The organism is Bacillus sp. CFBP9009 (assembly GCF_036541465.1).
GTDB lineage: Bacteria > Bacillota > Bacilli > Bacillales > DSM-1321 > Peribacillus.
Map to the genome: position 1 here is coordinate 1 of NZ_JAZHFU010000001.1, position 922,746 is coordinate 922,746.

General features: G+C 40.6%; 910 protein-coding genes, 17 tRNA genes, 1 rRNA gene, 1 other RNA gene, 18 pseudogenes, 13 riboswitches and 11 other annotated features (1 of these 971 only partly in view). Of the genes and pseudogenes, 712 read left to right on the forward strand and 235 right to left on the reverse strand.

What is annotated here, in order from left to right; genetic code table 11:
• The 16 genes from rrf to V3595_RS00080 all read left to right on the forward strand — a co-directional run.
• Nucleotides 1-108: ribosomal RNA gene (gene rrf, locus V3595_RS00005) — 5S ribosomal RNA — on the forward strand; the annotation flags it as partial.
• Nucleotides 109-117: 9 nt separating this feature from the next.
• Nucleotides 118-192, forward strand: a tRNA-Asn gene (locus tag V3595_RS00010).
• Between the two features lie 5 nt (nucleotides 193-197).
• Nucleotides 198-289 (forward strand) — tRNA-Ser (locus V3595_RS00015).
• Nucleotides 290-298: 9 nt separating this feature from the next.
• Nucleotides 299-373, forward strand: a tRNA-Glu gene (locus V3595_RS00020).
• A gap of 15 nt (nucleotides 374-388) precedes the next feature.
• Nucleotides 389-464 (forward strand) — tRNA-Val (locus V3595_RS00025).
• Between the two features lie 105 nt (nucleotides 465-569).
• Nucleotides 570-643: transfer RNA gene (locus V3595_RS00030), tRNA-Met, on the forward strand.
• A 5-nt stretch (nucleotides 644-648) separates the two neighbouring features.
• Nucleotides 649-724: transfer RNA gene (locus V3595_RS00035), tRNA-Asp, on the forward strand.
• 12 nt (nucleotides 725-736) lie between these two features.
• A tRNA-Phe gene (locus V3595_RS00040) sits at nucleotides 737-812 on the forward strand.
• A gap of 7 nt (nucleotides 813-819) precedes the next feature.
• Nucleotides 820-895 (forward strand) — tRNA-Thr (locus tag V3595_RS00045).
• 16 nt (nucleotides 896-911) lie between these two features.
• Nucleotides 912-995, forward strand: a tRNA-Tyr gene (locus tag V3595_RS00050).
• 10 nt (nucleotides 996-1,005) lie between these two features.
• Nucleotides 1,006-1,079: transfer RNA gene (locus V3595_RS00055), tRNA-Trp, on the forward strand.
• Nucleotides 1,080-1,096: 17 nt separating this feature from the next.
• Nucleotides 1,097-1,172, forward strand: a tRNA-His gene (locus V3595_RS00060).
• 35 nt (nucleotides 1,173-1,207) lie between these two features.
• A tRNA-Gln gene (locus tag V3595_RS00065) sits at nucleotides 1,208-1,282 on the forward strand.
• A gap of 3 nt (nucleotides 1,283-1,285) precedes the next feature.
• Nucleotides 1,286-1,360, forward strand: a tRNA-Gly gene (locus V3595_RS00070).
• 8 nt (nucleotides 1,361-1,368) lie between these two features.
• Nucleotides 1,369-1,442, forward strand: a tRNA-Cys gene (locus V3595_RS00075).
• Between the two features lie 8 nt (nucleotides 1,443-1,450).
• Nucleotides 1,451-1,531, forward strand: a tRNA-Leu gene (locus tag V3595_RS00080).
• 263 nt (nucleotides 1,532-1,794) lie between these two features.
• Here V3595_RS00080 and V3595_RS00085 read toward each other — a convergent pair.
• Nucleotides 1,795-2,475 carry a hypothetical protein gene (locus V3595_RS00085; protein WP_485904761.1) on the reverse strand — a complete coding sequence of 227 codons (681 nt, stop codon included), beginning with the start codon at nucleotides 2,473-2,475 and terminating at the stop codon, nucleotides 1,795-1,797.
• 362 nt (nucleotides 2,476-2,837) lie between these two features.
• Between V3595_RS00085 and V3595_RS00090 the strand changes: the two genes are divergently transcribed.
• From V3595_RS00090 to V3595_RS00110, 5 genes are all read left to right on the forward strand, one after another.
• Entirely contained in the window at nucleotides 2,838-3,161 is a 324-nt protein-coding gene (locus V3595_RS00090) for a hypothetical protein (RefSeq protein WP_485904763.1), read from the forward strand.
• 19 nt (nucleotides 3,162-3,180) lie between these two features.
• Entirely contained in the window at nucleotides 3,181-3,369 is a 189-nt protein-coding gene (locus tag V3595_RS00095; RefSeq protein WP_485904765.1) for a hypothetical protein, read from the forward strand.
• A gap of 73 nt (nucleotides 3,370-3,442) precedes the next feature.
• The gene (locus V3595_RS00100) at nucleotides 3,443-3,670 is read left to right on the forward strand and encodes a DNA-binding protein (RefSeq protein WP_485904767.1); all 228 of its coding nucleotides are present in this window, start codon (nucleotides 3,443-3,445) and stop codon (nucleotides 3,668-3,670) included.
• 109 nt (nucleotides 3,671-3,779) lie between these two features.
• Nucleotides 3,780-4,292 (forward strand): DUF6241 domain-containing protein, encoded by a 513-nt coding sequence (locus V3595_RS00105; RefSeq protein WP_485904769.1) that lies wholly within the window; start codon nucleotides 3,780-3,782, stop codon nucleotides 4,290-4,292.
• Between the two features lie 178 nt (nucleotides 4,293-4,470).
• Complete coding sequence (locus V3595_RS00110; RefSeq protein WP_485904770.1) at nucleotides 4,471-4,626, forward strand: hypothetical protein; 156 nt, start codon at nucleotides 4,471-4,473, stop codon at nucleotides 4,624-4,626.
• 572 nt (nucleotides 4,627-5,198) lie between these two features.
• Here V3595_RS00110 and V3595_RS00115 read toward each other — a convergent pair.
• Complete coding sequence (locus V3595_RS00115; RefSeq protein WP_350300231.1) at nucleotides 5,199-5,489, reverse strand: hypothetical protein; 291 nt, start codon at nucleotides 5,487-5,489, stop codon at nucleotides 5,199-5,201.
• A gap of 280 nt (nucleotides 5,490-5,769) precedes the next feature.
• Nucleotides 5,770-5,976: a hypothetical protein gene (locus tag V3595_RS00120; RefSeq protein ID WP_402899793.1), complete on the reverse strand. Its 207-nt coding sequence runs from the start codon at nucleotides 5,974-5,976 to the stop codon at nucleotides 5,770-5,772.
• Nucleotides 5,977-6,476: 500 nt separating this feature from the next.
• Here V3595_RS00120 and glsA point away from each other — a divergent pair, with 500 nt between their 5' ends.
• Nucleotides 6,477-7,418, forward strand: a complete 942-nt coding sequence (gene glsA / locus V3595_RS00125; protein WP_485905660.1) for a glutaminase A — start codon at nucleotides 6,477-6,479, stop codon at nucleotides 7,416-7,418.
• Nucleotides 7,419-7,699: 281 nt separating this feature from the next.
• Here the strand turns inward: glsA and V3595_RS00130 are convergent, their stop codons facing one another.
• Entirely contained in the window at nucleotides 7,700-7,894 is a 195-nt protein-coding gene (locus V3595_RS00130) for a hypothetical protein (RefSeq protein WP_063235353.1), read from the reverse strand.
• Entirely contained in the window at nucleotides 7,881-8,402 is a 522-nt protein-coding gene (locus tag V3595_RS00135) for a tyrosine-type recombinase/integrase (protein WP_485905662.1), read from the reverse strand. The genes V3595_RS00130 and V3595_RS00135 overlap by 14 nt, the downstream gene beginning before the upstream one ends.
• A 357-nt stretch (nucleotides 8,403-8,759) precedes the next feature.
• Here V3595_RS00135 and V3595_RS00140 point away from each other — a divergent pair, with 357 nt between their 5' ends.
• The 3 genes from V3595_RS00140 (at nucleotide 8,760) to clpP (ending at nucleotide 10,818) form a co-directional block, all read left to right on the forward strand.
• On the forward strand, nucleotides 8,760-9,086 hold the full coding sequence (locus tag V3595_RS00140; RefSeq protein WP_485904772.1) for a hypothetical protein: 327 nt from the start codon (nucleotides 8,760-8,762) through the stop codon (nucleotides 9,084-9,086).
• A gap of 409 nt (nucleotides 9,087-9,495) precedes the next feature.
• Entirely contained in the window at nucleotides 9,496-10,203 is a 708-nt protein-coding gene (locus V3595_RS00145) for a sigma-70 family RNA polymerase sigma factor (RefSeq protein ID WP_485904774.1), read from the forward strand.
• A 30-nt stretch (nucleotides 10,204-10,233) separates the two neighbouring features.
• Nucleotides 10,234-10,818, forward strand: a complete 585-nt coding sequence (gene clpP / locus V3595_RS00150) for an ATP-dependent Clp endopeptidase proteolytic subunit ClpP (RefSeq protein WP_101223429.1) — start codon at nucleotides 10,234-10,236, stop codon at nucleotides 10,816-10,818.
• A gap of 141 nt (nucleotides 10,819-10,959) precedes the next feature.
• Here the strand turns inward: clpP and V3595_RS00155 are convergent.
• A pseudogene (locus tag V3595_RS00155) lies at nucleotides 10,960-11,079 on the reverse strand (alpha/beta hydrolase); the annotation flags it as partial.
• Nucleotides 11,080-11,249: 170 nt separating this feature from the next.
• Between V3595_RS00155 and V3595_RS00160 the strand changes: the two are divergent.
• Nucleotides 11,250-11,837: a DUF6241 domain-containing protein gene (locus tag V3595_RS00160; protein WP_485904776.1), complete on the forward strand. Its 588-nt coding sequence runs from the start codon at nucleotides 11,250-11,252 to the stop codon at nucleotides 11,835-11,837.
• 132 nt (nucleotides 11,838-11,969) lie between these two features.
• Here V3595_RS00160 and V3595_RS00165 read toward each other — a convergent pair whose 3' ends face one another.
• Nucleotides 11,970-12,863, reverse strand: a complete 894-nt coding sequence (locus V3595_RS00165) for a TauD/TfdA dioxygenase family protein (RefSeq protein ID WP_485904777.1) — start codon at nucleotides 12,861-12,863, stop codon at nucleotides 11,970-11,972.
• Between the two features lie 30 nt (nucleotides 12,864-12,893).
• Entirely contained in the window at nucleotides 12,894-13,883 is a 990-nt protein-coding gene (locus V3595_RS00170) for an ABC transporter substrate-binding protein (RefSeq protein ID WP_485904779.1), read from the reverse strand.
• Between the two features lie 382 nt (nucleotides 13,884-14,265).
• Between V3595_RS00170 and V3595_RS00175 the strand changes: the two genes are divergently transcribed.
• Both V3595_RS00175 and V3595_RS00180 read left to right on the forward strand, forming a co-directional pair.
• Complete coding sequence (locus tag V3595_RS00175; RefSeq protein WP_485905664.1) at nucleotides 14,266-15,036, forward strand: ABC transporter ATP-binding protein; 771 nt, start codon at nucleotides 14,266-14,268, stop codon at nucleotides 15,034-15,036.
• Between the two features lie 23 nt (nucleotides 15,037-15,059).
• Nucleotides 15,060-15,893 carry an ABC transporter permease gene (locus V3595_RS00180; RefSeq protein WP_485904781.1) on the forward strand — a complete coding sequence of 278 codons (834 nt, stop codon included), beginning with the start codon at nucleotides 15,060-15,062 and terminating at the stop codon, nucleotides 15,891-15,893.
• Nucleotides 15,894-15,954: 61 nt separating this feature from the next.
• On the opposite strand, the gene V3595_RS00185 is transcribed toward V3595_RS00180, so the two are convergent.
• Nucleotides 15,955-17,181, reverse strand: a complete 1,227-nt coding sequence (locus V3595_RS00185) for an ATP-binding protein (protein WP_137024093.1) — start codon at nucleotides 17,179-17,181, stop codon at nucleotides 15,955-15,957.
• A 683-nt stretch (nucleotides 17,182-17,864) separates the two neighbouring features.
• On the opposite strand from V3595_RS00185, the gene V3595_RS00190 reads away from it, so the two are divergent.
• Both V3595_RS00190 and V3595_RS00195 read left to right on the forward strand, forming a co-directional pair.
• Nucleotides 17,865-18,785, forward strand: coding sequence for a glycerophosphodiester phosphodiesterase (locus V3595_RS00190; RefSeq protein ID WP_485904783.1), 921 nt, complete (start codon nucleotides 17,865-17,867; stop codon nucleotides 18,783-18,785).
• Nucleotides 18,786-18,954: 169 nt separating this feature from the next.
• On the forward strand, nucleotides 18,955-20,094 hold the full coding sequence (locus V3595_RS00195) for a zinc-dependent alcohol dehydrogenase (protein WP_485904785.1): 1,140 nt from the start codon (nucleotides 18,955-18,957) through the stop codon (nucleotides 20,092-20,094).
• A 395-nt stretch (nucleotides 20,095-20,489) separates the two neighbouring features.
• On the opposite strand, the gene V3595_RS00200 is transcribed toward V3595_RS00195, so the two are convergent.
• Genes V3595_RS00200 through V3595_RS00210 form a run of 3 tightly spaced genes read right to left on the reverse strand, consistent with a single transcriptional unit; the run spans nucleotide 20,490 to nucleotide 23,419 of the window.
• Complete coding sequence (locus V3595_RS00200; protein ID WP_485904787.1) at nucleotides 20,490-21,404, reverse strand: iron-hydroxamate ABC transporter substrate-binding protein; 915 nt, start codon at nucleotides 21,402-21,404, stop codon at nucleotides 20,490-20,492.
• Nucleotides 21,405-21,424: 20 nt separating this feature from the next.
• Nucleotides 21,425-22,429, reverse strand: coding sequence for a FecCD family ABC transporter permease (locus V3595_RS00205; protein ID WP_425589464.1), 1,005 nt, complete (start codon nucleotides 22,427-22,429; stop codon nucleotides 21,425-21,427).
• 12 nt (nucleotides 22,430-22,441) lie between these two features.
• On the reverse strand, nucleotides 22,442-23,419 hold the full coding sequence (locus V3595_RS00210) for a FecCD family ABC transporter permease (RefSeq protein ID WP_241663410.1): 978 nt from the start codon (nucleotides 23,417-23,419) through the stop codon (nucleotides 22,442-22,444).
• 400 nt (nucleotides 23,420-23,819) lie between these two features.
• On the opposite strand from V3595_RS00210, the gene V3595_RS00215 reads away from it, so the two are divergent.
• The 4 genes from V3595_RS00215 (at nucleotide 23,820) to thiC (ending at nucleotide 28,103) form a co-directional block, all read left to right on the forward strand.
• Nucleotides 23,820-24,272 (forward strand): hypothetical protein, encoded by a 453-nt coding sequence (locus V3595_RS00215; RefSeq protein ID WP_485904789.1) that lies wholly within the window; start codon nucleotides 23,820-23,822, stop codon nucleotides 24,270-24,272.
• Nucleotides 24,273-24,497: 225 nt separating this feature from the next.
• A complete protein-coding gene (locus tag V3595_RS00220) occupies nucleotides 24,498-25,031 on the forward strand; it encodes a histidine phosphatase family protein (protein ID WP_485904791.1) in 534 nt (177 codons plus the stop codon).
• Nucleotides 25,032-25,166: 135 nt separating this feature from the next.
• On the forward strand, nucleotides 25,167-25,955 hold the full coding sequence (locus V3595_RS00225; RefSeq protein ID WP_485904793.1) for an HAD family hydrolase: 789 nt from the start codon (nucleotides 25,167-25,169) through the stop codon (nucleotides 25,953-25,955).
• Nucleotides 25,956-26,071: 116 nt separating this feature from the next.
• Nucleotides 26,072-26,186, forward strand: a riboswitch (TPP riboswitch).
• Between the two features lie 135 nt (nucleotides 26,187-26,321).
• Nucleotides 26,322-28,103, forward strand: coding sequence for a phosphomethylpyrimidine synthase ThiC (gene thiC, locus V3595_RS00230; protein WP_137019867.1), 1,782 nt, complete (start codon nucleotides 26,322-26,324; stop codon nucleotides 28,101-28,103).
• 286 nt (nucleotides 28,104-28,389) lie between these two features.
• Here thiC and V3595_RS00235 read toward each other — a convergent pair.
• Both V3595_RS00235 and V3595_RS00240 read right to left on the reverse strand, forming a co-directional pair.
• Nucleotides 28,390-28,723: pseudogene (locus V3595_RS00235) on the reverse strand (DUF3231 family protein); the annotation flags it as partial.
• Nucleotides 28,724-28,809: 86 nt separating this feature from the next.
• On the reverse strand, nucleotides 28,810-28,953 hold the full coding sequence (locus V3595_RS00240; protein WP_241593859.1) for a hypothetical protein: 144 nt from the start codon (nucleotides 28,951-28,953) through the stop codon (nucleotides 28,810-28,812).
• 178 nt (nucleotides 28,954-29,131) lie between these two features.
• Between V3595_RS00240 and V3595_RS00245 the strand changes: the two genes are divergently transcribed.
• Nucleotides 29,132-29,764, forward strand: a complete 633-nt coding sequence (locus V3595_RS00245) for a spore coat protein (protein WP_485904795.1) — start codon at nucleotides 29,132-29,134, stop codon at nucleotides 29,762-29,764.
• A 57-nt stretch (nucleotides 29,765-29,821) separates the two neighbouring features.
• Here the strand turns inward: V3595_RS00245 and V3595_RS00250 are convergent, their stop codons facing one another.
• The 3 genes and pseudogenes from V3595_RS00250 to V3595_RS00260 form a co-directional block, all read right to left on the reverse strand.
• The gene (locus V3595_RS00250; protein ID WP_485904796.1) at nucleotides 29,822-30,187 is read right to left on the reverse strand and encodes a carboxymuconolactone decarboxylase family protein; all 366 of its coding nucleotides are present in this window, start codon (nucleotides 30,185-30,187) and stop codon (nucleotides 29,822-29,824) included.
• 112 nt (nucleotides 30,188-30,299) lie between these two features.
• Nucleotides 30,300-31,017, reverse strand: a pseudogene (locus V3595_RS00255) (cytochrome c oxidase assembly protein).
• 42 nt (nucleotides 31,018-31,059) lie between these two features.
• The gene (locus V3595_RS00260; RefSeq protein ID WP_485904798.1) at nucleotides 31,060-31,578 is read right to left on the reverse strand and encodes a DUF2243 domain-containing protein; all 519 of its coding nucleotides are present in this window, start codon (nucleotides 31,576-31,578) and stop codon (nucleotides 31,060-31,062) included.
• Between the two features lie 273 nt (nucleotides 31,579-31,851).
• Here V3595_RS00260 and V3595_RS00265 point away from each other — a divergent pair, with 273 nt between their 5' ends.
• The 7 genes and pseudogenes from V3595_RS00265 (at nucleotide 31,852) to V3595_RS00295 (ending at nucleotide 37,790) form a co-directional block, all read left to right on the forward strand.
• Nucleotides 31,852-32,697, forward strand: coding sequence for a manganese catalase (locus V3595_RS00265; protein ID WP_034305265.1), 846 nt, complete (start codon nucleotides 31,852-31,854; stop codon nucleotides 32,695-32,697).
• A gap of 183 nt (nucleotides 32,698-32,880) precedes the next feature.
• A pseudogene (locus V3595_RS00270) lies at nucleotides 32,881-33,860 on the forward strand (NAD(P)H-quinone oxidoreductase).
• Nucleotides 33,861-34,074: 214 nt separating this feature from the next.
• On the forward strand, nucleotides 34,075-34,842 hold the full coding sequence (locus tag V3595_RS00275; RefSeq protein ID WP_485904800.1) for an arylamine N-acetyltransferase family protein: 768 nt from the start codon (nucleotides 34,075-34,077) through the stop codon (nucleotides 34,840-34,842).
• 261 nt (nucleotides 34,843-35,103) lie between these two features.
• Nucleotides 35,104-35,718 (forward strand): hypothetical protein, encoded by a 615-nt coding sequence (locus V3595_RS00280; protein ID WP_485904802.1) that lies wholly within the window; start codon nucleotides 35,104-35,106, stop codon nucleotides 35,716-35,718.
• Nucleotides 35,719-36,097: 379 nt separating this feature from the next.
• Entirely contained in the window at nucleotides 36,098-36,241 is a 144-nt protein-coding gene (locus tag V3595_RS00285; RefSeq protein WP_485904804.1) for an anti-repressor SinI family protein, read from the forward strand.
• A gap of 134 nt (nucleotides 36,242-36,375) precedes the next feature.
• Nucleotides 36,376-36,945: a YdhK family protein gene (locus tag V3595_RS00290; RefSeq protein ID WP_485904805.1), complete on the forward strand. Its 570-nt coding sequence runs from the start codon at nucleotides 36,376-36,378 to the stop codon at nucleotides 36,943-36,945.
• A gap of 365 nt (nucleotides 36,946-37,310) precedes the next feature.
• A complete protein-coding gene (locus tag V3595_RS00295; RefSeq protein WP_485904807.1) occupies nucleotides 37,311-37,790 on the forward strand; it encodes a GNAT family N-acetyltransferase in 480 nt (159 codons plus the stop codon).
• A 238-nt stretch (nucleotides 37,791-38,028) separates the two neighbouring features.
• Here the strand turns inward: V3595_RS00295 and V3595_RS00300 are convergent, their stop codons facing one another.
• On the reverse strand, nucleotides 38,029-38,865 hold the full coding sequence (locus V3595_RS00300; protein WP_485904809.1) for an RMD1 family protein: 837 nt from the start codon (nucleotides 38,863-38,865) through the stop codon (nucleotides 38,029-38,031).
• A gap of 75 nt (nucleotides 38,866-38,940) precedes the next feature.
• On the opposite strand from V3595_RS00300, the gene V3595_RS00305 reads away from it, so the two are divergent.
• The 6 genes from V3595_RS00305 (at nucleotide 38,941) to V3595_RS00330 (ending at nucleotide 43,839) form a co-directional block, all read left to right on the forward strand.
• Entirely contained in the window at nucleotides 38,941-39,159 is a 219-nt protein-coding gene (locus V3595_RS00305; protein ID WP_485904811.1) for a hypothetical protein, read from the forward strand.
• Between the two features lie 185 nt (nucleotides 39,160-39,344).
• Complete coding sequence (locus tag V3595_RS00310) at nucleotides 39,345-40,529, forward strand: glycosyltransferase family 4 protein (protein ID WP_485904813.1); 1,185 nt, start codon at nucleotides 39,345-39,347, stop codon at nucleotides 40,527-40,529.
• 20 nt (nucleotides 40,530-40,549) lie between these two features.
• Nucleotides 40,550-40,873: a hypothetical protein gene (locus tag V3595_RS00315; protein ID WP_402899705.1), complete on the forward strand. Its 324-nt coding sequence runs from the start codon at nucleotides 40,550-40,552 to the stop codon at nucleotides 40,871-40,873.
• 37 nt (nucleotides 40,874-40,910) lie between these two features.
• Complete coding sequence (locus tag V3595_RS00320) at nucleotides 40,911-42,701, forward strand: glycosyltransferase family protein (protein ID WP_485904815.1); 1,791 nt, start codon at nucleotides 40,911-40,913, stop codon at nucleotides 42,699-42,701.
• 260 nt (nucleotides 42,702-42,961) lie between these two features.
• Nucleotides 42,962-43,447, forward strand: a complete 486-nt coding sequence (locus tag V3595_RS00325; RefSeq protein WP_137019880.1) for a PaaI family thioesterase — start codon at nucleotides 42,962-42,964, stop codon at nucleotides 43,445-43,447.
• 230 nt (nucleotides 43,448-43,677) lie between these two features.
• On the forward strand, nucleotides 43,678-43,839 hold the full coding sequence (locus V3595_RS00330) for a hypothetical protein (RefSeq protein ID WP_170974054.1): 162 nt from the start codon (nucleotides 43,678-43,680) through the stop codon (nucleotides 43,837-43,839).
• Here V3595_RS00330 and V3595_RS00335 read toward each other — a convergent pair.
• On the reverse strand, nucleotides 43,804-45,870 hold the full coding sequence (locus V3595_RS00335; protein WP_485904817.1) for a Na+/H+ antiporter: 2,067 nt from the start codon (nucleotides 45,868-45,870) through the stop codon (nucleotides 43,804-43,806). The two genes, V3595_RS00330 and V3595_RS00335, sit on opposite strands and share 36 nt — an antisense overlap.
• Nucleotides 45,871-46,248: 378 nt before the next feature.
• Between V3595_RS00335 and V3595_RS00340 the strand changes: the two genes are divergently transcribed.
• The 10 genes from V3595_RS00340 to V3595_RS00385 all read left to right on the forward strand — a co-directional run bounded on the left by V3595_RS00340 (nucleotide 46,249) and on the right by V3595_RS00385 (nucleotide 55,596).
• Nucleotides 46,249-47,841 carry a spore germination protein gene (locus V3595_RS00340; protein WP_485904819.1) on the forward strand — a complete coding sequence of 531 codons (1,593 nt, stop codon included), beginning with the start codon at nucleotides 46,249-46,251 and terminating at the stop codon, nucleotides 47,839-47,841.
• A 26-nt stretch (nucleotides 47,842-47,867) separates the two neighbouring features.
• The gene (locus V3595_RS00345; RefSeq protein ID WP_485904821.1) at nucleotides 47,868-49,088 is read left to right on the forward strand and encodes a Ger(x)C family spore germination protein; all 1,221 of its coding nucleotides are present in this window, start codon (nucleotides 47,868-47,870) and stop codon (nucleotides 49,086-49,088) included.
• 14 nt (nucleotides 49,089-49,102) lie between these two features.
• Complete coding sequence (locus V3595_RS00350; RefSeq protein WP_251435278.1) at nucleotides 49,103-49,306, forward strand: hypothetical protein; 204 nt, start codon at nucleotides 49,103-49,105, stop codon at nucleotides 49,304-49,306.
• A 51-nt stretch (nucleotides 49,307-49,357) separates the two neighbouring features.
• On the forward strand, nucleotides 49,358-50,458 hold the full coding sequence (locus V3595_RS00355) for a GerAB/ArcD/ProY family transporter (protein WP_485904824.1): 1,101 nt from the start codon (nucleotides 49,358-49,360) through the stop codon (nucleotides 50,456-50,458).
• 187 nt (nucleotides 50,459-50,645) lie between these two features.
• Nucleotides 50,646-51,755 (forward strand): GerAB/ArcD/ProY family transporter, encoded by a 1,110-nt coding sequence (locus tag V3595_RS00360; RefSeq protein ID WP_485904826.1) that lies wholly within the window; start codon nucleotides 50,646-50,648, stop codon nucleotides 51,753-51,755.
• Between the two features lie 303 nt (nucleotides 51,756-52,058).
• Nucleotides 52,059-52,766 (forward strand): extracellular solute-binding protein, encoded by a 708-nt coding sequence (locus V3595_RS00365; protein ID WP_425589455.1) that lies wholly within the window; start codon nucleotides 52,059-52,061, stop codon nucleotides 52,764-52,766.
• Between the two features lie 21 nt (nucleotides 52,767-52,787).
• Nucleotides 52,788-53,258, forward strand: a complete 471-nt coding sequence (locus V3595_RS00370) for a COG4315 family predicted lipoprotein (protein ID WP_485904828.1) — start codon at nucleotides 52,788-52,790, stop codon at nucleotides 53,256-53,258.
• A gap of 78 nt (nucleotides 53,259-53,336) precedes the next feature.
• Nucleotides 53,337-53,891, forward strand: coding sequence for an RNA polymerase sigma factor (locus tag V3595_RS00375; protein ID WP_485904829.1), 555 nt, complete (start codon nucleotides 53,337-53,339; stop codon nucleotides 53,889-53,891).
• Nucleotides 53,892-54,614: an anti-sigma factor domain-containing protein gene (locus tag V3595_RS00380; protein WP_485904831.1), complete on the forward strand. Its 723-nt coding sequence runs from the start codon at nucleotides 53,892-53,894 to the stop codon at nucleotides 54,612-54,614.
• 286 nt (nucleotides 54,615-54,900) lie between these two features.
• Nucleotides 54,901-55,596, forward strand: a complete 696-nt coding sequence (locus V3595_RS00385) for a YjjG family noncanonical pyrimidine nucleotidase (RefSeq protein ID WP_485904833.1) — start codon at nucleotides 54,901-54,903, stop codon at nucleotides 55,594-55,596.
• A 90-nt stretch (nucleotides 55,597-55,686) separates the two neighbouring features.
• Here V3595_RS00385 and V3595_RS00390 read toward each other — a convergent pair whose 3' ends face one another.
• Nucleotides 55,687-56,985, reverse strand: coding sequence for an MFS transporter (locus V3595_RS00390; protein WP_485904835.1), 1,299 nt, complete (start codon nucleotides 56,983-56,985; stop codon nucleotides 55,687-55,689).
• A gap of 425 nt (nucleotides 56,986-57,410) precedes the next feature.
• On the opposite strand from V3595_RS00390, the gene V3595_RS00395 reads away from it, so the two are divergent.
• The 4 genes from V3595_RS00395 (at nucleotide 57,411) to V3595_RS00410 (ending at nucleotide 59,211) form a co-directional block, all read left to right on the forward strand.
• Complete coding sequence (locus tag V3595_RS00395) at nucleotides 57,411-57,590, forward strand: IDEAL domain-containing protein (protein ID WP_485904837.1); 180 nt, start codon at nucleotides 57,411-57,413, stop codon at nucleotides 57,588-57,590.
• Between the two features lie 284 nt (nucleotides 57,591-57,874).
• Nucleotides 57,875-58,003, forward strand: coding sequence for a hypothetical protein (locus V3595_RS00400; RefSeq protein ID WP_260359184.1), 129 nt, complete (start codon nucleotides 57,875-57,877; stop codon nucleotides 58,001-58,003).
• Nucleotides 58,004-58,177: 174 nt separating this feature from the next.
• Entirely contained in the window at nucleotides 58,178-58,498 is a 321-nt protein-coding gene (locus V3595_RS00405) for an antibiotic biosynthesis monooxygenase family protein (protein ID WP_402899645.1), read from the forward strand.
• Between the two features lie 182 nt (nucleotides 58,499-58,680).
• Entirely contained in the window at nucleotides 58,681-59,211 is a 531-nt protein-coding gene (locus tag V3595_RS00410; protein ID WP_485904840.1) for a BclA C-terminal domain-containing protein, read from the forward strand.
• Nucleotides 59,212-59,425: 214 nt separating this feature from the next.
• Here V3595_RS00410 and V3595_RS00415 read toward each other — a convergent pair whose 3' ends face one another.
• Nucleotides 59,426-60,829 (reverse strand): sigma-54 interaction domain-containing protein, encoded by a 1,404-nt coding sequence (locus V3595_RS00415; protein WP_485904842.1) that lies wholly within the window; start codon nucleotides 60,827-60,829, stop codon nucleotides 59,426-59,428.
• A 303-nt stretch (nucleotides 60,830-61,132) separates the two neighbouring features.
• Between V3595_RS00415 and speB the strand changes: the two genes are divergently transcribed.
• The 10 genes and pseudogenes from speB to V3595_RS00465 all read left to right on the forward strand — a co-directional run bounded on the left by speB (nucleotide 61,133) and on the right by V3595_RS00465 (nucleotide 71,605).
• A complete protein-coding gene (speB, locus tag V3595_RS00420; RefSeq protein ID WP_402899600.1) occupies nucleotides 61,133-62,131 on the forward strand; it encodes an agmatinase in 999 nt (332 codons plus the stop codon).
• A 100-nt stretch (nucleotides 62,132-62,231) separates the two neighbouring features.
• Nucleotides 62,232-63,671 carry a sodium:solute symporter family protein gene (locus tag V3595_RS00425; RefSeq protein ID WP_485904844.1) on the forward strand — a complete coding sequence of 480 codons (1,440 nt, stop codon included), beginning with the start codon at nucleotides 62,232-62,234 and terminating at the stop codon, nucleotides 63,669-63,671.
• 24 nt (nucleotides 63,672-63,695) lie between these two features.
• A complete protein-coding gene (locus V3595_RS00430; protein ID WP_485904845.1) occupies nucleotides 63,696-64,475 on the forward strand; it encodes a class II aldolase/adducin family protein in 780 nt (259 codons plus the stop codon).
• A 90-nt stretch (nucleotides 64,476-64,565) separates the two neighbouring features.
• The gene (locus tag V3595_RS00435; protein ID WP_485904847.1) at nucleotides 64,566-65,555 is read left to right on the forward strand and encodes a D-2-hydroxyacid dehydrogenase; all 990 of its coding nucleotides are present in this window, start codon (nucleotides 64,566-64,568) and stop codon (nucleotides 65,553-65,555) included.
• Between the two features lie 156 nt (nucleotides 65,556-65,711).
• Entirely contained in the window at nucleotides 65,712-65,804 is a 93-nt protein-coding gene (locus tag V3595_RS00440) for a putative holin-like toxin (RefSeq protein ID WP_220126990.1), read from the forward strand.
• 252 nt (nucleotides 65,805-66,056) lie between these two features.
• Nucleotides 66,057-66,629: a TetR/AcrR family transcriptional regulator gene (locus tag V3595_RS00445; RefSeq protein WP_485904849.1), complete on the forward strand. Its 573-nt coding sequence runs from the start codon at nucleotides 66,057-66,059 to the stop codon at nucleotides 66,627-66,629.
• Between the two features lie 61 nt (nucleotides 66,630-66,690).
• Nucleotides 66,691-68,118 (forward strand): MDR family MFS transporter, encoded by a 1,428-nt coding sequence (locus V3595_RS00450; RefSeq protein WP_485904851.1) that lies wholly within the window; start codon nucleotides 66,691-66,693, stop codon nucleotides 68,116-68,118.
• Nucleotides 68,119-68,448: 330 nt separating this feature from the next.
• Nucleotides 68,449-69,594, forward strand: a pseudogene (gene tnpB / locus V3595_RS00455) (IS200/IS605 family element RNA-guided endonuclease TnpB).
• A gap of 222 nt (nucleotides 69,595-69,816) precedes the next feature.
• Nucleotides 69,817-70,875 (forward strand): alkene reductase, encoded by a 1,059-nt coding sequence (locus tag V3595_RS00460; protein ID WP_485904853.1) that lies wholly within the window; start codon nucleotides 69,817-69,819, stop codon nucleotides 70,873-70,875.
• 208 nt (nucleotides 70,876-71,083) lie between these two features.
• On the forward strand, nucleotides 71,084-71,605 hold the full coding sequence (locus tag V3595_RS00465; RefSeq protein WP_485904855.1) for a P-loop NTPase family protein: 522 nt from the start codon (nucleotides 71,084-71,086) through the stop codon (nucleotides 71,603-71,605).
• Nucleotides 71,606-71,786: 181 nt separating this feature from the next.
• On the opposite strand, the pseudogene V3595_RS00470 reads toward V3595_RS00465, so the two are convergent.
• Together V3595_RS00470 and V3595_RS00475 are read right to left on the reverse strand one after the other, a co-directional pair.
• Nucleotides 71,787-72,137: pseudogene (locus V3595_RS00470) on the reverse strand (amidohydrolase); the annotation flags it as partial.
• A 300-nt stretch (nucleotides 72,138-72,437) separates the two neighbouring features.
• Nucleotides 72,438-73,670 carry a MerR family transcriptional regulator gene (locus V3595_RS00475; RefSeq protein ID WP_485904857.1) on the reverse strand — a complete coding sequence of 411 codons (1,233 nt, stop codon included), beginning with the start codon at nucleotides 73,668-73,670 and terminating at the stop codon, nucleotides 72,438-72,440.
• 185 nt (nucleotides 73,671-73,855) lie between these two features.
• Between V3595_RS00475 and V3595_RS00480 the strand changes: the two genes are divergently transcribed.
• The 9 genes from V3595_RS00480 (at nucleotide 73,856) to V3595_RS00520 (ending at nucleotide 84,922) form a co-directional block, all read left to right on the forward strand.
• The gene (locus tag V3595_RS00480) at nucleotides 73,856-75,142 is read left to right on the forward strand and encodes an NAD(P)/FAD-dependent oxidoreductase (protein ID WP_485904859.1); all 1,287 of its coding nucleotides are present in this window, start codon (nucleotides 73,856-73,858) and stop codon (nucleotides 75,140-75,142) included.
• A 13-nt stretch (nucleotides 75,143-75,155) separates the two neighbouring features.
• Nucleotides 75,156-76,628: an aldehyde dehydrogenase family protein gene (locus tag V3595_RS00485; protein WP_485904861.1), complete on the forward strand. Its 1,473-nt coding sequence runs from the start codon at nucleotides 75,156-75,158 to the stop codon at nucleotides 76,626-76,628.
• Between the two features lie 45 nt (nucleotides 76,629-76,673).
• Nucleotides 76,674-78,092, forward strand: a complete 1,419-nt coding sequence (locus V3595_RS00490; protein ID WP_063596675.1) for an MATE family efflux transporter — start codon at nucleotides 76,674-76,676, stop codon at nucleotides 78,090-78,092.
• 45 nt (nucleotides 78,093-78,137) lie between these two features.
• The gene (locus tag V3595_RS00495) at nucleotides 78,138-78,419 is read left to right on the forward strand and encodes a cupin domain-containing protein (protein WP_485904863.1); all 282 of its coding nucleotides are present in this window, start codon (nucleotides 78,138-78,140) and stop codon (nucleotides 78,417-78,419) included.
• 91 nt (nucleotides 78,420-78,510) lie between these two features.
• A complete protein-coding gene (locus tag V3595_RS00500; RefSeq protein ID WP_485904865.1) occupies nucleotides 78,511-80,130 on the forward strand; it encodes an amidohydrolase in 1,620 nt (539 codons plus the stop codon).
• Nucleotides 80,131-80,549: 419 nt separating this feature from the next.
• A complete protein-coding gene (locus V3595_RS00505) occupies nucleotides 80,550-81,848 on the forward strand; it encodes a hypothetical protein (protein ID WP_485905667.1) in 1,299 nt (432 codons plus the stop codon).
• Nucleotides 81,849-82,022: 174 nt separating this feature from the next.
• Entirely contained in the window at nucleotides 82,023-83,210 is a 1,188-nt protein-coding gene (locus V3595_RS00510; RefSeq protein WP_485904867.1) for a M20 family metallopeptidase, read from the forward strand.
• A 12-nt stretch (nucleotides 83,211-83,222) separates the two neighbouring features.
• Nucleotides 83,223-83,423 carry a DUF3311 domain-containing protein gene (locus V3595_RS00515; RefSeq protein ID WP_053344651.1) on the forward strand — a complete coding sequence of 67 codons (201 nt, stop codon included), beginning with the start codon at nucleotides 83,223-83,225 and terminating at the stop codon, nucleotides 83,421-83,423.
• Entirely contained in the window at nucleotides 83,420-84,922 is a 1,503-nt protein-coding gene (locus V3595_RS00520) for a sodium:solute symporter family protein (RefSeq protein WP_485904869.1), read from the forward strand. The genes V3595_RS00515 and V3595_RS00520 overlap by 4 nt, the downstream gene beginning before the upstream one ends.
• Nucleotides 84,923-85,252: 330 nt before the next feature.
• On the opposite strand, the gene V3595_RS00525 is transcribed toward V3595_RS00520, so the two are convergent.
• Entirely contained in the window at nucleotides 85,253-85,381 is a 129-nt protein-coding gene (locus V3595_RS00525) for a hypothetical protein (RefSeq protein WP_255256698.1), read from the reverse strand.
• Nucleotides 85,382-86,635: 1,254 nt separating this feature from the next.
• Complete coding sequence (locus V3595_RS00530; RefSeq protein WP_485904871.1) at nucleotides 86,636-87,967, reverse strand: alpha/beta hydrolase family protein; 1,332 nt, start codon at nucleotides 87,965-87,967, stop codon at nucleotides 86,636-86,638.
• Nucleotides 87,968-88,318: 351 nt separating this feature from the next.
• Nucleotides 88,319-88,484: riboswitch (M-box (ykoK) riboswitch) on the forward strand.
• Between the two features lie 266 nt (nucleotides 88,485-88,750).
• On the opposite strand from V3595_RS00530, the gene mgtE reads away from it, so the two are divergent.
• The 7 genes from mgtE (at nucleotide 88,751) to V3595_RS00565 (ending at nucleotide 95,660) form a co-directional block, all read left to right on the forward strand.
• The gene (gene mgtE, locus V3595_RS00535; RefSeq protein WP_485904873.1) at nucleotides 88,751-90,112 is read left to right on the forward strand and encodes a magnesium transporter; all 1,362 of its coding nucleotides are present in this window, start codon (nucleotides 88,751-88,753) and stop codon (nucleotides 90,110-90,112) included.
• Between the two features lie 328 nt (nucleotides 90,113-90,440).
• The gene (locus tag V3595_RS00540) at nucleotides 90,441-91,469 is read left to right on the forward strand and encodes an NADP-dependent oxidoreductase (RefSeq protein WP_485904875.1); all 1,029 of its coding nucleotides are present in this window, start codon (nucleotides 90,441-90,443) and stop codon (nucleotides 91,467-91,469) included.
• Nucleotides 91,470-91,713: 244 nt separating this feature from the next.
• Nucleotides 91,714-93,600 carry an FUSC family protein gene (locus tag V3595_RS00545; RefSeq protein WP_485904877.1) on the forward strand — a complete coding sequence of 629 codons (1,887 nt, stop codon included), beginning with the start codon at nucleotides 91,714-91,716 and terminating at the stop codon, nucleotides 93,598-93,600.
• 231 nt (nucleotides 93,601-93,831) lie between these two features.
• Nucleotides 93,832-94,245, forward strand: a complete 414-nt coding sequence (locus V3595_RS00550; RefSeq protein WP_485904878.1) for a YbjN domain-containing protein — start codon at nucleotides 93,832-93,834, stop codon at nucleotides 94,243-94,245.
• Between the two features lie 191 nt (nucleotides 94,246-94,436).
• Nucleotides 94,437-94,510: transfer RNA gene (locus tag V3595_RS00555), tRNA-Gly, on the forward strand.
• 339 nt (nucleotides 94,511-94,849) lie between these two features.
• The gene (locus V3595_RS00560) at nucleotides 94,850-94,975 is read left to right on the forward strand and encodes a hypothetical protein (RefSeq protein ID WP_485904880.1); all 126 of its coding nucleotides are present in this window, start codon (nucleotides 94,850-94,852) and stop codon (nucleotides 94,973-94,975) included.
• Between the two features lie 487 nt (nucleotides 94,976-95,462).
• Nucleotides 95,463-95,660, forward strand: a complete 198-nt coding sequence (locus V3595_RS00565; protein WP_485904882.1) for a hypothetical protein — start codon at nucleotides 95,463-95,465, stop codon at nucleotides 95,658-95,660.
• A gap of 146 nt (nucleotides 95,661-95,806) precedes the next feature.
• On the opposite strand, the gene V3595_RS00570 is transcribed toward V3595_RS00565, so the two are convergent.
• Entirely contained in the window at nucleotides 95,807-96,475 is a 669-nt protein-coding gene (locus V3595_RS00570) for a B3/B4 domain-containing protein (protein ID WP_485904883.1), read from the reverse strand.
• Nucleotides 96,476-96,581: 106 nt separating this feature from the next.
• Here V3595_RS00570 and queG point away from each other — a divergent pair, with 106 nt between their 5' ends.
• The 8 genes from queG (at nucleotide 96,582) to V3595_RS00610 (ending at nucleotide 104,247) form a co-directional block, all read left to right on the forward strand.
• Nucleotides 96,582-97,721 (forward strand): tRNA epoxyqueuosine(34) reductase QueG, encoded by a 1,140-nt coding sequence (gene queG / locus V3595_RS00575; protein WP_485904885.1) that lies wholly within the window; start codon nucleotides 96,582-96,584, stop codon nucleotides 97,719-97,721.
• Nucleotides 97,722-97,921: 200 nt separating this feature from the next.
• Nucleotides 97,922-98,779 (forward strand): amidase domain-containing protein, encoded by an 858-nt coding sequence (locus V3595_RS00580; RefSeq protein ID WP_485904887.1) that lies wholly within the window; start codon nucleotides 97,922-97,924, stop codon nucleotides 98,777-98,779.
• Between the two features lie 67 nt (nucleotides 98,780-98,846).
• A complete protein-coding gene (gene trmL / locus V3595_RS00585; protein WP_485904889.1) occupies nucleotides 98,847-99,335 on the forward strand; it encodes a tRNA (uridine(34)/cytosine(34)/5-carboxymethylaminomethyluridine(34)-2'-O)-methyltransferase TrmL in 489 nt (162 codons plus the stop codon).
• Nucleotides 99,336-99,406: 71 nt separating this feature from the next.
• Nucleotides 99,407-100,156: an oxygen-insensitive NADPH nitroreductase gene (gene nfsA, locus V3595_RS00590; protein WP_485905669.1), complete on the forward strand. Its 750-nt coding sequence runs from the start codon at nucleotides 99,407-99,409 to the stop codon at nucleotides 100,154-100,156.
• Between the two features lie 290 nt (nucleotides 100,157-100,446).
• On the forward strand, nucleotides 100,447-101,295 hold the full coding sequence (locus V3595_RS00595) for an ABC transporter ATP-binding protein (protein ID WP_485904891.1): 849 nt from the start codon (nucleotides 100,447-100,449) through the stop codon (nucleotides 101,293-101,295).
• Nucleotides 101,246-102,166, forward strand: a complete 921-nt coding sequence (locus V3595_RS00600; RefSeq protein WP_402899525.1) for an iron-hydroxamate ABC transporter substrate-binding protein — start codon at nucleotides 101,246-101,248, stop codon at nucleotides 102,164-102,166. Before V3595_RS00595 ends, V3595_RS00600 begins: the two co-directional genes overlap by 50 nt.
• A gap of 66 nt (nucleotides 102,167-102,232) precedes the next feature.
• Nucleotides 102,233-103,243, forward strand: coding sequence for a FecCD family ABC transporter permease (locus tag V3595_RS00605; RefSeq protein WP_485904893.1), 1,011 nt, complete (start codon nucleotides 102,233-102,235; stop codon nucleotides 103,241-103,243).
• Nucleotides 103,240-104,247 (forward strand): FecCD family ABC transporter permease, encoded by a 1,008-nt coding sequence (locus V3595_RS00610; protein ID WP_485904895.1) that lies wholly within the window; start codon nucleotides 103,240-103,242, stop codon nucleotides 104,245-104,247. Before V3595_RS00605 ends, V3595_RS00610 begins: the two co-directional genes overlap by 4 nt.
• Before the next feature lie 78 nt (nucleotides 104,248-104,325).
• Here V3595_RS00610 and V3595_RS00615 read toward each other — a convergent pair whose 3' ends face one another.
• Complete coding sequence (locus V3595_RS00615; RefSeq protein ID WP_485904897.1) at nucleotides 104,326-105,273, reverse strand: response regulator; 948 nt, start codon at nucleotides 105,271-105,273, stop codon at nucleotides 104,326-104,328.
• Nucleotides 105,274-105,277: 4 nt separating this feature from the next.
• Nucleotides 105,278-106,540, reverse strand: coding sequence for an ATP-binding protein (locus tag V3595_RS00620; protein ID WP_485905671.1), 1,263 nt, complete (start codon nucleotides 106,538-106,540; stop codon nucleotides 105,278-105,280).
• Between the two features lie 427 nt (nucleotides 106,541-106,967).
• Here V3595_RS00620 and V3595_RS00625 point away from each other — a divergent pair, with 427 nt between their 5' ends.
• The 3 genes from V3595_RS00625 (at nucleotide 106,968) to V3595_RS00635 (ending at nucleotide 112,154) form a co-directional block, all read left to right on the forward strand.
• Nucleotides 106,968-107,957 (forward strand): glutaminase, encoded by a 990-nt coding sequence (locus V3595_RS00625; protein WP_485905673.1) that lies wholly within the window; start codon nucleotides 106,968-106,970, stop codon nucleotides 107,955-107,957.
• Nucleotides 107,958-108,158: 201 nt separating this feature from the next.
• On the forward strand, nucleotides 108,159-109,793 hold the full coding sequence (aimA, locus tag V3595_RS00630; RefSeq protein WP_485904899.1) for a glutamate/serine transporter AimA: 1,635 nt from the start codon (nucleotides 108,159-108,161) through the stop codon (nucleotides 109,791-109,793).
• Nucleotides 109,794-110,258: 465 nt separating this feature from the next.
• On the forward strand, nucleotides 110,259-112,154 hold the full coding sequence (locus tag V3595_RS00635) for a PrkA family serine protein kinase (RefSeq protein ID WP_034315159.1): 1,896 nt from the start codon (nucleotides 110,259-110,261) through the stop codon (nucleotides 112,152-112,154).
• A gap of 189 nt (nucleotides 112,155-112,343) precedes the next feature.
• Here V3595_RS00635 and V3595_RS00640 read toward each other — a convergent pair whose 3' ends face one another.
• Nucleotides 112,344-112,553: a heavy-metal-associated domain-containing protein gene (locus V3595_RS00640; protein ID WP_485904901.1), complete on the reverse strand. Its 210-nt coding sequence runs from the start codon at nucleotides 112,551-112,553 to the stop codon at nucleotides 112,344-112,346.
• A 118-nt stretch (nucleotides 112,554-112,671) separates the two neighbouring features.
• On the opposite strand from V3595_RS00640, the gene V3595_RS00645 reads away from it, so the two are divergent.
• From V3595_RS00645 to V3595_RS00720, 16 genes are all read left to right on the forward strand, one after another.
• Nucleotides 112,672-112,851 carry a hypothetical protein gene (locus tag V3595_RS00645; protein WP_063235975.1) on the forward strand — a complete coding sequence of 60 codons (180 nt, stop codon included), beginning with the start codon at nucleotides 112,672-112,674 and terminating at the stop codon, nucleotides 112,849-112,851.
• Nucleotides 112,852-113,348: 497 nt separating this feature from the next.
• Nucleotides 113,349-114,518 carry a sporulation protein YhbH gene (yhbH, locus tag V3595_RS00650; protein WP_485904903.1) on the forward strand — a complete coding sequence of 390 codons (1,170 nt, stop codon included), beginning with the start codon at nucleotides 113,349-113,351 and terminating at the stop codon, nucleotides 114,516-114,518.
• A 1,508-nt stretch (nucleotides 114,519-116,026) separates the two neighbouring features.
• Nucleotides 116,027-118,624, forward strand: coding sequence for a toxin Cry1Ac domain D-VI-related protein (locus V3595_RS00655; RefSeq protein ID WP_485904904.1), 2,598 nt, complete (start codon nucleotides 116,027-116,029; stop codon nucleotides 118,622-118,624).
• Between the two features lie 191 nt (nucleotides 118,625-118,815).
• Nucleotides 118,816-119,337, forward strand: coding sequence for a hypothetical protein (locus V3595_RS00660; RefSeq protein ID WP_485904905.1), 522 nt, complete (start codon nucleotides 118,816-118,818; stop codon nucleotides 119,335-119,337).
• A gap of 609 nt (nucleotides 119,338-119,946) precedes the next feature.
• Nucleotides 119,947-121,302, forward strand: coding sequence for a nucleotide sugar dehydrogenase (locus V3595_RS00665; RefSeq protein ID WP_485904907.1), 1,356 nt, complete (start codon nucleotides 119,947-119,949; stop codon nucleotides 121,300-121,302).
• 57 nt (nucleotides 121,303-121,359) lie between these two features.
• On the forward strand, nucleotides 121,360-121,551 hold the full coding sequence (locus V3595_RS00670) for a Wzz/FepE/Etk N-terminal domain-containing protein (RefSeq protein WP_485904909.1): 192 nt from the start codon (nucleotides 121,360-121,362) through the stop codon (nucleotides 121,549-121,551).
• Nucleotides 121,552-121,610: 59 nt separating this feature from the next.
• Nucleotides 121,611-122,054: a YveK family protein gene (locus tag V3595_RS00675; protein ID WP_485904911.1), complete on the forward strand. Its 444-nt coding sequence runs from the start codon at nucleotides 121,611-121,613 to the stop codon at nucleotides 122,052-122,054.
• A 32-nt stretch (nucleotides 122,055-122,086) separates the two neighbouring features.
• The gene (locus tag V3595_RS00680; protein ID WP_485904913.1) at nucleotides 122,087-122,785 is read left to right on the forward strand and encodes a CpsD/CapB family tyrosine-protein kinase; all 699 of its coding nucleotides are present in this window, start codon (nucleotides 122,087-122,089) and stop codon (nucleotides 122,783-122,785) included.
• A gap of 61 nt (nucleotides 122,786-122,846) precedes the next feature.
• The gene (locus tag V3595_RS00685; RefSeq protein WP_485904915.1) at nucleotides 122,847-123,578 is read left to right on the forward strand and encodes a tyrosine-protein phosphatase; all 732 of its coding nucleotides are present in this window, start codon (nucleotides 122,847-122,849) and stop codon (nucleotides 123,576-123,578) included.
• Nucleotides 123,579-123,604: 26 nt separating this feature from the next.
• The gene (locus V3595_RS00690; protein ID WP_485904916.1) at nucleotides 123,605-125,416 is read left to right on the forward strand and encodes a polysaccharide biosynthesis protein; all 1,812 of its coding nucleotides are present in this window, start codon (nucleotides 123,605-123,607) and stop codon (nucleotides 125,414-125,416) included.
• A 260-nt stretch (nucleotides 125,417-125,676) separates the two neighbouring features.
• The gene (locus V3595_RS00695) at nucleotides 125,677-126,261 is read left to right on the forward strand and encodes a sugar transferase (protein ID WP_485904918.1); all 585 of its coding nucleotides are present in this window, start codon (nucleotides 125,677-125,679) and stop codon (nucleotides 126,259-126,261) included.
• Nucleotides 126,262-126,357: 96 nt separating this feature from the next.
• The gene (locus tag V3595_RS00700; RefSeq protein WP_485904920.1) at nucleotides 126,358-126,981 is read left to right on the forward strand and encodes an acetyltransferase; all 624 of its coding nucleotides are present in this window, start codon (nucleotides 126,358-126,360) and stop codon (nucleotides 126,979-126,981) included.
• Between the two features lie 12 nt (nucleotides 126,982-126,993).
• A complete protein-coding gene (locus tag V3595_RS00705; RefSeq protein ID WP_485904922.1) occupies nucleotides 126,994-128,154 on the forward strand; it encodes a DegT/DnrJ/EryC1/StrS family aminotransferase in 1,161 nt (386 codons plus the stop codon).
• A 126-nt stretch (nucleotides 128,155-128,280) separates the two neighbouring features.
• Complete coding sequence (locus V3595_RS00710; protein ID WP_485904924.1) at nucleotides 128,281-128,454, forward strand: hypothetical protein; 174 nt, start codon at nucleotides 128,281-128,283, stop codon at nucleotides 128,452-128,454.
• Between the two features lie 83 nt (nucleotides 128,455-128,537).
• Nucleotides 128,538-128,738: a hypothetical protein gene (locus V3595_RS00715; RefSeq protein WP_485904925.1), complete on the forward strand. Its 201-nt coding sequence runs from the start codon at nucleotides 128,538-128,540 to the stop codon at nucleotides 128,736-128,738.
• A 752-nt stretch (nucleotides 128,739-129,490) separates the two neighbouring features.
• Nucleotides 129,491-130,987 carry a BglG family transcription antiterminator gene (locus V3595_RS00720; RefSeq protein WP_485904927.1) on the forward strand — a complete coding sequence of 499 codons (1,497 nt, stop codon included), beginning with the start codon at nucleotides 129,491-129,493 and terminating at the stop codon, nucleotides 130,985-130,987.
• 367 nt (nucleotides 130,988-131,354) lie between these two features.
• On the opposite strand, the gene V3595_RS00725 is transcribed toward V3595_RS00720, so the two are convergent.
• The 3 genes from V3595_RS00725 to V3595_RS00735 form a co-directional block, all read right to left on the reverse strand.
• Entirely contained in the window at nucleotides 131,355-132,539 is a 1,185-nt protein-coding gene (locus V3595_RS00725) for a CynX/NimT family MFS transporter (RefSeq protein WP_485905675.1), read from the reverse strand.
• 56 nt (nucleotides 132,540-132,595) lie between these two features.
• Nucleotides 132,596-133,273, reverse strand: coding sequence for a FadR/GntR family transcriptional regulator (locus V3595_RS00730; RefSeq protein ID WP_485904929.1), 678 nt, complete (start codon nucleotides 133,271-133,273; stop codon nucleotides 132,596-132,598).
• A gap of 602 nt (nucleotides 133,274-133,875) precedes the next feature.
• Entirely contained in the window at nucleotides 133,876-135,207 is a 1,332-nt protein-coding gene (locus V3595_RS00735) for an amino acid permease (RefSeq protein WP_485904930.1), read from the reverse strand.
• A 398-nt stretch (nucleotides 135,208-135,605) separates the two neighbouring features.
• On the opposite strand from V3595_RS00735, the pseudogene V3595_RS00740 reads away from it, so the two are divergent.
• Nucleotides 135,606-135,735: pseudogene (locus tag V3595_RS00740) on the forward strand (YjcZ family sporulation protein).
• A 73-nt stretch (nucleotides 135,736-135,808) separates the two neighbouring features.
• Here the strand turns inward: V3595_RS00740 and V3595_RS00745 are convergent.
• Both V3595_RS00745 and V3595_RS00750 read right to left on the reverse strand, forming a co-directional pair.
• The gene (locus tag V3595_RS00745) at nucleotides 135,809-135,982 is read right to left on the reverse strand and encodes a hypothetical protein (RefSeq protein WP_485904932.1); all 174 of its coding nucleotides are present in this window, start codon (nucleotides 135,980-135,982) and stop codon (nucleotides 135,809-135,811) included.
• Nucleotides 135,983-136,073: 91 nt separating this feature from the next.
• A complete protein-coding gene (locus tag V3595_RS00750) occupies nucleotides 136,074-137,468 on the reverse strand; it encodes a cytochrome P450 (protein ID WP_485904934.1) in 1,395 nt (464 codons plus the stop codon).
• A gap of 169 nt (nucleotides 137,469-137,637) precedes the next feature.
• Here V3595_RS00750 and V3595_RS00755 point away from each other — a divergent pair, with 169 nt between their 5' ends.
• A complete protein-coding gene (locus V3595_RS00755) occupies nucleotides 137,638-137,766 on the forward strand; it encodes a hypothetical protein (protein WP_485904936.1) in 129 nt (42 codons plus the stop codon).
• 300 nt (nucleotides 137,767-138,066) lie between these two features.
• Here V3595_RS00755 and galU (V3595_RS00760) read toward each other — a convergent pair whose 3' ends face one another.
• Nucleotides 138,067-138,927: a UTP--glucose-1-phosphate uridylyltransferase GalU gene (gene galU / locus V3595_RS00760; RefSeq protein ID WP_485904938.1), complete on the reverse strand. Its 861-nt coding sequence runs from the start codon at nucleotides 138,925-138,927 to the stop codon at nucleotides 138,067-138,069.
• Nucleotides 138,928-139,095: 168 nt separating this feature from the next.
• On the opposite strand from galU (V3595_RS00760), the gene V3595_RS00765 reads away from it, so the two are divergent.
• The 6 genes from V3595_RS00765 to V3595_RS00790 all read left to right on the forward strand — a co-directional run bounded on the left by V3595_RS00765 (nucleotide 139,096) and on the right by V3595_RS00790 (nucleotide 146,618).
• Nucleotides 139,096-140,769 (forward strand): DUF6044 family protein, encoded by a 1,674-nt coding sequence (locus V3595_RS00765; protein WP_485905677.1) that lies wholly within the window; start codon nucleotides 139,096-139,098, stop codon nucleotides 140,767-140,769.
• A gap of 15 nt (nucleotides 140,770-140,784) precedes the next feature.
• A complete protein-coding gene (locus tag V3595_RS00770; protein WP_485904940.1) occupies nucleotides 140,785-141,807 on the forward strand; it encodes a glycosyltransferase family 2 protein in 1,023 nt (340 codons plus the stop codon).
• Nucleotides 141,767-142,222, forward strand: a complete 456-nt coding sequence (locus V3595_RS00775; protein WP_402899481.1) for a GtrA family protein — start codon at nucleotides 141,767-141,769, stop codon at nucleotides 142,220-142,222. The genes V3595_RS00770 and V3595_RS00775 overlap by 41 nt, the downstream gene beginning before the upstream one ends.
• Nucleotides 142,223-142,588: 366 nt before the next feature.
• A riboswitch (cyclic di-AMP (ydaO/yuaA leader) is annotated at nucleotides 142,589-142,732 on the forward strand.
• 138 nt (nucleotides 142,733-142,870) lie between these two features.
• Complete coding sequence (locus tag V3595_RS00780) at nucleotides 142,871-144,697, forward strand: APC family permease (RefSeq protein WP_485904942.1); 1,827 nt, start codon at nucleotides 142,871-142,873, stop codon at nucleotides 144,695-144,697.
• 265 nt (nucleotides 144,698-144,962) lie between these two features.
• Nucleotides 144,963-145,817: a RhaT/GlcU family sugar-proton symporter gene (locus V3595_RS00785; RefSeq protein ID WP_485904944.1), complete on the forward strand. Its 855-nt coding sequence runs from the start codon at nucleotides 144,963-144,965 to the stop codon at nucleotides 145,815-145,817.
• Between the two features lie 15 nt (nucleotides 145,818-145,832).
• Nucleotides 145,833-146,618, forward strand: a complete 786-nt coding sequence (locus V3595_RS00790) for a glucose 1-dehydrogenase (protein ID WP_485904945.1) — start codon at nucleotides 145,833-145,835, stop codon at nucleotides 146,616-146,618.
• Between the two features lie 73 nt (nucleotides 146,619-146,691).
• Here the strand turns inward: V3595_RS00790 and V3595_RS00795 are convergent, their stop codons facing one another.
• The gene (locus tag V3595_RS00795; protein ID WP_485904947.1) at nucleotides 146,692-147,237 is read right to left on the reverse strand and encodes an NADPH-dependent FMN reductase; all 546 of its coding nucleotides are present in this window, start codon (nucleotides 147,235-147,237) and stop codon (nucleotides 146,692-146,694) included.
• 422 nt (nucleotides 147,238-147,659) lie between these two features.
• Here V3595_RS00795 and V3595_RS00800 point away from each other — a divergent pair, with 422 nt between their 5' ends.
• The 7 genes from V3595_RS00800 (at nucleotide 147,660) to V3595_RS00830 (ending at nucleotide 153,134) form a co-directional block, all read left to right on the forward strand.
• Complete coding sequence (locus tag V3595_RS00800) at nucleotides 147,660-148,127, forward strand: GNAT family N-acetyltransferase (RefSeq protein WP_485904949.1); 468 nt, start codon at nucleotides 147,660-147,662, stop codon at nucleotides 148,125-148,127.
• A 140-nt stretch (nucleotides 148,128-148,267) separates the two neighbouring features.
• A riboswitch (SAM riboswitch) is annotated at nucleotides 148,268-148,379 on the forward strand.
• A gap of 257 nt (nucleotides 148,380-148,636) precedes the next feature.
• Complete coding sequence (locus V3595_RS00805; RefSeq protein ID WP_485904950.1) at nucleotides 148,637-149,659, forward strand: methionine ABC transporter ATP-binding protein; 1,023 nt, start codon at nucleotides 148,637-148,639, stop codon at nucleotides 149,657-149,659.
• 13 nt (nucleotides 149,660-149,672) lie between these two features.
• Complete coding sequence (locus V3595_RS00810; RefSeq protein ID WP_137020660.1) at nucleotides 149,673-150,323, forward strand: methionine ABC transporter permease; 651 nt, start codon at nucleotides 149,673-149,675, stop codon at nucleotides 150,321-150,323.
• A 21-nt stretch (nucleotides 150,324-150,344) separates the two neighbouring features.
• Nucleotides 150,345-151,217, forward strand: coding sequence for a MetQ/NlpA family ABC transporter substrate-binding protein (locus tag V3595_RS00815; protein WP_402899464.1), 873 nt, complete (start codon nucleotides 150,345-150,347; stop codon nucleotides 151,215-151,217).
• 81 nt (nucleotides 151,218-151,298) lie between these two features.
• On the forward strand, nucleotides 151,299-152,501 hold the full coding sequence (locus V3595_RS00820) for a M20 family metallopeptidase (protein ID WP_485904953.1): 1,203 nt from the start codon (nucleotides 151,299-151,301) through the stop codon (nucleotides 152,499-152,501).
• 206 nt (nucleotides 152,502-152,707) lie between these two features.
• Nucleotides 152,708-152,914 (forward strand): Fur-regulated basic protein FbpA, encoded by a 207-nt coding sequence (locus V3595_RS00825; protein ID WP_485904955.1) that lies wholly within the window; start codon nucleotides 152,708-152,710, stop codon nucleotides 152,912-152,914.
• A 25-nt stretch (nucleotides 152,915-152,939) separates the two neighbouring features.
• Nucleotides 152,940-153,134 carry a Fur-regulated basic protein FbpA gene (locus V3595_RS00830; protein WP_485904957.1) on the forward strand — a complete coding sequence of 65 codons (195 nt, stop codon included), beginning with the start codon at nucleotides 152,940-152,942 and terminating at the stop codon, nucleotides 153,132-153,134.
• A gap of 15 nt (nucleotides 153,135-153,149) precedes the next feature.
• Here the strand turns inward: V3595_RS00830 and V3595_RS00835 are convergent, their stop codons facing one another.
• Complete coding sequence (locus tag V3595_RS00835; RefSeq protein ID WP_485904959.1) at nucleotides 153,150-153,743, reverse strand: dienelactone hydrolase family protein; 594 nt, start codon at nucleotides 153,741-153,743, stop codon at nucleotides 153,150-153,152.
• Between the two features lie 132 nt (nucleotides 153,744-153,875).
• On the reverse strand, nucleotides 153,876-154,271 hold the full coding sequence (locus V3595_RS00840) for an SRPBCC family protein (RefSeq protein WP_485904961.1): 396 nt from the start codon (nucleotides 154,269-154,271) through the stop codon (nucleotides 153,876-153,878).
• 183 nt (nucleotides 154,272-154,454) lie between these two features.
• Between V3595_RS00840 and V3595_RS00845 the strand changes: the two genes are divergently transcribed.
• The 3 genes from V3595_RS00845 to V3595_RS00855 all read left to right on the forward strand — a co-directional run bounded on the left by V3595_RS00845 (nucleotide 154,455) and on the right by V3595_RS00855 (nucleotide 156,034).
• Nucleotides 154,455-155,069: an undecaprenyl-diphosphatase gene (locus tag V3595_RS00845; protein ID WP_485904963.1), complete on the forward strand. Its 615-nt coding sequence runs from the start codon at nucleotides 154,455-154,457 to the stop codon at nucleotides 155,067-155,069.
• Between the two features lie 117 nt (nucleotides 155,070-155,186).
• On the forward strand, nucleotides 155,187-155,612 hold the full coding sequence (fabZ, locus tag V3595_RS00850; protein ID WP_096340058.1) for a 3-hydroxyacyl-ACP dehydratase FabZ: 426 nt from the start codon (nucleotides 155,187-155,189) through the stop codon (nucleotides 155,610-155,612).
• Complete coding sequence (locus V3595_RS00855) at nucleotides 155,612-156,034, forward strand: NUDIX hydrolase (RefSeq protein WP_485904965.1); 423 nt, start codon at nucleotides 155,612-155,614, stop codon at nucleotides 156,032-156,034. The genes fabZ and V3595_RS00855 overlap by 1 nt, the downstream gene beginning before the upstream one ends.
• Before the next feature lie 61 nt (nucleotides 156,035-156,095).
• Here V3595_RS00855 and V3595_RS00860 read toward each other — a convergent pair whose 3' ends face one another.
• Entirely contained in the window at nucleotides 156,096-156,677 is a 582-nt protein-coding gene (locus V3595_RS00860; RefSeq protein ID WP_485904967.1) for an LOG family protein, read from the reverse strand.
• A gap of 98 nt (nucleotides 156,678-156,775) precedes the next feature.
• Between V3595_RS00860 and V3595_RS00865 the strand changes: the two genes are divergently transcribed.
• The 3 genes from V3595_RS00865 (at nucleotide 156,776) to V3595_RS00875 (ending at nucleotide 161,183) form a co-directional block, all read left to right on the forward strand.
• Nucleotides 156,776-157,096 carry a MazG nucleotide pyrophosphohydrolase domain-containing protein gene (locus V3595_RS00865; protein WP_485905679.1) on the forward strand — a complete coding sequence of 107 codons (321 nt, stop codon included), beginning with the start codon at nucleotides 156,776-156,778 and terminating at the stop codon, nucleotides 157,094-157,096.
• Nucleotides 157,097-157,369: 273 nt separating this feature from the next.
• On the forward strand, nucleotides 157,370-157,945 hold the full coding sequence (locus tag V3595_RS00870) for a TetR/AcrR family transcriptional regulator (RefSeq protein ID WP_485904969.1): 576 nt from the start codon (nucleotides 157,370-157,372) through the stop codon (nucleotides 157,943-157,945).
• Between the two features lie 70 nt (nucleotides 157,946-158,015).
• Nucleotides 158,016-161,183, forward strand: a complete 3,168-nt coding sequence (locus V3595_RS00875) for a bifunctional cytochrome P450/NADPH--P450 reductase (RefSeq protein WP_485904971.1) — start codon at nucleotides 158,016-158,018, stop codon at nucleotides 161,181-161,183.
• 55 nt (nucleotides 161,184-161,238) lie between these two features.
• On the opposite strand, the gene V3595_RS00880 is transcribed toward V3595_RS00875, so the two are convergent.
• A complete protein-coding gene (locus V3595_RS00880) occupies nucleotides 161,239-161,553 on the reverse strand; it encodes a hypothetical protein (protein ID WP_485904973.1) in 315 nt (104 codons plus the stop codon).
• 280 nt (nucleotides 161,554-161,833) lie between these two features.
• Between V3595_RS00880 and V3595_RS00885 the strand changes: the two genes are divergently transcribed.
• Nucleotides 161,834-162,283: an NUDIX hydrolase gene (locus tag V3595_RS00885; protein ID WP_485904974.1), complete on the forward strand. Its 450-nt coding sequence runs from the start codon at nucleotides 161,834-161,836 to the stop codon at nucleotides 162,281-162,283.
• Nucleotides 162,284-162,342: 59 nt separating this feature from the next.
• Here V3595_RS00885 and V3595_RS00890 read toward each other — a convergent pair whose 3' ends face one another.
• Entirely contained in the window at nucleotides 162,343-163,746 is a 1,404-nt protein-coding gene (locus tag V3595_RS00890; RefSeq protein WP_485904976.1) for an NCS1 family transporter, read from the reverse strand.
• Between the two features lie 471 nt (nucleotides 163,747-164,217).
• Nucleotides 164,218-164,688, reverse strand: coding sequence for a hypothetical protein (locus tag V3595_RS00895; protein WP_350300124.1), 471 nt, complete (start codon nucleotides 164,686-164,688; stop codon nucleotides 164,218-164,220).
• A gap of 341 nt (nucleotides 164,689-165,029) precedes the next feature.
• Here V3595_RS00895 and V3595_RS00900 point away from each other — a divergent pair.
• A pseudogene (locus V3595_RS00900) lies at nucleotides 165,030-165,137 on the forward strand (YjcZ family sporulation protein); the annotation flags it as partial.
• Between the two features lie 100 nt (nucleotides 165,138-165,237).
• Here V3595_RS00900 and V3595_RS00905 read toward each other — a convergent pair.
• Nucleotides 165,238-166,626 (reverse strand): aminotransferase-like domain-containing protein, encoded by a 1,389-nt coding sequence (locus tag V3595_RS00905; protein WP_485904978.1) that lies wholly within the window; start codon nucleotides 166,624-166,626, stop codon nucleotides 165,238-165,240.
• Nucleotides 166,627-166,823: 197 nt separating this feature from the next.
• Here V3595_RS00905 and azlC point away from each other — a divergent pair, with 197 nt between their 5' ends.
• The 5 genes from azlC (at nucleotide 166,824) to V3595_RS00930 (ending at nucleotide 170,418) form a co-directional block, all read left to right on the forward strand.
• A complete protein-coding gene (gene azlC, locus V3595_RS00910) occupies nucleotides 166,824-167,579 on the forward strand; it encodes an azaleucine resistance protein AzlC (RefSeq protein WP_485904979.1) in 756 nt (251 codons plus the stop codon).
• Nucleotides 167,576-167,908 carry a branched-chain amino acid transporter permease gene (locus tag V3595_RS00915; RefSeq protein ID WP_485904981.1) on the forward strand — a complete coding sequence of 111 codons (333 nt, stop codon included), beginning with the start codon at nucleotides 167,576-167,578 and terminating at the stop codon, nucleotides 167,906-167,908. The genes azlC and V3595_RS00915 overlap by 4 nt, the downstream gene beginning before the upstream one ends.
• A gap of 72 nt (nucleotides 167,909-167,980) precedes the next feature.
• On the forward strand, nucleotides 167,981-168,499 hold the full coding sequence (locus tag V3595_RS00920; RefSeq protein WP_485904983.1) for a PaaI family thioesterase: 519 nt from the start codon (nucleotides 167,981-167,983) through the stop codon (nucleotides 168,497-168,499).
• Nucleotides 168,500-168,918: 419 nt separating this feature from the next.
• Nucleotides 168,919-169,614, forward strand: a complete 696-nt coding sequence (locus V3595_RS00925; protein ID WP_485904985.1) for a cytochrome P460 family protein — start codon at nucleotides 168,919-168,921, stop codon at nucleotides 169,612-169,614.
• 60 nt (nucleotides 169,615-169,674) lie between these two features.
• Nucleotides 169,675-170,418, forward strand: a complete 744-nt coding sequence (locus V3595_RS00930) for a DUF4405 domain-containing protein (protein WP_485904987.1) — start codon at nucleotides 169,675-169,677, stop codon at nucleotides 170,416-170,418.
• A gap of 24 nt (nucleotides 170,419-170,442) precedes the next feature.
• On the opposite strand, the gene V3595_RS00935 is transcribed toward V3595_RS00930, so the two are convergent.
• Nucleotides 170,443-171,345, reverse strand: a complete 903-nt coding sequence (locus V3595_RS00935) for an AraC family transcriptional regulator (RefSeq protein WP_485904989.1) — start codon at nucleotides 171,343-171,345, stop codon at nucleotides 170,443-170,445.
• Nucleotides 171,346-171,658: 313 nt separating this feature from the next.
• On the opposite strand from V3595_RS00935, the gene V3595_RS00940 reads away from it, so the two are divergent.
• From V3595_RS00940 to V3595_RS00975, 8 genes are all read left to right on the forward strand, one after another.
• Nucleotides 171,659-172,642, forward strand: a complete 984-nt coding sequence (locus V3595_RS00940; protein WP_485904991.1) for an aldo/keto reductase — start codon at nucleotides 171,659-171,661, stop codon at nucleotides 172,640-172,642.
• A 31-nt stretch (nucleotides 172,643-172,673) separates the two neighbouring features.
• Nucleotides 172,674-173,525 carry an aldo/keto reductase gene (locus tag V3595_RS00945; protein WP_485904993.1) on the forward strand — a complete coding sequence of 284 codons (852 nt, stop codon included), beginning with the start codon at nucleotides 172,674-172,676 and terminating at the stop codon, nucleotides 173,523-173,525.
• 76 nt (nucleotides 173,526-173,601) lie between these two features.
• Nucleotides 173,602-173,757, forward strand: a complete 156-nt coding sequence (locus V3595_RS00950) for a hypothetical protein (RefSeq protein WP_485904995.1) — start codon at nucleotides 173,602-173,604, stop codon at nucleotides 173,755-173,757.
• Nucleotides 173,742-174,125: a hypothetical protein gene (locus tag V3595_RS00955; protein ID WP_485904997.1), complete on the forward strand. Its 384-nt coding sequence runs from the start codon at nucleotides 173,742-173,744 to the stop codon at nucleotides 174,123-174,125. The genes V3595_RS00950 and V3595_RS00955 overlap by 16 nt, the downstream gene beginning before the upstream one ends.
• Nucleotides 174,126-174,474: 349 nt before the next feature.
• Nucleotides 174,475-174,882, forward strand: coding sequence for a YbaN family protein (locus V3595_RS00960; protein ID WP_485904999.1), 408 nt, complete (start codon nucleotides 174,475-174,477; stop codon nucleotides 174,880-174,882).
• 305 nt (nucleotides 174,883-175,187) lie between these two features.
• A complete protein-coding gene (locus tag V3595_RS00965) occupies nucleotides 175,188-175,895 on the forward strand; it encodes a DNA alkylation repair protein (RefSeq protein WP_485905001.1) in 708 nt (235 codons plus the stop codon).
• Nucleotides 175,896-176,168: 273 nt separating this feature from the next.
• Nucleotides 176,169-176,516 (forward strand): class I SAM-dependent methyltransferase, encoded by a 348-nt coding sequence (locus V3595_RS00970; RefSeq protein ID WP_485905002.1) that lies wholly within the window; start codon nucleotides 176,169-176,171, stop codon nucleotides 176,514-176,516.
• On the forward strand, nucleotides 176,491-176,994 hold the full coding sequence (locus V3595_RS00975; protein WP_485905004.1) for a hypothetical protein: 504 nt from the start codon (nucleotides 176,491-176,493) through the stop codon (nucleotides 176,992-176,994). The genes V3595_RS00970 and V3595_RS00975 overlap by 26 nt, the downstream gene beginning before the upstream one ends.
• 340 nt (nucleotides 176,995-177,334) lie before the next feature.
• Here V3595_RS00975 and V3595_RS00980 read toward each other — a convergent pair whose 3' ends face one another.
• Nucleotides 177,335-177,550, reverse strand: coding sequence for a hypothetical protein (locus V3595_RS00980; RefSeq protein ID WP_101223304.1), 216 nt, complete (start codon nucleotides 177,548-177,550; stop codon nucleotides 177,335-177,337).
• 382 nt (nucleotides 177,551-177,932) lie between these two features.
• Between V3595_RS00980 and V3595_RS00985 the strand changes: the two genes are divergently transcribed.
• The 13 genes and pseudogenes from V3595_RS00985 (at nucleotide 177,933) to V3595_RS01045 (ending at nucleotide 190,816) form a co-directional block, all read left to right on the forward strand.
• Nucleotides 177,933-178,376: a MarR family winged helix-turn-helix transcriptional regulator gene (locus V3595_RS00985; protein ID WP_485905006.1), complete on the forward strand. Its 444-nt coding sequence runs from the start codon at nucleotides 177,933-177,935 to the stop codon at nucleotides 178,374-178,376.
• A 1-nt stretch (nucleotide 178,377) separates the two neighbouring features.
• Complete coding sequence (locus V3595_RS00990) at nucleotides 178,378-179,454, forward strand: threonine aldolase family protein (RefSeq protein ID WP_485905008.1); 1,077 nt, start codon at nucleotides 178,378-178,380, stop codon at nucleotides 179,452-179,454.
• Nucleotides 179,423-180,142 (forward strand): alanyl-tRNA editing protein, encoded by a 720-nt coding sequence (locus V3595_RS00995; protein ID WP_485905010.1) that lies wholly within the window; start codon nucleotides 179,423-179,425, stop codon nucleotides 180,140-180,142. The genes V3595_RS00990 and V3595_RS00995 overlap by 32 nt, the downstream gene beginning before the upstream one ends.
• A gap of 161 nt (nucleotides 180,143-180,303) precedes the next feature.
• Nucleotides 180,304-181,119 carry an STAS domain-containing protein gene (locus tag V3595_RS01000; protein WP_485905012.1) on the forward strand — a complete coding sequence of 272 codons (816 nt, stop codon included), beginning with the start codon at nucleotides 180,304-180,306 and terminating at the stop codon, nucleotides 181,117-181,119.
• A gap of 255 nt (nucleotides 181,120-181,374) precedes the next feature.
• On the forward strand, nucleotides 181,375-182,652 hold the full coding sequence (locus tag V3595_RS01005; RefSeq protein ID WP_485905013.1) for an MFS transporter: 1,278 nt from the start codon (nucleotides 181,375-181,377) through the stop codon (nucleotides 182,650-182,652).
• Nucleotides 182,653-183,095: 443 nt separating this feature from the next.
• Nucleotides 183,096-183,898 (forward strand): annotated as a pseudogene (locus tag V3595_RS01010) (ABC transporter ATP-binding protein).
• A gap of 31 nt (nucleotides 183,899-183,929) precedes the next feature.
• Nucleotides 183,930-184,211, forward strand: a complete 282-nt coding sequence (locus V3595_RS01015) for a hypothetical protein (protein ID WP_485905014.1) — start codon at nucleotides 183,930-183,932, stop codon at nucleotides 184,209-184,211.
• A 40-nt stretch (nucleotides 184,212-184,251) separates the two neighbouring features.
• Nucleotides 184,252-184,878: an iron chelate uptake ABC transporter family permease subunit gene (locus V3595_RS01020; RefSeq protein ID WP_485905016.1), complete on the forward strand. Its 627-nt coding sequence runs from the start codon at nucleotides 184,252-184,254 to the stop codon at nucleotides 184,876-184,878.
• Nucleotides 184,879-185,365: 487 nt separating this feature from the next.
• The gene (locus V3595_RS01025) at nucleotides 185,366-186,064 is read left to right on the forward strand and encodes a response regulator transcription factor (RefSeq protein ID WP_485905017.1); all 699 of its coding nucleotides are present in this window, start codon (nucleotides 185,366-185,368) and stop codon (nucleotides 186,062-186,064) included.
• Nucleotides 186,061-187,404, forward strand: coding sequence for a sensor histidine kinase (locus V3595_RS01030; RefSeq protein ID WP_485905019.1), 1,344 nt, complete (start codon nucleotides 186,061-186,063; stop codon nucleotides 187,402-187,404). The genes V3595_RS01025 and V3595_RS01030 overlap by 4 nt, the downstream gene beginning before the upstream one ends.
• A 28-nt stretch (nucleotides 187,405-187,432) precedes the next feature.
• On the forward strand, nucleotides 187,433-188,167 hold the full coding sequence (locus V3595_RS01035) for a PepSY domain-containing protein (RefSeq protein ID WP_485905021.1): 735 nt from the start codon (nucleotides 187,433-187,435) through the stop codon (nucleotides 188,165-188,167).
• A gap of 281 nt (nucleotides 188,168-188,448) precedes the next feature.
• Nucleotides 188,449-189,042 (forward strand): beta-class carbonic anhydrase, encoded by a 594-nt coding sequence (locus V3595_RS01040; RefSeq protein WP_485905023.1) that lies wholly within the window; start codon nucleotides 188,449-188,451, stop codon nucleotides 189,040-189,042.
• A gap of 16 nt (nucleotides 189,043-189,058) precedes the next feature.
• Nucleotides 189,059-190,816 carry a SulP family inorganic anion transporter gene (locus V3595_RS01045; RefSeq protein WP_485905025.1) on the forward strand — a complete coding sequence of 586 codons (1,758 nt, stop codon included), beginning with the start codon at nucleotides 189,059-189,061 and terminating at the stop codon, nucleotides 190,814-190,816.
• Nucleotides 190,817-191,279: 463 nt separating this feature from the next.
• Here the strand turns inward: V3595_RS01045 and V3595_RS01050 are convergent, their stop codons facing one another.
• The 6 genes from V3595_RS01050 to blaOXA all read right to left on the reverse strand — a co-directional run bounded on the left by V3595_RS01050 (nucleotide 191,280) and on the right by blaOXA (nucleotide 200,290).
• Nucleotides 191,280-192,794, reverse strand: coding sequence for a glycoside hydrolase family 32 protein (locus tag V3595_RS01050; protein WP_485905027.1), 1,515 nt, complete (start codon nucleotides 192,792-192,794; stop codon nucleotides 191,280-191,282).
• 131 nt (nucleotides 192,795-192,925) lie between these two features.
• Nucleotides 192,926-194,392: a glycoside hydrolase family 68 protein gene (locus V3595_RS01055; protein ID WP_485905029.1), complete on the reverse strand. Its 1,467-nt coding sequence runs from the start codon at nucleotides 194,390-194,392 to the stop codon at nucleotides 192,926-192,928.
• Nucleotides 194,393-194,623: 231 nt separating this feature from the next.
• Nucleotides 194,624-195,904: an ABC transporter substrate-binding protein gene (locus tag V3595_RS01060; RefSeq protein ID WP_485905031.1), complete on the reverse strand. Its 1,281-nt coding sequence runs from the start codon at nucleotides 195,902-195,904 to the stop codon at nucleotides 194,624-194,626.
• 38 nt (nucleotides 195,905-195,942) lie between these two features.
• Complete coding sequence (locus tag V3595_RS01065) at nucleotides 195,943-197,115, reverse strand: response regulator transcription factor (protein ID WP_485905033.1); 1,173 nt, start codon at nucleotides 197,113-197,115, stop codon at nucleotides 195,943-195,945.
• 61 nt (nucleotides 197,116-197,176) lie between these two features.
• Nucleotides 197,177-198,937 (reverse strand): cache domain-containing sensor histidine kinase, encoded by a 1,761-nt coding sequence (locus tag V3595_RS01070; RefSeq protein ID WP_485905034.1) that lies wholly within the window; start codon nucleotides 198,935-198,937, stop codon nucleotides 197,177-197,179.
• A gap of 561 nt (nucleotides 198,938-199,498) precedes the next feature.
• Nucleotides 199,499-200,290 (reverse strand): class D beta-lactamase, encoded by a 792-nt coding sequence (blaOXA, locus tag V3595_RS01075; RefSeq protein ID WP_485905036.1) that lies wholly within the window; start codon nucleotides 200,288-200,290, stop codon nucleotides 199,499-199,501.
• Between the two features lie 198 nt (nucleotides 200,291-200,488).
• On the opposite strand from blaOXA, the gene V3595_RS01080 reads away from it, so the two are divergent.
• From V3595_RS01080 to V3595_RS01090, 3 genes are all read left to right on the forward strand, one after another.
• Nucleotides 200,489-201,133, forward strand: a complete 645-nt coding sequence (locus tag V3595_RS01080) for an alpha/beta hydrolase (protein ID WP_485905038.1) — start codon at nucleotides 200,489-200,491, stop codon at nucleotides 201,131-201,133.
• 94 nt (nucleotides 201,134-201,227) lie between these two features.
• Entirely contained in the window at nucleotides 201,228-201,617 is a 390-nt protein-coding gene (locus tag V3595_RS01085) for an iron chaperone (protein ID WP_485905040.1), read from the forward strand.
• Between the two features lie 91 nt (nucleotides 201,618-201,708).
• Nucleotides 201,709-202,200 carry a PTS sugar transporter subunit IIA gene (locus V3595_RS01090; protein ID WP_485905041.1) on the forward strand — a complete coding sequence of 164 codons (492 nt, stop codon included), beginning with the start codon at nucleotides 201,709-201,711 and terminating at the stop codon, nucleotides 202,198-202,200.
• Between the two features lie 121 nt (nucleotides 202,201-202,321).
• Here V3595_RS01090 and V3595_RS01095 read toward each other — a convergent pair whose 3' ends face one another.
• Nucleotides 202,322-202,900 carry a hypothetical protein gene (locus V3595_RS01095; RefSeq protein WP_485905043.1) on the reverse strand — a complete coding sequence of 193 codons (579 nt, stop codon included), beginning with the start codon at nucleotides 202,898-202,900 and terminating at the stop codon, nucleotides 202,322-202,324.
• A 141-nt stretch (nucleotides 202,901-203,041) separates the two neighbouring features.
• Here V3595_RS01095 and V3595_RS01100 point away from each other — a divergent pair, with 141 nt between their 5' ends.
• Nucleotides 203,042-203,317 carry a hypothetical protein gene (locus V3595_RS01100; RefSeq protein ID WP_485905045.1) on the forward strand — a complete coding sequence of 92 codons (276 nt, stop codon included), beginning with the start codon at nucleotides 203,042-203,044 and terminating at the stop codon, nucleotides 203,315-203,317.
• A 200-nt stretch (nucleotides 203,318-203,517) separates the two neighbouring features.
• Nucleotides 203,518-203,934 carry a VOC family protein gene (locus V3595_RS01105; RefSeq protein WP_485905681.1) on the forward strand — a complete coding sequence of 139 codons (417 nt, stop codon included), beginning with the start codon at nucleotides 203,518-203,520 and terminating at the stop codon, nucleotides 203,932-203,934.
• Nucleotides 203,935-204,011: 77 nt separating this feature from the next.
• On the opposite strand, the gene V3595_RS01110 is transcribed toward V3595_RS01105, so the two are convergent.
• A complete protein-coding gene (locus tag V3595_RS01110; protein ID WP_485905046.1) occupies nucleotides 204,012-204,527 on the reverse strand; it encodes a GNAT family N-acetyltransferase in 516 nt (171 codons plus the stop codon).
• Between the two features lie 147 nt (nucleotides 204,528-204,674).
• Here V3595_RS01110 and V3595_RS01115 point away from each other — a divergent pair, with 147 nt between their 5' ends.
• The gene (locus tag V3595_RS01115) at nucleotides 204,675-205,118 is read left to right on the forward strand and encodes an ATP-dependent metallopeptidase FtsH/Yme1/Tma family protein (RefSeq protein WP_485905048.1); all 444 of its coding nucleotides are present in this window, start codon (nucleotides 204,675-204,677) and stop codon (nucleotides 205,116-205,118) included.
• A 206-nt stretch (nucleotides 205,119-205,324) separates the two neighbouring features.
• Nucleotides 205,325-205,403: riboswitch (ZMP/ZTP riboswitch) on the forward strand.
• 106 nt (nucleotides 205,404-205,509) lie between these two features.
• On the forward strand, nucleotides 205,510-206,709 hold the full coding sequence (locus V3595_RS01120) for a phosphoglycerate dehydrogenase (protein WP_402899302.1): 1,200 nt from the start codon (nucleotides 205,510-205,512) through the stop codon (nucleotides 206,707-206,709).
• A 94-nt stretch (nucleotides 206,710-206,803) separates the two neighbouring features.
• Here V3595_RS01120 and V3595_RS01125 read toward each other — a convergent pair whose 3' ends face one another.
• The 5 genes from V3595_RS01125 to V3595_RS01145 form a co-directional block, all read right to left on the reverse strand.
• Nucleotides 206,804-206,971 carry a hypothetical protein gene (locus tag V3595_RS01125; protein WP_485905050.1) on the reverse strand — a complete coding sequence of 56 codons (168 nt, stop codon included), beginning with the start codon at nucleotides 206,969-206,971 and terminating at the stop codon, nucleotides 206,804-206,806.
• Nucleotides 206,968-207,129, reverse strand: a complete 162-nt coding sequence (locus V3595_RS01130; protein ID WP_485905052.1) for a hypothetical protein — start codon at nucleotides 207,127-207,129, stop codon at nucleotides 206,968-206,970. Before V3595_RS01130 ends, V3595_RS01125 begins: the two co-directional genes overlap by 4 nt.
• Before the next feature lie 384 nt (nucleotides 207,130-207,513).
• The gene (locus V3595_RS01135; protein ID WP_485905054.1) at nucleotides 207,514-207,996 is read right to left on the reverse strand and encodes a hypothetical protein; all 483 of its coding nucleotides are present in this window, start codon (nucleotides 207,994-207,996) and stop codon (nucleotides 207,514-207,516) included.
• A gap of 188 nt (nucleotides 207,997-208,184) precedes the next feature.
• Entirely contained in the window at nucleotides 208,185-208,655 is a 471-nt protein-coding gene (locus V3595_RS01140) for a FixH family protein (protein ID WP_485905056.1), read from the reverse strand.
• A 27-nt stretch (nucleotides 208,656-208,682) separates the two neighbouring features.
• A complete protein-coding gene (locus V3595_RS01145) occupies nucleotides 208,683-210,026 on the reverse strand; it encodes a PepSY-associated TM helix domain-containing protein (RefSeq protein WP_485905058.1) in 1,344 nt (447 codons plus the stop codon).
• A 358-nt stretch (nucleotides 210,027-210,384) separates the two neighbouring features.
• On the opposite strand from V3595_RS01145, the gene V3595_RS01150 reads away from it, so the two are divergent.
• The 4 genes from V3595_RS01150 (at nucleotide 210,385) to V3595_RS01165 (ending at nucleotide 213,264) form a co-directional block, all read left to right on the forward strand.
• Nucleotides 210,385-211,446 carry a M4 family metallopeptidase gene (locus V3595_RS01150; protein WP_485905060.1) on the forward strand — a complete coding sequence of 354 codons (1,062 nt, stop codon included), beginning with the start codon at nucleotides 210,385-210,387 and terminating at the stop codon, nucleotides 211,444-211,446.
• A gap of 32 nt (nucleotides 211,447-211,478) precedes the next feature.
• On the forward strand, nucleotides 211,479-211,793 hold the full coding sequence (locus V3595_RS01155) for a protealysin inhibitor emfourin (protein ID WP_485905061.1): 315 nt from the start codon (nucleotides 211,479-211,481) through the stop codon (nucleotides 211,791-211,793).
• A gap of 482 nt (nucleotides 211,794-212,275) precedes the next feature.
• A complete protein-coding gene (locus V3595_RS01160) occupies nucleotides 212,276-212,830 on the forward strand; it encodes a competence protein ComK (protein WP_485905062.1) in 555 nt (184 codons plus the stop codon).
• Nucleotides 212,831-212,994: 164 nt separating this feature from the next.
• Nucleotides 212,995-213,264 carry an excalibur calcium-binding domain-containing protein gene (locus V3595_RS01165; protein ID WP_053536199.1) on the forward strand — a complete coding sequence of 90 codons (270 nt, stop codon included), beginning with the start codon at nucleotides 212,995-212,997 and terminating at the stop codon, nucleotides 213,262-213,264.
• Nucleotides 213,265-213,535: 271 nt separating this feature from the next.
• On the opposite strand, the gene V3595_RS01170 is transcribed toward V3595_RS01165, so the two are convergent.
• The gene (locus tag V3595_RS01170) at nucleotides 213,536-213,847 is read right to left on the reverse strand and encodes a hypothetical protein (RefSeq protein WP_485905064.1); all 312 of its coding nucleotides are present in this window, start codon (nucleotides 213,845-213,847) and stop codon (nucleotides 213,536-213,538) included.
• Nucleotides 213,848-214,302: 455 nt separating this feature from the next.
• Between V3595_RS01170 and V3595_RS01175 the strand changes: the two genes are divergently transcribed.
• Together V3595_RS01175 and V3595_RS01180 are read left to right on the forward strand one after the other, a co-directional pair.
• On the forward strand, nucleotides 214,303-215,616 hold the full coding sequence (locus V3595_RS01175) for an Nramp family divalent metal transporter (protein ID WP_485905066.1): 1,314 nt from the start codon (nucleotides 214,303-214,305) through the stop codon (nucleotides 215,614-215,616).
• A gap of 97 nt (nucleotides 215,617-215,713) precedes the next feature.
• Entirely contained in the window at nucleotides 215,714-216,691 is a 978-nt protein-coding gene (locus V3595_RS01180) for a 2-hydroxyacid dehydrogenase (protein WP_485905067.1), read from the forward strand.
• Between the two features lie 185 nt (nucleotides 216,692-216,876).
• On the opposite strand, the gene aspA is transcribed toward V3595_RS01180, so the two are convergent.
• A complete protein-coding gene (aspA, locus tag V3595_RS01185; RefSeq protein ID WP_485905069.1) occupies nucleotides 216,877-218,313 on the reverse strand; it encodes an aspartate ammonia-lyase in 1,437 nt (478 codons plus the stop codon).
• A gap of 20 nt (nucleotides 218,314-218,333) precedes the next feature.
• Nucleotides 218,334-219,605: a cation:dicarboxylate symporter family transporter gene (locus V3595_RS01190; RefSeq protein WP_485905071.1), complete on the reverse strand. Its 1,272-nt coding sequence runs from the start codon at nucleotides 219,603-219,605 to the stop codon at nucleotides 218,334-218,336.
• Nucleotides 219,606-219,811: 206 nt separating this feature from the next.
• On the opposite strand from V3595_RS01190, the gene V3595_RS01195 reads away from it, so the two are divergent.
• From V3595_RS01195 to V3595_RS01225, 7 genes are all read left to right on the forward strand, one after another.
• A complete protein-coding gene (locus V3595_RS01195) occupies nucleotides 219,812-221,083 on the forward strand; it encodes a sensor histidine kinase (protein WP_485905073.1) in 1,272 nt (423 codons plus the stop codon).
• Nucleotides 221,080-222,000: a response regulator gene (locus V3595_RS01200; RefSeq protein ID WP_485905074.1), complete on the forward strand. Its 921-nt coding sequence runs from the start codon at nucleotides 221,080-221,082 to the stop codon at nucleotides 221,998-222,000. The genes V3595_RS01195 and V3595_RS01200 overlap by 4 nt, the downstream gene beginning before the upstream one ends.
• 427 nt (nucleotides 222,001-222,427) lie before the next feature.
• Nucleotides 222,428-224,767, forward strand: coding sequence for an RNA polymerase recycling motor HelD (gene helD / locus V3595_RS01205; RefSeq protein WP_485905076.1), 2,340 nt, complete (start codon nucleotides 222,428-222,430; stop codon nucleotides 224,765-224,767).
• A gap of 123 nt (nucleotides 224,768-224,890) precedes the next feature.
• Nucleotides 224,891-225,106 (forward strand): hypothetical protein, encoded by a 216-nt coding sequence (locus tag V3595_RS01210; RefSeq protein ID WP_485905078.1) that lies wholly within the window; start codon nucleotides 224,891-224,893, stop codon nucleotides 225,104-225,106.
• A gap of 246 nt (nucleotides 225,107-225,352) precedes the next feature.
• Nucleotides 225,353-225,487: a small, acid-soluble spore protein L gene (gene sspL / locus V3595_RS01215; RefSeq protein WP_485905080.1), complete on the forward strand. Its 135-nt coding sequence runs from the start codon at nucleotides 225,353-225,355 to the stop codon at nucleotides 225,485-225,487.
• A gap of 274 nt (nucleotides 225,488-225,761) precedes the next feature.
• On the forward strand, nucleotides 225,762-228,932 hold the full coding sequence (locus V3595_RS01220; RefSeq protein WP_485905081.1) for an ATP-binding cassette domain-containing protein: 3,171 nt from the start codon (nucleotides 225,762-225,764) through the stop codon (nucleotides 228,930-228,932).
• A gap of 211 nt (nucleotides 228,933-229,143) precedes the next feature.
• Entirely contained in the window at nucleotides 229,144-229,281 is a 138-nt protein-coding gene (locus V3595_RS01225; protein WP_485905083.1) for a hypothetical protein, read from the forward strand.
• A 122-nt stretch (nucleotides 229,282-229,403) separates the two neighbouring features.
• On the opposite strand, the gene V3595_RS01230 is transcribed toward V3595_RS01225, so the two are convergent.
• Nucleotides 229,404-230,672 carry an ATP-binding protein gene (locus V3595_RS01230; RefSeq protein ID WP_485905085.1) on the reverse strand — a complete coding sequence of 423 codons (1,269 nt, stop codon included), beginning with the start codon at nucleotides 230,670-230,672 and terminating at the stop codon, nucleotides 229,404-229,406.
• 637 nt (nucleotides 230,673-231,309) lie between these two features.
• On the opposite strand from V3595_RS01230, the gene V3595_RS01235 reads away from it, so the two are divergent.
• Nucleotides 231,310-231,450 (forward strand): hypothetical protein, encoded by a 141-nt coding sequence (locus tag V3595_RS01235; RefSeq protein WP_485905086.1) that lies wholly within the window; start codon nucleotides 231,310-231,312, stop codon nucleotides 231,448-231,450.
• Nucleotides 231,451-232,177: 727 nt separating this feature from the next.
• On the opposite strand, the gene V3595_RS01240 is transcribed toward V3595_RS01235, so the two are convergent.
• Nucleotides 232,178-233,260 (reverse strand): DNA sulfur modification protein DndB, encoded by a 1,083-nt coding sequence (locus tag V3595_RS01240; RefSeq protein ID WP_458344322.1) that lies wholly within the window; start codon nucleotides 233,258-233,260, stop codon nucleotides 232,178-232,180.
• A 317-nt stretch (nucleotides 233,261-233,577) separates the two neighbouring features.
• Between V3595_RS01240 and V3595_RS01245 the strand changes: the two genes are divergently transcribed.
• The 7 genes from V3595_RS01245 to V3595_RS01275 all read left to right on the forward strand — a co-directional run bounded on the left by V3595_RS01245 (nucleotide 233,578) and on the right by V3595_RS01275 (nucleotide 240,840).
• Nucleotides 233,578-233,772, forward strand: coding sequence for a hypothetical protein (locus V3595_RS01245; protein ID WP_485905088.1), 195 nt, complete (start codon nucleotides 233,578-233,580; stop codon nucleotides 233,770-233,772).
• A gap of 678 nt (nucleotides 233,773-234,450) precedes the next feature.
• Nucleotides 234,451-236,463: a hypothetical protein gene (locus V3595_RS01250; protein WP_485905090.1), complete on the forward strand. Its 2,013-nt coding sequence runs from the start codon at nucleotides 234,451-234,453 to the stop codon at nucleotides 236,461-236,463.
• A gap of 1 nt (nucleotide 236,464) precedes the next feature.
• Nucleotides 236,465-237,319, forward strand: a complete 855-nt coding sequence (locus tag V3595_RS01255) for a hypothetical protein (RefSeq protein ID WP_485905092.1) — start codon at nucleotides 236,465-236,467, stop codon at nucleotides 237,317-237,319.
• Nucleotides 237,309-238,094 carry a hypothetical protein gene (locus V3595_RS01260; protein ID WP_402939590.1) on the forward strand — a complete coding sequence of 262 codons (786 nt, stop codon included), beginning with the start codon at nucleotides 237,309-237,311 and terminating at the stop codon, nucleotides 238,092-238,094. Before V3595_RS01255 ends, V3595_RS01260 begins: the two co-directional genes overlap by 11 nt.
• 425 nt (nucleotides 238,095-238,519) lie before the next feature.
• Entirely contained in the window at nucleotides 238,520-238,978 is a 459-nt protein-coding gene (locus V3595_RS01265; protein ID WP_485905094.1) for an SRPBCC family protein, read from the forward strand.
• A gap of 667 nt (nucleotides 238,979-239,645) precedes the next feature.
• Nucleotides 239,646-240,140: a matrixin family metalloprotease gene (locus V3595_RS01270; RefSeq protein WP_485905096.1), complete on the forward strand. Its 495-nt coding sequence runs from the start codon at nucleotides 239,646-239,648 to the stop codon at nucleotides 240,138-240,140.
• A gap of 22 nt (nucleotides 240,141-240,162) precedes the next feature.
• The gene (locus tag V3595_RS01275; RefSeq protein ID WP_485905098.1) at nucleotides 240,163-240,840 is read left to right on the forward strand and encodes a cell surface protein; all 678 of its coding nucleotides are present in this window, start codon (nucleotides 240,163-240,165) and stop codon (nucleotides 240,838-240,840) included.
• A 493-nt stretch (nucleotides 240,841-241,333) separates the two neighbouring features.
• Here the strand turns inward: V3595_RS01275 and V3595_RS01280 are convergent, their stop codons facing one another.
• Together V3595_RS01280 and V3595_RS01285 are read right to left on the reverse strand one after the other, a co-directional pair.
• Entirely contained in the window at nucleotides 241,334-242,317 is a 984-nt protein-coding gene (locus V3595_RS01280) for an ornithine cyclodeaminase family protein (protein ID WP_485905100.1), read from the reverse strand.
• A gap of 34 nt (nucleotides 242,318-242,351) precedes the next feature.
• A complete protein-coding gene (locus tag V3595_RS01285; RefSeq protein ID WP_485905102.1) occupies nucleotides 242,352-243,650 on the reverse strand; it encodes an MFS transporter in 1,299 nt (432 codons plus the stop codon).
• Nucleotides 243,651-243,814: 164 nt separating this feature from the next.
• Here V3595_RS01285 and V3595_RS01290 point away from each other — a divergent pair, with 164 nt between their 5' ends.
• Nucleotides 243,815-244,327, forward strand: coding sequence for a helix-turn-helix domain-containing protein (locus V3595_RS01290; RefSeq protein WP_485905104.1), 513 nt, complete (start codon nucleotides 243,815-243,817; stop codon nucleotides 244,325-244,327).
• Nucleotides 244,328-244,568: 241 nt separating this feature from the next.
• Here the strand turns inward: V3595_RS01290 and V3595_RS01295 are convergent, their stop codons facing one another.
• On the reverse strand, nucleotides 244,569-245,759 hold the full coding sequence (locus V3595_RS01295; protein ID WP_485905106.1) for an MFS transporter: 1,191 nt from the start codon (nucleotides 245,757-245,759) through the stop codon (nucleotides 244,569-244,571).
• Between the two features lie 93 nt (nucleotides 245,760-245,852).
• On the opposite strand from V3595_RS01295, the gene V3595_RS01300 reads away from it, so the two are divergent.
• Entirely contained in the window at nucleotides 245,853-245,984 is a 132-nt protein-coding gene (locus V3595_RS01300; RefSeq protein ID WP_485905108.1) for a hypothetical protein, read from the forward strand.
• A gap of 207 nt (nucleotides 245,985-246,191) precedes the next feature.
• On the opposite strand, the gene V3595_RS01305 is transcribed toward V3595_RS01300, so the two are convergent.
• Complete coding sequence (locus tag V3595_RS01305; RefSeq protein ID WP_485905110.1) at nucleotides 246,192-246,986, reverse strand: alpha/beta hydrolase; 795 nt, start codon at nucleotides 246,984-246,986, stop codon at nucleotides 246,192-246,194.
• A 299-nt stretch (nucleotides 246,987-247,285) separates the two neighbouring features.
• On the opposite strand from V3595_RS01305, the gene V3595_RS01310 reads away from it, so the two are divergent.
• From V3595_RS01310 to V3595_RS01395, 18 genes and pseudogenes are all read left to right on the forward strand, one after another.
• The gene (locus V3595_RS01310; protein WP_485905112.1) at nucleotides 247,286-248,035 is read left to right on the forward strand and encodes a methionine ABC transporter ATP-binding protein; all 750 of its coding nucleotides are present in this window, start codon (nucleotides 247,286-247,288) and stop codon (nucleotides 248,033-248,035) included.
• Complete coding sequence (locus V3595_RS01315) at nucleotides 248,028-248,690, forward strand: methionine ABC transporter permease (protein ID WP_063235218.1); 663 nt, start codon at nucleotides 248,028-248,030, stop codon at nucleotides 248,688-248,690. Before V3595_RS01310 ends, V3595_RS01315 begins: the two co-directional genes overlap by 8 nt.
• Nucleotides 248,691-248,708: 18 nt before the next feature.
• Nucleotides 248,709-249,536: a MetQ/NlpA family ABC transporter substrate-binding protein gene (locus V3595_RS01320; protein ID WP_485905115.1), complete on the forward strand. Its 828-nt coding sequence runs from the start codon at nucleotides 248,709-248,711 to the stop codon at nucleotides 249,534-249,536.
• A gap of 509 nt (nucleotides 249,537-250,045) precedes the next feature.
• Nucleotides 250,046-251,080: a DUF2599 domain-containing protein gene (locus V3595_RS01325; protein ID WP_485905117.1), complete on the forward strand. Its 1,035-nt coding sequence runs from the start codon at nucleotides 250,046-250,048 to the stop codon at nucleotides 251,078-251,080.
• Nucleotides 251,081-251,104: 24 nt separating this feature from the next.
• Nucleotides 251,105-251,431 (forward strand): hypothetical protein, encoded by a 327-nt coding sequence (locus V3595_RS01330; RefSeq protein WP_485905119.1) that lies wholly within the window; start codon nucleotides 251,105-251,107, stop codon nucleotides 251,429-251,431.
• A 291-nt stretch (nucleotides 251,432-251,722) separates the two neighbouring features.
• A complete protein-coding gene (locus V3595_RS01335; RefSeq protein WP_485905121.1) occupies nucleotides 251,723-253,513 on the forward strand; it encodes a T7SS effector LXG polymorphic toxin in 1,791 nt (596 codons plus the stop codon).
• An 18-nt stretch (nucleotides 253,514-253,531) separates the two neighbouring features.
• Complete coding sequence (locus tag V3595_RS01340; RefSeq protein ID WP_370020921.1) at nucleotides 253,532-253,969, forward strand: SMI1/KNR4 family protein; 438 nt, start codon at nucleotides 253,532-253,534, stop codon at nucleotides 253,967-253,969.
• 438 nt (nucleotides 253,970-254,407) lie between these two features.
• The gene (locus V3595_RS01345; RefSeq protein ID WP_485905123.1) at nucleotides 254,408-254,752 is read left to right on the forward strand and encodes a tRNA-Val4; all 345 of its coding nucleotides are present in this window, start codon (nucleotides 254,408-254,410) and stop codon (nucleotides 254,750-254,752) included.
• A 155-nt stretch (nucleotides 254,753-254,907) separates the two neighbouring features.
• Complete coding sequence (locus V3595_RS01350) at nucleotides 254,908-255,252, forward strand: contact-dependent growth inhibition system immunity protein (RefSeq protein WP_485905124.1); 345 nt, start codon at nucleotides 254,908-254,910, stop codon at nucleotides 255,250-255,252.
• A gap of 38 nt (nucleotides 255,253-255,290) precedes the next feature.
• Nucleotides 255,291-255,746, forward strand: a complete 456-nt coding sequence (locus V3595_RS01355) for a DUF4274 domain-containing protein (protein ID WP_485905126.1) — start codon at nucleotides 255,291-255,293, stop codon at nucleotides 255,744-255,746.
• 338 nt (nucleotides 255,747-256,084) lie between these two features.
• Nucleotides 256,085-256,471 (forward strand): immunity 22 family protein, encoded by a 387-nt coding sequence (locus V3595_RS01360; RefSeq protein WP_485905127.1) that lies wholly within the window; start codon nucleotides 256,085-256,087, stop codon nucleotides 256,469-256,471.
• A 177-nt stretch (nucleotides 256,472-256,648) separates the two neighbouring features.
• Nucleotides 256,649-257,169 (forward strand): annotated as a pseudogene (locus tag V3595_RS01365) (SecY-interacting protein Syd).
• 144 nt (nucleotides 257,170-257,313) lie between these two features.
• Nucleotides 257,314-257,832, forward strand: coding sequence for an ankyrin repeat domain-containing protein (locus tag V3595_RS01370; protein ID WP_485905129.1), 519 nt, complete (start codon nucleotides 257,314-257,316; stop codon nucleotides 257,830-257,832).
• 14 nt (nucleotides 257,833-257,846) lie between these two features.
• Nucleotides 257,847-258,014, forward strand: a complete 168-nt coding sequence (locus V3595_RS01375; RefSeq protein ID WP_412760506.1) for an HNH endonuclease — start codon at nucleotides 257,847-257,849, stop codon at nucleotides 258,012-258,014.
• A gap of 3 nt (nucleotides 258,015-258,017) precedes the next feature.
• Nucleotides 258,018-258,632: an SMI1/KNR4 family protein gene (locus tag V3595_RS01380; protein ID WP_485905131.1), complete on the forward strand. Its 615-nt coding sequence runs from the start codon at nucleotides 258,018-258,020 to the stop codon at nucleotides 258,630-258,632.
• Nucleotides 258,633-258,744: 112 nt separating this feature from the next.
• Nucleotides 258,745-259,200 (forward strand): SMI1/KNR4 family protein, encoded by a 456-nt coding sequence (locus tag V3595_RS01385; RefSeq protein ID WP_485905132.1) that lies wholly within the window; start codon nucleotides 258,745-258,747, stop codon nucleotides 259,198-259,200.
• Nucleotides 259,201-259,295: 95 nt separating this feature from the next.
• Nucleotides 259,296-259,640, forward strand: a complete 345-nt coding sequence (locus V3595_RS01390) for a tRNA-Val4 (protein WP_350300013.1) — start codon at nucleotides 259,296-259,298, stop codon at nucleotides 259,638-259,640.
• An 87-nt stretch (nucleotides 259,641-259,727) separates the two neighbouring features.
• Nucleotides 259,728-259,949: an SMI1/KNR4 family protein gene (locus tag V3595_RS01395; protein WP_485905134.1), complete on the forward strand. Its 222-nt coding sequence runs from the start codon at nucleotides 259,728-259,730 to the stop codon at nucleotides 259,947-259,949.
• A gap of 336 nt (nucleotides 259,950-260,285) precedes the next feature.
• Here V3595_RS01395 and V3595_RS01400 read toward each other — a convergent pair whose 3' ends face one another.
• From V3595_RS01400 to drmA, 3 genes are read right to left on the reverse strand one after another with little or no spacing between them, the layout of a single operon-like run.
• Nucleotides 260,286-261,068, reverse strand: a complete 783-nt coding sequence (locus V3595_RS01400) for a phospholipase D-like domain-containing protein (protein ID WP_485905136.1) — start codon at nucleotides 261,066-261,068, stop codon at nucleotides 260,286-260,288.
• Nucleotides 261,055-262,845 (reverse strand): DrmB family protein, encoded by a 1,791-nt coding sequence (gene drmB / locus V3595_RS01405; RefSeq protein ID WP_485905138.1) that lies wholly within the window; start codon nucleotides 262,843-262,845, stop codon nucleotides 261,055-261,057. Before drmB ends, V3595_RS01400 begins: the two co-directional genes overlap by 14 nt.
• Before the next feature lie 5 nt (nucleotides 262,846-262,850).
• The gene (drmA, locus tag V3595_RS01410; protein ID WP_485905139.1) at nucleotides 262,851-266,159 is read right to left on the reverse strand and encodes a DISARM system helicase DrmA; all 3,309 of its coding nucleotides are present in this window, start codon (nucleotides 266,157-266,159) and stop codon (nucleotides 262,851-262,853) included.
• A gap of 135 nt (nucleotides 266,160-266,294) precedes the next feature.
• Between drmA and V3595_RS01415 the strand changes: the two genes are divergently transcribed.
• The 5 genes from V3595_RS01415 (at nucleotide 266,295) to V3595_RS01435 (ending at nucleotide 274,702) form a co-directional block, all read left to right on the forward strand.
• On the forward strand, nucleotides 266,295-268,136 hold the full coding sequence (locus tag V3595_RS01415; protein WP_485905141.1) for an ATP-dependent helicase: 1,842 nt from the start codon (nucleotides 266,295-266,297) through the stop codon (nucleotides 268,134-268,136).
• Between the two features lie 16 nt (nucleotides 268,137-268,152).
• Nucleotides 268,153-269,601, forward strand: coding sequence for a 3'-5' exonuclease (locus V3595_RS01420; protein WP_485905143.1), 1,449 nt, complete (start codon nucleotides 268,153-268,155; stop codon nucleotides 269,599-269,601).
• 148 nt (nucleotides 269,602-269,749) lie between these two features.
• Nucleotides 269,750-271,066: a DNA cytosine methyltransferase gene (locus V3595_RS01425; protein ID WP_260358519.1), complete on the forward strand. Its 1,317-nt coding sequence runs from the start codon at nucleotides 269,750-269,752 to the stop codon at nucleotides 271,064-271,066.
• A 257-nt stretch (nucleotides 271,067-271,323) separates the two neighbouring features.
• On the forward strand, nucleotides 271,324-273,597 hold the full coding sequence (locus tag V3595_RS01430; protein ID WP_485905145.1) for a HelD family protein: 2,274 nt from the start codon (nucleotides 271,324-271,326) through the stop codon (nucleotides 273,595-273,597).
• 424 nt (nucleotides 273,598-274,021) lie between these two features.
• Nucleotides 274,022-274,702, forward strand: a complete 681-nt coding sequence (locus V3595_RS01435; RefSeq protein WP_485905147.1) for a hypothetical protein — start codon at nucleotides 274,022-274,024, stop codon at nucleotides 274,700-274,702.
• A 132-nt stretch (nucleotides 274,703-274,834) separates the two neighbouring features.
• Here V3595_RS01435 and V3595_RS01440 read toward each other — a convergent pair whose 3' ends face one another.
• Nucleotides 274,835-276,793, reverse strand: coding sequence for an oxidoreductase (locus V3595_RS01440; RefSeq protein ID WP_485905148.1), 1,959 nt, complete (start codon nucleotides 276,791-276,793; stop codon nucleotides 274,835-274,837).
• A 340-nt stretch (nucleotides 276,794-277,133) separates the two neighbouring features.
• Here V3595_RS01440 and V3595_RS01445 point away from each other — a divergent pair, with 340 nt between their 5' ends.
• From V3595_RS01445 to V3595_RS01455, 3 genes are all read left to right on the forward strand, one after another.
• Entirely contained in the window at nucleotides 277,134-278,891 is a 1,758-nt protein-coding gene (locus V3595_RS01445; RefSeq protein ID WP_485905150.1) for a sigma-54 interaction domain-containing protein, read from the forward strand.
• Between the two features lie 101 nt (nucleotides 278,892-278,992).
• On the forward strand, nucleotides 278,993-279,133 hold the full coding sequence (locus V3595_RS01450) for a hypothetical protein (RefSeq protein ID WP_214793556.1): 141 nt from the start codon (nucleotides 278,993-278,995) through the stop codon (nucleotides 279,131-279,133).
• Entirely contained in the window at nucleotides 279,134-280,735 is a 1,602-nt protein-coding gene (locus tag V3595_RS01455) for a sodium:solute symporter family protein (protein ID WP_485905153.1), read from the forward strand. It begins immediately after the preceding gene.
• A gap of 80 nt (nucleotides 280,736-280,815) precedes the next feature.
• On the opposite strand, the gene V3595_RS01460 is transcribed toward V3595_RS01455, so the two are convergent.
• Nucleotides 280,816-281,310 carry a L,D-transpeptidase family protein gene (locus tag V3595_RS01460; RefSeq protein WP_485905683.1) on the reverse strand — a complete coding sequence of 165 codons (495 nt, stop codon included), beginning with the start codon at nucleotides 281,308-281,310 and terminating at the stop codon, nucleotides 280,816-280,818.
• A gap of 204 nt (nucleotides 281,311-281,514) precedes the next feature.
• Here V3595_RS01460 and V3595_RS01465 point away from each other — a divergent pair, with 204 nt between their 5' ends.
• The 3 genes from V3595_RS01465 (at nucleotide 281,515) to V3595_RS01475 (ending at nucleotide 283,260) form a co-directional block, all read left to right on the forward strand.
• A complete protein-coding gene (locus tag V3595_RS01465) occupies nucleotides 281,515-281,853 on the forward strand; it encodes a hypothetical protein (protein ID WP_072273489.1) in 339 nt (112 codons plus the stop codon).
• A 155-nt stretch (nucleotides 281,854-282,008) separates the two neighbouring features.
• Nucleotides 282,009-282,734: a ZIP family metal transporter gene (locus tag V3595_RS01470; RefSeq protein ID WP_252267569.1), complete on the forward strand. Its 726-nt coding sequence runs from the start codon at nucleotides 282,009-282,011 to the stop codon at nucleotides 282,732-282,734.
• 163 nt (nucleotides 282,735-282,897) lie between these two features.
• Nucleotides 282,898-283,260 carry a hypothetical protein gene (locus V3595_RS01475; protein ID WP_485905156.1) on the forward strand — a complete coding sequence of 121 codons (363 nt, stop codon included), beginning with the start codon at nucleotides 282,898-282,900 and terminating at the stop codon, nucleotides 283,258-283,260.
• A gap of 90 nt (nucleotides 283,261-283,350) precedes the next feature.
• Here the strand turns inward: V3595_RS01475 and V3595_RS01480 are convergent, their stop codons facing one another.
• Nucleotides 283,351-284,274, reverse strand: a complete 924-nt coding sequence (locus V3595_RS01480; protein WP_485905157.1) for an NAD(P)-dependent alcohol dehydrogenase — start codon at nucleotides 284,272-284,274, stop codon at nucleotides 283,351-283,353.
• 212 nt (nucleotides 284,275-284,486) lie between these two features.
• Here V3595_RS01480 and V3595_RS01485 point away from each other — a divergent pair.
• Nucleotides 284,487-285,050: pseudogene (locus V3595_RS01485) on the forward strand (dihydrofolate reductase family protein).
• A gap of 217 nt (nucleotides 285,051-285,267) precedes the next feature.
• On the opposite strand, the gene V3595_RS01490 reads toward V3595_RS01485, so the two are convergent.
• The 6 genes from V3595_RS01490 to V3595_RS01515 all read right to left on the reverse strand — a co-directional run bounded on the left by V3595_RS01490 (nucleotide 285,268) and on the right by V3595_RS01515 (nucleotide 289,862).
• Complete coding sequence (locus V3595_RS01490) at nucleotides 285,268-285,900, reverse strand: NAD(P)H-binding protein (protein ID WP_485905159.1); 633 nt, start codon at nucleotides 285,898-285,900, stop codon at nucleotides 285,268-285,270.
• 64 nt (nucleotides 285,901-285,964) lie between these two features.
• Nucleotides 285,965-286,354: a MerR family transcriptional regulator gene (locus V3595_RS01495; RefSeq protein ID WP_485905160.1), complete on the reverse strand. Its 390-nt coding sequence runs from the start codon at nucleotides 286,352-286,354 to the stop codon at nucleotides 285,965-285,967.
• 27 nt (nucleotides 286,355-286,381) lie between these two features.
• Nucleotides 286,382-287,128 (reverse strand): SDR family oxidoreductase, encoded by a 747-nt coding sequence (locus V3595_RS01500; RefSeq protein ID WP_485905162.1) that lies wholly within the window; start codon nucleotides 287,126-287,128, stop codon nucleotides 286,382-286,384.
• Between the two features lie 18 nt (nucleotides 287,129-287,146).
• Complete coding sequence (locus V3595_RS01505) at nucleotides 287,147-287,998, reverse strand: aldo/keto reductase (RefSeq protein WP_485905164.1); 852 nt, start codon at nucleotides 287,996-287,998, stop codon at nucleotides 287,147-287,149.
• Between the two features lie 73 nt (nucleotides 287,999-288,071).
• Entirely contained in the window at nucleotides 288,072-289,442 is a 1,371-nt protein-coding gene (locus V3595_RS01510) for an MFS transporter (protein WP_485905166.1), read from the reverse strand.
• A 267-nt stretch (nucleotides 289,443-289,709) separates the two neighbouring features.
• A complete protein-coding gene (locus V3595_RS01515) occupies nucleotides 289,710-289,862 on the reverse strand; it encodes a hypothetical protein (RefSeq protein WP_485905168.1) in 153 nt (50 codons plus the stop codon).
• Between the two features lie 132 nt (nucleotides 289,863-289,994).
• On the opposite strand from V3595_RS01515, the gene V3595_RS01520 reads away from it, so the two are divergent.
• From V3595_RS01520 to V3595_RS01530, 3 genes are all read left to right on the forward strand, one after another.
• Entirely contained in the window at nucleotides 289,995-290,486 is a 492-nt protein-coding gene (locus V3595_RS01520) for a DUF6773 family protein (RefSeq protein WP_485905170.1), read from the forward strand.
• 28 nt (nucleotides 290,487-290,514) lie between these two features.
• The gene (locus V3595_RS01525; RefSeq protein ID WP_034309784.1) at nucleotides 290,515-290,712 is read left to right on the forward strand and encodes a helix-turn-helix transcriptional regulator; all 198 of its coding nucleotides are present in this window, start codon (nucleotides 290,515-290,517) and stop codon (nucleotides 290,710-290,712) included.
• Nucleotides 290,713-290,820: 108 nt separating this feature from the next.
• Nucleotides 290,821-291,075: a sigma-G-dependent sporulation-specific acid-soluble spore protein CsgA gene (locus V3595_RS01530; protein WP_101223217.1), complete on the forward strand. Its 255-nt coding sequence runs from the start codon at nucleotides 290,821-290,823 to the stop codon at nucleotides 291,073-291,075.
• 43 nt (nucleotides 291,076-291,118) lie between these two features.
• Here the strand turns inward: V3595_RS01530 and V3595_RS01535 are convergent, their stop codons facing one another.
• Nucleotides 291,119-291,772: a hypothetical protein gene (locus tag V3595_RS01535; protein ID WP_485905171.1), complete on the reverse strand. Its 654-nt coding sequence runs from the start codon at nucleotides 291,770-291,772 to the stop codon at nucleotides 291,119-291,121.
• A gap of 324 nt (nucleotides 291,773-292,096) precedes the next feature.
• Nucleotides 292,097-292,960 carry a LysR family transcriptional regulator gene (locus V3595_RS01540; RefSeq protein ID WP_485905172.1) on the reverse strand — a complete coding sequence of 288 codons (864 nt, stop codon included), beginning with the start codon at nucleotides 292,958-292,960 and terminating at the stop codon, nucleotides 292,097-292,099.
• Between the two features lie 164 nt (nucleotides 292,961-293,124).
• On the opposite strand from V3595_RS01540, the gene V3595_RS01545 reads away from it, so the two are divergent.
• From V3595_RS01545 to V3595_RS01560, 4 genes and pseudogenes are all read left to right on the forward strand, one after another.
• Nucleotides 293,125-293,403 (forward strand): DUF2798 domain-containing protein, encoded by a 279-nt coding sequence (locus V3595_RS01545; protein WP_485905174.1) that lies wholly within the window; start codon nucleotides 293,125-293,127, stop codon nucleotides 293,401-293,403.
• A gap of 290 nt (nucleotides 293,404-293,693) precedes the next feature.
• Nucleotides 293,694-293,891: pseudogene (locus V3595_RS01550) on the forward strand (KGG domain-containing protein); the annotation flags it as partial.
• Between the two features lie 177 nt (nucleotides 293,892-294,068).
• The gene (gene gsiB, locus V3595_RS01555; RefSeq protein WP_485905176.1) at nucleotides 294,069-294,515 is read left to right on the forward strand and encodes a glucose starvation-inducible protein GsiB; all 447 of its coding nucleotides are present in this window, start codon (nucleotides 294,069-294,071) and stop codon (nucleotides 294,513-294,515) included.
• Between the two features lie 160 nt (nucleotides 294,516-294,675).
• Entirely contained in the window at nucleotides 294,676-296,022 is a 1,347-nt protein-coding gene (locus V3595_RS01560; protein WP_485905178.1) for a DUF3238 domain-containing protein, read from the forward strand.
• A 129-nt stretch (nucleotides 296,023-296,151) separates the two neighbouring features.
• Here the strand turns inward: V3595_RS01560 and V3595_RS01565 are convergent, their stop codons facing one another.
• On the reverse strand, nucleotides 296,152-296,544 hold the full coding sequence (locus V3595_RS01565; RefSeq protein ID WP_137020835.1) for a thiol-disulfide oxidoreductase DCC family protein: 393 nt from the start codon (nucleotides 296,542-296,544) through the stop codon (nucleotides 296,152-296,154).
• Nucleotides 296,545-296,927: 383 nt separating this feature from the next.
• Between V3595_RS01565 and V3595_RS01570 the strand changes: the two genes are divergently transcribed.
• From V3595_RS01570 to V3595_RS01580, 3 genes are all read left to right on the forward strand, one after another.
• Complete coding sequence (locus V3595_RS01570; protein ID WP_485905180.1) at nucleotides 296,928-297,899, forward strand: acyltransferase family protein; 972 nt, start codon at nucleotides 296,928-296,930, stop codon at nucleotides 297,897-297,899.
• Between the two features lie 558 nt (nucleotides 297,900-298,457).
• A complete protein-coding gene (locus V3595_RS01575; protein ID WP_485905181.1) occupies nucleotides 298,458-299,567 on the forward strand; it encodes a D-alanyl-D-alanine carboxypeptidase family protein in 1,110 nt (369 codons plus the stop codon).
• A 318-nt stretch (nucleotides 299,568-299,885) separates the two neighbouring features.
• A complete protein-coding gene (locus V3595_RS01580; RefSeq protein WP_137020838.1) occupies nucleotides 299,886-300,398 on the forward strand; it encodes a DUF3189 family protein in 513 nt (170 codons plus the stop codon).
• A gap of 181 nt (nucleotides 300,399-300,579) precedes the next feature.
• On the opposite strand, the gene V3595_RS01585 is transcribed toward V3595_RS01580, so the two are convergent.
• A complete protein-coding gene (locus V3595_RS01585) occupies nucleotides 300,580-300,759 on the reverse strand; it encodes a small acid-soluble spore protein H (protein ID WP_101223203.1) in 180 nt (59 codons plus the stop codon).
• 242 nt (nucleotides 300,760-301,001) lie between these two features.
• On the opposite strand from V3595_RS01585, the gene V3595_RS01590 reads away from it, so the two are divergent.
• The 7 genes from V3595_RS01590 (at nucleotide 301,002) to V3595_RS01620 (ending at nucleotide 306,266) form a co-directional block, all read left to right on the forward strand.
• Nucleotides 301,002-301,454 (forward strand): GNAT family N-acetyltransferase, encoded by a 453-nt coding sequence (locus tag V3595_RS01590; RefSeq protein ID WP_485905182.1) that lies wholly within the window; start codon nucleotides 301,002-301,004, stop codon nucleotides 301,452-301,454.
• 147 nt (nucleotides 301,455-301,601) lie between these two features.
• Nucleotides 301,602-302,252 (forward strand): hypothetical protein, encoded by a 651-nt coding sequence (locus V3595_RS01595; protein ID WP_485905183.1) that lies wholly within the window; start codon nucleotides 301,602-301,604, stop codon nucleotides 302,250-302,252.
• Between the two features lie 228 nt (nucleotides 302,253-302,480).
• Entirely contained in the window at nucleotides 302,481-303,353 is an 873-nt protein-coding gene (locus V3595_RS01600; RefSeq protein ID WP_485905184.1) for an AraC family transcriptional regulator, read from the forward strand.
• A 150-nt stretch (nucleotides 303,354-303,503) separates the two neighbouring features.
• Nucleotides 303,504-303,959 carry an SRPBCC family protein gene (locus V3595_RS01605; RefSeq protein ID WP_485905185.1) on the forward strand — a complete coding sequence of 152 codons (456 nt, stop codon included), beginning with the start codon at nucleotides 303,504-303,506 and terminating at the stop codon, nucleotides 303,957-303,959.
• An 805-nt stretch (nucleotides 303,960-304,764) separates the two neighbouring features.
• A complete protein-coding gene (locus tag V3595_RS01610; RefSeq protein WP_485905186.1) occupies nucleotides 304,765-305,145 on the forward strand; it encodes a hypothetical protein in 381 nt (126 codons plus the stop codon).
• 287 nt (nucleotides 305,146-305,432) lie between these two features.
• Nucleotides 305,433-305,675 carry a hypothetical protein gene (locus V3595_RS01615; protein WP_485905187.1) on the forward strand — a complete coding sequence of 81 codons (243 nt, stop codon included), beginning with the start codon at nucleotides 305,433-305,435 and terminating at the stop codon, nucleotides 305,673-305,675.
• 534 nt (nucleotides 305,676-306,209) lie between these two features.
• Entirely contained in the window at nucleotides 306,210-306,266 is a 57-nt protein-coding gene (locus V3595_RS01620; RefSeq protein ID WP_485905685.1) for a DUF4083 family protein, read from the forward strand.
• A gap of 106 nt (nucleotides 306,267-306,372) precedes the next feature.
• On the opposite strand, the gene V3595_RS01625 is transcribed toward V3595_RS01620, so the two are convergent.
• Nucleotides 306,373-306,864, reverse strand: coding sequence for a hypothetical protein (locus tag V3595_RS01625; protein WP_485905188.1), 492 nt, complete (start codon nucleotides 306,862-306,864; stop codon nucleotides 306,373-306,375).
• Nucleotides 306,865-307,182: 318 nt separating this feature from the next.
• On the opposite strand from V3595_RS01625, the gene V3595_RS01630 reads away from it, so the two are divergent.
• Entirely contained in the window at nucleotides 307,183-307,368 is a 186-nt protein-coding gene (locus tag V3595_RS01630; protein ID WP_485905189.1) for a YjcZ family sporulation protein, read from the forward strand.
• 53 nt (nucleotides 307,369-307,421) lie between these two features.
• On the opposite strand, the gene mleCBF is transcribed toward V3595_RS01630, so the two are convergent.
• Together mleCBF and V3595_RS01640 are read right to left on the reverse strand one after the other, a co-directional pair.
• Nucleotides 307,422-308,264, reverse strand: a complete 843-nt coding sequence (gene mleCBF / locus V3595_RS01635) for a CBF family alpha/beta fold macrolide esterase (RefSeq protein ID WP_485905190.1) — start codon at nucleotides 308,262-308,264, stop codon at nucleotides 307,422-307,424.
• A gap of 295 nt (nucleotides 308,265-308,559) precedes the next feature.
• A complete protein-coding gene (locus V3595_RS01640) occupies nucleotides 308,560-309,336 on the reverse strand; it encodes a 3-hydroxybutyrate dehydrogenase (RefSeq protein ID WP_485905191.1) in 777 nt (258 codons plus the stop codon).
• A gap of 257 nt (nucleotides 309,337-309,593) precedes the next feature.
• Between V3595_RS01640 and V3595_RS01645 the strand changes: the two genes are divergently transcribed.
• From V3595_RS01645 to V3595_RS01675, 7 genes are all read left to right on the forward strand, one after another.
• Nucleotides 309,594-310,541, forward strand: a complete 948-nt coding sequence (locus tag V3595_RS01645) for a 3-hydroxyacyl-CoA dehydrogenase family protein (RefSeq protein ID WP_485905192.1) — start codon at nucleotides 309,594-309,596, stop codon at nucleotides 310,539-310,541.
• Nucleotides 310,538-311,713 carry an acetyl-CoA C-acetyltransferase gene (locus V3595_RS01650; RefSeq protein WP_485905193.1) on the forward strand — a complete coding sequence of 392 codons (1,176 nt, stop codon included), beginning with the start codon at nucleotides 310,538-310,540 and terminating at the stop codon, nucleotides 311,711-311,713. Before V3595_RS01645 ends, V3595_RS01650 begins: the two co-directional genes overlap by 4 nt.
• Nucleotides 311,714-311,741: 28 nt before the next feature.
• A complete protein-coding gene (locus V3595_RS01655) occupies nucleotides 311,742-313,448 on the forward strand; it encodes a sigma-54 interaction domain-containing protein (RefSeq protein WP_485905194.1) in 1,707 nt (568 codons plus the stop codon).
• 559 nt (nucleotides 313,449-314,007) lie between these two features.
• Nucleotides 314,008-315,393 (forward strand): GntP family permease, encoded by a 1,386-nt coding sequence (locus V3595_RS01660; RefSeq protein WP_485905195.1) that lies wholly within the window; start codon nucleotides 314,008-314,010, stop codon nucleotides 315,391-315,393.
• Nucleotides 315,394-315,425: 32 nt separating this feature from the next.
• Nucleotides 315,426-316,121 (forward strand): CoA transferase subunit A, encoded by a 696-nt coding sequence (locus V3595_RS01665; protein WP_144477424.1) that lies wholly within the window; start codon nucleotides 315,426-315,428, stop codon nucleotides 316,119-316,121.
• Between the two features lie 17 nt (nucleotides 316,122-316,138).
• Nucleotides 316,139-316,786: a 3-oxoacid CoA-transferase subunit B gene (locus V3595_RS01670; protein WP_485905196.1), complete on the forward strand. Its 648-nt coding sequence runs from the start codon at nucleotides 316,139-316,141 to the stop codon at nucleotides 316,784-316,786.
• Between the two features lie 335 nt (nucleotides 316,787-317,121).
• A complete protein-coding gene (locus tag V3595_RS01675) occupies nucleotides 317,122-318,039 on the forward strand; it encodes a peptidoglycan-binding protein (protein WP_485905197.1) in 918 nt (305 codons plus the stop codon).
• Between the two features lie 66 nt (nucleotides 318,040-318,105).
• Here V3595_RS01675 and V3595_RS01680 read toward each other — a convergent pair whose 3' ends face one another.
• A complete protein-coding gene (locus V3595_RS01680; RefSeq protein WP_485905198.1) occupies nucleotides 318,106-318,954 on the reverse strand; it encodes an HAD-IIB family hydrolase in 849 nt (282 codons plus the stop codon).
• Between the two features lie 154 nt (nucleotides 318,955-319,108).
• Here V3595_RS01680 and V3595_RS01685 point away from each other — a divergent pair, with 154 nt between their 5' ends.
• Nucleotides 319,109-320,098: a LacI family DNA-binding transcriptional regulator gene (locus V3595_RS01685; protein ID WP_485905199.1), complete on the forward strand. Its 990-nt coding sequence runs from the start codon at nucleotides 319,109-319,111 to the stop codon at nucleotides 320,096-320,098.
• A 201-nt stretch (nucleotides 320,099-320,299) separates the two neighbouring features.
• Here the strand turns inward: V3595_RS01685 and V3595_RS01690 are convergent, their stop codons facing one another.
• Complete coding sequence (locus V3595_RS01690; RefSeq protein WP_485905687.1) at nucleotides 320,300-320,812, reverse strand: GNAT family N-acetyltransferase; 513 nt, start codon at nucleotides 320,810-320,812, stop codon at nucleotides 320,300-320,302.
• A 172-nt stretch (nucleotides 320,813-320,984) separates the two neighbouring features.
• On the opposite strand from V3595_RS01690, the gene V3595_RS01695 reads away from it, so the two are divergent.
• From V3595_RS01695 to V3595_RS01750, 12 genes are all read left to right on the forward strand, one after another.
• A complete protein-coding gene (locus V3595_RS01695) occupies nucleotides 320,985-322,466 on the forward strand; it encodes a sigma-54 interaction domain-containing protein (protein ID WP_485905200.1) in 1,482 nt (493 codons plus the stop codon).
• Nucleotides 322,467-322,742: 276 nt separating this feature from the next.
• On the forward strand, nucleotides 322,743-324,179 hold the full coding sequence (kamA, locus tag V3595_RS01700) for a lysine 2,3-aminomutase (protein ID WP_485905689.1): 1,437 nt from the start codon (nucleotides 322,743-322,745) through the stop codon (nucleotides 324,177-324,179).
• A gap of 2 nt (nucleotides 324,180-324,181) precedes the next feature.
• Nucleotides 324,182-324,448 carry a YokU family protein gene (locus V3595_RS01705; RefSeq protein WP_057276913.1) on the forward strand — a complete coding sequence of 89 codons (267 nt, stop codon included), beginning with the start codon at nucleotides 324,182-324,184 and terminating at the stop codon, nucleotides 324,446-324,448.
• 65 nt (nucleotides 324,449-324,513) lie between these two features.
• Nucleotides 324,514-325,377: a putative beta-lysine N-acetyltransferase gene (gene ablB / locus V3595_RS01710; protein ID WP_485905201.1), complete on the forward strand. Its 864-nt coding sequence runs from the start codon at nucleotides 324,514-324,516 to the stop codon at nucleotides 325,375-325,377.
• 13 nt (nucleotides 325,378-325,390) lie between these two features.
• Nucleotides 325,391-325,630, forward strand: a complete 240-nt coding sequence (locus V3595_RS01715) for a ferredoxin (protein ID WP_249597255.1) — start codon at nucleotides 325,391-325,393, stop codon at nucleotides 325,628-325,630.
• A 59-nt stretch (nucleotides 325,631-325,689) separates the two neighbouring features.
• Nucleotides 325,690-327,057 carry an aspartate aminotransferase family protein gene (locus V3595_RS01720; protein ID WP_268592649.1) on the forward strand — a complete coding sequence of 456 codons (1,368 nt, stop codon included), beginning with the start codon at nucleotides 325,690-325,692 and terminating at the stop codon, nucleotides 327,055-327,057.
• A gap of 10 nt (nucleotides 327,058-327,067) precedes the next feature.
• On the forward strand, nucleotides 327,068-327,766 hold the full coding sequence (locus V3595_RS01725) for a CoA transferase subunit A (RefSeq protein WP_485905202.1): 699 nt from the start codon (nucleotides 327,068-327,070) through the stop codon (nucleotides 327,764-327,766).
• The gene (locus V3595_RS01730) at nucleotides 327,751-328,413 is read left to right on the forward strand and encodes a 3-oxoacid CoA-transferase subunit B (protein ID WP_485905203.1); all 663 of its coding nucleotides are present in this window, start codon (nucleotides 327,751-327,753) and stop codon (nucleotides 328,411-328,413) included. Before V3595_RS01725 ends, V3595_RS01730 begins: the two co-directional genes overlap by 16 nt.
• Nucleotides 328,414-328,432: 19 nt before the next feature.
• Nucleotides 328,433-329,614, forward strand: a complete 1,182-nt coding sequence (locus V3595_RS01735) for a thiolase family protein (RefSeq protein WP_485905204.1) — start codon at nucleotides 328,433-328,435, stop codon at nucleotides 329,612-329,614.
• Between the two features lie 11 nt (nucleotides 329,615-329,625).
• On the forward strand, nucleotides 329,626-330,951 hold the full coding sequence (locus V3595_RS01740) for a peptidase (RefSeq protein ID WP_485905205.1): 1,326 nt from the start codon (nucleotides 329,626-329,628) through the stop codon (nucleotides 330,949-330,951).
• Between the two features lie 116 nt (nucleotides 330,952-331,067).
• The gene (locus V3595_RS01745; protein WP_485905206.1) at nucleotides 331,068-332,564 is read left to right on the forward strand and encodes an amino acid permease; all 1,497 of its coding nucleotides are present in this window, start codon (nucleotides 331,068-331,070) and stop codon (nucleotides 332,562-332,564) included.
• 437 nt (nucleotides 332,565-333,001) lie between these two features.
• Nucleotides 333,002-333,622, forward strand: a complete 621-nt coding sequence (locus tag V3595_RS01750; RefSeq protein ID WP_485905207.1) for a DUF7010 family protein — start codon at nucleotides 333,002-333,004, stop codon at nucleotides 333,620-333,622.
• A 44-nt stretch (nucleotides 333,623-333,666) separates the two neighbouring features.
• Here the strand turns inward: V3595_RS01750 and V3595_RS01755 are convergent, their stop codons facing one another.
• Complete coding sequence (locus V3595_RS01755) at nucleotides 333,667-333,942, reverse strand: hypothetical protein (protein WP_485905208.1); 276 nt, start codon at nucleotides 333,940-333,942, stop codon at nucleotides 333,667-333,669.
• A gap of 120 nt (nucleotides 333,943-334,062) precedes the next feature.
• Nucleotides 334,063-334,284, forward strand: a binding site (T-box leader).
• A 30-nt stretch (nucleotides 334,285-334,314) separates the two neighbouring features.
• Nucleotides 334,315-334,536, forward strand: a binding site (T-box leader).
• Nucleotides 334,537-334,567: 31 nt separating this feature from the next.
• Nucleotides 334,568-334,789: a binding site (T-box leader), on the forward strand.
• A gap of 61 nt (nucleotides 334,790-334,850) precedes the next feature.
• Here V3595_RS01755 and thrS (V3595_RS01760) point away from each other — a divergent pair.
• The gene (gene thrS, locus V3595_RS01760) at nucleotides 334,851-336,758 is read left to right on the forward strand and encodes a threonine--tRNA ligase (RefSeq protein ID WP_485905691.1); all 1,908 of its coding nucleotides are present in this window, start codon (nucleotides 334,851-334,853) and stop codon (nucleotides 336,756-336,758) included.
• Between the two features lie 308 nt (nucleotides 336,759-337,066).
• Here the strand turns inward: thrS (V3595_RS01760) and V3595_RS01765 are convergent, their stop codons facing one another.
• From V3595_RS01765 to V3595_RS01775, 3 genes are all read right to left on the reverse strand, one after another.
• A complete protein-coding gene (locus V3595_RS01765) occupies nucleotides 337,067-337,345 on the reverse strand; it encodes a hypothetical protein (RefSeq protein ID WP_485905209.1) in 279 nt (92 codons plus the stop codon).
• Nucleotides 337,346-337,475: 130 nt separating this feature from the next.
• A complete protein-coding gene (locus tag V3595_RS01770) occupies nucleotides 337,476-338,102 on the reverse strand; it encodes a LysE family transporter (protein ID WP_485905210.1) in 627 nt (208 codons plus the stop codon).
• Nucleotides 338,072-338,296 (reverse strand): hypothetical protein, encoded by a 225-nt coding sequence (locus tag V3595_RS01775; protein ID WP_485905211.1) that lies wholly within the window; start codon nucleotides 338,294-338,296, stop codon nucleotides 338,072-338,074. The genes V3595_RS01770 and V3595_RS01775 overlap by 31 nt, the downstream gene beginning before the upstream one ends.
• Before the next feature lie 72 nt (nucleotides 338,297-338,368).
• Between V3595_RS01775 and asnA the strand changes: the two genes are divergently transcribed.
• The 4 genes from asnA to V3595_RS01795 all read left to right on the forward strand — a co-directional run bounded on the left by asnA (nucleotide 338,369) and on the right by V3595_RS01795 (nucleotide 343,116).
• Nucleotides 338,369-339,364, forward strand: a complete 996-nt coding sequence (gene asnA, locus V3595_RS01780; RefSeq protein WP_485905692.1) for an aspartate--ammonia ligase — start codon at nucleotides 338,369-338,371, stop codon at nucleotides 339,362-339,364.
• A 207-nt stretch (nucleotides 339,365-339,571) separates the two neighbouring features.
• Nucleotides 339,572-340,804: an MFS transporter gene (locus V3595_RS01785; RefSeq protein WP_485905212.1), complete on the forward strand. Its 1,233-nt coding sequence runs from the start codon at nucleotides 339,572-339,574 to the stop codon at nucleotides 340,802-340,804.
• A 150-nt stretch (nucleotides 340,805-340,954) separates the two neighbouring features.
• Nucleotides 340,955-341,587 carry a LysE family transporter gene (locus V3595_RS01790; RefSeq protein WP_485905213.1) on the forward strand — a complete coding sequence of 211 codons (633 nt, stop codon included), beginning with the start codon at nucleotides 340,955-340,957 and terminating at the stop codon, nucleotides 341,585-341,587.
• A 191-nt stretch (nucleotides 341,588-341,778) separates the two neighbouring features.
• Entirely contained in the window at nucleotides 341,779-343,116 is a 1,338-nt protein-coding gene (locus tag V3595_RS01795; protein WP_485905694.1) for an amino acid permease, read from the forward strand.
• A gap of 58 nt (nucleotides 343,117-343,174) precedes the next feature.
• Here V3595_RS01795 and V3595_RS01800 read toward each other — a convergent pair whose 3' ends face one another.
• Together V3595_RS01800 and V3595_RS01805 are read right to left on the reverse strand one after the other, a co-directional pair.
• Nucleotides 343,175-344,848, reverse strand: coding sequence for a ribonuclease J (locus V3595_RS01800; RefSeq protein ID WP_485905214.1), 1,674 nt, complete (start codon nucleotides 344,846-344,848; stop codon nucleotides 343,175-343,177).
• 145 nt (nucleotides 344,849-344,993) lie between these two features.
• Nucleotides 344,994-345,890: a TetR/AcrR family transcriptional regulator gene (locus tag V3595_RS01805; protein ID WP_485905215.1), complete on the reverse strand. Its 897-nt coding sequence runs from the start codon at nucleotides 345,888-345,890 to the stop codon at nucleotides 344,994-344,996.
• Between the two features lie 257 nt (nucleotides 345,891-346,147).
• Here V3595_RS01805 and V3595_RS01810 point away from each other — a divergent pair, with 257 nt between their 5' ends.
• Complete coding sequence (locus V3595_RS01810) at nucleotides 346,148-347,596, forward strand: DHA2 family efflux MFS transporter permease subunit (protein ID WP_485905696.1); 1,449 nt, start codon at nucleotides 346,148-346,150, stop codon at nucleotides 347,594-347,596.
• A 205-nt stretch (nucleotides 347,597-347,801) separates the two neighbouring features.
• Here V3595_RS01810 and V3595_RS01815 read toward each other — a convergent pair whose 3' ends face one another.
• Nucleotides 347,802-349,805 (reverse strand): YhgE/Pip family protein, encoded by a 2,004-nt coding sequence (locus V3595_RS01815; RefSeq protein WP_485905216.1) that lies wholly within the window; start codon nucleotides 349,803-349,805, stop codon nucleotides 347,802-347,804.
• Nucleotides 349,806-349,925: 120 nt separating this feature from the next.
• On the opposite strand from V3595_RS01815, the gene V3595_RS01820 reads away from it, so the two are divergent.
• Both V3595_RS01820 and V3595_RS01825 read left to right on the forward strand, forming a co-directional pair.
• Entirely contained in the window at nucleotides 349,926-350,825 is a 900-nt protein-coding gene (locus V3595_RS01820) for a LysR family transcriptional regulator (protein WP_485905217.1), read from the forward strand.
• A 219-nt stretch (nucleotides 350,826-351,044) separates the two neighbouring features.
• The gene (locus tag V3595_RS01825; RefSeq protein WP_485905218.1) at nucleotides 351,045-351,746 is read left to right on the forward strand and encodes an alpha/beta fold hydrolase; all 702 of its coding nucleotides are present in this window, start codon (nucleotides 351,045-351,047) and stop codon (nucleotides 351,744-351,746) included.
• Between the two features lie 44 nt (nucleotides 351,747-351,790).
• Here the strand turns inward: V3595_RS01825 and V3595_RS01830 are convergent, their stop codons facing one another.
• Nucleotides 351,791-352,399, reverse strand: a complete 609-nt coding sequence (locus tag V3595_RS01830; protein ID WP_485905219.1) for a TetR/AcrR family transcriptional regulator — start codon at nucleotides 352,397-352,399, stop codon at nucleotides 351,791-351,793.
• 190 nt (nucleotides 352,400-352,589) lie between these two features.
• Here V3595_RS01830 and V3595_RS01835 point away from each other — a divergent pair, with 190 nt between their 5' ends.
• The gene (locus V3595_RS01835; protein ID WP_485905220.1) at nucleotides 352,590-353,348 is read left to right on the forward strand and encodes an SDR family oxidoreductase; all 759 of its coding nucleotides are present in this window, start codon (nucleotides 352,590-352,592) and stop codon (nucleotides 353,346-353,348) included.
• 387 nt (nucleotides 353,349-353,735) lie between these two features.
• Here V3595_RS01835 and V3595_RS01840 read toward each other — a convergent pair whose 3' ends face one another.
• The 3 genes from V3595_RS01840 to V3595_RS01850 all read right to left on the reverse strand — a co-directional run bounded on the left by V3595_RS01840 (nucleotide 353,736) and on the right by V3595_RS01850 (nucleotide 357,350).
• On the reverse strand, nucleotides 353,736-354,437 hold the full coding sequence (locus V3595_RS01840) for a FadR/GntR family transcriptional regulator (RefSeq protein WP_063232459.1): 702 nt from the start codon (nucleotides 354,435-354,437) through the stop codon (nucleotides 353,736-353,738).
• A 161-nt stretch (nucleotides 354,438-354,598) separates the two neighbouring features.
• Nucleotides 354,599-355,957: a glucarate dehydratase gene (gudD, locus tag V3595_RS01845; RefSeq protein WP_485905221.1), complete on the reverse strand. Its 1,359-nt coding sequence runs from the start codon at nucleotides 355,955-355,957 to the stop codon at nucleotides 354,599-354,601.
• Nucleotides 355,958-355,988: 31 nt separating this feature from the next.
• The gene (locus tag V3595_RS01850; protein ID WP_485905222.1) at nucleotides 355,989-357,350 is read right to left on the reverse strand and encodes an MFS transporter; all 1,362 of its coding nucleotides are present in this window, start codon (nucleotides 357,348-357,350) and stop codon (nucleotides 355,989-355,991) included.
• Nucleotides 357,351-357,669: 319 nt separating this feature from the next.
• Between V3595_RS01850 and kdgD the strand changes: the two genes are divergently transcribed.
• The 15 genes from kdgD to V3595_RS01925 all read left to right on the forward strand — a co-directional run bounded on the left by kdgD (nucleotide 357,670) and on the right by V3595_RS01925 (nucleotide 371,659).
• Nucleotides 357,670-358,602 carry a 5-dehydro-4-deoxyglucarate dehydratase gene (gene kdgD, locus V3595_RS01855; RefSeq protein WP_485905223.1) on the forward strand — a complete coding sequence of 311 codons (933 nt, stop codon included), beginning with the start codon at nucleotides 357,670-357,672 and terminating at the stop codon, nucleotides 358,600-358,602.
• Nucleotides 358,603-358,620: 18 nt separating this feature from the next.
• Nucleotides 358,621-360,084 carry an alpha-ketoglutaric semialdehyde dehydrogenase GucD gene (gene gucD / locus V3595_RS01860; protein ID WP_101223157.1) on the forward strand — a complete coding sequence of 488 codons (1,464 nt, stop codon included), beginning with the start codon at nucleotides 358,621-358,623 and terminating at the stop codon, nucleotides 360,082-360,084.
• Nucleotides 360,085-360,145: 61 nt separating this feature from the next.
• On the forward strand, nucleotides 360,146-361,681 hold the full coding sequence (gene garD / locus V3595_RS01865) for a galactarate dehydratase (RefSeq protein ID WP_485905224.1): 1,536 nt from the start codon (nucleotides 360,146-360,148) through the stop codon (nucleotides 361,679-361,681).
• Between the two features lie 162 nt (nucleotides 361,682-361,843).
• Nucleotides 361,844-362,296, forward strand: coding sequence for a GNAT family N-acetyltransferase (locus V3595_RS01870; RefSeq protein ID WP_485905225.1), 453 nt, complete (start codon nucleotides 361,844-361,846; stop codon nucleotides 362,294-362,296).
• A gap of 97 nt (nucleotides 362,297-362,393) precedes the next feature.
• Nucleotides 362,394-362,714 carry a hypothetical protein gene (locus V3595_RS01875; RefSeq protein WP_137018607.1) on the forward strand — a complete coding sequence of 107 codons (321 nt, stop codon included), beginning with the start codon at nucleotides 362,394-362,396 and terminating at the stop codon, nucleotides 362,712-362,714.
• A gap of 58 nt (nucleotides 362,715-362,772) precedes the next feature.
• Nucleotides 362,773-363,243 (forward strand): VOC family protein, encoded by a 471-nt coding sequence (locus V3595_RS01880; protein ID WP_485905226.1) that lies wholly within the window; start codon nucleotides 362,773-362,775, stop codon nucleotides 363,241-363,243.
• 44 nt (nucleotides 363,244-363,287) lie between these two features.
• Entirely contained in the window at nucleotides 363,288-363,737 is a 450-nt protein-coding gene (locus V3595_RS01885; protein WP_485905227.1) for an ASCH domain-containing protein, read from the forward strand.
• Nucleotides 363,738-363,839: 102 nt separating this feature from the next.
• A complete protein-coding gene (locus tag V3595_RS01890) occupies nucleotides 363,840-364,538 on the forward strand; it encodes a polysaccharide deacetylase family protein (protein WP_485905228.1) in 699 nt (232 codons plus the stop codon).
• A 550-nt stretch (nucleotides 364,539-365,088) separates the two neighbouring features.
• Nucleotides 365,089-368,124 (forward strand): efflux RND transporter permease subunit, encoded by a 3,036-nt coding sequence (locus V3595_RS01895; protein ID WP_485905229.1) that lies wholly within the window; start codon nucleotides 365,089-365,091, stop codon nucleotides 368,122-368,124.
• Nucleotides 368,125-368,363: 239 nt separating this feature from the next.
• Nucleotides 368,364-369,014, forward strand: coding sequence for a DsbA family oxidoreductase (locus tag V3595_RS01900; protein WP_485905230.1), 651 nt, complete (start codon nucleotides 368,364-368,366; stop codon nucleotides 369,012-369,014).
• 56 nt (nucleotides 369,015-369,070) lie between these two features.
• A complete protein-coding gene (locus V3595_RS01905) occupies nucleotides 369,071-369,673 on the forward strand; it encodes a nitroreductase family protein (RefSeq protein ID WP_485905231.1) in 603 nt (200 codons plus the stop codon).
• A gap of 250 nt (nucleotides 369,674-369,923) precedes the next feature.
• Nucleotides 369,924-370,535 carry a flavodoxin domain-containing protein gene (locus tag V3595_RS01910; protein WP_485905232.1) on the forward strand — a complete coding sequence of 204 codons (612 nt, stop codon included), beginning with the start codon at nucleotides 369,924-369,926 and terminating at the stop codon, nucleotides 370,533-370,535.
• The gene (locus tag V3595_RS01915; RefSeq protein WP_485905233.1) at nucleotides 370,456-370,623 is read left to right on the forward strand and encodes a Fur-regulated basic protein FbpA; all 168 of its coding nucleotides are present in this window, start codon (nucleotides 370,456-370,458) and stop codon (nucleotides 370,621-370,623) included. Before V3595_RS01910 ends, V3595_RS01915 begins: the two co-directional genes overlap by 80 nt.
• On the forward strand, nucleotides 370,616-370,765 hold the full coding sequence (locus V3595_RS01920; protein ID WP_095393069.1) for an FbpB family small basic protein: 150 nt from the start codon (nucleotides 370,616-370,618) through the stop codon (nucleotides 370,763-370,765). Before V3595_RS01915 ends, V3595_RS01920 begins: the two co-directional genes overlap by 8 nt.
• Before the next feature lie 447 nt (nucleotides 370,766-371,212).
• Entirely contained in the window at nucleotides 371,213-371,659 is a 447-nt protein-coding gene (locus V3595_RS01925) for a DinB family protein (protein WP_485905234.1), read from the forward strand.
• Between the two features lie 56 nt (nucleotides 371,660-371,715).
• Here the strand turns inward: V3595_RS01925 and V3595_RS01930 are convergent, their stop codons facing one another.
• Nucleotides 371,716-372,348, reverse strand: a complete 633-nt coding sequence (locus V3595_RS01930) for a DUF2238 domain-containing protein (RefSeq protein ID WP_485905235.1) — start codon at nucleotides 372,346-372,348, stop codon at nucleotides 371,716-371,718.
• 55 nt (nucleotides 372,349-372,403) lie between these two features.
• Nucleotides 372,404-373,177 (reverse strand): alpha/beta fold hydrolase, encoded by a 774-nt coding sequence (locus tag V3595_RS01935; protein WP_485905236.1) that lies wholly within the window; start codon nucleotides 373,175-373,177, stop codon nucleotides 372,404-372,406.
• 264 nt (nucleotides 373,178-373,441) lie between these two features.
• Here V3595_RS01935 and V3595_RS01940 point away from each other — a divergent pair, with 264 nt between their 5' ends.
• Together V3595_RS01940 and V3595_RS01945 are read left to right on the forward strand one after the other, a co-directional pair.
• Nucleotides 373,442-373,624, forward strand: a complete 183-nt coding sequence (locus V3595_RS01940; protein WP_328116819.1) for a hypothetical protein — start codon at nucleotides 373,442-373,444, stop codon at nucleotides 373,622-373,624.
• A 220-nt stretch (nucleotides 373,625-373,844) separates the two neighbouring features.
• A complete protein-coding gene (locus tag V3595_RS01945) occupies nucleotides 373,845-374,405 on the forward strand; it encodes a peptidoglycan-binding domain-containing protein (protein WP_485905237.1) in 561 nt (186 codons plus the stop codon).
• A gap of 557 nt (nucleotides 374,406-374,962) precedes the next feature.
• Here the strand turns inward: V3595_RS01945 and V3595_RS01950 are convergent.
• Nucleotides 374,963-375,409 carry a hypothetical protein gene (locus V3595_RS01950; protein ID WP_485905238.1) on the reverse strand — a complete coding sequence of 149 codons (447 nt, stop codon included), beginning with the start codon at nucleotides 375,407-375,409 and terminating at the stop codon, nucleotides 374,963-374,965.
• 221 nt (nucleotides 375,410-375,630) lie between these two features.
• Between V3595_RS01950 and V3595_RS01955 the strand changes: the two genes are divergently transcribed.
• Complete coding sequence (locus V3595_RS01955; protein ID WP_485905239.1) at nucleotides 375,631-377,058, forward strand: phospholipase D-like domain-containing protein; 1,428 nt, start codon at nucleotides 375,631-375,633, stop codon at nucleotides 377,056-377,058.
• A 132-nt stretch (nucleotides 377,059-377,190) separates the two neighbouring features.
• Nucleotides 377,191-378,042 (forward strand): MBL fold metallo-hydrolase, encoded by an 852-nt coding sequence (locus V3595_RS01960; RefSeq protein ID WP_485905240.1) that lies wholly within the window; start codon nucleotides 377,191-377,193, stop codon nucleotides 378,040-378,042.
• Between the two features lie 115 nt (nucleotides 378,043-378,157).
• Here the strand turns inward: V3595_RS01960 and V3595_RS01965 are convergent, their stop codons facing one another.
• The 6 genes from V3595_RS01965 to kynU all read right to left on the reverse strand — a co-directional run bounded on the left by V3595_RS01965 (nucleotide 378,158) and on the right by kynU (nucleotide 383,815).
• Nucleotides 378,158-378,493 (reverse strand): hypothetical protein, encoded by a 336-nt coding sequence (locus V3595_RS01965; RefSeq protein ID WP_485905241.1) that lies wholly within the window; start codon nucleotides 378,491-378,493, stop codon nucleotides 378,158-378,160.
• Nucleotides 378,494-378,650: 157 nt separating this feature from the next.
• Entirely contained in the window at nucleotides 378,651-379,283 is a 633-nt protein-coding gene (locus V3595_RS01970) for a LysE family translocator (RefSeq protein ID WP_305159617.1), read from the reverse strand.
• A gap of 165 nt (nucleotides 379,284-379,448) precedes the next feature.
• The gene (kynB, locus tag V3595_RS01975) at nucleotides 379,449-380,075 is read right to left on the reverse strand and encodes an arylformamidase (RefSeq protein WP_485905242.1); all 627 of its coding nucleotides are present in this window, start codon (nucleotides 380,073-380,075) and stop codon (nucleotides 379,449-379,451) included.
• 46 nt (nucleotides 380,076-380,121) lie between these two features.
• Nucleotides 380,122-380,967 (reverse strand): tryptophan 2,3-dioxygenase, encoded by an 846-nt coding sequence (gene kynA / locus V3595_RS01980; RefSeq protein ID WP_141994559.1) that lies wholly within the window; start codon nucleotides 380,965-380,967, stop codon nucleotides 380,122-380,124.
• A gap of 60 nt (nucleotides 380,968-381,027) precedes the next feature.
• Nucleotides 381,028-382,449: an amino acid permease gene (locus tag V3595_RS01985; RefSeq protein WP_485905243.1), complete on the reverse strand. Its 1,422-nt coding sequence runs from the start codon at nucleotides 382,447-382,449 to the stop codon at nucleotides 381,028-381,030.
• Between the two features lie 88 nt (nucleotides 382,450-382,537).
• The gene (gene kynU, locus V3595_RS01990) at nucleotides 382,538-383,815 is read right to left on the reverse strand and encodes a kynureninase (protein WP_485905244.1); all 1,278 of its coding nucleotides are present in this window, start codon (nucleotides 383,813-383,815) and stop codon (nucleotides 382,538-382,540) included.
• A 173-nt stretch (nucleotides 383,816-383,988) separates the two neighbouring features.
• Between kynU and V3595_RS01995 the strand changes: the two genes are divergently transcribed.
• Entirely contained in the window at nucleotides 383,989-384,603 is a 615-nt protein-coding gene (locus V3595_RS01995; protein WP_485905245.1) for a TetR/AcrR family transcriptional regulator, read from the forward strand.
• Between the two features lie 50 nt (nucleotides 384,604-384,653).
• Here V3595_RS01995 and V3595_RS02000 read toward each other — a convergent pair whose 3' ends face one another.
• Complete coding sequence (locus V3595_RS02000) at nucleotides 384,654-384,809, reverse strand: hypothetical protein (protein WP_485905246.1); 156 nt, start codon at nucleotides 384,807-384,809, stop codon at nucleotides 384,654-384,656.
• Nucleotides 384,810-384,880: 71 nt separating this feature from the next.
• A complete protein-coding gene (locus tag V3595_RS02005; protein WP_485905247.1) occupies nucleotides 384,881-385,036 on the reverse strand; it encodes a hypothetical protein in 156 nt (51 codons plus the stop codon).
• A gap of 237 nt (nucleotides 385,037-385,273) precedes the next feature.
• Here V3595_RS02005 and V3595_RS02010 point away from each other — a divergent pair, with 237 nt between their 5' ends.
• The 5 genes from V3595_RS02010 to V3595_RS02030 all read left to right on the forward strand — a co-directional run bounded on the left by V3595_RS02010 (nucleotide 385,274) and on the right by V3595_RS02030 (nucleotide 388,857).
• The gene (locus tag V3595_RS02010; protein ID WP_063232490.1) at nucleotides 385,274-385,621 is read left to right on the forward strand and encodes a lmo0954 family membrane protein; all 348 of its coding nucleotides are present in this window, start codon (nucleotides 385,274-385,276) and stop codon (nucleotides 385,619-385,621) included.
• A 19-nt stretch (nucleotides 385,622-385,640) separates the two neighbouring features.
• Entirely contained in the window at nucleotides 385,641-386,276 is a 636-nt protein-coding gene (locus V3595_RS02015) for a PspA/IM30 family protein (protein ID WP_485905248.1), read from the forward strand.
• Nucleotides 386,277-386,433: 157 nt separating this feature from the next.
• Nucleotides 386,434-387,180 (forward strand): cell wall-active antibiotics response protein LiaF, encoded by a 747-nt coding sequence (gene liaF, locus V3595_RS02020; RefSeq protein WP_485905249.1) that lies wholly within the window; start codon nucleotides 386,434-386,436, stop codon nucleotides 387,178-387,180.
• A complete protein-coding gene (locus tag V3595_RS02025) occupies nucleotides 387,177-388,223 on the forward strand; it encodes a sensor histidine kinase (RefSeq protein ID WP_485905250.1) in 1,047 nt (348 codons plus the stop codon). The genes liaF and V3595_RS02025 overlap by 4 nt, the downstream gene beginning before the upstream one ends.
• Nucleotides 388,216-388,857 carry a response regulator gene (locus V3595_RS02030; protein ID WP_485905251.1) on the forward strand — a complete coding sequence of 214 codons (642 nt, stop codon included), beginning with the start codon at nucleotides 388,216-388,218 and terminating at the stop codon, nucleotides 388,855-388,857. Before V3595_RS02025 ends, V3595_RS02030 begins: the two co-directional genes overlap by 8 nt.
• Before the next feature lie 489 nt (nucleotides 388,858-389,346).
• On the opposite strand, the gene V3595_RS02035 is transcribed toward V3595_RS02030, so the two are convergent.
• Nucleotides 389,347-390,510 (reverse strand): MFS transporter, encoded by a 1,164-nt coding sequence (locus V3595_RS02035; RefSeq protein WP_485905252.1) that lies wholly within the window; start codon nucleotides 390,508-390,510, stop codon nucleotides 389,347-389,349.
• A 209-nt stretch (nucleotides 390,511-390,719) separates the two neighbouring features.
• Between V3595_RS02035 and V3595_RS02040 the strand changes: the two genes are divergently transcribed.
• Both V3595_RS02040 and V3595_RS02045 read left to right on the forward strand, forming a co-directional pair.
• Nucleotides 390,720-390,953, forward strand: coding sequence for a hypothetical protein (locus V3595_RS02040; protein ID WP_063594544.1), 234 nt, complete (start codon nucleotides 390,720-390,722; stop codon nucleotides 390,951-390,953).
• Nucleotides 390,954-391,044: 91 nt separating this feature from the next.
• The gene (locus tag V3595_RS02045) at nucleotides 391,045-391,356 is read left to right on the forward strand and encodes a hypothetical protein (RefSeq protein ID WP_485905253.1); all 312 of its coding nucleotides are present in this window, start codon (nucleotides 391,045-391,047) and stop codon (nucleotides 391,354-391,356) included.
• 9 nt (nucleotides 391,357-391,365) lie between these two features.
• Here the strand turns inward: V3595_RS02045 and V3595_RS02050 are convergent, their stop codons facing one another.
• The gene (locus tag V3595_RS02050) at nucleotides 391,366-391,779 is read right to left on the reverse strand and encodes an HTH domain-containing protein (RefSeq protein WP_485905254.1); all 414 of its coding nucleotides are present in this window, start codon (nucleotides 391,777-391,779) and stop codon (nucleotides 391,366-391,368) included.
• Nucleotides 391,780-392,276: 497 nt separating this feature from the next.
• Nucleotides 392,277-392,514: a binding site (T-box leader), on the forward strand.
• A 59-nt stretch (nucleotides 392,515-392,573) separates the two neighbouring features.
• Between V3595_RS02050 and V3595_RS02055 the strand changes: the two genes are divergently transcribed.
• The 3 genes from V3595_RS02055 to V3595_RS02065 all read left to right on the forward strand — a co-directional run bounded on the left by V3595_RS02055 (nucleotide 392,574) and on the right by V3595_RS02065 (nucleotide 396,164).
• Entirely contained in the window at nucleotides 392,574-393,923 is a 1,350-nt protein-coding gene (locus tag V3595_RS02055; RefSeq protein WP_485905255.1) for an amino acid permease, read from the forward strand.
• Between the two features lie 228 nt (nucleotides 393,924-394,151).
• Entirely contained in the window at nucleotides 394,152-394,808 is a 657-nt protein-coding gene (locus V3595_RS02060) for a phosphatase PAP2 family protein (RefSeq protein WP_485905256.1), read from the forward strand.
• Between the two features lie 153 nt (nucleotides 394,809-394,961).
• Nucleotides 394,962-396,164 carry a hypothetical protein gene (locus tag V3595_RS02065; RefSeq protein WP_485905257.1) on the forward strand — a complete coding sequence of 401 codons (1,203 nt, stop codon included), beginning with the start codon at nucleotides 394,962-394,964 and terminating at the stop codon, nucleotides 396,162-396,164.
• A 249-nt stretch (nucleotides 396,165-396,413) separates the two neighbouring features.
• Here the strand turns inward: V3595_RS02065 and V3595_RS02070 are convergent, their stop codons facing one another.
• Nucleotides 396,414-397,802 (reverse strand): L-cystine transporter, encoded by a 1,389-nt coding sequence (locus V3595_RS02070; protein WP_485905258.1) that lies wholly within the window; start codon nucleotides 397,800-397,802, stop codon nucleotides 396,414-396,416.
• Nucleotides 397,803-398,098: 296 nt separating this feature from the next.
• Here V3595_RS02070 and V3595_RS02075 point away from each other — a divergent pair, with 296 nt between their 5' ends.
• The 6 genes from V3595_RS02075 (at nucleotide 398,099) to V3595_RS02100 (ending at nucleotide 402,775) form a co-directional block, all read left to right on the forward strand.
• Nucleotides 398,099-398,608 (forward strand): GNAT family N-acetyltransferase, encoded by a 510-nt coding sequence (locus V3595_RS02075; protein ID WP_485905259.1) that lies wholly within the window; start codon nucleotides 398,099-398,101, stop codon nucleotides 398,606-398,608.
• Between the two features lie 145 nt (nucleotides 398,609-398,753).
• Nucleotides 398,754-399,215: a VOC family protein gene (locus tag V3595_RS02080; protein WP_485905260.1), complete on the forward strand. Its 462-nt coding sequence runs from the start codon at nucleotides 398,754-398,756 to the stop codon at nucleotides 399,213-399,215.
• Nucleotides 399,216-399,291: 76 nt separating this feature from the next.
• Nucleotides 399,292-400,152 (forward strand): pentapeptide repeat-containing protein, encoded by an 861-nt coding sequence (locus V3595_RS02085; protein WP_485905261.1) that lies wholly within the window; start codon nucleotides 399,292-399,294, stop codon nucleotides 400,150-400,152.
• Between the two features lie 406 nt (nucleotides 400,153-400,558).
• Nucleotides 400,559-401,296 carry a MerR family transcriptional regulator gene (locus V3595_RS02090; protein ID WP_485905262.1) on the forward strand — a complete coding sequence of 246 codons (738 nt, stop codon included), beginning with the start codon at nucleotides 400,559-400,561 and terminating at the stop codon, nucleotides 401,294-401,296.
• 205 nt (nucleotides 401,297-401,501) lie between these two features.
• Nucleotides 401,502-402,296, forward strand: a complete 795-nt coding sequence (locus V3595_RS02095) for a putative protein N(5)-glutamine methyltransferase (protein WP_485905699.1) — start codon at nucleotides 401,502-401,504, stop codon at nucleotides 402,294-402,296.
• 167 nt (nucleotides 402,297-402,463) lie between these two features.
• Nucleotides 402,464-402,775 (forward strand): UPF0715 family protein, encoded by a 312-nt coding sequence (locus V3595_RS02100; protein WP_485905263.1) that lies wholly within the window; start codon nucleotides 402,464-402,466, stop codon nucleotides 402,773-402,775.
• 126 nt (nucleotides 402,776-402,901) lie between these two features.
• Here V3595_RS02100 and V3595_RS02105 read toward each other — a convergent pair whose 3' ends face one another.
• Nucleotides 402,902-403,582, reverse strand: a complete 681-nt coding sequence (locus V3595_RS02105; RefSeq protein ID WP_485905264.1) for a copper homeostasis protein CutC — start codon at nucleotides 403,580-403,582, stop codon at nucleotides 402,902-402,904.
• 242 nt (nucleotides 403,583-403,824) lie between these two features.
• On the opposite strand from V3595_RS02105, the gene V3595_RS02110 reads away from it, so the two are divergent.
• The 4 genes from V3595_RS02110 (at nucleotide 403,825) to V3595_RS02125 (ending at nucleotide 406,117) form a co-directional block, all read left to right on the forward strand.
• Nucleotides 403,825-404,091 (forward strand): transporter suffix domain-containing protein, encoded by a 267-nt coding sequence (locus tag V3595_RS02110; RefSeq protein WP_230176643.1) that lies wholly within the window; start codon nucleotides 403,825-403,827, stop codon nucleotides 404,089-404,091.
• Between the two features lie 39 nt (nucleotides 404,092-404,130).
• Nucleotides 404,131-404,754 (forward strand): NUDIX hydrolase, encoded by a 624-nt coding sequence (locus V3595_RS02115; RefSeq protein WP_485905265.1) that lies wholly within the window; start codon nucleotides 404,131-404,133, stop codon nucleotides 404,752-404,754.
• Nucleotides 404,755-405,127: 373 nt separating this feature from the next.
• Nucleotides 405,128-405,589, forward strand: coding sequence for a YjfA family protein (locus V3595_RS02120; RefSeq protein ID WP_485905266.1), 462 nt, complete (start codon nucleotides 405,128-405,130; stop codon nucleotides 405,587-405,589).
• A gap of 84 nt (nucleotides 405,590-405,673) precedes the next feature.
• Nucleotides 405,674-406,117 (forward strand): DUF2690 domain-containing protein, encoded by a 444-nt coding sequence (locus tag V3595_RS02125; RefSeq protein ID WP_202190598.1) that lies wholly within the window; start codon nucleotides 405,674-405,676, stop codon nucleotides 406,115-406,117.
• A 63-nt stretch (nucleotides 406,118-406,180) separates the two neighbouring features.
• Here V3595_RS02125 and V3595_RS02130 read toward each other — a convergent pair whose 3' ends face one another.
• Complete coding sequence (locus V3595_RS02130; protein WP_485905267.1) at nucleotides 406,181-406,705, reverse strand: methylated-DNA--[protein]-cysteine S-methyltransferase; 525 nt, start codon at nucleotides 406,703-406,705, stop codon at nucleotides 406,181-406,183.
• Nucleotides 406,695-407,303: a bifunctional transcriptional activator/DNA repair enzyme AdaA gene (locus tag V3595_RS02135; RefSeq protein WP_485905701.1), complete on the reverse strand. Its 609-nt coding sequence runs from the start codon at nucleotides 407,301-407,303 to the stop codon at nucleotides 406,695-406,697. Before V3595_RS02135 ends, V3595_RS02130 begins: the two co-directional genes overlap by 11 nt.
• A gap of 169 nt (nucleotides 407,304-407,472) precedes the next feature.
• On the opposite strand from V3595_RS02135, the gene V3595_RS02140 reads away from it, so the two are divergent.
• From V3595_RS02140 to V3595_RS02225, 18 genes and pseudogenes are all read left to right on the forward strand, one after another.
• A complete protein-coding gene (locus V3595_RS02140; RefSeq protein WP_485905268.1) occupies nucleotides 407,473-408,399 on the forward strand; it encodes a DNA-3-methyladenine glycosylase family protein in 927 nt (308 codons plus the stop codon).
• A gap of 525 nt (nucleotides 408,400-408,924) precedes the next feature.
• Nucleotides 408,925-409,032 (forward strand): annotated as a pseudogene (locus tag V3595_RS02145) (collagen-like protein); the annotation flags it as partial.
• A 498-nt stretch (nucleotides 409,033-409,530) separates the two neighbouring features.
• Nucleotides 409,531-411,126 (forward strand): ATP-binding protein, encoded by a 1,596-nt coding sequence (locus V3595_RS02150; protein ID WP_485905269.1) that lies wholly within the window; start codon nucleotides 409,531-409,533, stop codon nucleotides 411,124-411,126.
• Complete coding sequence (locus tag V3595_RS02155) at nucleotides 411,120-411,809, forward strand: response regulator (RefSeq protein WP_402898841.1); 690 nt, start codon at nucleotides 411,120-411,122, stop codon at nucleotides 411,807-411,809. Before V3595_RS02150 ends, V3595_RS02155 begins: the two co-directional genes overlap by 7 nt.
• 138 nt (nucleotides 411,810-411,947) lie before the next feature.
• A pseudogene (locus V3595_RS02160) lies at nucleotides 411,948-412,829 on the forward strand (helix-turn-helix transcriptional regulator).
• A gap of 214 nt (nucleotides 412,830-413,043) precedes the next feature.
• Nucleotides 413,044-414,336, forward strand: coding sequence for a CitMHS family transporter (locus V3595_RS02165; protein ID WP_137018653.1), 1,293 nt, complete (start codon nucleotides 413,044-413,046; stop codon nucleotides 414,334-414,336).
• A gap of 200 nt (nucleotides 414,337-414,536) precedes the next feature.
• Nucleotides 414,537-416,480 carry a PTS mannitol transporter subunit IICBA gene (locus V3595_RS02170; RefSeq protein WP_485905270.1) on the forward strand — a complete coding sequence of 648 codons (1,944 nt, stop codon included), beginning with the start codon at nucleotides 414,537-414,539 and terminating at the stop codon, nucleotides 416,478-416,480.
• Between the two features lie 86 nt (nucleotides 416,481-416,566).
• Nucleotides 416,567-418,657, forward strand: coding sequence for a BglG family transcription antiterminator (locus V3595_RS02175; protein ID WP_485905271.1), 2,091 nt, complete (start codon nucleotides 416,567-416,569; stop codon nucleotides 418,655-418,657).
• Nucleotides 418,658-418,662: 5 nt separating this feature from the next.
• Nucleotides 418,663-419,805 (forward strand): mannitol-1-phosphate 5-dehydrogenase, encoded by a 1,143-nt coding sequence (locus V3595_RS02180; RefSeq protein WP_485905272.1) that lies wholly within the window; start codon nucleotides 418,663-418,665, stop codon nucleotides 419,803-419,805.
• Between the two features lie 218 nt (nucleotides 419,806-420,023).
• Nucleotides 420,024-420,374, forward strand: a complete 351-nt coding sequence (locus V3595_RS02185; protein ID WP_485905273.1) for a hypothetical protein — start codon at nucleotides 420,024-420,026, stop codon at nucleotides 420,372-420,374.
• 130 nt (nucleotides 420,375-420,504) lie between these two features.
• Nucleotides 420,505-422,034: a nickel ABC transporter substrate-binding protein gene (gene nikA / locus V3595_RS02190; protein ID WP_485905274.1), complete on the forward strand. Its 1,530-nt coding sequence runs from the start codon at nucleotides 420,505-420,507 to the stop codon at nucleotides 422,032-422,034.
• Nucleotides 422,035-422,988 (forward strand): nickel ABC transporter permease, encoded by a 954-nt coding sequence (gene nikB, locus V3595_RS02195; RefSeq protein WP_485905275.1) that lies wholly within the window; start codon nucleotides 422,035-422,037, stop codon nucleotides 422,986-422,988.
• A complete protein-coding gene (nikC, locus tag V3595_RS02200) occupies nucleotides 422,979-423,818 on the forward strand; it encodes a nickel transporter permease (RefSeq protein ID WP_485905276.1) in 840 nt (279 codons plus the stop codon). The genes nikB and nikC overlap by 10 nt, the downstream gene beginning before the upstream one ends.
• Nucleotides 423,815-424,612, forward strand: a complete 798-nt coding sequence (locus V3595_RS02205; RefSeq protein WP_485905277.1) for an ABC transporter ATP-binding protein — start codon at nucleotides 423,815-423,817, stop codon at nucleotides 424,610-424,612. Before nikC ends, V3595_RS02205 begins: the two co-directional genes overlap by 4 nt.
• Nucleotides 424,609-425,373: an ABC transporter ATP-binding protein gene (locus tag V3595_RS02210; protein WP_485905278.1), complete on the forward strand. Its 765-nt coding sequence runs from the start codon at nucleotides 424,609-424,611 to the stop codon at nucleotides 425,371-425,373. The genes V3595_RS02205 and V3595_RS02210 overlap by 4 nt, the downstream gene beginning before the upstream one ends.
• A 158-nt stretch (nucleotides 425,374-425,531) precedes the next feature.
• A complete protein-coding gene (locus V3595_RS02215; protein WP_485905279.1) occupies nucleotides 425,532-425,936 on the forward strand; it encodes a DoxX family protein in 405 nt (134 codons plus the stop codon).
• 4 nt (nucleotides 425,937-425,940) lie between these two features.
• On the forward strand, nucleotides 425,941-426,789 hold the full coding sequence (locus V3595_RS02220; RefSeq protein WP_485905280.1) for a VOC family protein: 849 nt from the start codon (nucleotides 425,941-425,943) through the stop codon (nucleotides 426,787-426,789).
• A gap of 34 nt (nucleotides 426,790-426,823) precedes the next feature.
• Nucleotides 426,824-427,510 (forward strand): FMN-dependent NADH-azoreductase, encoded by a 687-nt coding sequence (locus tag V3595_RS02225; RefSeq protein WP_485905281.1) that lies wholly within the window; start codon nucleotides 426,824-426,826, stop codon nucleotides 427,508-427,510.
• 193 nt (nucleotides 427,511-427,703) lie between these two features.
• On the opposite strand, the gene V3595_RS02230 is transcribed toward V3595_RS02225, so the two are convergent.
• Nucleotides 427,704-429,116: a sigma-54 interaction domain-containing protein gene (locus V3595_RS02230; protein ID WP_485905282.1), complete on the reverse strand. Its 1,413-nt coding sequence runs from the start codon at nucleotides 429,114-429,116 to the stop codon at nucleotides 427,704-427,706.
• Nucleotides 429,117-429,500: 384 nt separating this feature from the next.
• On the opposite strand from V3595_RS02230, the gene pruA reads away from it, so the two are divergent.
• The 11 genes from pruA to V3595_RS02285 all read left to right on the forward strand — a co-directional run bounded on the left by pruA (nucleotide 429,501) and on the right by V3595_RS02285 (nucleotide 441,634).
• Nucleotides 429,501-431,048, forward strand: coding sequence for an L-glutamate gamma-semialdehyde dehydrogenase (gene pruA, locus V3595_RS02235; RefSeq protein ID WP_485905283.1), 1,548 nt, complete (start codon nucleotides 429,501-429,503; stop codon nucleotides 431,046-431,048).
• A gap of 18 nt (nucleotides 431,049-431,066) precedes the next feature.
• Complete coding sequence (locus V3595_RS02240; protein ID WP_034309472.1) at nucleotides 431,067-432,260, forward strand: ornithine--oxo-acid transaminase; 1,194 nt, start codon at nucleotides 431,067-431,069, stop codon at nucleotides 432,258-432,260.
• A gap of 22 nt (nucleotides 432,261-432,282) precedes the next feature.
• Nucleotides 432,283-433,548 (forward strand): Glu/Leu/Phe/Val family dehydrogenase, encoded by a 1,266-nt coding sequence (locus V3595_RS02245; protein ID WP_258831763.1) that lies wholly within the window; start codon nucleotides 432,283-432,285, stop codon nucleotides 433,546-433,548.
• A 35-nt stretch (nucleotides 433,549-433,583) separates the two neighbouring features.
• Nucleotides 433,584-433,838 (forward strand): biotin/lipoyl attachment domain-containing protein, encoded by a 255-nt coding sequence (locus tag V3595_RS02250; protein WP_076364404.1) that lies wholly within the window; start codon nucleotides 433,584-433,586, stop codon nucleotides 433,836-433,838.
• A gap of 261 nt (nucleotides 433,839-434,099) precedes the next feature.
• Nucleotides 434,100-435,464: a sigma-54 interaction domain-containing protein gene (locus V3595_RS02255; protein ID WP_485905703.1), complete on the forward strand. Its 1,365-nt coding sequence runs from the start codon at nucleotides 434,100-434,102 to the stop codon at nucleotides 435,462-435,464.
• Nucleotides 435,465-435,706: 242 nt separating this feature from the next.
• Nucleotides 435,707-437,038, forward strand: coding sequence for a branched-chain amino acid transport system II carrier protein (brnQ, locus tag V3595_RS02260; RefSeq protein ID WP_485905284.1), 1,332 nt, complete (start codon nucleotides 435,707-435,709; stop codon nucleotides 437,036-437,038).
• A 93-nt stretch (nucleotides 437,039-437,131) separates the two neighbouring features.
• Nucleotides 437,132-438,757 carry an amidohydrolase gene (locus tag V3595_RS02265; RefSeq protein ID WP_485905285.1) on the forward strand — a complete coding sequence of 542 codons (1,626 nt, stop codon included), beginning with the start codon at nucleotides 437,132-437,134 and terminating at the stop codon, nucleotides 438,755-438,757.
• 260 nt (nucleotides 438,758-439,017) lie between these two features.
• Nucleotides 439,018-440,193, forward strand: a complete 1,176-nt coding sequence (locus V3595_RS02270) for a M20 family metallopeptidase (RefSeq protein ID WP_485905286.1) — start codon at nucleotides 439,018-439,020, stop codon at nucleotides 440,191-440,193.
• Between the two features lie 38 nt (nucleotides 440,194-440,231).
• A complete protein-coding gene (locus V3595_RS02275) occupies nucleotides 440,232-440,408 on the forward strand; it encodes a hypothetical protein (protein ID WP_485905287.1) in 177 nt (58 codons plus the stop codon).
• Between the two features lie 250 nt (nucleotides 440,409-440,658).
• On the forward strand, nucleotides 440,659-441,330 hold the full coding sequence (locus V3595_RS02280) for a DUF975 family protein (RefSeq protein ID WP_485905288.1): 672 nt from the start codon (nucleotides 440,659-440,661) through the stop codon (nucleotides 441,328-441,330).
• A gap of 124 nt (nucleotides 441,331-441,454) precedes the next feature.
• Nucleotides 441,455-441,634 (forward strand): DUF4083 domain-containing protein, encoded by a 180-nt coding sequence (locus V3595_RS02285; RefSeq protein ID WP_241665139.1) that lies wholly within the window; start codon nucleotides 441,455-441,457, stop codon nucleotides 441,632-441,634.
• Between the two features lie 93 nt (nucleotides 441,635-441,727).
• On the opposite strand, the gene V3595_RS02290 is transcribed toward V3595_RS02285, so the two are convergent.
• Nucleotides 441,728-441,868 (reverse strand): hypothetical protein, encoded by a 141-nt coding sequence (locus V3595_RS02290; protein ID WP_485905289.1) that lies wholly within the window; start codon nucleotides 441,866-441,868, stop codon nucleotides 441,728-441,730.
• 662 nt (nucleotides 441,869-442,530) lie between these two features.
• Between V3595_RS02290 and V3595_RS02295 the strand changes: the two genes are divergently transcribed.
• The 11 genes from V3595_RS02295 (at nucleotide 442,531) to V3595_RS02345 (ending at nucleotide 455,016) form a co-directional block, all read left to right on the forward strand.
• The gene (locus tag V3595_RS02295; RefSeq protein ID WP_485905704.1) at nucleotides 442,531-443,769 is read left to right on the forward strand and encodes a cytochrome P450; all 1,239 of its coding nucleotides are present in this window, start codon (nucleotides 442,531-442,533) and stop codon (nucleotides 443,767-443,769) included.
• A 317-nt stretch (nucleotides 443,770-444,086) separates the two neighbouring features.
• Nucleotides 444,087-444,737: a phosphatase PAP2 family protein gene (locus V3595_RS02300; protein ID WP_485905290.1), complete on the forward strand. Its 651-nt coding sequence runs from the start codon at nucleotides 444,087-444,089 to the stop codon at nucleotides 444,735-444,737.
• Nucleotides 444,738-444,820: 83 nt separating this feature from the next.
• Nucleotides 444,821-445,432 carry a DedA family protein gene (locus V3595_RS02305; RefSeq protein ID WP_137023866.1) on the forward strand — a complete coding sequence of 204 codons (612 nt, stop codon included), beginning with the start codon at nucleotides 444,821-444,823 and terminating at the stop codon, nucleotides 445,430-445,432.
• A 180-nt stretch (nucleotides 445,433-445,612) separates the two neighbouring features.
• Nucleotides 445,613-447,250: a spore germination protein gene (locus V3595_RS02310; RefSeq protein WP_485905706.1), complete on the forward strand. Its 1,638-nt coding sequence runs from the start codon at nucleotides 445,613-445,615 to the stop codon at nucleotides 447,248-447,250.
• Complete coding sequence (locus V3595_RS02315; protein ID WP_485905291.1) at nucleotides 447,240-448,466, forward strand: Ger(x)C family spore germination protein; 1,227 nt, start codon at nucleotides 447,240-447,242, stop codon at nucleotides 448,464-448,466. Before V3595_RS02310 ends, V3595_RS02315 begins: the two co-directional genes overlap by 11 nt.
• A 21-nt stretch (nucleotides 448,467-448,487) precedes the next feature.
• A complete protein-coding gene (locus V3595_RS02320; RefSeq protein WP_485905292.1) occupies nucleotides 448,488-449,606 on the forward strand; it encodes a GerAB/ArcD/ProY family transporter in 1,119 nt (372 codons plus the stop codon).
• A 19-nt stretch (nucleotides 449,607-449,625) separates the two neighbouring features.
• Nucleotides 449,626-449,856, forward strand: coding sequence for a YczF family membrane protein (locus tag V3595_RS02325; RefSeq protein WP_485905293.1), 231 nt, complete (start codon nucleotides 449,626-449,628; stop codon nucleotides 449,854-449,856).
• A gap of 169 nt (nucleotides 449,857-450,025) precedes the next feature.
• Nucleotides 450,026-453,247, forward strand: a complete 3,222-nt coding sequence (locus V3595_RS02330) for an SNF2 helicase associated domain-containing protein (RefSeq protein WP_485905294.1) — start codon at nucleotides 450,026-450,028, stop codon at nucleotides 453,245-453,247.
• Between the two features lie 208 nt (nucleotides 453,248-453,455).
• Nucleotides 453,456-453,938, forward strand: a complete 483-nt coding sequence (locus V3595_RS02335; RefSeq protein ID WP_485905295.1) for a DUF2975 domain-containing protein — start codon at nucleotides 453,456-453,458, stop codon at nucleotides 453,936-453,938.
• A 10-nt stretch (nucleotides 453,939-453,948) separates the two neighbouring features.
• On the forward strand, nucleotides 453,949-454,170 hold the full coding sequence (locus V3595_RS02340) for a helix-turn-helix domain-containing protein (RefSeq protein ID WP_101223077.1): 222 nt from the start codon (nucleotides 453,949-453,951) through the stop codon (nucleotides 454,168-454,170).
• Nucleotides 454,171-454,224: 54 nt separating this feature from the next.
• Entirely contained in the window at nucleotides 454,225-455,016 is a 792-nt protein-coding gene (locus V3595_RS02345; RefSeq protein ID WP_241589402.1) for a DUF817 domain-containing protein, read from the forward strand.
• A gap of 163 nt (nucleotides 455,017-455,179) precedes the next feature.
• Here the strand turns inward: V3595_RS02345 and V3595_RS02350 are convergent, their stop codons facing one another.
• The 3 genes from V3595_RS02350 to V3595_RS02360 form a co-directional block, all read right to left on the reverse strand.
• Nucleotides 455,180-455,494, reverse strand: a complete 315-nt coding sequence (locus V3595_RS02350) for a DMT family transporter (protein WP_034309447.1) — start codon at nucleotides 455,492-455,494, stop codon at nucleotides 455,180-455,182.
• The gene (locus V3595_RS02355; protein ID WP_063232562.1) at nucleotides 455,494-455,835 is read right to left on the reverse strand and encodes a DMT family transporter; all 342 of its coding nucleotides are present in this window, start codon (nucleotides 455,833-455,835) and stop codon (nucleotides 455,494-455,496) included. Before V3595_RS02355 ends, V3595_RS02350 begins: the two co-directional genes overlap by 1 nt.
• A gap of 72 nt (nucleotides 455,836-455,907) precedes the next feature.
• Nucleotides 455,908-456,008: riboswitch (guanidine-I (ykkC/yxkD leader) on the reverse strand.
• 205 nt (nucleotides 456,009-456,213) lie between these two features.
• Nucleotides 456,214-457,185, reverse strand: coding sequence for a DMT family transporter (locus V3595_RS02360; RefSeq protein ID WP_485905296.1), 972 nt, complete (start codon nucleotides 457,183-457,185; stop codon nucleotides 456,214-456,216).
• Nucleotides 457,186-457,675: 490 nt separating this feature from the next.
• Between V3595_RS02360 and abrB the strand changes: the two genes are divergently transcribed.
• Entirely contained in the window at nucleotides 457,676-457,960 is a 285-nt protein-coding gene (gene abrB, locus V3595_RS02365; protein WP_350299833.1) for a transition state genes transcriptional regulator AbrB, read from the forward strand.
• 59 nt (nucleotides 457,961-458,019) lie between these two features.
• Here abrB and V3595_RS02370 read toward each other — a convergent pair whose 3' ends face one another.
• Entirely contained in the window at nucleotides 458,020-458,457 is a 438-nt protein-coding gene (locus V3595_RS02370; protein WP_485905297.1) for a GNAT family N-acetyltransferase, read from the reverse strand.
• 198 nt (nucleotides 458,458-458,655) lie between these two features.
• On the opposite strand from V3595_RS02370, the gene V3595_RS02375 reads away from it, so the two are divergent.
• The gene (locus V3595_RS02375; protein ID WP_485905298.1) at nucleotides 458,656-458,967 is read left to right on the forward strand and encodes a hypothetical protein; all 312 of its coding nucleotides are present in this window, start codon (nucleotides 458,656-458,658) and stop codon (nucleotides 458,965-458,967) included.
• A gap of 7 nt (nucleotides 458,968-458,974) precedes the next feature.
• On the opposite strand, the gene V3595_RS02380 is transcribed toward V3595_RS02375, so the two are convergent.
• The 3 genes from V3595_RS02380 to V3595_RS02390 are packed head-to-tail and all read right to left on the reverse strand — an operon-like array spanning nucleotide 458,975 to nucleotide 462,684.
• Nucleotides 458,975-460,120 carry a Ger(x)C family spore germination protein gene (locus V3595_RS02380; RefSeq protein WP_485905299.1) on the reverse strand — a complete coding sequence of 382 codons (1,146 nt, stop codon included), beginning with the start codon at nucleotides 460,118-460,120 and terminating at the stop codon, nucleotides 458,975-458,977.
• Nucleotides 460,121-460,124: 4 nt separating this feature from the next.
• Complete coding sequence (locus tag V3595_RS02385; RefSeq protein WP_485905300.1) at nucleotides 460,125-461,609, reverse strand: spore germination protein; 1,485 nt, start codon at nucleotides 461,607-461,609, stop codon at nucleotides 460,125-460,127.
• Complete coding sequence (locus V3595_RS02390) at nucleotides 461,584-462,684, reverse strand: GerAB/ArcD/ProY family transporter (RefSeq protein ID WP_485905301.1); 1,101 nt, start codon at nucleotides 462,682-462,684, stop codon at nucleotides 461,584-461,586. Before V3595_RS02390 ends, V3595_RS02385 begins: the two co-directional genes overlap by 26 nt.
• Before the next feature lie 235 nt (nucleotides 462,685-462,919).
• Between V3595_RS02390 and V3595_RS02395 the strand changes: the two genes are divergently transcribed.
• The 3 genes from V3595_RS02395 to V3595_RS02405 are packed head-to-tail and all read left to right on the forward strand — an operon-like array spanning nucleotide 462,920 to nucleotide 464,486.
• The gene (locus V3595_RS02395; protein ID WP_485905302.1) at nucleotides 462,920-463,459 is read left to right on the forward strand and encodes a YfiT family bacillithiol transferase; all 540 of its coding nucleotides are present in this window, start codon (nucleotides 462,920-462,922) and stop codon (nucleotides 463,457-463,459) included.
• A gap of 5 nt (nucleotides 463,460-463,464) precedes the next feature.
• On the forward strand, nucleotides 463,465-463,977 hold the full coding sequence (locus V3595_RS02400) for a GNAT family N-acetyltransferase (protein ID WP_485905708.1): 513 nt from the start codon (nucleotides 463,465-463,467) through the stop codon (nucleotides 463,975-463,977).
• A 23-nt stretch (nucleotides 463,978-464,000) separates the two neighbouring features.
• Nucleotides 464,001-464,486, forward strand: a complete 486-nt coding sequence (locus V3595_RS02405) for an SRPBCC family protein (protein WP_485905303.1) — start codon at nucleotides 464,001-464,003, stop codon at nucleotides 464,484-464,486.
• On the opposite strand, the gene V3595_RS02410 is transcribed toward V3595_RS02405, so the two are convergent.
• Nucleotides 464,467-464,763, reverse strand: a complete 297-nt coding sequence (locus V3595_RS02410) for a hypothetical protein (protein ID WP_485905304.1) — start codon at nucleotides 464,761-464,763, stop codon at nucleotides 464,467-464,469. The two genes, V3595_RS02405 and V3595_RS02410, sit on opposite strands and share 20 nt — an antisense overlap.
• Nucleotides 464,764-465,133: 370 nt before the next feature.
• Here V3595_RS02410 and V3595_RS02415 point away from each other — a divergent pair, with 370 nt between their 5' ends.
• The 3 genes from V3595_RS02415 (at nucleotide 465,134) to V3595_RS02425 (ending at nucleotide 467,468) form a co-directional block, all read left to right on the forward strand.
• Nucleotides 465,134-466,384 (forward strand): MFS transporter, encoded by a 1,251-nt coding sequence (locus V3595_RS02415; protein WP_485905305.1) that lies wholly within the window; start codon nucleotides 465,134-465,136, stop codon nucleotides 466,382-466,384.
• 127 nt (nucleotides 466,385-466,511) lie between these two features.
• A complete protein-coding gene (locus V3595_RS02420) occupies nucleotides 466,512-466,709 on the forward strand; it encodes a hypothetical protein (RefSeq protein ID WP_485905306.1) in 198 nt (65 codons plus the stop codon).
• Nucleotides 466,710-467,324: 615 nt separating this feature from the next.
• On the forward strand, nucleotides 467,325-467,468 hold the full coding sequence (locus V3595_RS02425; RefSeq protein ID WP_485905307.1) for a hypothetical protein: 144 nt from the start codon (nucleotides 467,325-467,327) through the stop codon (nucleotides 467,466-467,468).
• A 207-nt stretch (nucleotides 467,469-467,675) separates the two neighbouring features.
• On the opposite strand, the gene V3595_RS02430 is transcribed toward V3595_RS02425, so the two are convergent.
• The gene (locus V3595_RS02430; protein ID WP_485905710.1) at nucleotides 467,676-467,957 is read right to left on the reverse strand and encodes a HesB/IscA family protein; all 282 of its coding nucleotides are present in this window, start codon (nucleotides 467,955-467,957) and stop codon (nucleotides 467,676-467,678) included.
• A 399-nt stretch (nucleotides 467,958-468,356) separates the two neighbouring features.
• On the opposite strand from V3595_RS02430, the gene V3595_RS02435 reads away from it, so the two are divergent.
• Nucleotides 468,357-469,559 carry a C40 family peptidase gene (locus tag V3595_RS02435; RefSeq protein WP_485905308.1) on the forward strand — a complete coding sequence of 401 codons (1,203 nt, stop codon included), beginning with the start codon at nucleotides 468,357-468,359 and terminating at the stop codon, nucleotides 469,557-469,559.
• Here V3595_RS02435 and V3595_RS02440 read toward each other — a convergent pair.
• From V3595_RS02440 to V3595_RS02485, 10 genes and pseudogenes are all read right to left on the reverse strand, one after another.
• Complete coding sequence (locus V3595_RS02440; RefSeq protein ID WP_485905309.1) at nucleotides 469,556-469,951, reverse strand: poly-gamma-glutamate hydrolase family protein; 396 nt, start codon at nucleotides 469,949-469,951, stop codon at nucleotides 469,556-469,558. The genes V3595_RS02435 and V3595_RS02440 overlap by 4 nt on opposite strands.
• On the reverse strand, nucleotides 469,941-470,195 hold the full coding sequence (locus tag V3595_RS02445; RefSeq protein ID WP_485905310.1) for a poly-gamma-glutamate hydrolase family protein: 255 nt from the start codon (nucleotides 470,193-470,195) through the stop codon (nucleotides 469,941-469,943). The genes V3595_RS02440 and V3595_RS02445 overlap by 11 nt, the downstream gene beginning before the upstream one ends.
• A gap of 83 nt (nucleotides 470,196-470,278) precedes the next feature.
• A complete protein-coding gene (locus V3595_RS02450) occupies nucleotides 470,279-470,428 on the reverse strand; it encodes a CapE family protein (RefSeq protein ID WP_485905311.1) in 150 nt (49 codons plus the stop codon).
• 69 nt (nucleotides 470,429-470,497) lie between these two features.
• Complete coding sequence (locus V3595_RS02455) at nucleotides 470,498-472,081, reverse strand: gamma-glutamyltransferase family protein (RefSeq protein WP_485905312.1); 1,584 nt, start codon at nucleotides 472,079-472,081, stop codon at nucleotides 470,498-470,500.
• A 74-nt stretch (nucleotides 472,082-472,155) separates the two neighbouring features.
• Nucleotides 472,156-473,421, reverse strand: coding sequence for a CapA family protein (locus tag V3595_RS02460; protein ID WP_485905313.1), 1,266 nt, complete (start codon nucleotides 473,419-473,421; stop codon nucleotides 472,156-472,158).
• 10 nt (nucleotides 473,422-473,431) lie between these two features.
• A complete protein-coding gene (gene pgsC / locus V3595_RS02465) occupies nucleotides 473,432-473,881 on the reverse strand; it encodes a poly-gamma-glutamate biosynthesis protein PgsC (RefSeq protein WP_048687555.1) in 450 nt (149 codons plus the stop codon).
• Nucleotides 473,882-473,896: 15 nt separating this feature from the next.
• Nucleotides 473,897-475,078 carry a poly-gamma-glutamate synthase PgsB gene (gene pgsB / locus V3595_RS02470; protein WP_101223059.1) on the reverse strand — a complete coding sequence of 394 codons (1,182 nt, stop codon included), beginning with the start codon at nucleotides 475,076-475,078 and terminating at the stop codon, nucleotides 473,897-473,899.
• Between the two features lie 788 nt (nucleotides 475,079-475,866).
• Nucleotides 475,867-476,082: a hypothetical protein gene (locus V3595_RS02475; protein WP_063232584.1), complete on the reverse strand. Its 216-nt coding sequence runs from the start codon at nucleotides 476,080-476,082 to the stop codon at nucleotides 475,867-475,869.
• Nucleotides 476,083-476,523: 441 nt separating this feature from the next.
• Nucleotides 476,524-477,471, reverse strand: coding sequence for a methyl-accepting chemotaxis protein (locus tag V3595_RS02480; protein WP_485905712.1), 948 nt, complete (start codon nucleotides 477,469-477,471; stop codon nucleotides 476,524-476,526).
• Nucleotides 477,463-477,858: pseudogene (locus V3595_RS02485) on the reverse strand (HAMP domain-containing protein); the annotation flags it as partial. The gene V3595_RS02480 and the pseudogene V3595_RS02485, both read right to left, overlap by 9 nt.
• A 530-nt stretch (nucleotides 477,859-478,388) precedes the next feature.
• A riboswitch (PreQ1 riboswitch) is annotated at nucleotides 478,389-478,431 on the forward strand.
• Between the two features lie 55 nt (nucleotides 478,432-478,486).
• Between V3595_RS02485 and queC the strand changes: the two are divergent.
• From queC to queE, 3 genes are read left to right on the forward strand one after another with little or no spacing between them, the layout of a single operon-like run.
• Entirely contained in the window at nucleotides 478,487-479,152 is a 666-nt protein-coding gene (gene queC / locus V3595_RS02490) for a 7-cyano-7-deazaguanine synthase QueC (RefSeq protein WP_485905714.1), read from the forward strand.
• A complete protein-coding gene (gene queD / locus V3595_RS02495) occupies nucleotides 479,152-479,622 on the forward strand; it encodes a 6-carboxytetrahydropterin synthase QueD (protein ID WP_402899924.1) in 471 nt (156 codons plus the stop codon). The genes queC and queD overlap by 1 nt, the downstream gene beginning before the upstream one ends.
• The gene (queE, locus tag V3595_RS02500) at nucleotides 479,615-480,343 is read left to right on the forward strand and encodes a 7-carboxy-7-deazaguanine synthase QueE (protein ID WP_214748913.1); all 729 of its coding nucleotides are present in this window, start codon (nucleotides 479,615-479,617) and stop codon (nucleotides 480,341-480,343) included. Before queD ends, queE begins: the two co-directional genes overlap by 8 nt.
• A 54-nt stretch (nucleotides 480,344-480,397) precedes the next feature.
• On the opposite strand, the gene V3595_RS02505 is transcribed toward queE, so the two are convergent.
• Both V3595_RS02505 and V3595_RS02510 read right to left on the reverse strand, forming a co-directional pair.
• Nucleotides 480,398-480,745, reverse strand: a complete 348-nt coding sequence (locus V3595_RS02505) for a DUF4260 domain-containing protein (protein ID WP_485905314.1) — start codon at nucleotides 480,743-480,745, stop codon at nucleotides 480,398-480,400.
• A gap of 51 nt (nucleotides 480,746-480,796) precedes the next feature.
• A complete protein-coding gene (locus tag V3595_RS02510) occupies nucleotides 480,797-481,366 on the reverse strand; it encodes a TetR/AcrR family transcriptional regulator (RefSeq protein WP_402898692.1) in 570 nt (189 codons plus the stop codon).
• 239 nt (nucleotides 481,367-481,605) lie between these two features.
• On the opposite strand from V3595_RS02510, the gene V3595_RS02515 reads away from it, so the two are divergent.
• Nucleotides 481,606-481,890, forward strand: coding sequence for a hypothetical protein (locus tag V3595_RS02515; RefSeq protein ID WP_485905315.1), 285 nt, complete (start codon nucleotides 481,606-481,608; stop codon nucleotides 481,888-481,890).
• A 46-nt stretch (nucleotides 481,891-481,936) separates the two neighbouring features.
• Nucleotides 481,937-482,908 (forward strand): HD domain-containing protein, encoded by a 972-nt coding sequence (locus V3595_RS02520; protein ID WP_485905316.1) that lies wholly within the window; start codon nucleotides 481,937-481,939, stop codon nucleotides 482,906-482,908.
• A 179-nt stretch (nucleotides 482,909-483,087) separates the two neighbouring features.
• Here V3595_RS02520 and V3595_RS02525 read toward each other — a convergent pair whose 3' ends face one another.
• Together V3595_RS02525 and V3595_RS02530 are read right to left on the reverse strand one after the other, a co-directional pair.
• Nucleotides 483,088-483,528 (reverse strand): SRPBCC family protein, encoded by a 441-nt coding sequence (locus tag V3595_RS02525; RefSeq protein WP_485905317.1) that lies wholly within the window; start codon nucleotides 483,526-483,528, stop codon nucleotides 483,088-483,090.
• 28 nt (nucleotides 483,529-483,556) lie between these two features.
• Entirely contained in the window at nucleotides 483,557-484,039 is a 483-nt protein-coding gene (locus tag V3595_RS02530; RefSeq protein ID WP_485905318.1) for an SRPBCC family protein, read from the reverse strand.
• A gap of 250 nt (nucleotides 484,040-484,289) precedes the next feature.
• A riboswitch (PreQ1 riboswitch) is annotated at nucleotides 484,290-484,332 on the forward strand.
• 50 nt (nucleotides 484,333-484,382) lie between these two features.
• Between V3595_RS02530 and V3595_RS02535 the strand changes: the two genes are divergently transcribed.
• Both V3595_RS02535 and V3595_RS02540 read left to right on the forward strand, forming a co-directional pair.
• Nucleotides 484,383-484,925 carry a VUT family protein gene (locus V3595_RS02535; RefSeq protein ID WP_485905319.1) on the forward strand — a complete coding sequence of 181 codons (543 nt, stop codon included), beginning with the start codon at nucleotides 484,383-484,385 and terminating at the stop codon, nucleotides 484,923-484,925.
• A gap of 21 nt (nucleotides 484,926-484,946) precedes the next feature.
• Nucleotides 484,947-485,096, forward strand: coding sequence for a hypothetical protein (locus V3595_RS02540; RefSeq protein WP_241589077.1), 150 nt, complete (start codon nucleotides 484,947-484,949; stop codon nucleotides 485,094-485,096).
• A 102-nt stretch (nucleotides 485,097-485,198) separates the two neighbouring features.
• Here the strand turns inward: V3595_RS02540 and V3595_RS02545 are convergent, their stop codons facing one another.
• The 3 genes from V3595_RS02545 to V3595_RS02555 all read right to left on the reverse strand — a co-directional run bounded on the left by V3595_RS02545 (nucleotide 485,199) and on the right by V3595_RS02555 (nucleotide 486,295).
• Entirely contained in the window at nucleotides 485,199-485,435 is a 237-nt protein-coding gene (locus tag V3595_RS02545; RefSeq protein WP_485905320.1) for a hypothetical protein, read from the reverse strand.
• Nucleotides 485,436-485,446: 11 nt separating this feature from the next.
• Entirely contained in the window at nucleotides 485,447-485,719 is a 273-nt protein-coding gene (locus tag V3595_RS02550; RefSeq protein WP_485905321.1) for a hypothetical protein, read from the reverse strand.
• Nucleotides 485,720-485,974: 255 nt separating this feature from the next.
• On the reverse strand, nucleotides 485,975-486,295 hold the full coding sequence (locus V3595_RS02555; protein WP_485905322.1) for a PadR family transcriptional regulator: 321 nt from the start codon (nucleotides 486,293-486,295) through the stop codon (nucleotides 485,975-485,977).
• Nucleotides 486,296-486,605: 310 nt separating this feature from the next.
• Between V3595_RS02555 and V3595_RS02560 the strand changes: the two genes are divergently transcribed.
• Nucleotides 486,606-487,352 (forward strand): alpha/beta hydrolase, encoded by a 747-nt coding sequence (locus V3595_RS02560; RefSeq protein ID WP_063594466.1) that lies wholly within the window; start codon nucleotides 486,606-486,608, stop codon nucleotides 487,350-487,352.
• Nucleotides 487,353-487,454: 102 nt separating this feature from the next.
• Here V3595_RS02560 and V3595_RS02565 read toward each other — a convergent pair whose 3' ends face one another.
• Entirely contained in the window at nucleotides 487,455-488,159 is a 705-nt protein-coding gene (locus V3595_RS02565) for a DUF421 domain-containing protein (protein ID WP_485905323.1), read from the reverse strand.
• 255 nt (nucleotides 488,160-488,414) lie between these two features.
• Nucleotides 488,415-488,515, forward strand: a riboswitch (purine riboswitch).
• A 166-nt stretch (nucleotides 488,516-488,681) separates the two neighbouring features.
• Here V3595_RS02565 and V3595_RS02570 point away from each other — a divergent pair.
• Nucleotides 488,682-489,875 (forward strand): nucleoside transporter C-terminal domain-containing protein, encoded by a 1,194-nt coding sequence (locus tag V3595_RS02570; RefSeq protein WP_101223498.1) that lies wholly within the window; start codon nucleotides 488,682-488,684, stop codon nucleotides 489,873-489,875.
• An 88-nt stretch (nucleotides 489,876-489,963) separates the two neighbouring features.
• Here the strand turns inward: V3595_RS02570 and V3595_RS02575 are convergent, their stop codons facing one another.
• From V3595_RS02575 to V3595_RS02585, 3 genes are all read right to left on the reverse strand, one after another.
• Entirely contained in the window at nucleotides 489,964-491,106 is a 1,143-nt protein-coding gene (locus V3595_RS02575) for a CAP domain-containing protein (RefSeq protein ID WP_485905324.1), read from the reverse strand.
• 39 nt (nucleotides 491,107-491,145) lie between these two features.
• A complete protein-coding gene (locus V3595_RS02580; protein ID WP_485905325.1) occupies nucleotides 491,146-491,451 on the reverse strand; it encodes a hypothetical protein in 306 nt (101 codons plus the stop codon).
• 230 nt (nucleotides 491,452-491,681) lie between these two features.
• Nucleotides 491,682-492,053: a winged helix-turn-helix transcriptional regulator gene (locus tag V3595_RS02585; protein WP_034309370.1), complete on the reverse strand. Its 372-nt coding sequence runs from the start codon at nucleotides 492,051-492,053 to the stop codon at nucleotides 491,682-491,684.
• Nucleotides 492,054-492,240: 187 nt separating this feature from the next.
• On the opposite strand from V3595_RS02585, the gene V3595_RS02590 reads away from it, so the two are divergent.
• The 6 genes from V3595_RS02590 (at nucleotide 492,241) to V3595_RS02615 (ending at nucleotide 498,026) form a co-directional block, all read left to right on the forward strand.
• Entirely contained in the window at nucleotides 492,241-493,446 is a 1,206-nt protein-coding gene (locus tag V3595_RS02590) for an MFS transporter (RefSeq protein ID WP_485905326.1), read from the forward strand.
• Nucleotides 493,447-493,630: 184 nt separating this feature from the next.
• A complete protein-coding gene (locus V3595_RS02595) occupies nucleotides 493,631-494,473 on the forward strand; it encodes an aldo/keto reductase (protein ID WP_485905327.1) in 843 nt (280 codons plus the stop codon).
• Between the two features lie 455 nt (nucleotides 494,474-494,928).
• A complete protein-coding gene (locus V3595_RS02600) occupies nucleotides 494,929-495,957 on the forward strand; it encodes an NADH:flavin oxidoreductase/NADH oxidase (RefSeq protein ID WP_485905328.1) in 1,029 nt (342 codons plus the stop codon).
• Between the two features lie 157 nt (nucleotides 495,958-496,114).
• Nucleotides 496,115-496,426 (forward strand): rhodanese-like domain-containing protein, encoded by a 312-nt coding sequence (locus V3595_RS02605; protein ID WP_485905329.1) that lies wholly within the window; start codon nucleotides 496,115-496,117, stop codon nucleotides 496,424-496,426.
• Between the two features lie 268 nt (nucleotides 496,427-496,694).
• On the forward strand, nucleotides 496,695-497,777 hold the full coding sequence (locus V3595_RS02610) for a tartrate dehydrogenase (RefSeq protein WP_485905330.1): 1,083 nt from the start codon (nucleotides 496,695-496,697) through the stop codon (nucleotides 497,775-497,777).
• 63 nt (nucleotides 497,778-497,840) lie between these two features.
• Nucleotides 497,841-498,026, forward strand: a complete 186-nt coding sequence (locus tag V3595_RS02615) for a sporulation protein Cse60 (protein WP_048682016.1) — start codon at nucleotides 497,841-497,843, stop codon at nucleotides 498,024-498,026.
• A gap of 116 nt (nucleotides 498,027-498,142) precedes the next feature.
• Here V3595_RS02615 and V3595_RS02620 read toward each other — a convergent pair whose 3' ends face one another.
• On the reverse strand, nucleotides 498,143-499,072 hold the full coding sequence (locus tag V3595_RS02620; protein ID WP_485905331.1) for an SDR family oxidoreductase: 930 nt from the start codon (nucleotides 499,070-499,072) through the stop codon (nucleotides 498,143-498,145).
• Between the two features lie 147 nt (nucleotides 499,073-499,219).
• Here V3595_RS02620 and V3595_RS02625 point away from each other — a divergent pair, with 147 nt between their 5' ends.
• From V3595_RS02625 to V3595_RS02635, 3 genes are all read left to right on the forward strand, one after another.
• Nucleotides 499,220-499,390: a hypothetical protein gene (locus V3595_RS02625; RefSeq protein WP_170971649.1), complete on the forward strand. Its 171-nt coding sequence runs from the start codon at nucleotides 499,220-499,222 to the stop codon at nucleotides 499,388-499,390.
• Between the two features lie 239 nt (nucleotides 499,391-499,629).
• Nucleotides 499,630-500,190, forward strand: coding sequence for an MEDS domain-containing protein (locus tag V3595_RS02630; RefSeq protein WP_485905332.1), 561 nt, complete (start codon nucleotides 499,630-499,632; stop codon nucleotides 500,188-500,190).
• A 1-nt stretch (nucleotide 500,191) separates the two neighbouring features.
• Nucleotides 500,192-500,524, forward strand: coding sequence for an MGMT family protein (locus V3595_RS02635; RefSeq protein WP_402898652.1), 333 nt, complete (start codon nucleotides 500,192-500,194; stop codon nucleotides 500,522-500,524).
• A 168-nt stretch (nucleotides 500,525-500,692) separates the two neighbouring features.
• On the opposite strand, the gene V3595_RS02640 is transcribed toward V3595_RS02635, so the two are convergent.
• Complete coding sequence (locus V3595_RS02640) at nucleotides 500,693-501,958, reverse strand: BaiN/RdsA family NAD(P)/FAD-dependent oxidoreductase (protein ID WP_144477186.1); 1,266 nt, start codon at nucleotides 501,956-501,958, stop codon at nucleotides 500,693-500,695.
• A 205-nt stretch (nucleotides 501,959-502,163) separates the two neighbouring features.
• Here V3595_RS02640 and V3595_RS02645 point away from each other — a divergent pair, with 205 nt between their 5' ends.
• A complete protein-coding gene (locus V3595_RS02645; protein ID WP_485905333.1) occupies nucleotides 502,164-503,765 on the forward strand; it encodes a putative polysaccharide biosynthesis protein in 1,602 nt (533 codons plus the stop codon).
• Nucleotides 503,766-503,889: 124 nt separating this feature from the next.
• Nucleotides 503,890-504,612, forward strand: a complete 723-nt coding sequence (locus tag V3595_RS02650; RefSeq protein WP_402898643.1) for a pseudouridine synthase — start codon at nucleotides 503,890-503,892, stop codon at nucleotides 504,610-504,612.
• Between the two features lie 84 nt (nucleotides 504,613-504,696).
• Here V3595_RS02650 and V3595_RS02655 read toward each other — a convergent pair whose 3' ends face one another.
• Nucleotides 504,697-504,918 carry a DeoR family transcriptional regulator gene (locus V3595_RS02655; protein ID WP_034309346.1) on the reverse strand — a complete coding sequence of 74 codons (222 nt, stop codon included), beginning with the start codon at nucleotides 504,916-504,918 and terminating at the stop codon, nucleotides 504,697-504,699.
• A gap of 539 nt (nucleotides 504,919-505,457) precedes the next feature.
• Between V3595_RS02655 and V3595_RS02660 the strand changes: the two genes are divergently transcribed.
• From V3595_RS02660 to V3595_RS02675, 4 genes and pseudogenes are all read left to right on the forward strand, one after another.
• Entirely contained in the window at nucleotides 505,458-505,808 is a 351-nt protein-coding gene (locus tag V3595_RS02660; protein WP_101223034.1) for a hypothetical protein, read from the forward strand.
• 177 nt (nucleotides 505,809-505,985) lie between these two features.
• Nucleotides 505,986-506,755: pseudogene (locus V3595_RS02665) on the forward strand (isocitrate lyase/PEP mutase family protein).
• A gap of 23 nt (nucleotides 506,756-506,778) precedes the next feature.
• On the forward strand, nucleotides 506,779-507,351 hold the full coding sequence (locus V3595_RS02670; RefSeq protein WP_350299791.1) for a bifunctional transcriptional activator/DNA repair enzyme AdaA: 573 nt from the start codon (nucleotides 506,779-506,781) through the stop codon (nucleotides 507,349-507,351).
• Nucleotides 507,352-507,380: 29 nt separating this feature from the next.
• A complete protein-coding gene (locus tag V3595_RS02675) occupies nucleotides 507,381-507,857 on the forward strand; it encodes a methylated-DNA--[protein]-cysteine S-methyltransferase (RefSeq protein WP_485905334.1) in 477 nt (158 codons plus the stop codon).
• Between the two features lie 666 nt (nucleotides 507,858-508,523).
• Here the strand turns inward: V3595_RS02675 and V3595_RS02680 are convergent.
• Nucleotides 508,524-509,282: a DeoR/GlpR family DNA-binding transcription regulator gene (locus V3595_RS02680; RefSeq protein ID WP_485905335.1), complete on the reverse strand. Its 759-nt coding sequence runs from the start codon at nucleotides 509,280-509,282 to the stop codon at nucleotides 508,524-508,526.
• Between the two features lie 228 nt (nucleotides 509,283-509,510).
• On the opposite strand from V3595_RS02680, the gene V3595_RS02685 reads away from it, so the two are divergent.
• From V3595_RS02685 to V3595_RS02710, 6 genes are all read left to right on the forward strand, one after another.
• Nucleotides 509,511-510,263 carry an ABC transporter ATP-binding protein gene (locus V3595_RS02685; protein ID WP_101223028.1) on the forward strand — a complete coding sequence of 251 codons (753 nt, stop codon included), beginning with the start codon at nucleotides 509,511-509,513 and terminating at the stop codon, nucleotides 510,261-510,263.
• Nucleotides 510,256-511,872 (forward strand): ABC transporter permease subunit, encoded by a 1,617-nt coding sequence (locus V3595_RS02690; RefSeq protein WP_485905716.1) that lies wholly within the window; start codon nucleotides 510,256-510,258, stop codon nucleotides 511,870-511,872. The genes V3595_RS02685 and V3595_RS02690 overlap by 8 nt, the downstream gene beginning before the upstream one ends.
• 13 nt (nucleotides 511,873-511,885) lie before the next feature.
• The gene (locus V3595_RS02695; RefSeq protein WP_485905336.1) at nucleotides 511,886-512,878 is read left to right on the forward strand and encodes an extracellular solute-binding protein; all 993 of its coding nucleotides are present in this window, start codon (nucleotides 511,886-511,888) and stop codon (nucleotides 512,876-512,878) included.
• Between the two features lie 25 nt (nucleotides 512,879-512,903).
• Complete coding sequence (gene phnW, locus V3595_RS02700) at nucleotides 512,904-513,998, forward strand: 2-aminoethylphosphonate--pyruvate transaminase (RefSeq protein ID WP_485905337.1); 1,095 nt, start codon at nucleotides 512,904-512,906, stop codon at nucleotides 513,996-513,998.
• Complete coding sequence (gene phnX / locus V3595_RS02705; protein WP_485905338.1) at nucleotides 513,995-514,810, forward strand: phosphonoacetaldehyde hydrolase; 816 nt, start codon at nucleotides 513,995-513,997, stop codon at nucleotides 514,808-514,810. The genes phnW and phnX overlap by 4 nt, the downstream gene beginning before the upstream one ends.
• Before the next feature lie 240 nt (nucleotides 514,811-515,050).
• Nucleotides 515,051-516,115 (forward strand): NAD(P)/FAD-dependent oxidoreductase, encoded by a 1,065-nt coding sequence (locus V3595_RS02710; RefSeq protein WP_485905339.1) that lies wholly within the window; start codon nucleotides 515,051-515,053, stop codon nucleotides 516,113-516,115.
• A 60-nt stretch (nucleotides 516,116-516,175) separates the two neighbouring features.
• Here V3595_RS02710 and V3595_RS02715 read toward each other — a convergent pair whose 3' ends face one another.
• The 4 genes from V3595_RS02715 to V3595_RS02730 all read right to left on the reverse strand — a co-directional run bounded on the left by V3595_RS02715 (nucleotide 516,176) and on the right by V3595_RS02730 (nucleotide 520,665).
• The gene (locus tag V3595_RS02715; protein ID WP_485905340.1) at nucleotides 516,176-518,122 is read right to left on the reverse strand and encodes an FtsX-like permease family protein; all 1,947 of its coding nucleotides are present in this window, start codon (nucleotides 518,120-518,122) and stop codon (nucleotides 516,176-516,178) included.
• Nucleotides 518,112-518,873, reverse strand: coding sequence for an ABC transporter ATP-binding protein (locus V3595_RS02720; RefSeq protein ID WP_485905341.1), 762 nt, complete (start codon nucleotides 518,871-518,873; stop codon nucleotides 518,112-518,114). The genes V3595_RS02715 and V3595_RS02720 overlap by 11 nt, the downstream gene beginning before the upstream one ends.
• A gap of 101 nt (nucleotides 518,874-518,974) precedes the next feature.
• Entirely contained in the window at nucleotides 518,975-519,979 is a 1,005-nt protein-coding gene (locus V3595_RS02725) for a sensor histidine kinase (protein ID WP_485905342.1), read from the reverse strand.
• Nucleotides 519,976-520,665 carry a response regulator transcription factor gene (locus V3595_RS02730; protein WP_458341374.1) on the reverse strand — a complete coding sequence of 230 codons (690 nt, stop codon included), beginning with the start codon at nucleotides 520,663-520,665 and terminating at the stop codon, nucleotides 519,976-519,978. Before V3595_RS02730 ends, V3595_RS02725 begins: the two co-directional genes overlap by 4 nt.
• Before the next feature lie 161 nt (nucleotides 520,666-520,826).
• Here V3595_RS02730 and V3595_RS02735 point away from each other — a divergent pair, with 161 nt between their 5' ends.
• Nucleotides 520,827-521,168, forward strand: a complete 342-nt coding sequence (locus tag V3595_RS02735; protein ID WP_101223017.1) for a zinc ribbon domain-containing protein YjdM — start codon at nucleotides 520,827-520,829, stop codon at nucleotides 521,166-521,168.
• A 53-nt stretch (nucleotides 521,169-521,221) separates the two neighbouring features.
• On the opposite strand, the gene guaC is transcribed toward V3595_RS02735, so the two are convergent.
• Nucleotides 521,222-522,205 carry a GMP reductase gene (guaC, locus tag V3595_RS02740; RefSeq protein WP_063232623.1) on the reverse strand — a complete coding sequence of 328 codons (984 nt, stop codon included), beginning with the start codon at nucleotides 522,203-522,205 and terminating at the stop codon, nucleotides 521,222-521,224.
• Nucleotides 522,206-522,848: 643 nt separating this feature from the next.
• Between guaC and V3595_RS02745 the strand changes: the two genes are divergently transcribed.
• The gene (locus V3595_RS02745; RefSeq protein WP_485905343.1) at nucleotides 522,849-523,733 is read left to right on the forward strand and encodes a PHP domain-containing protein; all 885 of its coding nucleotides are present in this window, start codon (nucleotides 522,849-522,851) and stop codon (nucleotides 523,731-523,733) included.
• Between the two features lie 241 nt (nucleotides 523,734-523,974).
• Nucleotides 523,975-524,676 (forward strand): GntR family transcriptional regulator, encoded by a 702-nt coding sequence (locus V3595_RS02750; protein WP_485905344.1) that lies wholly within the window; start codon nucleotides 523,975-523,977, stop codon nucleotides 524,674-524,676.
• On the opposite strand, the gene V3595_RS02755 is transcribed toward V3595_RS02750, so the two are convergent.
• Entirely contained in the window at nucleotides 524,643-524,864 is a 222-nt protein-coding gene (locus V3595_RS02755) for a hypothetical protein (RefSeq protein WP_485905345.1), read from the reverse strand. The two genes, V3595_RS02750 and V3595_RS02755, sit on opposite strands and share 34 nt — an antisense overlap.
• Before the next feature lie 93 nt (nucleotides 524,865-524,957).
• Between V3595_RS02755 and phnG the strand changes: the two genes are divergently transcribed.
• The 11 genes from phnG to V3595_RS02810 all read left to right on the forward strand — a co-directional run bounded on the left by phnG (nucleotide 524,958) and on the right by V3595_RS02810 (nucleotide 534,397).
• Nucleotides 524,958-525,383: a phosphonate C-P lyase system protein PhnG gene (gene phnG, locus V3595_RS02760; protein ID WP_485905346.1), complete on the forward strand. Its 426-nt coding sequence runs from the start codon at nucleotides 524,958-524,960 to the stop codon at nucleotides 525,381-525,383.
• A 14-nt stretch (nucleotides 525,384-525,397) separates the two neighbouring features.
• Complete coding sequence (gene phnH, locus V3595_RS02765; RefSeq protein WP_485905347.1) at nucleotides 525,398-526,015, forward strand: phosphonate C-P lyase system protein PhnH; 618 nt, start codon at nucleotides 525,398-525,400, stop codon at nucleotides 526,013-526,015.
• Nucleotides 525,997-527,133 (forward strand): carbon-phosphorus lyase complex subunit PhnI, encoded by a 1,137-nt coding sequence (locus tag V3595_RS02770; protein WP_485905348.1) that lies wholly within the window; start codon nucleotides 525,997-525,999, stop codon nucleotides 527,131-527,133. Before phnH ends, V3595_RS02770 begins: the two co-directional genes overlap by 19 nt.
• On the forward strand, nucleotides 527,126-527,980 hold the full coding sequence (locus V3595_RS02775; protein ID WP_485905349.1) for an alpha-D-ribose 1-methylphosphonate 5-phosphate C-P-lyase PhnJ: 855 nt from the start codon (nucleotides 527,126-527,128) through the stop codon (nucleotides 527,978-527,980). Before V3595_RS02770 ends, V3595_RS02775 begins: the two co-directional genes overlap by 8 nt.
• A complete protein-coding gene (locus V3595_RS02780; protein ID WP_485905350.1) occupies nucleotides 527,981-528,826 on the forward strand; it encodes an ATP-binding cassette domain-containing protein in 846 nt (281 codons plus the stop codon).
• Nucleotides 528,827-528,856: 30 nt separating this feature from the next.
• A complete protein-coding gene (phnM, locus tag V3595_RS02785) occupies nucleotides 528,857-530,035 on the forward strand; it encodes a phosphonate metabolism protein PhnM (RefSeq protein ID WP_485905351.1) in 1,179 nt (392 codons plus the stop codon).
• 22 nt (nucleotides 530,036-530,057) lie between these two features.
• The gene (locus V3595_RS02790) at nucleotides 530,058-530,771 is read left to right on the forward strand and encodes a phosphonate C-P lyase system protein PhnL (protein ID WP_485905352.1); all 714 of its coding nucleotides are present in this window, start codon (nucleotides 530,058-530,060) and stop codon (nucleotides 530,769-530,771) included.
• A 128-nt stretch (nucleotides 530,772-530,899) separates the two neighbouring features.
• Entirely contained in the window at nucleotides 530,900-531,934 is a 1,035-nt protein-coding gene (gene phnD, locus V3595_RS02795; RefSeq protein ID WP_485905353.1) for a phosphate/phosphite/phosphonate ABC transporter substrate-binding protein, read from the forward strand.
• A gap of 27 nt (nucleotides 531,935-531,961) precedes the next feature.
• The gene (gene phnC, locus V3595_RS02800; protein WP_485905354.1) at nucleotides 531,962-532,750 is read left to right on the forward strand and encodes a phosphonate ABC transporter ATP-binding protein; all 789 of its coding nucleotides are present in this window, start codon (nucleotides 531,962-531,964) and stop codon (nucleotides 532,748-532,750) included.
• Nucleotides 532,740-533,525 (forward strand): PhnE/PtxC family ABC transporter permease, encoded by a 786-nt coding sequence (locus tag V3595_RS02805; protein ID WP_485905355.1) that lies wholly within the window; start codon nucleotides 532,740-532,742, stop codon nucleotides 533,523-533,525. The genes phnC and V3595_RS02805 overlap by 11 nt, the downstream gene beginning before the upstream one ends.
• Before the next feature lie 59 nt (nucleotides 533,526-533,584).
• Nucleotides 533,585-534,397 carry a PhnE/PtxC family ABC transporter permease gene (locus V3595_RS02810; protein ID WP_485905717.1) on the forward strand — a complete coding sequence of 271 codons (813 nt, stop codon included), beginning with the start codon at nucleotides 533,585-533,587 and terminating at the stop codon, nucleotides 534,395-534,397.
• Between the two features lie 177 nt (nucleotides 534,398-534,574).
• On the opposite strand, the gene V3595_RS02815 is transcribed toward V3595_RS02810, so the two are convergent.
• A complete protein-coding gene (locus tag V3595_RS02815; protein ID WP_137018093.1) occupies nucleotides 534,575-535,078 on the reverse strand; it encodes a DinB family protein in 504 nt (167 codons plus the stop codon).
• A gap of 798 nt (nucleotides 535,079-535,876) precedes the next feature.
• On the opposite strand from V3595_RS02815, the gene V3595_RS02820 reads away from it, so the two are divergent.
• From V3595_RS02820 to V3595_RS02845, 6 genes are all read left to right on the forward strand, one after another.
• Complete coding sequence (locus tag V3595_RS02820) at nucleotides 535,877-536,545, forward strand: YdeI/OmpD-associated family protein (protein ID WP_485905356.1); 669 nt, start codon at nucleotides 535,877-535,879, stop codon at nucleotides 536,543-536,545.
• Between the two features lie 115 nt (nucleotides 536,546-536,660).
• Entirely contained in the window at nucleotides 536,661-537,671 is a 1,011-nt protein-coding gene (locus V3595_RS02825; protein ID WP_485905357.1) for a permease, read from the forward strand.
• Nucleotides 537,671-538,435, forward strand: a complete 765-nt coding sequence (locus tag V3595_RS02830) for a TIGR03943 family putative permease subunit (RefSeq protein ID WP_485905358.1) — start codon at nucleotides 537,671-537,673, stop codon at nucleotides 538,433-538,435. The genes V3595_RS02825 and V3595_RS02830 overlap by 1 nt, the downstream gene beginning before the upstream one ends.
• A 195-nt stretch (nucleotides 538,436-538,630) precedes the next feature.
• The gene (locus tag V3595_RS02835) at nucleotides 538,631-539,086 is read left to right on the forward strand and encodes an RrF2 family transcriptional regulator (RefSeq protein WP_485905359.1); all 456 of its coding nucleotides are present in this window, start codon (nucleotides 538,631-538,633) and stop codon (nucleotides 539,084-539,086) included.
• Nucleotides 539,087-539,160: 74 nt separating this feature from the next.
• Nucleotides 539,161-539,871 (forward strand): DsbA family oxidoreductase, encoded by a 711-nt coding sequence (locus tag V3595_RS02840; protein WP_485905360.1) that lies wholly within the window; start codon nucleotides 539,161-539,163, stop codon nucleotides 539,869-539,871.
• Between the two features lie 137 nt (nucleotides 539,872-540,008).
• Complete coding sequence (locus V3595_RS02845) at nucleotides 540,009-540,290, forward strand: hypothetical protein (RefSeq protein WP_485905361.1); 282 nt, start codon at nucleotides 540,009-540,011, stop codon at nucleotides 540,288-540,290.
• Nucleotides 540,291-540,422: 132 nt separating this feature from the next.
• Here V3595_RS02845 and V3595_RS02850 read toward each other — a convergent pair whose 3' ends face one another.
• The gene (locus V3595_RS02850; protein WP_485905362.1) at nucleotides 540,423-540,617 is read right to left on the reverse strand and encodes a hypothetical protein; all 195 of its coding nucleotides are present in this window, start codon (nucleotides 540,615-540,617) and stop codon (nucleotides 540,423-540,425) included.
• A 182-nt stretch (nucleotides 540,618-540,799) separates the two neighbouring features.
• On the opposite strand from V3595_RS02850, the gene V3595_RS02855 reads away from it, so the two are divergent.
• From V3595_RS02855 to V3595_RS02895, 9 genes are all read left to right on the forward strand, one after another.
• Nucleotides 540,800-541,615 (forward strand): uroporphyrinogen-III synthase, encoded by an 816-nt coding sequence (locus V3595_RS02855; RefSeq protein ID WP_485905363.1) that lies wholly within the window; start codon nucleotides 540,800-540,802, stop codon nucleotides 541,613-541,615.
• A 13-nt stretch (nucleotides 541,616-541,628) separates the two neighbouring features.
• The gene (gene cobA, locus V3595_RS02860; RefSeq protein ID WP_485905364.1) at nucleotides 541,629-543,077 is read left to right on the forward strand and encodes a uroporphyrinogen-III C-methyltransferase; all 1,449 of its coding nucleotides are present in this window, start codon (nucleotides 541,629-541,631) and stop codon (nucleotides 543,075-543,077) included.
• 214 nt (nucleotides 543,078-543,291) lie between these two features.
• Complete coding sequence (locus V3595_RS02865; RefSeq protein ID WP_157831021.1) at nucleotides 543,292-543,465, forward strand: hypothetical protein; 174 nt, start codon at nucleotides 543,292-543,294, stop codon at nucleotides 543,463-543,465.
• Between the two features lie 170 nt (nucleotides 543,466-543,635).
• Entirely contained in the window at nucleotides 543,636-544,049 is a 414-nt protein-coding gene (locus V3595_RS02870; RefSeq protein ID WP_101222988.1) for a DUF4064 domain-containing protein, read from the forward strand.
• Nucleotides 544,050-544,228: 179 nt separating this feature from the next.
• A complete protein-coding gene (locus tag V3595_RS02875; RefSeq protein WP_485905365.1) occupies nucleotides 544,229-546,109 on the forward strand; it encodes an immunoglobulin-like domain-containing protein in 1,881 nt (626 codons plus the stop codon).
• A 440-nt stretch (nucleotides 546,110-546,549) separates the two neighbouring features.
• Entirely contained in the window at nucleotides 546,550-546,741 is a 192-nt protein-coding gene (locus tag V3595_RS02880; RefSeq protein WP_485905366.1) for a DnaJ family domain-containing protein, read from the forward strand.
• 36 nt (nucleotides 546,742-546,777) lie between these two features.
• Entirely contained in the window at nucleotides 546,778-546,933 is a 156-nt protein-coding gene (locus V3595_RS02885; RefSeq protein ID WP_485905367.1) for a hypothetical protein, read from the forward strand.
• Between the two features lie 64 nt (nucleotides 546,934-546,997).
• Nucleotides 546,998-547,576: a signal peptidase I gene (gene lepB, locus V3595_RS02890; RefSeq protein ID WP_485905368.1), complete on the forward strand. Its 579-nt coding sequence runs from the start codon at nucleotides 546,998-547,000 to the stop codon at nucleotides 547,574-547,576.
• 232 nt (nucleotides 547,577-547,808) lie between these two features.
• Nucleotides 547,809-548,294 carry a DedA family protein gene (locus tag V3595_RS02895; RefSeq protein WP_402898525.1) on the forward strand — a complete coding sequence of 162 codons (486 nt, stop codon included), beginning with the start codon at nucleotides 547,809-547,811 and terminating at the stop codon, nucleotides 548,292-548,294.
• A gap of 87 nt (nucleotides 548,295-548,381) precedes the next feature.
• On the opposite strand, the gene V3595_RS02900 is transcribed toward V3595_RS02895, so the two are convergent.
• Nucleotides 548,382-549,116: an SDR family NAD(P)-dependent oxidoreductase gene (locus V3595_RS02900; RefSeq protein ID WP_101222983.1), complete on the reverse strand. Its 735-nt coding sequence runs from the start codon at nucleotides 549,114-549,116 to the stop codon at nucleotides 548,382-548,384.
• Between the two features lie 445 nt (nucleotides 549,117-549,561).
• On the opposite strand from V3595_RS02900, the gene V3595_RS02905 reads away from it, so the two are divergent.
• The 8 genes from V3595_RS02905 to V3595_RS02940 all read left to right on the forward strand — a co-directional run bounded on the left by V3595_RS02905 (nucleotide 549,562) and on the right by V3595_RS02940 (nucleotide 558,860).
• The gene (locus V3595_RS02905; protein ID WP_485905369.1) at nucleotides 549,562-550,899 is read left to right on the forward strand and encodes an MATE family efflux transporter; all 1,338 of its coding nucleotides are present in this window, start codon (nucleotides 549,562-549,564) and stop codon (nucleotides 550,897-550,899) included.
• 325 nt (nucleotides 550,900-551,224) lie between these two features.
• Complete coding sequence (gene pepV, locus V3595_RS02910; RefSeq protein WP_485905370.1) at nucleotides 551,225-552,637, forward strand: dipeptidase PepV; 1,413 nt, start codon at nucleotides 551,225-551,227, stop codon at nucleotides 552,635-552,637.
• 21 nt (nucleotides 552,638-552,658) lie between these two features.
• Nucleotides 552,659-553,513 carry a D-amino-acid transaminase gene (dat, locus tag V3595_RS02915; RefSeq protein WP_485905371.1) on the forward strand — a complete coding sequence of 285 codons (855 nt, stop codon included), beginning with the start codon at nucleotides 552,659-552,661 and terminating at the stop codon, nucleotides 553,511-553,513.
• A 201-nt stretch (nucleotides 553,514-553,714) separates the two neighbouring features.
• Nucleotides 553,715-554,953 (forward strand): Nramp family divalent metal transporter, encoded by a 1,239-nt coding sequence (locus tag V3595_RS02920; protein ID WP_485905372.1) that lies wholly within the window; start codon nucleotides 553,715-553,717, stop codon nucleotides 554,951-554,953.
• Nucleotides 554,954-555,262: 309 nt separating this feature from the next.
• Nucleotides 555,263-555,820: an RNA 2',3'-cyclic phosphodiesterase gene (thpR, locus tag V3595_RS02925; protein ID WP_485905373.1), complete on the forward strand. Its 558-nt coding sequence runs from the start codon at nucleotides 555,263-555,265 to the stop codon at nucleotides 555,818-555,820.
• 21 nt (nucleotides 555,821-555,841) lie between these two features.
• Complete coding sequence (locus tag V3595_RS02930) at nucleotides 555,842-556,843, forward strand: NERD domain-containing protein (protein WP_485905374.1); 1,002 nt, start codon at nucleotides 555,842-555,844, stop codon at nucleotides 556,841-556,843.
• On the forward strand, nucleotides 556,830-557,786 hold the full coding sequence (locus tag V3595_RS02935) for a diacylglycerol/lipid kinase family protein (protein WP_485905375.1): 957 nt from the start codon (nucleotides 556,830-556,832) through the stop codon (nucleotides 557,784-557,786). Before V3595_RS02930 ends, V3595_RS02935 begins: the two co-directional genes overlap by 14 nt.
• 291 nt (nucleotides 557,787-558,077) lie before the next feature.
• Nucleotides 558,078-558,860, forward strand: coding sequence for a phosphotransferase family protein (locus V3595_RS02940; RefSeq protein WP_063232868.1), 783 nt, complete (start codon nucleotides 558,078-558,080; stop codon nucleotides 558,858-558,860).
• On the opposite strand, the gene V3595_RS02945 is transcribed toward V3595_RS02940, so the two are convergent.
• Entirely contained in the window at nucleotides 558,861-559,136 is a 276-nt protein-coding gene (locus V3595_RS02945; protein ID WP_485905376.1) for a YtzH-like family protein, read from the reverse strand. It lies immediately after the preceding gene.
• A 253-nt stretch (nucleotides 559,137-559,389) separates the two neighbouring features.
• Here V3595_RS02945 and trmB point away from each other — a divergent pair, with 253 nt between their 5' ends.
• Together trmB and V3595_RS02955 are read left to right on the forward strand one after the other, a co-directional pair.
• Nucleotides 559,390-560,028 carry a tRNA (guanosine(46)-N7)-methyltransferase TrmB gene (trmB, locus tag V3595_RS02950; protein ID WP_485905377.1) on the forward strand — a complete coding sequence of 213 codons (639 nt, stop codon included), beginning with the start codon at nucleotides 559,390-559,392 and terminating at the stop codon, nucleotides 560,026-560,028.
• A gap of 146 nt (nucleotides 560,029-560,174) precedes the next feature.
• Entirely contained in the window at nucleotides 560,175-561,020 is an 846-nt protein-coding gene (locus V3595_RS02955) for a YtnP family quorum-quenching lactonase (protein WP_485905378.1), read from the forward strand.
• 52 nt (nucleotides 561,021-561,072) lie between these two features.
• Here V3595_RS02955 and V3595_RS02960 read toward each other — a convergent pair whose 3' ends face one another.
• Nucleotides 561,073-561,390 carry a PepSY domain-containing protein gene (locus V3595_RS02960; RefSeq protein WP_076364628.1) on the reverse strand — a complete coding sequence of 106 codons (318 nt, stop codon included), beginning with the start codon at nucleotides 561,388-561,390 and terminating at the stop codon, nucleotides 561,073-561,075.
• Nucleotides 561,391-561,567: 177 nt separating this feature from the next.
• On the opposite strand from V3595_RS02960, the gene V3595_RS02965 reads away from it, so the two are divergent.
• The 3 genes from V3595_RS02965 (at nucleotide 561,568) to V3595_RS02975 (ending at nucleotide 564,233) form a co-directional block, all read left to right on the forward strand.
• Nucleotides 561,568-562,641 carry a M42 family metallopeptidase gene (locus V3595_RS02965; protein WP_053535952.1) on the forward strand — a complete coding sequence of 358 codons (1,074 nt, stop codon included), beginning with the start codon at nucleotides 561,568-561,570 and terminating at the stop codon, nucleotides 562,639-562,641.
• An 81-nt stretch (nucleotides 562,642-562,722) separates the two neighbouring features.
• Nucleotides 562,723-563,244: a DUF84 family protein gene (locus tag V3595_RS02970; RefSeq protein ID WP_485905379.1), complete on the forward strand. Its 522-nt coding sequence runs from the start codon at nucleotides 562,723-562,725 to the stop codon at nucleotides 563,242-563,244.
• Between the two features lie 119 nt (nucleotides 563,245-563,363).
• On the forward strand, nucleotides 563,364-564,233 hold the full coding sequence (locus tag V3595_RS02975; RefSeq protein WP_485905380.1) for an AraC family transcriptional regulator: 870 nt from the start codon (nucleotides 563,364-563,366) through the stop codon (nucleotides 564,231-564,233).
• A 134-nt stretch (nucleotides 564,234-564,367) separates the two neighbouring features.
• On the opposite strand, the gene V3595_RS02980 is transcribed toward V3595_RS02975, so the two are convergent.
• The gene (locus tag V3595_RS02980; protein ID WP_485905381.1) at nucleotides 564,368-564,817 is read right to left on the reverse strand and encodes a YtoQ family protein; all 450 of its coding nucleotides are present in this window, start codon (nucleotides 564,815-564,817) and stop codon (nucleotides 564,368-564,370) included.
• Nucleotides 564,818-564,907: 90 nt separating this feature from the next.
• Between V3595_RS02980 and V3595_RS02985 the strand changes: the two genes are divergently transcribed.
• The 6 genes from V3595_RS02985 (at nucleotide 564,908) to murC (ending at nucleotide 573,242) form a co-directional block, all read left to right on the forward strand.
• Complete coding sequence (locus tag V3595_RS02985; protein ID WP_157831019.1) at nucleotides 564,908-565,447, forward strand: hypothetical protein; 540 nt, start codon at nucleotides 564,908-564,910, stop codon at nucleotides 565,445-565,447.
• Nucleotides 565,448-565,556: 109 nt separating this feature from the next.
• Nucleotides 565,557-565,868 (forward strand): thioredoxin family protein, encoded by a 312-nt coding sequence (locus tag V3595_RS02990; RefSeq protein ID WP_096337935.1) that lies wholly within the window; start codon nucleotides 565,557-565,559, stop codon nucleotides 565,866-565,868.
• Nucleotides 565,869-565,918: 50 nt separating this feature from the next.
• Entirely contained in the window at nucleotides 565,919-566,725 is an 807-nt protein-coding gene (locus V3595_RS02995) for a DUF1444 domain-containing protein (protein WP_485905382.1), read from the forward strand.
• Nucleotides 566,726-566,874: 149 nt separating this feature from the next.
• Nucleotides 566,875-566,977, forward strand: a riboswitch (glycine riboswitch).
• Nucleotides 566,978-567,202: 225 nt separating this feature from the next.
• Complete coding sequence (locus V3595_RS03000) at nucleotides 567,203-568,390, forward strand: amidohydrolase (protein WP_485905719.1); 1,188 nt, start codon at nucleotides 567,203-567,205, stop codon at nucleotides 568,388-568,390.
• Between the two features lie 418 nt (nucleotides 568,391-568,808).
• A complete protein-coding gene (locus tag V3595_RS03005) occupies nucleotides 568,809-571,652 on the forward strand; it encodes a DNA translocase FtsK (protein WP_485905383.1) in 2,844 nt (947 codons plus the stop codon).
• Nucleotides 571,653-571,937: 285 nt separating this feature from the next.
• Nucleotides 571,938-573,242 carry a UDP-N-acetylmuramate--L-alanine ligase gene (gene murC, locus V3595_RS03010; RefSeq protein ID WP_063232675.1) on the forward strand — a complete coding sequence of 435 codons (1,305 nt, stop codon included), beginning with the start codon at nucleotides 571,938-571,940 and terminating at the stop codon, nucleotides 573,240-573,242.
• Nucleotides 573,243-573,295: 53 nt separating this feature from the next.
• Here murC and V3595_RS03015 read toward each other — a convergent pair whose 3' ends face one another.
• Nucleotides 573,296-574,408, reverse strand: coding sequence for an aminopeptidase (locus tag V3595_RS03015; protein WP_485905384.1), 1,113 nt, complete (start codon nucleotides 574,406-574,408; stop codon nucleotides 573,296-573,298).
• A gap of 228 nt (nucleotides 574,409-574,636) precedes the next feature.
• Here V3595_RS03015 and V3595_RS03020 point away from each other — a divergent pair, with 228 nt between their 5' ends.
• The 3 genes from V3595_RS03020 to ytxJ all read left to right on the forward strand — a co-directional run bounded on the left by V3595_RS03020 (nucleotide 574,637) and on the right by ytxJ (nucleotide 576,221).
• The gene (locus V3595_RS03020) at nucleotides 574,637-575,146 is read left to right on the forward strand and encodes a DUF948 domain-containing protein (protein WP_485905385.1); all 510 of its coding nucleotides are present in this window, start codon (nucleotides 574,637-574,639) and stop codon (nucleotides 575,144-575,146) included.
• Nucleotides 575,147-575,191: 45 nt separating this feature from the next.
• A complete protein-coding gene (locus V3595_RS03025; RefSeq protein ID WP_485905386.1) occupies nucleotides 575,192-575,764 on the forward strand; it encodes a YtxH domain-containing protein in 573 nt (190 codons plus the stop codon).
• A gap of 136 nt (nucleotides 575,765-575,900) precedes the next feature.
• Nucleotides 575,901-576,221 carry a bacillithiol system redox-active protein YtxJ gene (gene ytxJ, locus V3595_RS03030; protein WP_485905387.1) on the forward strand — a complete coding sequence of 107 codons (321 nt, stop codon included), beginning with the start codon at nucleotides 575,901-575,903 and terminating at the stop codon, nucleotides 576,219-576,221.
• A gap of 118 nt (nucleotides 576,222-576,339) precedes the next feature.
• On the opposite strand, the gene V3595_RS03035 is transcribed toward ytxJ, so the two are convergent.
• A complete protein-coding gene (locus V3595_RS03035; RefSeq protein WP_485905388.1) occupies nucleotides 576,340-576,507 on the reverse strand; it encodes a hypothetical protein in 168 nt (55 codons plus the stop codon).
• A 231-nt stretch (nucleotides 576,508-576,738) separates the two neighbouring features.
• Here V3595_RS03035 and V3595_RS03040 point away from each other — a divergent pair, with 231 nt between their 5' ends.
• Together V3595_RS03040 and ccpA are read left to right on the forward strand one after the other, a co-directional pair.
• Nucleotides 576,739-577,815, forward strand: coding sequence for a bifunctional 3-deoxy-7-phosphoheptulonate synthase/chorismate mutase (locus V3595_RS03040; protein WP_101222960.1), 1,077 nt, complete (start codon nucleotides 576,739-576,741; stop codon nucleotides 577,813-577,815).
• 382 nt (nucleotides 577,816-578,197) lie between these two features.
• The gene (ccpA, locus tag V3595_RS03045) at nucleotides 578,198-579,202 is read left to right on the forward strand and encodes a catabolite control protein A (RefSeq protein ID WP_413019291.1); all 1,005 of its coding nucleotides are present in this window, start codon (nucleotides 578,198-578,200) and stop codon (nucleotides 579,200-579,202) included.
• 89 nt (nucleotides 579,203-579,291) lie between these two features.
• Here the strand turns inward: ccpA and V3595_RS03050 are convergent, their stop codons facing one another.
• From V3595_RS03050 to V3595_RS03060, 3 genes are read right to left on the reverse strand one after another with little or no spacing between them, the layout of a single operon-like run.
• Nucleotides 579,292-580,473 carry an acetoin utilization protein AcuC gene (locus V3595_RS03050; RefSeq protein WP_485905389.1) on the reverse strand — a complete coding sequence of 394 codons (1,182 nt, stop codon included), beginning with the start codon at nucleotides 580,471-580,473 and terminating at the stop codon, nucleotides 579,292-579,294.
• Nucleotides 580,466-581,116: an acetoin utilization AcuB family protein gene (locus V3595_RS03055; RefSeq protein ID WP_485905390.1), complete on the reverse strand. Its 651-nt coding sequence runs from the start codon at nucleotides 581,114-581,116 to the stop codon at nucleotides 580,466-580,468. Before V3595_RS03055 ends, V3595_RS03050 begins: the two co-directional genes overlap by 8 nt.
• A 26-nt stretch (nucleotides 581,117-581,142) precedes the next feature.
• On the reverse strand, nucleotides 581,143-581,775 hold the full coding sequence (locus V3595_RS03060) for a GNAT family N-acetyltransferase (protein WP_034309235.1): 633 nt from the start codon (nucleotides 581,773-581,775) through the stop codon (nucleotides 581,143-581,145).
• 338 nt (nucleotides 581,776-582,113) lie between these two features.
• Here V3595_RS03060 and acsA point away from each other — a divergent pair, with 338 nt between their 5' ends.
• Nucleotides 582,114-583,832, forward strand: coding sequence for an acetate--CoA ligase (acsA, locus tag V3595_RS03065; RefSeq protein ID WP_485905391.1), 1,719 nt, complete (start codon nucleotides 582,114-582,116; stop codon nucleotides 583,830-583,832).
• Between the two features lie 134 nt (nucleotides 583,833-583,966).
• On the opposite strand, the gene V3595_RS03070 is transcribed toward acsA, so the two are convergent.
• Nucleotides 583,967-586,981, reverse strand: a complete 3,015-nt coding sequence (locus V3595_RS03070) for a transglycosylase domain-containing protein (protein ID WP_485905392.1) — start codon at nucleotides 586,979-586,981, stop codon at nucleotides 583,967-583,969.
• Nucleotides 586,982-587,129: 148 nt separating this feature from the next.
• Nucleotides 587,130-587,346, forward strand: a binding site (T-box leader).
• 66 nt (nucleotides 587,347-587,412) lie between these two features.
• Here V3595_RS03070 and tyrS point away from each other — a divergent pair.
• Nucleotides 587,413-588,669 carry a tyrosine--tRNA ligase gene (tyrS, locus tag V3595_RS03075; RefSeq protein ID WP_034309231.1) on the forward strand — a complete coding sequence of 419 codons (1,257 nt, stop codon included), beginning with the start codon at nucleotides 587,413-587,415 and terminating at the stop codon, nucleotides 588,667-588,669.
• Nucleotides 588,670-588,765: 96 nt separating this feature from the next.
• Here tyrS and rpsD read toward each other — a convergent pair whose 3' ends face one another.
• On the reverse strand, nucleotides 588,766-589,368 hold the full coding sequence (rpsD, locus tag V3595_RS03080; protein WP_034309220.1) for a 30S ribosomal protein S4: 603 nt from the start codon (nucleotides 589,366-589,368) through the stop codon (nucleotides 588,766-588,768).
• Nucleotides 589,369-589,828: 460 nt separating this feature from the next.
• Nucleotides 589,829-590,308 (reverse strand): GAF domain-containing protein, encoded by a 480-nt coding sequence (locus V3595_RS03085; protein ID WP_485905393.1) that lies wholly within the window; start codon nucleotides 590,306-590,308, stop codon nucleotides 589,829-589,831.
• A gap of 154 nt (nucleotides 590,309-590,462) precedes the next feature.
• Between V3595_RS03085 and refZ the strand changes: the two genes are divergently transcribed.
• On the forward strand, nucleotides 590,463-591,101 hold the full coding sequence (gene refZ / locus V3595_RS03090; RefSeq protein ID WP_101222952.1) for a forespore capture DNA-binding protein RefZ: 639 nt from the start codon (nucleotides 590,463-590,465) through the stop codon (nucleotides 591,099-591,101).
• 14 nt (nucleotides 591,102-591,115) lie between these two features.
• On the opposite strand, the gene hisJ is transcribed toward refZ, so the two are convergent.
• The gene (hisJ, locus tag V3595_RS03095) at nucleotides 591,116-591,919 is read right to left on the reverse strand and encodes a histidinol-phosphatase HisJ (protein WP_485905394.1); all 804 of its coding nucleotides are present in this window, start codon (nucleotides 591,917-591,919) and stop codon (nucleotides 591,116-591,118) included.
• A gap of 168 nt (nucleotides 591,920-592,087) precedes the next feature.
• Here hisJ and ezrA point away from each other — a divergent pair, with 168 nt between their 5' ends.
• The 7 genes from ezrA (at nucleotide 592,088) to rarD (ending at nucleotide 601,355) form a co-directional block, all read left to right on the forward strand.
• Nucleotides 592,088-593,782, forward strand: coding sequence for a septation ring formation regulator EzrA (ezrA, locus tag V3595_RS03100; protein ID WP_485905395.1), 1,695 nt, complete (start codon nucleotides 592,088-592,090; stop codon nucleotides 593,780-593,782).
• Between the two features lie 234 nt (nucleotides 593,783-594,016).
• The gene (locus V3595_RS03105; RefSeq protein WP_485905396.1) at nucleotides 594,017-595,165 is read left to right on the forward strand and encodes a cysteine desulfurase family protein; all 1,149 of its coding nucleotides are present in this window, start codon (nucleotides 594,017-594,019) and stop codon (nucleotides 595,163-595,165) included.
• Entirely contained in the window at nucleotides 595,162-596,373 is a 1,212-nt protein-coding gene (thiI, locus tag V3595_RS03110; RefSeq protein WP_251429340.1) for a tRNA uracil 4-sulfurtransferase ThiI, read from the forward strand. Before V3595_RS03105 ends, thiI begins: the two co-directional genes overlap by 4 nt.
• Nucleotides 596,374-596,455: 82 nt before the next feature.
• Nucleotides 596,456-596,662, forward strand: a complete 207-nt coding sequence (locus V3595_RS03115) for an alpha/beta-type small acid-soluble spore protein (protein WP_034309203.1) — start codon at nucleotides 596,456-596,458, stop codon at nucleotides 596,660-596,662.
• A 344-nt stretch (nucleotides 596,663-597,006) separates the two neighbouring features.
• Complete coding sequence (gene mbcS, locus V3595_RS03120; protein ID WP_485905397.1) at nucleotides 597,007-598,590, forward strand: acyl-CoA synthetase MbcS; 1,584 nt, start codon at nucleotides 597,007-597,009, stop codon at nucleotides 598,588-598,590.
• Nucleotides 598,591-598,742: 152 nt separating this feature from the next.
• A complete protein-coding gene (locus V3595_RS03125; protein ID WP_485905398.1) occupies nucleotides 598,743-600,344 on the forward strand; it encodes an amidohydrolase in 1,602 nt (533 codons plus the stop codon).
• Between the two features lie 81 nt (nucleotides 600,345-600,425).
• The gene (rarD, locus tag V3595_RS03130; RefSeq protein WP_485905399.1) at nucleotides 600,426-601,355 is read left to right on the forward strand and encodes an EamA family transporter RarD; all 930 of its coding nucleotides are present in this window, start codon (nucleotides 600,426-600,428) and stop codon (nucleotides 601,353-601,355) included.
• 67 nt (nucleotides 601,356-601,422) lie between these two features.
• Here the strand turns inward: rarD and V3595_RS03135 are convergent, their stop codons facing one another.
• Entirely contained in the window at nucleotides 601,423-602,244 is an 822-nt protein-coding gene (locus tag V3595_RS03135; RefSeq protein WP_485905400.1) for a protein-glutamine gamma-glutamyltransferase, read from the reverse strand.
• A 313-nt stretch (nucleotides 602,245-602,557) separates the two neighbouring features.
• A riboswitch (TPP riboswitch) is annotated at nucleotides 602,558-602,667 on the forward strand.
• Between the two features lie 134 nt (nucleotides 602,668-602,801).
• Here V3595_RS03135 and V3595_RS03140 point away from each other — a divergent pair.
• The 5 genes from V3595_RS03140 to V3595_RS03160 are packed head-to-tail and all read left to right on the forward strand — an operon-like array spanning nucleotide 602,802 to nucleotide 606,384.
• Nucleotides 602,802-603,797, forward strand: coding sequence for an ABC transporter substrate-binding protein (locus V3595_RS03140; protein ID WP_402898423.1), 996 nt, complete (start codon nucleotides 602,802-602,804; stop codon nucleotides 603,795-603,797).
• A gap of 11 nt (nucleotides 603,798-603,808) precedes the next feature.
• Entirely contained in the window at nucleotides 603,809-604,093 is a 285-nt protein-coding gene (locus V3595_RS03145; protein WP_034309193.1) for a thiamine-binding protein, read from the forward strand.
• The gene (locus tag V3595_RS03150; RefSeq protein ID WP_485905401.1) at nucleotides 604,090-604,872 is read left to right on the forward strand and encodes an ABC transporter permease; all 783 of its coding nucleotides are present in this window, start codon (nucleotides 604,090-604,092) and stop codon (nucleotides 604,870-604,872) included. Before V3595_RS03145 ends, V3595_RS03150 begins: the two co-directional genes overlap by 4 nt.
• Nucleotides 604,856-605,599, forward strand: a complete 744-nt coding sequence (locus V3595_RS03155; protein WP_485905402.1) for an ABC transporter ATP-binding protein — start codon at nucleotides 604,856-604,858, stop codon at nucleotides 605,597-605,599. Before V3595_RS03150 ends, V3595_RS03155 begins: the two co-directional genes overlap by 17 nt.
• Before the next feature lie 14 nt (nucleotides 605,600-605,613).
• Nucleotides 605,614-606,384 (forward strand): TatD family hydrolase, encoded by a 771-nt coding sequence (locus tag V3595_RS03160; protein ID WP_485905403.1) that lies wholly within the window; start codon nucleotides 605,614-605,616, stop codon nucleotides 606,382-606,384.
• A gap of 38 nt (nucleotides 606,385-606,422) precedes the next feature.
• Here the strand turns inward: V3595_RS03160 and V3595_RS03165 are convergent, their stop codons facing one another.
• On the reverse strand, nucleotides 606,423-607,223 hold the full coding sequence (locus V3595_RS03165; RefSeq protein ID WP_137018150.1) for an NAD kinase: 801 nt from the start codon (nucleotides 607,221-607,223) through the stop codon (nucleotides 606,423-606,425).
• Between the two features lie 324 nt (nucleotides 607,224-607,547).
• Here V3595_RS03165 and V3595_RS03170 point away from each other — a divergent pair, with 324 nt between their 5' ends.
• The 9 genes from V3595_RS03170 (at nucleotide 607,548) to tpx (ending at nucleotide 616,496) form a co-directional block, all read left to right on the forward strand.
• Entirely contained in the window at nucleotides 607,548-609,215 is a 1,668-nt protein-coding gene (locus tag V3595_RS03170; protein WP_485905404.1) for a PrpR N-terminal domain-containing protein, read from the forward strand.
• A 154-nt stretch (nucleotides 609,216-609,369) separates the two neighbouring features.
• A complete protein-coding gene (locus V3595_RS03175; protein WP_063232702.1) occupies nucleotides 609,370-610,344 on the forward strand; it encodes a 2-keto-3-deoxygluconate permease in 975 nt (324 codons plus the stop codon).
• 28 nt (nucleotides 610,345-610,372) lie between these two features.
• On the forward strand, nucleotides 610,373-611,665 hold the full coding sequence (locus tag V3595_RS03180; RefSeq protein WP_485905405.1) for a four-carbon acid sugar kinase family protein: 1,293 nt from the start codon (nucleotides 610,373-610,375) through the stop codon (nucleotides 611,663-611,665).
• Nucleotides 611,665-612,660, forward strand: a complete 996-nt coding sequence (gene pdxA, locus V3595_RS03185; protein WP_485905406.1) for a 4-hydroxythreonine-4-phosphate dehydrogenase PdxA — start codon at nucleotides 611,665-611,667, stop codon at nucleotides 612,658-612,660. The genes V3595_RS03180 and pdxA overlap by 1 nt, the downstream gene beginning before the upstream one ends.
• A 275-nt stretch (nucleotides 612,661-612,935) precedes the next feature.
• On the forward strand, nucleotides 612,936-613,937 hold the full coding sequence (sppA, locus tag V3595_RS03190; RefSeq protein ID WP_485905407.1) for a signal peptide peptidase SppA: 1,002 nt from the start codon (nucleotides 612,936-612,938) through the stop codon (nucleotides 613,935-613,937).
• A gap of 12 nt (nucleotides 613,938-613,949) precedes the next feature.
• Nucleotides 613,950-614,489, forward strand: coding sequence for an RDD family protein (locus V3595_RS03195; protein ID WP_485905408.1), 540 nt, complete (start codon nucleotides 613,950-613,952; stop codon nucleotides 614,487-614,489).
• A 100-nt stretch (nucleotides 614,490-614,589) separates the two neighbouring features.
• A complete protein-coding gene (locus tag V3595_RS03200) occupies nucleotides 614,590-615,282 on the forward strand; it encodes a DUF2953 domain-containing protein (protein ID WP_485905409.1) in 693 nt (230 codons plus the stop codon).
• A 15-nt stretch (nucleotides 615,283-615,297) separates the two neighbouring features.
• Nucleotides 615,298-615,816, forward strand: a complete 519-nt coding sequence (gene ytfJ, locus V3595_RS03205; RefSeq protein ID WP_485905410.1) for a GerW family sporulation protein — start codon at nucleotides 615,298-615,300, stop codon at nucleotides 615,814-615,816.
• Nucleotides 615,817-615,995: 179 nt separating this feature from the next.
• On the forward strand, nucleotides 615,996-616,496 hold the full coding sequence (tpx, locus tag V3595_RS03210; RefSeq protein WP_485905411.1) for a thiol peroxidase: 501 nt from the start codon (nucleotides 615,996-615,998) through the stop codon (nucleotides 616,494-616,496).
• A 196-nt stretch (nucleotides 616,497-616,692) separates the two neighbouring features.
• On the opposite strand, the gene V3595_RS03215 is transcribed toward tpx, so the two are convergent.
• The gene (locus tag V3595_RS03215) at nucleotides 616,693-617,010 is read right to left on the reverse strand and encodes a hypothetical protein (RefSeq protein WP_485905412.1); all 318 of its coding nucleotides are present in this window, start codon (nucleotides 617,008-617,010) and stop codon (nucleotides 616,693-616,695) included.
• Between the two features lie 683 nt (nucleotides 617,011-617,693).
• On the opposite strand from V3595_RS03215, the gene V3595_RS03220 reads away from it, so the two are divergent.
• The 4 genes from V3595_RS03220 (at nucleotide 617,694) to V3595_RS03235 (ending at nucleotide 621,627) form a co-directional block, all read left to right on the forward strand.
• Complete coding sequence (locus V3595_RS03220) at nucleotides 617,694-618,680, forward strand: class I SAM-dependent methyltransferase (protein WP_137018157.1); 987 nt, start codon at nucleotides 617,694-617,696, stop codon at nucleotides 618,678-618,680.
• A 177-nt stretch (nucleotides 618,681-618,857) separates the two neighbouring features.
• Nucleotides 618,858-620,063 (forward strand): acetate kinase, encoded by a 1,206-nt coding sequence (locus V3595_RS03225; protein ID WP_485905413.1) that lies wholly within the window; start codon nucleotides 618,858-618,860, stop codon nucleotides 620,061-620,063.
• 212 nt (nucleotides 620,064-620,275) lie between these two features.
• Nucleotides 620,276-621,118 (forward strand): EcsC family protein, encoded by an 843-nt coding sequence (locus V3595_RS03230; RefSeq protein ID WP_137018159.1) that lies wholly within the window; start codon nucleotides 620,276-620,278, stop codon nucleotides 621,116-621,118.
• On the forward strand, nucleotides 621,115-621,627 hold the full coding sequence (locus tag V3595_RS03235; RefSeq protein WP_485905414.1) for a MogA/MoaB family molybdenum cofactor biosynthesis protein: 513 nt from the start codon (nucleotides 621,115-621,117) through the stop codon (nucleotides 621,625-621,627). The genes V3595_RS03230 and V3595_RS03235 overlap by 4 nt, the downstream gene beginning before the upstream one ends.
• 57 nt (nucleotides 621,628-621,684) lie before the next feature.
• On the opposite strand, the gene V3595_RS03240 is transcribed toward V3595_RS03235, so the two are convergent.
• Entirely contained in the window at nucleotides 621,685-621,999 is a 315-nt protein-coding gene (locus tag V3595_RS03240; protein WP_101222925.1) for a hypothetical protein, read from the reverse strand.
• A gap of 212 nt (nucleotides 622,000-622,211) precedes the next feature.
• Between V3595_RS03240 and V3595_RS03245 the strand changes: the two genes are divergently transcribed.
• Both V3595_RS03245 and argH read left to right on the forward strand, forming a co-directional pair.
• Entirely contained in the window at nucleotides 622,212-623,417 is a 1,206-nt protein-coding gene (locus V3595_RS03245) for an argininosuccinate synthase (RefSeq protein WP_402835313.1), read from the forward strand.
• Nucleotides 623,414-624,793: an argininosuccinate lyase gene (gene argH / locus V3595_RS03250; RefSeq protein WP_402898385.1), complete on the forward strand. Its 1,380-nt coding sequence runs from the start codon at nucleotides 623,414-623,416 to the stop codon at nucleotides 624,791-624,793. Before V3595_RS03245 ends, argH begins: the two co-directional genes overlap by 4 nt.
• Before the next feature lie 57 nt (nucleotides 624,794-624,850).
• Here the strand turns inward: argH and V3595_RS03255 are convergent, their stop codons facing one another.
• Nucleotides 624,851-625,285, reverse strand: coding sequence for a universal stress protein (locus tag V3595_RS03255; RefSeq protein WP_133350611.1), 435 nt, complete (start codon nucleotides 625,283-625,285; stop codon nucleotides 624,851-624,853).
• Between the two features lie 244 nt (nucleotides 625,286-625,529).
• Here V3595_RS03255 and V3595_RS03260 point away from each other — a divergent pair, with 244 nt between their 5' ends.
• Nucleotides 625,530-626,099 carry a hypothetical protein gene (locus V3595_RS03260; RefSeq protein ID WP_485905415.1) on the forward strand — a complete coding sequence of 190 codons (570 nt, stop codon included), beginning with the start codon at nucleotides 625,530-625,532 and terminating at the stop codon, nucleotides 626,097-626,099.
• An 80-nt stretch (nucleotides 626,100-626,179) separates the two neighbouring features.
• On the opposite strand, the gene V3595_RS03265 is transcribed toward V3595_RS03260, so the two are convergent.
• Complete coding sequence (locus tag V3595_RS03265; RefSeq protein WP_485905416.1) at nucleotides 626,180-627,277, reverse strand: M24 family metallopeptidase; 1,098 nt, start codon at nucleotides 627,275-627,277, stop codon at nucleotides 626,180-626,182.
• Between the two features lie 119 nt (nucleotides 627,278-627,396).
• On the opposite strand from V3595_RS03265, the gene V3595_RS03270 reads away from it, so the two are divergent.
• The 3 genes from V3595_RS03270 to V3595_RS03280 all read left to right on the forward strand — a co-directional run bounded on the left by V3595_RS03270 (nucleotide 627,397) and on the right by V3595_RS03280 (nucleotide 629,893).
• Nucleotides 627,397-628,077 (forward strand): metal-dependent hydrolase, encoded by a 681-nt coding sequence (locus tag V3595_RS03270; RefSeq protein WP_485905417.1) that lies wholly within the window; start codon nucleotides 627,397-627,399, stop codon nucleotides 628,075-628,077.
• 200 nt (nucleotides 628,078-628,277) lie between these two features.
• Nucleotides 628,278-628,502 carry a hypothetical protein gene (locus V3595_RS03275; protein ID WP_034309145.1) on the forward strand — a complete coding sequence of 75 codons (225 nt, stop codon included), beginning with the start codon at nucleotides 628,278-628,280 and terminating at the stop codon, nucleotides 628,500-628,502.
• Nucleotides 628,503-628,573: 71 nt separating this feature from the next.
• Complete coding sequence (locus V3595_RS03280; protein WP_034311452.1) at nucleotides 628,574-629,893, forward strand: DRTGG domain-containing protein; 1,320 nt, start codon at nucleotides 628,574-628,576, stop codon at nucleotides 629,891-629,893.
• Between the two features lie 28 nt (nucleotides 629,894-629,921).
• On the opposite strand, the gene V3595_RS03285 is transcribed toward V3595_RS03280, so the two are convergent.
• Nucleotides 629,922-630,224, reverse strand: coding sequence for a YtpI family protein (locus tag V3595_RS03285; RefSeq protein ID WP_076364735.1), 303 nt, complete (start codon nucleotides 630,222-630,224; stop codon nucleotides 629,922-629,924).
• A gap of 168 nt (nucleotides 630,225-630,392) precedes the next feature.
• Between V3595_RS03285 and V3595_RS03290 the strand changes: the two genes are divergently transcribed.
• Nucleotides 630,393-631,331: a DHH family phosphoesterase gene (locus V3595_RS03290; protein ID WP_485905418.1), complete on the forward strand. Its 939-nt coding sequence runs from the start codon at nucleotides 630,393-630,395 to the stop codon at nucleotides 631,329-631,331.
• Between the two features lie 68 nt (nucleotides 631,332-631,399).
• On the opposite strand, the gene ytrI is transcribed toward V3595_RS03290, so the two are convergent.
• Both ytrI and ytrH read right to left on the reverse strand, forming a co-directional pair.
• On the reverse strand, nucleotides 631,400-631,903 hold the full coding sequence (ytrI, locus tag V3595_RS03295) for a sporulation membrane protein YtrI (protein WP_402898365.1): 504 nt from the start codon (nucleotides 631,901-631,903) through the stop codon (nucleotides 631,400-631,402).
• Nucleotides 631,900-632,235 carry a sporulation membrane protein YtrH gene (gene ytrH / locus V3595_RS03300; protein WP_034309135.1) on the reverse strand — a complete coding sequence of 112 codons (336 nt, stop codon included), beginning with the start codon at nucleotides 632,233-632,235 and terminating at the stop codon, nucleotides 631,900-631,902. Before ytrH ends, ytrI begins: the two co-directional genes overlap by 4 nt.
• A gap of 155 nt (nucleotides 632,236-632,390) precedes the next feature.
• Here ytrH and dnaE point away from each other — a divergent pair, with 155 nt between their 5' ends.
• From dnaE to aceA, 10 genes are all read left to right on the forward strand, one after another.
• Complete coding sequence (gene dnaE, locus V3595_RS03305) at nucleotides 632,391-635,777, forward strand: DNA polymerase III subunit alpha (RefSeq protein ID WP_485905721.1); 3,387 nt, start codon at nucleotides 632,391-632,393, stop codon at nucleotides 635,775-635,777.
• Nucleotides 635,778-635,889: 112 nt separating this feature from the next.
• A complete protein-coding gene (ystJ, locus tag V3595_RS03310; RefSeq protein ID WP_101222916.1) occupies nucleotides 635,890-637,131 on the forward strand; it encodes an NADP-dependent malic enzyme in 1,242 nt (413 codons plus the stop codon).
• Between the two features lie 5 nt (nucleotides 637,132-637,136).
• The gene (locus tag V3595_RS03315; protein WP_101222915.1) at nucleotides 637,137-637,766 is read left to right on the forward strand and encodes a FadR/GntR family transcriptional regulator; all 630 of its coding nucleotides are present in this window, start codon (nucleotides 637,137-637,139) and stop codon (nucleotides 637,764-637,766) included.
• Between the two features lie 90 nt (nucleotides 637,767-637,856).
• Nucleotides 637,857-638,720 carry an acetyl-CoA carboxylase, carboxyltransferase subunit beta gene (gene accD / locus V3595_RS03320; protein WP_230176751.1) on the forward strand — a complete coding sequence of 288 codons (864 nt, stop codon included), beginning with the start codon at nucleotides 637,857-637,859 and terminating at the stop codon, nucleotides 638,718-638,720.
• Nucleotides 638,717-639,715 (forward strand): acetyl-CoA carboxylase carboxyl transferase subunit alpha, encoded by a 999-nt coding sequence (gene accA, locus V3595_RS03325; protein ID WP_485905419.1) that lies wholly within the window; start codon nucleotides 638,717-638,719, stop codon nucleotides 639,713-639,715. Before accD ends, accA begins: the two co-directional genes overlap by 4 nt.
• A 279-nt stretch (nucleotides 639,716-639,994) precedes the next feature.
• The gene (gene pfkA / locus V3595_RS03330; protein ID WP_137018174.1) at nucleotides 639,995-640,954 is read left to right on the forward strand and encodes a 6-phosphofructokinase; all 960 of its coding nucleotides are present in this window, start codon (nucleotides 639,995-639,997) and stop codon (nucleotides 640,952-640,954) included.
• A gap of 120 nt (nucleotides 640,955-641,074) precedes the next feature.
• Nucleotides 641,075-642,835: a pyruvate kinase gene (pyk, locus tag V3595_RS03335; RefSeq protein WP_485905420.1), complete on the forward strand. Its 1,761-nt coding sequence runs from the start codon at nucleotides 641,075-641,077 to the stop codon at nucleotides 642,833-642,835.
• An 81-nt stretch (nucleotides 642,836-642,916) separates the two neighbouring features.
• On the forward strand, nucleotides 642,917-643,309 hold the full coding sequence (locus V3595_RS03340; protein WP_034309123.1) for an FxsA family protein: 393 nt from the start codon (nucleotides 642,917-642,919) through the stop codon (nucleotides 643,307-643,309).
• Between the two features lie 376 nt (nucleotides 643,310-643,685).
• Nucleotides 643,686-645,278, forward strand: a complete 1,593-nt coding sequence (gene aceB / locus V3595_RS03345) for a malate synthase A (protein ID WP_485905723.1) — start codon at nucleotides 643,686-643,688, stop codon at nucleotides 645,276-645,278.
• Between the two features lie 38 nt (nucleotides 645,279-645,316).
• Complete coding sequence (aceA, locus tag V3595_RS03350) at nucleotides 645,317-646,600, forward strand: isocitrate lyase (protein WP_063232729.1); 1,284 nt, start codon at nucleotides 645,317-645,319, stop codon at nucleotides 646,598-646,600.
• Between the two features lie 85 nt (nucleotides 646,601-646,685).
• On the opposite strand, the gene ytvI is transcribed toward aceA, so the two are convergent.
• On the reverse strand, nucleotides 646,686-647,810 hold the full coding sequence (gene ytvI / locus V3595_RS03355; protein WP_137018179.1) for a sporulation integral membrane protein YtvI: 1,125 nt from the start codon (nucleotides 647,808-647,810) through the stop codon (nucleotides 646,686-646,688).
• A 192-nt stretch (nucleotides 647,811-648,002) separates the two neighbouring features.
• Between ytvI and V3595_RS03360 the strand changes: the two genes are divergently transcribed.
• The 26 genes from V3595_RS03360 to V3595_RS03485 all read left to right on the forward strand — a co-directional run bounded on the left by V3595_RS03360 (nucleotide 648,003) and on the right by V3595_RS03485 (nucleotide 674,332).
• On the forward strand, nucleotides 648,003-648,464 hold the full coding sequence (locus V3595_RS03360; RefSeq protein WP_101222907.1) for a DUF441 domain-containing protein: 462 nt from the start codon (nucleotides 648,003-648,005) through the stop codon (nucleotides 648,462-648,464).
• A 539-nt stretch (nucleotides 648,465-649,003) separates the two neighbouring features.
• A complete protein-coding gene (gene citZ, locus V3595_RS03365) occupies nucleotides 649,004-650,119 on the forward strand; it encodes a citrate synthase (RefSeq protein WP_095390768.1) in 1,116 nt (371 codons plus the stop codon).
• A gap of 95 nt (nucleotides 650,120-650,214) precedes the next feature.
• On the forward strand, nucleotides 650,215-651,531 hold the full coding sequence (gene icd / locus V3595_RS03370; protein ID WP_402899889.1) for an NADP-dependent isocitrate dehydrogenase: 1,317 nt from the start codon (nucleotides 650,215-650,217) through the stop codon (nucleotides 651,529-651,531).
• Nucleotides 651,532-651,653: 122 nt separating this feature from the next.
• Complete coding sequence (gene mdh, locus V3595_RS03375) at nucleotides 651,654-652,589, forward strand: malate dehydrogenase (protein ID WP_350299684.1); 936 nt, start codon at nucleotides 651,654-651,656, stop codon at nucleotides 652,587-652,589.
• Nucleotides 652,590-652,830: 241 nt separating this feature from the next.
• A complete protein-coding gene (locus V3595_RS03380) occupies nucleotides 652,831-653,550 on the forward strand; it encodes a response regulator transcription factor (protein WP_101222903.1) in 720 nt (239 codons plus the stop codon).
• Nucleotides 653,547-655,325, forward strand: coding sequence for a two-component system histidine kinase PnpS (gene pnpS, locus V3595_RS03385; protein ID WP_485905421.1), 1,779 nt, complete (start codon nucleotides 653,547-653,549; stop codon nucleotides 655,323-655,325). The genes V3595_RS03380 and pnpS overlap by 4 nt, the downstream gene beginning before the upstream one ends.
• A 447-nt stretch (nucleotides 655,326-655,772) precedes the next feature.
• Entirely contained in the window at nucleotides 655,773-656,807 is a 1,035-nt protein-coding gene (hflK, locus tag V3595_RS03390; protein ID WP_402899886.1) for an FtsH protease activity modulator HflK, read from the forward strand.
• Complete coding sequence (hflC, locus tag V3595_RS03395; protein ID WP_241594389.1) at nucleotides 656,804-657,736, forward strand: protease modulator HflC; 933 nt, start codon at nucleotides 656,804-656,806, stop codon at nucleotides 657,734-657,736. Before hflK ends, hflC begins: the two co-directional genes overlap by 4 nt.
• A gap of 127 nt (nucleotides 657,737-657,863) precedes the next feature.
• A complete protein-coding gene (gene polA, locus V3595_RS03400; RefSeq protein ID WP_485905422.1) occupies nucleotides 657,864-660,488 on the forward strand; it encodes a DNA polymerase I in 2,625 nt (874 codons plus the stop codon).
• 19 nt (nucleotides 660,489-660,507) lie between these two features.
• Nucleotides 660,508-661,338, forward strand: a complete 831-nt coding sequence (gene mutM, locus V3595_RS03405; RefSeq protein WP_485905423.1) for a DNA-formamidopyrimidine glycosylase — start codon at nucleotides 660,508-660,510, stop codon at nucleotides 661,336-661,338.
• A 79-nt stretch (nucleotides 661,339-661,417) separates the two neighbouring features.
• Nucleotides 661,418-662,050 (forward strand): sporulation membrane protein YtaF, encoded by a 633-nt coding sequence (gene ytaF, locus V3595_RS03410; RefSeq protein WP_485905424.1) that lies wholly within the window; start codon nucleotides 661,418-661,420, stop codon nucleotides 662,048-662,050.
• Nucleotides 662,051-662,071: 21 nt separating this feature from the next.
• Nucleotides 662,072-662,671 carry a dephospho-CoA kinase gene (coaE, locus tag V3595_RS03415; RefSeq protein ID WP_350299679.1) on the forward strand — a complete coding sequence of 200 codons (600 nt, stop codon included), beginning with the start codon at nucleotides 662,072-662,074 and terminating at the stop codon, nucleotides 662,669-662,671.
• A gap of 158 nt (nucleotides 662,672-662,829) precedes the next feature.
• Nucleotides 662,830-663,867 carry a glyceraldehyde-3-phosphate dehydrogenase gene (locus V3595_RS03420; RefSeq protein WP_485905425.1) on the forward strand — a complete coding sequence of 346 codons (1,038 nt, stop codon included), beginning with the start codon at nucleotides 662,830-662,832 and terminating at the stop codon, nucleotides 663,865-663,867.
• A gap of 356 nt (nucleotides 663,868-664,223) precedes the next feature.
• The gene (gene speD / locus V3595_RS03425) at nucleotides 664,224-664,604 is read left to right on the forward strand and encodes an adenosylmethionine decarboxylase (protein ID WP_034311443.1); all 381 of its coding nucleotides are present in this window, start codon (nucleotides 664,224-664,226) and stop codon (nucleotides 664,602-664,604) included.
• Nucleotides 664,605-664,874: 270 nt separating this feature from the next.
• Nucleotides 664,875-665,336 carry a transcriptional regulator NrdR gene (nrdR, locus tag V3595_RS03430; RefSeq protein ID WP_034309080.1) on the forward strand — a complete coding sequence of 154 codons (462 nt, stop codon included), beginning with the start codon at nucleotides 664,875-664,877 and terminating at the stop codon, nucleotides 665,334-665,336.
• Nucleotides 665,337-665,394: 58 nt separating this feature from the next.
• Nucleotides 665,395-666,813 carry a replication initiation and membrane attachment family protein gene (locus V3595_RS03435; protein ID WP_485905426.1) on the forward strand — a complete coding sequence of 473 codons (1,419 nt, stop codon included), beginning with the start codon at nucleotides 665,395-665,397 and terminating at the stop codon, nucleotides 666,811-666,813.
• The gene (gene dnaI, locus V3595_RS03440) at nucleotides 666,800-667,738 is read left to right on the forward strand and encodes a primosomal protein DnaI (protein ID WP_241594395.1); all 939 of its coding nucleotides are present in this window, start codon (nucleotides 666,800-666,802) and stop codon (nucleotides 667,736-667,738) included. Before V3595_RS03435 ends, dnaI begins: the two co-directional genes overlap by 14 nt.
• 121 nt (nucleotides 667,739-667,859) lie before the next feature.
• A complete protein-coding gene (gene ytxC / locus V3595_RS03445) occupies nucleotides 667,860-668,720 on the forward strand; it encodes a sporulation protein YtxC (RefSeq protein WP_485905427.1) in 861 nt (286 codons plus the stop codon).
• Nucleotides 668,721-669,109: 389 nt separating this feature from the next.
• The gene (gene thrS / locus V3595_RS03450; protein WP_485905428.1) at nucleotides 669,110-671,041 is read left to right on the forward strand and encodes a threonine--tRNA ligase; all 1,932 of its coding nucleotides are present in this window, start codon (nucleotides 669,110-669,112) and stop codon (nucleotides 671,039-671,041) included.
• A gap of 106 nt (nucleotides 671,042-671,147) precedes the next feature.
• Nucleotides 671,148-671,318 (forward strand): hypothetical protein, encoded by a 171-nt coding sequence (locus tag V3595_RS03455; protein ID WP_157831018.1) that lies wholly within the window; start codon nucleotides 671,148-671,150, stop codon nucleotides 671,316-671,318.
• A gap of 53 nt (nucleotides 671,319-671,371) precedes the next feature.
• Nucleotides 671,372-671,824: a GNAT family N-acetyltransferase gene (locus V3595_RS03460; RefSeq protein ID WP_485905429.1), complete on the forward strand. Its 453-nt coding sequence runs from the start codon at nucleotides 671,372-671,374 to the stop codon at nucleotides 671,822-671,824.
• A gap of 168 nt (nucleotides 671,825-671,992) precedes the next feature.
• Nucleotides 671,993-672,129, forward strand: a sequence feature (ribosomal protein L20 leader region).
• Nucleotides 672,130-672,227: 98 nt separating this feature from the next.
• Nucleotides 672,228-672,728, forward strand: coding sequence for a translation initiation factor IF-3 (gene infC / locus V3595_RS03465; protein WP_034309072.1), 501 nt, complete (start codon nucleotides 672,228-672,230; stop codon nucleotides 672,726-672,728).
• A 34-nt stretch (nucleotides 672,729-672,762) separates the two neighbouring features.
• On the forward strand, nucleotides 672,763-672,963 hold the full coding sequence (gene rpmI, locus V3595_RS03470; RefSeq protein ID WP_034309070.1) for a 50S ribosomal protein L35: 201 nt from the start codon (nucleotides 672,763-672,765) through the stop codon (nucleotides 672,961-672,963).
• Nucleotides 672,964-672,998: 35 nt separating this feature from the next.
• Nucleotides 672,999-673,358 carry a 50S ribosomal protein L20 gene (rplT, locus tag V3595_RS03475; protein WP_034309067.1) on the forward strand — a complete coding sequence of 120 codons (360 nt, stop codon included), beginning with the start codon at nucleotides 672,999-673,001 and terminating at the stop codon, nucleotides 673,356-673,358.
• 68 nt (nucleotides 673,359-673,426) lie between these two features.
• Entirely contained in the window at nucleotides 673,427-673,702 is a 276-nt protein-coding gene (locus tag V3595_RS03480; RefSeq protein WP_101222879.1) for a DUF1294 domain-containing protein, read from the forward strand.
• A 60-nt stretch (nucleotides 673,703-673,762) separates the two neighbouring features.
• Nucleotides 673,763-674,332 (forward strand): TVP38/TMEM64 family protein, encoded by a 570-nt coding sequence (locus tag V3595_RS03485; protein WP_485905430.1) that lies wholly within the window; start codon nucleotides 673,763-673,765, stop codon nucleotides 674,330-674,332.
• A 53-nt stretch (nucleotides 674,333-674,385) separates the two neighbouring features.
• Here the strand turns inward: V3595_RS03485 and V3595_RS03490 are convergent, their stop codons facing one another.
• Nucleotides 674,386-674,766: a hypothetical protein gene (locus V3595_RS03490; protein ID WP_048681192.1), complete on the reverse strand. Its 381-nt coding sequence runs from the start codon at nucleotides 674,764-674,766 to the stop codon at nucleotides 674,386-674,388.
• A 109-nt stretch (nucleotides 674,767-674,875) separates the two neighbouring features.
• On the opposite strand from V3595_RS03490, the gene V3595_RS03495 reads away from it, so the two are divergent.
• A complete protein-coding gene (locus tag V3595_RS03495) occupies nucleotides 674,876-675,364 on the forward strand; it encodes a dUTP diphosphatase (protein WP_485905431.1) in 489 nt (162 codons plus the stop codon).
• A 64-nt stretch (nucleotides 675,365-675,428) separates the two neighbouring features.
• The gene (locus V3595_RS03500; RefSeq protein ID WP_350299671.1) at nucleotides 675,429-676,514 is read left to right on the forward strand and encodes a M42 family metallopeptidase; all 1,086 of its coding nucleotides are present in this window, start codon (nucleotides 675,429-675,431) and stop codon (nucleotides 676,512-676,514) included.
• Nucleotides 676,515-676,577: 63 nt separating this feature from the next.
• On the opposite strand, the gene V3595_RS03505 is transcribed toward V3595_RS03500, so the two are convergent.
• The 4 genes from V3595_RS03505 to V3595_RS03520 form a co-directional block, all read right to left on the reverse strand.
• Nucleotides 676,578-677,282, reverse strand: a complete 705-nt coding sequence (locus tag V3595_RS03505; RefSeq protein WP_485905725.1) for a LutC/YkgG family protein — start codon at nucleotides 677,280-677,282, stop codon at nucleotides 676,578-676,580.
• Nucleotides 677,276-678,706 (reverse strand): LutB/LldF family L-lactate oxidation iron-sulfur protein, encoded by a 1,431-nt coding sequence (locus V3595_RS03510; protein WP_485905432.1) that lies wholly within the window; start codon nucleotides 678,704-678,706, stop codon nucleotides 677,276-677,278. The genes V3595_RS03505 and V3595_RS03510 overlap by 7 nt, the downstream gene beginning before the upstream one ends.
• A 23-nt stretch (nucleotides 678,707-678,729) precedes the next feature.
• Complete coding sequence (locus tag V3595_RS03515; protein WP_485905433.1) at nucleotides 678,730-679,446, reverse strand: (Fe-S)-binding protein; 717 nt, start codon at nucleotides 679,444-679,446, stop codon at nucleotides 678,730-678,732.
• A gap of 179 nt (nucleotides 679,447-679,625) precedes the next feature.
• A complete protein-coding gene (locus tag V3595_RS03520) occupies nucleotides 679,626-680,357 on the reverse strand; it encodes a FadR/GntR family transcriptional regulator (RefSeq protein ID WP_485905434.1) in 732 nt (243 codons plus the stop codon).
• Between the two features lie 255 nt (nucleotides 680,358-680,612).
• Here V3595_RS03520 and V3595_RS03525 point away from each other — a divergent pair, with 255 nt between their 5' ends.
• The 7 genes from V3595_RS03525 to V3595_RS03555 all read left to right on the forward strand — a co-directional run bounded on the left by V3595_RS03525 (nucleotide 680,613) and on the right by V3595_RS03555 (nucleotide 689,356).
• On the forward strand, nucleotides 680,613-682,301 hold the full coding sequence (locus V3595_RS03525) for an L-lactate permease (RefSeq protein WP_485905435.1): 1,689 nt from the start codon (nucleotides 680,613-680,615) through the stop codon (nucleotides 682,299-682,301).
• A gap of 74 nt (nucleotides 682,302-682,375) precedes the next feature.
• Nucleotides 682,376-683,488 carry a PucR family transcriptional regulator gene (locus V3595_RS03530; RefSeq protein ID WP_485905436.1) on the forward strand — a complete coding sequence of 371 codons (1,113 nt, stop codon included), beginning with the start codon at nucleotides 682,376-682,378 and terminating at the stop codon, nucleotides 683,486-683,488.
• Between the two features lie 116 nt (nucleotides 683,489-683,604).
• On the forward strand, nucleotides 683,605-685,017 hold the full coding sequence (glcD, locus tag V3595_RS03535; RefSeq protein WP_485905437.1) for a glycolate oxidase subunit GlcD: 1,413 nt from the start codon (nucleotides 683,605-683,607) through the stop codon (nucleotides 685,015-685,017).
• Nucleotides 685,014-686,339, forward strand: coding sequence for a (Fe-S)-binding protein (locus V3595_RS03540; RefSeq protein ID WP_485905438.1), 1,326 nt, complete (start codon nucleotides 685,014-685,016; stop codon nucleotides 686,337-686,339). The genes glcD and V3595_RS03540 overlap by 4 nt, the downstream gene beginning before the upstream one ends.
• A gap of 244 nt (nucleotides 686,340-686,583) precedes the next feature.
• On the forward strand, nucleotides 686,584-687,513 hold the full coding sequence (locus V3595_RS03545) for a YsnF/AvaK domain-containing protein (protein ID WP_485905439.1): 930 nt from the start codon (nucleotides 686,584-686,586) through the stop codon (nucleotides 687,511-687,513).
• A 168-nt stretch (nucleotides 687,514-687,681) separates the two neighbouring features.
• The gene (locus tag V3595_RS03550) at nucleotides 687,682-688,494 is read left to right on the forward strand and encodes a general stress protein (RefSeq protein WP_485905440.1); all 813 of its coding nucleotides are present in this window, start codon (nucleotides 687,682-687,684) and stop codon (nucleotides 688,492-688,494) included.
• A gap of 478 nt (nucleotides 688,495-688,972) precedes the next feature.
• On the forward strand, nucleotides 688,973-689,356 hold the full coding sequence (locus tag V3595_RS03555) for a general stress protein (protein ID WP_485905441.1): 384 nt from the start codon (nucleotides 688,973-688,975) through the stop codon (nucleotides 689,354-689,356).
• Between the two features lie 16 nt (nucleotides 689,357-689,372).
• Here the strand turns inward: V3595_RS03555 and sspI are convergent, their stop codons facing one another.
• Nucleotides 689,373-689,582, reverse strand: coding sequence for a small acid-soluble spore protein SspI (gene sspI / locus V3595_RS03560; protein ID WP_061464325.1), 210 nt, complete (start codon nucleotides 689,580-689,582; stop codon nucleotides 689,373-689,375).
• A 122-nt stretch (nucleotides 689,583-689,704) separates the two neighbouring features.
• On the opposite strand from sspI, the gene V3595_RS03565 reads away from it, so the two are divergent.
• From V3595_RS03565 to pheT, 3 genes are all read left to right on the forward strand, one after another.
• Nucleotides 689,705-690,463 (forward strand): TrmH family RNA methyltransferase, encoded by a 759-nt coding sequence (locus V3595_RS03565; protein ID WP_063232763.1) that lies wholly within the window; start codon nucleotides 689,705-689,707, stop codon nucleotides 690,461-690,463.
• A 44-nt stretch (nucleotides 690,464-690,507) separates the two neighbouring features.
• Nucleotides 690,508-690,749, forward strand: a binding site (T-box leader).
• A gap of 58 nt (nucleotides 690,750-690,807) precedes the next feature.
• Entirely contained in the window at nucleotides 690,808-691,848 is a 1,041-nt protein-coding gene (gene pheS, locus V3595_RS03570) for a phenylalanine--tRNA ligase subunit alpha (protein WP_485905442.1), read from the forward strand.
• 28 nt (nucleotides 691,849-691,876) lie between these two features.
• Entirely contained in the window at nucleotides 691,877-694,291 is a 2,415-nt protein-coding gene (gene pheT, locus V3595_RS03575; RefSeq protein ID WP_485905443.1) for a phenylalanine--tRNA ligase subunit beta, read from the forward strand.
• Between the two features lie 111 nt (nucleotides 694,292-694,402).
• On the opposite strand, the gene V3595_RS03580 is transcribed toward pheT, so the two are convergent.
• From V3595_RS03580 to rnhC, 4 genes are all read right to left on the reverse strand, one after another.
• A complete protein-coding gene (locus V3595_RS03580; protein WP_485905444.1) occupies nucleotides 694,403-694,654 on the reverse strand; it encodes a hypothetical protein in 252 nt (83 codons plus the stop codon).
• A 76-nt stretch (nucleotides 694,655-694,730) separates the two neighbouring features.
• Nucleotides 694,731-694,898: a hypothetical protein gene (locus V3595_RS03585; RefSeq protein WP_485905445.1), complete on the reverse strand. Its 168-nt coding sequence runs from the start codon at nucleotides 694,896-694,898 to the stop codon at nucleotides 694,731-694,733.
• A complete protein-coding gene (locus V3595_RS03590; protein WP_485905446.1) occupies nucleotides 694,895-695,185 on the reverse strand; it encodes a hypothetical protein in 291 nt (96 codons plus the stop codon). Before V3595_RS03590 ends, V3595_RS03585 begins: the two co-directional genes overlap by 4 nt.
• Nucleotides 695,186-695,225: 40 nt before the next feature.
• Entirely contained in the window at nucleotides 695,226-696,185 is a 960-nt protein-coding gene (rnhC, locus tag V3595_RS03595) for a ribonuclease HIII (protein WP_402898246.1), read from the reverse strand.
• A gap of 172 nt (nucleotides 696,186-696,357) precedes the next feature.
• Here rnhC and zapA point away from each other — a divergent pair, with 172 nt between their 5' ends.
• The 23 genes and pseudogenes from zapA to V3595_RS03710 all read left to right on the forward strand — a co-directional run bounded on the left by zapA (nucleotide 696,358) and on the right by V3595_RS03710 (nucleotide 720,334).
• Nucleotides 696,358-696,618 (forward strand): cell division protein ZapA, encoded by a 261-nt coding sequence (zapA, locus tag V3595_RS03600; protein WP_048678967.1) that lies wholly within the window; start codon nucleotides 696,358-696,360, stop codon nucleotides 696,616-696,618.
• Nucleotides 696,619-696,622: 4 nt separating this feature from the next.
• Nucleotides 696,623-697,168 (forward strand): CvpA family protein, encoded by a 546-nt coding sequence (locus V3595_RS03605; protein ID WP_101222851.1) that lies wholly within the window; start codon nucleotides 696,623-696,625, stop codon nucleotides 697,166-697,168.
• A 210-nt stretch (nucleotides 697,169-697,378) separates the two neighbouring features.
• Nucleotides 697,379-699,097, forward strand: coding sequence for a DNA polymerase/3'-5' exonuclease PolX (gene polX, locus V3595_RS03610; protein WP_485905447.1), 1,719 nt, complete (start codon nucleotides 697,379-697,381; stop codon nucleotides 699,095-699,097).
• A 35-nt stretch (nucleotides 699,098-699,132) separates the two neighbouring features.
• Nucleotides 699,133-701,487: an endonuclease MutS2 gene (locus V3595_RS03615; protein ID WP_485905448.1), complete on the forward strand. Its 2,355-nt coding sequence runs from the start codon at nucleotides 699,133-699,135 to the stop codon at nucleotides 701,485-701,487.
• Between the two features lie 65 nt (nucleotides 701,488-701,552).
• Entirely contained in the window at nucleotides 701,553-701,960 is a 408-nt protein-coding gene (locus V3595_RS03620; protein ID WP_034309012.1) for a DUF350 domain-containing protein, read from the forward strand.
• A gap of 469 nt (nucleotides 701,961-702,429) precedes the next feature.
• Nucleotides 702,430-704,097: a propanediol/glycerol family dehydratase large subunit gene (locus tag V3595_RS03625; RefSeq protein ID WP_485905449.1), complete on the forward strand. Its 1,668-nt coding sequence runs from the start codon at nucleotides 702,430-702,432 to the stop codon at nucleotides 704,095-704,097.
• Nucleotides 704,098-704,110: 13 nt separating this feature from the next.
• Entirely contained in the window at nucleotides 704,111-704,686 is a 576-nt protein-coding gene (locus tag V3595_RS03630) for a propanediol/glycerol family dehydratase medium subunit (protein WP_485905450.1), read from the forward strand.
• 12 nt (nucleotides 704,687-704,698) lie between these two features.
• Nucleotides 704,699-705,145 (forward strand): diol dehydratase small subunit, encoded by a 447-nt coding sequence (locus V3595_RS03635; protein ID WP_485905451.1) that lies wholly within the window; start codon nucleotides 704,699-704,701, stop codon nucleotides 705,143-705,145.
• A 3-nt stretch (nucleotides 705,146-705,148) separates the two neighbouring features.
• Nucleotides 705,149-706,987 carry a diol dehydratase reactivase subunit alpha gene (locus V3595_RS03640; protein WP_485905452.1) on the forward strand — a complete coding sequence of 613 codons (1,839 nt, stop codon included), beginning with the start codon at nucleotides 705,149-705,151 and terminating at the stop codon, nucleotides 706,985-706,987.
• Nucleotides 706,984-707,316 carry a glycerol dehydratase reactivase beta/small subunit family protein gene (locus tag V3595_RS03645; RefSeq protein WP_485905453.1) on the forward strand — a complete coding sequence of 111 codons (333 nt, stop codon included), beginning with the start codon at nucleotides 706,984-706,986 and terminating at the stop codon, nucleotides 707,314-707,316. Before V3595_RS03640 ends, V3595_RS03645 begins: the two co-directional genes overlap by 4 nt.
• Before the next feature lie 19 nt (nucleotides 707,317-707,335).
• The gene (locus V3595_RS03650) at nucleotides 707,336-707,752 is read left to right on the forward strand and encodes a GlcG/HbpS family heme-binding protein (protein ID WP_485905454.1); all 417 of its coding nucleotides are present in this window, start codon (nucleotides 707,336-707,338) and stop codon (nucleotides 707,750-707,752) included.
• Nucleotides 707,753-708,115: 363 nt separating this feature from the next.
• A pseudogene (locus V3595_RS03655) lies at nucleotides 708,116-708,418 on the forward strand (hypothetical protein); the annotation flags it as partial.
• A gap of 331 nt (nucleotides 708,419-708,749) precedes the next feature.
• A complete protein-coding gene (locus V3595_RS03660; RefSeq protein ID WP_485905455.1) occupies nucleotides 708,750-709,985 on the forward strand; it encodes a sensor histidine kinase in 1,236 nt (411 codons plus the stop codon).
• Nucleotides 709,986-709,990: 5 nt separating this feature from the next.
• A complete protein-coding gene (locus tag V3595_RS03665; RefSeq protein WP_485905727.1) occupies nucleotides 709,991-710,746 on the forward strand; it encodes a response regulator transcription factor in 756 nt (251 codons plus the stop codon).
• A 318-nt stretch (nucleotides 710,747-711,064) separates the two neighbouring features.
• A complete protein-coding gene (locus V3595_RS03670; protein WP_485905456.1) occupies nucleotides 711,065-712,762 on the forward strand; it encodes an AMP-binding protein in 1,698 nt (565 codons plus the stop codon).
• A gap of 83 nt (nucleotides 712,763-712,845) precedes the next feature.
• Entirely contained in the window at nucleotides 712,846-712,968 is a 123-nt protein-coding gene (locus tag V3595_RS03675) for a hypothetical protein (protein WP_284702818.1), read from the forward strand.
• Nucleotides 712,965-713,552, forward strand: coding sequence for a fatty acid metabolism transcriptional regulator FadR (fadR, locus tag V3595_RS03680; protein ID WP_137019459.1), 588 nt, complete (start codon nucleotides 712,965-712,967; stop codon nucleotides 713,550-713,552). The genes V3595_RS03675 and fadR overlap by 4 nt, the downstream gene beginning before the upstream one ends.
• Nucleotides 713,553-713,677: 125 nt before the next feature.
• Nucleotides 713,678-714,451, forward strand: coding sequence for an enoyl-CoA hydratase (locus V3595_RS03685; protein ID WP_485905457.1), 774 nt, complete (start codon nucleotides 713,678-713,680; stop codon nucleotides 714,449-714,451).
• Between the two features lie 122 nt (nucleotides 714,452-714,573).
• Complete coding sequence (locus V3595_RS03690; protein WP_485905458.1) at nucleotides 714,574-715,347, forward strand: electron transfer flavoprotein subunit beta/FixA family protein; 774 nt, start codon at nucleotides 714,574-714,576, stop codon at nucleotides 715,345-715,347.
• 71 nt (nucleotides 715,348-715,418) lie between these two features.
• Nucleotides 715,419-716,396, forward strand: coding sequence for an electron transfer flavoprotein subunit alpha/FixB family protein (locus V3595_RS03695; protein ID WP_098370029.1), 978 nt, complete (start codon nucleotides 715,419-715,421; stop codon nucleotides 716,394-716,396).
• Between the two features lie 186 nt (nucleotides 716,397-716,582).
• Complete coding sequence (trxA, locus tag V3595_RS03700; RefSeq protein ID WP_101222840.1) at nucleotides 716,583-716,897, forward strand: thioredoxin; 315 nt, start codon at nucleotides 716,583-716,585, stop codon at nucleotides 716,895-716,897.
• A gap of 103 nt (nucleotides 716,898-717,000) precedes the next feature.
• Entirely contained in the window at nucleotides 717,001-718,773 is a 1,773-nt protein-coding gene (gene uvrC / locus V3595_RS03705) for an excinuclease ABC subunit UvrC (RefSeq protein ID WP_241663394.1), read from the forward strand.
• A gap of 61 nt (nucleotides 718,774-718,834) precedes the next feature.
• Nucleotides 718,835-719,011, forward strand: a riboswitch (Lysine riboswitch).
• Nucleotides 719,012-719,101: 90 nt separating this feature from the next.
• Nucleotides 719,102-720,334: an aspartate kinase gene (locus V3595_RS03710; protein WP_402898210.1), complete on the forward strand. Its 1,233-nt coding sequence runs from the start codon at nucleotides 719,102-719,104 to the stop codon at nucleotides 720,332-720,334.
• Nucleotides 720,335-720,397: 63 nt separating this feature from the next.
• On the opposite strand, the gene V3595_RS03715 is transcribed toward V3595_RS03710, so the two are convergent.
• Nucleotides 720,398-720,868 (reverse strand): YslB family protein, encoded by a 471-nt coding sequence (locus V3595_RS03715; RefSeq protein ID WP_101222837.1) that lies wholly within the window; start codon nucleotides 720,866-720,868, stop codon nucleotides 720,398-720,400.
• Between the two features lie 384 nt (nucleotides 720,869-721,252).
• On the opposite strand from V3595_RS03715, the gene V3595_RS03720 reads away from it, so the two are divergent.
• The 17 genes from V3595_RS03720 to V3595_RS03800 all read left to right on the forward strand — a co-directional run bounded on the left by V3595_RS03720 (nucleotide 721,253) and on the right by V3595_RS03800 (nucleotide 734,710).
• Nucleotides 721,253-721,861, forward strand: a complete 609-nt coding sequence (locus V3595_RS03720) for a succinate dehydrogenase cytochrome b558 subunit (RefSeq protein WP_034308986.1) — start codon at nucleotides 721,253-721,255, stop codon at nucleotides 721,859-721,861.
• A gap of 70 nt (nucleotides 721,862-721,931) precedes the next feature.
• Complete coding sequence (gene sdhA, locus V3595_RS03725; RefSeq protein WP_095390769.1) at nucleotides 721,932-723,683, forward strand: succinate dehydrogenase flavoprotein subunit; 1,752 nt, start codon at nucleotides 721,932-721,934, stop codon at nucleotides 723,681-723,683.
• A 17-nt stretch (nucleotides 723,684-723,700) separates the two neighbouring features.
• Nucleotides 723,701-724,474, forward strand: coding sequence for a succinate dehydrogenase iron-sulfur subunit (gene sdhB, locus V3595_RS03730; RefSeq protein WP_048689018.1), 774 nt, complete (start codon nucleotides 723,701-723,703; stop codon nucleotides 724,472-724,474).
• 235 nt (nucleotides 724,475-724,709) lie between these two features.
• A complete protein-coding gene (locus V3595_RS03735) occupies nucleotides 724,710-725,174 on the forward strand; it encodes an acyl-CoA thioesterase (protein ID WP_485905459.1) in 465 nt (154 codons plus the stop codon).
• 122 nt (nucleotides 725,175-725,296) lie between these two features.
• Entirely contained in the window at nucleotides 725,297-725,521 is a 225-nt protein-coding gene (locus V3595_RS03740) for a helix-turn-helix domain-containing protein (RefSeq protein ID WP_028392149.1), read from the forward strand.
• 222 nt (nucleotides 725,522-725,743) lie between these two features.
• The gene (locus tag V3595_RS03745) at nucleotides 725,744-726,187 is read left to right on the forward strand and encodes a MarR family winged helix-turn-helix transcriptional regulator (RefSeq protein ID WP_101222835.1); all 444 of its coding nucleotides are present in this window, start codon (nucleotides 725,744-725,746) and stop codon (nucleotides 726,185-726,187) included.
• 10 nt (nucleotides 726,188-726,197) lie between these two features.
• The gene (gene racE / locus V3595_RS03750) at nucleotides 726,198-727,001 is read left to right on the forward strand and encodes a glutamate racemase (RefSeq protein ID WP_101222834.1); all 804 of its coding nucleotides are present in this window, start codon (nucleotides 726,198-726,200) and stop codon (nucleotides 726,999-727,001) included.
• Nucleotides 727,002-727,486: 485 nt separating this feature from the next.
• Complete coding sequence (locus tag V3595_RS03755) at nucleotides 727,487-727,750, forward strand: dihydrofolate reductase family protein (protein ID WP_485905460.1); 264 nt, start codon at nucleotides 727,487-727,489, stop codon at nucleotides 727,748-727,750.
• Nucleotides 727,751-727,812: 62 nt separating this feature from the next.
• Nucleotides 727,813-728,892 carry a GerMN domain-containing protein gene (locus V3595_RS03760; protein ID WP_485905461.1) on the forward strand — a complete coding sequence of 360 codons (1,080 nt, stop codon included), beginning with the start codon at nucleotides 727,813-727,815 and terminating at the stop codon, nucleotides 728,890-728,892.
• 234 nt (nucleotides 728,893-729,126) lie between these two features.
• Nucleotides 729,127-729,675, forward strand: a complete 549-nt coding sequence (locus V3595_RS03765) for a GerAB/ArcD/ProY family transporter (RefSeq protein WP_485905462.1) — start codon at nucleotides 729,127-729,129, stop codon at nucleotides 729,673-729,675.
• A 38-nt stretch (nucleotides 729,676-729,713) separates the two neighbouring features.
• Nucleotides 729,714-729,962, forward strand: coding sequence for a GerAB/ArcD/ProY family transporter (locus V3595_RS03770; protein WP_485905729.1), 249 nt, complete (start codon nucleotides 729,714-729,716; stop codon nucleotides 729,960-729,962).
• A gap of 244 nt (nucleotides 729,963-730,206) precedes the next feature.
• Entirely contained in the window at nucleotides 730,207-731,682 is a 1,476-nt protein-coding gene (locus tag V3595_RS03775) for a spore germination protein (RefSeq protein WP_485905463.1), read from the forward strand.
• Complete coding sequence (locus V3595_RS03780; protein WP_485905464.1) at nucleotides 731,679-732,734, forward strand: Ger(x)C family spore germination protein; 1,056 nt, start codon at nucleotides 731,679-731,681, stop codon at nucleotides 732,732-732,734. The genes V3595_RS03775 and V3595_RS03780 overlap by 4 nt, the downstream gene beginning before the upstream one ends.
• A 216-nt stretch (nucleotides 732,735-732,950) precedes the next feature.
• Nucleotides 732,951-733,562 carry an XTP/dITP diphosphatase gene (locus tag V3595_RS03785; RefSeq protein WP_485905465.1) on the forward strand — a complete coding sequence of 204 codons (612 nt, stop codon included), beginning with the start codon at nucleotides 732,951-732,953 and terminating at the stop codon, nucleotides 733,560-733,562.
• 2 nt (nucleotides 733,563-733,564) lie between these two features.
• A complete protein-coding gene (locus tag V3595_RS03790; protein WP_485905466.1) occupies nucleotides 733,565-734,077 on the forward strand; it encodes a metallophosphoesterase family protein in 513 nt (170 codons plus the stop codon).
• Nucleotides 734,078-734,250: 173 nt separating this feature from the next.
• A tRNA-Arg gene (locus V3595_RS03795) sits at nucleotides 734,251-734,324 on the forward strand.
• A 185-nt stretch (nucleotides 734,325-734,509) separates the two neighbouring features.
• Nucleotides 734,510-734,710 carry a hypothetical protein gene (locus V3595_RS03800; RefSeq protein WP_485905467.1) on the forward strand — a complete coding sequence of 67 codons (201 nt, stop codon included), beginning with the start codon at nucleotides 734,510-734,512 and terminating at the stop codon, nucleotides 734,708-734,710.
• 92 nt (nucleotides 734,711-734,802) lie between these two features.
• Here the strand turns inward: V3595_RS03800 and V3595_RS03805 are convergent, their stop codons facing one another.
• Entirely contained in the window at nucleotides 734,803-735,063 is a 261-nt protein-coding gene (locus V3595_RS03805; protein ID WP_485905468.1) for a hypothetical protein, read from the reverse strand.
• 252 nt (nucleotides 735,064-735,315) lie between these two features.
• On the opposite strand from V3595_RS03805, the gene V3595_RS03810 reads away from it, so the two are divergent.
• The 19 genes from V3595_RS03810 to yihA all read left to right on the forward strand — a co-directional run bounded on the left by V3595_RS03810 (nucleotide 735,316) and on the right by yihA (nucleotide 756,731).
• Entirely contained in the window at nucleotides 735,316-736,071 is a 756-nt protein-coding gene (locus V3595_RS03810; RefSeq protein WP_485905469.1) for a DUF2087 domain-containing protein, read from the forward strand.
• Nucleotides 736,072-736,089: 18 nt separating this feature from the next.
• Nucleotides 736,090-736,452: a GIY-YIG nuclease family protein gene (locus V3595_RS03815; protein ID WP_485905470.1), complete on the forward strand. Its 363-nt coding sequence runs from the start codon at nucleotides 736,090-736,092 to the stop codon at nucleotides 736,450-736,452.
• A 174-nt stretch (nucleotides 736,453-736,626) separates the two neighbouring features.
• Nucleotides 736,627-736,800, forward strand: coding sequence for a hypothetical protein (locus V3595_RS03820; protein ID WP_485905471.1), 174 nt, complete (start codon nucleotides 736,627-736,629; stop codon nucleotides 736,798-736,800).
• Nucleotides 736,801-736,843: 43 nt separating this feature from the next.
• Nucleotides 736,844-737,203: a YidH family protein gene (locus V3595_RS03825; protein WP_485905472.1), complete on the forward strand. Its 360-nt coding sequence runs from the start codon at nucleotides 736,844-736,846 to the stop codon at nucleotides 737,201-737,203.
• 450 nt (nucleotides 737,204-737,653) lie between these two features.
• Nucleotides 737,654-737,929, forward strand: a complete 276-nt coding sequence (locus V3595_RS03830; protein WP_101222823.1) for a GNAT family N-acetyltransferase — start codon at nucleotides 737,654-737,656, stop codon at nucleotides 737,927-737,929.
• 179 nt (nucleotides 737,930-738,108) lie between these two features.
• Nucleotides 738,109-738,585 carry a M15 family metallopeptidase gene (locus tag V3595_RS03835; protein WP_485905473.1) on the forward strand — a complete coding sequence of 159 codons (477 nt, stop codon included), beginning with the start codon at nucleotides 738,109-738,111 and terminating at the stop codon, nucleotides 738,583-738,585.
• 308 nt (nucleotides 738,586-738,893) lie between these two features.
• Nucleotides 738,894-739,152: a binding site (T-box leader), on the forward strand.
• Nucleotides 739,153-739,267: 115 nt separating this feature from the next.
• Nucleotides 739,268-740,983, forward strand: a complete 1,716-nt coding sequence (ilvB, locus tag V3595_RS03840; protein ID WP_485905474.1) for an acetolactate synthase large subunit — start codon at nucleotides 739,268-739,270, stop codon at nucleotides 740,981-740,983.
• 3 nt (nucleotides 740,984-740,986) lie between these two features.
• Entirely contained in the window at nucleotides 740,987-741,499 is a 513-nt protein-coding gene (gene ilvN, locus V3595_RS03845) for an acetolactate synthase small subunit (protein ID WP_101222819.1), read from the forward strand.
• Nucleotides 741,500-741,560: 61 nt separating this feature from the next.
• Complete coding sequence (ilvC, locus tag V3595_RS03850) at nucleotides 741,561-742,589, forward strand: ketol-acid reductoisomerase (RefSeq protein WP_101222818.1); 1,029 nt, start codon at nucleotides 741,561-741,563, stop codon at nucleotides 742,587-742,589.
• Nucleotides 742,576-744,111, forward strand: coding sequence for a 2-isopropylmalate synthase (locus V3595_RS03855; RefSeq protein WP_350299633.1), 1,536 nt, complete (start codon nucleotides 742,576-742,578; stop codon nucleotides 744,109-744,111). Before ilvC ends, V3595_RS03855 begins: the two co-directional genes overlap by 14 nt.
• A gap of 15 nt (nucleotides 744,112-744,126) precedes the next feature.
• Nucleotides 744,127-745,239: a 3-isopropylmalate dehydrogenase gene (leuB, locus tag V3595_RS03860; protein WP_402898151.1), complete on the forward strand. Its 1,113-nt coding sequence runs from the start codon at nucleotides 744,127-744,129 to the stop codon at nucleotides 745,237-745,239.
• 70 nt (nucleotides 745,240-745,309) lie between these two features.
• A complete protein-coding gene (gene leuC / locus V3595_RS03865; protein WP_137020103.1) occupies nucleotides 745,310-746,719 on the forward strand; it encodes a 3-isopropylmalate dehydratase large subunit in 1,410 nt (469 codons plus the stop codon).
• Nucleotides 746,720-746,747: 28 nt separating this feature from the next.
• On the forward strand, nucleotides 746,748-747,347 hold the full coding sequence (leuD, locus tag V3595_RS03870) for a 3-isopropylmalate dehydratase small subunit (RefSeq protein WP_241593815.1): 600 nt from the start codon (nucleotides 746,748-746,750) through the stop codon (nucleotides 747,345-747,347).
• Nucleotides 747,348-747,512: 165 nt separating this feature from the next.
• Entirely contained in the window at nucleotides 747,513-748,547 is a 1,035-nt protein-coding gene (locus V3595_RS03875; protein ID WP_485905475.1) for a tetratricopeptide repeat protein, read from the forward strand.
• A 184-nt stretch (nucleotides 748,548-748,731) separates the two neighbouring features.
• Nucleotides 748,732-750,024, forward strand: coding sequence for a trigger factor (gene tig / locus V3595_RS03880; RefSeq protein ID WP_485905476.1), 1,293 nt, complete (start codon nucleotides 748,732-748,734; stop codon nucleotides 750,022-750,024).
• A 431-nt stretch (nucleotides 750,025-750,455) separates the two neighbouring features.
• Nucleotides 750,456-751,724 (forward strand): ATP-dependent protease ATP-binding subunit ClpX, encoded by a 1,269-nt coding sequence (gene clpX / locus V3595_RS03885; RefSeq protein ID WP_057276653.1) that lies wholly within the window; start codon nucleotides 750,456-750,458, stop codon nucleotides 751,722-751,724.
• A 181-nt stretch (nucleotides 751,725-751,905) separates the two neighbouring features.
• Nucleotides 751,906-753,576, forward strand: coding sequence for an ATP-dependent protease LonB (gene lonB / locus V3595_RS03890; protein ID WP_350299629.1), 1,671 nt, complete (start codon nucleotides 751,906-751,908; stop codon nucleotides 753,574-753,576).
• Between the two features lie 255 nt (nucleotides 753,577-753,831).
• Nucleotides 753,832-756,153, forward strand: a complete 2,322-nt coding sequence (lon, locus tag V3595_RS03895; protein ID WP_137020107.1) for an endopeptidase La — start codon at nucleotides 753,832-753,834, stop codon at nucleotides 756,151-756,153.
• Nucleotides 756,150-756,731, forward strand: coding sequence for a ribosome biogenesis GTP-binding protein YihA/YsxC (gene yihA / locus V3595_RS03900; RefSeq protein ID WP_034308918.1), 582 nt, complete (start codon nucleotides 756,150-756,152; stop codon nucleotides 756,729-756,731). Before lon ends, yihA begins: the two co-directional genes overlap by 4 nt.
• A 55-nt stretch (nucleotides 756,732-756,786) precedes the next feature.
• On the opposite strand, the gene V3595_RS03905 is transcribed toward yihA, so the two are convergent.
• A complete protein-coding gene (locus V3595_RS03905; RefSeq protein ID WP_101222808.1) occupies nucleotides 756,787-757,269 on the reverse strand; it encodes a LiaI-LiaF-like domain-containing protein in 483 nt (160 codons plus the stop codon).
• A 254-nt stretch (nucleotides 757,270-757,523) separates the two neighbouring features.
• Here V3595_RS03905 and hemA point away from each other — a divergent pair, with 254 nt between their 5' ends.
• The 8 genes from hemA to ysxE all read left to right on the forward strand — a co-directional run bounded on the left by hemA (nucleotide 757,524) and on the right by ysxE (nucleotide 766,720).
• A complete protein-coding gene (hemA, locus tag V3595_RS03910) occupies nucleotides 757,524-758,870 on the forward strand; it encodes a glutamyl-tRNA reductase (protein ID WP_101222807.1) in 1,347 nt (448 codons plus the stop codon).
• Nucleotides 758,871-758,880: 10 nt separating this feature from the next.
• Nucleotides 758,881-759,711 (forward strand): cytochrome C assembly family protein, encoded by an 831-nt coding sequence (locus V3595_RS03915; protein WP_133349505.1) that lies wholly within the window; start codon nucleotides 758,881-758,883, stop codon nucleotides 759,709-759,711.
• Between the two features lie 9 nt (nucleotides 759,712-759,720).
• Entirely contained in the window at nucleotides 759,721-760,653 is a 933-nt protein-coding gene (hemC, locus tag V3595_RS03920) for a hydroxymethylbilane synthase (protein ID WP_137020109.1), read from the forward strand.
• Nucleotides 760,653-761,444 carry a uroporphyrinogen-III synthase gene (locus V3595_RS03925; RefSeq protein ID WP_485905477.1) on the forward strand — a complete coding sequence of 264 codons (792 nt, stop codon included), beginning with the start codon at nucleotides 760,653-760,655 and terminating at the stop codon, nucleotides 761,442-761,444. Before hemC ends, V3595_RS03925 begins: the two co-directional genes overlap by 1 nt.
• A gap of 1 nt (nucleotide 761,445) precedes the next feature.
• Complete coding sequence (gene hemB / locus V3595_RS03930) at nucleotides 761,446-762,441, forward strand: porphobilinogen synthase (protein WP_485905478.1); 996 nt, start codon at nucleotides 761,446-761,448, stop codon at nucleotides 762,439-762,441.
• Between the two features lie 58 nt (nucleotides 762,442-762,499).
• Nucleotides 762,500-763,789: a glutamate-1-semialdehyde 2,1-aminomutase gene (gene hemL / locus V3595_RS03935; protein ID WP_402898119.1), complete on the forward strand. Its 1,290-nt coding sequence runs from the start codon at nucleotides 762,500-762,502 to the stop codon at nucleotides 763,787-763,789.
• 342 nt (nucleotides 763,790-764,131) lie between these two features.
• The gene (gene spoVID / locus V3595_RS03940; protein WP_485905479.1) at nucleotides 764,132-765,562 is read left to right on the forward strand and encodes a stage VI sporulation protein D; all 1,431 of its coding nucleotides are present in this window, start codon (nucleotides 764,132-764,134) and stop codon (nucleotides 765,560-765,562) included.
• An 87-nt stretch (nucleotides 765,563-765,649) separates the two neighbouring features.
• Nucleotides 765,650-766,720, forward strand: a complete 1,071-nt coding sequence (ysxE, locus tag V3595_RS03945) for a spore coat protein YsxE (protein WP_485905480.1) — start codon at nucleotides 765,650-765,652, stop codon at nucleotides 766,718-766,720.
• Between the two features lie 56 nt (nucleotides 766,721-766,776).
• Here the strand turns inward: ysxE and V3595_RS03950 are convergent, their stop codons facing one another.
• On the reverse strand, nucleotides 766,777-766,968 hold the full coding sequence (locus tag V3595_RS03950) for a hypothetical protein (RefSeq protein ID WP_101222799.1): 192 nt from the start codon (nucleotides 766,966-766,968) through the stop codon (nucleotides 766,777-766,779).
• 226 nt (nucleotides 766,969-767,194) lie between these two features.
• Nucleotides 767,195-767,421, forward strand: a binding site (T-box leader).
• Between the two features lie 43 nt (nucleotides 767,422-767,464).
• On the opposite strand from V3595_RS03950, the gene V3595_RS03955 reads away from it, so the two are divergent.
• A complete protein-coding gene (locus tag V3595_RS03955) occupies nucleotides 767,465-770,116 on the forward strand; it encodes a valine--tRNA ligase (RefSeq protein WP_485905481.1) in 2,652 nt (883 codons plus the stop codon).
• Nucleotides 770,117-770,167: 51 nt separating this feature from the next.
• Here V3595_RS03955 and V3595_RS03960 read toward each other — a convergent pair whose 3' ends face one another.
• Nucleotides 770,168-771,010 (reverse strand): ATP-grasp domain-containing protein, encoded by an 843-nt coding sequence (locus tag V3595_RS03960; RefSeq protein WP_485905482.1) that lies wholly within the window; start codon nucleotides 771,008-771,010, stop codon nucleotides 770,168-770,170.
• Nucleotides 770,979-771,920 carry an ATP-grasp domain-containing protein gene (locus V3595_RS03965; RefSeq protein ID WP_485905483.1) on the reverse strand — a complete coding sequence of 314 codons (942 nt, stop codon included), beginning with the start codon at nucleotides 771,918-771,920 and terminating at the stop codon, nucleotides 770,979-770,981. Before V3595_RS03965 ends, V3595_RS03960 begins: the two co-directional genes overlap by 32 nt.
• Before the next feature lie 98 nt (nucleotides 771,921-772,018).
• Between V3595_RS03965 and V3595_RS03970 the strand changes: the two genes are divergently transcribed.
• From V3595_RS03970 to minD, 10 genes are all read left to right on the forward strand, one after another.
• Complete coding sequence (locus tag V3595_RS03970; RefSeq protein WP_485905484.1) at nucleotides 772,019-773,308, forward strand: bifunctional folylpolyglutamate synthase/dihydrofolate synthase; 1,290 nt, start codon at nucleotides 772,019-772,021, stop codon at nucleotides 773,306-773,308.
• 627 nt (nucleotides 773,309-773,935) lie between these two features.
• On the forward strand, nucleotides 773,936-774,688 hold the full coding sequence (locus V3595_RS03975; protein WP_485905485.1) for a prepilin peptidase: 753 nt from the start codon (nucleotides 773,936-773,938) through the stop codon (nucleotides 774,686-774,688).
• Between the two features lie 306 nt (nucleotides 774,689-774,994).
• Nucleotides 774,995-775,969, forward strand: coding sequence for a hypothetical protein (locus tag V3595_RS03980; RefSeq protein ID WP_485905486.1), 975 nt, complete (start codon nucleotides 774,995-774,997; stop codon nucleotides 775,967-775,969).
• Between the two features lie 193 nt (nucleotides 775,970-776,162).
• A complete protein-coding gene (locus V3595_RS03985) occupies nucleotides 776,163-776,732 on the forward strand; it encodes a Maf family protein (RefSeq protein WP_485905487.1) in 570 nt (189 codons plus the stop codon).
• A gap of 58 nt (nucleotides 776,733-776,790) precedes the next feature.
• Nucleotides 776,791-777,465 carry a RadC family protein gene (gene radC / locus V3595_RS03990; protein WP_053537324.1) on the forward strand — a complete coding sequence of 225 codons (675 nt, stop codon included), beginning with the start codon at nucleotides 776,791-776,793 and terminating at the stop codon, nucleotides 777,463-777,465.
• Nucleotides 777,466-777,613: 148 nt separating this feature from the next.
• A complete protein-coding gene (locus V3595_RS03995) occupies nucleotides 777,614-778,633 on the forward strand; it encodes a rod shape-determining protein (protein ID WP_034308871.1) in 1,020 nt (339 codons plus the stop codon).
• A gap of 126 nt (nucleotides 778,634-778,759) precedes the next feature.
• Complete coding sequence (gene mreC, locus V3595_RS04000; protein WP_034308869.1) at nucleotides 778,760-779,632, forward strand: rod shape-determining protein MreC; 873 nt, start codon at nucleotides 778,760-778,762, stop codon at nucleotides 779,630-779,632.
• Entirely contained in the window at nucleotides 779,629-780,147 is a 519-nt protein-coding gene (mreD, locus tag V3595_RS04005) for a rod shape-determining protein MreD (RefSeq protein WP_402898088.1), read from the forward strand. Before mreC ends, mreD begins: the two co-directional genes overlap by 4 nt.
• 116 nt (nucleotides 780,148-780,263) lie before the next feature.
• Complete coding sequence (minC, locus tag V3595_RS04010) at nucleotides 780,264-780,947, forward strand: septum site-determining protein MinC (RefSeq protein WP_402898085.1); 684 nt, start codon at nucleotides 780,264-780,266, stop codon at nucleotides 780,945-780,947.
• A 2-nt stretch (nucleotides 780,948-780,949) separates the two neighbouring features.
• Complete coding sequence (minD, locus tag V3595_RS04015) at nucleotides 780,950-781,753, forward strand: septum site-determining protein MinD (protein ID WP_034308862.1); 804 nt, start codon at nucleotides 780,950-780,952, stop codon at nucleotides 781,751-781,753.
• Between the two features lie 125 nt (nucleotides 781,754-781,878).
• On the opposite strand, the gene V3595_RS04020 is transcribed toward minD, so the two are convergent.
• Nucleotides 781,879-782,322 carry a S1 domain-containing RNA-binding protein gene (locus V3595_RS04020; RefSeq protein WP_034308861.1) on the reverse strand — a complete coding sequence of 148 codons (444 nt, stop codon included), beginning with the start codon at nucleotides 782,320-782,322 and terminating at the stop codon, nucleotides 781,879-781,881.
• A 238-nt stretch (nucleotides 782,323-782,560) separates the two neighbouring features.
• Between V3595_RS04020 and V3595_RS04025 the strand changes: the two genes are divergently transcribed.
• The 11 genes from V3595_RS04025 to V3595_RS04075 all read left to right on the forward strand — a co-directional run bounded on the left by V3595_RS04025 (nucleotide 782,561) and on the right by V3595_RS04075 (nucleotide 791,772).
• Entirely contained in the window at nucleotides 782,561-783,310 is a 750-nt protein-coding gene (locus V3595_RS04025) for a peptidoglycan DD-metalloendopeptidase family protein (protein ID WP_485905488.1), read from the forward strand.
• Nucleotides 783,303-784,169 carry a M50 family metallopeptidase gene (locus V3595_RS04030; RefSeq protein ID WP_402898079.1) on the forward strand — a complete coding sequence of 289 codons (867 nt, stop codon included), beginning with the start codon at nucleotides 783,303-783,305 and terminating at the stop codon, nucleotides 784,167-784,169. Before V3595_RS04025 ends, V3595_RS04030 begins: the two co-directional genes overlap by 8 nt.
• Before the next feature lie 42 nt (nucleotides 784,170-784,211).
• Nucleotides 784,212-785,684 (forward strand): Rne/Rng family ribonuclease, encoded by a 1,473-nt coding sequence (locus V3595_RS04035; protein ID WP_485905489.1) that lies wholly within the window; start codon nucleotides 784,212-784,214, stop codon nucleotides 785,682-785,684.
• A 75-nt stretch (nucleotides 785,685-785,759) separates the two neighbouring features.
• Nucleotides 785,760-785,843, forward strand: a sequence feature (ribosomal protein L21 leader region).
• A gap of 13 nt (nucleotides 785,844-785,856) precedes the next feature.
• Entirely contained in the window at nucleotides 785,857-786,165 is a 309-nt protein-coding gene (gene rplU, locus V3595_RS04040; protein WP_034308849.1) for a 50S ribosomal protein L21, read from the forward strand.
• A 13-nt stretch (nucleotides 786,166-786,178) separates the two neighbouring features.
• Complete coding sequence (locus V3595_RS04045) at nucleotides 786,179-786,511, forward strand: ribosomal-processing cysteine protease Prp (protein WP_101222784.1); 333 nt, start codon at nucleotides 786,179-786,181, stop codon at nucleotides 786,509-786,511.
• Nucleotides 786,512-786,523: 12 nt separating this feature from the next.
• Complete coding sequence (rpmA, locus tag V3595_RS04050; RefSeq protein WP_048688955.1) at nucleotides 786,524-786,814, forward strand: 50S ribosomal protein L27; 291 nt, start codon at nucleotides 786,524-786,526, stop codon at nucleotides 786,812-786,814.
• Nucleotides 786,815-787,354: 540 nt separating this feature from the next.
• Entirely contained in the window at nucleotides 787,355-787,894 is a 540-nt protein-coding gene (locus V3595_RS04055; protein ID WP_098370077.1) for a Spo0B domain-containing protein, read from the forward strand.
• Nucleotides 787,895-787,942: 48 nt separating this feature from the next.
• Nucleotides 787,943-789,232 (forward strand): GTPase ObgE, encoded by a 1,290-nt coding sequence (gene obgE, locus V3595_RS04060; RefSeq protein WP_402898074.1) that lies wholly within the window; start codon nucleotides 787,943-787,945, stop codon nucleotides 789,230-789,232.
• A 40-nt stretch (nucleotides 789,233-789,272) separates the two neighbouring features.
• Nucleotides 789,273-789,722: an ACT domain-containing protein gene (locus V3595_RS04065; RefSeq protein WP_034308837.1), complete on the forward strand. Its 450-nt coding sequence runs from the start codon at nucleotides 789,273-789,275 to the stop codon at nucleotides 789,720-789,722.
• 130 nt (nucleotides 789,723-789,852) lie between these two features.
• A complete protein-coding gene (gene pheA / locus V3595_RS04070; RefSeq protein ID WP_101222781.1) occupies nucleotides 789,853-790,728 on the forward strand; it encodes a prephenate dehydratase in 876 nt (291 codons plus the stop codon).
• 351 nt (nucleotides 790,729-791,079) lie between these two features.
• Nucleotides 791,080-791,772, forward strand: a complete 693-nt coding sequence (locus V3595_RS04075) for a DUF6944 family repetitive protein (RefSeq protein ID WP_485905490.1) — start codon at nucleotides 791,080-791,082, stop codon at nucleotides 791,770-791,772.
• 57 nt (nucleotides 791,773-791,829) lie between these two features.
• Here V3595_RS04075 and V3595_RS04080 read toward each other — a convergent pair whose 3' ends face one another.
• A complete protein-coding gene (locus V3595_RS04080; protein WP_485905491.1) occupies nucleotides 791,830-792,360 on the reverse strand; it encodes a 3H domain-containing protein in 531 nt (176 codons plus the stop codon).
• Between the two features lie 49 nt (nucleotides 792,361-792,409).
• Nucleotides 792,410-793,537, reverse strand: a complete 1,128-nt coding sequence (locus tag V3595_RS04085; RefSeq protein ID WP_485905492.1) for an IscS subfamily cysteine desulfurase — start codon at nucleotides 793,535-793,537, stop codon at nucleotides 792,410-792,412.
• Nucleotides 793,538-793,641: 104 nt separating this feature from the next.
• Between V3595_RS04085 and nadB the strand changes: the two genes are divergently transcribed.
• Genes nadB through nadA form a run of 3 tightly spaced genes read left to right on the forward strand, consistent with a single transcriptional unit; the run spans nucleotide 793,642 to nucleotide 797,160 of the window.
• Nucleotides 793,642-795,225 (forward strand): L-aspartate oxidase, encoded by a 1,584-nt coding sequence (gene nadB, locus V3595_RS04090; RefSeq protein ID WP_485905493.1) that lies wholly within the window; start codon nucleotides 793,642-793,644, stop codon nucleotides 795,223-795,225.
• Nucleotides 795,206-796,057 carry a carboxylating nicotinate-nucleotide diphosphorylase gene (nadC, locus tag V3595_RS04095; RefSeq protein WP_485905494.1) on the forward strand — a complete coding sequence of 284 codons (852 nt, stop codon included), beginning with the start codon at nucleotides 795,206-795,208 and terminating at the stop codon, nucleotides 796,055-796,057. Before nadB ends, nadC begins: the two co-directional genes overlap by 20 nt.
• A complete protein-coding gene (gene nadA, locus V3595_RS04100; RefSeq protein ID WP_485905495.1) occupies nucleotides 796,054-797,160 on the forward strand; it encodes a quinolinate synthase NadA in 1,107 nt (368 codons plus the stop codon). The genes nadC and nadA overlap by 4 nt, the downstream gene beginning before the upstream one ends.
• A gap of 306 nt (nucleotides 797,161-797,466) precedes the next feature.
• Here the strand turns inward: nadA and ypfJ are convergent, their stop codons facing one another.
• Nucleotides 797,467-798,312, reverse strand: coding sequence for a KPN_02809 family neutral zinc metallopeptidase (gene ypfJ / locus V3595_RS04105; protein ID WP_485905496.1), 846 nt, complete (start codon nucleotides 798,310-798,312; stop codon nucleotides 797,467-797,469).
• A 385-nt stretch (nucleotides 798,313-798,697) separates the two neighbouring features.
• Here ypfJ and safA point away from each other — a divergent pair.
• The 10 genes and pseudogenes from safA to yajC form a co-directional block, all read left to right on the forward strand.
• Nucleotides 798,698-798,842, forward strand: a pseudogene (gene safA / locus V3595_RS04110) (SafA/ExsA family spore coat assembly protein); the annotation flags it as partial.
• 2,484 nt (nucleotides 798,843-801,326) lie between these two features.
• Nucleotides 801,327-802,274 (forward strand): phosphotransferase, encoded by a 948-nt coding sequence (locus V3595_RS04115; protein ID WP_485905497.1) that lies wholly within the window; start codon nucleotides 801,327-801,329, stop codon nucleotides 802,272-802,274.
• 102 nt (nucleotides 802,275-802,376) lie between these two features.
• Nucleotides 802,377-802,976 carry a YhcN/YlaJ family sporulation lipoprotein gene (locus V3595_RS04120; RefSeq protein ID WP_485905498.1) on the forward strand — a complete coding sequence of 200 codons (600 nt, stop codon included), beginning with the start codon at nucleotides 802,377-802,379 and terminating at the stop codon, nucleotides 802,974-802,976.
• 109 nt (nucleotides 802,977-803,085) lie between these two features.
• The gene (locus V3595_RS04125; RefSeq protein WP_230176806.1) at nucleotides 803,086-803,586 is read left to right on the forward strand and encodes an intercompartmental signaling factor BofC; all 501 of its coding nucleotides are present in this window, start codon (nucleotides 803,086-803,088) and stop codon (nucleotides 803,584-803,586) included.
• Nucleotides 803,587-803,917: 331 nt separating this feature from the next.
• Nucleotides 803,918-804,532 (forward strand): Holliday junction branch migration protein RuvA, encoded by a 615-nt coding sequence (ruvA, locus tag V3595_RS04130; RefSeq protein ID WP_137020417.1) that lies wholly within the window; start codon nucleotides 803,918-803,920, stop codon nucleotides 804,530-804,532.
• Between the two features lie 11 nt (nucleotides 804,533-804,543).
• The gene (gene ruvB / locus V3595_RS04135) at nucleotides 804,544-805,542 is read left to right on the forward strand and encodes a Holliday junction branch migration DNA helicase RuvB (RefSeq protein ID WP_034308811.1); all 999 of its coding nucleotides are present in this window, start codon (nucleotides 804,544-804,546) and stop codon (nucleotides 805,540-805,542) included.
• Nucleotides 805,539-805,745: a DUF2905 domain-containing protein gene (locus tag V3595_RS04140; RefSeq protein WP_034308809.1), complete on the forward strand. Its 207-nt coding sequence runs from the start codon at nucleotides 805,539-805,541 to the stop codon at nucleotides 805,743-805,745. The genes ruvB and V3595_RS04140 overlap by 4 nt, the downstream gene beginning before the upstream one ends.
• Before the next feature lie 38 nt (nucleotides 805,746-805,783).
• Complete coding sequence (gene queA / locus V3595_RS04145) at nucleotides 805,784-806,812, forward strand: tRNA preQ1(34) S-adenosylmethionine ribosyltransferase-isomerase QueA (RefSeq protein WP_485905499.1); 1,029 nt, start codon at nucleotides 805,784-805,786, stop codon at nucleotides 806,810-806,812.
• A 30-nt stretch (nucleotides 806,813-806,842) separates the two neighbouring features.
• Nucleotides 806,843-807,988, forward strand: a complete 1,146-nt coding sequence (tgt, locus tag V3595_RS04150) for a tRNA guanosine(34) transglycosylase Tgt (protein ID WP_179086014.1) — start codon at nucleotides 806,843-806,845, stop codon at nucleotides 807,986-807,988.
• 42 nt (nucleotides 807,989-808,030) lie between these two features.
• Nucleotides 808,031-808,315 (forward strand): preprotein translocase subunit YajC, encoded by a 285-nt coding sequence (gene yajC / locus V3595_RS04155; protein ID WP_485905500.1) that lies wholly within the window; start codon nucleotides 808,031-808,033, stop codon nucleotides 808,313-808,315.
• A gap of 45 nt (nucleotides 808,316-808,360) precedes the next feature.
• Here yajC and V3595_RS04160 read toward each other — a convergent pair whose 3' ends face one another.
• The gene (locus tag V3595_RS04160) at nucleotides 808,361-808,732 is read right to left on the reverse strand and encodes a TIGR04086 family membrane protein (protein WP_170971607.1); all 372 of its coding nucleotides are present in this window, start codon (nucleotides 808,730-808,732) and stop codon (nucleotides 808,361-808,363) included.
• Nucleotides 808,733-808,901: 169 nt separating this feature from the next.
• Here V3595_RS04160 and V3595_RS04165 point away from each other — a divergent pair, with 169 nt between their 5' ends.
• Entirely contained in the window at nucleotides 808,902-809,582 is a 681-nt protein-coding gene (locus V3595_RS04165) for a DUF421 domain-containing protein (protein ID WP_485905501.1), read from the forward strand.
• Nucleotides 809,583-809,611: 29 nt separating this feature from the next.
• Here the strand turns inward: V3595_RS04165 and spoVB are convergent, their stop codons facing one another.
• Entirely contained in the window at nucleotides 809,612-811,174 is a 1,563-nt protein-coding gene (gene spoVB / locus V3595_RS04170) for a stage V sporulation protein B (RefSeq protein WP_485905502.1), read from the reverse strand.
• Between the two features lie 171 nt (nucleotides 811,175-811,345).
• On the opposite strand from spoVB, the gene V3595_RS04175 reads away from it, so the two are divergent.
• The 6 genes from V3595_RS04175 (at nucleotide 811,346) to dtd (ending at nucleotide 820,110) form a co-directional block, all read left to right on the forward strand.
• A complete protein-coding gene (locus V3595_RS04175) occupies nucleotides 811,346-811,651 on the forward strand; it encodes a post-transcriptional regulator (protein WP_137020410.1) in 306 nt (101 codons plus the stop codon).
• Between the two features lie 196 nt (nucleotides 811,652-811,847).
• Nucleotides 811,848-814,109, forward strand: a complete 2,262-nt coding sequence (gene secDF / locus V3595_RS04180) for a protein translocase subunit SecDF (RefSeq protein WP_485905503.1) — start codon at nucleotides 811,848-811,850, stop codon at nucleotides 814,107-814,109.
• Nucleotides 814,110-814,255: 146 nt separating this feature from the next.
• Complete coding sequence (recJ, locus tag V3595_RS04185) at nucleotides 814,256-816,631, forward strand: single-stranded-DNA-specific exonuclease RecJ (RefSeq protein ID WP_485905504.1); 2,376 nt, start codon at nucleotides 814,256-814,258, stop codon at nucleotides 816,629-816,631.
• Nucleotides 816,622-817,134 (forward strand): adenine phosphoribosyltransferase, encoded by a 513-nt coding sequence (locus V3595_RS04190; RefSeq protein ID WP_318565158.1) that lies wholly within the window; start codon nucleotides 816,622-816,624, stop codon nucleotides 817,132-817,134. The genes recJ and V3595_RS04190 overlap by 10 nt, the downstream gene beginning before the upstream one ends.
• A gap of 318 nt (nucleotides 817,135-817,452) precedes the next feature.
• Nucleotides 817,453-819,651: a RelA/SpoT family protein gene (locus tag V3595_RS04195; protein WP_485905505.1), complete on the forward strand. Its 2,199-nt coding sequence runs from the start codon at nucleotides 817,453-817,455 to the stop codon at nucleotides 819,649-819,651.
• A 15-nt stretch (nucleotides 819,652-819,666) separates the two neighbouring features.
• Nucleotides 819,667-820,110, forward strand: coding sequence for a D-aminoacyl-tRNA deacylase (dtd, locus tag V3595_RS04200; protein ID WP_485905506.1), 444 nt, complete (start codon nucleotides 819,667-819,669; stop codon nucleotides 820,108-820,110).
• A gap of 63 nt (nucleotides 820,111-820,173) precedes the next feature.
• On the opposite strand, the gene V3595_RS04205 is transcribed toward dtd, so the two are convergent.
• Nucleotides 820,174-821,943, reverse strand: a complete 1,770-nt coding sequence (locus tag V3595_RS04205) for an N-acetylmuramoyl-L-alanine amidase family protein (protein WP_485905507.1) — start codon at nucleotides 821,941-821,943, stop codon at nucleotides 820,174-820,176.
• A gap of 128 nt (nucleotides 821,944-822,071) precedes the next feature.
• On the opposite strand from V3595_RS04205, the gene V3595_RS04210 reads away from it, so the two are divergent.
• The 4 genes from V3595_RS04210 (at nucleotide 822,072) to ssrS (ending at nucleotide 825,983) form a co-directional block, all read left to right on the forward strand.
• Nucleotides 822,072-822,245: a hypothetical protein gene (locus V3595_RS04210; protein WP_239858543.1), complete on the forward strand. Its 174-nt coding sequence runs from the start codon at nucleotides 822,072-822,074 to the stop codon at nucleotides 822,243-822,245.
• 78 nt (nucleotides 822,246-822,323) lie between these two features.
• Nucleotides 822,324-822,560 (forward strand) — a binding site (T-box leader).
• A 97-nt stretch (nucleotides 822,561-822,657) separates the two neighbouring features.
• Complete coding sequence (hisS, locus tag V3595_RS04215) at nucleotides 822,658-823,929, forward strand: histidine--tRNA ligase (protein ID WP_485905508.1); 1,272 nt, start codon at nucleotides 822,658-822,660, stop codon at nucleotides 823,927-823,929.
• A gap of 12 nt (nucleotides 823,930-823,941) precedes the next feature.
• Nucleotides 823,942-825,711, forward strand: coding sequence for an aspartate--tRNA ligase (gene aspS / locus V3595_RS04220; protein ID WP_485905509.1), 1,770 nt, complete (start codon nucleotides 823,942-823,944; stop codon nucleotides 825,709-825,711).
• A gap of 86 nt (nucleotides 825,712-825,797) precedes the next feature.
• Nucleotides 825,798-825,983, forward strand: a non-coding RNA gene (gene ssrS / locus V3595_RS04225) — 6S RNA.
• Nucleotides 825,984-826,005: 22 nt separating this feature from the next.
• Here ssrS and V3595_RS04230 read toward each other — a convergent pair.
• The 3 genes from V3595_RS04230 to V3595_RS04240 form a co-directional block, all read right to left on the reverse strand.
• Nucleotides 826,006-826,320, reverse strand: coding sequence for a hypothetical protein (locus V3595_RS04230; RefSeq protein WP_485905510.1), 315 nt, complete (start codon nucleotides 826,318-826,320; stop codon nucleotides 826,006-826,008).
• On the reverse strand, nucleotides 826,317-826,505 hold the full coding sequence (locus V3595_RS04235; protein ID WP_485905511.1) for a hypothetical protein: 189 nt from the start codon (nucleotides 826,503-826,505) through the stop codon (nucleotides 826,317-826,319). The genes V3595_RS04230 and V3595_RS04235 overlap by 4 nt, the downstream gene beginning before the upstream one ends.
• 78 nt (nucleotides 826,506-826,583) lie before the next feature.
• Nucleotides 826,584-826,877, reverse strand: a complete 294-nt coding sequence (locus V3595_RS04240) for a hypothetical protein (RefSeq protein ID WP_485905512.1) — start codon at nucleotides 826,875-826,877, stop codon at nucleotides 826,584-826,586.
• 81 nt (nucleotides 826,878-826,958) lie between these two features.
• On the opposite strand from V3595_RS04240, the gene V3595_RS04245 reads away from it, so the two are divergent.
• Nucleotides 826,959-827,495: a nuclease-related domain-containing protein gene (locus V3595_RS04245; RefSeq protein ID WP_485905513.1), complete on the forward strand. Its 537-nt coding sequence runs from the start codon at nucleotides 826,959-826,961 to the stop codon at nucleotides 827,493-827,495.
• 390 nt (nucleotides 827,496-827,885) lie between these two features.
• Here the strand turns inward: V3595_RS04245 and V3595_RS04250 are convergent, their stop codons facing one another.
• Nucleotides 827,886-828,080 (reverse strand): hypothetical protein, encoded by a 195-nt coding sequence (locus V3595_RS04250; protein WP_485905514.1) that lies wholly within the window; start codon nucleotides 828,078-828,080, stop codon nucleotides 827,886-827,888.
• Nucleotides 828,081-828,216: 136 nt separating this feature from the next.
• Between V3595_RS04250 and V3595_RS04255 the strand changes: the two genes are divergently transcribed.
• The 13 genes from V3595_RS04255 (at nucleotide 828,217) to V3595_RS04315 (ending at nucleotide 843,024) form a co-directional block, all read left to right on the forward strand.
• Entirely contained in the window at nucleotides 828,217-829,356 is a 1,140-nt protein-coding gene (locus V3595_RS04255; protein WP_485905515.1) for a M20 family metallopeptidase, read from the forward strand.
• A gap of 112 nt (nucleotides 829,357-829,468) precedes the next feature.
• Nucleotides 829,469-830,230 (forward strand): tRNA threonylcarbamoyladenosine dehydratase, encoded by a 762-nt coding sequence (locus V3595_RS04260; RefSeq protein WP_241593321.1) that lies wholly within the window; start codon nucleotides 829,469-829,471, stop codon nucleotides 830,228-830,230.
• 190 nt (nucleotides 830,231-830,420) lie between these two features.
• Nucleotides 830,421-831,611, forward strand: a complete 1,191-nt coding sequence (locus tag V3595_RS04265) for an ABC transporter substrate-binding protein (protein WP_137020398.1) — start codon at nucleotides 830,421-830,423, stop codon at nucleotides 831,609-831,611.
• A 76-nt stretch (nucleotides 831,612-831,687) separates the two neighbouring features.
• Nucleotides 831,688-832,566, forward strand: coding sequence for a branched-chain amino acid ABC transporter permease (locus tag V3595_RS04270; RefSeq protein ID WP_101222754.1), 879 nt, complete (start codon nucleotides 831,688-831,690; stop codon nucleotides 832,564-832,566).
• A 13-nt stretch (nucleotides 832,567-832,579) separates the two neighbouring features.
• Nucleotides 832,580-833,551, forward strand: a complete 972-nt coding sequence (locus V3595_RS04275; RefSeq protein WP_485905516.1) for a branched-chain amino acid ABC transporter permease — start codon at nucleotides 832,580-832,582, stop codon at nucleotides 833,549-833,551.
• Nucleotides 833,526-834,305: an ABC transporter ATP-binding protein gene (locus tag V3595_RS04280; protein ID WP_485905517.1), complete on the forward strand. Its 780-nt coding sequence runs from the start codon at nucleotides 833,526-833,528 to the stop codon at nucleotides 834,303-834,305. The genes V3595_RS04275 and V3595_RS04280 overlap by 26 nt, the downstream gene beginning before the upstream one ends.
• The gene (locus V3595_RS04285) at nucleotides 834,305-835,012 is read left to right on the forward strand and encodes an ABC transporter ATP-binding protein (RefSeq protein WP_137020395.1); all 708 of its coding nucleotides are present in this window, start codon (nucleotides 834,305-834,307) and stop codon (nucleotides 835,010-835,012) included. Before V3595_RS04280 ends, V3595_RS04285 begins: the two co-directional genes overlap by 1 nt.
• 758 nt (nucleotides 835,013-835,770) lie before the next feature.
• A complete protein-coding gene (locus V3595_RS04290) occupies nucleotides 835,771-836,949 on the forward strand; it encodes an ABC transporter substrate-binding protein (RefSeq protein ID WP_485905518.1) in 1,179 nt (392 codons plus the stop codon).
• 164 nt (nucleotides 836,950-837,113) lie between these two features.
• Entirely contained in the window at nucleotides 837,114-837,992 is an 879-nt protein-coding gene (locus V3595_RS04295; RefSeq protein WP_485905519.1) for a branched-chain amino acid ABC transporter permease, read from the forward strand.
• A gap of 13 nt (nucleotides 837,993-838,005) precedes the next feature.
• Nucleotides 838,006-838,971: a branched-chain amino acid ABC transporter permease gene (locus V3595_RS04300; protein ID WP_485905520.1), complete on the forward strand. Its 966-nt coding sequence runs from the start codon at nucleotides 838,006-838,008 to the stop codon at nucleotides 838,969-838,971.
• Complete coding sequence (locus V3595_RS04305) at nucleotides 838,943-839,725, forward strand: ABC transporter ATP-binding protein (RefSeq protein WP_101222747.1); 783 nt, start codon at nucleotides 838,943-838,945, stop codon at nucleotides 839,723-839,725. The genes V3595_RS04300 and V3595_RS04305 overlap by 29 nt, the downstream gene beginning before the upstream one ends.
• A complete protein-coding gene (locus V3595_RS04310; RefSeq protein WP_101222746.1) occupies nucleotides 839,725-840,432 on the forward strand; it encodes an ABC transporter ATP-binding protein in 708 nt (235 codons plus the stop codon). The genes V3595_RS04305 and V3595_RS04310 overlap by 1 nt, the downstream gene beginning before the upstream one ends.
• Nucleotides 840,433-841,140: 708 nt before the next feature.
• Entirely contained in the window at nucleotides 841,141-843,024 is a 1,884-nt protein-coding gene (locus V3595_RS04315) for a S8 family peptidase (RefSeq protein WP_485905521.1), read from the forward strand.
• A 49-nt stretch (nucleotides 843,025-843,073) separates the two neighbouring features.
• Here V3595_RS04315 and V3595_RS04320 read toward each other — a convergent pair whose 3' ends face one another.
• The 4 genes from V3595_RS04320 to V3595_RS04335 all read right to left on the reverse strand — a co-directional run bounded on the left by V3595_RS04320 (nucleotide 843,074) and on the right by V3595_RS04335 (nucleotide 845,250).
• Nucleotides 843,074-843,460: a VOC family protein gene (locus V3595_RS04320; protein WP_485905732.1), complete on the reverse strand. Its 387-nt coding sequence runs from the start codon at nucleotides 843,458-843,460 to the stop codon at nucleotides 843,074-843,076.
• Nucleotides 843,409-843,546: a hypothetical protein gene (locus V3595_RS04325; protein ID WP_485905746.1), complete on the reverse strand. Its 138-nt coding sequence runs from the start codon at nucleotides 843,544-843,546 to the stop codon at nucleotides 843,409-843,411. Before V3595_RS04325 ends, V3595_RS04320 begins: the two co-directional genes overlap by 52 nt.
• 127 nt (nucleotides 843,547-843,673) lie before the next feature.
• Nucleotides 843,674-843,865 carry a hypothetical protein gene (locus tag V3595_RS04330; protein WP_048681418.1) on the reverse strand — a complete coding sequence of 64 codons (192 nt, stop codon included), beginning with the start codon at nucleotides 843,863-843,865 and terminating at the stop codon, nucleotides 843,674-843,676.
• Between the two features lie 206 nt (nucleotides 843,866-844,071).
• The gene (locus V3595_RS04335) at nucleotides 844,072-845,250 is read right to left on the reverse strand and encodes an MFS transporter (protein WP_485905522.1); all 1,179 of its coding nucleotides are present in this window, start codon (nucleotides 845,248-845,250) and stop codon (nucleotides 844,072-844,074) included.
• Nucleotides 845,251-845,712: 462 nt separating this feature from the next.
• Here V3595_RS04335 and V3595_RS04340 point away from each other — a divergent pair, with 462 nt between their 5' ends.
• The gene (locus V3595_RS04340) at nucleotides 845,713-845,943 is read left to right on the forward strand and encodes a hypothetical protein (RefSeq protein WP_485905523.1); all 231 of its coding nucleotides are present in this window, start codon (nucleotides 845,713-845,715) and stop codon (nucleotides 845,941-845,943) included.
• A 181-nt stretch (nucleotides 845,944-846,124) separates the two neighbouring features.
• On the opposite strand, the gene V3595_RS04345 is transcribed toward V3595_RS04340, so the two are convergent.
• Nucleotides 846,125-846,358, reverse strand: coding sequence for a VOC family protein (locus V3595_RS04345; RefSeq protein ID WP_485905524.1), 234 nt, complete (start codon nucleotides 846,356-846,358; stop codon nucleotides 846,125-846,127).
• A gap of 127 nt (nucleotides 846,359-846,485) precedes the next feature.
• Nucleotides 846,486-846,677, reverse strand: coding sequence for a hypothetical protein (locus V3595_RS04350; protein ID WP_485905525.1), 192 nt, complete (start codon nucleotides 846,675-846,677; stop codon nucleotides 846,486-846,488).
• A gap of 873 nt (nucleotides 846,678-847,550) precedes the next feature.
• Between V3595_RS04350 and V3595_RS04355 the strand changes: the two genes are divergently transcribed.
• On the forward strand, nucleotides 847,551-848,393 hold the full coding sequence (locus tag V3595_RS04355; protein WP_485905526.1) for an SGNH/GDSL hydrolase family protein: 843 nt from the start codon (nucleotides 847,551-847,553) through the stop codon (nucleotides 848,391-848,393).
• 92 nt (nucleotides 848,394-848,485) lie between these two features.
• On the opposite strand, the gene V3595_RS04360 is transcribed toward V3595_RS04355, so the two are convergent.
• Nucleotides 848,486-848,788, reverse strand: coding sequence for a helix-turn-helix domain-containing protein (locus tag V3595_RS04360; protein ID WP_230176825.1), 303 nt, complete (start codon nucleotides 848,786-848,788; stop codon nucleotides 848,486-848,488).
• A gap of 478 nt (nucleotides 848,789-849,266) precedes the next feature.
• Between V3595_RS04360 and V3595_RS04365 the strand changes: the two genes are divergently transcribed.
• The 18 genes from V3595_RS04365 (at nucleotide 849,267) to V3595_RS04450 (ending at nucleotide 868,818) form a co-directional block, all read left to right on the forward strand.
• Entirely contained in the window at nucleotides 849,267-849,956 is a 690-nt protein-coding gene (locus tag V3595_RS04365) for a YveK family protein (protein WP_485905527.1), read from the forward strand.
• Between the two features lie 36 nt (nucleotides 849,957-849,992).
• Entirely contained in the window at nucleotides 849,993-850,670 is a 678-nt protein-coding gene (locus V3595_RS04370) for a CpsD/CapB family tyrosine-protein kinase (protein WP_485905528.1), read from the forward strand.
• Nucleotides 850,671-850,810: 140 nt separating this feature from the next.
• On the forward strand, nucleotides 850,811-851,575 hold the full coding sequence (locus V3595_RS04375) for a tyrosine-protein phosphatase (RefSeq protein ID WP_485905529.1): 765 nt from the start codon (nucleotides 850,811-850,813) through the stop codon (nucleotides 851,573-851,575).
• Between the two features lie 291 nt (nucleotides 851,576-851,866).
• On the forward strand, nucleotides 851,867-853,687 hold the full coding sequence (locus V3595_RS04380; RefSeq protein WP_485905530.1) for a polysaccharide biosynthesis protein: 1,821 nt from the start codon (nucleotides 851,867-851,869) through the stop codon (nucleotides 853,685-853,687).
• A gap of 19 nt (nucleotides 853,688-853,706) precedes the next feature.
• Nucleotides 853,707-854,600: a UTP--glucose-1-phosphate uridylyltransferase GalU gene (gene galU, locus V3595_RS04385; protein WP_485905531.1), complete on the forward strand. Its 894-nt coding sequence runs from the start codon at nucleotides 853,707-853,709 to the stop codon at nucleotides 854,598-854,600.
• A 210-nt stretch (nucleotides 854,601-854,810) separates the two neighbouring features.
• The gene (locus V3595_RS04390) at nucleotides 854,811-855,926 is read left to right on the forward strand and encodes a DegT/DnrJ/EryC1/StrS family aminotransferase (RefSeq protein ID WP_485905532.1); all 1,116 of its coding nucleotides are present in this window, start codon (nucleotides 854,811-854,813) and stop codon (nucleotides 855,924-855,926) included.
• Nucleotides 855,926-856,573 carry a sugar transferase gene (locus V3595_RS04395; RefSeq protein WP_485905533.1) on the forward strand — a complete coding sequence of 216 codons (648 nt, stop codon included), beginning with the start codon at nucleotides 855,926-855,928 and terminating at the stop codon, nucleotides 856,571-856,573. Before V3595_RS04390 ends, V3595_RS04395 begins: the two co-directional genes overlap by 1 nt.
• Entirely contained in the window at nucleotides 856,570-857,217 is a 648-nt protein-coding gene (locus V3595_RS04400; RefSeq protein ID WP_485905534.1) for an acetyltransferase, read from the forward strand. The genes V3595_RS04395 and V3595_RS04400 overlap by 4 nt, the downstream gene beginning before the upstream one ends.
• Entirely contained in the window at nucleotides 857,189-858,274 is a 1,086-nt protein-coding gene (locus V3595_RS04405) for a glycosyltransferase family 4 protein (protein WP_485905535.1), read from the forward strand. Before V3595_RS04400 ends, V3595_RS04405 begins: the two co-directional genes overlap by 29 nt.
• Nucleotides 858,275-858,314: 40 nt before the next feature.
• Nucleotides 858,315-858,887, forward strand: coding sequence for an acyltransferase (locus V3595_RS04410; protein WP_485905536.1), 573 nt, complete (start codon nucleotides 858,315-858,317; stop codon nucleotides 858,885-858,887).
• A 2-nt stretch (nucleotides 858,888-858,889) separates the two neighbouring features.
• A complete protein-coding gene (locus V3595_RS04415) occupies nucleotides 858,890-860,053 on the forward strand; it encodes a glycosyltransferase (protein WP_485905537.1) in 1,164 nt (387 codons plus the stop codon).
• 105 nt (nucleotides 860,054-860,158) lie between these two features.
• The gene (locus V3595_RS04420) at nucleotides 860,159-861,262 is read left to right on the forward strand and encodes an EpsG family protein (protein WP_485905538.1); all 1,104 of its coding nucleotides are present in this window, start codon (nucleotides 860,159-860,161) and stop codon (nucleotides 861,260-861,262) included.
• A gap of 43 nt (nucleotides 861,263-861,305) precedes the next feature.
• Nucleotides 861,306-862,487, forward strand: a complete 1,182-nt coding sequence (locus V3595_RS04425) for a glycosyltransferase (RefSeq protein ID WP_485905539.1) — start codon at nucleotides 861,306-861,308, stop codon at nucleotides 862,485-862,487.
• Nucleotides 862,488-862,640: 153 nt separating this feature from the next.
• A complete protein-coding gene (locus tag V3595_RS04430; RefSeq protein WP_485905540.1) occupies nucleotides 862,641-863,552 on the forward strand; it encodes an ATP-grasp fold amidoligase family protein in 912 nt (303 codons plus the stop codon).
• Between the two features lie 22 nt (nucleotides 863,553-863,574).
• Complete coding sequence (locus V3595_RS04435) at nucleotides 863,575-865,041, forward strand: lipopolysaccharide biosynthesis protein (protein ID WP_485905541.1); 1,467 nt, start codon at nucleotides 863,575-863,577, stop codon at nucleotides 865,039-865,041.
• A 118-nt stretch (nucleotides 865,042-865,159) separates the two neighbouring features.
• The gene (locus tag V3595_RS04440; RefSeq protein ID WP_485905542.1) at nucleotides 865,160-866,536 is read left to right on the forward strand and encodes a UDP-glucose dehydrogenase family protein; all 1,377 of its coding nucleotides are present in this window, start codon (nucleotides 865,160-865,162) and stop codon (nucleotides 866,534-866,536) included.
• Nucleotides 866,511-867,542, forward strand: coding sequence for a GDP-mannose 4,6-dehydratase (locus tag V3595_RS04445; protein ID WP_485905543.1), 1,032 nt, complete (start codon nucleotides 866,511-866,513; stop codon nucleotides 867,540-867,542). The genes V3595_RS04440 and V3595_RS04445 overlap by 26 nt, the downstream gene beginning before the upstream one ends.
• A 352-nt stretch (nucleotides 867,543-867,894) precedes the next feature.
• The gene (locus V3595_RS04450; RefSeq protein WP_485905544.1) at nucleotides 867,895-868,818 is read left to right on the forward strand and encodes a hypothetical protein; all 924 of its coding nucleotides are present in this window, start codon (nucleotides 867,895-867,897) and stop codon (nucleotides 868,816-868,818) included.
• Nucleotides 868,819-868,988: 170 nt separating this feature from the next.
• On the opposite strand, the gene V3595_RS04455 is transcribed toward V3595_RS04450, so the two are convergent.
• From V3595_RS04455 to V3595_RS04500, 10 genes are all read right to left on the reverse strand, one after another.
• Nucleotides 868,989-870,530: a hypothetical protein gene (locus tag V3595_RS04455; RefSeq protein WP_485905545.1), complete on the reverse strand. Its 1,542-nt coding sequence runs from the start codon at nucleotides 870,528-870,530 to the stop codon at nucleotides 868,989-868,991.
• Between the two features lie 105 nt (nucleotides 870,531-870,635).
• Nucleotides 870,636-871,682: a glycosyltransferase family 4 protein gene (locus tag V3595_RS04460; RefSeq protein WP_485905546.1), complete on the reverse strand. Its 1,047-nt coding sequence runs from the start codon at nucleotides 871,680-871,682 to the stop codon at nucleotides 870,636-870,638.
• Nucleotides 871,683-871,687: 5 nt separating this feature from the next.
• On the reverse strand, nucleotides 871,688-872,491 hold the full coding sequence (locus V3595_RS04465) for a glycosyltransferase family 2 protein (RefSeq protein WP_485905547.1): 804 nt from the start codon (nucleotides 872,489-872,491) through the stop codon (nucleotides 871,688-871,690).
• Nucleotides 872,469-873,689: an O-antigen ligase family protein gene (locus V3595_RS04470; RefSeq protein WP_485905548.1), complete on the reverse strand. Its 1,221-nt coding sequence runs from the start codon at nucleotides 873,687-873,689 to the stop codon at nucleotides 872,469-872,471. Before V3595_RS04470 ends, V3595_RS04465 begins: the two co-directional genes overlap by 23 nt.
• On the reverse strand, nucleotides 873,670-875,136 hold the full coding sequence (locus tag V3595_RS04475; RefSeq protein WP_485905549.1) for an oligosaccharide flippase family protein: 1,467 nt from the start codon (nucleotides 875,134-875,136) through the stop codon (nucleotides 873,670-873,672). Before V3595_RS04475 ends, V3595_RS04470 begins: the two co-directional genes overlap by 20 nt.
• Nucleotides 875,137-875,153: 17 nt before the next feature.
• On the reverse strand, nucleotides 875,154-876,146 hold the full coding sequence (locus V3595_RS04480; protein WP_485905550.1) for an NAD-dependent epimerase/dehydratase family protein: 993 nt from the start codon (nucleotides 876,144-876,146) through the stop codon (nucleotides 875,154-875,156).
• A 21-nt stretch (nucleotides 876,147-876,167) separates the two neighbouring features.
• Nucleotides 876,168-876,770: a sugar transferase gene (locus V3595_RS04485; protein ID WP_485905734.1), complete on the reverse strand. Its 603-nt coding sequence runs from the start codon at nucleotides 876,768-876,770 to the stop codon at nucleotides 876,168-876,170.
• Nucleotides 876,771-876,823: 53 nt separating this feature from the next.
• The gene (locus tag V3595_RS04490; RefSeq protein ID WP_485905551.1) at nucleotides 876,824-877,447 is read right to left on the reverse strand and encodes a P-loop NTPase family protein; all 624 of its coding nucleotides are present in this window, start codon (nucleotides 877,445-877,447) and stop codon (nucleotides 876,824-876,826) included.
• Complete coding sequence (locus V3595_RS04495) at nucleotides 877,437-878,180, reverse strand: YveK family protein (protein WP_485905552.1); 744 nt, start codon at nucleotides 878,178-878,180, stop codon at nucleotides 877,437-877,439. Before V3595_RS04495 ends, V3595_RS04490 begins: the two co-directional genes overlap by 11 nt.
• A gap of 75 nt (nucleotides 878,181-878,255) precedes the next feature.
• Nucleotides 878,256-879,431: an acyltransferase family protein gene (locus V3595_RS04500; protein WP_485905553.1), complete on the reverse strand. Its 1,176-nt coding sequence runs from the start codon at nucleotides 879,429-879,431 to the stop codon at nucleotides 878,256-878,258.
• Nucleotides 879,432-880,427: 996 nt separating this feature from the next.
• Nucleotides 880,428-880,509: riboswitch (cyclic di-GMP riboswitch) on the forward strand.
• Nucleotides 880,510-880,529: 20 nt separating this feature from the next.
• On the opposite strand from V3595_RS04500, the gene V3595_RS04505 reads away from it, so the two are divergent.
• Complete coding sequence (locus V3595_RS04505) at nucleotides 880,530-880,661, forward strand: anti-repressor SinI family protein (RefSeq protein WP_485905554.1); 132 nt, start codon at nucleotides 880,530-880,532, stop codon at nucleotides 880,659-880,661.
• A 689-nt stretch (nucleotides 880,662-881,350) separates the two neighbouring features.
• On the opposite strand, the gene purF is transcribed toward V3595_RS04505, so the two are convergent.
• Complete coding sequence (purF, locus tag V3595_RS04510) at nucleotides 881,351-882,721, reverse strand: amidophosphoribosyltransferase (protein ID WP_485905555.1); 1,371 nt, start codon at nucleotides 882,719-882,721, stop codon at nucleotides 881,351-881,353.
• Nucleotides 882,722-883,761: 1,040 nt separating this feature from the next.
• Here purF and V3595_RS04515 point away from each other — a divergent pair.
• From V3595_RS04515 to V3595_RS04525, 3 genes are all read left to right on the forward strand, one after another.
• Nucleotides 883,762-883,899 (forward strand): hypothetical protein, encoded by a 138-nt coding sequence (locus V3595_RS04515; RefSeq protein ID WP_485905556.1) that lies wholly within the window; start codon nucleotides 883,762-883,764, stop codon nucleotides 883,897-883,899.
• Nucleotides 883,900-884,157: 258 nt separating this feature from the next.
• On the forward strand, nucleotides 884,158-884,289 hold the full coding sequence (locus V3595_RS04520) for a YwzD family small protein (protein WP_485905557.1): 132 nt from the start codon (nucleotides 884,158-884,160) through the stop codon (nucleotides 884,287-884,289).
• Nucleotides 884,290-884,821: 532 nt separating this feature from the next.
• Nucleotides 884,822-884,992, forward strand: a complete 171-nt coding sequence (locus tag V3595_RS04525) for a hypothetical protein (RefSeq protein WP_485905558.1) — start codon at nucleotides 884,822-884,824, stop codon at nucleotides 884,990-884,992.
• 463 nt (nucleotides 884,993-885,455) lie between these two features.
• Here the strand turns inward: V3595_RS04525 and tagU are convergent, their stop codons facing one another.
• The gene (gene tagU / locus V3595_RS04530) at nucleotides 885,456-886,385 is read right to left on the reverse strand and encodes a polyisoprenyl-teichoic acid--peptidoglycan teichoic acid transferase TagU (RefSeq protein ID WP_063590566.1); all 930 of its coding nucleotides are present in this window, start codon (nucleotides 886,383-886,385) and stop codon (nucleotides 885,456-885,458) included.
• Nucleotides 886,386-886,540: 155 nt separating this feature from the next.
• Here tagU and V3595_RS04535 point away from each other — a divergent pair, with 155 nt between their 5' ends.
• From V3595_RS04535 to V3595_RS04555, 5 genes are all read left to right on the forward strand, one after another.
• Nucleotides 886,541-887,326, forward strand: a complete 786-nt coding sequence (locus tag V3595_RS04535) for a hypothetical protein (RefSeq protein ID WP_485905559.1) — start codon at nucleotides 886,541-886,543, stop codon at nucleotides 887,324-887,326.
• A gap of 3 nt (nucleotides 887,327-887,329) precedes the next feature.
• Nucleotides 887,330-887,704, forward strand: coding sequence for a GntR family transcriptional regulator (locus V3595_RS04540; protein ID WP_485905560.1), 375 nt, complete (start codon nucleotides 887,330-887,332; stop codon nucleotides 887,702-887,704).
• Nucleotides 887,704-888,396, forward strand: a complete 693-nt coding sequence (locus V3595_RS04545) for an ABC transporter ATP-binding protein (protein ID WP_485905561.1) — start codon at nucleotides 887,704-887,706, stop codon at nucleotides 888,394-888,396. Before V3595_RS04540 ends, V3595_RS04545 begins: the two co-directional genes overlap by 1 nt.
• Before the next feature lie 559 nt (nucleotides 888,397-888,955).
• On the forward strand, nucleotides 888,956-889,267 hold the full coding sequence (locus V3595_RS04550) for a hypothetical protein (protein ID WP_485905562.1): 312 nt from the start codon (nucleotides 888,956-888,958) through the stop codon (nucleotides 889,265-889,267).
• 497 nt (nucleotides 889,268-889,764) lie between these two features.
• A complete protein-coding gene (locus tag V3595_RS04555) occupies nucleotides 889,765-889,953 on the forward strand; it encodes a hypothetical protein (protein WP_485905563.1) in 189 nt (62 codons plus the stop codon).
• Nucleotides 889,954-889,981: 28 nt separating this feature from the next.
• Here the strand turns inward: V3595_RS04555 and V3595_RS04560 are convergent, their stop codons facing one another.
• Complete coding sequence (locus V3595_RS04560; protein WP_485905736.1) at nucleotides 889,982-891,247, reverse strand: replication-associated recombination protein A; 1,266 nt, start codon at nucleotides 891,245-891,247, stop codon at nucleotides 889,982-889,984.
• Nucleotides 891,248-891,652: 405 nt separating this feature from the next.
• Between V3595_RS04560 and cymR the strand changes: the two genes are divergently transcribed.
• The 14 genes from cymR to V3595_RS04630 all read left to right on the forward strand — a co-directional run bounded on the left by cymR (nucleotide 891,653) and on the right by V3595_RS04630 (nucleotide 905,197).
• The gene (gene cymR, locus V3595_RS04565) at nucleotides 891,653-892,072 is read left to right on the forward strand and encodes a cysteine metabolism transcriptional regulator CymR (RefSeq protein ID WP_034308657.1); all 420 of its coding nucleotides are present in this window, start codon (nucleotides 891,653-891,655) and stop codon (nucleotides 892,070-892,072) included.
• 60 nt (nucleotides 892,073-892,132) lie between these two features.
• Nucleotides 892,133-893,278 (forward strand): cysteine desulfurase family protein, encoded by a 1,146-nt coding sequence (locus V3595_RS04570; RefSeq protein WP_485905564.1) that lies wholly within the window; start codon nucleotides 892,133-892,135, stop codon nucleotides 893,276-893,278.
• 29 nt (nucleotides 893,279-893,307) lie between these two features.
• Nucleotides 893,308-894,423: a tRNA 2-thiouridine(34) synthase MnmA gene (gene mnmA / locus V3595_RS04575; protein ID WP_101222649.1), complete on the forward strand. Its 1,116-nt coding sequence runs from the start codon at nucleotides 893,308-893,310 to the stop codon at nucleotides 894,421-894,423.
• Nucleotides 894,424-894,545: 122 nt separating this feature from the next.
• Nucleotides 894,546-895,211, forward strand: coding sequence for a tetratricopeptide repeat protein (locus V3595_RS04580; RefSeq protein WP_485905565.1), 666 nt, complete (start codon nucleotides 894,546-894,548; stop codon nucleotides 895,209-895,211).
• Nucleotides 895,212-895,247: 36 nt separating this feature from the next.
• Complete coding sequence (gene recD2, locus V3595_RS04585; protein ID WP_485905566.1) at nucleotides 895,248-897,653, forward strand: SF1B family DNA helicase RecD2; 2,406 nt, start codon at nucleotides 895,248-895,250, stop codon at nucleotides 897,651-897,653.
• A gap of 80 nt (nucleotides 897,654-897,733) precedes the next feature.
• On the forward strand, nucleotides 897,734-898,303 hold the full coding sequence (locus tag V3595_RS04590; RefSeq protein ID WP_373567490.1) for a LemA family protein: 570 nt from the start codon (nucleotides 897,734-897,736) through the stop codon (nucleotides 898,301-898,303).
• Nucleotides 898,303-899,073 carry a TPM domain-containing protein gene (locus V3595_RS04595; RefSeq protein WP_485905567.1) on the forward strand — a complete coding sequence of 257 codons (771 nt, stop codon included), beginning with the start codon at nucleotides 898,303-898,305 and terminating at the stop codon, nucleotides 899,071-899,073. Before V3595_RS04590 ends, V3595_RS04595 begins: the two co-directional genes overlap by 1 nt.
• A 140-nt stretch (nucleotides 899,074-899,213) precedes the next feature.
• Nucleotides 899,214-899,678 (forward strand): PRC-barrel domain-containing protein, encoded by a 465-nt coding sequence (locus tag V3595_RS04600; RefSeq protein ID WP_485905568.1) that lies wholly within the window; start codon nucleotides 899,214-899,216, stop codon nucleotides 899,676-899,678.
• Entirely contained in the window at nucleotides 899,668-899,883 is a 216-nt protein-coding gene (locus V3595_RS04605) for a hypothetical protein (protein WP_034311361.1), read from the forward strand. The genes V3595_RS04600 and V3595_RS04605 overlap by 11 nt, the downstream gene beginning before the upstream one ends.
• Before the next feature lie 226 nt (nucleotides 899,884-900,109).
• The gene (locus V3595_RS04610) at nucleotides 900,110-901,186 is read left to right on the forward strand and encodes an AI-2E family transporter (protein ID WP_485905569.1); all 1,077 of its coding nucleotides are present in this window, start codon (nucleotides 900,110-900,112) and stop codon (nucleotides 901,184-901,186) included.
• Nucleotides 901,187-901,497: 311 nt separating this feature from the next.
• A complete protein-coding gene (alaS, locus tag V3595_RS04615) occupies nucleotides 901,498-904,134 on the forward strand; it encodes an alanine--tRNA ligase (RefSeq protein WP_485905570.1) in 2,637 nt (878 codons plus the stop codon).
• Nucleotides 904,135-904,200: 66 nt separating this feature from the next.
• Nucleotides 904,201-904,470, forward strand: a complete 270-nt coding sequence (locus V3595_RS04620; protein WP_034311358.1) for an IreB family regulatory phosphoprotein — start codon at nucleotides 904,201-904,203, stop codon at nucleotides 904,468-904,470.
• The gene (ruvX, locus tag V3595_RS04625; protein WP_034308633.1) at nucleotides 904,470-904,895 is read left to right on the forward strand and encodes a Holliday junction resolvase RuvX; all 426 of its coding nucleotides are present in this window, start codon (nucleotides 904,470-904,472) and stop codon (nucleotides 904,893-904,895) included. The genes V3595_RS04620 and ruvX overlap by 1 nt, the downstream gene beginning before the upstream one ends.
• An 11-nt stretch (nucleotides 904,896-904,906) precedes the next feature.
• Nucleotides 904,907-905,197: a DUF1292 domain-containing protein gene (locus V3595_RS04630; protein WP_063232962.1), complete on the forward strand. Its 291-nt coding sequence runs from the start codon at nucleotides 904,907-904,909 to the stop codon at nucleotides 905,195-905,197.
• A gap of 281 nt (nucleotides 905,198-905,478) precedes the next feature.
• Here V3595_RS04630 and V3595_RS04635 read toward each other — a convergent pair whose 3' ends face one another.
• Entirely contained in the window at nucleotides 905,479-905,634 is a 156-nt protein-coding gene (locus V3595_RS04635) for a hypothetical protein (protein ID WP_241589877.1), read from the reverse strand.
• A 314-nt stretch (nucleotides 905,635-905,948) separates the two neighbouring features.
• Between V3595_RS04635 and mltG the strand changes: the two genes are divergently transcribed.
• From mltG to V3595_RS04675, 8 genes are all read left to right on the forward strand, one after another.
• Nucleotides 905,949-907,085, forward strand: coding sequence for an endolytic transglycosylase MltG (gene mltG / locus V3595_RS04640; protein ID WP_485905571.1), 1,137 nt, complete (start codon nucleotides 905,949-905,951; stop codon nucleotides 907,083-907,085).
• A gap of 264 nt (nucleotides 907,086-907,349) precedes the next feature.
• Nucleotides 907,350-908,015 (forward strand): O-methyltransferase, encoded by a 666-nt coding sequence (locus tag V3595_RS04645; RefSeq protein WP_485905572.1) that lies wholly within the window; start codon nucleotides 907,350-907,352, stop codon nucleotides 908,013-908,015.
• Complete coding sequence (locus tag V3595_RS04650; RefSeq protein WP_485905573.1) at nucleotides 908,002-908,931, forward strand: peptidase U32 family protein; 930 nt, start codon at nucleotides 908,002-908,004, stop codon at nucleotides 908,929-908,931. The genes V3595_RS04645 and V3595_RS04650 overlap by 14 nt, the downstream gene beginning before the upstream one ends.
• Nucleotides 908,932-908,963: 32 nt before the next feature.
• Nucleotides 908,964-910,235, forward strand: a complete 1,272-nt coding sequence (locus V3595_RS04655) for a peptidase U32 family protein (RefSeq protein WP_402897824.1) — start codon at nucleotides 908,964-908,966, stop codon at nucleotides 910,233-910,235.
• Nucleotide 910,236: 1 nt separating this feature from the next.
• Nucleotides 910,237-910,875, forward strand: coding sequence for a uridine kinase (gene udk / locus V3595_RS04660; protein WP_034308619.1), 639 nt, complete (start codon nucleotides 910,237-910,239; stop codon nucleotides 910,873-910,875).
• Between the two features lie 304 nt (nucleotides 910,876-911,179).
• Nucleotides 911,180-911,656, forward strand: coding sequence for a transcription elongation factor GreA (gene greA / locus V3595_RS04665; RefSeq protein ID WP_101222638.1), 477 nt, complete (start codon nucleotides 911,180-911,182; stop codon nucleotides 911,654-911,656).
• A 122-nt stretch (nucleotides 911,657-911,778) separates the two neighbouring features.
• Nucleotides 911,779-913,530: a peptidoglycan D,D-transpeptidase FtsI family protein gene (locus V3595_RS04670; protein ID WP_485905574.1), complete on the forward strand. Its 1,752-nt coding sequence runs from the start codon at nucleotides 911,779-911,781 to the stop codon at nucleotides 913,528-913,530.
• Between the two features lie 87 nt (nucleotides 913,531-913,617).
• A complete protein-coding gene (locus V3595_RS04675) occupies nucleotides 913,618-914,325 on the forward strand; it encodes a YrrS family protein (protein WP_485905575.1) in 708 nt (235 codons plus the stop codon).
• A 69-nt stretch (nucleotides 914,326-914,394) separates the two neighbouring features.
• Here V3595_RS04675 and V3595_RS04680 read toward each other — a convergent pair whose 3' ends face one another.
• A complete protein-coding gene (locus V3595_RS04680; protein ID WP_048682770.1) occupies nucleotides 914,395-914,607 on the reverse strand; it encodes a DUF2536 family protein in 213 nt (70 codons plus the stop codon).
• Between the two features lie 154 nt (nucleotides 914,608-914,761).
• On the opposite strand from V3595_RS04680, the gene V3595_RS04685 reads away from it, so the two are divergent.
• The 6 genes from V3595_RS04685 (at nucleotide 914,762) to V3595_RS04710 (ending at nucleotide 919,276) form a co-directional block, all read left to right on the forward strand.
• Nucleotides 914,762-915,400: a class I SAM-dependent DNA methyltransferase gene (locus tag V3595_RS04685; protein WP_133352881.1), complete on the forward strand. Its 639-nt coding sequence runs from the start codon at nucleotides 914,762-914,764 to the stop codon at nucleotides 915,398-915,400.
• 16 nt (nucleotides 915,401-915,416) lie between these two features.
• A complete protein-coding gene (gene mtnN, locus V3595_RS04690) occupies nucleotides 915,417-916,112 on the forward strand; it encodes a 5'-methylthioadenosine/S-adenosylhomocysteine nucleosidase (protein WP_214789870.1) in 696 nt (231 codons plus the stop codon).
• Between the two features lie 94 nt (nucleotides 916,113-916,206).
• Complete coding sequence (locus tag V3595_RS04695) at nucleotides 916,207-917,130, forward strand: PLP-dependent cysteine synthase family protein (protein ID WP_485905576.1); 924 nt, start codon at nucleotides 916,207-916,209, stop codon at nucleotides 917,128-917,130.
• 1 nt (nucleotide 917,131) lies between these two features.
• Nucleotides 917,132-918,268, forward strand: coding sequence for a bifunctional cystathionine gamma-lyase/homocysteine desulfhydrase (locus V3595_RS04700; protein WP_485905577.1), 1,137 nt, complete (start codon nucleotides 917,132-917,134; stop codon nucleotides 918,266-918,268).
• A gap of 113 nt (nucleotides 918,269-918,381) precedes the next feature.
• Nucleotides 918,382-918,648: a YrhC family protein gene (locus V3595_RS04705; RefSeq protein WP_485905578.1), complete on the forward strand. Its 267-nt coding sequence runs from the start codon at nucleotides 918,382-918,384 to the stop codon at nucleotides 918,646-918,648.
• A gap of 487 nt (nucleotides 918,649-919,135) precedes the next feature.
• Entirely contained in the window at nucleotides 919,136-919,276 is a 141-nt protein-coding gene (locus tag V3595_RS04710) for a YrzI family small protein (RefSeq protein ID WP_072273247.1), read from the forward strand.
• Nucleotides 919,277-919,316: 40 nt separating this feature from the next.
• On the opposite strand, the gene V3595_RS04715 is transcribed toward V3595_RS04710, so the two are convergent.
• On the reverse strand, nucleotides 919,317-919,616 hold the full coding sequence (locus V3595_RS04715; RefSeq protein WP_485905579.1) for a hypothetical protein: 300 nt from the start codon (nucleotides 919,614-919,616) through the stop codon (nucleotides 919,317-919,319).
• Entirely contained in the window at nucleotides 919,591-919,779 is a 189-nt protein-coding gene (locus tag V3595_RS04720; protein ID WP_485905580.1) for a YjcZ family sporulation protein, read from the reverse strand. The genes V3595_RS04715 and V3595_RS04720 overlap by 26 nt, the downstream gene beginning before the upstream one ends.
• Nucleotides 919,780-919,969: 190 nt before the next feature.
• On the opposite strand from V3595_RS04720, the gene sigK reads away from it, so the two are divergent.
• The gene (gene sigK / locus V3595_RS04725) at nucleotides 919,970-920,692 is read left to right on the forward strand and encodes an RNA polymerase sporulation sigma factor SigK (protein ID WP_485905581.1); all 723 of its coding nucleotides are present in this window, start codon (nucleotides 919,970-919,972) and stop codon (nucleotides 920,690-920,692) included.
• Between the two features lie 192 nt (nucleotides 920,693-920,884).
• On the opposite strand, the gene V3595_RS04730 is transcribed toward sigK, so the two are convergent.
• The gene (locus tag V3595_RS04730) at nucleotides 920,885-921,169 is read right to left on the reverse strand and encodes a hypothetical protein (RefSeq protein WP_485905582.1); all 285 of its coding nucleotides are present in this window, start codon (nucleotides 921,167-921,169) and stop codon (nucleotides 920,885-920,887) included.
• Between the two features lie 181 nt (nucleotides 921,170-921,350).
• On the opposite strand from V3595_RS04730, the gene V3595_RS04735 reads away from it, so the two are divergent.
• Nucleotides 921,351-922,746, forward strand: the 5' portion of a protein-coding gene (locus V3595_RS04735) for a M3 family oligoendopeptidase (RefSeq protein ID WP_485905583.1). The gene runs 395 nt beyond the window's last position; the window shows 1,396 of its 1,791 coding nt (coding positions 1-1,396); the start codon lies at nucleotides 921,351-921,353; its stop codon lies beyond the right edge, outside the window.

Here is a 922,746-nt window from a genome sequence, read left to right on the forward strand (position 1 = left end):
CGATAGCGAAGAGGTCACACCCGTTCCCATTCCGAACACGGCAGTTAAGCTCTTCAGCGCCGATGGTAGTTGGGGGTTTCCCCCTGTGAGAGTAGGACGTCGCCAAGCTTATATTGTTCCGCAGTAGCTCAGTGGTAGAGCATTCGGCTGTTAACCGAACGGTCGTAGGTTCGAGTCCTACCTGCGGAGCCATTATTGGAGAGCTGTCCGAGTGGCCGAAGGAGCACGATTGGAAATCGTGTAGACGGGTAACCCTGTCTCAAGGGTTCAAATCCCTTGCTCTCCGCCATTTATACCTGGCCCGTTGGTCAAGCGGTTAAGACACCGCCCTTTCACGGCGGTAACACGGGTTCGAATCCCGTACGGGTCACCATTTAGACAACATATTGGAGGATTAGCTCAGCTGGGAGAGCATCTGCCTTACAAGCAGAGGGTCGGCGGTTCGATCCCGTCATCCTCCACCATTTTTCAATAACATCAAGTTGTTTCTGCATAAAGGATTGATTATTTCAGCCCATTGAAACGCTCAACACGAAAACTTGATGCATAAAAAGAAACATTATTACCGTCGCGGGGTGGAGCAGTCCGGTAGCTCGTCGGGCTCATAACCCGAAGGTCGCAGGTTCAAATCCTGTCCCCGCAATCTATGGTCCCGTGGTGTAGCGGTTAACATGCCTGCCTGTCACGCAGGAGATCGCGGGTTCGATTCCCGTCGGGACCGCCATTTTTATTGTTTGGCTCAGTAGCTCAGTCGGTAGAGCAAAGGACTGAAAATCCTTGTGTCGGCGGTTCGATTCCGTCCTGAGCCACCATAGTAGTGCCGGTGTAGCTCAACTGGTAGAGCAACTGACTTGTAATCAGTAGGTTGGGGGTTCAAGTCCTCTTGCCGGCACCATGTTTCATCCATATGCGGAGGGGTAGCGAAGTGGCTAAACGCGGCGGACTGTAAATCCGCTCCTTCGGGTTCGGCAGTTCGAATCTGCCCCCCTCCACCATCTTTATTACAGGGGTATAGTTTAAAGGTAGAACAGAGGTCTCCAAAACCTCCAGTGTGGGTTCGAGTCCTACTACCCCTGCCAATTTCAATCCTATAATGGCGATTGTGGCGAAGTGGTTAACGCACCTGATTGTGGTTCAGGCATTCGTGGGTTCGATTCCCATCAGTCGCCCCATTTTTAAAAACATGGTATAATGATTACAACGTTATTGGGCTATAGCCAAGCGGTAAGGCAACGGATTTTGATTCCGTCATGCGAAGGTTCGATCCCTTCTAGCCCAGCCATATGCGAAAGTAGTTCAGTGGTAGAATACAACCTTGCCAAGGTTGGGGTCGCGGGTTCGAATCCCGTCTTTCGCTCCAAAAACGTTGGCGGCATAGCCAAGCGGTAAGGCAGAGGTCTGCAAAACCTTTACCACCGGTTCGATTCCGGTTGCCGCCTCCAACATACATGCCGGTGTGGCGGAATTGGCAGACGCGCACGACTCAAAATCGTGTTCCTCTGGAGTGCCGGTTCGACCCCGGCCACCGGTATCATGAAAACAGCTAAGACTGCTGTTATATCAAAGCTTCGTACTTAATTGTACGGAGCTTTTTTATTTGTTTCTGCACACGACAAAATAATGACAAATAGTGTGCGGAGGATTATGTGCAATGGCTAAACGTAGAAACTTATTAAATGAAGATGAATTAAAAATAGCAACAAAATCCTCATACATTACTTCTGATGATGCAGCTCTCAAATTATTTTTTGAAGATTGTCAGCTCAGAAATCTTCGACCTCATACATTCAAATATTATAGAGAAAATTTACAATCAAAAGGTAAACCATTAGTTTTAATGTCAGAGTCGGACCTCAAGATTATGATTTTGAATATGCAACAACGTGACGCATAACTTCTTATTTTCATAAGGTCGGACAATTTTTCGCCTTCAACATCTATTTTTAGGTACTCAACAAATTCTTGATTCGGAATTTTCTTTCCGTTTTTATCTTCGATATACATTGGAACACCTTCAATGACATAATCACCGTCATTCGCCCATTCTTCAACCGTTCCCATGATTATTCCTTCACGTTGGTCGGGCGTTGGTTCGGCAAGTTCTCCCCAACCTTCATCATTCGTTTCATAAACCGCAATGAAAAGGTGACCCGTTTTTTCGTCGAAGCCGTATCCGTTTGTATAGTAAATACTTTCGTCCGTTGGGGTTGCTTCGTCCACTATTTCTTTATATTCCGCATATCCTTCGGCGGTTTTCGGAATGCGTCCATCTTGCGGAAGTTCCCATTCTGCAAAGTGCTTCGCAATTTCTTTATAAGGCGAAGGAAGTTTTAATCCACGAATGATTAGTATCTCAACAGCTTTCGATTCCGATAATTCGCCATTATCTTCAGCGAAATCAAGAACGATTTGTTTTAAACTTGGTTTGACATTTGTTAGCAATTGTTCGGTGCGATCTTCTTTTATTTTTACCATTTGAATTTTCCTCCTTGTAGTGTGCCTCTATAACATATATACGCTTTTTACAATAAAGTCAGGTGGACTGACGCACTTTAAAAAAATAATTTCATATCAGTATTATATTGATAAAAAAATCGGATGGAAGGCAGATGGAGGCGATTATTGAAAAAAATAATAACCATTTTCGCATGTGTATATAATTAACTACTCTATTTATTTATAAGTAGTAATAACTATATAAGTAAGAGTTACTTATTATATACACTAGCGATTTTGGTTCTATTATCTGTAGCTGTAATAAAGGTTTACAGCCACAATACGGTAACTTAGTATTAATTAGTAAAAATATTTAGTATAATCGGAGGAGGACGAAAGCCGTGAAACCAGAAATATTATCAACTGCTATCGAAACATTAGGAGACCTGTTTTTCCGTAAGAAAACAACCACTGATTTCTTAGCCATGAGGACAATGGAATATTACATCAGTGATTTGGATTTGCTTGGAGATACATCAGCTGTAGCTGTAGAAATCGAACGTCAGCAATCACACGCTCTTGTTCCCAAACTACGATTATTTGACAGCAAAAGTGCTGATGAAATTGAAGTTGCTTTATGTGGATTGAAATATACGGATGCTGAAATTATTGCGAGTAACATAGAATTTGAAATGTGGAAAAAATCCCAAAATCGTTGCCAATGAATTTAAAAGGAGGAATTACATGAAGGTTAAATGGGGCAAACATCTGTGGAAACTCCGACTCTTATTGACTATTCCATATTTGTTATTTGGGATATGGATATTTTCAGCGATTGAAAAAGATGATGATTTTCCAATTTACTACTGGTTGATATTGGCGGTCTATATGATAATTTGCTCTATTCTTCTGCACAAAATGGAAAAGAAATGAATTTAAGGGAGGTAAGCACTTACCTCCTTGCCATTTCATAAATAGAGGTGAAACCAAGATTGATTATTACATTATGGAAAAATTCGACCCAAAGAAATTTGTGCTTGAAGAAGTTTTGACTTCCACTGAATGTATAGAGTTGCTTGGCATTTCTCGTGCCAGGCTTAGCTCGTTGATTAAAAAGAAAAAAATCGTCCCAATCAAAAAAGCTGGGATTCAGTTGTACTTGAAACAAGATATTTTGAAGAAAAAGGCAGAGCTTGAAAAAAGTCGTATCAAGTACCGTCCGTATAAATATTAAAGGACTTGTGCTTTACACGTGGCTTTTGTCCGCCAGTTCACCCCATGTGAAATGAATGTGCATTAGCTATCACACGTACTTCACACCTGTATGAAAGTAGGGAATATATATGAAGAAAACAATTTTAATAATAGGAGGGCTTCTCGTTTCTGTAGCATTGATATTTGTAGCTGGCAATTTAACAAGCAAAAACGATGTGATTGTCAAAGAAAAACAGCAATCGAACGGAGAAAAAACTTTTGAAATTCAAGAAACAGGTGCAGCTCCTGTTGAAGAAGAATATTCGATGAAAATGAGCGAAGAAGAAATTCAAAATGCCATTCACGTAATGTCACATCAGAAAGTAGAAGCTGAAGATAAATGGGGTTTTGTTCCAATAACATCTGAGCGAATTGAGCAATTAATCGCTGTAATTGAGAAAAACGAATACCGAGAACAATATTTGTATTTAGGCATTCTCAATGGCTGGAAAAATAATGATTTTTCAAACGTGGATGAAGACCACAACGATATTTGGAAGCTTCAAGGTGGAAATATCGGAAAAGCTCGTGGCATATTGACGCCTGAAGAAGAAAAAGCTTATATCGAAAAGCACTATGACATCAAAGAAACTGATTATTAATATTCAAAAATAAAAATGTAAAAAAATCAATTTATTTTTTGAACTGCTCCAAACAAAATTAGGTGGTTACAATATAATAGAATTATACTAATAATCTACGAGCTTCATAACTCGATGGATTTTACATAACAAACTATTTGGGGGAGATAAGGAAATTAAATGAAAGCAGATTTTAAAAATGAAATTTTACCAGTGGTTGGCTTTTTCAGTGATTGTTGGCATGTTTTTTATGTATGTATTTATATTTTTGGGTAGCTTTATTTTGGATACAACACCGCATACGAATCCTCATCCTGGCCATGAAGACCACAATGCAACAAAAATTTGGGATTAAAACGCTGTAAATGGAGAACATTGCGAACTAAAATGTTATCTCCCTCATGCCCCCTCTAATGACGAAGTACAAGAAAGAGAGGATTTTTACCTTAAGCGTAAAATATGGGAATAGTGTGTATCGAAATTTAATAAAAAGCTTTAATGCTTTGATAATAACAGCTTTTTGAGAGTGTGCCTCACCAGCACGACTCAAAATCGTGTTCCTCTGGAGTGCCGGTTCGACCCCGGCCACCGGTATCACCAATAGCGAAGAATCGCTATTACATCAAGCTTCACACTTAATTGTGTGAAGCTTTTTTATGTTCATGACGCATTACAGAATATGTACAAATAATGTGCGGGGGTATTATGCAATGGTTTTTAATCACTCTAGAATGAAGGGAATTGAAACCAAGGAGCATACAAAATCGGATCAAACAGTTTGGCAGGTTATCGGAGTTTAAAAGGTGATAGAATCTTATGCACTGAAATCGTTTATTTTATCAAAGTGCACGTTTGTTCTAACGATTAAAAATAAAAACGAATGGGTCATAGAGCACTAACTCTACCATTCGTTTTTTAAAAAATAATTTAGATTTCTATATTCATAGCATTTAGGTCTGCTTCGGTATAGCCAGAAGAGGATAGTGCGATTTCAATTTTTTCAGCAGCCTTATAATCAAATAATTTAAATTTAGACATTAATGCGAAAGCATTTTGATTTTCAATTGCCAAGGCAACAGCTTCCACGTCTTGCAGTAATTTCAGGTCTTCAATGTAGAATTGGGCGGTTCTCATCGCTAAATACTCATTCATTGTAGTCGAACTGTAGAAAAGTCTTGTTAAAGTGGCGATTGCGTTAGGAACGAAAATCTTATTCATAATTACCCCTCCACTATTCGTAATATTCTGTCATTTTAGTCACCATTAGTATGAGTCACACTAAAAATGATGTCAATCTTTATCTTTTGAGCATTTTTTACTCACCATTTGAAAGTAAATCTGTACTCAAATTAAGTAAATAGAAAACAGACACTTTTCCAGAGGCAAAGTGATGCACCAAAGCGCACTAAGTAAGCAAAAGAATGAATGTTGCTGAGTTACGAAACGAAGATCCTTTCTGTGTTCTAACATTTCAAAGGGCTTATGAAACAACAGATCGTTATAAACTGTGAAGAAGGCGGGCTTCCACGTTACGCAGCTCTCCAGATGAAACACTATCAGCCACAATTATTTGCAATGTTCTCGTAGCTGTCATTCGTTTGTCTGGATGCTTCATTTGTAGACGCTGTTGTATCGCTCGGAAAAGTTCATTATTTTCTGGACGGTTGGCGTTATAGATTTCTTGTAAACTCTTTGATTTTCCCATGGCTTTTCCTACTTTCCATCAAGTGTGAAATACATATGAAAGCTTATGCGATAATATATATTTCCGTATAAGCGCTTCTAATTCCTTCTTTTTTAAATTAAATCTTCTTTAAAGAACAGTGAAGTTGCTCCGATTTTTTTACAAGGCGTTGGCTTACCTGTCTTACTGCTTGACCTTTGACGTATATGTTGTTGTTTTTCTTTGTCTTTATGAAAATAATTCAAACCTGAACATCTAGATTAGACGGTAGGGAGGTATGGCAAGAAGTGGTGACCTTACAATGGGCGAATTAAAATCAGTAAGAAGCAAATGAAAATTTCTTTAAAGAATTATTATTTAAGAAATCTTAAACCAGGAAAGTAGTTCCTCTAACCTTCTATTTATTATCCGATTCCTGGTTTTTTAAATAATATCGATGAAATATGGCAATAAATAAAAAAACACTATCTAGGAACACTTCACAAAACATATTTTCTAAGGGGCGGAAAATTGTGAACAATATGGGATGTCAATGCAGGTCCAATGACGAATTACAGCAACTGGTTGATGAGGCAAAAAAATATACGAGTAACGGGACAGTGGCAGACTATATACCGGCTCTTGAAAAGGCGAATCCTGGGGATTTGTCTGTTGCTATTTACTATCCTGACGGGAAAGGATATTGTGCGGGTGATGTAAGAGGTAAAATGACCCTGCAAAGCATATCAAAAGTTTTGACACTTGCTCTTGTATTAATGGAAAAAGGGGAGGATTATGTCTTTTCCTATGTAGGAAAAGAACCCACTGGCGATCCTTTTAATTCGATTGCCAAGCTAGAGACAAACAAGCCATCCAAACCGTTAAACCCCATGATCAATGCAGGAGCATTGACTGTGACCCACATGATTGCAGGTAACAGTGTAAATGAGCGATTTCAGCGTATTTTACATTTTATCCGGGAGTTGACGCAAAATCCTACTATCGGTTTTAATGAAGATGTTGCCCGGTCAGAATACAATACAGCAGACTTAAATAGGTCGTTAAGCTATTTTTTAAAGCAGCATAATGTAATAAATGAGGATGTGGAGGAGTTAATCGAATTGTATTCGAAGCAGTGTGCCATTGAAATGGACAGTCAGGATTTAGCGAGGATAGGCTGTGTGCTGGCCATGAATGGGAAAGATTTACTGACGGGAAAGCAAATCATCCCCGGGGACATTGCCCGTATTTGCAAGACATTCATGGTTACTTGCGGCATGTATAACGCATCAGGTGAATTTGCCATTAATGTTGGCATACCGGCTAAAAGCGGTGTGTCAGGGGGAATAATGGGGGCCGTCCCCGGAAAATGTGGGATTGGAATTTATGGTGCAGCGCTGGATGAGAAGGGGAACAGCGTTGCCGGGATAAAAATCTTGGAAATGATGGCGAAAAAGTATTCCTTAAGTATGTTTAATTTGTAAACATTGAAACCATTACCGAGTGTACCGGATGATATTAATTAATTTTTTTATTCGAAAGTTGTCTGGAATTAAATCGTAAGCATACGGCTTAGGAGAGTCAGAGAAGAGAGAGAATGAAGTTTGAAATAGAGCTTTTTCGTTATGTTATGTTGTGGTGTTACAGGAAGATGAAAAGGGCCTACCAGATATAAATGAGGTTCAGTTTAAAGCCTTAAAGAAACAAGCATTTACTTTCAAGGAAAAAAAAGACCTCTGCACATAAGGGCAAGGTCCTAAGCTGGTTATAACAAGTTGGAGAAAAGAGATACTTTTTTATATAAAGCATTTACCTCTTTATTTCGATGTTCCCCGATTTCATTTCTTAGCTGGCCTTCCATATCGGTCATTAAATCAGCTAATTTCAATGCCTTTTGTCTGTCGGAAATATTGCTGCGAATGATGTATTCATATTTTGCATTGTATTCAGTCAGTGACATTTCTTCCGTCCTCCCATAGTGCAAAGTCATTTAAACTGTCCTCTGTTCCTTTATCAGCAATCCCAATGTACCTTAGTGTAATTTCAGGATATGAATGGTTAAGGATCATTTGTAGCTCAGCAAGGTTCTTACTTCGTTTATAGTGCCAGTACCCGAATGTTTTCCGCATGGTATGGGTACCGACGCCCACGATGTCCACCATGTCCGCTGCTTTATTAAGCTGTCTGTAAGCTTGTATCTTACTTATTGGCTTATCGCCCTTGCGTGAGGGGAATAGCCATTCACCATCAATGGTGGCTATATAGGCTGCCAATTCATTACATACATTGTTAAGCTGTATCATTCTTGGCTTTTTTGTTTTCCCTTCCTTGATGATTACCTCCATCTTGCCTTTAATGTCCTTTATCTTCAGCGATAATAAATCAGTTACACGTAAGCCGGTATTGATGCCTAACAAGAACAATATGTAGTCTCTCTCGCTGCAATGTCTTTTCAATGACCATTTCATATCATCTAATTTTTCCAATGATCTGATTGGTTGAACGTCTATTAAATGTTCTTTCGGCAAATGTGTTCACCCTTAATTCACCCTAATGGAATCAGTATTTTGAATGTATACTTTTAAGAGTAACACTGAAAAAGGATGGAAGTCAATTTGAGGAGTATACTGATATTTTTTTGGACTGTCCATTTTATAGTGTTCGGAGTATTTTAGTTGTTTAATGAATAATGCAATAAAAACTTCTGGAACTTGATATAATGAAAATAGTAATATTTTTCTAAACTAGTGTTATTGATGGATATTTAATAGATGAATTAATTCATTGTGAATTTATTATGCTTTAGCAGGATTGGGGAAACTACTATGAAGAGAGTTTTAGCTATATTGAAAAAGGTACTTCCTTTAAGGTCAAGGTTGATTGCTATGGCAATTATGATAGCCGTTTTTTACTGCATGTTCATGTTCGCAGACCTGGAGAATGAAAAGGCAGACAGAGAGCCTCATAACGAGCGATCAGTGAATTTTGAAGAGATGAGCGATGAAGAATCTGAAGAGAAGTCTGCAGGTTCTTTGGTGAACTATTGTAAAGATAGCGCTAACGAAAGTCGTTCCTCCAGTTGGTTTGGTATTGAAGTAAACGAAATGGAACCTAGCGAATACACGGTTGAATGCATTGAACACTTGGAATAGCAGCATTAAGGATCACCCGGAATTTTGAAATTCAGGATTCACATCAAGGACATCCAGAACGTCAGGCTTATCGGAACAAGATGCGATTTGGGTTGCGGAACATTACCGTAAGCAGGAGGTCACATTCAAAGATTTTGCTGGTTGGCTTAATGGAATGCACGGGGAATAATAATTGTTTTGGAAAATAAGGTCTACACTGAAATGATTGGTGACGAACCGGGTACACAGCGGGGGAGGCCATATATTAGCCTGTTTGGATCCTAACCAAACAGGTTTTTAGTATGAAAGGAAATCCAATGGAAAAAATGGAATAGAATATAATGAAGCATGAAGGAAAATTTTTCACCCCCATATCTTTTTCTCTTTCTGAAACGTTTAGAGGATAGAGGGTGTTGAAGGAGTGAGAAAAATGATAAATAAGTTGAGGGAAGATATTTCTGAAGACATGGATAACGGTGCGATTTTGCGTGAAGTTTATCCTGAATTGATTCGGTTTTGCCGATTCCTGACCCAAAATAATTGGGATGGGGATGATTTGGCACAGGAAACGATATTGAAGGCAATGCAGGGCTATGGGAAGAAAACGGAGATAACAACAGCTTTATTGAAGACGATAGCCCGACATTCCTGGATTGATACGATACGAAAAAGGAAAAAAGAATCCTTAGACGATCTGTTGGATAGCGAACAGCTGGGGTCAGTTGGGGAAAATGTATTTGAAACGGTTGAATATATAATAAAATCCCTTACCCCGAAACAAGCTGTAGTGTTCATATTAAAGGAAGGATTCCTCTATCGGTCAAAAGAAATCTCAGATTACTTGAACACCACGGAAACGGCTGTAAAGGCCATCTTGAACCGTGTGAAAAAGCGTTTTGACAATGACGTTGAAGAGCGTAGGTTGTCTTGCGTGGAAGATTGGCAGGATGAGGAGGAACAGCGGCTCATGTCCCTGATGACACAGGCTTTAAAAGCCCAAAATCCTGATATCCTCATTAGAAGCATCCCATCTTTCAAATCCCTGAACAGTGAATCGATGATTCCTAAACTGATGAATCGTTCGATTCTTTCCAAATCAAGCTTCACTCCTTCAAACACACTCTCAATGGCTGCATAGCCAATAATATTGTTAGGAGGAAGAAGAGATATGACCACCATTCCATATGTAATTGAGCAATCAAGCAAGGGTGAGCGCTCGTACGATATTTATTCCAGACTTCTAAAAGACCGTATCATCATGATTGGGGAAGAGATCACCGATCATTTAGCCAATAGCGTGGTTGCCCAATTGTTATTCTTGGCAGCTGATGCACCTGATAAAGAAATTACCATCTTCATAAACAGTCCAGGGGGATCGACCAGTGCCGGTTTCGCCATTTATGATACGATGCAATATATTAAGCCTGATGTCCGGACTGTATGTACGGGGATGGCTGCATCATTCGGTGCCATGCTTTTATTGGCGGGTACGAAAGGGAAAAGGTGCGCTTTGCCAAATAGTGAAATCATGCTTCATCAACCGCTTGGTGGGGCGAGGGGGCAAGCCACGGAGATTGAAATTTCTGCCCGAAGGATTTTGAAGCTAAAGGATCATATCAATCAAATCATCTCGGAAAGGACCGGTCAGCCTATCGAAAAGGTGGCGAAGGACACAGATCGTGATTATTTCTTAAGCGCAAATGAGGCGAAGGATTACGGTATAATCGATGAAATAATCGTTCAGGCTAATTAATCCTGATAAAAACGCTGTGTAAGCTCAAAATAATCTGGACGAAAACGAAAGAAACTGCCGATATGATATCGGCAGTTTCTTTTTTACCCTCTTACATTACTCCATATATTTATCCACAAAACCCCATACCTTGTTCCAATACTATTTTGGATCCACTACCTCAGCTTCACAATGCCCGGCACCCGGTATTATCAATTTTTCTTTGTCTACTGTTGCTGCATTATATACGTCATCCAACATGGAATAAGGGACGAATGAATCTTCTTGAAAAAATATAATGGTACCTTGGGTAATTATCGATATCTGAAACTACTGTATTTCTTATTGAAGGGATGAGAAGGTTGGATGTCTTCCTTTTCTGGATAGTCCATCCATTTAATATGTTAAAATAAATATTATCTGACATTATCAATATCTTGGAGGAAGTTTTTATGAAGAAAACGCAAAAGGTTTTACTTATTAGTGGAATCTCTGCTGTTGCATTATTCGGGGTGGGGGTTGCTTCCTTTAAAATCATGGAGAACTCCAATGAGTACGAAAAAGCTCAACTGGTAATTGAAGCCAGGGAAGCCAAAGAACAAATTGAAAGAGAAAGAGAAGATGAAAAAATCGAAGCCCAAAGGGAAGCGAAAGCGAAAGCTGCGGAACTTGAAGCGAAAACAGCGATATATGATGGGATCGAATTTGAAACAGGACTTGATGAAGGCTCAACCGAAGCGGAAGTCATGGACGTCATGCATAAAATGACTCATCAAAAGGTTCGCTCGCAAGATAAATGGGGAGCTATACCGATGTCCCCTAAGATTATTGAAGAAGTTTATAAAATAGTGGATTCAAGTGATTTTCAGCATAGAGATAGATTGCTGGCCATCGCTGCCCGGTGGCGAGACTTTGATTTTAGCATGATCGTTCAGGACCATAACTTCTTTTGGGAAGACAAAGAAGGCACCGTTGGAAAAGCCCATGGAATATTAAGTCGGGCAGAAGAGGTTGAATTCATTGAAGTTAATTTTAAATGAGGGGAAAGTACTGAAAATGCCAAAGGGCGAGTGGCAAGACCTGTTCAAAAAGAAAACACTCAAACCTCCTGCAATAAGGCCAGTTCCTCAGGAGGTTTGAGTATTTTCGAACCTTTCACTCGATACAGGTGTTTATTTTTTAATAATTAGTCTGCTGGACTCGTTCTCCTTGTTTACGGGAACGTCTTTTCCGACAGTGACCCTGCGAACGACGCGGTGCTGGTCCCCGTAATCGGCAATAGCGTAATGCTGCGTGGCTAGGTTATCCCAAATGACCACGTCCCCTTCACTCCATTGCCAACGCACGGTATTTTCTAAGCGCGTGACGTATGAATCGAAGATACTTAATAATCTTTCGGATTCGCTTGTTGTATATCCTTCCACTCTACCAGCAAAACCACCTAATAACAAATGCCTTTTTCCGGTTTCTGCGTGCACGTGAACGACTGGGTGCCTTGTTTTATAAATGGTCGATTCGAATACATCACGATATTTCTTTTTAACCTCATCATCGATGTTTTCAGCTGGTTTGAATTGAGCATAATCATATTCATTTGTATGGATCGCCCATAATCCCTCCGCTAATTTCTTCAATCCATCCGGCAGGTCTTCATATGCTTTATTGGTATTTGCCCAGACTGTATCTCCGCCAACGTCAGGGATGGTTACACCTCTTAAAATAGAGTATTTTGGAACTTCTGGAACGAAAGTGACATCAGTATGCCAATGGTTTGCTTTTGCTCCCCTTTCGGAATCAAGTTCGAAAATATAGTTAGTATTGTCTTTGACCGGTACTGTAGGATGTGCATAAGGCTCACCCAATAGTTTGGCAAATGCTTCTTGACTGGCATCGTCCAAATGATTTTGTCCTTTGAAGAATACGACTTTATGATCGTTTAACGCTTGTTTGATTTCATTGAAAATAGCTAAATCCAAGTCTCCGCTTAATTGGACTCCTTGAATTTCCGCTCCAATCCTTCCTGCTACCGGTACGACTTTTAATTGTTGTGTTTTAGTTTCCGTCATAATCAATCTCCTCCTGTAAGGTATGTTTTTTTATTTTTTAAAGGCTTCATCAATGTATTCATTGTGGATCTGATTTTTAAAATTAAATGATTTCTTGATAAAACCCACACCAGCTAAAGTATCGATGGATTCTTGTTGTGCTTTGATGGCATCTTCGGTAAAGAAGATATTTGGTTCTTCGGCCGTTATTATTGTCTTTACCGTACCAACAGGCAATTTAGTTTCTTTGGAATAAATTTCAGATGCTTCATCTGGATTATCAATTTGCCAGTCTGCAGCTTTTTTATAAACCTTTAAATAGGCCTCAACAATTTCAGGATGCTCTTCGGCAAAGCCCTTACGTGCAATGATTGCACCAGGAGCCAATATTTTTCCTTTTACTTTAAGTGCGACAGCATTCCCTTTTTCAATATTATTAAGGTAATAAGGGTTCCATATCGCCCAGGCGTCCAATTGTTTGGTTTCAAAAGCTGCTTGAGCATCATCCGGTTGTAAATTGATGAGTTTAATGTCATCAGTCGTTAAACCATGGGCTTTCAAAGCCTTGATTAAATACACATGACCCGTTGTCCCCGAGGCAACCCCGACCGTTTTTCCTTTTAAGTCTTCAATCTTCTTTATGTTACCTTCTGCTTGAGCCAGAATCCGGACAGATGACTCACCCCGACCTGTTTGTGCAATCACTTCGAATGGCAGATTCTTATCAATGCCGGCAATCAGTGCACCATCCCCTAAAAAAGACAGGTCAACCCGATTGGAAGCAAGGGATTCCAAAAGCGGGGGACCACTTTGGAATTCACTCCACTCGATTTGGGCATCCAGTTTAGAAAACTCTTCGTTGAACAATCCCTTTTCCTTTGCAATGACCAATGGTCCCATCTTGCCATTTAAGGCAATATGAACTTTCAGTGGATCACTTTTCCCGGAAGCTTTGCCGGCATCGGAATTACAGCCTGCCAATACAGCGATGCTAATGATGGCAAGTAGTACTGCGGTTAACTTGTTACGATATTCCTTCATGAATTCCCTCCTTTTTTAATACACTTACCACATCTGGATAGTCAGATTAATGACAAAAAAGAGATTCAACGAAGAGTATGCCGGGGTTACTCTTCATTGAATCTCCGGTAGTCCAGTTGATTCACATGACCTTTATTTAATTGGCTCCAGTGTGAAGCGGATTTGTGTATGAATGCATCTTAACAGCTGTTAGAATTATCTGTCAATTACTTTTTTGCGATTAATCCGATAAAATAAATTGGTATTAGGTGTTGATTATAAATAATCGATAAGTTAATATAAAATGAAATATCGAATCGACTAGTTAACTAGAGATTCAGCAAAGGGACAATTTGTGCCTTATTGCTGGATCTCTATTTTTTTTATTTGAGAAAGGGTGAGGATATTGGTTGCGACATTAGAAATTAATCAAGTAAGCAAAACATTTAAGAATGAGAATGAAAGTGTCCATGTTTTGGATAATTTAAATTTGACCGTCAACAATGGTGAATTCGTCACCATCATTGGTCCGAGCGGCTGCGGGAAAAGCACATTATTAAAGTTGATCGCAGGACTTGATTCAGACTTTGACGGCGCGATCATGGCAGGGGATCATCCGGTTAGCGGCCCTTCTAAAGACCGTGGTTTCATTTTTCAGGAGCATCGCTTATTTCCATGGCTAAACGTGGAGAAGAATATTTCAGGTAACCTTCCATTAAAGAAACCGGACATTCGAAAAAGGGTGGATGATTTGATTTCACTTGTTAAACTAAAAGGATTTGAAAAGGCGTATCCACGCCAATTATCCGGTGGAATGTCGCAGCGTGTTGCCATTGCCAGGGCTTTATTACGTAATCCGGAAGTATTATTGCTGGATGAGCCATTCGGTGCATTGGATGCATTCACGCGAACGCATCTTCAAGAGGCTTTACTAGAAATATGGGAGAGGAATAAGACAACGATGGTGCTTGTCACCCATGATATAGATGAATCCATCTTTTTATCGAGGAAAGTGGTCGTCATGGATGCAAAGCCTGGACGGATTAAAGCTATCGTTCCAATTGATTTGCCATATCCAAGAACTCGAACAAGCAAAGCGTTTCAGGAATTCAGGTCCGTCATATTAACCCAACTTGATCATCATTCAGTAGAAGTGGAAGATTGGAGCATTTAAATAAATTTTTGAAAAAAGGAAGGATGAAAATTATGTCTACACAGACCGTTGCTCAAAACAAGCCGCTTGTCATAAGGGAAACGACAAAACAATCCAAACTCGCCAAATCGGCATTGCGGGGTTCGGTCCTTCCCTTTGTCGTGTTGATTGCATGGCAAACATTAGGATCGGTTGGCATCCTGCCTGCCCAATTATTCTCATCACCTTTATTGATCGTCACGACTTTCATTAATCTCGTTCAGTCGGGGGAAATGGGCATCCATTTACAAATCAGTTTAACGCGGGCTCTTCTAGGCTTTGCATTAGGTGGTTTTTTAGGATTATTGTTTGGAGTCATCGTTGGCATGCAAAAAAAATCCGAGGAATTTTTAAACCCAAGCATTCAAATGTTACGAACAGTCCCTTTACTTGCGATTACCCCTTTATTCATTATGTGGTTCGGATTTGGTGAACTGTCTAAAGTGCTGCTTATTGCTTTAGGTGCTTTTTTTCCTTTATATTTACAAACTTTTTTAGGCCTTCGGAATGTGGATAAAAAACTGTACGATGTTGCCCTAATCTTGGAGTTTAGCCGTCGGGAACAAATAACGAAGCTCATGATTCCGGCAGCTTTACCAAACATATTACTTGGTATCCGTTTAGCCTTAAGTGCGGCTTGGATGTGCCTGGTCGTCGCTGAATTGCTGGGTGCGGATAGAGGGGTGGGCTTCATGATCCAGGATGCCCGTTCATTCATGCAAACGGACGTCGTATTCGTAGGCATCATCATTTTTGCCTTCGCTGGTAAAATCTCCGACTCGTTTGTCCGCTTTTTAGAGAATCATTTGCTGAAATGGCAAGATAGTTTTAAAGCCTAATTGAAAAAGGATGACCGCCCGGTGATGGGTGGTCATCCTTTTTCTTATTATGGATATATGTTTAATCTATTTCTTTATATAAGGGCAAATAAATGGTGAACGATGTTCCTTTGTTCACTTCGCTCTGTACCACGATTTTCCCTTTGTATTTTTGAACGATGGAATAACAAACGGTCAGGCCGATACCGGTTCCCCTATCTTTAAGTGAATAAAATGGGGTACCTAGTATTTCAAGCTGTTCTTTTGAGAGGCCAATTCCTGTATCCGTTATTCGTACTTTTGCCATAGTGCGTTCCTGCTCTGTTTCCACCTTGATGAATCCGGGTTTGTTCATTGACTCAATTCCATTTTTCATGATATTGACCAGTATCTGTTTAAGCTCGATGGGATTCATGTTAATGTGCAGGTCGTCACGGAAATCCAGGAGAAAGCCTATGTTGCGATTATTGGCGAAACTGGTTAAGAGTTCGGAAATCTTTTGGATTTCATAATTTAAAGGAATGACCTGTACATTATCCGTTTGCGGTTTTGCCAAAGACAAATAGTCATTGATTATCACTTGTGTATATTCAAGTTCTGTAAGCATGGTCTGTACATAAAATTTTTCCGTTTCATTCAGTTCCTTCTCTTGATCTAATAACTGGGCAAACCCTTTGACGACTGTAATCGGATTACGTATCTCATGTGCAATGGTGGCAGCTAGCTGTCCGACTGAGTTCAATTGCTTAGCCTGCTGTATTTCCTTATGAAATGCATTAGTGGATTCCATCCTATTATTGGTTCCTATGAATACGAATACCAATATGATTTGTATGGCGATGAAATTAAGCGTGTTGCCGAAACTATCCAAAGCGACATATTCATAAGTGTATTGAAGATCCGTTTTTGAAATGATCAAGATGGAAGCGGGACCTAATATGATATTTAAAGTGGCGACAACATAAAACCCGATTTTATCAAAGAGAAAAATGGGAAACAAGGGTGCTATAGCAAATAAAGCCAGCATGATTGCAGTATCCGGGAATATCCAGAATTTGCTATATAAATAAACAGTAATTAAGAAAATGAATAGGGTCTTATAAAAATTGACTTCTGTTTTTAAGAAAAATAACAGAGAAATTATCATCCCCGATATTAAAATGACCTGTAATGTCATCTCGTAGGGATTATCTTTCCAACTTATAGGTGATACAGAAATCCCAACTAATAGTAAAAAGGATATCATTGCCATGAATGCCTTCAGTATAAATCGGTGTTTGTTTTGATAATATTGATAATTTTTTAACATAATTCCCCTTAGGATTAATATTCTGTTTGTTTAATAGTAATATGATACTAGTTTTTTGTAAATCAGAAAAGATAGATTTTGTCACTATATAGTCTCTCTGCCTATACTTTAGAAAAGGCATGGTTCGGGTGGAGTTTAGGAGCGGAAGGGGAGGTCAGGGAGTTAAGGTAACCATTCCCTCCAAGCCCTCTTGGTATGTCAACATTGGTACATCTCATCTAATATCTGGAATTTATCGTCTCTAAGTTTGGTTTAATATGGATATGGAAGGCTTAAAGTGTCAATGAAACGGTTAAATAATTATTAACGGAGTAGTAAGGAGTTGTGTAATGAGAAGGGCTTGGAAATATTTAGTTATACTCATTTGGGTGCCTGTTTTTTTCTACTATTTCAATATGTACATCCCAAAAAACTTTTTATATTTTCTTATTGGATTACCAGTATCCATGTTTAGCACATTTTTCATTTATGATTTTTTTAGAAGAAGAGGCTTTTAACTGGTTTTTAATCATTTAAGCTGTCATCCAAATTTTGAATTAGGTACAACGAACTACATGAATGCACTGTGTTTGATAGGTTATTTTAACCATTTTAACTAATATATTATTTCTTTACATTATATTTGCTGTAAGTTCACATTCCCCTTCTAAAATGATGGTAATAGTAGGAGGGAGAGAGGGAAAATGAAAACGAATATAAAGAAATTCGGTTTTTGTATGATGAGTGCGGCCTTTATATTGCAGGCTACTTCCATGGGGGCCTCAGCTGCAAATGGAAATCATTCCAATTCATCTATTTATGAGAAGAAAATCGTGAATATCGCACATCGAGGAGCTTCTGGTTATGCACCTGAACATACTATTCCCGCTTATCAATTGGGAGAACAAATGAAAGGCGACTACATAGAAATCGATCTTCAAATGACCAAGGATGGTAGATTGATAGCAATGCATGATGAAAAGGTGGATCGTACAACGAATGGTACTGGTCTGGTGAAGGATTTAACGCTGACAGAAATCAAGAAACTGGATGCCGGTACATGGTTCAATGAAAAATATCCGCAATTGGCACAAGAGGTATATGAAGGGTTAACGGTTCCCACTCTTGAAGAAGTCTTTAAGAAGTTCGGAAAGCAGGCCAATTACTATATCGAAACAAAGTCCCCTGAAGTATATCCGGGAATGGAAGAAGAACTTCTGCAGGTTCTGGAAGAATATAAAATGGTAGATTCAAAAGGCCGTACCAAGAATGTATTAATTCAATCGTTCAGTAAAGAAAGCCTTATGAAGGTTCATGACATGAATCCAAAGTTACCGCTTGTGCAACTTTTTTCTTATAAGAATCCAGCAACCATTTCCGATGAAGAATTGGAATCCATTAAGGAATATGCAATTGGCGTTGGCCCAAACTTCAGTAAGGTTGACGGACAATATGTAAAGATGGTTCGCAGTCATGACCTCCAATTCCATCCATATACAGTAAATGAAAGAGCCGATATGAAAAAGGCTCTTGAATGGGGTGCAACGGGGCTGTTTACGAATTATCCCGATGTATTCAATGAGGTACTTGAAGAGTACAAGCACAATAATAATGGCAATAAATAAAGCTACTAAATAAAGCTGCTAAATAAATGGTTTCATAGGTGAGTCCCGGTTTTCCGGGGCTTTTTTGTAATGAAGGACGTCTAATTATTGGGGAATTAGGTGTTCATAGGCTTAGTGGTCTTTTGGACGGGTATATCAAATGTATTAAGAATATTTTAGGAGGTTGATTATGAAGGCTGTAACTTTTCAAGGAGCAAAAGATATACAAGTAAAACAAGTTGAAGATCCGAAACTTCAGCAAAAGGATGATATCATCGTCCGGGTTACTTCAACGGCTATTTGCGGGTCCGATCTCCATATATATCAGGGTGCTTTGCCGACGCATAAAGATTATGTCATTGGCCATGAACCGATGGGCATCATCGAAGAAGTGGGTCCGGAAGTGACCAAGGTGAAAAAAGGGGACAGGGTTGTCCTGCCTTTCAACATTTCTTGTGGGCACTGTTATTATTGTGAACATGATATGGAGAGTCAATGTGATAATTCCAACCCCAATGAAGCGGTGGATACAGGCGGGTACTTTGGTTTTACGGAACGATATGGGAACTATCCAGGCGGGCAGGCAGAATATTTAAGGGTACCATATGGAAACTTCATGCCGTTTGTCATCCCAGAGTCATGTGAACTTGAAGATGAAGCGCTTTTGTTCATGTCCGATGTGCTGCCAACCGCATATTGGAGTGTAGAGAACGCTGGCGTCAAGAAAGATGATACGGTAGCGGTATTGGGCTGTGGGCCGATTGGCTTGATGGCTCAGAAGTTCGCTTGGATGAAAGGAGCAAAAAGGGTCATTGCCATCGACAATCTTCCTTATAGACTCAATAAGGCTAAACAGATGAATAAGGTTGAGGCGTATAACTTCGATAAATATAACGATATGGGCAGCTACATTAAGGAAATCACTTCAGGCGGGGCAGATGTGGTCATAGATTGTGTGGGAATGGATGGCAAGAAATCAACGATAGAGGCGATTGAGCAAAAGCTGAAACTTCAGGGTGGAACGTTAAGTGCGATCGAGATTGCACTTAACGCCGTACGTAAATTCGGCACGATCCAACTGACTGGCGTATACGGATCCAAATATAATATGTTCCCATTAGGCAATTTATTTGAGCGGAACATTAATCTGAAAATGGGACAAGCACCGGTCATTCACTACATGCCCAAGCTTTTTGATAAGATCAAGGCTGGAGAGTTCGACCCCACGGAAATCATATCCCATAAAGTCCCTCTAGAAAAAGCGAGTGAGGCTTATCGAATCTTTAACGATCACGAAGATGAATGTATTAAAGTGGTGCTAAAGCCATAATGTGATAGCATACTTACAATAAGGCAGTTCACGTTTGAAATAAAAAATATTCACAGTTAGCTGTCTTGTTTTTTCTTGTTCTTTTTCTTAGCTCTTCCACCAATAACCGTCAATAATGATAACTAAAATATGATTACACTTACATTTGTTAAATGAATCGATAGAATCAATATACCTATAAACATCAAAAAGGCTCTTAACTAATAAGAGCCTTTTTCCATGCATAATTACTCTATTGACTATTCGAGTAAGGTTGATTCTTCCTTTTTTGAATCTATTGAGACCGGGCTAAGATAATTCCATAGGTTAGGTGTTAACCTTAATAATGAGTTTTATGGTAATTCAAATGCTTAAAAGATACTATAAAAATAAACCAACAATAATAATTCAATCTATTATTTTGAAAAGATTTCTTTTGCATTGTCCATGGCCATTTTATTTCCTAGTGCTGAATAGTCAAGCCATGGCTGGTCCGGAACTACGTAAACATGTTTTCCTTTAACTGCTTTCAACCCTTTCCAAATGGGTGTATCTTCTAATTCCTTAAAGGCTGTCTGAGACTCATCGTCACCGTTGACAATGACAAATATAGCATCTGCATCGAAATCTGGAAGAACTTCTTGAGATATGACTTCGTAAGGTAGATTTTTATCAATGTCTTCAACACCATTAGCAGGTTTAAAACCTAAATCCTGAAATAAGATAGGTCCCATTGGTCGTTCAGTACTAAATACTCGTAATTCCTTTGCCGTAACACGCATTGCCATAACTTTACTGCCTTCACCAAGCTTATCTTTAATTAAACCTTTCACTTCTTTTGTTTGTTTTTCATAATCTGAAATGAATTTTTCTGCTTGCTGTTGACGATTGACAAGTTTACCTACGGACTTTAAATGATCTTTCCATGTTCCTTCATCAAGATTAAATACATGAGTCGGTGCAATTTTTTCATATTTTGATACATCTTGTCCTGAGAATTCCTTATCAAGATAAATCACGGAGGGGCTTAGTTCAATCAACGCTTCCATATCTGGATCTTTTACAGGTCCAAGCTTTTGCGTATCTTTTAATTGATCCTTCACATGAGGCAGAAAATCTTTTAATTCTCCACCAATAACAGAACCAACTGGAGTTATACCTAATGCCAGCAAATCATTTGTTAGGTGGATGGAAAGTGAAGCGATTCTAGGTTCTTCGCTCCCAGGATTATTTTTTTGTGCTGATTTACTACCATTTGAAGAAGTTTGTCCGCAAGCCGACAAAATAAGAATTAACATAATGCTATATAGAATAGTAATTTTCTTTTTCATTTTTTCTCCTTATTGAAAAGTTATTTTGTTTTTGTGAGCAAATAAAGAAAATACGGAGCTCCTATAGCAGCGACTACTATACCAGCTGGAATAGCATTTGGCTGAAATAAGGATCGACCAATGGTATCCGCAAGAACCAAAATAATGAGCCCTATAAGTCCTGAAACAGGAAGGAAATGTTGGTACATTGGGCCAACAAGCCGACGGGCAAGATGAGGGGCGACTAGACCAATAAATCCAATACCGCCGGCCATCGCAACACTCGCACAAGACAAACCAACAGCAGTTACCAGCATCAGCAAACGTTGTTTTTGAACAGAAGTACCAAGTCCAGCTGCTACGTCATCACCAAGTGATAAGGCATTTAATGTGTTAGATTGGAACCAAGCATAAGGTGCTAATATAAGGATCCACGGAAAAAGGGCAATAACATGAATCCAATCTCTTCCCCAAACATTTCCAACTAACCATCTTGAAGCAAATGAGTAGGTTTCTTCATCAAGACGAAGAGACAGAAAAAGTGTAATAGCACTAAAACCAGCAGAAATTGCAATTCCAATGAGAATAAGTCGAATGGGCAATATGCCCTTGTAACGATCATATGCAAGTAAAACAATAAGAAAAGCAGTTAAGATTCCGCCTGAAAAGGTAAATAACGGTATAAGAATCGATGCTTCTTCATCTAATGAATGAAAATATGTAACAAAGATAATGAGACCAAAGGAGGCACCTGCATGTAAGCCTAAAATTCCTGGATCTGCCAAAGGGTTACGTGATAATCCTTGTAAGATTGCTCCGGAAATTCCTAATCCAACTCCCGCCAACATGGTAATCAAGATTCGTGGCATACGGTAATCAAACAGCACAGTAGAACTTTTAAAATCACCGTAGCCAAAAAGTGTTTGGATTACTTTTAAAGGTGAAATCCGCAATGTACCTGTATTCAAGCTTATTAATACTGCAACTATACTAATTAAAATAAATACCATAGTAACTGTATATGCCCTCTTGTTGTCTGCATTCATAAGGTATTTCACCTATAAGTTCCTCCCTACTTTACGAGCAATATAGAGAAAAAAAGGAACACCGACAAGGGCTACCATTATACCAATAGCCAGCTCTCTAGGCGGGTTCAACGTACGAGCTCCCAAATCGGCCAGTATTAACAGTATCGAACCCAGTAATGCTGACATTGGAATGATGAGCTGATAATATCCTCCAACCAATTTTCGTGAAATATGTGGGATTACAAGTCCAACAAACCCTATTGAACCAACGGCCGAAACAGAAACTCCTGCCAGAATAACCGCTATTATCATTCCGAGTATTCTGATACGATTCGTATTCACACCAAGATTGGTGGAAATATCATTGCCCATTGAAATAAGTGACACAGACCGCCCTAACGATATTGCCCAAATAATAGCGATAAGAATGATGGGAACTAATACTTTCAAATGATTCCACTTTATCCCCGCAACACCTCCCGCATACCAAAATGCTAAATCTTGACTCAAATCATAATAAATAGCCACTCCTGAACTAAGTGAATGTAAGAGCGCTGCTATCACTGCACCTGAGATTGTTAATCGAATGGGTGTTAATCCTCCTGGCACAGATGATCCAATAACAAAAATGCATAATGTACTCAATACAGCTCCAATAAATGAAAAAATCATCAAAAGAGAATATGGAATGTTTGGAAAGAAAGCAAAACTAAGGGCTACCACAAACATTGACCCTGCGTTAATTCCAAGTATTCCTGCGTCAGCTAAGGGATTATGGGTTACTCCTTGCAATAATGCACCTGCAACTGCAAAAGCTGCTCCGACTAATGCTGCGCCAATAACCCGTGGAAGCCGTAGTTCGTGGATAATCTGTTGCTGTGTCAGTGTAGGATTATAATTAAAAACCGCTGACCACACCGTATTGAAGGTGACCTCTTTTGCCCCAAATGTTACAGCCAAAAACAGGGACACAACTAATCCAAGAATCACCAGGATGAATAAACACATTAGCAGAAAAACATTTGAACGATTTTTAAGTTCCTTTAGAGAGAGAGTATGTAACATTTTTTAATTCATCCTTTACTTTTCAATGAATGAAATTGATAATCATTATCACGATGAGTATAACTGTACTCTTTGTTGAAATCAAACTATTTTTCAATATATTAAAATGTAGAATGATTGATATGTTTCCATAGCGCTTCTACAGGCAGTAGAAGCGTGGAAGAATTATAGATTAGTAGAAGATCAGAAGTACAATGAAACATTCAAACTCTATTATTATTATTATGATAAGGAAAAAATGAGTTGATGTTCAAAAAAGACACGTTGCCAAGTGTAAGGGTTTTTGGTAATGAAATGGAGTATTTATATTATATAATGATAGTGATAAAAGGAGGATGTACAGATGGTATATAATTCGGCAGCAGAACTTTGTGAAGGGTTCGGGTATCCGCCCGTTCACGTTAAATTGACGATAGAGATCATCGATAAGAGATTGGGACCTATAAAGGCGGAAGCAGAAATTGCCATCAAGCCTGTTAAGTCAAAGGAATATCTGGAAGTATTGGTGGAGGAATTGGAATCGGATCATATCTTTGCTGATGAAAATGGCAGTATCTATGGCAGCTTCGGCATCGATCAAAGCATCCAGATTTATGATGAAGTCCTGACTACCATTCCGTTCGATGAGTTGATCGGAAATGAAAATTGGAAAGAGACAGTTAAGGAATCCATCACTGTGGATAAGCTGAGGGAACAACTGGGGAAATCTCTCAATGATTATCAATTCAGTGATTTGAGCGGAAAATATAAATTCAGGAAAAGATGTACGATAACAGAACTACAATTCATAGATTAAACGATAAATGGAGAATGCGAAATGCGTTCTCTTTTTTCGATGCTATCATAATTAACGCTGGATATTTAAGAATTTTTAAACATATACACAGTGTCAAGGAGAGTTCAGTAAGGGTTTAATGGTTTCAACATACTTTTTTTTATAGTTTTACATAGGGTAATATATTGGTAAGGGCTTTTTACAAGAAAAAGAAACGTATATTTTAAAAGATAAAAAGGAGAAGATATGAAAATTGGTTTGGTACGGCATTTTAAGGTGGCGCATGAATTTCCTACTGGGAGATATGTGACGGCGGATGATATGAAGCAATGGTTTGAGGACTATGATACAGCCGATATTATTTATGGAACGACTTTATTTGGCGTGGAGGAATGGCAGGAATGTTATTGCAGTGATATGTCGAGAGCTGTCAAGACAGCGGAACATATTTATCCAGGTACGGTTCATCGGATGGAGGAACTGCGGGAAATACCTTCCCCGGCTCTTAAAGGAAGAGTAAAGCTGCCATTCATCCTTTGGGCCATCTGGATTCGCTGCTGCTCGGTGTTCAACAAGCAGACAAGGGCGGAAATTAAGATCGCAGAGCGAAGGATCAATAAAGTATTGGATGAAGTCTTTGCAAAGGGGGAAAGGGATGTTCTGATCGTGAGTCATGCCGCCCTCATGGTATATATAAGGAAAGAGCTGATCCGACGGGGGTTCACCGGTCCAAAATTCAAGATTGCCAGTAATGGAAAGCTGTATGTATTTGAAAGATGATAAGTGGATAAGGGTTTCCCACTAGAAAAGGTAAGTCATTTTCCGAATAGTTATTCTTTTTTTATCGGTTGTGGTTTATTATTGTAATAGTGTAATTTTTACGAATTCAATAATAGGGAAAGAGGGGTGGACATTTTGCTGAAGGCAGTTTTTTTTGATTTAGATGACACATTACTATGGGATCAGAAAAGTGTAAAAGAGGCTTTTGTGGCCACATGTGAAGTGGCCAAGGAGAAATATGATCTGAATGTCGACGAGTTTGAAGAAGCTGTGCGAAAGGAAGCGCGTGAGCTTTATTCTTCTTACGATACATATGCATTCACACAAATGATCGGAATCAACCCATTTGAGGGGCTATGGGGAAATTTTCAGGATGATCATGATGAATTCCGGAAGATGGCCGGGATTGCACCGGCTTATCGGAAAGAAGCGTGGACGAGAGGGTTATTGGCATTAGGGATCAATGACCCGGAATTTGGGATTGAACTGGCAGAACGTTTCCCTGCGGAGAGACGCAAAAAGCCATTTATCTATGAAGAAACATTCCGTGTTCTGGATGAATTAAAAGGGAAGTATAAATTGCTATTGCTTACGAACGGATCTCCTGAGCTGCAAAATACCAAACTTGAAATTACGCCTGAACTGGTTCCTTATTTCGACCAAATCGTGATATCAGGTGCATTTGGAAGAGGTAAACCGGATGCCTCCATTTTTGAGCATGCTTTGGAAATCATGGAGCTTGATAAGGATGAAGTATTGATGGTCGGCGATAATTTAATGACGGATATCCTCGGAGCATCACGAGTAGGCATAAAGTCGGTTTGGATAAATCGCCATGATAAGGAACGGAATGAAGTGATTCCAACCTATGAGATCAAGCATTTAGAGGAGCTTTACCCTATCCTTGAGAGCCTGGGGAATTAATTAAAGGCTCTCCTTCAAATAACAAATTTTAGAGAGTTGTAATAAAAATATTAGGTCTTTCAAATTATTTACAGAATGAAAAGGGTGAGATATAGTTACCCTGTAATCAATTAAATTATTTAGACTAGGGGTGTCCAATAAAAGTTGGGCTGAGAGAGAAGCGCTTAAGCTTCTTAACCCTCAGGACCTGATCTGGTTCATACCAGCGTGGGGAAGTTAGAATCTACTAAACAATGACATTTCAATTGGTCATTTCTGTAGCCATACTAACGTTAGCCAGGTCTTAAATATGAGATCTGGCTTTTTCGTGCGAAATGGATTGGATTTTGTCCTTTTTAAATGAACTTAAAAAGGAGAAATGAAATCATGATGAGTAATTCAGTAAATGACATGAACGTTTCAATTATGTCCAGTTTTGCCGGGAGTAAAAAAGTGTATGTTGAGGGGTCTAGACCCGATATTAAAGTACCTATGCGTGAAATTAAGCTAAGTCCGACTACAGGGGCATTCGGCGAAGAGGAAAATCCGCCATTACGAGTATATGACACAAGCGGTTTTTATACGGATTCAGAATATCCCATTGATATTCATAAAGGTCTTGCCCCGATTAGACGAAGCTGGGTTTTGGAACGGGAAGATGTTGAAGAGTATGAAGGCCGTGAAATAAAGCCCGAAGATAACGGGTATAAAAAAGTTGAGTCACAATCCAACGCCGAAGTTTTTCCGGGATTGAAAAGAAAACCATTGCGTGCAGTGAAAGGGAAAAACGTAACCCAGCTCCATTATGCCCGTAAAGGTATCATTACTCCAGAAATGGAGTTCATTGCGATCAGGGAAAATGTAGCTCCTGAGTTTGTAAGAGAAGAGGTAGCTAGCGGGAGGGCGATCATACCGGCAAATATTAACCATCCTGAAAGTGAGCCCATGATCATCGGACGTAATTTTCATGTGAAAATAAATGCGAATATTGGAAATTCCGCTGTTAGTTCATCGATTGAAGCTGAAGTGGAGAAAATGACTTGGGCTACACGTTGGGGAGCCGACAACATAATGGATCTTTCCACCGGAAAGAATATTCACACGACCCGGGAATGGATTATCAGGAATTCACCTGTGCCAGTTGGGACGGTTCCGATATATCAAGCATTGGAAAAAGTGAATGGAGTCGCGGAAGATTTAAATTGGGAAGTTTTCCGGGATACATTAATCGAGCAGGCTGAGCAAGGTGTCGATTACTTCACCATACACGCCGGTGTGCTTTTGCGATACATTCCCATGACAGCAAAGCGAGTTACGGGAATCGTTTCCCGAGGGGGCTCCATCATGGCACAATGGTGCTTGGCGCACCACCAAGAAAGTTTTCTCTATACTCACTTTGAAGAGATTTGTGAAATAATGAAGGCGTATGATGTCTCTTTCTCTTTAGGTGACGGCCTCCGTCCTGGCTCCATTGCAGATGCAAACGATGAGGCACAATTTGCTGAATTGGAAACACTTGGGGAACTGACGAAGATTGCTTGGAAGCACGACGTTCAAGTCATGGTGGAGGGACCCGGTCACGTACCGATGCATTTGATAAAAGAAAATATGGATAAGCAGCTGGAAGTATGTCAAGAAGCACCATTCTATACCCTGGGACCATTGACAACGGATATAGCTCCTGGATACGACCATATCACTTCTGCGATTGGTGCTGCCATGATTGGATGGTTTGGAACGGCCATGCTTTGTTATGTGACACCGAAAGAGCATTTGGGACTTCCGAATAAAGAGGATGTTCGAGTAGGGGTCATTACTTATAAAATTGCGGCCCACGCAGCTGACCTTGCTAAAGGCCATCCGCATGCAAGAAAACGGGATGATGCGCTTTCTAAGGCAAGATTCGAATTTCGTTGGAGAGATCAATTCAATCTTTCCCTCGATCCTGAAAGGGCGGTTGAATATCACGATGAAACACTACCGGCAGAAGGTGCCAAAACAGCCCATTTCTGTTCAATGTGCGGACCCAAATTCTGCAGTATGAGAATCTCTCAGGACATCCGTGATTTGGCGAAGGAAAAGGGTCTGGGTTTTGAGTCGGTAATCGATGAAGGGCTTAAAGAAAAAGCGAATGAATTTAGGAAAACGGACGGGGAAATCTATCAATGATTCCGACGAGAGGGAGAATTCGATGAATCGGGTAATCCAAATAAAAGTTGAAATGAAACAGTTGGAAACTCAATTGGAACAGCTGAAAAGGGAGCTGAACATTTTTCGCGAGAATTGTAATCATGAATTTGTAAAAACTGATTATAGTCAACAATGCAAAAAGTGCCACTTAATCGAAAGTCTGCAATGGTAGTGATTCCTTAATCGTCCTTTCATTATCGGAATTAATCCCTTAATCATGTTGGACATCCAACCACGATGTCAACATGATTAGGGGATATTTCATTTACATACTTGTTTTATTAATATGAAGAGGAGGAGGGACAAGCCAGCCTTTTTCCTTATTCAATCTTAGGAAGTCAGCACCCAATGCAGCTTTATTCGTATGGAATTGTGCAACATCTGAACAATATCTTCTCGGATGCATTGACCCATGATTTGGCTGCAAGCAACTAATCCTGCATTAATATCGATTGATACTTAAGCAGAGATTTCAGGATCTTGAAGACGTGCCCCGACTGGAATATCCTCCAAATTAGCTTTAGGCCTTTCAGGTGTGACGGAGGCAGTCCTACGTTATTTTCTTTTAATAATGATTCAAGTTGGTCATGTTCCTGTTTCCCTTGATTTAACGCATTTAAGTTACCCTGAATTCATCCAAGTATGCATCGTTGATGTTTGGGGAATGTTAGAGGTCTTTTAATGCTTAACCTTTTATTCCTTGTAGCCATTCTTGATAACACTCATCACAGAGCATTTCATTTCTATCCGTGTCAGTAACTTGAAATGTTACGACATGGATTTTTTTTTCTTCCGTGTCATCACTACAATAGAAGCATTGATGTGTCATTGGTAATCCTCCCAAACATATAAAGTGTTTATAGTTTAAAACGCCACGTTTTTTTTATACAAAAAACATGATGTAGCAGCTTATTGGTCATCTTGGAAGAGTTTTGATTGAATAATCCAGTTGGGGTTTAACATACTAAATTTGTTCGCATCATTTATAAAACGAGGAGGGAAATACAATGCAAAACCAATATCAACAAGGTCAAGTACACCAGAACATGCAAACGGGTGCCATTCCCCCACAAATGAATCACGGTGGTCACGAAGTATTCGATGTACATGAAGTGTTGTCGGGAACGATTGGTACTTTAAACACGTATACTCTTTTGCGTCAGCATATCCAGGATCAGGAATTACTTGATATTCTGAATCGTCAATATCAGTTCATCCAAGATGAATATAATATTTCACTGGAGTGCTTCCAATCGGGCCAGGATCCTTCTAAACGGACTCAGAGCTACAAAATGAATCAAGGTAACGATTTTATATATGGATTGACACCAACTCAGCCAAAGAAACCTTTGCAATCCGTATCGGAAATTACGGATGAATGCATTTCAGGCTTGATGCTTGGAGCTGTTAAGTCTGCAGCATCCATGAAAGCGATGGCAGCGCTTGAAATAACGAATCCGGTGGTTCGCCGCGTATTTGCAGATTCCGTACCGAACTGCATTGAAATGGCATATGAGATTTCGATATATCAAAACAAACATCATTACTATCAAGTTCCGCAGCTTGCACAGCAGGATATGCAGCAAATGTTGAATTCATATGCACCCGCACAAGGAAATAACAACAACATGAGTCATTAAAAGCATTTGTCAAGAACAGAAAGAAGGGATAGGACTATTTGTCCTATCCCTTCTTTCTTACTGTTTCATCTGATTTATATCTTGGATGCATTCCTGGACGAGGGTTACAGCCTGACTCATGGCGGCTCCTCCGCCGAATGCTGCGGTCACACCAATGGCTTCAAGAATTTCCTGTTCGGAACAGCCTTGATCAATACATCCTTTCGTATGGTAGATAATACAGTATTCATCTTGTGAATATAAACTTATTCCTAATGCGATAAGCTGTTTTTCTTTCTGGGATAATTGACCTTCTTTAAAGCACTCTTCCGTAAACGAATTGAATTTCTCAGCGAGATCAGGCATTTTATGCGTAAAGGCACCGATTCCAGCTTTATAATCACGAAGAGCATTTTCAGTAGAATTGTTAGCTTCAAATTCCATTTTCCATTCAGCTCCATCCTAAGTTTTTTTTATCAAAAATTAGTATGAGCTAAATGCTGGATGATTAAACAGAAACATAGGAGTTTAACTAAGTAATCATGGAATCGCCTTCCTACAAGGCAAGTGACCCCTTGGGCCGGGTTGCTTTGAACCATTGATAGCAAAGGATGCATATAAGTGCAACGTCAATGGCATCACCGGCATAGTACATTAACATGCCTCCATTTTCCGCTTGTACCTCTGTGACTCCGCTTGGCGGATGGGCAAAAATATACTTAGAAAGGATATCATGGCCGGCCAGCGAAATTGTAAATACGACAGCACGGAACATGAAGCTGAACCTATGGGGCACAGGGTCCATATAAATCATCGACGCAGTGAATAGATAACCCGCTATGAACACGTGAAAATGCACTAATGCATGAAGAAGGGCATTCTGATGCATCAACCCATACAAACCAGTCGTATAAAGTATCCAAAGCCCCCCAATATTAAGCACAGAGGCAGTGATTGGATTGCTTATAATGCGCAGCGGCCAACTTTTCAACACCTTTGAAAGGCGTCTTGCTGATTGTACATCAAGTGTTCGCAGTGCAAGAGTAATAGGTGCAGCAAACACGAGCAGGATGGGTGCAATCATTCCAAGCAGTAAATGACCAACCATATGGCCGTGAAGTCCATATGCGCGCGATTGGCTATGGGACCTATAATTGCTGAGGCTGCACGAGAGTGGCAAGAATCCAAAAGAGCGTACGGTATAAGGGCCATTTTTTATAGCGGCGGTTCGAAATTACGGCACCTACGATATAAATCACTACAAAAGAATCAATAAAATCTGTTCAAAACCATCCCCATTATCATGAATATGTCCATTACTGTGCATTGCTGGTATCTTCTTTCATTTTAAGTAAGCTGCGCCTTGTTTGAATGACGAGGATAATGCCGATCAGTATCATGATTATGGCTGCAATGTTCCAAATTAAGTCGTATGGGAGAATATCGACATTGTAACGGATTTGATGGAGACGCATGAGCTTGTGCTGGATGATTCCGTCATATAACTGGAAAGAACCTGCCCCGAGCAAAACTCCCCCTATCCACCTTTTCAGCCATAATCCCTTTCGACGGCGAAGGTCGGCGAACATGAATAACGACCCGACCGTTGCGAACCAGCTTAGGGCATGAAATAAACCATCCGAAACAAGCCCAATATTGGATGTGGACTTGTCATAGAAATGGTGCCAATGCAATAGTTGATGAAAGATGGCCTCATCGATGAATGCCACCAATCCGATCCCGAATAGAAAACCGGACCATAGATTACGAGCGAAATAAGTATAACGTAATTGTGAAATAGATTGATCTTTTTGATTTCGGGGCTTGAAATCCATTATCCATCCTCCTTTTTTATCTTCCTATATATGGTTATTTTTGCTTTACCCTGTATTGTAAAGTTATAGACAGGTAAAAGGACCTTTTATAAATCTTATTTATTGAGGGATTCATAGCCCAAAGATAATCCTTGGCTTTTTAGTTCAGTAATCATTGTTAATGGTATGTAAATTTTTTCTAATTGTTGTTCGTTACAACTGGATTCAGGTTTCAAGCATGGACAGGCGGGTAATAAAAAACCGTACATCATATAAAGAAAAGGAGGAGTTAATATGTTTCGCCATCAAAAAGAATTGCAATTTGAAGTTAAGGTAGATCGACCAGATCCGATGCTTGCCCGTCAAATTCAGGAAGTGTTAGGTGGACAGTTTGGGGAAATGACTGTCATGATGCAATATCTTTTTCAGGGTTTTAACTGCCGTGGAGAAGAAAAATACAAAGATATGCTGATGGATATTGGTACAGAGGAAATTGGACATGTAGAGATGCTTTGTTCGCTCATTAGTCAATTGCTTGATGGCGCTTCTCCGGAAGATCAAGCAGAAGCCGCAAAAGATCCTGCTACAGCAGCCATTATGGGTGGAATCAATCCCCAGCATTTGCTCGTAAGCGGTCTTGGGGGACTGCCAACCAACTCGAATGGGGTGCCTTGGAACGGATCTTATATTGTAGCCAGCGGAAATCTATTAGCGGACATGCGATCGAATCTTCATGCTGAAAGCCAAGGACGCCTTCAAGTGGCCCGTTTATATCATATGACCAAAGATGAGGGGGTACGCGCCACCTTCCGTAAAATGTTAGCCCGTGATCGTTACCATCAATATCAATGGATGGCGGCCATTGCAGAACTTGAAGAAAAAAATGGCGTTGTCGTTCCCGCGTCATTCCCACCGGAAGCGGAAATGGAATCTCAACCGGAAGCGTACGAATTCTGGAACTTGTCAGAAGGTAATGAATCAGCAGACGGACTGTGGGCAACAGGGAGCGCCCCAGATGGTACAGGAGATTTTGTTTATGTAGCTGAACCAGTTGCAAAAGGGCAGATTCCTAACCCTAAGGTTCCGGCAGCACAATTGCATCATGACCTGGATAGAAGTCAATCGCTTAATAAAAGGTAATAGAAACTTTTCAAAAAAAGCTCGATGGCCCCTAAAGGGTCATCGGCTTTTTTTATTCTATCAACATGTTTACAAAACCTAATTATTTGCTTGTGGATATTTTTTGGAGTAGCATAGTTTCCAACTTCAAGACAAACCATTTTAAAAGTGTGGTCACTAATTTAATAGTAAGGAGTGGGACAAATGAAAGCAGTGGTAGTTAAAGAACCGGGTGGAGCAGAACAATTACTATTTAAAGATTTTTCCAAGCCCATGCCCGGAAAAGGGGAAATATTAATTAAGGTGAAAGCCTCTGCTATAAATAGAACGGATATTGTTTCACGAGAAGGGAAATCCGGTTATATGGCCAATCCAATATTGGGGATTGAAGTTTCTGGGGAAGTGGTGGAAACAGGGGAAGGTGCAAATATACAATTAGGGACAAGGGTGATGGGCCTTGTAAACGGCGGCGGTTATGCTCAATATGCCTTGATGCCGGCTGATAGAGCGATGACGATCCCGGATAACTTGTCATTTGAAGAAGCGGCAGCGATTCCTGAAGTATTCTTGACGGCGTACCAAACCTTGTTTTGGTTAGGTGAATTGACGGATCAAGTACGGTATTGATTCATGCTGGCGGAAGCGGTGTAGGCACAGCAGCTATCCAACTGGCAAAAAAACTGACAAAAGCAAAGATCATCACTACAGCCGGCTCAAAGGAAAAATTGGATTTCTGTCACTCATTAGGAGCGGATATCTGTATCAATTATAAAGAACAATCTTTTGATGAGGAAGTAATGAAAGCTACAAATAATCAAGGAGTGGATGTTATCCTGGATTTCATCGGTGCTTCTTACTGGGAGAAAAATCTTAAAAGCATAAAAACTGATGGACGATGGGTACTGATAGGGATTCTAGGAGGAACTGTAGTCGAGAAGGTGAACTTGATGGAACTTCTCTTAAAAAGAGTTCAATTAAAAGGCACTCTATTAACTCCTCGGAGTGATGAATATAAAAAAGAGTTAACGGAAGAATTCGTTACAAAGGCCATGCCGTTGTTCCTCCAACATGAAATCAAGGCAATCGTGGATCATGTCTTCCCTTTTGAAGAGGTACAAAGGGCGCATGAATATATGGAAGCAAATAAGAATTTGGGTAAAATCATCTTACAGGTAAATGAATGATTAAAGAAAACAGCTTTGAAGCATGTATGGAGAAAGTTGCCCAGAATTGCGACATTATTGGGCGGCCTCTTTTCATGGTGCTTGATAAGGAAAAGGTGGAATGTGGGTTTTGTTAATGGCATATCGTTGAAGAATGAAATATGGGCAAAGTATAATGAATATATACAAAGTCAAGATGCTCTTCATTGGTATCTGTTAAAATGGGGGAATCGTAATGAATGAACTGAATGCATTATTCAGGAAAAGAATAGGGCTCCAGGAAGATGTGAAACTGACATTTGGGAAATTAGATGAAATTCTGGATAAAACTGCGAAAACCATTCCTTTTGAAAACTTATCAATCATGGCATCCCATCTAAGTGATATCAATAAAGCCAATATCATGAACAAAGTCCTCGTGAGGAATGAGGGTGGATTATGCTATGAATTGAATGCAGCCCTTTATTTTTTCCTGAAGGAAAATGACTTTGATGTATTCTTGGTTCGAGGTGTCATCTATAATCAGGGGTGGATGACCATAGGAAGGACCCATGTTACCATTCTATTGAACCATGAGGGCCAAACCTATCTGATCGATACGGGTTTTGGCGGGAATCTGCCTTTAAAACCAGTTCCGTTGAACGGAGAAACGGTCGTTTCCCAAAATGGTGAATTCCGAATAAAAAAAGAAAGTACCGACCATGGAGATCATATCCTTGAATTAAAACTGAAACATAAAGATCGCGATTGGAGAATAGGGTATGCTTTCGATTCTTCAAAACCCGTAGGAAATGTAGCGGAGCTTAATGAGGTACAAACGATCATCAGGGAAAATCCCCAATCGCCATTCAATAAGCATCCATTAATCACCCGTATGACAAACAACGGGAACATCACTTTAACTGATACATCCTTTACACGGTGGGATGATGGGAAAGTGACGAAAGAAGAAATAGATGGAACACGATTTAAAGAGTTAATGAAACAGCACTTCGATAGATAGTGGAAAAGGACTGAATATCAAAGGAGTCCATACCGAAAGACTGTCCATTCTCGACAGTCTTTTTATGAATACAATGATCGTCGAGACCCCGCTAGATGCTTGCTTTGATTAGGCATGGCAGCCAGTCGGCGGAAAGGGAACGGATTTCTGAAAACTGTAGGCAAACTCGCTTCTTCGAATTTGTCTACAGTCTGAAATATTCATTATGGATTGTTTTTACTATTCATTCAATAGATTTGAATTCAGTGGGGTGAGAAGGATATGGAGAGGAAGAATCGATTGGTTTTTACTAGATCGAATGCTGCTGCTAAACGAAAATTCGATGAAGCGATCACCATTTTGGAATATAGCGTAATGCTCGTTGAGCTCTTTGGATTAGAAGAGTTTAATAATATAATTGCCGGACAGTTAAGGCTGATTTTATGTGAAACGAAAAATACGCGCATAAAGCGGGAAAAGGTCACGATTGATCAATCCTTAATAAAGAAAATCAATCCTAACCCAAGATTGTATCCTATTAAAGACTCCATTCAAATGAGCAATGTTATTACGGAAGACATCTTCGATTATACTAAACAGAGGATTGAGCTAAAGCTTTGGAGAAATCAAATTATCTATAAAACCGATATCGAAGGAAAAATACAGGAAATTAAAATCATTGATTTTATTAAGGAAACTGCTAATAAGATTGGCGGTGCACAAGCTGAATCAAGTTTCCCTAATAAGTCCATTATTTCGGATGGTCATACCAAAATCATGTTAAGAGGAATAGCGAAAGGGTTATTCAAATCCATAGGCAGGGATTATAAAAAACATGCCTCCATGAACCTTTCACATATCATGCAAAAAATCGAACAATCAGCTTTGGGAGACTAAACATAAGAAGGACTTTTAGCAAAGTCCTTCTTGTTTGTTTCCAAGCAATATCCGTTAGGATTGAATACCTCAAATAACCTCTATCAATAAACCATCTCTTTTTACTTCTGTTAAACCACTCCCGATTGCATGCTGTTCACTTTTATTATTAAAGGTATATAGAAGAATGGGGAATTCCCTGATTAGATAACAAACAAACATTGAGGCCTTATATGTAAATGTAAAGACTTATTAAATTTGCACTAAAATCCAGCTATAGACGCTTGAGATAATTTATAATGATATTCCGAATATAGTTTCACGTGGAAAAATAGACTCAATATTGAACCTTACCCCATACAAATAAATCAACTAAAGATAAATAGAAAGAGATGATGATATGAAGGATTTTGATGAAAACCTTCCTGAAGAATGGCTGGAACTAGTAACATTGGCAATGAAATCGGATGTTACAAAAGAGCAATTCAAAAAGTTTCTTCAAGAAAAGTCGAATAGCAATAAAAATAGCGATTGTGGTGGCTAATGAACGCTTAAATTGAGGCAGGACTATTGCAAAAAAAGTATGATGCTTCATTTCTTTTGCCACGAGTGTACTCCATATTTTCTGCATATTTTATTGGTAAGATGGATGTAATCATAAGGGAGGTTTTATTCAATATGAAAAAAAGAACAAAATTGCCTATCATCTTATCATTATTAGCAGCCCTGTTTTTAGTCCTTGGCGCATGTTCCAACAGCGATGATAAAAACAAAGAAGAAAAAAAAGAAAAGGAACATAGTGAAATGGACATGAACCATTCTAGCACGGGTGATGTTCCAGAAGGATTAAAAGCTGCAGAAAATCCAACCTATGAAGTTGGAAGTCAAGCGATTATCGAATCAGGTCATATGGAAAGCATGAAGGGGGCGGAAGCAACAATAGTGGGTGCCTTTGATACGACTGCTTATGCAATTTCGTATACGCCTGCAACTGGCGGACAAAAAGTTGAAAATCATAAATGGATCATTCACGAAGAAATCAAAGATGCAGGTGAGAAAACATATGAACCCGGAGCGGAGGTCACAGTAAATGCTTCTCATATGGAAGGAATGAACGGGGCTGTCGCTGAGGTTGAATCTGCTGAAAAAACGACTGTTTATATGGTCGATTTCACACCGACTACGGGAGGAGAAAAAGTGAAGAATCATAAATGGGTAACGGAAAGTGAATTATCAGCATCTGAATGATTTAACATCATGATTTGCAAAACAGAAGAAAAAAATAAGTCTAGGTTATCCTTCATGGTTATGAAACTCTCACTAGGTTGAAGAAATTTGCGACACTCCTGCCGAATAGCTGGCTAGCCAAGACCCCATAGACGCTTGCTTTGATGAAGCTTGGCAGACAGTCGGCGGAAAGGGAGCGGATTTTTTTAAACAACTGGAACGCAACTCGCTTTTCTTGAAGTTCGTCTACAGTCTGAAGGAATGGTAAACAAACCATTCCTTTTTTTGTGATTGAATTATCTTGAAAATTATTTTGCAGTGGATTGTAAAACTTTAGTATCTGTTAATATGGATTTATAGAAATGTAAAAATGGGGTGCAAGTATGATGACTGGATTAACTATCAGACCTTTTATGGAAAATGACTATGAGGCACTGAGCAATTATTGTTTACCTATAGAACAAGCAATCTATACTTCTTTACCTTTGAAAGTTATCGAAGACTTCAGGAAGGATAAATATAACCTCCCCATGGTCATTTATTTAGATAAGGATTTGATTGGTTGTTTTGCCTTATATACGGATAAAGCGGGAAATCAATATACAAGTAATGAGAATGCGATTCTTCTAAAATCATTCTCCTTGGATTTGCGCCATCAAAAAAAGGGGCTAGCTTTTAAGACTTTAAAAGTGTTGCCTGATATGATCAAACTAAGTCATCCAGATAAAGATGAGATTATTCTAACAGTGCATCATTCGAATGTTCCAGCGATAAATTTATATAAAAAAGCTGGATTCATTGATAAAGGGTACAGATTCAATGGGGAAGAAGGGGAGGAATTTATTTTCCACTTTGCTCTGGATTAAACAAATGAAATACTTCGGGAGAGTAAGATAAAAGAAAGACAGGCACCCATGAGACGATCATCAGAAAACATAGGAAATGGACAGTCCACGGAAAGGGGGCGGATTTCTGAAATCAATGGGAACGTTTTTCAAAGAAAAAGACTGTAGGCAAACCCGTTTTTCGAATTTGTCTACAGTCTGAAGCATTTAAACGATGCTTTTTTATTTGGAAGGTATTCCATACGATATGATTCAGAATTCATGGAATCCATCCTGCAATTTCTAATAACGTCAGAACGATCTCAAAGACAATGAGGATTACAATGATCCATTCAACGAATAGTCCCCTGATCGAATGGCTGATGTTAGAAAACCCATCCATAATGTTATATAAAATTTCGGTTTTACTTTTCAAGATTTTATACCGATCATTCAATTCAAAAAAATTAAGCATGCTGTCATAAAATTCGCCGGCAATGCTGCTTGTCCATGTAATATCAGGTTTGTCCAGAATCATGATGTACGCTAGGGTATTATACTCGTGACGTACGATTTTTGCAGTCGTCCTCGCTAGTTCCTTATTACCGATTCTCAGCTTGCCTTTTTCCAGTCGGTCTATCATGGCTTCGAGCTTGTCGTGGATTTTTCCGAGTTGTTCCTCAGTTTTTTCAAGTGCCACCGATTTTGCGAGAATGGTGGAAATTAATTCAGGGTAGAAAAATTCATATTTAGGCACAACTACATATTCGTCTGTCAAATTGATGTTTTCAGTTTCACTGAAGTGAAGGCTGTAATCGTCTGTATATCTGTCTAAATTGTCGAGATCAATAACCGGCTCGAAAGAATGGATAAAGGATGAAAATTCCTTAATCTCATCCTTGTGTGAGTAATTGATGAAGACAATGCTGCCAAAGGAAAAAACCAGCACCTGCTGCGATTCGTCCACATTTTTATTAAGGATGGAACTTAGAATATCGCCTTTAAGGATTAAAGGCTCTTCCCAGGTGAATTTTTTTGGAATGCCGCAATGAATGGCGATTTTGTTCAAATCGATTTCATTAGTGATTGCAAATGCTTTAAAGGTAATTGGTTCCATCTATATCACTCTCTTCAGCAAATTGGTCTTTTTTCGATTCTATTCTATTCTTTCAAAAACATGCTTGAATAATTCTTGAAGGTAGAAAAAAGTTCACTGACTGTTCAAGTGAATAAAGAAAGAGATCCTTATGATCTGGTAACTAAACGAATAACTTCCATTAAGGATAAAGAGGGCGTTTCCGCTAAATGGAACGCCCTCCTTCTTTATTTTGCTGTTTATTTGCCATCCTCCTTCATGCTATTACTGATGTTCCCAGTCATGTCATTAATGAAACTTTACAAAAGCCTATAAAAGTTCATGAAAACTTTACTTTTATTTACAGAATTCTCATATTGATGTCAATATTCAGTAATACATGTTTGTTATAATCGGTTGACGGTTTTAAAGGTGATTGGAAAAGAGTCTCTTAAAAATCCTTCATTTACAGATATGTAGCAGGCCGATTGAAGATGACTGAATAGTAGGAGTGAACAAAAATGGAGGAATCTATAAATCTATATGAGCTTACGTTTAGTGAAAAAGATAGATATGTAATCATTACGAATGCTTATCCACATGAAGATCAGTTATATCGGAATGGGTTTATCCACCGAAGAGTCAAGGCTTATCTGGATGAGGGTTTGAAGGTTGATGTCTTTGTTTTGCATCCTGCCTATAAAAAAGCAGAAAAGTATACGTATGAAGATGTGCCTGTTTATCGTGGAACTGAACAGCATCTGAGCATTTTCTTAAATCATAAAGTACATAAAAAAGCGCTCATTCATTTTGTTAATCCCAAAATGGTACAAGCAATAAAAGAAACGAACACAGATTTACCGATTATTACCTGGATACATGGATTTGAAACGGAGGCATGGCATAGAAGGTGGTTTAATTTTCTTGAAAGCCCTGAAAGCTTGCGGAAGATACTTGAAATGTCGGACGACTATTATGTAGCACAGCTTTCTTTCATGAATTGGTTTTATCAAACGAATGAGTTGGATACAACCTTTGTTCATATTTCCAAATGGTTCAAAGAACATATAGCGGAATGTGATGCAAGAGCAGAATCGAAAAATTCAGTAATCATTCCTAATGTAATAGATGACAATCTCTTTACCTTTATTGAAAAGCCAGTTGAAATGCGGACAAAAGTCCTTTCAATCAGGCCATACGCTTCGCGAAAATACGCCAATGATTTATCGGTGAAAGCAGTTCTTGAACTATCGAAGAGACCATACTTCGATAAGTTGGAATTTGCATTTTATGGTGATGGAAAATTATTCGATCAAACCGTTGAGCCAATCAGCGATTTTGAGAATGTAACGATTCATAAAGGTTTCCTATCTCAGGATCAAATCGCTGCATTACATAAGGAGTATGGAATTTTCCTTTGCCCGACCCGTTTGGATTCTCAAGGGGTTTCAATGTGTGAGGCAATGTCGAGCGGGCTAGTGCCGATTTCAACAGATATTACGGCAATCCCGGAATTCGTTAAACATGACGTTTCTGGCCTTTTAACAAAACCTGAGTCTCCTATCGAAATTGCTGATGCAATAGAGCGCTTATATTACAACCCGGACGTATTTTTAAGAGTGTCAAAACAAACTTCTCAGTCGATTCGAGAAAAATGCGCGGTAGATGTTGTTATTAAAAGAGAATTGGAGATTATCCAAGGTTAATGGAAGGGAGTTTTTTCAATATGGACGAACGAAACGAATATTGGAAAACTATGTACGAGGAACTCGAATTACAAATGAAAGACATGATGTCCATGACATTGGAGCTCATAGAGGGCAATGGCACTGAAAAACAAAAAATCATTGAGAACATTACAAAAGAAAATAATATGCTGCGAGAAGAATTAGAAAAAAGTAAGATCGCTCAAAAAGAAAATATTAAGCTTAACAAAGAAATACGAAGACTTAAGTTATTAGAACACAAATTCAACGTTACATATGCAGGGAAATTCACGTTAAAATATCTTGCGCTTAAATCATCTATAAAAGAACAAATAAAAAAATAAAGATTCATATCAGATTTCAGTCATTGGAGTGAAAACTTTGAATTCACATGAACTAGTTGAAAACAGAAAAATGAAGGTACTTCTATTTGGCTTTATTGACATGAATTCAATGGATGGATCTGCAGTATTTTTATCTTCCTTAGCTTCGACCATTGCGCTAGATTCCAACATCGAAGTTGACTTACTTCTAGCTAGCCCGGTCAAACGTGATATCTTAATTCAGCCTCTTGAGAAATTTGATAATATAACCATTCTCAATCCTTTTGTTGATCCTTTTTTCAGTGCCACCGATGATGAATGGGTAAAAAAAGGTGTCATTGATTTTGATATAGCTGAAATGCTCATTACTCATTATTGGAGTCAAAAGGGATATGATTGGCTATTTGTTAGAAGCATTGAGACTGTTGAAAAAATAGCAAAGCATAAGCATATCATAAAGAATACTTTAGTTTATGCTACAGGATTGACTCACATAGGCCAGGATGTTGATGAAGAAAAATTTGAGAGCATCAAAAATATATATGATCAGTGTGCGTATTTCTTATGTCAAACAGAAGAGATGTGCGAATTTGTCATTGAGATTCTTAATTTGAATAAAGAAAAAAACAAAGTTTCCCTGCTTACCCCGATGATACCAAACATTGAATCAGGAGAAGGGCAGACCCGGTTAAAAAACAAACTTGTATATACAGGAAAATTCGACCCTGATTGGAAGACCATTCCGATCATTACTGCTTTTAAAGAATTAAAGCGCGGAATTCCGAATCTTTCACTTGATGTTGCGGGGGATAAATTCAAATGGGTTAAGGATGATTCTCAGTTTAAGGAAGAAGCGGCATACCTTCTTAAAAATACAGATGGTCTTACATGGTACGGGGCATTGACAAGGGAGAATGCCCAACAATTAATCGTGAACAGTGATATTGGGATAACCTGGAGAAGTGAGGAAATGGACAGCAGTCTGGAACTGTCTACAAAGCTATTGGAGTATGGGATTTTAAGGAAGGCTGTAATAATGAATCCAACCAAAATGCATATAAAGCTTTTTGGCGAAGATTACCCGTTATATGCTGTTACAGAGAAGGATTTTCGTGACGCTGTCAAATTAGCACTATGCAATAAGGATATATATGAGTTTGCGGCAAAACGAATGTATCATGTCAGCAGGCAGTTTTTATTTTCGGAAGCAATAAAAAAACTGCAAGTACTATTATGGAGCAAGCGTATTACAGATTTTGTAGAGCAAAGCACAAATATGTTTTATATTGATGTAGATGACTTTGATGAACTGAATATGCATGCACCATCAAAAAAAGTGAAAAAATTGCCTGCAGAGTTAAGTGTTGACGAAGTTTTCACCTACATCGTCAAAAACATACCTGAAGAAATAAAACGAGTCGAAAAACTGTTTAAACTGTCTGGATATGGGCAAATCATTTCAGCAGAAAAAGCCGGATGTTATACATTTCTCCACATCCATAAAAGTTATGGAAACTTTGAACAAAATTTTCAAAATAACATGCCATATTTAAAAACTATAGGATTTGAAACCTATGGAAATCCTAAATTAAAGCCAAAAGATGTGGAAATTTCAATGAAGGAACGGGCAACTGCTGATAAAGAAAAATATGATATGAAAGGGAAAAATAAAGAATTAGCTAAAGAGGTAAAGCAATTAAAAAAACTGAACACAGTTCAACTTAAACAGATTACTAAGCTAGAAAAACAAAACCTCGTACTTGGACGTAAATATGATTCACTTTCGAAGTCGAAAATGGGTAAAATGACATTCAAGTATTGGGATTTAAGAAAAAGGCTTAACTTTTAATAAGGTAAACCTGCCACAAAATCATAGACCATGCAATGGATGACACACTTCTTAACTATATATACTTTCAAATGAAAGCCCCTGAATGCTGCTTTGCTAACAGGGGCTTTTGTCATTTATCGAGAAAAGGAGCAAAGATTCTTGCAAACATTTTATGTATGTTATCGATTTCTGCAGTATGTATAAAGCTGAAAGCTCAATAAACTATCTGGGAATTCCCTTTAGTGATGTTATAATATTCTGAAAAAGGAGGAGAGATGATGGAGGAGATTGTGGTAAAAGCGATTCAAGATGATTATCCGGATGCATTTGCATGGTGTTATGGATGCGGTCGTTTAAACGAAGAGGGTCATCACTTTCGAACCGGTTGGCAAGGCGAGCAAACAAGGACAATTTATACACCACGTCCAGAGCATATCGCAATTCCTGGATTTGTTTATGGCGGCTTGATTGCTTCTTTAATTGATTGTCATGGAACAGGCTCCGCTGCATTGGCAATGCATCGTAAAAATGGGCATGAAGTTGGAGATGGAGTGGAGCCTCCCAGATTTGTGACTGCGTCACTGAAAGTGGAGTTCGTAAAGCCAACCCCAAATGATGTGCCATTAACAGCCGTTGGGACGATTCATGAGGTTCATCCAAAGAAATGGAGAATCGAAACAGAGGTATTTGCCATCGATAAACTTTGCGCCCGTGGAGAGGTAATCGCTGTGGTGATGCCAAGTACTTTTACAAGCAAAGAGTGATCCGGACCCTTTGAACAGGTCAATAGTAAGCTGATTGATAAAAACGGGTTCAAAAGCAGAATTAGATTTTTTGTATACAAGGGCCGTCCAATTATTTGGACGGTTATTTAGTGTATCTGAGTATCCATTTCAAGCATGTTATCGCTATTAAGTTGCATGTAGCTGGAAATCACAAGCGAAATATCTAGATATTAATATACTTTCATTATAAGCAAAGGGAGGTCGCAGAGATGAAAATAAACGTAGAGATAGATGAGGAGATCAAGGCGATAGAGGTGCTTATCCGAAATCACGAATGGAATGAGGAAGTAAAAGAGACACCGCTCCCTGTCGTAACGTTGTCTCTAATTCATTTCTTAATTTTGTATCATTATCATTTCATCATAGATTAAGTTTTGTCTAAGCTCAGTTGCTGTTTGCATGGATATTTGCTCATCTTCAACCATTTGCTGAATGATATCACGTTCGATTTGCATTGCAATCAACTGAAAATGACTCACCATCTCTTCAAAGCGATTTGCTTCTTTTTCACTTAATGTTCCGAATGGATTTAAATAACGATTATATCTTTGAATGACAAGCATCACTTCATGACGGTTTTCAGGTGTAGTTTGTTGTTTGATCAATGAAATGGCTTCCTTTGAAGCTTCTTTTTGGGCTTTACGGAACTCCCGGATCAGGTCCGCATTTTTAACGATAGAGTCCTCTAATTTCGCTTCCCATTTCTTATCCCATTTGACATTGATCTTTTTCTTGAAAAGAATCGCCTGCAAATTGATCCAAGCCCTCTTCAGCGAAGATTTTTGCATATAATTTAAGGTTCTTGAAAGATACACTTTATAAAGTTCTAAGGCTGTTTCAGATATAGTTCCTTTTTCGACTAATCCAGAAACGACTTCCAATTCCTTATTGGCCCCTTGCTCCACTAAATCGCGTATTGTCCGATTATCGGGTCTGGTCGTGATTCCCCGTTCCAAATCAATCAGTTGTTCATTCAAATCTTCCATTACTTGATTGACAGCTTTCTGATTATCCATGGTTGCTTCTTTGCTTAGCTGATCGATCGTTTTATTTAAAACAATTTTATATGCCTCCTCAGAGGTTAGGCGTTCATCTTTGAATTCAATCGGTGTCTTTACCAGTAATGGCAAGAGAACCGTAGCCAATGTGACGCTTAACAATATAACGCAAGCTGCGATAAACAAGACTGTATTACGCATCGGGAATAAAGTGTCATCTGGCATAAAATATGGTATGGATAAAGCTGTAGCTAATGTAATCGTTCCATGAATGCCGCAAACGGATGTCAAAAATGCAAATCTTGGTCTTGAAACATTCTCCTCATCAGTGTCCTCGCTATCTTCTGGGTGAACCCTGGACATAATGAATTGCTCTAATGGATTCACTCTGTTTTTCGTAAAAGTATCATGCAGAATGTATACCCAAATAAAACGGATCACCAATAATAAAAGAACAATCAAAACACTTATCCCAAAAAGATTACCCCTATTTATGTTGGACTCAATTTCCTGATAAACACTCGGCAACATAAATCCTAATAAAGCAAATACAAGTCCATTCAAAACATAACCTAATACAGACCATGTATTAGATGATACAATTTGCAATTTAGTTGTGGAATTCTGAAGGCGATCCCGCTCGATGCCATGAATTACACCTGCGGCAACCACTGCCAAGATTCCGGAAACATGGAATTCTTCAGCTACCATATATATGACAAAAGGCGTAATTAGCTCAATAACAATAGACATGGAGATTTCTTCAAGTCCATGAACCCGTAAAAGTAATCGTAATTTAACGATTAAGTAGCCCAATAGGATACCTATGAAGATACCGCCTATAGCTACAAATATAAAATTAAGCGAAGCATCTTTTATAGAAAATGCTCCAGTTAAGGCAGCTGCCAGGGCAACTTTAAAAGCCACGATTCCAGCAGCATCATTGAAAAGTGATTCACCTTCAAGGATGGGCATCATATTTCCGGGCAATTTCAATCCTTTTGTAATCGATTGTACCGCTACAGCATCCGTAGGGGTAATTGTAGCTGCTAAAGCAAAGGCAACAGCCATCGGCATATCAGGTATTAACCAGTGGATGAAAAAACCTCCTGCAAAAACAGTTACAAATACTAACCCAAAGGCCAATAACAGAATAGGCTTACGCAATTCAAGCATTTCTTTACGGGACGTATTTTTTCCTTCTGTAAAGAGTAACGGAGCAATAACACAGATCATGAATAATTCTGAATGAAAATCCAACGATAATTGAAATGGCAATAATGAAAGCACTGCTCCCATGGATATCTGATATATCGGTAGTGGAATACGAGGCCATATGGCATTTAATATTGTAGCGATTATTGTGGACACCAATAATCCGAGCAATGTGATTAAGAATGACATAGAATCTCCCTTATCTTCTAATGTTTTAGTCTGATTGCCCATGAAACTTATTTAAAAAGAAAAAAAGAGGTATTTTAAAGCGAATATCCATCCTTAAAAAATAACCCCCATTTTATGGTCTTGCGTAGCTTGTTCAAAAAACAATATTTAGCCAGAGACAGTATTTTAATATGTAGCCTCGGTTTTTGATATACCCCATAGTTATTAATTACAAACAGGATATCACAAGTGTTTACGGTTTATTCAAAATCAACTTATAACATAGCTTTTCAATTCTGCTAAATGAAAATTAAGTTTATGCCGGGCACAGGATTTTCTGTATAAAATACCCTTAATGAAGAAACATAGAAAAATGGAGTAAGAGCGACCTGCAAAAAAATGGGGGTAACCAGCTTGATTCGTAATGTGGGTAGATTGTTAAGGAAAACGAAAGAAAAAAAATCCAGTGTACAAAATAATTACCAGGATTCTAAGCCTGCAGATGCACTTGATGCGAATTTCAGTCAAAATGTAGAAACACTTCGTTCTGTTTATGATAATTGCTCGGATGTCATGTTCCGTTCGTTCTTACTTTTCGGAAAGACGAGAGCCATGCTTATTTATATTGCGGGACTCTCAGACATCGAGGCGATAGAGCAATATGTGCTATCTCCACTCATGCAAGAGTCATCAAAAGAGTCACAGCCATTAAATGAGTTTATTGAACATAAAATGCCCGTTCCTAAAGTGGTGAAAGTGAATATGTTGGCGGATTGCATTGAATCGATTTCCTCTGGAAACCCGATCCTTCTATATGAAGGGGAAAGCGATGGATTTTCTTTAGGATTGTCCAAATGGGAAAAGCGTGCGATTGAAGAACCTGTGGCAGAAGGGGGAGTTAGGGGGTCACGAGAGGGATTTATTGAATCTCTAGAAGTAAATACTTCCCAATTGCGACGTATTATCAAAAGTCCTGCCCTTAAAATACAATCGATGAAGATTGGAACTCTTACCAGGACGAATGTTTCGATTGCTTATATTGATGGACTTGCGGATAAAACACTGATTGAAGAGATTACAACTCGGTTGGAACGAATTAAAATAGACGGTATTTTAGAAAGCGAGTACATCGAGGAAATGATCGAGGACAATCCGTTTTCACCTTTCCCTCAGATCATGTCGACAGAACGGCCGGATGTAGCCTGTGCCAGCTTGCTGGAGGGACGGGCTGTCATTCTTGTAGAAGGAACCCCTTTTACTTTAATTGCACCAATATCCTTCTTTTCTTTGATTCAATCACAAGAGGATTATGCTCAACGTTTTATGGCAGGCACTTTTATCCGTTGGTTACGTTATATTTTTATGGGATTATCTCTTTTGCTTCCTTCACTATATGTTGCTATTTTGACGTTCCATCATGAGGCGGTCCCAACCGCACTCCTGCTAAGCAGCGCGGCATCCCGGGAAGCGGTCCCATTTCCTGCAATAGTAGAGGCATTGGCTATGGAAATTACGTTTGAAGCACTAAGAGAGGCAGGGGTTCGATTGCCGAAGCAGGTAGGTTCTGCTGTCAGCATTGTTGGAGCACTAGTGATTGGTCAAGCTTCTGTACAAGCTGGGTTGGTTTCAGCGCCAATGGTCATTGTGGTTGCGATTACGGGAATCGCTTCTTTTATGATGCCTCGTTATATTGCCGGAATTGCTTTTCGGATGCTGCGTTTTCCAATGATGCTGCTTGCCGGTACATTAGGACTGCTTGGTATCATGATGGGGATCATTGCCATAGTCATTCACTTATGCAGCTTGCGTTCCTTCGGCGTTCCTTACTTAACGCCACTGGCACCGTTAAAAGGTCAAGAGCTGAAAGATGTGCTGTGGAGAGCTCCTTGGTGGATGATGAATACACGCCCGCGCCTCACAGGGGATTCTAATGTATACCGTCAACCCCCGGAGCAGGGACCAAATCCAAAAAGGGGAAGTGAAACGGAGTGAATAATGGCTGGAGGCGAACAAAGATATTGGAGAAAGTAAAGAGGCGTCATTTCATGAAAAGCGTCCTTCTTTTGCTCGGTATTAGTGGAACGACCACTTTTCTAAGCGGTTGTTGGGATCGAGTGGAAATCACTGATTTGGCGATTGTCACAGCAGCCGCCATCGATAAGAAGGATAATAATCAAATCGAACTATCCGTCCAAGTCTTTATTCCCAGTTCAATAAGTAGTGGAGGCGGCGGTCAAGGAGGAGGGAGCAGTCAAGGCGGGGGTGCTGTTACGACATTGGTGAGATATGAAAAAGGCTCCAATATTTCAGATGCACTGTCTAAGCTTCAAAGCAAGCTTCCGCGAAAAGTATTTTGGGGACATTGTAAAGTATTTGTATTCGGTGAAAAGTTAGCGAAGGAAGGAATTCAAGAGCAGCTGGATTTTTTGCTGCGCCATCCGCAGCCAAGAGAGAAAGCAAATGTGTATGTCAGCAAAGGGAAAGCAAAGCCTATCCTTGAATCTTTGCCACCCCTGGAAAACTATTCAGGGGAAGTGCTTAGAGAACTATCTGATTTACATATCGGGATGCTGGTCACACTACAGGATTTAGATGAAATGTTAACGGGTATACCTCAAGCGGCCGCACTTCCATTCGTTAAAATTTTACCACCAGCGAAAGGGCAAACGAAATTACAGGGAATTCCTTACATTGTCGGAACAGCCGTGTTCAAAAAAGATAAAATGACTGGGATGATGACGGAAAAAGAAACAAGAGGGCTATTGTGGTTAAGGGATGAAGTGGAATCATATACCGTGACCATAAAACCCAAAGGGGTGAAAGGGGAGATATCTTTAAGTCCAGTGTCAGCCAAAGTCAAGATCATTCCGCAAATTATCAGTGAAAAATGGAAATTATTAGTAAGGGTAAATACAGATGGAGCTGTTATACAAAATGGAACGAATTTAAACCTTTCAAATCCTAAGTCTCTAAAAGCTGCAGAACTAGCATATCAAAAAGATATAGAAAAACGCATCGAGATGGCTTTTCTGAATACTCAGCATAAGAAAGCGGACATTTTAGCGTTAGGTAAAGATTTCTATAGGAAATATCCTAAACAGTTTAATAAGGTCGATAACCACTGGGATGAGATATTCGCGGAAATGGAAGTGGAAGTCGATGTTGCGGCCCATATTCGAAGACAGGGCTATATCAACAGACCGGCGGGTTTGTCTGAGAAAGAGGTGAAGGACAAGTGAGATGGGGGGCCTTTATGTGTACAACCGTGATCGTAACTCTAATCATTTTGTTTGAATGGCCGAAAATGAAACAAAACCCTAAAAAAGATAAAATGGCATTTCTTACACTGCTCCTCACTGGCCTGGTTCTGTCCATGTTCAATCTCCCGCAGATGTCAGGACCCACTCAATGGATCGAAGCTTTTTTCAGGCCATTTGGAGAGTTTATGGAAAAGTGAGTCTATCAGTGGGTTGCGTGATTTCAAATTATGACAGAAAGGAGGAAGCAGATGGAGAAAGGGAAAATTTCATCATTACAGATGGCATTCATGATGTATCCGACGATTGTGGCAACGGCTATTATCGGGGTTCCCAGCATCACAGCGAAATATGCCAAAACTGATTTATGGCTGTCCCCCATTTTTGCTGCGCTCATAGGGTTTCTTACGGTTTATATCGCTTATAAACTGCACCAACTTTATCCAAAACAAACGGTGATCCAATTCACTGAAAAGATCATTGGTCGGATTCCGGGGAAAATTTTCGGTTTTTTACTCTTGTTTTTTTATATCCAGAACACGGGGCTAATCCTTAGAGGCTACGCAGAATTTATTGTCAGCTCTTTTCTGGTACGTACCCCGATTAGTGTGATCATGGCATCGATGGTGCTTCTGTGTGCGTTCATCGTACGCGGGGGAATAGAAGTGTTGGGGCGAGCTGCTGAATTGTTTGTACCTGTTTTCATTTTTCCAATCTTTATCTTAATCCTCTTGCTGATTCCTGATCTTGAATTCAAGAATATATTCCCGGTATTGGCGGATGGTATGATGCCCCCAATCAAGGGTGCGATTGTACCAGGGGGATGGTTCAGCGAGTTTTTCCTGATCATTTTTCTTCTTCCTTTTTTGGCAGATATGAAAAAAGGGATGAAATCCGGTATGATGTCTGTGTTTGCCGTGATGATCACGTTAATTGTGGTGAATCTTACGGTTCTTTTTTTACTTGGGTCAACAACATCCACAAAGCTTTACCCCTTGATGAATGCATCTCGATACATCAGTTTAGCCGACTTTTTTGAACATGTAGAATCCGCCGCCATGGCGGTATGGATAGTGGGGGCGTTTGTGAAAATTTCCGTTTTTTATTATGCATCTGCTTTAGGTACAGCGCAGTGGCTGAATCTCTCCGACTACCGACCTATTGTATGGCCGATAGGGATTTTGCTTGTCATATTCAGTTTATGGTCGTTGCCTAGCTCTGTGGATGTCAGTCGTAATGATATCAACGTCTTCCCTTTACAAAGTATTTTGATGCAAACGATTATTCCTCTGTTATTGTTGGTGATTGCTGTTGTAAGGAAAAGAAATCGTAAAGGAACCGAAACCAGCTGACTGGGCACTTTTTATCTTAAATATCCTATCGAAAAGGTGCTATCCATGTTCGTACTCACGTTGAGGGCAGGACCAACTGAATGGATTGAAACTCTTATTAGCCGTTTGAAGAGTTTATGAAAAAGTAAAGCTATCTGTGGGTTGCGTGATTTCAAATTTACATACTATCACAGAAAGGAGGAAGATGATGGAGAAAGGTAAAATTTCATCTCTACAGATGGCATTCATGATGTATCCAACGATTGTGGCAACGGCTGTTCTCGGTGTTCCAAGCATCACAGCGAAATATGCCAAAACTGATTTATGGCTTTCCCCCATTTTGGCGTCTCTCATCGGGTATGCGACGGTGTATATCACTTATAAACTGCACAAACTTTATCCGAAACAAACGGTTATCCAATTCAGTGAACAGATCATCGGTCGGATTCCGGGGAAAATTCTTGGTTTTTTATTCTTGTTTTTTTATATCCCGATCACAGGGCAAATCCTAAGAAGTTACGGAGAATTTATTGTCGACTCTTTTCTGGTCAAAACCCCGATTAGCGTGATCATGGCATCGATGGTACTCCTCTGTGCCTTTATCGTAAGCGGAGGGATAGAGGTGATGGGGAGAGCTGCCCAATTGTTGGTTCCTGTTTTTATCTTTCCAATCCTCCTTTTAATCGTCCTACTGGGCCCTGATCTTGAATTTAAGAATATATTCCCGATATTGGGGAATGGAATTATGCCTCCAATCAAGGGTTCGATTGTACCGGGTGGATGGTTCAGCGAGTTTTTTCTGATGATTTTTCTCCTCCCTTTTTTAACCGATATGAAAAAAGGGATGAAATCCGGGATGATGTCTGTTTTTGCCGTGATGATGACGTTAATTGTGGTGAATCTTCTGGTTCTTTTTGTACTCGGGTCAACAACAGAAACAAAGACTTATCCCTTGATGAATGTATCTCGGTACATCAGTTTGGCCGACTTTTTTGAACATTTGGAGTCAGCCATCATGGCCGTATGGATAGTAGGAGCGTTTGTCAAAATTTCTGTGTTTTATTATGCGGCTGCTTTAGGTACCGCGCAGTGGCTGAATCTCTCCGACTATCGTCCTGTTGTATGGCCGATAGGGATTTTGATTGTAGAATTCAGCTTTTGGTCGTATACCAGCTCTATGGATGTCAATCGATATGATATCGTCGCCTTCCCTTTTCATGGAATTTTGATGCAAACGATTATTCCGCTTTTATTATTGGTGATAGCTGTTATTAAAAGAAATAGAAAGAGAAAGAGAGAGGGAAGCAATTCAAGTTAGCCTTTTCTGCCACTTGTTTAAGAGAATTGAAAGAGTATGTAATTAAAGTCATGCCCCATTCGAAAATAGATGCTTTTTCGAATGGGGTGTTTTTGTTGAGAAAAAAGAGAAATGCTTAAGATCATAAGATGTATTTTGCAGCGGTTTGAAAATAATTAACAATTTTTTTCAAACCGTTTCGGGATTTGTTCCGTTATCTATAGTACAAAGGCTTTTTAGGAGGGAGAGAAGAAAGACTTGAAAAAGGTCATTTTTGTTGGGTGGATATCATTGATGCTAGTACTGTTAGGATTTTCACCGGAAATGGGTTCGAATCGGGGGCAAGCTGTCAACGACGTCGTAAAAGTATATGGACCAGGTGGACCCCTTGGACCTATCAAGGAAGTGGCGGAACAATTCACCAAAGAAACGGGGATAAAAGTTGAGGTAACAGCGGGACCCGAAGAAAAATGGATTGATCAAGCTAAACAGGATGCGGATATCATTTACGGAGGGTCCGAGTATATGCTAACAGAATTTATGCATGATCATCCAGGTATCATTAATGAAAAGAGCCGTACTGAATTGTATTCGCGGGCAGCTGGAATTCTGGTTAGAAAAGGAAACCCAAAGAATATACAGTCTTTGGAGGATTTAACGAAGAAGGGCGTAAAGATTGTGGATGTTAATGGAGCCGGGCAACTGGGGCTATGGGAAGATTTGGCTGGAAGAAAAGGATTGATTCCTGGAATTAGCAGGAATATTGACATTTCAGTGAAGTCCAGTGCAGAAGCAATCGATCTATGGAAGGCAAATTCTAAATTAGACGCCTGGATTACATATGAATCCTGGCATTACCGTCTGGCGGATGTGACGGACCTGGTTCAACTCCCTGAGGAAGACAAACTCTATAGAGGAACCCCGGTAAGCATAACAAGTAAGAGTAAAAACAAGAAAAAGGCAAAACAATTCATTGATTATCTTAAAACGGAAGAATCCCATCAAGTATTTCAAAAATGGGGATGGAAGTAAATTGACGAGGAGTGAGAGTATATGAAAAAGTGGATGGTATTTTCAGTTCTTATGATGGTCCTAGTTTTGGCGGCATGTGGAAAAGAAGCTAATGATTCACCCCAAAATGATCAAGAGGTAAGTGGTACTGCCGATGAAAAAGCAGTAACCCTAAAATTATTGGAAAGTGAAACAACAGGCGAATACCTTGCTGATTCCAAGGGAATGACACTTTATTTTTTCAAGAATGATAAATCAGGAAAAAGCAATTGCATCGGTGATTGTCTGAAAAAATGGCCGCCGTTCATGGAAAGGGATTTTGCTGTCCCTAAAGGATTTGAGGAGAAAGACTTTGGATCCATAAAAAGGGAGGATACAGGGGAAGAGCAGGTAACGTACAAAGGATTTCCACTCTACTATTTTGTGAATGATAAGTCAGCGGGAGATGTAAATGGCGAAGGCGTGAAAAATGTTTGGTATATTGTAAATAACAAGACGGTTTTTCCAAAATAAGAAAAAGGGACGATCAGTGATGGTCGTTCCTGTTACACGTTTTATTCCAAATTTACTGGTGAGGAGTTGCAGGTGCGATTGAAAGAAAAACTTGATAAGGAATTGATGGCATTAGTAATGAAAAAGCATCGTCCTGCTCTGGAAGAACTTTATGACCGGCATATTAAATTAATCTATGGGTTTATTTTTAAGTTCACAAATGGAAATCCTGATAAAACTAAAGAGATTGTGCAATTGGTCTTTTTAAAGCTCTGGACCACAAAAGGCAGCTACAGTTCCGAAAAGGGGCACTTTGTAAGCTGGCTTTTGACCGTTACACGAAATGTGTGTGTGGATTATGTCCGTAAAGACAGCGTTCATATTCGGAATAATAAACACATGGACATGAGTCGTCCAATTGACATAGAAGATCCGAATAATGATATAGAAAATGGGCTACTACACAGTGAAATTGCCAATGCAAAAAGTAAGTTAAGCAAGCCGCAAAAAAGACTGATTGATTTACTGTATTGGAAAGGGTACTCGTTAACCGAAATTGCCAAAATTGAAAATGAACCGATTGGTACCATCAAGAGCAGACTCCACCAGTCGCTTAAATTATTGAAAAAGTATTTGGAAGTAGGTGGTTTGTAAATGAATACAGAGTGCGCTAACCTGCTTTCATTTTTATCGGGTGAACTGGGAGAAAAAGAAAAAAAAGCATTCGCGGAACACTTAACACAATGCTCTGAATGCACTAGGGAGTATGAACAAATGACGGAAGCCTGGAATTCATTGAAATGGGATTTCGAAGAAAAAGAACCTTCTTCTTCCCTGAAATCAGAGGTCATGAATTTTGTCTTTGAGACTGATGATGAAGTTCCGGAGAGAATGGAAAAGAATTGGAGTCGTTTTTTCTTTAAGCAGTTTACACCAGTAACTTCAGGTCTTTTGTTGGCAGCGCTAGTTTTGGCGTTTGTGCTGTTATATTCCAATATTCAACTGAAAAAAGAGCTTGCGGCCATCAATCTGCCAATGGAGGTTAAAACGTCGCTATCTTTGCAGCCTGTCGATAAGACGGCTGTAAATATGAATACGGACGGTGCTGCATACATTTTGCAGCAAGGTGAAGAAAGACGGTTAATCGTGCAAATTCAGAATTTGCCTAGCCTTCAAGAGTCCGAGGTGTATCAGGTGTGGTTGCTGAAAGATGGAAAACGGACAAATGCAGGAACTTTCAAGCCTGATGAAGTCGGCACAGGATCATTGACATACAAACTGTCCATTAATGATAAATTCAATCAAATTGGCATCACAAGAGAACCAGACTCAAATAGTACAAAGCCGAGAGGCGAAAAAATAGTAGGATCTTCATAAAAATAAGAGACTTGCCCGCAAAGGGGAAGTCTCTTATTTCCTGTTCGTATTTAAAATGATAGCAGTGCGTTATAGAATAAACGCCATGGTCATGAAAGAATAAATATGATAACAGTTTACCATTAGGAGTCATCCTCTATAAAGAACCATACAAAAAGGATAGCTTTTGAAGCTATCCTTTTTGTAGTTTTCCAAGCTTGCAGTATTTATTTACCATGTATCTGATAAGTAATACATAATTAAAGGAAATGTGTTAAGTTGGATTAAAATGATTATGGAGGCAACGATGAAATACGAGATTATCTTATTTGATGTTGATGATACATTGCTAGACTTTGGAATATCGGAAAAAAAAGCACTGCATGAAGCTTTCTTAGAGTTCGGTTTGCCTACAGGGGCGGAGGATTATGCGGGATGCTACCAAGAAATCAGTAAGGTTTTATGGAGGGATTTGGAACAGGGGCTTATTGATTTAACAAATCTGGGTGTGGAAAGGTTCAAGCGGTTGTTCCTGAAGCATAGGCTTGATATCGATGCGGATGCGTTCGGCAGTGTGTACCTAGGACATTTGGGAAAGGAAATACATCTTCTGCCCGGGGCTTTGGAGGTTTGCGAGAAGCTTGGAGGATGCCGGCTGGCCATTATAACAAATGGGTTCACGACAGTGCAGACAGCAAGAATCGGGGGGTCACCCCTTTGCAATACCTTTGAGACTCTGATAGTTTCCCAAGAGGCTGGGTTTCAGAAGCCTGATAGAGGGATTTTTGATTATGCATTTACGAAGTTAAAGATTACAGATAAATCGAAAGCGTTGATAGTGGGCGACTCCTTGACATCAGATATACAGGGTGGCTTGAATTATGGAATGGATACATGCTGGTATAATCCCCATCAAAAGGATAATAATCTGGGAATCAACCCCACCTATGAAATCCGGACGTTGACCGATCTTTTGGAGGTTGTAGGAATTAAGGAAGTTTAGACAGGTATGTGCTTTCTAAAAAACAGAGGCCGGTTGTCCAAGTGAAAGGACGTGCAGCCTCTGTTATTACTTATGCCAGGGATTTTAGAATCAGTTCAAATCCAGCTCTTGTGGATTGGGTGTTTGATCACTTTTGATCCTTCTGCTGAAATGCGATGATAATATACAAAGCGCCAGGGAAATTGCGAGACCTGCCATCATGAATCCGCCAAATACCAAAGGGGATGGGCCATATGATTCCGCCATGGTGGTCCAGATGAGCGGACCGAAACCTGCAATGGCTGCCGCGACCTGATAACCGACGGATAATCCAGTATAACGGACCTTGGCTGGAAAGAGCTCCGAGAATAACGTCCCTTGTGTAGAAAAAATGGCTCCCCAGATGACGCCGAGTACAACTGCCTGCATAAAGTAGAACCAGCCGACCCCTTGCCCAATCATTGTGAAATATGGGATGGCCAAGATGAAAAGGAGAATCAAGCCCCCAAAATAGATGATTTTTCGGTCGATAAAATCAGAAATGTAACCAATGACAGGAATGGTTACTAGCATTGTAGCGCAGCCAATCGTTAAACCGGTCAAGGCTGAATCTTGGGAATAACCAAAATACAGTGTAGTAAAGACGAGAACATAGGACATGATGAATACATTGAAGAACCCATCCCCAATTTTTAGTCCGATCACTTGCAGCACACTTCTCCAATCGTGTTTCAACGTTTCAATAATGGGAACTTTCGCAAGATCGCCGCTATCTTTCTGCGCTTTAAATTCCGGCGTTTCTTCAATGCCACTCCTTACCCAGATTGCCAATGCAATCAGTACACCGCTTAAAAGGAATGGAATCCGCCAACCCCAAGATAAAAATTGGGCATCAGTTGTCAAGGAACTGATAAGGGTCAGGCTGAACGAACCGGCAACCAAACCGATGGGGACCCCTAGTTGGGGAATTGATCCATATAACCCACGGACACCCTTTGGAGCAGATTCCGTTGCCAATAGGATGGCTCCGCCCCATTCACCTCCCAAGGAAATCCCTTGAATCAACCTCAGCACCACCAAGATGGCGGGGGCTGCCAACCCAACCTGGGCATAAGTGGGCAGAACACCGATAAGCATTGAACTCCCTCCCATACCAATAAGCGTGAACATGAGTGCTGCCTTCCGTCCGATGCGATCACCCATATGACCGAATAGGATACTCCCGATTGGACGGGCTGCGTAACCAGCCCCGAAAGTGACAAAGGCGAGAAGAAGTGAAATGGCAGGATCATGATTGGGGAAAAATAGAGTTGTAAAAACCAGGCCCGTTGCTGTCCCGTATAAATAGAAATCATACCACTCAATAACGGAACCGGCTAAACTTGCGAAAAGAACTCGACTTTTTTTCATGATAAATGCTCCTTTAATGCTAAGTTTTTCATCAAAATTGTTTTCAACAATAATAAAGCCGAAAAGAACAAAAATGATGGTTTAGGAATATAAGTAAAAAACTGGATTATTTAGATTATTTTAGAGTGCTTATCCATACCGGTCAATATATTTCTGACTTTTCTGAAAAAAATGAAGCGAATAACTTAGCTCTCATCACCTGTAATGGAATATAATTAATTCTAAAGTAATGGAAATAAACGATTCGATCTTAAAATGAAAAAGTTTTAAATTCAAATCATTTAGTATTTTTTATGTATGGAAGAGTGGCAAAGTGGAAATCATGTGGATAAGGAAATAAAAAAGAGGAAAGGATAAGTTAATAAATAATAATAATCTCCAAGTTATTTAGTATAATAGAAAAAAGGTTAAGGAGTTGGTTTCGTATGGAGAAGCAATTGCCAGGAACATCGCTTGAACCTGAAGAGATGGCTGAAATGGTTTTGAAAAAGGCCCTTAGTGATTACCGGAGAGCACAAATCGAAAAAGGAATCGATGACTCATTAAGAAATCGTGATAAGGAAGAGTTCCTGCGATTAACTGAAATATTGAAGGGCATTTCATGAAATTTTCTACACTGTGAACAAGACAAGTAGTAATTGATTAAGAAATTGCACTTAAAAGCCAGCATAGCTTGTTAATATAAATATGAGGTTTTATATAACTGGAACAATCTAATTAAATAGCAATCTTTAGTATTATAATATTTTACATTGTAAGCGCTTTCTTGTATAATCAAATAAAGAAAACAATGGAGAGAAGTTATGTAAGTCCGCAAATGGCAGAATTCATAGGTATTAGTGGCTGAAAAGGTTTATGCACCAGGATAAAAACTAAAGGGGGAAAAGTTATGAAAAAGAATGGAGTGTCGTTAGTTGAATTTGTTCAGGAGGATCGATTCGAACTCAGCTCCTACATTACTTCTTTATTTAATAAACTGAATGACTATGTTCCCAAAAGTCTTAAAGATAAAAGGTGAATGACAATAAAAAATGGATCAGGAAGATAAGCCATAACTTCCTGATCCATTTTTTTGTTTTTGGGATTTAGAGTTTTAAGTAGTGCACTTAAGTCGAAGTCTCAATAATTGACAATGAGAATCGTTATCGAATAAAATGATTCATTATAAGTATATCGATTGGAGTTGTTCAGATTGTTCGTCCAGATGAGAAAAATGGTGGTAAAAGAAGGTAATGCAGAACAAGTAGTAAAACGGTTTAGTGGGGAAGGGATCATAGAAAAGCAGGAAGGGTTCATCGATTTAAGTGTGATGGTGAAAAAAGTGCGACGCGGGGATGAAGAGGTCATCATTATGATCAATTGGGATTCGGAGGCACATTGGAAGCAGTGGGAAAAGAGTGAAGCCCATATCGCAGGCCATAAAGCGAACCTTGGGAAACCAAAGCCTGAATATATCGTCAGTTCGGAAGGGTCATTATATGAAGTGAAAGCTATAAAAAAGGCAGTGAAATAACCGACTATAAGCTAGCCTGTTTTAAATTCGGTACAATAGAAAAGATATTTCCTAAGTTACTGGGTGGAATATCCCATTTCTCAATCATCGTGTTAGCATAAGGATGCGGAATAGTTACTGTTTACATATAATAGCTTACCTTCACTAAAAATTCAGGCTCCCATTATGGGTGCCTCTTTTTGTTGATGAAATCATCCCGGGATTGGTTATGTAATTCCTATTCTGCTGATATAGTAAAATATCTTTTATTTTTATTAAAATGGAGACAATCATGGAAATGTGAAGAGAAGCATGAAGTAACAGGTGCAATTGGAGCAAAGGGAATAATGAGCTACTGGATCAACCGATACAACAGGAGAAGTGAGGGCAATCGGTTTACGCTTCCAAGTAACCAAAATTCAGGGTCATTCACAGTGAATGGAGCCAACACTGTGTTTACCGTTCCTGCAACTGGTCGTTATTACTTGACCTATCAAATAAATACAACTGCTGGACTTCTTGCTGGTTCGAGATTGATTCTAAATGGTGCTACACCCATTCCCAGCTCCATAATATCACCAGCAGTCGCGATTTCTAATTATAATAATGATGTAATTGTAAATTTATCAGCAGGGGATACAATCTCCCTTCAGCTATTTGGTTTAGTGGCTACCGTTGTCTTAACAGGTGGGGGATCTGCAGGGGCTTCACTGACGATCATCCGTTTGAATTAATGTGAGCTGTAACATTAATAATTTGGAAACGTGATATTTTGAATCCCATTCAACTTGAATAGGGATTTTTTTTGAGGGGCTTTTTATTGGAATTATGGTCGATAATCTTCATAGTTTCACTTCGAATTGCTGTCATATAAGGCTTCAAAATGAGCCCTTAGCTTTAATTAGCTAAGGACCATTCATGGTTTACAGGGATTTTAGTCAGATGCATTTACAAATACTCTTTGTATTTCTTTAATTTATAGATGACTGTTGGCTGGCTGATGCCTAAATGTTCTGCCATTTCGTATGTGGTTTTACATTGTTTCCATGCTTTTGCAATCAGTTGCCTTTCAACCTTTTCCAGTGTCTTCTTTAAATCGAAATTATCTTCACATTCCTGTTCGATTGTCAGGAAGTTGGAATCTTCAGGCTGTTCTATTTGCCCTGTGATGGATTGGGGAAGGTGTTCGGGAAATATAATGGGCTCTTCGATGGTCAGGATTAACCGTTCAATTAAGTTTTCTAATTCCCGTATATTTCCGGGCCAATGATAATGAGTCAAAACTTCATAAGTCGATGGATGGATTTTTTTGAATTTCTGGTATTTATCATTGGTTTTCTGTAAGTAATGCTGAATTAAGAGAGGGATATCTTCTTTACGTTCATGTAATGCCGGTATTTGGATGGGAATCACATTCAAACGATAAAATAAGTCCAATCTGAACTTACCTTGACTTACCATCTCCTTCAAATCTTGATTAGTTGCTGCAACCAGGCGGAAGTTAATATGGTTTTCTTTTTTTCCGCCGATGCGCTTTATCTTTTTTTCCTGTAATACTTTCAGTAATTTAGCTTGCATGGCAAGTGGGAGTTCCCCGATTTCATCTAAGAAAAGAGTCCCGCTGTCAGCCTGCTCAATCAGGCCTTGCCTCCCTTGTTTATTTGCCCCTGTAAATGATCCCGGCTCATAGCCGAATATTTCTGATTCAAACAAACTTTCAGGTATCGTGCTGCAATTCACTTCGATAAAAGGTTCTTTCTTGCGGTTGCTTTGGTCATGAACAGCACGGGCAAAAGTGCTTTTCCCTACCCCGGAAGGTCCTAATAAGAGAATCGTGGCATCGGTTTTTGAAACATTATGGATCGTTTTTAAAATGTGCTTCGTTTCATTACTTCTGGCAATCAAATAATGGTAATCCAGTTCCTTTTCTCTTAAATCCTCGACTTCCGTTTGATAGCCTTTTATTTTTCGTTGTAATTGCTCAAATTGATCCTGCAATTGCAAAATCTCGGTTTGATCCTGACCATAGCTGATTACCCTAACGAGAAGTCCTTCCTTATTAAAAATGGGATAGCCAGTCGACATGACAACATGCCCCGTTTTCGTTTCTTGCATTATGCGCTTCGCTTTCTTTTCTTTTAAAACAATCGCATTGATGGAGGGTGTGAGAAGACCCTCGCTTTCTAATTGATAGACGGAGGTACCGATATAAGAGTCACTTTTCATACCATAAATCTCCCAAAGCTTTGGGTTGGAATATAAAATGATCCCATCTTGATCGGTAATGAGAATGTTATTATTCGATGTTTCAATAATCTTATTTAGTTCTTCCTCCAGCATATCATCGTACATAAATTCCGCTCCTTTGGTTTGTGGGATGCTGTTTAATTAAAATATAAATCAAAAAGTCGAAATAATCAAAAAATAAATTAAAAAACAAGAAAATGATTAAGTTTTTAATCAATTGCATGAAACAAAATAACGAAAAGCCTCATATACCACAGTGAAATAGTTGGCCTGAATCTTGCTTATGTAATAGATAAGAAGAGAATTTCCATAGCCATTCAATTAGAAAAGATGGAAGTTTGTAGGACAGCTGCAATTGCAGTGAAGTGAAAAAAATTATGGCAGAATTAGAATTTAGGAGGATGTTACATGATGAAGTATCAACCGAAAGACTCATTCAAATCACCCCGTTTTTGTGGAGTGCGTACGTTTATGCGGCTCCCATTTGTTGAACGGGTAGATGAACATATGGATTTTGTCATTACGGGGATTCCTTTTGATTCCGGGCAATCATTTAGAACGGGTGCGAGATTCGGACCAGAGGCCATTCGCGATTTTTCAATCCTTTTACGTCCTTATAATCCAGAACAAGATATTAATATTTTTGACTATATATCAGGAATAGATTATGGGGATATTCCGATCATTCCGGGGTATATTTCTGAAACATATAAAAAAATCGAAGAAGAGCTTACCCCCGTCATTGAAAAAGGGATTATTCCCATTTCATTGGGAGGCGATCATTCCATTACACTAGGGGAGTTACGTGCGATCGTAAAAAAACATGGACCTGTTGCCCTGCTTCAATTCGATGCTCACTCTGATACTTGGGATAGTTATTTTGACCAAAAGTATAATCACGGAACCGTTTTTCGCCGTGCAATAGAAGAGGGTCTCATCGATGTATCGCGATCTCTTCAAATTGGTATGAGGGGCGGTCTGTACGGACCGGAAGATCTTCAGGATGCCCGGGATTTAGGTTTGGGCGTTTATACGACAAACGATTATAAACGTATCGGGGTCGAAAAGATGCTGGGGGTCATTCATGAGCGTGTTGCGAATGGTCCGGTATTTTTATCTTTTGACATTGATTTTTTAGATCCGGTCTATGCTCCGGGAACGGGGACCCCTGAAGTTTCCGGTGCCAGCATTGATGATGCTTTAGCCTTAGTGAGAGGCTTGACGAATATAGATTTTGTTGGATTCGATCTTGTTGAGGTTTTACCATCATACGATCACGGACAAATCACGGCTGCCGCAGCCGCTAATATTGTCTATGAATTCATCACACTCATCGCTCTCGCAAAAAAAGGGAAATTGGAGAAAAAAGAGAGAGTCGGAGATTTGGAAACCCAGCTTAACAATTAGTTTCCTCATTTAACTGTAAAGAAGGAAGGAATCGTTGAAGTCTTTTCTTCCCTCTTTACAAAGCGAAAAGAACAATACAAGCCCAAAAGGAGATGTGTAAATGCATATTTTGGATATATCGATCATGATTCTATATTTTTCTGTTTTAATCATTGTGGGAGTAATCGGATCCAAACGGGCAAAAACAGCAGATGATTTCATTGTGGCAGGACGTAATCTTGGTCATTTTATGTATTTATCTTGTTTAGCTGCTGTGATATTAGGGGGTGCTTCTACTCTAGGAACAGCAAAGTTAGGTTATCAGTTTGGGATATCCGGTATTTGGCTAGTGGTGATGATCGGGCTCGGCATAATCGCTATCGGGTTGTTTTTAACAAATAAGATATTTAATTTAAAAGTATTGACGATCAGTGAAATGCTTGAGAAGCGTTACAACTCTCAGACAAGATTGATCAGTGCCCTTGTCTCTGTTATCTATACATTCATGCTGACTGTAACGCAAGTGATTGGGATGGGGACAATTTTACATGTTTTGGCTGGCTGGAATTTAACGGTTTCCATGATAGTCGGGGGTGGGATCGTATTATTTTATACAATATTAGGAGGTATGTGGTCAGTCACCATGACTGATGTCGTGCAATTCGTCATCATGACGATCGGCATTTTCTTTATCATGCTTCCGATGAGCATCTCTAAGGCAGGAGGGTGGGGCTCGCTTAAAGAAAATCTCCCGGCCTCACATTTCGAGTTAGGCAACATTGGCGGAGAGACAATTTTTCAATATTTCCTACTATTTACTCTAGGGGTAGTTGTTGGCCAAGATATTTGGCAGCGTCTTTTTACCGCACGAACCAAAGCTGTTTCTCGTGGCGGAACGGTTGGAGCGGGACTATATAGTGTTTTTTATGCGATTGCAATCAGTATCATTGGAATGTGCGCTTTTATTATCCTTCCTGATTTAGGCGATCCCCAAAATGCATTTACCAGTATAGCGATGGAAACTTTACCTGCTGGTCTATTGGGGGTTGTCATTGCGAGTGTAGTATCGGCCCTAATGTCCACAGCTTCAGGAACTTTGCTTGCTTCGTCCACTTTAGTTGTTAATGACATCATTAAAAAATATATCGGTCCGGGAATGAATGAACGTCAATTTTTAAAAACATCCCGAATTACAACTTTAACGATTGGTGTATTGACCATAATCGTTTCGATATGGATTCAAGATATTTTAGTTGCATTGGATGTTGCTTACGCAATTTTATCCGGTGCTGTGTTCTTTCCGATCATCCTTGGTTTCTTTTGGAAAAGGGTCACGGCTACAGCAGCATTTTACTCGATTCTGACCAGCATGATCGTTATTATTGTCGGATTGGTGATTAATGGACCTTCCTCCACTCAACCAATCCTGTACGGGCTCGCTACTAGTTTTGTCGTCATCACTACGATCACTCTCCTAAGTTCCAATAATGATCACAGAAACAAAAGTGAAGTAAAGCAAGATATAAAGGGTAAAGCTGACATGGACACAATGGCTAATTGATGGTTCGGCAAAAAAACGGAAAAATTGAGGAGGAAAGTAAAAATGACAAAGACAATTTCCCTGCAACCCGCAACATTCAATACATTGGAAGAAGAGCGCATTCACAGGAAGGAACGGTTGGCAGCTTCATTCCGTCTTTTTTCAAAGTTTGGTTTCGATGAAGGGATAGCTGGCCATATTACGGTCCGTGATCCTAAATATACAGACCATTTCTGGGTTAATCCGTTTGGGATGCACTTTAGTCAAATTTCCGTTTCGGATCTTATATTGGTCAATCATAAAGGTGATATTGTAGAGGGTGAACATTCTGTGAATGGTGCTGCCTTTGCCATTCATTCTGAAATTCATAAAGCGCGACCGGACGCCATTGCAGCGGCACATGCTCATTCAGTCTATGGAAAGACATGGTCTTCCTTAGGGAGACTGTTAGATCCGATTACGCAAGATGCCTGCCAATTTTACAGAGATCATGCATTATTTGATGATTTTACTGGTGTGGTTTATGCATCCGAAGAAGGGAAACGCATTGCTAAGGCTTTAGGTCAATGCAAAGCTGTCATCCTCCGCAACCATGGATTGTTAACTGTAGGCCAGTCTGTAGATTCAGCTGCGTGGTGGTTCATAACGATGGAACGTTCATGTCAAGCACAGATAATGGCTGAATCTGTAGGTAAGCCTATTTTTATAGAAGAAGAGTATGCAAAGTTAACGGCAGAACAAACGGGAACGGAATATGAGGGATGGCTGAGTTTTCAGCCTCTTTGGGACAGAATCAGAAAAGAGCAACCAGATTTCTTGAAGTGACCTTAAAGCAAGGCATGGTATAATCCACGACGGATTGCTTTCTCATAAAAGAGGGAAAAAGGTATCGTAGGTTCTTGAGGAGGTTTTATAATGTCCGGTTCTAAGAAAACAGCACCTTCACTTTATATCAGGGTCGATATACCGGAAAAATACATCAATCAGTTTAAGGAGATTTGTTCAGAAGTTGTTGTCGAGCCATGGGAATTCGGTGAACCTGAACCACAGCCAACAGTTGATTTATCGAAGTTTGATGTCATTTATACGCTGGGGCTTCATGATAGTCTTAACATTATAAAAAAAGCACCAAAGATTAACTGGGTCCATTCAGACACTGCTGGAGTGGAGGCCATGCTGAATGAAGATATACAAAACAGCGATGTCATCATCACCAATGTCAAAGGCTGCACATCTGTCCCGATAGCGGAGCATACAATTGCGATGCTGTCTTCATTAGCAAGAGGTGTACCGACAATGATCAGAAATCAAATAAACAAAACTTGGGTTGAAATTCCTGTGAAAGATCTCGAGAATTCGACAGTGGGGATAATTGGGTATGGTGATATTGGCTATGAGATAGCAAAGAGATGTAAAGCACTAGGTATGACCGTTATTGGGTGCCGCCGGAATCCCTCCAAGAGGAACACAGAATATGAACCTGCTGATTTGATAATGGGAATGGATCAAGTGGATGAGGTCCTTTCCAAGTCCGACTTTGTCGTCTTGGCCCTTCCGTTTACAAAAGATACATCATACTTTTTTAATAAAGAACGCTTAAATAAAATGAAAAAAGGCAGCTATGTAATTAATGTCGGCCGAGGTAATACGATTGTTGATGAAGATTTAATTCATTCCTTGAGCAATGGGCACATAGCAGGAGCGGCTCTAGATGTGTTTGAAGTAGAACCTTTACCTAAGGACCACCCTTTCTGGCAGCTGGAAAATGTCATGGTTTCCCCACACAATGCTTACAACTCTTCCAAACACCTAGATCGGGTAATGGAATTATTCCTGAAAAATTTAAAGCTTTATTCTGACGGTAAACCCCTAATGAACGTTGTAGAAAAAAAACTTGGTTATTAACAGTAATCGGTCTTTTGAAAAAAAATTCGAATGGAGTACAAGGGCAGACCCTGATTGGGTTTGCTTATTTTTTGTTTAAAAGCCACTGCTTCATCTTTTTCTTGTATAGGACAATCTCTGATCAGGAAAAGCTGGATATAAGGAGGCGATGTATGAATGGGTACTTTCGAAGTTATTTCCCTGATGCTAAGCTTTGGCATGTTTGTAATTGCTATTCTTGATTTCAAAAATCATGACAAGAATCCTTGAAGATATTGAGGCAGGCCGATGTGTTTGATTATTAATGGAAGCGTTTTAAAAAATGCCGGGTTGTTTAAGAAGGTATTGATTTTCTCGATTTTTTAAACTTGCAGAGAACACCATTATGAGGTGTTCTTTTTGTTTCAAATGAGTTTCAATCGCATATTCCATGAATACATAAGTATCATCTTTGACAAAACAATGATATACAAGTATAGTCTCTAATAGACCGGTTGATATAATTTAAGGAGTGATCCAGCTATGGCAGAGAAACGAAACTCGAAAGACATTCTTATTGAAGCTGCTTCCCGACTTTTTCGAATACGTGGATATTATGGTGTAGGGCTTAAGGACATTATTGAGGAAAGTGGAATCCCAAAAGGTTCGCTGTATCATTATTTTCCGAAAGGCAAAGAAGAATTGGCGATAGAGGCGATTATTCATACAAAAGAATTCGTGATAGGTGAAATTCAACGGGGCTTTGATGAAAACGATGATCCCATCAAAGCCATTCAGGCTCATATTTTTCAATTATCCGAGGTATTTGGGGATAGTGAAAATCTATTAGGACTGCCAATCGGAACGATTGCAGCGGAAACATATACGACGAGTGAGCAGATAAGAACGGCCTGCCAAGAAGCGATAGAAGATTGGCAATCCATATATGTGAAGAAATTACTTGAGGCGGAATTCAGTGAGAAACGGGCAAAAGAATTGAGTATCGTAATTAATGCTTTGATTGAAGGCGGTATCCTTTTATCCTTAACGGCGAAAAGCGGGGAACCTCTCCAGGCCATTGCCGAACAGATACCATTATTGCTGATAAATAAATAAGTCATAAGGAAAAATTATCTTAAGCTTAGGTCGAACAGTTAGTAATTGGAGGAAATATTTTATGTCTACAGATGCAACACAGCAACAAAAACCAGTCATTAGAACGACTCCCATTTTAATTGCATTTTTAATTGCAGGGTTCATTGGTTTATTCAGTGAGACGGCATTAAACATGGCGCTGGGCGATCTAATACAAGAGTTCAATGTCAGTCCTTCCAACGTGCAATGGCTGACAACGGGTTACCTATTAACATTGGGGATATTGGTTCCCGTTTCGGGACTCTTGATTCAGTGGTTCAATACTCGTCAATTATTCATTGCCTCCATGGTGTTCTCCATCATTGGGACGCTCATTGCAGCAATTGCACCTGGGTTCGGCATCTTGATGCTAGCCCGTGTCATCCAGGCAATCGGAACGGGTCTTTTATTGCCTCTCATGTTCAATACCATTTTATTGATTTTCCCTATTCATAAAAGGGGAGCGACGATGGGATTGATGGGGCTGGTGATCATGTTTGCCCCAGCAATCGGGCCGACAGTTTCAGGTTTGATTATTGAAAACCTAAAGTGGAATTACATTTTCTGGGTGTCTTTGCCGTTCTTTGTGATCGCTTTACTATTCGGTCTCAAATATATGCAAAACGTTTCAACAATCACCAAACCTAAAATCGATGTACCATCCATTATTTTATCGACCATTGGTTTTGGGGGTATTGTTTATGGCTTTAGTATTGTCGGAGAGCAAGGATGGAGCAATGCGATAGTTCTATCTTCGATCATTGTTGGACTTATAGCGCTATTCCTGTTTGCTGTGAGGCAATTCAACATGGATAAACCGATGATTGATTTGCGCGTTTTTAAATACCCGATGTTCACGTTAGGGTTAATAACCGTCTTCATCACCTTCATGATCATCATGTCATCCATGATTCTCTTACCGTTATACCTGCAAACCGGTCTTGCATTAGCTGCGTTTTCTGCTGGGCTTGTACTATTACCGGGTGGAGTGCTTAATGGTATCATGTCTCCGGTTACTGGGCGCATTTTTGATAAGTTCGGGCCAAGAGGGTTAGTGATCCCAGGCTTCATTATCATGATTGTCATGTTATGGACTTTGACGAACGTAACGACTGAAACGACGATCATTATGGTAATCGTCATGCATACCCTCCTTATGATTGGTGTTTCGATGGTCATGATGCCGGCCCAGACAAATGGGCTGAATCAACTGCCGAAAAATCTTTATCCGGATGGAACGGCTCTAATGAATACATTGCAACAAGTATCGGGGGCCATCGGTACAACCGTCGCCATTACAATCATGTCAGCATCCCAAAAAAATTATATGGCAAATGCAGAAGATCCGTTCGATCCATCTGCCATCAGCGGTTCATTGACTGCAGGCGTTCAAGATGCCTTTATTTTCGGTCTTGTCCTTGCAATCATTGGTTTGATCGTATCGTTTTTTATTAGAACAGCACGAGACTAATAAGATATTAGTGAAGAAAAATAAATTAGCCAGCAGGGAAAAGAACTTCTCTGTCTGGCTTTTTTGTTTGAAAAAAAGCAGTAAATTATAAACAATGCTGAGGAATAAATCGTTTTTTATCATTTCCCGCCAGAAGACTCCCTCTTAAAGCGTGCGAAGGGCGAAAGCCCAACGGTAAGGGGGAGATGAATGGCGGTTGGCATAAGCCAAAGTAACCTTTTGACAAACATACGTTCCCTGGTTAATAATAACTATAAGGGGGTGAAACCAATGGTTATAAACAAAGCTTATAAATTTCGAGTCTATCCAACGAAATAACAACTAGTTCTAATCAATAAAACGATCGGCTGCTCCCGTTTTGTCTATAACTTCTTTTTAGGCAAACAAAAGGAGAAAGATGCCTACTGGTATATCTGTGAAGAAATGAAGCAGAACGGCCAATTACCCTCTAATGAATGGTAAGGTTCTTTTCTGAATAAATACGCAACAATCAAAGAACTTCCAGCTTTAAAGAACGAGTATTCTTTCCTGAAAGAAGTAGACAGTATTGCCTTACAGAAATCGGTGGAAAATTTAGCAGATTCCTATAGTCGATATTATAAAAAGCAAAACAAATCACCACGCTTCAAATCGAAAAAGAATCCTATCCAGTCCTACACGACTAAACATACGAATGGGAATATTGGAATGATTGGTAATCAAATCAAATTACCAAAACTCGGTCTCGTTCGTTTTGCTAAAAGCCGCGAAGTCGAAGGACGAATCATCAATGCCACAATCAGGCGAAACCCTTCGGGTAAATATTTCATTTCCGTTTTAGCCGAAACCAATGTACAAGTACTTCCTAAAACGAATCGTTCTTGCGGTGTAGATCTTGGTTTGAAGAACTTTGCTATTCTTTCAGATGGTACGGTCTATCAAAACCCAAAATTCTTCCGGACGGTCGAAAAGAAATTGGCCAAAGCACAACGGATTCTTTCAAGGCGACAAGAAATAGCCTTGAATCAAAATAAATCATTGGCTGAAGCCAAAAACTATCAAAAACAAAAAAGAAAAGTGGCGATCCTACACGAAAAAATTTCAAATGCCCGAATGGATTACTTACATAAACTTTCTACCGAAATCATCAAAAACCACGATGTTATTGGAATGGAAGACTTGCAAGTGTCGAATATGATGAAAAATCACAAACTTGCTAAAGCAATTAGTAAAGTATCTTGGTGCCAATTCAAAAAAATGCTGGAATACAAAGCAAAATGGTATGGTAAACAAATCGTGACCGTATCTAAAACGTTTGCTTCTAGCCAATTGTGTTCTAGCTGCGGTTACCAAAATAAAGACGTTATACATCTGAATCTTCGTGAGTGGGATTGTCCTTTTTGTTCTATTCACCACGATCGAGATAGTAACGCAGGACTCAATCTAATGAATGAAGCCATAAGGCTTCTAACCGTAGGAACTACGGGGTTAGCCTAATTAAAAATTGGCCGATAGGCTAATGTTCTTAGGAATCCCCCACTTCAATCAGACCGTAAGGTCGATAAGTGGTGGGTAGTTCAATGGTCTTTATTACCATATTTTATCAAAAGCTATAAAATCAGAGTGAATTATTTGAAAATTAACCACATATCGGATAATCTTACACAATGATAGTTACTAAATTTAGCTCAGGTAAAGCGGTTAACGGGAGGAATTCAAATGAATACATTAAAAACCAAAATGTTTGAACCTGTAACAATAGGTGCATGGAACTTAAGAACAAGAACGGCAATGGCTCCTATGACACGGTCGTTTGCCGATAACGAAACTGGTGTTGTGAATGACCTGACCGTAGAATATTACCGAAAACGGGCTCAAGATGGAATCGGACTTATCATTACTGAAGGTGTAGTGATTTCACCAAGAGCAAAGGGCAATCCTGGAGTTCCCGGTATATATACTCAAGAGCAAATCAACGGGTGGAAAAAAGTAACGGAAGCAGTACACGCAGAAGGCGGAACGATTATTGCGCAAATCTGGCATGTGGGCCGTGCAAGTCACCATGAAATTGCAGGAGGACTTCCTCCGCAGGCTCCGTCACCTATCGCTGCAGAAGGTAAGGTTTCACGATTCGGCAAACCTTTTGACATTCCTGAAGAAATGACAGAGACGGATATTGCAGAAGTTGTGAACCAATATAAACAAGCTGCAAAGAATGCAATGGATGCTGGCTTTGACGGCGTTGAAATTCATGGAGCACACGGCTACTTAATAGACCAGTTCAATTCTGACACCTCCAATAAAAGGACGGATCGGTACGGTGGGGATTTAAAACAGCGTCTGACATTTATGAAGGAAGTGCTAAAAGCAGTTATTGATGCGGTTGGAGTGGAACGTACCCTTATTCGTTTCTCGGCTTTGAAAATTGACCAGCCGTCTTACATGTGGGAGGACCCTGAAAGAGCGATCCAAACATTTATTGAAGCGTTCAATGAAATAGGAGTCAAAATGATTCACCCATCCACGATGGAATTTACCAAACCGATTGCAAGAGGATTGACCATGCATGAATTGGTACGCAGCCACTGGGATGGAATTATAGTTGGTGTAGGGGGGCTTGATCCAGAAACAGCAGAAGCCGCACTGGAAAAAGGCATCATTGATATTGCGGCGATTGGACGTCCGCTTATCGCCAACCCGGATTATCTGGCACGAATTAAGCAGGATGAAGAACTTGTTGATTACGAGGCAAAGAAACATTTAGGGCAACTGATTTAATAGCGATAAGATATAAGGCAGGCTTGTTCATGACAGGACAACGCAGTACCCATACTTCTGTTTCTATAAGTGATGCGATTCTTCTTCAAGAAGGGTCGCCTTTTCTTATTGAACTAAAATGGAAGAGTAGAAAAGAGGGATGTTAAAAAGGTTAATTGGTAGACTTACTGGTTATTTCAAAAAATATAGTGAGGAAGCTGGTATATCGATGGAACGTATCATGGTTATCGGAGTGTCCGCGGGTGTCGGAAAATCTACTTTTGCAAGAAGACTTGGAGATCATTTGAATATCGATGTATATCATTTGGATACATTCTACTGGAGGCCCGGCTGGGTGGAAGCACCTTTAGAGGATTTTATTTCTGCTCAGAAGGAGGTATTGAGTCATGACAAGTGGATCATGGATGGCAATTATAGTAATTCTTTTCATTTACGTTCGAAGCTTGCCGATACGATAATTTATTTAGAACTTCCTCTTAGTGTTTGTCTTTACCGGGTTATAAAACGCTGGTTGTCTAATCTAGGTAATACAAGGCTGGATATGGGCAAAGGCTGCAATGAAAAATTAGACTGGCAGTTTATTAAATTTATCATGACCACCTACTTTCCTCGCAAGAAAGAAATGAAAGCCAGATTTGCCGATCTTCAAAAGAGTGCCCCTGAAAAGCTAATAGTTATATTAAAAAGCAGGCACGAAATTGAAGGATATTTGTGGAATATGAAGGGATAAGCTTCTTACCATTAATTTTTATGACACTTAGAGATTTCCGAAACTAAGGCTTTCCTGCTCTTAACATGGAGTTAATATAAAGCCCAAAAAGGGATCTTCCAATTGAAGATCCCTTTTTATACCATGAACTAAAGGGCCGTATATGCAAGGGTCGATTACGGCAACCCACTAATCTAGTCTATCATCTTTTAACTAACGGCTTTACATCTTGCGGAATAGGGGAGATATAGCTTTTCCCTTGTAATCGTTCTTTTAGCTCTGTTTTTGCCTTTTCAATTAATTCCGGATTTTGAAGTACTTCTACTGCAGTTGCCGCAATAACCTTGCCAGCATGTAGCATTCCTTTATGGGCAATGGATGTTGATCCCAGTGTAACCCACTGCCAGCTATGCAAAGGTGACCCAAGAACAAAACAAGCTGTTGTGCATTGGGCAGTAGGAACAATCCAACTAACATCTCCCACATCCGAGGGACCTGTTAATGGCGCTTGGAAGCCCTCAATGGGTTCTAACCAATTTGCCAGTGCATCATCAATACTGAGAACCCAACGCTAATCGTTGTATGAGCAACGGATAAAACCCGTTCGTGCATCATTTCTACCTAATTACGAAAGCTAAAGTTCCCCATCTTACTGTTTGCAAAAAAATATCATGATGATAATGTTTCCACTAGAATAAATTTTGCTTTTCCATTCTGACGCACCTTTATTAAAGTAATAGTATCAGTATGTCCAAAATTCAGAGATGCAATTATCTCGAACCAGAACTTTTTTGGCTACAATGGAGCTGTATCATCCTTCAACTAGCAGCTTTTCGGCCAGCCTCTTTGTGTGCTATTTTTTCATACTAGCCAAATACATTAGCATGTGGAATTTTTCGTCTATTACATGATAATCAAAAAAAGTTCCTGGATCTGTACAGTAACCGATATTTTCACTTTGTGTAATTTGAAATCCGTTGACTGATATATTTTCTTCTATGTATTTTGGATATAAAATATGCACGTGGGAATTTGGATATAAGGCTGAAATATTTTTCAAGGATTTGGCCGAGCTATCATAATAGGAGTACCCGCCGACAATTGTTGAACTGCTATGTAAATAGTTTTTTAGAACATGAATTGGGAACTGCGGATTGAGCAGTGAAAAATCATTTGCTGTAAAACTATCCACAAAAACATCGATGCTAAGCGGTTTCAATGGCAGATTTAAATCAGAATTCAAAATATAAAGGACATTTGGCTTTGGATTCATACGCTCAATTCTTTTTCTAACCTTCTTGAGCATCGCAAGCGAATAGCCACTGAATACATAGGATGCGCTCGTTTCAAGAACATCGATATATTTGGGTAGTGACACAAAAGCGTCAACGTTTGTTTCCACGATTAACTTGTTTTTCAAATCTACATTTTGGAGAACTTTTTGAAACCAAAAATTACTTTTTTCAAATAAGTTAATCATATTGGGATTGATCTCATTAATCGTTTCTTTATCGTAAAAATAAGATGGATAAGGAGACGTCTCGTACAAGTTCCCGGTAATGATAATACCTTCCTCGATAGCTGCCTCGTATCCACAGGTACAAGTTAAACTCCCAGTTTGAATGTAGACTTTTTTAATCGTCACATCTTTCATTTCAAGTGGAATGTGGCACTTCGGACAATAGAGCAAATTTACAAAGGAAAGTGGGACCCCTGTAAAATTCTCTTCTTTGGATGAAGGCGAATTGGTTTGAACCGCTTTTTCAATCAATTGGATAGCTTTTGATATGTCTTCTTTTTTCTTGGTCAGCTGGTTCTTTTTATCAATGAGAAAGTTGTTGTAGTAGTCGATATCATCATGATCAGAGAAGTTTGTGACACGCTGATACGATAAAATTTGTTGAATTTCTAGCAGTGAAAAATGAAATTTTTTCAGCTCAGTAATAAAAGCCATGTCGTCGAGACACAATTGGTTCATTTGATACTGGGTGTTTTTTTTGTCTGGTATTAATAATCCTAGTTCAATGTAATAACGAACGGTATCGGTGGTAACATGAAAAAGCTTTGCAAATGTACCAATTTTCATAGATGCCCCCCAATGAAGAAAGTGGAGTTACTCCACTTTTTTACGAAAATGAATTCAAAAAACTCTCAAATGGCTATTGACTTGGAGGAAACTCCAAGTCATATGATGGACTCAATAAGTGTGAATATTGTGAATAAAATTTGACTGTATTATAGCATACATGTCACATAAGGAGAATAACAAGCATGGATAAGATGGATCGAATGGATACTCTATCGCTGTGGGCAGTGACTGCAAACAGCTATGAAAAAGGAAATTTTCTTGAAGGAAATGAAGAGGCAGATGTTGTCATTATTGGAGCAGGTTTCACAGGTCTTTCTTCTGCGTATCATTTGCAAAAATTAGGGAAGAGTGTCATTGTCCTTGAGCAAGAAACGATCGGATATGGTGCCAGCGGTCGTAACGGCGGGATGGTATTGCCAGGCTATAAGCCAACGATGAAGGAGCTTGCCAAAAAGTATGGTGCCGACGAGGCAAGACAGCTTAACGATCTCTCCTTGTTTAGCGTTGAACTGGTTAAAAAAATCATTGACGAGCATCAAATCAACTGTGACTTTAGAAAGACAGGTCACATTGTGGCGGCTTACAAAGCCAAGCATTTTGAAGAATTGAAACATGAAAGCGAATTCTTAAACAAAAATTTTGGGTACGATTCAAGCGTGCTTGATCGAAGTCAGTTGCATCAAGAGATCGATTCCCCACTTTATTATGGCTGCTTAGTCGACAACTCGAGTTACTCGTTCCAGCCACTGAATTATGCAATTGGTTTGGGAGAAGCAGCTAAATCGATCGGTGCAAAAATCTTTGAGCATTCGAAAGCACTATCTATTGAGTACGGTCAAAACAGAGTGAAAGTTGTAACAGAAAAAGGAGCTGTTACTGCGAAAGACATTATTGTCGCTACAGATGGTTACTCCGGAAAAATCATGAATGAACTGAACAAAGGCGTACTGCCAATTTCGGCACGTATTATTGCTACTGAACAGCTACCAGAATCACTGGTGAATACCATCATTCCTAAAGATCGCATGGTTTTTGATACAAGCAATTTCCTTTACTATTTCCGACGTACACCAGATAATCGGATCGTATTCGGCGGTGGCGATATTCGTCCAAACTTAGGCGATGCCGTTTATCAAAGTGTTTACGATGCCATGGTTAAAATAATGCCAAAACTAGCAGGAAGCAAGATTGATTTCAGTTGGGGTGGATTTATCGGGGTTACAATTGATACGTTCCCTGTTATCGGCAAATCCAAAGAAGGCGCATATTTCGCAACGGGTTATACGGGCCACGGCGCTTCTCTCTCGACATTGTTTGGCAAGTTATTGGCACAATGGATCGTTACGGGGAGTGCAGGTGGATATCGGTTTGAAAAGGAACGCCTCAAATCATTCCCATTCTATAATCAGAAAACCATTCTGGTAAATCTAGCACATATTGGTTTTAAACTGGTAGATATTATTGCTTAAAGGAGAGTTGTTTATGAAAATAAACATGTTCATTGACGGGAAATGGGTAGAAGCGTTATCCGCTGATAGACGAAAGATTATCAATCCTGCAACTGGAGAGGTGATCGCATCGTCTGCTGATGGTTCAGCAGACGATGCGAAGATAGCAATCAAGGCGGCTCGTAAAGCGTTTGACAGCGGGATCTGGTCGGATTTATCAGCTGATGAAAGAGCTGACTATCTCTATAAGATTGCAGACCGTCTTGAAGAGAAGGCAGCTGAAATTGCACGTTTGGAAACTGCAAATAACGGTAAGGTTATTCGTGCAACCACCTATGTGGATATTCCGGTATCGATTCAATGCTTCCGCTATTATGCTGACTTGATCAAAGGCATGAAAAAGGAATCTTACACTCGTGCTGATTCTTCAGAAACAATTATTATTCATGAACCGATTGGTGTTTGTGGACTTATTGTACCTTGGAACTTCCCACTTATGTTAGCTGTTTGGCAGATTGCTCCTGCACTCGCCGCAGGGAATACAATTGTACTTAAGCCTGCTGAGGTCACTCCTGTAAGCGTTTTCAAATTATTTGAAATTATCGAAGAGGTTGGACTTCCGGCCGGAGTGGCAAACTTGCTATTGGGGCCTGGATCAACAGTTGGGAATGAGCTTGCCGAAAGCCATGATGTTGACAAGATTGCCTTTACCGGTGGAACAAAAACAGGCCAAAGCATTATGCGCGCAGCTGCGGGCAATATGAAAAAAATCACACTTGAACTGGGTGGTAAATCTCCACTTATTGTGTTTGACGATGTGGATTTTGAAACTGCAGTCGAGAATGCGATGTTTGGTATTTTCCACAATGCTGGGCAGGTTTGTTCAGCTGCATCTCGTTTGCTTGTACAAGAGAGCATTTACGATAAGTTTGTTGAAAGATTAGCCGAGCGTGCAAGCAAAATTGTAGTTGGCAATGGGGAAAGCGAAAACATTGAAATGGGATCCCTCACAAACGAGCCTCATATGAATGAAGTTTTACATTACATCAAGAGCGGAATCGAAGAAGGTGCAAAATTAGTTTGTGGTGGTAAGCGCTTAACAGAAAATGGGCTTGATCGAGGATTTTTTATTGCGCCAACGATCTTTGCTGATGTAAATGCGAATATGCGTATTGTTAAGGAAGAGATTTTTGGTCCAGTCCTTGTTGTACAGAAATTTAAAGATGAGGAAGATGCCATCCAAAAAGCGAATGATTCCATTTATGGATTAGCTGGTGCTGTATTTACTGAAGATATGGATCGAGCAAAACGTGTCATTAGTAAATTGCGTGCGGGAATTACTTGGATTAATAGTTATCATCTCGCTTATGTTGAAGGTCCTTGGGGAGGATATAAGCAAAGTGGAACCGGCAGAGTGTTAGGTGCTGTTGGGCTGGAGCACTTTATGGAAACAAAGCAAATCAATATCCACCAGCATGCCAAGCCTGTAGGTTGGTATGCGAATTAATTGAGCTTAACTTACTACATCTATTATTTATAGGGGGACATGCTCATGAAAATAGCAGACAACCGTCCGTCATCGAAGATAGAGCAAGTAGAAGTAATGAATAAGCCAGCGCATGATTCAGTGCTGGGAACCAAAAGTATTCCGTTACTATATTTACGATTTGCTTTGGCAGGAATTATGGCTAACGCAATTCTAGGAGTTGCAGCGGTTGTCGATGGCTATTTCGTCAGTGGCTTTCAGGAGCTGGAAGTCGAAGGGATTGGAATTGGATTTACGGTCATGGTTATTACCCGTATGCTTGGCGTACTTTTGGGTGTGGGAGCCGGAGCAGTCATTTCACTTCGCCTTGGAAAAGGGAAAATCGAAGAAGCTAGAGGTATTATGGGACAAACCTTATGGTTTACTCTTTTCATCTCCACTTTGCTAGCTGTAATTGGAGTGGTCTTTGAAAATCAAATCATGACCTTATTCGGAGCAAGTGATGAAGCGCTTCCATATGCGGTGCAATATAGCCGACTGCTATGGATTTCATTGCCATTAACGATATTGGCCGTTGTATTAAGTGTTTTAACCAATATCGATGAAAAACCTGTATTATCAATGAACAGTTGGTTAGTAGCAGCAGTTGTTGGCGGGATTACAGAATGGATTATGGTAACGAAGTATGACATGGGGATGATGGGTTCCTCATGGGCCAATACGATTTCGCAATCGATCCCTGTTTTCCTAATCTTTTATTTCTGGTTTGGTAAAACAAAACTTAAGCCAAAAATGAAAGATATGATGATTAATCTCAAGACGATCGGTGAAGTGGCTTGGACGGGCTTTGCATCTTTCTCGAGTCTGTTCATGATGTTCATTGCCATTATTTTCTTCAACAACATGCTGCAAAGGTACGGTGGTGGGCTGCACGTTGCCGCTTTCACGATTCAAAACGGTTACATTACAAATATGCTCGCCTTAGCAGCGCTCGGTGGGATGACAGGACTTCAACCGATCATTAGTTATAATTACGGTGCGGGCAACCTTGATCGTGTTAAACAAGCAATTAAGATGGGACTCATTTTTACGGTTGCCTTCTTTGTGATTGTGACATCCATACTAATCATTTTTGCAGATCCAATTGTGTCATTTTTTTCCGTTGGTAATCCTGAATTGCAGAAACTGGGCATTTGGACGACAGTTGTATTCAATTCTTTGTTTACGCTTAATGCAGTCAGCTTGCTTATCTCCGGTTATTTCGAAGCACAAGAGAGAAACTGGTCCGCAACGTTTATTAGTGTTAGCAAAATGCTGTTGTTCATGTTCCCGTTTCTATTTATTTTCCCGAAATTCTGGGGTGTAGAAGGTATATGGTACGCAGGTCCTGCCGCAGAAATTCCAGGCCTTCTCATTGCCATATACTTTATGAAAAAAGAGTTCAAACGTTTAAAAGATACCAATGTTAAGACAGTAAGTTTATAAAACCTATTCCTTCAAAATTACCTATAAGAAAGAGAGAGGATCATCTTGTTTTTTGCGAAAAAACTTACAGCCGAAGAAGCACAACAACTTGGTGTTGACACGTGGGAACCATGGGTGGGCGAACCGAATAAAGGAACGTGGCATCTAGAAGAACAGGAAGTTTTCTTTGTGACAGACGGTGAAGTGTTTATTACTGTTGATGGAGAAAAGTATCATATTACAAAGGACTGGGTCGTTTCCTTGGCTAAGGACCTTGTTTGTGAGTGGGATTGTCCAGTATTTTTGAAAAAGAATTATAAAATGAACCATGAGATCAATCTGAAATAATGTGAAATGGGAAGTGGGCATATTTTAAGCAGATGAATGCTAAATACTGAACTGATCACTCTAAAAGAGTAATTTCGAAAGGGATGAGTGTATGAAAGCTGATGTTGTATTGATAAATGGAGAGGTTATTACAGTAGACCAAAAGAATACAGTAGTCGAAGCTGTAGCAATAAAAGAGAATCGTATCGCAGTTGTTGGTTCAAATCAGGAGGTTAAGAGTTTTATAGGAGAAAAAACGGATGTAATTGACTTGAAAGGAAAAACGCTTCTTCCTGGATTCATTGATTCTCATATTCACCTCATTTTTTATGGGTTGAATCAGTTGGCGGTAAGTTGTAAAGCTGAACATATCGATTCCATCGAGGCTTTGTTAGCTGACCTGAAAAAGAAAGCCTTAGAAACTCCTAAAGGTGAATGGATACGTGCTTGGGGCTTTAATGAAGCCGCAGTGAAGGAAAAGCGTTATCCATCAATCGCTGAACTGGATGGAATTTCAGATGAACACCCCATTATTGTATCACGTACTTGCAACCATATAAGCGTGGTGAACAGCAAAGCATTAGAAATAGCGCAAATTAACGAGAACACCCCGAATCCTAATGGGGGAGTCATTGAAAAGAATAAGGCAGGAAGGCTTACAGGAAAATTAATTGAAGCAGTAAATATGAGTATGAACGAGTTTGCAAGTTATACAGAAAGTGAACAGATGAAGGCTGTGAAAATTGCATCAGATCATTTCGTTGCAGCGGGCATAACAAGTATACATGAGGCAGGAGGAAATGGTCCTGAGAGTTACCGTTTACTGCAACAAGCTGTGAAGAGTAAGGATATTCGTGTCCGAATATATGCAATGATATGTCAGGTAAATAACTCCCATGAATTTGTTAATAAAATGGTCGAAGCTGGTGTGGTAACTGGTACCGGAGATGAGAGATTCAAAGTTGGACCAGTTAAATTGTTTACAGATGGAAGTAGCACGGGGCCTACAATTGCAACTCGTGAGTCATACTCCAGTGACTCTAACGATTATGGCATTCTTTATTATAGTGAGGAAGAAATCTATCAGGTTTTAGGTGAAGCACATAAAAAAGGCTATCAAATCACTGTACATGCACAAGGTGATAAAGCCATTGAAATCTATTTGAATTGTGTGGAAAAGGCGTTGGAGGAATCACCAAGAAAAAACCATCGTCATCGGATTGAGCACGCGGGAATTTCTTCACCAGATTTACAAGAGAGAATGAAAAAACTCGAGATGGTTCCTATTCCAAATCCTCCATTTCCATATGAATTCGGAGAGATATATGTCCAACACTATGGTGATCGTGTTAATCACATGTATGCTGTTCGTGATTATATTGATCGTGGCATCATGGCTGCAGGTGGATCGGACGCGCCAGTTACTGACTATAATCCTTTATTAGGAATTCATGTTGCTGTCAATAGAAAAAGCCAGTCTGGAATGGAGTTTGGTGCTAATCAATCCATAAACGTAATGGAAGCTATTAAACTATACACCTGGAATGGCGCTTATGCGAGTTTTGAAGAAGAGATAAAAGGAAGCATAGAGGTCGGAAAGTTGGCGGATTTAGTTATATTAAATGACAGCATTTTAAGTGTCAACCCAAACCAAATTAAAGATTTAAAAGTAGAAACAACTATTATTGATGGTGAAATTATCTATCAAGAAGAACTATCAGTGAAAATTTAATATATCATAGTTTGCAAACCACGTAGCCCTTGTAAAGTTACGTGGTTTTTTTTCGAAATAGGTACCCCAAATTATATATGTGCTGAAAATCGAATGAGATGGAAAAGTAGTTATGAATCACTTGAATAACGTATACAACGTATTTTTACTTCATGTTGCATGATAAAATGATACATAAGAGAAAAAATTTGGCGTGGGTATGAATACAACTATATATTATACCATCACTACCACTCTTTTCTTTTTTCTGCTGATATGATCAAGAGTAACAAAAGAAATAATAACCAGGGCTCATACAAATTGAGCAATATTTAGACAGCAGAAAAATTAGGATTACGATATCATGACTTGGATTAAACCAGGATATTCTAGAAAGAACAATGAATCTATTACAGATGGTAAAGGAAGTCGATTACTGGATGTATAAAATCGGACTTGTCGGTCTAAAAACTTCTATAGAACAAATTTTAGTTTTGGCAGAAGAATATAAACATGAGTTGGAATTCATCTCATTGCCCTATGTAAAGACCGAAGAGGTGGAGAATATTGTAAAGGAACATGAATCTCACGTACATGCATGGCTTTTTTCTGGTCCACTTCCCTATGAAATTGCGCGAAAAACAATACGTACAGATAAAATAATGGTCCATGTTCCTGCCACGGAATCAGGTTTTTATAAATCTTTTTTAGAGATGATCTACGAACAAGGGAAAATCATTGAGCATCTAAGTATCGATACTATGTCCTCAAATAATATAAGTGAGGAAGCTTTGTCACAGTTGAATATAAAAACCAAAAAGATTTATACGAAAGTGTTTGAGACAGATGTTGATACGGATGAATTGGTACATTTTCACTTGGATTTATGGAATACGGGAAAGACAGAAGGAGCTTTTTCTTGTTTTCCTTCCGTGTGTGAAGCTTTAAGGGAATATGGCATTCCAGCTTACCGAATGTCGATGAGTAAGATGGAAGTGAGGCAAACGCTTCGAATTCTTTCTGAAAAAGTAAAGACTTCCTACTTTAAGGATACACAAATCGGAGTTGAAATCATTGAAGTCGAATATTTTAACAAAGTTGCAGAGGAAATGAAAACTCCTTATCATTTACAATACTTGGAGCTACGGCTAAAAGAAATGTTGATTCAACTTGGAGAAAAAATAAATGGTTCCTTTTCAGAGAAAGGGAATGGAAGATACATGATTTTTAGTTCTCGCGGCGCAATTGAACGAGAAATCATTACCCTCGAAGATACCATTCAAAAATTGGCTTTTGAAGCAGATACAACCGTTGCCGTCGGAATTGGCTTCGGTGAGACTGCCTATTCGGCGGAAATCAATGCTTTTCGTGCTATTCAACATTCAAAAGAGATGAAGAAGCGAGAAATTGTGATTATTCAAGATGATGGCAAAATTATCGAATCACCAGGCAAAAAGAAAGAACTGCAATATGATACCCGTACCCACAATAAACCCCTTATAGAAAAGTTGAAAAACGGAAATATCAGTGTTAAAACGTATAAGAAGATATCGGCTCTCGTTCAAAGAATGGGCTGGAGTGATTTTACTACAAAGGACTTAGCGACACATCTTGAGATGACAGAGCGGAATGTACGGCGTATTGTTGCGGATATGTGCGAAGTTGAGTTGGCACAATGCGTTGGTGAAGAGGCTAACGCCACCCGTGGAAGACCGAGTAAAATTTATCAATTATTATAATTACAGGCACCCAAAATTTGGGTGCTTTTTTAGTGCGAAAAAATAGTTTGGAATTTTCAAAAAATATTGTAATAAAGACCGTGTGAGATTATACTCTATTTAAGGAATTTTTTCCTTAAACTATCCTAAATTAAGAAATGTTATGTAAATTGAATGAAAAAGGAGTTGTAGTGGATGTCTCAAACGATAATGATTCATGATTTGATCGAGGCTGTTAAAGATGAAGTGATTGCTTGGAGAAGATATTTACATAAGTATCCGGAGCTTTCTTTTCAGGAGGAAAAAACAGCACAATTTGTTTATGAAACACTGCAAACTTTTGGTGAATTGGAAATTTCACGTCCGACAAAAACGAGTATTATGGCTCGTTTGATTGGTCAGCAGCCTGGGAAGGTTATTGCACTGCGGGCAGATATGGATGCGCTTCCAATTGTAGAAGAGAATGATTTTGACTTTGTGTCACAGAATTCAGGAGTTATGCATGCTTGCGGACATGATGGGCATACGGCGATGCTGCTTGGCACAGCAAAAATTCTTACACAGTTAAAGGATCAAATTAAAGGGGAGGTGCGCTTTTTATTTCAACATGCTGAGGAACTGCCGCCCGGTGGAGCTCAAGAAATGGTGAGAGCCGGTGTGCTGGATGGGGTGGATATGATCATTGGATCCCATCTCTTGTCGACTCTTCCTTTAGGGAAAATTAGTTTGGGTTACGGTCCAGTGATGGCTGGAGCTGATACTTTTAACATTACTGTGGTGGGTAAAGGGGGGCACGCCTCACAGCCTGAACTTACCGTCGATCCCATAGCAATTGGAACTCAGGTTGTATCAAATCTCCAGCACATTGTTTCGAGGTATCGAGATGCCCAGGAAGCCCTGGTGATTTCAGTGACTCAGTTCCATGCGGGAAGTGCGATTAATGTTATTCCAAGTAAGGTAAGCATTGGTGGATCAGTTCGCAGCTTCAATCCGGAACTGCGGGAAGAAATCCCGAATTTTATCGAACGGATAGTAAAAGGGATTACTGAAGCGCATGGAGCTACTTATGAATTCGATTATCAGTTTGGTTATGCTCCTACCATTAATGATGAAGAAGTTACCCGATTGATGGACGAAACAGTCTGTGAAATATTTGGTGAAGAAAGTCGAGAAATTTCAAAGCCAATTATGGGAAGTGAAGACTTCTCTGCTTTTCAAAAAGTAGTTTCAGGATCTTATATTGGAATAGGAGCTCGTAATGAAGAAAAAGGGATTATATATCCTCACCATCATCCCAAATTTACAGTCGATGAACAGGCTCTACAAAATGGGGTGAAGTTATTTGTTCATGGGACTTTAAAAATGTTAAATCTAACTTACTAGGGGGTTAAGAGTTTGAAAAAAATATATTGGCTCGGAATTATCCCGTTTCTTGGCTTTATTGTGGGGGCTTTGTTTACAAATAAAGTAACTCCCTATGTTCTGGGTATGCCATTTTTTCATTTTTGGATTGTACTTTGGTCTGTGCTGACCACAGGTATAATGGGGATTATTTATCTACTCGATCCTGCTAATCAGAAGGGAGATTCAAGATGAACATTGCCGTTTTTTTCATCCTGTTTTTTTTCGTCATTTCCGTTTTGATTGGTATCCAGGCTAAAAAAGGGAAAGAAATGAACTTAGAACAATGGTCAGTTGGAGGTCGCGGAATGGGAGCCCTATTGATTTTCCTCTTATCCGCAGGTGAAATGTATACTACCTTTACCTTTTTGGGTGCAAGTGGTTCGGCTTATGGGGAAGGTGGTTCCATCTTTAGTATCGTGACATATGGCTGTCTGGCTACAGTCATCTCCTATTGGACATTTCCGGCAATCTGGAGGTATGCAAAGAAACACAAATTAGTTTCCCAATCTGATTTTTTTGTGAAAAAATATCAAAGTCCATATCTTGGTGTGCTTGTTGCTGTAATAGGTGTTATAGCTTGTACTTGCTACTTAGTCCTGCAATTGAAGGGTTTAGGATATATCGTTTCTGCAACATCCTATGGGGTCATTTCTTCTACAGCTGCCATTTGGGTTGGAGCAATTGGTGTTACCATTTTTGTAATGGTTTCCGGTATTCACGGTTCTGCCAGGACAGCTATTTTGAAGGATATTCTGATTCTTGGCGTTGTTGTATTTTTAGGAGTTTATTTCCCACTTCATTATTATGGCGGTCTTCAACCTATGTATGAGGCCGTTGAACAGGCAAAGCCGAACTATACCATACTTCCAAATCAGGGAATGAGCGTTTCATGGTATATATCGACCGTTGTATTAAGCTCTATTGGATTTTATATGTGGCCGCACGGGTTTTCTCCTATTTATGCTGCCTCTAGCGAGAAAGCACTGCGAAAAAATGCAATCCTAATGCCAATGTACCAATTGATTTTATTGTTTGCCTTTTTTGTCGGGTTTGCAGCGATCTTACAGATGCCTGGATTAAAAGGCGGCGACGCCGACCTTATCTTGCTGCAGCTTTCTAAACAAGAATTTGATCCATGGTTTGTAGGCTTAATCGGTGGTACTGGCGTGTTAGCCGCTCTAGTCCCAAGTTCCATGCTGTTGCTGTCTATATCAACATTGCTTGCGAAAAATGTATACAGCGTATTCACTCCATCTGCAACGGAAAATCAAATTGCAAAACTGGTAAAATATTTGGTTCCGCTTATTTCTCTAGTAGGGATTTACTTGACCTTTAAAGGTGGAAACACCCTCTTTAGTCTCGCTTTAATCGCCTATAATTTTATTACACAACTTGCTCCTGCCTTTTTCGCAAGTTTGATGAGAAAGAATTTTGTAACCAAACATGGAGCATTTGCAGGGATAATAACAGGAGGAGTACTAGTCTCCATTATGGAACTAGGGAACATAAAAATCAGTCAACTATTTCCTTATCTTCCTCAAGCAATTAAAGATCTGAATGTGGGTATTATCGCCCTATTTATTAACATTGTTGTTTTAGTGGTGGTCAGTCTGATGACAAAAAACTTTACTTATACTCATCAAGATACTGATGATTTGGAGACATCAACAGTAGACAAGATCCTAATGTAAAAAGAAATCAAATAGCTAACTCAACATGATTTTTACATTCACTTCCGATATAAATATGTAAACCGAATTCCCTCCAATTAAAACTTTTCTGGGGGCAGTTTTGCAGCACTCCATTTACAGTTCGAATAACGCTAATGATGAATTGGACTTTTTGGAATCAAAGGTGTCCAGTGGACACAGGATAATTCAGCGAGTCTCCATTTTTGGATTAAAGGGGGAAGGGGTAACTTTGAGAATTGTCCTTTTTGATTTCTTTCTGACAAATAACTAAGAAGATTATCTGCAAAAGAAACAAACCGGTCCTGAATATGGCCGGTTTGTTTCTTTTAGTTATTCTGTTTTAGAGCTCTGATCTTTATTTCTTTTATTTCCTTTGCTGTTGTCCCCACTAACAGGAGCTTGCCCGTGTAATTGCGGTGAATTTTGATTACGGCTGCCTTTATTAAATTTTTTTGTCATGTCTTACATCTCCTTTCTTTTTTCAAATACAGTTTGTCCCTTTTTGGTGAACTTATGTTTGTCACTTGTAAGGAATATCCTTATCAAGTGATATTTTTCATTCACGGCTAATAAGGTAGCTCAGTAGGAGGATAGATAGAATAATCATTACCTGTTGAAAAAAGGGGCTCAGCTGCATATCGAGTCAGGTTGGTTAGATTGAGTTACAGAGGACTGAGTTAAAGTACTAAAACGCTTGTCGGACCTCCAAGTTTATCGATCTGCATTTCGCCCTTGAGGGATTTAACATAGACAAAGTGTGCAAACTGGCTGTTATGACTGTTGAAAGTTCTAATTATGAAGGTGAAATAAAAAAATTTATGGAATGTTTGGGAACTAGAGGATCTTTTTAACATAAGTTCATTCAAGAGGGTTAAATTACATAGTTCTTACTTTATTTTTAATAAGCTTACAGTAGTAGTTTGTAGCTCTGAAAAAAAGAAAAGTATATACAAATAAATGATTTCAAGGATACATGTGGTATTCTTTTTTAAAGCATGTATAAGCATCTTCATAGTGATCTTTCCTTTCTTATTGTAATTTCATCAATTATACTAATGAATTTATACAAAATCTTCCTCTTTGTTAGATTACCTGCCATTGTTTTTTTGGATGTAAGATTTTGTTGAAAAAGGATCTACCATTCACAACTGGTGAATCCTCATGGAATGATGGAAGGCTATTTTAAGTGGACAATATTTTCAACAGTTACCTCGAAGGAATATATTACGAGTATTTTGGGATGACAAAAACTGATTTTGGTATGTACTTTATGAAGGGTCAGTGGAATATTTACTTCACAGTTACTAGCACTTGTACCATTAATTCATATGAGGGAGCTTTTCTGGTTGCTGTTTTTTCTTACTTAATAAGCGCTTTTTTCATGCACTTTCAAAAAAGAATATTAGCTTATAGTTCAAAAGTGGGACAGAATATCTCGAAGAAAATATAAAAAAAAGGCAGAATTATTCTGCCTTTTTTTATCTAACTTTTACATAGTTATATAAAGTGCTTTTAACTCATTTAAAAAATATTCAATTCTTTAGTATCGATATTTCCTGGAAATTCTAAATGATCTTCATTTCTGTTATTAATACAAACACTTATGGGATACCCAAGGCTAAGATGATACAACTTAAAAAGATTATTCACCCTAATATTGGGGGCACGAGAATCATTTGAGAGATCTTTGCAAACCCGGGGGAGACACTACTCTTAATTGTTATTTTTACTGGTAATGTCATTTTTGTTTAAAAATTCTATGATTCCATTAATCAATCCAGTTGATAATGGTAGTTCAGGATTTGTATAGGTTGCTAAATTTCCCGCTCGATCTGCAGGGGCTTCTTTCAATACATGATTCATCTTTTCGAGTATAAGTAATTCAGAATCGCTTTTTTCCGTATGTAACGCTTTTGCGTTAGTTGCCGGCACTTGAATGTCTCTATTGCCGTTTACGATTAGAACAGGGATATTCAGTTCCTTTACTGATTCTATCGGGTTATATTGAATCCAAGAAATCATGTAAGGTTGAACAGAAGGACGGAATACACTCTGCAAATCAGCACTGACAGTCTCGACTTGTTTTCCTTGTTTTAGCTTTGCCAGTATATCTTTGGATTCCGTTAATAACTTCGGTGTCAGTTGCTCTTCAAGCTGTTTGATGAGTACTTGGTCAATAGGTTCGCCTGCACCCGCTAATGAAATGAATATGTCTGTTTCTGTATTCTTTGCGGCTTCCATTCCAATTAAAGAGCCTTCGCTATGGCCGATGATGCCGACTTTGGAAAAACGGCCATCCTTTTTGGCAAATTGAATCCAGGCAGCTGCATCATCAATATACTGTTCAAATCTCAGGTCCTCTTCTTTTCCTGCCAATTGCATATTTTCACCAATTCCGCGCTTATCATACCTAATGCTTGCGATACCTTTTTCTGCAAGACTTTCGGCTAACATTTTCAAACTATTATTTTTTCCGGGATTTGCAATGGTGTTACCATCTTTATCGGTCGGACCAGAACCCGCAATTAAAATCATCACAGGAAAAGGCCCTTCATTTTTTGGTGTTTCTAAAAGGCCTTTAATGGTTCCGTTCTTTAAGTCGGCCTGCACGATTTCACCTGATTCTTTTTCTTCAACTGCCTGATCGGATTTCTTGACCAATTCAAAGGGGAACTTTTGCCCTTTTTGAACAAATGTTCCTGAAATCCTTTTCTGATCTACTTTACCATCAAACGTTATTTGCTGATTTTGGATCTTCATATCAAAAAACAAGTCTGATTTACTTAACTTTACACTTGTTAAGGGGAATTCGTTCAACCCTTGTACAGGAATACTTATGGTTCCATCTTGCTTCGTAAAATGAACAATGATTGGAAGTGGTTGATTTGGAATCTTAATATCTCCCTCCCATCTGCCTTCAATAGCTTTCAATGAGCTCACTTCCCTTGAATTCTCTTCCACCTGTACCGCTTCCTTGGTTCTGAAACCTACCATTAATACAAAAGCACTCACGATAATACATATAATCGTCAAAAGTTTTTTCATTCGAGCAATTTCCTTTCTAAAGTAATTAGAGATAAAAGCTATTTCATGTAACGTTATTTTTTGTTTCAGTCATTCATATCCGTCTTCATTATAAGTAAGTTTTAATATCAAATTCCAATATTTTCCCTTGTGATTGCTCTTATTTTTCCATTGTACCTTTTTAAATAAGGTGGCAATTGTGGAGGAATCTTTTAAATATCGAAGTTAACAGACCGTCTTAATCGAGAGCGCCTATGTCGGTGCTGTTTTGACTTTACCTTTTTAAAGGTCGGGATATTAAGTCAAAATTAGAATTATTTGAATCAAACATTGACATCTAAAAGAAACTCTTTTAGAGTGGATGTGTAAATTAAATATCCTCGTTAGGTGAGGCTCCTGTGTAGGAGATACGCTACTGCCCAAAAATGTCGAAAGACGCCAATGGGTCAACAGAAACCATCGACATAAGGTGGTTTTTAATGTAGCTGGCTTTGTCCTATGCCACACAGTGCTAAAGCTCTACGAATGGAGGAACTGGATTTATGCTTGTATTTGTCATTCAGTCTTATACGGCTGTTTGTATTTGTCATCCAGACAATGTACGCATATATACCGTATTTAACACCTTCATTTGTAATGGAGGTGTTTTTATTTTTTTCCTGGGGGTGAGGAATTTGGATAACTATTCACGACGACATACACGTGAATGAAAACAAGATTTTGGAAGGGGAATAAATATTTTTTTTACTCTTAATATTTAAGGGAAATATTTTTTGGCTCCCCTAAAAAGGAGTGAGTGACGAAATGATAAAAGTCCTGACGGAAGATCAAATGACTTTACAAATCATAAAAGTTTTAAAAGAAGGAAAAAAGACTGAATTTCTAGCAATATTAGAAGAACTCCAACCATATGACATTGCGCGAATTTTTGAGGGGCTGCCAGAAAAACACCATACACGTTTCTTGTTGTTACTTGATTCAGAACAAATCGCTGAACTGATTCAAGAAGTTGAGAAAGTGCATCAATTAAAAATCCTTAGTAAATTAGGAATAGAGAAATCCGGTCATGTAATGGATTTAATGGATAATGATGATCTAGCTTCATTGTTAGAGGACCTATCCCCTGGAAAAATTGAAGAACTTCTTTCAGGCATGAAACAGGAAGAATCAAAAATCGTTCAAAATATCATGAATTATCCGCCTGAAACGGCAGGGCGAATAATGACAAACCGTTTTGTCTGGATCCCCCAACATTATACGGTTCGCGAATCAGTTGAAAAACTGAAAATCTTTGCGGAGTTTTCGGAAACGATCAATTATCTTTATGTAATAGATAATGATAAAAAATTAGTAGGTGTTGTCTCATATCGGGATTTAATAATAAATGATGAATCTGAAAAAATTCAAGATATTATGTATAGCCGGGTTATCTCCGTTTCTGCTTATGAAGACCAAGAAGAGGTAGCTCGTGTTATTGAGCGATATGATTTTTTAGCAATTCCAGTAGTTGAAAAAAATAATGAGTTATTAGGAATTGTAACCGTCGATGATATTATTGATGTTGTCATTAAGGAAGCGAATGAAGATATTGAGAAATTATCGGCATCCGGTAAAGCTATAGACTTTGACACGAAGGCGCACGTGGCCGCATATCGTCGGCTTCCCTGGCTTATTTTACTTTTATTTATCGGATTAGTGTCTGGAACCATTATAAGCGGTTTTGAAGAAACATTGTCCAAAGTTGTTGCACTTGCCTTCTTTATGCCGATGATCGCAGGGATGACTGGAAATACAGGTACTCAATCTTTAGCTGTTGTTGTAAGAGGCCTAATCACTACTAGTGATACGGATAAAGGAGTCGTGACCAGACTTATTATACGGGAATTGAAAGTTGGATTGATAATAGGCATTACCTGTGGAATATTGATTTCCATCATAGCTTATGTTTGGCAGGGAAATCCGGTTCTGGGATTAGTGGTTGGAAGTTCGTTGGTGATGACCCTGATTATCGGGACTTTAGCTGGTACCATTATTCCTTTGATATTATATAAATTCAACATTGATCCTGCAGTTGCTTCTGGTCCGCTAATTACAACACTGAATGATATACTCTCGTTACTTATTTACTTTGGAATTGCAACGATGTTTATTTCAAAATTGATGTAGAATATCCACGAATTAGTTCATTAAACTAGTTAATAAGAAGAAGGGGCAGTAGCCCTGCCAAGCAGACAATAAAAATAGAGTATTTCAAGCTGCGGCCTTTTCCCGGTATCCAATCGGGGAAAGGCCGTTAAATTTTTCTGGTGAGCGAACCGTTTATCGAAATGAAAAACATGGGACATAATAGGCTGTAGCAAGTTTGGGGTTTTTCAGGAAAGGCTACATAAAGAGTGTTATGGAAGCAATAGCCAATCATATTCTTTGACCTATGAACTTCATCAGTGATACGCTTCTTTTCGCAATTACGTATTCAAACCAAGGAGGAACAATGATGACACAAACTAAACAACAAATAATCACCCTGGCAAATCGTCCAAAAGGTATGCCCTCGAAAGGGGATTTCAACTTTGTTGAGAGTGAAGTTCCCACACCAAAGGATAATGAGATTTTAGTACGTACACTATATTTATCTGTCGATCCATACATGCGTGGCAGAATGCAAGATACCAAATCATATATTGCTCCATTTGAATTGAATAAGGTCATCACGGGCGGCGTTGTTGCTGAAGTTGTTGAGTCCAAATCGAATTCCTTCAAACAAGGGGATGTCGTTGTTGGGAATATCGACTGGGCAGAATACACAGTTGTCACCGAAAAGGAAATCCGCGTGATTGATCCCAAGGTGGCTCCGGTCACAACTCATTTAGGGATTCTTGGAATGACCGGCTTAACTGCTTACTTTGGTTTGCTTGATATCGGTAAACCTCAAGAAGGTGAAACGGTAGTCGTTTCAGGAGCGGCTGGAGCAGTTGGTTCAGTAGTCGGACAAATTGCTAAGATTAAAGGTGCGAAGGTTGTTGGCATCGCTGGTTCAGATGAAAAACTTGAGTATTTAACGAAAGAGCTAGGATTTGATGGAGCCGTAAACTATAAAAGTGATAGTTTTGCGACAGATTTAGCTAAGGCTGTTCCCGATGGAGTCGATGTTTATTTCGATAATGTGGGCGGCGAGGTGTCCGATGCTGTTTTCACACTTTTGAATGCGAATGCCCGAATACCATTATGCGGAGCGATTTCCTCGTATAACGCAGAAGGAAAAGATCTAGGACCGCGTCTGCAATCGGCGATGATCAAAACGAGTGCACTAATGAAAGGTTTCACAGTTGGAAATTATGCCACTAGATTCCAAGAGGGTGCTACGGATTTAGGTAAGTGGCTTCAAGAAGGAAAGCTGAAGTATGAAGAAACTATTATTGAAGGGTTCGAAAACACGCCTGATGCATTTTTAGGTTTGTTTAAAGGAACGAACCTCGGTAAACAGCTTGTAAAAGTTGCGGAACCTGAATTCGCTCAACTATAAGTTTTCTGGAAATAAAGCTGAGGAAGGTCCTTTGTTGGGATTTTTAAGCAGCTTATGACAAAAGCGGCCTTTTTTCGATTTCAATCGGGGAAAGGCCGTTTTCCTTTCAAGTTATATGATCCTTCATTACCTTTAGTGGTATCTTTTGATCCATATGAAGGATATTAATTATTAGAAGTCACTTCATCAGACATAGCCTTCACTACAGAGTTAATGGAATCTTTAATGAAAGGATAAATTGAAAATGAGTGAAAATAAGCAAAGGTCCTCTTCCGAATCTCTGAAATTGGATACGATACATACCACATTTAAACAGGCTTTTGAAATAAAAAAGAATCCATTTCCTTGGATAAAAGCACTAAGTGCAGGTATAGCTGCTGCACTACCTGTTTTCATTGGCTTATTATTCGGAAATTTATCGTACGGTTTACTTGCAGGGATAGGAGGTTTCACTTATTTATACGTTTTTAACCAACCGTATCGCCAAAGGGCTGAAAAGATTTTTTTTGTGATGGTGGGTCTTGCTTTATCTGTTGTTTTAGGGACGCTTTTGGCTCCATACCAATTGGGGACAGCCATAATGATGGGTATCATCGGGGCCAGTGGTTTTTTTATTTTTGGTGCATTAAAGATTACCGGCCCTTCGGCGGTATTCTTCGTCTTGAGCTTTGCGCTTGCGACAGGCATGCCCGTTGACCAAAGTCTGGCCCCATTGCGTGGTGGCCTCGTTTTAATGGGTGGGGCATTATCTTGGATAATCTGTATGTTAGGCTGGTTTTTCAACCCTCATGGACCAGAATCGCTTGCGGTGGAAAAGGTGTACAGAGAATTGGGGGCATTCTTTGATTCCATGGGCACCGAGACATTCAATAAAGCAAGACAGAGAACGGTATTGGCGATGAAACACGCTGAAGATACACTGTTAGCCGGGTTTTCAAGCAGGCAAAGTCGAGATGCGTTGAAGCGATTATACCTATTGAATGAACATGCCAATGCCATATTCCTGGAGGCTCTGGAAATTTCCTTGAACAAAAAAATCATGATGCCGCCAGAATTAGGTCAATCCGTTCGTGCCTTGGCCGGTTCCATTGCATCTAAAACAAAGAATAAAAAAAAGATCCTTCAACCTGAACAAATGACTGATGAGGTGGAAGAGTTATTCATGAGAATTTATAATGCAGATGCCATCATGAATGAACCAGTCCAGAAAATCGATCAAGCAGCAACCATCTCCAAGCCTTCTTTAAAAACCATCTTTCTTGGGGCTTTCGATAAGAATTCAATTGTTTTCCTCTCCTCCTTTCGATATGGAACAATCCTTACCATTGCGGCCATCATCGCCTATTCCGCCGATTTTAACCGTTCGTACTGGATTCCCTTATCCTGTGCGGCGGTTATGTCGGATCCGACCATCATCGCCACATTCCATCGGGCGGTCCAAAGGACTTTCGGGACGGTCATCGGTCTCCTGATAGCAAGTTTAATTCTAGCAGCCGTTCATAACGAGTTCATCATCGTTCTGATCATTTTATCTTTGACATTCATTACAGAGCTTTTCATCGTTCGAAATTATGGATTGGCGGCGATGTTTTTTACCCCTTCAGCATTGATCATGGCGGAATATTCTTCTCAAAGCTATGATTTCGGTTTTTTTGCGACTGTAAGGATAACCGATATCGTCGTTGGAAGCTTGATAGGTCTAATTGGGTCGCTGGTACTCGGAAGTCGTTCGGCATCCAGTCTTCTCAATCATTTAATAGCCAAAACGATTCGTAGCCAGGGGCAGTTATTATTGATGGCGTACTCTGAAAAAGATAATGACCTTGCAATTGATGAAAGCAGCGAAAGGAACAAAATGCAAACAAATATGGTGAATCTATTAACCGTCTACAATGCATCCCTTGGTGAGATATTCAAAAACAAGGCTAGATTGGAATCTCTTTGGCCTGTTATATTTTCGATAGAACAGTTGGGGTATTATCTAAATGCCAGCTTAAAATCCTCTAAACGGCCAGTTCTTTCAGAGCGGGAGCTTGCTCAGTTGCTGTATGTTTTCGAAACCATGGCGATAGCGGCCGATAAAAGTCGATCACTTACGAATAAAGAAGTGCCTGAAATTGAAGGATACTAAAAAATCCGCCAGGAAATTTTGGACCTACAAGATGCGCTTCAGTTTTGCGGAGAAGCAACTGGCTAATCAATCTTGATACTATTATAGGAGTTCATATTTGACTCCCTTTCTTTTTAATGAGTGATTTCTTCGCCCTTGTTAATAGGATGAAATTGGAAGAGTTATAGAAAAGTCTGTAAAAATGCCAGTTTTCATTATAAAATGTAATTACAAAGAGAAAGGTGATGAACCATGTCAAACGTTGCTAAATTTCGTGATTTTTTAACTAGAGAGAAAATCTATATGAATGAGTTGAATGAAGATGGCACCACCTTTTTTAGGGCTGAGCAAAAGTTAAAGGACGGGTGGAAGGTCCTTTTAGTATTTGCTTTCAATCAAGATGAAAATGTGGCGGACTTATTTTGCTTTAATGTCGCCGAGTTGAAGAATCCTGAAAAGAAACAGGATGTACATACACTGTTGAATGAATATAATGCTAATTTTAGGTATTCTAAGCTGTATGAGGAAAATGGGACCATTTCCATTCGGTATTCATACTCCATTGAGGGGGATATCGTACCGGATCTGGCGTTCAGGAAGTTAATCATGCTGCTTGAAACGGCACAGCAGGTTTATCCGCGGTTAATGGAAGTCATTTGGTCTTAAATCATCATATATGGATGAAAAAGTTCTCTGAATCAGGGGACTTTTTAACGTTTTTACTAGAGTGAATGAATATATTAACGTTACAATACGCTAATTATTAATTTTTTTTAAAAGAACTATTGCATTTTTTCACATTAAACTATATAATTAATTTTGTTGATTGGTAATTCGACAAACTTCTACAAGAATATGCGGGTGTAGTTTAGTGGTAAAACCTCAGCCTTCCAAGCTGATGATGAGGGTTCGATTCCCTTCACCCGCTCCAATACATACTCATAACGTAGGGTTTCGTTACCTGGAGAACGAAGCTTTGCGTTTTAATATTATTACAAGAATTCTACTGTTTACAGTGGGATTTTTTTATTGTCCTAATTACCTGCATTTTATCGAAGCGGTAATACAGTATGGTATGCCCGAAAACCGAGTTTTTATTTTTTATTATCCTCCATCCTGGAGAGTGGGGATTTCGATTCAGCACAAACTTAGTCAATGTGATTAACTACGTTAGTAGAATCAGTTTGACTAAGTTTGTGCTTTTTTTTCCAATCTGGCAAGTTGTGTAGTCGAAGTCTGTTTAGCGACTGTTAATGGGGAAGAGCAAGACGTGCCAGGCTATGTAACCATTGTTATGGTTGCAGTTTGGCGACAAAAAGGGATTGGGAGTCCGAATAGTGAGGTGAAGGTTGAAACAAAAGTGCTCCGGCTGAAATCAGCTGAAACGTTTTATTAGAAAAAAATTGTAGGCAATCTCGCTCTTTATGTTTTTTTACTGTAATCCTTAATGAATGGAAGAAATTTTGCGACACTCCTGCTGAATAACTGGCTAGCCGAGACCCCACAGGCGCTTGAGCCGAGGAGGGTTGGCAGACAGTCCGCGGAAGGGGAGCGGATTTCTGAAATCAACTGGAATGTAATTTTAAGAAAAAACTGTAGACTGGCTCATCCAAACCAGGTTTAAGACTAGGTTATCCTTGATGTTTTTTTACTGTAATCCTTAATGGGAAGAAGAAATTTGCGACACTCCCGCCGAATAACCGGCTAGCCGAGGCCCCACAGGCGCTTGCGCCGAGGAGGCTTGGCAGACAGTCGGCGGAAAGGGAGCGGATTTCTGAAATCAACTGGAGTGTTATTTAAGAAAAAACCGTAGGTTGGACTCATCCCGAACCAAGTTTAAGACTAGGTGATCCTTGATGTTTTTTTACTGTAATCCTTAATGGATGGAAGAAATTTGCGACACTCCTGCCGAATACTGGCTTGCCGAGACCCCACAGGCGCTTGCGCCGAGGAAGCTTGGCAGACAGTCGGCGGAAAGGGAGCGGATTTTTGGAATCAACTGGAATGTGATTTTAAGAAAAACTGTAGGCTGGACTCCATCCGAACCAAGTTTAAGACTAGGTGATCCTTTATACTCTTAAATTCCAGGAATCATTTTATCGCCTTTTTATGGGATGGAATGATCGATTGAATAAAAGGATACTAGCGCACTGGTTTTATTAATTGGAAAAATCCTAAAAAGACCCCTTCCGATTGTGGAAAGGGTTTAATTCCGTTCAATTTTTAATTATCCTTCTACAATCGAGTAAGTCCCTTCACCACCATGGATTTCAAGGAACATTTCCATCAGGGATTTCGTCAGCTGATCTGCTTCCGTGATTGGAGTATCGGGTTGTAAATAAATGATTTGGAGGGCTTTTTTCGTATCTTCGGTGACTTTCGTGCGTTCTGAATCAACGTAAGGACTTCCAAATGCGCCCACATGATCGGCAGATGTAATCATATTCTCCATGGAATTCAAGCGGCCGTTCAAACCTTCATAACCATCTGACGCCTCGCCGATCTTAATCGAGATGTCCCCTGATAATTTTTCCGCATCATAAATGCCGATCGGGACTTCATATAACAGCGAGAAGAAGTTATTTAAATCGATGGCTGAATGGATGGGTGTCAAGTAATTCTGTTTTTTTACTCGACGGTAAAGGGCTTCCACGGAGGGGCGGTACCGTGACGGATTTGTTCCAGTAGCCTTGAAAATCTCCCGCCACACTTTAATGCCGGAAAAGTCGGTCAATTCCTTTTCTTCAAGGTCGAAGAAAAGAGCTTCCTGAAATAGTTGAAGTCTTCCTTTCACCATTTGCGGGGAGGGACCTACTTCGATGTTTTCATATGTAATGATCCCAACTTTGAATTGAGGGATTTTACTGCTAAGATTAGCTGATACGTTAATTTCCAACCGTTTCACCTCCAAAAATGATTGCAATTAGTTTATCATAGATAGCAATGGTTTGAAAAAGATTCAAGCTTTCAATGGGAATACTGAATGAACGTAGGTGATTAATATGGATATGAACACATTCAAGCAAGAAGTGATTTTATATAGTAAGGAAATCGGCATCGATAAAATCGGCTTTACATCGGCCACGGCCTTTACCGAATTGAAAGGTCGGTTGATACGTCAACAGGAGCTGGATTATCAGTCAGGGTTTGAAGAAGCCGATATAGAAAAAAGGGTAAGGCCTGAATTGATATTCGATAAACCGCAATCCATCATTTCGATTGCGCTTGCTTATCCTTCGAAATTGAAGGATGCTCCGCAAAGTACAAGAAGTGAGCGCCGGGGAATCTTTTGCCGGGCGTCTTGGGGAACGGATTATCATACCGTTCTTCGTAATAAATTGCAGTTACTTGAGGATTTCATTAAAGATAAAGTGCCAGGGGCAATGATGAAGTCCATGGTTGATACGGGCGAATTATCAGATAGGGCAGTGGCTGAGCGTGCAGGTATTGGCTGGAGTGCAAAAAACAGTATGATCATCACCCCGGAATTCGGATCTTATGTATACTTGGGGGACATGATAACCAACCTGCCATTTGAACCGGATCAACCGATGGAAGATCAATGCGGGACATGCAATAAATGTGTCGATGTTTGCCCGACTGGAGCGCTCGTTCAGGGCGGGCAGCTAAATTCCAAGCGTTGCATTGCGTTCTTAACGCAGACAAAAGGTTTCCTTCCGGATGAGTTCAGGACGAAAATAGGCAATCGTTTGTATGGGTGTGATACATGCCAGACCGTTTGTCCGAAAAACAAAGGAATGGATTTTCATTTTCATGAAGAGATGGAACCCGACCCGGAGCTGGCGAAACCGCTGTTAAAACCCCTGCTTACGATTTCAAATCGGGACTTCAAAGAGACATACGGCCATGTATCTGGCTCTTGGCGCGGTAAAAAACCAATCCAACGAAATGCCATTTTAGCATTGGCCCACTTCAAAGATGAAACGGCATTGCCTCAATTGATACAGGTCATGAAGGATGATCCACGACCCGTCATCAGGGGGACGGCGGCCTGGGCAGTTGGGAAAATTGGCCGGGAGCAGGCTGTTTCCGCTTTGGAAGAAGCACGAATGAAGGAAACGGATGAAGAGGTATTGGCGGAAATTGAGAAAGGACTGCAGTTTACCTTGGAAACAAAATAATATTTAAAATGCAGCCGCTCGGTAAATATTAACGGGGCGGCTTTTTTTGGCTTAAATTATTCCGTTACCTTCAAGGAAACCTTTTTAAAAGTATCATTATATTTATAAAGTTGAAAACTCCCACATTTTATGAAATTGTGTTTTTGTCCATGCCCTCATACATACACATTAGCATAGATGGTAAGAAGGAGGGCATGAACTTGAGGGAACAATTGCAACACCTTTTACAAGAAAGAGTGGAGTTTTATACTTCCGATGATCTGGAACGGGGTGAAAGGAAGTTACATTTGAAGAAGGAAATGATGAGGAACCGTGCTGCGGAAATTGTTCGGGTGAATGCGGCAGGCAAGGTACATTCGAAGAGAAAGGAAGATAATGATACAGTTCTGACATATCATGTGCACCTGCAATATTTATTGAAACAGGAGAATTCATTTTATATAGAAGAAGAAATGGAAGATAGGGAGGCACGGTTTCGAAATGGGTATATAGTGGATGAACGTGAGCTGTTTCCCAGCTTTGAAACCGAAGAGGCACCGCCAAAATGTGATCCAGGCGCAGATCGTCTCGCATATAAGTATGATCGAATGAAGGCCGTCCAATATGCCGAGCGTTGGTGGAACGAATTCAATCCCGCTTATTATAAATTCACTGATGATTGTACGAATTACATTTCACAATGTTTACATGCGGGAGGAATACCGATGTGGGGGGCGCCAAACAAAAGTAAGGGCTGGTGGATAAGAGGGAAAAGCTGGAGTTATACATGGACGACGGCCCATTCTTTATACCATCTGCTTAAAGCCGGGAATGCAATCAGGACAAAGCAGGTCGAGTCGGCCAAGGAATTGAATTTGGGTGATATCCTCTGCATAGATTTCGAAGGGGACGGACGGTTTGATCATAACTTGATCGTAACGGCGAAGGATCAGGACGGGATGCCGCTAGTGAATGCACATACGATGAACAGCCGTCACCGGTATTGGACATATGAGGATTCAACCAGATACACACCGAACATCGTTTATAAATTCTTTGTGATTTTGGATGGAGGGTGATTGGTTTTTAGTCTTTTTTGTTTAATGCTATAATTAAGGTGAAGTTCAAACTAGAGGTGAAAATGAAGTGTCAATACATGTAGTTTTATATCAACCACAGATTCCAGCAAATACAGGAAATATCGCAAGAACGTGTGCAGGGACGGATACGTCTTTACATCTCATTCGCCCGCTCGGTTTCTCGACGGATGACAAACAGCTCAAACGGGCCGGGCTCGATTACTGGGAGAATGTAAAGATCCATTATTATGATTCGTTAGAAGAGTTTTATGAAAGAAATGCCGGCGGTGAATTTTATTACTTGACGAAATTCGGAGAGCAGCCACATTCCAGCTTCGATTACAGTGATCAAGACAGTGAGATATACTTCATTTTTGGCCGTGAAACGACTGGTCTCCCGAAAGAGGTAATCCAAGAAAATATGGATCGGTGCCTGCGGATTCCAATGACGGATAAAGTACGTTCACTTAATCTGTCGAACACGGCTGCCATCTTGGTTTATGAAGCACTTAGACAGCAAAATTACCGTGAATTGGATTTAAAAACAAAAGGTTGAGTTTCATCAATACTGTCATCGGGGGTATTTCAGCCCCGATGATGGATACATATTCTTTAGGGGTGGGAGCATTGAATAACATTATTGAGAAGATTTTAGATCACCGTTCCATACGTTCTTTTGAGGACAAGCTGTTGTCTGAGGAGCAAATCAATACGATTGTTGAATGTGCCCAAGCTGCATCGACTTCAAGTTATATTCAAGCGTATTCAATCATAGGGGTAACCGATCCGGAAAAGAAAGCCAAGCTTGCTGAACTTGCCGGACCACAAACATATGTAGAGAAGAATGGACATCTATTCGTCTTTTGCGCCGATTTATATCGTCAGGATATGGTTTCCGAAATGGAAAACACTGACCTGTCCGAATCAATTGAAAGTACGGAGAAATTCATGGTTGCCTGTATTGACGCTGCTCTTGCGGCTCAAAATGCGGCATTGGCAGCAGAATCGATGGATCTTGGCATTTGCTATATAGGCGGGATCCGCAATAATCTCCCAGAAGTGTCAGCGATATTGAATATACCGCATCGCGTTATACCATTATTCGCTCTAGTGGTCGGATATCCGAAAAACCGATCGGATAAAAAGCCGCGTTTGCCGCTGTCCAATATCTATCATGAAAATGGATATCAGGAGGATAAGCAAGAGTTCATCGGACAACTTGAAGAGTATAATGAAACGATTTCCAGTTATTACGAGCGTCGGACTGAAGGTAAACGAAAAGACACCTGGACCGAGCAAATGGCTGGAATGCTTGGAAAGAAAAGCAGGTTGTACATGAAAGATTATGTTGAGAAGCAAGGATTTAAGAAACATTGATTGATGAAAATGGCTTATTGCCCTTCCCATAAGGGACATCTTCCAAATTCCTGAGTATGAGCCAAACAGTAAAGATCCCGGAAACATTTCCGGGATCTTTACTGTGTTCATTTGTCAGTCGGTAATACGGACCGGTCCAAAAAATCCTGTCAGAATTTCTTCTTATATGCCCATTAAATTACCATTGACAATATATTTAGATAGAATTATAGTAATTAAGTAGTGGATAATGATAATCATTTTCATTTGAGTTTTTACTTACCTATTTTTCAGTAAATGGAGGTTGAAAAATGGTTCGCCTATATACAGAGGATTTGAATATTGGTTATGGTGAACGTTTAATTGTAAAAGATCTCAGTGTGGAAATTCCAGATAAAAAAATCACGACGATCATCGGTTCAAATGGATGTGGGAAATCGACACTTTTGAAAGCGATCACCAGAATCATTCCAAATCAATCAGGTACGGTTGTTTTAGATGGGGTGAATATTTCAAAAGAAAGCACTAAGATCCTTGCAAGAAAAATGGCCATACTTCCGCAGACACCCGAGAGTGCAAGCGGATTGACGGTTGGGGAGCTCGTATCATATGGGCGCTTTCCCTATCAAAAAGGTTTTGGGCGCCTGACCCAAAAAGACTATGATGTGATTGATTGGGCACTTGAAGTGACCGGCACGAAAGACTTCAAGTTCCGCCCGGTGGATGCTCTTTCAGGAGGTCAGCGCCAGCGTGTTTGGATTGCCATGGCCCTTGCCCAGGAAACGGAAATCATCTTCCTTGATGAGCCGACCACCTATTTGGATATGGCGCATCAGCTGGAGGTTCTAGAATTATTACAAAGGCTGAATGTAGAACAGGGACGTACAATTGTCATGGTTCTTCATGATTTAAACCAAGCTGCTCGCTTTGCCGACTATATCATTGCCTTAAAGGACGGGGAAATAGTCAAAGCAGGAGATTGCGAAGAAGTCATCACTCATGAAGTGCTTAAGGAAGTATTCCATATTGATGCGGTAATCGGACGAGATCAACGAACGAACAAACCAATGTGCAGCACATACAATTTACTAAAAGGAGATTTGACACAAAATGAAAAAGATAATTATCCCGTTTATACTGCTGTTAGTGTTAATTATTAGCGCTTGTGGTAACGAGTCAGCCGAAAAAGAAAAAAGCTCGGCTTCCAAAAAGGAAAAATCAGGTACCATCACATATCAATCTGAAAATGGTCCTGTTGAAGTTCCGGCAGATCCTCAGCGTGTTTTAGTACTATCTACTTTCGCAGGTAACGTAATGGCTTTGGATGTTAACCTTGTAGGTGTCGATTCATGGTCTAAAATGAACCCGAACTTTAAGGAATTAAAAGATGTCGAAGAAGTGACGGACGAAGACCTGGAAAAGATCATCGAGTTGGATCCGGATTTAATCATTGGTTTATCAACGATTAAAAATGTTGATAAATTAAGTGAGATTGCTCCGACCGTAACGTATACATACGGAAAAGTGGACTATTTAACACAGCACGTAGAAATTGGCAAGCTTTTGAATAAAGAAAAAGAAGCCCAAGCTTGGGTGGATGATTTCAAAAAACGGGCAAAAACAACCGGTGAAGACATTAAAGCCAAAATCGGTGAAGATACAACCGTTTCCGTATTCGAAAAGTTTGACAAACAGTTCTATGTATTTGGCGATAATTGGGGTCGTGGAACGGAAATCCTTTATCAGGAAATGAAGTTGGCCATGCCTGAAAAAGTAAAAGAAGCAGCGTTGAAAGATGGTTACTTTGCTTTATCTTTAGAAGTTCTGGCAGACTATGCTGGTGATTATGTTATTTTGAGTAATAATAAAGACGAGGACAATTCATTCCAACAAACTGATACGTATAAAAACATTCCTGCTGTTAAAAACAATAAACTATTTGAAGTGAATGCGAAAGAATTCTACTTCAATGACCCAATAACATTAGATTATCAATTAGACTTCTTTTCCAAAAGTTTTCTTGGAAAATAATACAGCGAGGGAGAGGGATTCAAATTCCTCTCCTTTTATTCTATAAAAAAGAGATGAGAGAGACAGATGACTAAAGAAAATCAACGTTTCATCCCATTTATATATAAACTGATCATAGGGATTGCTGTATTCATAGGCATGTTCATTATTTCAATGGCATTTGGTGCAGCGGATGTTACTGTAAAAGATGTCTGGCAAGCACTGACATCAAATGCTGTCGGTGAAAAGCTTTCAATCATCCGGGAAATCCGTTTCCCTCGTGAAGTGGGGGCAATCTTCGTGGGTGCAGCGCTTGCCGTTTCTGGTGCCATCATGCAGGGAATGACCAGGAATCCACTTGCCGATCCGGGGTTGCTTGGATTGACGGCAGGAGCCAATGCAGGTCTCGCCATTACTTTGGCATTTATTCCAAATGCTAATAATTTAGGGATCATGATTGCGTGTTTTATAGGTTCCGCTGTCGGGGCAACCATGGTTTTCGGAATCGGTGCGATCAAAAAGGGAGGATTTTCACCTTTGCGGATCGTATTGGCTGGTGCTGCAGTCTCTGCATTCCTATTTGCCGTTTCGCAAGGGGTCGGCATTTATTTCAAGGTATCAAAAGATGTATCGATGTGGACAGCTGGCGGGAATATTGGAACTTCATGGGAGCAGCTTCGCGTAATCGTCCCGTTCATTATAATAGGCATCTTGATCTCCCTTATCTTTTCCAGACAGCTCACCATACTTAGCTTAAGTGAAGAAGTGGCGGTAGGCTTAGGGCAAAAGACAACACAAATAAAGGCGGTTCTCTTCGTGGTCATCATTCTCCTGGCAGGTGCTGCCGTTGCGCTTGTTGGAAATATGGTGTTCATCGGGTTAATGGTCCCCCATATTGTTCGGGCTATCGTGGGTACGGATTATCGATTTATCCTTCCTATGTCTGCGATTTTGGGAGCCACGTTCATGCTGCTTGCCGATACGATCGGCCGTACCATCAATTCTCCATATGAAACACCTGTGGTAGCGGTTGTTGCGATGATAGGTTTACCTTTCTTCCTCCTAATCGTGCGTAAAGGAGGTAAAGCATTTTCATGATCCAGTCAGCATTAGTCAAAAAACAGCGATGGATAATAGGTGCATTAACTGCACTCATCATCGTTACGATCATTATAGGGACGTGTTCGGGATATTCCAATCTTTCTTTAGGGCGACTGATTCCAACGCTTTTCGGGCAAGGGACGTTTAAAGAGGAATTCATATTATTTTCCGTCAGGTTACCGCGAATCATCATCACCCTTTTAGCAGGCATGGCCCTTGCGCTGTCAGGAGCCATTTTGCAAGGGATCACACGTAATGATTTAGCCGATCCCGGAATCATCGGGATCAACTCAGGAGCAGGTGTTGCCATTGCCGCTTTCTTTCTGTTTTTCCCGCTTGACGCTGGTTCGTTTGTTTATATGGTTCCGCTTGTCGGTTTTATCGGAGCGTTACTGACGGCCTGTTTAATATATATCCTCTCATACAAGAGAAAGAGTGGCCTTGAACCCGTTCGGTTAGTGTTGATCGGCGTAGGTTTTTCAATGGCGCTTTCAGGCCTGATGATTGTCCTCATTTCGTCAGCGGAACGAGCGAAGGTCGATTTCATTGCAAAATGGTTGGCGGGAAATATATGGGGCACGGATTGGCCTTTCATTTGGGCAATCATTCCATGGTTAATCATCCTCATTCCATTCACTTTATATAAAGCAAATCGTTTGAATCTGCTTGGTTTAAGTGAACCGGTCGCAATTGGGGTCGGTGTATCGATTGAAAAGGAGCGGATCGTACTGCTGATCACGGCTGTAGCACTGGCAGCGGCAGCCGTTTCTGTTACAGGCGGAATTGCATTCATTGGACTTATGTCCCCGCATATAGCAAAATCCTTGGTAGGACCTCGAAATCAACTATTCATTCCGGTTGCCATTTTAATCGGTGGATGGCTATTGCTGCTTGCCGATACGATAGGCCGTAATATAATTGAACCCGAGGGGATTCCTGCAGGTATCATGGTCGCATTGATCGGTGCTCCTTATTTCATGTATTTATTGTTGAAAAAATAAGAACTTGCTAAAAATCCCCTGAAATCTTCAGGGGATTTTATGTTTTAGTGCTTCCGCAGTTTTTTGTTTTAATAGGGGTTATCTATATCTAATTATTTCATCAGGATTCAATCGTTTCGCTTCGAAATAAAATACTTGAATAAACTTCTTTGTATTTACCCGGGTAGGTGTAAGAACTATTGTTGAATCATTTTGCAATTCTTTCATCTTTTGGCGAACGACTGTGAAATCAAAAAATTTGGAAGCATAATTTTCAAACTTCGGATTTGAAAAATCCGTTAAACCGAGCGAGGCAAAATGATTTAAGGAATGGTTAATCGTTCTGCGTATTCGCTGTTCGGCAGCTTTTATTTCTCGATTGATATCAGCCTGCAAAGCTGATGTGCCGAGCTTTTTTTTGGTGATTTCTACAAAGATATCCTTAAGGGTCGGGAAATGCTTTCCAAAAGTAAAAGTCCTTTCATACATAAATAAATATTGAAGCATCTCCATTAAATCTTTTGAGCCATTTTCTCCAACGATCCCTAATTCCGATAGTAGGAATTCACCTACCTCACTTATACTTTTTTCATTAAAACTATTGGATTTATCAACTTTTGGCTGTTCAAAATTCAATACACTATTCAAAGAGGCTTGGATATTTGTGATCGATCTTTCTAAATGAATCCGTTCCATAACTTTTCGGATAACTGTTAATATCTCAATACGATTGATTGGTTTGGTAATATAATAATCTATTCCAAGTGAGTATGCCTCACCAATCAGCTCCTTTGATTCAACCTGCGAAATCATTATTATTTTTCCGTTAAATGTACTTTTTATATGACGAAGTGTCTCAATGCCATCCCGGATGGGCATTAATAAATCAATGAATAATATATCAATTTGTTTTAAATTCAAAATATGCCCTTCTAATAGACTTCCATCCTCGGCTTCCTCCACCACTTCTCCTAAATCTTCGTTCTCTATAATTTGGCTTAAGTTTGAACGTATGGCACAATCATCATCTGTTATAAAAAAACGCATGGAATCATCCTTTCTGGATCAACTTATGAATGGGTAATTTTATTGAAAAAACGGCGCCGTTAAAACTATTCTCAAACAGGATATCGCCTCCCAGTTCTTTCACGACCTCTTTAACATATGAGAGACCAATCCCTGTTGAAGGTGTCCCGAAATGATCATATTTTGAAGTGAACCCAGGTTTGAATATGACAGTCTGATATTTTTGAGGAATTCCAGGTCCAGTATCAGCAACTTTAAATTCTACATTGTCATGAATTTCACACAAACTTAAACGGACGATTCCCTTTTCTTCAATTGCTTCAACTGCATTTGCGACTAAATTATTGAAAAGAGATAACACGGTATACACATGATAATGTGAATCATTTTTTCCATCCAATGAATATTCAAATTGTATATCCTTTCCTAGTGATAAGGCATATTTTTCATTAATTCGGATAATTAAATGAAAAAGTTCAGCAGCATTCATATAATCTTTAAAACTCTCATTGGAAATCAATTTGGAGAGACCAGCAAAAATCCGTTGATTATCTTTCTTGACCTCATGCATTTCACCCGCGATGCGCAATGCTTTTTGACTATATGGCTCTGTAAAAACATGAGGTTGCTTTTCCCGTTTTTCCAGAGCTTTTAAATCTCGATACAAATCATACGATTTCTTTGTAATATTCTCAGCATTTTTTAATGTTTTTTTTAAATGAATCGTTTCCTCGTATAAGTTGGAAATGAGCATCAGCATATGTTCATTTTGTTTTCTGATTTGTCGTTCCCTTGATTGTGCTTCATAAAGTTTCATCATATTAAAAAAACTTAAAACGATAAAACTGTGGGCGAATGCGATCATGATCATCTCGTTCAGTGAACCTAGCGTAATTGTTGTTTCCAATACAATATATTGAAAGATTAATTCTACAGAGTCGGACAATATTTCGATAATGAGACCAATAAATCCAATAATCAACGATCGGTTTTGAAAGCGATTGATTTTCACTAAATAAAAAAGAAAGCAGTAGGTGAAATAAAAGAAAAAACTAGGATAATGAACATGGAATGCGGAATCCCAGGAAAAACTATCATGCATGAAAAAATCTATAAGAATACGAAATGCCACAACCATTGTTCCTGTCAGAAAGCCCGAAAGAATGGCAGGTGTTTTCTGTAATAATAGTAAAAAGAAGAAAAGTACAGGCGGACCAAAACTTACCCGAAACGTTTCATTTAAAGGATAAAAACTCAATTCGCCTGCTAATGGCACTGTTACCAACATCAAAGCAAGGATATTGACCTCTTTTTTCATTAACGTACTGAGATTCAAGTCGTCACCTCCCAATTTGTTTAAAAAATCAGTATACAGTTTCATCGGCTTCAATACAACGCTTACTTTGTTCCTGAATGGAACGGCTTAAAACCAATTATCGCAAAACCAATCTGTTTTTCTATCCACAAAAAATGGTAACGGAACATGTGAGATGATTCCGTTTTTTTTTGTGGATTTTTATTTTTTAGATTTTGTAGGTTTTCGTATGATTATGTAGTTCCCATTTTAAAATTAACGGTAGATAGAAAATTTTGAAAGCGCTTAACAATTATTAGAATATTCATTATGTTTTCATCTAATCTATACAGCATGATGGCATTCGGTAAAACGCTCATTTTGAATATTGATACAACAACTGAAGAGGTGGAAAAATGTGATTGAAGAATTGTCAAAAGAGCATGACATTCACGTTAATAGTAAAAACCAAGCCGACTTAGATGAATGGGTGGCGCATTACAGACCTTATGCTACTGAAGGGCAAACCGCCAATTATATACCGGCATTGAGGAATGCACACTTATCGCAATTAGGTATTTGCATATTGGAGCCTGGTGGAACAATGATCAAGTCTGGGGATTGGGATGTCCCATTCACGCTGCAAAGTATTTCAAAAGTGCTCAGCTTTATAGCCGCATGCTTGGGTTGCGGCATTTCTTATGTGTTAGAGAGGGTCGATGTGGAACCAACTGGAGATGCTTTCAATTCAATTATTCGTTTAGAAATGCATAAGCCGGGAAAGCCGTTTAATCCGATGATAAATGCTGGGGCGATTACCATAGCTTCGCTTCTCCCAGGTGATTCTTCACAAAAGAAATTAGAATTTCTCTATACATTATTTGAAAATTTGTTAGGAAAGCGTCCGGCCATCAATGAGGCAGTGTATCAATCTGAGTGGCAAACCTCTCATAGAAATAGAGCCTTGGCTCACTATTTAAAAGAGACGAATTATTTAGAATCGGATGTAGAGGAAGCTTTGGAGGTTTACCTCAAACAATGTTCCATCGAAGTGACCACAGAAGACATAGCCCTGCTTGGGCTGATTCTTGCACAAGATGGATACCATCCCATCCGTAAAGAACAAGTACTCCCAAAAAAAGTGGCTAAGCTGGCCAAAGCATTAATGCTTACTTGTGGTATGTACAATGCTTCTGGTAAATTTGCGGCTTTTGTGGGGGTGCCTGCCAAAAGTGGAGTATCTGGCGGAATCATGGCACTTGTTCCTCCAAGTTCCAGAAGCGGGCTTCCTTTTCAAGATGGATGTGGCATTGGTATATACGGACCTGCCATTGATGAATATGGGAATAGCGTAACAGGTGGTATGTTATTGAAACAAATGGCACAGGAATGGGATCTTAGTATTTTCTAGAAGCAGAGAAAATCTGTTCATATTAAAAAGCAATATAGGGGACATCCAAATATTCGCCTTATCAATTTACTAAACTTTAGCAAGAGGTGATGCAATGCAGCAATCACTTTAAGATTCCATTGGACGAACTTGAAACATTCATAAATAAGTTAAGAACGTCATTATAAAAGAATGAAATTTGGAAAGCATGGTGATGAACATATGAATAATATGCAGCGAAAGATGGGAACATTTTCGTTAATGATGGTAGGACTCGGGTCAATTATTGGCTCAGGTTGGTTATTCGGAGCTTGGAGAGCGGCACAGATTGCAGGACCGGCTGCCATTATCTCTTGGATTATCGGGATGGTTGTTATTTTATTTATCGCACTATCTTACAGTGAATTAGGGGCTATGTTTCCTGAAGCTGGGGGGATGGTAAAATATACACAATACTCTCATGGTTCTTTTTTAGGGTTTATTGCAGGCTGGGCAAACTGGATTGCAATCGTTTCCGTAATTCCAGTTGAAGCGATTGCTTCTGTTCAATATATGAGCTCATGGCCATGGGAATGGGCACGGTGGACACATGGTTTAGTAGAAAATGGAAGTCTTACTGGGGGAGGCTTGGCAATTGCCTCTGTATTGCTGATCGTCTACTTTTTATTGAATTACTGGACAGTCAGTTTGTTTTCGAAAGCTAATTCATTTATTACAGTCTTTAAGGTTATTATTCCTGGACTTACGATTGGCTCACTTTTATTTGCCGGGTTTCATGCATCCAATTTTACATCTGCAGGAAGTATCGCTCCTAATGGTTGGGCAAGTGTACTTACTGCTGTAGCAACTTCTGGTATCATCTTTGCATTTAACGGTTTTCAAAGTCCAATTAATATGGCAGGTGAGGCAAAGAATCCTGGACGTTCGATTCCAATTGCAGTAATTGGCTCCATTTTAATTGCAACGGTCATCTACGTTTTATTACAGGTTGCGTTTATTGGAGCCGTTGACCCGTCCATGATTGTGAATGGATGGCAACATTTGAATTTCAATTCACCGTTTGCTGACTTAGCAATTGTTTTAGGCATAAACTGGTTGGTTATTTTACTATACGTAGATGCTTTTATTTCTCCTTCCGGGACAGGAATAACATACACGGCGACAACGTCACGAATGCTTTATGGAATGGAAAAGAATAAATATTTACCAAGCGTGTTTGGAAAACTGCATCCTCTTTATGGTATCCCGCGTCAAGCCATGTTTTTTAATCTAGGCGTATCTTTCTTATTTTTATTCATGTTTAGAGGCTGGGGCGTATTGGCAGAAGTTATTTCGGTTGCGACTTTAGTCTCTTATATTACAGGTCCAGTTACTGTTATGACATTAAGACGCACAGGTCAGAACTTGTACAGACCATTACGTTTAAAAGGATTAAGCATCATTGCACCACTGGGCTTTGTTTTTGCTTCTTTGGTTCTATATTGGGCAAGATGGCCGCTGACAGGTCAAGTATTATTTATCATTATGGCTGGTCTTCCCGTTTATTTCTATTATCAATCAAAAATAAAATGGAAGGGATTCCGCCAAAACTTTTCAGCAGGGCTTTGGATGGTTGTTTACTTACTCTGTATGATGACCATTTCATACTTAGGCAGTGAAAAGTTTGGTGGACTAAACATAATCCCATTTGGTTTGGATATGGTCATCATTACATGTTTATCACTAATGTTTTATAGTTGGGCAATAAAGAGTGGTTTCCAAACGGAATATTTGGAACAAGGACAAAAAGTAAATGAAGACTTGAGATCGATGGAGAATAACATTGCAGCTCACACTGATAAAAAGGACGCTGTATAAATGGTGTAGCCACTTCATTGATCATGTTCTAACTATTAATATCGATGAAGGGTGAAAAAAGGGGACGGCAAATTTAATTTGCTGTCCCCTTTTTGGAATTTAAGAAAGGCTGTTACTTTTTTATTTCACACCTGGTTTATCATTATAACCGGCAGTGAAGATAGCGGCTATAAATGTAATAGCAACCCCAACGATAATAACTGTGCCCATGCTGTGACCTCCCTTTACCCATATTGTCCCACTTAAGTATAGGCTTAGTATACCCTAATTTTTAGCAGGAGTGCACACAATTTTTCTTGTCTGAATAATTGTCTTCAATTCTTCAATGATTAAGCCTTTTTCGATACATGGAGAGCCAAGGGCTTTTCGAAACAAAGGCCGGCGACTTTTTAAAGTCTGACATGTTTGTCAGACTTGGAGCATAGATTTAAGTATTCTCTGAAAGTGACAGGGGGAGGTTCCTTAATGGATATTTTAAAGAAAATCGAAAAATTTAGAGAAGATGAACAGAAGCTGAAGTGGGAAGGCACCTTCGCAGAGTACTTAGAAATATTGAAAGAAACGCCTTTAGTTGCTCAATCTGCTCATTCACGTGTATACAACATGATCAGAGATGCAGGGATAGAGGAAGTAAATGGGACAAAGAAATACAATTTTTTCAGCGGTCAGTTGTTTGGCCTTGAAGATTCACTGGAAAGGCTCATCGAGGAATATTTCCATCCGGCGGCAAAGCGGCTCGATGTCCGTAAGCGGATATTGCTTCTAATGGGTCCGGTGTCAGGCGGGAAGTCCACACTCGTTTCTTTACTGAAGCGTGGACTTGAAAATTATTCACTAAAAGACTCTGGTGCCATTTATGCAATAAAAGGATGCCCGATGCATGAAGATCCACTGCATCTCATTCCGCAGTATTTACGGGATGATTTCTTTGAAGAATATGGAATAAGGATAGAAGGAAACCTATCGCCGCTGAATGTAATGAGGTTAGAACAGGAGTATGGAAGCAGGATTGAAGATGTGATGGTCGAGCGTATTTTCCTTTCGGAGGATAAGCGTGTTGGAATTGGAACATTCAGTCCTTCAGACCCTAAATCACAGGATATTGCTGATTTGACGGGCAGCATCGATTTTTCGACCATTGCCGAATACGGATCTGAATCAGATCCGCGGGCCTATCGGTTTGATGGCGAGCTGAACAAGGCGAACCGCGGGATGATGGAGTTCCAGGAGATGCTGAAATGTGATGAGAAGTTCTTATGGCATTTGCTCTCATTGACACAAGAGGGGAATTTTAAAGCAGGACGTTTTGCATTGATCAGTGCCGATGAACTCATTGTGGCTCATACGAATGAAACGGAGTATAAAGCGTTCATTTCCAATAAGAAAAATGAAGCATTGCATTCCCGTATCATTGTCATGCCGATTCCATATAATCTGAAGGTTACCGAGGAAGAAAAGATTTATGAAAAAATGATCCGTGAAAGTGATGTCTCGGATGTTCATATAGCTCCGCATACATTAAGGGTGGCGGCAATCTTCAGCATCATGACACGCCTGAAGGATCCCAAAAAGGGCGATATCGATTTAGTGAAAAAGATGAGGCTTTATGATGGGGAAAATGTCGAAGGATTTAATTCCGCAGATATCAATGAATTGAAAAAAGAATATCAGGACGAAGGCATGAGCGGAATCGATCCGCGTTACGTGATTAACCGAATTTCCTCTACGATCATTCGTAAGGAAAATCCGTCCATTAATGCATTGGATGTACTTATGTCATTAAAAGCAGGTCTTGACCAGCATCCGTCCATTACGAACGAACTTCGGGAGAGGTATTTGAATTTCATTTCACTGGCACGTAAAGAATACGATGCCATTGCAAAAAATGAAGTCCAAAAGGCATTTGTCTATTCATATGAAGAGTCGGCGAAGATCCTCATGGATAATTATCTGGATAATGTCGAAGCATACTGCAATAAATCAAGGCTGCGCGATCCATTGACTGGGGAAGAAATCAATCCAGATGAAAAATTGATGCGCTCGATAGAAGAGCAAATTGGAATTTCCGAGAATGCAAAAAAAGCATTCCGCGAAGAAATATTGATTCGCATCTCTGCATATGCGCGTAAAGGTAAGAGATTCGATTATAATTCCCATGATCGTTTACGGGAAGCAATCCAGAAAAAACTATTTGCTGATTTGAAGGATGTCGTTAAGATCACTACTTCAACGAAGACACCAGACGAAAGGCAACTGAAGAAAGTGAACGAGGTCATCACGAGACTTATCGACGAGCACGGTTATAATTCCACATCAGCCAATGATTTGCTGCGTTATGTGGGCAGCTTGTTAAATCGGTAATCCATACTTTTTTGCCCCTGCCCCCAATCGGGCAGGGGTTTATGGCCTTTTGCGGAAGGTAAAATGAATGAAAGGGTGTACTTCTGAATTCCCTTGAAATCATGCATCTTTTGCTAAAGGATGATTATAGAAGGCAAGAGATTAAAGCACCGGGCCCTTCTGAATGGAGGGAGTCCGGTGCTTTGATTTCTATTTAGTTACATGCAAGCCATACTGTTCAATAAGTGTAATAAGTTGATTCGGTGATAGTTTTTCTTCGCTATGATCGATTTTAATTTCCCCATCATCAACATCGATGATTGCGCGTTCCACACCTTCCGTTTTCATAAGTATGGACTCCAGATTTAAAATCGGACCTTCTGACGTTGCTTCCTTTACATAAAGGGTAGTTGTTTGCATACTTCTTGCACCTCCTTACATTTGCTCATAATGTCTTATCTATACCCCATATTTCCATTAGATATGTTACGTTTTGGATTTGGAAATATTGGGTATCAATAAGTAGAGGTGATGGCAAATGAGTAAGGAAGAATTGAAAAAAGAACATGTTCCGGAAAATAGCTCCATGGCTAAAGATTATGAAGAGATGAAAGAACTTGGAAAGCAGATGGAAAATCAAAGGACGAATGAAGAATTGAAAGAGTGGGATAAACGCCCAGGTACAGTTCAACATGAAATAGAGGAAGATAAAGATTGATGAATATCACAACCAGAATCATTCTATCTGTGTAAAAGGGTGTCCAGAAAAACTGCTGGTGCACCCTTTTTGTTGTATTCATTGCTTTTTTGATATGTCCCTGGAAGTCTCTGTTTTGAAGATCAATTACGCTGGCATTTGAGTTATCCTATAATCCGACAAAAGAAACCTGCTAAAAAACGAACAGACCTGATGATCATCAGGTCTGTTCGTTTTCTTGAAATATTTATTTTGCAGTAGCATTTTTTTAAAAAACTTTAAAGGGCCTCTAATGCCCATGTCAGGACTTGTCTAGTTCGTAGGTAAACGTCCATTATTGAATTTTGTTGTAAATTATCCAGCATCGCTGCATAAGATAGAGTAATACTTTTCTTTTTATCCGTTTTTTCGCACTGTATTTTTGATTGGAAAACCGGAATGATGTGGGCTTTCCCACACTAATTTATTATATGAAGGAATGATGAAAAGCGTGCAAACATTTTTAAGGGGGGAAGAGAATGTCGGAAGAGAGTAATCAACAGTATGTTATCTCACAGGAAAATTGGTCCCTCCATCGGAAAGGTTATGATGATCAACAACGTCATCAGGAAAAGGTGCAGGAAGCGATCAAGAATAATTTGCCTGATCTAATTTCAGAAGAAAGCATCGTGATGTCAAATGGCCGGGATGTTATCAAGATTCCCATTCGCTCCTTGGATGAATACAAAATTCGTTATAACTATGATAAAAACAAACATGTAGGGCAAGGCGATGGAGACAGTAAAGTGGGGGATGTGGTCGCGAGGGATGGCTCACCGTCCGATGCCGCGGCCGGTAAGGGTCAAGGTGCAGGTGACAAGGCCGGCGAGGATTATTATGAAGCCGAAGTGTCGATGATGGAATTGGAGGAAGCCCTGTTCAGCCAATTGGAACTCCCTAATCTTCAGAAGAAAGAACAGGCGGAGCACACGCTTGAACACATCGAATTCAACGATATCCGCAAGACAGGCCTAATGGGAAATATCGACAAAAAGAAAACGATGATATCGGCTTTCAAACGGAACGCTTTAAGGGGGGATCCAGGTTTTCATCCTATTTATAAGGAAGATTTTAAATTCAAAACCTGGAATGAGATTCAGAAACCGGATTCCAAAGCGGTTGTACTGGCAATGATGGATACTTCCGGAAGCATGGGGTTATGGGAAAAATATATGGCTCGAAGCTTTTTCTTTTGGATGAACCGCTTCTTACGGACAAAATATGAAACGGTGGAAATCGAGTTCATTGCCCATCATACAGAAGCGAAAGTTGTTCCGGAAGAGGATTTCTTTTCAAAAGGGGAAAGCGGCGGTACGATTTGTTCGTCCGTATACCGAAAAGCATTAGAACTTATTGATCATAAATATGACCCCGCGAAGTTTAATATCTATCCGTTTCACTTTTCCGATGGTGATAATCTAACATCCGATAATGTCCGCTGCGTTAAGCTTGTTGAAGAACTCATGAAGGTTTCCAATATGTTCGGATACGGGGAAGTCAATCAATACAATCGTCATTCGACATTGATGACAGCTTATAAGAACATCGATAATGAAAAATTCAGGTACTATATTCTTAAGCAAAAGTCTGACGTTTTCCATGCAATGAAGAGCTTTTTTAAAGACGAGGAAAGTAAGAAGTATGCTTAAAGAAATAAGTTAGCTTGTTCTGGATTGTAGGGAAGTGCCATTCTCTCTACAATCTTCTTTTTTTATTTATCGATCAATCCGATTTAAAAATATTAGTTCCAGTTGGTGACTAATCGAAGGATTCTAAACAAATCTCCCTATGAGGCAGTTGAATAGCATTTGTTCATAAATTCAAGATATGAATTATGGTTTTCGTTCATGACACTCCTTTCCACCCCTTCTTCACCTGCTATGATAACTTCTTACTGTAGGCGCAATATAAAAAATGGTTTATCTCATTTCATTTTTGAAACGTAATGACTTGGAATATATTATAAAATAAAGTAGCAGTGAGGATCCTTCCCAAAAACCCCATTGCAGAAGACCCATTTTCTGAGCGGTTCCAAAACATTGTGCCTTTGAAAACCCCTCTGGCAGCCTGTTCCCTATGATCCTAGGGGGCAGGTTGGTTTTTTATGAATAATTTTTTCGCTCCTTTAAGAAATAAAAAGTACAGGTGGATTGAATATTAGTAGGTCTGCTTTCCTCAATAGCTATTCGATTTTATTTGCGATGCCCACTCTTCCTTTTTATCCTTATGCCATTTAATCCAACGCTAGTTCTTCGGTTGTAAAATCGGCCACTCTCTAATCTGCACCTGCTTTTTCGAAATCCAATGAAAAATGAACTGCATTTCTTTTCTGAACGAATGATTTTACTTTATGAAATACCGTCACTCGCCTATTTGTATATAATGATGCCAGAATCTAAATCTAGATAATATCAACATCATGATAAAGGAGAAAGATGATGTCGAAGCAATTTAACTTTTTTTTACTATGGGTGTCACAAACTTGGTTCACCCTATTGAAATACAGGATCTATTTTATTCAAGCCTTTTTAGTCTTATTTTTGATGTATCTTTTATTAAATGAACAAGAAATAAATACGCTGAAAATCACCCTCATTTTAATAACTTCACTATCCTTTCTTAAAAGTGCCCATGGAAAAAAAGGGTGAATAAAAGTAAAAGTAAAAGTGGTATGTAAGGAGATTACTGTGAAAAGTTCTATGGGCGTGTACCAAGTGCGCTGGATGATATATATGTTCATGTAATCCGACGGAACGTTATGACAATGAGCTATAAGAAAAATAGAAGAAACTCTTCAGGGAATGAAAAGGTTAAATCCTTTCAAGCGTAAATGTGATAAGAGGGAACCAATGGTTTCTCTTATCACATTTTTAGTTATGTAACCATAATGATGTTAACCCCTAAAAGAAACTTTGAATTTTATGGTGTTTAAACGGTGGATTGGATAAGAAGATATGCTTTTATAAAATGCTCGATCATTTCTTCCGATTAAACACATCGCCAAAAATGAAAATAATTACATAAAAATTGATGTTTAATGCCCTAATGTGGTTCCTAAAATGATTTTTTATGAATCATTATTGGAACGAGGTACTTGTCGAAAAAAAGTATTATTAATCTTGTAAGTAAAATTAATTTTTAGAGGAGCGTTTCTTTTATGAAGAAAAGTAAAATGTTAAAACCTATTAACGTTATGACAACATCATTTCTTTTAGCAAGTTCTCTATTAATGCCAAGTGCAGCATTTGCAGAAGAACTATCAACACCAAAGAATGAGGAAAGTTCGAATTCACAAGAGTCTGGGGTGAAAAATCAAGAGGCTCGTACACAAACAACCGAAACTCAATCTTCAGGGAAAGCAGCTTCAAAAATGATGGTAAATGAAGCAGTCGTCAATAATTTTCAAGAGTTGAAGGTTGCCTTAGAGGCGGATAACGGAATTACTGCGATCCATCTTGGACAAAACATTGATATCAGCGGAGCGATTAAAATTCACCCGGCAAAAACGGAAATCGTGATCGAAGGAAATGACCATACATTATCGGAAACGGGAGCTGTAGGAGCATCAGGTGGTATCTATGCCAACGGTAATATATTAAGCAGTGTTCATGTTAAAAACGTAAATATTAAAGGAAAGAACTATTACGGTCTCATTACAATACATGATGTAACAAAAAATGTTGAGCAAATATTCGAAAATGTAAACTACAGTGGGCCACAATTAATCTGGAACCGTAACGGGAAAGCTGTTTTCAAAGGAGTAAACGACATTTATATTAATGATCATACAATGCCAGGTTCAGCACCTGCCCACGAGATGGCAGAAACCGGAAGTGTGGAAATTGATGGTGAAACTAAAATAAGCCATAATAATGGATATGCTCTTATTTGGTCGGTTACAAAAGAACCGCAATTTAAGATAGCTCCAAATGCGAAAGTGGAAATTAAGACACTTCAAAGTGGTTATGGACTATTTTATGCAACAGGCGGTGATGCAGATTTTTCCATTGGAAATAACGCAAAGGTAACGTTTGATGGGGTAAAAGGGGTTACCGGAACTGGAAAGTTAAAGTCATTTAACGTGGATTCCGGTGCAGATGTACAGATGAATAGATCTGGTACTGATTCATACCCAATGGTTTCGCTTTATGGACCGGCCCAGATCAATAATCAAGCGAAACTCCATGTAACTACAGAAAACGGTCATGCTTTGGAAGTCGAAAATAAACCAACCACCATTGATTTTAATACTCCTGAGAAAGTTGTCTTGTCCTCAGTGAAAAAACAAGCAGTAAATAATTTAAGTACCTCGCTTGCGATGAGTATGGATACAGGCATGTTAAAGCTCTGGACGAGTCCGACAGGCGATCCTGCAAATAGTTATGTGGGCAAATCCGGTGGCAATCTTACTTGGCAAGGTATATATAAATATAACGTAGCTCAATCAATTGGTGGTAATCCAGAGAATTTCAATATTGAATTTAGTAAAACAAAAAAGATTGAATTAGGAAAAGATGTAGATGGACAAGCAGAAAAAGACCTAACCGATGCGAAGAACAAAGTGGAAGATCTGTTCACGGACGATAAGTTCGATACATTGGAAGACAAGACGGATCAAGCAGCGATTGACGAAGCCCAAGAAGCGGTCAATAAGCTTCCTGAAGGTGCAGAAAAAGACCGTCTGCAAGACTTATTGAACAAAGCGCAAGATTTATTGAACAAAAAAGAACAAGTAGAAAAAGACCTAACCGATGCGAAGAACAAAGTGGAAGATCTGTTCACGGACGATAAGTTCGATACATTGGAAGGAACGACGGATCAAGGGGCGATTGACGAAGCCCAAGAAGCGGTCAATAAACTTCCTGAAGGTGCAGAAAAAGACCGTCTGCAAGATTTATTGAACAAAGCGAAAGATCTATTGGATAAAGATATAACGGCTCCAAATGCACCGAAACTGAATGAAGTTACAACAAACAGTAAAGAGGTAACAGGAACCGGTGAACCTGAAGCAAATGTGACCGTCACCATTAATTCCAAGAAATATAACGGAGTTGTAGGTCCAGATGGGAAATTCGCGGTTGCAATTCCAAATCAACCAGTCCATACGGTTATTACTGTTACCCTTACCGACGCGGCTGGGAATGTCAGCGAGAGTTCATCTGTTAGGGTAGTACAGTTTATGCCAAGTGAACCTGTAAAGATCAATCCTGTGTATCCAAATGCAGAGGTTATAACTGGGACTGCTCCTGAAGGGGCAACTATCGTTCGCTTATTGGTAAATGGCGAAGCACTGCGTACGGCACCTGTCAATGAAGATGGAACATTCAGTTTATACAGTAAGTATGTAGGATTGGATGAGAGTGGAAATAATAAAACCCTACAAGTAGGCGATATCGTAACGGTTGACTACGGTGTTCGGACTCCATCGAACCTACAAGCTCATACTACGGTAATCAAGGAAGCGGAGAAACTGCAGGTGAATCCTGTAGCTCCTAATGCCGATTATGTTACGGGCAAGGCATCGGAGGGAACTAAGAGTCTCCGTTTGCTAGTGAATGGAATAGCGCAGAGAACAGTGTCCCTTACTCAGACTGGGGCAGGATTCATTAATCCAGATGGAAATTACCAAATTTACAGCCGGTTTATTGTGGATGAAAATGGGGTTACTCGAAGATTGCAAGCAGGAGATGTCATTGAAGTTGACAATGGACCTCTAGTAGTTGGAGGAGAAATAGCAAAAACAGTAGTGAAATAATCAATTTGATAATGATGTAAGAAGGCCTCTTCTATTGGAAGTGGGTCCTTCTTACATGTTTGAAAACGCTTCTTAAAGTGTTTGAGTATTTTTTCGTTTCAAGGAAATGAAGTCCAATTTTTAAATGAGATAAAAGGTACTGAAGAATCTCTCTTTAAGAAGGATTTATATTTTTTAAAAGGAGTGGAATCATGATATTGAAGGGAAGATTCATAGGTATTTGGATCTGTATATTAACTTTAACCATATTTTTGACAGGCTGCATTTCAGGAGAAAAGGATACTAAGGATGATCCAGTAGCAGTGCCAAAGCAAACGGATTCCACCGCTAAAGGTGATGCAGGACAGGAGAAAGACATATCTGGCGTAAGTATTGGGATTGAAGAAGCATTGCAGCTCGAGCATCCAGATCAAAAAGGGAAAAAAGTTTTACAGTTACAGCTGAAGGCAACTAATAAAACGGCAGAAGAAAAATTTGTAGACGTTTTTGAAATGTCGGTATGGAATCAAGAGGATAAAAAACTACGTATCTATCCAGGAGATAATCTGGGCACGAAACTGGCTCCTGGAAAAAGTGTAAAAGGAAATGGGTACTATGTGATTGAAGGAAAGGGACCTTACAAGGTGCGGTATGAAAATACTGAAACGAAAGATAAGCAGGAATGGACTATTAACAAAGTAAAGGACATGACAGAGGACGCATCTGAAAAGTAGTATGTAATTTAGGTTTTGACTGAACATTGGAGTTCCCCCGATGAATGGCCCCCTTGTTAAAGGTCATTCAATCGGGGGATTTGTATTTCCTGAACGATAAGAAGAATTAGAAAAAGACTATGTTCGTTTTTATCAGCTGTTTGCTAATTTTTTTTGAGGGACGTCCATTATAAATGTGAAATGTGTGGGATTAAGTTCTGATTCAAAATGAAATATTTAATTATGGAGATAGGTGTGTTGGCTAAAAACAGATTTAGTTTTACCTTAACCATGCACTTGTACCTCATGTCAAAAGAACAAGTGATTCTGGTTAAATAGGGTAGATGAATCAAAAACAGAACGATTCATTCGAAATCTGGAACCAGCAACAAAAATAATTATGATAATTTATTAATGCTGACGATAAAAATTAACGGGAAACTTACAAGGCGAATTTTCAAGGCGGAACTCTAGGTATGTATTTCAATCATAAAAAATGATATATCTGGTCGATTGTGCTGATTAAGAAAGATAGCGTTAGGAATTTGCTAGTTTTTTGTAGTGAATTTTTGTGGCCTAATAATTTAAATGTTCGTTATGTTCTGATAAGGGAAATGGAGGAGTTGAATCATGATAACAGCGACAACGCAAGAAAGGCAACAACAAAAAAATACTGCCCAATACTCGCACAAATCTGCTCTGCAAAGAGAATTAAAGTACAAGACCGCTAAAGTCGGAGTGATTGGATTGGGTTATGTTGGTCTCCCAACTGCTTGCCATTATGCATCTAAAGGTTATACGGTGACAGGATTCGATGTCTCTGAGACAAAAGTGGAAAGTTTAAATAGCGGAATCAACTATATCAATGATGTAGATAATGACGTGCTTAGAGAATTGATAAACCAAAAGCGGTTTACAGCGACGACGGATATGAAGCAGCTTGGAGACATGAATGTCCTTTTGATTTGTGTCCCGACCCCAGTTAATAAGTTGAAGGAACCTGATATCTCGTATGTGAGGGATGTAGGAAAAATTGTCGCTGAACATGCGAATGAAGGTACAATGGTTATTTTGGAAAGTACAACATATCCAGGAACGACAGAAGAGTATATCTGTACACCATTGACAGATATGGGATATGTGATTGGTGAGAACCTTTTTGTAGCTTATTCCCCGGAAAGAATAGATCCAGGAAATAAAAGGTTTAATTTAAGCAACACGCCAAAAGTTATCGGGGGGATGACGGAAACCTGTACAGACTTAGCGTGCAAGTTCATCGGTCCGACAGCTCATCGTGTTAAGGGGATCCGTGTTGCAGAATTAAGCAAAATCTTTGAGAACACTTTTCGATGGATTAACATGGCTTTGGTCAATGAAATGACGGTACTATGCAATGAATTGGAAATTGATATATGGGAAACGATCAATGCGGCTTCTTCAAAACCATACGGGTTCATGAAATTCACCCCAGGCATTGGTGTCGGGGGACATTGCATACCGGTCGATCCATACTACTTGCTCTATAAAGCAAAAGAACATGGTCATCGGACAAAAATGATTGAACTGGCAGGGGATATCAATGACGGAATGGTTCACTATTCATATAACCGCATACTTGAATTGCTTGCAGCCAATGACAAGCTCATGAAACACTCACATATTGTGGTTTTAGGTGCAACTTACAAAAGTGATATTGGTGATTTAAGGGAAAGCCCGGTCGTCCGCTTACTTGAACGATTACAAAACAAGGTACAGAATCTAACCGTCATCGAACCCTATGCAAAAGAAATCCGAATCAATGAACAGGTTCTACAGGTGGAAAAGTACGATGCTGCCATTCTTCAAAAAGCCGATTTAGTTGTCATTGGAACACCGCACAATTGTTTTGACTGGAAAAGTGTCCATGGTCATGCTTCATTAATATTCGATTCCAAAAATGTGATGGAGGAAAATGGATTGCTTTCTGATAAGGTCATAAAATTATAGGCCGAGAACAAAAAAGTGACAAACGAAAAGGTTTAAAGATGGATTGGAGTTGATTGAATGGCGGAGACACTTAATATAAAAGATCTTTTTCAAATGGTGAAAAAACGCATCGTGCTCATTATTATTATCACAACCTTATTAACGGCAATGACGGGAATCGTTAGCTTTTTCATTCTTTCACCTGTTTACCAAGCTTCTACACAAATCTTAGTCAATCAATTAAAGAAAAGTCAGAACTTTACAATGTAGGTGAGATTCAAACCAATATTCAATTGATTGAAACGTACAGCGAAATCATAAAAAGTCCAATGATGTTAGAAAAAGTCAAAGAACGACTGAATCTTGATATATCAAATACAGCATTATCGGAACAAATAAAAATTGTCAGTAATGGGAATTCACAAATTTTCACCATTAAAGTTGAGGGGGCTGACCCTAAAATTGCCGTTAGTGTCGCCAGTGCAATTACGGACATATTCCAAGATGAAATAAAAACGCTTATGAATGTGGACAATGTCAATGTCTTATCCAAAGCAACTATAGGAGATAATTCCTCACCTATAAAACCGAACCCGATCATGAATACGATCGTTGCATGTTTTGCAGGGTTAATCATAAGTTTAATTCTTACATTCATGATCGAATTTTTCGACAAAACAATCAAGGTTGAGTCTGATATTGAAGAACATTTAAAGATCCCGATGCTAGGCATCGTGAATTTAATGGAAAATAAAAAAAAACGGAAATTATAAATCTATAATTACAACCTCAAGAGGTGAAAAGCTTGACACGCAATAAACGGCATAAAAAGACGGAGATTAAAAAAAGAAGCAGTATTTCCATGTTGAAATCGAAGTCACCTGTTGTGGAGCAATATAGGACAATTCGAACGAACCTTCAATTTTCCGCTGTGGAAAAAGACATAAAGACGATGATTTTCACCTCTGCAAATGCAGGTGAAGGAAAATCGACGACTTCAATCAATGTCGCAGCAGTTTTTGCTCAGCAAGGGAAACGCATTCTCATCATAGATGCAGATTTGAGAAAGCCGAGTGTTCATACTAACTTTAATATGGAGAACTACTTGGGGTTAACGAATATCATATCAAAGCAAAATCAATTACTTGATGCTGTACAACCTTCCATTTACCCTAATTTAGATGTGCTGACAAGTGGGCCAATCCCCCCAAACCCATCGGAGTTGCTTGGGTCTAACGGAATGGTGACAGTGTTGGATGAAGCAAAGCTGAATTATGATTTAGTAATTCTGGACACACCGCCTGTTAATGCAGTCACAGATGCTCAAGTAATAGCGAGTATGACAGACGGCGTGGTTTTGGTGGTGAGCAGCGGAAGCACTGAAATACAGCAAGCACAAAAAGCGAAGGAATTACTTGAGAATGCAAATGCAAAGCTTTTGGGCGCAATCCTAAATAAGAAAAAACAAAAATATCCTGACGAATACTACTACTATGGTAAATAAAATAAGTAGTTTGGAAGTTCTATAAGTTTAGCATTCGCGGTTAGGCAAAAGAGGGATAACGATGATTGATATTCATAGTCATATTTTACCGAAGATGGATGATGGTGCTGGAGATATCCATGAAAGTATAGAAATGGCGAGAAAAGCTGTAGAACAAGGAATTTCTAACATCATAGCAACCCCTCATTATAATAAGGGGATATATGAAAATGATAAGGAAATAGTCGTGAATGAAACTGCAAAATTAAACCTAGTTCTAGATGAACTGGAAATCCCGCTAAAAGTATGGCCTGGGCAGGAAATAAGGATATCCGATGAACTTTCAGATGATTATGATAATAATGAAATCATGGGCTTGAATGGTTCGCAGTACATCCTTCTCGAACTGCCTTCAAACCATGTGCCAAGGTATACGGAACGATTAATTTATGATCTGCAAATGAAAAGGATGACACCGATCATTGCTCATCCAGAGCGGAATTTGGAAATAATAAAAAATCCGCAACTTCTAAAAGAACTGATTTGGAAGGGTGCCTATTCACAAATAACTGCAGGGAGCATCACGGGCAAATTCGGATGGAGAACAAAAAGGTTTTCCAAATATTTAGTTCAATCAGGTCTTACTCATTTTATTGCATCAGATGCTCATAATGTTGGAAACAGAGGTTTTCAACTCAGGGAAGCACATAAGTTGATTGAGAAGAATTTCGGACAAGAAATAGTCGACGTCTTTAATGAAAATGCCGAGAATGTTTTGTACGGGATGAAAGTTAAAGAACTCTTGTCTGACTAAAAATATTTATATGGGGAGAAGTAGATTTGACATATTATAACCGGCTTTTCACATTAGTCTTACTGGACGCTGTGATTGTTGTGACGGCTGTATTTTTAAGTTATTGGTTATTACATCCGTATAATGAAATATCGGCATTTACAATGACAATTACGCTTATTTTGCTTATGTGTCATTATTTCTTTACTGCTTATTTAAAACTCTATAAAAAGGCTTGGGAATACGCCAGTATCAAGGAAATGTTCAATATATTCAAAGTAACGGCCTTTTCTATTACGATTACTGCCGCCTTTCAGCTATACTTTACCCATTTTCTATATATTAGAGAACTTTTCATTACTTGTATTCTATATATTGCCATGATTGGGTGCTCACGTTTGGCATGGAGGATCTATTTTGAACGATACATTAAGCAATCACCCAATAAAAAAAGAACGCTGATCGTTGGAGCAGGGTCTGCAGGGACGATGATAACGAGTCGGTTGTTAAAATCCAGCAATATAGACTTAGTCCCGGTTGCATTCGTTGATGATGATAAAGCGAAGCTAAGTTTAGAAATCTTCAATATACCTGTAGTAGCAGCAACAAAAGATATTTCTCAAGTGGTCGAGCAATACAAGATCGAACATATCGTGATTGCGATCCCTTCTTTGAAAAGAGAGGAAATAAATGCGATTCTTTCGGAATGCACCAAAGCTTACAAAAAGACTCAAATTGTCCCTAGCCTGGAAGCGATTGTTCAAGGCGGGGTTCCAATTAATGAATTGCAAGATATCCAGATGGAAGACTTATTGGGGCGCTTACCCGTTCAACTTGATGATAAAGGGATTTCAGAAAAGATTGTTGATAGCACAATTTTAGTAACCGGTGCCGGCGGTTCAATTGGATCTGAAATCTGTCGTCAGATTATGAAGTATGATCCAGCTAAAATTGTATTGCTCGGGCATGGTGAAAACAGCATATATGCGATCGAGTTGGAATTGCGGGAGGTTTATGCAGATACAATTGAGATCGTGACCGAAATTGCAGACATTCAGGACCGCGACAGGATGTTTCAAGTAATCGACCATCATCGGCCTAATATCGTCTATCATGCAGCCGCTCATAAACATGTACCGCTTATGGAGTCAAACCCTAAAGAAGCGGTGAAAAATAACATGATAGGCACGATGAATGTTGCGGAGGCATCGGAGGCTGGCATGGTGGATATTTTTGTCATGGTTTCTTCAGATAAAGCCGTCAATCCGACAAGTATAATGGGTGCTTCTAAATGTTTAGCCGAGATGATGATCCAGTATAAGAGTTTGTCGAGTCATACTAAATTTGTAACGGTCCGATTTGGGAATGTACTTGGCAGTAATGGCAGCGTCATCCCACTCTTCAAAAAACAAATAAAAAAAGGGGGACCTTTGACAGTCACTCATCCGGATATGATTCGCTATTTCATGACGATTCCGGAAGCTTCAAGATTAGTCATTCAGGCAGGAGTTCTGGCCAAAGGCGGGGAGGTATTCGTACTTGATATGGGCGAACCTGTCAAAATTGTCGATTTCGCTAAAAAGCTTATCCAACTGTCAGGCTACACCGTTGAAGACATTGGGATAACTTATACTGGAATCCGGCCAGGTGAAAAATTATACGAAGAATTGCTTGGGGAAGACGAAGTTTACTTAAATCAGATCTACCCGCAAATCCATATTGGAAAACCAAAAGAAGTAAATTGGAATGCAATAAGAGATATTATCACAACATATGAAGACATGAGCGAAGAAACGTTAAAAGATAGAATGCTGAATTTGTCGAATTTCAGGAAGAATAACAAAATTCCCATACCGTGATAATGCCTCAAATCCGGGTGATGTTAGCAATTATCAGAAAAGGTAAAGCAAGTGTTACACATTCAAGCAAATTTAATAATTTTACGTTTTTCAATGAAATGAAATTGGGCAATATATTCACCTTTTTAAAAGTGTTAAAGAGAAGTAAGAATAATAGATGCGATGAAATTTGCAATTAATCACTAGAATTCTGTATAGCTATCTGAAGAATTCCTTCGTTTACTTGATAACGATACACAATGATAATTTGGGAGGGAAAAATGAAACGGGCTTTTGAATTTTTGATATCTTGTCTGGCGCTTATATCCTGTTCACTTCTTATGCTGTTTATCGTCATCCTCATCCGTTTGAAATTAGGTTCACCTGTCATTTTTAAGCAGGAGCGGCCAGGACTTAATGGCAAACCATTTTATCTGTATAAGTTCAGAACGATGACAGATGAAAAAGATGAAAAAGGGGATTTGGTTCCTGATGAGAAGAGATTAACCGATTTTGGGAAATTACTTAGAAAATTAAGTTTAGATGAATTACCTCAATTATTTAATGTCATGAAAGGCGATGTGAGTTTTGTAGGCCCACGGCCATTATTAATGGAATATCTCCCATTATATACTTCCGAACAAGCAAGGAGGCATGATGTCCGGCCTGGAATGACAGGTTGGGCCCAAGTGAATGGACGAAATGCAATCTCGTGGGAGAAAAAGTTTGAGCTTGATGTCTGGTACGTTGAAAATCAATCCTTTTTATTGGATATGAAGATCATATACCTTACCTTGATTAAGGTATGTAAACAAGAAGCCATTACCCAGGAAGGACATGTCACAACCCAAAAATTTGTTGGATAATAGGATGAATGATATTGATTTAAGGTTTACCAAAATTCAACTGTACCTGGAGGAAACAAGAAACTCCAAATTTGATGATGTGAGAAGTGATTTGAATTGAAGAAAATCGTAATAATCGGTGCTGGCGGGCACTCAAAAGTTGTTCAAGATATCGTTGAAGCAATGGGTGAATATCGGCTCATGGCTATTTTAGATGATCAATACGAAGTGCTGAAAAGAAAGGGAAATGTATATTTTGGCCCCATCTTAAGCTATAGAAGCTTGTTTATTCATTTTGAATATAAGGTAATTATTGCGATAGGCAGGAACGATTTAAGATTAAAAATAGTAAACGAACTGAATTTAGATGTAATGGATTATGAAACAGTCATTCATCCAACTGCTATAGTGGGTGAAAATGTCTCGATAGGTAAAGGAACGGTCATTATGCCTAATGTCGTCTTGAACGCTGGCGCTAAAGTGGGGAATCACGTCATTGTTAATACGTCTTCAGTCATTGAGCATGATACCCATCTTGATGACTTTATCCATATAGCACCAAGTGCTACCCTGACAGGAGCTGTCAAGGTAGGAACTGGTACCTTGATAGGAGCTGGATCTACGGTCATACCAAGCATAACGATAGGGGAATGGTGTACGGTTGGTGCCGGGTCAACCGTTATTAAAGACATTTCTGATGCATCTACCGCTGTGGGGTCCCCAGCTAGGATAATAGAATAAGGAGTGTGTGGGATGGAGAATAAAAGATTGTATCTTTCGCCTCCTCATATGAGTGGGAATGAACAAATGTACATTAGCCAAGCGTTCGAGACAAATTGGATAGCGCCACTAGGACCGAACGTAAAAGCTTTGGAAGAAGAATTTGCCAAATATGCAGGCACTAAGGGGGCGTTGGCAGTAAGTTCAGGAACTGCGGCCATTCATTTGGCATTGCAAGTATTGGGAGTCACCACTGGTGATACTGTATTCTGTTCTTCATTAACTTTTATAGCCAGTGCAAATCCTATCATCTATCAAGGTGCGAAGCCTGTTTTTATTGATTCCGAATCTGATACATGGAATATGTCACCTAAGGCATTGGAACTGGCTTTGGAATATGCGAGGAAAAATCGGGAAATTCCAAAAGCTGTAATTTTGGTCCATCTATTTGGACAAAGTGCAAAGGTAGATGAGATCAAGGGCATTTGCGGGAAATATAAGGTTGCTTTAATAGAGGATGCGGCTGAATCCCTTGGTGGATCTTACAAGGGGAAGCAAACAGGAGCGTTTGGTGATATAGGGATATATTCGTTTAATGGAAATAAAATCATAACAACTTCTGGAGGGGGCATGCTGGTTTCAAATAACGAGGAATACTTACATAAGGCTCTCTTCCTATCTACACAAGCACGTGATCCAGCGCTTCATTATCAGCATAGCTCGATTGGATATAACTATCGTTTAAGCAATATTCTAGCTGGAATCGGCCGTGCCCAATTAGAAGTATTGGATGACCGTGTAAAAGTTCGGAGAGAAATTTTTGATCGGTATAAAAAATCGTTAGGGAACATACCAGGCATTACCTTCATGCCTGAGTTAAAAGATACGATGGGGAATCGCTGGCTTACCGCATTAACAATAGACGACAAAATCAATGGAGTACGATCCAGTGACGTGATTGATGCGTTAGAAACAGAAAATATTGAGTCCAGACCAGTATGGAAACCATTACATTTACAGCCTGTCTTTAAAAATGCAGCATTTTTTACAGAAAGCGGCGATAAAAGCATTTCAAGTATGTTATTTGAACAAGGTTTATGTTTGCCGTCCGGTTCGGGTATGACATTTGAAGATCAAGAGCGGGTCGTGGAAATTGTAAAGGAAGTACTTGAACCGTCCAAATTAGCCCAATGATTCTTTCGTCGTGTGATACGAGTAATTCATTAAAGGAACTGTTGCATGCAGTCACATTTAGCAGATATACCAAAGCCCTTTTAAAAAATTTACCTTCCTTACAATGAAAAGGAGGCAAACCAAAATATGAGAATTACATTTAAACAGATTTATCAAGATATCGACAATTTAGTATGTTTATCCAATAACCGAAATGGTTTGAATTTCAGAGAGATTGAGCTTACAAGAAAAAGACTGGTTGAAAATTTAAAAGCGATAGAACTGCATACCATCATTTTAAAAAAGAAAGATCTTGGATGAATATCCCCATATCATCCTTACCTTTTGAAAATGATTTCATTTTTGGGAGCCTTTTTAAATCTACATTAGAAATGAGCGTGCTTATGAAGATTGGTGATAAAGTTATTTATAAATCAAGGGAATATAAAATTATTTACATCTATAGAAATGATTTAAAAGCCGAGCTTCTTTCCTTTGATGCTAAGCATGAGAAATTCGAATTAGCGCATATATCCCATTTAATAAAGACTAACCCGGCTTATGTAGAGAATCTACAAAAGGGGTCCCCTTATGAAAATTGTTGAGTAGCGGTTGTTGAATAGAATGGCAGATGACACACCACCCTGGAGTTTGGTCAGGCTGTCGAGCAATTCTACACAGTCTTTTTCTTGATTTATCACATCAACATATAAAGACGATGTATCTTCAATATTCTATTGAACCTTGTTGGGGAATGTATTAAACCTATGAATAATTTGTTCTTCCTCCTCAATATGGATGCCTTCTATGAATTTAACTTTTTATTTTCATAAACCTCTTTACCGATTTTTTACATGGAGCACTGCTTTTGAGGCGTTGCTCATTTAATAGTAGCACTGCATTCTTTTAAGATGTATTCTCTTAAATCCTCTATAAAAGAATGAGGTGCTTTTTTTGTCCAGAACAAATGAATGATGTAAAGAAAACCATTATTGCTTAACGATTGATAATGCAAAAGAAATTGTTTCTAAAATGAAATGCTTCATTGTTAATTTGGGTTATATTACTAACTGCATTTACATTTTAAACCTTACAACTATACATAGCTTGTTGATAGTATTCGACGGGTCATGCTTGTTACATCAAAGATAAGTTTCAATAATTGATTTCCCCATACCATATATGAAACGACGCAGGAATAAAATTATGGTAAATTTGGGTAGTAAGTAGTGTGTATTTTCTGTTACTTTTAAAAAAGTGTGGGGGAATTATAAATATTAGGTATTAATACTCAACCTATATATTAATAGTTTTAATAAGAAAAGATATGAAAATCAATAAAGTTAAAGGTGATTGTATGAATCGATTTACTGACCGCTATTCAAAACTGCTGTATCATTTATTTTATGAGGATAACTGGTGTAGTTTAACAGAGCTATCAAAAAAAACAGGTTATTCGAAAAGCACATTATGGCGGGATATATTGCATATGAGTTCAAATCTTCCACCTGAATGGAAAATTGATAAGAATGAAGTGCAGGGCGTGAGGTTAATGAAACCTAAAAACGGCACCTTAGAAGAACTTTGGTTTTATCTTAAAAGTGAAAACACCTATTTTCAAACCTTGGAATTAATTCTTTTTAACAATGGAGTAACGATAAAATATATTACTCAAAAAGTACATATTAGTCGCTCCACAGTGTACCGACAGTTAGAAAAAATAGAAGAAGTATTAAAAAATGCCGAAGTTCAATTATCAAATAGTCCGTTTAAAATTGTTGGGGATGAAATAAAGATTAGAAGATTCATCATGCAATATGTAGAGTATATGTCCGGCAATTTAAATGATTTTATTACTTCCTTTAATCTTAAGGAGTTTCAAGACACTTTATTGGAGCTATTGAAGGAACATTCAACTTCTTTACACATGGGTGCCATACAAAGACTAGCGATAATCCTTCATATCTCCAACATTCGAATAACCCATAATTGTTTTGTGACATTCCCAAAAGTGGTTATAGATGAAAATGAAACATCCACAGCATTCGAAATATCAAAGAAACTATTTAAATTCATGGTGAAATGTCCAAATAGGGAGAAACAGATTTCTGAAATTTTATTTTTTTCTTTATATTTTATGAGCGAAGAGATGTCTTTAAATCGTACCCAAGAACTTCGGTACATTCGTTCCAAACTTAATTCGGAAAGCGGTAAGCCTTTAGGTCAATTTTTAAGTAATCTATCAAAGAAAATTGGGCTGGATGTTTCCCAGGATGATATTTTCATGTACGAATTTGCGCAAACTCTTCGTGGGATATCGTTTGACTTACAGTTAAAAACGGATACGAGAATAAATAATATTTTACAATTCGTTCCTTATTTTGAGAATAATGAGTTATTTGTGATCATTGAAGAAATAGCACAATACATATCGGATGAATTTGCTATTTCTTTTGAAAATATAGAAATATTAGAGATATTCATGTTGGTACAAGCTTCAATTTTAAGAAAACAAAATCAAATGGTTATAGAGACTGCATTAATTTGCCGATCATATGTAGAGAAAGATTATATTCGTGAGGTATTAAAACATCATTTCGGAAACAAGCTAAATATTTATGTAATGGATTTTTCCGATATAGACTCACTTTTCAGAAAAAATGGGTTTGATATCTTAATAACCACAGATTTAGGGCAGTTAATTAATATTGAACACATTCCTGTATATAAAGTTTCTTCATTTCCAACCCCCTCTGAATTAAAAGAAATTAAGATGTTCACCCGAAAGAATTTCATTGATCGGTATGGTTTAAATCCTAATATTTTATATCCATTTGAAGAAGACATTGATTGAGATCAGTCTTAAGGCATTTATTCACTTTGTACTTTACCCCACTGATAATGAACAGTAATATGCAGCAAATAAATTTACCTCGTCTAAGCCTAGGTCATTTCTTTTTTCTCCAAAAGGAGAAGGTGAAACTTACTTATCTGACAGAGTTTAAGGTTGATAATTTACTAAAGATAATGGAGCCACGAAATGACCGAAGCGAGCACGCCATACATTCCTTCTCAATTTAAACCACAGACCATTCTCTTTATTCGAAATTAAAATCACGAAATAGGAACCTGTCGTACTGCTATCAGTGGCTGGTATGTAAATGGCCCCGGTACAATACCGGGGCCATGGCCGTTTAGAACCTTTTATACCTTTACTGGCTTTATTGAGTAGTTACATATTCATTATTTCCTGCACGCATTCCAACAATGAAAATAAGTGCCGATATTGCGGCCAACATCAATAAGGGAACTGTCCAGCTGTGTGTAATGTCATGGAGCAAGCCGAATAATACTGGTCCAATGGCAGCTAAGAGGTACCCGAATGATTGAGCCATTCCTGATAATTCCGTCGCCTCATGAGTGCTTTGTGTTCGAAGACTAAAGAACATCATCGATAAACTGAATATGGTTCCAACTCCAATCCCGATCAATATCATGCAAACTGGTATGAAAAGAGTGCTTCCATATAATATGCCGAATATCCCTGCAATAAGGAAGACGACAGGCGGGACCACTAACAGACGCTGACTTTGTAAGCGTCCAGCTAAAATTGGCACCAGGAATGTTATTGGAATGACTGCAAGCTGCATGATGGATAGCATCCAGCCAGCTTCATCAGCGTTCAGGCCTTTTTGCTCCAGGATTTCCGGCATCCAGGTAATTACTGTATAGAAAATAAACGATTGCAAACCCATGAAGAATGTAATCTGCCAGGCTAAACCAGAACGCCATAAGTTAATCTTTTTATCCTTTTGTGCCCTTTGTACATCTTTACCTGAGTTGAATGGCCGTCTTATTTGCGGCATCCATAAGAAAACTGTAATAAGTGATAAAATTCCCCAACATCCAAGGGCACCAGCCCATCCCAATCCCGATGAAGAAGCAAGGGGAATGCTGATCCCGGAACCTATTGCGCCACATAAATTCATGGAAACAGCATAGGTTCCTGTCATCAAACCGATGTTCCTGGCAAAGTTATGTTTAATCAGACTTGGTAACAATACATTGCCTATTGCAATGGCTAACCCGATTAAAATGGTTCCTATGAACAATGTCGGCACTCCGCCAACTGAGCGTATCCCAATTCCGATTGTTAGTAATATCAAGGAAAGGAAAAGCGTAAGCTCCATTCCAAAACGCCGTGCTATCCTAGGTGCAAACGGTGATAATAAAGCAAAGGAAAGCAAAGGCAATGTCGTTAATGAACCTGATAATGTATTTGATATCCCCAAGTTATCACGGATCGAAGTGACAAGGGGGCCAACCGATGTTAAGGGAGCCCTCAGATTTGCCCCAAGAAGAATGATTCCGATGATGAGTAGTCCAACTCTGGGTTTAATATCCATTTTTGTTTGTTCTAGTTGATTTGCCGCTTGATGAATGCCCATAATCTCCTCCTTACTTACTCTAAAGATTTTTTGAATTGTGCAATGTATTCATTCACTGTTTCGATTGCCCGGTTCACATCTTGTTCGATGATGGCATCTACAAGTTTGCAATGAATGTTCAAATGAAAGTTCACATCAGAACTCATCTCCACTATCTGATGGATGGATTCATACAGGGAGTGTTCCATATGTTCATACAAATCAATCAATAAATCATTATGTGATGAACCCATAATCGATTTATGCAACTGTATATCGGCTTCTTCGTAAGCCTTGATATCCTTTGCTTCGGCAGCTTTACTGCATGCTGATATATGAAACCGCAATCGTTCTATATCTTCTTGATTACGTCTTAATGCCGCTAACTGAGCTCCCTCTCTTTCAAGGGCATGACGGACCTCTAACGTTTCTAATAAACTTGACTGCTGGATCCTTCTTTCAAATGCTGCCCCCAAGGCACTAGATGACCTTACGAATGTCCCCTTTCCTTGTTTCGTTACTAAAAGCCCTGCATAAACAAGTGATCGTACAGCTTCCCTTAATGTATTTCTGCTTACATCGAACTGTTGGATCAAATCCATTTCAGGGGGAATTTGATTTCCAATTTTCCATTCACCTGATTCGATTAACGATTCGATTTGGGAAACCACTTGCTCTACTAGTGATAAGCGATTTGTTTTAGATATGGACAAGATATACACCTCGGATTTGTAGGATGATTGGTTCATTGGTTATTTTAACATATGTATGTTGAAAATGGAGCAAACGAGTATTTTAAATCCAAATTTGTTTCCCTTTTATTCTTCAGAAAAAAATTTCAGAAATCCGCTCCCTTTCCGCCGACTGCCTGCCAAGCCTCATAAAAGCAAGCATCTAGCGGGATCTCGGCAAGCCAGTTATTCAAATTTCTTCAATCCAGAGAGGGTTTCATCCCCAAAGGCGTAACCCAAGTTTGTTTAAAATCATGGTTAGGGGTGAGACCATTTCTATTGATGGAACCGCCAGACTATAGACAAATTTAAAGAAACGCCAGTTGGTCTATAGTTTTTAAAAAAACATAACAGTTGATTGGAACGGAAGGTACGAGACTCCTGCGGGAAAAGCGAGTCCAAGGGAGACCCCGCAGGCGCAAAGGCGCCGAGGAGGCTTCCGGACCGCCCGCAGAAAGCGAGTGCCCTACGTTCCAATCGACGTTCAAATTGTTCTAGCACTAAAAAGACTGTAGGCAAACTCGATGAAAATCGAGTTTGCCTACAGTCTGAAGTCCCTATTAAAGTCAGGGGGAATTATAATTCTATTTTTTTTGTTTGACAATAAAAGAAAGAAGGATAAATATCACTAACGTGACAAGACATACTGTGGTTCCAATGATGTTTTGCTTATTAAAGATAAATGCCAAAAAGATAATGCTTAATGCCGTGATGGCCAATATAGTTGTATATGGGTACCATTTTACCCGGAAACCTGGTTTGCCAATGTATTGCTTACGCAGCTTCAATTGCGCGGAACAAATACTGATCCATAATAATAAAACTGTGAATCCAGGAATGGCCATAAGGTAGCTTAAAATCAGGTCGGGATACAAATAGGATAAAAACACACCAGCCAATATGCATAATGTAGTTAAAAATATACCATTAAGCGGGATACCCTTTTTTGTTGTTTTTAAAAATGCCTTAGGCGCTTCCCCGTTTTGGGAAAGAGTGAACAGTGTCCTTGAAGTAGCGTAAATACCTGAATTTGCAGCTGATAAGACAGCGGTTAAAAGAACGAAATTCATGATATCGGCGGCTCCGGGAAGACCCGATAAGCTGAAAACCTGAACGAAAGGACTTACTTCAGTACTTACTTGGTTCCAAGGTATTACCCCACAAATAATAAGTATCGGCAAGACATAGAAAAGAATCACCCGCCACACTGTTCCTTTAATGATTTTTGGTATGACTCGCTGACTATCTTTTGTTTCCGTAACGGCTACACCAATTAATTCTGCACCACCATATGAAAACATTACCACTAAAAGTGCACTTAACATTCCGTCAATTCCTTTTGGGAAAAAACCACCATGTTCCGTGTAATTAGAAAATGAAGCCGAACTAGGAAAAAGTCCTAGCATGATCAAAGCTCCTAAAATAATAAAGGCAATCAAGGTTATTATTTTAATTCCTGCGAACCAAAATTCGAGTTCTCCATAGTATTTTACTTGAAACAAATTAATTCCTATAATTACTGAAGCGCAAAGTATACTTAACAGCCATAATGGTACTGAAGGATACCAATATTGTAGAAAGCTTCCGGCTGCGACTATTTCCACAATGATCACGATAATCCAGTTAAACCAATAGAGCCATCCGACAATGAAGGATAGTTGAAACCCAAAAGCTTTATTAATGAGGTGCTGTACGTTCAAATTAGGAAAAGCGGTTGCCATCTCTCCTAATGCGGCCATTACAATAAATAACAATAGCCCCCCTATTAAATAAGCTATTACAACACTTGGACCTGCCATATTTAATGTATCGGAACTCCCCTTAAAAATCCCTGTTCCTATCATTCCGGCTAAAGCAATGAACTGGACATGCCTCGGCAATAGGCCCTTTTTTAAATCTTGATGAGTCTTCTCCATTTTATTCATGCCTTTCCTTTTAATAAAATAGTCTATCAGTAAAACTAGGAAGTTCTTCTGTTATTGAACGCTTTCACGTGCTAAAGTACTATATTAATATATCATGAATCGGAAAAATGTCAATTTAGGCAGGTGAACTGGAATAGATTCCTAATCAGCAAAACAGGAATAGTTTTTATTATCTAAATGTATTTGGATTTTATGAAATAAATCAAAGGAAAAATTAACAAATCTGCGCAAGGCAATTCCGCACTCTATTGAATTAAATACATATTGAAAAGAGAGAAAAATAATTCTGTTTAATCGCATTATTACTGACATTTTGTTTGGTAGTGAATAAGATGATGTAATCAGTTCAAGTCCTTCCATAAAAATGAATAAGGAGATGTATTTTATATATGTCAGGTTGTGATGGCGGTTTTGGATTTTGGCGGAGGTTTCGCCTTTATAGTCGTTTTGTTTATCCTTTTAGTAATTGTTGGAGCCAGCACTTGCGGCGGCGGCAAGGGTTATGGAACATACTGCTGAATAACAAAAAACCGACCATTCAAGGTCGGTTTTTCTTTTAATATAAGGTACGAAGCGGGAGAAGCTAACGAGACTATCCGTTTTCATATAAAAAGGGGAGAGGGGGCGGCTGTAGGTATTCGGTTTCTTGTATCGGTTCAATTTCGCTTAGAAATTTCAAATAACCGGTATATACCTGCGAGGCCATCCCTAAATAGTGCAATTCAGTGTGGATGATTCCCTTCCGTGGTGAATGGAGCATGTACATTTTTTCATCCCTCCTTTCTAAAAAAAATAGGCCAGTCAGTCTTAGGCGTTAATCGAACCAATGAATGTTATGTTTATATGAGATTTTTACTTCAAAAATTGGATGCTCCAGGTTCGAAGGCTTCTGCATCCCTTTCTTCTATCACCATGCGCAGTCCATTCTTTGGTCTGAGTGTAAGGGACGGAAGGGGGGTTACTTCATGATGATCAGGTGCAAGCTTTATCCTATACCGCTTTGCAATGCAAGCCAGGACAAGCACCGCTTCCATCATGGCAAAATGATTGCCAATACAAACCCGAGGCCCTCCGCCAAATGGAAAGTAAGCGAACGCGGGCAGGCTTTTCAAAAAGTTATTTTCAAATCGCTCTGGAATAAATGATTCAGGTTGATCAAAATACTCTGGATTATGCTGCATCACATAAGAACTTATTAGAATCATATCGCCTTTCTTGAAGCGATATCCTCCTATTACGACATCCTCCGCCACATCACGGGATAAAATATACAGTGGCGGGTAAACGCGAAGTGTTTCGTGAATGATATTTTGAGTGTATAGTAATTTCATGAAATCTTCAGGCTTGGGTGTCCGGTGACCGATTATGCTATTCACTTCACTGAAAAGCTTGGATTGAATTTCTGGATGTTTCGAAATTTCAAACAGTGCCCAGGAAAGAGCATTTGCTGTCGTTTCATGACCGGCAAGAAAAATAGTCATTAATTCATCACGGACCTGATGGCTTGTCATACCCAATCCGTCTTCGGCATCACGGGCGTCCATCAGGATCCCAAGCATGTCTCTATGTTTTACTGTGTCGTTCTTCCGTTTTTCAATAATGCCGTAAATCACTTTATCAAGCCTTTGTATCGCCTTTTTATATTCACGGTTGATTTTAGTCGGTACCCATAATGGCATACGGAAAATCTTTCTCATCCTTTTGACTGCTATTCTTAATGCAGTTTCCAGCGGTTTCCCAACAATTTCATACCCATCCTTGAATTCCATGCTGAACATCGTCTTGCTGATTATCCCGAGAGTGATGTCCATCATATCCTTCGTTATGATCCGTTCCTCATCATGTTGCCAAGTTGATATATAATCCATTGTGGTATCAATCATATCCTTGGCGTATTGGCTAATATGATTCTTTTTGAAAGAGGGTTGGATAAGCCTTCTCTGTCGCATATGAAAGTCTTTTTCGCTTGTAAGTAGACCTTCACCGATAAGCGGTTTTAAAACATTGAAGTCCTTGGATTTGATGAAGGATTTTTGTTTTGTTACGAGTATTTGTTTTATTAAATCAGGATTTAAAACGTGATAAACATTTTGGAATGGGCCTAAACGGAATTTAGCGACTTCTCCATATTCCTTGGCCAATCGGGTCAGAAAACCAATGGGATCTGCTTGAAACTCCTTTGTATGTCCGGAAATCAGCCTTCCTTTTGGAACCTTTGGAGAAGTGAGGAAGACATCATCAGCGTGGCTCAATGTGGTTTTTCCCCTTTCTTTAAAATAATTACATGTAATCATTCTATGAGGATCAGCTAAATTGGTTTGGACAAGTCGTTAAAGAAAGGGCGGATAATTCTATGGAAGTAATAAGGTTATATAAGATAGCCATAAAAAAAACTCTGGCTGAATAGAGCCAGAGTTTTTCATGAAAGCTTTAGATTTAATGATGTGGGATTTAACTTCTTTCTTCATCGTCCCTATGTTGGAAACGATCATTTTTTTCATTAATGGGCCCGCCAAATTCTGCATTGATTTCCTTAACCACTTGATCTAAGAATTCATCTGATATTATTGGATTATTAGTTTTTTTATGCATGTACAATCCTTTCTGGATATAGTTGTTTGGATAAATAATGAAGGATACGTTATCAACATAACCTCACTTTTAATAAATTATTCTTTCTTTGTCCAACATTTTCACTTGCATTTACATTTCACGGAAGCATTTATAAAAGACTGTTATATTTAGCTTAGTAATTATGGTGCGTGGAAATGTTACCACCAAATGGGTGAATCCAATGTGGAAATAGCCCAATCACCTCTAGGTAATTGGGCGTGGGTTATATTTACTTCATTATGGGAACAGCTGCCTTATATATGTTATTAGCTGATCACGAAGTTCAGGTCGTTTCATGGCGAAATCTATTGAAGCTTGAAGGAAGCCGAATTTATCGCCGACGTCATATCGATTTCCTTCGATGATATACGAGTATAAAGGTTCCTTTTCTAACAAAAGGTCTAAAGCTTCGGTAAGCTGGATCTCCCCCTTCCGATCGGGCTGTACGGTTTCAAGGATTTCAAAAATCTCAGGTGATAAAATATATCGGCCAATAATCGCCTGTGTTGATGGTGCATCCTCCACTTTTGGCTTTTCCACTAAGTTTCTTACCAGAAATAAATCCTCATATCGTTCTTGGAAATTTACGATCCCATACTTGGAGACATCGGCAGGTGACACTTCCTTACATCCGATAATGCTCGCTTGAACCTTGTTATACCGTTCCATTAACTGCTTCAAAGCTGGAACCTGGCTATCCACGATATCATCCCCTAACAGGACGGCAAAAGGTTCGTTTCCAATAAAAGTTTTGGCACATAATACTGCATGGCCTAGACCTAAAGGTTCCTTTTGTCTTACATAGTGGATATCCACCATGTTGGAAATGTTCTCCACGATCTTAAGCAGCTCATTTTGACCTTTCATTTGCAGAAGCATTTCTAGCTCAATGGATTTATCGAAATGATCTTCAATGGCACGTTTGTTTTTACCCGTAACGATGATAATATCTGTAATCCCTGATTGAACCGCTTCCTCGATAATATATTGAATGGTCGGCTTATCGACAATTGGCAGCATTTCCTTTGGTTGAGCTTTCGTAGCAGGTAAAAATCGTGTTCCTAAACCGGCTGCTGGAATCACCGCTTTCTTTATCATAGCCCAGCCCCTTTTTAAGGTTCTTTTATATGCTTTTTGTTCTTCCCTTCATTTTATGTGGCCATTGGTTGACCTATATCAAAAAAGGTTAAAATAAATCCCCGAAAAAGAATAGATTTACCATTGAAGCAAATATTATGGATATATGAATTTGGTCAAGAGGTGTATATGTTGCCAATTGAAAAACAAGAGAGAAAACAAATCCTTTTTGCCTTACTCGTCATTGTTTTATATCTTTCTCCTTTATTCATCCTTGGAGAAAATGCGCATATTCGTGTACATGATAATTTGGATTCCAACCTTGCCTGGTATAAAGTCCTTTCAGAAAGCGGTGAGTTATTCGGTGCGATAGACGCCAAAATTCCCCAGATCATGAATGGTCTGCCCCGAAATGCCTTTGGCAGTGAGTTCAGTATTATCGTGTGGCTTTATGCACTTTTTCCGACAATGGCTGCATATGCAATAAGCCAGGCATTAACAAGATTTATTGCATTCTTGGGTATGTATATCTTATTAAAGAAACATTTGGTTACAGGAAGCCATTCAGGTTGGATCAGGGTTGGAACATCCTTGGCCTTTGCCCTTACCCCATTTTGGCCATCGGGAATGCTCAGTACACTTGGGATGCCGCTTGCACTTTGGGCTTTTTTGAATATTCGCAGCAAGGACCATTCGTGGAAGAATTATTTGGTCCTTACACTTTTACCGCTTTATTCAAGCATCGTACTTGGTTTTTTCTTTTTCCTTGTTGCAATGGGCTTTCTTTGGCTAACGGATGTGATCAGGAGAAAAGGGTGGAATATAACGTTCCTTCTTTCGATTGTGTATATGACCTTCATTTTTGGTTTGGTGGAGTATCGTTTGGTATCTTCATTTATTTTTGATTCGGAGCCAAACAGCAGAGATGAATATTTTCACGCAAGGCTGCCGCTCGATTGGGTCATAAAGCTTACTTTCAAAAATTTCGTTCTTGGACATACGCATGTCATGACTGTACATGCACTTATCATCCTGCCGATTACAGTCTTCGCCCTTTATATCATTCTGACCAAAAAACTGTGGAGACAGGAAAAGGTATATGTATTTTTATTCGGCTTGAACTTTGTACTCTCAGCATGGTACGCATTCTGGTTTTATAAAGGCTGGGTTCCTTTGACGGAAAGGTTTCACACCCTGGATACCTTTAATTTTGCCAGATTTCACTTTTTAAGGCCGATGGTGATTTACTTGGGCTTTGCCCTCGCGATAAAAATCATTTGGGAACACAGCGATTATGCTAAGAAAACCCTCTCTATTTTCATCGCCGTTCAAATTATGATCTTAATGGGCTTCAATGAAGAAATCACTTACAATAAAAAACCATCTTTTAAAGAGTTCTATTCAGAAAGCCTTTTTCAGGAAATAAAAGATCATATTGACCTTCCACAGGAAGAGTATCGTGTTGCTAGCATTGGGCTGCATCCCGCAATCGCACAATTTAATGGATTTTACACACTCGATAGCTATAACAATTTCTATCCGCTTTCTTACAAACATCAATTTCGTCAAATAATTGAAAACGAATTGGCTAAGAATAAAAACATCAGAATCTACTTTGATGAATGGGGAGGACGTTGTTACCTATTTACCGATGAGCTTGGAAAGCATTATATGTTCAAGAAAGGCTCGAAGAAAGAGCTGGAAAATTTGGACCTTAATATGGATGCGTTTAAAGGATTAGGTGGCAAGTATATATTTTCTGCCATCCCTATCAACAACGCGAAGGAAAACGGATTGGTAATAGATAGGGTTTTTACAAAGAAAGGAAGCATATGGAAAATTTATTTATACAGAGTCATGTGAAAAGGGGGGAATAGAATGAATTTACCGATAGTAACGATTGTTGTACCTTGTTATAACGAAGAAAGCGTTTTGCAGGATACCATTTCCCAGCTTTGTGGGTTGATGAGGGGATTAGTCGAAGAAAACGTTGTTTCTGGACAAAGTAAAATTCTGCTGGTTGATGATGGAAGCAAAGATCAAACTTGGAAGATCATTTATAAGGAAACGATCAATAATGAATTTGTTCGCGGGCTAAAGCTTTCCCGGAATGCAGGACATCAAAATGCACTCTTGGCAGGATTGTTTACAGCCAAGGAAGCCTCGGATTGTGTGATTTCCATTGATGCAGATTTACAGGATGATATTCAAGTCATCCCTGAATTCATTCGGAAATTCAATGAAGGATGTGAAATCGTATATGGTGTCCGCCAGAAAAGGGACCTTGATTCATTTTTTAAACGAACATCTGCAACCGGTTTTTATAAATTGATGAACAAGATGGGGGTTAACCTTGTCTATAATCATGCCGATTTCAGGCTAATGAGCAAAAGGGCGATCGCGGAGTTGGAACGATTTGATGAAACGAATCTTTTTTTACGGGGGATTGTCCCGCTCATTGGGTTTAAGACGGACTCTGTTTATTATGACCGAAAAGAAAGATTGGCTGGGGAAACGAAATATCCATTTAAGAAGATGGTTGCTTTTGCGCTTGATGGCATTACTTCCTTTTCGGTTACACCGATCCGGCTTGTATTATGGCTAGGATGTCTTTCCTTTTTCATTAGCTTACTCTTTGGGTCTTACTTTTTATGGTTAAAGTTTTATGGGCAGACCGAAACTGGTTGGACCTCATTAATCACCTCCATATGGTTGATCGGCGGACTGCAGTTGATTGCTGTCGGCTTGATTGGGGAATATATCGGTAAAATCTATAATGAATCCAAACGCCGGCCTAAATATATTGTTGATCTTGATCTATTTAATCCGCTCGATTTAAAAAAACGGGAGCAACTAGACAATGAACGGAACAGTATTGAAAAACTATCTAAAACACACTAACTCCTTTATCCGCTTTTTATTGGTTGGAATAGTCAATACAGCGGTTGGACTATCCATCATGCTTTTTCTTATGAATGTTCTTGAATTATCTTACTGGGTCTCCACCTTTTTCGGCAATGGTACGGGAGCAGTAACGAGTTTTCTTTTAAACAGGACTTTTACCTTTAAAAGCGATATAGAATGGCGGCGAGGAGTTGCCCGTTTCTTTTGCGTCATCCTGATTTGTTATTCCGCCGCTTATTCTATTGGCCAAGCTATTGCAGAATCACTGGAAGGATCCGTTCATTTATCCCTACAACAAAATTTGGCTGTTCTCATAGGAACAATCTTTTATACAGTGCTTAACTATCTTGGCCAGAAATACTTTGTCTTTAAAAAAAGCAATTTGAGACCCATTCAAGAAGGAAGGAATTAATTAGGGTGAATCAGTGGAATAGTGCCCCTATTGGACGGGAATTAAAGCGGAATTTGATATTTAATGCAAGTTTACCCTTTTAATGACGATCCAAGCTGGGGCAGATCTGGTTAATTTTTTTCATCGCCATCTCCATGAGGCTGATTATTTTTTCCTTTTCGGACCACCTTTTGTTCATTGACTTCTGAATTATTTTCTTTATAAGACGTTTACTTACCTCCTTTCCTACCTTCGAATCATGTCATTGCATGACTTATGTTATATAAGTCAAGAATAAAACCTCACTTACAAAGAATTTTTTTATTTTTGAGCAAAATTTTCATTTACTTTTCCATTTCACGGGAGTATGATAATCAACAGTTTCATATTTCTAAATCGCTTAAACCTTATGGTGCGGGGGACCCGTTATTGGGATTGTTTACAATCCAAGGGGTGAATCCTTTAAAAGGTAGGGCTACTCTTAGGTCCGAATCCGACAGCTAACCTCGTAAGCGTTATATGAGAAGGAAGGTGGAGCTTGTTAGACAAAAAAATTGATGTCTACAGGTCTATTTAGCTATGACTTGTAGGCATTTTTGTGTTTCGTCTTGTTTTTTGCTACAGCTGGGTAACATAAACTTATAAATTAATTATGGTGGTGAATTCTTGATGTTATCTTCTATAAAGAGGTTCTTGATTGGGAGACCTTTAAAGTCAAATGCACTTGGTGAACAAAAGCTTAACAAAACAAAGGCTTTGGCGATATTATCTTCTGATGCTTTGTCTTCGGTTGCATATGGGCCGGAGCAAATATTGATCGTCCTGATCACGGTCGGTGCTGCAGCATTCTGGTATTCAATCCCTATCGCGATCGGAGTATTGATCTTGTTAACTGCTTTGATTTTGTCCTATAGACAAATCATTTTCGCTTATCCACATGGCGGTGGAGCTTATGTGGTTTCAAAAAACAATTTAGGTGTCAATCCAGGGTTGATAGCTGGAGGATCCTTATTGGTCGATTATATATTAACGGTCGCTGTAAGTGTTTCTGCTGGTACGGATGCCATCACGTCCGCTTTTCCCGGCCTGCATGATTATAATGTCGTCATAGCCATCATTTTCGTCATTCTACTTACAATCTTGAACCTTAGGGGGGTTACGGAATCGGCATCTGTTTTGGCCTATCCGGTGTACCTATTCGTTTTAGCCTTGTTCATCTTGATTGGGGTTGGAATTTACAAGATTTTGACGGGGGGAGTCTCACCGGAATTGCATGCGTCAATCGGGACACCGGTAGCGGGCATCAGTTTATTTATACTGCTAAGGGCATTTGCATCAGGAAGCTCCGCCTTGACAGGAGTCGAAGCGATTTCCAATGCAATCCCGAACTTTAAAGATCCAGCCCCGAATAATGCTGCGAAAACTTTAATAGCGATGGGTTCATTGCTAGCGGTATTATTTTCGGGAATCGTATTCTTAGCCTATTATTTAAGCATTGTTCCCAGCGCAGAGGTAACGGTCGTCTCCCAGATTGCTGAAGAAATCTTTGGACGGAATTTCATGTACTTCTTCATTCAAGGTACGACTGCCTTGATCTTGATACTTGCGGCCAATACTGGCTATTCGGCTTTCCCTCTGCTTGCGGTAAATCTGGCGAAGGATAAATTCATACCAAGGGCGTTTACGATCAGAGGGGACCGATTAGGGTATTCCAATGGAATCATCATACTGGGACTTGCATCCATCATCTTGATAGTCGCATTTGAAGGACATACAGAAAATCTCATTCCGCTTTATGCGGTAGGGGTATTCATTCCATTTACGTTGTCCCAGACTGGCATGATTGTTAAATGGGTTCGCGAAAAGCCAAAAGGCTGGATGATGAAATTAACCATTAATTCAATTGGTGCCATAATTAGCTTTATCGTCACGATGATATTCTTTTTAACCAAATTTACTCAGGTTTGGCCTGTGTTGATTTTTTTACCTATCATCATTTTAATCTTTCATCGAATTAAAAAGCATTATGAAGCAGTTGGTGACCAACTAAGGATTACAACATGTGAGCCGATCTTACCAATTGAAGGAAATATTATTATTGTACCTGTGGCAGGTATAACTCATGTGGTTGAGAACTCTTTAAATTATGCAAAATCGCTCTCAGCAAATCAGGTCATTGCCGTTTATGTTGCATTTGAAAGAGAAGATGAAAAGAAATTCGGAGAAAAGTGGAAAAAGTGGCAGCCGGATGTCAGACTCGTTACACTGAATTCTTATTACAGAAGTATCATTCAGCCATTAACTAAATTTGTGGATACAGTTGAACATAAGGCGAGTGAATCCAATTATAAAGTTACGGTGATCATCCCCCAATTCATTCCGAAGAAGGGCTGGCACAATATACTTCATAACCAATCAAGTTTACTGATCCGCGCCTACTTACTTTATAAAAGAAATGTGGTTGTTACGACAGTGCCATATCATTTGAAGAAATAAGTTCCATATCTATAACTGGAAGCAAACCTACATAGGTTTGCTTTTTTTTATAATTTTATAAAAAAGACAGCAGTACAGCTGTCTTTCTCCAACTAACGCTCCCGATATTTATCAGCATCGGAAGCCCTCTTTGTGTTGAACACTATTTTTGCAAAAACACTTCATAAAATTACCAAGGGTCAATTCAAATAAAGCGAACATATTAAAAAGAAGACAAAATGAAATTTACTGCTTAGTTTTGAACTTACATATATGGGGGTTGAATATGGATATATTATTAGCTCTCTTGCCGGCAATATTCTGGGGAAGCATCGTTTTATTTAATGTGAAACTCGGGGGTGGGCCCTATAGTCAAACACTGGGTACAACGATTGGCGCCTTGATTTTTTCAATAGGTGTTTATATTTTTGCCGATATTAAGTTGTCACTTCTGGTGTTTGGAGTCGGGGTTGTTTCTGGATTGTTTTGGGCCGTTGGACAAGCTAATCAGCTTAAGAGCATTGATTTAATGGGAGTATCCAAAACGATGCCGATATCTACTGGAATGCAGCTCATTTCAACGACTTTATTCGGGGTCATCGTTTTTAAAGAATGGTCTACAATGAAAGCGATCATTTTAGGCGTCTTGGCATTAGTCTTCATTATTATAGGAATCGTCTTGACCTCACTGGAGGATAAAGAATCAAAAGAGGGCAAATCGGGAAACTTGAAGAAAGGAATTATTATTCTCCTCATCTCGACATTCGGTTATTTGGTTTATGTGGTCGTGGCCCGTCTTTTTGATGTTGATGGATGGTCAGCATTGTTCCCTCAAGCGATAGGGATGGTGATAGGCGGTCTATTATTGACTTTTAAACATAAACCGTTTAACAAATATACGATACGCAATATCATTCCGGGATTGATATGGGCTGCAGGGAATATGTTTTTATTCATTTCCCAGCCCCGTGTGGGAGTGGCCACTAGTTTTTCCCTTTCGCAAATGGGCATTGTCATCTCAACTCTTGGCGGGATCATCATTTTACGTGAAAAGAAAACGAAGCGCCAACTAATTGGAATCATAATCGGAATTATCTTGATCATCATTGCTGGGATTATGCTCGGAATGGCAAAAAGTTAATTGGAGGGTGATTATATGTATACAGATTTAGAAGGTAAGGTCGTTGTTATAACCGGTTCATCCACTGGTTTAGGAAAAGCGATGGCCATTCGCTTTGCTAAGGAAAAGGCAAAGGTCGTGGTTAATTATCGCACTAAATCAGAGGAAGCGGATAGTGTAATGGAAGAAATCAAAACAAATGGCGGGGAAGCTATTGCAGTAAAAGGCGATGTCACCGTTGAAGAAGATGTGATTAACCTTGTTCAATCAGCGATAAAGAATTTCGGGAAACTCGATATATTCATCAATAATGCAGGAATTGAAAATCCGGTTCCATCTCACGAGATGCCCTTAAGCGACTGGAATAGGGTAATCGATACCAACTTAACGGGAAATTTCTTAGGCTGCCGTGAAGCTATCAAGTATTTTGTCGAGAACGACATTAAAGGCAATGTTATAAACATGTCCAGTGTACATGAGATGATACCCTGGCCTTTATTCGTTCACTATGCGGCAAGCAAGGGCGGTGTGAAGCTGCTTACGGAAACCCTGGCTCTTGAATATGCACCAAAAGGGATCCGTGTGAACAGCATTGGTCCTGGAGCCATCGCCACACCAATAAATGCCGACAAGCTTGAAGATCCCGAAAAGAAAAAGGATCTTGAAAGCATAATTCCGATGGGGTATATCGGAAAGCCTGAAGAAATTGCTGCGGTTGCTGCATGGCTGGCATCTTCAGAGTCCAGTTATGTAACGGGCATCACTCTTTTCGCTGACGGCGGAATGACAAAATACCCTTCATTCCAAGCGGGAAGAGGATGAGTTAATTCCTCTTTTATGATGCAACAAGAATCCCAGCAGGATCAAGCCTGCTGGGATTCTTGTTTTAAAAGCATTAACGAGTATGATGATTATACCAGCTAATGAAATTATCGACGACCGTATCGATAAACTGGACAGTCGACTCATGTGTAAGCCTGCCTTCGTTATCGATTTTGTCATGCACTGCACCAACATATACTTCATTCCCGGGAAGGAGTGGGGAGGAGATGCCTATTGCGAATAAGATTTCACGCAAATGCAATTGAGCTTTAACCGTTCCTAATTGCCCCATTGACGCACCCATGATCCATGATGGTTTTCCGATCAAAACTTTATCGACACGTGATAACCAATCGATTGCATTTCCCAATACTCCTGGAATCGTACCGTTGTATTCAGGTGTTACCCACAAAACTGCATCTGCTTCAGCCACTTTACTTTTAAATTCTTTTACAACTAATGGAGGGTCATTTTCAATATCTTGATCATAAAAAGGTAAATCCCGAATGTTCAAGATTTCGAGATCGAACCGATCTTGATATCTAGATTGAATATATTTGGCAAGCTTAAGGTTGTAAGACTCTTTACGGATACTTCCCACTATTGCAACAACTTTCATCTTCAATACCTCCAATGATTTTTATAATGGATAATCATGTAAATGTGTTCCACTTACCTATTATAATTGGAATATAAATGAAAGGGAAAAAGGATGCTTGAGAAAAAGTTGAGTTAGAGCTGAATAAACAAATTCCTCTCGAGCATTCATTCACTTGGGGTTACCCTGAAAAGTTAGACTCGAAAATTAAAATAAATTTGTTTGTGCCTACCCAATCCTCATTACTCGACCTCTCCAACAATATTGCATTTGTTTTTAATTTAATATTATGGCCATTCCTATAGGGATTATGGCAAAATCCTTTCAGAAAAAATGAAATAAGACGCTTGTAAAAGTAAATAATGAAATATCATAAAAAGTGTAAGTAAAATGAGTTTGTTTGCTTGATAACTATTTCACTAAAATGATAGGGGTGGCTAAAGTTGATCTTTCGGACCATTGATACGGACAAAGACAAAGATATTATCGTTAAATTCAGGAAAGATTCCTTTGTTGTAAGTTTTGGATCTGAAGCTGGTTTTGGAGATGAAAATACATATCTGCAACGAATGGAAGAAAGGGTCCGCAAATTTCCGGATGGACAGGTGATCATTGAAAAGGACCAAGTACCGATTGGACAAATGGAACTTCAAGTTCGGGAGTATGAAGGAACTGAGATCGGCTATGTAAATTTATTTTATCTTATTCCCGAATACCGCAGTAAAGGCCTTGGCAAGGAATTGGTTCGCTACGCAGAAAACTTTTTCAGGCAATTTAATGTATCCGAATACCATTTAAGGGTTTCTCCGGATAATCAAAGGGCGATTCGTTTATATACGAATTCAGGCATGATGAAGATAAGGGAAGAAAATGAAATATACCCCGTATGGAGAATGAGCAAATCATTATAAAATATAAAATTAAATTATATTAATATAATTTAAAAGTATCAATTCACTATACTGTGAAAATATTTTAAGCGATGAAAAATATGGTTGACTTTAGAGAAATTAGAATATATAGTGAAGGACATAATTAAATATAACGTTAATTCTTATCAAGAGATGTGGAGGGACTTGGCCCTATGATACCTCGGCAGCGGGTTTTTACTTTTGTAAAAATACTGTGCTAATTCCAACGGACGAAAGTTTGAAAGATAAGAAGGAGCTTTTCTTAGATAATTAAATTAAGAGTTTACTCTTTTTTATGTCTAAAAGAGGCCTCTTCTGTCTGATGACGGAAGAGGCCTCTTTTGTTTATTCAAAATGTATATGGTTATTTGGAGAATTGGTGCAATTACTCATGAGTTTCGCAGATTTACTCGTGAGTTTCGAATTTAACCCTATCATTATGAAACTTTGCAAAGCTCTTCTCTCTGGATAATGAATTCGTACAAATAAACAGCATGGGGGGAGATTGGATGATTGAGTTTCAAAATGTTAAAAAGGTTTATCAAACAAAGAAACAGACTGTCGAGGCTTTGAAGGGGATTAATTTGACAGTGGAAAAGGGGGATATATTCGGTGTAGTCGGTTATAGCGGGGCAGGAAAGAGTACGTTGATCAGGCTGGTCAACTTGCTTGAAGATCCTTCAGATGGTTCGGTGATTGTTGGGGGCAAGGATTTAACCAAATTAAGCCCGAAGGAATTGCGGGCAGAAAAGAAAAAAATCGGGATGATTTTTCAGCATTTCAACTTGCTAAACTCCAAGACTGTTTTTGATAATATTGCCATGCCGCTGGTTTTATCGGGAACTCCGGCTAAGGAAATCAAAAACCGTGTAGGCGAGCTGTTGGAGTTCGTTGGCTTATCGAGCAAGGCGAAGAGTTATCCGGAACAATTATCCGGCGGTCAAAAGCAGCGAATCGGCATTGCGAGAGCTTTGGCTACGAATCCATCGATCTTATTGTGTGATGAAGCTACATCGGCATTGGATCCACAAACAACGAGTGCAGTTCTGCAGCTCTTAAAAAAAATTAATAGAGATTACAATATCACCATTCTGCTAATCACTCATGAGATGTCTGTAATTCGGGAAATTTGCAATAAGGTAGCGGTCATGGAGGGCGGATGTGTCGTTGAACAAGGTTCGGTTTTCGAAGTTTTCGCCAAGCCGCAAACGGATATTGCAAAAAACTTCGTGAGAACGGTCATACATGACGAGATTCCACAAAGTTTCTTAAAAAGCATAGGGTCTCATATCCCGATTATTTGGAAAATTAATTTTATTGGGACTACTTCGGGTACTCCTTTACTTTCTACCATCTCGAAGAAATATGATGTTCATTTAAGTGTCTTATCAGCCAATATTTCTGAAATTCAGGAAACACCTTTTGGGAATTTGATCATCGAAGTGACCGGGAGCAAAAATGAGGTGGATAAGGCTTATCAATATATTAAAGATGAGGGGATACTCGTCCAGGAGGTGCAGATAAATGGGTAATACGCTTTGGGGAATGGAAATAACGGCAGAGCAGCTGTCGACAGCTTTCGGTGACACACTTTATATGGTAGCCATCTCATTGGTATTTTCCGGATTGATCGGGCTTCCGCTCGGTATCCTGCTTGTCATTACAAGAAAGGGTCACATCCTGGAGAATAAATGGATTTTTAATGTATTGAACCCGATCATCAATATATTGCGGTCGGTTCCTTTCATCATCTTGCTTGTAGCACTTATTCCGTTTACCAGAATGATTGTAGGCAGTGCGATCGGAACGAATGCGGCCATTGTTCCGCTAATCTTTTACGCGGCTCCTTATATTGCCCGGCTTGTGGAAAACTCCCTGTTGGAAGTGGACAAAGGGATCATCGAGGCGGCTCAGGCGATGGGTGCGACGACATGGCAAATCATTTATCGCTTTTTGATTCCCGAGGGACTTAGTTCGTTGATCCTTACATTTACAACAGCGACTATCGGGCTTGTTGGATCTACGGCCATGGCAGGTGCCGTTGGTGCAGGCGGGGTCGGGGATCTAGCTTTGGCTTACGGTTATCAAAGGTTCGATACGATGACGATGGTCGTCACAGTAGCGGCGCTCGTGATCATCGTTCAATTATTGCAATCCACCGGGAATTTTGTTTCAAGAAAAATCAGAAGAAGATAAAAATAACAGGAGGTAGGAAAAATGAAAAAAATCTTATTAACGATCATGGTATTGGCATTGGCCATCGTGGCTGCAGCATGCGGGAACGATGAGGGTGCATCAGGCGGTTCGGATGATGTGAAAACAGTGAAAGTCGGTGTCAGCAGCGGGGATACGAGAACATGGGAATATATTGTCGACTTAGCGAAAGAAGAAGGACTTAATATCGAACTAGTCACTTTCAATGATTATATCCAACCGAACCTTGCGTTAAGTGAAGGTGAAATTGATGCCAATTCATTCCAAACGGTCGCCTATTTCGATGAATTCGTTCAAGATCAAAATCTGAAATTGGAGGCCATCGGGTCGACTGTCATTGCACCTATGGGCCTTTATTCGAAAAAACACAAAGATCTTAAAAGTCTTCCAGATGGTGCTACGATAGCCGTACCGAATGAAGCGACAAACTTTGGCCGTGCACTGCTCCTACTTCAGGAAGCTGGATTGATTACATTGAAAGAGGAATTCAATGGATCGGGATCATTGGAAATCATTAAGGAAAATCCGAAAAACTTAAAAATCCAACCTGTTGCTGCCGGTAATACACCGCGTCTATTGGATGATGCCGATGCTTCAGCCATTAATAATAACTTTGCCGTCGAAGCAGGCCTTACTTTGAAAGATTCATTATTCCATGAGAGTAAAACCGCGAAACCATATATTAATATCATTGCGGTTAAAAAGGGAAATGCCGATCGTCCTGAGCTACAAAAATTAGTGGAGCTTTATCAATCGAAAGAAGTGGAAGCGTTCATTGAAAAAACGTTTAAAGGAAACACCATTCCTGCATATGTTTCTGTAGATGAATTAGTGAATTACCAGGATGCTTGGACAAAACCAGCTAATGAAAAGTAATGATTTAGAACAAGTGAAGGAAAGCCGGATGGATTCAAAATGCCTATCCGGCTTTCTAAACCAAAAAGGGGAGATAAGAATATGGCGAGAGAATTAGTGCAGAAGCAGCATCAGCAGATCATTGAAGATCACATCGACTTTCATTCCAAATTATATATCGAAACGAGTCAAGCCATTCATGCTAAACCCGAAATTGGGAATCAAGAATTCTTCGCTTCGGATACATTAACAGGAATACTTCGAAATGAAGGATTTGAAGTGACCCGCAATATAGCCGGGCATGAAACAGGATTCATCGCCAAAAAAACCTCTTCAAAGAAAGGTCCCACAATTGCCTTTTTAGCCGAGTATGATGCATTGCCGGGTTTGGGTCATGCTTGCGGCCATAATATCATCGGCACAACGAGTGTTGCAGCGGGCATTTCCTTGGCTCAAGTTCTGGAGGAAACGGGCGGAGAGGTGATTGTTTTCGGAACACCGGCAGAAGAGGGCGGGCCGAATGGAAGCGCAAAAGGCAGCTTTGTGAAGCACGGTCTATTTGATGGGGTGGATGCGGCCATCCTTATCCATCCTGCCGGGAAAACGGGTGTCACAAGTCCGTTTTTGGCTGTCGACCCCCTTGATTTTCATTTTTACGGAAAGTCAGCACATGCAGCTGCTGCACCTGAAGAAGGCGTGAATGCACTTGACGGGGTGATTCAGCTGTTCAATGGCATTAATGCTTTGCGTCAGCAGCTCCCGCCTGAGGTCAAGATCCATGGAATCATTACCAATGGCGGGGAAGCGCCTAACATCATTCCTGAATATGCTTCTGCCAGGTTTTACATTAGAGCAACAACATGGAAACTTTGCCAAGAAGTATCCAATAAAATACGTGCTGTTGCTGAAGGTGCAGCACTTGCAACAGGAAGTACGGTAAAAGTTGAACGTTTCCAAAATGAAGTACTTGATTTTGTCATTAATCCAGTTCTGGATGAACTGTTAAAAGAAGAGCTCTCTCAATTAGGGGAAGCTGTGGCCCCTCGAAAAGAGAGTGGCTTTGGCTCGACGGATGCAGGTAATGTAAGCCATGTAGTGCCGACAGCGCATCCTTATATAAAAATTGGACATGATGAGCTGATTGCCCATACGAATGAATTCCGCGACTGTGCCAAATCTCCTGCTGGAGACAAAGCCATCCTGACCGGAGCAAAAGCTCTTGCACTTACAGGTTATAAGTTGATTTCGGATAAAGACCTGTTGGATAAAGTGAAAGCAGCATTTCATGAAGCGAAGCAAAAATAAATAAGATGCAGGAAAAAAATGTTGACTGCGAAGCATAGAGTTAGTATTATAAAAATAATAATACCGAGTAATTAAATAGGAATTATAGGTTAATTGACCGGAAAACCGGAGACTTTCTTTCATGTAAAGAGGTGTCTCCGGTTTTTTTTGTGAATGGGCAAGTCGAAAGTTTATCTTTCAATACGTATTAAAAAGGAGGATTTATCATGGGGATATTATTACGTAAAGCCATTGAGAAAAAAAGAAACTTCCTGATCAACAAGTTGATTAACAAGGGAATTTATAAAAAGAATGACATCCATCTATTTGAATTAACCTTAACCGATTTAGAGAATGAATATATTAAAATAAGCAAAATCGAAGAGAAGGAATCCGACGATCATTCCCCCTGTCTAAGGATACATTTCGTATAATATCAGTATAAAAGGAGAGGGTGAAATGAGGAAGGGCGTGGAAGAAAGGCGGAAGGAATTAATCTTTAAACTTATGATCCATACTGTAAATAAGACTGTGGAACAGCTTATGAAGTTAACCTTAAAAGAATTGGAAACAGAATATAAAAAGGTTCAAAATGAATGTCATCCCCATAGTGATGCGGGTTCGATACAATGGATCAATACAAAACGACATTAGGTTGAATGTGTAACATCAATGTTGCATAAAAAATTTCATCATTTTGCTAACGGCTGCATGTGCTGATTCTGCATGATATTTTGAATTGTAAGGATCACTGAATCCATGTTCTCCCTTGAATTTATGAACCTCGACATTCGTTCTTTCTAAAGCTGAAATTAACTCGTCCACATTAAATGATGGCTCTTCTAATGGGAAAAGTAGCAGTACAGGACATCGTGGCGCTAATTCTGCATAATTCCTAATACGTGAACCGTAGTAACCAGCTATTCCATCGACACACTCTTCCTCACTGCACAGCCAAGCTACAGTTGCCCCTGCACTGAATCCAAGGATAAAAATCTTTTGGTATTCATCTTTTATATTCGATAATATATCCTTTATCTTATGTAAAGCGCCCTTGAAACCTACGTTCTCCATAAAATGTCGATAAGCAGCATCCTCTTGGGAATAATCAAAAGGCGTCTCCCGGTCTAACAAATCCGGACAAATCACATCAAAATCATGATTTGATAATGACTCACAAAAACCCTGTATATGTTGATTCAGTCCATATATTTCGTGAATGACAATGATGACAGTATCGGACTTTTTCTGTATGTTCAGCATTTTTTTCCTCCTTATGCGAATCCCTTCTATTATAAATACAGCCGTCTCCCTTCAGACGCTATATCCGAAGGGGCATAGCAGCGATTTTTTAATAAACATGGAAATGAACTAGGTCCTCTTTCAAATGAATTATTAGGTATAGGGAAGATCTTTTCCTTCTAAACATGCTTTTAAGTTAGCCAAACTAAGTTCATATCCGTCCATGTTAATGGATACTCTAGTGCCTTCAGATTCTGGGTATATTTCGAAAGTGAAAACGAGGTTATCCGAATCTGAGGAATAAGAAAACGTTTCGTAAGGGATTATCTCTTGGATTGTAAAGCTCATTGGGATGCTTTCATTCTCTTTAAGATTGTTATGTGCACTAGGCATTAATACGAAGATTGCCTTCTCTCCAACCTGGAGTTTAGGAATATTCCATTTTGAACCCGGGGCATACCATTTTGAAATGATTTCATCATTCGTGATCGCATTCCAAACTGTTTCTTGGTTTTCATGAATTAGAACAGAGTTCCTATCATTATTCATTTGACTAACCTCCGTATTTTTCTTGGATTATATAGAAAGTTCAGGGAATATACAAGACCCCACTAAGCTTCTTTAACCGCGTGACAATATTGTAAGATGGCAGCTTAAACTGTTAGGAAGAACGATGGCGATTTATTTCCTTTCTCTTTAATATGTAAGAAAAAGAGGAAGGTTGGGTATGAAATGGACTTTTTTGAGTGGAATACCAATGTATTCAGAATGATCAATGACTTAGGGAAACAGTACGATTATTTAAACCCTTCTGCCATTTTCATTGCCGAGTACATGGTATTTTTATTAGCTTTGGCAGTCATCGTAATATGGTTCACTCGAAATGAACAGAGTAGAATGATGGTTGTTTGTGGGATGATTACGTTTGTAATAGCTGAAATGATGGGAAAAATGGCAGGGAGATTACATTCGAATAATCAGCCATTTGCCGAATTGGCCAATGTTAATAAGTTAATTGAAAAAGCAGTGGATAATTCATTTCCAAGCGACCATACCATCTTGTTTTTCTCGTTTTGTGTATCTTTTTGGCTTTTCAAAAGAGGATGGTGGTTGTTATGGATCATGCTGGCTTTCCTTGTTGGCATTTCCCGTATTTGGGTAGGTGTCCACTTTCCGGCGGATGTGCTGGCAGGAGCTATACTGAGCACCATTTCAGGATTGGCGGTTTACCTTGTTGTTCCAAAAATAAGCATGATTCATAAATTATTAGGGGGATATGAGAGGTATGAACAAATGGTTCTAACCCCATTAACTAAAGCGAAGGAAAAAAAATCAAAGGATTTGTAGCGGAACAAAAAACAGGGGTGCTCAGGCAGCCTTTTTTATAAATACAAAAATACCCATATGATGATGCTGATGGTAAAATTAAGTGAATGCAATCCATCGCAATGGGGGGACTTAATATTGATTGATATCCAAGAAATCAAAGACATTATCAGGCATCGCTATCCATTTCTTTTAGTTGATAGAGTTTTAGAACTGGAAGAAGGAAAGAGGGCGGTGGCCATTAAAAACGTTACGGCAAATGAAGAGTTTTTTACTGGTCACTTTCCCGATTACCCAGTGATGCCAGGTGTGTTGATCGTGGAGGCATTAGCACAGGTAAGTGCTGTTGTTATGCTTACAAAAGAAGAAAATAAAGGACGGATCGGGCTTTTGGCTGGGATCGATGGATGTCGTTTTAAAAGGCAAGTAAAACCAGGGGACCAATTACGTTTAGAAGTGGAGATTACTCGCTTGAAAGGTCCTATCGGTAAAGGAACAGGAAGGGCTACTGTCGAGGGGGAAACTGTATGCGAGACAGAGCTCATTTTTGCTTTTGGTGATTGATGGTGATACCGATAAAAAAAGCTTACGGGTATGTGACAAGATTCAATAATGGAGAAACACAGGTATTGGTTTTTCAACATCCCATTAAGGAAGCCGGTATACAGATACCCAAGGGAACGGTGAAGCCTCAAGAAGATGCTTACCAAGCAGTGATTAGGGAAATGAAAGAAGAAACAGGTCTGGAAAATTTTCATGTGGAGAAATTAATAACAGAAGATTTTTGGGAGAACGTCGATGGTGCCATACATAATAGATATTTTTATCAAATAAGTGTATCGAATGTTCCTGATGAATGGGACCATCAGCCGACGGGTGGAGGAGATGAAGCGGGGCTGACATTTCATTTCTTCTGGATTTCATCCGAACATGAAGTGCAACTTATCAAAGGGCATGGAGATTATTTAAACCGGATATTTACCTAACCTGCAGTTTATCACAGCCGGCCAAGATCATTATTGATCTTGGCCGGCTGTTTTTTAATGATCAGGTTTGTTTCTCGGTAATGAAAGTTTTTACGGTTGGCGGTTCATATGTAATGAATTGATCAAGAAGTCCATTAGGTTCAACATCAACCAGCGCCATGGAACGGAACTTTTCATGAAGGAACTGTTCGTCGGCCATATGGTTGAATAAAGCGACCAAGGGATCATAATAGTGATTGATATTTAAGAGTCCGCAAGGTTTTTGATGAAGACCAAGCTGAGCCCAAGTGAAAATCTCAAAGAATTCTTCCAATGTTCCAGGCCCGCCTGGCAAAGCCATGAACCCATCTGCAAGCTCAGCCATTTTTGCTTTTCTTTCATGCATGGATTCCACGACGATCAGCTCGGTTAAGTTCTTATTTGCGATTTCCTTTTTTTCTAGAAAATCTGGCATTACGCCAATTACATTTCCGCCTGCTTCCAAAACGGAATCTGCAACTGCACCCATGATTCCTACACTTGAGCCTCCATAAACAAGGGTAATCTTACGTTTTGCCAGTTCCGTACCCAGTTTTTTAGCCTCTTCTACATAGACAGCAGATGCACCTTTGCTTGATCCACAAAATACAGCTAGACTTTTCAAAATATCACATCTCCCATTTAGTAATCTTCCTTTCTTATCATACAAAATTATAGGGGATTTGTTAAACTTGAATGATAAAAAAGGAGGGGTGGATGGATATGAACGTCACTGAATTTCAACAATGGGTAAAAGATTATTATGAAGCAAGGGGATGGTTAGAATTGGACATTTTCATTCGCATTGGCTTTTTGGCAGAAGAAACTGGCGAGGTTGCACGAGCCATTCGCTCCCTTGAGATTGGCAGGGATAGACCTGATGAAGTTATTGGTTCGTTTGAAGAGAACATACAGGAGCTAACCGAAGAATTGGGAGATGTGTTAGGAAACTTAATTGTGATTGCTAACAAATACAATTTCCCCTTGGAGGAAGTGTTCAATGCCCATAAAAAGAAACTATCTGAACGCTATAATCATGCATAAGTTCTTTTGATTTAATTGGTGAACATGAAAATCATCCTGGTTTAAACTTGAAGAGCTGTCAATCAGCTCTTTTTCTTATGGGTCAAACGATAGTTGTTAGTTCCATTTAATTCCTCAAAAAGAAATCCTTTCAGCCTTTTATCCCCCGCTATTAACAAAGAATTCACAAAATATGGGTAGTATGCGCGATTGAGATTGGGTTTTATTGGGTTTACACTTACATTAACAGGAATGAACATTCATTCCGCATCTTTTAAAAAGGGGTGAATCATTTTGATCACGGCAGTAAATAAACGAGACAGTATAGTAACCAGCGCTTTAGTGCTTTTCGCAGAACGGGGATATGATGCGACGACGATCCCGATGATTGCTGCATCGGCAGGAGTTGGAGCGGGTACCATTTATCGTTATTTCGAGAATAAGGAAGTGCTGGGCAACAAGATTTTTCAAGAGTACTTGGATATTTTCACTGAAACGGTCAAGAATGGATTTCCTCATGATGATTCTATTCGCAATCAGTTTCATCATATTTTTAAATCGATGGTTCACTATACAACCGAGCAGGACCAAGCTCTTTATTTTATTAAAATCCATAATGGAGCCCATTTTTTAAATGAAGATAGTCATGCTAGCTTTCAAGGGCTATTGAATATATTTAAAAATTTCTTTGATTCAGGAAAAGAGAAAAAAGAAATTAAGGAGCTTCCTTCTTCAGCTTTGATTGCCATCATTTACGGAGCATTTCTTGAGCTTGAGCGTCTTGTTCGCATCGGGGAATTAGAACCTGACGCAAAACTTTTGGAGGATGTGGAAGAAAGCTTTTGGGATGCAGTGCGATTGCACGCTTGAGACACTTTTAATATAAACGGAATGAACGTTCATTCCGCTTTCTAAACTATTGTAAAGAGGTGCTAATAAAATGGAAAACACAACTCAGTTTCCGCAGCCAAAGACATATGGCCCCCTAGGCAGCCTGCCTATCATTGATAAGGATAAGCCACTTCAATCTTTCATGAAGCTCGCACGAGAACTTGGGCCGGTTTTTCAGTTCCAATTTCCGGGTCGAATCACTACATTCGTATCCAGTGCTTCCCTCGCTAAAGAAATTTGTGATGAAACAAGGTTCGATAAGAAAGTCGGTCCAGCCCTGCAAAAAGTGAGAGCGTTTGGAGGCGATGGCCTTTTCACAAGTGAAACGACGGAGCCGAATTGGAAAAAGGCCCATAACATCCTGCTGCCCAGCTTTAGCCAGCAAGCAATGAAGGGCTATCATGCTAAAATGGTGGATCTTGCTACCCAACTCATTCAAAAATGGGCTCGCTTGAATCCGGCTGATGAGATAGATGTTCCTGAAGATATGACACGATTGACCTTGGATACGATTGGACTCTGCGGGTTCAATTACCGCTTTAACAGTTTTTATCGGGAGACCACCCATCCTTTTGTCACCAGTATGGTGCGTGCGCTGGATGAAGCGATGAGCCAAACACAGCGGCTTGGCATCCAAGATAAACTGATGATCAAATCTAAAAAACAATTCAGGGAAGACATTCAATATATGTTCTCTCTAGTGGATGAATTGATTGCTGACCGAAAACAAAATGGTGATCAGGGAGAAGATGACCTTCTTTCCCATATGTTGAAAGGGGTCGATCCTGAAACGGGCGTATCACTGGATGATGAAAATATTCGTTTTCAAATCATTACCTTTTTAATAGCTGGGCATGAAACGACGAGCGGTCTCCTATCGTTCGCCATCTATTTCCTCATGAATAACAGAGACAAGTTAAAAAAAGCGCAGCAGGAAGTCGATGAAGTGCTTGGTGACGATGTTCCTGATTACAAACAAGTGAAAAATCTGAAATATGTCCGGATGGTGCTGAATGAAACGCTTCGTCTGTGGCCGACAGCTCCGGCGTTTTCCGTTTATGCGAAAGAAGATACCATGCTGGACGGAAAATACAATGTGAAGAAAGGTGATGTGTTCTCGCTGCTCATTCCCGAGCTTCACCGTGATCCATCTGTTTGGGGTGATGACGTTGAATCGTTCATTCCTGAGCGGTTCGAGTATTTGGAGTCCATCCCTTATCATGCTTATAAACCGTTTGGAAACGGGCAGCGCGCCTGTATCGGACAGCAGTTTGCCCTTCATGAAGCGACACTGGTGCTTGGTATGGTTTTACAGCACTTTGACTTGATTGATCATGAAGATTATCAATTAGATGTTAAAGAAACTTTGACTCTTAAACCGGACGGATTGACCATGCGCGTTTCACCGAGGAAGCCGGCGATGTCGTTTACCGTTGCTTCTCCAGAACCAAAGTCTGCGGAAAAAGGAGCTACTGCATCTCCAATCGAATCAGCACATGGCACACCATTACTCGTCCTGTTTGGGTCAAACATGGGAACAGCGGAAGGGATTGCTCGTGACCTTGCCGAAACAGGGAAGCGACAAGGCTTCAATGCCGAGGTTGCCCCTTTAAATGATTACACCGATCGGCTTCCCCAAGAAGGAGCTGTACTCATAGTCTCGGCATCTTATAATGGAAATCCCCCTGATAATGCAGGTGACTTCGTTTCATGGCTGAAGGAAAGCCAGGGTGACACATTGGATGGTGTTCACTATGCGATCTTCGGCTGCGGGGACCGCAATTGGGCTAATACGTACCAACGCATTCCAATCTTCATTGATGAGCAGCTGGAACAAAAAGGAGCAGTGCGGCTGTCAGAAACAGGCTATGGAGATGCAAGCGACGACTTTGAAGGGGATTACGAGAAATGGACAGAAACCCTTTGGCCGAATCTTGCCGAGACCCTGAACATTGAAGTGAATAGGAATGATCGGGTAGTCAGCTCGATTACGATGAACTTCGTAAGCGATGTGAGCGGCACGCCATTAGCCCGCACCCATCATGCTTTTACATCCATTGTAAAAAGGAATTTTGAATTACAACATGTAGATAGCGGAAGAAGTACACGGCATATAGAATTGACTCTGCCAGAGGGAATACAATATCAGGAAGGCGATCATCTCGGGGTTCTTCCACAAAATTCATCGGAACTAGTTGAGCGAGTGCTCAGTCGATTTAACCTAAATGGCCAAGATTACGTGAATCTGACTGGGGATTCCGGAAAAGCTGCCCATCTTCCTACAGGAAAACCGGTAAAACTCGAGGAGTTACTATCAAACTATGTGGAGTTCCAAGAGCCCGCCACCCGGTCTCAAATAAGGGCGCTTTCCACTCATACGGTATGTCCTCCACATGTAAAAGAACTTGAAGAACTTCTTTTGGACAGTACCTATAAACAAGAAATCCTGAACAAGCGCATAACCATGCTTGACCTAATAGAAAAGTATCTTGCATGTGAAATCCCGTTTGAACGTTTCCTGGCTTTACTGCCACCTTTAAAAGCAAGATACTACTCTATCTCAAGCTCACCACTCCACAACGAAGGAGAAGCAAGCATCACCGTAAGCGTCGTCCGTGGAGAAGCTTTGAGCGGCAACGGGGAATACAAAGGAATTGCATCGAATTATTTGGCAGAACGCTCCCAAGGGGACAAAATAGCCTGCTTTATCAATACGCCGCAATCCAACTTCCAGCTTCCAAAGCAAACAGGAAAACCAATCATCATGATTGGCCCTGGAACAGGAATTGCACCATTCAGGGGATTCATACAGTCACGTCGCGCTTTGAAAGAAAAAGGTGAAACGCTAGGGACTGCCCACCTTTACTTTGGTTGCCGCAATCCGGAACACGATTTCCTCTATCAAGAAGAACTCGTCCAAGCCGAACAAGAGGGCCTTGTAACACTGCACACCGCATACTCCAGATGTCCCGGGCAAGAAAAAACATATGTCCAGAACCGATTAGCGGAAAACGCCCATGACATCCTTCCTTTATTAAAAGAAGGAGGACACCTATACATCTGCGGAGACGGAAGCAAAATGGCGCCCGATGTTGAACGAACCTTAATTGACAGCTATATGCATATCTATCAAACACAGAGAGAAGAAGCCACAGAATGGCTGCAATCATTAGAGGAGAATGGCAGATATGCGAAAGATGTTTGGGCAGGAGCATAAATAAGAAGAGCAGCGATCCTTAAAGGAATCGCTGCTTTCTTATGAAAATAGGAACTCACGAGTAAATAGTGCAAATTCGCGAGTAAATAGCGTAAACCCACGAGTAAAGTGCGAATTCACGAGTAAAACAGCAAAACTCACGAGTAAATAGTGCGAATTCACGAGTAAATAGTGCAAATTCGCGAGTAAATAGCTTAAACTCACGAGTAAAGTGCGAATTCACGAGTAAATAGTGCAAATTCACGAGTTTATCGCCCAAACTCTCGATTATATCGCTCAAATTCACGTGTTTATCGCCCAAACTCTCGATTATATCGCTCAAATTAACGTGTTTATCGCCCAAACTCTCGTATATATCAATCAAACTCACAAATATATCGCTCAATCTCACGAGTGAAGTAATTATTTTGCGCTAATAGAAGAATTGGAACTAATGGGGAGGGCATTCATACATTGACAGAGAGCGTTTACGGATTCTTTATTCATTGTTAGAATTTGAGAATGTGTTAATACTTTGGAGGCAGTAGAAGTGAGGAATGCTTGGTCAAGATCTTTCCTATATAAATGGTTTAAGTATTTTTTAGCTTCACTCTCATTAACCAGCCTAGTCATGATGTGGCATTAACTAACAATAAAGGGGTTCTTAATAAATGTTTAAGTATACAGTCTGTTTTGTAAAGAAGAATAATGAACTTCTCATGCTTAACCGGGAGAAAGCTCCAATTATGGGTGTTTGGAACGGGGTGGGGGGCAAAATCGAGAAAGGTGAAACACCTGATATTGGTGCACAGCGTGAGGTATTTGAGGAAACTGGGATAGAGGTGGAGACCTTTTTTTCTAAAGGAACGGTAACCTGGGAGACTCCAGAAGGTGAATTGGATGGAATATATGTATATTTGTTTATGGCTGATAGGGATTTAATATATGAAACACCGAAAAAAACGCGGGAAGGCATTCTTGATTGGAAATCCATTGATTGGATACTTCATCCACTTAATCTCGGAATTGCTGAGATGGTCGCACAGTACTTGCCGGTTTTATTGAAAAAAGAAGGAAACTATACATTCACTTACAAAAATGGTCAAATGTATAATTCCTGATACCAATCTTACTTAAAAAAGGGATACTGCCATTTTGAGTAGTATCCCTTTTCAATAAGTTAAAACTCATTCTCGAATATCGTACCCTTTTTGAATCTTGAATCCTTAAAGGCAAACTTCATCAGAATAATATAGGCAATGCCTGCCACAACAACGCCGATGATCCAGGCAAGCTCAACTTTTATAAAGGCGGCGCCGGCGCCGATAAGCATGGCGAGCAGCGCGCATGGATTATATCCTGCAAATGGCCCGTCCTCTCTGTACAAATCGGCAACATTCATTTTTTGCTTTCTTAATATATAATATTCGACTAATAAAATCGAAACGATCGGACCTAAAAATGCGGAATAAATCAGAATGAACAAACCGAGGCCCTTCGCCGAAGAATCCTGTACAAGCACCCAAGGGAATGAGCAAAAGGCAAGAATTCCGGTTATGATAACGGCAACCTTATATTTCAACTTTGTAAGCAAAGTAATGACATATGTTGGCGGAATAATATTGGCGACCATATTTACCGCAATCGCACCTATAACGATAAATACAGAAACGCCTACTGTGATATAAGGATTATCCACCACAATTGCAAACGCCTTAACTGGATTGGAAATGCCGGTAGCGGAAGCAAGCATTACACCGATTGTCAGTACGAAGCCGTATGCTAGTAAAATGGGCGAAAAATACAAAAACCCTCGTTTTGCATCACTGATGCCAGACTTAAGCTCTCTTGAATAGTCTCCTGCGCTTAAAAAGATAGCCGCATAATTTCCTAAAAACATCATGATGAAAGCAAAGAACGGCAAGCCCCATGAGCCTTCAGCGTGCACCCATTTTTCCGCGATGACCTCGCTATGTGATGTAAGAAGAATACCAAATACATAAACTAGCGCTAGCATGATAACGATGGATGCAAGCATTTCCACCCATTTGATGGCATGGAAGCCATACAGTGAAAGCACAATTTGCACCAATTGAATCGCGACAAAGCAAATGACGGCATTATCAAAAGCGCCACCCGTAATGACTTTCACGATTTCATTTAAAGCGGTACCGCCGATCCAACTTTGAAAACCGTACCAGATGATGGCCGGAATCCCACGCAAAAGTGATGATATGATGGAGCCTTTCATCCCGAAGGACATTCTGAGCTGAACAACATAGGGAATACCCGTCCTGTATCCAATCCTATCATTTAAAGCGAAAATCACGGAAATGATAGCGATGGCAATGGCAGCTGCAGCAAATGTCTGAATTATATTCAACGTTGCGGTTCCCGCTACGACCAAGCTGGCCCCAAGTGTCATATTCCCTAAATTGACGCCGTCTCCAATCCACATGAATGTATAGGATATCGGGCCAACCGTCCTATCTTTTTTTGATCTCGGCTTCAGAGATTCATCCAAATCCGCAGCATGGCGGAACTCCGCCTCTTCTAAAGCATGACTTTCTAGATATGTAGACAATTTACACTCAACTCCCATTCATATTGTTATATGATATGACTATAGATGTGATAAAAACTAACACGAGAAAAGTATACAGGTTTCGTATTTAGAAATCATTAGAAGAAGTGTGAAATTTCAGATATTATTTTGTGCTTTTTAACTAAAAGAATAAAGTGAATTCTTGTAATTAACTGGGGGTATATGAGTCCTGCTGTCTCGTGATTTGTTTGCAGTAAGTAACTGAGGCAGCCTTTTTATGGGAAAAACGGGGCAGGATAGTTAAGGGCTAGAAATGAAACCCCCATCTAAAACAGGAAGGGGGTATATGTGTTTGAAGTTTTAAAGTTATTTATAGCGGGTGGTGACAGATTCGCTGGTACTACGTAAAAACCGAACTTTTTACAGTTCGGTCAAGCAAAGGTGGGGGATATATCCTTTGGAATCTATATTGTTTGGCTAGTTTGATTATTTTTGTAGAATCATAATATATTAATAATTCTGCTGTTCACTTCCAACAGGAAATGAAACGCCCATAGATCGTAAAGCTTCTTTTGCTTGATTTAAATAGGATTCTGCTTGTTCTTGCCATTTGATAATCACTTTAATAAAGGCTATATATTCAGGTCTTGCATTTTCCTCCATTATTTTTAATCCTTCACTTACTTTTTTATCTTGGGTTTCAGCGTTTATTATACAAGCTGTCATTGTTTCTATAATGGTTTGCTGTTGCTCACCATTTTTTAGCCTTTGGGCTGATCCCACTGCGGTTACACGGTGATATGAAGCAGGGATTAGATGGTTATGCATCTCGCGACTTCCTTTTAAATCTTTGGTTTCTGGTATATGGAAAAGCTCACTACTCATAGCACATACCATTTCTTCAGCATATAAACTTTGATGTAACATATATAAAATAGGTTCCCAGTTGTTTACTCGATAATAATAATCATTCGGATACAAAAAAACATCTCCTCTTTCAGTACATTTTATAGTTATCATTTAGGATCGAAATTAATGAAATTGTATTATCCATCATATGTTTATTAATTTTGTCCAGTTCAAATAATATTGCAAAGGTTAAACATGGATAACTTATTCCTAAATGTCAACTGAATATGTACCTTTACCGCCTCTAGTCAAGATGTCCCAGTAACTCAGTAGATTATTTATGAGAAAATACATATAAGTCCAACATTTTATCCTCTGAACAGAGATGGAGACTATTGGTGTCATTTTCCTGATTAGAGCATAAGATGATATTACCCATTTATTCCTCCTTAAAAAAAAGGAGATGTTTCTATATGTCAGGTTGTGAACATGATTTTGACCGCGGTTTTGGATTTGGTGGAGGTTTCGCCTTTATAGTCGTTTTGTTTATACTCTTAATCATTGTTGGGTGTAGTTGTTTTTAAGGCGGGAAAGGGCGGCTTCTGCTAAAAAAGTATAAAAAAGCCTGACCCTATTTGGTCAGGCTTTTTATATTTAATCTAAATATCATCAATTTTTGAATCAGTTGAGATACTGTTTTAATATTTCTAACCCTATTTTTAACTCATCGAATGAGTTTGTTGAAGATAGTGCAATACGCAAATACATATCAGGGGTGGTCTGTCCGCTTTGAAAACGATTGGAATGAAAAACTCGAATACCGCGCCTTTTTAAATCCGTTTCCAGCTGTAACGCATCGTTATGTCCTTTAATTGGAAGCCAACGATAAAGACTGAGAGGATGTCCGACATCCTTTCTTAAAGGAAAATATTCCGAATAAATATCATTTGCAGTCTGTGCAAGCTGTTTCTTTTGAGAAACAATTTCATGAGCCTTTCCTGATAGGATTAGCTGTGTGATAACCTCTGCATCAAAAGAAGAGGTCTTTACATTAATGTTGAAAATGGCCTGGGCAATTTTCTCGCGTAACGCATCTCCATAGACCATATAGGCAACTCTTAATCCAGAACATATTGACTTAGAGGTGCCGCAAATATAAACGCTCTGTTCTGGAAGCAAATGGAACATCGGCTGCCGGTAGTCGGAGATAATGCCTGCCGTCAGAAATGCATGAATATCATCCTCAATCAAAATTAAACAATGCTTTCGGATGACCGCAGCTATTTCTTGCTTTCGAATATCTGACATCATGATTGTGGTTGGATTGTTGCAAGAGGGCATCAGGAAAATGCCGTCAATATTTGTTTGACAACACTGCTTTTCAAGTTCATCTGGCAGCATTCCAAACTGGTCTCCGAGAATGGGCACTAACTTAATATGAAACATCTTTGCCAGCTCGATAAAGTTTGAATATGTGTATAAGTCGGTTGCAATTCTATTACCAGGCTCAAACAAAGCAGCCAAGGCTATGGCCAATGCATTTTGGGCACCGGAAACGATTGCTATATGCTCTTGATCCGCGTGAATGCCGAAAGATTCCATCCAGTTTAGAGCTGCTGTTTTTTGATGTGGAATACCAGTCGGATCGTTGTAATTCAGCAGCTGCTCCAAATAACTTTTGTTCACAGTTTTTTGTAAAGTTTCTGAAACAATATCATTGGTTTGCTCAAAAGATGCCACAAAACCAAGATCAATGCTGTTTGCCGTTTTATCCGCGGAAATGGTTATGGAACGAGTGGCATTAGGAGCCACAAAGGTTCCGCTTCCCGTAACGGCATATATCAATCCCTTTACTTCGCATATTTTGTAGGAACGGGTAATCGTGGTGAAGTTTAAGTCTAGAAAATCTGCCAATTCTCGTTGCGGGGGTAACTTGGTTCCAGGTGCTAAAAAACCATTTGTTATATCTTGTTCAAGTAATGATGCAAGAGATTTATAAAAAGGACGCTTTAATGCTTTCTTATCAGGTTTCCAAGACATTGGATAATTGTCAAATGAATTTACGGGCATAGTTCACCTCTACTATCTTATTCCATACAATCATATCACTCTTTGTATGGAATTCTAATGATGAAACGGTATGATTTGAGTTGGCTTTAAATGAATATAAGGTGATTAGCCTATCAGACCCCCCATTTTTATGAAATGTGGGAATTTTATTTTAATTGTAATCCATACAATTAACTTGTTTTTTGTACGGATTTTGTATGTTAAGTTTAAATAAATTTAGCTATCAGGATGTGATTTATATGAAAAAACGAACTCAAATGCTAACTGCATTTCGTGCGGCTTTTCCGTACACAGTGCCCATTTTGGCAGGCTTTTTATTTTTAGGCATCGCTTATGGAATCTTTATGAATTCATTAGGGTTCAGTGCGATTTACCCGATATTGATGAGTCTAACAATATTTGCAGGATCGATGGAGTTTATTGCAGCCAATTTATTGCTTGTCGCGTTCAATCCGATTAACGCCCTTTTTCTAACCTTAATGGTGAATGCACGGCATTTGTTTTATGGCATATCCATGCTTGATAAATATAGGGGGACCGGGAAGAAAAAGCTGTATCTGATTTTTGGGCTTTGCGATGAGTCTTTTTCCATCAATTGTACCGTTGATGTTCCGAAGGATGTGGATAAGGGCTGGTTTATGTTCTTCGTGACACTGCTCAATCATTGCTATTGGGTGATAGGATCAGCGATTGGCGGCATTTTTGGCTCACTTGTCAAATTCAATACAGAAGGACTCGATTTTGTTATGACGGCTCTCTTTGTAGTGATTTTCATTGAACAATGGATGAAAGAGAAAAAACATCATAGTGCTCTCGCTGGGCTTGGGCTGTCAGCTGTCTGCCTTATTATTTTTGGCGGAAGCAATTTCATTATCCCTGCTATGTTTGCCATTTTGGGGGTACTTACCTTACTTAGAAAGCCGTTAGAGAAAGTTGAGGTGAGAACCATATGACAATGACTTTAACGCAGCAAATCATTACAATCGCGATGGTTGTTTTAGGTACAATGCTTACAAGATTTCTTCCCTTCATCGTTTTCCCATCAGGTAAACCCACACCGAAGTATGTACAGTATCTCGGTAAAATGCTGCCATCTGCAGTAATTGGGCTTTTGGTCATTTATTGTTTAAAGGATGTGAGCTTACAATCCGGAAGTTACGGCATCCCTGAATTTATTGGGGTGGGTGTAGTTGCCCTGCTTCACTTTTGGAAGAAAATAATGCTCCTCTCCATAGCGGGGGGAACGATTGTCTACATGATGCTGGTTCAATTGGTTTTTTAAATTGATAATAATCAGCACATCCAATTCACGTCACAATACCGATATCAATGGTATTGGAAGGGGCAGGTAATAGTGAAGAAGAAAATTGATGAATATCAAATTTATGAAAAACACTATGAACAAATTCATGAGCAAGTGAAAAACGATCCGTATGCTCAGTCGTTAGGCATTCAGTTAACAAAATTCGAGGCAGGTACTGCAGAAGCAACGTTAGAAGTGCAAAGCACTATGGTAAATGCATATGGAACTGTTCATGGGGCAGTTATTTATGCTGTAGCAGATCATGCTTTTTCGGTAGCCTGTAATGCCTATGGAAAAACATCATTAGGACTCTCGACAACAATCCAGTTTATTGAATCAGCTAAACCCGGAGACAAGATAGTAGCCCGTGCAACGGAAGTCAAACGAAACTATCGGACAGGATTTTATCGGATAGACGTCTTGCATGAGCAAAACCTGATCGCAACATGGAGGCAGTGTCGTACCGTAAGGATCATTATTTTATTGAACTTGATGATGAACAAGATTAATCAGTTTAATAGTTTACGAGCAGAGCTGTCATTAAGACAGCTTTTTCTTATGGATATATAGGGCAGGATAGTTTAAATCCATTTCTTCGCAAACTCAACTTTAACTGAATACCTCTTAGTAAAATACAAATGTTGATACCCACTTGTTCCCTCATTTTGGTTATTAAAAGGAAATATTAATCAATCCGCTTTCCAGCACTGATATAAAATCGATTTCGATTTAGATAGAAACGTAAGAGGATTAGGCATTGATTTAAGAGAAATAGGACAGCGGCCGCTTTTTAATCTGTAGGATAATGAGGATACCTCTACATTTATACATTACTTTTATAGTGTTTATGAGGCTAATGCCATATTGAATTCAAATTACAAATTCACTGTAAATAAGCTGAAGTGATTGTACTTGATAGGGATGTTCAGGTTGGAACGAATACGAGTTTTGTATAGAAATAATTCGGAAAGAAACTTGGAGGAAAACAGATGAAGAAACTATTATTTATGTCCCTGGCTTTGGTCATGTCCAACACTCTTTCAGCATGCAACAGCAATAATGACAGTAATGGGATTTCCCAACAGGAACAACAATCAGAATCCAATCGTGAATTGGTTGAATTCCCTGAGAACTACGATAAGGGTGTAAACTATACCACTGTCAATCGTGGAAATGTAAGGGAGGAACTCTACATGAGCAGGGAAGCGATCGAAGCGGTGCAGAACGGTCAGTCAATCCCTGACGGCACAATAATCACACTCGAAATCTATAGGGATGAAGATCTTGATGAAATCTTCGTAATGGAAAAGCGCGCTGGCTGGGCTGATGGGAACCCATCTGAGATGCGTAATGGAGATTGGCTATACCAGGAATTCAATGGAGACAAGTCGGTGGATTACAAGGAAGAAATCGGTCGCTGCTTTACTTGTCACGCGAACCAGGAACGGGATGACTTCGTGAACACGATGGATGAAATGAAAAGTTTTGGAGAGTTTACAGGATCAAAGGAGGGCAATACAGAATCCCAGATCGCAGGTATCCCCACCGAACACTGGGAGGTAAAAGCGGCAGATGATCTGGAGGGCTCTCAGGATATATTGCATGGAAACAGATTAATGGAAGAAGAAGAATCCGGAATTATCCAGAAGGTTCTTTTGATGGTTCATTATAATAAAGAGACATAGGGAGTTAGCTTCGACGGAAAACCGACCTAGATAAATAAAAATTAGAAAGAGGAGAACTTCTTGAATCGAAATATGTTAATCCGGCTGGTCATTGACCTTTCAATGACAGTTCTGATGTTAGTTGCAATGGCTTACCAGATTACTGGAAATGCAATACATGAACTGGTAGGAGTATTATTGTGTTTATTGTTTATTACCCACAATATTTTAAATCGACGATGGTATAAGACGATCTTTAAGGGAAAGCACAATGTACGACGTATTCTGAGCGTAGTGGTCAATCTACTTTTTCTTGTATCTATGACTGTAGTGATGATAAGTTCTGTGCCCATATCTCGTGACATAATACCTTTTATTTCGATAAACAATGACACGGTTCTATTGCAGATACATGTTATGACTTCATATTGGGGATTTATCTTCATGGCTGTGCATATAGGAATGTCCTGGGCAACCATTATCAATTCAGTACGAAAGATGACTGGAATTACTGGCACAAGCCGTATCCGCACCATTGCATTTCGTGTTATAGCGGTGTTGATTGTTGTTTATGGGGTTCAGGCTTCTTTTGAGAGGGAGATGCTTAATAAGTTAACCATATATAATCCGTTTGGTTGGGAATTTTATGATTCCTCCATGGGGTTTTTACTAGATCATCTAGCTATCATGGGAATATATATCAGTGGGACTCATTATGTTCTGAAATTTGTTCAGAAGCAGGATAAAACTAGGCTTGATACAACAGGTTTTAAAGAGAGGAATATTGAAAAAAATAAAAATTTCCAGAATAAAAAAGTGCATTAATCCATAATAGATTAATGCACTTTTTTATTCATATGTTGCCTTCAGGCGGTTAATATCTTCTTTTGGCGGTAAACCAAACAAGCGGGAATATTCACGGCTGAATTGGGATGGGCTTTCGTAGCCTACGCGGAATGCTGCTTCAGTGGCATCTGTTGACTCGGATAATAATAGGCGCCGGGCTTCCTGTAGCCTCAGTTGTTTTTGGAACTGAATGGGGCTCATTGCTGTTACCTCTTTAAAGTGCCTATGTAGCGATGAAACGCTCATATTTGCAATTTCCGCAAGGTCTTCAATCCGAAATGACTGGTCATAATTATTCATTATATGGTCAACAACGTCGCCGATTTGATAGGTGGAACTTCCTTCTATCGCAATTTGGCCCAGAGTAACTCCATGCTGCCCTTGTAAAACCCTATAGATGATTTCCTTCGTGATAAGAGGTGCGAGTACCGGTATATCATTTGGATTGTCTAGCAAACGAGCTAATCTGGTTACCGCGTCCAACAGAGATATCTCTATTTGGCATACATACATGCCTCTTTTAGCATGTTCTTTCTGGTTAACAGCAAGTTGAGAATCCTGTAATACCTCCAGGATTTGATTTGGTGTGAATTCGAGTTTAAGTGCCAAATATGGATTTTCGGAAGAGGCTTCTGTGACTATTCCGGTAATTGGCAAGTTAACAGAGGCAATGAGGTAATCGGCTGGACCGTATACATAGCGATCCTGTGCCAGTAATACCTCCTTCATACCTTGAACGATAATGCATAAGGAAGGCTTGGAAACTCCGTAATTCGGACCGGTAACAGTAGAGTAACGAGAGTAAAATAAAGAAGGAATAGCAGTCGAATGAGTCCCGTCCTTGTCTGTGTGACTCTCAATGAGTTGGGTGAGCTCAGTCCGCTGTTTATAGATTTGTTCAGACATAAAGACCTCCTTGTTTCCTTATTCTTTCTAGTTCCATTCTAATACATATCGCTCTGGAGTTTAAGTGTTGTGAAAGGATTAGGCAATGATTTGGCAGGAATAGTATAAGGGTTTCTTATTTATTTATTGCATAATAAGGGAGTAGATGAAGGAGTTGAAACGCACCATGACTAACTCTTATCAGTTTATTAGTTCGAACATCTCAATTACACAATGAGATTTACTTACTGCCACCAATGTGCTTAACACCACATCGGTTGCGGATAAAATATAACGGCAAAGTGACAATCAAAAAAGAGGAGGGAATATAGTAATGCAAAAACGTAAATTAGGAAAAAGTGACTTAGAAGTTTCTTCTATCGGACTTGGATGCATGGGCATGAGCCATGGTTACGGTCCTGCTTCGGACAAGAAGTTGATGATTTCGCTGATTCATGAGGCAATTGACCGAGGTGTTACTTTTTTCGATACTGCCGAAGTATATGGTCCATCTGTAAATGAAGAGTTGTTAGGAGAAGCGCTTGCTCCTTTCAAGGGAAAAGTGGTTATCGCGACTAAATTTGGTATCCAAATGGTAAATGGCAAGCAGGTGCTTGACAGTAAGCCGGAGCGTATTAGGCAATCAATCGAGGGCTCGCTTAAACGGCTTAAGGTTGACACCATTGATCTTTACTATCAGCATCGGGTGGACCCAAGTGTTCCGATTGAGGAGGTTGCCGGAGTAATACAAGACCTAATCAAGGAAGGTAAGATTAAGCATTGGGGACTTTCTGAAGCAGGGGTGGAAACGATTCGTCGTGCACACTCGGTTTATCCACTCACTGCCATTCAAAGTGAATACTCAATGATGTGGAGAAGTCCTGAAGAAGAACTACTGCCTACCCTTGAAGAGCTTGGAATTGGATTTGTTCCTTTCAGTCCGTTGGGTAAGGGATTCCTTACTGGGAAAATTAATAAGGATGCAACGTTTGGCAGTTCCGATTTCCGCAGTGTTGTTCCTCGCTTCAAACCTGAGAATATCGAAGCAAATCAGGTATTGGTCGAACTGATAAAGAAGATTGCTGTAGGAAAAGATGCAACGCCCGCTCAAATCGCTCTATCATGGGTACTTGCTCAGAAGCAATGGATTGTTCCGATTCCCGGTACGCGGAAATTGGAGCGCCTCGAAGAAAATCTTGGGGCAGCAGATGTTGAACTGACCCATAAGGAATTAAATGATTTGAACAAAGCGCTCTCGAAAATCGAGATTTCGGGAGATCGCTATCCGGCAGAATACGCAAATAGAGTAGGGAAATAACAGATATTTATTGAGAACAGGAGGATTTCATATGCAAAAAGTAATTTTGAACAATGGTGTTGAGATGCCGATACTAGGTTTTGGGGTTTTTCAAATACAAGATGAAAATGAATGTGAACAAAGCGTTTATGACGCTATTATGGCAGGCTATCGTCTTATCGATACCGCTGCGTCTTATCTAAATGAAGAAGCAGTCGGCAGAGCAATAAAGCGGAGTGGTGTGCCACGAGAGGAATTGTTTATTACTACAAAACTCTGGGTTCAGGATGCTGGTTATGAGAGCACAAAGAACGCATTCGCAAAATCGCTGAAAAGGCTACAATTGGATTATTTGGATTTGTATCTAATCCATCAGCCATTTGGGGACGTATATGGTTCTTGGCGTGCAATGGAGGAATTGAACCGTGAGGGGAAAATTAGGGCAATTGGAGTTAGTAACTTTCAGATGGACCGTCTAGTGGATTTGATTATCCACAATGAAGTAATTCCTGCAGTAAACCAGGTTGAAACTCATGTTTTTAACCAACAAATAGAAAGTGCGAAATTTATGCAAGAAAACAATGTTCAGATAGAGTCGTGGGGTCCATTTGCTGAAGGAAAAAATGACATGTTCCAGAACGAAATATTAGTGTCCATAGCCGAAAAGTATAATAAATCTGTGGCACAGGTGATTTTACGATGGTTGACACAAAGAGGAGTCGTTGCGATTCCAAAGTCTGTTCGTAAGGAAAGAATCATCGAAAACTTCAAAATCTTTGACTTCGAATTGGACCAAGAAGATATGGAGAAGATTGCTGCGTTAGATGCGAAAAAGAGCTTGTTCTTTTCTCATAGTGATCCTGAAATTGTGAAATGGATCAGTACCCGTAAACTTGATATTTAACGCTCTCTTCCAAAATGAAGCGAAGAAATAGTCGATTTCCTTTTAGGAATATCGGCATTTCTTCGTTATAAAGATTATGATAGGGATTGTAGAAAAATGGAATGGGATTTATATACAAAAAGGTTTACTGATGAAGATAATCAATACCTCTATTAATATCACATTTACGAAAGAAATGAGTAATGTTGTTGATCTATCGGGTGCGTTAGCTGAAGATTGGAGCTGTCTATAAGACAGCTTTTTCTTATTGAGGTAAAGGAGCAGGGAAATCCGATAACTTTATTTGGAAACTATGTTAAGATTGGGGTATTAATGTTTGAAAGGCGTTGGAATATGAGTCAAGTCAATTCAAAAACAAAGATATACTTTTGGCTATCTGTTACGCTTTTACTCTGTGGAATTATTTCTTGGATTCCTTATTTGGTCTTTAAAATTGAAGAATCTTACGGGATGCTAACATTTGTTCTTAACCCAATTGGAGTAATATTAGGTTCTTTTTCAAACAATAGATTAATAGCCTTTAGCAATTTATTTATGGTCTTTAGTTTTATTCCTGTTATGATATTTGTATATCTAACAAAAGGGTACATTCCTATGTGATTGTTAGGGGGGGGGGGTTGACACTCCATCAAACGTTATATAGAAGTAATAGGTGCAAGAGCGGTAAATCAGAACTGTCATCTAGACAGGTTTTGTTATGTAATAATGACACTCCTTCTAAAAAACAATAAATAAAAAGTTATTGTGTAGCAGTTCGAAAGAATTGTGGTAATAAATAGGATGATAATTGTTCAACTAACAGGTGCTTAACTTCACTAAGGAAGGTTGCTGCGGCATCCTGTTTCATATGAAACTAACGGGGTCAGGTTAGTTCAAAAAGAAAAAGGGAAGATACTAATCAATTAGACTTCCTCTTTACGTTATAAGGGAATAGAATATAAATAAAAAGGTGATTACAATTAAAAAAGTAAAAAGTATCCTATTTTTTCTTCTTGGGTCCATATCTCTTTTGATTGGTATTGCAGGGACTGTGTTACCAGTTCTGCCGGGCGGTCCGTTTTACTTATTTGCTGCTTTTTGCTTTGCTAAAAGTTCCAAGTCGATTGAAAACTGGTTCAAAAGCACTTCATTATATGAAAAATACGTTGAAGCATTCCTGCAAAAAAAAGGTATGACACGAAAAGAGAAAATCAGAATCAATTTAATTGCCGATTTCTTCATCGTAATTTCTGTATTTTATGTGGACATCCTATTAGTGAAAATCTTATTGGTAGTGCTCGCCCTCTACAAACATTATTATTTCATAAAAAAAATTAAGACAATTGACCGAAACAGTACGGAAAAAAGAGCTTTTTGAACCTTCAAATAATGGAGTTGCTTCGGCAGCTCTTTTTTTAATGGAGCTAAAGGGGCAGTATAGTTAAATAAGAACAAAGGGTAAATCCCATTTCTAAGCGTTGTAAGCAACTGTAACAGAAGGGATTGTTTCTTACCATCAGTTCGCGAATAAAGTGCCAACATGCATTAAGTGGGTTCCTGCATAACATCATGTGCTTAAACTCTAGTTTTGCTGACAAGTTGTAGTTTGTTATAGGATAATGGTGATATATTTGATGGGCAAAATATTAGGGAAAAACTCCATAATGAAGGAAGTGCTAAACGATGAATTTAGAAATGGTTATGCAGGAGCTTGAAGCCCTTGGCAAGGAACGAACTAAAAAAATGTACATATCCAATGGTGCGCATGAGCCGCTTTTTGGTGTGGCTACAGGCGCTATGAAACCAATTGCAAAGAAAATAAAAATAAATCAGCGTTTAGCTGAAGAGCTTTATTCGACAGGGAACTATGATGCAATGTACTTTGCAGGCATTATTGCAGACCCAAAGGCTATGACTGAGTCAGATTATGATCGTTGGATGGATGCTGCGTATTTTTATATGCTGTCCGATTTTGTAGTCGCTGTAACTTTATCAGAGTCAGATATTGCACAAGAGGTTTCTGATAAATGGATTGCAAGCGGTGAAGAGCTGAGAATGTCAGCGGGCTGGAGTTGCTACTGTTGGCTTTTAGGGAATCGACTAGACGTTGAATTTTCAGAGAGCAAGATTTCCAATATGCTTGACCTTTTGAAAAATAAGATTCACGATTCGCCAGAACGAACGAAATCCGCTATGAATAATTTTCTATACACCGTGGGGATTTCATATTTGCCGCTCCATGAAAAGGCGGTCGAGACCGCAAAGGCAATAGGAATAGTAGAAGTCAAACGGGACAAGAAAAAAAGCAGCTTTCTAAATGCTTACGAAAGTATTCAAAAAGAAGTCGATAAAGGAAAGCTTGGTTTTAAACGCAAGCATGTAAGATGTTAAAATTAGCCTCGCAAAATTGAAGTGTAATTATAAAGATACTGTACTTGAGCAATTATGTATGTGTAAAGCACTTATATTTAAACATTGATTATGGTATTGAATATAGAGAATTAGATATTGTCGGTTCAGTTTATTCTTCACGATGATTTTGATTGATTACATGAAAATAACCTCTTCAACTAACGTGTGCTTTACTTCAATAAGGGAGTTGCTTTAGCAGCTCTTTTTCATTGTTGATGAACCAATACACAATAAATGTGGGGTGAATTATACTTGAAGTCATTTCAACTGAACGAAAAAACAAGATCTTTTTTATCGGAATATCAATTATTTGAAGATGATTTGATACAACAAGTTCAGTTGCAGCACCGTTTGGAATTAGTAGCAGCATTTGGGATTCAAAAAGGAATGCGTGTATTAGAAATAGGTTGTGGTCAAGGGGATACAACCGTTGCATTAGCAGACGCAGTAGGGGAAAGCGGATGTGTTGTCGCAATAGATATTGCTAGTCCCGATTACGGAGCACCGTTAACATTAGGTCAAGCAACAGAACGTATTAAGAAATCTTCATTAGGAGAACGTATTATCTTCCATTTTGAAATGGATTTTGTTTTTTTTTGAATCACCTATACCATTTGATGTGGCGGTTTTATCCCACTGTTCATGGTATTTCAAGCAACCCGAAGATTTATTGAATTACTTTAAAAAAATTCGTAAATTGGCAGAACATATATGTTTTGCAGAATGGGACCTCGATTTTACCTGCATTTCTCAACGTCCCCATTTTTGTGCAGTTTCCATTCTGGCATTGTATTCAAACTTCGTAAAGAATGAGGGAAATATCCAAAACTTGTTTCATAAAACACAAATTCACCAGCTACTCCAGCAAGCAAATTTTGAAGTGGTAAAACAACTTACAGTCGATGCAACATTATTACAAGACGGTCAATGGGAAAAAAGTTATGCAAATAGTATCCGTGCAGAATTTATTAAAGTTCCTTACGTGATACAAACGTTGATAACTGGTTATTATGAACCGATGAACACTTCGAATGGTAAGGAGAATTCATTAAATAGTTTCATTGTTTGTGCAAAGTAATGAGTTCCTCATTTGAAGATATGCTTTTTGGTACTTCAACAAACGAGTTAAAGATCCAGGGCTGCCGACTTGGTTGCTTTTTTGCTTAAACTGAAAAAGGAGAAAAAACATCAAATTTGATTAATTCAACTAAAAGGTACTATAGCTTTAATGAGCTGTGACGGTCACAATCAGCTCGTATTCTTATGCAACGAACGGTTGCGAAGTTCATTTAGGCTCACTAAAAATAATCAAATTGAATAAAGAAAATCCATTTTTTTTAAAATGGATTTTTTTATTTACGCTAATATCGGGGTTAAAGAGGACATTTTGATTAATCATTATTTCAAAGCTACAGCAGTTAAAACATTTCATTAACTTCCCATGATTCGACTATTTGATGCGCCAACCTTGGATCATATCCTTTACCCATCAGATAGGCAATAGCTGCAATTTCCATCATTGCATGAGGGACAGATGTTTTTTGAGCTTCGTTTAAACCATACTGTACCCAAGGGCCAACCTGTGACAATGTCTCTTGTTTGAGCTGGTGTGGGTTAGTGTAAGAAGGATACACAATATTACATCCTTTCAAAAAATATAGTTAAATATCACAATCCTATCTTATGCACCTTAACTCATCCCGTGTTCGATAATTTCTAATTTTATAGATAAAAGTTATGGGTCAAAGGATGTCCTTCTTCAACAATGGAGGGAGGGGAGTTTAAGTGGGAAATTGTACAAGTGTTCCTAATTAAAGTATTGTAACTTCCTCGAGAAGAAACAATCAACCTAAAAGAATGTAAACTAAATCAGGTTCAAGCTAAAAGTGAAATTTTTGAAATTGGTCAAACTAGGGGTATCGATTGATCCTTCAAAGATTTATAGAAAACGTTGACAAAGTCCACTAATCACAATAAAGTATTAGTGGATAAAGTCCACTAAAAAGGAAGTCTATAATGAATATAAATAAAAATACCATTGCAGATATCCGGCAATTCAATAGATTTTATACGAATATACTTGGTGTGTTGGATAAGCATATTTTGGATACCGGATATTCTTTCACTGAGGCACGGGTAATTTTAGAAATCGGTTTGATGGAGCAGTGTATAGCAAACAATTTAGTTGATAAACTGGAAATTGATCGCAGCTATATGAGCAGAATAATTAATAAGTTAAGAAAAGATGGACTGGTTATGAAGGAAAACTCGAACTTGGACAACAGAACTAGTCTAATTCGGTTGACTCCTGAAGGGTTGACTCTTTTTGACCAGCTTAATGAAAGATCTGATGAACAATTAGTGAGGTTATTCCAAGGATTATCACAAAACGAAATAAAAGAAATCCATGCTTCTATGATGTTCATTCAGAAGAAATTGGATAGTTTGGGGAGATTATAGGATGATACGTTTTGAAAATGATTATACAGAAGGTGCTCATAAGCGAATTCTGAAACGATTAATAGAAACCAATGAAGAACAAACACCCGGATATGGAGTGGATGAACACTGTGAAAAAGCGAGAGCCTACATTCGAAAAGAGTGTGATGCTGCAAATGCAGATATACACTTTTTAGTAGGAGGAACACAAACGAATACAACTATTATCGCTTCAATTTTGCGGCCGCATCAAGGTGCAGTTTCTGCAATTACCGGCCATATCGCGGTACATGAAACAGGAGCAATTGAAGCCACCGGTCATAAAGTGCTTACTTTGCCGAGTGATGATGGAAAAATTCAAGCTGGACAGGTGAAAGAATTATATGATGCTCACTGGAATGATGTTACTCATGAGCATATGGTACAGCCAGGCTTGGTTTACATTTCTAACCCTACAGAAAATGGAACGATCTATAGTAAAGCCGAATTGGAAGCATTAAGTGAAGTTTGCCGGGAATGTGGTTTGCCATTGGTATTGGATGGCGCTAGATTAGGGTATGGCTTGGCTTCGAAAGACAGCGATTTAACCTTGGCGGATGTTGCAAGGCTATGTGATGTGTTCTATATAGGGGGAACGAAAGTTGGAGCAATGTTTGGTGAAGCGGCAGTCATCATGAATGATGCCCTGAAAAAGGATTTCCGCTATTTCATCAAGCAAAAGGGAGGGATGCTGGCTAAAGGGAGACTATTGGGGATTCAGTTTGAAACCTTATTTGAAGATGGCTTATACTATGAAGTTTCTAATCATGCCGTGGAAATGTCAATGATGATTCGAGAAGCATTTGTTGAAAATGGATTTTCATTACGATATGATTCCACATCAAATCAGCAATTTCCCATCTTGCCGGAAGATGTAATTCTGGAATTAGGTAAAAAGTATTCATTCTCCTTCTGGGAAAAAGTCGATGCTACACACAGTGCTGTGAGATTTTGTACCAGTTGGGCTACGAAAAAAGAACATGTTGACATGCTCGTAGAGGATATCATGGCAATAAAAGGAGAAAAAAATGGCCACGATAGAGTTATATTTAGAGAATAGTTATCTAAAAGAATGTTCGGCAAATATCGTTTCAATACAAGACCGGTTTGTTGTGTTCGATCAAACCATTTTTTATCCAGGCGGCGGTGGGCAGCCTTGTGACCGGGGGATCATTAAACAAGGTGATGAAACATATAATTTATTAACAGTAAAAAAAGTAGATGGTGAAATTATTCATGAACTAGAACGTCCATTACAGGACATTGATCAAACAGTAGAAATGCAGATTGACTGGTCTTGGCGGTTTCAGAATATGCAGTATCACACATTATTGCATGTCATTTCAGGTTATTTATATAAACATTACAATGCTTTAGCTACAAGCAGTCAAATTGACAAAGAACATGCGAGATTAGAGCTGTCTTTTTCTCCTGGAATAATGGAAGAAATCCCATTTCATTCATTAGAACAATCGATAAAGAAGGTACTGTCACAACCCCATAATGTTTACACGAAAACAATTAGCAGAGCTGAAGCAGAGCAAAAAGAAGGGGTTATTAAAACGGTCATTAATTTACTGCCAGCTTCGCTTAACGAAATTCGAATCGTTCAAATAAATGATATTGATGAGCAAGCATGTGGCGGAACCCACGTCAACAACACAAATGAAATTAAAGACTTTTCCATTATGAAAATTCAACAAAAAGGTCCCACGAAAAAAAGGATCAAAATTCAACTATTGGATTAAATTGAATGAGGAATATAAACGGCAGAGATACGTTCTTGTAATTTGGTATTAAGCTAGGTCGGAAGCATCGTCCCTGTTTTTTAATTCAATTGACTATCAATGATGTAAATGATTATTATTACTACAAGAGTTTATTCGCTTAAAGAAGGTGTTGGACTAATATGACCTGGGTTTTGAATGTTTCAAACCACCTAATCGATAATGCAGAATCTCTAGCTCAAGAAATTGTTGAAGGTGTTCTGCATAGTATGGAATTAGAAATTCCACTGTGGGAAAAAGAGCAAGCAATAAAAATGTATATTGAATTTATAAATTTTTTAGGTGAATCACTTTTGGTCATGGATGAGGGAGTGCCACGAACACTCATTGAATGGAGTAATAAGAACGCAGCTGGACAGGTATCTCCCGAAGGGAAAATTTCAGAGATAATTGTTCGTTATCCGCCAACGAGGGACATTTTTACCGACATTATTACGAAAATCAGCTTAGAGTTTGAGCTTTCATTAAAAGATCATTCCTTCATTATCAAGCGGATAAACAATATGTTAGACATAAGCCTTAATGAAACCATTTTTGCTTTCGAACGTCTTTCCGACGAATATAAGGAGAAAACGCAAAGAGAACTGGCTGAACTTTCAGCGCCCATTGTAATGATTAAAGATGGTATTGCGGTACTCCCATTGATTGGTATTATAGATTCATATAGGGCGAATTACATTATGGAAAAAGTCGTACCAAAAATTTCTGAACTACGGTTAAACTATGTGATTGTTGACTTCTCAGGCATATTGAAAATAGATACAGATATTGCACGTCATCTTCATCAAATAGGACAAATGCTTAATTTGCTAGGAATACAAACCCTTACAACAGGGCTACGCCCTGAATTAGCCAAAACCGTTGTAAATAGCAGAATTAATATGTCGGAAATTACTTCTTTCGCAAACGTTAAGCAAGCATTAGAAAGCATTAAATAATACTATTATACCAGCAATATATCTGCTGGATTTTTTTATACAATGGCTCGGTTAAAACAATTATGTTATTTTTCTTCTTTAGTCTAACGGGGCAGGTCAAGTTCAACAAGTGATTGCTTATTGTCGTGGTTGTTACTGTTTAATGTCAGTGGAGGCTGTTGAACTTCTAAGATCCAAAGGTGTTAATGCATTTCGTTTAGAGGAAGGTGTACATGATTGGAAGAAATTTCAGAATGATAAATGAGGTATTAACTAATGTCTAGTAAAACATATCAAATGAACCAGAGTTACGTAGATTCTCAAGAAAAGCAAAAAATGTTATACAAACGTACATTAATTATTATAAGTATTTCACAAATTTTTGGCGGTGCTGGGTTAGCGGCTGGAGTTACGGTGGGGGCACTTCTTGCACAACAAATGCTTGGCACAGATGCATTTGCTGGACTTCCTTCGGGTTTATTTACTTTAGGGTCTGCAGGGGCTGCTTTAATCGTAGGTAGACTTTCTCAACGTTACGGTCGTCGTACAGGTCTAACAGCTGGTTTTATGATTGGTGGACTTGGAGCAATAGGAGTCATAACCGCAGCTGTAATAAATAGCGTTTTCCTTTTATTTGCTTCCCTGCTTATTTATGGTGCAGGAACAGCGACAAATTTACAAGCTCGTTACGCTGGTACGGACTTAGCAAACAATAAACAACGAGCTACTGCTATTAGTATTACTATGGTGTTTACAACATTTGGTGCAGTTGCAGGTCCGAATTTAGTGAATGTAATGGGGGATTTTGCTCTTTCTATTGGCGTTCCATCACTTGCTGGTCCTTTCATTTTATCAGCAGCAGCATTTATCTTAGCAGGTCTTGTACTTTTCTTTTTGCTTCGCCCAGACCCATTAGTTATAGCTAGAACAATAGAAGCGTCCAACCAGGAAAGTAATCGAATAGAATATTCGACTGATACTGAACAAATAGAAAACAAAAGAGGTATTATGGTTGGTGCGACAATTATGGTTCTTACTCAAATTGTAATGGTGGCTATTATGACAATGACACCTGTTCATATGAGACATCATGGACATGACTTGGGTGAAATAGGTCTCGTTATTGGATTTCATATAGCTGCAATGTATCTTCCTTCACTGGTTACAGGTGTGCTTGTTGATAAGCTTGGGCGTACTGCCATGGCTATTGCCTCTGGAGCTACGCTGCTTCTGGCAGGTTTAATATCAGCGATTGCACCAGGCGATTCTATGATTCTTCTAGTAATTGCTCTTTCTTTACTAGGATTAGGATGGAATTTTGGTTTAATAAGTGGGACTGCTCTTATTGTTGATTCAACTGACACTTCAAATCGGGCTAAAACTCAAGGTACAGTGGATGTTTTAATTGCATTATCAGGAGCTTCTGGTGGCGCCTTATCAGGAATGATTGTGGCCGGTTCAAGTTATACAACATTATCATTTATTGGAGGTTTATTATCTTTATTATTGATTCCAGTGGTAATCTGGTCTCGGGGAAAAAAAATAAAAAACTGATTTCTCTACGAAATCAGTTTTTTTGTTGATCTAACAAGTGCTTTACTTCATTGCCAGGAGCTGAGCTGCAGCTCCTTTTCTTATGCAACAAACGTGGCATAATACCCCCTCATATAGCAACATTTGTGGTACCTCAACCACCGCGTAATACTTGCCCCCTTATTTTCTACAGTATCGACTTCAATCGTTCCATTGTGGAATTCACCTTCACTGTATATCCGTAATGCACTTAAACCCGTTTTTCAATTCATATAAAAGGCTTGAAAGCGATTCTAGTTGCTATGCTGCCGTGCTTTTTTTCATATATTAGGACAAGTCACCATGCAATGAAAGGCTCTTTCATAACATATAACAACTTGAAAAAATAGGTAGTGACAGGTTGTTAGAGGGACCATTCGAGTTCCTTTTTTATTAAGTTCGGAAGCAATACTAGGAGTGATAACATGCATCCATTGGAAGCAAGATCATTAACGTTAGCCTATGGAGAAACAATAATTATTGACCAACTAAATTTACAAATTCCAAATGGGGAAATCACGGTTTTTATAGGTAGTAATGGTTGTGGTAAATCAACCTTGCTTCGTTCTTTAGCACGTCTATTACGTCCAAAGGAAGGTTCTGTTATTCTCGATGGGAAAGAGATTGAAAAATGGCCGGCAAAAGAAATTGCCAAACATTTGGCTATTCTTCCACAGGGACCAATTGCTCCGGAAGGACTTTCTGTCATTCAATTGGTAAAGCAAGGGAGATACCCTTATCATAATTGGCTGAAGCAATGGTCGGAAGAAGATGAAATTATAGTGAATAAAGCATTGGAAGCTACAGGAATGAAAGCTTTAGCTAATCGTTCGGTTGACTCCCTATCTGGGGGACAACGACAATGAGCCTGGATTGCCATGACACTTGCGCAAGAAACAGACATCATTCTTTTAGACGAACCAACCACGTTTTAGACATGACCCATCAAATCGAAATACTTGATTTGCTGTTTGAATTAAACGAGAAAGAACAGCGTACTATCGTGATGGTTCTTCATGATATAAATCTAGCTTGTCTATATGCTCAACATATTGTAGCGATTCATAACCGAAACGTTTTTGCTCAAGGAAAACCAGAAGATATTGTAAATGCTGATATGGTTCGTTCGGTTTTTCAAATAGAATGTGAGATTACTGTCGATCCATTGTTTGGGACCCCTTTATGCATTCCATATGGCAAAGGGAGAAAAGTAAGTGATGGGAAGTAATATGCTATTCATTATTGGGTGACTACTATTCTTGAAAAAATCGGGGGGAATGAATTATGAAGAAATTATTCAGGTGCTGTTGTTAGTAACATTTGCAACTATATTGGCAGCTTGTAACCAATCACAAATGGATGGGACAACTCTTGATGGGCAAACATCCAATGAAAATAAACAAGTAACGATTAAGCATGTATTAGGAAACACGGAACTACACGCAAAACCGAAAAAAATTGTTGTTTTAGAATGGACATACGTAGAAGACTTGTTAGCTCTTGATATACAGCCTGTTGGTGTTACAGATTTAGAAGGGTAATGGGTACAAATCGATTGAGCTATCAACTGATGTAACAGATGTGGGCACCAGACTAGAACCGAATCTTGAAGCTATCGCTCAGTTAGAACCGGATCTAATTATTACAACAAAATTTCGTCATGAGGGAATTAAAAAAGAGTTGGAATCAATTCCCCCTACTATATTCTTTGAACCTTATCCACAAGATGAATCCATTAGCCAATACGATGAAATGGTAACAACCTTCAAAACAATTGCAAAGGCAGTTCAAAAGGAAGAATTGAAACTTGCTGGCATGGTCGCTCTCATTACAATTCCTTTGAGCATTTTATTCATTAAAAAATTTGATGTGATTTCCTTTGGAGATGAAGTTGCTGTGGGACTGGGAGTAAATATTATTATGACGAGGCTTTTAGCTATTATGTTAGGAGTTTGTATGGGGGCAGTCAGTGTATCTATTGTAGGAACAGTCGGGTTTATAGGTTTACTAGCACCTCATGCAGCTAGGAGAATGGTTGGATTTGAACATGGAAAGGTTATTCCAGTCAGTCTTTTTCTTGGAGGAATTCTTTTAACTTCGGCTGATCTTATAGGAAGAATTGTTTTAGCCCCTAAAGAAATTCCTTCTGGACTTGTCGTTGCTCTAATAGGCACTCCATATCTCTTATATTTACTGAGAAAAATATAGAATACGCCTCCTTTTTCTCTTGAATTTATCTTTAATAACCTCGGTATACCTTATATAAAGTTAGGTGACGACGTGTAAATTAAGGGGCGGAATAATACTTAAAGTAAATAGGGCTTTTAACATGAGAGTTGCTCTGACAGCTCTTTTTTTTTATGGAGCAAACTGGGTCAATAGCGTCTTTATTTTTAAAATTTTACATGCAATAATTTGTACATTCGTAAAAATAACAAAAAAGTACACGAGAGGAAGTTTAATAGCCAAAGAAATTATTTTTCCGAAACTGCCTTTATCTTGTCTGATTCAAAAAATGATGGCGGCTATGATGTTCGGATTTATACACCTAATGAAAGTTTCCTTTAAAGAAGGTTGCTGAGGCAGCCTTTTTCTTATTGAACGAACAGGTATATTTACCGATAATCCAATTCATTTAATTTGAAAATGAATGATACAAAATGGGGACAGTCCCACACAAAAGGAGGTCTTCCAAATGAGTAAAGAATCAATACTAATCGTAGAGGACGAAGAAAAAATCTTAAGATTGCTTGAATTGGAGCTTGAAATCGAAGGCTACCAAGTCGGAAAGGCAATGGACGGAAAGGAAGCCCTTGAAGCGTATCGATCACGAAAGTGGGATTTGATCTTATTGGATGTGATGCTTCCAGGCATAAGCGGGATTGAGCTGCTTCGGAAAATTCGTACGAAAAACAATTTTACCCCTGTCATCCTGTTAACTGCAAAGGGCTCGGTTGAAGATAAAGTTTCCGGTCTTGATCGCGGTGCGAATGACTACATCACTAAACCTTTCCAAATTGAGGAGTTACTTGCCCGAATTCGCGCGGTTTTAAGAATGCGGACTGCAGCACCTTCAATGGAAGCTGAAGATGAATGGCTGAATACTGCTGATTTAAAGGTGAATGTCAAAACACGCGAGGTCATTAGAGGTGAAAGCGAAATTGACCTAACGCCAAAGGAGTTTGATTTACTTCGTTATTTACTGAAGAATAAGCGTCAAGTGCTAAACCGGGATCAAATTCTCGAAGCGGTTTGGGGGTATGATTTCTATGGAGAAACAAACGTGGTGGATGTGTATATCCGATATGTTCGCAAAAAGCTCGAATATGGCTTTGATACGCCGCTTATCCATACTGTAAGAGGCGTTGGCTACGTCCTGAAGGATGCAAAATGAGACTTCGCAAGAAAATAAATTTATATACAGCGGTGCTATTCATTTTCCTGCTCCTATTGATGAATGTTTCCATTTATTTTGTCTTTAGTAATCTGATGATGGTGAATGAACTTAATCGTGCGAAAGCGGAGACAGAGAAAATTGCCTTTGATGTTAGTAAAAATGTTAATAATATATCTCCAAATGATTTACTTCGATCCTATCTGCCTATAGATGGCATGATTGGTATTGTAAAAGAGGGTCAACGAAAAGGTACAGCCGTTACATCCAATTCTGAGAAGCAATTAAGCAATCGCAATAGCAGCTTTTATCCCGGTGAGAAGAGCGCGATCATCACTTATCATCAGAACAAGTATGTATTCGTTTCAAACCCGATCATTTGGGGGGATGGAAGTGTAGTTAATCTTCAAATCACCAAAAGCATTTCAGCAACTGAGGAAATGCTCGCTGTTCTGCGCATCGTATTAATCGCTGTAACCATCATTGCCATGATACCTGTTCTGATATCAAGCACTATTCTTAGTAACTTCATCGCCCGTCCGATTCGATCGATGATTGATACGATGAAGGAGATTCAAACAAGCGGAAAATTTAAGCGACTTAGCCTGGAAGAAAAAGCAAAAGATGAACTTGTGGAAATGGGGGAAACCTTTAATCACATGATTGATTTGCTGCAAGCCAACTTCGAAAAACAGGAGCAATTCGTATCAAATGCTTCACATGAATTAAAAACTCCGCTAACTGTCATCGAAAGCTATGCAAGCCTTTTGAAAAGAAAAGGGTTGGAGCGGCCTGAGTTGTTTGATGAATCAATAGAGGCCATTCATTCTGAAGCCATTAGAATGAGAGAGATGACAGAGCAAATGCTTCTGCTTGCAAAGCATCAGGAAAAATGGAATATAGAGAAGGAAAACGTCAATCTGACCGATATCATGGCAGACTTAGCGAAAGTATATAAAAATGCGTACAATCGAACAGTGGAGATTTATAGTAGCGATGCAATTGAAGCAGTAACGGACGTGCAAAAGTTAAAACAGCTGTTGTTTATTTTTTTAGACAATGCAAGAAAGTATAGTGATGAGCCTATCTCAGTCTACATAGGACAAACAAGTAGAGAAGCATATATCCGCATCGAAGACAGAGGGGATGGAATTCCCCAGGCTGAATTGCCAAAAGTGTTCGATCGCTTTTATCGTGTAGATGAAGCAAGAAGCCGAAAGCAAGGCGGGTCAGGTTTAGGGCTTTCCGTGGCAAAGGAAATTGCTGATGCAATTGATGTACGGATTGAAATGGATAGTCTCGAAGGCAGGGGAACGAACGTTACTCTTTTATTTAATTAAACCAGAATGACGTTGGATGGGTGATACGATGAAGAATGGAAGCGTGCTGATAACAGCTGGATCAACTCTCGTTTTTGGTCTGCTATTATTCGTCGGATTTCAATGGTGGGCTCCATCATTATCCGCGGAAAGCTTGACGGAAGAAGAAGTGAACCAGACAGCAAAGGATAAATATCCTGGAACCATTATAAAGACAACGAAAACTAAAGGTGAAGAATATCAGATTGAAATGCAGCTTGAAACCGGGGTATATCTTATTAGTATGGATGCGAAAAGCGGTGAAGTTCGTTCTATAAAAAAAGAAACCATTGGTCATGCAGCAGAAGAAACGACGGAAAAAACACCCCAAAAGCAACTAACCCAAAATGAAATAAAGGCGCGTATTTCCTCACAAGGCGATCTGGAACAAATTGATTTCGTGCAGGAGAAAGACAACTCCCATTATAAAGCAGTGGTAAATAAGAATAATGAAAAAATCACATTAATTCTCGACCCATATACAGGAGCTATAATTGACTCGACAATGGTAGCAGATAGTATCATTACAGAAAACGAAGCAATCGCGATTGCCGAAAAACATGTAAAAGGAACAGGTGATGATACAGAATTTTATCAACCTTCAGATCAGACACCTTATTATTTGGTCGAAGTTGAATTAGAGGACGATCGAGACGCAGTCGTTCAAGTGGACGGCTACACAAAGGAAGTAAAAACAATCACATGGGAAGATGATGAAGTGGATGATAGAGACGGCCCCGAATAAATCAGGGCGTTATTGAAACAAAACATAAAAAAGGGTGATGCATAGTTAAATATGCATCACCTTTTTTTAGTAAGAAAAATGCAAAAAAAAAGAGAAGGAACTGTAATAATTCTCACCATTTTCTAATCCTTCTATCATTTAACTCTAATTTAATATCTTTAACATGGAATAAAGCACCAAATGATAAAACAGAGCCAAATAAGACCGTTTATGAAAGGCATCTGGATTATTGTACATAGAACATTTCCATCATATTTCAACACGAGAAAGGAGAATAAATAATGTCAGTTATTTCTAGCATTCTGGATTACAACAAGACGTTTGTCGAACAAAACAAATATAAAGAGTTTCAAACGACAAAGTATCCAGATAAAAAGATCGTCATCATAACGTGCATGGATACCCGTCTGTTGGAATTGCTTCCAAAGGCGATGGGGTTAAGAAATGGAGATGCGAAAATCATTAAAAACGCTGGAGCTATTGTTTCTCATCCCTTTGGCAGCATTATGCGCAGTATCCTTGTCGCTGTTTATGAGCTAAAAGTGGAGGAAGTGTGTGTGATCGGACATCACGGATGCGGTATGGTGGGGCTTCAATCCTCTTCACTTCTTGATGCCGCAAAGCAGAAGAAAGTCAGTCAGGAGCAAATTGATGTCCTTACAAAGTCTGGTATTGATTTATCCAAGTGGCTGTCAGGCTTTCAATGCGTTGAGGAGAGTGTAACGAATAGTGTCCGTTTGATTGAAAACCATCCATTATTACCGGATTCCATCGCCGTTCACGGTATGGTCATCCATCCCGAAACGGGTAAACTGGATCGAATCATAGATGGATATAGAAACGTTGTCAGCAAGGGCGAAATACAAATTCAATAAAAGAAGGAGCGATAAAATGATAGATTCTAGCAGGCTTGAAGGATACAACTTAGGCCATTTTCAGAAAGACCTGGTTGCCGGGGTAGTAGTTGGGATTGTAGCGATTCCTTTAGCGATGGCCTTTGCCATTGCTTCCGGAGTAAGACCGGAATATGGACTGTACACATCAATTATTGCAGGAATCATGGTCTCCCTTTTTGGAGGCTCGAAATATCAAATTGCAGGCCCGACTGGGGCCTTTGTCCCGGTATTGTTAGGTGTGGTCATGCAGTACGGTTATGAAAAACTGTTAATCGCCGGCTTCCTGGCAGGTATCATGATATTTCTTATGGGTGTCTTCAAACTGGGAAGATTCATCAAGTTTATTCCCCGTCCAGTTACGATCGGCTTTACTGCTGGAATTGCTGTGATTATCTTCTCTGGCCAGATTGCCAATTTTTTTGGACTCAGTAACTTAAAAAAAGAAGAAGCCTTTCTTTTAAATATGAAAGAAATCTTATTGAACTTCAATACAGTGAATTTCTATAGTGTACTGGTAGCCATCATTAGTTTGACTCTCGTCATATTAACTCCAAAATATTTACCGAAAATCCCTGGAGCATTGCTGGGATTGATTGTATCAACTCTAGTCGCCAGCTTATTCTTTCCAGGTCAGGTAGCGACCATTGGATCGGCTTATGGGGCCATTCCTAATGCATTGCCCCATTTTCAGTTTCCCCAGATCACTGGCGGTCTGGTGATTGAACTCCTTCCGGCTGCTTTGGTCATTGCCATGCTTGGGGGAATTGAATCACTATTATCCGCTGTAGTGGCAGATGGCATGACCAACAGTAAACATAACAGCAATAAAGAGCTGATGGGGCAAGGATTGACCAATATGATTACGCCTTTATTTGGAGGCATTCCGGCTACAGGTGCCATCGCGCGTACCGCAACGAATATTAAAAACGGTGCAGTCTCCCCTATATCAGGTGTGATTCATGGGCTGGTGGTATTGCTGGTGTTAGTCAGTTTGGCTCCTTATGCTTCGGCCATTCCATTGGCCAGCATGGCCCCCATTCTTATGTTTGTCGCCTGGAACATGAGCGAACGCAAAGAATTTTCGCATATCTTAAAAGCAAAAACCATGGACTCGGTCGTATTGATCGTTACCTTCGTGCTAACCGTATTGATTGACCTGACAACAGGTGTCGGGATCGGATTACTATTAGCCATTCTATCGTTCGTTAAACTGATGAGCGGTACATTGAAATTATCAAAGGTATTACCAGATCCAGCTGATAAACTAGTTAAACCAGAAATGGTGCAACATGGTTCAAGCTGCCCGCAGATTAACATTTATACGATAGAAGGACCTTTATTCTTTGGCACAATCGAAAGGCTGCAAGAAGAAATCGAGGAAATAATGCGTTCTAAACCAAAAGTCCTGCTATTAAGAATGAGCAATGTGCCATTTATTGATACATCGGGAGAAGCCCTTTTAACCGACATCGTGAAGCAATTCAAGTTTCATAAACTACAAGTGTTGATTTCCGGAATTCAACAGGAACCTAAAGAAATGCTGAGAAAAACTGGATTTATTAAACTGGTTGGTGAGGAACAGTTCTTTTCCAGTACGGGAGATGCTATTAATAAAGCTTTATCCAAACTGGATGAGAACCGTTGTAAAGGGTGTAAACAGTTTTCATTTGCTGAATGTACCGCACTCTCACAGCAAGTTCAAAAGCCTGCGTTATTAAAACAGAAACGAAAACGGGAGATAGGATTAACTTGACTCCTGTCAAGAAGATAAGGCATCTGCTTTTGGCAGATGCTCTTATTCTTAATCAGTATATTCTTAATTCGCCATGGCTACGTAGTAGTCAGGAAGATTACAAGTAGAAGTAACTCAAATACAAATAGATTCATAAGGATACAATGAAGAGGGAGGTACAGCCTCCATTTACATATTGTGGTCAGTAGCTTCTACAAGTACCTTTGTATGGCACGGGTTAATTTACTGAAGTTAACTTTCGTTAAACATCATAACCCCATACTATTAACCAACAAACCGGTGGGATAGTAGTTGATTCAACAGTTTTCCCCTTGTAGGGAGCCTCTCAGCCATAGCGAAAAGCCGGATTTCAATACTTGTTGAATCCGGCTTTTCGTTATTACTCCCATTTGAAGAGTTTTGGGTAGACATGGTGAATTGTGGTCAAAGTATAAACCATAGTATCGCCATTCATAAATGATGTTCAATTAATCGAATCGAGGTGTTTGATCTTAATATTATTAAAGACCGCTTTGCCTCCCTCTGAGAAGAGGGATATTCCTTTATCATCAAATTCAGGGAATATTAAATTTGAATGTGCAATCTTTCCATCATCCACAAACACTTCAATACTTGTTTTATCAATGAGGATCTTTAAGTGAACATGTTTCTTGCTAGCATCATATGGAGCGATGCTTTTAATATATTGATTACTTTCGTCAGGGTGTTCGGTAAAAGTTCGATTGACATAAGAGTAGTTTTCTTCTGCAAAAATTCCTACGTCAATGTGGCGTGTTTGATCTGCTGATTCCCGAAGCCTTAAGCCTACATTGTTTATGTCTGACCAATTGATATCGGTCTCCAATTGATATACATCACCTTTTACATCTAGTGTTTTGGAACCATTCACTTCAATTTTTTCATAAGAATCCGTTGTACTCGTCAATTCTTTCAATGCTTCGATAGGTTGTGAAGATAAATAATATAGGTTGTTCCCTGCTTGTTTTAGCCCGATTTGGCGAACGATGGAATCCATTCCATTAAAGCCTTCTTTTAGGGTCGGAGTATTATCGGCATAGGCCCAATTATTCATCCAAGCTAGTGCATACCGTTTGTTATATTTATCGCTTTCTGTCCCATCTTCAAATGTAACTCCACCATACCAATCGAAGCCATAATCTAACCATTGCGGTTCATTGTAATCTGGGAAGTATTCCATTCCATCAAAGCTTCCAGTCCAATAGGCGTATGTGTTTGGTTTACCATTCGATTGCCCATTAGCACTGACACCAAGAACCCATTTTAAAGTCCCATCATCCGCCCGTAACAAATAAAGGTCCGGGCACTCGACAATACCTATGTTTTTCGTGACAAAACTGCTCATATACTGCCAATCTTTTAGGTTGTGAGACTTATAAAAACCTATTTTTGTTCCTTCAGCCATGACCATTATCCATTTATGATCATTGTCATCCCAGATGATTTTTGGATCTCTAAAATCTTTCGTTCCTGGATTTGAAATGATAGGATCATCACTGTAGGAGGTAAATGTTTTACCGTTGTCCGTACTATACCATAGAAATTGTTCCTGTTTACCGCCATCCTTGGAGGGCTGCGTAACAATTGCCACAAGAGCATCTTTTCCAAAGCCAGCCGTATTTTCCTTGTCCACAACGACTGATCCCGACCAAGGATCTCCATTATCATTGGTATATTTCGGAATGGCTAATCCTTGATCATTCCAATGCACCAAGTCCTCTGAGGTTGAATGTCGCCATTCTGTTCCATTTCCATCCGGATAATCCCCATTATAGAGGTAAAAGTAATGGTACTCTCCATCAATAAAAATCGGCCTCTGAGGATCGTTTTTCCATTTGTCAGGTACAGTGAAATGGTAGTTAGCTCGATACGATTCCTCTTCATGCTTAACTGGTAAAGTTGATTTAACTAAAAAGACTAATAATCCGGCAATGAACAATCCAAGTATTAATAGAGCCAACGACTTAAAACCTTTCTTATTAAAAACTATTTTGTCCAAGTAAATCACCACGCTAATCAAAAAAGAAAATGCCGATTTTGCAGACATTTTCTTTTTTGATTTATTTTGTAAAAATTGGGATGAGCATTAAATTATTGGTTATTCGTTAGTTGACCCTGTTCCTGAATACTATCTTCTATCACAGCTGTATTTGGCCCTTTAATGTTAAGTGAAAAACTTGGGGCAAAGGTAGATTTATGGTCTTTAAAATAACCTCTATTTGTCATGTAACTTGTGATAACTACATTATCGCTTTCCGGTTGTGGGATAGCATAGTGAGCGTATGTCCAAGTAATATCATAAGGATTAAGATCTTGATGTAAGACAATTCCGGTTTTATTTAACGGTTTGTATGGGCCAGTTAAAGAATTTGCCACGTAGCCTAACATGTAAATATCTTTATCATCAATTCCATCAATGGTCATTTTTGATCCTCTTGTACTTGTGAATAAATACCATTTTCCGTCCTTTTTAAATATGTTAGGACGTTCAATTTCATCTGTTACTGTATTCGAAACAATCAGGGGTTTCATTTCGTTTTTTAATGTATAATCATCGTTTATTTCAATGATGCCAATTGCACCATTTGCTAATTCAGCTAAACCTTTTTTAGAGCTTTGCAGAAGTTTATCCTTTTCAGCTTGGAAGAATTTATTGCTGTTGCCATAGTAAGCCCTGTTGTATAGGGATTCTTCTCCTTGGTAACCATATTCAGTCCCAGTATTCGCTTCAAAAACAAGGTATTTACGACCCTTATCTTCAATATAGTGAGGATCTCTAAATGTATGATTATCACTAAAATTTTCATCACCGAAAGCTTTATCATGTGATTGATAAAACTTGCTGTCTCCGCCTTCATAGATGGATTTGTAATCTTCTACGCCATCCACTTGCAATGTATTAGCACCTGACTCAGATAAGTTTACTTGAGCCGTCGTTAATGTTTGTTTACCGTATTGCTTAGAATCTGGTGAAAACTGTCCGCGATTTGTATAGAATAAGCGAACTTCTCCATCAGATGTGAAGGTTGCAGAACCGGACCACTCTTCTGCTTGATTTTTTAAATAAGGATCATTTGGAACATTTTTATCATTATCATCAAATACTCTGCCAGCATTTTTCCAAGCATCAATGGATGTTTCTCCAACTTTTTTGTAGAACAAGTAAATGAACGTGTCACTACCATTTTGAGGGTCTCCAGCCAATCCGAATACGATATGATAGCCCTTATATTCTGCCACTGTACCATCAGCGTTTTGTAATGGCCAAGTATCCCATACATCCATATCAATTAAATTTCCTGATTTGTCATACTTTTTTGCTGAGGGAATGTTTTTTATTGTTGATTCGTCAAACTTGGGAACTGTAAACTTTGCATCGCCTTGTTGATTAATCATTTTTTGCATGTCGTAACGAGTGATTTGTGAAGTGCCATACTTTTCATTGTGATCTAATGGGTCTTTTGCCGCCGCGAAAGTTTCTGAGCGACTGCCTCCTAATAAGATAACTGTACTAAGTGTTATTACTGTTGCTTGTTTGGCAAGCCTGTTAAGGTTCATATGCCTTCCTCCTAGAATGTTTATTAGTATATAAAAATAAAGTCTAGTGGAACGATTACTTTTTGGGAGTAATAGTCCCGCCTGTTTGAAGTACTAATAAAATTATAGGTTAGTCTTAATTCTATGGATATGTCATATATTGATTAGAATTTAGTCTTATATTGATATCGTAGTTTTCGACATAAAAAAATGCCTCAACAAAGGAGGCAAGAAGTGTTCAGAAGTCCTATTTTATTCGCTGGAAGCCCTTTCCCATGACCTCTGAAACTCGTGCAGTAATTGAGTACGATTAAGCTTGTTTCCTACATATAGTTGCATGGCAGCTCCAAATTCTTCTCTTATTCCAACAGGGAAATCATACCAGTTTGAGTATAACGTTTTTCCTTCTTTATAATACTGAATTGTTTCATCAGCAAGAGGTCCTAAATTGTCAGCTTCAATGTTAGTGAAAGCAGGAATGAATTTAAAGCGTTCTGTCAAAAACATTTTGCCTTGTTCGGAAGAAACCATCCAATTTAAAAATCTCTTCGCTTCTTTCTTCTTTTCTGGTGTGGTTTGTTTGTTTACAACCCAATAATTCGGTACGCCGACCATCAAGGCTTCCTTCTTAGGTTGATCATTTATTGGTATTGGCATAAATCCGATGTTCATATTCGGTGATTGTTGATCGATCATCGGCTGTATCCAGTTTCCTTGTTGAATAATCGCTGCATTTTCTGAAGTGAATAGATTCACTTCCATGTTGTAATCTGTTGTTAGCGGGTTATTGTTTCCATACTTTAATGTTACATCCAACAAATTGATTAGATCATTGAATTTTTGATTATTATATATTGTTTCAGTTCCAGCATTTAGGCCTTTTATAAAAGCCGGTGGATCTTCTTGTTCTGTAAAACCGACATTCATTAAGTGGTCACCCAATTTCCACTCTTCATAATATCCAGTTGCAAAAGGAGTAACCCCTGCTTTTTGCAATTTTTCCGCCACTGCTATTAATTCAGTCAGCGTTTTGGGTAATTCATCGATTCCTTCCTTATTAAATATATCCTTATTATAGATGAATCCGTACCCTTCCAGATTAATCGGCATCCCATGAATTTTCCCATCGAATTTCATAGGGGTTAACGCATCTTCATATGCATGTTCAACCCAGGGTTGGTCAGAAAGATCCTCTAAATATTCACTCCACTGTTTGGCATTTTCGTATCCGCTGTTTGTGAAAATATCAGGACCATTGCCAGTGGCCATTTTTGCTTTCAAATCAGCAAGGTTATCCATAGCCCCGCCAACCGTGTGAACCTTTATATCTACATTTGGATTTTCTTTTTCATAAGCAATCACCATTTGTTCGAACTGCGTAGAAATTTCAACTTTCGGATTCCTTACATTCAAAGTGATTTTTCGCTCTGAAATTTCCGGTTTTTTTGTTCCGCTCTCGGTCTTTGTTTGACATGCACAAAGTGATAGGCTCAATATTCCGATTAAAAATATGTTTAGTATCTCTTTTTTCATCATGTCACCCCTGTAATTTTCTAATTAAGGTGAATTATTTACTTCTGATCTGCATTCTTTTCACCGTTTCGGTACTCGAATGGTGTCATGCCAACCACTTTTTTGAATAGTTTTGAAAAGTATTTCTCATCCTGATAGCCGAGCATTAAAGAGATGGAGTAAATACTTTTTTCGGTTTCTCTTAACCAGCGTTTTGCTTGGTCAGTTCTTAGTTTAGTGATGTATTTGGACAGGAGCATTCCGGTTTTTTGTTTGAACTTTCTTGAGATATGTTCGCGACTTAAGAAGAATACATTCGATAGTTTTTCTAAACTCAATTCTTCCATGTAATATTTTTCAACATATGAAACTATATCCTCTATGCGACGTGCAACATCCAAGTCATCCAAACGGTGGATGGATCTGAAGTTTTGATTTTTCATTGCTTTTTGTAATGACTTAAAGGAATTGTGGATATCCCCCAATGATTCCAAGGGCTCGCCACAAACAAGGCGAACAGGAATATCAAATTGATGACTTATCCATTCTTCAACGGATAACCAATGGTCAGGTATGGTGATCACTAGACAAAGATTATGATCATTCTGAAGCGCAAATACATTTCCGATTTTCCGCTCAACAAGTTCGTCAGCGAGTAACTGAATGTAGGGGGCAGGATGGTGCATTTGGTAAAAGGAAATTAATGTAAGGGTGTATCCGCCTGCTTTTGGAAGATATGACTCAATATCGTTTTTGTCGAAGTGTTCCCCCATACAAGCGGCAGTAACTAATTGATTACTCCGAAACCTTTTAACATCTTCATATACACCGGTATCTTCATTAGCACGAACTTCCTCTTCATTCGCCCATGATTTAACGGCTTCTTCCAGTGTTTTGTTAAATGCATCAGCTTCAATCGGTTTCAACAAATAATCGAAGCTGCTAAACTGAATTGCTTTACGCATAAATGAATAGTCGTCAAAACCCGAAATTAAAATCACTTTACCAGGATAAGAAATGGAATCTAGCCACTCGATTAGTTCGATACCGCTCATTCCAGGCATTTTCACGTCTGTAAAGATGATTTCCGGACTTTCCTTCTCTATCATTCTTTTTGCATCATCGCCATTACTTGCTTCTAATAGTTGGGTGATACCGTATTTTTCCCACTGCCCCAAATGGCGTATTACGTCACGTACATTGAACTCATCATCGACAATTAAAGCTTTCACAGATTTCATCTCCTTATATGAATGAGTTAAAGTGTCCGTTTTTGAATAGCTACGAAGCAATCTATTCATTAGCAAGCGGAAATTCTAGTGGAATCACTATTTTAACGGAAAATCCTTGTCCTTGATACGTATCCACTTCCAGACCTGCTTTTGATCCATAATTTAGAACTAAACGATCATAAATATTTTTCAGACCGATATGATTATTTGAATATGTGCTTTCATGTGGGGACGCGTATATATTTTCTCTTAATATTCGAAGCTCCGCCTGAGTCAAACTAGGACCCGAATTTTCAACGATGAGGTGTAAAAATTCTCCTTGTATTTCTCCATGAATAGTTAAATGAGCATGATAGAAACCTTCTTCAAAACTGTGTTTAAAAAAGTTTTCAACGAGGGGCTGAAGAATCATACTTGGAATCGTCATATCAAGGATCGTCTCGCTTATTTTAATAGAATAGTTCACATTGTCTCCAAAACGCTCCATTTGAAGGTTTAGGTATGCTTCTATATAATTCATTTCATCTCGAACCAACACCCATTGGTTTGCCTTAATGGAGTAGCGCATCATTTTAGATAGTGACGTCAATAAATGGTAAACTCTTGGAGAATTAGATCTTAGGGCAACTGCACCAATAGATTGTAACGAATTAAATAAGAAATGCGGATTAACCTGAGATTTTAATGCTCTGAATTGGTTTTTTCTATTTTCTATTTCGAGTTTATATTCTCTTTCAATGTGTAGATTGATTCGGTTCATCATATCCTTCATATGTTTTTCCAGCTCACCAATTTCGTCTTTTCTTCCATCGTCAAAGGGGACATCCATATTTCCACCTTTTATTGTTCTCACTTTCTTGCTAAGAAGTTTAATGGGACGAGTAATTCTGTATGAAATAATACCAATCATTAATAGCCCTAACAAGCCGACTATTAGTCCAACAATTATATTTGTATAGGCAGTCTTCCGCACATCATCGAATAATACATGATTAGGGGTTATCTTAACTAATTTCCAATGATTTAGTGTTCCTGATAATGTTTTGGTTAAGATAATATCTTCACCCGTAATCTGCTTTTTAAAATCAGGAGTAACGGATTTTCCTATAAGGGACCGATCATTTGCATACATGACATTGTTATGTGAATCCATAAGTATGACAGATTCTTCATCCTTTTGAACAAGGCTGTTACATATACGGGCATAGGCATCCAAATCTATATCAATTGTAATTATTCCGAGATATTCGTTTGAAGGCACATCGACTATTTTATGGTGAAAAGTCATCACCATTGTGTCGTCCGACTGGGGAATGATCGCTGTGTCATTGTAATTTTGAATTTGATGTGGCGGCTCAATCATGTAATTGGAGTCAGAGCTATAAAATTGTTTTATCGGTTCCTCATTTAATAAATCGGGTTGAGGTTTCCGGGCGCTGACCGTCGCATTATAAACTGTAAACGATTCTTTATCCTTATCAATATAAAACCGTACTTGACGGATTTCGTTTCGCATCAGATAAAAGGTTTCTATACTTTTTTCCATCGCAATCGGGTTAAAATATATCGAGTCTTCAAAACCATTTTTAAAAATCCGGAATAAATCGGGATTTCGATATAATATATATGGAAGATTAATCATGTCATCAAAGTATTGCTGCAGTTCTTCAGCGTTTTTCTGAAGTTGTTCTTGGCTATTTTCAAGCTCATGTCTCTCCACACTATTTTTTGTATAGCTGTAGATCAGAAACACTGATAGAAAATACGGTAAGATGATAAAAAGAAGTAACATTAACAATAAGCGACTTTGAATGGTTTTCACAGAAGGTGCCCCTTTCGCTAAAGGCCCATTTTTTATTTCATGCAGAGTTTATATAAACGTTACAAACAAATAATCCTTAGCTCCATTATTATGATGCAGTATTTTTGCTTTATTTAGTCTTAAGAGTTTATGAAGGGATTGCTCTAGATGGAATCACTACAGTGACGGCGACCCACATAAATTAATTAAGAGATTTAGTCAGTCTTGAATTACTATTTTAAAACTATATCAAATAAACACGTATCGTCAAACATACATGTGATGCACATTGAGGACATGCATCAAATAACTATTGATATTAAAAAAAGAAAAACTCATAATTTATCATTTTTCAAAGTTAGAAGAAAGGAAGAGTATAAATGATTACGAATATAGGAGCTTGTCTAGAAGAGTTTTGAATGGTGTGCTGACAAATCAGGTGAATTACAGTTAAAATCGATTACTTTGTACTTTCATTTTTTTAGTTAGGGTCAACTTTTCTTCTACAGGCTAAAAGGTTTTTCAGATACCTTTAAGATAAAGCAAAACGCATGCCCAAGAATTAAGAGCATGCGTGAACTTTTATTCTTCTATGATCTCCAACTCTTTCAGGGCTTCAAGAGTAATCGTTTTGGCTTTGCTTCCGCTGCCGTCGATGTTCGTTGCGAAAGCCCATTTTCCTTTGTCCGTTTCGATGTAACCCACATACCAGCCCAATCCCATATCAGAAAGGCGTGTCCCGGTTTTTCCATGGAGGACATATGAGTCTGCTTCTTCATTGATCATGATTCTCTTAACGGTTCTCATATGCAGCTTATCGATAGGCAGTTTTTCTTCTACAAGGTTTTCGATGAATTGGACTTGTTCCCGGGCAGAAATCTTTATGCTGCTGTCGAGCCAAAACTGGTCGATCCCCCCGGAGATATCATGATTGCCATAATCTATCAGGTTCACATATTGCTGCATATCTTCCGCACCGATATCGCGGGCCATTGCTTGATAATACCAGATCACTGAATGCCTCATGGCTGAAGCCAGCGTATGATTTCTGTTCCAATCCTCAAATTCCCTGATTACACCATCCCAGCGCTTCACTTCATATTCATCGCTTACCGCTTTTGTCTGTAAGCCGATTAATGCATTCGCGACTTTAAATGTCGATTCTGGAGTGTAGCGTACCTTACTTCTCTGTTTATTATAGATAAATACTTTATCATTTTTTAAGTTTTGAAGTACCATCGTGCCTTCCGCACCATCGAAAGACTCCCCGATATCCAGTTCTTTCACCTTTTGATCGTTTGCACTTGCATGAATCGTACTCATGGAACCAGTGACTAGCAGGACAAGAATGAAACATAACGCTTTGATTTTCATTACACACTCTCCTTTAAGGCTGGATTGATCGATCATCAGAGTAATTTCCATAAAATAGGTTGATAGCTAAAGTATACCTATTTCTGATAAAAAACGAAACTAATTCTTGGATTCTGTTTAGATAGTATCGATCAAGGAGGAATTCAGCAGGTAGCTAATGAATACTAAGAGCAAAAGAAAGAATGGGAGGAATCTATCATGGAGGTTAACCAAAGAAAAATAAATAGTAATGAAAAAGAAATTACATACACACATATTGAAAACGGAAGTCCTGCCGTTTGTTTTATGTTTTCAGGTGCGGGGTACACGTATGAGAAGCCGTTATTCTATTATTCGACGATGATCATGCTTCAAAATCAGTATGATGTCGTACATATTCATTACGCTTACGACCAGGATATTTTCAAGCATCCATTGGTAGATATTACAAAAGTGATCGTTAATGATATCAATCCCGTCATTACGGAAGTACTTCAAAATCATGAATATAAAGGAACAGTATTTCTAGGCAAATCACTTGGCACCATACCCATCATCAACGGAATTATGAAAAGTGAGCGGTTTATGAAAGCCAAAATGATTTTGCTTACGCCGCTATTGAAGTTCGATTGGATTTTTGATGGGTTATTGAGCAGCAATCATTCAGCACATATAGTTATAGGAGAAAAAGATCATCATTATATTCCAGGTAAAATTCAAGCGATTGAAAGTAAAACGAATATAAGCATGGATAAAATCCCACATGCAAATCATTCATTGGATATTGAACCTTTCGATACTTCAAGGACGATTATCATGCTAGAAGGTGTAATGAATAGAATGGAAGAGTTTTTAAAAATATAGGTTAGCGAAATACAAAAGGGATTCAATCCATGGGTTGGTGGGGGAGAATGTTATAATAAGCGTATTGTAGTTTGGATTTAAGAAGGGAGAAAAGATGGAGGGAACCAATACATTTCATTCAATTGATGAATACATTATACAATTTCCCGAAGAAGTTCAGGAGATATTAAAAACGTTAAGAAAAGTCATAAAGGATGCAGCACCGGATGCAGAAGAAAAGATAAGCTATCAAATGCCTACCTTTGTTTTATATGGAAATCTGGTGCATTTCGCTGCCTATAAAAAACATATAGGATTCTATCCAACTCCAAGCGCGATCTCTGCGTTTGAATCTGCCTTATCTGAATATAAATGTTCAAAAGGGGCCGTTCAGTTTCCACTAAACAAGCCAATTCCTTATGAATTAATAACCGAGATGGTTATATTTAGAGTGGAAGCGAACAAAAAGAAAAAAGCAGAAGGCAAATCTCAAAAGAAAAAATAACATCGATTATTATCAGAATTCACAAAATGCTTAATATATGAGAGTATGAGCTGCAAGGATTTAAGGACCGAAAGAGAAAGGTGGAAATAATATGTTCAAAAAATTATTCAGTAAAAAAGAAAGTGTGGAACAACTGCTTGCTCCTATAAACGGACAAGTAATAAAAATAGAAGATGTTCCGGATCCGGTGTTTTCCGGGAAAATGATGGGGGACGGAATAGCGATTCTTCCTGAGGAAGGGTTGGTCGTATCTCCAATCGATGCAGAAGTGATCCAGGTTTTTCATACTAAACATGCTCTAGGCCTCCGTACGAAGAATGGCATAGAATTGTTGATTCATATTGGCTTAGAAACAGTTAACCTTAAAGGCGAGGGATTTGAAGTCCATGTTGCAGAAGGGCAAAATGTAAAAGCAGGAGACAAGCTTGTTACATTTGATATCGATTTTCTAAAATCAAAAGCTCCAAGCATCGTAACACCGATTGTTATCACGAATGGCGAGCTAGTTGAAAAACTGGAAAAAACAAATAGTACCCAAGCAAAAATTAACGAAACACAGATTATGAGTGTTTATTTGAAATAAAAGAAAAGGTACCATCAGACTTCGTGCCTTCTAGTACATGAAAAACAGTCCTTACTGGCGAATGCCGGCAAGGACTGTTTTACTATATCTGCAAGACTTCAGCTTCACTTAGCACAGTGAGCTATTCCAATTGCACATGCCCTAAATCACTATTAAATGATTTAAGATCATTAATTAACTGGTTAATATTTTGGCTTGGACCGCTATCATATAGAGCATTTCTAAATCTTAAAAACTTGGTTCCCTTTTCTATTAAACTATTCAATAGCAGATTTTCAGGGAATCTTAGTGTGGATTTCTTAGGAATATCATTCCATTCTTGGCTTGCAAAACCATGGTACCATGTAAATAATATAGCTGGATTTTTTTCTATTAGCTTTTTCATTTGCCAATCCATAGAACGTTCGGAAAAGCCAAAGTTGCCAATACCGGTATTTAAACAATCATACATTGCCTGTAAAATTGAAAGCCAAATACCGTCAACATCATCCCAATCATAAAAGCTCGAGAGAAATTGATTTTGATAAGATATAATGACTGTGCCGTATAAGGAAGTTCCTTTTGAAGTAAATAGCTGTTGATTTCCCAATTGCTTAGCGCTTGAGTGATGGATTGGGATAAAATCCCCGTTAGCTAATACATGTTTATCAACTATTGCATCATAACCATTTTTTGATATATATGTCTGAATGGTAACCATCTATGAACCACCTATCCCATAGGGTAATGTTTTCGTTTCCCATCTATTTTTTGAACTTGTGCTGCATTTGCAAAACGAGGATTGCTCTTACTTGCATAATAGGTGGTGCTTCGAGCGTTTGCTTAGCTATCGGAGGACGCAATGATTGGGATCAATCCTGGTAAAACAACTGAAATCAAAACCAAAACCAGTAAAGAAAATTTTCCGGATACTTCATGTTTTAATACTAATTTTCATATGCATACCTCCTTAAAAGTAATTAATTTTAGTAAAGCATGGAATTATATAGTTTTTATTTCAAAAAAGACAAAATGTGTTTTAGTTTTGAAACCATCTGGTATACGAATTTTAATTTTTATGCGCCATCCAATGTTGAAGCAGCAAGGGGAGAGGCATATACTTCTTGAAATTTCTTAAGGTAAAACTCCCAGGTTGTTTTAAAATTGAATCAGCCTGTTTAATATTTGAAATACTTTAAGTAGGTGAATTATGAATGTTCCCCGTGACTAAGGTTGTATCTGTTCAATGTGAATGCAATCACTGCTGCAAGCAGGATAATCGAAAAATGCAGCGAATAGTAGGTGAGTGAACAAATAAATCAAGCGAGGGTGAATTGGATGGGAGTTCAAGCAGAAAAGATCTTTGTAAACTTGCCTGTTAAAGATTTGGATGCCTCAGTAGAATTTTTCACAAAGGTCGGCTTTGAGTTTAACGAGCAAATGACCAATGAAAATGCGACATGCATGGTTATCAGCGAGTCCATATATGTGATGTTATTGGTGGAAGAGTACTTTAAAACGTTTACCAAGAAGGAAATCCCGGATTCTGCAGCGAGTACGGAAGCCATCGTCGCCCTGTCCGTTAAAAGTAAGGAAGAAGTCGATGAGATCGTGAATAGGGCACTGGATGCTGGCGGAAAGCCTTTTAACGAAGCCATTGATCATGGTTTCATGTATGGTTGGAGTTTTCTGGATATCGACGGACATTCTTGGGAAGTATTTTACATGGACGAAAGCGGATTTAACCAAAATTAAACCAAAAGCAAGACACAATCCTTCACGAAGGACTGTGTCTTTTTTAGTGTTAGTAAGCGATCTTAGCTGAAGTTCATTCATAACAATACTGGGCTAATATCCTTCCACTCATAAACCAATAGATTCAATTCAGCGCCAGCCATTTTGATTTTTTCTGTTTTAAGCAATTCAGCACCAAATGCCTCATAGAAGTATCGAGATTCATTATCTTCAAGCACCTCAACGAAAATTGTCTTGAATCCCAGTTCTTCGAATTTAAAAAATAATTCTTTGATGAGTTTCTTACCTATCCCCATTCTTTGAAAATTTTCGAGGATATAGATAGCAGTTAAATCACCAGAATTCTCAACTTGATTCGTATCCCTTTTCCCGCCATCTATAAATCCAACTATTTTTCCTTCGTTATTTTCTGCGACATAAACATAATTTTCATCTCTATTTATATTCTTTATCCATATATCTTTCCTTTTCTCATAAGACAGATTATCTAAAAAATCACTCGGCATTATTTCTTTATAAGTAGTTCGCCAGCAATCCACATGGACTATTGCTATAGCTTCCGCATCAGCAACCGTTGCCTGTCTTATTAGCATATTAGTTCCTCCTTTTTTAAGTTTGCTATATTTCTTATCTTTTACTAATATTATCCATTTTGCAACTAATCGGCCCGGGATATTCCAAGAATTAACTTTGTATGTTACTATTTCCTATAGTTTGTATAATGTGGAAGAAGGTATGAGATGAAGCGGATTTTCCGTAGTAAAGTATTTTATTTATTAATCTTCTTGGTTACCTTGGGGATTGTGCTGGTTTTTAATAATGACAAAGAACCGACTGAGAAATTAACTGAAGATGAATTTTTTACAACCTTAGAGGATGGGAAAGTGGCATTTTTAGGGTTAGAGCCACAAAAAAGTGTTTATGAAATAAGAGGTGGGCTGGTAGGGTATGAAAAGGATCAATACTTTATCGCGTCTGTACCAAATAGTGAAATTTCACTAGATAGAATGAATAATGCTGCAGAGGAACATGATATAGAAAAAATTGAGGTTACGCCAGAAGACGAGACAAGTGGATGGGTCACTCTTTTTACAACGACCATTCCGTTCATGATTATTTTCATGCTGTTTTTAGTCATATTACTATTTACAGTTGTAATAAAAAGATTGAACCGTCATAGATAATATAGGCTTGATTGGAGTTTTCGTCGATATATTCCTATTTTCGGAGATAAAACTATAGATTTCGTCGATATATTTCTAATTTCGCAGATAAAACTGTAAGTTTCGTCGATATTTCTGGTGAGTTGTGACTTCTGCAAAAAAAGGGATAAACATATAATTTGATATTGAAGATTGCAGAATAGTTTGATAGAATGAAATAAATGAAAAAGACTATGTGCAACTGGCGAAACACGGATAACCGTGAGGGAACACATAGTGTCGTAGCCGTTCGCCTGGGCAGAGGTAAGGGATTTTATCCCTTGCCTCTTTCTGTATATTAACAGATAGTAAAGGTTTAAAGTCAGTATTTTGAAATTTCAAAACTATCATATTCAAAAGAGGAGCAAACAAAATGAGCACAATTCTTTTAGAAAAAGTGAAAACGATCAAGGCGTTAAATAATATTGCCGAAAGCGGATTGAATGTATTCAACAAAGGGGATTTTACGGTTGATAATGACAGTGAAAACCCTGATGCAATCGTTCTTCGCAGCTTTAACATGCATACTATGGAATTCGGCGATCAGTTAAAAGCAATCGCAAGGGCAGGGGCTGGAGTCAATAATATTCCGGTCGACAAATGTACCGAGCAAGGAATTGTCGTTTTCAATACACCTGGTGCTAACGCAAACGCTGTAAAAGAAATGGTGCTAACGACATTAATGGCTTCATCTCGTAACCTTTTTGCAGGTGTGGCTTGGACAAAGACACTAGAAGGCGAAGGAGAACAAATTCCAAAGCTTGTTGAAGCAGGAAAGAAACAATTCGTTGGTAAAGAAATCAAGGGAAAAACTCTTGGCGTAATCGGTTTAGGAGCGATCGGTGCACTTGTAGCGAATGATGCGCTTGATTTGGACATGGATGTCATTGGGTTTGACCCGTTCATCTCTGTTGATACAGCTTGGAATTTGTCACGCAATGTACAGCGCGCCATGACGATTGAAGAATTGTTTGCAGAATCTGATTATATTACAGTACACGTTCCATTAACAGACGACACAAGAGGAATGTTCAACCAAGAAACATTCAGCATCATGAAGCCGGGCGTACATATCTTGAATTTCTCACGCGGCGAGCTAGTGAATGAAACTGATATGCAAGCTGCACTTGAAAGCGGAAAAGTAGGCAAGTTCATTACAGACTTCCCGAATGAAAACGTGTTGAAAATGAAAAATGTCGTTCCAATTCCGCATCTTGGTGCCTCTACGCTAGAGTCAGAGGAAAACTGTGCGATCATGGCAGCTCGTCAGTTGAAGAGCTTTTTAGAAACAGGGAACATCAAGAACTCTGTGAATTTCCCGAACACTTCCCTTCCTTATACAGGAAACCGTCGTGTGGCAACTTTCCACGAAAACGTTCCGAACATGGTTGGGCAAATCACGCTGGCTGTATCAAGCTTTAATCTGAACATCGCTGACATGGTTAACAGAAGCCGTGGGGGATATGCCTATACGATCATCGACATTGACGGTGAAGTAAACGGCGATATCATTCCTGGATTGGAAGAAAAAATCAAACAAATCGAAGGCATCGTTACAACTCGTATTATCTAATTGGAACCGGAAGAAAGATGATTAATAGTGAAAGCCTCAATTCCTTTAAGGAGTTGAGGCTTTTTTAGGCTTTGTTTATTAAACTAAAAATCTGTCAGGGGTTCACCTCCGTTTTTTCTTCATAATGTACAAACAACATCAAGTAGAGTGCGAATAGAAGATGCAAATAAAGTGGAATATCCTTATCGTTTTGAATGGCAACAAATACGTAAATTCCATATAGCAATATAGGAATGGTTAAAAGGATTCTGAGCTTAGTCATATGCCATCCTCCCATTTATCCTCAAATATTAATACATCAAGCATTTGAGCCACTTGAAAATCCTTTTCTGCTATTGCATTTATTAAACTTGTACAATTATTTTCCCTGAGAACATCTGCTAATAATTGTAGGTCCATGGTCATTACTGATGTTTTCATAGATTCACCCTCCTAATTAACTAAATATTCTGTCACTTCTGTTAATACAATAGTATGAAGTACAGTGCAAATGCTGTCAATCTATATTCCATCTGTACTCATTTTAAGTTAATGGAATTATAATTTATCTACCAAAATAACTATCTCATATATATATCTACTTAGTGAGATAGGCAAAACGGTACCCAACAGGGGAAGCATTGCGATCAGCTGAACGCCAGGGAGCAACGTGTTGCGAACCTTAATCAATGTAACCTTAAATTCCCAGACAACCTTTCAGTTCAATATGACTTTTGTTTATCCCTCTAAGTAAAAGAATCGCCCCTATGAAATACAGAGACGATTCCTTATGTTAAACACCCTTTCTACACAGACAGGATTACCCTATATTGTTCTTCCCCAAAAATTCTGATGCTGATGAAGGATATTCGTTGTTAAAAAAGCTCCAACAGGAGGTAATTGCTCGGTATAGGCATTACCGCTAATAGGAAATTCATGCAGAGCTATATCAGTAGTGGCAATCCATGATCCGGACTCACCTGCTTGCAGAGAGGGAGGCTTCATAAGAAAACGTCCTTGAAGAATGAAATGTCGAATTCTACTCTGTTGATCATCAATTATGGTTAAGTTGCCGGTGAAAGTGGCATAAGGTGAATCAAATGCGATTTGTTTGGTGCTTTCATTCCAAAATCCATTAATCGGAATGGGTCTGCCACGAAAATTAACCGTACCAACCACCCTATTTTCTATAATGGAGTTAATGGTAAGTGTGCCCCAAATAATCGTTCTGCCAGCTATTGAAGAGTGGATACCCCATATAGATGGGAATGGAAAGCTAATTGAAGCAGTTCCCTGTGAAGTTACCAATGCTATGCCCTCCCTTAAAGGGTGTTTATGTTCTGAGGAAGATTCATTGTTTAAAGCAGTATATGCAGCACGAGCAGAATAATTTAATGAACAAAGGTGAGGTACTGTAAATGCATTCTCTCAGATTCATAAAAATATCCATAAAATTATCCGGTCTTCCATTGAAAACCGGATTTTAAATAAATGTTTTAATGATGATGTTCATGACTTTCTTCTTGTTTTTGGATTCCTTTTTGCAAGAATTTCAATTCGCTTTCAGACAGTTTTCCTACGATAAACTGTTTTTGAGGCATAATGATTGAACCATCGTTGCTAGCATGTACTTTTATATAGTATAGGCCATCACTATCAAAGTTTTTACTTAAAGAATAAGTACCGTTTCCCTCTTCCTCAGCCTGTTCCATACTATATTTGAGCGAGCCATCCTGTTTCCATATCTCAAAATGAACAAAATCTGCGTTTTCAACCATTTTACCACCTTGAGTAAGAACGGCCTTTATGGTCTCCTGTGTATTAGCTGAAAAGGATGCTGGTATAATTATTTCAGCTTCAAGCGGTGTTTCTTCTTTGTATAGATTAGTGACATCCTTTTCAAGTGAACAAGCACTTAGCAATGTGCTGAAAATAAAGATTAATGAAATACATATATTTTTTTTCACGGCAAAAGCCACCCTTTACATTTCGAATTATCCATTCAAAAACTTCTTAATTGCAGATATTCTGTTAATGATTAACCAGTCAATTAGCCAAATGACAATAAGGGACAAACCAACCAAAGGAAACAAAATTCCAAGACCTATTAACAGAAATAGAAAGAATTTCACGTTCTTTATTTGAGGAGCTTTTGGTGCACCTAATCCTTTTTTCGGCTTTCGCTTCCACCATAAATAAAAACCACTAAATGCAACAAGCATGATTCCCAAGCATATAAGAAGGCTGATTATTTGGTTAATCAAACCAAATTGAGTCCCTTTATGCAAGGTAATTCCCCAAGCAACTATTTTTCCTATTAAACCGTAATGATCATAACGATAATCAGCTAGAACTGCACCGGAATATTGGTCAATATGTATAGTCGCTTCATCTTGTGCTTTCGGTGGAAAAGCTGACAATGTATAAACGCCATCTTTTTCTTGTGGAATATTAATGCTATAACTTGGATGCATACCTTCACGATTCGCTATCGTAACTACATCATCAATGGACAATGGGATAAAACCTTGAATATCTGAGATGGGTACATCTAAATTTTCTGCTGCCCAAGGAACATCTGCAATGTCTTTTGTTTTCATTAAGGATGTTGGAGCACTTCCTGTCCATATGGAAGGAGGGTACCCAGATCCGGAATTGGTAGTTAACGATTGAAAATTACTTCCCCAAAAACCTGACCAAGGCAATCCTGTCATAATTAAAAATAACATACCCGCAGTTATCCAAAAGGCAGGTACTGCATGTAAATCTCTTCTGAAAATATTCTTCCCTTTATTTAGTCTTGGAAAAAGAACACCTGAAAGGCTTTGCTTCTTTTTTGGATACCATAAATAAAGACCAGAGACAATTAACACAACTGCCCAACACGCAGCTAACTCTACAATTCTATCTCCTAAGGTGCCAGCCATCAGTTCACCATGAATTTCCTCGATTTTATCCATGATTCTGTCTTCATCATTTAACTTTCCAATAGATTTACCTGTATATGGGTCTATGAAAATCGTAAGAGACTCATTATTAGCAGTGATGCTTACTTCGCTCGAACGAGAGGCACTTTCTCCGGGATGATACTTTGTCACCACTGCATCAGGGTAAAGTTCCTTCACACTCTCAATCTGCTGGGATGCGGGTAATTTATCTCCTTGCGGTGTAACCTCTTGGTAGTCTTGGTAAAGCAAGTGTTCAATCTGCGGCTTAAATAAATAGATTGAGCCAGTAACTGCCAGAATAATAAGTAAGGGTGCAAAAATGATTCCAGCGTAAAAATGCCATCTCCATACTGTTCTATACAGAGAGGTGTTTGGTTGTTTAGTTTCCATTTAAACAGGACCTCCGAGTCGTACTATTAAATTTACTATATAAATGATAAAAGAAAATTGTGAGAAAAATATGAAATTCATTTAAAAAAAGGAAGTTTGTATTTGTTAAAGATTAAATGCCATTTCGACTAAGAAGGAGTTAGCAAGTAGTAGAACAGTAAGAAATGGAGGGAAATGAGGTATTTACGGCGAAAGTACACTATAGAAATGTGTTGAAAATAGGAAGAGCATCAAGGTGACCATGTAAACGGATTTAAACTGCTAATGAACCGATGTTGAAGACAAAAGCATTAAGAAAAGCAGCTTTTGAAAAAAGAAACTGTAATAGATCGTAAAAAAACATGAAGGAGTGACGGATATGCACAAAAAAGATTGTTCCAAATTGAAGTGTCAGTGTTTCATCGTACCTAACTATATTCTTGAGACTTTGGCACAAAATGAAGTGGAAGAAGCACGGATCAGTTTAGCGAAAAGCCGTCAAATGCGCAGGCGCAGAATTTTGAAAGAATACGATATTGACGGTGTTGTCGCTTTAACGGATGCAGGATCTGGTCGTCATGGTGAATCTGCCCGCCATGTTTATGATTGCAGGGGGGGAACGAAACTCCGGGAGAATGAGGCTAGGAAAGAAGGAGATCGATCAAGTGCAGATCCTGTAGTTAACGCTGCATATGATTATAGCGGAGTTGTGCGTGATTATTTCAAGGATGTTTTGCACCGTAATTCAATTGATAACCAAGGCCTTGATCTCATTCTGAACGTTCATTATGGGAATAAATTCACGAATGCCTATTGGGACGGAGATGAAATGGTATTTGGTGATGGCGATGGGGTCATCTTTAGCAATTTTGCCAATTCACTCGATGTAATCGGACACGAACTGACACATGGGGTTACGCAGTTCACAAGTGGATTGGAGTATGAAGGCCAGTCCGGGGCTTTGAACGAACATCTTTCAGATGTGTTTGGAGTTGCCATAAAACAATTTCACTTAAAGCAAACAGCAGGTGATGCCGATTGGCTAATCGGTGCTGATATAATGGGACCAACACTGAAAGGGCAGGCCCTCCGTTCGATGAAAGCGCCAGGTACGGCATTTGACAATAAGTTAATGGGTAAAGATATTCAGCCTGATCATATGAAGAACTTCTATAAAGGAGAACGCGATAATCATGGTGTCCATATCAATAGCGGCATACCAAACAAAGCCTTTTATCTAGTATCGATGGAGATCGGAACAGACAAAGCGGCCTTGATCTGGTTCAATGCGATGCAGAATTTATTTGCGACGGCGAATTTCAATCAATTCGTGCAAATTGTCATCAAGGCAACGCAAAAACTTGTTGATAGCGGAGAAGTTACGAAAACAGCGATCAAGACAATTGAAAATGCTTTTAAAGCGGTTGGACTGCCTGAGTAGTCATATTCCATGAATAGGAGGCTCCATCTACCATGCATATCAAATTTAGCTGCATAGGGGGATTTGCCAACCTCGACTTGAATTTTCAGATAGATACAGAGAAATTGCCGAAAGAGAAAAATGAGGAATTGCAGAACCTAATGAAGGCAGCTGACTTACCTAATGCTAGCCAAAGTAAAATGGCTGGAGCTAAAGCGCAAGGGTTCGACGCGTTTTCATACCAGCTGGATATAGCCGATGAAAAGAAGCAGTCTTACTCATTTACTGACATAACCGCTCCAGAGGAAGTAAGACCCTTATTGGATTATCTACGGAATTTAGCAATTGAAATAAAAATGGCAGAATAACCAAGAAAAAAGTCTATCATCACGATAGACTTTTTTTGTGGTCTTAAAATTTCACAAAAATGTCATTTTATTTCACTTTTATATGAATTTTGACTATTTGTTCTCTAATTGGACACATATTAACAAGAAAATAGCAATTTAGAACAGCAGATTTTAAAAGGAAATTCGAAAGTATAGACCTTTGATGGGATTTTGTAAAGAGTCAGCCAATCAAACAGGCGATGCAGTCACAAAAGGGAATGAATTTTGAAAGAGGTAAAATTAGATGGATTTTACAAAAAATTCATAAAATAGGATAATAGTCGCATGGAGGTGAATGACATATCAAGAAATGAAAGTGACGATAGACGGAAATCAAAAAACCCCTAGATGAGTACGTCCTGGAAGACATCACCTAAGGGCTTGGGAGCAGGAGTATACCTGCCTCTATATCCAGTATACTCCAAAAAAAATGAATAGGGAAATGGGGAGTGAATGGAAGGATGATACGAAAAAACTATTTATTGAATAAGGAAACGGTGGGATTGATGGAGCGTTACGATTCCAATGGTGTGGAGATGTCCACGGTAGTGGAGGGAGAGAACACATTCCATGTTGCCCAACCGCGCCAGGAAATCCTGAATAACACGTTAAACTACTTTGGGTTGGATCTGGATGGCGGACTTGCAGCAGCCAAATCCGTGCTTGGCGGAAAATACAGGCTGCCAGTCTGCATAAACGCCCAGCAGGGAATGGTCTGGTTCTCCTCCCGCTCATTCCGGAAAAGAGGAGGAGTCTGGTTTTCCTACATCCACATTCGTGACTTAGAGGAAATGAACGAAAAAGAAACGCTGGTCCACACAAGCTATGGACATTGCCTTCCTGTAAACTTAAGCAAAAATCAGCTCGCCTTCAAAAGGGACCAAGCATCCTATCTGCATACGACCTTCCATGAACGCTCCTTGGGCAAAAAGACCTTTTATTACGAACCGGGAAGCGGAATCACCTTTTGCAAAGAACCCGGGGAGGTCCATTACAGGGTGAAAGGGAAGGAATAATAAGATGAAGACCGCCGAATTGGCGGTCTTTTCTTAGGATTAGATAAAGTGAGAGCGGGTTTTATTTAAGAAAACTCTAACTATACAAATATAGTTATTGTGAAAAATGGAATGATACATTACGATTAGTAAAAAGGTGATTTTTGGGAAAGGGAGTACATATTTTGAAACGAGTATTTGCTATTTTACTATCTTTTGGACTAGTTTTAGGTCTCTCGTTTGGCGCGAATGACGTTGCCAGTGCCAAAACAAAGGTGAAGACTTATAAAAACTGTACAGCATTAAATAAAGACTACAAAGGAGGCGTAGCTCGTACATCTTCCGTTAAAAATAAAGGAGGAAAAACGAAATACAAGCCTCACGTTTCAAAGGCGCTTTATGATGCCAATAAAAAAAGCGATCGCGACAAAGACTTTATCGCTTGTGAAAAATAAGAATTATTCAAAGAGACCTTTTATAGGAAGGTCTCTTTAGTTTGTAGACAAAAGGGGTTCCATCTGAATTTTTAAACAAAGTTGATTGGAACGGAAGGTGCGAGACTCCTGCGGGAAAAGCGAGTCCAGGGGAGACCCCGCAGGCGCAAAGGCGCCGAGGGCGGACCGCCTGCGGAAAGCGAGTGCCTGGAGAGGAAAGTTCATTTTTGTACAAAACTAAAAAAACGGAAGCTAAAGCCTATACAGGTCTTTAGCTTTTTTCTCGTGGGTGTTATCTTTCAAACCGTCCAAAATGCGTATTTTCTCGATTTATAAGTGCATCACCAAGATTGATTCTGCTCATAAGTCTCTCATGGTCCGAAGGAAAACGTTCTTTAATGTTTGCAACTCCCTCTATTGTTGGGATATTACCATTAGGCATAGGACGTTCTTCTCTTTGAAATCCGGGGTTCAAACTATCATTAATCATTACGGGTCTGTCAATTGTATCGTTGTCATCATTATTAGTAGTGGGATTATTAGTTGGGTCTCTATCAAGGTTCCCGGCATTATTAAATGGATCATTGTTATTATCTTGTGGCATATATTTCACTCCTTCGCTTATATTATCCGCTGATAGCATTAATCTATTCGCACGCTGTACTTATCCTTATTTATATAGTAACAATCCTGTCTTTTCTAATCCGCAACAACGCCAATTCTTTTGAATTTGTCAACAAGTACGAAGGGTCAAAAGTTTTTTTTATGCTTTTAAAAAAACTTCTAAATATTATGATTGACTTACATTTTAATTTGTCTTACAATTTCAATGTAAATAGTCAAAACATTCAATTAAATGGAAGGGGAGCTTTTTTAACAAATCTGATTCACTTCAACATGAAGCATGACAACATACAGCAGCGTAAACTTTAGGTCAATTCCGGAAATGACCTAAAGCTCTGTCATAATTTCAATATCTGATTGTCCAGAGTTATCAAAGTATTAATGCTTTAGAAAAAATGAAAGCGAATACATACTCTTTGGGATGGAGTGAATAACATGAAAAATCAATCAAATCTTGCTGAATCTACTGTGATTGTTCCTGAGGTTGTAAGTAAGAAACCAAATTTCATCACGAAGTTTAAAACATCCTATGGTCCGGGAATCCTTGCCGTTTTAACATGGCTTGGAGCCGGGGATCTGGTGACTTCTTCTGTTGCCGGGGCAGATTATGGATATAGTTTAATGTGGATTTTAGCACTGTCATTAATCCTTCGTTTTCTTATCGTAAATGTTATCGCCCGGTTCCAGCTTTGTAACACAGAGGGGTTAACCATACTTGAAGGATATGGACGTATCCACCCATTTTTCGGTTACTTCATGTTTGGTTATGCATTAATAATGGGTCATCTTTTTAATGCCTATATGATTAAGGGAGCGGGAGAGGTATTATCGACCCTATTCCATGTTAATCAGCCATTCTTAGCTTCCATGGTAGTTGTAGGATTAGTTTTTATGCTTATAGGCAGGAATATATATAATAGAATTGAAAGTGTAATGAAAGTGCTTTTGGCATTATTGACCATTGCTTTCTTGTTCCTGGCCATTCAAGCTACACCTGATGTGGGGCAAATCATTAAAGGAACAGTTGGTTTTAGCATTCCAAGTGATACTGGCGTTCATGGAGCATTATTGGTAGCGGTTTCAATTATCGGTGCAGTGGCAGGCTCGATTTCGAACTTTGTTCATCCATATTTCATGAGGGAAAAGGGCTGGACGAAACCAAGTCATCTAAAGGTTCAAAGAAATGATTTACTGTTTGCCATCGGAGTTTGCATCGTAATCAACTTGGCCATTTGGGTTGTTGGAGCAGAAATTTTAAAACCGAATGGAATTCATGTGGAAACGATCGATGACTTGGCAATGGCATTACAAATGTCGTTAGGACAATTTGGCTGGTACATTTTCTATCTTGGTGTTTTTGGCGTATTATTCGCAAGTGTAGTAGGCAAGTCAACTGGTTTTCCAAGATTGATTGTAGATGCCTTTTACGTAATAAATAAGGATCGTCGCGAAAAATACAATGGTAAATATGAAAAAGATCCAATGTATAAATGGGTAATGATTTTTGTATTGGTTACGCCAATCATTTGGTCCATTCCCGGCATGCCTGGTTTCATTGCATTGACAATTGGCGTTAATGCAATAAACATAATCGGTTTTCCGGTAATCGCAATTGGCATGCTGGTGCTATCAAATAAAAAAAGCTTGATGGGAAAATATAAAAACAATTGGTTCGAAAATATTATTCTAACTTTAGCTTCCGTTTTAGCGGTTTGGTCCGCCGTTCAATTAGCTACTACCTTTTTTTAAAATAATGGTAGATTATAGATAGAGGCGTAAAACATAAAGGTTATGTCGACTTTTGATCCCGACGGGGTCCTACTTTATTGGAAGTGAGGTATCAGTGATGAAACCGAAAGTAATCATTTATAAGAAAGTGGATCAGGAAGTGCTGCAATATATTCAAGAGACTTGTGATGTTGTTTATTTTGAAGGTCTTGACTCACAAAATCACTCTGAATTCCTTCAAGAGCTGAAGAACGCACAAGGTATATTAGGTTCAGGATTAAAAGTGGATAAAGCTTTACTGGATCAAGCACCGCAACTAAAAATCGTCTGTAATTCATCGGTTGGTTACGACAATTTGGATGTAACCGAGCTGTCCAATCGAGGAATCATGGCTACGAATACTCCCGAGGTATTGAATGAGACGGTCGCAGATACGATTATGGGCTTGATGCTGTCCACAGCGAGAAGAATGCCAGAGTTGGATCAAATGGTAAAGTCAGGGCAATGGATATCGAACATCGGGGAAAAATCGTTTGGGTTGGACGTGCATCATAAAGTATTAGGCATTATCGGCATGGGCGGAATAGGCTCTGCCGTTTCAAAAAGGGCCCGTTTTGGATTCGATATGAACATCTTATATCACAACAGATCCAGAAATGAAGAAGCGGAACAAAAGTATGGAGCTACATACTGTTCTCTGGAAGATCTGTTAAAGCAATCTGATTTTGTCTGCCTGATGACACCGCTAACTCCCCAAACTGAAAAAATGATGGGGGAAAAAGAATTCAAGCTCATGAAAGAGTCCGCCATCTTCATCAATTGTTCAAGAGGGAAAACAGTGGATGAAGAAGCCTTGATCACTGCGCTTAAAACCGGTGAAATTCACGCGGCAGGACTGGATGTCTTTGTACAGGAGCCCGTCAAGGAGGACAATCCTTTGCTTTCCATGAAGAATGTCGTCACTTTGCCTCATATCGGTTCCGCAACATATGAAACCCGCAAGAAAATGGCGATGCTGGCAGCAACCAACCTTGTAGCAGGATTACAGGGAGAAACTCCGCCTACCTTGATCAAAGCTGGGGTAAAGGTAAAGTAATTTATAATAGAATGAATTACGCTGGATAGCCTTATTTGGGGGCTATCCATTTTTGGTACTGGATTATTATTTTTACTCATCCTGCAAAGCAAAAAAAGCCCTCTCTATAAAGGAGGGCTTTTATATCAATTCCCCAGACTTTTGTTATTAATCAACCACTTCTGCCATTCCATCAAAATCGGAAGTTACGATCGATCAAACAGCTCTGCCCCAGAAATACCAGGGTTTGTCATCTCGTAAGGATTTAAAATAAGATCAAGCTCTTCCTCTGTTAACACGTCATACTGCAGGCATAGTTCACGTACTGATTTTCCTTTTAAAATGGCTTCCCGTGCGATACGCGCTGCCACTTCGTATCCAATATGCGGATTAACGGCAGTGATAATCCCTACGCTTTTTTCCACATTCCCTTTTAGACGGTCTTCGTTAGCTTCAATATCTACCAGACAGTAGTCTGTAAAGGCACGGAATGCATTGTTCATAATGCTGATGGATTGAAGCAAGTTGAACACAAGCACAGGTTCCATCACGTTCAGTTCAAGCTGACCCGCTTCAGATGCCAGGCAAATGGTATGGTCATTGCCAATAACCTGGAACGCTACTTGATTGATCATTTCAGGCATGACCGGATTGACTTTTCCCGGCATGATGGATGAACCTGGCTGACGGGCCGGCAAGTTAATTTCCGCAAGGCCCGCACGTGGACCTGAGGCCATTAAACGTAGGTCGTTCGCGATTTTGGACATATTCATCATACATATTTTCAATGCAGCAGAGACTTCTGTATAAGCATCTGTATTTTGTGTCGCATCAACAAGATGCTCCGCCCCAACAAGCGGAAGCCCGCTAATATCCGCCAAATGTTCAACAACACTTTCGATGTAGCGAGGGTCTGCATTTAATCCTGTTCCCACAGCTGTTGCACCCATATTTATTTCATATAAATGCTGGCGTGATTGTTGAATGCGTTTAATATCACGCTCTATTACACGGCTATATGCTTCAAACTCTTGACCAAGACGGATGGGTACTGCATCTTGAAGGTGTGTCCGTCCCATTTTAATCACATGGTCAAATTGTTGGGCCTTTTTCCTGAAGATAGTAAGCATATATTCCATCGTATTTAACAATTTTTCGAGTGAAATAAGAGTGGCGATATGAATCGAACTCGGGAACACATCGTTTGTTGATTGTGACATGTTCACATGGCTATTTGGACTTAATTGAACATAGTCCCCTTTCTCTTTTCCAAGCAATTCGAGTGCACGGTTAGCAATGACTTCGTTTGCGTTCATATTCATTGATGTACCTGCACCGCCCTGGATGGGATCCACGATAAAATGATCATGCCATTTGCCTTCGATTACTTCGTCTGCTGCCTGAATGATCATTTTACCAAGACCATCGTACAAGCGTTTAGTGTCCATATTTGCTAAAGCCGCTGCTTTTTTCACGATAGCCAACGCTCTAATCAATTCTTCATGAATGCGATAGCCTGTAATCGGAAAGTTTTCGACTGCACGCAATGTTTGGATAACATAGTATACATGAACTGGTACTTGTTTTGATCCCAAGAAATCTTTCTCAATACGTACGTTATGATTTATATGGATTGTTGACATCGTGTTTCCCCCTTTATAGTTTATGCTACGTCTGATTGTTTAATAGAACCAACGTAATGGTCTGCTTTTTCCTGGTCAAATTCGCCTTCCCACTTCGACATGACTATCGCCGCCAATGAGTTCCCCACGACATTAACCGCTGATCTTCCCATATCCAAAATTCGGTCGATACCGGCAATGAACGCAACACCTTCCACCGGCAGTCCCATAGAACCAAGTGTTGTTAAAACAACAACAAATGACGCACCTGGAACGCCAGCCATTCCTTTTGACGTTAACATCAATACTAGTAACAACGTAATCTGTTGTGTAATGGATAGATCAATACCATACATTTGTGCTACGAAAAGTGAAGCAAGTGCCTGATATATCGATGAGCCGTCTAGATTAAACGTATAGCCTGTTGGAATAACAAAGGAAGTAATGGATTTCGGGCAGCCAAACTTCTCCATTTTGTCCATAAGCCTTGGTAATACCGACTCTGAACTTGCTGTTGTAAATGCCAAAATCAGTTCATCCTTTAACACTTTCAGGATAACAAAAATGCTTGTCCCAGACATTTTCGCTATAATTCCAAGAATGACGAACACGAAGAATATCATCGTCACATAAACAGCAACTACTAGATTCCCTAAAGGAATTAATGTTGCGATGCCAAATTTGGCAACGGTTACACCAATGAGTGCAAACACACCAAAGGGGGCAAATTTCATGACTAGATTCGTCACCCAAAACATTACTTCCAACACACCTTCAAAGAATCCAAGAATAGGCTTTCCTTTTTCGCCTATAGCAGCCACACCTAAGCCGAATAAAACAGAAAAGAAGATAATCGGTAATAAATCCGCTTGAGCCATTGATTCAAATACATTTTGAGGAACAATATGAGAAATTGTTTCTCCAAAGCCACTGCTTCCAGCCGTCTTTGTTGTTTCTTCATATTTTGAAATATCACTTTTTTCAAGATTGCTTGTATCTAAACCAGACCCGGGATGGAACAAGTTTGCCGCCAGTAATCCAATAACAATGGCAAGTGTGGTGACAATCTCAAAATATAGAAGAGTCTTCCCGCCTAATTTTCCTAGTTTTTTTATATCGCCGACTCCCGCTATGGAGACTACTAATGCAGCCATGACAATCGGGATGACAATCATTTTAATTAAATGAATGAAAATATCGCCGATAGGTACCATAATGGCCATGGCTGTTTCATTACCATGGAATAAAGCACCGACAACGATACCTAGTACAAGTGCAATAAAAATTTGAGTAGCTAAACCAAACTTTTTCATTTAAATTCCTCCTATGATTGGTGTTTTATTGTTAGCGCTTTCAATTTTTAGATTATTTTAAGTTTATGATCATCCTACTGGAACCTACTGAAACCTACTGATACTTACAAGGGCCAGAAAAAATAATAATTTCAGTCAAAACCCTTCTCTCTTTTTTCCCATTTCATGTGTTATGTTTTTAATATAGTGACTGGGGAGGGACCGGATTGAAAAAGAGTATAAGGATATTGCTATTGATTATGATTGCGGTGCCTCTTGCGGGTGAATTCAAGTTTTATCCATTCGATGATACATTCAGAGTCAGTTTGGGAACCCCCGTATTTTTCTTGTTTTTACTATGGGGGAGGGAGATCCACCCGATTATTGCAGGCATATTGACGGGAATGAGTGTGTTTGTTTTTCGTTTTTCACTGGCTGTCGGGATACGGGACATATCTGTTGAGGAAGCGATGTATCTTTATGTTCCAGCCTTTTTCTATTACTTCATCTACGCGTTCGCATTTCATAAAACGAAATTGAACGAACGGCACGATCAGCCGTTTATGATCGGGCTTTTAGGGGTATTGATCGAGCTTTTAGCAAGTGTATCGGAAATGGCGATCCGTTCCTTCTTGGCGAATCAGGGCACACCCTTGCTAGCCATTGACCAACTCGTTTTAATCGCCTTTATTCGAAGCTTTTTCGTCCTCGGCTTTTTTAATATATTAAAGCTGAGAGAAGCAAAATTCGCAGAAGCGGAGCAGCGCATGCAAAAGGAACAAATGCTGCTTTTCATTTCAAGTTTGTATGAAGAATCGGTTCAACTGAAGAAAACGATGCAAAATGCGGAAGAAATCACCCGCACTTGTTATGACTTTTACCGTCGGTTAAAATCAGAGGGGACTAATGGAAGCGATCCGCAAACTGCGTTGCAGATTGCCGGTCTCGTGCATGAGATCAAAAAAGATAACCAGCGGATTTATGCGGGGTTGTCGGAACTCATGTCTTCCGAAAACCTGCAGGAATATATGAATCTCGAAGAACTTGGTAACATCATGATCGTGTCCAATAGACGATATGCAGAGTCCCTTCGCAAAGATATTTCATTTTCCTTGCATATAGATGGTGACCATCCGCCCTACCATGTATATATGGTATTATCATTAATAAATAATTTATTGGCCAATGCAGTGGAAGCCATTAAAGAAGAGGGATACGTATCTCTGCATGTGAAAAGGAAAGATCAATTCGTGGAGTTTTGCATCAGTGACAATGGCCCCGGCATTGCACCGAAGCAGAAGGAAGTCATTTTTACAGCAGGATATACAAAGAAATTCGATGCGGCGGGAAACCCTTCGACGGGAATCGGTTTAACGTATGTGAAACAAACTGTTGAAAAATTTGGAGGACATATCAGGCTAATGGATAACTATAAAGAAACCGTATTCATCGTTGGACTTCCGATTGATGCGATTATGGAGAAAGGGTTAACGAGATGAATTATTTCATTATAGATGACGATCCTGCCATTCGAGGAATGCTGACAGAGATGATTGAAGACGAAGATTTAGGCAAAGTGGTGGGAGAAGCAGAAGACGGATCGTTAGTGAATAATGGCTTGCTGTTTTTAAAGAAAGCAGACGTTGTCTTAATTGATTTGCTCATGCCAATAAGGGACGGAATTGAAACGATCAGGGCTCTTGCTGATGGATTTCAAGGAAAGTTTGTGATGATTTCGCAAGTGGAATCGAAGGAACTGATTGGAGCGGCATATAGATTAGGGGCGGAATACTACATTACAAAACCGCTGAACCAAGTTGAAATTTCATGCATATTAAACAAAGTGAACGAGCGAATACTGGTGGATCAATCGATCCAGGGCATTCAAAAATCGTTGAACGTGTTTACGGGCCGCCCGAAGTCTTCGAAAGTGTCCTCCTTTCATACAAAAAATATCATGGAAGCCGGACGTTCCTTAATTTCCGATTTAGGTATGATTGGCGAAGGGGGAAGCGAGGATTTACTAAACATTTTAGGGTTCCTCCAAAATGAAAAGCAAAGACTCGGTCCCGCCTACACGTTTCCATATTTAAAGGAAATTTTTGCTGGGATTGCTGCTGAAAAGCTGGGAGATCAAGCGAAAGAGGACGAAATCCAGAAAGAAATGAAAGCTTCTGAGCAGCGTGTCCGCCGCGCTCTTAACCAGGCGCTCATCCATATCGCTTCATTAGGATTGACGGATTATATGAATCCAAAATTCGAAGCCTATTCATCCACATTTTTTGATTTCTCGGAAGTCCGTAAAAAAATGCTGGAACTAGAAGACAAAAGCAAAAAAGTAAGCAGCCAGAGCCGCAATAACATGAAAAAGTTTATCCAAGTGCTGTTTATGGAAGCAAGGCAGATGATGAAATAATAAACCGGAAACACAAATCGAATAGATTGAAAATTCACAAAAGCATTTTCGTATAAAGACAAATCCGTTTATATGGATTTGTCTTTATGTTTTTTTCTCCGTATTTTTTATGAACAGTATGACTTTCTTTCACATCTACAGAAAAAACGAGCAATGAGGCTTTCAAATATGTAGACAAAAAAATAACCAGTCAAGCTACGGGCTCAACTGGTTACTGACTTTAAATGTTAAATTAGAGTTTAAAATGACGATTTATTATGGCAACTGTTGTGCAATATACATTGATATAATTCAGTAATTATGATAAATTAGTATAGAAACACAATTTATAATATACAAAAAAACAGTTTACCCCTTACTATAAGTATAAGGTAAAACTCACCTCTAGTCAACCCCTAATTTCTCATTTTTTAAAGGAGTGTCTGATATGAACGATGAAATTCGGCAGGAGCAAGAACGTTTGGATGAGGTGATAAAAACAATCACGAAACAAATCAGCAAAATAGAAGGAGAGACTTCACAGCGCAGAAAAGAAGTTGTTAATATCCGTAAACATTTTTGGGATGACCTCAAGGTTAATATCGATACTTTCGATGATTACCTCGAGACGATCATTGGCTTAAGGCAGCAGGCTCAAGACTTGTCACAAAGCGAAGGCGCACATAGATATTCCTTCAAGAGGTTGTCAACACTGCGCCGCATGCAGGAAGTGCCTTATTTCGGTCGGATTGATATCACTGAAAAAGGGTCTTCCCTTACGGAACAAATTTATATTGGGACCTCCACTCTTACTGATACAACAGGAGAAAACTTCATTATCTACGATTGGAGGGCCCCGATTTCGAGTGTTTATTATGACTATCCTCCCGGTCCTATAGAATACTCTACTCCCGGAGGCGTAATTCGGGGGATGCTGGAGAAAAAGTGGCAATATATGATCAAGGGAGGCGTTATCGAATCAATGTTCGATACGAGTCTCACCATTGGAGATGAGATACTGCAGCAGGTGCTTGGCAAGGGAACGGATAAGCATATGCACAGTATTGTGGCCACCATTCAACGGGAGCAAAATAGGATCATCCGGAACGATCGCGGACGTCTGCTCATTGTTCAAGGTGCCGCAGGCAGCGGCAAGACATCAGCTGCCCTCCAACGGATCGCTTACCTGCTCTACAAGAATCGAGAAAGGCTGAAAGCGGATCAAATCATTCTATTCTCTCCTAACTCAATGTTTAATAACTACGTATCCAATGTGTTACCCGAACTTGGCGAAGAGAATATGCAGCAGGTAACATTCCAGGAATACCTGGATCATCGTCTGACTGACTCGTTTCAAGTTGAGGATCCTTATGAGCAATTAGAATTTTTGTTGATTGCAGCGGATGATCTTTTCTATAGCACTAGGACAGCGAGTATCCAATTTAAGGCATCGATTCACTTCTTTGAGATCATCAAAGCATACAGACAATCACTGGAACTATCTGGAATGATTTTTAGAGGGGTAAAGTTCCGAGGGGAAACGCTGGTCTCGGCCAAACAAATCTCAGAAAGATTTTATAACACAGACACCACACTAAGGTTTCACAATAGGATTGAAAAGTTGAAAGAGTGGTTATGTGAGTTACTTGATGAAACGGAAAAGTCTGAGTTGGAAAAACCGTGGGTCCAGGAGGAAATTGAGTATCTTAGCAAAGAGGACTATCAAAAGGTATACACCTACTTAGAGAAAAAACGCGGCCTTAATGAAGATTCCTTTGACGATTATGAGATAGAGAATAAAATGCTTGCGCGTATGATTGTTCGAAAGAAATTGAAGACGTTGCGCAAACGGATAAAAGCACTTCATTTTATCAATATTAAGGGAATATACAAGCAACTTTTTGACGAACAAATAATGATCGAACTGTGGAATGTGAGTAAAACACCTGCCGAAAGGGAAATTTGCTTATCCACGCAAAAAATGCTGGACGAAGGTAAACTGTATTACGAAGACGCGACTCCATTTTTGCTGCTGAAGGAGTTAATTCAAGGATTTCAGACGAATACTTCTATAAAATACGTGCTTGTAGACGAAGCGCAAGATTATTCTCCATTTCAATTCGAGTTTTTGAAACGGTTGTTTCCTTCTGCAAGGGTGACCGTGCTTGGTGACTTTAACCAAGCAATATTTGCTCATGCCAGCGAACGGGTAGATTTCCAGACTCTTACCAGTTTATACGGGATAGGTGAAACCGAGAGCATAACCTTGGATCAAAGCTACAGATCCACAAAGCAGATTATAGAATTTACACGTGAACTAATTCCTGAAGGCCATCGAATTAAGGCATTCGACCGTGAAGGCGAGAAGCCTGTACTAACTCAAGTGTCCAGCCGTGATGAATTGCACCACAAAATCATGTCTAAAGTCAAAGACTTTCAAAGTCGTGAGTATAATACAATCGCAATAATCTGTAAATCTGCTGCCGAAAGTGCCGCTGCATACGATGCCCTTAGTGTCCACGGTGAAATTAAACTCGTACAGAAAGGCACAAATGAATATGAACAGGGTGTAGTTGTTATTCCAGCTTATTTGGCCAAAGGCATCGAATTTGATGCTGTCATCATTTATGATGCATCTATGCAAACATATGGTGATGAGAGCCTGCGTAGATTGTTCTACACCGCATGTACCAGGGCTATGCATGACTTACAAATATATACTGTTGGCGAACCAAGTCCTTTCTTGCAAAACGATGCAACGGAGAGCTTACTTCTGACCTTGGAATAACAAAGGGGAACTTTTCAGGTTTATCTGAATGGAGTAAGTATTAGTGCTTCCTTTTTTCTCCTTTAATTTTATTATTCTTTTATCAAATACTATAAAAGAATCTTTAGAAAAGGAGGAGATGAATTGACTAACGAGAAAGAACAGGTGGAAACGGGAGGAAGCCAGGCGACTGGTGAATCAACAACTCAATCAGTTAATGATGGTCATTATCATTATCCAGGGCCCATGGAAGAAGGCTATAGTGGAAATACAGGAAGAGCAGTACAGCCTTCCCGCAAAGAAGACCACGATGTTCCTCAGAACAAAGACACATTTAATTACACTCGTATTTTAAAGTAGATCAGTCCAACATAGCAGGGTGTTTAGGGTCATTAAATTATAGGATTATTGGTTCAGGGTTATACAATTTCCATAGTCGAAATATGGAAAACAGCTTTTTTGAAACCTGTGTAGACTTTAGTTCTATGCAGGTTTTTATTGGCTAATTTTTATAAGTTCCTGATTTTAGAGATGCGTTCACAGAAAGAAACGACCTCGATTTTAATTTACAACAGTTCGGACATAATATACTTGGAGGTGAAGGAAATGAGTAAAAAGACAGCAGGAAGAGGCCAAATCGCACCAGGTGTTAACCCGCAGGGACATGGAAAAGATGTCGAATTCTCCACAGAGCCCAAAAGCGAGCTTGAAAACAAGGCAAAAAAGTCCAATACAAAATAAGTGTATTGGGCAAAAATATGGTCATACTTCGTAAAGAATGCCCTTCTCTTAATCGAGAGGGGTTTTTATAATCTATAAGAAAGCTCTATTCTTCTTTTGATTATGGAAAAAAACCTATCCTAAGTTCACGATTTTTGTCGATGAATCATACGTTTTTGGAGCAGTGGAATGTGAAAGAATAGAAGGATGGAGCTACCGTTAAAAAAATACCAAATACATTTGTCGCTGTGCTAATATGAAAGACTGAGCTTAATAAAATGGAGAGGAGTTACAAATGAAAATAAATCGATTAATTGCGAACAATATAAACCATTTAGATTCATCACTGCCAGACGACCAATCATTAGGAATTGCCGGTTTATCAGGTTCCGGGAAAACGACTTTTTGTCAAACCATTGGGGAAGAATCCAAGAAGCGTCTCGTTTCCTTATTGCCCAAGTCTGAATATCAGTATTTATTTCCTAATATTATGGAAACCAACTTCAGCGCCATCAAGATGGAAGAAATGCCACTGGTCCTTTTTCTCGGCAAATCATCCATTTCAGCCAATCCCCGTTCAACCATTGGCACACATACTGGTGTGTTTAAAGAGATTCGTGTTTGTCTTGCAGAAAAATTCAATCTTTCTCCGGAAGTTTTTTCATTTAATAATGCCTTAGGCTGGTGCCCCACTTGTAAAGGACGCGGTACGACGAAAAATGTCGAATGTCCAAAGTGTGAGGGGAAGCGCTACAATCAAGAAGTCGAGCAATATACCATCGAATTATTAGATCGCCCGCATACTATTTCCGATATCAACAACTTAAGCATCGAAACGATCCTTTCACTCTCAGAGACCTTACATATTAGTGAAGCTAAACAGCATATTCTCCAAAATATAATCAATATGAATATTGGTTATTTAGGCTTGAATCGTATTATGGGGACAGTGTCAGGGGGAGAATTAACCCGGCTTTATTTGGCCGAATTTATGGCAACAAGTGAAAATACCGTGATCATCATCGATGAAATCTCCGTCGGTCTTGATCATCAAACCCTTTTAAAAATTTTGGAACAGCTTAAGCAATTAGGATATAAGAATCAAATTTGGCTCATTGATCACTCAGACACGGTGTTAGATAGCACTGATGAACAATTGTTCTTTGGACCTGGCAGCGGGAAATATGGCGGGAAAATCGTTGAGGAATCACCACGTCCCAAACCAATCAGCTGGGAACGAAATGAAGCAACGCCAACGGAATACTATCAATTTCAGGATCTTTACTGCCGTAATATTCAAATGGAGGAAATCCGGATTCCCAAGAATAGACTCGTTACCTTTACGGGTGAGTCAGGCTGCGGTAAATCAACACTTGTCAATGAATGTATCTCTAAAGATTTACAGAAGCGGTATCCAAAAGATAAGCTGGTCATGGTCGGGCAGGACCGAAACAAATCGATTACCAGTCGATCAACCGTTGCGACGTTTCTTGATATTAAAAAGAAACTCACCAAATACAGTGATGAAATTGATGATATTTTTCTGCGTTCGATTGAAGATATCATCGAAGAATTGCCAAAGGAAGATATCGCTCATAAACGCTTGAGCTTATTGATCAAACTTGGACTTGGTTATTTGACGTTAGAAAGAAAAACACAAACTTTATCAACTGGTGAATTTCAATGTGTCCACTTAGTTTCCGAGCTGTTCGCGAAGACAAGAAACCCACACACGCTGTTCATTTTTGACGAGCCTTCAAAAGGGTTATCGCAAAATATTTTAAACCAATTCATTGATAGTGTCAGGGTCATTCTGGAGGATGAATCCGTCTCCATCATCATGATTGAACATAATGCCTATATGCTGGAAAGCTCGGATTATATCGTGGATTTTGGTAAAAGACAGCTAACACCTGTCCAGCATCTTGACGTTGTCAGTCATGATGATTATTATCGTCACAAAAACAGTGACGAACATGTGGAGCCATTGCATATCTCTTCCACACTTCGGTCAAAAACTGGCATCAATTATTTACAGGAAAATCATTTGGACTATTTCAAAAACGCAGAGAACGTCTATAAGGGCGGCATTTTAAAAAGCTTATCACCAATCGCTCGCGTGATTTATGGTGAGTACGAATCAGACACGATCGCACCTGTGATCGCCATTGATCTTGAACGGCACTTGTACAGTCAATATACGTTTCTTTATGAATTGGGCGGAATGATCAACCATATAGTGGCTGCACATCCGACCAATAAGGATACAAGAAGCTTTGATTTCTATTCTGCAGAAAACCATTGTCCAAGCTGTTCGGGACGCCGGGTCATTGAAAAATTCGATTTCGATGTAGTCATACAAGACAAAAACGTGCCATTCTGGGATGGTTTATTACATCCAGACGTGATGGAGGTATTAAAATATTATCAACATTCAAAGCTGCAATTCCTGTTTGATGAGATCAAGAATGAACTCGGTCACGACATTAGTAAAAGCTATAATGAGATGACAGATGCCGAAAAGCATACCTTCTTATATGGGTATTGGGAAAAGTCCTTTTACGATAAAGCAGGCAAGGCATCGCGAATTTGGGAAGGATTCAATTTCATCATAGGGCGTTATATCTTCGTATCGAAATCGATCATTAAAGAGCAGATGAAAGAAACAAAAGAGATGATCGACTGTCCAGTCTGTCAAGGAACGGTCCTGAACCATCATAAAAAGCTGATGTTTGGTGATACGGACATTCGCGAGCTCATCCAACAGCCGATTGATCAAGTCATCAAAATTGTAGGGAAGCTGCCGGAACTGGAAAAACTAAAAGCGATTGTGGGCGGCGATATCGCACTTACTGATGATGTCTCATTCCTTCCTCGGGAAACAAAAGCAGCGTTGAAAATGCTCGAACTCGAACTAGCAAGCCTCAAAGGCTATGAAGTAGTTTTACAAAATACCAAGCCATTCTGGGGCAGCATTAAAGGCAATATCGAAGCAATCAGCAGCAAAAATCAGATCACCATCTGTGACTTTGCCAATATTAATGAAACAAGAGAAACCATTATTGATAAGTACTTCACCAATGGCAAATACAAAAAACTAACCTATGTCTATGAAGCATTTGGCTACAAAAAAATCGTTACCCAAATCAATAAAATTAAAGCAAGTCATAAATGCCCATTCTGTAATGGCAAGAAAGTCATTTCAGAAGACAACATCCATGACGGTGTGTATAAATTAACGATCCCTTGTGTGAGCTGTCATGCCAGTGGCATCGATGATGAAGGTCGTAAAGAAATCGTCGAAAGCATCGAAGTACAAACCTGGCTGACAGGGAAAGTAAAGGATGTCGTGGCTGAAAGTGAACGTACCGAGGCAGTTGCCGATATCTCCATTTTCGCCCGGATTCGTGAATTGAACAAACGAGATATGATGGCGGTTTATCAATGCCTTGAACAGAAAAAATAAATTTTAATGACTTAACAGTAAAAAGTCCGCCGGTGAAGGCGGACTTCTGTTTGAATATAAAAGGGGTTCAGAGTCCGAATAGTAAGGTGAAGGTCGAACAAGAACGGTCGAATACTGTGCGTGAACGGCCGAATATTGTGTGGTTTAGGTCAATAAACTGCGTCAATTGCCCAAGACAGTGTAGCTGGTCGAATAAAGTGCTCCGGTTTTTATGGTTTTTTACTGTAATCCTCATTGGATTGAAGAAATTTGCGACACTCCTGCCGAATTACTGGCTAGCCGAGACCCCACAGGCGCTTGCGCCGAGGAGGCTTGGCAGGCAGTCGGCGGAAAGGGAGCGGATTTCTGAAATCAACTGGAACTTCTTTTAAATAAAAAAACTGTAGGCAAATTCGCTTTTCTTCGAGTTTGTCTACAGTCTGAGTCCGCCGTAAATGGCGGACTTTTTTTATATGAGGAGTGATTCTTCATTTATTTTGTAGAATAATCTTCATGATAAACGGGAAGTGTCACTGAAATCGTTGTTCCCTTATTCAAAAGGCTAGTTATATGAAGTGTGCCATTCATCGTTTGGATGGTCTTGACAGCCACCATTGATCCTAACCCAGTCCCTTTTTCTTTGGAACTGTAATAAGGCTCGCCAAAACGATTTATTTGTTCTTTATTCATTCCCACTCCATTGTCACTGATTTCGATAATGATATCGAAATTATTTACATAAGAAACAATATTAAGTTCCCCGCCGTTTGGCATTGCCTCTATACCATTCTTGATGAGGTTTAGGAAGCATTGCTTGAAATGTTGAATATTCCCCCTAGTAATGCCTGGAGTCAACTGTTCAGATATAGTAACTAAATTCATGCTAGCCAATGGTTTTATCATTTCAATTACATAACCTATTTCACGATTAATTGAAATAGTATCCACTTTTTCAAGTGCAGGTTTTGCAAATGCTAAATATTCACTAATAATTGATTCTGCACTATTAAGCTCCCTAACAACATGCTCTATATATTGTTCTTTTACTTCCTGAGTAAGATCAGGAGTCTTTAGCAGTTGAACAAATCCTTTCACAACCGTTAAAGGATTTCTAACTTCATGTGAAATGCTGGCTGCAAGCTGACTGACTACCTCCATTTTTTCAAGCCTTATCATTTGTGTCCGGATTAAAATTGCATCTTTTGAAATTTCCATTATATATACAGCTAAAGCAATAATGAAAGGAGGGAGAATAATAAAGTAAAATACATACGCCTCCGTTATTCGAAAATAATCAGACATAGCGAGTGAAATAAAGCTGGTTAGTATTCCTAGAAACAATATTAATAGTATGGAGCTATTTAGCTTATTTTTTCTATTAAAATTTTTGAATTTGGAAGAAAATAGAGCCGTTATAATAAAGATAACGATATATACAATTAACGTAAGTAAATTGAAACCATAAAAAGCAAATCTAAAAGATAATATGATGACTAACAGGGCAGCCCCTACAGGCCAACCGCCATAAAGGGTTCCTATTATAAAAGGGATTTGCCGGAGATCATGGACACAATATTCATCAATATAAATAGGAAACTTCATACATAATATAATAGGAAAGCTCATGCATGCAGTGATAAGGGTCTTGCCATATTGACTTAACCTTTTGCCATGATCTAATAAAATGTAATAAATCAAAATGCTTACCAAGATATAAAAGAGATTATCTAATATGTTTTGATTAATATAAATAAAATTCATAGGATTCTCCTGAAAAAGTAACCGTTTGGTTTATTATACAAGAATAACAGTAAAAAAGAGAGTCTTAATAAAGTAATTTATTTACAGAAAGACATTTAAATTCAAAATTGATGTTGTTTAAAGTGCCTCTTTAAGAAAATTTATTTAGAGAGTATAGTCGATTAGATGACTTATGGGGATTTGTGAAGTGGGTGATTAGACCTGGTATTAGCGGTATATGACGAAAATAATGATTATGGGGGGAATCATGAAAGAACTCCATGCGACAAGTAATGAGCGCTTTTTATTAGGAAGAAAAATTGCTAGAATTAAGACCTTAAGATATAAAAATAGGAAAAAAGTTCTAGTTTAATATTTACTCCGAGAAATAGTTTGTAAAAAAATGTCTACACCAATAAATTATAATATCGTCCATATTAAAATTCGCCATTAGTCTTTTAAACCCTAAAGATATGCCTCCAAAGCAATCACTCGAAAAGATTTAAATAACTGGTTAGTTTCATATTAAGGTTTGAAGTCTCAAGGAACATCTTTATTCTAGGGGAGTTGATCCGTTGTTTTGCAAAAACATAAGAAAATACAAAAAAACAAATTTCGGTAGCTTTAGAAGAAATTAAAAGCAAAAGGGGATGGGCTTATGACAAACCTAACTGATGATTTTGATAATTTTGACTATCAAGATGTTAGAATATTTAATGAAATAAACATAAATCATTATGATTCTAATGAAATTTTAATTTTTTCGGGGATTTACTCGAATACCCAATTTGCCAATTAATAAATAATTCTAACTATAGAGAGACGGGTGAATTGTTCAGAAGTGTAATTAATCATTTTAAAATTTTTTTAATTGGAAAGTATAAAAAAATCCATACTGCTAAGTTTAGTAAAATTAAGGAGCATCAAAAGTAAAACTATCCCCCCAGATAACATATCGTTCTGGATGAATAAGAAATAAAGCCCGAAATTTTATCAACCAAAGTTTACCCTTCTTTAAGAATGTGAAAATTTTTAACTTATACTATCAGTTTCATCCAGGAGAATAATACACTTTTTCTTTTCAGCGTTCTAGTTGCTTACGGGTAGGTTAATTGAATTAGAACTTTAGTGCAATAAATGAAGATCAAGGCTGTCATTGCTGGAGTTAGTATAGATTCACAATGCATGATGCTTGCTCGTTATGCGTGGGATTAGACATCCGAAAAACATGAAATAAAACGTAATAAATAATGTAAAATACCTTAGCCTAGTTTAAGCAGGCTTTGGAATAATTGATCGTTATCCACTAAGTGGGGCAAAAAGGAACATGGTATCAATTAAATTGGTTGCGTGCACACTTCTCATGGTCTTGAATTTAATTTTCGAAGGTTAGAAATTAGTTGAGGTGAAAGGTGTTTGAGCCGCCGGGTTAATTATCTTCGTAGTAAGGAGTTGTATGTGTGATTTTATATATTCATTCTACAAAAAACAGAGCCGCTCAATTAAAATGAGCGGCTCTGTTTTTATTATTTATGCAAGGTGTTCTTCAAAGCTTCATATACTCCATTAATACCGGCACTAGTACCAGTAAATACAAATTTATTCTTTTCAGGAATGTAGCTACCCCCATAACCTTCCCATATAAAACTACTATGAGACCAATCGATCGTGCCTAATTTTTCAATTTCATTTTGCCAATCAACGTTATTTTGATTATAAATCACTTCGTTTAAGTATTTACCGATTCCTTGTAGCGTAGCCGCAGTACCGATAATGTACTTTTCACGATTAGAAGCATCTTCTGGTAATACTTCGAATAGTAAATTGAGGATTTCATCAAGTGTATGGTGGGTATCATTGTAATTTTCGATATTTAATTTACTATCTTTATCCTTATTTGCGCCTGTAATGATATAGCATAACATATTTCTTAATGTAGAAAGAACCATAATTTGATTGTTATTGCCACGAATTTGAGTTTTTTCAGTTTCGACTTTTAATCTTAATAATTGCTCGTTGTTTTTAGCTAAATCTTTAGCTAATGTACTGTACAGATCACTTGAATCAAAGTTTAATGCAATAGATTTGTTAGGCTTACCAGCTAATAGATTTAAATCGTGGAATAATTGTTGTTCTCCTTTTTGATCAATTTCAGTGAAAATCACCACTGGAATAGTCATGTTTTCTAAGATGTTAAGTTTTTCTGTAAGCTTTTCTCTTTCGTTATAACTACTTGAGTTATTTTTAGCCTCTTTTAATGTCGTAATGGCTAATTTAATAGCTTCAGACCGATGTTGTCCATCGTTGATAGAGAAAACAGTGCTAATATCGACATCAATAGTAGATTCTTCTTCATTATATTCAATTTCATTTTTACAAGTTACTGTAATAGCACTTAAAAATGTCATTCTTTTCTTATCGATACCATCTAAGATATACTTCGCGATTGATTTAACGCGTGGCTTACTTAGTTTGCGTTGAACTTCTGGAAAAACTTTAAAGAAACTTTCAAGTTTATTGAAAGGGATCATTGTTACGTATGTATCTCTTCCAAACTGATTTCCCTTTGAACCTTTAAATGAAATTTTAATTGAATTTGCTATAGTCATTTTACCACCCCAAAATTATTATATATTAAACTTATCACTATTACGGATTTATTTCAATTTATATTTTAATTTTTTTAAAAAAGTAATCAGCCGCTCAAAAAAAAATTCTTGGATTTATTAGTTTGAATTTAACTCGAGCCGCTCGGTATAGTTTGTTCGTTTAATCGGAATTAAATAAAAGCCGCTAAAAATAATTGTGATTTTTACTTATGTTTTCTTTAAAAAAGTTTGACGAATCAAATAACATGTTGTTTAATTATCAGTATGAGCCGCTCGGGTAACGAAGGGGAGTGGATTAATGTAATTACTGTAAAGATATGAATCCTATATTAAATGAGGTAAAATTAGTTTGTTATTTTGAAAGAACTCAAGAAGTAATTTCCTTAAGGGCTATTGAAACGACGATAGGTATGGAGATATTAGGTGACACTGAAAATAATTACTCTAGTGTTGGAAATCTGCAAAGGCATCCGGGCTCTTCAATTGTCGAAAAGGGTTGTAAATGCATTTGATGCATAATTCTGGTAAAGAGATGCGAATTGATTTGTGCAATATTGTAGACCGAGCTAAGACTAAAGAAAATATAGTACATAAGTATTGAATTAAATTATTTGATTAAGAAATTGGCGTCTTGAAAGCGATATTAGTTTAAACACATATATGGAACAGGTCAACGTTTCCCTATGTACTGTAGTGGTAATATGCGTTGGGATGCCTTCTTCTAAATCTCCTTGACGAGAATCAGCAAAGTAGTTTAAAAAACAACTGCAAATACATTTTTAGTTACTTGTGTTCTAAATTCACGGAACTCAAAAAAATAACAAGCACCGTCTTTTACATAGTACAGGAGTAATTTTCTGTTTAAATGGCAAACGCATGCAATGCTTATAAGGATATTTATACACGTAAGGGACTTAAATTAATTTAAATAAAAGATAATGCATTAACAATTGTTGATTGCAGTCATTTAACCAATGCAGCAATTTAAAAAAGGTTCATGGACAGTCGTGATCGATTAATGGATTCTCTATTGCCGTAAAGAAGGAACTGCCAGAATAAATACTATCGTCACCAGAAATATCAATTCCTAAATCTAACAAATGGTTTAATACTTCTGTATTCTTTACGACGATCTAATGCGAAATACTATTTTTAATCATTTCTTCAATATGGGCCAATAAGGAAGGGGAATGAAAAATCGAAATACTGGTGGAGTAGAAGACTGTTTAATAAAGAGCACGAACCTAAAAAATTTTAGTAAGAAAAAAGTAGAGGTGTTTTATATGGAAATAGTTGGCGAAATTGAAAGTAAGTGGAAATTTTCTCCGATACCGAATATCGAAGAATCTAATTTTAATAAAATATTAGAGCGTTTCTATGGATTAGGTGTAAAAGGTTTAACGAAAGAAAATATACAAAACTCGTTAGATGGGCGATTAGCTAATAGCACTACACCGGTTATTGTGAAAATAAATATCGGTACGATTAAAAATAATGACATACCAGGAATTGATGATGTCATTAATCGTATTAAGTGCCTAGAAGGAAGGAATAGTTATACGAAAGAAACGATTAGCCATATGCTCAAAAAAGTGGATCAGGAAGAAGTACGCTATATTTCCTTTGAAGATATAAATACTAGAGGTCTAACTGGAGCGAAAAATGGACAAAGCCATTCCAAGAAAGATACTTGGGGTATTTATGCATATAACAAAGGTGTACATTTTGAAGAAAGTGATCAATCTATTGAAACTACACGTGGTGGCTCGCATGGTGTAGGGAAAATTGCATCAAATGCCGCATCGGATCTTCATTTAATGTATTTCGCAAACTGTGATGAGCAAGGGGACCAGCATTTAGGAGGCACGGCTCAATTAATTGAGCATATGTTTAATCAACAATGCTACCGTTCAACTGGTTATTTTGCTGATCTAAAAGTAGAAAATGATACATCAAAGTTTTATCCTTATGAAAATAAATTTCATTCTGTTTTTGAAAAGAAAACTAGAGGTTTAAAAATTATAATTCCGTACTTACGTGCAGAGTTTGATAATGAAGATGAAATTATTAAAACGGTATGCGATAGCTTCTTTGTCTCTATTTTAGATGGTAGATTAGAAGTTCATGTGAACGATCATGTAATTAATACAGATACAATTGAACGTTATTTAAACGATAGCCAGTATTACATTCAAGAAATTTCAGATATGAAGAAAGTATTTACACCACTTTATGTAAAAACGTATAAAAATGAAAAACCAAGAGATATTGTAATTTCAAATGGTGATAAGTACTTTGATTTTAAGCTTTATTTTAAATATGATGAATCTATTTCAAAAGGCCGGGTAGCCATTGTTCGTACGATTGGTATGAAAATTGAAGATTTTTCAGTCAAATCGAATGCGACAAAACCGTATAACGCTGTTTTAATTGGTGGTTTAGAAGAAGATGGTTATTTGAAATCTCTAGAAAATGAATCTCATACAAAGATCTCATCAGAGGATATTAAAGATCCAAGGCTTAAATCACAAGCTAAACGCTTTATAAATAATCTTTCAAGTGTAATCGCAGGCATCATTGATGAGGAAATGATGAAAAATAATCCTACAGATGGTTTGATGGATACTAAAGATCTTTTATATATTATAGAATCCGAATTCAAGCAAGATTTATCAAATGCTTATGGAGCGGTGAAGATTAATAAAGGCAATCTAGTTGTAAAAGCAACAGATGGTACTCCAAATAAAAAGCCTAAGAAAAAAGGAACGAAAAAAGGTACCGTAGAGCCTAAAAATACAGGCATTAAACGTACTCGTAGTAACAATCCTACTGGTACTACAGATGAATTGCAGGAATCCAACACTGAAACATATAGTGTAAGTCCAAATATAGTAGAACGTTTAATTGTGAAAAATACTGAATTTATTCAATTCAATTTCAAAGATATTTCAGAAATGAAAAATACGACTTCTTGTAATCTCTCATTTAACATTATTGATGGAATGGGAGAAGAATATAAGAATGAGTTTAAATTAAAAGAGAACTACGCAACTGTAATTGATAACAGTAGAGGATCAAAATGTGAAATCGATAATGAATCTATTAAGAATGTTTCGATAAAAGATGGTATTGTAAAATTAAAACTGGACCTTAAACCTAATTATAATCGAGCATTGAAATTTATATACTATGTAGAGGTGTAAAATGATCTATAAAAAAGATGCAAATTTTCCATATCCCGTTTTGACGAATACATCAACAAGCTATGAAAATAGTTCTTTTTTGTTAGACGTTAAATTAGAAGAAAATACGAATGATTATCGATTTGAAATAGAATACGAAATTAGTTCAGCCTTTATAAAAGAGCTAATTGAAACAGGGGATGCAGTACCTATCTTAATTATCCAATCAAAGGATAATAAATTTTATAGGCTTGAGCAAAATCAAAAAGCAATTGAAGTGCCTAAGAAAAGGGTTTCTTTAAGTAAACGTACCTCAATTCAATTGCATATTCAATCAACAAAAAAAATCAATTTTAGTGAAAATGGTGATTTAAGTTCATTTTATGACGCGTTCAAGGATGAAATTATTGTACCCAAAAATTCATTATTAGGTTTCTCTAAGATTGTTGTATTTGAAGGCAGTATTCAAAAACCATTGGTGCTATTTGAAAAGAAATTAGATGAAAACTTATCTTCAGATATTAAAGTTGAACTTGGACCTGAAACTATCATTATTCATTATCGAAAAGAGGAGTTCCAATTCAATGGAGTGGGGTCTAGTCAAGCATTTAATAATCCCTATATTTATACAGGTCTTCGTACGGCTCTGCAACGCTTTATTAGTCAGTATAGTGAGCAGGGGGAGGATTGTGTTGATTTAACACAAATTACTCAGCCTGAAAACCTACTTGATTTTAAGCTGTATCAGTTAATGACTAAAAAAATGATTGATGAAATTTCAATTGATAATATTGATGAGGTTATCTCTTTAATATCTGATAAAATTATTGAAAAATATGCAGGGGCAGTTAAGGGGCTTATTAATCATGGAAATTAGACTATTAAAAAAGGGCTATAAAAGTAATGAGCAATTTTATCAGGATTTTTTAGATGATAAAATTAATAGTAATGAGGACTATTTTTCTAATAAATTTGTAACAATTGCAGATGCGCCAGATTTTCCAATATATATGGGACGTGGATCTGAGGAAGAGAAGAAGCAAGCCTTCCAGCGGGCATTTGAAATAATTGCTGCCTCTTATATCCATTCAGATCGTGATCTTCATTTAGAAGAGATATTTTGGCATTCATTACTAGTTACGAAAAAGCGTGAATTTATTCTTGAAAACTACCCGATCGTAAGTACAGGTATTAAAGATTTCGAAAGAGTTGTTATCAAACCGTTCGATTGGGAAAATTATATTTATAAATGTGTCCTTGCAGCTGAATATATTGAAGATTTAGATATAAATGTTGAAGAGAAGAAGCATTATTATAATTTAGTTTTGGAAAATTTAGACGTATATAACTATATTATTAAATATGCCATTTTTCGAAACTCAGAGTTTTTAATTAAAATATTAACAATTATTGATGAGTTACAAATTTCAAATATTATGAAGTCAAATATTAAGGATCGACCGGATCTAGGAAAGGACGAACGTTACGGCAGACGTGTCATTTTTGAATTAAATAAAAAGTATCCAGTCGTTATGTCACCGTTATTAGATATCGAAACGTTAAAAAATGAAGTTATTCAAGCATTAAGCTATTATTATGATGTATCAGATATAAGTATGAGTACCCAATTAACAGGAGCTTTTGTTGAATAGGGATTCCACGGCGGCGGTCTCTTCAAAAGTAACAGTGTAGCATCTTTTAGACAATAAAAAATAGCCTCCTAAGTGGGAATAGCAGGAATAGCAATGATAATTTCTCTTCTAGTATGTTAGAGGTAAAATTGATGTTTTCTTTGCCAAAATATCCAATGATAAATATTTATTAAATGGAAGTTTTCTTCTTCAACTAGCGATGGGTTAGTTGAAGAAGAAAAGGCCCCACACATAGAGATGGGGTTTGTACATTATTTCATCTTAATTTGTTCTCTTTTGTCTCCGATGTTTTATATCGTATTTACTATATTTAAGTCATGCTTTTTAAAATAATTCCCTCTATCTCTTAACGGTTCATGATTTTTCAGTTGAAAATTTGGTTTGACATAATAAAGGAAATATAATATAGGTAGAGGTGATTTTCATTGAAAAAATGGACAAGGGAAATAGAAATAAACGCCCCAATTGAACAGGTATGGAAGTTTCTTGATGGTTCTGTAGAAAATATGCAAAAAATCATGCCTCAAGTAGTTGAACAAAAGCCGGTTAAAATAACGGAAGAAGTGGTTGGAAGCGTATATCGCCAAAAATATAGAGAAGGAAAACGAACAGAAGAGTATGATATAGAAACATTGGAATATTTGAATGAGACAAATGAGAAAAAGCTTAAAGTAGGATTTATACTTGCAAAAATGTTTGAAATTACAGCTTTTTACGAACTAAATAAAATCAATGACAATAGAACTTCCTTTACATATACAGTCACCAGTCGCCCGTTAAAGTGGTTTTTGAAATTATTTTTATTATTTGCCACCGATAAAGTGGTCGTTGAATTTTTAGACCGTGTCAAAAAGGTAGCTGAAGCGGCAAGTGGATCAGAATGAATTAAGTCAATCTTCCGCATTATAGGGGGCATACAACTTGCCCATATTTGGATGGTATGATTTGATCGTTTCATTCCACTGCAGGCACTCGCTTTTCCCGCAGGAGTCTCGCACACCCGCTCCAATCAACTCTACATGAAAACTAAATCGACACAGCAACACAGACAGAAAATGATCCATCTTTATTCAAGGTGAATTCTTTTTTTGTCGTGTATTATTTTCAAACCTTGCACCTCTGGTGCAAGGTTTTTTTATTTGTGGGAAAAAGGGATCACATGAGAGGAGTAAGGTTCACCAGCTTTTTATCCCTCTTACTAATTTAATTAAGTAATTAATTTTTAAACCCTTTTTCGGTGAATCACAGAAACGATTCCATATGTGAAATTCCTGAATTCAATTTTGAGACCTATCAATCTGAATTTATGGTTATTATGCCATTATAGGAATGAAAATCAAAAATGGGAGGAGGAAAAAAGAAAAAACAGTTGATGATTATAGGTAGTTTATGTTTTTTGAACAATTGAATGCTGTATTTGCTGAGACAAATTATAAGTGAAGATGTAAAAAGAAGTATGGAAGCATAACTTTTTTGTAAAAACTTTAATGTTTATTTAATTTACCTAATATTCAATACTATTAAAATATATAGCCTTTGGGGGACTATTCATTGAAGAAGAAAATGGGAATAATAGTAACAGCATCTTTAGTTTTTATGTTTACGATACCAATGAGTGCTTCAGCAGCCACAGCTAAAACATTATCTTGGAATCTTGTAGACTCTGGGAAACACATGGATTGGGATGGTAGTACAAAATATCAAACTCAGTTTAATGCAGGAGTTAAAACATGGAATGGCTTTAAAAGTGGAGTAATTAGAAAAGATTCGGCAAAAGTAATACAAGATGTTGCGATTTCTGATTATAGTGAAAAATCAAGTGTTGCAGGAGTAACTTCATCTCAAGGTTCTATAAGGTTTAATAAATGTGTAATGGATACTTTAAGTGCTACAAAAAAACAAAATGTGGCAACACATGAATTAGGACATGCATTAGGGTTGGCACATAATACATCAAGTGATGTCATGTATAAATATATTTCTACAAAGACATCATTAAGTGCAAATGATAAAGCGTCTTATACCGCTGCTTATAAGAAATACTAACAGGAAGAGGAGGGGTGAAAAAATGGGTAAGAAAAAAGTTCGGTTACTTGCTTCACTATTATTTATAGTTAGTCTTTCTTTGATAGTTTCAGCTTGTTCTAATTCCAAGAAAGATGTAAATTCGGAGGATAAAAAAAATCTAAAGGTAATTCAAATGGATGGTACTTTTGCTGTAGATGTGGATGATCCAAATGAAACTGTAGGTGATGCAGATTACGTTTTTATAGGCCGAGTCGATGAAGATGTTGACACTCTATACAAAGATCCTGTAACAATTGAAACTAGTGACGGTGCTAAAGAGGTTTCAACACCGTATACAAATTACCAAGTTACTGTCCTGCAAAATATAAAGGGTGATCTAGTTACAGATACTTCCATACCTATTCAAAAGGCTGGAGGGATAAATGAAGATGGCTCTTCTGTTGTTTTGTATGAAGATGATACATTACCGGAAGAAGGAAAATCATATGTGTTTTTAGCGTATGCACAAGATGATGGTTCATTATTAGTATCTGGTCCAAATTCGAATGAATATGTTGAAGGTATTAAGCAAGATGTGACTAGTGAAAGAATGGAAAAAGGTAAAGATTCTTTGAACGAGGAAGCCACAGAGGTAGTTTCTGAGTATGAAAATGCATATGAAAATGAAATACCTACAGATAGAGACCGTTCAGAATCTGAATTTGATGATGAGCAATAAAAATTAATATATTGTGTCCTTCTTTCATAAACAAACCCCCTTTTTCTCCAACAATTCTTTGGGAAAAGGGGTTTGTTTACACTCTGAAAGGCCACTTACTAAAGAGAGGTTTCATGAATACAACTTTTAAAATAATCCTTTTAATATTACTAAGCATTTTAATAGTGGTTCAAATATTTATGACGACAGCAATATTTGATGTTGTCGACCAACTGATAGATATTGCTCAGACATTACCTGGTTTATTGAATCAATAAGGGATCACGAAAACGACACTGCTATTTTAATTGGTAGTGTTTTTTTGTTTAGAGGGTAGTCATAATAAAAAAGCGACCGTGATAAAGACTTGTTCGTTTGTGAAAGATAAGGGTTATTTAAAAGGCCCTTCCGAAAAGAAGGGTCTCTTATTTTAAAGATGAAATGTTACTGCAAGCTAAGGCAAATAAATCGGGTTGTTATCACATTCAGCGATAGCGAAATGTATTGGCTTCTGTTATACCTCGATCTCCATCCCGATGTTCTGTTCTTTCGATTGGCGGTAAACACCTTTTGCCACAGCGATGTCAAAGTAAGCGGCACCGACTGATTTGAAGAAGGTAATTTCCTCTTCATTTTCCCTGCCTGTTTTGGTCCGCATTACAAGTTCATAAAGCTCCCCGTGTATATCATTAAACGACCAATTTCCCTGATTGGCTGCAGAAATGAGCTCTCCTGCTTCAGCCTTCACGCCCGCCAAATCGTCGACGATAATTTTAGCAGCGCGTGAAACCGTGGTATTATCCACTTCTTTCATATCCGGCAAATAAGACCCGACCCCGTTAATGTGTGTGCCCGGCTTTACATCCTGCCCATTAAATACAGGCTCGTTCGAGCGGGTTGCACAGCAAATAATATCTGCTTGACGAACAGCTGCTGAAACATCTTCAAAAACTTCAATAGGAACGGTTACACCGGATGCCCGCAGCTTTTCACCGAATTCCTCCGCTTTCTCAGGTGTGCGATTTACTAATAAAATACGCTCAATGTCCCTTACGGCTAACACACCAATTGCTTGTTCAAATCCCATAGCCCCTGTTCCGATAATCGTGAGAACCCTGGCGTCTTTACGAGCAAGAAAGTCTGTGGCAATGCCGCTCAATGCCCCCGTTCTGAGACGTGTTAAATAGGAGGCATTCAACAGAGCTAAATGTTCGCCATTTTCTGCATCTGACAGCAAGATGACTCCTTGTGTGGTTGCCATCCCCCTTGAAGGATTCTTTGGGAAAATGGTAACAACTTTGACTGCCGAAACTTCTTCAGATAAATCAGCACTTGGCATGTAAAGGGCCGATGCCTCGTGTTGAGGGAAAGCAAGCACTGTGCGATGAGGGTTGTCTATTCTTTGAGCACCATGTGCACGTAATACGGCCTTTATATCCGCTATTGCGCCTTTCATCCCATATGATTGTTGAATTTCCTTCTCACTTATTACCAACATTCAATTGTCCTCCTTGAAGTAAAAGATCCATAGATTACATGGCACTAGTATTATGCGTTTCGTCTAATTTCTGATTGCTGCGATCCTTAACTGCCCAAATCGCCGCTAGTGACAGGACAGATGCAAAAATAATATAAATGGCGACAGGAACATAGGAGTTATTAAATTTATCAAGTAAAGCCGTTGCAACTAGCGGCGCTGTTCCTCCTGCCAGAGCTGCTCCGATTTGATATCCAAGCGTGATGCCGGTATAACGGATCTTTGCATCGAAAATTTCCGAGAACATCGTTCCAAGAACAGCTGTGATGGGAGCCCAAATAACACCTAAACCTATCACTGTTGCAACGATTAATAGCAGTACCGATTTTTGCTGCAGCAACCAGAAGTATGGGAATGCAAACAGTGCCATCCCAATCGTTCCGCCTATAAATAGCTTTTTGCGGCCAATTGTATCAGATAAATTCCCCATGATAGGTATTAAAATCGTCGTTATAATTGTTGCAATCATGACTGCAGTTAATGTAGCTGTCCGTGAGAAACCGAGATTTGAAGTAGCATATGATACGACAAACGTGCTAAAAATATAAAATGGAGCTGTTTCTACCACTTTGGCTCCCACGGCGATAAGCACTTCACGCCAATAATTCTTAAGAGTTTCTACAATCGGCAGCTTTGGAACTTCTCCGGATTCCTTTACTTTTTTGAAAGACGGTGTTTCATCAATTCCTTTACGAATCCATAGGCCAAAAAATACAAGGAAAGCACTAAAAATAAATGGTATACGCCATCCCCAAGTCATGAATGCGTTTTCAGGTAGCAGTGTCATAATAGATAAAGCAACGGTTCCAAGCAGCATTCCTATAGTAACACCCATCTGAGGAATGGCTCCGAACAAGCCCCGTTTCTCAGCGGGAGCATATTCAACGGCCAATAAAAGCGCGCCTCCCCATTCACCGCCAATTCCCAGACCTTGTACTAAACGCAACGTGATTAATAAAATCGGCGCCCAAATCCCAACGGCTTGATACGTAGGAAGAAGCCCCATCCCAAAGGTAGCGACACCCATTAAACTAAGTGTTAAAACAAGTGTTTTCTTTCTCCCGATACGATCGCCAATATGGCTGAAAATCACTCCGCCAAAGGGGCGGATGAAGAATGCTAACGCAAAGGATGCATAGGAAAGCAACAGCCCTATTGTCGGATCATCATTTACGAAGAATAACTGGTTAAACACGAGAGCTGCAACGGTCCCATATAAAAAATAGTCAAACCACTCAATCGAACTTCCGACTAAACTCGCGATTAATATTCGCCGCATTTGTTTCTTTTCCATCATGAGTCACCCCTTTAAAATTGAAGTGTCACTTCAATTTATTATTTCCTTTATTGTAAATATTTTAAAATTTTCTGTCAATTATTTTATGAATGACGAAACATTCATCAAAATTTGTACTGTATAATGTAGCTAGATACTATGTAAAAAAAGGGGGCATTTCTATGCCTTTTAATTCAATCGGAGAAAAAATGAAATCATTGAGGAAAGAGCGAAAACTAACATTAAAGTGCCTTGCTGAACAAACAGGCGTTTCGATCAGCTTTTTATCACAAGTAGAACGGGGAAAATCAAGCGTCACATTAGAGTCATTAAAAAAAATCGCCGATACATTAGATGTCAGCCCAAGCTTCTTTTTTTCTGAGGACCGCTCCCAAGAAAATTCAGATTATAATCATGAACAATTTCATTATCAAAATTTATCCAGCGGCATTCGTGATGCTGTTTTTTCGCCTATTCTAGTCACGTTAAAGCCAGGGGAGAATAAAGGAAGCGCTTTTTCTCATAGCGGACATGAATTCTTATTCATTATCGAAGGGAAGTTAACAGTGGAAATAGAGGGAGAAAGAATAGAACTCCATGAACAGCAGTCGTTCATGTTCGATGCTAGAAAAGCCCATTACTGGTTTAACTTCTCGGATCAAATTGTCCGGTTTTTGGTGGTGTCGTCGAAATAACGTTACGGTATATAAATGGAAGAAAAGGCGTATAATTCAGGCAGCGTAAATCGCATTTATCCTCTTGGTTTTTTAGAGGTAAGCACCCAGTTTGTTTAAAAAAAGAAGTATCAAAGAACAACTAACGTTCTTGATACTTCTTTCTTCCATTTTATTTGAAGGACTAACTGTAATCTCGTTTATTATGCCATGAAATGATGAGGTACCAAAGGAAGCATACCAAAGCGTTTTTAGCTTTCTCTTATGCTGCTTTCTTTTGTTTTTGGTCTAAGCGATAACTTAGGAATGTTAGAAGACTTGCAAAGATTGCAACCAGCCCACCGACCCATGTCACATTCAGCAAATTTCCCTGATGGTAAACAACTCCGCCGAGTGCTGAACCAAAGGCGATACCGACATTGCTTGCTACTGGCATCAGTGAAGCAGCTAGCCCTGTAGCTTTTGGTTGATAAATACCGGCAAGGTCTATCAAATAAAGCTGGGTAGATGTTGTTAAAAGGATGGCCATTAACGACATCAAGCCAATGTTAATCAATCCCAAGATAAAATGATTTGTCGTCCAATATAAACTGATCAGAACGATTGCCTGCACGAGGAAAACAAATCGGAGTCGTCCGATAGCATTGTAGCTGGCAATTTTACCAGCAAGTATGTTGCTGAAAATGGAAATGAATCCGTAGCCAAACAAGATCAAACTGATTGAACTGCTTGGTGCTTCCATTCCTTTCAGGATCGGAACAAGATACGTATAAACGGCATACGTCGCTCCAAACCCAAGAGATGGAATGAAAAAAGCCATTAAAATTCGCGGGTGTGTTAACAAAGAAAATTGATCACGCATCGAACTGCGAATTGTGCTTTGCATAGTAGGCAATACGAAGAAAGATGCCAAAAACGCAATAGCTCCGAGAAAAGTCGTTAACAGGAAGGATGCATTCCAGTCGTACCATTCAGCGATGACAGTGCCTATCGGTACTCCAATCACGTTTGCAAGAGTAAAGCCACCGAAAACGAATGAAATAGCAAGTCCTCTTTTAGCGATCGGCATGGTTTCACTTGCAACAACCATGGCAAGTGAAATTAAAACCCCTGTTACAATCGCAGTCATCATCCGAAGTGCAATGAGCATGATGTAGCTCGTCGAAATCACGCACAAAGCATTCAGGATGATGAACGAACCTATCAGAAACAACATCCATTTACGCTTTGGAAAATGGCTTGTTGCCGACATCACGAGTGGTGTGGCAATGGCAAACGTAAGCGCAAAAGCAGAAACAAGTGTGCCTGCTTTTGCATTTGTGATATGGAGACTCGAGGAAATATCAGTTAAGATCCCGACGATAACAAATTCGCTTGTCCCGAGAACAAATGTTAATAAAGTAAGTGTTAAGATGAGTAACCAATGTCGCTTGGATAATTCTGTGGCTTGCATAAATACCTCTTTTCTTAGATGAATGTAAATGTGTCACAGGGTATATAAACAATTTAACTATCATACCACAAAACATTTTTACGAGGAAAACCCTTGCTTGGTTATCGTTGGTTATTTCTTGCTAAAAAGCTTGTAGCTGAATCATTCACTAATTTTACCGTAACAAACGATCATGAGGTTCTGCTGATGCTGATCGCGATCATTGTATCGATCAAAGGCGTTTGATCACTGTTGGAAGTGAGGAAGGGTTTATGGTAGAGGATGCAAAGTTTCTATTATACGTGGATGAAAATCATGCTTCTGTAGTGCCGACCATTATGAGCAGGGTCTTTGAATTCGCCAATAGATAAGGACCTTTGAAAAAGCAGCTCCCAAGACTGGAGGAAAATCACCATTCTTGGGGGCTAATGGGATGCAGTCGATTAAGGCTAATTAACGACCCAGCGTTTCGTTTTTATTTTCCATGCCATATAACCAACGAAGTGACTGAATGAAGTAGTTAGTAAAGAATAAGTCATCATGAGTACCTTCTGGATCTGACGCGAATAATAGATTAGATTCCAAATAGCCTTCCTTGATAAATTCAAGGTGGACCTTCTTCGTGTAGTCAACCATATGCTTTTGTATCGTTTCTTTATAAATTCCCTCTAATTCCCCGACATATAAATAGAGCTGATGATTTTGACGATTCACAGTTGGTTTGATATGGATATTTCCTTGCCGTTCAATTTTTTCCCCTTGAAGATAGCGAAGAACGTCCTCGTACCAAAAGGAAGCCGATAATGAGACATATTGATGGAACACCCCTGGATAATAGTAGGAGGCGAAAATCGAAACAAGTCCTCCTAATGAGCAGCCGGAAATAGCTGTATGTGAAGGCTCTGGATTCGTAGCATAATGGGCATCTATATATGGTTTTATTTCGGTTACGACAGTATGTAAATAAATCTGTGCTTGTCCTTCAAAGGTAGGACCATGAGGTGCAAGTGATGGTGCTTCCCATGGCGTATAGTCATTTTTGCGATCAATTGGTTCAATTCCAATAACAATAAGTGGTTCAATTTGACCTGAAAGAATTAAATGATCGATATAGTTTGCAGCTTGTTTGGCAGTTTCTCCACCATCATGCATATAGATCGTTCGGTATTTCTTGGTTTGATCGTAATTTGAGGGTAAGATGACACATACCTCATAGTTGGCAATTTTCTCATTAAGGTATCGAATCATGTATTTTCCTCCACGTCCTTTAGAACATTCGTATTTTTGAAATTTAGAAAAAATGAATGATAATGATAACCATTATCAACTATAACTATAATACACTCTCAGTTATTTTGAAAGGAATAATCCGATTAATAGAAAAATCTAGTCATAAGGATGATAATAGGGTTGGAAGTCTTTAACTGTTAATTTGTGTCTTTGCATTAGATCCTCATTAGTTGATAAAATGATTTATCAGCTGTGTTTCTTTGATGAAACTATAAGAGCGCTATACTTACCTTTCAACAAATAGAAAGTGGGATTGTATGATTAACCTGCATCAAGTAAGTAAAAAATTTTCACAGTTTCAGGCAATTAAGTCTGTTACTCTAACAATACCTAAAGGTGAAATCCATGGAATAATCGGAGCAAGTGGAGCAGGGAAATCAACGTTGCTCCGGCTAATGAATTTGTTGGAGACCCCAGATGCGGGAGACGTGGAGGTAAACGGCCAAAGCTTGACAACATTGGACAACAAAGCACTTCGAGGGGCACGGAAGTCGATTGGCATGATCTTTCAGCATTTTAATCTTGTGGCAAATAAAACGGTTTATGACAATGTGGCAGCCTCTTTAGAGCTGGCAAATTACCCAAAGAAGGAACGTCGGAGCCGTGTTGTAGAGTGTTTCCAATTTGTCGGATTGGAGAAGGAGATGGAGAGATATCCTGCACAATTAAGCGGGGGACAAAAGCAACGTGTTGCCATTGCAAGGGCATTGGCAAATAACCCGCAAGTGTTGTTATGTGATGAACCGACTTCTTCCCTTGATCCAAATACAACGGCTGAAATATTAGACGTGCTAGAGAACATAAACAAACGCTTCGGTGTGACGATTGTCATTGTTAGTCATGAGCTGGATGTCATTAAAAGTATATGCAATCGTGTTTCGATCATGGCAGATGGAGAGATTTATGACACTGTCTTAATCGAACCAACTGGGATTCAAAAAAGGGATAATCGTCCAGAATACTTTATCGAGCAATTAGCAGAGAATGGTGGGCTTGGTCATGCCTGAGATTTTAGTTCAATATGAGGCAGAAATTTGGCAGTCAATTGGAGAAACCATTACCATGGTTGGTGTGTCCATTTTAGCTGCGATTTTGATTGGATTGCCTGTCGGGACCTTGCTATTTCTTTGTAGGAAGGGTCATTTGCTTGAAAATCCGTGGGCTTTCTCGATTTTAAATTTACTTGTAAATATTATCCGTTCATTCCCATTTTTGTTATTGGTTGTTTTTTTAATCCCGTTTACAAGGCTCATAATCGGCACTGCCATTGGTACAGCATCTGCTTGCGTTCCATTAGCGATTATTGCCATTGCCCATTATTCGCGATTGGTCGAGCAATCTTTATTGGACGTGCCAAAGGGTGTGATCGAGGCAGCCATTTCCATGGGGGCTTCTGTAAAGGATGTCATATTTAAATTTCTTTACGTGGAGGCTCGTTCAGGGCTTGTCCTCGGACTAACAACATCGATTATCAGCTTTATTTCCTATTCAACGATCATGGGAGTGGTCGGAGGCGGCGGTATCGGCGATTTTGCCATCAGGTATGGCTATCAGCAGTTTAAAACAGAGCTAATGATTTATATGATTATCATTATGATTATTCTAGTACAGCTTATCCAATTTATTGGAACAGCTGTAGCCAGAATGATTGATAAAAGATAAATAATGGAGGGAAACATCATGAAAAAAATACTCTTTCTCATGGCAGCAATTATGTTGCTTTTAGTAGGATGTGGCAAGGCGGATGAAGGAAAAGAGAAAGAAAATGCGCAGAATCAGGAGAAGGAAGAGGTAACATTGAAAGTGGCCTCACTCATTCCCCCAATGACGGAAATCCTTGAGCTTGTTAAACCAAAGCTGGCAGAGGAGGGCATTAACCTGGAAATGGTTGTATTAAGTGATAATGTGCAGCCTAACACTGCACTAGCGGCAAAAGAAGTGGATGTGAACTTCTTCCAGCACGTTCCATATATGGAGGAATTCAATCGAAACAAAAATGCCGAGCTTGTACCCGTGAAACCCATTTATTTTGCCAATTATGGTGTGTACTCCAAAGAATACGATTCAATGGATAAATTGCCAGAGGGTGCCGTTATTGCCATTGCAAATGATGTATCGAATATCGATCGTTCATTGGCATTGCTGGCACAGCATAAAGTTATTACTTTAAAGGAAAAAAAGGGTCCATACTATACAATGTCTGATATCACTGAGAACCCTAAAAACTATCAGTTTAAAGAAGTCGATTTATTAATGCTAGCGAGAACGTATGATGAAGCAGATGCGATAGTGATAACACCTGCTTACGCTGCACCGCTTGGTTTGACACCAAAAAATGACGCCCTTCTCACAGAAGGTGTTGAAAATGACTTTGCGATTACATTAGTGGCACGCAAGGATAACGTGGATTCTGAGCCAGTTCAAAAGTTGGCCAAGGCCATGACAAGCCCGGAGGTACGCAAATTTTTAGAAGAGAAATATAGTGAAACGGCCATACCGGCCTTTTAATTTTGATACAAAGAAAGGGGCTATTCCTTCAACAGGAATAGCCCTTTTTTACGTTTCAGTTTAACTTTGCCAATTTTGTGGCTCCTGGACAGCCCATTTTTGTACAATATTACAAGCTTAAAGAAATATACTATTAGCCCCCATACCGTAATGACCGATACATCACGAGTAAAGCCACTTACTAACGTGGACAACTGAAGAACTCGCAATGAGGTCAGTAAAATTGTTTTTGAAAAACAAATGTTTAATGACCCTTCCATGGGAACGTGCCCATTATATGTAAGTATATTAATCTTCAACACTTGGTACTTTTAGTGTCAGGGGTTTTTAATTTGTGAGGAAAAAGGTATCACAAAGAGGTGGTTTACAGCTTTTTTACCTATCTATGTGAGTGGACGGAAAGAAGGTAAATATTCCATTTGTGAAAATCCTAATTTCATTTTTGGAATCAATCAATCTTATTTTTTTGCTAATGTTAAATTATAGAAAAAATAAAAAAGGAGAAGAAAATGAAAAAACTAGTATTGGTTATAGGTAGTTTATGTGCTTTACTGAGTATGTTTAAATTGAATGCTGTATTTGCAGAGATAAATATAAGTGAGGATGTAAAAGAAAGTATAGAAGTAAACGGAAATATGGATGATTTGCCTATGGATTTACTTAAGGATGTCGAAGTTGCTCCTTACGAAGAAAATAAGGATAGAATATTTACTAATGAAAAAGATTTTGCTGCTGAAATCAATTTAGAAGAAAATAAAATTAATTTTTCTGACGCAGAAGGAAATGAAATTACTGTTTTAGTAGATGATCCTGATTTGAAATTTGAAAACAATGAGGATGGAACAATTATATTTACAAACGCAGAAGAAGATTACAGTGTTGAGAATCAAATTTTAGATGGTGGCTTTAGACAAATATTTTCCATTGATTCTAAGGAAGCCCCAAAGGAATTTAAAATCGATATAGAAATGAAAAAAGACTATAGTTTAGTAGAGGAAGAAGGTATGTTCTTCATAAAAGATTCTTATGGTAACGATATATATAACATAGGTAAAGCCTGGGCAGTAGACAGTTTAGGTAATTTTGTTGAAACAAAGTATGAGGTGAAAAATCAATCTCTATATCAAACAGTCAATTATTCTGGTGATAATTATCCATTGAAGGCAGATCCTTTATTTTGTTCTGATACAATTAACAATACAAGCACTAAATGGGATAAGAATTATAGTAGTGGAAAAGGGACTTTTTCAGTATATACTAGAACCTGTACTAAAGCTTATATTACTGCTCATTGGGCTCTGGGTCCGTCTAGTATAACTGGTCTTTCTCAAGCGAAAATTATGTTGGATATGTGGAGTGAAGTGACGGCTGATGCTGATTTCAAGAAGTATATTAGTAGTTCAAAGACAGGTAGAATTAAAGACCAGTTTATATGTCATGCAGCTAATCCTCTTACTATTTATAAAAGTTCTTGGAACTTAGAACCGTGGCGACCTGATAAAACTTTGGCTGGTACTTATATTAATATTTGTAATCCAGAATAAGTTATGGTTAGAAGGGGGTATAAGATGCTAATTGAAAGTATGAGTGACTATTTTTATGAGCCATTTTACATACCGATTTTATTGCTGCTGCTTGGATTGTTATATTTAGGTGTTTTAGTATATAGTTTTACAATAAATAAGTTTAATTTCATAGGCTATGGTTTAATAGGAATATCTATAATAACGTATCTTCTTGTTGGCTTGTATATGACCGGAAAAGGATATTATTCAGACGGACACGCACCAGATCTATTTCTTTTTGGAAGTATGGGTTTTTTAGAGCTTACTTTATTAACTTATCCTTATATATTTCTTACTTTGGCGGTGGTACTTGGTAAAAAAGGCGAGTAATTCAGGGGAGAAATCAAAGCTTTATCTGGGGTTTAATACAAAATAAACATCTAGAATTAACCATAATCTGGTCAGAGAAAAATTTAATTTAGTTTTGGATTGAGAGCGCTTATAAGCGCTTTTTTGTGTTTTAAGTGATTGGAACAAAAGAGCCGAGCCACTTATCTTGTTAATTCTTGAATAAATATAGAAACTCTTCTAAAATATATTTAGTCCATAATTTTACAGTGAATAAAAATATTACATAGAAATGAATAAGAAAAGAAGTTGAAAGGACTTTCCATTATGTCGATGATTTACGAATCTCAAACACTAGTTTCTGCCATGCAAACGCGTGTCGGACAATATAAGGATCTAAAGGAACAGCTCACGGAATTGAAAAAAGGATTTGAGAGTATCGTTCATTTGGATGATGAGCTGCAGGGGCAAGGCGCAGAGGCCATTAAAGGGTTTTACAAAGCACAGATCGATGTCGTGGATTCTTGGCTGCGTCTGATCAATCGGCATGTTGCCTTTTTAAGCGGAATTCAAGGAGATACAATCGAAGCGAACCTTAGTGAAACCGTGGTCACGGTCCCTTTTTTAGAGGAAGAGCTGACAAATGCCACTCGAAATTCCAAGGAAATGGTCACAGCCCAAAAAGATGATCTGAAAAAAATATTTGCTGGAATTGATGATATCATTCAGTTAGAGCCCTTTTCTGACGATGCGTTCTTTGAGAATATCGAGAAAGCTGAAACAAAAAGGACCCAAACGATAGACAAAGTAAACGAAATTGATCATAAGTGGACGACTGAATATGCCAAATCCGAAGAGGACCAAGCGGCAGTGATGGCACTCATGGAGCAATTGAAAGTATCCAGTACAAGGGGAGGAGTAGTATCCCCTCTCTATTTTAATGCAGCAGCCTATAAAAATAGCGAAGCTTATAAAAACCTGGAAGTAAGGAAAAAAGAAACCGCGCAATATCTCAAGGTTAAGAAAGAGGAAGCGGAGAATCGCCGGATCAAAGACTTGAAGGCACAACTCGATCATGTAACAGATCCAGTTGAGTTCCTCAAAATCGCCAAGCAGATCGGTTATGAAAACTTAGCGCCCGCCCAGCAGCAATATGTCATGCAGCTAGAAGCCGCTAAGCAAACCGCAGACATTACAAAAGGAATCGGCGTAGGCCTTTATGATGTAGGGAAAGACTTTGTGACAGGAGTTTGGGACTTTGTCACAGATCCTGGGGAAACGGTCGAAGGCGTAGCAAACTCAATCATGCACCCGATAAAAACCTATAAATATATATCCAAATCCATCTCCGACTCATATGAACGGGATATGGTAAATGGAGATGCCTATTCGCGGTCTCATTGGGTAACTTATGCCCTCGGAACAGTCGTCACATCAGTAGTCGGAACAAAAGGCGCAGGAGCTGTAGCGAAGACTGGGGTAGCCACTACAAAGGCCGCTGCAGTAAAAGGCGTTACGAAGGCAAAAGAACTAGTCTCTATTCCTAACCTATTGCCATACAATCCTAAAAACCAACTGTCGTTGGCAGGTGGAGTACCTTATAATGTGGTTAATGGTACTGGATTAAAAGAACAGTTAATTTCGATGGCGAAAGTGGAGTCTGAAGTTAGTGGTAGGGGTAGGTTAAAAGTAGAAGATGTCACTAAAGAGATTTTGAAGACTAAACCAATGAACTCTCCTATACCTGAAAAGTGGTATAAAAAGGGTGGGAAAATCTCCATCGATGATAATGGCATTTGGACTTATACTAACAAGTCTGGAATATCAGTAAGTTATCCAAATGGTTATCCTGATTTTACATCCTATGTACATCCAAATGTTGAGCCGGTTAAAATCGAGGTACATTCGCCTAAAAATAATCCAAAAGACTTTGAAAATGCAAATATAGCGGCTAAACTTACAAAAGATACTGATCCTCCAATAATTGATATTAGGAAACCACCAGAAGGGTATACATGGCATCATCATCAAGATGGAAAAACGATGATGCTAGTAGATGAAGATATTCATAGAGAGTTTAGACACATTGGTGGTCAATCAAAAGTTAATGGAAAAAATAAGTAAGATTAGAGGAGTGCGAATATGACAAAAATGAGTAGCAAAAATCCAAAGATTTCTTTACAAGATATAAAACAATTTGAACAGGAGTACGATGTTACGCTACCTAAACAATATGTTGATTTTCTACTAGAATACAATGGGGGATATCCTCAAGAATCTAACTTCAGAATATCTGATGATGAAGGAGAAAGTTTAGTTAATAAGTTTTATGGAATTGGGGATATGAAGAGTAATTTAGCTAAAGTTTTTGAGGTTTTAGAAGGAGAAATACCGGAAGATTTTATTTCAATTGCTAATGACCCAGGAGGGAATGAAATTTTAATAGGTGTTAGTGGAGAATACCAAGGAAAGATCTATTTTTGGATTCATGATATAGAACCAGAGGAAGAAATGGGCAATATGTTTATCCTTGCAGATAGTTTTGCTGAGTTCTTTAATAACCTATATGTATCTGAATAATGATACTTATAGGAAGCTACATTTATCCGTTTTAAGCCAACCTATAGTTTTTGTAACAATATAAGTTATGTCAAATACGAAAGATAGCTAGGCGAGATGGCGTTTTAGGCTTACGAAATATCGTTACAAGGAACAAGCTATAAACTTAAGAAATTAAGAAACGCTCGTTGGTAAAGATAAGATTTGTAATGAATTACTTTATATGGCTAACGATAAAGCATTTGATTGTCTTTGAGGCAACAGATGCTTTTTGTTTTTTATGAGATATTTGGACGACATGAATGATGCATGATTGAAATTCAAAGCTCATGAAGGTTGAACCATTATGGAATAATGATTTTATGCTTTGTATTAAGGTAGAAATGTACTTGAAAAAAGATGAATCAATAGCAATGGCATATCCATTATAAGGGGAAATTTAAAAGGGGATCAAAGCGTATGAAATATTCGTATGAATTTAAAAGAAACCCATTAGGATATCTAAGAATAATACTACCACAAGAAATTAACCTTTTCTCAGACTTCATTGAAGATATTGTATTTGAAACAGAAGTGGATGAGTATATTGATATTGTTCACAAAGTAGTGGAAGGTGAATACGAAGAATTTGAAATAGAAGGGAATGCTACCAGTGTCTTGATAAAAAAAGATACAACTGTTCTTCACCACTTTTATATCTTCGATAAGCCAAATGAGAATGAAATGGAAACTGAACAATTTAAAGAACTTATGCTAATATGGAGAAACAAAATTCCAGAAAGATACAAAGAAACTGAGAATTAAGTTTTAGAGATCTAGATAAAGCACAGGGATATCCAAAATAATATATCATTATGTAATCCACATCCCCTAAAGGCCGAAAGAAAGGAACGGAAAAGCTCAAGAAGTGGATTATATTCTAACTGGTTATCCAAATTAATACAAAAGGCTGTGATGGTATGTTGTCTTCTAACAAATTAGAAGAATCTGTTTTTCAGTTCTTGGCTGGAACTTTTCATCAGGATATTGAATCTCCAGAAGATGCATTAGAAGAATTATTAACTGAGGAAAGTAAAGAGTATCTGGAATCTGCTATTGTCTTTTTAACAGATTTTATAGTAAGTGAGTATTCAGATATCAAAAAGAATGAATACATTCAATCTTGTGCAGATGGTGTGTACTTTCCATCTCTTGATTTAGAACCACTTCAGTGGCTCTACCAAGTAATTGAACAAATAAAAGAAGCTGTTAAAAAAATATCAATAGGTGAGTTTGATTTTATCACTTCTATTAGTTATGTATAATAGTAATTTTAAAATTATTGAAATTAAGGTGAGTTACTGTGGATAAGAAAGTTATTAGTTTCCTTGAACAGCTACTTTATGATACAGATAAAGAAATAATAATCAATGAGTTAACGAATATAGATAACCCTTTATTTCTTCATTTTATTGCTGCAAATTATAATTGGAATAGTGGATTTGATGTACCAAGCGTTATCTTAGAAAACGAGGCTTGTGATTTAGGTACCGGTTTATTAATGTTTCATTATGCAGATGGCTATCGTATGTTAGAAGATTCAGATGAAGTTTCAAGTTCTTCATTAGAGGAATGGAAAGATTTTTTGAATAAGATTTATAATAAACTTATAAACTTTGAATTTAAATCCCAGAATATTTCCTTTGACCCTGAATTAACAAAAATTCAAAAGTATAAGTTGAAAAAGAATAACCCAAACATTTCTGATATTCTTATTAATAAATCACCAGGCGAAGTGGTTGACGTTCCTAAAATATAATGTAAATGTTTTAAACCTTGATTGGTAAAATGCCTTTCAAGGTTCCTTTTTTTGTGTGGGGTTTCCCAGTGCCGAATAAACCGTTTATTATTTAAAGAATAGGAATAACTCTAGTAAGCCCTATATGATGTTTTACCAAATAAAAGAGTACGTACTTAAACTTTAAAATGTATGTCATGTTTAATATATTCAATCTCATGAAAATATTCAAAAAATCATCAGTTACAATCATTTCTATTCTCCAACACTCTTACCTTCACTTTCTCTATGCCTTTTAAATTTATTTCGCAAATTTTTACGTACAAAGAATTGGATTGAAACCAAAAAGGAGGTAGCTTATGCAAAAAGAAGGATTTGTATCATTTTGGGTAGGGAATATTAACTCATCAGAGGAATTAGACAATTTACTTGGAATTTCTTATACAGAGGATGGGGATTTTATTCCATCAATGTTTGCTCGAAGCTTTGGCATCGATAGATATGACGACGCTGTTAGAGAAGCGGATTTTTATGATGAAGCTGATAACTTGCTTAGTCGATTATTAGAAGGGTTCTCTTACGATGATGATATTATTCCTAAATTTTCTTCATTGTGTGGCGCACAGTTGCCAAGTGAGTATAATGTTGTAATTCTTCTATACAACTTTAAATATGAGGGAATTAAAAAGAAAACCACAATTAATAAAAGTGATTTAGAGTTCTTAGGTGCAGTAGAATTTAGTTAAAAAACCTTGATTGGCTTAAGCTACTCAAGGTTTTTTATGTCTATATATAGTTCAAAGTTTAAAATAATAGAGGTTGCCTCGATTCTTTAACTTAAAGGAGATCGACTTTTTAGGTTGTAATTCTATTAGCTAATTAAATTACCGAAATGGGTGATATCTTTGTATATTAAGAAATCAATGGTCCAATACTTCAGAATGAGACAAGAGCTTGCAGATGAAGAGGAATGGACTTCTTATTTAAGACTTCAGTTACTGAAGGGCTTAATTCAATTATTTATGAAGGTGAAGTTGACGAAGAAGATTATATAACATGGAAACCTGTAGAAAAAACTACTTCACATGACTTAAAGGAGTTAGAAGAGAACTTAAAAGTAGTATTCCATAAATCAATTATTGAATATTTTAATTCGTATTGGTGCGCTGATTTAGACGGGTTTATAAATGATTTCTATATCAAATTAGAGGCGGTTTTGCCAAACTTCGAATTGGATTCATTCTGAGGGACCTTAGAGAGATATAAGATCAATCATAATAATAGAATTGAAAATATCCCTTTAGGTATCGAAGGGAATGGTTTGTTAGTGGTAATTAATAATGAGAACGGTAAAGTTAAGTTAGAGGATTTCGAAAGGAATTCATTTGAGGTTATTTCAGAAAGTATTGAAGCATTAATTTCTAAACTAAGAATAAATAGATAGTCGGAAATTCACAGTTGATAAAACCGGGGTAGTTGGTTCTATCAACTTTTTAATTTGAAGAAATATCTCACCCATAAAGGCCGATTCAGACTTAGATGATATTATTGAAATAATAGAAGACCTTGAAAATAAAGGAGAAACTAAATGGATAAAACTCAAATTACGAAAGACATTAGAGGTGCCATCAAAAGTGGCAAATTGGATACGGTAAGGGATTTACTTGTGAAAGAACCAGAAATGTTAACATGGATGACGCCCTTTGGTACATGGTTACATACAGCAGCAGCTTATGGGCATTTAGAAATAATAGTATATCTTATTAATGCCGGGATAGATACTAATGCACAGGGTGGAACTTTTTCTACAAATGCCCTTGAAAGAGCCGCTACAAAAGGGCATTTAGATATTGCCGAATATCTCATTAAACAGAATGTTGAGATTGATACTAGTGAACCAGATAGAAATCCTCTGTTTGCTGCAATATATGGTGGTCATTTTGAGATTGTTAAATTGTTAGTTGAGAATAATATAGATATAACCATAAAATACTCTGGTGACAACATGAAAGATATGGATGCTTATGCATTTGCCATTGTTAGAGGACAAACAGAAATTGCTGACTATTTAAAGCAGAAGATGGATCTGAAGGGGACTTCAAGTTAGTCTATGAAAAATTAATGAAAGCCAAAGGGTTTAGTAGTCAAAATCAGGCGAAAAACTGGCTGAGAGAAAAAGGTCTAACACCACACCATGCAGATGACGTTACTATACAGTTAATACCTACAAAGTTACATGAAAATATACCACACATTGGTGCTGCATCAGGTTTAAGAGGAGGGTTTTGATTTTTGAGTAACAATTATCTAGATCAAATAGAAAATAAATTAAACACCTTAAATATTAAGAAACAAGAAGTCTTTTCTTTAAGTTCAAGAGAAAATCTGATTAAGAAAATAGAGACGATGTATGATATTTTCATTCCAAAGGATTATAAGGAGTTTCTTCTTAACTATGATGAAACTTTTTTTGAAAATGAGGTAACGTATAAACCGATTGAGACATCACCTTGGACATCTAAGGAGGGTACTCAAGTATTTGAAGGTTTTTATGGATTAGCTGGTGAAAATAATTTATTCGACCAAATAGAAGGTTATTTAAATCGGATGCCAAATTGTATGATTCCAATTGGGGAAAGCCCGGGAGGAAATTTAATCTGCTTAGGAGTAAAGGAAAGCATTATAGGTAAAGTTTATTTCTGGAACCATGAAAATGAACGTGAAGCTAAAATAATGGTAGGAATAGAAGATGCTTCGGATGAGATTAACTCATATTGGGATAATATACATCTTGTATCGGAAACATTCTTAGGTTTTTTAAGTGGATTAGAAATAATTAATGAAACTGAGAATATCGATGTTGATGACGTAGAGCTGTGGCTAGATGATGAATTATTAGATGATTAAATTGTTCGCATTAAATTGGTTAACAGTATTATTATGTTTACCTTTTCGCTGGATAGCACCAACCATATAATTGAAAGGACTTTTAAAAATTCAAGATTAGTAGGTGATTTTGGTGAAATATTCAGCTTTACAGGAATTTATTAAGCGGTATGGAAAAGATGATGATTTTACAGGTGGAGTAAGTGATGAAAAAGTTAGAGAAACTGAACTAAAACTACAGGTCTCATTACCGGAAAGTTACAAGTGGTTTTTAAGAAACTATGGTTTTGGTGGACTCTTTGGAGTGAGAATAATTGGATATGGTTATACGGGTTCAGCAGTAGTAGATGCTACCAGAGGTCATCAAAAGTATTATGATTTAATAGATGGACTTGTGGTTATAGAAGATATTGATGAATTTGCCTATTGCCTCGATACTAATAAAATGAAAAATGGAGAATGTCCAGTTATTATGTGGGATAACCAAGAGGGATATGGTTTTACCGCAGCTGATAATTTCCTAGACTATTTGATCGAAAGTCTTGAAGAGGCAAAAGAAAACTGGGATGAAGACGAAGAGGATTGGTGAAAGCTGGATTTATATGAATTGATAATGCTATAAGGATTTTTTGGAATGGCTGATAGCTCTTTTGAAATTCAAAGGGACTTTTATGGAGGTTGAGTATGAAATATTCATACGATTTTTTTAGAGACCATGTTGGGACATTGAGAATAAAATTATCGGATGAAATAAAATTATTCGCTGATTTTATTGAAGACATCCCTACAGAGGAAGAAGCAGATGAGTATATTACGATAGTTGAAAATGTCTTAAATGGTTTCCATGAAAAATTTGAAATTCAACTTAATGCAACAAGTGTGCTAATAAAAAAAGAAATGACAGTGCTTGAACACTTTTATACATATGAAGAGCCTTATGAAAATGAAATGGAGACTGAAGAATTTAAAGAACTCATGATAATATGGAAAAATAAAATCCCAGAAAGATTCAAGAAAAATGAGAATTGAGTTTATGCTTCTAATTTGATTATTCCCTTAGTGTATTCTACATACTTGTCCGTGCGTTAAGAAACTAAGGATTTGAAGGTGATATTGGTGAAATATTCAGATTTACAGGAATTTATTAAGCAGTATGTCGAAGATGATGATTTTACAGGTGGAATAAGTGAAGACAATGTAAAAGAAACTGAACAAAAACTACAGGTCTCATTACCGGAAAGTTACAAGTGGTTTTTAAGAAATTATGGTTATGGTGGACTTTTTTCATTGAAAGAGCATTGCTCATCCTTCGAAAGAAAGACCCTTTGTTTAACTTGAAAATCAAAAATTGTTAAATGGCACTAAAAAAGGGATGAAATTAAACAGAATTCAGAAAAAGAATCTTAACGGTGTAGGTCTGTCATGGGTAGGTCAAATTATTCCTGGGTAGTTATCAAAACATATAAAAAACTAAGTCTATCTAATAGTTTTCTAATTAAATGATCATTGCCTGCGTTTTTTGGGGGAGGTTCTGCTGTCTAGCTTTGGGCCCTTGCATATCTTTAATCCAATTCAGGAGGGTCATGGCTTCGTCGATTGCTGTGCTGTCAAAAAAATACAAAATGATCTAGATAATTTCATCTAGATCATTTTGTATCAAGAACTTATTTTTATCTAATACTTTTTCATCTCTTTATTATTTAACAAAGATCGAAATTGCCTCCAATATAATTGAACAATTGGATGATTTTCAATGATTACCCCAGTCTCAATGTTTTTTTCAAAGCCATGAAGTGTAAAATTGGCTGATGTTAATAATATTTTTGATTGATCTACTATGATAAGCTTTGAGTGTAAGCTAGCCCATTTATCATCTGTATCTCGGTCCCAATAATATAAATTAGGAAAATGAAGATTGTCAGGCCAATTATTTTTTATATTAATCAGGTTATGATCATTTTGGTGGAAGATAATATCGATTTTACATCCTCGTTTTGTTGCTTCGATTAGTTCATTAAATAAGGACCTCACATAATCATGTTCGAGAGAAAAAGCATAACCAACTAAAAAGACTTCATATTTTGCCTTTTGAAATAAATGCTTCACTGTATCATAGGTTTTATGCGTTATTGGGCTTTCCCCAAAGACTGGTCCTGTCCAAACAGGTAATAAATTAGGTTCGGTTCTTTTTCGATGTTGATGCATTTTCGTAGCTACATTAATAGCCAGCAATAATTGATCTGTTTTCACATTCTGCTTGTAAGCTTCTTGTAAGAGCTCAAAACCAAGAAAATCAAGATCAAACGGTAATTCTAATGTGTATAGTGCAGTTTGGAAATTTCTTTGTATACTTTCGCTGCTTGTCTCAAGCATAGTCATGAAATTATTGAGGAAACCTGTTTCGTTAATGAGACAGGCTTCCACGAACCTTACTATTTTTGAGTCAAGATCTGCCATCTTTGAAATATTCCCTTTCATGAGTAGCAACGGTTTTTACAAGAATAGAACGATCCAAATATCTGTTGGATTTCTCACAGGAAGTTTCAGAGATTAGTAAACAGCTGTGACATGCAGCTCCATTAATATCATGTAGTTGCTCAGGATCATGCTCAGCACAAAGCGGATCTCCTGAGCAATACAATGAAGCAGAAAGTGCTCGAGCTAGAATAGACTCAAAATGTTGGTTCTTACCTAATTCAACCAGTCCCCCAAGACTTCCTTCAGAGTCTACAGTTGCTGTGTAGATAAGTATACCTGCCATTCCCTTATCCCTATCTGAATAAATTCGTTCTTTTAAAGCAGAAGAGGAGTACCCTGAATGTAGACATAGCTCCCGAATTAAAGCATGAGAAAGAGTATGCAAGAGTATATAGCGAATACCTGGAAATGGAGGAATAAGTTCTTCCGGTACATGCCTATCTCTATACAAGTTAATATGAGCTTGTTTTACAGCCGTAGCATATTTTGAATTTTTATCCTCCCATTTAGTTAATTCATCTTCATTTAGAGAAAGAAAAATGCCCTCTCCAAACGATTCCACTCCTGGTAACCAATCAAGTTTAGAGTCGCTGATAGGTGCCATACTTTTTTCACTGGAATGATTATCGTGTTCTCCCGATAATCGTAATGTAGCATCAGGTAAAGGATTTATTCGCGTAAATCCTTTTAACACCATTACTTCTTTCAGTCTCTTTACTCTAATTAATTTATTGATAAGTTGTTCGTATCTGTGTGGGATTGGTTGTTTTTCAACTTCAAAGTCTTGTTCATTTAAATATTCCTGCCCGGATGTTATTGCGTCCCACTCTGGCAGAAGTAAATCCTCGTCGTCATCTGATGATGTTTTTAAACGATTAACAATAGCCCAGAGGTCCTCAGAATTATGAATCTTTAATTCTTTATTCCGTTTTGCAAAAAATAAAAAGATATCCTTATCGTTAATTAGTTCAGCATCAGAAAAATCTATTTCCTCTCTAACGAGTTCTTCTAAAGGGTTTGAATTTGATTGTACAGGTATCATAATAGAGCTCTCTACTACTGGAAAGTAAAGATTAGAAGCCCCTCGTAATAAAATTTTCCTTTCTTTTTCACATGGGTCTTCGGATCTGTTTTTAGATCCAAGCCATGGGCGGCTTCCTTTACACTTAGGGAGTAGTTTTTCATTTTTATATGCTTCTGCAAATGACCTTTCAATGTCGCAAGTGTCACATCGAACAATTAAATCAGTAAGAGATCCACTCTTGCCAGAATCCATAAGTTTAAGTTTACAGTTCTTAAAATCATACTCTTTCTTATATTTGGAATGAACATAAAAGCCCCAGGGGAAATCATCAATGTGTCCATTTTCACAAGAAGTTAAGAAACGAACAGGGTGTGTTTTTATTTTCTTACAGGGATTTTGACAGAATAGTACTCCATCTTCCTCTATAAAATGCCTGTTATTTCCTAGTTTTCGGCAGGTGGGACAAATGTGAAATTCTGGAAAACGGTATGCGGGTATTGTTCCTATACTATTGGTCTCACCATTTAAGGGAATGGATTTAATTTTATTGATCCGTAACTTTTTTTTTAATCTAGGTTCATTAATATCACTCGAATATCGAAGCATTGTGTTATGATCCCATTTATTAATTCCACCCATTATTACCGAAAAGTCAGGTAAATCTACAATGGCGCCAGGACCGAAAGTAGTGATTAACTGACTGGGACGAACCATACCAACTATTTTATTCATAAAAATTAATCCCTCCTTAGATATATACCCGCTGTTGTTTCAACATCCCTCATAGAATTAGGCGTCTTAAAGTAGCCATTTGCCTTTTGGCCAAGGGGATAAAGAAGATTGCTATCTTCTTTTCGCTGTTTATAACTATATAAGAGTTTACTTTTATCAACCGCCTCTTTCCAGGTGGCGAAAAGTTTTTCCAAGTCGTGTAAAACCTCATCTTCAGGTGAACCAATACTTTGGACCCGATCAAGTAATACCTTTTGTACTTCCTCACTTATTGTATCGTCTTCATTGATATAAGAAGGAGAGTTATTTGATGTCATATCTAAATGACCAAGTCTAGCCATTGAAACTGTTGCGCCTGCAAGTCCTCTATCTCTTGCTCTGGAAGAGAAAGGTGTAACACTAATAGGTTCAACGTGACGATAAATAGCAGCATGATAAGCATAAAATTCTTCGTAATGGGAAATGTCTCGCGGGCGGACCCAATTGTAAACGGTTAAAACAAAACCTGGATCCCTTCGACCAACGCGACTTGTTGATTGAATATATTCTGCTGTAGTTTTTGGTTGACCATTAACTACCATTAGCCCGAGACGAGAAACATCGACTCCAACGGAAATCATATTACTTGCTAGTAGTACATCGACGGGGAGTAAAGATCCTTTTTTATGAAAGGGTTGTTCCAATTTTTTTAGTATTTTTGGTATTTCTGAAGAATCGATACGACTTGTTAATTCAGGAACATCTCGTTCATATTCTCTTTTTTTATAAAGGAATTTTTGTTCTTCACTATTTTGATTTTCTAAAGTTTTCATCCTGCTCGGGACATCATCCTCAATTAACCGAACAGCTCCGCCAAGCTCTCGTAAGCTATTAAAATATCCTACGAGCGTTTGATAAGGGTCGATTGCAGATCCAGAATATTGATTTTCCATAGCGGGAGTACTTGAAAGCACATTCGCATATGTACGTAGTAGTGCTGTCTTCATACTCCTTCCAGGTGCAAAAATACCAACATACATTCTGCCGGGTGTTTCACAAAGTGGTCGTTGCTTAGCGAAGAACGAGTCTTTGTGGGAAAGGCCGGGACTAGGAAATATTCTTGCCTTGCGGTTAAATAACCCCTTAATTTGTTGTTGAGCATTTCGTATAGTAGCAGTTGAAGCTACCACTTTAGGTCCAATTCTTTTACCGTTAATTTCAACAGATGATAAATAATCAATAGCGGTTTCATACAAACCAACCATTGTTCCCAATGGTCCCGAAATAAGATGGAGTTCATCCTGAATAATAAGGTCTGGGGGATGAACTTGTTTTGTATTGGAAACAGTTGAAGTGCCCGCTACATTCTTAATATTATTTGTTTCTTCCTTACTAGAACCATTAGAAACGAATCCCCAATTTGTCACTTCACCTTTAACCTTACCAAATAAATTTTGAATTTCGGGTTTCCATGGCATTTGTGAAAATTTATCCACTGTTCCAATTAGCATATCAGGTAATAATCGATAGATTTCTTCATCTGTTACAACTACTGGAATACCTTCAGTAGAATGAGAAGAGTGATATTCGCATTCTTTATCTGGACAATGAATAAAAATTCGTCTTTTCTTTTGATTTGCTTTATATGATTTTAGGAAAACACGTGGGTTTTCTTCGTCGTACAGAGAATGTCCGCACCATGGACATGATACAAGTTGAATAGGAGATCCTTTTGATTTATCAATATAAATATCTCTGTTACCCAAAGCTTGAGATTTTAATGCTTCAATAGAATTTAGTGCATCAGTAAAATTGTTTGGAACACTTTTTTGACCCACCCATAATCCAATCCTAAAAGGAGTATTTCCAAAATAGTCAGTATTCCTCTTACGAATAAATTCACAGGCACAAATTAATGCTGATGCACGCTGAAACTGTTGAACTGTCAAAAGACGCAGCGTATAACGCATAATAACAGATATTCCTACATCTGTTCTTAATCCATCGTTTTCCCTCATTCTACGATATCCCAATGTAAATGCAGCTAAGCCTAAATATGCTTCAGTTTTACCACCACCTGTAGGAAACCATAATAAGTCTGCTAATTCTCGATCTGAGGATTCTGGATTTACTGTACCTTCTAAATTTTGCAGTATAAATGCCATTTGGAATGGTCGCCAATTCGCCGAGACTTCTTCAGGTGAAGTCCCTTCTAAGGCAAAGATACTTCGTGAGCGTTGAAGCGCCATCGCTTCATTTGCGAAGCAGAAAGCTTTTAGTACAGTCTTATCATTTATAATTAGATTTAAGCCATTTCTCATTCTTCGTAAAGAGTCAGTACATCTATTCATATGTGCTGAAGCTATTTCCTTATGTGATTCATCAATTTGAGGGATTTCTTTTTTTTGTTCAAGAATCCACTTTTCATATTCATCACATAGGGGTTCAAGAGCTTCTTTTAGTTCTTTGCTAGAATTTATTTTTGCCAGCTTCTTCATATCGAGAGTTCCACCTTTGTCCCAAACAGGTGGGATAACCATTGGTATTTCATAGTAAGGTAGAATACTAGTTTGCAGCCTCCCAGCTCGTTTTGCATCCGATGTAACATCTTCCCATCGAACAGCAATACTATGTCCTACTGCAAAAACAGTTTCATCCTTGTATAGTAAATGATTGGAAATCGTATCGGCATCTTTATACCCTTCATTCGTATTAGAAAAGGCTTGTCTTACTAAAAATGCTTCCTGTTCTATAGTTTCAATAATCATCTCTGGCTGAAATACGCATTTGAAATCAATATCATGTTCATCGGTTTCTTGTTTGTATCGGTTTACGAGAAACATACTTACTGCAAGAGTATCCTCAAAGGGTCTAGCCAGCCATTCTAAGAATATATTTGTAGTATTAGGAATTAGTACTTTCTTCCTCTTACCAATGTCTGTGCTAAAGTCAATTTCATAATTGGTTAGTCTGTATGGTGTTCTTTCCCAATTTTCCTTATCTGCTAGTTCATTATACATACCAAAGTTAACAGTGGTACTGACTTTAGTTGAGTTTTTATCAATTAAGAATGAGATTCCAATTGCAGAAGGATTCATAGCCTTAGAAAGTGGAGCAAGTTGTTCAATTTCTTCTTTATTTGTTTCCTTTCCTTCCAAACTGTTTACTTCATCCTCTTCTCTTGCCAATGAAGAATTTTGGGGCCAGAGAATACCGCATAAATATTTTTGTAAAGGTTTTGTTTTAAGTACCTCGGTTGCGTGATCAGGTCCAACCAGTTCTGTATGTAACCGCTCAAATAATTCTTTTCTAACTTTTACAGACTCATTTTTCATGTTGAAGCTCCTCTCTAATATCTTAATAATATCTAAAAATGGTTTATTTTAATATATAAATTACAGTAAAATTCCATTATTGTGGTAAAATAGAACCGATTTGAATTTTCTGAATCAGAAAGAAGGAAAGTTATTGTGGAAATTATTATAGACAAACTTAATGATGAACAGAAGAGGGCCACAACTTCTGAAGCTAAATACCTACAGATATCTGCAGGACCAGGCACAGGAAAAACATCAACACTAGCAGCACGCATATTTAATTTACAATACAACTTTAATTTAGGACAAAATAAGATTATTGCAATATCTTTTTCTCGTATAGCAAAACAACAACTAATAAATAAAATGCATGACTATTCTGAAAAACTTGGTTATGGAAGTTTAATAGAAGTTTTGACTTTTCACAGTTTAGCTCACCGTATAGTTCGCTTTGGAAGTCATACAGGAGAGTCTAAGTTTAAAAATGGATTTCAGACATTTTCCACTGAGGATTTTATAAAAATAAAGCCCACAATAATAAAAGGTTTATGTTCGCAGTATGCTAACCGAGATTTAGTTGGAGTTGCACTTGCAAAAGGCTTAAACCTCTTACGCCAAGGTGCACAACTAAATAAAGATACATGTAAACATTGGTCTGCAATTGAGCCAGACATTCTTTATAAAATTAATATTGATGCCGGTGATCGGGTACTTATTGAAGGTAAAGATATGATTGAGTTTTGGAAACAAATTGAACTGTTGGAAAAAACAAAAAATATTATTGATTTTCAAGGGTTAATTACTGAGGCAAATAAAATATTAGAAAAAAAATCCACTGCATATAATATGATTGCTTATGGGTTAGAACATATTCTTGTAGATGAATATCAGGATAGTTCATTATCTCAAGAAAGTTTACTTTTTTCTCTGGCGGGGTCAGATAAAAATATAGCAGTTGTTGGAGATAAAAATCAGGCCATTTACACGTTTAATGGATCCAATCCTAATAACCTTGATCGCTTTTATCAACGCTTTAAAGAAGTATCACCCTTACAAACAGAAAAAGTACACCTTGAAAAAAATTATAGATCTACAAAGAACATTGTAGAAATATCGAATCATTTTCTAGGTAACAGACAGATTGAATATGCGAAAAATACGTGGGGAGAAGAGGATACTAAACCCATTGTAGTTAATACACATTCTGTTGAACTTTCCGCAACTTTTATTGCAAGTAAGATACAAGAATTGAAGTTCAAAAGAAATATTTCCTATAATGATATTTGTATACTTTATAGAAAGAATTCAGATCATGCACCTCAAGCAAATGAGGTGATTAAAGAGCTTGAGAACTATAAAATACCATGGCATAAAGCGATCTTGACTTCAAAAAAAGAAAGAAATTTAAAAGAAGAAATAATGGGAATTTGCGATGAATACCCAGGAAATGATCTCGAAGAACTGCTGGATACTCTTGAAGGATCGCATAAGAATGAAAAAGAAATACTAGGATTAATTAAGGATGCACTAGTGCAAGGAGCTACCGACACTGATGATTTAATTGATTACTTAATTGACTTAGATGAAACAGTGGCTAATAGAAATGTAGAGGCTGTTACGCTAAGTACAGTTCATGGTGCGAAAGGTCAAGAGTATCCGATTGTTTTTGTTTTATATCTAGGTGATAGGCATTTCCCTCATGGTAGTCAACCAGATATAGAGGAAGAAAGAAGACTACTTTATGTTGGTATCACCCGTGCAATGAGCCAATTATACATTTTGGGGCAACGTGGTATTCAACATGAAGATTTCCTTGGGGATTGCATGAGCAATTCTTACGTAGAGGTAAAACACTTCCATACACGCTATCAGGAAGAGACCGTAGAAGGTTTTAGTAAGAACGAAATAAACCAAATAAATGAAACAGCAAGTAGACTTGAAATTGAAGAAGAGAAAAACAGAGTAAGGCTTGTAGACATGATGGAAGATTGGTAATTAAGGAGAGAAAGAAATGGAACAGGGTAAAATTAAATTAACAGAAAAACAGCAGCAGTGTGTAACTTTTAAACCGGAAGGATCTCTACTTGTTCGCGGTATCCCGGGTAGCGGTAAGTCAACTATTATTATGGCGAGAGCTCAATATTTACTTAAAAAAAATCCAACTGAATCTCTTGTTATCCTTACTTTTAGCCGTGCTTTAAGTAATTATGTAAGGCAACTAGCTTTTAAAACAGGTGATAACCCAGCCCAAGCACTTACTTTTCATAACTGGGCGCAGTTACTTTTGAAGGATACTAATTATCCTCATACTAGATTAATTTTAGGGGAGAATCGTCGTAATGTAGTTCAGTTTGCTAAAAATATTATCAATAAAAAAACAAATGCTGTATTTCTAAAGTTTAATGGACAGAAAAATGAAAATAGAGCGTTAATCGACTTTCTAAGTGATGAAATTGAATGGATTAAGGGAAGCGATATTAATAGTAGGGATGAGTATTTGAAAATTAAACGTGCAGGTAGAGGTACAGAAATACGTGTAACAAAAAAACATCGCGAAACCATATATGATGTATTAGAAAAATATAATGAATTATTAAAAAACCATTCTAAACATCAAGGTGTAGATAGTGAAGATTTAGCACGTATCTTAATTGAAAAAGTAGATTCTATCCCGAAAAATAAGCGTCCGGATCATATACTAGTGGATGAGGCCCAAGATTTACATAGTGTACAGCTTCGCGCTATTAATATTATTGCCAAAAAAAGCTTAACTGTCGGGGCTGATAAGGGACAACAAATTTACCGTAGAACCTTTACTTGGAAAAAGGCAGGGATAGATGTAGTAGGAAATCGTAGTCGTTTTTTAGACGAAACGTTCAGATCTACTAAACAAATTGTGCAGCTTGCAAATAATTTTCAAGAAAAGGATAAAATTTTCACGAAAGATGAAGAGTATATAAAAGCAAGACTTCCAGAAACTGAAGGGAAAGTTCCTCAACTTTGTTTATGTGAGGGAAATAAAGAAGAAATGCAGAAAGTCATAGAACATATTAGGAAGATACGTAAATCGTTTCCAGAGGATACAATTGGAGTGATAGTGCCACGAAAAGGTGATCTACAGGATTATAAAATCAGTTTAGAGTCTATAAATATTCCAGTATACAATTTACAAGAAGATGAGTTTGATATTATCTCTCCTGGTGTAAAGCTTATCACTTTCCATTCTTCAAAAGGACTTGAATTTGATCATGTAATTGTAACTGGATTAAAGAAAGGGAAGCTTCCTTACAAAACACCAGGACTTGGGGAAGATGAAACGGAATTCATATCGAGAGAGAGAAAGAAGTTCTATGTAGCTATGACAAGAGCAAAGAAAACATTAATGATTACTGCAGTGAAACCTTACTCTTCATTTGTTGAAGATCTAGAACCAAAATTATATGAATTATATCAAAAGTAGCCGGAGAATATTCTCTGGCTATTTTCTTACAAAAGGGTTTGGTTAATAAAGTAAGTATAAATTTAACCGTTTTTATTATTAATAACGAATATTAGTATTATAATGAATCTATATGATTTAGAAATAAGTATTAGTAGGTGTAATAATCTTGGTAATTATAGATTTGTTTTCAGGTGCTGGAGGCCTTAGTGAGGGATTCCATAAAGAAGGATATAATATTGTAGCTCAAGTTGAAAAAGATTCTTGGGCTTGTGAAACACTTAAAACTCGAACTATCTTTTACGAGTTGCAGAAAAATAATGATCTTGAATTATATAATAAATACGTTCAAGGGAAAAAAACATATAAAAATATTGAAAGTAGCAGAGATGAAATATTTGAAAAGTATGATTATTTAAGAGAAAAATTAAGTTATGAAATAATTAATAAAAAATTTGGTAATCCAGCTAATGATAAAGAGGCAACATCATCTAGAGACATTGTTCAGTTAATAAATAATAGTTTAAATTACCATAAAGTAAATTCAGTAAATATGATTATTGGGGGGCCTCCTTGCCAAGCTTACTCCTTAGTAGGAAGAAGTAGAATGGGCGTCAATGCAGAAAAAGATAATCGGAATTTTTTATTTTATTATTATTTAGGAATAGTTAAAGAGTATGCTCCAGAAATGTTTATTTTCGAAAATGTTCCAGGAATTCTTTCTGCCAAAAAAGGAGAAGTATTTAAGGCTATACAGGAAGAATTTGATAAAATTGGGTACACGATCATGTCAGGAGAAGATAGTAATCATAATAAAAATATTATTAACTTTGCTGATTATGGGGTCCCTCAAAATAGAAAAAGAGTTTTGTTGTTTGGTTTTAAAAATGGAAGAAATCTAACTTACCCTAATTATTCTAAATTTAAGGTAGACTGGCAACATGATTTAACTACTCAAAATGTTATTTCTGACTTATGTAAGCTTAATCCGGGTGAGGGTGTCGACTTTGGATCTTTAGAATATAACCTAACAAATGATTTGAATAGATTCCAAGTCTCCATGCGAGAAAGTAGCCAAGTCATTCTAAACCATAAGGCAAGACCTATTCAAGAACGTGATAGGCAAATATATAAGATAGCAATTGATAAGACGAAAAAAGGGGAAAAATTAAAATATCCTGATTTACCTGCAAATTTAAAAACACATAAAAATGAAAAGTCATTTATTGACCGCTTTAAGGTTCATGGGGAAAATGAAATACCACATACAGTGGTAGCGCATATATCCAAAGATGGACACTATAATATTCATTATGATTTACAGCAGACAAGGTCTCTAACTGTACGTGAAGTTGCAAGAATACAGACATTTCCTGATAATTTTTTCTTCGAAGGACCACGAACTGCCCAATATGTACAAGTTGGAAATGCGGTGCCTCCCTTGATGTCTGAGATAGTTGCGAAATCTATTAAATATTTACAATGATATTAAAGTATGGAGGACCATTTTGGTCCTTTTTCTTTTAGTTATTTTCATATTTATTGTTCCTAGATAGGACATATTAATTCTACATTTGTAACCTAGATATCCACTTTTTACAACCACTTAACGATATATCTTTTTCCTATAGATAAGGTCATTATCAATGCTAAAATATAATACATATAACAACTTTAATCTTTTTATTAAATATCGAAAATTTCATATTATTGGTATAATATTAGTTATAAATTACCACTATTTTGAAAGGTGAGAATTCTATGAAAAATAGTATCATAAAAGAGGAACAAATAACATTAGATTCAAAATTAGTGGAAATCGATGAGATTATTGGGGCATTATCCAATGAATTAAAAAATAGTTCTTCTAAAGATATTACTCTAGAAAGAACCAATCGAGATTTCATTGCTAAATATTCGGATGCGAAAAAGAACCCTTATTTTGCACGGGTGGATACATATGAGGATGGAAAAAAAGAGACTTTTTATATTGGTCATACGTCAATAGCTAAAGATAAAAATGAAGATATCATATATAGCTGGAAGTCATCCATAGGGGATTTATTTTATGAATTCAATGGTGGGTCAGGTGAAGTTATTATAAATCGTGGCTATGGTGAGCGTTATACGTTCAATGTGGTTTTTAAACGTAGCTTACGGATAGAAAAATTAAAAGTGAAAAGCTACACAGACGTGATTAGTCAGCTTGCTTCAAATAAAGTGAACTCAGAACAACAGAATGATTTTCTTTTTGATGATGTGTTATTGGAATTATTAAATGACCGGGGCAATAAGACACAATTGAAAGATATCATCATGACAATCCAAAAAGAACAGAATGATATCATCCGTCAGCCATTGAATACGTCTATCATCGTACAAGGGGTTGCGGGAAGTGGCAAGTCATCAATTGCTTTATCAAGGATTTCCTATCTCCTAACAAGGTACAAGGAACGGTTAAACACTGAAGACTTGTTAATAATAGGACCCAATAAAATGTTTTTAAGTTATATACAAGATGTCCTACCTACCCTTGAGATTGATGATATTTCTCAGCTTACTTTTATGTCTCTTGCAGTTTCCATCATTAAAGAATTAAAAAATGTAAAGGAACCAATCAATCTCTTGGATGACTATTTAATAGGCGAAAAGATGGAACATGATTTTTATATTGAAAAAACAACTATTCATTTCAAGAACAAATTAGATTTATATCTTGAGGAATTTGAAAAGCAATTCCTTGAAGAGATTAAAGGTTTTGAATACTATGATCCATATAATCAATGCTTTGTCAGATTAAGTAAAGAAGAAATAATTTCAAAGTACAATCAGCTTGGGTATATACCTTTGGCGAAAAAGTATTCCAACACCCTTAAGTTTGTAGAGAGATGGGTAGATGAATTTCTGGATCACAAACAAAAAGAATTAAAGGAAGAATTCGATAACATCATAAAAGTTGTTTTAACTGGTTTACCAGAGGGAAGCTCCCTCCGCACCCAAGTGTTTAATTCTGTTGAAAAGGCTTATACCCATAAGATAAAGATGTTAAGGGAAGCATTGAATCTTTCATGGAAAACATATGCCAAGGAATGGCCTAAAATTGAATTATTTTCTCTTTATAAAAGAATCATTGATTTAGAATTGGCTGAACAGAGCGAGTGGGCTGCGGGAAAAAATATCAGCCTAAATGCATTTAAGAAAAACTTTAAATACGAAGATGTTGCACCTCTTATATATCTTCATACTGTCTTGAATGGTAACGATAAATTATATCAGCATATCGTGATAGATGAGGCACAAGATTTAAGTCCTTTTCAAATATACGTTTTGAAGGAGTTATGCCATTCCATGTCTCTTCTTGGGGATGTGACGCAAAGTATCTATTTGGATCATGGTCTAAAAGATTGGAATGAAATAATTAAAGAAGTTTTTAATGAAAATAAAGTGAATCTGATGGAAATGAACACAAGTTATCGATCTACGAATCAAATTATGGAATCAGCGAACCTTATATTAAAAAATTCCAAACTGAACTTTCCGGAAATCTTCCCTATAGGTCGTACAGGAATTAAAGTCGCAGTTTCTAAGATTATCAATCCACCAGATTTATTGGAAAATATCATAGAATCAATAAAAGAAATCCAAAATATGGGCTATAAAAAAATTGCGGTCATCCACAAAGACTTGAAGAAATCTATTTCCTTGCATAAACATCTCCTAGATCAAATTTCAAGCCTTCAGATGGTAACAAGTCCGGATGAAAGCATCCTTAAAGATGTTATTGTCATTCCGTCCTATTTAACCAAAGGGCTGGAATTTGATGCTGTCATTCTACCTAATGCAAATAAGCTGAACTTTAACTTGTCGGAACTTGATACAAAGCTATTATTCGTATCAATAACACGAGCTCAGCACTATTTAAAGATTTTCTACCATGAGGAACTGTCGCCATTATTAAATGGAATAGAATATGAAGAACCAGTAATAATTGATAATGGAGATTACTCTTATCTATAGAGGGAAGTTTATTATTAAAAATAGTATAGTTGTACCTTGAACTCTTTTACGCTCGGGATTTTTCTCCACGCAAAAGTTTATTTATTGTATTAAATACAAATCAAAAAGAAAGAGACATTCTACTTAAGAATGTCTCTAACTAAATAATAAATTTACGCTGTTAAGTCTTTTAGGGTTAACAGTTCTTTCAGTTTTTTGCCTAAAATAACCGTTTTTCAACATATAAAATAAAGAAGGTTTCTTTATTAATTATAATTTTGAAAAACAATCTAATATTAAAAAAATCAATTATTTTATTATTAATATTAACTGAGATTATTTACTTGTTTAAGACTAAATCATGTTTTTCTTCAGCGGGCTTTTATACTTATGTATACTTTAATAATCCAAAAAATCCAGTGATAATGAAGTGGGAGGGGATATAATGTTTACGGGAAAGTTAATAAGAGAGTACAAAAAAATTTTCGGATTTAAAGCGAATGTTAAAGAGTGTATTAAAAGCGATCGTTTAACCATACTCTATATAGTGTTATGTCTCATCTTTACATATTTACTCGGCACATTTATTGATAAACAAAACTACTTACTGATTTTTATTTTTTTAATATTTGACATTTTCGCTTTTTTAATTTTTTATTTTCATCGAAAAAATTTAATATTAAAAAAATATGGTAGTTTGTATGGATTTCAACAACATAAGATTAATATATTTAAGGATATTTTAAAAGATAATTTTAATATTGATAGTTCAGAAGGGTTAAAACAATTAGATGAGATTGTTAAGAAGGAGATTAGCATATTAGAGGACATGAAAAAGTTTCCTTTTTCAGAGTGGATAAGACCACTGATTACTGCATTATTGATTACTGGATTGCTAGGACTAGGCATTCAGCAATTTTTAAAAGGGAATGATGTTCAAGCAGGGAAGCTGGTAATGCTGTATTTTTTAATTATCGGAGTTACTATTTTTATTTCATTTTTTATTTCAATGTGTGACAGTCGAATAACTTATTTAAAGAAAATTTCATTTCAATTAAGCGAGCTAATTCTTTTAAAGGAGTTGGAGTTAGAATCTCGTGAAAAGAAGAAACAATTAAAGAGTTGAATAAAAAGAAAAAGTATTTAGTAACCAATTATAAATTTTTCATTAATTCATAAAACCAATGATCCGGTTGTGCCTAACCTATATCATCAAAAGAAAGAGACATCCCCCACCCAAGGAATGTCTCTTCTCTTTTTATAAACTAATAGCACTCATCATCCCCTCATGCGTAGCTTCCTCAATCGTACGCGGGCCAAGGCAGTCTCCTATTTGTTTCACGATGGGCGCATGGCCTTTCATTTCTTCGAATAGTTCTGTGTTGGGTATGCGGCCAAGGGAGAGGACGATGGAGTCCCAATTGGTTAGTTCTTGTTTTTGTTGGGTGAATAGGTTCCGGATGATGACGTGATTTTCTTTGATTGCCCCGAGATCGTAATGGGGTAGGAGTGTGACGTTTAGGTTGTATAGTTTTTTTAGGTATTCATTTCTGAGATATTGGTGGACGGTTTCCCCTATGTGCAGTCTGGATGATATGAGTGTTACTTGGTGGCCTTTTTCGGCTAGGTAAATGGCTGCTTCCATGCCGGGCCAGTCACCGCCAAAGTCGAATACCAGTACGTTTTCCCCGGCTTTTTTAGTTGAGCTGAAGAGGTCATCACTCATGATGATCCGTGGGTCATCGATTCCTTCGATGGCTGGTGTATAGGGCCGTGAGCCGGTTGCGCAGATGATGGCGTCCGGGTTCGATTCGGATATTTCTTGGGCGTTTGCCGTTTTGCCTAATTGCACATTTATATTGCTTCTCATTAATTTCCGTGAGTAGTTATCGAGCATCGATTCTGCGAGTTCATGCCTCATTGGCGCTTTGCGCATGGTACGAAGCAGGCCGCCGATTGATTTGCTTTGATCGATCAGTGTTACGGAATGACCTAGGTAGTCCGCTGTTATGGCTGCCTGTAATCCGCCGGGTCCGGCGCCGATCACGAGGACGTTCTGTTTGTTTCTCGTTTTCTTTAATTCGGGTAATATCCATGCTTCTTTACCTGTGGTTGGGTTTTGGACACAGCCAATCGGCAGTCCTTTATGATAGTGACCGATACAGGCTTGTAAACAACCGATGCATGCATCGATTGCCTGCAGGTCGCCGTTTTTTGCTTTGTTGGGCATGTCTGGGTCGACGATTAAGGCCCTGGTCATTCCGACGACATCGGCTTTTCCGGTTGATACGATCTGTTCCGCTTCAACGGGGTCGACGATTCTATTGCCAACAAAGACCGGTAGGGCTCCTGCCATCCTGATTTTGAATCCATGTGGAGATAGGTAAGCGTGCTTTATCGGTGATGGCGGCACGATATGTGTTGACCCCTCGAAGGTGCTTGAATCTCCGGCTGTGACATTGATGAAATCCAATCGGACTTTTTCCGCGAGATATTCGACGATTTGCACGGAATCCTTCATCGTTGTCCCGTCCATCGTCAGTTCATCTGAACTCATGCGAATGCCGACGGTAAAGTCTTCTCCGACTCTTTCCCATACTTTCTCCAATATTTCCACGATGAATCGCATCCGATTTTCAAATGATCCGCCATAGAGATCGGTGCGTTTATTTGTATGCACAGACCAAAACTGGGCAGGAAGATATCCGTGTGAACAGCAAATTTCGACTCCATCAAGTCCACCTTCCTTTGCCAGCTGTGCTGAATAGGCGAACCCTTCAATCACTCCTTCAATATCCTCTAAGCTCATTGGTTTTGGCATCACGCCAAAGCGCAAGCTGGGAACGGCCGATGGCGCCCATGCCGCATTTCGGTAGTCACTCGATACGACTTCTCGTCCGCCATGGAATAGCTGCGAGAAAACCTTCGTTCCATACTTATGGAGCGTTTCGGAAAGCTCTTTGTAGGCATCGACAATTCTCCGGTCATATCCGGCAATCGTTTTGGATGTAAGCATGCCGGATGGATGTACCGATGCCGCTTCAAGGATGATCAATCCGACGCCCCCTTTAGCACGGGCTTCATGATAGGCCACCATATCTGAAGTGGGGATTCCGTCCGTGACATGATTTGTTTGATGTGCTGTACTTAAGATCCGGTTTTTTAATTCAGTAGAACCGATCGTTAATTGGGTAAACAGATTCTTGAATTGTGCCATATACATGACCACTCCCTAATGTTAGATAGAATGAGAGTATAGAGGGCATCCATTCGCCCCCTACCTATCTCTATACAGGTTCAATATGCAATAACCATGCCGTTCCGGGGAATGTGGTTTCATATTCGTTTTTTTACTTGGATAAAGAGGGTATGGCTCATGGATATAGTATTTTATATATAGATAACTGAACCTTTTTTGAAAAGTGGTGATTCATAAAAGGTTCAGTTTTAAATTTGTTGATATAGAGACATTCGTTGCTTATGAAAAAGACACTTATTTCTTTTCGTATCAAAAAGTGTAACAAAATCGGTTCGCAATCAAAATATGGGGTGATGTGATGGAAGTAAAAAAGGAATCACTAATTGTATTTTCCGATATTTCTATTTTGGATGTAAAATCCTTGCTGAAAATTAATTCCTCGCCTTTTATTGTCATGAAAAATCACTTGGAAATCCTCGGCATATTGGATGAAGGTTTCTTTTTGAAGAGATTGGATAGCGATGGTCAAAATCAGGAAATCACGGCTTATCTTAATACTTCGTTTGTCGTCGTTGATGATTTAGATAAGCTAAGTGAAGAGGATATGAGCACCTATGATTTTGTAATTCAACATAATGATAACCAATATAGATGCCATCCGATCTCTGAAGTCAGGGAAATACTGCTTAAAAAGAAGATGAAGAGCTTAATCAGTCTAAATGAATCCCTGCAGAAAGAGCTGGAGGTGACAAGAAAGAAGGTAAAGGAGCTCACGCAAATCCTGCATTCCAGCTATGATGAAATTTTCGTGACGGATGCGAACGGGGATACGTTATTCGTGAGTGAGGCGTGCAAGAAGCTTACAGGGCTGCCGCCGGAGGCCTTTATTAATAAGAACATTAATGAGTTGGTTGAAAAGGGATTGATCGTCAACTCGGTTACATTAAAAACGATGAAAACGAAAGCGATCCATTCGGCGGAACAAACCTATCCGCATGGATTGACTGTATTCAGCACGGCGAAGCCGATTTTTGATGAAGAGGGGAACTTATATAGAATTGTTTCGAATTCCAGGGATATCACGGAATTGGTTGAGATGAAGAGTCAATTGAACAGAGTGAACCTTAGGAACCAGCGGGCCCAGCATGAGAATTCGAGAACCGTTTCGTTCAATAACTTCATTACAAATTCGGATAAGATGATAAAGGTTTTGGAATTAGCTGAAAAAGTCGCCCCGATGGATTCATCAATCTTCATTCATGGAGAAACCGGAGTCGGAAAAGGGGTTTTAGCAAGGGTCATTCATGATCTCAGCAGCAGAAAGGATAAGAAATTCATTCAAGTTAATTGCGGCGCGATTCCATCGGCATTAATTGAGTCCGAGCTCTTTGGCTATGAAAGCGGTGCATTTACGGGAGCCAATAAACACGGGAAAAAGGGGCTTGTTGAGAGTGCTGATGGCGGAACGTTATTTCTTGATGAAATCGGGGAAATGCCGCTCGACATTCAAGTGAAAATCCTGCATCTGGTTCAGGACAGAACATTCATGAAGGTGGGAGGAACGAAGGAGAAAAAGGTGAATATTCGCATTATCTCCGCTACGAATAAAGACTTGAAGCAAATGATCAAGAATAATCAGTTTCGTGAAGATCTATATTATCGGTTGCATGTCGTTCCAATGGAAATACCGCAGCTGCGTGAGCGAAAGGAAGATATCCTATTATTAACCGATTATTTTCTGAAGAAATTCAATGAAAAGTACGGTCAATCGATCACTATCGATGATCATTCCAAGTTAATTCTGCAGCTGCAGGATTACCCGGGTAATGTTCGGGAATTGGAAAATGTAATTGAACAAATTGTCGTGACGGCTAGAAAACCTATCGTAACAATAGAGGATTTGCCTTCCGATTTAACTTACAAAGACACGGCGCTAGTTAATTTAACAGGAATCATTCCCTTGAAAAAAGCGTTAGAGGAAACGGAAAAGCAATTATTGTCCCAGGCCCTTTCTACATATAAATCAACCCGAAAAATGGCCAAGGCCCTGGAGGTCAGCCAAACGACGATCATGCGCAAGCTGGGCAAATACCAATTTAGCTATCATGACGATTAATAATAAATTAACCTCTGTTAAAATCTGAATATTCAAAAACTTGGTATGGATATTGCATATTTAACTATTGATTATTTCTATTTTGATAAGGGGGTCAAGAAATGGGTGAGTTGATTTTCTCTTTAAGCTATGGGGGTTCCTTAATTGTCATGGGGTGGATCACGAAGGTTTTCCTAGTAAAAATGAAAAAAAATCAAGAAGAAATAAAAGCAAAAGATCCGATTGAAAAGGTGGGGATGTAAGTGGCCTTTCTGCTTGGTATTATTATATCCTTTTGTGTTTATGTCTCAATCGGCATCTTTTTATTCAGGAAAGTGAAGAGCTCAGAGGAGTACTATGTTTCTGGGCGAAGCGGAAACACATTGATGATAACCGGTACGCTTGTTGCCTCTTTCCTAAGTACCGTATCGTTCATGGGGGAAGCAGGATTTTCCTATGAAGGGTATCCGATCCTGCTGCTTATCCTAGTTATTTTTAATGCAAGCGGCTATATATTCGGAGTTTTCCTGTTTGGCAGATATTTAAGAAGAAGCAAATCATTGACCGTTCCTGAATTTTTTGGTAACCGCTTTCATTCAAAGAAGGTAAGACTGGCAGCTGCGATCACGACGATTCTCGGAATCTCTGCATACTTAGTTGCCGTTACACAAGGGGCAGCCGTTTTATTGGCCGAGGTTTCTGGTGTTTCCTATCCAATGGCACTGGTGATCATGTGGGTCGTGTATTCATCCTTCACCATCCTCTCAGGTGCGAAGGGGGTCATGGTCAATGATACGGTGATGTTCTTTTTATTCTCGATCGCAACGTATCTTAGTTTTCCTTATATCATCAAATCCGCAGGCGGGTTTCCTGATGCCGTTACGAAAGCGGCTAACCTGGCAGAACGGCCTGATTTATTAAGCTGGCATGGCATTACCGGACCTGCCGCAACGATGGGAACACCTTGGGAAGCATTGGCCTGGGCAGTCATCATGGGCTTGGTCTGGGGCATTGTCATTGCAGTGAGTCCATGGCAAAGCAGCCGATATTTAATGGCAAGAAATGAACACGTAGCTATTCGGGCCGGCGTTTGGGCAACCATATCCATTTTGACCGTCTATTTGTTCCTCCATATCAGCATATCGACAATCACCACCATTAAAGCGGATATCGCCCCGACGGAAAAGGTATTCATTTGGGCAGCGATGAATATTGTCCCGACATGGCTTGGAGTCATCATTGTCAGCGGCATCATGGCTGCGGCCTTATCATCCTGTTCGAGCTTCCTGCAGATTATAGGAAGCAGCATTACACGGGATATCATGGAACAATCACGGAAAAAGGAATACACAGATCATCATCTATTACGGGCCAGCCGCATTTCCATGGTTGTGATCAGCTTGATCATTTTATTGATTGGATTGTTGCAGCCGCCTGCCGTCATGTGGATCGGCTACTTTGCGGCTACACTATTTGCGGCATCATGGGGACCGATTGCCATATCAAGCGTATTTTCAAAGAAGGTAACGAAAGAAGGAGCCTTTTGGAGCATCGTATTCGGCTTCTTTGGTGTGATACTCGGAGAAAGTCTCGGCATGTTTGGTATCAGCCTTCCCGTTTACCTCAATCCTGTCATCATTGGTTTAATCTTAAGCATAGGCGCACTTATCATTGGCTCCATGTATGGAACGATCACCATCGAAGAAAGGGAGTTTCAGGCAAATATCCTTCAAACCCCGATTGAAATAGACGAGCAAAAAGAAATGAACATCACCCGCAGATATCCAGCTTATTTAATGATCAGCGGCGTCATGATCATCATGGTTACACTGGTGTTTTATTATTGGCCGATTAATATGAATTGATTGACATATACTCATGTACTGGCAGGGGAGATCCCTGCCTTTTTTTGACTGAAAAAAGTGTCCAGGTTTCCCTGAACACATTAAGGATGAATTGAAACCATTGTCCCGATTGGAACAATCCTTGATAATTCCTCCACGTCCCGATTATGCATGCGAATACAGCCTTTTGAGACAGCTTTACCAATCGAGCTGGGATCATTTGTTCCATGAATGCCGTAGTGCTCCTTGGATAGACTCATCCACATTGTACCGAATGGGCCTCCGGGGTTGGGGGCTTTATTAATGATGATGAATTGTCCTACTGGTGTACCGAAAAGCATTCTTCCAACGGCGATTGGATATTGTTTTTGCAATACTCCATTTTTAAGCAGCCTTAGCTTACGATTGTTAACGGACACATCGATCTGAAATGGAATGGTATCAGGAGGGGGAAAACCAGGGATCATAATGGGTTGACCAGGATAAATGACGTTTGGATTTATTGTCGGGTTAGCAGCGATGATTGCCGATAGCGGTTTCCGGTAGTCCCTGGATATCTGTGTCAGTGTTTCACCTGGTTTAACTGTATGAATCAGTCTGAACACCTCCATAGGTTATAGTTGTCATGTTTCATTCTATGTGATTTTTCAAAAGTGTTTCGTAACTCGTCGTTAACTGTTATCTGATTTTAATGAAACTTATATGTTAAGTAACTAAGCCGAAAAGAAACCGAAATGAACATTTGATAAAATAAGTTTTTATGGAGATGGATTTTTGTTAGTTAAAGAGGGGGAATAAAGGTGGAGGAACATGTGAAAAAGGCTTTAGTAGAATGGAATGAAGAAATCAGTGATGTGTTAAATGGGATAGAAAAAGAGTATGATGAAGTTAAGCGTGAACTTCAGGTTTATTCCTATAAATTCAATATTACCAAACAGGTTGTACAATCCACTATTAATGATGAAATTATTCGAAACATCCGCGAGCTCTATCATAAACCTTTTGAACAAAAATTGAACGAATTGAAAGAATCGATAAAAGAGCTGGAAGAAAAGAGAAAGGTTTTTCAAATGTTTGTCGATAAAATCGAAAAGGTTAGTGAAAGAGAAGAAGGAAAACCGCAAATATCAGTCATATAAGGCAGCGAAGAGCAGGATACTCTACCATTCTATACACAAAAACCCTGGCAGCGAATATAACTGCTTTTTTTTGCTGGAATTTGCAAAGATGCCCCTTGTTTACCCCAACATCAACCCGGGTACACTATCCTATAAAAAGGAAATGGGGGAATTCTATGTGGAATGCGGTCTTTTGGGGAGGGGTTTCGGGTTCTGCCGTCTTGCTTGGCGCACTTGCCGCCATCCTCATTCCGATAAAGAAAAACATCATTGGCTATATCATGGCTTTTGGTACGGGTGTATTGATTGGCGCCGCGGCATATGAGCTGCTTGCTGATTCGGTGAGTGATGGTGGAATCTGGGCGACGGGGATCGGATTCATAGCAGGGGCCGCCGTGTTTACCGCCTTGGATTTCCTTATTTCCAAAAAAGGTGCGGATAAAAGGAAACGGTCCAATAATAGCTCTTCGAAAGAAGCGGGCCTAGCCATTTTCATCGGGACGGTGATGGATGCTATACCGGAGTCGATCATGATTGGCGCAAGCTTAATAAGCGGCGGCTCGGTAAGCTGGCTATTGGTCATTGCCATCTTCATCAGTAATATTCCGGAGGGGCTCTCAAGTACAACAGGTTTGCTCAAAAGTGATTACTCCAAGAAGAAAATCATGCTGCTGTGGTTTTCCGTCCTGATCATTTCGGCACTCTCCTCGATGTCGGGCTATCTATTCCTCGATCATGCCCCGGACTATGTCCTGGCAGCGATGGCAGCCTTTGCAGGCGGTGGAATCATCGCCATGATCGCCTCAACGATGATGCCTGAAGCATTTGAAGACGGAGGGCCGATCACGGGCATATTCACCGCTGCGGGCCTGCTTATCTCTTTAGTTCTGGATTCGATGTGAGATTGTCCCCTTGGAAGGAAAGGGGGGCAATTTTTTTTGTGAATTCTATCATAGAAGGAAATGCACAAGGAATCTATCTCGAAAAAAGAATTGTTGGTGTTAAAATATCATTTCAAATCATACACTCTTCATATAGATTTTAGACATTGAGGAGCTGTTGGAAATGAACTTCGAGATGCAAATAGCGAATATGTTAGCTGATAATTTAAAAGGTTTCATAACATTCGTCCGGGATAATCATGAAAATGAAAACAACTGCTTTTGTTTAAATAAAGTTAAATTGTATCAATTGAAGCTTCTTGTTGAGGAGTTTAAGTTTCAAGTATTGGCCGATGAACTTAAACGGATCAACCGGTTTACCTGGGATGAAAACTATACGCACTTATTAGTTGATAGATTCAGAAAAGGGATGGCTATCATTGAAGAGTACGTTGAAAATAACTACAGCGATTTATTCATTTTCACCGCTAGACTTTACACGTTGAATAGCCTCAGCTTAACCTTTTGCAAAGAGGAATGTCTGTGAAGAAAGTGGACCCCAATTATATAAGAATTATGACGTCATACCCCTACAGATCCAATTGTCTAAGGGGTATTTTCATGTTCAAGCGGTTAGTCAGGGGTTATCATGATGAACAGTTATCACTACATTTCCCTTTTTATGTCCTAGCTCTACGTATCTATGAGCCTCGGGAATCTGTTCCAGAGGGTAGTGCTTATCAATGACCGATTTTATTTTGCCAGTTTCGATAAGGTCCTTGAGGAGTAGTAAATCTTCCGTAAGTACCTTTGCTATTCCTTGACCTTCAACGGACACGTATCGCCCGTTCGGGGTAAGTGCTTTTTTGCATGTGGCTTTTGAGCTTTTCCCGACTGCATCAAAGATGATGTCATATCGCTCTTGTCTTTCCGTGAAATCCTCTTCGGTATAATCAATTACTTTATCGGCTCCCAATGATTTCACCAATTCAAAATTAGCGGCACTGCATACTCCGGTAACTTCTGTTCCAAAGTATTTGGCCAGCTGTACGGCTGAAGTACCTACCGAACCAGATGCACCGTAAATGAGGACTTTTTGTCCGTCCTGGATATTGGCTTTTCTGAAAAAATGCAGAGCTGTCGTTCCCCCAAAAGAAACGGCGGCGGCTTCCTCATAGGTCGCATTGGCAGGCTTTATTGCGATTGCCCCGTCTTCAGGTAAGCATGTGTATTCGGCATGAGCCCCAAAATTCATTCCAGTCATGGCAAAAACCTGGTCGCCTTTTTTGAATTTTTTCACATTGCTCCCTGTTTCCTCTATCTCCCCGGCTAGCTCCACTCCCAATATCGATTTTCGCGGTTTTCTAAGCCCCAGAAAGATCCGCATCGGCAGCCATAATAAGAAGGGGCTCTTGAAACTCCGGACTCTTATGTCCCCTGAAGCGACTGTTGCCGCATGAACCTTTACCAGAACTTCATTGTCCTTGGGCGTTGGCTTTGCTACCTCTTTGAGTTCCAGTACATCGGGTGAACCGTATTTTGTGCATACCATTGCTTTCATCGCAAGTCTCCTTAGTTTTTGATTCAGTCTTTTAATACTATGATTTATGCTGAACTATAAAACTACATGTAAACGAAACTGAAGAAACTTTTGTATGAAGCTTAAAAGCATTAGGTATTTGTCCGGCATCGGTCAGGGGCTGTAACGCTGATCGGTCGAAACTTTATGATTTTATAACAAGGGACATTCTATAAGACAAAGGAGATAAAAGTATGGCCATTAACGAAAGACCGAGAAGAATAGTTTTAGATTTAGCAGTTACTTTAGATGGATTTATTGAAGGGCCGAAAGGAGAAGTTGACTGGTGCATTATGGACTCTGAAATGGGGTTCATTGATTTCTTAAATGATATTGATACTATTTTTTATGGGAGAAAAAGCTATGATTTATGGGGACAATATACTCCGTAAAATGAGGTATCTGATACTGAAAAAGAAATTTGGAAATTAGTTCATTGCAAAGAAAAATTCATGTTTTCCAAAACAAAAAAAGCATTGATGATAAAGTAACAATCATAAATGATTGTTGAAGAAGTAAATAAATTAAAGAAAAAGCCTGGTAAAGACATCTGGCTTTATGGCGGGGCAAGTCTTATTACATCTTTTATAAGATTTGGGCTGGTTGATGAATTTAGGTTATTTGTTCACCCTGTTGTTTTAGGGGAAGGAAAACCTTTGTTTATTGACATGAAGGAGAGATTGAATCTAACACTGGTTGATACAAAAAGATTTTCCTCTGGTGTTGTTCAACTTTGCTATCATCTTAATGAAGGATAATTGACTAAATGATCAAAATTTTTTATGAAAAATTCATAATTAGATAAAAAAAGTAACTCCATTTTTAAAAAAATGGAGTTTTTGTATTTGCTGTTAATGGAAGGGGATTTATAATCAATTTTTATTCTAAAGCTACATTTTGGACCAATTTACCTTGCTGGTCACATCGAGCTGTAACCTTTTCTGTTATAAAGAATTTCCCTTTTTTGAATACAAACTAATAGAACGATGGTTTTTCAAAATCGGTATCTGGTTCGCTGACTCCTAAACTTTTGCAAATATATTTCGTGTTATCAGCAAGTAAATCCATAATCAAACGAGATACAGCCTGCCGTGTAACTTGTGCACCTATAAATGGTTCACCATTTTCTGTCAGTTCATATTCTTCATTACCTTCTTGGTCGTAAAGCCAAGTTAAACGTAGTAGTGTGTAATCAAGGTCTGAATCTTCGACTACCTTGGCTGCAGATTTGTATAAGGGTGCACTGGATCCAACCATTGCATCATTCCAGCGGCCAAATGCACCAGTGACTTCATCATAAATACCTAAAACTGTTGCACCAATGAGACGTTTTACACCAGCTTCATCCATTGCGGAAACAATAGATTGTGTTGCTTGAGCGTCACGCATATCATTTAAATAAACAATATCTATTTCAGACATTGCTTCGACAAGTTTAGATTTATCATGAAAGTCACCATCGATAATTTTTACTCGTTCACTAGATGCTTTTAAACGAGAATTTGCGTTTCTCGCATATAAAGTGATATCTGTATCTGATTCATTAAGCAAGCGGTCAGTTAACATACGAGAAACTTGACCAGCTGCACCTAAAATCAAAACTTTCATTTATCCCTCACTCCGTTTCGCATATAGTCGAAGCATCGAAAATGAATTTTTTCGTGTGCAACTATCATTCATCAAATTCACGAAGCCCTTTTTCAGCTGGAACAACATGACTTTCGTAGTTATCAATCTTATAATTCAAACGATCGAGTGCACTTTGCATTAAATCAATACGTTTTTGCATCTCGTCACGTTCGTCACATAAAATTCCCACACGAGCTGGGATATTAGCATCGTCACCATTTTTGAACAACTCAATGTACTCGATTAGTGCTTCAATGGATACCCCTGCTTCACGCATATGACGGGAAAACTCGATCCAACGGATGTCCTCATCGTCTAAATCACGTACACCGTTCTTATCTCTTTTTACTGGTGGTATTAAGCCGATACGTTCGTAATAACGAATCGTATCAGCAGACACACCAGTTTTTTCACTTACAACTTTGATGTTCATGTAAAATCCACCTTTTTATGTTTTTTATTAAGGTAATTGGATAGTTGGACGAATAATAATTTCATTCATTGCAGTATCTTCAGGAGTATCCATTACAAACGCTACTGTTTCAGCAATACGTTCAGCTGGAATGGCCACTGCACTGTAAAGTGAATCGATACCGCCTTTAAGGTCTGTATCGGTAATTGTGTTTGGTAATTCCGTTGCTACGGCACCTGGTGAAAGAATTGTCACACGGATATTGCTTCCTGCCTGAGCTTCTTCTTGACGAAGTGCTTCAGAAATCGCACGTACTGCGTATTTAGTACCACTGTATACACCGCCACCTGGGTGAGTCTTGTGCCCGGCAACAGAAGAAACATTAATGAAGTGACCAGATTTTTGTTCACGCATTACTGGAAGACCAGCTGCGATTCCGTAAAGGACACCTTTAATATTTACGTCGATCATTCGTTCCCATTCGTCCACATGAAGTTTATCGAATGTTGAATGGGGCATAAGACCAGCGTTGTTTAACCAAACGTCGATTTGTCCAAAAGTATCTACCGCTAGTTTTGCGAGAGCTTCAACGTCACTGCGTTTTGTTACGTCAGTGCTGGCGTAAATTACTTCGCCACCTTCAGCTTTGATTTCGTCTGCCAATTTTTGAAGACGTTCTTCACGACGAGCACCGAGAACAACTTTGTCTCCGCGTTTTGTTAATAATTTTGCAGTTGCTTCGCCAATACCTGATGATGCCCCTGTAATAACGATTACTTTGTTATGTTCTATCATTTTATTTTCCTCCAGTTCTTAACGCTCTGCTTTCATTGAACCAAGTGCTTTTACCATCACTGGATCTCTGTGTGAGAAGAAGCTGCTTTTATTTGTATCAAGTGTGGCAATTGTCTTTATATCGTTTTCGCTTAATTCAAAATCCCAAATATCGTAATTCTGAGCGATGCGTTCTTCATGAACGGATTTACCAAGAGCTGAAATTCCGCGCTGGATTAGCCAGCGAAGGACAACTTGAGCGACTGATTTGTTATATTTTTCACCTATTTCAATTAACACTTCATTTGTGAAGAGACCGTTTTTTCCTTCTGCAAACGGAGCCCAAGCTTGTACAGCTACATTGTATTCTTGGTGGACTTTTAAAACTTCTTCTTGCTGTAAGAAAGGATTCACTTCAATTTGGTTCACTTGTGGAGTTATTTCATTATGAAGAATTAAATCAACCAAACGATCAGTATGGAAGTTACTTACACCGATTGCACGAATTTTTCCTTCTTTATAAAGTTCTTCAAGTGCGCGCCATGAGCCATAAATGTCTCCATATGGTTGGTGGATTAAGTACAAATCAAGGTAATCAAGCTGCATGAGTTCAAGCGTTTTCCCAAATGCCGTTTTTGTCGCTTCATAGCCTGTGTCACTCACCCAAAGTTTTGAAGTGACAAATAATTCTTCACGAGGTACATCACTTTTCTTGATTGCATTACCCACAGCTGATTCGTTCATGTAAATTGCAGCTGTATCAATCAAGTGATAACCAGCTTTAATTGCTGTAAGAACACTTTCTTCTGCCTGTTGAAGATCAGGGATTTGGAAGACCCCAAAACCGTTAAGTGGCATTTTTACGCCATTATTTAATGTCACATATTCCATATTTTTTACCTTCTTTCTTTTAAGTGAAGTTCAGTATAAACCTTGGAGTTCACTCCAAGGCAAGGGGACATATTCAATTTTTTATTTCTTTCTTCATAACTGGAAGTATAAGTGCAACTACAAGAATAATTGCTAAAACCAGCATGACACTACCGCCTTTTAATGCGACATTTACTTGAGTTACTAATCCGCTGCTGGCTGATATACTTGAAATTGCTACTAATATTGCAAGACCAAGTGATCCGCCAATTTGGTGTGCTACGTTTACGACACCACTTGCAGCTCCAGCATCACTCGCTTCAGTATGAGCAATACCAGCAGCAGTTAAAGGACTAAGTGATAATCCTTGCCCGAAACCAATGAAAATCATTGGAAGTGCAACGCTAGCAATATAACTGCTATTACCAGAAACAAAACTTAACCAGAACATGCCGATCGTTGTAATTATTAGACCGCATAGTAGAACACGACCATTGTTAAAGCTTCGAGTAAAGAGCGGCACAAGCATAGCGGAAATAAAATTAGCGACTGTCATTGGAAAGAATCCTATACCGGCTTGTAATGGTGAAAATCCATAGATAGATTGTAAAAATTGAGTTATAAAGAACCAAAATGCCATCATGGCACCCAAGAATAGCATGCGTGCTAAGTACGCACCATTGCGTTCACCACTCTTAAATAGACGGAGTGGCATGATTGGTTGATCTGCACGTTTTTGCGTGTATACAAAAGTAATAAGTAAAATTACTCCAACAGCAATAGAAATGAGAGCAATCATTAATTGCTCCTCTAAGGTTACAATTCCATAAACAAGTCCAACAATCCCCAATAAAGAAGTAGCTGTCCCTGCTATATCGAATTTTCCTGCAATAGTAGCAGATTCCTTGATATGCTTTTTCGTTAGAATGTACATGATGATACTAATTGGGACATTAATGAAAAATGCGTAACGCCAAGATAACCAACTGGCAAAAATACCGCCAAGAACTAAACCGGCACTTGCACCGATACCAGCAACTGCACCATAATAAGAAACAGCCTTCGTACGTTCTTCCCCCTCCTCAAAGTTATCCATCAATAATGCAAGTGTAGATGGAGCAAGAAGTGCCGCACCAACACCTTGAAGTGCACGTGCAATAACTAACCAAACGGCATTCAGCGCTGTACCAACTAATAGTGAACCCAAACCAAAGATAATTAATCCAAGAATAAACATTCTTCTACGCCCGAAAATATCTCCGGCACGTCCACCAAGCAGTAACAAACCACCAAAAATTAATGTATAAGTGTTTTGAACCCAAGTTAGATTGCTTTGAGATAAGTGAAGTGATTCTTGAATTTTAGGTAAAGCAGTAATTACTACAGATATATCTAAAACAATAACGAAATAACTAATAAGAATAATGCCTAAAACAATTGATTTGTTTTTAGCTTTCTTTACCATTTTTCTTTCCTCCGTTTCAATTACATGTATCACTGTAAACCTTGGAGTTCACTTCAAGACAAGAGAAAAGTTTAAAAAAGGTGAAAGAAATTCTTAAATAAAAAACGAAGATAATTAAGATTGCCATTGTAGAGATGGAGCGCATTTGACACTTAGCCACCCAATAAATATCCTTGTTAAAAGAATTATTTTGAACTAGACATTTTTCCTTATTCACCTATACTACCCTGTTACTTTAAGTACATTCCTTCACAACAATGATTAAAATCATGAATTCACGAGTAAAAGCTTGAAATTCACGAGTAAAACTCCAAAACTCACGAGTAAAAGCTTAGAATTCACAAGTAAATCTCCAAAACTTACGAGTAAATCCCCAAAACTTACGAGTAAAACCCTAAATAAAGCTAGTGAGGTATCCATACATGATGTATGGGTACCTTTTTTTATACATATTGCAATTTATAAATTGTAAAATGTAATATATATGTTGCAAAAAGTTGAATAAATCATATAATAAGGGTAAGCGATGGAATTATTGGAGGTCGATCAAAGATGAATCTATTCAAACGAACAAAAAAGATCACGGATGAGCGGGTTGAGAATGTAAGAAATAAGATTTATAAAGAAATGTATTACGTCATTTTGGCCATTTGCCTGGTGAGTGCACTTTTCAAACTATATAAATATGGTGCAGGCAGCGGGGAGTTATATCTGGAATTCGCGATCCTTGTTGCAGGAGGACTGTATTACTTAGCTCGTTCCATTTTCTTAGGTGTATTCTGGGATGAAGTGGAGATGCATGACCGCACCAGCAAAACACCGATGAGCAGGAAGACGATTCTTGGGACGGTTGCTTTAGCACTTCTCATCGCTATATTCATGGGGGTGAATAGTGCTGTATCCTATGCCGATAGCAGTTCCCAGGGCGTATGGTATTTTGTATTGGTATCGGTTGTATCTGTTATGATCTATTTGCCGATTTTACTACTGTTTTTTGGTGGTATATACTTATTGGCGAAGAAAATTGGAATGAAGAATAGCTAAGATAATAAGAAATAGTAGGTGCTTTCCCTTGAAGAATATAAAACTTAAGCTTGCGAGAGTAGAAAAGGACTTGTCACAAGAAGAACTGGCCAAGATTGTCGGCGTATCCAGGCAAACGATAGGATTGATTGAATCCGGAAAGTATAATCCCTCATTAAGTTTATGTGTCGGAATTTGTAAAGCATTATCCCGCACATTGGATGATTTATTTTGGGAGGAAGACTGATTAAGGGTATCCATTGACTTGGATATCTTTTTTTAGGAATTTATCATCAAAAAATGGGGGAAGGTATAGCATGTAAGCAAAAATCTAACATTCGAGAGGGATGGTTTGATGGATCGTACGATTGGTTACTTACGTGAGATATTGTCTAACTATACGGACCAATATCCTGAAGCGCAGGAAATTTATAATAAAATCAAAAGCGGACATTTTCATTCTGAAGAAGAACTCGTCAATAAACTATCCGGTAAAGAAGCCAGTCTCCTTAACCATATTCTTCCTCAGGAAATTAAACATGCGAAGGAAGCGAGTGATACGGAACGGGTCACGCAATTATCAGAGGTATATGAACTGATTATTATATGATAAAACCTTGTCCATGATGATCATGGACAAGGTTTTGTTGGTTTTATTCCATTTCACTAAGTGAATCCATATGACTGGCTATCATGGCGATGATCGTGCTTGCTTCTTCCTTGCTGAAAATGAAATTCGTTTCATCCTTTATCAGGTCATCATCCGCTGTCCGAATCCGATTGATCCGTTTCAGCACACCATCACCTGTTTCCTGGACGATACCGAATTGATAGGTGACCTCGACTTCATTATCCTGGATATAAGCGGTCACTTCAGGCGTTTCCCAATCTACATCGATTTCGTATATTTCGGAATCGTCGCCGTCTGGAACATACAAATCATCATTATCATCATCCATATCCATATCATATTCGTAATCGTACTCATCATCATCCTCTTCCAAATAGTTATGGAAGCTCTCATGGATAGCATCGACGATATCTTCAATGTCCGAAAGGATGACCTTGCTGATCTGCCCTAAATCCGGATCGAACGATTCCATATAAAATTCTTCATTATACGGATCAAAAAACAGCGTGGAAAAATAATCCCGCTCATTGTCATCCAGCTCTGTATAAAACTCGATGCGTGGATGCTTAGATCCGCGCTCCACGATCAAACTGCCATTGCGGTCGTATTTTTCACAAATTGATTTAAGATGATCCTGCAATTCCCCGCTTACTCTGTCAAACCATTCTAATGACATCAACATCCACTTCCTTTCGTGATTATTATTTCCCAGAAAAGGCGAATTTGACGTGCCATTTAAAGCCAAATGCAATTTAACTTCGCATCAAAAATGTCAGTTATAAAAAATAATTTAAAGGGAAAATTAGATGAAAAGCAAAAACGATATTAAATATTTCAGGATTTATGAAACAAGCAACCAGGGCGGGATGGGCTCAGTAATTCCTGCAGCAACAGAGTTAAGAGATTTTATTTAGTAAAGCAATGCAGTTAGCAAAGAGTTCAAGGGTAAACGTTCGGAGAGGTTAGGAACTCCCTTCATTATTTTAGAAGGGAATTTTTATTAAGCTTCCCTATACCTTTCAATAATAAAGTCAATAAAATACCTGCTTGCTATTGGCAATACCCTTTTATCCTTGTATGCCAAAGTAATTGTTCGGATAATAGAAGGAGAGATGGCTTTCGTTACAATATTATAGGGACATTTATTTAAGAGCAGCTTCGGTAAAATCGAAATGCCAAGCTCTTGTTCAATCATGGACATAATCGCATAAGGATCATATACCCGGTATTGTGTATCAGGTTCAAAATTGTACTGTTTAAAAATTATTAATGGTTCATTTATAACGCCCTCATCCAACAGGATATAAGGATCTTTTAGCAATTCTTTCAATGAGACTTTTGTGGATGATGCTAAAGGGTGATCTACTGGCATTACAGCCAGCATTTCGTCTTCTTGCAAGGGAATCGTAGTTAGATCTGTAACATTTGAATTCACAAAGCCAAAGTCTACGCTGCCTTCTTTAATCCAGTTTGAGATTTCCGTATAATTTCCTTGATGTAATTCGAAATGAACAGTTGGGTAAAGTTCCTTAAATTCTTTGATCAATCCTGGTAGCCAATGACATGTAACACTGGAAAATGTGCCAACTCGAATAAGGCCGCTTTGCAGTCCCTCCATCTCTTTATGCTTTTCAGTCAGTTCCCTATGTGAATTACAAATCTTCCGGATATATGGCAAAAATTCCTCGCCATCTGGTGTCAGTGTAATACCCTTTCGAGAACGTAAAATAAGAGTGGTGGAAAGCTCTTCCTCTAATGAATGCACCATTTGGCTAATGGCGGACTGCGTATAGCCAAGTTCTTCAGCAGCTTTTGTAAAACTGCCTGTTTCTATGGTTTTGATAAAAGCATAATACGAATTCAATCTCACTAACCCCTTTGCATTAGCAATTCTAATAGATCTATTATAAAAATTGGTTTTACTAATGTAAATCGAAGAAATAAAATATAGTTGGGAACAGAACAACAGAAAATTAAAAATATCAAGGAACCTAAAATTATTAAATCAGGAGTTGAAGTACAAAAATAATGAATATTAACGTTAAATACAGAAATATTATTTATGCATTTTTAATGGCATTTAGTATGTCCTTTTTTATTTCATTTATATTAGTCTCAATAAATAGGGGTTATGATCATACATTCCTATCTACATGGTTAAAAACTTGGTCACAGGCTTTTGTCTGTGCTTTCTTTGGAGCTTACTTTTTCCCGAGAGTAATACAACAAATAATGAGAAGAATTAATTTTGTAGAAAAACCGTTAATAATTGAGAAAGATTTTTTGGTGAGAGAAGAAGAAAATTGATAATGGCCAGTAGATAATTAAAATTTCGGTAATAAAATGTGGTTTTAAAGGATTTCCTGAAAAACAGTAAAGAATATGGATTTCAAAAAATACTGATATAGAGCTGCCAAATCGCCTGCGAGAAGGAATTCCCAAGTAGGTTAGGAAGCATCATGAGTGATATCATTCATGATGCTTTTCCTTTTGAAATGGAAAAGTTTTAATAGATTCTAGTTTTATATCAAAACTATCGGGTATACATAAAACTGTAGCTAGTTCATAAAAAATCCAAATAATAAGGAGGAGTTTTAATGACTAACAACAATGAAAAAATGAGCAGGGAAGAAGCTGGCCGCAAAGGCGGGGAAGCGACAGCAAAAAATCATGATAAGGAATTTTTCCAAGAGATTGGTCAAAAAGGCGGAGAGGCCACTTCCGAAAATCATGATAAGGATTTCTATCAGGAAATTGGCAAAAAAGGCGGAGAGGCTAGAGCCAATCAACGTGATGGGTCCGATGATTGAAAAATGAGCAGGGAAAAGCAGGACTTAATGGCGAGGGAAAAAGTCGCCGTTAAAAAAACGACCTGATGTTTTTAGCTGAATCTAGTTTTATAGCTGTTCAAGCGGGTACATGTCATATGTAGCTAGTACATGAAAAATCCAAATAATAAGGAGGACTTTTTAATGGCTAACAACAATGAGAAAATGAGTCGTGAAGAAGCAGGACGTAAAGGTGGAGAAACAACAGCAAAAAATCATGATAAGGAATTCTATCAAGAGATTGGCCAAAAAGGCGGAGAAGCAACATCTGAAAATCATGATAAGGAATTCTATCAAGAGATTGGCCAAAAGGGCGGAGAAGCAACATCCGAAAATCATGATAAGGAATTCTATCAAGAGATTGGCCAAAAGGGCGGAGAAGCGACATCCGAAAATCATGATAAGGAATTCTATCAGGAGATTGGTAAAAAAGGCGGAGAAGCGACATCCGACAGTCATGGCAAGGAATTCTATCAGGAAATCGGCGAAAAAGGCGGAGAGACACGGGCCAATCAACGAGATGGTTCCGATGATGGAAAAATGAGCCGTGAAGAAGCAGGACGCAAGGGCGGGGAAAAAAGCCGCCGTTAATATATAATCCAGAAACTTATAAATGACCGAGGGAATTACCATTCCCTCGGTTTTTTTATGCCATCAGCAAGTCCCGAGGAAATAACCTCCACAGCACATTGCAAAGTGTGCTTGGAGATTAAAGTGGGTAAAGAAATAACACCTAGAAAAGAAAGAGGTGATGAAGAAGTTGATTGCCCATTATTCATTTCCCCGTTTAAAAGTAGGCGGAGTTACGTTCACTGCAAGGCATTCATTGCTTGCTCTTGGTATTGCGGGAATCGCTTATCTCATTTCCAATAAGAGGAAGCATCAAGCGGTATTCAAAACGGCTTCATGGATGTGTAAAATCGAACGGAAAGAAGATGCCATTAAGCTTATTTGGCCTGATGAAGGCGGTTTCTATCGGGTATTTAGGGGGCAAGAGCTTATTTACAGCGGCTCTGTGCCAAGTATTGCAGATAGGGGACTGACTCCAGGAACCATTTACACGTACACGATAGATAGCTTGAATGAAAAAAATCAGGCAGTGAACAGGATGAAGATACAGACATCAACGACCGCCGAGAATAAAAAAGAAGATAATATCCTTTTGGATTTGGTATTCACCACGATTGTCGCAAGAGGCCAAGCCAGCCTGGAATGGGAGCCCATCAAAGGAATAAAAGAGTATACGATTTACCGAAACGGCGTGGATATCGGGAAAGTGGGTGGATGTTCCTTCAGTGATCGAAGTATTAGTGAAGATCAGGAATACACATATACCATTAAAGCAAAGCGGCCCCTTCCGCGGTCAGAGCAGGAGTCCTATGCCGTGAAATCACTTGTAGCGAGTATTGTCGGTGCCGTAAAAAAAGGTTCATCCCAAGCACAGGCTGCGATCGAGGAAATAACGAATACGAAAAAGATTGGGCCTGTAAAAAAGCTTTTACAGCCAGTTGAAAACGATGTGGACGGTAAAAAGAAAAGAAATTGGCAGCTGCGCTATTCCACCTTTTTACCGGAAGAGTGGCTGAAAAACCCCAATCTTGCATCGAAGGTTCCCTTTTTTAAAGGTGACAATCGCGGGTTTGATCCTGAATCACCCTGTTTCCGGACTAGAGTCGATGTGTATATTCACGAAAAGGAAAGAAAAGCCGAGATTGAATTCTCCAAAGCGGTCGGGAAAAGTGAAGCCTACAATCATGATGGCGATTTCCTCGAGGAAGGAGTGGCCTCTGATGAAGACATTGAAGTGAAGCGCGTATTATCCAATCTTGAAAAAACGACAATTCAGCTGACACACTCTGTAGGCAACCCAATCATCATTTCTCCTGCCGTGGATTATAAAGTGATCGGGACCTTTTACCGAAATGGCGAAATCAATATAGCCGGCTATCATGATCAGGCACCGCATCACGAAGTCTACCTAAAGGAGGCAGATGACCTAGACTGGGAACCCCTGCACCTGGCGGAAAACAAAGGGCTCGAAATGATGGCGCATCCTACGGCCAATCATTTATGGAGATACTCTACATTTACACATTGAAAAGGACGAAAAGCCATGAGCGCTGATCGTCCTTTTTTTGTTGATACTAGAAAGTTGACCATTTCTAATACAACAAACAAAAAGGACCTCGAATACTTTGAAGTCCTTTTTGCTTGTCGATAAGGTCATTTATAAAAATCGCTTTCGAACACTTGGCGACGGCAGCATACAGCTTTCTTCTTTCTTTCCGAACCATTTGTAACGGTTCCTGGCAATGAAATCATAAACGAAGTTCCGGATGAAGCTTGGAACGATGATGAAGCCGTAAAGCAACTTCCATGCCCCTTGTAAGCGGCGGCATATCCTCAAGGCTGCAGACGATTTATAGTAGGCCTTATCCCTTTCGATCAGGACCATGCTATCTATATCTGCAGGAACATCATACTTCTTCAGCAACTCTTGTCCCGCCTCACTTTGAAGCGAAGCGTAATGAAAAAGCCCCTGCGGATCCCGCTTTATAATGAACTGGACACTCGAATCGCAAAAGTTGCATTCACCATCAAATAAAATGACCGGATTCATGAACATTCCTCCTATAGAGAGACGTTATCATACTCATGCTTATATAATACACTACCCGTTTTGGTAAGGCGAAAACGTATGGAACTGCTTGGGATTTGATTTTGGAATTGATTGTTCGTTCCAGCAGGTCATTAACGGGTGCGTTAGCGCCATAAGAAGGCTTCAATTGGCGGGTGGAGTTTTTTGTTTAAGTCTCTGTTATCAAACTGTTATTTTCCATTAACTATACTGTAAACAAGCTATGATATGGTAGATACTCCAATGAAGTTCCTTAAGTAAAAAGCCGGCAATCCTATATTAGAGGAAAGCCGGCTTTTGCATTCAAACCATAATTGAGGATTAGAAGATATAACTAGTAGTTTCTTTATAGGGGGTAAGATTTAATGAAGCGTGATCCGTATTTTGATAATGCGAAAGCCGTTTTAATCGTCCTAGTTGTTTTGGGACACACATTAGCTAGAATGGTGGAAGAAAACGAATGGATTTTAACTATTTATTTGTTTATTTTTTCATTCCATATGCCAGCTTTTATTTTAGTATCCGGTTATTTTTCAAGAAAGATAAAAAGTAAAGAGGACCTCTGGGGGCTCATTAAGAAAATATTAATTCCCTATGTAATATTCCAGGTGATTTATACCTTCTATTATCAGAAGATATTTGATGAACCAATAGACTTCACAATTTTGACTCCAAGATGGGCTTTATGGTTCCTAATAAGCTTATTCTGCTGGAATATATTATTGTTTATATTTTCCTCCAGAAAATATGGAATCGTTTTTTCAATAATTGTATCTCTAATAATCGGTTACTTTGGTGAAGTGAATGAATGGTTAAGTTTGTCGAGAACGTTCTTTTTCTTTCCTTTCTTTTTAATTGGTCATTTTTTAGAAAAAAATCATTTTGAATGGATTAAAAAGAAAAGTAATGCCCTAATAAGCTGGGCTGTACTAGGTTTAATCTTTATCGGTATTTATTTCTATGGGGAAATGACTTGGAGGGAATGGTTTTATGGCCGTTTAGGTTATAAGGAATTAATGGAAGGCTCCGTTGCCCTCGGTTTTATATATAAGTTACTCGTTTATTTAATTATGGGAGCAGCAACTTATTGTTTTTTATGTATTGTTCCTAAAAAACAAACTTTTTTTACTGAAATAGGATCAATTACATTAGGCATTTATCTTTTTCATATGTTTTTTCTGGAATATGTTTATAACTCATTTATTTATGATTGGATCAAAGAAAGTGGCCAGTACTATGTTTTATTAATCATACCTGTAACCATTATATTTATATTAACAAGAAAACCGATTGTAAAAGTGGAATGTGTGTTAATAGGAATGAAAATGAAAACATAACAGAATTCTAACACCTATAAAGTAAATAGCTTTTCAGTTTAAAGGGCTGAGTTAGTAGACAAAAGGGTTTTCTAAATTTCAAAACAAAGTTGATTGGAACGGAAGGTGCGAGACTCCTGCGGGAAAAGCGCGTCAAGGGGAGACCCCGCAGGCGCAAAAGCGCCGAGGAGGCCCCCGGACCGCCCGCGGAAAGCGAGTGCCTGGAGTGGAAATCGACGTTCTGGTTTTATAAACCTAAATACAAATTAAGACAAACTTGTTCTTCATCGAGTTTGTCTTCAGTCTGAGCCCTTCATTTTGAAGGGTTTTTTTCATGAAAAGATTTAGTGATTTACAAAAAAATCTATTTAAAGGGGAGTGAATGGAGCCTCCAATAAAAGGGCAATACCCCTTATAAAGTTATTGCAGGAAAGAAAATGAAGATCATTACCCGAAATGTTTCCAAAATTATTAAGGGGTAATTACTTTTGTATTTCACTTTCAATAAATCAACTCTAAACATTCAGATTTATTTTATTATGACTATATAGGATTTTACTATCATTAAAGGAGCGGCATATGAAAAAGTTTTTCTTCATCTTCATTTTGGCTTTAATCCCCTTCGCCTCTACGACAGTAAGTGCAGAATCTGACTTACCTCTCAATAGTGAAGCCGGAATCATTATTGATGCGAAAAGTGGAAAAGTATTATACGAAAAAAACATGAATAAAAGTATGTATCCAGCCAGTTTAACGAAAGTTGCCACTGCTATTTATGCTATTGAACACGGGGATATGAACGAACTAGTGACTGTTAGCAAGAAAGCAGCGAAGGCAGACGGGTCTTCGGTATTTATTGAACCTGGGGAGGAAATAGAGCTTTCCAGATTAATTGCAGGCATGCTAATCAACTCCGGAAATGATGCAGCCATCGCAATTGCCGAGCATATGTCTGGCAGTGAAAAACTGTTTATGGAAGATTTGAATGAGTTTTTAAGACAAGAAGTAAACGTCACCGATACTCATTTTACGAACCCCCATGGATTGTTTGACAAAGACCATGTAACTACAGCCAGTGACCTTGCGAAAATTACCCAATATGCAATGAAAAATGAAACTTTCCGTGATTATTTTGGGAAGAAGGATTTACCATGGGAAGTGGAAACATGGGACACAACTCTAATTACCCATCATAAAATGTTAAAAGGTGAACTCCCCTATAAGGGAATGACCGGCGGGAAAACCGGTTTCGTCAGTCAATCCGGCTACACCCTGATTTCCACTGCCACCAGAGGAGAACAGGAATTGATTGCTGTCACTCTAAAAGCTCCTTCAGACAAGGTTGCCTACGCTGATACCAAGCTTTTATTCAACTATGGCTTTGAAAACTTTAAATCAGGGAAAATTGATAAAAAAAGCAAACTTTATTCAGCGGACTACTCTCATTCCTACACGCTGAACGAAGACTTATACTATACTCATTTAACCAGTGATCAACCTAGTCTAAAAACGAGTAATGATGGAATTCTCTCAATCATGAACCAAGAAGGAGAAGCTATAAAATCCTTTGACCTTAAAACGTTCGCTGATGTTAGGAACACAGTATTGCCTGCCCCGATTAAAAAAGAAGAAATCAATGAGAAGCTAATAAAATTTTCTGTCCCTTCTCTAGGATGGGGAGGCTTTTAGAACACGTTAGTAAAGAAACTCACTGACTGGCTATAGAGGCGTTGCTGTCTATACATACCCAGCTTATAAATAATATAAACAATAAAAGAGTACACCTATCATTCATGACTGATAGGTGTACTCTTTTATTTATTAACCCTTTTTATGATTTAGGTCTTGATAATTCGAGGACAGGAATATACTTATCGAGTAATGCAAAAAGGTCGTGTTTATAGATAGGACAACTTGATTCGGTATATTACCCGATAATAATCAACTGAATTGGAAATGGAGTATATGACCATAATAGTATTAAAAAAAACTATTAGGGATGATTTCATGATGTATATCTATAATGATTATGGGGGTACACATACCACGTCTTTGGCTGCCGCCTATCATTTAAAACAATTACCTCAATCGGAAAGAAAACTAACTTCGGAAGAAATATTAAATGTAAAATATTTTAATAAATTAACGAAAAAAGAGTTTGGAAAGCTGATTTTTCGCGGGACCGATGAAGAGGGCAATTCCGTTTATACATTGGGACATAAAAGAGAGAAACTTGTTGTTCCGGCATTAAAAGAATTGACTTTACTACTAGAAGAGAAATTTCATTTTAACGAAAAAATAGTATTCTCCAATACATCACCAACTGTACCTATTGCGATGTCTATAGGGGGATATTTATCAAGAGCATTAAAAATTGATTTTATAGGTGTACCATTATTAGTTATAGGTGCAAAACAATGCTGTGATAATATTTTTCGGTTGGTTGAAAATACGAAACAAATAGGGAAAGCAGCGAATGGGGAAAAAGTGATTATATTAGAGAATGAAATATATAAGTAATACCAATTAATGAATACAGGTTGTTAAATTAATTAGAAATCCAAGTCAACAATTGATGTTGGCTTTTTTTTACGCTTATGGAAGAATATACGCTGTACAAGATGTGGTGCTTGTTCAATGAACTTAATCGAACAATAAACCACCACCCGAAAGTGGAGGTTTATTAATTGAATCGAGGAAATTACTGTTCCTTTAAGCTGGTTACAGAAACACTTTGTTTTTTATTTGGATCATCAAGGGGATGGATTGTAGCCGTTCCATTTTGTTCATCGACGTGCTCGATGTAGATACTTTCCTCATTATAGGTTACATTAACCATATTTGGTGAAGAAGCAATTTCTTCTGCTCGTTGTGCTTTCATTTTAGCCACCTCCTTTGATTTTACAACATGTATAATATTTGTTTCGGATTACTTAGTTATACTTGTTGTATTAAAATTCTTCCAAGAATTCCTTAAATCCTTACTTAACTAACTGGTGCGTTAGCTGAAGATCGAGTTATATTTAAGGCAGCTTTTAACCATTTCGGCAAGTTAGTTCAAAAGATTAAAATCAGTGATTTGTTATAATTACAGAAAATTAAAAAAGGTTAGGGGGATGTGAAATGAATATTAAGGGGTTTTCGATTTCCACTAATAAAAAGTATTTAGATGTGGATTTAATACATGATTTTTTGAATCAGGAAGCTTACTGGTCAAAGGGAATAACCAAGGAAACAGTAATAAAGTCTATTGAAAATACGGCCTTATGTTTTGGGGTTTATAAAGGTGAAATAGGAAATGAAGATAGTGAACAAGTTGGATTTGCAAGGGTAATAACCGATTTAGCAACCCATGCGTATCTATGCGATGTGTTTATATTACCTGCTTATCGTAAATTAGGATTATCAAAATGGTTAATGGAGGTTATCACCAACCATTCCGAACTAGAAGGGGTTCGCAGGTTTATGTTAGCTACTAATGATGCACATTCATTATATAAAAAATACGGTTTTAATCAGATTGATAATCCAGAGCTATTTATGCAAAAAGTACGTAAATCCCCATCTCAACAATAAGAGTATTTAACAGGTGCGAAAGTTCTCTAAGGGGCAGTGACGAATTGCTCTTTTCTTATAGATCAAAAGGGGCAATAGCTGAAGTAGAAATTCTGACTTATATGCAGGAATACAGTAAATTTACGAAAAGATATGAGAGGAATTAAAATGGAAAAATTTAATTTGATCAAGCAAAATCATAGTGTAGTTCCAAATTATAAAGTAGATGATAAGGAAGTTTCTTTTGAAATATACATTAGTCCCAAACAAGAGGTCTGCATTATTGGGAAATTAGATAATAACTATATATGCTGGTGTTCTATAACTACTATTTCTGACTACGAAAATAATTCTGCTATTTTTCAATATGTATCGAATCTCCAAACCAAAACGATATCAAATGATTATAAAGCTTTAGGAGATCGGTATAAAGAAGTGAAAAATTGGCATAGAATGCAGATTAGTAAGAGACCTTATCAAGATCAGTATCTTTATTATTCTCCAGTAAATTCTTCGTTCTTTACGGAAAGTAAATTTTTCGGAAGAGAAATCTATACATTTTATAAACAAGAGAGAGCCAAATGTGATTACAGGTTAATTGACGATGCTTATATAACTATTTTAAAAAGATATAAAAGCATTTTAAATAAAGAAAACCAAGAATATAGTTATTATTACGAAATGAACCCATTAATTAGGATAATAAAAGATGAAAGTTACATAAAACTATGTCCAATTTCAGAAATCAGACAATTATATTTAGAATGCCTTGAAAAATGTAATGATTTATATAACCGATATATGACAGAGGTTCGTTAAAAAATATTTTGCGGATTGGTTTTGAGGGTAGTCCTTTATAAAAAATAGAACTAATAAAATGCCCTTACAGTGTGATAGTTTTCTGCTTTTTTATTGAAAGTCTATAAGAAATCGTGAAGGTTTGTACTTAAACTAACGAAAATGTTTATACCCTGCATAATCGTGCACAGAATGTCGGATGATTAGTTTCAACTCCTGCTATTCTGTTGATATAAGGGAGGTCATTGAATGGATTTGCTTAAAAATATGAATGGTGCCATTAAATTCATTGAAGAAAATCTTACGAACGAAATTGACTTTAAAGAGGTTGCAAGGCTAGCTTATTGCTCGGAGTATCATTTTAAAAGGATGTTTTCGTTCCTTGCAGGTATTTCACTATCCGAGTATATCCGCCGAAGACGACTTACACTTGCAGCGTTTGAGCTTAAAGATAACAACATAAAGGTCATTGATATAGCGATAAAGTACGGATACAGCTCACCGGACTCTTTTGCGAGAGCATTTCAACATTTGCACGGCATCACACCATCTGAAGCGAGAAGTAATGGCCATTCACTTAAAGCCTATCCACCGATGTCCTTCCAATTATCCATTAAAGGAGGCAGTGAAATGAACTATCGAATTGAAGAAAAAGAGGCATTTCATATAGTTGGAATTAAAAAAAGAGTTCCAATCATTTTTAACGGGGTTAATCCAGAGATTGCATCCATGTGGAAAAGTTTAGACGAGAAAACGATAAATGAACTTAAAAACCTTTCGAATGTCGAGCCATTAGGACTGCTTAGTGCATCTGCGAACTTTTCCGAAGGAAGGTTTGAAGAAAAAGGGGAGCTTGATCATTATATCGGCGCAGCAACAACGAGGGAATGTCCAGATAACTTAACACAGCTGAAAGTGGATGCATCTACATGGGCGGTATTCGAAGCAGTCGGACCTTTTCCTGAAACACTGCAAAATGTATGGGGCAGGATTTATTCCGAATGGTTTCCATCCTCTAACTATGAACAAAGAGAAGGGCCGGAAATCCTTTGGAACGAAAATAAAGAAATAACCTCACCAACATTTAGAAGTGAAATATGGATCCCCGTTATGAAAAAGTAAATATAGGCAAAAGATTTATCCTAAGAGCTGTCTTAAGGCAGCTTTTTTCTTATGGGAAAAACAGGAAGGTTAATGGAAAAGATCTAGGTAATATTTGCTTTAACGGGCAATAATGATGGTTAGAAAGTGCTTAAATAAGGAGATTGAAAAATGCCTGTTATTGAGTATCACCAATTTATTAAAGCACCAGTTGAATTATGTTTTGACCTTAAGAGAAGCGTGGATATCCATACCAAAACGACAGCGAAAACAAAGGAGATTGCTGTTGATGGTGTAACAGAAGGGCTATTAGAGGAGGGAGATACTGTAACTTGGGAAGCCATTCACTTTGGTATTAAACAAAGGCTGAAAGCCCAAGTGACATTAATGGAAAAACCAAATAAGTTTGTGGATATTATGGTGAAGGGAGCCTTCCATTCCTTCGTACATACACATCAGTTTATAGAAGAACAGGGCGGAACTATAATGATAGATAAATTTCAATATAAGTCACCGTTCGGTCCAATTGGAGTTTTAGCTGATAAGCTGTTTTTGGAGAAATATATGAGAGCCTTTATAGTTTCTCGTGCAAAGGCACTAAAAAAGATTGCCGAGAATATGCACTAGGTTCAATAGTGGCAGGTCAGTTCATCAAGAAAGCTGGTAGAAGCAAGAAATGTTGAATTTGACCAAATTATCACACTTAATAATTATGACATCTGTGACATTGAACTACATGAGAAAACACTACTGGTAAGTAGTTATAGAACTAATGGGTGCTTTAGCTGAAGTTCGTAGCTGTTTTTATCACCGGCACCCTGAACGTTAGCAAATGGCTCGGCTCAGCGGTACAACCGTGTTAGGCCCGCGGATACAACCGGCCTTTATTTATAATTACGGATCAAATCGTTTGGCTGTGATTTGATCTTTTTATTTGTTTTTATAAGAATAACACAGGTAGAACAAATGTTCCAGTGGAAAAGTGTAAAATTATTACTTTTTTTAAAATCAGTTCAGGTAAAGGGGGCAGAATTGTCCAATAAGGGACTTGAATACAATCTGCTAAAATAGCTAGAAATTGGCAGGGAAGGGTGAACACCTATAAAGAAGCGTATAAGGAAGAAACATATGTAGAGTTTGAATTGAGTGAATGCACTCATATCTTTTAAGCAGGGAAAAGGACTCTAAAAATGAGTTCCGATTACTTCTAAATCTTAATAGTTTGGTGAAACAAGATTATATAGAGAAGAGATTAATGAAAAATTAAAATAGATGATGATTTTTATGCATATTACATTCCATTATGGTACTTTGGTTGAAAAATCAAAGATTCTAATTTTATATGATTTATCAAATAATATTTAGAATATTTAGTTTGAATAGTTCTATAGGCTTATATATAATAGAATTAAAACCGTTAGGAGATGACTATATGCTTAATCGGATCCGGAATAAATTGATTCCCGCACAAGAAACAGGAGAAGAAGTAGATAACATCTATGCTATCTTACCCCTGCCAGGGACCATTATAGATGTGGCAACTGAAGAAGAAATGGAAAAGGCAGCCGAACTTGAAATTAGACATATGGCTTTCATGAGGTTGCAGGATATGAATATACAATTTGACGGTGCGTCTTATAAAGAACTATTAAAAGAATTTCAGGATTTTGAAACCGATTCGAGTAAATTTTGGAGAGGTGTAGCCAGTCGTTTATCCGTCCCGTATGAATGGCCAATCAGAATTGATCATGCAAATGGCCCTATTTATGTTGGTGAACACGATTTATATGAAGAAGAAGAGAATGAAGATTGATATTAAAATTTACGCTTGGCATAGAAAAATGTAAACTTAATACCGAGAAATAAATCCATTTTGATCAATCTAAATTTAAAAATGATTCTTTGTATACCTGCCCAATAAGGTTTATTGACATCTTTTAGTCAATCTTTATTAAAAGCTATAATAAAAGTTTGATCAAATTTCTTGTATTGATATGCAGGATTTTTTCTTGTTCAGCAGTCGGGCCATTTTCTTGAATAAGAGAATTGGTGAATTATGTTAGAATGTAAGTAAAGCTGATATTAATAGGGAGAATACATATGGAAAACAAAATGATTTATGGAATGAAAATGAACATTCATCAAAGAGATACACACACTATTCAAGTTTATATTTTAGATGTAAAGGAGGGAGAACATCCACATCACGTGACAACTATAGAACATTCTTCAAAGCATTCAAGCAAAACAAAACAGAATGGTGAACCTTATGCACGTGTACATGACAATCTTTTTAACACCTTAAAAGCCCAACTTGTAAAAGAAGGGAAATGGATTGACTAATAAAACTTTATGTTATAAAAGTGTTTCGTTAGCTTACGATTATATTAATTTGATAGTTATTCACAGTCGGGAGCGATTCTTTAATAAGAATCGCTTTTCTATTTGAATTATCGGGGCAGGTTAGTTGCACAAGGCTTATTTATTATTGTTGAAGAATAGATACTATAAATAGTACAGGTTGAGGAGAGATATAGGTGGCTAAAGGCAAATTAGAGTTAATAAAGTTATTAGTTTAGCTGTAATTACACTTAGTTCAGCAGTAATAGCTTGGAAAATGGGTACAGTTGTTCATTACTTGTATGACTTTGTTATGTTATCAGGAAATGGCTAATTCTTTTCTTTCCTGCTAGGCATTTTTCTTAATTAACTAACGGGTGCAAGAGTTGAAGAAGGGGTTTCCATGGCAACCCTTTTATGTTATTGGGAGGAATAATATATGGATTTAGATATTGTAAAAGCCAATTTAAAGGATAAATATTATGAATATAGAGAAAAAAGATATGATTGTAAAGAAGGTCAAAAAAATTCAATAGCATAGAACAAAAACTTGATAGAGTAATTGAGCTGCTTGAAAAGGATAAAAGAGATTAATTTCTTTTAATCCTTTTCTTTTTTTGTTCCTACACAGTTTATGGTCACTCTAAAATACTAGCGGCGCAGGTTAGTCCAATAAGAAGTCGAATATACTTTAGTGATTTCATCTAGTGCAAAAAAGGATTATGGAGCAAATAACCGCAAAGAAAAAGAAACCTCCTGGGTCAATAAAGTATGTAGCCAATCCAAAACCAATATGTATCGCTCCAGATAACCAGAAACGAATATTGAAAAACTTCATTGAAATAAATTCAGCAATTAGTGAGACTGGTAAGCCATAAAAGAAATTTCCCATTAAACTATAAAAAAACACAACCATAATGATCAGGAAAAAATCTCCATCTAATTTAAAAGATGGTTCTTCAAAAATCGAGACTAGAAATAAACCAATTGTAAAGGTCAATGATGAGTAGAATGCCACTTTAATTTTTCTGAAATGGTCTTTAAAAAGAAGCTTCCTAATGACAGGAAATAAAAACGCAATCGTTATAAAAGCAAGTAAGGTTTTAATTATGATTGGTGTAGTTGAAACAAATACTATTGTCAACAGAACAAGCATGGAGAAAACAATAATATAAGAATTTCCTTTTATCATAAATACATCGAACCTTTTAACTTCATTGTACAATAAGCTGAAGTTAGTAGGATATTACAAAACAATAATTATCTTCACAGAGTAAAATCCTTTTTGAAGTGTTCGTATTATAAGTGATAAGGTGTCCGGAAGGTTGACGCTGTGTCAGGCGAAGCCGCATGAAATCTCCAAACAGTAAAAATACGCTGTTAAACTGTTTTATTTCGGATCACCTAAAGGTGGTTAAAAAAGTTTTCGGTGATTTTTGTGTCATTATCCTAATTAGAACATAAGTTGAATTAACCCATTTAATATTTTCCTCCTAAAACAAATAAGGAGATGTTTCTATTGTCAAATTGTGGTCATGATTCAAATTGCGGTAATGATATTGGTGGATTTGGTGGCGGCTTCGCTTTTATAGTCGTTTTGTTTATACTCTTAATCATTGTTGGAGCTGCTTGTTTCGGTGGCGATAGAGGTAACGATTGCTGTTATCCCGTTCAAGGATATGGCGGTTTCTGCTAAGAGTAGTCATAAAAAAAGCCGACCTTTATTGGTCGGCTTCTTTTATGACTAATTTATCGCGAAGTTAGCTTAATGACTGAATCGATAATTTCATCCCAATCTTCACTATGAATCTCATGCCCTGATCCATCAAGAGTCACTAATTCTGCATGAGGGATGGCTTTTGCAAGAGCAAGCCCGTGCTCGTATGGCAAGGCTGGATCTTCTGTGCCATGAATAATGAGGACAGGTACGGATATCTCACCCATTCTATCATAATATTCGTCTCCGCCAGCAAGCAAAGCATGATTAAATCTGCTCGGTAGCTGTTTGGCGCGGTCCGCCTCTCTTCTTGCCAGTTTATACATTCTTTGCTGCTCATAAGGTTTGGAACCGGCTAAAGTTTTCCACCCATCCGCAAGAAAAGCGATGACCGCCTCCCGATTTGACCAATCCATGGAAGCACTCTTCGCATGATGATCCAATATGCTTTGGTCCATTGGAGGCAGTTTTTCCATTACAGTCCCGAACACACTTGATGCAATTAGCGTAAGCGTAGTTACGCGTTCCGGATATCTTAAGGCAAGAATCTGGCCGATCATACCGCCTAGGGACATTCCAACGATAGAAGCCCGTTCTAAGGAATAAGCGTCCAGGACGCCCGCGGCATCGTCAGCCAAATCCGTTATTGTATAGTTGGAGGTACCGGGTTCATAAACGGTAGATCGTCCCAGATCCCGATGATCGTAGCGAATGACAAACCTCCCCGAATCAGCGAGGCGGAGGCAGAAGTCAGCATCCCACCAGTCTAATGAAGACATCGCTCCCATGATCAAAAGCACAGCAGGGTCCTTAGGGTTTCCAAAACTTTCTGTACATATATCCACTTTATTTATTTTCAGTATCTGTTCATTCATGTTTTTTACCTCCGTATTAAATATTATCCAATAGCCGTTACGATGGCGCAGATCAATATATACTTTCCGGAGCATGATGATTGGCCTGCGCTTTTAATTATCGCAGTCTAACCCACTTAATAATCATGACGAGGCCTCCTTTTAATTTTTTTAAAATGGGAGGTATCCCTATAATACTGTAACATGGGGGATTTCTTTGTGATACCAAATTTTCCCACATTGCCATGAAGACAGAAAACCCCGAATACAGAGCACCTTTTTTGGTGTCCTTTATTCGGGGTTTTTAAGATGCATTTTATTGAGCTGTATATCCGCCATCTAACACGACTGCCTGGCCTGTGATGCCCCGTGCCTTGTCGCTTGCGAGGAAAATGGCGTAGTCGGCAATTTCACTTACATCGAGTAAGCGGTTTTGTGGGACAAGTGGATAGATGACCTCTTCCAAAACGCTTTCCAGTGGTACTTGTCTTGTTTTCGCCAGGTCCTCCAGTTGACCGCGGACGAGAGGCGTGTCCACGTATCCTGGGCAAAGGGCATTGACGGTTATGCCAAAAGAGGCGCTTTCCAAGGCGGCGACTTTCGTCAATCCGATTACACCGTGTTTGGCACTGTTGTACGCTGCTTTGTTGGCGAATCCAATCAGACCGTTAATGGAAGAGATGTTGATGATTCTGCCGAAGCCCTGTTCTTTCATGAGGGGCAAAACGTTCTTAATTGAAATGAATGGCGCGGTCAGCATGATTTTGATCATCAGTTCGAATTTTTCAGTTGGAAACTCTTCAATTGGTGCAACATGCTGAAGGCCGGCGTTATTGATGAAAATATCTATTCGTCCATATTTGTCTTTAGCTTGTTTGATTAGTTGGATAATATCCTCTTCACTTGTTACGTCAGCTTTTAAGCCGATAACCTCCAAGCCGTTGTTCCTTAGGTCTAGAGCAGCTTTTTCAACTGTGTTTTGATCAAGGTCGGACAAAACGACCTTTGCACCATTTTCAGCAAATATCTTCCCAATCTCAAAGCCGATCCCTCTAGCGGATCCGGTAATTATCGCTACTTTATCTTTAACCATATTACATTCCTCCAATAAAAAATGTAATGGTCCAAGTCTGTCATTTTATTTCGTAAACAGGGATTATTTCACAGAGTAAGCTCCATTGGAAATATAAAGGGAAGGTAATTAAAAATATGATTTAGGTTAATGAGTAAGAGTCTATCATGATTTTCTTGATAACAAAAGAATTTTATTTTTCCTTATCGTTGGCATAGATATTGCATATATAAAAAGGTGAGTAAATAAAGGTAATTAAAACGGAAAGGGGAAGCTGGATGATTAAAAAAATAGCCATTATCGGTTCAGGTGTAATGGGAAGTGGAATCGCTCAGTCTTTTGCAGTTAGCGGGTATTTCGTCACCATTAACGATATAAAGGAAGAGTTGCTACACCGTGCCCAAAACCGAATTTCTGAGAATCTATCATTGCTCATTGAGGAAGGGGTTTTGACTGATCAGGAAAAGCAAGTCGCTTTAGCCCATATTACATATAGCGTGGATTTGGAAGGGGCAGTAAGGGATGCTGATTTTATCATTGAGGCCATTCCAGAAGTCATTGAGCTGAAGTTGAATCTATATGAGCAAATGGAGGAAATAATCAAACCGGATGCCATTGTTGCTTCAAATACATCGACCTTTCCGATTTCTCAATTGATGGAGAAGGCCTCGTTTGCGGACCGGATGGTCATCACACATTTCTTTAATCCTGGCCATTTGGTTCCATTGGTTGAAATTGTTCAGCATGACGAAACAAAGCCGGAAATCGTCAAGACAACAATGGATTTGATGCGTAAAATCGGCAAGTCTCCGATTCTCTTGAAAAAAGAAATAGCAGGATTCATTGCCAATCGTCTCCAGACTGCCTTGATGCGGGAAGCCTTTTATCTATTAAAAGAGGGCGTTGCCAATGCTGAGGATATCGATACAGCGATAACGGCTGGACCAGGTTTTCGATGGGCATTTACCGGGCCTATCGAGATTGCTGATTTTGGCGGACTGGATACATGGCAGCGTGTTTTCGATAATGTTTCACCGGTATTGGATCAGAGTAAGGAAGCCCCTGATTTGATTCGTGATTTGGTGTCTGAGGGAAAGCTTGGGACGAAGTCGGGAGAAGGGATTTTTACGTATGAAGAATCTACCGTTTCTCAGAAAATCAATGAGAGGGACCGTAATTTTATTAAACTGGGAAAATTAAAAATGGAGAAGGAGGAAGTATTATGAGAGAAGTAGTGATTGTAGGGGCAGCAAGAACACCAGTTGGTGCGTTTGGAGGCAGTCTTGCCAATGTTTCAGCGGTTGACTTGGGAGTCGTGGCAGCCAAGGAAGCGATTAAGCGGGCAAATATCTCGGCTGATTTGATCGATGAGGTATTGGTTGGGAATATTCTCTCTGCTGGATTAGGGCAAAATGTGGCACGTCAGGTTGCGATTCATGCAGGGATTCCGGAAACAACGCCGGCCATGGCCATTAATAAACTTTGCGGATCTGGTCTCCGTACGGTCATAATGGGAGCGCAATTCATTGCCCTTGGTGATGCCGATGTGATTCTTGCCGGGGGTATCGAAAGTATGAGCAATGCCCCGTATTTACTTCCAAATTATCGTTTTGGACAGAAAATGGGTAATGCCGAAGCAGTGGATTCAATGACTTATGACGCCTTAACGGATGTTTTTAATCAATATCATATGGGCGTGACTGCGGAGAATATTGCCGAGCAGTGGGAAATCAGCCGTGAAAAGCAGGATGAATTTGCTTTAGATAGCCAAAGAAAGGCTGAAAAGGCGCAGCTTGAAGGACGGTTTGCAGATGAAATCGTACCTGTTGAATATAAACGCAGAGGAAAGACGATCTTGGTGGACCAAGATGAACACCCGCGCCATGGGCTGACGATAGACCAGCTAACGAAGCTGCGTCCTGCTTTTAAGGAAAATGGAACGGTTACGGCAGGAAATGCATCCGGAATCAATGATGGGGGTGCGATGTTGGTCCTGATGTCTAAAGAAAAAGCGGACGAGCTGGGATTGGAAGCATTAGCAACAATCAAGTCATATGCAAACGCCGCGCTTGACCCGAAAATCATGGGATACGGTCCAGTGCCTGCGACAAGAAAAGCTTTGGCAAAAGCGGGATTGACAATAGATGAAATTGATTTGATGGAAGTGAATGAAGCCTTTGCGGCACAGTCACTCGCCGTGGTTAAGGACCTTGAACTGGAGCCGGAGAAAGTGAATGTAAATGGCGGGGCGATTGCCCTGGGTCATCCGGTAGGTGCTTCCGGTGCCCGGATCTTAGTGACTTTATTGTATGAAATGAAGCGCAGGGATGCAAAAACGGGCCTTGCCACCTTATGTATCGGTGGCGGACAAGGAACTGCCCTGATTGTGGAACGGTAATGACTTGGCCTCATTTTCCTATGATATAATGGAGGAAACTTCAGACGGGTTAAGGAGAATAGGAATGGCCAGCGATAATAAAACTATTCATTTGGAATTAGTGAAAGCGATATTGGAAGAATTGCCTTTTGGGGTTTTGGTGACGAAAAACGAAAAAGAAATCGTTCTAAGCAATCGCATATTATCAGAGGCTTTTGCTGAGAATCAATTTGAGATGCAAATAAATTTGATTTTAGAAAAAAACCTTGTACCAGCTGTAAATACTCCGATCCGTTTGAATGATAATAATGGGATTGTCAGAAAAGCCATCATTCAAATGGGTGATGAGGAGTATCAGATCTACCTCCTATTGTTTACAAATAATAAAAGTGATTTTCTTAATATCGATAATCATGAAGAACTTCTGTTTAAGGATATTATCGAGTTTGCCTATGACGGCTTGGTGATGGTCGATACGGAAGGGTATGTCCAAATGCTGAGCCACGCTTATGCGGATTTTCTTGGGGTCGATCAGGAAAGCTCGATAGGGAAACATGTAACGGAGGTCATTGAAAACACCCGTATGCATGTGGTCGCCAAAACTGGCAAGCAAGAGGTCGCTGAATTACAAAAAATTAAAGATAATTATATAATTGCGACCCGCTCCCCGATACGGAAACAAGATAAATTAATAGGAGCGGTCGGAAAGATCCTTTTTAAGAATGTCGGGCAATTTACCGCTCTTTCCAAGCGGATAAATTCACTTGAAGTAGAGCTGAAAAAATACAAAGGCGATTTTCGCGAGAGAAATAAGGCCTCATATACGTTTGATCATTTGATGGGAAGAAGTCCTGCTTTCATGGAAGTAAAAGGTCAAGCCAAAATTGCGGCTAAAAGCGACTCGAATGTTTTGATTTTGGGCGAAAGCGGAACAGGTAAGGAGCTGTTTGCCCATTCCATTCATAATGATAGCAGACGGGCCATGGGTGTGTTTGTCAAAGTGAACTGTGCCGCCATCCCGGCAGAGCTGCTGGAGTCAGAGCTTTTTGGTTATGAAGAGGGTTCTTTCACTGGTGCAAAAAAAGGCGGAAAAGCAGGTAAGTTCGAAGCGGCTGAAGGCGGAACGATTTTTCTCGATGAAATCGGTGAGCTGCCACTGCATATGCAGGTGAAGCTGCTCCGTGTTTTACAAGAAAAAGAGATTGAGAGAGTAGGTTCTACGGGAAGTATTCCGATTGATGTACGGGTAATCGCTGCAACAAACCGTAATCTGGAGGAAATGGTCTCGAAAGGGGAATTCCGGCTTGATATGTATTACCGGTTGAAGGTCTTGCAAATCCAGGTTCCTTCCTTAAGGGAGCGACCGGAGGACATTGAAATACTGGGAAATCATTTTGTTGAAAAGTACCAGAACCTCATGAAAAAACGCGTAATGGGAATGAGTGATCAAGCAATACGGCTGCTTCGTCTTTATAAATGGCCGGGGAATATTCGCGAGTTGGAGAATATCATTGAACGCGCAATGAATATTGTTGAAGAAGGGGAAATGATACGTTCCAAGCATCTCCCTAAAGAAATAACGGGCCATAAAGAATCAGTCTCGATCCGCACCTTAGCTGAAGTAATGGATGAAACGGAACGGGCTGCAATCGTTTCATGTTTGGAAATGACCTCAGGCAATAAATCAGAAACGGCAAAGAGACTCGGAGTGAGTCGAACAACACTGTATGAAAAAATGAATAAATATGGTTTATGACTGCAGAAAGTGCCCTTTAGTCCAAGGGCACTTTTTTTATACTTTTTAACCTCCTCTTAAGAAGAGACACACATTTGTGCATATGTTTCACTAGCAAATATTTGCGTGTGTTAGGAAATCCGTACATAAAACGAAAGGAAATTTAAATGTTGTAAGAAAATTCTTACACTTTTTTAAAGTTTATACTTAGGTGTACTGAAACCTTGACAGTTTTAAGGGATTTTAGCTTTTGAAAGGGAAATAAAATGTTGGAAAAGGCTTTAAAAGATGAGATTTTTCATTGTATTAAAGTTGGCACAATAATTGCATAATTACTTTAGTGAATGGCCTATCTGTCATTTTATATTGTTTTTTCACGTAAAATGAAAAGGGATTTCGTAATTCAACAAATTGTTGAAAGCGTTCTCAAAAATTGGGAGATCATTCAGCCTGACTTGGGGAAGGCAGGCTTGGATGGTAAAAGCGGAAAGATTAAAAATGTGGAATTTAGGAGATTAATAGTTCTATTTAAATGCTGCCGAAATAATTTTGGGGCAAGGGGAGAAAAGGGGGAATTGAGTTGGTGATTCAAATTTTAGCCATTGTTGTGGCGCTGGGACTTTTAATCTTTTTAGCCTACCGGGGCTATCCGGTCATTATCATAGCGCCGGTTGTTACTTTACTGGCTGTTATCTTATCCGGTGGACATTTGCTGCCGAGTTACACAGAGACATATATGACGTTTGCGGCTAACTATATAAAAGCGTTTTTTCCGATATTTTTATTAGGGGCCGTATTTGGAAAAGTCATGGAGATGAGCGGTGCAGCTGCATCCATTGCCAAGACCATCGTAAAATCACTAGGCTCAAAGCAGGCCATTCTTGCTGTAGTGCTGGCGTGTTCGGCGCTGACATATGGCGGGGTTTCATTGTTTGTAGTGGCATTCGCCGTTTATCCATTCGCAGCGGCAATTTTTAAAGAAGCAGACATTCCAAAGAGATTATTGCCGGGAACGATAGCATTGGGCGCTTTCACTTATACGATGGATGCCCTTCCTGGAACACCTCAGATTCAAAATATCATTCCAACGAATTATTTCGGAACAGATACCTATGCAGCTCCAATAATGGGGATTATTGGCGCGATCATGGTATTCACTGGAGGAATGCTCTGGTTAGAGCGTCGTCGTAAACAAGCGTTGGCAAATGGTGAAGGCTATGGGGAAGGACATATTAATGAACCAGAAAGTGCAGAACAGCAAAACCTGCCTAACTTTTGGCTGTCCATCGTACCGCTCATCCTTGTCGTAGCATTTAATTTTGCTTTCAGCCGCAGTGCCATTTCGGTTAAGCACTGGTATGATACATCGATGTTGAAGGAAACTTTCAACATTGCCGATGTAAGCACAGTCACTTCATCCTGGTCTTTGATTGTCGCATTGACAATCGGTATCATTGCAGCGATGCTTCTGAATGTTGGACGTATCAAGGTCAAATTGGCAAGTGGATTAACAGCTGCGGCAATGGGATCATTGCTTGCGATATTCAATACTGCATCTGAAGTTGGTTTTGGGAATGTGGTGAAAACGCTTCCTGGATTCTCGGTCATTCAAAACTGGGTGTTCAATGCAAGCGGTAATCCGCTTGTATCCGAAGCTATTGCCGTTAATGTGCTGGCAGGGATTACCGGATCTGCATCTGGTGGACTTTCGATTGCGTTAGAAGTAATGGGAGGACACTATTTGCAGGTGGCCCAAAGTGTCGGAATCACTCCGGAAATGCTTCATCGAATTGCATCCATGGCTTCTGGCGGAATGGATACGCTGCCGCATAATGGTGCCGTCATTACCTTACTTGCCATTACTGGACTGACACATCGTCAATCTTACAAAGATATCTTTGCGATTACGATTTTGAAAACAGTGACCGTGTTCATCATAGCTTTTGCAACTTCACTGTTTATTTAATAGAATAGTATTAAGAATGGAGATGATGGAAAATGAGTAAATTATTAACATCTTTTGATAGCGCTATTCAACAAATCGAGGATGGAGCAACCATTATCGTTGGCGGGTTCGGATTAAGCGGAATACCAGAAAAACTAATCATTGCTTTGCGTAACAAAGGTGTAAAGGATTTGACGATTGTCAGCAACAATTGTGGTGTCGATGATTGGGGTCTAGGCCTATTGCTTGAAAATAAACAAATCAAAAAAATGATCGCTTCTTATGTAGGGGAAAATAAGTTATTTGAACAGCAATTTTTAAGTGGCGAGCTGGAGGTCGAGCTAGTTCCCCAAGGAACGCTGGCAGAGCGTTTAAGAGCGGGCGGAGCGGGAATTCCTGCCTTTTATACAGCTACAGGAGTAGGAACGGAAGTCGCAAAAGGTAAAGAACATAAAGAGTTTGATGGCCGCACATACATTATGGAAAAAGGAATAGTCGGAGATTTTGCCTTTGTAAAAGCCTGGAAAGCAGATCATTTCGGTAATCTTGTATATCGGAAAACCGCTAGGAATTTTAACCCTGTCGTTGCCACCGCAGGGAAAGTCACGATTGTCGAAGTGGAGGAGCTTGTGGGCACAGGAGAGCTCGATCCAGATGAAATTCATACTTCAGGGGTATATGTACAAAAAGTGCTTGTAGGAAATGACTATGAAAAACGAATTGAAAGACTTACAACTGCTAACGCATAAAAAGGAGGAGTATTCGAATGACTAGACAACTAATTTTAGAACGGGCCGTTAAAGAAATCCAAGATGGTATGTGTGTGAATTTAGGGATTGGAATGCCGACCTTGATTGCCAACATGATTCCAAATGACTTTAATGTCATGCTTCAATCGGAAAATGGCTTACTGGGAATCGGGCCTTATCCCCAAAAGGATGAAGTCGATCCGGATTTGATCAATGCAGGAAAAGAAACAGTAACCGCAAAATCGGGGGCATCATTTTTTGATAGCGCTGAATCATTCGCGATGATTCGCGGCGGCCATATCGATCTAGCCATTTTAGGCGGGATGGAAGTTTCCGAAAATGGGGACTTGGCAAACTGGATGATTCCAGGGAAGATGGTAAAAGGAATGGGAGGAGCGATGGACCTGGTCCAAGGCGCAAAACGAATTGTTGTCATTATGGACCATGTGAACAAGCATGGTGAATCCAAAGTGAAAAAAAGCTGTACATTGCCATTGACGGGAGAAAAAGTCGTCCATTGCCTGATTACCGAATTGGCTGTTTTTCAATTTACAGACGCCGGCATGGAATTGATTGAATTGCAAAATGGCGTAACACTTGATGAAGTGAAAAGTAAAACAGAGGCTGACTTTACAATAAGTCCCTCTATTGAAATTAGAGCGTAAGTTAAAGAGATTAATAAAATAATACATTATTAGACTGCTTTCATTCGCAAACGGGCGAACGGAAGCAGTCTAATTTTTTTGTCGTGTTTTTGGATAATATTATTTTATGTTAAGGCTCTCATAATTTTAACTCAAAGTGATTGGAGTGGAAATCAATGTCTACAAAAGGGGGGCGGAAAGAGAGCTGATTTCTGAAATCAACTGGAACTTTTGTTAAATAAATAACATATTACCTCTATTCTCTAATAAATGAGATTGAAATTTTCCATCTCTGCTACTTTTCCGTTTAAAAGGCTTATATAAAGTCTGATGGGAATTTAAAAGGAGGGATTATAGTGAAAGTAGCATTACGAACGTTATTGGATCGATCAGTGAAAAAGATGGGCAAAGGGATGAATCCTGTTGTGAAGGCATCAGCATTGGAAATGGTGGAACGTGCTTATAATGAAGGGATAACTGTACAGATAAGTGCAGGTTATCGCTCTTTGGAAGAACAAGCCGCGCTTTATGGTCAAGGACGAGTTTACAGCTACAATAGAAAAAACTATAGTAATTTAGCTAAACCTATTGTGACGAACGCTAAGCCAGGGCAGTCTTATCATAATTTCGGACTGGCTATTGATTTCTTCATTGTGAGTGATGATGGCAAGAGAGCGATATGGACAGTGAATGCAAATTGGCAACGCGTGGCTGCCATAGGTAAGGATTTAGGATTCAAATGGGGCGGGGATTGGAGCTCATTCAAGGATTATCCCCATTTGGAGATGACAGGCGGGTTATCTTATACTCAGTTACAAGCAGGAAAGAAACCTCACCTTGCCTGTAAATTAGAAAAAACGGATATACCGAAGACCAGCAAAGGAGATAGTCTTATAATTTCCATCCAAAAAACGTTAAATGGCCGATATAAAACGGCTATTGAGGGTGATGGGTTTTATGGCCCCAAAACTCGATCGGCCCTTATAAAAGGTTTACAAACGGAATTGAATAAGCAATTCAATAAAAAGCTTGTTGTCGATGGGAAATGGGGACCTAAAACCAAGAATGCGATCGTCACCATAAAAAAAGGCGCTAGCTGCAATATTACATGGATCCTGCAAGCAGCGCTCTATATGAAAGGATTTAACCCTGGGCCCCTTGACGGAGAATTCGGAGGGGAAACCGAGGCAGCATTATTCAAATTCCAAAGAGCAAGCAAGATATCCGCTGATAAGCTTGCAGGTAAAGAAACATGGAATGATTTGTTTGCTTGATAGAGAATCCATACTGTTAGCAGAAAGTTAAAGTGCACCAACTACCTTTTTTCATTACTTATACTTTCAAATATTAATTATGGATTGCAAAGTTGTTAGTATTCCTTTAGAGTACGTACCTGTCGCTATTTTAGTATGAGCTTCCTTGGCTTCTTGAGTTGCATTCTCTACAAGGTAACCATGTTTAACACTTTTTAACATGAGCAGATCATTTCCGCTATCCCCGAAAGCAAAGGCATGCTCCCGACTCAGCCCGAATTTGTCTAGCATAAATCGTACAATCTCATTTTTACCAGTACCTAATGGAATAAAGTCTATATCATAACTATCTTCAGGATCGCCGGCAAGGGGATTACAACGATTGATATTTACCCCTATCCCGTACTCTTTGGCCACCCTCTGGATAGTGGATAAGTTCTTCTTGTCGACAGATTCATGTTGTATTTGATAATAATAATTTCTTTTATAGCGAGAACTTCCCATTTGAGTCTGAGGAATCAATGGTATATTGCCGTTGAGTAGAACATTATAAATTTCATCGACTTTCCGTTTATTAAATTCTTCGATATTAATCTGTGAATGCCAATCTGGATCCTTTTCCAAAAAGTTATTTTCTGAGAAATAGGTGATTTCGGTACCTAAGTCACTTGCAATAAAATGCGGGAAAAATCTGAATCCACCATGTTCCATTTTATGTAATATTGATTCGATACTACTCCCAGTGACCCAGCCAAAGACAAGTTCTTCATCATTACTTTTTGCTTCTAAGTAATTTTCAAGTTCATATAAATCTTTCTGTCTCTCGTGACTCATGGAGTGAGGATAATAGGTTTCATCAAAATCACAGAATACAATGTATTTTGGGTCATCAACATTTGGCAATAACTGAAACCCGCCCTTTTTATTCAATAACAAAACAATCCCTCCATTAGCTGAAAATATCGCTTCAATAACTTTTTGAAAATACATTTCAGGAAAATATTGATATTATTTGATATGTTAGGAACGGTTTAATAATAACTTCTGAAATCGATAACATGTCAACCACTTATTACAAGGATGGGATTAAATGACGAAAATTAGCGAGATTGCCAAGATATGTAACGTCTCAAAAACAACGGTATCTAGAGTCTTAAATAATCATCCATATGTATCAAAAGAAAAAAGGGAACAAATCTTAAAGGTCATTGAAGAGCTTGATTATGCACCAAGTTCACTTGCCCGGAATTTTAGGACAAATAAAACCAAAACGATTGCAATATTAGTCCCAAGATTTGATCATCCATTCTTTGCACAATTGGTTAAAGGAGTATCTCTAGCAGCATTGGAAAATGATTATAAAGTTCTTATATTTCAAACCTTTTATGATTCGAAAAATGAATTAGATGTTATGGGAAAATTAAAGAATAGAGAAGTAGATGGGGTTATTTTAGGAGCGTTAGAAAATGAATGGATTTTAATAAAGCCTTATTTGAAATACGGCCCAATTTTACTGTGTAATGAATACCATGATTTCGCCTCTATACCAATTATTGGTTATGACGAATTCGAAGCGACATACAAAGCTGTCAATCATTTAATAAAAAAAGGCCATAGGAAGATAGGTTTTTGCTACGATACTTCTTATAGTCAGGCTCAGATTCAAAGAAAAGAGGGGTTTTTAAAAGCTTTAGCAGATAATAATATACTACATAATGAAGACTGGATATTTGGACATGGATTTAATATTGAAGATGGATTTCGTATTTGTGATGAAATATTAAAATTAAAAGAAAAACCTACTGCCTTATTTACTGGAAATGATCAGGTCGCAGCAGGAATTATTAAAAAGGCAACTATGTTGGGCTATAAAATACCGGAATACCTAGCTATAGTTGGTTATGATAATCAATCTATTTGCCAAGTCACAACCCCCACCATAACCACAATCGATATACCAATTATGGAATTAGGACAACGCACTGTAATAGAATTGATTAAATATTTAAGTAATGATTTGAAATTAAAGCGCGACGTTATTAAATTGCCTACCAAACTTAAAATCAGAGAATCAACCTAACCAACATTAAGATATAAAACTTCATATTCAGGTTTTATCCATTTAGACAGACACTGAAGAAATTCTAAAAGAAGCGGAGTTCAGCAGTATGTTAGCGGATGGGATGTAATCCGTCCTACCCGGGAATAATTCGACTTTCCCGGGAAATAATTCACCTAAACCCGGCATAATTCGACTTCCCCCGGAAAAATCCTAAAGAATTCATTCAAGTTCCAAGCACCAATCATTGCATCGCATAAAGCTCCCCGGCGGGTATTCGAATTCACATTCGGAGATGAGGGTGAAGCCGAGCTTGCGGCAAATCGCGTTTGATGCAGGATTATTGATGGAAGGGAAAGCGTGAATATATTTGTATTTTCGTTCGGCTTTGATTTTCTCTATCAGTGTCTTAACGGCATGGGATGCGATTCCTTTTCCTTGGAAGGAAGGGAGGACGCTCCAACCGATTTCATACACATTTTCATCGTTCCACACTGTTTGCCAGTAGCCAACGGAACCGGCCGCCTCTGCCTCTGGAAATGAGTTGATGCTATACATGCATCCTTTTTCTCCAATCTGTAGATACCGTTGATGGCGTTTCAGGATTTGTTCATTACTTTCTGGTCCGCCAAGATGTTCCATCATTTCTGGGGCATTTAGTTGAAATAGTAATTCAAGGTCTTTATCTTCCCACGGTTTAATTTCTATTTTCGTTTCTTTGCTTCGTTCTGTAATCCGACTCACCCCTAGAATTTTATATTTTCTTATATAATCTTCTTGGCTAAATGCGATATTCCTTTATTTGACCTTAGTATTCTATTGCCTTTGTGTTGAAGTTTGATTTTAATAAGAATAAAGAGATGAATGTTTCCCATTAAATGCTATAATTTACAGGTGATTCTATCAAATGACAGAGAACGGAGATGAAGAAATGAAATCTTCAGTAAATCAGTTTTCCACTCAATTTGAATGGATATTGAATGTGATCAATGTGGGGGTCCATATTGTGAATAAAGATGGGGATACGGTTTTTTACAATGAAATGATGGCACATATCGACGGGCTTGATCGTGAGCAGGTGCTGGGGGAGAATATTTTTCAGCTTTATCCTTCATTGACTGATGAATCCAGTACGCTGCATGTAGCATTGGAAAAAGGCAATGAAACGATTGAGTCCATTCAAACATATGTCAACTTAAAGGAGAAAAAGATAACTTCCATCAATAGTACGTATCCTTTGTATGAGGATGGTGAAATTATTGGGGCAGTGGAAATCGCAAAGGATATTACGAAGGTCATGAATATGTATGACCAAATTGTCGATTTGCGTTCCCAGCTGGCCGAGACCCATAGGAAAAATAAGTTCTCTGAAGGGACGGCGACCTATCATTTTAGTGATTTAATCGGAAATAGCCCTGCTTTTCAGCAAGCGATTTCATTGGCGAAAAAAGCGGCCCGTACACATTCCCCAGTCATGATTTATGGACCAACAGGGACAGGGAAGGAACTTGTCGCGCAAAGTATACATAATGTAAGTGCTCAGCGAAATCAGCCTTTTATCGCGCAAAACTGTGCGGCTGTTCCCAAGGAATTGATGGAGGGGCTGCTGTTCGGCACGACGAAAGGGGCTTTTACCGGAGCGATGGATCGCATGGGCATTTTTGAGCAGGCAAATGGCGGTACCCTTTTCCTTGATGAGCTGAATAGCCTCGACCTCGGCCTGCAGGCAAAATTGCTGCGAGTGCTTCAGGAAGGTGAGGTGCGCCGTGTTGGAGGTTCGAAGGAGCAAAAGATTAATGTGAAGATCATTGCTGCGATGAACATTTCTCCGGAAGAGGCGTTGGAGCGGGGAATCATTCGCTCTGATTTATTCTTTCGCCTCAATGTCGTGACGATCCAGATGCCTTCTCTTTCGGAGCGTAAAACGGATATTCCGGAAATCGTCAATCACTTTATTCAAAAATTCAACAAATCATTTTTTACGGAAGTGCGCGGGATCAGTCATAAGGCGATGCAGCGGCTTCTTCAATATCCATGGCCAGGGAACATTCGTGAACTGGGACATGCCATCGAGTTGACCTTTAACGTCATGGACGCAGGGGAAGATATGATTGATGAACATCATCTTCCTGCCTATCTTTTCCCTTCAGGAAATTACGCAATAGCAAATGAGCAGAGCCATCCTACCCCATTGAAAAGCAGGATTGATTTACCTGTTGTTCTTGAAGAAATGGAAAGGGAAATGATCATCAACATGTTTGAGAAATATAACGGGAATATCAGCAAAACGGCAGAAGCCCTCAATATTAAAAGACAGGGACTGCAATATAAGTTAAACAAGTACGGCATTGAAAAAGTTTATACGGCAGGATCGAAGGAATCCAAGTAAATTCAGTTTTTTTTGGAAACGCTATCACTATCTTGGTAATGATGTAACTTGAAGAGGGTTCTCTTGTAAAAGAGATCCTCTTTTTTTGTTTTTTTTTTTAGCGCAAAGAATTTGGCTGCAAAAAATTATGCGTAATGAAAAATATCTTGCGATTTTAAGCTTGGTTTGCCCCCTTTTGCTTATGTTTTCCTTGTTATCAATGTTGGCATCATTCTTGCGAGAGTATATAGATAAGTTCTTATAATAAGGGGGGCATTATTAATGAATTTGATGGGAATGGATGTAAAACATAAAGAATACCTAGGTGGACGCAGGCATTATAATGATATCGAATTGTGGAAGGATGTAACGGAAGAGCAGTGGAATGATTGGATCTGGCAGTTGACCAATACGATTAAAACACTGGATGATCTGAAAAAGGTCGTCAACCTGACACCGGAAGAAGAAGAAGGAGTCCGGATTTCGACTCAAACGATTCCATTGAACATTACACCTTATTATGCTTCTTTGATGAATCCCGATGATCCTCGCTGTCCGATTCGTTTACAGTCGGTACCGCTTTCGGCAGAAATGAACAAGACAAGATATGATTTGGAGGATCCGCTGCATGAGGATGAGGATTCCCCAGTTCCAGGATTGACGCATCGTTATCCGGATCGCGTTCTGTTCCTTGTAACGAACCAATGCTCCATGTACTGCAGATATTGTACGCGACGCCGCTTTTCAGGTCAGGTCGGCATGGGTGTTCCAAAGAAGCAGCTTGACGGGGCGATTGAATATATCCGGAACACTCCGGAAGTGAGGGACGTACTGATCTCTGGAGGAGACGGCCTGTTGATCAATGATAAGATCCTTGAATACGTATTGAGTAACTTACGTGCCATCCCGCATGTGGAAATCATTCGGATCGGCACACGTGCACCGGTCGTTTTCCCGCAGAGGATTACTGAAAATTTATGTAATATTCTGAAAAAATATCATCCGGTTTGGTTAAATACGCATTTCAATCATTCACTTGAACTGACGGATGAAGCGAAAAAAGCATGTGATATGCTGTCGATGGCAGGAGTGCCGCTTGGTAATCAGGCAGTCATCCTGGCTGGTATCAACGATAGTGTACATATCATGAAAAAGCTTATGCATGACTGTGTTAAAGCAAGGGTAAGACCTTATTACATTTATCAATGTGATCTATCTGAAGGGATTGGCCATTTCCGGGCGCCGGTTTCAAAAGGACTGGAAATCATTGAAGCGCTGCGGGGCCATACATCAGGATATGCAGTGCCAACCTTTGTGGTGGATGCTCCTGGCGGTGGCGGAAAGATTGCCTTGACTCCGAATTACCTTCTTTCGCAAAGTCCGGATAAAGTCGTTTTACGGAACTTTGAAGGAGTAATCACAAGCTATCCGGAGCCGAAGAATTATGTTGCCGGCAGTGCGGATGCTTACTTTGATGATGTGTATGGTACTGCGGATAGGAAAGAAGCCGTCGGGATTTCCGCTCTCATGACGGACGAGAAATTCAACTTGGTGCCGGAGGGCCTTCGTCGTCTTGACAAGAGAAAAGCTTATGAAAGCACTGATGAACATGCTTCCTTGAAGGATCGCCGTGATAAACGGGATGAAATGAAGGAAAAATTAAGGTTAGCCCAAGAAAAAAAGAACGCCATGGCCGCCAGTGGCTCGGTGAAATCTGATGGCAAGGAGGAATGAAGATGGACTGCTTGTGGTGCAATACCCCAAACGTAGAAGAAAGTGAAAAGAAGGACTGTTACTGGATCATGCCTGACGGGAAACGCTCAATAAAAGTCCTTCAAGTTCCAGCCTTGAACTGTCCTGAATGTGGAATCTATGTGTCTGATTCGATGAATCAAAAGGTGGATGAAGCCTTATCCATCTATGATGTGAGTGAATATCCTGATGAGTTTACGTATGATCAGCTTCTTCAGGCACCTGTCAAAAAATTATTTAATTGGAAATAGAATGCCGGGAGAAGCGGATGATATGCATCTCTTCTCCCGAATTCTTTAAATAAGGGGGGTACATAATGCCTGTTCAAAAGCTGCCTTTTTTCACCCAAATGGAGACTGGGGATTGTTATACGATGGAACTCTATCATGATCATGCCAATCAGCGCTTACGCATGGATGATTATCGGGGAAATATCAACAAAGCGATCGATCGGGCCCTTGCCATCGCAAAGGAGCAGGGCTTAACTAAAGTGATACTTAAAGCCAGGAATGAAGATTTATCCGCTGCATTGAGTCAGGGATTCATGCTGGAAGGAATATTGAGCAAGTATTTCAAAGGGAATGATGCCTATTGCATGGCCTTCTATTTAACGGATGAAAGGCGAACAAGCGACTTTTGGGTCAAGGAAGATAAAGTCATCCAAGATGTCAGTCAGATTCCTAGACTGATTGAATCTCAGCAAATACCTAAGGATTATATCCTCCGGTTTGCTACGGTTGAAGATGCAAAAGAGCTGGCGAATTTATATGGTGCCATCTTTGAAACCTATCCTACACCGATGAATGATGAGCGATATATCAAGAAAGTGATGGAGGAAGGTACGATCTTTAGTGTTATCGAATATGAAGGAACCATCGTGAGTGCTGCATCCGCGGAAGTGAATGAGATGTATCACAATGCTGAATTAACGGACTGTGCAACAATTCCCCAGCATCGGAAGCATGGTTTCATGAAGGTGCTCATCTCCGCCTTGGAACAAGAATTGTTCAGGAAAAACATTTATTGCTCTTATTCATTAGCGCGTTCATTGTCAATGGGCATGAACGCCGTCTTTCATCAGCTGGGATATGAATATGGTGGCAGATTAACGAAGAATTGCAATATTTGGGATAAGTATGAGGACATGAATATTTGGGGTAAAGATTTATCCCTCAAGTAGGAGGATTGTTTTTATGGCTAAATACACATGGGTTGATAAAGAAACCTGTATTGCGTGCGGGGCATGCGGTTCAACAGGTCCTGAGATTTATGACTATGACGATCAAGGGATCGCTTTCGTCATCTTGGACGATAATCAAGGAATTGCCGAGGTTCCTGAAACCTTGCATGATGACATGCAAGATGCTATGGAAGGCTGCCCTACAGAATCCATCCTGATTCAGGATGAGCCTTTTAGGATCGGTTCCTTTTAAGAACTTAATTGATTAATAGATATTGCACAGTGGGTACGAACGTTAAAAGGAGAGATGACATGACACGCAATTATTTGATTAAGCCTACTTTAGATCATGACTATCCCACTATCTCTCATGGGAATGGAATTTATCTTTATGATATAGATGGAAATCAGTATATAGATGGATCATCAGGAGCGGTCACAGCAAGTATTGGCCATGGCGTATTGGATGTTGTCGAGGCAATGACGGAGCAGGCCCGCAAAGTTTCTTTTGCATATAGGTCTCATTTTACGAGTGAAGCCGCAGAGGCATTGGCCAAAAAGCTAAGTGAGTTGGCTCCAGGGGATTTGAATTGGTCATTTTTCGTGAATAGTGGATCGGAAGCGACCGAAACGGCGATGAAGATCGCGATTCAACATTGGCAAGAAAAAGGGTTTGAGCGAAAAAACCGCATCGTCTCCAGGTGGACGAGTTATCACGGGATCACGATGGGCGCTTTATCGATGTCCGGCCATGTACCAAGAAGAAAGCGTTTTGTGCCGCTATTGGAGGATTTCCCTAGCATTTCGGCTCCATACTGTTATCGCTGTCCTTATAATAATGAAACTTCCGGATGCAAGCTTCAGTGTGCAAATGAACTGGAGACAGCCATTCAAAGGGTCGGATCCGAGAATATCGCCGCCTTCATCGCAGAACCCATAATCGGAGCATCCGCTGGTGCTGTAACACCGCCGGATGGCTACTATCAAAGGATTAAGGAAATCTGCGAAAACTATGACATTCTTTTTATTGCCGATGAGGTAATGACGGGAATCGGACGGACAGGAAAAATGTTCGCGATGGAACACTGGGGAGTCACTCCGGATATCATCGCATTGGGTAAAGGAATGAGCGCAGGCTATACTCCAATGGCAGCCACAATGGTTACTGACCGTGTCATGGAGCCCATTTTAAAAGGCTCGAAATCAATCATGGCTGGACACACATATAGTGCAAACCCTTTATCTGCTGCCGTTTCATTGGAAGTGCTTTCCTACATTGAGGGAAATGACCTGGTTCAGGCAGCGGAAAAGAAAGGTCAATATCTGTTTAAGAAGCTGCAAGGATTGGCTGAGAAATTCGACATCATTGGTGACGTAAGAGGGAAAGGGCTGCTCCTTGGGCTTGAGTTTGTCTCCGATCGGATTTCAAAAACTCCATTCGACTTGCAAATCGGCCTGACTACAAGGCTTGTCAATAAGGCTTTTGCGAAGGGGTTGTTAATCTATCCTGCTGCAGGTGCGATTGAAGGAATCGCTGGCGATGCGGTTATTTTATCTCCGCCATTAATCATTACGAATGAAGAAATCGATCGCCTCGTCAAGATACTCGAAGCTTCCCTCGCAGAGTTGCAGCAAGAATTGTACGCGGAAGGTTTGATTGAGGACATGCAGGCTATTTAGGAGGAACGATATGAAGCAGGTCATTACGAAGAAAAACAAAATTGTGACCTTAGAAGAAGCACTGGAGCATATTTCCGATGGATGCACACTCATGTATGGCGGATTTGGAGGGGTGGGAACTCCTCCTACGCTCGTACAGGGTATCCTTGCCAAGGGCGTTAAGGAATTGACCTTGATTGGCAATGATACTGGATTTCCTGACATTGGCATAGGCCGGCTTGTGACTGCTGAAAGGGCAAAGAAAGTGATCGCCTCGCATATCGGATCCAATCCTAATGCTGGCAGGCTCATGACTGAAGGAAAGCTGCAAGTCGAATTTTCACCGCAAGGGACATTGGCCGAACGGATTCGTGCTGGCGGTGTAGGCTTAGGCGGGATTTTTGTCGATGTCGGGATTGGTACGATAGCCGAAGAAGGCAAGAACAAGATTAAGATAGAAGGAAAAGAATATTTGGTGGAAACCGCTTTGACGGCTGAAGTAAGCATCGTCCATGCCAAAAAGGCAGATTCGCTTGGGAATTTAGTGTACGACAAGACTGCATGTAACTTCAATCCGCTCGTAGCGATGGCTGGAGCCTTCACGATTGCGGAAGTGGATGAAATCGTTCCTGCAGGCGAATTGGATCCGGAATGTATTGCCACACCAGGCATTTATGTAGATATGGTGATTCCGACTAAAGGGGTGAATTGGAAATGGGCATGGCAGTAGATCTACGAAATCGCATCGCGAAACGCGCCGCCAAGGAAATTCATGACGGATTGATCGTCAACTTAGGCATCGGCATCCCTACCCTGGTGGCGGACCATATTCCTCAAGATATCTCTGTGATGTTCCATGCGGAAAACGGAGTTCTCGGTACAGGTCCAAGTCCTGATCCAGGGAAAGAAGATCCTGCCCTCTGTAACGCGGGAGGGTTTCCAATCACCACTGTAATGGGCGCTTCATACTTTGACAGTGCAATGGCATTTGGAATGATCAGGAAAGGATACATCGACATCACCATCCTTGGAGCCTTGGAAGTCAGTGAAAAAGGGGATTTGGCGAATTGGATCGTCCCAGGAAAGCGGGTGCCGGGGATGGGCGGGGCAATGGAACTTGCCCAGAAAGCCAAAAAGGTGATCGTCCTGATGAATCACGTGAATAAGCAGGGTGAATCGAAGATATTGAAGACTTGTACGCTTCCATTGACGGCAAGGCAGAGTGTGGATTTAATCATTACGGATATGGCAGTCATGGAAGTTACTGAAGAGGGATTGGTGCTAAAGGAAGTCATGGCGCCATATACAGTGGATGATGTGCTAAGGAATACGGAGGCAACGTTGAAAATCCATGCTGCTGTCAACACCATTGAATAGGTAAGAGGAGGAAAAAAGCATGAATGAGGTTGTCATCGTTGCTGGAGCGCGAACTGCAGTTGGATCCTTTGGCAAATCACTACGGAATGTTAAAGCTACCGAATTGGGCCGTCAAGTATTGGAAGGTTTAATGGATAATTCTGGGTTAGTTAAAGAAAAGGTAAATGAAGTGATTTTCGGACATGGCTATGTCCACGGAGGCGGACTTAACTCGGCCAGAATTTCGTCGCAGATGGCATGTTTCCCACACAGTGTCCCAGGCCACGTTGTAATCAAAGCATGTGGATCAGGTTTAAAGGCCATTACCAACGCCGCTTTAACTATCGCTGCTGGTCAAGAAGACGTAATCATTGCCGGCGGAGTGGAGAGCATGAGCAATGTGCCATATATCGTGAAAAATAGATGGGGCGGTAAATTTGGAAACGTAACGATGGAGGATGCTCTGCTGGCAGATGGATTAATATGTTCCTTGGGAAATGAACATATGGGAATAACTGCCGAGCGCTTGGCTGAAAAATACGGTATCCGTCGTGAAGAACAGGATCAATTTGCTTATCAAAGCCACAAGAAGGCTTGGAAAGCTATGGTAGAGGGTCGCTTTGATAGAGAAATTATTTCGCTTAAAATCAAGGATCGAAAAGGACTTCAAATCTTCAACCATGACGAAGGGGTACGCGAGGACATTCATCTAGATCAACTAGCCAGTCTTCCAGCAGTATTCAAAAATGAAGGAACCATTACGGCAGGAAATGCCTGTCCTATGAATGATGGAGCTGCAGCTGTACTATTAATGTCCAAACAGCAAGCAGAAGAAAAGGGATTAAAACCGCTCTTGAAAATAAAGGCTTTCGCCAGTGCAGGAGTTGAACCTGGAGTTATGGGGATTGGACCCGTACCAGCGACTCGAAAGGCATTGGCAAAAGCAGGTCTATCGTTAGAGGATATCGGACTGATTGAACTTAATGAAGCCTTTGCTGCCCAAGCACTTGCAGTGATCAAGGAGTTAGATTTGGATCAGGATATTGTCAATGTCAACGGAGGGGCAATTGCACTTGGTCACCCTGTAGGAGCAACAGGTGCAAAATTGACAGTCACACTGATGCATGAAATGTTGCGTTCACAAGTTAAGTACGGAATGGTAACGTTGTGTATGGCAGGTGGAATGGGACTTTCAGTAATCTATGAGAATATGTGTATTTAAGGAGGATAAATGTGCCGGATATAAAAAAACGGATAAACCAATGGATAGAGGATCATCGGGAAGAAGGAACAAACCTATTGCAAAAAATGGTACAAGCCCCGAGTACGCAAGGAAATGAAGCAGGGGCACAGGCCATCGTCGTACAAAAGCTGCAGGAAATGGGTTTGCAGATCGATAGTTGGGAACCTGACGGCGGAGAGCTGAAAAAGCATTCTTATTTCTATTCTCCACGCAGTGAATTTTCCAACAGCCCCAATGTGGTAGGTATCATGAAAGGGACTGGAGGCGGACGTTCCATCATTTTGAACGGACACATCGATGTGGTCCCGGATGGAGACCGGGATCAGTGGGACGACGACCCATATAGCGGAGCGATTAAGAATGGAAGAATGTTTGGACGCGGAGTAACCGATATGAAGGGTGGAAATGTATCGCTGATCCTTGCGATGCAGGCATTGAAGGAAAATGGCATCCAATTAAAGGGAGATGTCATATTTCAAAGTGTGATTGAAGAAGAAAGCGGCGGAGCCGGAACATTAGCGGCCGTCCTGAGGGGATATAAAGCCGATGCCGCCCTGATCCCTGAACCGACGAATATGAGGATCTTTCCGAAACAGCAGGGTTCGATGTGGTTCCGGATCCATGTAAAAGGACGGTCAGCACATGGCGGAACAAGGTATGAAGGCGTTAGTGCGATTGAAAAAAGTATGGCTGTCATCAATCATATTCGTGCCTTGGAAGACAAGCGAAATGCACGTATCAGTGATCCGCTTTATCAGAACACGCCTATTCCGATTCCTATCAATCTAGGTGTCATTGAAGGCGGTAATTGGCCGTCATCCGTTCCCGACCTTGTGAAAATCGAAGGAAGGATGGGCGTTGCGCCGGAGGAAACGATGGAGCAGGCGAAAGACGAAATGGCTGCCTGGTTAGTGCAGCTGGTGGAAGTGGACCAATGGTTCAAGGAAAACCCACCAGTATTGGAATGGTTCGGGGCACGTTGGGTTCCGGGAGCAATCGACGTAGAGCATGAATTGATGAATGCGCTTGTTCATCAATATCGGCAAGTAGCCGGACAGGACCCTGTCATTGAAGCATCCCCTTGGGGAACGGATGGGGGATTGCTGACACATGTCGGTGAAACGCCTGCAATCGTGTTCGGGCCAGGAGTAACCGAGGTTGCCCACTATCCAAATGAATACATCCTGCTCGACAACGTTTTCTCCACAGCGGAGATCATTGCTCTTACTTTAATTCAATGGTGTGGAATGGAGACTGAGCAGGATGGGGTCACCCAGGCCGGGAATAGGGAGACGATACCAGGCAATGGCAATTAAACTGGAAAGCATCCCAGCAAGTAAAGCGAAATATTTCAGTCTTTCACAAAGCGGTTGTTAAAAACTCTTATATTTCTTGAACTTTTAACTATAAAAGAAAATGAGGTAGGAACCATATGGATATGAATCTCATTGATAATCAAGAACCGACAGTTAAAAGGCATCCCGATAATCAAGAACCGACAGTTAAAAGGCAACTGAAAGCAAGGCATATGACCATGATTGCCATTGGCGGTTCAATAGGAACCGGATTATTCCTGGCAAGCGGGGCAACCATTCAGAGCGCAGGGCCTGGTGGTGCCCTGGCTGCATATGCCTGCATTGGAATCATGGTTTATTTCCTGATGACGAGCTTAGGGGAAATGGCGACATATATGCCTGTGTCGGGATCATTTTCCACCTACGCCACACGCTTTGTTGATCCCGCATTCGGCTTTGCACTTGGCTGGAATTATTGGTTTAACTGGGCAGTCACCCTTGCCGTGGAAATAGCTGCAGCAGCCATCATCATGAAATTTTGGCTCCCTGATGTACCTAGCCTTATATGGAGCGCATTGTTTCTTGGAATCGTCTTCACCCTCAACGCCCTATCCATTAAAAGCTATGGTGAATCTGAATATTGGTTTGCACTAATAAAAGTCGTCGCCATCATTTTCTTTATCATTATTGGTCTATTGACCATATTGGGGGTTTTTGGCGGAAAGGTGATCGGATTTGAAAACTTCACCATGGATGAGGCACCATTCAAGGGAGGATTTTTATCGATCATCTCAATCTTTCTAATCGCGGGATTTTCTTTTCAAGGAACTGAACTTGTTGGTATTGCTGCCGGAGAAAGTGAAGAACCCGAAAAAAATGTTCCGAATGCGATCCGCCAAGTATTTTGGCGCATCCTCTTATTTTACATCGGGGCCATCCTGATACTCGGCCTCTTAATCCCGTATACAAGTCCAAGTTTGTTGAACGGAGATGTTGAAAACATTTCTGTGAGCCCTTTCACGCTTGTCTTTGAACGGGCAGGACTGGCATTCGCGGCATCCGTCATGAATGCGGTCGTGTTAACCTCCTTACTATCCGCAGGGAACTCGGGGCTATATGCATCAACGCGGATGTTATGGTCGATGGCAAAAGATAAACAAGCTCCCAAATTCCTGGCTAAAGTCAACCGCAGGGGAATTCCGATGAATGCTTTGATCATGACATCCTTAATTGGAGGACTCGCCTTCTTGACCTCCATTTTCGGGGACCATGTATTTACATGGCTATTGAATGCATCCGGGCTGACCGGCTTCATCGCCTGGATTGGAATCGCCATAAGCCACTATCGCTTTAGACGTGCCTATGTTGCACAGGGTGGTGACCTAAACGAATTGAAATATAAAGCAAAATGGTTTCCATTCGGTCCGATTCTTTCATTCACCCTGTGCATGCTCGTCATAGCAGGACAGAATTATGGAGCATTCCTAAGCGGCAGCATCGACTGGTATGGCGTCGCCGTCTCCTATATCGGATTACCGATATTCCTGGTAGTCTGGTTAGGATATAAGTTTTATCACAAGACCAAATTAATAGCATTAAAAGATTGTCAATTCGATAAATCAGATGTGGCTTGATACCAATGGAAAAAACCTGAGCTCCCCTTTGGGAACTCAGGTTTTTTTTTGAGGATTTGTATGAAAATCCAGTTATATCTCCGAAAACAGGAATATATCTCCGAAAATCCAATTATATCTTCGAAAATAGAAATATATCTCCGAAAATCCAGTTATATCTTCGAAAATAAATATATCTCCGAAAATCCAGTTATATCTTCGAAAATAGAGATATATCTCCGGAAATCCAGTTATATCTCCGAAAATCCAGTTATATCTCCGAAAATAGAAATATATCTCCGAAAATCCAGTTATATCTCCGAAAATAAGAATATATCGACGAAAGCGGCAATTATCTCATTAAAGTTCGCAGTATGGTAATTTTTGCAATAAATCATTTTTTATAGCTGAATAATTGGGGAGGGTGCGCAATACTATTATTCTATGTATGATAATCTTTGGATGAAAGGAAACTGATGATGAAAGAGGCGTTTCGCGGTTCTGGAATTGGAGTCATTTTCATGGCGTTCTTCGGTACAGTGTGGGCAGGTACCGGTGTAATGGGATTGCAGGGGTGGGGGTTTCCCTACGTGGAACTCGCAGCCATATTGGTCGGAATCATAATGGTTATCGGAGGCATATCATTAATTCATGCATCACAAAAAATGTCCAATCAAGTTTCAGAAAATGGGGCTAGGCGTATGAAGCGTATCGGATTTTTGTTTAATATGGTCTTCATTGCCGAAGGTTTGCTGATTGGAATTGCCATTGCCATCTGTAACTTGATAGATCAGATTGATCTTATACCGGGCGTCATCGCCATTATTGTTGGGATTCATTTTTTACCTTTGGCGTCACTTTTCCAAATCAAGATCTACTATTCAACAGGAGTGCTTCTCTGTTTATTGGCGCTTATCACATTGCTTATTGTGCCAGACACCGTCATGTTTGGGGAGCATCAAATCCTTGCACCGTTATCATTGCTCGGCTTCGGATGTTCGCTAATTCTCTGGACCACTGGACTTACGCTATGGCTTGGAATAAAGAATTCAAGTCGAACGATAGCCGATGAAGATTGAACTCATCAAAAAACCCGTCATGATGAACGGGTTTTTCATTTCGATTAATTTTTCATCCAGGTCAAGAGCCTGACAATTTGAAATGGTTCATTCCAAACGAGAATGAAACTTAAAAGAAAGAATGCAGCCACAGCCAAAAATTTCGACTTGCCTTTTTCATTTTTATAGATGGCCCCGAAACTGCATAACATACCAATTAGTAACGCACCGAATCCTGAAATCATAAGCAGCTCGGAGGCTTTTGGTAAAGCAAGGGAACAGCAAAATGATAGTGTACCAATCACTGCAAATACGATAGACCAATTGCTTAAACTTTTCATAGAGACTCCTTTTTACTAATTATACCAATTTGGTGTTTATAATGAAATTAATAAATTATTGGTTGTCACTTATGGGAATATATTGTAATATATATAACAATATAAAAATCCATTTACATTTTAGAAGCATTGATAAGGACATGAATCATTTTTACGGTCTGCAGAGAGGGAAGGGCAGCTGCGAACTTCCTGGCTTAGGAAACTGATTTACCGCCTTTGAGTTATATCGGTGAACAAGAGTAACTGATATCGTCTAAGCTGCGTTACAAGCTCCAGAGCCATGAGTGTTTTTTTGCTTATGGGAAATTGGGTGGAATCACGGGTAACGCACTCGTCCCTTACTTAGGGATGAGTGCGTTTTTTATTATTATAATTATTGCCATGATAAGGACATGAATCATTTTTACGGTCTGCAGAGAGGGAAGGGCAGCTGCGAACTTCCTGACTTAGGAAACTGATTTACCGCCTTTGAGCTATATCGGTGAACAAGAGTAACTGATATCGTCTAAGCTGCGTTACAAGCTCCAGAGCCATGAGTGTTTTTTGCTTATGGGAAATTGGGTGGAACCACGGGTAAACGCACTCGTCCCTTATATAGGGATGGGTGCGTTTTTTTATATATAAAAATATTGCCATGATAAGGACATGAATCATTTTTACGGTCTGCAGAGAGGGAAGGGCAGCTGCGAACTTCCTGGCTTAGGAAACTGATTTACCGCCTTTGAGCTATATCGGTGAACAAGAGTAACTGATATCGTCTAAGCCGCGTTACAAGCTCCAGAGCCATGAGTGTTTTTTGCTTATGGGAAATTGGGTGGAACCACGGGTAAACGCACTCGTCCCTCGCATAGGGATGAGTGCGTTTTTTTATTATTAAAAAAAGGGGTGTTTATGTGATGGGTGAAAAAATGATTAAAGTTCAATTCCAGGATGGGCAGCAAAGGGAATATCCGCAAGGGGTGACAGTGGAAAGTGTGGCAGGGTCCATCAGCTCAAGTTTAAGGAAAAAGGCAGTAGCAGGAAAACTGGATAAGCAACTGGTTGATCTAAGTCACAAGCTTAATAAGGATGCCGAACTGTCGATCTTGACTCTGGATTCGGATGAAGGATTACAAGTATTACGACATACATCGGCGCATGTTTTGGCACAGGCTGTGAAAAGGTTATACCAAAACGTGGAATTAGGGATGGGGCCAGTCGTGGAAGATGGTTTTTACTATGATTTTAAGTTAGACCATCCTTTGAGCTCAGAAGATCTACAAGTCATTGAAAAAGAGATGGAACATATCATAAGTGAAAATCTGGAAATTAAAAGGATCGAAGTGACTTATGAAGAAGCTGTGAATTTATTCGAGGGCAGAGGGGAGTCATTCAAGTTGGATATAGCAAAGAACATCCCTAATGGTGAAAAATTAACGCTCTATCAACAGGGGGAATTCGTCGATCTTTGCAGAGGGCCGCACCTTCCATCCACATCATTTGTAAAATCGTTCAAATTGACTCGCGTATCTGGTGCCTATTGGCGGGGAGACAATCAAAATGAAGTTCTTCAAAGGGTATATGGCGTGGCTTTCCGAAAGAAAAAAGATTTACAGGATCATTTTAAATTCCTGGAAGAAGCGGCCAAACGCGATCACCGTAAATTAGGGAAGCAGTTGGAGTTATTCATGTTTTCGGAGGAAGCCCCTGGAATGCCGTTTTATTTACCTAAAGGACAAAGCATTAGAAATGAATTGGAGAAGTTCTCGCGGGAGCTTCAGACTGAAGCTGATTACGACGAAGTTCGGACTCCTTTCATGATGAATCAGCGGTTATGGGAACAATCGGGTCACTGGGATCATTACCATGAGAATATGTACTTCACTGAGGTGGATCAAACAAAATTCGCGATGAAGCCAATGAACTGTCCGGGTCATATGCTTATTTTCAAAAACAGTCTTTATTCATACAGGGATTTACCGATCCGGATGGCTGAATTCGGTCAAGTCCATCGTCATGAATATAGCGGTGCATTGAACGGGATGCTGCGTGTCCGTACATTTTGCCAGGATGATGCCCACATTTATGTTCGGCAGGATCAAATCGAAAGTGAAATTAAACAAGTGTTTCATCTGATTGATAAGGTGTATCGCACTTTTGGATTCGAGTATTCCGTGGAGCTCTCCACTCGTCCAGAGGATTCAATGGGCGATGATTCCCTTTGGCAATCTTCTGAAACAGCCTTGAAAAATGTTCTGGAAAGCATCGGGATACATTATCAAGTAAATGAAGGGGACGGGGCATTTTATGGACCGAAAATTGATTTTCATATTAAAGATGCATTAAAACGAAGCCATCAATGTGCAACAATCCAGCTTGATTTTCAAATGCCTGATAAATTTGATCTGACTTACATTGATGAAAATAATGAAAAAGTTCGTCCGGTCGTCATTCATCGTGCCATTTTTGGATCGATCGATCGTTTTTTTGGAATTCTGATAGAACATTTTGCCGGTGCTTTTCCGGTATGGCTTGCCCCGGTGCAAGTACAGATCATCCCTGTCTCACAAGTTCATTTGAACTATTGTTTAAAGGTTCAAAAAGAACTGAAGAATCAAGGCATAAGAGTGAAAATTGATGATCGGAATGAAAAGCTGGGGTATAAAGTCAGGGAAGCACAGATGGGGAAAATCCCATATATGCTGGTTCTTGGAGATAAAGAAGAGAAAGAAAATAAAGTAAATGTCCGGAAATACGGGGAACAAGAAGTTGAAAATGTCGCAATAGCAACGTTCATCAAGAAAATCGTCCAGCAAATAAAAGAACGCAGCATCTAACAAAAAAGCAGCTTAATCCTGAATTCACGAGTAAAAGCGCGAAACTCACGAGTAAATGTACAAAATTCACGAGTAAATACGCGGAACTCACGAGTAAATGTGCGAAACTCACGAGTAAATGCCCATTGGATTAGGTTTGGATAAAAAAAGACAGCCGAAATAACTGGCTGTCTTTTTTCTATCTACAAATCCATACCCAGCCAACACAGGAATGAACTGCTGGAAACAGTTACCGCCCGGTCCACCTTGACCGCCGCCCTGGCCGCCGCCACCGACAGGGCAAGTTAATCCTAGATATTGTAATCCGACTAATCTGTATGATGAATCTCATTAGGGATGCCACCTTCGAGTATCTGTACCATACCAGTAGCAGCATTGAACCCCATCAAAACAAAGGTGTGCTGGCTGTTACCCCAAAAACCTCTGAAACAATGACCTTGTCGGCCTGCGTTTAAATGGCTCTGAATAGTGGCTAATGGAACCAGTGTTTGTACTGGCATTCTGTCATCATAATAAGGCAAATTGGCATAAGAATTATCGTAATAATATGGAACATTATAAGAGTAATAACCGTAATTATTATACATTTAAGAAATCCTCCCTGTGTGTTTACCCTTTCAGGCTATGAACAAAGGGGGATAAGTGTCCGACATGGACCAAAATGGGCGGCCTATTTTATACGAATTTACGAGTAAACTCTTACATCTCCTAAACTCTTTATGTAAATAAAACCTTGGCTGCTTGGATGGCAAAGTAAATGCCGATCCCTATAAGGGATATTCCTGAAATGATCGAGATGCCCATTAGAATGGGTTTGGATAAAAAGCGTCTGAAGGTGCTGGCGATGATGGCCATTGCGAAATCCCAGGTTAAGAGGCCGACAAGGATCCCTGAACTGTATAAAAGTAATTGATCCATATCATATTTTGAAGCGGAGTTTGCGAGAATGGATCCATAAATCCCCAGCCAAAACAAAATGGATAAAGGATTCGAAAGGGACATGATGAATCCTGTCAGGAATGAAGAAAGAAGGGAATCTTTCGCTTTTCGTGCATTCACTTCAATCTTACCTGCACTTAACAGACTTTCAATTCCAGTATAGGTCAGGACGAAAAATCCAAAAAGCCATAAAAATGTTTTCATGAAGGAGTTGTCCAAAAAGTGGACGACACCGAAAAAGACGAGGGCTATAAATACAAAATCCGCTAAAATGGCACCCCAGCCAAAAACCCAGGCATGCCAAAAACCCTTTTTGATTCCTTTGTCCAATTGAGCAGCATTTATGGGACCGATAGGAGCCGCCAGTGATAAGCCTAATAATACATAGCTGAAAAAAACACCCAATTCATCACCTCATCGTTTGTTACATCTTCACTTATTTGAATGTATTCAGACAATTGGACTTGTACCACATTTTTGACCCTTTTTTTGAGTGGATATGGTGAATCATTGTCCGGTTTGGCGCTTATGGATGTACCTGGTCGTGACCATGTTTTTGTAACAACACAGAAAACTCCTTCATAATGTAATTTAGTCAATTGGAAAGACGCCAATTTTAATGCATGCGCTATTCAAAGCGGAATTGGAGGATAATTATGCCTGAATTATCGATGCCAAATAAATACAAAACAATTCTTGATATCATGCATACGGATATTGCAATAAATGAAATTAAGGATCATTTTGAAAAAGGAATTTCAAATGCGTTAAACCTGATTAAAGTATCAGCACCTATCATTTTAAATGAAGGTAATGGTATAAATGACAATTTAAATGGTGTAGAGCGGATTCTTACCTTTGAAGCTCTGGATATTAAGAATAAACAAATCGAAGTGGTTCAATCTTTGGCAAAGTGGAAAAGAATCACTCTTTCTAGGTATGGTTTGGCGTGTGATGAAGGCATTTACACAAATATGAATGCGATAAGACGTGATGAAAAACTGGATCATTTACACTCGTTATTTGTGGATCAATGGGACTGGGAGAAAGTCATAACGAAAGAACAACGTAACGTAGATACATTAAAATCTGAAGTGAAAAAAATATATAGAGCCATTAAATCGACCGAACGTTATATGTTTGAATTCCATCATCTGCTTAAGCCTGTGTTACCTGATGACATTCACTTCATTACGACCCAGGAGTTGGAGGATTTATACCCGAACCTGACTCCGAAGGAAAGAGAAAATGTCATAACGAAGAAATATGGTGCGATTTTCATCATGAAAATTGGCGGAGAGTTACAATCGGGGGAAAAGCATGATGGACGTTCACCGGATTATGATGATTGGGACCTAAATGGAGATATCGTTTTATGGAATCCACTCTTGGAATGTGCTTTTGAAGTTTCTTCAATGGGAATTCGAGTAGATGAAAAGTCACTGTTAAAACAATTAAGATTATCCAAAAACGAAAATCGTAAGGTGCTCGATTATCATAAGGCCGTATTGGAAGGAAAGCTTCCCTATTCAATAGGCGGAGGAATAGGGCAATCCAGATTATGCATGTTTTTGCTGAAGAAAGCACATATTGGCGAGGTTCAGGTTTCGGTATGGAATGACCAAATATTAAACGACTGTAAAAAGAGGAATATTATTCTCTTATAGACGAAAGCGGGAAACCCATTCTTAAAAAGAATGGTTTTTTTGTTTTAACGGTCAAAAGGGGTAATTTTGGGTGAAGCGCTACTGAATAAATCTTTCTGCGCTATAACATAATAATTGAAGACATCTAATAATGATGCAAAACAAATTGGTTTAACAATTACCTTTTATGCAATAAGTTGCTTTTTATAATGGATGAGGAGTGTAAGTATGGAGGGTCATGAGAAGCAAAATAAAGATGTAAGCGTGTGGTGCCTGATCAGTATGGCATCGATTCCATTGGTAATGACACTTGGAAATTCAATGCTTATCCCGGTTTTGCCCATTTTCGAGGAAAAGGTGGGGATATCTTCATTTCAATCAAGCATGGTGATAACAAGCTATTCCGTAGCATCCATTTTTTTAATTCCCATAGCGGGTTATTTATCAGATCGATTTGGACGAAAAATGGTGATTCTGCCAAGCCTGATCCTAGCCCTTATCGGCGGCTTGATCGCAGGTTATGCATCATGGAAAATGGAGAATCCATACACATGGATCATCATTGGGAGGGTATTGCAGGGGATTGGGGCGTCTGGGGCCTCGCCCATCATTTTGCCTCTGGTGGGGGATCTATACAAGGATGATGATGAAAAAACCAGTTCTTGTTTAGGAATCATAGAAACTTCGAATACATTTGGGAAAGTACTGAGTCCAATACTGGGTTCCCTGTTTGCTGCATTTATCTGGTTTTTACCATTCTTCTCGATTTCATTCTTCAGTTTAATATCTATTGTCTTGGTCTTTTTCTTTATAAAGGTACCAAAGGAGAAGGATGATCCGAAGAAATTCAAAGAATTCTGGCATGATACGAAAAAAATATTCAAGCAGGAAGGAAAATGGTTATATACAGTTTTCCTGATTGGTGTATTTGTCATGTTGGTTTTGTTCGGTGTTCTTTTCTTTTTGTCTGATAATCTGGAAAAAATACATGATTTGCATGGAGTTAAAAAAGGTTTAGTGATAGCGATCCCGCTGTTTTTCCTTTGTGTATCTTCTTATGTTGCCGGGAAAAAAATCAAGGGTGAGTTACCAATCATGAAAAAAATCATCATGACCAGTTTAGCTGTCCTTTCAATCAGCCTTGTATTTGTCGGTTTTACAAAAAACACGGTTTTCCTTTTATTACTTGTAACGAGTTTGGTGGGCATAGCGATTGGTGCGTTATTGCCGACACTCGACGCAATCATCACTCAAAATATAAAAAAGGAACAGCGGGGGACAATTACCTCCTTCTATATGTCATCAAGGTTCATCGGAGTTGCGGCAGGCCCTCCGGTCATGTCCCTTGTCATGAAAAATCATATCAACTTGACCTATATCATTTCAGGGATCATTGGTATAGGCATCGTATTGATTGTTATGAAATTCATTAGTTCAGACAAAAAAGAAGCTGCTGCCTAATAGTTTCTATAGAAATTCTCCGAAAAAGCCGGGCTTTCCCACGGCTTTTTTTGTTTGTAACTCGGGAAATTTTTTTGACATGTGGTTATAGGCTAGGGGTTGTCACATAAAATGTACAAGTCATGAACTAGCTCGAAGGAGTGATGCTTTTTGAGTGTACATTTACTGCTGAGTTACTTTTTCTTGGGACTTACCCTAGCAGCACCGATCGGTCCGGTGAACTCTGCTCGTATCGATAAAGGAATCAAGAACGGGTTTTGGCATGCCTGGATCGTTGGGGCAGGGTCAATGATTGCAGATGCCTTGTTCATGATTTTAGTGTATGTAGGTATGGTACGGTTTTTAGAAATTCCAATCGTCCAGATTTTTCTGTGGCTTTTTGGGGGATTCGTGCTTATTTATTCTGGGGTCGAAAGTGTTTTACGGGTTAATACGATATTATTAAATGAATATAGAAATAAAGATTCATTAATTTCCTGTTTTTTGACTGGGTTCATCATGTCTGTGACCAGTCCATTATCCATTTTATTTTGGTTGGGGATATATGGATCTGTTTTAGCTAAAACAGCTTCAAGTTATGGGACATCCCAACTTTTCATCTATAGCGGGATGATCTTCCTTGGGCTTACCTGTTGGGATTTTTTTGTAGCGGCATTAACGAATGGGTTTCGCAGGTTCTTAAATGAAAAAAGCTTAATGGCAATTTCGATCATCTCTGGATTATCATTGGTAGGCTTTGGGGTTTATTTTGCTTATCAAGGTATTTCTGCCATCATATCATAAAGCAGAATGCTTTAGTTTATTACATAAGGTAGGGTATTTGAAAACTTCTTCCTTGCATAATTCATTGTGGCATTATCAACACTATGAATGATGGAAGGAGGGGTAATGTCATGACGACAAAAGCCAAATGCAGTTCAGCGAAAGGGAAGGCTGTCCAAGATTCTAATGCATCAGGTGAACAACAAGGCGATATGAAATGGTGGCAGCTATCATTAGTCGGTGTAGGCTGTACGATCGGGACAGGGTATTTCCTCGGATCGACTATAGGGATTAAAACGACGGGGCCATCCATCGTATTTTCATTTGTATTGGCTGCACTAGGTACCTACATCGTTTATAATCTGCTTGCCAAGATGACGGCTGCCGATCCTCAAGAGGGTTCTTTTTGTTATTATGCCAATAAAGCATTTGGACGATGGGCTGGCTTTAGCTGTGGCTGGAATTATTGGTCCTCCAATATATTGATCATGGGAAGCCAGCTTACTGCGCTTTCGTTATTATCTCAATTTTGGTTCCCGAAAGTACCGCTGTGGCTATTTGCATCCGGATTCGCAATTGTTTCAATCGTGGTGGTATTGTTGGGAACAAAAGGGTTTGACAGGGTGGAAAACATCCTTGCGGTAATTAAGACAGCAGCAATCGTCATGTTTATCATTATAGCAATATGTGCCGTTCTCGGCTGGTTTGGTCTTGATGGAGGGAAACTGCCATCCTTTCCGAATAAGTTCAATGAATTATTCCCAAAAGGGCTAAAAGGGTTTTGGACATCACTTATCTATGCTTTTTATGCGTTTGGCGGCATTGAGGTCATTGGACTGATGGCGATGCAGCTTAAAAAGAAAGAAGATGCGCCAAAGGCAGGGACGATCATGCTCTTGGTTCTTACCATCATATATGTGATTTCATTGGGGTTAGCCGTAACCATGATTTCGTTAGGGGCATTCAGTGAAAAAGAAAGTCCATTCGTTTCGGCATTGGACAGTTATCATCTGACATTTTTCCCGCACGTTTTTAATGGTGCGATCATCATTGCCGGTTTCTCGACGATGACCGCTTCACTATTTGGTGTAACCAATCTATTGGTAACGCTCTCCAATGACGGAAACGCACCCTCATTATTCATGCAAAAGATCAAGAAATTCAAGGACCTTCCACTTCCTTCACTGGGTCTTGGAGCCTTAGGACTTTTAGGGTCAATCATCACTGCCTTGCTCCTGCCAGGCAAGATTTATGAATACATTACAACATCTGCTGGAATATTACTTTTGTATAACTGGGCATTCATCATTCTTTCTTCATTCAAAATCTTGGAAAATAAGATTTGGAGTAAGATTACAGCCGTTTTCGGACTTCTTTTAATTTTAGCGGCGGTCAGTGGCACTCTGCTTGAAAAAGAGATACGTCCAGGTTTTTTCATCAGCCTTTTATTCATCGTGATCATCGGTCTTGCCGCCGTTTTCATGAAATTCAAGGTTTGGAATAGAAACAAGGCGATGGCCGCAAAAGCCAGTAAATCAGAACTTGATTGAAAAAAAGGAACCCGACTATACGAAGTCGAGTTCCTTTTTGTGTGCTTTCGATTTGGTGCTAAATTTCAATGATGATCGGAAGGATCATTGGTTTTTTCTTAGTTTGAGTAAAGAGATAGTGCCCCAATTCCTTCTTTATGGTTTGTTTGATGATGTTCCAACGGTATATTTTTTCACTTTGTAAGTCGTTGACTGTTTTCGTGACAAGACGATTCACATGTTTAAGGAGGTCCTCGGAATTTTGAACATATACAAATCCACGGGAAATGGTATCGGGTCCTGATACTATTTTTCGTTCCGTCTTGCTTAGTGTTATGACGATTACGAGCATGCCATCTTCGGAAAGCTGCTTACGGTCCCGCAGAACGATTTCTCCAACATCACCAACACCGACACCGTCAACAAAGGTATTGCCGGCAGCCACCTTTCTCGTTTGACGGGCAACGGAGTTTTCAATATCCACCACATCGCCATTACTGATAATGAAAGTATTGCCCTGCTCTACCCCGACAGACTCAGCTAGTAATCGATGCTGGTGTAACATCCGATATTCACCGTGAATGGGAATGAAATACTTCGGTTTCATCAGGGTAAGCATGAGCTTCAACTCTTCCTGATAGGCATGTCCGGATACATGCATGCCTGTTACAGTCCCAGAACCGTAAATGACTTTGGCACCAAGTTGAAACAGGTTGTCGATGATTCGTGAAACATCCCGTTCATTTCCGGGTATTGGAGTGGAGGCAAGAATCACTGTATCATCAGGCAATATACTCATATCCCGATAATTTGAACTGGAAAGGCGGGAAAGGGCAGCAAACGGCTCTCCTTGACTTCCTGTACATAAAACCGCGACCCTTTCAGGAGCATAATTATCGACTTCATGTGGTTGGATAAGCATCCCATCAGGTACCTCGAGGTAACCGCGTTCAATGGCAACGGATACGACGTTCACCATGCTACGTCCAATTAAGGCGAGTTTCCGGTTTGTCTTCTGTGCAGCGTTCACAACTTGTTGAACGCGATTGACATTTGAAGCGAAGGTCGAAAGAATGACTTTCTGTTTTGCCTGCATGAAGGCCTCTTCAATATGGCTGCCAACGAGATGCTCCGAGGGACTGGAGCCGGGACGTTCTGCGTTCGTGCTTTCAGATAATAAAACCAAGACACCTTCACTCCCGATCTTGGCCATTTTATGAATATCGGGATACTGATCATTCATGGGAGTCAAGTCAAACTTAAAGTCCCCTGTATGAACGACCGTGCCTTCTGGCGTATGCATGGTGACTCCAAGGCAATCGGGTATACTATGATTCGTTTTGAAAAAGTCCAGAACCATCTCCCCAAATTCCAACCTTGAATCCGAATCGATCTGGATTAATTCCGTATCACCCAAAAGGTTATGTTCTTTTAACTTCAATTCAATCAAACCAAGTGTTAAACGTGTGGCATAAATGGGTACATTCAATTTTTTTAAGAAATAGGGGATACCGCCAATATGATCTTCATGCCCATGAGTCACAATCAAAGCGTGGATCTTCTCCTTATTCTCCTGAAGAAAGGAAATATCAGGAATGATCAAATCGACTCCTAATAAACTTTCATCAGGAAACTTTGCACCACAGTCAATAATGACGATATCGTTAGAATATTGAACCACATACATGTTTTTACCGATTTCATTCACTCCGCCCAGAGCCAGTATGGACAAAGCATTCTCTTTCACACTCAAGTAGATAGACCTCCCTTTATTATGATAAGGATAGTGTTTCCTTAGGTCCCATTTATAAAACCAACTCTTTTTATAAAATCACGGCAATTCAAAAAGCCATAAAAAAACACCTACCGTTTTCGGTAGGTGCGTGTATCTTCAATCTTCATCGGCTCAAGCAAGAATTGATGCTTTCTTCAAAAGTCTCAATGTATGCCTGAACCTGCGCTGCATATTGAGTCCTTAAAGTGTTCAGCAAACTTTCAATCAAGAATTTTCGCGGTTTGTCTGACTGCATCAGCTCATCCTGGATAAAATCGACCAATTCCATTGCCCTTGTTCGTTCTTCACCGCAAGGAAAAGCTTTGTTTATCGCTTTTTTCAATTCCGTGGTGGAGTTCAGCAAATCATTATGGCAAGGATCAAGATGGTTTTTAAAGTTGGGAAACCACGTGTCCATTAGTTCCGGATCAAGGATCTGTTCCCCACTTTCAGCCAATTCATTGACTAAATGGACAATTCGGTTCATGCAATAGCGGATAAGCTGTATTTCCGGTGTACCGACCGGATTAGCACGATAACTAAAATGATTCATGTGGGTCATCATCGCATGAAAGATAATGACGCTATCTAAAAGATAGGGTTTTTTGCTTTCCCCGAAAATATCGAGAAAACGGGTATACATCCAGCGTATGCTCAACAATAGGGTCTGATTGATGAATTGTTTTAATTCATCATCGTTGGAAACACGGACTTCTTCGATCAGGATTAGCAATTTACTTTGCTTGTTCACCGTCATCTGCAGTTCGAGCTGCTGGATGAAAATTTCAATATCGGCTGAATCTTGACCAATCAACAGTTTTTCCCGGTCGTGGCGAATCTTTGTATATACGGAGCGGAAAATGGCTATAAATAATTCACCCTTCGAAGGGAAATAATTATAAAATGTACCTTTTGAAATACCGCTGCCGTCTAGAATGTCCTGAATGGACGTGGCTTGGTAGCCTTTATCAATAAACAGCTTATGAGCCGTATCGATGACATTCTGCCTTCGATTATTCATCATATCACCTAATTTTCATTATACTGCTTGTATAAATGTAATCGTACTCTATATTCCATCACAGCACAAACCCTTATTTAAACCAGTAAATTTTTATTGCAAAAAATGAACTAGGGGTATATTATTGATTTTATGAGATTGGGTTATACCTCTCGTACAATTAAATGAACCAATAGTTTGAATGGAGGAATAGATAAAAAGTGAGTACTGCACAATCAACTGAAAAAAAGGGGTCGTATGGCATTTTGGCCATACTGATGGTCGGGGCGTTTATATCGATACTGAATTCAACCCTTTTAAATATTGCACTGCCATCAATCCAAATAGACCTGGGAATAGAGACTTCCACAGTCCAATGGCTGACAACGGGCTACATGCTCGTGAATGGAATCATGATTCCGACAACTGCCTTTTTAATAAGAAAATATTCGGTACGTAATCTGTTCCTGACAGCCATGCTCCTATTCTCAATAGGGACGATCGTTGCAGGTGTAGCGCATGCATTCCCGCTATTATTGAGCGCACGTATGGTTCAGGCTGCCGGTTCGGCAATTATGATGCCATTATTAATGAACGTACTTTTAACTGCTTTCCCTGTTGAAAAACGGGGCTCGGCAATGGGACTATTCGGTTTAGTCATGATGTTTGCCCCTGCAATCGGGCCGACGCTTTCAGGCTGGATCATCGAACATTATGATTGGAGAATGCTATTCCATTTCATTACTCCGTTAGCTTTACTAGTGCTTATTTTCGGCTTCTTTAAACTTAAAGACAAAAAGGAAAAAGTCGATATTAAAATCGATAAATTATCGGTCATCCTATCAAGCTTGGGCTTTGGCGGCCTGCTTTACGGGTTCAGTTCGGCAGGCAGCAAGGGTTGGGATAGCCCTTGGGTTTATGGAACATTGATTGTCGGTGCCATTTCCCTGATCCTTTTCATTTCACGCCAGCTTAAAATGGAAACACCGATGCTTGAATTCAAGATCTTCAAACATCCGATGTTCGCTTTATCTGCTACGATTTCAATCGTGCTGAATATGGCCATGTTCTCGGGAATGATCTTGATGCCGCTGTATATACAAACCGTCCGTGGCATTTCACCATTTGATTCAGGATTGCTGATGCTTCCTGGGGCACTATTAATGGCCATCATGTCTCCGGTCACTGGAAAGCTCTTCGATAAGTTCGGTGCTCGCGTGCTTGCTTCGATCGGTTTGCTTATTACCGTGGTCACAACGTATTTCTTCAGTAAATTATCAATGGACACTTCTTATACACATATTGTGATCCTGTTTTCCGTTCGTTCATTCGGACTGTCGATGGCAATGATGCCGATCATGACAAATGGGTTGAACTCGCTGCCAGCCCGTATGAACCCGCATGGAACAGCGATGAATAACACGCTGAACCAGATTTCAGGCGCTATCGGTACTGCATTGCTTGTTACGGTCATGTCTAACCATGCAGCATCTTCAGGTGAGAGTTTAATGACCAAAGCGATGAGCAAATTAACAAGCCAGCCCACTGCTGAAATGATGGAACAAATGCAAGCCCAAATCGGAATGCAGGCGATGCTCGATGGAATTAACTTCTCCTTCTTTGTATCTACCTTCATTGCTGCTGTGGCGCTGATTCTGGCATTATTCATTAAGCGTGCATGGCCAGCTGAAGAAAAACCAGCTATGAAAAAAGATCAAACCGCTTAAATGAAACAATAAAAAGCCCTATGCCACCTGAATCGTCAGGAAGCATAGGGCATTTTTTTATAACTTCAGCCATCTAGTTTGATTTACAGCGGAATTATTCGATTTAACACCGATTTAATTCGACCCATGAATCAAGTATGTTTTACCCGGTGATTTCACTTGTATAAAAAAAGCGCAGTGCCATTTGCACTGCGCTTTTTTTACATCAAGATGTCACTTCCTCTGAAGTTACTTTTGCATGCTGGATATGACTGGCTATCCAGCCAATGATTGCCGCAGAAACGAGATAGGCAAGTAAGATCCAAATCTGCGCCTGCAAGTTTTCCCAGCCGCCTAAGGAGATGACCTCTTGAAGTTCCTTTAGTGAGTGGGCCATAGGTAAAAATTGACCGATTTTCGTCAATATCGACATGCCCAGTTCGCCTGGGAATGTTCCGCCGCACGTAGCCAATTGGAACACGAGAAGGGTCACGGCTGCGAATTTTCCGACCACTCCGAATACGGTCACCAGCATAAGAATGAACGTCATGAAGGTAAATGAAACGATGATGCTAGATAGAATGAATACAGGGACACTTGCTACATGTAAATGGAATCCAAGCAGGACCACTGCATCCACTAGAAGTGCCTGAATCAAGCCGATTACATATACCAGCATTAATTTATTCGTAAAATGAACGGTTCCGGTAACCCTAAGATTCTGCCTGCGGCCAAGCGGCAAGATATTGGAAGCCATGATGCCGCCTACATAAAAGGCCAATGACAGAAAATAAGGGGCAATTCCGGTTCCATAGTTAGGAACTTCAGATAAATTGGATTGGACCAATTGCACGGGTTCAGAGAACATTGAAGTGGTCGAATCGTCGTACTGAAGACTAGCCGTTTTATCGGCAGCTTCATTAAGCTTGGAGGATAACTTGCTTGAGCCCGTTTCCAGCGAAGCCATTCCGTCTTGTAGTTCCGTCGATCCACTGGCTAGCTGGCTGCTTCCGCCAGCTAGCGAAACGATTCCGGCATTTAAAGTGGAGAAACCATTTGTCCATTTAGAGAAACCATTCGCGAATTCTTCAGATCCCTCGTTTAATTGCTTAGCACCTGAGGTAGCTTGTGCCATTCTATCACCAAAGGTAATCATCCCGGTTTGAATGGTCTCTTGTCCATCAGCCACTTTTTCAGCACCTTCGCCCAATTGCCTTTGACCGGCATTTAAAGTGGCGGCTGTTTTGGATAAACCTTCTGATAGGGCAATGATTTGCTTGAAGTCTTGATCCTTTATTGCATCAGGATGACTTTTCATATAGGAATCCAATTGTTTCTTAAGAGTATTCGCTGTATCGGCAGCCTGTTCTTGCCCTTGCATCAATTTTGCATTTCCGGATGACCAGTCCTCAACACCCTGACTTACTTCATTCATCCCATTTTCCAATGAGTGATGTCCATCCGATAGCTGCTTCATGCCGGAATACAAGTTCTGGGAACCTGATGTTAATCCTTTCGCACCATCAGCTAAGGCTTCTTGTCCATCCAAGAGCTTGGTGCTTCCTGTTTGCAGTTTCTGGGCGCCATCATTCAAATCTTGAATGCCATCATCCAATTTCTCACTGCCGCTTTTCGCATCCGCCGTTCCTTGATGAAGCTCTTCCGCTCCATCCCCGGCATCCGCCAAGCCTTTAGAAACCTCCTGGAATTTTGAAAGGATGCCTTCAGAATAGACTTTTGTAATGCTTGCGTTGATTTTTGCAGTCATCTTTTCAACAGCAGTTGAGCTGATCTGTGAGGCAACGAAGTTTTTACCTGGATTAACAGTATACAAAAGTTTAGCTCTTTCCGGTTTTTCATCCATTAAAGTCGTGACATTTTCAGAAAAATCCTCCGGGATCGTGACAACCATATAATAGGTACCTTCTTCAAGACCTATATTGGCCTTCTTTGCCGTGACAAAGTGAAAGTCCAATTCTTTTTGCTTCTTTAATTGTTTAACGAAATCATCTCCAGCTTGGACTGGCTTATCACCCATTTCCGAACCATTATCGAGATTGACCATTGCTACAGGGAGCTGATCCAACTGTCCATAAGGATTCCAATATCCTGCCAAGAAAAAACCAGAGTAAATCAATGGAACGACCAAAAGGAAAATCAAGGCGATTCTCCCGTGTTTATGTTTCCACATTGCTTTTATATCTTGAAATACAAGTTGTAAACCTTTCATTATTGAGCCTGCCCTTTCTAACTAAGAGATTATTTCATGATAATGGCTTTTTTAGATACTGTATAATACATAATTGATTATGTAATAATAGATTTAAATCTATGTGAAAAGAGTGGGAAAATGGAAATATTACAGCTGCAGTACTTTCAAACCGTAGCACGACTGGAACATATGACGAAGGCTGCGGAACAACTTCAAATAGCTCAGCCATCCCTCAGTAAAACCATCTCCCGGCTTGAAGAGGATTTGGGTGTCGCACTGTTCGATAGGGAACACCGGAAAATCAAGCTCAATGCAGCCGGCCGAATATTCTTGAACCGGGTCGAACGCGCTTTTGCGGAACTGAATGAAGGAAGGCGCGAAATAGTGGAATTAGCAGATCAAGACCAAAAGAACATCACTTTGGCCGTTACCATTCCCAGGGTCCTGCCTGATTTATTGGGTACATTTTTATCTCAATACCCGGATGTCCGTTTTCAACAATTCCTAAAATCCATATCATCAATGAAGCAGCTACTACTTGAAGGGGAAATCGATTATTGCATATCATCCGTTCCGATCGAAGGACCAGACTTAAAGTGGGAACCGCTGATCACCGAAGAAATATACTTGATCGTGCCTCCCAATCATCGGCTGGCAGGCAGGGAAAGCATTACACTCCAAGAAGTGAAAGATGAACCATTCATCAGTATGAATACAGGCTTCGGGTTCCGCCGCCTAACCGACCAATTTTGCCTCGAAGCGGGATTCGTCCAGAACATCGCCTTCGAAGGAGATGAACCAGCTGTCATCTCGGACCTTGTCAGGAAAGGGTTGGGGGTCGCCTTCGTATCCGAATTGACATGGCTTCATCAAACCGGATCATTATCCCATAAAATCCGAATAACAGAACCTGCTTGTCAAAGAACAATAGGGCTCGGCTGGTCAGAAAAACGCTACTTCACCCCAGTAGCCAAGCAATTTCGGTTATTTGTCATGGATTACTTCGCTGCCGTCAATTCCGCTAGGCTAAAGGATTAATAATGGGATGGAGGTTGGAATAAATCTCAGTTAGGTCGAATTAAATTGTGTGAAGGCCGAAATAATCGGATGAAGACAGGATTAAATTGCGTTGGGACGAATAAATGGGTGAAGGCATAAAAAGTATAATTTAATTATAGTGAACATAGTATTTTAGGAGGTTTTTTTAAAATAGATCGGGTTCAAAATGATGAATCTGATCCTGGGAGATGAGCGGAGATGGAAATACGGGTTAATCAAATTGAATTGAATGGACTCACGTTTCAATATCGGGAGAGCGGGGATGTTTCTTCACCGTCGCTTGTTGTTCTTCACGCGCTGGGAAAAAGTTCGGAATCATGGGATCAAGCGGCTTCCGCATTAGGAGAAAATTATCGTGTTTTAGCTTTAGATCTACGGGGCCACGGTGGGAGTGCAAGAACTAATACATATACTTTTGAATTGATGTGCGATGATTTGCTTCATTTTGCGGATGCGCTTAATTTGGGAAGGTTTTCGCTGATGGGGCATTCCATGGGGGGAACAGTTTCCTATCTATTCTCGCAAACTTTTCCTTCGAGGATAGATAGATTGATTGTCGAAGACACGCCTCCTCCTTTTTCGGATAAGCCAATGGAGGTTCCGTCCAAACCTTCTGTACCTCTGCCGTTTGATTGGCAGGTAGTGCCTTCGATTCTACAGCAGCTTAATGAACCCGATCCCAAATGGTGGGCGCGCCTTACCGATATTATGATGCCGACGCTTGTTATAGGGGGCGGGTCGAGTCATATTCCCCAAAATAAATTGCAGGAGGTATCCGAGCTTATTCCGAATTGCGAATTGGTGACGATAGAGGGTGCCGGACACTTTGTCCATGAAGATAATTTACCAGCTTTCTTGGCTGCCGTAACAAGTTTTCTTTCCAAAGGACAGGCGCTTTAAAGCAGAAATAAGAGGGTTGCCGATGCAGCCCTCTTATTCCTGCTTTAAAATGTATGGTTTATTTTAAAGACGGAATTTACCGATTTATTATTCAGGATTTCAAGCAACTGTTCAGCCATATAGCCAGCGCTATATTTAAAGCCAGTGTTGACCCATTCGATGATCATGCCTAATATCGCATATGCTTGGTAACTGGAGGCAAGTTCTATATTGATCTTAGGGTTCGGCCGGTAATCTTCCAGGTCCTCCAATGGAAGTTTCTTTAACTCATTACAAATCCGTTCCAGTAATGTAGGCCATGCATTCGACTTTAGGATGAGGGTATAAATGTTTGCATAGTTAGCTACATGTTCAAATATTTTGATGACTGAAGCCGTTAGTTCATTGATGGTGAAAGTTTCAACGTTCTTATAAGGTTCCCGGTAAGATATGATCAAATCGGCAATCACGTCCTCCATGACCTCTTCAAGCAGTTCCTCTTTGTACTGATAGTGTTTATAAAATGTACCCCGATTAAGGTCGGCGAGTTCTACAATGTCAGTAATCGATATATCCCTGAAATCCTTATTTTGCATTAATGATATGAGGGATTCTTTCAAAGCCATTTTGGACTTCCTGATCCTTCTATCAATCCCAGTGTTATTATCAGTCATTTTCTTCACCCTTTGTTCGTTATCGTGCTTTTAATAAACATAATGACCACTTTCTGTTCATTGTTCAACATCGAGGTCATCATTTGCTGATTGTATAAGCCTACTGAAACTAATTATACTATAAAGGAAGGTAGTTAATGAACATCTGTACAATAAGTATCACTTCACTAGAATGAATGGGGGAGTTCAAATGAAATTACAAGACAAAGTTGCAGTTGTGACAGGAGCAGCATCAGGCATGGGAAAACAAATTGCTATAGATTACGCTAGAGAAGGAGCTAAAGTCGTCGTATCGGATTTAAATCTTGATGGTGCGAACGAGACGGTAGAAGAAATAAAAGCGAATGGCGGAATGGCCTTTGCCATTAAAACGAACGTTGCGATGGAGGAAGATATTCAACATTTGATCGATACCACGGTCAGTACTTACGGTACGGTGGATATTTTGGTGAATAACGCGGGTATCATGGATGGCATGGAACCTGCTGGAGACATTGAAGATTCTAAATGGGATCGGATTTTTGCCATTAACACGACAAGCGTCATGCGTTCGACTAGAAAGGTGTTGCCGATCTTTTTAGAAAAACAAAAAGGGGTCATCATCAATATTGCTTCTGCTGGCGGTTTGTACGGTGCTCGAGCTGGAGCAGCATACACTGCCTCTAAACACGCAGTGGTCGGGTTCACAAAAAACACGGGCTTCATGTATGCCAATAAAGGGATTCGCTGCAATGCAATAGCACCAGGCGGAGTTGAAACCAATATTGGTTCCAGCATGACGAATATCAATGAGTTTGGCTTCTCTCGCCAACAATTGGGTATGGCTATCAATCCACGCAATGGCAAACCTGAGGAAATCGCTAAAGTGGCATTATTCCTTGCTTCAGACGATTCCAGTTTTGTTAATGGTACAGTCATCAACGCAGATGCTGGTTGGAGTGCATATTAAGCCCGTAAATTAAAAAGAATGGTCAAGAACTTGGTGACTGATATATGCATTCCTGCCAGTAAGCAGGGATGCATTTTTTTTGAGTGAAGCATTGGCAGGTTCATTGGATGGGGAATTTGGTTAGCCAGACAATTTGCTAGAGGAAGTTTCAACTTCATTCGGTAGTCCTGACATTGTCATTTCAATTGAAAGTGGATAAGTGGGGGCTGGATAGTTCAACTACTATCCAGTTTTTCTCTCAAAAAGAATTATGCTATCAATTGGATTTAAAAGATAAGTTGAACTCTGAAATCCCGGAAGCAAAATAGGTTTCCAGAAAAAATCCACTTTCCCTATGAAAAGGATCATTGAGTGATCCATTAGTTTGCTGCGATAACTCTCAAACGATTAATTGGCGTGAGAATATTGAAGGACTTTCTGACGGACGTAATCAAGGTGCTTGTACATTTGGCTAAATGCTTCATGCGGATCATGTGCTGCAAGTGCCGCATAGATGGCTTTATGATACTTTACAGTCAGTTCCCGTTCTCTGAATTGAATCAGGCTATTAATTTTATTATGGGTAATCAATAAAGAATCGATCATGCCTTCAATAATGGGATTGTTCGCACTTAAAGCGATGATCTTGTGGAATTCTTTATCGGCCTCTCCATAATCGTTGTCTTCACTATTGGCAATCGTGTCAATCGTAACTTGCAGTTTCTCCAGTTGTTCGTCTGTGATTTTCTCTGCAGCCATTGTTACTAATCCCAACTCCAATGCCATTCGCGCTTCGATGATCGCTGGTAAATTATCCGTAGCAAGCGCCAGCATGACAGAGAATGGATGTGTACCGATTTTATCGTTAAAAAAGGTTCCTTCACGTGTTTTCCGTGTAATGACACCTAGTGTATCAAGTGCACTGAGCGCCTCACGTAAAACAGGCCGGCTTACTTCAAGTTCTTTCATAAGTTCCATTTCAGGAGGCAGTTTGTCGCCCGCTTTCATTTGTCCGCTGACGAGCAGATGCACAATTTGATCCACGACTTGTTGTGAAAGAGTGTTGCGATGTACCGATTGTACACCTAATTTCTTTGACGATTCTTCCATTGTGTAACCCCTTTTCTGTTAAATCCTATATGTATTCATACTGTAAGACTAATTATATAATATAATACACTTATTTGCATGTGAGGATAAGAAGACCTATGTCCAAAAAAAGTAAAATGCGCCCCTCTAAAGAGAGAGACGCACGCATTGTTGGAAAAAAATCATCTGACAAGGCAAGGAGATTTTGGATTGAACTTCCATCCGGAAACCAGGTATTGCATAGCCATTGAATCATCACGGGCACCAAGTCCTTTTTGTTTATAAAGCTGATGTGCCTTCTCGATTTGTTCCATATCCACTTCAATTCCAAGTCCGGGTTTGGAAGGGACATCGACCATTCCGCCGACAATTTTAAAAGGTTCTTTCGTCAAACGCTGCCCATCCTGCCAAATCCAGTGGGTATCGATTGCAGTGATTTTTCCTGGTGCGGCTGCTGCAACGTGTGTAAACATGGCAAGTGAAATGTCAAAGTGATTATTGGAGTGTGATCCCCATGTCAATCCCCAGTCGTTGCACATTTGAGCGACACGGACGGATCCCTGCATCGTCCAAAAATGCGGATCGGCAAGAGGGATGTCCACGGATTGAAGTTGAATGGAGTGCCCCATTTGCCTCCAGTCCGTTGCAATCATATTCGTAGCGGTTGGAAGGCCCGTTGCGCGCCTGAATTCCGTCATGATTTCCCGGGCGGAAAAACCATTTTCCGCTCCGCATGGATCTTCCGCATAAGCTAAAACATGATGCTGATCCCTGCAAAGTTTAATCGCATCCTCAAGCAGCCAGCCGCCATTTGGATCAAGCGTGATCCTGGCTTCAGGGAAGCGTTCCGCAAGTGCCGTCACCGCTTCGATTTCTTCCTCCCCGCGTAAAACCCCGCCTTTCAATTTAAAATCATTGAATCCATAGCGAGAGTGGGCGGCTTCTGCCAAGCTGACAATCGATTCGGGTGTCAGCGCTTCCTCATGACGGAGGCGAAGCCAGTCATCTTCCGCTTCCGGTTCGCTTAAATAACCAAGATCTGTTTTATTGCGGTTACCTACATAAAATAAGTAGCCCAGCATTTCCACCTTATCACGCTGCTGTCCTTCACCGAGAAGGGCTGCGACAGGAACACCTAAATATTGGCCAACTAAATCAAGAAGTGCCGCTTCCAATGCTGTTACGGCATGAATGGCAATACGGAGATCGAACGTCTGAAGGCCGCGCCCTCCAGCATCGCGGTCCGCAAACTGCTTACGGATGGTATTCAGAATGTTGTTGTATGTCCCAATGGACTGGCCGACAACCAATTGTTTGGCATCTTCGAGTGTTTGGCGGATTTTTTCGCCCCCGGGAACTTCACCTACACCTGTATTACCCGCATTGTCTTTTAGAATGACAATGTTCCGGGTGAAATATGGAGCATGGGCACCACTCAAGTTCAGCAGCATGCCGTCATGGCCCGCAACTGGAATAACGCTCATTTCAGAAATTACCGGTGTGCCGATTTTTACATTATCCTTAAGTAATTGATTGTTCATAATTTTTCCCCCTACTAGAATATTTAGTTGACTATGACTTTAACTCTACACGTTTAATTTCACCAACCAGGAATAAATAACTTAAAATAGCGACAAGAGCATTGGCACATACGAAGACTAGCGCCCCATTGAACGACCCTGTCGTGGCAATGATATATCCGATGATAATTGGTGTTGTAATGCCGGCAATGTTACCGAATGTGTTGAAAAGTCCCCCGCTGACACCGGACATTTCTTTTGGTGAGGTATCGGCCACTACCGCCCAGCCGAGTGCCCCAAATCCTTTACCGAAAAACGCAAGGGCCATAACGAAAATGACAACCCATTCCGTATCTACATAGTTTGCTGCTACCAAGCTCATCGATAGAATCATCCCAACAACAATTGGCACTTTTCGGGCGACAGTCAATGAGAATCCCTTCCGTAACAAGAAATCCGAGAATGTCCCTCCGAGAATGCCGCCAAAAAATCCACAAATGGCGGGAAGGGAAGCGACGAATCCAACTTCAAGAATGGTCATGCCTCTTTCTTGTACAAGGTACACAGGAAACCATGTCAGGAAAAAGTACGTTAACGTTGTAATGCAATATTGTCCGAGATAAACACCTAACAGCATGCGGTTTGATAAAAGCTGCTTAATATGATTCCAGTTGACGCCTTTCTTTTCCTCCTTATTTGTAATGGTTTGATCCATATTGATCAAAGCGCCGCCCGCTTCGATATATTCAAGCTCAGCTTTGTTGATACGAGGATGTTCCTTCGGGCCATAAATCGTTTTCAGCCAGATGAAAGCAACGATAATTCCTAAACCACCCATAAAGAAGAAGACATATTCCCAACCAAATTTATACGTAATGTACCCCATAATCGGTGCAAAGAGAACGGTTGCAAAATACTGGGCGGAATTGAAAGTGGCAGCCGCGGTTCCGCGTTCATGGCTTGGGAACCAGGTAGCGACGATGCGGCTGTTGGCCGGGAAGGAAGGCGCTTCTGCCAATCCAACTAAAAAACGCAGGCCGAACAATACCATGACAGCTGTTCCGGCAGAACCGAAAAAACCGAGAAACCCTTGTAAAAGCGTAAAGGTAGACCATAACGTGATACTCCAAAAGTAAACCTTTTTTGAGCCAAAACGGTCTAAAAGCCATCCGCCTGGAATTTGTCCTGCTACATAAGACCAAGCGAAAGCGGAGAAAACGTAGCCCATCATGACTGAATCGAGACCAAGCTGACCAGACATGTCCGTACCCGCAATTGATAGCGTCGCACGATCCGCATAATTCAGAGCAGTGACCAAAAAGAGCATAAAGACAATGAACCATCGTGTGCGTGTTTTTTTCTGGGCACTTGGTAGTTTAGGAGATGGTTGAAAAACTTTTTCTTCAGCGTTCATATACTCACTTCCTTAATCGTATTTAATTATATTTTCATTTGATACCGCTTACAATGTTAACTGTTTCCTCCTTCGTGAAAATTCTTAATATTTAGTTTTGTCCAATGGTAAGACAAATAAAATTGTTTGTCAATGGCTTTTTTTCGTAAATCATTTTTCATTTTAGCTCCTTAATTATCGTGTTTTTTTGTCTATAGTAGAAGTGAAAATATTGAGGTTTAAGGTAATGTTGGTTTTTTCAGAAAATAAAAAAAATACGATTGACCAGAAGGTCTATTTGTCTTACAATAAAACAATAATACACAAGGGGGAATAAATAATGAATAAGACTCGCAAGGCACCTAAAGGAATACTCGGATTTCCCGTGGCACCATTCACAACGAGTAATAAGCTTGATGAACAAGCACTCGCCCAAAATATCCAATTTTTATTAGATGAGGGACTCGAGGCTATTTTCGTGGCATGTGCAGCAGCGGAATATCCTTCGTTAAGTAAAGGGGAATATGAAGCGATGGTAGAGGTAGCCGTATCCGTCACGGCTGGAAAAGTACCTGTATACACAGGGGTAGGCGGGAATATTCAAACTTCCCTCGAACTTGCCAGAATATCAGCGGATAGAGGGGCAGACGGTTATTTAATATTACCTCCATATCTCGTTACTGGAGAACAGGCAGGTCTGGCTGCTTATTTCAAAACCATCGCAGAAAGTACAGACTTAAATTCCATAGTATATCAGCGTGATAATGTTTCATTTTCACTTTCAACTTTGGAAGCGCTTGCTGAGGTCCCGCAGGTGGTCGGCGTCAAAGACGGCCTGGGCAATATGGAGTTGAATGGACTCCTTACACAAACCTTCGGAAAACGTTTCGGCTGGCTGAACGGAATGCCGCTTGCGGAAGTTACCATGTCGGCCTACGTTCCACTTGGCTTTGACTCATATTCATCGGCGATATCCAATTACATCCCGCATATCTCACGAAAATTCTATAATGGCATTTTGAGCGGAGATCAGGAAACGGTCAATGAAATTTACCAACAGGTCATCATGCCAATCAACAATATTCGCCGTCAGAGAAAGGGATATGCCGTTTCGCTCATTAAAGCAGGTATGGAGATTATGGGAATGCCGGTTGGGCAAACAGTCAGATTACCAATTCTTCCGGTGGAAAAAGAACATTATGCAGAAATGAAAACGATATTAGAGAATGCTTTAAATCGTTTTCCAAAAGAAACACCAATTCAATCAATCTAATAAGGGTGGGGATTATATATGATAACTACAGTTCAAACAAAAACGTATCTTAACTATATTAACGGTGAATGGGTTGCTTCTATTTCAAATGAAGTTGAAAAAAGTTTAAACCCAGCAGATAAACAGGCAATTGTCGGATATGTACAAAAATCTACCAAGGATGACTTGAACCTGGCTGTGGAAGCTGCGAAAAAGGCGAAAGAAAAATGGCGCAAACTAGCTGGTTCAGAGCGCGGGGAGTATCTATATAAAGCAGCGCAAATTCTTGAAAAGCGGATTGATGAAATCGCAGAATGTGCAACACGGGAAATGGGAAAGACCTTTGCTGAAACAAAAGGGGAAACGGCACGCGGCATTGCGATCCTGAAATACTATGCAGGAGAAGGAATGCGTAAAGTGGGGGATGTCATTCCATCCACCGACAGTTCAGCGCTTATGTTCACGACGCGAGTCCCGCTTGGCGTTGTGGGCGTCATAACACCTTGGAATTTCCCAATCGCCATCCCAATTTGGAAGATGGCTCCGGCTCTCGTATATGGGAATACGATTGTGGTCAAGCCAGCCACCGAGACGGCCATCACCTGTGCGAAGATCATGGAGTGTTTTGAAGAAGCCGGTTTACCGGCGGGTGTAATCAATATGGTCACAGGACCGGGCAGTGTCATCGGGCAGGGCATCGCTGATCACGAAGATGTAAACGGCATTACCTTCACTGGCTCAAACGGCGTTGGAAAAAGGATTGGACAAGCGGCGTTAGCACGCGGAGCGAAATACCAGCTTGAAATGGGCGGGAAAAACCCGGTCATCGTTGCAGCGGATGCGGATCTTAATCTGGCTGTAGAAGCTGTCATTACAGGTGCGTTCCGTTCAACGGGGCAAAAATGTACCGCGACAAGCCGTGTCATCGTTGCAGCTGAAGTTTATGAAGAGTTCAAGCAGCTGCTGGTGAAAGAAACGAAAGGCATTTCCATCGGGGATGGATTGGACAGCGGGACATGGATGGGACCATGTGCTAGCGAAAATCAATTGAATACGGTTCTTTCCTATATTAAAAAAGGAGTGGAAGAAGGCGCTGAACTTCTAATTGGCGGGAAGCGTGCTGAAGAAGGCCCTCAGGCAAATGGCTTTTATGTAGAACCTACTATTTTTGATAACTGCACGTCAGATATGACGATTGTACAGGAAGAAATTTTTGGTCCGGTGATTGCTTTATTGAAAGCTGATTCAGTTGAAGAGGCCCTGCAACTTGCGAACAGCGTGGAATACGGCCTAAGTGCTTCAATTTTCACAGCGAATATCAAACATTTGCTTTCATTTGTTAACGATATGGAAGCGGGTTTGATCAGGGTTAACGCTGAGAGCGCAGGCGTTGAATTGCAGGCACCATTTGGCGGCATGAAAAACTCCAGCTCCCACTCCAGGGAACAAGGAGAAGCAGCAAAAGAGTTTTTTACATCCATTAAAACGGTGTTTGTAAAATAATAACCCTCTCGTGTATCTTTAGTGATGACTGTTTGCTTTTTTAGAATGAAGGAGTGGTAAAGTGGATACGAAAACGCAACTGACGGAGGTACCGCTTTATATTAAGGTAAATAAGATTGATAATGTCGCCATCGTGGTTAATACAGGGGGCTTGGATCAAGGAACCGTTTTCCCTTGTGGGCTTGAATTGATAGAAAGAGTACCACAAGGTCACAAAGTGGCTTTAATGGATATAGACGAGAATGAAGCCATCATACGCTATGGGGAAGTTATCGGTTATGCGGCTGAATCAATCAGTAAGGGCAGTTGGATTGACGAGTCGTTGGTGATACTGCCGGCTTCTCCAGATTTAAAGGCATTACCGGTAGCAAATGATATACCGAAAACTTTACCTCCAATTGAAGGGTATACATTTCAAGGATTCCGCAATGAAGATGGCAGTGTTGGAACCAAGAATATATTAGGCATTACAACTAGCGTTCAATGTGTAGTGGGCGTTCTGGATTTTGTCGTGAACCGGATAAAAAAAGAGCTACTCCCGAAGTATCCCAATGTTGATGATGTTTTCGCCATAAATCACAACTATGGGTGCGGAGTCGCTATCAATGCACCGGAAGCGGTTATTCCCATTCGCACGATACAGAACCTTGCGAAACACCCGAATTTCGGCGGGGAAGCCTTGGTAGTTGGATTAGGGTGTGAAAAACTTTCTCCAATGAGAATAAATCCAAGCGGGGATGATTCAGATATCATTTCACTTCAGGATCAGCAGGGATTTGCGGGAATGGTCCAATCCATTATGGAAATGGCCGAGGAACGTTTAATCAAGTTGAATAGCAGGCAGCGGGAGACATTTCCGGTTTCCGAATTAGTCATCGGTACGCAGTGCGGAGGAAGTGATGCCTTTTCTGGTGTGACAGCTAACCCTGCAGTAGGATATGCTACAGATCTGTTAGTTAGGGCAGGGGCAACTGTTCTATTCTCTGAAGTCACAGAAGTACGGGATGCGATTCATCTATTGACGCCTCGAGCGGTGAATGAAGAAGTAGGAAGAGCCTTAATAAAGGAAATGGATTGGTATGATAACTACCTTGCTTTAGGTGATGCTGATCGAAGTGCCAATCCGTCGCCTGGAAACAAAAAAGGCGGATTGGCCAATGTAGTGGAAAAATCATTAGGCTCCATTGCCAAATCCGGAGGCAGCCCCATTTCAGGCGTATTGGCTCCAGGTGAAAAAGCAACGGAAAAAGGGCTGATTTTTGCAGCTACACCAGCTAGTGACTTTGTTTGCGGAACACTGCAGCTCGCTTCCGGTATGCACCTTCAAGTTTTTTCAACTGGAAGAGGCACACCTTATAATCTCGCAATGGCTTCCGTCATCAAAGTATCTACACGAAATACATTGACAGAGCAATGGAAAGATCTGATCGATATAAATGCTGGAACTATCGCTACTGGTGAAGCAACGATAGAGGATGTTGGATGGGAAATATTTCACCTTATCTTGGAAGTGGCCAGCGGTAAAAAGAAAACCTGGGCAGAGCATTGGGGCCTGCATAATGATTTGGCACTGTTCAATCCTGCGCCAATTACTTAATAATGATTTACTGGACGGACTTCCTTTTAATAGAGGAAGTCCGTCCTTTTTTCTTCCAGAAAAGAGGACCGCTGGACTATTAGCAGAAGTTATTAATGAACGTTTGGTTTTTATCATGACGAAAAAAGGGTGATACTAAAAGTACATATCAGGAGGGATAGCATGGTCACATTCAGGAATGCGACGGCAAAAGATTTAAGTGAAATAGTACAGATGCTTGCGGATGATGTTTTGGGGAGGGAAAGGGAGCGCTATGAAAATCCCCTTCCTGAAAGCTATCTAAAAGCATTTGAATCCATTGATGCAGATGGAAATAATGAATTGATCGTAGCATGTCTTGGTGAGGAAATCGTTGGGGTGCAGCAAATCACGTTCACTCCTTACATTACCTATCAAGGAGGTTTGAGAGCTACGATCGAAGGAGTTCGGACGGCATCTTCAGAACGAGGGAAAGGCATTGGGAGCAAGTTGATTCAATTTGCGATTGACCGTGCCAGGAAGCGGGGCTGCCATATCATTCAGCTGACGACCGATAAAAAACGGGAAGAAACGCTCCGATTTTATGAACGTTTAGGATTTAAAGCCACTCATGAAGGCATGAAAATGAAGCTTTAATTTACCGTCTTTTGACCCCTTTTTCTCTGGTATTATATGTTAAAATTATTTGTGAGATATTAATAGATGTGCAGGATCTGATGAAAGGGTGTGCTCGATGGAAAACGAAGCATGTATTCAGAAGAGGTACGGTGTAATCAGTTTTACTTCATTCATCATTGGAATCATTTGCTTTTTTACTGTTTTTATTACACCTATTAGAATGGCAAATATCGGGAGTCTGACGGGTGATTATATAACATTTTTCCTTACGATTACCGGTATCGTCCTATCTGTCATGGGAATTTTGAAGAAAACGGAGAAAAAAGTGATTTCTATCATTTCTTTGGTTTTTTCCTCATCTTTCTTTATATTTTGGGTTATCGTCATCACTTTGCTGTTAACTGGTGAAATAGAATTGCCCCGTAGAACAAATTAGATAAAGGGGTTGTATGTAGGTCTAAGCTAATGGGGTCTGACTATAAAGGGGCGGTTCAATGATAAGAGGTTTATATGAAGCACATTTACCGGTTCGTGATTTGAAACGTTCCATCGAATTCTATGAGGGGCTTGGTTTGCAGTTAGATCATAAGGTTGAAGACAACCAGGCTTTTCTATGGATTGAAAAGGATAAAAGTTGGTTGGGGCTTTGGGAAACGGAAAAAGTGAAAGTTGAGTATCATCCCTCCTTACGGCATATCGCTTTTCAAGTATCATTGAAAGATTTAAAGTGCTCAGTCGCATGGCTTGAAGATAGAGGCTATGCGCCAAGAGAGGCTTTTGGATTTCTACCAATTGAACCTTTCGTGATGCCTCACGGGGAATATGCCCACGCTAAAATTCACTTTAATGATCCAGATGGGAACAGTTTGGAGTTAATTAGTAAACTGGAGAATCCAAAAAAAATCAAGAATCGTATGTATTTAAGTGAATGGGAACATGAATACAGAAGTGAAAAAAACGAATGATAAATGGGCGGAAATTTTAAGAATAAGAATGGGAGAATCATAGAATGAATGTCAAAGCGGAATTATATTGGAATGCATTTTGGCAGGGGAAAGAAGAAGAAAAACCCCAGTCAGTCAGTGCGTGGCAATTCGGGGCCGATCCCGATCAATTGGCTCAATTAGTGATGGATGGGATAAAAACGGCTACATGCTCTGGGTATGTTTTTTATGAAGAGGAAAATGAACCATTACCATCCGTGGGTGATTACAGCATTATTTTAAGTAGTGAGGATGAGCCCTTAGCGATCATCCAAACAGTGAAAGTCGAAGTATTGCCCATGAATGAAGTGAGCGAAGAGTTTGCGATTGCAGAAGGGGAAGGCGATCGAACATATACATTCTGGTGGGACGCACATGAAAAATTTTTTAAAGAAGAACTGGACAAAATCGGACACACCTTTCAAGTAGATATGCTACTAGTGTGTGAGCGTTTTGAATTGATACATGTAAAGTGAGTGTAGACGGCTCGTTCGGAATAGAGCAATAAGTGTTTTCTTTCAGTGATTTGCTATAATAGGTCATTGGATTAAAAAACTTATAGAAAGATAGGTATTTGCATGAAAAAGAAACTGATATTCATTGGATTGGGAATCCTGGTTGTTTTCCTGCTATTGTTTGGTACGTATAAATTAATGAATTCAAGAACATATCAGGTATTCGGTGGATTAACGGATAATGTCGAGACGAATGAAAAAGTGGTCGCTTTGACTTTTGATGATGGCCCATCGAACAATGTAAATCAAATCCTTCCGTTATTGGATAAATACGATGTAAAGGCTACATTCTTCCTGATTGGTAACGAAATCGAAAAGTATCCAGAGGAAGCGGGGAAAATAGCGGAAGCAGGACATCAGATTGGCAATCACACGTATTCCCACAGGCGAATGGTTTTTAAATCGCCCTCTTATATCAAGGCGGAAATCGAGAAAACGGATAAATTAATTCAAAACTCCGGATATAAGGGTGAAATTGATGTTCGGCCGCCAAACGGGAAAAAAATCTTAGGTTTGCCTTATTATTTAAATAAAAATGATAGAGAGACCATTACCTGGAATCTGAAACCAGATAGCTATTACACTACCGCTTCTGACAAAGTGAAGTATGTGAAGGAAAATATAAAACCAGGTTCGATCATCCTGATGCATCCGATGTATGATGATACGGGTAAAGAACTTCAAGCGATTGAAGGGATCTTAAAAGAGTTAACGAACAAAGGGTATAGGTTTGTAACGGTCAATGAACTTCAGGAAATGTAGTTTCATTTTTTACCTTCCGAACGATTTTCGAAAAATCGGGTTGCTGCGGCAGCCCTTTTTTTGATATACAGAATAGTACAAAACGTGTGCTGCATATTGTTTCTTAACGGAATGTTGATATTAGCATGCATTCGCATGATTTTTTCCTTAGGGTAAATAAAGCTATTAAAATGGGGCTGGTTACTTGTATCGGAATAAAAATACCGCTCTGATCATGATTTTGTGTTTCCTGTTATTCCTATTTCTTGTCGTGCTCATTTTTCGCCACATCACGGTATACTTCGTGTATAGCTCGGGTATCGGCCCGTTATTGCTTATCGGGGTAATGGTTTTTGCTATCGTTATGCTTTTTTTCAAAGGATATAAATAATCGAGTTTGTTTCTTTGAGGCTGCTGTGCAGCCTTTTTTATGTGGAAAAAGTTCTCTTCATAGTTATACATAAAAAAATATAAAAATCAATAAAAAATTAACACTCCGCCATTAGTAATATATGGTAATATTTGAAATGGGATTATTTTCTTATAAATTATAATCAGGGGTGATATGTACGTGGAGTTTTTTACTAAGTGGTCGTTTAAGAACAAGGCTGCCGTTTCATTGGTAACCATATTTATTTTGTTGATAGGAGTTGTCAGTTATTTTAAACTGCCGATGGAATTTTTACCATCCGCCGATAATCCTCAAGTTACGATTATCACAATGGGGCAGGGCACTGATTCGAAGACAATGGAAGCACAAGTTACAGATCCAATTGAAAGAGCAGTTACGGGAGTTAAAGGAAAGAGTTCAATATACTCCACCACCGGAGATGGATTTTCAAAAGTAGATCTATTCTTTGAAGCAGGATCGGATATGAAACAAGCGAAACTTGATGTTCAAGAGGCTTTAGGCAGTGTAGCATTGCCGCAAAGCATGGCAAAGCCTACTGTTACACAGTTAAATACATCTATGATTCCCATTTCATTTGTAGCTGTTACTTTTAAGGATGGATTAACAGCTGAAAATATAGACTTTACCAAGAAAGAATTAGAGCCTCTGTATAAAGATATTAAAGGGGTTTCGGATGTACAGACATTTGGAATTTCGCAATCCGTTCTTTCAGTCAAAGTGGATAATGAAGAATTGGCGAAAAAGAAAGTCTCCATTCAAGATGTCATGAGCGTCCTTAACGGTCAGAATGCAGCTCTGGCCGTTGGCGAAAAAGTGATTGATGGGAAGGCAAGTAACATCAAGGTTATCGGGGATTTAACAAGTATTGAAAAATTAAAAGCGTTAAAGGTAACTCCAAATGTCGCACTTGGAGAGATAGCAAAAGTTGAAGAAGCGAAGGATGGCAACCTCATCAGTCGTTTTAACGGTAAGGAAAGCATTGACTTAAGCATTATCAAGGACAGTCAATCAAATGCTGTCACAATCAGTAAAGAGGTTGAAAAAGTAGCAAAAGAAATTAATGAAAAGTATAGTGACCAGAAATCGACCATTTATTTATCCACAGCTGATATGGTGGAGACTTCCGTTCAGACGATGGTAAAAGAAGTTCTGCTAGGTGCGCTATTCGCTACGATTGTAATCATGGTCTTCTTACGGAATGTACGATCCACATTCATTACAATCGTTTCCATACCGTTATCTCTTGGCTTTACGTTATTTTTGCTGTCATTGTCGGGTGTGACGCTGAATATTTTGACGCTGGGCGGTGTCGCTGTAGCAATCGGGCGCTTGGTGGACGATAGTATAGTTGTTATTGAAAATATTTTCCGGAAAATGCAGCAGGAGAAGATTTCAGTCGAATTGGTGATGGATGCAACTAAAGAGGTGGGAGTGGCGATAACAGCTTCAACCCTTACTACTGTAGCCGTTTTCTTGCCGGTTGCTTTATTGAATGGAGGGCTTCAGGAGTTTCTTCTTCCTTTCGCTTTGACGGTCACTTATTCTTTGCTGGCTTCGTTAATTGTGGCATTAACGGTTGTTCCGTTAATGAGCGCAGGATTGCTGAAAAGAACGGAGCTGCCAAAACATCGACCGGCCAAGCGTTTTACCAAACTGGTTACTTGGTCATTAAATCATAAATGGGTAGTCTTGATTGTTGCTTTGCTATTGTTTGTCGGTTCCGTTGGTACATATTTTTCCATGCCAAAAGGGGCGATTGATAATTCTTCTGCAGACTATGTCTCCGTGACATTAACTTATCCAAATGATCAGCCTTATGAGAAAGTAAAGGAAAAAGCGATTGAACTTGAGGAATCGATGCAGGATATGACTGAAGTGGATAATATTTTCATGCAATTAGGAAACTCAGCCGAGACGGCCCAATATGGAGCAGTCACATCACCTACAGAAGCAACTTTCGGCATCCTCGTGAAGGATAAAGCAAATGTAGATTCAATCCTAGAAAAAATGGAAAAGGAACAAGAAAACTATCCTGATGCGAAGCTTACGGCCACCGCTTCCTCGTTTATGATGGGGGCATCAAAGACGAACATTACGATAGATGTGATCGGCAGTAATGTTGAAGATTTGGAACTGACGGCCAATAAGGTCAAGGAAAGTATTCAGGATATTAAAGGAATTGAAGATGTTACAACAAACCAAGACGAAAAGAAAACGATTTATTCATTCAAGGTAGATCCAGCTAAAGGCAATACAGAACAAATCGGTCAACAATTAGGTATCATGCTTAATAAAACGCCTATCGGCCATATAACTTTGCAGGATAAGCAGACACCTGTCGTCCTTGAACCCATCTTGGATCCTAAAAAACCAGAGGATTTAAAAAGTATTCCGATTATGACAGACGGCGGTCTAGCTCCGGTGTCTAAGGTTGCATCTTTAAATAGCGAAGAGAGTGCAACAACGCAGTTCCATAAAGATGGAGAAACGTATCTTCAATTAACGGCAACGGTTGATCCGACTAAGCTTTCCGATATTGCAAGCAAAATAAATCTTGAGATATTTGGAGATAAAGAGAATAAAGGCCTTGATATTCCGAATGATGTAGACATTTTAGTCGGGGGAGCGAGTGCTCAGCAGACAGATGATTTTTCCGATTTGTTCCTTACGATGTTAATATCGATCGGCATTGTCTTTTTAATCATGGTTATAACATTTAAATCGATCAAAGCACCGATCGCCATTCTATTTTCCTTGCCATTCGCTGCTATTGGAGCGGTATTAGGATTGGTTATCAGTCGAATTCCAGTGGATATTACAGCACTGCTGGGTGCTCTCATGTTGATTGGAATTGTGGTGACAAACGCGATTGTTCTTCTGGATCGAGTCAAACAAAACGAAGAAAAAATGATCATCCGTGATGCAATCGTCGAAGCGACTGCTACAAGATTCCGTCCGATCATAATGACGGCTGTAGCAACGATTTGTGCCATGCTGCCGCTTTTATATAAAAAAGCGGAAACAGGAAGTTTGGTTTCACAAAGCTTAGCGATCGTTGTCATTGGCGGGCTAGCTGTGTCTACACTGCTCACACTTATCGTCATTCCATGTATATACGAATTGCTGTACTATAAAAAATCTAAAAAACAGAGAAAGAAAAAGAGAGAACCCGTTAACGAACAAATCGAGATGTAAGGAAGCTTAATAAAAAAGTTTGTAGAGGAAGCAACGCTTTCTCTACAAACTTTTTTTCTATAGTTTTTTTAAATAATGGTTGACTTTCCTTTAACCTGTAACTAAAATGATTACAGCAAATGGAACAATCGCTTCGTAGTTACTAAATGCAATGTTCTTATATTGATATTTTTTTTACTCTATGTTGTAACTGTTTTGGTTACAAGTTGAGCTAATAATGAAAAGTGAGGGAATATATTATGACAGTGAAAATTAAAGCGTATTCTGATTTTATTTGTCCATTTTGTTTTTTAGGTAAAGGTCCTTTGGACGAAATCGTAAAGGAAAAGGATGTAGAAGTGGAATGGATGCCATTTGAATTGCGTCCGAGTCCATATTCCAAAATTGATCCATGGAAAGAACCCGATAAGTTGAATTCATGGGATTCTTACATTCTTCCTGTTGCGAAAAAGCTAGGAGTTGATATGCGTTTACCCCGTGTTTCTCCGCATCCATATACACATTTGGCGTTCGAAGGGTGCCATTTTGCAAAGGAGCACGGAAAAGGGAACGAATTCCACAACAGAGTATTTACAGCGTTTTTTCAAGAGGAACAAAATATTGAAGATATTGAAGTATTGACAAAATTAGCGGGTGAAGTTGAGCTTCCTGTAGATGCTTTTAGAGAAGCGTTAGTGTCACGAAAGTATCGGGAAGTGCACCAAGAAGCACTAAAACATGCTTATGAAGAAGCAGATATCAGGGCAGTTCCGACGTTTATTATTGGTGATGAAATCATTCAAGGACTAGCCAGCAAAGAAAGGTTAGCGCAAGTCATCGAGAAGGAAGAAGCAAAAAATAAACGGAATGAATTTGATGGCTTGCAATGTGATGGCAAGGGGAATTGCTAAATGTCTTATGAGTTATTAAATAAAATTAAATGAAAACATCATTTGGAGGAGTCAAAATGTCAGCAACTACTACAAATGTAAAAGAAGCAATCATCAACCGTCGTTCCATCCGTAAGGTGAAAAAGAACGAAAATATTACGAAAGAAAGAATTAATGAAGTGTTAAAAACCGCTTTACATGCACCAACTTCATTTAATATGCAAAGCGGTCGATTGGTGGTAGTGATGGATGACGAGCATGAAAAGTTCTGGGATATTGTAAAAGAAACACTTCGTTTCCGAGTTCCGGAAGAGAGCTTCGCGGCTACTGTAGAACGACTACAAGGATTTCGTGATGGAGTGGGCACTATACTATTCTTTGAAAATCAAGAAACGATAGAACAAATGCAAGAAAAAGCACCCTCCTATAAAGAACAGTTTCCATATTGGTCCCATCAAGGAAGTGCTATGCTGCAGTATGCCATATGGATGACTTTATCAGCGGAAGGCATAGGGGCATCTTTACAACATTATAATCCGATCATTGATGAAGAAGTGAAGAAGACTTGGGATCTTCCAGGAAAATGGTCGTTGATAGCTCAAATGCCATTTGGTGAGCCGAATGAACAACCAGGCGACAAAACGTTCCTGCCTTTCAAAAATATTGTGAAATTTTATTAATTCAAAGATTAAAATAATAGACTAACCAAGGGCCCGTTTACTCTTAATGAGTAAAACGGGCTCTTTTTTTTGGAAGAATGAACTTGAACTTTCCAGCAGCATTACGGAAACAGGGAAAGTGAAGCTGAAATATGCATTCCTGATTCATCCTTCATATAATTAGCGGAGGTAAATAATTGACAATGAGAATCATTTTCATTTATAGTGAGATGTGTAATGAAATTAATTCTCAATTAGGAAGGTGATATAGATGAAGGTATTCATTGGTTATGTCAGTTTATCCGGTAATACCGAGAAAATGGCTATAAACATAAAGAATAGAATGAAGGCTGTCGGCTGTGAAGTATATATGGAAAGATTGGATACTGTTGAAGTTGATGCTTTAAAGGATTTTGATTTGGCCTTTATTGGTTTATATACATGGAATCTTGAAGATTTACCGTATGAAGCAAACGAGTTTTATGAAGATATTGACCAAGTGGACTTTGCTGGAGTGAAAGTTGCATTCTTTGGTGCCGGCGACCTGACCCATTCGATACCCTGCGCCGCGATAGATATCCTTTCCGATAAAATGAAGCAATTTGGATTTGATGTATATGATCAAGTATTGAAAATACACCATGAAAGCAGTACATACGAACAATTAAGGAAATGCGAAGACTTTGCAGAGCATGCCCTTATATGGGGAAGCAATAGGAAGAAGTGGAGATTCTTCATGTGGGATCGGATGCTAGGCAGCCCCAAATACCAAAAGTCTGTATTTTTGTTAAGGAGGGTCCTTGATGATTACCCAATTAAGTGCAAATGGGGAAGCAAAAAAAGAGGAACTTATACAAGAGCTTCTGAAATTCGGGATTTTTAAAAAATATAATAAACAACTATACGAGCTACCGATAGTAGTTTTACAGAAGGAATTCAATCACTTGAGAGGTGAATTAAAAAATGTCTAGGAGAAGGAAATCTTATACTGAACTGCTAAAAGAAAACCGCGAACTTCTGTTGCATGACAAAATCGAAGTGGAACGCATCTATACAAAAATCGATCAAAAAGCCATCAATGAAAAAAAGGGCAGTAAGCAAGTACAATCATGATTGGTTAAAATTTGAACGTTGATTGAAAACGGAGGGCACTCCCTTTCCTTGGGCGGTCCCGCCCTCGGAGCTCTTTGCGCCTGTGGGTCTTTTATGAAACCCTCACTAGATTGAAGAAATTTGCGACACTCCTGTCGAAAAACTGGCTAGCCGAGACCCCGGAGACGCTTGCGTCGAGGAGGCTTGGCAGACAGTCGGCGGAAAGGGAGCGGATTTCTGAAAATCAACTAGAACTTTTTTAAAACTGCAGGCAAACTGACTTTTCTTCAAGTTTGCCTGCAGTCTGAACCGAAATCCATTTTTGATTTCGGTTTTTTCTTTTGGGTCTGTTATTGAATGCTGTTGATTTCCTTCTTCAACAAACAGTGCAGTTAGTTGAAGAAGAAGGTATTTTCCGGTTGGTTGCCGAATAAAAATCCTTTAGGTAAAACTTAGGGGGAGTGCAAATTGAAAAATGTAATAGATGGAATCAATCATTGGATAGGTTTTATACCTGAAGAGTTCACCCGGATGACAGAAAAAGATTTAAATCATCGACCAATGCCACACAAATGGTCCAAAAAAGAGATTTTAGGACATCTATGCGATTCTGCATTGAACAATATGAATAGGTTTATCAAGATTCAGTACGAAGAACAGCCATATGTTATACAACCATATAATCAAGACCAATGGGTATTGGTTCAGAATTATCAAGAGCGACCATTGGATGAGATCGTAAACCTTTTTTGTGCTTTAAATAAGCAAATCATACATATAATAACGAATACACCAAATGATAGATTATCTAATCTTTGTGATATAGGAAATAATCAACAAAAATCATTGGAATGGCTAATAAAGGATTATCTAGAACATATGGAACATCATATTAACAATCAAATTCTAAAATAGTGATCTATAAAGGTCACTATTTTTTATCTTTTTTCAGAGGACAGCTTTTTTCTTCATCAATTTTTCACTTTTCGTAACAGCTTGTCATGAAGTTTGGACAAGGTGAACAATACAATGATAGAGGCGATTAAAGTTAACGACATATCCCATTGTGCGTCCCAAATATCACCCTGTGTTCCTAAAAAGTCCTTTGAAGCTTTTTTGCCTTTTGAAATGATGGCAGCTATCCATTCGATGATTTCATATAGTGCTCCAATGGCAAGCGCAAAACTTAATGTGACAGCAAATAACCACGGTCCTTTTGTTAGAGGGGTTTTACGTATTACTATTTCTCTAATCACAATCGCAAATAAACCTTTTATGAAATGCCCAAACCGATCATAGTGGTTCCGGTTTAGATCGTAATGATCTTTTATCCAATTAAATAGAGGAACTTTTGTGTACGTATAATGGGCACCGATGAACATGGTGATTGAAAGAACGGCAATAATGAAATAGGATAATGTAGTGAGGCGGAATTTATTATATGTAGCCATTACATAAATCAGAAACACAACGGCAGGAAGTACTTCCATTGTCCATATCAAGTATCCTTCAGGCTTAATAACTGACCAAATAAAAACTGCAGTGACTAGCAATAGTAATAATAAATGAATCAGTATACTTTTATCTCTTCCCAATTTTTTCACTCCATAAATTTATGATATGTACATAGTAAAAGATTGAAATTTGCAATCGGAAAAATCAATCAGATTGTGAATGGATAAAATGCTTAATACTTTCATTTAAATCATTAGCCGCTTTTGTAGGAATCTGATGCTTTACATGATCAATGAATTTTAGTTCCGTACATGGCAATTTTTCATGCAATAAATTGGCATAGCGATACAATGGTTTATCTTTTTTACCATAAATCAGTAAAGTTGGAAGATTGATTTTCTCAAGCTGATGGGTACAGTTATAATGCAAACTATAACGGTAATACTGCTCGATATTTCGGGCATCTCCTTTTAGGGCTTCATTAAACATTTTGTTGAACAGTTTTATGGTATTTGAATTGCTCCATGAGATGGAAAGCGCAAGAATTGGAACTGCGTCTTTATTGGCAAGTGATATTCCTAAAGAAATCTTTTGCTTTAAATATTTATCCCTCACTTCAGACATTCCGCCTATTACAATGCCACCTAGAGCCTTATCGGCACAACTCAGCAAATATTCCAATACGATAGAGCCGCCGGTCGAGTATCCGCATATGATTGCTTTTTTAATTTTCAAATGATCCAACAGATGTTTGATATCTTCTATAATCAGGGGATAAGTTACTGGCTGTTTTGAATACTGACTTCTTCCGTGACCCCTAATATCAAAAGTGATAACTTTGAATTCTTCGGATAATTCCTCCATTTGGTATTGGAAATTCACACTAGTCAGTACAGGAGGATGAATAAAAACAATAGGAACCCCTTCTCCCCTAACAGAATAATACAAGCTAATACCGTCCATATCTAACATTGGCATGAATATTCACCTCAATAATCTTAAATCTTTTTCAATCATTGACTGGCTATGCTATTGAATTAAAAACTTGATGATAAGCGTTTGGATTTTAGCGACATGAAAATGAGTATTTGCATAATAACCCTCCTGAAAGAATTTTCCCTAAATAACACGTTTTTATTACTAATTATTTTGGTAACAAACATTTTGAATTTTTTGGTTTTTTTTGAACAAGATATTAGAGTTCAGGAAATGAACAAAAATATATAAAATAAGGTGATGTAAATGAAGGCAAACATGGATAAAATTTTACCAGTTGTCGCTTCGGTCGGAGTAGGTATTGCCACTTATCAAATGTTGAGTGGCAATGGCGGGAAAATGAATAATATGGTGCCGCTTGCCACTAACTTGATGGGAATGGGGACTGGGATGCAAGGGCAGAATCAACAACAGCCGGAAAATCAATAAAAACAAAATCATCCCCATTAGGGGATGATTTTGTTTTTATTCAAGAAACGGGACTTCCGTCATATGCTGATTTTTGGAAATGACACCACGAATCATATTTACCATTTTTTATAATTAAAGTAATAAAACACCAATAAAATAACTCCTTACGTTATAATGAATGGGCTCCAAGGAAAGTGTCAGAAACCTGCAGGAGTGATCATATGAATGGAGGTTATATGTGTTGAAGAAAAAATTATTGGTCATTATTCCAACAGTTACCCTCATGTTGGCCCCTCTAGGAATGGGAACTTCAATTTCCCACGCAGCATCAAAGGGCAGTCAAATCCAGAAAATCGAAACGAAGGCGGAAACACGCCCGACCCTCAGGAAAGGCTCACGTTCGAGTTATGTAAGAGACTTACAGCAAAGCCTTAAAGATGTTAAATATAATGTAGGCGTTGATGGGATTTTCGGTACCCAAACACAAAATGTGGTAAGGGAGTTTCAAGTGGATCATAACTTGAGTTCAGATGGTATCGTCGGGCCGCTGACATGGGCTGCTTTAGATGAAAATAAGGTGGAAAGAAAACAGTTCACGGAGAAAGACGCAATCGCGTTAGGGAAGAAGAAGCTGGGTAACAAGATCGTATTCAGCGGTGATGGCAGATTGCTGAAAGATGGCAAAGGAAAATCATATTACAATTATAAAGCAGCTAATAAAGATTGGATCGATCAAGGCGGCACAGGAACGATTGGGTGGTTCCACATTTATAAAGATGGCCGTGTAGTGGAACAATAAAGGGATATACATGCAAAGAATGTTCTCACTATATGTGGGATTTTTTTTATGGATATTTAAGAAGACTAAATACATCTATTTTTGGCTATAAATAACAAGTAAATACAGATATAATAGTAAATGGACAGCAATTTGGTATAGTGGGCAGCGGTCACTCCTTTTCAGAAAGGGGGTGTCGCTGGTGATTTCTATTATGGACGGACTGATGCTAATGATTTCATTCGCCTCTTTAATCGTCGCAGTAATCGCGGTTACATTAAAAAAGTAACCCCCTCCATACCATCCGGCCAGATGTATGTAGGAAAAGGGTTACTTTCATGATCGAGTAGCTACTGACTTACCACAGAAAGCCGCTGCTCTTTATGCAGTTTTGCTGTTCATTAAGACGCTGGTTTTAACCAGTGTCTTTTTTTTATGTGTTAGTTATCATTATTATATCCTCATTTTACCTATACATTCAACTAAAAAACATGGAAAGAGCATCGATTCGTTTCTTACGTTCTTTCAAGAGTTTCCTGGGTGAGCTCTTGGATTAACGAAGCTTTTGGTAAAACCAATTAGATTTTCGTTAAATTCCTGCCGGACTCCAGTTTGAATAATTTCATTCCTTTATAAGATAAAATCATAGGAATCATACAAAGCAAGGCCATCGGTAAACAATAAAGAAGATAGAAATGCCCTCCGTTTTCCAGCAAGGGAATATAGGCTAAAGCAACAAGAAGTAAAGTGAAAAAAATGATCGTGAAAATCCCGAAAGATTGATGATAGAATGCATGAATTTCCCTTCTTCGTTCATCTTGGTTGGGTAAGGTCTTTGCTGCTTTGTGCGTTCGAAGGAATAGGTACAAGGAGAACATTAGAAATAAAGCGGAAAATGGTAAAGCGATTGCAAATAATGAAACGTCAAGAATGGAAAGATAAAAGCTGGATAAAAAGAAAACTTCTGATACCCCTAATGCAAAACAATAATTGAAGATACTTATTCTATCAGGTTGTTTAAGCATAAAATCCCTCCTTCTATATCATATTATGCAACTGCTTTCATGTTCACCACTTTGTCACATCTAAAAGGAAAATAAATGATCCCAGTTCCACCCGGGATCAAGCAGATGGGTAAATGGCACCGCTCGCTACCTAGTCAGATGTATCAAGCCTGGAGATGTTGAATAGAGTCTTTGCGTATTACGAATAGTAATAAAATATCGCTTAAAGGGGGGAGTGCTCAATGACTGTAAAAACGGCAATTAAAGGATTTTTGCTTGTTCTTCTATTATATTTCCTTTATGTAGTTGTGACGGCTGTCGTTCTTTTCCCTAAAGCAGAAAAAGAAGAAAACAGGCCGATTAAACAGGTAAGTGAATATATGGGAGAGAAGGAAGCCACCGTGGATCGTGTCCTGCTTTTCGAAGACGGTTATGAGTCGGGACTCGCCCGAATGCGAATGATCCAGGAAGCCCAGCATTCAATCGATATCGCCTACTATGCTTTTGGAAAAGGCAAATCAACCGAGCTTTTTCTTGGAGCCTTGATCGATGCGGCTGACCGAGGTGTCAAAGTCCGAGTCCTTCTGGATGGAATATCTCATGGACTCAGAGGTCAATTAAGCAGTGCCCGTTATGCATTGGCTTCGCATGAAAACATTGAATTAAGATATTACGAAACCTTTAAGCCATTTAAGCCGTGGACCTGGCATAATCGCCTTCATGACAAGATCATCACTGTAGATGGAAAGTTAGGCATCATCGGAGGGAGAAATATTGCCGATAAGTACTTAGCAAGCAAGCCGCCGAGGAATTTTGTCTATGACAGGGATGTACTCATTTTCAATGCTAAAGAGGAGAAGGATAGTGTAATCGTTGAAATGAAGGACTATTTGAATGAATTATGGACCCATCCGTATACGAGCGATATTTTTTCGGACCTCTCGAAAAGGCAAACGGAAAAAGGAAAACGTGAAAGAGATGCATTAGCGAAACAATACAGCAAAGCATTGCGCACTGAAACCGATTTCGTGAACCCAGTCGTCGATTGGAGCAAGGCTACAACACCTACTAAAAAAGTGTCCTTCATTCATAATCCAATCGAACGTTTCAACAAGTACCCTATTGTGTGGAGATCTCTATTGGATATGGCTGCGAACGCCAATCAATCGATATACATCCAAAGTCCCTATATTGTCCCTGCGGATGCCTTGAAGGAATATGTACCGAAGCAAATGGATTCAAAGGCTGATTGGACCATACTTACCAACTCGGCTGCATCAACCCCGAATATGATCGCTTTTTCCGGTTACTTGGCTCGTAGGGATAGCGTCGTTGAGACGGGGGCAAGGCTTTATGAATATTCAAAGCCTTATTCTTTGCATGGTAAATCGGTTGTATATGATCAACGATTAAGTGCAGTGGGATCCTACAATTTGGATTCTCGATCTGCCTTTTTAAATACAGAATCGATGGTGGTCATCGATAGTGAAAGATTTGCAGCGCAGTTGATAGATGCGATCGATTCGAAAATCAAAAATAGTACACTCATTGCGGACAATAGAAAATATATGCAACCGCCTGAAGATCAGAAAAGGGAAGAGTCTTTTTTTAAAGCCACCTTTTTAAATGCCCTCTCGAAAATTACGGTATATTGGAATAGGTTCATTTGAATGATGACTAAAAAGACAGCAATCTCAGTGATTGTTGTCTTTTTGGCCTTTTGCGGAGATTATCTTATGAATACATGTGTAATTTGCTATACTTGAGCAAGCTGACCACAACAATCGTAAGGAGACAGAAACATGCAAACATTACAGCACCTATCGAAACATATTGTCTACCTGCCGCCAGTTCAAGAAACGGATCGCCCGGTTCTTGCCGCCGTGACGGGAAACAAGAAAACGATCATCATCGATGCCGGTAACTCTGTCAGGCATGCACAGCTCTTTAAGGACGAATTGCTTCGGAATGATATTAGCGGGAATTTCCTCGTTCTTACCCATTCACACTGGGACCATGTATTCGGACTGGAGATTATCGGGATTCCGGTGATTTGTCAGGAAAAAACATACACTAACATTAAAGATATGCAGCAGCTTTCATGGGAAGATCAGGCCCTTGATCAACGGGTCGAAGAAGGGACGGAGATTCCATTTTGCGCCGATGCAATCAAATTGGAACATGGGTCGAATAGAGAGATTACCTTCCCCCTGCCTGATATCATCTTTGAAAAAACGATGACGATCGATCTCGGCAATATAACCTGTGTCATTGAACATGTTGGCGGCGACCATGCCAAAGATTCCTGCATCATTTATGTACAAGAGGAAAAAACATTATTTCTGGGAGACTGCCTTTATGCCAATCTTTATGCTGAAAAATGGAATTATACGTCTGAACAGGCTTTGTTGCTCATTAAGAAAATTGAAGCCTATGATGCCGAAACATATATACTCTCCCATCATGATCAGCCTCGCACGAGACTGGAGATGGAGGCGGAGCTTAAGCTAATGAAAGAATGTGCCAGAGCGGTGGTGAAACATCGGGGAAACCGAACTTCAATGGAGCAGGAATTGGCTAAGGATTTAAAGCGGGATTTAACTGAGGACGAGCTCGAAACAATTGGATTTTTCGTGAATGGGTATGTTGAGTGATCTAAACGCTAAAGAACACAAAAAGTTAAACACGTTTATTATAAAGGTATAGGTGGGGGATGAGTTCGGTATTATGGGGCTCATCCCTTTAATTTCACCTTTTTCAGCAACAGTCCTACACAAAATCGATAATAAGCGTTATTAGTGCTGAAACTATAAGAACTGATAGGATACCTGATATAATATTCCCTGCTTTTGCTCCTCTGTTATCGGGATATATATGACCAATAATAAAGGAGGGGATGAAAAATATAGCCGAATAGAACATTGTATAATGAATGCCTGAATTTCCATTTGACAAGAAGCTAAGTCCGATAGTAATTAAAATATTATCTCCAATGCAAGATTTATCACCAAATTCAAAGGTAAACAATATTCCGATTAAACATAGCACGAAAGAAAGTGAACCTAATCCGATATCTTTTGTTTTCTTAACTTCAATAGTTGTCATGTTCTTTTTCTTCTTATATAAAAAACCAAATTATGGTTTTTTTATATTGTAACATAACTCAAGTACTTAAATCCCTACACCTGTAACAGATCCCCAATATATAAAAACTGCACCTCCAATTGTTAGGTGGTGTCTAACAATTAGGGTGCAGTTCAAATTAATTATGAGCTTTTTCCAAAGCTAGCTTTATCCCGAAGCCAATCAAGACCGTCCCGGTTATCCCCTCGAAAATCGCTTGGGTTCTAGGCTTTTTCATGAAAGCACTGATCTGGTTCAGCAGATAGATATAAAATACAAACCACAACGCAGTTAAAACGGTATACGTTATGCCCATGATCAGGAACGGTAAAAACGTATCATTTCCCGGATTCACGAACTGAGGCAGAAACGTTAAAAAGAAGACAGCCACTTTAGGGTTCAGCAGATTTGTAAGGAACCCTTGCTTAAAGCAAGACTGGTTTTCGTACTTACTTTTGACTGACGTTTCCGCCGCTGCGGCCACTTGTTTATTCCTTAATCCCCATAGGGTCTTGAAGCCTAGATATACCAAGTAAACGGCACCGACATATTTGAAGATGGAAAATAATAAAGCGGATTTCACAATGATTGCCGAAAGTCCGAACACGGCAGCTGATGTATGAATAAGCAGGGCACAGCACGTGCCGAACATCGTTTTAAAACCTCCCGACGTCCCCACGGTAACGGTGTTCCTTGTGGCTATTGCTGTATCTGGACCGGGTAAGATGATGAGAAGGATGCACATGATGATGAACAAATAAAAGTTTTCCATATTCGGACCTCCACTCTTAGTGATGAATTCTGAAAATTATAACATAGATGTACTTGGTTTAGGGAGATAAATTTGATAGTTAATGATTACCTCAATAGAAAGGGAGGCAATAAAAAAACAAGCCAAATCATTTTTTGATTTGGCTCGTTTTTTTGAAAAATTTTGTTAGGGTAACTTTTTCAACACAGCACGTACCGGACTTCCATCTGCTTCAACTAAAGGAAGTGGGAGCGCTGCCAGCTCATAATTACCTGGTCCTATATCGTCTAATACAAGTCCTTCCAAAATGTGAATTCCATGACCGGCAAGTTCATGGTGGGCAGACAGTTCTTTACTATCCAGTGGATCTACTGATGGTAAATCAAGTCCAATAAGACGGACGCCGATTTCTGAAAGATATGCCGCTAATTCTGGCTGGATATGAGGAATCGTTTGTGGAAACACACTTCGATCCTGCCATGCATCCGTCCGAATTAACAGACGGGTAGCGCCTTGTAGATCTATACTGGATAATTCATCGACTCCGATGCTTGTCTTGTTTGTTAAATGGATAACTCGGGCATTTCCCATATATAAGTCGAGATCCAAATCAATCACTCTTTTTCCATCGTCATCAAAATGAAAAGGTGCATCAATATGGGTACCGGTATGGATACTCATATTGATTTGACCTACATTGACAGATCCACTTTCTTCTTTACTCCAATTTACTTTATAAGAGAAAGGTGTATCTCCAGGCCAGACTGCAACGTTATCATCCAGACGTTGTGAAATATCAATCCATGTCCCCATGCATTTACCTCCATTTCTTCTGGCTGTTTCTTTGCTACTTATTTCATCATAGCTTCGTTCTTAAACTCCATAGTTCTGGGAAAAAGTGTTGATCCAGTGCTCTTTTTAAATACGTTACACCTGATGATCCGCCAGTACCTTGCTTATTACCAATAATCCTTTCCACTGTGGTCATATGATTAAAACGCCATAATTGCTGTTGGTGGCCAATGTCCACTAACTTTTCGCCCAGCTCATATAAGTCCCAATATTGCTCAACATCGCGGTAAACTGTCAGCCACGCCTCTTCTACACTTGCATTTGGTTCATATCTTTGTGACCAATCCCTGCTGATGGCTTCTTGATCAATAGGTAATCCGCGCGCTACAAGAGCATTGATCGCCGCGTCATAAATACTTGGCTCATGAAGGGCCTGCTGCATTTGCTCGTATAAATCTGTTTGGTGCTGATAGACTGATAGCGTATGGACATTTTTATTTCCTAATGCAAATTCAATCAAACGATTCTGATAAGATTGGAATCCGGAAGATTGTCCCAGTTTATCCCTGAACTCCATGTATTCAGCCGGCGTTAAAGTTGAAAGGACATTCCATGACTGGATCAATTGCTGCTGGATCCTCGAAACGCGAGACAACATTTTAAACGAAGGTTCCAACTTGTTTTGGCGGATGGACTCAGTTGCTGCTGTCAACTCATGTAAAATGAGCTTCATCCATAGCTCACTCGCTTGATGGATAATGATAAATAGCATTTCATCATGATGATCGGAACATCTATGTTGACTGGTTAAAATCTTATCAAGGTGGAGGTAATCTCCGTAAGACATCGATTTTTGAAAGTCGGTTTGAATTTCTTTCTCTAGACCCGTTATTGTTTGTTCATTGTTATCCATATTCTTCATTCCGCAATCTCCTCACTTTTCCATATGCACAAAATTATTTATTCCGTCATTCTATTCTATCTTCTTTTCCAGAGATTCTTCCATTACATTATGGTTAATATTTCTTCTTTTTGAAACAGAATAAGCAACAGCTAAAAATAGTAACCAAGGTATCCCGAATTGAAGCATGATCTTGAAATCTGTAAACCATGTTGTAATCATTAAGCTGAATAGAAGAACGGCTCCTAGTATCGTTAAATAGGGAAAACCAATCATCCTTACAGGTAATTTGCGTCCGCCGGTTTTCTCCCATTTAACCCTGAAAAACAAATGGGAAATGAAGATCATGAACCAAGTGAACATAGCACCGAACATGGAAATCCCCATCATGAATGCATAGGATGATCCAGGAAGTAACGCATGAACGCCTGCAGCAATGAAAATCCCCGTTGTAGAGACAGCAAGCGCTTTTCCCGGAACGCCCCTTTTGTTTAACTTTCCTAAAAAGCTAGGTGCATGTTTTCCGCGAGCCAATGAAAACATCATACGTGTTGAAGCATATAGCTGGGCATTCATGGCAGATAAAGCAGCCGTTAAAATAATAAAGTTCATGATCCCGGATGCACCTGGAATGTTCAAGATTTCCATTACTTTTACGAATGGACTTTCCTCGATCCCAGCTGTTTTCCACGGAACGATCATCAGCATGATGCCGATTGTCAACACATAGAAGGTGGATAAACGGAACACGGTCGCTTTTAATGCTTTTGGAACTGCTGCATCCGGATCTTTTGCTTCCCCTGATGTAACCGCTATCATTTCGGTTCCAAGAAAGCTGAATAAAGAAATAAATACGGCTACCCACATTCCCCACCAACCAAATGGGAAAAAACCGCCTTCATTTACAAAGTTCTCAGGTCCTATATGTGGCTGATCGGATGAACCGAATAGTACATAGGATCCAAGAAGGATAAACCCAACAATGGCACTTATTTTAATAAAGGAGAACCAATACTCAAATGTAGCGAATGTATTCACGCTAGTAGCATTTACATAAATCAGGGCACCTGCAAACAGCAAAATCCATACGATTCCCGGTACGGTCGGAAACCAATATTTCATATACACGCTGACTGCACTTACTTCAACCCCAACAGCCAAAACATTGGCAATCCAATAAGAATAGCGGACAAGATAGCCTGCCATTGGAGACATGTACTTTTCAGCAATGGCCCCAAAAGATCCGGAAGTAGGATGGGCAACCGTCATTTCCGCTAAACAGCCCATCAACAGTAAAACAATGAACGCCCCAAGAGCATAACTGAGCAATACACTTGGCCCTGCAGCTTGAATCGCAAGCCCGCTGCCAAGGAATAGCCCCGTCCCGATGGCACAGCCCATTGCGATCATGGAAAGCTGATTTGTTTCCAGCTCACGTTTTAATCCTTTTTCTGGCTCATCTTTAAAGTTCGATTGAGTATTTTTGTTCTCCATAGTTCATCCCCTTTTTATCAAAAAAGATTTTATCCTGCCCTTATTAACTAACCATTTGAGGGATGAGCCCCATCTGGAGGATTCCATGTTATGCGACCACTTCCCGCTCATTCTTGAATTTTTCATATTGTTTTTCTGACATAATTTTCTTGAGTATTTGTACAACTTCCCAAACTTCTGCGTAGGAAGTATATAGTGCAACCGGAGCGAGACGAATGATGTTAGGTGCTCGGAAATCCGGAATGACACCGTTCTCTTTCAATGCCTTGCATATCCGTGCAGCTTCTTTATGCTCGAGGCTTACATGACCTCCGCGGCGTATGTCTTCTTTAGGAGTTCCAATGAAAAATCCCATGTCTTCCAATTCGAATTCGACTAAATCCATTAAATATTGATTGATTTTCAGGGATTTTTCGCGAATATTCTCAATTCCTGCTTCTATAAAAATGTCCAAAGACCCAATCAAAGGCGCACAACTTAACACATGCGGCGTGCCAATTTGATACGCACCTGCTGATTCAGCTGGTGTTAAGGTATGTTCCATATCGAATTGTTTTTCTTTTTTGGAGCCGAACCATCCAGCCAATCCAGGCATCGTTCCAAAATGTTTTCGATTTACATATAAACCGCCAACACCGCCAGGGCCGCCATTTAAATGTTTATAATTGCACCAATACGCAAAATCCACATCCCATTCGCTGAATGAATGCGGGATGGCACCGATAGAATGACATCCGTCAAATCCGATTACAATTCCTCTTTTATGAGCTTCATCAGTTAATCGTTTCATATCCAATATTTGACCGCTGCGATACAGGACCGTTGGCAAGATGATCAAAGCGATGTCATCAGTCATTGCTTCGATAATGTCATCCTCTTCAAGAAATCTGCCATCGCGGCTTTTCACGCGAATGAGATCGGTTTCCGGATCGTATCCATGTGTACGCAACTGACTTTGAAGAGCATAAATATCAGTCGGAAAGGTTAATTCATCTGCCAAAATTTTTGTGCGCATTCCTTCAGGCTTATAAAAGGTAGCTACAAGCTGATGCAGGTTTACAGTTGTGGAGCCAGTTACGATAACTTCCTCTGGAGAAGCTCCGACCAATTGGGCCATCTTCGCGCCCAATTTCTCAGCCATGAAAAACCATGGGTGATTCCCTTGCGTCCATCCATCAATCCCATGCTCTTTCCAATCTTCCAAAGATTCCAAAAGAGTGCGTTCAGCTCTTTTCGAAAGAAGCCCTAATGAGTTCCCATCCATATAGATGGAATCCGGCTTTAAATAAAACTCTTCTCGAAAACCTTTAAGCGTATCATTCTCATCCATTTGTTTAGCGTGATCCAATGTATATTCAGAAACCATAATCATCCTCCTATATTAGTTTTTTTAATAATTCTAGGAGAATCGTACCAAAGAATATGACATGATGTCAATAAGTTGATTCAGAAAATTATAAACATTGAATCAATCTTTCCAACAAATGTTTTTTATTTTATGGATATCCTTTATGCTAGAAGATAAGGGGAGGAATAAGCATGGAGAATGGCAAAGTAGGGGATAAACGGCATTTACGCTCGATCATGACACGACAAAAGTTATTAGAAGCTGCAAAGGAAATATTTCTTGAAGAAGGTTATCAAGCTGCGCTTATTTCCCAAATGATCAAAAGGGCAAACATCGGATACGGAACGGCCTATGTTCATTTTAAAGGGAAAGAGGATCTGTTAATCGTATTAATGGAAAATGTAATGGAGCAATTTTATGAAATTGCCGAAACCTCTTTCTTTCCAAAATCAAAAGACGAAGCAAAACATATCATAAACAGACAAGCTAATGCTTTTTTGAAAATGGCAGAAGCTGAACGCAATATGATGCAAGTTTTCGAACAGGCCATTGGGATATCAACCATTATTTCAGATAAATGGAAAGCGATCCGCATGAAGTTCATTCAGCGAATTTCAAAGGACGTCGCCTATGCACAGAAAAATGGGCTGGCAAGAGCTGACTTAAACCATGAGCTTGTGGCAAGAGGGTGGTTTTTCACAAATGAAATGTATCTGTGGGAAATTGTCCGGAACGAACATCAAAGCTCTGTTGAAGAAATTGCTCAAACCATCATCTCAGTTTACGTCGAAGGCTTGTATTTGTAATGATAAAGCAGTTCACCAATCTTCCGGTTTTATCGGAAGATTTTTTTATTTCAAAATTCACGAGTAAAGTTGTAGAATTCACGAGTAAACTGCCCAAACTCACGAGTAAAGCGCAAACTCACAAGTAAAACCGCAGAATTCACGAGTAAAACGCTAAAACTCACGAGTAAAGTCGCAGAATTCACGAGTAAACTGCCCAAACTCACGAGTAAAGCGCAAACTCACGAGTAAAACGCTAAAACTCACGAGTAAACTAGCAGAATTCACGAGTAAACTGCTAAAACTCACGAGTAAAGTCGCAGAATTCACGAGTAAAGCGCAAATTCATGAGTAAAACGCTAAAACTCACGAGTAAAACCGCAGAATTCACGAGTAAAACGCTAAAACTCACGAGTAAAGTCGCAGAATTCACGAGTAAACCAGCAGAATTCACGAGTAAAGCGCAAATTCACGAGTAAAACGCTAAAACTCACGAGTAAACTAGCAGAATTCACGAGTAAATCGCAAACTTACGAGTAAACTACCCAAACTCACGATTAAAACACCCTCATTAGCATCATCGGACTTACAGCGTCTACGCCTTAAGTCTTACTAGAAAATATAGCTAAGGCTCATTATACGAACTTGTAAAAGTAGATAAGATATAAACATAGAAAGGAGGACGAAAACAATGAAGAAATTTGGTTTATTTATTGTAGGACTGATCGCATTATTCCTGTTACTGGCGAATGTTGGCCCATTGATCAGCCTGGCGATTTGCTTGGCGATCCTATACTTTGGATTCAAACAGTTCATGAAGTCCGAATCGACAGGAGCCAAGATTGCGTGGGGATCAGTCTCCATTATCGTGCTGATCGTTTCTATTTCCCATATCCCGGCAATATTGGGATTGGTGGCAGCTTATGTTCTTTACCTGGTTTATAAAAAATGGAATGAAAATGATGAAAGTGCATCATCGAAAGAAAATGACCCATTCTCAAATTTTGAAAGAGAGTGGAAAGAGTTGAATAAGAACTAATAGAAGGGATGTAATTGGAATGGGTAATTTATTTTCAAGAATGAAACAAACGATTTCAGCGGATTTTCACGATTTGTTGGATAAAAAGGAGCAAAAAAATCCAATTGGAATGTTAAATCAATATTTGCGTCAATGTGAGCAGGAGACAGAAAAGGTCGGTAAGCTGCTTGAACGTCAATATCTTTTGAAAGAAGAGTTTACGCGTGAATATAATCAAGCGCAAAATCTAGCTGAAAAACGTAAGCATCAGGCTGAGATTGCTAAGCAGTCGGGAGAAACAGAGTTAATGGAATTTGCTGTAAAGGAAAGCCTGCACTATGAAGATCGGGCGCTAAGTTTGAAGGAGGCGCATAAAAGTGCAGAGGTTCAGCTGGCTGAACTGGAGCGGAAATATGAAGAAATGAAGCATAAGCTGAAGGATATGCATCTAAAGCGACTGGAACTGATGGGCAGGGAAAATATTGCCCGGGCAAACAACCGGATCAATCGGGTTTTGGACGGAGGCAGTTCCGAAGCCAAACCTGTAGCGATGTTTGAAGAAATGGAGCATTATATCGATCGCATCGAGCACCAGGTCCATACTGATTATAATCGGCATACGATCGATTCCAGGATTGTCCAGCTTGAAAAAGAATTGGAACAGAAAGAAGCGTAAAGGCTTTTTAAGGCATCGCTGTTATCCCCTGACCTTTTGGAATGGAGGGCTGGGGAAAACAGGCTGTCAGAACGTGATAATTTCATGGTATTCTTAAAAGGCACGGGTTCCTGTGCCTTTTAAGAATATCATGAACATATACAGGGGAGGCGAACCGATGTTGAACAAGATGAAGACGGACTATATGGGATGGATACTTCTCATCGGAGTCGTCCTGCTTTTTTTAGAGATTTCATTTACGGGTGGAGGTCTCTTTTTTTCCATCGCTTTTTCAATAGGATGTATCTATTTAGGCAGGAAATTCACAAAACGGACAATCGGGAAAATCCTATTTTTTATAGGTTTGATTTCCCTTATCATCACTGTCTTGAATATGTTCGTCTTTAGATTTTTCCTAATGGCAATCCTCATTTATCTTTTACTTTTATATTATCAGTCCAAAAAGAATCCTGATTGGGTCAGTCCCATTTTAACCAATGATGATTCGGACGAAGAAAAGATCAATAAGGAGCCACTGCTGAAAACCGATTATCTATTTAAAAATAAGTTATTTGGTCATCAACAAACGGCCGAACATGTATATGAATGGAATTCCGTGAATGTTCAGGGCGGGGTCGGTGATACGGTTATCGATTTAAGCAAAACGATTTTACCGAAAGGTGACGCTGTCATTTCCATCAGGAATATCATTGGCAATATAACTGTGCTTGTACCGTATGGCATCGAAATCAGGGTCCATCATTCTGTCATTGCAGGCAGAGCGCGGATCTTTGAAAATAAGGCTGAATCCAGGGTCTTTAATCAAATTTATTCCTACCAAACGGAAGGGTTCAATGAAACGGATCACAAGGTTCATATCATCACTTCAATCTTAGTTGGGGATTTAGAGGTGAAGCGGATATGAGCATACTGACACGGCAGATATTGACTGCCCTTGGTGTTACTTTCGTTCTTTCCCTTGCTTTGCCGGCGGCGGTTTTCTTCATTTTTCCTTTATCCGACTGGAGTTTATTGTGGGAGAAAGTGGTCATGGGATTACCCTTCGTCATATTCCTGCCAAGCCTGGTCATGACGGTAGGGCTGATTTATGGAGTCGTTTCGGGGATGTTTTGGAAGAGACAACTTGAAAGGGTGGATGAAGGTCTGCATTTCCTTGAACAGGGCCGCTTACCCTCGCAACAGGAAACGTATCCAATTCAAGAGATGGCTAAAATGGCGGAACGGATGCAACTGATCCATAAGCAAATCAATGAGCAGACAAAATTATCGCAAAAAATGGCGAATGAAAAGGCCATTGATCAGGAGAAACAGATCCAGGAAATCGTTTCCCAGGAACGAAACCGTTTGGCGCGGGAGCTGCATGATTCGGTGAGCCAGCAATTGTTTGCCGCTTCGATGTTCATGTCGGCCATCACCGAATCACAATCAGATATGGAAAAAACGGAAATGAAACAATTCAAGGTAGTGGAAGAAATGATCAATCAATCCCAGCTTGAGATGAGGGCGTTATTGCTTCACTTGAGACCTGTTGCATTAAAGGGAAAATCTTTACATGAAGGAATGAAGGAGCTTCTTTTGGAATTGGCCCAAAAAGTGACGATGGATATAAATTGGAAGATGGAGCCTGTCACTCTGGATAAGGGGATTGAGGACCATCTGTTTCGGATTTTACAAGAATCGATTTCCAATACGCTGAGACATGCAAAAGCGAATTCGCTTGAAGTGCTATTGATCGTTCGAGATGGAATGATCATTTTACGAATAACGGATGACGGCATCGGTTTTAACGTCGAGGAGTCAAAAACGGGATCATATGGTCTTCAAAACATGCATGAACGGGCTGTTGAATTAGGCGGAACGATGCAAATTGTAAGCGTTCCGAATAAAGGAACGAAACTTGAAGTGAAAATCCCATTATTAAATGCTGGAGGTGATCATCATGATTAAAGTATTATTTGTCGATGACCATGAAATGGTAAGGATAGGGGTATCGGCTTATTTATCCGCACAGTCGGATATCGGAGTGATCGGGGAAGCGGACAATGGTTTGAAAGCTGTAGAACTGGCAATGGAATTGCGTCCGGATATCATTTTGATGGATTTGGTGATGCCGGAAATGGACGGCATAGAAGCGACGAAACGAATTATTGAAAAATGGCCAGAAGCAAAAATCATCATTGTGACAAGCTTCCTGGATGATGAAAAAGTGTACCCGGCATTGGAAGCCGGAGCGACGAGCTATATGCTGAAAACATCAAAGGCCAGTGAGATTGCGAGAGCGGTCCGTTCCACTTTCCAGGGTCAAAGTGTACTTGAACCGGAAGTGACGGGAAAAATGATGGAAAAGCTGCGTCGCCCAAAAATTACCCAGCTTCATGATCAATTAACAAACCGTGAAATGGAAATTTTGCTGCTGATGACACAAGGGAAAACGAATCAGGAAATTGCCGATGAACTATACATAGCCCTGAAAACAGCCAAAGTGCATGTCAGCAATATTTTAAGTAAGCTTGCCGTGCAGGACCGCACGCAAGCAGTGATTTACGCATTTAAGCATTCGCTCGTTCAAGAAGAGCAGTAAAGAGCGTCTATTTACCAAAAGAGGAAAGTTTGTTATATTTAGGGAAATATCCCGTCCTGTAAAAGTTCTTTCAAGGTTGCTGATTGCAGCCTTTTTTTTACGGATAACGGGAAAAAGGCAGGTGAAATGATGTTAAGAGTTATCTTAGAATTATTTCGTATAATCATCATTATTTTTGTTATAGGAATGATAGTTGGGTTCATCATTAATTCAATCTATGCGATTTTTGGTATAACCGTAGAGAATACCACGGGCGGATGGATTGTTGGTATGGCAATTTTTCCATTACTTTATGTACTCTATAAAAATCGGCTTCAATTTTCAGGGTTCTATAAAAATGGCAAACAAGTAAAACTCTCAAACAGGACCACTACTATACTGCTTTGCTTCTCCGTGCTAATGTTAACGGTTGCCCCTTTATTTCGCTAACGGAATGCAAAAAGAGCATGTTTTGATTAAAACATGCTCTTTTTAATACCGTTTTTTGGATTATACAGCGTCCTCTGCAGTATCGATCCTCTTGCCGTATATCCGATAAAGAACCAAAGCGAATACCATTCCTATAAAGGAGATGGAGGAAATGAACAAGTAAAGGGTCTTCCCGCCGTAAGCTCCATATATGGCTCCGCCTATATAAGAAGCAATGATTCCCGAAACCCCGAAGAATAGCAGCGCCAGTACGGTCTGGCCTGTGGCACGCCATTCCACCGGAACGATCCGATACAGATATTGGATGGCCGCCGAGTAAAAAATCGGGAAAGTCAATAGCTGCATGACTTGCAAATAAGCTAATAGCTGTGGATCGGTAATCCAGGCAGAGACGAAATAACGGATAAAGAAAAACGCTGCTGCAAACGAAATGATGATGATTTCCTTACCTTTGCGCAGCCACCAGAAGCTTAGGGCGAATACAACGATTTCACTTCCCGCCGCTAAGAACCAGGTCAAGCCTACAAGCTTGGCACTTCCTCCAAGTTCCCGGATATACACTCCGAGGAAAGTATCGTTCATCCTTGCTGGAACAGCACAGATAAAAACCAATAACAGAAAGAGAAGCGTCTCTTTATTGCTGAAAAAATGCTTAAGGCTGCTTAAGGTGACAGGTTTCCCTGAAACGGGTGCATCAGGCATCATCCAGCTGACAATGAAACTGATCAAACCTATGCCCGCAAAAAGGAAGGCAAGGCTGTTCGCTCCGAAATATGACATAACATAGCCGGTGATCAGCGATATGACTGCATAACCCAATGCACCATATGTCCGGATGGAACCGTAACTGATCCCGGATTTCTCTGCAATCGTAAAATTGAGGCTTTCCGTCAGGGGATCGATCGGCATCAGAAAGAAATATAGCAGCATGGCAAACAGGATAAGCTGAAGATAACTGCTTGAATCATAGAGGAAATAACCGATTACGCTCGAGAAAAAGATGAGTAACAACAGGACTTTTCGTATAGTCCTTGTTTTGTCGCTGATCATTCCCCATAAAGGCTGGGTGATGAGGGTGACAAAACCACCTGTACCGATGATGAATCCGATTTGGGCTGGACGCAAACCTTGATCAGCCAGATAGACTGGGAGAAACGGAATGAAAATGGCAAGCAGTCCAAAATATAAAAAGTTAAAACTCTTTAATAATCGTAATGCTTTCATAAAAAGTATGATACCTCACGTGTTCTATAGATTGAATTGATTTCAACCTTGTTATTGTAACATTGATGACAGAATTTGAAAAAATAGTTTTAATATTTATGGATGGATATAGAATGAAAGAGTTGGTTTCGAGCATAAATTTCACTTTTTGAAAATGGATGTAAATGATAGAATTAACACTTATTGTTAATTAAAGAGGGTGGTAATTCATGGACCAGGACACAAAAGTGATTCAAGAGTTGCAGCAATTGAAGCAAAAAGTAGGTCATCTTGAAGACTTATTAACGCAGCAACAGAATAAAAAGGAAAAAGCAGGACCATTTCGAATCTTCCTGGACGCAGTAGGCTCACTGCTATTTGGATTAATTGTTGTAGGACCGGTTATAGTGATTGTCGTTGGGGTTCTGATGGTGGCTGCATCATGGTTAGGGATGGAATTTTAAACGTTTAGGAGAGTCTGGGCTTTTATGAATAGATTGATTTGATTAGGTGAACAGGAGAAGTGTTCGGTTATTCCAGTGGGAATTATTGATGATGGATAGGGAGAAGGTCATGGTTTGGCCTTTCCATCTAATTATAGATGGGGAAGGTATTGAACTTAAATATGGAAATGGTAAAGAGATATTTATTGCAGTAGCAACCAGTCTCATCCTGTTTACGTTCGCCAAGAAACGGAAAAAGAACCACTCATCCTCACAAGATCGTAGTGGTTCTTCACTCTTGGAGTTGTCACCCTCATGTCTCCAGCATGGGGGTGTTACTGAAGCATGGTTGCTCAAACGTTTTGTTAGCCTTGGAAAAGCTTCGTTGCATAAATTAAAGCCAAATCCAGGTGGTGTTTCATAAATAAAATAATCATCTTTTAAATATATAATGCAAAAAAAGGACGGTTACTGCAAGGCTGTATCTTTTCTCAATTGACAGAGAAGCATTTTCTTTCATGAATTCTTCGATATCTTCACATTCAAGATTAGAGAATAAGGAAATCGTCTCCACTGGTATACCAAATTCATCGGTCAGTGCTTGAGTTATGGCGGAGACCCTTTCATTTGCATCGGTTGAGGGCACGCCGATGACTAAAAGGCCCACTAAATCTATTAGGTCCATCATTTCTGTTTGAGTTATCGCGGGTTGAATATTTTCACCATTTGCAAAATCTAGTATGACTTGCTCAGATATTCCGGTAATTTTACTTAATGATGCTGCAGGCATTTTATAATCATTTAGCAGAGTTCTTAATAACTCTTTAGGTTCATGACCAATCCTCATTCTATTACCTCCCTGTAGAATTTTTACTTCAACTACATAATAATATAGGTCTATTTAACTAGTTAAGTTTTTTAAAAAAATTCTTAAAATTTAATAAATTTAGGAATTTAAAAATTAGAATATGTGGTGAATTTTATATTTGAATTTCCGATGAATTTTTCTTATAGGATATAGAGATTTGATATAGGATTAATCTGTGATTTGTAAGTAACTTTAGAAGGTTCATAAAAAGAAATGAGCAGTGAGTCACATTGGGGTGCATAATTAAACTGAAGAAAATAATTACCTAAGGTAGAAATGATCAAAATTCTAGTGAAGTTGCTGTGATAGAGCATCAACTTTATTTTATATAGTATTTTACAATTTTCATAATGCTGGCTCAACACGATTTCCCCTAATTTGTTTCTTTGAAAATATTATCCTAAGAAAGTTATTGACAAATTTACCTTGAGTCCGTATAGTATGGGATATTATTAAAAATATTCAGATATAATTTTTGAAACGCAATGAACAGGAGTAGTAAAAGCTCATTATTCGGTGAAGAGAGCTGCGGGTTGGTGCAACGCAGTCCAATGATACTTTGAACTTGCCTGGGAGTGGTAAAGCGAAAGATAGGAATGATTCCATTCTTTTGTTTTAACGATTGACCTTCGTTACAAGGTTTTTAAAGCAGGGTTCTAAAAAAGAGCCAATAAGAGTGGTACCGCGGTAAGCTTAAGGCATATCGTCTCTTTCTTCATTTGATTATGAAGGAAGAGACGATATGCTTTTTTTGATTTTGGGGAGGTAAGGATATGGAAACGGACAAACGGAATTTACAGAGGACAATGACTTCAAGGCATATTACGATGATGGCATTAGGCGGTGCCATCGGGGCAGGTTTATTTAAAGGAAGCAGTTCGGCCATTGATATGGCAGGCCCTTCCGTAATCATTGCGTACTTGATAGGAGGCATCATCCTATTATTCATAATGCAAGGTTTAGCTGAAATGGCGGTCCGCAATAGCGGTGCACGAACATTCAGGGATTTGGTCCAATCGATTTTAGGAAAATATCCTGCCTATTTCCTGGATTGGATCTATTGGAAAATGTGGGTATTGAATATCGCGGCGGAATCAGTGGTTGCGGCGATTTTCATTCAATATTGGCTGCCTGGATATCCAATCTGGATACTGGCATTAGCTGTTTCGGTTTTAGTTACTGCGGTTAACTTGCTGTCGGTAAAGGTTTTTGCTGAAACGGAGTACTGGCTTGCTTTAATTAAAATTACCGTCATCATTGTGTTCATCATGGCTGGATTATTGTTGTTGCTCGTTACTTTTGGTGATCATACAGCCGTCGGTTTTTCTAATTTGACTGAGCATGGCGGTTTCTTTCCGAATGGATCGACAGGTTTGATCACGGCGATGCTGGTGGTAATCTATTCATATGGCGGTACGGAAATCATCGGGGTCACATTAGCTGAAACGAAAAATCCTGAAAAAGTGGTTCCAAAGGCCGTTCGCAGTACATTGGTCAGGATCATTTCTTTCTATATTATTCCTTTTTTCATCATCGTTAGCTTAATTCCTTGGAACGAAGTAAACGGGGTGAAGGAAAGTCCGTTTGTAATGGTCTTTCAAATGATCGGGATTCCAGGTGCCGACCATATCATGAACGCCGTTGTTCTATTAGCGATCATTTCATCGATGAACTCCGGGTTGTATGGTTCATCCCGCGTTCTGTATACACAAGCCGTGGATGGTCGCGTTCCGAAAATCTTTTCCCGTTTATCCAAGAAGAAAGTACCTGTTCCGGCAATATTAATGTGTACTTCCGCTTTATATGGCGGTGTACTGATTTCCTTATTTGCTGGAAGCAAAACCTTCGAATTCCTAATGGGTTCGCTGGGATATACCGTATTATTCATCTGGTTGATCATTGCTTTCGCCCATTTGAAATCACGTAAACAACATTCCGGAAAAACAAGTGCCTATTCGGTAAAATGGTTCCCTTATACGACTTGGGCTGCGATCATCGCTTTAATAACGATCCTGATCGGAATCATTTTCACGACTTCCATAATCGTTACGGTCATTACACTTTGCATCTACATCTTCATCTCCTTAACGTTTGTATGGAAAAAACGCCATAACAAAATCTAGAGAAGGCGGAGATATCACTTTTGCCTTCTCACATATAAGTTTCCGTTTCAAGCCGTGGTATATGCCATGGCTTTCGTTATGTATTCATGGTCTGATGAAAAGTAAGAGATATCCATTTTACTAGTTCATGGGAATCATTAACTTTAGCAATTAAAGAGTTAATCTAGTGAAAAATGTTGTATAATAATCTTTGGAAAAAAACCAATATATTGAAAGTCGGAGCGAGCTATGAAAAACAATTCCTTACTATCCTTTCACCCGTTATATTATTTAATACTTTTGGTGATTACTAGTTCCATCTATTCAATCATCAATCAATCTTCAGGTCATGCTGTCGATGTTACGACTATAATAGATGGGGAGATTCCCTTTATTAAAGAATTTGTCGTTCCTTATTTACTTTGGTATCCGTATATTTATGGATTGCTGATTTACTACTGTTTTGTTGACCGAAAGCACTATTTCTTAGGATTAGGCAGTTTGATATCGGGGAAACTTTTCTGTTTTCTTGTATATTGCCTTTGGCAAACGACAGTTCCGCGTCCAGAAGTGGTGGGTAACGATATCTTTGCCCATTTAATGCGATTCGTCTATAGTCATGATCAACCTGTCAACTGTCTTCCCAGCATACATGTACTGACTACATTCATCATGATGATCGTCGCCCATAAGCGGAAAGAACAGCACAAATGGGAGTATGCCAGTGTCACTGCATTCGGAACACTGATCATCCTCTCCACGCTATTTACGAAACAGCATGCTGTATTGGATGTACTCGCAGGAATACTCCTTGCATGTGGCGTATATGCAGCTGTCCAGTATATGTTCCAAGCGCTATCGGCTTTTCAGGCCAATCATTACACAGCGAGGCAAATTAAAAAGTGACCATATGAAAAAAGCCACCGTAAGAATATTCGCTCCCATGAGCTGATATGTTACAGTGGCTTTTTTGTTTCAATCAAAAAATTGGATATTTATGTTAAATTATATATGGTATTATGTTTTTAACCTAATGTAACAGTGGAGGGGAGGAAAAGAATGCCTCATCATCTTAATCGAATTGTTGAAGACTTGGTTAAAGCAAGGTTAGAAAATTATTGGCCGGGTTTTGAACTTGTTGCGTATGCATTATATGATAAGAAAAATGTTTATGTATTCAATCATCCTAAATTCAGCAACAATCCACAATGTACATATCATACTTTAAGCTGGGATGTACAGTTTACTGGTGACACAATCATTATGTATGAAGAATATCCCACTGCAATTGTTAATATGGATTCGTATGAGGAATATGAAGATTTGTATTCAATACTGGTTCATGAAATATTTCACGGCTATCAGTATATAAAGGATGAAAAACGGTTTCCCGATGAAATGATGGGAATCACATATCCGGTGTCAAAAGAAAATGTGGAATTACGAAATCAGGAACGAACAAATCTTTATCGTGCGTTGTTGGAAAATAACATAATTAAGAAGAAACAATACCTTAATGCTTTCATTGCCCTAAGGGAAAAAAGAGCAGCCAAGATTGAAGAGTACCTAACATATGAAAAATTGGTTGAAACCATTGAGGGTCCTGCGTGGTATGTCGAATTGAGGGCTTACTCGGAAAAAAGCCCGCTTGATTACCATTCAGTTTTAAAAAAGTATGCACAACAACTAATAAACAAATATGAATCTACTTCTAGTATAAGAAGAAGTTGTTATAGTTCCGGTTTGTTTATGTGTTTGTTACTGGAGGAGCTTTCACCAGGCTGGATGGAAGGTTTTTTTGATAGAGAAGATATATTATATGACCTACTAAAACAGCAGTCCGGTGATTATATGGAGCATTCAATAGCTGATGTGAAAATAAGTTCTGAAACAGAGGAAGTCATTAATTTTGCTATAGAAAAGAGAATTAAAGCATTTGAAGAGTTTAATAAACAAGCAGGAATTCATCTATATATTGAAGGGGAAATAACTGCTGTATCCTTTGACCCGATGAATATCATCCCATTAGAAGATAGACTTTTACATAAGAGCTTTATAAAAGTAAGAATGAACAATCAAGATTTTTTTATTCAACAACCTGTTATTGCCCATATTGATAATGGAATTCAAAACATAAATAAATTACACCTGATATTAGAGGAAAGACCCATTGAAAACATTGATTCGCTTACAATTGCTGGTGTTGGAGAATTAAAGGGAAGATATAAGAAACAAGAAAATATCTTACATGTACTTATTTAAAATGAATTTCAAATTAAATTGGGTTTCAATCATCATTCCCATATTACTTTTTGCACCAAGACCTTAATTGGGCCAGACCCATTATCAAGAAAACGTAAATTTGATACTGAGCAGTATCATAACCATGCTGGGTATCCTTCTTTATTGTGGATATACCATCAGGAAAACCAAAAGTGGATAAAGTTAATGTTAAGCCTATGAAAAAAAGCATCGAACCTCCTATGACAGGAGGTCCGATGCTTTTTTCTTTTACATTTCAGCTTCAATTTTCAAAGATGATTCTACGCTGAACTGTTCCTTATCCAGGTCGCCCGTTATTTTACTAGTCAGAATACCGGAAGTCATGCTTCCGCTGACATTCACAGCCGTTCTTCCCATATCGATCAAAGGCTCGACGGAAATCAACAGTCCGGCCAAGGCGATTGGCAAGTTCATTGCAGATAATACTAGGATGGCAGCGAATGTTGCTCCTCCGCCTACACCTGCAACCCCGAAAGAGCTAATGGCCACGATAGCAATCAACATGGCTATAAATGAAGGCTCTAGTGGGTTGATTCCAACCGTTGGAGCGATCATGACCGCTAACATGGCCGGATAGATTCCGGCACAGCCGTTTTGACCGATCGACAAGCCGAAGGATCCGGCAAAGTTGGCAATACCTTCGGACACCCCTAGTTGTTTCTGTGTTTGGATGTTCAATGGCAGAGCTCCTGCACTTGTTCTTGAAGTGAAGGCAAACGATAATACCGGGAAAGCTTTTCTCAAATACACGATTGGATTCAATCCTGCAAGCATCAGCAATAGCAAATGGATGAGGAACATGACAATCAGTGCGACATAAGAGGCACCAACGAATTTCCCCAATTTCAAGATGGCATCCAAATCACTCGTAGCTACCGTCTTCGTCATGATCGCCAAGATCCCGTAAGGTGTTAAACGCAGGATCAATGTTACGACACGCATGATGATGCTGTGCAATGTATCTACTATTTTAGCAAAAAATTCAGCATGTTCAGGCTGTTTCCTTTTGACCCCTAAATAGGCAATCCCAAGGAATGCAGCAAAAATTACAACGGAAATGGTTGATGTCGGACGTGCTCCCGTTAAATCAAGGAACGGATTGGACGGAATCAACTCAAGAATTTGCTGCGGCATCGTTTTATCCTGAATCGTACCGTATGTTTCCGATATTTGATCCCCGCGGCTTAACTCCGCTTCCCCTTGCTCAATTTGAACGGCTTCCAAATTGAATACAGTTGCCGAGGTGATCCCGACAGCTGCTGCAATCGCAGTCGTTCCAAGCAGGATTCCGATGATCAGGACACTGATCTTTCCAATATTGCTAGTCAGTTTCAATCTTGTGAATGCGGATAAGATCGAAATGAAGACAAGCGGCATGACGATCATTTGCAGGAACTTGACATAGCCGGAACCTACAATGTTAAACCAATCGACTGATTTAACGATCGCCTCTGACTGAGGTTCATAGAAATATTGCAAAAGAAGTCCGAATACGATCCCTAAACCAAGTCCAGTAAAGACCCTTTTTGTAAAGGAAACATGCTTCTTATTCATGTAAAATAAAACGCCTAAAAGAACGAGCATTATGGCAAGATTTAAAAACACATAACCAATCATATATATTCCTCCTAATTCCGATTAACCAAATGAGAATAATGAATATCTGAAGACTATAATACATCATCCGTTGATTTTTTACCAGAAGAAAATAATTTATTTTTGACTTTTCAAGTAATTCATGTATTTATCTCTATTCTGGAACTGGATTAGAGGGAACAAAAAAGGGAGGACTGGAACAAGCTAAGTACAAATCTTCCATTATATACATTTTATCAGGAAGGATATGCGCTTGGTTTTCTTGAATGATATATCAGGCTGCATATGCTTAGCGTTTTTGAAAGGATGGAAGAATGATGGATATATACATTGACTGGCTTAATGAACAGGATGCACAAGCGTTATTTGCATTTGAATGTAATAATAGAAGGTTTTTCGAGCAAACGGTCCCAGGCCGGGGAGATGATTATTATAGCTTTGGAACGTTTGAAATTAGGCATAAGGCATTATTAAAAGAGCAGGAAGATGCTATCTCCTCTTTTTATTTGATTAAGGATGGTTCAGGCATAATCGTCGGCAGGATTAATCTTGTGGATATCGACCCGATTAATGGTACGGCTCATGTCGGTTATAGAATCGGTGAAGCGTTTACGCAAAAAGGGATTGCGAACGAAGCTTTAAAGCTTTTGGTTAATCTAGCGCCGGAATTAAATGTGACTCAAATACATGCCAAAACGACAAGCGACAATTATGCCTCCCAAAAGGTATTAGTGAAAAACGGTTTTGAACGGATTTCGATTAATGAGGAAATTAGTGCGGATACGTGTCAAAAGCTAACATTCTACCATTATAGTAAGAACTTATAAATCCATTTTCTTCTATATAATAGACCGCATTAAACCATATTTTAAATTGCAAAGGATTTAAGAGATGAAGCAATGAAGAAATGACCGCGAGATATTTTCCCGGCAAAAGAGCTCATTTACTTAAAAGGAGAAAGGAGAATATAATATGATAGAAGGTTTATATGAAGCCCATTTACCCGTCAAGGACCTGACCATCTCAATGGATTTTTATAAGAAAATAGGCTTGAAACTAGCTTGGAGGGATGAAGATACTGCCTTCTTTTGGATTGAGGAAAACAAAAGCTGGGTCGGCTTATGGGAAGGGAAAGAATATCAAACTCCATACCACCCTTCACTAAGGCATATCGCCTTTCGGGTATCCTATGAAAATATGAAAAATGCATTAAATTGGCTCCAATCTCTAAAAATAGAAGTCGTCCCTTTTGGAAAAAGGACATCGATTGAACCTTTTGTGCGTCCGAACCAAGGAAACGCTTCCGTCTACTTCAATGATCCTGATGGAAATAGTCTGGAACTTATGTGTTCGATAAAAGTCCCTGATGCATATAAGCATATGACCGAAAAACTTTCACTTGAAGAATGGGAAGAACTAAAGTCCATCTTATAGTAGAAAACAAAAAAATCTACTAGTATGAAACGATTGGTTTTATAGAACCAATTTTTAATAGAAGGAAGTGTAAGTATTGTTTAATCAATTAACGAATAACGATAGTATTCTTAATCATTTACGGGCAGACTGTGAGAATTGTTTTGGTTTGTGCTGTGTAGCTTTGCCTTATGCAAAATCTGCTGATTTTGCATTTGATAAAGATGGAGGTACACCATGTTCAAACCTGCAATCAAATTATCGTTGCGGCATCCATAAAAATCTCAGAGCAAAAGGCTTTCGAGGCTGTACGGTATATGAATGCTATGGTGCCGGTCAAAAGGTATCCCAACTTACTTATGATGGAAACGATTGGAGGAACAACCCAGCGTCAGCAAAGGAAATGTTCGATGTATTTCCTATAATGCAACAACTTCATGAAATGCTTTGTTACTTAAATGAAGCACTGAATTTAGAAGATGCGAAACCTCTTCATCGAGAATTGCAGGCTGCTTTTGAAGACACTGAATATCTCACTAAACAAAGTGCAAAGTCTATCATAGACCTGAATGTAACAGCTCATAGAGCGATCGTTAACGATTTACTTTTGCGCACAAGTGAATTGGTACGTGCAAAGGTTTCATTTAAGAAAAAACAAAAAAAACTGAACAAAATAGGTAGGGGAAGTGACCTTATCGGAGCAAAGTTGAGAGGTGCAGACCTTAGGGGAGCGAACTTAAGAGGAGCTTTGTTTATTGCATCCGACCTCAGAGAAGCTGACATGAGAGTGACGGATCTTATCGGTGCAGACCTTAGGGATGCTGATTTAAGCGGTGCCGATCTTACCGGAAGTTTCTTTATCACACAAGCACAAATAAACTCGGCTAAAGGCGATATGAAGACAAAATTACCGCCTTCTCTAAGTATTCCCGATCATTGGAGAAAAAAGGATAACTAAGATCAAAGCGAACTTCATGCAGAGCAATCCCCTCATGAATAAGAAAATTGTTTAATTCACGAGTAAAACTCCGAAACTCACGAGTAAAAGCGTCAAACTCACGAGTAAAAGGCCGAAACTCGCGAGTAAAAGCGTCAAACTCACGAGTAAAAGACCCAAACTCACGAGTAATGGGAAATTTTAATACATAGTGTATTGAACATCAATAGAGCAGAAACAATAATCTTTCAAGTAAATTAGTTTTGGCTTTAATCCGAAGCTTTTACAAAGAGTGAATTCTGACTAACATGCGATTCTTCATTAGGAAGGATCGTCTTTTCAAATTGGGCGGAAAATTTTCATTTTTTCATTTGACTCTGACGTTGCGTAATACCTTAAAGTAATTGATATCGAAAGGAGGGAAGCAGTGGCAATGAAAGTGAAAGAGCTAGCAGATTTAGTTGGCATTAGTGTGCGGACACTGCATTATTATGATGAAATCGGGTTATTATCACCAGAGGAAATAACCGATGCAGGTTATCGCCTTTATTCGAATGATAATCTTGAGATTTTGCAGCAAATCCTGTTTTTCAGGGAACTTGGCATGCCATTAAAGGAAATAAAACAAATGATAAGCAGCTCTTCGTTTGATAAACATGATGCGTTAAAGCAACATCAAAAAATGTTACTGGAGAAACGCAGTCAGCTCGATAAATTAATTAAGACGGTCGAAAAATCGATTAAGCATATGAAAGGGGAAATTCAAATGACGAATAAAGAAAAATTTGAAGGATTTGACTTCAGTCAGAATCCATATGAAGAAGAAGCTCGCAAGCTTTGGGGGGATAAAGCTGTCGATGAGTCGAAGGCTAAAGTGGCGGGCATGTCCAAAGATGCACAGAAAGTTGTATCGGAGATCTATTTAAAACTTGCGTCAATCCGAAATGCTTCGCCCAAGTCGGAGGAGGCACAAGAGGCCATTAAAGAATGGTATGATTGTTTGAACAATAACTTCGGCACATACTCGCTGGATGCTTTCAAAGGATTAGGTCAAATGTACGTGGACGATCAACGCTTCACCAAAAATATCGACCAATATGGTGAAGGATTGGCAAAATTCATGTGTGATGCGATGGGGCATTTTGCTGACGCTAACAAAAATTAAATCTCTAGATTGAGAAATTTCATGATGGAAGGTTGCTCCGGCAACCTTCTTATTTTGGAGCTAAAGGGACGGTCAGTTTAAGAAGTTGTATACTATAGTTATGTTAATATTTACAATATTCTTTATAGAGAATAGGGGGAAACTTATGGAATTTAGGAATGCCTCCTTTAACCTCGGGAAAATCAATAATGTTAATGGAAGTAAAGTGGCTGTTTTTAATGGAGATGCCATTTATACAAGCATCGTCACTAAACTTCGGGCCGCAGGTTGTGTTTTCGCCGAGGAAGAGGCCCGGTTGCTCATCATCGCGGCAGGGACAACGGCCGAACTGGCCGGGATGGTGGATAGAAGGATAGCGGGTTTGCCTCTTGAACACGTCATCGGGTGGGCGGAATTTTGCGGTAACCGGATAGAAGTTGATCTCGGAGTCTTCGTACCGCGCCGACGGACCGAGTTTTTAGTCCGCCAAGCGGCAGCACTCGCTATGCCAGGAGCCGTCGTGGTGGACTTGTGCTGCGGCACGGGCGCGGTTGGCTCCGCTGTGGGCGATGTTCTCGAAGATATCGAGTTGTACGCCGTCGACATTGACCCAGCCGCGGTGCGGTGCGCACGTCGTAACGTCACTTCAGTCAATGGTCAGGTATACGAAGGGGACCTCTATGAACCGCTTCCAGCCAATTTAAGGGGACGTGTTGACGTACTGGTCGCAAACGCACCATACGTCCCTACTGATGGAATCGGTCTACTACCCCATGAAGCGCGCATGCATGAGGCGAGGGTCGCATTAGACGGCGGGGCGGACGGGCTTGATGTCCAGCGAAGGGTGGCGGCTTCGGCAACACTTTGGCTGGCACCGGGCTCCCATTTGTTAGTCGAGACCAGTGAGCGGCAAGCGATGCAGACCGTAGAAATCTTTGCTAGATACGGGGTGATGCCACGGGTGGTAAAGTGTGAAGAACTGGACGCCACTGTCGTAATTGGAACCAGGCCCGCACTCTAAAGAAATGTTTCGGAGGCGCTTTTTCTTATAACGTTTGGAACAAAGAAGTTATGTCAAGGAAAAACCGTGACCTTCAAAAATCAAATTTTTTTTCAACAAAATGGGGCAATCCAGAAATAAAAAAATCAAGTCATCTCGAGGTATGGGTTAAAATGGAACTTTGGAAAATGAGTCAAAAGGTATCGGAGCTAAGCGATGTGATTCCTTATTATTTTTTTAGTCTAGTCTCATCCTGTCTATCGCTTTCCACGGTGATGGTTATGTTTAGCGAGGGTTCCTGGGGGATGCTTGGCATTATCGTGTTTTCTTTTTATATCATTATCCCTTATTTATTATTTGCTGTTCCGGTACAGGTCCTTTTCAATAAACATCCTAAAAAATTCAGTTTAATTTTTTTTTCCTTTATATTTTTTTCTCTTTGCTGGCTGTATTCATTTATAGTTCGGTGCTTAATTTTGACTTCAGCATGGAAGTTTTAACTATAAAGAATTACTATGCAATAAGCCTTTCTGCGGCATTGATTTTTTGGTTTTGGGACAAAGTCTTTTTGCAAAAAAAGAGATCTGCATCATAAAAGGGACCAAGGAAATGGTCCCTTCCCGACATTATTTCTTTAGCAAGTTTACGATTTCTTTAGCTTTTTCTAATGTAACTCCTTCAATGATACTGTTATTTTTTCGAACAGCCGTACCGAAATGATAGTGACCGGTATGCAGTTCGGAATGGATAGAAAGGATATTATCCTTATTTAAGCCGCTTCCAACCAGTATCGCTATGTCGCCGCAGACTCTTTTCATTTGTTGAATGATTTTCATGCGGCTGGGGAAATCCCCATGACCTCCTGAGGTCAATATCGTTGTGATTTCTGGATATTGTGCTAGCATTTTAGCTGAAATGACTGGGTCGTTTGTTTCATCGATGGCTCGGTGGAATGTAATCTCCAAACCTTCACATACCGTCAATAATTCTTCGAGATATGGTCGATTGATTTCATTATTTTCATTTAATGCACCCAATACAACCCCGTTCGCTCCCAGTGATCGAATGATTTCGATATCTTTTTTCATGATTTCAAAATCATTTTGCGTATAACAAAACGACTGGCTATGAGGCCTTACCATCACGTTGACTGGTATCTTTACTGAATTGACGACAGCTTCTATCAGGGCGTGGCTGGGAGTTAATCCCCCCTCGGCTAGAGAACTGACAAGCTCGATTCGGTCAGCGCCCGATTCTTCGATAATAATGGCATCCTCTATCGTTGTGGCAATGAATTCAATGTACATTGGATTATCCTTTCCTGCATGCAAGTGTTATAAGATTATTAAATCCATTAAGAATAGTAAAGTCAATTCATTAATAGATAGTTTTCCCTAGCTTTCCTCAAATGGAATATCTTTATTTCACTATTTATGAAACGAAATGAACATTCAAACGTATAAAAAAAGAATATATTCAATGGTATATTTGAAAGTGGAATGTTCGGCAGGGTAATTAAATGAAAATCATCATGACGGAGGTTATTTAATTGGATAAAGAAAGTAAGGAAATAAAGAAATCGAGGTTTTACAAAGTAGGGATGGGGTTCCTGATCATTTCCCTTCTCACTTGGATCATTCCTGTCGTAGCTCCTTTTACGCCATTTTCGACTGCGGTTAAAGCAGGGGTCATAACAGGTGCGATCGTCTTTGCGGAAGTCATGTTTTGGGCAGGCGCACTTTTGGTCGGGAAAGAAGTGGCTGCTAAATATAAAGGTTATTTAAACCCGAAAAATTGGAGAAAAGAAAAAGGATGAAGCTGTTTTTTATAAAAAAGGGCTAGGAGTGAAGCTCCATTGGAAACTGAGTTGTTGAAAGTTTTCGATTCCAATCGCATTCAAACCGGCGTGGCTTCGCGTGAGGAAGTACATAGATTGGGACATTGGCATGAGGTTTTCCATTGCTGGTTCGTGAGTAGGGAAGCGGGCGTGGATTACCTATATCTTCAGCATCGTTGTGCGCTGAAAAAAGATTATCCGAATCTATTGGATATTACGGCTGCCGGTCATTTGCTGGCTCATGAAACGGTATACGACGGAGTCAGGGAGATTAAAGAAGAAATAGGCATTGACGTTTCCTTTGACGAGTTGGTTCCATTAGGGATTTTTGAATACCATCAAACGAAAGAGGATTTCATCGACAAAGAACTGGCAAACGTCTTTCTATATGAAAGTGCACATAGCTTCGATGATTTCAACCTGCAGCCAGAAGAGGTTTCCGGGATAGTGAAGGTTGTGCTGAATGACTTCGAAGAGCTTTGGACCGGAGCGAAGGACAAAGTGAATATTAAGGGATTTGAAATAAATCACGAAGGCCGTAGGATGAAGATCGATCGATTTGTTGGACGGGATGAGTTCGTTCCGCATGATCTTTCCTATTATGAAAGCACCATTAGATTGATCAGAGAAAACCTCGCTTAATGAAAATAAAGTCCCGACAAAACGATTCGAGTTTTGTTGGGGCTTTTCTTTTTCTTGAAAAAAACTTTAAGTACATTGACCTGTATCCTTACCGATCAACGGCAGCCTATTGGCTCGTTTTGTCTCAGCTCGATACGCATATGTCCTTAGTTGTTACCTTATTTGTCCTGAATTGCTCATAGGGATAATGACTTTGTCTCTGTGCTGATTCAATTGATAAAGCGAGACATACCAGAATGTAATAGTGATGGCAGGCTGCAAGTTAAAGGAGAGCCTGTAATTTTCATGAACTAGGGAATTTATCACTTGTAAGAATATTACAAAATTGTAAGATGAACAGTGTATAAATTTTGTTAAGGGGATGAGTGAAATAATGAAAAAAATGGTTTTATGCATTTCATTTTTTGTAGCTTCTTTAGTCCTTTTTGGCTCCCTTGATTCTTTTGCGAGCAAAGCATCAGCAGAAACACATACCTATGATGGAAAAAGTCCTTACTATAATGGTTGTGCGAATAGTGCAGTCACGAAGAAGTCCGTGAAAATTTATGCCAACGGGGCTTCTGCCAATTTGGAGTTGAAATTCAGCACAACTTGCAAAACGGCTTGGGCAAAGATGACCCTAAGCAGACCGGCTAAAACGGATGGGGAGGCAACGGCATTGGTTGTCCGAAATACTGATAATAAACAATATAGCTGTGCATCTCCTGGAGGAAATGGAGAAATAAATAAAGGTCAAACGACTTGCTATACACCAATGGTATATGATTTAGATCCGCGAAAAGCAAAAGCGGTCGCTTTTTGGCCATATACAGCAGGTGAAACCGATTGGTATTAATGAAAAAGGAAAAACCTTCATCTATATTTTTGCAAAGAAAGGATGAATGTATTGAATAAAAAGCTTAAAATGATAGGTTTATCCATGGTGATGACACTGTCGATGTTTCTTGTCGACTTTGGTTTTGGAAAAAATCAAGCACTGGCCGAAACACACACCTATGATGGAAAAAGTCCATACTATAATAGTTGTGCAAGTTCGGCGGTAACGAAGGATAAAAAATGGATCGATTCCAATTCGTACGTAGAATTGAAATTCAGCACTGTCTGTAAAACCGCATGGGCAAAAGTGACCGTAACACGCCCCGCGGTATACAACCATGAAGCGGATGCCAGGATCGTCCGAAGTACTGATGGTAAGGCCTATACATGCGCCAGTTCTGGGGGCAATGGTGTTGTGAATATTGGGCAGACCTCGTGCTATACACCAATGGTATATGATTATGATCCGCGAAAGGCACAGGCCCAAGGGATACATGCGATACCTAATAGTGATGCATATAAAAAAGCGGTGACCATTTGGTACTGAAAAACAAAGGCAAAAAAAAGCATCCTTATAGTCGGATGCTTTTTTTTTGCGGTCAGATTGTACTCACGCTTTCATTTCTGCTTCCAATTGAAGTAGATATTTTTTCATCTCCGTACCTCCCCGGTAACCGGTAATGGCCCCGTTTTTTCCGATAACCCGGTGACATGGCACCGTGATCAGAATAGGATTGGCACCAATGGCCGTACCAACCGCCCGAACAGCTGCAGGTCTTTGGATGATTTGGGCAATATCGGAATAGGAACAGGTTTTTCCATAGGGGATTTGATTCAGCGCTGCCCAAATTTCTTGTTGAAAGGGCGTGCCTTTTACATCTGCGGGAAGAGAGAAAGCCTGCCTGGTTCCTTCGAAATATTCTTGTAGTTCTTTTAGATAGGGATTTAATGCTGTTTCATTTTCAACAAGGCTTGCCATTGGAAAGCGTTTTTGTAGCCAAGACTTCAGTTCTTCATACGTTTGACCCGGAGAGCCTACATAGCAAAGCCCTTTTTCCGTCTTGGCCACATATAATTGCCACTTATCATAATGCAATATGGCCCAGTCAATGGTTTGTTTTTTATCATTCTTCATTTCCTTCACGCTCCAAAGCTTGAGTTTTGAGATAAGCATTCCGATATCCTGAAGGGGTATTCCCCATTTTCCTTTTGAAGAGCGTCATGAAATAGGGTGTACTAGAGAAACCGACAGCCAAGCCTATTTCAGTTATCGGCTGTTCGGAGTTTTCCAGCAGCATCGTTGCTTTTTCAAGGCGAAGCCGTTGAATGTATTCAGTGGGCGATATCCCCTTCACGCGCTTGAATGATCGTTGTAAATGATAGGGACTGCCGTGAGAAATATCCGCCAATTTGTTCAAAGTGAGGGGTTCGCTGTAATGGGTGTCGATCCATTCGGCTATTTGTTCAACCCATTCTTCCGTCGGCAAATTCAGTCCTTCCGGTTTACATCGTTTACAAGGCCGGAAATCTTCTTCCAAAGCCATCATGGCATTTTTGAAAATCTTCACATTTTCCTTATTCGGCACCCTGGATTTACAGGAGGGCCTGCAAAAGATGCCTGTCGTAATTACTCCGTATAAAAAATGATCATCATATGCTGCATCACAATCTATAATAGCTTTCCAATATTCATTCGGGAAAGGATTCACTACATTCACCTCTTCATTTAGTATACAAGAAAGGGTTGATATACAAACATTTTGATAATATAAAAGCAAGATAAAGTAATTGTTCGAGTTAGGGGAGATCACTATTGGTCTGTTAAAATAATGGAGTTGGATGAAGGAAAGAGCAAGATAACGTACTCACTTTTCATTAGAATAAAGCTAAAGGAGGAGCGGAATGAAAGAGACATTATCAAATGATGAAGGCAAGACTGAATTGAGAATTCATGCACCAAAAGAGTTCAGTTTTTCGGAAAATCTTAAATACTTATCAAGATCCTCCAATGAATGTCTTTTCGATATTGTTGATCAAAAAATTTATCGAGCACTTGTTGTCGAAAACGAGACTCTTTTAATAGAAATCAGTGCGATGAATGAAACGGAGCTGACCGTTCGGTTTCCAGGACGAACTGCAACGATGGATAATAAGGTAAAGGATGCTGTTTTCCAATACATTCGTCACTGGTTCGATCTTGAGACAAATCTGCTTCCTTTCTATGAGCTCGCCCATAATGACCCTATATTGCAAAAGCCGGTAAGCCAATTCTTCGGTTTGAGAAATATGGGCATCCCTGATTTATTTGAAGCGATTGCCTGGGGAATACTTGGTCAGCAGATAAACTTGACCTATGCCTATACCTTGAAACGGAGGCTTGTGGAGGGATTTGGTGATTTTGTTGAATTTGAGGGAAAGCAATATTGGCTGTTTCCGGCGCCTGAGGTGATCGCGAAATTGACGGTCGAAGATTTTGCCGATTTGAGGATGACGGTGAAGAAGTGTGAATATTTAATAGGTGTTGCTCAACTGATTGCAGAAGGGGAACTTACTAAAGAAAAGCTGTTGAATGCAAAGAATGTAAAAGAGGCTGAAAAAATGCTGACCAAAATACGGGGAATCGGTCCGTGGACAGCGAACTATGTCTTGATGCGCTGTTTGCGTTTTCCAGCAGCCTTTCCCATCGATGACGTCGGGCTGCATAATTCCATTAAACTGGTCATGCAAACGGAAGCAAAACCAACGAAAACGGAAATCCTGAAACTTTCGGAAGCGTGGGCCGATTGGGAATCCTATGCGACCTTCTATTTATGGAGATTGCTATATTGATTCCTATTTTCGGAGATAAAACAGCAAGTATCGTCGATATATCTCCATTTTCGGAGATAAAACAGCAAGTATCGACGATATAATTCTATTTTCGGAGATAAAACAGCAAGTATCGACGATATAATTCTAATTTCGGAGATAAAACAGCAAGTATCGACGATATAATTCTAATTTCGGAGATAAAACAGCAAGTATCGTCGATATAATTCTAATTTCGGAGATAAAACAGCAAGTATCGTTGATATAATTCAATTTTCGGAGATAAAACAGCAAGTATCGTCGATATAATTCTATTTTCGGAGATAAAACAGCAAGTATCGTTGATATAATTCAATTTTCGGAGATAAAACAGCAAGTATCGTCGATTTAATTCTATTTTCGGAGATAAAACAGCAAGTATCGTCGATATATCTCTAATTTCGGAGATAAAACAGCAAGTATCGACGATATATCTCTAATTTCGGAGATAAACTTGTAAGTATCGTCGATATATCTCCATTTTCGGAGATAAATTTCATTTCCAGCCCCATCTTCGTCGGTCCGCGTTCTGTTGCCGGCTTCAGGTGGAATGGCAGGTTCTGGACGATTTTTGGCATCGATACAAGACAAATCAATTCATTTAGCTGTTTTTGAAAAAATGCTCAAAGGAGATGTTTCCTTTGAGCATTTTATGTTTCAGCTTGTTTTGCTTTCTTCCAATAAGAAAAGATATGGTAGCAAGACAGAAGCAGCACTATCTGAAGAAAAACATCTTTAAGAGAAATGCATACCGTGGATCGTCGCCCTAAAGCGGTCAACATTCCGACTAGGGAAAGGAGATACAAGGTGTAAAACAACTTAAATAGGACACTGAGAAATAAACCGATAGTACCTCAGGTGAAACGTTATCCAGAAAGAAAAAATTCTGGAAAAAATCGTAAATCAGCAAAAGGGTGATGATGTCATATAAATCATTTGAAAAGGATTCAAGAAATTCATTTCGCACTCCCTTTTTTGTTGCTTAAATCTTATCATTTTTGAATGTGGCGAAATAAACGGCCAACAATGTTCAATATTTAATAGAAATGGTAAAATCATTATGCTCCTATAAAATTTAGTGAATGAAAATGAAAATAGAGGATGCTGTTGAATATGAGGAAAGTATCGCTAGAAACCAAGATTCTCGGGTTAGTCTTATCGTTGAGCCTGTTTTTGATTCTTTTATTGACGACTACTTTTTCCTATATGGAAGGAAGGCAAATAGCTAAGGATAAAGGTCAATTGGCGTTAGAACTTTCAAAGACGATTAGCTTCATGCCTACCGTTACAGAGGCCTTTGAAACGGATGATCCCGCTGGCATAATCCAGCCGATTGTCGAAAAGATCCGCAGGGAAACAGGTGCTGAGTTCATCGTTGTAGGGAATGCAGAGGGAATTCGCTATTCCCATCCGCTGGTTTCCGAAATTGGGAAGCGGATGGAAGGCGGGGATAATAGCAGGGCCATTAGGGAAGGCGAATATTATGTCTCCGAAGCGGCAGGATCACTCGGTCTTTCCATTCGGGGGAAGTCACCGGTATTCAATGAGGATGGAAAAATAATTGGAATCGTCTCCGTCGGTTTTTTAGTGGACGATGTCCGCGCCCAAATTTTCAAGGATTTGTCCAAAGAGATGGTTGTATCTTTAGTGGCCATCATGATATCGATCATTGGCAGTTATATGCTGGCAAGAAGCATCCGTAAAGATACACTGGGGCTGGAACCATTTGAAATCGCCAATTTATATAAAGAAAAAAATGCAGTCCTTCAATCGGTGAAAGAAGGTATTCTGGCCATTGACCAAAATGGGCTGATTACCTCGATGAATCAGCCGGCGAAAAAATTGCTGGATATTAAAGAATCCGTTCGCCATTTGAACGTGGACGGACTATTTCCTTCGAAATATTTATTCGAAGTGCTGAAGTCCGGTGAACCGCAAATGGATAAGGAGATTTCATGGAAAGACAAATCCATCATTGTTAATTGTACGCCAATCTTCGATAGTGAAGGGGTAAGCGGCGTTGTAGCTTCGTTCCGTGATCGAACGGAAATTGAGGAAATGGTCAACACATTATCTGAAGTGAAGATGCATTCAGAGGATTTAAGGGCACAAACCCATGAATTCACCAATAAACTATACGTCCTTTCGGGATTGATACAATTAGGGGAATATGATGAAGCAATAGAGATGATTCAAAGCGAAACATCCGAATTGCATTCCCTGAACCGTGTCGTGTTCGAACAGATAAAGGATACAAAGGTACAAGCCCTGTTACTAGGCAAGATAGGGAAAGCATCGGAGAAGAAGATCATCTTTGAAATAGACGCACAAAGTTACCTAGAGAAACTGCCTGATCATATAAAATTGTCGCAACTAACATTGATTCTAGGCAATATTATCGATAATGCACTAGAAGCGGTTTCAAGCATGGAAGAGCCACTCGTGAAATTTTTCGCCACAGATATCGGAAATGATATGGTATTTGAAGTGAGTGATAACGGAAAAGGAATACCAGAGGATGCGATCGCCCATATTTTCGATCGGGGTTTCACTTCGAAAAACAGCGGAAGTCCGAGTGGTTATGGACTTTCGAATGCTGATCATGTTGTAAAAGAGCTAGGCGGCATCATCGAAGTCCACAGCGAGGATGGCAACACCATATTCACAGTGTATCTTCCTAAAGAACAGAGAGGAGGGAAAGAATGCTGAAGATAAGAGCAGTCATTGCAGAAGATGATTTTCGTGTAGCGGATATCCATGAAAAATTCCTGAAAAACTTTGATGAAATAGAAGTGGTCGGAAAAGCTGTCAATGCCAAAAAAACGCTTCGGATCTTGGAACAAAAAAGCCCGGATCTGCTTTTGCTTGATGTTTATATGCCAGATCAGCTTGGTACAGACCTCCTTCCGGACATACGGCAAAAATTCCCGAATGTGGATATCATCATGATTACAGCGGCAACGGATAAAGAACTACTTGAAAAGGCGCTTCACTATGGTGTAGAGAATTATTTAATTAAACCAGTGGAAATGAAGCGCTTCAACCAAGTTATCGAAGAGTATCTGAAGAAAGTCCATCTGATGAAATCCAAACAAGAAATAGATCAGGATTTTGTTGACCTCATTTTGAAAAAGGGTTCTTCCGCTTCGGAAACGAACGATGGACAATCCTTGCCGAAAGGGGTCGACGAAATCACTTTGGCGAAAGTGATCGAGGTACTCGAAGCAAGCGATATCGGTTTGTCGGCTGAGCAAGTGAGCGGACAGATCGGAGCTTCCAGGACAACCGCGAGACGCTATCTGGAATACTTGATATCCGTTAAGAAATGTAAAGCGGAAGTCGTATACGGGGTAGTGGGGAGACCTGAGCGAAGATATTATAAAATTCAATAGAGATTGAATTAAGTGAAACACCTTCATTATGGAGGTGTTTTTTTATGCATGCATGGTTTTTAAGAATTTAAAAAAAGCAATATATGTCAAAAAAAACGATATTTTTTTCTGTTATCCTTTTCTTAAGGAGGTTCGGAAATGAGATACAGTCCCATCATCCAAAAAACGATTGAATATATAGAGAATAGCTTACAAGATGAATTATCTTTAGAGAACATCGCACGATTCGCAGGTTTTTCGAAGTTTCATTATCATCGTATTTTTCACAAGGAGGTTGGCGTGACCGTATATGAATATATTCGATATCGGAGGATCGCCAATGCAGCAAACATGCTGCTTTATACCGATGAAAAAATAATCGATATTGCTTTATATTACCGCTTTGAAACACAAGAATCCTTTACTCGTTCATTTAAGAAATATTATGACCTGCCGCCAGGGTAATACCGGAAACTCGTAAGTAAACTAACCTTGCAAAAGGAGGAAATGACGATGAAAAACGAACAATTATTAAAAGGATGGAATTTAAGCGGGAGTCATCCATTCAATTATAAAATGGGAATTGACCGGGAGACATTCCATAAAGGCCAGGCATCAGGTTTCCTGAAATCCGTCACTGCGGAATCCAAGGAGGAATTTGCAACGATGATGCAGCAATTCAAGGCGGAAAATTACCTTGGCAAAAGAATGAAACTGTCGGGTTTTTTAAAATCACAAGATGTTGATGGATTTTGTGGTTTATGGATGAGGGTGGATAATGCGCTTCTTGATGTTTTGCAATTCGACAATATGGGGAATCGGCCCGTCGTTAACGATACGGAATGGAACCATTATTATATCGTCTTGGATGTACCCGAAAACAGTGCCATCATTTCATTCGGGGTCCTCCTTTCAGGGCGTGGCCAAGTATGGATCGATGAACTGGAATTCGAGGAAGTCAGTACCGATACACCAACGACCAATATAGATTACGGCTGTGACCTTTGGGATGGACCGGCAAATTTATCATTTGAAGAATAAATGCGCGGATTGTTTGCTTAATATTCGCTCATTTCCTTAAAGAACCCGCCATTCATCCCGGGGAGTGGCGTCCGGTTCAGCCTCGAAAAAACGCTTCCGTGAACACAATGAACACAATTAACAAAATAGTTTTAAAACACAATAAATTGAGAACGCTTACAAATGAAGCGGTTTCATATACACTTTATCTTATTAGAAGATAGGAGTGATAGATATGCTCGCTTTATTAGGATACTTGATGATATTAGTGTTTATGATTTTAATTATGACAGGGCGACTTTCAGCCATGATAGCTTTGATTGCAGTACCAAGTGCCTTTGCACTTATTGGCGGGTTTGGCGGTAAAATGGGTGAGATGGCGTTGGAAGGAATCAAAGACGTCGCGCCAACGGGAATCATGATTTTATTTGCGATCCTTTTCTTTGGCATTTTGATTGATGCTGGGGTTTTTGACCCGATCATCAATACGATTCTTAAGGTTGTAAAAGGAGATCCGGTGAAAATTGCCATCGGCACGGCAGTCCTGGCCTTGCTGATTTCCTTGGATGGAGATGGTACGACGACATATATGATAACGATTTCAGCCATGCTTCCGCTATATAAACGGATTGGAATGAGACCGCTAGTATTGGCCGGTATTGCTGTTTCGTCATCTGGAGTCATGAATCTACTTCCTTGGGGAGGCCCTACAGCACGGGTGATGACCGCTTTAAAACTTGAAATGTCCGATGTTTTCACTCCTGTCATTCCTGCGATGATTGGCGGAGTCCTATTCGTCCTTTTCATGGCATATTGCCTGGGTAAAAAAGAAAGAAAGAGAATTGGGATCATTGAAGTCGATTATCGTGCTGTGGCACAGCACGCGGCTGCAACAGAAGATGCTTATCTTAAGCGTCCTAAATTGATAATATTCAATTACGCATTGACTCTTACACTGCTGGTTGCGTTGATTATGGAACTTATGCCTTCAGCGGTTCTGTTCATGGTAGGTTTCGCAATTGCCATTACGGTTAATTATCCGAAACTTAGTGATCAGAAGGAGCGTGTGGCAAACTATGCGGACAATGCTTTATCTGTAATTTCGATGATTTTTGCAGCAGGTGTCTTCACTGGAATCCTTGCCGGTACGGAAATGGTCGATGCCATGGCAAACTCTTTGATTCAGCATATTCCAGATCAAATGGGCGCACATTTTGCTGTCATCACAGCCATCATCTCAGCACCTTTTACGTTCTTCATGTCTAATGACGCATTTTATTATGGTGTGCTCCCATTACTTGCTAAAGCGGGAGCTGCTTATGGAATTGACCCTGCCCTAATCGGTAGAGCTTCACTATTAGGGTTGCCCGTCCATCTATTAAGCCCGCTTGTTCCATCCACCTATCTTTTGGTTGGAATGGTAGGGGAGGATTTCGGTGCATTGCAGCGCACTTTCCTGAAATGGGCATGCGGATCGACGCTTGTCATGATAGTGGTATGTGTCCTATTGGGAATCATCCCACTATAAGGTTCTAAAGAGTCCCGTTCGTCAAGTGCGAACGGGGCTCTTTTCTGTCTGCATCAAGCGCTGAATAAATCTGGAAAAGTGAGATACATTATGTTTGTCTTCTCCTTCGCGACAAAATTAGCTTTTTCTTTTATTGAATGCGGAAGGTACGTACCTTAAGATTAGAGGAAACTATATTAATATGAAGGGAAGAGAGCAAAATGGCTCACTTTAATATAAAAGTTGCAGTTCAAAAGTTCGGTAACTTTCTAAGTTCAATGGTCATGCCGAATATATCAGCTTTCATAGCATGGGGGCTAATCACTGCCCTATTCATCCCATCTGGTTTCCTGCCAAATGAAAGCCTTGCCAAAATGGTTACACCGATGGTTACGTTTTTACTGCCGCTTTTAATTGGGTATACGGGTGGTAAGCTAATCCATGACCACCGGGGCGGCGTAGTCGGTGCCATTGCGACAATGGGCGTCATCGTCGGATCTGACATCCCGATGTTCCTTGGAGCCATGATAATGGGACCGTTCGGCGGTTATGTCATCAAGAAATTCGATCAATTGATTGAAGGGAAAATAAAAGCCGGATTTGAAATGCTTGTTAATAATTTCTCAGCAGGGATTATTGGCGGCCTATTGTCCATTCTATCCTTCTTGGCCATCGGACCTGCTGTAGACGTATTTACTGGCTGGCTTGTAGCAGGAGTCGATTGGCTTGTCGGTACAGGTTTACTGCCGTTGACTAGTATCCTGATCGAGCCTGCCAAGGTATTGTTCTTGAACAATGCCATCAATCATGGTGTACTATCACCAATCGGTGTGGAGCAAGTTAAACAAACAGGGGCTTCAATCCTGTTCCTTCTGGAATCGAATCCTGGACCAGGTATCGGCGTACTGCTTGCTTATTGCTTTTTTGGAAAGGGAACTGCGAAGAAATCGGCGCCAGGAGCTGCCATCATTCATTTCTTCGGCGGGATCCATGAAATTTATTTCCCTTATATCCTAATGAAGCCGATGTTATTCTTAGCGGTCATTCTTGGAGGCATGAGTGGAGTCTTCACTTTGGTCCTACTAGGCGGAGGATTGTTCGCTCCAGCATCTCCAGGAAGCATTCTTGCCATTACAGCGGTAACTCCGCATAATGCGGGCGCATATATTGCTAACTTTGCAGGCGTGATCGTAGCTGCCATCGTTTCATTCATCGTCGGTGCTTTCATCCTGAAAACAGGAAAGCAATCTGAAGAGAATATTGAAGATGCCGCGAAAAAAATGCAAGAAATGAAAGGCAAGAAAAGCTCTGTTGCCGATGTATTCGCTTCAGATCCGGGTACGATGCCAGCAAACGTCAGCAAAATAATATTTGCCTGCGATGCCGGGATGGGATCAAGTGCGATGGGGGCTTCGCTGCTTCGCAAAAAGGTGAAGGAAGCCGGATTGAATATCACTGTTACCAATACGGCGATCTCAAACATTCCTGCAGATGCACAAATCGTCATAACACAGGAAGAGTTAACACCAAGAGCACAGAATAAAGTGCCGAATGCTTATCATGTATCTGTCGATAATTTCCTATCGAGCCCTGAATACGATTCATTGCTTGCAAGGCTTCAGGATGACGGTACCGATGAGCTGCATGAAATCGTCGAAGATGCTGAAGAGAAGGTTCCCGGTGTTCGTGAACATTCAATCGAGCCTGGCATCAACGAGGATGAGCAGGATGATAATGAATTGCTTCGCGAAGAAAACGTCTTCCTTAATCAACAATTCGCCAATAAGGAAGAAGCGATCCGCTTTGCGGGAAGAGCTTTGGTTAATGCAGGTTACGTTAAGGAAAGCTATATTGAAGCAATGATTGCCCGTGATGAATTGACTTCAACCTATATGGGGAATGATGTAGCCATTCCGCACGGAACCGAGGAAGCTAAGAAAGATGTCCTTAAATCTGGATTTACCGTTTTACAAATTCCTGATGGTGTCGACTTTGACGGCCAAAAGGCACGATTGATATTCGGTATTGCCGGCAAGGACGGGACACATCTTGAAATTCTATCTGGCATTGCAGTTACCTGCTCTGAGATGGAGAATATTGAAAAGATGGTTAAAGCCACATCAGCCAGGGAATTGATGGATATTATAAATGTCGAAAATAATTAAATACTCTTAATCAAGAATAGAAAAGCGTTTTACGCTTTTCTATTCAGTATTTTCTCGTGTTACTCCACCTGAAATGAGTTGGTAGCATGTATATTACTTCAAGGGAAAAATCAATCATAGAATTGATCATAAAAACTTCAGGAAAACATACAGCCTTATCCATTGCGACACAATTGAATGTTAGTGTCCGGACGGTTCAACGTGATCTGAAGTCCATAGAAAAAATCCTGCAATCATTTGAGTTGCATTTAACACGCAATACACATGAGGGCCTGTCCATCGACGGAAAGAATGAACAAGTCTTTCGGCTTGTACAGCACCTGATGGGCAACCATCCGATTGATCAAACGCCACAAGAAAGAAAGCTGCATCTCCTTTTAGCTTTACTGCAGGAAGAATCATATAAAACTCAAGTTCTTGCGGGAGATCTCGGTATAAGCATTACGACTCTTACAACCTATTTGGACGAACTGACTGAATGGTTAAAGAATTTTAATATCGTGATTACCAGAAAAAGGGGAGTCGGAATAGAGCTTGCGGGCACCGAAGAAAATAAACGGAAAGCCCAGGCAGCCTATTTCTTGCACTTCTTTAATGAAGAGCTGATTGAAAGTTTATTTTTGCTGCAAGAAGGAAAATTTCCAGAAGCGAAAATCCTCGACTATTTCGATCCCGAATATCTTCTGGCTATCGATGGGGTGCTGAATTCAACTTTTAACCGTGTCCATTCTCGTTTGGCGGATAGCGGGTATATAGGGTTAATTATACATATTTATGTAACCCTGCAAAGGAATGAAAGCCAATTTTTTTTGGAGAAGGACTTCAAGAAAATAAGCGAACTTTCTGATGAGAATAATCTCATGAATAAAATAGGCAAGGAACTCAGCACAATGCTGGAAGTCTCTTTTACCATTGATGATATAAGCTACCTGGCAGCCATCCTTAAAGGCTCCAAGCTTCATGCGGCGGATGCCGTTCCATATGACAGTGTGTTGCTTGGCCAGCTGATAAGAAACCTGATAAAAGATGTTTCGGCACAACTGCAAATCGATTTGACCAAGGATTTCCCATTGTATCAAGGGCTCCTTGCCCATATGGAACCATCGCTTTTTCGGATCAAACAGGAAATGGGATTGTACAACCCCTTAACCGAAGATATTAAGCGAAAGTATCCGGTTCTCTTTTTGGCAGTGAAGACAAGTCTGGAAAAGGGATTCAAAGAAATAAAAGAATTTCCTGAAGATGAAATAGCCTTCATCGTCCTTCATTTCGGATCTGCATTAGTGCTCCGGGAGGAAGAAATATCAATAAGGGCACTCATCGTTTGCCCGACAGGTATCGGTACGTCGAAGATGCTTGCAAGCCGGATCAAAAAAGAAATCATCGAAATCGAGACTGTTGAAATCAAGACGATCAAAGACATCCAGCAGCAGGGCAGTCTGAAAAACTATGATGTGATCATTTCTACCGTCCGGCTTCCGTATATCGATAGTGATTATATCCTTGTATCCCCTCTTTTGAGTGAAGAGAATATATTGAACATCAGGAATTATTTAAGGAAGAATATCGAAAACTTCACGAAGAATAAGCGTTATGGCAGTCATTCAGCCCATAAGGATACCGTGACAAAAAAAGAGGATGGCGAATTGAAAGAAGTGCTGCAGGAATTGAAGGATGCCCAGCAGAGCATCGAGTCAATCATGGATAATTTCCGGTTTTATCGGCTGCCGCATCTGAAAGGACATCCAGAGATCATTGAAGAAATGGTCAGGATGGCAGAAGCGGAAGAACTGCTAATAGGTGCGGATGATGTGGTCCGATCCTTGAAGGAACGGGAAAAAAAAGGCGGTTTAGGCATTCCTGGCACTGGAATGGGCCTTTTCCATACTAGACATAAGAATGTAAAAGAACTGATATTCCAGGTGGCCCACCTGGAGGAATATCGTCTGGTCAAAGGTATGGACGGAAATGACGTCCATATGAAAAATTTACTGCTGATGCTGGCACCTGAAGAATTAAGTGTGAAGCAGCAGGAAATCGTCAGTTTAATAAGTTCAAGCTTAATTGAAAGCAATGAATCCATCATGATTTTTTCATCTTCGGACGAAGAAATGATTAACAGAAGGCTGGAAGCCATATTTTTGGATTATTTATATACTAACTTGATAAAGGGATGATTGTAATGAAACAAGCAGTACATTTCGGTGCAGGAAACATTGGAAGAGGCTTTATCGGAGCGCTCTTTTCACAATCTGGATATCATGTGACATTTGTAGATATAGCTGATCAAATAATCGACCAGTTAAATGATAAAAAGCAATATCAAGTCAAACTTGCCACTGATCAACAAGAATCCGTCACAGTAGAAAATGTTTCGGGTTTAAACAGTTTAAAGCAGGAAGAGGAAATCATAAAAGCAATTTCCGAAGCAACCTACCTCACCACTGCTATCGGTCCCAATATTTTGCCTCATATCGCTCCTTTAATTGCAAAAGGGTTAGCGTCAAGAGTGAAGGAAACCGATGAAAAACTATATGTGATCGCTTGTGAAAACCAAATATCGGCAACAGACCTTTTAGAAGGCTACATTCTAGAAAACTTGGATCAAGATACAAAAGAAAAACTAGCCGATAAAGTCTACTTCTTTAACTCAGCAGTCGATCGCATCGTTCCTATCCAAAATAACGAAGGATCACTCGATGTTTTGGTGGAACCTTATTATGAATGGGTCGTTGAAACGAAGGAAAGCATTCCTGTCATTGAAGGGATGACCATTGTAAAAGAACTCGCTCCATTCATTGAGAGAAAACTGTTTACCGTTAATACAGGACACGCCGTCATTGCTTACCTCGGTTATCTCAAAAATAAAAAATCTACGATTGACCAGTCATTGGAGGACGCAGGCATTGTAGAGCAAGTCAGGAAAACCCTAGGGGAAACGGGCGCTTATTTAATAAAGCAATACGGTTTGGACGCAGATGAGCATCAGCAGTATATCGAAAAAATCATTAATCGTTTTAAAAACTCCTACCTGAATGACTCGGTGAATAGAGTCGGACGTTCACCGCTGCGTAAGCTCGGGCCAAACGACCGTCTCGTGCGCCCTGCCGTAGAAGCAAAGAAAGCCGGACTTTCCTATACTAATCTGGCGAAAGCGATAGCAGCTGCTTTACTCTTTGATTTTAACGAAGATGAAGAAGCCCTTAAACTGCAAACGATGATCAAAGAACACGGTGTAGCTTCAGCACTTAAGGAAGTTAGCGGATTGGATGAAAATAGCGAAATAACTAAAGAAGTTATCAACCACTACAACAACTTGAAGTAAAAGCCGAGAACTCCTGAAATCTTTTTTCAGGAGTTTTTTCTTAATCAAAAAGAAGGAACTGGCATCCGATAATCTTTAAAACTCAAAAAAACCTTGTAAACAGTAATCATTACGTTTTATAATGAAAGGCAGTCAAGACAAGAGGGGTTTTTTAAAGTGTAAATCGTAATCGTTTTGATTTTGGTGAAAGGAGCTTTATATGTTGAAAATATGGGGAAATGCTTGAAAAAAGTCGGATTAGTGCAATAAATCGAGAGTTTGGTGCATTTACCTTAAAATTTTGGTGCTATTGCACGAGACTTAGAGCATTTACTCGTGAGTTTAGAGCATTTACTCGTGAGTTTAGAGCATTTACTCGTGAAATTGAAGCAAATAATCGTGAGTTTGGCGCATTTACTCGTAAGTTTGAAGCAAATACTCGTGAGTTTGGAGCAAATACTCGTGAGTTTGGAGCAAATACTCGTGAGTTTGGAGCAAATACTCGTGAATTTGGCACAAATACTCGTGAGTTTGAAGCAAATACTCGTGAATTGGTGTTTACTCTCGTCGAGGAGCATTACATAGTTTGATATCGGATTTGCATTCGGCAATGCGTTACGTGTTTGTCATGATAGTAAAGTAAAGCTGCATTATAAATCGTAATCAATACGATTTTAAAGCGGCTAATAAAAATAGTTGAGGTAATGGAGGAAATATATCGTGTTCAGAAAATGTAAATCGATTTTTATTGTTTGTTTATCATTCTTTCTTTTGGCTGCCTGTTCCACCAAGTCTTCGAAAGATCAAGTTGGAGGGGAGAAGGAAGTGAACTTGCTTTTTAATTTTGCGACTAGCTCGCTTGATCCGAATGTCGATACTAGTTATGTCTCACTAAGGGCTGGGATCACTGAGACATTGGTGCATCTCAATGATGAGGATTTGACCATCGAACCTTGGCTGGCGAAAAGCTGGGATAGCAAGGATGGTCAATTATGGAATTTCGAGTTAAGGGAGGGTGTGACTTTTCAGAATGGAAAGCCGATGGATGGCAAAGCGGTGAAGGCTTCGTTGGAGAGGGCGATGAAAGATAGTCCTGCGATCAAGAGTGCCTTGCGCATTGAATCGATTGAAGCGGACGGAAATGCGCTGACGATTAAGACGGAGGTTCCTTTTCCTGAGTTTCCTTCTGAATTGGTTCATCCAAATACATCGATTATTGACGTGAAGGAAAGTGACTATATAAACAAGCCAATAGGAACAGGGCCATTTGCCGTTTCGAAATTCATACCAGGTACGGCTGTTGATTTAATCCGTTATGAGTCTTACTGGGATGGAGCCGCAAAGCTTGAGAGCGCCAGGTTTTCGTTTAATGAAGATGCCAATGCACGGTCTCTTGCCCTTGAATCGGGAGACGCCGATATTGTTTTCCGTCCGGAAGTGGAAAGCCTGGAAAATTTAAAGGCCATAGATGGTGTGAAGGTTGAATCGACATCCACTTTCCGTGTACATCAAATGACGATGAATTTGGAACGTAAAGCATTGCAGGACATACACGTCCGAAAGGCGATAGATGCCTTGATCGACCGATCATCCATTGCGGATACGATTTTACATGGTCATGCAGAAGTGGCAACAGGGCCATTTCCATCCACATTCTCTTTTGCTCCGGACTATCCGAAAAAAGAGAATGGAATGGAAGCGGCTAAGGGGTTTCTTGATCAGGCGGGATATAAGAAAGTGGATGGTGTCATGCAAAAAGACGGCAAACCGTTAACGTTTACACTTCTTACATACAGTTCACGTGCCGATCTGCCGTTAATTGCCCAAGTTTTTCAATCGGATGCCGGCCAGTTGGGGATTGATGTGAAAATCAAGCAAATAGAAATCCCTGAAGAGTATATGGCTGCCAATCGCGATTGGGATTTAACGACCTACAGCAATTTAACGGCTCCGCGCGGGGATGCCGGTTATTATTTAAATGCTACTTATCATCCAAAGGGAGCCTTGAACTTCAGTGGGGCCGATGATGATCACCTGACGTCCCTGATTGATGAGCTGAATGTAACGGTCGGACAGGAGAAGCGCTCGGATTTAGCTGAGGGGATTGCGATGTATGTGGATAAACAGGTGTATAATTCATTCATTTTACATCCGAATACACTTGTTGCTTATGATGCCGATAAAGTTGAAAACTGGATCACTTCGAGAAGCGAATACTACATGCTGACGAATGAACTGGATGTGAAGTGAATGTTGCGAATCTTAGTCCGGCGATTCATTGAGGTCGTGATTTTTGTCCTTGTGATTACATTCATCTCTTTCCTTTTTGTTCGGCTTGCTCCAGGGGACCCGGTTCTCTCGATACTTCAAGTGGATGATGTGTCGATCACAAACGAGCAAGTCAATGAACTTCGTGAAGAATTGGGGTTCAATGATCCGCTGTTAGTGCAGTATGGCGATTGGTTTATGGACTTTATCCAATTGGATTTCGGGCATTCCTATCTGACGAATCAGCCTGTGATGGAGATGATCATGAGCGGGCTGCCTGCAACACTTGAGCTGGCGATTGGCGCATTGCTTGTCATGCTTGGTACAGCCATTCCATTAGGTTCGCTTGCTGCCTTGTACAGGGGAAGCTGGATTGATCAGTTAAGCCGTGCCGTTTCTTTGTTGGGCGCAGCCATTCCTAGCTTTTGGCTGGGGCTGCTCTTGATAGATTTATTTGCGGTACGATGGGGGGCCCTTCCAACAATGGGCAGGGACGGATTTCGTTCTTTGATTCTGCCGTCAGTCACGCTGGGGCTGGCCATCACAAGTGTGTACGTACGTTTGCTGCGTTCGAGTTTAATAGATTCCCTCAGTCATGATTTCATCAGGGCTGCCCGATCTAGGGGGATATCAGAAATACGGATATTCTTTGCCCATGCATTTCGTTATAGCTTGCCCCCGGTCATTACCGTATTCGGTGTCAGCCTTGGCAGCCTGATCGGCGGTGTAGTGGTGATCGAAGTGATTTTTGCCTATCCAGGCATAGGTAAGATGGTCGTGGACTCGATTCGGTCACGGGATTATCCAGTCATCCAAGGGTACCTGTTGGTCATGGCCATCATTGTATTCATGGTTAATAGTGCCGTGGATTTATCTTATCGGTATTTAAATCCGGAGCTAAGACTGAAGGAAAGGAAGCATGGAAAATGGAGTTAGTTATCAAAAAAAAATCCAAAAGGCGCTGGAGAATGACATTCCTTTTTACGGTGATGGCTACAGTCCTTGCCGTTTCGGCTTACACCTTTCTTATTCTGGAACATGATCCGGCACTGGTCAATCTGGGAGAAAGGCTACGGCCGGCAAGCATGGAACATCCGTTAGGGACGGATCATCTAGGGCGTGATGTATTGACACGTCTTCTGCTTGGCGCACAGCTGACGGTTGGCTACGGTCTCTTATCTTTGTTTGCCGCGGTTATCATCGGCGTCCCGTTCGGGGTGATTGCCGGTTTTAAAGGAGGTCTGATCGATCGGATTTTCATGCGCATTGCAGACGCGTTTCTCGCATTCCCTGATACGATCGTTGCCATTGTGCTTAGTGGTTTATTAGGACCAGGAATCGAAAATCTCCTGTTGGCAATCGTTCTAGTGAAATGGGTGAATTATGCCCGGCTTGTGCGAAGTACTGTGATCACCGAACGTCAGAAGGATTATGTCACAGCTGCTAAAATCAATGGATTAAGTTCATTTAGGATCATGCGGAAGCATCTATTTCCGCACCTGGTCGGCAACGTGCTTGTATTGGCTAGCCTCGATTTAGGAAAAATCATTTTGCTCATATCTTCCTTATCATATATCGGGCTCGGGGCGCAGCCGCCGGCACCAGAGTGGGGAGCCATGCTGAATGATGCCCGTCCATTCTTTCAATCTAATATGTTGCTGATGATTTACCCGGGGCTCGCCATCGTATTTGTCGTCCTTCTATCCAACATACTCGGTGATTATTTGCGCGATGCATTCGATGTGAAAAAGGAGGTGGGATCATGAGCATTTTATCCGTGAGGCAGTTGCATATCATGGGGAAGCAAAATCATATCGTCAAGGATGTTTCATTGGATGTGCAGGAAGGTGAATGGTTCGCACTTGTCGGACAAAGCGGGAGCGGCAAAAGCATGACTGCCATGGCAATATGTCAGCTGCTTGCACCCAATCTCCAAGCGAAGGGGGAAATATGGTACGGGGAAAAGAATTTATTAACGCTATCTTCCTCAGAAATCAGGAAGATTCGAGGAAAGCGCCTGGCTTATATTTTTCAAGATTACCAGGGTTCATTTACACCGTTCCTTACCATCGGTCAACATTTCGACGAATATCAGCGAACACATTTGAACCTTTCCAAAAAGGAAAGGCGCAAGCAAGCGGTCAAGGCGCTCATTTCGGTGGGCCTGAATGAAGATATCTACAGCAGATACCCTTTTCAATTAAGCGGGGGGCAGCTTCAACGCGTATCCATTTCAATAGCCCTGCTGCTTGAGCCGGATATATTGATAGCGGATGAACCGACCACAGCCTTGGACAGTGTATCTTCCTTTAAGGTCTTACAGCTGTTATCAAGGCTCCAAAAAGAAACCGGATGTGCGATCTTGTTCATTACCCATGATTTACGTCATGTCAGGAAGTATGCGGATCGCATTGCGGTCATGAAAGACGGGGCCATCATTGAGACCGGTGATAAAAATCAGGTATTGAATCATCCGCAGCACGCTTATACGAATGAACTGATTCAATCATCGCCATCATTGAGCAGAATTCCATTTAAGCTTGAAGGAGTGTCAGGATGAGTTTATTAGACGTACGAAATGTCCATAAAAGCTATGATAACGGAGTGGAAATACTAAGGAACGTGAATTTCAGCATCGAAAGGAAGGAATGCCTCGGATTAGTGGGAGAGAGCGGCTGCGGAAAAAGCACACTGGCAAGACTCATCCTTCAAATTGAATCCTTTGACCAGGGCAGCATCTTATTTGAAGGAACCGCGCTGCAGAATAAAAGCGAACGTAGTTTAAAACCGTATCGCAAGAACATCCAGGCCGTTTTGCAGAATCCTGCATCGGCTTTGAATCCAAAACTAAAGATAAAAGATTCACTAATGGATCCATATCTTCAATTTGGCAGCCAGGTCAATCTGAAACATTTTTCGTATACAAGTGAAGCGAACTTTATCGGTCAGCTGCTGGAATCTGTGGAGCTTCCAAGGAGTTTTGCTGAACGTTACCCGCATGAGCTAAGCGGCGGACAAAAGCAGCGTGTGACCATTGCACGCGCAATCAGCATTGAACCTGCCCTCATTATATTGGATGAACCGGCTTCAAGCCTGGACGTTCTTTCTCAAGCGGCGGTTCTGAAATTGTTAGGCGGGCTGAGGGAGACTTTGGACATTTCTTACCTTTTTATTTCTCATGATCTGTCGGCAGTACAGGAGATGAGCCATCGGATCATGGTGATGAAAGGTGGTGTAATTGTGGATTCTTTCGAAAATGAACGGCTTTTTTGCAGCGATCGCCATTCATACACAAAAGAACTGATTTCGATGTTTGAATAATGAGGTTGTGTTAATTTGGTTAATCGCAATGAACGAGTTGCTTCGGCAATTCGTTTTTATTTTGGGAAAAAAGAAATCCCAATAAACTTACTTGACATTATAAGCTTATGAAAATATAATTACTTACATAAAGTAACCAACAAAAAGGAGAATTCATAATGAATAAAAATGATGCAGGTCAAGTTTTTTTAAGGGTGATTTTAGGTCTTACTTTTTTCATTCACGGCGTTTCAAAGTTTCAAGGGGGCATAGGAAATACGGAGGGATTTTTCGATAGCCTTGGCATTCCTGGCTTCATGGCGTACATCGTTGCAGGAATCGAATTGATCGGGGGAATTGCGGTTATACTGGGTTTGGGAACACGAATCGTATCCGTCCTATTTGCGGTCATTATGGCGGGGGCGATTTTCACGGCTAAATTACCTGCTGGTTTTCTTGGAAACGGGCAAGCGGCGGGTTACGAACTGGACTTGGCACTGCTTGCCATGTCTGTCTATCTAGCGTGTGCAAACCGCACGGTTCTTTCTTTGGATCATGTGATTTTCAATAAAAAAGGGAAGTGACAATATGGATAAAAATTTTCATCAAAAACCAATTACCTTTGTTGGCGAAGTCAGTATAAATGTTTTGGATTTGAATAAGGCCATTCTGTTTTATCAAGAAATCATCGGTCTTAAAGTATTGAGGAAAACCGATCGGCAAGCTGTTTTGACGACAGACGGTAAAACCCCGTTGCTGACACTTGAGCAGCCTGCTGATGTGATTCCGAAAGAAGGGCGGACGACGGGCTTATATCATTTTGCCCTTTTACTGCCAAGTCGTGCTGACTTATCGATTTTTTTACGCCATTTACTTCAAACGAAATATCCATTTGGAGCGGCTGATCATGAAGTGAGTGAAGCGCTGTACATTACCGATCCGGATGGCAATGGGATTGAAGTATACTCTGACCGGCCATCCACTGAATGGAGATGGGCCGGAGGGGAAGTCGCAATGGGCACGGATCCGCTGGATGGGAATGACCTTCTGAAAGAAAGCGATGGTGAGTGGAGCAAACTGCCTGCAGGTACCTTAATGGGGCATATACATCTGCATGTAGCGGATTTACGTAAAACGGAGGAGTTTTACATGCAAGGTCTTGGGTTTAGCGTCGTGAATCGATATGGAGGAGCGCTCTTTACTTCAACCGGTGGATATCATCATCACATAGGATTGAACACTTGGAATGGCGTTGGCGCCCCTGCTCCTAAGGAAAATAGTGTGGGGCTAAACTGGTATACTCTCGTTTTTGCAGACGAAGAAGCGAGAAAAAAAGTAACGGAACAACTGAAAGGAATCGGGGCTGTCGTCACGGAAAAAGAAGGGTTTTTCGCTGTAACAGATCCATCAGGCAATGAGATTCATTTAGTCGTCTAAATATTATAAAGCAGAAAGCAATGGTGAGAGGATAATGGGATTCTTAAGTAGATTATTTAGAAATAAAGAAACCGCGGCAGGGGAGAATGGAAAAATGACAAAAGTATTATTCGTAAAAGTGAACGATCGTCCTGCAGAACAGGCAATCAGCTCGAAAATGTATGACACCTTCTTAAAAGCATATAAAGAGACACACCGTACAGATGAAGTGACAGAGCTGGATTTATTTAAAGAAGAACTTCCTTACTATGGAAATACGGCAATTACCGGTTTGTATAAACGTAACCAAGGTCTTGAACTGACAGCCGAAGAGGAAAAGGCGGCCGAACGGGTTGACCAATATTTAAATCAATTCATGGGGATGGATAAAGTGGTATTCGCTTTCCCTCTATGGAACTCAACGGTTCCTGCGCCGCTTATCACATATCTGTCCTATTTGGCACAAGCAGGTAAAATGTTCAATTATACGGCGGAAGGTCCTGTCGGGTATGCTGGTGATAAAAAAGTCATGCTATTGAATGCCCGCGGTTCTGATTATTCATTAGAAGGAATGGCTTCTGCTGAAATGGCCGTGAATTTAGTGAAAAATATCATTGGCCTATGGGGAATTAACAATCCGGATGTCGTGGTCATTGAAGGACATAATCAGTATTCGGATCGGACACAAAAAATCATCGCGGATGGTTTGGAAAACGTTGTAAAAGCGGCTGAAGCATTCTGATTGCGAAGTGAAATGAATAGAAGCAAAAAAGGCCCTCATTATCAATGAGGGCTTTCAGACTGTAGACAAATTCGTAGAAAGTGAGTTTGGCTGCAGTTTTTTTATTTGAAAAACGTTCCAGTGGATTTCAGAAATCCGCTCCCTTTCCGCCGATAAACTGAAGGCACTCCATATAATGGGGGCCTTTTTTGTGTTATTTGACTTGATACTTTTTCAAGCGGTATTGAAGACTTTGGCGGCTAATATTCAGGGCCTTGGCTGCTTTGGAGATATTCATCCCATGTTCCTTTAAAATCTTCTCCAAGTATTGCTTTTCAGTATGGGCGATATAATCATCAAGAGATAAGGTCGACTCCTGTATATCTCCATTTTCATGATTTTCTTTTCTATCGGGACGAATGTCTTCCAAATGGGCTTTCTTCCTAAATAGAGCCGGAAGGTGGGTGATGGCAATCTTTGTATCGCCAGGTTCCATTAAATTCATGGCCCCCTCAATGATATGTTCAAGTTCCCTTACGTTCCCGGGCCAGTCGTAATCATAAAAAAGCGAGTAGACCTCTTCGCTGATTCCTTCTATATTCAATTCGAACAGCGCATTGAATTTTTCGATGAAGGATTGCGCCAGCAAAGGAATATCCTCTTTCCGTTCACGAAGAGGCGGGATGAATAACGAAACGACACTTAATCGGTAGTATAAATCCTTTCGTAAATGATCATTTGCAATGGCATCTATCGGATCTTCATTTATCGTTGCAATGACCCTAACGTCAATTTTTTTATCCTTTGTATCCCCAACACGGCGAATCGTCCTTTCTTGAAGGGCCCGTAATAATTTCGCTTGCATGTTCGGATTTAATGAGTTGATTTCATCTAGCAGGATGGTACCGCCCTGTGCCTGTTCGAATAATCCAGGCCTTTCAATCGATCCGGTGAAGGCGCCTTTCTTTGTGCCGAAGAGTATTCCTTCAATTAGACTATCCGGCAGAGCAGCACAGTTTTGGCTGATGAAAGGATGTGTCGAACGGCTGCTGCCATTATGGATGCTTTGGGCGAAGAGCTCTTTTCCTGTGCCCGTTTCCCCGACGATTAGGATGGAGGATGCCGTTCTGGTCGAGCGCTTGCTCTTTTCTATGACTTCCAGGAAATTTTCACTCGTTCCGATGATGCTGTCAAACGTATATTTGGTATCGCCTTTATTTAAGATATTATCTTTAATGATTCTTTCCAGATTCGTTATATCCTTTGCCACTTCAATTGCTCCGATGATATTTTGCTTCTGATCCAAAATCGGAAACGTATTATTGATTGTGGTAATTTCCTGTCCAAGATTATTGAAGTAGGTCTGCTTCGAGTTCTCGGTTGTCTTACCCGAATGAAGTGCCCTTATTAATGTACTCTCCGTTTCTTCCTTGAATTTAAAGATTTCGTGAATCTTCTTCCCTAACACTTCTTCTGAATCCATTCCTTCAATTTCTGCCATTTTCTTGTTATATACAATGGTCCGCCCTTTTATATCGATTATATGTATCCCTGTATCGATTACATCCACAAGCGAATAGAGGATGGATTGGAAACCATCTATTTTAATGATTTGATCTAAATTCATGAATGCCTCCCGTTTTTCTTCTTTTCTTAGAGCTATTGTAGAGGAATTGAAGTAAAGGCGCAAATAAAATTTGCACAGCAAGATTATTTTGCATCGAAGTGCAAAAATATTTTGCGGAAAAAGTGGAAAAACGCTGTTTTTTATGTTTTTTATAGTTGGCATGAATCTTGCATTAATAAAAAGTGTAAGGTTTAAGCGACAAAAATAGGGATTAGAGCAAAAAATAATGGCATACTATGTCAATTTCGCCCCAAAAGTGCTGAATTTCATTGCATATTTAATGAAATATCATTATTTTTTCAAAAAAATGAAAAGTTGGCACGGAACTTGCTTGTTAAGTAAGGGTGAAGAAAAAAACATAAAATTTTAGGGAGATGAGCTATAATGGTCCAAACATATAAACACGAACCATTTACTAATTTTAAAATCGAAGAAAACAATAAAGCTTTTCAAGCGGCATTGAATGATGTAGCTAATGATTTAGGGAAGAAATATCCGCTGATCATTAATGGTGAAAAAGTGTTTACTGATGAAGTCATTACCTCTGTAAACCCAGCAAATAAAGAAGAAGTTATTGGAATCGTATCCAAAGCGAATAAGGATCTTGCTGAGCAAGCGATGCAAGCGGCAGATAAGACATTCCAAACTTGGAGAAAAACGAAAGCGGAAGTGCGTGCAAATATTTTATTCAGGGCTGCAGCCATCGTACGGAGAAGAAAACACTATTTCTCGGCTCTATTGGTGAAAGAAGCAGGAAAGCCTTGGAATGAAGCGGATGCAGATACAGCGGAAGCGATCGACTTCATGGAATACTATGCACGTCAAATGCTGAAGCTTAAAGACGGCATGCCAGTGGAAAGCCGTCCGATTGAACACAATGCTTTCAATTATATTCCGCTTGGTGTCGGTGTCATCATCTCACCTTGGAACTTCCCGTTTGCGATCATGGCAGGCATGACGACGGCAGCTCTTGTTTCAGGTAATACGGTCTTATTGAAACCGGCCAGTACAACACCGGTCATTGCAGCTAAATTCATTGAAGTGCTGGAAGAAGCGGGCATGCCTGCAGGAGTTGTGAACTTCATTCCAGGAAGCGGTGCCGAGGTTGGCGATTATTTGGTAGATCATCCTCGTACACGTTTCATCAGCTTTACCGGATCTCGTGATGTTGGAATCCGTATTTATGAGCGTGCGTCAAAAGTTCATGAAGGCCAAATCTGGTTAAAACGTGTCATCGCTGAAATGGGCGGTAAAGATACGATCGTTGTTGATAAAGAGGCTGATCTGGAATTGGCGGCACAATCAATCGTCGCTTCTGCATTCGGATTCTCCGGTCAAAAATGTTCTGCTTGTTCACGTGCCGTAATAGTGGAAGATGTATATGACCAAGTCTTGAATCGTGCCATTGAATTAACGAAAGAAAAAACAGTCGGGGAACCAACAGACCTAAACAACTTCATGGGTCCGGTTATCGATCAAGCAGCTTACGACAAAGTCATGAGCTACGTTGAAATCGGTAAAGAAGAAGGGAAAATTGTTACAGGGGGAGAAGGAGACAATTCAAAAGGTTTCTTCATCCAGCCAACTATCATTGCCGATGTGGATGAGAACGCACGTGTCATGAAAGAAGAAATTTTTGGACCAGTGGTTGCATTCTGTAAGGCAAAAGATTTCAATCATGCAATCGAGATTGCCAATAACACGGATTATGGATTAACGGGTGCGGTCATCTCTAACAACATTGAACATATCGAGCAAGCGCGTGAGGATTTCCACGTAGGTAACTTGTACTTCAATCGCGGCTGTACTGGTGCCATTGTAGGATACCAGCCATTTGGCGGATTCAATATGTCGGGTACAGATTCAAAAGCGGGCGGTCCTGATTATTTAGTTCTTCACCTTCAAGGAAAAACAACATCTGAAACGCTATAAATTTTAGGGGGAATCAACATGACAACTTTAACGGAAAAATTAATCGAGCAAACAGAACAATATGGTGCAAACAATTATAATCCACTTCCAATCGTCATTTCGAAGGCAGAAGGAGTTTGGGTGGAAGATCCTGAAGGCAACAAATATATGGATATGCTTAGTGCCTATTCAGCAGTGAACCAAGGCCACAGGCATCCGAAAATCATCGACGAATTAAAAAAACAAGCTGATCGCGTAACATTAACGTCCCGTGCATTCCATAGTGATAAATTAGGACCATGGTATGAAATGGTTTCACGCATTACGCAAAAAGACATGGCACTGCCTATGAATACAGGTGCTGAAGCTGTTGAAACTGCAATCAAAGCTGTTAGACGCTGGGGTTATGATGTTAAGGGAATCGCAGAAAACCAAGCTGAAATCATTGCATGTATCGGGAACTTCCATGGCCGGACGATGGCAGCAGTGTCCTTGTCATCCGATGATGAATATAGAAGGGGCTTTGGACCGATGCTGCCAGGAATCAAGCTTATCCCTTACGGCGACCTTGATGCATTGAAAGAAGCGATTACACCGCAAACGGCTGGATTTTTAATCGAACCGATTCAAGGTGAAGCGGGAATCATCATACCGCCACAAGGATTCTTAAAAGAAGCTTACGACTTATGTAAAGAAAATAATGTCCTATTCGTTTCTGATGAAATTCAGTCAGGACTTGGACGTTCAGGTAAAATGTTCGCCTCTGACTGGGATGGAGTAGTTCCGGATATGTACATTTTAGGTAAAGCGCTGGGCGGCGGGGTTTTCCCAATCTCTTGCGTAGCTGCAAACCGTGAAATCCTTGGCGTATTCAATCCTGGTTCCCATGGTTCTACATTCGGCGGCAATCCATTGGCATGTGCGGTTTCCATCGCATCATTGGAAGTCCTTGAAGAAGAGAAGCTTGCTGAACGTTCATTGGAGCTTGGACAATACTTTATGGATAGTTTAAAAGAAATCAAGAATCCAATGATTAAAGATATCCGCGGCAGAGGCTTATTCATCGGAGTCGAATTAACGGAAGCAGCAAGACCTTATTGTGAGCAGCTTAAAGAAGAAAAATTGCTATGTAAAGAAACACATGATACAGTTATCCGTTTTGCTCCGCCATTAGTGATTACAAAAGAAGACTTGGATTGGGCAATCGAACGCATTAAAAAAGTTTTATCCTAATATACCTATGAGGTGAATTCCATTGAGTACAACAGTCAAAGAAGAAAAAGAAACTGCCAGCTTGCTTGATTCAACACAGGTCGTAATCAAGGAGGCGCTGGATAAGCTTGGCTATTCTGAAGAAGTGTTCGAGCTTTTGAAGGAACCTCTTCGGATGCTGACCGTCCGGATTCCAATCAAGATGGATGACAATTCAACGAAGATTTTCACTGGATACCGTGCACAGCACAACGATGCTGTCGGTCCGACGAAAGGCGGAATCCGTTTTCATCCCGAAGTCGATGAGGAAGAAGTCAAGGCACTTTCAATGTGGATGAGTTTGAAATGCGGAATCGTGAATCTGCCATATGGCGGAGGAAAAGGCGGCATCATCTGTGATCCGCGCCAAATGTCCATCGGTGAATTGGAAAGGCTTAGCCGTGGATACGTTCGGGCAATCAGCCAAATAGTGGGGCCGACTAAAGATATTCCGGCCCCGGATGTTTATACGAATTCACAAATCATGGCATGGATGATGGACGAGTACAGTAGAATAAGAGAACACGATTCTCCTGGTTTCATTACAGGTAAGCCACTGGTACTGGGCGGTTCACACGGCAGGGAAAAGGCGACTGCACAAGGTGTCACCATCTGTATCGAGGAAGCGGCAAAGCGTAAGGGCATAGAATTGAAAGGTGCACGCATCATCGTCCAAGGATTTGGGAATGCAGGAAGCTTTTTGGCCAAATTCATGCATGATGCAGGTGCGAAAGTGATTGGCATATCGGACGCATATGGTGCCATCTATAAACCTGAGGGTCTGGATATCGATTACTTACTTGATAAAAGGGATAGCTTTGGAACGGTAACGACACTATTCGATCATACAATCACCAACCAGGAGCTTCTGGAACAAGATTGTGATATTTTAGTGCCTGCTGCCATTTCCAATCAAATCACCAAAGAAAATGCACATCTTATCAAAGCCCAAATTGTCGTCGAGGCCGCGAATGGACCTACCACATTGGAGGCAACCAAAATCTTGACGGAACGCAATGTGCTTCTCGTACCTGATGTATTGGCAAGTTCAGGCGGTGTGACAGTTTCTTACTTCGAATGGGTTCAAAATAATCAAGGTTATTATTGGGAAGATGAAGAGGTCCAAACCAAATTAAAAGCGTTATTGGTCAACTCATTTAATCAAATATATGAAATGTCCGAGACGAGAAAAGTGGATATGAGGCTGGCAGCGTATATGGTGGGTGTCAGAAAAATGGCAGAAGCCTCGATATTCCGTGGCTGGGTATAAGCTAGCCAAATAATGGAGAGTGGAGGAGTGATTCCGTGTTAAAACCGATTCATACCATCGAGTGTGCTCAGGATGGGACCGTCGAACAAGTTTACGTTCAAAAGAATTCCTATGTTTATGAATGGGAGAGGCTCTTTTTAGTGAAAACGGAGGATGGGAAATTGATTGATGTTTCAATAGGTGCCAGTGGTCACATTACTGAAATTAATGTTTCGGCAGGGGATCCTATAAATAGAAAGCTTCCTTTAGCTTTGCTCCAAGACGATTTTGTTATAACTGGCTCTGATTGATTATAGGAAAGAGGGTGTTCCAAAGGCGGAAGCGATTTCTGCTTTGGGATGCTCTTTTTTTGTTGTGATCATTTATATGGTATGACAAAGCCAGGAAAAAGTTTGAAAAGAAAAAACGCCCTGTTTCATGGTAAAATATCAGAATGATTGGACAATGCACCGAGCAGTTCCAAACCAAGAAGCTACAAAGTGAATGGACCGATCTGCAGGGATTGTCAGGGTTTGAATATGTAAAGTTGAGAGGAGGCTGGAAGGGTGAATATGAATGTGGATATATTCAGGAGATTATCCGATTTTGATAATGTTTTGGTCGTAGATGATAAAGGGATTATCATTTTTTATGATATGGCAGATTTAAATGTCCTTATAGAGCTTGGGATAAGGCCGGAAGAATTCATGGGGAAGAGTGTCACTTCCTTTTATAAAAACATCACGAACGAAAATAGTACGCTGATGAATGTGTTAAGGACGGGAAAACCGTTATGTAATATAAAACAAGAGATGATCACCAAAACGGGAGAGGTCATCGAAACGATAAATTCCACATTTCCGATAGCCGAAAACGGTAAAATAATTGGAGCCGTAGAATTCTCTAAGCGTTTCTTTTCCAAGGATGCCATCCAATATTTGGACAAATATTCGAGCCATAAAATCTTCAGGAGAAATAATACCGTTTATACGGTCGATGATATTATCACGGTTAACCCTAAAATGGAAAGCATTAAAGATAAACTTGGAAGAATTGCGCTAACGACCTCAAATGTTTTGATCGTTGGGGAAACAGGCACTGGGAAAGAACTTATCGCTCAGGCGATCCATAATTTAAGCGATCGATTTGGAAAGCCCTTCATTTCACTTAACTGCAGTGCGGTCCCTGCTAGTTTATGGGAAAGCACTTTGTTTGGTACGAATAAGGGGAGCTTCACCGGATCGGAAGACATGCCGGGTCTATTCGAACAGTCGGAAGGCGGAACTTTATTTCTGGATGAAATCAATTCCCTGGATATGAATCTTCAGGTGAAGCTTCTGAAGGCGATTGAAGAGAAAACAATCAGGAGACTGGGCGGGAAGAAAAATATCCGCTTGGACATCAGGGTGATTTCAGCAACGAATGAGGTACCGGATATTTTACTGGCGGAGAAACGGTTGCGGGAAGATTTATTCTATAGAATTGGTGTCGTGCAGATTGACTTGCCAAACTTGATGGAAAGAAAAGAGGATATAGAAGTCCTTGTTGATCATTATCTGAATTTTTACAACAATACGATGAATATATATATTGACGGTGTTCAGGATGAAGTGCTGGAGTGTTTCAAAAGATATCCATGGCCAGGGAATATCAGGGAATTGAAAAATGCGGTCGAGACGGCATATAATCATGTCCAGTCCAGTAGAATCACCCTTGATGATATACCTGGAAGAATAAGAGATTATACGGAAGCTCCAATGGCTGATAACAACAGTCTTAATGTGGATTCCTTAAAAGATGCGGTTCAGCAATATGAAAAAGAGATCATTGTGCGTCAATTGAAAAATACGAATGGGAAAATGGCGGAATCTGCCAGACAGCTTGGTATCTCCAAACAATTATTGAAATATAAAATGGAAAAACATAAATTGCGGTAAAAATTTTTTTACGCTAGAGGGAAATTTTTCACCACCTCTTAATGGATTTGGATAATCAAAGGGTCATGATTCTATATGCTAAATAGAATCGTGCCCCTTTTTTGCCTTGTGTGCAAGGGCATATGCCAGGAATGTTAAAAGTTATTAAAATATTGTTAAGATTGGCACGGAATTTGCTTTCATAACTGATAGGCGTATTAATAGATGGTTTCATTGAGTGATAAAAAAATAGAGGTGAATGGATGAATACAAATAAGATAGTACGTGACAGCCTTATTTTTGGTTTTGCTTTATTTGCGGTGTTTTTTGGGGCTGGCAATCTCATTTTTCCTCCGTCGATCGGACTTGCATCAGGGTCGGATTGGCTTCTGGCGCTAGCGGGCTTCATTCTTACGGGAATTGTACTCCCTATACTGGGTGTTGTGGCGGTCCTGAATTCAAAAGGGAAATTTGAAGAACTGACAAGGCCGATCAGCCCCTGGTTTTATAAGGTATTCAATCTGGTCGTCATGATTGGGATTGCGATGCTCGTCACTGTACCCAGGACGGCCGCCACAACCCATGAGATGGGGGTTCATACGTTATTCCCGAATGTACCTTCTTTCGTGACGATGGTCGTTTTCTTTGGATTGAATTTTTATTTTGCCAGCGATCGATCCAATCTCATTGATAAAGTCGGACAAGTGCTAACGCCTGCTCTGTTCGCCATTCTTCTTTTTATCGTCATCAAAGGCACATTCGATCCATTGGGGGCGCCAGTAAATACGGAAATCCAAAATCCGTTTGGCCACTCGTTTTTTAGTGCTTATCAGACCGGTGACGTGTTTACGGGCCTTCTTTGTGCCTCGGTTTTCATTGGCTCGATTGCAGCTAAAGGATATGCGGAACCTTCCAAAATGAAGCAAGTGGTCATGAATGGAACCATTGTGGCTGGTTTGGGATTGCTCATCATATACGGAGGGCTTCTATATATCGGTGCTACAGGAAGCGGATTATTTCCAAATGAAATGGAGAGTGCGCAGCTGGTGACGGGCCTGGTTTATAAACTGCTTGGGGATTACGGCACCGTTGCATTGGCTATAGCGGTTTCATTAGCCTGCCTTACCACCTCAATTGGAATAACCGCTTCAATAGCAGATTTCCTTAGCGGGCTGACAAAACAGAAAGTGAGTTACCGCAATTGGGTAATCGTCGTTTGTACCACTGGAGTGTTGATGGGGCTAATGGGTGTCGAAAAGATCATCGACTATTCGGTACCTTTATTCATGGGAATTTACCCTGTTTCGATCGTGATTGTTTTACTTGGCGTTTTCCGCAGGTACATCCCAAACGCGGGTGCCTATAAGGGGTCGGTCCTGGCCACTTTCATCATCAGTTTATGCGAAACATTGGATAGCATCGGTATCCATATGGGATTCATGAATGATTTCATTTCCATCATACCATTCAGTGCAAATGGGTTTGCATGGCTGATTCCAGCCGTACTGGGGTTCATCGTGGGAACGTTCATTCACGGAAAACAGGCTCATGAAATTCCTTCAAGCGCCATGAATGGCGAAAACCATTCATCTTAAATGTTGTGAAACGGCATAAGGATTAAATATGGAAGGATGAAGTGAAGTCTGCACTTATCATGTTGGATTTTACTTATTAAGGAGAGGGAAAGTATGAATGAAAATAAACGAAATATGAATTTTATTTATATAAATGGAAAAATATTTACATCGAATCCAAAACAACCTTATGCGAGTGCCATGGTTGTTCGTAATGGGCGCATCGAATGGGTTGGAGAACAGTCAGAGACAGATGGAATGAATGGGGAACGGATTGATCTACAAGGGCGGCGGGTGCTTCCCGGACTAATTGATGCACATCTGCATCCGCTATTTTTAGCTAAGGCAGCCAAGCAAATTCCATGTATGCCTCCTGTCGTTGAATCGATTGAGGATTTGATCAAGGCCGTTCGTGAACAGTGTGAATCCCAAAATTCGGGGGATTGGATTGAAAGCTGGGGATATGATGAAGGGAAATTGATGGAAGGACGGTCCCCTTCACGCTACGATCTGGATAGGGCGACGACGGAAGTCCCTGTGGTCATAACCCGGACCTGCGGCCATATAATTGTCGTGAACAGCAAGGCATTGGAATTGGCGGGAATCACAAAGGACACGCCAAATCCAGCAGGGGGAGAGATTGACAGGGATTCAGAAGGGGAGCCGACCGGAATATTACGGGAAAATGCAAAAGAACTGGTCAATAAAGTGATGCCGGTTCAAACATTCGAAGAAGAAACAGATACTCTCGCCGAACTGAGTCCCCAATTATTAGCACATGGGATTACTGCAATCACTGAACTCCTGGCAAGGACCAAGCCGATCGATTACTTGGATATGTATAGGGCTGCGAGCGAAAAGGGCTTAAAGCAACGTACAGTTTTATACTATATTTGGGAAGATATGAAGAATGATATGATCCTGGATAAGAGTAAAACAAACAGAGAAAGCCAGAATCATATCGGTGGGGTTAAGTTATTCTCGGATGGCAGCGTGTCGGGGCAAACCGCGTGGGTCGACCCGCCATTTTTAGGAGAAGAAAAGAACCAGGGCATACAGATGACCTCAGAGGCGGAGTTGTTAAGTGCAGCTGAGGCAGCCAGGGAAAACAATATACAATTGGTCATACATGCAATGGGGGAGCAAGCGATCGATATGATCGTGAATACCTTTTACGGAAAAACGGGATGGATCGCGGATGGTCCATCAATAAGAATCGAACATGCAGCCATGCCTACAAAGCAAGCACTTCAGCGAGCAGCTGAAACGGGTATCGCTTTTGTTCCCCAACCAATCTTCTTATATGCCGAAATCGAAAGCTACCTTAATAATCTAGGTGCAGAACGCACAAGGCAAACCTACCCCATCCAATCCATGTTAAAGGCAGGCATTAAGCTGGCATTCTCTTCCGATGCACCTGCAACAGCATGGGTTGATCCGGTCAATCCGTTCGTTGGAATCAAGGCAGCCGTCACGCGAATTGCCTATGACGGTACGGACACCGGTCAGGATCAGCGTGTGGATGTACCTACCGCGATTACACTCTACACGCGGGCAGCTCAGGAGATAACGAGAATCCCGGATGTCGGGCAGCTCACTCCCGGCTATCATGCAGATTTCATTGTGCTTGACCAGGATATTTTGGCGATAAGACCGGAGGAAATCGATAGGATTACAGTGGAAGAAACCTATATGGGCGGTTCTTTGGTTTATCAAAAAGAAAAGACGATAAATAAATAGAAGAAATAGGGACGAAAAGGGAGCGGGATTTCCTTTTCGTCCCTTTCGTTTCTTGGTACGGTGTTCAAAAGTAGTAAAAAATATTTTACGCTAGAGGGTAAAAAATTTACACTTCCATGGTGTATAAGGCTCAAATAGTTTGCTGTAATCCTATTTTTCAAGGAGCGGGAAGGGTAATCCGGAAAATTAATAATTGGCACATAACTTGCTGATTACTAGATAGAGAGATCTTATAGTTCATATTCGAGGAGGAAATGGTCATGCAAAGTTTGAAATTATATCCGGAAATAAAAAGTGTAAGGGAAGATGTGATTTCTTGGAGACGTCATCTTCACCAGCATCCGGAATTATCTTATCAAGAAGAGAAGACATCGCAATTCGTATACGAAACTCTGTTGTCATTTGGAAACCTGGAAGTTACACGTCCGACAAAATACAGTGTGATGGCCCGCTTGATTGGTTCCCAACCGGGGAAAACATTGGGCATCCGTGCAGATATGGATGCGCTGCCGATTGAGGAAGAGAATTCTTTCGATTTTAAATCCCGAACACCAGGTGTCATGCATGCTTGCGGTCATGATGGACATACGGCGATGCTTCTTGGTACGGCGAAAATTCTTTCCGGAATGAAAGATAGCCTGAAAGGTGAAGTCCGCTTCTTTTTTCAGCATGCCGAAGAGTATTTTCCTGGGGGAGCGCAGGAAATGGTCGATGCAGGCGTTATGGAAGGTGTGGATATCGTGATTGGTGCCCACCTCATGTCCACCTTTGAAGTCGGGAAAGTTGGCATCGTGTATGGACCGATGATGGCAGCGCCTGATGGTTTCTTTCTGACCATTAAAGGAAAGGGTGGCCATGGTTCGGCACCTCATGAAACGATTGACAGCATCGCGATCGGTGCCCAGGTCGTTACGAATCTTCAATATATCGTGTCCCGCAATACGGATCCGCTCGACAACTTGGTTCTGTCCATCGGAAAGTTCGTTGGAGGGGAAGCAGCCAATGTCATTGCAAACTCCGTGGAGATTAGCGGGACGGTTCGTAGTTTTGATTTGAAATTCCGTGAATCCATGCCAATTCTTATGGAAAGGGTCATCAAAGGCATTACGGAAGCACATGGTGCCACGTATGAATTTAACTATCTAACTGGATATCGACCAGTCATAAATGACAACGAAGTGACCAAGCTCATTGAAGAAACTGTCCGTGAAGTTTATGGAGAAAAGGCTGTCGACCATCAGAAACCGATGATGGGGGCTGAGGACTTTTCGGCGTTCCAACAGAAGGCACCTAGCAATTATTTCTTGATAGGAGCTGGGAATAAGGAAAAGGGAATAACCCATCCCCACCATCATCCGCGTTTTACTTTTGACGAAGATGCCATGGAGTACGGTGTTAATATTTTTATCCATGCTGTTCGTAAGATTTTAGGATAGAATCCAAGGGGGAAATCACTGGAGAACATTAGAAATCCTTGCCTGGAAGGAAAAAAGAACTAGAATGTACATTACCCAAGATTTATGAAAGCACCTTCGCTGACCGTACGCTTAATTGGGTATGGTTACGCGAAGGTTTTTTCAATTGGAAGGAATTAAATGGTTTTGTGGCACTGAAAATGATTGATGGCATATTGTCATATTCGCTTTCATAAACTGTTACAAGCCAATAACCAAGGCCAGAAAGGAGTTGATCATGGTTGCTCGAAACCGATTCAACCGCTTTTCTTTATCCGTGTGTGCTTTCTAGGAAATTAAGCCCACGGCTAGAAATATTATGTTAAAATACAACATGAGATTTAAACATCAAAAAAATAGTGGTTTTTCTTAATTCAACCAGATTTGACAATAAAATGGTGAATATTCAGAATTCCGCTGTTTAAAAAAGGGGAGTTAAATAGGAGTATGAGAATTTCAGAATTAAAAAGGAACGCCCTTCAGTCTTTGGGAGGTAAATGGGGAGTAACTGTATCGCTAATGTTGCTTCTGTTCTTGATCAACATCATGTTGCCTTTTATTGTCGAAGTGATCGGAAGCGGTGGGTTTTCACAATGGCTCATGCAGGAAGAAACACCGATATGGTCTGATATCTTCAGCCTCGTCTTTACCATTGCCTTAATCCCGCTTACCATTTCAACCACTTGGTTCTACCTGAATTTGGTTAGGGAAGAAAACCCTGATATTCCAGAAGTATTTGCTATCTATAAAGAAGGAAAAACCTCTTTCAAGCTTATTGGTGCATCCATCTTACAAGGTATTTTCATTTTTTTATGGTCATTATTATTAATCATTCCGGGTATCATTAAAGGCATCGCCTATTCGCAGCTGTTTTTCTTATTGAAGGATCATCCTGAATACACGGTGCTTGAAGGCATTACAGAAAGCAGAAAAAGGATGAAGGGCTTGAAATGGAAGTATTTCCTTATGCACCTAAGCTTCATCGGATGGGGCATCCTTTGCATGTTCACGCTGGGAATTGGTTTACTATGGTTGATTCCTTATGCAGGAACAACAATGGCTGCATTTTATAATGAATTAATTGTGCCTCAAGATGACGATCAACAATTAGAGGTATAAAAGATCAACCGATAGCAACTGGCTATCGGTTTTTTTATTCCCGATTCCCCTTAAAAAGGTTAAATTGTTCATTTTGCCTGGTGTATAATAGAATATTGAGAATGCCATTTAGGGGGATTACATAGTGAGTGGGTATAATATTGCGGATCTGGTATACCAATTGTTTTGCCTTGTATTTCTAATCCTGATCATCGTGGGAACCGTATCCCTTTTCCGTTCAATCAAGCACCGTAAAACCAGACTGGATATCATGGAAAAGAAGATGGATGATTTGCATGAATTGATTAAAAGGGGCAAAAATTGACGGCTACAGTGCAGCCGTACAGACTGTAGACCAACTCGAAGAAAAGCGAGTTTGCCTGCAGTTTTTTTATTTGAAAAACGTTCCAGCTTGATTTCAGAAATCCGCTCCCTTTCCGCCGACTGTCTGCCAAGCCTCCTCACCGCAAGCGGCTGTGGGGTCTCGGCTAGCCAGTTTTTCGGCAGGAGTGTCGCAAATTTCTTCAATCCAATAGTAAGGATTAAAGTAAAAAAACATGAAGGATAATCTAGTCTTGTTTTAAAATCATGGTTCGGGATGGACCGTTCCAAAATCCCTTTTGTAGACAAACTCGAAGAAAAGCGAGCTTGCCTGCAGTTTTTTTATTTGAAAAACGTTCCAGTTAATTTCAGAGCTCTTTCCGCCGATAGTCTGTCAAGCTTCCTCGGCTAGCCCAGTTATTCGGCAGGAGTGTCACAAATTTTCTTAAATCCAGTGAGGGCTTAACTATCCGGACGGCTGCATGTGCAGCCGTTTTTCTATGCAGTGGAGTCATTCCGATTCAAACTCCGGCAATTATAAAAATAATTTATACTGAAATAACTTGGTGAAAGGACTTTCACCGAATTTGAAAATGAGGATTGGATTTTAAGCTTCAATTGAGAGACATAAAAAAATAGAAAAAGAAAGGGAATTGTAAAAAATAAGCAGTTTTACATAGGGTTGTTGGGATTGTGGGGCAAATTTCATGTAAGGCTGCTGGTATGGAAGATGCATGGTTTGTTGCGGGATTTTACCCTATAATGGAATAGATGTGTATTTAAGGATTTGGTGAAAAAGTCTATCAGGAATGCTCGACCCTTTAACAAATCGACTGAGATGGTAATGCTGAACATTCGATCCTTTTGTTAGGTAACTTTTGAAAAGTGGGAGGAGTCGGTATCATGAAAGAAATTATTGCAGTAAAAGAAATTACTAGATTTAAAACCCGGACGGAGGAATTTAGTCCGTACGCATGGTGTAAACGGATGTTAGAAAATGACCCGGTGAGTTATCACGAAGGAACGGATACGTGGAATGTTTTTAAATATGAAGATGTGAAGCGGGTTCTCAGTGATTATAAACATTTTTCAAGTGTACGGAAACGGACTACCATATCGGTTGGAACGGATAGTGATGAAGGCTCTGTGCCTGATAAAATCAAAATCACTGAAGCGGATCCACCTGAGCATAGAAAACGCCGTTCACTGCTGGCCGCAGCATTCACACCTAGAAGTCTTCAAAACTGGGAACCTCGCATTCAGGAAATTACAGATGAGTTGATTGGACAAATGGATGAGGAAACGGAAATCGATATTGTGCAATCATTGGCGAGTCCGCTTCCGATCATTGTCATGTCGGATTTGATGGGCGTTCCCTCGAAAGATCGTTTATTGTTTAAGAAATGGGTTGATACCTTATTCCTCCCCTTTGATAAAGAAAAACAAGAAGAAGTAAATGAATTGAAGCAAGTGGCAGCAAAAGAATACTATCAGTATTTGTATCCGATTGTTGTGCAAAAACGATTAAACCCGGCAGATGATATCATTTCAGATCTATTGAAGTCAGAAGTGGATGGGGAAATGTTTACGGATGATGAGGTTGTCCGGACGACCATGCTGATTTTAGGAGCTGGGGTCGAGACAACAAGTCATTTACTGGCCAATAGCTTTTATTCCCTGCTATATGATGACAAGGAAGTTTATCAAGAGTTACATGAAAACCTGGATTTGGTTCCGCAGGCGGTCGAGGAAATGCTTCGTTTTCGATTCAACCTTATTAAATTGGATCGCACCGTAAAGGAAGATAACGATCTATTGGGAGTGGAATTGAAAGAAGGGGATAACGTGGTTGTTTGGATGAGTGCAGCTAATTTGGACGAAGAGATGTTTGAAGACGCCTTCACCCTTAATATCCACCGCCCTAACAATAAGAAACATCTAACCTTCGGAAATGGCCCCCATTTCTGCCTGGGAGCGCCGCTAGCCAGGCTGGAGGCAAAGATTGCGCTTACTGCATTCCTGAAGAAATTCAAGCATATTGAAGCGGTGCCATCGTTCCAGTTAGAAGAGAATCTTACCGATTCAGCGACCGGGCAAACATTGACATCACTACCGCTTAAGGCATTCCGTACAGTTTAAAAAACGAAAAAACCTTTTGCACTAACCTGCATAAGGTTTTTTTCTTTTTAGTAGGGAAGCATGGCATACATGTTGAATGGCACCCGTAAAATCGAATTGATGTTCCTGAAGTCGTCAGGAAATCTTATAGTAACCCGAAGTTGAGGTGACAATGAAGAATGGAGTAGTATGATAAAGTAGAAAATTTTGTGCCCAGGCATGTTCCCCGAATTAGGTTGGCAGGCGATGAAGCAATTACACTCACCATGCAATGAAGAAGATATGATAAAATAGAAATTTCCATATGAAACGGTTTTATAAAGTGAAAGGATGTTATTATGAAATTAAAGCAGCAATTAACCATTGCCTTTATAGTAAGTGTACTTTCTTTAATCGGGTTCAGTTTCATGGCATTTACCATAAGTGCAAATGAATACCTGAAATTTGATGAAGATGTGATTTCCTTGGTGCAGGGATGGGAGTCTCCACTTCTCACGGACATCATGAAGTTCTTTACCTACATAGGTTCAACTGCTTCCCTGATCATCCTTTCCTTGATCATTTTGTTTTTCTTATATAGGGTTTTGAAGCATCGTTTGGAACTGGTCTTATTCACTGCAGTCATGGTTGGTTCACCTCTTCTCAATTTGATGGTTAAGCTATTGTTTCAACGCGCCCGGCCCGATTTACATCGACTCATCGATATAGGGGGGTACAGTTTCCCTAGTGGACATGCCATGAATGCATTTTCTTTATACGGTATTCTTACATTTTTGCTATGGCGTCACATTACGGCTAGGTGGGCAAGGATTCTATTGATTCTGATCAGCATGATGATGATTCTTTCGATAGGTATTAGCCGTATATACTTGGGGGTCCATTATCCTAGTGATATCATTGCCGGATATTTGGCGGGTGGTTGTTGGATCGCGATTGCCATTTGGTTTTTCCAAAGGTATCAAGACCGCCGGAAGAACAAAGATCGTTAATAAAGGGAGCAAGATTATTGCAAGATAAGCAGCCGACGGGTAACAAGTAAGCTGTTGATTCAAGAAAGTTAGGAGCGTATTAAATGGAAAACTGGATTACGGAATTCATGAATGATTTTGGGTATATAGGAATCTTTCTATTAATAGCATTGGAAAATATTTTCCCGCCTATCCCGTCAGAGGTCATTCTTACTTTTGGCGGCTACATGACAACAAAAGCGGATATGACGATTATCGGCGTCGTGATTGCTGCGACTATAGGGTCAGTGGCAGGGGCAGTCGTCCTTTATGGAATTGGTTTACTTCTTGATGTTAAGGTCATTGAAAAGTTCGTGGAAAGATGGGGCCATATTCTTCGGTTAACGGTATCGGACGTCCATAAGGCGAATTCATGGTTTGACAAGTACGGGGCATGGACCGTGTTTTTCTGCAGGTTGGTTCCGTTGATCAGAAGCTTGATCTCAATTCCTGCAGGCATGTCCCATATGAGCTTTTGGCTCTTTCTGCTTTACACAACATCCGGAACATTAATTTGGAACATCATCTTAGTCAATATCGGGGCAGCTGTTGGGTCTTCCTGGGAAGATATAGTAGGATATATGGACATTTATTCAAACATCGTTTATGCGATATTGGCTTTGTTATTGATTATTTTCGTTGTTTTGATTTTTAGAAGGAATAAAGGCAAAGTATAATTTAGAGTTTAGTTGATTGGGCCGTTATAATCGGCACTTCATTACATAACGGAAAATAACCGCCAAAGGCTGTCATTGCGACAGCCTTTTTCTTATGGAAGGAAGAAGGCTGTACCCAGAATAAAGGGGGAGTGCTTTGGACAAAATGAGTGAAACGAAAAAGGAATGAGGTTCGGTGCTATGGCTTCTTTTTTCAAACAAAAGAGACAAGTAAAGCAACGTGAAAAGAAAAAGGAAGATGAAAGTCAATCCAAAAGCAAAACGCCTGATTATATCGAAAGTTCCATTTCGGCCAATCTGGAAAAAGTGAAGAAAAAAACGGGAAACAGTCCGGACATCATTATCCGAACGTTGAAAATCGGGAAAGATCCGGAGATAAAAACAACTATTGTTTATGTGCAAGGTCTGATCGATAATCCAAGCGTTACGGACTTTATAATTGAATCAATCATGAAAAATCCTCACCTATCAAAAAACATACTTCCACAAGAAGCATTGGATATTATCTCTGAGGACGTAGTCTCCCTCGGTGGGGTAGAAACCGTCACGGACTGGGAAAAACTATTTTTGTCATTATTATCAGGGGACAGCATCATTTTTGTTGATGGAGTAAACACCGCCCTGGTTGCCAGTACAAGAGGAGGAGAGAAGCGCTCGATTCAGGAGCCAAGCACGCATTTGACTGTCCGGGGATCGAGAGAAGGGTTTACGGAATCGAATGGAACGAACATCGCCATGTTACGCCGCATCATCAATACCCCGGATTTATGGATAGAGTCGATGAAAATAGGCACGGTGACAAAAACGGACGTTTCCATCATGTATATAAATGGAATTGTCAAGGAAGGGATTGTCGAGGAGGTCAAGAAGCGCTTAAATCGAATTAACATCGATAGCATTCTTGAATCAGGATATATTGAACAATTGATAGAAGACCAGGTCATGACCCCATTCCCAACCCTTAACCATACAGAAAGACCGGATATGGTTGCGGGAAATCTTCTGGAAGGAAGAGTGGCGATATTCGTTAATGGAACGCCTTTCGTCTTGGTGGCCCCGGCAATATTCGTACAGTTTTTTCAATCTGTCGAAGACTACTATAATCGCTTTGACATTGCTTCAGCGACACGTTTTTTACGAATCATCGTTTTCATCATCTCGATAGTCGGACCGGCTGTCTATGTTGCAGCCACGACTTTTCATCAGGAAATGATTCCAACTAAGCTGCTGGTCATTGTAGCGGCCCAAAGGGAAACGGTTCCTTTGCCTGCCGTCGTTGAAGCGATTCTTATGGAAATGACCTTTGAAATATTACGGGAAGCAAGTCTTCGGATGCCAAAGGCCGTTGGTTCGACGATGTCCATTGTCGGAGCATTGGTCATCGGGCAGGCGGCCGTCCAGGCTGGTATCGTATCGCCGGCAATGGTCATCATCGTCTCGATCACGGCGATTGCCAGTTTTGCAACCCCTTCTTATGCCATAGCAATTTCTGCCCGCATTGTGCGGTTCGGATTCATCATTTGTGCCGGCACATTAGGTTTTTATGGGATGATTTTAGCTTTTATCGTCCTTATTGTCCATTTATGCAGCCTCCGTTCACTTGGAGTTCCTTATATGACACCGCTCGCCCCTCTGAATCCTGAAGGGCTGGGCGACACATTCTTCAGAAGACCTATGTGGGCCTTTAAGGAAAGGCCAAAATTATTAACCAACGAAAGTAATCTGATAAGGGAAGGCGAAAATCAAAGACCATTGCCTCCTGAATCACGCGGAATGAAAACTTCTGACGAGAAAAAAGGTGAAGGCAATGAATCGTAAAAGATTAGTTCCGCTCTTGATGATGTTGATCGCCACCACATTCACTACTGGCTGCTGGGATAAAACAGAGTTAAACGAAATGGCCATCGTCTCGGCGGTTGGACTCGATAGAAATAAAGAAGGAAAGTTAGTGGGAACGTTCCAAATCATTAATCCAAGCAATGTAGCGGGAGCTCTTCAGGGCGGAGGCGGAACGAATCCACCGATATCCATTTATAGGGCCGCTGGAAATAATATACTTGAACTGGATAATATCGCTTCAACTAAAATCTCCCGAGATATGTATTTTGCCCATGCCAACTTGATTGTCATCAGTGAGGAACTAGCAAAAGAAGAGGGCCTCAACGATATTTTCGACGCATTTGAGCGCTCACCGGAATTCAGGGCAACTACGAGGATCGTGATTGCCCGGGGTGTGAAAGCAAGGGATATTGTCGAAACGTTAACCGCAATCGATAAGGTATCTGCTGAGAAAGTCATTAGGACGATTGAAACCACTGAAAAAACCCAGGGGAAAAATATTAGCATCAATCTCCAAGAAGTGATCAAGAATCTGCTTAGTACCGGAAAAGAACCGATAATAAGCGGTTTTACCGTGAAAGGAAACACAGGTAAAGAGGATAAAATGGAGAATACCATGTCCTCGGATATTGAGGCAAACCCTAATGCAGCAGGGATAGGTGTTTTTAAAGATGGGAAATTGATTGACTGGCTGGATGGCGATAAGGCAATAGGATCAATGTGGGTATTGGATAGGATTGAAAATACCCATTTAAACATTGATTGGGAGGGGAAAAAAGACGCAATCACCTATTCAGTTATTCGCCAAAAAACCAACGTCGGGGCAAAATTGGTAAACGGCAAACCGAAAATATCGATAAAGGTCCATGCAGAGGGAGATATCCGGGAGGTGAATGTTCCTTTAAATCTAACCGATATGCATGTTCTGATAGATATTGAAAAGAAGTTAGCGAAAGAATTGAAGAAGGAGATGGAAGATGCGATCGTTCGGGCACAAAAAAATAAATCCGATATTTTTGGCTTTGGGGAGCTCATGCACGAATCCCATCCGAAAGAATGGAAGAAGTTGGAGAAAAATTGGGACGATGATTCTTTTCCTAAACTGGAAGTTGATGTGCAGGTAGAAACTTTCATTCGCCGTACCGGATTACGTAATAAACCGTATCTTTCGAATTTAAAAAAGGATGATCAATAAAGGAAAGGAAGTGGCATCCTTATGGAAAAGGCAAATATCAGCGGTTACCAGCTGTTCGTCCTTATTTTCCTGTTTGAAATGGGCAGTGCACTTTTGGTTGGGCTTGCAGGTGAAGCCAAGCAGGCTGCTTGGCTAGTCATCCTTATCGCGATGATAGGCGGATTTTTATTATTTTTCATTTATTATGGCCTTTTTCAATACTACCCTGATCAGTTGTTAACGGAATTTGTACGAAATATATTGGGGAATTTTCTAGGCAGGATCGTAGCTTTTCTATACATCCTTTATTTCATCTATCTTGCTGCAAGGGTGCTGAGGGATTTCGGAGATACGCTGCTTACTTTTGCCTATCCTCGTATTCCGTTATTTGTTGCGAACGCTGTATTCATTTTAGTCGTGGTGTATACGGTCCGTAAAGGGATAGAAGTATTGACGAGGACGGGGGAACTATTCTTTGTCTTGGAGAATTTACTTTTAATGACCTTCATGCTTCTGATTATTGCTTCAGGCATGATCCATTTAAACAACTTAAAACCCATTTTTGAAATGAGTGGGACAGAGATGATGAAAATGGGTTTCACTAAAACCGTATTCTTTCCATTTGGCGAGATCATAGTGTTTTTAATGATTTTTCCTTATTTAAATGAACCTCAGCGACTGAAAAAAATTGGGATATGGAGCTTGGCGACAAGCGGTATTTTTCTCGCGATAATAATGGCTGTGAATGTTGCTGTACTTGGGGTGGACCTTACAACACGTTCGCAATACCCTCTTCTTACCCTTATTCAGTCCATAGAGGTCGCGGGCTTTCTCGAACGTCTCGATGTGTACTTTTTGTTTTTGTTGATGATTGGCGGGTTCATCAAGATAAGTGTATTTACTTATGTGGCGGTAACGGGTACGGCGAATATTTTCAATGTTAAACAGCCCTCCAGACTTGCATACCCTGTTGGCTTTGTCATTTTACTGATTTCCATAATAATAGCAAGCAGCTATACGGAACATATGCATGAAGGGCTAGTAGCCGTACCGATATACATCCACCTCCCATTTCAGGTGATCATTCCATTGCTTCTCTTGATCATTGCCTTTTTTAAGAATCGAAAAAAAAGAAAGGCCGGCACCAAAATAAGTTCCTGAAAGGTTGAGTTGATCAAAAATGAAATTCTTCGGTATTACGGTTTTGATTCTGATCCCTTTAGTGGTCATATCATTAGGTATGGATATTCTATTAGGATTTGATTTGGATAATTCAATCAAACATGCCTTTAATCCTTTTTTGGTGAAGGACCCCGCTGAACTGATCCTTTTTCTCATTCTTCTTGTATTCCTTTTGTTCAGCTTCTTTTATCGAAAAAAAAAGCAAGGCAACACCAAAGGACAACAATGATGGTGCAATTCCCCTTGCTGAAATAGAGATGAACTCCAAATATGGGAGTTTGTCTTTTTGCTTTTTTCAACCCTGCAAACCCATTTCATAGTATGATGATAAAATGAGCTTAATTTTTAGCGTAATGTAAAATCACTCAACAAAAAACCCCCGGGAGGTGGACGGCAATTTGGATATCAAATTGAATCAAAAAATCATAAAAGACATGTGCGGGGCCGTCTCCTTCAAAAGAGGGGAAGCTTTTCAGCGTGCAAATAAAGTGAAATTTGAAAGCTACCGTCATGATGGTTGTGAAGCAACGGTTAAAGGCAAGGAAGACTTTCATGTCACGATTGAGGAGGATGCTGTCGGCGGTTTTCAGACAAAATGCAGCTGTCCTACGCTAACTTCCTTCCATCAGGATTGCCAGCATATTGCAGCCGTCCTGCTGTCGGTTTACGACCATCAGCAAGGTGGAACGATCCCTGAGGGCCTGAATTCAACCGTTTCTGAAGCTTCAGCCAATAAGAAATTGTCAGAGGGCTTGCTTACCCTTTTCGATAATCAGCCTGTCCGCAAAAGCGGTCATCAGCGCCACTTTGAAAAAAGAAAAGTGCTTGAAGCAGAGTTTACGTGCAAACCAGTATGGATGGGCACGGAACAATATATGTTAGGACTGGAAATGAAAATCGGTTCTTACAATGTGTCGAATGTTCGGGATTTCCTGAAGCGCGTTAAAGACGGAAAACCTGCCGAAGTGTCCCATTCATTTATATATGACCCGGTATTGCATTGTTTTCAGAATGAAAATGATTTCGTGCTTCAGGAGCTCATAACAGTAATATCGGATGAAAAAGTCTATGTTGACGCCATGACGGATAAATCTGAATATACATTGGACAATCACTTATTACTTTTGCCTCCATCTTCTTTTCGAAGGCTTGTCCCCATCCTTGAAGTAGCGCCATTGGTGAAGCTTGCCCATGGTGGCCTTACATTCAATAGCTTTCGTTTATCAAACGGACCGCTTCCTTTACAGTTTGACTTTACCGAAAGCGAGGTCAAAGGTTATCAACTGAATATTAAAAGGCTGCACGAGATGATCGTCATGAATGCATACACATTGATTCTATTTGAAGGGAAATTGGTTCAGCTCGAAAATGAGGATTTCCAGCGCCTTTCTGAGTTAAAGCAAATGATGGAGGATTCGGGGATGGATCAAATTCCAATCCATCATGACCAGCTGGAATTATTCCTGGACAAAGTGGTACCAGGTTTGAAAAGACTCGGTGAAGTCCATATAGCAAGATCCATCACCGAATTGTTTTTGAAGACTCCGCTGGTTGCAAAGCTATACTTGGATCGAGTAAAAAACAGGCTGCTAGCGGGGCTGGAATTCATTTATGAAAATATCGTGATCAACCCTTTGGAAAAACAGGAATCCAAGGCAGTATCCATGCTTATTAGGGATGTGGATAAGGAGTCGGAGATACTGAAGCTGATGGAGGATAGCCAGTTTGCCAAGACGGACGGCGGCTATTTCTTGCATAATGAAGAGTTGGAGTATGAGTTTTTGTACCACATCGTTCCGAAACTCCAAAAGCTGGTACAAATCTATGCCACGACGGCAGTAAGAAACCGGATTTCCCGTGGAAATGCTGCACCGAGGATTAGGGTGAATATCAAAAAAGAACGTACTAATTGGCTCGAATTCAAATTTGAAATGGATAATATCCCAGATAAACAAATTCGTGAGGTCTTAGCAGCGCTTGAAGAAAAGAGGAAGTACTTTCGTTTAAGGAATGGATCGCTGCTTTCCCTTGAAACAAGGGAATACGAGGAAATCAATCGTTTTCTGAATGCATTGCCTGTACAGGATGAAGACCTGGAGAGCACGCTGAACATGCCAATCGTAAAAGGGCTTCAGCTCCTTGATTCCGTGAATGACAGCCAGACATTCACAATTGAGGAGTCATTCCGTCAGTTTTTGGATAACATTGGGAATCCGGGCTCCTTGGAGTTCACGGTGCCAAATAGTCTAGTCCCGATCTTGCGCGAGTATCAAAAAAACGGCTATAAATGGATGAAAATACTTGCCCAATACGGTTTTGGCGGAATTCTTGCTGATGATATGGGACTGGGAAAAACACTGCAAAGCATCGCGTTCATTTTATCCGAGCTGCCTGACATCCGTGAGAAAAGGGTTCCGGCGCTTATTGTCTGCCCATCATCATTGACCTACAATTGGCTGAGCGAATTTACTAAATTCGCTCCTGATATACAAGCCGTCGTCGTTGATGGCGACAAGACGGAAAGGACGAAGCTGCTTAAGGAAGCGAAGGATGTGGATGTAGTGATCACCTCTTATCCATTGCTCCGGAAAGACATCGCGTCGTTTGAAAAGCAGAACTTCCATACGGTGTTTTTCGATGAGGCACAGGCCTTTAAGAACCCAGTGACACAAACGGCACGAGCGGCCAAGAAGATCAAAGCGGCACATCGCTTCGCGTTGACTGGTACGCCTATCGAGAATTCACTAGAAGAGCTCTGGTCCCTTTTCCACGTCGTATTCCCTGAACTATTCATGGGGTTAAAGGAGTATAGCAATCTCTCAAGGAAGCAGATTTCCCGCAGGATCCGCCCATTTTTGCTGCGGAGAATGAAAGAGGACGTGCTAGGTGAACTTCCGGAAAAAATCGAGTCGCTGGAATCGATGGAACTGCTTCCTGATCAGAAGAAACTGTACGGCGCCTATCTGGCGAAGCTGCGGCATGATACGCTGAAACACCTGGATAAGGACACCCTCCGGAAAAATCGGATCAGGATCCTCGCTGGCTTGACCCGGCTTCGGCAAATATGCTGTCACCCCGCCTTGTTTGTGGACGGATATAAAGGCAGTTCAGCTAAATATGAGCAACTGATGCAAATTGTCGAGGAATCGAAGCATTCTGGAAGACGGGTGCTGATTTTCTCGCAATTTACAAAAATGCTTCAAATTATCGGCAGGGATTTGGCCATGAAGGGACAACCTTTTTTCTACCTGGATGGACAAACCCCATCAAAGGAACGTGTGGAAATCTGCAATCGATTTAATGCAGGAGAGCGGGATATATTCCTCATTTCATTGAAAGCGGGAGGTACGGGTCTCAACCTGACGGGTGCCGATACAGTCATTCTATATGACCTTTGGTGGAATCCGGCAGTTGAAGAACAAGCTGCGGACCGTGCCCATCGAATGGGACAGAAGAATGCGGTTCAAGTCATCAAACTTATTGCCCGTGGCACAATCGAAGAAAAAATGAATGAACTTCAAGAGAAAAAGAGACATCTTATTGAAGAAATCATCGACCCTGGAGACAAATCGTCGTCTGCACTTACAGAAGAGGATATCAGGGAAATATTGATGATATAAGGGATCAGCTGAAGGTAATCTTAGTAATGAATTGAATAGTTTAATTATGGAGCATTCCTTTGTAATGAGGAATGTTTCTTTTATTTTTAAAAAAGAAAAGGATATTTAGGTAACAATAATAATATAATAAAAAACAACAATGTTTTATTGTAAAACGATAAAATGTGTGTTAAATTCAAATTGATAAAAAATAAATGAGGTGCTTTTTATGAAACAAGTGTCAACGATCTTTTTGAAGATAGCCGTTATTCTTATTGGAATGCCGGTTCTTGCTTTGTGCATCTTTGTGGTGCCTAAGATTGCGAATTTTGCAGCAGAATTATATCCGGATATGACTTATTTGAAATATCTCGTTTTAATCGATTTGTATGCATCGGCGATACCTTTTTACTTTGCTCTATATCAAGCCTTTAAACTTTTAAGCTATATTGACAAGAACAAAGCTTTCTCGGAATTATCTGTAAGAGCTTTAAAGACTATAAAAAATTGTGCAATCACAATCAGCAGCTTGTATGTGGTAGGAATGCCGCTCTTTTATCTCATGGCGGAGATGGACGACGCCCCAGGCATCATAGTAATCGGATTGGTCGTCATTTTTGCTTCAATGGTGATTGCAGTCTTTGCTGCTGTTCTTCAAAGGCTTTTGCAAGAGGCCATCGATATAAAATCAGAAAATGACTTAATAGTCTGAGGTGAATAACATGGCAATTATAATCAATATTGATGTGATGCTGGCTAAAAGGAAAATGAGTGTTACAGAGCTTTCTGAGAGGGTTGGAATAACGATGGCTAACCTTTCCATATTGAAAAACGGCAAGGCAAAAGCGATTCGATTATCAACTTTAGAGGCGATTTGCAAGGCGTTAGAATGTCAGCCAGGAGATATTTTAGAATACCGGAATGATGAAGACACCCAAGGATAATGGTAAAGGGGAGTAAAACATGAATTTAACCAAAAAAAAATGGAGACACCAATCATGCGAGCACTAAAGCAACTCGTTCGGTTTGGTTGGGAGCAGGCCCTATCATGTTTGTTTCCTGCCGTTATTTTTGCCTCTTTGGCTATTACAAAATTCATTCCGCTTCCCTTCCTGCCGCGGTATGACTGGCTACTCATCATCTGCCTTCTGATGCAATGGTGGATGGTGCGTTCCGGGCTTGAAACACGGGATGAACTAAAGGTTATCACATTGTTCCACCTTATTGGACTTGCTCTTGAACTTTTCAAGGTACATATGGGCTCTTGGACTTATCCAGAGGAAGGTATTTTTAAAATCTTTGGAGTGCCTCTGTATAGCGGATTCATGTACGCAAGTGTAGCGAGTTATCTTTGCCAGGCGTGGAGGAGGTTAAAGGTTGAACTGGTCAAGTGGCCGCCGTTTTTGGTCGTTGTATCTCTTGCAGCTGCGATTTATTTGAATTTTTTCACCCACCATTATTGGATTGATGTTCGTTGGTGGTTATCTGGACTTGTCATCATCGTCTTTTGGCGGTCATGGGTCACATACGAGGTTGGTGGAACTCGATATCGTATGCCAATCGCGCTTTCTTTTGTGCTCATCGGATTTTTTATATGGATAGCCGAAAATATCGCAACGTTCTTTGGAGCTTGGGAATATCCAAACCAAACCGACGCATGGAGTCTCGTTCATCTAGGAAAGGTAAGCTCATGGCTCTTATTAGTGATTGTTAGTTTTCTTATAGTAGCGACGCTAAAGCAGGTTAAGGGGAAAGATTCCACTAAGATGGATGCTAATCATTTTTTATAAAATGACTTCACACCAAGAAAATAAATAAGTAAAGACGACACATTAATCGATATATAAATTGTGTCGTCTTTGTTTTTCTATGCTTTTATATACTTGATCACATAATGGTAATGCGGTGTCATATTCCGAATTTCTACAAAAGTAAAATCACCTTCACTCATTCCTATGAAACAAGTTTTAATCCCACTGCTGCGCCAAGGACCATGGCTATAAAAACGACCCTTCGCCAATCTTTGGATTCCCCATATAATAGCATCCCGATTATCGCTCCGCCTGATGCGCCGATTCCTGTCCAGATAGCATAAGCCGTCCCCATCGGCAAGGTTTTCATGGCATAAGCAAGAAAAAGGAAACTTGCTCCAAATCCGATGAATAACAGCAGCAAGGATTGCCAATTACGGTCTTTGTGCAATTTATTTATCATCGCTACCCCAAACATTTCAAATAGCCCCGCTAAGATTAAAGAGACCCAAGCCATTATGATTCATCCCCTTTCTCAGCCTTATCATCAGTCACTAGCTTCAAACCGATCACCCCTGATAATAAGAGGAGGATCAATAGCGTTTTGCTCAGCTTGAAGGATTCCCCAAAGAAAATGATTTCGGAAAAAACGGTACCGGCTGTCCCCATACCGACAAAAACGGCATATACCGTTCCGACAGGAAGCTTCCTGCCAGCCATTATCATCAAGTAAAAACTGATGATGATCGAAATGACCGTTCCAGACCAAGTCCAAAAGTCATCTGCATGTTTTAAGCCAATCACCCAAAATACTTCAAAAAAAGCTGCAATGAATACTTTAATCCAGTTTGTGCTCATGAAATATCGCACCTCCGATTTTATTCTTTACCAAAAAAACAAAAAAAGCCCAAGAGATAACTGTTAAACAGTTTCTCCCAGGCTTTTATCCTTCCGTGACACAGCATGCTGTGAGTTTTCTCTCGGACCAGACCAGCAATAAGACGCACTGCGGAACCCTAGAAAACCTTTGACATATGCAATTACCTTTCATTATACATACTTTTTGAACTTACTCAAGGTAAAAGTTTAATGAAAAAATGGATGGTGAGCTTTTTGCCACTTTAAAAAATCATCAATTAATCATGACCTGTCAATGGAAAAAAAGAACGTAGTCAGTTTCTGTTTTCAGGTCGAAAAAGCCCCGAAATCTTATCCGGGGCTTTTTTGACTTGCTCTTTAGGCACTCACTGTCCGTTTCCGGGATGAACCTTGTTTTTTATGTGATACATAGCTATGCAGGATCATTCCTATGATGACGATAAAGATACCGAACCACGATAACGGAGAAGGGATCGGTAAAGATAGGAATAGCAATTCGCCGGCTAGGGCAAAAAGGACCTCCATCGATTGTGTAGCTTCGACTGAAGCTAATTTCTGCATATTTCCACTTACCAAATCGGTCGCTTTGAAAAAAAGGACCGTGGCAATGACACCTGAAAATAGTGCGACCAAAAGGGATTGGAAACTCTGCATCTTCGTCGGCGCCCCTACTGTAAAGAAACCGTACAGTGAAAGCAGGAACCAGAATGGCAAACTCGCCAAAGTCATTCCCAATACACGCTGGTAAGCATCCAAACGTCCTTCGGATACTTCCATCATTTTGCGATTTCCCAAAGGATATGCAAACGAGGCGATTACGATTGGAATCACTCCCAGCCAAAGATTGGCCATAGAAATATGCTTGGTGTGTTCCAGTTGCATCAGGGTGATTCCTAGCAGGATGATCATGGACATGAGGAGACCTTTCACCGAAACCTTTCCTCTTTGCCTTTCGAGCCCATCTTTCGTTTGCACATTTTCAAAAAACAGCGGCGCAAGTAATGCACCCGAAATGATCGTGATTTGCCAAGTGCCGGCGATTAGCCAGCCAGGTGAGTAGGCGGATGCAAAGCATAAAGGAGCATAAAATAACCCAAAACCGACAAAACTCCAAAGCAGCCAAGGACCTGGTTTTTCTCTCATCACTCGTAAAAGGGGACGCAGATTTTTTCTGCTTAATACGATACAAAACAGAAAAGGCACCATAAAGAAATAACGCAGCGAAGCACTCCATATCCAACTGCCGCCAGACAACTCCATGGCCTGATTCAAAACAAAAGTAAATGCAAAAAAGAAAGCAGAACAAATACCTAATATAATCGGACGCAATTGACTCACCTCAATCTGTTTTATGAGTCAGTAAGACTCTGGAAGGATGGCAATCGTTTCGGCTTTCTGGAAGATTTATCAGAAATATCTACTGTGTCAATTTTCGCAATATTATAAGCGATCAATTTAAATTGTCCATCAAAAGCAAAAGAAAATCAACAGGATTCTTTTAGGCTAGCGAAATTCATTCACTATAATTCGACATGGAATGAAAAGAATGCTAGTTGGAATTAAATGAAGACGTTTCCATTTTAATATTTTAATTAACAAAATGTACCAACAAAACAAGCAGGAAATATTGTTATGACGCGTGTTATAAAGGAATTACTAATATTTTATATAAAAATCATATAGAGGCAGATAATATACGAAGATACGAGAATTGACGAATATGGGAAGGAGTGGTATCTTTATAGAAGTGCAAATAATGTCGAATGGTGACGAAATATATAGATGCAACATTCGCAAGAAAGTTAGTGGGGTAAATTAAATGAAATCTACAGGTATTGTACGTAAAGTTGACGAATTAGGACGGGTAGTCATTCCAATTGAACTACGCCGAACATTAGGAATTAATGAGAAAGACGCTCTGGAGATTTATGTAGAACAAGAGCGCATCATCCTTCAAAAATATAAACCAAACATGACTTGTCAGGTTACAGGTGAAGTTTCCGATGACAATATGAAACTTGTTGACGGTAAATTAATACTTAGCCCTGAAGGTGCCGAACTTCTAATTAAAGAAATTCAAGCCAGCATGGAAACTGCTAAATAATTAATATGCTAGATAAATAGCATCCAAGTGTAGGGAGGTTTTCCCTACACTTTTTTATATTAAATGGTGAAATAATAAAAATGATTCGATTCACGGACGAAACCATTCTTTTCATAAAGCTTCTGTGCTTTAACATTATCCTTACCTGTCTCCAGTGAAACCCCTTTGGCACCTGTTTCCCGTGCAAAAGTGATGGCCGCGTTCAATAACTCCTCGCCAAATCCCTTTTTGCGGGCGGACTCCCTCACGAATAAATCATTCAATACCCATGAACGCATCATACTGACAGATGAAAAAGAAGGGTATAATTGTACAAAACCAATAGGATTTCCTTCATCATAGGCCATAAAAACCACAGAATCCCCATTTGTCAGCCTTTCTCTTAAAAACTCCCTTGCACGACCAGGATCAGAGGTTTGCTCATAAAACACCCTGTATAAATCAAAAAGTTCCGTCAGTGATTCCAGCTCATGTAATGTAGCCTTCTGTATGCTCATAAATGGACCCCCAAATGTTAGAATAATCTAAATTTACCATTTAATCATGCTATCCGACAAATTCCGGACCACATTTTCCAGCACCAAAAATCTGGATGGAGCTCAAAAAGGGACCATCCTGATTTTTTTCATCATGTAGAGGGCTATTAAACCCAAGATGAGCAGCAAACTTATGAGATATCAGCGTTTATCCATAGAATGCAGCAGCAACTCACGATATATAGGCGTTTACTCGTGAGATTGTGCGATTTATTCGTGAGTTTAGAGCAAATACTCGTGAGTTTGGGCAATTTACTCGTGGAATTGGAGCAAATACTCGTGAATGGAGCAATACTCGTCGAAGGTAGCAGCAACCTCATGAGATATAAGCGTTTACTCGTGAGTTTGGTTGATTTACTCGTGAAATTGAAGCAAATACTCGTGAGTTTAGCCAATTTACTCGTGAATGGAGCATTATCCATAGAATGCAGCAGCAACCTCACGATATATAGGCGTTTATTCGTGAATTAAGCCAACTTTACTCGAGTGGTTTAGCTTCTAATCCGCCTGTGTTAAGGATATGAACATTTACGTTTATATCATGTATTGAATCCTTATCTAAATAATCCTTCGGCTCTTTTAAATGATTCTTTTGCCAGTATTTTGTTTCTTTGATATAAAGGGTGTTGCCTAAGTTTAAAGGGTCTGCGTTCTTTTGGAGCCCTGTTTTAAACGTTGTTTGGATTTCTTTTTTTATTTCATTTTCAAATTTTCTTTTTAATTTATCCATTTCTATTTGTGTGTCCAGTCCTTGGATTATGCCGGATACATCAATTTCAATCACAAACTTATATTTCCCATTCTTGAAAACTGGTTTTACTTTATGATCCGGATGGGAGAAAGAGGCATAGATGTCTTGCTTATTCATGGTAATGTTCACTGGAGTTTTGTTGGTCCTTTTAGTGAGCCAGCGGACACCGCTCAATTCTTTTTCAGAGAACCAGGGCTGGGACACTTTATAGTAAATGACAAATGCACCATCCATATAGAGACTTTTTCGATTTTTATCTTTTTCCTTCCAAACTTTATCGTTCCAGGAAATGGAGGGTAAAATGGTTGTAGATGCTTTTTCCCGCTGATTGGAATAATACCTTTGGACCGTAATGGGTTGGATGAATGATCTAATCCGGTATACATCATCCGGAAAATATAATGTCGTGTATAAAGGCGACAAATTAAAAAAGCCGTTAATGGAGAATAGCTCATCCATTGAACTTTTTGTGGCAAAAATATTGGCTGAGTATCTAAGCAATTGGTTTCTGTAAATATAATCCACTATTTCTGTGCTTTGCCGATTCAAAACATTTTCACTGATTACAAATGTGGATACATGCCCTATATAGAGAGACTGTTGAGTATTGCGCATTAGTTGATTAATGGCGATTGAAATGGACCGTCCTTTTTGTTTCCCTACATATACGGGAGGGGCTTGAGTCGGCTTCGATTCCGTTTTAGCTACAGCAGCGAAGTCTACAAGTTGCGTATATACAACGTATTCCCCATCTTTGTAATCTATCCCTATAGCTGTTATATAATGAAAATCCTGGATCGTTTTTTCGTCCCAGCAACCCGAAAGTAAAAAGATTAAAGGAAGGGTCAACAAAAAGTTACAGATGCGGAACATGACGCTACTGCCCCTTTCTAGTCTTATCTTGAGCTGCCAAGGATCGCTTGCTAAGGGAGTTCCATGGCCTCATTACTAATGAATCCAGTATTTTAATGAATCTTGGTGGGTTTAGCCCATCAAGATAAGCAACCCCGAAGGAATCCAGTCTGGATAATAAAGTGACAATGGTGAGTAAACCGATTATCATGCCGTAGATTCCATAAATACAGCTTAGTAACAAAACAAACATACGGAGTACAGTGACGGCAGATGTTAAAGACTGGTTTACAAGTGTATAAGATGCGACAGAGGTTACGGCAGTGACCACAAGCATGGTTTGTGAGGTCAGTCCTGCCCTTATCGCGGCATCACCGACAATGAGACCGCCTACAACGGCAACTGTCTGCCCAACCGCTTTAGGTAACCTGACTCCGGATTCACGGAATAATTCAAATAAAATGAGCATGAGAATGAATTCCATCGTGGCAGATAAGGGGAGTCCCAGCCTTGAAAGGGTTATGGTGGCTAGTAACGGAAACGGCACCTGTTCAATATTGAAAGCGGAAATGGATATCCAAAACCCGGGCAATAAAATCGTTATCCCAATCCCTAAAACACGAAGAAGTCGCTCAAGGCTTACAAATAGATATGGGAGATTCGAATCTTCTGCAGTTTTTATTTGCAATAGTAAGGTAGAAGGAGCCACTATTATGGTAGGCATACCGTCGATGATCAGAATGAATCTTCCTTGATTGAGTGCTTCCACTGCAAAATCAGGGCGGCTCGTGTAATGAGTGAGTGGGAATATACTATATTTAGCATTTGAAATCAATTCCTCCAGTTGTTGACTGCTCACCAATATATCAATATCAATGGAGTTAAGCTTGGACCTTACATTTTTGACCAGTTCGATGTCAATAATGTCATCCATGTACATTAGAGCGACTTTCGTTTGACTGCGCCTGCCAACGATAAAGTCTTCATAGACAAGCGATTTCGTTTTCAGACGTTTTCTGATTAAAGCGGTATTCATTGATAAATCCTCGACAAATCCATCTCTTGGACCCCTTACCGAGACCTCGAAAGAAGACTCCTCAGGCTGCCGGTTCGGAACTTTGGACAAATTTAGTGAATATAAATTTTGGCTTGACGGTATGAACAATAGGGCATTCCCAGAGAAAATCTCCTGTTGGACACTAATAAATTCACTATCAATAGTCACTTTCGTCAAATCTACCAATGGTTTTAGCTTGTTGATTGCCTCTTCCGCATCGATCCTCTCATCCAATTCCATCATTTTATTTAACTTTTCCAAAATTCCCTCGTTCAATAAACTGATATTAGCCATACCCGAGCAATAAAAAATAAGGACAGGAATGGGTCTTTCGGTTTCTCCGATATAAATCGTGTCAAACATGATATCTGAACTTGAACTGAATAACTCCCGAAAAGTCTCTTCCTTTAATTCAGGCAGGGTTGGCTCATTTTTGGATCGTTTCATTCTCATGTTTTTTACCCTCCTTAGAATTAATGAACGTGCCTATAAATAAAAAGGTGGACAAAATGATCAGGAAATATAAAGCGCCAGGGTAGTAAAAAGTTTGAGTTATATGCAAGAACTTGAAATTACTGTAGGGAACGATGGAGACGATCACCATAAGAAAACCTACAGCGAAGAGAATTCCTACCTTCATTTTGTTCGTTTTTCTATTAAAGACTTCCGTTATTAAGAATAAAGCTAGGGAAACACGGATATAGGCCCCAGCAAGCCATTGATAAATGGAAAAGAAATCTGTATGTTCAATATATTTTCCAATTGTCAGCAAACGCCATTGTTCATAGGCAGGGTATCTCATGGCTTCGGCTAATGTCGGTCCGAATTCAGCGATTCCAGCCGTTAATGGGCCGAAAACCAGAAAAACTAAACCAATACATAAGAAAACCAATGTCTTGTGACTAATCGTATCCGTAAGTTTTTCCTGAAAAAAGGTGAGTAAAACCAGTTCCATAAGACCATATGCAGCATATTGAAAGGATTTAATACCGTTAAAATAGCCATTCTCAAAAAGGGGAAGAAGATGACTATAATCTTTAGTCGGTATATTTCCAGTCGCAACCAAAATACCAAGTAACACGACAGCGGGCAATAATACGGAAGAACTGATGGCAATGGATCGCAAGCCTGAATGGGCCAAGAATATGCATAACAGGGTAAACGGGATGATAATGGCCAAACTTGGGGTTTCAAAAAGAAAGCTTGTAGTGATCCAATCAATCGTTTCCTTTGTAGTGGCCAAAACAAGGCTGATCAGGTAAATCACTATAAAGAATAAAGCGATATTTTTAATAAGTTTTCCAAATCTATTTTCTAGCCAATCCGTCAGGGATTGATTATTCATATTCTTGATTAACCTCGATAATATGTAGACCCAAATCGGGATCAACCCAATCGTAATGATAGAAAAAAACCAAGCATCCCTTCCGCCGGTGGATAGGAGGAAAGGGATCAAAATAACGTGATTAAGAAGGCCGATTGATAAAAAGAAGATGCCAAGGGTTTGTATCGAACTAATTTTCTTCAAGATGATCCTATCCCCATTTCCATTGTTTAAAGATTAGATTGATGCACATGCCATTCATTTGTTTATGGTTGCTAAATGTGGAAATAGTATACGTGCTAATAACATGGATTAAATTTCCTGCTGGTTAATGATGAGCATGGGAGCAAAGCAAAGTACACCGGCAAAAAGGATTTGTCAGCATCTATAAAGAATATATATAGATGCTATTTTTATTGAACATCAAGGAGGAATGAAGATGGATTTAAGATACCCGATTGGAAAGTTTCAGTTTGACGGGGAGATTACTAGTGTAGCCGAGGGGTGGCTCAACGAGATTAATGCTTTGCCTCGGATGCTGCGGGATACGGTAGGTAACATGGATGATGAACAGCTTGATACGGCTTATCGTCCTGGAGGATGGACGGTGCGCCAAGTGGTGCATCATGTTGCTGATAGTCATATGAATGCGTATATTCGCTTCAAATTGGCCCTTACGGAAGAAAGTCCGGTCATTAAACCATACGAAGAGGGGCAATGGGCAGAACTGCCTGATTATGATTTGCCGATTGAAATTTCTCTATCACTAATCGAAGCTGTACATATCCGCATGGGCAAACTTTTATCGGGTCTTCATTCAGACGACCTGAGCCGAACATTCATCCATCCCGATTCAGGAGAGGTAACTGTCGGTGAAAATATAGGCGTTTATGCCTGGCACGGACGCCATCATCTGGCTCATATTACTTCTTTATCAAAGCGCCAGGGATGGTTGAATATGACGGAGAAAGGTGTGTGATTACTGTGAACGCCGATGTGAAAATCGAACAATTAACATCAATCGAATACCATCTTAATGAACTTTCCGACCTTTTGGCGCAGGTTGTGGATGCTGGCGCGTCCATAGGTTTTTTACCTCCCATGGAACGGTCTGAGGCGATTGATTATTGGAGTAGTGCCATAAATCCTGAGGTGATTCTATTAGTTGCTAAATTACAGGGTAAGATAGTCGGGAGTGTACAGTTACATTTATGTTCAAAGCGGAACGGCGGCCATCGAGCGGAAATCGCAAAATTAATGACACATACTGGTTATAGACGAAATGGAATAGGACGTTCACTCATGCTAGAGGCTGAGAACAGGGTCAAGCAAGAGGGACGGACATTATTGGTCCTGGATACAAGGGAAGGGGATCCTTCTAACTCCCTGTATACATCATTGGGATATATTCAGGCAGGCAGGATTCCTGATTATGCGAAATCGGCAAATGGTGAATTACATCCGACCATTTTTTATTATAAAAATAAGATTGGGTAACGAATTGAAAGGGGTGAATCTAAGTGCAAGCTGTCATCGAAAAAGAAGGTAATGGGATTATCGCAAGATTCGATCGCCTGCTCAATCATTCGGTTGAAAAGGTATGGAGTGCTTTAACGGAGAATGATAAGGTGGAAAAGTGGATGTCCAACCTGGAGATGAAGGACCTTCGAAAAGACGGGACCATAAAATTCAATTTCAATGATGGGTCAGGGAAATCTTTTGATATGAAGATCAGGGACTTCCAAGAATCTGCCGTTTTAGATTTTGAATGGGGGGACGGCTGGGTTCGTTTCGAGGTATCCCCTGAAAAGGATGGATGCTCATTAGTATTGAAAGAATCCATCACGCCAGTTAATGATCATACATCAAAAGATTTGGCAGGCTGGCATATATGCCTTGATATGTTTAGTGATTTACTTGATGGTCATCATCAGGACTTCCCGATGGATGAATGGGAAAATTGGCATAAGGAATATACGGCCGCCGTCAAACGAATTGATGGATGAATGACATGTGTGGCATGCAGGTGGATACATAAGGAAGCGGAACAATTAATTTCGGCCAAAGCCGAAGTGATGCTTCTGCCATGAAGGAAGTTTTTAATTGATATTCCAGTTGGCTCCATGTTAAGATGACTTTAACTTTTAAGAAATGGAGGTTTTCCTTGTGACATTTATCAGACTGCGTTTCCAATCTTTGAACCGTTAATTGAATACGTTCAAGGGCTCTGCATGTCCGCAGGGTAAATGGGAATGGTCTGTCTATTTTTAAGGAAACCTTCATTTTACGCTTTTATGAAAAAAAGAGACGATTTCAACCTCTTTTTTTGCTGTCCAGCTGAAGCCGCGGGAACCTTTGTGGATCAAAGGTTTTCGCTAATCCAGTTGACTTTAAAATAGAAGAATTATTAAGGGGAGAAATACTTTACCTATCCAAGGTGGTCATTTTGGATACGTGTAAAGTGGTGAATTCTCCATTGTATTGACCAAACCGAACGCCAGTGGGAGATTATTTTTTATCGTGAAAATAATTATCCTATCAGGTTTCTTTAGATAGGTTCTGATCCATTTACTCTAAACACAGGCAGATAGCCTGTGTTTTTTTTTAGGGCGTTAAGAAAAAAATATTGAAAATAGAATGAGGTGTTTAAGAGATGAAATCATTAAATGAACAAGTAAAAGACAATTGGAAAAAGAATATCACTCTTTTTCTAGGCAGTCAGACCATATCCCTCTTTGGTTCGTCCTTAGTTCAGTATGCCATCATGTGGTATATCACGTTGAATACACAGTCGGGTGTCATGATGACGATATCCATCGTTTGTGGTTTCGTGCCTACTTTTATACTCTCCCCAATCGCGGGGGTATGGGCAGACCGCTATAATCGGAAGATGCTGATCATTCTTTCGGATTCATTGATTGCCATTTCAACGCTGATATTGGCCATCTTGTTTTTAATCGGCTACGATGAGCTTTGGCTGCTTTTCGTCATGTCCGCTGTCCGGGCGATCGGAACTGGAATCCAGACTCCTGCGGTCGGGGCCATTCTTCCGCAGCTTGTGCCAGAGGATAAGCTTACGAAGGTGAATGGGACAAATGGAAGTATTCAAGCGCTGGTGATGCTCGTTTCCCCCATGGTGAGCGGCGCGCTGCTTACGATGGCTTCAATCGAAACCATTTTCTTCATTGATGTGATTACAGCTGCAATTGCCATCTTCACATTGCTGGCATTTTTGAAAATTCCAGCACATGCGAAGGCATTACAAAAGCAAACAACCAGCTATTTCACCGATTTGCAAGAAGGATTCAGTTATATCAGGAATCACGACTTTCTTAAGAAGTTCTTTATGTTTTTCGCATTTTTCTTCGTGCTTGCCGCACCTGTTGCATTTCTTACACCGCTTCAGGTCACACGCTCTTTCGGGAATGATGTTTGGCGGTTGACTGCGATAGAAATCACCTTTGCCATCGGTATGATGCTAGGCGGGATTTTCATGGCTTCCTGGGGAGGCTTTAAAAACAAGATCCATACGATGACACTTGCAAGCCTTATAATTGGTGCCTGTACTTTCGCTCTTGGAATCATCCCCGTTTTCTGGATTTACTTGATCATCATGGGGGTAGTGGGATTGGCGATGCCCATTTTTAATACGCCGTCCATGGTCTTGTTACAGGAGAAGGTCGAGGGTGATCTTCTTGGGAGGGTATTTGGTGTTTTAGGAATGATCTCGACTTCCATGATGCCCCTGGGAATGCTTGTATTCGGACCGATATCCGACATCATTAAAATAGAATGGCTCCTTATAGGAACTGGTATATTGCTGTTCATTCAAGGATTTTTCCTGCTGGGCAGCAAAGTGTTGATCGAAGCCGGAAAACCAATCTCGAAAGATGCCCTCGAGTAATGGTACACGTAACGCCATGTGTGATGAAAAACTGGAGCCTGAAGGGTATTGGATATTTGGCAGCACTCCAGTTATTTATTAATGTCACACCATGAAAGTCATCATTAGATTGGCTAAGGAGGAAAAGATGGATTTTTTGAGAAAGTTATTTAATTGGATGGTAGTTATCGGAATGATCCTACTTATAGGACGACTGCTTACGATGGCGTTTTTATTTCTGGAAATTCCATTTACGACCTTTTTTAAGGACTACAGTCTCATTTCGATCATCATTTTAATAATAGGTGCAATTGGTCAGCAATTCACCAAGCCAGGTAAAAAGTAAATGAGGTATCTTCTTTCCTTTTTCATGGAAATGATCAGCTTCGAATCAAAAAGACCGACATATTCTATTGTCGGTCTATAGTTTTTTATATTTAAAAAACGTTCCAGTTGATTTCGGAAATCCGCACCCTTTCCGCCGGCTGCCTGCCAAGCCTCATCAAAGCAAGCGTCTTTGGGTCTTGGCTAGCCAGTTATTCGGCAGGAGTGTCGCAAATTTCTTCAATCTAGTGAGGGTTTAAAAAACATGAAGGATAAACAAGTCTTCTTTTAAAACCATGGTTCGGGATGAGACCAATCCGATCCTCCTATTGCAATTAACTTTTCAATATACAAAACATCTTACACAGTTAATAAATGATTTGGAGCATACGCTGGGGGAATTCCAGATAAAGAATTAAAGGAACGGGGGAGGCCACTAAGTGGTTTCCCCTTTTTTGTGTATTGCCATTTTACCATTCTGCAGGCACTTGACCCTGATTCGTTTAACGAGGCATCTCTCTTTAGTGGACAAAATCGCACTAGAAGTACAAAAGTACAAATTTAGAGGGGCTGGTCAAGTATCCATGCTTTTTTTACAAAGGGGAATAATATATAGGAATCGGACAAGTAGGGTCCAATGGCTCAAGGCCCAAAAAGCGGGACTATTTTTGTTGTCATACCAATAACGACGATGGTGACACTGCTCCACCCAGTAATGCAATCGCATCACTCATCACTATCTCCTCATTTTCCATTGCTGCATATCCAAGATTTAATCTGAGATAGATTACTAGATTAAAAATCTTATGGTGCTTCCCAGGATGATGTAAACATGGTGTCCATAAAAGGCGGAAAACAACTTGCTTGAGTTAACGACAGCCAATGAATAATGTGTTTTTGAAGCTTTCACATAGTAAAACGGTGTACATGCCATAGATTCATAGAAACGAGGGGAAGGCCATTAATGCTTTCCCCTTAATTACTTCTGCTAGATGATGGGTGACACCAATGGATTCGGGTTCCTGATCAAAAAACCATCGCCTTCGTAATCAATTTCCGTTTGATCTGTAAAATGGGAGTCCGATGGGTCGATCAACATTTTTATATCATGTAAAACGAGTATTTCCTCGTGCTCCATTTTAGAGATTGCCAAGCTTAATGTATAGTTCATCTGGTTACAGCAAGGTCTGTTTATGCCAAACCTCAAATACGTTTCCCCTCCCAAACTATGCTGCATATTTTTAATTGCCTGCTGGGCTTTCTCTGTCATTTTTATCAAAATGTTCACTCCTATATCGTTATCCACTTCATAAAAAGGGCAAGCCGTATATGCACGACTTTATCATGACCGGGATTCCTCTAATCTAACTTTACCCATTCTGCACAAAAAAATAAAATCCTCTAGGATTTCTTCGATTTCCAACTTATCTCGATGAGGTGAAAATTTACAGTATAGGAATATTGATTTATTTTCAAGGTGTTTCATTGACCGCGAACGAATTTTTTTGTAAAAAATAGGCTAAATGTTTTATTAGGTTCGCCGATAATATTGTTGTGGTGAGAGTTAAGGCACATCTGTTTGGATGGGTGATAGGATAAAAGATTCATATGATGGAGTTTACTTGAACATCGTATTTAAAAATATTTCAGCTTTAAAGGAAGGGTTAAAATGTTTAATGGAAAATTAAGCGGTATGATACTTACATTGGTATTAATGGTCAATTTCACTTTTTTACCTGGCTTTAAGGCCGAGGCAGCAGATCCTGTGCATACTGTAACCACTGGCGAAACGGTAGAATCGATTGCGAAGACATACGAGATATCGGCTGAGCAATTAATGAAAACGAATGGTTTACCGGATGATAAGTTATTTGCGGGCCAAAGGTTGACAATCATTCAAACGGCGTATACTCCTTCCATCTATCAATGGTCGGAGAGAGGAAAAAAAATTTCAAACTATGCGAAATCTTTTATAGGGTTTAAAAAGACAGCTGGAGAGGAGACGCCTGAAAAAGGGTTTGATTCGAGCGGATTGATTCATTGGGTGCTTTCCCAGCAAAATGTGCCGGTCGACCGTTTGACAGTGGATGGTTTTTATAAGCAAGGGATGGATACAGCCACTCCGAAAACCGGGGATATTATATTCTTTCTGGAAAAAGACAGCTTTAAAGTCGTGACTGCGGGTATTTATATCGGCAAAAACCAATTTGTCAATTCTGGATATGGTGCAGAAACGGTTCAGGTGAGATCCACTACAGAAGATTACTTTGCAAAATACCGAGTGGCGTACAAAACATATACGCCTAAAGGAGAGCATATCGTCCAAACGGGAGAAACGCTTAAAAGTATATCGGAGAATTACAGCATTTCCATGAGTACGATCAAAAGTCGTAACGCTTTAAGTACGGATGAATTGATGCAAGGGCAGTATCTTCAACTATACAGCAACCCGTTGTATCCGTTTTATGTAAACCAGGAGGCTGCATATGATAAAGCATATGATGTCATCAAGTATGCATACACTCTACGCGGATTCAACTATGTTTTCGGGGGAGAAGATCCGATGATTGGAATGGATTGCAGCGGATTCATTTATTGGGTCATGAAGGAACAGGGCCTTTCAGTAAAACGGGGTTCTGCAGCAGATTACTTCTCATTACTGCCCAAAATCGAAAATCCAAAGGCAGGGGATTTAGTGTTTTTTAGGGACACAGGAACAAGGCTGGGGGTGACCCACGTAGGTATTTATCTAGGTGATGGCCGTTTTCTCCATACAACGGAAAACACGGGCGTTCATATCTCCAATCTTTCGTCAGGTTATTTTGCCGAGAAATTCGAAAGCTTCGGTCAAGTTGAAAGCCTTATGGACTAAGAAGGCCATTCAATCTGTTTATATTCAAGAGTCGCTTTTTCAATGGCAGTAACGAACCGTTTAAAAAGATCACAGTGATTGACCCTGTTTTTACTGGTAAAGTCATCACATTTGAAAAAGCTTTTTCTAAGCTTAGTGGAAAGTTCTAATTGCACGCCTGCACCCGTTTTGGATATGTTGGTGATGTTGTTTCCTTTCATCCCTGAAAGGTGCTGCGGTGCATGATCAGTTTGAAATCCAGCTTTGTTGAGGCATTGCTGTATCAGGTTCTTAAAGGGTTCGTTCCTTCCGCCAATGTAAACCAGCGCATTATGTACGTCGTAGTGGCCATGGATGGAAAGGGTGGTTTGTGCGTTCGCTGCCATTGAAACGCCGACCGGTTCATTGAACAATCGGGGATGTTATATGGAGGACCTGGTTGCCCCTTGGTTTAAGACCTTCGAATAGATAGGTGCTTGCACAAAGCCTTTCTCCAAGTGCGGCTGCAATCTCGCTAGTTCCTGGTTCGATGTTCCCGCCATGTATGGCTAGAACTGCAATATCAGGATTCCTGTGATGAACGATGATACGGTAATCGAGGTCTTCTTGTTCATTTTGCTCTAATTCAATAAAATCAGTATAGTTATTTTCCTTCATGGTTATCCTCCGTATCTGTACTGGTTTTAATCTTTCACCCGTTGACGGCAAAAATAAAAAAAGCGGGGATGCCCCGGCTTTTTTCATTTTTCGACAGTCGTATATTGTTCTATCTTTTTTTGCTCGTCGGGTGTTAAAGTTTCTGTCCGTTTAAACGTATTCATGGTTACAAGCAGGGCAGCTATTATAAAAACGGGTATGACCCAGCTTGTTATTTTTTTTGCGATATTCATATTCTAAGTCCCCTTATACATCGTTAAAATTCATATGATATTTAGAAAAGGAGGAGCTGGATTTCTCGTTTATTGCTGAGCTTTCCAGCTTCCATTTCTTCTTTTATCCCCGGCTCCGGATATTTGTCCATTTTTCTCGTTTTTAACGAGTACTTGAACACCGCCATAATACATGGGGGAAATTTTCTGAATGACTTCATATCCTGAATCTTCCAAGTCGGATATTGTTTCATCCGAAAGCCTGGATTCTGTATAAATCTTCTTTCCATCAAAGACGAACCGATTACGGTCGACGATATCCTGAAATGGGCCTTCATTCTCTGTATAAGAATAAAGAACCTGCATCAATACTTGCGGAATCCTATCACCGCCTGGTGAGCCGATCCCAATCGATTCCTGCCCTGGTTTCTTGAGAATGGTCGGAGCGGTGAAAGTTCTTGACCGTTTATATGCCTCTTGAGAATTCAAGCCGGACCGGAAATTTTTCAATTGATCGTTAAGGAAAAATCCATTCGTATAATCCCCAGATCCGAAAAAGTTACTGAGCGTATTTGTTGTGGAAACGACAGTGCCATACTTGTCCATTATCACAAAGTGTGTCGTACTTTCATGCTCTTCTGAACCATTCGATTCTTTATCTTCCCATTTTTCACTTTTGATCTTATTTTTAAGATTATCCAAGTGAATGGGGGAGAGCAATTTTTCCGCCTTAGAGTGACTTATTCCATCTCCAACATGGGCGGACCGATCTTGATAAGCAGTATCCGTGATGCCCCCCAAGATTTTCATATAAGCTGATTTGCTTGAGGAATCACCTAGGTTCATTTCCTCGGCGAGCTTTAACATTTCAAGAACTGTAATTCCTGAAAAGGGCGGAGGGGCGGTAAAAACATCATAACCGGCAAATGCTCCTTGGACCGGCTTACGTTCTTTCACCTCATAGCGCTTTAAATCCTTCAAGTCGATATCTGATTCTCTTTTAATATCACGCGCAATTTCCCCTTTATAAAAACCATCAGGACCTTCCTTTTGAATCTGCTTCAATGTTTCAGCAAGTCTTTCTTGGACGAGAGTTTTGCCTGGTTCAATGGCATCACCATCAGGATAAAAAAGAGAAGTCGCATCGGAAGATATCCTTGGCTGAGCTGCATCTAAGCGTGATGATAACGATTCGTCGACTTTAAATCCGTCTTCAGCCAAATCTATCGCCGGCTGAAGAAGATCCTCCATCGGTACGCTCCCATACTTATCACTTATAACCTGCATGCCGGCCACTAAGCCTGGAATCCCTGTATCGTGTCTTGAACTTGGGTCTTCCGGAGAGGATTCACGATAATCGATAAAATTGGGATCGCCGGTTTCCGGGGCAATCAGCATACCGCCGCCGCCACCCACGCCAGATCCATAAGGTTCAACTACACCTAATACATAAGATACGGCAATGGCGGCATCCGCCGCCGTTCCGCCGTTTTCCAATATATCCATCCCGACATCTATTGCGATTGGGTTTGAAGAACTGACCCCATATGATTGTTCCGTTTTACTCTCTATCGGATCATTCATGTCAGAAATAGGGGGTGTCTTCGAACATCCAGCAATATATATGAGCATGCTAAGGGATATGAGTACTTTTCCCGTCATACGGTTAATCATCGGTTGTTCCCCCTTTTAGTTGAGCTTCTAAGTTGTGTGTCTTTATTCTTCAAATAGTAGTAACAAAGCGTTCCTTACTGAATGGGCTGCGTATCCTGTTGTTTAGCCTGTGCTGCTTTTTTCTCTTGAGCAGCTTTCTTTTCCATTGCTGCCTTTTCCTCTAGTTCACGTTGTGCCTTATGGTCGATTACCTTTTTGTGATCCAAGGTAATCTCGATGCGATCCTCTTTTTTCGACCAATGGACTTTTTCACTCGTTTCCTTCGTCAACTGCCGGTAAACACGTGATTTGTCGATTGAAGAGGTAGCTGGCCTTGGTGTTGCTTCTTCAATTTGCAATGGAAGGACATCGATTGTAGCTTTTCCGTCTTCCGCTAAATGGTATTGAACCATGGCCGAATCCTTTGTGCGTGTCCAGCCTTGATCGAATATGAAATTTCCTAAGCTATAGAAAACGATTCCATCTTTATAAACATCAAACGATTGAAGCACGTGGGGGTGATGGCCGATGATGATGTCAGCCCCCGCATCGATGATAGCTTTAGCCAAGTCTTTTTGACGAGCGGTTGTTGATGTTGAATACTCTTGTCCCCAGTGCATATTCACCACAACCAAGTCTGCGTTGCCTTGCTTGGCATTCCTTGCTTTGCCGATCATTTCAAATAATAAATCAGGGTTGGAGTTCAATAGTCCGGCTTTATCATTTTTTGACACGGCATCCTTACCGTAAACATCTGTGAAGCCAAGTGTTGCGACACGTACGCCATTAACATCCGCATAGTCGATGCTATTTTTAGCTTCCGCAGTGTTCGATCCAACACCGATATAGTGCATATCTGCACTTTTGAATTCATCAATCGTGTCAAGGAGGCCTTGTTCTTCATAGTCCATCATATGGTTATTTGCCAAAGACATCACAGAGAAGCCAGCATCTTTAATGGCTTCCACACCACTAGTATTGGAGTTTAACCGGATGGGCGTATCTGCTTCCTTGTAGTTAGATACCTCTTCTTTTAAAGCGGTATGTTCATAATTCCCACTGACATAATCCGAATTGGCAAAATAGGGCTTCATATACCGGAAGAGGTATTCATACCCATGCCTTTCCGCCACTTCTTCAACATAACGTCCCATCATCACATCACCGACCATTGTCATCGTCAATGGTTGATCGGATTTTGGAGCGGTTGTTTTCACTTCTTCAGCCCGTCCCATCCAAGTGGTAATGACCAAAGCGATTAGTAATATTGGTAGTATGATTCCAGAGTATTTAAGATTCTTTTTCTTTGTGCGTTTAATAAAGATAAGTGTTTTTTCTTTTGCATTTAAAGTCCGTTTCATTTTTTGCACCTCAGAATAGGTAGTACACGTTCATTAAACCGAAAGTCAAGCCGGATAATAAAAGCGTGCTGCCAAGTGTCAATGGCATTCCTTGTCTTTGAATCGTATTCGCTATCAATCCAGGTACGATTATACCGATTCCCCGAAACTCGAATATTTCAAATGGCATGACGGGGTAGACTAAGTCCAACAGGAGCTTCAAGCAAATCCCGGTCACCATCATGGCTGCGAATTTTCTTCTTCCATATAAAATCACCCATCTTGAAAGGCCATGAGTGACGATCAAATAAGTTACGACACTGATGATCAGGATGGTCAGCATGATTTCCCATTGGTCAAATACCAATGCCAAATAACCTGGCACGATAAGTCCTGCGGGTACGACACCCGTTTTTTCTGAAAATATAAGACTAAGCGTAACTCCTAGCACTAGGGCTACATATAAATCCGATCCAAACATTAAGGTTCCTCCTACTTAACTCGCTTTTTGCTTCGTTTTAGATTTCATGAATGCTTCAATTAATGGTTCCGCTGCACCGTGAATATTCCCGACACCGTAGACGATGCGATTTTTCATCATTGGGCGGAGGCGGGCCACGATTTCTTCAGTTGACCAGTTTTCCAAATCCCAATATTCTTTTGTATCCAATTTACCTTGCTCGAATGCCCGAGTGATCGGTGATGTGGTTTCACCAATGGAAATGACGATTTCAGATTTTATGTAAGGCAATACATCTCTAGCAAATTGTTCGGTACGGTCCACACGGTCGGGACGGCAATTCATGATGACGATAGGAGGTTCTGTGCTGTATCCGAATGTATTGACTCGTTCCCAGATGTTCAACGTCGATGACGCGTCATTGGCAGCAAAGCCATTGACAAAGAAAGTTGGCTGGATGGGATCTCCGAATTTGGTGATCCGCATAGCACCTGGATCGGGATGCGCATTCAACATGCCGCGAAAAGCTGTTTTTTCATCAATGCCCAAAGCTTCCGCAACGGCCAATGCCAGTGATGCATTATCCGGAAATACCATATAATCGAATTCGCGTAGAAATTCTTCCGAAATTCTGGAATTGTCTGCCACAATCACTTTTGTATTGCGTTCTTTGGCAATTTGCTTGAAAAAGTCCAAATATTCACTTTCGATGGTTATTAAGTGACCATTATAGGGAATCGTAGCAGTGAAGGCTTCAGCAACCTCATCCAAAGTCGGTCCCATGACATCCATATGGTCTTCCAATACATTCACGATGACCCCGATGTTTGCTTGGATCATTTTGTTTTGGAAGATTAGTTGATAGTCAGGCTGTACGGCCATACATTCACAAACCAGTGCTTCGGTTCCTAAATCGGCAACTTCTTTAATTACACGCCGTTGTTCTCCTATGTTGGGTCCTTCCGGTCGGCGTACAATCGGTTTTTCCTTGTCGGTAAACCAATAGATCATTCTTGCTGATGTTCCGGTTGTTTTACCTACTGTTTTGTACTTAGCTTCCTGGATCACACCTGTAATCAGACGCGTTACAGTCGATTTCCCTCGGATCCCATTCACATTCACACGTACCGGGATGGAGTCGAGACGCTTCTGATGGCGCTTTTGTTCGAAAATGCCATAGCCAAGCAAAAAGATCGCACAAATAAATATTGGTGCCATTTTTTAACCTCTCTTTTTTTAAATATTTGATTTACTGAATACACACTACATGATTTTAAACTTAATAGGCAATAGTCAATTATCTTATTGCAATATAGTTATTATCAGCTTTTTCAAATAAATGTATATTGGAGTGTAATAGTATCTAATGGGATAAATTGTTTTATGAGTACAAAGATATGGCTGGAAATTAAGGGAATCCTCGGTTTATTTACACTAAATTATGGAAAGTTTAATAAAAACCCATTTTGGTCAGAATCAAAATAGATTCATGAGTATTTGAACCTAATTCATAATGGCTATATTTGAATAACAATTGTTTTTGAAAAGTGAGGTTTATTACAGTTTGTTAATTGTTTATACCCATTGTTTGACATAAACGTAACAATTTTTATGCATTTGTCATTCAATGTGAAATATTGCATCTAACGACTCAATTAGTTGAACTCTTTTGAATATGGACAAAGATGAGTAAAAGAACACATCTCTTTTTTTTGGTATTTTCCGGTTTTTTCCTTAGGTAATACCCATGGGTCTATCATTGATCTTTTACCTAAAACATGAAATAAACTAAAGTTAACCCATTTTTTAAAAAAAATACCTAGTTTCTTCTATAGATATAGTGTTTTAAAGAAGAATGCAAAATAAAAAAGCTCAGAAGCATTTCTGAGCTTTCGGCTTATATATTGTAAATGAATGGAATGGTAACGAATCTCCGTTTATCTGGAGATTTAACGTTTGTGGGTCTCGAACTGCAGCCTGTGTAGCTGATTATGGAAGGAATCAGGTTAACTAGATTTCTTTCTGTCAGAAATTTCAAGGTTGGAGCCCTTTTTACCGCCATCAATCACATAAAGTCTAGGAGCTAATCTCCTTCTTTTTCCTTGATTGTCAGGATTCATCTTCATATAATTTTCGTATTCTTTGCGAAAGAATTCTTCGGTTTCCCGTTCCAGTGCTTTTCTTTCGTTAAAATCTGTTATGAATTTGAAAAAACGTTTCATATGAATTCCTCCTTATGGGGTTAAAAGGTCTTAGTTTAATAGTAACATATCATTAGTGAAATTTAACCTTTTTAAAAAATTTGGAGTGGGAATCGTGTTTTTGTGTGAATAAAGTTGTGAACGGTTTGATTCGAGAGAAAGCATGCAATGGAACCTTACTGGGTATATGTTCCCGTGCATGGTGTTGAAAGGAAATGTCGGGATTTGCAGTAGCAGATATTGGAAGAGGTGATTATTTAAGTTAAAATATTCCTTTAATCAATTATACACTAAATATTCTGAAAACAAAGGAAAATATTCACTTCCAGCCGCTTCTGATAGATTTGTTTTTTAATGGTTTATTATTGTGTATAGTTATTTATTCCCCGAATATACGAAAATGAAACAACCCTTATAATGGAAGGAAAAAAGCAATTTCCCGCATTCGGGAAATTGCTAGTGTCATAATTGGAACTTCTTAACCTGTTCAGTGAGCAGTTCTGCCGAAGATGCAAGTTCACTGGCATGATTCGTGATTTCATCCATCGAAGAGCTGGATTGCTGAGCGGAGGCGGAGACTTGTTCGATTCCTGCCGCGGACTCTTCAGAAACGGCTGCGATATCTTCGATAGCCTGATTGATTTTTTGGCTATTTGTGGAGATATAGTTCAATTCGTCTGTTATATGCTGTATTTTCATTTCCATATTCCCGACAGAATGATTGATTGTTTCAAAGGTTCGGCCTGTGAGCGTGATTTGTTTCGTACCTTCATCCACTTGTGTATAACCATCTTCCAGGGAGTGGACGACCGTTTTTGAACCTGTTTGAATGGCGGAGACAATATTGGTGATATCCCCAACGGAGTGTGTGACCTCTTCAGCGAGTTTGCGCACTTCATCGGCGACGACGGCAAAGCCCTTGCCATGTTCACCAGCACGAGCAGCTTCTATGGCTGCATTCAGCGCCAATAGATTGGTTTGATTGGATATATCCTTGATGACCTGCACAAGCTGCGAAATTTGCTGTGATTGAGAATCGAGCCCTTTCACTTGCTCTACGGCATTTTTGACAATTCCATCAATACTTTGCATCTGTTGGACCGAACTGCGCATTAAAGTGGTGCCCTCCTTGGTCAAGGAAAGGATCTCGGTTGAACTTTTAGCTACATCCACCCCTTCTAGGTGGGCAAGCTTAATCCTGCCGGTGAAATCATCCATGATGCGAACCATTTCAGATGCCCGGTTGGCTTGTGACTCCGAACCTTCCGAAAGTTCATACATCGTAGTCGCTATCTGTTTGCTGCCCTGCTGCACTTCATTTGCTGATTGAGTCAGATCTTCGCTTTGGTTGGAAACGGAGTGCGAAACAATGAGCATTTTTTCGATCGTATCACGAAGGTTTTTCTGCATTTGATTGGCGGATACCGTTAGTTCGCCCATTTCATCATTTGACTTTTGCTCCAGGGGCTCATGATTCAGCTCTCCTGCAGCCACCAATTTCATCCTATCCCTGATTTTAAGGAGGGGGGTGGTAATGAGGTTGGCTGTAACAACCGCAAGGACAAGGCCGATAAGGACTGCCGCAATGGATATGATGATACTTGTCGTCTTAACCGATTTCCCGCTGGCGATGACGGTTTCACCTGAAGCGACAATCAATTCCTCGCGTTCCGAAGCAAGCTCCTTGAAACCCTCCATAACTTCATTGCTTATTGGCGCCACTTCATTTTTGAGTATCTCTTTAGCGCGTACTTCATTTCCATTTTCATATTGTGGAAACACCCGGTCTACAATCATCGTCCTCCAATCCACGCTTTTCTCGATTAATTCCTTCGCTTTATCAGAATCGCTTAAGGCAAGGAGATCCTCCTGGATGACCTGGCTTTCTTCAGTATATTGTAAGAACCCTTCTTTATAACTCTCGTCACCATAAAGAATATAGGCTCGGGCGTATGCGGTTCTTTGTACTAGATTGTATAGCAGCTTGTCGTCTTGGATAAGAAGCGGAAGTTCCTTTTCGATGATATCCTGGGAATATACCAGTGACTTGTTGCTGCTATAGATGTTGAATGCTCCTAAGATGACACATAAAGATATGATGAGTGAAAATGCCACTAATACCTTTGCTTTAATGCTTTTCAAATTATTGGACCCCTTTATCGATATTTTATTCACACTGTTTTATCGGATAAATAAAAGGATATTTAAGCAATGAAAAGTTAACCAAATTTTCCATCAGATCTAATGTTCTCTTAATATAAACATCTTGATTTCTTATCGTTTTCAAGTTACTATTGACTTGGAAAAATATAATATTCCGTGTTAAGGCGGAAGAGGTTCTAGCTACCCTCTCAAAAAAACTAAGGAGAAACAGTGCTCTATTCTTAGGGTGCTGTTTTTTTCCGTAAAAAGGAGTTTTATAGAAATGAAGAAGAAAGAAAAGGCAGTGGTTGTGTTTAGCGGAGGTCAGGACAGTACGACGTGCCTGTTCTGGGCGATGGAGAGATTTGAGGAAGTGGAAGCGGTGACGTTCGATTATAATCAGCGGCATATCTTGGAAATCGAATGCGCTCAAAACATTGCCAAGGAATTGGGCGTAAACCATCATATCCTTGACATGTCGCTGCTGAACCAACTGGCACCAAATGCGCTGACGAGAAGTGATATTGCTGTGGCGGACGGAGAAGAAGGGGAATTGCCGTCGACCTTCGTACCAGGGAGGAATTTGCTGTTCCTTTCGTTTGCCGGAGTGCTGGCGAGTCAGATTGGCGCTAAACATATTGTCACCGGTGTCTGTGAAACGGATTTCAGCGGATATCCGGACTGCCGCGATGTATTCATTAAATCATTGAATGTGACCTTGAACTTGTCGATGGACCAGTCATTCGTCATTGATACGCCGCTAATGTGGCTTAATAAAGAGGAAACATGGGAGCTAGCGGATCAGCTAGGCGCGTTCGACTTTGTCCGCGAAAAGACCCTGACTTGCTATAACGGAATCATCTCCGACGGCTGTGGAGATTGTCCGGCATGTAATCTGCGTAAAAAAGGACTGGATGACTATGTAAGCAGACGGAAGGTGCTTTCATGATGTACGGTTTTAAGATAGTGGATAAACTCCAAAAAATAGATGAAGATATTCAGCGCAGCCAATTGAAGTATACAAACAAGAGGGTTCTCGTGAGTAAGGAATTCACCTTTGATGCAGCACACCATCTGCATGATTATGAAGGAAAATGCAAGAACTTGCATGGCCACACGTATAAGGTCATTTTTGGATTAAGCGGGTATACAGATTCACGCGGGTTGATGATAGATTTTGGGGACATCAAGGATATATGGAAAAATGAAATTGAAATCCACCTGGATCACCGTTATTTGAATGAAACCCTGCCGCTCATGAATACAACAGCTGAAAATATGGTTGTCTGGATTTATGAAAAAATGGCCGAATCCCTTTCATTAAAAGAATATGAGGGTGCTAGAGTCGAATTTGTTCGACTGTACGAAACGCCGACAAGCTATGCCGAAGCCAGACGGGAGTGGATGGAAAGTGAGTAAACTCCCGGTTATGGAAATCTTTGGGCCGACCATCCAAGGAGAGGGAATGGTCATTGGCCAAAAAACCATGTTCGTTCGAACGGCCGGCTGCGATTATTCGTGTGCCTGGTGTGATTCCGCATTTACTTGGGATGGCACCGGTAAGGAAGATACCGTCCAGATGACTGCCGAAGAAATATGGGATGAGCTGAAGCGTATTGGGGGTTCCGGTTTTTCCTTCGTGACGATATCAGGAGGAAACCCGGCTCTGCTGAAAAACCTAAACGGCTTGATAGCGATCTTACATGAAAATAAAATGAAAATAGGTGTCGAAACCCAAGGGAGCCGATGGCAGGATTGGTTTCTCGATATTGATGAACTGACTATTTCACCTAAGCCGCCGAGCTCTGGTATGAACACGGACTTTACGGTGCTCGACCAAATCATCTCGAACCTTGCCAATCGAAATCCTGAAAATCATGTCTCATTGAAAATCGTCGTCTTTAACGAGGAAGATTATCAATATGCCAAACATGTACATGGGCGTTACCCGGAAATTCCTTTTTATCTGCAGGTCGGCAATGACGACAGCAGGACGGCGGATGATCGTCAATTGATCAGCGGTCTTTTAAAGAAGTACGAAGAGTTAATTGATAAAGTGATAGCGGATGATGAATTGAATGATGTGAAAGTGCTGCCCCAGCTGCATACCTATATATGGGGAAACAAGCGGGGCGTATAAAGAAAAGAGAGCAGGAGGCAGTGAGATGCGTAATCACACTGCCTTTTAAGCTTATTACAACCTTTGAATGTGTGTAGCTTTGAAGGATGATGTGTATTTAAGGCCATATCCAAATAAGCGATCCATTCCAATATGCGCGGTCCAAATTAAACCAAACAGCATCAATGCATCCGACTTTAGAAAAATGGCTAGCAAAATCATGAAGATGGACAGGGTATAAGTATGAAATAAGTTATAAACCCTTGCTCCAATCCGATCATTGATCAGATAGGCCAGCATGGAAACATCAGGCGATAAAATCAATAGAAGGAAAATCCACCAGCTGAATTCATATAACGAATAGATGTAAATCACCGCTAAAAGGACCACGAGTCCTTCAATATGAAGGTATTTCTTTACCATATTAAAACCTCCAAAGTTTATTTGACCAATGGTCAATAATATTCAAAAAAATTATATGATGTTCCTGATGATATTTTTTACATGAAAATAAGCTAAGCCTTTTACATCTTGATAAGTTAGCTCAGAATTAATATAAAAAGTTATGAATCCATGAAGAGAAAGAAAAATCGACCATATGGACGCAGGATTCAATTTGTTGTCCGTTAGGTCCGTCAGGGACTGGATTAGCTTTTCATATGTTTTATTAGAATCAAATTGAAGTAACTGCTGAATTTCTTTTTCCTTCGATAAAAACATTATGGAATAATGATTTTGTTGGGTTAAACCGAACTCCAAGAAGCACAATAAAATCTTTTCCATTTTTACAGTAGGATCATTTTCCGACATGATGATATCATCGATTAAATTATTTAATACGGAAAAATCCGTTTTTACCAAACTATAAAATATTTCCGCCTTATTTTTAAAATGATAATAAATGGCTCCATGGCTGCAATCCAATGATTTAGCCAATTGCCTCATTGAGACATTCGAATACCCTAACGTTGCAAAAAGGTTTCTAGCTTCATTCAACACCATTTCCCTGGATAATTCTTTACCTGCCGATTTCCTTGGCGACATCTTGACACCTCCTATTTATTGACCACTGGTTAATTAGGATGATAGCTCACTGATTTCCAAATGTCAATTATTAGATCGAATGATAAATTCCTGTTTTTAAAGATAAACTTTACCACTTTGTTGAAGCGGAATTCCACCAGTGTTGCAAAGGGGAGGATTCAGGACATTGCAGCGTTTGACTTATTTTGTACCGTTAATACCCTTACATGGTATTATTAGTGCGTTGAGGGGATGAATAAATGAAAAAGAAATTCGGTATTTTGGCATCAATTTTCATAGTCTTGACCGGCTTTTTTTTATTCACTAAACCGTATAAAAATAAAACAAAATCTATAGAAGACATTTTTGAAGTGTATCCAACAGTTCAGGTAATAACAAATGAAATGATATTCATAGAGGGAGTTGATGAGGACAATCCGGGTGATATCGATTTGAATGATGAAGAGGAATTGGAAAAATTGGTAAAAAAGCAATATGAGCAAAATCAAAAGGGGGAAATAATTTTTACAGAAAAAAATCAGTGAAATCACCCACCTGTAATGAGTAAACTAATGGGGGAGGAGGCAGTTATTGATAGTTTTGGATAGTATCTATGGGGAACACATTGTAGAGGGAGTTCTGAAAGAGCTGATAGTAAGCAAACCGGTCCAAAGATTGAAGGGGATACATCAAGGCGGGGCAAGTTATTTAGTTAATGAGAAGTGGGATGTCACACGATTTGACCATTCAATTGGTGTGATGCTTTTAATAAAAACGCTTGGAGGTTCATTAGAGGAACAAATCGCGGGCTTACTGCATGACGTATCCCACACTGCATTTTCACATGTTATTGATTTTGTTCTGGATTGTAAGGATGAAGATTATCATGAAAAGATATATGATCAAGTCATTATGGAATCCGAAATCCCATTTATACTGAAGGAATATGGATATGATTGTAAAGTAATTTTTCAATCAAAATGGGAATTGCTTGAACAGCCAGCACCTGAGTTATGTGCCGATCGGGTAGATTATACTCTCCGGGATATGTATCAATATGGACATATCACAATCGAAGCCATTAAAGAATTTCTAGAACATGTAATCATAATAAATGGAAGGATGTATCTGGATAATATTGAATCGGCGGAATGGTTTGTGAATACGTATTACAGCGAAGTTATTGATTTTTTCATGAACCCGCTTAATATATATGGCTATGATATCTTGGCAAAGACCTTAAAATTGGCTTTAGCTAAAAAACTGATCAGCCTTGATGACTTACTCGGTACAGATGAAGAGGTCATGTCCTTGTTAAGCTTCACTGAAGACCATGAAGTTCAAAACCTGTTAAAACGGATCCATGGTAACGTAAAGGTGAAAGAAGGTCAAGTGGAATACGATATACATCGGAAAAATAAAATGCGGCTCATTGATCCTTCCGTTATTCAAGGAACCCAATTAGTAAGAGCATCCAGTTTATCAGAAAAAGTCAAGAAAATGGGAATTGAAGCCTACAAAAAAGCTTCAAAGGGCATGTATCTAAAAGTGATTTCCGATTGAATTTCGTGTCAAACCATACGGAAAGTCAAAAACTCAAGGGTGTTATTCATCCTTGAGTTTTTTCTCGGAAACATCTAAGTCTCCTCCCGTTTAAAAATTAGTTGATTTAGACAATCGACATCTAGGAAGGAGCTTGATTAACGGATGCCTTATACATCTGAACCAGCACCCTTTAATAATTAAAAAACTAATGATGCTCTCAAAGTATTAACGCCATTTTCTAAATAACCCTTTAAACAGGTTAATGTATAAACCCAACCTTCCTTTTGTCCGATCATTTTGTTTATTATTTCAGGGTCGTCTTCACTCAATCCTGATTCGTTTACTTCAATAATTGTACTCGTATTATCCAACTCTTTTAGTGTAATTGTAACAATCGTTTCTTGATCATTTCCGCCCCACGCAAACACGATTTTCCTATTTTCCTCAACTTCCATTACATTAATAACCACTTCAGCATCGTATTCGTTGTATCTCAATGTAAGTGTCCTGCCTTGTTCCCATCTTTCCGAACTCGATGAGAACCAAAAATTCCCGATTTTTTCAGGATTCACTATTGCTTCAAACACTTCATTAGCTGGCTTGATTATCTTAAACTTCGTAATTATTTGGGTATCCATACTAAATCAACTCTCTCTCGATTTGTTTTTATTGTTTTCCACTATCCCAATCTACTGATATTGGCGGCAGGGTCCTTCCAGTTTCAAGCAAGCTCTTCAGGTTACTCAGAATGGCTGGCCAACCATTATTCAAGCCTTCAAAGGTATTGTCATCATATACTAAATCTGTCTCCAAAAGCTCCTCATGCCTAAGCGTTAACTTTACAGTCGAATCATCCATTTTCTGTAATTCAAAAGTGACCCGTGTAGGCTGCTCGCGAGGTGTTTCGTCTCCTGCCATGTTCCATGTAAACGAGAGCAGGTGCAACGGCTCACACTTAAGTACATTCCCATGATCAGTAATCCGCCCATCTTCCAGCATATATTTGACGCTTGAACCTTCTTGCCAGTCAGACTGGACTTGGCATCCGAAGTGATATTTCTTCGTGACTTCACCACTCGTCAGGGCTTCCCAAAGCTTCTCTGGTGTGGTTGCGATATAAATAGGATAGACAAACGTAGTTTTTTTCATAATTCTTTTTCCTCCTTGCCAAATAAGATATCAAGATCGTAACCTAACTCTATCATTGATTGTCGGCTTTCATATACAGCCGGTCAAGCAGTTTTTTGCGACAGAAATCGGCAAAGTCATTGCATTGAAGAAGATTTGAAGTGCATTGCTAAGACCGGATTCTCCGTGACATAAAAGGGCCGTATGGAAACTTCTTGATTTCCAATCGCTTTCAAGCTACGATAAATAAGGAAAATGATAATCCGCCCGGGCGGAAGAGGTTCTAGCTACCCTCTCAAAAAAACTAAGGAGAACAGTGCTCTTTCTTAGGGTGCTGTTTTTTCTGTATAAGGAGAATTAAGAAATGTTAAGAGTTTTATTGTATTTGGTATCCATCATCACGGCGAATGTGGTTACAGCAGCTTTTGCGCCATTACATTTTGGCATGTTCATCATCCCGATGGGGACATTGCTCATCGGGGGAACCTTCATCTTCCGAGATCTGGTCCAGAATAAATTCGGCCGCGCAAAGACCTATATATGTATCGTCACTGCACTTATTCTATCTGCGTGTGTATCATTCTTATTAGGGGATACATTATTGATTGTATTTGCTTCCGCCTTATCGTTCATGGTCGCAGAAACGGCGGACACGGAAATTTATACCCGTTTAAAGCTCCCGATGAGTTGGAGGGTGTTTTACAGCGGAATCGTTGGAGGGTTTTTCGATTCGGTGATATTTGTCGTGATTGGTCTAAGTCCATTGGGTGCCAATATATTGCCATGGGAAGCAGTACCCGCTGCGGTTATCGGCCAAATCATCGTGAAAACCATCATTCAGTCAATAGGTGCCGTACTTTTGGGACGAATCAACGTAGAACTGGAGAAACGTGTAGTCTCCAGTTAAATGCCAGGAGGGATGCACTACATGGATGGAACCAAAAAGGAAAAAGATAAATGCTATTGTCTCGAGGCCTTTCGTGAAAAGTATGGGCCGCATGTTCAAGGGGAATGTATGAAGCTCTCCTGCGCCAATTATCGCAAGCATAAAGGAATAGATAAAAAAGGACCAAATTAGGTCCTTTTTTTTCGTGAACGGAGAAACTCACCAGAAAACGTGCAAGAACATGTGTGCATTGTGGATTCACGAGTAAGACAGCGAAACTCACGAGTAAACGGCTCAAAATCGTGAGTGTAACATGAATTCACGAGTAAACAGTGCAAATTCACGAGTAAATAGCCTAAACTCACGAGTAAAAGTGCAAAACTCACGAGTAAATAGTCCAAACTCACGAGTAAACGGCTCAAAATCGTGAGTGTAACATGAATTCACGATTAAACAGTGCAAACTCACGAATAAAAGTACGAAATTCACGAATAAACAGTGCAAACTCACGAGTAAAAGTGCGAAACTCACGAGTAAACGGCTCAAAATCGTGAGTGTAACATGAATTCACGAATTAACAGTGCAAATTCACGAGTAAATAGCCTAAACTCACGAGTAAAAGTGCAAAACTCACGAGTAAAAGTGCGAAACTCACGAGTAAACGGCTCAAAATCGTGAGTGTAACATGAATTCACGAGTAAACAGTGCAAATTCACGATTAAATAGCCTAAACTCACGAGTAAAAGTGCAAAACTCACGAGTAAATAGTCCAAACTCACGAGTAAAAGTGCGAAACTAACGAGTAAACGGCTCAAAATCGTGAGTGTAACATGAATTCACGAATAAACAGTGCAAACTCACGAGTAAAACAGCAAGATTCACGAGTAAAACAGCAAAACTCACAAGTAAATGTGCGAAATCAAAAGAGAAGCACGAATTTCACGAATAAACAGTGTGAAATTATGAGTGCAGGACAAATTCACGAGTAATTAGCCCAAACTCACGAGTAAACATCAAAAAAAGCTTCCTGCACCGTTCCATTAATGGGGCTAGGAAGCTTTGTATTTTGTTTAGAATTGCTCTGTGCTTTTCCGAACTAATTTTTCGAGGAAGAAAAAGCATTCTCGCTTCCGCTCAAGTTCGGTTTTTCCATTTTCGGTGACATGATAATATTTCCTGCGGGCTGACTCGGACTCTTTCCAATGGCCTTTTATGAATTCTTTTTTTTCTAACCGTTTAAGGGCGGGGTAGAGGGTGCCTTCACTTATTTGATATTTGCCCATGCTCATTTCCTTCAAGATCTTCGTGATTTCATAGCCGTATAGCTTTTTTTGTGAAAGAAGTGAAAGCAAAAGGAGGTCAATGCTTCCCTTCATTAATTCTTTATCCATATAAAATCTCCTCCTTTTCATTTTTAAAGTGTAATACGTTGTACATCGTATCACAAGGTGCATTTTACTTTTCTTAAAAAAAATGGTTAAATGACGATTGCTAAATAAATTTAATCATAGTAAAATGTGCTTCGGAACGGATGAGTTGTGAAGAGTGTGGTAAGGATACTATATACATGATTTAATTGTTTTAATGAAAATACGGAATAGGATAGAAGAATCACTACTCAAGGGGTATTAATTGATTTTTTTTCGAAAATCATTTAGATTCTATTTATCAACAAGAGCAAAGAAAGAAGGTCCTAGATAGATGAAAGTGAAAGCACCTGAGTCATTCACATATATAGGTGGAAAGAGAGCAGTTCTTCTGCTTCACGGGTTTACCGGAAGTACAGGAGATATGAAGAAGTTAGGGAAGTACTTAAATGATCTCGACTATACTTGCCACGGACCTCTTTATAGTGGGCACGGAGTATCAGCCGAGGAACTTGCTAAAACTGGTCCAAAGGAATGGTGGGGAGATGTAGTTAATGGCTATAATTTCCTAAAAGGAGAAGGCTATGAGGAAATTGCAGTTGTAGGAATTTCTTTAGGGGGAGTGTTCTCATTAAAAGTGGGAATTGAATTGCCTGTAAAAGGGGTAGTTTCAATGTGCGCTCCGACGCAAGGAAAAAGTATCGATCGACAAAAGAACCGCTTGCTCAATTATGCACAGGCTTATAAGAAGTTTGAGGGCAAAGATGCAGACCAAATTGCTGCAGAAGTGAAGCTGCTTGAAGAAGAGCCTATGCCTCAACTAAAAGATGTGTTGAACATTATAAATGAGACAGGTGAAAATTTAGATTTAATCACATCACCAACTCTTGTTCTGCAAGGTCGTTTGGATGATCCCGACTATACGGAGAGTGCTACAGCGATTTTCAATGAAGTCGATACACAGCATAAACACTTGATTTGGTATGAAAAGTCTGGCCATATTATCACATTGGGCAAGGAACGTGAACAGGTGTATGAAGATGTGTATAAGTTCTTGAATACACTGAATTGGTCGGAGTAATAAGCGATATTTTTGATCCCCTTTAAGTTGAACGTGTAAAAAGCCTACAGTCGTAAGTAGGCTTTACACTATACTTGAGGGGATTTTATTTTGGCTGAAAATCTATTTGTAGAAAAAGACCTTTAAGTTATCGTTATTATCAAGAGTTGCCAATAAAATATCGTTCACATCAGCATTATATGTTATCTTGATTCTGTTTTTAAGCCATGCTTCGTCTTTGCCGCCCCGATTTAATTCTTTAGAATCAATCTTTCCCTCTTTAATAATCGTTTTAGGAAAATCGAAGGCATTTGTTGCTAGGTGCATATCTGCTGGGGTTACTGCTTCATATTGAGAGTATAAAAACAATGAAATGGTACCACCCGGTTCCCATAGTGCGAGGGACACTTTTTGAATATCTTCGACTTTTTCTTTTCTTAATTCCGATAATAAAAAATCGATGGAGATTCGGGCCCTTGCTAAGCTTTTGTAAATGATTTGTCCATTTTCTATAAGTGGAAAGGGGGCGGAGTCAAAAAACCTTCGGATTTTGCCCCACTTAAGACCCGTAAACACACTAATTATATATAAAATCACTAAAACAAAGGTCGTAATCATTGAGCCCTTCAAACCTAACTGTTCATCAGATAAAGGGTGGGCAAGAATGTTTCCAATAATTAATGCCATTATGAAATCAAGTAACCTTAACTGCGAAATGGCCCGTTGTCCCATCAACTTAACTGAAAAAAGTAAGAAGAAGAAGGATATAATGGCTCTTAAAGTCCACTGGATTGCAGTAAGAGTTTCCTGGCTATTAAAAAAATCCACAAAAAATTCACGTCCTTATTTCCTGTAAAGGAGATGTAATGGTCAGTAGGATGAATTGAAACAACTGGGAAGCGTATTTAAGACCTCTTTAAATGGGGCCGTTTATAGTTTAAGCCACCTCCTTCTTAAGTATTACCCAACATCGGTCCTTCTGAGACTTTCTTGACTGTTTTCAAAAAATTTATATTAATATAACAATTTTAAAACGTATTGTAATTAAAAATAAACTGATTTAAAATGATATCTTTCCTAAGAAATTTATTTAAAAAATATCCTTGTATAATATCAGTGACGATGGTCTGATAGTTTCTACCTGGCAGCCGTAATGCCGGACTACAAGGAAGTATGAAAATAGAAGAGATGGACAGGTTTATGTTGGTTCGCTTGTGATCCATATAACATGTTTGAATGAAGGCTCTTACTTTTTCACACTTTCTTCCTGCGGCTGAAGGTGTAAAAAGGTGAGGGCTTTTTATATAAAAAAAACGAATGGGAAATGATATAGTCAAAGGGGATGAAAGCATGTATTTCTTATTGAATATACTAGGTGTTTTAGTTGTAATGGGCATCGTTTACCTTTGTTCACCTAATAAAAGGAACGTTAAGTGGAAAGCCATTCTTACCTTGCTGGTTCTTGAATTGCTTATCACATGGTTCATGTTATCGACAAAAATAGGGGCGTGGGTCATCAATCTGATCGCTTCATTCTTCACCTGGTTGATTGAATGTGCGAATGAAGGGATTTCTTTTGTCTTTCCTTCACTTATGGCAAATGAACAAGTGGATTTCTTTTTCAGCGCATTGATGCCAATTATCTTCATTATCACGTTTTTTGATGTTTTATCGTATTTCGGTATACTTACCTGGATCATTGATAAAGTGGGATGGCTCATCTCAAAAGTATCCGGTTTGCCAAAACTTGAGAGTTTCTTTTCGATTCAGATGATGTTCCTAGGAAATACTGAGGCACTTGCCGTACTCCGCCTTCAACTCAGTGCGATTAAGGATCAGCGTCTTTTGACATTTGGAATCATGAGCATGAGCAGCATCAGCGGTTCAATCATTGGAGCCTACCTGTCTATGGTACCGGCAACCTATGTTTTTGTAGCGATACCTTTGAATTGCTTAAATGCCTTGCTGATAGCTAACATGCTGAATCCCGTCGATGTCAGTAAAGAAGAAGACGTCGTTTATGTACCTTCCAAAGAGGAGCGTAAAGATTTCTTTTCCACCATTTCCAACAGTATGTTGGTTGGGGCCAAAATGGTCTTCGTCATCATGGCAATGGTTATCGGCTATGTGGCGTTAACGGCCAGCGTAAACGGCATTTTCGGTTTCTTCGTGGATGGATTGACCATTCAAAAGATTTTCTCTGTCATTTTTAGTCCATTTGCATTCTTGCTTGGATTATCTGGACATGATGCCATGTATGTCGCTCAATTGATGGGAATCAAGCTTGCAACAAATGAGTTCGTTGCCTTGCTCGATTTAAAAGATAAAGTCAGTACACTGCCTCCGCATACAGTCGCTGTGGCTGTCACTTATCTGACGTCATTTGCCAACTTCAGTACAGTGGGCATGATTTATGGAACATTCAATTCCATTCTCAATGATGAGAAATCGAACATTATCGGAAGGAATGTTTGGAAGCTGCTGGTTAGCGGGATGGCTGTTTCCTTGCTAAGTGCCATGGTGGTTGGATTATTCGTTTGGTGATTTAAAACATGGGCATCCATTTTTATAAATGGATGCCCTCTTGTATGAAAAAAGCTGTGCAGGATTTTCCCTTGCACAGCTTTTTCGTTTATTTCGTCAAATAGTTTTCCGTATAATATGGTTTATCTTCCTCATCGAAGGCAACTCCGACACCGAGCGATTCAAAATCCTTCTGTAATTTGTTTTCCCTGTGTCCAATGGAATTCATCAGGCCTTCATGGGCAAAGATACTGCTATTCTGACCGGCAGCCAGGTTTTCCCCCGCCATTCGAAAATTGATTTTGTCATCTTCCATCCGGTCAAAAGGGGATTCTCCTTCAAGGTTTGTATGGTTGAAGTATTGATTCACGGCCATATCTGAACTATGATCCTGTGCAGTGACCTTTACTTGATTATCCCATGAAAGCACTGAGAGATCATGATTGACCCGTGAGGCATTGGTCAAATCGAATAATTGATATTCAAAGCCCTTCTTTAATCCGGGACCGGCTTCTGCAAAATAGCCGCTCTTTTGCTTTTCGAGTTTTGCGTCGATGATTTGGATTGCCGTGACTGTATTTTTCTCATGTTTGTCATAAAAAATGGTCACATAGCTATTATCCATTTCGAACATATCGTATTCGCCGCCGTCACTTCGAATCTGGTAATAGACGTTTCCTTTAAGCAGTCTTGTTACAGGCTCCGCCATTTTCCCGGCCACGGTTTCTTTTGGTGTTCCGCGTTTAATGCCTTCCTTTGAGGAAATCAAATCTTGGTTCGTATATAAACCAACAACGTTATTGTTATTATCGTAGGCAACCATGAAGAAGTTTTGATAATTTTCGTGATAGGCAAACCAGTCCACGCCATATTCATTCCGCGTATTCCGCTTAGCTTCACCAGCCATTTTTTCTACATCATCCTTCGTGTCGCCAATTTCGATATTACGGACTGAAAAGGATGCATCAGCAGGTGCTTCCAGTGCTGGTTTTTTCACTTTTTTCGTTTCCTGAGATTCTTTTTCAGAAGCGGTATCCAATGTTTCCGTCAGCGAGCCAATCAGGCTGCTTACTCCAGTACTCAGTTTTTCCAAGGCTGTCGTAACCTCGGGCCCGTTTATAAATGAACGAACATCTGATGCAAAGGCACTAACCCCCGCTTTGAATCCAGACTCCTGAATATCTTTACCATATCCATACCATAATCCAGAGAGTAGGAGTATGAGGACCACAATATTAAACAATTTACGCAAATCGTTCACTCCTGCTCTATCCAGGATATAGAATCCCGATTAATGAAAGATCATCTGCAGCACACTTAAAACAGGTGGGGCACCTAACAAAAATAGTGAACACATAATGAGTATTTGCGAGACCATTTTTGGAAGCTTTTCCTTCCCTTTTCCCGAATACCAGCCACTGAACTGAAGTTTATTTCTATACCAGACGAATAATAAAAGCAGTATCGCAATCGAGCCTAGCCAGCCATACCGATCCACTCCTATGTTTATATATATGCCGTTTACAATGGCCGAAATGATTGTTCCGGCTATCCCGAATATTAATATGATGCGTATCAATTCTAATAAGACCCTCATATGTCACTCCTTGGTTTCACCATTATACTTCTTCGATTAAAAAATAAAAACTTTAAATGATACGATATTACATATTATACCAAAAAGGAAGAGGGGAATAAAACAGGTGCCTCTTACGAAGGTGAAATTTATGGGATTTTGGGGCTGGCTTTCATTATTAGTTAAACTAGGAGAATTCTTTATAAACAAAAAAAGATTAGCCACTTCGAGCTAATCCTTTTTGTTTGGGATTACTTTAATTGATCATTCAAGACACTTTCCTCTAGAACGGAAAATTTATCTCCATACACTCTTGTTATGTGATTTTCCCCCCATGTACATAGTGCGGATAGGATACTTTCCAGGCTTTGTCCATACTCACTTAATTCATATTCCACTTTTGGGGGGACTTGGTTGTAAACGATCCGGTTGATGACTTCGTCCTTTTCCAACTCCCTCAATTGTTGGGTCAACATTTTTTGGGTGATGTTCGGCATAAGGCGCTTCAATTCACTAGTCCGCTTTTTCCCGTGGGTCAGATGGCAGAGGATAACGCATTTCCATTTTCCGCCCATTACTTCAAGTGTCGCTTCAACGGATATATTGTATTTCTTTTTTTGCATGATTTGCATACTCTCCTTACTTTATAGGTACTAAAAGGTGCCTATATCACTTTAAAGTACGTACTGTTTTTTATTTGTATTATATCTCATAATAACATTTGCACACCGAATTCCACTGTACCATATATAAAAAAGTTGCTTAGGCAATTTCAATAATAGTACAAAACGACGAGAAGGAGAAGAGGATATGATTTCAAGTAAAAATAGAAGTACATGGGCATTGCTGGCTTTAGCGATCAGTGCCTTTGCGATAGGAACAACTGAGTTCATCAGCGTGGGATTATTACCACTCATTTCTAAAGATTTACACATTACAGTGACGACGGCGGGGTTGACGGTATCCTTATACGCCTTGGGGGTCATGTTCGGGGCACCTATCCTGACATCCCTCACATCGAATATGTCGCGAAAGACTTTATTGCTTTGGATAATGGTCGTGTTCATTATCGGAAATGCATTAGCGGCATCTGCGACAACGGTTGGAGTATTATTGATCGCACGTGTTATTTCAGCGCTTGCACATGGTGTCTTCATGTCAATCGGCGCTACGATTGCGGCTGATTTGGTCCCTGAAAACCGCAGGGCGAGTGCCATCGCCATCATGTTTACAGGTCTGACGGTGGCAACGGTGACCGGAGTTCCTTTTGGAACCTTCATCGGTCAGCAATTCGGCTGGAGATTCGCTTTCATCATCATTGTGGCAATCGGCTTGATTGCTTTCATAGGGAACGGCATCCTCGTTCCATCCGATTTAAGAAAAGCTGTAAAGACTACGTTCCGTGACCAAGTCAAATTGGTGAAGAATGGCCGATTGCTGCTAGTATTCATCATTACAGCGTTAGGGTATGGAGGAACGTTCGTTGTCTTCACGTACCTGTCTCCGTTACTTCAGGAAGTGACAGGGTTTAAAGAAGGAACTGTGGCCTTGATTTTGCTAGTATATGGAGTAGCGATAGCAATAGGCAATACCCTTGGCGGGAAATTAGCCAATCGCAATCCTATTAATGCCCTATTTTATATGTTTCTTATACAGGCCATTGTACTTGTGGTGTTGACTTTCACGGCACCGTTTAAGATCGCAGGTTTAATTACGATCATTTTAATGGGATTGTTTGCATTCATGAATGTTCCGGGTCTTCAAGTGTATGTCGTCATGTTAGCGGAGCGTTTCGTGCCGAGTGCAGTGGATGTTGCGTCAGCCATCAATATTGCCGCTTTCAATGCAGGAATCGCCATTGGTGCCTACTTAGGAGGAGTGATTACGGATTCGATCGGACTGATCCATACAGCGTGGATAGGTGGAGTCATGGTGTTTGCAGCAGTGATTTTAACAGGGTGGAGCCGGGCCTTGGAAAGTAGAGACCGTTCCAAGGGATTGGACAAAATAGCATAGGATTAAAAAAGTGATGCATGTTAGAAAAAGCATGCTATGCGTTTAGAGTATCAAAAAAACAAGTATCATTGCATCCCTTCAGCGAATGGTGGAAGGTTCCTTGAAGGGATGTAATGATACTGATACTTAAGCGCATTACAATCTTTGATAAAAACAATGAAAAAAATTTGGAGGTAGAGTGATAATGGTGAAAAATTTACAAGATACAACAACATTGCATAACGGCGTTAAAATGCCTTGGTTCGGATTGGGCGTATTTAAGGTGGAAGAAGGACCGGTGCTGGTAAATGCAGTTAAAGTGGCCATTAAACACGGTTATCGCAGTATCGATACTGCTGCCATTTATGAAAATGAAGAAGGGGTTGGACAAGGGATTCGCGAGGGCTTAAAAGAAGCTGGAATCTCAAGGGAAGACTTATTCGTAACATCCAAAGTCTGGAATGCCGATTTAGGCTATGAATCGACAATTGCAGCTTACGAAAAAAGCTTACAGAAACTTGGCTTGGAGTACCTGGATTTATATCTTATCCATTGGCCAGTGGAAGGAAAATATAAAGAAGCTTGGAGAGCGTTGGAAACTCTATATAAAGAAGGAAAAGTGAAAGCGATCGGTGTGAGCAATTTCCAGATTCACCACCTAAAAGATTTAATGGAAGATGCAGAAGTGAAGCCGATGGTCAATCAAGTGGAATGCCATCCGCGTTTAACTCAAAAAGAAGTTCAGGCATTCTGTAAGGAACAAGGAATACAACTTGAAGCATGGTCTCCTTTGATGCAAGGTGAACTTCTTGATAATGAGGTTTTACAAGCTATTGCAACCAAGCATGGCAAATCTGTTGCACAAGTCATTTTACGCTGGGATTTACAAAATGGGATTGTAACGATTCCGAAATCAACTAAAGAACATCGTATTGTCGAAAACTCAACTGTATTCGATTTCGAATTGACGGAAGAGGAAATGAACCAAATTGATGGATTGAATCAGAATCACCGTGTTGGTCCAGATCCTGATAATTTCGACTTTTAATTAAGTATGAAGGAGAGGGACGGGATATCCGTCTCAGACTGTAGACAAACTCGATGTAAATCGAGTTTGTCTACATTTTTTTTGCTTGTACAAATTTGGACATTGATTGGAACGTAGGGCACTCGCTTTCCGCGGGCGGTCCGGGAGCCTCCTCGGCGCACTTGCGCCTGTGGGGTCTCCCTTGGACTCGCTATTCCCGCAGGAGTCTCACACACCCGCTCCAATCAACTATGTTTTGAAATTTTAGGTAAAACCCCTTTTGTCTACAAACTCGGACGGGATATCCGTCTTTCTCTTTTTTTATTGGATCTTCGCATTTGTGGGGATCGAAATGCCGTATCAACAGACGATGGCGTTTACAATGACAGCATCGGGAATCTGATTAGTTGACACAGTATTACTGGGATGATATAAATGCATGTGCATGCATTATGTAAAAAAGGAGATGAAAAAAGATGAATGATTTATTTTCACCTTATCGCATAAAAGAACTTGAACTTAAAAATAGGATCGTCATGCCGCCGATGTGCCAATACTCCGTCGAAGCGGAAGATGGTATACCAACGAACTGGCACCAGCAGCATTATGTAAGCAGGGCAGTTGGCGGAACGGGATTAATTATAGTGGAAATGACCGATGTGGAGCCTGATGGGCGCATTTCGAATCACGATCTTGGATTATGGTCCGACGACCAAATTGGAGCTTTCTCCAACATCGTTAAGGAAGTTCATCAATACGGTACAAAAATCGGGATACAAATTGCCCATGCAGGCCGTAAAGCGGAGGATGCCGAAACGCCGGTGGCACCATCAGCCATTGCGTTTGATGAAACGTACAAAACACCAAGGGCTTTAGAAACGGAAGAAGTGAAGGAAATGGTCGATAAATTCCGGGCATCGGCCAGAAGGGCAGTTCAAGCAGGATTTGACGTTATCGAATTACATGGTGCACACGGGTATTTAATCCACCAATTCACATCACCGCTTACGAATAAACGTGATGACGAATATGGAAGAGACCTGACTAAATTCGGAGTGGAAGTCATTAAAGCAGTGAAAAGCGAAATGCCGGCCGACATGCCTTTAATCATGCGCATTTCTGCAAAAGAATACGTTGAAGGCGGATATGGTATTGAAGAAAGCATTGCATTTTCACAAGTCTTTAAAGAAGCAGGCGTCGATATGTTCCATGTGAGCTCTGGAGGAGAAGGCCCGATTGGAGCAGACGGAAGACCTGGTACCCATGCCAGCTATCAAACTCCGTTGGCCAGGGAAATCAAAAAAGCTTTGGATATTCCGGTGATTGCTGTAGGTCGATTAGATGATCCGATTCTAGCAAATTCAATCATTGGCAATGAAGATGCCGATTTGGTCGCTGTCGGCAGAGGGATGCTGCGAAACCCTTATTGGGCACTTGAAGCATCTAAAGCTTTGAATATAAAAACGGAGATCCCTAAACAATATCAACTGGGATTCAAGCATTGATACGGATTTTTAAAACGCCGGCGAATATTATATTCGCCGGCGTTTTTTCATTCAGTGCATGAGGGAATTTACATACGCGAATCCATTACGTGATGTTTGACTGGAAATTTTGCTATAATGAAAAAGATAAATCAAACGATAATTCGAGGTGCTAATTATGGAAGAAATAAAAATCATTACAACTGAAGAAGTGGAAGCTAAGCTTGAGGCAGGCGAAGCGATGGAACTTGTCGATGTTCGTGAAGACGAAGAAGTGCAAGAGGGAATGATCGAAGGCGCGAAACATATTCGCATGAATGATATCCCGGCAAACCTTGACTATTTTGATAAAGAAAAAGAATATATTTTTATCTGCCGTTCAGGACGCCGCAGTGAAAATGTATGCTATTATCTTCAGGAACAAGGATATAAAGTGGCAAACATGGTTGGCGGAATGCTTGAATGGGACGGCGAAGTCATCGTTAAGTGAGGTTCCTCAAAAAGACCTGTTATTTTTGTAAGCGTAAATCCAGGAATGTGACGGTTTATTTGAATGAAGAAAGAAAAAAGATCATGGTTTGTTCACAATGCCGTGAATATGCGGAAAGACGCGCATATTTGAAGGCGTAAAAAAAAGAGACCTTTCATCATGAAAGGTCTCTTTTTTCTGTATGGACCTCTTCTAACGGGAATGTAAAAATTATATGTTAAAATTAGGGGGTTAAAATCAGAAAATATAGAAAAAGGAGAGTTGAAGCATGAAAGTTCATAAAATTGCGGTCATTGCGGGTGACGGGATAGGCCCTGAGGTGATTGATGAGGGTGTAAAGGTCCTTAAAGAAGTGGCTGCAATTGCTGGGGATTTTTCTTTCCAGTTCACCTATTTTCCATGGGGCTGCGAATATTATCTTAAGCATGGTAAAATGCTGCCCGACGACGGACTTGAACAACTGATGAAGTTTGACGCTGTGTATCTTGGGGCAGTCGGTTATCCTGGTGTCCCGGACCATATTTCTTTACGTGAACTTCTGCTGAAAATCAGAAAGGGATTTGATCAATATGTGAATGTTCGACCCGTTAAATTGCTTCAAGGTGCACCCTGTCCATTAAAAGACGTGACTCGTGACCAAATCGATATGGTTGTCATCCGTGAAAACAGTGAAGGGGAATATTCCGGTGCCGGTGATTGGCTTTTTAAAGGCAAGCCGGAAGAAGTCGTCCTGCAGACGGGGGTCTTTTCACGAAAGGGAACCGAGAGGATCATCCGTTATGCGTATGAACTTGCACGTAAGACGGGCAGGACGCTAACGAGTATAAGCAAGGCGAACGCATTGAATTATTCAATGGTTTTTTGGGATCAGGTTTTTGAAGAAATTGGACAGGAGTTTCCGGATGTAGAAACGAATTCCTATTTGGTCGATGCGGCGAGCATGTATTTTGTCAAGCAGCCCGAACGGTTTCAAATCGTTGTCACCTCCAATTTGTTTGGTGACATCATCACCGATTTAGGTGCTGCCATTGCAGGCGGGATGGGACTGGCGGCCGGTGCCAATTTAAACCCGGAACGGATTTATCCTTCGATGTTCGAACCGATCCATGGTTCAGCACCGGATATAGCACATCAAGGCATCGCCAATCCACTTGCGGCCATATGGTCCGCCAGTCAGATTCTCGATTTCTTTGGGCATGAGGTTTGGGGTGCTAAAGTGTTGGACGTGATTGAACAGGTGATGGTCGATAAAAAGGCGCTCACCCCTGATATGGGCGGGACAGCTTCTACAGGAGAAGTCGGGGATGAAGTGGTTGCATTAATATCCGCTTTACAAACAAATCAAGTATAATATTTTTGAAAAATGGGTATCCTGCACAATAACTATCATTATAGTAAAAGGGCGGGAGAGCCGATGATACAAGTCAAATTATTTGATTATGAGCATGAAAAGGATCTTGAGGATGAAATGAACTTTTTCCTTGAAGACATTCGTGATAATCAAATCGTCGATATCAAATACAATGTCGCCACTACAGGTGAAGAAGAAGAGGAACAGATCTACTGTTTTAGTGCGATGATCATCTATAAAAAAAAATAAAGGCCGGGCTGGCCCTATAATCAATAATAGACTACCTATTGCTTACTGACGGGCAATCAAAGGTAGTCTTTTTTCCGTCTTGACTTCCTCGGAAGGGGGCATGTTCGTTGTGGAAATTAGGACGATGTCGCTTCCCCGCCGTTGACATGAAGTGTTTGTCCTGTCACAAAACGGGAATCATCAGAGGCGAGATAGACAAAGGTGGGAGCCAGTTCAAATGGCTGGCCTTGACGCTCCATCGGATTATCGACTTGTGTCACTTCGTCTGCCGAGAAACTTGCCGGGATGAGGGGTGTCCAAAACCTTCCGGGCGCAATGGCGTTCACCCGGATGCCTTGATCGACAAGACTGTTTGCCAAGGCACGGGTAAAACCAATGTTGGCCCCTTTAGTCGCCGTATAATCAATTAATTGCTTATTCCCATTAAACGTCACGACAGAAGATGTATTTATAATGGAGGACCCAGCTTTTAAATGGGGAAGGGCAGCACGCGTCGTGTAGAAGTGGGAATAGATATTCACTTTAAAGGTATCATCGAATTGCTCATCCGTAATATCAAGCAAGCTTAATTGCTGAAATTGAATACCCACGTGGTTACAAAGAATATCGAGCTTTCCAAATGTTTCGATGGTGTCTTCCACGATCTTGATGCATTGCTGTTTATCCCTTAAGTCACCAGGCAGCAGTAAGCAACGTTGTCCAAGCTCTTCAATTCTCGTTTTAGTCCGATTGGCATCCTCATGTTCATCAAGATAAGCGATGGAAACATCTGCGCCTTCTTTAGCAAAAGCGATGGCAGCCGCAGCGCCAATTCCACTGTCTCCGCCAGTTATCAATGCGACACTACCTGTTAATTTCCCACTGCCCCTATAATTGGGATTTTCAATGATGGGCCGGGGCACCATTAATTTTTCTACACCAGGCTGGCGAAATTGGCGTTGCTCCGGAACCGTGATGGGGACGTCTTGATAACGAGTGATCTTTCCATAATTCGGATGCATGGGATAGCCTTCACATGATGATTTCTTTTTCTTATCTTCTGCCATGAGGAGTCCTCCTAAAAAAAATTTAGTCGGATTACTCTATGACGATCAGGTATATGCCGTGCATGAAGAACATGTATGGGTACGGGCTCGTTACCGTACAGCTCGAATATGCTGGAGTGTAGAAAAATAGTTTTTGGAGGCCTTAATATGCCATATTATTATAGCGAAGAAGTGAAATTGTTATTGGTCGATCAATCTGATGAAAAAGTGGAGTTGTTATATGATTCCAACCCAAATACCTTTGAATTGCCGCTTATAGGACCGAGACCGCCATATTATTATAATCCGCGCTATGTGCCGTATTATCCCGTGATTTAAGGGTGAACATACTAAGGGAAAATGCATGAAGAACGGAATTTGCTGAAATGGGCTGCCTTGGTCTTTCGATGAGTGGACTAAAAGCAGCCTCAATTCGATCAACTAAATTCCCAATCATAACAGATGTCATTAAGAAAAACTGATTATATTTATCTATGAATTTTACAAATACGGAGATAATGGGTAAAGTTATACATAATACATAGAGCGGACTGGTGTATTTAAAGGAGAGATCCATTTTGGATAACAATATGAAACAACTAATAGAAAATCTACAGCAATCGGATGGTGGACATATCTTATACTGTTTTAATGAATTGGAAACCTACATTGAAAATGAGGCAACATTCATCATTGAGGGTGTTGAACAGGGAGACCATATTCTGGTCGTCGAAAATGACCGTATCTTTCCTTTCGTGTACAAAAAATTGCAGCTTCATTTAAATGAGGAGCAATTGGAGCAAGTGCATCTTATGAATAATTTTGATTTTTATTGTTTTCATGGAGACTTCCATCCTTCGACGATGGTTAATTATTTCTTGGAAAATATCGATACATACACTGAACGCAATCAGCACGTGCGGACTTGGGGCCATGTTGAATGGGGCCATGACGATCAAGCCAGCTTAGCGATAGGCGAATATGAAAAAGGAATCAACAAACTGATCAAGGAACGAGGATTGATTTCTGTTTGTGCGTACGATGACTGCAGAGTGCCTGCCGAGCTTAAAACAAACTTGATCAAGCATCATGGGGTCCTGATAACCGATGAAAAAATCACGATTTTAGCAAACGGATAGAATGGAAGGGGCGAGTTATTTGGAAAGTTTTACTGAACGGGTAATTAATATCATACAACAAATCCCTTCCGGTAAAGTGATGACATATGGTCAAATTGGACAGCTCGCCGGAAGTCCGCGCGGTGCAAGGCAGGTTGTAAGGATCCTTCATTCAAGCAGTAAAAAACATGACCTTCCTTGGCACCGGGTAATCAATGCCAAAGGCGAAATCGGCATAAAAGCGGAGGGCGCCGCAGAACACCAGAAGGCGATGCTCGAGAGTGAAGGCGTCACATTCACGAAACGGAATACCATTGACCTCGAAGCATTTCGCCATCATCCAGAAATGTTTTAAACGAAAAGCCGGATAGTAGAGGCGGCGCGGGTGCGGAAAAAAGTACGGTGAAGGCCCAAATAACAGCACCTACGCCAGAATCAAAGCTAACAAACACCGAATAGATGTGTAGGCTTACGAAATCGCATTAAAAGAGGCTGATCCAAGCGGATCAGCCTCTTTTACGAATTATGAACGGGCATACATGGCAGCATTCATTCCGGCGAGTCTTCCGGTTACTAATGCCGATGTGATATTATAGCCGCCTGTGTATCCGTGTATATCCAGAATTTCACCGCAGAAATACAGTCCGTCCATTAGTTTGGATGCCATTTCCTTTGGATGTATTTCTTTGACGGATACGCCGCCGCCTGTTACGAAGGCTTTTTCTAGCGGCTGGGTGCCGTGCACCCCGAATTGGAAGTCCTTGCATAATTCTGCAAAGCGGCGGATTTTTTCATTTGATATCGTCGCTCCTTGTTCTTGAAGGTCGATGCCGCTTCGCTCAAGCAGGAAGTGAAGGTATCGTTCAGGAACTAAACCTTTTAAGGTGTTTTTAATGGCTTTTTTCGGTTCGGCTTTTATTTCCTTCATGATGTCTTGAAAAACCTCTTCCTTGTTTCGGTCCGGCAGGGCATCGAGTTTCATGGTCACTTCCGACAGGTTCCATTTTTTCATCGCTTTCACGACGAATTGGCTGCATCTTAGAACAGCTGGACCGGAGACGCCAAAATGGGTGAAGAGCATATCCATTCTATGTGTGATCAGGGCCTTGCCCTTTGGGTTAAGGACACTCAATGAAACATCGCGAAGTGCGAGCCCTTGAAGTGTTCGATCTTTAATGAATGTTTCATGGCTAAGTACGGGAACTTCAGTCGGGAACAATTCGGTAATCGTATGCCCTGCCTTTTTAGCCCATGCGTAGCCGTCTCCGGTTGAACCGGTGTGGGGAACTGATTTTCCGCCGACTGCAATCACGACTGCATCCGTGTCAATGGTCTGGCCATCTTTTAACCGGACACCGCTGGTTTTTCCATGTTCATAGAGAACTTCCGCAACTGGAGAGTTCTTGTAGATCGTTACTTTTAAATTCGACAGGCGCGTCAGAAGGGCATCCACGACGCTTTGGGCTTTATCGTTGACAGGAAACATCCGGCCATGGTCCTCTTCTTTTAGAGCCACGCCCAATTTTTCAAAGAATTGAATAATGTCCTCATTATTGAACTCTGAGAAAGCACTGTATAGAAATCGCCCGTTTCCAGGGATATGCTGAATGATTTCATCGATTGAGAGCCTGTTCGTCACGTTGCAGCGTCCGCCGCCCGAGATTGCAAGTTTCCTGCCAAGCTTCTCGCCTTTATCCACTAACAATACATGGGCACCTTTTTCCCCGGCTGCTATTGCTGCCATCAATCCGGAAGGACCGCCGCCAATTACCACTACATCATATTTCAAATTGATCACCACTTTATCATTTTCAGTCCCTTCATTATATAGCAAGAGCCCGTCAGATTGCGAATGTAGAAAAAAAGGAATTATTTGTTTGTGTATTATCTTCGAAAACGATAAACTTGAATGTAGTTTTCTATAGAAAAAATACTTTAATATGATAAGATAAAGAGCGTGTGAAACGTAACTGACAGAGGCAGGAAGGGATTAGATGTCATCTAAGTTTTTAAAAGGGGCTTTTATATTAACGCTGGGAGCGATCATTTCCAAGGTTCTTGGTTTATTTTACGTCATCCCATTTGAACATATGGTTGGGAATAAAGGAGCTACCCTCTATCAATATGGGTACGTTCCATATACCATTTTCATTAGCTTTGCAACGGCAGGCATGCCGCTTGCAGTATCTAAATTCATCTCGAAGTATAATGCGCTCGAGGAATACGCAGTCGGTGAGAAGTTATTTAAATCGAGCCTGAAATTAATGGTTATCACCGGATTTCTCGCTTTTTTGATTCTCTATACGATGGCCCCGCTGTTTACTGGAGTCTTTGGGGTCAAGCCGGAAGATGTTGCGGATGTCACGGAGATCATTCGGGCAGTCAGCTTCGCCTTGATTTTTGTACCGTTCATGAGCATCATCCGCGGCTTCTTTCAAGGACATGAAGCGATGGAACCAACGGCCATCTCCCAGGTTGTCGAACAAATTGTCCGCATCGTGTTCCTTTTGGCCGGTGTGTATGTTGTTTTGAATGTCCTTGACGGAGAGTTAGTGAGAGCCATCCAAATAGCTACCTTCGCGGCGACGGTCGGGGCTGTCGGCGGTTTAGTGGTGTTATTTTGGTATTGGAAAAAACAAAAACCATATTTGGACAGCTTGATGAAGAAAGACAGGGGAACGATGGAAATTTCCCTGAAGGAGATTTATAAAGAAATATTTCTTTCGTCGATTCCTTTCATATTCGTCGGAATCGCGATGCCAATGTTTCAGTTGGCTGACTTATTGTCTTTCAATAAGGCGATGTCGTCGATCGGACTGCAGCATGTTGCTGAGGATGCACTTGGGGTTTTGAATGTGTATGCCCAGAAGCTTGTCTTGATTCCGATGACGCTTGCAACCGGGTTTTCGATGGCGCTTCTTCCTTCGGTGACAAAGGCATATGTAAGCGAGGATTCAAACGAGTTCAACCGCCAGCTGAACCAAGCCTTTCAAATTTTGTTGTTCATTACGATTCCAGCAGTCGTTGGCATGTCTGTGCTAGCCGATCCAATCTATAGTGCCTTTTACAGCCATGATCCACTTGGAATCAGTGTCCTGAAGGCATATGCGCCCGTTTCCATCTTGTTTGCACTTTTTTCCGTTTCGGCTGCTGTATTACAAGGGATCAATCAGCAAAAATATACAGTGCTCAGCCTGCTTGTGGGCTTTTTAATCAAATTGAGCTTGAATATCCCGTTGATCAAGTTGTTTGAAACGGAAGGATCCGTTTATGCTACGGCATTCGGCTACTTGGCTGCCGTGCTGCTGAATTTGTATGTCATTACCTACTTTACTGGATATCGTTACAGCCTTACCATAAGAAGATCTGTTTTGATCACAGTTTTTTCAATAATAATGGGACTGGCTGCCTGGGGCATGAACAGTTTATTATCGCTATGGCTTACAACGGAAGGGCGCTTCCAGGCGATTTTGATCGTGGCCGTTTGTGCAATTTTTGGAGCGCTCATTTATGCGGCGCTTTCCTTGAAAAGCAAACTTGCCCATCGTTTGTTCGGTACCCGGATCGATCGGTTAAAAGCTAAATTAGGATTATAAGCTGGAAGTTTGATGTGTAAAATAAAGGGTATTGAATGGTGAATCCCCAGATTAAAATATATTGGCCTTGCCTGACATTAAAGTGGGCAAGGCTTTTTACTGAAAAAGGCTTTAGGAGGAAACGATGAGAATAGATAAGATTTTATCCAATATTGGTTATGGCAGCAGGAAAGAAGTGAAAAAGCTCCTGAAATCCGGCGCCGTCAAGGTCAATGACAGGCTGCTTAAGGACCCGAAGGAACAAGTGGACCCTGATACGGAAATCGTTACGGTTCATGGTGAACGGGTTGAATACAGGGAATTCATATATTTAATGATGAATAAACCGCCAGGCGTATTGTCGGCAACGGAAGACAACTACCAAGAAACGGTCATCGACATCTTGGAGCCGGAGGATTCGGTATTCGAGCCATTTCCTGTAGGCCGTCTTGATAAGGACACAGAAGGTTTATTGCTAATCACGAATGACGGAAAGCTTGCCCACCAACTGCTTTCTCCAAAGAAACATGTCCCTAAAACATATTTTGCGGTCATTGATGGCGAAGTGACGGAACGGGATATCGAGGCATTCCGCAACGGCGTGACCTTGGATGATGGATACGAAACAAAACCAGGTGAATTGAACATTTTAAAATCAGGTCTGACATCGGATATCGAGCTAACGATCATGGAAGGAAAGTTCCATCAGGTGAAGCGGATGTTTGAGGCCGTTGGCAAACGTGTCGTCTACCTAAAGCGTCTTTCCATGGGGAGTTTACAGCTTGATGAGGAACTTGAGCTTGGTGAATACCGTGAGTTGACGGTGGAGGAGCTTGAACAGTTAAAGGCAGGCCAACCGACTGAATGATAGCTGGATACAAAAAATGAGGCGGACAATATTGTCCGCCTCAAAGTATTTTACATATCGATCTTGTTCGGGTGGTCGTTCTTTTTACGATGACATCTTCACCTTTTTACTTGTTGTCGTCCAAAGGCCTCGGCTTGGGCTTTGAACAAGGTCATTGTATGCTAAGACATTTAAATCGCGCTGCACAGTTCGAGGAGTGATGCCAAATTCTTCTACAAGCTCTTGAGTAGAAACCGTACCGTTATTACTAATGAACATATAAACGGATTTAATACGGGTTAACATGCGATTTGTTGAAGGTTTCAAAAAATCACTCCTTATTCTTTTCATTGTTATTTTGAACAAATGAAAACAACCGATATGTCGGACAGCATTTCAGCTGTCACTATGTACTTGCTATACCCACCCTATAACTCCTCGGAAACATTTAGAAAAAATAAGATGTCATTAGCTTCATTCTACCCCTTTGCAAAAGCAAATTCTAGGAAAAGATACTAATTGACTAAATATTACATTTATTATATCAAATTTTAACAAAATTATTCTCCATACCTATAGAAAAATTAATAAAGAGCTGTTCCATTTGTTCATGATCATATTTTGCCAATACAGGATGCTTACTATGCATCCTGAGATGTCGCACAAAACGAACGTTGACTTTTAATGCATATACATGTTATTTTACTTAAAACGGATCATAAATCGTAACGATTACGCTTTGTGTATTGATACAGGAATTGCTTGATGGCTTGCGGTTACGATGTCATAATGAGGTATCGGGCAGTACAGACTTTTCATACATAGCTAAAAGGATTTAAATATAAACCAATTCGAGGTAGAGCCATATGAACGAAAGATTAATGGAGTTTTTATTGCGCGACGAAGTAACCAGACTTTCTGGCGTCAAAAAACAAGTGTATGAATTCATCGTGAACGAAGAAGATTATCTTGCATCGAAGGCGGACACGGTCGATCAATTCATGAGATTGCTGGTAAAGCATTCTCCGCCTAGGCTCGCAGCCCGTCATTTCAATATGCCTTATGGGGAAATCATTCGTTTCATGAATGAAATAGAAGATGAACTGAATGAGAGATTAGAGGAAAGATGCAAGAAAGTGAAGTGGATGGACTACACGGAAAAGGACCAGCAGGCATTTGAGGAATATCATAGGAAGTTATATCTATTTGTAAATTAATAAATTGGTTCATCAAAATGCCCTGGTATGAAAGGGCATTTTTTTATTTGTCCGGAACCGTTAAACGGGAATCCAGCACAATCATTGTTTGACTGGACCATAAGAGCAAGAATGAGGACGATTTGGAGCTGGGTTGATTGTTAAAATGAGGTCAAATAAATTTTAGGAGCAACTATAATGACTAACATTAAGGAATTCAATGAAATACACTTTTCGAAGGACCTGTTGATATTGGGGAACGCCTGGGATTTATTATCGGCCTTGATTCTCGAGAAATCAGGATTCAAGGCGATTGGAACGACAAGCTGGGGAATTGCCAACTCCCTGGGTTATCTGATGGCGAATTGATTGATTTTGAAAGACATTTAGGTATCATTAAACTAATTACGGATAATGTGAAAATTCCCGTCACTGCGGACATTGAAGCAGGCTATGGTGAAACCGCAGAAAAGATTGTCGATAATGTGTTAAGGACGGCAGACGTCGGTGTTGCCGGGATCAATATTGAGGATTCGCTCAAAAAACAAAAAGGTCTAAGAGATATATCTCAACACTGCAGCCTACTATTAAAAATAAGAGAAGCGTTGGATTATAATGGGTATGAAGGTTTTTACATCAATGCTAGAACGGATACTTATTTTCAAAAAGAAAATCCTTTCCCGGAAACAGTAGAGCGGGCAAAAGCGTATGTGGAGAGTGGTGCCAGCGGAATATTCATCCCTGGATTAACGAACCATGATGAAATAAAGGAAATCACTTTGAATATAGATGCTCCCCTTAATGTATTATCTTTGCCTGGATTAACGAATGGTAAGGAGCTTGCAGGATTAGGAGTGAAACGATTCAGTTTCGGAAATGCCCTATCCGATAAAATCATTGCTTTATTAGAACAAGATACAGCACGAATAGTAGACCTAAATGACACCTCACATTTATATGGGAACTAAAACGTGAAAGGATGCGGAGTATAATGGCTGTTGCTATAAATCTTTCTTTTGAAGAAATGTGGGAGAAGATCATTGACTGCGACCCAAAATATGACGGATTATTCTTTACGGCAGTAAAGACAACTAAAATATACTGCCGCCCTTCATGCAGGTCAAGGAAGCCGAAAAAAATAAATGTGAAATTCTATCATGACATCGATGAAGTCGAAAAGGCTGGTTTCCGTGCTTGCAAAAGATGCCAACCGGAAGTTGATGATTCCCCGAAGATGGGACTTGTCAGAGATGTCATCGCTTTCTTGGTAAATCAGTATAATCAAAAAGTGGAATTAAAGGATATTGCCAATCATGTCGGTGTAAGTTCCTATTATCTGGAGCGGCTATTCAAAAAGGAAACATTAGAAACTCCCCGTTCCTATTTGGAAAAAATCAGAGTGGATAAAGCGGCATACCTTCTAACAAGCACAAGTCGCACGAATCTTGAGATTTGCCTTGAAGTGGGTTTCCAAAGCCCTTCAAACTTTTATAAGGTATTTCGCCGATTGAAAAATTGTTCTCCGAGTGAATATCGCAACATGAATCTTAAGAATCGAGTGTAATCCACATATACAGAAATGGAGGTCCTTATATGACTGAATTATATAAATTAGATTATGAATCGCCGATTGGAGTTATCGAGATATCAGGAACGAATGAGGCCATCTGTTCCATACTGTTCGCTGAAAGGGATACAAAGATAAATATTATGCAAGATCAAACGCCCAAGGTTTTAGTGGAGTGCTTTAGTCAGATTGATGAGTATTTCAAGGGTGAACGCAGGGAATTTACATTTCCTTATATACTTGAAGGGACCATCTTCCAAAAAAACGTGTGGAACGCTTTAACAGGAATCCTGTACGCTAACACGGGTTCCTATAAAGACATCGCCGTTTCGATCGGTAATGAAAAAGCCATTAGGGCAGTAGGGAGCGCTAATGGCAGAAATAAGTTAAGCATCGTGATTCCTTGTCATCGAATAATAGGTTCAAATGGGAAATTAACTGGTTACGCGGGTGGCATATGGAGAAAGGAATGGCTCCTTCAGCATGAAAGGAATTTTCATTAGGATACTTAGCTCAATTTTATGGGATCGCAGGAATTCAGACAGAGTCAAAGCTATGAAAATAGCCTGAGTTTCACTCTCCATTGATGGAGGACACAGTTTTTTTATTTCAAGTTGCAGTTGATTTCAGAAATCCGCTCCCTTTCCTCCGACTGTCTGCCGAGCCTCCTCGCTTGCAAGCGACTGTGGGGACGGTTTGCAAGTTATTCGGCAGGAGTGTCGCAAATTTCTTAAATCTAGATAGTTTTCATTATATATATAAAATATGTAGGATAAACCTGATTTTCTTTAAAAGCATGGTCGTGGTGAGAGCATTCCGAACCTCCTTTATTATCTAGTTTGTAGACAAGAGGAGTTCTATCTTTTAAAACATATTGATTGGAACGGAAGGCGCGAGACTCCTGCGGGAAAAGCGAGTCAGGGGAGACCCCACAGGTGCAAAAGCGCCGAAGAGGCTCCCGGACCGCCCGCGGAAAGCGAGTGCCTGAAGAGGAAATCAACGTTGTGATGAAGGTGATGCTTTGAGCTAATTGGTCCCTGAACGATTTCCCGAAGATGATCGCTAAAATTAGACTGGTTAAACGTCCTTCATTCCAAATACAATTGGCATTCGCCGAACCTGAAAAACGGGAATTATACTATTGTATAGTTCCCGTTTTTTTCTTGCTTTTAAGAAAGAATCAAATGTGTGCCGGTCTCTTTAAACGAAGAGATGAAATCTTTATGCAGATGATCGTCAGTAATGATGTAATCGATTTTATCCAGTGACGATATCCCGATGGTCACGTCTTTCCCGAACTTTGTGCTGTCAGCGGCAACATAGACTTCTTGGGATAGATCTATGATTTTTTTTCGTGTGTTCGCTTCTTCTAAATTATAGTCGGATATGCCTTTTTCAACGGTTATGCCACTCGCACAAATGAATGCTTTTGTAATATTCAATTCACTAAAGTTGAATAAGTAGTCAAATGCAACGATGGATTGTTCATTTCGCCTGACTTTCCCGCCAATGATCAATATCTCGATGTCGCTATGAATGAGCTCATTTACAACGGGGATCGAACTGGTTATCACGGTCAGTTTCTTTTTCTGTTTTATATATTTAGCGATTTGATAGGTTGTCGAACCACTATCGATATAAATGCAATCACCATCGTCGATATACTCACTGCATTTTTGAGCGATGGATTCCTTTTCTTCTAATTGACTGAACATCCGTTCATCTATCGTCGATTCTCCAAACTTCGATTGAACCAGCTTAACGCCGCCATAGATCTTTTCTATTTTTCCTTGCCTTGTAAGAAGGTTTATATCCCTTCTGATGGTTTCGATGGAAACTTGCATTTCTTCAGTAAGCTCGGCAATCTTCATAACTTTTCTAATCGTTAATAACTCGATGATCTTCTTTTGCCTTTCAAGAGGAAGCATAAGTTACACCCGCCTATTCTTCATATCTATCTTCCTGATATTCAGTTTAAGTGTACTGTTTACCGCGAACATATTCAACATATAGATGATAAAAATATCACCAGTTGGTCAAAAGTTAGTATGAAGTTAGTAATAAAGTGTTCAATATTTACAGAGTATTTACAAAAATCTCAAATTCGTTTTACAAATGGCTTTTATACTAAGGGTGTATTAAAGGAGGTGAACGGTTTGCTAAAATTACAAAATATTAGCAAGCAATTCGATGGAAAATCAGTTTTGGATAATATAAATCTTGAAATTAAAACGGGGGAGATCGTTTCACTATTAGGACCAAGTGGAAGCGGCAAAACTACTTTATTACATATAATTTTGGGCTTGACGGGTATCAATCATGGAAAAATCATTTTCAATGATACCGATTTGAGTAACGTGCCCATGAAAGACCGGGGATTTAATATCGTTTTCCAGGATTACGCTCTTTTCCCGCATTTGAATGCCTATGAAAATATCGTTTATGGATTGAGGAACAGGAAGGGATCCGTTTCCAAGGAAGAGCTTCAAGAATACATAGATTTCCTAGAATTAACACCGCATTTGAAAAAAAGGATCAGCGAATTATCCGGGGGTCAGAAACAAAGGGTTTCGATCGCAAGGACTCTTGTAATGAAACCGAAAATCCTATTACTTGATGAGCCGCTGAGTGCTTTGGATGGTGTGATCAAGGAATCGATAAAGGAACGCATCAAATCCATTGCCCGAGAATTTAAGCTGACGACAATCATAGTGACACATGACCCGGAAGAGGCTTTGACGATGTCCGATAAGATTTTGATCATTAATCAAGGGAATATTTCTCAATTTGGATCGCCTCAAGAAATCATCAATCAGCCAGCCAATGATTTTGTGAAGGAATTCATTCTTAAACAACTGGAGATCAAGAGAGAAAATATTTACAACTTATTCGGTGAAAAGTATGCCTGATGTAAAACCGGCAATGAGAGTCATTTATATACCTATCTTACTGCTATTTGCCGCTTTTCTTTTCTTGCCGCTTGGGATATTGTTCGTCCGTTCTTTTGAAACCGCTGATGGAATCAATCTCTCGAATTATCTAACGGTCCTTTCAAATGCAGAGCTGATAATGTCATTTGGAAACAGCGTGAAAATCTCAGGGCTCACAGCCGTCATTACAACCGTTTTAGCCTTTTTCCTGGCCTATTCCATCCATTGCACCCGATTATATAGGCCGTTAAAAAGTGTAATTAAAACAGGGATCCTTATTCCGATGCTGCTTCCGACGATCACGTTCGGGTTTGCGATCATCTACTCTTTCGGCAATCAAGGAATCATAACGAAGATTTTTGGAAGGAATCTATTCGATATATACGGATTTAATGGATTATTGATAGGTTATGTGATTTATACATTGCCATCAGCTTTTCTGCTCATTAATAATTCCTTCAAGTACATGGATAAAAAGTTCATCATCGTTTCAAAATTAATGGGTGACGGAAGGATAAGAAGTTTCATGAATACGATCATACGGCCATTATCGGGAACTTTGGGAGGAGCCTTTGTACTTTCATTCATCTTGAGCTTCACCGATTTTGGGATACCGGCTTCAGTCGGAGGGACCTACTCCGTTGTTGCGACGCAACTGTATCAAGTCATGCTAGGTTCAATCCCTGATTTCAATAATGGTGCAGTGATTGCCATTCTCATGCTCATTCCGGTAGTATTCAGTGTTTTTCTATTAAACTATCTCGAAAAACTTAATTTTCATTATGACAAGTTCAGCGATATCGAATTGACGAAGAACATAGGAAGGGATATATGTTTTGGGGGTATCTCGCTGCTGGTCTTGATAGGGATGTTTTCTGTATTTGCGGTCATGTTCATTGCACCATTTTTAACTAGTTTCCCTTACGATCTCTCGTTCACCTTAAAGCACTTTATCGACACATTCCAATCAAGCGATTTAACGGCAGTTTATAAAAACTCCTTATTCGTTGCCTTGATGACGGCTGTAATGGGAACGTTCATCGCCTTTAGCTCTGCGGTTTTGAATGTCCGGACGCCCCTTAAGGGGAAATCGTCAATGGATGTCATTTCGATGCTGACGAATACAGTACCGGGAATGGTGTTGGGCTTATCGTATTTGCTGCTGTTCAACGGCAGCAGCTGGAAGGGGACCTTTGCCATCATCATTCTATGTAACATTGTCCACTTCTTTACAACACCCTATTTAATGGCGAAGAACTCTTTATCCAAAATGAACCCTGGTTGGGAAACCACCGGGAATTTATTGGGGGATAGCTGGATCAGGACAATCTATCGTGTCATTCTGCCAAATTCGGCATCTACGGTGATCGAGATGTTCAGTTACTATTTCATCAATAGTATGGTGACGATCAGCGGAATCATCTTTTTGGTCACGGCCCAAACCACATTAGTGGCCAGTAAAATTAAAGAGCTTCAGCATTTTGCCAAATTCAATGAAATATTCATCCTGTCTTTGCTTATCTTTTTTACAAATCTAGTCGTGAAGCTGCTTTGTGATCATTATCAAAAAAGACAATTCAAACATTAATGAGGGGGATATTATGTCTAAAACGATCAAGATAGCCTTACTTTCTTTAGTTGCTCTAAGTTTGGTATTTGTATTGGTGGGCCGTAACAGCGGCAAAGCGGATGAGGAAAAGGTGGTCATTTATACGAATGGCGATGAAGAAGCCACTGCAGCAATGGAGACTTCCCTGAAAGATGCCGGATACGAAGGGAAATATGTCCTTCAATCATTAGGCACATCAGAATTAGGCGGGAAACTGCTGGCAGAAGGCGCTGAAATCGAGGCAGATGTCGTGACGATGAGTTCTTATTTCATCGAAAGTGCCCAAGATCAGCACTCCATGTTCAAGGACCTGTCATTCAGTACAAAAGCATTGGAAAAAAATCCAGCCTATTATACGCCGATTTTGGCAAATACCGGTTCCATTTTTGTAAATACGGAAGTGCTTAAACAAAAAGGCCTGCCGATGCCTACCTCGATTAAGGATTTGACAAAGCCGGAATATAAAGGGTTCGTTTCAATTCCTAATATCCTGGACTCTTCAACAGGGTGGCTGTTAGTTCAAGCAATAATCAGTCAATACGGTGACGCAGAGGGGAAAAAGGTTCTCCATGACTTAATATCAAATAGCGGTCCGCATCTTGAGAGCTCAGGTTCAGGTCCAATCAATAAAGTTCAAGCAGGTGAAGTGGCTGCTGGTTTTGGTTTACGCTATCAAGCCGTGATGGCTAAAGAGTCGGGTTTACCGATCAAATTCGTTGATCCGGTTGAGGGGAATTTTTCTTACACGGAATCCGTTGCTGTCGTGAATAAAGATAATGAAGCTAAAACAAGTTTAGCGATGAAAATGGCAGAAACGATCAGTAAAGATGCTAGAGAAGAATTGCTGAAACATTACCCGGTCGCACTTTATGAAGGTGAAAAGGTAACGGAAAAGAACAAACCGGCCCACCCTAAGAAATATAAGCAGCCCCTAACGGTTGAATTATTAAAACAGCATCAAGAATTCTTTAAATCAGCACAATGATGAATACAGTGAGGAGTGAAGGAAAATGAATACCTATAAACTATTGACGCCTGGACCGCTGACCACTACAAGTACGGTGAAACAGGAAATGCTTGTTGATCGCTGCACGTGGGAAAATGATTATAAAGAAATCACACAAAAAATCAGATCCCAGCTTCTTGAATTGGCATATGCTGCAAACGGAGAATATACGGCTGTACTTATGCAGGGAAGCGGCTCGTTTGTTGTAGAATCTGTGCTGACGACTGCACTTGCAAAATCCGATAAAGTGCTGATCATTACGAATGGCGCATATGGAAAACGGATTGTGAAAATGGCGGAATGCATCGGACTGAATCATGTGGAATATGGCGTTGAGTACAATGAATTTCCAAATGAAGCTGAAATCCGGAATATTTTACTGGATGATAGTGACATCACACATATTGCAATGGTTCATTGTGAAACGACGACAGGGATTTTAAATCCGATAGAAATGGTTTCGAAGATATCAAAGGAACAAGGGAAAACCTTGATCATTGATGCGATGAGCAGCTTTGGCGGAGTTGACATGAATGTGCCTGAACTCGGAATTGATTATTTGATCAGCAGTGCGAATAAATGCATTCAAGGAATCCCCGGTTTTGGTTTTGTCATCGCAAAGCTTGAGAAATTGTTGGCTTGTGAAGGCAATGCCCGCAGTTTGTCCTTGGATTTATATGATCAGTGGAAAGAGATGGACAAGGATGGGAAATGGCGTTTCACTTCTCCAACACATGTAGTGGCCGCGTTTGCTAAAGCGTTGGAAGAATTAACTGAAGAAGGCGGCATCCCAGCTAGATTCTCCCGCTATAAAAATAATAATGATAGGCTGAGGGAGCTGATGGGGAAATTGGGCATTCATGCATATATCTCACCTGATAAACAATCGCCCATCATTACAACTTTCCTTTTTCCAACTGAAACCTTTGATTTTGAGGACTTCTATAATTTTATCAAAGAGAGGGGATACGTAATATACCCTGGAAAGCTTACTGACATAGATACATTCCGAATCGGCAATATTGGCGAAATCCATGAAGAAGATATCGAGGAACTTGGCAGGATCGTAGAAAAATATATGAAAGTGGTGACAGTATGAATAAGGTAGAGGGAATCATTTTGGATTGGGCAGGAACAGCTGTGGATTTTGGATGTTTTGCACCAGTGAATGTTTTTGTGGATATTTTTAAGAATGCTGGACTGGACGTGACGATGGAGGAAGCCAGAGCTCCGATGGGCATGCTGAAAATCGACCATATTCGTGCGATGCTGACCATGCCAAGGATATCTTCGTTATGGGAAGAACAATACGGAAGACCATTCAATGAGGAAGACGTTGAAAAACTATATGCTGAATTTGAACCGGCACTGATGATGTCTTTGGCGGATTATACAGATCCCATTCCAGGGGTTATCGAGACGGTGGAAGCATTAAGGAATCGCGGCCTGAAGATTGGGTCGACAACAGGGTATACGGATACAATGATGGAGGTCGTCGTAGCAAATGCTTTGCAAAAAGGGTATCGGCCGGATTTCCATGTAACTCCGGATGCAACCGATTCGATTGGCAGGCCTTATCCTTACATGATATATCGGAATATGGAAGAATTGAAGTTAACGGCATCATGGAAGGTAGTGAAGGTAGGAGATACCATTTCCGATATGCAAGAGGGAGTGAATGCTGGAGTATGGTCGGTCGGAATCATTGTCGGAAGCTCTGAGATGGGATTGAGTTTGGATGAGTATACAAGTTTACCAGAACAAGATAAACAAAACCTCATCTCTAAAACGGCAGACACATTTATGCAAAACGGGGCAGACTTCACCATCAAAACGATGGAGGAACTACCTGAACTCATAGATCGCATCAACCTTCTTATAGCAGAAGGGAAAAGACCTCGTTCAAGCTAACATTCAGTGCCAAAAAAAGTGCAGCATCTTTCATCCTTTAGTGGGAATGAGGGATTGCTGCACTTTTTTTCGCTTGCCTGAACATCATTATATTGCTTTTTTCCAATCTCATACAAACGTGCAGAATGAATGATTTTTTTGAAATTTAACTCGACTGCTTATTGTAAAAAGTGAGAAAAGAGTGTACGATTAAATGAGAATGATAATCAATCACACTTGATTACCGGGGAGTGGACGGAAATGGAACAGCAGGATTTATTTGATGTAACGGTTATTGGAGGAGGACCAGCAGGCCTTTACTCCACTTTTTATAGCGGACTTAGAGAAATGAAAGTTAAACTGATTGAATACCAGCCACGGCTAGGCGGGAAAATTCATGTCTATCCAGAGAAGATGATTTGGGATGTAGGGGGGCTGACACCCACTACTGGGGAAAAATTAATTGAGCAGTTAGTGGAGCAAGGTTTAACATTCAATCCAACAGTCGTCTTGAATGAAAAAGTGGAATCAATCACACGTAATGAAGAAGGTATCTTCGTTTTACATACAGCTTCAGGGCAAATGCACTATTCCAAGACGATCATTGTCGCGGTTGGCGGCGGAATCCTGAATCCGCAAAAGTTGGAAATAGACGGGGCAGAAAGGTTTGAAGTCTCTAATTTAAACTATACTGTTAAGTCTTTCAATCGTTTCAAGGATAAGACGGTGATCATTTCAGGCGGCGGGAATTCTGCAATAGACTGGGCAAATGAATTAGAGCCCATCGCCAAAAAGGTGTATCTGACATACAGGAAAGATAGTTTGGCAGGTCATGAATCACAAGCAAGGCAATTGATGGAAAGCTCAGCTGTTTGTTTCTTGAATACGACGATTACAAAATTGATTGCCTGCGCTGATCATGAATCAATTGAACATGTTGAACTGACGAATCACGCAACGGGAGAGGTTTCTTACTTGCCGATCGATGAGGTCATCATCAATCATGGTTATGAGCGTGATACATCGCTGCTTCAAAATAGTAAAGTGGACATTGCCATTGCCGACAATTATTATATTGAAGGTACTCCTGCAAGTGAATCCTCGATGGATGGAATATACGCTGCCGGTGATATCTTAAAGCATGAAGGTAAATTGAACCTGATAGCAGGTACTTTTCAAGATGCAGCAAATGCCGTAAACAAGGCAAAGCAATATATCCAGCCTGACGCTCACGGAGTGGGAATGGTTTCTTCCCATAATGAAATCTTTAAAAAGCGCAATAGGGAATTGATCAAGGAAATGATGAAACCGGCTGGGGTACTTTAAAGGGAAACGGAAAAAAGCTCCAGGGCCTCATTGGCCTTGGAGCTTTTAGTATCTTCGAAATTATAGAGATTCTTTGATGACCTTCTTGTAATGAAATACGGATAGTATTCCGAAGATCGAATACAGTGCCGTGTATAATGCCATAACGATGATCATCGGTGTCCAAACTTCGGTTCCGAATAAGAACCATCCTGATTGGACTGCGAAATAACTGTGAAGCAGCCCGACGATTAAAGGAATGCCGAAATTGAAAACCTGTTTTGCTTGGATTCCTCTTAGTAGGTCACCTCGCGTGAATCCCAGTTTTCTTAAGATCGTATAATTGGATTTTTCCCCTTCACTTTCATCCATTTGTTTGAAATACAGGATGCAGCCGGATGTGATGAGGAAGGTTAATCCCAAGAAGCCGACGATGAACATGATAAGACCCATATTCTTCTTCTGGGTGTTGAACATTTCAAATTGGGAATCATTCACATGTTCTTCTTTAAAACTCATTTTTTTGAATAGATCATTCGCTTTTTCAAGTTCAGCTTCATCCTTCACATCAATGCCGATATTAACGGATGATACTTTTTGGATTTTCGGGTCGAGGTCCTTTTTCAAACGGTCGAATATCGTTTGGTCTACAATGGCAACGGGCAATCCTCCATTCGTGAAGTAATAGGACAGGAAGGTATCATCATTCAATCCCATATATGTTTGCGGAATCACTTCATTTTTGCCTTTTAGTTCAATCTTTCCGGAATCCTTCAAGGACATTACCTTCTCCATCATATTACTGTATCCGCTGAAAAGGGTCTCATCTTTGGCGAGGTTGATTCCTTTAACGGATTCATCACTGATGACGGGAACGGTCATGATGTCCGGATCGAAGTTCATTCCTTCGAGGCTCGTTTCCATTATTTCCTTTACATTGACATCCACTTGAATGACATCGATCACCTTTTCGTCATAATCAATTTTACTGTCTGATAAAGCTTCTTTGAATGTATCCGCATCTCCCTTATCCGTCATCGAAAAATCGGTGGGGATACTGCTTTGTGCCATTTTCTCCGCTGAGTAGTAGGAGATATAGCTTAATGATAACAACCCGATCGCCAAAGCCGAAACGGTCGTGATGATCGTCAATAATATCGCATTCGATTTCATCCGGAACATGATGGATGAAAGGGACAATACTTCATTGATGTTCAAATAGCCATTTTTCTTTTTACGGACGATATTAAAGATGAAGCTTACGGATCCTTTATAGAATAGGTAGGTACCGATGATGACAGTTGCCAGAATGAAGATCATGGCCATAAAAAGCTCGGTCATCTCTGTAAAAGCTCCATCGAATAATTTGGATGAAACGACATAGCCAGCAATGATCAGGATGATTCCGAATATCCCGATGATCATTTCGAACATCGAAACCTTTTTCACTTTTCCTTCCGTCATTGAAGTCACTCTAAATAATGATAGGATGGTTTGCCTTTTAATGAAGGCATAATTCATCAACATGATTAAAAGATAGATGGCGCTAAAAACGAGCACGGTTTGAACAAGCGGCTGAAAAGAAAATTTAAGAGTCGCAATTGCCTCGACACCCATTATTTTAAATAGTATCATGATGATCAATTTTGAAGCGGCAAACCCTACAAAGATTCCCAGGAATACGGAACAGAAATACAGGATCAGGTTTTCCACACTCAGGATACGGAATATCCTGTTCTTCGTCATGCCTATCAATTGGAATAAGCCAATTTCTTTACTGCGTCTTTTTATGAAAATGCTATTGGCATATAAAAGGAATATGGAAACAATCGCAACAAGCAGGATCGATGCAGCCTTGATGGAGGCGGCCCCTTTCACTGTACCCTCCGCTTTATCCAGCGCTGGGTCATATTGCAAGGTGACAAAAGCAAAGTAAAGGGAAGCGCTGAAGACCAGGGCAAACACATACAGATAATAGTTCTTCAGATTCTTCTTCAGATTTCGCAAGATGAGTTGATTAATGCTCATTTTGAACCCCTCCCAATACACCTTGTGTTTTCATGATGTCCTTGAAGAAGGTTTGTCTGGATTCTTCACCTTTATTCAATTGGGTATAGATTTGCCCATCTTTAATGAAAATGACTCGGCTGCAATAACTGGCGGCCACGGGATCATGGGTTACCATGATGATGGTCGCTTTGTGCTTTCGATTCATTTCGCTCAGTTTGTTCAGTAAATCGGAAGCTGATTTTGAGTCAAGCGCCCCAGTCGGTTCATCCGCAAATATGATGCTTGGATCATGGATGAAAGCCCGTGCTGCAGACGTACGCTGTTTTTGACCACCGGAAATTTCATTTGGGTATTTATCCTTCACTTCATATATGCCCAGTTCCTTCGCCACGCTATCAAACTTTTGTGCCGCTTCATTATTGGGCGTTTTTGTAATGGATAAAGGCAAAAGGATATTTTCTTTGACAGTCAGTGTGTCCAATAGGTTATATTCCTGGAAGATGAAGCCCAGGTGGTTCTTACGGAATTCGGCCAAATTCTTTTCTTTCATCCCTGAAATCTCTTTTCCATCGATCGTAATGGTGCCGTTGCTGATTTTATCGATCGAGGAAAGGACATTCAGCAAAGTCGTTTTTCCTGAACCGGAAGCACCCATGATACTTACGAATTCACCTTCTTGTATGCTTATATCGAGACCCTTTAAGACTTCTTGTTTATTGAATTTATTACCATAGCTTTTATGGATTTTTTTCGCTTCTAATATATTCATTTGGATACACTCCTTTTTTTTCTATATCCTCATTATAAAAGGCCATGTATTTCTTTTCCTTCGTTTGGACGAACAAAGAATAAAAGCATGTGACACTTTTGTCACATGCTTGTGATATTCACGAAATCATTTCTTTTTGGGAAGGTCAAGGTAACGGTCGTCCCGGTTCCAAGCTCTGATTTAACTTCAATGGTGATGAATAGGGACTCGGCTGCATTCTTGGTTAAATATAGACCCATGCCGGTTGCCGCATTGTCACGATGATTTGTCGTGGATGTAAATCCTTTATCAAATATACGGGATATATCCTTTGGGTCAATGCCCCGTCCGGAATCCTGGACTTCAAGAACCGTTTGTCCGGCTTGCTCATGGCTATATATCGTGATATCTGAGTTTTCACTGTATTTAATGGAGTTGGTCAAGAGCTGCCTCATGATGAAGGCCAGCCATTTGGCATCACTAAGCACTTCGGTTACATCCAATTGTATGTCGAAGCCGATCCCTTTTTGAATGCACCATGATTGCAGCGTTTTAATCTCATCAAAGATTATTGTTTCCAAATCGGTTTTCTCTATATACAAATCATTTTCGATGAAAGGCATGCGCCTTTGATGGAGCTGCTGATCAAGAAGCAGGTGAATGCGCAGCCACTCATAAGTCAAATGGGATTTCAGCAATTCATCATCCAAGCGGTCAATCATTAAATGCATCGCCGTCAATGGTGTCTTCACTTCATGAATCCAAGATAATAATTCATCCTTCTCCTGCTCTAAAGTCATTTGACCAATTGATGCGGATTGCTTCAATATTTCGGTTTGGTTAATGATGCTGTTTTCTATGATTTTTTCGAAAGGGCTTTCCGGTTCGGCTATATTCGTTATATCCAGGTTGTCTTCCCGCGCTTCTAAACTTTTATAAAAATATGTTTCTTTTTTATAGCGGAATATCAAAAACATACTGAATATGAGCAATGATAAAAAAACAATATACAGTATGGGCTTTAGCGGAATGGCCGAATCAAGAAAAGCGACAAAGATAATGAATAGATGAAGAAGTATGTAGAATGTGATCCAGCTGAACCTTTCCACGATATATTTTCTGATCATGCATTTGCCTCTTCCACGGCGATATAGCCCTGTCCGACCTTCGTTTCGATAAAATGCCCTAAACCCAGTTCATCCAACCTCTTTCGTAAACGGTTCACATTCACTGTAAGGGTGTTATCGCTTATGAAACGTTTGTCATCCCATAAGCTGTTGATCAATTCTTCGCGGCTTACGATCTTGTTTTTCTGTTCAATGAGCTTTTTCAAGATGAAAATTTCATTTTTCGTCAATTCGATTGTGCCAGTCTCGGCCGATACCGTATTCTTCTCGTAATCCACAGTTGCGCCGCACCAGGTTTTCAATTCAATCTTTTCGGTATTGTAATTATAGACACGGCGAAGGGTGGCCTGTATCTTTGCGATGAGTACATCAAAATGAAAAGGCTTCTGGATAAAATCATCAGCTCCAAGCTGCATGGACATCACCATGTCGGTAGGATGATCACGTGAAGATAAAAAGATGATGGGAACATTGGAATGGGTCCGGATCATTCTGCACCAATGAAACCCATCAAACTTCGGTAACTGTATATCAATGATGACCAAATCAGGTTTTATGTCCGTGAATTCCTGAACCACTTTACTAAAATCGCTAATTCCATAAATATCATAAGACCATTGCGCCAATCTATCTTTAATTTCATTGAATAACGTCGTATCATCTTCTATCAATAGTAGTTTAAACAAAGGGTTCACCGCACTTTCCAGCTTTTTCTTAAAAGTATATAGTAAAACCTTTATAGGTTCTAGAGGAAGGGAGGAACAGGAGGTGTAATTGCCTCGTTACCGGTTGTATGTAAACCATTATTATATTAGAATTGACAATAACGAATGGAGGAAGTGAATTTATGTCTGATTTTCCTAATTGCCCTGCATGTGATTCAGAATATACATACGAAGACGGAAGTCTTTTTGTTTGCCCAGAATGCGCCCATGAGTGGACGGTGGAAGCGGAAACGGAAAATGGTGATCAAAAGAAGGTTATCAAAGATGCTAATGGAAATGCCTTGAACGATGGTGATACCGTTACAGTAATCAAGGATCTTAAAGTGAAAGGGAGCTCATCCGTCTTAAAAATGGGCACTAAAGTCAAAAGCATCCGTCTAGTTGATGGTGATCATGATATTGATTGCAAGATTGATGGTTTTGGTGCAATGAAATTAAAATCCCAATTTGTTAAAAAGGTATAATGATAAAAAACGGCCTAATCCATTGATTAGGCCGTTCTTTTTTACGTTACTTCTTAATAAACTTTGTCACCGTTAAAGATTGAATTCTTAACGACCACATAATCCACATTCCTGATGGCTTCCAACTTGGTTCCACCTGCATATGAAATGGAAGACTGAAGATCTTGTTCCATTTCCTTCAACGTATCTTCCAAAGATCCTTTGTGCTCGACAAACATCTTTTTGCCTTCAACGTTTTTCTTTTCACCTTTTTGGAATTCAGAAGCTGAACCAAAGTATTCTTTAAAGGCCTTTCCATCTTTCTCGATCGTTTGACCTGGAGATTCTTCATGTCCGGCAAATAGTGAACCGATCATGACCATCGAAGCTCCAAATCTAACTGATTTGGCAATATCACCGTTCGTGCGAATGCCGCCGTCAGCTATGATTGGCTTGCTTGCCGCTTTTGCACACCAGCGAAGTGCAGCTAGTTGCCAGCCGCCCGTTCCAAATCCAGTCTTGATTTTAGTGATGCATACTTTCCCTGGCCCGATGCCTACCTTTGTAGCATCCGCACCGGCATGTTCCAACTCCCGTACCGCTTCAGGAGTTCCCACATTTCCTGCAATGACAAAACTCTCAGGTAAATGTTTTTTAATATGCTGTATCATCTTTATCACGGCATTGGAATGGCCGTGTGCAATATCTATCGTAATGTATTCAGGCACAATGTTGTCTTCCGATAATTGTTCAATGAATCCGTATTCTTCTTCTTTAACGCCGACACTGATGGAAGCGATCAATTCTCGTGAATGCATGTCTTTAATGAAAGTCAGTCGTTTTTCTGGCTCAAAACGATGCATTACATAAAAGTAACCGTTTTCAGCCAAGTAAATGGCAATCTTTTCATCAATGATCGTTTGCATATTGGCAGGTACTACAGGTAACTTGAATGTATGTTTACCCAGAGTAACGGATGTATCACACTCAGAACGGCTATTTACTACACATTTTGCAGGAATTAATTGAATATCTTCATAATCAAACACGTTTTCCATGTTACGCACCTCTATATACGAATATTTTTGTCTTTTTACATAAAAATTGTTCGCCCATTAGGTAATGTACATCATTTTTGACAGTAAGTCAAAAATTTTAACTTCTTTTGTCTACAAACTAGATAATTGTTTGCCCACAGTTTTTTTATAGCTGTACAATTTGACCGTTGATTTCCACTCCAGGCACTCGCTTTCCGCGGGCGGTCCGGGAGCCTCCTCGGCGCCTTTACTCCTGCGGGGTCTCCCTTTGACGCGCTTTCCCCGCAGGAGTCTCGCACCTTACGTTCCAATCAACTTTTGTTTTTAAATTTGTCGACAAAAGTGGGATCGGAATGGTCTCATCCCGAAGCATGATTTTAAACCCTAATAATTTTTTTAGAAATTTGCTGCGACACTCCTGCCGAATAACTGGCTAGCCGAGACCCCGCAGGCGCTTAGGCTTGGCAGACAGTCGGCGGAAAGGGAGCGGATTTCTGAAATCAACTCGAACGGTTTTATTTGTCTACGCCCTGAAATACTTAAGTATTTTCACCAATCTGGACGACTTTTACACCTTTACGTTTTTTTACATCATCTTAACGTTGACCGACATGGCACTAAGTTAAAATGATAATGGGTAACGAATAAGAATGGAGGGATTGGCATGAAGGTTGAATTACATTGTCATACGAACGTCTCAGATGGTTCCAGTTCTTTTGAAGAACTATTGGAGGCTGCAAAAAGGGAGAGCATTGGCCATTTAGCGATTACGAATCACGATACAACGTTGAGATTGCAAGAGATGGTGGAACGGGGAAAGGAAGTGGGAATTGAAATCATCCCTGGTATAGAAGTTTCTGGTTATGACTTTGCAAGAGGAAGGCGTGTACATATTTTGGGCTATTTTGTTGAGCCTGGTCATAAGGCACTTGAGGATTTATGTAATCCACTGATTCATAAGAGGAATGCAGCTTCTGAAAAAATGGTGGAACGGCTGATTCATGCAGGATATCGAATAACTTGGGATCAGGTTTCTAAATTCAGGGGAGGAACCGGTGTTTATAAACAGCATATTATGCTAGCGCTGCGGGAATCGGGGTATACGGATTCTATCTATGGAGATTTGTATAAGAAAATCTTCAGTCGCGGCCAAAATGGAGAAGAGCCGGGCATTGCCTTTATTCCTATGGAGTATGTGGATGCCATTATGGCTGTGAAGGCGATTCGTGCTGCCGGAGGCGTCCCGGTCCTTGCTCATCCTGGACAATACGGGAGCTTCGAAATTATTCCTGATCTTGTAGAAGCAGGGCTTGTAGGGATTGAAGTTCTACATCCGCATCATGGACATGCAGAAGAGGAAAGAGCGATTTCATATGCAGATCAATATAATCTCATTAAGACAGGAGGTTCAGATTTTCATGGGGATTATGGGGAGAAGCCGATTCGTCTTGGCAGTATGAGCCCTGGAAAGGAATGTGTGAATGCTTTGAAATTAAGGAAAAAAAGCATGGCCATTAATGATGTGGTATTGAAAAATATCGATCTATGAAACCAGGAATTTTGCTGTGAAAACGGCCTGCTCATATGCTGGATTAGGAATTTGAAAGACTGAACATGCAGTATGTTGTATTGAGAAAATCCATAAAATAAGTACTTCCTTTCGTTCTGGTAATTGACCAGGACTTTTTTTTTACAAGAAAATCATGGTAGCTTCATATTTTCTCATTACACTGACATTAACAAGGAAAAATAGGTATTATGCAGATCTGATATTTTAAGGGGGATTTCTGTTGGCGGAAAAGAACTTTTTAGTGGATCATTTAATATCGGAAATTAAGAGTGGGACCTTCCAATTGGATAAAAAGTTACCTTCAGAGCATATACTCGCTGATCAATTTAATGTTCCAAGAATGGTTGTCAGGAAGGCATATGAGCAGCTTCAAGATTTAGGCTTTATCTATTCAAAGCAAGGTAAGGGAAGTTATGTCCAGGAAAGCAAGAAGCAAATCCCGTTAATTCTATCCGGAGATGTTAGTTTCACCGAGAAAATGAAAGAATTCCAGTTTTCCTTTCAAACGAGTACTATTTTTTGCGAAGAAATTTCTTATGATCAAAAGATTTTTCAAAGCCTCGAGGTGGAAAGCGATGACAAGGTCTTTAAAATTGGCAGGCTTAGGTTAATGGACGATTTCCCGATTGCTCTTCATACATCTTTTGTAGCAAAATCAACATTTCCTGAAATAGAAAATGACGGTCCTGATATTACCTCTATGTTTCAATATTATCGGCAGCGTGGTTATGTAGAATTCGGATCCAGCAGCAGCACGCTGAATGTGATTTTTCCTACACTATTCGAACGGGATATTTTGCAGTGTTCAAGTTTAATTCCGCTTTTGCAGGTGGAATCGTTATGCCGGGATAAGCGGAGCAATCAAGTCCTTGAGCACACGGTCATAATCTATCGGAGCGATTGTTTCACATATGTTATATAAAAACTTCCATTCCAGATATCGCTTGAATTCACAAGTAAATGTTCTGAATTCACGAGTAAAAGTACGAAACTCACGAGTAAATGCTCCGAATTCACGAGTAAAAGCACGAAACTCACGAGTAAATGCTCCGAATTCACGAGTGAAGCACGAAATTTGAATAGTGCAGGCCCGGCTTTAACAAATTTCATACAAAGATTTACTCTTTCTTAACTTACGTTCACTTGGCAACAAGATACATTGAAGATGTTAGCTTGAAACTAAAACATTTGGAGGCCAATGGAATGAGAAGAAGGGAAAGAACCGAGATTTTGATTCAAGGCTCTGAGGACATTGCGAAGGAATTTGCCAAGGAAATAGCAATGAAATATAAAATTACCGTCATTCAAAAGCCAGAGAGTGCCCTCGTGTTGCTAAAGACAAGGGAGACGGCAAAAAAGAGCTTGTTTTATCTAGGGGAAATGCTGGTGACAGAATGCACGGTCCAAATCCAGGATTCAATCGGGATAGGTATCGTTAAGGGACATCGGGAAGAACTGGCACATAGTTTAGCGATCATTGATGCTGCTTATCAGGCTGATCTTGGAGAAACAAGATTATGGTCACATGTTTTAGAAAATGAGAAGAAGAATATACAGAAAAATCTTCAAGAGCAGAATCGATCAATCTTAAGAACCAAGGTTAATTTTGAAACAATGGATGTTCAATAAGAGGGGGGAAAGCAATGAATTTGGATGTAGTTCATGATATACAAACTGTTTATAGAAAGCTTGTAACGGCAACTTCAAGACCTGGAACTTTAGTGGTTTTGGAGAGGGAAGCCAGGACATTGGGTGTTCAAATGGAATGCTTATCTTCTACTATCCTGCTTGCACTTACTGTACTTGACCCTGAAGTGACTTTTAATGTCATTGCAAAGGAGGAGGAGGAGGTGTCAAGAATGATTAATCAGCTTACTTATTCAAAGCCTGTCGATTTGCCGGAAGCGGATTTTATCTTTATTTTACATGATGCCTCCGAAGAGCAAATGAAGGAAGCGATGACAAAAGCAAAGGTAGGAAATCTGTTGAACCCTCATGAATCGGCAATGATCATTCTAGAAGTACCGGATGTGACGAAAGGGGACTCTATGATCCTTTCTGGACCGGGAATTCAAGAGGAATCATTCATAAGCCTCCCGAATGTCTCCGCCTGGCTTGGTGTAAGGAACGAAAAAAACATAGAATTCCCGTTAGGAATCGATATGTATTTTGTGGATCAACAAGATCGTTTGATAGCCTTACCGAGAACGACTCAAATCAAAGAAAATGGGGGTGAGATTATATGGGATATGTTGCAGTAAAGGGCGGAACAAAAGCGATTGAGGAATCCATCAAACGCTTAAAGTATGAACGGGTCAAAAAAGGGACGGCTATAGAGCTGCATAAGATAGAAGCAGGGATGAGAGGGTTGATTGATCAGGTTATGTCAGAAAGCAGTTTGTATGATCAATCACTGGCTGCACTTGCCATTAAACAGGCTGAAGGCAATCCGGAAGAAGCTGTTTTCCTCTTGAGAGCCTATCGATCCACTTTGCCGCGAAAGCATGTTTCACGAGTGATCAGTTCTGAAAATATGAAAGTGGAAAGGCGGATTTCTGCTAGTTTTAAGGATGTACCTGGCGGGCAGATTTTAGGTGCCACGAACGATTATACACATCGGTTACTAGATTCGGAGCTGAAAAATGAATCGGATATAAGCATTCAAGATTGGTTACGGGCTTTTCAAGAAGAAAATCGTTCAACGGAATATCAGAACGATATGGATGATTTAAACTCTCTGCCTAAAGTTTTGGACTACTTAAGAAGTGAAGGCTTATTAGCAAGCTGTGAAAACAATGATTTGCAGCCTGGGGATGTGACAAGGAAAAGTCTGGAGTTTCCTTCAATGCGGAGTGAACGTCTGCAAATTTTAACAAGAGGCCAAACCGGTGCAGTGACATCACTTGCTTATGCAGTCATTCGTGGATATGGTGCACTGCACCCGACAGTAGGGGAGCTGCGCGTAGGCCAGCTGCCCGTTCATCTCGATCACCCGCTGCTGGACGACGGGCAAGAGGAAGATAGCTATTATATTGGGGATTTCACAGCAACTGAGGCAGAGATGCTCATTCCGCTTACGGTAGAGAAAGAACAAGGCAAAAAAGAAATAGAGTTTGAAATTGGTTATGGCATGTGCATGGGACAAAATGAAACGAAAGCAATCGCAATGGGCATCTTGGATAATTGTCTGGAAAAACCCAACAAGGAGTTTCCAAGTCACAACGAGGAATTCGTTCTTTATCATATAGATTCAGTGGAATCAACGGGTTTCATCTCCCATTTGAAGATGCCTCATTATGTTACGTTCCAATCCAAGCTTGATAGCATTCGGAAGTCGAAAGATAAGACCACAGAGCAGGAGGTTGGATTGCATGAATAAGACCTATAATTTTGCATTCTTTGATGAAGGGTCGAAACGGGAGATTAGAAGGGCGACACTGAAGGCGATTGCCATTCCGGGTTATCAAGTCCCATTCGCTTCAAGGGAAATGCCGATTGGGCGTGGTTGGGGCACAGGCGGCCTGCAGTTGACATTGTCATTGATCGGAAAGGATGACGTCCTTAAGGTGATCGACCAAGGCTCGGATGAATCCGTTAATGCTGTTAACATAAAAAAACTCGTATCTGATACCACTGGGGTAAGGACAACGGATAGCACAAAAGAAGCCTCTTTAATCCAGTCTAGACACAGGGTGCCGGAAGTGCCGCTGCAACGAGACCAGATTTTAATTCTTCAAGTTCCGTTACCGGAACCTTTAAGGAATTTTGAACCGAGCGAACATGAAACGAAAAAGCTGCATGCTGAGAGAGAGTATAGCGGAGCATGGCTTATGTTATTTGAACAAATTATGAAGTACGGAATAATGGCGACGGATGCAGACCATCCGGTGATGGTTCACGAAAGGTATGTCATGGCACCAAGTCCAATACCAAGATTCGATAATGCCAAGCTGGACGATAATGAAGCGCTCATTTTGCTAGGTGCAGGCAGGGAGAAAAAGGTATATGCAGTACCTCCATATACAAATGTATCATCTTTGGCATTTGATGATTATGAATTTGAAATCGAGTCCTTTGCAAATCATGCTTGCATTCTCTGCGGGTCCAACGATGTGTTTTTGGATGAACTTGTTGATGAGGAGTCAGGTGAAACGTATTTCCAATGCAATGATACAAGCAATTGCCTTGAAATGGTCAATCAAAAACAATCATTGGGAGTGAATTAAATGTCTGTGCTTGAGGTGCCCGTATTATCAGTTAAAAAAATGAACAAACAGTATGGTGACGGATGTTCGACATGCAAGCAAATGAAAACAGGAAAAGTGACGAAAAACTATTGTCACGAATGCGGGACGGTTTATGCCTGCAGAGATCTGACATTTGATTTGTATCACGGTGAAGTTCTCGGAATAGTAGGGGAAAGCGGCAGCGGCAAATCCACTTTAATGAAAAGTTTGTATTTTGACGAAGAAGTAACCGATGGAGAACTGTATGTGGCTGGCTTTGAGGATGGAAAAAAGAATTTATTCATGGAGTCTGCCCAGAAAAAAAGATACGTTCGAAACCACTTGATGGGGAAGGTTTATCAAAACCCGATTCTAGGGTTGAAAATGGATTTCTCCTCGATAGGCAATATTGCCGAGAAGTTAATTTCAGCTGGGAACAGACATGTTGCCAGCATGGAATCAAGAGGCGCCGAGCTCCTGGAAGCAGTCAATATTCCCATTCATCGAATGAAAGAAGAACCAAGGAATTTCTCAGGCGGAATGCAGCAACGGGTCCAGATAGCCAAAGCATTGTCCAACAATCCACCCATACTGCTATTGGATGAGGTCACCACAGGTTTAGATTTATCAGTTCAAGCAAGTGTATTGGATTTAATTAAAGGCCTCCAAAGAGATTTGAATATTAGCATTGTATTGGTTTCCCATGATTTGGGCGTAATCCGAATGCTTGCAGACCGTACGCTCGTTATGCTGGAGGGTAAAGTAATCGAGCAAGGTTTAACAGATCAAATACTCGAAGATCCACAGCATCCTTATACCCAGCAATTAGTACACTCGCTGTTGTAAAAGAAACTAAAGAAAATGGGGGAAGAGACATTGTTGCTGATTAAAAATGGAAAAATAATAACGGAAGACTCGATATTGATGGACCATGATCTCTTAATTAAGGATGATAGAATTTGCCGGATTGCACCTGTGGGAGAAATCGAAAGAAGTCCTGAGATGGAAGTGCTGGACGCTATGGGCGGATATGTCTCACCCGGTTTTATTGATCTCCATTCGGATTATATTGAACATATGACTGCGCCGCGCCCGACTTCTTTAATGAATTTTAATTTGAGCTTAAGAGAAACGGAAAAGGAACTGATTACGCACGGGATCACGACCATGTTCCACTCTCTGTCGCTCTATAAATCCACTGAATACGCATATAAGCCAATTCGGGAGCCTGAGAATGTAAGGAAGCTTATTGACTTAATTGATCAAACACATAAGATGAAGCACCTGGTCCGCCATCGGTTTCATGCCCGTTATGAAATCGATAATTTGGATGATATTGATAGTCTAAAAGAATATATTTTGGAAAAGAAAGTGCATCTGGTCTCATTCATGGACCACACTCCAGGACAAGGGCAGTATCGGCATCTAGAGATTTATCGAAACACTTTAAGAGGGTATAACGATTATAGTGATGAAGCCATTGATGTCATGATCCGGACTCATCAAGTGAAGGAAAAGCTGACGATTGAAAGAATGAAGGAAATCGCACTGCTGGCAAGGGAAAACAATATTGCCGTTGCCTCACATGATGATGATTCAATAGAGAAGCTTGAATTGGTTCACAGCTTTGGAACGAGTATAAGTGAATTTCCAATCACACTTGAGATTGCCCGTAAGGCCCATGATATGGGGATGTATACTATAGCCGGTGCACCAAATGTGCTTTTGGGAGGTTCTCACAGCGGGAACTTAGGTGCCTCTGAAGCCATTCAGGATGGAAGCATAGACATATTATGCAGTGATTATTACCCTGCAGCCCTTCTGCATTCAATGTTTGAATTAGTCGAAAACCATGGAATGGATCTTGTCGATATGTTCAAGCTAGTTACGATTAATCCCGCAAAGGCAGTCAAGATGGAGGACGAAATTGGATCGATTCGCGAAGGGAAAAAGTCTGACATACTTATTATAGAAAAAATTTCTGGTGATTTTCCTGTGATAACAACTGTGATTGTAGATGGGAAATTGATTCAAAAAACGAATTACAGGATATAAATTCTAGAAAGCGGGTGGCAAAGTGGAGAACATATTGGAGATCAATGATTTATCCAAGTCTTTTATTTTACATAATCAACGCAAGAATATCCATGCGGTCAGCAACATTACGATCATAGTGAAAAAAGGCGAATTTATTGGCATTACAGGCAAGAGCGGCAGCGGCAAATCAACGATCCTAAAATCGATTTACGGTACTTATCGGGTTCAAGAAGGAGACATCTGGTATGATTCTTCCCACTATGGTGCGATCAATCTGGCAAAAGCAACGGAAAGGGAAATGATTTACCTGCGTAAGCATGAGATAGGCTATGTATCCCAATTTTTAAATGTCATGCCAAGAACTACAGCAAGGCAGCTCGTTACCGGGGCCATCCTTGAAATGGGACAAACCAGGGAAATGGCCAATATCGAAACAGAAAAAATCCTCGATCACTTTGAAATAGGAAAAGAGCTATGGGACAGTTACCCTGCTACTTTTTCAGGAGGAGAGAAGCTAAGGTTAAATATAGCAAGAGCAATGGTGAAAAGGCCGCGGCTCCTTCTGTTGGATGAACCGACTGCAAGTTTGGATCACGATTCTAAAGTGAAGGTGAAAACCCTCCTTGAACAGCTAATGAACGAAGGAACGACAATGCTGGGCATTTTTCATGACTTGGAGTTCATGAATCGGTTAGTAACTAAGGAATATAGCATGCAGAATGGATGTTTTAATCAAGCTATTCAAAAAATTTAATGATGAATTCACACAAATTTTACTGAATATTCAGCTCCCTTAACGGCAGATTAGTATTATACCGGTATTGTTATATGGGAAGTGACTGAAATAAGAAAAGACTGTATAAATTGGAGGGGAGATTTAACGTGAAAAAATCGATGATGTCCATATTGATGTTAGTTAGTTTGCTGGTGTTTACAGGCTGTTCTTCTAGTAGTTCAACAGGTGCAAATGAGGATGATACATTAACCATTGCATGGCTGCCAAATGAATCAGGGGAAGATTTAGGGGAAGCCCGCGATGAAATCGGGAAGATCTTAGAAGATGCCACAGGAAAGAAAGTCGAACATAAGACCACTACGGATTATAACATTGCAATCGAGGCAATTGCTAATGGAAACGCAGATTTAGCATTCCTGGGAGCACAAGGATATATTGAAGCAAACAACAAAAACGATAGTGTTCAACCTTTAGTTGTTCCAAGCGGTGAATCAGGTACGTTGGAAGATGCAGTCTATAATAGCTGGCTGGCTGTTCAAAATGCGGATGACTATAAAATTAACGGCGAATATAAGATAGACGGTATCCAAGGGAAAAAGTTCTCTTTCGTATCCAATAGCTCTACATCCGGCTTCAAAGTTCCTTCCACAGGAATCGTTGATTATTTCTCGCAGCAAGATAAGTTTAAGGAATTAAAGGCCGAGGATTTATTGGAAGGCAGGAAAGATAAATTCTTCAGTGAAGTGCTTTATGGCGGTTCACACCAAGGGTCGGCTGTAAATCTTTTGACCGGGAAAGCGGAAGTGGCAGCTTTTTGTGACACATGTGTCAATAATTATGTGGAGCTGGCTGATGGGGAAGAGAATAAAGCAGGTGCAGTGTATAAGGTAAAGAAGGATGCAGCTGAACCCTTCAACACAGTTGTAGATAAGACATTCTCACTCATTTCAGTAACTCCAGTTTTGAATGCACCTTTCGTTGTTAACACCGAATTAGTCAGTGAGGAAACACGTGAAAAAATTCTTGAAACGTTGATGTCTGATGAAATAGCAAATAACGAGAAAGTTTTTGTACCAGAAGACTCTAAGTTATCAGGTCTATTTAAACGGGTGAGCGGAAAAGAAAAATTGGTAGAAGTCGAGGATGACTGGTTCAATCCAATTCGGGAATTATCTAAATAAAGGCAATACAATGTGGGAGGATCATACATGAAAACATTATTGGAAGTGAAAAATGTCTCAAAACATTTTGGAAATGGAACAAAGGCGTTATCCAATATTGACTTCACTGTGAAAGAAGGAGAGTTCGTTACGATCATAGGGCCATCCGGTGCAGGGAAATCAACTCTTCTTCGATGCATCAATAGGATGATCGATGCTTCTAGCGGAGAAATCATTTTTGATAATGATCATGTATACAAGGTGAATAAAAGGGAGTTAAAGAAAGTACGCAGGAAAATAGGGATGGTTTTTCAACATTACAATCTTGTAAATAGATTAAGTGTGATTGAAAATACCCTCCATGGACGATTAGGCTATAAATCTACACTGGCTGGAATCCTTGGACTTTATAGTGAAGAGGAGAAACTTCAGGCTGCTAAAGTTCTCCAAATTCTCGGTCTCGAAGATCTAATCTATAAAAGGTCCGATCAGTTGAGCGGAGGCCAGAAACAACGGGTTGGTATTGCGCGGGCGCTTATCCAAAATCCTAAATTGCTATTATGCGATGAACCGATTGCCTCTCTTGACCCGAATTCTTCCAAGGTGATCATGGATCATTTAAGGAATATCTGCACTTCAATGGGAATCACAGTTGTAGTCAACCTGCATCAAGTCGATGTGGCCCTGAAATATTCGGATCGAATCATCGGTGTGAATGGTGGCAAGGTTGTTTTCAATGGCACAACTCAAAATATAACCTCAAATGATATCCATCAGATTTATGGATCAGATGAAGGAAAGTTGATTTTTGATTTGGGAGGTTCCCATGTCGGCTGATGTTTTTGCAAGAAAAAGAAGAAATTCACTTGTATTGTTTTTGCTTATCGGGGCTGCGACGGCTGTTTCCATTATCATTACAGAATTCAGCATCGCAAAAGGGGTTACTTCCGTTCCTAAGGCCATACAATGGTCGTTATCGAATTTTTATCCAACAAAGGATTCCCTTACCAAACTGCCAGACATTTTGATAAAGCTAAAAGAAACACTTTTAATATCCGTTGCTGCCACCACATTAGCGGGAATATTGGCCTTTGTATTTGCTATATTAGGTTCCAATACGACAAGGGTGAATGCTTTTTTCGGAGGTTTTAGCCGTGGGATAGCAGTTTTATTTAGAAATATTGATGTCTCAATATGGGCGTTAGTTCTGTTATTTTCATTTGGACAAAGTTCCTTGACCGGTTATTTTGCCTTGTTTTTCGGATCTTTCGGCTTTTTAACAAGAGCTTTTATTGAAACGATCGATGAAGTGAGCTGCAGTTCCGTAGAAGCTTTGCAGACAACCGGCGCGAGTTATCTAACCGTCATTTCACAGTCTGTTATCCCTTCAACCATTCCGCAAATGATCAGCTGGGTGCTTTTTATGATAGAAACGAATATCAGGAATGCAACATTGGTCGGACTGCTTACAGGATCGGGTATTGGTTTTACGTTTAATCTTTATTATAAAAACTTGAGTTATGACATTGCCAGTCTTGTCGTCATTACGATCATCATTTCGATATTATCTATTGAATTGATCTCAAATTATGTGAGGAGGGTGATTTTATAATGCAGGCAGAGGGTCCAATCAAACCATTTCCTTCTCCCACTGGCCAGGATTTGGATAAAATGCTACTTGAACGGCTATCCAAAAAGCCCTTCTCGAAATCTTCAATCGCGATTAGGTTGAGTGTGCTGGTACTAGCGGTTTTGACCATATACGCTTTTGCCAGTTTTGATTATAAGGATGTTAAAATGTGGGACGCGCTATTATTGACCGTCGACAATTTGAAGACCATGTTTTTTGAACCGCATCTGAAGCACTTTACCTTTACACAAGCGCTTTATCAGGTGTCGATTACATTAGGTTTAGCCTTCTTGACGACAATATTTGGTGCAATCATTGCCCTGATGTTGGGACTTTTAGCGGCTGGAAATATCTCGTCCAAGCCATTATCGATTATCATAAAGGGATCGGTTGCCCTGATCAGAGCCGTTCCTACCGTGTTATGGGTTCTCATTTTTGCAGTCGCAGCAGGGTTGGGCAGTGTAGCGGCAGTTATAGGGATGACGTTTCACTCCATAAGTTACCTTGTGAAGGCCTACTCGGAATCCTTCGAGGAAATTGATAAAGGTGCTATAGAAGCCCTGCAATCAAGCGGTGCGAATTGGTGTCAGATCGTGTTCCAAGTCATCATTCCATCTTCAATCACTTATATCATTTCATGGACTTTCATGCGCTTTGAAATCAATTTTGCAGTGGCGGTCGCAATGGGCGCAGCGGCAGGCGCTGGAGGAATCGGCTTCGATATGTTCATGGCAAGTGGATTTTACTTTGACTTGAGTGAAATTGGAGCAATCACTTATTTTATCCTGATAATTGCAATCTGTCTTGAAATCTTCGCAACACAAATCAAAAGGAAACTAAAAGTATCATCTTGATACTGGAGTGGTTAAATATCGGTTATGCCCATCTATCAATTTGGTGCAGCCCCTGACAGTCACGTTCGTTTCATAGTATGCATGAAAGAAGACCACAAAATGAAGTGGTCTCTTTATTTGTTGGAAATCGACTTAAATGCTGTCTCCGGTTGATTACTAATGGAGTCATTGAAATGCTTATATAAGGGAGGACTTTATTTCTTGTATCTGTTTGATATGCCTTTGTTCATGTAAGGATAATAATTCTATCCATTGATCCAATGAGAGGTCCCCGAACAGGGGATGCTTGGCTTTCTTTCTATTCAACAAGATATCTGAATCCATATCATAAAGAACCTGTAATAATCGATCTCTTGATTCTGCCAGCAAATCCATAAGGCTCGATAATTGAAATGGGGTTGAAGAGGGTGAAATGACCTCAGGGGATGAGAATTTCCTTGTTCTATCAGTAACGAAGTAAATGTTTTTTTGAATGATATTATTAAAATCCCTTTCCCGAATGCCATTTGCTATAACTTCTGTAAAAACCTGTTCCGTAAGATATAAATGATGGCAAATTTGGGCGATGTTCCATACTTCAGGCACAGGCCTATGGTGGAGCATTTTTTCATCCAACTCCGTAATTTCCTCTATTAACTGTTTTCTTGATTCAAATAGCAAATCATACTCGATAAAATTCATGAGAACTCCCCTTTTGTGACACCCCCATATGAAAGCATCACTGAATTTTTTGATATAAGAAAAAACAAAGGGATATCTGATTGCATAAAGAATGCATAAAAACTACGGAAAAAAAACATCTGATTTAAAGTGGATTCATGATGATTGGAATATGATTTCGGAAAGACCATGGTCTAAGATCGGATTTTAAGCGTTTCCTAGGGACTGCATTGTTGTTTTTGAAGCTTTGATACCCTAATGCCTATGCACAATAGTTAAGTTTATGCCTGCACTCAGTACGTTAGGCTTCAAAAACAAGAATGCGACGTCTAGGGCTTCATCTTTTGCACTGGAAAATGTAAGTTTAGTGAACCAAGCTTAGTGGATCCCAAGGGAAGGATTAGCCCATTCCGGAATTTCAAAATTGCTCACATTGCATTTATCATTACATTAGGACTGCTTTGTTGCAATAAAAAATACAGTGAAATCTATGCATCTGCTGTAATTGGGTTAACAGTCGCTCGGGGATCGTCGCTCTACCGGGATATGGGTATTTATCTTAGCTATACATCCGTACTCTATGAGATTGCTATCATGTTAAAGGGGAAAAACTCTAAGAAGTGGGCATTGAAATTGATGATATCTGAATTATAGCATAGTTAATATTTTCCTAGAAATGGTTATATGAAAAAAGATGGAAGGTTTCCTCATCGTCTGTTTGCTTATAATATTGGATAGACTACCAAGAGAAAAGTTGATAACGCAATGGGGAGCTTATAAACTGAAGATAGACAAAATGAACTAGGATGGTGAATGCCAATGGCTAAAACAATAGTCGAAAAACTGAATTTACATAAATATGAACGGGTCGCAGTCTTGAATCTGCCAGCCGGGGCGGATTATTTAGCGGAGCTGCCGGATTACGATGCAGAGCTTACTGAAAGTGCCTATGATCTTATATTTGCCTTTGTATTGGATATGGATTCTTTAAAAGGAATCGTGGATAAGGTAATCGAGAAGAATCATTTAAGTAAAAACGGCTATATTTATTTGGCGTACCCCAAGAAGGGGAATAAAGAATATACTACATATATTCATCGTGATGATCTGATGCAAGGCCTTGGTGCGGATGAAGATGGTTATATTGGCTCGAGTGACCTGAAGTTTGCACGTATGGTTGGGTTGGATGATGTCTTTACGGTAGTCGGACTGAAAGAAGATTCGAAAAATAGAAACCGTCCATCTACCAAAGCCAGCCAATCAGTAGATGATTATATCGAAATGATTTCTGAAATTGAGAAAGATTTGCAGGATTCTCCTGATTTGCTTGCGTTCTATCAATCACTTACCCCAGGGTATCGCAAGGATTGGGCCCGTTACGTGTATAGTGCAAAACAAGAGGCGACCCAAGTGAAACGGCGCCAGGAAATGAAAATGATTTTAGGAGAGGGTTACAAGAGCAGGGATCTATATCGAAGAAATAAATGAGTGTGGGGAATGTCTTCCATTCTCTTTTTTTTGTTCTGTTCATCCTATCAAAAGCATATACTAGACCGAATCCAAACTTAAATCGTAATAATTATGATTTGCGAGGTGGTTAAATATGCTTTTGAAACGTTACACGGGAAATTTGCTGTTATTGATTCTGCTGTTTTTGCTGCTGGCATTCTTTTTTCTAGGCGATGTTTTCATTCCCAAAGCAATTGATTTCTCGGGCTACCCGATGCTTCACTCTGTATTTGTCGTGTTTTTGGGATTGTTTTTAGAGTCGATTCCTTTCCTGTTCCTCGGGGCCATTGCTTCATCGTTCATCCAGTTGTTCATCAGTGAAGAAATCATTCAGCGAATGATACCAAAAAGACCCCTGACAGCCATTTTTGCTGCGATAGTGGCGGCGCTGATCATTCCGGTTTGCGAATGTGCAATCATCCCGGTCGTCCGGAGGTTGATTCAAAAAGGTGTTCCGGTCCATGCGGGTGTGGTCTTGCTCGTAACTGCCCCAATATTGAATGTCATCGTGTTCGGCTCAACTTATTATGCGTTCCAAAATAATCCCGCCATTCTATATGGAAGAATCATTCTTTGTGTCCTGACTGCCATAATCGCAGGTTTATTCATTCATATATTCAGCACTAAAGATGTGGTGAAAGAGGAGAAGCTGGAACTGGTACACGGGCATGAACATGATATTCAGTCCGGTAAATGGACAAGCTTCATTGATCATACTTCACAGGAATTTTTTATGGTCGGCAGATACTTTATCATCGGGGCCTTGTTTGCCAGTGTATTTCAAGTGTTCATGGATCGTTCTGTAATGGCCGATATTGGTCAGGCGCCAATAAAAGGCACGGCGTTGATGATGGGAATTGCATTTGTGCTTTCACTCTGTTCATCAGCTGATGCATTCGTTGCCGCGTCCTTTTCCCATAGTTTTCTGCCAGGCTCGATACTGGGGTTCCTTGTATTTGGTCCCATGCTGGATTTGAAAAATGTCCTGATCATGATGTCCTGTTTTAAACGGAGCTTCGTCGTCACGTATGTCTTGCTTGTTTTCGCAGTCGTCTTCAGCCTATGCCTGATTGCAGGCGGATTGATCAGTAAGGGGGGCTTCTGATGAAACTTTTTTTTATCCAAAGACTTGAAGGGTTGCTGCTGCTTGGACTTGGCCTTATGATCTTTAAATTGTATGTTTCAGGATATTTAACGAAATTGATTGCACCCAAAATGGTTCCATATGCATTGGCAGCTCTTTTTGCTTTTTTAGTGATCAGCCTTCTCCGAATGAAAAAACAAAAACAGGGTGAACACCATTGTGATTGCGGATCGAATGGAGAGTCTTCCTCGTCCGCACTGGTCCTGAAATATAGTTTGTTCTTCATTCCGATTCTTCTGGGCTTCATCTTGACCGATTTTACATTAAGCGGTGAAGTGCTGGCCAAAAGGGGGATGGCGAAGCAGCAGGCACAGATGGTAAGTTCTTATGATTCAGGGAAACATGCGAATGGGGAGAAAATCTCCGTAACCGATGATAATTATTTTGAAGTCCTGGATGATTTACTGAACAACCTCGATACGATCGAGGGGAAGGAAATAGAGATTTCGGGGTTCATATACCGTGAGGATACATTTACGAAAAAACAAATGGCCATCTCCCGCCTCTCCATGTCCTGCTGTGTGGTCGATGCGACGTTATACGGATATATGGTCAACGGGAATGTGGAAGAAATGAAGACGAATGATTGGTATACGATTACAGGAACATTAAAAAAGGGAAGCTATAAAGGGGAACCCGTACCGGTGATCGATTTAAAAGAGTCGAAGAAAATAAAGGCACCCGAAGAAGCTTATTTATATGAAAATGTACAAATCATTCAGTAGCAGTGGAAAACCCGGCAAAAGGATGTTTGCCGGGTTTTGGTGCCGAAAGGGGTATATTATTTTGCCGAAATCCGGAAACGGCTGAATTAACGTGAGCCATGGTCGAAATAATCCAGAAATGGCGCCATTTGTTCGGGAGAACGTAACATAGTATAATGGCCTTACAATGGATAAGAGTGTAAGGGGGGATAAATCTTGTCTTCAGGTAATCGAAACAATCAAATTGGACCGCCGCGGTTCGCTATTGCCATTCACTCTCTGGTTTGGCTCGCACAAAGCGAAAAGCTCCTGACAAGTTCGGCAATCGCTTTAAAGGTGAAGTCACATGCCACTTTTTTAAGAAGGGTGATGGCTCAGCTTGCAGCTGCGGGGATCGTCGAAACAAAGGAAGGACGGGAAGGCGGATACAGCTTGAAGGTGCCTGCCTCTCAGCTGACTTTGGCCGATGTGTATCAAGCGGTACGGCCGGAATGTCTTGTTTGTATGGAAACGAGCGAATGCGGTGAAGTCGGGAAGCAGCTGGATACGGTTTTGGAGGAGATTATGAACGAAGCCGAAAAGGAAACATTGCGCCTGCTAAAGGGCTATACATTGGAAGAATTCATGAAAAAAGTCGACTTCACAAATTTTGAAAATGAGTGTCTGGGGTAATATCCTTGCAAGAGGATACCCAGGATTATATAATGTGCTTAGTGCGATTGCACTTTAAATAAGGAGGTATTTTCATGAAGGTGGAAATTTGGTCGGATTATCAATGTCCGTTCTGTTATATAGGAAAGCGTCGATTCGAAGAGGCGTTAAAGCAGTTTGAAAATAAAGATCAGGTAGAGGTTTCATTTCGAAGTTTTGAGTTGAACCCAGAGGCTGAGCGGGATATCAATATGACTCAAAATGAAATGCTGGCCAAGAAATACGGAATGTCTCAAGCGCAGGTGGAAGCGAACAGCCAAAACCTGACTCAACAGGCCAAAGAATTGGGACTCGTTTATCATTTGGACAAAGTGGTCTTAACGAATTCGTTCGATGCTCACCGCTTGATGCATTTTGCTGAATCAAAAGGTAAAGAGAATGAAATGAATGAACGCCTATTTAAAGCTTACTTTACGGAAGGCAAACATATTGGCGATCACGCTACATTGGCTAGTTTGGCTGAAGAGGTTGGCCTTGAAAAGTCCGAGACGGAGGACTTGCTGGCAGGAACGGCATTCACGGCAGAGGTTAGAGGAAATGAGCAAGAAGGAAGCCTGCTTGGAATTACAGGCGTGCCATTCTTCGTCATTAACCGCAAGTATGGAATCTCTGGTGCCCAGCCAACAGAAGCATTCCTGGATACGCTAAAAAAAGTATGGGCTGAGGAAAATCCGCTTACGATCGTGAATGATCCAGCAACAGGCGACGCTTGTACGGACGGTTCATGTAACGTGCCGGAAAAATAATGAAGATATAAAGAAGGAGACCCGAAACTGGGTCTCATTTTTTTACTTAAAAAGGAAAAGGAAATGTTATGTATGGCAAAGAATATAGTGTACAGGATGGCTTTTCGAAAAAGTCCGAAATGAAAGGGAGCTAAAAGGTGTATATAATAATTGGAACACTAGTCTTCGTGATTGCATGTGCAGTAACTGCCAAACTAATTTCCTATAAATATTGGACATGTATTTATTCAGCATTCGGAAATGAAAATTATTTTAAGGCGGTTGCGAAATTGAAAAGGGAAGGGATACAATTCAAAACGAAAACGCCTATGAATTTAGGCTCCGAAAGCTTTCAAAATCGCCATGAAACCACTCAATATGATGTCTTTGTAAAAAAAGAACAGGAACATATTGCCCAAAGAGCACTAAACAAGAATTAACAAAAGTTAGATCGTTGAAAATCGCTGTCCTGATGGCAGCTTTTTTATTGCCGGTGTTCAGACATACTACATCCCCTTTCATAATTATTTTTAAATGATGAACACAGTATACAACCTGGAGTGAATTCCAGGTCAAGTTTTACTTTCTTGGAAACTCACGAGTATTTGCTCCAAACTCACGAGTAAAAGCCCGAAACTCACGAGTATTTGCTCCAAACTCACGAGTAAAAGCCCGAAACTCACGAGTATTTGCTCCAAACTCACGAGTAAAAGCCCGAAACTCACGAGTATTTGCTCCAAACTCATGAGTAAAAGCCCAAAACTCACGAGGGTGGGACTTATAAAAAGCAAAGTGCTGCTAATTCATCTTTCGATTGATTTCATATAGGAAAAAAGAAAGAAAAAGCGTTGAATTTGATATGAAATTGGTTTTTTATAGTTTCAAAGACTGAAAATTTGTATAATGGGTGAGATGGATTTAATTGAATGTACATATAGGAGGGGCATGGATGAGTAAGCTTAATGGCAGGACCGTTGCTTTATTGGGAGCAAGGAAGACGGAAGAACTTAGTAAAATCGTTCAAAATCTTGGGGGAGTCCCGCTCGTTCGCCCGGCACAGGGGACGGTATTCCTTGATGATTCCCATTTGGAAGAGGATGTCACCCGGTTGATGGAAGGGGAGTTCGATTGGATTATCCTCACGACGGGAGTGGGGACGGAATTATTATATAAAACAGCCGTGAAGATGGAAGCGGGAGATCGTTTCATAGAGGCTTTGCAGTCTATGAAAATTGCAGCCAGGGGCTATAAAACGGTGAATATGCTGAAAAAGCTTGGCCTGCAGCCATTAATCCGTGATGATGATGGCAGTACGGCAGGGCTTGTTCGCAATCTGGAAGGCCATTTGCCGGGAGGTGTAAAGGTCGCTTTGCAGCTTCACGGCGATCCGGCGCCACTTTTGATGAACTGGTTGGATGAACAAAAAGTGGAGCATAAAGAAATCCTGCCATATGAACATATACCGCCCGAAAAAGAAATGATGCAGCAGCTGATCCAAGAACTCCTTGAAGGCAAAATTGATTCGGTTGTGTTCACGAGTGCACCGCAGCCGCGAAATTTAATGAGATTTGTCCGTGAACAAGGTGTGGAGGATAAGATAGCCGACCTGTTTGCATCAGATGTAATTGCTCTTGCGGTCGGAAAGGTAACGGCGCAGGTGGTAATCGATGAAGGGATCGAGCGGGTCATTTATCCTGAAGATCAACGGATGGGCAGTGCAATGGTGGAACTGGTGAAATATTATCAGGGAATAGCAAGCAGATAGGGGTGAGTGCAGCATGACCAAGGGCAAGGTCTATTTTGTGGGTGCAGGTCCGGGTGATATGGGCCTGATTACCGTAAAGGGTCAAAAAGAGATTGAAAAAGCGGACGTCATTTTGTATGACAGGTTGCTAAATCCCAAACTGTTGGAGGCTGCCACCCTCGATTGTGAATTGATATATTGTGGCAAGACACCTTATACTACTGGCATCAGTCAAGGGGAAATCAATGAGCTGCTTGTTTCCAAAGCACAGGCAGGGCATCGGGTAGTCCGATTGAAAGGCGGTGACCCTGCCGTTTTTGGAAGAGTCGGGGAGGAAGCGGAATCGTTGAAGGATGAGGGAATCCCATTCGAAGTCATTCCGGGGGTTACGTCCAGCATTGCCGCATCCATGTATTCAGGAGTCCCCGTCACGCATCGGGATTACGGACGCTCCTTTGCGATGGTGACGGGCCATGACCGAACGAAGAAGGATATAGATTGGAACGGGCTTGTGAAAAGTATAGATACGGTCGCCTTTTATATGGGTGTGGCCAATCTTCCTTATATCCGTGAAAATTTGATCAATCATGGAAAGCCGGGGAACACGCCGGCACTCGTCATTCAATGGGGCACATATGGAAGACAGGAAAGTATCGAGGGGACCTTGGATGATATCGTCGAAAAGGTAAGTGAAAGGTCGCTTGGCAATCCTGCGATCACCTTGGTCGGGGATATTATTTCACTAAGGGGAAAACTGCAATGGTTCGAAAAGAAGCCACTATATGGACAACGGTTTTTAGTGGCCCGGACCGGAACGGCAAAGAGTTCCTTGGCGGAAGCCCTGCATGAACTTGGCGGCGAAGTCATCGAGTTTCCTAAATGGAATGCGGCAAAAGTGAAAATAGAAGAAAGTCAGCTGCTCTCTTTTCTTTCGTATGATCGAATACTCTTCACTTCGCCCGAAAGTGTCCATGGATTCTTGGATTCACTGACTGAACATGCTATTGATTTCCGCCGGATTTCTTCGAAACTTTATGTGTTATCAAGGAAATCGAAAAAGGCTTTACAGCAACGGGGACTGATGGCAGAGCTCAAATCCGAGATGGCGGAAGCCGGAACACTGTTGGTTGTTGGAGATCGAAACAGAGATCAAAGAGATCCGGCTCATGGGGACGGAGACTATTTTCAATCAATCGATAAATTTGTCGATGAAAGATTCCTTGAAATCCTTCCGAGAATGCTGGACGGGAAAGCTGTCGGAACGGTACTATTTTCGAATCGGCATTCTGTTGATATGCTGATGCAATATGGGAACAAGGCAGACGTGGATGTTGAAGGGCTGCTAAATCAAGCCTCCATCGGGGTAATCGGGGAAAGTACCGGCAATAGACTTAAAGACTATGGATTTACGTTGGATATGATGCCCAATGAACCGTCTGTCGAACAATTGGTGGAGTTGATCGTGAATAGGAATGTTTTTTAGGCTCTGATAATAACAGAGTCTATTTCCTTTGGAGGGGCTTCGTTAATCATTCCTATAGAAATGTTGTTTGCATTCAGTGTTATGGCCTATCGTGTTATCATTTAATTACGGGACATAACTGGAAAATGCGGAAAGTTTGAAAAGGCCTCACTTACTGCTTTTATTGAGGATTTCCAGAATTGATGTTTACCATTCAAAGACAGGGGGTGACTTAGTGTTTAATATTGTTGATATTTTATGGCAATTATTCTACCTTGCCCTACTAGTTCTGCTATTCGTAATGGTTGTGAAGTCGATCCGTTTCTTTATAAAACATATGACAAAAATGAATAACCTTGAAAATAAAAGAGATGAATTAAATGAACGATTGAAAAAGAAGGATGAGTGACGGCCGTATCTCCGGGTCGGTTTCCTGTTTGCGAGTTATGGCAGGGATAGATGGGATTAGCCTTGCCAAATGGGCGCTCGTAAGATTTTGAGGAGTAAAGAATAAAAGACTTTTATTCTTTCCCAGATTGGGTATTATATATAAGTGACTTTTCCAGGGAGGCGAAGCAAATGAAACGGACATGGGAATACGTATTAAGTATCATAGGCGTGAGCATCGCTGCAATTTTTTTAATCGTGACGATCATAACGGCCGTTTATCTCAACAGTATCGATTTGAAAGAAATGGTGGACTACTCATTAATGACAGATTCTCAGGAGTTTTCCTCATCTGAGATAGATATGTCAGTCAAATTTTTCATGGGCTTATTATGGGCTGGGATCATATCGCTGTTCATTGCCTTGGCAGGCGGTTTGATCGCTATCTTTCTATTAAAAGGCGGCAAAGCGAAGGGAGCTGGAATCTTATTGATCATTACGGGCATTCTGACGATCTTTCATGTTTGGCCGCTTATCTTCTTCATCGTACCGGGAATCATGTGCCTTGTAAGGAAGCCGAGGGAAACGGTGGAAGTGATCGTATAATCCGACACCATACATAGTTCTGTGATTTGAAAATAAAGGAGCTGGCCCGAGAATGCGGGTAAGCTCCTTTTTTGCTGTACGGATATTTTAGGAGGATATACCTTTTTATACCTGAAATCACCAGTCTATCATGTTACTATTATTATAGATTTAAATATAAATAGACTGGAGTTCGATCAATGAAAATACCATTAATGAAAGTTGGGGCACTGACCTGTTTAACACTCGGTTTGTTCAATGGACAGGCTTTTGCGGAGTCTGGTTTAACCAATGCGTGTTCATCATTCGGTGAGATTCAACCCAATGAAAATCCTTCCCATAAGCAGATTAACTGCTTACTGACGAATGCAGCAATAGAAGCTGAAATTCCCCCTGAAGTGGTAAAAGCGGTGGCTACGCAGGAAAACGGGGATTGGAGGCAATTTAATGAGGACGGTAAACCGATTAAATCCGACGATGGCGGTATCGGTCTAATGCAGCTTACCAATAAAACTGGATATGACCAGAAAAAGCTGGAAAATGATATAGTCTACAATATCGAGGCAGGCGTCGAGGTCTTGAATGGCATGTATTCAAGAAGGGATTTGCCTAAGATCAAAGGTGCAGGACGCAGGGTCATCGAAAATTGGTATTTCCCTGTCATGGCATATAATGGGACAAAACCGGTTAACAGTCCACTTTACCAGGAAAACGGACAAAGAAATGCAAATGCCTACCAAGAGGAAGTTTTTGCTGAGTTAGAAAAACAAAGTTATTTAACTGATACAAAACTGGCAAAATATCCATTCAAAACATCGGACTTTCAATATGATCGGAATAGCACTGAAAATATCATCTTTAAAAATCTTGAATACACATTGACAGATCAAACGCATGACTCTGTTTATTGGTTCAAGGCAGGAGACAAAGTGGTGACATCATCAAGCGCGAATATCAGGAAAGAAATAAGCAATACGGAAGGTGCAGTACGTGTGCCACCCAATACAAGCATGATCATCACAGGGAATTTTGACTATCACGAATCTAAGGGAAATAAATTTGTCTTTTACCCCGTACAAACGGAAGACAACAGTATTAAGGGGTATGTTTCATCGGCTTACATCTCCAATAGGCCATCGATTGTCAAGGATACGGATAAGCCTGTGATTTCAGGGGCTGCCGGTAAATCGATTCCATTCAACTCAACCTTCAATCCTAAAACCGGCATAAAGGCGAAGGATGATAAAGATGGTGACTTAACGAGTGCCATACGTGTTGAAGGTAAGGTGGATACCAAGAAAGTGGGCACCTATAATTTGACTTATACGGTAGCTGACAAAGCTGGGAATATTGCCAAGGTCACAAGGGAAATAACCGTTTATGATCAAGTCAAGCCAGTGATTTCAGGTGCCGGGAATAAAACCATCAAACTTAATTCTTCATTCAATCCAAAAACGAACGTGAGTGCCAAGGATAATGCCGATGGCAACTTGACTAGTAAAATCAAAGTGACGGGTACAGTCAATACGAAGAAAAAGGGGACCTATACATTGAAGTATACGGTCACCGATTCATCGAAAAATGCAGCGACAGTCACAAGGAAGATCACGATAGATGGCACCAAGCCAGTCATCTCGGGAGCCAATAGTAAAACAGTTGGCTATTATTCGACATTCAACCCTAAATCAGGTGTTTCTGCGAAAGATAACCTGGATGGCAACATGACAAGTAAAATCAAAGTGACAGGTACGGTGAATACGAAGAAAAAGGGAACGTATACATTAAAGCATACAATCACTGATTCATCGAAAAATACTGCGACAGTCACAAGAAAGATTACGGTAGACAGCACCAAGCCGGTCATTTCCGGTGCCAAAAGCAAAACCATTGCCTATAACTCGACATTCAATCCTAAATCAGGTGTATCTGCGAAAGATAATCTTGATGGAAGTTTAACAAGTAAGATCAAAATAGCAGGGACTGTGAATACGAAGAAAAAAGGTACCTATACATTGACTTACACAGTTACGGATAAATCGAAGAACAAGGCAGAAGTAAAAAGGAAAATCACAGTTAAATAGAAGGCAAAAAGGATTCCCGCAATAGGGGAATCCTTGAGTTTGTAGGCAAGGTTTTATCTAAATTTTAAAACAAAGTTGATTGGAGCGGGTGTGCGAGACTCCTGCGGGAAAAGCGAGTCGAGGGTAGACCCCACAGGCGCAAAAGCGCCGAGGAGGCTACCGGACCGCCCGCGGAAAGCGAGTGCCCTACGTTTCAATCGACGTCCAAGATTTTACAAATCCTCATAAAAACTGTAGATAAACTTGATTTTCATCGAGTTTGTCTACAATCTGTAGGATTCCCGTCATAGGGAATCCTTTTTTTGATGTCTGAATGTGTTTGGCTGAAAGGTATGCATATATAATAGTAGAAAGTGTCCTTCAGGGTGGAGTGGATATTGATAAAAATGTTATAATTGTAAATAGATGTAACAGAAAGTGATCTGAAGGGGGGATTGTTTATGGGCAAAGAACACGGGCATGTAAACTGGATGGATCAGATTTTTAAGGAATATGAACGTGACGGCGGGTTGAAGAATAATCCTGGCTTTGGAAAACCGCTTCCGGAGTCGGCGTTATCGGGAAATATATATGACAATTTCTTGACAAAGGCCAAGGATGCCGGCTACCTTCCGCTTTGGATAAAATGGTAAAAAGAAATTCGGGAAGAGCTATCCGGATTGGTTCGATTGAAAAAAATGAATGGACCTGAATCTGAAATAATGAAACGAATTGATGAAATAAATGAGAAAGTCCGTACATATAATGCGATTTGTCCAGCCAAAATGCAGCGCAGGGAAATAGAGTTGGAAAGCATCGATATCCAATATGGAAAATGGAAGTAATTGATAATGTGTAAAATGTGGGTATTTGTATGACGTGATCATTAAAGGATTATGATATAATGGCATGAATAAAAAACAGAGAGAGGGACTTCGATTGGAAAATAGAAAAGAAGTTTTTTCATGGATAAAAGCGATATTGATTGCAGTCATTCTAGCTTTTTTAATTCGAACGTATATTTTTGCACCGATTGTCGTGGACGGTGAGTCAATGATGCCGACTCTGCAAGACCACGAAAGAATTGTTCTTACCAAGTTTGGAACGAATATCGATAATATCGACCGGTTTGATATTGTCGTTTTTCATGCAACGGTAGATAAAGACTATATAAAAAGGGTTATCGGTCTGCCAGGTGACCATATTGAATATAAAGATGATACGCTTTATATTAATGGGAAAGCTTATGAAGAACCATACTTGGACAAATATAAGAATCAGATGGCAGGGGTGCCGCTGACTGAATCCTTCAAGCTCGAAGATATTACAGGCAGCATGACTGTGCCGGAAGATCAGCTGTTCCTTATGGGGGACAATCGCCAAAATAGTTTGGATAGCCGTGAAATCGGCACGATTTCCGTCGATGAAATTGTAGGAAAGGCGAATCTAGTGTATTGGCCGATCAATGAAATAAAGATTGTGAAATAAGAAGAAGCGGACTCAGGTTTAGAGTCCGCTTTATTGTTGCGTTTTTCATTCCATTGTCATACAGGTTTTTCAACAAAAAACGTGTCGATTCTACTTTTTTTATCTTTTTTTATGAAAATCAACTCATTTGGGTTAAATTAGGTTATCCTATTAAAAAGAAGTAATCACGTTACCCAGGCCCGCATAAGAATTGGATTACTTTAAAAAAGGGTGCTGAGATGGAGTACTATAGATGGATATAGTAAAGGATTTAATATCAAACTATGGTTATTTCGCGATATATGGGCTATTGGCCATTGGGATTATTGGCTTGCCGGTTCCTGATGAGTTCATGATGACTTTTGTCGGCTATTTGTCATCCATTTCCGTTTTGAATGTCCAGGGAGCATTCCTTGTCAGTTTCCTTGGATCGATATCCGGGATGCTTTTCAGTTATTTCATCGGGAAAAAGGTAGGGAAGCCTTTTTTGAGGAAGTATGGTAAGTGGATCAAAATGACCCCCGCGAGGTTGGAAAAATTGGAGAAATGGTTCAATAAATACGGTCCTTGGACCATTATCATAGCCTATTTCATCCCAGGAGTCCGTCACTTCGCCAGTTACATTTCCGGTATGAATGGAATGGGGAAACGAAAGTACTTTATCTTTGCCGGAGCAGGGGCTTTCAGCTGGTGTTTGGTATTTACGACTTTTGGCTATTTCATTGGTGTGTTAACTTAAATCATTTCAACTTCAAAATTTCTTTAATTGAATCAGAAAAACCCGTTTCTGGATTCCAGAAACGGGCTTTTCCATTTCTGCCTATATTTATTGAGCTGAGTATCCACCGTCGATGACAAGCTCGGCACCAGTTACGTATGAAGCGTCATCGGATGCTAGATAAAGCACGGCATTTGCAATATCCGCCGGCTGACCCAAGCGTTGTAATGGAGTTGCCTTGATCATTTGGTTCACTAACTCTTTTGACTCTTCTAATTTTTGAGTCATCGGTGTTTCGATGATACCAGGGAATACGGCATTGACACGGACACCCATGCGGCCATATTGCGTTGCGGCAGCCTTGGAAATAGCACGAACGGCACCTTTTGAAGCAGAATAAGAGTTTAAGCCCATTCCGATTTGAGCAGTAAAGGAAGAAATGTTCACGACTGCGCCTTTACCTTCTTTAGCCATGTAAGGAACAACGTGTTTCATTCCAAGGAATGGTCCAAATCCATTGATGCTTAACATTAGCTGCCAATCGGCCAATGACGTATCGTTAATGCCTTTTTCCGTTGAGATACCGGCATTGTTAACCAATATGTCGATCTTGCCAAATTTAGCGATAACTTCATCAGTAACTTTTTTCCAGCTTTCGTCTGAAGATACATCAAGTACAGCTCCATGGACGTTATCCAATTCATTCACAACAGCTACAGCTTTTTCATTGATATCAGCAGCAATGACTTGTGCTCCTTCTTTTGTGAATAGGTCAACCATTTCCCTGCCCATACCAGATGCTCCGCCAGTGATAATGGCTACTTTATTAGTCAATCTTCCCATCATGATCACTCCTAATTGGTTGTTATAACAATGAATATATGTTCAAGCATAGTTCAAAAGTTATATTATCAACGAGCAATACTATAACTCCTTCAAGAATCCGTCAAGCATTTTATTTTTCCGCTTGCGAATTTACTTTTTCTTGCTGGATAAAAAAATATTTGTGGAAAAAGGAATTTCCACGTTGAGAGCGTTATCAATCTTTTAATCTACAAATTTGATACCGTAGATCATCGATATCTAAAATAGCTTAATCTGTTCTATTTGAACCGATTCACAAGTAATCTTGTAGAGGCATCGTATGATGTTGGGGAGCACCATATGTTCAATTCTAGTGATTAAAATGGAATACTGCAATCTTTTTGTACTTTAAATACAAATTTTTATAACGTCATTCCAATTCTAACTTTTCAGAACTTTTCTGTACATTGGAGGTCATCATTTTATGAATAACAGAATGTATCTTTCCTTGGCCATCCCGCTTACGATTTCGACGATGAGTACGCCCTTGCTCGGTGCGGTCGATACGGCTGTGGTTGGAAAGTTGAGCGATCCCGCCTATATTGGCGGGGTGGCTGTCGGAACCATTATTTTTAATACGATGTATTGGCTTTTTGGTTTTCTTCGGGTCAGTACATCTGCCTTCGCAGCACAAGCGGAGGGGGCAAGGGATGAAAAGCAAAGCCTGATGGCCTTGGTTCGGCCTTTTTTCATAGCAGCGATCATCGGTCTTCTTTTTATCGTGATCCAAAAGCCCATTTTGAATGTTTCGTTAGGCGCAATCGGTCCGGAATCGGACGTTTCCGCCTTTGCCGCAGACTATTTCGGCATCCGGATATGGGGTGCACCTTTTGCATTATTGAACTATGTCATCTTAGGCTGGTTAATCGGGAAATCCAGGATAAAAACATCTTTGTTCATTCAAGTTTTCATGAACGTGATCAATATAGTCTTATGCCTCGTTTTTGTAAATGGCTTTTCATGGTCTGTATCAGGGGTTGCTGCCGCTTCATTGATATCAGAGGTTGCCGCGTTTTTCCTGGGCTTGTGGGTGATCCGGAAAGCGGTCAACGTACCGGATTCATTTTCATTCCGGGAGGGGTTCGATCGGGCTTCCCTGAAAAAAATGATGGTGGTCAACAGGGATTTATTCATCAGGACCATTTGCCTGATCACGGTTTTCAATCTTTTTACGGCCAAGGGAGCCACTTTCGGGACAGAGACACTGGCGGCAAATGCCGTACTTATTCAAATCCATTACCTGATGGCCTATTGCTTTGATGGCTTCGCGAATGCATCGAGTCTTCTGGTCGGGAAGGCTATTGGTTCGAGAGATATAAACCTTTATAAAAAAACACTCTCACTATCGGCGCGGTGGGGCTTATATGCTTCGGTTATACTTGCCGCATCTTACTATCTATTCAGCGATGAGGTCATTCTCCTTTTCACGGATATTCCCGGTGTCATCGAACTGGCCCATGAATATGGACTTTGGATAGTCCTATTCCCGTTCAGTGCCTTTATTGGACTCATTTTTTATGGAGTGTTCACCGGTGCGACTGAAGCCGTTCCAGTAAGGAACTCGATGCTCCTTGCACTATTGGCTTTTTTGCTTGTCCAATTCTCAGCAGTCAGCAATCATGGCAATCATGGATTATGGCTTGCATTCCTGGCTTTCAGTTTAGGACGTTCCGTGTTTTTAGCATTATACATCCCAAGGCTAAATCGAAAAGTTACAAAGCTTATGGATGCCGATAGTTTAATGAAATCATCCTCTTTTTAATAAAAGAGGGTGTTTTTTTGTAGACAAAAGGAAGTCTATCTAAATTTTAGTTGATGGAACAGGTGTGCGAGACTCCTGCGGGAAAAGCGCGTCCAAGGGAGACCCCGCAGGCGTAGATAGTGCCGAGGAGGCTCCCGGACCGCCCGCGGAAAGCGAGTGCCTGAGAGGAAATCAACGGGGTGTTTTTTATTTATGTAAGGGATTTTATCGGTAGTTTGACGGTAGCGATAATACGGGAATACGAAGAATAGGTAGCAACGCTTGGCGAATCAGGTAGAAAAAGTGATAAAATGAAAAATATATATAAAAGAGGAGTTGTCGTATTTTGAGTGAATTGAATTGGCGAGAAGAAGTTGAAAAACGGAAAATGGACTTATTACTGGATACACAAAACTTATTGAAAATAAAAAGTGTACTGGATGAGGAACATCCTACAGAGGAGGCCCCATTCGGTAAAGGGGTGAAGGAAGCGCTTGAATTCATGCTTCAATTAGGCGAAAAAGACGGTTTTACTGTGAAAAATGTCGATAATGTCGCTGGTCATATTGAAATGGGTGAAGGCGAGGAGTTAATCGGGATATTATGCCATGTCGACGTGGTACCTGAGGGAGATGGCTGGAGTTCGGATCCGTTCGGCGCTGAAATCCGCAATGGCCGCATATATGCTCGTGGGGCAATCGATGATAAAGGGCCGACGATGGCTGCTTATCATGCGATGAAGCTGGTCCGGGAGCTAGGAGAACCTTTGAACAAACGTGTGAGGATGATCATTGGAACCGATGAAGAATCGAACTGGCGCTGCGTTGACCGGTACTTTGAAGTGGAGGAAATGCCTTCGATCGGCTTCGCACCTGATGCTGATTTTCCGATCATCAGTGCGGAAAAAGGAATCTGGGATTTCTCGGTTATACACCCTGCCGATGCAGGAAATGGCACGAACTCAGACGTAAATGTCATCGAATTTTCTTCAGGTCGAAGGACGAATATGGTACCGGATTTTGCTACAGCCATTGTGGAAGCGGCCAACCCTGCTGAAGTGGCGGCAAACTATCAGGATTATTTGCAAAAATACTCATTGAAGGGCCAAGCCGTTCCGCAAAAAAATCAAGTGCTGCTTGAAATGAATGGTGTCTCGGCACACGCGATGGAACCGAAAAATGGAAGAAATGCAGGTCTCTATTTAGCGGCATTTTTAGCTGATCTTACTCTTGATCCGCATGCGAAAGCCTACTTCACTTTCATTAAGGATCGTTTGTTTGAAGATTCCCGCGGAAATAATTTAGGTGTAGCTTATTCGGATGAGCAAACAGGTGAACTGACGCTCAATGCCGGTGTTTTCAATTATTCAAAACAAGGGGACAGCTCGATCGGTTTCAGTATGCGATATCCGGTGACGTTTGAGTGGGAACAGCAAAAGGCAGCATTGGAAGAAAGACTTGCAGCATATAATTTGAAAGTGAAGACCAATTCGCATTCGACTCCACATTTTGTGGACAGTGAAAGCTTCTTGATTAAGACCTTGCAGGAAGTTTATGAAGCGGAGACAGGTGACAAAGCTGAACTCCTTTCGATTGGTGGCGGCACATACGCCCGTTCATTGAAAGAAGGCGTAGCATTCGGCCCGCTTTTCCCTGGAAGCGAAGACATTGCGCATCAGAAAGATGAATATATTGATATTGAAGATATGCTTAAGGCAACGTCCATTTATGCACGTGCCATTCATGAATTGGCTAAATAAGAGGCAAAGAGGGAGAAAGACATGGGAAAAATCATTTTTAAAGGCGACCTTAAAAGCAGGTCCGAAGTAAAGGTAGATATTGAAGACCGGGGATATCAATTCGGTGACGGCGTCTATGAAGTCATTCGGGTTTATAATGGCGAATTATTTGCGGGAGATATGCATCTGAACCGGCTGATGGACAGTGCGAAGTTGATTCAGATGAAAGTTCCTTTTACTGTAGCGGAAATCACAACCCGTATGAAAGAGCTGATCGCTGAAGATCAACTGAAGGACGGTATCGTCTATATGCAGCTGACAAGGGGAGTATCTCCGCGTACACACTCTTTTCCAACTGCGGAGGTGGAACCGGTCTTTGTTGCCTATACCAAGGAAATGCCTTATACAGGTAAAATGAAGCCAGGGGTCAAGGCTGTTACCACCGACGATATACGCTGGCTGCGCTGTAATATCAAGAGTTTAAATCTACTTGGTAATATAATGGCTAAACAGCAAGCTGCCGAAGCCGGCTGTGATGAAGCGATCCAGCATCGTGATGGTACGGTGACGGAGGGCAGTTCGTCAAATGTCTCAATCGTGGTGGATGGACAACTTAAAACGCATCCGGCCACAAACTTGATCCTGAATGGAATTACCCGTCAGGTGATGCTCAAACTTTGCGCGGATCATGGGATTCCCTATGTCGAAGAAGCCTTCACGGTCGAGGACATGATGGCAGCCGACGAAGTCCTTTATACAAGCACTAGCGTCGAAGTGACACCAATTATTAATATCGATGGCCAATCGATTGCAGCCGGGGAACCCGGTCCGATTACCCGAAGACTGCAGAAACTGTTTTCCGAGGAAATCGAGAAGCAATGCGGTTCCGTTAACTAGATAAAAGCCCCTTTGCTACTATTGGCAAAGGGGTTTTTATATGTGTAGTCGGAAGCGAGATGGCCATCGCCGAGTTAATTACTCCATATGCAATCCTCCCTTTTTGACATTTTCAAGAACCAGGAATATACTTGCTAATAACCTAAAAAGTTTACCTCTTGCAACAATTTGAGATGCGTGTAAAAAGGAGTAGGAATAGATATGTCCGATGTGTTGCATCAATCCTCTTCGAGAGGAATAAAAAGACTGCTTCCCTATCTAGGGCCTGCCTTTATAGCAGCTGTGGCCTATATTGATCCAGGGAATTATGCGACCAATATTACAGCCGGATCAAAATACGGCTATACGCTATTATGGGTTATCTTCGCATCCAATTTAATGGCTGTGCTAATCCAATCACTATCAGCTAAATTGGGGATAGCCACTGGAAAGAACCTTCCAGAGTTATGCAGGGAAAAATTTTCGAAAAAAACATCTTTCTTCTTATGGATTCAGGCCGAAGCCGTTATAATGGCAACCGACCTGGCTGAATTCATAGGAGCGGCACTAGGGATTTATTTACTATTTGACTTACCGCTTATCACATCGGCAATAATTGCCGCGATTGGTTCCTTTGCCATTTTGGAAATCCAGCGCAGGGGTTATCGAACATTCGAAGCTCTGATCACTGTCATGATATTTGTAGTTGTGATAGCATTTGGTGCTCAAGTTTTTTATGCAAAACCTGATACATCAGCCGTTGTTTTAGGACTCTTCACTCCAAAATTCGAGGGAGTGGACAGTATTTTACTATCTGCCGGCATGCTTGGAGCCACCGTTATGCCACATGCGATATACCTTCATTCCTCTTTGACGCAAAGAAGAATAGTCGGAGTAAACGATATGGAAAGAAAAAGGATTTATCGTTTTGAGCTCATTGACATTGTCATCGCCATGTTGATTGCAGGTGCGATCAATGCCGCCATGGTCATTGTTTCAGCTGCCCTATTTCATAAGAATGGAGCACTGGTTGAGGACTTAGATGTTGCCTACCAACAGTTCGGGGCCATGCTTGGACCATCAGTCGCGATGTTTTTTGGAATAGGACTTTTATTTGCCGGCTTATCCAGCTCATCCGTTGGTGTAATGACCGGTGATGTTGTCATGCAGGGATTCATTAAAAGACATATACCGATTTATTTAAGAAGGGTCATTACCACCGTTCCGCCCTTGCTCATAATATTATGGGGAGTGAATCCATCCAAAGCACTTGTGATGAGCCAAGTTGTACTCTCGTTTGGCATCGCGTTTGCCCTAGTGCCCTTGATCATGTTTACAAGCAATAAAAAAATCATGGGCAGCCTGGTCAACCATAAAATCACCTCGAGCGTCGCTTGGCTTATAGCTGTACTTATCATTGGACTGAACTTGTTCCTGCTTTACGAAACACTTTTCAGTTAAAAGAAGCAGGGAAGGACCAATCTTTGGTCCTTTTTGTTTGGATTTTTGCTGTGTGTTTCGTTAATCCGACCCAGTTCGGGGATAATCGTCCTTGTGCGGAGATAATCCGACCCAGCTCGGGTATAATCCGACCTAGCGCGGAGATAATTCGACCCAGCCCGAAAAAATCCTTTCTGGACCGCGTTCATAGTAAGTAAGATTTGGAATATTCCTGATGGAGGGAATATTTATTAGGAAGCCCAAGAAAAGGTATATGCAATGGGAATTATGGTAAAATTAAAGGGAAAATAGGAAGGAATGAAAGTGACCATGAATACTCATTTTTTCTTTGCTTTAGTATTGCCTGATGATATTAAGGCTTATTTAAATGCTGTTACGGAACAACTTAAGCCAGAATTTCCATTTAAGAAATGGCTGCATCCAGCCGATTATCATATTACGATGGCATTTTTGGGCAATGCTCCCGATACATTGAAAGAGGATGCCATGGGGCGTGTGGAAAGCGAGCTTTCCAATGAGGCTTCATTCGGCTTGGAACTCGGCGATATCGGCGGTTTTGGCAAGAGTGACAGTCCAAGGATTCTATGGGCAGGCGTCAAGCAGCAAGATAGGCTTTTTGCCATCCAAAGGAAAGTCTATAATTCTTGTATCCAAGCGGGTTTTGAACTTGATAAAAAGCCGTTTAAGCCTCATATAACGCTGGCAAGAAAATTCGAGGGAGATAGTCCCTTTTCGTTGGAGAGCGTCCGCCAGATAGCGAATTTGAAGGATAAGCATTTTGAAGCAGATCAGGTTGCGTTATATCAAACACATCTTGGAGCTTACCCTTCATACGAGAAGGTTTTCACGATAAACCTTCAAAAATAGAGAGAGATGGGTGGTGGTCGAATGGCACAGCTCATAAAGATGCAGGATTATATTTCCCGGTATGAGCAGGATATTTATCGTTATCCAACACAATTTGCACGGTTGAAAAAACAGCAATGGGATAAATTGAAGGCTGCTTATAATGCGGGCGAGCTAGATCGGTTGTATAGCGAACATACTGAAACACAAGTCAATTTCGATTCGCCTCAGGAAGAGTCGAAGGGCCTGTTAAAAAAGGTTAAAGGCATCTTCCACCGGACAGGTAAACAGGAGGCAGAAACAGAAGAACTGCCAATACCGGGCCAGATTGAAGATGCAAATGTTTTTTCATTAAGATTTCCGTTCCGTCCGGCCAGTCTGGATGAATTAAAGCAAAATTATTTAAATCAATTGCTCCGCTTTCAAATGAAATGGGGCAGTTCGACGCTTCGTGAAAAGTCATTTGTGGACCAATCATTCTTTTTGGATGAGAGGCTCCGCTTTTTTCTGCAGCGTTTTCCGGATACGTTTCTCGTATTATATAAACCTATCTTTCTATTGAAAAATGCGCCTGTTGAAGTCGAAGTCATTTTATTGACCCCTGTTGATGCTTGGTGCATTACTTTTCTGGAAGCGGAAGAAGACGCTGCATTCATCGGTTCGAGTGATCGATTCTGGGTCCGCAGGCATCATAAGCATCCTGATAAAAAAGTGCTCAATCCTTTGTTGGGCGCAAATCGGATGACGAACATCGTCTCACAGTTATTTGAGCTATATGAAGTGAACATGCCGATTAAAAAGGTGATTTTATCCCGGAATGGATATGTCGATTATCCCGAAGCCCCTTATGATATTACGATATTGGATAAACGGACCTCCCCGGAATGGTTTGAAAGGATGCGGGCAATATCGTCTCCTCTTAAGGCACAGCAGTTAAAAGGGGCGCAGGCATTGCTTGAATATTGCCAAACTACATCCAGCCTGCGACCTGAATGGGAAGCCGATTATAACCAAACAGAAGGAAAAGAGCATGCCGCACCTTAATGAGACGGTGTATTTCATTGTCAATCCAGTGGCTGGAAATGAAGAGAGTTTGAAGATTTGGAAAAAAGCCGAGGAAATACTGAAATCAAAAGCTGTTCCCCATGAGGTGTTTTTTACACGGGAAAAGGGGCATGCGCTAAGATTGACGAAGGAAATTCTATCAGGGACGAATCAGGATACCCGGGTGATTGCTGTCGGGGGAGATGGCACGATTAATGAAATGATAAATGGCGCCATTGGTTTCCCTCACGCAATCATCGGCTCCCTTGCGGCTGGGTCCGGCAATGATTATGTAAGGGGCATTCAAAAAACTGATAGTATGGAAGAAGCCCTTTCTTTATTTCAGGATAATGCCTTTAATACCATTGATATTGGACAGTTCGAGACGAATGGCAAGGTGGGTTATTTCGTGAACAGCCTGGGAATGGGCATTGATGCTGAAATTTCCGATGAAGTAAACCGTTCCCCTCTGAAAAAATGGTTTAATTTTGTCAGAGCGGGTAAATTAATTTATCTATTCATTTTTATGAAAAAGTTATTTTCTTACAAGCCCAGCTGCATGGAATTGATCATTGATGAAAATCGGCATCTTTTGAAAAAGGTATGGTTCATCGTCATTGCGAACCAGCCCTACTTTGGAGGTGGAATGAAAATTTCACCGATGTCGAAGGTGGATGATGGCAGGTTGAACGTGATTGCGGTCCATGATATTACTTTGTTGAAATTATTGACCGTCTTAATCACCGTTTTATGGGGCGGTCACCTCAACATTAAAAATGTTGATTCTTTTTCTGGTAAAATGATAAAAATGAAGAATCAAGGGTCAGTAAAAATCCAGTCTGATGGAGAAATTGTTGGTAGGGACGAAGTTGCTGCAGTGGTTCTGAAAGAGAAAATGCGCATCATGTTCAAGGGTGATATCCCATACAAAAATATGAAATGATTTATTTGTTTTTGTTTTATGCGTATAATCGTTTTATAGTACTTGACGAAGAAACCGTTTTTCAACTAAAATTTAATTTATGGCTATTGTTTAATTGCTCAATAGCTATTTTTTTATTTCTCTAAAATGAGGATGTTTTTAATTGCGGGTATCATCCCGATGCAAGTATATATGCAGCTTCGCCAGCAGGCGGATTTTTTATAAAACATGGACTCAAAGTATGGTAATACATACACTAGGTGAACGTACCCACATTTGTATGATTAAGCGAGGAAATCGAAGGTGAACCAGTTGGAACATTTATTAGGTCAGGAGTGGGATATATCCCCTGCTGGAGGAGCTACGGGAGAAGCCTTTATTGCCGAGAAAGAGGGGCAGAAGCTTTTCCTTAAACGAAATTCATCGCCATTTTTAGCTGTTCTTTCAGCTGAGGGCATTGTTCCAAAGTTAATGTGGACAAAACGCCTGGAAAACGGGGATGTAATTACGGCCCAGCATTGGATGGAAGGCAGGGAGCTATCTCAGCAGGAAATGAACAATATAAGAGTCGCAAAGCTGCTTCAAAAAATTCATCAATCCGATCCTTTGTTAAGCATGCTCAAAAGGCTTGGGAAATCCCCTTTACGACCTGAAAGTATACTTACAGACATAGAAACCGGGTTATCTTCGGATGTTACGGATATTCCGATTATCAAGCAGGCCATCCATTTTTTACAGAATAATCTCCTGTTGATTGAATGCGACGAAAAAGTCGTCTGTCATTGTGATGTGAACCATAATAATTGGCTCATGACCGAAACCGACGGATTGTTCCTGATTGATTGGGACGGAGCGGTCATTGGCGATCCAGCCATTGACCTCGGCATACTCCTGTATTCATATGTCCCAAGGGAAGAATGGAATCAATGGCTTGCCCGATACGGCAAGAAGCTAGACGCAGGCCTGGAGATGAGGATGAAATGGCACACGGTTTCACAACTTGTGCTTTCCATCCAATGGCATCATCGCAGAAAGCGGTACGAGGAAAGAAATGAATTACTGCAAAAACTGGAAGCATTATTGATGGTTGGCTGATCAGAATTGATCTATTTCATCCACCCACTGGGACAAGTCGTTCTGGTGGGTTGAAATATGTGCATCTAAATCGGCGGTACCGATGCCAGTCTGGCTGTATTCGTAAATCTCCGTCAGAATCGTTTTCACATTGCTGTCAATATCCATATTGATCATTAAGGATTTGACGAGCCTTTCAACCTGTTCACATTCAGAAACGGATCCGCAGCAGTCTGATTGATGATTGGTCAATATATCTTTCAATAGTGACATTTGATGTTCATGGGAAAGCGGCATATTATACCTCTCCTTTCTTAAATATGGATTCAAGGGATTCTCAGGTGGTTCTTGCCTGCCCTTCACTTATTTATGGTGTGTTTTGCGGAAAGTTTTATACATGAAAACTACAGAGACTGTCGCCTGGATGGCCGGCAGTTTTTTTATTTGTTAAGTCGGTGCATGCAGGCTTTTTCCTGAAAAAATCAACTTGCAGGAATCCATCCACTCGTGGTATGGTTTGAACGATTATATTATAAATAGGGGTGTCATCATGCGTTTAAGAAATAAACCTTGGGCTGAAGACCGTTTGAATGATTTTCCACAATATGTAATTCAGCAGCCAGTGAGCCATAAAGGTAAATGGCATGAAGTTTTCGGTAACGATAATCCGTTATATATTGAAGTGGGTACGGGCAAAGGCCGATTCATCACAGAAATGGCAAAAGCCCATCCTGATGTGAATTTCATTGGAATTGAAGTATATGGAAGCGTCATTGTAGCTGCATTGGACTTGCTGATTGAAGCGGATGTTCCAAATTTAAAGCTGTTGAATGTTGACGCAGCGAACTTGGGGGACTATTTTGCAAAAGGTGACGTGGATCGCGTCTACTTGAACTTCTCTGATCCGTGGCCGAAATCACGCCATGCAAAACGTCGGTTAACGTATAAGACCTTCCTCGAAGTATATGAAGGCATCCTGCCAGACAAAGGCGAGATCCATTTCAAGACGGATAACCAAGGGTTATTCGAATCTTCCTTGAAAAGTATTTCCGAATACGGCATGCTCTTGAAATATGTAAGCCTTGATCTGCATAACAGCAATTTTGAAGGCAATATCATGACTGAATATGAAGAAAAGTTCTCGAGTAAAGGCAACCGGATATACAGATTGGAAGCAATGTTCCAATAATCATAATCACCGATCAGAAACCAGGTGCACAGCATCTGGTTTTTTTACTTTTTAAACGGGTGTATTTCTATCACGAGGATGACTTGATCGTTATCAATTTCAATATATGGAAGGGGGTGTTAAACTATAGGAAGAGGAGGGGTATAATGGAAAAGATGCAAATAGGGGAAATTAAATTAACATGGTTGAATGGCGGTGTGACTCACTTGGATGGCGGTGCGATGTTCGGTGTTGTACCGAAACCGCTTTGGTCCAAGAAGTATCCTGTTAACGAAAATAACCAAATCGAACTACGAACGGATCCGATTTTGGTACAGGCTAATGGATTTAACATGCTTATAGATTCCGGAATTGGCAATGGAAAGCTGAATGACAAGCAGAAACGGAATTTTGGGGTGACGGAGGAATCCAATCTTGTCGAAGATCTTGGCAGACTTGGGCTTCAGCCAAATGAAATCGATTACATTTTAATGACCCATCTACATTTCGACCATGCCTGCGGTTTGACGAAACGTGAAGGTGAAACTTGGGTGCCTGTTTTCGAGCGTGCAGAAATCATTACGACCCAAACTGAATGGGATGAAATGAAAAACCCGAATATTCGTTCAAAAAGTACATATTGGGCAGAAAACTGGGAGGCTGTCGCTTCTCTTGTACGTCCTTTTGAAGGTGAGCTGGAAATTACGGACGGTATTAAAATGATCCATACTGGGGGACATAGTGATGGACATGCAATCATCATCATTGAGGATGCCGGGGATAGATTGATTCACATGGCAGATATCATGCCGACGCACGCCCATGCGAATGTCCTCTGGGTCCTCGCTTATGATGATTATCCCATGACTTCCATCGAAGCAAAGGAAAAGTGGATGAAATCCGGACTGGAAAATGGGTCTTGGTACAGCTTTTACCATGATGCCCAATATTGTGCCATCAAATGGGATGTAACGGGTAAGGAGATAATAGACGAATTGAAACGGAAGCGGTAAAGCGGAAAAGCAAAAGGAGGACGTCATTTTGACGGCCCTCCTTTTTTTTGATTCAATCATTTTGCGCATTAAGCTCCAATATCGTTCCTGTTGAGGCATCTGCAACAAATTCGAATTGCTCCCGTTTACCCTCTGTGTTTCTGGTGATCCCGCCTTTGTACACTTCATAGTCCAAATCATTTTTTGTATAGTTTTCCGGCTTCATCAAGATCCATGAGCCATATATATTTCCATCTTTTTTGACTGTTTCCTTCACTTGGGCCAAGACTTTATCGGGAGAAGGTTTACTTGATTGATCCAATAGTTGTTTTGTCGCATAGCCCGCAGCAAACCCGGCTGCAGTACCCAGTAAAAACGTTTTCCAATTCATTGATTTCTCCTCCATTGCATTTTTTAAAATCACTTCTTCCAGTATACAGAAGAACGCTTTATTTGACTAATAATTTGAAATTTTACCCATTAACTGATAAATTAGAACTTTCTAGTGTAACACGATGCTAAGTTCTGTAAAATAGTAAGAAACAATACATAGGTTAGGGGTAGAAAAATGAATCATGAGACTTTGGAGCTTTTTAAAACATTGACGGAATTACCGGGAGCCTCGGGAAATGAACATGCAGTTCGGAGTTTCATGAAAAGTGAGCTGGAAAAGTATTCGGATGAAATTGTCCAAGATCGCCTTGGCGGAATATTTGGCGTAAAAAGAGGCAATGAGGATGGTCCGACTGTACTAGTTGCCGGCCACATGGATGAAGTGGGATTCATGGTCACCTCCGTAACGGAAAATGGAATGATTCGCTTTCAGACCCTAGGAGGCTGGTGGAGTCAAGTGCTTTTGGCCCAGAGAGTGGAAATCATAACTGATAACGGTCCGGTCATTGGTGTCATCGGTTCGATTCCGCCTCATTTGCTTGATGAGTCACAACGCTCAAAACCAATGGATATCAAAAATATGCTGATTGATATCGGGGCGGATGATAAGGAAGATGTTAAGAGGATCGGTATTAAGCCAGGTCAGCAGATTGTACCGATTTGTCCATTCACGCCGATGGCCAATGAGAAGAAAATCCTCGCAAAAGCGTGGGATAATCGTTACGGCTGCGGACTTGCGATTGAATTGTTAAAAGATTTAAAAGGTGAAACGTTACCAAATGTCTTATATTCCGGGGCAACTGTCCAGGAGGAAGTGGGATTACGGGGCGCTCAAACTGCAGCTCATATGATCAAACCGGATCTTTTCTTCGCTTTGGATGCAAGTCCGGCGAACGATATGTCCGGCAGTAAAAGTGAATTTGGTCAGCTTGGAAAAGGGGCACTGCTCCGTATTTTCGATCGTTCGATGGTTACGCATCGCGGAATGAGGGAATTCATCCTTGATACGGCTGAATCGAATGAGATTCCGTATCAATATTTCGTTTCCCAAGGCGGCACGGATGCAGGGCAAGTCCATATTGCAAACGAAGGCATTCCAAGCGGGGTGATTGGCATTTGTTCCCGCTATATTCATACACATGCATCCATGATTCATATTGATGATTATGCCGCTGCACGTGAACTGATTGGGAAATTGGTTCGTTCCTGTGATAAAACGACATTCGAGACCTTGATAAAAAACGGTTGATGGAGGAAGCTGAAATGGAAAGGGATGCTGTCATGAATCCTTTTCCATCAGCTTTTTTTACATAGAAGGAAGGTAATTATATTGAAAATAGCAGTGGGCAGTAAGAATCCGGCGAAATTAAGTGCCGTGCTTGGTGTATATGAAGATGCAGACATCATTTCGCTTAAAGTGGAGAGCGGTGTCCCGGAACAGCCTTTTTCAGACGAGGAAACGATGGAGGGGGCAATGACACGTGCCCGGAATTGCTTGATTCACAGTGATGCCGAAATGGGTATCGGACTTGAAGGCGGTGTCGTGAAAATGGGACAAGCCCTGTTTCTGTGTAATTGGGGTGCAATGGCCACGAGGAACGGTGAGGTCTTTGTAGCTGCCGGAGCGAGAATCCCGGTTCCGGGAATTGTTGCCGGGAAGCTGCTGGACGGTGAAGAGTTGGGCCCGGTGATGGACGCCTTCACAAGGCAAGAGAATATTAGCAAAAAGGAAGGAGCAATCGGCGTATTTACAAATGAGCGAATCACCAGGGGGGAAATGTTCCTTCATATCATGAGGATGCTAGCCGGTCAACACGAATATAAGCTGAAAATGAAAAAGCAGGATTTTTGAATCACTGTCATGGAAAGGCGGGCTTCGAATGATGGAAACGAACACTGCCAAAACAGAGCAGAATAAGACAGGATTTTATAGACCGGCCTTGCTAATATAGTGACAAGGGGTGAGCGGATATGGGGTGGGTTGAATCAATCCAAAAGGCCATCGACTATATCGAAGAGCACTTATTGGAGGACCTGACAATCGAGAACATTTCCAGGCAGGCGAATGCTTCAGCTTTTCATTTTCAACGGACATTCACCATTTTAACGGATATTTCCATTGGTGAATATATCCGGCGTCGAAGACTGACCTTGGCGGCCCAGGAGATTTCATCCACAAATGGCAAGGTCATTGATTTAGCCTACAAGTACGGCTATGACAACCCCGAGGCATTCTCAAAAGCTTTTCGAAGGCAGCATGGTGTATCTCCAAGCGAAGCACGAAAGTACATGGGGAAGCTGAAATTCTATGAACGCCTGATGATACAGGTTATTCTGAAAGGGGCAAAACCGATGAAATACAATATCCTTGAAAGGGATTCCTTTCAATTGATTGGAATCAAGCAAGAGTTTTCCTTGGTTAATGAAGAGAATTTGATCGGGATTCCAAAGTTGTGGGAGAAAGTCAATTCGGATGAAACAGGAGATAGGTTGGCGAAGTTGAACAATGGCCAAATAGATGGCTTGCTTGGTGTATGTGTCGATAAGCGGGCTGTGGAAAAAAATGAAACGATGGATTATTGGATAGGTGCAGAGTATGCCGGGAATGCGCCTGAAGAGTTTTCAACCCTTACGATACCGGCTTCCAGGTGGGTTGTATTCGAAGTTCACGGACCTATGCCTGATAGCATCCAACAAGCTTGGAAGCGGATTTTTTCCGAATGGTTCCCTACCAGCGGTCATGAACATGCCGGCACTCCTGAATTGGAAGTATACGCGAACGACGACGCTTCAAACCCAGACTATTACTCCGAAATTTGGATTCCCATTAAAAAGGGATAGTGTTCAACCATTAAAAATTTATTCGTTTTTCGCTTGCAGGGGAGATTAGGCATCTAATTTTCTCCTGCAAGCTTTTTATTTGGGTAAATAAGAATCCTTCATACTTGAGCTGGACGGTTAAGGGACAGGGAGATTTACAGCCCTTCTTCAAAAATATAAGAAAGCACCTTCATGGCTTGGTTCACGGATTCGACCGTGACACTCGCCTTTTCCGATAATTCCTTTAAGGCATGGTGATGGGATTCCGGGCGAATCAAAATAAGCGGTTTACCCAGGGAAACGGCGGTGCTTGCGTCCATGGCAGTATTCCACTGTTTATATTTGTCACCAAACAGAGCGACGACAAGATCGGCTTTTTTCATCAATAGACCTGTCCGCAAATTATTGATTTGGGAAGCGGCCGCATCCTTCAGGATAGGATTCGGCTGTTCCCCAAGGATATCTTCACCGATATTATCGGAGCGTTCATGATTTTCCATCGGGCCGACGAATTCTAAAGGAAGCTTCAGTGCAGCGGCCTTATCTCTCAACTCGCTTCTCCAATTTGAATGGATCTCCCCAGCAAGATACACGGTTAACTTCATTGTTTTCCTCCTCGGTATTAAAATTGCTTTCATTGTACCATGTTTTTTAGAAAATGGATGAATTCCGTAAATAAGGAGAATATTATCCATATGGTAGTAAAAGAGACGGCTGGAGGAATGACGATGGCTTTATCGAATAAGAATTTTCTTGTTTTCCTGTTGATAAGCAGTTTGATCGTAGGCTGCTCAGGTATCGAAAGACAAACCGAAAAGGCAATGAAGGCTGCTGAAGTGGCTTTTCGTGACGATGAAAAACAGCCCAATCAAGAGGCAGGGCTAATTCAGGTCTATCTGCCAAACGATTTTAAAGTAGTGGAAGAACATGATAATAATTTGATTTTACAAAAAGGTGATAAGATTTATATATTATTTGTCAATCCGAATGAAAAAGAAGACAGCTCCGTGTTATATTTGGCGATAAAGGAACAAGAGGATCAATTTGAAGTGCTGCATTCTTTTCAAACCGATGATAAATTCGGCTTTATTTCGATTAAAGAGATACCGAAAGAAAAGTATGAGCTTGCAGTGGGGATCGGCGGGGTCAAGCTGACAACCGAAACGGATAAAGACCAATTAAAAACCGATGCAAAACAAATGATGGAAATCGTTTCATCCGTGCCCCAGAAATAAGAGGACCCCTGCCTTTCAACCGATCCGTATTAATGGTTGATTCGTGGAGACTCTGGTATGATGGGATTATAAAAACTAAGGTGTCATTTAGAGCAGGAGGAATATACAAATGGAAAAATTACAAACCGTTGAGCAATATGATGCATTGAAAAATGAAGGCAAACATATCTTTCTTTTTTCAGCAACATGGTGTGGGGATTGCCGTGTAATCGAACCGATAATGCCGGAGATTGAAAAGAAATTTCCTGACTTTACATTCATTTATGTGGACCGTGATGAATTCATCGATGTGTGTGCGGCTAATGATGTGTTTGGAATACCAAGTTTCATTGCGTATGATAATGGCAAGGAGCTAGGCAGATTTGTGAGCAAGGATCGCAAAACTCAAGAACAAATTGAGGAATTCATTCAATCATTATAATCAATTTCCCCTTCTCGCTGGGGATTTTTCAATGAAGAGGAGGGTCAGTCATGAAAATGGACAGCACGAAGCTGAAAAATATCTTGAAGGAACGTTTAAAAGATGAGAATCGCACATTCAAATTCGATAGCAAGCAAGATACGTTACGGGTGGAAAATGTGAAGACCGGGAAGGGGATTACCATCGAGTTGCCTCCTGTGCTTGCTAACTATGAAAACGTACAGGAAAAGGCCATCGATGAAATTACCTATTACGTGGAAGAGGCCCTGAATGTGATGGGGGAGGAACACAGCATGGAAGGCAAGGAGAAATTCATTTTCCCAGTCATCCGCTCGACCTCCTTTCCAATGGAATCGGAAGAAGGAAATCCATTTTTATTCGATGAGCATACGGCTGAAACCCGGGTTTTTTATGCCCTTGATTTAGGGAAAACCTACCGTCTTATAGATGAGAAGATGATTCAACGGGAAAATTGGCAGGGTGATAGGATCCGTGAAATTGCCCTTTTTAATGCCCGTTCCCTCTCCACTGAAATGAAGTCGGATATCGTTGCAGGTAATGCATTTTATTTTTTGAACACGAATGATGGATATGATGCCAGCAGGATTTTAAATGAATCATGGCTTCGGGAAATGAAGGACAAGATCGAGGGAACCATGGCTGTGGCCATTCCCCATCAGGATGTCATCATCATTGCCGATGTGAAGAATGATACGGGCTATGATATTCTTGCGCAAATGGCGATGAGCTTCTTTGCCAGCGGTCATGTTCCGATAACGGCTCTATCATTCCTTTACGAAGAAAATGAGTTGGAGCCCATCTTCATTATGGGTAAAAACAAAAAACGTGAACAATAATATATTGAATCACAAAAGGACCGTGTCAGCATCTGGCAGCGGTCCTTTTAAAGTTTAATAGAGTTTATAACTCAGAGTTGATATTTATTTTTTAATCGGTGATAATATAATTGGAATATTTTGAAAATATATAATGATAGAACAAGCGGATGAACGTTGTGGGAGAGTGCAAGCATTGAGCCACCGAAGGAGCAAGTTCCAAAAAGATCCCTTGGAGCAAATCTCTCAGGTAAATGGAACCGCAGCTGGACGCAACTCTGGAGACCGCGCAGGAAGCAGTGTGCCACCAAAGGGGAAATCTCCATGACCAAAAATGGAGCTAAACTCTCAGGTAAAAAGGACAGAGAAGAGGAGCGGTAAGTTTACGCAATCCTTCCCTGCCCTTTTTTATTTGGCACTTTGTATAAGAAGGTATGCAGCGAACATGGAACTTACTAATATACTCAACTTGAAATAAGGGGGAGAATGATCATGAACGTGAAAAGCAAATTAATGAACATGCTGGAAGCCCGTAAAGGGGAAATGGTTCAAATCCGCCGTCATTTACACGAGAATCCGGAACTATCCTTCAAAGAAGAGAAAACGGCACAATATATCATTGATTTTTATAAAGGAAAGGATGTGTCGATTCAAACGAATGTAGGAAATGGATTAGGGATCATCGTAACGATTGAAGGCGGAAAACCTGGGAAAACGATAGGTCTCCGTGCGGACTTCGATGCATTGCCGATTACAGAAGAAGCGGATGTCCCGTTCCGTTCAAAAAATGAAGGTGTCATGCATGCCTGCGGACACGATGGACATACCGCTTATTTATTGGTTCTGGCAGACTGCATCAATGAGCTTAAAGATTCCCTATCCGGTACGATTAAAATAATCCATCAACATGCAGAAGAAACGCCCCCAGGTGGAGCAAAAAGCATTATGGAATCAGGGTGTTTGGATGAACTGGATGCCGTTTTTGGAGTCCACTTATTTCCGTCGCATCCAGCAGGGGTTGTCGGGTATCACGGCGGCTATTCGATGGCTGGACGGACCTATTTCAAGCTGGCGATAAAGGGTGTAGGCGGACATGGTTCCTCCCCGCATATGGCTAATGATGCCATTGTGGCAGGGGCCCATTTCGTGACAGCCGTACAAACTGTAATCAGCCGCCGCTTGAATCCTTTTGACATGGGCGTGGTCACAATCGGCTCCTTCGATGGAAAAGGAAGCTTTAATGTCATAAAAGATCGTATAGAAATTGAAGGGGATGTCCGTTATATGACAGCAGAGACCCAACAGCTGATCGATAAGGAAATCCACCGCATCGTCAAAGGGATAGAAACGGAATTTGATGTTCAGTGCGAACTAACATATGTGCCTGATTATCCTCCGTTATATAATGACCCTGAACTGACTGGATTCGTGAAAAATAGTCTGGAAAGCATGAATGACAAAGATATTAAAAATGTCTTGGAATTTCCGGTTTTCTCAGGTTCAGAAGATTTTTCGTATTATGCCGAAAAGATTCCTGGCTGCTTCTTTTACATTGGCTGTAAACCGAAAGGAGTGGAGAAGGCATATTTCAATCACCATCCTAAATTCGACATTGATGAAGATGCCCTTTTGATCGCATCCAAATCAGTGGCCCAGGTTGTATGCAATTTTTATGAATGGGAATAGTCCCATTGGTATATTTGTTTGCAAAAAAATGCAGAAACCCACAAAACACCGTTCGGTATTAACGAACGGTGTTTTATGGGTTTCAGAATGCCACCGGAGGTTTCGTGAAGGATGCTTCAATGAATTGACCAGTCTGCTTCTTGCGCTGCATGAAAACTTAATCTCTTTGTAAACGCGATTTAACAGCGGTGTTTTATTTAAATAGTAGACTAGGGGCTAATGTTATTTCGCGATGGGTAGGTTTAAACTCATTCCAGAAGGGGTTTAATAGGGTAGGAGTTCTGCGAAATACGTTAAGTTAGTAAGAGTGCGATAAAAAAATAGATACTAATCCCAATTTAGCTTAAATTTTCTCGATATTTTTAAAATAACTGGTAGAATTAGTTACATAACTACAGATGTAGAAAGAGTGATAGTTTTGAAATGGCTAAATAAGATGAAAAAATGGTTCCAAGCAGAGGAAATTATCGAAATCGAAGAAATTATTATAGATGAACCGCTTGATGAAGAGACATTAAAAAAAATGGATTTTTCGAAGCTTTCGAAGTCAAAGGAAGAAGAAATAAAGGTTTACAATCAAAAAGTGGAAAAGATGTCGCAGACGCCAGACCCGGATACGAAAATCCTGTTTCAATATCCAAAAGGGCAGTTCAAGTTTCCGCTCATTCCAGACCGTGAACAGAACAAAAGAAAGCCTAGGGAAAGAAACAGGGAAGAACACGAACCAAAACAGGGGAAGAATGTGACCAAAGAAACGACGAGAAGGCCTGTAAGGGATCCTGAACCAAAACGGAGAAGCTTTGAACGGGAGGAAACCTCAAAAATAGTCCCTTCAAATACTCCATTCCGCCCGACGGAAATCCCTTCACCCATTTATGGGTTCCGTCGTCCGGAAAAAAAAATAGTCGTTTCTGAAGAAATTGTCGAATATGAATTAGAAAGCAAAATGCCCGTCCTAAAAAAAGAAGAACCCGATATCGGGATTCCAGTATCGATTCCTGAAATCCCAAAAGAAGTGTCACATGAGGAATTGACGACAGAACCATCCGTTCTTATACCGGAACAAGCGGAAGAAAAACGGGAAGATTCGGAGATACCCGCTTTCTTTCGCAGGAATTCCATTGAGACACTGCCAGAACAAGCAGTAATCGAGCCTAACATAATTGAGCCTGAGGTGGGAAAAGAGGCTATTGAACAGGACGAAGTCGATTTAGGACGCGAAGTCGCTGTATCCATCATGGAACAGACGGACGACACACCGTCTGAAGCGATATCGGTTCCTGGGGAGATTGCTGTACAATCCAATCAACCATCCGTTAGTCAAGGGACAATGCCTGAAGACCCATCTGAGGCAATACCTGAAGAGCAGCACAAACGTCCGAAAAAACATATCCCATTTAATGTGATGATGCTTAAGCAAGATCGGGAAAAAAATGGTTTCATGAATAAAATGATGCCGGAAAAAAAAAGCCTTAATTCGGAAAGGGCAGTAGTTTCACCTGATAAGCGGCCAATGGATGATGCTGCCCAAACGGAGGCAGGACAAACGAAACCATCCGCCATTCCTGAACGGGAACCCGAGGAAGGAAGAGTTATGCCGAAAGAGCAGACTCCGGCCATTTCACCTACCTTTTCGGACACTAAGGTTGGTTCCGAAACCGACGCTGTGCCTGAAAATACAGTCGAATCCAACATCGGTTCCAACCCTAAGCCGCTCTTGGAACAGGAATCCCCCATTTCTGGAAACGGGTATCAAGAAGCAGTTTATACAGAGGCAGCGGCAGAAAGCAGTAAGGGCGAAATCCCGGCAGTTTTTGGCTCCCTGGAAGCGGATGAAAATGAAAATCCATACTATGTGTTTCCGAATATCGAATTGCTGACACCTCCCACTTATGCTGTGCATGATGATGTGTGGCTCGAGGAACAGACTTTATTACTTGATGAGACATTGAAAAATTTCAATGTCCGTGCAAAGGTCGTCAATGTCACTCAAGGACCGGCAGTAACTCGTTTCGAGGTGCATCCGGAACCGGGGGTGAAGGTGAATAAAGTGACGAACCTGATGGATGACATCAAATTAAGCCTTGCTGCTCAGGATATGCGGATGGAAGCGCCTATTCCGGGTAAACATACAATTGGCATCGAGATTCCGAATAGGAAAAGCAAACCGGTATTTTTGCGGGAGGTTTTGGAAAGTACTGAGTTTCAAGAGCATGAATCCCCGCTTGCTGTGGCTTTAGGACTCGATATATCCGGTCAGCCGATCATCACGGATTTGAGAAAGATGCCGCATGGATTGATAGCCGGGCAAACGGGATCGGGTAAAAGTGTCTGTATCAACACCATGCTGGTAAGCTTACTTTATAAAGCGACGCCGCAGGAGTTGAAATTGCTGTTGATCGATCCGAAAATGGTTGAGCTCGCCCCATATAACCGGATCCCGCATTTGGTCAGTCCAGTCATAACCGATGTAAAAGCCGCTACGGCTGCGTTGAAGTGGGCTGTAGAGGAGATGGAACGGCGTTATGAATTGTTTGTACATGCCGGTGTCCGTGATATCACCCGCTTTAATGACCAAGCGGAAAAAGCCGGTCAATATTCAAGCAAGCTGCCTTATATCCTGGTGATCATCGATGAGCTTGCGGATCTGATGATGATGTCCCCGGCTGATGTAGAGGAAGCGATTTGCCGGATTGCCCAAAAGGCCCGTGCCTGCGGCATCCATTTGATTGTAGCCACTCAAAGACCTTCAGTCGATGTCATAACTGGATTGATCAAGGCAAATATCCCGACAAGGATCGCTTTTTCGGTTTCTTCACAAGTCGACTCCCGTACGATCATCGATAGCGGCGGTGCAGAAAAATTATTGGGAAGAGGAGATATGTTATTCGCTGAAAACGGCTCTTCAAAAACGGTACGCCTGCAAGGGACTTTTGTGAGTGATGAAGAAATCGACCAAGTCGTCAACCATGTTAAACTGGAGCAGCAGCCAAAATACCTGTTCGAGCAGGAAGACTTGCTGAACAGGGCCCAGGTCACGGAAGAAGCGGATGAACTGTTTTTCGAGGCCTGTGAATTTGTCGTGAGCCAGCAGGCTGCATCTGCATCTAGTGTCCAAAGGCGCTTCCGTGTCGGTTATAACCGTGCAGCGCGTCTAATAGAAATGATGGAGCAGCATGGAGTCGTTTCCGAATCCAGGGGATCAAGGCCAAGGGATGTATTGATTACGGAAGAAGAACTTGAATTTTTACATGTTAATTAAGAGAACCTAATAAAAGGAAATTGTATATAATGTGAAAGGGTGAAAACCCTTTTTTATCACCTTAATTGAGGGAAAAGCCAATGATTTGATAAATTGGCATCTGCCTGACATGGATGAATGATTAAAAAAGTGATATAATAGTTTTTTGTTGATGAATGATTGAAAATATAAGCTTGAAAAACCTATGAAGAAATTGCGTTACTGATAAGTCTCGTAATGAAAAAACAAATAAAAGATGACGTCATATACTGTCATACAGGTAGACGATTGGTGGAGGTTCGCTTTATGACTGCTTACCATTTTGTGGGAATTAAAGGGTCGGGTATGAGTGCTCTTGCACAAATACTGCATGATATGAATATTGAAGTGCAGGGTTCCGATTACGAAAAAGAATTTTTTACACAATTGGCATTAGAAAAAGCCGGGATTAAAATCCTTCCTTTCAACGAGGAAAATATTCAACCTGGAATGACCATCATTGCAGGAAATGCGTTTCCGGATAGCCATCCGGAAATCGTGAAGGCAAAAGAACTTGATTTGCCGATCATCCGTTATCACCGTTTTCTAGGTGATTTCATGAAAAACTTCATCAGCGTGGCTGTTACGGGAGCGCATGGTAAAACATCGACGACCGGCTTACTTGCCCATGTAATGGGGGGCGCTAAACCGACATCCTTCTTGATTGGGGATGGAACGGGTAAAGGAATCGCGAATTCTGATTACTTCGTATTCGAAGCATGTGAATATCGCCGTCATTTCCTTTCCTACTATCCGGATTATGCAATCATGACGAATATCGATTTCGATCATCCTGATTATTATGCCAATGTCGAAGACGTGTTCGAGGCTTTCCAAACGATGGCCCTTCAAGTCAACAAAGGCATCATTGCGTGCGGGGATGATGAACATTTACCACATATTCAGGCGAAAGTACCGGTTATTTTTTACGGATTTGCAGAAGGAAATGATTTTCAAGCGAAAAATGTTTCCGTCACTCCGGATGGCACGACTTTTGATGTGCATGTAAGGAACAATTACTATGATACATTCACTATTCCTACTTTTGGGAAGCATAATGTGTTGAATGCACTCGGTGTCATTGCACTTTGTAAATATGAAAACTTGGATACGGAAGCTGTGAAAGCCCAATTGCGGACTTTTGGCGGAGTTAAACGCCGGTTCTCCGAAAAGGAAATCGGAAGTCAGATCATCATTGATGATTATGCACATCATCCGACGGAGATCTCTGCAACTGTTGACTCGGCGCGTCAGAAATATCCAGAGCGTGAAGTTGTTGCGGTATTCCAGCCGCATACTTTCTCGAGAACTCAGGCATTCCTTGATGAATTCGCCGACAGCTTGAATTTGGCCGACAAAGTATACTTATGTGAAATTTTTGGATCTGCTCGTGAACATCAAGGGAAGTTATCGATTGAAGACCTTCAAGATAAGATTCCCGGTGCCGAGCTAATTACGGAGAATACAACATCAATATTGCAAAATCATGAAAATAGTGTCGTGTTATTCATGGGTGCGGGGGACATTCAAAAGTTCCAAGCAGCCTATGAGCATTCACTGCAGGTAAAATAAAAAAACGACCGACCCGCTCTAACGGGTCGGTCGTTTTTTTATTGGTTTTTACGTTATTTTAAATTTTCTGGATTTAAATTTTCCAGTTCCGGTAAAACGAAGCGTCCGTCCTTACGTATCAAGACGTCATCAAAATGGATTTCCCCGCCGCCATATTCAGGTCGCTGAATATTTACCAGGTCCCAGTGAATGTCTGAATGGTTTCCGTTAAAGGCATCATCATAGCATTGTCCGGGAGTGAAATGAAAACTTCCATCAATTTTTTCATCAAAGAGGATATCTTGCATCGGGTGTAGAATATAAGGATTTACACCAATTGCAAATTCACCGACATATCGTGCGCCTTCATCAGTATCAAAAATTTTGTTGATGCGTTCCGTATCATTCGCAACCGCTTCAACGATTTTTCCATCCTTGAATGTTAACTTCACGTTTTCAAAAGTAAAACCCTGATAAGGGGACGGAGTATTATACGAAATCACTCCATTGATGGAATCTTTAACCGGAGCCGTATATACTTCACCGTCAGGAATGTTCAGCTCACCCGCACATTTGATGGCTTTAATGTCTTTGATGGAGAAGGTTAAGTCCGTACCGGGCCCAGTTAAGCGGACCTTATCCGTTTTATCCATCAATTCAACAAGGTTGTCCATTGCTGCGCTCATTTTGCCATAGTCGAGGTTGCAGACTTCGAAATAAAAGTCTTCGAATGCTTCTGTGCTCATTTTGGCTAATTGGGCCATGGAATTTGTCGGGTAGCGAAGTACGACCCATTTTGTTTTTGGCACGCGGATATTTCTATGTACTTTACCGACTGTCTGTCCATGAATCGCCATCTTCTCTGAAGGGACATCGGATTGTTCATTGATATTATCCCCGGCACGAAGCCCGATATAAGCATCCATCTGGTTCATTACGTTTGCTTCAAACTCACCCATCAGCTTGTACTGTTCTTCTTTGGCACCCATCAGCAAGGCACGATCCACTTGGTGATCCTTTAAAAGGACGAATGGGTAACCACCTGCTGCATAGGCTTCATTCACAAGTGCGTTAACAAGTTCACGCTGCAAACCAAAGTTTTCGATCAAGATTTTTTCACCTTTTTGAAGCTTCACGGAATAATTGATTAAGTTTTTGGCCAATGTTTCAATTCTGGGATCTTTCATAAAAAATACCTCCATTGTTTAAATTCGACTTATCTTTACTATCATACCCGATTTCCTGCCATAAGTGTGACCCATGGATTTACGGAGGAACTGGATGCAGACAACAATATTTCCAGATTAGGGTTAGATAGGGTATATTGAAAAAATAAATACGTTTATAATATTAGGGAAGGGGTAATTAATATCTAACAGCTATTAAATAAGTCGATTTTTTTCGGAGGTGTTCCAATGGAGATTATTTTATACGTAAGTGCTGCTGTTGCAGCGATAGCTTTTTTGGTACTTGTTATTTTCCTAACAAAGGTACTGACATCACTTCAAACTACCCTGGACAGTGTGGCCCGGACGCTGACAGGACTAGAGAGCCAAATGCAGGGCATTACGCTCGAAACTACTCAGTTATTACATAAAACGAATACGTTGGCTGAAGATTTGCAGCACAAGTCAGAAAACCTGAACACGGTGGTGGATGCGGTGAAGGATGTAGGCACATCCATCTCTAGCTTCAATACTTCCATCCAAAAGGTTTCCCATAAAGTGCAGGCTGAGATTGATAATAATCAAGACCGAATCTCACAAATTGTACAATGGAGCAATGTTGCCATGGAGATCAGAGACAAGTGGAAGGCCAGAAGCAAACAGGCTGCCCCGACTCCAACCGAAAGGGCGGAGTTAGAAAGGGAAGCACTGGAAACAGATAACCTGCCTAAAAAAAGGTTTTTACGTTCTAGATCTTAAAATCCAGGTAAAAAAATGAACTTAAAATTGAAAGGGGAATGTATTATGACTCAAAAAGAATTTCCGACAAAGGACTATCAGAAATCATATGAGGACGAACGCGACTCGATCAATTCAAAGGACTTTATGATTGGCGCCTTGATCGGCGGGATGATCGGAGCGGCTACAGCTTTGTTCATGGCTCCGAAAACAGGCAAGGAATTAAGGAATGATTTCAATGAACAAGCTAGAAACATTTCAGAGAAAACAGAAAGATTAAGACAAACGGCGATGGAAAAAGGTACAGTACTTGCTGATACTGCAAAAGAGAAAACGAGCTCTGTCACGGAAATCGTTTCCAATAAATCTTCAAATATCGTCAATAAAGTGAAAAACCTAAAAACGGGTAAAGAAAACGGCGACGCTGCTGATGATACGACGAATTCGAGCAATAAGGATATAGATGTAACCGGAACTTCCGATTCTCCTATCGTATCCGTCGAAACGAACTTTGCTAACGGCAATGATTCGGGAAATAATCCCGCCGATCCTACAAGCGGAAACAAGAATGCGGCAAAATTAAAGCTAGATGAAGCGAAAAAGGCATTTGATGAAACAGAGAATAATTTAAAGAAATAATATTCCTTGAATTCCTTTAATGGGGATGAAGAGGCATAAAGGGACGAAGAATAAGGCGGTGAAGTGCTTCAATGGCTTCATCGCCTTTTTGATGGTAAAATTTATATGTACAAGGAAAGGAGACTGTATTATGGTCATGAGCAAAATCGAAACAGAAGAACAATTCAATGAGCTTCTAAAAGAGGATACATTCCTGCTTTTCAAGCATAGTGTAACATGCCCGGTCAGCGCTGAAGCATTTGAACAATATGAGAGGTACATCTTAGAGAACGCACAAATTAAAACGGCCTATTTAGCCGTTCAGGAAGCTCGTCCACTATCCAATTATGTGGCAGAAACATTTGATATCAAACATCAATCACCTCAGGCCATCCTTTTTAAAAGTGGAAAACCGGCCTGGAATGAGTCTCATTGGCGTATTACATATGATTCATTGAGCAAGGCCATCACTGAATGATTCATGAAGGCCGGAACCCTTTGGCAAGGGTTCCGGCCTTTTATTATTTCATCTGGTAGGCCATAGGATTTTTAAACGATCTCCAGGGGAAACCTTTTACTGTAAGGTCGTTTCCTGTTCATTTAGCCAACACAGGGAGTACAGGCGGCAGTTGTAACTCTTTAATCAAGGTCCAATGCTCTTGAGAAAAATTAGCAATTAAATTATAGCTTTCCTGTTCTATTTCCAATATAATTCCTACAACGGATCGTATTCCAATATCCAGTGGAAATCGTTTTTCCTGCATCATTAGCACCTACTTTTATGCATTTATAACTTTAATGCTTAAAAGCGTTTAATTATTAAAGAAAAATATAGTGACATTTTTGGACACTTCATTTATAATTGATTTAATTATACATGAAATATTCTAAATTTTTCATTGATAAAACAATCGGGGTGGATCCAGATGGGATTTTATTAGTTTGGAGTCCGCTGAACCGATTTCTATTTTAAAAAACGAAGGGATGGATTTGTAATGAGCAACAAAGAGCTTGATGGACTTCGTAATCAACTGGATGATGTGAACCTTCAGTTATTACATCTTATTAATCAACGTGCTGAACTTGTACAGGAAATTGGTCGCGTTAAAGAAAAACAAGGTGTAAACCGTTACGATCCGGTCCGTGAAAGAACAATGCTGGATCTTATCGAAGCCAATAATCAAGGACCGCTTGATCTTGGTTCGATTAAACATATTTTCAAGGAAATCTTTAAATTGGGCTTGGAGCTACAAAAAGATGATCAGAAGAAAACTCTTCTTGTATCGAGAAAACAAAAGGCTGAAGACACTATCATCGACATTAAGGGTGAATTGGTCGGTAACGGGATCCCTAGCTTCGTTTTCGGACCATGTGCCGTTGAATCTTATGAACAGACAGCTGCGGTGGCGGAAGTCATTAAAGCTAAAGGTTTGAAATTGATGCGCGGCGGTGCATTTAAGCCACGTACATCTCCATATGACTTCCAAGGGCTTGGTTTGGAAGGATTACAAATACTTAAACGTGTTGCTGATGAATACGGCTTGGCTGTAATCAGTGAAATCGTGAGTGCCAACGATATCGAAGCGGCGATCGATCATATCGATGTCATCCAAATCGGGGCGCGCAACATGCAAAACTTCGATTTGCTAAAAGCGGCAGGTGCTGTAAATAAACCAGTTCTTTTAAAACGTGGACTGGCTGCAACGATTGAAGAGTTCATTCATGCAGCGGAATACATCATGTCGCAGGGCAATGGCAACATCATCCTTTGTGAGCGCGGTATCCGTACTTACGAAAAAGCAACAAGAAATACACTTGATATCTCTGCTGTACCGATTTTAAAACAAGAAACTCATTTACCGGTCATGGTTGATGTAACGCATTCAACTGGACGTCGCGACCTACTGCTTCCTACGGCTAAGGCGGCTCTTGCAATCGGTGCTGACGGTGTTATGGCTGAAGTGCATCCAGATCCTTCCGTTGCTTTATCGGATTCTGCACAGCAAATGGACTTCAAACAATTTGATGAATTCTACGAAGAAATTAAACGTTTGAACTGGGTAACTGTATAAGCTAAGAAAGTCTTTAAATGATCTATTTACGGCCCTTACCAACTTGGCAAGGGCTTTTTTTAATGGTAAAATACTAGTTTTTGCAGAAAAAGCTTCGAAATGAGCACTATTGGATTGCAGGAAAGATTCGACTATCGTATGATAAATAACAAGAATGAGAACTGTTCGGAAGATTGAGTCATACATAAAGTGATATCTATGTGAATTTTATACTTGAATAGGGTATTGAATATTTGACTGAGAAGAGAGTAGGACTGCATTTTTTGTTAGGCAGATCGTTCCTAAAATAATCTTCCTTATAGAGAAAAACGCATAAAAGATTTTTTTTCGAAATAATTCGAGTCTTTTATGGGGAAAATGAAAGAAATGGAGGAATGGATGAATGAATAATATAACCATTTATGATGTGGCGCGTGAGGCGAATGTTTCCATGGCCACCGTTTCCCGCGTAGTTAACGGGAATCCAAATGTAAAGCCTGCAACAAGGAAGAAAGTTTCAGATGTGATTGAGAAGTTAGGGTATCGTCCCAATGCAGTGGCAAGGGGACTTGCCTCAAAGAAAACGACTACAGTCGGGGTCATCATCCCGGATATCTCAAGCATCTTTTTTGCCGAATTGGCACGGGGCATAGAAGATATAGCCACCATGTATAAATACAATATCATTCTAAGCAGTTCTGATGAGAATATAGATAAGGAATTCCATTTGCTGAATACGATGCTTGGAAAACAAGTGGATGGTATCGTATTCATGGGCGGCAACATTTCTGATGAGCATGTCAAAGAGTTTAAGAATTCACCTGTTCCAATCGTTCTGGCAGGTTCGGTGGATGAAAGCGGACAAGTTCCATCGGTCAATATTGATTATGAGGCGGCGGCATTCGACGCCGTGACCTTCTTCGCTAAAAAAGGCCACAAGCATATCGCTTTTGTAAGCGGAAACCCTTCCGCGCTGATTAATGAAATGAAATTGACTGGTTATAAACGAGGATTGAAAGAAGCTGGGCTTTCATTTGATGAAAGTTATGTCGTTGAAGGTGATTATACATATGATTCAGGAATTGAATCTTTTGAAAAGTACCTGGAAGCTGAAGACAGACCGACAGCATTCATCGCCGGTGCTGATGAAATGGCGCTTGGAATTGTCCATGCCGCTCAGGACAAAGGGTATAATGTACCGGAAGACTTTGAAGTGATCAGCTTCGATAACACGAGATTGACATTGATGGTTCGTCCGCAAATCACGACGATCGTTCAACCTTTATATGATATTGGTGCTGTTGCGATGAGGCTTCTTACAAAGTTGATGAATAAAGAACAAGTGGAGGAAGGTCTTGAAAAAGTGATCCTGCCACATCGGATTGAAAACCGTCAATCAACGAAATAAACTGGTTTGGAGAGTGTCCCGAGGGCACTCTCTTTTTGTTTCTCAAATGTTTGCCCGAACAAAAAAGATCGTTTTTCAACGATCTTTTGTTAACTTTGTTCATTGCTTTTAGTTGTTTGCCTGTTAGACCTGATGGGATAAAGGACCTTTTCAAGCGTCAGGGCATTCTTCTCGGTAATTTCAGGCTTCCTCGGAATGGGTTCGTATATATCCTCCATGTCATCCCATTCATTCGGCAGGGGAACAGGGGACTCAGGCTGCCAGCAATCGAGCCATTCCTTTGATAGGGGACCTGATATATCATTATTCGTCATTTCAAGCCAGACCCTCGCCCAAGCCCTCGGGACGACGCGCCATATATCATATCCGCCGCCGCCCACTGCAATCCACCGTCCTTCGCAATACTTATGGGCCATTTCGTGGGCCAGCTTTGGTATTTCCCTATAAATCTTCATGGTGGCTGATAAATGGGTGAGCGGATCGTAATAATGGGAGTCGGCTCCGTTTTGCGTTAATATGACATCCGGTTTGAAGAATTCAATGACCTCTTTAAAGGAAGCCCTGTAGCATTCGAGCCAGGAATCATCTTCAGTGAACGCATCGACCGGGATGTTGAATGAATAGCCGTAGCCTTTTCCCTGGCCCCGCTCGTTAATATTGCCGGTGCCGGGAAATAAGTAGCGACCTGTTTCATGGATGGATAGTGTACATACATCCGGATCATCATAAAATGACCATTGGACTCCATCACCATGATGTGCATCGGTATCGACATACAAGACACGCGCCCCATATTTTTTTTGCAGGTATTTAATCGCGACCGAACTATCGTTGTAAATGCAAAAGCCCGAGGCTTTCCCGCGGAAACCGTGATGAAGGCCACCGCCAAGATTAAGTGCGTGCAGGGACTGACCGGTCATGACGGCATCCACAGCCGTCAAGGTACCGCCTACAAGCAAGGCACTTGCTTCGTGCATTTTGGGGAAGATAGGGGTATCCTCCGTTCCTAGCCCATAATTTACAGCCTTTTCAGGGGGGAGCTTTCCCTGGCCTGCCAATCTGACAGCGTTTACATAATGGTGATCATGGATCAGTTCCAATTCTGCTTCGGTTGCCATTCTGGGCTTGATAATTTGATCATCATTTATGGCATGGTGTTTTTTTAATAAATCAAGCGTGAGTTTAAGCCGTTTTTGATTGAATGGATGCTCATCGTTGAATTTGTAGGTAAGGAGTTCATCCGAATAAACGAAAAGGGATGTATCATTCATGTGAAATCCCCGGTAGACTAGGCCATAAAACGGTATAGCCTTCTTTCTTCAAATCATCCACCACCATAAATGGATTCATCGTCTGTACACGAATTACAAGAATTTTATAGTCGGTTCCATTTTTTTCAGGATAAACAAGGGTGCTCAGGATATTCGTATTGCGCCTTTTGAAAATATGGGCAATATCATGAAGGGAACCTGCCTTATCCGGGATTCTGATTTCGATTTGGGATCCGGGCTGATTGACTCCAGTCAACTCAACGTATGAATGAAGTAAATCAGAACCGGTTATGATGCCCACTAACTTCCTTCCCTTTACGATTGGAAGGCAGCTGATATTGTTATCACAGAAAACAGCCCCGATTTCTTCCACGAAATCCAGCGGGTGCCCTGTGATTATTTCCGTTTTCATGATGCTTGATAGTGGTTTTTGTAAATCATTTTTGTATTCTTCGGTACGGAATATAGAAGGGGCAGCATCCCGAATATCACGGTCGCTGACTAATCCCACAAGTTGAAAGCTGTCATCGACAATGGGGATATGGCGAATTCGCTTCTCCTTGATGATCAAGACAGCGCTATGGATTGTATCCGTTGGAGTGAGGGTGATGATATCCTCATTCATTATTGTTTCAACAATCATTTTCCTTCCTCCTCTTACTCGCCTCTTTAATACATAAACCGATTCATAAAACGCAATTGGTCGAATTTCTGGATGGATTCCGGCGGGACCCTTTTGCCAATACGGGCCATCAGGCAGTTGGCTGGGTGGGAACTGATTTCAGGATCATCTGTTGCAAAGTAGACCAAACCACCGGCACTCATCATTTTTTCCATGACCTTGCGATAGTCCCAAATATTCAGACCTGTCCCTTTCAAATCCCAATGCCAATAGTATTCAGTGGTGATGATGATGAAGTCTTCAACCGAATCGTCTTCCATGGAAAGGCGGATTAGGTTTTTCCCGACGGAGGCACCCCGGTATTTAGGGATGACCTCGATTGCACCAAGCTCAATCAGGTCCTCCATCTTGATTTCAGACCAGCGCTCCAAGGGATCGGGATATAAGTAAGTTACATAACCCACGATTGTTTCATTTTCACGGGCGATAAAGATCCTGCCCTCAGGCAAGTCTGCAATCTCTATTAACGCTTTATGCTGCAAAGCAGGCGGGCGAAAGGCGACCAAGTCTTCGTGAAACTCATAAGCGGACATTTTTTCGCCGCTTAACGGCCCCTCGATGATGAGCGTTCCGCTTAATGTCTGCAGTTCCTTAGTGTAAAAGGTCTTACTATATTCCATTCTTTCACCACCCTTGTTATATAGTAATCTTACACTCTCGCATTCCGGAGTATACGAAGCATTGCTTTTAAAAACTGACCGAATGGAAAGCTTACATAAATTATACATGAAAACGAGGGGCATAATTCAGAAAGTTAAAGGCGCTTTTGTTACAGTGCTTCTTCTTTCCCGGCCATCATATGCATTCACCTTAACCATAACAATATACCAGTAACTTTCAAAATTCACCAAGAAGGGATTTCCCTAATATGGAAGTATTTAATATTTTAAAAATTGAGATAATTCGATTCTTATACTATAATGAAAATATAGAGCCGAATGAAGGGGGAGTTTGTCGTATGAATGTGAAAGCGTTACCAGTAGTGGAAGGTAATTTTAATTTAAAGAATTATGATGAAAAATACAATAAGTTTGACTGGTCTGAGACCGAAAAGGAATTCTCCTGGTCTGAAACCGGTAAAGTGAATCTTGCGTATGAAGCCATTGACCGCCATGTCGAAACATACAAAAAGAATAAAGTGGCCCTTTATTACAAAGACGATAAAAGAAATGAAAAGTATACATTCAAGGAAATGAAAGATTATACGAATCAAGCGGCCAATGTGTTCAAGAACATTGCCAATGTGGAAAAAGGAGATCGTGTTTTCATCTTCATGCCTCGCTCCCCGGAGCTTTATTTTGCTTTGTTGGGTGCGATTAAAACGGGAGCGGTCGTAGGGCCGTTGTTCGAAGCTTTCATGGAAGGCGCCATAAGGGATCGTCTTGAAGATAGTGAGGCAAGTGTGATAGTGACGACACCTGAACTTTTGCCGCGTGTACCGGTGGATGAATTAACCCATTTAAAGCATATTTTCTTGGTGGGGGAAAATATAAAAGAAGAAGGAAATTACCATAACTTCAATAAAAAATTAAAAGAAGCCGACAAAAAATTCGAAATTGAATGGGTGGATCGGAATGACGGTCTGATTCTTCACTACACCTCAGGTTCCACAGGCAAACCAAAAGGAGTGCTACACGTTCATAATGCGATGATCCAGCATTATCAAACGGCAAGATGGGTCCTTGATTTGCAGGATGAGGACGTGTATTGGTGCACAGCGGACCCTGGATGGGTGACAGGGACGTCTTACGGGATATTTGGACCTTGGATGACAGGAACCTCGAATGTCATTGTAGGCGGACGGTTCAAGCCTGAATCCTGGTACAAGACCTTGGAGGACTTTGGTGTCACGGTTTGGTATAGTGCCCCGACTGCCTTCAGGATGCTGATGGGCGCAGGTGACGAAATCGTTAAGCGGTTCGATTTGAGTTCTCTCCGCCATATTTTAAGTGTCGGTGAACCGTTGAACCCGGAAGTGGTACGCTGGGGAATGAAGGTATTCAATCACCGTATCCATGATACATGGTGGATGACGGAGACCGGGGCACAGGTCATCTGCAATTATCCTTGCCTGGAAATCAAACCGGGTTCGATGGGCAAACCGATTCCAGGTGTGAAGGCGGCAATAGTGGATGATCAAGGCAACGAGCTTCCGCCGCATAGAATGGGGAACCTTGCCATCAAGAAAGGCTGGCCTTCGATGATGAAGACCGTCTGGAAGAATGAAGCTAAATATGAATCTTATTTTATGCCAGGTGATTGGTATGTTTCCGGAGATTCCGCATATATGGATGAAGATGGTTATTTCTGGTTCCAAGGCCGTGTTGATGATGTCATCATGACGGCAGGGGAGCGGGTCGGACCTTTCGAAGTGGAAAGCAAATTGGTCGAGCATCCAGCCGTAGCCGAAGCCGGGGTCATCGGTAAGCCGGATCCGGTTCGGGGGGAAATTATCAAAGCGTTCATCGCCCTTCGTGACGGATATGAGGCAAACGATGAATTGATTGAGGAAATTCGTACATTTGTAAAGCATGGTCTAGCAGCACATGCGGCACCTCGTGAAATTGAATTCAGGGATAAACTTCCTAAAACAAGAAGCGGTAAAATCATGCGCCGTGTCTTGAAAGCTTGGGAACTTGATCTGCCAACTGGTGATTTATCATCGATGGAGGATTGAGAAACTTAGTCTTACTGATTATTGAGAAGGAAAAAGGCATCCATGGTCACTTCCATGGATGCCTTTTTGGGAAATTTATAAGGAAACAGGCTGTCGGGGTAACCCGACAGCCTGTTTTAGTTCAAGAAAGAGTGTCATTCTTCCTCTTCTTCAGCTTTATCCGTGTCTTGCTCGTTATCAATGACTGTGTCTTGCTCATTGTCGGTCTCTTGATTTTCTTGATCTGTATTCTCTTTGTTTTGATCTTTGTCTTGAGCTGGCTCTTTATCTGTTTGCGTTTCTTTTTCTGGTTCTTTTTCTATATCTTTATCTGAACCGTTCTCTTCTTTTGAGTCTGGTTTTTTATCTTCGTTAGCTATTTTATCTTTTCCACGATCATCTTTAGTTTTTGTGGAATCTTCTTTTGAACCTGTCTTTTTAGCGCCGCTTTCAACACGTTGAGAAGGGGCTGATTCTTTGCCGACTATGTCTACGGCCGTTACATAATAGGAACCGCCTGAGCCGACTTTATAAACCAGGCTCTCCCCAGCATTGATGCTCGCCACTTTTTTGCCGTCTTTATAGACACGATAACCGACGACATCTCCTTCATCATGCAAGCCCCATGTAATTTTATCGTTACCGATCGTTATGGATAGGGGATCTGGTGCCTTGCCATTATCATTCAATTTCGCTGTCGCCCCGACGACATTTCCTGATTTTTCGGCTCCAGGAATCACGGATCCCGGGTCATCGACATATTTCAATCCGATATCTGCAAAGGAATCGGGATTCAACATGAACCCGCCGCTTGTGAATTCGCCAGGCGTTTGCGGAAGGGCTGCGTAGCGTTTGCTGCCGACTGATACATATTGTCCATCTATGAAACTATCATCCGCCTTGGATGGAGCATATTTGGCAATGAATAAATCCGATTTGACAAGCCCGGCCTTTTGGCATGAACTTGAAGGCAGCAGTCCTGAAACGCCACAGAAGGAACGGCTGACAATTCCGCCCGGCATTTCAAATCGCTTATCGGGGTCGACGAGTTTTGGGTCGACTTTATATGCGGCATTGATCAGATCAGCCCAATAATACATATTACGTTTATTATATTCAAGACCATTATAGGTCCCTTGCAAGGATTTCGGTGTGTCATATCCAAGCCATGTACCGAATGATACATTGGGATTGGTAGCGACGAACCAAGCGTCCCAATAGTTTTGTGAAGTTCCGGTCTTACCTGCCCAATCACTTGAGAATGCAAGTCGGTTCCTGACCGAAGCGGCCGTCCCGCTGTTTACGACATCTCGCATCATATCAAGCGTCAGGTAAGCGGCTTGCGGAGAAAATACTTCCACTGGTTTTACTTTATGTTCATAGATGACCTCGCCATCTTTCGATACGATTTTATCAATCATATAGGCATCGACGAATTCCCCTGAATTGGCAAATGTGCCAAATGCATTGACGTTTTCTTCAACGGTTACACCTTTTGACAAAGCTCCCAATGACATGGAAGGATTAGAGTAATCCTCTTTCGTCACTGTTGTAAAGCCCATTTTTTCCAAATAGGAAGCTGGACCTTGGTTGATTATTTTCATGTAAAAGAGCGCTGCCGGGATGTTATAGGAATTCTTCAGTGCCTCACGCGCTGTCGTTACTCCCGTATAGCTGCCGCCGCCATAGTTTCCTGGACGCCACATTTTTCCTGCTGGAATGGAAATGGGTACGTTGGCCGATACGCTTCCAGGTGAGATCTTTCCTAACTCGATCCCCGGGCCATATACGAGCAGCGGCTTCATCGTTGATCCGTTCGATCGCAGTGATGCGGTTGCATGGTTCGTCTGTTCCCGCTTGAAATCACGGCCGCCTACGAAACTGATGATTTTTCCTGTTTTATTTTCGATTAGAATGGCCCCGGCTTCAACGGGCTCACTCACCGTTTTCATTTCCTTCGTATCAGGATCGACGACTTGTGCCGTTTTATCGTATCCGTAATTCGGATAGTTTTTCGTCACTTCCTGCATCTTGTCATAAATCTTTTTATCGATTGTCGTATAAATCTGATAGCCGTTCTGCCGCAGCTTACGATCGGCAAGTGCTAGATATTGAGCTTTTAAATCATCATTCTTTAAATCTTTCTCTTCATATCCATCTTCTTTTGCCAGACTGACGGATAGGATTTCGATGGAGCGTTTTTCGATTTCATAGGTGAGCCATGGATATTTCTCGGATGGCATCTCCGTTTTGCCGATAAAGTCTTTTGTTATGTCGTATGCGCTTGCTTTATCATATTCTTCTTTTGTTATGTATCCGTTACTATACATCCGCTTTAAAACGGTTTTCATCCGGTTGATGCCGGGCTCTTGATTTTCTTTCAGTTTTCCTTTCTGGGTATATGGTGTATATCCGAAAGGGCTTTGCGGCAATCCAGCGATAAACGCAGATTGGGGCAGTGTCAGATCTTTGGCCTCCACGCCAAAAATACCTTCAGCGGCGGACTCGACACCAGCGATGTTACGTCCTGAAGAATTTCGTCCCAAAGTGGAAACGTTTAAGTAGGTTTCCAAAATCTCTTCTTTTTCAAAGAATTTTTCGACCCGGAGCGCAAGCAGGATTTCTTTTGCTTTCCGTTCAAACGATACTTCGTTGGTCAGGACCTGGTTTTTAATGAGCTGCTGTGTTAATGTACTTCCTCCCGATTGGACGGTTGCATTCGTAAATTCCTGGTAAACGGCACGCAGGATGGCTTTCGGGACAACCCCGTCATGCTCATAAAAATACTCATCCTCTGTAGCGATGACTGCATTTTTTAGATGCTCGGAAACTTTATCGATGGACACTTCTTCACGCTCAAGGTCACTCTTAAGCTTGCCCAAGTATACTTCATCAGCAAAGTATACTTCAGAGGTCTCTTCATAATTGTAAATGTCTTTTTTCAAATCTTCTTTTGAGCGTACCGGCTCATCATTGACGAGGGCAGCGAAATAGCCGGCTCCGACGCCGCCGGCGAATGAGAATCCTAGAATCCCGACAATAATGAGGATCAGCGTTAAATTCCAAATGACTTGGTATGTAACCCGCGCGTTCCTATGTGTTTTTTCATTTTGAAAAAAACGGGTCAGCTGCTTCCAGACTGTTAGAAATCTATCTTTTTGATTATTCATCGTATCATACCCCCTGAAATCACATATATTATAGCATACAACAGGTAGGGGAAAGGGCATCTTTCTTATTTTTCTATAATCTGTAAGGGTATGTTGACAAGGATTCTTATGTATGATAAAAGTTTATTAACAACAATAAAATGATTAAATGATCGCGATGATAGGACCCAGTAGTCAGACTATCCCTGTTTCAGAGAGCCGGTGGTTAGTGGAAATCGGTACAAATGGTATGATGAATTACTTCCTGGAGCATTTGCTGTGAAATGATTAGTAGCAGGAAACGGTTGACGACCGTTATTCGTCTTGAGCGGAGGGCATATTATGTCCTCAAGTTGGGTGGTACCGCGAATTCATTCGTCCCTTCATATTTATGAAGGGGCGTTTTTGTGTGCTTTTTGCGGTTTTTTTCTAAGATGGAGGAGGAATATTAAATGGAATTGCTTAAAGACCTCGAGTGGAGAGGAATTATTTATCAACAAACGGATGAAGAAGGTTTTAAGAACCTTTTGGAAAAAGAGAAAATTTCTTTATACTGTGGTGTCGATCCAACTGCGGATAGCATGCACATCGGTCATCTATTGCCATTCTTGACATTGCGCCGTTTCCAGCAGCACGGTCATCGTCCCCTTGTGCTGGTGGGCGGTGCGACAGGACTCATCGGTGATCCAAGCGGTAAAAAAGAGGAACGTCAGCTGCAAACGCTGGAAAAAGTGCTTTATAATGCAGATTGCATAAAAGGGCAGCTATCCCACATCTTTGAATTCGACGGTGAAAATGGTGCGGTCATGGTCAATAACTATGACTGGATAGGCAAAATCGATATGGTTACATTCCTGCGTGATTACGGGAAATACATCGGCATTAACTACATGCTGGCAAAAGATACGGTTGCTTCCCGCTTGGATACGGGAATTTCCTTCACTGAATTTGCGTACACGATTTTACAAGGAATTGATTTCGGTCATTTATACAGCAATTACGACTGTAAATTGCAAATAGGCGGCAGTGATCAATGGGGCAACATTACGACCGGCCTTGAAATGATCAGGAAATCCAATGATGAGAATGCCAAAGCATTCGGTATGACGATCCCGCTCGTAACGAAAGCGGATGGAACGAAATTCGGTAAAACGGAAGGCGGAGCGATTTGGCTTGACCCGGAAAAAACGACTCCGTATGAATTTTACCAATTCTGGATCAATACAGCCGATGCAGATGTCGTGAAATACCTGAAATTCTTCACATTCCTGTCTCGTGAAGTGATTGAAGAGTTAGAGCAATCCGTACAAAACGAACCGCATTTGCGTAAAGCGCAAAAAGCTTTAGGGGAAGAAATGACCCGTTTGATTCATGGTCAGGAAGCTCTTGACCAAGCGATCAAAATCTCTGCCGCCCTATTCAGCGGTGAGGTGAAGAATTTAAGTGCAGCGGAAATCAAATTGGGCTTTAAAGATGTCCCTAGCTTCGAACGTGAAAGCAAGGAAGATATCGGTTTGGTCGATTTAATCGTTGAAGCGAAAATTTCGCCATCAAAGCGTCAAGCCCGTGAAGATATTCAGAACGGGGCAATCTCCATAAATGGGGAGAAAGTGACCGATCTGCAATATGTAGTGACGGAAGCTGCCAAGATTGAAGGGGAGTTCATCCTCGTTCGTCGCGGCAAGAAGAAATACACACTAGTGAAATGATTGTCCAAAGCCCGGCTGGGATTCAGCCGGGCTTTGTTCTGCAAAGGTGTTTAGGTGCAAAAAAAACCCCATCCAAGGATGGGGTTTTTGAAGTTATTAACGAGAGTAGAACTCAACGATAAGAGCTTCGTTAATTTCAGCAGGCAATTCAGAACGTTCTGGTAAACGAGTGAAAGTACCTTCTAATTTCTCAGCATCGAAAGTAAGGAAATCAGGAACGAAGTTAGTTGCTTCAACTGATTCTTTGATGATTGAGAAGTTGCGTGATTTTTCACGAACTGAGATTGTTTGTCCAAGAGACACTTTGTAAGATGGAATGTCTACGCGGCTTCCGTCTACAGTGATGTGACCGTGGTTAACAAGTTGACGTGCTTGACGACGTGTACGAGCTAAACCAAGACGGTAAACTAGGTTGTCAAGACGTGATTCAAGAAGAATCATGAAGTTTTCACCATGTACACCTTTAAGTTTGCCAGCGCGGTCGAACATTGTGCGGAATTGACGCTCAGTGATTCCGTACATGTGACGAAGTTTTTGTTTCTCTTGTAGTTGCATTCCGTATTCAGAAATTTTTCTACGTTGGTTAGGACCATGTTGTCCTGGAGCATAAGGGCGTTTTTCTAATTCTTTACCAGTACCTGTTAGGGAAATTCCTAAACGACGGGATAGTTTCCAGCTTGGGCCAGTATAACGAGCCATAGGATGACTCCTCCTTTAAATGTTTTTATTTTGGTAAAATAAAAACCGTGTGAATGTACGATTATGACCATTTTGTTTTCATGTACCTTCGCCCTAGCAGCAGAGGGTTACGAGATACACCTCTGTATTGAGGAACAAAATGAGAACATAAAGGCTGTCACATAGGCTGCAATATTTTACACAAAGAGTATTGTATAATATTTGGCTCAATGAGTCAAGGACAGTTGTGATTAATTAAGGAGTAGATAAAGAGAATCGCAGCAGGTAAATTTAAAAAATGCAATTTTTAGTGAGGTTTTTTCATTGTAAGCGTTATGATGAGATAATGAATATATGGAGAAAAATATCAAATGGGCCGATAGGCGTTATATATTGGGAAGAATTCAGGAAGTACCGGGTACATGTACATGGGGTCTGTAATGGAAAAGGGAGCAGGCAAGGATTGCCGCTCCCTTTAACTTTATAGATGCCTGGAAAGGATTTCAGCGAACTTCTCCAGTCCTTGCTGATCCATTTCGTCAAAACGGTCCGTTATCGGGCTGTCGATATCGAGGACACCAAGCAATTTGCCATCCTTCATGAGCGGGATGACAATTTCAGATCTTGATGCTGCATCGCAGGCGATATGTCCAGGGAATTGGTGGACATCCTCAATGCGCAAGGTTTTTTCAGTTGCCGCTGAAGTCCCGCATACGCCCTTCCCCATTGGAATGCGGACACAGGCCGGAAGCCCCTGGAAGGGCCCTAGTATTAATTGGTCTTCTTCATATAAATAAAAGCCAACCCAGTTAATCTCATCGAGAAACTGATTAAGTAAAGCTGCCGCATTGCTTAAATTGGCTATCCGGTTCGTTTCATCTTCGATTAAGGCAAGTAGTTGTTTTTGGACCATTTCATAGTTTTTTTCTTTTTTTCCTTGATACATTTCGACATTAAACAAAAGCGTTCACCTGTCTTCCTCATATTTTTACAGCACTTTCTAATCATGTTGCTTTATTGTTGGGAAATTGTCGAGAACTTACTAAAGGATTCAGGCTCTTCAGTGAAGAAGTAGTCCACAAGACTTGTCTCAAAGAAAGCGAGGGATTGCCTGAATGAATCGCCAGACGCCAACGAAACAAGCCATTGTGGAAGCTGCATTGCATTTATTTCATTTAAAAGGCTATCATGCTACATCCATACGGGATATTGCGAATAAAGCCAAAGTGAACGCTGCAAATATTGCCTACTATTTCAAGAATAAGCAGGGGTTGCTGGAATTCTGTTTCACTTCCTATTTAGAAGAGTATATCCTGGTCCTTGAGACGAACATGACATTGCTGGAACTTAAAGGCCCGCAGCATTGCTTGATGAATCTTGTAAAGGATATTCTCGCTTTCCAGAGGGAAAACTTCCTTGCCGCACGGTTCATATATGGGGAATCTTCACTCGATTCCAATTTAAATCGTGAAATTCATTCGACTTATTTTACAAAGGAAAAGTCTTATTTTCAATATATTTTGGAACAGGGGATCAAGAGCAGGAGTTTCCAGCAGGTCTCGGTTCCCATGTATATGCTTCAGTTGAAGGGTTTATTGACGGCCCCTGTCCTGCATACCCATTATGCGATGGATGTGCTTCATGTGTTCCCGCAGGAAGCCTATTACACGAATATTTATGCCAATGAAGTCGGACGTTTTTTGCAGGATACCCTTTTCATTGACCTACAGCCACTGTTAGCGGGCCGGAGCTGAAGTGTATACATGAGTTACCCATTGAACCCTTCAATCAGTGCCTGATGGCCCTGACCCAAATCCTTAGCTTGATGTGCATCGGATCCGTAAATAAGCGGAATGCCGAGGTCGAAAGCACGCTTTGCAAACCGTTCAGGAGGGTAGGGTTCACCGCATAGCGGCTTTACATGCCCGGCTCCATTATAATCTAGTTCATACCTTTGTTCTTTGATCATGTCGAGCACCTTGTAAACCCGCTCGTCAAAACTAGAAGCCGGCGGATATCGATGCTGGAACTTATGGACAAGCGTAATATGCCCGATCCGTTTTGGTTTATAAATGCCTAAATCAGTAATTATTGATTTTTCCAGTGTATCGTAATATTTGGCATACACCGATTCCACTGAACCTAGTTCATTGGCAATCTCACCAAACCCATTTTCGCTGAAATCGATGCAGTGCCAACTGCTTTGATGCTTGATGAAGTGGACGGAAAGTATACTATCATCAAGGAATTCTCCGATTTCGTCGAGGAATTCTTTTGTTTCTTTTTCATAACCCTCTATAAAGTCAACCTCCAGACCTGTTTTGATCAGGATTTTGTCTTTATGGCGATCTTTCAGTACGCGGAGCTCTTGAAAGTAATCCAGGAGCAGGGCAGCGTCCATGCCGCTGTCTTTTTCAGGCGTAGGATCTTGAAAATTTTGTGGCAATGGAGCATGTTCCGTAAATGTGATTTCCTTTAATCCTAGCTCGATTCCCCGCGTAATATATTCATCGAATTTATCCGTAGAGCCGTGAGGGCAAAACGGAGTGTGCACATGACCGTCAGCTTTCATGGTCCTTCCCTCCCAAAAAACAGGTATTTGTAGCAATTTTCTACAAAAAAAACATTTTTCTCGTCAAAAATTATTGCTAACATGGTATCATAAAAGCATTAAATTTAACATTTTTAAAATTGATATATAAACGAGCAAGACTGTAAGGACTAGAACAGGGGGCTTACCATGGATTACATAATTGGGGTAATTGTATTAATTTTGATTTTCATCATTTGGGGTTATTTTTTCAAAAAGAGATATTTTAAAGAAATCGATCGACTGGAATCCTGGAAAATAAGCATCATGCACCGCCCCGTGCTGGAAGAGCTTTCTAAAGTCAAACAATTGAACATGACAGGTGAAACAGAGGAAATGTTCGAAAACTGGCGCATTGAATGGGACGCCATCATTACCGATCATATGCCCGAAGTCGAAGAGCTTTTATTCGATGCCGAGGAATTCGTCGATAAATACCGTTTCAGCCGATCAAAAGAAGTACAGCGCAAAATTACAGTCAAGCTGAATGAAATCGAGGAAATGATCAAAAAGATCTTATACGAACTGAATGAACTCGTAGGCAGTGAGGAAAAAAACCGATTGGAAATTGAGGATATCAAGGAATCCTACCGTCAATTGAAGAAATCCCTGCTTGCACACAGGCATAATTACGGGAAAGCGGCTGATAAGCTGGAAAATACCTTGGATGAAGTATTGCAGACCCTTCAAAAGTATGACGAAGAGACCGTGAACGGCAATTATTTGAATGCGAGGGAGCTTGTTCTATCCATTAAGGAAAAGTTGGCGGTTCTGTCAGTTAAAATGGAAATGCTCCCGAAATTATTGGTAGATAGCCAATCCGAGCTGCATTCCCAGCTTCAAGAATTGAAGGATGGTTATGAGGAGATGTCAGGACAGGGGTATCTGTTGAGCCATATCCAATTCGAGCAGGAAATATCCCGGCTTGAGGAAGAACTGGAACTATATAAAACACAATTGGAAAATGCCGAAACGGAAGCCGTGGATAAAGGCATTAAAGATATGCGCCAAAGCATTGAGGTGCTTTATGACCTTTTGGAAAAAGAAGTACTTTCAAAACAGTATATCTTGAAAAATGATGAAGTTCTCAGGAAAACGATCAGTGACCTTGAATATGAAAACGATAAACTTAAAGTTGAAACCATACATGTTCAACACACATATCATCTGACGGAAAATGAGCTCGATGCACAACGGAAAATGGAAAAGCAGATTGCCCAGATTTCGAAACGCCATCAATTGCTTGTCTTGAAAATGGAGGATAATGTGATGGCAAGCTCCCTTATCAGAGAAGAGATGCAGGGGCTGGCTGCACAGTTGAAGGAATTACAGGAAAATCAGAAAGACTTCACCATTAAATTACAGGCTTTACGGAAAGATGAAATGGATGCCAGGGATTCACTGGCTGAATTGAAACGTAAAATGGTCGATACTGGACGTTTAATTGCAAAAAGCAATATTCCAGGTCTTCCAGAAGAGTATAAAGTGGTGCTATCTGATGCCAAAGAAAGCATGGATGACGTTCAGGGGAAACTTGAAGAAAAGCCGCTTGACATGGCCGCTGTTTATATTTATTTGGAAAAAGCGGTTCAACAGGTGAATAGGGTCCACGAAAAAGCCCATGAATTGATCGAACATATGTATTTGGCCGAAAAGGTGATCCAATTCGGAAATCGCTATCGAAGCAGTCACGATATGGTTGCCGAAAGCCTTAGGGAAGCCGAAGCGAAATTCCGAAGCTATGAATATCAAGCAGCGTTGGAAACGGCAGCAACGGCCATAGAAAAGGTCGACCCAGGCAGTTTACGAAAAATCGGGGCGAACATAGAAGAAGTCCTTTCCTAAAAAACCCGCCATGGCGGGTTTTTTTCTTTTACCGGACGGACCGTGAATAAACAGGTGGGAAGTTTAAATCATTCTGAGAAATAAAAAGAAGCAATTCTCCTATCATTCATGGACCAGTGTTTTACATTCTCTTTCAAATTCAATTATGTTAATATTAGATGTTGCAACAGCAACATTGAAACTTATATTTAGTAGAGTGACCATCATAGATACAAAAACATGGAAGGTGAGCCCATGATTTATTTTGATAATAGTGCAACAACAAAACCATATCCCGAAGTAATCGAATCATTCATGAAGGTTACTTCGGACTATTTCGGGAACCCCTCTTCGCTTCATGGACTTGGGGTGCAATCCGAAAAACTGCTTTCCGCTGCAAGAAAGCAGATCGCTGATTTATTAAAGGTGAAGAGTTCGGAAATATATTTCACTTCCGGGGGGACGGAAGGAAATAATCTTGCCATTAAAGGGGCCGCCCACTTTCAGGGAAATCGCGGCAAACACATAATCACGACAGCGATTGAACATCCTTCTGTAGAAGATACATGCCAATCATTGACGAAAATGGGTTATGAGATCACATATCTTCCCGTTAACGAATTTGGGAAAATTGATGTAACGGATCTTAAGGATGCATTGAGGGAAGATACCATTTTGGTTTCCGTCATGCATGTTAATAATGAAGTTGGCTCGATACAGCCGATTGCTGAAGTGGGCAAATTGTTAAAACAATACCCAAACGTGCTCTTTCATGTCGATAACGTGCAGGGTACAGGCAAAGTTACGTTATCATTGCGTGATGCCAATGTGGATTTATGTACAATCTCCGGCCACAAGGTGCACGGCTTGAAGGGGACGGGCATCCTTTATGTTCGTGAAGGCGTTCGGGTCGATCCGCTTTTCCATGGCGGCAATCAAGAAACGAAAATCAGGAGTGGCACCGAAAATGTCGCGGGAATCGTCGCCTTATCGAAGGCTTTGCGTATTAGTATGAACAATCAATTGCTATATCATGATAAGCTACAGCAAATCAAAACTTATTTATATAAAGGTTTGCAGGAAATGGACGGGGTGTTGGTTAACAGTCCCGAAGAGGGGACACCCCATATTGTGAATTTTTCCGTTCCGGGACTTAAATCCGAGGTATTGCTGCATGCACTTGAATCGGAAGGAATATATGTTTCGACGACTAGTGCCTGTTCTTCGAAAAAAAGGACGGTAAGCAAAACGGTGGATGCGATGTTCCATAATTCAGCTCGTTCCGAAAGCGTCATCCGAATCAGTACTACCTATGGCAATGAAATGGAAGAAGCAAAGCAAGTTCTGGCGGCGATACAGAAAATAGTCGCTAATTTAGAAAAAATAATGAGGGTTGCAAAATGAAATTTGATCATATAATTATCCGTTATGGAGAAATCTCCACGAAAAAAAGAAACCGTAAAGGCTTTGTAGACAAAATGAAGGCACATATCCGCTGGAGTTTAAAAGATATAGAAGGCGTAGTGCTTACAGCTAACCGGGAGCGGATGTACGTTCTCCTGAACGGTGCGGACCATAAGCCTGTCATTGACCGATTGAAAGGCATTTTTGGAATTCAGTCATTAAGCCCTGCGATAAAAATTGAGCGTGATCTGGAAGTGATGAAAACGGCAGCATTGTATTACCTTAATCATACTCTTGAAGAGGTAAACACGTTCAAAATCACGACAAAACGCGCGGATAAGGATTTTCCATATAATACCGATGAAATTAACAGGGCAATCGGCGGGCATTTGCTTCGAAATACAGAAGATTTAAAAGTGGATGTAAAGAACCCTGATTTGAACCTGCTAGTGGAAGTGAGACGCGAAGCCGTGTATTTGACAGGTGAAATCATCCAGGGAGCAGGCGGTCTTCCATTCGGGTCAAGCGGAAAGGCGATGCTGATGCTTTCAGGCGGGATTGATAGCCCTGTTGCGGGCTTCCTTTCGATGAAACGGGGATTGGACGTGGAAGCGATCCATTTTTACAGCCCACCGTTCACAAGCGAACGTTCACGTCAAAAGGTCATTGATTTGGCGGGCAAGCTGGCAGAAATAAATGGAAGCATGAAAGTGCATATCGTTCCATTTACGGAAATCCAATTATTGATTCAAAAACAAATCCCGGAAAACTACTCAATGACCACAACCCGTCGTTTAATGATGCGGGTCGCCGATCGAATCCGTGAAAAGGAAGAAGCCATGGCACTGATTACCGGTGAAAGCCTTGGGCAGGTTGCAAGCCAGACGATGAGCAGCATGTTTGCCATCAATGAGGTGACGAATACACCGATCCTGCGTCCGCTCATAACCATGGATAAAACGGAAATCATCAAAATTGCAAGAGAGCTTGATACGTTTGAAATATCCAATCTGCCTTACGAGGATTGCTGTACGGTCTTTACGCCGGCAAGCCCAAAAACGAAACCGAAACGTGAAAAAGTCAATTACTATGAAAGCTTCGTCGACTTTGAATCCTTGATTGAAAAAGCGGTCTCCGAAACAGAAGTATTGACGGTTAAACCTGGACAGACTTTCGATAAGGAAGAAGCGATGGAAGACTTGTTTTAATATCCTGTAATTACCAATAAAATAGTGCGAATGAAGCCATGTGTTTTAACACACTCTATAATCACAAGGAGGTGAAAAACACATGGCAAACAACAACAGCTCAAACGAATTATTGGTACCTGGAGTTGAACAAGCTCTACAACAAATGAAATATGAAATCGCTACAGAATTCGGCGTACAACTTGGTGCCGACACAACATCTCGCGCTAACGGTTCAGTTGGTGGAGAAATCACAAAACGCCTTGTTCAAATGGCTGAACAACAATTAGGCGGAGGCTTCAACAGATAATTTAATAAATATGGCTACAGAGAGCGGGTTTTAACACCCGCTCTCTTCTGTTTGTCGACTTCGTTATACTACATTATTTTTTACTGTAATTCTAATTGGATTGAAGAAATTTGCGACACCCCTGCCGAATAACGCAGACAGTCGGCGGATTTCTGAATCAACTGAAACGTTTATCAATAAAAAACTGAAAGCAAATTCGCTTTTCTTCGAGTTTGTCTACAGTCTGCAGAGAGCGGGTTCAACACCCGCTCTCTTTTATTTATTTGTAAAAATAAATAGAAATATAAGAGAAGTATCTTGTATAATGAGTAGGTACTAAGAGTTCATAATTGGAGGGGAAGAATATGAAGCGTGAAGACTTATTGGCTCCGGAACATTACAACTTAGTGAGTGAAATGGAACGTTATGCAAAAGATCCAGAAAAAGTTGCCGTACTCTGGGAGAACGAAACCGGAGATAAAAAACAACTTACATATGAGAATTTATTAAAGAGTGCAAATAAAATTGGAAATGCCTTAAAGAAAAAAGGACTGGGTAAAGGTGATACGGTCCTTATCATAATTCCTCGTTTGGTGGAAGCATATCAAGTGTATTTAGCCGCATTGAAAATTGGCATGATTGTCATACCTTGTTCGGAAATGCTTCGTGCGAAGGACTTGCAGTATCGAGTCAACCATGGTGATGTCAAAGGAATCATCAGTTATCATGAATATACTCATGAATTGAATGAAATAGAAGGAGCGGAAAGCCTTCTGAAATTCTCAATCGGAAAACGAATCGAAAATTGGCTGGATTTGAATGAGCTTGCCGACAAAGAATCCGATCAGCTCCAAATGGCCGACACGAAGAGTGAGGATATGGCGTTCTTATCGTATACTTCCGGAACGACAGGAAATCCAAAAGGGGTCGTCCATACACATGGCTGGGCTTATGCACATTTGAAAACGTCTGCTGCAAACTGGCTCGGCATCAGCGAAACGGATGTGGTTTGGGCAACTGCGGGTCCAGGGTGGCAAAAGTGGATTTGGAGTCCTTTCCTGGCGGTTCTAGGAACGGGAGCGACCGGCCTTGCTTATCATGGGAAGTTCGAGGCGAAAAAATATCTTCAGCTGCTTCAGGACTACAAAGTGAATGCATTATGCTGCACACCAACTGAGTATCGATTGATTGCAAAGGTGGATAACCTTGATGACTATGATTTATCCCATCTTCATAGTGCTGTATCAGCGGGAGAGCCTTTAAATCAAAAAGTGTTCGAAGTCTTTAAAAACCATTTCCATATTGAAGTGCGTGATGGATATGGACAGACTGAAAATACCCTGTTGGTAGGTGTAACAAAAGGAATGGAAATTAAATTGGGCTCCATGGGCAAACCGACACCGGGCAACCATGTGGAAATCGTTGATGATTCCGGTAAACCTTGTTCTCCTGGCGTAGTGGGGGATATTGCCGTACATGTTGATACACCTGCTCTCTTTAAAGAATATTTTAAAGACCCCGAGCGGACATCGAAGCAATTCCGTGGGGATTATTATATCACTGGCGATCAGGCGAAAAAGGATGAGGATGGTTACCTCTGGTTTGAGGGTCGTTCTGATGATATCATCATCAGCTCGGGATATACGATTGGACCGTTTGAAGTGGAAGATGCACTCGTTAAGCATCCATATGTTAAAGAGTGTGCCGTTATAGCAAGTCCTGATGAAATAAGGGGAAATGTGGTCAAGGCGTATGTCGTATTGATGGATGATGTTGATCCGAACAGCCAAGACTTGATCAAGACGCTCCAATCGCACGTGAAAGAATTGACTGCCCCATATAAATACCCAAGGAAAATCGAATTTTTAGAAGAGCTGCCCAAAACGACTTCGGGTAAAATCAAACGGGTGGATTTACGGAAAAGGGAAGAAGCACTCCTTAACAATTGATTGAAAGCATTACCGTCAGCCCCCATGGCTGGCGTTTTTTTTATAACAGGGGTTAGGATAAAAGCATAAATATGGGAATTCAAGATATGAGATGGTACACTTACTGCATATCTGCACAGTAACAATCATTTAATAAGGAGTGTAAAGCCGGAATGGGAACGTTATGGTTCAATGGGTCGATTTATACGATGGTTAAAGAAAACGATCAAGTGGAGGCAGTCTTCACTGAAAAGGGGGTAATTGTTGATACCGGCAGCCAGGACTATCTGAAAAATGAATATGCCGGCAATATTTCCAGGGAAATCGACTTAAAAGGACAAACGATGTTGCCAGGGTTAGTGGATAGTCACCTTCATTTGGTCGGGCATGGTGAAAGGCTGCTTCGTTTAGACCTCTCTTTGATGGATAGCAGGCAGTCCATCATGAAATCCTTGGAGGAAAAGTGCTCAAAGACCCCGGCTGGAAAGTGGATTGTTGCCGAAGGGTGGAATGAAAACGAATGGCCGAGTCCTGAATTGATATTACGGGATGAGCTTGATGCGATATCGACAGAACATCCCATCGTATTGAAAAGGATCTGCCGTCATGCCCTGGTGGTCAATTCCCGTGCCCTTTTGGAAGCGGATATTAAAGAAGATATTAAAGAACCTTCAGGCGGGGTGATCTGCCGTTATCCGGACGGACGTTTAAATGGTTTATTTAAAGAAAGTCAGGCACAAAACCTTATTTTAGACAGTCTTCCAGGCATTGATCAAGAATATATCGAAAACGCGCTCACAGAGGCCATAGAAGACGCATATAAGCTGGGTTTGACTGGCGGACATACTGAGGACCTCCATTATTACAATGGCTTCATGCCGACATATCAGGCGTTTAAATCGGTGATCGAGGACCGGGAAATGACCTTCCGCGCCAATTTACTCGTCCATCACGAAGCGTTTGAAGAAATGCTGGCAGCAGGCGGCGGCTATCAGAAAGGTACGCGATATATTAAATTCGACAGCATGAAGATATTTACGGATGGCTCCTTAGGCGGACGCACAGCCCTGTTGAGCGAGCCCTATGTAGATCAAAAGAATACGAATGGAGTCGCGATATTCACTGAAAACGAGCTTCAGGAATTGGTGAAAAAAGCAAGGGATGCCGGAATGCCGATTGCTGTCCATGCGATTGGCGATCTCGCTTTTGAATACGTCTTGAATGCAATTGAGGCCCTCCCCCCGCAAGAGGGACAGAGGGACCGGCTCATCCATGCGCAGATCGTCCGGCCGGAGCTGTTGCAGCGGGCGGCAAAGCTGCCGTTAATTTTTGATATCCAACCGGGCTTCGTCCCGTCCGATTTTCCGTGGGTGGAAGAAAAGGTTCCAGCCAATCTGTTGGAATCCTCCTATGCCTGGAAAACCTATTTGAATTTGGGCATCATTTGTGCGGGAGGGTCGGATGCACCCATTGAGCCATTAAATCCAATTTTGGGCATTCATGCAGCTGTCACAAGGATGAAAATCAATAGTGAGGACCATACCGTATATGGCCTGGGTGAAAGGCTTTCCGTTTACGAAGCCTTTGCACTGTATACAAAAGGGAGTGCTGCGGCAATTGGCCAGGAAAAACGACGCGGTGTAATCATTAAAGGGTACGATGCCGACTTTACCGTGTTTAATCTGGATGTCTTTGCTGTTGCGCCGGATGACCTCCTAAAAGCTGAGGCGGTCATGACGGTCATCGATGACAAAATCATGCATGATAAAAAATAACAGTTGCAAAAAAAGAAATGGAAATACAAAATTGTTAGATGGAATTAGATAAAAGGAATGTAATTGGAAAGAAGGCAGGTTATGAACGTGAATGAACAAAAAGAAGGGGCGATCTATGCAGCCCTTTCTTACATGATGTGGGGAGTCGTGCCGATTTTCTGGAAGTTCCTTCAGGGGGTCGGTGCAACAGAAATTTTAGCTCAGAGGGTATTATGGTCTTTCGTGTTCATGCTGGTTTTATTGATGTTCATGAAAAAATGGCAGGCGTTTCTTGTCTATGTCAAAAACATATTGGGAAATCCCAAACTCTTTGCGGCATTACTTACGGCGTCACTGCTTGTTACAGCTAATTGGGGAGTGTTCATCTGGGCCGTTAACTCAGGACGGATCCTCGACACGAGCCTTGGATATTATATCAATCCGTTAGTCAGTGTACTATTGGGAGTGATAGTCTTAAAAGAAAAATTGAGCGGGGCCCAAATCATTTCGTTCCTGCTTGCAGGAATAGGAGTCTTGATCCTGGGCATTCATTTCGGCACGATCCCGTGGATCTCTCTTGTTTTGGCCATGACCTTTGGATTATACGGTCTGGCAAAAAAAATGATCAAGGCCGAAGCGGCGATCGGGCTGACGCTCGAAACGATGATGGTAACGCCTCTGGCCCTGGGTTACCTGATATACTTGATGAACCGATCAGAAATGCAATTCTTTACAGCAGGAAGCACAAGCTTGCTGTTGGTGGGCGGCGGGATAGTCACGGCCTTGCCTCTTTTATATTTTGCAAAAGGGGCGGAGAAGATCCCGTTATCGATGCTTGGCATTTTTCAGTATATCGCTCCGACCTTATCTTTATTGATCGGGGTATTCATCTATCATGAAAGTTTTACCAAAGCACATCTTTTAGCCTTTTTGTTCATATGGTCAGCCTTGGCTGTTTATACATTATCCATAACGAAATGGGGTCAGGCGAATGCCCGCAGGCTTAAAGGCAAAGGGAATATTGGTGCATGAATAAGAAAAAATGCTTGGGAGATCTCTCCCCAAGCATTTTTTTATGCCAGTATATAAAACAAAAAGGTCATGAAAGGTAAATCTTCGAACCTATTTCAGAAACAATACAATTGGAAAGGCTGACAGGACAGTGATCGGGCTTTGCTCTATTTAGTTGGAATTGGCTATAGAAGGAACTATCCAGGAAAATGATATGATCTGTCAGGAATGCTGATATGGTGGCGTACGGCTTTCTATGGCTATTTAATTCAGTGATGATTCCCTGTGCACTGGTAATCCCGATCCCGTGGCCATAAAAGAGGTTATTTCCTAATAATATGGCATTTTCACCTTGCCATTCAGGAGTTGCCTCGTCGTGATCAGGGTTTTTGAAGTAAACGCAATCGCCTGGTAAATAATCCCTTCCTTGATGAATATTAAGAGCCATATTCTCTGGAGGGCGCCAGTCATATAAAAAAAGGTTTGAAAAAAGGTAATCGAAATTCCTAGGGCCGATTAAATCCAAAATCGCCTTTAAAAAAGTGACGACCATTGCTGTCCCGCATTCGAAAGCATAAAGCCTTCCATTCATGAAAATGTCCAGAAGTGCAGCATGAGGGAAAATCCCTGGCTGAAGGGTGAAGGTGCCACCCTTTGAAAGGCGCCAATATTGTTCATTGGATTGCGATTCCTCAAGTGTGGAAAATTCTGCATCACTTTTATCCAACGCAATAGCTGCCTCAATGACTCGGTGCCTCAGCTGCATCTCGAAATTAAACTCTCCAAAGTTCCGGTATTCAAGAACGTTAGAATCTCCCGCCAAACATTGGAGAATTTCAAGCGATTTAGCAGATGCTATTCCTGGTTGGATTTGACTGACATCTAACCATCTGTGATTAATCTTTATCATGATCATATCCACCTTTTGCTTATTAAATTAACGGTATATAAAATCAGTAAACATAAATGTCTACAGGTAATGCTCATTATATGAATGCCTGCAAAGAAATGACTATTTGGAACGTGTCAGCCACCGTTGCAGTCAAGAATGTTTGGAATGAAAAGAGGCAGAATTACCTTGCTTTCAATGATTTTCGTTCCAAAAGATGTTTTGCTAGATAACCTTAAGAGCAAGGAATACCTTTCCAATTAGTGAGAAGAAGCAAATTAGTATTCCCTTTTCCTCATGAATTGATATAATGAGAGAGAAAAGTTCATATGTGCGAGAAATGTAGGGGGGCCAGTACTGCTGGCTGAGATTGCATCCTTTAGATGCTGACTCTTTGAACCTGATCTGGGTGATGCCAGCGGAGGGAACATATTATTACTGACTTTCTGTTTTGTATGTTAACGTCCGAATTCATCTTCGGGCGTTTTTTGCTTTTTTATCCAGTATTTGAATAGACCCTGGGGCCCCATTATGGTTCCGGCATATGGATCTTATATGATGTGTAGGAGGATAATAACTTGAATAAATTCTTACCACTGTTAACTTCGTTGTTCCTTTTGGCTGGATGTGGTGCAGGCGGAACTAATGAAAAAGAAGAAGCATCTAAAAATGAAGAATTAAAAAAGGTATCGGTCGTGCTCGATTGGACACCGAATACAAACCATACAGGATTGTATGTTGCCAAGGAAAAAGGTTATTTTAAAGAGCAAGGTCTTGATGTGGAAATTATCATGCCAGGTGAAGCTGGAGCGGATAAGCTTGTCGCTTCAGGAAAATCTGAATTTGGCGTGAGCTACCAGGAGGGCATAACACAGGCCCGTGTGCAGGGCGTGCCAATTGTTTCGGTTGCTGCCGTCATCCAGCATAATACCTCTGGATTCGCTTCCCCTGAGGCAAAAAACATTAAAACTCCCAAGGATTTTGAAGGGAAAACGTATGGTGGCTGGGGGTCTCCGGTTGAAAAGGCCATTATTGATTCACTAATGAAAAAAGAAAATGCGGATGTAAATAAAGTGGATATAGTCAATACAGGAGACATGGATTTTTTCACTTCTGTTAAGAGGGATATAGATTTTGCCTGGATTTATTATGGATGGACAGGCATTGAGGCTGAGTTGCGAAATGAAAAGCTTAATATGGTTTACTTAACCGAATACTCTGATAAGCTTGATTACTATACGCCTGTTTTGACTACAAATGAAAAGATGATAAAAGAAGATCCCGAAACTGTTAAAGCATTCGTTCATGCAGCATCGAAAGGGTACCAGTTTGCGATTAAGAATCCTGCTGATGCAGCAGACATGTTAATCAAGTCTGCGCCGGATCTTGATGCAAAACTAGTTAAGAAAAGTCAGGAGTGGCTTGCAGCCAAGTATCAGGATGATGCTCCGCGTTGGGGTGAACAAAAACTGGAAATCTGGAAGAATTACAGTGATTGGATGACTGAAAACAAGCTTCTTGAAGGTGATTTCGATCCTGAAAAGGCATTTACCAATGAATTTTTACCAAAATAGGAGGAAATACAATGGCCAATTCATTAATTAGTATACAAATTATTCCTAAAGGGGAAAATGTCATCCCTATGGTCGATGAAGCAATCAAGATCATTGAAGAATCAGGTGTCAAGTATGAGGTTCACCCGCTTGAAACGACAATGGAGGGCGAGCTTTCCGAACTTTTTGCCGTGATTGAAAAAATGAATGTAAGAATGATTGAAATAGGATCGCCGAATGTCATTTCGCAAGTGAAAATATTATATCAGCCAAGCGGGATTACGATGGATACGTTAACGGAGAAATATCGGGCATGATCGGAAGGGGAATTTGGAAGAAGGGGGCTCCCTTCTTTCTTTTATTATTGTTGCTGATAGTTTGGGAGTCAGTGACAATCTTATTGAAGGTTGAAGAATGGCTGCTTCCCGCTCCATCAGCCATTTTCATTGAAGGAATTGAGTCATCGCGGAATCTTTACGGACACCTTATATCCACAACCGAGCTTGCGTTGTCTGGTTTTTTTATTGGAAGCTGCATCGGCTTATTGATCGCGGCAATCCTACACCTATTTCAAGGTGTGAAGGACGCGGTTTATCCTCTGCTCATACTATCACAAAATATACCTATCATAGTTTTGGCCCCGCTTTTGGTGATCTGGTTTGGCTTTGGTATGCTGCCTAAGTTAATAGTGATTTCGCTTGTATGTTTTTTTCCGGTTGCGGTTGCATCATTGGACGGTTTTCGCCAGACACCATACGAGCTTAAGCATTATTTCAAGATGATGGGAGCGGGAAAAAACCAGTTATTTTGGAAGCTGGAATTTCCTCACTCAATCCCGTTCATTTTCTCCGGCCTGAAAATTTCGGCCACCTATAGTGTGATGGGTGCGGTTATTTCAGAGTGGCTCGGGGCAAAATCGGGGATTGGTGTTTATATGACGCTCGCGTCCTCTGCGTTCAGGACAGACCGGGTGTTTGTTGCCATTTTCATCATCATGGGAATGAGCCTGATCTTTTTTGGAATCATTACCTTCCTGGAGAAATACTTAGTTTCTTGGAAGAGAAAGGAGGGCGGCAAGGATGAAGCTGGAAATTAAAGATGTCTTCTATTCTTTCGATGGTAAACAGAATATATTGGAGAATATGAATTTCCAAGTGGATGATGGGGAATTTGTCACGATCCTTGGGCCATCGGGCAGCGGTAAAAGTACATTGTTCCACTTGATCGGCGGCATTTTGAAGCCGGATCAAGGCATCATTTCACTGGATGGTAAAAAGATAAATGGCTTAAAGGGCCATATCAGCTATATGCCGCAGCAGCCTTCCCTTTTACCTTGGAGAACTGTATTGGAAAATGTTTTGCTTGGAAGTGAACTTGCTGGGATCAGAGATAAAGAAAAGGCAAAAGCCCTTTTGATGAAAGCTGGATTAGAAGAGTATGAGAAAGCATATCCGCATGAATTATCAGGAGGCATGAAGCAAAGGGCCGCATTCATCCGGAGTATCTTAAGTCCACAGGACTTGATGTGCCTGGACGAACCCTTTTCTGCCTTGGATGAACTGACAAGATTGCAAATGCAAAAATGGCTGTTGTCGGTTTGGGAGGAAAATCGGAGGTCGGTGCTCTTTGTTACGCATAGCATAGATGAAGCGGTTTTCCTATCCGATAGAATTTATGTGTTATCAGCAAAACCGGCTGCTGTCATCAAAGAAGTGAAAGTTCCATTTCCAAGGCCAAGAAGTGAAGAACAGCTTCTTAGTGATGAATTTTTTCATTTGAAAAGAGAGTTATATGCAGCACTAATGCCAACTCTTTCTACTTAAGGAGGCTATTAAATTTGAGGATCATCGACAGCCATATCCATTTAGATAAATATGATGTTGTTAAGCGGAAGCAGATTCTGACTGACATGGAAAAGGTTCATTTGCAATCCTTGCTGACTGTTTCCATGAATTTGGCTTCTTCGATTAACAATTATCAGCTTTCACTGAAAGATTCCCGAATTAAGCCTGCCTTTGGCTTTCATCCAGAGCAGCCCCTCCCGAGTGATGAAGAAGTGAACGAATTATTGAACTGGATGCGGGAACATCGTCAAGATATGGTTGCCATAGGTGAGGTTGGACTGCCCTATTACTTAAGGCAGGAAAATCCCGACATTGATAACTCAGCGTATATAGTGATACTGGAGAAGTTCCTGGCTTTTGCTAAAGAGGTGGAAAAGCCGGTTATCCTTCATGCCGTCCATGAAGATGCACCTATCGTTTGCGACCTTTTGGATAAGCATAAAATCACAAAGGCGCACTTTCATTGGTTTAAGGGCGATATCCGGACAGTCGAAAGAATGGCCGAAAAGGGCTACCGCATTTCGATTACACCTGATGTTTGTTATGAGAGGGAAATACAGGAATTAGTTTCGGCATACCCACTTAAGCTGATGATGATTGAAACGGATGGCCCATGGCCGTTTGAAGGGGTTTTCGAAGGGAAATGGACCCATCCCGGCATGATGCATGACAGTGTGCGTCAAATTGCTTCGATTAAAGGATTGCCGATTGAGGATGTTTATGAAACCCTTTATCAAAATACGAAAGATTTTTATCATATATAAAGGTACCGGCTATCATATCCGGTACCTTTTTAGTTCGTTCAAAGGAAGGTCCTTTTAACCTTTTCCCAAAAGGAATTGTCTTTTAGCTTAACGGTCTTGATGACTTTACCGCTTAACCGGACCTTTACCTGTTCGACATGATTGATGCTTAAGGCTTCATTGTCCATTCCGATGATCGGATAGCTTGGCCCGTTTTGTTCAAGGTGGATGGTCAACGTCCTATCACCGCTTAGAATGAATGAGGAACCTAAGGTCCGATAGGTATTATTATTGATGGAAGCAAGCTCGCTCACTTGAAAGCAAGGGAGAAGGGGATCGACAACGGCCCCATTGACCGATTTATTATAGGCGGTGCTTCCTGTCGGAGTCGCAATGATGATTCCGTCCCCGCGAAAAGTTTCAAAATGGAGTCGATCAATGAAAATATCCATGATGAACGTTTTGGTGATGGAAGACCGGATACTGAGTTCATTAAGGGCATAAAAGGAGGGCTGATCATCCAATTGGATATCGATGGTTGGATATTTACGCACCTCAATTTGCTCTCTAGTCATGGCATCGATCATTTTATCCGTATCTTCCAAGTGGAAATCGCAATACATATTCAAATTACCTGTGGTGGAAATGCCCGCATATAAACAGTCATCCCTGAACCCGGTTTTACGGGCTGCCTGCAGGAATGTGCCATCATCACCGATGCTTACGATGATGTTTGCTTTTGTGAAATCCTGGATGACTTCATACGAATGTTGCTTCGCCAAGTCTGACAAGTATTCAACCTTGCTAAGCATCTCTGCATTCGGTGCATGGAAAAAATAAATATTCCTTCGAGTGTTCATCATGATCCCTCCTAGTATGTATGTTGATGAAAGGGCTTTCTTTTCTTTTGAAATAGGAAAAACGCAGTACAAAATGCAGCTGTACATTTCGTACATTTTTATATGACATAGTTTATCATGGAATGAAGCACTTTTGTTAAAGCGGTAACGAAAAGAAAGAATGGCCCGCTCTTACATGATTAACTAGGATTGTCTTTTTAGGAAGTGAAAAGAGAATGATGGTATAATTAATTCTTAATAAGGGCCCTTTCAATCCCTGCTATACAAAGGGTATATGACCAAATGGTGAAGAGGGTTCGGATATTAAGAAAGTAGGTCATCTGTATGAAAGTACATATCATTGCACCGTATGAATCAATGATTCCAATTATAAAAGCGTGTGTGCCTCTTTATCCAGACTTAGAAATAGGGTATTCCATAGGCGACCTGGAAAATGGTGTTGAACTTGCAAAATTGGAAGCGGAAAACGGAGCGGATGCCATAATCAGCAGGGGAGGAACGGCCAAGTTAATTAAGAAATCGATCAATATTCCAGTGATCGACATGCACCTTTCCGGTTATGATATGATCCGTTCCCTGACATTAGCCAGTGAGCTTAAAGATAAAACAGCCATCGTAGGATTTTCAAATATAACATCAGGCGCCCAATCGATTATTGACTTATTGGACCTTCCTTTACAGGTTTATACGGTCCGTGAATCAAAAGAAGTAGCTCCTCTCATTTTGACTTTGAAAAACGAGGGTTATAAACAGATTGTTGGTGATGTGATTACAATAAATACAACCATCTCTTATGGCATGAAAGGATTCCTCATTCAATCGGGAAAGGAATCAATCATAAGGGCTATCAATGATGCTAGGGAAATGACTGCCTATCTTCATTACAAAAGCGACATCAATAGGATGTTTGAAAGGCTTTTAGTCAAAGAAGTCCACAATATCGTCATTTTAAATAGTGATAACCAAATCGTCTATGAGCATTTAACGGATTTTGACTTCAATCCATTGACCGATGATCAATATATAACCATGAATGGAGAAGTGAACGTAAGTAAGCAGCTTCATACCAGTTTTTCACAGGATGGCATCAGTATAGAGGTAGACGGCTTTTGGCATGATGGTTTGTACTCTTCATATGGTGTTTATGTATTAGATGCCAGTTCGATGAAACGATTCGAACAAAAAGGGGTGCAGATTAAGGAAGCTTCCATCTCAGAACCGATTGCCATGGATACAGTTCTCATAAATAATGTAACATCGCTATATAAGAACCATGAAATCATTCACTTAAAAGGAAATCGAGGGACGGGTAAGGAGTTTCTTGTAAATTATATACATAATGAACAAACTAAAAATGGAATGCTCCTTATAATTGATTTCAAAGAATTCAAGGAAGCAGATCTTAACAAGCTCCCTCTTGAGCATATCCGCACCATAACTCTGAAAAATATCGATTGTCTAGGTGATTATGAACCATTAAGAGAATTTCTAAGCATTTGCTGCAGAAAAAGTCTATCGATATTCATTGTATCAAATGTTCAAATCAACGAAGCCATTGCTGGACATTTTGCAATAAACACGATTCATATGCAGGATTTATCGCAACGAAAGAGCGATATAGGAAACTTATCGAAATTCTTTTTATCCTATTATCATCAAACGTATGGAACAACCGCAATGAATATAAAAAGTGATGCTCTTGCTCTTCTGGAAGAGTATTCGTATCCTAACAACATTGACGATTTAAAACAGTTAATTAAGCAAATAGCTTTAAATGAAAAAGAGTATGTAATACGAATGGAAACCATTCAGAAAATAATAGAAGATAATAATATTCCGACTGATATCTTCGTTTCACAAAAAGCGACGCTAAAAGAAATGGAAAAGTATATCATTCAGCGAATTCTTAAAGAGGAAAATTATAATCAAACGAAAACTGCCGAACGATTGGGTATCAACCGGGCAACATTATGGCGCAAACTTAAAGAATGACTTTAAGTTTGTTTTTTTTTGATTAATGTGTTGCATTTTTAAACTAATTTAATAAAAAGTAGTTTTATATTTTTATAAGTGTTGCTTTTATTAACATCATATTTTAATATGAATATTGTAAGCGCTTTAATAATAAAACAAAGGGGTTTTTATTATGAGAATTAAAGCAACGCTTGATCGTATCCCAGGGGGGATGATGGTTGTTCCGCTATTGCTGGCAGCCACTATCAATACATTATTTCCTAGTCTATTAAGGATTGGCGGTTTTACGGAAGCACTGTTCGTGAACAGTTCAAGTGCTTTGATAGCATTATTCCTCTTAATTGCCGGAACGCAAATCAATCTTCGTACAGCAGGCACTTCGGTGAAAAAGGGCGTTACACTTTTAACATATAAGTGGGTGTTAGGAGCACTGGTCGGCCTACTTGGATTCTGGCTGGCAGATAGTAACGGATTGTTTTTAGGGATGGCACCATTGGCAATTATTGCAGCCATGACAAATTCCAATGGCGGGCTTTATATTGCATTAGCCGGTCAGTATGGGAAAGAAGAAGACAAGGCTGCCTACCCATTTCTCGCTTTAAGTGACGGTCCATTCTTAACAATGGTAGCGCTTGCTATTTTCGGGACAATGGGCTTCGCTGATGGCATGTTCTCTCCAACTTCGTTCATAGCCGTATTGCTTCCGCTGCTAGTTGGGGTGGTATTAGGGAATTTGGATTCCGAGATGAAAGATTTTCTTTCTAAAGGAAGCGATAAGCTTGTTCCTTTCTTTGCTTTTTCATTAGGTATGGGGATTAATTTCACAGCTATAATCCAAGGTGGATTAAGTGGAGTATTACTTGGCGTGATTACAGTTCTCCTAACTGGTGGAGGAGGGTACCTGATCTTTAAATGGATAGGATGGAACCCGATTGTCGGTGCTTCTGAAGGCTCCACTGCGGGTAACGCCGTCGGGACTCCGGTGGCTATCGTGGCAGCGAATGCTTCATTCGGGATCCATGCGGAGCTTGCTACTGTACAAATTGCAGCAAGTGTTGTGACAACAGCTATCCTTCTCCCGATATTCATCGGCTTCCTATCCAAGCATTTGGATAAGAAGGGTGGAGTGGCTAAATACAATAATTAGGCTAGCCCATGTTTTGGAGGGGATTTAAATGAAATTAGCGATTATTGCGGATGATTTAACGGGCGCCAATGATAGCGGAGTCCAATTGGCTCGACATGGTCTTAAAACGACCGTACTATTTGGATTGGATGAAGAAAATGTACGGGATTATGATGCCGTCGTATTTGATACAGACAGCCGCTCACTTGAGAGGCAAGATGCTTACGATAAAGTCAAGGCAGCGGCAGGTTTTTTAAAGCGGGCTGGCTTCTCAACGATCTTCAAAAAGCTAGATTCGACAATGCGCGGAAATATCGGTGCTGAAATCGATGCCATCTATGATGCTATAAGGCCGGATTTAGTCATGATCGCTCCGGGTTATCCTAAAAATGGAAGGTCAATTCTGGATTCTACCCACTATTTAAATGGTATTCCCCTTGGAGAAACAGAAATTTCCAAGGACCCAAAAACGCCTGTGACCCAATCATATCTGCCAGAGTTGATTGGCGCCCAGACATCACATAAAATTGGTACAATTACAGTGGGAGATTTGGACAAAGGCAAAAACCATGTGAACAGTAAGTTATTAGGGTTTGCAAAGGATTCGATTACGTATATCATCATCGATGCAACCGAAGAGCAGCATTTGAAAGACATATTGGATTATACAAAGGAAATGAATCTTGAAGTGGCCTGGGCGGGATCGGCAGGGATCGCCAATTACCTGCCTGACCATTACTCCATTCCACATAAGGAAAATCGATTGAAGATCCCTATTTCAAGCTCGCCGGTCCTTACAGTGATCGGAAGTGTAAATAAGAATTCACGGAAACAATTGAAAAAAATGTTGGAACAGACCCGGGTACATGCCATATCATTTGAGTCCCATAAAGCTGTAGGGGACGACCGGGAAAGAACAGAGGAAATCAGGAGAGTCTATCATGAGGCCATCCAAATGGCAGCACAAGGGCAGGATGTCGTCATTTATTCCACTGCAGAAAAAGCGGATATTGAAAAGGCTTGGAAAACAGGCGAATCTAAAGGCCTTACTCATACTCAGGTCAGTAACGAGATTGTGAAAGCGATTGGAACAGTATGTTCTGTCCTGTTAGAGAAACAATATTTTAAAGGTGTGACAATGACCGGCGGCGATACAGCCAAGCAAATATGCAATCTATGGGATGTAAAAGGTTTCGAATTGCTGGATGAACTGGAAATAGGAGTCCCAATCTCCAAATTCCTAGGTAATGACGCTATTTATGTCGTCACGAAAGCTGGAGGATTTGGTTCAGAGGACGTATTTATCCATGCGATGAATAAGTTGAAGGGGGAGAATGATTGATGAGACCCATTATCGGAATTACGATGGGAGATGCGGCGGGAATTGGCCCGGAAATTATCGTAAAAGCATTGGCTCACGTTGAGGTGTATCAACAGTGCAGGCCGCTTATTATCGGAGATGCGAAAATAATAGAAAAGGTAAAGCCTATCGTAGGCTTTGAGGGAGCGGTTCACGCCATAAAAGATCCGGCAGAGGCGAAATATGAGTTCGGTTCGATAGATGTTCTGGATCTGGACATCCTACCTTTGGACCTTCCATTTGGAGAGGTTTCTGCTTTAGCGGGAGACGGCGCCTTTCAATATTTGGCAAAGGCCATCGACCTGGCAAAGGAGAAGAAGATTCATTCAATCTGTACAGCCCCACTGAATAAAGAAGCGCTCCACAAAGGCGGTCATATGTATCCGGGTCATACAGAGATTCTTGCTGACCTTACGGATACAAATGACTTTTCGATGATGCTGACCACTCCCAATTTAAAGGTCATCCATTTGACGACTCATATGGGGCTGATTGAAGCTATCGAAAGCATTAATCCAGAGCGGACGTACAAAGTAATTAAGCTTGCACATGAAACGCTGACAAAGGCGGGCTTCCAAAACCCAAGCATCGCCGTTTGTGGTATAAACCCTCATGCAGGGGAAAATGGCTTATTTGGAAATGGCGAAGAAGAAGAGAAGTTAATGCCTGGAATAGAAAGGGCACAGGCTGAGGGAATCAATGTAAGCGGGCCGCTTCCTGCAGATACATTGTTCTTCCGGGCTGGCCGTGGAGATTTTGATATTGTCATTGCCTGTTATCATGATCAAGGACATGCCCCAATCAAGGTTATGGGGATTGAGGCTGGGGTCAATATTACCGTAGGGCTCAAGGGCGGCATTGTCCGAACTTCCGTAGATCATGGCACAGCCTTTGATATCGCTGGAAAGAACATCGCTGATGAAAAAAGCATGCTTGCGGCCATTCAGTCAGCAATCGAATTAGCTCCAAAGCAATAAATATAGAAGCTGCCGGGATGACCCCGGCAGCTTTTTAGTTGAGCTGATTTTCCCTTTACGGCATTTACTGCTCCGCTCAAAAATTGAAACTTGGGAAAATTAATATATTAATGGAGATTGAAAAATAAATGGAGAATGTGCAAAGTGCACCAATATATTTCCAATTAGAGGATTATTTGCTACAATTTTAAATGTCTTGGTTTATCATGGAATGAAACATTTTCGTCTTTAGTTCGTATGGTAAGAAGGATACATATATTTAAGGGGGAAAACAGATGAATGGAAAGCGTTGGGCGGCACTTGGAATTGCAGCCGTTTTATTTTTTGTTTCTATTGTTGTAGGGACGGCTACGACTCTAGTTACAGCGGATACGGAAAATATCATTGATGATTTATTTGCTTCTGAAAGTGCATTTTACGAGGAAGTCATAGAAGGCGATGATTTATCTAATGTTATTGCCGTATTCGATGTAGAGGGCACGATTCAAGATACAGGAGAAGCCTCATTACTTAGTTCGGCAACATATAATCACCGTGCCTTCATGGATAAGCTGAAGATGGCTGAGGAAAATGATGATATCAAAGGAATCATCCTTCGGGTGAATTCTCCAGGCGGCGGTGTCGTCGAAAGTGCAGAGATATATGAAAAGATCCTTGATATCAAGAAAGTGAAAAAACCTGTTTATGTATCAATGGGGTCTATGGCGGCTTCAGGAGGATATTATATTTCTGCACCAGCCGATAAGATTTATGCCAGTCCGGAAACGATGACGGGTTCACTTGGTGTCATCATGCAGGGGTATAATTACGAGAAGTTGGCCAAGAAGTATGGTGTTGAGTTCCAAACCATCAAAAGCGGACCACACAAAGATATTATGAGTCCGACCCGGGAAATGACTGGTGAAGAACGTGAAATACTCCAAGACATGATCGATAATTCTTATGACCAATTTGTAAAAATCATTGCAGACGGACGCGGTATGACAGAGAAGGAAGTAAGGGAAATCGCCGATGGCCGCATTTATGATGGACGTCAGGCTAAAGAAAACCATCTTATCGATGATTTCGGCCATTTGGATGATGTAATTGCCGCGATGAAAACGGATATCGGTGAAAAGGATGCTCAAGTTATCCGTTATACAGATGAGGCAGGATTCGGTTCATTATTCAGTATGGGTGCGCAAAAAATGTTGGGAAATGATGTGGAAACGGCAGTCTTGACAAAAATCCTTTCCTCTTCAAATTCTCCACGCTTAATGTATTTGTATGCGGAATAGGGGGGCTGAAGGATGACGGAACGAAATGAAAATAATGAACAAATCGCTTCATCCAATCTAATGGCAGATCAAGAGGTTCCCGTTCAGCAGGGATTTTCACCAGCCAGTAAGGCCGTGGATGATGACGGTGTCAAGAAAGTGCATTTTGCCGGTTTTTGGATGAGGTTTTGGGCCTATTTAGCCGATCTATTGGTTATCGGAAGTTTGAACCGGATTTTGATTCATCCCATCTTCAAGTTTTATGAAGGGACAGATGATCTCTGGTTTTCCGCAGAGGGCTTTTTAACGGGGGTCGTATTCTTCTTATACTTTGTTTTGATGACCAAATTCTTGAACCAAACTCTTGGTAAAATGATTTTTGGACTGAAAGTCGTTGCATTGAAGGAAGAGAAAAAAAACATTTCATGGGGCACGATATTGTTCAGGGAGCTGATTGGCCGCTATATTTCAAAGGTCACTTGGATTGGCTATCTCTTGGCAGGCCTATTACCGAAGAAACAGGCTTTGCATGATGTCTTTGCAGACACGGGCGTTGTGTTGGTCAGAAGATGATTTCTTCCATTCATAAATCTGTAAGAGCGTGATTTTCGCTTTTGCAGGTTTATTTTTTTTTGCATATGCCGATAATGATAGGCTGAAGGGGTGTGGGTGCATGAGATGGCTTTTGTTGATTATAGGTATCCTCATTTTGGTGCTGCTAATTGTTGTTTTCACTAAAGTAAGAGTGTCCATCGACTACAAACGTGTCCAAACGAATGACCTAATACATATTAAATTATCAGCTTGGTATGGGCTTTTTCACTATACATTCAAGGTTCCGGTCATCAAAAAGGAAGAGAACTCGGCAGCTGTAGTAATAAAGGAAGAGCAAGAAATGAACGGAAAAACCGAAAAGGAAGAAAAGAAAAAAAACACGGCCGAAGATTTGCGTGACGGATTCGCAGACAGTCTGGAGATGCTTCAGCATATAATCGGATTTCATAGGATCGTCCGTCAATTCACAGGGAAAGTCCAAGTCAAAAAATTCACCTGGCATAGTATGGTCGGTACTAAAAACGCTGCACACACCGGTGTTTTAACTGGAGCATGCTGGGCACTTAAAGGTTCAATCATCGGTTTGCTGACAACCTATTTCAACTTTCGGATCATGCCCTCCTATTCCATTACACCCGACTTTCAGAGATGGCAGGCAAATACGTCGATTTCCTGCATATTACAATTTAGAATCGGGCAGGCTATGGTGACTGGAATAAAACTGCTTCGTTATTGGAAAGGCGGAAAGCCGCATTTCAAGTCGAGGAAATTAGCGAAGCTATCAGGTGATTCCAATAAACAATCGTTCTAGAGTGGAGGAATTTAAATGTCAGATCATCCGATCCAAGGTTTAATGAAAGAAGCGATGGAAAATCTGAAAGAAATGGTAGATGTGAATACGATCATCGGGGATCCGGTGGAAACTCCGGATGGAAGTGTCATTTTAACCGTATCCAAAGTGGGATTTGGTTTTGCAGCCGGTGGAAGCGAATTTGTGATGGATGGAAACCATCCAGGACAGCAAGGTAATTCCAAGCAGCCTTTTGGCGGCGGTAGCGGCGGCGGGGTTTCCATAACACCAATTGCCTTTTTGATTGTCGGTTCCCATGGGGTGAAAATGATTCATCTGGATGAAGGGACGCACCTTCTCGAAAGAATGATGGATTTAGCACCACAAGTCGTCGATAAGATTCAGTCCATGCTATCCAAGAAAGGCAGTAATCAAAACCAAGGCAGTAATCAAAACCAAGGCAGTAATCAAAACCAAGGAAGTAATCAAAACCAAGGCGGCAGTCAACCAGCTGTAAAGAGGTACCAAGAACCTAAACAGGATATAGATTTCTAACTGCGACTCGGCATCCGCCGAGTTTTCTTTTTGCTGCAGTCTTCCATTACACCAAAAAAAGCGTGGATGTCGGACATGTGCAAGCACCATTTACATTTCCCGATTCAATTAATTGCAAAATTCCGGCAAAACAAATATTATTATGCTTGTACATAAAGCAGAAAAGGGAGGAATTATTAATGGCTTCAGTTACATTTAAAAACAACCCGATCACTTTAGTGGGACAAGAACTAAAAGTTGGGGACAAAGCACCTGATTTTACAGTATTGGCTAATGACTTATCACCGGTTACATTAAGCGACTCCAAAGGTACTGTCCGCATTATCAGCGTGGTTCCATCCGTGGATACAGGTGTATGTGATGCACAGACACGTAAATTCAATGAAGAAGCGGCAAAATTGGATAATGTGAAAGTACTGACGATCAGTAACGACCTTCCTTTCGCGCAAAAACGCTGGTGTGCTGCCAGCGGCTTGGACAATGTTCAAGTTCTTTCCGATCACCGTGACCTTTCATTCGGTGAAGCATATGGTGTCGTCATGCAGGAACTTCGTCTATTGGCTCGCTCTGTATTCGTAGTGAACAGCTCTGATGAAATCGAATATGTAGAATATGTGAGTGAAGGTACCAACCATCCAAATTACGAAGGTGCAATCGAAGCGGCTAAAGCGGCAAAATAAGATGCGAATTCTAAGAAACCGGGCACAATGTGCCCGGTTTTTGTTTTACAGAGTGCTTTGTTTAACGGATGTTGTTGAATAAACACCATTGGAGTGGACAGGGGCTTTTAGGCCCTGATTTTCAATGGAGCTGTGGTTATATTAGTCTTTGTTCGTTTCTAATACACTGTTTTTATCATTAATATGCTCAATTTAGTTATGGCTCTAAACTCGGGCCATTCAATGGTAAGACAATCTTGCCAGACCACTCTTGGCCATTAGGTGTCCCGACTTTTATGTCAATTTCATTAGGCCACGACGGCATTTGTCTTTGATGGGGTCCTGGAAAAAAACCCGCTTGTTGCCCTGCTCGATATCCATCTCGATACCCTTGACGATACCCTTGTCGATACCCTTGACGAAACCCTTGTTGAAACCCTTGTTGCTGCCTGTTAAATTCATCTGCTGACTGAATATCATGTTGCTGATTTATCGGATTAACCTGCCCATGATAGTTTTGATATTGATTATCCATATATAATCACCACCTCATGCATGGTATTCTGTTTGGGCCTTCATTGAGCCTATCCAAGTAATAAAAAAATACAGGGCAACAACACAACCCGTATTTGAGTTTTTAGACAAAAGGTTTTCTATCTAATTTCAAAACAAAGTTGATTGGAACGTAAGGTACGGGACTCCTGCGGGAAAAGCGCGTCTAGGGGAGACCCTGCAGGCGCAAGCCGAGGGCAGACCGCCCGCGGAAAGCGGGTGCCTGGAGCGGAAATCAAGTCCGCCAATAACATTTCATGGTTCGGGGTGTGACCATTCCTAGCCACTTTTTTAGACAAAAGAGTTTCTATCTAAATTTCAAAACAAAGTTGATTGGAACGTAAGGTATGAGACTCCTGCGGGAATGCGCGTCCAGGGGAGACCCTGCAGGCGCAAGCCGAGGAGGCTCCCCGACCGCCCGCGGAAAGCGAGTGCCTGAAGTGGAAATCAACGTCCAAATTTTACACCTTGTATTTAATTTACCTTTTACTTACTCATGGTTAAAAATTTTGAAAAAGAGTGTCTCGCGCGAATTCATTATATGCGACTTTCGAATCGGAAAACAGTACGCTAAACAAACGAAGAATGATAAGCAGGACGTACGGCTTGTATCTCTTTCTTCTTACCTTTAAAATAGGGACAGAAGCAAACAGGAGGAATTAATAAGTGAAGTCTACCCCAGTTGAACAATTATTTTATGAATTTGATGAAACAGCCCAAATATTGCAAAGTGAACTATCATGTACTTATCTGGATGCCTTAGGTGAAACGGGCGAGAATTTCTTCGAAGGGAAAGTCCTGCAGGAGGAAATCAGTGAAGTATCGAAAAAAAGGTTAGTGAAGCATTATGCAGATTTTTCACCAGAGAAATATGAAAAAGAAGCAATCCGAAAAGCGTACCAGCTTGCCATTTTAAAAGGCATGCAGCAGAGCGTTCAGCCGAATCATCATATGACTCCTGATGCAGTCGGCATGTTCGTCAGTTATTTAGTCGGTAAATTCACAAAGGATCAAAAAGAGATAGTCATGCTCGATCCAGCCATCGGAACGGGGAACTTACTATTTGCGATCTTGAATCAACTTACTGATAAAAACATCGCTTCATATGGTGTCGAGATTGATGAAACCTTGATCAGGCTTGCTTATGCAGGTGCCAACCTGCAAGAACACCCGCTGCAATTTTTCAATCAGGACAGCCTGGAGCCGCTTTTCATCGATCCTTCAGATGTTGTGGTCAGTGATTTGCCGATTGGTTATTATCCGAATGATGTGCGTGCAGCTGAATATGAATTGAAGGCCGATAAGGGACATTCGTATGCACACCATTTGTTTATTGAACAAGGTGTTAAACACGCGAAGGATGGCGGTCATCTATTCTTCATTGTCCCGAATAACCTGTTCGTCTCGGAGGAAGCGCCGAAACTCAATGATTTCCTGAAGAAGCATACACATATCCAAGGGATGGTGCAATTGCCGCTATCCATGTTTAAGAGTGAAGCGGCTGCGAAAAGCATCCTGATCCTTCAAAAGAAAAAAGAGGGTATCGAAGCACCGAAGAAGGCATTGCTCGTACAGCTTCCGAAGTTGTCGGATTTCGAAGCGACCAGGTCTGTCATGCAACAGATGGACGATTGGTTTAAAGAGGAAAAATAGTCAATGAAAGCTGATGCCCCAGGCATTGGCTTTCATTTTTTTATTTGAGAGTGATTATTTGCAATTATTCATTAATATTTGGTTGAATCCGCTTGTCATGATAAGATTGTACAATACACTGCACGTTTCGTTGAGATAGCATTGGAAGAACTAGCTTAGAGAAAAGGAGCAGGATGGATGTCAAAAATCATGGCTATTAATGCCGGCAGCTCTTCATTGAAGTTTCAGCTTTTTGAGATGCCTTGTGAAAAAGTAATTACAAAAGGTATTGTAGAAAGAATCGGCTTGAAAAATTCCGCATTTACTTTAAGCGTCGAAGGCGAAAAGGTTTCTGAAACGCTGGATATACCCAATCATGAAGTGGCTGTAGGGCTTTTATTGAAAAAGCTGATTGACCATCGCATCATTGACTCCTTTGAAGAGATAGATGGCGTAGGGCATCGGGTGGTGCATGGCGGTGAGGTATTCAGTGACTCGGTCTTGATTACGGAGGACGTAATAGAGGAAATCGAAAAGCTTTCCGAGTTGGCGCCTCTTCATAATCCCGCCAATATCACCGGGATCAAAGCCTTCAGGCAAGCACTGGATGATGTGCCAGCGGTTGCGGTATTCGACACTGCCTTCCATCAAACGATGGCAGCAGGTTCCTATTTGTACAGCTTGCCTCTTGAATATTATGAAAAATACGGAATAAGGAAGTATGGGTTTCATGGTACTTCACATAAATATGTATCTCAGCGGGCTGCCGTAATGATTGGCCGCCCAATTGAACAGCTTCGATTGATATCGTGCCATTTAGGGAATGGTGCAAGCATCACGGCCATAAAGGGCGGCAAATCAATTGATACATCAATGGGATTTACACCATTGGCCGGTGTTACTATGGGAACTCGTTCAGGGAACATCGACCCTGCATTGATTCCTTATATCATGGAGAAGACGGGTAAAACAGCAGATGAAGTTCTGGATGTCCTGAATAAGAAAAGCGGCATCCTTGCCCTTTCCGGTTTTTCCAGCGACCTGCGCGATATTCAAGTTGAAGCGGATAAAGGCAATGAGCGGGCTGAACTCGCACTTAAAGTATTCGCAGACCGAATTCACAAGTACATTGGCTCCTATTCAGCTAAAATGGGAGGTGTGGATGGCATCATTTTTACAGCGGGCATCGGTGAAAACAGTCAAACCATTAGGGGGCGAATCTTGGAGGGACTTGAATTCATGGGGGTTTATTGGGATAAGGATCTCAATCGCACCTCGGGTAAGGAAGCGTTCATCAATGCACCCTATTCCCCTGTAAAAGTCATGGTCATTCCCACTAATGAAGAAATCATGATTGTCAGGGATACCATGAAAATAGCTTTGCGCGAAACTTGGAAAACATGACTTCCTGTTTTTTTATAATGATCCCCTTATCCCTCTGGTAAGGGGTCTTTCCCATGAAATTTCCTCCTCAAAGTCCGACTCCTCATGGAGTTTAATTCCATTCAGCCCATCCCCATTTACACTGGATTCCCATCATCCGTTCTCTGAAAAGCTTCCCTCTATGGTATACTTAAGGGAGAATCCACCAATTCTGTACATAGGAGGCTTGATGCATGGAATTCACGAACCGGGAAATGAAAATTTGGAATGAAATTAGTGAATGGCAGGAAAAACTTTATCAATATGAGCCCACGGACCTTGCTGCATTGTATGATAAATGGTTGGAGCAGGGGTTTGCACTGCTTCCTGAAAACGTCCAACAACAGTTTTTTGAAAAGCTGGATACCTGGCTTTTTCATTTACATGCCATGGTTCAGAGCTCACAAGTTCAAATAGATGCAAGAGAGCGGATTTTAGCATCTGCGCGCGTGTTTAATGAAGAAATCGAAACGTTGAGTGATTTGAATCACTTATCGATCGATCAGTTGAATTACATAGCCAATCAGCATATCGCTAAGCATCGCTTATATTCATTTGCACAGGGCGGGATGAGCGGATCAGGAGGCCTGCTTCTGCTAGGGAGCGATATTCCAGCCATGACGGTCATCAATGTCAGGATCGTACAGCTGATTGCGATGTCTTATGGTGTTGAGGTGAATACGCCGTTTGAAATGATGTTGGCCCTTAAGGTATTCAATGCAGGAGCGATGCCAAAGAGGCTCCAAGGAATAGCGTGGGAAGAATTGATCCGCGAGGTCCAGACCGCAGAAGATGACTATTTTTATTTAGGAATAGAAGAACTGACAAACCCTACCTGGATGGAACAGCCTCTGAAGCAGCTGTTGAAAGCATTATCCATTACTGTTTTTCGAAAAAAACTGGTTCGGGGCATACCGTTCATCAGCATGGCCATCGGGGCTGGATCCAATTATCAAATGACCCGGAGTGTCAGTGAGTTTGCCCAGAAGTTCTATCAATATCGTTATTTACTGGAGAAGAAGGCTGATGAAGAATGAGTGTCAAGAATCATAAAAAAGCCATCACGGAGCCAGTTCGCTGCATGGTGATAACCGTCAGTGATACACGTAATGAAGGAACGGATAAAAGCGGAGCACTGATGATGGAATTGCTGAAATCGAATGGTCATGAAGTGAATGAATATGTAATCGTTAAAGATGAGCGGAAAGCGATTCAGGATGCGGTCACTTCTGGTAGCCAAAGCAGCAAGGTCGATGTCATATTAACAAATGGTGGCACTGGCATCGCCAATAGGGATGTAACGATCGAGGCGGTCAAAGAGTTGATGACCAAGGAAATTCCCGGTTTTGGCGAGATTTTTCGAATGCTCAGCTATCAAGAGGATATCGGGTCTGCCGCCATTCTATCCAGGGCGATTGCCGGAGTCGTGAACAATAAAGCCGTTTTTTCCACCCCAGGCTCATCAGGGGCGGTTCGGCTTGCGATGAATAAATTGATTCTTCCGGAATTGGGACATGTCGTTGGTGAACTTCGCAAGGATTTATAAGAGGATGCAAAAAAAGCCACAGTTTTAAACTGTGGCTTTTTTTGCATGGAATAGGCCTTAATTATGCATCTTTTCACTTACGACTTGATTGGCACGATACCATAGCCATAAATCATTGATGATGGAAGCAAGTTCCGCAATTTCGGAATTGAGCTGGCATGATTTGGCGAAATTACTTTCATCGGAGAGCCGAAACTGCTTTCGGTTAATGGTGGATTCCAGTTCCTTGATGCGGTCCGGGATGCTTCCCCGGATATTCTCCCAGTGTACGAGTATTTGCTGTTGCTCGCCTTTTGTATATTCATCCCACTCCAGATTCAAATCGGGAATTGAGATGCCAAGCCGTTCATCAAAGGTAAATAGTTCTTTCATATGCCCTCCACTTTTCGATTTATCATACTCCTAGTTTACTATATTCCCGCGGAAGCATCCAATGTGTAAATTCACAAAATTATTAGCGGATTATTTAGCAAAATCTTTAAAATACCCCTTGTATTCCTTTAATAAAGATGATAAAGTACTAATCATAGATTGAATAAAAATAACAAACGATGAATTTTTATTCACACGAAAGGACGATGGAAATGGAAAATCAAAAAGTTGTTTTAGCATATTCCGGAGGTTTGGATACTTCCGTTGCAATTAAATGGTTACAAGATCAAGGGTACGAAGTTGTGGCATGCTGTTTGGATGTCGGTGAAGGAAAAGATTTGGACTTCATTAAAGAAAAAGCGATCACTGTTGGTGCGGTAAGTTCCTATGTCATTGATGCGAAGGACGAATTCGCTGATGAATTCGCATTGACGGCTCTTCAGGCACATACTTTGTATGAAGGGAAATATCCATTGGTATCAGCTTTATCACGTCCGCTGATCGCGAAGAAATTAGTGGAAGTGGCTGAAGCGGAAAACGCGGTAGCCGTTGCGCACGGTTGTACGGGAAAAGGAAATGACCAAGTGCGTTTCGAAGTATCCATCTCCGCCTTGAACCCTAATTTGCAAGTTCTTGCACCTGTTCGTGACTGGAAATGGTCTCGTGAAGAGGAGATTGAATATGCAGCGAAAAATGGCATTCCCGTTCCGATTGGCATGGCGAGTCCGTTCTCGATTGACCAAAACCTTTGGGGAAGAAGTAACGAGTGTGGAATCCTGGAAGATCCTTGGGCAGCTCCACCGGAAGAAGCATATGATTTGACTGCAAGCCTTGAATGTACGCCAGATACTGCCGATATCATTGAAATTGGTTTTGAACAAGGTGTGCCGGTTACATTGAATGATAAAAACTATAAATTGGCTGACCTGATTGTCGAGTTGAATCAAATTGCCGGCAAACACGGAGTTGGACGTATCGATCACGTTGAAAATAGATTAGTAGGAATCAAATCCCGTGAAGTTTATGAAGCTCCTGGTGCGATGACATTGATAGCTGCACACAAAGAACTTGAAGATATCACGCTTGTAAAAGAATTGGCTCACTTCAAACCGGTGATCGAGAAGAAAATGACTGAATTGATTTATGAAGGACTTTGGTTCTCTCCGCTTCAAAAAGCTTTGGCTGCATTCCTGAAAGAAACACAAGTGAATGTAACGGGTACGGTCCGTGTCAAACTATTCAAAGGTCATGCGATTGTTGAAGGAAGAAAATCCGAGTACTCCCTATATGATGAAAAATTGGCTACCTATACCAAAGCAGACGAATTTGATCATGATGCAGCAGTTGGATTCATTAAATTATGGGGACTTCCAACGAAAGTGAACAGCATGGTCAATAACAAGAAGGTGACAGTGTGAGCAGCAAGCTTTGGGGAGGAAGATTCACGAAATCTGCCGAAGAATGGGTAGATGAGTTTGGAGCTTCCATTTCCTTTGACCAGGAACTTGTCCTTGAAGATATTCAAGGAAGTTTAGCTCATGTAACCATGTTAAAGCAATGCAGCATTTTACCTGAAGAAGATGCGGATCAGATCATTGCAGGTCTGAAAAGTTTACAGGAAAAGGCTGAGAAGGGTGAATTGACTTTTAAGGTTGAGATGGAAGATATCCATCTTAACCTGGAAAGTATGCTAATAAGCGAAATCGGTCCAGTTGGCGGAAAGCTTCATACAGGAAGAAGCCGTAATGACCAAGTTGCAACCGACCTTCATCTATATATGCGGAACCAAACGAAAGTGATTCTGGAACTCATCAATGATTTGCAAATAGCGATTTTGGGACAATCCAAGAAAAATGTGGAAACGTTAATTCCAGGTTATACACATTTGCAGCGTGCACAGCCCATTTCATTTGCGCACCACTTAATGGCTTATTTTTGGATGCTTGAGCGTGATAAGCAGCGCTTCACCGAGAGTTTCAAAAGGATCAATATTTCTCCATTGGGTGCTGGGGCATTAGCTGGGACGACTTTCCCGATTGACCGTGCCCTCAGTGCCGAGCTATTAGGGTTTGAGGGAATTTACGAAAACAGCCTTGATGCGGTAAGTGATCGTGATTTTGCCATTGAATTCATGAGCAACAGTGCGACAATGATGATGCATTTATCCCGTTTCAGCGAAGAAATCATTCTCTGGTCAAGCCAGGAATTCCAATTCATTGAATTGGATGATGCCTTTTCCACGGGAAGCAGCATTATGCCGCAAAAGAAAAATCCTGATATGGCGGAATTGATCCGTGGTAAAACAGGACGGGTTTATGGGAACCTAACGGGGTTATTGACTGTTTTGAAAGGACTGCCGCTTGCTTATAACAAAGATATGCAAGAAGATAAAGAAGGCGTTTTTGATACGGTTAAGACCATTGTTGGTTCACTTAAAATATTTGCCGGCATGATTTCAACGATGAAAGTGAAAACAGACGTAATGGAAAAAGCAACAAAAAATGACTTCTCGAATGCGACGGAATTAGCTGATTACCTAGCTTCAAAGGGAATGCCTTTCCGTAAGGCGCACGAAGTGGTCGGGAAGCTTGTATTGTTCTGTGTCCAGAATGGCTGCTATTTAGTGGACCTAAGCATTGAACAATTCCAGGAAGCTTCCGAGTTGTTTGAACATGATATTTATGATGCATTAAATCCTTATGAGGCCGTTAAACGCCGTAACAGTGCGGGCGGTACAGGTTTTGCCCAAGTCTTGCTGGCGATTGAAAAAGCGGAAAAACTGGTAAGTGAATAACAGGAAAAAGCTCGTTCACCAATTTGGCGAACGAGCTTTTTATATCATTTTCTTTTATTAATTCGTACGCACGACCATTACATCACAGTTAGAATGGCGAACGATGCCTTCCGAGACGCTGCCGATAAGGAAACGTTCGACTGCGTTCAGGCCCGTTGCACCGCAAACAATTAAATCGATCGAATGCTTTTTCGCTAAATCCCTTGGAATTTGAACTTTAGGAGAACCATATGCAACTTCTGTTTGGACCTTTGTAATCCCGGAGGCAATGGCTTCCGTTTTATACTTGTCCAATAGCTCATTGGCAAAGGTTTCAGAGTGATCACGGATAGTCATATCATATGCTTCGACAGTAGGGAAATTCCTTGTATCCACGATATGTGTGAGCACAAGGGTAGCGTCACTGAGTTTTGCTAAATAGATTGCCTTTTTTAAGGCCCACTCTGCTTCTTCCGAACCATCCACTGCTACAAGAATATTTTTATAATCTATACTATTCAAGTGAATCTCCTCCTTCTATTTCATTCCTATTATACTATGATTTACCTAATGGATCTGATTTCAATTGTAACAAATTAGCGAATGTTTATGCCAATAATCTGGAAATCGCAAAATGAAACAATATGATTCCAACCTTATTATGATGTAATGAATCATTGCAGGAAAGAAAACCTCTCCTTTTTACCTTATTTGTTTATTTATGGTAACCTTTAATGTGAGAGGGGAGTTTTTTTCTTTGAGTGTTTCAAAAATAGTAAACTATGCATTATATTCATTCGTGCTTTTATATGCTTTGATCTATTTCAATTATATTTTTTTCATCAATGCTGTACATGCTTCGATCAGTTTAATGAGTATATCAGCACTGCTGCTTCCATTTATTCTATTACTATTTTTTCAATGGATTTCATGGAAATATACCTATCAGCATAATAAAAGGAAAATCAAAATTAGATTTATAGTCATATCAATCCTTGGGTTTTCTCTTCTATTTTATTGTGTTTTTTTGTTAGGGGTAAATGAAAATGAATCAAGGTTCACCACTGAAAGATGGTTAAATGATGATGAAGGAAGAGTATATCTGGTTGATGACTTAATGAAAGAACATGAAATGATAGACATGACAAAAGATGAAGTGTTCAAGCTTTTAGGGTCTCCAACAGAAACGGAATATTTTAAAGAGGAAGATAATGTTGTTTATTATCTCGGTGCCGAGAGGGGAATCATAAGAATAGATAGTGAATGGCTGGTCATTTGGTTTGACGGCAGTGATAAAGCAATGAAGTATGAACTGCGGACCGATTAGTTGAAATGTTGAATAAATACCCCGTCTTAAATGAAGGCGGGGGTATCCGGTTTTTGTTATATTAATTGGTTAATGCATTATCATTTTATGATTTGCAGGCTCTTCGGGAATTTGGTCAAAACCTCACAGCCGGTATCGGTGATCAATAGATCATCTTCAATCCTGACACCTGCAACATTTGGAACATATATGCCAGGTTCGATGGTATAAACCATTCCAGATTGAAGTTCGAGGGTATTCGTTTCAGTCAAGGATGGATACTCATGGACGCTAATCCCAAGTCCGTGACCGAGCCTGTGCGGGAAGAATTCACCGTATCCCTTATTGCTGATGATGTTTCTGGCCGTCAAGTCTATCTCGGAACAGGATACACCAGGTTTACTGGCTCTAACGGCAGCTTCTTGTGCTTTAAGTACAGTTTCATATATTTCTGCCTGTTTATCATTGATATCTCCGTAAGCGACCGTTCTAGTGATGTCAGAGCAGTACCCTTCATGAACGACGCCAAGGTCAAAGAGGACGAGGTCGCCTCGCTGAACCTTCGTATTCCCAGGTGTGCCATGTGGGGAAGCGCCATTTTTACCAGTCAGGACCATGGTGGAGAAAGACATTTGGCTGACTCCGGCTTTTTTCAATTCGTATTCTATCGCTGCAAGGATTTCCATTTCCGTTTTACCTTCATGAATTTCGCTGACACCCACTTCAATCGCAAAGTCGGCAAGACGGCATGCTTCACGGATTTTGACCATTTCATCTTCCGACTTGATCATTCGCATCCTTTGAAGTTTTTCTTCTGCGGAAACGAGCTTTGGGGCTCCGAAGTGTTGTTGGACCTTTTCATAACGTTCTACATTCATATGCTCTTTTTCAATAGCCATTTTATTAATGGATAACCCGCGATTCTCCACTGCTTGCTTAACTTTTTCCCATGGATCTTCAATGTCGGTGTAACCGATGATATCTCCAGCCCAACCAGCCTGTTTAGCATCCGGAACTTCCATCTGCGGGCAGACAAGGAATGGGTCGGCATTTGCAAAAATGGCAAGTGCCAGCAGTCTTTCGTGAGGATCACTAAAAAAACCGCTCAAATAGAAGATGCTCTCTGTAGATGTAAGTAAAGCGGCTTCAGTCTCATTGGCCTGTAGCCAATTTTGTAGTTCTGTCAAACGTTCATTCATGACGATACCTCCATTAATAAGATATAATTACCATAGCAATATTTAAAAGTATAGTAAATGGGAAAGGCCTAAGAAAGCTACTTAAAAAAATTAGTGGGTATGGGAAGGGAGCATCAAAAATGAAAGTATCTTTTCATGGACATGCAGTTGTAAAAGTCGAAACGAATGGTAAAACGATTTTAATCGATCCATTCATTACTGGAAACGAATTGACCGATTTGAAGGTAGAAGATGTGAAACCGGATGTGATCATCTTAACACATGGCCATAATGACCACGTCGGTGATACGGTTGAATTGGCCAAAAGGCATGATGCACTTGTCATCGGCATTGCAGAGATGGCCGACTACCTGGGTGCTCAAGGAGTTCGAACACACGGGATGAGCATCGGCGGAGCTTTCGAGTTCGACTTTGGAAAGGTGAAACTGACGCCAGCATTCCATGGAACGGGATTCAATAACGGGGATGGGCAAATCATTTATTTGGGAATGCCTGCTGGCATATTGCTTACGATAGAAGGGAAAACGATCTATCATGCAGGGGATACAGCGGTATTTTCCGATATGAAGCTGATCGGGGAGCGACATCCGATTGACTTGGCATTCCTGCCAATCGGCGACAATTACACCATGGGCCCGGAAGATGCCGCACTTGCAGCGAAATTCCTTCAAGCCAAACAAGTCGTGCCGATTCATTACAATACTTTCCCTGTCATCAAACAGGATCCTGACAAATTCATTGATTTGCTTGAAGAGGGAAATGGACTGATCATGGAAGCCGGGGATGAAATCGAATTATAAAAGAAGCGGGAGCCTGCAGGGCTTCCGTTTTTTTATGTGTACGTGTGGGGATGACCGGCCGAAATGACGGGTTTTCCCAGCAACATTGCCTTTCATGCAGGGTCATTACAGCAATCGGAAAGTAAAGTCTCGTTTTGCAGCCAAGTCTTTTTTCCTTTCACAGGCATAAAATGAATAGATGAAAAAAAAGGGGGGATTGGATGAAACAGAGGTTATTACTGTGTTTGCTTTTATGCGGTGTGATGCTGTATTATGCCGTACCGCGTTTGTCGTTGGAAAGTGGCGGTCTGGAGGGTCTGTTTGCTGGATCCTGGCTGTTGTTTGCATTGTTGGCGGTAGCTGGAAACTTGACGGGCATACTATATTCTCCTAAGAAACAAAAGGTAAAACGACAGCCGGAATACAAAAGGTTGCGCCAATACTAGTAGTTGTTTGATAAACTAGGCTCTTTGACCTTATAATGGAGAATAGGAATACCGTGAAAAGGGTGAAGCGCTTGGCTACAAAGCATGAACAAATTTTAAAACATATCGATGGGCTCCCTGTCGGCGAAAAGATTTCCGTCCGTCAAATAGCTAAAGCATTGAATGTTAGTGAAGGTACGGCATACCGGGCAATTAAAGAGGCGGAGAACCAGGGCTACGTGAGCTCGATTGAGCGGGTAGGCACGATCCGCATTGAGAAAAAGAAAAAAGAGAATATTGAAAAGCTCACTTTCGCAGAGGTAGTCAATATTGTTGACGGACAAGTTCTGGGTGGGAAAACGGGACTTCATAAGACATTAAATAAATTCGTCATCGGGGCAATGAAGCTGGATGCCATGATGAGATATACGGGTGCAGGAAACCTGCTGATCGTCGGGAACCGTACACAGGCCCACGAGCACGCGTTAAAAGCGGGTGCAGCGGTGCTGATCACCGGGGGGTTCGATACGGAAGAGCCCGTTAAAAGGTTAGCCGATGAATTGGAGATGCCAGTCATCTCAACAAGTTACGATACCTTTACCGTCGCAACGATGATCAATCGGGCAATCTATGACCAATTGATCAAAAAGGAAATCTTGCTGGTGGAGGATATTTTGACACCCGTACAGGAAACGACCTTTTTAACGGTGGGTGACCGGGTTCAGACTTGGCATGAGCTGAATCAGGAATCCGGGCATAGCCGTTTCCCTGTTGTCGATGACAATATGAAGGTTCAAGGAATGGTCACATCAAAAGATATCATCGGACAGGAAGAGATGACGCTCATTGATAAGGTGATGACGAAAAACCCGATGACCGTAGGCGATAAAATGAGTGTAGCATCTTCTGCACATATGATGGTTTGGGAAGGGATTGAGTTAATCCCGGTCGTGAATGACAGTCATATCCTCAAGGGTATCGTGAGCAGGCAGGATGTCCTGAAGGCACTGCAAATGAGCCAAAGGCAGCCTCAGGTCGGCGAAACGATCGACGATACGATTACAAGCCAGCTTGTGATGACTTCGAATCGCGGCAAGGGCGAGGAAGTGTATAACTATGGAGTCACTCCGCAGATGACCAATTACCTTGGGACCATTTCAAGCGGTGTGTTCACGACATTGGTCACCGACTCAGCAAATCGTGCACTTCGAAGCTATAAGCGCGGTGACTTGGTCGTGGAAAACATGACGATTTATTTCATCAAGCCAGTCCAGATCGACAGTACGCTTGAAATCCACCCGCGTGTCCTCGATGTAGGACGTAAATTCGGAAAAGTGGATGTTGAAGTGTTTAACCAAGGCAAACTTGTCGGCAAGGCGATGTTGACTTGCCAATTGCTCGACCGATCATGAAAAATCAAAAAGGATAATCGAATTTCGATTATCCTTTTTGATTTGCAGCTTCTTCGATTGCATGCGGCAAATAAAATTTATACATTTTATAGCCGCCCCAAACACTGAATAGGCCAACGAAAATGAAAACGGCAGCAATGATATAAGTGATGGTCGTGTGGAATAGAAAAAGCTGATTGATTCCGAATAGTGCGACAAACGCACCAAGGGCAATGGAAGACTTCCCTGAAATCCACTTTTTCTCCATCGGCATTCTGGTTCGGACCGATTTGATTTTATAAAACAGATAGACCCCTAATGAAAGAACGATCAAGGTGACAAGAATAGGCATCGTTTGAAATTCCCCCAATTTAACATATGTACCTTTTTATTGTAGCGGGAAATGAAAGAGAATGCCACAGTAAACAAGATGAGTCTTCCTATTTCCGCAATTTTTTGATTAAATGAAATATATCATCTTTATTAGGCTCGATAATACATATGTTAAGGGGAGATCTATATGAAAGCTGAAATATTAGCAGATATAAAGCGTTATGATACTATCATTCTCCATCGTCATGTCCGTCCAGATCCGGACGCTTATGGTTCACAGGGAGGATTGGCGGAAATCCTGAAAGCATCTTTCCCCGAAAAGCGAATTTTTACAGTCGGGAAAGAAGAACCGTCACTGAATTACTTAAGAAGGCTCGATGTGATTTCGGATGAAACATATGAAGGTGCTCTGGTCATCGTTTGTGATACCGCGAATACGGACCGGATTTGTGATGCACGGTACACGACGGGAGATAAACTGATTAAGATCGATCATCATCCCAATGAAGATCCATATGGCGATATGCGCTGGGTCGATACATCGGCAAGTTCCACAAGTGAAATGATTTATGAGTTTTACCAGTTCGGTAAAGAACAAGGCTTGAAGATGAATGATGAAGCGGCACGCCTTCTATATGCAGGCATTGTTGGCGATACAGGTCGTTTCCTATTCCAAAGTACGACTGAAAAGACATTTGCCTATGCCAGTGAGTTGATTCACTACTCGTTCTCCCGCCCTCAGTTATATCAGGAGATGTATGACGTCGAGGAAAGCATAGTCCGGTTGAATGGCTATGTGCTGCAGCATTTTGAAATCCTTCCATATGGCACAGGGAAAATGATCATCACAAAAGATATACTTGAAAAATTCCATGCTTCTACATCTGAGGCATCTCAGCTCGTTTCCTCACTCGGTTCGATTAAAAATGTTAAGTCATGGGTCTTTTTCATTGAAGAGGATAAAGAAATCAGGGTACGTTTCCGTTCTAAAGGACCAATCATCAATACGATTGCCCGTAAATATAACGGCGGAGGCCACCCGCTTGCAGCAGGGGCTTCGATTCATTCCTGGAATGAAGTGGATAATATCCTTGCCGACATGGAAGAGTTGAATAAAGAGGAATGAAAAAATTTAAAGACCAAATCGCATATGATTTGGTCTTTAAATTTGGTAGAAATCAATTAAGCCAACATCTAAGAAGTAGTCCTTTTTAGTTTGATTTCAATATTCATTTTCGTATAAAACATGATCTCGACGACTTCAAGTTGATAGCGCTTTTTATTGATGGTCACGATCTTATTTTCTATCGATTTTTTCAAAAGCACCTTTCCGTTATAGACACTGGCGACATCTTTGGCGAGAAGAGAGGAAAGGTCGTCCTCAATCACATCCTCCGCTTCTGCAATACTCAGCCGATCCAGACTGTATTTTTCATTCGTGATGGTTACTTCCACTTCCTGAATCGTCAGGATTTCCTCATTTTTTTCGTTCAATTTTTTATAATCCTGCTCCCAAATTGCGATTTCCCCGTTTAAATCCTTGATCTCTTCTCTTTGTTCGTGAAGGGTCCGGATCTGATTCTCCTGCTGGACACCATGCATATAAAAGAAAATAACCCAGCTGATCAATCCGCCAAGTGCGGCTCCGGCAAAAAAACGCTGCCAGGTGGGAGACCTGTGATAGGGAGGAATTCTCATGGTGAAATATGCTCTTGCGTGAACCAGTTTATGATCAGTGCTCCTGTCTGTGCCCCTCCAAGTGCAGATAGAATCAATAGGACCTGCTTGACTATATCCTTCGTTTCTCCGTGGAAAATACCGCGTTCGAAATTATAGACCATATCAAAAGTACCCCCGATCGCAGCGACAATGGCCCAAATACGAAGGCTGTCCGACAGCCGGAATACAGTCGTCATCGGGGCTTGTCCAGTAAAAAAAGCCGCGAGGCCCCCGATTATCGAGCCGCCAAGCAATACGCCAAGCGATATGAAAAAGCTGTTGAGAAAGGCGGGAACAAAGGCTTCATTCATATATCATCATCCTTTTTTGCTTGATATTCTTCTATTCCATTTATATGGGAAGTTCAGAGGTAATATGATAGTCGCCGGAAATCAGGAAGTTAAATTGTATTGGTAATGAGAACATATTTTCTTTTTTTGAAATAAACACTATAATGAAAAGAAACATGCCTTACAAAGGTGGGAGAAAAAACGTGTATACTCATCTCCATATTCAGAGCGGATACAGCCTGCTGACAAGTACGGTGAAGATCACTGAACTTGTGGCCAAAGCGAAAGCGGATGGCTGTACAAGTCTTGCCTTAACCGATCGAAATGTTATGTACGGTTCGGTCTATTTTTATAAAGAATGCAAGAGACAGGGTATAAAGCCGATCATCGGCATACTTGCGGATGTCCTTGATGAACGGGAATCGCCACATGGACTTCTTTTATTGGCAAAAAGTCTACAAGGATATCAAAACCTGCTTAAAATAAGCAGTGCCATAAAAACGAAATCCCCATCAGGCATTCCGATGAATTGGCTAAAAGCCTATTCCAGGGGTTTGATTGCAATCACACCGGGTGCGGAGGGGCAAATAGAAACGCGATTGAGAGAAGAAAATCCTGAAGAAGCCAAACAGGCAGCAGGGCGATTTCTGCAAATTTTTGGTCATGATAATTTTTATGTATCCATACAGAGACTTTCGATTGCGGATGAGGAAAAAGGTAACGAAGCCATAAGTCAGTTGGCGGGAGATTTAGAGATAAAGATTGTCGCGACGAATCCGGTCTATTACTTAAATGAAAGCGATGCACTCGCACAAGAAGTCCTGTTGGCAATTGGAAATGGCGACAAGCTGGCGGATGAGACGCATACGGTTCTTGAATCAGATCAATTTTATTTGAAAAGCCGGGCTCAGATGGCAGAACTATTCCATGACAGACCGGATGCACTCGAAAATACACTGCATATTGCCGCGCAATGCAATCTGGAAATTCCATTTCATCGTTCACTGCTGCCTAAGTACCCTACTGAAGATGGAGTCACAGCCGAGGAAATGCTCGAAGCCATCTGTTTCCAAGGGCTGAAGAAAAGATTGCCGGAGCCATCCATTCAATATGAAGAGCGCCTACGATATGAATTGGATGTCATCACCAAGATGAAATTCAGCGATTACTTTTTAATCGTTTGGGATTTCATGAAATTCGCTAGGGACCATCAAATCCTGACTGGTCCTGGAAGGGGCTCTGCCGCCGGATCGATGGTCGCTTATGTCCTGTCGATAACGGATGTCGATCCTATCGAACATTCCTTGCTGTTCGAGCGTTTCCTGAATCCGGAACGTGTCTCGATGCCTGATATCGACATTGACTTTCCGGATAACCGCCGCGAAGAAGTGATTGCCTATGTGGCGAAGAAGTACGGGGAACTTCATGTAGCACAAATCATTACATTCGGAACATTGGCTGCCAAGGCTGCGTTAAGGGACACAGGACGTGTTTTCGGCTTGAATTCAAAGGAACAGGAAGCGGTATCGAAAATGATTCCAGGCCGTCTGGGCATCACGCTTCCCGAGGCTTTCAAGGAATCGAAAAGGCTCAGGGAATTCGTTAATGAGAGTGACCTGAATCAAAAACTTTTTCAAACCGCGTTATTGCTTGAAGGTCTGCCTCGCCATGCTTCGACTCATGCTGCCGGCGTCGTCATCAGCGACCAGGCACTGACGGAGCATATTCCGATTCAGGGAGGACATGACGGAATCCACCTGACTCAATATCCAATGGACCTTCTCGAAGAACTGGGGCTTCTTAAAATGGATTTTCTTGGACTTCGCAATTTAACGCTTATCGATAATATTCTAAATAACATTAAAAAGGGAACGGGGAAAAAGCTCGACTTGTCCCATATCCCGATGGATGACCCCGAGACGTTAGCCCTTTTAGGGAGAGGAGAAACAACCGGGGTGTTTCAATTCGAATCGGATGGCATCCGAAAGGTTTTGATCAAGCTGAAACCGAACCGATTCGAGGATATCGTCGCGGTCAATGCCCTATATCGTCCAGGTCCGATGGAAAATATACCGCTGTTCATCGAGAGAAAACATGGACTGGCTCCGATTGATTACCTGCACGAGGATTTGAAGGATATCCTCGAGCCTACATACGGGGTCATCGTATATCAAGAACAAATCATGCAAATTGCCTCCCGCTTAGCCGGGTTTTCACTAGGGGAGGCTGACCTGCTCCGCCGTGCCGTTTCCAAGAAGAAGAAGGATGTACTGGATCAAGAGCGGCAGCATTTCGTGAGCGGCTCATTGAAACAAGGATATTCCGAAAAAACGGCAGATGAGATTTATTCCTTGATTGTCCGCTTCGCTAACTACGGATTCAACCGAAGCCATGCGGTGGCGTATAGTTTCATCGCTTATCAGCTTGGTTACTTGAAAACCCACCATCCGGAATATTTCATGGCAGCACTCTTGACATCGGTCGTCGGGAATGATGAAAAGATTTCGCAATATATCCGTGAAGCAAAAAAGAAAGGGATATCGGTTCTGACTCCCTCGATTAACCGGAGCGGATACCCGTTTTTACCGGAAAAGGAAGGGATCCGTTATAGCCTTGGAGCCATAAAAGGGATAGGCGGTACGGTCCTGAAAGAAATATTTGCTGCGAGGAGGCAGAAGAAGTTCGCTGATTTATTCGATTTCTGTTTGCGCGTTTCAGGGAAAATCGTAAATAGGAAAGTGTTGGAGGCGCTTGTGCATTCAGGTGCATTTGATGAATTCGGTGAAGACCGGGCAACATTGTTGGCGAGCTTGGACGTAGCGATCAATCATACGGAATTGGTTAATCCGGATGATGACCTATTCGATATGTTTTCGGATGGTGAGTTTTCACTCAAACCGAAATACAACCGAGTTGATCCCATCCCTATCGAGCACAAACTCTCATTGGAAAAAAGCGCCTTGGGGCTTTACCTGTCGAATCATCCGGTGACAAGCTACAGAGAACTTTTTCAGCACTTCGGCTGCTTGACCATAGATGAAGCTACCGATAAAAAGGAATCAAAAGTCTTACTTGGCGCATACATTACGTCGGTTAAAACAATAAGGACAAAAAAGGGCGAAGTGATGGCTTTCTTGAGCGTTAGTGATGAAGAGGGGGATATTGAAGCGGTCGTTTTTCCAAATGTTTACAAAGACCACTCTGCCGACTTGAATCATGGACAACTCGTTATGCTGCAAGGAACATTGGAAGAGCGGGATGGAAAAACACAGCTCCTGATCAGGAACGTATACCCGCTTGAAAAAGTGAAGCAGATGAAAGAGGAACAGAACGGAACGATATTCCTGAAAATTGAGGCCGGCAAGCAAACGAAGGATACACTGCAAAAAATAAAAAAAATTTTAATGCAGCATAGCGGTGAAACCAAGGTCATGCTTTTTTACGAGAGGGAAAACCGCTATGTACAGCTATCTTATTGGGATTGGGTCAATCCTTCAGATAGTCTGATGCAGGCATTATTTGACTTGGTGGGAAAAGGGAATGTGGTTTACAAGAAAGAATAACTGTTTTACAACTTAAATAGTTATGTTATATTGAAAACAGGCCGCTGTGGTCTGACCACTAGATTTCAGCATATAAGATATGGGTTATCCAATTTGTTTTAGGAGTGAAACTATGACATTAAGAGAAGAAGCATTACATATGCACCGCTTGAATCAAGGGAAATTAGAAACAGTTTCGAAAGTACCGGTAAGGAATGCAGTAGATTTAAGCCTGGCTTATTCTCCTGGTGTCGCAGAACCGTGTAAAGATATTTACGATAAGCCGGAAACCGTCTATGACTATACAATGAAGGGGAATACTGTTGCCGTTATTTCTGATGGAACGGCTGTGTTGGGACTTGGAAACATCGGTCCGGAAGCTGCTATGCCGGTTATGGAGGGAAAAGCCGTATTATTTAAAAGTTTCGCTGGAGTGGACGCTTTCCCAATCTGTTTAAAAACGACGGATGTGGACAAAATTGTAGAGACCGTTAAATTACTCGAACCGACTTTCGGTGGAGTGAACTTAGAGGACATAGCTGCACCAAATTGTTTTGAAATTGAAGAACGACTCAAGAAAGAAATGAATATTCCTGTTTTTCATGATGATCAGCACGGTACAGCCATTGTTACTGTTGCCGGTCTTGTGAACGCGTTACGACTTGTGAATAAATCTATGTCGGAAATTAAAGTGGTGGCGAATGGAGCAGGCGCTGCGGGCATTGCCATCATTAAATTGCTTTATAGCTATGGAGTTCGTGACATCATCATGTGTGATACGAAGGGTGCCATTTATGAGGGCCGTTCGACAGGTATGAATGATACAAAAGAACAAGTGGCGAAAGTCACCAATCGAAATAAGGTTTCAGGACCTTTGGAAACTGTCATTCAAAACGCAGATGTATTTATCGGTGTTTCTGCCGCAGGTGCATTGACAAAAGAAATGGTTTCTTCGATGAATCGGGATGCGATCATTTTCGCAATGGCTAATCCAGATCCGGAAATCATGCCGGAAGATGCGAAAGCAGCGGGTGCCAAGGTTGTAGGAACAGGCCGTTCGGATTTCCCGAATCAGGTCAATAACGTCCTGGCTTTCCCAGGGATTTTCCGTGGTGCCTTGGATGTACGTGCAACACATATCAATGAAAAAATGAAGGTTGCTGCAGTACAAGCCATTGCCGGTTTAATACAGGAACATGAGTTAAACGAAGACTACGTTATCCCTGCTCCATTTGATGAGAGGGTAGCACCTGCCGTTGCGGCTGCTGTTGCCAAGGCAGCGATGGAAACGGGAGTGGCTAGAATTAATGTAGATCCCGAAGAAATTAAAGAAAAAACAAGGAAATTAGCGATCATTGGAAAAAGTGAGGAATAATTAATTTGGCAGGTCGTACATCTTCATCCAAAATTTATCTCGATGTAGTTGAGAGCCTACGTAGCATGATTGAAGCGGACAGCCTCCTGCCGGGAGATAAAATCCCATCAGAACGGGAGTTATCGGATCGTTTTAATGTAGGCCGTTCCTCTGTCCGTGAAGCATTGCGTGCCTTAGAGCTATTAGGATTAATAGAAACAAGGCGTGGTGAAGGGACGTTTATCAGGGATTTCCAGGAGCATAAGCTAGTCGAGCTTCTGGGAACCTTTTTTTTGCAAGATAAAAAAGTACAAGAAGATTTGTCTGAGACGAAAAGGCTGATTGAAATTGACTGTTTGCGAATCGTCGCCTTTTTCGCTACGGCTGAGGACATCAAAAGATTAATGGTCTGGGTCAAAGCGGATGAGTTTCATGATGATGATTTCTTTTTAAGGATTGCCATTTTGAATCGCAATCGATTGCTGGAAAGAATTTGGCGCATTGTCAACAGCTATGCTAGAACATCAGAGATGGTACAGGGTAATGTGAAAAAAGAAGATTATCTGTCACTTCTTACATATTTGCTCGAACGTGATGAAGAAAAAGCCATCGAAACGTATCTTATTAGAATTAGAAATATGTCGAAGGACGAGTGACACCTTTTTACACGATACTAATTTTATTTCTGATATAGTTTGTACCAAGTATCATAAAATAGATAATTGGTGGTAAAGGGAGGATTAAGCTTGCTTAAAGAGCTATTTGCGAAGTCTAAGAAGAAATATGCAACGGTTCCTTTAGATCGGGAGAAACAAGATGTACCAGAAGGAATCATGACAAAGTGCACCGGCTGTAAAAAAATCATGTATACAAAAGAATTGGTGAAAAACAAGAAAGTTTGTTTACATTGCGGGCATCACCATCCGATGTCTTCCCATGAGCGCATCGAATTTTTATTCGACGCCGGCAGTTTTAATGAATTTGATAAAGAAATGATTTCCGTTAACCCGCTTGAATTTCCGGATTACTTAGAAAAATTGGAAAAAGATAGAAAGAAAGCCAAGATTAATGAGGCGGTTGTCACAGGAGTTGGAAGCATTAATGGGTACCAAGTTTCAACAGCCATCATGGATTCGAATTTCCGGATGGGGAGCATGGGATCCGTTGTTGGGGAAAAAATTACCCGTGCCATTGAACGTGCAGGTGAATTGAAGATTCCGTTCATCATATTTACGGCATCAGGCGGCGCTCGGATGCAGGAGGGTGTTTTAAGCTTGATGCAAATGGCAAAGACAAGTGCAGCACTCAAGATATTCAGCAATGAAGGCGGACTGATCATATCAATGATGACCCATCCTACCACAGGTGGGGTTTCGGCAAGTTTCGCGTCACTTGGCGATATTAATCTAGCCGAACCTGGAGCCCTTATTGGTTTTGCGGGAAGAAGGATCATTGAACAGACGATCCATGAAGAGCTTCCTGAAGATTTCCAAACGGCTGAATTCTTGATGAAGCACGGCCAATTGGATGCGGTCGTCAAACGTACGGAAATGAAGGAAACCTTGACGACGATCCTTAAAATCCATGCCCCGGGCGGTGAGTGGTTATGATTTACGAATTGGAGTTCGAGCGTCCCATTACGGACCTGAGAAATAAGATTAAAGAGCTAAAGTCGATTTCGAAGGATGCTGATGTAGACCTTACAGCTGAAATCGAAACATTGGAAAAGCGTTTAGAGAAGCTGGAAGTCGATATTTATAACCACCTTAAACCGTGGGATCGTGTTCAGATTGCCCGGCATCCAGCACGTCCGACGACTCTTGATTACATTCCGCTATTATTCAATGAATTCATCGAGTTTCATGGTGATCGTTATTATGGGGATGATGAAGCGATTGTCGCTGGAATCGCGCAATTTGATGGACTTGCCGTGACGGTCATCGGCCATCAACGAGGTAAGGATACGAAGGAAAACATCCGTCGTAACTTTGGCATGCCCCATCCTGAAGGCTACCGAAAAGCATTGCGTCTGATGAAACAGGCTGAAAAATTCAACCGGCCGATCATTTGTTTCATTGATACGAAGGGAGCTTTCCCTGGTAAAGCTGCTGAAGAGCGCGGGCAAAGTGAAGCCATTGCGAAAAACCTTTTCGAAATGGCAGGGCTGAAGGTACCGGTAATCAGTATAGTCATCGGTGAAGGCGGAAGCGGAGGTGCATTGGCACTTGGCGTCGGAGACCGAATTTTCATGCTTGAGAACTCAACATATTCGGTAATTTCCCCAGAAGGGGCTGCAGCCTTGCTGTGGAAGGATGCCTCCCAGGCTAAGAGGGCTGCGGAATCGATGAAAATCACTGCTCCCGACTTAAACCGCTTAGGAGTCATCGATGAAATCATTCCTGAAGTGAGGGGCGGCGCCCATCGGGATTCGAATTTACAGGCTGAAGCCATCAAGGATATCCTGAAACGTTCATTCAAGGAACTTCTGCCATTGAATAGTGATGATCTTATCAACCAGCGTTATATGAAATTCAAGAAAATCGGTGAATATGAATTTGCAAAACAACCTGAGGGCGAACCTAAGGAAGTGGAACAGCATTCATAAACACATTTTGTAAATGGAAAAACGTGCTGCCTAGGGCAACACGTTTTTTCATCCTTTCATGGGCGCAAATGTATTCATTACCGAAACGAGTAAAGAATATGGTTTGTGTGTAGAATGTAAACTTTTACGCCATTTTACTTCAATTTCTGAAGAGAATCGGTTAGGCTTATAACATCAAGTGAGCATAAGTGAAACAAGTACTGCTTATTGAGGCATGAAAAAGGGTACAATGATATAATGGAGCTTGAAATTGATTAGTGCTGTAGAGAGGTGACATTTATGAAAAGAATAGGTGTATTGACAAGTGGAGGAGATTCTCCAGGAATGAATGCGGCAGTCCGAGCAGTTGTCCGGAAAGCAATTTTTCATGAAATTGAGGTCTTCGGGATTTATCATGGTTATCAGGGTCTAATAAATGGAAATATAAAGAAGCTTGAACTTGGGTCGGTCGGGGATATCATCCATCGAGGCGGCACGATGTTACATACGGCTCGCTGTCCGGAATTTAAGACAGAGGAAGGCCAGCTGAAAGCGATTGAACAATTGAATAAACTTGGTATCGAGGGCATTGTCATAATTGGTGGCGATGGTTCTTACCGCGGAGCGAAAGCTTTAACGGAAAGGGGCTTTCCTTGTATCGGAGTTCCTGGAACAATTGATAATGACATACCGGGTACGGACTTTACGATTGGTTTCGATACGGCCCTGAATACAGTCATCGATGCTATCGATAAAATTCGGGATACGGCTACTTCTCATGAAAGGACTTATGTAGTTGAAGTGATGGGAAGAGATGCCGGCGATATTGCTCTTTGGGCTGGATTGGCTGGCGGAGCTGAAACGATTCTTTGTCCTGAATATGAATATGAAATAGATGATTTGATTGGAAAGCTGAACCGCGGACATGACCGAGGGAAAAAGCACAGTATCATCATAGTAGCTGAAGGTGTTGGAAGTGCCGTTGATATCTCCAGGAGTATTGAGGCGAAAGCAGGAATTGAAACCCGTGTAACTGTCCTGGGCCATGTTCAGCGCGGGGGATCTCCTTCGGCTAATGACCGGGTATTGGCAAGCCGCCTTGGAGCAAGAGCGGTTGAATTGCTTCTTGAAGGAAAAGGAGGCAGGGCTGTAGGGATAGAACAAAATCAACTTGTTGATTATGATATCATCGAAGCCCTTGCTAAACCTCATACAATTGACAAGAAGATGTATGATTTATCTGCAGAGCTATCGATTTAATCATTATTGATAGGAATTGCTTTTTAAAGAATTGGGTATTTAAATAGAAGACATAAAACACTGCGCCCCTGTCTTCAAAAGGTGGACAGGCGGCGAGTTTTCCTTAAAGGAGGATGACACATGCGTAAAACCAAGATTGTTTGTACGATTGGACCCGCGAGTGAAAGTATAGAAAAGCTGGTTCAATTAATAGAAGCAGGGATGAATGTGGCACGTCTTAATTTTTCTCATGGAAATCATGAAGAACATGCCGCTAGAATCCGCAATATAAGGGAAGCTAGCGAAAAAACGGGTAAACAGGTTGCCATCCTGTTGGATACAAAAGGACCTGAAATACGGACAAATAATATGGAAAATGATTCCATAGAGCTTGTAGCCGGAAATGACGTCATTATTTCCATGAATGAAGTTCTGGGAACACCTGAAAAATTCTCCATTACCTATGAAGGGCTTCTGCATGATGTCCACCCAGGATCTAAAATCCTTTTGGATGATGGATTGATCGGGCTTGAAGTGTTGAAGATAGATCAGGTAAGAAAAGAAATCCATACGAAAATCTTGAATAGCGGTACACTTAAGAACAAAAAAGGCGTGAATGTTCCTGGAGTTTCGGTAAACCTGCCTGGCATAACGGAGAAAGATGAACAGGATATCCTTTTTGGAATCGAACAGGGTATCGACTTCATTGCTGCCTCATTTGTACGCAGGGCTTCCGACGTGCTTGAAGTTAGTGAATTATTACAGCAAAATGGAGCGGAACATATTCAAATCATCCCTAAAATTGAAAATCAAGAGGGCGTAGACCGTCTTGATGAAATTTTGGAAGTTTCAGATGGTTTGATGGTAGCACGTGGAGACTTGGGAGTGGAAATTCCTGCAGAAGAAGTGCCATTAGTCCAAAAACAAATGATCAAAAAATGTAATAATGCTGGGAAACCAGTCATAACGGCTACACAAATGCTCGATTCGATGCAGCGTAACCCAAGGCCGACCCGTGCAGAAGCAAGTGATGTGGCCAATGCCATATTTGATGGAACGGATGCAATCATGCTTTCTGGTGAAACAGCTGCTGGAACCTATCCTGTCGAAGCGGTGCAAACGATGCATAACATTGCTTCACGTGCTGAAACTGCCCTTGATTATCGGGATATATTATCAGTCAGAAGCAAAGTGAACCGTCATAATGTCACTGATGCTATTGGCCAATCCGTTGCCCACACCGCGCTTAATCTTAATGCAGGGGCAATCATCACCCCTACAGAAAGCGGTCATACGGCAAGGATGATTTCCAAATACCGCCCTAAAGCACCGATCATTGCGGTTACATCCAATGATCATGTTACAAGAGGGCTTGCATTGGTTTGGGGAGTCTATCCGCAGATTGGTCCAAAAGCAACGACTACCGATGAAATGCTTCAAACCGCAATAGATGAAAGCTTGCATTCTGGCTTAGTTTCCCATGGGGATTTAGTCGTCATTACAGCCGGTGTGCCTGTAGGTGAAACAGGTACGACTAACTTGATGAAAATTCATGTGTTAGGAGAGGTTCTTTTGAAGGCTCAAGGAATCGGCAGGAAATCAGCTAAAGGTGAAGTGGTTATCGCTAAGAATGCCAAGGAAGCTTTGGAAAAAGTGACGGAAGGCTCTGTATTGGTTACGATCGGTTCGGACCGCGAAATGATGCCGGCGATTGAAAAGTGTGCGGCATTGATTACGGAAGAAGGCGGTTTGACAAGCCATGCAGCTGTTGTAGGAGTCACGTTGGGCATACCGGTCATCGTTGGGGCGGAGGACGCGACCAAGGTTTTCAAGGATGGTCAAAGAATAACAGTCGATGCAGGTCGTGGAGTCATTTATGATGGACATGCCAACGTACTGTAAAACGAAATTTTGGCTGATTCCGTGCCAATGAGGTAAGATGGATGTACCGCACCAGAAATGGGCTGTGCAGGAGGAATGTAGATGAAATATTTTTTAATGTTTATCATTGCGATGCCGGTCGTTGAAATTATTGTCCTTTTGCTGTCAGGCAATCTGATTGGTTTTTGGCCAACGCTGTTCCTGATTGTAGCCACAGGTTTGATCGGAGCCTATTTGGCTAAACGGCAAGGGATGGAAACATGGAAAAAGGCACAGGAACAGATTCGTTACGGAATGATGCCAGGAAATGAAATCATTGATGGAATCTGTATCTTTATCGGAGCTGCACTGTTGCTGTCCCCTGGGCTCATCTCGGATATCATGGGATTGATCCTTGTGTTTCCGCCAACCCGGAATCTCCTCAAACCGATTGTTATCCGATTTATCATGAACAGAATGAATAAAGGGAAAGTTACTATCATTCGGCATAAATAATATAAGGCTGTCTAAAGGCTCAAGCTTTTAGGCAGCCTTTTTGGTCTGGAAAAAAGGTCAAACAAAAGCATCCAAGTTTTTATAGGGTGCTTTTTTGCTTTTCATTGAAATGGGAGCTTCAATGTAAATCGGATTTTGCCTGTTTCACCATTAAATGATGAATTCCATGAGAATGAAATGTGTATAATAACAGGATTTAAAAATTATTAACCCCTTTGAAACATTGGTAAATCAGGCTTTTTCATGCTAAAAAATCTTTTTTTAGATTTTTTAGAAAAAACTGGTGACAAATTTATACAACGTGTTATATAATACAAACAGGAAATAAAACAACTGTATTATAACATAGGAGTTGGAAAGGATGTGGAGAGGCGACATGATTACGGAAGCAAAAGGCTTACAAATTACAGGCAGCATTAAGCCAGGATATGAACAAATACTTACAACGGATGCTCTTCAATTCATCGAAAGAATTGAACGGCATTTCAGTGGAAGAAGGGCAGAACTTCTGGAACGTCGGAAAAGCGTTCAGGAAGAACTGAATCAAGGCAAGCTTCCAGATTTCCTTGAAGAAACGAAGCATATTCGTGAAAGTGATTGGACAATTGAGCCCCTCCCGAATGATTTGCAGGACCGCAGGGTTGAAATCACTGGACCTGTCGATCGCAAAATGATCATTAATGCCATGAACTCAGGTGCCAATGTATTCATGGCGGACTTTGAAGATGCCAATTCACCCACTTGGGAGAATTGCATTGATGGTCAATTGAATCTGCGCGATGCAATCCGTGGAACCATTTCATTTAAAAATCCAAATGGCAAAGTGTATGAATTAAATGAAAGAACAGCTGTCCTAAAGGTAAGGCCGCGCGGCTGGCATTTAGAGGAAAAACATGTCCTTTTGGATGGACAGCCTATATCAGCCAGCATTTTTGACTTTGGACTGTACTTTTACCACAACGCAAAAGCATTGATCGAAAAACAAAGCGGTCCATACTTTTACTTACCAAAAATGGAAAGCCATCTCGAAGCAAGATTATGGAATGAAATATTCGTATATGCACAGAACGATTTGAGGATTCCGCAAGGAACCATCAAGGCAACGGTCTTGATAGAAACGATTCTTGCTGCATTCGAAATGGACGAAATTCTGTACGAGCTGAAAGAACATTCGGCAGGCCTGAACTGTGGCCGCTGGGATTATATCTTTAGTTTCCTGAAAAAATTCCGTCACTCGGATGACGTTATCTTCCCAGACAGGCAGCAGGTCACGATGACCGTCCCGAATATGAGGGCATATTCCCTGCTGGCAATCAAAACATGTCACACTCGTAATGCTCCTGCAATTGGCGGGATGGCCGCGCAAATTCCTGTTAAAAATGATCCGGTTAAGAACGATGAGGCTTTTGCGAAAGTAAGGGCAGATAAAGAACGCGAAGCAAGAGACGGTCATGATGGAACATGGGTTGCCCACCCAGGTATGGTAAGCACGGCAAAAGAGGTTTTTGACCTGCTCGTCCCAAAACCGAATCAAATTTTCCGAAAACGGGAAGATGTCCATGTAACAGCTCAAGAGCTGCTTGCTGTACCGGAAGGAACGATCACAGAGGCAGGATTAAGGACGAATATTAACGTAGGCATCCAATATATCGCCTCTTGGCTAAGCGGCAGAGGTGCGGCACCCATCAATAACTTAATGGAAGATGCTGCAACCGCTGAAATTTCAAGAGCTCAAGTCTGGCAATGGATCCGTCATCCAAAAGGCATTCTCGAAGATGGCAGGAAAATAACCGAGGAATTATTCCATCAAATCAAAGAAGAAGAATTGGCGGTCATTAAATCGGAAGTAGGGGAAGAAACTTTCATATCAGGAAAGTTTGAAGAGTCTACTAAACTATTTGAACAATTGATAGAAGCGGATGACTTTGCAGATTTCTTAACCAACGCGGCATACGAAAAATTATCTTAATATTCAAAAAATATATTATAAATTAGGAGGAAATAATGATGATGAATGAGAGAGCGCAAAAATTACAACAAAGCTGGGAAAATGACTCACGGTGGACTGGTATTAAACGTCCTTATACGGCCGAAGAAGTTATTAAACTAAGAGGTTCCATCGATATTGAACAAACATTGGCACGCCGTGGTTCTGAAAAACTATGGAATTTATTGAATACAGAGGATTTCATCAACGCATTAGGAGCATTGACTGGTAACCAAGCCATGCAGCAGGTGAAAGCTGGTTTAAAAGCAATCTACTTAAGCGGCTGGCAAGTGGCGGCAGATGCTAACATCGCAGGGCAAATGTACCCTGACCAAAGCTTATATCCAGCCAACTCCGTGCCGCAAGTGGTTAAACGCATTAATCAAACACTTCAGCGTGCAGACCAAATCAGCTTTGCTGAAGGAAAAAATGATATCGATTGGTTCGCTCCAATCGTGGCGGATGCTGAAGCAGGCTTTGGCGGTTCCCTTAACGTTTTCGAATTAATGAAAGGCATGATCGAAGCTGGAGCGGCAGGCGTTCACTTTGAAGACCAGCTTTCTTCCGAGAAAAAATGTGGTCACCTAGGCGGGAAAGTCCTTCTTCCAACCCAAACGGCAGTACGTAATTTAGTTTCCGCCCGATTGGCAGCCGACGTAATGGGTACACCGACTATCTTGATTGCCCGTACGGATGCTGATGCTGCAGATTTGATCACCGATGATATTGATCCGGTCGATGCACCATTCATCACGGGTGAAAGGACTCCAGAAGGATTCTACCGCACGAACGCAGGTCTTGACCAAGCAATTGCAAGAGGTCTTGCTTATGCTCCATATGCCGACCTTATCTGGTGTGAGACTTCTGAACCTAATCTAGCGGATGCTCGCCGCTTTGCCGAAGCGATCCATGCAGAGTTCCCGGGCAAACTGCTTGCTTACAATTGTTCACCATCATTTAACTGGAAAGCGAAATTAAGTGATGAAGAGATTGCCAATTATCAAGTGGAATTGGGTAAATTGGGTTACAAATTCCAATTCGTTACACTTGCAGGCTTCCACTCATTGAACCATAGCATGTTCAATCTTGCTCTTGGTTATAAAGACCGCGGCATGGCTGCATACTCAGAACTTCAACAAGCGGAGTTCGCTAGTGAGCCCGACGGCTATACAGCAACACGTCATCAGCGTGAAGTGGGAACTGGTTACTTTGATGAAGTGGCACAAGTCGTTTCTGGTGGAACATCATCCACTACAGCACTTGCAGGTTCCACTGAAACAGAACAATTCGAGACGTCAAAATAATTTAGCTTAAAACCAAAGATCCGCCTTGTACCCGAGGCGGATTTTTAAATGGAAATCGGTGAATGCTAAGAATATTCTTGATCACTTAAGTGGTTTTCTTTGTATCCCCGATGATGAAAGTCCATATGGCCTTGAAGACATTTGCACGCTGAAGTGTATTGAATATGACAAGCACTACAGGTCCTGCAATCAGACCTAGGAATCCGATCAATTTGAAGCCGATGAACAAGGCGATGAGAGTGGCAAGCGGATCCAAACCAATACTGGAAGAAAGTACTTTTGGTTCTATTAGCTGACGTTGGACAACGACGATTATGTAAAGGACGGACAAACCGATTGCGAGACTTGTATTGCCGGCGATGAATTCAAAGATGATCCATGGGATGAAAATCGTACCTGTCCCTAAATAGGGGATGATATCGACCAGCCCGCATATCAGGGCAATGGTAATTGAATAATTCACCCCTAAAATGAGAAATCCGATTAAAATCGTGACAGTCGTCAATGAAACAAGAGTGAATTGTGCCCGGATAAACCCGAACAAAGCCCTTTTCAAATCCTTGAATAAACGCTTTGCACCCGCAAAAATCTTATCAGGCAACACTTTTCCGGTCATTCGGCCAAAGGTATCCCAATCTTTGCTGATGAAGAAAGTGCCCAGCAAGGTAAAAAGGAGTGCTGTTGCTGTAGTTGGAAACCATCCAATGATTGTGGGGATGTTCTTCAAGAAAGCTTGAATGAAGCCGCTTACTCCGGTAGTGATGGACTCACCGATATTTTGGATATTCTTGAGGACAGTGTCTTGCTGTTCGATATCCAAATTATTGAACATGGCAGCTATTTGATTATATAAAGGGATGACGGTAGTCGCGATGTATGTTTCTATATAATCCACGATGGTTTCAATGTGTTTCGGGATGACTCCGGCAAGGTAATTGGTTCCTGAAATGATCTCGGCAACCAGTAAGGTGATAAGACCTGCAAATAAAAGGAAAATGAGTAACAGGGAAACGAATACAGCCAATCCTCGGGGCAACCTCCCTTTCCTTTCGAAAAAAGTGACCAGGGGATTCATCAAGAAAGCGATTATCATGGCAATGATGAATGGATATGTATATTTAGATAAATAAAACACGGCAATCCCGCCTAAAATTACCCCTCCAACGACCAGTAAAGAGCGAATGAAACGATACATATATACCGGATTCAAGTCATATCCTCCTTCAATCATAAAGTTTGTATTATAATTGTAACGATGATGGAAAAGAAAGGAAAGATTCTTTCATCCTTCGGCTTAACTTTTTTCGCCGATGCATCGTTCCATAAATCATTTTTCTCCTAGGAAACAAGGGAGTTTGTTATGTTAAAATAACAAAAAAGAAAGGAAGAAGGTGAAGGGATTATGATCAACGGTCCTGTCGTATTTTTAATTCTGCTTGCTGCAATCGGTTGGTTTGGGAAAAATACCTCACTGATCATGGCTGCGGGTTTTCTTTTAATCATGAAACTGATTGGCCTTGATGCCAAAGTGTTTCCATACCTGGAAGCGAAAGGAATCAACCTGGGCGTTACGATCATTACGATTTCCGTACTCATACCAATAGCAAACGGGGCGATAGGTTTCAAGGAACTAGGAGACGCCATAAAATCTCCTTATGCCTGGATTGCGCTTGCATCTGGAATAGCCGTTGCGCTCATAGCAAAAAATGGGATTACGCTCCTATCACATGATCCGCACATTACCACGGCTCTTGTTTTTGGGACGATTCTTGCGGTCGCATTATTCAAAGGTGTGGCTGTCGGTCCGTTAATCGGGGCGGGAATTGCTTATTTATGCATGCAGATCTTCAATTTCTTTAAATGAAGCGAGTGGCTAAGGGTAGAAAAGTCCGTCAGTCCTGGGAATATAAATTTTCTATTTAATGTTTCATTTATTCTGCTTTGAGGCAAATTTTTAAATAAACCGTTATGAATCGCATTAAAATAAGCAAGAGAATATGTAGCTAATTTTTCTAATAAAATAATAATTTTTTCACATTTTAAGTGCTTTTCATTCCCAAAAAAGTGTTTATTGTTTATAATAATCATGTAACTGCTCTGATTTATTAAAATTGCGATTCAGAATATCATTGATATTTTTGAGGAATCTTAAAAAAAAGATGTAGTTATTGAGCAAGCGCTCACTAGGAATAGCTACAAGCATTATTTTTAGAATTTCGTATTAAAGATTATCGTACATTTTATATTGTTGGGGTCATATTCTGTGAACGCTTCCAATACAAGATGTATGTCTTCTGCTAAAAAATAGATGGTTGTTTACAAAAGCTAATTTCTTGGAAGCGCTACATTTATACGCTAATAGCAAGGGCATAGGGGAATATCTAGGAAAAGGAGAGATTTAGTATGACAGCAACAAAAGGTCTTGAAGGTGTGGTAGCAACAACTTCATCAGTAAGCTCCATTATCGATGACACATTAACGTATGTAGGTTATGACATCGATGATTTGGCTTCAAACGCAACATTCGAGGAAGTAATCTATCTTTTATGGCACGGAGCTCTTCCGAACAAAAGCCAACTAGAAGAATTAACTAAACAACTTGCTGAAAATGCTGAAATTCCAGCTGAAGTGGTTAATCACTTCAAAACATACCCAATTGATAAAGTACATCCAATGGGAGCTCTTCGCACTGCAGTATCTCTTCTTGGTCTTTATGATGAAGAAGCAGATGTAATGAGTGAAGACGCTAACTATCGTAAAGCAATCCGCATCCAAGCAAAAATCCCTACATTGGTAACAACTTTCGCTCGCGTCCGTCAAGGGAAAGAAGCTGTTGCTCCACGTACAGATTTAAGCTTTGCTGCTAACTTCTTATATATGTTAAGCGGTAACGAACCAACGGCAATCGAAGAAGAAGCATTCAACAAAGCATTGGTTCTTCATGCTGACCATGAATTAAACGCTTCTACATTCACTGCACGCGTTTGTGTGGCTACATTAGCTGATATCTATTCTGGTGTAACTGCTGCCATCGGCGCTTTAAAAGGCCCACTTCACGGCGGAGCTAACGAACAAGTCATGAAAATGCTTACAGAAATTGGTTCAGTTGATAACGTTGAGCCATATATCAACGAAAAATTAGCCAATAAAGAAAAAATCATGGGCTTTGGCCACCGTGTATACCGTAAAGGTGATCCTCGTGCTAAACACCTTAAAGAAATGTCACAAAAACTGACTGAACTTACTGGACAACCGCAATATTATGATATGTCCATCAAAATTCATGAAATCGTAACCGGTCAAAAAAACCTTCCGCCGAACGTGGATTTCTATTCTGCTTCTGTATACCATAGTTTAGGTATCGAGCATGACCTATTTACACCAATCTTTGCTGTAAGCCGTGCTTCAGGCTGGATCGCTCATATCCTTGAGCAATATTCAAACAACCGCCTTATCCGTCCGCGTGCAGAGTATGTTGGACCAGGTATGCAAAAATACGTACCGATTGAAAACCGCTAATTAAAAGTTTTTTCGAAAAATCATTTTTTATTTCATCGAATTTGTAGTAAATTAATAGATGTGAGTAAAAAAGGTTAGTGGTTCTGCCTTATTTAATGGCAGGCCATCTAACCTTTGAATTTGAATCGGAGGTAAGAGACATGACACAAAGCCAAAAAATCACAGTTACTAACGGTGCTCTTAACGTACCAAACAATCCAATCGTTCCTTATATTGAGGGAGACGGAATCGGTCCTGACATCTGGGCTGCAGCATCCCGCGTTTTAGACGCAGCAGTTGAAAAAGCTTACAATGGCGAAAAGAAAATCGAATGGAAAGAAGTTTTAGCTGGACAAAAAGCATTTGACCAAACGGGCGAATGGCTTCCACAAGAAACTCTTGATGTCATTAACGAATATCTAATCGCTATTAAAGGACCTCTTACAACTCCAATCGGCGGCGGTATCCGTTCATTGAACGTTGCATTGCGTCAAGTTTTGGACTTATTCGTATGTCTTCGTCCAGTACGTTACTTTGAAGGTGTACCTTCACCAGTTAAACGTCCAGAAGACACTGACATGGTCATCTTCCGTGAAAACACTGAAGACATCTATGCTGGTATCGAATATGCAAAAGGTTCTGACGAAGCTAAGAAATTAATCGAATTCCTGCAAAATGAATTCGGTGTTACAAACATCCGTTTCCCTGAAACTTCAGGTATCGGAATCAAACCGATTTCAGAAGAAGGAACAAAACGTCTTGTTCGCTCTGCACTTAACTATGCGATCAAAGAAGGCCGTAAGTCATTAACGCTTGTTCATAAAGGTAACATCATGAAATTCACGGAAGGTGCATTCAAAACTTGGGGTTATGAAGTTGCAGAACAAGAATTCGCCGATAAAGTGTTCACATGGAACCAATATGACAAAATTAAAGATGCTGAAGGCACTGAAGCTGCTAACAAAGCACAATCTGCTGCTGAAGCTGAAGGCAAAATCATCGTTAAGGATTCCATTGCTGATATCTTCTTACAACAAATCCTGACTCGTCCTAAAGAGTTTGATGTTGTTGCAACAATGAACTTGAACGGAGATTACATTTCTGATGCATTAGCTGCACAAGTTGGCGGAATCGGTATCGCTCCAGGAGCAAACATCAACTACGAAACTGGACATGCCATCTTCGAAGCAACTCACGGAACGGCTCCTAAATATGCTGGTCTTGATAAAGTTAACCCATCTTCAGTTCTTCTTTCAGGCGTTCTTTTACTTGAGCACCTTGGCTGGAACGAAGCTGCAAACAGCATCACAAAATCAGTGGAACAAACAATCGCTTCTAAAGTTGTTACATACGACTTTGCCCGCCTAATGGAAGGTGCAACAGAAGTTAAATGTTCTGAGTTCGCAGACGAGCTTATCAAAAACCTTAAATAATTCATCATATGCTTTCTGGAAAAGTGCCTGAACGGGCTGCTTTTCCAGGAGGCTTATATATATTTTCAAGAGAATGTTAAAAGTATTCCAAAAGTATTTATATATTTTAAGGAGGAAATAACATGTCTAAACGTAAAAAAATCACAGTGGTAGGTGCTGGATTCACTGGCGCTACAGCTGCATTCCTTGCAGCTCAAAAAGAACTTGGGGATATCGTTTTGGTTGATATTCCGCAAGCTGAAAACCCTACAAAAGGTAAAGCCCTTGATATGGCGGAAGCAGGACCTGTTCTAGGTTTCGATGCTAATATCATCGGTACATCCGACTATGCAGAAACTGCTGATTCCGACGTAGTGATCATCACTGCCGGAATTGCCCGTAAGCCCGGCATGAGCCGTGACGACTTAGTTCAAACTAACCAAAAAGTTATGAAATCAGTAACAAAAGAAGTAGTTAAATATTCCCCTAATACAACAATCATCGTTTTGACTAACCCTGTAGATGCAATGACTTACACTGTATACAAAGAATCTGGTTTCCCTAAAGAACGCGTTATCGGACAATCAGGTGTACTTGATACAGCTCGTTTCCGCACTTTCGTAGCTCAAGAATTAAACTTATCCGTTAAAGATGTAACTGGTTTCGTACTTGGCGGACACGGAGACGATATGGTCCCTCTAGTGCGTTACTCTTATGCAGGCGGAATTCCTTTGGAAACATTGATCCCTCAAGATCGTTTAGAAGCAATAGTGGCTCGTACCCGCACCGGCGGCGGAGAAATCGTAAACCTTCTTGGAAACGGAAGCGCATATTATGCACCAGCTGCATCTCTAGTGGAAATGGCTGAAGCGATCCTTAAAGATCAACGTCGCGTTCTTCCATCCATCGCTTATCTTGAAGGTGAATACGGCTTTGAAGGTATTTACCTTGGAGTGCCGACTGTACTTGGTGCAAACGGTATTGAACAAATCATTGAACTTGATTTGACTGAAGATGAAAAGGCTGCACTTTCAAAATCAGTCGAATCAGTTAAAGCTGTTATGCAAGTCCTTCAATAAGAGATCATGAATAGACTGCCCGGATATTGGAAGAAAAGGCCAAGGCCTTTTTCCGACTCCGGGCAGTTTTTTAATCCGCTTCAAAAGAATCCTGGAAATTATAATCTCCCTGCTGAAGATAGGAATAACTTTATTTTGGTTTTTTTTATGTGTAATTTTCATATAATATTCTTTATAATGGAATTGGATGAGTAGACCAAGGAATTGGTCTTTTGGGTAATACATAATTCAGGAGGATCTAATGTCAAAGAAAATTCTCGTAGTGGATGATGAGCAATCAATAGTTACCTTACTTCAGTACAATTTAGAACAATCAGGCTATACGGTTATCACAGCTTTGGATGGAGAACAAGGGCTGGAGGCTGCCGTGGATATACGCCCCGATTTAGTGGTATTGGATTTGATGCTGCCTAAAATGGACGGGCTTGAAGTATGTAAGCAGCTTCGCCAGCAAAAAATCAATATACCGATCTTGATGCTGACAGCTAAGGACGATGAATTTGACAAGGTGCTGGGACTGGAACTAGGGGCGGATGATTACTTGACCAAGCCATTTAGTCCCAGGGAGGTAGTGGCACGGATTAAAGCCATTTTAAGAAGATCCCAGTTGCAATCGAACGGAAGTGAGTCAAGTCAGGATCAGGAAGATGGTCTCTTGAAATTAGGGGAATTGAAAGTGTTCCCGGAACGATACGAAGCATTCTTTGATGAACAGCAATTAGAATTGACTCCAAAGGAATTTGAATTACTTTTATACTTGGCGAAGAATAAAGGAAGAGTGCTGACCAGGGATCAACTGCTCAGTGCGGTATGGAATTATGATTTCGCGGGAGACTCACGGATCGTCGATGTCCATATTAGCCATCTTCGTGAAAAAATAGAGAAAGATACAAAAAAACCTCTCTATATTAAAACGATAAGGGGCTTGGGGTATAAGCTTGAGGAGCCTAAAAAAGAATGACGACCTATCGTAAAAAGCTCTTATATACCCTCATCACATTGGTGATGGTCGTCCTGATGGCCGTGGGCTTTTTATTAGGACACTTGTTCAAAAGTTATTATATTAAAACGTTCAATGAGCGTATACAGAACGAAACATTTTTCATTTCTACATATATTCAGGAGCATGGCGGAATCGAGTCCTTTTTGGAAAAAGGGAAGACGGCAAAATTGACACCCCTTTTAGATTCGAATTTAACCATTCTCTCCACGAGTGGGGAAATATTATACGATTCCACATCATCCAATGAAATACTTAAAAGCCATGCCAATGTCCTTCGCAAAATAACTTTGGAAAAAGGGCTTAAGCATGGGGAAGGGTATGAAGTGGTCGAAGGGGAATCGGACCTCCATTATTATTGGAAGACGGTTGAAAAGGGTGGCGAGATTGAAGGCTTTGTCGTCCATAGCAATGAAATAGAGGCCATCCATCAAGTGAATAAACAAATGTGGCAAATATTGATCATTTGTTTAGGGGTTGCCTTGATCATCATTCTCATGCTTGCGAGCAAAATCACTTCATATTATACCCGTCCGATCGAAGAGGCGACGATGGCAGCCATTGAACTGGCAAAAGGGAATTACGGAACCCGGACATTCGGGCGGCATTCCGATGAAACGGGAATGCTGACAACTTCCTTGAACATATTGGCGAGGAACCTTCAGGAAACAGAGGTAGCGAGGGAAATGAATCAGGATCGTTTGGAAGCACTTGTTGAAAATATCGGTAGTGGAGTCTTGCTGATAGACAGTAAAGGGTATACGACCTTAATCAACCGGGAATTCAAGAAAAGCTTCCATGTGAACGCCGCTACGTTTTTGTTTCAGGAATATTATTCGGTCATTAAAGATCAGGAAGTGATAGCCATCATCGAAGAGATCTTTCGAACGGAAAAAACGATAAAACGACAGGTGAAGATACCGCTTGCCATAGAACGTAAGCATTTTGAGATTTACGGGGCTCCGATTATCGGGAATCATGATGAATGGAAGGGGATCCTCCTCATTTTCCATGATATCACCGAATTGAAAAGGCTCGAGCAGATGCGGAAGGATTTCGTCGCTAATGTGTCCCATGAATTGAGGACTCCGATCACTTCCATTAAAGGTTTTTCTGAAACATTGTTAGATGGCGCACTAAAAGACGAAAAGACCCTAAAGCACTTTTTATCGATTATCCTGAAAGAAAGTGACCGGCTGCAAGAACTCATTCAGGAGCTTCTGAATTTATCCAAAATGGAGCAACAGGAATTCGTTTTAAACGCAGGGGTCGTGGATATTACGAAAGTACTTGGCGAAATACAAGAGATGCTTATAGGCAAGCTGAAGGAAAAAGAAGTATCCCTTGAAATTAAAACATCACCGGAACCAGTATTCATTGAAGGGGAATCTGACAGGATCAAACAGGTTTTCATTAATTTGATTACGAACGCATTGACCTATACACCAAATGGCGGCAGGGTCACCGTTGATATCATAGAAAATGAACAGACGGTCGATATTGCAGTTCAAGACAGCGGGATCGGCATCGAAGAAAAAGAACTGCCAAGGATCTTTGAACGGTTTTACCGGATTGATAAGGCGAGGAGCCGCGATTCAGGAGGAACGGGCATTGGACTGGCAATCGTCAAGCATATAATTGAAGTCCATAAAGGTAAAATCAACGTCGAAAGCACACCTGGAACAGGGACGACTTTTACAGTCACTTTAAATAAAAGCTTAAAAGGGAAAATGTAGCGGGTTTCTTATTTACAAGTCCTTTACAATTCCTTAAAACGGTCTTCATAATGCAGGGGTACAATGGTTGTACAACCCCTCATCCAAGGAGTTAAACATTGACAGAGACATAGTCTCTGTTTGATTTTTTTGTATAAGTTCAATCTAAATTTTAAAGCAAAGTTGATTGGAACAGGTGAGCGAAACTCCGGTAGAAATAGACCGTCCAAGGAGACCCCGCAAGCGCAAAGGGCGGACCGCCCGCGGAAAGCGAGTGCCCAACGTTCCAATTGTACAAAACCCTTAAAAAACTTTAGACAGAGACATAGTCTCTGTCTTTTGATTTTGGCTATATTCCCCGGGAACCATTCCTCTATCCTATTTTTCTAGGAAAATATTTGATTTTTATGAAACTTTAGGCCCTTTCTTGCGTAAATAAGATATAACTGCAAAGAAGGGGTGATACATATCGTTAGCTTAAAAAGGATATATACGATCACAGGACTTGTCTTTCTTATTTTAATTTTAGGTGTAGTTGCGATATCGACCTGGTACACGGTTGATGAATCCGATCAAGCTGTCATAATGACGTTTGGTAAAGTGGAGGAGACGATAACGGAACCAGGACTTCACTTTAAACTGCCTTGGCCCATTCAATCGGTCGAGAAATTATCTAAAGAAACATTCAGTCTTAAATTTGGATATAAGGAAGAGGATGGAGAGGTGACGAATTACCCGAGTGAAACCAAAATGATTACGGGTGATGAAAATATTGTGCTGGCCGACCTAGTGGTTCAGTGGAAAATCACCGACCCTCCAAAATATCTATACAATGCAGATGACCCAGAAAAAATATTATACGATACGACTTCAGCTGCATTACGGAGCATTATCGGCAGCACGAAAATCGATGATGCCCTTACATCTGGAAAAGCGCAAATCGAAGCGGATGTACGCGATTTATTGTCACAGCTAATGGAGAAATATGATGTCGGGATTTCCATATCTGCGGTTAAACTCCAGGACGTGGAGTTACCGAATGAAGAAGTGCGGAAAGCATTTACCAATGTAACGGATGCCCGGGAAACGGCGAATACGAAAATCAACGAAGCGGATAAATATGAAAATAAGCGTATGAATGAAGCGGAAGGGGAAAAAGATGCCCTCATTTCTCAGGCTAATGGGGATAAAGCTGCCCGTACGGAAGCTGCCCGCGGGGATGTAGCGGTCTTTGAAAAATTACTCAGTGAGTATAAGGGCAATAAGGGGATTACGAAGGACCGCCTTATTATTGAGACCCTTGAGGAAGTATTGCCGAATGCTGAGATTTATATTATGAATGATGATGGAAACACAATGAAGTACTTGCCGCTTCGCTCGCTTGAAAAGGAGGAAACGAAAAAAACTCCTGCCCCTGATGAAGCCGCTATACCTGAAGAAGAAACGAAAAAAGGGAATGCATCGGAAGAAAAAGCGACAGGGGAAGGGGGCGCTAAACAATGAGCGGAAAAATAATAGATTTCTCTGAACTCAAAAAAGGGAATTTTCATTGGAGGGGCTATGTGAGATTCGGCATTTTCCTGATTATTATCATCGCGCTGCTGCTAATCATCTTCACCAATGTATATATCGTCAAAGAGGGAGAATATAAAGTCGTCCGCCAATTCGGTGAGGTGGTAAGGATCGATAAGACCCCGGGATTGAAAGCGAAGGTGCCATTCATTCAGAGTGTCGTGACCTTGCCGAAGTATCAGATGAGTTCTGATGTTTCAGAAGCGGAAATCAATACGAAAGATAAAAAGCGGATGTTGATCGACAACTATGCCGTTTGGAGAATAGAAGATCCGAAGAAATTGATTACAAATGCAAGGACACTTGAGAATGCCGAAACGAAAATGGAAGAGTTCATCTATTCGGCAGTTCGTTCGGAGCTGGGCCAGCTGAATTATGATGAGATCATCAATGATGAGAAGTCATCCAGGGGAAGTTTAAACGACCGCATAACCGAAAAAGTCAACGATCTGCTGCAAAAGGACAGTTATGGCATCAGTCTGACGGATGTCAGGATAAAGCGGACTGACCTGCCTGCCGAAAACGAAGCGTCCGTCTTCAAGAGGATGATTTCCGAGCGGGAATCGAAAGCGCAAGAATACCTATCAAAAGGTGATGCGAAGAAAAACCGTATCATTGCGGATACTGATCGGAAAGTGAAAGAATTGCTTTCTACTGCTGAGGCTGATGCAGAAGTGATCAGGGCTGAAGGAGAAGGGGAAGCAGCGAAAATCTATAATAAGTCGTTTTCCAAAGACCCCGAATTTTATAAACTATACCGGACTCTTGAATCCTACAAAAAAACGATCGGAGATCAAACGGTCATCGTTCTTCCTTCGGATTCCCCTTATGCCAGCTTGTTAATGGGAAATACTAAATAACCTTGATGCCGTCATTTTTCTTTCCGCTTCTACTCATGGTAGAATAGAGAAAGAAAATGAACGGCTTTTTGCGTTTTTATATAGAAGCTATAACTACATAAACCTGTATGACTGGAGGAAGACGGATTTGGATAAAAAGCTAGTACTAATAGATGGAAACAGCATTGCATACCGTGCGTTTTTTGCGCTTCCGCTCTTGAATAATGATAAGGGGGTCCATACGAATTCCGTGTACGGATTTACCATGATGCTCAACCGCATTCTTGAAGAAGAAAAGCCAACGCACATACTTGTGGCATTCGATGCGGGTAAAACGACATTCAGACATGCATCATTTAAAGAATATAAGGGAGGGCGCCAAAAAACGCCGCCAGAATTATCGGAGCAATTCCCTTTCATTCGCGAGCTGCTTGATTGTTTTCAAATAAAAAGGTATGAACTGGAGAACTACGAAGCCGATGATATTATTGGTACGCTTTCTTTGCAAGCGGAAAAAGATGGTTTTGAAGTGAAGGTCATTTCCGGTGATAAGGATTTAACGCAATTATCCTCCTCTAGTACGACGGTTTCCATCACGAAAAAGGGGATTACTGAAATTGAGGAATACACTCCAAAGTATATACATGAAAAATACGGTCTTTCCCCTTTGCAAATCATTGATTTAAAAGGGCTGATGGGAGATGCCTCCGACAATATTCCCGGTATTCCGGGTGTTGGTGAAAAGACTGCCCTTAAATTATTGCATCAATTTGAAACAGTTGAAAACCTTTTGCAGTCGATTGATGAGGTAAGCGGACAGAAATTGAAAGAGAAAATAGAAGAACATAAAGACCTGGCAATATTAAGCAAAGAGCTGGCTACAATAACGAGGGAAGCGCCGCTTGAAGTTTCCGTAAACGAGACCGAGTATACTGGCATGGATCAGGATCGAGTCATCTCTTTCTATAAAGAGCTTGGCTTTTCGACTTTGCTCGATAAATTGGATGTAACGGAAAGTACACCGCTTGAACAGGAGAAGATTGAGGTTCACACGTCTGAAATGACAGAAGGAATGTTTGCGGATGAAAGTGCTTTGTATGTTGAAATTTTAGAAGATAATTATCATCGTGCTGATATAATAGGGATCGCCATCAGTAATGAACAAGGTCATTTTTACTTCCATGGAGACGATGCTCTGAGTTCCGGGGCCTTTAAATCCTGGGCAGAGGATGAAACAAAAAAGAAAACGGTTTTCGATGCAAAGCGTACGGTTGTGGCACTTCGCCATCGAGGAGTCGAAATAAAAGGCATCGATTTTGATGTATTTTTGGCATCCTATATCCTGGATCCGGCAGAGTCAGTGGACGAAGTGGCAGAAATCACGAAAACTCAAGGTGCTATCCGCCTTGAAACAGATGACGTTTTTTATGGAAAAGGTGCAAAACGCAAAATACCTGAGGAAGCTGAATTGAGGGAGCATATCGCCAGAAAAGCGAAGGCGATTCTGTCCCTGAAAGAACCGATGATTGATAAGCTGCAAGAGTTCGAGCAATTTCACCTATTTACGGAACTGGAGCTGCCACTGTCGATCATCCTGGCCAATATGGAATGGCAGGGAATCAAGGTGGATATAGGCCGACTGAAAAACATGGGACAGGAATTAGCCATTCGCTTAAGAAACATCGAGGCACGAATTTTTGATTTGGCTGGAGAGGCGTTCAATATCAATTCACCTAAACAGCTTGGGGCCATCCTGTTTGAAAAGTTGGAGCTTCCTGTCATGAAGAAAACCAAAACAGGTTATTCGACGTCAGCCGATGTGCTTGAAAAACTGGAGAGCAAGCATGATATCGTTAAGGAGATACTATTGTATCGCCAGCTTGGTAAGTTGCAGTCCACTTATATTGAAGGGTTGCTTAAGGTGGTCAATGGCAAAACGGACAAGGTGCACACCCGGTTCAACCAAGCATTGACCCAGACCGGCCGGTTAAGCTCAACAGATCCCAATCTGCAGAATATCCCGATCAGACTGGAAGAAGGAAGGAAAATCAGGCAGGCCTTCATTCCTTCCGAAAAGGATTGGATCATTTTTGCTGCCGACTACTCCCAGATCGAGTTGCGCGTTCTGGCGCATATCGCCAATGACAGCGGATTGGTGGAAGCATTCCAAGCCGGGATGGACATCCATACAAAGACAGCCATGGATGTGTTCCATGTATCCTCAGAGGAAGTCACTTCGAACATGAGGCGCCATGCCAAAGCGGTCAACTTCGGAATCGTTTATGGTATAAGTGATTACGGGCTATCGCAAAGTCTTGGCATCACGAGAAAAGAAGCTGGAGAGTTCATCGAGAAGTATTTAAGAAGCTTTCCTGGTGTTCAGGAATATATGGAAGAAAGCATACATGAGGCCCGTCAAAAAGGGTATAGCACGACTCTGATGCAAAGAAGGCGCTATATACCTGAGATAACAAGCAGGAATTTCAACATAAGGAGCTTTGCCGAACGGACAGCAATGAACACGCCGATTCAGGGCAGCGCCGCGGATATCATCAAGCTTGCCATGATAAACATGAATAAGCGCCTGAAAAGTGAAGGGCTTAAAACGAGAATGCTTCTTCAGGTGCATGATGAATTGATTTTTGAAACCCCTCCTGAGGAACTGGAAATCCTTAAAGTGATCGTTCCGGAGGAAATGGAAAATGCCATTGAATTGAACGTGCCCCTTAAAGTGGATTATGCTTTCGGGCCAACATGGTTTGATGCCAAATAATAAAAGATAGGTGATTGCAATGCCAGAACTTCCAGAAGTGGAAACAGTCAGAAGAACGTTAGAGCAGCTCGTACTCGGAAAAGAGATCAAGGAAGTGTCCGTCTTCTGGCCAAAGATCATTAAAGCGCCTGAGCCTGTCGAACAGTTTCAGGATGCCTTAAGGGGGCAGACGATTTCTGCAATAGGCCGTCGGGGCAAGTTCCTCATTTTCACCTTGGATGATTATTCGCTGGTTTCGCATTTAAGAATGGAAGGGAAATACGGCGTACATCCAAAAGAAGAGCCGTATGATAAACATACCCATGTAATCTTCACTTTCACCGATGGCAGTGAACTTCGGTACAGGGATGTCCGGAAATTCGGAACAATGCATCTATTTGCCAAAGGGGAAGAATTTGAGCAGTTGCCCCTATTGTATTTAGGGCCTGAACCGTTGTCTGAAGATTTTACTGTCGAGGGGCTAAGTAGGAAGTTGGCAAGAACCAACAGGAAAATCAAGCCCGTTCTCCTTGATCAAACGGTTGTCGTCGGGATTGGGAATATATATGTGGACGAGTCATTATTCCGTTCCGGTATCCATCCGGAGAGAATGGCATCTTCACTCTCGTTGCAGGAAATCAAAACGTTGCATGCTGAAATCATTGCGACGTTAGGTGAAGCTGTGGAAAAAGGCGGAAGTACGATTCGTTCATACATTAATTCCCAAGGGCAAATCGGCATGTTTCAGTTGGAACTGAATGTTTATGGACGAAAAGGCGAGAACTGCAAAACATGCGGCACGCCACTTGAAAAACTGGTTGTTGCAGGACGCGGCACACATATTTGCCCGTCATGCCAGCCGCTAAAATAGCTAATGTTTTTTCAAACACATCGGATGGGCTCCTTCCATATACTAGGGTAGCAACGAGTAGGGAAGGAGTAATATTCCGATGTGGCTACAAATTATTTTTCTCGCTTTTGCAGTTAGTATTGACGGATTTGGCGTAGGTTTGACATTCGGTATGCGGAAGATGAAAATCCCCTTAAGGTCAATAGCAGTCATCTCATTTTGTTCTGCATTGAGTTTAGGCATAGCGATGGTCATCGGACAATTCATCAGTCAGCTCATATCTATCGGGGCGGCTGAAAAAACAGGCGGCATCATCCTCATTTTTCTTGGTGCCTGGATGGTATACCAGTATTTTAAGCCTGAAAAAGATTTGAAAGATGATAGATATCATGAAAAGATCATCTTTAATTTTGAAATTAAATCACTTGGGGTAGTCATTAATATTTTACAAAAACCATTGAATGCCGATTTTGATAAATCAGGTACGATTACAGGTGTCGAAGCGCTTGTTCTGGGGTTTGCACTTTCGCTGGATGCGTTCGGGGCCGGAGTAGGAGCGGCTATGATCGGGATTTCGCCGATCATCCTCGCAGGGTGCATCGCTGTTATGAGTTCGATTTTCATTTGGAGCGGAATTCAAAGCGGGAAATTGCTTTCAAATAATAAAGTTGTCCAGCATTTGACCTTTCTTCCAGGTGTACTATTGATTATCATCGGTGTATTCAAGTTATGATAAGTTTAAAAGGGGGAGCTTATGGGACAAATCATCGGAATCACCGGAGGCATTGCCAGTGGGAAAAGCACCGTCAGCCTCTATTTACAGGAACTCGGATTCACGATTGTCGATGCAGATCTGGCTTCCCGTGCTGTCGTTGAGCCAGGTGAAGAAGCCTATCACCAAGTTGTGAAGGCATTTGGTGAAGATATCTTATTGACGGATGGGAATATAGATCGCGTAAAGCTCGGGTCGATCATATTTAATGATCAAGAAAAGAGATTGCTATTGAATGGCATCGTGCATCCTGCCGTCAGGAATTGGATGCGGCTGAAAACGGAAGCGGCACTATCATCGGGAGAAGAAACGGTGTTCATGGATATTCCGCTCCTATTCGAAAGCAAGCTGACATTCATGGTGGATAAGACGCTTTTGATCTATGTGGATGAGCAAGTTCAATTGCAGCGATTAATGAACAGGAATGGTCTTTCGGAGACGGAGGCACTTGCCAGGATCAATTCGCAAATGCCCTTGGCCGATAAAAAGGCTTTAGCGGATGCCGTCATCGATAATAATGGTGACATTAATGAAACGAAGCGTCAAGTGAAGTCCATACTTAGCGAATGGTATGTCATATAATCAACACAAAAAGAAGAAACCGCCCGGTTTCTTCTTTTTGTGTTGAAAAAATAAGAACAATCCGCATTTTTATTAGCACAATTCCTTTGAATTATGTTATACTAATTACATGTGGAAGGTAATAAGTATAACACTAATATTTCTGGAGGGTCCGAACAATGAATTCAAGAATAGCGATTAACGGATTTGGGAGAATTGGAAGAATGGTTTTCCGAAAAGCCATATTAGATGAGAGTTTGGACATTGTTGCCATTAATGCAAGCTATCCAGCTGAAACTTTAGCACACTTACTAAAATATGATACGATACATGGTAAATTCGACGGTATCATTATAGCTGAAGATGATTCACTAGTAGTGAATGGCCGCCGAGTAAAACTAATAAATAACCGCGATCCAAAGCTATTGCCTTGGAAAGAGATGAACATAGATATTGTAATTGAAGCCACTGGCAAATTCAATGATCGTTCTAAAGCGGCTCTTCATTTAGACGCAGGAGCAAAAAGAGTTATATTATCAGCCCCGGGTAAAAATGAAGACGTTACCATTGTAATGGGAGTAAATCAGGAAGTGCTGGACATTGACAAGCATTTCGTCATATCCAATGCATCTTGTACAACGAACTGCCTTGGACCGGTTGCAAAAGTGCTTGATGAAAAATTCGGCATAAACAACGGTTTAATGACAACGATACATTCTTATACAAATGATCAAAATAATATCGATAACCCGCACAAAGACTTGAGACGTGCCCGTGCCGCTGCGGAAAGCATGATTCCTACGACTACAGGAGCTGCAAAAGCCATCTCACTAGTGTTGCCGCAATTAAAAGGCAAGCTTCATGGAATGGCGATACGCGTACCGACACCTAACGTATCTTTAGTCGATCTTGTTGTGGATTTAAACCGTGATGTCACGATTGAAGAAGTGAACCAAGCCTTCATCGATGCTTCAGAAAATGAACTAAAAGGAATCATGGAATTCACGATGGAACCTTTAGTTTCCAGCGATTTCAAAACGAATCCACACTCTGCAATCATCGATGGATTGACGACGATGATGATCGGGGACAGGAAAGTGAAGGTCCTTGCTTGGTATGATAATGAGTGGGGTTACTCCAACCGTGTAGTGGACCTAGTGAAATTGGTTGGTTCCGAGTTGAAAAAAACTTCCGAAGTCGAATTATCAGTGAAATAAAATGAAAAAACCGAGCCTGCTAAAATTTTTTAGCGGGCTATTTTTAATGCAGTGATCCATGAATTCCTGGCTGCTTTATGGCGCTGAATAAACCGAAGACAGAATTTGCTCCACATTGGAACCTTCGCTATATCCCAATTACATATAAAGTTTATCTTTCCAAAAATTCAATTTGGAGTTGCAAAAAAAATTCAAACCATATATACTATGAATCGTGAACTTCTTCAAAAGCGGTTTGCATGATGGCTACTTAAAGGGTTAGGACCTCTTTGGACTAACTTTCCCCCGTGGTAGTTATCAGAACTTATTTTTAAATCATGGTAAGGGGGAAGCTTAATATGGAAACAGCTTACACTATGGAAACAATGGGTAGACACGTCATTTCTGAACTTTGGGGTTGTGACTTTGAAAAACTGAACAATATCGATTTAATTGAAAAGATTTTTGTTGATGCTGCTTTGAAATCAGGTGCAGAGGTACGAGAAGTTGCCTTTCACAAATTTGCTCCACAAGGAGTCAGCGGGGTTGTCATCATTTCGGAATCACACTTAACGATTCACAGTTTTCCAGAACACGGCTATGCGAGCATTGATGTCTATACATGCGGTAACTTGGATCCGAATATTGCGGCAGATTATATTGCAGAAGCTTTGAATGCGCAAACACGTGAAAACATAGAATTACCACGTGGATTAGGTCCTGTACAAATGAAAAAAGCCAATATAAGTGCCCTATAAAAAACACGTATACACAGAGATGCCATGGGTGCATCTCTTTTTTAATGCAATCAATCGGCAGTCTGCTTCCCTTTATAGGGGAGGATGCCCTTGCAGCATAAAGACTTTGACAACGGTGCTTCAACGGCAGAACAAAAAGTGCCTGCTGCTGGAAGTTACACTTTTTACTTGTACTGGCCGTTCCATTTAATATAAGATTAAGATAGAGAAGTAATTCCTTGGGGAACATTTAGATAGGGGAGTCCTACATAAAATACGGAGCTGATAATGATGAAATGCCCATCATGTCAATATAACGGAACAAGAGTGCTCGATTCCAGGCCAGTCGATGAAAGTAAATCGATTCGACGACGCCGTGAATGTGAGGCATGTGGTTTTCGATTCACGACATTTGAAAAGGTGGAGGAAACACCGCTTATTGTAGTGAAAAAGGGCGGGACGCGGGAAGAGTTCAGTCGTGATAAAATCCTGCGTGGCTTAATCAGGGCTTGCGAAAAACGTCCGGTTCCCTTGAAAGAACTAGAGCAAATTACCAGTTATGTAGAAAAAGAACTACGCAACCAGGGCATATCGGAAGTGAAAAGCGACAGTGTCGGCGAGATGGTGATGGACAAGCTGGCAGAAGTCGATGAGGTTGCCTATGTAAGGTTCGCATCCGTCTATCGACAATTTAAAGACATCAATGTCTTTATCGATGAATTGAAAGATTTGATAAATAAAGAAAGAAAGTAGAGCTGAAGATTCACTTTGGCTCTTTTTTCACTACATCTTTTGAAAGGTTTGAATGGAGATGTCAAAGCATTGGCAAGAATTGCTCCCAGCTGATTCATATTTGGTCTCATCTGCGGGGCTGCTTCATGATTATGATCGGAAAATACTTACCCGACTATATCAACCTCTTATTGGACCTATCTGCATTAGCCTATATATGACGTTATGGAGTGAGTTGGAGGAAAACAGGCTATGGTCGGAAACCTCCTCACATTATCAATTAATGAATACCATCGGCCTTAAGTTAGGTGATATTTACGAAGCACGGCTTTTACTTGAGGGAATCGGTCTGTTGAATGTATATAAGAAATCGAAAAATGAAACGAAGGAATTCATCTATGAGTTAAACCCGCCGCTTTCCCCCCAGCAGTTTTTCACGGATGGAATGCTGAATATTTACTTATACAAAAAAATCGGTAAAGCGCAATTTAACCGGTTAAAGAGATTCTTTTGTGATGACCATATCTTAACCGATCAATATGAAGGTGTGACTAAATCTTTTGCGGAAGTATTCTCATCAGATCATTTGGACTCTTTGTATGTAACGGATGAAGCGAAAGATGAATGGCAACCGATGCCTGAACAGCAATACATCGATCGGACGGAAGGCGTCGAGCCAGCGGGGTTTGATGACTTATTTGATTTTGACCTTTTATTTGCCGGGATAAAATCCTCGATCGTACCGAAAAAGGCCTTTACTCCGAAAATAAAAAGTACGATTGCCAAACTTGCTTTTTTATATGGCATCGATCCGCTTGAAATGCAAAAACTAGTAATGGATGCCGTTTCATTGGATGATGAGATCGATGAGGAAGTGCTCAGAAAGGCGGCAAGGGACTGGTACCAGATCGAACGGCAGGCCGATATGCCTTCCCTTGTCAATCGGGTGCAGCCGATTCGTGAACGGACACAAAAAGAGGAACCGAAAACACAGGAACAAGAGTTAATCCGTCATTTGGAGACGATTTCTCCAAGGGAGCGGCTGATGCAATTGTCTGGCGGTGCAGAGCCATCAAGCGGTGATTTGAAAGTGGTTGAGGGCGTGATGATCAATCAAAAGCTGAATCCGGGTGTCGTCAATGTATTGATTGAATATGTCATGCTCAAAACGGATATGAAGTTCACGAAGGGCTATGTCGAAAAGCTGGCAGGCCATTGGGCACGGCTGAAGGTCTCCACGGTGGTCGAGGCGATGGAGCTGGCTAAAAATGAACACCGGAAATATCAGGACTGGGCTCAAGGAAGCAGGAATGCTGCGAAGGGCAGCCGGAAAAAGGCGATACGGGAAGAAGTGGTTCCGGAGTGGCTTGAGAAAAAAGAAGAAGCACAGCAGGAGCAGAATGCAGATCAGCCTGAATTGGATGCCCAGAAACGCGAGCTTCTGGAGAAATGGAAGCTGTGGAAAGCAGGAGGTGAAATGAACGATGGAAAAGATTAATAGGTCCCTTAATAAATTGGCCAATACAAATCAATTTCAACAGCGTTATGAAAAGCTGAAACAGGAGATTTTTGAAAACGAACAAGTGCGGTTATTTATGAATGCCAACAGCTCGACGGTCACGAAGGAAATGATTGATAAAAACTTGGGGAAGCTTTATGAGTTCACTTCACAAAGCAATAAGTGTGATAAATGTCCGAGCTTGGATGGCTGCATCAATATGATGCAAGGGTATTATCCCAAATTGGTGGTTCAAGGGAAAGCCCTGAACCTGCATTATGAAGTCTGCCCGCGGAAATTGGCAGAGGATGAAAAGCGGAAACGGGAAAAGTTGATCCGCAGCCTGTATGTACCGAAGGATATTTTAAAGGCGAGCATTGAAGACTTTACCCAAACGGATAATGAAAACAAACGCTTGTCTGTCTTAAGTAAAGCGATGTCGTTCATTATGGAATATGAGCCAGGTAAAAGGCAAAAAGGCTTATATATATATGGGAAATTCGGTGTTGGGAAAACGTACTTATTAGGTGCGATCGCCAATGAACTTGCAAAAAGGCAAATTTCCTCCCTTATTGTCTATGTACCTGACTACTTGAGGGAACTTAAGGGATCGATAGGTGATAATACGGTCAATGAAAAAATTGAAATGGTGAAAACGGCACCTGTCCTCATGCTTGATGATATTGGAGCGGAGTCCATGACGAGCTGGGGACGCGATGAGGTTTTTGGTCCGATTTTACAATTTAGGATGCTGGAAAACCTGCCGACGTTTTTCACTTCGAATTTTGACTTGAATGGCCTGGAGAACCACCTGACCTTTTCACAGCGTGGTGAGAAGGAAGAAGTGAAGGCGGCCAGGGTACTGGAAAGAATTCAATATTTAGCTGAGCCGGTCAAGCTTGATGGCGTGAATCGGAGAAGATGAAGAAAAGTGGTCTCTTAATGGAGGTCACTTTTTTCTTCTTACAAGGCCCATCCTACTTCTAAACACGTCCCCATCCCCATATACATGAAAAAAGAAGCAAGGGGGAAGGGGGGATGTCGTAGTGCAAATTTCGTTTCAAAACGATTCAGAGGCATTGAAATTACTGAATTTCGTTTCTGTCCATCCACTGGGGGCAGAATTTCAAGCATATATTCGATTTCTTCCGCAACAAGGCATGTATGTGGATATGACGGAGTCTTCAGGTGATGAATGGCTAATTCTGCTTCGTGATGCATTTCATTCTTTTTTATTGGAAGAAAAGACGCTTCCTGTTCTGGAGCAAATAATAGTCGGTAAATTTTTTTATAGGGAACGGGAAGAAATTGAAGCCATCATTGAAATTGCATCATCAATCATCGAGGTGGAAAGAGCCAGGAGTCAAGATGAAGCATTCAGTACGGAGAAACGATTGATTGAGGAAGGACTTCAAAGCATCTTGGCTGGAAAGGTATCTTTTTCATTCGATTCTTTTACGACCTTCCGTTTGAAATCATTTCAGCACACGTTGGAAAAGTATGTCGTCAAGGCGATTGATGAATACAAGCTGGAACAGGACTATCAAAATTTCATTGCTACGCTCCGTGATTGCCTTCATGGGCAAAAGTCGAAATTAAGAAAGCTTCACCTGGTCAACCGGGATGGTTTTCATTTCTATGATCAGAAGTTCAGCAAGCTCGACCGTCCAAAAATCAATAGTATGATCGACAGGAGGCTTCTTGCCAAAAGTTCACTATTTCTCGATACGGTGATACTTGCCCCGCTTTTATCGATTGCTCCTGAAAACTTGTGTATCTATACCGATGACAAGGAAGAGGGGCTGATCCAGACCATTTCAAGGATTTTCGAAGAACGGGCCACTATCCTGCCACTTTCGTCATTTTCTATGCATTTGAATGATCTTTCGTGGAAAAAAGAAAATTAACCTTGATTTTCACCGTATAACAAATTATAATTTCCTACATACTATTAAAAAACTAAAAGTTATGATGAGGACAAGGGTATTCTAGTCGCCGATTATCAGAGAGGGGAGCCAACAGGCTGTAAGCTTCCTATTCGCATGGAACACTTACCACCTTTAAACTTCGGCTCGGAAAGCAGGCATTCTGCGAATATGAGCTGACGGGAAGCTGCCGTTACCAAGTTACAAGTGCCATTTTGCCGTGAAAAGCAAGCTGGAACGAGGGTGGAACCGCGGGTTAATGATATTTATTACTAAGCTCGTCCCTGTTTTATACAGGGACGGGCTTTTTTGTGTTGTAATGGAATCAAATACCTGTAATTTGTTTGAACAATAAGAAGGAGTGAAACTGAATGTCAGAATTACTGAAAATATCTTTTCCTGACGGAGCGGTTAAGGAGTTTGCTAAAGGCACAACAACTGAAGACATCGCTGCATCCATCAGTCCTGGTTTAAGGAAAAAATCCATTGCCGGAAAATTCAATGGTGAATTATATGATTTGAAACGCCCGATTGAACAAGATGGTTCAATCGAAATCGTCACACAGGACACAGCGGATGCTCTTGAAGTATTGCGTCACAGTACAGCGCACTTGATGGCACAAGCGATCAAACGTTTGTACAAAAACGCTAAATTCGGCGTAGGGCCAGTCATCGAGGGCGGCTTTTACTATGATATGGATCTGGAGGAATCATTGACTCCCGAAGACCTTCCATTGATTGAAAAAGAAATGAAGAAAATCGTCAACGAGAACTTGGAAATTTCCCGCATTGAAGTAAGTCGTGATGAAGCGATTTCCCGTTTTAAAGAAATAGGCGACGAGTATAAATTGGAGTTGATCGATGCAATTCCTGCCGATCAGCAGGTAACGCTTTATGAGCAGGGTGAATTCTTTGACCTTTGCCGTGGAATTCATGTTCCATCAACTGGGAAAATCAAAGAATTCAGGCTATTGAGCATCGCTGGAGCATACTGGAGAGGCGATAGCAAAAACAAAATGCTGCAACGCATTTACGGTACGGCTTTCTATAAAAAAGAAGATTTAGCCGAACACCTGCGTTTCCTTGAAGAAGCCAAGGAACGTGACCATCGTAAAATCGGTAAAGAATTGAACTTGTTCATGAGCTCACAGAAAGTGGGACAAGGGCTGCCGATGTGGTTGCCAAAAGGAGCGACCATCCGCCGGACAATCGAAAGGTATATCGTGGACAAGGAAGAACGTTTGGGTTATGACCATGTCTACACACCTGTAATGGGTAGCGTGGACCTTTATAAAACTTCTGGACACTGGGATCATTACCAGGACGGCATGTTCCCTGTCATGGAGATGGAAAACGAACAGCTTGTCTTGCGTCCGATGAACTGCCCGCATCACATGATGGTCTATAAAAACAGCATCCACAGCTACCGGGAACTGCCAATCCGGATTGCCGAGCTAGGCTTGATGCACCGCTATGAAATGTCAGGTGCCCTTTCCGGCCTTCAGCGAGTACGTGGGATGACATTGAATGATGCGCACATTTTTGTCCGCCCCGACCAAATCAAAGAAGAGTTCAAGCGCGTTGTGAACCTGGTTCTGGAAGTATATAAAGATTTCGATATCAAGGATTATTCATTCCGCCTGTCTTATCGCGATCCGCAGGATACTGAAAAATACTTCGATGATGATGACATGTGGGAAAAAGCGCAAAGCATGTTAAAAGGCGCCATGGATGAACTAGGTCTGGATTACTTTGAAGCGGAAGGTGAAGCGGCATTCTACGGTCCTAAGCTCGATGTTCAGGTACGTACTGCATTAGGAAAAGATGAAACGCTTTCCACGGTTCAGCTTGATTTCTTGCTTCCTGAACGTTTTGATCTTAATTACGTCGGTGAGGACGGCAAGCAGCATCGTCCGGTTGTTATCCACCGCGGTGTCGTTTCCACAATGGAACGTTTTGTCGCTTACTTGATCGAAGAATACAAGGGGGCATTCCCGACTTGGCTTGCACCTATCCAAGCACAAGTGATCCCGGTCTCACCTGAAGTGCACTTGGATTATGCCAAAGAAGTACAGGAAAAACTTAAAGCGCAAGGCATTCGTGTCGACCTGGATACACGTGACGAGAAAATCGGTTACAAAATCCGTGAAGCGCAAATGCAAAAAATCCCGTACATGCTGGTTGTTGGTGACAATGAAGCCAAAGAAGGCAGCGTGAATGTACGTAAATACGGTGAACAAAAATCCGAAACGATCGCTTTTGAAGATTTCGTTTCAGCGATTAAGGCTGAAGTAAGCCGTTAACATCAAAAAGAGGGGCACATATAGTTGTGTCCCTCTTTTTAATTATGGCATGATAAAATGAAACCATCATGTGAAAATATGTACAGCAATGAAAAGGAGGGGCAGCATGAAAAAGAAATTTACTTATCTATTCGGACCGACATTCCTTGTCATCATCATCTTATTGTTATTGGATGGTTATCGACAATATGCCATCGTCCCGGTCCTGTTATTTTGGATAGCCCTATTTTCTTGGGACGCCATTGAGAAAAAGAAAAAGGCGAAAGAAAACTCTTAACATTTGATCGCTTCGGTCAGTATGGACTGTAACCAAAGGGGGAGTGGGGATAAATGGAGATTAGAAAGGCTTCAAGGGAAGACGCGGGTAACTTGGCTGCTCTGTTCAATCATGTTGAAGATTCCGGGTATATGCTGTTCAACCCTGGGGAAAGAAAAGCGACAGCGAAACAAATGGAGAAGCAAATGGAGCAAATCGAAAAAAATCCCCTTTCCGTTTTCCTCGTTGCTGCTAGTGGCCATGAACTGAATGGTTACCTGATCTTATTGGGCAATCAAATGGGCCGAACGAGGCATTCAGCCAAAATCGTCATCGGCATCAATGAACAGGACAGGGGAAAAGGCATCGGTACGAAGCTATTTCAGAAAATGGAGGAGCATGCACGGACAAACGAAATCCGGCGCCTGGAATTGTCCGTGATTGCAAACAACGCCCCTGCGCTTTCCTTATATCGAAAGATGGGTTTTGAAAAGGAAGGAAAAAAAGCGGGAATCACTTTTTTTTGATGGGAAGTATCATGATGAATATTTTTTGTCCAAATTACTTTAAAAAACGTATTGTCAAAAATGAGAATGTCTGATAATATTAATTTTGTTGTGAAAAACGAATAAATTAGCATTTGACAAGTCATCAGTGTTTATGATATATTTCTAAAGTGAATTGAATACGTGTTTGAGGAAAAGAAGAAGCACCCGCTTCTCACCTGGTTGACGCAAACAATGCAGTTAACAGGTCATGATTTGATTATTTGGATCTTTCTGAATGAGTCTATCAGTGTGGGTGCAACATGCATCCACACTTTTTTATTATGATTATATCCTGTAAGCGAGTTGTGAGCGTGACCGAATTTATTCAAATATTCGTATTCGCCAATATCTTTGGAGGTGGCTAACTATTAGTAAAGACGCGATGGTAAACGAGGGCATCCGAGCCCGTGAAGTTCGTCTTATTGACCAAAACGGAGAACAACTTGGAATTAAAACGAAATTCGAAGCATTGGAAATTGCCGCTCGTGTAAATCTTGATCTAGTTTTAGTTGCTGCAAATGCAAAGCCTCCGGTAGCCCGGATCATGGACTACGGAAAACACCGCTTCGAGCAGCAAAAGAAAGACAAGGAAGCACGTAAAAATCAAAAAGTCATCAGTCTGAAAGAGGTTCGTTTGAGCCCGACGATTGAAGAACATGATTTCAATACGAAGCTTCGCAACGGTATTAAATTCCTTGAAAAAGGCGATAAAGTAAAAGCTTCTATCCGATTCAAAGGACGTGCCATTACGCATAAGGAAATTGGTCAACGTGTACTCGTTCGTTTTTCTGAAGCATGTAAAGAAGTGGCTACAATCGAGCAACACCCAAAAATGGACGGGCGCAGCATGTTCATTATCTTAGCACCGAAAAACGAAAAGTAATTGTAAAGTAATTTGTAATGAGGAGGAATACCTTATGCCTAAAATGAAAACTCACCGCGGATCTGCTAAACGTTTCAAAAAGACTGGATCCGGCAAACTTAAGCGTTCTAACGCTTACACAAGCCATTTATTTGCTAACAAATCTACTAAGCAAAAGCGTAAGCTTCGCAAAGCTAGCCTTGTAAGCAAAGGTGACTTCAAACGTATTCGTCATATGCTAGACAACATTAAATAAGTTCGATTTATCGAGTTAAATAGGAGGGAAATAACATGCCACGTGTAAAAGGCGGTACTGTTACTCGCAAACGTCGTAAAAAGGTAATAAAATTAGCTAAAGGTTACTATGGCGCGAAACATATTCTTTTCAAAGTAGCTAACCAACAAGTAATGAAGTCAGGAAACTATGCTTTCCGTGACCGTCGTCAAAAGAAACGTGATTTCCGCAAACTTTGGATCACTCGTATCAACGCTGCAGCACGCATCAACGGTCTTTCTTACAGCCGTTTAATGCATGGTCTAAAGCTTGCTGGTATCGAAGTGAACCGCAAAATGCTTGCTGATCTTGCTGTTGCTGACGAACAAGCTTTTGCTCAATTAGCAACTGCTGCTAAACAACAATTAGACAAATAAGTCTGACTGATACAGCCACTCTCTTTTCAAGAGGGTGGCTTTTTACATATTTAAAGGAGGGAATGAGGATGCAAGGAGTATGGTTCATTGCTGCTTATATGATCATCACGAACATCATCGGGTTTGCCTTAATGGGAATCGACAAAAGGAAAGCGCGTAATGGGGAGTACCGGATCAGCGAAAAGACACTTTGGTTTTGGGCGGTCATAGGCGGAGGGACTGGGTCCTTTTTGGGGATGAAGCAATTCCGCCATAAGACGAAGCATGCCGCTTTTAAGTGGGGCCTGCCTATATTGATGATTCTTCAGATAGGCTTATTGATTAAGATATTCATTCAATTGTAATATGTAGCCGGTATAATGTATATGCTTGTAGAAGCAGCAAAGAGTAGCTGGAGGGAGAGCATGAATGATAAACTGACACTTGTGATGAGCTACGTTCAATCAGGAAGCGTGTTTGCACCGTTGATTTTTATCACTTTTCATTTATTAAGGCAATTTTTATTCATTCCCGTCATTGTGGTTTGCATGTCTGGGGGAGTATTATTCGGGGCGGCTTTTGGAACCATCTATTCGGTAATCGGTTTGACGCTGTCCAGTATGGCCTTTTATTGCGTGATAGGCAAATTTCCGAAAACAAAGGATAGGCTGCTGCGGCTTAAGAATAAACTGTTTGGAAACCGAAAGCTAAACAGCCGGCAAATTGCAGTACTTAGGCTAATACCATTCATACACTTTTATTTACTGTCGCTTTGTTTATTGGAATCCAATAAAGGGCTGAAAAATTATTTTTACCTATCCTTCATGACCAATCTCCCTGTAGCATTCGTATACACGGTTTTTGGCCACTATATTGCAGATTTCAGTCCAACGCTGATCGTCATCATTTTATTATCCTTAACCTTATTGATCTATTTATTGAGAGAAAAGCAGACGGTTGTCCCCTGGAAGGAATTTTTCCGTTCAGATGATTAATATAGAGCCTTGAGTCCATTTTTCTCAAGGCTCTTCATTATGCGTTATTTTTTTCAATTTTGTAAGAACTCCTTAACAGGGCTCTTCCAATCAATAACGGCATCCGGATATTGTTTTTTTATGGCTGCCTCGATTTTTAAGAAGTCATTTCGCTTCAAGCCTTTCAGGCCTGCCACTTTTTTAGGCCATATGAAGATGGAGATGACCTCGAAGGAGCGTTCCGTCGTCCCTAAATACTTTTCCCCTTCAAACATCACACCGTTGTACGTCAATAAAAAATTTTTTCGTATATTGGCTGTATCGTCGAGCAGAAAGAATTTTTTCTGTTCATGTGCCAGCTCTAATTTTCTTTTCGGATTAAATAGGTATTTGATGACTGTATATATTAAGAAAATGATGAGAGCCAAAAGAATGAACCGCATGATCAATACCATGGAGCTACCTCCTTAAACAGAGTGATTCCCTTCATTTACGTATGGGTTTTTAATAAGTTTCATTTATTTGATATAATTTAGGGGAAGACGATGGAAAGAAGTGATGAAAATGAACATAAGTAAATTAATGGAAATGCAGGCAGCTTTGGATGAGCATATTCAATCAAAGCATGATTTGGGTGCTGAAGACTTGGTGGAACGGAAGATACTTGCTCTTTTAGTGGAGCTTGGAGAGCTTGCCAATGAAACAAGATGTTTTAAATTCTGGAGTCTTAAAGGACCCTCTGATAAAGAAACGATTTTGGCTGAATATGTGGATGGCATTCATTTCATTTTGTCACTCGGGATCGAACGGGGATTTGTACCGGAAGTTCCATCTGCACTCAAGATGGTTCAGGCGGATTTGACGGTTCAATTTACTGCTATTTACGGCTACATCAGTGAATTTCGCACACAGTTGACAGAGTCATCTTACCAAAAGGTTTTTACTGCGTATTTACTTTTAGGGGAGTTGCTTGGATTTTCGGCAGTGGATGTGGAAAAAGCATATGTAAGCAAAAATGAAGTGAATTACGAAAGGCAAAAGCAAGGCTACTGATTGTTTATGTAATCGATTGTCTGTATAATTATTCTTGTAATGTAAGTTATAGGGAGGTAAAGGAATGGCTCAATTGGATGAAACATTAAGGATGCTTCGGGACTTAACGGATGCTAAAGGCATCGCAGGAAATGAAAGTGAAGTAAGAAAAGTGATGACCGAATACATAACACCATTTGCTGATGAAATATCGACAGATGGCCTGGGAAGTTTGATTGCCAAGAAAACGGGTGATGAAAACGGACCGAAAATCGTCGTTACCGGGCATATGGACGAAGTCGGTTTCATGATCACCCAAATTGATGATAAAGGATTTTTGCGTTTTCAGCCGGTAGGGGGCTGGTGGTCACAGGTAATGCTGGCCCAGCGCGTGACGATCGTTACAGGTAAAGGTGATATAACTGGCATTATCGGTTCCAAGCCGCCACATATCCTGTCAGCGGAGGCGCGGAAAAAGCCGATTGATATTAAGGATATGTTTATTGATATTGGTGCATCCAGCAAAGAAGAGGTTAAGGAATGGGGCGTCAAGCCAGGAGATATGGTTGTGCCATATTTTGAATTCACGGTTATGAATAATGAAAAGATGCTGCTTGCCAAAGCCTGGGACAATCGAATTGGCTGTGCAATCGCCATTGATGTGCTTAAACAGCTGAAAGACAGCGACCATCCTAATGTAGTATATGGAATTGGCGCAGTGCAAGAAGAGGTCGGCCTGCGTGGCTCCAAAACATCCACATTCAAAATTCAGCCGGATATCGGTTTTGCCGTCGATGTCGGCATTGCTGGTGATACACCGGGGGTTTCCGAAAAAGAAGCGATGAGTAAGATGGGGGAAGGCCCGCAAATCGTCATCTATGATTCATCGATGGTGGCACATAAGGGATTACGCGATTTCGTCACAGACACGGCTGATGAAATGAATATTCCTTATCAATATGAATCGATTCCAGGCGGCGGGACGGATGCCGGCTCCATCCATTTAACGGCAAATGGTGTTCCCGCTCTGGCGATCACGATTGCCACACGCTACATTCATTCACACGCAGCAATGCTCCACCGTGATGATTATGAGAATGCAGTTAAGCTCATTGTCGAAGTGATTAAACGCCTCGATCGTGAAGCGGTTGATCGAATCATTTATGAATAATATAGTGAAAGTTAAAAATGGAGAGGCCTAATTTAGGTCCTCTCCATTTTCTTTTTCTTATTTCTACTTGTCTTCGACGATTATATAGACCGCTTTTATGGGTCCATGGACTCCGACGACAAGGTCCATTTCGATATCAGCCGAATTGCTCGGCCCTGTTATGAAATTGATGCAGGAAGGAACGACTTCGCCCCGTTTGACTTTTGAACGGATGGCCGAAGCAGCCTGGGTCATTCGCGGAACGATGGTGCTTTTTGGAATGATGGAAACATGGCAGGAAGGAAGAAAGCTGATGGAACGGCCGTGATCCTTGTCGCTGAATAAGACGACGGTCGCTGATTCTGCTAGTGTCATCTCACTGAATGTGATTCCGATGTTAGCACTTTCGGCTTTTTCGATATTTTCTTTCCCGGCTTGGTGATTCCATATATGGACATCTTTTTCCTTTAAGATACCCTCTAACCCATATTCGGAAAATCGATCGTCCTTAGGGATGATCAAGGGTCCGTCTCCAAGTTCCTCGATCACCTGTGTTAAACAATGCAACACTTGCTTGGAGTCGGTAATGTGAAATTGAGTATGCACCCGTTTACATTGCTCCTTCAATTCCGCGACAAGATCATTTGGTGTCGCATGATTCAAAACTTCTTTTTGGGGGGCGTGCTTCCATTTCGGAACGGAGATGCCTTCCGTAATAGGAGCCCTTCCCAGGTTTTTGGCTATATTGTTTAAAAATGTCCCTTCATTATGGATGGTTCCATTCATGATGGTTTCCCTCCTTTTTCCCGATTTTTGAACCAGTCCCGAAAGCTCTCTTTCCCTGGAGCAGGGAACTCGCGGCTTTCTGTCCAAGTTTTGAGCGGTCCCGGTCCTTTCGAGATGATATCCCCCGTTTTAAAAGGTGACATCGCTGATGGGGCAATTTTAGTGCCGAACTTATAAAGCATAGGCGATGCCGCACCAATTCCGAAGGCCTTCATGGCCATCTTTTCTGAAAACGGCGCCATTTTTTCCTTTTCAACGATAACTTCACGATGCTTCCTCAGTAAATCATGGAGAGGAATCTTTACCGGACAGGCATCTGTACAGGCTGCACAAAGAGTGGAGGCATATGGAAGTTCCTTGAAATCATCATATCCTCCGAGTAATGGTGAAAGCACAGCACCGATTGGTCCGGGGTAAATTGAACCATATGAATGACCGCCAACCTGGCGATAGACCGGGCAGACATTTATACAGGCAGCACAGCGAATGCATTGAAGAACGGATTGAAACTCAGTTCCTAAGATGGAGGAGCGTCCATTATCTACGATCACAAGGTGAAACTCCTCGGGTCCGTCTACATCACCTTCATCACGCGGACCGGTAAGTGCGGTGATGTAACTGGTCAATCTTTGGCCGACAGCACTTCTTGTCAATAAGCTGACAAGGACTTCGAATTCATCGAATGTAGGTACAAGCCGTTCCATCCCCATCACGGTGATTTGCGTTTTTGGGAGGGCAGTGACCAAATCGGCATTTCCTTCATTCGTCACCAGTCCAATCGAGCCCGTTTCCGCAATCGCAAAATTACAGCCGGTAATGCCCACATCGGCGCTTAAGAAATCTTTCCGCAGAATGCCCCGCACATGGGCGGTAAGTTCCTCCGGTTTTTCGGTTTGCGTATAGGCAAGCTTTTCTTTAAAAACATCCCTAATCTGCTCTTTATTTTTATGGAGCGCAGGTGCGACGATATGGGAAGGGGGATCATGATCATCCACTTGTAAAATGTATTCACCAAGGTCCGTTTCAACGACATCGAGGCCAACTGCCTCAAGAGTTGCATTCAAATTGATCTCTTCCGTAACCATCGATTTGGATTTCACGACCTTTTTGGCATTCTTTTTTACAATGACATCCTTGATGTATCCGCTTGCTTCTTCGGCCGTTTGAGCGAAGAAGACATGACCGCCTCTTTTCGAAACGTTTTCGGCAAGCTGGTGCAAATAGAAATCAAGGTTACTGAGCACATGCTGGCGGATTTCTTCCCCAAGGGAACGCCAATCCTCCCAGCTTCCCAATTCATCAACGGCAGTCAGCCGCCGTCCGTGTAATCGTTCTTGGGCACTGGATACGGCCAATCGCATAAAATCATTATGTATTCCTTCATCCACCCGGTCTTTAAATTTGGCAGAGCTGGTTTTCATAGCCATAAGTTTTTCCCTCCTCGCTTTCTTTAAATACTATTCAGGACTTCCGCAATGTGAAGCACTTTCACCGGTTGCCCCTTCCTTTGGATCCGTCCGCCGATATTCATCAAACATCCTGCATCCCCGCCGATTAAAAAATCGGCCCCGGTATTTTCAATATTGCAGACTTTCTCCTCGACCATTTGCCCGGAAATGTCACCCATCTTGACCGAAAAGGTCCCCCCGAACCCGCAGCAGTTTTGGGCATCCGGAAGTGGTATCATTTCCAGTCCCCTGACATGGCTTAATAAAATGGCAGGTGCTTCCTTCACCTTAAGCAGCCGTGTCATATGGCATGAAGTATGATAAGTGGCCTTTCCCTTAAGGGTCGCCCCGACGTCGGTAACTTTTAAGACATCCACGATGAATTGGGACAATTCATATGTTTTCGCCGCTAATGATGCCGCTTTCTTTTCCCATTCGGCATCGCCTTTGAAAAGAACCGGATATTCCTTGAACATCGCTGCACAGGAACCGGAAGGGGTTACGATGTATTCAGCATCCGCGAACGTTTTAATCATCTTTTTCATGGCTTCCTTCGATTCCTTCGTATACCCGCTATTATATGCCGGCTGTCCGCAGCATATCTGGGACTCCGGGAAATTGATCTCACAGCCTAATCTCTCGAGTAGCTCCACTGTCGCTTTGCCGACATTGGATTGAAATAAATCCACTAAACATGTTGCAAAGAGAGTAACTTTCAATCTGAACTCCTCCTTTTTCAAATAGGTTAACAGGTCATCCGATGACCAGGAAATGGAAAAAGGAAATGGTTTAGAGAATATACCAATTTCCAAGATTTTTTAAATGAAGTAATCGTTTTCAAAATAATATATCAATTTAATCCTTTTTTGTATAGGGTATTTTTGAAATTAAAGAAAGGTCAACTATGCTTTTGCTGATTTTTTTGGATGACCCGGTCCAGTGATTCCTCGACGCTTTGAAGGTGAAACAGCATGGCACTGCGGGCTCCGTCTTCATCCTGTGCCACGATTGCATCATAAATCCTGACATGCTGCTGGTAAAGCTGCTTAAGTGTCATCTCTTCGGAATAAAGCGCAATCCGACGGATATCACGCATCTTTTCCGTCATTAATTCTGAAACGTGGTTCATCAATGTAATCAGCAGCTCATTTTGTGATGCGTTTGCCACTGCAACATGGAAGGCGATGTCCGCTTTATCACTTAGCTCTTCATCATCTGATACCTTTTCCATATCAAAAAGCCTGTCCTTGAGTTTGATAAGGTTTTCTTCCGTTCTCTTCTTCGCTGCCACCTCTGCCGTACCGGACTCAAGGATTTTCCGAACTTCCAGTAAATGCTTGATATTGTCTTGATCCATCAAAAGGGCGGCAGACAAGGGGTGGTTCAAGATGGCGGGGTCGAAGGTTTTAACGAATGTTCCTTCACCTTGTTTTATTTCAATAAGACCCATTGAACTCAATGCACTTAATGCTTCGCGGATGGCCGGGCGCCCGACTTGGAAATTTTCCGCAAGCTGCTGAATGGAATCCAATTGTTCACCTGGTTTCAGGCTGCCTGACCGAATCATTTCATAAAGTTCATCGCTGACTTCTTCATAAATTTTTTTCGGCTTTATTTTTTTATATACCAAGTAGTAGCACCTCTATTTTCTATGAGTTTCTCTGGTTAATATTATATAACACAAATGCTCTTTGACACTTCCAGAAGGGTGAAAAATCAACAAAAAATAAAAAAAAATCTTGATTTTATATTTTCAATCATTTAATTTTAATGAGTACTCATCAAGTCATCTGATGACTTTGAATATTTTGATATGTAAGGGGTTTCAATTAGCGTTTGATTTCTGAATTTTTTAAAAAATCTATAGAAAATGGAGTCGAAATGAATGACATGGACACAAAACTTTACGCCGATCACCGATAATTTAGTTTTATCATCTCTTGCCGCACTCATTCCAATTCTTTACTTTTTCTGGGCACTTACCATCAAACGTATGAAAGGTTACATTGCAGGTATAACCACGTTGCTTGTAGCTCTTGCAGTGGCTGTATTGATTTATGGAATGCCTGCAGGAAAAGCAGTGATGTCTGCTTCACAAGGAGCTGTATATGGGCTGCTCCCAATCGGATGGATAATCATCACTTCCGTATTTTTGTACAAAATGACCGTTAAAAGCGGACAATTCAATATCATTCGTTCTTCGGTGCTTTCGCTTACGGAAGACCGCCGTCTTCAGGCATTATTGGTGGCATTTTCTTTCGGGGCCTTTTTAGAAGGTGCTGCGGGATTTGGAGCACCGGTCGCCATTTCAGCCGCGCTTTTGGTCGGTCTCGGATTTAATCCGCTTTATGCAGCCGGGATTTGTTTGATCGCGAATACCGCTCCGGTAGCATTCGGGGCGGTTGGAATACCGATCATCGCCATGGAAGGCCCTACTGGCATAGCCGCCATGGAGATTTCAAAAATGGTCGGCCGCCAATTGCCATTCCTTTCGGCTTTCATTCCGCTTTATCTCATTTTGATAATGACTGGGTGGAAAAGGTCGCTTGAAGTCCTGCCGGCAATTTTGGTTTCCGGAGTTTCCTTTGCCATCACACAGTACTTAAGTTCAAATTTTCTCGGGCCCGAATTACCGGACATCCTTTCGGCGTTAGTGTCACTACTTGCATTGGCGATCTTCCTTAAATTCTGGAAACCTAAAACGATTTTTCGCTTTGCATCCGAGGAAACGGCAGCAGCTGTCGAACCTTTATATACAGCCGAAGCGGAAACAAAATACACGAAATGGCAGATATTCCATGCTTGGTCACCATTCCTTCTGTTAACGCTTTTCATAACAATATGGGGGATGAACCCAATAAAGCCGGCACTCTCCGGACATTATGAAGGCAACAATGTGCTGCTTGGCGCAATCAATGAAATCGGGAAGCTATTAACCTTCCAAATCGAAGTCCCAGGTCTGCATAATGAGATAATCGGAAGCAATGGATTGCCGATTGCGGCTTTCTATAAAATAGAACTGCTCGGAGCAGCCGGGACTGCCATTTTACTGGCTGCCATCGTAACGAAGTTCATCGCACACATGTCTGCAAAAGACTTCTTTGGCACCTTTGTTGAAGCGATGAAAGAGTTGGCAAAACCAATCTTGATGATTTCTACCGTGGTGGCCTTTGCATATGTAACGAATTCTTCAGGCATGTCGACAACATTAGGGATGACCCTTGCAAAATCGGGTGATTTATTTCCGTTCTTCGCACCGGTTCTTGGCTGGCTGGGTGTATTCATTACCGGATCGGATACATCAGCCAACCTCTTATTTGGCAGTCTGCAGAAAGTGACCGCTCTTAAGGTGGGGATGGAACCGGTCCTGGCACTGGCGGCGAACTCTTCCGGAGGGGTCACCGGAAAGATGATTTCACCTCAATCGATAGCGATTGCATGTGCTGCAGTTGGATTGGCGGGCAGGGAATCGGAATTATTGAGATTCACGCTCAAACATAGTCTTTTCTTATTGCTGCTTGTTTGTGTGATTACCTTCTTGCAAAATGGCGTCCTTTCCTGGATGATTCCATAAGTAGAATGAGGCTCTCCTTTCATAGGGGAGCCTCGAAATATTTATCAAGCCCATACAAAAAAGGAGGAAATATAATGCAATTGGCAGCTGTGGCAGGAAAATTGGTTCATGAGGTTCGGAAACTGATTGAAGAGGAAATCATCATTATTGATCATGCTGGCACAATTATCGCCAGCACCGACAGCAGCCGTATTGGATCTTATCATGAAGGAGCCATCCACGCTTTCAACAATCGTGAGAAATTGATCATCAACAAACAGGATGAACGAAGTTGGAAAGGAGTGAAGGCAGGTATAAACCTACCTATTTTCTTCAACAAGGAAGCTGTTTGTGTCATTGGAATTACAGGTGACCCCAAACATGTTTCCCCTTATGCGGAACTATTAAAAAAGATGACGGAGATGTTCATTCAGGAAAGCTATCATATCGAACAAGCAGAATCCCAATCACGTCTGATGGAATTCTTTGTATTTGAATGGCATCAGCTGCAGACGTTCAATGAGCATTTCCTTCAGAAGGCCAAGTTGCTTGGGGTCGATGTTCATGCAGACCGGATCATCACTCTTGGTGAATTCAAGACTGAGGAAATCATTGAACCTCATGTATGGAGAACGCTTCAGATTTACATAAGACAGCAGCATCCCAATGACATCGCAGTCCGTTGGGGGAGGAACCAATTCGTCATTCTTTCAATAGCCGATTTCATCGGTTCAAAAAACCAGCAATATAATAAACTAAGTAAACTGCAAAAAAAGCTGGAGGAGAGTTCGGGTTATAAAGTGTGTGCAGGAGTTAGTTCGCGTGCATCAGGATCCGCTTTCAGGTCCGCGTTTTTTAAAGCGGAACGTTCCTTGAAAATCGCGTGTCCTTCATCGGGGATCATATTTGACGAGGACTTGAAGCTTGAGGTCCTGCTTGATGAAGTAACCGCTGAAACAAGACAGGAATATTTATCCAGGACGATTCAGGAGCTGCTTCCTAATGAGGAGCTGCTTAAAACCCTTTCCATGTATTTTGCATGTGATCTATCTTTGAAGGAAACCGCCGCAGCCCTGCATATCCATATCAATACCCTTCATTACAGGCTTAAGCGCATAGAGGATTTGACCAGACTGAACCCTAGGAAGCTAGCCGATTTAGTCACTATGTACCTAGCAGTAAGAGTATTGGATAAACATACAAAATAATTCTCCGGAAAGCACTAAATTCTATATGTTCATACATAGAAGGTTGAGTGTTTTTTTTCTTATACTTACATCATATAAAAAATCTCGAATTTCCTATGTTTTTGAGGAGGATGTACATGTTAACAAATCAGGTTAAGCAGCTACTTCTTAACATCGTCGGTCAGGAGAATTACGATGACTCGAAAGTGGAATGTCTAGTCTATTCATATGACGCAACGCCAGGCTTTCAAGCGATGCCGGATGCTGTCATTAAACCGGGCAGCACAGCTGAAGTCGCAGCCATCGTCAAAGTTTGCAACGAATATAATGTTCCGATCGTTCCACGCGGGTCTGGGACGAATTTGAGCGGAGGCACCTGCCCGACAGAGGGAGGGCTTGTCCTTTTATTCAATCGAATGAATTCATTACTTGAAATAGATGAGGAGAACTTAACGGCGACCGTACAGCCTGGGCTCATCACATTGGACTTGATTTCAGCAGTTGAAGAAAAGGGATTGTTTTATCCGCCGGATCCAAGTTCGATGAAAATCTCCACGATTGGCGGCAACATTAATGAGAACTCTGGTGGACTGCGAGGATTAAAGTACGGAGTCACCCGTGATTATGTCATCGGGCTTGAAGTTGTCCTTCCGAATGGAGACATCATTCGAACAGGGGGCAAGCTTGCCAAAGACGTAGCCGGATATGATTTAACGAAACTATTTGTCGGATCGGAAGGGACCTTGGGAATCGTTACGGAAGCGATCCTAAAGCTGATCCCCATGCCGGAAACGACAAAGACGATGCTTGCCTTATATCAAGATCTGGATGCTGCAGCCCAGTCAGTGGCCAAGATCATTTCAAATAAGATCATTCCTGTTACATTGGAATTTCTGGATCGGCCGACTTTGATCGTTGTTGAGGACTTCGCGAAAATCGGTTTGCCCACCAATGTTGAAGCCGTCCTGCTGATTGAACAGGATGGTCCGCCTGAAGTGGTGGAACGTGATATGAAAAGGATGGCCGATATCTGTCTAGAGGAAAAGGCGGTTTCAGTGGAAATTGCCGAAACGGAATCTGACGCTGTCGCCTTGAAAACAGCAAGACGGACAGCCCTTTCCGCACTGGCACGCCTCAAGCCGACGACCATTTTGGAAGATGCCACCGTTCCCCGCTCGGAAATTGCCAAAATGGTTAAAGCAATTAATGAAATCGCAGACAAGCATAACGTGGACATTTGCACTTTTGGTCATGCTGGGGATGGGAACCTGCATCCAACGTGCATTACCGACGCTCGTGATCATGAGGAAATGGAGAGGGTGGAGCTCGCTTTTGCCGACATTTTTGCCGCTGCTATCGACCTTGGCGGGACGATTACCGGTGAACATGGTGTGGGAGCGATGAAGGCCCCGTATCTTGAATGGAAGCTGAAGAAAGAAGGGATTGATGCCATGAGAGCGATTAAACAAGCTTTCGATCCCAATAACATCATTAATCCCGGCAAAGTATTTGCCAAGGAAACAAGAAAAAGGGTGGTGGTTACTTCATGACGACAGTTCAGGAAAGGGAAACCATTGCCATTCAATTCGCGGAAAAAATGAATGAAGATGAATTGTTGAATTGTATGCGCTGCGGCTTTTGCTTACCCCATTGCCCGACATACATAGAATCGGGGCTGAAGGAATCCCATTCACCAAGGGGCCGGATCGCACTTATGAAAGCGGTGGCAGATGGTGTGATTGAGCCTGATGAGGATGTAGAACGTTCGTTGAGTCTTTGCCTCGGCTGCAGGGCTTGTGAGCCTGTGTGTCCTTCAGGTGTGAAGTATGGACATCTTCTTGAAGAAGCAAGGGATATCATCCATCAGAATAAAAAACACAGTTACCCTGTAAAAACGATCCGCAAGGCCGTTTTTAGTGGGTTATTCCCACACCAGGAGCGAATGCAGGCCATGACGAGTTTGCTTGGCTTCTATCAGAGATCAGGACTGCAATACATGGCCCGTAAAACGGGAGTCCTCAACCTGCTTCCAGATAATTTGGCAACCATGGAAAAAGTGCTGCCGAAAGTCCCAAAAAAATCAGAAATGAAAAATAGGCCAACTGAGCTGCCTGCAATCGGAACGCCGCTCAAAAAGGTGGCTTTCTTTTCCGGCTGCTTGATGGATACGATGTTTTTGGAAACGAACAAGGCAACACTAAAGCTTCTTCAGCTGGCCGGATGTGAAATCGTGATTCCGAAATCCCAGGCATGTTGCGGGGCGCTGCATGGGCACAGTGGTGAAAAAGAAGGTGCTAAGCAACTGGCCAAGCGTAATATAGAAGCTTTTGAAGCGGAGGAAGTTGATTATATTATTACGAATGCCGGCGGCTGTGGAGCTTTTCTCATAGATTATGACCATCTGCTCCAAGCTGAACCGGAATGGCACGACCGTGCAATCGCATTTAAAAATAAGTTGAAAGATATCAGCGAGATTCTTGTTGATTTGCGTTTTCAGGAAAAAGTTCGCCTGAAACTGCCAGCTCAATCCGTAACTTTCCAGGATTCCTGCCATTTACGGAATGTGATGAACACCTCCTTGGCTCCACGAATTCTCCTTCAATCGATAGAAGGAATCAATTTCAGGGAAATGAAGGATGCCGATCGATGCTGCGGCTCCGCTGGGATTTATAATATAGTTGAATCAGAGATGTCCATGAATATTCTTGACTCTAAAATGGAGCACACGAAATCGACACAGGCCGATATTGTTGTAACGGCAAACCCTGGCTGTCTGTTACAAATGCAATTGGGGATCGAGAGGGAAAACTTGGGGGATTGTACGAAAGCGGTGCATATTGCAGACCTGCTAATAAAGGCTGTGGCTTTATAATAGAAGAAAAAGAATGCAAGTAGAAAACAAATGGAATTATTTGGTTAAACATTACATTTTAATAAATGAGGAAACCCTTGTAAAGCCTTGATTTTAGTAAAAAATGCGTTCTGTGCTGAGAACAAATTGTAAATGTTATAACAAAAAAGAAATATTGATTCCTCGTTTACTTAGGACCATGGCGGGTAGTGTTTATATATAGCTTCCACTAAACGAAACAACAAAACCTAAGGAGGAATGTAAAATGAATAAAACAGTATATGGAGTATATGAATCAAACGCAGAAGTGATCCAAGCAATTAATGCACTTAAGGCAAAGGGTTTTGAAGGGAACGATATTACTGTCGTCGCGGACAAGGAAGAAACATTGGATTTCACGAACCACAAACGCGAAACGGATGTTCATACAATGACGAATGTTCCTAACGACGAATCTTTTATGGACAAGGTGGCACGTTTCTTCATGCCGGAAGATACGGCAGATCTTTCAACAAGATTGGCGAATGCAGGCCTTTCGAATAGTGAAGCGGCTGAACATGTCTTTGATGTAGAAAACGGAAAAGTCCTGGTTCTGGTTGAAGAAGGTGAAGGCCACCTTGGAACAGCAAAAGATAAATTCACGACAGGAACAATGGACACTGCCGGTACAAGGCTTGATACAAACTCCACCAACCAATTATTTAACGGCACTGAAAAAACCGATACTTTAAATAAAGAGGATGTTTATGGAGTCAACGGACACGGCCGTGAATTGCCAGAGGATGAAAGGACTCTTACACTTCGCGAAGAACAGCTGAACATTGACAAAGAAAGAGTTCAGACAGGTGAAGTCGTCATTAACAAAGAAGTAAATGAACAGCATAAAACGATAAATGTCCCTGTTGAACATGAAGAAGTGACAGTCGAGCATAGATCAGTTTCAGGACGTGAAGCGAATCTGGAAACCGGGAGCATTGAAGATGGGGAAACAATACGGATCCCTGTTGTTGAAGAAAAATTGGAAGTTTCGAAAAAACCGGTCGTCTCTGATGAAATTGTCATCAAGAAACATGCTGTACAAGAAACGGAACAAGTTCAGGATACTCTTAAAAAGGAAGATATTCAGCTTGATAGTACAGATGAATCGAGCGTGAATGAGAAAAAGGCAACTGAACGTAGAACCGACCGCTTCTAAGAGTGAAGGAAATGGCCTGCAGTTTTTAAAACTGCAGGCTTCTTTTTGATTTCAAAGACTTATTAAAGGTTCGAGCCTAGGGAAGGCAAACCTTTTTGTTTAATTAGCACCCATCAGGGTATAAATACACATAAGAAGAAATATCGGAATATAGGAGGAGGAAGAAGCATGGGAAAAACATTATATGGTGTTTTTAATACGGAAAGAGAAATAATCCAGGCTATACAATCCCTCAAGGGAAAGGGGGTCCATGAAGGAGAAATAACGGTAATAGCTGATAGGAAAGAAGATTTGAATCTCGTCAATGAAAAGCGTGATCCGGATGTCGCCGTCGTTACTAACTCTAATGAGGATTCCTTCATTGATAAGATGAAACACTTTTTCCTGAACGAGGGTTCTGAAGATATAAGGAACCGACTAGGTGAGTTAGGGCTTGCCGATAGTGAAGCCACTGCTTATATAAATGAAGTGGAGGCTGGAAAATTCCTGATTCTTTTAGATGAATCGGAAACCGTATCAGCACGAGATAACATAACTTCCAATCGTATCGAGGATACGGACGAACCTGCAGAGAATCCGCTTAAAACAGGGGTGGTGAACAATCCGGACCCTAACCTTTTTCCTGAAACAACAGCGAATGCCTATCAATCAGGAGAAGTGGAAGCACAGCCAGGAAGAAGTCAAGAGCTTCACGGGAATTCTGCCAACATCTTTGAAAATGAAGAGCTAGATACGAAGCGAGCTCAAGAAAGGGAAATCAGGGGGAACTCCACCGGAAAATATAAGGAGCAAAAGCCAGGGGATTATGAAGGGACACTAGCAAGCGACCCTCATGCAGACCCGTTTTCTTCCGATACTGACAAAGCCCTGGATACTCAAGGATCACTGGATCGGACCGTGAGCACGAATGCGAGCGGACAGCAAGAGGAAGGCTTGCAAGAAGAATACATCAAAAATCGAATCAATACCGACAATCTGTAATACGCAAAAAGAACACAGCCTGCACAAGGCTGTTCTTCAGTTTGTGGATAAAGAGGGTTCGGAAAATATATCTTTCATCAAATTATGTTCCCGAACAACCTGACCCAAAGCAACATCTTATATCCTCCGATTTGATTTCGGTCTAGTTGATTGGAGCGGGTGTGCGAGACTCCTGCGGAAAAAGCGCGTCTAAGGGAGGCCCCGCAGGCGCAAGCCGAAAAAGCACCCTGACCGCCCGCTGAAAGCGAGTGCCTGGAATGGAAATCAACGTCCAAGTTGTATAAGAGAAACTGCAGGTAAACTCGATTTTTCATCTAGTTTCTACAGGCTGTTTTTTTTAAAACCCTTTAGGCAAAGGGTTTCCCCGTTCATTAGTTAGGAATCTCCGCTATACTATTTGCTTGTTTATTGTTAAAGCCGCAAGGTATAATGACTAAGGAATTTTATTTTTAGTAGGGTAACAAGGAGAGGGAGAAACATGGAAAAAAACGTATATGGTGTTTTTGACTCTAATCCGGAACTACTTGCTGCAATTCAAGACTTAAAAGCTAAAGGCATATCTGGCACCCAAATGACAGTGGCAGCTGATATAAAAAAAGATGTGCAGCTTGGAAATGAACATACGGATATCCTGATCATCGCCAATCAGGATAAGGAGGACACTCTTTTTTTAAGAATCTTCCACTACTTCACAGATGAAGGATCTGGAGATTTACGCAGCTTTTTCACGAAATACGGCTACTCTTTTGCTGAGACAAAAGCGATGCTTCAAGAAGTGAGCGCAAAAAAATTCTTCTTGCTGCTCGATGAAGAAGTCTCCATCGAAGAACTGAAGGCTGGCGTAGCGAAATTAAAAAAATAACAGCCTTTGAAGGCTGTTATTTTTTTAATCCTGCTTCGAGGGCAGTGATCATTTCCTGTTTTTCCTGCTCAGATGAATTTTGCCAGATGACCTCGAATAATACTCCCAATCCAGGAAGCATTTTTTCCTCGCCATTTTGTATGGCATCGACAATCGTGTCTTCCAGCTGATCTTGCGAATTTCCAGATACATTTTGAATGATCGCATTACGTAAGTTTAAATTCATAATTATTCCTCCTCTAACACATAATGACTGACATTAATAGCATTTCACAAACTCGCATGCAATATGTATGTAAATTGCGTTATAATAGGAAAATCAGTGTGAAGTTAAAGGAGCGTTTACCCTTGAAATATATCGAATCCGTAAAAAACCCTCAAGTTAAACAATGGAAAAAACTTTTGACGAAAAAAGAACGAGATAAAACAGGGAAATATTTAGTCGAGGGTTTTCACCTAGTTGAAGAAGCCCTAAAAGAAGAAATTGTCTTGGAAGTGATCATCAATGAAGAAACTGAAATGCCTGCACATTTTAAGGTGGAAGGCACAGAACTCATTTATGTGAAAAATGATATTATGAAGGCGATTTGCGATACCGAAGCCCCGCAGGGAATCGCAGCGGTTTGTGAACAGAAATCAACGAGCATGGCGTCCATAAATCCGGATAAACTATTGTTGATCGATGCCGTCCAAGATCCGGGGAATATTGGAACGATGATCAGGACAGCGGATGCAGCTGGAATCGATGCGGTCATTCTTGGCGAAGGATGTGCTGACTTGTATAATCCCAAAGTAGTCCGTTCGACGCAAGGGAGCCTCTTCCATATGCCTGTCATTAAAGGTAACCTTTCCGAAATCATCGATGAGCTGAAGCAAAGCGGCACTCCGGTTTATGGCACGGCATTAGAAGGCGCATCACCATTTGAAGAAGTGGAAAAGTCTTCCCGTTTTGCCCTGCTGGTCGGTAATGAAGGCCAAGGAGTATCGAAGGAATTACTGGAGAAAACGACTAAAAACCTTTATATTCCCATCTACGGAAAAAGCGAATCATTGAATGTGGGGATTGCTGCCGGGATTTTAATGTACCATTTACGAAAATCGATTTGAAACGGCCGAAGAATTATAATATAATAAAACAGAATTTTATAATGAAAACAACGATGACAAAGAGTAGTAGCTTAAGTTAACCATATCCAGGGAAAAAATGCCTTGACTGAAAGCATTTTTATGGCACTGCTTAAGGGAATTCACCTTTCGAGTTGGCATTGGGAAGACAGGATGTCCGAAAAATGTTCCGGTGAAGAGCCGTTATTTTTAATGAAGTGAGTGCATAAGTTTTTTTGTTTGTGCACTAATAAGGGTGGTACCGCGATACATAAACCTCGTCCCTTTAGGGATCGGGGTTTTTTTGTGTTCATTTTTACAAAAGGAAAATAAAGGAGGAAGACATGATGCAGGAACGATTACTAGAACTGCAGGAAGAAGCGTTGCAAAAAGTTGCCGCCGCTTCCGAATTAAAAGAAATGAATGAAGTCCGTGTTGCTTATTTAGGGAAAAAAGGGCCAATCACTGAGGTATTGCGCGGCATGGGTAAATTATCTGCCGAAGAACGCCCGAAAATCGGGGCACTAGCCAATGATGTACGGGAAGCGATCGCAACAAAGATCGAGGAGAAACAAAAAGCACTTGAAACTGCGGCAGTCAATGCAAAGCTAGCAACTGAAACGATTGACGTCACACTTCCAGGACGTCCGGTAAACAAGGGAAATCTTCACCCATTAACACGTGTCGTGGAAGAAATCGAAGACTTATTCATCGGTATGGGTTATACCGTTGCGGAAGGTCCTGAAGTCGAAAGTGACTACTACAACTTCGAGGCACTTAACTTGCCAAAAAGCCATCCGGCACGTGATATGCAGGATTCCTTTTACATCACGGATGAAATCCTGATGCGTACGCACACGTCACCTGTTCAAGCCAGAACGATGGAAAAACATAAAGGTCAAGGTCCTGTTAAAATCATTTGCCCAGGAAAAGTATATCGCCGTGATAACGATGATGCGACACACTCCCATCAATTCCAGCAAATTGAGGGCTTGGTCATCGATGAGAACATCAGCATGAGCGACCTGAAAGGAACACTAGACGTATTTGCCAAAAAAGTATTCGGGCAAGACCGTGAAATCCGTCTTCGTCCTAGTTTCTTCCCATTTACTGAGCCTTCCGTCGAAGTCGATATTTCTTGTAAAATCTGCGGCGGTAAAGGCTGCAGCGTTTGTAAACAAACAGGCTGGATCGAAGTGCTTGGCGGCGGGATCGTTCATCCGAACGTCCTTGAAATGGCTGGCTTCGATTCCAAGAAATACTCCGGATTCGCATTTGGAATCGGCGTGGAACGAATTGCCATGTTGAAATACGGTGTGGACGATATCCGTCATTTCTATACGAATGATGTTCGATTCTTAAAACAATTCAACCATCACGAAGCATAAATTTTTATTTTAAAAAGGAGGACCTACCATGTTTGTGTCATATAAATGGTTACAAGATTATGTTGACCTTTCAGGCATCAATGCGACGGAGCTAGCTGACAAAATCACAAAAAGCGGCATTGAGGTTGAAGGGGTAGAAAAGAAAAGTGAAGGACTAAAAGGAGTCGTCATCGGGCATGTCATTGAACGTGAACAGCATCCAAATGCGGATAAATTGAATAAATGCCAAGTTGATATCGGGGCCGAAAATCCCGTTCAGATCATCTGTGGAGCACCGAATGTCGATAAAGGCCAAAAAGTCGCAGTCGCTACTGTTGGCGCAGTCCTTCCTGGTAATTTCAAAATCAAGAAAGCGAAACTTCGCGGAGAGGAATCGCACGGGATGATTTGCTCTCTTCAAGAATTGGGCTTCGAATCCAAGCTCGTTTCCAAGGATTACGCTACAGGTATCTTCGTCTTCCCAAATGATGTGGAAGTAGGGAAAGATGCATTGGAGGAACTTGGTTTAAGTGATGAAGTGCTGGAACTTGGGCTGACTCCAAACCGTTCCGACGCATTGAGCATGCTTGGTGTTGCATACGAAGTGGGAGCCATTCTAGGCCGTGAAGTGAAATGGCCGGTTGTCGAGAAAGTAGAGGCAGCTGAAAAAGCATCAGATTATATCAGTGTCAAAGTGGAAGCGAAAGAAGATAACCCGATATACATTGCTAAAATCATCAAGGATGTTAAGGTAGGACCCTCACCGCTTTGGATGCAGACTCGGTTGATGTCTGCAGGTATCCGTCCTCATAATAATGTGGTGGATATCACGAACTACATTTTACTTGAATACGGACAACCGCTTCATGCCTTTGATTATGACCGCTTTGGTTCAAAGGAAATCGTCATCCGCAGAGCGAAGGATGCTGAAAAAATCGTAACTTTGGATGAAACGGAACGCGCTTTGACACCTGACCATTTAGTGATCACAAATGGCAGCGAGCCTGTTGCGATAGCTGGTGTGATGGGCGGAGCGGATTCCGAAGTGAAAAATGATACGACGAACATCATTATTGAAAGTGCATATTTTGCAGGTACAGTAGTTCGTAAAGCTTCAAAGGACCATGGATTACGCAGTGAAGCCAGTGCCCGCTTTGAAAAAGGCGTCGACCCAGCCCGTGTACGTGAAGCTGGAGAACGTGCTGCACAATTGATTGCGCAATATGCAGGCGGAACAGTCTTACAAGGAGCAGCAGAAGTTGACGAATTGACAATGGAACCTGCGGTCATTAGCATCACTCTTGAAAAAATCAACACACTTCTTGGAACAAGCATGACCGTATCAGTTGTGGAATCGATCTTCAAGCGTCTGCAATTCGGCGTGGAACTTGACAATGAAACGTTCACAATCACAGTCCCGACGCGCCGTGGTGATATTACGATTGAGGCTGATTTAGTCGAAGAGGCTGCACGTTTATATGGATATGATAACATTCCCGCTACACTGCCGATCGGTTCTGCTACCCCAGGCCAATTGACTGACTATCAAATTAAACGGCGGAAGGCACGCCGTACACTTGAAGGCGCAGGCCTTTATCAAGCGGTGACCTATTCACTGACAAGCCAGGAAAAAGCGTCCCAATTTGCACTGGAAGCAAGAGAATCCATACGATTAGCAATGCCAATGAGTGAAGAACGGAGTCAGCTGCGTTTAAGCATCGTGCCTCAATTGCTGGAAGTCGTGAAATATAACAATGCCCGCCAAATTGATTCACTGGCACTGTATGAAATCGGTTCGGTATTCTTTAAGCGTGACGAACAAGAACTGCCTGAAGAAAAAGAACATATTGCTGGAGCAATCACAGGCCTATGGGAGTCACATCTATGGCAAGGCGAAAAGAAACCAGTGGATTTCTTTGTAGCCAAAGGCGTGATCGAAGCATTATTCGACACACTTGGATTAGCTGATCAAATCAGTTATCGCCAAGCGGAAATCAACGACATGCATCCAGGACGGACAGCCGAAGTACTATTGAATGGTGAAGTGATTGGCTTTATCGGCCAAGTTCACCCAACCGTCCAAAAAGACTTGGATATTAAAGAAACATACATTTTCGAACTTTCATTAAAAGCATTGGCCGAAGCAGAAGTCGCTCCGATTGCCTACCAAACCATTCCGCGCTATCCATCAACCACACGAGATATCGCGCTCGTTGTGGATCAAGCTACGAAAGCCGGGGACATTCAGGATATTATTGAAGAAGCCGGTGGCAAACTGCTGAAAGAAGTAAGCATCTTCGACTTATACGAAGGTGAAAGAATGGAGGAAGGCAAGAAATCCATTGCCTACTCACTGAAATACTTCGACCCGGAACGTACTCTAACGGACGAGGACATTACTAAAGCACATGATAAAGTGCTTGAAGCCGTTAAAGAAAAAGCTGGCGCAGAGCTAAGAGGATAAAACCAAAAAGACAGCTCCCTGAATCTTGGGGAGCTGTCTTTTGGGATTTTACGAGTAAACGGCACGAACTCACGAGTAAATGACGCGAACTCACGAGTAAATAGTGCGAACTCACGAGTAAAGCGCAAATTCACGAGTAAATAGCGAGAATTCACGAGTAAATAGCGAGAATTCACGAGTAAAAGGCGGAAACTCACGAGTAAATGGAGCGATCCCACGAGTAAAACGCAAATTCACGAGTAAATAGCGAGAATTCACGAGTAAATAGTGCAAACTCACAAGTAAATGGTGCAAACTCACGAGTAAAAGGCGCGAACTCACGAGTAAATAGCGAGAATTCACGAGTAAATAGTGCAAACTCACGAGTAAAGCGCAAATTCACGAGTAAATGGTGCAAACTCACGAGTAAAGCGCAAATTCACGAGTAAATAGTGCGAACTCACGAGTAAAACGCAAATTTACGAGTAAATAGCGAGAATTCACGAGTAAATAGCGAGAATTCACGAGTAAATGGTGGAAACTCACGAGTAAATAGCGAGAATTCACGAGTAAATAGAGCAAACTCACGAGTAAAGCGCAAATTCACGAGTAAATGGCGGAAACTCACGAGTAAATGGAGCGATCCCACGAGTAAAACGCAAATTCACGAGTAAATAGCGAGAATTCACGAGTAAATAGCGAGAATTCACGAGTAAAAGGCGGAAACTCACGAGTAAATGACGCAAACTCACGAGTAAAGCGCAAATTCACGAGTAAATGCGAGAATTCACGAGTAAAGCGCAAATTCACGAGTAAATAGCGAGAATTCACGAGTAAATAGCGAGAATTCACGAGTAAATAGCGAGAATTCACGAGTAAATAATGCAAACTCACGAGTAAATAGCGCAAACTCACGAGAAAAAGGCGGCTTTTCCAAAAGATCAGCCGCTTTCTTCTATTTATGATATTTCTGTTGATATAGTCGCTTTGCTTTTTCTGTATTGGCGAAGTGGGTTTTCGTGAATTCGTTTAATGAATCGATTCCTTTTTCATGAATTAATCTTGCGGCCGCTTCATCGACTGCAAATCCGGCTCCTTTAGGGATTTTGAATCCGGCTTTTTCACTCAGCAAGTCAAAGCGTTTCACGAATGCATATCGGGCTAGGATGGATGCGGCTGCTACTCCAAGGTGTATGCCTTCCGCTTTTGTGCATAGATAGGTGGCGTTAGCTTGAAATAGTTCTTGCCCTTTTAGGTAATTGAAAAATACCTCTGGTTGAGCGAATTGGTCAATAAGGACCGCTTCTGCTTGTTCCGGGTGGATTTTTTGCATGAGATTCTTGATTGCTTGGTTATGGAGGAGTGCCTTCATTTTTCCTTGTGACATTCCTTTTGCCTGAAGCGCATTATATTTCGGGTTGTCGCATGTGAGCAGGCTGAATGGCACTACATCCTTAATCTGTTTGGCAATTTCGATGATCTGTGGATCTTTGAGATTTTTGGAATCCTGGACACCAAGCTCCTTTAATAGGGCTAGTTGCTCCTTTTTTGCATATACGGCTACGACGGTGATCGGGCCGAAATAGTCTCCTGTTCCGACCTCATCGGATCCAATCACAGACATGGTCCCGATATTTGCAGGCGGCGAATATCGATGGACATTGACTGATGCAGGGGACGCCGTTTTTTTCTTTGGAGCAGCAGCAGTGGTGCCATTTTGCCATTTTACTGCTTCTAGTTCGGCATTTTTACCCTGAAAAAGCACCTTTCCAGATTTATAGGCGGTCACCGTACATAGCGGCGGTTTGGCGGAAAAGATGCTCCCGGGCGGCAGCTTGGCGGCCAAGGATGAAGAATAATGGGACTTCATCGCCTTTATTTGTTCAGGACTGATAAGTAAAACAACATGGGACATAATGGGTAAGCTCCTAACTTCATTTTGTTTATTAGTAATCCTCTTCCTAAAATTCGTTTTCGTTTGACAAATTATTGAAATTTTTATGCGAGAAATGACGATGTACTCTCTTTCATGACGAAAAACTTCGTGATATGATAGAATTAGGATTGTTTAGATTGGGGGCATCATTTTGTCAGACGATAAACGAAATAAAACAACAGTTGATATATACGGACAACCATATACAATCGTCGGCACAGAAAGCGCAAGTCATATGCGCCTGGTCGCTTCGATGGTTGACGAAAAAATGAGAGAGATCAGGATGAAAAATCCATACTTGGATACAAGTAAGCTAGCGGTGCTAACGGCCGTGAATACCATCCACGAATATATTAAATTAAAAGATGAACTAGACCAGCTTCAACTGGAATTAAAGAGAGAGAAGGACTGAGTATATGCTTGATTTAGCAATTCTGGCCATTCTTTTAATCGGTTTATTAATCGGTTTAAAGCGTGGCTTCATTTTACAAACGGTTCATATGACAGGGTTCATAGTAGCCTTCATCGTCGCCTATGTATTTTACGGAGATCTTGCTCCCAATTTGAAATTGTGGATTCCGTTTCCAACGATGGGTGATTCCTCGACCCTTAATATGTTTTTCGATACAGTCGGGCTTGATACGGCGTATTACAATGCAATTGCCTTTGCAATCATTTTCTTTGCTGCCAAGATTCTTTGGCAAATGATAGGATCCATGCTCAACTTCATTACCCATCTTCCGATATTAAAGCAGCTGAATCGCTGGGGTGGAGGGATATTGGGCTTTCTCGAAGTCTATCTTATCATGTTTATTATATTATATATAGCTGCCATGCTGCCAATGGATTCCATCCAGAAACCATTAACGGGCTCATTTCTGGCAGAATCGATCGTGAAACATACGCCGTTCCTTTCCGAGCAAGTGAAGGAACTTTGGTTTCATGATCTAAAACAATCTTAATGTCAGTATAAGTGGGCCTGCCTCCCTTTCTCAAAGTCCTGGATTCCTATACTTTGAAAGGGGGAGGCCCCTTTTTATGTAGCAGCATGTAGCTTCCTTCTATTTGATTCGTAGGTTAAGAATCTGACTGCTTGTACTTTACCTCCAAGAAAGGTATCTTTAAGAAAGTGAATATGGGACACCCTACTAATTTTTTCGGCGGTGAATTAAATGACAATTAATAAAAAAGATATCATTAAACTATTAGAAAAAATTGCAATATATATGGAACTAAAAGGAGAGAACCCGTTCAAGGTTTCAGCTTTCCGAAAGGCAGCAGGCGCCTTGGAAACGGATGACCGGAGCCTGTCGGAGATCGAAGATTTTACCGCTTTGAATGGAATCGGGAAAGGAACGGCATCCGTCATCGAAGAGTATATAAATGAAGGGAAATCGACTGTACTTGAAGAGCTTCAGGAGCAGGTGCCAAAAGGATTGATTCCGCTTCTGCAGCTTCAAGGTTTGGGCGGGAAGAAAATTGCCAAGCTTCATAAAGAGCTGCATGTCAATGATGTGAATGATCTTAAAATCGCCTGTGAAGAAGGCAGGGTCGCGGCGCTTGCCGGTTTCGGCAAAAAAACGGAAGAGAAGATCCTGTCTGCAATTGCCGATGCGGGTTCTAGGCCCGATCGACTGCCCCTAGCCTTCATGAGGCCGATTGCGGCTGATATTGAAACGGCTCTTGCTAACATGGATTACATCATCCGTTCTTCCAGGGCGGGCAGTATCCGGCGCATGAGGGAAACGATCAAGGACCTCGATTTCATCATTTCGACAGATCATCCCGAAGAGGTTAAGAATCAACTGCTTGCAATAAAAGGGATAAAGCAGGTGATTGCGGCCGGTGATACAAAAGTATCGGTCGTGCTTGATTATGAATATGACATTTCAGTTGATTTCCGAATCGTTAAGGATAAGGAATTCATCACGACACTCCATCATTTTACGGGTTCGAAGGATCACAATGTGCGGATGCGCCAGCTTGCTAAAGATCGCGGAGAGAAAATCAGCGAATATGGGGTGGAAGTGACTGAAACCGGTGATGTATTGACGTTTGAAACGGAAGAACAATTTTATAATCATTTTGGCCTTCCTTTCATCCCGCCTGAAATACGTGAAGACGGAACGGAAGTGGAGCATTATGATGCTAATGAACCTCTCATATCTTTAGAGGCCGTTAAAGGTGATCTGCATATGCATACCACATGGAGTGATGGGGCTCATACGATTGAAGAAATGATTGAAGCATGCCGTGCAAAAGGGTATCGATATATGGCCATCACCGATCATTCGCAATATCTGAAAGTGGCGAACGGCTTGACTGCGGAACGTTTACGTGAACAAAAACGGATCATTCATGAACTTAATGAAAAATACGCTGATTTTACCGTTCTTTCTGGGATAGAGATGGATATACTTCCTGATGGGACACTTGATTATGACGATGAGCTGCTTGCAGAGATGGATTTGGTGATTGCATCTATTCACTCAAGCTTTTCACAGCCTCGGGAAACGATCATGGAGCGCTTAAAAACGGCTCTGAATAATCCGCATGTAGATATCATCGCCCATCCAACGGGAAGGATCATCGGCAGACGCGCCGGATATGATGTGGATATAGAGATGCTGATCGAACTGGCCCGTGAAACGAATACTGCCTTGGAATTGAATGCGAATCCGAACCGATTGGATTTGGCACCTCCCCATCTGCGCAAGGCGCAGGAAGCGGGCGTTCCTATCGTAATCAATACGGATGCCCACAGCATCGACATGCTTGAACATATGCCTGTTGGGGTCGCATCAGCCAAAAAGGGCTGGGTTAAAGAATCCACGGTTCTTAATGCAAGGGATACGGATGGATTATTGGCGTTTTTAAAGAGAAATGATTAACTATTTGCCCATAAATAAGGAGGAGCTTTAACTCCATGCATAATAAAGCTTTAAAGACATTGGAATTTCATAAAATAAAAGAACAATTAATCTCACACGCATCCTCATCCATAGGAAAAGAGAAGGCAGAGCAATTAATGCCTTCCACGGATTTTGAAGAAGTGTCGAGATGGCAGGAAGAAACAGATGAGGCAGCCAAAATCGTAAGGTTGAAAGGTAACTTGCCATTGGGCGGAATTTTCGATATCCGTCCACATGCAAAAAGGGCACAGATTGGCGGTATGCTCTCACCGATGGAACTGATGGAACTTGCGAGTACGATTCGTGCCGGCAGGATCCTAAGCCGTTTCTTCGAAGAACTCGCAGAGCAGGAAATTGATGTTCCGCTTTTAGCCGAATATATCGATTCACTTCATCCATTGATTGATTTGCAGCAGGAAATTACGTATGCAGTTAGCGAACATGGCGAAGTGATGGATTCTGCCAGCGATAAGCTTCGTACGCTAAGAAACCAAATTCGGACGAACGAGAGTCGTGTCAGGGAAAAACTGGAAAGTATGATCCGTTCTTCCAATGCATCAACAATGTTATCAGATGCCATCATCACCATCCGGAATGACCGATTCGTCATCCCGGTAAAACAGGAATACCGCAGTGTATATGGCGGTATCATACATGATCAATCATCATCAGGGCAGACGTTGTTCATTGAACCGCAAGCAATCGTTCAGCTGAATAATGTCCTGCAGGAAACCCGGGTGAAGGAAACGCAGGAAATAGAACGGATATTGGTTGAACTATCGGAAAAAGTCGGTGCGTTCACCCCTGAATTGCTTCATAATGTCAAAGTGCTAGCACAAATCGATTTCCTTGTCGCCAAGGCAAAATATGCAAAAGCGATAAAAGGATCCAAGCCGATTTTGAATAATGAGGGGCGCGTAAAATTATTCAAAGCGAAACACCCGCTCATTCCGAGTGATGTTGTCGTGGCCAATGATATTTTTCTTGGTGATGAATTTACGACAATCGTCATCACCGGTCCGAATACAGGTGGTAAGACGGTTACCCTGAAAACGATTGGCCTCTGTACGTTAATGGCACAGTCCGGTCTGCAAATCCCTGCGCTGGATGGTTCCGAAACGGCTGTGTTTTCCTCTGTTTATGCCGATATTGGCGATGAACAGTCGATTGAACAAAGCTTAAGTACATTCTCTTCGCATATGGTCAACATTGTCGATATCCTTAAGCATGTCGATTATGACAGCCTTGTTTTATTCGATGAGCTTGGAGCGGGAACAGATCCACAGGAAGGTGCCGCTTTGGCCATTTCCATTTTGGATGAAGTGTATAAGCGCGGAGCACGTGTAATTGCAACGACACATTACCCGGAATTAAAAGCGTATGGATATGATCGGGAAGGCGTCATTAATGCAAGCGTTGAATTTAATGTGGAAACCTTGAGTCCCACCTATAAACTTTTGATCGGTGTACCAGGGCGGAGTAATGCTTTTGAAATTTCCAAGCGTCTTGGTTTGGAAGAAAACGTGATAAGCAACGCCCGCAGCCATATTGGTGAGGATACGAATAAAGTTGAAAATATGATAGCGTCCCTTGAAGACAGCCGCAAGAAGGCCGAAGAAGAAGAGCTTGAAGCCAAGAATCACCTGAAACAGGCGGAAATTCTTCATAAAGACCTTCAAAGGCAAATTGATGAGTACCATGAAGAACGGGATGCGATGGTTGAAAAGGCAGCAAAAGAGGCAGCGGCAATCGTTGAAAATGCACAAAGGGAAGCTGAAGCGATCATTTCCGACTTACGTAAACTGCGACTTGAAAAGCATGCCGATGTTAAAGAGCATGAACTGATCGATGCCAAAAAGCGGCTTGAAGAAGCAGCGCCTAAAGTGAAAAAAACGTCAAATAAAGCTGCGAGACCGCTTGATAAAAGCTTGAAACCTGGAGATGAAGTAAAGGTCGTAAGCTTTGGTCAAAAAGGTCACTTGATTGAGAAGGTCTCAAATAATGAATGGCAGGTTCAGATCGGCATCATGAAGATGAAGGTGAAGGAGTCTGACCTGGAATTCATCAAGAGCACAAAAGTAAAAGAAACAAAGCCGCTTACCACGATCAAAGGCCGCGATTATCACGTTAGCGTCGAACTTGACCTTCGTGGAGAACGCTTTGAAAATGCAATATCAAGAGTGGAAAAGTACGTTGATGATGCTCTTTTGGCCGGTTATTCGAGTGTCTCCATCATTCATGGTAAAGGGACGGGTGCTCTTCGGTCCGGGGTCCAGGAATACTTGAAAAATCACCGCTCTGTCAAAAGGATTCGCTTCGGCGAAGCCGGTGAAGGCGGAACAGGTGTTACGGTGGTGGAATTTAAATAAAGGAAAGCGGCCATTCCGGCAATTCAGCCAAGCCGGGTGGCTAGTTACCATTCGGGAGTTGGACCATGGAGAACATGTGGGAAAATGAATATGTATATATAGCTGCTCGTTACAGTGTCGTTATTCTGTGCATGATTGTTTTTTTAGCCATTTTTGAACTTGTCACAAAGTACAAGAACTGGGAGGAAATCAAACAGGGAAACCTTTCTGTCGCGTTGGCAACAGGTGGTAAAATATTTGGGATCGCCTATGTATTCCAACAGTCCATTCTCCATCAGAATTCGCTTCTTACCATGATTGGCTGGGGCGTATACGGATTTGTCCTGCTGTTGATCGGTTATTTCATTTTTGAATTTATGACTCCTGGATTTAAAATAGATGAAGAGATACAAAAAGATAATCGGGCAGTTGGATTCCTATCGATGATCATATCAATCGCATTATCTTTTGTCATCGGTGCCGGGATTTCTTAATGCCCTTCATGAGAGGGAGTAAGCTGTGGAGAAACTTGCAAAAGTCTTAATTGTTTGTTGCGGTATCTTTTTTCTGTTTGGAATCATTTATATGACATTCTTCAACTGAAGCGGCCATTGTGCCGCTTCTTTTATTTGAACTCTATAAGTATTCATTTTTTTAAGGTCTGCAGGTTAGGAACACTTTTTTAATCACTTGGCCAAAACACGATAGTCTTAATCATATCTGAGTTTAGTCTCTCATTAAAAATTCACTAGTTAAAAAGCAAAAAAATGCTAGTGAATGTAATTTGTGTCTAGGTACATATATAATTCAGAAAATTATAATAATACCAACAAAACAAATATAAGTAGGGGGATCGTCCATAAAATATTCATTGTTTTGTACCCAATGTCGCTACTACTTTAATAACTCATAATGCATGTAGACAGTTCAAATACTAACTGATCATAGAAAGAGGGATTGTTTATGCAACGCTCAAAACGATTTGAGATCTTAGAAGAAAGACCGGTCAATAAAGATGGATTTGTAAAAGAATGGCCTGAAATGGGGTTTATTGCCATGTCTAGCCCTAATGATCCCAAGCCTTCTATTACAATAAAAAATGGCCAGATAGTAGAGTTGGATGGGAAAAGCCGAGAAGATTTTGATATGTTAGATCAATTTATTGCAGATTACACAATAGATAGAAGCTTAACCGAACAAGTCATGGCTCTTGAAAGCTTGGATATTGCTAAGAAACTCGTGGATATTAATGTGTCTCGTTCAGAAATTATTAGATTGTCAAAAGGGCTAACACCTGCAAAAGTTCTAGAAGTCCTAAATCATATGAATGTTGTTGAAATGATGATGGCTTTGCAAAAAATGAGGGCAAGGAAAACACCGTCTAACCAATGTCACGTGACGAATGTACGGGATAATCCTGTATTGATGGCAGCAGACGCTGCCGAAGCGGGCCTATATGGTTTTGATGAACAAGAAACAACGGTCGGAGTTGCTCGTTATGCTCCCTTTAACGCATTGGCATTGCTTGTGGGTTCCCAAACTGCAAGGAATGGAATCTTGACTCAAGATTCTTTAGAAGAAGCGACGGAACTTCGCTTAGCAATGCTTGGAATGACTTCTTATGCGGAAACTGTTTCTATCTATGGTACGGAATCTGTCTTCATGGATGGGGATGACACACCTTGGTCGAAGTCATTTTTAGCCTCTGCCTATGCTTCAAGAGGTGCTAAAATGCGCTTTACATCAGGAACTGGTTCCGAGGTGCAAATGGCCGGAGCAGAAGGGAAATCTATGCTTTATTTAGAGATTCGTTGTGTCATGATGGCGAAAGGAGCGGGCGTTCAAGGCCTGCAAAACGGTTCTATCAGTTGTATTGGCATACCGGCCTCGGTACCGAGTGGAATCCGCGCCGTCTTAGCAGAAAACCTAGCTACTACATTGTTTGATATGGAAGTAGCTTCGGGAAATGACCAAACCTTCTCTCATTCGGAAATCAGACGCAGCGCTAAAATGCTATGTCAAATGCTTCCTGGTACTGATTTTATCTTTGCCGGATTCGCTGCTGTCCCAAATAATGAGGATATGTTTGCAGGCTCTAATATGGATTCTAGTGATTTGGATGATTACTTAATTATTCAACGAGATATGATGGTGGACGGCGGATTAAAACCGGTGGATGAAGAAAGCCTTCTCAAAACCCGTTATCAAGCAGCTAAAGCTTTACAAGTTATTTTTGAAGAGCTAGGATTTCCTATGATTACAGATGAGGAAATCGAAGCGGCTACTTATGCTAACAGCAGTGTGGATATGCCGCTGCGTAATGTTGTTGAAGATTTAAAGGCGGCAGAGCGAATATTACGAGAGGGGATTTCAGGATTTGATATAGCTCTTATCTTAGCTAAGCGTGGCTATCGACAAACTGCAGAACGAATTTTCAATATGTTGAAGCATAGGGTTGCTGGCGACTATTTACACACATCAGCCATTATTAATAAAGATAATGTGGTTATAAGTGCGGTAAATGATGAAAACGATTACAAGGGACCTGGGACAGGCTATCGTCTCAGTCCGGAAAGATGGGAAGAAATTAAAGACATTCGTCAAGCGATTAGTCCACAAGATTTTGATTAAGGAGGAATTGAATGTGACGACAACATTTTTAATTGAGATGAAATTAACGGATATCGGAACGGCCGCGAAGGGAACAAATCCGAGAGAAGTAATCGTAGCGATCGCCCCTGCTTTTGGAAAAGAAATGAATAAAACAATCGTCAAAGTCGATCACACTTCTGTCTTACGTGAAATCCTTTCCGGGATTGAAGAGCAAGGAGCCGTACCACGGGTCATACGCAGCTTGCGCACTGCTGATTTGGCTTTTATGGCACATGGAGGAGCCCAAATGAGTGGTTCTGGAATAAGTATAGGCCTGCAATCCAGGGGAACAGCAGTAATCCATCAACGAGATTTAGACCCGCTCACCAATCTTGAATTATTTCCTCAATCCCCTTTAATTACGTTAGATATGTACAGGGCTATTGGACGAAACGCAGCCATGTATGCGATAGGGGAAAGCCCAAGTCCAGTACCTGTGTTAAATGACGAAATGGCACGGCCTAAATACCAAGCAGCAGCGGCCTTACTCTATTTAAAAGAGTGCCAATCTATTATTCCAGATCAGAAGCCAATTGAATTAACAGTAGAATTTTTAATAAAAGACTAGGAGGGAATTCAAATGGAAAATCTTACGACTGAAAAAAACGGAAATTTAACTAAAAAAGACTATCCACTCGGGATAAAAAGGCCTGATTTGTTATTTACACGTACAGATAAACCGTACAAAGATTTAACATTGGATGCAGCTTTAGAAGGAGACGTAACTGAAACAGACTTGCGTATCAGTCCAAAAACGCTTGAAATGCACGCAGATATTAGTGAAAGTTTAGGAAGAACACAACTGGCGAACAACTTCCGCAGAGCAGCGGAAATGATTAATATATCCGATGCCCGTATTTTACAAATTTATAATGCGATGCGCCCTAATCGTTCGACTAAAGAACAGCTTTTAGAGATCGCTGATGAATTAGAAGGAGAGTATGGAGCATTTGAGAATGCCAAATTAATCCGTGAAGCTGCAGATGTGTATGAAAGACGAGGAAGGTTAAAGAAAAATGAGGATTAAAGAATGATGAAAAAGATTCTAGCTGGTGTAGATATCGGAAATTCATCAACGGAAGTGGCGATTGCAAGTGTAGACGGAAACCATACTGAGTTTTTTTCACAGTATTTAGTGAAAACAACGGGTATAAAAGGAACGCCTGATAATGTGAAAGGCATTCGCCTAGCTTTGCAGGAAGCAGTTAAAAAAGCAGGCATCGAGTTAAAAGACATTGACCTTATCCGGTTGAATGATGCTGTGCCGGTAATAGGTGATTTGGCCATGGATCTAATTAGCGAAACCATTATCACGGAATCTTCCATGATAGGTCATAACCCTGATACTCCGGGTGGAGCAGGATTAGGAGTGGGAATAACGGTGTTGATTGATCAATTATTGGACGTAGAAATAAAGGGGCAAGACTATATTGCTGTTATTCCTAATAGCTTTGATTATGAGTGGGTTGCTCACCAATTGAATCAGGCAGTAAGTCAAGGTATTTCTATTACAGGTGCCATTGTGCAAAAAGATGATGGAGTATTAATACACAATCGTCTGAACAACAAGGTTCCCATCGTGGACGAGGTAGCTATGATTGAAAAGGTTCCTCTGTTGAAATTAGCAGCAGTAGAAGTGGCTTTACCGGGCCATGTGATTCGGACGCTAAGCAATCCATACGGTCTTTCTACTGTTTTTCAATTAAATCCAGACCAAACGATACAGATTGCATTAGTTGCCAAAGCATTAGTTGGCAATCGATCAGCAGTTGTAATCCGAACTCCAAAAGGGGAAGTTGTCGAACGAAAAATAGAAGCGGGAAAGGTCCTTTTAAAAGGAGTAAATAACCAAAATCTGGAAGTGTCCATTAATGATGGAGCTGAAGCGATAATGAATACGTATGAAAAGCTAGAAGTATTGGTAGACGTCCATGGAGAAACAGGAACCAATGTTGGAGGGATGTTTAATGGCCTCAGGCATGATTTAGCTCAACTCACTGGACAATTATCAAATGAAATTACAATCTCTGACTTTCTCGCCGTTGATGCCGTAATCCCGACTTCAATTAACGGTGCAATGGCGGGGGAGCTTTCAATGGAATGTGGAGTGGCTTTAGCCTCAATGGTTAAAACAGATAAAGTTCCTGTCCAAAAAGTGGCTTCTTTATTGGAAAAGGAAATGGGCATCGCCGTAGAAATTGGCGGTGTTGAAGCGGAAATGGCCATTCGCGGATCCTTAACGACCCCTGGTACGAGAAAGCCTATAGTGATTCTCGATATGGGGGGTGGTTCTACTGATGCTGCAATGATGGACGAATCGGGCAAAATCAAATCGAGTCATTTGGCCGGGGCAGGGGACATGGTCACGATGCTAATAAATTCTGAACTCGCTTTAGGCAGCAAGGAACTCGCTGAAAAAATAAAAAAGCATCCTTTAGGAAAAGTATTAAGTTTATTCCATATGCAGCTAGAAGACGGAACGATGCTATTTTCTGAAACCCCTTTTCCCTCTTATACATTTGGGAAAGTTGTAATCCGAGAAGAAGAAGATCTCATCCCCTTAGCAACCAAATCATCAATGGAGAAAATTAGAGATACCCGAAGAAGTGCAAAACGGAGGGTGTTTGTGACGAATGCGCTGCGCGCCCTTAAGCGGGTAATCCCCACGGGCAATCTAAAGCACCTTTCTTTTGTCGTTATGGTGGGGGGATCTGCATTGGACTTTGAAATTCCACAAATGTTAACAGAGGAATTGGGTAAGTACGGGATTGTAGCAGGTTTTGCCAATATACGCGGCACAGAAGGTCCGAGAAATGCAGTGGCTACTGGATTGGTATTAGCCAGTATTAGGCACGAGGTATTGAAATGACTAAACGGGAAGTGAACATTGCCATTTTGTACGACAGTGCTCTTAATGCTAATCAAATTCAAGATATATGTGCGGGACTAGAAGAAGAAGGGGTTTCATTTTTATTGCAAAAAAGTGATGAAGCGAGCAGCTATATTGAACTAGGGAGTAAAGCAGCTTGTATGTCTCCTTTGAAGGTGGGAATTGGCATTGATCGAATTGGGAATATATGTGTACATCACGAGAATTTGAAGCAGGAAGAACCTTATTTAAAAGACATCATCCAAAACGGTCGTAAATTAGGCAAGAACGCAGCACGTTTAGTTAAAGGGTTGCCATTAGCTTTTTAAGAGGAAAGGATGAAGGGAAATGAGTCAAATCAATTTATTATTAGCAAAAAGGCTGATTGAGAGTGCCGAAAAGAAGGCCAACGAAATTAATGTACCCATGGTTATAAGCATTGTGGATGAAGGAGGTAATTTTATCGCCTGCCACCGAATGGATGATGCTTTATTGGTTAGCGTCGAACTCGCGCAAAACAAAGCGTGGACTTCAATAGCCATGAAAATGACGACAGAGAATTTGGCATTGGTAGCTGCAAATGGAAAAGAACTTTATGGTATTAATACTACAAATAACGGAAGGGTTGTTGTATTTGGTGGAGGAATTCCATTGTATAATAACGGGCAAATTATCGGGGCAGTAGGTGTAAGCGGTGGCTCCGTTGAAGAAGATATACACGTAGCTCAAACTGCAGTTGATGCCCTGTGTGATTTTAAGAATTGATTGCATACTCAATGAATAAAGCAAAATTACAATCAGTGGAGGGTTCTTTCCTTCACTGATTGTTACTTGAACCAACTAGGCTCTTAGGACATTTCCCCTAAAATAACATGAACTGTAATGAAAATCCATTTCCCAAAATGCAGTGATGCTATAGACTCTTGACAATCAGAAATTTTGGTTTAATAAATTAATTTTAATGGAACAACATCATGTTAGCTGTTTATGAGATTATCAAAAAATTTAGAGAGGGTGTAAGTAATGAAGGGTTATTCAAAATCCGGTGATAAAGGTGAAAGAAGTCTCGTATATGGAACGAGAGTTTCAAAGGCAACTGTATATGTTGAAGCTTAGGGAACATGTGATGAGGCCAATTCCATGAATGGGTTAGCGTTTTCTTTTGCTCCAGCGGATGAGAGATGGGAGCCATTACAGCAAACGATACATATGATACGAACGAAATTGTTTTATATTGTAGCAGAATTAGCTACTCCTATCGGAAATAAGGCGGGGTGGCCGATTGAAGAAGAAGATGTTCATTTCTTGGGAAAAGAAATAGATAAAATGGAAAAACACCTTACAGCTCTTACTACTTTATTTTGCCGGGTGGAAGTCCAATCGGTGCATCACTTCATAGTGCTAGAACCATGTTCGAAGAGCTGGACGTAATGCTATCGAAATAAACAATCAACAACAATAAAATCCAATTATAATAAAGTATTTAATCGTTTGTCTGACTACTTGTTTGTATTAACTCGTTATGTGAATCATCAGACAGGGACAATTGAACCTAATTTGCATCTGGATTAATATTTAGAATGAAGGATTTCATAGCTTTAATGCAGGATGTCTTCAAACCTTCATATTTCACAATGAAATTTATTTGGTTGACTCCAAAACTTTATACTTTTTATTGAAAATTAAATAGTTATAATGAAAAGATATAAGATTTTTAATTTTCAAAATAAAAAGATAATACACGTGGAGGTATAGTCTAACTATGTTGACATTACGTAAAGTTGTGAATGTGGAGATTCTTCAGGATATCCAGAAACGCTTTTCAGATGCTACCTGTTTTGGAGTAATAATTGCGGATCAGCAGGGGATACCTGTAACCATGCCATCTAATTTCACTAGTTTTTGTAACCATATGCGTTCCTCCCAAGAAGGTTTGCAATGCTGTGTATTGTCGGATCAAAAGGTGGGGCTCATTGCAGCAAAACAGGCAAAGCCAATCTTGCATTATTGCCATTCTGGTCTTGTTGATATAGCTGCACCTATTATTCTCAATGGGGAGTACCTTGGATCTGTTTTATGCGGCCAGGTACTCTTGGAAAATCGTGATGAAAAGCATGTGATGCAGATTCGGGAGAAAATAAAACATATACCAATTGATCAAGAACTCATACAGCTTTATGTGGATAAGATTGAATTTACAGGTCGCAAGCGCATTGAAGAAGTGATAGAGATGCTTCAGCTCGTTGCTAATTATATTGTCAATATTGTTGCTAATAATCTTGTACAGGAAGAGCTAAATGAGAAGAATCAAAAGTTGATGGAGGAGATAGAGGTTCGTGCCACGCTGGAGAAGTTTCTAGAGGAAGCACAGTTTAAGGTATTGCAATCCCAGATTAATCCTCATTTTTTATTTAACACATTAAACACCATTACCAGATTAGCTTATTTAGAGAACGCGGAACAAACACAAAAAGTGACGTATTCATTGGCAAAAATCATGAGGTACAGTCTGCGTAATATAGATCAGCATGTTTCTTTAAAAGAAGAATTGGATTACGTTAAAAATTATATTAGTATTCAGCAATCTCGTTTTCATAACAGAATTCAATACGAAGAAATAGTTGAAGTTGATGCCGAAGCTTTGAAAATGCCCATTCTCTCCATTCAACCTATTGTTGAAAACGCTATCATTCATGGTTTTGAACCCAATAATAGTCCTATTGATATAAAAATCCATGTTTTTTTAAAAAATGACCTAGTAGTAATAGAAATCTCTGATTCAGGAGTGGGTATGACAAAGGAAACGTTATCCTCTATTTTTTTACATCGAGATGTGAAAAAAAATAGTCATACTACAGGAATTGGGATGAATAATGTCCATAAGCGAATTCAATATTATTTTGGGGATGAGTATGGTATTACAGCGTTAGAAAGCAAACCTGGAAAGGGCACAATGGTACGGATAGTAATCCCTAATCAAGGAGGTGTTTTGTCTTGAAGGTTATGATTGTGGATGATGAGCCATTAGAAAGAGAAGTGCTAACGATGATAATTAAAAAAGCAAATTTAGGAATAAGCCAATTATTCGAAGCTGCAAACGGGGTGGATGCCTTGAACCTCGCTAAACAAAATCGAATGGATGTTATCCTTATGGATATAAAAATGCCAATAATGGATGGCTTGGCGGCAGCTGAAATGATCAAAAGGGATGTTCCGAAATGCCAAGTCATCTTCCTGACAGGGTATGATGAAAATTACATAGCCTTTACGTCTAAGTCAGGATCAGGTGATTATTTATTAAAACCTGCTCAACCTAATGAAATTGAGGAAGCCTTAAATAAATATATACCCATAGTAAAACGTTCGGTTTCAGCCTCTTTAAAAGCACCTTGTGAGCATGACGATATTTTAACAGTCATGGAATATATAGAACGTAACTTTCACTTAGAAATAAATTTAGATACTTTATCCAGATTAGTTTTTCTTAGTGGCCAATATCTTAGCAGACTTTTTAAACAAGAGACGGGTTACACGATTACTCAATATATTACAGTCCGTCGCCTTGAAGAAGCGAAAAAATGTTTGATCTACAGGAGAGAAAACGTAATGGAAGTTAGTAAGAATTGTGGATTCTCCGATCCAAATTACTTTACAAGGGTGTTCAAAAAACATGAAGGTGTCACTCCAACGCAATATCAGCAGCAATCTATTATAGGAAGACAAAAAAGAATCAATACATTCAATAACTTTGTAATGTAGGATGATCAGATTAAATTTCTCTGGAAACATGCAAAGTTATTTATTAAAAGCAGTTTTCTCTGATTATAAACCTAAACATCCCGCCATATTGCGATAAACTCATTTCAAAACTTAGGGTTGAAGAAAGGAAGTATCATCAACCTTTCACTAATTGCGTATTATAACTCCTACTAATAAATCTTGAAGATTCAAGGCTTCACTGCCCCACTATTACTCTTAGCCTTTAGCTCGCTTTTTCTAATTTTCGGCAATTGTAAGAAAATCCCGATTGTATTATAATGATTAAGAGTATTGAGAATATTCAGAAGGAGGGGGCAAATGAGCAATAAGCCATGGCAAGCTATTTATCCGGAACAGATACCCGCTGTTTTGTCGTACGAAGATAAACCTCTTTATTCTTTTTTGAAGGAATCAGCCGAAGAATTCCCTGATAAAGTATCGATTCATTTCCAGGGAAAAGAATTAACTTTCCGGGAAGTTCATGAATCTGCTTTAAAGTTTGCAGCTTATTTAAAAAGTATCGGTCTTCAAAAAGGTGAACGCGTTGCCGTCATGCTTCCAAACTGCCCTCAGGGTGTCATAAGCTTTTTTGGGATTTTGATGGCCGGCGGAGTCGTGGTTCAAACGAATCCAACCTATACTGAACGTGAATTGGAATATCAAATGAAAGATTCCGGAGCGAAAATAATTTTAGCGATGGATATTTTATTCCCCCGTGTTTCTGCAGTGGCATCAAGAACGGATATAGAACATATAATTGTAACCGCTATCAAGGAATATTTGCCATTCCCGAAAAATCTAATCTATCCTTTTATACAAAAAAAGCAATACGGCATTGTCATCAATGTGGAGCATGAAGGGAATCATCATTTATTTTCCGAAATCATGAAACGAAAGATCACTGAAGAAGTCACTGTGCCAATCGATGTGGATAATGACCTTGCCCTTTTGCAATATACAGGTGGGACAACAGGCTTTCCCAAAGGGGTCATGCTTACCCATAAGAACTTGCTGGCAAATACGAAAATGTGCAATGCATGGCTTTATAAAAATAAGCGCGGTGAGGAAAAGATCCTTGCGATTCTGCCTTTCTTCCATGTGTACGGTATGACTACAGTCTTGGTTCTATCAGTCATGGAAGGGAACACCATGATCATCATGCCAAAATTTGATGTCGAAGCGACGCTTAAAACCATTCAAAAACAGAAACCGACCATGTTTCCAGGAGCGCCAACGATGTATATCGGCCTCTTGAACCATCCGGATATCGCCAAATATGATCTTTCTTCCATCAATGCCTGTATAAGCGGTTCTGCATCATTGCCCTTAGAGGTCCAGGAGCAGTTTGAGAAAATTACCGGCGGGAAGCTTGTTGAAGGCTATGGACTTTCAGAAACCTCACCGGTGACACATGCTAATTTCATTTGGGATCAGCCGCGTGTAAAAGGAAGCGTTGGACTGCCGTGGCCGGACACTGACTCGGCGATACTGTCGCTGGAATCCTATGAAGAGCTTCCTCCGAATGAAATAGGCGAGATTGCAATAAAAGGACCACAGGTAATGAAAGGTTATTGGAACCGTCCGGATGAAACGGAACTAACCTTTAAAAATGGCTGGCTGCTAACTGGCGATCTGGGTTATATGGATGAGCAGGGGTTCTTTTATGTCGTCGAGAGGAAAAAGGATACAATCATTGCAGGCGGTTTCAATATATATCCACGTGAGGTGGAGGAGGTACTATACGAGCATGAGGCCATACAGGAAGTGGTTGTGGCAGGTATCCCTGACCCATATCGCGGGGAGACCGTAAAGGCCTATGTCGTACTGAAAAAAAATGCGAGGGCCACTGAAGAGGAATTGGATGAATTTGTCAGAAAAAACCTGGCTTCCTATAAGGTGCCGCGCAGCTATGAATTCAGGAATGAACTTCCAAAAACGACGATAGGAAAGATCCTGAGAAGAGTCCTTATCGAGGAAGAAAAGAAAAAAATATCCGAGGAAAGAAAAGAAGCTTAAACAGGCACCCCCTTTTAACGGAGCAGCGGAAGAGGGCTCCGTTTTGCAGAACAGCTGGACAACCTATGGATGGGGGCTGTACAATGAACAGAAGTGGAATGTCAGGAGCCTTATATAAGTTTTTGCTTGACAGTAAAGGGTCGTCATTTTATGATAGAAATATGAATGATGGTTCATTCATTTTTCTGAAAGGGGACATCCAGTGAAAAGCAACAGACCAAAGTATAATCAAATTATTGATGCGGCCGTTATTGTAATTGCCCAAAACGGTTACTATCAAGCCCAAGTATCCAAAATCGCCAAGCAGGCAGGCGTAGCGGATGGCACCATATATCTTTATTTTAAAAATAAAGAAGATATCTTAATATCATTATTCCATGAAAAGATGGGCTATTTTGTGGAACAGATCGAAGAAGAGCTAAAAGGAAAGGCCACTGCTTCGGAAAAACTGCATGTGCTCATCCAAAAACATTTTCAAAACCTTTCAGAAGACGTGAATTTAGCAATTGTCACTCAGTTGGAATTAAGACAGTCGAATAAAGAATTGCGCCTAAGAATTAATGATGTGTTAAGAGGGTATTTAAATTTAATCGATCAGATCATTATAGAAGGAAAAGAGAACGGCGAATTCCTGCCTGATTTAAATAATTTACTTGCCAGGCAGATGATTTTTGGAACGATTGATGAAACTGTGACGACTTGGGTCATGAATGAGCAAAAGTATTCGCTTCCTGACCTTGCACCAGACGTTCACCGCCTACTGATTGGCGGCTGTGGCCTGAAAAGTTAACGATTTAAATAGAGGATGGCCAGCCATCCTCGAAAGAATCGGTTAATTCTGCTTCTAGCTTTAACTGGAAGTGATACATATAGAATTTTCAAAAAAGTTTGACTAGCATGCCTGGAGGGATTGATATGGAATATCTTAAGCTTTCTGTCGAAAATCATGTGGCTTTTATAACGATTGATCATGCACCTGCAAATGCACTTTCTTCAGCTATCATCGGAGAGCTTTCACAGGCCTTCGATCAAATTGAGAAAGACGAAGCCGTACGGGTTGTCCTTCTTCATGGTGAAGGAAGATTCTTCTCTGCAGGAGCAGACATTAAAGAGTTTACGGAAGTGAAAAACGGGAAAGCTTTCGAGAAGCTGACCAAGAATGGGCAATCTGTATTTGAGAAAATCGAATCTTTTCCAAAACCGGTTATTGCAGCCATCCATGGAGCAGCGCTTGGCGGAGGATTGGAGCTGGCTATGGCCTGCCACATCCGTTTAGTCACTGAAAGAGCTAAACTTGGTTTGCCTGAGCTGCAGTTGGGCTTAATCCCTGGATTTGCTGGGACCCAACGTCTTCCTCGTTATGTAGGCATGGCAAAGGCAGCTGAAATGCTGTTTACAAGTGAACCGATTTCAGGTACCCAAGCTGTGCAATGCGGATTGGCGAATCATGCTTTCACGGATGAAGAACTGATTCCAAAAGCTAAGGAACTAGCTAATAAAATTGCCAAGAAAAGCCCACTGGCATTAAAGTCGGCCATTGAGTTATTGAATTATTCCAAGCATGATTCCTACCATAAAGGTGTGGAAAGGGAAGCCGCCCTCTTTGGCCAAGCTTTCGATACTGCTGATGCACAAGAAGGAATCGCCGCTTTCATTGAAAAAAGGGAAGCTGTATTCAAAGGGATATGATGATTCGGTAAAAATAACTATTTTTATATATCATGCAGGATTTTGATGAAATCTGTAGAACATTACTATATATCAATAAAATTCATAATCTTCAAAACTCAAATTATTCGGGAGGTATTATCGTGAACATTTATGTACTGCTGAAAAGAACATTTGATACAGAAGAAAAAATTACACTATCCAACGGGAAAATTAATGAGGATGGGGCAGAATTCATCATTAATCCATACGATGAGTATGCAGTTGAAGAAGCAATCCAGGTGCGTGATGCACAAGGCGGCGAAGTAACGGTTATTTCTGTCGGAACAGAAGAGGCTGAAAAGCAATTACGCACAGCGCTGGCAATGGGTGCTGACAAAGCCGTATTGATAAATATAGAAGACGACATAGAAAATGGCGACCAATTCACGACTGCCAAAATTATAGGCGAATACTTAAAAGGTAAAAATGCCGATTTAATCATTGCAGGGAACGTTGCAATCGATGGCGGTTCTGGTCAAGTGGGACCACGCGTGGCCGAAATTTTAGAAATTCCTTATGTTACTACCATTACTAAGCTTGACATCGAAAATGGAAATGTAAGCGTTATCCGTGATGTCGAAGGGGACTCTGAAACTATCGAAGCATCCCTTCCGTTGTTGGTGACAGCTCAGCAAGGGCTAAACGAACCACGTTATCCATCATTGCCGGGAATCATGAAAGCGAAGAAAAAACCGCTTGAAGAATTGGAATTGGATGACCTGGATTTGGAAGAAGAAGATGTTGAGGCAAAAACAAAAACGATTGAAATTTACCTTCCTGCTAAAAAAGAAGCTGGAAAAGTTTTGGACGGCGAAATCAGTGCTCAGGTTACCGAGCTTGTTCAATTATTACGCAGTGAAGCAAAAGTGATTTAATCGAAACGGTACTTTTTCAAAATAACAACACACGACAAAAAGATAAAATAGTGCACAGGAGGTTTTTATAAATGGCTAGAAAGTTTCTTGTATTGGGCGAAGTTCGTGACGGTTCACTGAGAAATGTATCATTTGAAGCTATCGGTGCGGCTAAACTTGCTGCAGATGGCGGGGAAATAGTAGGTGTCTTGGTTGGTGACAGTGTTCAAAATTTCGGAAATGAATTGATCCAGTATGGTGCAGACCGGGTTGTTGCAGTCGAAAATGATCAATTGAAACAATATACTTCAGATGGTTATGCGCAAAGCTTGCTTGCCGTCATCGAACAGGAAAAACCAGAAGGGATATTCTTTGGACATACGGCCCTAGGAAAAGACCTTGCACCAAAATTGGCTGGAAAGCTTGAATCAGGGTTAATCTCAGACGTTACATCCATTGAAGAAGAAGGGGGAAATATCGTTTTCACCCGCCCGATCTATTCCGGTAAGGCATTTGAAAAGAAAATTGTTACAGATGGCGTGATATTCGCGACAATCCGTCCGAACAATATCGAACCATTAGCGAAAGATGAGTCCCGCTCTGGTGATGTTTCTACATTAAGTGTGGATATCAAGGATTTACGTACAATCATTAAAGATGTTGTTAGAAAAGCCAGTGAAGGGGTCGACCTTTCAGAAGCGAAAGTAATCATCGCTGGTGGCCGCGGCGTGAAAAGTGAAGATGGTTTTGAACCATTAAAGGAACTGGCACAAGTTCTTGGCGGAGCGGTAGGAGCTTCCCGCGGAGCATGTGATGCGGATTATTGCGATTACTCTTTGCAAATCGGGCAAACGGGTAAAGTCGTAACACCTGACCTTTATATCGCCTGCGGAATTTCCGGTGCGATCCAGCATTTAGCGGGGATGTCCAACTCCAAGGTTATCGTTGCCATCAATAAAGACCCGGAAGCTAACATATTCAATGTGGCTGATTATGGAATTGTCGGAGACCTTTTCGAAGTCGTTCCATTACTTACGGAAGAATTCAAAAAACTTAAAGTTAACGCGTAATAGAAATAATAAAGATGAGGGGCAAGACATTTGGCATAAGCCGATACATGTCTTGCCCCTTTATTTGGCCTGCATATTTACTTTTTTTTTGGACATCCTACCACTGAAGCAAAATATTAGCATCGATTCGAGCAACAATGGTATACTGTCTTTAGTTATTTGAGTAAATTTGAGGAGGAAATATATATGGCAATTATAAATGCAACTGACCAAACTTTCACAACAGATACTAGCGAAGGTGTCGTTCTTGTAGATTTTTGGGCTCCATGGTGCGGACCTTGTAAAATGATCGCTCCTGTTCTTCAAGAGCTTGATACTGAAATTGGCGATACAGCAAAAATCGTAAAAGTGGATGTGGATGAAAACCAAGAAACAGCTGGAAAATTCGGTGTGATGAGCATCCCGACATTAATCGTGCTTAAAGACGGTGAAGTGGTTGATAAGGTTGTTGGTTTCCAACCTAAAGAAGCACTTGCTGAACTTATTTCAAAACACGCGTAATAGTAGGTTAGCTAAAAAAAGCTTCAAGTCTGCGGACTTGAAGCTTTTTTCGCTATCTTGATATATAATAATTGTAAAAAAGGGAGAACAGGAGGCTGAATGCATGAATCAACAAATAAAGAATAAACTTGCCCTTCTTCCCGATCAACCTGGTTGTTATTTAATGAAAGATCGTCAGGGAACGATCATCTATGTAGGCAAAGCGAAAGTGTTGAAAAATCGTGTCCGTTCTTATTTCACGGGATCTCATGACGGAAAAACATTCCGGCTCGTGAATGAAATTGAGGACTTCGAATACATCGTCACCTCTTCCAATATCGAGGCTCTCATTTTAGAGTTGAACTTAATCAAAAAACATGACCCAAAATATAATGTCATGCTAAAGGATGATAAGACGTATCCCTTCATAAAGCTGACTGCGGAACGCCACCCACGTCTAATCATTACGCGAAAAGTCAAAAAAGACAAAGGTAAATATTTCGGTCCTTATCCGAATGCATTTGCAGCTAACGAAACGAAAAAATTGCTCGACCGCATTTATCCCCTAAGAAAATGCAATACTTTACCGGATCGCGTTTGTCTCTACTATCATCTTGGCCAGTGCTTGGCTCCATGTGTATATGATGTAGAGGAACAGGAATATAAAAAAATGGTGGATGATATCAACCGGTTCTTGAACGGCGGGCATACTGAAATAAAAAAAGAACTGACTGAAAAAATGCTGGAGGCATCGGAAGATCTCGATTTCGAGAGGGCCAAGGAGTTCCGTGACAAAATTGCCCACATCGATATTACGATGGAGAAGCAGAAAATGATGACGACAGATTTCATCGACAGGGATGTATTTGGTTTTGCCTATGATAAAGGCTGGATGTGCGTTCAGGTATTTTTTGTCCGGCAGGGTAAATTAATAGAAAGGGATGTTTCACTTTTTCCGGTCTACGATGAACCCGAACAGGAACTTCTTACATTCCTCGGTCAGTTTTACGAGATTACGAACCACTTTAAACCAAAGGAAATCTTGCTGCCTGAATCAGTTGATGCCGAAATGGCCGAAGGGCTGCTTGGTGTCAAAACGATTCACCCGAAACGGGGAGCGAAAAAAGACATGCTTAAATTGGCGAATAAAAATGCCTCCATCGCGCTTCAGGAAAAATTCTCTTTGATAGAAAGGGATGAAGAAAGAACGATCAATGCGGTGGAAAACCTCGGGAAGCAACTGGGTATCTACACCCCGCATCGAATTGAAGCTTTCGATAACTCCAACATCCAGGGAAGTGACCCAGTTTCCGCTTTAGTCGTGTTCATTGATGGAAAGCCGGAAAAAAGGGAGTACCGCAAATATAAGATCAAGACGGTCCAAGGGCCTGATGATTATGAATCGATGCGTGAAGTGGTCAGAAGAAGGTATTCACGAGTATTGAAAGAAGGGCTGCCGCTTCCGGACTTGATCATCATTGATGGCGGAAAGGGACATGTGGAAGCCGTTCGGGATATTCTGGAAAATGAATTGGGCCTTGATATTCCACTTTCAGGCCTCATTAAGGATGAAAAGCATAGGACCTCGCAATTGATGATCGGAAATCCGCTTGAACTCGTACCTCTTGATTCACGGAGCCAGGAATTTTACCTATTGCAAAGAATTCAGGATGAAGTGCATCGGTTCGCGATTACATTTCATCGCCAGCTACGCGGGAAAAATGCGGTTCACTCCCAGCTTGATGATATTCCAGGAGTCGGGGAAAAGCGAAGGAAGCAATTATTAAGGCATTTTGGATCATTGAAGAAAATCAAAGAGGCAACCGCCGAGGAAATCATGGAAGCTGGCATGCCAAAAGGTGTAGCCGAGGGAATCGTTAGAAAATTACAAGAATAATCTTGCTACCGATAAATCTCTATGCTATGATTAAAAAGAATTTTTAACTAGACAACTTAAAAGTGCTGATAGAGGTGCGGAATTCAAGAGTAAAAACCTGGAGAAGTATGAGCTTCCATGAAAGGTTTTGAAAGGGGATGACGCCGAAGGAATACAAGACTCATACCTTGTTTTCCTGGTCTGACATTTAATAAATGGCGGATTGTCAGGGTTTATACCCTGGAGAGCTATCTCACTGTGTTTACAGTATTTAGATATGTGATCACAGCAATGAGATATTTCTCATTGCTTTTTTTATTGCCTAAAAAGGTAGAGAGGGTGCATGAGGATGGCATTAATCGTTCAAAAATTCGGCGGAACATCCGTCGGAAGCGTAGAAAAAATCAAAAATGTTGCCAATCGGGTAATCGAGGAAGCGGAAAATGGAAATGAGGTAGTCGTCGTTGTTTCAGCCATGGGGAAAACCACGGACCAATTGGTTTCCATGGCCCGGGATATTTCCGGAACCCCGAGCAAGAGGGAAATGGATATGCTATTGACTACGGGGGAACAGGTAACGATTTCCCTGTTAACGATGGCATTGATTGAAGAAGGACATGAAGCCATTTCGTATACTGGCTGGCAGGCTGGCATGCAAACGGAATCCGTTCATGGGAATGCCCGGATTTTAAACATCGATGCCACGAGGATCCAAGCTCAGCTTCAGGAGAAGAAAATAGTGGTCGTAGCCGGTTTCCAGGGGAACGATGAAAATGGGGAAATCACTACCTTAGGGCGAGGCGGTTCCGATACGACAGCGGTTGCCATCGCTGCAGCGCTGAATGCGGATAGATGCGATATTTATACGGATGTAACGGGCGTTTTCACAACGGACCCTCGCTACATAAAAGGCGCACGAAAACTCCAATCCATTTCTTATGATGAAATGCTGGAACTTGCCAACCTGGGGGCGGGCGTCCTTCATCCAAGGGCTGTCGAGTATGCAAAAAATTATCAAATTCCGCTTGAAGTCCGTTCAAGCATGGAGAGAGAATCAGGAACGATCATTGAGGAGGAAGCAACTATGGAAGAAAACTTAATTGTACGCGGGATTGCTTTTGAAGACAGTATTACGAGGGTCACAATATATGGTTTGCCCCAATCACTTGGTGCATTATCCACAATCTTCACAACACTTGCGAAAAACCGGATTAATGTGGACATCATCATTCAAAGCATGACTGCCGAGGATACGACCAATCTATCTTTTTCCACAAAAAGTGAAGATACGGAAGCGGCCTTGATCGTGCTGGAAAATAATAAAGAACAATTGGGATTCGACCGAGTCGAAACGGAGAGCGGATTGGCCAAAGTGTCCATCGTCGGTTCTGGTATGGTATCCAATCCGGGAGTGGCTGCCGAGATGTTTGAAGTGATGGCCAATACAGGCATCCAGGTGAAAATGGTCAGCACATCGGAAATTAAAGTTTCGACTGTCGTCAATGAAAAGGAAATGGTGAAGGCGGTTGAATCTCTTCATGAAGCATTTAAACTAGGTCAGCATGCAAATGTGCTAGCTTAAGTGTCAGGAGTCCAATAAAAAACAGACTTCCGGTAAAAAGGGTAAGTCTGTTTTAAGGGCTCATTAGATTGGATCTCTGGGATCCCATTGGATGGTGAATATCACTTTTTTTGCGCGGCGTTTGATTTCTTCCGTTGATTCGCTGAGGAATTTTTTTTGCAGTGTAAACTGCTCGGCAAGGAAACCGGCTTCAAGTTGGAAGTGACAATCAGGGTGTAAATCCAGGCGGCGGCTGATTATTTCACCCGTCAGGGATAATTCCATCTCGTGTTTCGTATACTTCAAGATTTCCAGATTGCCCCATCCAGCGCTTTGGAAAAATTCAATCACTTCCTGATCGCCATTCAATGGGAATTTTCTTGCTAATTGTTTACCTGCCCAATAGAGGATTTGATTAGAGTCTTTTCCGAGAATATCGTTCAATAGAACTTCTCTGATTAATTCGTATCCGAAAGCTGGAACCAGGAATTCTTCAGTTTGAATTTCTTCAGTTTGAATCTCTTCTTCTATCGCAGCAGCAATATTTTTTTTCATAATTTATCGCCTCTTTCTGTAAATCTATTATAAACGTATTTCTTTTGCAAATTATACTGTTTTTTATTTATTTAAATAACAATTGGAAAAAACTGAGAAATTATACCGAGATATTAATAGTTAAATTAGAAATTTATTCAAAATATCATCTTGACATGCGAAAAATATCCAATTTAATCCAATAAAATCTATTCTGAAAAAGAGATTTCTTGTATCCGTTTTCTTGACGCATATAGAAGTCAGGAGTAAAATGGACATGTCACATAATTGTAAAGGAAGTATAGAGGAGTTTTTTTGACTCTATACTGTATTTTCACGCGGAGATAAAAGGTAGCCACCAGTTTATCTTTGCATGATTTTTCACAAATTAAGGGGGGGCACTTAGTGGCAAAAAATCGTGAGTTTGGGAATCGCAGGCTTCATTCACTTCTAGGAGTAATTCCAATTGGTCTATTCCTAATTTTTCATTTATCGGTAAACTTTATGGCAACAAAAGGAGAAGAAACTTTTAATGGGGCAGTTCATTTAATTGAGTATACGCCCGTGAAGATTCTGGTAGAATGGGTCGTCATCTATCTACCGCTCATTTTCCATGCTGTGTACGGAATTTATATTGCCTTTACAGCAAAAAACAATTTAGGCAGATTTAGTTTTTTCCGTAACTGGATGTTCATGTTGCAACGTCTAACTGGAATCATAACGTTGATTTTCCTTGTTTGGCATATATGGGCAACTAGAATTCAAGCAGCTATGGGTGCTGAAGTTAACTTTGACATGATGGCTGAAATTTTCTCTAGTCCATTTATGATTGTGTTCTATATTGTTGGTATTATCTCGGCAATTTTCCACTTTGCTAATGGATTATGGTCATTTGCAGTGAGCTGGGGTCTTACAGTTTCACCAAGATCGCAAAGAATCATGACTTACTTTACATTGATCGTTTTCGTTCTTCTTTCTTATATCGGAATCAGCGCAATTTTCGCTTTCGTATAAGAAGATAGAGTTCATTTATAAGAATTAGGAAAAACATAGCTTGGCTAATGGAAATAAGGGAGTGACAGAATTGGGTAAAGGTAAAATAGTTATCGTTGGTGGAGGTCTAGCTGGATTAATGGCTACGATCAAAGCAGCAGAGCTGGGACAACAGGTTGATTTATTTTCTTTAGTGCCTGTTAAACGCTCTCACTCAGTTTGTGCCCAAGGCGGAATCAACGGGGCAGTAAATACAAAAGGTGAAGGGGATTCTCCATATATCCACTTCGACGATACAGTTTATGGCGGAGATTTCTTGGCTAACCAACCGCCGGTTAAAGCGATGTGCGAAGCAGCACCATCGATCATTCATATGTTTGACCGTATGGGTGTTATGTTCAACCGTACTCCGGAAGGTCTTCTTGATTTCCGTCGTTTCGGTGGTACTCAACATAGCCGTACAGCATTCGCTGGTGCAACAACTGGTCAGCAATTACTTTACGCATTGGACGAGCAGGTTCGCCGTTATGAAGTTGAAGGCCTTGTAACGAAATATGAAGGCTGGGAATTCCTTGGAGCTGTTATCGATGATGAGCAAACAGCACGCGGTATCGTAGCTCAAAACCTGACTTCAATGGAAATCAAATCATTCCCTGGAGACGCAGTCATCATGGCGAGCGGCGGCCCTGGAATCATTTTCGGTAAATCAACTAACTCAATGATCAATACAGGTTCAGCAGCTTCCATCGTTTATCAACAAGGTGTAAATTATGCAAATGGTGAGTTCATTCAAATTCACCCGACAGCAATCCCTGGAGATGACAAACTTCGTCTAATGAGTGAATCCGCTCGTGGTGAAGGTGGACGTATCTGGACATATAAAGACGGGAAACCTTGGTATTTCCTTGAAGAAAAATACCCTGCTTATGGTAATCTAGTACCTCGTGATATCGCGACTCGTGAAATCTTCGACGTCTGCATGAACATGAAGCTTGGCATTAATGGAGAAAACATGGTTTACCTGGATCTATCACATAAAGATCCTAAATTACTTGATATTAAACTTGGCGGAATCATTGAAATCTACGAGAAATTCATGGGTGAAGATCCTCGTAAAGTTCCAATGAAAATTTTCCCTGCCGTTCACTATTCTATGGGCGGACTTTGGGTTGATTATGACCAAATGACTAACATCAAAGGTTTATTCGCTGCTGGTGAGTGTGATTACTCACAACATGGCGGTAACCGTCTTGGTGCTAACTCACTTCTTTCTGCAATCTATGGTGGTTCAGTCGCTGGACCGAATGCCGTTAAATATATTGAAGGCCTTGATAAAACTTCAGAATCCATTCCTTCTTCATTGTATGAAGGATACGAAAAACAAGAACAAGAGAAATGGAATGAAGTCATGTCTCTTGATGGTAATGAAAATGCGTACGTCCTTCACAAAGAACTTGGTGAGTGGATGACACAGCATGTTACTGTAGTTCGTTACAATGACAAGCTGAAAGAAACGGATAACAAGATTCTTGAGCTGATGGAACGTTACAAGAAAATTAACATCAATGACACGGCAAAATGGAGTAACCAAGGAGCTGCATTCACTAGACAGCTGCAAAACATGATGCAATTGGCTCGTGTAATCACAATTGGTGCGTTAAACCGTGACGAAAGCCGCGGAGCGCATTACAAACCTGATTTCCCAGAGCGTAATGATGAGGAATTCATGAAAACTACTATGGCAACATTCAAAGGCTTGGATCAAGCACCTGAATTCCATTATGAAGATATTGATGTATCACTGATCGCACCGCGTAAACGTGACTACACTACGAAACACTAAAGAGGGGGAGCAAAAAAATGGTTGAAACTAAATCTGAGACTAAAACAGTCCGTTTTATAATCACTCGTCAAGATACACCGGATTCAGCTCCTTATGATGAGGAATTCGAATTAGCGTACCGTCCGAATATGAACGTAATTTCCGCTCTAATGGAAATTCGTCGTAATCCGGTAACTGTACAAGGTAAGCACACTACAGCAATCGCATGGGACATGAACTGTCTTGAAGAGGTATGTGGTGCTTGTTCAATGGTTATCAATGGTAAACCAAGACAATCATGTACAGCTCTTATAGATCAATTGGAGCAGCCGGTTCGTCTAGCTCCAATGCGTACATTCCCTGTTGTTCGTGACCTGCAAGTCGATCGCAGCCGTATGTTCGACTCATTGAAAAAGGTAAAAGCATGGATTCCAATCGATGGAACGTACAATCTTGGACCGGGACCGCGTATGCCCGAAAAGAAACGTCAATGGGCTTACGAGTTATCTAAATGTATGACTTGCGGTGTTTGTTTGGAAGCTTGTCCGAACGTAAACAGCAATTCAGACTTCATGGGGCCACAACCATTATCACAAGTTCGGTTGTTCAACGCACATCCAACAGGTGCAATGAACAAAGCTGAACGTTTAAATACGATCATGGGTGATGGAGGACTTGCAAACTGCGGTAACTCACAAAACTGTGTGCAGTCTTGCCCTAAAGGCATTCCATTAACGACTTCGATTGCAGCGTTGAACCGTGATACTACGATCCAACAATTCCGTAACTTCTTCGGAAGCGATGAAGTTTAATAAAGAACATGAAAGAACCTGTATCTTATGATATGGGTTCTTTTTTTTCTCCCATAGTTAAGAACGATTGATAACTGGGATCGAAGTATAAACGGTTTGCGGCAATGGCTCCAGTTTGATTAATGAAGTGAGCAATAAGCGAATTAAGCTGTAATAAGTATAAAATCCTTTTCAATATCGTTGTTTTCTTATAAAATGAGTGAATAGTCATTCAATTCAGAAAGGGTGTGCCAAGATGGGCAGAATATCATATATCGATAATATAACGGAGTGGATCAATGATTTTTCTTTTAAACATGAGATTAAGGTCCGTTTTTCAGAAACTGATATGTTTGGGCACTTGAATAACACGATTCCTTTTACTTATTTTGAGGAAGCTCGGATTGAGTATTTCAACAGTATGGGATTCATGAAGGATTGGACCTCGGCTGAATGCGGTGAGATGCCGGTTGTTGCCAATTTACAGTGTGATTACCTTAAGCAGATGTTTTTCAATGATCAATTGACAATTCATGTGAAAGCTGACCATATCGGAAATTCTTCAGTGGATATACATTATATGGGGACTAAACAAGATGGTTCCATTTGTTTAACGGGCAGGGGGACGATTGTGCAAGTGTCCAAGGCCACCGGGAAGCCGGTGCCTTGGACGGAAGACATGAAGCTATCGATGTGGCATACTGTGCTGGAACATTCCTGAAAATATTTCCATTTAGACAAGTAAAAGAGTCACTCCATTGCCCCAGCCGACATACTATATCTTGACTAAATAGACACCCACTCCGGGTTTTATGCTGGTGAAGGCAAGGAGGGTAACATTACTTGAAGGAGAACGAATTCACTCATAAGCCACTACTCACCAAAAGAGAAAAAGAAGTATTTGAGTTACTAGTACAAGACAAAACAACAAAAGAAATCGCAGGTGAATTGTTTATTAGCGAAAAAACAGTTCGAAACCATATTTCAAATGCGATGCAGAAGCTTGGAGTTAAAGGACGTTCGCAGGCAGTCATAGAACTCCTTCGTATGGGAGAACTTAAGCTTTAATGTGTTAACTCTTAATACGTAAGCCTTATAAATATTTTCTCTCCCGTTCATTGGCAGCATATAAGGAAGGGCAAAACAATTTGGTTGTTTTGACTTCTTTGGATGCTGCTTATTTTTATGGAGAGCGTTTCATTATGATTCCAGGTAATCAATGTTGAAAATCATTTCACTTTCATCCAAAATGGTAGTATGATAAGTTTCATGAAGTGGGGAGCTGTGTGTATGGATGAAGAGAAGCAGGCGGCATATGTAGCCGATATCGAGAGGGAATTGCGCTATGTATCGTCATGGCTTAAGCAAAGGGGAAGAGAAATTCTCCATGATTATAAAATTACCATTCCTCAATTCGTGGCTTTGCAATGGCTTTTTGAATCAGGCGACATGACGATTGGCGAATTGTCCACGAAGATGTTTCTCGCCTTCAGCACAACGACGGATCTGATTGACCGCATGGAGAAGCATCAGCTTGTCCAGCGTGTCAGGGATGAAAAGGACCGGCGTGTGGTTCGAATTCACCTTCTTGAAGAAGGTGAACGGATAATCGAAGAAGTGATTAATAAACGGCAGCAGTACTTGAGTGGCGTGTTAGTTAATTTTAACGAATCTGACATCATGTCCCTCAAAGGGATTCTAGTAAAACTACATCAAGAAATGAAAGAAAAATGAGGCGAGTTTTTTGAAACAACCGATAGGCATCATTGATTCAGGGGTAGGCGGTTTGACAGTAGCTAAAGAAGTCATGCGTCAGCTTCCAAATGAAAATATAATTTACTTAGGTGATACAGCAAGATGCCCTTATGGGCCGAGGACCAAAAAAGATGTCCAAACCTTTACATGGCAAATGACGAGGTTTTTGATGAAGAAGGAAATAAAAATGCTGATCATCGCCTGCAATACAGCGACTGCAGCTGTACTGGATGAAATCAGGGCAACACTTCCGATTCCGGTGTTGGGTGTCATCCATCCAGGGGCAAGGGCGGCATTGAAAGTTTCTGATTCCTTGCATATTGGAGTCATTGGTACGGAAGGCACAGTGAAAAGCAAAGCGTATGACGACGCGCTTGCCTCCATCAATTCCGATGTGAAAGTAGATAGTTTAGCATGCCCGAAATTTGTCCCAATCGTAGAAAGCGGGGAGTTTGAAGGGGGTATCGTCAATAGGGTCGTGGCACAAACCTTGAACCCGTTGAAGAAAACGAAGATCGATACATTGATCCTTGGATGTACCCATTATCCACTGCTGGGGCCTGTAATCTCTTCCTATATGGGGGATGAAGTACAAGTCATCTCCTCAGGGGAAGAAACGGCCCGTGAGGCAAGTGTCATTTTGGATTACTATAAATTAATCAATAAAAGCAAGCTACGCCCAGTTCATCGCTTTTATACAACCGGTTCCAGAGATATGTTTGGTTCCATCGCGTCGAGCTGGCTCGGTATTCATGTCAATACCATCGAAACAATTAAAATCGATCACTTATAAGACTTCCATTTGGAAGTTTCAGACTGTAGACAAACTCGATGAAAATGGAGTTTGTCTACAGTTTTTTTAGGGTTTGTACATTTGGCCGTTGATTTCCACTCCAGGCACTCGCTTTCCGCGGGCGGTCCGGGAGCCTCCTCGGCGCCTTTGCGCCTGTGGGGTCTCGCTTTTCCCGCAGGAGTCTCGCACCTTCCGTTCCAATCAATATTGTTTTAACTTTTAGATAGAACCCTTTTGCCTAAAGTCTTTATTGTTTTAAAATAGAATGATTAAAATTGAGGTGATGAGAATGCTTTCTAAACATGATTCTATTCAGCGAAATCAACTTGAAATGATTACTTTAGATCAACTGGTGCCTGCGAACCATTTGGTTCGATGATGGGAAATAAGACATATAACAGATTCATATTTTAGCAGAAGAACTTCCCTATCAAGATAAAGCCTGCTATGTCTTTTCAAGAAGTGCGAAAGGGAAAGTAGAATATGTGGAGTTTGTGAACGAAGATGAGTGTGATTTCATCGGAAGACTGACAGGCGCTTCAAGGGTCTGGCTTGTCGGCGGTGCAGAATTAGTGATTTATTTCATGAGGGAAACGCAGGTGGATGAAATGATCCTGTCCATCATCCCGAGTATACTGAGGGATGGGATTCGATTGTTCCAATCAGGAACTCCCGAAATCCCAATGAAGCTGACAAAGATGCAGCAGTACGGGCAAATTGCCCAGCTCCACTATCTGAGGGAAAAATAATTGGTCTATTTTCCCCTAGGGCTCGTATAAATAGGAGTACAAACTGTCCTAGGAGTGATTTTATGTCCAATAAATCAAAAGTAACAATGGCTGTGACCATTCTGGCATCTTCTTTTTGGCTTTCAGGCTGCGGATTATTTGGCGGTGAAGAGAAAAAGGAAATAGATCCGCCAAAGGATGTTTCATTAGTCGAGGATGAATCTTCATTAAAAGAAACAGAAACGAATGGTGAGGAAAAGCCCGCGACTGATGGAGAAGAGGGCGCTGTTGAATCGAAAACAGTGAAGACGGAGTTATATTTAATTGATAAAAGCGGGTATGTGGTTCCACAGACATTGGAACTTCCTAAATCGGAAGCTGTCGCCAAACAGGCTCTTGATTACCTTGTCACTAACGGACCTGTTACGGATAAACTTCCGAATGGATTCAGGGCCGTCATTCCTGCCGATACCCAAATAAGCGTGAACATTAAAGACGGAGTGGCTGTGGCGGACTTTTCGCCGGAGTTCAAAAATTATCAGAAAGAGGATGAACTTAAAATCCTTCAAGCCATTACTTGGACACTGACACAATTCGACTCGGTCGAGAAAATCCAAATGAGAATTAATGGGGAAGATATATCCGAAATGCCTGTCAATGGCACACCGATAGATGAGAATATCTCAAGGTCGTCAGGAATCAATATCGATACGAGTGACGTAGTCGACATTTCCAATACCAAAGCACTGACCGTTTATTATGTAGGCGGTGACGAGGAGTACACCTATTATGTTCCGGTGACACGCAGGATCAGCGAAACGGTATCTGATAATGTAACAGCGGTCATTCAGGAATTAACGAAGAGTCCTTCGGGTTCAAGCCTGCAAACAGGGTTCATGAGTGATGTAGCTTTACTTGACGAGCCTAAGGTGTCAGAAGGTAAGGTCAGCCTCAATTTTAACGAAAATATCCTTGGAAGCTTTAAAGAGAAAAAGGTATCACAAGAAGTCCTTGATGCCTTGGTCCTTTCCTTAACGGAACAGAAAGGAATTGAAAGCGTTGAAGTGCAAGTGCAGGGCAGCGCAGATGTTCTTAATGAAGAAGGCAAGAAATTATCCGAACCAGTGGTCCGTCCAGAGAAAGTCAACACAGGTAGTTTTTAAAGCGCGATTTATATCTAGAAATCACAATGAGGCAGTCTGCAGCTGCCTCTATTTTTTATTCCACCATTTAATTACCACGCGGTTATTGCCCCTGTTGTATACATCTTAATTGTTGTTTTTAGTTGAAAACTAATACCGCCGCCAAGCATTTCTCGTATCAAGAGAAAGTTTTTACATAAATAAATTTTTAAAAGGGGAAATAACTTTTAATCATGTAATTAATGGGGGGATATTATGGATCAAAAGGTCATTCAGGCTTTACACATCTATGTTTTGATCATTATGAATACAGGATTCATGGTACATGTCCTGCTCCTTCCCAATATATTGACCGCATCTCAACGCGACGCATGGATAAGTGTCATAATAAGTGTTGTTCCATGTATTGTTTGGACGCTATTTATTTTTTATATTTATAAAAAACTAGATAAAGAAGATATAATCTCTTTTCTGAAAAAATGGTCTACACCTTTTGTTACATATATTTTCACTATAGCATTTGGGTTGTACTTTATAATTAACGCCTTCATTACCGTCAAATTTACAGTGATTTGGGCAAAATCTAATTATACTCATGACATACCAAACATCGTAGTCGTCAGCCTATTCACCTTTATATGTATTTTTGCAAGTTATAAAGGAATACGCACCATAAGTACTTTGGCTCTCCTATTTCTTCCGGTCGTCACTTTTTTCGGGATATTTGTGGGGCTGGGGAATACGAGTAATAAGAATTACGAATTATTGTTCCCGATATTTGAAAGCGGGTATAGCTTACTTTAAATGGAATTCTGTATACGAGTGCAGGATATTTAGAAATCATCGTTTTTTTATTTTTAACTCCTTACCTGAAAAATAAGCTAAAAGCCAAGTGGCTTTTACTAGTTGGTATAATTTTGATCATGCTGACGTTAGGTCCCCTCATGGGGGCGATTGCAGAATTTGGTTCTGTGGAAGCAGTGAAAATGAGGAATCCAGCTTATGAACAGTGGAAGTTATTAAGGTTTGGCTATTATATTACCCGACTCGATTTCCTTTCCATTTTCCAATGGCTTTCAGGTGTGCCATGATTCGAACAAGTCTATGTTTATTTATAGGCTATAAATTAATCTCAAATTCAAAACATCAGAAGTGGATACTGCTTTCCCTGTATTTATTAGTTGTTATTGGAACGCTAATCCATTGGGATGCTGATTCATTTTTTAATTTTATATACAAATATTTCTTTCCAATCAGCAGTCTGTATCTTTTAAGTGCTGCAATTATACTGTTATTTCTAATTATAAAAAAGGGAAAAGGAAAAGGTGAAACATTATGAAGAAGGGAAAATTGAATGGAACCCCTTCTTACATTGACCAAATCCAAAAATGGTTCGAACATTCTTCCGATGTTGTTTTAAGAACAAAAACTTTTGATAATGAAGGTCGTTATTTGTTGGGGTTTTTATATGCGCCGAACTTAGTGGATATGCAATTTATCAATGAAGTGATACTGCCTACAATATCAAAAGCGGTTCAAGAAAATGGGGAATTAACAATTGATCAATTAAGCAATATTATGGAGATCAGTATGCTTGAAAAGTGCTCCGATTTAAAAGAGGGAGTAGAAAGCGTTCTTTTTTCTGGAGACCTTATCATTATTAATGAATCTTCTAATGAAATTTACTATACCCCATTGGCTAATTCACCTAAGCGCAGTCCGGAAGAATCCAATATAGAATCTTCCATTCGGGGACCTAGAGATGGATTTGTCGAGAATATATCGGATAATATGTCTTTAATTCGCCAAAGGTTGAAAACGGCATCACTTAAATGTATAGAATATACAATCGGGAAAAGAAGTAAAACTAAAATATTGCTGCTTTATATAGATGACATTATTAATCCCTCGATTCTTTTGGATATTAAAGAACGATTGGATTCATTAAAGGTTGATATCATAGTCAGCAGTTACCAGGTTGAAGAACTCTTATATGATAATCAATTTTCCATCTTCCCCTTAATGGATTATATTGGTCGACCGGACTATGTTGTTGAATCATTGAATCAAGGGCGCTTTGCCATCCTGGTAGACGGGAATCCCACATGCTTGATCGGACCAACCAGTATTAATCAGTTACTTTATTCTGCTGATGACGCACATGCAAGTTTTTTTTACATTAGTTTTATGCGCATCATTCGTGTAGTCGCCTTATTTGTAACCGTTACGTTACCGGGTTTTTTTGTAGCGTTAGTTACCTATCAATTCGATCAAATTCCCTTTTCGCTTCTTGCGACGATTTCAATCACGAGACAGGGATTACCCATACCTGCTTCTTTGGAGGCATTCATGATGATCATATTGTTTGAACTATTTAAAGAAGCCGGTCTTCGCCTGCCAAAAGCTGTAGGTCCGACGGTTTCTGTGTTGGGTGGACTAATTATAGGTGATGAAGCGATTCGGGCAGGGCTGACTTCACCCTCCATGCTCGTAATAATAGCTGTAACAGTTCTCTCAAGCTATACCCTAATCAATCAAAATATTGCTGGGAATATTGTTCTTATTAGGTTATTCATATTTGCTTGTTCAGCTTTTTTAGGCTTGTTTGGATTCTTTATGGGAATATTCCTTATCTTGATTGTTGTGGTTTCCTTGGAAAGTTTCGGACAGCCTTTTGTGAATCCATTTTCCAAACCAAATAAATCGGACATGTTAAAAGTCTTATTCAAGCTTCCGTATGGAGTGTTAAGGCAGCGGAATCAAGCTCTACAGTCCAGTGATAATGAACCGCAAAAGGAGTCGAACAAATGAGAAAGCTAATTGCAGTCATGGTTATTGGCTGTCAACTTTTATTGACGACAGGATGCTGGGGAATGAAGGAAATTCAAGCTCAAACATATGGATCCGCTCTAGGGATCGATTATAAAGAGGGTGAATTCATCTTATACTTTCAAGCATTAAATTTTGCGGATATAGCAAAACAAGAGGGGGCCGCTGCATTACAAGAAAAATCTTCTGTTGTGATTGGGAAAGGTAAAGGGGAAAGTATCGAGGAAGCATTTACTGAATTAGAACAAAATGCAGCATTGCCTCTTTATATCGGGCATATAAACTCCTTCATTTTAAGTGAGAATGTAATCAAAGAGAAAATGAAGGATTTCATTGAATATGTAGGGAAAGAGCCCTTATTGCGATACAATTCATGGCTGTTTGTTACAAACGAGGATATTGAAAAGGTTTTTGACAGTGATAGTTTCTTTAATCTTCCTAACTTATTCACGATCATTCAAAGGCCAGAGACCGTTATTAATGAGAACTATTTCATTTCCCCGTTAAAATTCAGTGAACTGGTTTCGAAATTTTATCAGCCGGTTGGTTCCATTTTAATACCCTCTGTGGTCCTAAATGAGCATCATTATTCAGAGGGAGGGAAAGAAAAAAAGATACCAACGTTGAATGGCGGCCATGTTTTATCAAAACAACAGTATAAAGGGTTCGTAAGTAAACAAGATTTGTTCGGTTTAAAATGGGTTGAAAACAAGGCGACAGTAATGTTTTTTTCCCTGAACAAACAAAAGGTAAGTGTTGAAATCATGGACCCCACAACAAAAATCATAGTATTGGAACAACAAAAGAAACCTTTGTATGATTTAGAGGTTAGGGCAAATGGAATATTGAAACAAAATATAGATAACTTGGATATGGAAAAAATCAATACAGACCTTTTTAACATAAGTGAAAAGGCATACAGATACCATGTCAATAAGTGGGATAACAAAATTATTAATTCCTTTGATAAGACTTCAATAAATAACATAAAAGTCAATATCCATATTGAACATAGTGAAAATTACAAGCGTTAGATTACAAGTTTCAGGTTATTGCAGATGAGTGGGTTGTGTTAGACTAAACTTATATGGAAAATTCAGCGGCCGTTGTTGATCAAGAAAGGCAGCGCTGAATTCGTCCGTTTGGCACTGGAGAAGAAGCGTCTTTTACATATAAAGAGTTACAGCAAATCCTTTCTTAGCCTCAAAAGTGCTCTCATGCCGATAAAATAAAAAAGGGTGAAATGAAAAATGAAGACAGTAATCATTGCAACGAAAAATAAAGGGAAAGCCAAGGAGTTCGAAAGCTTATTCTCTGCTAAAGGATATGAAGTCAAAACACTTCTTGATGTACCGGATGCTCCGGATGTTGAGGAGACAGGGACGACCTTTGAAGCAAATGCGATCCTGAAGGCAGAGGCCATTGCCCATCAGCTAGGCCGTTTTGTCATTGCTGATGATTCCGGATTGATTGTAGATGCATTGGAGGGCCGTCCAGGCGTATATTCTGCGCGCTATGCTGGAGAGTCCAAGAGTGATGAAGCAAACACGGAAAAAGTCCTCCGGGAACTGGAAGGCGTGCCAAAAGAGGATAGAACGGCGAGGTTTTATTGCGCCTTGGCACTAGCGTCACCTAACCAGGAAACGATTACGGTATCGGGAACGATGGAAGGCTTGATTACAGAACAGCCTTCAGGAGCGAATGGATTTGGTTATGATCCCATCTTTTTTGTTGAGGAACAGGGTAAAACAAACGCCGAATTGACAAAAGAGGAAAAAAACAAAATCAGCCACCGTGCCAGTGCATTGAGGGCTCTAGATGAAAAACTTGATCTATTTCTAAAAAGGGAAGAAGGAATGTGACGATGAAAGTGCTAATAATGAGTGACAGTCATGGCTTAACTCATGAAATCAGCATGATTACCGACCGTCATAAACAAGAGGTTGCTGCCATGATCCATTGCGGTGATTCAGAGTTGGAAAGAAATGACCCTCACATGTCGGGGTTCTTAGCCGTACGCGGGAATTGTGACTATGATTCGGCATATCCGAATGATATTGTGGAGATTATTGCAGGCAAGCGTTTCTTCCTTACACATGGACACCTCTATAACATAAATATGACCTTGATGAACCTATCTTATAAAAGTGAAGAGACAGGGGCGGATATTATTTGCTTTGGTCACTCCCACGCTGCAGGCTCCGAATTGATTGACGGCAAGCTCTTCATCAACCCGGGAAGCATACGTCAGCCACGTGGACGAAAAGAGAAAACCTATGCCATTTTGGAAATCGGAAATGACCAACTTGAAATCATCTATTATGACCTTGAAGGAAAAATCGTTGAAGAACTAAGAAATGCTTATCAAATGGAATGACTTCATGTATAATGAACAGGAAGCGTTTTTCCCCGCTTCCTGGTTCATTAAAAAAGAAAAAAACTTTTTTTGAAAAACCGTTGACTTTCTTTTGATATCCTACTATAATAAGAAGTGTCCTAAGGGAACAGTTAAGGTAATACATAAGTTTTACCGCAACTTATATCATAAACGTCTCAGTAGCTCAGCTGGATAGAGCAACGCCCTTCTAAGGCGTCGGTCGGGAGTTCGAATCTCTCCTGGGACACTAACTAAAAAAAGCCAAAACCTTCTAAGGTTTTGGCTTTTTTACTTTTGGCTTAAGTCAACGAGGGTAATTTCAATTTGCTATCCTTTTAAAGTTCGTATGACGACAAGAAGTTTTTTATTTCATATTTATCGCAGGTGGATGACCTTTTATGTCGAACTTGTTATAAATAAGGAGATGTTTAAATGAATAAAGATAGATTATTCAAGTTCATTCAAACTTCCACTCGGGGCAATTTCTTCTCAGTCGAAATAACCGAAGATGGAACAGAAGTGGTCCAATTAGCCAAGGAGTTAGAAAAAGAAGGAAGAATCAAGTTGAGGGAATGCACACGAAAAGAGCAAGGTGCTTATCTGGAAGGGATACTTAAGTTTGTGCCTAGCTAATACCTAATGAGCTCTAACGAAGGACTTATATTAGGAATTTCATATGCTCCACAGAAAAAAAGGCATCCATAATCGGATGCCTTTTTTCTATATCAAATTCTATTTAATGTTTGGAGATTTTTTTTAATGATTTCACGGTTTTTGATTATTGCCGTATTCAATTCTTCGACAGGTGAACTTTTAACATTTTCTTCACTGAGCTGCATCCCACTTGATTGGTTTTGTATAAGTAATTCAATCGTATCGCGTAATTCTGGCAGTGATACCTTGAATTGTTCAGATAAATGTTGTAATGCCTTGTGTAAATCGGTGTTATGGATTGATGGAACAATCGCATCGTTTTCATCTTTCAATAATATATCCTCCTCTAAAGCTTATTCGCGCTTATATAGCATATTATTGGGGAAATTACGCTTATTATTCAATATACTATATCGGCATTGGATGATGTATCGCCTGTCAGCTGTATGTTATGAAGCCCTCTGGCTATCAAAGTCATCTTTGGATACTTTGCTGGAGTTAAATTAGAAAAAACATTGACATAATGCAAACGAATTAATATTATGTTTATTATATTATAAACTTTATAGGGAAGTGTTTGTTTTATGAAGGGCGCTGAAATGTTTTGGAGCGCATCTCAGGATGAGCTTAAACAAGGGTATATAGAAGGTGAGAATCAATATGTTTGTTTGCTGTGCGGAAATGCAGTTGAAAAGGGGATAGTATACCCGAAAGATGGGGTTCTTTATGAAGCAAAGAGGTATATGCGAATTCATATTGAACATGCACACAGCTCCGTTTTTGAATACTTGATTGATCTCGATAAAAAACTTACAGGTCTCACGGACCACCAAAACCGCCTTCTTCGCCTATTTTACCAAGGGAAGAATGATGCTGAGGTTCAGGAGGAAATGGGGATTGGCAGTCCGTCCACCATTCGGAACCATCGTTTTGTGTTGAAAGAGAAAGAGCGTCAGGCTAAGTTGTTTTTAGCCCTGATGGAACTTTTGAAAGATAGAGATGAACATGCGCCGGCATTTATCCCGCTTCATCAAAAAGCGACAATGGTCGATGATCGTTATAACGTTACCGAGGATGAAAAGGTGACTGTACTGAAAAAATACTTCCCTAAAGGCAGTCAGGATGCATTAAAGTCTTTCCCGCCAAAGGAAAAACAAAGGCTGATCATTCTTCAAGAAATTATGAACCGTTTTGAAAATGAGCGGAACTACGAAGAAAAAGAAATCAATCAAATATTGGGTACCGTTTATCATGATCATGTTCTTTTGAGAAGATATTTAATAGAATATGGATTCTTGGATAGAAAGCCTGATGGGAGCCAATATTGGCTGAAGAAATGATGACTGGAGGCAGGAAAGATGGATCGTAAAAAAGAATTGAAGCAATTATATAAAGAAACGAAAGTTGAAGCAGGTGTATACCAAATCAGAAATACGGTAAATAATAAAGTTTTTATCGGAAGCACCAGGAATTTAAAGACGTTGAAGGGGAAACAATTTGAATTGGAAGTCGGAACAAACACCAATAAAGTGCTGCAAAGTGAGTGGAATCAATATGGGAAAGATGCTTTTTCGTTTGAGGTGCTGGAAGTATTGAAGCCGAAAGATACAGGATTTTTTGATGTTAAACGGGAATTGAAAAAACTTGAAGAAATGTGGATGGAAAAAATACATCCATACGAAGAACGGGGATACAATAGAATGAAATCCACTGACTTGTAAGTGGCCTTAAAAACAGGGAGTCATTTGTGGTTCTTTTTTTGTGGGAAAATAATCAGGAGATCTCACTTGTTGTAAGTTTTTAAATGGTTTAAGCTAATAATGAGGGACCTGTTTATGAAATAGGGGGAAACCCGTGGAGGACCTTCACTAAATAATTAATTTTAGGAGTTGCGAATGAAAAAAATAGGATGGACCATAACGGGGATAGGAGTAATCATAGCGCTGGGGGCCTTGCTTTATCCTTTGAATGTTATTGATAAAACTCTATGCATATATTTATTGCTCGGCGGTGCAGGGCTAATGTTTGTCGGGTCTATGTTCAGGGCCTTTTCGCTCCTGAAAAGATAACTGATTTTAAGGTTGATCAAAAACGTTCGATTAAGGTGATGACATGGAGAAAAACCAATTGAAATATGCCCAGCAGCATCTGGCTAATGAACGCACCTTTTTAGCGTGGGTAAGAACGGTGATTGCGATAGTGGGGGTTGGTTTTCTTGCGACAAGCCTGCATTTTACGATTGGTGTGCATCGGGATCCCCGGATTGATCTGATCAGTATTGTGCTGGGGATGTTTGCATGTGCATTGGGCCTTGTGATTACAGTGCTGGCGACGTTCGGTTATCTTCAGAAGAAGCGGCAAATCAATGAAGGGACATTCCGGCCCTCGAGTGCGCACGTAATTCTAATCGCTGTTTTTATGGTCATATTGTTATCGATGATCATTTTATATTTTGTTTTCATAAAAGTGTAAAACTGTCCTAACATTTAAAGGGCAGTTTTTTCAGTTTCTACTATTATATACTTATTCTTACATAGTTATGGAAAGATTTCTTCCATTATATAAATACAATCAAAAAATGAAAGCTTGAAAAACTATGTCCTTCATTTTGGTTATGGAGAGAAATTAAAACCTTTTAAAAATATTTCATTCAGTATTGTGCACGTCAGCCATGGTAAAGCTTAGATATTACCGGAAGTGTATATCCGGGGCTAGGAAAGGTCGGTCAGTTTTGCCTTTTGCCTTCCTTGAAAAATTATATATTAGCCACCATCAGTTTGTGAATAAACTTCACATGGACAATGCTAGCTTTAAAACTCTTGAAAGTACTTTACTTTATTCAATTTCAATCACGTTTTAAATATTTGTTTAATTTCCATTTTGTGATATATGATAAAGAGGAACTAAAAGGAGGTCATTAACATGGTTGATATCAGAAAAGGTGAAAGTTCTTTTTTTGTCGAAGAATCTGGTGAGAAATTAGCGGAAATTACATTCTTTAAATCAGGTGATGATGAAATCACGGTCGATCATACCGTTGTTTCTGACAAGCTGCGCGGGCAAAAGGTTGGAAATGCCCTTGTTGAAAAGGTAATAGGATTCGCAAGGGAGGAAAAACTGAAAATTGTTCCGGTATGTTCGTTCGTTCAAAAACAATTTGAAAAAAATGAAGAATACGAGGATGTATTGGCTAAATGAACCAGAGGCTGGACCAGGGGATGATTAATAACACCTGTGTTCAGCCCTTTGTCATTTTTTACATAATCTTCACCCCTTCAATTCTCCAAGAAAAAAATATTAAACGCCTTTCCGCCTACAGTGTTGTTCGCATTTAATATAGGGGAGGTGCTAGGAGGGCCATCAAATTACAAACCCTATTGAATCGCGCAAAGGAAAATATGGGAGGCGGTATGAACCCGGTCGTGAACGAGACGATACTCGAAGTGGTTAAATTAGCTTATGAAGCGGGGATATTTGTTCAAATAACGGCTGGTTATAGAAGTTTCCCAGAACAAAATGAATTGTATGAACGGGGCAGAACGAATAAATCCATGCCTATCGTGACTTATGCCAGAGCGGGCCAGTCCTTGCATAACTTTGGACTTGCTGTAGATTTTGTCATTGTTAGTGATGACGGCAAGCGGACATTGTGGACAGAGGGCGAAAAGTGGACAAGGGTAGCGGCCATAGCAAAATCCCTGGGATTTGTTTGGGGAGGGGATTTTGAATTGTTCCGGGATTTTCCGCATCTTGGAATGTCAGGCGGTTTATCCACGAGAGATCTTCAAAAGGGATTGAGGCCGAATCTTGTATCAAGAGTGGCGTCAGTGAACAGTGAAAGGGAAAATGGATGATCCGCTATTTGGGAACCCTAATACTAGTGACTGGCATTATGTGGGTAGTTTGAGGATATTTCAGTGGAGAAGTTTGTTATCACTTTAATAATTTTAATGGGATATCTGACGTTTTTAAAAATTAAATATTGAAAAAACTTTTTTTGTAGAATGTGGTCATAATAGGTATGTAAGCGGATACAACAAATCTTTCAATTTAGAATTATCAAAAAATTTCAAAAAACCTGTTGACTACTACCTGAAATACACGTAAGATAATCACAAATACAAGACATCAAACATAAGCGTTTCGAAAAATATGAATAATGCGAAAAGCATTGAAGAGGATAAGTAGTCTTTTAAAAAGGCAGTCACAGAGAGCCGGGTAGCTGAGAGCCGGTATTGTCCCGAAAGATGAACTCACCTTGGAGTTTCAGCTTGAACGTCAGACTAGTAGGGCTGAACGGGTGCGTACCAGTACCCGTTACCAAAACAGAGAATAGCGTAGGCTATTCAAAGTGCGCATGGAGTTTCATGCGAAAAAGGGTGGTACCGTGGAGTGGCTCATCAAGCCTTTTCACCCCTTTAACTTGCCGAGTGCAAGTACATTTGGGGTGAAAAGGCTTTTTTGTATGCATAAAAAGCTGAAAATTCTGAATGTTAAGAAATATTTAATGGAAAAGCGAAGGAGGTTTTTTACGAAATGACACAAAAGTCAGTTGTTGCTGATCGGAAAAGTGGAAAGACACATTATAGTGGTGCTGAATTTCTGCTGAATGCATTGAAAAAGGAAAATGTTGAAGTCATCTTTGGTTATCCGGGAGGTTCTGTATTGCCGATTTATGACAAGCTTTACAGTTCAGAACTTTTTCATATTTTGACAAGGCACGAACAAGGTGCGATTCATGCAGCGGAAGGATACGCCAGGATTACCGGCAAGCCGGGGGTGGTCATAGTTACATCCGGTCCAGGGGCAACGAACATTGTCACCGGTTTGGCCGATGCAATGATTGACTCTTTACCGCTTGTGGTAATTTCGGGTCAGGTAGCTACCAGTGTAATTGGCTCGGATGCTTTCCAGGAGGCTGATGTACTGGGGATTACTACCCCAATCACAAAACATAACTATCAGGTAAGGAGGCCGGAAGACCTTCCGCGCATTATAAAAGAAGCTTTTTATATCGCTTCCAGCGGCCGGCCCGGTCCAGTATTAATCGATATACCTAAGGACATGGCCATTATAGAAGGTGTATCGACTGAAGAGGAGCCAGAAATGAATCTCCCGGGCTATCAGCCGACGACCAAGCCGAATTACTTACAGATCAGAAAGCTTGTTGAAGCCGTAAGCGGGGCGAAAAGACCGGTCATTCTTGCAGGGGCAGGTGTCCTGCATGCAAAGGCCTCCCATCTATTAAAGGAATATGTCGAGCAGCAAGGCATTCCCGTCGTCCACACTTTATTGGGTCTTGGGGGCTTTCCGGCGGAACATCCTCTCTTTATCGGAATGGGTGGTATGCATGGCTGCTATGCAGCAAACATGGCATTAGCGAAATGTGATCTATTAATCAATATCGGTGCCAGGTTCGATGATCGATTGACTGGGAACCTAGCGAAATTCGCACAGCATGCAACGGTGGCCCATATCGATATTGATCCAGCGGAAATCGGTAAAAATGTGCCGACAAAAATTCCGGTCGTCGGAAGTGCCAAGGAAGCGCTGGCGGAGTTGATTGCGCAAAGTGGCAAGAAACCGGAAATTGATGAATGGGCAACACAGCTGACTGCGTGGAATGAAGAGTTCCCATTGCGTTATACCCATGAAGAAGGCGTATTGAAACCTCAGCGGGTCATCCAGATGCTTCATGAAAAAACGAATGGGGAAGCCATTGTTACGACGGATGTTGGACAGCATCAAATGTGGGCAGCGCAATACTATCCATTTAATAAACCGAATTCATGGGTCACTTCCGGTGGATTGGGGACGATGGGCTTTGGCCTACCATCGGCTCTCGGAGCGCAACTGGCGAATCCGAAAGCGACGGTGCTCTCCATATCGGGGGATGGTGGATTCCAGATGTGCCTGCAGGAACTTTCAGTCATTGCCGAAATGAATCTGCCAATCAAAATCATCATCGTCAACAACGGGGCACTAGGGATGGTAAGACAGTGGCAGGAACTCTTTCATGATAAACGTTTCTCACACAGTATTTTTCAATCGCATCCGGATTTCGTGAAATTGGCCGATGCTTATGGAATTCCGGGATACAAAGTGACGACGGAGGAAGAAGCAAGTAACTGCCTGGATGAAGCGTTAAAGACTGATGGTCCAGTGTTGATTGATTTCCGGGTAAAACAAAACGAAAATGTCTTTCCGATGGTAGCACAAGGAAAAGGGCTTGATGAAATGGAAGGAGTTTAATCAATGAAGGGAATTCTTAGCCTCACCGTGAACAACAGGCCAGGCGTCCTGAATCGGATTACGAACCTGTTCACGAAAAGAAATTATAACATTGAAGGCATGACTGTCGGACCTTCCGAACAGGATGGCATTTCAAGGATGACCTTCGTGGTCGATGTTGATGACGAAGCTGTCATTGAACAGATCACCAAGCAATTGAATAAGCAGATCGATGTTTTGAAAGTATATGATATTACGAATCAATCGATTGTAGCGAGGGAACTTGCACTCATTAAAATATTGGTGACTACACAAACCCGAGCCGAGATTTATTCAGTCATCGAACCCTTCCGAGCTTCAGTTATTGATGTCAGTAAAGATAGCCTGACAGTTCAAATCACAGGGGAATCGGATAAAATCGAAGCCTTCATTGAACTGATCAAGCCATATGGCATCAAGGAATTGGCAAGGACAGGGACAGCCGCCATCCCGCGTGGAATGCAAATTGCACACGCTAAGAGTGCGACAATCGTATAAAACAAAAAACAAAACAAAAAACAAAACAAAAAACAATGATGAAAAGGGAGATGTAATTATTATGGCAAAAGTATATTATAACGCAGAAGCAAACGAGAATTTCTTCAACAATAAAAAGGTAGCGGTCATCGGATATGGATCACAAGGACACGCACACGCACAAAACCTACGTGACAGCGGTGTAGATGTAATCATCGGAATCAGGAAAGGTAAATCCTTCGATAAAGCGGTGGAAGACGGCTTTAATGTTTACACGGTGAAAGAGGCAGCTGAACAGGCAGACGTGATCATGAACCTATTACCGGATGAAACTCAGCCGAAAGTATATCAAGAAGAAATCAAACCGGTATTGCGTGCAGGTCAAGCGTTAATGTTCGCACACGGATTCAACGTCCATTTCAATCAAATCGTTCCTCCGGCAGACGTAGATGTATTATTAGTCGCTCCAAAGGGTCCGGGACATCTTGTTCGCCGTACATATGAACAAGGTGCAGGGGTGCCGGCATTATTCGCCATCTATCAAAATGTTACGGGTGAAGCAAAAGATTTGGCCCTTGCGTACGCTCGGGGAATCGGCTCTTTAAGAGCTGGAGGTTTGGAAACTACATTCCAGGAAGAAACGGAAACGGATCTATTTGGAGAGCAGGCCGTACTTTGCGGCGGATTGACTGCCCTTGTGAAAGCTGGATTCGAAACCTTGACAGAAGCTGGATACCAACCGGAAGTAGCATATTTCGAGTGTTTACATGAACTTAAATTAATCATCGACCTTATGTATGAAGGCGGTATGGAAAACATGCGCTATTCCATTTCTGACACAGCTCAATGGGGAGATTTCGTTTCTGGACCACGCGTTGTGACGGAAACTACGAAAGAGGCAATGAAAGCGATCTTGAAAGACATCCAAGACGGTGAGTTCGCTAAAGGATGGATCTTGGAAAACCAAGCGAATCGTCCAGTCTTCAATGCTATCAATAATCGTGAAAACCAACATCAAATCGAAGTGGTTGGCCGTGAATTAAGAAAAATGATGCCATTCGTAAAACCTCAACAAAAAGAGAAAGAAGTGGTAGCCGTTGCGAAAAATTAACATATTTGAAACTACACTTCGAGATGGGGAGCAATCAGCCGGTGTAAATTTGAATTTTACCGAAAAACTTGAAATTGCTTATCAGCTTGAAAGATTGGGTGTTGATATTATCGAAGCCGGTTTTCCGGCAGCATCCAAAGGGGATTTCAACTCCGTACAGGAAATCGCGCGCAAAATCAAAAACAGCTCTGTCACAGGGCTGGCGCGTGCTGTAAAAGGAGATATCGATGCAGCTTGGGATTCATTAAGGGGCGGAGAAGAACCAAGGTTGCATACTTTCATCGCCACTTCGCCCATTCATCGTGAATATAAGTTGAAAATGTCGAAGCAGCAAGTTATTGAAAAGGCAGTTGAGATGGTCAAGTACGGGGCAGCGCGTTTTCCGATCGTACAATGGTCTGCAGAAGATGCAAGCCGTACAGAACTTGACTATTTGGCTGAAATCGTCGAAGCGGTCATTCAAGCTGGTGCTAAGGTCATTAACATCCCGGATACTGTTGGATATGCAGCTCCAATCGAGTACGGAAACATTTTCAGATACCTTCGTGAACATGTTCCTTCTATTGATAAAGTTAGTTTATCCGCACACTGCCATGACGATCTTGGAATGGCGACGGCCAATTCATTGGCTGCCATCGAAGGCGGAGCTACGCAAGTCGAAGGCACAATCAACGGAATTGGTGAACGTGCCGGAAACGTGGCGCTTGAAGAAGTGGCCATGGCACTTTACATCCGTAAAGATTTCTATCAAGCGGAAACGGGTCTTGTATTGAATGAAATAAAAAGGACCAGTGATTTGGTCAGCCGTCTTACGGGAATGCAAGTACCTGCTAATAAAGCCATTATTGGTGCCAATGCATACGCACATGAATCTGGCATTCACCAGGATGGCGTGTTAAAAGAAAAAACGACATATGAAATCATTTCACCTGAACTTGTCGGGGTTTCGTCCAACTCACTAGTTTTAGGAAAGCATTCAGGACGCCATGCTTTCAAAGAAAGATTACAAGAGTTGAATTTTACGGTAACGGATGAGGAAATGAACTCATTATTCATTCAGTTCAAGGAATTGGCTGATAATAAAAAGAACATGACGGATGAAGATATCGTTGCGCTGGTGCTTGAAGAGAAAGCGACGGATATCAGTTTTTATGACATGATTTCCTTACAGATTTCCCATGGTACCCATCAGACGGCGACAGCGACGGTCACACTGAAAAAAGGCGATAATGAAGAGATTCAGGAAGCGGCTACAGGTGCAGGAAGTGTAGAAGCCTTATATAACACGCTTGAAAGGTGTTTGGGCAGCGAGATCAACTTGTTGGACTATCGAATTCAATCGGTGGGCGGCGGAATGGATGCCCTTGCTCAGGTTTTTGTGAAAATTGATTATAACGGTGTGGAAACAAGCGGCAGGGGTCTTGATCAGGACGTCTTGGAAGCATCCGCCAAAGCGTATTTGAACGCTGTGAACCGTGTGATCATCATGAAGGAACTGGAAGAAAAAGCAGTATTACAATAGGAAGGGGAGATTTCGATGAAAAGGAATATTGCGGTGCTTCAAGGAGATGGCATCGGGAAAGAAGTAACAAGAGGCGCTGTAGAAATCCTCGAAGCCGTTGCCCAAAGATATGGACACGATTTTGAATTTCAATATGGTGAGATTGGCGGCGGGGCCATCGATAACACAGGTTCACCCCTGCCGGATGAAACAGTGGAGATTTGTAAAAACAGCGATGCGGTATTATTAGGGGCCGTTGGAGGACCTAAGTGGGATGACCAGCCTGCGCACCTAAGACCGGAACGAGGTTTGTTGAAAATCCGAAAAGATTTGAATCTTTATGCTAACATCCGTCCAATCAGCTATTATTCCAGCTTGTCGGAATCTTCTCCTCTTAAAAAGGAATTCATTGAAGATGTGGATTTCGTGATTGTCAGGGAACTAACTGGCGGCCTTTATTTCGGAAAGCCAAGTGAGCGCGTTGAAAAAGAAGGGAAAGAGGCGGTCGTCGATACACTTTTCTATCAGAAAAGCGAAATGAAGCGCATCATTGAACTTGCTTTTGCATTAGCATCGGATCGCAAGAAAAAAGTAACATCCGTGGATAAAGCGAATGTTCTTGAATCCAGCAGGATGTGGCGTGAGACGGCTGAAGAAATTGCCAAGGACTATCCGGATGTAATCCTTGAACATATGCTTGTTGATAATGCAGCCATGCAATTGATCAAAAACCCGAAACAATTTGATATTATCGTGACGGAGAATATGTTCGGTGATATTTTAAGCGACGAAGCGTCGGTATTGACTGGCTCGCTTGGAATGCTTCCTTCCGCCTCCATATCAACAAATGGGCCTAATCTATATGAACCGATCCATGGCTCCGCCCCGGATATCGCAGGCAAAAACCTGGCTAATCCGATTGGGACGATTTTATCAGCGGCTTCCATGCTGCGTCTGTCCTTTGGTTTGGAAGATGAGGCGAAAGCCGTTGAGCAGGCGGTGGAAACGGTCCTTGAATATGGCTTAAGAACAGGCGATATCGCAAATGGCCAACCAAGTATTACGTCCACTACAGAGATGATTGCAGAAATAAAAGCAAATCTTTTAGACCAGGAAGCCATTTCCAACATCATGGGAGCTTACGCATAAACTTCTTTCACGGCCTAACATTAGGCCGTGTTTTTTAAAAAAATACAAGATTGATCGAGGTGGGATAGTGATGGGAAAGTCGATAATAGAGAAAATATGGGATCGCCATATTGTAAATGAAGAGGAGAATAAACCGGATTTAATTTATATAGACCTTCAATATATTCATGAAGTGACCTCTCCGCAAGCATTTGAAGGATTGAGATTAAAAGGACGCACAGTCAGGAGACCCGATCGTACTTTCGCGACAATGGATCATAATGTGCCAACCGTTAATCGCTATTTCATCGAGGATGATATTGCAAGGAAACAACTAGAGGCGCTTGAGCAAAACTGTAAGGAGTTCGGTATCCGCCTTGCTGATTTAGACAGTCCTGATCAAGGTATCGTTCACGTTATCGGGCCGGAATTAGGGCTTACACAGCCAGGGATGACGATTGTCTGCGGAGACAGTCATACTTCCACACATGGTGCGTTTGGCTCGATTGCATTTGGAATCGGTACGAGTGAGGTCGAACATGTTTTGGCCACTCAAACCCTATGGCAAACTAAACCGAAAACATTAAAGCTTGAGGTTAATGGCAAGCTTGGTCATGGTGTGATGGCGAAAGATGTCATTTTATATGTGATTTCTAAATTCGGCGTCAATTTCGGTACTGGACATATCATTGAGTATTGCGGTGAAGTTTTCCGGGATATGTCGATGGAAGAGAGAATGACGGTTTGCAATATGTCGATCGAAGGCGGGGCAAGAGCGGGGCTGGTAGCTCCCGATGAAACAACGTTCTCTTATTTGAAAGGTCGTAAATATTTGCCGAAAGGAGAAGAGTTCGAGCGATGTGTTCAGGACTGGAAGTCACTTTCCAGTGATGAGGATGCTGTTTATGACCAAGAAATCATTCTTGATGGCAGTTTGATTCCACCAATGGTGAGCTGGGGGACGAATCCTGGAATGGCTAGTGGCGTGGACGGTAAAGTGCCTACCTTCGCGGAAGATATCATGGATCCCAAGGAACTGAATCGAGCCATTGAGTATATGGGTCTTAAGGAAGGCATGCCGATCACGGAAATTCCCGTACAACATGTTTTCATAGGATCGTGTACCAATTCACGCATTGAGGACTTACGGCAAGCTGCAGAAATGATTGAAGGCCAAACTGTTCAAAAAGGAGTTCGGGCGATGGTCGTTCCCGGTTCACAAAGCGTCAAAAGGCAAGCGGAAGATGAAGGGTTGGATGAAATTTTCAAATCTGCGGGCTTCGAATGGCGTGAATCGGGCTGCAGCATGTGCCTGAGCATGAATCCTGACGTGGTTCCGGCCGGTGAGCATTGTGCCTCCACAAGTAATCGGAACTTCGAAGGCAGGCAAGGCGCTGGAGCAAGAACGCACCTGGTTAGTCCGGCTATGGCTGCCGCGGCCGCCATTCATGGGAAATTTGTCGATATTAGGAATTTGAAAAGAACTGAACAAGTCCATTAAGAATACGAATTAACCGGAGGTGCATAGAATGGAACCCATTACTATATATAAAGGAAGAGCGGCGGCACTTGACCGTAAAAACGTGGATACGGACCAAATCATTCCAAAGCAATTTTTAAAACGGATTGAGCGAAGCGGATTTGGCGAATTTTTATTCTATAACTGGCGTTTTGATGAAAATGGAAAGAAGCGTCCTGATTTTGAATTGAATCAGCCTCATAATCAAAACACGTCCATTTTAATAGCAGGAGAAAATTTTGGCTGCGGTTCTTCGCGTGAGCATGCCCCTTGGTCATTGAAAGACTACGGATTCGATATCATCATCGCTCCGTCTTATGCAGATATCTTTAAAAGTAATTGCATGAAAAATGGCATGGTCCCCATCGCTTTAACCCAGGCTGAAGTAAACTATTTAATGGAGAGAGTGTCCGCACCTGACTATGAGTTGACGATCGACCTTCCCAATCAGACATTGAATGATGGTCAAGGGTTTGAAACAAGCTTTGAAATTCATCCATATTGGAAGGAAATGCTCATCAAAGGCTGGGATGAAATTTCGATAACGCTTCAATATGATAAAGAGATTTCTGCCTATGAATCTCAAAAAAAGGCTGTTTCGAGTATTTAATAGAAGAAGGTCATATCCCGTTCTCCTTTCTTAATTTGAAAGGATGCGGGATTTTTTTATCTGGGAAAGAAAGAAAGGTGTTCATCCGCCCATATAAATTTTGTGTTTCCTGCTATTACATGCTAAACTGTTTTTCAAAAAGCGAACGGTGAGGCGGAAAATAGGATGGATAATGAGAATAACCAAAAGAAGGCCGGAGAAACCAAGATTATCGCCTTTCCAAATCTCGGTGAAAGGCTGATTGCAAAGGGACTGGATGAGCTTGGAAACAGAAACTTTAAAGCGGCTGCACAGCTTTTCAGCCAAGCCAGGGAGTATGAGCCCGAGAATGATGAAGTTTGCATGGGGCTAGTGGTCTCGCTAGTCGAACTTGAGCATTACAAGGAGTCAAAAGAGTTGTGTATAGAGATGCTGAATAAAGGCATCGGTGACTATTTTCAACTGATCAATATTTATTTGATGGTACTGCTGCAATTAGGTGAGCATCAGGAAATGGTCACGACGATCGAACTGCTATTTGAAGAAAGCCAAATTCCCTTTGATAAAGAGGAACATTTCGAAAAGATGCTTCAGTTCAGTAAAAGGGCCCTTGAGGATAAAAAAGAGGAGAAGGAAAGGCAAAATCAGCAGCTTTCGGAGGAATTGCAGGAGGATGAACTTTTTGAAGGGAAAACGGATAATGAAATGCTAATGGTCATTTCAAAACTCACGAATATCAATATTCGACCATTTATCCCTCAAATCGAAAAATTTCTACAAAAAGATGAGGGACACCCTTTCTTTAAAACGATGCTCCTTAACATCCTTATCGACCAGGAATATAACGAGGAAGTGACGTTGAGGAAATTCAATCAATCGAAGTCGGTCATACCAAGGGAATTGAAAAGTTTGAAGGAGACGGACTTCTATAAGAAGATAACCGGACTGACCGAAGCGGAAATCAGTCAGGATAATCCGAGCTTATTTGAAATGGTCCATAGTTTGATTGAACGTCATTCCTTTTTATTGTTTCCTTTTGAACCCGGATCTGAAAGCTTGCCAGCATGGGCAGCTGCCTATCATGCCTTGGCTGAAGAATACATGACCGGGGAAGTTTTCGGTAGGGACTTAGCGGACCTGTACCAGGCTGATGAGGAAAGCATTGCGGATATTCTTTCCTATATAAAAGAAATTGAAGAAATTTCTTATCCCATTATTTAAGCTATTGCTGTTGTAACAGATTAATCCTGTGGTATAATGTAGTGGTTGTAATGTATATTCGTCTAATTTTGACGATTTCCCCAATATTTTTTGGGTATATTTGAAGGATGACTTGTTAACACTTGCAAAGCATATTCATCCAATGCTTATTATTGAAGTATATAGATTTTTTGGAGGGAAACACATGTCTGTAAAATGGGAAAAACAAGAAGGTAATCAAGGCGTACTAACAATTGAAGTTGACGCTGCAAAAGTAAACGAAGGTTTAGACGCAGCTTTCAAAAAAGTAGTGAAACAAGTAAATGTACCTGGCTTCCGTAAAGGTAAAATGCCACGTCAAATGTTCGAAAAAAAATTCGGCGTAGAATCACTTTACCAAGATGCGCTTGATATCATTCTTCCAGATGCTTATGCAAATGCTGTCGAAGAAGCTGGAATTCAGCCTGTAGATCGTCCTGAAATCGACATCGAGAAAATGGAAAAAGGCGAAAACCTAATCTTCACTGCAACTGTAACAGTTAAGCCTGAAGTTAAATTGGGAGATTACAAAGGTGTTGAAGTTGAAAAATTCAATACTGAAGTAACTGACGAAGATGTTGAAAACGAATTGAAAACTTTACAAGAGCGTCAAGCTGAGCTTGTCGTTAAAGAAGAAGGACAAGTTGCTGAAGGCGATACAGTTGTTCTTGACTTTGAAGGATTCGTTGATGGTGAAGCATTCGAAGGCGGAGCTTCAGAAAACCATTCATTGGAAATCGGTTCAAACTCTTTCATTCCAGGATTTGAAGAGCAACTTGTCGGTCTTGAAACTGGCGCTGAAAAAGATATCGAAGTTACATTCCCTGAAGAATACCATGCTGCTGAACTTGCAGGTAAACCAGCAGTATTCAAAGTGAAAATTCACGAAATCAAAACAAAACAACTTCCTGAGTTGGATGATGAGTTCGCGAAAGATGTCGACGACGAAGTGGAAACTTTGGCTGAACTTAAAGAAAAAACAAAACATAAATTAGAGCATGACAAAAAACACGAAGAAGAAAACTTCATTCAAAACACTGTAATTGGTAAAGCTGTTGAAGGCGCAGAAATGGACGTTCCTGAAGCGATGATTTCAAATGAAGTTGACCGCATGATGAATGAGTTCTCTCAACGCATTCAATCTCAAGGTCTGAATTTGGAACTTTACTACCAATTCTCAGGTCAAGACGAAGAAGCTTTAAAAGCGCAAATGAAAGAAGAAGCTGAAGGACAAGTTCGTACGAGCCTAACTCTTGAAGCAATCGCTGAAGTTGAAAAACTTGAAGCGACTGACGAAGATGTAGAAGCTGAACTTACACAAATGGCTACTATGTACAATATGGAAGTTGACGCGATCAAACAAGCTCTTGGAAACTTAGAAGGAATCAAAGGCGATCTTAAAATTAAGAAAGCAATTGACTTCTTGGTAGAAAACAGCAAAACAGTTGACGCAAAATAATTTTTATAAATAAGTAGATTTAAATATTTCCTTTAAAAAAACAAGGCGCGAGTAATCGTGCCTTGTTTTATACATATTGAGAATTAGTGTAAATTTCAAATATCGGTTATTTCCTGATTGATTTTTTTTGGATTTCAGTGTAGATTAGTTCTAATACCGCATATACATATTTATACAGCAAATCCTGCTTTTAAAAATCCAAAGTTTTGGGCATACTGGTAAAGGGCAAATACATATTGATTGATTATTGTACTTATTTAACAACTCGGACGCGTGAGCATTTTTGTTACTAAACTTCCAAGAACATGATAAAATGCAAAACATACTAGGGATTTTGGAATGCTTAAGTAGATGTGTGCCTAGTTTTTTTCAATACGATTGGGTACCGCTATGTAATAGAGTTGGAAGAGTATTTAAAGGGGTGAACGTACATGTTTAAATTTAATGATGAAAAAGGACAGTTAAAATGTTCTTTTTGCGGTAAAACACAAGAACAAGTCCGTAAACTGGTTGCTGGTCCAGGTGTCTATATTTGTGACGAGTGTATAGAACTTTGTACGGAGATCGTCGAAGAAGAGCTGGGCACTGATGAAGAAGTAGAATTCAGGGATGTTCCTAAACCTATGGAAATCCGTGAAATTCTTGACGAATATGTGATTGGACAAGAACAGGCAAAGAAATCTTTGGCTGTCGCTGTTTACAACCATTATAAACGTATCAATTCCAATAGCAAAGTTGACGATGTTGAGCTTTCTAAAAGTAACATCGCCCTGATCGGACCGACGGGAAGCGGGAAAACCCTTCTTGCGCAAACATTGGCGCGATTACTGAATGTTCCTTTTGCGATTGCTGATGCCACTTCATTGACGGAAGCTGGATATGTTGGGGAAGATGTCGAAAACATCCTTCTAAAGCTGATCCAAGCCGCTGATTATGATGTGGAAAAAGCGGAAAAAGGCATCATTTATATTGATGAAATCGATAAAGTTGCCCGTAAATCGGAAAATCCTTCTATTACACGTGACGTGTCTGGTGAAGGTGTGCAACAAGCATTATTGAAAATCCTTGAAGGAACGGTTGCAAGCGTTCCGCCTCAAGGTGGACGTAAACATCCACATCAGGAATTCATCCAAATTGATACGACCAACATTTTGTTCATCTGCGGCGGTGCCTTTGATGGCATCGAACCGATCATCAAACGCCGTCTTGGTCAAAAAGTCATTGGTTTTGGCTCTGACGTGAAAAAGGATGATGTTGCAGAAAAAGAATTGCTTTCAAAAGTCCTTCCTGAAGACTTGCTTCGTTTCGGATTAATTCCGGAATTCATCGGTCGTCTTCCGGTAATTGCGACTCTTGAGCAATTGGATGAAGCTGCGTTGATTGAAATCCTTACACAGCCGAAAAATGCCCTTGTTAAACAATATCAAAAGTTGCTTGAGCTTGACGATGTTGAATTGGAATTCGAACAGGAAGCGCTAAGTGAAATTGCTAAAAAGGCAATTGAACGTAAAACTGGTGCACGTGGTCTGCGATCCATCATCGAGGGCATCATTCTTGAAGTGATGTTCGACCTGCCTTCACGTGATGATGTTGCAAAATGTGTAATCACAGGCAGCACGATTTCGAAAAATGAATCTCCAAAGCTCGTCCTTAAAGACGGTACAACCATCAAAGGACAAGAAAAGAAAACATCTGCTTGATTTATAAGGAATAGAAAGACTGCCAGTTCATCTGGCAGTCTTTTTCTTTGTCTTTTTTTCAAATTGTTGTTATTTAGGATAAAAACGCCAAATTTTCAACACGAATTTCTTGGATAATTTCGCCCTTCCAAAGGAGATACTAACAGAAATGACAAACTAGGAGAGAGCAGGAGGGAATACGATGAATTGGACAGGATTGGCGTTGTTTATCCAGCTGTTTTTTGGGATTATTATTGGATTGTATTTTTTGAACTTATTGAAAGGCCAGCGGACACAAAAAGTTTCCATTGACCGTGATTCACGTAAGGAGATGGACCAATTACGGAAGATGAGATCGATTTCGTTAACAGAGCCATTGGCAGAGAAAGTCAGACCAAGCACATTTAATGAAATCATCGGTCAAGAAGATGGGATTAAATCTTTAAAAGCTGCTTTATGCGGGCCGAATCCTCAGCATGTGATAATTTACGGTCCTCCAGGGGTAGGGAAAACGGCAGCTGCCAGACTTGTTTTGGAAGAGGCGAAGAAAAATGGCAAGTCCCCTTTTAAGAATTCAGCCGTTTTCGTTGAATTGGACGCCACCACAGCCAGGTTCGATGAACGGGGGATTGCCGATCCGCTCATTGGTTCTGTGCACGATCCAATCTATCAAGGAGCCGGGGCAATGGGACAGGCAGGCATTCCGCAGCCAAAGCAGGGTGCAGTCAGCAATGCTCATGGAGGCGTACTGTTCATAGATGAAATTGGGGAGCTTCATCCAATACAGATGAATAAACTGTTAAAGGTATTGGAGGATCGTAAGGTCTTTCTGGAAAGTGCTTATTATCAAGAGGAAAATCAAAATATTCCCACTCACATCCATGATATTTTTAAAAATGGACTGCCGGCCGACTTTCGATTGATTGGGGCCACAACTAGAACACCAAATGAAATCGCGCCTGCGATACGCTCAAGATGCATAGAAGTGTTTTTCCGTGAACTTGACCGTGAGGAAATAATCACCGTGGCTAAGAATGCCTCAGATAAAGTGGGGATCACCATCAGTGAAAAAGGCTTGCAGTCGATCTCGGATTATGCCCGAAATGGCAGGGAAGCTGTCAACATGATTCAGACTCTTTCTGGAATATCAATTAATGAAAACAGGACTTTTATCAGAGAAGAAGATATAGATTGGATGGCCCATAGCAGCCAGCTGACCCAAAGAATGGACAGGAAAATAGAAGCGAATTCTAAAATAGGTCTTGTCAACGGTCTTGCAGTTTATGGTCCCAACAGCGGGGCGTTGCTGGAAATCGAAGTTACGGTTATGGCCGCTACTGATGAAAAAGGATCGATAAACATTACTGGCATCGTTGAAGAAGAAAGTATCGGCGGCGGAAGTGGGAAATCGATTCGCCGCAAGAGCATGGCAAAAGGTTCAATTGAAAATGTCATTACGGTTTTACGGTCGATGGGAGTGCCTGCCGATCAATTCGATATCCATGTGAACTTTCCGGGCGGAAGTCCAGTAGATGGCCCTTCTGCAGGAATTGCAATGGCCACAGGCATATACTCGGCCATATATAAAATCCCTGTTGATCACACAGTGGCGATGACTGGAGAAATAAGCATTCATGGCGGCGTTAAACCGATCGGCGGTGTCATTCCGAAAATCAAGGCAGCAAAACTGGCCGGGGCAAAGAAAGTAATCGTCCCAGCCGAAAACATGCAGCCACTTCTATCTGAAATCAAGGATATAGAAATCATTCCCGTTTCGAATGTGAAAGAAGTGCTGGATCAGGCACTGAAAAAAGAATTGATGTCGGAACAAATCCTCACAACCTTGGACCTATCAAAAAAAGAAAGTGTATAGAGGAAATGCCCCGGCTAAAAACAAGAACCGGGGCATTTTAAGGACCATATTGGCGTTCCGGACAAACCTGAAGTAAAAATAAACACGCATTCAGACGTGCTTTTTTATCTAATATTGGAGATAATAATAGCAGTCGAAACGTGTTAAGGTAAACGAATAGACACTTCTATATAAATAGGATAGAATTGTTAAAAGGTTGAGAACATGGGTAAATAGTTTACAACGACGATACTAATTAGATGGAGGTGTCAGGAAATGACTGATAAAGAAATCATCGTCCCCCTCCTGCCGCTTAGAGGACTGCTTGTATATCCAACGATGGTACTTCATTTAGATGTAGGCCGAGATAAATCGGTACAAGCCCTTGAGAAAGCAATGGTGGAAGACCATCTTATATTTTTGACGACACAACAAGATGTTTCGTTGGACGAACCAGGTGAAGAAGATTTATTTACAATGGGAACTTTAACAAAGGTAAAACAGATGCTGAAGCTTCCAAATGGTACAATCCGGGTGTTGGTGGAAGGGTTGAACCGCGCAGAAGTCATTGAATTTTACGATTATGAGACACATTATGGTGCCAAGATTAAAATATATGAAGACAGTGATGAAAAGGATGCTGAACATCAGGCATTAATGCGCACCCTACTGGATTATTTTGAACAATACATAAAAATGTCCAAGAAAATAACCGGTGAAACGTTTTCGTCCACTTCGGATATTGAAGAGCCTGGACGATTAGCGGATATAATCGCTTCCCATTTGCCTTTGAAATTGAAGGAGAAGCAAGAAGTGCTTGAGACCATTGATATGAAAGAGCGTTTAAGCCGTGTAATCGAGATCATCAATAACGAGAAAGAAGTTCTTTTTCTCGAGAAAAAGATCGGCCAGCGTGTTAAGCGTTCGATGGAACGTACTCAAAAGGAATATTATTTACGAGAACAAATGAAAGCGATCCAAAAGGAATTGGGAGATAAAGAAGGAAAAACAGGGGAAATTGAGGTTCTCAACGAAAAGATAGAAGAAGCGGAAATGCCTGAGCACATCAAAGAAACGGCACTAAAGGAATTGGACCGTTATGAAAAGGTTCCTTCCAGCTCGGCCGAAAGTTCTGTCATCCGCAATTATATCGAATGGTTGATCTCGCTTCCTTGGACCAAAGCGACCAAAGATGACTTGAATATTCATAAAGCCGAAAAAATCCTGAACCGGGACCATCATGGTTTGGAAAAGGTGAAGGAGCGGGTGCTTGAGTATCTGGCCGTCCAGCAATTGACCAATTCATTGAAGGGACCGATCCTTTGCTTGGTGGGACCGCCAGGGGTCGGGAAAACCAGCTTGGCTAAATCGATCGCTTCATCGCTGAATAGGAATTTCGTCCGTATATCTTTAGGTGGGGTGCGCGATGAATCAGAAATCCGCGGACATCGCCGTACATATGTAGGGGCGATGCCAGGAAGGATCATTCAAGGCATGAAAAAAGCTGGAACGATCAATCCAGTCTTTTTACTGGACGAAGTGGATAAGATGTCCAATGACTTTAGGGGAGATCCATCTGCAGCGATGCTGGAGGTGCTCGATCCAGAGCAAAATCATAATTTCAGTGATCATTATATTGAAGAAACTTACGATCTTTCCAAAGTCATGTTCGTGGCGACGGCGAATAATTTGGGATCGATTCCTGGCCCGCTTCGTGATCGTATGGAAATCATTTCGATTGCAGGTTATACTGAGATAGAGAAACTTCATATAGCCAAGGATCACTTGCTGCCTAGACAGCTGGAAAACCATGGTTTATTGAAGACACAACTGCAAATTCGTGAGGAAGCTCTTACAAAAATCATCCGTTATTATACTCGGGAAGCCGGTGTTCGAAGTTTGGAGCGACAGCTTGCAGGCATCTGTCGGAAGACTGCAAAAATCATCGTGTCCGGAGATAAAAAGCGGGTCGTCATATCAGAAAAGAATGTCGAGGAGTTTTTAGGGAAAACCATGTTCCATTATGGACAGGCGGAGGTCGAGAACCAAGTCGGTGTAGCTAATGGATTAGCATACACGTCGGTAGGCGGCGATACGCTGCAAATCGAGGTTTCCTTATCACCAGGTAAAGGCAAGCTGATCCTGACAGGAAAGCTTGGCGATGTAATGAAAGAGTCAGCCCAGGCTGCTTTCAGTTATGTCCGTTCAAAAACCGAGAAACTTCAGATTGATGCGAACTTCCATGAAAAATATGATATTCATATTCATGTCCCTGAAGGTGCGGTCCCAAAAGATGGCCCTTCTGCAGGCATCACGATTGCAACAGCGTTAATATCGGCCCTTACAAATAGGCCGATCAGAAAAGAGGTAGGCATGACAGGCGAAATTACATTACGCGGACGGGTTCTTCCGATCGGCGGGCTTAAAGAAAAATCTTTAGCGGCCCATCGCGCAGGACTTACGAAAATCATCATCCCGCAAAATAACGAAAAGGATATTGATGATATCCCGGAAAGTGTCCGTAAAGCATTAACATTTGTTCCAGTTTCACACGTCGATGAAGTCCTTGAGCATGCATTGGTAGGTGTGAACGAATGAAAGTGACGAGTTCAGATATTGTCATCAGTGCTGTGAAGCCTGAACAATATCCCAATACTCCAATACCGGAATTTGCCTTGGCAGGCCGTTCCAACGTTGGAAAATCCAGTTTCATCAACAAAATGATCAACCGAAAAAACTTGGCGCGCACATCCTCTAAACCGGGTAAGACGCAGACCTTGAATTTTTATATCATAAATGAAGCACTCCATTTTGTGGATGTACCGGGTTATGGTTATGCAAAAGTATCCAAGACGGAACGTGATGCTTGGGGAAAAATGATCGAAACGTACTTCACTTCCAGAGACCAGCTCCGCGCTGCGCTTCTGATTGTGGATTTGCGTCATCCGCCTACAAAGGATGATATCGCGATGTATGAATTCCTGAAGCATTATGATCTGCCCCGGATCGTCATTGCAACCAAAGCGGATAAGATTCCAAAAGGCAAATGGCAGAAACACTTGAAAATCACGCGCCAAACGTTAAATATGGAAAAAGAAGATGAATTGCTTCTATTCTCTGGTGAAACAGGCGAAGGCAAGGAACAAGCCTGGGGCGTCCTTAAGAAATATATGTAAAAGAAAAGGGTATTCCGCATCAGGAATACCCTTTTTCATTTGGAATCGGAAATTCTCACTTTTTTCGAACCAAAAAATAAATGCCGATTGCCATCAACGCAAATGGCCAAAACCTTTCGATGTTCGCAGTGCTTGTTTCAACAAGCCCAAAAGACGATGTGATTTGATCATAGAATAAGAAAGTGATCGAGATGAGAAGTATTACCATCCCGTGAAACATTCCAGAATTTGTTTTACGTGCCCGGAGAATAAATCCCAGCGAAATGATTAAAATAAAGATACCTATATTATCCGGCCAAATATCCAGATTCTCGACGATATGGAAGTGAGCCCCGAACCCCAGTAAGATGACGCCTGGCAGGATGGACTCATATTCATTACCGCTATATGCCTGAATCAGGAAGGCTGCACCAACTATACATAATAAAGTGGGCCAGCTGAAAAAGCCTGGAAAGATTTCGATTTGGGAATGTTCAAGAAAAAAATAGAGCCCGAAACCGATTAATACGATTCCTGGAAAAATACGCTGCGTTTTCATTTTATCCTCCTATGCAATTCGATTACTTGAAGTTTTTTGCCATTTTTGATATGGTACTTTTGTACACAATGTCGAAATATGTATGTAACTTACCAATCCCGCTTAGACACCTTTTGTAGCATTTCGGGCGTTTTGGCTGTCTTTTCATGGTAGCATACGTTATTCATAAACTGTTCATATTATTTACGTAAAACCATTTTAGTACATGGTATAATAAATTTACATGAAAAATTTTGGGGGTGCAAAACAAAAGGATGCATATTCTAGCGGTTGGTATAAATTACAAAACTGCCCCTGTAGAAATTCGGGAAAAACTATCGTTTAACGAAGCCGAACTTGCCGAGGCAATGAAAGCTCTTAAAAATAAAAAAAGCATCTTGGAAAATATTATTATTTCAACATGTAACAGGACGGAAATATATGCGGTCGGTGACCAGCTTCATACAAGCAGGTATTATATAAAGGAATTTCTTTCGGAATGGTTTAATATCGATAAAGAAGAATTTTCTAAATATCTGTTCATTTATGAAGGCGATGGGGCTGTCGAGCATTTATTTTCAGTTACCTGCGGCTTGAATTCCATGATACTGGGAGAAACTCAGATTTTGGGACAAGTACGTTCAAGCTATCTGTTAGGGCAGAAGGAAGATACGATCGGTACCGTTTTTAACCATCTCTTCAAGCAAGCCCTTACATTGGCTAAAAAAGCTCATTCGGAAACCGAAATCAATACAAATGCCGTTTCCGTCAGCTATGCAGCAGTCGAGCTTGCCAAGAAAATCTTTGGAGGCCTGAACGGCAAGAATGTCTTGATTCTTGGGGCCGGTAAGATGGGTGAGCTGGCCATTCAAAATCTGCATAGCAATGGAGCCGACAGCATTACAGTCATTAACCGCACCTTTCAGAAAGCGGTCGACCTGGCGGAGAGATTCAATGGTACGGCGAAACAGCTTCAAGAGCTGCAATGCGCTTTAGTGGAAGCAGATATCCTGATTACTTCCACTGGATCAAAAGATCTCCTTGTAACAAAAGAAATGATGTCATTCGTCAATAAGCTTCGTAAAGGCCGTCCTATTTTCATGGTCGATATCGCAGTGCCGCGTGACCTCGATCCAACATTGGCTGAGCTGGAAAATGTCTTCTTGTATGATATTGACGATCTTGAAGGGATCGTGCAAGCCAATATCGAAGAACGTAAAAAAGCTGCCGAGAAAATAGAATTGATGATCGAATCAGAAATCGTTGATTTCAATCAATGGATTAATTTACTTGGTGTGGTTCCCGTCATTTCTTCTTTAAGGGAAAAATCCCTATCGATACAAAAGGAAACGATGGAAAGCATCGAAAGAAAGCTGCCGCATTTGAGCGAACGTGACAAAAAAGTTCTGAACAAGCATACGAAAAGCATCATCAACCAAATGCTGAAAGATCCGATTCTTTATGCAAAAGAGCTGGCAGATGAGCCGAATGCAAAAGAGCAATTAAATAATTTCGTGAAAATCTTCCATTTAGAGGAATTGATTGAAGACCAGCTGGTTGCGGATGAAAAAGAACGGAACAGCTCCAAGTCATCCCTATTGAATCCAGTTCCTGTCCAGTAATGAGGTAGATATGGAATTACTAATGACAAGATTGCATGAAGCCACTGTATTGTTGTATGCCATCAGTATGCTTTTATATTTTATCGATTTCCTCAATAATAACCAGAAGGCGAACAGGGTCGCCTTCTGGTTGCTTTCTATTGTTTGGGTACTGCAAACAATTTTTTTATTTCTGTATGTGTTGAAAACGGGAAGGTTCCCGGTATTGACGATTTTTGAAGGATTATATTTTTATGCATGGGTCCTCATATCGTTATCTTTAATCATTAACCGATTGCTAAGAGTCGATTTTACTGTCTTTTTTACGAATGTATTAGGTTTCATGGTTATGGCCATCCATACCTTTGCACCTGTTCAGATAGAATCTCAAGTGCTTGCACAGCGCCTGGTTTCAGAGCTACTGCTCATACATATCACTTTTGCCATCCTATCATATGGGGCATTCACGCTTTCTTTCGTTTTTTCACTTTTATACTTAATTCAATATGATTTACTGAAACGGAAGAAATGGGGAAAACGCCTGCTTCGACTCGGCGATCTAACAAAGCTCGAGCAAATGTCTTATGTCCTCGCAGTAATAGGTGTTCCATTATTAGTGGTCTCCCTTATCCTGGGGATTCAATGGGCATATATAAAAGTGCCTGGAGTATCCTGGCTGGACATGAAGATCATCGGCTCATTTATTTTGCTTATCGCTTACAGTGTGTTTTTATACTTGAAAATTCGGAAACAAATGTATGGAAGGACGCTAGCCTTTCTGAATATTGGATCTTTCATGATTGTGTTAATTAACTTTTTCCTTTTCGGAAGCCTTTCAACATTCCACTTTTGGAATACATAGGAGGAAACTATGAGAAAAATAATTGTCGGTTCTAGACGTAGTAAATTAGCGATCACCCAAACGAACTGGGTTATCGATCAACTTAAGGAGCTTGGGGTCCCATACGAGTTCGAGGTGAAGGAAATTGTCACAAAGGGAGACCAAATCCTTGATGTAACACTTTCCAAGGTAGGAGGAAAGGGCTTATTCGTTAAAGAAATCGAACAAGCGATGCTGGATAAAGAAATCGATATGGCAGTACATAGTATGAAAGATATGCCAGCAGTGCTGCCTCCAGGCTTGACGATTGGCTGCATACCACCGAGGGAGGACCATCGGGATGCCTTGATTTCAAAAAACCATGAAACCCTTTCCGAACTGAAGCCGGGTTCCATCATAGGTACAAGCAGCTTGCGCCGTGGCGCGCAAATACTGGCTAGAAGGCCGGACCTTGAAATTAAATGGATTCGCGGTAATATCGATACCCGTCTGAATAAGCTGAAAACGGAAGATTATGATGCTATCATTTTAGCTGCTGCCGGACTATCAAGAATGGGATGGGAGAAGGACATCGTAACGGAATTTTTAGATGAAGATATTTGCATTCCGGCAGTTGGACAAGGAGCACTTTCCATTGAGTGCCGCGAAGACGACAAAGAGCTGCTGGCGGAACTTGCGAAATTGACATGTGAAAAAACGAAAAGAACGGTTGAAGCGGAACGTGCCTTTTTGGATAAAATGGAAGGCGGATGCCAGGTACCGATTGCCGGATTTGCGGTGGCAAAAGATAATGGCTCCGTTTCCTTGACGGCTTTGGTCGCTGCCCCGGATGGAAAGGTGATTTATAAAGAAATGGTTGAGGGAACCGATCCCGAGGCGGTTGGGCATGCTGCTGCCAAACAGATTAGCGAAATGGGCGGTAAAGAATTGATCGATCGCGTAAAAGAAGAGCTTGATCAGTAATGAATCCCTTTCAACCTCTTAAGGATTATCAGGTATTAATCACCAGAGGGAAAGGACAGGCAGATGGTTTAAAAGAATCGATCGAAAAAAATGGCGGAACGCCACTTCTTGTGCCATTGCTTGAGTTCACTCTTCCTGATCATTTGGAAGATGTACAACAGCGGTTAGATGAGTTGCTTACATATGACTGGATCATTTTGACCAGTCAAAATGGGGTGGATTTCTTCTTTAAGCTTCTTGGTAACCAGCCTTTAAAGCTTCCGAATATAGCCGTAATCGGCTCCAAAACAGAAGCGGCCCTGAAACGACATGGATATAAGGCGGATTTCGTTCCAACTCAGTTTGTTGCCGAAGGGTTCGTGGCCGAGTTCAATGCCCTGCTTGATAAAGGGTCCCGCGTGTTGCTGGCAAAAGGAAATCTCGCAAGGGCGGTTATTGCGGAGGCAATCAATGAAGCAGGTGCATCCTGTGATGAAGTGATTATTTATCATACCGTGCTTCCTCGAAGCAGTGAAAAAAAACTGGTGCAGCTTATAAAGAACGATGATATCGACATCATAACCTTTACGAGTTCATCGACGGTCAATCATTTTTTACAGATCATGAAACGCCATGAATTGGATACATACGTAGACCGGATCATCATCGCCTGCATCGGGCCGATTGCCGCTAAAACGGCTGAAAAACATGGGCTATCCGTCAATGTCTGTCCAGATGTTTATACAACGGATGCCATGGTTGCGGAGTTAATACGCTACATTTTGAAAAGAAGTAAAAAGGAGGAACTTTAAAATGAAAAACATTCCATTCAATCGCCACCGTCGCTTGCGTGCAAGTGCTGGCATGAGGGCTTTGGTCCGTGAAACACAATTGCATAAAGAGGATTTGATCTATCCGATCTTCGTCATCGACGGAGAAAATGTGAAAAATGAGATCAACTCCATGCCAGGTATCTATCAGCTATCCATGGATAATCTGGGGGCAGAAATGGATGAAGTCGTGAGTCTGGGCATTAAATCAGTCATTTTATTCGGTGTCCCTTTCGATCATGATAAAGACGAACAGGGCACAGGGGCATTTCACCATAACGGACTTGTGCAAGAGGCAACCCGTTTTATTAAAAAACAATATCCTGATGTTATTGTCATAGCGGATACCTGCCTATGTGAGTATACAAGCCATGGCCATTGCGGGGTCGTAGAAGGGGAAAAAATCCTCAATGACGCTTCACTTAACCTTCTTGCCAAAACGGCAATCAGCCAGGCAGAGGCCGGCGCCGATATCATTGCACCGTCCAACATGATGGACGGTTTCGTTGCGGCCATCCGTGCAGGTCTGGATGAAGCGGGTTATGAAGGTATTCCGATCATGTCCTATGCGGTGAAATATGCTTCGGCTTTTTACGGCCCATTCCGTGATGCCGCAAATGGTGCGCCACAATTCGGCGACAGGAAAACTTACCAAATGGATCCCGCCAATCGCCTTGAAGCATTCCGTGAAGCTGAATCCGATGTTGCTGAAGGTGCAGACTTCCTAATCGTGAAACCGGCCCTTTCCTATATGGACATCATTAGGGACGTTAAGAATAACTTTAATCTTCCTATTGTTTCTTATAATGTCAGCGGTGAATATTCAATGGTTAAGGCAGCTGCCCAAAATGGCTGGATTGATGAAAAAGCGATAGTGATGGAAATGCTGACAGGCTTGAAACGCGCAGGTTCCGACTTGATCATTACGTATTTTTCAAAAGAGGTAGCACGCTGGATAAACGAAGATAATCAAAGATAATCAAAGATAATCAATGATATAAAAAATATAACATGTAATGGAAAAAGGGGATTGAATCATGCGGTCATATGAAAAATCGAAAAAAGCGTTTGCCGAAGCAAAAAATTTGATGCCAGGCGGCGTGAACAGCCCGGTGCGTGCCTTCAAATCTGTGGACATGGATCCCATTTTCATGGAGCGTGGAAAAGGCTCAAAAATGTATGATATCGATGGAAATGAATATATCGACTATGTTCTTTCATGGGGACCGCTTATCCTGGGTCACACGAATGACCGTGTCGTGGAATCATTGAAAAAGGTAGCGGAGTCAGGTACAAGCTTTGGAACCTCGACGCTGATTGAGAATGAACTGGCCAAGTTGGTCATTGAACGGGTGCCTTCGATTGAAATGATCCGTATGGTATCTTCAGGTACAGAAGCGACGATGAGTGCACTAAGGCTGGCACGAGGCATTACAGGCCGTGATAAAATCCTGAAATTCGAAGGCTCCTATCATGGCCATGGCGATTCCTTGCTGATCAAGGCGGGTTCCGGCGTTGCGACATTAGGTTTACCGGATAGCCCGGGAGTACCGGAAGGCATTGCAAAAAATACGATTACCGTAGCATATAATGATCTAGCTGCGACCAAATACGCATTTGAACAATTTGGCGAAGACATTGCCTGTATCATCGTAGAACCTGTTGCAGGGAACATGGGTGTGGTTCCCCCACAACCTGGTTTCCTCGAAGGCTTACGTGAAGTGACGACCCAATACGGGGCTCTATTGATCTTTGACGAAGTTATGACAGGGTTCCGTGTCGACTATAATTGTGCACAAGGCTATTTTGGCATCGTGCCTGACCTGACTTGCCTTGGGAAAGTTATTGGCGGCGGCTTGCCTGTAGGAGCATTCGGAGGCAAGCGAGAATTCATGGAACAAATTGCCCCGAGTGGGACAATCTATCAAGCGGGAACATTGTCGGGTAACCCTCTTGCCATGACGGCCGGCCTTGAAACGCTGAGCCAATTGACTCCAGAATCTTATGATGAGTTCGCCCGAAAAGGGGATATGCTCGAAAAAGGTATTGGGGAAGCGGCGGAAAAGTACGGAGTTCCCCATACATTCAACCGTGCCGGTTCCATGATTGGACTTTTCTTTACGAATGAAGAAGTCGTAAACTATGATACAGCAAAAACATCCGATTTAGAGTTCTTTGCTTCTTACTATAGGGAAATGGCGAATCAAGGCATCTACTTGCCGCCGTCACAGTTTGAAGGTTTATTCCTTTCCACTGCACATAGTGATGAAGATATCGAAAAGACCATTACAGCGGCAGAACAGGCTTTTGCAAAATTAAAAAAATGATGCAAGGCTTCATGAACTACCGATATTTTGAATAATGATAAATTTGAACTGGCTACCATTTTCCAAAAACTTTTGGAGAAAGGCAGCCAGTTTTTTTTGAATTCAATCAGTACGTGGAAGGTCGAATTAATGGTTTCATTCAGGATTTTCATGTCGATGTTACGATGTTACAATCCCGCATTAATTTTAGCCTGAAAAATTTGAATCCCTTCTTTTTAAAAGGTTCAGGAAATATAAGGTCTCGAGTGTGGCATATGAAATTAAGGAATAATCAGCTTCCTTCCTTCATAGATTGATATTGGTATAGGTACCGTTTCCTGAAGCTGAAAGGAGGAGTTGTTTTTGTCGCAAGAAAATGAATCGTATTTACGATTTTCTTTAGAGGAATCCGTTTGGTTCCAGAAGGGACAGGAAGTGGCTGAGCTATATTCCATTTCGCTTGATCCAAATGTGACGATTCAAGAAAGTGATCAATATGTTTTTATACGAGGCTCGTTGGATTTAAGCGGTGAATATAAAGACTCGCAAAATGGTGAAGAAGAGGAGTTTTCGCAGACCTTTTTGCCAAAAGCGGTTCAAAAGGTCGAGAGGCATCTCAATGGACTAAATGAGTTCACACACCGTTTTCCGGTTGACATAACGATTCCGAATAATCGGATTGCCTCATTGGATGAGGTCGATGTCTCGATTCAAAGCTTTGATTATGCCCTGCCAGAGCATAACTGTTTGAAATTGCAGGCGGATCTTTTGATAACCGGAATCTATAATGATTCATATGTGGAAGAACGTTTCGATACGGAGCAGGAAGTTGGGGAAACAGAGGAACAAGAAGAAACGGATGGGGAAAATGAGTCGTATATTCCTTATGCGGCTGCAGTGCCGCCGATCCCGGACTTTCAGCCTGTTTTCCGTGATGAGGAGGAAGAAGAGTTATACGCGCCCTTTTCTGCAGAGTCAAAACGAGTTTCTGAAGCAAATGAAGAAGAAGAAGAGGAACCGATTTATTTAAGCAATCAGCATAGTGCCCCAGTTTTTGAAATTCCCGTTTCACCATATCCTGAAGAGGAGGAGTGGGAAACGGAAGTGCATAGACAGGAAGAAGCTGAAGCTGTAGAGGAAGAAGTTATTGGAGATCCGTCTGACCCAACGGATAAGGTACCTTCCATGGAAGAGGGGAAACTGGAGGAAGAACCAAGCAGGCAGGATCCAGTGGAGAAGATAGAGATTCCTAGAGTGACATTGAAAGAAGAAGCAGAAGAAGTAATAGAAGAAGTAGTAGAAGAGCCAATTCAAGCAGCCAATCATCAAAATAGCCCTGTTTCCAATTTAGAAACCGAGGATGTCATACGGCAGGAGGAAGATGGCGTTGCAGCGGGTCCTATTCTAAATGAACATGTAAAGGTGGAGCAGGAAGAGGAATCCAATTCGTCCTTAAGCGATCTATTCAAAAAGAGGGAAAGACCTGCGCCTCCGGCTAAGGAGGTTAAGAATTTCAAAGGCAGGAAACAAGCCGCGGAACGTGATGATAAAGAAACGGCCGATCATGGTGAGAAGCAGCCTTCCATCATGGATTTATTCGGACGGAAACAAGAAGAAGAACTGGTAAGGATGAAGGTTTGCATTGTTCAGCAAGGGGAAACGCTTGATGACTTGGCTCAACGATATGATGTTACGGTTCAATCGATACTTTTCAGCAATGAATTGGAGTCGAATCAAAACGTTCATGAAGGGCAAGTCATCTATATACCGAAGGCGGTTGCATATAAGAATTGATCGGGACAGAGAGCAGAGCATATGGTCTGCTCCTGTTTTTTAGGTGCTGGAGAATCTTTAGTTTTTTAGAGAAAGTGAGTGAGTCTCGTGAGGGAAAACGAGAATCAGCAGCCTGCCAATCGGGATCGGGACACGGAGACCGTATTGAAGGAATATGCCATGTATGTACAATATATTGAGGACTTCGGACGTGTGAAAAAAGTATACAGTGATCGCGGTACATTTGCCCTGAAATCCATGTTACCGCAGAACGGCATGGATTTTATCAAAAATGTTCAAAAACTGTACCATCGCGGCTATAATCGGATCGTTCCGATTTATCAAACGATGGATCAGCGTTACGCCGTTCTTCATAATGGCCGTTTGTATTACCTGATGCCCTGGCTCAATAATGAAAGGGACGGGGAGCGCGATGAAAAACATAAGCAAATGTTCAGGGAGCTTGCTCGGATGCATACACTTTCCGTTAAGGAAATACAAGTGGATATTGAGGAACGAGAAGCCCATTATGAGCGGACGCTTGATGCCTGGAATAACGAGAAGGAATTTATGGATGAGTATATTGTCAGCTGTGAAAAGAAGTGGTATATGTCTCCATTCGAACTGACGGTTTGTTCTTTCTACAATGATATTTCACAGGCGCTGAAGTACTCGATCAAGAAGTTTGAAACCTGGTATGAAAAGACGAAGGAAAGTGAAAAGGTTCGAACCGTGGTCACTCACGGAAAGTTTTCTTTGAAGCATTTCGTTTATGATGAGCGGGGATATGGCTACTTCATCAATTTTGAGAATTCGAATACGGCACCGCCGCATTTCGATTTACTGCCATTTCTCGTTAAATCGGCCAGGACCTATCCTGTCCAATGCGATGACTGCGTTGACTGGCTATATAACTATTTTCGTTATTTTCCGTTGAAGGAAGAAGAATTGCTGCTCATGCAAAGTTATCTGGCATTCCCTGGATCAGCTTTGGAATTAGTGAAGAGTTATTCCGATGGCAGGGTCCATCGTTCAGAGCTTGATAATGTTACTCAACTGCAGCGGCAATTTTGGCTTCTGAAAAATATTGAATATATGGTGATGAAGATCGAAGAGATCGAAAAGCAGAAAAAGGCTGCTGCCGAGGCTGCCAAAGAAGAACAATCACCTCCAAGCTAAATATACATGATTGGATTATCTCCAGTCATGTATATTTTTTTGCTGTAAGGGAATAATTAAATCCATTCGAAATATAAAGACATGGCCAGGAAAATAAATGCGATTAGCAGGAGCATATCGAAGAAAGTCGGAAAAATCAGTGTGCGTAAGCCTTGGAATACGATAAAGGGGACGATGAACTGCTGGCAGACACCGCGGAATTTCTTCATCCAAGGCGGTAAAGTATAGGGAGTATATCTTCGTTTCATATTATTACCTTCCTTTTTAGGACTTCTTATATAATATGGGTGGGCAGTGGAAAAGGTGATAAAGCCGTCACATTTACTGTTCCTGGAGGATAAAATAAATAAAACGACCTTGAATGTATCAAATGGGATGATTCCTGGGAAAGTAAGCGAAAAGATGATTGACTGGAGCCCCATATTTTTTGTACTATATACTATATGCATTCAATGAATTTACATATGAATATAAATCAATGCAAAGACCGGAAATAGTAAGATGATATGCACTTTTCAGAGAGGAAACCAAATTGGTGCGAGGTTTCCAGGCAGCAGCATCCGAAGTCGTCCGCGAGCAGTCTTCGTGAACGTCTTAGTAGCGAAGGCCGGTGAAGAGCCGTTATCCGATTTGAGAGCCGAAAGAGTTTTTTCTTTTTCGGAAAAAAGGTGGCACCGCGAACAACTTCCTTCGTCCTTTTGTGATGATGGAAGTTTTTTTTATGCCTAAAAAGGAGGAAATGATATGGAAGAGAACCAAATTTCTATGCCGACTAAATATGATCCGCAGACGATAGAGAAAGGCCGCTACAAATGGTGGCTTGATGGAAAGTTTTTCGAAACGACGGGTGACGATAAAAAAGAACCATATACGATTGTCATCCCGCCGCCTAACGTGACAGGTAAGCTTCATCTTGGCCACGCTTGGGATACGACACTTCAAGATATTTTGACACGCATGAAAAGAATGCAAGGCTATGATGTTTTATGGTTGCCGGGCATGGACCATGCCGGTATCGCCACTCAAGCGAAAGTAGAACAGAAACTTCGTGCGGAAGGCGTGAGCCGTTATGACCTTGGACGTGAAAAATTCGTAGAAGAGACATGGAAATGGAAAGAGGAATATGCGAGCCATATCCGTGAACAATGGTCAAAGCTGGGTCTTGGACTTGATTATACACGTGAACGCTTCACTCTTGATGAGGGGCTTTCAAAAGCTGTGCGTGAAGTGTTCGTTTCGCTTTATAACAAGGGCTTGATTTATCGCGGCGAATACATCATCAACTGGGATCCATCGACGAAAACGGCGTTATCCGATATCGAGGTTATTTACAAAGATGTGCAGGGCGCATTTTACCATATGAAATATCCGTTGGTTGACGGATCAGGTGAAATTGAAATTGCCACCACCCGTCCAGAAACGATGCTTGGTGATACTGCTGTTGCTGTACATCCTGAAGATGACCGTTATAAACACTTGATCGGCAAAATGGTCCGCTTGCCAATTACAGGCCGGGAAATCCCGATTGTCGGTGATGATTATGTCGATATGGAATTCGGTTCAGGCGCGGTCAAAATTACTCCGGCTCATGACCCGAATGATTTCGAAATCGGGAACCGTCACGATTTGGAACGCATCCTTGTCATGCATGAAGATGGCTCGATGAATGAAAAGGCTGGTAAATATGAAGGCATGGACCGGTTTGAATGCCGTAAACAAATCGTCAAAGACCTTCAGGAAGAAGGAGTACTCTTCAAAATCGAAGATCACCTTCACTCAGTCGGCCATTCAGAGAGAAGCGGTGCTGTTGTTGAACCATATCTTTCGACGCAATGGTTCGTTAAAATGCAGCCGCTGGCTGATGCATCCGTCGAGCTTCAAAAAGGATCCGATGAGGAAAAAGTTCATTTCGTACCGGATCGTTTCGAAAAAACGTACCTGCATTGGATGGAAAATATCCGCGACTGGTGCATTTCCCGTCAGCTTTGGTGGGGTCACCGCATTCCAGCCTGGTACCATAAAGAAACAGGTGAAGTGTATGTAGGTCACGAAGAGCCTGCGGACGCTGAAAACTGGGAACAAGATACGGATGTTCTGGATACATGGTTCAGCTCGGCATTATGGCCGTTCTCGACTATGGGCTGGCCTGACAAGGACAGTGTCGATTTCCAACGTTACTATCCAACCGGGGCACTTGTGACAGGCTATGATATCATTTTCTTCTGGGTATCGCGGATGATTTTCCAAGCTCTTGAGTTCACGGGTGAACGACCATTTGAAGATGTGCTGATCCACGGTCTCGTTCGTGACGAACAGGGGCGCAAGATGAGTAAATCGCTTGGCAATGGTGTCGATCCGATGGATGTCATCGATCAATACGGTGCCGATTCACTGCGTTACTTCTTGTCTACGGGCAGCTCGCCAGGACAGGATCTTCGTTACAGCACGGAAAAAGTGGAAGCGGTCTGGAACTTCTCCAATAAGATTTGGAACGCATCCCGTTTTGCTTTGATGAACATGAATGGCATGACTTATGACGAAATCGATTTAAGCGGTGAGAAGTCTGTAGCCGATAAATGGATCTTGACGCGCTTGAATGAAACGATTTCCAACGTAACCAGACTTGCGGACCGTTATGAGTTTGGTGAAGTGGGCCGTGTGCTATACAACTTCATTTGGGATGACTTCTGTGACTGGTATATTGAAATGGCGAAGCTTCCGCTATATGGCGAAGACGAAGCAGCGAAGAAAACGACGCGCTCGATCTTGGCTTATGTACTGGATAACACGATGAGATTGTTACACCCGTTCATGCCTTTCATTACCGAAGAAATCTGGCAGAACCTTCCGCATCAAGGTGAGTCCATCACTGTTGCCGCTTGGCCGGAAGTGAATGAAGGATTGACAGATACAGCTGCAGCCGAGGAAATGAAGCTGCTTGTTGAAATCATCCGCTCCGTCCGTAATATCCGTGCTGAGGTGAACACACCGCTAAGCAAAAAAATCAATTTGATTTTAAAAGCGAAAGATGAGTCCACCTTAGAGACGTTACAGAAAAACAGCAGCTATATCGAGCGTTTCTGTAATCCTGAACAATTGACGATCGGAATCGAAGTCGAGGAACCTGCTCAAGCCATGACAGCTGTCGTAACTGGAGTAGAACTTATCCTTCCGCTTACAGGACTGATCAATATTGACGAAGAAGTGAAACGTCTTGAAAAAGAACTCGACAAACTTAATAAAGAGGTTGAGCGCGTACAGAAAAAATTAGGCAACGAGGGCTTCGTTAAAAAGGCGCCGGCAAGCGTCATCGAAGAAGAACGTGCCAAGGAAAAAGATTATAGCGAAAAACGCGACTCTGTAATCCACAGGATCAGCGAACTGAAACAACTGTAAAAACAAAAGGATGAACCAGCTTTATGCCGGTTCATCCTTTTTTGTGTTTCGTTAGGAGGATATTCTTTCTTTTATGAATGTAAGGTACTCCGATACGATATTCATATCACTTAGTGCACTTAATGTCCGGCTGCCGACGACATCCTCGATTTCGTTGAGCATGAGGCTGCCATCTTCGGCAAATATGAAATCGATCCCGACCAGGCCGAAATCAAACGACCTCATTACTCTTTGGACAAGGGCTAATTCAGCTGCAGATAGCTCATATAGTGAAGCCGATCCGCCAAGCGTATAATTTGCCTTGAAACTTGAAGCGGATTCCCTAAGTACAGCAGCCTTCACTTTTTTTCCAATTACAAATACGCGGATATCTTTACCGAATAAGCCAGGTTTTTGGACTATCCAATTTCCATCTTTCAGTTCGGCAAGATCATCGGCATGTTGTATTAGATATACTTGTTTCCCGCCGCGTCCACTTGTTTCTTTAGCAATGAAAGGGAACTCCATGTCATCGGCACTCGGCCTTCCGTTACAATATACGGTATCGGCCATTGGAATCCCAAGCGAGGACAAATATTGATGCGTCTTTGCTTTGTCATTCGCGATTTCCGATACGAAGGAGGAGTTAAAGCAATCAATCCCCAGTTGCTCAAGTTGCTTTGTAAAAAAAGGATCGATGGTCCGGACGATAGCAAAGTCTGGCAATGAAATTGGCTGCGTCTCATGTTCCACGTACAACTCGTTGAAACGATGACCGATCCTAAGGTCTTCCCGAAAGTGAAAGTGTAAATCAAGATCAAGCTTACTGGCTTCGTCAAGCATCCAATCTATGTATCCTTTGTTTTTTAAGGCATCCTCACGGTTATAAATCAACCAGCCTGCTTGTTTTTTCATCAGATGCACTTCCTTTTCCTAATTCTTTCAAGATATAATCGAACATGCTATCAGCGATGTTGATGCCTGTACATTCATAAATATTCAGTAAATGCGAATTCGAATTCACTTCGCACAAAAGCGGACCTTCTTCACCGAACAACAAATCGACGCCAGCGAAGTCGGCACCCAGAATTTGCGCACATCGGATGGCAAGTTGTGCTTCTTCATTGGTGGGTATATATGGTGCAGCCTGCCCTCCGGCAGTCATATTAGCTCGGAAGTCTTGCTCCGAATGGCGTTGCATCGCTGCTATGACTTGATTGCCCACGACATTCACACGAATATCCCGACCTTTACTGTGCTCGATGAATTCCTGGATGATAAATGGTTTGTGGCCAAGATTACGGATCGTCTTTAGTAACTCATCCTCTGTTTGGATCAAATATACTTGTTCCCCAAAAGAACCGTATGCTTCCTTAACGATAAGTGGATACCCAAGTTCATTGCCGATTTGTATAAAAGCATCCATATTGACCCTTTCAATCCCTTCGTACGTAAAAGGGGGAAATAAGGTTTTCGGCATCGGTATGCCATGCCCGGTTAATGCTTGATGTGTTTTTGCTTTGCTGTCGCAAATATCGATCGCTTTACTGCTGTTATAAACGGGGATGCCGAGCAATTCCAAATGGCGTGCCAAATGAATGTCTTTATCCATGAACAGAACAAAATCAGGAAGCTTATCAAAAGCTCCTTTAAGCAGTGGCACTCCTTTTTCGATTATGGGAATGAGATCTGAATTACGAATAAGGGTTGCCATGATATCTTTCCTTTCAGCCGCCTCTTTAATGAACAAAGCTAAACTGGAAAACTTATCATGCTGTAAATAGCCGTTAACGACAATCCAACAGTGGTAATCTGAAGGTTTCATGGTAAAACACTACCTTTCATCTAGGTTAATCGTTCATATATTGATAAAATAATCTTAACGCATAAGAGCGGTATAAAGAAAGAGGAGGCACAACGATAATGGTAACAACCATGGAAGAAATCAATCATTTTTTTGAACGGCGCCAAGTTCAATTGGGCATGAATTTTGGCCTATCACGGATGGAAGCATTGTTAACTGAATTAGGAGACCCGCACAAGGCGCTAAAGTATATTCACATTGCAGGATCTAACGGGAAAGGATCAACACTGCAATATATTAAAGAAATCCTACTTGCCCAAGGGATTCGGGTCGCTTCCTTCACATCACCTTATTTAATCCGGATGAATGAACAGCTCAAGATTAATAAAGATGAAATCAGTGATAAGGATTTTATCGCTGTCTTCCGGGAGCTTTGGCCGATTATTCAAGAGATGGACAGTAAAGGGGACGGTCCTACTCAGTTCGAAATTTTGACTGCGGTGGCATTTTCCTATTTTAGCAAAAAGGAAGTGGATTTGGTTCTGATGGAAACCGGTTTGGGAGGCAGGCTCGATACAACGAATGTCATCCAGCCGTTTCTTTCGATCATTACCTCGATTTCTTTGGAACATACGAGCATCCTGGGTAACACACTTGGGGAAATTGCTTTTGAGAAGGCGGGCATCATTAAAAGCGGGGCGCCGATCATCAGCGGAGTCACAGCCGGGGAACCAGCAAAAGTAATTGAAGAAAAAGCGTCATCTTTAGGCGTACCTTATTACCAATTAGGTAAAGACTTTCAGATAGGCAAAATAAAGCAAAGTGATCGAGGGCAAATTTTCTCATTTTCGTTTGCCGACAGATCTATCGAAAATGTGGAAATGCGGATGCTAGGCCGTCATCAAATGGAGAATGCGGCACTGGCCATTGCTGCTGTCACATTAGGAATGGAAAATATCGATGAAAAAAGCATTTTTAAAGGATTAGGCGAAGCGAAATGGGATGGCCGCTTTGAAAAAATATCGGATGAGCCGTTGGTGATCATCGATGGTGCACATAATCCTGCTGGCATCGACGTGCTGAAGGAAACGCTAAAAGTGCATTACCCCGACTATAAGTACCGATTCGTATTCAGTTCATTTAAAGATAAAAATTATTCCGAGATGCTTCATGTACTGGAAACGGAAGCGATGGAAATCATCATTACCGAATTCGACCATGAACGGGCGGCGGATGCGAAAATGCTTTATGAAAAATGCAGTCATCCAAATAAACGTATAAACAAAGATTGGCAGGCGGCGATAACGGAAGGCAAAAGGAAAACAGGGGAAAAAGAGATTCTTGTCATCACAGGGTCGCTCCATTTCCTTTCACTTGTGAGGGAGTTCCTAATCAGGGGAAATGCCTAAAGGATCTGCATTACCGGTGGACTAATTATTTTTCCCGAATGTTGAGAAATGAGGCACTTTATCATGGAAACCGAAGCAAAGCGAGTTTGCCTACAGTTTTTTTAGGGGTTTGTGCAATTTAAACGTTGATTTCCACTCCAGGCACTCGCTTTCCGCGGGCGGTCCGGGAGCCTCCTCGGCGCCTTTGTGCCTGCGGGGTCTCCCCTGGACTCGCTTTTCCCGCAGGAGTCTCGTACCTTCCGTTCCAATCAACTTTATTTTAACTTTTATATAGAACCCCTTTGCCAAAAGTCTTTATTGTTTTCGTGAAATTGAGGCTGCCGTTGACTTCACTTTCATTTATGATTTGGTGAAAGATATGTATTCAGGGGTCCTTTTCCCTTGTTAACAGAGCCGCTTGAAAAGAAAAAACTCTAATAGAGTGCTTGATAACAAATCACCAAGTATATTTGTTAAAATATGTTTATATATTGATTCTACATGATTGATGAATAGTAGGATCTACTTAATGAAATGACGGGAGGAATGAATAATCATGAAGAGCCCCAGTGATGATTACATAGCGGAAGGGACTTTTTTATTAGGTTTTCATAGAAAAGCAATCGAATCCTCATGCACTTTGTATAAATGATGGCTATCCATATCTATCTCTTCGTCTTCGGCTTAATTTTAGGCTCATTCTTTAACGTTGTCGGTTTAAGTGTTCCAGCTGGTCAGACATTTGCGAATCGTCGCTCCGCCTGCCCTTCTTGCGGGCGTACATTGACATTCTACGAGTTAATGCCGGTTATTTCCTATATGTTGCAAGACGGAAAATGCCGGGGCTGTAAAGCAAGGATTTCCCCCCTTTATCCGATAGTGGAAATGCTGACCGGTGTTTTGTTTGCTTCCGCTCCCATATTCCTTGGCTGGTCGAGCGAACTCTTGGTTGGCTTGACATTGATTTCATTATTTATGATCATCTTCGTGACTGATGTCGCCTATATGCTCATACCTGATAAAATACTGCTTTTCTTTACGGTGATTTTTATCGTTTTAAGAGTCTCATTTCCGCTGTCGCCCTGGTGGGATTCAATTGTCGGGGCCGTGGTGGGCTTTAGCCTGCTGTTATTAATCGCTGTCGTGAGTCAGGGTGGCATGGGTGGCGGTGATATCAAGCTATTTGCAGTGATTGGTTTTGTATTGGGACTGAAGATGGTACTGTTATCGTTTCTTTTTGCGTGCTTTTATGGGGCATTCCTGGGCTTCACCGGATTGCTGACCGGAATCCTAAAAAAGAAAACACTTATTCCTTTCGGACCGTATATCGTTTTTGGGACATTGACTGCTTATTTTTGGGGCGATTCCCTTTTACATTGGTATGTAACTTTTTTAAGATGAGCTTAAAGAACCATCCTAATCCAAGAGGAATTTGTCAAAAATCACCTGAACAATACGCAGTAGGGAACTATCCCCAATTGGCTGCAATTGAAGGTGACATGAAAGTGTGATGTATGTAATTGGTGAGAGGCGATATTGAATGGTTCATGAACCAGAAGTACCAGTACCTGTAAGTCTATTTTAGTTACCCATATATGAATAGGGAAATTTGACGAAACCTATTAATGACAAGACGACAAAAGTCTTGTTATTTTTTTTTACCTCTATGTTAGGATGAAAAAAATGATCTGGAGGGGAGGAAAAAAATTGGGCAAGCCGGAACAAAGCAAGGGTGTAACGATTAAAATAAATGGGGAAGAAAAAGTATTTGCCGATAAAAAGATTGAAAGTCAAGAGGCGGCGAGTAAGGAGCATGAACAGGAACACAAAGATGAGAGTTTCGAATGGATACTCCCTGAGGATTCAAACGAGAACAAAATCGTATTGGTTCCCTCACCTCCAAAGAAGAAAATGCCGAAGCTCATCGGTTTTGGTACCAGTTCGCTGAAAAGTTCTGATAAAAGACCGATCAAGACATTCATGATTGCTGTCATTTGTGCTGTTTTTTTTGGGTCGATTCTTGGCTTGATCGCCGTTAAAACGATTACAAAGGAAAAAGCTGAAGTATCTTCGGTCGAGACCCCGGTTCCAACGGAAGCCACTGTTGAGGATAAAAAAGCGGCAGTGACTGAACCAGGAAACCAGCTGAAGACATTCCTTGTACAGGGAGGAGTATTCAGCAGCGAGGATGCGGCAAGGCAAATACAAAAGAAAATCATTGAAAAGCAGGTTCCTGCTGAAATTTTCAAATTGGAAGACAGCTATTATCTATTCTTGGGATCGGCAGAGAGTCTAGATGCAAGTAAGGAGCTGGCCTTATTCTTAAAGTCCTATGATGTGGACGTATATTGGAAGGAAATCAATTTTGAAGCGGCTGGGACAAGCGAGGAAGATGAGAAAACCCTCGACAAGATGAAGGAAGTATATTCTTCGTTGGCAGAAACATCCGCAACCAAGCTTCGTGGAAAGGAAGGGACGGTAAACAAAGAAACCCTGAAAAAAAACATGGATGAACTGAAGGCGGGGAAATTATCGCCGGAGTTTTCGAATATGAACGATGACCTGACTGCTGCCGCAAAGTCGATTGATGAATATGAGACTTCCAAAAACGAAGAAAAGCTATTCCAGGCTCAAGAAAGTCTTCTTGATTTTTTATTGAATTTCCAAAACAAATCGAGTTAAGTAAAGAAAAGAAGGGGGGGCTGCCCAATGGAACAAGCTCCCCAATATGAAACCATCTGTGACACCTTTTTTATTTTCCGGGAAATACTTACAGGCATTTGTCGATTCCTAGTAAACAATAATTGTGGATTGCACCATAATTTGATAGGATAGTTATGTATCTCCCTATGTAAAGAAAGGTGACTTTTATATTATGCAGCCATTGATTTTAGCTTCTTCATCACCACGTCGTAAAGAACTTCTACAATTTCTTCAAATCCCCTTTGAAAGCATGAATTCCAATGTCGATGAAAGTATTGATGAAAACATGTGTCCTGATGCAGCGGTGAAAGAACTGGCATCCCGTAAAGCGGAAGCCATCGCAGCAAAATTTCAGGAAAGCTGGGTAATCGGCTCGGATACCGTTGTTGTCCTTGATGGTGAGATATTGGGTAAGCCGACAAGCCGTGCGGATGGAAAAAGAATGCTGGAAATGTTATCGGGACGGACACATGAAGTATACACAGGTGTCGCCATTCTATTCGGCAAGCATCGCAGAGTATTCGCAGAAAAAACGGAAGTGACATTTTGGGAGCTGCCAGAAGCTGAAATCGAACGTTATCTGGATAGCGGGGAACCTTTTGACAAAGCTGGCGGCTATGGGATTCAAGGATACGGATCTCTTCTTGTCGAACGAATCAAAGGGGACTATTTCTCAGTCGTCGGGCTTCCGGTCTCAAGACTGGCCCGGGAACTTAAAGCGATGCAGGAAGAGTTAGAATGATCGATTTCCTCTGGCATCTACCCTTTTCTAAGGAAGGGTTGATCTTTTGAGCGAAAAAATGTTAATACGGGATTACCCGAAAGAGGAGAGGCCGCGCGAAAGATTTCTGCAGGACGGACCGCAGAGTCTCTCCAATCAGGAATTGCTCGCTCTGCTATTGAGGACGGGATCAAGGGAAGAATCCGTTCTGCAACTATCCGGCAGGCTCATCAATTCCTTCAAGGGCCTGCGCCTGCTAAAAGAAGCCTCAGTGGAAGAACTGACCGTGATTAAAGGGATTGGTGAAGCAAAAGCGATTCAAATCCTGGCCTCTGTCGAACTTGGCAGGAGAATTAACAATTTGAATGATCAAGACCGTTATGTGATTAGATCTCCTGAAGATGGAGCCAATTATTGCATGGAAGAAATGCGGTTTTTATCACAGGAACATTTCGTCTGTCTTTATTTAAATACGAAAAATCAAGTGCTTCAAAAAACTACAGTATTCATCGGCAGCCTCAATGCCTCGATCGTGCATCCGCGCGAGGTCTTCAAAGAGGCTTTCAAAAGGTCCGCTGCCTCTATCATCTGTCTTCATAACCACCCCTCCGGAGACCCCTCTCCCAGCAGAGAAGATATTGAAGTGACGAAAAGGTTAGTCGAATGTGGTAAAATAATCGGGATTGAAGTATTGGACCATATCATCATCGGGGAGCATAAATATGTTAGTTTGAAGGAAAAAGGTTATTTATGACACTATCAAAATTTTTGACGATACGATATAATATTGTTTATGATTTTTAAAAGAGGAAACTTTTTCAAAACTCTTATTGTCAAAAAACGACAAATTATTATTTGAACTTATAAAAAGGCATTTTTGTTTACGAAAGGGAGATACCATAATGTTTGGAATTGGCGCTAGAGATATAGGGATTGATTTAGGAACGGCGAATACGCTTGTCTATGTGAAAGGAAAAGGTATCGCAGTACGTGAACCATCGGTTGTAGCTGTGCAAACAGATACAAAGCAAATCGTTGCAGTCGGAAACGATGCGAAAAACATGATCGGCCGTACACCTGGTAACGTGGTTGCCCTCCGCCCGATGAAGGATGGAGTAATTGCCGATTATGAAACGACGGCTACCATGATGAAGTACTATATGAAGGAAGCACAAAAGAAGGGCGTATTCGGCAACAAGCCATATGTCATGATTTGTGTGCCTTCTGGAATTACGGCAGTTGAGCAGCGTGCAGTCATCGATGCAGCTAGACAAGCTGGAGCCCGTGACGCATATCCAATAGAAGAACCGTTTGCAGCAGCGATTGGTGCGGACCTTCCTGTTTGGGAGCCTACAGGCAGCATGGTCGTTGATATTGGCGGAGGAACGACAGAAGTGGCAATCATTTCCCTTGGCGGAATCGTTACAAGCCAATCGATCCGTATCGCCGGTGACGAAATGGATGATGCCATTATCGTTTACATCCGTAAGAACTACAATTTGATGATCGGTGAGCGTACTGCTGAAGCGATCAAAATGGAAATTGGTTCTGCTGGGGATACGGAAGGCGTAGAAAACATGGAAATTCGCGGCCGTGATCTATTGACTGGATTACCGAAAACGATCGAAATTACAGCTGAGGAAATATCCAAAGCATTAAGCGATACAGTTTCTGCAATTGTGGATTCCGTGAAAAACACTTTAGAGAAAACACCACCTGAATTAGCGGCTGACATCATGGACAGAGGCATTGTGCTGACAGGCGGGGGTGCTTTGCTGCGCAATTTGGATAAAGTCATCAGTGAAGAAACGCAAATGCCGGTGATCATCGCTGAAAATCCGCTGGATTGTGTTGCAATCGGAACGGGAAAAGCGCTGGACCACATTCATTTATTCAAGACTAAATCAAGAGATTCGCGATAAGCATTACTTCTCAAATAGGGCCGGCTCAACAAAAGGTGCAATTTTGAGCCGGTTTTTCTTATGTTTTGCTGTTTAATTAAATCCATAGTGTATTTTTAAGAAATTTTAGATAGAGGTGTAATCACCATGCCACAGTTTTTTAATAAAAAGCTCCTTCTCTTGCTCGTTAGTATTATCGTTCTCGTGGCATTGATCGGTTTTTCATTAAGGGAGAGAGAAGAGTTGACTTGGCCGGAGCAATTCCTGAAAGATACGACAGGCTGGGTCGGAAATGTGTTTAATAAGCCAGTATCGGGTATAACAGGTTTTGTAGGGGGCTTAAAAGACCTTCAACATACATACGATGAAAACAAAAAATTGAAAGCCCGCTTGGATGAATATGTATTATTGAAAACCCAAGTCCAAGATTTAAAGGAAGAAAATGAAGAACTTCGCGATAACCTCAAAAAAGAAGATGACCTGCGCAAGTATTCGCCCACTCAGGCGACGGTCATTGGACGTAATCCCGACCGCTGGCATGAAATGCTGACGATTAATAAAGGGAAGCGTAATGGGGTAGAAAAAAATATGGCTGTCATCACGTCCAATGGGTTAGTCGGTAAGGTGAAATCCGCGACGGATTTCACGGCCTCGGTTCAACTTTTAAGCTCGATCGATAAAGCCAATCGTGTCTCAGCGATCGTCCAAGGTGATGATAAAGCATATGGCTTGATTGAAGGATTCGATGATAAGAAGAACCTTTTGCTGATGAAACGGATCCCATATGATAAAAAGATCAAGAAAAATTCATTGGTCATCACATCCGGTTATGGAGGGATCTTTCCGAAAGGTCTGCTGATCGGGAAAGTTGTCGATGTCAAAGTGGATCAATATGGATTGAACCAGACCGCATATATTGAACCTTCGACGGATTTTTATGATATTAATAACGTCATGGTCGTTCAGCGCGAAGTGGACGGTGTACCGAAAGAAAGTGAAGGGGAGGATGAAGCTGAGTGAGATATTTCATCCTTTCTTTTATAGCCTTGGTTTTTTTTGTTTTTGAAAGCATCTTCGCCCAGATGTTCGCTGGAGATGCATTCGGGGCCGATAAAATCCTCGTGCCCCATTTCATGATGGTTTTCGTTTTTTTCCTGACCATGTTCGGTTCAAGGAAAATGGGTATGCTTTATGGGGCGATTCTTGGGTTGACTTATGATGTCGTATATACGGAAATCCTTGGGACTTACATGTTCCTGCTGCCTTTTCTTGCCTATCTGATATCAAAATGCATGAAAATCCTGCAAAATAATATATTGATTGCCTGTCTTACTGCGCTTTTATTCACTGCAGTTTTAGAGGTTGTCATCTTTCAGATGAATATCATACTATCTTTTGCAGATATGGGATTTGGTGAATTTGCGGAACGGAGATTGATTCCGACATTATTATTGAATCTCGCATTCATTATAATTAGCTGCTACCCTTTAAAGAGAATGATTGAAAAGCTTGATTTGCAAGGAGAAACGGAATAACGTTCCTGTGTCTTAAGAAGCAGGTGGGAAATGTATTTTCTCTTTTCCGTGTACGTAGAAAAAGGAAATTTGTTTTCCTATGTCGAATTATATTTCATTGAGGTGAAACAAACGTCATGAATAAAAGAATTCAGCAAAATGTCATGATTAAGGGAACAAAAGACGGGTTTATGCTTCATCTCGATGATTCTTGCTCATTTTCCGAATTATTGAAAGAGTTAGAAGTGAAGCTTTCGGCAAACTACCAGTTTCAAGAAAATGACCCGTCCATTTCCGTAAAAGTACATACAGGGAACCGCTATCTTGATGAACAACAAGAAGAAAAGATTAAAGAGGTCATCCATAAAAAGAAGAAGCTTTTCGTAGATGAGATGATTTCGAATGTCCTGACGAAGGATGAAGCGAAACGATGGAAAGATGAAAACCAAGTGACGACCGTGACCAAGGTGATAAGGTCGGGACAGGTTTTTGAAGTTCCCGGGGACTTACTGCTGATAGGTGATGTCAATCCCGACGGAACGGTTCGTGCGGGTGGCAACATATATATCATGGGACAGCTAAAGGGAATAGCCCATGCCGGATATAAAGGGAATAACGAGGCCATTATAGCTGCCTCTGTCATGAAGCCCGCCCAGCTGCGCATTGCCGGAAAAGTGAATTTATCTCCTGACCAATATACGAAATGGGGACATGACTTGGAATGTGCCTTCATGGATGAAGATGAAAATATCATAATAGAAAAATTGCAAGTCCTAAAGAAATATAGACCTAATTTAAATAGATTAGAAGGGGGTCTCTAATCGTGGGAGAGGCAATAGTTATAACATCCGGTAAGGGTGGTGTCGGGAAAACGACCACCTCCGCCAATTTAGGAACATCTTTAGCTCTTCTAGGCAAAAAGGTTTGCTTGATTGATACGGATATTGGTCTTCGGAATTTGGATGTGATCATGGGATTGGAGAATCGCATCATCTATGATTTGGTCGATGTGGTCGAAGGGCGCTGTAAGATACACCAGGCGCTTATAAAAGATAAACATTTCGAGGATTTGCTTTATCTGCTTCCCGCTCCGCAAAATAGTGACAAAACAGTGGTGAATGAAGAGCAGATGAGGAAACTCATCAGCGATATGAAGCCTGACTATGATTATGTCATCATTGATTGCCCTGCAGGCATTGAACAGGGCTTCAGGAATGCCATAGCTGGGGCAGACAAGGCGATCATCGTTACGACCGCAGAGAGACCGGCTGTCAGGGATGCTGACCGTATTATTGGCCTGCTTGAAAAAGAAGAGCATATTGAACCGCCTCAATTGATCATCAACCGGATCCGCGGCCATTTGCTTCATGAGGATGAAGAAATGGATATCGATGGAGTTGCCGATTTTCTTAAGATTGATTTGATCGGCGTCATTCCTGATGATGACCAGGTCATTGTGGCAGCGAATAAAAAGGAACCCATTGCCTATAATCCGGACAATAGAGTTTCGCTTGCCTATCGGAACATCGCCAGAAGGATTCTTGGTGAATCTGTGCCCTTGACTCCAATTGGCAGCGAACCAAAGGGCTTCATGTCCAAATTGAAAAAATTCTTCAGCGTGCGGTAAATCTATATTCTTTTGTCAAGAAGCGGGGAGCATTTGATGCCCTCGCTTTTTTTATGCTTCTTGTGAAATAAAAAAGGCAAGCCATATACTGGCTTGCCTGATCTATATGCTAAAAATGCAGCGAGTTATCCGCGTCTTCCGCCTCTGCCGCCGCGTTTTGATTCGGTGCTGCGTTTAAGAGTCGATAAATTTTCTTCACTAGTCTTTAAAAAGCGCACCATTTTATCTTCGAAATTTTCCTTTGGTTGGAAATTACCTTTTGAACGAAAATCTTTAGAACGGCTATCCCCTTGGCGTGGTGGGCGTTTGGTATAAGAAGAGGTTTGCCCTTCGGGTCTATCTATAGCCTTTTTGATGGACAAGGCAGTTTTTCCGTCTTTCTCACTAATCACTTTTACTTCAATTTGGTCGCCTACTTTAAGATGGTCATTTACGTCTTTTACATAGCTATCTGCTACCTCACTGATATGCACAAGACCTGTTGAGCCTCCTGGTAATTCTACGAATGCTCCAAAATTAGTGATACCTGTTACTTTACCTTGTACTTTGCTGCCTATTTCGATTGACATAAAAAAATGTTCCCCCTCAATAATGTTAAAACCACTTTATTATAACAAATTCCGGGGAACAATATCAATCTCAATTATTCGATTTTCTGAATCGATGCCCGAACCACCTTGGAAATTCATAAGTTTCGGTGGATTTTTCATCGGAAAAAAATTTTTCAGGGAAGTGCAGAATAGTCTGGACAAGTTGCTCATACGTTGTAATATAGCGCTTTGATATGAGCAGGGGGGGAAGTCTGGAATGGATGATCGCAGGAAAGATATCCGCAATCGTATCGCCAAGAGACGCAAGTTTAATGATAAACCTGCAGGAAGCAGTAGTTGGACGGAGATCAACAATGAGGAACCATATGGGATTGATTCATATAACGGGTATTCCGAAAAAGATCATCCGCTCTTCAAGAAAGAATATTTTTTCTTTAAAATCCTTGCCAGTGTATGCCTGTTCCTGATTGTCGCGGTGATGTTCAAACACCCTTCTGTGCGGCTTGACCCTGCCAGGAGTTTTGTCACGGAGAACATGAACAAGGAATTTCAGTTCGCTTCAATCTCCAATTGGTACGAAAGTGCGTTTGGTAAACCGATCGCTTTTTTACCGAATGAAGCCAATACGGAAACTGTTGATTCGAATGAAGAATATGCAATGCCAGCTTCTGCGAAGATTACCCAAAACTTCGAGACGAACGGTGAGGGAATCATATTGGAAACGAGCAAAGGCTCAAAGGTAGAGGCCGTTAATGAAGGGGTAGTCATTTTTGCCGGTGAAAAGGAGGGGATCGGAAAGACGGTGGTCATTCAGCATGCCAATAAAAGTGAATCTTGGTATGGGCAGCTGGAAGGAATTGATGTGAAATTGTATGAGTTCGTTAAAAAGGGCAATGAAGTCGGACAGGTTACACTAAGTGAAGATGGATCCATGGGCAGGTTTTATTTAGCGATAAAAGAAAATGATGCTTTCGTCGATCCTAAAAAGGTGATTTCCTTTGAGTGAATATGGGAAGTTACTGTTTAAAATCAGGGTGCACCCGACATTGTGGTTTGTCATTGGCATCGCCATCCTCACAGCCCATTTCATTGAAGTGATGATGCTGTTGCTCATCGTCTTCATACATGAGATGGGGCATGCCGTCTGTGCCCAGCACTTCAAATGGCGGATTAAGTCAATCCAGCTTCTTCCTTTTGGCGGGGCTGTCGAGACTGAGGAATATGGAAACAAGAGTTTGAAGGAGGATTTGGCGGTGGTGCTTGCCGGTCCGCTTCAACATGTTTGGCTCATTGGCGCAGCTTTTTTGCTCTATTTCTTTACCATTATCCCATATGAGCTGTACCAGCCCTTTTTGTATATGAATCTTATGCTGTTGATTTTTAATCTGCTGCCAATTTGGCCCCTGGACGGGGGACGGCTGCTATTCATCGGTGTTTCCCTATACTGCACCTTTCTGGAAGCGCAGAAACATACACTTCACTTTTCTGCAGTATTCGCTTTCCTTGCTTTTTTGACCTGGCTCATTCTGGATCCGCTCAATTTGAACATCTGGCTCATCATCTTTTTCATAAGTCTCTCACTCGTCATGGAATGGCGGCAGAGGTATTATGCGTTCATCCGCTTTCTTTTGCAGCGCCATTACGGGCATACGAATGATTTGGCGAAACTGAAGCCGATCTCGGTGGATTCACAAGAGCCGATTTATAAAGTGCTGGAAATGTTTCAACGCGGCTGTAAACACCCCGTAATCATCATGAAAAATGGGAAAGAGAGCGGCTCGTTGGATGAAACGGAAATCCTTCATGCCTATTTTTCCGAGAAAATGACAAACGGGAAAATCGGTGACCTATTATATTCTTATTAAATATGTTATCCTTTCTTCAAATTGAGGAGAGGATTTTTTTTGATGAAAAAAATGATCGCGAACCTAGCTTCACGCGAAAAAAGAGTGGCTGTACTTGAGAATGGTGTTTTACGTAAACTTGAAATCATGCCGCCTCAAAAGCGCAGTACGGTCGGTAATATTTATCTTGGGAAGGTGACGAAGGTGTTACCGGGCATGGATGCCGTCTTCGTTGATTATGGTGCAGAGAAAAATGGTTTTTTACACCGTGACGAGATTCCCTCTTTCCAGCAGACAAAAAAAAGTGATGGGAAAGCATCGATCGGTCAATTTGTCCGTCAAGGAGAAAAGCTGCTAGTTCAGGTGACGCGGGATGAAACGGGCACCAAAGGAGCTAAATTGACTGGGCTGATCGAGTTTTCGACAGATTCCCTCGTATACATACATGGAATAGATTATGTTGGTGTTTCAAAGAAATTCAAAAACAATGATCTTCAGAAGCAATGGCGGGAAACTGCCTTGCAGCATAAAAATCCTGATGAGGGATTGATTGTCCGCACCTCGATGGAGAACGAAAGTGAATCGGTCTTCCTTGACAGGTTAAATGGATTGCGGGAGCTCTTTAAAGGGCTTGAACTTAAGGCTGCGTCCCTCAAGGCCCCTTCCCTTCTCTATGAGAGGGACGAATACCTTGATATGATCATTTCCGAAATGTCGGGAACGGCGACCGGGGAACTTGCCATCGATGACTTCGAGGCCTATCGCGAGTTGAAAAAGTGGATACAGGAAAACCGTAAGGAGTGGGAAATATCCCATGTATCGGGTACAAAGAATATTTTTTCCGAATGGAATGTGGAAGCGCAAGTTGAGAAAATGGCTAAGAAAATCGTTTGGCTTGAGAATGGCGGATATTTAATTTTTGAAGAAACGGAAGCTTTCACCGTAATCGATGTCAATTCAGGTAAGTTCACCGGCAAGGTGGCGAAGGAAGCAACATTGTTTGCGGTTAATCAGGCTGCGGCGAAAGAGGTCGCCCGTCAACTGAGATTGAGGAATATCAGCGGAATCATCCTGATAGACTTCATCAATATGGACCAGTCCGGGCATAAGCAGGAAATCATCGAAATCGTTAAAAAGGAAGCGGTGAGGGATGAGAAGCGAATCCAGGTCATCGGTTTTACGGAACTGGGCATTTTACAAATGACGAGAAAGCGAACCTCCCCGTCTTTAAGTGAAATGACGACGGTGCCTTGCCCTGTGTGCAGTGGAAGCGGTAAAATCGAGAGCCCGGAAACGGTGGCCTTCCGGTTGGAACGTGAACTGCTGGAACACAGGAAGACGGATGATGAAGCGGTCTGGGTGGAGGTCAGTAAAGCGGTGGCGGACGTGCTGCTTGGTGAAAAGGAATCATATCGGCCGACATTGGAGGAATTGATCGGTAAAAAGTTATTCCTGTCTTTTATCCCAGGTTCGAGGAATGCTTACTCCATCAAGCGCTTCGGGAGCATTCAGGAAATCGGGCGGGCTTTCGAGTGAAGGGCGGGAATTGTTATAAATATATTGACAGCCTTTCCTGTTTCATGTTAGGATTTTAATGTTATGTTTGTAGCACCCGTGCTACAACCGCTCAACATCAGGTTTTAAGCTTTTGCCTTTCTGGTAAAACGCCTGTGATTGGCGAGTCTGAGACATTTAAGGAGGTGCAAGTATGTACGCAATTATCGAAACTGGCGGTAAACAAATTAAAGTAGCAGCTGGCGAAGCGGTTTACATTGAAAAATTAAACGCAGAAGCAGGCGAAACTGTTACATTTGACAAAGTTTTATTCGTAGGTGGCGAAGACGTGAAAGTCGGTGCTCCACTAGTTGAAGGCGCTACTGTAACAGGTACTGTCGAAAAACAAGGTAAGCAAAAGAAAATCACTGTTTTCAAATACAAAGCGAAGAAAAACAATCGTAAAAAACAAGGTCATCGTCAACCATACACTAAAGTTGTTATCGAAGCAATCAACGCGTAAGGGCTGATTCTAGATGATCAAAGTTGTATTTGATGCTCCGCAGGAACGGATTGCTTCGTTCACCTTAAGCGGACATGCTAATTTTGCTAAAAAAGGTTCTGATATCGTTTGTGCAGGTGTATCGGCTGTTTCCTTCGGGGCAGTCAATGCAATTATGTCCTTAACGGACGTAGAGCCTGAGATTGAGCAAGGGAGAGAAGGCGGCTATCTTCGCTGCGTCATTCCGGGGAATCTTTCGCCGGAATCGGAAGAGAAGGTTCAGCTGCTTTTGAACGGCATGCTCATATCGCTGCAAACCATCGAACGTGATTATGGTAAATACATGAAAATTATCCTCAACCAATAGGAGGTGGAACAAATGTTAAGATTAGATCTTCAGTTCTTCGCTTCGAAAAAAGGAGTAGGTTCTACAAAGAACGGACGTGACTCAATCTCCAAGCGTCTTGGCGCTAAACGTGCAGATGGTCAATTCGTATCTGGTGGTTCTATCCTTTATCGTCAACGCGGAACAAAAATCTATCCTGGTGAGAACGTAGGCCGTGGTGGAGACGATACTCTATACGCTAAAGTAGACGGTGTTGTTAAATTCGAACGTTTCGGACGTGACCGTAAAAAAGTAAGCGTATATCCAGTTGCACAAGAAGCATAATTGGCATCTTTGAACAGAGGCTGACTCAAAAGGGTCTGATTCCTTCTACAAGACACTATATACCGCGTCATTTTTAATAATGGTATGCTATATAGTGATGAAGGGGTCCGGCCCTTTATTTATACTATAGGAAATGAACCAGCATTTTGCAGGAGACTTTAGTCATTAGTATAAGGAAAACAACCTCTGACTTACAAAAGGCTCGCCAATCGGCGGGCTTTCTTAAACTTTCAGGGGGGAAATCCAAGATTACTCATCCATCCGATTTGGTTTAAACCAAATAGACACTCCAATTCAACTATAATATCTCCAATTGGTGCATAAAAGGCCCATTCTCTTTTTTTGTTCAAATGGCTCTACCATCGTCCAAAGAACTCAGGGTGTGCGGCTGTATTTTTTGGACGGGGGCTTTCATGTGAAGGCATGTGAATCGAGCTTCATTTCCTGTTTGTTGTTTTTTTGATATACTGTACAAATGGAAGTATTCAACATGATAGAGCTGAATAAAAAGTTTCTTTATCATAATTGAAGGTGTTAATAATGGATAAAAATTGGACGACTATTGAAACTCTGCGTCAAACCAGGCATGACTGGCTGAATAAAATTCAAATCATCAAAGGGAATCTGGAGTTGAACAGAATTGATCGTGTCAAGGGCATCATTGATGAAATCATTGTTGAAACCCAGAATGAAGCACGCCTCTCCAGTTTGAATTTACCTAAGTTCACCGAGATGTTGTTGACGTCGAATTGGAATAACGGATCATTTTATTGCGAATATGAAATCATTGATGTTTTTGAAGGCTCAACTGAGATGGACGGGCTGATGTATCGCTGGACAAACGATTTCTTTAAAATTCTCGATAAGAATCTCGATCCGTTTTTTGAAAATATACTGGCTGTTTCCATGTGTAAAAAAGAAGTGAGCGATATGCACTGTTCATTTCATATGCAAGGCAGATTCATTGATCAATCCCCAGTGATCGAGTTTTTGGAAAGTTCATTGACGGCCGAGCAATCAATTGAAATTCTTGAATGTAATGAGGATGAAATATTTTTTAAGATGGATATTAACTTTTAGAGAAGTATACAGCAAGAAATGACTTGCAGAAAACAAGGAAGTGATAGCATGTTTGTCGATCAAACGAAAGTCTATGTAAAAGGCGGAGACGGTGGTAACGGGATAGTTGCTTATCGTCGTGAGAAATTCATACCTAAAGGCGGACCTGCCGGCGGAGATGGCGGAAATGGAGCCAATGTCGTTTTTGAAGTGGAAGAGGGCTTGCGTACATTAATGGATTTCCGTTATCAACGTCACTTTAAGGCACCTCGCGGAGAACATGGCATGTCCAAAAACATGCATGGTGCGGCTGCAAAGGATATGGTCATCAAGGTTCCACCAGGCACCGTTGTCATTGATGATAAAACGAAGGAAGTCATTGCTGATTTAGTTGAGCACGGACAACGCGCCATTATTGCCAAAGGTGGCCGCGGAGGCCGGGGAAATTCCCGTTTCGCCACACCTGCCAATCCTGCACCTGAAATCGCTGAGAACGGCGAACCGGGCCAAGAACGTGATATAGTCATGGAATTGAAACTGTTGGCTGATGTCGGTTTGGTTGGTTTCCCTAGTGTAGGGAAATCCACTTTGCTTTCCGTCGTATCCGCAGCAAGGCCCAAAATTGCCGAATACCATTTCACGACGATTGTCCCGAACCTCGGAATGGTGGAAACGGAAGATCACCGCAGCTTCGTCATGGCCGATTTACCGGGTCTGATTGAAGGCGCTTCAGAAGGAGTGGGCCTTGGCCATCAATTCCTGCGCCATATTGAAAGAACGAGGGTAATCGTTCATGTAATCGATATGTCGGGTCTTGAAGGCAGGGATCCATATGAAGACTACCAAACAATCAATAAAGAGTTGGAAGAGTATAACCTGCGCTTGACTGAACGTCCGCAAATCATTGTGGCAAGTAAAATGGATATGCCGGACTCAGCAGATAATTTAGCGGCTTTCAAAGAAAAGCTGGAAGAAGATTATCCTATCTTCCCTATTTCTGCCGTAACGCGTGAAGGGATCCGTGAGCTTCTTTATGCTATTGCTGATAAAATCGAAGAGACCCCTGAGTTCCCTCTTGATCATGAGGAAGAGAATACTGGAATCCACCGGGTTCTATATAAACATACATCACAGTCGGATGAATTTAACATTGAACGCGAACCCGATGGCAGCTTTGCCGTATCAGGATTCAAGATCGAGCGTTTATTCAAAATGACTGACTTCACCCGTGAAGAGTCCATACGTCGTTTCGCCAGACAGCTTCGTTCATTCGGAGTCGACGAAGGCCTTCGCCAAAAAGGTGCGACAAATGGCGATATCGTCCGTATCCTTGAATATGAATTTGAATTTGTTGATTGATTGGAGACCATGATGGCAGGCAAAAGGAGGCGTGCGGAGTTTGAATAAGTCCGATCAGAAATTTTTCCTCGTTCGAGAGGATGTCCTTCCCGAAGCGATGAAAAAAACGCTGGATGCAAAAGAAATGATTGAACGGGGAAAAGCGGAATCAGTTTGGGAAGCGGTACAGCGAGTGGACCTAAGCAGGAGTGCTTTTTACAAATACCGTGACACGGTTTTTCCGTTTCATACAGTTGTTAAGGAAAAGCTGATTACACTGTTCTTCTATCTCGAAGATCGTTCTGGTACTCTATCGGAGCTTTTACGGCTCGTCGCCTCATCCGGTTGCAACATCATGACCATCCACCAAACGATTCCTTTGCAGGGACGTGCAAATGTCACCCTATCCCTGAATACGGGTGGGATGACGATGGATATTAATGAACTGCTTACTAAACTGCGTAAAATGGAGTTCGTCGAAAAAGTCGAAATCATTGGTAATGGCGCATGAAAACAGCCTGTACATTTCACATGTACAGGCTGTTTTCATTTGTAAGAGGAAATTAAGGATTAACTATTGTAAAAAATCAGAAAATGGCATAACATAAACAATAGATTTTCCGTGAAAAGGAGTTTATAATATGACATCAAAAATTGCATTTCTTGGACCAAAAGCAACGTTCACGGATTTAGCTGTATCGCGACTATTTCCTAATGATATAAAAATACCGATGAACACGATTCCGGACTGCCTTGATGCTGTTCGGGACGGGGAAGTGAATCACGCGCTCGTGCCGATCGAGAATGCTTTGGAGGGTTCGGTAAATATAACGATGGATTACTTAGTCCATGAAGTCACATTGCCGATGAAAGGCGAAGTGACGATTCCGATCCAACAGCATTATATGGTGCATCCGGACCATGCATATCCTGGTTTCAAACCTGACATGGTATATTCGCATTCCCATGCCATCGCTCAATGCCGCAAATTTCTACATAATGAGCTAAGGGGCATTCCGTATGAGTATGTCACATCCACAGCTGCCGCTGCGAAGATGGTGATGGAGAATCCCGATATCAATATTGCAGCGATTGCAAATGATATGGCTGCAGAGGAATACGGTTTGACGATTGCAAAACAAAATATTCACGATTACGAACATAATCACACCAAGTTTATCGTCGTATCCAACAGTGAAGTCGACTATGAAGGGCATTTGACCGTTGAAGGGGACAAGAAAACGACCTTGATGATTCAGCTGCCTGCCGACCACTCAGGGCAGCTGCACCAAGTCCTTTCCGCTTTTTCCTGGAGGAAACTTAACCTTTCCAAGATTGAATCAAGACCCATGAAAACAGGATTGGGCAATTACTTTTTCATCATCGATATCGAAATGCCCCTTGACGATGTCCTTATCCCAGGAGCGATTTCCGAGCTTGAGGCATTAGGATGTACGGTATCGATCATGGGAAGCTATTCATGCTTTAAAGTCCAAACAGGTGTACCGCAGCGCTGATTTTTCTTTTGTGAAATTTTTTTCTAAAATGATAAATGGTACAGCCTCAGTTGAGTTTTATGAATAAAAAGGGTGCCCCGGGAGTATTTCCGGGGCATTTTTTTGTGAAGGCTGTCGTAAAGGTTTGTATTTCCCTTGCGTACAAGTTCCTAAAATGGTTGGCTGTAATTTTATGAAATATATAGAAATAGGCAGAATGATTATGGATGAAAAACAAACACCGATTGTGATGAAAGCAAATACAATAAGTAAATCTCGATATGCCAAATGTGGAATACATAAGTTGATGACTAATTCAGTGGATACACCTTTTTAATCAAAAATGCAGAGAGAGGGTGGTGGTCAGCAGAGATGGATAGTCAATTCAAAGAAACTTTCGGTTCTTGGACTCAAGCGATAGGAACCGTCATTTCTGCTGTTGCTGGTACACCATCCAATGTCTTGGATGAAGAATTTCGTAAGAACTTGGATTTGATTGGAAATGAACTTCAAGCAACAGGAAATGCCATATTGGCTGATGCGGAAGAAACCTGGTCACTGGATAAATTCGGTAATCAAATACAGGCGATCGGGAATTCGACCGTTATCTTAGGCTTAGTCATTGATTTTGATGAAATAACGAAACAGGAATTAATCATCAAAGGTAATCTGATTCAAGCGTTGGGCGGAGGCACCGCTTTGGCGGGGGCATACGAAAATCCGGATGAACCGGAGCAGGCCTTCAATGCTACGGGAAATTTGTTGCAGGCGATTGGGAATTCGATGCAAGCGATAGGTGGAATTGCCGAACTTAAAAATAGCATTCTAGAAAAAGACCAAGATCAGGATCAGGAGCAAGAAGAACAAGATAAGGAGCAGGAACTGCAAAAATATCAATATCCATATTTGGAAGAGAAGCCATCTGATGCTGAATCAATCCAAGTGATGGGAGGCTGGGTACAGGCGGTCGGTTCCGTCATTAGTCTTATCGGGCAGTTGAGAAGTAACGAAGATGAAAACTCCGGGGATGGCAGCTCAAATGAAAGCATTTCCAATGATGAGTGAACATAAGGCCCATAAAAAAACCTCAAAAGATATGGCTTTTGAGGTTTTTTCATTCATTCAATCGACTAAAATGCCGGCATCCCTCAAAGCACACTCCGCTTCGTCGAGCATTTCTTCAGATGATGCGCTCAGTGTATGGAGATGGATGCCGCTCGTTAGTTCCGATAAAAAAGATGCATTCGTTGCCGTCACCCTTGAAAGGAATTGCTGGACTTCCTTTCGGCTGCTGACCATGATGGAAGCGGTTAGGTCGCCGTATACGGGATGCTCGATTTTGACATCTTTCACCGTGATGCCGATATCCACGAGTAAATATAGCTCTTCTTGGGTCCGGGAAGGATCGTGTTGGCAAGCAATGATCCGTTCCGGCTTTTGCGTGCTCCCCGTTTGTAAGTACAGATAGCCTTGGCTCGTCGCAATGATAGGCTCATTCCGCGCTTTCAGGAGGGTTATGTCACCAACGATAACCTGCCGGCTTACATTCGTTATCTGCGAAAGCTCGCTGCCTGTTACAGGCTCCGCGCTTGTTTGCAATAAATGTAAGAGTTTCGTCCGTCTTTCTTCCCCGAGTAATTTCTTTCTTTCCATAAACATTCACCTCTTTAATTACAAACATTCTAACACAGATTGGAGGGTTTTATCGAATGGCAGCTATCCCTTCGATGCAATCCGCCAACTTGTGAATGTCGTCGGCCGTCGTGTATTTGCCAAAGGAAAAGCGGACGAATTGATGGGCTTCATCTTCGCTTTTCCCGATGGCCATCATCGTTTTTGAAGGATCCTGTTTACCGATTTGACAGGCGCTTCCCGTCGAAACGGCGAATCCTTTCTGGTTTAATTCAAGCATGATGTACTGTCCTTGCAATCCAGCGAAGGTCAGCGCCAGAATGTGAGGCAATTGCTCGTTTTTTGCTTCGATGACTTGAAAATCGATTTTCCTATCCGTTAGCCGTTGGATCAATTGCATCCTAAGTGTGGAAATCCGTTTTCGTTCATCTTCCATGATATCCCCCAATTTCTTAGCAGCGGTTACGAAGGAAGCTATTCCGGGGACGTCCACTGTTCCTGGTCGGAAACCATATTCATGAGTGATATTCGGTACCGAAGCCTTCAACTGATGGATGGCCGGGAAAATGACTGCCCCAGTCCCTTTTGGACCATAAATTTTATGACTGGAAACGGATAGTCCATCACATGAGGCAGCTATCTTGCCAAGCGGTAATTTAGCAAATGATTGGACACAATCCACATGAAAAAAAGCCTGGTGTTTACGAACGATTTCACTTATTTGCTCAATGGGTTGAATGACCCCGATTTCCGAATTCACATGCTGGACAATGACCAAGCATGTTTTCTCCGACATACATTCCTGGAGATGTTCAATATCAACACGGCCATCTTCCAAATGCCGTAAATAAGTAACCTCGAAGCCATCTTGTTCAAGCTTTGCCACGAAATTGGCAAGAGATGCATGTTCAGTTCGGCTTACGATCAAGTGGTTCTGCCAGGATGGTTTCGAAGCGATAAATGTATCTATGGCAAGCATGTTGCTTTCTGATCCGCCGCTCGTAAAGATGATTCCTTCCTTTTTTATGTTCAGCATTTCTGCAAGTTGCTGTCGTGACATATCCAATAAACGTGCCGCCTCAGAGCCAATATCATGCAAACTGCTCGCATTCCCGAAAAACTTCCGGGATGCTTGGTTGAATACGTCGAGAGCCTCTTCATCAATCGGAGTTGTAGCGGCATAATCCAAATAAATCAAGAAATCACTTCCATCCTTTAATCTTAAAAAACTTCTTGATAATAGTTTAATAATATGTAAATATAGTTGTCAAGACACCTGTCATAAACAGGAGGAATGAAATAATGGTAAAAGCGGAAATCATCGTGATAGGCAGCGGTATTGCTGCCTTGAAAACGGCATTGGAAGCAAGTGAACATAAGCATGTGATACTCATCACAAAATCAAATATCCGTCATGGCAATTCATATTTAGCTCAGGGCGGGATTGCTGCTGCAATATCTGATCGTGACAGAGTATCCTTACATAAAAAAGATACGCTGGCGGCTGGTCAGCGATATAACAAGGTGAAGGCAGTGGAAAAACTCGTCGAAGAGGCACCTTCGGTTATAGCTGAACTTATTGAATCGGGTATGCGATTTGACCAAGATCATGACGGAACACTATTGCTTGGCATGGAGGGCGCCCACAGTGAACGAAGAATCCTCCATAGTAACGGAGATGCTACCGGAAAGTACATGATGGAACATCTTATAGGGTGCTTGAAAAAATCATCGATTACTGTGATGGAGAATGTTGCTGCAGTGGAGTTGATCATCGGGAAAGATGGTTCCTGTATAGGGGTCAAAACACTTGATAAGGCAGGGGGTCTTGCTGCCTATCATGCTGAACAGACGGTTTTGGCAACAGGCGGCTGTGGTTCCCTATACCATATCACTTCAAATTCACAAACGGTTTCAGGTGATGGAATTGCACTTGCATTCAAGGCCGGGGCAAAAGTTCGTGACATGGAATTCATTCAGTTCCATCCGACCCTGCTTTTTGTAAATGGCAAAGCGCAAGGGCTGGTTTCAGAAGCGGTCCGCGGGGATGGTGCGAGATTAGTGACGGAAATGGGAAGGCCGATCATGGAGGATGTCCATAGCTTGAAGGATCTAGCTCCAAGGCATATTGTCGCACAAACGATTTTTTCTTATTTGCAGCGCGGTGAAAAGGTATTTTTGGATATTTCGATGATTAAGGGTTTTAAGAATCGTTTTCCGACAGTGAGCTTATTATGTGAAAAAAGCGGGCTGGACCTTCAAACGGGGAAAATCCCCGTTGCACCTGGAAATCATTTTCTAATGGGAGGAATTGAAGTGGATGAATTCGGGCAGACCTCAGTCCCTTCTTTGTTTGCTGTTGGTGAAGTGGCGTGTACGGGTGTACATGGTGCAAACCGATTGGCAAGCAACTCACTTCTCGAAGGGCTGGTTTTTGGAAATACACTTGGCCGTTTCCTTGCTAAAGTGCCGGCAAGGGCGATACCAGAAGAAAAAGAGCAGTCCAAGAGTTACAGTCCAGTTTCCTTTTTACCTGATCTCACGACATTGCAGGAAAAATTAATGAACGAAGCGGGAATCGTTCGAAATGAAGCGGGATTAACTCGACTGAAGGATTATCTTGAGACATTTAATATTGAAAAATTGCTGCATTTGGAAGTAATGGAATTATCGATAGAAGAAATAACGAAAATCAATGCCATGATAGTGGCGTGGCTGATTGCCGAATCCGCATTGACCAGAACGGAAAGCAGGGGCGGTCATTTCCGCAGTGACTATCCAAGCGAAGATGACGCCCAATGGCTTGAAAATTCGGTTATCCTTGCTTGCACGGATGTGAAAAACCGAGTGAAAGGGAGACGACTATATGAATATATTGAAGCTTAAGCAGATGCTGCAACAATTTTTATTGGAAGATATAGGGGAATGCGATGTAACGAGTGATACGATTTTCGATCAAGGTGAACAAGGAACTTTGACATTCATCGCAAAAGAAGGCGGAGTCTTTAGTGGAGGGGACGTCATCAAGACTGGATTTGCATTATTGGATGAGCAAATCGAGGTTTTCCTTTTTGTCCAAGATGGCGAAGTCTTTGAAGAAGGACAGCAGCTTGCAAGAATGACCGGCGATATGGCATCTCTTTTAAAAGGGGAACGGGTCGTTTTGAATTTAGTGCAGCGTATGTCCGGCATTGCCACACAGGCTAATAAAGCTGCCATGATTTTAGCGGGGACGAAGACGAGAGCTTGTGATACGAGGAAAACTACACCTGGCCTGCGGATGCTTGAAAAGTATGCGGTCCGTTCCGGCGGGGCATATAATCACAGAAATGGTCTGTATGATGCAGTCATGATAAAGGACAACCATATTTCTTTCGCTGGGTCCATAACGAAAGCGGTTCAAACGGTAAAATCCAAACTGGGACATACCACTAAAGTGGAAGTGGAAACGGAATCACCGCAACAGGTGCTTGAAGCAGTGGAAGCTGGTGCAGATATCATCATGTTCGATAATCGAAGCCCAGAAGAAATCAAGCAACTGATTAAATTGGTTCCCGCCCACATCATAACTGAAGCTTCTGGAGGGATCAATTTAGACAATCTAGCCTCATATCGGGAAACAGGGGTAGATTATATTTCGTTGGGCAGCTTGACGCACAGTGTCAGGGCACTTGATATTAGCGCAAAGGTCAAAGAACGTGAGGGGATATTGAAATGAACATATTGGAAATGGCTAAAACAGCAGGAAATGCATTGCCTGAAAAGTATAAAACGATGACAAAGGAAGAGATGGAGAATCGGGTCCGGGACATTAAGGAACGACTGGGGAACCGTCTTTATATCCCAGGTCATCATTATCAACGGGAGGAAGTCATTCAATTTTCGGATTCAACGGGAGATTCACTTCAATTGGCTCAGCTTTCCGCACAAAATCGCGAAGCGGATTATATCGTGTTTTGCGGTGTGCATTTCATGGCTGAAACAGCCGATATTTTGACGGAAGAAGGGCAGACGGTTATCCTTCCTGACATGCGTGCAGGCTGCTCCATGGCGGATATGGCGGATATTGAACAAACGGAACGGGCGTGGACAAAGCTTCAGGATTTATTTGGCGATACGATCCTTCCGCTAACTTATGTTAATTCCACCGCGGCCATCAAAGCATTTGTAGGTAAAAATGGCGGGGCGACAGTGACTTCTTCCAATGCACAAGGGATGGTCTCGTGGGCCCTTTCACAAAAAGAAAGGATCCTTTTTCTTCCCGATCAGCATCTTGGGAGGAATACAGCTTTTGACCTTGGCATCTCATTGAATGAAATGGCTGTCTGGGATCCGCATAAGGATGAATTGATTTATGAAGGGGAACTTGAAGATCTGAAGGTACTTCTTTGGAAAGGACATTGTTCAGTCCATGAAAATTTCACCACAACGAATATTGAAACGCTTCGAGCGGAGCAGCCTGAAATGAATATCATCGTTCATCCCGAATGCCGCCGTGAGGTAGTCGCCCTGTCAGATTATGCGGGTTCGACATCGTACATCATCAATATGATCGAAAGAGCCGAACCAGGTAGTTCCTGGGCAATCGGAACGGAAATGAACCTTGTCAAGCGACTTATCGCCAATAATCCTGACAAGAACATCATCTCGTTAAATCCGAATATGTGTCCATGTCTTACGATGAACCGAATTGATCTGCCTCACCTGCTGTGGGCGCTTGAATCCATTGAAGAAGGTATAATCATCAATCCGATCAAAGTGGAGAAGAACATTGCGGATAATGCCATCCTAGCTTTAAACAGAATGCTGGAACGCGTTTGAGTTAGAGCCTTAAAAAACAGTGGGGTCATAAGAAAAAGAGGGGCAATACCCCTTTGAGTTTGTCCACCTTATGTGGATTGGTATGGTCTTATCCCGAATCCCTATTACGATTTTATCAAGGGATTATTGCCATGATTTTAAAACAAGACCGAGTAATCCACATGTATTTTTACTGTTTTAGCTGAAATCAACTGCAATTTTTAACAAAACTGTAGACAAACTCGCTTTTCTTCGAATTTGTCTACAGTCTGAAAGGGGGGACAAGACCCCCTTTTTTCTTATTGTAATCAAAACAGGTAAGAACTTTTAAAGGTCACTCGCTTTAAAAGTATTGCCTTCATTCATATCACCGGATTTAAAACCTTTATTGAACCACCGTTTTCTCTGTTCGGATGTACCGTGCGTGAAGCTGTCCGGAACCACGTACCCCTGTGCCTTTTCTTGGATACGGTCATCCCCCACACCACTTGCTGCATTCAAGGCCTCCTCAAGATCGCCTTTTTCAAGCAAATTCTCTCCTTGGACATGATGTGCCCAAACTCCCGCCAAATAATCGGCCTGTAGTTCAAGACGGACAGAATACCTATTATATTCAGTCTCGCTGACCTGTGAACGATCGGGCATTTCCTTTTCCGTTGTCCCTAAAAGTGTCTGAACGTGATGTCCGACTTCGTGGGCAATAACATAGGCCATGGCGAAATCACCGGGTGCCTGGAACTCTTGCTTCAACTCTTGATAAAAGCTGAGATCAATATATAGTTTCATGTCACCCGGACAATAAAATGGCCCTACCGAAGAAGCTGCCATTCCGCATGCCGATTCGACACTGCCTGAATACAGGACAAGGTTCGGTTCCTTATATTCCAGTCCATTTTTTCGAAATTCTTCTGTCCAGACCCGCTCCGTTTCTGCAAGGACGACAGATACGAACTGCGCAAGTTCCTTCTCTTCATCAGTCTCGACATAAGTGCTGCCATTGTTCGATTCAGTAGAATTCAAACTGCCTAGCAATTCGCTAGGATTACCGCCAAGGAGCGTCACGATCAAGACAATTACCAATCCGACCCCTCCGCCGATTCCGGCCATGCCTTTTCCGCTCATGCCTCTTCTGTCCTCGACATTCGAGCTGCCCTGTCTACCTTTCCATTTCATTATTATTCCCCCCAGGGATGTAAGATAAGTACCTGAAGACAAAGCCTTAGGTCATTTACTTTCTTATACCCGGATTTCCCTGAGTTTAGACAGAAGCTTGAAAGAAGCGTTTCATAACATGATGGCTTCAAACCTAAAAAACATTGCTTCCTTTTTTAGAATGAAGGCAATGGTCCCAATTAAATATCCTTTTTAAGAATGGATTTCCTTTTTGAAGATGTCATATCATTTATTTCCTCTCCAAAAAAGTACCTTCCATTTTCCTAAATCATTGATCCAATCATAAATGTCATTTTTCACGCATAAGTTTTCATGATAAAAATAATAGCAATTCACCCACTGCTTCATAGAATATATGGACATATGCACAGGAGGGGTTAACAGCGTGAAAATTCATATAGTCCAAAAAGGCGATACACTTTGGAAACTCGCCAAAAAATACGGCGTCAGTTTTGAAGAACTTAAAAAAGTTAACGCACAATTGAGCAACCCGGACATGATGATGCCCGGAATGAAAATTAAAATACCAGGGACATCCGGAGCTGTAATAAAAGAAACGGCTAAACCAAACGTGAATATTCAACCGGGAATTAAAGAATCCCAAATTCAACCGAACCAGGCTCAGCCAGCGCCTATAAAAGAGCAGCAAATTATGCAAAAACCGGCTATTAAAGAACAGCCGATGTTTCAACAGCCGGTAAAAGAACAGCCGAAATTTCAGCAGCCGGTAAAAGAGCAGCCGATGTTTCAACAGCCTATAAAAGAGCAGCCGAAATTTCAGCAGCCGATGTTTCAACAGCCGGTAAAAGAACAGCCGAAATTTCAGCAGCCTATAAAAGAGCAGCCGAAATTTCAACAGCCGATAAAAGAGCAACCAATCGTTCAACAACCAGTGAAGGAACAACCAGTCAAGAAAGAGCAGCAGATCATTCAGCCAAAGCCAATCATTAAAGAAAAGCAAAAAATCGTTCCAAAAGAAGTTCCGGTGCCCATGCCGGTGATTCCGGAAATCGATATCAATAATTATTATATGGTCAACATGACCAATATGAGTGTGCAAAAGCCTCCTGCACCACCACCTTTACCAAAGAAAAAAGAAGAGCCGGCAGTCACTAAAAAGAAGAAGAAAAAGCCAGCTGTACAGCCAGCACAGGAATACAGTGAGCCGGTGGATGATTGTATTCCAGTAACACCAATTTTGCCCGGAAGCGGTTATTGCATTCAGCCGCCACCTTGGGCGCAGATGCATATGCAAGCCCCATATCAAGGAGTTCCAGGGTATCAGGCGGCTCCGGAAATATATGGTTATCAAATGATGGAAGAGAGCTCTGATGTTTGGGGCGAATCTTCTGACATGCAAATGATGGATCAAGGATTTGTCCAAGGGGCAAGCATGAATATACCAAGCCAGCAACAATATCCATATCAAGCCTCCGCGCCGGTTCCGCACCATTACTATGGAGGGATGAATCAACAAGCTCAAGTAGCAGGTTCATATATGCAGGAAGATTATGAGTCACCAGGCGAATCGCCTTCTTCATACAATCATAACTTCCCTCAGCATTATTCCCAGACTGCCGGTGAGGAAGAGGAAGATTGCGGCTGTAATAAGGGGTTACTTGGAACTTATGGGCCGGAAGTGAAGGGGCAGTATCAAGGGAAACAAAAAATGGATGCCGATGCACATCACCATCCAGATTATCACCAATATCAATCCGTTCAGTCACAGCAGCAACAGGCCCCATACCAAGGGATGTCACCTATAGATTCTCAGATGGGTAAAGAGATGCAATATCAATATGAAGAAGAGTCAGAAGAATCGGCTCACCAATATGAAGGATTAATGATGATGGGCGGTCAAAACGGAGGCCAGCCGGACATGATGATGGGCGGTCAAAACGGAGGCCAGCCGGACATGATGATGGGCGGTCAAAACGGAGGCCAGCCAGACATGATGATAGGCGGTCAAAACGGAGGCCAGCCGGACATGATGATGGGCAGTCAAAACGGAGGCCAGCCAGATATGATGATGGGCGGCCAAAACGGAGGTCAGCCAGATATGATGATGGGCGGCCAAAACGGAGGTCAGCCGTGGATGATGGGCGGTCAAAACGGAGGCCAGCCAGGCATGATGATGGGCGGTCAAAACGGAGGTCAGCCAGGCATGATGATGGGCGGCCAAAACGGAGGTCAGCCGGTCATGATGATGGGCGGTCAAAACGGAGGTCAGCCAGGCATGATGATGGGTGATCAAAACGGAGGCCAGCCAGGTATGATGGGCGGTCAAAACGGAGGCCAGCCGGGCATGATGATGGGCGGTCAAAACGGAGGTCAGCCGGGCATGATGATGGGCGGCCAAAACGGAGGCCAGCCGTGGATGATGGGCGGCCAAAACGGAGGCCAGCCGTGGATGATGGGCGGCCAAAACGGAGGTCAGCCGGGCATGATGATGGGCGGTCAAAACGGAGGCCTACCAGGCATAAAAGAGATTCAAGTAGGAGGTCCTCCATTCATGATGGGCGGTCAAAATGGAGGCCAGCCAGGTATGATGATGGGCGGCCAAAACGGAGGTCAGCCAGGTATGATGATGGGCGGCCAAAATGGAAGCCAGCCAGGTATGATGGGCGGTCAAAACGGAGGTCAGCCGGGCATGATGATGGGCGGTCAAAACGGAGGCCTACCAGGTATGATGATGGGCGGCCAAAACGGAAGCCAGCCAGGTATGATGGGCGGTCAAAACGGAGGTCAGCCAGGGATGATGGGCGATCAAAACGGAGGTCAGCCGTGGATGGGCCGTCAAAATGGAGGTCAGCCGTGGATGATGGGCGGCCAAAATGGAGGCCAGCCGGGAATGATGCCTAGACAATTTGGTGGTCAGCCGGACATGATGCGCGGTCAGCTAGGAGGGCAACCTGAAGCTATGTTACCTGGACAAATGGGTGGCCAGCCAGGCCAATTCGGGGGCGTTCGTGCGCCTGAAACATTTGGGATACCGACATATGTAGATGAAAGCGATGACTACTAATTATCAAGGAGACAGTGTTTTTAACACTCGTCTCCTCTCTTATTTAAATCGTAAGCCAAAGAATGTCCACCATATTCAAAGCAGTGTCTATTTAATAACTTTTGAAAAGGGTCATTCAATGATCCTTAAAGGATTTGACAGCTTTGAAAAGTGGGATCGGCAAAGAGAATTGACTTCATTGTTAAAACAAAAGGGTTTTCATCAAACGTATTATATTCATCAGAATTTAATGCCCTTTGAATTTAAAGGGAAATGGTATGGGAGTATGGACTATTTTCCGCCGAGTAAGAAAAAATTCAAATATTCCAATCATAAGGATCGTTTAGAGGGAATTAAGTTACTGGAAAGCTTCCATGATGTGTCGGAACATCTCTCCATTAACGCGCCTGTGTTCAATCAATCAAAAAAGTGGAAAGAACGGTTATCACTTTTTAAAAAGAACTTTTCTTATGTTCGCCAATATGTTTCCGAAGATATTATCAAGGAATGGGTTAGATGGGGTGAGTGGGCGCTAGAGGGGTTTGATAAAAATCAGTCTTTATGGAATAAGGAAAAGAAAGTAATCATTCATGGTGATTGTGCCCACCATAATTTCTTGCGCAGAGCGGACGGCACTTTGACTTTAATCGATTTTGACTTAATGGCAAATGCCCCGAGGTGCATTGATTATTTACAGTATGCAAATCGAATATCGCATCATTTGGAAGATGCGGCCACTGAGCTGTGGGAAGTGCCGCAATTGCAAAGGTATCAGTCAGACCCGGCCTTTTTATATGCTTTAACTTATCCTACCGATATTTTCCGTGAATGGAATCGTCTTAATAAAAGTTCTTCCCAGCTTCATTCGGTCTGGAAAATGTCCGTGGAAGGTTTTTCGGAGCGGATGGCGATGAATGAAAAATTGGCAAAAAGGATTTCTTCCCTTAATAGGAATTAAAACGGGTTTTTGGCCGTATCTTACAGAGTACATTTCCCGTTCGACACCCATGCTAATTATGAGCGGAATATAGCTCATTCAATTGCAATGGGAGGGTTATTGGTGCAGAAAATAAAATGGGCACAGCCGCTTTGTACGGTATTGGCCGCCGTCAGTTTGGTTGGATGTGCTAATAATGATACAGCGGAAAATGAAAATATCACGAATGATACAGGATACCATGAAAAAGATGCATTGGTACGCAACATCAATTATGAGAATATGGTGCAAGGTTTATACGATAAAGATGATGCGTACAGTACGAGTGACCGTAACTACCATGGACATGAAAGTAAGCCGCTTAAGGCAAAATCATCTTATTATAATTCTTATGAAGGCGCTTTAGCCGACAAAGTAAATGGTGTCGCCAATAAAGTGGAGCCGGTTATCGATGCCAGGACGATCATCATGAAAGATGAAATGCTGGTAGCCTTGCTGCTTGATGACTACAGCCAAGCAAAAGATGTTAAAGAAAGAATCAAGAAGGAAATCGGACCGCTTACCAATGGCCGTACCCTATATGTTACCACCGATGAAGGTGTCTATTTCAGGACGATGACACTTGATAACAATCTTCGGGATGGCGATACGAGGGAAATGATCATTTTGGATGCCAATGACATGTTCGATAACCTTAACATTCACGAAAATCACTTGAAATAATTAGTGGGCTGACCCGATATGGAGTCAGCTCTTTTTGATTTTTTTCTGGTTAATAATCCTTATTTGGGTCAAACTACATAAAAAGTAAACGCCTTAAGAGGTGAGTATATTGATTAATCAACTCAGAATCCAATTTTTCATGACGCTTTTCATATTGCCATTTTGCTTAACCGTTTTTGCCGAAGAAACCGTTCAAAAGGAAAATGATCCAATTGAGAGGAAGGTCATTCTTCAGCGTATGTATCTGGATGGCGAGTTAAGTGAAGAGAAATTGACAGAAACCATTTGGTCGATGGAGGACTTTTGGTCAAAATATGAAGGATGGAAAGTAGTCGATCAAAATGAAGAGCAGATTGTCATGAAGAAAATTGAAAATGACATATCTCCGCTTTTAAAAGCGAATGGTTACCTTGGGATGAGGGAAGATGGTACGTTATCCATTTTTATCGGAAGGCCTGAGCACGCCAAGATCATTCATACTTTCTACCAAATAGACGTTGGTAAACTAGAAGCATACAAGCAGGAGGAACTGCAAAAAGGGATTCCGATCATGAATAAAGACCAATATAAACAGCTCATTAAAGAATATGAGCCATATTCGGTAAACTAGGGTGGGATGATATCCGATCCTTCAGACTGTAGATAAACTCGATAATAATGGAGTTTGTCTACAGTTTTTTTGTATTTACAATTTCCACTGCAGGCACTCGCTTTCCGCGGTCGGTCTGCCCTCGGCGCCTTTGCGCCTGTGGGGTCTCCCTTTGACGCGTATTTCCCGCAGGAGTCTTGCATACCCGTTCCAATCAACATTGTTTTATGGATGATAGTGACACCGAAAGTCAATGTGAAAAGACTTTGCCGAATATGAAATAACTTTTAATGAACACCACCCCTTTTTATGATAAAATGAGAGGTACAGCAAAATCAGGGAGAGAATTAATTTGTATGATTATATAAAAGGCAAGGTCGATTATATTGGGCCTGAATACATAGTTGTGGAAAATGGGGGGATCGGATATCAAGTGATGACGCCGAATCCTTTTATTTTTTCCGCTCAATACCAAAAAGAAATTCAAGTTTTCTTGTATCATTATGTTCGTGAGGATATGGCTGCATTATACGGATTCCAGACTCGTCAAGAAAAGGCGTTATTCACAAAATTATTGAATGTAACCGGAATCGGGCCGAAGGGTGCTCTAGCCATATTGGCATCTGGCCAGGTTGATCAGGTGGTGCAGGCGATCGAAAATGAAGATGAATCGTTTTTGGTGAAATTCCCGGGAGTCGGAAAGAAAACGGCACGGCAAATGATCCTCGATTTAAAAGGGAAACTTGAAAATATTATTCCGGATGCGTTTCCAAGCTTGTTTAACGAAGGCGTCACGGCTGCACTCAGTCCAAATGGTTATACGGAGGAGTTGGATGAAGCCGTTCTTGCATTGAAGGCTCTTGGTTATTCTGAAAAGGAAGTCCAAAAGGTTGCCAAGAAATTGCAGGCTGAAGATATGACGACCGAGCAATATATTAAGAAAGCATTGCAAATGATGTTAAGATAAGGAGTGGCGCAATGGAGGAGAGAATATTCAATCAGGAAGCCGATTTGAACGAACTGTCCTTTGAACAAAGCTTGCGGCCGCAAAACTTAAAGCAATATATCGGACAGGATAAAGTGAAAGCGAATTTAAGTGTATACATCGAAGCGGCAAGGATGCGTGAAGAAACGCTCGATCATGTACTTTTATATGGACCGCCTGGCCTTGGAAAGACGACGCTTGCCGTCATCATCGCCAATGAAATGGGTGTGAATATCCGCACGACTTCCGGTCCCGCCATTGAGAGGCCGGGAGATCTGGCGGCCATTTTGAGTGCACTTGAACCGGGTGATGTATTGTTCATTGATGAGATTCACCGTCTTCCCCGTGTCGTCGAAGAAGTGCTATACCCGGCTATGGAGGACTTCTGTCTGGATATTGTAGTCGGCAAGGGACCGGAAGCCCGTTCGATCAGGATCGACTTGCCGCCGTTTACCCTCGTAGGGGCCACGACACGTGCAGGCTCACTGTCTGCACCGCTCAGGGACCGTTTTGGCGTTTTGAGCCGTCTTGAATATTATACGGAAAACCATTTGACTGATATCATCATTCGTACGGCAAGAATCATGGATACGGAAATGGATGATCAAGCAGCGGCAGAGCTTGCAAGAAGATCAAGGGGCACACCGAGGATTGCCAATCGGCTTTTACGGAGGGTCAGGGATTTCGCCCAGGTACGCGGTGATGGTACGATAACGGCCGAGCTTGCCGATTATGCGCTTGAATTAATGCAGGTCGACCGTTTAGGACTCGATCATATTGACCATAAATTACTTAAAGGGATCATTGAAAAATTCCGTGGCGGGCCCGTGGGTCTGGAAACGATTGCTGCAACGATTGGCGAAGAGGCACATACGATTGAAGATGTGTATGAACCATATCTGTTACAAGTCGGTTTTCTTCAGCGTACCCCAAGAGGCCGGATGGCAACACAGCTTGTTTATGAGCATTTCGGAATGGAGATGCCTGAATGATGAATATACCAAAGATGGTTATGATTCTCGGTGTGATTATATTCGTGATTGGTTTTGCGATGAAATATATTCATCTCGGCAGGCTGCCGGGAGATATTTTTCTGAAAAAGGGGAATACGACGTTTTACTTTCCCATCGTTACATCAATCATCGTCAGTGTTGTATTGTCCGCGATTTTTTATTTGATCGGCCGTTTTAAATAATGATTACAGCTTGATAGACACGTAAGGAAGTGGAACAGATGAAATTGGATATGTTTGATTTTCATTTACCGGAGGAACTAATTGCCCAAGTTCCTTTGGAGGATAGGGAAGCAAGTAGATTGATGGTGCTGGACAAAGAAACCGGCAAGCTTCAGCATGATGTATTCAGCCATATCACGGAATATATCAAACCGGGAGATTGCCTTGTGTTGAATGATACGAAGGTGCTTCCGGCCCGGCTATACGGCAGTAAAGAAGGAACGGGTGCAAAAATCGAAGTCTTGCTGCTTAAGCAAGAGCATGATGATGTATGGGAAACGCTTGTGAAGCCGGCCAAACGGATTAAAGAAGGCTCGACAATCGTTTTTGGCGATGGTAAGCTGAGTGCCGTCTGTACAGGTGTACTCGAGCATGGCGGCCGAATCCTTGAATTTAAATATGACGGCATATTTTATGAAATACTGGAGAAGCTTGGCGAAATGCCGTTACCTCCATACATCAAGGAACAACTCGACGACCAGGACCGCTATCAAACGGTATATGCGCGTGAACGGGGATCTGCAGCCGCACCTACCGCTGGCCTGCATTTTACGGAGGATTTGCTTGAGAAACTTAAAGGGATGGGTGTCCACATCGCCTTCATCACGCTGCATGTTGGGCTTGGTACATTCCGTCCGGTAAGTGTCGACAATATTGACAGCCACGAAATGCATTCGGAATTTTATCAAATGACGGAAGGCACAGCCAGATTACTGAATGATGTGAAAGAAAAAGGCGGGAAAATCATTACGGTCGGCACTACATCCACAAGGACATTGGAAACGATTGCGTCCCGCAATGATGGGGTTTTCAAGGAAGAGAATGGCTGGACGAGCATCTTCATTTATCCTGGTTATGAGTTCAAAGGGATCGATGCGATGATAACGAACTTCCATTTGCCCAAATCGACTTTAATCATGCTTATTTCTGCACTTGCAGGCAGGGAGCATGTCCTTCATGCCTATGAAACGGCTGTGGAAGAAAAATACAGATTCTTTAGTTTTGGAGATGCAATGTTAATTAAGTAATATAAGAGTGAGAAGCTCTTGAAGGGAGTTATTGCGTTGACTGCAATACGATATGAGTTAATCAAAACATGTAAACAGACAGGGGCACGGCTAGGCCGGGTCCATACGCCGCACGGTTCTTTTGAAACGCCGGCATTTATGCCGGTTGGAACGATGGCTACTGTCAAAACGATGTCCCCGGAAGATTTGAAACAAATGGGGGCAGGCATCATCCTGAGCAATACGTACCACCTATGGCTGCGTCCGGGGCATGAAATCATCAAGGAAGCTGGCGGATTGCATAAGTTCATGAACTGGGATCGGGCGATTTTGACCGACTCAGGCGGCTTTCAAGTCTTCAGTTTGAGCGAGTTCCGCAAAATTGAAGAAGAGGGTGTGCATTTCAGGAACCATCTGAATGGCGATAAATTATTTTTATCTCCGGAAAAAGCAATGGAAATACAAAATGCGCTTGGCTCCGATATTATGATGGCATTTGATGAATGTCCGCCATTTCCGGCGACTGAAGAGTATATGAAGAAGTCGGTTGAACGGACATCGCGCTGGGCGGAACGCTGTTTGAATGCACATGAGCGGCCAAATGACCAAGGGCTGTTCGGAATCGTTCAAGGCGGGGAGTTTGAAAATCTTCGCAAACAAAGTGCAAAAGACCTTGTCTCCCTTGACTTCCCGGGTTATGCTATTGGAGGACTATCCGTAGGGGAACCGAAGGATATCATGAACCGCGTTCTTGAGTTTACAAGTCCGCTGCTGCCAACTGACAAACCGCGTTACCTTATGGGGGTCGGTTCACCGGACTCATTGATCGATGGTGCACTCCGCGGTATCGATATGTTTGACTGTGTACTGCCGACGCGAATTGCGCGTAATGGTACGCTCATGACGAGCAATGGGCGGCTGGTTGTGAAAAATGCGAAGTATGCACGCGATTTCGGTCCAATCGATGAAAATTGCGATTGCCATGTTTGCAAGAATTATAGCCGGGCATATATCCGCCATTTGATTAAATGTGAAGAAACCTTTGGGATTCGTCTTACGACTTACCATAATCTTCATTTTCTGTTAAACTTGATGGAACAGGTCAGACAAGCTATTCGAGAAGATCGTCTTGGAGACTTTAGGGAAGAGTTTTTTGAGCAGTATGGTTTCAATGAACCAAATGCGAGAAACTTCTAATTCCATAAATATTTTAATGAACGAAAGGAGTGAATATACAAAATGGGTTCTTTAACACAAATACTTCCGTTGATTTTAATGTTCGTATTGTTCTATTTCTTATTGATCCGCCCGCAGCAAAAACGCCAAAAGGCTACGCGAAACATGCAAAGCAGCTTGAAAAAAGGTGATAAGGTTGCGACTATCGGCGGCATGCACGGAACAATCGATGCAATCGATGAACTGCAAATCGTCATTAAATCATCAGACGGTACAAAACTAACTTTTGACCGTGCTGCAATCCGTGAAATTACGGAAAGCGCACCGAATAAAGAAGCATCTCTATAAAACAAACGAAAACCGGGCCATGTGCCCGGTTTTTTGCTGTGTTTTTTAATCGGAGCGGGAGTCGGAACTCATGTTGACCCCAAGAACGCCACCCATCATGGCAGTAATCACAAAACAGCCATAGTATATCCATTGCTTGATGGTGAAAAGTGCATCGTGACCTAAATATTGAAAAAGGAACACGACCAACAGATAAAGCAGCCCAGTGCTTCCGCCCAAGAATAGTCCTTGCTTTTTCCCTTTGCCTCCTGATATGAATCCACCAATGAACAGCGATAAAAAGGACACGATCATGATCACGTATGTCAGGGATGATTCCGTCAGTGAAGTGAAACGAAGAAGGATGGAAACGATTAAACTAGCAATCATCGCTATGGCAAAGATGGAGCCTACGCCATAAATTACGGCGACACTCATTTTTTTAGTTTCGATGGGTATTCCTCCTTTTTAAAAGGCTGATACGTATAGCCTGTTTATGTGTTTGTACAAGCATATTCCCGATATCGAACCTTTAGACCAGGTTTAAGAAGCTTCCCGTAAAATTAGAAAAGATTATGGAGTAATTTTTCAGTTCCCAAGCCATGCTATGGATGAAGGAAGTGTTGTTGAAGTGGATATCTATCTAGGGATTATTTTTCGAACGACCGTAATCTATCTAGTCATCTGGTTCCTTTTTCGAATGATGGGTAAGCGGGAAGTTGGGGAACTGAGCGTTCTTGATTTAGTGGTATCCATCATGATAGGGGACATTGCTGTGCTATCCTTTGAAGATTTGGAAAAACCGTTTATCCGACAGACTATCCCAATGTTTGTCCTCGCGATCCTCCAAATTACATTGGCATTTGCCTCATTGAAAAGTGTCAAATTTCGCTATTTCATGGACGGTAAGCCACAGATCATCATTAATCAGGGGAAAATAGATGAAAAAGCGATGCGCAGACAACGATATAATTTTGATGACTTATTGACCCAACTTCGTGAACAAGGAATCATTGATATAAACGAAGTTCAATTTGCCATCCTTGAAACTTCAGGAAGGCTCTCAGTGATTAAAAAAAGCATCGAAGAAGGGTTGGAAAGTCAGGTGCCATTCCCGTTAATTGTCGACGGAGAGATACAGGAAGAAAATCTTGATAAAATTGGAAAAAACCATTTTTGGCTTCTGAATCAGTTAAAAGAACATGGAGAAACGAAGGTTAAAGAGATTTCAATTTGCGGGTACATAGATGGCCAATTTTACATCGACAAAAATGAAACGAAGAAATGAACCGAAGCCTTTGAATGCTTCGGTTCATTTTATTTCCAAGCGAATTTTGATAAAAAGCCGCCCACTACAGGAATCCTGATCAGATCCGCCTTTTTAATGCTGCCGGTCATGAGCAGGAAAAATGTGAATAGCAGGATAACGACCGTCACGGAAAGCAAAAGCCGTATGCCAAGAGGCTGTGAGGAGAGCGGGAATTGATAAAGATAATAACCGCCCCATCCGGAAATTAAAGCAAGGACCAAAGCTGACATATAGCTGCGAAAATGAAGCGTGAAAGGGACGACCTTCAGCACGGTTGAAAAATGCAGGAAGGTAACGAGCATCGTACCGACGGCTATCCCGATTGCGGCTCCCATGATCCCGAAACTTTCCTTTGACGCCAGCAGCCAGATCACACCGATTTTAAGGATGTTCCCAGCCAGGCTGTTGAACATTGCGGCCTTTGCAAGATCCAGTGCTTGCAGCATGGATTGCAGCGGATATTGAAAGTAATAAAGGATGAAAAAAGGTGCCAGGAATTTAATGAAAACAGCAGCATGCGAAGAGCCATACATGACTTGTAAAATCGGTTCGGCAAAGATGAACAGAATGACGATAGCTAAACAGCCTGTAATAAAGGTGATTTTCAGGGCCTGCTGAAGCCTGTGTTCAACGAGTGAAAAGTTTCCGGTCGTACGGGCTTCACTCACTGCCGGGACAAGTGCCGTCGCCAATGACGACGTAACGAAGGAAGGAAGCATGAGTAAAGGCAGGGCGTACCCTGTAAGCTCCCCATATTGACTGGTCGCTGCGGCCGCGGTGACTCCGGCGAGTGCCAAACTCTGGGCGACCACTATCGGTTCGAAAAACCACGAAACCGATCCAATCATCCTGCTTCCGGTGGAAGGAAGGGCAATTCCCATCAATTCGGTGAACGTTCCTTTTCCGGATTTGACATTCTTGAAAAAGCCCTTTCTGAACTTAAAATGTTTCTTTAATTTAAAGCTGGTCAATAAGTAGATGAGAGATACAAGCTCACCGATAATCGATGCGAACATCGCCCCGGCTGCAGCATATTCGATTCCATATGGCAAAAAGGCCTTCGTCAGAACGGCTATGAAAGTGATTCGGGCCACCTGTTCGATAACTTGTGAGAATGCGAAGGGCTTCATATTTTGCTTGCCTTGGAAATAACCGCGCAGTACGGAAGATATGGCGATGATCGGTACGATAGGGGCAATCGCCATGAGCGGCCATACCGTCCGTTCGTCAGTGAATAGGTATTCTGAGAGAGCCGGCGCGAAAAGCAGCATCGCAGGAGTGAAAATCATCGATAGAGTAAAGGTGCAAGCCAAAGAGACGACTAGGATTTTCTTGATTTTCCGTTCATCACCTCTGGCATTGGCCTCAGCCACGTATTTCGAAATGGCGATTGGCAGGCCTAACTGGGTTATGTTCACGACGAGAAAGAGGGTCGGTAAAGCCATCATATATAAACCAACGCCTTCTTCGCCGATGAAGCGGGCGATGACAATGCGGTTAATGAAACCAAGAACCCTTGTAATCAGGCTTGCGATTAATAAAATCAGCGTCCCTTTTAAAAATTTGGACATTGAACTCCCTCCCTGCCTTCTCAAAAAAGCGGTTATGCTATACAATTATCTATATGCTTGTACTTGGACAAAGCATGACAAAAGTGTTTGTTTGCGTTCTAACAAATGATAAGAAACCCTTCTAAGAAAATGCGCATTCATTTGAGAATCATTTTTACTGGAGGCAAAGTGATGGCAAAAAAGAATCATCCCTATCAAAGGTATTATCTAAAGGTGCGTCCATTCTTGAAGAGCAAGCGTGAGGAATTCCAAATGGTCGGATTGAATGCCGTAACAGAGGAAGACATATGGGGAACCTTAACCAAAAATAAATGGAAGCGTCCGCAGGAAAACATTCACATACATGAACTTGTCGCAGATATCGTGACATTTTCGAGCAATCAGTTCATGACCTTCCAAATGGTCGAAGCTTATAAATCACCAAACCTATTTGAGCCGCTTTCTGAAGAGGAACTGAAGGAACTTTTGAAAGAATGACGCAAAGATATACTTAAATTGACAGCTGTTTGTATTTGACTCATAATAGATATGGTTATGCTTTTTTTTGGAAAAGTATGGAAAGCTGTGTCTTTTTTCTTAAGAAGCAAAGGGAATGCAGTTATCATATAAACAAAAAATGACAGTTTTTTTAACTTCAGGAACAGGCGTATTATAGAAAGGGGCCTACTACATAATGGTAAAAAGAAGCAGGATCGTTGCGTTTTTTCTAATCGTACTTTTGATTTTCGCAGCGATGGGGACGACTTCAAAAGGAATCCTAAAGGATATCAAGCTGGGTCTTGATCTTCAAGGCGGTTTTGAAGTGTTATATGAAGTAAAACCGCTGTCTGGGGAGAAGATCACCCCGGATGTTTTACGGGCTACAGTAAGCTCGCTTGAGCGGCGTGTCAATGTTTTGGGTGTTAGCGAGCCTAACATTCAAATCGAAGGGAAAGACCGGATCCGCGTTCAATTGGCTGGGGTCAAAGACCAAAACAACGCTCGGGAAATCCTCTCGACACAAGCTAAATTATCCTTCCGTGACTACAACGATAAGGAAATGATGACCGGGGCCGACCTGAAAGAAGGCGGCGCGAAACAAACGTTCCAAGATAATCAACCGGTTGTTGAAGTCACATTGAAAGATGTGGATAAATTTAAGGACATCACTCAAAAAATATCCGCGATGGAAAGTCCTACTAATGTACTTGCAATCTGGCTGGATTTTGAGGAAGGAAAAGATTCCATCAAAGATACTTCTTCACAAGACAATATGATTTCAGCTCCAGCTGTCAGTGAAGTTTTTAATACGAAGAAGGTGTATATTACCGGTCAATTCACGGTGGAAGAAGCGAAAGAGCTTGCAGCCCTTCTGAATGCAGGTGCCCTGCCTGTGGATTTAACAGAAAAGTACTCCACTTCTGTAGGTGCCCAATTTGGTGCAGGTGCACTGAATGATACCATTTTTGCAGGAATCATCGGAATTGCACTTGTTTTTATCTTCATGCTTGTGTATTACCGCTTCCCGGGATTCATTGCAGTCGTTACTTTAAGCATATACATTTTCTTGACTCTATTAGTGTTTGATTGGATGAATGCGGTCCTTACGCTGCCTGGTATTGCGGCATTGGTACTCGGGGTCGGGATGGCTGTCGATGCCAATATCATAACCTATGAGCGAATCAGGGATGAATTGAAACTTGGTAGATCCGTTAAGGCGGCTTATAAAGAAGGTACTAAGAATTCACTTGCTACAATCACGGATGCCAACTTAACGACCCTGCTGGCTGCGGCCGTACTGTTCTATTATGGAACAAGCTCGGTTAAAGGGTTTGCCACCACTTTGATCATTTCGATTTTAATGAGTTTCATTACAGCCGTTTATGGTACACGCCTCTTCATGAGCCTGTGGGTGAATAGCGGGTTCCTCGACAAACGTACAGGATGGTTTGGCGTGAAGAAGAAGCACATTCACGATTTATCCGAGAAAATGGATTTAATGTCATTGCCAACACGCTTTGATAAAATCGATTTCGTCAAACATCGGAAAGTTTTTTATGGCATTTCAATCGGTGTCACCATTATCGGGATCATATTCCTGCTCGTCTTTAGATTGAATCTCGGGATTGATTTCACGAGCGGCACCCGAATTGAGATTGCATCCAAAGACGTCTTGACGACACAGCAAGTCAAAACCGAAATGGAAAAGGTCGGTATCGACGAAGAGGATATCAAGGATGTCAGGCTCGCTGGACAAGACAATAAAAATGCTGTCGTTCGGACTGTCGGTGTCCTCGATAAACAGGAAATCGCTGAATTGAAGGACCATTTCAAGAAGGATTACGGAGCAGAACCGAATGTCAGCACCGTATCACCGACTGTAGGGAAAGAGCTTGCGAAAAATGCCATGTTTGCGTTAGCGATTGCATCAATCGGAATCATATTGTATGTATCGATACGATTTGAATGGCGAATGGCTGTACCTGCCGTTGTCGCGCTTATACATGATGCATTCTTCATCATCACGATTTTTAGCTTACTCCGGCTCGAAGTGGATATCACCTTCATTGCTGCGGTTCTGACGATAGTCGGTTATTCGATCAATGATACGATCGTAACATTTGACCGTATTCGTGAAAACCTACGCTTCAGCCGTAAAATCAAAACCGTCGAAGAGCTTGAGAACATTGTGAACATCAGTATCAGGCAAACTTTGACGAGATCCATTAACACGGTTATGACCGTTCTCATTACGGTCATCGCATTGATGATCTTCGGTAGTGAAGCTATTCGAAACTTCTCCATTGCCTTGTTTATCGGTTTGATATGCGGCGTGTATTCATCGCTATTGATCGCTTCCCAATTCTGGCTTGATTTAAAAATCAGGGAATTGAAGAAGAAAGGTCCGCTGAATACCGCAAAAGAAAAGAAACAAAGTCTTGAAGGACAAGTTTAATAGGTGAGAGGGGGCTGGCATGATGCCAGCCTTCTTTTTGTTAAACTAAGTTTATTGGATAGGGAATTACAGCCATTTATGAGTTTAAAATAAAATTGAAACTGGTATATTCGTTTTGTATAATGAGTAGGTTGAGGGGTGAATAAATGTTAAAGCCAAAAACACGGTGGAACTTGCAATCTGCCGATGAAAACAAAGTTGCTGTACTAGCTGAAGAGCTTCATATCACACCTTTGGTTGCAGCCCTGCTTGTGAATCGAGGCCTGGATACAATTGAAAGTGCCCGATCGTTTTTATTTGTAAAAAATCAAACTTTTCATGATCCATTTTTATTGAAGGATATGGATAAAGCAGTATATAGAATAAGAGAAGCCATTCAAAATGGGGAAAAAATACGTATCTTCGGTGATTATGATGCGGATGGCGTGACATCGACCACAGTGATGATGACGGCGCTGATGAAATTGGGGGCCAATGTTGATTTTTATATCCCGAATCGGTTTACAGAGGGATATGGTCCGAATCCGATGGCGTTCCGCCTTGCAGCTGAGCAAGGGGTGAAGGTATTAATAACCGTCGATACCGGAATTTCTGCAATCGATGAAGCGAAACTTGCCGGCGAGCTTGGCATGGATTATATATTGACCGACCACCACGAACCGGGGCCGGAACTGCCTGAGGCATTGGCAATCATCCATCCTAAACTTGATGACAGTTCCTATCCATTTAAAGACCTTGCCGGAGTAGGGGTCGCATTTAAGCTTGCACACGCCTTGCTTGGGGAATTGCCTGAGGATCTGCTTGAAATAGCGGCAATCGGCACGATAGCGGATTTAATGCCTTTGCAAGGGGAAAACCGCCTCATTGCTGCGAAAGGCATCGAGCAGTTACGTTTGACTCGCCGCCCGGGACTTGTTGCGTTAATGAAAGTGGCGAATGTTCAGCAGGAAGCATTGAATGAAGAATCAATCGGCTTTGCGATGGCACCGAGGATCAATGCTGTCGGGCGCCTTGGAGATGCCGATCCCGCTGTCGATTTATTAATGTCCGCAAGCCTGGAAGAAGCCGTGGAACTTGCGAATGAAATCAATGATATCAATAAAGAGCGGCAGGAAATGGTTGCAGCAATGGCGGCGGAAGCGATTGCTGAGGTAGAGGAAAACTTCCCGCCGGAGTCCAATGGCGTGCTCATCATCGGAAGGGAAGGCTGGAACGCAGGAGTCGTGGGGATTGTGGCCTCAAAACTTGTTGAACGCTTTTACCGGCCCACGATTGTATTGAGCTATGACCGGGAAAAGGGATACGCGAAAGGTTCTGCTCGGAGCATCGCGGGTTTCGATCTTTTTCAAAGTCTTTCCGCCTGCCGTGAACTGCTGCCTCATTTCGGTGGACATCCGATGGCTGCTGGAATGACATTGAAAATTGAAGATGTCCAGGAGCTCAGGGACCGTATGAATTTGATTGCGAAGGAACAACTGAACGAAGAGGACTTTACACCGATTACAAACTTGGACGGGGCTACGACTTTAGCTGAAGTTTCCATTCAAACGATTCAGGAAATGAGCTTGCTGGCGCCATTTGGGGTAACGAATCCCAAGCCGAAGATATTGATAGATTCCGTACAGCTTTCAAGTGTCCGCAAAATAGGTGCCAACCAAAATCACTTGAAGGTCCAGCTGGAAGATGGTGAAAATCACAAACTTGACGGTGTGGGCTTCGGTCTTGGTCATTTTGTCGATGAAATAGCTCCGCACGCTGAGGTCTCGGTTATTGGTGAGCTTTCCATCAATGAGTGGAATAATATGAAAAAGCCCCAGATCTTTGTCCAGGATGTCTCGGTAAACCATTGGCAGTTATTCGACTACCGCGGCAAGGGACAGGCAGAGAAGTGGCTTGCCGACATTCCTGCACAAAACCGGAAGATCGTCATTTTCTCGGAAGATATTTATAGCAGATATCCATTTTTACAAAATCATCCGGATCTCGTTATTATCAAGAATCAACTGAATGCAGAGCAGCTCGACTGCTTCGAAGGTCATTTGGTATTTATGGACATGCCGCCGTCAAGGGAATATTTGAAACGAGTGATTGCCGATAAACACCCTTCGCGTATCTACGCTCACTTTTCCCATGAACAGGACCATTTCCTAAGTACGATGCCAACAAGAGATCATTTTAAATGGTTTTATGCCTTCCTTGCCAAAAAGGGGCCGCTCGATGTGAAAAGATATGGTGATGACCTAGCCAAGTATCGCGGCTGGTCAAGAGATACGGTGGATTTCATTTCTAAGGTGTTTTTTGAGCTTGATTTTGTTACAATAGAGAATGGGTTAATTATGCTCACAACCAATGCGAAAAAACGCGATCTCAGTGAATCTGAATCGTATACAAGAAAGAAAGAGCAATTTGAGCTTGAACAAGAGCTTGTTTATTCTTCCTATCAGCAATTATTCGATTGGTTCAATCATTATTTAGTTCATGAGGCAACAGACCTTGAGGAGGAAACAAAGCAATGGATTTAAAGCAATATGTAACAATTGTGCAAGACTGGCCAAAATCGGGTATTGTCTTCAAAGATATTACAACATTAATGGATAACGGTGCAGCTTATAAATACGCAACAGACCAAATCGTCGAGTACGCTCGCGATAAGAATATCGACTTGGTGGTCGGGCCGGAAGCGCGCGGATTCATTATCGGATGTCCAGTCGCATACTCATTGGAAGTGGGCTTTGCGCCAGTGAGAAAAGAAGGAAAACTTCCACGTGAAACGATAAAAGTCGAATATGGATTAGAATATGGCAAGGATGTATTGACAATCCATAAAGATGCCATTAAACCGGGACAGCGTGTACTGATTACGGACGATTTACTTGCTACCGGGGGAACAATCGAAGCGACGATCAAATTGGTTGAACAGCTTGGCGGAATTGTAGCCGGGATTGCATTCCTTATTGAATTGACTGACTTGGATGGTAAAGATAAATTAGACGGCTATGATGTCTTGACATTAATGAGCTTTTAATAAAGAAGAGCACTCTGACCAGGGTGCTCTTTCTGTTTTTACCTGTTTTTTCTGGGATTTTGTCGAATTTCCAGTGAAAAAATGTAGTATTCTTTATAAAATACTCGTTTAACTCTTTACATCCTTGCCTTTTTTTTCGATAATAGTAATAATAAAGAGTTTTTCTGCTAATAAGTTTATTTGCACTTTTATCCGTTTAAGCGGATTTATTTTTTTTCGCAAAAATTGTCACGTTTTGCAGAATAAAGGGAAGTGCTACCAATCATACTCAATCCGGATCATATCCGGTGGCAGTTAAAGTGGGGTTAAGGTGATTAAATGGCTAATGATCAAATATTGACTGCCGAGCAGGTTGTAGAACGGGCCAGCTTATATCTTCAGCCGGAAGAAGCTGAATTTATTCATAGAGCGTTTAAATATGCAGAGTATGCTCACCGAGAACAATTCCGTAAATCGGGAGAGCCGTATATTATTCATCCGATTCAAGTGGCGGGCATTCTGGCTGAACTTGAAATGGACCCTGCAACCATTGCGGCAGGTTTTTTACATGATGTTGTTGAAGACACGGAGATCACTCTGAAGGATATTGAAGAAAATTTCAGTCCTGAAGTCGCCATGCTTGTGGATGGCGTCACAAAGTTAGGGAAAATCAAGTATAAATCACAGCAGGAGCAACAGGCGGAAAACCATCGGAAAATGTTTGTGGCGATGGCCCAGGATATACGGGTCATCTTGATCAAGCTTGCGGACAGACTTCATAATATGCGGACATTGAAGCATCTGCCGCAGGAAAAGCAGAGAAGGATATCGAACGAGACGTTGGAAATTTTCGCACCGCTTGCTCATCGTCTTGGTATCAGTACAATTAAATGGGAACTTGAAGATACTGCACTAAGGTATTTGAATCCTCAGCAGTATTACCGAATCGTCAACCTGATGAAGAAAAAGCGTGCAGAACGTGAAAAGTATCTGGAAGAAGTCATTGATGAAGTGCGTAAAAACGTTGAGGAAGTCAATATTAAGGCTGACCTTTCCGGCAGACCGAAACATATATACAGCATTTATCGTAAAATGGCTTTGCAGAATAAGCAGTTCAGCGAAATTTATGATTTGCTTGCCGTTCGTATCGTCGTCAATAGCATAAAGGATTGCTATGCCGTTTTAGGGATCATCCATACATGCTGGAAACCGATGCCAGGCCGATTCAAAGATTATATTGCGATGCCCAAGCCGAATATGTATCAATCGCTCCATACGACGGTGATCGGACCGAAAGGCGACCCGCTTGAAGTGCAGATCCGTACTTCCGATATGCATCGCATTGCCGAGTTCGGGGTTGCCGCGCATTGGGCTTATAAAGAAGGAAAAGATGTCGGCGAACAGCCTTCACTGGAAGAAAAATTGACATGGTTCCGGGAAATCCTTGAATTCCAGGATGATGCGACTAATGCAGAAGAATTCATGGAATCCCTTAAAATAGATCTTTTTTCTGATATGGTATTCATTTTTACACCAAAAGGCGATGTCATCGAACTGCCATCAGGATCCAACCCGATAGATTTCGCTTACCGGATTCACTCGGAAATCGGAAACAAAACGATTGGTGCCAAAGTGAATGGGAAAATGGTGCCGCTGGATTATAAACTGAAAACTGGCGACATCATAGAAATCTTAACTTCTAAGCATTCATATGGTCCAAGTCAAGATTGGCTTAAACTAACGCAAACATCTCAGGCGAAAAACAAGATCCGCCAATTTTTCAAGAAGCAGCGCCGGGAAGAAAATATCGAAAAAGGCAAAGAGCTTGTTGAAAAGGAAATCAAGGATATGGAGTTCGACCTGAAGGAAATCCTGACGGCCGATAATATCAGGCGTGTTGCAGATAAATTCAACTTCCTGAATGAAGAAGATATGTATGCAGCAGTCGGATATAATGGAATCACTGCCCTTCAGGTAGCTAACCGCCTTACCGAAAAATGGCGTAAGCAGAAAATGGTCGAGCAAGAAGCGGATATTTCTGAAGCGGTTGCCGACCTGAAAACCTTCTCCAATACATCGAAAAAACGTGACTCAGGTGTACAGGTACCGGGGATTGATAACCTGCTTATCCGTTTATCGCGCTGTTGCAACCCAGTTCCAGGGGACGAAATCGTTGGTTATATAACCAAAGGCCGTGGAGTTTCAGTTCACAGACAGGACTGCCCGAACTTGGATAGCGGGGATGCCGACCATCGCCTTGTACCGGTTGAATGGGAAAGTACGATTAATGAACGCAAGGAATACATCGTTGAAATTGAAATCAGCGGCTATGACCGTCGCGGCTTATTAAACGAAGTGCTGCAAGCCGTCAATGAAACCAAGACCAACATTTCGGCGGTCTCAGGTAAATCCGACAGGAATAAGGTGGCGACCATTCACATGTCGATCTATATCCATAACATTGCCCATTTACAAAAGGTCGTCGACCGTATCAAACAAATTTCAGATGTTTATTCCGTTAGAAGGATCATGAACTAAGGAGTTTTTATTGCCATGCGTGTTGTTTTACAACGTTCCAAAGCGGCAAAAGTCGTTGTCGCAGACCAAATCATCGGGCAAATCGACAGCGGGCTCGTCCTGTTGGTTGGTGTCACCCATGGGGATACCATCGATGACGCCGCCTATTTGGCCGATAAGATTGTAAATCTCAGAATATTTGAAGATGAATATGAAAAGATGAACCATTCACTCTTGGATGTGGGAGGTTCGATTTTATCAGTTTCACAATTCACCTTATACGGCGATAGCCGCAAAGGCCGTCGACCGAACTTCATGGACGCCGCCCGTCCTGAAGAGGCGAATGAAATATATGAAGCATTTAACGAAGAACTCCGTAAGAAAGGCGTCCATACGGAAACCGGTCAATTTGGTGCCATGATGGATGTTCAGCTTACTAATGACGGTCCCGTTACACTAATACTTGAAAGCAAAAAATAACCTGCTGCGGCAGGTTTTTTTGTAGAAAAGCCAGCTTCGATGCGAAGCTGGCTTTTCTAATTCTTATTTAAAATACCGCGCCAATCCATTATAGATGGCAGATGTGATTTTTTCTTGATACTCATTCGATGTTAACGTCAATTCTTCCACTGGATTGCTTAAATAACCTAGTTCAATAAGTGTAGCTACCCGTTTATTTTCGCGGGTAACATGAAAATTCCCGTAACGTGATCCGCGATTGGGCACCTGCATGGTTGAACCGAGTGAATTGGCCAGAGTAGCCGCCAATGCACGCTGGTAGTCATGATAGTAGTATGTGGTTATCCCGCTGGTGATCTGGTCCTTGGTGCTATCATAATGAAGGCTGATGAAAGCATCCGCGTTATGTATATGAGAAGTGCTGACCCGGGAAGGGAGTGGAACATAGGTATTTCCGCTTCTGGTCAGGATCACTTTAGCTCCTGCCGCCTGAAGTTTGTCCCGCAGCAGCTCTGCCGTACGAATCGTCAGGTTTTTCTCAAGTGTTCCACCGACGCCTATTGTACCGCTATCCCTGCCGCCATGGCCGGGATCGATCACAATGGTTTTATCCTTTAAGTACTTTTCAACGCTAGGTCGTTGGATCTGCTCGGAATTCCCTTCGATCGTCACGATCCATCCGGCCACATAAGCCGTTTTTCCGCTCTTCAGTTTAATGGAATACCAGTCGCCTTCCATACCTGATGCGGAGAACGTTTCACCTGCATTGGCCTGCTCGACAATCTTCGAGTTGCCATCAGGCTCGCTTCTAAGGATCGTACCATCATGAATGATGGTAATCTTGTTTCCTTTTACATCAACCTTTTTTTCCTTCACCGTTTGTTCAACATTCTCTTTTTCCAAATACCAACTCACGACCCAGCCCTTTTTCGAACCGGAGAGCTTGATCTGTGTCATATTTCCCTTTGTTTGCAGCACGGCGTACGTCTCATCCTTGTTCACCGAACCGATGACCTTGCTTGAGAGAGAGGCTTCTTTCCTGACATTTAAACCCGCAGCGGTCACCCTTGCAGTGGCGCCTGCCGGATCATTTTTCATGTCTTCTTTACCTTCGCTTACCTGTATGTAAGTTTCAGCTACCCAACCGCGGACTCCTTGGAAATCTATTTCAGCCCATTCATTTTCAACCCTGTAAACGGTCACTGCCGTATTTTTATTCAGCTTTCCTAGCGAAGCACTGCTTGTCGATGGTTCCGAACGGACATTGAGCCGGTCCACCAAAGTTACTCCGGTTTTTACGGATTGATTCGTTTCTTTTTCCTTAGTTGAATCTTTCTTCGCTGCATTTCCTGATGCGGCGGGGAGATTAAGGTAGTCAGAAGAGACCCACCCTTCGATATCCGCCGTTTTGATTTTTATCCAATTTTCATTTTTTTCAATGATGTCAACAGCTGTACCTTTACTCAAGGACCCAACCGTTTGAAATGTAGTGCCTGGACCTGTACGGACGCGGACCGAGCTGCCTGATATCACACCTTGTCCGGATTCCTTTTTGACCTGATCGGTATCAGACCCCGTTTGTCTCTCCACTAGCCAATTGGCAACCCAACCCGTTTTGCCGGCGCCAATCCGGATTTCGATCCAGTCGCCATCTTCATTCAGGATGGGATACGATTCCCCTTTTGCCAGTTTTTTTACGATAGGGAAACTGAGACCTGCACCTTCACGGACATTGACCACTTGGGTCGTCACGATATTTTCCCCTTCATCTTTTCCAAAAGCGTGATTGACGGGGAAAATCACTGAGAATATCAGCATAAGTGCCAGGCCGAATAAACCTGATTTCTTCTTCATAAGTTGTCTCTCCCTTTTATGTCTATATGTATGTATTCTCGTTCAATGAAAATTTCCCTCTTTCCCTGTGCAAAAAACATTTTTTTTAGGAAAGAATAGAGCTTATATAACTCTAGGAGGGAAACCACATGAAATTCAGCGAAAAAGATCAAACGAGCTTAAGCGGAGGGAATCAAGTATTGGGTGTCGATTTTCACGATTTCATCCAAAAGGAACAAAGCGCAAACCTTGTTGAGATGGCATCTGAATTCGGAGTCAATGTCCGGACAATCAAAAATCTGAAAAAACGTTTGAACCAATAAAATGCGACAAAATCCTCAGTCTGCCTTGACATTTGATGTTAACGTCCGTATGATTATAAAATATCAGACTTATTACTGCAATAACCAATGATGGAGAAGAGTAATTAAGAAACACATGAAAAGAGAGGAAATGCCGAGGCTGAAAGCATTCCACATGATGACTTAATGAAAGAACCCTCCGTAGGCTTCACTCCGAACGGATTCACTTAATAGGAGATGAACGTAAAACAGGCGTTAACTGTTTTTGAGCGGGGGCACTTTTTTTGTGCTTCAACTAGGGTGGCACCACGGGATATCCAAACTCTCGTCCCTTGTAACATATAAGTTACAAGGGGCGGGAGTTTTTTGTTTGGAAAAAATCAGTATAGCGCCGTATCAGAAAGGGCGCCTTGCTTTAAAGGAGGAAACACAAATGTCTATTCAGATTCCTAGAGGTACCCAGGATTTATTGCCTGGCCAAACGGAAATTTGGCAGTATATCGAAAACACGGCGCGTGAGATCTGTCACCGTTATCAATATAAAGAAATCCGCACTCCGATTTTTGAGCACACGGAATTATTTTTACGTGGTGTAGGGGATACAACCGATATCGTCCAAAAAGAGATGTATTCATTTCAAGATCGCGGTGAAAGGAACTTAACCCTTCGTCCGGAAGGCACCGCGTCTGTTGTACGGTCTTATATCGAGAACAAAATGTTCGGGTGGGCCAATCAACCGGTCAAGCTTTATTATATCGGACCGATGTTCCGATACGAACGTCCGCAAGCAGGCCGATTCCGCCAGTTCGTTCAATTCGGCATCGAAGCTTTAGGAAGTAAGGATCCAGGAATCGATGCAGAGGTTCTGTCACTTGCGATGAACCTGTACAAGGAACTTGGTTTGAAAAAGCTGAAACTTGTGATCAACAGCCTTGGTGATAAGGAAAGCCGGACAGCGCATCGCAATGCGTTAATCAAACATTTCGAACCCCGCATCGGCGAGTTTTGCGGCGATTGTCAAAACCGTCTCGAAAAGAATCCTTTGCGTATCCTGGATTGCAAAAAGGATCACGGTCATGAATTGATGAACACGGCTCCATCCATCATTGAATATTTAAATGATGAATCCCGTATTTATTTTGAAAAGGTGAAACAGCATTTAACCGATTTGGAAATTGATTTCGTCGAAGATCCGACTCTAGTGCGCGGCTTGGATTACTATAATCATACCGCATTTGAAATTATGAGTGATGCAGAAGGCTTTGGCGCCATCACTACACTTTGCGGAGGCGGCCGTTATAACGGGCTAGCTGAAGAACTTGGCGGACCGGAAACACCCGGAATCGGCTTTGCACTTAGCATTGAACGCCTGATTGCAGCCCTCCAAGCAGAAAACATCGAGCTTCCGATCAAAAAGGGAATTGACTGCTATCTTGTTTCATTGGGTGAAACAGCCAAGGATTATACCGTCAAACTTGCCCATCAATTGCGGAATGCCGGTTTTACCGTCGAAAAAGACTATCAAGACCGTAAAGTGAAAGCACAATTCAAATCAGCCGACCGCCTCGAAGCAAGATATGTGGCGACACTCGGGGATGATGAATTGGCAAATAATAAAATCAATGTGAAGTTCATGGAAACCGGTGAACAAGTCCAGATGGATCTTGCTACATTCGTTGAACAATTCAAAAAGCTACAGGCTTAAGGGGGAAATACCATGTTTGGCAGAACATACTTCAATGGTGAAGTGACAGAAGCAGCTATTGGTGAAAAAGTAACATTAAAAGGATGGGTACAAAAACGCAGGGATTTGGGCGGTGTCATCTTTATCGACCTACGTGACAGAAGCGGAGTCGTCCAAGTCGTTTTCAATCCGGACATTTCGGCAGACGCGCTGGCTACAGCCGAAAAAATCCGTAATGAATACGTCCTTGATATCCAAGGGACAGTCATCAAACGTGATGAAGCCAACTTCAACCCGAACGTAACAACAGGGACCGTCGAAGTTCAAGCCGAAAACGTTACAATTTTAAACGAAGCAAAGACCCCTCCATTCATCATTGATGAAAGAACGGATGTATCAGAAGACATCCGCTTGAAATATCGTTATTTGGACCTCCGTCGTCCGGCGATGTTCGAAACGTTGAAAATGCGTAACCAAACAACAAAAGCGATCCGTGATTACTTGGACGGTGAAGGCTTCCTTGATATCGAAACACCTATCTTAACAAAAAGTACACCTGAAGGAGCACGTGACTATTTAGTGCCTAGCCGTGTGCACGAAGGGGAGTTTTATGCACTTCCGCAGTCACCGCAAATCTTCAAGCAGCTATTGATGGTATCAGGTTTCGAACGTTATTATCAAATTGCCCGCTGTTTCCGTGATGAAGACTTACGTGCTGACAGACAGCCTGAATTCACGCAAATCGATATCGAAACAAGCTTCATGAGCCAAGAAGATATCATCAGCACAGCAGAAAACATGATGGCCAAAGTGATGAAAGACGTAAAAGGACTGGACGTAACACTGCCATTCCCTAGAATGACCTACAATGAAGCGATGAGCCGTTACGGATCCGACAAACCGGATACACGCTTCGGAATGGAACTTAAAGATGTTTCCGAAATCGTCAAAGAAAGTGATTTCAAAGTGTTCACAGGTGCTGTTGCAAACGGCGGACAAGTTAAGGCGATCGTCGTTAAGGACGGAAATGCGGATTATTCCCGTAAAGACATTGATGGATTGGCTGAATTTGCAGCGATTTACGGTGCAAAAGGCCTTGCATGGCTGAAAGTTGAAGAAGACGGCGTAAAAGGGCCGATCGCCAAATTCTTCGCTGAAGATCAAGAGCAATTAGTATCTGTATTGGAAGCCGAAGTGGGCGATTTAATCTTATTCGTGGCGGATAAGAAAGGCATAGTCGCTGATGCACTTGGAGCACTACGCATCAAGCTTGGGAAAGAAAGAGGCTTGATCGATCAAAGCAAATTCAACTTCCTATGGGTGACCGACTGGCCATTACTTGAATATGACGAAGAAGAAGGACGCTACTATGCAGCACACCATCCATTCACAATGCCATTCCGTGAAGACATGGACAAATTGGAGTCAGACCCAGCAAGCGTCCGTGCCCAAGCATATGACCTTGTACTGAACGGCTACGAACTTGGCGGTGGATCACTGCGGATATTCGAACGGGACGTACAGGAAAAAATGTTCAAAGTACTTGGATTTTCCGAAGAAGAAGCAAACGCGCAGTTCGGCTTCCTAATGGATGCATTCGAATACGGAACGCCTCCACACGGCGGAATCGCCCTTGGACTGGATCGCATGGTCATGCTGCTCGCAGGCCGCACGAACCTTCGCGACACCATCGCGTTCCCGAAAACTGCAAGCGCAAGCGACCTGCTCGTTGACGCACCGAGTACTGTAAGTGACAAGCAATTGGCCGAACTTAACCTAAGACTTGCAGCACTTAAAAAATAATTCATTTGGGAAAAATATGAAAAAATACCTAGGTGTTTTTTCTTGAAACAGAGTTAAGCATTATGATATGATATTTCCAATAAGTAAGAGTCCTGATGTGTTCGTTCTTTAACCTATAAGTTTTGACCGAACACTTATAGTTACCGGGAGCACTAGTTTCCTGGCCGCGTAAAAGCCTCCCTCGAAGAGGACTTACAAACGCGAGGAACCGAGCACCCACCTGCGGAGAGCGGGTTCAAAACAAAGGCGTAAACGGCACAATTGGGACTCTTACACCTTACAAAGCAACTCATGTTAAATAACATGGGTTTTTTTGTGCGTTAAAATAGTGAAATTACGGGAGAATGGCGAGAATGCACGAGTAAATGGCGGAAATTGACGAGTAAATGGTGCAAACTCACGAGTAAATGGCGTAAATTCACGAGTAAAAGGCGAGAATGCACGAGTAAATGGCGAGAATTCACGAGTAAATAGCGCGAACTCACGAGTAAATGGTGAGAACTCACGAGTAAAAGGTGAGAATTCACGAGTAAAACGTGCAAACTCACGAGTAAAACGTAAATTCACGAGTAAATAGTGTGAATTCACGAGTAAAAGGTGCAAACTCACGAGTAAAACGTAAATTCACGAGTAAATAGTGTGAATTCACGAGTAAATGGCGCAAATTCACGAGTAAATGGCGAGAATTCACGAGTAAAACGTAAATTCACGAGTAAATAGTGAGAATTCACGAGTAAATAGCGCGAACCCACGAGTAAATAGCGGAAACTCACGAGTAAATGTCGGTAACTCACGAGTAAAACGTAAATTCACGAGTAAATGGTGTGAATTCACGAGTAAAAGGCGAGAATTCACGAGTAAATGTCGGAAACTCACGAGTAAAACGTAAATTCACGAGTAAATAGTGTGAATTGACGAGTAAATGGCGAGAATTCACGAGTAAATAGCGCGAATTCACGAGTAAAAGGTGCAAACTCACGAGTAAAACGTAAATTCACGAGTAAATAGTGTGAATTCACGAGTAAATGGCGCAAATTCACGAGTAAATGGTGCGAATTAACGAGTAAATAGCGGAAACTCACGAGTAAATGGTCAAAACCCACGAGTAAATGACGATAACTTCCGACTGAGCTACAAATCTCATGAATTAAACCGAGCAAACTCAAGGTAAACACCAGATTCAGTATTCTAGCAGGAAAAAAGGGCATTAACAAAGAAGCTAAAGGAGAAGGAGTTGATATATATATATGCTAAAACCGTGTGAAAGGCCTATGAAGATGCTCAAACTGGAGGCATTAAGCAGGAGGCTATCAGCAAATCATCCAAAACAGGAAAGAATAAGGAACGATTACCGGAAAATCCGTACAGGATTTAACGGGGAGCGGAGTATCGGAAAAGAACTGAAAAATCTTCCGAAAGAATATCGAGTATTTCATGATTTGAGGTTAGGCTACAACGGGAGCCGTTATTTTCAAATGGATTTCCTAATAATCACCCGGAATTACGGCATCATCATCGAAGTAAAAAACTTTGCGGGAACGCTCTATTTTGACCGCACCTATCCCCAATTGATTCGGACAAAAGATGGACAGGAACAAGCTTATCTAGATCCGCTGATCCAGGTTGACGTGCAAAAATCCCGATTTAATGATTGGCTTACTTTTCACAAATTTCCCTCGCTGCCGATTGAAACGCTCATTGCCAATGCAAACTCGAATACCATCATCCGGACTACCCCAGGTTTTACCCCCATTTTCAAAAAATCACGGGGAAAGAAACCCTGATCTCCAAAATTCATACCCTCGATGAAAAGTATTCTTCTAAGCAATTAACCCAAAGGCAGAGCAATAGACTTTCGAACACGATTCTGCAAAAAAACACTCCGAATAATCCTGATATCCTCGAATTGTATCAAATCTATGAGCAAGATCTGCTCAAAAGCGTTCAATGTCCAGAATGCTCTGCTCTCCATATGCAATATCACTGGGGCAAATGGTCTTGCAGTCACTGTTCTTACGCCTCCAAAGATGCCCACATTAAAACTCTTCGTGATTTTGCTCTCCTCATAAAACCCAATATTACGAATAAACAAGCACGGCTCTTTTCACAAATAGATTCAATTGATATCATGCAGCGGATGTTGTCTGCACTGGAATTGCCGTATTCGGGGCAATTTAAAAATAGAGCTTATAGACTTGATGGGTTAATTCACGAGGAAACGGCGCAAACTCACGAGTAAATGGCGCAAACTCACGAGTAAACGAGCCAATTTCACGAGTAAATGGCGCAAACTCACGAGTAAAGAGCTCAAACTCACGAGTAAAGAGCCCAAACTCACGAGTAAACGACCCAAACTTACGAGTAAACACCCAGTCTAACGAAAAAAACCCAAAAACCTCGAATAAACTTCAAATCTTCCCATTTAAGTAACATTCCGCAATATAGATTCGTAAATTATAGTAAGGTTGAGCAATAGTCAGCCAAGGATAGAAAGTAGTGAGGGCTTTGAAAGATTTATTGTATGCAAAGAGGATGGAAATGCTTCAATTAGTGGAGCGGCTAGTGAATATAGATAGTGGTTCTCATACGAAAAAGGGTATTGATGAAATTGGTTCGATTTTAAAAGCGAAATTTGAAAGTCTGGATTTTATTGTGGATACCGTTGAGCAACAGAATTATGGCAATCAGCTGGTCATCCAGCATCGTGAGGCGAATCAACCGCATATTTTGATCGTTGCCCATATGGATACGGTGTTTCCGGAGGGGACAGCGCAAAAACGTCCTTTTAAGGTGAAAGGAAATCGGGCATACGGTCCTGGTGTGGCGGATATGAAGTCTAGTTTGGTTGAGCTATTTTATGCGATCCATTGCTTGAAACAGACGGGGCAGACAGGCTATAAGCATATCCAAATCATTCTTAATAGTGATGAAGAGATCGGGTCACCGTCGTCCGCTTCACTCATATCGGAAAAAGCGGCCAATAAGAAATTCGCGTTAATTCTTGAACCGGCAAGGACGGACGGTTCGCTTGTCACGGCAAGAAGGGGCTGCGGTCAGTTTAAAGTCGATATTATGGGAGTGGCCGCCCATTCGGGGATCGAACCGGAAAAAGGACGAAGTGCAATTGAAGAATTGGCCCATAAGATCATCGCCTTACACCGATTGAATGATCAACAGAAAGGAATCAGCGTTAATGTCGGCATGATTGAAGGAGGTTCCGCTGTCAATACGATCGCTTCCCATGCTGCTGCTTTTGTGGATGTTCGGATTTCGGAAAAAAGGCAGGAAGGCATCATCCTCAAGCAACTGAAAAAAATCTGTGCTGAAACCTATATTCCCGGAACGAAAACGACATTAAGCGGAAAAATGGACCGGTCTCCCATGGAAAATAATGAGAAAACGAACTTGCTTTTAGAGACGATCCGTCAGGCCGGGAAGGAAATCGGCATCGAAATCACGGATACGGCCACGGGCGGAGGCTCGGATGCTTCCATCACTTCTGAATTGGGAATCGCGACAGTGGATGGACTCGGGCCCATTGGTGGAAATGCACATAGTGAAGAGGAGTATTTGGAAATTCCGAGCTTGACGGAAAGGACACTCCTATTGGCAACCGTCATTCAAAAATTATCAAAAATGACCTAGTGTACTAATTCCGATTAGACTGCTCATATTTCGCTTGTCATAAATGATGTTTATGATATATTGTTAATTGGGAAGCTAAATAAGAACAGAATTTATTGGAGTTGAAATATATATGCTGCATCAGTTTTCACGAAATGAATTGGCAATTGGCAAGGAAGGAATCGATATTCTGAAAAACACGACCGTTGCTGTCCTGGGTGTAGGAGGCGTTGGTTCATTTTCAGCCGAAGCATTGGCACGTACGGGGGTAGGCCGTATTATTCTTGTGGATAAAGACGATGTCGACATCACAAATGTAAACAGGCAGATCCATGCTCTATTATCAACAGTCGGTCAACCGAAAGCGGAATTGATGAAAAATCGCATTCAAGACATCAATCCCGACTGCGAAGTGATCGCTCTTAAAATGTTCTATACAGAAGAGACGTTTGAGGAATTCTTCAGTTATGGCCTGGACTATGTCATTGATGCATCAGATACGGTCATTTATAAAATGCATGTGATGAAGGAATGTCTGAAACGGAATATCAAGGTGATTTCAAGCATGGGGGCCGCTAATAAGATGGACCCGACGCGTTTTCAAATTGCCGATATCTCCAAAACGCATACCGATCCGCTTGCAAAGGTCATTCGTACTAGATTGCGTAAAGAGGGCATAACAAAGGGAATCCCGGTTGTCTTCTCCGATGAGAGCCCTATTGTCATTCGTGAGGATGTCCGAAAAGAAGTCGGCAATGATGAGGCAAAAATCCGTAAAGCGCAAATGCCGCCATCTTCGAATGCTTTCGTACCATCCGTGGCGGGCTTAATTGCAGCTAGCTGGGTGATCAATGATATATTAAAAAACATTGAAGTTCGCCGTGTAAACGATTGATAAGAAGTTAACTGACTCTATAAAGGGTCAGTTTTTTTTGTGTCGAATAGTAGATATTCCCTTTTAATAACTTTTTTATCCATATCATATAGACGGGGTCGAAAGAATGAGATAAACTTGTTTTCAGAATATTATTTTTATTCAGATATTCTATTTGTTTAAAAGAACATACAAAACAAGGGGGTTTCAAATGAAGAAGAAAAAGCTAGCAGGAGTGTTTCTATCACTTTCATTGGTTGCAGGGGCGCTGGCAGGTTGTAGTGGCGGCGACTCGAAAACTAGCAGTTCAGGCGGGGGTTCATCAAACTCGGGTGACACAATCAAAATTGGGGCCAACCTTGAATTGTCCGGAGGTACGGCATCATTCGGCCAATCGGCTGCCGATGGTTTGCAACTGGCCATCGATGAGATTAATAAAGAGGGCATCGACGGAAAAAAACTGGAAATCGTTAAGGTAGATAATAAATCAGATGCAGCAGAAGCTACAAGCGGTTCGATCAAGCTGGTCAGCCAGGACAAGGTTGTGGCTGTAGTCGGATCTGCGACAAGCACTAATACATTGGCACAGGTTCAGGTCGCACAAGATAATCAAGTTCCTCTACTCACACCAACTGCAACAAATCCCGACATCACCAACAAAGCTGGAAAATTAAATGATTATGTGTTCAGGACTTGCTTTATCGATCCATTCCAAGGTACGGTGGCAGCCAATTTCGCAACTGACGAAATAGGGGCAAAGACAGCTGCGATCTATGTGGATAGCGCAAGTGATTATTCCAAAGGATTGGCCGCAGCTTTTAAAGAAGCGTTCACTGCCAAGGGCGGTAAAATCGTGGCGGAAGAAGCTTATGTAACTAAAGATACTGATTTCCGCTCTACATTGACACGTATCAAATCCGCAAAACCGGAGTTCGTTTTCCTTCCTGGTTATTATGAGGAAGTCGGATTGATCTTAAAACAGGCTCGTGAAGACGGCATAGACCTTCCATTCATGGGCGGAGACGGCTGGGATTCCCCGAAGGTCGTTGAAATTGCCGGAGCTGAGGCTTTGAAAAATACCTATATCACGAATCACTATTCTCCGGAAGATGAAGATGCAAAAATCCAGGATTTCGTTGCAGCCTTCAAAAAGGAATACAATAAAACACCGGATGCCTTTGCCGCACTTGGCTATGACACTGGCTACTACCTGGCTGATGCCATCAAGAGATCTGGTGATGCTTCTCCCGAAAAAATCAGACAAGCGTTGGAAGATGTCAAAGATCTTCAATTAGTTTCCGGAACGCTGAACCTCGATGAAAACCATGATCCGATCAAATCGGCGACCATCTTGGAATATGTGGATGGCAAACAAACATTCAAAACAAAAATCAATCCATAATACCTTACGTGGATAGGGGGCAAGTCCCCCCTATTCTATATTCACTTAAAAAACACCTTAACGGGGAGAGTGCAATATGGAACTGATTCAGCAATTGGTAAATGGCATTTCACTCGGAAGCATTTATGCTTTGATCGCGCTTGGTTATACGATGGTATACGGAATCGTCAAGCTCATAAACTTCGCCCATGGCGACGTATTCATGGTCGGTTCATTTGTAGGGTTTTACGCCATTACCGTAATGGACTTATCCTTCATCCCAGCTTTATTGATTTCGATGGTCTCATGTGCCATCTTTGGCGTTTTAATTGAACGCATTGCTTATAAACCCCTTCGTAATGCAACACGGATTGCGGCCTTGATAACGGCCATCGGTGTTTCCCTTCTGATAGAAAACGGGCTGATTTACATCCGGGGCGCCCAGCCGGAAGCCTATCCAAATAATGTCCTTCCGATGGATAAACTCGATATATTGGGAGTTTCCATCAGCAGTCAATCGATATTGATCTTATCTGTTTCCATCATATTAATGATCATCCTACAATTCGTTGTCCATAAAACCAAAATCGGCAAAGCGATGCGTGCCGTTTCATTCGATTCCGAAGCGGCTAAGCTGATGGGAATCAATGTGAATAATACGATTTCAGCTACGTTCGCCATAGGTTCGGCCCTTGCAGGGGCGGCTGGTGTCATTTTTGGAATCTACTATATTAAAATCGAGCCGTTGATGGGTGTCCTTCCTGGCCTTAAAGCATTTGTTGCAGCAGTCTTGGGCGGCATCGGCATCATTCCGGGCGCGATGGTCGGCGGTCTGCTGCTTGGAGTGATCGAGGCTTTGGTCAGTGCTGCCGGTTATTCATTATGGCGCGATGGTGTGGCTTTCGTCGTACTTATCTTGATTTTGATTTTCTTGCCGCAGGGTCTGTTCGGTAAAAATAAAAGAGAAAAAGTATAGGGGAGACATGGCGATGACTACTTTAAAGAATTCAAAGGGTTTTTGGCTCTCGATCGTGCTCGCACTTATTTTTTTCGGAATCATGCAGTACACCATTTCAAACGGTATGCTCAACCCATTTTATATCAACACGCTCATGTTCATCGGCATCAATATCATGCTGGCGACGAGCCTGCATTTAATCATTGGAATAACCGGGCAGTTCTCGATCGGACATGCAGGTTTTTTAGCGGTAGGGGCCTATGCTTCGGCAGTCATGACAATGAAGCTGGAACTGCCTTTCATCGTAGCTGTATTGGCAGGGGGCGTAATAGCCGCTGTTGCGGGCATGGTGATCGGGGTACCGAGCTTGCGTCTGAAGGGGGATTACCTGGCGATAGCTACGCTTGGATTTGGGGAAATTGTCCGGATCGTCCTTTTGAATATTGATTATGTAGGCGGGGCAAGCGGGATGCAGGTATCCCACCTGACTACTTGGCCATGGGTTTTTGCCTGTGTGATTATCACCGTCTTAGTCATCCGGAATTTCACCAATTCGACTCACGGACGGGCATGCATATCCGTAAGGGAAGATGAAACGGCCGCTGATGCGATGGGAATCAATACGACCTATTATAAAGTGGCGGCTTTCGTCATCGGAGCTTTTTTTGCCGGAATCGCCGGATCGCTTTATGCCCATAATTTCTATATTATCCAGCCATCGAATTTCGGTTTCCTAAAATCCTTCGATATACTGATTTTCGTCGTACTTGGCGGTCTTGGAAGTCTTTCAGGTTCGGTTTTGGCCGCAATTTTACTGACGATCGTGACGACATTCCTTCAGGATTATCCGGAAACGAGGATGATCATCTACAGTCTTGTCCTGATCCTAATGATGATTTTCCGCCCGCAGGGTTTAATGGGAACAAGAGAAATCACGGCATTGTTCACACATAAAAAAACGAAAGGGGGCCCAAAGGATGGAAGCCACAATACCGTTGCTTAAAGTAGATTCGGTGGGTATCCGTTTTGGCGGGTTGAAAGCTGTGTCCGATGTGAACGTGGAATTATTTCCAGGGGAACTTGTAGGCCTGATCGGGCCGAATGGAGCTGGGAAAACGACCTTCTTCAATTTATTGACGGGTGTGTATGTCCCAACTGAAGGAACGATTGCCTTGAACGGGGAAAATCTAAATAAGCAGCCGCCTTATAAAATTACCCGAAAAGGGATCTCGAGGACCTTTCAAAACATTCGCCTCTTCAGTGAGTTATCCGTAATCGATAATGTGAAGGTTGCTTACCACTCGCTTGCCAAGCATAAAATTCCAAGCTCCATATTCCGGCTGCCCGGACATTTTTCAGGGGAAAAGGAAATGGATGAAAAGGCGCTGGAATTCTTGAAGATTTTCAATCTTGACCATTTTAAGGATGAAAAAGCCAAGAATCTTCCATACGGACAGCAAAGGCGGCTGGAAATCGCGCGTGCTCTTGCCGCCAACCCGAAACTTCTTTTACTGGACGAACCCGCAGCAGGAATGAACCCGCATGAAACGAAAGAATTAATGAACCTCATTGCTTTTATCCGGAAAGAATTCAACCTTACCGTGTTGCTCATCGAGCATGATATGTCACTTGTCATGGGGGTATGCGAACGGATTTATGTTCTTGATCATGGACAGCTTATCGCTCACGGAAAGCCGGAACAAATCCGCAACGATCCAAAGGTTATCGAGGCATATCTAGGGGAGGAGGTTTCCTGATGCTGAAAATAGAGGACATCAATGTTTATTATGGCAATATCCAAGCGTTAAAAGGGGTTTCCATGGAGATTAACGAGGGCGAGATCGTGACTTTGATCGGGGCGAACGGAGCGGGAAAAAGCACGTTGCTCAAAACGATATCCGGTCTGTTAAAACCAAAGCAGGGAAAGGTTCTGTTCGAAGGCGAGCCAATTGGAGGAAAAGCTGCACAGTCCATCGTGAAAATGGGCATATCCCATGTACCTGAAGGGCGACGTGTCTTTGCCAACATGACGGTTGCCGAAAACCTGGAGCTTGGGGCTTATTTGCGGAAAGACAAAGATGGCATCAATAATGATATGGAAAAGGTGTATGAGCTATTTCCGAGGCTGCTGGAGAGAATCAAACAGCAGGCCGGCACGCTTTCAGGCGGTGAACAGCAGATGCTTGCAATGGGCCGGGCCTTAATGGCCAAACCACGGTTATTACTGCTCGATGAACCTTCGATGGGCCTTGCACCGCTTTTGGTGAAGCAAATATTCAACATCATCCAGGAAATCAGTGAGACCGGAACAACGATCCTTTTGGTCGAGCAAAACGCCAACCTTGCATTATCGATTGCAGATCGGGCTTATGTAGTTGAAACGGGCCGAATCGTCCTGTCGGGCAATGCCGAGGAACTCACTTCAAGTGAAGAAATAAAAATGGCCTATTTAGGAGGCCACTGAATCGCCTTTTGGCAGTTTGAGTTTGTAGTCAAAAGGAGTTGATTGGAGCGGGTGTGCGAGACTCCTGCGGGAAAAGCGTGTCCAAGGACCCCACATGCGTAAAGGGCGCCGAGGAGACTCCCGGACCGCCCGCGGAAAGCGAGTGCACTTTGTTCCAATCAACGTTCGATTTTTCCGAAAATCAATTATTATCGAGTTTGTCTACAGTCAGGAACCGCCGTTTGGCGGTTTTTTTATTGATGATCGAGATATGCATAATATACAGGGAGATAAAAGTAGGGGATATTCATGCATGATTTTATACATCCAGTATAGTATTATTCAATTTTGATATAGGAATTAAGACTAAAAAACAACGAAAAAACTGGGTTTAATTCCCTACCAATATACTTGTATTTTGGTAAAAATGTAATTAATAGGATGAAAAAAATAAGAGAATGAATAAAATTTTTTGATCAGCAAATAAGGAGTTTACAATATCAATATAATTTAATTATCAGTTTTTTCTGATTATACCGCTTATTTTCGCAATATTTAAAATATATAAAAATAAAATGATATAGTACTCCCTGTGAAAAATATCCTATTTAGCGAAATCTTCTCGAAATTATTGTATAGACGGAATGAAAATTATGCGGTAAACTATTTTTCGAAATATTAATTTAATTTGAAACATTTCATCTAATCAATTTTTTTCTGAAGCATCATGAATAAATATTCATGCATCAGAGCTTGATTACAAAATGGGGGGATTATTTATGAAAAAGAAAAAATTAGCAAGTGCATTCCTTTCTCTAACACTTGCTGCAGGAGTGCTAGCGGGTTGTTCCGGCTCTGGTTCATCAGAAAAATCAAGCGGGGATGGAGATACGATCAAGATCGGTGTCAACCTTGAATTATCAGGCGGTGTCGCTTCATATGGACAATCGATTGCAGAAGGCCTGGAGCTTGCAACTGCAGAAATCAATAAAGAAGGCATTGACGGTAAAAAAATCAAACTAATTAAAGTCGATAATAAATCAGAAGCGTCCGAAGCGACAAGCGGAGCGATCAAGCTGACATCACAAGATCAGGTTGCAGCGATCGTAGGTGCAGCTACAAGCACAAACTCGATTGCACAAGTACAGATTGCCCAAGATAATAAAGTGCCGGTTATCTCACCTTCTGGTACAAGCCCTGAAATCACTTTCAGCAAGGATAAATTGAATGATTACATTTTCAGGACAAGCTTCATCGATCCGTTCCAAGGGACGGTAGCTGCGAACTTTGCCACTAAAGAAATCAAAGCGAAAAGTGCAGCCATCTATATTGACAGCTCAAGTGATTATTCAAAAGGGTTAGCCGCAGCCTTTAAAGAACAATTCGAAAAAAATGGCGGAAAGATCGTTGCTGAGGAAGCTTACATTGCGAAGGATACTGATTTCCGTTCCACATTGACTCGTTTGAAATCGGCAAAACCTGATTTCATTTTCCTTCCTGGTTACTATGAGGAAGCTGGTCTGATCGTGAAGCAGGCACGGGAAACTGGACTTGACGTTCCATTCATGGGCGGCGACGGCTGGGATTCTCCTAAGCTAGTTGAAATTGCCGGTGGAAAAGCTCTAAATAATACATTCATCACGAACCATTATTCTTCAGGTGATCCTGATGAGAAAATTCAGAATTTTGTGTCAGCATTTAAAGCGAAGTACAAAGATAAATCCCCGGATGCATTTAACGCTCTAGGATATGACACAGGATACTTCCTTGCAGACGCGATTAAACGTGCTGGTTCAGCGGATTCAGAAAAAATCAAAGAAGCGCTGGAAAAAACGGCTGACCTTGAGCTTGTAACGGGTACATTCACATTGGATGAAAAACATAATCCAATCAAATCTGCTACCATCCTTGAATTTAAAGAGGGAAAACAAGTATTCAACACAAAAATCAATCCTTAATTTCGGAGAACAACTCCAACCCTTTCGCCGGCCCTTCATTAATAAGAAGGTGCTGGCGAATTCTCATTTTTCAAGCATACCAGCTCGCTGAACATCCCCTAAGTGGAATGCAAAGAGCCTGGACGTATCACTTATAAAATTTAGATTTTCAAGGAGAGTCGAACATGGAATTGATACAACAGTTAATAAACGGGGTTTCACTAGGAAGTATTTATGCCCTTATCGCTCTCGGATATACGATGGTTTACGGGATTGTTAAATTGATAAACTTTGCACATGGCGATGTATTCATGGTCGGCTCATTCGTTGGGTTTTACTCGATAACGGTTCTGGATCTGTCATTCATTCCCGCCCTATTAATCTCGATGACGGTCTGTGCGCTGTTTGGGGTTTTGATCGAGCGTATCGCGTACAAGCCATTGCGTAACGCAACACGTATTGCGGCACTTATCACTGCCATCGGTGTTTCCCTTTTGATCGAATACGGATTCATTTACGTCCGCGGTGCACAGCCGGAAGCTTATCCGAATGATGTATTGCCAACAGAAAAATTCAATATTTTTGGAGTTTCCATCAATAGCCAATCGGTTTTGATTTTTGGAGTGGCCGTAGTTCTTATGATCATCCTTCAAATCATCGTTCATAAATCAAAAATAGGAAAAGCGATGCGTGCCGTTTCCTTCGACGCGGATGCAGCTAAGCTGATGGGAATAAATGTCGATAACACGATTTCTGCCACCTTTGCAATCGGTTCCGCATTGGCTGGGGCAGCAGGCGTCATTTTCGGTATTTACTATATCAAGATCGAGCCGCTCATGGGCGTGCTTCCGGGATTGAAGGCATTCGTTGCCGCCGTACTTGGAGGGATCGGGATTATACCGGGCGCGATGGTCGGTGGCTTATTGCTAGGTGTCATCGAAGCTTTGGTCAGTGCCGCCGGTTACTCATTATGGCGTGATGCTGTAGCCTTCGTCGTACTGATTCTTATCTTGATTTTCATGCCACAAGGCTTATTCGGTAAAAACAAAAAAGAAAAAGTATAGGGGAGACAAAGCAATGACTACAATTAAGCGAGCAAAAGGTTTTTGGCTCTCGATTTCACTATCATTGATCTTTTTCGCCACAATTCAAGTGTTAATCGGCGGCGGATCGCTAAATCCTTTTTATCAAAATACGCTCATGTTCATCGGGATCAATATCATTCTGGCAGCGAGCCTGCACTTGATTATCGGGATAACCGGGCAGTTCTCCATCGGACATGCCGGATTCCTGGCAGTCGGTGCCTATGCTTCAGCCGTTATGACGATGAAGCTGGAAATGCCATTTTATGCAGCATTGATAGTTGGCGGTTTGGCGTCAGCGCTGGCCGGATTGATCATTGGAATTCCAAGCTTACGCTTAAAAGGTGACTACCTGGCGATTGCGACCCTCGGTTTTGGGGAAATCGTCCGGATCATGCTGTTGAATATCGATTATGTCGGCGGGGCGAGCGGCATGCAGGTTTCCCATTTGACCACTTGGCCGTGGGTATTCGCTTCCGTTATCGTAACAATCATCGTCATCCGAAACTTTACTAGCTCGACCCACGGAAGGGCCTGCATATCGATCCGCGAGGACGAAACGGCTGCCGATTCGATGGGAATCAACACGACGTATTATAAAGTTGTCGCGTTTGCGATCGGTGCTTTTTTTGCCGGTATTGCCGGAGGGCTTTACGCTCATAACTTCTATATCATCCAGCCATCGAACTTCGGATTCTTGAAATCATTTGATATTTTGATCCTAGTCGTGCTTGGCGGTCTTGGAAGTCTTTCCGGTGCCGTATTGGCCGCGATATTACTGACGGTCGTAACGACTTTCCTGCAGGATTATCCGGAAACACGAATGATCATCTACAGCCTTGTGCTTATCGTGATGATGCTCTATCGCCCACAAGGCTTAATGGGGACAAAAGAAATAACATCCATGTTCAAACGTAAAGGAGGAAGCAGCCATGAAAAAAATAAAAACACCGCTGCTTAAAGTCGATTCGGTCGGCATCCAGTTCGGGGGGCTTAAAGCCGTTTCTGATGTTAACGTCGAGTTATATCCAGGAGAACTGATTGGCTTGATCGGGCCGAACGGCGCTGGAAAAACGACTTTCTTTAACTTGCTGACAGGAGTTTACGTTCCGACGGAAGGCACGATTTCTTTAGAAGGTGAGAACTTAAGAAAACTGCCTCCATATAAAATCACGCAAAAAGGGATCAGCCGAACATTCCAGAACATTCGCTTATTCAGTGAACTATCCGTGATCGATAATGTAAAAGTGGCCTATCATTCGCTTTCGAAGCATAATATCTTAAGTTCGATCTTCCGCATGCCGATCCATTTTAAAGGCGAAAAGGAAATGGATGAAAAAGCGATTGAGTTCCTGAAGATTTTCAACCTTGATCAATATAAGGATGAAAAGGCGAAGAACCTGCCATATGGTAAACAAAGACGTTTGGAAATCGCCCGTGCACTTGCAGCCAACCCAAAACTGCTTTTGCTGGATGAACCGGCTGCGGGGATGAATCCTCAGGAAACTCATGAGCTCATGAACCTGATTGCCCTCATCCGTGAGAAATTTGATTTGACCGTATTATTGATAGAACATGATATGCCACTCGTCATGGGTGTTTGCGAACGCATATATGTACTCGATCACGGACAACTGATCGCTCAAGGAAAGCCAGAGGAAATCCGTAACAATCCAAAAGTCATCGAGGCCTATCTGGGCGAGGAGGTTTCATAATGTTAAAAATCGAGGACATCAACGTCTATTACGGAAACATTCAAGCCTTGAAAGGAATTTCGCTTTCTATTAACGAAGGCGAAATCGTAACCCTGATCGGGGCGAACGGAGCTGGGAAAAGCACGCTGCTTAAAAGCATTTCCGGCCTATTAAAACCAAAACAAGGGAAAATCGTATACGAAGGGCAATCCATCGGCGGAAAGGCAGCACAATCGATCGTGAAAATGGGCATTTCCCATGTCCCTGAAGGCCGGCGGGTCTTTGCTAACATGACCGTCGAAGAAAACCTTCAGCTTGGTGCTTATTTACGTAAGGATAAGGCAGGCATCAAGCAGGATATGGAGAAAGTCTATGAATTATTCCCGCGTTTGCTAGAGCGACTGAAACAGCAATCCGGAACCCTTTCCGGCGGCGAACAGCAAATGCTCGCAATGGGCAGGGCACTCATGGCCAAGCCCCGGCTTCTGTTATTGGACGAGCCATCCATGGGACTTGCGCCATTATTGGTGAAGCAAATCTTTAATATCATCGAAGAAATCAACAAAACAGGTACAACGATTCTGCTGGTCGAACAAAATGCCAACCTAGCACTATCCATCGCGGACAGAGCCTATGTTGTCGAAACCGGCCGAATTGTCCTATCAGGCAAATCAGAGGAACTGACTGCAAGCGAAGAAATCAAGAATGCCTATTTAGGCGGACATTAAACCACTTTATAGCGGTTTCAGACTGTAGGGAAACTCGAGGAAAAACGAGTTTGTCTGCAGTTTTTTTATTCGAAAAAGTTCCAGTTGATTTCAGAAATCCGCTCCCTTTCCGCCGACTGTCTGCCAAGCCGCATCAAAGCAAGCGGCTGCGGTGTCTCGGCTAGCCAGTAATTCGGCAGGAGTGTCGCAAATTTCTTCAATCTAGTGTTTCATCCATATAAAAAGTAAAAAACATGAAGAATATACAAGTCTTCTTTTAAAAAAAGGATTCGGGGTGGGATACTTCGACCCCCTTGTTTAGACAAAAGTGTTCTATCTGAATAAGTTGATTGGAACGGAAGGTACGAGACTCCTGCGGGAAAAGCGAGTCCAGGGGAGACCCCACAGGCGCGAAGCGTCGAGGAGGCTCCCGGACCGCCCGCGGAAAGCGAGTGCCTGGAGTGGAAATCAAAGTACAAATTTTACAGTAAAATCATTACCTACTGACTACCGCTTTGTTTTAAAATTTAGGTAGACCCCATTTTGTCGACAAACTAAAACCGCTTTGTAGCGGTTTTTTTGTTGTGCAAATAAGTTAATTTAACTAGATAAAAAGGTTAGTAAATCTAAATCAGACGGTATACAATCTAGTTAGGAATAATAGTAGAATTGGTTCATGATCAACCCTCATCGGTAGCTATTCTTAATCATATTTTTTGGAGTGATTGTATGCACAAATTTATTCAGGGCATATTGCCGGTATTATTACTGTTTATGATTCTGCCAATCTACCAGCCAGATTCTGCTTCTGCAGAAGAAACGCCGCAATCTGATGGCGTCATCGTCAAGTATAAAGAGGAAAACGATGAGCCAATCAACGAGTTGATAGAAAAGGTGGAGGTTCCTAAAGGGGAAACAACGGACAACCTGATCGAGGAACTTGAAGAACAGAAGAATGTGGAATATGCAGAACCAAACTATCTTTTCAAGAAGATGGAAAGTTCGAACGATCCAGCCTACATAGACCAGTGGCACCATAAAAAGCTTGGTACGAATGCAGCGTGGACAAAATCAATGGGCTCGAAGGAATTGATCGTGGCCATCATTGACGATGGCATCGATCGCAACCACGAAGATTTAAAAGGGAGGATCGTCAATGCCTATGATACGATACGCAATCGGAAGCATATCGTACCAAAAGGGGCGCATGGAACGCATATCGCAGGCATCATTGCCGGTTCTGCGAACAACGGCATAGGCGGAACGGGTGTTGCCCCGAACGTTAAACTAATGCCGATCAATGTCTTTGATGGGGAGTATGCCGATACGGCCGATATCATTGAAGCGATACATTATGCCGTTCAGCAAAAGGCAAACATCATCAATATGAGTTTAGGAGACACCAGTTATTCGGAAGCGTTGAACAAGGCCGTCCAGGAAGCCTATAAAAAAGGCGTCCTGATCGTCGCTGCTGCCGGGAATGAAGGGGATATGGGGAAAAGTGTACAGCGTGTGTACCCAGCCGCATTCAGCCACGTCATTTCCGTTGCTGCCACTGACTCAAGGGACAAGCGTCCCAGTTATTCCAACTACCATTCAACGGTCGATATTGCGGCCCCTGGAGATGATATCCTTTCGACCCTGCCTTATGGTAAATACGGCTGGATGAGCGGAACATCGATGGCCACGCCGATGGTGGCGGGTGTAGCGGCACTGATTTGGTCCCATGAGCCCAAACTCAACACAACAGAGGTCGAATACCGCCTCTATGATTCAGCCTTGGACCTAGGTGCAAAAGGGAAAGACATCTACTATGGAAACGGGCGGGTAAATGCCAAAAAAGCATTGGAAATGAAGACTCTGACCAAACCGGCCGTGACCGCAATATCCGATAAGGACACCAAGATCAATGGGAAAATCCCGACCGATTTCAAAACGGGTACCGTCTCCATTTATACCGATAAAAAACAACTCGCCACAGTGAAGATCAACGGCGAAAAAACGTTTACGGCGACTATTGCAAAACAAACAGCCGGAACGACCATCTCTACTAGGGTCATCGATAAATCGGGAAACAAAAGTGTACCTGTTTCATTTAAAGTGGCAGATAAAACGGCTCCTGCAAGACCGTCGGTAAATACGGTAGGTGACAATACCGTAAAAGTAAACGGCAAAGCGGAAGCGGGCTCTTCCGTCACTGTCAAAACTGGCAGTACGGTTCTAGGAAAAGCAAATTCCAACAGTGCAGGGAATTTCACCGTAACGATGTCAAAAAAACAAAAAGCCGGAAAAGTCCTATCCGTTACAGCAACCGATAAAGCAGGAAATATAAGCTCGATCAAAACCGTGACCGTCGCAGACAAAACTGCACCAAGTAAACCTACGGTCAACACCGTAACCACAAAAACGACAAAAGTAACCGGCAAAGCAGAAGCCAACTCCACTGTCTCCATCAAAGCATCAGGAAAAGTGATCGGCTCTGCCACAGCAACAACTAAAGGCACATTCTCGGTTAAAATCCCCAAGCAAAAAGCCGGGAAGAACCTATATACCTATGCCAAAGACAAAGCGAAAAACGTAAGCGAAGCAAGAAAAGTAACGGTTAAAAAGTGATAGGAATACTGGAGCAGCCCCCAATAATAAATTGGGGGCTGCTCTTGTCTCAATCTTTATTTCCATACATCAATTCCGTGCTTCGGCTGTAAAGCTCAATGATATTGCCGAAAGGATCCTCACAATAGATTAAATAATAGGGCTTGTTCTCCCAGGTATTCCATATATCGCTTCGCCTTTTACCGCCAGAAGCAGCAATATCAGCAGCCAGCTTTTCGATATCATCCGATACTAAGCAAATATGAAAAAAGCCCTCATAACCGCGACTTTCACCTTTAGGCATTCTCGGCTCCTCAAACTCAAAAAGCTCAATCCCCACTCCATTATCCGCCATCACATGAGCATTACGCATCTTTTTAACTTCATCACTAAGAAGATCATTCGTCATATTAGGTTCATTCTCCTCACTTGCATCAAACGAATAGGGACCCGCCAATAATTTGAATCCCAACACCTACTATACCACTTAATTGCCGCATCCAAATCAGGTACAGCCAATCCAACATGAGTAATTGCTGTCATATGTATCCCCCCTGATCATTAAAATACCCGTTTAAGGTGAGGGACAAACGGTACCGTTTTTGGACAAAAAAAAGAAGCAATAGCCAATACTGCTTCTTTGATTACATATATCGACTCATGAAATTCATTAAATCTCACCCTCTTCAAGCCTCCTATTATACTCAACTTTACTTATTAACCCTTTTGCATTACAGGTAAGACAATCTGTATAAATATCGTAGGCACCTGTACCTGCACAAACATGGCATTTAACATGAGTTTCCGGTATATCCTTATGCATGAATGAAAAAACTTTTCCAATATACTGTAGAATAATCATTCCCAAAACTCCTTTTTTTTCTATCATACAACGAAAAAGAGAGAAGGAAACTGGAAATACAATAACATTACTTAAAACAAATAAAACCATAACATAGTTTACATGGGGTTAAAAAATGTGCGGATGCAAATACGATAAACTGTTCTACATGATCATTTCTGTTTTCAGAAAAAAAGAACATCCATAAAGATGTCCCTAATGTGTAATTACTTCATTTTTCTTAAAATCCATAAGTAAGCCACTATTGAAATCCCCACAGAGACTGCTGCCATTATGTAAATGCTTATATACCCGAAAAGATAGCCGATTTGTCCGAAGAGGATGGCACCGAAACCGATTCCAAGATCAAAGAAGGAATAGAAAGTGGCATTGGCCATGCCTTTTCGGTTTCGGGCAGCGTGTTCAAGAGACCACGCTTGAAGAGCCGGTTGGACAGCACCGAATCCAATGCCATAAAAAATAGCTGCCAAATACAGAATCATGTTACTTGGCATCCAGGCTAGCAATAGCATCGCCACTACGATAAAAAGAGTAGATGGAATGAAGACAGCTTGATGTCCTTTTTGATCATAGATCTTTCCAGCAAACATACGTGTGAAAATAAGAGCTAAAGCGTAAAGAAAAAAGTATCCTTGAATACCTGTCAGACCTTTTTCAATTGTATAAAGCGGTAAGAAGGTAGCAGTCCCGCCAAAAGTTACCGTAATGAAAAAAACAAGAACAGACGGAGCAACAGCGCTTTTTTCATAAATGTCAAACCTATTAGTTTTAACTGGGGCAGAAGCATGATCTACTTTTTTATAAGTAATTGTTGAAGCCATGATCCAAGCTGCCAGGCTTAATACTCCGCAAAATAAAAACAAATGTTGAAAGGTTAAAACATCCGCTAAGAAAAGTCCAAATGAAGGACCAAAAGCCATCGCCAAATTTCCTGATAAAGTGAAGTATCCCATTCCCTCACCACGACGCTTTGCTGGAATAAGATCGGAAGCAATCGTGCCTGATGCCGTAGTCGTATATCCCCAGCCAATCCCTTGGATAACCCTCATTGCACAAAGCAGGAAAATACTCATCATAAATCCAAACGAACCAATTGCCACAGCCAAAAGAGCTAGACCGAACAGGAAAACAAAACGCCTTCCTTTTGATTCCAGGGCCTGTCCAGCAAAGGGGCGGACAATCAGGGCAGAAAATAAAAACATGCCAGCAACTAACCCAATATACCGTTCATTGCCGCCAAGCTCTTTGACAAAAAGCGGAAGGGTCGGGGAAGTCATCTGAAAGGATAAAAAAACAAAAAAGTTAGCCAAGAAAATCATAATAAAATCACGTGACCAGATTTTATTAACAACCGGAAGTTCTTCTTTTAACAAAGGTACACCCATAATAGTTATTCTCCTTAATTGATAGTAATTATCATTCTCATTTTACTAAAGTTATAGAGAACAATCTATAAGAATTAAGTGATCACTATAAATCTAAGTAATATTGACTAATAGTTAGCCCGTATTAATTTATTTAGAAACAAAAATCAGGATGGAGGTCACTTATTATTCAAGAAATACAACACACTTAGGTCTTAGAGCGGAATGTATTATCAAATTGCTATTAGATCATGTTCCTACCTATACAGAACCCTTCTGTAGAGGGGAAGTAACCTTGCATGAAACAACCGCGCAGTTCAAATGGAAATTAATTAATCAAATTGTCAATTATGGTAAAACTGTCGGATGTTTGGGAGAGTTGTTAAGAAATCGTGTCATTATTATGAAATTTTAATTAAGGACCTTTTATTTACCATTTATAAGGTATATTATTTGGGAAATGAGAGATTAAAGGAGTTAATTATGGGTAGATTTACAGAGACTGTAATGGAGAGGGTAGAAGATTCTCTACATAATAGGAAGGAACCTATGGTCGTTAAACTAAATTCCGAACAACTCGAGGATTTTATACAAAAATTTCCAGAAGACGGTGAGTTTTTTGGTTTAAGCTATCACATTCATGATGATAAGACGGTCACTTTTAACTATAATTCAGATGGTAGACTTCTAGAAGTATTGAATTTGGTTAAGTGATTGGTACTTTGGAGTATCCAGCAGAAATGCTGGATTTTTTGAATTTAAATAATCTTAATTAGATCTAGTACGTATCAAAGTCAAATGATATAGAAGATAAAACAGCCTCTGTGAAACCGACAGTAAATGGAGGCGGTACAAAACGACAAAAGTAAATGGCAATGCGGAATAATCGCGGCTTTTATTCCAGAAACTCAATAAGCTCAATCCCCACTCCATTATCCGTCATCATATGAGCGTGCATCTTTTTAACATATTCATCAAGAAGGTCATTCGTCATATTATATTTTTTCTCCGCACCCGTATCAAACGAAAAGGGACTTGCCAATAACCTGAATCCCAACACCTGCTCATACCACTTAATCGCAGCATCCAAATCAGGTACAGCCAATCCAATATGAGTAACTGCTGTCATATGTATCCCCCCTGATAATTAAAATACCCTTTTAAGGTGAGGGGCAAACGGTACCGTTTTTGAACAAAAAAAAGAAGCAATAGCCAATACTGCTTCTTTGATTACATATATCGACTCATGAAATTCATTAAATCTCACCCTCTTCAAGCCTCCTATTATACTCAACTTTACTTATTAACCCTTCTGCATTACAGGTAAGACAATCCGTATAAATATCGTAGGCACCTGTACCTGCACAAACATGGCATTTAACATGAGTTTCCGGTATATCCTTATGCATGAATGAAAAAACTTTTCCAATATACTGCAGAATAATCATTCCCAAAACTCCTTTTTTTTCTATCATACAACGAAAATGAGAGAAGGAAACTGGAAATACAATAACATTACTTAAAACAAATAAAACCATAACATAGTTTACATGGGGTTAAAAATTTGATGGGGATTCGTGTCTAGTATTAGGATAGTACAGTATAGCTTTTCATGCTCGTAGAGAAATCAAAATAAAAAGAGCCCTAGGGCCCTAAAATAAACTATTAATGATCAATTTTATCCATCCAATAAAAGAAATCCATAACGGTATGCTCAAAGATGTACCAAACAAAAGTCCTTTAAAGAAATTCCCTTCATTTTCACCTATCATATAGAACACACCTCTCGGCTTGGTTTTCTTGTGATAATTATAAGTGAAAGCGCTTTCTTTTTATATGAGACATTAGAAGCAATTACTTTACAATTTAATCCTTAAGATTTAAGCAGACAAATTGAATCTTAAGGATTTCTCATGAAAACAATATAATCATAAATTAATCTTACCTGATTCTGATATGATGTTGGATTTTATAGCCTTTTTCGAAGTACGACCAACTTGTGCCATCTCAACACCTGCTCATACCACTTAATCCAGTATCCAAATCAGGTAGAGCTATCCTATGTGAGTAATTGCTCCCCAGATAATAAAATACCCCTAAAAAGGCGAAGACGGTATTACAACAATGTCGAGTGTTGTCGGAATAAATTGGAAAAATATTCTTTGTTGCTGAAAATTTGATAGTTATAATTAATGAGAGAAAAATAACCAAAAAAAGTGAAATAGAGTCTAGGCAACGTACTCAAAAAACTCTAATAAGAGTTTGCTCTATTTTATAAGACTTCCATGTCAGTCATTAATGTTTAAATATGGGAGGTAAAGATGAGGAAATATGGTTTAATCATTATCGCTGGAATTTGCTTAGCAGTACTGGTTTTTGGCCATTTGCATTGGAAAAACATAAGTCAGGCAGCAGGGGCAGAGGCTAGGGAAGCTGCAGCAAAAGTGAAAGAAGAGGAAAAAGAAGAAAGGGAAGCATTGATACAAAGTTTAAAACCGGAAAATAATAAACAACAGCCGTTAATAGATTACCTGCATTATAAGTCTCTGACTCAAGAAGGGGTTATTGTTTCCCTATTGGGAAGTAACGGTACCTCAGGAACCGGGGCAAGTAAGACTTCCAATAGTTGGGCTGGACGCTTAGAGAAGAGTCTGCGAGCAGATCGTGATGATTTAGAAACTCTAAGTTTCATTAATCATGGACATGAGGGGTATTCAACAGAGGATTTGATAAAAGGAAAGAAAATTGAAGCGGTCATACAAGATGATCCCGATCTAATTATTTTTGAAAATTCGCTGATAAATAATCATTATCAATCATTAAGCTTAGAACAGACGGAAAAAGATTTGGAAAGCATCATGGCAAAGTTACAGAAAGAGCTGCCAAATGCAAAGATTCTAATACTTTCACCAAACCCAGTCGCAAATGGTAATACGGAGAATAGTTTAGGGTTGAATTATTTGGATTATATTCAAGCTTCCGAGCAGGTCATCAAAACGAATAAATGGTCTTATTTGAATAGCAAAGAAGAAATAGAGAAGAAACTAAGTAAAAAGAATATGAGATTGGCTGATATCCTGACTAATGATAACATCCATCCCAATGACCAAGGGCATTACGTATGGTTCGAAGTTTTGCAGGAATATTTTAAGTTGAAGAAGTAGTAAAAGGGGAAAAATGGCTATAACCACTTTTTCCCCTTTTACTACTTCTTCTAAAAGAAAGCGTTATCATAGTTTCTTAATCCTTAAATACATCACTTTCTATCTTGAATAAATTCGCGCATTTCCTCTTTCGATATTCCTGATCCCATAACATCCTGCATGATTTCAAGCCACTCTTCATCCATGACCTTGTCTGCTTGTTCATTCAACAACAGGGCATCCACTTTAATACAAAGGATTCTAGCGATTTTTTCCAAAACTAAAATAGTAGGGTTTGTTTGAAGGTTTCTTTCCAGTGAGCTTATATAGGATTTGGCAACGCCGGATTTTGCGGAGAGTTCACTTATTGACATTTTCCTTTCTTCCCTAAGCGACTTAACTCGGTAACCTATCATATAGACCACACCTAACCATTAATATGAAAATTATATATACTAATTTAAACTATTACTTTCAGTTTACACATTTTCCTTTCATTTTTAATGATAACTAGGCACTAAAATACTTGACATTATTATATGAATAAACGGATTTTTCTGTTTTGGTAGGCATTTAGATAGGTTATTTTCAAGAAAATATTGTGAATATGATAAAGCATATAAGAAAGATTGGGATTTAGTGTATACTTAGGTTTATTGAAATTTAAGTCACAAATATTCTGGAAAATGGGGTATTTAAATGTGATTCTTGCAATTTTTAAATATTAGAAAATATTTCCTTTGTATTGCCATTTTTTTTTTTGTAAAATTACTTTGGCATTTGAAAAGTATTCTTAGATTGTAAGTTTCATGTAAATTTCCTTGAAAATACATAATAATAGGTAATATTATGGTATAATGCATTAGGTCATTTTTAACATATCAGGAGGATGAAATGGAAGAAACTATTAGTATTAATGATATTTTTAAAACATTAAAGAAACGTTGGAAGCTAATCATGCTGCTGACATTAATTGCCGCTTTGATTAGTGGAACGATTTCATATTTCTTATTAACACCCGTTTACCAATCATCAACACAGATCCTAGTTAATCAGAAACAATCGGAGAACCAATTGGACTCGACTCAAATACGATCTAATATCGACATGATCAATACATACAGTGTGATCATAAAAAGTCCAGCGATTTTGGAGAAGGTCATTTATGATCTTGAACTTGAGCAAAGCGTAGAACAACTTAGTGAAAAAATCACAATTAATAGCCAAGAAAATTCACAAGTCTTCTCATTAACGGTTCAAGATAGTAATCCGTCACAGGCTGTAGAAATAGCAAACACTGTTTCTGAAACTTTCCAAAAGGAAATCAAGGATATAATGAACGTCGACAATGTTAGCGTACTAGCCAAGGCTGAAATTAAGGAGAATCCTAGTCCTGTAAAACCTAATCCATTATTGAATATCGCAATTGCGGTAGTGGTCGGATTGTTGGCTGGAGTCGGTTTGGCATTCTTGCTGGAATATATGGACAATACGATCAAGGACGAGGATGATATTGAGAGACTCCTAGAATTACCTATACTTGGATCGATTCAAAAGATTACACAGGTACATAATAAAGGATAATCCGGATAAGAAGCAGTATGAAAGGAAGCGGGATTTTTGAGAAGTAAAGATAAAAAACAGGTGAATTTGATTGCACAGACTAATCCTAAGTCACCTATTACTGAACAATATCGATTAATTAGAACGAACATTCAATTCTCGTCAGTTGATAAAGACATACAAACCATTGTGGTAACTTCTTCGGAGCCTAATGATGGGAAATCGACGACAGCAGCAAACCTTGCGATTGTTTTGGCACAGGAGGAGAAAAAGGTTGTGCTTGTGGATGCTGACTTAAGGAAACCATCCGTTCATTATGCTTTTAGTCTTAGTAATATAGAGGGGCTTACGAGTGTGCTAACGAAGAAAATGAGCATAGAAAAAGCACTTATGAAAACGAATGTGCCTAATCTGGAAATTCTGACGAGTGGACCAATACCGCCTAACCCTTCGGAATTATTAAATTCCAAAGCGATAGAAACAGCGATTGATGAATTAAAAGGAATGTATGATTATATCATTTTTGATACACCGCCCGTTCTGGTAGTGCCGGATTCCCAGATCGTAGCCAATAAATGTGATGGCGTGATCATGGTAGTAGCGAGCGGCAAGACAAACAAACAAAGTGCAGTAAAAGCAAAGGAGCTTTTAGTGAAAGCTAATACATCCTTGCTTGGAGTCGTTTTGAATGGCGTTGAAACGGATAACAGCAATTATTATTACTATCAATCATAAATAAAATAAAACAAATTTCGACAAAATAACACCCTGTTTAATGGCAGTTTTATATGCTACTATTAATCAGGGTAATAATTCCTATTTTTTAAGGGATAGGCCTTTTTTCCTATTCATTTTATAAAGGAGATGTATGAAATTTGATCGACATACACTGTCACATTCTCCCAGGGGTTGATGATGGATCTGCGGACATGAAGGAAAGTTTGAATATGGCAAGAAAAGCGGTAGAAGCAGGAATCACCCATATTTTTGCCACGCCACATCACTTTAATGAGAAATATGTAAATGTTAAAAGTGACATCATTGACCGTGCAGTGAGTTTAAATGAGAGTTTTCAACTAGAAAATATTCCTCTTACCATTCATCTCGGACAAGAAGTAAGAATACACCGAGACATATTTTCATCACTTGAAAAGGAAGAAATCCTAACACTGGACGATTATGGTACATATTTGCTACTAGAGCTTCCATCGGGAAGGGTTCCTACATACACAAGAGAAGTGATATATGAGCTGTTGCTGAAAGGAATAACACCGATTATCGTACATCCGGAGAGAAATAAGGAATTGATTGAAAATCATAAACTGTTATTTGAATTGGTCGAGGAAGGTGCGTTAACTCAACTTACTTCAGGCAGTATCATCGGGAACTTCGGTAAAAGTATCCAATCATTTTCAAAAAAGATAATCGAACATAATCTGGCTCATTTTATTGCAACTGATGCCCATAATATTGGCTCTAGAGGGTTCACGTTACAACAAGCCTATGAAACAATCACAAAAGCATATGGAATACAACGTACATTTTATTTTAAAGAAAATGCTGAACTGCTATTAAAGAACCAAAGTCCTACTGTTGAAAAACCAGTGCCATTCAAAAAGAAAATTTTAGGAATCTTTTAGAAAGATAGATAATCAGGAAACGCTTACATAGTATAAAAAAATTTTGCCTTCATGTAAAGAAAGTTCCTACGTTATATAGTTACTGGGATGAATATTATATAAACTAATCTCATTTAGATAGTGACTTGTTCAACGACAAAAAGCCCAAAGGTCATAAGGACAAAAAAAAGAGAACATAAACAGCATATTTCATTCTTATATTAAAAATGAAAATCATGTGAAATAGAATACAATGCTTTAATACTGTATTTAATAGTGAGAAATCAAACAATATTAAAGGGGGAAATGTGGTTGGCCTACCGAAAACGATTAACACTTCTGGCCCTATTAGACTCATTAATAGTATTATCGGCCATTTATGTAAGTTATTTATTCTTGTATCCCTATTTGGAAATATTTAAATTACCAACACTCTTAGTCACATCAGTCTCTCTATTAATCAGCCATCATTTTTTTGCTTCTATTTATAAACTGTATAAGAAGGCCTGGGAGTATGCAAGTATTGGAGAGTTACTGTCCATAGTTAAAGCCGTAAGCCTATCGGTTATCACTGTTATCGCCATCCAGTTAATGGTTTTTCAAGATGTTTATGTAAGGGCCATGGCATTGACGTGGATGATGCATGTTATTCTGATTGGCGGTTCCCGATTTTCTTGGAGAATGCTGCGTGACCGTTTGATAAATAATCAAAAGGAAACCAGAAACACATTGGTAATAGGAGCGGGATCTGCTGGAACCATGGTTGTACGTCAACTTCTTAATAATCATGATACGGAACTTAAACCAGTGGCATTCATTGATGATGATCCAAAAAAAGATAAGCTAGACATTTTAGGTATACCCGTCGCGGGTAATTCTACACATATCCCTGAAATGGTTGAAAAATATCATATAGATAATATTGTCATTGCGATTCCTTCATTAAGTAAAAAAGAATTGAAGGTCATTTTTGATGAATGTGTGAAAACGAATGCAAAAACACAAATCATGCCGATGCTTGAAGATATTATGTTAGGGAAAGTAGCCGTTAATCAGTTTAAAGAAGTGGAAGTGGAAGATCTTTTAGGAAGAGAACCTGTTGAATTGGATATAACCAGTATTTCTGAATATGTAACGGGCAAGACCATCCTGGTTACTGGGGCTGGGGGCTCAATTGGTTCAGAGATTTGCCGTCAAATATGCCGATTTTCACCCGGCAAACTTATTCTTCTAGGACATGGAGAAAATAGTATTTATCAAATTGACATGGAACTGAAAAAGCTATATGCAAATCAAATTGAAATCATACCTGTCATCGCAGATATTCAAGATCGAGATAGAATTTTTGAAGTGATGGACACCTACAGGCCTGATGTTGTTTACCATGCGGCTGCACACAAACATGTTCCACTTATGGAATACAATCCTCGTGAAGCTATTAAGAATAATGTTTTTGGTACAAAGAATGTTGCAGAAGCGGCAGATACTTTTGGTGTAGGTGCGTTTGTAATGATTTCTTCTGATAAAGCCGTTAACCCAACAAACGTTATGGGGTCGACCAAGCGCATTGCTGAAATGATCATCCAGCAGTTAGCAAAAAATAGCACAACAAAATTTGTTGCGGTTCGCTTCGGAAATGTTTTAGGCAGCAGAGGGAGTGTCATTCCTTTATTTAAAAAACAAATTCAAGCCGGTGGACCAGTAACCGTCACACATCCAGACATGACTAGGTATTTTATGACTATACCTGAAGCATCCAGATTAGTCATTCAGGCAAGTTCTCTAGCTCGTGGCGGGGAAATATTCGTTCTTGATATGGGTGAACCTGTTAAAATTGTAGAATTAGCAACAAACCTTATCCAGTTATCAGGTTATTCCATAGACGAAATTGGAATCGAATTCTCAGGAATTCGGCCAGGTGAGAAAATGTATGAAGAACTTTTAGGGGAGAAAGAGGTTCATAGTGAAGCTGTTTTCCCTAAAATCTTTATAGGAAAAGCGGTACTGGAACAGGAAGAGGAAATACAGTATCTTTTAAACTCTTATGATGATTTTTCCATAACAGAACTTAAAGAATTTGTAATAAATTTAGCAAATCGAAGAAAGAACAAAGCTTTCTCGGTAGTTAAATAACCATTAGGAGGACTAATAAGTGAAAAAAATCACAAAAGCAATCATTCCGGCAGCAGGATTGGGTACTCGTTTTTTGCCTGCAACAAAAGCAATGCCAAAGGAGATGCTGCCAATCGTTGATAAACCAACGATTCAGTACATAGTGGAGGAAGCTGTTGCATCAGGAATAAAAGACATAATAATCGTAACTGGAAAAGGTAAACGTGCGATTGAAGATCATTTTGATTACGCTCCAGAGCTCGAACAAAATCTATTGGAAAAAGGAAAAGTAGAGTTGCTCAATAAAGTACAATATTCCTCTAAACTTGCTAATATCCATTACATTAGACAGAAGGAACCAAAAGGATTAGGTCACGCAGTATGGTGTGCACGTAAATTCATTGGGGACGAGCCATTTGCCGTACTTTTAGGTGATGATATTGTCCAGAGTGAAACTCCTTGCCTAAAGCAGTTAATTAATCAGTTTGAGGAAACAAACAATTCAGTTATCGGGGTTCAAACTGTACCTAAAGAAGAAACAAACCGGTATGGAATAATAGACCCCGCTTTTCAAGATGGACGACTATATCAAGTTGAAAACTTTGTAGAAAAACCAGCCTTAGGAACAGCTCCTTCCAATTTGGCAATAATGGGAAGATATATCCTTACTCCTGAAATCTTCAGTATGCTTGATCAGCAAGAAGCTGGTGCAGGCGGGGAAATTCAGTTAACAGATGCAATTCAACAGTTAAACCAGACACAGCAAGTTTTTGCTTATGATTTTGAAGGAAAACGATATGATGTTGGGGAGAAGTTAGGGTTTGTGAAAACGACGATAGAGTTTGCACTTCAGAATGAAGAAATCAAGGATGATTTAGTAGAGTTTTTAGAACAAACGGTTAAGGATTTTTCCTCAGAAAAGATTAATGCATAGGAATATTCATGTTTTTCGTGAAATATGATTCATATAGTTTTACCCAAGGAAGATTTAACAGGTGAAACATCAAGGATATCTCTACACCCATCTTTCTTGGATACTCTTTAACTATCTTTAACCCTATTTTAATAGTGGCTAGGTGGAGAAAGAACTTGTTGAAAAATATCTACATATAAAGTGACTTATTGTAGGAAGGAAGTTTTAGAGATGAAGGATCGATTATTCCTATCATCACCACATATGAGTGATGAAGGTTATGAAATGGAATATATAAAGGAAGCTTTTGATACAAACTGGATTGCTCCTCTTGGGGAAAACGTGAATCAATTTGAAATAGAATTGGCAAATAAGGTAGGAATCAAGGCTGCTGCAGCACTATCTTCAGGCACAGCCGCAATCCATTTAGCTCTTAAAGCAGCAGGAGTTGAAGAAGGAGATATTGTTTTTTGTCCTACATTAACATTCTCAGCAACTGTCAACCCGGTAATTTATCAAAAAGCCATTCCTGTTTTTATAGATAGTGATTATAAGACTTGGAATATGTGTCCTAATGCTTTGGAAGAAGCTTTTGAGAAATATCCTGAAGTGAAAGCTGTAATTATAGTGCATCTTTATGGCCTTTCTGCAGATATGGATAAGATTATGGAGATTTGCAATAAGCATAAGGTAGCGGTAATTGAAGATGCTGCTGAAAGCTTAGGTACATATTATAAAGGGAGACATACTGGAACCTTTGGTGATTATGGGATTTTCTCTTTTAATGGGAATAAGATTATCACTACTTCAGGCGGTGGGATGTTAGTTTCTAATAATGAAGAGCGTATTGCTAAGACAAGATTTTGGGCGACTCAGAGTAGGGACCAAGCAAGGCACTATCAGCATAGCGAATTAGGATTTAATTACCGGATGAGCAATGTAGTTGCTGGGATTGGCAGAGGGCAGCTAAAGGTATTAGATCAGAGAGTTGAGAAGAAGAATTATATCCTAGAGTTTTATAAGAGAGAACTTGGTGAACTTGACGGGGTAGAGTTCATGCCTAGTAATGAGTGGGATAAACCAAATTATTGGTTAAGTTCTATGACTTTGAATGGTAATGTTAGACCGATTGATGTTATGGAAGCTCTTGAAAATGAAAATATTGAATCAAGACCGGTTTGGAAGCCAATGCATCTTCAGCCATTTTTTGAGAAGTATGACTTTGTTGGAACGGATGTATCGGAAAAATTGTTTGAGAATGGTATTTGCTTGCCTTCTGATACAAAGTTAACGGATGAGGATTTGGAGAGAGTTGTTGAAATTATTAAAGGGTTGTGGGTAAGATAATGAAACCTTCTAAGGATGGTATTTATAGAAGATTTATAAAAAGAGCGATGGATTTCATACTATCTTTGATTGCGATTGTTATCCTTAGTCCTATCCTTCTGGTTGTTGCTTTTCTTGTGAGAGTAAAGTTGGGTAGCCCAGTGCTATTTAAACAAAAAAGGCCAGGACTGAATGAGACTATTTTTATGATGTATAAGTTTAGAACAATGACGGATGAAAGAGATGAACATGGAGAGCTGCTTCCTGATAATGTTAGGTTGACGAGGTTTGGAAGGTTACTGCGTTCTACATCCCTCGATGAACTTCCGGAACTTTTTAATATCCTTAGAGGAGATATGTCGATTGTGGGTCCTAGGCCCTTGCTGGTACAGTATCTCCCAATCTACAATAATCATCAAAAGCGTCGGCATGAGGTTAGACCTGGATTGTCTGGTTTGGCTCAGGTGAACGGAAGAAATGCTATTAGTTGGGAAAATAAATTTGATCTCGATGTGGAGTATGTAGATAATGTAAGCTTCATTGGGGACTGGAAGATTATTTTTCTAACTATTAAAAAGGTCTTTGTCAGGGAAGGTATTAATTCAGAAGTGGCTGCAACGATGGAGCCATTCAAGGGATCCAATCAAAAGGAAAGAATAAAATTATGAAAAATAAACTTCTCATAATCGGTGCCAGTGGACATGGAAAAGTTGTTGCTGATATCGCATTGAAAATGAATAAATGGGCGAGTATTGCTTTTTTAGATGATGACACAAGTTTCAAATCTTCCATGGGGATAGAAGTCATTGGGAAATCAGCCGAGGCATTTACACATATTAATGGCTACGACATTTTTGTAGGTATTGGTAATAATTCTACAAGAGAAAAAATCCAGAAGAAGCTTGAAGCTGAAGGTGCAAGCATACCTTCATTGATTCACCCCAGCGCTGTTATTGGAGAACAAGTTGAGTTAGCATCTGGTACAGTCGTGATGGCTGGAGTAGTGGTTAATTGCTGTACAACAATAGGCAAGGGATGCATTATCAATACTGGTGCTACCATAGATCATGACAATACAATTGAAGATTTTGTTCATATATCACCAGGTGCGCATTTAGCTGGTACGGTGAAAGTTGGGCATGGGTCATGGTTAGGTATTGGTAGTATAGTAAGTAATAACTTAAACATCATTAAAGGCTGTAGAATTGGTGCGGGTGCTGTGGTGGTTAAGGATATAACTGAATCTGGAATATATGTAGGTGTTCCAGCTGGGAGAGTTAGTAATGGCAAAGATTCTAATATTGGCAAATAACGATGTGGGCTTATATAAATTTAGAAAAGAACTAATAAAGGAATTAGTTAAGGAAAATGAAGTATATATATCCCTCCCTAATGGTGAGTTTATTTCTGAGTTAATAGAGTTAGGTTGTAAATTTATTGACACAGCAATTAACAGGAGAGGTACTAATCCGATAACTGATTTGAAATTGATATTAAATTATAGAAGAATTATTAAAGATATCAAACCAGATTTGGTTTTAACATACACCATTAAACCAAACGTTTATGGTGGTTTAGCCTGTAGAATGAGTGGTATCACCAGTATTGCAAATATTACAGGGCTCGGATCAGCTGTAGAAAATGGTGGGATATTGCAAAAGATCACTCTATTTTTGTATAAGGTATCTTTAAAGAAAGCAAAATGTGTTTTTTTTCAGAATAAAGAGAATGAAGAGTTTATTCTTAAGAAGAAAATTATTAGTGGAAATCATAGATTAATACCAGGATCCGGCGTTAACCTTGACTATTATTCTCTATTAGATTATCCATCAGATAAAACAATTAATTTTCTGTTTATTGCTCGTGTAATGAAAGAAAAAGGTATCGATCAATATTTAGAAGCCGCTGATTATATTAGGGGAAAGTACCCAAATACTGTGTTTCATATCTTAGGATTTTGTGAAGATGCATATGAAGATAAATTGAAAGAAATGCAAGCCAAAGGTATTATCAAATATCATGGAATGCAAAGTGATGTAAGGGAATATCACAAAATCTCTCACTGTACAATTCACCCTACATATTATCCGGAAGGAATGTCAAATGTATTACTTGAAAGTGCTGCTTGTGGAAGGCCAGTAATTACAACAGATAGGGCAGGTTGCCGAGAAATAGTCGATAATGGTGTTAATGGCTATGTTATTAAACAGCAGGATACCCAAGATTTGATAGAGAAAATCGAGAAATTTATTGATTTAGTACAGAAAGATAAAATTCAGATGGGATTGGCTGGAAGAACAAAAGCGGAGAAGGAGTTCAATAGGCAGATAGTGGTAGATGCTTATAAAGAAGAGATAAAAAATATATAGAATGAATACCGTATGACTTAATAATGTAAAGGTGATATTAATGATTAGAAAAAGAGAAATAACTAAAAAACTATCTGGCATAATCAATATTGTTATAAAAGTATCAAAAATCTTACCTAAAGGATTTTATCTTTTTTTACTAAAATTCACCAGACATCATGATAATTATGTTGCAATGTTTGTGAGGTACATTTGCTTGAAAAATTGTGCGAAAAGCTGTGGGAATAATGTGGCTGTATTTTCAAGCGTTTATTTGCATAGGGTCCATCAGTTAGAAATAGGTGATAATGTGAGTATTCATCCAATGTGCTATATTGATGCATCCGGCGGAATAAAAATTGGAAGTGATGTTTCTATAGCACATAGTAGTACAATTATTTCTGAAGAGCATATATATTCTAATCTCTTTCTAAATATCAGAGATCAGGGTTGTGAATTTAAACAAACAGTTATTAAAGATAATGTTTGGATAGGTGCGGGTTGTAGAATACTAGGAGGCAGTATAGTAAATTCGGGTAGTATTGTTGCTGCAGGAGCTGTTGTGAAAAATGAAGTAATAAGCAATTCTATAGTAGGCGGAATTCCTGCTAAAACCATTAAGGAAAGGAAGTAGCCATGAAACTTGTATTTGCACATGACCATATTTTCTATAAATTTAATAACCAATATTATAGTACTGGTGGACTTTCTAAAGAAATGTTAGAGAGATACACATCTGTTTTTGAAGAGGTCATCGTTATAAGCAGACAAAGACAAATAAATAAATATAATGATAAACTAACACTCGCTTCAACTGATAGAGTCAAATTCGTAGAAGTTCCAAATTTTAAAACGATCAGTAATATAAGTAAAGTATTTGAAGCGCATAGAATTATTAATAATGAAATTCGTAGTTGCGACTCATTAATAGCAAGATTACCGAGTTCTATCGGTTCATTAGCAATTTCTAAAGCTAAGAAATATAAAAAGCCATATTTGGTAGAAGTCGTTGCATGTCCTTGGGATGCATTTTGGAATCACAGTATAAAAGGGAAAATAGTTGCCCCTTATATGTATCTTAAAACAAAAAAAATTGTTAGGGATACTAATTATTCTGTATATGTAACGAACGAATTTTTACAGAGAAGATATCCTACTAAAGGAAAATCAGTAAGTTGTTCAAACGTGGCATTGAACGAATTTGAAAACACTATTCTTGATAACCGATTAAAGAAAATTGACGAAATAAAAACTGACAGCAAGATAGTTATTGGAACAACAGCAGCAATAGATGTTAGATATAAAGGACAACAGTATATTATTGAAGCACTAGGAAAATTAAAGAAGCAGGGAATTACTAATTTTGAATATCAATTAGTTGGAGGAGGAAATCAAAAATACTTGGATAAAATCGCTAAGCGATTCGATGTCGAAGATCAGGTGAAATTCTTGGGTTCATTGCCGAATTATAGGGTATTTGAATGGTTAGAAACTATAGATATTTATTCACAACCGAGTAGGCAAGAAGGTTTGCCTAGAGCTTTAATTGAAGCAATGAGCAAAGGGCTACCTGCGTTTGGGGCAAGAACTGCAGGAATTCCAGAACTTATTGAAGAAAAGTATATTTTTAGTAATAAAAGAAGTAATATCAATGAAATTTGTGAAATTTTATTATCAATAAACAAAGAAGACCTAGCTTATCAAGCGAAAAGAAATTTTGAAGAAGCAATGAAATATGATAAAGAAAAAATAGAAAAGCGACGGAGTGAGTTTTTTAAGCAATTCACAATGAAGACTTGAATTATATGTAAAATCAATATCTCTTGTCTTTAATAGTTATTAATAGAGAGTGATTATTCATAATGCAATTCACATTGAACTGTTAGATGCAAAGGAGATTTATTGGTGATTTATTCATACATTATATATTTATCAATGGTTTTAACATCAGTATTTTTTGCTTTTTTTGCACAGAAGTATAGGAGGGAAAACAAGAAAAAAACAGTTGTACCACATCCTGTATTCATGTTTTTATCAATGCTTCCACTGATTTTCATTATGGGCTTTCGAGATTTAAGTATTGGGGTAGATGGCTATAGCTATCTTAGTGGATATAATTATGCGAACAGCACGACTGTTTTTCAATACTATAGAACCAGTGTAACTGAGCCTGGTTTTTATTTGCTATATAGAATTGCTTACCTATTGGGCGATTTTCAGTGGTTACTTATATTTGCAGCAACTATAACTATTTACTTTTTTTATAAATCTCTAAGTTATGAAGTTAACAATATCAATTTTGCTTTAATTGTTTTTATTTTTGCAACAACACAGTATTTCTATTATTTTGGGATTATGCGGATGGGTATAGCAGCTGCAATAATAGCATTTGCATATAGGTACATTATCGAAAATAATAAAAAGAAATTTATCCTTTTTATGTTGTTTGCTACAATGTTCCATTACTCGGCGCTATTTGCAATTCTGTTCTTACTCTTAAAGAAGAATAAAAATAATTATTTTAAAAAGAAAAATTTACTAAAATTAGCAATTGTTATACCTATATCTTTCTTAGTTTTAAAATATTTAATATATCCATTCATTACAGCAGATCGTTATCAAAATTATATAGACTCATCAGAAATAATTAGTTTAGGTTTTGTTACAACAATACCGATACTAGGTCTTTTTGCTCTGCATTATAACAGATTTGTTAAAATTAGTTATAATTTCCAGTTTTATTTTTTTCTCTTTGTAATCAAAATTGTGACAGAAATTTTTGCTCCGTTAATTGGAATTGGAAGAATGGTTTGGTATGTAAATTTAAGCATTTGTTTTTTGTTTCCTGCTATTATCAAATTAAATAAAGACAAAGGAATAAAGGTCATTTTACTTGCAATTACAATACTTTATTGTTTGATGTATAGCTACTTAGCTTATTTTGGTGATTCTCCACGAGGACAAACTATGTTACCATACAGAAATCTTTTTTTTTGGTTTAGTAAATAGGATAGGAGCATTCGTGGTATTTTTGTAAAGGGAGTCTTTTATAGTGAACAACAAAGTTATTTTCTTGATTGGAACATTATCTGGTGGGGGTGCAGAAAGGGTTGTATCTAACTTATCCTTAAATTTGCCAGATCATATAGAAAGAGAAATTGTTTTATTTGGTGAAGATGCAAAAATTGAGTATGATTACGAAGGTAAAATCACTTATTTAGATAGAGATCAACCAAAAGGCTATATAAATAAGGCGTTAACTTTTATAAATAGAATTAAAAAATTAAATTATATAAAAAAACAAAATCCAGGTATTCCTATTATTAGCTTTTTAGAATATCCTAATTTGCTAAACATGATGACTCTTGATACTAAAGACTCATTAGTTTCGGTTAGGAATTTCATGTCTACTAAACATAACAAAGGGTTAAAGGCCTTTGTATGGAATATAAGCATCAAATTTTTTTATAAGAGAGCCAAAAAAATTATCGTCGTATCTAAGCAAATGAAAAAAGATTTAATAGAAAATTATAAGCTCCCAAAATCGAGGATAAAAGTGATATATAATTTTTATCCTATTAGAAAGATACAAGAATTATCAAGAAGCAGATTAACAGCTGTTGAAAACATAATTTTTAAGAATCCAACAATAATAACGGTTGGGAGATTCAGCAAACAAAAAGGGCATCAACACTTAATAAAATCCTTTAAAGAAGTAAAGAATTCAGTTCCGAATGCTCAATTGGTAATACTTGGAGAAGGTGAAACGAAAGCCGAATTAATAAATTTAGCAAACGAATTAGCTATATTAGATAGTATTCATTTTCTTGGTTTTCAAGAAAATCCCTTCAAATATATTTCTAACTCAAAGGTATTTGTGATGACATCATATTTTGAAGGATTCCCTAACGCATTAGCGGAAGCGATGGCGTGTAGAGTTCCTATAATATCGACAGATTGTCAATCGGGACCAAGGGAAATTTTAGCACCAAACGATTACGATAGTTCAATTGATTACGACAGCATTAATATGGAAGCGTTTGGCGTGCTGGTTCCAGATTTGACAAAAAGTGATGCTGTAGAAGTAGAGATTAAATTGGCGGATGCAATTACTAAGATGTTATGTAACGAAAATGACTATGTTCACTACTCACAAAAATCTATTGAAAGAGTTAAAGATTTTGATGTTGAAAATGTAATAGAGCAATGGTTAGATTTGATTGAGAGTAATTAGTATAGTCACCCTCATTGTTAAGTTAGAAATTTTTTTGATAAGAGAAAAATAAAAACTACCATTCCTCCTTTAGTATCGTAAGTGGGAGAAGATATTTTCATAGTATTTATTATGTATTACCTAATGCTATAAACAAAGGAGAGGCAACAATTTGTGAAATTATTAAATGTAATATCCAACCCTTTTAAAATAATTAGTTTTTTATCCTCTAGAATTTCATTAAAGTGGATTCCAGATGAGGTTTATCTTAAAATGTTATTCCGTGCACGAATGGGTAAAAAGTTAAATATTAAAAATCCATTAACCTATAATGAAAAATTGCAGTGGCTTAAGATAAATGACAAAAATCCCTTATATACTAATTTGGTAGATAAGTATGAAGTTAGAACATATATTTCTAATTTAATTGGAGAAGAATACTTAATCCCTATTTATGGTGTTTATAATAGCTTCGAGGAGATTGATTTTGAAACTTTACCTAATCAATTTGTAATAAAGTGTACGCATGATTCAGGAGGAGTAGTAATTTGTAAGGATAAATCAAAGTTTAACAAAGAAGAAGCTGCGATAAAATTAAATAAGAGTTTAAAAACAAATTATTTTTGGAAAAAGCGTGAATATCCATATAAAGATATTACGCCAAGAATTATTTGTGAAAAACTAATGGTCGATGAATCGGGCATAGAATTAAAAGATTATAAATTCTTCTGTTTTGATGGTGAACCAAAAGCTATGTTTATTGCTACAGATAGACAAATTGATACGAGATTTGATTTCTTTGATATGGAATTTAATCATCTTCCTGTGTCTAATCATTATGAAAATAGTACCAAAAAATTAAAAAAACCACTTGGTTTTGATGAAATGATTTCATTATCAAAAAGGTTATCAAAAGAAATGCCTCATGTGCGTGTTGATTTTTATGATATAAATGGAAAAATTTATTTTGGTGAACTTACTTTTTATCACTTTAGTGGATTCGAAAAATTTGAGCCTGAAAAATATGATAGAATTTTCGGAGACTGGTTGAATATAGAAAAGAAGGAAAATCGAAATGGTAAGTGATGTTGAAAAATGAGGAGAATTCATGACTGAAGATTATAAACTTCATAGTAATGTTGCAAAGGCAACAAAATGGTCAACTTTAACACAAATAGCAGTAAAGATAGTTACCCCTTTAACAACAATGATTTTAGCAAGAGTAATTACTCCGGAAGCTTTTGGTGTTGTAGCTACTGTCGTATTAATTACCACTTTTGTTGATATGTTTACTGATGCAGGGTTTCAGAAATATTTGATTCAACATGATTTTAAAAACGAAAATGAAAAGCACAAATACGCAAATGTGGCATTTTTAACGAATTTCGCTATTTCTCTCATACTATGGGTAATTATTATTTTGTATAGTGATCAGCTTTCATCATTAGTTGGAAACCCAGGCTTAGGTAATGTTATTGCGGTGGCTTGTATACAACTGCCCCTTACAGCTTTTTCAAGTATACAGATGTCTCTTTATAGACGGGAATTTGATTTCAAGACGCTTTTCCTAGTAAGAATGATATCATTGTGTGTTCCGATTTTTATAACATTGCCATTAGCATTCTTAGGATTAAGTTATTGGTCATTAATTATTGGAACAATATGTATGGAAATTTCTAACGCAGTTGTTCTGACAATTAAATCTAAGTGGAAACCAAGTTTATTTTTTGATTTGCAAATTTTAAAAGAGATGTTGTCATTTAGTATTTGGTCATTGATAGAAGCGATTTCAATTTGGATGACAACTTGGATTGATGCATTTATTATTGGAAGTTTATTAAGTGAGCACTATTTAGGTATTTATAAAACTTCAACAACTATGGTCAATGCACTAATGGCTATTGTCACAGCTTCAACGGTTCCAGTCCTATTCTCTGCTTTGTCTCGTTTACAAAATGAAACAGAAAAGTTTAATAAAATGTATTTTAAAATGCAAAGAGTGGTATCCATTTTTATATTTCCATTAGGCGTAGGGATATACCTGAATAGTGATTTAGCAACTCAGATATTATTAGGTAGTCGTTGGAGTGAAGCGAGTAACGTAATTGGAATATGGGCGTTAACCAGTGCAATTATGATAGTGCTTGGTCATTTTTGTAGCGAGGTTTACAGGGCCAAAGGCAGACCAAAGCTATCATTTTTAGCTCAGTTACTTCATTTAATAGTTTTAGTCCCTGTTTGTTTTATTAGCAGCAAATATGGTTTTTGGACATTTGTATATGCACGATCTTTGATACGAATGGAATTTATATTGGTACATTTTATTTTTATGAAGTATTTTATAGGCATTCCAATTATAAGGACCTTAAAGAATATTTTCCCTACAGTTGTATCAGCTGTAGCTATGGGGGGGATTGGAATTTTACTGCAAAAATTTAATGATAGTTTAATATGGAATTTATTTTCTATTTGTGTATGTGTTGTATTTTACTTTTTGATATTATCTTTGTTTTCGAATATGCGTAGTGAAATAATAGGTTTAGGTAAAAAATTTGTAACAAATAGAAATCAATAAGGTAGAATTTAGCATAGAATGTGTATTTATTAGAAGATATCTTACAAGGTATTATTCTTGAAAATACCAATTTAATATCGTGGTTATTCATATATTCACATGAGAAAGGAAGTTAACAATGAACAAAATAGCAGTAGCTGGAACAGGTTATGTTGGTTTAGTGGCAGGAGTATGTTTTGCCGAAGTTGGTCATCAAGTGACCTGTGTAGATATAGATGAAAATAAAGTAAACGTAATGAAATCTGGGATTTCTCCTATTTATGAGGCTGATTTGGAAGAATTAATGCAGAAGAATTATGCTGCTGGTAGGATTGATTATACAACAGATTATAAATCAGCCTATAAGGATGCTGATGCTATCTTTATCGGTGTCGGTACTCCAGAGCAGGCAGATGGTTCTGCAAATCTTTCATACATCGCAACAGTCGCTAGGCAAATTGCTGAATCGGTGGAAAAGGATTGTCTAGTCGTCGTGAAATCAACGGTCCCGGTTGGAACGAATGATAAAGTCGAGCAGTTTATACAAGATTTTTTAGTTAATGATGTAAAAGTGGAAGTTGTATCGAACCCGGAATTCTTGGCACAAGGTTCTGCTGTGCATGATACACTACATGCCGAACGAATCATTATCGGAACGGAAAGTAAATGGGCTGAAGAACTTATGCAGAATATTTATGAGCCGTTTCATTTACCCGTTGTTTCAGTTAATAGAAGATCCGCAGAAATGATCAAGTATGCCTCCAATGATTTTCTTGCTCTTAAAATCTCTTATATGAATGATATAGCCAACCTATGTGAACTTGTTGGTGCGGATATTCAGGATGTTGCTAGAGGGATGAGCTTCGATAATCGTATCGGAAGCAAGTTTTTAAATGCAGGTATAGGTTATGGCGGTTCGTGTTTTCCTAAGGATACTAAAGCATTGGAGTACCTGGCAAGGCAAAACGGTTACGAGCTTAAAACAGTCAAAGCTGCTATTGATGTGAATAAGGACCAAAAGACGATGCTATATAAAAAAGCTAGTAAAAGACTCATTACGTTTAACGGTCTGAAAGTAGCGGTACTAGGATTGACTTTTAAGCCTGGTACTGATGATTTAAGAGAAGCTGCATCTCTTGAGAACGTGCCTTTATTATTAGAGCAAGGAGCCGATATCTATGCTTTTGATCCTGTTGGAGCAGAGAATTTTGCTAAAGTGTATCCAGAAGGTAAGAATGGCAAAGGCAGTATCACGTATGTTACGAATATAGAACATGCCTTAGAAAGTGCAAATGTCTGTTTTATCTTTACTGAATGGGGAGAAGTGAAGGCGTTAACGCCAGAAACATATAAGACGTTGATGAGAACACCTTTAGTATATGATGGAAGAAATATCTATAGTGTTGAAGAAATGCAGGAAACAGGGGTAGAGTATCACTCCATTGGAAGAAAACCTGCAAGTAGAGAAACAATAAAGGAGTCGAAACAAGTTGAATTACAAATCCCTAGATCCTAGTAAAACATACCTAATCACTGGAGCGGCAGGTTTCATCGGTTTTTTCTTATCAAGGAAACTATTAGAACAAGGCTGTAATGTGATCGGTGTTGATAATATAAATGATTACTATGATGTGAAGCTTAAATATGCTCGTTTGGAGCAACTTAAACCTTATGAGAAATTTACCTTTATCACAGGTGATATTTCTGACAAAGCGATCATTACCAATATCTTTGAAGAGTATAAACCTAATATCGTAGTAAATTTGGCTGCCCAAGCGGGAGTTCGGTACTCGATAGAAAATCCGGATGTTTACATTCAAAGTAATATCATTGGTTTTTATAACATACTTGAAGCTTGCAGGCACAATCCTGTGGACCATCTTGTATATGCATCATCGAGTTCTGTTTATGGAGCTAACAAAAAAGTTCCATTTGAAGAAACGGATTTTGTGGACAATCCTGTCTCACTTTATGCATCGACTAAGAAATCCAATGAATTGATGGCCCATACATACAGTCATCTATATAATATTCCAGCAACTGGACTCCGTTTCTTTACGGTTTATGGGCCTATGGGACGACCGGATATGGCCTACTTTGGATTTACTGATAAGTATTTTGCTGATGAACCAATTAAGATCTTTAATAATGGTGATTTTGAAAATGATCTATATAGAGACTTCACCTACATTGATGACATAGTGGAAGGAATTGAGCGGCTCCTTTCCAATCCTTCAGTTGAAGAAAATGCTGTTCCTCACAAAGTATTTAACATAGGAAACAACAATCCTGAAAAGTTGATGGCTTTCATTGGAGCTTTGGAGAAATGTTTAAGTAATGCTCTAGGTAAGGAGATAGAATTTGATAAGGTTTTCGAACCAATCAAACCTGGAGATGTACCTGCCACTTATGCTTCTACTGATTTGCTGCAGAAGGCTGTCGGATTTAAACCGGAAACTTCGATAGAAGAGGGTTTGCAAAAATTCGTAAATTGGTATGTGGAATATTATAATAAAAAGTAACAATAGTAAATTGATAAATGGTATTAAAAAGATTTTTTTGGATGCTTGACCCTAAGAATTTTCTAAAGATTAATAGAGGCAAAGAGTGTTTTTGAAAGCTCTTTGTCTTTTTTATTAACTCAAAAAGGGATTCTTCTATTATTATATATACCTCGTGATATTCCTACACTTCCTTCATAATTGAAGCCCACAAACATTTCAGTCATAATTTGTTAAATTGAAACATTCTTTAGCTGTCTGTCTTTTTATATTAATAGTTACTTAAACAAGAGTATTATGCAAAAATTGATGGGAGACTCTTATCTCCTATAGGAAACACCTAAATTAAAAACTTAAAAAAGGATGGAATTTCATGAAAAAAATCATAGGTTTTTCCTTCTGTTTTTTGCTAATTGTTTTCTTCATTTTTCAGCAGAAACATTCTCTATCAAATCACAAAGAAAAGATATACGTTGAAGATTTTAAAGGGGCTAATGATTCTGCGAAGATTCAGGCTGCCATTGATCATGCAAAGGCCAATAAGTTAAAGACGGTTATGCTAGATGATAGGGAGTATTCGATTTCATCACCAATCAAAGTTAGGAAAGGTGTTAAGCTGCTATTTGGATACGGAACGAAGTTCATTGTTGAGGGGAATTTCAGGGTGCTTGAGCTTGAGCAGAATGCTTCCATTGAAGGTGCTTATGTAGTGATAAATGATGCTGAATTTAGTTCAGAGGTCATTTACTTAGATGGAAAGTATAAATATTATAATACCTGGAACAAAACGCAAGTGACGGATGTAAATATCATTAACTGGTCTGAGAGTCATCAGGGTACAGGGATATCTTTATATGCTAGCGGTAAAGAACATGAGATTTCTTTCGTGAACTTTGAAAATGTCAAGGTTGCAGGAATGGAGACTGGTGTAAAGCTAATAGCTGAAAAACCGTCTTCTGGTAAGGCCTGGATCAATGCTAATCGTTTTTTGAATCTATCATTAGAAGATTGTGTGAATATGATTTACATAGATAGTAACTCTACCGTACCGAATGAGGTTAGTGGTAATCAATTTACCAACTTACAGATACAGCCTTCAGGCAAAACAAAGAGCATTTTGAAGGTAAATGGGCAATACAATAAGTTTGAGGGAATGGCTTGGGATTTGGACAAAATCACACTTCAAAACGATGTTATTGAACTTAAGGATAATAGTATGGGCACTATCATTGAGATCCCGTCTCTGCCTATGAGTCGAATCGCTGACAGAGGTCAGGCCAATATCTTGAATCAATAATAAAAGTGAAAAGGGTGATTAGCTAATAGATATGCACACACCCTGTAATATAATTTGGAGATAACATTAATAACCATTAATTAACTGGTACTATTGATCTTTAACCATGGGGAATAATCCTTTCCTCTTTGGATAAAGAGTATATATGCCGGTTTTTTTATATTTCATAGTCATAGTTTTGTAGTGATAATTTGACCTTGATCATTAATAGTCACTTTCCACTTAGTTCCGTTTGGTGAAGCCATTGTTACCGCTTTCCCTTTTTGGAGTTCTAAATCTCCATATAATGTTCCGCCTGTAGTCGGCAGCCAAGCTGCACCTTGCTGTAACGATGATCTTGCGAAGATCCGATTAATTCGGAATCGTTTGTGCTCTTGTGTATACCCGCTTAACGTCAGTCTAATTTTATACAGTGTTTCTGCTCTTGCTTCTGAGATAACAGTGTTACCGGCATTAAATGGGAGATTTTTAGCTGTGATCCATGGTCCATTTAAGCTTTGTTGATATTCAATTAATACTCGGCTGGGACTTTCATTCCATCCAAAATAAATACCAAAGCAATTTAGCATTTTAATAGGCTGTTTGGTAAAATCCAATTCAATCACAACCGGTTGGGAACTAGGGACATCGAGGTAATTTACACTTTGCTCATCGAGTAAATTGAAACAGTTATTGATATTTCCTCCATAAGGAGCCTTTCCAGAAAGCTGACGTACAGCGTAGCGGACGTTTGCATTTACTAGGATATCGTCTTGATTCCCGACCAAATGGGCTTTTCCTAAGGCAAGAGGTGGATATACTTGGAGCGATTCTTCATGAGGAGATGTACATCGATTGTATTGGCCGCGATCAAGGATGGATGTGGATACCTGATTCGAGCTTAGGTAGTTGTGATGGGATGCGGAGGAGAATTCAATGACGAGCGGAGGATCGTCCATTCGGTAGGTATCCCATATGATGCCTTCAAATATATTATAAGCACCTGAGCATCGAATGACTTTTTTCGTTTGTTTTCGGCTTTGAACTTGAATTCCAGTAAAGGTGTTGCCGGAAATTTCGTAAGGTAGATCACTGCTTCCGACAATCTCGATTCCGTACTGGCAGCCATCTATGAAGATGGACTCGAAGGAGTTGGCATTAATCCAGCATGGGGTATCTACATTTACTAGTTTTTCGGTTTTTAAATAGAGTGCTGTATGGAAGTTTGTAATTTGGAGGGAGCTTGCTTTAAAGAAACTGATGAAATCCCAAGCTTTGTTGCAGTATAGATGGATGGCTATACCTTGATATGTTGTTGTACGGTTTATAATATTGATATTTGATATAGCTGTATGATTATGGATTTCAATTTGCTGCGCCCCGGAAAGGAAAATGACGGATGAATTGAAGCTAGTATCGACTACTTCAATCGTCCCGCCGGAGAGGGAAGCATCCTTCTGAAGCTCAAAAACCTGGAAATTACCTTTAACGATTAATGTTATCGTCGGATCAATTTCTAGATGGACATTTTGCTTAATGATAATAGGGGAGGAAAGGGTATATTGTTTCTTCCCTGTAATAACAACTTTAGAGTAGTTATTATCTACACAATAATCAATCGCTGCTTGAATGGCTGGTGAATTGTCCGCTAGATTCGGATTGGCGCCAAAACAATCGATATTAGCAACATCCCTGTTCTGGCAATCCTCAGGGAGGTTGAGTGGGTCTGCCATATATAACACTCCTTTTATGGTGATGTTATATAGCATATGCTTGTCCAAAAAAGTATGTATAGGTATAAAAAACAAAAACAAACGAGGTCATCGTTTGTTTTTTGTTCATTGATAGGTTTTCAGTGTAGAATGAATCATATTCGAGAGGGAGAAGGATTCTTCTACTTTTTGTCTTGCTTTGCTTCCCAAGCGTTGTCTTAAATCCACATTATCTTGAAGCGTTTTTATTTGTTTGGCAAATTCCTGTTCTGAATGTTGTGAAATGAGAATCCCGGTTTCATGGTCCACAACCGCCTCTTTAATGCCGCCTACATCGACTGACATAATTGGCGTTCCTGCGGCCATCGCTTCCAGGACGACCATTGGAAAAACTTCTCTAAGTGATGTTAAAAGAAGTAAGTCCATATTGCATATAAATTCATACGGATTGGAGGCATTGCCCAGTAGCATCACTTTATGGCGTAACTTTAAGTCTTTGATCATTTTTTCTACAAATTCCCGCTCTGGTCCATCTCCAGCAATATAAAACATCACATTAGGAACATCCTTTAACTCATTAACGATTTTCAAGAAAAGTTCATGATTTTTCTCTTTTGATAAGCGGGCTAAGATTCCCACATTGAAGGTTTCTTTAGGCTGTAATTGTTTAAAAGAAAAGTGCTCTACATCTACGCCATTGTAAATCGTCCGAATAAGCTCCTTCCTAACACCAAGCTGAAGTAAGTTATCTTTTTCAAAATTACTGACCGCAATGATTTGTTCAACATGCTTATTCAGCACCCTTTTAAATAGAAAGGGCATCTTTTTTTCTAGGATGGTTACATTATGCTTGGTATAGACTAGCTTGATATTTCTTCTGGTCAGTTTCTTGATGGCGATCGAGTATAGCAGCATTCGTAAACTATTGGCATGAATGACATCGATGTGTTTTAAGCTGACTTCTTTAGTTAGTATTTTAAGATTGGCAAGGTGATTCTTTAAGCTTAAAGGAATAAATTGTTGTTTGTTATGAATTTGCTTGTACAATTCCCCAGTCGCAGCAGCAGAGTAAAACGTCATGTTTTCATCCTGGAGATGGTTTTCCAATTTGCAAAAATACATCTCAGCTCCGCCTATTATGAGTTTATCTGTAAGTAGCAGGACATTGTTCATATACCTTATTTCCCTCCATTTAGTAAAGAGGCAGGCTGTGAACCTCTGTTTTTGTTGTATGCGTTATAGGCGTATTTGCTAAAATAGAAGTTAGCTTTTACAAAGTTTAATTTTTCCTGGCTTCGTAACAGTTTCCAATATCGGTAAGCAGCCTTAAATTTATTTCTTGAAGTAGAGTTACTTACAATCCGATATTTGGATAACACTTTCGGTAAGCCATGCGCTTTATATCCTTGTCGTAACAGTAACAGCCATAATGCAGTATCCTCAGGCTGAATATCGGGCATTTCAATATGCTTGATTTGCAGCCTATCCAGCATCACGGTTAAACAGCCAATTGTTGTATTTCCAATCAGATGCTTATAATCCACCTCTTTAGGTGCATTTACTTCAATATCAAGAGACTTTCCTTCTTCATCTATTAAAGAATAGGAGGTGAAAGAGAAAGCAAGATTTCCTTTTTGCATAAAAGTGACTTGTTCTTCCAATTTAGTTGGGAGCCATAGATCATCACTATCAAGAAACGCGATATATTTTCCATGGGCTTCTTTAATGGCTATATTTCTTGCACGGGCAGCTCCGACATTCTTAGATAAAGGAATAAGTCTGATCCGTGAATCGTGCTCTGCATAGGATTTAATGACAGAAACAGAGTTATCCTTTGATTGATCATCTACAATGATCATCTCCCAGTTAAAATAGGTTTGATCTTGGACAGTTTTTATCGTTTCAGTAATAAAAGACGAGCTATTATACGAGGGAGTTATCACGGAAACTAAAGGACTGTCATCTTTTTTGCTGTAGGTCATTACATTCCACCTCTTTTTTCTCATATACCGAAATATATTTTAAAGTTAGTGCTAAAAAGGAAAAAAATGCTTCATTAATCATGAGTGAAAGGGACATCATCTGTATTAAGAAAGCAAAAAGAGTAAGCACAATGAAGGGTTTTTCTTTATGTAATTTAGTCTTGAATAAAGTGATGATAAGCATTAATAAAAAGGAAAGGTAAAAAAGAAAACCAATGATTCCAGACTCTACTAAAACCTCGAGATACGTATTGTGAACATATAGCTTTTCATTATGCTCGAAAGCGTAATAATCGGAAAAATTAAAAGCGCCAATGCCAAAAAGGGGATTTGACATAAAGTAGTTGATCGCCTGCCCCCATAATTCAAACCTTCCGCTGCCCCCATCAGTTGAAAAGTCAGAAATGCGGCTCGTGACGATTTCATTGAGATCTATATTGATAAGAGATCCAGCAACATATATTACCGCTAAAAATAATAAGGAAACAGCTAACATTTTGATTTTTTTTGAGAAATTAGCTAACAGCATGTACAAAAAGACCACCAGTACAAGCGCTAAAATTCCACCTCTTGAAAAAGTAAGAAGGGAAGTAATCATACATAGGAGGAATCCAATAGAATGCTTTAATCCCTTTAAATTGGTTAAATAATAGGAAAAAAAGATTGTGTTAAAAAAAATGAAGATGTTTGGGTCATCCAGCAAACCGATTAATCTTGGGTAATCCCGGTCCAATAATAATCCATATGATGTAATCTCAACACCTGTTGGAAATCTACCTGTCACCCTTATGCCGATGATGTACAATAATAGGCTAATGACGTTAAAGATGATACCGACATTTGCAATCGATTTCTCAATTGCACTTAGCGTTGTTAGCTCCAGTACAAATCTCATGATGAAATAACAGCCAAGTACGAGTATCACTCCTAGGATGACCCGAATGCTCGATTCAGGATACTGAGAAAACGCGCCGCTCAGACAATAGGTGAAATAAAATAAAAGCAAAAGGATTTCATAATGATAAAGGGTATGGAAATAAAAATCCCGAAAATGAATGCAAAAGAAAATGGCTAGAAATATCATGTAAATTTTTAAAGAAAAACCGATGGAGATATTATATTTACTGAGCGTAATAAAAAATAACAAGAGAAAGACTGACCATATAGAGGTGTTTTTATTAATTAGCAATCTTTCCATTCTCTTTTTGTCTCCCATCTTGTAAATGTTCGGTAGCAGGTTTCTTTTTAATAAAGCCAACGATTAATTGCTTGATGCTCTTATCGAGCAGTAAAATTAGAGCAGTGACGAAAATGATGGTAGAAATCATGGCTATAAAAGGATACTTGGATAATAAGTTTTGCATCAGGATGAAACTAATGAAAAAGAAGGTACCATACGGCAGGATAACCTTGAAGAATACCGCTCTTTTTTCTGGGTTGGCAGCGACATAGCCAATGAATGAGACGATTTCCATGGTAAGGACGGCAAAAGCTGAGCCAGCCACTGCATAGTTAACGCTCATAAAATAGAAGGAAACCAAACCAACGGTGATGGTTATAAACTGGACAAATGTACGCCGGTTCTGTAATCCCCTTGTCGTGAGACCGTCAGCAATGGCAATGTTAAAGCCTTGCAGAACGATTATAAAAGCCAATATTTTTAAAGGCTGAACCGCAGATCCCCACTCAGCTCCGAATAAAATGGTGACGAGGTAAGTGGCCAAGTAGAATAAGGTTATAGTCATGCACATACCGATATAGGACATGATTTTCATTTGCAAGATATTTAATTTTGTGTGTTCTGCAAGCTCACCTTGGTTGTATCGCTTAAATAAAAGCGGAAAAAAAGCGCCTGCGATGACCCCTGGTATTTGGTATAAAGCAGAAGGAATCCGATAAGCTACTGCAAAGAGACCAACAAGCGCTAAAGGCAGTGTTTTTTCCAGCACCAATGGACCCAATTGTGGGGTTAGCATAATAAATAACCCACTGATTAAAAACGGACTAAGATTCGTTAATAATTGTTTTTCAAAAGGAGACTTCCATTGTATTTCCGCTTTTTTCAGCAGTAAATAAAGGCTGTAAAATCCACCGGCTAAATAAGAGAATCCATATAAAAAGGCTGCTAGATGAACATCCACTTTTAAGCCCATACTCACCGTGGTGGAAAGTATTAACGCAAAAGAAGAGAAGATTTTTATCGACGCGATGAATTGCATCCTTTCAGTTAATTGGAAATAGGTTATTCCAATACTTTGCATCGCCAGGCCAATGACCATCGGGATCATTAGACTATAGATCATATAAAGAATTTGTTGTTCTTGATAAAGAATCCTTATGCCGGCAAAGAAAACAAAAAAGATCAAAAGGGAGCAAACAATCCGAATCTTAATATAGGAAGAAAACGTTCTTCCTAAGTTTTCCTTTTTTGAACCTTCCCTTAGAAAAGTATTACTTGTCCCGAGGTCCGTGAAAAAGTTCATGACCATGGCAAGAGCCAATGCCACACTGAAAATTCCATAGTTCTTTGAGTTAAAATAATTTGCTAATAGAATGAGCGTGGCGGCATTAAGAACATTAGATAGAATGGTACTGTAAAATAAATGGACAATATTTTTTAAAATAGAGTTCTTCTTTGTATTCACTTTATTCGCTCCCGATTTTATGACGATAAAGTCGTTGGCTTGAGTAGTGGTGCTGATGAATGAATCGTCTTTCTGTTTAAAGAAGGCTGATTTTGGTTTAAATAATATTCATATGTGCTCGCAAGACCCTGTTCAAGTGAATGAGCGGGGTGCCAACCCAATTTTTGAAGTGTCGTTTTATTACAGAGTAAGCTTTCTTTGATATCACCATTTTTCGCTGGCTGATAAATAGGAGATAAATCATGGCTGCCAAATGATTGAATAAGCGAGAATAATTGATTGATGCTTGTACTGGTGGTTGATGAGACATTGAAGGTGCCGCTTCCTTCAGATTCCAACGCTTTCAAATTGGCATCGGCTACATCTTTAACATAGATGAAATCCCTTGTTTGAGTGCCGTCTCCATAAATGACGGGCCGCTCATTTTTAATCACAAGATTAGTGAAGATCGATATAACACCGCCTTCGCCGCTAGCTGTCTGTCTTGGTCCATATACATTGCTGTATCGAAGATTCACATAATTTAAATCGTATAATTCATTTGCAAGCTTTAGATAATCCTCGGCCGTTTTTTTTGATGCACCATAGGGTGATAATGGAGAAGTAAGATGTGATAATGTGATTGGCATAACATCGGCATCTCCATATACAGCTGCTGATGAGGCAAACACGATCTTTTTAACGGCATATTTGTGAGAAAGCTTAACGATGTTTATCGTTCCCATGATATTGATCCGTGCATCATTCGTTATATCCGAAATGGATTGTTGTACACTAACTTGTGCAGCTTGATGAATGACATAGTCAGGCCTAAATGTCTCCATCGCATTTTCAAGTTGGACCTCATCTTCAACATTTCCAAAGAAGGGAGTGACTTTGGCCTGGACATTCCCGATAGATCCGGTGGAGAGGTTATCATATATAGCCACTTCATAATTATTACGGATTAATGTATCGACAATATGAGAGCCAATAAATCCAAAGCCCCCAGTTACTAGTACTTTATTCATTTTTCACTACCCCTTTTTTAGTTATCTAGCTCCATTACCAGTAAAGACTATGGTCAATGTTCGGAACAAAATTTTGATTTCCATAGCAATTGAGCGGTGTTGAATATAATATAGGTCAAAATACAGCTTTTCTTTTGGTGATAAATCATAACCCCCATTTACTTGTGCCCACCCTGTTATTCCTGGTTTCACATATAAACGGTTTTTAAAGCCAGGCAAAAACTTTTCGAATTCTTTATAGAAATATTCCCGTTCAGGTCTTGGGCCGATGAGGGACATATCTCCTTTTAAAACATTAATAAGCTGAGGGATTTCATCAATGCGTGTTTTTCGTATAAAGGCTCCTATTCTGGTCACCCTGGAATCATTTTGACTTGCCCACTTAGGCCCATTTTTTTCGGCATCGATGCCCATGGAACGCAGTTTAATCATATTGAAGGGCTTCCCATCAAGGCCTAGTCTTTGTTGATAAAAAAAAGGGGAGCCAGTTGAATCAATAGGGATAAGAATGCAGAATAAAAGTAAAATAGGTGCTGTAAGTATCAGCAAAAAAAACGAGATGATTATATCTATAGCGCGCTTTAGATTAAAATTAGATGATGTCGATAGTGGTTTTGTCAGGATTTCTTCCTGCCTATCGACTCTGACTTTCGAATCCACTGGTTATCCTCCCTGAATTAAGAAATGATCATTGATCCTGAAATTTCAAGATTTGCCCTTTCAAATTGCATTTTCACACCGGCAATTTTCTCTAACTTATCTCTGCCTTCTTGTATCGCTAAAATTATGCCATCACAATATTTAGCAACGATATTTGCATCAGGTTTATTTAAACTATCTGATGTATGGAATAAAATTAGGTCAAAATCCTTCTTCCACTCTTCAATTAGAGTTGGAAGGGTTTCTAATGTTAATAAAGTTGCTGGCTCATAAATGGCTTCGCTTGTAGGTATACAAAATAGATGACCCTTTATATGTATAGCATGTTCGTTAATATTGGGCTTCTCGTTTAAAAGCAAGTTGGTCAAACCGAATGAATTATCGATATTAAACACTTGATGCAGCGAGGGTTGACGCAGATTAGCATCCACTACCAACACTCGTTTACGCTGCTCCGAAAAGGCAAGTGCTAAGTACGCTGCTGCATTTGCAATATTCTGTGATTGTGAAAGAGATGTAATCATTAATATTGAATGGTCTTTATGAAGGTTAGACTCGATATTGTTACATATCGAATAAAATTGCTCTTTATTGATTTCATTTAGGTAAAAGGATTGTTTCCTTGTGAATTTAATACTCACTATATTCACCCCGTTTGGTGGAAGGTAAGGTTTTATATGTTGTTTTACGTTTTCTGCTAATTCTTTTGGTATTCAAATCCAGTCTCCCTAATAATGGAATTCCAAGAAGTTCAAGCTCCCTATCGGAGTAGGTTGAATCATCAAAGTGCTCTCTAAGAAGTGCTAAGCCTATTCCAGCAAAAAAGCCTATTACGATTGAAATGGCTATAATGAATTTCGGCTTTGGGAAAAGCAGTTCTGCTTGTCCCATTTCATTATCATTGAGAATACTAATCTGTTTAACGTTTGTAATGTCTTTAAAATTAGATATCGAATGCCTCGCGACAGTTTGGGCGATGTCTTTAGCGGATTCCGGGTTTGAATCCTTGACGGTAATCGTGATGATTTGTGAATTATCTCTATTTGTAATGGAAACTTGCTTAAGTAAGTCATAGCTTGAAGTCTTAAGGTCCAATTCTTCTTTAACTCCTATCATGATTTGCGGACTTTTAATGATGTCCATATATGAAAGGGCAAGCTGTCTGTTCTCTTGAACTTTGTTTATGGAAGCTTCCTTTTCATCCATGCTTAAAGATCCTGCCAGAACTTGAGTGGAATACTGATAGGTTGGTTTCATAAGGTACATGGACGAAAAAATAATAAAACCAGTAATACAAAGGGTAGATAGAATAATGATAAATATTCGCTTTTTTAAGATTCGTATAAAATCTTTAATTTTTACTTTTTCATTCATCGATTTCACCACTTTTTTTGAGATAGTTAGAATACGTTCACAACTTGCAAAGAATTTTTATATAATAGTAAGCAATTATCCTATTTTGCGTTTTAAAGCTATGTGGTCTTTGGAAATTACTTTTTCTTGTTTGTTTCTTGTGAAATACGATCCGAGACTCATGCATGGTTTTTCCACGAGTAGATAGGACGCTGAAGAGAGTAAAAAAGATAAGAAAAAGGAAAATATCAATATTAAACCGGTAGGCAGCTTGTTATAGAATAGGTACATCAATGAGAATAAGGATATAAGATGGTATAAATACAAACTATATGAAATTTTCCCGAGAAGAGTTAGCAATCTAGACCTTAAGACCGCCGAAATTTTTTGGGAACATACGCTCATGATGATAAAAATGCAAACACCGAATGAGACCACATAATCCCTAAAAATAAAATTGTTTAAAAAATCCACTTCGCCAATGATGCCTTCGTACATAAAACAGGTAATTGCCCCCAACAACAATGTAATTTTTACAGGTTTTTTCTTTTTCAAGGTATAGGAAAAAAGTTCATGTCGATATTTCGCTATTATTGCTCCCATCAAAAAAAGGGTACTGTAGTGGAAACTTAGAGAAATGCTGGTTATATCCCCACTAGAACCAAACAAATACAAAAAAATAGTCGACGAAAAAATTAAAACAAAAAGCCATAATAAAGAGTATTTAAGCTTTTTTCGTACAAATAAAAAAATCAGAACAGGAAATATAACCGAAATTCTCATCTCGTGGACAAGGGACCATATAACATTGTTATAGGCGTCTGTATTGTACTGCCCTATAAATAAAACATGTTCTATTAATAAGGAAGGAGTATCCGGGCCTGTCCAAGATTTACTAAACCAGTTAGTGATAAAGGGCAAATCAATATCGCTTAAAAGCATTTTCGCCAATATAGCCATGCTAATTGCTACTAGATATGGTATATAAATTCGAAACACTCGTTTTATTAAGTATGTAGAATAGTGGAATTTAGCACTATTAACTGATAAATACAAAACAAAACCACTTAATACAAAGAATAGAATGACAGACTCATTTCCACTGCTGAAAAAAAGGCGTAAAGGAGTTTCCTTGAACAAATAAATCATGTAGGAGCTGCTTGAATCATACTGATAATTAGCATATGAAGGGTATACCATCAAATAATGCCCGATTAACACAATGAGAGCGGCTAAACCCCTTAATGAGTCGAATTCCTCATATCTAGTCATATCCTCCTCCATATGAACCGTTTTTTTTATAATATAGCACTTGTTCTTAATAAAGTATAGTTAGTTCTTTAAAACAGACAAAAATAGACAACAAAATATAAAGTTAACCATCATATCCTAATTTTATGAAATTCTAATGGGCGAATAAAAACTTCTGGAGAATAGTTGAAAGACGGAACACATCATGCCCTAGAATAAGAGATTTCAGGCCTTTGGCCAATGGATAAATCCTGTTCCCACTACCCTAAATTTACTTAAGATATGGAAGTTTGGGGATCAGCTAGCAAGTTAAGGATTAGACATACAGGTGATGTTTATTATTCCTGTAATGAGGGAAACAAATTACTAGATATGCTAATAGAATTAATAAATAAACCAATTGACATAATAATGTAAAGATGGTAAGTTCAATTTGTTCATTCGTTATAGAGAACAGTTTGTTCGTTTAGTTTATGATATAAACTGTTAATTCTATCGAAGGATATAAAATAAAGTAACAAAAAATGTAAATAATAGATGTTATTATTTAATATATACCTCTAATTTTTATTAAAAGCAAAAGCTCAATTAATAAGTTATAGAAGAAAGGATGATTTTTAATGCCTTTATACCAAATGAGAGAAATATGGACACCTTTAAAATTAGTTGGAGTTAAGTTTTTTAAAACTGAAGAAGGAAGTATTTTTATGAAAGTTTTTAATAAACGTCGAAGAAAGTTAAAGTAATGCATTACTTAATAATATTGCGCGTTAAGCTTGTTTGTGATGAATCAAAAATTCCTAATAATTAGTTGTTTTTTTGAAGAATATTGTAGAATGATGGCGGAAAATAACGAAAAGTATTTTAGTTAATCATCAGATTATTTAAGTATAATTAACATGGATATAGTATTAAATACTTAGCAAAAAATGTCTTGGGGTATGTCGACTTCATAAAAAGTTAGAATCGCATATTTTGTGCCATGAAACTAAATTGGAAAATCATAATGTTAAATATTCTTGAGAAACGCAAACCTATTGAAAAGTAGGGACGCAAAATTACAGGTCTAAGGCTATGCTCAGACGGCTGTGTTACCACAAATAGGGTGAAAAAGAAGATATGCAGAAAAAAATTGATGCAGAATGGGTTAATTTAATTTTGGAAGCAAAAAGTTTAGGTTTTTCCATTCAAGAAGTGAGAGATTTTATTCAGAACGAACAGAACTTGATTAATCAGCCCCAAAAGAATTAGAAAAACAAAAAAATATATATACTTTTGAGGGCTGTTATTCAGCCTTTTTTTTATGAACTGGATTCTATTGTTCACTTTTGTTATAACTTAAAAGCTTGCGGATGTAGCGATCTGTTATCAACAAACCTATTCATTTGCTTGGGCTGATACCTAAGAGTTTCTTATTAGTTAGAAAAATATTGTTCTAATCTATAGTATTGTTCGGAAATTGTAAGTATGGAGTTAGTAAAGTGTGAAGGACACATTCTAAATAAGTTGGAAGTGGTCGTTGTAAAGTAGAAGAGACACATTATGCCGACTCTTTTATTCATAGTGTTGCCTGCAGGTAAGTGGGCTATAGGATGCAGGTTCCGATCAGTGAAGAAAGTAGTAACTATATCTTAAGACCAAGAGTAAGGCAGGGTGACCTTCATATCTGAAGGAAGTCGGCGGCAAAATTCCGCTCCTAGTAACACGAATCTCTTAAATCCCAGTTCAACATAAACTTGAACACCTTAAATAAGTTGTCTAGATAAGTGTAGCCTATCCATTTGTAGAGAGAAAGAAAGAGAGCGGTAAGTAATTGTAAGTGGTAAGAGAAAACAGTGACAAAATTCAAGGTTTATTAGTAGGATAATGGCAGGCATCACACAAAGACAGTTGTTTTTGTGTGATGCCTGCCATTTTTATCCTACTTAAGCTGTAAAACTTCAAATATTAGTTGGGTATGCACCACTAAAACAGGCTATACAGCGACTGCTAGTTTCTCCAAGATCCACATCTACTGCCTCTAATAACCCATCAGTGCTTAAAAAGGCTAATGAATCTGCCCCGATAACCTGTCCCATAGCTCGTTCGTGTTCGTGTTTGTTGGCAAACAGTTCTTCCTTAGTTGGCATATCCACTCCATAAAAACATGGGTTTTTAACCATAGGTGAACTAATTCTTACATGGACTTCCTTGGCACCTGCTTGCCGAATCAATTGGACAATGCGCTTGCTTGTCGTTCCCCTAACAATCGAATCATCGACTAATACCACCCTTTTTCCTTCCAAAATTTCTTGCACAGCGCTTAGTTTCAGTCGAACAGCTAAGTCGCGCAATTCTTGCGTGGGCTCAATAAATGAACGACCAGCATAAGGATTTTTAATAATCCCCATTTCATATGGAATTCCTGATTGTTGGGAAAAACCAATAGCGGCAGGGACGCTTGATTCGGGAACTGCAACGACAACATCAGCTTGTGTCGGATGTTCTTTTGACAGAATTTTACCTAATTCCTTCCGGATTGTTAAGACACTTCTTCCTTGAATAACGCTATCCGGACGGGCAAAATAGACAAATTCAAAGGAACAAAGGGAAACCTTACCTTTTTCCGCAAATCTTCCAGTTTGAATTCCATATTCATCTATAAGAAGCCATTCACCCGGTTCAACTTCCCGCCAGAACTTAGCATCAACCGCATTTAAAGCGCATGTTTCTGAGGAGGCGATGATTGATTCACCAATTTTTCCAAGGCTAAGCGGACGTAACCCATGACGATCCAGGGCAATTAGCATTTGTTTTTCAGTCATTATAATCAAGGCAAATGAACCGTCGATACGTTTAAGCATATCAGGTGCGCTTTCTGCGAAATGCTTTTTACTTGAACGAGCTATTAAGTGAGCAATAATTTCAGTATCGGTCGTTGTTTGAAATATGCTTCCTTGCTGTTGTAACACATCCCGTTCTATCCTTGCATTTACGAGGTTGCCATTATGAGCAACAGCCAGGTCCCCCTCGCTATATTTAAAAACAAGAGGTTGTGCGTTTTGCAATAAACTTTCACCAGAAGTTGAATATCGTACATGACCAATGGCCATATTTCCGCTTAGTCCATCAAGGATGTCCCGTGAAAATACTTGGGTAACTAATCCCATTCCCCTGTGATTCCTGAATGATTTCCCATCACTAGCTACAATTCCTGCACTTTCCTGACCACGGTGTTGAAGTGCATGAAGTCCGTAATAAGTTAATTCGGCTGCTTTGGGGTGATTAAACACTCCAAATACCCCGCATTTCTCCTGCATTTCTGAATCCATTTTTCTCTTCCTCCCGTTGATATCCTTTTTGTTATTTTTGGCAAAAGGTGAATTTCTATCCTGTTTATTTACTAATCGGTAAATGGATATGGGATTAAACAAATTGCAGCCATAAACAGTTCTATGGAACAGGTAGGGATAATTGCTTTGCATTATTGAATGAATATCTTGGTATAAAAGACTTTTGAGTATAATGGAATATTTTGAATTAATGTATTTTGTATGATTTATAGTAAACTATATAGTAATGAACAGATATTAATTTATAAAATCTAGCTCAGTATAAAAATAGTGAATAATACAGTTAATAATTTTGCCGATTGGTTGATACTTTGAAGATCAAGCAAAGGGACTTCGCAAAAGGCGATGTCAAGCTGCCATCAAAATACAAGGAGAATTTGATGACAAAAAACAAATTTATTACGTTCGAGGAAGCTCATGAAAAGAAAGAAAGAAGTAAGAAAATTTTTATTGGGACTTATATTACTATTATTTTAATTTTGATTTCTTTATTGACTTTTTTTCTTGGTAAATCATAACTGGTGTTAAATAGGGCTGAGAAATCGGTCCTTTTTTGTGTTAAGTAGGTGAAAGAGGAAGTATGCAGGGAGCTCTCCTTTTGTCGAAATGGGTAGTCAAAGGAGTTAAGAGTCCTAAGACTAAAAAAGAGACGATCTTTATTTTCTAAGTTCTTGTTGTGGGACTATTGTGGGAAACGCTTTTAGCTTTCCGTTGGGGTTGTCATTTTTCGGTTGGATAAAAATAATAATGAATTTTATAAAGTAAGCGCTTAATATTTAGATTATAAAAAAATACCTAGGCAGGATTTAACATGATGTTCATTGAATTAATTAATGACATAATTTGTGTTTTTAAGTTGTCTTAACCTTCTACAAATCTTCGATATCCTATAAAAAAATAGTTAATAATACTTAAATATTTTTGATTATATGCCGATACTACACTATAGAGATCAAGCAAAGGGACTTCGCTTAAGGCGATGTCAGATAGCTGCCATCAAAATCTAAGGAGACTATTTGATGACAAAAAACAAATTCATTACGTTCGAGGAAGTTTATGAAAAGAAACAAAGAAGCAAGAAAATTTTTGTTGGGACTTATATTACCATTACATTAGTTTTGATTTCATTAATGACTTATTTTATGGGACAAGCATAATATGGGGTATCGGGGCTGAGGAATCGGTCCTTTTTTGTTTTTTATCGATACATATTGACTAGTAGTATTCCTTCCCTTGAATATTAAAGGAATGTTAATTTTTAGTTACTTTTCTGATAATATAGTAGATTCCGCTTGCCAATCTCTACTCTATATGTGATTATCGAATAAATGAGCTATATTCCTTATTTTTGGAAAAAGGATTAGGACAACAGTATGAAATGGTGGCTCAATTATATATTGGAGTGGAAATTTCTAATGGATTTTTTTGATATTTTAAAAGACACTTTTACCAAGGGTGAGTCTGGACAAGATGTTACTGTAAATGAACTTGTGGAAGAGATTAAGGAGAAATTAAACGGGATCATTGAACATTCTGACAGTATATGATGAGTAGATAATTTGTTCCAGGCTTATTGACGTTGGGTGTTGTTTGGTGCAGTTTTGTATAGAATGTTATTCTTTCGTTTTCAGGGGCTATTATATGTATCCTTTTTAGTGCAGATGAACTGCATCAAAAACTAACCGGTGCCATGTCCCTTTGTGGATGTTATCACGGACATGTTTGGCGGTTTGCTAGGAATCTTTCTGTTCTCTTTTCTTGTTTCGATGAAGAAGGCGCCATTGAGTCTGAAGAACTCATATGGCTACATATCATGAAGGAGCATGTATACAACATGCTTCTTTTTGTAGTTTATGAATGATAACCTATGAGGGCGACGAGTAAATGTTAGATTATAGGCTTATTTAACGAGTATTCTCCTGGTGAGGATCGTGTATCATTTTTTGTTCCGAGCGGTTGAAAATGCATTTCGAACCTGCGATTTAATCCCGCAGATTATGGGCAACATCGTTGCCTTGTACTTTTATAAGATGGAAGTAGAGACCTTTCAGTATGATTTGTAGGCCGATACTTAAGAAAGTGAAGAACTGGATTCTGGATAGGGTTGGAGGGCAGCATAAAACGGCCTATGAAATTCCAGTTACACAGGTCTTCAATTCTCGCTATGGAATGTTTACTTTGGAACAAAATTGCTATGTCGTCAAAGAAAAAGGCGAATGGCGTTTGTTATGGGATTATCGGTTTAAATAGATTCCTCTCCTTTTTCGGGCTCGAGTTCGTTTTATTGAAAAGGGAGAGGCGATGCTCTCATGTATTGCCGAAAAGAGCCACTTCTCATGAAACATATTTCATTCTTGAACGATCACTGATGGCTTTCAGAATAAACATTTTGTCCTGTTTGCTTAGCATAGCCCAGCTGCCTGCTTTGATTTTCATTTAAATCCACTCCTTTGGTTTAGGATTATTTATTATAGTTGATGAATGACGGTTGATGGAATTCTGGGTCCAGTGAATGATAGTGTCAAGTGATGAAAGGGGCAAGGGGAAGATGGAATTGTCAGCTCATATTAGATTATACCGTCTTTTAGTGCCTAATAAACAACAAAAATTCCAACAAATCTCTACAATTGGTGTTCGTTTTTTGTCAGATTATTGGACGGGGAAAATGAAAAAGCTGTCAGGATGCGGGTCCGGACAGCTCTTTCATTTTTTCTTATTTGATGGATAATTGTTCTTTTAATTCGGATTGAACCTTTTCTTTTTCTTCATCCGACACAATATAATAGTAGATTCCGTCGATTTTCGTTCCGTTGCCATTTATGGACGATTGGGTAATGCTTTTGCTTGCGTCCCTGTAGTTCTTTTGGATGTCCATCATGTCATCAAACGTCAAATTCGTCTGGATATTATTACCGAGTGCATCGAAGACTTCATCGTATTTCGTCAGGGAGGAAAGGCTTGCGCCTTCCTTAATGACTGCTTCGATGATGGCACGTTGTCTGGATTGACGGCCGAAATCACCACTCGGATCATCATGTCTCATTCTTGAATAGGCAAGGGCTTCTTTCCCGTTAAGTGTATGCGTACCTTTTGCAAAATGAATGCCATCGGATGTGAAGTCCAGATCGTTTTGAACGGTCACGCCGCCGACTGCGTCAACGATATCCTTAAAGCCTTCCATATTGATCTTCATATAATAGTCGATTGGGATATCAAGGAAGTTTTCAACTGTATCCATGGACATTTTTGCGCCGCCGAAGGCAAATGCATGGTTGATTTTATCCTGTGTTCCATGACCGACGATTTCGGTCCGTGTATCACGCGGAATGCTTAGCATTTTGACCGATTTCTTTTGTGGATTGACTGTCAAGACGATCATTGTATCTGAGCGGCCTTTGTCGCCATCACGTTCATCGACACCGAGCATGAGCATCGAGAATGGCTCCTGATCTGATAGTGCAAGGTCTTTCGTTCGTTTATCCGTGGTACGGTCTATTGGTGTATGCATCGTGTCAACGGTTTTTGTCAGTGAATTCCATACGGAGTAGGCAAAGGCTCCCCCGGCTAGTATAAAAAGTAGGACAATTATCCCAACTACCTTCAGCCATGTCCGTTTCTTTTTCTTCTTTTTTTCATGTCTCATAGTTTACTTCCTTCCTCTTTTTGTAACCACTTCATCTATTATATTTAATTTCATAGTAAAAGAATAGTATATTTTGCTATTTTATAATACCTTTGACATATTTTGGTGTAACTGTGTACTATGTAACTAGAACAATTTTTAAGGGGTTGGAAAAATTGAATTCATTTAAGGGTTTAGTACTAAAGGAGTGGTTGATTGGGAAATCCACACTTTTGTGGTTGTTGGTTGCGCAAGTTGGATTTGTGTTTATTTCTTTTTTAGTATCTAGGTATTGGGAAGTTACAGGTATTTTTTATATGTCTACATGGGTAATCATGATCTTGCAACCATTTATTATGTTCTCTTTGATTTTTGGATGTTTGAATTATGATGGGAAGACGCAATTGTGGATTTACAATCCCCAGTCTGCAGCGATGTTGCTTGGAAGTAAATTATTGTCAAGTGTTCTATTTCAGGTAATTTCCATTTTATTTGCGTGCTGTTTAGTTTTTGTGGCTTTTAGGGTACCAACTAGTTATTTCCAGCAAGGCTTTCAGATGGAAAATATGGAGTTGGTAGGCCTGTTACAGGTAGGTGGGGTTATGACGGCGGTTAGTATTGTCATAGCTGTGCTTATGATGTTTTTATGGGTAGTGTATCATGCACTCGCAAGGATTCAACTTATTAAAAATATTCGTTGGCTGTTAGTGTTTCTTCTGTTTATAGGAACGGTTTTAGTGAAAAATTGGGTTGGCCATACAATGCTATATCAGAAACTGGATGATATATGGGCTGTACCAGCTTTTAGCGGTTCATCGTTTAGCTTGTCTCAATCCAAGTTGGAGTTTAATTTAGAAGCCGGGGGAAATATTTCGCTTTTGACAAGCGGGTTGGATGTTATTGGATTAGTGATATTGTTCCTCGCTTCATGTTGGCTCTTGGACCGAAAGATTGAGGTGTAAATGATGTCTGAGGAATTTCATGCATCAAAGCCGATTTATTTACAGGTTGCAGATCGAATTTGTTATTCAATATTACGCGGTGAGATAAAGAGTGGGAATAGGCTGCCATCGGTTCGCGAAATGGCTGTCCAGATGGGTGTCAATCCGAATACAATCCAACGCACTTATACCGAGATTGAGAGGGATGGAATTGTGGAGACGAGAAGGGGGCAGGGTACATTCGTTAAAAATGATCCTGCGCTGATTGCTTCATTGCGTACTAGGATTCAAACGGAAGTTATTGAGACATTCGTTAAGAACATGAAAGAAATCGGCTTATCGAAAGAAGAAATGCTGACAGCGGTACAGCAATTTCTGAAGAAGCAGGGGGATGCGTAATGACGGTTGAGCTGTTTGATGTATCGAAAAAGTATGGCAGCATTGCTGCCCTTGATGGTGTAACACTCACGTTTGACGTGGGGAAGATTTATGGGGTGTTAGGGGCCAATGGAAGCGGTAAGTCAACATTGCTCAAACTGATTGCCGGTCTCGCCAAACCGGATCATGGAGAGGTGACGGTCGATGGGGTACCGGTAAGCAGGAGGTCGGCTTCGCATGTTTCTTATCTGACAGAGCTTGATTTTTTTTATCCTAATTTTACGGCAGGTCAGTATATTGATTTTCATGCCTCGCAGTTTGCTGATTTTAATCGGGATAAGGCAATTGAAATGCTGGCATTCATGAAATTGGATGTACGGAAGAAGGTCCGTACGATGTCGAAAGGTAATCGCGGAAGGCTTAAATTAGTGCTAGCTTTGTCTCGGGAGGCACCTGTCGTGTTATTGGATGAACCATTCTCAGGGTTGGACGTTATGGTCCGGGATTCGATTGTACGGAGCTTGCTGTCTTATATCGATTTTGAAAGGCAAATGGTTATCATGGCGACTCATGAAATCGAGGAAATCGAGAACATCCTTGATGAAGTCATTCTGATTAAGGCTGGCGAGATCATCTCTAATGAAAATGTCGAGGGTCTTCGCGAATCTAGTGGGAAATCAGTGGTCGGTTGGCTAAAGGGACATCATAGCTAATATGAAGGAAAAATAGTAAAGTAGCTTCGGAAAAGATTCCGAGGCTATTTTTTTGTATGCAAGGAGAAAAACTTTGAATCTAATGAATTTGACCAAGTAAAATTGATTCACTAAATATTTCCAAGTGAATGAAGTTTTACTTTAAAATGGGTGATAAGCAAAGTCCCTATTAGAAAGAAGGCGCATATACATGCAATACGGATATCCTTAAAGAATAAATAAATCTTGGAGGCTAAAGCACAAATGGAATATTTAACTGAAAGTTCATCATACGAAAGTGATTCAACGGAAAGTTCATCATACGAAAGTGATTCAACGGAAAGCTCATCAGATGAAAGTAGCTCAACGGAAAGCTCATCAGATGAAAGTAGCTCAACGGAAAGCTCATCAGATGAAAGTTGCTCAACGGAAAGCTAATCAGATTTAACAAATAGTTAAATTAGAACGAAGATTTACTTTAAAATGGGTGATAAGCAAAGTCCCTATTAGAAAGAAGGCACATATATATGCAGTACGGATATCCCTAAAGGATAAATAAATTTTGGAGGCTAATTAATAAATGGAATATTCAACGGAAAGCTCATCATACGAAAGTGAATCAACAGAAAACTCGTCGTACGAGAGCAGTTCAACGGAAAGCTCATCAGATGAAAGTAGCTCAACGGAAAGCTCATCGGATGAAAGTAGCTCAACGGAAAGTTCATCAGATGAAGGCAATTCAAATGAAATTCTTTCCGACGCCACAGAAGAAATCGAAAATTCAACTGAGGGTGAAGAGAATGGCAGTCCTCGTCGTGTGAATGTATTTAAGAAAATGTGGCTGGAAAATATGATTAAAGCATCGAAGGGTATCTATACAGAAGAAGATTGACCACACAGGTACAGCGACTAAAAAGTTGTTGTGCCTCCATATGAAAAGTGGACATGCCGCTAGCACTCGTAATTGACATACTGGATACGAGGAGCCTAATGTTTCTGCGGCTAAAAGTACGCGGATTGCAGTCTGCAATAATCTAAATTTAAATGTTGTAAGAATCATATATTGAAATGTTGTTGTTTCTGGCCTTGATGAAACCCTAACAGATTGCGGACTAATTTTCAGGAAAAATTGGCTAAGCAAGGCGATTCAAAGGGAATTTCGCCTAAGCGTTCCGGTTTCTAAATAAGAACGGCCTAACCTTAACATTTACCCGACAGTTGTACATACTGCCTGTGGATGATTTGGACACTATGGCTTACTGGTGGAATTTAAGTTGTTTTTACAGAATGGCGGTCAATAAATGATATCTAATTATATTGGTCAGTATATTGAACTAGGACTCTCTGGAAATATTCATGTAGTTGGGATTTTAATAGAAGTAAGTTTAAATGGAATATAGCTGTACACTTTTCTGTATACAAACCAATAAACTGGTCGTGTTCAATTTAGTTATGCATCCGCAGATTATTGGAATGATCAGTACTGTGAAAGATGGCATCATTGAGATGATGAATGCTCAATGGGGAGGCGGTTTTGTCAATATGATGCAAGTTGAATGTTTTCATTTCCCACAATAAAAAACTCCGGATTTGAAGTGATCCGGAGTTATTTCTTTTTCTCGATATTTTCATAGACCGAGGCAAGTGCTTGTTCAAATTTCCCGCTCTTTTTCGGTTTGTAATATTTTTTGCTGCGCAGTTTGTCCGGTAAGTATTGCTGCTTCACCCAGCCATTCTCGTAGTCATGCGGATAAAGGTAGTCGATGCCGCGTCCGAGATCGGTGGCCCCTTTGTAATGGGCATCCTTAAGATGATCCGGTACATCTCCACTTTGGCCGCTGCGAATGTCTGACAGAGCTGCATCAATTGCGACAATGGCCGTGTTTGATTTAGGTGATAGGCATAACTCGATCACTGAGTTGGCAAGTGGAATCCGGGCTTCAGGGAAACCGAGTCGTTCAGCGGCTTCGACTGCAGCGAGGGCCCTGGGACCAGCCTGGGGATTGGCAAGAGCTATGTCTTCGTAAGCGATGACTACCAAGCGGCGGGCAATGCTGACAAGATCGCCGGCTTCGACCAAGCGCCCCAAATAATGAAGGGCTGCATTCACATCACTGCCGCGAATTGATTTTTGGAAAGCCGACAGAACATCATAATGGGCATCTCCATCCTTGTCATGCGAGAAGCTTTTTTTCTGCATGCATTCCTCGGCAATTTTCAGATCTATATGAATGGATCCGGATTCATCGGGTTCGGTGGAAATGACGGCGAGCTCAAGAGCATTAAGGGCACTGCGGACATCTCCGTTCGAAGCAGTCGCGAAATGGGTAAGGGCATCAAAGCTGACATCGGTTTTATACGCACCAAGTCCCCGCTCTTCATCATGAAGTGCTCGTTCCAGAGCTTTTGTTATATCATTGGTTTCCAATGATTTGAGCTCGAAAATCTGGCACCGGCTACGGATGGCCGGATTGATTGCATGATAGGGATTGCTGGTCGTTGCACCGATCAAGGTAATCATCCCGTTTTCAAGATAAGGCAATAGGAAATCCTGCTTCGCCTTATCGAGTCGATGAACCTCATCAAGCAGCAAAATCACTTTCCCGGACATCTTAGCCTCGGCTGCCACGATTTCCATATCCTTTTTATTATTGGTCACCGCGTTCAGCGTCCGGAAAGCAAACTTCGTGCTTCCGGCAATTGCACTTGCAATCGATGTCTTGCCAATTCCCGGCGGACCATACAGGATCATGGAAGAAAGCTGTTTGGCTTTCACCATCCTTGCGATAATTTTTCCTTCACCGACCAGATGCTCCTGCCCGATGATCTCATCAATCGACCGAGGCCGCATCCGGAAAGCAAGCGGTTTTATATTCATTGCGCACCTCTCCTTTTTATATAAGGTATCACAACTGATGGAGGAAATGCGCTGATTATGCTGTAAAAGAGGGTGATTTCCTATTAAAATAGTCCGTTTGGGGATTTAATTTGTGCTGTAAGGTTTATAAATCGACCTACCAGTGCAATAATCCGTCCTAGCCCTACAACGACCGCACAAACCAATTATTCGCCCAAGCAAAAATTGAAACCTAAAATCCTGTCCTAAACCCAATTAAAATTCGTCATCCGATCGGTTACATTCCTTTTTCTTCTCTTTTCCTACCTCTCCAATTAGGATAATTTGACAAATGAAGGGCGGGTGAATGCATTTCCGGCGGGAATATGCTATAATTTCAAAAGAATTTAGAAACGGATAAATAATTTGAGGTGTATATGTATGAAGATATCTACTAAAGGCCGTTATGGTTTAACGATTATGATCGAGCTTGCTAAACATTATGGAGAAGGCCCGAAGAGTTTGAAATCGATTGCCCAGACGCATAATTTGTCAGAGCATTATTTGGAGCAGTTGATTGCGCCGCTTCGTAATGCTGGGTTGGTGAAGAGTGTCCGCGGTGCGTATGGCGGTTATGTACTGTCTAAAGATCCTCAGGAGATTACTTCGGGTGATGTCATTCGTGTATTGGAAGGGCCGATTACCCCTGTTGAAGGAATTGAGGATGAGGAGCCGGTGAAACGTCAGCTTTGGATCCGGATTCGCGATGCTGTGAAGGATGTATTGGATAATACGACGCTGATGGATTTGGCGAGCTACAAGGATACGGGTGAAATCGATTCTTATATGTACTATATTTAAGTGATTAGCAATGCGCCTATTATGTAGGCGCTTGCGTTTTTTAATGGAGGCGACAAAAAAGTGGACAGAATATATTTAGATCATGCTGCGACTTCACCGATGCATCCGAATGTGATCGACAGAATGATGACAGTCATGAGCCATGATTTCGGAAATCCGTCGAGCATTCATGCGTTCGGGCGGGAGGCGCGCCATGTTTTGGATGAGGCGCGTTCGAGTATTGCAAAGAGCATCGGTGCGGGGCGGAATGAAATCATGTTCACGAGCGGCGGAACCGAGGCTGATAATACGGCGATCATTGGTGTTGCGAATGCTTATAAAGAACAAGGGAAGCACATCATTACGACGGAGATTGAGCATCATGCGGTTTTGCATACATGCCAATACCTTGAGAAGTCTGGCTTTGAGGTCACATATTTACCTGTGAATGAAGCGGGGCTTATTTCAATTGCCGATTTAAAGGCGGCGTTGCGGGACGACACGATTTTGGTTTCGGTCATGTTCGGCAATAATGAGGTTGGTACGATCCAGCCGATTGCTGAAATTGGACAGTTGCTCAAGGGGCATCAAGCCATTTTCCATACGGATGCGGTTCAGGCATATGGTTTGATCTCTATCGACGTCCGTGAGTTGGGTGTGGACTTGCTGAGTGTATCCGCGCATAAAATCAACGGTCCCAAGGGAATCGGCTTTCTTTATATTCGTGAAGGCTTGAAGCTGAATCCGCATTTATATGGCGGGGAACAAGAACGCAAGCGCCGTGCTGGTACGGAGAGCGTGCCTGCAATTGCCGGTTTTGCAGAAGCTGTTTTAATTGCACAAAGCACGATGGAAAAGAAAAAGGAGCAATACAAGCTATTTAAAGACGTATTGCTTGCCGTCTTTGATGAGGCGGATGTACAATATGAAATTAACGGATCTATGGAACAGTCGCTGCCGCATTTGCTGAATGTTAGTTTTCCGGGTACGAATGTGGAATCGATGCTCGTTAATATGGACTTGGCAGGTGTTGCTGTATCGAGCGGATCCGCTTGTACTGCTGGGTCAATCGATCCGTCGCATGTGCTTGTGGCGATGTTCGGGAAAGATTCGGAGCGGACGAAGAATTCGATTCGTTTCAGCTTCGGTCTGAACAACACGGAAGAGGAAGTAAGGCAGGCGGCTGAAACCACCGTGAAAATAATTAATAGATTAGTGAGAAGATAATTCTTACTTTAAATAAATGAGGTGACAAAATGAGAAAAGCACCACAGGACACCCGCGTCGTCGTGGGTATGTCAGGAGGCGTGGATTCTTCTGTGTCAGCCCTGCTATTGAAGAACCAAGGCTATGATGTGGTCGGGATTTTCATGAAGAACTGGGATGATACAGATGAAAACGGAGTCTGTACGGCAACGGAAGATTACAATGATGTAATTGCCGTTTGTAATCAAATCGGCATCCCATATTATGCAGTCAATTTTGAAAAGCAGTATTGGGATAAAGTTTTCACTTATTTCTTGGATGAGTATAAAGCGGGCCGTACCCCGAATCCGGATGTAATGTGCAATAAGGAAATCAAGTTCAAGGCCTTTCTTGAACATGCGGTAAGCCTTGGTGCCGATTATGTGGCTACAGGTCATTACGCACAGGTTGAATACCGGGATGGCGAATACAAAATGCTTCGCGGTGTCGATAATAATAAAGATCAAACGTACTTCTTGAACCAGCTTACTCAAGAACAGTTGGAAAAAGTCATGTTTCCGCTTGGACACATTGATAAGAAGGAAGTCCGTGAAATTGCGAAAGAAGCGGGTCTTGCCACGGCAACGAAAAAAGATTCTACAGGGATCTGTTTTATCGGTGAACGCAATTTCAAAGAGTTTTTAAGCAATTACCTCCCAGCTCAGCCTGGTGATATGGTCACGATGGATGGCAAGGTAATGGGCAAGCATGACGGATTGATGTATTACACCATCGGTCAGCGTCACGGTCTAGGAATTGGCGGCAGCGGCGAACCTTGGTTTGTTGCGGGAAAAGACTTGAAGCGCAATGTTTTATATGTGTGTCAAGGCTTTGATAATGATGTACTGTATTCCAATTCCCTTCGTGCAGTGAATGTCAGCTGGGTAGCGGAACATATACCTGCGGGTGAATTTACATGTACGGCAAAGTTCAGGTACCGTCAAGAGGATAGCGGTGTTAAGGTGAAGGTCTTGGACAATGGTGACGTCGAAGTCATCTTTGACGAGCCAGTCCGCGCGATCACACCTGGACAAGCAGTCGTATTCTATGAAGGTGAAGTGTGCCTTGGCGGCGGTACGATTGATGAAGTATTTAAAAAAGGTGAAAAACTGACTTACGTAGGGTAAAATAAGCATGTCCCCAGCTGTGTTTGCGGTTGGGGACTTCTTTTGGATTGCGGGTATACCGCCTGAATTCGACCACTGGCTTATGCTATACTTTTTAATATAAAAATGGAGTGTGAATGGATATGGATAAGAATCAACAAGGAATTGAATTTATGCAGCAAGGGAAATACGAAGAAGCGGCGAAAGTTTTTAATGAGGCGATCGAGGAAAATCCGAATGAGCCTGTTGCTTACATAAACTTTGGGAATGTATTGACTGCCGTGGGTGAAACGGATAAAGCGGTCAAGTTTTACAAAAAGGCGATTGAGCTGGATGAAAATGCAGCAGCGGCTTACTATTCATTAGGAAACTTATATTATGAATCAGATTCTAAACTAGTCGAAGCGAAGGATATGTTCGAAAAGGCAATCCGTTTAGGACTGGATAACAGCGATGCTTACTTCATGCTTGGATTGACATTGATGGCATTAGATCAGCCGAAATTGGCGATGCCTTATTTACAGAGAACGGTGGAGCTGAGCCCTGAGGACGTTGATGCAAGATTCCAATATGCGTTATGTCTTGCTAATGCGGAATTGTATGATGAATTGATCAATCAACTGAATTTAGTTGTGGAACAGGATCCGGGCCATGCGGATGCTTATTATAATTTAGGCGTTGCGTTTGCAGGATATCGTGAGGATGCGAAAGCAGCGATGGTTTATTTTGATAAGGCTTTGGAAGCACAGCCTGACCATATGCTTGCTGCGCACGGTAAGAAACTGTTGGTAGAAATGAATGCTGAGTAAATAAAAAGCATATGCATGGAAAGGTGGGGAGAAGCGTTGAGCCAGCAAGACTCGTTGGATTTGTTTTCAGAAGAGAAAATGTTCATGAAAGGAAGTCATTTAGTGACGATCTTTCATAATGAAGAAAATATGTACTCGGTTGTAAGAATTCGTGTGCATGAAACGAATCTGAATTATGAAGAAAAGGAAGCGGTCGTAACAGGTTATTTTCCAAGGATGCATGAGGATGAGATCTATATTTTTTATGGGGCCATGAAGGAACATCCGCGTTTTGGCCTTCAATTTCATGTAGAGCATTTTCGCAAGGATCTGCCTCAATCCAAGGAAGGCATCGTCAGTTATTTATCAGGTGACCTTTTCAAGGGCATTGGGAAGAAAACAGCTGAAAGCATTGTTGAGACACTGGGTGAAAAGGCAATTTCAAAAATTCTGGCTCAGCCCTCGCTACTTGATGATATCCCGAAGCTATCCGGGGAAAAGGCAAAGGGCCTCTATGATACATTGGTCGAGCATCAAGGTCTGGAGCAGGTGATGATCGCCCTGAATCAATATGGCTTCGGTCCGCAGCTGTCGATGAAGATTTATCAAATGTATAAACAGGATACGATCACGATGGTTCAGGGAAATCCGTATAAGCTCGTAGAGGATATTGAAGGGATTGGTTTTGGACGGGCGGATGAGCTTGGGCATCAGCTGGGCATTTCCGGCAGCCATCCCGACCGAATCAAGGCTGCGTGCTTGTATACGCTTGAATCTCAATGCCTGCAGGACGGAAATATCTACATAGAAGCCGAGCAGCTTTTGGAAGCGGTCAAACGGCTGCTGGAGGAAAATAAACGGGATCGCATTGAATTCACGAACATTTCCTCGGAAATAATCGAATTGACGCAAGAGGGGAAAATAGTTGTCGAGGATCAACGAATTTATCCTCCTTCGCTATTCTATTCGGAAAAGGGAATCGTAATGAACATCAAGCGGCTGCTTGCTCAAACCGAGTATGAGGACCAGTTCCCGGAATCGGAGTTCTTGCTTGCACTTGGAGAGCTGGAAGAACGTCTGGATGTTTCCTATGCCCCGGCCCAAAAGGAAGCGATCCAAACGGCCCTGCAATCACCCATGTTAATCTTGACGGGAGGACCGGGTACCGGTAAGACGACAGTCATCAAAGGAATCGTTGAGCTATATGCAGAGCTGCATGGCGTATCCATGGACATTAACGATTATAAAAAAGAAGGAAGCGATCCATTTCCATTCGTACTTGCAGCTCCCACTGGCCGTGCAGCGAAGCGCATGGCCGAATCGACTGGGCTTCCCGCTGTTACGATCCACCGGTTGCTCGGGTGGAACGGGAGTGAAGGTTTTTCCCATGATGAGGATAATCAGCTGGATGGCCGTATCGTAATCATCGATGAGGTTTCCATGGTGGATACGTGGCTGGCCCATCAATTGTTTAAAGCTGTGCCGGAAAATGTCCAAGTGATATTGGTTGGTGATGAAGATCAGCTGCCTTCTGTTGGACCTGGGCAGGTTTTAAAGGATTTGCTTGCATCGAATTGTGTACCGACTGTCAGTCTTGAACATATTTATCGTCAAGCCGATGGCTCGTCGATCATTGAATTGGCCCATGAAATCAAAAAAGGAAGGCTTCCGGCTGATGTCACGAAACAGCAAGAAGATCGATCGTTCATTCGCTGCCAGACTGGTCAAATCGCCCAAGTAATCGAGAAAGTGGTTGCCAATGCCAGGACGAAAGGTTTCACGGCCAAGGATATACAGGTGCTGGCTCCCATGTATAGAGGGCCTGCCGGGATTGATGCACTGAATAAAATGCTTCAGGAAGTGTTCAATAGCAATGCGGATGAAAAGCGGCGGGAAATAAAATTCGGAGACGTAATATACAGAACGGGAGATAAGGTGCTTCAACTGGTGAACCAGCCAGAGGAGGGTGTCTTTAATGGCGATATGGGAGAAATCGTGTCCATATTGTTCGCTAAAGAAAATACCGATTCTGTCGATAAAGTAATCATATCGTTCGAAGGCATCGAAGTGACATACACGAAGCAGGACTTGAACCAGATCACACATGCATATTGCTGCTCGATCCATAAGTCGCAAGGAAGCGAATTCCCCATTGTCATTTTACCTGTAGTGAAAAGCTATTATCGGATGCTCCGACGTAATTTATTGTATACGGCGATTACCCGCAGTAAAAATTTCTTGATCCTTTGTGGTGAAGAAGATGCATTCCGTTTAGGGATCGAGCGTAATGATGAGATGCGCCGCAAAACGACTTTGCGCGAAAAGCTGCGGGAAATTTTGAGTGAAGAAGAAATGCCGGCGGAAAAGGGAGAGCTACCTCAACAATCAAGTTATCTTGATATTCTCATGCATGCTGATCCGATGATCGGGATGGAGAATGTCACGCCTTATGATTTTATGTAACTGGTTCTTTTTGATGAATTTTGTTTAAAATTCATAGTTTTGGTGGAACTATAACTTATATGTGAAAGAGTAGGGGGGATTTGATGAAAAAAGGTTGGATAATAGGAATAGTCGTTGTCGTTTTACTTGTCATTTATGGAGCATCTTCTTACAACGGCCTTGTAAGTGCCAGTGAAGACGTCGACAATAAATGGTCACAGGTGGATAACCAATTAAAACGAAGAGCGGATTTGATTCCTAACCTTGTCGAAACGGTGAAGGGTTATGCTTCGCATGAAACGGAAGCCATTAAAGCGGTGAGTGATGCACGCTCGAAGCTGGCTGGTGCCAATTCGACGGAAGATGCGATTGATGCCGATCAAGAATTGAGTGGGGCCTTGAGCCGTCTTTTGGTGGTTGTCGAAAACTATCCGGATTTAAAGGCCAATGAGAACTTTAAGGGTCTCATGGATAGTTTGGAAGGAACGGAAAATCGGCTGACGGTAGCACGAAAAGACTATAATGATGAAGTTACCAACTATAATAAGATGATTAAACGCTTTCCGAAGAATATGATGGCAGGAGCGTTCGGGTTCGATGCCAAACCATATTTTGAAGTGACCGATCAAGAAAAAGAAACGCCAAAGGTTGATTTCGGGAGCGATAAATAATGAAAAGACTCGCTGTGTTTGCGCTATTCTTCATTCTCACGTTCGGTTTAGCAAACGTAGCCGCAGCACAACCTAACATCCCTGAACCAGTTGGGGATATATATGTTCAGGACTTTGCTGGAGTCCTCGATGATCAGGAAAAATCCGAACTCATCGAACTTGGGAAACGCTTGGATGATGCCACAAAAGCACAAATTTCCGTTTTGACGGTTGATTCGATGGAAGGATCCGAGATCGAGGAGTACTCGGTCGAGGCATTTAGATCATTCAAGCTTGGTGATGCCGAGTTGAACAACGGAGTCCTCATTGTGCTGGCCATGGAAGAACAGAAAATCCGCATTGAAGTGGGGTACGGTTTGGAAGGGGCCATTACCGATATAAGATCTGGACAGATTTTGGATGATGTGGCTATCCCTGCGCTGAAAGAGGGGAAATATGATGTTGCCCTGACGGAGACCTATAAGGCTGTATATAACGATGTCACGAAAGAATACAACCTAGGTGACGAATTTTATCAAGATCTCTCCGTTCAACCCGAGTCAGAAACCTTTCAGCCATCAGGTTTACAGATTTTCCTCATTATCATCGTTGTCATCGTCGTATTCATCCTCGATGCCAAGTTCTTTAAAGGATTTTTCCTTCAAACGCTAATCAATATCCTATTGATATTCATCAGTCGCGGAGGTGGCGGCGGCCGTGGAGGCGGCGGCGGTCCACGGGGCGGCGGCGGCGGAAGTTCCGGTGGCGGAGGTGCCAGCAGAGGATGGTAAGGTAAGTGTATTAGACCGGGAAACCGGTCTTTTTTTATGCCTGGTTTCTGTATTATCGGAAGAGGGACCAACAATGGAAAACCTTTCAGCACATCTATTTACATTAGTAAAGAGATAATAAAAATGTTCGGAAAGGCGGGATGACCTTGCGGACGTTTTCTTTATTGAAAGGGATGCCGGTTTTTACAATCAAAGGAGAAAGAATCGGCACGGTCCACGATTTATCAATTTCTGAAATGGGACAGGTAACAGGCTTGGTCGTTCATCAGCAAGCATTGTTCAAAAGAGCTTTTCATTTGAAACTCGACGATATTTCTTCATTCGGTCCAGATGGGATCGTCATCATGCAACAGGATTCAACCTTAAGGAAAATGCCTGCGGATTCCATTTGCCTTTCGAAGGACGAATTATTGGGACGCATGCTTTTTTCAGAAATGGGCGAAGAACTTGGTTTACTGCAGGATGTATATTTCAAGGAAAAAATGGGCACGATTATAGCGTATGAAACAACGGATGGGTTTTTCTCGGAGTCGACAGTGATAGAATCAAAACAGCCGCCTGCATTAGGGAAGGATACCATCATTGTTTCAGTTTATGAACAGTGAGGTGTCCATTTTGGAAATTAAATGTCCGAATTGCCGCAGTAAAGATGTTGGGAAGATTGGCGTAAATCAATATTATTGTTGGAATTGCTTTATTGAAATGACTCTATCCGAAGGGCTCATAAATACGCACCAAGTCGAGGAAGATGGAAGTTTAAGCTCATTGGACGATTTGTTTGAGGAAAATGACCGCCGCTTCGGTATGTAAATAACGGAAGAGGTGTTTGCAATGGCTAGACGTTCACGCAATACTCTAATGAATATGGGTTCGGACTTGATGAACTCGAAGATGTTTAAACGGAACATGAAGAAAATACGCAAAAGATTAAAGTCATTATTATAGCAGGAATGGGTGTCCTGATAATGAGGGCACTCTTTTTTATGTATGAAAACCTTCCGCCTTTCGAAGAATAAATGAGCGGGAGGTGTTTATTGTGAGTATTCGTCTAAAGTGGTTTTATCGCCTGGGTTTTTTATTGCTCTTATTTTTTGTTATCTATATCTTTATGAAACTTAAGCCCATGTGGGGACCTGTTGTTACTGTATGTGTGACGGTACTGCTGCCTTTTTTGATTGGTGCGTTCATCAGTTACTTGCTGCACCCTGTAGTGGAATATTTAAATGAGAAAGGGATGCGTCGCTGGCTTTCGATAACGATCATTTATTTGTTGTTTTTCGGAGGGATCGGTTTTGCTGTTTATAAAGGTATTCCAGTGATCGTCAGCCAGGTTCGCGAGCTGTCGGAAAGCGTGCCGGAACTGGTTGAACAGTACCGGGGCAGCATTGATAAACTCAATCATCAAACGGCGGCGTGGCCGTTCGGAATTCATGAAAGATTCGAAGAGGGTGTCACCCTTTTCGAAGATTGGCTGAAGCGCATACCTGAAAAGGCGATGGAGTATGCAATGAAGATGATTGATTTCATCGTCCTGATTGCGTTGATTCCATTCATTGCTTTTTATATCCTGAAAGATTTCACCGTTTTAAAAAAAATGGCATGGTATATGACCCCTAAAAAATGGCGCAAGCAGGGGCGGGCATTCGTTCGTGATGTGGATGCGTCGCTTGGCGGCTATATCCGCGGACAAATCATCGTCTGTGTCGTGATCGGTTTGATTTCCTCGCTGCTCTTCTGGATAGTCGGAATGAAATATCCGCTTCTTTTGGGGGCGATAATCGGAATAACGAATGTCATTCCGTATTTCGGACCGATTATTGGGGCCATTCCTGCAGTGGTCATCGCCGCGACAATGTCAGTTAAAATGGTGTTGATCATAGCGGTCATCGTGCTTGTACTTCAATTTCTTGAGGGGAATATCCTGTCGCCGCTAATAGTCGGTAAAAGCCTCCATATGCATCCGCTGTTCATCATGCTTGCATTATTGGCCGGAGGTGAAATAGGCGGTATCGTGGGCATGGTCCTTTCGATTCCCATCTTGGCTGTATTGAAGGTTTTTGTACTTCATGCCCGCGTTCACTTTAGAAAGAAGCCGCCCCTTATTGACAAATAAAAGTCTTGTGAATATAATCCATTACATAAGATAATTCGTTGAAGGATGAAGTATGCTGAAGTCCATCTAAAAGAGAGGGGTCCCCCAGGCTGAAAGGGACTGCCAGGTGAAGAGCAGCAGAAAGCTAGTCCTGAGAGCAGCTAATACCTGCCGTCATGCCGCGTTAAGGCTTTTATGAAGGTGATGGGCCTGGGATGAATTCCTGCGTCCATAATCAGGGTGGTACCGCGAGTCAACTCTCGTCCCTGTTTTTGGGATGGGGGTTTTTTGTGTGCTCAAAATTACATAATTTTTAAAAGGAGGATATATATATGAAGTATTTAACTGGTGCTCAAATCCGCCAAATGTATTTAGATTTTTTTAGTGAAAAAGGACATAACATCGAACCAAGTGCGTCATTGGTTCCTCATGAAGATCCATCATTGCTTTGGATCAATTCCGGGGTGGCGACGTTAAAGAAATATTTTGACGGACGGGTGATTCCTGAAAATCCAAGGATTACAAATGCTCAAAAGGCGATCCGTACAAACGATATTGAGAACGTGGGGAAAACTGCACGTCATCATACGTTTTTTGAAATGCTCGGAAACTTCTCCATTGGTGAATATTTCAAAGAAGAAGCCATCACATGGGCATGGGAATTTTTGACGGATGAAAAATGGATTGGGTTCGACAAAGACAAATTGGCTGTGACGATCCATCCTGAAGATGATGAAGCATTCGAACTCTGGAATAAGAAAATCGGTGTTCCTGCTGAAAGGATCATTCGCCTGGAAGAGAACTTCTGGGATATCGGTGAAGGTCCAAGCGGCCCGAATACAGAGATTTTCTATGACCGCGGACCAGCATATGGCGATGATCCGAATGATCCGGAACTATACCCAGGCGGGGAAAATGAACGGCATCTAGAAGTCTGGAATCTTGTGTTTTCCCAATTCAACCATAATCCGGACGGTTCTTACACACCGCTTCCAAAGAAAAATATCGATACAGGCATGGGCCTTGAACGTATGGCTTCCGTCGTTCAAGATGTTGCAACGAACTATGATACAGATTTATTCATGCCAATCATCCGGGCAGTCGAAGAGATTTCCGATGTGAAATATGGTGTTGATAAAGAAAAAGATGTTGCATTCAAGGTTATTGCCGACCATATTCGTACGGTAGCCTTTGCAGTAGGTGACGGGGCTCTTCCATCCAACGAAGGCCGCGGTTATGTATTGCGCCGTTTACTCCGCAGAGCGGTTCGGTATGCTAAGCAAATCAACATCAATCGACCATTCATGTTCGAGCTTGTGACGGTCGTCGGCGAAATCATGAAAGACTTCTACCCTGAAGTCCTTAAGAATAAAGAGTTCATTGCAAAAGTAATCAAGAATGAAGAGGAACGCTTCCATGAAACTCTAAATGATGGACTCGCCATCCTTTCTGAAGTCATTAAAAAGGAAAAGGAAAAAGGCGGTACAACCATTCCTGGCAGTGATGCATTCCGTTTATATGACACATATGGCTTCCCGATTGAGTTAACGGAAGAATATGCAGAAGAAGAAGGCATGACGGTCGATCAGGCTGGATTTGAAAAGGAAATGGATGCACAGCGTGAACGTGCCCGTTCAGCGCGTCAAGATGTGGATTCCATGCAAATCCAAGGCGGGGTATTGGGAGATATTAAAGTTGAAAGTGAATTTGTCGGCTATGATCAAGTCGCTGTCGAAGCCAAAGTAGCTGCCATAGTAAAAAATGGCGAGCTTGTAACGGAGGCACAAGAAGGTGAAGAAGTTCAAGTGATACTGAACAAGACTCCTTTCTACGCGGAAAGCGGCGGACAAATAGCCGATATAGGAACGATGGCCAGTGAAACCGTTAATGTTGATGTCCATGATGTCCAAAAGGCTCCTAATGGCCAAAATCTGCACCGTGTAACAGTTACTGCCGGGACTTTAACAACAGATTCCGATATCGTTGCTACGGTAAATCAAGAAAATCGGATCCATATCACGAAAAACCATACAGCGACGCATCTTTTGCATCAGGCGTTGAAAGATGTGCTTGGTACACATGTCAATCAAGCTGGATCACTCGTGCAGGCTGAGCGCCTTCGCTTCGATTTCTCTCATTTTGGCCAGATAACGGCGGAAGAGATTGAACAGATCGAAACGATTGTAAATGAAAAGATTTGGCAAAGCTTACAAGTGAATACGGACTATAAAAACATCGAGGAAGCAAAGGCTATGGGCGCAATGGCATTGTTCGGCGAAAAATACGGCAAGATTGTCCGTGTCGTTCAAATCGGCGATTACAGCCTTGAGCTTTGCGGGGGTGTCCACGTTCCGAATACAGCGGTAATCGGCTTGTTCAAAATCGTATCCGAAAGCGGCATCGGTGCAGGTACTCGCCGTATTGAAGCGGTAACGGGTGCAGGGGCATACAAATTGATGACTGATCAAATCGGTGTCTTGAAAGACGCGGCTGCCAAATTGAAAACGAACTTGAAAGATGTACCTTCAAGAATTGAAACGGTACTAGCTGAAGTGAAGGATCTTCATCGTGAGAATGAAAGCCTTACTGCAAAATTAAGTAATATTGAAGCAAGCAGCCTTGTTTCTAACGTAAAAGACGTAAATGGCGTTCAAGTATTGGTGGCAAAGGTTCAAGCTACCGACATGAATAATCTGCGTGCCATGGCAGATGATTTGAAACAAAAGCTCGATTCTGTCATTATCGTATTAGGTTCGGCCCAAGGTGATAAAGTCAATTTGATTGCCGGAGTGACTAAGGATTACATCGACCGCGGCTTCCATGCTGGTAAATTGGTCAAAGAAGTTGCTTCCCGTTGCGGCGGCGGCGGTGGCGGACGTCCAGATATGGCCCAAGCCGGCGGAAAAGACCCAGAAAAATTGGATGCAGCGCTTAATTTTGTTGAAGAATGGGTCTTATCGATTTCATAATCAATGGAAAGTGTTGTACAATGTAGGTAATAGTGGATTCTGGACGCTGAGGAGAGGTGCATGTTTATGAGTTCCTTTGATAAAACGATGAAATTTAATTTTCCCGAAGAACCATTCGAAAGAGATGTACAAGAAGTATTGTCTCAAGTTTATGTTGCACTTCAGGAAAAAGGTTATAATCCGATAAACCAGATTGTCGGTTATCTATTATCTGGTGACCCGGCCTACATCCCGCGCCATATGGATGCTCGAAACATTATTCGTAAGCTTGAACGCGATGAAATCATCGAAGAATTGGTTAAGTCGTATCTTAAGAACCATCGAGAGGAATACTAATGCGCACAATGGGACTTGATTTAGGTTCAAAAACCATCGGCGTTGCCCTGAGTGACGCGATGGGTTGGACTGCACAAGGATTGGAAACGATCAAAATTAACGAAGCTGGAAATGACTTCGGCTTTAAACGCCTCAATGAAATCATAAAAGAGCATGATGTTTCTAAAATTGTCCTCGGTTTACCTAAAAACATGAATGGGACCGTTGGACCGCGAGGCGAGATCAGCCAAGATTTCGCTAAACGATTAGAAAACAAATTCAAGCTGCCGGTGTTTCTCTGGGATGAACGGTTGACAACTATGGCGGCTGAACGTGTCCTTCTTGAGGCGGACGTGAGCCGAAGCAAACGCAAGAAAGTCATTGATAAAATGGCAGCTGTCATGATTCTGCAAGGATTCTTGGACAGACAAACAAATTCAATATGAGGTGAATACAAATGGAACACGGCGAAAACAACATTACAGTAGTAGATGAAAACGGAAACGAGCAGCTTTGCGAAATCCTTTTCACATTCGACTCAGATAAATTCAACAAATCTTATGTACTTTACTATCCGATGTCTGCGGAAGATGATGAGGAAGAAATCGAAATCCACGCTTCATCATTCGTACCGAGCGAAGATAATAAAGATGGTGAACTTACACCAATCGAAACAGAAGAAGAGTGGGATCTAGTCGAAGAAATGTTAAATACATTCCTTGACCAAGAAGAAGCAGAAGAAGAATAAGAGAAAAAACCGGCCCTTAAAGGTCGGTTTTTTTTTTGAAAAGAGGAAGATTTGGAACGGAAGGTGCGAGACTCCTGCGGGAAAAGCGTGTCTAAGGAGACCCCGCAGGCGGAAGCCGAGGAGGCTCCCGAGACCGCCCGCGGAAAGCGAGTACCTGGAGTGGAAATTTAACTATCTGAATCGATTGGAGCGAGTGCCTGAAAACAAATAAACGTTCAACAAACCTGTAATAAACTGTGGACATGAAGGTCGTTTTTTTTCATTTATGTACCAGTAACACCTTATCTTTTCTCTGCGAATAAAAGCATAAAAGTGGCGAGTGGACCCAAAAATAATGATAGCAAGAACCAATTCAACGCCGTTCTATTTTTACCTTGAGCAAGTCCGGCGTTTATGAGTGCCAATGTCCCCCAACCTACAAAATAAGAATGATCCAACTCCTTCACACCTTTCTTTATCTTAAATCAATAATATCATTCCTACATGAATATTCCTGTCATTTCCTGAAATGCCTAACACATTCAGGAAACAAATTTAAGAAATAGGTATCACTATTTTCCTATAAAATAACACCTGTATATTGACAAAACTAGTGCATTTTTGCCATAAATAGAGTAGTGATGAATGTAGTTTTGCAAAAAACATGTAATTATTTGTTGATTTTAGTATAATGTTCGAAGCAAAGATTAATTAGAGAAGCATCATCTAGAAACCATTCTGTAGTTGGTGTGAGTTTGCAGGGGGAATGAAAATGGATGAAAAAGATAAAAATTTATCTAAAAAGGAACATATCCGAATGAAATTGTTAGAACAGCAAGGAGAAGCCAAGCTGGTTCGTAAAATCATCATGATTACGATAGCTTCGCTTATTGTACTAATTGGGATAGTTGGTCTTGTAGGCTTTTTATATATCAACTCAGCCATGAAACCAGTCGATCCCGAAGATGACACCATCAAGAAAGTGAAAATCCCAATTGGTTCTTCCGTTAACGGAATTTCAACACTGCTTGAAGAGCAGGGGATAATCAAGGACGCACGCGTATTCAAATATTATATTAAATTCCGCAATGAATCCGGTTTTCAGGCGGGTGAGTATAAATTATCACCTTCTATGCCAATTGAAGATATCGTCACAAGCATCAAAACCGGAAAACTCATGAAGGAAGCTGCAATGAAGATAACGATTCCTGAAGGAAAGCAGCTTGTCCAAATTGCCGATATCATCGCAGTGAAGACGGGTGAAGATCCGAAAAAGGTCTTTAAGAAATTGAATGATAAGAAATTCGTTGATTCCATGCAAAAGAAATTTCCGCAGCTCTTGACCTCGGAAATTGAAAATGAAAAGGTTTTATATCCGCTTGAAGGATACCTTTTCCCAGCTACTTATGACTTTTATGAGGAAAAGCCGACACTGGAATCGATCGTCATCGAGATGCTGAAGAAAACCGAAGAGACATTGCAGGCATACGAGACCCAGATGGACAAAAACGATTATTCCGTTCACGAGATGCTGACCTTCGCTTCGCTTGTTGAAGAAGAGGCGACGGCACAGGTCGATCGCGGAAAAATAGCTTCCGTTTTTTACAATCGTATCGAGGAAGAGATGCCGCTTCAAACGGATCCGACCGTTTTGTATGCGAAAGGTTCACATAAGAGCAGGGTGTATTATAAAGACCTTGAGGTGAAATCGCCTTATAATACGTATAAGAATAAGGGGCTGCCTCCAGGGCCGATTGCAAATGCCGGAACGACATCGATCGATGCGGTACTGAAACCTGAGAAAACGGATTACCTATACTTTTTGGCAACACCTGAAGGGGAAGTCCTTTACTCGAAAACCTTGGATGACCACAATATCAAAAAGGCAGAGCATATTTCCAATAAATAAATAAATAAAGAAATGCAATGTGACTGAGGGGGGAGAGATATTACTTTCCCCTTGTTTTTATGATAGAATAGTACAAGTGAATTTTAGATCCGATTCCTATCGGTGACGTAACTCGGCGAATGCCGGGTTTTATTTTGAAAGATAAGGAAATGTAGATCGTCAAGCATACTTGTTTCAGCTGCTCCTTGTGAGGAAATTGACCTATCAATTTCTTCATGTTACTGACCAAGCGCTTTTGTTTTCCTTATAATTGGAGGAAACGTTTTGAACGGAAAAATAGAACAATATCTTCATTCCTTAATTCCGGAGCGTACGGGTTTGCTTAAGGAGTTGGAAGATTTTGCGATGGAAAATAATGTGCCGATCATGGAGCCCGAAGGCATTGAGGTGCTGCTTCAGATTTTAAGGCTTCATCAGCCTAAGGCGATATTGGAGGTAGGTTCAGCGATTGGCTATTCGGCCATAAGGATGGCTGAGACCCTTCCGGAAGCTCGAATCGTCACACTTGAACGCAATGAAGCCCGTATTGAGCAGGCAAGAGCTAACTTCAAGAAGGCGGGACTGTCGGAAAGGATCACCCTCATTGAAGGGGATGCCCTTGAAGCGGGACCGAAAGTCATGGAACATGGTCCGTTTGACATCATCTTCGTTGATGCAGCTAAAGGGCAGTACAAGCGATTCTTTGAACTGTTTGAACCATTCCTGGCTAATGCTGGCATTATTATTACTGATAATGTTTTATTCAAAGGCCTAGTTGCCGAAAACATTGAAGAAATGGAAATGACGAGAAGAAAGCGAGCTCTCATCAAAAAAATCAGAGACTTTAACATCTGGTTACATGACCATCCCAATTTCGATACCGTAATTTTGCCTATTGGTGATGGTGTGGCCATAAGTAAACATAGAGGTGACAAAAATGAAAAAGCCTGAATTACTCGTGACTCCGATAAGTGTCGATCATATAACAGAACTCATCGATGCCGGCGCTGACGCCTTCGTCATTGGCGAACAACGTTATGCACTAAGGCTGGCAGGAGAGTTCAAACGTGAAGATGTCGAGAAGGCGATTGAGCTTGCACATGCCGCGGGCAAGAAAGTGTATGTATCCATGAACGCCATATTTCATAATGAAAAAGTGGACGAGCTTGAAGGGTATGTCACTTTCCTTAAAGAAGCTGGTGCCGACCGGATCATATTCGGTGATCCCGCAGTCTTAATGGCTGTCCGTGCCGTGGCACCTGATATGCCCCTGCACTGGAATACAGAGATGACGGTAACGAACTGGTACACATGTAATTACTGGGGGAAACGCGGTGCTGTCCGTGCCGTGGCTGCCCGTGAGATAAGTCTGGACGAGATAGTGGAAATGAAGGAAAATGCCGAAGTGGAGATTGAAGTGCAAGTGCACGGCATGACATGCATGTTCCAATCGAAGCGTACGCTTCTAGGTAATTACTTTGAATACCAAGGCAAGGCAATGGAAGTGGAAAATCGGAAGGAAAATAGAAGTATGTTCTTGCATGATAAGGAACGTGAAAATAAATATCCGATTTATGAAGATGAAAATGGCACACATATCATGAGTCCGAATGATATGTGCATGATTGATGAACTTCAGGAATTGATTGAAGCGGAAATCGATTCATTGAAAATCGAAGGATTATTACAAACACCGGAATATATCATTGAAATGACAAAGCTATATCGGGAAGCGATTGACGTATGTGCTGAAGACCCTGACCGCTATGATGATATGAAATCTGAGCTCTTTGAAAAAGTCAAAGCGGTTCAGCCGGATAACCGCGAGTTGGATACCGGGTTCTTCTTTAAAGAATCGGTTTATTAAAGAAAAGGGTAAGAGAAAGAGGAGGAATAGCCTTGAATGCTATTGCTGATAAAATTTCCAAGATCGTTGATGGAAAGAGAGTCATTGTAAAAAAACCGGAATTGCTGGCTCCGGCCGGCAACCTTGAAAAATTAAAAATTGCCGTCCATTACGGCGCGGATGCCGTGTTCATTGGCGGTCAGGAATATGGTCTTCGTTCCAATGCCGGCAACTTCACGTTTGAGGAAATGAAGGAAGGCGTCGAATTCGCTAAAAAGTATGGCGCTAAAGTATATGTAACGACAAATATCTTCGCGCATAATGAAAATATAGATGGTTTGGATGAATACCTTGAAGGACTTCAGGAGGCTGGGGTTCATGGTATCATCGTAGCCGATCCATTAATCATCGAAACCTGTAAACGGGTCGCTCCGAACGTCGAGATCCATTTAAGCACACAGCAATCGCTATCGAACTGGAAGGCTGTTCAGTATTGGAAAGAGGAAGGCTTGGAGCGGGTTGTTTTGGCACGTGAGACGAGTGCTGATGAAATCCGTGAAATGAAGGAGAAGGTCGATATCGAGATCGAGGCTTTCGTTCATGGAGCCATGTGCATTGCCTATTCTGGACGATGCACTCTTTCGAACCATATGACGGCGCGTGATTCGAACCGCGGCGGCTGCTGTCAGTCTTGCCGTTGGGATTATGATTTATATGAGTTGGATCAAGACGGGGAAAAGGCTTTATTCGATAAAGAAGATGCTCCATTCGCAATGAGTCCAAAAGACTTGAAGCTGATTGAATCACTGCCAGGCATGATTGAAATTGGCATAGACAGCTTAAAAGTCGAAGGAAGAATGAAGTCCATTCATTATATTGCAACAGTTGTCAGTGTCTATCGTAAAGTAATTGATGCGTATTGTGCCGATCCGGACAATTTCAAGATTAAACAAGAATGGCTGGAAGAGCTTGATAAGTGTGCGAATCGTGAGACGGCATCATCGTTCATGGAAGGTGAAATTCCTGGGTATAAACAGCAAATGTTCGGGAATCATACCGTAAAGACTCGCTTCGACTTCGCAGGGTTGGTGCTTGATTACAACGAGGAAACTAAAATCGTTACCATGCAGCAACGTAACTTCTTCAAGCCTGGAGATGAAGTGGAGTTTTTTGGACCGGAAATCGAAAACTTCACTCAAAAAATCGGTACGATCTGGGATGAGTCAGGTAAGGAGCTGGAGGCAGCCCGCCATCCGCTTCAAATTGTCCGCATTCAAGTAGATAATAGAGTTTATGTGAACAATATGATGCGGAAGGAGAATTGACATGACAAGAAAGAAACCAGTGGTCATCGGAGTTACCGGAGGGTCCGGATCAGGTAAAACAAGTGTTACCCGTTCCATTTTTGAATTCTTTCAAGGACATTCCATCTTGATGATCGAACAAGATTATTACTATAAAGATCAAAGTCATCTGCCTTTTGAAGAGCGCTTGAAAACGAACTATGATCATCCGCTTGCCTTTGATAATGATTTGCTAATCGATCACATTAACGCATTGCTGCGCTATGAAACGATAGAAAAACCGGTGTATGATTATTCGATCCATACGCGTTCAGAAGAAGTCATCACAGTTGAGCCCCAGGATGTCATCATCCTTGAAGGGATTCTTGTGCTGGAGGACGAGCGCCTCCGAGACTTGATGGATATGAAGCTATATGTTGATACGGACGCAGACTTGCGGATCCTTCGTCGGATGACCCGTGATATTAAAGAACGCGGTCGTTCCATAGATTCCGTCATCGAACAATACATCAGTGTCGTTCGCCCGATGCATAATCAGTTCATAGAACCGACGAAGCGTTATGCCGACATCATCATTCCAGAAGGCGGTCAAAACCATGTGGCAATTGACCTCATGGTGACAAAAATTCAAACAATCCTTGAACAAAAGTCTTTTTTGTAATAACATAGCATAAATAATGATAGGTGCCATTTTCCTTCGTTTATTTAAATAATCCCAACTATTTATTGGGAAAGACTGGACAAATGTTGGAAAACGCAATACTCTATTCTTGATACAGAACGAACCGGCTGCACACCGCAGTCGGTTTATATACTAAGGAACGGATGTTTCTTAGTATCGAAGCGCGTACTTTTTAAGTCGCGCAATTATATATTCTGACTCGATTTCAGGGTTAAGCACTATATAGTACATAAACTTGTCACAGCGAATGCTTGCTGTAAAGAATTTGAAGGAGTGAAGGGTTTTGGCAATTGAAAAAGAATATCCAATGACTATTGAAGGTAAGTTAAAGCTTGAACAGGAACTGGAACAGTTAAAAACGGTTAAACGTAAAGAAGTGGTGGAAAGAATCAAAATCGCCCGCAGTTTTGGGGATCTTTCCGAGAACTCAGAGTACGATTCCGCAAAAGAAGAGCAGGCTTTCGTTGAAGGACGTATTACAACAATCGAAAACATGATCCGTAATGCAAAAATCATTGAAGGCAATGATTCGAATACAGATACAGTTTCACTTGGAAAGTCGGTAACATTCGTTGAACTTCCAAATGGTGACGAAGAAACATATTCCATCGTAGGAAGCGTTGAAGCGGATCCATTCGAAGGGAAAATCTCCAATGATTCCCCGATCGCGAAAAGCCTGATAGGGAAAAGGGTCGGCGACAAGGTATCTATCATGACACCTGGCGGCGAAATGAGCGTCAAGATTGTTTCCATCGACTAATTAAATGCAAAAGGGGATGTCCATGGGGCATCCTCTTTTTTATCGGAAAAATGCCGCGTTAAATTTGTTCATAATTGTTTAAAAATTCGCACCTCGTCAACAATGGTTACGAGGTGTATTTTATGAAAAAGAAACGAATGAGGTTGCTGGCTCTTTTTTTGACCGCTTTCATGCTGATGCTCATAGGCAGGCTTGCCTACATCCAACTTGTATCGACAGAATCTTTTTCAAAGCATAATGTGAACCTGTTAGAAGCAAGCGTTAATCAGCGTTCACAGATATTAAAGATTGATGATGGACGCGGAAAGTTTTATGACAGAAATGGAGAACCGCTTGCACATGAAGAAATCCCGACGCTCGTCCTATTTCCATTTTTAAAAAAAATGACATGGCCTATAGATGAAGTGGCCTCGATAATAGGCAAATCGAAAGCGGAGTTAAAACGGGCGATAGAACAAGCGGAAGAACCATTCGTATTTGGCGGGGATGAACCGATAGAGTTGACATCCAGCCAATCGAAGGCAATCAATGAACTGAAGATTCCCGGGGTCTTTGCCGTAAACGAGAAATTATATCATGATCAAACCCCTGCAGCGCAATTGATCGGCACGACGAATATATCAGATGCGGAAAAGAAAAAACGTTATCCGGACATGAATTTATCTCCTGAAACGAAAATAGGCAATACGGGGCTGCAAAGGACCTTCGATGAGTTCTTGCTTTCCGCTGGGGAATCGAAGCTCGTTTTTCACGTGGACGCCAGCGGAGGACCAATGTTCGGTGTCGATGTTAAATATGTGGAACCTGCAAATCCGCTTTACCCGGTGAAGGTCGTGACGACGATCGATAAAGAAATTCAGGAAAAAGCGGAGAAGCTCGTCGATGAACGCGGGATAAAAAAAGGCGGTCTTGTACTGATCGATATTGAAAAAAGTGAAATCGTCGCCATGGTATCACGTCCGGCGCTTAATATAAAAGATCCGAATGGCGAAGGGGCCGTCAATATGATGCTGACTCAAAAAACACCGGGCTCCGTCTTTAAAACGGTCACGGCAGCAGCTGCCATCGATTATGAAGCCGCTAATCACACCCGGACATTTAATTGTAATTTGACGATAGACGGGAAAACGGATAAACAGAGAGAACTGGGCATGCTTAATTTTGAAAATAGCTTTGCCCAAAGCTGCAACAGGACGTTTGCCGAATTGTCACAGGAAATAGCTGAGAAGGATCCGGACTTTTTGGATAAATATGCTAAAATGTTAGGGCTGGTTGGTGAAACAGGCTGGCAAGGGGACGTGTATCACACCGAAGTCACTCAGTTGCATCATGAACAAGCCGGTAAGGTCTGGCATGATGACGATTTAAAAAAAGATCCGAAAATGATTGCCAAAACGGCAATTGGCCAGCAGGATGTCCAAACGACACCGCTCGCTATAGCGAATATGATGGCTACGATTGCACGCGGCGGCAAGAAGGAACAGGTCAAAGCCGTTTCAAAGGTCGAATTTAACAACAGTACGACCGTAGTCGATTTTCCCAATCAAAGTATTGGCGGCGAGAAACTGTCTCCATATACGGCGATGAAGATGCAGCATCTTCTTAGGAAGGTCGTGACGGAAGAGAAAGGGACGGGCGCTGCCTTGAGAGATATGCCTGTTGAGGTCGCCGGCAAGTCTGGAACAGCTCAGACCAATATCGAAAAAGGGGAGCTCAATAAATGGTTTGCGGGCTACTTTCCATATAAAGATCCCAAATATGCTCTTGTTACCGTAAGTTTTGAAACGAAGGAAAATAGTTCCAGTATGACGCCTCTTTTTTCAGATATTGTAAAAGTCCTGTACTCCAAGGACCAGGACAATAGCGAGAATTGACGAAAAGTGTAGGAAACCCTTCCCTTCTATCTCTAGCTAAATCATGTTAAAATGAGGCAGTAAGAAAAGGTAAGGGAGGAATGGACCTTGGGCTCACGTTTTAATCAGAGAGATCAAAAAAGAAAAGTAAATAAAATATATAATATTGCTATCACCATCGTTTCCATTTTAATCGTCATTGTCGCAGTCACGATTTTCTTAAGTGACGATGGCACCGAAACAAAAAAAGCCACGACTGAACCAAAGCAAATCGCCGATACAGATTCGGGGAAAGTAACGGACAAGCCTGCTGGCAAAAAGGAAGAAACGGATTCAGAGAAGGAAGACGCAGTAGGAGATAATGAAGCAACAGAAGAAGATGCATCAGAAGAAGATAGTAAAGCAACAGAGGAAGATTCAGAAGAGAAGGCAGAAGATGGTGCAGATCCAGAAAAAGCAGGGGATGCCGAACTTGTGGAAGTGGAAGGCAGCGGCGATGGCAATGTTGCGGCTACATATACGAGTGAGGGCTGGGAACCAGTAGGAACTGAGCAATCCGGGGAGCACACTACAAGCTTCGAAAAGGGCTCGGTCGATTGGAATGAAATGAGTAAAGCCATAGCAAGCGGAGCTGGAATCGATGAAGGCAGCATGAAGCTATGGTGGCTGCAAAACGGCGGTTCGCCGACCACGGCAATCGGTACCGTTTCTGAAGGAGACAATCCTAAAACCTATCGGGTTTATATTGAATGGGTGGACGGATCAGGTTGGAAACCTGTAAAAGTCGAAGAGCTGAAGACAAACGATAAAAGGTAATGGTCAAAAAATGTATAAACGAAAAAACCCCCGAAAGGAATTCCGCTTTTCGGGGGTTTTTCATGGTGATCATTTTTTTGCTTTAAAGTGGACGACTGCACTATAAAAACGTCTGCCTTCTTCACTTACATACATTTGGTGTGACACGGATTCCACTTGAAGCATGATCGCTTTATTGATTTCAATTTGTGATTGAATTTTTTCTTCAAGATTCTTAATGCTTTCTGCCTCGAAAAATTCTATTTTATCTTCGAATAAGTTTAAGTCGAGTTGAAAACTCATGACTGTTCCCCTCCAACATTCAGATACTTTTAGTTTAACACCATTTTCGCCGAATCTGAACCTAATGAATTTGCCTAAAAACAAGAACTGTTTCTCTGTTTATTTCATATTATGCTTATAGGTTTTATTATCTTATTATAAAAGGTGATTAAAAATGGGCAGAGAATTTATAGATTTATTTGAAGAATGGTCGAAATCGTATGATGATACGGTTGGTGGACACGATATTGAGTATCAAGAGGTTTTTAAACATTATGATGGTATATTGGACAGCGTCACCGATCGGGCTTTTGGTCATGTGCTGGAGTTCGGGGTGGGTACCGGGAATTTGACGGAAAGGCTTTTGAAGAAAGGCCTAAAGGTATCGGGAATAGAACCTTCACCTGCGATGAGGGAAATAGCGGTAAGCAAGCTGAGCGGAAAAACGGAAATTGTAGATGGCGATTTTATCGATTTTCCGAAGCCGGAACAGGTTGATTCGATCGTGAGTACGTACGCGTTTCATCATTTAACCGATGAAGAAAAAGAAAAAGCGATAGCCAACTATGGAAAGTTACTGAATACTGGTGGTAAAATAGTGTTTGCTGATACAATGTATCAATCAAAGGAAGCGCATGAACAAGCGATTCAAGATGCAAGGCAGGCAGGCTTTCATAATTTGGCGAACGATTTGCAAACGGAATATTATACTACGATTCCTTTTTTGGAAAAAGTGCTTGAAGCAAATGGATATAAAGTGAACTTCGAGCGCTGCAATCAATTCGTCTGGATCATGGAGGCGGAAAAATTATAGGAAGAGGTTTTTACTAATGAAGGTAGCCATAATCGGAGCAATGGAAGAAGAAGTTACGATTTTACGTGATAAATTGGAAGGTTTGGAGCAGGTGACCATTGCCGGTTCCGAGTTCAATACAGGCACACTGAATGGTGTCGAGGTCATTTTGCTTAAATCGGGAATCGGTAAAGTGAATGCGGCAATGTCCACTGCGATCCTGTTAGAAAAATTCAAACCGGATGCGGTCATCAATACTGGCTCTGCCGGCGGTTATCATCCAGCACTTAATGTAGGGGATGTGGTCATATCCTCGGAAGTACGCCACCATGATGTCGATGTGACGATTTTCGGATATGAATACGGTCAAGTCCCTCAGCTGCCTGCAGCTTTCATCCCGGATGAGAAGCTTTTCGCAATAGCGGAAGAAGCAGCAAAAGAAATCGAGGATATACAAGTGGCAAAAGGGTTGATCGTGACGGGGGATTCTTTCATGAATGATCCTGACAGGGTTGAATTCGTCAGGGGGAAATTCTCTGATTTATACGCGGTGGAAATGGAAGCGGCAGCCATTGCACAGGTAGCCTTCCAATTCAAGACACCGTTTGTCATCATTCGTTCCCTTTCGGATATCGCTGGTAAGGAGTCCAATATTTCCTTTGATAAATTCCTGGAAACTGCGGCTCTTCATTCAGCGGCACTGATTTTGAAAATGGTTGAAAAAATGAAATGAATGGTAAGTGATCAGCGGAAGCCTTTCTGCTGATCATTCTTTATTGCATAATTCTTATTAAGTTGGTAGGATAACTATGAAAGGATGTCCGAATATGAAAGTCTTTCAAAACATTCATGAGTTGATAGGGAAAACGCCGATGATGGAAATCACCCATTTCCCGCTTCCGGATGAGGTCCGTATCTTTGCCAAACTCGAATACTTTAATCCGGGAGGCAGTGTGAAGGATCGGCTTGGTCAAGAACTGTTAGCCCAAGCGCTACAGACTGGGAAGGTGAAAAAGGGCGGGACGATCATCGAACCGACTGCCGGAAATACTGGGATTGGCTTGGCGTTGGCTGCGATAAACAGTGGAGTGGACGTGATATTTTGCGTTCCGGAGAAATTCAGTGCCGAGAAACAGGAATTGATGCGTGCTCTTGGAGCGAATGTGATCCAGACCCCGACAGAGGATGGAATGACAGGAGCGATTGCCAAGGCTAAGGCGCTGCTGGCTGAAATTCCGGGATCTTATTGTCCTCAGCAGTTCGCCAACCCATCCAATCCTGATGCATATTATAAAACGCTGGGACCTGAAATATGGGAACAGATGGAAGGTGATGTAGATGTGTTTGTTGCCGGTGCCGGGACGGGCGGGACATTCATGGGAACATCGCGATATATAAAAGAAAAGAACGCTGCTGTCAAAACGGTCATTGTCGAACCAGAAGGATCGATTTTAAACGGCGGCAAAGCAGGACCCCATAAAACAGAGGGCATCGGGATGGAATTTTTGCCAACCTATATGGATGAAACGTATTTTGATCAAATCCATACGATAAGCGATCATGATGCTTTCCATATGGTAAAGGAATTGGCACTTAAAGAAGGCCTCCTTGTCGGCAGTTCTTCGGGCGCGGCATTTGCAGCGGCCATGAAAGAAGCAGCGAAGGCTTCCCGTGGGTCAAATATCGTCGTTATATTTCCGGATTCCAGTGAACGATACTTAAGCAAAAAAATTTATCAGGGAGGTATTTGAAATGAGAAAAAAAACACAATTGATTCATGGCGGCATTGTTGGTGATGAAAAAACAGGAGCGGTTTCGGTGCCGATTTATCAAGTGAGCACATATAAACAGAATGGACCGGGAGATCACCGGGGATATGAATATTCCCGTACAGGCAACCCAACCCGCCATGCCCTCGAAGAGTTGATCAAGGATCTCGAAGAAGGAAAAAGAGGCTTTGCCTTCGGATCAGGAATGGCAGCGATGACCGCGGTTATGATGCTGTTCAATCAAGGTGATCATGTATTGATGACCGATGACGTTTATGGAGGGTCATTCCGGGTCATCACGAAAGTGCTTAACCGCTTCGGGGTGGAGGCTACGTTCATCAATACGAGTGACATGCACTCGATCGAAAAAGAGATAAAGGACAATACGAAGGCACTGTTCATTGAAACTCCGACGAATCCATTATTGAAAATCACCGATCTGGAGGAAGTATCAAAAATAGCTAAAGAAAACGGCATCCTGACCATTGTGGATAATACCTTCAGTACGCCATACTGGCAAAATCCACTTACACTTGGAGCCGATGTCGTGCTTCATAGCGCTACGAAGTACCTGGGGGGACACAGCGATGTTGTAGCGGGTCTTGTCGTGGTGAATGATGAAAAACTTGGCAATGACCTTCATTTCATCCAAAACTCTACAGGAGGCGTGCTAGGGCCCCAGGATTCATGGCTGCTGATGCGAGGCATTAAAACGCTGGGTATCCGGATGGAAGAACATGAAAAAAATACATCCGAAATCGTCCGTTTCCTATCCGGGCATAAAGACGTTTCGAAAATCTATTACCCTGGTCTTGAAAGCCACCCAAATCATGATATTGCCAAAAAACAATCGCGTGGATTCGGCGGTATGGTTTCATTTGATGTCGGCAGTGCCGAAAAAGCCGCATCCGTTTTGAATAAAGTGAGATTCTTTACACTTGCGGAAAGTCTGGGAGCAGTGGAAAGCTTAATTTCGATTCCAGCCTTGATGACACATGCTTCCATTCCGGCTGAGCGCCGTGCAGAGCTTGGAATAACCGATGGGTTGATTCGCATTTCAGTTGGCCTGGAAGATGTTGAAGACCTATTGGAAGACTTGGAACAAGCGCTACAAGGATAATCGGGGAGGGAACGCTTCCAAGCTAACTGCCATTATTTACACCCTGGAATTTGGAATAAATATGGTAGAATGAGATATCGATATCTTATTAGCTTGAAAGAAGGTGGAATGGCATGAAAAACCGCAAAAAACAAATGGCGGCAATGCTGCGTTCGAAAATGGTCGATTTTAAACAATTTGCGATCACTTTGTTATGTGTGGGTTCGTTCTTCTATTTAGGAACCATCCTTCCCTCTGGCGACAAAGCGATCATTGACACTTATGTCTATATGGGAGCGACAATAACGTTCCTGGGCATATCCATAGTATTTTTCTCATTATCCAAAAAATATAAAAAGATCTTGGCCGAAATGGATGACCAGGACTCTTTAAAACAATAAAAGCAAACCTGATTCTTTAAAAGAATCAGGTTTTTTTGTTTTTATAACATTGTTGCCCATAAAGAGGTAGATTTATCATACTGCTTCCCTCCTTTAGCTAATAATTGCTCTTGAAAATGGGTAAAAAGATCGAAATTTTCAAATAAATAGGCAAAAGCCGTTTACAAATATTGAATTTGTGGATATACTTACCAAGTAATAAAAAATATTCCAAAGGAGGTCGAAGAAAATGACATTGTATCTATATGGAGTCGTCACTATTAGCCGGTCCGTTTCAAATGACAATCAAATAACATTCGACCTGTGCCAAGCGGAATATTTTTAAAGCAATTTGGCTTTATTAATCATTCAGACATAGCGGCCGCAGGGAGAAGTGTTTTATCCTGCGGCCTTTTTATATTTTCAAAAAGAACCCGCAGGAGGAATTAACTTTCTGCGGCCTTTTTATGCCTTTTTGTTGGGCCGCCCCTTTAAAGGAGGTGATATTATGACACTGAATATGCTTTTTTTCACAATCACGATTAAAATGAAAAAAATGACTGCCGAGGAATGTTTGCAGCAGGAGAGAATCCACAAGATTCGAGAAGAACATCTAGATAAAGCGATGAAGCACCGTCCTTTTTTCTAAAAAAATACGAGGTTGGTATCCCGTTCATTAAAATATAATTTTAAGAAAGGTGGAGGTTAATATGTTGAACTTGTTTTACGTAAAAGGAGAGAAGCGTTGCTATTGGCAGGAGAAGGATACCGGCTAACGGATCTGCCGGTGTATTGCCAGCATTGTCATGGTTTGTATGTATATATGTACAGCGGAAGAGGCTATTGGAAACATGATAAAATTGAAGGTATGTTGTTATGACGATAACTCGGAACTCAACGGCAGAAATAAATATGGAAAAGGGGAAACTCGGCACTAGGGCCGAGTTTTTTTCTTTGCCTGAATCAGCAGCACGGACCTGATCCTTCATAACCAAATCCGCATCCCGGCAACCACCAAAACCCGAAAATGAGCAATAAAATCAAGAGGACAATAAACAGGCCATAACCAAAGCCGTAACCGGACCCTGCATAGCAAGGCGCAGGAGCCGGATAACCATAGCTGCATCCGTATGGTCCATAGTTATATCCCATCGTAAAAACCCCCTTTCCCTAAAAAATTCCCTATCATTATATGAACATTTGCCTTCGTTCGTTTGGGAATTCCTCCATGCTGGTTTGAACATTTAACACTTTCCTGATTTCTTTTAGTGGGACAGACACGAACAAGCCCACTGCTGCATAGGTATGAATAGGGAAACCAAAGAAACGGGGGATGAAACCAATGCCCGGAATACTTACAGTTGTCGGTTATATTATCAAAGAATTTTACTTATTCGTTTCCTATGTGAAAAACAACGCTTTTCCCCAGCCTCTGTCATCTCATGATGAAAAGAAATATCTGAAGCTTATGAGTGAGGGTGATGGTGATGCCCGTAACATCCTGATCGAGCATAATCTCAGGCTTGTTGCCCATATCGTCAAGAAATTCGAGAATACGGGCGAAGATACAGAGGATTTGATTTCGATTGGGACAATTGGATTGATCAAGGCCATTGAGAGTTATTCGGATGGGAAGGGTACGAAGCTGGCCACATATGCGGCGCGATGCATTGAGAATGAAATCCTGATGCATTTACGAGCGACAAAGAAAACGAAGAAAGATATTTCCCTGCATGATCCGATCGGTCAGGATAAAGAAGGAAATGAAATCAGTTTAATCGATGTACTGAAATCGGAATCGGAGGATGTCATCGATACGATTCAGCTCAATATGGAAATTGAAAAAGTGAAAAAGTATATTGATATTTTGGATGAACGCGAAAAGGAAGTCATTGTAGGCAGGTTCGGACTGGATTTAAAAAAGGAAAAAACCCAGAGGGAAATCGCTAAGGAGCTTGGCATTTCCCGCAGTTATGTATCAAGGATCGAAAAACGTGCCTTGATGAAGATGTTCCACGAATTTTACAGAGCAGAAAAAGAGAAGGAAAAGAAAGCTAAAGGATAGGAATGATAAAGTCAAAGAGAGTGCGGGGAAATTTCCCCGCACTCTTTTTTTTAATATTTATTACGGATCAAATCCGAAAATGCATGATAAATCTCAATTCCTTGAAAAAGGAACAGACGTGAAGCGGTTAAAGAAAAGACCCCTATCATAATTAGTCGAAACCACATATGAATCACTCCTCCATTTTATTTTTTATAAAATGTCAGAGCGTAAGGCTACGTAATTCGCCTGAAAAAAAACCGGACTGAGATATCGTCGGCGAAGATTTGAGTGAAAATAAAGAAAACTTAAATTGGAAAATTCGAAAATGAGAACAATGATAAGTGACTGCCAGGAATTGAAGGAAGGCACGAAAGGCTGTTTCTTGTCGGCCTTATCCCAATGGTGAACATCGGTATGTTCTTCAATGTTTAGCTGCTGTGCATGTTGATGGAACTGTATGGGCAGCGTCCAAAGGAGCAGGATGATGGCAGACATGTGAATAAAGAATTTCATATGAATCAACCACCCCTTTCCCAAGAATATATTCATCATAACATGCTTTTAATCTGGGATATAGAAAAATGTTCTGACAAATATACTGAAAATTCCTTTTAATTAGAAAAATTTTGAATTAACCTCTATAATGGGATTAGTGATAAAAAGGGGGCAATGCAGGATGGGATATTCTTTGACGTGGGATTTGGATATTTTTTTTAAAGGAGGAAGCTCTTCTAAGGAGTTCCTGATTTTTTTAGATGAAATTAACGAAGAGGTAAAAGAATTAGACCGACTTGTAAGCAATATCAATCCAAAAGGAAATGATGAAATCAGTTTAATCGAGGCATTTGATCTTTTTAAAAATACAAATATGAAATCCACGCAGGCCAGTGCTTTCATTGGATGCCTGGAAGCTCAAAATGCGCAGGATAAAAAGGCTGGTCAGCTGCGGATCAAACAAATGAAGATAGTCGCTTCACTAAAAATGGTGTTAAGCAGGCTGGATGAAAAGTTGATACAGCTTGATGATGCGTTTTTTAAAAAAATCCTCGAAAAAGAACCATTGAATGAATTGAAATTCGTATTGAATGAACGCCGGGAAAAGGCAAAGGAAAAGCTTTCGGTGAAGGAAGAATTATTAATCACCCAATTGGCCATGGACGGTTTCGAAGGTTGGGGCCAAATGTATAATACGATCGTCGGTTCAATGACCATCCCTTATAAGGGTGAAAAGCTTTCTGTAGGCCAAGCGGCGAATAAATTTTCTGATCCTGATGAAAAGACTCGGAAAGAATTATTTACCGCATGGGAACAGGCTTGGGAGGAAAAGAGTGACCTTTTTGCCCGGACGCTGAACCACTTGGCTGGATTCCGTCTCAGTGTGAATGAAAAAAGGGGCTGGGATGATATTTTGAAAGAGCCTCTTGAAATAGGGAGGATGAAAAAAGAAACCCTCGAAAGCATGTGGAATGTCATTGCCGATCATAAGGAGCCGCTTGTAAGGTTTTTAAAAAGGAAAGCGGAGTTATTGGATTTGGATAAATTAAGTTGGGCAGATTTGGATGCACCACTGGCTGTCACGGCACAGTCCAAAGTAATGGATTATCAAGAAGGTGCAGACTTCATCATACAGCAATTCTCTAAGTTCGGATCTCAATTAGCAAGCTTCACCCAAAAAGCTTTTGAAGACAGCTGGATTGAAGCGGAGGACAGACCAGGTAAGAGACCAGGCGGTTTCTGCACCGGCTTTCCATTAAATAAGCAGTCAAGGATTTTCATGACGTATTCAGGCACCCCATCCAATGTATCGACATTGGCTCATGAATTGGGACATGCATTCCATTCTTATGCAATGAGGGATATCCATCCATTAAATCGGTCATATGCCATGAATGTGGCTGAAACCGCCTCTACCTTTGCTGAAATGGTCGTAGCGGATGCGGCTGTGAAGGAAGCGGCAAGTGAGGAAGAAAAGCTTGTGCTTTTAGAAGATAAAATTCAGCGTTCCGTGGCATTACTCATGAATATCCATGCCCGCTACTTATTCGAGACAAGGTTTTATGACGAGAGGAAAC

Coding starts and splice junctions, on each gene's coding strand:
- ilvN (WP_101222819.1), top strand. CDS start 740,987: ATGAAGGGAATTCTTAGCCTCACCGTGAACAACAGGCCAGGCGTCCTG.
- V3595_RS03950 (WP_101222799.1), bottom strand. CDS start 766,968: ATGAAACGAAGATATACTCCCTATACTTTACCGCCTTGGATGAAGAAA.
- pheT (WP_485905443.1), top strand. CDS start 691,877: ATGTTTGTGTCATATAAATGGTTACAAGATTATGTTGACCTTTCAGGC.
- V3595_RS02635 (WP_402898652.1), top strand. CDS start 500,192: ATGGAAGGGGCGAGTTATTTGGAAAGTTTTACTGAACGGGTAATTAAT.
- V3595_RS03135 (WP_485905400.1), bottom strand. CDS start 602,244: ATGATAAAGATTAATCACAGATGGTTAGATGTCAGTCAAATCCAACCA.
- thrS (WP_485905428.1), top strand. CDS start 669,110: ATGTCAGAATTACTGAAAATATCTTTTCCTGACGGAGCGGTTAAGGAG.
- minC (WP_402898085.1), top strand. CDS start 780,264: ATGAATAAAAGAATTCAGCAAAATGTCATGATTAAGGGAACAAAAGAC.
- rplT (WP_034309067.1), top strand. CDS start 672,999: ATGCCACGTGTAAAAGGCGGTACTGTTACTCGCAAACGTCGTAAAAAG.
- V3595_RS00525 (WP_255256698.1), bottom strand. CDS start 85,381: ATGACAAAAAAATTTAATAAAGGCAGCCGTAATCAAAATTCACCGCAA.
- V3595_RS00105 (WP_485904769.1), top strand. CDS start 3,780: ATGAAGAAAACAATTTTAATAATAGGAGGGCTTCTCGTTTCTGTAGCA.
- V3595_RS01345 (WP_485905123.1), top strand. CDS start 254,408: ATGAAATATTCGTATGAATTTAAAAGAAACCCATTAGGATATCTAAGA.
- V3595_RS03615 (WP_485905448.1), top strand. CDS start 699,133: ATGCATAATAAAGCTTTAAAGACATTGGAATTTCATAAAATAAAAGAA.
- V3595_RS00790 (WP_485904945.1), top strand. CDS start 145,833: ATGTATACAGATTTAGAAGGTAAGGTCGTTGTTATAACCGGTTCATCC.
- V3595_RS03155 (WP_485905402.1), top strand. CDS start 604,856: ATGAAGCTGGAAATTAAAGATGTCTTCTATTCTTTCGATGGTAAACAG.
- V3595_RS01150 (WP_485905060.1), top strand. CDS start 210,385: ATGCACAAAAAAGATTGTTCCAAATTGAAGTGTCAGTGTTTCATCGTA.
- thiC (WP_137019867.1), top strand. CDS start 26,322: ATGATGAGTAATTCAGTAAATGACATGAACGTTTCAATTATGTCCAGT.
- V3595_RS02450 (WP_485905311.1), bottom strand. CDS start 470,428: ATGAATATCGCAAAAAAAATAACAAGCTGGGTCATACCCGTTTTTATA.
- V3595_RS04025 (WP_485905488.1), top strand. CDS start 782,561: ATGGATGATCGCAGGAAAGATATCCGCAATCGTATCGCCAAGAGACGC.
- V3595_RS04325 (WP_485905746.1), bottom strand. CDS start 843,546: ATGACAGCAATTACTCATGTTGGATTGGCTGTACCTGATTTGGATGCG.
- V3595_RS01755 (WP_485905208.1), bottom strand. CDS start 333,942: ATGAAAAGTTTAAGCAATTGGTCTATCGTATTTGCAGTGATTGGTACA.
- V3595_RS01120 (WP_402899302.1), top strand. CDS start 205,510: ATGAGCACAATTCTTTTAGAAAAAGTGAAAACGATCAAGGCGTTAAAT.
- refZ (WP_101222952.1), top strand. CDS start 590,463: ATGAATCGCCAGACGCCAACGAAACAAGCCATTGTGGAAGCTGCATTG.
- V3595_RS01685 (WP_485905199.1), top strand. CDS start 319,109: ATGACGAAAATTAGCGAGATTGCCAAGATATGTAACGTCTCAAAAACA.
- V3595_RS01920 (WP_095393069.1), top strand. CDS start 370,616: ATGTCTAGGAGAAGGAAATCTTATACTGAACTGCTAAAAGAAAACCGC.
- secDF (WP_485905503.1), top strand. CDS start 811,848: ATGGTAAAAAGAAGCAGGATCGTTGCGTTTTTTCTAATCGTACTTTTG.
- mutM (WP_485905423.1), top strand. CDS start 660,508: ATGCCAGAACTTCCAGAAGTGGAAACAGTCAGAAGAACGTTAGAGCAG.
- V3595_RS01840 (WP_063232459.1), bottom strand. CDS start 354,437: ATGGAAGAATCGTCAAAGAAATTAGGTGTACAATCGGTACATCGCAAC.
- V3595_RS01090 (WP_485905041.1), top strand. CDS start 201,709: ATGTTCAAAAAATTATTCAGTAAAAAAGAAAGTGTGGAACAACTGCTT.
- V3595_RS02480 (WP_485905712.1), bottom strand. CDS start 477,471: ATGCAGAAAAACCTTCGTGATACGATCGAAAAAATGCTCATTGTTTCG.
- V3595_RS00335 (WP_485904817.1), bottom strand. CDS start 45,870: ATGTCATTCTTAATCACATTGCTCGGATTATTGGTGTCCACAATAATC.
- V3595_RS01110 (WP_485905046.1), bottom strand. CDS start 204,527: ATGCTAATAAGACAGGCAACGGTTGCTGATGCGGAAGCTATAGCAATA.
- V3595_RS00360 (WP_485904826.1), top strand. CDS start 50,646: ATGGAGAAAGGTAAAATTTCATCTCTACAGATGGCATTCATGATGTAT.
- V3595_RS03175 (WP_063232702.1), top strand. CDS start 609,370: ATGAGAATTAAAGCAACGCTTGATCGTATCCCAGGGGGGATGATGGTT.
- V3595_RS03510 (WP_485905432.1), bottom strand. CDS start 678,706: ATGGCTATGAAAACCAGCTCTGCCAAATTTAAAGACCGGGTGGATGAA.
- V3595_RS02715 (WP_485905340.1), bottom strand. CDS start 518,122: ATGAGCATTAATCAACTCATCTTGCGAAATCTGAAGAAGAATCTGAAG.
- V3595_RS00820 (WP_485904953.1), top strand. CDS start 151,299: ATGGCGAGAGAATTAGTGCAGAAGCAGCATCAGCAGATCATTGAAGAT.
- mdh (WP_350299684.1), top strand. CDS start 651,654: ATGTCTAAACGTAAAAAAATCACAGTGGTAGGTGCTGGATTCACTGGC.
- rplU (WP_034308849.1), top strand. CDS start 785,857: ATGTACGCAATTATCGAAACTGGCGGTAAACAAATTAAAGTAGCAGCT.
- V3595_RS02265 (WP_485905285.1), top strand. CDS start 437,132: ATGAATGAAAATAAACGAAATATGAATTTTATTTATATAAATGGAAAA.
- V3595_RS00315 (WP_402899705.1), top strand. CDS start 40,550: ATGGACGAACGAAACGAATATTGGAAAACTATGTACGAGGAACTCGAA.
- V3595_RS00325 (WP_137019880.1), top strand. CDS start 42,962: ATGGAGGAGATTGTGGTAAAAGCGATTCAAGATGATTATCCGGATGCA.
- V3595_RS00925 (WP_485904985.1), top strand. CDS start 168,919: ATGAAGAAACTATTATTTATGTCCCTGGCTTTGGTCATGTCCAACACT.
- V3595_RS01585 (WP_101223203.1), bottom strand. CDS start 300,759: ATGAAAGCACAACGAGCAGAAGAAATTGCTTCTTCACCAAATATGGTT.
- V3595_RS03040 (WP_101222960.1), top strand. CDS start 576,739: ATGAGCAACAAAGAGCTTGATGGACTTCGTAATCAACTGGATGATGTG.
- sdhB (WP_048689018.1), top strand. CDS start 723,701: ATGGTTGAAACTAAATCTGAGACTAAAACAGTCCGTTTTATAATCACT.
- V3595_RS00310 (WP_485904813.1), top strand. CDS start 39,345: ATGGAGGAATCTATAAATCTATATGAGCTTACGTTTAGTGAAAAAGAT.
- abrB (WP_350299833.1), top strand. CDS start 457,676: ATGAAATCTACAGGTATTGTACGTAAAGTTGACGAATTAGGACGGGTA.
- V3595_RS00280 (WP_485904802.1), top strand. CDS start 35,104: ATGGAGAGGAAGAATCGATTGGTTTTTACTAGATCGAATGCTGCTGCT.
- V3595_RS00300 (WP_485904809.1), bottom strand. CDS start 38,865: ATGGAACCAATTACCTTTAAAGCATTTGCAATCACTAATGAAATCGAT.
- V3595_RS01225 (WP_485905083.1), top strand. CDS start 229,144: ATGGTTTTTTACTGTAATCCTCATTGGATTGAAGAAATTTGCGACACT.
- V3595_RS02185 (WP_485905273.1), top strand. CDS start 420,024: ATGCTTGAAAAAAGTCGGATTAGTGCAATAAATCGAGAGTTTGGTGCA.
- V3595_RS00765 (WP_485905677.1), top strand. CDS start 139,096: ATGTTGCCAATTGAAAAACAAGAGAGAAAACAAATCCTTTTTGCCTTA.
- V3595_RS02875 (WP_485905365.1), top strand. CDS start 544,229: ATGAAAATACCATTAATGAAAGTTGGGGCACTGACCTGTTTAACACTC.
- V3595_RS04190 (WP_318565158.1), top strand. CDS start 816,622: ATGGATTTAAAGCAATATGTAACAATTGTGCAAGACTGGCCAAAATCG.
- V3595_RS00875 (WP_485904971.1), top strand. CDS start 158,016: ATGGAAAACACAACTCAGTTTCCGCAGCCAAAGACATATGGCCCCCTA.
- V3595_RS00275 (WP_485904800.1), top strand. CDS start 34,075: ATGAATGAACTGAATGCATTATTCAGGAAAAGAATAGGGCTCCAGGAA.
- V3595_RS02710 (WP_485905339.1), top strand. CDS start 515,051: ATGGAACAGCAGGATTTATTTGATGTAACGGTTATTGGAGGAGGACCA.
- mgtE (WP_485904873.1), top strand. CDS start 88,751: ATGATAAAAGTCCTGACGGAAGATCAAATGACTTTACAAATCATAAAA.
- V3595_RS03665 (WP_485905727.1), top strand. CDS start 709,991: ATGATTGTGGATGATGAGCCATTAGAAAGAGAAGTGCTAACGATGATA.
- V3595_RS01375 (WP_412760506.1), top strand. CDS start 257,847: ATGAAAGCCAAAGGGTTTAGTAGTCAAAATCAGGCGAAAAACTGGCTG.
- V3595_RS04400 (WP_485905534.1), top strand. CDS start 856,570: ATGAAAAATAAACTTCTCATAATCGGTGCCAGTGGACATGGAAAAGTT.
- V3595_RS00115 (WP_350300231.1), bottom strand. CDS start 5,489: ATGAATAAGATTTTCGTTCCTAACGCAATCGCCACTTTAACAAGACTT.
- V3595_RS00210 (WP_241663410.1), bottom strand. CDS start 23,419: ATGTGTTTATTCATCCTGGTGATTCTTGGATTAGTTGTGTCCCTGTTT.
- V3595_RS00825 (WP_485904955.1), top strand. CDS start 152,708: ATGGGGATATTATTACGTAAAGCCATTGAGAAAAAAAGAAACTTCCTG.
- V3595_RS03645 (WP_485905453.1), top strand. CDS start 706,984: ATGACTAAACGGGAAGTGAACATTGCCATTTTGTACGACAGTGCTCTT.
- V3595_RS01615 (WP_485905187.1), top strand. CDS start 305,433: ATGGAAAACAAAATGATTTATGGAATGAAAATGAACATTCATCAAAGA.
- V3595_RS00665 (WP_485904907.1), top strand. CDS start 119,947: ATGATAACAGCGACAACGCAAGAAAGGCAACAACAAAAAAATACTGCC.
- V3595_RS04730 (WP_485905582.1), bottom strand. CDS start 921,169: ATGTCTGCCATCATCCTGCTCCTTTGGACGCTGCCCATACAGTTCCAT.
- V3595_RS04630 (WP_063232962.1), top strand. CDS start 904,907: ATGGAACACGGCGAAAACAACATTACAGTAGTAGATGAAAACGGAAAC.
- V3595_RS02590 (WP_485905326.1), top strand. CDS start 492,241: ATGATTTCAAGTAAAAATAGAAGTACATGGGCATTGCTGGCTTTAGCG.
- V3595_RS00400 (WP_260359184.1), top strand. CDS start 57,875: ATGAAAAAGAATGGAGTGTCGTTAGTTGAATTTGTTCAGGAGGATCGA.
- V3595_RS03620 (WP_034309012.1), top strand. CDS start 701,553: ATGGAGAACATGTGGGAAAATGAATATGTATATATAGCTGCTCGTTAC.
- V3595_RS02830 (WP_485905358.1), top strand. CDS start 537,671: ATGAAACTTTTTTTTATCCAAAGACTTGAAGGGTTGCTGCTGCTTGGA.
- V3595_RS01705 (WP_057276913.1), top strand. CDS start 324,182: ATGGACTGCTTGTGGTGCAATACCCCAAACGTAGAAGAAAGTGAAAAG.
- nadA (WP_485905495.1), top strand. CDS start 796,054: ATGAACATATTGGAAATGGCTAAAACAGCAGGAAATGCATTGCCTGAA.
- V3595_RS04245 (WP_485905513.1), top strand. CDS start 826,959: ATGCTAAAACCGTGTGAAAGGCCTATGAAGATGCTCAAACTGGAGGCA.
- V3595_RS01610 (WP_485905186.1), top strand. CDS start 304,765: ATGCTTAATCGGATCCGGAATAAATTGATTCCCGCACAAGAAACAGGA.
- V3595_RS04495 (WP_485905552.1), bottom strand. CDS start 878,180: ATGAATGAAAAAGTAAAAATTAAAGATTTTATACGAATCTTAAAAAAG.
- pheS (WP_485905442.1), top strand. CDS start 690,808: ATGCAGGAACGATTACTAGAACTGCAGGAAGAAGCGTTGCAAAAAGTT.
- ypfJ (WP_485905496.1), bottom strand. CDS start 798,312: ATGAAATGGAAAGGTAGACAGGGCAGCTCGAATGTCGAGGACAGAAGA.
- V3595_RS03915 (WP_133349505.1), top strand. CDS start 758,881: ATGGAATTACTAATGACAAGATTGCATGAAGCCACTGTATTGTTGTAT.
- rpmA (WP_048688955.1), top strand. CDS start 786,524: ATGTTAAGATTAGATCTTCAGTTCTTCGCTTCGAAAAAAGGAGTAGGT.
- yhbH (WP_485904903.1), top strand. CDS start 113,349: ATGTCGGAAGAGAGTAATCAACAGTATGTTATCTCACAGGAAAATTGG.
- V3595_RS02920 (WP_485905372.1), top strand. CDS start 553,715: ATGTCCGATGTGTTGCATCAATCCTCTTCGAGAGGAATAAAAAGACTG.
- V3595_RS04080 (WP_485905491.1), bottom strand. CDS start 792,360: ATGGAAAGAAAGAAATTACTCGGGGAAGAAAGACGGACGAAACTCTTA.
- V3595_RS02425 (WP_485905307.1), top strand. CDS start 467,325: ATGGCTCAAGGCCCAAAAAGCGGGACTATTTTTGTTGTCATACCAATA.
- V3595_RS01530 (WP_101223217.1), top strand. CDS start 290,821: ATGGATCGTACGATTGGTTACTTACGTGAGATATTGTCTAACTATACG.
- V3595_RS03715 (WP_101222837.1), bottom strand. CDS start 720,868: ATGAAAAAAAATATTGCTGCTGCGATAGAAGAAGAGATTCAAACTGAA.
- queG (WP_485904885.1), top strand. CDS start 96,582: ATGGATATGAACACATTCAAGCAAGAAGTGATTTTATATAGTAAGGAA.
- V3595_RS01190 (WP_485905071.1), bottom strand. CDS start 219,605: ATGAAAAAGTTTGGTTTAGCTACTCAAATTTTTATTGCACTTGTACTA.
- V3595_RS01320 (WP_485905115.1), top strand. CDS start 248,709: ATGAAAAAAATACTCTTTCTCATGGCAGCAATTATGTTGCTTTTAGTA.
- V3595_RS02805 (WP_485905355.1), top strand. CDS start 532,740: ATGTCGGCTGATGTTTTTGCAAGAAAAAGAAGAAATTCACTTGTATTG.
- V3595_RS02820 (WP_485905356.1), top strand. CDS start 535,877: ATGGCTAAAACAATAGTCGAAAAACTGAATTTACATAAATATGAACGG.
- pgsB (WP_101223059.1), bottom strand. CDS start 475,078: ATGGCACCAATATTTATTTGTGCGATCTTTTTGCTTGGCTATGGCATT.
- V3595_RS03765 (WP_485905462.1), top strand. CDS start 729,127: ATGGATCAAAAGGTCATTCAGGCTTTACACATCTATGTTTTGATCATT.
- V3595_RS02570 (WP_101223498.1), top strand. CDS start 488,682: ATGTATTTCTTATTGAATATACTAGGTGTTTTAGTTGTAATGGGCATC.
- V3595_RS01625 (WP_485905188.1), bottom strand. CDS start 306,864: ATGATAAAAGGAAATTCTTATATTATTGTTTTCTCCATGCTTGTTCTG.
- clpP (WP_101223429.1), top strand. CDS start 10,234: ATGACCACCATTCCATATGTAATTGAGCAATCAAGCAAGGGTGAGCGC.
- ruvB (WP_034308811.1), top strand. CDS start 804,544: ATGGAGGAGAGAATATTCAATCAGGAAGCCGATTTGAACGAACTGTCC.
- V3595_RS00340 (WP_485904819.1), top strand. CDS start 46,249: ATGGGGGTAACCAGCTTGATTCGTAATGTGGGTAGATTGTTAAGGAAA.
- V3595_RS03015 (WP_485905384.1), bottom strand. CDS start 574,408: ATGAAAGATCCCAGAATTGAAACATTGGCCAAAAACTTAATCAATTAT.
- V3595_RS00085 (WP_485904761.1), bottom strand. CDS start 2,475: ATGGTAAAAATAAAAGAAGATCGCACCGAACAATTGCTAACAAATGTC.
- V3595_RS01580 (WP_137020838.1), top strand. CDS start 299,886: ATGATGTATATCTATAATGATTATGGGGGTACACATACCACGTCTTTG.
- V3595_RS04055 (WP_098370077.1), top strand. CDS start 787,355: ATGGATAAAAATTGGACGACTATTGAAACTCTGCGTCAAACCAGGCAT.
- V3595_RS02595 (WP_485905327.1), top strand. CDS start 493,631: ATGGTGAAAAATTTACAAGATACAACAACATTGCATAACGGCGTTAAA.
- ablB (WP_485905201.1), top strand. CDS start 324,514: ATGCCTGTTCAAAAGCTGCCTTTTTTCACCCAAATGGAGACTGGGGAT.
- V3595_RS03810 (WP_485905469.1), top strand. CDS start 735,316: ATGAAGGGCGCTGAAATGTTTTGGAGCGCATCTCAGGATGAGCTTAAA.
- V3595_RS00295 (WP_485904807.1), top strand. CDS start 37,311: ATGACTGGATTAACTATCAGACCTTTTATGGAAAATGACTATGAGGCA.
- V3595_RS00095 (WP_485904765.1), top strand. CDS start 3,181: ATGAAGGTTAAATGGGGCAAACATCTGTGGAAACTCCGACTCTTATTG.
- V3595_RS01535 (WP_485905171.1), bottom strand. CDS start 291,772: ATGTCATTAGAATGGTTTGACAGAGTAAGCGGGGAATTGCAGGATCAT.
- V3595_RS02055 (WP_485905255.1), top strand. CDS start 392,574: ATGGAAACGGACAAACGGAATTTACAGAGGACAATGACTTCAAGGCAT.
- speD (WP_034311443.1), top strand. CDS start 664,224: ATGGAAACAATGGGTAGACACGTCATTTCTGAACTTTGGGGTTGTGAC.
- V3595_RS04265 (WP_137020398.1), top strand. CDS start 830,421: ATGAAGAAGAAAAAGCTAGCAGGAGTGTTTCTATCACTTTCATTGGTT.
- V3595_RS00200 (WP_485904787.1), bottom strand. CDS start 21,404: ATGAAAAAGAAAATTACTATTCTATATAGCATTATGTTAATTCTTATT.
- V3595_RS02540 (WP_241589077.1), top strand. CDS start 484,947: ATGGATGGAACCAAAAAGGAAAAAGATAAATGCTATTGTCTCGAGGCC.
- V3595_RS03555 (WP_485905441.1), top strand. CDS start 688,973: ATGGAAAAAAACGTATATGGTGTTTTTGACTCTAATCCGGAACTACTT.
- V3595_RS01445 (WP_485905150.1), top strand. CDS start 277,134: ATGGAAGTAAAAAAGGAATCACTAATTGTATTTTCCGATATTTCTATT.
- V3595_RS03235 (WP_485905414.1), top strand. CDS start 621,115: ATGAGTGTCAAGAATCATAAAAAAGCCATCACGGAGCCAGTTCGCTGC.
- V3595_RS01520 (WP_485905170.1), top strand. CDS start 289,995: ATGAATCTATTCAAACGAACAAAAAAGATCACGGATGAGCGGGTTGAG.
- V3595_RS00160 (WP_485904776.1), top strand. CDS start 11,250: ATGAAGAAAACGCAAAAGGTTTTACTTATTAGTGGAATCTCTGCTGTT.
- V3595_RS00385 (WP_485904833.1), top strand. CDS start 54,901: ATGAAATACGAGATTATCTTATTTGATGTTGATGATACATTGCTAGAC.
- purF (WP_485905555.1), bottom strand. CDS start 882,721: ATGGATTCAGAAATGCAGGAGAAATGCGGGGTATTTGGAGTGTTTAAT.
- V3595_RS01730 (WP_485905203.1), top strand. CDS start 327,751: ATGGGCATGGCAGTAGATCTACGAAATCGCATCGCGAAACGCGCCGCC.
- V3595_RS02415 (WP_485905305.1), top strand. CDS start 465,134: ATGAAATCATTAAATGAACAAGTAAAAGACAATTGGAAAAAGAATATC.
- V3595_RS03180 (WP_485905405.1), top strand. CDS start 610,373: ATGAAATTAGCGATTATTGCGGATGATTTAACGGGCGCCAATGATAGC.
- V3595_RS00855 (WP_485904965.1), top strand. CDS start 155,612: ATGGTGATACCGATAAAAAAAGCTTACGGGTATGTGACAAGATTCAAT.
- V3595_RS03195 (WP_485905408.1), top strand. CDS start 613,950: ATGACGGAACGAAATGAAAATAATGAACAAATCGCTTCATCCAATCTA.
- V3595_RS04140 (WP_034308809.1), top strand. CDS start 805,539: ATGATGAATATACCAAAGATGGTTATGATTCTCGGTGTGATTATATTC.
- V3595_RS03050 (WP_485905389.1), bottom strand. CDS start 580,473: ATGAATGATACATCCCTTTTCGTTTATTCGGATGAACTCCTTACCTAC.
- V3595_RS02015 (WP_485905248.1), top strand. CDS start 385,641: ATGGGTAATTTATTTTCAAGAATGAAACAAACGATTTCAGCGGATTTT.
- acsA (WP_485905391.1), top strand. CDS start 582,114: ATGAATGTGAAAGCGTTACCAGTAGTGGAAGGTAATTTTAATTTAAAG.
- V3595_RS00935 (WP_485904989.1), bottom strand. CDS start 171,345: ATGTCTGAACAAATCTATAAACAGCGGACTGAGCTCACCCAACTCATT.
- V3595_RS03675 (WP_284702818.1), top strand. CDS start 712,846: ATGAACAGAAGTGGAATGTCAGGAGCCTTATATAAGTTTTTGCTTGAC.
- brnQ (WP_485905284.1), top strand. CDS start 435,707: ATGAATACAAATAAGATAGTACGTGACAGCCTTATTTTTGGTTTTGCT.
- V3595_RS03055 (WP_485905390.1), bottom strand. CDS start 581,116: ATGATTGTTGAAACAATAATGAATGAGGATATCATCACCCTCACTCCA.
- V3595_RS01310 (WP_485905112.1), top strand. CDS start 247,286: ATGATTAACCTGCATCAAGTAAGTAAAAAATTTTCACAGTTTCAGGCA.
- V3595_RS02430 (WP_485905710.1), bottom strand. CDS start 467,957: ATGACAGAGAAAGCCCAGCAGGCAATTAAAAATATGCAGCATAGTTTG.
- V3595_RS04550 (WP_485905562.1), top strand. CDS start 888,956: ATGGAATATTCAACGGAAAGCTCATCATACGAAAGTGAATCAACAGAA.
- V3595_RS02455 (WP_485905312.1), bottom strand. CDS start 472,081: ATGATTAACCGTATGACGGGAAAAGTACTCATATCCCTTAGCATGCTC.
- V3595_RS02880 (WP_485905366.1), top strand. CDS start 546,550: ATGGGCAAAGAACACGGGCATGTAAACTGGATGGATCAGATTTTTAAG.
- mtnN (WP_214789870.1), top strand. CDS start 915,417: ATGAAGGTAGCCATAATCGGAGCAATGGAAGAAGAAGTTACGATTTTA.
- V3595_RS01605 (WP_485905185.1), top strand. CDS start 303,504: ATGCCTGTTATTGAGTATCACCAATTTATTAAAGCACCAGTTGAATTA.
- V3595_RS02310 (WP_485905706.1), top strand. CDS start 445,613: ATGGCTTCTTTTTTCAAACAAAAGAGACAAGTAAAGCAACGTGAAAAG.
- V3595_RS02175 (WP_485905271.1), top strand. CDS start 416,567: ATGTATATTACTTCAAGGGAAAAATCAATCATAGAATTGATCATAAAA.
- V3595_RS01325 (WP_485905117.1), top strand. CDS start 250,046: ATGAAAAAACTAGTATTGGTTATAGGTAGTTTATGTGCTTTACTGAGT.
- V3595_RS02100 (WP_485905263.1), top strand. CDS start 402,464: ATGAGTCAAAAGGTATCGGAGCTAAGCGATGTGATTCCTTATTATTTT.
- V3595_RS01970 (WP_305159617.1), bottom strand. CDS start 379,283: ATGGAAAACTTTTATTTGTTCATCATCATGTGCATCCTTCTCATCATC.
- V3595_RS01735 (WP_485905204.1), top strand. CDS start 328,433: ATGAATGAGGTTGTCATCGTTGCTGGAGCGCGAACTGCAGTTGGATCC.
- V3595_RS03115 (WP_034309203.1), top strand. CDS start 596,456: ATGGCAAACAACAACAGCTCAAACGAATTATTGGTACCTGGAGTTGAA.
- pnpS (WP_485905421.1), top strand. CDS start 653,547: ATGACGACCTATCGTAAAAAGCTCTTATATACCCTCATCACATTGGTG.
- V3595_RS00775 (WP_402899481.1), top strand. CDS start 141,767: ATGAACGGAACAGTATTGAAAAACTATCTAAAACACACTAACTCCTTT.
- V3595_RS04285 (WP_137020395.1), top strand. CDS start 834,305: ATGCTGAAAATAGAGGACATCAATGTTTATTATGGCAATATCCAAGCG.
- V3595_RS04035 (WP_485905489.1), top strand. CDS start 784,212: ATGAAAAAAATGATCGCGAACCTAGCTTCACGCGAAAAAAGAGTGGCT.
- phnC (WP_485905354.1), top strand. CDS start 531,962: ATGAAAACATTATTGGAAGTGAAAAATGTCTCAAAACATTTTGGAAAT.
- mleCBF (WP_485905190.1), bottom strand. CDS start 308,264: ATGAATGAACAGATACTGAAAATAAATAAAGTGGATATATGTACAGAA.
- V3595_RS02615 (WP_048682016.1), top strand. CDS start 497,841: ATGATACAAGTCAAATTATTTGATTATGAGCATGAAAAGGATCTTGAG.
- V3595_RS01880 (WP_485905226.1), top strand. CDS start 362,773: ATGATAAGAGGTTTATATGAAGCACATTTACCGGTTCGTGATTTGAAA.
- V3595_RS03995 (WP_034308871.1), top strand. CDS start 777,614: ATGTTTGGAATTGGCGCTAGAGATATAGGGATTGATTTAGGAACGGCG.
- V3595_RS02945 (WP_485905376.1), bottom strand. CDS start 559,136: ATGCCGCTTTCCCATGAACATCAAATGTCACTATTGAAAGATATATTG.
- V3595_RS01275 (WP_485905098.1), top strand. CDS start 240,163: ATGGGTAAGAAAAAAGTTCGGTTACTTGCTTCACTATTATTTATAGTT.
- V3595_RS00265 (WP_034305265.1), top strand. CDS start 31,852: ATGTTTCGCCATCAAAAAGAATTGCAATTTGAAGTTAAGGTAGATCGA.
- V3595_RS01650 (WP_485905193.1), top strand. CDS start 310,538: ATGAGAGAAGTAGTGATTGTAGGGGCAGCAAGAACACCAGTTGGTGCG.
- V3595_RS00510 (WP_485904867.1), top strand. CDS start 82,023: ATGTCTCAAACGATAATGATTCATGATTTGATCGAGGCTGTTAAAGAT.
- V3595_RS01370 (WP_485905129.1), top strand. CDS start 257,314: ATGGATAAAACTCAAATTACGAAAGACATTAGAGGTGCCATCAAAAGT.
- V3595_RS02325 (WP_485905293.1), top strand. CDS start 449,626: ATGAAATTCTTCGGTATTACGGTTTTGATTCTGATCCCTTTAGTGGTC.
- V3595_RS02315 (WP_485905291.1), top strand. CDS start 447,240: ATGAATCGTAAAAGATTAGTTCCGCTCTTGATGATGTTGATCGCCACC.
- V3595_RS01260 (WP_402939590.1), top strand. CDS start 237,309: ATGGAAATTAGACTATTAAAAAAGGGCTATAAAAGTAATGAGCAATTT.
- V3595_RS02105 (WP_485905264.1), bottom strand. CDS start 403,582: ATGTACATTGAATTCATTGCCACAACGATAGAGGATGCCATTATTATC.
- V3595_RS01985 (WP_485905243.1), bottom strand. CDS start 382,449: ATGGAGAACAAAAATACTCAATCGAACTTTAAAGATGAGCCAGAAAAA.
- V3595_RS03685 (WP_485905457.1), top strand. CDS start 713,678: ATGGAATATCTTAAGCTTTCTGTCGAAAATCATGTGGCTTTTATAACG.
- V3595_RS02300 (WP_485905290.1), top strand. CDS start 444,087: ATGAAATTAAAGCAGCAATTAACCATTGCCTTTATAGTAAGTGTACTT.
- V3595_RS04700 (WP_485905577.1), top strand. CDS start 917,132: ATGAGAAAAAAAACACAATTGATTCATGGCGGCATTGTTGGTGATGAA.
- V3595_RS04440 (WP_485905542.1), top strand. CDS start 865,160: ATGAACAAAATAGCAGTAGCTGGAACAGGTTATGTTGGTTTAGTGGCA.
- V3595_RS01240 (WP_458344322.1), bottom strand. CDS start 233,260: ATGACTATAGCAAATTCAATTAAAATTTCATTTAAAGGTTCAAAGGGA.
- V3595_RS01745 (WP_485905206.1), top strand. CDS start 331,068: ATGGATATGAATCTCATTGATAATCAAGAACCGACAGTTAAAAGGCAT.
- V3595_RS00640 (WP_485904901.1), bottom strand. CDS start 112,553: ATGCAAACAACTACCCTTTATGTAAAGGAAGCAACGTCAGAAGGTCCG.
- infC (WP_034309072.1), top strand. CDS start 672,228: ATGGTAAACGAGGGCATCCGAGCCCGTGAAGTTCGTCTTATTGACCAA.
- V3595_RS00735 (WP_485904930.1), bottom strand. CDS start 135,207: ATGGAGAAGACTCATCAAGATTTAAAAAAGGGCCTATTGCCGAGGCAT.
- yajC (WP_485905500.1), top strand. CDS start 808,031: ATGGGTTCTTTAACACAAATACTTCCGTTGATTTTAATGTTCGTATTG.
- V3595_RS01560 (WP_485905178.1), top strand. CDS start 294,676: ATGAAGAAGTTGATTGCCCATTATTCATTTCCCCGTTTAAAAGTAGGC.
- V3595_RS02225 (WP_485905281.1), top strand. CDS start 426,824: ATGGGATTCTTAAGTAGATTATTTAGAAATAAAGAAACCGCGGCAGGG.
- V3595_RS00795 (WP_485904947.1), bottom strand. CDS start 147,237: ATGAAAGTTGTTGCAATAGTGGGAAGTATCCGTAAAGAGTCTTACAAC.
- aceA (WP_063232729.1), top strand. CDS start 645,317: ATGATGAATGAGAGAGCGCAAAAATTACAACAAAGCTGGGAAAATGAC.
- V3595_RS02995 (WP_485905382.1), top strand. CDS start 565,919: ATGAAAATGGACAGCACGAAGCTGAAAAATATCTTGAAGGAACGTTTA.
- V3595_RS00350 (WP_251435278.1), top strand. CDS start 49,103: ATGTGTACAACCGTGATCGTAACTCTAATCATTTTGTTTGAATGGCCG.
- V3595_RS02895 (WP_402898525.1), top strand. CDS start 547,809: ATGGATATAGTAAAGGATTTAATATCAAACTATGGTTATTTCGCGATA.
- dnaI (WP_241594395.1), top strand. CDS start 666,800: ATGGAAAAGATTAATAGGTCCCTTAATAAATTGGCCAATACAAATCAA.
- V3595_RS04555 (WP_485905563.1), top strand. CDS start 889,765: ATGGAATATAGCTGTACACTTTTCTGTATACAAACCAATAAACTGGTC.
- V3595_RS01785 (WP_485905212.1), top strand. CDS start 339,572: ATGGAGGGTCATGAGAAGCAAAATAAAGATGTAAGCGTGTGGTGCCTG.
- V3595_RS00670 (WP_485904909.1), top strand. CDS start 121,360: ATGGCGGAGACACTTAATATAAAAGATCTTTTTCAAATGGTGAAAAAA.
- dat (WP_485905371.1), top strand. CDS start 552,659: ATGGGAAAAATCATTTTTAAAGGCGACCTTAAAAGCAGGTCCGAAGTA.
- V3595_RS02060 (WP_485905256.1), top strand. CDS start 394,152: ATGAAAAACAATTCCTTACTATCCTTTCACCCGTTATATTATTTAATA.
- V3595_RS01180 (WP_485905067.1), top strand. CDS start 215,714: ATGAAACCGAAAGTAATCATTTATAAGAAAGTGGATCAGGAAGTGCTG.
- V3595_RS03975 (WP_485905485.1), top strand. CDS start 773,936: ATGATGGCTATCCATATCTATCTCTTCGTCTTCGGCTTAATTTTAGGC.
- V3595_RS01145 (WP_485905058.1), bottom strand. CDS start 210,026: ATGGAAACTAAACAACCAAACACCTCTCTGTATAGAACAGTATGGAGA.
- gucD (WP_101223157.1), top strand. CDS start 358,621: ATGATAACTACAGTTCAAACAAAAACGTATCTTAACTATATTAACGGT.
- V3595_RS03500 (WP_350299671.1), top strand. CDS start 675,429: ATGGCTCAATTGGATGAAACATTAAGGATGCTTCGGGACTTAACGGAT.
- V3595_RS01655 (WP_485905194.1), top strand. CDS start 311,742: ATGGAGGAAACTTCAGACGGGTTAAGGAGAATAGGAATGGCCAGCGAT.
- thpR (WP_485905373.1), top strand. CDS start 555,263: ATGAATACTCATTTTTTCTTTGCTTTAGTATTGCCTGATGATATTAAG.
- V3595_RS02170 (WP_485905270.1), top strand. CDS start 414,537: ATGGCTCACTTTAATATAAAAGTTGCAGTTCAAAAGTTCGGTAACTTT.
- hisJ (WP_485905394.1), bottom strand. CDS start 591,919: ATGAAAGCTGACGGTCATGTGCACACTCCGTTTTGCCCTCACGGCTCT.
- V3595_RS02340 (WP_101223077.1), top strand. CDS start 453,949: ATGGCAATTATAATCAATATTGATGTGATGCTGGCTAAAAGGAAAATG.
- V3595_RS02435 (WP_485905308.1), top strand. CDS start 468,357: ATGTTTAATGGAAAATTAAGCGGTATGATACTTACATTGGTATTAATG.
- V3595_RS03290 (WP_485905418.1), top strand. CDS start 630,393: ATGAAAGCTGAAATATTAGCAGATATAAAGCGTTATGATACTATCATT.
- V3595_RS04365 (WP_485905527.1), top strand. CDS start 849,267: ATGGAAGAAACTATTAGTATTAATGATATTTTTAAAACATTAAAGAAA.
- V3595_RS00505 (WP_485905667.1), top strand. CDS start 80,550: ATGTATAAAATCGGACTTGTCGGTCTAAAAACTTCTATAGAACAAATT.
- V3595_RS03455 (WP_157831018.1), top strand. CDS start 671,148: ATGAAAAAGAAATTTACTTATCTATTCGGACCGACATTCCTTGTCATC.
- V3595_RS04175 (WP_137020410.1), top strand. CDS start 811,346: ATGGCAAAAAAGAATCATCCCTATCAAAGGTATTATCTAAAGGTGCGT.
- V3595_RS01170 (WP_485905064.1), bottom strand. CDS start 213,847: ATGCCACAAGATAATAACAATGATCCATTTAATAATGCCGGGAACCTT.
- V3595_RS04480 (WP_485905550.1), bottom strand. CDS start 876,146: ATGAATAAAGTACTAGTAACTGGGGGCTTTGGATTTATTGGCTCTCAT.
- hflC (WP_241594389.1), top strand. CDS start 656,804: ATGAGCGGAAAAATAATAGATTTCTCTGAACTCAAAAAAGGGAATTTT.
- V3595_RS03710 (WP_402898210.1), top strand. CDS start 719,102: ATGGCATTAATCGTTCAAAAATTCGGCGGAACATCCGTCGGAAGCGTA.
- ruvX (WP_034308633.1), top strand. CDS start 904,470: ATGCGCACAATGGGACTTGATTTAGGTTCAAAAACCATCGGCGTTGCC.
- V3595_RS00460 (WP_485904853.1), top strand. CDS start 69,817: ATGAATACATTAAAAACCAAAATGTTTGAACCTGTAACAATAGGTGCA.
- V3595_RS01965 (WP_485905241.1), bottom strand. CDS start 378,493: ATGACAACTATTGAAGTTAAGAAAACAAAAGATATCGGATTAGGTTCA.
- V3595_RS04045 (WP_101222784.1), top strand. CDS start 786,179: ATGATCAAAGTTGTATTTGATGCTCCGCAGGAACGGATTGCTTCGTTC.
- V3595_RS02660 (WP_101223034.1), top strand. CDS start 505,458: ATGAACGAAAGATTAATGGAGTTTTTATTGCGCGACGAAGTAACCAGA.
- V3595_RS00755 (WP_485904936.1), top strand. CDS start 137,638: ATGAAAGCTTTAGATTTAATGATGTGGGATTTAACTTCTTTCTTCATC.
- V3595_RS01440 (WP_485905148.1), bottom strand. CDS start 276,793: ATGGCACAATTCAAGAATCTGTTTACCCAATTAACGATCGGTTCTACT.
- V3595_RS03070 (WP_485905392.1), bottom strand. CDS start 586,981: ATGAATAATCAAAAAGATAGATTTCTAACAGTCTGGAAGCAGCTGACC.
- V3595_RS02980 (WP_485905381.1), bottom strand. CDS start 564,817: ATGAAGTTAACCGTGTATCTTGCTGGGGAGATCCATTCAAATTGGAGA.
- V3595_RS02050 (WP_485905254.1), bottom strand. CDS start 391,779: ATGAGGATTGGTCATGAACCTAAAGAGTTATTAAGAACTCTGCTAAAT.
- V3595_RS02045 (WP_485905253.1), top strand. CDS start 391,045: ATGGATAGGGAGAAGGTCATGGTTTGGCCTTTCCATCTAATTATAGAT.
- V3595_RS02510 (WP_402898692.1), bottom strand. CDS start 481,366: ATGTCGCCAAGGAAATCGGCAGGTAAAGAATTATCCAGGGAAATGGTG.
- V3595_RS00540 (WP_485904875.1), top strand. CDS start 90,441: ATGACACAAACTAAACAACAAATAATCACCCTGGCAAATCGTCCAAAA.
- galU (WP_485904938.1), bottom strand. CDS start 138,927: ATGATAAAGAAAGCGGTGATTCCAGCAGCCGGTTTAGGAACACGATTT.
- V3595_RS00600 (WP_402899525.1), top strand. CDS start 101,246: ATGAAAAAGATAATTATCCCGTTTATACTGCTGTTAGTGTTAATTATT.
- recJ (WP_485905504.1), top strand. CDS start 814,256: ATGTTAAAGCCAAAAACACGGTGGAACTTGCAATCTGCCGATGAAAAC.
- V3595_RS03360 (WP_101222907.1), top strand. CDS start 648,003: ATGATCAACGGTCCTGTCGTATTTTTAATTCTGCTTGCTGCAATCGGT.
- V3595_RS03270 (WP_485905417.1), top strand. CDS start 627,397: ATGAAAGTATCTTTTCATGGACATGCAGTTGTAAAAGTCGAAACGAAT.
- V3595_RS01890 (WP_485905228.1), top strand. CDS start 363,840: ATGAAAAAGAAACTGATATTCATTGGATTGGGAATCCTGGTTGTTTTC.
- V3595_RS03875 (WP_485905475.1), top strand. CDS start 747,513: ATGGATAATGAGAATAACCAAAAGAAGGCCGGAGAAACCAAGATTATC.
- V3595_RS00950 (WP_485904995.1), top strand. CDS start 173,602: ATGATAGGGATTGTAGAAAAATGGAATGGGATTTATATACAAAAAGGT.
- V3595_RS00745 (WP_485904932.1), bottom strand. CDS start 135,982: ATGTACATGCTCCATTCACCACGGAAGGGAATCATCCACACTGAATTG.
- V3595_RS02350 (WP_034309447.1), bottom strand. CDS start 455,494: ATGGCTTGGGTCTCTTTAATCTTAGCGGGGCTATTTGAAATGTTTGGG.
- sspL (WP_485905080.1), top strand. CDS start 225,353: ATGAGTAAAAAGACAGCAGGAAGAGGCCAAATCGCACCAGGTGTTAAC.
- V3595_RS01515 (WP_485905168.1), bottom strand. CDS start 289,862: ATGGATACCTCACTAGCTTTATTTAGGGTTTTACTCGTAAGTTTTGGG.
- V3595_RS01765 (WP_485905209.1), bottom strand. CDS start 337,345: ATGTATAATAATTACGGTTATTACTCTTATAATGTTCCATATTATTAC.
- mltG (WP_485905571.1), top strand. CDS start 905,949: ATGGATGAAAAAGATAAAAATTTATCTAAAAAGGAACATATCCGAATG.
- V3595_RS01490 (WP_485905159.1), bottom strand. CDS start 285,900: ATGAAAGTTTTGATTTTAGGTGCAGCTGGTCAAGTTTCTCGTATGTTA.
- V3595_RS01960 (WP_485905240.1), top strand. CDS start 377,191: ATGCAAACATTACAGCACCTATCGAAACATATTGTCTACCTGCCGCCA.
- V3595_RS04205 (WP_485905507.1), bottom strand. CDS start 821,943: ATGAAGAAGAAATCAGGTTTATTCGGCCTGGCACTTATGCTGATATTC.
- V3595_RS04390 (WP_485905532.1), top strand. CDS start 854,811: ATGAAGGATCGATTATTCCTATCATCACCACATATGAGTGATGAAGGT.
- rpsD (WP_034309220.1), bottom strand. CDS start 589,368: ATGGCTCGTTATACTGGCCCAAGCTGGAAACTATCCCGTCGTTTAGGA.
- V3595_RS03105 (WP_485905396.1), top strand. CDS start 594,017: ATGATTTATTTTGATAATAGTGCAACAACAAAACCATATCCCGAAGTA.
- gudD (WP_485905221.1), bottom strand. CDS start 355,957: ATGAACAATCAATTACTTAAGGATAATGTAAAAATCGGCACACCGGTA.
- V3595_RS01795 (WP_485905694.1), top strand. CDS start 341,779: ATGAAATGGTGGCAGCTATCATTAGTCGGTGTAGGCTGTACGATCGGG.
- V3595_RS03340 (WP_034309123.1), top strand. CDS start 642,917: ATGAAATATTTTTTAATGTTTATCATTGCGATGCCGGTCGTTGAAATT.
- V3595_RS04450 (WP_485905544.1), top strand. CDS start 867,895: ATGAAAAAAATCATAGGTTTTTCCTTCTGTTTTTTGCTAATTGTTTTC.
- kynU (WP_485905244.1), bottom strand. CDS start 383,815: ATGGTTTCTGAATATACATTGGATCACGCTAAACAAATGGATGAGAAT.
- V3595_RS04355 (WP_485905526.1), top strand. CDS start 847,551: ATGAGGAAATATGGTTTAATCATTATCGCTGGAATTTGCTTAGCAGTA.
- ilvB (WP_485905474.1), top strand. CDS start 739,268: ATGACACAAAAGTCAGTTGTTGCTGATCGGAAAAGTGGAAAGACACAT.
- V3595_RS00645 (WP_063235975.1), top strand. CDS start 112,672: ATGAGTAAGGAAGAATTGAAAAAAGAACATGTTCCGGAAAATAGCTCC.
- V3595_RS00815 (WP_402899464.1), top strand. CDS start 150,345: ATGAAAAAAATCTTATTAACGATCATGGTATTGGCATTGGCCATCGTG.
- V3595_RS04295 (WP_485905519.1), top strand. CDS start 837,114: ATGGAATTGATACAACAGTTAATAAACGGGGTTTCACTAGGAAGTATT.
- V3595_RS00390 (WP_485904835.1), bottom strand. CDS start 56,985: ATGAAAAAAAGTCGAGTTCTTTTCGCAAGTTTAGCCGGTTCCGTTATT.
- V3595_RS01330 (WP_485905119.1), top strand. CDS start 251,105: ATGCTAATTGAAAGTATGAGTGACTATTTTTATGAGCCATTTTACATA.
- uvrC (WP_241663394.1), top strand. CDS start 717,001: ATGAATCAACAAATAAAGAATAAACTTGCCCTTCTTCCCGATCAACCT.
- V3595_RS03960 (WP_485905482.1), bottom strand. CDS start 771,010: ATGAAAAAACAAGCAGGCTGGTTGATTTATAACCGTGAGGATGCCTTA.
- nadC (WP_485905494.1), top strand. CDS start 795,206: ATGAATATATTGAAGCTTAAGCAGATGCTGCAACAATTTTTATTGGAA.
- V3595_RS00260 (WP_485904798.1), bottom strand. CDS start 31,578: ATGGATTTCAAGCCCCGAAATCAAAAAGATCAATCTATTTCACAATTA.
- V3595_RS02960 (WP_076364628.1), bottom strand. CDS start 561,390: ATGAATTGGAAAACGTTTTTACTGGGTACTGCAGCCGGGTTTGCTGCG.
- V3595_RS00135 (WP_485905662.1), bottom strand. CDS start 8,402: ATGAAATGGTCATTGAAAAGACATTGCAGCGAGAGAGACTACATATTG.
- V3595_RS02505 (WP_485905314.1), bottom strand. CDS start 480,745: ATGGTAAAGAAATACCTTCATATTGAAGGACTCGTGGTCCTTTTAGCG.
- blaOXA (WP_485905036.1), bottom strand. CDS start 200,290: ATGAAAATCAAAGCGTTATGTTTCATTCTTGTCCTGCTAGTCACTGGT.
- V3595_RS02900 (WP_101222983.1), bottom strand. CDS start 549,116: ATGGGAAGATTGACTAATAAAGTAGCCATTATCACTGGCGGAGCATCT.
- V3595_RS02955 (WP_485905378.1), top strand. CDS start 560,175: ATGGAAAAGATGCAAATAGGGGAAATTAAATTAACATGGTTGAATGGC.
- tagU (WP_063590566.1), bottom strand. CDS start 886,385: ATGAGACATGAAAAAAAGAAGAAAAAGAAACGGACATGGCTGAAGGTA.
- V3595_RS04595 (WP_485905567.1), top strand. CDS start 898,303: ATGAAAAGACTCGCTGTGTTTGCGCTATTCTTCATTCTCACGTTCGGT.
- V3595_RS01830 (WP_485905219.1), bottom strand. CDS start 352,399: ATGACTGATAATAACACTGGGATTGATAGAAGGATCAGGAAGTCCAAA.
- V3595_RS01350 (WP_485905124.1), top strand. CDS start 254,908: ATGTTGTCTTCTAACAAATTAGAAGAATCTGTTTTTCAGTTCTTGGCT.
- V3595_RS00485 (WP_485904861.1), top strand. CDS start 75,156: ATGAAAATAAACATGTTCATTGACGGGAAATGGGTAGAAGCGTTATCC.
- ilvC (WP_101222818.1), top strand. CDS start 741,561: ATGGCAAAAGTATATTATAACGCAGAAGCAAACGAGAATTTCTTCAAC.
- V3595_RS01450 (WP_214793556.1), top strand. CDS start 278,993: ATGGGTGAGTTGATTTTCTCTTTAAGCTATGGGGGTTCCTTAATTGTC.
- V3595_RS01905 (WP_485905231.1), top strand. CDS start 369,071: ATGTCAGCAACTACTACAAATGTAAAAGAAGCAATCATCAACCGTCGT.
- V3595_RS01575 (WP_485905181.1), top strand. CDS start 298,458: ATGAAAAAGTTTTTCTTCATCTTCATTTTGGCTTTAATCCCCTTCGCC.
- V3595_RS01725 (WP_485905202.1), top strand. CDS start 327,068: ATGAAGCAGGTCATTACGAAGAAAAACAAAATTGTGACCTTAGAAGAA.
- V3595_RS00985 (WP_485905006.1), top strand. CDS start 177,933: ATGAATATAAATAAAAATACCATTGCAGATATCCGGCAATTCAATAGA.
- V3595_RS04460 (WP_485905546.1), bottom strand. CDS start 871,682: ATGAACAATGTCCTGCTACTTACAGATAAACTCATAATAGGCGGAGCT.
- V3595_RS00610 (WP_485904895.1), top strand. CDS start 103,240: ATGATCCAGTCAGCATTAGTCAAAAAACAGCGATGGATAATAGGTGCA.
- thrS (WP_485905691.1), top strand. CDS start 334,851: ATGATTAAAGTTCAATTCCAGGATGGGCAGCAAAGGGAATATCCGCAA.
- dtd (WP_485905506.1), top strand. CDS start 819,667: ATGCGTGTTGTTTTACAACGTTCCAAAGCGGCAAAAGTCGTTGTCGCA.
- V3595_RS02075 (WP_485905259.1), top strand. CDS start 398,099: ATGGATATATACATTGACTGGCTTAATGAACAGGATGCACAAGCGTTA.
- V3595_RS01885 (WP_485905227.1), top strand. CDS start 363,288: ATGAATGTCAAAGCGGAATTATATTGGAATGCATTTTGGCAGGGGAAA.
- tyrS (WP_034309231.1), top strand. CDS start 587,413: ATGGAATTGCTTAAAGACCTCGAGTGGAGAGGAATTATTTATCAACAA.
- glcD (WP_485905437.1), top strand. CDS start 683,605: ATGTTAACAAATCAGGTTAAGCAGCTACTTCTTAACATCGTCGGTCAG.
- V3595_RS01055 (WP_485905029.1), bottom strand. CDS start 194,392: ATGAACCTTAACAGGCTTGCCAAACAAGCAACAGTAATAACACTTAGT.
- V3595_RS01630 (WP_485905189.1), top strand. CDS start 307,183: ATGTTTCTATTGTCAAATTGTGGTCATGATTCAAATTGCGGTAATGAT.
- V3595_RS03760 (WP_485905461.1), top strand. CDS start 727,813: ATGTCCAATAAATCAAAAGTAACAATGGCTGTGACCATTCTGGCATCT.
- V3595_RS02255 (WP_485905703.1), top strand. CDS start 434,100: ATGAATGTGGATATATTCAGGAGATTATCCGATTTTGATAATGTTTTG.
- V3595_RS02375 (WP_485905298.1), top strand. CDS start 458,656: ATGCAGCAGCAACTCACGATATATAGGCGTTTACTCGTGAGATTGTGC.
- V3595_RS00415 (WP_485904842.1), bottom strand. CDS start 60,829: ATGTACGATGATATGCTGGAGGAAGAACTAAATAAGATTATTGAAACA.
- V3595_RS02515 (WP_485905315.1), top strand. CDS start 481,606: ATGAAAAAGAAATTCGGTATTTTGGCATCAATTTTCATAGTCTTGACC.
- V3595_RS00285 (WP_485904804.1), top strand. CDS start 36,098: ATGAAGGATTTTGATGAAAACCTTCCTGAAGAATGGCTGGAACTAGTA.
- sspI (WP_061464325.1), bottom strand. CDS start 689,582: ATGAATTTAAACTTACGTAATGCGATCATTCAAAATGTATCTGGAAAT.
- ystJ (WP_101222916.1), top strand. CDS start 635,890: ATGACATTAAGAGAAGAAGCATTACATATGCACCGCTTGAATCAAGGG.
- V3595_RS01570 (WP_485905180.1), top strand. CDS start 296,928: ATGAAGCGTGATCCGTATTTTGATAATGCGAAAGCCGTTTTAATCGTC.
- lonB (WP_350299629.1), top strand. CDS start 751,906: ATGAATTGGACAGGATTGGCGTTGTTTATCCAGCTGTTTTTTGGGATT.
- V3595_RS03215 (WP_485905412.1), bottom strand. CDS start 617,010: ATGGATAATCAATATCAAAACTATCATGGGCAGGTTAATCCGATAAAT.
- V3595_RS04505 (WP_485905554.1), top strand. CDS start 880,530: ATGCAGAAAAAAATTGATGCAGAATGGGTTAATTTAATTTTGGAAGCA.
- V3595_RS02140 (WP_485905268.1), top strand. CDS start 407,473: ATGAAAGAGACATTATCAAATGATGAAGGCAAGACTGAATTGAGAATT.
- V3595_RS04305 (WP_101222747.1), top strand. CDS start 838,943: ATGAAAAAAATAAAAACACCGCTGCTTAAAGTCGATTCGGTCGGCATC.
- V3595_RS00140 (WP_485904772.1), top strand. CDS start 8,760: ATGAAGAGAGTTTTAGCTATATTGAAAAAGGTACTTCCTTTAAGGTCA.
- V3595_RS03545 (WP_485905439.1), top strand. CDS start 686,584: ATGAATAAAACAGTATATGGAGTATATGAATCAAACGCAGAAGTGATC.
- V3595_RS00595 (WP_485904891.1), top strand. CDS start 100,447: ATGGTTCGCCTATATACAGAGGATTTGAATATTGGTTATGGTGAACGT.
- V3595_RS02735 (WP_101223017.1), top strand. CDS start 520,827: ATGTCTGATTTTCCTAATTGCCCTGCATGTGATTCAGAATATACATAC.
- leuD (WP_241593815.1), top strand. CDS start 746,748: ATGGAACCCATTACTATATATAAAGGAAGAGCGGCGGCACTTGACCGT.
- glsA (WP_485905660.1), top strand. CDS start 6,477: ATGGGATGTCAATGCAGGTCCAATGACGAATTACAGCAACTGGTTGAT.
- V3595_RS00500 (WP_485904865.1), top strand. CDS start 78,511: ATGAAAGCTGATGTTGTATTGATAAATGGAGAGGTTATTACAGTAGAC.
- V3595_RS02410 (WP_485905304.1), bottom strand. CDS start 464,763: ATGAAGGTTTCCTTAAAAATAGACAGACCATTCCCATTTACCCTGCGG.
- V3595_RS01565 (WP_137020835.1), bottom strand. CDS start 296,544: ATGAATCCGGTCATTTTATTTGATGGTGAATGCAACTTTTGCGATTCG.
- V3595_RS02770 (WP_485905348.1), top strand. CDS start 525,997: ATGGGATATGTTGCAGTAAAGGGCGGAACAAAAGCGATTGAGGAATCC.
- V3595_RS02420 (WP_485905306.1), top strand. CDS start 466,512: ATGGATTTTTTGAGAAAGTTATTTAATTGGATGGTAGTTATCGGAATG.
- V3595_RS02985 (WP_157831019.1), top strand. CDS start 564,908: ATGGTAGTAAAAGAGACGGCTGGAGGAATGACGATGGCTTTATCGAAT.
- drmB (WP_485905138.1), bottom strand. CDS start 262,845: ATGAATAAAATAGTTGGTATGGTTCGTCCCAGTCAGTTAATCACTACT.
- V3595_RS04680 (WP_048682770.1), bottom strand. CDS start 914,607: ATGAGTTTTCAACTCGACTTAAACTTATTCGAAGATAAAATAGAATTT.
- V3595_RS02625 (WP_170971649.1), top strand. CDS start 499,220: ATGCCATATTATTATAGCGAAGAAGTGAAATTGTTATTGGTCGATCAA.
- murC (WP_063232675.1), top strand. CDS start 571,938: ATGACTGCTTACCATTTTGTGGGAATTAAAGGGTCGGGTATGAGTGCT.
- V3595_RS01875 (WP_137018607.1), top strand. CDS start 362,394: ATGGAAAACGAAGCATGTATTCAGAAGAGGTACGGTGTAATCAGTTTT.
- V3595_RS02810 (WP_485905717.1), top strand. CDS start 533,585: ATGCTACTTGAACGGCTATCCAAAAAGCCCTTCTCGAAATCTTCAATC.
- V3595_RS03060 (WP_034309235.1), bottom strand. CDS start 581,775: ATGGAATATAGTAAGACCTTTTACACTAAGGAACTGCAGACATTAAGC.
- V3595_RS00165 (WP_485904777.1), bottom strand. CDS start 12,863: ATGACGGAAACTAAAACACAACAATTAAAAGTCGTACCGGTAGCAGGA.
- V3595_RS00120 (WP_402899793.1), bottom strand. CDS start 5,976: ATGGGAAAATCAAAGAGTTTACAAGAAATCTATAACGCCAACCGTCCA.
- V3595_RS03225 (WP_485905413.1), top strand. CDS start 618,858: ATGTCAAAAATCATGGCTATTAATGCCGGCAGCTCTTCATTGAAGTTT.
- V3595_RS02030 (WP_485905251.1), top strand. CDS start 388,216: ATGATTAAAGTATTATTTGTCGATGACCATGAAATGGTAAGGATAGGG.
- V3595_RS01545 (WP_485905174.1), top strand. CDS start 293,125: ATGAATATTAACGTTAAATACAGAAATATTATTTATGCATTTTTAATG.
- hisS (WP_485905508.1), top strand. CDS start 822,658: ATGTCTATTCAGATTCCTAGAGGTACCCAGGATTTATTGCCTGGCCAA.
- nadB (WP_485905493.1), top strand. CDS start 793,642: ATGGTAAAAGCGGAAATCATCGTGATAGGCAGCGGTATTGCTGCCTTG.
- V3595_RS01645 (WP_485905192.1), top strand. CDS start 309,594: ATGATTAAAAAAATAGCCATTATCGGTTCAGGTGTAATGGGAAGTGGA.
- V3595_RS04695 (WP_485905576.1), top strand. CDS start 916,207: ATGAAAGTCTTTCAAAACATTCATGAGTTGATAGGGAAAACGCCGATG.
- V3595_RS02530 (WP_485905318.1), bottom strand. CDS start 484,039: ATGAAAAAAACTACGTTTGTCTATCCTATTTATATCGCAACCACACCA.
- V3595_RS02035 (WP_485905252.1), bottom strand. CDS start 390,510: ATGAAAGCATTACGATTATTAAAGAGTTTTAACTTTTTATATTTTGGA.
- V3595_RS03435 (WP_485905426.1), top strand. CDS start 665,395: ATGTCAAAGCATTGGCAAGAATTGCTCCCAGCTGATTCATATTTGGTC.
- V3595_RS02370 (WP_485905297.1), bottom strand. CDS start 458,457: ATGAGCATACAGAAGGCTACATTACATGAGCTGGAATCACTGACGGAA.
- V3595_RS04360 (WP_230176825.1), bottom strand. CDS start 848,788: ATGATAGGTTACCGAGTTAAGTCGCTTAGGGAAGAAAGGAAAATGTCA.
- rnhC (WP_402898246.1), bottom strand. CDS start 696,185: ATGTCCCATGTTGTTTTACTTATCAGTCCTGAACAAATAAAGGCGATG.
- spoVB (WP_485905502.1), bottom strand. CDS start 811,174: ATGTCCAAATTTTTAAAAGGGACGCTGATTTTATTAATCGCAAGCCTG.
- leuC (WP_137020103.1), top strand. CDS start 745,310: ATGGGAAAGTCGATAATAGAGAAAATATGGGATCGCCATATTGTAAAT.
- V3595_RS02690 (WP_485905716.1), top strand. CDS start 510,256: ATGCCTGATGTAAAACCGGCAATGAGAGTCATTTATATACCTATCTTA.
- V3595_RS00810 (WP_137020660.1), top strand. CDS start 149,673: ATGGAAATAACGGCAGAGCAGCTGTCGACAGCTTTCGGTGACACACTT.
- V3595_RS02010 (WP_063232490.1), top strand. CDS start 385,274: ATGAAGAAATTTGGTTTATTTATTGTAGGACTGATCGCATTATTCCTG.
- kynA (WP_141994559.1), bottom strand. CDS start 380,967: ATGGATAACAATGAACAAACAATAACGGGTCTAGAGAAAGAAATTCAA.
- V3595_RS00945 (WP_485904993.1), top strand. CDS start 172,674: ATGCAAAAAGTAATTTTGAACAATGGTGTTGAGATGCCGATACTAGGT.
- V3595_RS01720 (WP_268592649.1), top strand. CDS start 325,690: ATGACACGCAATTATTTGATTAAGCCTACTTTAGATCATGACTATCCC.
- V3595_RS00250 (WP_485904796.1), bottom strand. CDS start 30,187: ATGGAATTTGAAGCTAACAATTCTACTGAAAATGCTCTTCGTGATTAT.
- queD (WP_402899924.1), top strand. CDS start 479,152: ATGTACGGTTTTAAGATAGTGGATAAACTCCAAAAAATAGATGAAGAT.
- mbcS (WP_485905397.1), top strand. CDS start 597,007: ATGAAGCGTGAAGACTTATTGGCTCCGGAACATTACAACTTAGTGAGT.
- V3595_RS04290 (WP_485905518.1), top strand. CDS start 835,771: ATGAAAAAGAAAAAATTAGCAAGTGCATTCCTTTCTCTAACACTTGCT.
- V3595_RS01025 (WP_485905017.1), top strand. CDS start 185,366: ATGAGTAAAGAATCAATACTAATCGTAGAGGACGAAGAAAAAATCTTA.
- V3595_RS00110 (WP_485904770.1), top strand. CDS start 4,471: ATGAAATTTTACCAGTGGTTGGCTTTTTCAGTGATTGTTGGCATGTTT.
- V3595_RS03495 (WP_485905431.1), top strand. CDS start 674,876: ATGAACATAAGTAAATTAATGGAAATGCAGGCAGCTTTGGATGAGCAT.
- V3595_RS03420 (WP_485905425.1), top strand. CDS start 662,830: ATGAATTCAAGAATAGCGATTAACGGATTTGGGAGAATTGGAAGAATG.
- V3595_RS03650 (WP_485905454.1), top strand. CDS start 707,336: ATGAGTCAAATCAATTTATTATTAGCAAAAAGGCTGATTGAGAGTGCC.
- V3595_RS03660 (WP_485905455.1), top strand. CDS start 708,750: ATGTTGACATTACGTAAAGTTGTGAATGTGGAGATTCTTCAGGATATC.
- V3595_RS01470 (WP_252267569.1), top strand. CDS start 282,009: ATGTGGAATGCGGTCTTTTGGGGAGGGGTTTCGGGTTCTGCCGTCTTG.
- hemL (WP_402898119.1), top strand. CDS start 762,500: ATGCGGTCATATGAAAAATCGAAAAAAGCGTTTGCCGAAGCAAAAAAT.
- V3595_RS03785 (WP_485905465.1), top strand. CDS start 732,951: ATGAAGACAGTAATCATTGCAACGAAAAATAAAGGGAAAGCCAAGGAG.
- V3595_RS01950 (WP_485905238.1), bottom strand. CDS start 375,409: ATGCTTAAACAACCTGATAGAATAAGTATCTTCAATTATTGTTTTGCA.
- V3595_RS03775 (WP_485905463.1), top strand. CDS start 730,207: ATGAAGAAGGGAAAATTGAATGGAACCCCTTCTTACATTGACCAAATC.
- V3595_RS01250 (WP_485905090.1), top strand. CDS start 234,451: ATGAAAAATCGAAATACTGGTGGAGTAGAAGACTGTTTAATAAAGAGC.
- V3595_RS04710 (WP_072273247.1), top strand. CDS start 919,136: ATGACACTGAATATGCTTTTTTTCACAATCACGATTAAAATGAAAAAA.
- V3595_RS02155 (WP_402898841.1), top strand. CDS start 411,120: ATGCTGAAGATAAGAGCAGTCATTGCAGAAGATGATTTTCGTGTAGCG.
- V3595_RS04520 (WP_485905557.1), top strand. CDS start 884,158: ATGGATTTTTTTGATATTTTAAAAGACACTTTTACCAAGGGTGAGTCT.
- hemA (WP_101222807.1), top strand. CDS start 757,524: ATGCATATTCTAGCGGTTGGTATAAATTACAAAACTGCCCCTGTAGAA.
- lepB (WP_485905368.1), top strand. CDS start 546,998: ATGAATAAAAAACAGAGAGAGGGACTTCGATTGGAAAATAGAAAAGAA.
- V3595_RS01340 (WP_370020921.1), top strand. CDS start 253,532: ATGACAAAAATGAGTAGCAAAAATCCAAAGATTTCTTTACAAGATATA.
- trmB (WP_485905377.1), top strand. CDS start 559,390: ATGCGTTTAAGAAATAAACCTTGGGCTGAAGACCGTTTGAATGATTTT.
- kamA (WP_485905689.1), top strand. CDS start 322,743: ATGGATGTAAAACATAAAGAATACCTAGGTGGACGCAGGCATTATAAT.
- V3595_RS03635 (WP_485905451.1), top strand. CDS start 704,699: ATGGAAAATCTTACGACTGAAAAAAACGGAAATTTAACTAAAAAAGAC.
- V3595_RS02695 (WP_485905336.1), top strand. CDS start 511,886: ATGTCTAAAACGATCAAGATAGCCTTACTTTCTTTAGTTGCTCTAAGT.
- V3595_RS03970 (WP_485905484.1), top strand. CDS start 772,019: ATGGTAACAACCATGGAAGAAATCAATCATTTTTTTGAACGGCGCCAA.
- V3595_RS03605 (WP_101222851.1), top strand. CDS start 696,623: ATGCTTGATTTAGCAATTCTGGCCATTCTTTTAATCGGTTTATTAATC.
- V3595_RS04470 (WP_485905548.1), bottom strand. CDS start 873,689: ATGGAAAGATTGCTAATTAATAAAAACACCTCTATATGGTCAGTCTTT.
- V3595_RS02605 (WP_485905329.1), top strand. CDS start 496,115: ATGGAAGAAATAAAAATCATTACAACTGAAGAAGTGGAAGCTAAGCTT.
- polX (WP_485905447.1), top strand. CDS start 697,379: ATGACAATTAATAAAAAAGATATCATTAAACTATTAGAAAAAATTGCA.
- V3595_RS00770 (WP_485904940.1), top strand. CDS start 140,785: ATGAATTTACCGATAGTAACGATTGTTGTACCTTGTTATAACGAAGAA.
- V3595_RS00245 (WP_485904795.1), top strand. CDS start 29,132: ATGCAAAACCAATATCAACAAGGTCAAGTACACCAGAACATGCAAACG.
- V3595_RS00885 (WP_485904974.1), top strand. CDS start 161,834: ATGTTTAAGTATACAGTCTGTTTTGTAAAGAAGAATAATGAACTTCTC.
- ytrI (WP_402898365.1), bottom strand. CDS start 631,903: ATGAGAATTCCTCCCTATCACAGGTCTCCCACCTGGCAGCGTTTTTTT.
- V3595_RS04260 (WP_241593321.1), top strand. CDS start 829,469: ATGCTGCATCAGTTTTCACGAAATGAATTGGCAATTGGCAAGGAAGGA.
- V3595_RS02130 (WP_485905267.1), bottom strand. CDS start 406,705: ATGAAGAATGATAAAAAACAAACCATTGACTGGGCCATATTGCATTAT.
- V3595_RS00840 (WP_485904961.1), bottom strand. CDS start 154,271: ATGAATAATGATAGGAACTCTGTTCTAATTCATGAAAACCAAGAAACA.
- V3595_RS03530 (WP_485905436.1), top strand. CDS start 682,376: ATGCAATTGGCAGCTGTGGCAGGAAAATTGGTTCATGAGGTTCGGAAA.
- V3595_RS04280 (WP_485905517.1), top strand. CDS start 833,526: ATGGAAGCCACAATACCGTTGCTTAAAGTAGATTCGGTGGGTATCCGT.
- V3595_RS00215 (WP_485904789.1), top strand. CDS start 23,820: ATGGTATATAATTCGGCAGCAGAACTTTGTGAAGGGTTCGGGTATCCG.
- queA (WP_485905499.1), top strand. CDS start 805,784: ATGAAATTGGATATGTTTGATTTTCATTTACCGGAGGAACTAATTGCC.
- V3595_RS00675 (WP_485904911.1), top strand. CDS start 121,611: ATGATGTTAGAAAAAGTCAAAGAACGACTGAATCTTGATATATCAAAT.
- V3595_RS02600 (WP_485905328.1), top strand. CDS start 494,929: ATGAATGATTTATTTTCACCTTATCGCATAAAAGAACTTGAACTTAAA.
- V3595_RS02825 (WP_485905357.1), top strand. CDS start 536,661: ATGCTTTTGAAACGTTACACGGGAAATTTGCTGTTATTGATTCTGCTG.
- V3595_RS04515 (WP_485905556.1), top strand. CDS start 883,762: ATGACAAAAAACAAATTCATTACGTTCGAGGAAGTTTATGAAAAGAAA.
- V3595_RS00355 (WP_485904824.1), top strand. CDS start 49,358: ATGGAGAAAGGGAAAATTTCATCATTACAGATGGCATTCATGATGTAT.
- queC (WP_485905714.1), top strand. CDS start 478,487: ATGAAGAAGAAAGAAAAGGCAGTGGTTGTGTTTAGCGGAGGTCAGGAC.
- V3595_RS02240 (WP_034309472.1), top strand. CDS start 431,067: ATGACAACTTTAACGGAAAAATTAATCGAGCAAACAGAACAATATGGT.
- ytxJ (WP_485905387.1), top strand. CDS start 575,901: ATGAGCAAAATCGAAACAGAAGAACAATTCAATGAGCTTCTAAAAGAG.
- V3595_RS04670 (WP_485905574.1), top strand. CDS start 911,779: ATGAAAAAGAAACGAATGAGGTTGCTGGCTCTTTTTTTGACCGCTTTC.
- V3595_RS04310 (WP_101222746.1), top strand. CDS start 839,725: ATGTTAAAAATCGAGGACATCAACGTCTATTACGGAAACATTCAAGCC.
- V3595_RS03125 (WP_485905398.1), top strand. CDS start 598,743: ATGGGAACGTTATGGTTCAATGGGTCGATTTATACGATGGTTAAAGAA.
- V3595_RS02150 (WP_485905269.1), top strand. CDS start 409,531: ATGAGGAAAGTATCGCTAGAAACCAAGATTCTCGGGTTAGTCTTATCG.
- V3595_RS03790 (WP_485905466.1), top strand. CDS start 733,565: ATGAAAGTGCTAATAATGAGTGACAGTCATGGCTTAACTCATGAAATC.
- V3595_RS00805 (WP_485904950.1), top strand. CDS start 148,637: ATGATTGAGTTTCAAAATGTTAAAAAGGTTTATCAAACAAAGAAACAG.
- V3595_RS04275 (WP_485905516.1), top strand. CDS start 832,580: ATGACTACTTTAAAGAATTCAAAGGGTTTTTGGCTCTCGATCGTGCTC.
- V3595_RS02120 (WP_485905266.1), top strand. CDS start 405,128: ATGAAAAAAATGGTTTTATGCATTTCATTTTTTGTAGCTTCTTTAGTC.
- V3595_RS02745 (WP_485905343.1), top strand. CDS start 522,849: ATGAAGGTTGAATTACATTGTCATACGAACGTCTCAGATGGTTCCAGT.
- V3595_RS01695 (WP_485905200.1), top strand. CDS start 320,985: ATGACAGAGAACGGAGATGAAGAAATGAAATCTTCAGTAAATCAGTTT.
- V3595_RS00465 (WP_485904855.1), top strand. CDS start 71,084: ATGGAACGTATCATGGTTATCGGAGTGTCCGCGGGTGTCGGAAAATCT.
- V3595_RS02670 (WP_350299791.1), top strand. CDS start 506,779: ATGGCTGTTGCTATAAATCTTTCTTTTGAAGAAATGTGGGAGAAGATC.
- V3595_RS03285 (WP_076364735.1), bottom strand. CDS start 630,224: ATGCCTATTCTTGTCACCTTGATCGTTCTTTCATTAGGGGTCTATCTG.
- V3595_RS01810 (WP_485905696.1), top strand. CDS start 346,148: ATGGTCGGGGCGTTTATATCGATACTGAATTCAACCCTTTTAAATATT.
- V3595_RS02395 (WP_485905302.1), top strand. CDS start 462,920: ATGGATTTAAGATACCCGATTGGAAAGTTTCAGTTTGACGGGGAGATT.
- V3595_RS01100 (WP_485905045.1), top strand. CDS start 203,042: ATGATTGGGATCAATCCTGGTAAAACAACTGAAATCAAAACCAAAACC.
- kdgD (WP_485905223.1), top strand. CDS start 357,670: ATGAATAAGACTCGCAAGGCACCTAAAGGAATACTCGGATTTCCCGTG.
- V3595_RS00145 (WP_485904774.1), top strand. CDS start 9,496: ATGATAAATAAGTTGAGGGAAGATATTTCTGAAGACATGGATAACGGT.
- V3595_RS01230 (WP_485905085.1), bottom strand. CDS start 230,672: ATGAATTTTATTTATATTAATCAAAACATATTAGATAATCTCTTTTAT.
- V3595_RS01280 (WP_485905100.1), bottom strand. CDS start 242,317: ATGTTGGTAATAAGTGAGAAGGAAATTCAACAATCATATGGGATGAAA.
- V3595_RS00725 (WP_485905675.1), bottom strand. CDS start 132,539: ATGGATATTAAACCCAGAGTTGGACTACTCATCATCGGAATCATTCTT.
- V3595_RS03955 (WP_485905481.1), top strand. CDS start 767,465: ATGGAAGAGAACCAAATTTCTATGCCGACTAAATATGATCCGCAGACG.
- V3595_RS00565 (WP_485904882.1), top strand. CDS start 95,463: ATGGAAGAAATTTGCGACACTCCTGCCGAATACTGGCTTGCCGAGACC.
- V3595_RS00620 (WP_485905671.1), bottom strand. CDS start 106,540: ATGTTGGTAACAGTGCCATTAGCAGGCGAATTGAGTTTTTATCCTTTA.
- V3595_RS04580 (WP_485905565.1), top strand. CDS start 894,546: ATGGATAAGAATCAACAAGGAATTGAATTTATGCAGCAAGGGAAATAC.
- V3595_RS00205 (WP_425589464.1), bottom strand. CDS start 22,429: ATGAATGCAGACAACAAGAGGGCATATACAGTTACTATGGTATTTATT.
- V3595_RS01060 (WP_485905031.1), bottom strand. CDS start 195,904: ATGAAAAAAGAGATACTAAACATATTTTTAATCGGAATATTGAGCCTA.
- V3595_RS00185 (WP_137024093.1), bottom strand. CDS start 17,181: ATGTTAAAAAATTATCAATATTATCAAAACAAACACCGATTTATACTG.
- coaE (WP_350299679.1), top strand. CDS start 662,072: ATGGGACAAATCATCGGAATCACCGGAGGCATTGCCAGTGGGAAAAGC.
- V3595_RS01600 (WP_485905184.1), top strand. CDS start 302,481: ATGGATTTGCTTAAAAATATGAATGGTGCCATTAAATTCATTGAAGAA.
- hemC (WP_137020109.1), top strand. CDS start 759,721: ATGAGAAAAATAATTGTCGGTTCTAGACGTAGTAAATTAGCGATCACC.
- V3595_RS02320 (WP_485905292.1), top strand. CDS start 448,488: ATGGAAAAGGCAAATATCAGCGGTTACCAGCTGTTCGTCCTTATTTTC.
- thiI (WP_251429340.1), top strand. CDS start 595,162: ATGAAATTTGATCATATAATTATCCGTTATGGAGAAATCTCCACGAAA.
- V3595_RS01035 (WP_485905021.1), top strand. CDS start 187,433: ATGAAGAATGGAAGCGTGCTGATAACAGCTGGATCAACTCTCGTTTTT.
- V3595_RS04435 (WP_485905541.1), top strand. CDS start 863,575: ATGACTGAAGATTATAAACTTCATAGTAATGTTGCAAAGGCAACAAAA.
- V3595_RS01255 (WP_485905092.1), top strand. CDS start 236,465: ATGATCTATAAAAAAGATGCAAATTTTCCATATCCCGTTTTGACGAAT.
- V3595_RS03025 (WP_485905386.1), top strand. CDS start 575,192: ATGACTCAAAAAGAATTTCCGACAAAGGACTATCAGAAATCATATGAG.
- V3595_RS01335 (WP_485905121.1), top strand. CDS start 251,723: ATGATTTACGAATCTCAAACACTAGTTTCTGCCATGCAAACGCGTGTC.
- V3595_RS02475 (WP_063232584.1), bottom strand. CDS start 476,082: ATGAAACGTTTTTTCAAATTCATAACAGATTTTAACGAAAGAAAAGCA.
- V3595_RS02905 (WP_485905369.1), top strand. CDS start 549,562: ATGAATAACAGAATGTATCTTTCCTTGGCCATCCCGCTTACGATTTCG.
- V3595_RS01160 (WP_485905062.1), top strand. CDS start 212,276: ATGATACGAAAAAACTATTTATTGAATAAGGAAACGGTGGGATTGATG.
- V3595_RS01115 (WP_485905048.1), top strand. CDS start 204,675: ATGAAGCGGATTTTCCGTAGTAAAGTATTTTATTTATTAATCTTCTTG.
- V3595_RS03985 (WP_485905487.1), top strand. CDS start 776,163: ATGCAGCCATTGATTTTAGCTTCTTCATCACCACGTCGTAAAGAACTT.
- V3595_RS02675 (WP_485905334.1), top strand. CDS start 507,381: ATGACTGAATTATATAAATTAGATTATGAATCGCCGATTGGAGTTATC.
- V3595_RS01910 (WP_485905232.1), top strand. CDS start 369,924: ATGAAGGTATTCATTGGTTATGTCAGTTTATCCGGTAATACCGAGAAA.
- V3595_RS01505 (WP_485905164.1), bottom strand. CDS start 287,998: ATGGAATATGTGACATTAAATAATGGCGTAAAAATGCCACTTAACGGT.
- hemB (WP_485905478.1), top strand. CDS start 761,446: ATGAAAAACATTCCATTCAATCGCCACCGTCGCTTGCGTGCAAGTGCT.
- V3595_RS03490 (WP_048681192.1), bottom strand. CDS start 674,766: ATGGTATTGATCATGCGGTTCATTCTTTTGGCTCTCATCATTTTCTTA.
- V3595_RS02965 (WP_053535952.1), top strand. CDS start 561,568: ATGAATCATGAGACTTTGGAGCTTTTTAAAACATTGACGGAATTACCG.
- V3595_RS00425 (WP_485904844.1), top strand. CDS start 62,232: ATGCATATTTTGGATATATCGATCATGATTCTATATTTTTCTGTTTTA.
- V3595_RS04605 (WP_034311361.1), top strand. CDS start 899,668: ATGAACAGTGAGGTGTCCATTTTGGAAATTAAATGTCCGAATTGCCGC.
- V3595_RS00370 (WP_485904828.1), top strand. CDS start 52,788: ATGAAAAAGTGGATGGTATTTTCAGTTCTTATGATGGTCCTAGTTTTG.
- V3595_RS01220 (WP_485905081.1), top strand. CDS start 225,762: ATGAAAATAAATCGATTAATTGCGAACAATATAAACCATTTAGATTCA.
- V3595_RS01095 (WP_485905043.1), bottom strand. CDS start 202,900: ATGGTTACCATTCAGACATATATATCAAAAAATGGTTATGATGCAATA.
- V3595_RS03265 (WP_485905416.1), bottom strand. CDS start 627,277: ATGAATGAACGTTTGACAGAACTACAAAATTGGCTACAGGCCAATGAG.
- V3595_RS03670 (WP_485905456.1), top strand. CDS start 711,065: ATGAGCAATAAGCCATGGCAAGCTATTTATCCGGAACAGATACCCGCT.
- V3595_RS02040 (WP_063594544.1), top strand. CDS start 390,720: ATGGACCAGGACACAAAAGTGATTCAAGAGTTGCAGCAATTGAAGCAA.
- cymR (WP_034308657.1), top strand. CDS start 891,653: ATGAAGATATCTACTAAAGGCCGTTATGGTTTAACGATTATGATCGAG.
- pyk (WP_485905420.1), top strand. CDS start 641,075: ATGCGTAAAACCAAGATTGTTTGTACGATTGGACCCGCGAGTGAAAGT.
- V3595_RS04620 (WP_034311358.1), top strand. CDS start 904,201: ATGAGTTCCTTTGATAAAACGATGAAATTTAATTTTCCCGAAGAACCA.
- V3595_RS04540 (WP_485905560.1), top strand. CDS start 887,330: ATGTCTGAGGAATTTCATGCATCAAAGCCGATTTATTTACAGGTTGCA.
- V3595_RS02870 (WP_101222988.1), top strand. CDS start 543,636: ATGAAACGGACATGGGAATACGTATTAAGTATCATAGGCGTGAGCATC.
- V3595_RS01715 (WP_249597255.1), top strand. CDS start 325,391: ATGGCTAAATACACATGGGTTGATAAAGAAACCTGTATTGCGTGCGGG.
- clpX (WP_057276653.1), top strand. CDS start 750,456: ATGTTTAAATTTAATGATGAAAAAGGACAGTTAAAATGTTCTTTTTGC.
- V3595_RS04195 (WP_485905505.1), top strand. CDS start 817,453: ATGGCTAATGATCAAATATTGACTGCCGAGCAGGTTGTAGAACGGGCC.
- V3595_RS03640 (WP_485905452.1), top strand. CDS start 705,149: ATGATGAAAAAGATTCTAGCTGGTGTAGATATCGGAAATTCATCAACG.
- V3595_RS04650 (WP_485905573.1), top strand. CDS start 908,002: ATGAAAAAGCCTGAATTACTCGTGACTCCGATAAGTGTCGATCATATA.
- V3595_RS03800 (WP_485905467.1), top strand. CDS start 734,510: ATGAATAAAGATAGATTATTCAAGTTCATTCAAACTTCCACTCGGGGC.
- V3595_RS03820 (WP_485905471.1), top strand. CDS start 736,627: ATGAAAAAAATAGGATGGACCATAACGGGGATAGGAGTAATCATAGCG.
- V3595_RS01045 (WP_485905025.1), top strand. CDS start 189,059: ATGATAGATTCTAGCAGGCTTGAAGGATACAACTTAGGCCATTTTCAG.
- V3595_RS01105 (WP_485905681.1), top strand. CDS start 203,518: ATGGGAGTTCAAGCAGAAAAGATCTTTGTAAACTTGCCTGTTAAAGAT.
- sigK (WP_485905581.1), top strand. CDS start 919,970: ATGCCCGGAATACTTACAGTTGTCGGTTATATTATCAAAGAATTTTAC.
- V3595_RS02445 (WP_485905310.1), bottom strand. CDS start 470,195: ATGAAGGAAAATAACTATACTGATTTTATTGAATTAGAGCAAAATGAA.
- V3595_RS00635 (WP_034315159.1), top strand. CDS start 110,259: ATGGATATTTTAAAGAAAATCGAAAAATTTAGAGAAGATGAACAGAAG.
- V3595_RS00520 (WP_485904869.1), top strand. CDS start 83,420: ATGAACATTGCCGTTTTTTTCATCCTGTTTTTTTTCGTCATTTCCGTT.
- phnH (WP_485905347.1), top strand. CDS start 525,398: ATGAATTTGGATGTAGTTCATGATATACAAACTGTTTATAGAAAGCTT.
- mnmA (WP_101222649.1), top strand. CDS start 893,308: ATGAGAAAAGCACCACAGGACACCCGCGTCGTCGTGGGTATGTCAGGA.
- citZ (WP_095390768.1), top strand. CDS start 649,004: ATGACAGCAACAAAAGGTCTTGAAGGTGTGGTAGCAACAACTTCATCA.
- V3595_RS02210 (WP_485905278.1), top strand. CDS start 424,609: ATGAGTTTATTAGACGTACGAAATGTCCATAAAAGCTATGATAACGGA.
- V3595_RS01200 (WP_485905074.1), top strand. CDS start 221,080: ATGAATTATTTCATTATAGATGACGATCCTGCCATTCGAGGAATGCTG.
- V3595_RS02025 (WP_485905250.1), top strand. CDS start 387,177: ATGAGCATACTGACACGGCAGATATTGACTGCCCTTGGTGTTACTTTC.
- V3595_RS00440 (WP_220126990.1), top strand. CDS start 65,712: ATGGGTACTTTCGAAGTTATTTCCCTGATGCTAAGCTTTGGCATGTTT.
- V3595_RS02610 (WP_485905330.1), top strand. CDS start 496,695: ATGAAAGTTCATAAAATTGCGGTCATTGCGGGTGACGGGATAGGCCCT.
- V3595_RS02620 (WP_485905331.1), bottom strand. CDS start 499,072: ATGGCAGAAGATAAGAAAAAGAAATCATCATGTGAAGGCTATCCCATG.
- V3595_RS01400 (WP_485905136.1), bottom strand. CDS start 261,068: ATGGCAGATCTTGACTCAAAAATAGTAAGGTTCGTGGAAGCCTGTCTC.
- V3595_RS02345 (WP_241589402.1), top strand. CDS start 454,225: ATGCGAGCACTAAAGCAACTCGTTCGGTTTGGTTGGGAGCAGGCCCTA.
- V3595_RS02165 (WP_137018653.1), top strand. CDS start 413,044: ATGCTCGCTTTATTAGGATACTTGATGATATTAGTGTTTATGATTTTA.
- V3595_RS04715 (WP_485905579.1), bottom strand. CDS start 919,616: ATGAAGGATCAGGTCCGTGCTGCTGATTCAGGCAAAGAAAAAAACTCG.
- V3595_RS02525 (WP_485905317.1), bottom strand. CDS start 483,528: ATGGATACCCAAATAATTACGAAGTTTAAGATAATCAAGCCAGCTAAT.
- V3595_RS04160 (WP_170971607.1), bottom strand. CDS start 808,732: ATGAGTGTCGCCGTAATTTATGGCGTAGGCTCCATCTTTGCCATAGCG.
- V3595_RS04600 (WP_485905568.1), top strand. CDS start 899,214: ATGACCTTGCGGACGTTTTCTTTATTGAAAGGGATGCCGGTTTTTACA.
- V3595_RS00365 (WP_425589455.1), top strand. CDS start 52,059: ATGGGTTCGAATCGGGGGCAAGCTGTCAACGACGTCGTAAAAGTATAT.
- V3595_RS03830 (WP_101222823.1), top strand. CDS start 737,654: ATGGTTGATATCAGAAAAGGTGAAAGTTCTTTTTTTGTCGAAGAATCT.
- V3595_RS03780 (WP_485905464.1), top strand. CDS start 731,679: ATGAGAAAGCTAATTGCAGTCATGGTTATTGGCTGTCAACTTTTATTG.
- V3595_RS01305 (WP_485905110.1), bottom strand. CDS start 246,986: ATGATTCGATACCTTAATGAGAAAATTGCCAACTATGAGGTATGTGTC.
- V3595_RS03245 (WP_402835313.1), top strand. CDS start 622,212: ATGGAAAATCAAAAAGTTGTTTTAGCATATTCCGGAGGTTTGGATACT.
- V3595_RS00395 (WP_485904837.1), top strand. CDS start 57,411: ATGGAGAAGCAATTGCCAGGAACATCGCTTGAACCTGAAGAGATGGCT.
- V3595_RS01500 (WP_485905162.1), bottom strand. CDS start 287,128: ATGATAGAACATAACAAAGTAATCGTTATTACAGGGGCATCATCAGGT.
- V3595_RS02380 (WP_485905299.1), bottom strand. CDS start 460,120: ATGTTCCGCATCTGTAACTTTTTGTTGACCCTTCCTTTAATCTTTTTA.
- V3595_RS00995 (WP_485905010.1), top strand. CDS start 179,423: ATGGCCACGATAGAGTTATATTTAGAGAATAGTTATCTAAAAGAATGT.
- V3595_RS02065 (WP_485905257.1), top strand. CDS start 394,962: ATGCCTCATCATCTTAATCGAATTGTTGAAGACTTGGTTAAAGCAAGG.
- V3595_RS03925 (WP_485905477.1), top strand. CDS start 760,653: ATGAATCCCTTTCAACCTCTTAAGGATTATCAGGTATTAATCACCAGA.
- V3595_RS04350 (WP_485905525.1), bottom strand. CDS start 846,677: ATGATTATTCTGCAGTATATTGGAAAAGTTTTTTCATTCATGCATAAG.
- radC (WP_053537324.1), top strand. CDS start 776,791: ATGTTAATACGGGATTACCCGAAAGAGGAGAGGCCGCGCGAAAGATTT.
- V3595_RS00190 (WP_485904783.1), top strand. CDS start 17,865: ATGAAAACGAATATAAAGAAATTCGGTTTTTGTATGATGAGTGCGGCC.
- V3595_RS02580 (WP_485905325.1), bottom strand. CDS start 491,451: ATGAGGGTCTTATTAGAATTGATACGCATCATATTAATATTCGGGATA.
- V3595_RS02975 (WP_485905380.1), top strand. CDS start 563,364: ATGGGGTGGGTTGAATCAATCCAAAAGGCCATCGACTATATCGAAGAG.
- V3595_RS03550 (WP_485905440.1), top strand. CDS start 687,682: ATGGGAAAAACATTATATGGTGTTTTTAATACGGAAAGAGAAATAATC.
- dnaE (WP_485905721.1), top strand. CDS start 632,391: ATGCCTTACAAAGGTGGGAGAAAAAACGTGTATACTCATCTCCATATT.
- V3595_RS04165 (WP_485905501.1), top strand. CDS start 808,902: ATGGATGAAGGAAGTGTTGTTGAAGTGGATATCTATCTAGGGATTATT.
- udk (WP_034308619.1), top strand. CDS start 910,237: ATGACAAGAAAGAAACCAGTGGTCATCGGAGTTACCGGAGGGTCCGGA.
- V3595_RS02555 (WP_485905322.1), bottom strand. CDS start 486,295: ATGGATAAAGAATTAATGAAGGGAAGCATTGACCTCCTTTTGCTTTCA.
- V3595_RS03230 (WP_137018159.1), top strand. CDS start 620,276: ATGGAATTCACGAACCGGGAAATGAAAATTTGGAATGAAATTAGTGAA.
- V3595_RS01835 (WP_485905220.1), top strand. CDS start 352,590: ATGAAATTACAAGACAAAGTTGCAGTTGTGACAGGAGCAGCATCAGGC.
- V3595_RS03965 (WP_485905483.1), bottom strand. CDS start 771,920: ATGAAACCTTCAGATTACCACTGTTGGATTGTCGTTAACGGCTATTTA.
- V3595_RS04210 (WP_239858543.1), top strand. CDS start 822,072: ATGAAATTCAGCGAAAAAGATCAAACGAGCTTAAGCGGAGGGAATCAA.
- V3595_RS01175 (WP_485905066.1), top strand. CDS start 214,303: ATGAAAAATCAATCAAATCTTGCTGAATCTACTGTGATTGTTCCTGAG.
- V3595_RS00705 (WP_485904922.1), top strand. CDS start 126,994: ATGGAGAATAAAAGATTGTATCTTTCGCCTCCTCATATGAGTGGGAAT.
- V3595_RS03540 (WP_485905438.1), top strand. CDS start 685,014: ATGACGACAGTTCAGGAAAGGGAAACCATTGCCATTCAATTCGCGGAA.
- V3595_RS00990 (WP_485905008.1), top strand. CDS start 178,378: ATGATACGTTTTGAAAATGATTATACAGAAGGTGCTCATAAGCGAATT.
- V3595_RS01030 (WP_485905019.1), top strand. CDS start 186,061: ATGAGACTTCGCAAGAAAATAAATTTATATACAGCGGTGCTATTCATT.
- V3595_RS02855 (WP_485905363.1), top strand. CDS start 540,800: ATGAGTAAGCTTAATGGCAGGACCGTTGCTTTATTGGGAGCAAGGAAG.
- sppA (WP_485905407.1), top strand. CDS start 612,936: ATGAATGGAAAGCGTTGGGCGGCACTTGGAATTGCAGCCGTTTTATTT.
- V3595_RS02220 (WP_485905280.1), top strand. CDS start 425,941: ATGGATAAAAATTTTCATCAAAAACCAATTACCTTTGTTGGCGAAGTC.
- V3595_RS02460 (WP_485905313.1), bottom strand. CDS start 473,421: ATGAAACGGACTTTAAATGCAAAAGAAAAAACACTTATCTTTATTAAA.
- V3595_RS00330 (WP_170974054.1), top strand. CDS start 43,678: ATGAAAATAAACGTAGAGATAGATGAGGAGATCAAGGCGATAGAGGTG.
- V3595_RS00615 (WP_485904897.1), bottom strand. CDS start 105,273: ATGCGTTTTTTTATAACAGATGATGATTGTGCCATACGTTCAAACTTA.
- V3595_RS01290 (WP_485905104.1), top strand. CDS start 243,815: ATGCCTTTTAATTCAATCGGAGAAAAAATGAAATCATTGAGGAAAGAG.
- V3595_RS01870 (WP_485905225.1), top strand. CDS start 361,844: ATGGTCACATTCAGGAATGCGACGGCAAAAGATTTAAGTGAAATAGTA.
- V3595_RS01285 (WP_485905102.1), bottom strand. CDS start 243,650: ATGGAAAAGAAACAAATGCGGCGAATATTAATCGCGAGTTTAGTCGGA.
- V3595_RS01510 (WP_485905166.1), bottom strand. CDS start 289,442: ATGGTAAAGAAAGCTAAAAACAAATCAATTGTTTTAGGCATTATTCTT.
- V3595_RS01000 (WP_485905012.1), top strand. CDS start 180,304: ATGACCTGGGTTTTGAATGTTTCAAACCACCTAATCGATAATGCAGAA.
- V3595_RS02720 (WP_485905341.1), bottom strand. CDS start 518,873: ATGAATATATTAGAAGCGAAAAAAATCCATAAAAGCTATGGTAATAAA.
- V3595_RS03165 (WP_137018150.1), bottom strand. CDS start 607,223: ATGAACACTCGAAGGAATATTTATTTTTTCCATGCACCGAATGCAGAG.
- V3595_RS01435 (WP_485905147.1), top strand. CDS start 274,022: ATGTTTACGGGAAAGTTAATAAGAGAGTACAAAAAAATTTTCGGATTT.
- V3595_RS04395 (WP_485905533.1), top strand. CDS start 855,926: ATGAAACCTTCTAAGGATGGTATTTATAGAAGATTTATAAAAAGAGCG.
- V3595_RS02205 (WP_485905277.1), top strand. CDS start 423,815: ATGAGCATTTTATCCGTGAGGCAGTTGCATATCATGGGGAAGCAAAAT.
- rpmI (WP_034309070.1), top strand. CDS start 672,763: ATGCCTAAAATGAAAACTCACCGCGGATCTGCTAAACGTTTCAAAAAG.
- V3595_RS03815 (WP_485905470.1), top strand. CDS start 736,090: ATGGATCGTAAAAAAGAATTGAAGCAATTATATAAAGAAACGAAAGTT.
- V3595_RS02930 (WP_485905374.1), top strand. CDS start 555,842: ATGGCACAGCTCATAAAGATGCAGGATTATATTTCCCGGTATGAGCAG.
- azlC (WP_485904979.1), top strand. CDS start 166,824: ATGTTAAGTTTAAATAAATTTAGCTATCAGGATGTGATTTATATGAAA.
- V3595_RS00905 (WP_485904978.1), bottom strand. CDS start 166,626: ATGCCCGTAAATTCATTTGACAATTATCCAATGTCTTGGAAACCTGAT.
- drmA (WP_485905139.1), bottom strand. CDS start 266,159: ATGAAAAATGAGTCTGTAAAAGTTAGAAAAGAATTATTTGAGCGGTTA.
- V3595_RS04315 (WP_485905521.1), top strand. CDS start 841,141: ATGCACAAATTTATTCAGGGCATATTGCCGGTATTATTACTGTTTATG.
- V3595_RS04075 (WP_485905490.1), top strand. CDS start 791,080: ATGGATAGTCAATTCAAAGAAACTTTCGGTTCTTGGACTCAAGCGATA.
- V3595_RS04115 (WP_485905497.1), top strand. CDS start 801,327: ATGACTACTAATTATCAAGGAGACAGTGTTTTTAACACTCGTCTCCTC.
- kynB (WP_485905242.1), bottom strand. CDS start 380,075: ATGGGGACATGGATTGATATTTCACAACGTCTGGATGATAACGTTGCA.
- V3595_RS00695 (WP_485904918.1), top strand. CDS start 125,677: ATGAAACGGGCTTTTGAATTTTTGATATCTTGTCTGGCGCTTATATCC.
- aspA (WP_485905069.1), bottom strand. CDS start 218,313: ATGTCAACAATCCATATAAATCATAACGTACGTATTGAGAAAGATTTC.
- alaS (WP_485905570.1), top strand. CDS start 901,498: ATGAAGTATTTAACTGGTGCTCAAATCCGCCAAATGTATTTAGATTTT.
- V3595_RS01900 (WP_485905230.1), top strand. CDS start 368,364: ATGACAGTGAAAATTAAAGCGTATTCTGATTTTATTTGTCCATTTTGT.
- V3595_RS04345 (WP_485905524.1), bottom strand. CDS start 846,358: ATGACAGCAGTTACTCATATTGGATTGGCTGTACCTGATTTGGATGCT.
- V3595_RS03020 (WP_485905385.1), top strand. CDS start 574,637: ATGGAGATTATTTTATACGTAAGTGCTGCTGTTGCAGCGATAGCTTTT.
- V3595_RS03200 (WP_485905409.1), top strand. CDS start 614,590: ATGAGATGGCTTTTGTTGATTATAGGTATCCTCATTTTGGTGCTGCTA.
- V3595_RS02780 (WP_485905350.1), top strand. CDS start 527,981: ATGTCTGTGCTTGAGGTGCCCGTATTATCAGTTAAAAAAATGAACAAA.
- pdxA (WP_485905406.1), top strand. CDS start 611,665: ATGAGACCCATTATCGGAATTACGATGGGAGATGCGGCGGGAATTGGC.
- V3595_RS01005 (WP_485905013.1), top strand. CDS start 181,375: ATGTCTAGTAAAACATATCAAATGAACCAGAGTTACGTAGATTCTCAA.
- V3595_RS04410 (WP_485905536.1), top strand. CDS start 858,315: ATGATTAGAAAAAGAGAAATAACTAAAAAACTATCTGGCATAATCAAT.
- V3595_RS00710 (WP_485904924.1), top strand. CDS start 128,281: ATGAGAATTACATTTAAACAGATTTATCAAGATATCGACAATTTAGTA.
- V3595_RS01640 (WP_485905191.1), bottom strand. CDS start 309,336: ATGGTTAAAGATAAAGTAGCGATAATTACCGGATCCGCTAGAGGGATC.
- aimA (WP_485904899.1), top strand. CDS start 108,159: ATGAATAATATGCAGCGAAAGATGGGAACATTTTCGTTAATGATGGTA.
- V3595_RS02535 (WP_485905319.1), top strand. CDS start 484,383: ATGTTAAGAGTTTTATTGTATTTGGTATCCATCATCACGGCGAATGTG.
- V3595_RS00240 (WP_241593859.1), bottom strand. CDS start 28,953: ATGACACATCAATGCTTCTATTGTAGTGATGACACGGAAGAAAAAAAA.
- V3595_RS04545 (WP_485905561.1), top strand. CDS start 887,704: ATGACGGTTGAGCTGTTTGATGTATCGAAAAAGTATGGCAGCATTGCT.
- V3595_RS04455 (WP_485905545.1), bottom strand. CDS start 870,530: ATGGCAGACCCACTCAACCTCCCTGAGGATTGCCAGAACAGGGATGTT.
- V3595_RS03745 (WP_101222835.1), top strand. CDS start 725,744: ATGGATGAAGAGAAGCAGGCGGCATATGTAGCCGATATCGAGAGGGAA.
- phnG (WP_485905346.1), top strand. CDS start 524,958: ATGAGAAGAAGGGAAAGAACCGAGATTTTGATTCAAGGCTCTGAGGAC.
- V3595_RS02935 (WP_485905375.1), top strand. CDS start 556,830: ATGCCGCACCTTAATGAGACGGTGTATTTCATTGTCAATCCAGTGGCT.
- V3595_RS00480 (WP_485904859.1), top strand. CDS start 73,856: ATGGATAAGATGGATCGAATGGATACTCTATCGCTGTGGGCAGTGACT.
- V3595_RS03695 (WP_098370029.1), top strand. CDS start 715,419: ATGGCTAGAAAGTTTCTTGTATTGGGCGAAGTTCGTGACGGTTCACTG.
- V3595_RS01940 (WP_328116819.1), top strand. CDS start 373,442: ATGAAGGCAAACATGGATAAAATTTTACCAGTTGTCGCTTCGGTCGGA.
- guaC (WP_063232623.1), bottom strand. CDS start 522,205: ATGGAAAACGTGTTTGATTATGAAGATATTCAATTAATTCCTGCAAAA.
- aceB (WP_485905723.1), top strand. CDS start 643,686: ATGATTACGGAAGCAAAAGGCTTACAAATTACAGGCAGCATTAAGCCA.
- V3595_RS01805 (WP_485905215.1), bottom strand. CDS start 345,890: ATGAATAATCGAAGGCAGAATGTCATCGATACGGCTCATAAGCTGTTT.
- V3595_RS01130 (WP_485905052.1), bottom strand. CDS start 207,129: ATGAAAACATCAGTAATGACCATGGACCTACAATTATTAGCAGATGTT.
- V3595_RS03035 (WP_485905388.1), bottom strand. CDS start 576,507: ATGCAGGAAAAACGATTTCCACTGGATATTGGAATACGATCCGTTGTA.
- V3595_RS01665 (WP_144477424.1), top strand. CDS start 315,426: ATGAGTAAATTATTAACATCTTTTGATAGCGCTATTCAACAAATCGAG.
- V3595_RS02990 (WP_096337935.1), top strand. CDS start 565,557: ATGGAAAAATTACAAACCGTTGAGCAATATGATGCATTGAAAAATGAA.
- V3595_RS02215 (WP_485905279.1), top strand. CDS start 425,532: ATGAATAAAAATGATGCAGGTCAAGTTTTTTTAAGGGTGATTTTAGGT.
- V3595_RS01815 (WP_485905216.1), bottom strand. CDS start 349,805: ATGAAAGGTTTACAACTTGTATTTCAAGATATAAAAGCAATGTGGAAA.
- leuB (WP_402898151.1), top strand. CDS start 744,127: ATGAAAAGGAATATTGCGGTGCTTCAAGGAGATGGCATCGGGAAAGAA.
- mreC (WP_034308869.1), top strand. CDS start 778,760: ATGCCACAGTTTTTTAATAAAAAGCTCCTTCTCTTGCTCGTTAGTATT.
- V3595_RS01590 (WP_485905182.1), top strand. CDS start 301,002: ATGAATATTAAGGGGTTTTCGATTTCCACTAATAAAAAGTATTTAGAT.
- V3595_RS04720 (WP_485905580.1), bottom strand. CDS start 919,779: ATGGGATATAACTATGGACCATACGGATGCAGCTATGGTTATCCGGCT.
- V3595_RS02305 (WP_137023866.1), top strand. CDS start 444,821: ATGGAAAACTGGATTACGGAATTCATGAATGATTTTGGGTATATAGGA.
- V3595_RS02775 (WP_485905349.1), top strand. CDS start 527,126: ATGAATAAGACCTATAATTTTGCATTCTTTGATGAAGGGTCGAAACGG.
- V3595_RS00490 (WP_063596675.1), top strand. CDS start 76,674: ATGAAAATAGCAGACAACCGTCCGTCATCGAAGATAGAGCAAGTAGAA.
- V3595_RS01820 (WP_485905217.1), top strand. CDS start 349,926: ATGGAAATATTACAGCTGCAGTACTTTCAAACCGTAGCACGACTGGAA.
- V3595_RS02230 (WP_485905282.1), bottom strand. CDS start 429,116: ATGAATTTAGATCAAATCATTAAAATAGATGGTTTCCAATCCATCCTC.
- V3595_RS01125 (WP_485905050.1), bottom strand. CDS start 206,971: ATGACTAAGCTCAGAATCCTTTTAACCATTCCTATATTGCTATATGGA.
- V3595_RS00655 (WP_485904904.1), top strand. CDS start 116,027: ATGAAGAAAAGTAAAATGTTAAAACCTATTAACGTTATGACAACATCA.
- V3595_RS01040 (WP_485905023.1), top strand. CDS start 188,449: ATGTCAGTTATTTCTAGCATTCTGGATTACAACAAGACGTTTGTCGAA.
- aspS (WP_485905509.1), top strand. CDS start 823,942: ATGTTTGGCAGAACATACTTCAATGGTGAAGTGACAGAAGCAGCTATT.
- V3595_RS04705 (WP_485905578.1), top strand. CDS start 918,382: ATGAAAAACCGCAAAAAACAAATGGCGGCAATGCTGCGTTCGAAAATG.
- V3595_RS00720 (WP_485904927.1), top strand. CDS start 129,491: ATGAATCGATTTACTGACCGCTATTCAAAACTGCTGTATCATTTATTT.
- ezrA (WP_485905395.1), top strand. CDS start 592,088: ATGGATTACATAATTGGGGTAATTGTATTAATTTTGATTTTCATCATT.
- V3595_RS01080 (WP_485905038.1), top strand. CDS start 200,489: ATGGAGGTTAACCAAAGAAAAATAAATAGTAATGAAAAAGAAATTACA.
- V3595_RS03145 (WP_034309193.1), top strand. CDS start 603,809: ATGGCCAATTCATTAATTAGTATACAAATTATTCCTAAAGGGGAAAAT.
- V3595_RS00660 (WP_485904905.1), top strand. CDS start 118,816: ATGATATTGAAGGGAAGATTCATAGGTATTTGGATCTGTATATTAACT.
- V3595_RS03170 (WP_485905404.1), top strand. CDS start 607,548: ATGAAAGTACATATCATTGCACCGTATGAATCAATGATTCCAATTATA.
- V3595_RS04685 (WP_133352881.1), top strand. CDS start 914,762: ATGGGCAGAGAATTTATAGATTTATTTGAAGAATGGTCGAAATCGTAT.
- V3595_RS02125 (WP_202190598.1), top strand. CDS start 405,674: ATGGTGATGACACTGTCGATGTTTCTTGTCGACTTTGGTTTTGGAAAA.
- V3595_RS00450 (WP_485904851.1), top strand. CDS start 66,691: ATGTCTACAGATGCAACACAGCAACAAAAACCAGTCATTAGAACGACT.
- accA (WP_485905419.1), top strand. CDS start 638,717: ATGATTTACGAATTGGAGTTCGAGCGTCCCATTACGGACCTGAGAAAT.
- V3595_RS03150 (WP_485905401.1), top strand. CDS start 604,090: ATGATCGGAAGGGGAATTTGGAAGAAGGGGGCTCCCTTCTTTCTTTTA.
- V3595_RS01825 (WP_485905218.1), top strand. CDS start 351,045: ATGGAAATACGGGTTAATCAAATTGAATTGAATGGACTCACGTTTCAA.
- V3595_RS01390 (WP_350300013.1), top strand. CDS start 259,296: ATGAAATATTCATACGATTTTTTTAGAGACCATGTTGGGACATTGAGA.
- V3595_RS01315 (WP_063235218.1), top strand. CDS start 248,028: ATGCCTGAGATTTTAGTTCAATATGAGGCAGAAATTTGGCAGTCAATT.
- V3595_RS00195 (WP_485904785.1), top strand. CDS start 18,955: ATGAAGGCTGTAACTTTTCAAGGAGCAAAAGATATACAAGTAAAACAA.
- V3595_RS02650 (WP_402898643.1), top strand. CDS start 503,890: ATGAGAATAGATAAGATTTTATCCAATATTGGTTATGGCAGCAGGAAA.
- V3595_RS02080 (WP_485905260.1), top strand. CDS start 398,754: ATGATAGAAGGTTTATATGAAGCCCATTTACCCGTCAAGGACCTGACC.
- V3595_RS01850 (WP_485905222.1), bottom strand. CDS start 357,350: ATGAACGCTGAAGAAAAAGTTTTTCAACCATCTCCTAAACTACCAAGT.
- trxA (WP_101222840.1), top strand. CDS start 716,583: ATGGCAATTATAAATGCAACTGACCAAACTTTCACAACAGATACTAGC.
- V3595_RS04020 (WP_034308861.1), bottom strand. CDS start 782,322: ATGTCAATCGAAATAGGCAGCAAAGTACAAGGTAAAGTAACAGGTATC.
- V3595_RS01595 (WP_485905183.1), top strand. CDS start 301,602: ATGGAAAAATTTAATTTGATCAAGCAAAATCATAGTGTAGTTCCAAAT.
- V3595_RS03480 (WP_101222879.1), top strand. CDS start 673,427: ATGCAAGGAGTATGGTTCATTGCTGCTTATATGATCATCACGAACATC.
- V3595_RS02560 (WP_063594466.1), top strand. CDS start 486,606: ATGAAAGTGAAAGCACCTGAGTCATTCACATATATAGGTGGAAAGAGA.
- V3595_RS02585 (WP_034309370.1), bottom strand. CDS start 492,053: ATGCAAAAAAAGAAATACAATATATCCGTTGAAGCGACACTTGAAGTA.
- ytrH (WP_034309135.1), bottom strand. CDS start 632,235: ATGAATGAAGCCTTTGTTCCCGCCTTTCTCAACAGCTTTTTCATATCG.
- gsiB (WP_485905176.1), top strand. CDS start 294,069: ATGGCTAACAACAATGAGAAAATGAGTCGTGAAGAAGCAGGACGTAAA.
- V3595_RS00915 (WP_485904981.1), top strand. CDS start 167,576: ATGACAATGACTTTAACGCAGCAAATCATTACAATCGCGATGGTTGTT.
- yihA (WP_034308918.1), top strand. CDS start 756,150: ATGAAAGTGACGAGTTCAGATATTGTCATCAGTGCTGTGAAGCCTGAA.
- V3595_RS04465 (WP_485905547.1), bottom strand. CDS start 872,491: ATGACCTACAGCAAAAAAGATGACAGTCCTTTAGTTTCCGTGATAACT.
- V3595_RS01085 (WP_485905040.1), top strand. CDS start 201,228: ATGGAGGGAACCAATACATTTCATTCAATTGATGAATACATTATACAA.
- V3595_RS01955 (WP_485905239.1), top strand. CDS start 375,631: ATGACTGTAAAAACGGCAATTAAAGGATTTTTGCTTGTTCTTCTATTA.
- pgsC (WP_048687555.1), bottom strand. CDS start 473,881: ATGTTTGGATCGGATTTATATGTAGCCCTAGTGCTAGGAGTTACGCTT.
- lon (WP_137020107.1), top strand. CDS start 753,832: ATGACTGATAAAGAAATCATCGTCCCCCTCCTGCCGCTTAGAGGACTG.
- V3595_RS00830 (WP_485904957.1), top strand. CDS start 152,940: ATGAGGAAGGGCGTGGAAGAAAGGCGGAAGGAATTAATCTTTAAACTT.
- V3595_RS02290 (WP_485905289.1), bottom strand. CDS start 441,868: ATGTTTTTTTACTTTAATCCTTACTATTGGATTGAAGAAATTTGCGAC.
- V3595_RS03825 (WP_485905472.1), top strand. CDS start 736,844: ATGGAGAAAAACCAATTGAAATATGCCCAGCAGCATCTGGCTAATGAA.
- speB (WP_402899600.1), top strand. CDS start 61,133: ATGATGAAGTATCAACCGAAAGACTCATTCAAATCACCCCGTTTTTGT.
- V3595_RS02680 (WP_485905335.1), bottom strand. CDS start 509,282: ATGCTTCCTCTTGAAAGGCAAAAGAAGATCATCGAGTTATTAACGATT.
- V3595_RS01360 (WP_485905127.1), top strand. CDS start 256,085: ATGCAAAAAGAAGGATTTGTATCATTTTGGGTAGGGAATATTAACTCA.
- V3595_RS03485 (WP_485905430.1), top strand. CDS start 673,763: ATGAATGATAAACTGACACTTGTGATGAGCTACGTTCAATCAGGAAGC.
- V3595_RS04270 (WP_101222754.1), top strand. CDS start 831,688: ATGGAACTGATTCAGCAATTGGTAAATGGCATTTCACTCGGAAGCATT.
- V3595_RS03275 (WP_034309145.1), top strand. CDS start 628,278: ATGAAACAGAGGTTATTACTGTGTTTGCTTTTATGCGGTGTGATGCTG.
- V3595_RS01480 (WP_485905157.1), bottom strand. CDS start 284,274: ATGAAAGCAATGGTATGCACAAAATACGGTTCACCCGATGTACTGGAA.
- V3595_RS00715 (WP_485904925.1), top strand. CDS start 128,538: ATGAAGATTGGTGATAAAGTTATTTATAAATCAAGGGAATATAAAATT.
- pheA (WP_101222781.1), top strand. CDS start 789,853: ATGACATCAAAAATTGCATTTCTTGGACCAAAAGCAACGTTCACGGAT.
- V3595_RS00290 (WP_485904805.1), top strand. CDS start 36,376: ATGAAAAAAAGAACAAAATTGCCTATCATCTTATCATTATTAGCAGCC.
- V3595_RS01235 (WP_485905086.1), top strand. CDS start 231,310: ATGACAAACCTAACTGATGATTTTGATAATTTTGACTATCAAGATGTT.
- V3595_RS04405 (WP_485905535.1), top strand. CDS start 857,189: ATGGCAAAGATTCTAATATTGGCAAATAACGATGTGGGCTTATATAAA.
- V3595_RS01670 (WP_485905196.1), top strand. CDS start 316,139: ATGACTAGACAACTAATTTTAGAACGGGCCGTTAAAGAAATCCAAGAT.
- V3595_RS01155 (WP_485905061.1), top strand. CDS start 211,479: ATGCATATCAAATTTAGCTGCATAGGGGGATTTGCCAACCTCGACTTG.
- V3595_RS03460 (WP_485905429.1), top strand. CDS start 671,372: ATGGAGATTAGAAAGGCTTCAAGGGAAGACGCGGGTAACTTGGCTGCT.
- V3595_RS00550 (WP_485904878.1), top strand. CDS start 93,832: ATGTCAAACGTTGCTAAATTTCGTGATTTTTTAACTAGAGAGAAAATC.
- phnX (WP_485905338.1), top strand. CDS start 513,995: ATGAATAAGGTAGAGGGAATCATTTTGGATTGGGCAGGAACAGCTGTG.
- V3595_RS00785 (WP_485904944.1), top strand. CDS start 144,963: ATGGATATATTATTAGCTCTCTTGCCGGCAATATTCTGGGGAAGCATC.
- V3595_RS02335 (WP_485905295.1), top strand. CDS start 453,456: ATGAAACAAGTGTCAACGATCTTTTTGAAGATAGCCGTTATTCTTATT.
- V3595_RS02270 (WP_485905286.1), top strand. CDS start 439,018: ATGCAAAGTTTGAAATTATATCCGGAAATAAAAAGTGTAAGGGAAGAT.
- ytfJ (WP_485905410.1), top strand. CDS start 615,298: ATGTCAGATCATCCGATCCAAGGTTTAATGAAAGAAGCGATGGAAAAT.
- rarD (WP_485905399.1), top strand. CDS start 600,426: ATGAACGTGAATGAACAAAAAGAAGGGGCGATCTATGCAGCCCTTTCT.
- V3595_RS00835 (WP_485904959.1), bottom strand. CDS start 153,743: ATGCTGAACATACAGAAAAAGTCCGATACTGTCATCATTGTCATTCAC.
- V3595_RS00965 (WP_485905001.1), top strand. CDS start 175,188: ATGAATTTAGAAATGGTTATGCAGGAGCTTGAAGCCCTTGGCAAGGAA.
- V3595_RS03380 (WP_101222903.1), top strand. CDS start 652,831: ATGTCAAAGAAAATTCTCGTAGTGGATGATGAGCAATCAATAGTTACC.
- V3595_RS00380 (WP_485904831.1), top strand. CDS start 53,892: ATGAATACAGAGTGCGCTAACCTGCTTTCATTTTTATCGGGTGAACTG.
- V3595_RS04340 (WP_485905523.1), top strand. CDS start 845,713: ATGGGTAGATTTACAGAGACTGTAATGGAGAGGGTAGAAGATTCTCTA.
- V3595_RS01245 (WP_485905088.1), top strand. CDS start 233,578: ATGAATCCTATATTAAATGAGGTAAAATTAGTTTGTTATTTTGAAAGA.
- V3595_RS00435 (WP_485904847.1), top strand. CDS start 64,566: ATGTCCGGTTCTAAGAAAACAGCACCTTCACTTTATATCAGGGTCGAT.
- nrdR (WP_034309080.1), top strand. CDS start 664,875: ATGAAATGCCCATCATGTCAATATAACGGAACAAGAGTGCTCGATTCC.
- V3595_RS00180 (WP_485904781.1), top strand. CDS start 15,060: ATGAAAATTATGTCTACACAGACCGTTGCTCAAAACAAGCCGCTTGTC.
- tpx (WP_485905411.1), top strand. CDS start 615,996: ATGGCTTCAGTTACATTTAAAAACAACCCGATCACTTTAGTGGGACAA.
- phnW (WP_485905337.1), top strand. CDS start 512,904: ATGAATACCTATAAACTATTGACGCCTGGACCGCTGACCACTACAAGT.
- V3595_RS03905 (WP_101222808.1), bottom strand. CDS start 757,269: ATGAAAACGCAGCGTATTTTTCCAGGAATCGTATTAATCGGTTTCGGG.
- V3595_RS00685 (WP_485904915.1), top strand. CDS start 122,847: ATGATTGATATTCATAGTCATATTTTACCGAAGATGGATGATGGTGCT.
- V3595_RS00780 (WP_485904942.1), top strand. CDS start 142,871: ATGTTATCTTCTATAAAGAGGTTCTTGATTGGGAGACCTTTAAAGTCA.
- pfkA (WP_137018174.1), top strand. CDS start 639,995: ATGAAAAGAATAGGTGTATTGACAAGTGGAGGAGATTCTCCAGGAATG.
- V3595_RS01995 (WP_485905245.1), top strand. CDS start 383,989: ATGGAGAATGGCAAAGTAGGGGATAAACGGCATTTACGCTCGATCATG.
- ccpA (WP_413019291.1), top strand. CDS start 578,198: ATGAATAATATAACCATTTATGATGTGGCGCGTGAGGCGAATGTTTCC.
- nikC (WP_485905276.1), top strand. CDS start 422,979: ATGGAGTTAGTTATCAAAAAAAAATCCAAAAGGCGCTGGAGAATGACA.
- V3595_RS03240 (WP_101222925.1), bottom strand. CDS start 621,999: ATGAAAGAACTATTTACCTTTGATGAACGGCTTGGCATCTCAATTCCC.
- V3595_RS04500 (WP_485905553.1), bottom strand. CDS start 879,431: ATGACTAGATATGAGGAATTCGACTCATTAAGGGGTTTAGCCGCTCTC.
- V3595_RS02815 (WP_137018093.1), bottom strand. CDS start 535,078: ATGAATTTTATCGAGTATGATTTGCTATTTGAATCAAGAAAACAGTTA.
- asnA (WP_485905692.1), top strand. CDS start 338,369: ATGCCAAATAAATACAAAACAATTCTTGATATCATGCATACGGATATT.
- V3595_RS00475 (WP_485904857.1), bottom strand. CDS start 73,670: ATGAAAATTGGTACATTTGCAAAGCTTTTTCATGTTACCACCGATACC.
- V3595_RS04415 (WP_485905537.1), top strand. CDS start 858,890: ATGAAACTTGTATTTGCACATGACCATATTTTCTATAAATTTAATAAC.
- V3595_RS01495 (WP_485905160.1), bottom strand. CDS start 286,354: ATGAACATCAAAGTTGTAAGTGAAAAAACTGGTGTGTCTGCTGATACG.
- V3595_RS00100 (WP_485904767.1), top strand. CDS start 3,443: ATGGAAAAATTCGACCCAAAGAAATTTGTGCTTGAAGAAGTTTTGACT.
- cobA (WP_485905364.1), top strand. CDS start 541,629: ATGACCAAGGGCAAGGTCTATTTTGTGGGTGCAGGTCCGGGTGATATG.
- V3595_RS04300 (WP_485905520.1), top strand. CDS start 838,006: ATGACTACAATTAAGCGAGCAAAAGGTTTTTGGCTCTCGATTTCACTA.
- V3595_RS03625 (WP_485905449.1), top strand. CDS start 702,430: ATGCAACGCTCAAAACGATTTGAGATCTTAGAAGAAAGACCGGTCAAT.
- liaF (WP_485905249.1), top strand. CDS start 386,434: ATGTTGAACAAGATGAAGACGGACTATATGGGATGGATACTTCTCATC.
- V3595_RS00865 (WP_485905679.1), top strand. CDS start 156,776: ATGAACGTCACTGAATTTCAACAATGGGTAAAAGATTATTATGAAGCA.
- V3595_RS03735 (WP_485905459.1), top strand. CDS start 724,710: ATGGGCAGAATATCATATATCGATAATATAACGGAGTGGATCAATGAT.
- V3595_RS02755 (WP_485905345.1), bottom strand. CDS start 524,864: ATGAAATTTGTTAAAGCCGGGCCTGCACTATTCAAATTTCGTGCTTCA.
- V3595_RS04330 (WP_048681418.1), bottom strand. CDS start 843,865: ATGATTATTCTACAGTATATTGGAAAAGTTTTTTCATTCATGCATAAG.
- V3595_RS00605 (WP_485904893.1), top strand. CDS start 102,233: ATGACTAAAGAAAATCAACGTTTCATCCCATTTATATATAAACTGATC.
- V3595_RS01915 (WP_485905233.1), top strand. CDS start 370,456: ATGATTACCCAATTAAGTGCAAATGGGGAAGCAAAAAAAGAGGAACTT.
- V3595_RS00545 (WP_485904877.1), top strand. CDS start 91,714: ATGAGTGAAAATAAGCAAAGGTCCTCTTCCGAATCTCTGAAATTGGAT.
- V3595_RS02180 (WP_485905272.1), top strand. CDS start 418,663: ATGAAACAAGCAGTACATTTCGGTGCAGGAAACATTGGAAGAGGCTTT.
- V3595_RS00220 (WP_485904791.1), top strand. CDS start 24,498: ATGAAAATTGGTTTGGTACGGCATTTTAAGGTGGCGCATGAATTTCCT.
- V3595_RS00940 (WP_485904991.1), top strand. CDS start 171,659: ATGCAAAAACGTAAATTAGGAAAAAGTGACTTAGAAGTTTCTTCTATC.
- V3595_RS00170 (WP_485904779.1), bottom strand. CDS start 13,883: ATGAAGGAATATCGTAACAAGTTAACCGCAGTACTACTTGCCATCATT.
- V3595_RS02070 (WP_485905258.1), bottom strand. CDS start 397,802: ATGATTGGTTATGTGTTTTTAAATCTTGCCATAATGCTCGTTCTTTTA.
- V3595_RS02385 (WP_485905300.1), bottom strand. CDS start 461,609: ATGAGAATGAAACGATCCAAAAATGAGCCAACCCTGCCTGAATTAAAG.
- V3595_RS00530 (WP_485904871.1), bottom strand. CDS start 87,967: ATGAAAAAACTTTTGACGATTATATGTATTATCGTGAGTGCTTTTGTA.
- tig (WP_485905476.1), top strand. CDS start 748,732: ATGTCTGTAAAATGGGAAAAACAAGAAGGTAATCAAGGCGTACTAACA.
- V3595_RS04335 (WP_485905522.1), bottom strand. CDS start 845,250: ATGGGTGTACCTTTGTTAAAAGAAGAACTTCCGGTTGTTAATAAAATC.
- helD (WP_485905076.1), top strand. CDS start 222,428: ATGAACGATGAAATTCGGCAGGAGCAAGAACGTTTGGATGAGGTGATA.
- obgE (WP_402898074.1), top strand. CDS start 787,943: ATGTTTGTCGATCAAACGAAAGTCTATGTAAAAGGCGGAGACGGTGGT.
- V3595_RS00845 (WP_485904963.1), top strand. CDS start 154,455: ATGGACTTTTTTGAGTGGAATACCAATGTATTCAGAATGATCAATGAC.
- icd (WP_402899889.1), top strand. CDS start 650,215: ATGGCAGGCCATCTAACCTTTGAATTTGAATCGGAGGTAAGAGACATG.
- pruA (WP_485905283.1), top strand. CDS start 429,501: ATGGTCCAAACATATAAACACGAACCATTTACTAATTTTAAAATCGAA.
- V3595_RS01295 (WP_485905106.1), bottom strand. CDS start 245,759: ATGCAAGCCACAGAATTATCCAAGCGACATTGGTTACTCATCTTAACA.
- V3595_RS00445 (WP_485904849.1), top strand. CDS start 66,057: ATGGCAGAGAAACGAAACTCGAAAGACATTCTTATTGAAGCTGCTTCC.
- V3595_RS00130 (WP_063235353.1), bottom strand. CDS start 7,894: ATGTCACTGACTGAATACAATGCAAAATATGAATACATCATTCGCAGC.
- nikB (WP_485905275.1), top strand. CDS start 422,035: ATGTTGCGAATCTTAGTCCGGCGATTCATTGAGGTCGTGATTTTTGTC.
- V3595_RS02280 (WP_485905288.1), top strand. CDS start 440,659: ATGAGAATTTCAGAATTAAAAAGGAACGCCCTTCAGTCTTTGGGAGGT.
- V3595_RS01935 (WP_485905236.1), bottom strand. CDS start 373,177: ATGCCAATGTTAGATATGGACGGTATTAGCTTGTATTATTCTGTTAGG.
- V3595_RS01475 (WP_485905156.1), top strand. CDS start 282,898: ATGAACTTCGAGATGCAAATAGCGAATATGTTAGCTGATAATTTAAAA.
- V3595_RS02645 (WP_485905333.1), top strand. CDS start 502,164: ATGTCATCTAAGTTTTTAAAAGGGGCTTTTATATTAACGCTGGGAGCG.
- V3595_RS01420 (WP_485905143.1), top strand. CDS start 268,153: ATGGAACAGGGTAAAATTAAATTAACAGAAAAACAGCAGCAGTGTGTA.
- V3595_RS03525 (WP_485905435.1), top strand. CDS start 680,613: ATGACATGGACACAAAACTTTACGCCGATCACCGATAATTTAGTTTTA.
- V3595_RS02725 (WP_485905342.1), bottom strand. CDS start 519,979: ATGATCAGAAAATATATCGTGGAAAGGTTCAGCTGGATCACATTCTAC.
- V3595_RS02840 (WP_485905360.1), top strand. CDS start 539,161: ATGAAGGTGGAAATTTGGTCGGATTATCAATGTCCGTTCTGTTATATA.
- V3595_RS02355 (WP_063232562.1), bottom strand. CDS start 455,835: ATGAGCACAAACTGGATTAAAGTATTCATTGCAGCTTTTTTTGAAGTA.
- ytaF (WP_485905424.1), top strand. CDS start 661,418: ATGTGGCTACAAATTATTTTTCTCGCTTTTGCAGTTAGTATTGACGGA.